Source organism: Variovorax xiamenensis (genome assembly GCF_050916385.1).
In the GTDB taxonomy this organism is placed as follows: Bacteria; Pseudomonadota; Gammaproteobacteria; order Burkholderiales; family Burkholderiaceae_C; genus Variovorax.
Genome location: NZ_CP139038.1, coordinates 847,521 through 1,764,433 on the forward strand (window position 1 = coordinate 847,521; position 916,913 = coordinate 1,764,433).

Here is a 916,913-nt window from a genome sequence, read left to right on the forward strand (position 1 = left end):
ACTACCGCTTTCTCTCGCGCCTGCTGGAGGACGAAGGCATCTACTACTGGTTCGACGCGCACGACGCACCCGGCACCATGCACCTGTCGGATGCCAGCGACATGGCGCACGAGAAGCTGCCCGCCGCCGACACCCTGCGCCACATGGCCGTCAACGCCGCGGAGCCGCGCTTCAACGAGATCTCGCGCTGGGTGAGCGGGCGGCAGTTCGACACAGGCAAGCACGCTTCGCGCGACAGCGACTTCAAGGCCATCAAGAAGAAGCTGGGCGCCGACATCGACGCATCGGACGACCACGAGCTGGCGAGCCTGGAGCTGTTCGAATTCCCGGGCGGTTATTTCAGCGGCGACGACGCCGAGACCCGTGCCAAGCTGCGCGGCGACGAGCTCAACGCGCGCCGCGACCGCCACTGGGCCGTGACGCCCTGGCCCGACGTGACGGCAGGGCGCGGCTTCAAGTACGAGGGCGACCCCGACGGCACGCGCAACGGCGACTACATCATCGCGGCCTGCACCTTCGTCGCCAGCCATCGGGGCTACGAGGGCGTGAGCGGCAACACGCAGGCGCAGCCGGTGCACGCCGCGCTGGCCGACGTGCTGCGCGACGACGCGGTGAACGCCGACACGCTGCCCGTGCTGGAAGAGATCATCGCGGCCACGCCCGCGCTATCGGCCGCGCAGACCGGCAGCAGCATCTTCCTGCTCACCGTGATGCCGGTCGAGCGCCTGTTCCGCACGCCGCGCCTCACGCCGCGCGTGACCATGCCGGGGCCGCAGACCGCCATCGTCGTCGGCCCGAAGGGCGACGAGCTGCACGTGGACGACCACGGCCGCGTGAAGGTGCACTTCCACTGGGACCGCTACGACGAGAGCAACGAGAAGTCGACCTGCTGGATCCGCGTGTCGCAGCCGTGGGGCGGCAAGGGCTGGGGCGGCTACTTCGCCCCGCGCATCGGCCAGGAGGTGATCGTCGACTTTCTCAACGGCGACCCCGACCGGCCGATCATCATGGGCCGCGTCTACAACGACGAGCAGCCCATACCGTACAAGTCGCCCACCCAGAGCGGCTTCAAGACCCGCTCCACGCCCGGCGGCGGTTCCTCGAACTACAACGAGATCATGTTCGAGGACAAGAAGGGCGAGGAGAACATCAACATCCACGCCGAGCTCGACATGAGCCGCAGCGTGGAGCGCGACGACTCCACCACCATCGACCGCGACCAGAGCGTCACCGTCAAGCGCGACCAGACCAACCACGTGGACCGCGACCGCAAGAGCACGGTGACGCGCAACGACACCAACATGGTGGTGGTGGACCAGAAGAACACGGTCAAGGGGAAGCAGAACAACCAGGTGGTGGGCGACCGCACCACTTTCGTCGACAGCAACGACAAGACCATGGTGACCGGCACCAGCCTGAGCGACGTGACCGGTGCGCGCACCGACACCTCGCGCGCCGGCGAAACCCGCAACGTGATCGGCAACCAGACCATCACCGTCAGCGGCAACGTCACCTACAAGGCCGCGAAGATGAGCTTCGAGGCCGGGCATATCGACTGGATGGTGACGGGGGCGAGCTCGAAGTACATCACGGTGCCCACCGGGCCGCTGCACCTGATGGCCAACAAGATCAAGCTGATGAGCAACACCGGTATCGAGATGATGGCGGTGGGCAGCATCGACGCGACCTCGGTCGGCTCCAACACGACCATCCTCGGGCCGAACACCAGCGGCTACATCGGCACCAACAGCGAAGCCAACCTGGGCATCGCGCGCTCGACCTTCATGGGCATGAGCATCGACAACGCGCTGGCCATCGCCATCTCCAACTTCGGAGGCGTGGCCATCGATACCGCGCTGGGCGTCAAGCTGTCGTCCGGCCTCGCGCCGGAGATCCAGGCCTTTCCGGTCGACGTGGAGCAGGCCGCGCTGCACACCTTCACCCCCGGCGCGGGTGCCGGTGGCGCGGGCGGAGCCGCGGTCGCCGGCATGCTCGGAGCGGTTGCGGGCCTTGCCAGTGCGGACGCGGACATCGCCGCGACACTGAAGCAGTACGCCGACGCCGCCAATGCGCTGGACAACGCAGCCAACGAGGCCGACGCCGCGCACCTGCCGGGCCTTGCGGGCCGGCTGCGCTCGCTCGGCGCGATCACGCGCAACCGTCGCACGGAAGGCGTGATCGGCAGCATCCCGGTGATCGGCACCGTCGCGATCGCCGGGGGTGAACTGATCGTCGGTGCCTTGGGTGCAGCCGGCGTCGGCACCGGCGGCGAACGACTGGCTGCCGACGAGTCCGTCAACGCGGACGGCTCCGCCGCACCGCCCCCGCCTCCGCCGGCTCCACCGGCCCCGCCGCCTGCACCAGGAGTAGGCGCCCCCGCGGAGCCGACGCAGGAGTGGAGCCCGACGCCGCCAGCACCGCCGCCGCCACCGCCACCGCCGCCGCCACCGCCACCGCCACCGCCACCGCCACCGCCACCGCCACCGCCGCCGCCGCCGCCACCGCCGCCGTCATCCGACCCGCTGGACGGAGGGGTGCCGCCGAACGACGACTGGGAATGAAGAGGGCTGTCGATCGACCATGCAAGTCCTCAAACCCCAGGCGCTCGGCTTGTCGACGCGCCCCATCGAGTACCGCAAGCGCTTCGGGCTCAGCATCAGCGCCTGCCTGCACCTGCCGTTCGCGCAGGGCGAGCGCGGAACGCTGTGGGCGGAGCAGTCGATGTGGTCCTTCCTGGCGAAGGAGATGGCCCAGCCGATGATCGACGAGGGCGTGGCCAAGCTCACGCCGGAGTTCCTGGTGCACGGCAAGGCATTCCCGCCCCCGGACCGGCCCGACGGCTGTGCCGTGAGGGCCCGCTTCGGTACGCAGGAAAAGACCTTGCTGGTACTGGGCGACCGCTACTGGGACGGATCGAAGCCGAGCAAGGCCCGGCCTTTCGCGGAGATGCCGCTGGACTGGACCAGGGCCTACGGCGGGGCGGACTTTCCCCTCAACACCGCAGGCCGCGGCAGGCAGAAGGCGGATGGCGTGGCCTGGCTGCCCAACATCGAACTGCCGCATGACCGCCTCCTTCGCCCCGATCAGGCCATCGCGCCCGTCGGCATGGGCGCGCTCGACGTGACGCATCCGCAGCGCGTGCAATACCGCGGCACCTACGACGCCGACTACCTGAAGCTGCACGCGCCGGGCTTCGCGCCGGACACCGACTGGCGCTACTTCAACCTCGCGCCGCCGGACCAGTGGATGGGCGCGGCGCTCGTCGGCGACGAGCCGTTCTCGTTCGAAAACATGCATCCGGAAAAGCGCCTGATCGAAGGCCGCCTGCCGGGCATGCGGGCCCGCGTGTTCGTCGGCTACCGCATGGCGGTCGGCGAGCCCAAGGTGCGCGAGGTTCCGCTGCGGCTGACGACGGTGTGGTTCTTTCCGCATGCCGAGCGCTGCATCGCGATCTTCCAGGGCCTGGCCGAGGTCGGCACCGACGACGGCTCCGACGTGGTCAGCCTCATGGGGGCGGTGGAACGCATCGGCCAGGTCCGCTCCGATGCGCACTATCTCGACGCTGCCGCGAAGCGTGCCGATCCGAAGATGGGACCGATCTACGCCATCGTCGACAGCGACCTGCTCCCGGAGGGTGTGAGCACCGTCGACCCCGATGTGGAAGCCGCGAAGGCACCCTTCGGGACGGAGGGACTGCAGGGCGAAGCGCAGCGCCGTCGCGCCGGGATGGATGTGGCCTTCGCTCGCGAGAAGGCCATCTCCATGGGCAAGGACCCGGACGCACTGGGCATCCGGATGCCGCCGCGCGAGAAGGTTCCGGTGGGTGACGAACTGCCGCCCTACCTCGAGAAGAAGATGAAGGAGGCCGAGGCCCAGCGGTGGGCGGCGGTCGAAGATGCGGTCACGGTCATCGAGCGCGCGCTGGCGATGTCGCAGGAGCAGAAGATCGACCTCGCCAAGCTGCAGCACCGCGGTCCGCCGAAGTACGACCCCGACAGGCACATGGCCGAGATGCGCGCGCAGGTGGCCATGGGAACGAGGCCCGTCGACCTGGCGCCGATCTATCCGAAGCTGTGCCAGATCGAGGACGCGCATCGCGCGGGCTATCTCCAGTCCGCGCACATGCAGCCGCCGGCCTACCCGATGGCCGCGGGCGAGGCGGTGAAGCTGCGCGGCGAGATGGCACGCGCCAGCGCCGCGGGCATCAAGTTCTTCGCGGGCATCGACCTCACCGGCGCCGATCTCTCGGGCCTCGACCTGCGGGACGTGAACTTCGAAGGCGCGTGGCTCGAGAGCGCGAACCTCGCCAATACCAATCTCTCCGGCGCCAACCTCGCGGGGGCGGTGCTGGCGCATGCGAATCTGGAAGGCGCGATCGCCATCGGCACGAAATTCGGCAAGGCCAACCTCGGCAAGGCGCGGCTCGCCCGAGGCGTCTTCGACGATGCCGACTTCAGCGGCGCGACGCTCATGCACTGCGCATTCGCCGGCACGCAGATGCGGCGCGCGACATTCGCGAAGGCGAACCTGCTGCACACCACGTGGGGCGAGGCCGACTGGGCCGGTGCCGACCTGAGCGGCCAGGTCTTCCACAAGCTGGACCTGAAAGGCATGCGTTGGCCGGAGGCGAACCTGTCCGTCTGCAACTTCATCGAGTCCGACCTATCGGGCGTCGACATGCACGGCGCGAAGATGGAGAACGCGACCTTCGTGACCAGCAAACTCGACGGCGCAAGGATGATGACGGCACATTGCGCCGGCACCGTGGCGGTCAAGGGAAGCAGCCTGGCCGGTGCGGACATGAGCCAGGCCGACCTGCGCCGTTTCAACTTCGGCGCCTCCGATGCGCGCGGCGCCAAGATGATTCGCGCCGTGCTCGACGGCGCCAATCTCTGCGAAGCCCTGCTCGAGGGCGCCGACATGCGGCTCGCCAGCGCCAAGGGCGCTCTGATGCGCAAGGCCGTCTGCACCAACGCGCTGCTGTCGGGCGTGAACTTCAGCGACGCCATCTTCCAGTCGGCGGATCTGCGCGGGGCCGACCTGCGGCGCAGCAATCTCTTCGGCGCCGACCTCGGGCGCGTGCGGCTGGACGGCTCGACGAGCTTCGACGACGCATTGCTCAAGCGGGCGCGAACATGGCCACGGCTCACGCCGGAACAGCAGGCCGCAGCATGAGCCCGAACCTGCTGGCCATTGCAGTCAGCGTCGGCGAGGCGCTGGAAGGCCTCGACCTGCGCAAGGGGCGCTACGCGGGCCTCGCGCTCGGCGGCGGCATCTTCTCCCGGGTCAATTTCGCCGAAACGGACTTTCGTGGCGCCGACCTGCGCGAGACCGTGTTCGACGCATGCGACCTGCGCGGCGCCATCGCATCGGGCGCCAACCTGCGCAAGGCCGTCTTCAACCGCTGCAAGCTCGACCACGCGGACCTGCGTGAAGCCAACCTGCACGGCGCCGTGTTCACGGAGTGCGACCTCACGCACGCACAGATGGCCCAGTCGGCGATGACCATGGCCACGCTGGCGCGTTGCCGGCTGGACCATGCTGTGCTGCGCGGCGTGCAGCTCGATTCCGCCGTCATCAGCCAGTCGGTGCTGCTCGACGTATGCGCCGACGACACCAGCTGGCAATACACCACGGTCAACGAATGCGATCTCTCGCACCTGACGTGGACCGGCGCGCGCATGCTGCGCAACGTGTTCTTCAAGACCTCGCTCAAGGGCATGTCGTTCGCGGGGCTGGACCTGAACGGCTGCCAGTTCTCGTCCGCCGACCTGAGCGGGGCCGACTTCAGCGGCGTCACCTTGCAGCAGTGCAATTTCCAGGGGGCGACGCTCGATGGCGCGAAGTTCGCGAAGGCGATCGCACCATCGGCGATCTTCTGCGCAGCCACCGGCAAGGGCGCCGACTTCTCGGGAGCGCGCCTGCGCCAGGCTCTCTTCACCGGCGCCGTGCTGCCGCAGGCCGTGTTCGCGGGCTGCGACCTGTACCAGACCCATTTCGCGGGCGCGAAGGTGCAGGGCGCCAACTTCGGCGGCGCCGAGCTGACATACGCCGACTTCAGGCATGCCGATCTCACCTCGGCCGACCTGCGCCGCGCCACCATGCTGCGCACCGTGCTGCATGCCGCCATCACCGAGAACGCGCAGATGAGCGACCGTGCGCGCGCGCTCGAGACCGATCCGGAGCTCGCGGAATCGGAGCGCTGGCAGCCGCTGGTCGCCTGATTGCCTGATCACCAGATTCGCCGGATGAACGAACACAGAGGGAACACGCCATGAACAACGAAACAACGCTGAAGACCCGTGCACGCCAGCGCCCGGCCGCGAAGGCCATCGGCGGCGAATGGTGCGTGGGCATCCTGGGCACCGACGCGAAGGGCCGCCAGGTCGTTGCCAGCGGCGACCTGAAGCTTCGCGCCCGCCGCGCCGCGAGCTGCCTGCTCGAGCCCGCGGCCGGCGACAGCGTGGCCTGCCTGCGCATCGCGCCCGACGAAGTCTGGGTCATGGCCGTGCTGCAGCGCGAGGAGGGCACGGTCAATGTCGTGAACTGCGAAGGCGGCGACATGCGCATCGCCGCGGAGGGCGGGCGCATCGAGCTCGCGGCCGAGGAGCTCGACATCGCCACGCAGCGCACGCGCCTGGCCACCGACAGCGCCGACGTCGTCGGCCGCCAGCTCAGCGTGGTCGGCACCAGCTTGAAGCTCGTGGGCTCGGTGCTGTCGTCGGTGATGGACCGCGTGCAGCACTTCAGCAGGCACTACCTGCGCACCACCGACGGCATCGATCGCGTGTCGGCCACGCATGTGGAGTGCGAGGCGCAGCAGCTGATGCGCCTCGAGGGCGAGCACACGCTGGTCAACGGCCGCGAACTGGTCAAGGCGCGCGGCGCGCAGATCCATTTCGGCTGAGGCGACAGCGAAGGAAAAGAAAAATGTTCGCCAACTGCCAGCTGATGGGCACGGACATGGGCTTTCCCGATGTCTGCATCACGCCCGCCGCGCCGTCGCCGATTCCGGTGCCGTATCCGAACATCGCCATGGGTCCGATGGCGATTCCGAACTGCCCGACGATCCTCATCATGGGCGGTCCGGCACACAACCTCGGCACCACCATTCCGATGACCAACGGCGACAACTCCGGCGTGCTGCTGGGCGTGGCCTCGGGCACGGTGATGGGGCCGAGCCGCCACCTCACCGGCGCCTTCACGGTGCTGCTGATGGGCATGCCCGCGTCGCGGCTGACCAGCGTGTCGCTGCAGAACAGCACCAACTGCCCGGGCGTGCGCACCGTGCCGAGCCAGCCGCTGGTGTTGTTGCTGGCGCCTTAGCGCGCAGTGCAGATGCCTTGGCGGTGACCGGATGGCGCCGCCAGTACAGAACAGGGGAGAAGCCATTCATGGCAGACAAGGAGTTCCGCATCGAGAGCGACTCGCCCGTGAAGGACGAGCTGATGTTCTGGCGCATCGTGGGTCACGAGGCACTGGCACGCCCGTCGACCTATGAACTCACCGTGCTGTCGGAGAACAAGGCCATCGAGGCCAAGGACATCCTCGGCCGCGCCTTCGACGTCGTCATCGGCTTCGAGGACGCCGACGGCGGAAAGCACGAACGCCACTGCCAGGGCCATGCGGTGCGCTTCGTGCGCGCGGGCCACGCGGGGCGCTACTTCGAATACCGCTTCACCCTGCGCTCGTGGTTCTGGCTGCTCACCAAGCGCAGCAACTCGCGCATCCTGCAGGAGAAGCCCGTTCTCGACGTGCTCGACGCGGTGTTCGAGGACAGCCCGATCAAGCGCTTCAAGAAGACCCGCACCGACAACGTGGTCGGCACCCACAAGCCGCGCCGCTACTGCGTGCAGCACCAGGAGAGCGACTATCAGTTCCTATCGCGGCTGTTGGAAGACGAAGGTATCTATTACTGGTTCGACGCGCACGATGCACCCGGCACCATGCACATGTCGGACGCGAGCGACATGGCGCACGACAAGCTGCCCGCCATCGGCACCCTGCGTTATGTGTCGAGCGACGCCGCCGAGGCGCGCTTCAACGAAATCTCGCGCTGGGTGAGCGAGCGGCAGTTCGACACCGGCAAGTACGCCTCTACCGACAGCGACTTCAAGGCGATCAAGAAGAAGCTGGAGGCCGCGGGCGGCACGCCCGACAAGCACGAGCTGGCCGAGTTCGAGGCATTCGAGTTCGCGGGCGGATATTTCAACGGCGGCGATGCCGACGACAAGGGCAAGCTGCGCGGCGAGGAGATCGGCGCGCGCCGCCAGCGCCACTGGGCGCTCACGCCATGGCCCGACGTGGCCGCGGGGCGCAGCTTCAAGTTCGAGAACGACCCCGACGGCACGCGCGACAACGACTACGTGATCGCCGCCTGCACCTTCGTCGCGAGCCATCCGGGCTACGAAGGCGCGGACATCGAAGAGCCGCCGACTTCGCCGACACGGCTTTTGAAAGAAGCGCTCGCAGACGACGCCGTGCTGGCCGACACCCTTCCGGCCTTCGAGACTGTCGCCGCGCGCATGCCGTCGCTCGACGCGAGCCGCCCGGGCAGCAGTGCCTTCCTGCTGACGGTGTTCCCGGTCGACATGCCTTTCCATCCGCCGCGCCTCACGCCGCGCGTGGTCATGCCGGGGCCGCAGTCGGCCATCGTCGTCGGCCCCTCGGGCGAGGAGATCCATGCCGACGACTTCGGCCGAGTGAAGGTGCACTTCCACTGGGACCGCTACGACAAGAGCAACGAGAAGTCGACCTGCTGGGTGCGCGTGTCGCAGCCCTGGGCCGGCAAGGGCTGGGGCGGGTACTTCTGCCCGCGCATCGGGCAGGAGGTGATCGTCGACTTCCTGAACGGCGACCCCGACCGGCCGCTGATCGTGGGCCGTGTCTACAACGACGACCAGCCCATTCCCTTCGGCACCCATACGCAGAGCGGCTTCCGCACGCGCTCCACGCCCAAGGGCAGCGCGGCCAACTGCAACGAGTTCCGCTTCGAGGACAAGAAGGGCTCGGAGCAGGTGTACCTGCACGCAGAGAAGAACCAGGACATCGAGGTCGAGAACGACGAGACGCACTGGGTCGGCCACGACCGCACCAAGACCATCGACCACGACGAGACCACCCACGTGAAACACGACCGCACGGAGACGGTCGACAACAACGAAACCATCACCGTGCACGGCCAGCGCACCGAAACGGTGGACAAGAACGAGACCATCACGATCCACCAGAACCGCACCGAGACGGTGGACCTGAACGAGACGATCTCCATCGGCCAGAACCGGACCATCACCGTGGGCGCGAGCGAAACCGCCACGGTGGCGCTGCAGCGCACGCACACGGTGGGCATCAACGAGACCATCACGGTGGGCGCGGCGCAGGAGATCACGGTGGGCGCGATGCAGGCGGTGACGGTGGGGGCGAGCCAGACGATCAGCGTGGGTGCGAACCAGTCGAGCAGCATCGGCGCCAACCGGTCGGTGGATGTGGGGGCGAACCTGTCGACGAACGTGGGCGCCGACGAATCGCGCAGCGTGAGCTCGGGCCGGAGTACCAGCGTGAGCAAGGACGATTCACTCTCCGTGGGAAAGAACCTCGTGATCGACGCGGGCGATTCGATCTCCATCACCACGGGTAGCGCCAGCATCACGATGAAGAAGGACGGGACCATCGTGATCAAGGGGAAGGACATCACGATCGATGCCTCTGGAAAGATCAACCAGAAGGCGAGCAGCGACATCGTGATGAAGGGTTCGAAGATTCTGCAGAACTGATTTCACGTGAGGAGAGAAAGCATGAGTGGCAGAGACCTGATCGAGGCGCAGCTGGCAGCAAACGTCACCCAGGAGGCGATCGTGGGGCCGTGGCACGCAACCGTCGTTGGCGAGTTGGTAGCCATCGCCGATGAAGGACGCACGCCCCTCGTCGTGTTCGCGGGGCAGCCCGGCACGGCGGCACTGCGCGCGCGCAGCGTGGTCGATCTGCACGGCGCGCACATCGGCCGCGCCGTGGTGCTGATGTTCGAGCAAGCCGATCCGGCCAGGCCCATCGTGATGGGCGTGCTGCGCGGTGCCGCCGGCTGGCCGCAATCCGAGGTGCCCGCGCCTGCCCAGGTGGAAGTGGATGCCGACGGTGAGCGTCTTCTCGTCAGCGCGCGAGCACAGATGGTGCTGCGCTGCGGCAAGGCGAGCATCACCCTGACGCGTGCGGGGAAGGTGCTGATCCAGGGCAGCTATGTGCTGAGCCGGTCGACGGGTGTCAATCGGGTCAAGGGTGCAGCAGTGCAGATCAACTGACCGCAGGAACGAAAACGGAAACCGGGACATGGAAGTCGTCAATTCAACCGGCATGACGGTGGGCTACACGCAGGGTGTGGAGCCTTCGGGGCGAGAGTTGCTGGTCGTGGTGGTGAAAGGGACCTTCGCCATTCCCGACGCCACTCGCGGCGGCGAAGCCGCTCTGCAGCCGCACGCGGTGCAGCGGCCCCTGATCGTGGCCGACACCTTCACGGGCGAGCCGGGCTACTCGGCTCCGGCCGAAGAGGTGGACTTCGCGCCGCGCAAGCACCGCTGCGATGTGCTGGTTTCCGGTAGCGCATACGCGCCGCACGGGGAGCCGGCCGAGCGCGTGCTGGTCGGGGTTCGCATCGGCGGCTGGCGAAAGGCCTTCGCGGTGGCGGGGGACCGGCAATGGCTTTGCGGCCTTTCGGGCGCGCGTGCCTCGGCACCGGAGCCCTTCATCACGAAGCGCATTTCCTACGACGTGGCCTTCGGCGGCGTCGATGCGCGTCATGAAGACCCCGACCAGCACGGCGCATACATGCGAAACCCCGTGGGGCGTGGCTGGCATCGTCACCTGCAGGCCCGATACCTCGACGGCGCACCGCTGCCGAACACGGAAGAGATCGATCGTCCGGTCGATACGCCCGACGGCACCTTCGCACCGATGGCACTCGGCCCACTGGGGCGCGGCTGGGCCGAACGCCTGCCGCATGCGGGCACCTACGATCAGGCGTGGATCGACCATACCTTTCCCTTCCTGCCGGCCGACTTCGACGAGGCCTACTATCAAGCCGCGCCCGTCGATCAGCAGATCGGGTTTCCGCTGGGCGATGAAGAGGTCGTGCTCATGAACCTCAGGCCCGAGGGGCAGACCCGCTTCCGCCTGCCGCGCCGAGAAGTACCGGTGACCTTCTTCCGGCGCAAAGGAGGCCGCGAGGAAATCAATGCCACGCTCGACACCATCGCAATCGATGCCGATCAGGGCTTCGTGACACTCGCATGGCGGGCCACGCTGCCGTTGAAGAAGGGCATCTTCGAGATATCCAACATCCTTGCCGGCCGCATGTCGAGCGGCTGGTGGCGTGCGCGCGAACTGGGCAAGGAGTGGCATCCGTCGCTTGCCGACCTTGTGCGGACCCGGCGCGAGGCGGCGGAGGAAGAGGTATGAGCGTCGTGCCGATCGTCATCGGTCGCGCGGGCCTCGTCACCGGAGTGGGGATGGACACCGCCGCCACGTGCGCGGCAATTCGCGGCGCGATCGACAACTTCCAGCAGACGGGCTTCAGGGACACCGGTGGTGAATGGATCATGGGCTGCGAGGTGCCGCTGGCTCTGCCCTGGCGCGGCGAGAAGAAGCTGCTGAAGATGGCCGCGCGTGCCATCGGGCAGTGCCTCGCCGGGTGCGACCGCGAGGACTGCGAAGCGATGCCGTTATTACTGTGCCTGCCCGAAACCGACCGCCCGGGCCGGCTGGTGCCCGACGATGCTCGATTCCTCGAGCTGCTGGAGGACGAACTGGGCCTGCGGTTCAATGCCCGCTCGTCACTGATTGCGCAGGGGCATGTGTCCGTAGCCGTGGCGCTGCTGCAGGCCCGCCGGATGATCGTCGAGGGACACGCCCAGCGGGTGCTGATAGCCGCGGCCGACAGCATGTTGAGCGGTGCCACGTTGGCCGACTGCGAAGCACGCGACAGGCTGCTGACAAGCGAGAACTCCGACGGCTTCATTCCAGGGGAGGGCGCGGCCGCGCTGCTGGTGGAAGCCATGGGCGCGCGGCCCGGGCCGCAACTGGTGTGCCGTGGCCTGGGCTTTGCGCTGGAGCGCGCGCACATCGATTCCGAGGAGCCGTTGCGCGCCGAAGGGCTTGCCGAGGCCATCCGCCAGTCGCTGCGTGACGCCGGCTGCGGCGAGAGCATTCTCGAATTCAAGATCATCGACGCCTCGGGTGGGCAGTATGCGTTCAAGGAGGCCACGCTCGCGTTCGGCCGCATAGACCGCACGAAACGCAGCGAGTTCGATGTCTGGCATCCGGCCGACTGCATCGGCGAAGTCGGTGCACCCATCGGTGCGGTGATGATCGCTGTGCTGAAAGTCGCCTGCGAGAAAGCCTATGCGCGCGGCGACAACGTTCTGCTGCACCTGGGCAACGACGACGGACGGCGCGCGGCGATGGTGTTTTCCTGGCACCAGGGCGGGAGCTGAGCAGACATGGCCAACCAGGTTTTCGCCAATGGCCGCGAGGTCGCCTGCAAGGCCGGTGCGGGAAAGACCATCTGTGCCACACCGGACGTCTGCATGACGCCACCGGAGAATCCCGCAACGCCTCCAGGCGTTCCTGTGCCGTATCCGAACACCGGCCTTGCCTCCGACACCACCGACGGCAGCCGCACGGTGCAGATATCCGGGCAGGAGGTCATGCTGAAGAACAAGTCCTACTTCAAGACCTCGACGGGAGACGAGGCCGGCTGCGCCGCCAAGAAGGGAGTGGTGTCCAGCAAGAACAAGGGCAAGGTCTACTTCATCGACTGGTCGATGGACGTCAAGTTCGAGGGCGAAAACGCGGTGCGTCACCTCGACAAGACCACCAACAACCATGGCAGCCCGATTGCCAATGAGTCGATCCCGTGGCCCTTTGTCGACTCGATGGCCGACGCCGAGATAAAGGCGCTGTGCGACAAGGACCGCGAGCAGGAAAAGACCGCCTGCAAGGGATACAAGAAGAAGGCTGGAGGTCCCGGCAAGGATGTGTGCGAGGAAGCGGGCATCGGCAGCGCATTCACGCGCAGCAAGGGCGCAACCACCACGCGCGCGCGCAATGCCAGCGAGAACCCGTGCTCGGCCGCGCGCCGCTGCAGGTTGACTCCGTACAACGCGGAGCCGAGGGACGGCATCACGGGCTGCTGTCCCGCGCAGACCGGCGACCACATCGTGCCGAAGAGCTCCTTCTTCGTGAGCTCGGTGAGCAACGGAAAGAAGATGCCCGGCTGGGAGAAGTACGACATCGATACGGCGCCCTGCATGTGTACCGAAGGCGGCAGTTGCTCGGGCACGCACGGCCTGCGGCACGCGCATCACAAGACAACGGCGGGGCCAGGCGTGTCGCCCGGCGACCACCGCTCCTTCAACGCCGAGGTCGCGCACTGCGCCGCCGGGGCGAAGGAGGTGGCGCCGCAGTGCAGCAAGGAATGTATCGAGGCGCAGCTCAAGCAGGGCCACAAGGGCATGGGCGATCAACGCAAGGCCGTCAAGTATTCGCCCACCGGAAAGAACGACATGTCGAAATTCGCGGAACTGAAGAAGACCATCGCTGCCGCGCTGGCCAAATTCGGTCGTGCCGCTCGCTGAATCCCAAGGAGTTCTCCATGACAACACGAGCTTCCGATACACGTGAATTCGTACGCGGTGCGGCGCGCTTCCACGACCTTGTCTACGTCATCAGCAAGAGCCGCGTGCTGATGGGCCAGGAGATCGCGCACAGCAGCCTGGTGGCGGTCGACCAGGGGCTGTGGAGCGATGCCGTCGATACGGACTGGGATGCGAGCGCGGTTGCGATAGCGCGCGGCCCCGATGAATGCGTGGTGCTCGTCGGAGAAGACGGCGATGTGGTCACCTATGCAGGCGGCAGTTCGAGCGAAGAGGCCATCGTGCCGCCACCCGTGATGATCCGCAATGCGAAGGACATCGCAGGGCGCGTGTATGCCTGCGGCATGAAGAGGCAGGTGTTCCAGCGGCTCGACGGGCAATGGGTGGATCGCAGCGCACCGCGCGCCGACGACATCGAGAAGTACGGTTTCGAGGCCATCGACGGCTACGCCAGGAACGAGATCTACGCCGTCGGCTGGGGTGGCGAGATCTGGCAGTACGACTCCGCGGCCTGGGCGCAGCGCGCGAGCCCCACCAACGTGATCCTCACCGCTGTGTGCTGCGCGGGCGATGGTGTCGTCTATGCGGCGGGACAAGGCGGGGTGATGCTGCGCGGCCGCCACGACGTGTGGTCACTGGTGCAATGGCAGGACGAAGTCACGGCCGACCTGTGGGACTTGTGCTGGTTCCAGGACCGGCTCTATGTGGCGACCATGTCGGCGCTCTACACCTTGGACCGCGACACGCTGGTGCCCGTGGATTTCGGCGACAGCGGACCGGCCACCTGCTACAGCCTTTCAGTGGCCGAAGGCGTGCTTTGGTCGGTAGGCCGCGCCCACGTCGCGTCGTTCGACGGCACCGTCTGGCGTACCTACGATTGAATGGGGAGCCGATGTCATGAGCGCGGTCGCTTCCCCGTCCATCGCCGACGCCCTCGTTCCCGAGCCTGTTCCACTCGTCGTGACACGCCATGCCGAAGAGTCGGCGCTGCTGTGCGGGCAGCGTTTCTTCATGGTGCGTGCGGGCCACGTCAAGCTGCACCACCTGCGTCGCCTCGACGATCGCCTGGCCGCGCATCTCGACGGCCTGGCCGTGGCGGGCGAAGCCGGCAGCCGGGCTGCCGACGAGGCGCTCGCCAACCTCGGGCCCGGCGAGGTGTTCACATCCTTTGCGCTGGCGCTCGACAATCGCGACGACCGGCGCATTGCGCATCTTCTGGCACTGGCCGAAGCTATCGCGGATGCGCGGGAGGCCGTGGCGCTTGCCGTCGGCTGGGTATCGGCGCAGTCGCTGCGCGGCACTGTCGGCAACCTGCTGGCGTCGCCGCAGGCGTTGCTCCGGTTGGTAGGCATTGCGGCCTGCGACTTCCACCGGGTCGACCCGGGCGATGTGCTGGCCGGCGCCATGACCGATCCCAACGTGTTGCTGAGGGCTCAGGCGCTCCAGGCAGCAGGCGACTGCGGCCGAAGCGATCTGTTGGGGAACTGTGTGGGCGCACTGGATGACGAGGACATGGCTTGTCGGTTCTGGGCTGCGCGATCGGCTGTGCTGCTGGGGGAGCGCCACAAGTCGATCCCCGTGCTGCTCGACGCGGTTCGAGTGCCCGGCGGGCACTTCCGGACACCAGCCCTGGCGTTGCTGCTGAAGCTCGTCGGGTCGGCGCGCGCCGCGCCGTTGCTGAGATCGCTGGTTGCCGAGCCGCAAGGCGTGCGCGACGCGATCCGTGCAGTGGGCGTCGTGGGTGACACGCATGCCGTGCCATGGCTCATCGCCCAGATGGCCGACCCTCTGCTCGCGCGGCTGGCGGGGGAAGCCTTCACGACCATCACAGGAATCGATCTGGCGTTGAACGACCTGGAGATCAAACCCATGCAGGGCGCGCAAGCCGCAGACGCAGACGACCCCGAAGCCGTCGACGTTGCCATGGACGAAGACGAGGGCCTGCCCTGGCCCGACCCCGTCGGGTTGCTCAACTGGTGGGATGCCAATGCGTCCCGGTACCCCGGTGCGGGCGAGCGCAGCTTCATGGGGGCAGCACCCTCCTGGTCGCACTGCCTGCGGGTATTGCGCGGAGGCTGCCAGCGGCAACGGGCGGCGGCGGCGACATATCTGTGCCTGCTGCAGCCGGGAACGCAGCTGTTTCCAACCGCTGCTCCTGCCTGGAGGCAGGAGCGATGGTTGACCCGGATGCCCGAGGAATGAGGCGGGTTCGCCGATGGCGACGAAATACGTTCTCGCGGCGCTGGCGGTCGTCTTCCTGATCGCGGCGGTCGCGCGGCGTGCGCGCGGTGGCCCGAAGGACCCCGCCACCCGCACCTGGCTCCTCATAGCCCTCATCTTCACCGCCGTCGCAGCCTGGCTGCAATGGCATACCTCTTAAGGCGAGATTGCCAACATGCCCCACGGAATGAATACTCCTTGCGAGTTTGTTCGGGCGCATTCAGGCGCAGCAGAGCCTTCGGGGGCCGATTCATGATCCATATCGCTGTCATCACCCGGCAAGGCGCTCCGGCGGGGCAGTCCATCGCGGCGGACTTCGGCCCCAATGGCGGCACCATCGGCCGGGCCGACACCAACACGCTGGTGCTCGACGATCCCGATCGCACGGTCTCGCGCGTGCATGCGCAGGTGCTGTGCCGCGACGGGCAATACTTCGTCATCGACCGGGGCAGCAACCCGATGCAGTGCAACGGCGTGTCGCTGGGCTCGGGCAAGGAGGCCGCGTTGACCGATGGCGCGCGGCTGGTGGTGGGCAGCTTCGAGCTCACGGTGCGCGTGACGGCCGGTGCCGCCGCGCCACCGCCATCGCTGGCCATTCCCAACACGGTGCTCGGGGCGCCCGCTGCTGCGGCGCCGTCCAGCGACGACCCTTTCGCCGATCTGCTCGCGGGCCTCGCTCCGCCGCCTGCACCCGCCGCGGCCGCCGCGCCTGTCGCCGCGTCACCCGCGGCCGCGCTGCCCGATTCGCTGCTCTTTCCCGATCCGATGGAAAGCGGCTCGCGCAACGTGCAGGCCGCGCAGGTCGATCCTTTTGCGAACCTGCTCGGGCCCACGCCGTCGTCCGCACCGGTGGCGGGGCTTGGCGCGCTCGACGATTTCTCCGACCTGGGCGCGCCGCCCGCGCATGGCAAGGCGGCGAACATCGACGAGCTGTTCGGTGGCATGGGCGGCGGTGGTGGTGGCGGCATCGGCGGAGATCCGCTCGCGCTGTCGCCGCTGGCCGATCCGCTGCTGCAGCCGAATACCGCGTCCAACGCCGATCCGCTGGCCGCGCTGCAGCAGGCGGCGCCGGCCACGCCCACGCCGCGCCCCGATCATCTGCCTATCGACCAGTTCGGCTTCACGCCGCCGAAGGCCGTCGAGCCTCCCAAGCCGCCGGCACCCGCGCCTGCTCCGGTGATGGCACCGGCGCCCGCACCAATACCAGCACCTGTGTCCGCACCGCCGCTGGCGCAGTTCGACGACATGACCGGCCAGCCGATACGCATCAGCGGCCCCGAGGGCTCCGGCAGGCCGCTGGAGCCGTTGAGAGCGCCGGCACCCGCTCCGGCTCCGCGCCCCGCGGCACCGCCACCCGAGCGCATGGCCAGCGACGACGAACTGCTCGCTGCCTTCCTGCGCGGCCTGGCGAGCACGCACCAGCCGCCCGAGATGCTCACGCCGGGCCTGATGGAGCGCATCGGCTCGATGCTGCGCAGCGCGACCGAGGGCACGCTGCAGTTGCTGCTCACGCGCCAGGAGTTCAAGCGCGAGGTGCGTGCCGAGGTCACGATGATCGCGGCGCAGGCCAACAACCCGCTGAAGTTCTCGCCCACGGTCGAGGTGGCGCTCGCGCACCTGCTGGGGCCCGGCGTGCGCGGCTTCATGCCGCCCGAGGCCGCGATGCGCGATGCCTTCAACGACCTGCGCGCGCACCAGTTCGGCGTGATGGTGGGCATGCGCGCCGCACTGGCGCACGTCATCGCGCGCTTCGAGCCGGCGGAGCTGGAGAAGAAGATCAGCGCGAAGACGGCGCTCGACGCGCTCTTCAGCGCCAACCGCAAGGCCAAGCTGTGGGACCAGTTCGTGTCGCTGTACGGCGGCATCGCGAGCGAGGCGGAGGACGACTTCCACAGCCTCTTCGGAAAGGCCTTCCTCGAGGCCTACGAGGAGCAGATGGCACGCCTGAAGTCCGACGCCTGAGGCCCTGCAAGAAGAACAAAAAGCAGCAGGCACGACAAACGAACAACACGACAACAGCAGCACCCGCGAGGCACCCCGCTTGGAAATCGAAATCGTCACGCTCTCCCGGCAGGGAGGCCGCACCTACAACGAGGACGTGCACGGCCACTGGTACGACGAGCGCTATGTCGCCTGCCTGGTGGCCGATGGCGCGGGCGGCCATGGCGGCGGCGACGTGGCGGCGGCCACCGCGCGCGCCAGCATGCTCGGCGGCTTCTCGGCCGCGCCGGGGCTCGACGAAGCCACGCTGCGCGCACTGGTGGAGCAGGCCAACCGCGACGTGGTGGCGCGCCAGGCCGAGGGCGGCAAGCTCGCGGGGATGCGCTCGACCATCGTGTTCGCGGCCATCGATCTCGAAAGCCAGGCGCTCGCCTGGGCCCACAGCGGAGACAGCCGCGCCTACCTGTTCCGCGGCGGCGCCATCGTGGCACGCACCACCGATCACAGCCTTGTGCAGCAGATGGTGGCCGGCGGCATGCTCGACGAAGAGGGCGCGCGGCTGCATCCGCAGCGCAACATGCTGCTGTCGGCGCTGGGCTCCATCGAGGAGGAGCCCGACATCGCGGTCTCGGAGCGCATGCGGCTGCTGCCCGGCGACGTGCTGCTGCTGTGCAGCGACGGCGTGTGGGAGCCGCTGGGCGACGAATGCCTGATCGACACGCTGCACGCCTCGCGCACGCCCAGCCAGTGGACCGAGCTGATCGATGCACAGGTCAAGGCGAATGCCAAGCCGGGCCACGACAACTACACGGCGCTCACGCTGTGGGTGATCGAGGACGACGGCGACGACGTGACGCGGCTGATGCCCGAGAACGCCGCGTCGACCGACTCCTGATTCCTTTCTTTCCTTCTTCCCGGCCGGCAAAAAGAAAGGGCCCCGAGGGGCCCTTTGCTTGTGAGTACCGGCGATCGATCGATGCCGCTCGCTCAGGCTCCGCCCGTGGTGGGCACGGTCTGGGGCGCGACATAGGTGTACTTGCTCGCCGTCTTCTTCACCTTCTTCAGCGCGCTGCGCAGCAGCTGCGGCATGTCCTGGCGGTTGGGCAGGTTGGTGTAGTTGTCGATGCCCTGTTCCTTGCAGCAGTTGGCGCAGCCGTTGTTGAGCAGGTCGAGCGCATAGCGCGTCTTGCTCAGCGTGCTGGATGCGCCGGGCTCGCGGAACGGATCGAAGATGCCGTCGGGCAGCACCTTCTGTCCGAGCGCGATCGCCTGCGTCTGGAAGTGCGTGATGTGCTTCTGCGTGATCGGCCCGTAGTAGCCGTCCACGACGATCACCTCGGTCTGGCCCGGGGGCGGGTCCAGGTCGTGGTTGAAGCCGAGCAGCTCGTAGTAGAAGATCTTGAACAGCGCCTGCACCAGCATCACGTCTTCACGCGTGTTGGAGCCGATCCGGCCTACCGACCAGTCGATGTTGTAGGCGGTGAGCAGAGCGCCGCTGGTGCCTATGAGTGGGGTGCTGAATGCCATTGCATTGCTCCGGTGAGGACGCGTGGAAACCGCACCGGGCACTGGCGCGCCCGATGCCGTGCCCTGCGGGTCCGTCGTCCGTCAGCGGGTCTCGGTGGTCGCGACGTTCCAGCCGAACTTGACTTCGCCGCCGGCCGCGCCCTTGTCGTCCTGGGCCTTGTAGGCGAACTCGATGTCCTTGAACGAGCACGACACCTGCTCCTGCACGTCGCCGCCCTGCGCGCCGCCGGGGCCGACCATGGCGATGAAGACTTCCTTGAGCGTGACCTTCAGGTACTCCTGCTGGCCTTCGCCCGACTTGCGGCAGGTCAGGACCATGTCCTTGAAGTGCTTGCCGCTCACGCAGTTCTTGGCAAGCACCGGGGAGGCCTTGTCGTAGGTGTGCGTGAAGTGGAACTCGCCGGGGGTGGCCTTGCCCTTGCCCGAGCCGCCGCCGGAGCCGGCGCCCGAGGCGTTGCTCACGTTCCAGGTCCACGACGAGATCTCGATCTCGTCCTTGTGGTCCTTGTGGGAAGACTCGCCCTTGACGCCGTCGAGCTTGATGTGAAAGTCAGAAGACATGTTCCTACTCCTTGGAACCCGATTGCGTTCGGGCAGTTGCTGTTGATGATCGAGACGGATGCCTGGGCTGCCGCCGGCTTGCTGGCAAGACCGGTATGTGGCAGCTGTTGATAGAACGAAACGGGAGCCGGAATTTCAAGAAAGTCCGGCCCGTTTTTTTCAGGTTTTCACGCGCCGCCCTTGGCCGAAGGCAGCTTCGACACGAGGCGCAGCGAAACCGTGAGGCCTTCGAGCTGGTAGTGCGGGCGCAGGAAGAACTTGGAGGTGTAGTAGCCCGGGTTGCCTTCCACTTCCTCCACGATCACCTCGGCGGCGGCCAGAGGCTTCTGGGCCTTGGTGATCTCCGAGGAGTTGGCGGGGTCGCCGTCCACGTAGTTCATGATCCATTTGTTGAGCCAGCGCTGCATGTCCTCGCGCTCCTTGAAGCTGCCGATCTTGTCCCGCACGATGCACTTGAGGTAGTGCGCGAAGCGGTTGCAGGCGAAGAGGTAGGGCAGGCGCGCCGCCAGGTTGGCGTTGGCCGTGGCGTCCGGGTCGTCGTACTCGGCGGGCTTGTTCAGCGACTGGGCGCCGATGAAGGCCGCGAAGTCGGAGTTCTTGCGGTGGATCATCGACAGCAGCCCGGCCTTCGAGAGCTCGGCCTCGCGGCGGTCGCTGATGGCGATCTCGGTGGGGCACTTCTGGTCCACGCCGCCGTCGTCGCTCGGGAAGGTGTGCAGCGGCAGGTTCTCCACCGCGCCGCCCGACTCGATGCCGCGGATGCGCGAACCCCAGCCGTAGAGCTTGTACGAGCGGTTGATGTTGGTCGCCATCGCGTAGGCCGCGTTGGCCCAGGCGTACTTGTTGTGGTCGGCGCCGGCGGTGTCTTCCTCGAAGTCGAACTCTTCCACCGGGTTGGTGTTGGCACCGTAGGGCGTGCGCGCCAGGAAGCGCGGCATGCACAGGCCGATGTACTTGGAGTCGTCCGACTCGCGCAGGCTGCGCCAGCCGGCGTACTCGGGGGTGGAGAAGATCTTGGTCAGGTCGCGCGGGTTGGCGAGCTCCTGCCACGACTCCATCTGCATCAGGTTCGGGCTGGCGCCGGTGATGAAGGGTGCGTGCGCCGAGGCGGCGATCTTGGCCATCTCGCCGAGCAGCTCCACGTCGGGCGGGCTCTGGTCGAAGTGGTAGTCGCCCACCAGCGCGCCGAAGGGCTCGCCGCCGAACTGGCCGTATTCCTGCTCGTAGATCTTCTTGAACATCGGGCTCTGGTCCCAGGCCGCGCCCTTGAACTTCTTCAGGTTCTTGGCCAGCTCCTGCTTGGAGATGTCCATCACGCGGATCTTGAGGTTCTCGTCGGTCTCGGTGTTGTTCACCATGTAGTGCAGGCCGCGCCACGCACTCTCGAGCTTCTGGTAGTCGGGGTGGTGGATGATCCTGTTCACCTGGTCGGTGAGCTTCGCGTCGATCGCGGCGATCATGGCCTGGATCGACTTGGTCACGTCCTTGCCGATGACGGTGCTGTTGGCCAGCGCCTGCTGCGCCAGCGTGAGCACCGCGGCTTCGACGGCGCTCTTGGCTTCGTCGCTGCGCGGCTTGAATTCCTTCTGCAGCAGCGACGAAAAGTCGCTGCCCGCGTACGCGACATCTTTCAGCGCGCTCTGTTCGAGTGCTTCGGTGGCCATGGTGGTTTACTCCTCGTGATCCTGTGTGGCGGTCGGATGGATGTCAGGCGGCCGGCGTGGCGCCGCCGTCCTCGGGTTTCTTGCTCGCGGCCAGCGTCTGCAGCAGGGCCGGGTCTTCGAGCACCTTGGCCAGCAGGTCTTCGGCGCCGCCCTTGCCGTCCATGTAGGTGACGAGGTTCGACAGCTGCGTGCGCGCTTCGAGCAGCTTGTTGAGCGCGCCGACCTTGCGCGCCACCGCGGCGGGCGAAAAGTCTTCCATGTTCTCGAAGGTGAGCTCCACCTTCAGGTCGCCTTCCCCGGTGAGCGAGTTCTCCACGGCGAAGGCCGCGCGCGGCTTCATGGCCTTCATGCGCGAGTCGAAGTTGTCGACGTCGATCTCCAGGAACTTGCGGTCGGCCACCGGCGCGAGCGGATCGGCCGGCTTGCCCGAGAGGTCGGCCAGCACGCCCATCACGAAGGGCAGCTGCACCTTCTTCTCCGCCCCGTAGAGCTCCACGTCGTACTCGATCTGGACCCGGGGCGCCCGGTTGCGGGCGATGAATTTCTGACTGCTCTTGGCCATGGAGATGCTCCTTGCGGGTGTGAATGGGGGCGGATGTGGATGAAGGGAAGAAGAGAGCCGGGCTTACTCGGAAGGACGGCGGCCCGTGACCGTTTCGATGGTGTCCATCGCGTTCGGCGCGAGGTTGGCCATGATCTCGAGGAAGCTCACGCCGATGAGCTTCTTGGCGCGCTCGATCAGCAGCGGCGCGGGGTTGCCCGGCTCGGCCTGCTCGAGATAGCGGATCACGCGGTCGAGCATCTGCACGGCGTCCTGGCGGCTCTGGATCTCGCCGCGCGCGGCGGGGCGTGCGGCGGCATTGCCATTGGCCTGTGTGTCGGAAGCGGCGTCGCCGGAGTCCTGCACGGCCGCGTCGGCAGGTGCGCCGCTGGCGGAGGCGCATGCCTTCTGCAGCACGCGGGCGATGGAGCGCAGCGGGTCGAGGTCGAATGCATCGGCGCGGCCGGTGCGATCGGCGATGAGCTTCCTCAGCTCCTCGACCAGCGCGGGCACGCCGAGCGCGGCCTGGATCACCTCGGGGCGCTCGGACTGGATGGTCTCCAGGCCTCCCTGCACCTGCGCCATCGAATAGGTGGCCTCGCCGCCGACGGCCGTGAGCGTGTTGTGGGCGATGGCGATGTCGCGCACGCGGATCGGACCCACGCCGCGTGCGATGCCGACCTGCGCCTCGTACAGGTCGCGCAGCCCCATGGTCTCGTCGGTCAGCGGCGCGAGCGCGTTCAGGCGCATCGTCGGGTCGTTGTCGTCGTCGGCATCCAGCTTTGGATGTATGCCGTCCCAGAAGGTGTCGAGCAGGCCGTTGAGCAGCCGCAGCCCAGCAGCGAAGCCTTCCACGCCCTGCATGCGGGTGGAGGCGCGCAGCAGCAGCACGGCGGCACGCACGTCCTTGCTGCGGCGCAGGATGTTCTCGGCCTTCTCGCCCACCTCGCGCCACTCGGGCTCGACCGCGGGAATCACCGTGTCGCCGAACTGCTGCTCGGGCTTGCCCTGCGCGTCCGCGACCAGCGCCATGAAGTCCGCGTCGTACTCGAGATCGTCGCCGCACGGCGACGCATCGCCGATGGGCGCGAGCAGTGTTGCAGCGAGTTCGTTGTTCAGCATGTTGCCTGTTCGAGTTCGCTGGTGATAATCAAAGATGCGTCTTGACCGGTCAATGCAACGAAGGGAATAGCATGCGCACGCTGGGTACACACCATTCGTCCTATGAGGGCTTCCTCGGCGCGGCAACGCGGCGCCGCATCGCGATCCTTGGCCTTGCTGGAGCGGGTCTTCTGCTTGCGGGCTGCGCGGCGAAGCCGGTCGTCACCACGGTGGCCGTCACGCTCACGGCGGGCGCAGACGCCAATCCCGACGCGCGCGGCCGCGCATCTCCGCTCACGGTGCGCGTGTATGCATTGAAGTCGCCCGGCCCCTTCGAAGGCTCCGACTTCTTCTCGCTCTTCGAGAAGGACCAGGCCACGCTGGGCGCCGAGCTCGTGCAGCGCGAAGAAGTGCTGCTGCGGCCCGGCGAGACGAAGAAGCTCGACTTCAACCTGCCGCCCGACGCGAAGTCGATGGGCGTGATGGCGGCCTACCGCGACCTCGACCGTGCGCGCTGGCGCGAGGTTCGCCCCGTGGTCACCGGCAAGGCGCAGTCGCTCGACGTGACCCTCGGCGCGCGCGCGATGCGCATCGACGCCAAGTAGGCTGCGCTCTCTTGCTCACGACGGCCTTCCCGGTCGCACCAGGGGCTGGTCGACGGGAAGGAAGTGCTCGAACAGGTCGTGCACGAAGGCGCCGCCGGCAGCATCCGTTGCGGACGCCGTGAGATAGAAGCCGCGCCAGCGTGGCGCGCGCGGTCCCCTGCCGTGGTTCTCGAACAGCACCTGCGCGTACTGGCGCAGCCCGGGCTGCAGGGCGCGCACTGCTTCCACGAATTCATGAATGGCGAGCCGGCCGGTGGGGCCGGGCTGCTCGCGCAGCAGCGGCATGCGCAATGCGTGCAGCTGCCGTGCGATGGGCTCGAACACGGCGTCGAGCCGCTCGCCCGCCGGTGTCTCGATGAAGGCGGAAGGGTCCGTCAGCCTGTGTCCCAGCGCCTGTGCGAGCACCTCGGGCGGCAACGCGCCACGCAGGGTCGCGTAGCCGGGCAGCCGTTCGAGCCCGGTCACGACGAGGTAGGTGGGCATCTGCAGGCGAAGGCCGTCGCTGGCCTCGCCGAGCAGGCGGCGCGTTCGCGCTGCGAGCGACTTCAGCTCGGTGGCGTCGGCATCCAGCAGGTCGGCGGCCGCCACGCCCACCACGAAGCCGTTGAGCGGCAGCCGGTCGCGCCGCTCGGCCAGCGCGAGCAGAGAGTGCAGCCACAGGCTGCGCAGCCGCGGCGTGCCGGCCACGTCGCCGACCGCGCCAGCATCGATCTCGACGGCTACCAGCCGGTGGGTCAGCCACCAGCGCCACCATGTGCCGCCGGAGGCTGCGTCCACGCGCTCGGCATGCGCCGTCGCGAGCAGGCCCGCGAGGTTGGCCGATGCATCGCCGATGCAGAGGAACCACGGCACCGGCGCCGAGGGCCTGGCCCATGGCGCGCGGCGCATGGCCTGCTGCGCGTGCGCCATGCTTTCCTTGAGCGTGTCGACGGCCGTGGTCGCTGCGCCAGCCTCGTCCTCCGGTTCGCCGACCGCCGCAAGGCGCTTCTGCAGCCCCCGCCGGCGCGCGCCCCGGCCCGCGTCGCGCACCGTCGCGTACAGCAGGCCGAAGCCCAGCAGGCACAGCGACAGCAGCAGCCAGAAGCGGTGTGCGGGCGACAGCAGCAGGGCGTTCATCGCGAGACGGTCTCCAGGAAGACGAAGTCGGCGATCAGCCGGTCGCTGTTCTTGCTGGCCGCCAGCGACTCGCGCAGCCGCAGCAGGTAGGCCGAGGCCAGCTCGAAGGGCGGCCTGTCGGCGGTTTCGGTGAAGGGCGTGGGCGACGAAAGCACCGTGATCAGCACGCTGCCGAAGGGCGGGCTCACCAGCCAGCTCGAAGGAATGTCGCGACCTATCTCCAGCGTCTCGCCGGCGTGCAGCCGCGTGGGCGCTTGCCCGGCGTTCAGGTGCATGACCGAGCCGTCGACGGTGTAGTAGTCGACCCAGATGTAGCTGTCGTGGCGCGGCGCGGTCACCTGCACGCGCACGTTGTCGCCCTCGCGCAGGCGGCCGTCGCGGGCCGAGGGCGCGTCGATGTCCAGCCCGTAGGCTTTCTCGATGTTGCGCGCCTGGTAGGGCTTCAGGATGGCGAACACCTCGCAATGGGGCCACACGCGAAGGCCGATGTCGAAGCGCGGCGCCTTCACGCCCGGCATCGCGCTCACCTCGTGCTCGACGCGCGGCAGGTCGCCGGGCAGCGAGACGAAGCCGGTGACCCGCGTGCGGCCGTCGCGGTCGACGCTGGCCGTGAGGTCGGCGCAGGCGAAAGTCTGCAGGTGCTGCTCGATGCGCTGGGCCAGGCCGGTGGCCGCGGCGGGCGGGCCGCTGGACCAGAGCCACAGCATGTACAGCAGCGGCAGCGCGAATGCCAGGGCGGCCGCGCCGAGCAGCAGCGTGCGGTCGCGCCGGCGCGTGTCGTTGGGGCCGCGCGGGTCGGGTACCTCGTAGGGTTGCGGCGTGATGTGCTCCTGCACCAGGCTGCCCGTCGACAGCGGGCGCAGCAGGAGCTGGCGCCCGTGCAGGTCCTTCAGCTTGCCCAGCTCGCCCTGGTCGCCCTCCTCGAAGTAGTACTGGCCCTTGAAGCCCAACGCCAGTGCGTGCCAGTACACCTCGCGCACCGCATCGTCGCTCGCGCCCAGGGCCGAGAGGTGATGGAAGAACTCGCTGTGCGCGTTGTTGGAGTTGAAGAGCTGCACCTGCAGCGGAGCCGCGGTGCTCGCCGAAGCGGCTGCATCGGGGTGGCGCGCGAGGATCTCGTCGATCCAGGCCACCATCGCGAAGGCGGCCGATTCGATCTGGGCCGCGGGCGTGCCGGCTGCCTGCGCGGCGGCGCGTGCCGCATCGAGCTGCTGGCGGGCCTGCTGCTGCGCCGCATCGTGCGAGAGCAGGGGCGTGCCGGACGCGATGGACGCGTCCAGCGCGAGGCCGGACGAGATGAAGCTGGAGAAGCAGTCGAGAAGGCGGGCCATGGGCGGGCCCGCTCATTCATGCGTTGCGAAGGATGCCTTGCACCGGCGTCTGCAGCGATGGCACATGCCCATGTCCCCGGTTCCTTCGAGTAGGCGACCATTCTTTCAAAGGGCTTGCAACGGGCGCCATATCGCTTGGGGTCTATGCCGTTGGTGGGGCTTGCGGCCTTGCTGCGCGGGGATTTCGCCGGTATCTTCAGCGTCTGCCGTGCTTTGCACGCTGGGACACGGGGAAAAGACATCATGAAAATACTGATCGCCGACGACCACCGGCTCGTCATCGAGGCGGTCAAAGCCAAGCTGTCGGAGCTGGAGCCCGGCATCGAATTCGTCCTGGCGATGAGCGTCGACGAATTGCTTGCCGGAGCCACCGACGACCTCGACCTGGCCCTGATCGACCTCAACATGCCCGGCGCCGATGGCCAGGCCCACATCGACGAAATCCGGCAGCGCCATCCGGCGGTGCCGGTGATCGTGCTGTCGGGCTACGAAGACCCGGCCATCATGCGCAGCGCGCTCGAGCGCGGCGTGCTCGGCTTCATTCCCAAGGCCTACTCCCCCGACGTGATGCTCTCGGCCGTGCGGCTGGTGCTGGCCGGCGGCGTGTACGTGCCGCCGATGATGCTGACGGCGGTGCCGCCCGGCATCGTGGCCGGCATGACGCAGCAGGCGGGCACCGAGGCGCTGGTGCGCGGCGCCGGCGGTGCCGCCGGCAGCAGCGGCGGCGGTGGCGGCACCCAGACGCTGGAGCACCTGCGCAGCGTGCTCACCGAGCGGCAGGTCGAGGTGCTGCAGCTGCTGTCGCAGGGCAAGCCCAACAAGCTGATCGGGCGCAGCCTGGGCATCAGCGAGGGCACCGTGAAGATCCACCTGGCGGCGATCTTCCGCGCGCTCAACGTGCGCAACCGCACCGAGGCGGTGGTGGCGGCCCAGGCGCTGACCGAGGCGCAGCAGGCCTGAGCGGCCTTGCGCCTTCCGGTCCGCATCCCTTTCCATTCTTCTCACTGCACCAGCAGTTCGAACTCCGCCACGCTCAGCGTGCCGGTGTTGGCGAACTCGATCCGGTACTTGCTGTAAGCCTCGGTGCCGGCCTTCAGCGCGAAGGGGCGGGTCTGCTGGCGCCACATGAAGCTCTCGTTGCTGCGCTCGTCGAGCGTGACCCATGCGACACCGTCCTTCGAGGCCTTGAGCTTCCAGCTCTTCGGATCCTGGCTGGAGTCCTGCGTGCCCGAGGTCAGGGTGTAGATCCGGGGCACGCTGGCGGGCTGGCCTGTGGCGGCGTCCGCCTCGATCCATGCGTTGGCCGAGGTGCTCTGCCAGGCGGTGTCGGAGTCGCGGTCGTACAGGTTCGCGGGCTGGCCGGCCGTGCTCGACGAAACCGTCCAGGTGCCCGTGGGCAGCAGCGACGTGAGCGGCGACGGCTTCGCATTGCCCTGCGTGATCGAGCCGGGCACGTCGTTGTCGCCCGTGCCCCATGACGAGGGCTGCGCGCCCATGACGAATTCCAGCGTGGCGCCGTCCGCGATTTCCTTGTGCTGCAGGTAGCTGCGGGTGACCGGCTGGCCGTTCAGGCGCAGGCTCTGCACATAGCGGTTGGCGTCGCTCACGCCGGAAGCGGTGATGACGATGCGCTTGCCGTTCTGCAGGTTCACGACCATCTTCGGAAAGTAGGGCGCGCCGATCGCGTACTCGGGCCGGCCCATGCTCACCGGATAGAAGCCCATGGCGCCGAACACGTACCAGGCCGACTGCTCGCCGTTGTCCTCGTCGCCGATGTAGCCGCTGCCGTCGGGCACGCCGTTGCTGTCCAGGCCGGCGGTGTAGAGCTTGCTCATCACGTCGCGCAGGTACTTCTGGCCCTGCGACGGAGCGCCGGCGTAGTTGTACATGTAGATCGAGTGATGCACCGGCTGGTTCGAGTGCTGGTACTGGCCGACGCCCGCCAGCACGCTGACCGCATGGGCTTCCTTCACCTCGTGGATCACGCCGCCGTAGCTGCCGCCGCCCGTCGAGGGCGCGGCGGAGAAGAAGGCGTCGAGGTTGGCCTTGAGCTGCGCCCTGCCGCCGTGCAGGTTGGCCAGGCCCTGGCCGTCCTGCGGCACGAGAAAGGCGTACGACCAGGCATTGCCCTCGGTGTAGCCGTAGCCCCAGGTGTCGGGCGCGACGCTGCCCCACTTGCCGACGCTGTCGTCCCACGCGCCGGCGCTGTTCTTCGAGCGGAACCAGCTGCCCTTCCAGGTGCCCGAGGTCTCGGACGAGAAGAGCTTCGCGTAGTTCAGCGCGCGGTTGTAGTAGTAGGCGGCATCGTCGGACTTGCCCAGCGCCTGCGCCATCTGCGCGATGCCGAAGTCGTTGAGGTCGCCTTCGAGCGACCATGCGACGTGGCCCGGCGCGGGGTCGCCGATGGAGACCTCCGTCGGCAGGTAGCCGTGGAAGACCGACCTGTTCATGCCCTTGCGGCCCTTGGCCCCGTCGGTGCTGTTGACCGAGGCGTTGCGCAGCATCGAGGCGTAGGCCGAGTCGACGTCGAAGTTGCGCACGCCCTTGAGGTACGCGTCGGCGAAGATCACGTCGGAGCTGGTGGCGACCATGCTGTCGCGGTAGTCGGGGCCCGACCAGCGCGGCACCCAGCCTCCGTCCTTGTAGGCGTTGACGAATCCGTCGAGCATCTCGCCCGCCTGCGTCGGCAGCAGCAGCGAGTAGAGCGGCCATGTGGTGCGGTAGGTGTCCCAGAAGCCGTTGTTGACCCAGATCTTTCCCTGCTTCCTCGGCGTGCCGGGGATGTAGGGGCTCATGTAGGTCGCCGTGCCCTTGCCGGTCGCCGGGTCGCGCACGTTCTCCCATGCGGAGTTCGGGTAGAGGAAGGCCCGGTACATGTTCGAGTAGAGCGTGACCTTCTTCTGCTCGAAGGCCTTGATGGCGGCCGGCGTGGCCGAGTCCTCGGCGCTGCCCTCCACCTGGATGGTGTTGAGCTTGTCGTCCCACGCGGCGGCCGCGAGCTGCTGGACGCTGTCGAAGCTCCTGTCGCCGATCTCCTGCGCCAGGTTGTCCTTCGCCTGGTCGATGCTGATGAAGGAGGTGGCGATCCTCATGCCCACGGCCTTCGCGTTGTCCGGGGTCGAGAACTGCAGCCAGGTCTTGATGTTGCCGGCGTCTATTCTTTTGGATGCCGTGATGGGCGCGTCGAACTTCGCGTGGAAGTACATGACCGGCGCGTTCTTGTCGCCGTTGTTGTCGGCCATGCCCGAGACGGTGTTGTCAGTGGTGTCGACGCTCAGGTCGCCGTCGCCCTCGCTGGCGAAGCGGTCGAACAGGATGGTGGCGGTCGACATGCCGGCGGGCATGGTGAAGCGGAAGTAGGCCGCGTGGTCGGTGGGCGTGATCTCGGTGCGGATGCCGTTGTCGAAGATCACGCTGTAGTAGTGGGCATGAGCGACTTCCTTGACGCGCGAATAGGTCTGCGCGCGGTTGTCCGGGTTGAGCTTGTTCACGTCGCTGACCGGCATGATCGAGAGCGACTGCCTGTTGCCGATCCACGGGCTTGGCTCGTGCACCGTGGCGAAGGACTCGATCGTGGTGATCGGCGAGCCGTCGGACGTCTCGCCCGTGCTCGTGTCGAACTGGTAGAACCAGTTGTTGTCGCCGCGGTTGATGGGCGTCCAGAAGTTGAAGCCGAAGGGCACCGCGATGGCGGGGAAGGTGTTGCCCCGCGTGAAGTCGCCGCTCGAGTTGGCGCCGCGCATGGTGTTGATGTAGTTCGCGAGCGATTGCTTGACGAAGCCGCTGCCTGCGGGCCCGGCGGGAGTGTCCGGCGTTGCGGCGGGTGCAGTCGTGGACGCGGGCGTGGCGGTGTCGGGGCTCGCAGCCGTGTCAGTCCCGGTGCCGGTGGCGCCCGTGCCCGGCGGGGGAGTGAACGCGATGTTCGTTCCCCCGCCTCCGCTGCCACCGCCGCATGCGGTCAACGATGCCAGTCCCATGGCCAGCGCGAGCTGGCGCAGTCTTCGTGTGTTCATCTGCTGTTGCCCCCTTTTGATGAGTCGCACCGTGATGCGCGGTGCAGTCTAGGGACGGGACAAAGCGCAGGCGCCTGTGCTTTCCCGCAAGCAATGCAGCGTTGCGAACGCAACAAACAGGGGCGCGGCGGACCACCGCGGTTGCTACCAGCGGTAGGTGAACTTCGCCTGCACCGCGCGCCTCTGGCCGAAGTACTGGCCGTTGCCCGCGACGTAGCTCCTGTCGGTGAGATTGGTGGCGTTCAGCGCGAAGCTGTAGGGGCCCTGTTCGTAGCGCAGGGCCGCGTCCACCAGCGTGTAGGGCGGGTTGTAGCTGCTGTTGTCGGTGCTGGCCGGCACCTTGCCGACGTGGCGTATGCCGCCGCCGATGCTCCAGCCCTTCAGCGCGGGGCTGCCGAAGCGGTAGTCGAGCCACAGCGAGGCGGTCTGGCGCGCTGTGTTGAGCGGCTGCTTGCCGATTTCCGCGGGGTTCAGGCTTTGCGTGACCTTGGCGTCGAGCAGCGTGTAGCTGGCCACCAGCTTGAGCTGTTTCGTGAGCGCGGCGCGCGCCTCGAATTCGGGCCCGCGCGTGCGCACCTCGCCGATCTGCGAGACCGGGCCGGGCACGTACGGATCGAAGGTCGGCGAGTTGTTCTTGCGCAGGTCGAAGACCGACACGGTGAAGAGCGCGTCCACGCCGGGCGGCTTGTACTTCAGCCCCACTTCGAACTGCCTGCCCAGCTCGGGCTGCAGCAGCGTGCCGTTGGCGATGGCGCCCGGCAGCGGCGTGAACGAGGTCGAGTAGCTGAAGTAGGGCGCCAGCCCGTTCGGCGACAGATAGAGCAGGCCCGCGTTGTAGGTGGTCTTGGTGTTGGTGTCGATGCCGAAGGACGAGGTCACCAGCCGGCTCACGCTGCTGCGCGCGCGGTCCTGCCGCACCGTGAGCCCGAGCGACCACGGCCCCTTGCGCATCTGGTCCTGCACGTAGAAGCCGCGCTGCGTGATGCTGCTGTCGTTCAATCCGTTCAGGGGCGGGTCGGACACGGGCTGGCCGTAGACCGGCGCGAAGGCGTCGATGGACGGCGCCGGGCCGATGCCGTTTTGCTGCGAGCTGGCCTGCCGCTGGTACTCCATGCCCATCAGCAGCGTGTGCGAGACGGGGCCGGTGCTGAAGCGGCCTTCGACCTGCGTGTCGAGCGTGGTGCTGCGGTTTCTTTCGCTGGCCCGCATCACCTGGCGATCGAGCGTGCGCTGGTCGCTCTGGAAGCCGCTGCCGTAGACCTGCCGGTAGTCGATGTCGAGCCTGGCGTGGCGCGCGTTCTGCCGCAGGGTCCAGTTGTCGTTCAGCTGGTGTTCGAACAGGTAGGTGAGCGAGAAGGCGTCGCGGTTGTAGCGGTCGTAGCCGGGCTCCCCGGTATAGCGCTCGCGCGGGATGCTGCCCCACGGGTTGGGCGTGATGAGCGCGCCCTGCGGCCAGATGCTCTTGGGCGTCGTGCGGTCGCGCGTGGCCTCCGCCATTAGCGTGACCTTGGTGCGCGAGGAGGGCGTCCACGTCAGCGAGGGCGCGATGAAGCTGCGGTCGTCGCGCGAGTAGTCCGTCTGGCCGTCGCTGTTGCGCAGCACGCCGTTGAGCCTGAAGAGCAGGCTGCCGTCGGCGTTCATCGCGCCACCGAGGTCGAAGCTGCCCTGCCGCCGGTTGCGGTTGCCCACCGACAGGCTCACCTCGCGCACCGCCTCCGCCGAGGGCCGCTTCGACACCATGTTGATGGCGCCGCCCGGCGCCGACGGGTCATATACAGCGCCCGGCCCCTTCAGCAGCTCCACGCGCTCCAGCGCCTGCGGCTCGACCAGCCAGCGCGTGGCGAAACTGTTGGTGGGGAGCTTGAAGCCGTCGAGGTACTCGGCGGGCGCGAAGCCGCGCACCGTGAGCGAGGCGAAGCGCGTGTCGTAGCCGGCCACCTCGGTGAGCACGCCGGCCGAGTAGCGCAGCGATTGCTCGACCGTGTGCACGGCCTGGTCGTCCATCTGCGCGCGCGTGACGACGGTGACGGCGCGCGGTGTCTCGAGCAGCGGCGTGTCGATGCGCGTGGCCGAAGCGCTGCGCCGTGCCACGTAGCCGTCGACCTGGCCGTCGGCGCGCTCTTCCTGCGCCGTGACGGTGAGCGTGGGCAGGATGGCGCCGGGCCCCGAGACCGCCGCGGCCGAGGCAGCGGCCGGGCGTACCGCGTAGGCGCCGCTGGCGCCGGGCACGGCCTCCAGCAGGTGCGGCGAGAGCAGTTCGGCCAGGCCTTCGGCGACCGTGCGGCTGCCGTGCACCGCGGCGGCGTTCTTGCCGCGCACCAGCGCCGGGTCGAAAGACAGCGTGATGCCGGCCTGACGCGCGAAGCTGCTGAGCGCGTCTTCGAGCGCCCCGGCCGGAATGTCGAAACTGGCGCGCGCGGGCGCCCCCGCCGGCTGCGCCTGCGCGCGCGCGGACCCCATGGGCGCGACCCATCCCGCCGCGACGCCCAGCAGCAGCGCGGAAAGCAGGGTGGGCCTCGACTGCCGGAACCGCCAGAACCCGGGATGGCGGTCCGCAGAAAGCCTTCTCAACGTCGCGCGACAGTCAATGTGCCTCCAGTGCCGCGTTCGAGACGGACCGGCAGTGTGCGTACCAGCGCTTCCAGCGCGCGGCCGACCGGGTCGGGGCCGCTGAGCTGGAAGACGCCCGAGACGCGCAGCGATGCCGCATCCGCGTCGCAGAGCAGCGGTGTGGCGTGGTAGCGCGCCAGCTCGGCGATGAAGGCATCCAGCCTCATCTGCCGGGCCACCAGCGCGCCGTCGGTCCAGGCGTCGGGCTCGAAGCTGCGGTCCACGACGCGCTGGGGCGGCTGCGCCGCGCCGCCGCGCACGATGTAGCCGTCGCCGGCCTGGGCGACCACCGGCTGCGCGTCGCCGGCGGTGTGGATGGCCACGCGGCCCTCGGTCATCGACAGCCGCGTCTGGTCGTCCTGCTCGCGCACGCCGAAGCGCGTGCCCAGCGCCTCGAAGCGCGCGTGCGGCGTCTCGACCCAGAAGGCGCGGTGACCGAGCAGCGAGCCGCCGTCGGCGCCGGTGCGCACGAAGAGTTCGCCTCGCTGCAGCACGATGCGCCGGCGGCGCGGCGAGAAGATCACCTGCACCTCGGAGCCGGTGTTGAGGTTCAGCTCGGTGCCGTCGGACAGCGTCACGCGCTTGCGCTCGCCCACGGCGGTGGCGTAGCTGGTGCGGCTCTCCCAGGGCTGTTCGCGCCAGACGAGGAGGCCGATCACGCCTCCGAGCCCCATCACGCCGAGCACGCCGAGCACCCCGAGCGCGCGGCGGCGGCCCTGCTGCGCCCGCAGGCGCGTGGCCGCCTGCAGCGCGCCGTGCGCCAGCGCGCCGCCAGCCTCGCCCATGCGCGGCACCTGCCGGAAGGTGTCTTCCACGGCCTGCACCTGCTGCCAGGCCTGCTCGTGCGAGGGATGCGCGGCACGCCATGCGCCGCATTCGTCATGGGTCTTCTCGTCGGCGCTGCCGGAGCCCAGCCGCACGGCCCAGCCGATGGCCTGGTCGAGCAGCTCGGCGGCCGTGGCCGTGCCGTCGCCCGACAGGGAAGAAGAGGAAGGAGAAGGGAATGCAGGTTTCATCGCAGCGCCAGGCAGTGGCGGATGGCCATGGCCATGTATTTCTCGACCGAGCTCAGGCTCACGTTCAGGCGCTGCGCGATCTCGGCATAGCCGAGACCGTCGAGCCGCGAGAGCAGGAAGGCGCTGCGCGCCTTCGAAGGCAGCCCGTCGAGCATTGCGTCGATGCGCACCAGCGACTCGACCAGCAGCATCTGCGCCTCGGGCGAGGGCGCCTGCGGCTCGGGCAGCGCGGCAATGGCCTCCAGGCAGGCGCGCTCCAGCGTGCGCCGACGCACATGGTCGACCACCAGGCCGTGCGCGATGGTGGTCAGCCAGGCGCGCGGCTCGCGGACTTCGTCGATGTCGCGCGGACGGCCCAGCACGCGCAGGAATGTGTCCTGGGCCAGGTCAGCGGCGTCGCCCGGATGGCCCAGCTTGCGCCGCAGCCAGCCGAGCAGCCAGCCGTGATGGTCGCCGTAGAGGCTTTCCACGCTGCGGGAAGGAGGGCGATCCGGCATGGAGGAGGGCGAAGGGAAGTCGTTCGGGAACGCGGCGAGTGCGGCAGGCATGAATCTATCTCACTGCGTTGACGTTTGTGAACGGCGCGCCGCCCTGGTCGCGCATCCCGTCGGAAACCGGTGGCCCCGGGTCTGCATGATGGGCGCGAGCGTCGACATGACCGTGGGCCCCGCGCGGCCCTGCTCGCAGCGGCCGAGGCCGAGCGAGAGCACCAGGCCGGCCACCGCCGTGCCGAGGCAGCAGCCGTCGACAAGCCAGGAGCGCGGGGATCTACCGGCGGCTTCCTCGTCGCGAGTGAACCGCGGCCCGAAGAGCCGGCGCGTGGCCATCACAGCAGCCCTTTCGGCGCACGCGCCGTACGGGCCCCATGCAACGGAAACCGCAGCGTGAGGCAGCCATCGCCCAGCGGCGAGGGCGCGGTGTAGATGCGCGCGCTGTGACGCGCGGCGATGGCCTGGCAGGCGTGGGCGAGCGGCGACGCGGGCCGGCCGATGCCTGTCTCGAAGGCCAGCGAGAGGCGGGGCGGCACATCGGCTGCGTCGCCGGCGGAAAGCTCGGCCTCGCGCAGGCTCACCACCGCCTGGTGCCCTTCGGCGCGGGCCAGCACGTGCAGCGTCGAGCCGTTCGGCAGGGTGGTGGCTGCAGTGTCGGCGATGTGCGCCATGAGCCGGGAGAGGTCGCCCGCGATGGCGGCCACCGTCAACGGGGCGTCGGGCACGGCGAGTTCGAGCCCGATGCCGCGCTGCGCCAGCGTCGCCCCGTGCACGGTGGCGAGCGAACGCAGCGGTTGCCGCAGGTCGATGCGTTCGCGCGCGGCGGCGGGTTGCTGCTGCGCCGCGAACTGGGCCGTCGGCGTGCCCGAGGCGCGCGTCGCGAGCGTCTTGCCCGTGAGCCAGGCGGCGCCGAGTGCGAAGAAGGCAGCCACCACGAGGCCGAGGCTGGCGGTGCTCATCGGGCGATCTCCCGGCGGCGCGGCGCGGGCGACGGTGAGTGATGACGGCTGTGGCAATGGCTGTTGTTCCGAAGCATGGGGAGGCGGTTCCTCTTTCGGTTTCAGGTGGATTCACTTCCTTGCCGAACGAAATCCGCAAACCCTCAATGGCGCGCCGAAAAAATCGGATGTCAGCGCCTGCACTCGGGCGCAGCCTTGTCCAGCATGGCCACGATGCGCGCCACCAGCCGCTCGCTGTAGGCCGGGGCGGGGTGCAGCACGTCGGCCATCTCGGCGGGCTTGAAGGACACGGCGCCCCAATCGGCGAACAGCGTGCCGGTCTCGCCGGCCACCTTGCGGGCGATGTCGTCGGTCGCGTCCCGGCCGGTCGCGGCGAGCGGCTGCCGGCTGAGCCCGGTGATGACCGCCGTGCGCCCCTCGGCCTGCACGTGCGCCACCATGCGGCGCAGCGCCGGCTCGTAGGGCTGGCCCGACATCCCGTCGTTGATGCCGTGCTGAAGCACCACGAAATGCGTTGTGAGCGGCGCCGTGGAGAACGCGGGCGCGCGCCGGGCGGCGCTGGAGCCCGGCTCGCTGCTGTCGACTACCGTGTAGGCGGGGCGCAGGCGCTTGAGCATCGCGGCGGGCGGCTCGTCGAAGCGCAGGTTGCCGGCGTAGCCACCATGCAGGATCGAGTCGCCCTCGAAGGTGACGGTGCAGTCGCGCCGGACTGGGGGCTGGGCCTCTGGCGCCGGCTGCTGCCGGGCGGCGGCGCTGCTGCGGCTGACGCTGTCCCTGCTGCCCCCGCAGGCGGGGACCAATGCGCCGATCGCGAGGATGGCGAGCAGCGTGAACGCGATGTCGGACAGGCGGACGCAGGCCGCGCGGCGATGTGCGGGAATAAAAACCAAGGCAATCTCCGGATGGCGCCCCTGGCGATTCAGGGGCGTTCATCCGGTTGCCGAACGAGACGCAGGAACCCGCAATACGGGCCGCAAAAAAAGCGTGGCGTCAGTCCTTCGACGCCACGCAGGCCATCTGCAGCTGCTGCAGGTGCGAGCGGAAGGCGACCGCGTCGTGCCAGCCGTCCACCACGAACCGGTGGTCGCGCGCGGCGGGCACGTTGGCGGCAGGGGCCACGCTCACCCGGTAGCGCTCGTCCACGGAGAACGCGACGTGCAGTGTCTCCAGCCGCAGCGAGGCCGTGGCCTCGCGCTCGCCGGGCGCGGCGGTCGCGAGCCGAAGGATGCAGGGCGTCGCCAGCGTCAGCCTCGCATCCACGCTGCGCGCCTCGTGCCGCAGCATGCCGTTGAGCGCATGGACGTGCTCCTCGGCACTCATGTCGCGTGCGGCAGGCGCGTCCTTGGAGGGATAGCCGTCGGTGCAGGCGCCGGTCGCCGCCGCGATGGCGAGGCCGGCGGCGATCCAGCATCGCCGCCGTGTGGGCACGCGCGCCTTCACACCACCAGCGAGACGATGCCGGCCACCCCCGTGCAGGCGGCCACGCCGGCGAGCAGGCCGGCATCGCGATGGTTCGAGACGAGGCGTTCGCGCCATGCGAGGTACAGCAGCAGGAGGCAGGCGCCGAAGATGATCAACGTGAGTTCGTTCATGGGAAAGAAGAAGAGAAAAAAGGGCGAAAAAGGGTTGCGCCGGCCATGCCCGCGCGGGACGACGACGAATGCGACACGCAGGCACAGCGGCCCGCGTGTCGCGCGTTTCGAGGATGTCGATGGAAAAGGAAAAGACGCGGACCGGCTGGTCCGCGCCATCGCCTAGGCGGCGATGTCGTCGTGCATGCGCGGCGGCTTCAGCGGAACCCGTGGCACGCGGGACGCGGGCGTGTGCGTGTGTTGCGGCGGTGGCGCGTCGCGCCACGCGGCGTGATGCAGCGTGGCGTTGCGCAATCCGCAGATTTCGGAGAGATCAGGCGCGAGCTCGGTGGCCGGCGACCGCTCCTCGAGCGTGGTGAGAGGCTCCGCCGGCGCCTCGCAGTGGGAGCCGGGCAGATGAAGCCCGGCGGCGACGGGTGCCATCGCCGCCTCGTGCGACTGCGCCAGCGCGGCAAAGCTCTGGCAGCCCAGTGCGAGCACGAGCAGCAGCGACAGGAGCCAGCGGGGCATCGTCGGGAGGAAGGGAAGCTGTCGGAGGTGTGTGTCTTCAGCGCTTGGCGAAGACGCCGTTCCACGCGAACACCGAGTTGGGGGCGTTCACGCGCAGCGGCAGTGCGGCGGGGCTCAGCGGGGCTTCCTTCTTCCTGGGCTGCGACGGTTCGTGCTCGACGCGCACGCCCTTGGCCAACTGGTCTTCGACCAGGCTCTGCAGCGTGACCGAGCCCAGGAATTCCATGACGTGGTGCTTGGCGGATGCCCAGAGCGCTTCGGTGGAATAGCAGCCCTTGCCGCCGCCCTCGTTCTTCCTCGACGAATCTTCCGCGTCGGACAGCGGTTGGCCGTCGACCGAGGCGAGGATGTCCGCCACCGTGATTTCGGACGCCCGGCGCGTCAGCGTGTAGCCGCCGCCCGGCCCGCGTGTCGCCTTGATCAGCGCGTGCTGGCGCAGCTTGCTGAACAGCAGTTCGAGCGACGAGCGGGCAATGTGTTGGCGCTTGCTGATAGACGCCAGTGGCACGGGGCCGTCCTGCTCGCGCATTGCGACATCGATCATGGCCGTCAAGGCGAAGCCGCCCTTCGTCGTGAGACGCATGGAGTGTTCCTCGGTGTTGGGTTTTTGCAAACGATGGGGCATAGGTGTGCAAAAGGCCCCGAAAAGTTTCCGGGGCATGAGGACGACGGGTTTTGAAACAGTTTGCAAAAGTGCCGGCGCCGGCAGGCATTCGCCCGGCATCGGACGGCGGGGAGCGGTTTTCCGGTGCTCTGTAAAGTGTCGGGCGATTCCGCAACTCTGTTCGTCCGCCCGCCTTGAACTCCATTCCCCTCGACCGCACCCGCTTCGATGCCGCCATCGTCGACCTCGACGGCACCATGGTCGACACGCTGGGCGACTTCGCCGCCTCGCTCAACCGCATGCTCGACGATCTCTCGCTGCCGCACGTGGCGCCCGCCGCCATCGAGACGATGGTGGGGAAAGGCTCGGAGCACCTGATCCATTCCGCGCTCGTGCATGTGATGGCGTCGCCCGATGCCGACGCGAAGGCGCGCGCGCTGTTCGAGCGTGCGTGGGAGCGCTACCAGCACCACTACCTGGCGGTCAACGGACGGCATTCGGAGGTGTACCCGGGCGTCATCGACGGGCTGAAGGCGCTGCGTGCGCAAGGCCTGCGGCTGGCCTGCCTCACCAACAAGCCGACTTCGTTCGCCAAGCCGTTGCTGGCCGACAAGGGGCTGGACGGCTTCTTCGAGCTGGTTTTCGGCGGCGATGCCTTCGAGCGAAAGAAGCCCGACCCGCTGCCGCTGCTGAAGACCTGCGAGGCGATGGGCACGACGCCCGCGCGCACGCTGATGGTTGGCGACTCGAGCAACGATGCGCGCGCCGCGCGTGCGGCGGGCTGCCCCGTCGTGCTGGTGACCTACGGCTACAACCACGGCGAGCCGGTGCGCGGCGTGGATGCCGACGGCTTCGTCGATTCGCTGGCCGAGCTGGTGCCGGCCGCCCGGCGGTAGCAGCTTCGGCTACTGCTTGCCGAGCAGCGCGTCCTTCAGCTTCCAGTCGGCCGGGTTCGGGCCGAGCCAGATGCGCAGCAGCGCATTGAAGAAGGCCTGCTCCTTGATCGGATCGGGCTGGGGCACGCCGCGCACGGTGATCAGCGTGCCGGTGCCGGGCAGCCAGTCGATGGTGAAGGTGTCGCCGGTCTTCAACTGCTTCTGGTCGGCGAACATCTGGCCCATGCGCAGCAGGCCCGGGATGAGGTTGACCATCTCGCTCTTGGGCGAGTTGTCTTCCACGCCCTTGGTGAAGAGCTTGCCGAGCTCGTTCGCGTCGATGTCGCGCAGCATGGTGATGGCCACGCGCTTGGGGCCGGGCGCGGCCAGGGCCTCCTCGGGCGTCGACACCTTCTTGCCGACGTACAGGCCGGCCGTGTAGACCTTGAAGATGGCCTTGTAGCGGATGCCCGCGCCATTGAGCACGAGGGGCGTGCCGCGCAGGTCCATCTGGTCTTCGAGCTTGACGCCGCCCACGTCGACCTGCGCGGCCGAGGCGCCGAGGCTGGCGGTTGCGAGGCAGGCAGCCAGGGCGAGACGAGAGAACATGGTCGTGAACGGAAGGGCGGTCAACGCTGTCTCCTTGGAATTTTGCGAACGGTCGTTCGAATGTATCTTTTTGTTCTACTCCTTCGGCTTCGGGGGAACCCTGAAAGCCACCGCCGGAGCGGCCGGTTGCGCCTGCGGGCGTTTTCGTGGGCTAAACTCCGCGACTCATATGTTCGTTCATCACATCATTCAAACAGGTGAAGGCAGCCGGGGAGCCTGGCCCTGGCGTCGCCATACTTCGCTGACTGTTTGATTGCGCGGCGCACGCCGTGCGCCCGCGGTTCCGGACCGGCATGCACGCCGACACCGGGCCACCCGTGAATGACCTTGCCGCCGGCCGAAGGAGCGCCGCAGGCAACTGGAGAACGAATCCGTGATCACCGAACTTGAATTCAAGAGCCTCAGCGCCCAGGGCTACAACCGCATTCCGCTGATGGCTGAGGCCTTTGCAGACCTCGAGACCCCCCTTTCCCTTTACCTCAAGCTGGCCCATTCGCAAGGCGGCGGCAAGCACAGCTTCCTGCTCGAATCGGTGGTGGGCGGCGAGCGCTTCGGGCGCTACAGCTTCATCGGACTGCCGGCGCGCACGCTGCTTCGTGCCAGCGGCTTCGGCGCCGAAGCCGTCACCGAGGTGGTGACCGACGGGCTGGTGGTCGAGACCGTCAAGGGCAATCCGCTGGACTTCGTGGCCGAGTACCAGAAGCGGTTCAAGGTGGCGCTGCGGCCGGGCCTGCCGCGCTTCTGCGGCGGCCTTGCCGGCTACTTCGGCTACGACACCGTGCGCCACATCGAGCGCAAGCTCGAGAAGAGCTGCCCGCCCGACGCTCTGGGCTGCCCCGACATCCTGCTGCTGCAGTGCGAGGAACTGGCCGTCATCGACAACCTCTCGGGCAAGCTGTACCTCATCGTCTATGCCGATCCGAAGCAGCCCGAGGCCTACGCAACGGGCAAGCGCCGCCTGCGCGAACTGAAGGAAAAGCTCAAGTACTCGGTGAGCGCGCCAGTCGTTAAGCCGACGCAGCCGCATCCGCCCGAGCGCAGCTTCGCCAAGGCCGACTACCTTGCGGCGGTGGAGCGCGCCAAGGAAATGATCGCCGCCGGCGACTTCATGCAGGTGCAGGTGGGCCAGCGCATCAGCAAGCGCTACACGGAGTCGCCGCTGTCGCTGTATCGCGCGCTGCGTTCGCTGAACCCGTCGCCCTACATGTACTACTACAACCTCGGCGACTTCCACGTGGTGGGTGCTTCGCCCGAGATCCTGGTGCGCCAGGAGAACACGGGCGAGGGCGAGCAGAAGATCACCATCCGTCCGCTGGCCGGCACGCGCCCGCGCGGCGCGTCGCTGGAGCTCGACAAGGCCGCCGAAGTCGAACTCATCAACGATCCGAAGGAGCGCGCCGAGCACGTGATGCTGATCGACCTCGCGCGCAACGACATCGGCCGCATCGCCAAGACCGGCACCGTGAAGGTGACCGAGGCCTTCGCGGTGGAGCGCTACAGCCACGTGATGCACATCGTGAGCAACGTCGAGGGCACGCTGAAGGACGGCATGACCGCCATCGACGTGCTCAAGGCCACCTTCCCGGCCGGCACGCTGACCGGCGCGCCGAAGGTGCATGCGATGGAGCTCATCGACGAGCTCGAGCCCACCAAGCGCGGCCTGTACGGCGGCGCATGCGGCTACATCAGCTACGCGGGCGACATGGACGTGGCCATCGCGATCCGCACCGGCATCGTGAAGGACCAGATGCTGCACGTGCAGGCCGCTGCCGGCGTGGTGGCCGACTCGGTGCCCGAACTGGAGTGGAAGGAAACCGAGGCCAAGGCGCGTGCGCTGCTGCGCGCGGCCGAGCTGGTCGAGGAGGGGCTGGAATGAGCGCCGCGCCCGATACCCAGAGCGACTTCTCGCACGAGATCATCGGTGCTGCCGTCGAGGTGCAGCGCGTGCTTGGCACGGGGCTCGACGAAGCGGCCTACGCAGCGGCGCTGGCCATCGAACTCGCCGAGCGCGAGATCGGCTTCGCGCGCGACGTGGCGCTGTCGGCCAGCTACAAGGGCCGTTCGCTCGGCGAGGTGTATCGCGCGGGCTTCGTGATCGAGCAGTCGGTCATCGTCGAACTCAGGGCGGTCGACGTGCTGACCGACCTCCATCGCGCGCAGGTGCTTGCCGCGCTGCGTCTCTCGGGCCTCAAGCTGGGCCTCCTGATCAACTTCAACGTGTTCCCCGTCGTCAAGGGCGTGCACCGGATTGTGAGCAAGCCATGAAACTGCTGATGATCGACAACTACGATTCGTTCACCTACAACATCGTCCAGTACTTCGGCGAGCTGGGTGCGGACGTGCAGGTGCATCGCAACGACGAGATCACCGTGGAGCAGATCGGCGAGCTGATCGCCTCGGGCGTGACGCGGCTGGTGGTGTCGCCGGGGCCGTGCTCGCCGGCTGAGGCGGGTGTCTCGGTGGCTGCCATCGAGGCCTTTGCGGGCAAGCTGCCGATCCTGGGCGTGTGCCTCGGCCACCAGGCCATCGGCGCTGCGTTCGGCGGCAAGATCGTGCGCGCGCAGCAGCTCATGCACGGCAAGACCAGCGAGATCACGACCACGCAGGAAGGCGTGTTCGCGGGCCTGCCCCAGAGGTTCGTCGTCAACCGCTACCACTCGCTTTCCATCGAGCGCGAGAGCTGCCCGAAGGCCCTGGCTGTCACCGCCTGGACCGACGACGGCGAGATCATGGGTGTGCGGCACACCGGATTCGCGCACGACGTGCGCATCGAAGGCGTGCAGTTTCACCCCGAATCGATCCTCACCGAGCACGGCCACGCCATGCTGAAAAACTTTCTGGACTAGCCGACCATGACAGACCGTACACCCCTCGTCGACCTGCGCAGCGACACCGTCACGCAACCCACGCCCGCGATGCGCGAGGCCATGATGGCGGCGCCCCTGGGCGACGACGTCTTCGGCACCGATCCGAGCGTGAACGCGCTGCAGGAAAAGATCGCGGCCATGCTGGGCTTCGAGGCGGCGCTGTTCGTGCCCACCGGCACGCAGAGCAACCTGTGCGCGATCCTGTCGCATTGCGGGCGCGGCGACGAGTACATCGTCGGCCAGCAGGCGCACTGCTACCGCTGGGAAGGCGGCGGCGCGGCGGTGTTCGGCAGCGTGCAGCCGCAACCCCTCGACCATGCGAGCGACGGCACGTTGCCGCTGGCGCAGATCGAGGCGGCCATCAAGCCCGACGACGCGCACTTCGCGCGCACGCGGCTGCTGGCGCTGGAGAACACGCTGGGCGGCAAGCTGCTGCCCTTCGAGTACGTGCAGGCCGCGACCGAGCTTGCGAAGAGCAAGGGGCTGCAGCGACACCTCGACGGCGCGCGGCTCTTCAATGCCGCGACGGCGCAGGCAGCGCTGAACAAGCGCAGCGACATCCGAGCGGAAGCCCGCCGCATCGCGCAGTGCTTCGACAGCGTGTCGGTGTGCTTCAGCAAGGGGCTGGGCGCACCGATCGGCTCGGCGCTGGTCGGCTCGCGCGAATTCATCGCTCGCGCGCACCGCATCCGCAAGATGGCGGGCGGCGGCATGCGGCAGGCCGGCCTGCTGGCCGCGGCAGCCTCCCACGCGCTCGACCACCACGTCGACCGCCTGGCCGACGACCACGCGCTGGCGCAGCGCCTGGCGCAGGGGCTCGAAGGCATCGAGGGGCTGACGGTCGAGGCGCCGCACACGAACATCGTGTTCGTCGATCTCACCGGCGCCGCGCAGGCGCGCTCCTCGGAGCTGCTGGCGAGCCTCAATGCGCAGGGCATCCTCGCGACGGGGCTCTATCGTCTGCGCTTCGTGACGCATCTCGATGTCGATGCAGCCGGCGTAGACCGTGCCGTCGCTGCCATCCGCGCTTTCTTCAAATCCTGAAAACGGCGAGAACGCGATGCCCGATCTTCCTCATCTGCTCGCATTCATCGCCGCCGGCTGGCTGCTGAACCTGACACCGGGACCCGACGTGCTCTACGTCGTGACGAACTCGCTGCGCTCCGGCGTGCGCGCCGGCATCGTGGCCGGGCTGGGCATCACGGCCGGCTGCTTCGTCCACATCTTTGCCGCTGCCGTCGGCGTGGGCACGCTGATGGCGACGTCGGCGACAGCCTTCACGGTGCTCAAGTACATCGGCGCGGCCTACCTGCTGTACCTGGGCGTGCGCATGCTGATGTCGAAAGCGGCGCCGCCCACCGACCTCGATGCGGCCGCCGCCGCGGTGGGCGGGGAGCGCAGCCTGAAGGCGATCTTCCTGGGCGGCTTCTGGACCAACGTGCTCAACCCGAAGGTGGCGTTGTTCTTCCTGGCCTTCGTGCCGCAGTTCATCGCGCCGGGTACCGGCAACACGGCGCTGGCCTTCGTGCTGCTGGGCGTGCTGTTCAACGTCAACGCCATTCCCGTCAACGTGGGCTGGGCCCTGGCGGCGGGCTGGATGGCGCGGCGCAGTGCTGTGCAGAAGGGCATGCACTGGCTCGACCGCGCCGCCGGCGTGCTGTTCATCGGCTTCGGCCTCAAGCTCGCATTCACCGACGCGCCCGCCGCCGTTCGCGTCGGCCGCTGATTCATTCCGAGGAGACTTTCCATGATCACCCCCCAGGAAGCGCTGCAGCGCACCATCGAGCACCGCGAGGTCTTCCACGACGAGATGCTGCACATCGTGCGCCTCATCATGAGCGGCGAGTGCTCGCCCGTGATGATGGCCGCGCTGATCACCGGCCTGCGCGTGAAGAAGGAAACCATCGGCGAGATCACCGCCGCCGCGCAGGTGATGCGCGAGGTGTCGACCAAGGTGCCGGTGAAGGACGCGACGAACCTCGTTGACATCGTGGGCACCGGCGGCGACGGCTCGCATACCTTCAATATCTCGACCTGTTCGATGTTCGTGGCTGCTGCCGCGGGCGCCAAGGTGAGCAAGCATGGCGGGCGCAGCGTGTCGAGCAAGTCGGGCAGCGCCGACGTGCTGGAGTCGCTGGGCGTGAACATCAACCTCAAGCCCGAGCAGATCGCGCGCTCCATCGAGGAGTGCGGCATCGGCTTCATGTTCGCGCCGAACCATCATCCGGCGATGAAGAACGTCGCGCCGGTGCGCAAGGAGCTCGGCATCAAGACCATCTTCAACATCCTCGGGCCGCTGACCAACCCGGCCGGCGCGCCGAACATCCTGATGGGCGTGTTCCACCCAGACCTCGTGGGCATCCAGGTGCGCGCGTTGCAGCGGCTGGGCGCCGAGCATGCCGTGGTGGTCTACGGGCGCGACGGCATGGACGAGATCTCGCTCGGTGCCGCCACCATGGTGGGCGAGCTGAAGGACGGCGAGATCCGCGAATACGAACTGCACCCCGAGGACTTCGGCTTCCAGATGTCGAGCAACCGCGCGCTGCGCGTGGAGACGCCCGAGCAGTCGAAGGCGATGCTTCTGGGCGTGCTCGACAATCAGGCAGGCCCCGCGCTCGACATCGTGCTGCTGAACTCCGGGGCGGCGCTATATGCGGCGAACGTGGTCGATTCGGTGCAGGCGGGCGTGGAGCGCTCGCGCGCCGCCATCGCTTCCGGCGCGGCGAAGGCCAAGCTGGCTGAGCTGGTCAAGGCCTCCGCGACCGTCTGAGCTTCAAGAGAACAGGAACCCCAGAAGCCATGTCCGACATCCTCGACAAGATCGTTGCCGTCAAGCACCAGGAAGTGGCTGCGGCACTGAAGCGTGCGCCGCTCGAAGCCGTGCGATTCGACGCGGAAAGCCGCGTGCTGACGCGCGACTTCGAAGGCGCCCTGCGCGCCAAGATCGCGGCAGGCCACGCCGCGGTGATCGCCGAAGTCAAGAAGGCTAGCCCGAGCAAGGGCGTGCTGCGCGCGGACTTCATTCCGGCCGACATCGCGCAGAGCTACGCGGAGGGCGATGGCGAGATCAGCGCGGCCTGCCTTTCGGTGCTGACCGACAAGCAGTTCTTCCAGGGTGGCGTGGACTACCTCAAGCAGGCGCGTGCATCGTGCGACCTGCCGGTCTTGCGCAAGGACTTCATCGTCGATGCGTACCAGGTGTACGAGTCGCGTGCGATGGGCGCCGATGCGATCCTGCTGATCGCCGCCTGTCTGGACGACGCGCAGATGACGGACTACGAAGCCATCGCGCGCGGGCTGGGCATGGCTGTTCTGGTGGAGGTGCACGATGCGGCCGAACTCGATCGTGCGCTCAAGCTGAAGACGGCGCTGATCGGGGTCAACAACCGCAACCTGCGCAACTTCGAGGTGTCGATCCAGGCGACCATCGACCTGCTGCCGAAGCTGCCTGCCGATCGCCTGCCGGTGACCGAGTCGGGCATCGGTACGCGAGAGGACGTCGCCACGCTGCGCGCGGCCGGCGTCAACGCATTCCTGGTCGGCGAGGCCTTCATGCGCGCCAAGGAGCCCGGCGAGGCCCTCGCGGCGCTGTTCAGATGAGCCGGCCCGATCAACTGTCGAGCAGCGATCCTGCCGACTGGCCGGTGGCGGAAGGCTGGCAGCCGCTGGTCGACGAGTTCTTCGGCAGCGCCGTGGGGCAGAAGCTGCAGGGCTTCCTGCGCGAGCGGCTCGACGCGGGTGCCGTGATCTTTCCGCCGCAGCCGTTGAGGGCACTGGAACTCACGCCGCCGGACGACGTGCGCGTGGTGATCCTGGGGCAGGACCCATATCACGGGCGTGGCCAGGCCGAGGGGCTGGCGTTTTCCGTGGCACCCGGCGTGGCGCTGCCGCCGTCGCTGCGCAACATCTTCAAGGAACTGCAGCGCGATCTGGGGACGGCGCCGCCGCCGTTTCCGAATCCGGGCGGAAGTCTGGTGAAGTGGGCCACGCATGGCGTGCTGCTGCTCAACACCTGCCTGACGGTCGAAGAAGCGCAGCCAGCCAGCCATTCCGGGCGTGGCTGGGAGGTGCTGACAGATGCCGTCATCCGTCATGTTTCAAACGGCGCCAAACCTGTTGTTTTTATGCTGTGGGGCTCGCACGCCCAGAGTAAGCGGGCGTTGATCGACGTTAAGCGCCATAAGGTGCTGATGTCGAATCATCCATCGCCTCTTTCGGCCCAGCGGCCGCCGGTGCCGTTTATCGGCTGCGGACATTTCGGCGAAGCACGCGCTTGGCGGGAGGCGCAGCGGTCGGCGGGGTGAAAACTTAGGCGATAATCGTGGGCTAACGCCTCGAGCGGTTTCCCGGCATCTTTGTTGATGCTTGGGTTTCTGAGTAGTCACAAAACCGTGCTATATTTCGAGGTTCGCCGGAGAGGTGGCCGAGTGGTTAATGGCAGCAGACTGTAAATCTGCCCTCTTACGAGTACGCTGGTTCGAATCCAGCCCTCTCCACCAGCGATGAATTTGGTTTCTAGGAGCGATTGGATTTCGCGCTTTGGGTGCCTTGGGTGCCCCCGATGCGGGAGTAGTTCAATGGTAGAACCCCAGCCTTCCAAGCTGATGACGCGGGTTCGATTCCCGTCTCCCGCTCCAGAGACCCGGTTCGGCGCCGGAAGCGAATTTGGTTAGATAAAAAGCCCTTTTGGCTCAGTGGTAGAGCACTCCCTTGGTAAGGGAGAGGTCGCGGGTCCGATTCCCGCAAAGGGCACCAGTTTTTGGGGGTTGCAACGGCAGCATTGCGACCCATCTGCATACGTTGGAAACGTTTTTTTCGGAGTCGAAAAATGGCAAAAGGTAAATTCACCCGCACCAAGCCGCACGTGAACGTGGGCACGATCGGTCACGTCGACCACGGCAAGACCACGCTGACGGCTGCGATCGCAACGGTGCTGTCGTCGAAGTTCGGCGGCGAAGCCAAGGCCTACGACCAGATCGATGCTGCGCCTGAAGAAAAGGCCCGCGGCATCACGATCAACACCGCGCACGTCGAGTACGAAACGGCCAACCGCCACTACGCACACGTCGACTGCCCTGGTCACGCCGACTACGTGAAGAACATGATCACCGGCGCCGCCCAGATGGACGGCGCCATCCTGGTGTGCTCGGCCGCCGACGGCCCGATGCCCCAGACCCGTGAGCACATCCTGCTGGCTCGCCAGGTGGGTGTGGGCTACATCATCGTGTTCCTGAACAAGTGCGACATGGTCGACGACAAGGAACTGCTCGAGCTGGTCGAAATGGAAGTTCGCGAACTCCTCGACAAGTACGAATTCCCTGGCGACGACACCCCCATCATCCACGGCTCGGCCAAGCTGGCCCTGGAAGGCGACAAGGGTGAACTCGGCGAAGGCTCGATCATGAAGCTGGCCGAAGCCCTGGACACGTACATCCCGACGCCCGAGCGCGCCGTGGACGGCACGTTCCTGATGCCCGTGGAAGACGTGTTCTCGATCTCGGGTCGCGGCACCGTGGTGACCGGCGCCGTCGAGCGCGGCGTGATCAAGGTCGGTGAAGAAATCGAAATCGTGGGCATCCGCCCGACGGTCAAGACCACCTGCACCGGCGTGGAAATGTTCCGCAAGCTGCTGGATCAGGGTCAAGCCGGCGACAACGTGGGCGTGCTGCTGCGCGGCACGAAGCGCGAAGAAGTCGAGCGCGGCCAGGTGCTGTGCAAGCCCGGCTCGATCAAGCCGCACACGCACTTCACCGCCGAGGTGTACGTCCTGTCGAAGGACGAAGGCGGCCGTCACACGCCGTTCTTCAACAACTACCGTCCGCAGTTCTACTTCCGCACGACGGACGTGACCGGCGCGATCGAGCTGCCCAAGGACAAGGAAATGGTCATGCCCGGCGACAACGTCAGCATCACCGTGAAGCTGATCGCTCCGATCGCCATGGAAGAAGGCCTGCGCTTCGCTATCCGCGAAGGCGGCCGTACCGTGGGCTCGGGCGTCGTGGCGAAGATCCTCGACCTGTAAGCCGAACGCGAAGAGTACCGGAGGGGTATAGCTCAATTGGCAGAGCGTCGGTCTCCAAAACCGAAGGTTGTAGGTTCGATTCCTACTGCCCCTGCCACTTAGGTGGCACTCCGAAAAGCCCGTCGCGTCCCGACGGGCTTCGGCGTCTCAAGAGACGCATTGAATTGAAGGCCTTCGGGTCACAGGAAATCAGCCGAATATGGCCACTTCTCAAATCGAAACCGTGAGCACCGGCGCCGACAAGGCCAAACTGGCCGCGGCGGTGGTGTTGGCAGTGGGCGCCATCGTGGCGTTCTATCTGCTGGCGCGTCAGGGCTCGCTGGTGCAATGGGCTGCGCTGCTGGTCGGCCTGGCTGCGGCGGTGGCTGCCTTCGGCAGTTCGGAGAATGGTCGCCAGTTGTGGGCGTTCGGTCGTGATTCGTGGCGCGAGGTCAGGAAGGTCGTCTGGCCGACCCGCAAGGAAGCGATGCAGATGACGGCTTATGTGTTCGCCTTCGTGGCGATCATGTCCGTCTTCCTCTGGCTCACCGACAAGACGCTCGAATGGGTGTTTTTCGACCTCATTCTGGGCTGGAGAAAATAAATGATCGACGACGCAGTTGAAACCACGCCGAGCGCGCCGGAGGAAGAAAACACCTCCGTGCTGGCTCCTGCCGCCAACCCTGATCTGCGTTGGTACGTGGTGCATGCCTATTCGGGCATGGAAAAGGCCGTCGAGCGCAACATCACCGAGCGCATCAACCGCGCCGGCATGCAGGACAAGTTCGGCCGCATCCTGGTTCCGACCGAAGAGGTGGTTGAGATCAAGAACGGCCAGAAGCGCACCACCGAGCGTCGTTTCTTCCCCGGCTATGTGCTGGTCGAAATGATCATGGACGACGAAAGCTGGCACCTGGTGAAGCACACCAACAAGGTGACGGGCTTTGTGGGCGGCGCCAAGAACCGTCCGGCCCCGATCTCGCAGAAAGAGGTCGAGGACATCGTCAGCCAGATGCAGCAGGGCACCGAGAAGCCGCGCCACAAGATCGAATTCACCGTCGGCGAATTCGTGCGCGTCAAGGAAGGCCCGTTCACCGACTTCAACGGCACCGTCGAGGAAGTCAACTACGAGAAGAGCAAGGTCAGCGTGTCGGTCATGATCTTCGGCCGCGCGACGCCTGTGGAACTCGAATTCAGCCAGGTCGAAAAGACCTGAGCCCCGGACCGCGAGGTCCGAGCCATTCCCGGCTGCGCGTTGTCCGACTCGGCGCGCGGCTTTGATCGAAGAGTCGTTTAACCCCGGGGAGCCTCGGCCGCAAGCCAAGGCGATATCACCCGCAAGGAGCAAAAAGCATGGCGAAGAAAATCGTCGGCTTCATCAAGCTGCAAGTGCCAGCTGGTAAGGCCAACCCGTCCCCGCCGATCGGTCCCGCACTCGGTCAGCGCGGTCTGAACATCATGGAATTCTGCAAGGCGTTCAACGCGCAGACGCAGAGCTACGAGCCGGGTCTGGCACTGCCGGTGGTCATCACCGCTTTCGCCGACAAGAGCTTCACCTTCATCATCAAGTCGCCCCCGGCTGGCGTCCTGATCAAGAAGGCCATCAAGCTCGAAAAGGGTTCCGCACGTCCTCACACCGACAAGGTCGGCAAGATCACGCGCGCCCAGCTCGAAGAAATCGCAAAGACCAAGATGAAGGACCTGACCGCCGCCGACATGGACGCCGCGGTTCGCACCATCGCTGGTACGGCCCGTTCGATGGGCGTGAATGTGGAGGGCGTGTAAATGGCCAAGATCACCAAGAAGCAGAAGTCGCTCGAAGGCAAGGTCGACAGCACCAAGCTGTACCCGCTGGGTGACGCGATCAACATCGTCAAGGAAGCCGCTACCGCCAAGTTCGACGAGTCGATCGACGTGGCTGTTCAGCTCGGTATCGATGCGAAGAAGTCGGACCAGGTCGTGCGTGGCGCCGTCGTGCTGCCCAACGGCACCGGTAAGACCAAGCGCGTCGCCGTGTTCGCCCAGGGCGCCAAGGCTGAAGAAGCCAAGGCCGCCGGCGCCGACATCGTCGGCATGGACGACCTGGCTGCCATGGTCAAGGCTGGCGACATGCCTTTCGACGTCGTGATCGCTGCCCCTGACGCCATGCGCGTCGTCGGTACGCTCGGTCAGATCCTCGGCCCACGCGGCCTGATGCCGAACCCGAAGGTCGGTACCGTGACCCCGGACGTCGCCACGGCCGTGAAGAACGCCAAGGCTGGTCAGGTTCAGTTCCGCGTCGACAAGGCCGGCATCGTGCACGGCACGATCGGCCGCCGCTCGTTCGACAACGACAAGCTGCAAGGCAACCTCGCCGCGCTGATCGACGCTCTGGTCAAGGCCAAGCCGGCGACCAGCAAGGGCGTGTACCTGCGCAAGGTGGCTGTTTCGTCGACCATGGGTCTGGGTGTCCGCGTGGACACGCAAACCATCTCGGCGAGCTAAAGAGATTTGCTCCACCTCGCAAGGGTGGGGCGGATGTGGTGGGTCGCGGCGGCTTCGGTTGCCGCGGGCCATCCAAGACCGCTGGTGTGCAGGGTGCTGCACTTAAACGCCGGACCTCCCTGTTCGGTATCCAGCGCAGATGGCGATCCCGCTGCAAGGAATCAGAGTTTCGATTTTTGTTCCTGACAGTTGGTCGCTGCATGAAGCGCGATCCCAGGCTCCGGCCGAAGATCGCATTAAAAGGAGTAGACCTTGAGTCTGAATCGCAGTGAGAAAGAAGCGGTCATCAGTGATGTGACCAGCCTCGCCGCAAAAGCTCAAACGCTCGTGATGGCGGAATACCGTGGCATCACGGTGGCCGATATGACCAAACTGCGCAACGAAGCGCGCAGCAAGGGTGTGACCCTGAGTGTTCTGAAGAACACCCTGGCCCGCCGTGCTGTCGCTGGCAGCCCGTTTGAGATCGTCGGCGACCAGATGACCGGCCCGCTGATCTACGGCTTCTCCGAAGACGCTGTGGCCGCCGCCAAGGTGGTGGCCGATTTCGCGAAGACCAACGACAAGCTGGTCATTCGCGGCGGCGCCTTCGGTGGCAAGGCCCTGGATGTCGACGGCGTGAAGCAACTGGCCAACATTCCTTCGAAGGAAGTTCTGTTGTCGCAGCTGCTGGGCTTGATGCAATCCCCGATCTCTCGTACCGCCCGCGTGCTCGCGGCGCTGGCCGAGAAGCGCGGTGGTGGCGAAGCTGCGCCCGCCGAGGCACCGGCAGAAGCACAGGCAGCCTGAGCTGCTTGCGTTTGAAACATTCAACCCAATTGTTAGGAAACAAAAATGGCATTCGATAAAGACGCATTTCTGACCGCGCTCGACAGCATGACGGTCCTGGAACTCAACGACCTGGTGAAAGCCATCGAAGAGAAGTTCGGCGTGAGCGCCGCTGCAATGGCCGCTCCGGCTGCTGGTGGTGGCGGTGGCGCCGCTGCTGCCGTCGAAGAGAAGACCGAATTCAACGTCGTGCTGGTTGACGCCGGCGCGAACAAGGTTTCGGCGATCAAGGCAGTGCGCGAAATTACCGGCCTGGGCCTCAAGGAAGCCAAGGACCTGGTGGAAGCCGCTCCCAAGGCTGTCAAGGAAGGCCTGTCGAAGGCTGACGCTGACGCCGCCAAGAAGAAGCTGGAAGACGCCGGCGCCAAGGTGGAACTGAAGTAATTCAGACCCGCTAGAGGGCTGGAGGTGCCTGAAAAGGCCCTCCAGCCTTTGCCGCTTTCAGAGCGCACTCAAAAGCCGGCTCGTTGCCGGCTTTCCCGGAGACCCGAAGGGCCCCGGAAAAGCCAGAGCGAGATGTTTTTTGAGTGTCTTCTGACCCCGACTGCAGAAGACCCCTTGGTTCGGGCGATGTGCAACGCATCGCTGTCCGCCAACGGCTGGTAGTGGCCAGCCGCCAAGCAGTGGTGCCTCGGCATTGCTGACAAGTCGCTGAAGATCTCAAGCACCGGAGCTCTCATGGCCCAATCGTCCGCGTACAGTTACACCGAACGCAAGCGCATCCGAAAAAGTTTCGGCAATCGCGACAGCGTCGTCGAAATCCCCTACCTGCTGCAGATGCAGAAGGACGCATACACCGCGTTCCTGCAAGCCGGCATCCCCCCGAAACAACGCACCGTCGAAGGCCTGCAGGCCGCGTTCGACGCCGCCTTCCCGATCGTCTCGCACAACGGTTTCGTCGAGATGAAGTTCCTCGAGTACAACCTGGCGAAGCCGGCGTTCGACGTGCGCGAATGCCAGACCCGCGGCCTGACCTTCGCGTCGGCCGTGCGCGCCAAGGTGCAGCTCATCATCTATGACCGCGAGTCGTCGACCTCGCAGTCGAAGGTGGTCAAGGAAGTGAAGGAACAAGAGGTCTACATGGGCGAAGTGCCGCTCATGACGGACAAGGGTTCGTTCATCATCAACGGTACCGAGCGCGTGATCGTGTCGCAGCTGCACCGCTCGCCTGGCGTGTTCTTCGAGCACGACAAGGGCAAGACGCACAGCTCGGGCAAGCTGCTGTTCTCGGCCCGCGTGATCCCCTACCGCGGTTCGTGGCTCGACTTCGAGTTCGACCCGAAGGACATGCTGTACTTCCGCGTCGACCGTCGCCGCAAGATGCCGGTCACGATCCTGCTGAAGGCCATCGGCCTGAACCCGGAATCGATCCTCGCGAACTTCTTCGTGAACGACAACTTCCGCCTGATGGACAGCGGCGCGCAGATGGAGTTCGTCTCCGAGCGCCTGCGCGGCGAAGTCGCGCGCTTCGACATCACCGACAAGTCGGGCAAGGTCGTGGTCGCCAAGGACAAGCGCGTCACCGCGCGCCACACGCGTGAGCTCGAGCAGGGCGGCACCACGCACATCAGCGTGCCGGAAGACTTCCTGATCGGCCGCGTGATCGCCCGCAACATCGTCGACGCCGACTCCGGCGAAATCCTGGCCAAGGCCAACGACGAGCTGACCGAAGCGCTGCTGAAGAAGCTGCGCACGGCCGGCGTGCAGGACGTGCAGGTCATCTACACGAACGAACTCGACCAGGGCGCGTACATCTCGCAGACCCTGCGCATCGACGAGACCGTGGACGAGTTCGCCGCCCGCGTGGCCATCTACCGCATGATGCGCCCCGGCGAGCCGCCGACGGAAGACGCCGTGCAGGCCCTGTTCCAGCGCCTGTTCTACAACCCGGACACGTACGACCTGTCGCGCGTCGGCCGCATGAAGTTCAACGCCAAGGTCGGCCGCGACGAATCGACCGGCCCGATGGTGCTGACCAACGAAGACATCCTGGCCGTGGTCAAGATCCTCGTTGACCTGCGCAACGGCAACGGCGAAGTCGACGACATCGACCACCTGGGCAACCGTCGCGTGCGTTGCGTCGGCGAACTGGCCGAGAACCAGTACCGCACCGGCCTGGCTCGTATCGAGAAGGCCGTGAAGGAGCGTCTGGGCCAGGCGGAGCAAGAGCCGCTGATGCCGCACGACCTGATCAACAGCAAGCCGATCTCGGCCGCCCTGAAGGAATTCTTCGGCGCCTCGCAGCTGTCGCAGTTCATGGACCAGACGAACCCGCTGTCCGAAATCACCCACAAGCGCCGCGTGTCGGCCCTTGGCCCGGGCGGTCTGACGCGCGAACGTGCAGGCTTCGAAGTGCGCGACGTGCACGTGACCCACTACGGCCGCGTGTGCCCGATCGAAACGCCTGAAGGCCCGAACATCGGTCTGATCAACTCGCTGGCCCTGTACGCCCGCCTGAACGAATACGGCTTCATCGAGACGCCGTACCGTCGCGTGGTCGACAGCAAGGTCACCAACGAGATCGACTACCTGTCGGCCATCGAGGAAGGCAAGTACGTCATCGCCCAGGCCAACGCGGCCCTGGACAAGGACGGCGTGCTGACCGGCGACCTGGTCTCGGCGCGTGAAGCCGGCGAATCGATCCTGGTCGGTGCCGAACGCATCCAGTACATGGACGTGTCGCCCGCGCAGATCGTGTCGGTGGCCGCATCGCTCGTGCCGTTCCTCGAGCACGACGACGCGAACCGCGCGCTGATGGGCGCCAACATGCAGCGTCAGGCCGTGCCCGTGCTGCGCCCCGAAAAGCCGATGGTCGGTACCGGCATCGAGCGCGTTTCCGCGGTCGACTCCGGCACCGTGGTCACGGCCACCCGTGGCGGTATCGTCGACTATGTCGACGCGACCCGTGTCGTGGTGCGCGTGAACGACGCCGAAGCGGCTGCCGGTGAAGTCGGTGTGGACATCTACAACCTGATCAAGTATCAGCGTTCGAACCAGAACACCAACATCCACCAGCGTCCCATCGTCAAGCGCGGCGACAAGATCGCCAAGGGCGACGTGGTGGCCGACGGCGCATCGACCGACCTCGGCGAACTGGCTCTCGGCCAGAACATGCTGATCGCGTTCATGCCCTGGAACGGCTACAACTTCGAAGACTCGATCCTGATCTCGGAACGCGTCGTCGCCGAAGACCGCTACACCTCGATCCACATCGAGGAACTGGTGGTGATGGCTCGCGACACGAAGCTGGGCGCCGAAGAAATCACGCGCGACATCCCGAACCTGGCCGAGCAGCAGCTCAACCGCCTCGACGAGTCCGGCATCATCTATGTCGGCGCCGAAGTGCAGCCGGGCGACACGCTGGTGGGCAAGGTCACGCCGAAGGGCGAGACCACGCTGACGCCTGAAGAGAAGCTGCTTCGCGCCATCTTCGGCGAGAAGGCTTCCGACGTGAAGGACACCTCGCTGCGCGTGGACCAGGGCTCGCAAGGCACCGTGATCGACGTGCAGGTGTTCACCCGCGAAGGCATCCAGCGCGACAAGCGCGCCCAGCAGATCATCGACGACGAGCTCAAGCGCTTCCGCCTCGATCTGAACGACCAGCTGCGCATCGTCGAAGCCGACGCGTTCGACCGTATCGAGAAGCTGCTGACCGGCAAGGTCGCCAACGGCGGCCCGAACAAGCTGGCCAAGGGCACCAAGCTCGACAAGGCCTACCTGTCGTCGGTCGAGAAGTTCCACTGGTTCGACATCCGCCCGGCGGAAGACGAAGTGGCAACGCAGCTCGAGTCGATCAAGAACTCGCTGGAGCAGACGCGCCACAGCTTCGACCTCGCGTTCGAAGAAAAGCGCAAGAAGCTCACGCAGGGCGACGAGCTGCCTGCTGGCGTGCTCAAGATGGTCAAGGTGTACCTGGCCGTCAAGCGCCGCCTGCAACCCGGCGACAAGATGGCCGGCCGCCACGGCAACAAGGGTGTTGTGTCGAAGATCGTTCCGGTCGAAGACATGCCCCACATGGCCGACGGCACGCCGTGCGACATCTGCCTGAACCCGCTGGGCGTGCCCTCGCGGATGAACGTGGGCCAGGTTCTCGAAGTGCATCTGGGCTGGGCCGGCAAGGGCGTGGGCCAGCGCATCGGCGACCTGCTGCAGCAGGAGGCCAAGGTGGCCGAGCTGCGCAAGTTCATGGAGCAGCTGTACAACGGCTCGGGCCGCCAGGAGAACATCGCTTCGCTGAGCGACACCGAACTGCTCGAGATGGCTGCGAACCTGCAGAACGGCGCGACCTTCGCGACGCCTGTGTTCGACGGTGCCTCGGAAGAGGAAATCCGCGGCATGCTGAAGCTGGCCTATCCGGACGACATCGCCAAGGCCAAGGGCCTGACCGACAGCCGCACGCAGGCCTACCTGTTCGACGGCCGCACCGGCGACCAGTTCGAGCGTCCCGTCACCGTCGGCTACATGCACTTCCTGAAGCTGCATCACCTGGTGGACGACAAGATGCACGCCCGCTCGACCGGCCCGTACTCGCTGGTCACGCAGCAGCCCCTGGGCGGCAAGGCGCAGTTCGGCGGCCAGCGTTTCGGGGAAATGGAAGTGTGGGCGCTCGAAGCCTACGGCGCTTCCTACGTCCTGCAGGAAATGCTGACCGTGAAGTCCGACGACGTGCAAGGCCGTACCAAGGTGTACGAAAGCATCGTCAAGGGCGAGCACTCGATCGAAGCCGGCATGCCGGAATCGTTCAACGTGCTGGTCAAGGAAATCCGTTCGCTGGGTCTCGACATCGAGCTCGAGCGTTCCTAATTTGAAAAGGGAAAGAGTCTTATGAAATCGCTACTCGACCTGTTCAAGCAATTCACGCCTGATGAGCATTTCGATGCCATCAAGATCGGCATGGCTTCGCCCGAGAAGATCCGTTCGTGGTCCTTCGGCGAGGTGAAGAAGCCCGAGACGATCAACTACCGCACGTTCAAGCCCGAGCGCGACGGTCTCTTCTGCGCGAAGATCTTCGGCCCCATCAAGGACTACGAGTGCCTGTGCGGCAAGTACAAGCGCCTGAAGCACCGCGGCGTGATCTGCGAGAAGTGCGGCGTCGAAGTCACGCAGACCAAGGTGCGTCGCGAGCGCATGGGTCACATCGACCTGGCCGCGCCCTGCGCCCACATCTGGTTTCTGAAGTCGCTGCCGTCGCGCCTGGGCCTCGTGCTCGACATGACGCTGCGCGACATCGAGCGCGTGCTGTACTTCGAAGCCTACGTGATCACCGACCCCGGCATGACCCCGCTGAAGAAGTTCGGCATCATGTCCGAGGACGACTACGACGCGAAGCGCAAGGAATACGGTGACGAGTTTGTCGCCAAGATGGGCGCCGAAGGCATCAAGGACCTGCTGGAAGGCATCGAGCTCGACAGCGAGATCGAACGCCTGCGCGGCGACCTGACCGGCTCCGAAGTCAAGGTCAAGAAGAACTCCAAGCGCCTGAAGGTGCTGGAAGCCTTCCGCAAGTCGGGCATCAAGCCCGAGTGGATGGTGCTCGACGTGCTGCCCGTGCTGCCGCCGGACCTGCGTCCGCTGGTGCCGCTGGACGGCGGCCGCTTCGCGACCTCCGACCTGAACGACCTGTACCGCCGCGTCATCAACCGCAACTCGCGCCTGCGCCGCCTGCTGGAGCTGAAGGCTCCGGAAATCATCGCGCGCAACGAGAAGCGGATGCTGCAGGAGGCAGTCGACTCGCTGCTGGACAACGGCCGCCGCGGCAAGGCCATGACGGGCGCCAACAAGCGCGCGCTGAAGTCGCTGGCCGACATGATCAAGGGCAAGAGCGGTCGCTTCCGCCAGAACCTGCTGGGCAAGCGCGTCGACTACTCGGGCCGTTCGGTCATCGTGGTGGGCCCGACGCTCAAGCTGCATCAGTGCGGCCTGCCGAAGCTGATGGCGCTCGAACTGTTCAAGCCCTTCATCTTCTCGCGCCTCGAAGCCATGGGCATCGCGACCACGATCAAGGCTGCCAAGAAGGAAGTCGAATCGGGCACGCCGGTGGTCTGGGACATCCTGGAAGAGGTCATCAAGGAGCACCCGGTCATGCTGAACCGCGCTCCTACGCTGCACCGCCTGGGCATCCAGGCCTTCGAGCCGATCCTGATCGAAGGCAAGGCGATCCAGCTGCACCCGCTCGTCTGCGCGGCTTTCAACGCCGACTTCGACGGCGACCAGATGGCCGTCCACGTGCCGCTGTCGGTGGAAGCGCAGATGGAAGCTCGCACGCTGATGCTGGCCTCCAACAACGTGCTGTTCCCGGCTTCGGGCGAACCGTCGATCGTTCCTTCGCAGGACGTGGTGCTGGGTCTGTACTACACGACCCGCGACCGCATCAACGGCAAGGGCGAGGGCCTGGTCTTCTCCGACATCGGTGAAGTCCAGCGCGCGCTCGACGCCAACGAAGTCGAACTCACCGCCAAGGTGGCAGTGCGCATCACGGAGTACACCAAGAACAAGGAAACCGGCGAATTCACGCCGTCGACCTCGCTCGTGGACACCACCGTGGGCCGTGCGCTGCTGTCCGAGATCCTGCCGAAGGGCCTGCCGTTCTCGAACATCAACAAGGCGCTGAAGAAGAAGGAAATCTCCAAGCTCATCAACGTCTCGTTCCGCAAGTGCGGCCTGAAGGAAACCGTCGTCTTCGCAGACAAGCTGCTGCAGAACGGCTTCCGCCTGGCGACCAAGGCCGGCATCTCGATCGCCATCGACGACATGCTGGTGCCTTCGGAGAAGCACGGCATCATCGAGCGCTCGGCCAAGGAAGTGAAGGAGATCGAGCAGCAGTACGTCTCGGGTCTCGTGACCTCCGGCGAACGCTACAACAAGGTGGTGGACATCTGGGGCAAGGCCGGCGACGAAGTGTCGAAGGTGATGATGGCCAAGCTGTCGAAGCAGAAGGTCATCGACCGCAACGGCAAGGAAGTCGAGCAGGAGTCCTTCAACTCGATCTACATGATGGCCGACTCGGGCGCCCGCGGTTCCGCGGCCCAGATCCGCCAGGTGGCCGGCATGCGCGGCTTGATGGCCAAGCCTGACGGCTCGATCATCGAGACGCCCATTACCGCGAACTTCCGCGAAGGCCTGAACGTGCTGGAGTACTTCATCTCCACCCACGGTGCCCGTAAGGGTCTGGCCGACACGGCGCTGAAGACGGCGAACTCGGGCTACCTGACCCGTCGTCTGGTCGACGTGACGCAAGACCTGGTCGTGACCGAACAGGACTGCGGCACGCACGGCGGCTACCTGATGCGCGCCATCGTCGAAGGCGGTGAAGTCATCGAATCGCTGCGCGACCGTATCCTCGGCCGCACCGCAGCCGACGACGTGCTGCACCCCGAGAACCGCGCCGTGCTGCTGAAGGCCGGCGAGATGTTCGACGAGGACACCATCGAAGCGCTGGAAGCGCAAGGCGTCGACGAGGTCAAGGTCCGCACCGCGCTGACCTGCGAAACCCGCTTCGGCATCTGCGCGACCTGCTACGGCCGCGACCTGGGCCGCGGCGGCCTGATCAACATCGGCGAAGCCGTCGGTGTGATCGCCGCCCAGTCCATCGGCGAACCGGGCACGCAGCTGACGATGCGTACCTTCCACATCGGTGGTGCCGCTTCGCGCGCCGCCATCGCCTCGAGCGTGGAAGCCAAGTCGAACGGCTCGATCGGCTTCAACGCCACGATGCGCTACGTGACCAACAGCAAGGGCGAGTTGGTCGTGATTTCGCGTTCGGGTGAGATCGTCATTCATGACGAGCACGGCCGCGAGCGCGAGCGCCACAAGGTGCCGTACGGCGCTACCCTGACGGTCAAGGCCGACCAGCAGATCAAGGCTGGCCACGTGCTGGCCAACTGGGACCCGCTGACCCGCCCGATCATCACGGAATTCGCCGGCAAGACGCAGTTCGAAAACGTCGAGGAAGGCCTCACGGTCGCCAAGCAGGTGGACGAAGTGACCGGTCTGTCGACCCTGGTCGTGATCGACCCGAAGCGCCGCGGCGCCGCCAAGGTCGTTCGTCCGCAAGTGAAGCTCATCGACGCCTCCGGCGCCGAAGTGAAGATCCCGGGCACCGACCACTCGGTGACGATCGGCTTCCCGATCGGCGCCCTGGTGCAGGTGCGTGACGGCCAGGACGTGGGCCCCGGCGAAGTGCTGGCGCGTATTCCGGTCGAAGGCCAGAAGACCCGCGACATTACCGGCGGTCTGCCGCGCGTTGCCGAGCTGTTCGAAGCCCGCTCGCCGAAGGACAAGGGCATGCTGGCCGAAATGACCGGTACCGTGTCGTTCGGCAAGGAAACGAAGGGCAAGATCCGCCTGCAGATCACCGATCCGGAAGGCACGGTCTGGGAAGACCTCGTGCCGAAGGAAAAGAACATCCTGGTGCACGAAGGCCAGGTGGTGAACAAGGGCGAATCCGTGGTCGACGGCCCGGCGGACCCGCAGGACATCCTGCGCCTGCTGGGTTCGGAAGAACTGGCGCGCTACATCGTGGACGAAGTGCAGGACGTGTACCGCCTGCAGGGCGTGAAGATCAACGACAAGCACATCGAGGTGATCGTTCGCCAGATGCTGCGCCGCGTCGTGGTCGACAACCCCGGCGACACGAGCTACATCTCCGGCGAACAGGTCGAACGCAGCGAAATGCTCAACACTAACGACGCCCTGCGCGCCGAAGGCAAGATTCCCGCGACGTTCACCAACCTGCTGCTGGGTATCACGAAGGCATCGCTGTCGACCGACTCGTTCATCTCGGCTGCTTCGTTCCAGGAAACGACGCGCGTGCTGACCGAAGCCGCGATCATGGGCAAGCGCGACGAACTGCGCGGCCTGAAGGAAAACGTCATCGTCGGCCGCCTGATCCCCGCGGGCACCGGCATGGCGTACCACCAGGCACGCAAGGTGAAGGACGCCATGGACGAGGCCGAGCGCCGCGCCATCGCCGAATCGGAAGCAGCCGAACTGGCCGGTTCCGGTGAAGCCGATGCGGCTGCCAGCACGACGGAAGCCAGCGAAGGCGCTGCGACCGAATAACTGGTTAGCATCACCGGCCATGACCGGTACACCACGCCCCCCGACCGCCCCCGGTTGGGGGGCGTTTTTCTTTGTGTCTGCATGAGGAGGCGTTGTCGTCGATGAGCGTGTTGCCCGAATCGCTGGCCGGCTGGATCGTGGTCGCGGTCCTGCTGTTCTGGTTTGTCGGTGCCTACAACCGGCTGGTGCGCCTGCGCGCGGCCGTGCTGCAGGCCTATGGCCAGCTCGACGCGGCGCTGGGCAAGCAGCTGGATTTCGTGCAGGCCAGCATCGCGGCCGGCCCGCCGCCCGAAGCCGCGTCGACCGGCGAATCGCTGTCTTCCATCGCGCCGCTGCAGGCAGCGACCGCGCAGCTTGCGACGCTTCTGGGCGCGACCCGGCTGCATCCGCTGGACGCCGGCGGCATGGCCGCGCTGGCCACCGCGCTGCAGGTATGGGTCGGTGCCTGGCGGCGCCAGCATCCGGACGAGGTGACGGTGTTCGATGCCGACGGCACGCTGTCCCGGCCCGCGCAACTGCAGCCCGGGTCCGTAGCCGCGGTCGTTCCCGGTACCGCCGAGCCGATCGCCTGGCCCGAGCCCTCCGCCGCGGCGGAGATCGCGCGCAGCCAGTTCAACCAGGCGGTGGCGCTCTACAACGCTGCCATCGCCCAGTTCCCGGCGCTGCTTGTGGCATGGGCCGTGCGTCTGCGTCCGGCGGCGCCGCTGCTCTGAGCCTGGGCGGCGGTGCGCCGCCCGGGTCTTTCCTCTTTCCTTGTACGAAGTCCGGCTTTTGGCCGGACCGTTACCATCGTCCCCAACTTGTCAGAACTACCCTCCGACCCCTCCCGCAGAGGCCATGGCGACACGCCGCCCCTGCAACAACCTCCGCTCTGGCGCCAGTTGCAACTGACGGCGGCCGCGCTGGCGTCGATCCGCGCCGGCACCTCGGGCTCTGTGGCCTTCGATGCCGTCGAGCCTGCGCTGCGGCCCGGCGTGCAGTCGCTCGGCTTCCAGGTGCTGCGCTGGCTCGGCCGCGCCGAGGCGCTGCGCCGCCATCTGGCCAAGCGCACGCCGCCGCCCCTGCCCGACGCACTGCTGTGCACCGCGTTGGCGCTGGCGTGGGACGCCACGCATGCGCCCTACGAGCCCTTCACGCTGGTCGATCAGGCCGTCGAGGCCGCCAAGCGCAATCCCGCCACGCGGGCGCAGGCCAGCTTCATCAACGCCTGCCTGCGGCGCTTCCTGCGCGAGCGCGACGAGCTCGTGGCGGCGACCGACTCCGAACCGGTCGCGCAGTGGAACCATCCGCGCTGGTGGATCGAGCGCCTCAAGCGCGACCATCCGCGCGAGTGGCAGCGGGTGCTGGCCGCCGACAACGCGCAGGCGCCGATGACGCTGCGCGTCAACGTCCGCAAGACAACCGCCGCCTCCTATCTGACCGAGCTTGAAGCAGCCGGCCTGGGCGCGACGCGCGTGGGCCCCAGCGGCCTGCAACTGGCGCGCGCCCGTCCCGTGCAGCAGCTGCCCGGTTTTGCCGACGGAGCCTGCTCGGTGCAGGACGGAGCTGCGCAGATGGCCGCGCCGCTGCTGCTCGACGGCCTCCTGCCGGCGACGCCCGGCACTGCGGCGCCGTTGCGCGTGCTCGACGCCTGCGCCGCCCCCGGCGGCAAGACTGCGCACTTGCTCGAAATGGCCGGCCCAGGTGCTATCGATGTCACCGCGCTGGAAGTCGATGCCGTCCGCAGCCGCCGCATCGATGAGACCCTCGCCCGCCTCGGGCTCGAGGCCAAGGTGCTCGTCGCCGATGCCGGGCGGCCCGCCCAGTGGTGGGACGGCACGCCCTTCGACGCGATCCTGCTCGACGCGCCTTGCACGGCCTCGGGCATCGTGAGGCGCCACCCCGACGTGCGCTGGCTGCGCCGCGAGAGCGACACGGCCCAGCTCGCCGCCCAGCAGGCCGCGCTCCTGGAGGCTTTGTGGCCGCTGGTGCGGCCCGGCGGGCGACTTCTTTACTGCACTTGCTCCGTGTTTCGCGAAGAGGGTTCGCAACAAATTGATGCGTTTCTTGTACACAACACCAACGCACGATTGCTGCCATCGCCAGGCCATTTGCTGCCCCAAAGCGGGTCGAATGCCCGTGGCGTCCCGGACAATGCCTCTGGTGACCACGACGGCTTCTTCTACGCCCTGCTTGAAAAGCGTCCGCGTTGAGCGACGGCGCCGGCTGATCCTGTCGCTGCCCGTCCTGCTCTGGATCTGGGCGATGTGGATGGCCTTCATGCCGGCACCTGCTGCCGCCCAGGGGCGCTCCGGCGCCGCGATCACCCAGATGCGCCTTGAGCAGGCCGATGACGGCGTCTACTTCAGCGCCGCCGTGCAGTTCGAACTGCCCTCGCTCGTCGAGGAGGTGCTCGACAAGGGCATCGCCATCTACTTCGTGGCCGAGGCCGAGCTATTCCAGGAGCGCTGGTACTGGACCGACCGCAAGGTCGCGCAGGTCACGCGCCACATGCGCCTTGCCTACCAGCCGCTCACTCGGCGCTGGCGGCTCAATGTGTCGGCGGCGCCCATGACCGGTGCGGCCGGCCTGGGCATCTCGCTGAACCAGAACTTCGACACGCTGGGCGACGCGCTCGACGCCATCAAGCGCGTCGGTCGCCTGCGCATGGGCGACCTGGCCGAGATCGGCGACGACCCGCAGCACCAGGTCACCTTCCGCTTCAGGCTCGACACTTCGCAGCTGCCGCGCCCGTTCCAGATCGGCGTGGTCGGCCAGGCCGACTGGAACATCGCCGTCGAGCGGACGGCCAAGCTCCCGCTGGAGAAGCAGAAGTGAGCACTTCGGGGCGCAGCGGCTCGGCGGCCTCGTCCGCCGCGAGCCGCGCGCGGGCCAGGCGCTGGGCCATTGGCGTCGGCGCCGCGCTGGTCACGGCCATCGGCCTGGTGCTGATGTTCCTGCTGGCGCAGGCCACCAACAACCGCGCGCTGTACGAACGCTATTACGTGCGCCTCTTCGGCATCAACGTCGTGGTGGCGGTGCTGCTGGTGCTGGTGATCGGCTGGGTCGCCTTCCGCCTGCTGCGGCGGCTGCGGCAGGGCAAGTTCGGCAGCCGGCTGCTTATCAAGCTGGCGGCCATCTTCGCGCTGGTGGGGGTGGTGCCGGGCGCGCTGGTCTATGTGGTGTCCTATCAGTTCGTCGCGCGCTCGATCGAGAGCTGGTTCGACGTCAAGGTCGAAGGCGCGCTCGATGCCGGCCTGAACCTCGGCCGGGCCACGCTCGATTCGCTGTCCGACGATCTCGCCGTCAAGACGCGCGGCGCCAGCGCGCAACTGGCGCAGGTGCCCGATGCGAGCGCGGGCCTGGTGCTCGAGCGCATCCGCGACCAGCTCGAAGCCAGCGACGTGATCCTCTGGACCGGCTCCGGGCAACTTGTGGCCAGCGCCGGCACCTCGCGCTTCCAGCTCAACCCCGAGCGGCCGACAGCGCAGCAGTTCAAGCAGGTCCGTCCGGAGCGCGCCGTCGCGCATGTCGAAGGGCTGGACGAAACCGCCGTGCCGGGCGCGACGCCGCCGGCCGCGAGCGTGCGCGCGCTCGCGATGGTGCAAAGGCCCGGCTTCGACTTCGACACCGCGCCGCGCTATCTGCAGGTCACGCGGCCGCTGCCGCCGGCGGTGGTTGCCAATGCGCTGGCCGTGCAGGAAGCCAACCGCGAATACCAGGAGCGGGCGCTCGCGCGCGAAGGCCTGCGCCGCATGTACATCGGCACGCTCACCCTGAGCCTGTTCCTCGCCGTGTTCGGTGCGGTGCTGCTGGCCGTGCTCTTCGGCAACCAGCTCGCGCGGCCGCTGCTCGTGCTGGCCGACGGCGTGCGGCAGGTGGCGGCCGGCGACCTGCGGCCCACCGCCGTGCTGCAGGGCAAGGACGAACTGGGCGGCCTCACGCGCTCCTTCGCGGTCATGACACAGCAGCTGGCCGATGCCCGCGGCGCGGTCGAGAAGACCATGGGGCAGCTCGATGCCGCGCGCGCCAACCTGCAGACCATCCTGGACAACCTGACCTCGGGCGTGATCGTGCTCGACGCCAAGGGCACGGTGCTGTCCACCAATCCGGGCGCGACCCGCGTGCTGCGCGCGCCGCTCGCGGCCTACGAGGGCCGGCTGCTCATTGAAGTGCCGGGGCTGGCCGAGTTCGGCGCCAAGGTGCAGCAGCAGTTCGAGGATTTTCTCGTCGAGCGCATCCAGCACGGCCTCGACCACTGGCAGCACGCCTTCGAGCTGCATGCCTCGGGCGCCGATCTGCCGCAGCAGGACGGCGCCATCAACATCGTCGCGCGCGGCGCGGAGCTGCCCGGCGCTGCGCGGCTGCTGGTGTTCGACGACATCTCCGAGATCGTCTCGGCCCAGCGTGCGCAGGCATGGGGCGAGGTCGCGCGACGGCTCGCGCACGAGATCAAGAACCCGCTCACGCCGATCCAGCTCTCGGCCGAGCGGCTCGAGATGAAGCTCTCGGGCAAGGTCCAGCCGCCCGAGCAAGCCGTGCTCGTGAAGTCGGTGAAAACCATCGTCGACCAGGTCGATGCGATGAAGCGGCTGGTGAACGAATTCCGCGACTACGCGCGCCTGCCCGCGGCCGACCTCAAGCCCGTGGACCTGAACGCCTTGCTTGCCGACGTGCTGCAGCTCTACAGCGCGGAGAACCTGCCGATCACGCTGCGTTCCGAACTCGACGAGCGCTGCCCGCCCATCAGGGGCGATGCGCAGCAGATCCGCCAGGTCATACACAACCTGTTGCAAAACGCACAGGACGCCGCGGAGGCCGCCGCCACCGGTACGGGCAAGGTGGGCGAAGTCACCATCCGCACGCGGCTCGGCGACTCGGGGCAGCGCGTGCGCCTGACCGTGCAGGACAGCGGCCCGGGCTTTGCAGAGAACATCCTGAAGCGCGCCTTCGAGCCCTACGTCACCACGAAAACAAAAGGTACTGGTTTGGGCCTCGCGGTCGTCAAGAAGATCGCCGACGAGCACGGCGCGCGCATCGAGCTTTCGAATCGCGTCGTCGATGGGGCTGTAGCAGGGGCACAAGTCTCGCTATCATTCGCGCTGGCAAGCGAGCCGCGGGCAGCGGCCGCTCACACCGAAGATTCGTCGAAGTCTTCCGCCGCCTGAGCCGCACGAATGTCCGTCGCACAGGCGATGGATGGGCCAGAGGACTCAACATACCATTGCGGACACCAGCGCACACAACAAGCAGCACTCATGGCAAACATTCTCGTGGTCGATGACGAGCTGGGCATCCGGGACCTGCTCTTCGAAATTCTCAATGACGAGGGCCACAACGTGGAACTCGCGGAGAACGCGGCCGAAGCCCGCGCTGCACGCCAGCGCGCACGCCCCGATCTCGTGCTGCTCGACATCTGGATGCCCGACACCGACGGCGTCACGCTGCTCAAGGAGTGGTCCACAGCGGGCCTTCTGAGCATGCCCGTCATCATGATGAGCGGCCACGCCACCATCGACACCGCGGTCGACGCCACGCGCATCGGCGCATTCGCCTTTCTCGAAAAGCCCATCACCATGCAGAAGCTGCTCAAGGCAGTGGAGCAGGGACTGGCCCGCGAAAGCGCGCGCCGCGCGGCAGCGGGAGTGGTGCCCGCGCCGGTCACCGGCAGCCAGGCCACCGCCATCACGACGACAGGCGACAGCCTGCTGATGGCGTCGCTGGCTTCGGTGCCCGTGGCCGACACCGGCCCGCAATCGACGCAGAGCTTCGACCTCGACCGCCCGCTGCGCGACGCGCGCGACGGCTTCGAGAAGGCGTACTTCGAGTTCCACCTGGCGATGGAGAACGGCTCCATGACCCGCGTCGCCGAGAAAACCGGCCTCGAACGCACCCATCTCTACAGAAAGCTCAAACAACTTGGCGTCGATCTTTCAAGAGGGCGCAGAAGCGCTGTATAATTTGAGGCTGCACACAGCAACGGCCCGGTAGCTCAGTTGGTAGAGCAGCGGATTGAAAATCCGCGTGTCGGTGGTTCGATTCCGCCCCAGGCCACCATATTCAGCAAGGCGCTACAGCTATCAAGGTTGTAGCGCCTTTTGCTTTCTATCCCCACTGTGGGATTTCAGCTCAGTCCACATGCAACTCCGGCGGTCCGCCGTACTAGGCTTGTATTACGCCGTGTCGCGCGCCCACTGATCGTTGCAAAACTGTCGTCCGTATAGGGCGCCATCCTAGGAGCAAGCATGCTTCCGACTGTCGATTTAGGACAGTGTGACGCGGAAGTTCGATGCGACGTGCGCCAGCTAGCTCCAAATTCGGCCTTCAAGGTGATCACTTTGCGCTGAGGTCCTTGCCCGTTGAGCGACGTGATAAACGTGGTGAGGGTTTCTGGCTCTAGCGCGTTAGTGCGTGGCATTGAAGATTGCACTTCACCTGCCTGCACAGATTCATATCAATATCCCTGTGCTCGGTCGCCATGGTCCTCAGTTTGGACATCGGCGCGATCTCGCGATTCGCGCACCGGTGCATCAGTTCGCTCGAGGCGCAGGTAGCGCGCAATGTCCGCAGGTCGCACGAGACGCTCAGTGCTTCGCGTCATCCCTCATCCCCTTTGGTGCGCTCTCCTAAGCCTTTCCATTGGGACGTTGTCCAGCTCGTGCACCAGAACTCGGTGATAGTGCCCGTGTTGTTCTCACACCGTTGAAATCCAACCGGGACAGAGCGATGAACGCTGCGTCCCTCATGGTTTGATGATCGGCAGGCCGTAGACGGCGTGTACTTGGTTCGCAGCTGAGGTGTTCAGCGCGACTCCCGGCTGGAAACAACAAGGCCCCGAAGCATTGCCGAGCAACGGGGCTCAGAGGAGGGCGCCGGATGTCTCAACGACACTCAGGCGCAACCTGATCGAGAGCCTTCACAAGCTGTTCTGTCAGGCGAGTGCTCTGCCTCTGCGCAGGATGCACGGCGTCGGCCATGTCAGCGGCGACCACGGGAACGGCTCCCCAGTCAGCGAAAACAGCGCCCTCTTCTGTGGCTACGCGGCGTGCAATTGCGCTGTATGCGTCATAGTTCGCAGTGCCGGTGATCGTTCGCGAAATGCCCGTGATGATCACCCCGCTGCCCAGGGACTTCGCACGCTGCGCCATGGCACGCAAGGGCGCCTCATAGGGCAGGCTGTTCCCGGCATCGTTCAGGCCGTGACCCAAGACAACGATGCGTGTGTCGATGGCATGGTTCACCATGGCGGGCATGCGCAGTTGCGCGTTGTCGCCGGCTACCGTGCGGTCCACTACCCGATAGGCAGGGCGCATGCGTCGGATTCCCGCTGCCGGCGGCTCCGCTAAACGGCCAGCCGGGAAGAAAGACCCGTTCAGAATGGAGTCACCATACAAGGTGACGCTGCAATTGCGCCCGGGAGCCGCTGGCTTCGAAGGCGTCGCGACAGGCGCTGCTGTCCGCTCGGGAACCGTGGAACTGGTGCCGCACGCCGCCAATACGGCGGCCAGTACGATGGTTGCGATCTTCTGGACCTGGTTCATGAAAGAGGGCTGACTGCTGCTCGGAAGCCAGCGAGTCTACACAGCGAAATTGCCCTCTCTATTGACCTTGCGCCGCAGCCGATGAAGGGGATTCCCCCAGCTTTTGCCTGATCGCTTCCAGCATGCGATTGCCCAGCGTCAATTGACCGTGCGTTGAAATGTGCGTGTCGTTCGGAAAATAGAAATCCTTTTGTTTGATCTTCTCATGCTGGGCAAACGTGAAAAGGTCGGGGCCGAGACTTGTCTGCTGCAAAGCGTTGACGAAGCCCTGGGAGTGATCGGGCTCGAGGTAGGTTGTCCACTTGTTCGGGATCACCATCCAGAGCACCGGAGTCTTGGCGTGAGTCGCCACGGAGGCTTCCATGCTCGCGACCGCCGCAGAAGTCAGGGGGCCACGAATCACGTCATCTGCCAAGAACAATGCCATGTCGCAGCGACGGTGACTGAACAACGTGCAGCCCTCGACCACCGGGCGTGCCATGGTCATGTTGTTGCAACTCCTGCGCATCCTGCCGGCAATCGCCGCATCGGTGCACTTGCGTGTCATCCAGCCAGAGTGAAGCTGGGCTTCCCAGTTCAGGGCAAAGCCGGGGACATGTTCCAGAGGCGGTGATGGCGGTTCGATCGCTGCCGCAATCAAAGGAGGCCGCAGCGGCGTGCACTTTCGAGTTTGCGTGACTCGCACGTTCAGGAAGCGCTCCACGCTTTCGATGATGACCAGCCTGCCCCGAAAGCCGATCTGCGAAAGCCACTCGTCGAAATCGGAGCAGAGCATTTCATCGAGCTGCGACCAGTACACGGTCGAAACAGAATGGCTGTTGCTCGCCAGCACAGACTGCCAGACGTGCGAGGCGGAAAAGCTGTCTCCGATTACCAGGATGTCAGCCTTGTCGATCGGAGCACCGTCAAGCAGTTGGGGATCGATTTCCGGCGGTGCGATCTTCCAGCCGAATTCATCTTCCGAGATGCGTCCGATCCGGGAGAGGTCTCCGTACGGTGCAGCTGTCAGCAGTGACTGCAGCAGGGCACACGCACATAAGACGAAGCCCGTGAGGAATATGGACAGCCAGAGTCTCGCAGGCGTCATTGTTGAAGTGGGGTGTGCACGGCGCTCATGGGCGCTATGCTACCTGTCGCGGCGCTCTTTGATTTCAGGCGATCTTCAAGGGAGCGGGCTGGTGGGCCCCATGCCACGTGGGGCTCCCGATGCGTGGTGGCCAATCTTTTGGGCTCCGGTTCGTGCCAGCCAAGTCCCAGTCGCCAGCGTCGCTAATGGCTCTGCGTGACATTTGGGAACGTTCTTCACCATCCCGATGTGCGCCGTACCTCGGGGGCACGCGTTGGACACGCATCAGGGCAACTCCTTGCCCTCCAGGAGATGAAAGAAATGACTTTCCCCCGCCTCACGCTCAAGCTTGCTGCCGCAGGCGTCCTCGCCGCCGGTGCCTTGTTCGCCGCCGCATCCGCCAACGCCGGCACGAGCTGGTCCGTCGGCATCAACGTTCCCGGCGTGGTCGTGAGCGAGCCTGCACCGGTCTACTACGAGCCGGCGCCCGTGTACTCGCGGCCTGCCCCGACCTACTATCAGCCCGCTCCGGTGTATTCCGCTCCGGCGCCTGTCTACTACGAGTCCGGACCCACCTGGGAAGAGCGTCGTGCCCAGCGTTGGGAAGAACGCCGTGAATGGCGCCGCCGCCAGTGGGAGCGCGAGCAGCACCGCCGCTATTACGAAGATCGCTACTGAGCGGCCAGGCTGCGCTCCTCAGTCGAGCACCAGCTGCGTCTGCGTGACGACGGCGCACAGCTTGCCGTCCGCATTGGTCACCGAGGTCTGCCACACCTGAGTCGTGCGTCCGCGATGCAGCGCAACGCTGGTGCCGGTGACCGTCGTGCCGACGCGCGCGCCCGCGATGAACTTGGTGCTCGAGTCGGTCGTCGTCGTGCGCTTGCCCTCGGGCAGGTTGACGATGGTGCCGACCGCGCCGAGCGTGTCCGCGAATGCCATGTAGGCGCCGCCGTGGAGGATGCCGCCGGCGGTGCACAGGTCGGGCCGCACTTCCATCTGCGCGACCACGCGCTCGGGGGCGAGTTCGGTGAGCCGAACGCCCATGAGGCCGGGGAAGATCGTGTCGAGCAGTTTCTGCATCGCGGCGATGTCGGGCATGAATGTCTCCTTTGTTCTCGTGGAAGTTCGATGCCGATGAAGGCTCAGCCGGCCGCAGTCGCGCGCCGCAGCGCCGCGCGCGCGAGCAGGCGCGTGGAGTCCAGCGTCGGCAGCGCCGAGTTGCCGTCGTTCAGCACCAGCGGCAGCTCGGTGCATCCCAGCACCACGGCGTCGCAGCCGCGGGCCTTCAGCCCGTCGATCATTCGACGCAGCACGTCGGTCGATTCGGGCCTGATCACGCCGCGCACCAGCTCGTCCATGATGACGCGGCCCATCGTCGCGCGCTCTTCGGCATCCGGCCGCACGGCCTCCAGTCCTGCCGCCGACAGCGCCTGCGGATAGACCTCGCTGTTCACCAGCCAGTGCGTGCCCAGCACGCCCACGCTGCGAAAGCCGCGCGACACGGCTTCGGCCGCGACCACCTCGGCGATGTGCAGCCACGGCAGCGGCGACTGCGGAAGAACCAGGTGCATCGCCTGGTGGATGGTGTTGTCGGGGCAGATCAGGAAGTCGGCGCCGGCCGCCGCGAGCTTGCGCGCCGACGACAGCATCAGCTGCGCGACGCCGTCGATGTCGCCGCGATCGAGGCAATCCACGTACGCCGCGAGCGAATGCGTGTGCATCGAGACCTCGGGGTGCGCATGAGCCTGGCCCATGTAGCTGGCGCCTTCGACGCACAGCGTGCGATAGCAGAGCGCAGCGCCTTCGGCCGAACAGCCGACGATGCCGATGTGAAGTGGCATGAAGCAAATCTCCAGAAGGGACGGAAGCAGCGGAGGATGTTCTCACGACCTCCGCGACACCGCCATGCCCGCCTGGCGGTCGAGCCGCAGCGTCATCAGCGTCGCAACGGCCATCAGCAGGCCGACCACGTACCAGGCATGCCGGAAGTCCGCGAGCTCCACCGCCGGCGCGCCGCGCAATGCCTGCGAAGCGCCAAGCACCATCGCGCCCAGCGCCACGCCCAACGCGAGCGACACTTGCTGCAGCATCGTGCCGAGCGTGCTCGCGCCGGCGCGTGTCTCGTCGGGCACGTCGGCAAAAGCCAGCGTGCTGATGGCGGTGAAGTTCATCGAGCGCGCCATGCCCGCCACGAACAGCAGCGCGCACATCAGCGGCAGCGGGTCGCCGGGCGACAGCAACCCGCAGCCGAAGAGCGTTGCGGCGCAGATGGCGCCGTTCACCGTGAGCACATTGCGGAAGCCGTAGCGCCGCAGCACCGCCGTGGTGGCGCTCTTCATCGCGAGGTTGCCCGCCATGTACACCAGCAGCATCGAGCCCGCGTGAAAGGCGCTCATTCCGAAGCCGATCTGGAACATCAGCGGCAGCAGGAAGGGCGAAGCGTTGATTGCGACTCGCGAGACGAAGCCGGCCGTCGCGGTGGCCAGCGCGTAGGTAGGTACCGCCAGCGCGCGCAGGTCGAGCAGCGGCGCCGCCGCGCGCCGCGCATGCTGCACGGCGGCCAGTGCCGTCACCACGCCTGCCGCCAGCAACCCGAGTGTGACGGCCGAGCCCGGCTGCGGCCCGCCAAGGCGCGTGAGGCCTTCGACCAGCGCGGCCAGTGCGATGGCGGTGAGCACGAAGCCGGTCGCGTCGAAGCGCACCGGCGCCGCGTCGGCGCGGCGCGGAAAGAGCCGCATCACCAGCCACAGGCCCACGAGGCCCAGCGGCACGTTCAGCAAAAAGATCCAGCGCCACGACGCATGCGTGGCAATGAGCCCGCCCAGCGGCGGACCGATCACCGGCGCGATGAGCCCCGGCCAGGTGATGGTGCCGATGGCCTCGATCAGCCGGTGCTTCGGCGTCTCGCGCAGCACCACGAGCCGTCCCACCGGCGACATGAAGGCCGCCGCCGCGCCCTGCAGCACGCGCGCCGCCACGAACACCTCGAAGCTCGGCGCGAGCCCGCAGGCGAGCGAGGCCAGGGTGAAGGTGCCGACCGCCAGCGCGAACACCCGTCGCGCGCCGAAGCGCCCCGCGCACCACCCCGCCGCCGGCACCAGCGCGGCCATCGCGATCAGGTAGACCGTGACGCCCAGGCTCGCATCGAGCGCCCCGATGCCGAAGCCGGCACCGATCGCCGGCAGCGCGGTGACGATGACCGTGGCGTCCAGCGTTTCCATGAAGAAAGCGGCAGCCACGGTGAGGGCGATGCGCTTCGAGGCTGTGTCGTTCATGCGGCGAAGTCTGACACCGGCCGTCGGATAGCGCCGACAGCGGGTGGGATCGGGTCTCGTAACTATTCGGCGCCCCGAATTGAATTTCTATTGATTTCCGGAATTCGGCTTCGGCGAATTTTTATTCGGGAGGGAATTCCCTTATTCGGGAGGTCGTCATGTATTCTTTGTTTCGACCTGTGAGTCAATTTTGCGCCAATTTGAATTGAATGCTATTAATAAAGCATTACTTTCGAGGCGTTTCGCGCGTTTTCACTGTGAAATCTACGACTTAGCGTTGCATTGCAAATTTTGTCAACGTTGTTAGATTGTGTTTTCAATGGCGCCTCCGGGAGCCTCTGAATAATTAATTGATCTGACGATGGAGGCGAAATGGTCCCGTTGGAAGTCATTGGAAAAAGAGGCGGTGCGGTCAATAAGCTGGCTGCATCGGGCGAGGTTTCCCTCACGGAGGCATCGGTGGTCCGCATGGACCTGCCGCGCGCGCAGGTCAGGGGCATGCGCCGGGTCGGCAACGACCTGGTCGTCACCACCGTATCGGGCGAGACCATCACGCTGCACGATTTCTTCGGCTGGCCGGGCGAGGCGCGCAGCGACCTCGTGCTGCGCGACGCCGACGGCGGCCAATGGCTGGCGAGCCTCGGTGAAGGGCAGGGCGAGGTCGCCGCCGGCTACACCGGCATCGATTCGGTCGAGCCGCTGCTGGCCAACGCCTCGGCGGGCGCCGGCGTGCTGCCCTGGGTGATCGGCGGCGGCGTGCTGGCCGGCGCGACGCTTGGCGGTGGAGGCGGAGGTGGTGGCGATGGCATCGCACCGTTTCCGCCGTCCCCGCCGCCGCCACCACCTCCTCCTCCACCGCCTCCGCCGCCCGGCGACACCACCCCGCCCGAGCGGCCCACCAGCCTGCCCAGCAACGGCACGGCCATCGCGGGCACGGCCGAGCCGGGCGCAGTGATCAGCGTCATCGACGCTTCGGGCCGCGTGATCGGCAGCGCGACAGTCGCGCCCGATGGCAGCTACACCGTCACCCTGGGCACCAAAGCCCCCGACGGCGCGGTGCTGCAGGTGGTGGCCACCGACGCAGCCGGCAACGCGAGCCCGCCCGCCAGCGTCACGGTCGACGGCGCGGCACCGGCGGCGCCGATCCTCAATCCCACCGACGGCACGCCGATCTCCGGTTCGGCCGAGCCGGGCGCGGTGGTCACGATCAGCACGGCCGCGGGCGAGGTGCTCGGCAGTGTCACGGCGGGGCCCGACGGCAGCTTCAGCTTCACGCCGGGCGCGCCGCTGCCGGTCGGCACGGTGATCCATGCGGTGGCGCGCGACGCGGCCGGCAACACCGGCGCGCAGGGCACGGCCACCATCGAGGGCATCTCGCCCACGCCGACGGTCGACCCGACCGACGGCAACCCCATCACCGGCCGGGCCGAACCGGGCGCCGTGGTCACCGTGGTCGACAACCTCGACCACGTGCTCGGCAGCGCCACGGCCGGCCCCGACGGCCGCTACAGCATCACGCCCTCGAGCACGCCGGCCAACGGCACGCTGCTGCGCGTCTTCGCCACCGACGCGGGCGCCCAGCAGAGCCTGCCGGCCACCGTCACCGTGGACAGCGTGCCGCCCAACGCGCCGACCGTGCAGGCGACCGACGGCAGCCCGATCACCGGCACCGCCGACGCGGGCACGGTGGTCACCGTGCGCGACGGCAGCGGCACCGTGATCGGCAGCGCCACCGCGGCGCCCGACGGCAGCTACAGCATCACGCCCGCCACCGTGCCGCCGAACGGCACGGTGCTGAACGTCACCGCGACCGACGCGGCCGGCAACGCCAGCGCGCAGGCCACCACCACCGTCGACAGCGTCGCGCCCGCCGCGCCCGTCGTGAACCCGACCACCGGCGCCACGATCACCGGCACGGCCGAAGGGGGCGCGCTGGTCACGGTGCGAGACGGCAACGGCACGGTCATCGGCAGCGCCATCGCCGGCCCGGACGGCCGCTACACGGTCACGCCCTCGACGACGCCGCCGAACGGCACGGTGCTGCATGTCACGGCCAGCGACCCCGCGGGCAACACCAGCCCGGAGGCCACGACGACGGCCGACAGCGCCGCGCCGCCCGCGCCTACGCTCGACCCGACCGACGGCAGCCCGATCACCGGCACCGCCGAGGCGGGCGCGCTGGTCACCGTGAAGGACGGCGCGGGTACCGTGATCGGCAGCGCCACCGCCGGCCCCGACGGGCGCTACAGCATCACGCCCGCCACGACGCCACCGAACGGCACCGTGCTGCACGCCACCGCGACCGACGCGGCCGGCAACACCGGGGCCGAGGCGACCGCCACCGTCGACAGCGTGGCGCCGGGTGCGCCCACCATCGCGCCGACCGACGGCAGCCCGATCACCGGCACGGCCGACATCGGCGCGCTGGTGGTGGTGAAGGACGGCGCAGGCACGGTCATCGGCAGCGCCACGGCAGGGCCCGACGGCACCTACAGCATCACGCCCGCGACCGTGCCGCCGAACGGCACGGTGCTGCACGTCACGGCCAGCGATGCCGCGGGCAACACCAGCACCGAGGCCACCGCCACGGTCGACAGCGTGGCGCCCATTGCGCCCACCATCGCGCCGACCGACGGCAGCCCGATCACCGGAACGGCCGAAGGTGGGGCGCTGGTGGTGGTGAAGGACGGCGCTGGCACGGTGATTGGCAGCGCCACCGCGCTACCCGATGGCACCTACAACATCACGCCCGCGACCGTGCCGCCGAACGGCACGGTGCTGCACGCCACAGCCACCGACGCAGCCGGCAACACCGGCCCCGAGGCCACGGCCACGGTCGACAGCGCGCCGCCCATCGCGCCCACCGTGAACCCGACCGACGGCAGCCCGATCACCGGCACCGCAGAGGCGGGCGCATTGGTGGTGGTGAAGGACGGCGCCGGCACCGTGATCGGCAGCGCCACCGCCGGCCCCGATGGCAGCTACAGCATCGTGCCGCCGGGCACGCCGCCGAACGGCACGGTGCTGCATGTCACGGCCACCGACGCGGCCGGCAACACCGGCCCCGAGGCCACGGCCACCGTCGACAGCGTGGCGCCCGGCGTGCCCACTATCGCGCCGACCGATGGCAGCCCGATCACCGGCACGGCCGACATCGGCGCGCTGGTTGTGGTGAAGGACGGCGCGGGCACGGTCATCGGCAGCGCCACGACGGGGCCCGATGGCACTTACAGCATCACGCCGGCCACGACGCCGCCGAACGGCACGGTGCTGCACGTCACGGCCAGCGACGCGGCCGGCAACACCAGCACGGAGGCCACGGCCACGGTCGACAGCGTGGCGCCCATCGCGCCCACCATCGCGCCGACCGCCGGCAGCCCGATCACGGGCACCGCGGAAGCGGGCTCGCTGGTCACCATCACCGACGGCAACGGCAACACGGTCGGCAGCGCCACAGCGCTGCCCAACGGCACGTACAGCATCACGCCCGCGACCGTGCCGCCGGACGGCACGGTGCTGCACGCCAGAGCCACCGACGCGGCCGGCAACACCAGCCCCGAGGGCACCGCCACGGTCGACAGCGACTCGCCGCTGATCGCCGTGGCCATCGTCAACGACGCCAACCACGACGGCTTCATCAACGCCGCGGAGCTGGGCAGCGGCGTGACGGTGAAGGTCACGCTCGTCGCCGGCGCGGCCGTGGGAGACGTGATCGAGGTCACCGACGGCACCACCACCTCGAGCGTCACGCTCGGTGCGGCGGACCTGGCCAACGGCTTCGTCGACTTCAGCTTCGCCGCGCCGCCGGAGGGCGCCACGCTCACGGTGAACGCCACCAGCCGCGACCTGGCAGGCAACGTGGGCGCGCCGCCGGTCAGCGCCAGCGCCGTGGTCGACACGCTGCTGGCGCCGCCGGTGCTCACGGTCGGCAGCATCACCCCCGACAACATCGTCAACGCGGCGGAAGCCGGCGGCAACGTGGCGGTCAGCGGCACCGCCACCGGCACGCAGGCGGGCAACGTGGTCACGCTGGTGGTCAACGGCGTGAGCTACAGCGGCACGGTCGATGCCGGCGGCAACTGGCGCATCGACGTGGCCGGCAGCGACCTGGTGGCCGACGCGGACCACACGGTGGCCGCCAGCGTGGCCGCCACCGACGCCGCCGGCAACACCGCCAGCGGCTCGGCCAGCCAGGCCTACGAAGTGAGCGTGGCCGTGCCCGTGGTCACCATCGGCACGCCGGTCGCGGGCGACGGGCTGGTCAACGCGGCGGAAGACGGCGCGCTGGTGGTCGGCGGCACCACCGCGAACATCCCGAACGGGCAGGTCGTGACCGTCACCTTCAGCGACGGCGCCAACACCGTGACCGCCACCGCGGTGGTCGCGGGCAACGCCTGGACGGCCACGGCGGCCGACATCAGCGGGCTGTCGAACGGCCCCGTCACCGTCCGCGTGGAAGTGCAGGACACCGCGCTCAACACCGCGAGCGACACCCTCACCGTCACGCTCGACAACGCGGCGCCGACGCAGACTGCGAGCCTCACCGGCTACACCGACGATGCGGGCACGCTGCAGGGCACGTTCCCGGCGGGTACGCCGACCGACGACGCCACGCCGGTGCTCAACGGCACGCTGAGCGCGGGGCTCGGGGCGGGCGAGGTGGTGCGCATCTACGACGGCACCACGCTCATCGGCACCGCCTCGGTCACGGGCACCACGTGGACCTTCGCGCCGCCGGCGCTCGCCGACGGCAGCAGCCACACCTACACGGCGGTGGTTGCGGACGCGGCCGGCAACGAAGGCACGCCTTCCACCGGCTTCACGCTCGCGGTCGACACCACCGCGCCGACGCAGACTGCGAGCCTCACGGGCTACACCGACGACACCGGCACGCTGCAGGGCACGTTCCCCGCGGGCACGCCGACCGACGACACCACGCCCGTGCTCAACGGCACGCTGAGCGCGGGGCTCGGCGTTGGCGAGGTGGTGCGCATCTACGACGGCGCCACGCTCGTCGGCACCGCCACGGTCACCGGCACCACGTGGACCTTCGCGCCGCCCGCGCTGGCCGACGGCAGCAGCCATACCTACACGGCGGTGGTCGCGGACGCGGCCGGCAACGAAGGCACGCCCTCTGCAGGCTTCACGCTCGCGGTCGACACCACCGCGCCGACGCAGACGGCGAGCCTCACCGGCTACACCGACAACACCGGCACGCAGCAGGGCACGTTCCCCGCGGGCACGCCGACCGACGACACCACGCCTGTGCTCAACGGCACCCTGGGCGGCGCGCTCGTCGCGGGCGAGGTGGTGCGCATCTACGACGGTGCGACGCTCATCGGCACCGCCACGGTCACGGGCACCACGTGGACCTTCGCGCCGCCCGCGCTGGCCGACGGCAGCACGCACACCTACACGGCGGTGGTCGCCGATGCCGCGGGCAACGAAGGCCCTCGCTCGGCCGGCTTCACGCTCGCGGTCGACACCACAGCGCCGACGCAGGCGGCCACGTTCACCGGCTACACCGACGACGCCGGCACCGACCGTGGCGACTTCCCCGCGGGCACGCCGACGGACGACACCACGCCCGTGCTCAACGGCGCGCTGGGAGCGGCGCTCGGGGCGAGCGAGGTGGTGCGAATCTACGACGGCGCCACGCTCATCGGCACCGCCGCGGTCTCCGGCACCACGTGGACTTTCGCGCCGCCCGCGCTGGCCGACGGCAGCACCCACACCTACACGGCCGTGGTCGCGGATGCCGCGGGCAACGAGGGGCCGCGCTCCGCGGGCTTCACGCTCACTGTCGATGCCACGCCGCCCGCGCAGACCGCCGCCATCGCGAGCTACACCGACAACGCCGGCACCAGCCAGGGCGACTTCCCTTCGGGCACGCCGACCGACGACACCACGCCGGTGCTCAACGGCACACTGAGCGCGGCGCTGGCCGCGGGCGACGTGGTGCGCATCTACGACGGCACCACGCTCATCGGCACAGCCACGGTCACGGGAACCACGTGGACCTTCGCGCCGCCCGCGATTTCCGACGGCAGCACGCACAGCTACACCGCCGTGGTGGCCGACGCCGCCGGCAACCAGGGCGCGCTTTCGGCCGCGTTCGTGCTGGCCGCCGACACCACAGCGCCGCTGCAGGCCGCGGCCATCGCCACCTACACCGACAACGCCGGCATCGACCGCGGCGAGTTCGGCAACAACACCGTCACCGACGACACCTCGCCGGTTCTCAACGGCACGCTGAGCGCGGGGCTCGGCGCGGGCGAAGTGGTGCGCATCTACGAAGGCGCCACGCTGCTGGGCACCGCCACGGTGACGGGCACGGCCTGGAGCTTCGCCGCGCCGGGGCTGGTCAACGGCACCACCCACACCTACACGGCCGTGGTGGCCGATGCGGCCGGCAACGAAGGCCCGGTGTCGGCGGGGTTCACGCTGTCGGTTAGCACCACCGCGCCGGCGCAGACCGCCACCATCGCCAGCTACACCGACAACGCCGGCACCAGCCAGGGCGACTTCCCCGCGGGCACGCCGACCGACGACACCACGCCCGTGCTCAACGGCACGCTGAGCGCCGCCGCCGGCCCGACCGACGTGCTGCGCATCTACGACGGCGCCACGCTGCTGGGCACGGCCACCGTCACCGGCACCACATGGAGCTTCGCGCTGCCGGCGCTGGCCGATGGCAGCACGCACAGCTACACGGCCGTGCTGACCGATGCCGCCGGCAACGAAGGCACGCCGTCGCCGGCCTTCGCGCTCGCGGTGGACACCACCGCGCCCACGCTCACCGCCGCGCTCACCGGCTACACCGACGACGCAGGCACCGACCAGGGCAGCTTCCCCGCGGGCACGCCGACCGACGACACCACGCCGGTGCTCAACGGCACGCTGAGCGCACCGCTGGCGGCCGGCGACGTGGTGCGCATCTACGAGGGCGGCACGCTGCTGGGCACCGCCACCGTGAGCGGCACCGCATGGAGCTTCGCCACGCCCGTGCTGGCCGGCGGCAGCAGTCACACCTACACGGCGGTGGTGGCCGACGCGGCGGGCAACGAAGGCGCGCCTTCCGCAGGCTTCACGATCACCGTCGACACCACCGCGCCGCTGCAGACCGCCGGCATCGCGAGCTATACCGACGACACCGGCACGCAGCAGGGCACGTTCCCTGCGGGCACGCCGACCGACGACACCACGCCTGTGCTCAACGGCACCCTGGGCGGCGCGTTGGCCGCGGGCGAGGTGGTGCGCATCTACGACGGCGCGACGCTCATCGGCACCGCCACAGTCACCGGCACCACCTGGACCTTCACCGCGCCCGCGCTGGCCGACGGCAGCACCCACAGCTTCACCGCCCGGGTGGCCGACGCCGCGGGCAACGAAGGGCCGGCGTCCGCGCCATTCACGCTCACGGTCGACACCGCTGCGCCGGCGCAGACCGCGAGCTTCACAGGCTATGCCGACGACACGGGCACCAACCAGGGCAGCTTCCCCTCGGGCACGCCGACCGACGACACCACGCCGGTGCTCGGCGGCACGCTGAGCGCGCCGCTGGCGGCCGGCGACGTGGTGCGGATCTACGACGGCGCCACGCTGGTCGGCACCGCCACGGTGACGGGCACCACGTGGACCTTCGCGCCGCCCGCGCTCGCCGACGGCAGCACGCACAGCTACACGGCCGTGGTTGCCGATGCGGCCGGCAACCAGGGCACGGCATCGCCGGCGTTCACGCTGACCGTCGACACCACCGCGCCCGTGCAGACCGCCAGCCTCACCGGCTACACCGACGACACCGGCACGCAGCAGGGAAGCTTCCCGGCGGGCACGCCGACCGACGACACCACGCCGGTGCTCAACGGCACGCTGAGTGCCGCGCTGGGCGCGGGCGAGGTGGTGCGCATCTACGACGGCGCCACGCTGGTGGGCACCGCCACCGTCAACGGCACGGCATGGACCTTCGCCACGCCGGCGCTGGCCGACGGCAGCAGCCACACGTACACCGCCGTGGTCGCCGATGCCGCCGGCAACGAAGGCCCGGCTTCCGCGCCGTTCTCGCTCACCGTCGACACCACCGCACCGGCGCAGCTCGCAACCGTCGCGAGCTTCACTGACAACACCGGCATCGTGCAGGGCGACTTCCCCGCCGGCACGCCGACCGACGACACCACGCCCGTGCTCAACGGAACGCTGAGCGCGGCGCTGGCCGCGGGCGACGTGGTGCGCATCTACGACGGCGCCACGCTGGTCGGCACGGCCACCGTCACCGGCACCACATGGACCTTCGCCACGCCCGCGCTGGCCGACGGCAGCAGCCACACCTACACGGCAGTGGTGGCCGATGCCGCCGGCAACGAAGGCACGCGCTCGGCCGGCTTCACCTTCGGCGTCGACACCACGCCGCCGGCGCAGACCGCGGCCATCGCGAGCTACACCGACAACACCGGCACCAACCAGGCCGACTACGGCAGCGGCACCACCACCGACGACACCACGCCGGTGCTCAACGGCACGCTCAGCGCGGGCCTGGCCGCGGGCGACGCGGTGCGCATCTACGACGGCGCGACCTTCCTCGGCACCGCCACAGTCACCGGCACCACGTGGACTTTCTCGCCGCCCGCGCTGGCCGACGGCAGCATCCACACCTACACGGCGGTGGTCGCCGACGCGGCCGGCAACCAGGGCGCGGCGTCGCCCGGCTTCACGCTGATCGTCGACACCACGGCTCCGGCGCAGACGGCCGCCATCGCCAGCTACACCGACAACGCAGGCGCCACGCAGGGCAACTTCCCCGGCGGCACGCCGACCGACGACACCACGCCGGTGCTCAACGGCACGCTCGGCGGGCCCATCGGCGCGTCGGACGTGGTGCGCATCTACGAAGGCGCGACGCTGCTCGGCACGGCCACCGTCACCGGCACCTCATGGAGCTTCGCGCTGCCCGTGCTGGCCGACGGCAGCACGCACACCTACACGGCGGTGGTCGCCGATGCGGCGGGCAACCAGGGCACGCCCTCGGCGGGCTTCACGCTCACGGTCGACGCCACGCCGCCGGCGCAGACGGCCGCCATTGCCACCTACACAGACAACGCCGGCAGCCTGCAGGGCGACTTCGCCGGCGGCACCAGCACCGACGACACCACGCCGGTGCTCAACGGCACGCTGAGCGCCGCGCTGGGCGCGGGCGAGGTGGTGCGCATCTACGACGGCGCCACGCTGGTCGGCACCGCCACCGTGAACGGCACCGCGTGGACCTTCGCCACGCCCACGCTCGCCAACGGCAGCACGCACACCTACACGGCGGTGGTCGCCGATGCCGCGGGCAACCAGAGCGCGCCTTCCGCGGGCTTCACGCTCACGGTCGACACCACGCCCCCGGCACAGACCGCCGCCGTCGCCGCCTTCGCCGACAACGTGGGAACGGTGCAGGGCAGCTTCGGCAGCGGCACCGTCACCGACGACACCACGCCGGTGCTCAGCGGCACGCTGAGCGCGGCACTGGCTGCGGGCGACGTGGTGCGCATCTACGACGGCGCCACGCTCGTCGGCACCGCCACGGTCACCGGCACCACATGGACCTTCGCGCCGCCCGCGCTGGCCGACGGCAGCACGCACACCTACACGGCCGTGGTGGCCGACGCGGCCGGCAACCAGGGCACGGCCTCGGGCGGCTTCACGCTCACGGTCGATGCCACGCCGCCCGTGCAGAGTGCCGTCATCGTCAGCTACACCGACAACGCCGGCACCAACCAGGGCAGCTTCGGCAGCGGCACCGTCACCGACGACACCACGCCGGTGCTCAACGGCACGCTGAGCGCCGCGCTGGGCGCGGGCGACGTGGTGCGCATCTACGACGGGGCCACGCTCGTCGGCACCGCCACGGTCACCGGCACCACGTGGACCTTCGCGCCGCCCGCGCTCGCCGACGGCAGCAGCCACAGCTACACCGCGGTGGTGGCCGACACCGCCGGCAACGAGGCGGCCGCCTCGGCGCCCCTGACGCTCACGGTGGACACCACGCCGCCCGCGCAGACCGCGCTGATCGTCAGCTTCACCGACGACGTCGGCATCAACCTCGGCAATTTCGGCAGCGGCGTGCCCACCGACGACACCACGCCGGTGCTCAACGGCACGCTGAGCGCCGCGCTGGCCGCGGGCGAGGTGGTGCGCATCTACGACGGCGCCACGCTCATCGGCACCGCCACGGTCGCCGGCACCGCCTGGACCTTCGCCACGCCGGTGCTGGCCGGCGGCAGCACGCATGTGTACACCGCGGTGGTGGCCGACGCGGCCGGCAACCAGTCCGCGGCCTCGGCCTCCTTCACGCTCGCGGTGGACGTCACAGCGCCGACCGCCGCCATCGACATCGCGTCGATCAGCGACGACACCGGCAGCAGCCTCACCGACTTCCTCACGCGCGACACCTCGCTCACCGTCAACGGCACTGTGGGCGCGCTGGGCGCGGGCGAACGCGCGCAGATCAGCATCGACGGCACCAACTGGATCGACCTCGCCGTGACCGCCGGCGCGTGGTCGTTCGTGGACGCGCGCGTGCTCACGGGCGGCACCTACACCTACCGGGTGCGCGTGATCGACGCGGCCGGCAACCTCGGGCCGACCGACACGCAGGCGGTGGTGGTGGACCTCACCGCGCCCACGCAGGTGGCGGCCATCGCCAGCTTCACCGACAACCTGGGCGCGGTGGTCGGCAACTTCCCGGGCGGCGGCGTCACCGACGACACCACGCCGGTGCTCAACGGCACCATCAGCGCCGGCGTGGCCGCGGGCGACACGCTGCGCATCTACCAGGACGGCGTGCTGGTGCGCTCCATCGTGCTCGCGGCCGGCCAGACCAGCTGGACGTATGCGCCGCCGGTGCTGGGCTTCGGGCTGCACAGCTACACCACGACGCTCGTCGACGCCGCCGGCAACGAGAGCGCGCCGGGCACGCCCTTCACGCTCACGGTGGACGCGCTGGCCACGCTCACAGCGCTGGCCACCGACACCGGCTTCTCGTTCTCGGGCGGGTTCTCGAACAGCACCACGGTGCTCAACACCGACTTCGTCACGCGCGATTCGACGCCGCTGCTGACCGGCACCATCGGCCGGCCGCTGCAGGCCGACGAAGTGGTCACCATCAGCCTGGACGGCGGCCTCACCTGGATTCCGGTGCAGGACGTGGACGGCGCCACCACCTGGAGCTACGCGCCGCCCGCGTTCGCGGCCACCGCCACCGTCGCCGCGCAGGTGCGCATCGAGAACGCAGCCAACGGAACGCACGGCAGCGCGGTGACGACCAGCTTCACTGTCGACCTGAGCGCGCCGGTGCTCTCGCTCAGCGCGCCCGATTTCGTCAACGCCGCCGCCATCGACCCCGACGGCGACAAGACCATCGCCGCGGGCACGGCAGTGTTCGGCAGCACGGTGGACGGCACCGTGGAGGCCGGCGCCACGGTGGCGCTGATCAACGACGTGAACCACGACGGCACCTACACCGAAGGCGTGGACACGGTGCTGGGCTTCGCCGTGGCGGACGCCAGCGGCGCGTGGTCGATCTCGGCCGCGCTCGCCGCGTCGGCCACGCCGTACCACCTCGGCTACGTGGTGTGGGACGCCGCGGGCAACCGCACGCGCCTGAGCGCGACCAGCGAGGTCGACGTGGTGACCACGCTCGACCACCTGGCCGCCGCGGCCAGCTCGCACGGCACCAGCAACACCACCGGCTTCGGCGGCGGGATGGCGATCAACCTGCAGGGCAACTGGAGCTTCGCGGGCGACCAGGCTGTCTACAACGGCACCTCGCGCACGTCCTACGTCACCAGCGATCTCGCGGTGCAGCTGCTGTCGGGCGGCGGATCGACCGCGTACTCGTTCTTCGACTACAACATGGACGGCATCCTCGACGTCCTCGGCACCGACAACAACGCGGGCGGCGTCAACAGCACGCCGCTGTGGACCGGGGCGCTGGGCCTGGGCTACACGCCCGGCGCGGTGGGCACCGGCCTCACCGGCGTGTCGAACGGCGGCGTGGCGGTGCTCGACATGGACGGCGACGGCTTCCTGGACGCCATCGTCGGCGACGGCGCGGGCGACTCCGCCTCGTTCATCAAGAACACCGCGGGCGTCCTCGGGACCTACGGCAACAGCACCGGCATCGGCCTCACCGCCGCGGGCATCGCCAACCTGCAGACCGGCCGCGAGGTCTCGGGCGTGGACCTGAACAACGACGGGCGCGTGGACCTCGCGCTGCACACCACCACGACCACCACGCTGGGCAACAACAACGACTTCACGCTCACGCTGCTCGCCAACAACGGCAAGAGCAGCCTCAACGGATCGAACTGGACCGAGTCGCAGGCCATCAACGACGTGTTCGCCACCAACGCGAACACCCAGAACTCCTCCGATCCGGTGTCGCTCACCTGGGCCGACTTCAACAACGACGGCTGGCTCGACCTGTACGTCAACAGCAGCAGGGCCGCCAGCGCGAGCAGGGTCTACCTGAACAACGCGGGCACCCTGTCGACCACCGGCGTCGCGGTGGCCAACGACACGCTGGCCGGCGACGCCTCGGTGGCGGTGGACTGGAACGGCGACGGGCGCATGGACGCCATCGAGCTCGACTACGCCACCGGCGTGGCCAACCTCTACACCAACAGCGGCAACGTGGCCGCGGGCGGCTGGGCCACGCGCCAGCTCGCCAGCCTGGGCGCCAACAACGTCAACAGCATCGCCTCGGCCGACTACGACTGGGACGGCGACGTCGACCTGCTGGTGGGCATGAACGGCAGCACCGCCACGCAGCTCATCGCCAACACCAACCAGGTGAAGGACGGCACCTCGCTGCACCTGCGCATCCTGAACGCGCAGGGCTACAACGTCTATTTCGGCAACACGGTGCAGGTGTTCAACGCGCAGGGCGCGCTGGTGGCCACGCAGATCATCAATCCGCAGTCGGGCAGCTGGGGCAACGACAGCTCGGGCATCGTCAACGTCTTCGGGCTGGACCCTACGCAGACCTACACGGTGAAGCTTCTGGCCAACAGCAACGGCGCCTCGTCCACCTACAGCTGGACCGTGACCCCGGGCGACGCCACCAGCGCCCAGGTGCTGAGCACCACCGACACGGCCGTGCTGCTGCCCAACGTGATGACGGGCACCGGCTACGACGATGTCTACGTGGTGAACAACGTGCTGGGCGGCAGCGCTGTCTACAACGGCGGCGGCGGCTGGAATGCGCCGCTGCTGCCGGGCGAGACCCGGACCTGGTCGGCCACCGGCGGCATGGACATCGTGGACTTCCGCAACGCCAACAACGGCGTGGGCGTGGACCTCACCACCAACCTCGTGACGGGCTGGGGCATCCTGGGCACGGTGAACAACGTCGAGGGCGTGCGCGGCAGCGCGCTGGGCGACACCTTCGTCGGCAGCCTGGGCGACAACATGTTCGAGGGCCGCGGCGGCAACGACACCTACTTCCTGGGCGTGGGCGGCGGCAACGACAGGGTGGTCTACAACGTGGTCAACGCCGCCGACAAGGCCACCGGCGGCAACGGCAGCGACGTGGTCAACGGCTTCACCCTCGGCAGCATGGCCAGCGCCGCGAGCACCGATGCCGACCTGCTCGATCTCGGCGGGCTCCTCGCGGGCTACACCGGCACAGCCCACGTGTACCGCGACCCGGCCACCGGCAACTACGCGCTCGACCCCTCGTCGGCCGGCCTGCTCAACTACATCCACGTGACCACCGCGGGCGGCAACACCTTCATCGCCGTCGACCTCGGCGGCACCGGCAGCTTCGGCGCGCCGCTGATCACGCTGACCGGCGTGACCACCTCGCTGGAGACGCTGCTGGCCAACGGCCAGCTGCTGGTGGGCGGCGCGGGCAGCACCGGCATCCAGTCGCTCGGGGCCTTCGACACGGCCGCCGCCGACACCGCGGCGGCGCAGAAGGCCGAGGTGGCGCCCGCCGATCCCGTGCCGGACCCGCAGCCCGCGAGCGCGCCGGAAACCACGGCGACGCCCCAGAGCACGACGGAAGGGGGCCACGAGACCCTGCTCTACAAGCTGCTCGTGGCGGCCGGCGACACCGGCGGCAATGCCTTCTCCGAGGTGAACGACTTCCAGGTGGCAGCCTTCGACACCGCGCCCGGCGCCGACCGCATCGACCTGTCGGCGCTCCTGACCGACTATGCGGCCCACACCGGCGATCCGCTCGCCAACTACCTGCAGCTGACCCAGTCCGGCGGCAGCACGGTGCTGAGCATCGACCGCGACGGCGCGGGCAGCGCCCACGCGATGACGCCGCTGATCGCGCTCAACGGCGTGAGCACAGATCTCGCGACGCTGCTGGCCAACCATCAGCTGGTGGTGGTCTGAGCGGGTGAAAGATCGCATCGCCCTTGCCGTGCTCGCATCGCTGGCCCTCGCTGGTCCCCCGGCGCCCGCGCGGGCGGACGACGGCGGCCTGAAGGTCTCGCGCCGCCTCGCGCCCAGTGCGCTGGCGCAGGAACTCCGCGTGCGCCCCGGCCCCGCGCTGCCCGAGGCGCCCGCCAGCACGCAGCCGCTTGAACTGAACGAGGCGGTGCGCCAGGCGGTGGCGCGGCATCCTTCGATCTCCGACGCCATTTCCACGCTGGCGCAGCAGCAGGGCGGCGTGGACGTGGCGCGCGCCGGCTACTACCCGCAGGTGCGCGTCGGCGTGGGCGGCGGCACGAGCAGCAGGACCGTATCGCAGGGCGGGCGCACCGGCACCCTGGCCTCGGCCTCCGTCTCGCAGATGCTCTACGACTTCGGCAAGGTCGACGGCGCGGTGGCGCAGTCGGAGGCGCTGGTGCGGCGCCAGCAGGCGGCCATCCTCCGGCAGATCGACGCAGTGGCGCTGCAGGCGGCCGAGGCGGTGGTCATGACGCACCGCTACCAGTCGCTGTACGCCATCGCGCAGGACCAGGTGCAGGCGGTGGAGGCGGTGCTGGAGACCGCGCGGCTGCGCGCCAACGCGGGGCTGAGCACGAAGGCCGATCCGATCCAGGCCGAGTCGCGCGTGGACAGCGCGCGCGCCAACCTGCTGCAGGTGAAGTCGCAGCTGGCGCAATGGCGCGAGCGGCTCGGCACGCTGCTGGGCGCGTCGGTGCCGCAGCAGATGGCCGCGCTGCCCGACACGCTGGCCGGCACGCTGCGCATCGACACCCTGCCCGACGCGAGCCTGCTGCCCGACGTGCTCGCGGCCGAGGCCGATCGCCGCGCCGCCTCTGCGCAGCTCGACGTGGCGCGGGCGCAGCGCTATCCCACGCTGAGCATCGACGCCAGCGTGAACAAGGCCATCGGCGGCGTGAACCCCGCCACGCTGGAGCGCAACGGCACGTACCACACGGTGATGCTGAACCTCTCCAGCGTCATCTACCAGGGCGGCGCGCTCGATGCGCAGGTGCGCGCGGCCACCGCGGCCGAGGAGGCCGCGCGCATGCGCATCGAGACCGCGCGCCTGAACGCCGGCGACCAGGCACGCAACTTCCGCGAGCAGGTGATCGGCGCGCAGGCGCGGCTGGGCGTGCTGGCCGACCGCCGCCGCAGCATCGTGGAGGCACGCAATCTCTACCGCGAGCAGTACACGCTGGGCACGCGCTCCATCCTCGACCTGCTGAACGCCGAGCAGGAGATCTACCAGGCCGCGGCCGAGCAGGAGGCCGTGCTGCACGACCTGTGGGCCAGCCGCGTCGGCTACATCGGCGCCACCGGCCAGGCCCGCGCCTTCTACGGGCTGGACAACACCACCGTGCAAGGCATGGAGCTGCTCCCATGAACGACATGCGCCAACCCGCCGGGCCCGCACTCGAGACGCCGAGCGACGACGCGGCCGGCGCCGCGCACGCACGCTGGCTCGACGCCATGGTCTACGTCGCGCGCCACTACGGCATCGGCAAGTCGGAAGAAAGCGCGCGCGTGGCGATGGCCTGGGAACGCGATGCGCCGCAGGACACGCTGCTCGACCACATGGCGCGCCGGCTCGGCCTGGCGCTGCGCTGGGCCGAGTTCGACGAGGCGCTGCTCGACCCATGGCGCCTGCCGCTGGTGGTGGAGCTCGACGACGGGCAGGTCGGCGTGGTGCGCGCGGCCGACGGCCAGGGGCGCATCGGCCTGCTGCTCGGCGGCGACCAGGGCCTGGAGACGCCGCTGCCCGCCACCGGGCTGCGCCAGCGGGCGAAGCGGGTGGCCATATTGCGGCCCCTCACGGCGGTGCCCGACGCGCGCGTGGACGACTACATCTCGCCCTACCGCGCCGGCTGGTTCCGCACCATCGCCTTGCGCGACTGGCGCCGCTACGGCGACATCGTGCTGGCCTCGGTGTTCGCCAACGTGCTGGCGCTGTCGAGCATGGTGTTCTCGATGCAGATCTACGACCGCGTGGTGCCCGCGCAGTCCGAGTCCACGCTGTGGGTGCTGTTCGGCGGCGTGATGATCGCGATCGCGTTCGAGCTGATGCTGCGCGTTTCGCGCACGCACATCTCCGACCTGATCGGCAAGCGCGCCGACCTGAAGGTGTCCGACCTGGTGTTCGGCCATGCGCTGCGCGTGCGCGCGGATGCGCGCTCGAAGTCGACCGGCTCGTTCATCGCGCAGGTGCGCGAGGTGGAGCAGGTGCGGGAGCTGCTCACCTCCACCACCATCGGCGCGGTGGCCGATCTGCCGTTCTTCCTGCTCTTCCTGGTCGTGCTGTGGCTGGTGGCCGGTCCGCTGGTGCTGGTGGCGCTGGCAGCGGTGCCGCTGCTGGTGATTCCGGGGCTGCTGGTGCAGCGGCCGCTCGCGCGGCTGGCCAACGAGGGCATGCGCGAATCGGCGCTGCGCAACGCGCTGCTGGTGGAGGCGGTGGAAGGCATCGAGGACATCAAGCTGATGCGCGCCGAGACGCGCTTCCAGAACCAGTGGAACCACGCCAACGACGTGTCGGCCAGCATTGGCATGCGCCAGCGCTTCCTCACCGGCCTGCTGATGACGTGGACCCAGGAGGTGCAGAGCATCGTCTACGCGGTGGTGCTGCTGGCCGGCTGCTTCCTGGTGATCAAGGGCGACATGACCACGGGCACGCTGGTGGGCGCGTCGATCCTGGCGTCGCGCATGATCGCGCCGCTCGCGCAACTGTCGGGCGTGTTCGCGCGCTGGCAGCAGGCCAAGGTGGCGCGCGCGGGGCTCGACCAGCTCATGCAGCGCCCGGTCGACCAGCCCGAGAGCGCTCGGCGCGTGCACGTGGCGTCGCTGCGCGGCAACTACGAGCTCGCGGGCGTGGAGTTCCGCTACGGCAAGGAAGACCGCAGCCCCGCGGTCGCGGTGCCGCAGCTGCGCATCCGTGCCGGTGAGAAGGTCGCGCTGCTCGGGCGCATGGGGGCGGGCAAGTCGACGCTGCTGCAGCTCATGGCCGGGCTGCATGCGCCGCAGCGCGGCCACGTGTCGCTCGACGCGCTCGACATCGGGCTGATCGACCCGTCCGACCTGCGCCGCGACATGGGCCTGCTCACCCAGAACGCACGGCTCTTCCACGGCTCGGTGCGGGAGAACGTCACGCTGGGCATGCCGCTGGCCACTGACGCGCAGGTGCTCGAGGCCATCGCCATGGCCGGCGCCCTGCCTTTCGTGCATTCGCGCGCCGAGGGGCTGGACGAGCTGATCCACGAGGGCGGGCTGGGCCTGTCGGGCGGCCAGCGGCAGGCGCTGCTGCTGGCGCGCACGCTGATCCGGCAGCCGTCGATCGTGCTGCTCGACGAGCCCACCGCGCATTTCGACGAGGTGACCGAGCGCCAGGTGATCGACGCCGTCGCCGCATGGGCCGCCCCGCGCACGCTGGTGGTGGCCACGCACCGCATGCCGGTGCTGCAGTGGGTGGACCGCATCGTGGTGCTCGACGGCGGTCGCATCGTGATGGACGGCGCGAAGGACCAGATCCTGGGGAGGCTCTCCAATGGCCATGCGTGAGGCCTCCGCGGCGCTCGTCTCTCCCGCGGAGCCGCCGCTGCCGCGCGCCTCGCTCGTGGTGTGGATCGTGGGCGCGATGCTGCTCGTGCTGTTCGGCTGGGCCTGGTTCTTCAGGCTCGACGAAGTCTCCACCGGCACCGGCAAGGTGGTGCCGTCGTCGCGCGAGCAGACCATCCAGTCGCTGGAAGGGGGCATCCTGGTCGGCCTGAAGGTGCGCGAGGGCGACATCGTCGAGGCCGCGCAGGTGCTGGCGCAGCTCGACCGCACCAAGACCGAATCGACGGTGCAGGAAAGCGCCTCGCGCGTGCGCGCCGCGCTGGCCATGGCGGCGCGGCTCACGGCCGAGGTGAACGGCACGCCGCTGGTGTTCCCGGCCGAAGTGCGTGACGAGCCCGACCTCGTGCGCACCGAAACCGCGCTGTACCAGTCGCGCCGCGAGCAGCTCGCCAGCAGCCTTGCAGGCGTGACGCAGGCGCTTGTGCTGATGCGTCGGGAGCTTGCGCTCACCGAACCGCTGGTGGCGCGCGGTGCCGCGAGCGATGTGGAGGTGCTGCGGCTGAAGCGCCAGATCAACGAGGCCGAGACCAAGGCGGCCGACCTCAAGGGGCAGTACTACGTGAAGGCGCGCGAGGACCTCGCCAAGGCCAACGCCGAGATCGAGGCGCAGCGCTCGGTGACGCGCGGGCGCTCCGATTCGCTCACGCGGCTGACCTTCGCTTCGCCGGTGCGCGGCATCGTGAAGGACATCGCCGTGACCACCGTGGGCGGCGTGCTGCCGCCGGGCGGCAAGCTCATGGAGATCGTGCCGCTGGACGAGAAGCTGCTGGTCGAGGCGCGCATCTCGCCGCGCGACGTGGCGTACATCCATCCGGGGCAGGACGCGACGGTGAAGGTGACGGCGTACGACTACTCGATCTTCGGCGGCCTGCCGGGCAAGGTGACGACGATCTCGCCCGACACCATCCAGGACGACGTGAAGCGCGACGTGTACTACTACCGCGTGTACATCCGCACCGATGCCGATCACCTGAAGAACAGGCACGGCGAGCGTTTTCCGATCGTGCCCGGGATGATCGCCACGGTGGACATCCACACCGGCAGCAAGACCGTGCTCGACTACCTGCTGAAGCCGCTGAACAAGGCGCGCGAGGCGCTGCGCGAAAGATGAAGCCCATGGCCGCTCCCCACATTCGCGGCATCCAGCACATCCCCCGGCGCGCGCCGGGCGTCACGCAGCAGGCGCTGGATCTCATGGGCGAGCGCTTTCGCGCCGCGTTCGCGCAGGGCGACCATGCGCAGGCACTGAAGTTCGCCACGCAGGCCTGGCATGCCACGCACAGCCCGCAGCCGCTGGCCGACGTGGCGCTGTGCCAGATGCGGCTGGGCCAGTCGCAGCAGGCCTACGACACCTACCGCCGCGCCATCGTGCAGCTGAAGACCGCCAACACCTTCGACGGGCTGGCCGAGGCGGCGGGGCAGCTGGGCAGGAACGACGAGGTGCGCGAGTACGGCACCGCCTCGCTGCGGCTCAAGATGCAGGAGGCCGAGCGCGAGCTGCCGGCCGCCACGCGCGCCGCGCCGGTGCTGCCGCGCTTCGACCCGGCGGCGCGCGAACGCAACGCCATCGCCTTTAGCCTGTTCGGCGCCGACCCGCGCTATGGCGAGATGGCGGTGCTCAACGCGCGCGCCGCGCGCGAGCTGTTCGCCGAATGGCATTGCCGCTTCTACCTCGACGCCACGGTGCCCGAGGGCGTGCGGCAGCGCCTCGCGCACGAGGGCGCCGTCGTCATCGACGTGCGGGGCATCGGCGGCCATGACCTGCCCGGGACGATGTGGCGCTTTCTCGCGCTCGACGACCCTGCGCTGGACCGCGTGCAGTTCCGTGACGCCGACGCGCTGCTGTCCACGCGCGACCAGGCGGCGGTGCGCGCATGGTGCGCGTCGGACCGGTGGTTCCACGTCATGCGGGACTACCCGACGCATTCGGAACTGATGCTGGCCGGCCTCTGGGGTGCCTGCACGGGCCTGTTCGCCGGTGTGGCCGCCGACATGCGCGCGTACCTGAAGAGCGGCCCGTTCTCCGCGCGCTATGCGGACCAGCACTTCCTGCGGCACCGCGTGTGGCGCGTGGCACGGCACAGCGTGCTCGTGCACGACGCGTGGTTCGACCTGCCCGGCAGCCAGCCCTTTCCGCCGCACGCGCCGATGGCCGTGGAGGCGCGCTATGCCCATGTGGGCGCGAACATCGGCGCGCCGTCGATGCACGTGGCGCACGTCACGCCCGACGGCACTCGGGTGACCTGGACGCTCTACGACGCGCTCGGGCAGGCGGTGTGCGCGTACGACGCGGTCGTGAGCGGCAACGGCTTCGCCGCGGGCATTCCGGCGCCGTACGCGGCGGAACTCTCGGCGGGGCGGTGGAAGGTCGTCGTGCGCTGAGCGGGCAGGGCATCCGATGCACTCAGGGTTTTCCCCGAGGTGCCGGTCCGGCGGTTCGGACGGGGGGCGCCGGCGCCATCCGGGCGGTCGGCGGGCCTTGCCGGCCAGCAAGCGTCGGTCTTCAATGAAATCAACGACTTAGCGCTGCCGCCGGCCCTTGCGGCGCGTGGCATGTCGATTGCTGAGTCATCCGACCGGCCGCGCCTCTTCCTGGGCTCTTCCTGCGTGCCCGGCCACCGAGACTGGAGACACACCCATGAGCACCCCCGCGGAACACCCGAGCGCACCCAAGCCTTTCTACAAATCCCTGTACTTCCAGGTCATCACGGCCATCGTGCTCGGGGTGCTGCTGGGCCACTTCTGGCCCGACACCGGCGCCTCCATGAAGCCGCTGGGCGACGGCTTCATCAAGCTGATCAAGATGATCATCGCGCCGATCATCTTCTGCACGGTGGTGGTCGGCATCGCCGGCATGGAAGACATGAAGAAGGTCGGCAAGACCGGCGGCATGGCGCTGCTGTATTTCGAGATCGTCAGCAGCATCGCGCTGATCGTGGGCCTCGTGCTCGTGAACGTGCTCAAGCCCGGCGCGGGCATGAACGTCGACGTGACCCAGCTCGACACCAAGAGCATCGCGGCCTACACCGGCCCGGGCAAGATGCAGAGCACCACCGACTTCCTGCTCAACATCATCCCGAACACGGTGGTGGATGCCTTCGCCAAGGGCGAGATCCTGCAGGTGCTGCTGATCGCGGTGCTGTTCGGCTTCGCGCTGCACCGCTTCGGCGGCCGCGGCACGTTGGTGTTCGACGTGATCGAGAAGGGCTCGCACGTGCTCTTCGTGATCGTGGGCTACATCATGAAGGTCGCGCCCATCGGTGCCTTCGGCGCCATGGCCTTCACCATCGGCAAGTACGGCGTGAGCTCGCTGCTGCAGCTCGGCCAGCTGATGGCCACCTTCTACGCCACCTGCCTGCTGTTCATCTTCGTGGTGCTGGGGCTCATCGCGCGCTTCCACGGCTTCAGCATCTGGAAGTTCATCAAGTACATCAAGGAAGAACTGCTGATCGTGCTGGGCACCTCGTCCAGCGAATCGGTGCTGCCGCGCATGATGGCCAAGATGGAGAACCTGGGCGCGAAGAAGTCGGTGGTCGGCCTCGTGATTCCGACCGGCTATTCGTTCAACCTCGACGGCACTTCCATCTACCTGACGATGGCGGCGGTGTTCATCGCGCAGGCCACCAACACCGACATGACGCTCACGCAGCAGCTCACGCTGCTGGCCGTGCTGCTGCTCACCTCGAAGGGCGCGGCGGGCGTCACGGGCAGCGGCTTCATCGTGCTGGCGGCCACGCTCTCGGCGGTGGGCCACGTGCCGGTGGCAGGGCTGGCGCTGATCCTGGGCATCGACCGCTTCATGTCAGAAGCCCGCGCGCTCACCAACCTGATCGGCAACGGCGTGGCCACGCTGGTGGTGGCCAAGTGGACCGGTGACCTCGACACCGTGCGCATGAACCAGCACCTGAACCAGGAAAGTTCGGCCGAGGCCAACGAGCCCGAACTCGTGCTCGACGCCACCGAGACGCACATGCCCGTCAGCTCCGCGCGACAGGCTTCCTGATCCTCCCTCCGGCCCCGCCCTGGGGCCATCGGGCTGCCACTAATGCGGGCGGCCCGGCCTTGTGCAATAACGGGCCCATGAATCCAAGGGAGCCGGCCCGGCGTTTCGACTCAACTTCCGACCAGGCGACGAGAGGATGGCGCGGCCTGCCCCGATGGGGCGGGGCGCTGGCCCTGGTGGCCGTGGCCGCCTTCGCCGGCCATCAGGTCGCCATGCAGACCGGCCTGGCGCGCCTGCGCGAGGCGGCCGACCACCGGCTCGACATGCTCGCCACCGGCCTCGACGCCGACCTGGCCCGCTTCGACTACCTCCCCGCGCTGCTGGAGATGACGCCCCTCGTGCCGGCAATGCTCGGCACGCCCACGGACGCGCGCCTGCGCGACTCGGTCAACCGCTACCTCGACGGCGTGAATGCCGCGGCGGGGGCGGAGATGCTCTACGTGCTCGACGCCTCCGGCACATCGCTGGCCGCTTCCGACTGGGACAAGCCCGGCACCACCGTGGGCCAGGACCTCTCGTTCCGGCCCTACGTGATCGACGCGCTGGGGCAGGGCCGGGGCCGCTTCTACGGAGTTGGCATCACCAGCAAGAAGCCGGGCTACTACCTTTCCTATGCCTTGCGCCGCGGCCAGACCTCGCGCGGCGTGGTGGCCGTGAAGATCAACCTGGAAGAGGCCGAGCGCGCCTGGCGCAAGCTGCCGGGCGACGTGGCGCTGATCGACCAGCGCGGCGTGGTCATTCTTTCGACGCGCGAGGACATCAAGTTCAGGCCGCTGCTGCCGCTCGACGCCCTGCAGCGCGCCGAGGTGCTGCGCTCGCGACCCTACGGCGAGGCCACGCTGCAGCCGCTGCAATGGACGCAGAAGGAAGCACTGGACCGCGACGTGACGGTGATCGCGCTCGACGGCGTCGACCAGCTTGCCTCCGCCCGCACCTTGCGCGGCGCGCCGTGGCAGCTGGTGGTGCTCGACAACCTGGCGCCGCTGCGCGTGGCGGCGCGCAACGCGGCCATCACCGCCAGCCTTGCCATGACGGTGCTGCTGCTGGTGGCCGTGGCGCTGTGGCAGCGCCGTCGCGCGGTGCGCCAGAAGCTGGCCAACCAGGCCGCGCTGCAGGCGGCGCACGACACGCTCGAATCGACCGTGGCGGCGCGCACCGCGCAGCTTCGCGCCGCGCAGGGCGAGCTGGTGCATGCCGGCAAGATGGCCGCGCTGGGGCAGATGTCGGCCGGTGTGGTGCACGAACTCAACCAGCCGCTCACGGCGATGCGCACGCTGTCGGAAAGCGCCGCCATCCTGCTCGACAAGAACCGCCTCGACGACGTGCGCGGCAACCTGGAGCGCATCCGCGGCATGGTCGACCGGCTCGCCCGCCTGACCTCGCAGCTGCGCACCTTCGCCTACAAGAGCGAACTGCCGCTGGCGCCGGTGCTGCTGTCGCACGCGATCGCCGACGCGCAGGTGATCGTTGCCGAGGCTTCGCGCAAGCAGCGTGTCACCATCGAGGTCGACGTGCAGCCCGCCACGCTGAGCGTGATGGCCGAGGAGGCCGCGCTGGGCAGCGTGCTCGCCAACCTGATGCGCAACGCCATCGACGCCATGCAGGACGCGCCGGTGCGCACGCTGCGCCTTCAGGCGCGGCCGAAGGAGGGCCGCGTGGTGCTGTCGGTGACCGACACCGGCCCGGGCATTCGCCCCGACATCCTGCAGCGCCTGTTCGAACCCTTCGTCACCGGCAAGGCCGCCGGCTCGGGGCTGGGACTGGGTCTCGTGATCTCGGCACAATTGGTGCGGTCCATGGACGGCACGCTGCGCGCGGCCAACCTGGACGGCGGCGGGGCCTGCTTCGTCATCGACCTGCCGGCGGCCATCGCCGTGATGCACGACAGCAGCAGCAACCCGCCGGTTCCCGACGCCCTTTCCATTGCACAACAGGAGTGATCCCCAAGTGAGCGAAGCCCCTGCCATCCGGGTGATGCTGATCGAGGACGACGAAGACGTCCGCGTCAGCACCACCCAGGTGCTGACCCTGGCCGGTTTCGAAGTCGAGTCCTTTCCCAGCGCCGAGCGCGCCCGCCCGCACATCTCGTTCGGCGTGCCGGCCGTCGTCATCAGCGACGTGCGCCTGCCGGGCCTGAGCGGCACCGAGTGGCTGCCCGAGCTGCGCGGCGTCGACCCCGAGCTGCCGGTGATCCTCGTCACCGGCCACGGCCACATCGCGATGGCCGTGCAGGCCATGCGCGAGGGCGCCTACGACTTCATCGAGAAGCCCTTCAGCTCCGAGCGGCTGGTGGCCATCGTGCGCCACGCCATCGAGCGTCGGCAGCTCAGCCTGCAGGTGCGCGCGCTGCGCGACGCGCTGGAGAACTGGCAGGGCATCCAGTCGGTGCTCATCGGCCGTTCGGCGCAGATGCAGCAGGTTCGCCAGACCGTGAAGACGCTGGCCGAGACTTCCGCCGACGTGCTGGTGTACGGCGAGACTGGCACCGGCAAGGAGCTGGTCGCGCGCTGCCTGCACGACCACAGCGCGCGCCGGCGCCAGCATTTCGTGCCGCTCAACTGTGGCGGCCTGCCCGAGTCGCTGGCCGAGAGCGAGTTCTTCGGCCACGAGGCCGGCGCCTTCACCGGCGCCAGCCGCATGCGCGTGGGCAAGTTCGAGTACGCCAGCGGCGGCACGCTGTTCCTCGACGAGATCGAGAGCATGCCGATGGCGGTGCAGATCAAGCTGCTGCGCGCGTTGCAGGAGCGCAGCATCGAGCGCATCGGCTCCAACAAGACCATCCCCTTCGACTGCCGCGTGGTGGCCGCGAGCAAGGACGACCTGAAGGCCATGAGCGACCAGCAGAAGTTCAGGGCCGACCTGTACTACCGCCTGGGCGTGGCCTTCATCGAGCTGCCGCCGCTGCGCGAGCGGCGCGAGGACATTCCGCTGCTCTTCGAGCACTTCACGCTGCAGGCCGCGAGCCGCTACGACCGGCCCGCCCCGCTCCTGAGCAACGCGCAGCTGGCCGACCTGATGGCTTACGCCTGGCCCGGCAACGTGCGCGAACTGCGCAACGTGGCCGACCGCTTCGTGCTCGGGCTGCTCGGCGAGCGCCTGACGCAGACGCATGGCGGCGCCGGTGGCGGTGCGCAGGGCGTGCCCGCCTTGCCGCGCGGGCTGCCGCAGCAGGTGGAATCGTTCGAGCGCGCGGTGATCGTCGAGGAACTGCGGCGCCAGCGCGGCGACCAGCCGGCCACCGCGGCCGCGCTGGGCATCGCGCGCCAGACGCTGCACGACAAGGTGCGCAAGCTGGGCCTGACGGTCGACGAGTTCAAGTAGCGAGGCCGAGGGCCTTCCGCTTCCTTCCGGTCGTCAGGCCTGGAACTGGTAGCCGGTGCCCCTCACGGCGTGCAGCGGTAGCGAAATGCCCGCCGCCGTCGCCTTGCGCCGCAGGCGGCTGACCACCGCGTCCACGCGCTGCAGGTCGAAGTTTTCCAGGTCGCCGCCGCCCAGCGCGGTTGCCAGTTGGGTCCGGTCGACGGGCTTGTTGCGCTGCTTGAAGAGGCTGGTGACGATGGCCCGCTCCGACATCGTGAGGCGCAGCGCCCGGCCCTCGGGGTCGTAGAGGATCCAGTCGCCTTCCTTGAGAACCCAGCGCCCCGTGCCGCGGGGCGCTTCGGGTTGTAGCGGCTGCTGCAGCCGGCCGGCGCTGCTTTCCGCCGCCTTGATGCGCCGGTGGATGCCTTCGAGCGAGGCGGCGAGCTCCTCGGCATGCACCGGCTTCACGAAATAGGCATCGGCGCCGCCGCGCAGGCCGCGCACCCGGTCGTCGAGGCCGCCGCGCGCGCTCGCGAAGACGATGCCGACGTTGCTGGCCGAGCGCAGATGCTGCGCGATCGAAAAACCATTCTCATCCGGCAGTTCGATGTCGATAACCACGATGTCGCAGCGGCTGACCGCATAGGCCCTGTAGAACTCCGCGGCCGTCGAGAAACCGCGGGCTTTGAAACCGAGCTGGTCGAGGCTGTAGACCAGTGCTTCCTGAAGGTCTTCTTCGTCTTCGATCAGATAGACGGTTATCTTTTTATCGGGATTGGAGTTGGAGATATTCATGGTGCACCTCTCTTTGACCCGGGTGTCGAGAGTGTTGGGCGCCGAAGATAGGTCGGATATATATCAACAGCATGAAAAGAAATAGCTGTCTTGTTTTTCTGATGGGGCTGGCGTTGTGGCTGATTTCGCAAAATGCACAGGCTCTTGTTCTTCGTGATGACGAAGGAATAAAGGAACCCGTATCGCTGTCGGGAGAAATCGAGATATTCAAGGATACATCCGGAAATATCTCCATCGAGGACATTCTTTCCGCCCGGCCCGGCATCGATTTTATCGCCGGCAATACCCGCCACCGGCAGCTGGATGCCGGCGAAGTCTTCTGGCTCAGGTTTTCATTGCAGCAGGAATCCGGCGCGCCTTCGGAATGGGCGGTGCAGATATTTCCGAGCTGGGTCGACGACATAAGGGTCTACAGCCAGGATGCGTCGGGGGAGATCTCGGCCGACCGGCTGGGCGACCGGCAGCCGTTCGCAAGCCGGGCCCTGCCGACCAGCATGCTGGCCTTCCCGGTGTCCGTGGACGCTTCGCCCAGGACCTACTACGTGAGGGTGAAGACGCACGGGCTGGCTCCTCTTTGCCTGCACGCCTGGCAGAAGGCGGGCCTGCAGCGCACCGAGTCCAACCGGCTGGCCTTCCTGTCGGCGTTTGCCGGGGCCATCGGCGTCATGGTGCTCATGAACCTGATCTTCTGGGCCTGGCTGCGCAGCAGCATCTACCCGGTCTACGCGCTCTTCCTGGTGTTCATGCTGGTCGCGGTCGCCTCGATGCTCGGCTATGCGAGTTCGCTGTTTTTCCCCGGGGAGCCGTTGCATGCGGACCGCTTCGTGGACGTGACCTCGTGCGCGCTGATGTCGATAGCCGCCGTATTCGTCTGCCGGTTCTTCGACTACGAGCAGTACTCGGCCTGGGCGGCGTGGTTCATGAAGTCGGCGGCGGTGGCTTTTGCCGCGATGGCGGTGCTTTCCGTCTGGGGCGTCGATAGCGCCATCCACGCGGCGGCTTACCTCCAGATCGTCGTCGGCTTCTTCAACCTGGCGTTCTTCGCGTGGCTGATGATCCACCACCGGGCATTCCAGTTTCTCCTGGCCGCCCTGGTCTTCACCGGCGTGAACCTGTCGTGGACCTTCTACCTGCTGGTGCTGCTGGGGCTCGTGAAGATGGCGCAGCCGTTCGTCCTCGAGTCCTGGATCCCGATGCTGCAGCTGGCGAACCTGGCGCTGCTCAATTTCGCGGTGGCCAGCCGCTCCAGGCAGGCGGAGCTGAAGCTGCGGGCGGAACGCAAACGCGCCTTCAACTCGATGAAGGTCGCCAAGACCGCGCTCGAGGAAAAGGTCCGCCAGCGCGAGTTCGTCGCCGTCGTCTCGCACGAGTTCCGCACGCCGCTGGCGGTCATCGACGCGGTGGCGCACGCCCTCGAGCTGTCGCCGTCGGGGAGGGACGAAGGCGTGAAGCGCGCGGTCGAGAAGATCCGCAAGGCCACCCGCCGCCTCGCCGCGCTGATCGAGAACATCCTGCAGGACGACGCGCTGGAGGTCGGCTCGACGAGGCCGTCGGCGCGCAGCTTCGACCTCCATGACGTGATCGAGAACGTCCGCGGCGTCGGGCTCCCCGAGGAAAACGCCCGGTTGCGCATCGACTCGGCGCTGGGCCGGGCGATGTGCGTGGGCGACCAGGCGAAGGTCGAAATGGCGATCCGCAACCTGATCCAGAACGCCCTCAAGTACTCGCCCGCGGATTCGGTGGTCACGGCGCGGTGCGAGGTCGGCGAGGAGCTCTTCAGCGTCACGGTTTCGAACCGGGGGACACCGATTCCGGACGGCGAAAGAAACACCCTCTTCGAGCGCTATTTCAGGGGCGCCACGTCTGCCCAGGTGCCCGGTTCGGGGCTCGGGTTGCACATTTCACGGACCATTGCCCGGCTGCACGGCGGCGATGTCGCACTGGTTTCCAGCGATGCCGGCGGCACGGTCTTCCGCCTGACCGTGCGGCTGGAGCCGGCTCACGGTAACGGCCAGGGGGCTGCTGCCGGGGCCGGCATCGGAGACACGAAGGCTTCAGGTGTTGTCGTGTTGGAAGTGTGAATTTTTCGATGCCATAAAGAAAACGTTTTCATGATTTTTCTTGGTATCTATCGACATCTTCAGTCATTCATCGGCATTGACTTCAGGCGAAGACAAGAAACTTTCCGGGCCATCGATTGAATTCGTGATCTTTTGCTAGGAGGAATACAAAAGTTTGCATTTTATGCATGCACGAATGCGCCAATGTCGGTCATTCGTAGTCAATGACTGACATTGTCTGAATTGGTTGCAAATAGATAAATTCCCCAGCCCGAAAGGTCATGGGGATCCGGCGTAGCGCCTCTTTCCGTGACTTCCATTGTTCAACGGAGAGTTTGGAATGATTTCGCCGGAGTCCCGCGCCCAAGGTCTGTGCCTCGACAAATTCCAGGCTATCCGCCTCCCGCCGGGGCGTGAGCCGTCCCCGTCCCCATCCCCCGCCGCCTTCGATCTGCTGGGCGACTTCGTCAGCGCACTGCAGGCGGGACAGGACTGCGGGCTGATCCTCCTTCCGCTGCCGGCCGACGCGAACGTCCATTGGCTGGACTCGATTCGCGGGCTCACGGGCGCGCCGCTGCTGTTCGCGGTCAGTACCGACAGCACGGACGCATTGCAGCGCATCGACCGCGATTTCAAGGGCGATAGGAATTTCGACTTCGTTCTTCATCCATTCGACCTGGGCGAGGTCAAGTCGAAGGTCCAGGGCCTGTTGAACCGGACCACCCTTGCCGCGCATGGAGCCGCAAGAAACGAATTCCTGATTTACCGGGGTTACCGTTTCAAGATCGGCGAACGCCGGGTATTTCACGAAGGGCGGGAAATCTACCTGCAGCCCCGCGAATTCGACCTGGCCCTTGAATTGTTCCGCAACAGGGATTGCCTGCTGAGCCGGGAGCGGCTTTACAGCCTCCTGTGGCGCGACACGGTCAGCTTGCGTTCCCGCGCATTGGATGTCTGCGTTTTCAAGATCCGCAGAAAACTGAATATCGAGCCGGCAAATGGATTGATGCTGAGGGCCGTGTTCGGGCAGGGATACAAATTGCACACGGTCTCGTCGATGACCGGCAGATGAATTGAGGGTTGCCTGAGCCGCAGGCAATTTTTTGGCCGGCGCTTGCGACCGGAAGCGCCGGCCTCTTTTTTGATTCTTGGTTTTTCTTTTCCAGGGTGCATCCATGCCTGATCGCATGAGCTCCCGGGAATTCACGTGTCGGTTGAAAAAAAGGGAGTAGAAAAAATGATTTCGTTGAAGGTAGTCAGCAAGCGCAGCGGGGATGCCAGCCAGGTTTCGGTGAACGAGGTGTTCCTGAAGGAGGCAGTGGTCGTCCGGGTGGGTCTGTCCAGGGAGCAGATCAAGGGCATGCGCCGCGTCGGCAACGACCTGGTCGTGACCTCCGTCTCGGGTGAGGTAGTCACCGTCCGGGACTTCTTCGCGTTGTTCGATGGCAACAAGAGCGACCTCGTGCTTGACGACGAAAAGGGGGGCCTGTGGCTGGCCGGTTTCGGGGAAGGGCAGGGTGAGCTGGCGCTCAGCTATTCGGGCATCGACTCCATCGAGCCCTTGCTGCTGCAGCAGGACTTCAACTTCGGCGTGCTGCCCTGGCTGGTGGGCGGCGGACTGGCCCTCGCGGGCGCTGCTGGCGGCGGAGGTGGAGGTGGAGGAGGAGGGGGCGGCGGCGGTTTCCCGATGCCGCACGTGCCGCTCGCGGCTCCCGTCGATTCGACTCCGCCGGGCAGGCCCACCGTCAACCCGACCAATGCCAGAACGATCACCGGCACGGCCGAGCCGGGCACGACCGTCAGGGTGACCGACAACACCGGCAAGGAAGTCGGCAGCGCCACGGTCGCGCCCGATGGCAGCTATGTGGTCCGGCCCGTCACGCCGCCGGCGCACGGCACGGAGCTTCGCGTCGTCGCGGTGGACCCGGGCGGCAATGTGAGCCCCGAGGCCCGGACGACCGTCGACAGCATGCCGCCCGCTGTGCCCACCGTCCGTCCCACCGCCGGCACTTCCATCGCCGGCACCGCGGAGCCCGGCTCGACGGTCACCATTACCGACGCACGCGGCACCGTGATCGGCAGCACGACCGCCGGCCAGGACGGCGCCTACAGCATCACGCCGCCGGCGCCACTGGCCGACCGCACCGCGATCAGCGTCGTGGCCACCGACGCCGCAGGCAACGCGAGCGCGCCCGCCACGGCCACAGTGGACAGCACGGCACCGGCACGGCCCACGGTCGACCCCACCAATGGCAGCTCGATCTCGGGCACGGCCGAGCCGGGCGCCCTGGTCACCGTCAAGGACGGCACGGGCAAGGTCATCGGCAGCACGACCGCCGGCTCCAATGGTGCGTACAGCGTGGCGCCGCCGACGCCCCCGGCCGACGGCACGTCGATCAGCGTCGTGGCCATCGACCCCGCGGGCAACGCCAGCCAGCCGGTCACCACAACCATCGACAGGACCCCGCCCGCCACGCCCAAGGTCAACCCGACGGACGGCAGCCCCATCACCGGCACCGCAGAGCCCGGCTCCGTGGTCACGGTCACCGACGACAAGGGCGCGCTCATCGGCAGCACGACCACTGCAGCGAACGGCGTCTACAGCTTCACGCCCGCGAAGCCGCCTGCGAACGGCGTGGTGATCAAGGTCGTCGCCTCGGACGCCGCCGGCAACGCCAGCACGCCCGCCACGGCCACCGTCGACGGCACGCCGCCGACTCCCACCGTCAACCCGACCAAGGGCAGCCCGATCACCGGCACTTCCGAGCCCGACTCCGTGGTCACGGTCACCGACAGCGCAGGCACCGTCATCGGCAGCACGACCACCGCGCCCAACGGCATCTATTCCCTCGTCCCCGCAACCCCTCCGGCGCACGGCACCGTGATCCACGTCGTGGCGAAGGACCTCGCCGGCAACGTGGGCCGGCCTGCGACGACCACCGTCGACAGCAAGGCGCCCGACGAGCCCGTAGTCAACCCGACGAACGGCAGCACCGTCGCCGGCACGGCCGAAGCCGGCTCCCTCGTCACGATCAAGGACGGCACGGGCAAGCTGATCGGCAGCACCACCGCGGATGCCGCCGGCAAGTTCGGCATCGTCCCGGCGACGCCGCTGGCGAACGGCACGGCGCTGCGCGTCACCGCCACGGACGCAGTCGGCAACGTGAGCCCCGAGGCCTCGGCCACGGTGGACGGTGTGCCGCCTCTGGCGCCCTCGGTCGATCCGACGCATGGCAACCCGATCACCGGCCGCGCGGAGCCCGGCTCGGTCGTCACTGTCAAGGATCTCGCGGGCAATGTCATCGGCAGCGCCACCGCCGGCTCCAACGGCGTCTACAGCCTCGTGCCGAAGACGCCGCCGGTCAACGGCGTGGTGCTGCGTGTCGCGGCCACCGATGCCGCGGGCAACACCGGTCCGGAAACCCGGGCGACGGTCGACGGCGTTCCGCCGGCACGACCCACGGTCAACCCGACCGCCGGCAGTTCGATCACGGGCCGCGCCGAACCCGGCTCGGTCGTCACCGCAAGGGACGACACGGGCAAGCTCATCGGCAGCGCCACAGCCGAAGCCAACGGCAACTACAGCATCACGCCATCGGCACCGCCCGCGCACGGCACTGCACTGCGCATCGTCGCCACCGACGCCGCGGGCAACGACAGCCCCGATGCGAAAGCCACGGTCGACAGCCTGGCGCCCTCCGCGCCCACCATCCATCCGAGTTCCGGCCGCTTGATCACCGGCACCGCCGAACCCGGCTCGGTGGTCACGATCAGGGATGGCGCTGGCAAGCCCATCGGCAGCACGACCGCCGACGCGAGCGGCAAGTTCGGCCTCGTGCCCGCCACGCCTCCCGCCGACGGCACACAGGTCAGCGCCGTCGCCACCGATGCGGCCGGCAATGTGAGCCAGCCGGCCACGGGCACCATCGACAGCACCGCTCCGCTCTCGCCGGTGATCAACCCGACCGACGGCAGCCCCATCACCGGCACGGCCGAGCCCGGCTCGGTGGTCACGGTCAAGGACGACACGGGCAGGCTCATCGGCAGCACGACCGCCGACGCAGCCGGCAAGTTCAGCATCGTTCCGGTGACGCCCCCGGCAAACGGCACGGTGATCACCGCAGTGGCGACCGACCTGGCCGGCAACGTCGGCGCGCCGGGCTCCACCAAGGTCGACAGCATGGCTCCGGCAAGGCCCGCGATCGACGCGACCAACGGCAGCCTGATCACGGGCACGGCCGAACCCGGTGCCATCGTCACCGTCAGGGACGGTGCCGGTGCACTGGTCGGCAGCGCGGCAGCGGATGCCGGCGGCCGCTACAGCATCAAGCCCGCGACGGTTCCGGCGCACAACACCGTGCTGCGCGCCGTCGCGACCGACGCCGCGGGCAACACCAGCCCCGAAGCCAGGGCCACGGTCGACAGCGACCTGCCCGCCGCGCCCAAGGTCGATCCGACCGCGGGCGGCGCCATCACGGGCACGGCCGAGGCCGGCGCCATCGTCACCGTCAAGGACGGCAGCGGCAAGCTCGTCGGCAGCACCACGGCCGATGCCGGCGGCAAGTTCGACATCAAGCCGGCGACGCCCCTGGCGCACGGCACGGTGCTCGACGCCACCGCCACCGATGCGGCCGGCAACACCAGCCAGCCCGCGAGAACCACGGTCGACGGCAAGGCGCCCGATGCGCCCGTCGTCAACCCCGGCAACGGAAGCACCATCGCAGGCAGCGCCGAAGCCGGTTCCGTCGTCACGATCAAGGACGACGCGGGCAGGCTCATCGGCAGCACGACCGCCGACGCCAGCGGCAAGTTCAGCATCGCCCCGACGACGCCTCCGGCAAACGGCACGACGATCAGCGCCGTGGCGACCGACCCGGCCGGCAACGCCAGCGCGCCCGGATCCGCCACGATCGACGGCACGCCGCCGGCAAGGCCCACCATCGACGCGACCAACGGCAGCCTGATCACGGGCACGGCCGAGCCCCGCTCGATCGTCACCATCCGCGACGGGGCCGGCGGCCTCGTCGGCAGCGCCGCCACCGATGCCGGCGGCCGCTACAGCATCAAGCCTTCGGTCGTTCCGCCGCACAACACGGTGCTGCGCGCCGTCGCCACCGACGCGGCTGGCAACACCGGCCCCGAGGCCAGGGCCACGGTCGACAGCGACCTGCCCGCCATGCCGAAGGTCGACCCGACAGCGGGCGCTTCCATCACCGGCTCGGCCGAACCCGGCTCGCTGGTCACCATCAAGGATGGCGCCGGCAATCTCATCGGCAGCACCACCGCCGATGCCGGCGGCAAGTTCGGCATCAAGCCGGCAACGCCTCCGGCACACGACACCCAGCTGAGCGTGACCGCGACCGACGCAGCGGGCAACACCAGCCAGCCCGCTTCGGCCAGGGTCGACAGCAAGGCACCGGCCGCGCCCACGGTCAAGCCGACCAACGGCGGCACGATCGCCGGCACGGCCGAGGCCGGCGCGGTCGTCACCATCAAGGACAGTGCAGGCAAGCTCATCGCCAGCACCACCGCCGATGCCGGCGGCGCCTACTCCGTCGATCCAGCCACGCCGCCGGCGAACGGCACGGTGCTCGACGTCACCGCCACCGACGCGGCCGGCAACACCGGCCCGGGCGCCACGGCCACGGTCGACCGCGTTCCGCCGCAGGAGCCCACGATCGATCCGACCAATGGCAACCTCGTTTCCGGCACGGCGGAGCCCGGCTCGGTCGTCACCGTTCGCGATGGCCTCGGCAACGTCGTCGGCAGCACGACGGCCTCGGCGTCCAACGGCGCCTACAGCATCAAGCCCGCGACCGTCCTGGCCGACGGCACGATGCTGCGCGCCGTCGCCACCGACGCCGCCGGCAATGCCAGCTCCGAAGCCAGGGCCACGGTGGACGGCGTCGTGCCCTCCGCACCCACGGTCAATCCGACCAACGGCAGCCGCGTCGAAGGCAAGGCCGAAGCCGGCGCGATCGTCACGGTCAAGGACGACGCGGGCAACCTCGTCGGCAGCACCGTCGCCGCGCCCAACGGCAGCTACAGCATCGTGCCGGCCACGATGCCCGCGCACGGCGCGGTGCTTCACGTCACCGCAACCGACGCCGCCGGCAACACCAGTCCCGAAGCAAGGGCCACGGTCGATCGCACGGCGCTTCCGCCTCCCACCGTCAACCCGACCGACGGCAGCCCGATCACCGGCACGGCGGAGGCCGGCTCGGTGGTCACCATCAAGGACGACGCGGGCAAGCTGATCGGCAGCACCACCACCGACTCCCAGGGCGTCTACAGCCTCACGCCGGCCGTCACGCCGGCGCATGGCACGGTGCTGCACGTGGTCGCCACCAACCCGGCCGGCACCGCGAGCCCGGAGGCCACGGCCAGGGTCGACAGCGTGGCGCCGCCCGTGCCCACGATCGACCCGAGCAATGGCAGCCAGATCACCGGTACGGCCGAAGCAGGCGCCGTGGTGAAGATCACCGACGACACGGACAAGCTCGTCGGCAGCGCGATCGCCGCACCCAACGGCACCTACAGCATCAAGCCCTCGGCCATTCCGGTGCACGGCACGGTGCTGCGCGCCGTCGCCACCGACGCCGCGGGCAACATCAGTCCCGAAGCCAGGGCAACGGTCGATCGCGTGCTGCCTCCTGCGCCGAAGATCGACCCGACGCAGGGCAGCCTCGTCACCGGCACGGCCGAGGCAGGCTCGGTCGTCACGGTCAGGGACGACGCAGGCAGGCTCATCGGCAGCACGACCGCCGACGCCGGCGGCGCATACAGCATCAAGCCCGCTGCCACGCTGGCGAACGGCACCGTGCTTCGCGCCGCTTCCACCGACGCTGCCGGCAACGCCAGCCCCGAAGCGAGGACCACGGTGGACAGCGCCGCTCCGGCCGCGCCAACCGTCAAGCCGACGAACGGCAGCACCGTCACGGGCACCGCCGAGGCCGGCTCGACCGTCACCGTCAAGGACGGCGCGGGCAAGCTCGTCGGCAGCGCGACGGCCGATGCAGGCGGCAACTACGCCGTCAAGCCGGTGACCGCGCCCGCGCACGACACGGTGCTCGAAGTCACCGCCACCGACGCTGCCGGCAACACCGGCCCGGCCGCCACGGCCACGGTCGACAGCAAGGCTCCCGACGTGCCGACGATCGACCCGACCCACGGCGAGCCGATCACCGGTCGTGCCGAGCCCGGCTCTGTGGTCACCGTCAGGGATGGCGCAGGTCAGGTGATTGGCAGTACGACGGCCGGCGCCAACGGCGCCTATGCGATCACTCCGGCCAAGCCGCTGGGTGACGGCGAGAAGATCACCGCCGTGGCCACCGACGCCGCCGGCAACGCCAGCTCGCCCGCCAGCGCGACGGTGGACGCCGCGCCTCCCACCCGGCCCACGGTCGACCCGACGAATGGCGCCACCATCACGGGCAAGGCCGAGCCCGGTTCGGTCGTCACCATCAAGGACGGCGCCGGCAATGTGATCGGCAGCGCGACCGCCGACGCAGGCGGCAACTACGCGGTCAAGCCCGCGACTCCGCCCTCGCACGGCACGACGCTCAGCGTCGCCGCCACCGATGCAGCCGGCAACACCGGCCCGGCCGCCACGGCCACGGTCGACAGCGCGCCTCCGGCCGCGCCAACCGTCAAGCCGACGAACGGCAGCACCATCGCGGGCACCGCCGAAGCCGGCTCGATCGTCACCGTCCGCGACAACGCGGGCAACACGATCGGCAGCGCGACGGCCGACGCGGCCGGCAACTACGCCGTCAAGCCGGCGACCGCGCCCGCGCACGACACGGTGCTCGAAGTCACCGCCAGGGATGCCGCCGGCAACACCGGTCCGGCCGCCACGGCCACGGTGGACAGCAAGGCCCCCAATGCACCGACGGTGGAGCCCACGCACGGCAACGTCGTCGCGGGCCAGGCCGAACCCGGTTCGGTCGTCACCGTCAGGGACGCCTCGGGCAACCTGATCGGCTCCGCGACCGCGGGGACCAACGGCGCATACGCCGTCTCGCCGTCCAGGCCGCTGCAGGATGGACTGAAGCTCAACGTCGTGGCCACGGATGCCGCCGGCAACGCCAGCGCCCCCGGCACGGCAACGGTGGATGCCGATGCCCCGCTCAAGCCCACCGTCAATCCGACCAACGGCAACCTGATCGCCGGCACGGCCGAGGCCGGCTCCGTCGTCACGATCACGGACGACGCGGGCAAGCTCATCGGCAGCACCACAGCCACGCCCGGCGGCACGTACAGCTTCAGGCCCGCGACGCCTCCGGCCCACGGCACGGTGCTGCGCGTCGCGGCGACCGACGCCGCCGGCAACACCAGCCCCGAAGCCAAGGCAACGGTCGATGCCGTGTCCCCGGCCGCACCGGTCGTCAACCCGACCAGCGGCGATCCGATCACCGGCACGGCGCAGCCGGGTTCGCTCGTCACCGTCAAGGACGGCGCGGGCAAGCTCGTCGGCAGCGCGACGGCGGATTCGAGCGGCAACTACGCCGTGAGGCCGGCGGTCAAGCCGGCGCACGACACGGTGCTCGAAGTCACCTCCAGCGACACCGCGGGCAACACCAGCCAGCCTGCGACAACCACCGTCGACAGCAAGGCTCCCGATGCGCCGACGATCGACCCGACCCACGGCGAGCCGATCACCGGTCGTGCCGAGCCCGGCGCGGTCGTCACTGTCAGGGACGGCGCAGGCAAGGTGGTCGGCAGCGCGACCGCGGGCGCCAACGGCGCCTACGCCATCGCGCCGTCCAAGCCGCTGGACGACGGCGTGAAGATCACGGCAGTGGCCACCGACGCCGCCGGCAACGCCAGCACGCCCGCCACCGCGACGGTGGACGCCGTGCCTCCGGCAAGGCCCACGATCGGCGCGACCAACGGCAGCACCATCGGCGGCACGGCCGAAGCCGGCTCGGTCGTCACGATCAAGGACGGCGCGGGCAACCTCATCGGCAGCACGACCGCCACGCCCGGCGGCACCTACAGCCTCACGCCGGCGACGCGCCCGAGCAATGGCACCGAGCTGCGCGTGTCGGCCGCCGACGCCGCGGGCAACACCAGCCCCGAAGCCAGGGCCACGGTCGACAGCGCCGCTCCGGCGGCGCCCACCGTCAAGCCGACGAGCGGCAGCACCATCACCGGCATGGCCGAGGCGGGCTCGACCGTCAGCGTCAAGGACGGCGCGGGCAACGCCATCGGCAGCGCCACGGCCGACGCCGGCGGCAACTACACGATCAAGCCGGCGACGGCCGTGAAGCACGACACGGTGCTCGAGGTCAGCGCCACCGACGCGGCGGGCAACAGCAGCCCGGCCGCCTCGGTCACGGTCGACAGCAAGGCGCCCGACGCGCCGACCATCAAGCCGACCTCCGGCGCCACCATCGCCGGCACGGCCGAGGCCAGCTCGGTCGTCACCGTGAGGGACAGCTCCGGCAATCTCGTCGGCAGCACCACCGCGGGCAGCAACGGCGAATACAGCCTCACGCCCGCGACGCCGGTGCCCAACGGCACCCTGCTGCGCGTGGTCGCCGCCGATGCCACGGGCAACGTCAGCCAGCCCGCCACCGCCACGGTCGACAGCGTGGCGCCTGTCATCGCCATCACCATCGTCGAAGACGCCAACAACGACGGCTTCATCAACGCCGGCGAGAAAAAGGCCAATGTGACCGTGAAGGTCACGCTGGTGTCGGGCGCCGCCGTGGGCGACGTCATCAGCCTCACCGACGGCACCAACACGCCCAGCGTCACGCTGAGCGCGGCGGACGTCGCCAATGGCTTCGTCAATGTCTCGTTCCCCAACCCGGTCGAGGGCGCGTCGATCCGCGTCAGCGCGACCAGCCAGGACCTGGCCGGCAATGTCTCCAGGCCCGCGGCGACCGACAGCGCGGTGCTGGACACCACGGCGCCGGCCACGCCGGCCACCGCTTCCGCCACGGACAACGTCGGCGCGACGCAGGGCGCGGTAGCCAACGGCGGCTCCACCGACGACACCACGCCCACCTTCGCCGGCAGCGGCGCGACGCAGGGCGAGGTCGTCAAGGTGTACGACGGCGCCACGCTGCTCGGCAGCACGACGGCCAGGGCCGACGGCAGCTGGGAGTTCACGCCCTCGGGGCTCGGCCAGGGCGCGCACAGCGTCACGCACACTGTCACCGATGCCGCCGGCAACACCAGCGCCGCCAGCGCGCCGCTGGGCTTCTCGGTCGACACCTCCGCGGTCGCCGTCAGCGTCACCAAGGCAGGGGAGACCCGCCAGGGGCGTCAGGTCAAGACCCGCCCCGCCGGGTTCACCGACGACACCACGCCGGCCATCGTGGGCACCGCCACGCCGGGCGCCGTGGTGAGCATCAAGGAAGGCTCGGCCGTCCTGGCTTCCACCACGGCGGATGCCGCCGGCAACTGGAGCCTCGAACTGCCCGTGCAGGCGGAGGGCGCGCACAGCTACAAGGCCACTGCGGTGAACGCCGCGGGCACCAGCAGCGAAACCTCGTTCGCGCTCACCATCGACACCACGCCGCCGGCCGTGCCGGTCATCGCGGCTGTTGCGGACGATGCGGGCACGGTGCAGGGAGCGCTCTCAAGCGGCGCCGCGAGCGACGACACCCGCCCCACGCTCAGCGGAAGCGGCGCGACGCCGGGCGACATCATCACCGTCCACGACAACGGCAGCGTCATCGGCAGCACCACGGTGCAGTCCGACGGCCGCTGGAGCTTCACCACCGCGGCCCCGACCGCGCCGCTGGCCGAGGGCGAGCACAGGCTCACCGTCACGGCGACCGACCCGGTGGGCAACCAGAGCCAGCATTCGGCCGCGTTCGTGATCGACGTGGACACGACGGCTCCGGCCCGGCCCGGACCCATCGCGGGCTACATCGACAACACCGGCGCGGTCCAGGACCCGGCGAGCACGGCTTCGTTCACCGACGACACCACGCCCGGCTTCAGGATCGCCTCCGTCGCGGCCGGCCTGACGCCGTCGCTGTACGTCGACGGCGTCAAGGTCGCCGCCACCTACGACCCGAACACCGGCACGCTGACGCCCACATCCACTCTCGGCGAGGGCGCGCGCGCCATCAGCTACACGCTCACCGACGCGGCCGGCAACGAGAGTTCGCGCTCGAACGACTTCAGGCTCACCGTGGACGTAACGCCGCCCCCGGCGCTCGACGCGTCCCGCATCCAGGTGCTCGACAACGTGGGCGCCGTGCAGGGTCCGCTGGCCGCCGGCGCCAAGACCGACGACAGCAAGCCCGAATACACCGGCAGGACAGACCCGGCGCAGGTGTCGAGCATCAACGTCTACGACAACGGCAAGCTCATCGGCAGCACGGCGGTGAACGCCGACGGCAGCTGGCGCTTCACGCCCGAGCTGCCGCTGGCCCTGGGCGAGCACAGCCTCACCGCGCGCGCCGTGGATGCGGCGGGCAACATCGGCGCGGCCACGCCCGCGTCGACCTTCACGCTGGTCGGCGATCCGCCCGCGGCGCCGGCCATCATCGGCGTGAGCGACGACAAGGGCAGCGTCACGGGCAACGTCGCCCAGAACGCCAGCACCGACGACACCACGCTCACCCTCAACGGCACCGGCACGGTCGGCACCGTGGTCACTGTGTATGCCGACGGCGTGGCCGTGGGCTCCACCAGCGTGGCTCCCAACGGCACCTGGAGCGTGACCACCAGTCCGCTGGGCGGCGATGGCGTGAAGAACCTGAGCGCCGAGGCGGTCGACGGCGCGGGCCAGGCCAGCCCGCGCACGGGCCTCTATCTGGTCGTGCTCGACACCACGGCCCCCGCCACGCCCGGCGTGGTCGTGGCCACCGACGACCAGGGGCCGGTGCAGGGCGCGATCGCGTCCGGCGCCACCACCGACGACACCACGCCCATCTTCAGCGGCAGCGGCGTGAAGGCCGGCGATACCGTCCGCCTGTACGACGGCGGCGCCCTGATCGGCAGCATCACCGCGGCGACCGACGGCGCCTGGAGCATCACGCCCAGCACGCCGCTGGTCCGCGGCACGCACCGCATCACCCACACCGTCACCGACGCGGCGGGCAACACCAGTGCCGCCAGCCCGGTGCTGGACTTCACGGTCGACTCCTCGGACGTCGTCGTGAGCATCGACCAGGTGGCCGACGACCAGGGCAGCATCAAGGCCAACCTCGCACCCGGCGCGCGCACCGACGACACCACGCCCACGCTCGTGGGCAAGGCCACGGCCGGCGCGGTCGTGACGGTCAAGGAAGGCCAGACCACCCTCGGCTCCACCACGGCGGATGCCGGCGGCAACTGGCGCCTCGCGCTGCCGGCGCAGGGCGAAGGCACGCACAGCTACACGGCAACCGCGGTGAACGCCGCCGGAAAGCAAGGCGACGCCACCATCTCGCTGACCATCGACACAAGCGCACCCGATGTACCGGCCATCGCCGGAGCCGGCGACGACGTCGGCCTGGTGCAGGGCCCGATCGCCAACGGCGGCTTCACCGACGACGCCACGCCCACGCTCACGGGCAGCGGCGCGACGCCGGGCGATGTCATCAGGATCTACGACAACGGCAGCGCCCTCGGCAGCACCACGGTCAAGGCTGACGGCAGCTGGAGCTTCACGCCGACCACGCCGCTGACCGAAGGGGCGCACCGCCTCGCCGCCACGGCCATCGACCCGGTGGGCAACGAGAGCCCGCAGTCCGGCTCCTTCACGGTCAACGTCGACACCACGCCGCCCGCGACCAGGGCCACGCTCGCAGCCATCAGCGACGACACCGGCTCCAGCAGCAGCGACTTCGTCACCAGCGACCGCACGCTGGTGCTCACCGTCAAGGCCGACTTCGCCATGGAGGCGGGCGCGAAGGTGCAGGTCTCGCTGGACAACGGCAAGACCTGGCACGACGCCAGCGCCACCGGCGGCGGCTCCTACCAGTACGACAACACGGGCGTGGCTCTGGCCGACGGCAGCTACACCTTCCTCGCGCGGGTGGTGGACGCCGCGGGCAACGCGACACCCGCGAGCTCGCAGGTCGTGGTCGTCGACAACGGCGGGCCTACCGCCGGCAACGCCGTCGCGATCACCGCCTACGCCGACGACGTCGCGCCCAATGCGGGCGACTACGCCAGCGGCACGAGCACGAACGACGCCACGCCGACGCTCAAGGGCACGGTCTCGGGGCTGAAGGCCGGCGATGTCGTGCAGATCCTCGAAGGCAACTCGCTGCTGGGCACGGCCACCGTGAGCGGCACCACCTGGGAGTTCAGGCTTCCGGCACTGGCCAACGCAAGCACGCACACCTACACGGCAGCCATCGCCAACGCCGCCGGCAACAAGGGCACGACCTCGGCGGACTTCACCCTGTCCGTCGACACCGCGGCCCCTGCCGCCGCGCCGGCGATCGACAGCGTCACCGACAACATCGACCCGGTCCAGGGCCCGATCGCACCGGGCGGCACGACCAACGACGCGCGCCCGGAACTGAAGGGCTCGGGCGCCGAGCCCGACGGCACGGTGAACATCTACGACAACGGCACGCTGATCGGCAGCACGAAGGCCGATGGCACGGGCAACTGGAGCTTCGAGCCCGCGCGGGGCAAGGAGCTGGCCGAAGGCGTGCACAGCCTGAGGGTGAGCAGTGTCGACGCAGCCGGCAACGAGGGGCCGAAGTCGGTGCCGCTGGTCTTCGTGGTCGACACCGTGGCGCCGTCGCAGACCGTAACGCTCGCCCGCGCCATCGACGACGTCGACCCGGTCTCGGGCAACATCCCGGCCAACGGCAGCACCAACGACGCTTCGCCCAGGCTGGAGGGCACGCTCTCCGCCGCGCTGAGCGGCACCGAGCAACTGCGCGTGTTCCGCAACGGCGTGCCCGTGGGCAACGCGACCGTCAACGGCACGGACTGGAGCTTCGAGGACTCGGGCCTTGTGAGCGGCACCACCTACAGCTACGAGGCCAGGGTCATGGATGCGGCCGGCAATGCCGGCGCCGCCTCGAACAGCCTGGGTTTCGCAGTCAACACTTCGGCGGTCGCCGTGACGGTGCAGATCCAGCGGGTGCAGGACAACGTCGATCCGGTGCGCGGCAGCGTGGCGGACGGCGGCTCGACCAACGACGCGGCGCCGCTGCTCAATGGTTCGATCTCGGCCAATCTCTCCGCGGGCGACGTGGTCCAGGTACTGCGCAACGACACGGTGATCGGCACCGCAACGGTGAGCGGCGTGCACTGGCGCTTCAGCGACAAGGGGCTCGTCGACGGCACGACCTACCGGTACACGGCCCGTGTCGTGAACGCGGGCGGCAACCAGGGGCCGGAGAGCGCGGCCCACTCCATCACGCTCGACCTGAGCGCCCCGGGCCAGACGGTGACGATCACCGACTACACCGACGACCGCGATCCGCAGAAGGGCAACTTCGCATCGGGCAGCACGACCAACGACCCGACGCCGCTGCTCAACGGAACGCTTTCCGGCCCGCTTGCCGCGAACGAGGTGGTGGCGATCTATCGCGACGGCGTGCGGGTCGGTGCCGCCGTCGTGAACGGCACTGCCTGGAATTTCGAGGACAAGGGCCTCGTCGACGGCACCAGCTACCGCTACACCGCCCGCGTCGAGGACGCGGCGGGCAACCAGGGAGCTGCCTCGGCGGAGCTCACGCTCACCGTCGATCGGACCGCGCCCACGGCGGCGCCTTCCATCGACAGCGTCGTGGACGACGTGGCGCCGGTCACGGGCCCTGTCTCCCCGCGCGGCACGACCAACGATGCCCGTCCCGAGCTGAAGGGTGCGGGAGCGGAGCCCAATGGCACCGTCAACATCTACGACAACGGCACGCTGATCGGCACCGCGGTCGCGGATGCCGCGGGCAAGTGGACTTTCACGCCCGCGGTCGGCAAGGAGTTCTCCGACGGCCTGCATCGCCTCACGGCGAGAAACGTGGACGCGGCAGGCAACGAAGGCCCGCAGTCGACGCCGGTGGTCTTCACGGTCGACACCGTCGCACCGACGGCGGCTCCTTCCATCGACCGTGCCGTCGACGACGTCGGGCCGGTCACCGGCGCCATCGCGCCGGGAAGCACGACCAACGACGCGCGCCCAGAACTGAGGGGCTCGGGAACCGAGCCCAACGGCATCGTGAACATCTATGACAACGGCAAGCTGATCGGCTCCACGACGGCGGACGGCACCGGCAGGTGGAGCTTCACGCCCGAAGCCGGCAAGGAACTCGCCGACGGCGCGCACAGCCTGACGGCGCGCAACGCCGACGCTGCCGGCAACGAAGGCCCGCAGTCGGCGGCGCTGGCCTTCACGGTCGATACGGTCGCACCGCCGTCCGTGCCTTCCATCGACGGCGCCGTCGACGACGTCGCCCCCGCCGTCGGCCCCATCGCCCCGGGCGGTGCGACCAACGACAACCGCCCCGACCTGAGCGGCGCGGGAGCCGAGCCCAACGGCCTGGTGAGGATCTACGACAACGGCACGCCGATCGGTTCCACCACGGCGGACGGCACCGGCAAGTGGAGCTTCACGCCCGAGGCCGGCAAGAAGCTGCCCGATGGCGCGCACAGCCTGACGGTGAGCAACGTCGATGCGGCGGGCAACGAAAGCGCGCAGTCGGCGCCGCTGAACTTCACCGTCGACACGAAGCTGCCGGCCAACCTGGCGAAGATCACGGGCTACATCGACGACGCAGGGCCGGTCAAGGGCACCTTCGGCAGCGGTACCACCACCGACGATGCCGATCCGGTGCTCGCCGGCACCCTGACGACCGCGCTGGGCACGGGCGATACGGTCAGCATCTACGAAGGCAACACGCTGCTCGGCACCGCGACGGTGAACGGCACCGCCTGGACCTACGACCTCGGCAATCTCGCGGACGGCTCGACGCACACCTATCGTGCCGCCGTCACCAGCGCCGCGGGCAACCAGGGCACCATGTCGGGCAACTTCAGCCTGAGCGTGGACTACGCGCTCACGGTCAACCGCCAGTCGACCGTCGACACCACGCCGCTCGTTACCGGATCGATTCCCTTCAAGCTGGTCAACGGCCAGTACATCGAGGTCACGGTCGCCGGCAAGACCTACAGTTCGGCCGACGGCTCGGTGGTCGTCGATTCGCAGAACAGCACCTGGTATGTGCAGGTGTCGCCGGCGATCGCGGTCGGAACCTACGACGTCCAGGCCGTGGTCAAGAGCGCCGCGGGGGTGAAGGTCGCGAACGACGACACCAGCGGCGAACTGGTCGTCTCTGCCGCGCCGACGGTGACCGTCGGCTCGGCGGCCAGCGATCCGAACCAGAAGGCCACGGCCTACACGCTCGGCGAGAACGGCATGTGGCGCATCCACAGCAACCAGACCATGCTGGACGCCAACGGTACCGACAGCGGCTCGCTGGGCAGCTTCAGCCAGACCTACCTGCGAAGCAACACCAATGATCCGACGGTCACAGGGCACAACCTCGCATATGGCGGACGCAACTATGTCCAGAACGCCACGTTCATGGACTTCAACCGCGACGGGTACATGGACCTGTTCGCGGAAGACAGCACCTACGAAGACGGCCAGCAGGCCTTCTCCTACGACGGCCGCGGCTATACGGCCATCCAGGTCGGAGCACCGACCAGCCTGGGCGGCGACAAGCTGACCGCGGGCAGCGCGAACGTGTTCAGCTGGTACGGAGGCGTGGTGGCTTTCGACAAGACGGGCGACGGTTTCGCCGACCTGGCCTATGGCGACCAGACGCCCGACGACGGGCTGAGCGGCGGCGGCTACAACACCCAGATCGTCCTGAACGTGGACGGGACCATCCTCGGCATGGTCAAGGACGGCAGCTATGCCTACACCCGCGAAGGCACCAATGGCTTGCCGAACTCCTCCAATGCCGGCAATGCCACCTTCGACATGGAGCTTTCGGGTGTCGACCTGAACAACGACGGCAAGGTCGATCTCGTCTATCACGGATCGGCGGGCACCACCAAGATCGGCGGGCCGGAGGCTGCGCCGTTCGGCGGGACTTACAGCAGCGATCCGCACCGCCTTGTCGTCGCTACCAACAGGGGCGACGGCACCTGGGAGAACACGCAGATCATCGAGAAGACGTTCCAGCGTCCCGACGACGATCCATACATGAGCAACGGCATCTCCATGACCTGGGCCGACTTCAACGGCGACGGCTACATGGACCTGTTCATGGGCCGGGGCTATGGCACGCCACTCGAAGACCAGTACCAAAGCCGCATCGTGTTCAATGACGGCACGGGCAAACTGAAGATGCTCGACTTCGACGGCAACAAGATCGGCTCCGCGCCGGCAGGTATGTACTTCTTCGACGACACGGGGGGCACCTTCAACGGCCTCCGGCTCGAGGGTGGCCCTTCGCTTTCGGTGGACTGGAACGGCGACGGCAAGATGGACGCCATCGAGCTGCCCGGCTTCGGCAATGCCGGCGGCATGAGGAAGGATGGCGTCACCGGCCCCATCAATCTCTACACGAACACGAGCTCGGGAGGCTCGGTCAGCTTCCAGACGACCAATCTGCTCGGTGGCTTCTTCGAAGAGATCGGGGTGTGGACCGGCGATCCGCGGACCAACGACGCCGTCACAGGCGCCGTTGCGGCCGACATCGACTGGGACGGCGACCGGGACCTGCTGGCGTTCACCCAGCGGGGCAACACGAAGTTCATCACCAACAACAACACGGTGGCCGACGGTACGTCGCTGCACTTCCGCATCCTCGATGCGCAGGGCATCAATTCGCTGTACGGCAACACGGTGCAGCTCTTCGACTCGAAGGGCAAGCTGGTGGGCACGCAGATCATCAACCCGCAGTCCGGCAACCAGACCAACGACAGCTCGGCGATCGTCGACTTCTACGGGCTCGATGCGAAGGAGACCTACACGCTGGCGCTCCTGCGCATCGCAAACGGCAAGGCGGCGGACGTCGGTGGCGTGGGCGCCCTCGGCGGCAACACCATCGAGAACGTCAACACGGCCTGGACCGGGCTGAAGGCGGGCGAGGCGAACCATGCCTTCGTGCTGACCACGGAATCGGACACGAGCGTCGCCAACGCCAACATCGGCAACGGCATCGTCGGCACCGGGTACAACGACACCTTCTTCGCCACCCTCGGCAACGACAAGTTCGAAGGCGGCGGCGGCGCGGTGACGGTGTCCGGCGTGCGAGCCTGGAGCAACACCGGCGGCGTCGACATCGTCGACTACAAGCTCGCCGGCAGCACGCCGCTCACGATCGACCTGGGCAATTCCGGCGCGCAGAGCACGGGCTTCGGCACGGCGACCTTCCGGAACATCGAGGGCCTCGCAGGTGGAAGCGGTGCCGACACCTTCACCGACAACGCTGCGGACAACCAGTTCGAAGGGCGGGGCGGCAACGATGTCTTCAACCTCACGGGCGGAGGCCGCGACACGCTGCTCTACAGGCTGCTGGCCTCCAGCGACGCCACCGGCGGCAACGGAGCCGACTCGGTCAACTCGTTCACGGTCGGGACTTTCGAGGCGACGGCCAACGCGGACCGCATCGACCTGAGGGAACTGCTCGTGGGCTACAGGGCGGACGCGGACGGCGCCGCGCGCTACATCAACGGCGTCGCCACCATCGACGCCGGAGAGACCATCGGCGAGTACCTCAGCGTGACCGTCAGCGGCGGCAACACCACGCTGAGCATCGATCGCGACGGCTCGGGCGGCGTCTACTCGGCAACGCCGCTGATCACGCTCAACGGCGTGACCACCGATCTCGCGACGCTGCTCGCCAACCATCAGCTCGTGCTGGCCTGAGCTTCGTTTCCGGCCGGAGGAGGGGTACCCCGCGGGGCCCTTCCTTCCGGCCGGGCCGACGAAACCACGCATATGCTGAATCTTCGCAATATCTCCCGCGCCGTCGTCATCGGCGGCGGAACCGCGGGCTGGTTCGCGGCGCTGACCCTGCGCCGCATGTTCGGGCCGCAGGTCGAGGTGCGCGTGATCGAGTCGCCCGCCATCGGCATAGTCGGCGTGGGCGAGGGCGGCCTGCTCAACCTGATCGATGCGCTGCGCCGCAACGGCATCGACATCAACGAATTCGCGCACGAGACCGGCGCGGCCTTCAAGCTGGGCTTTTCCTATGAAGGCTGGCGCACCGGTGCCGCGGATGACCGCTACTACCACCTCTTCGGTCGCTCCGGCCTGCCGGAGACCGACTGGGTCGAGGCCGGGTTCCATCCGCTGTTCTCCGGCATGGTGAAGGAGGGCATCGAACTGCACCGATACATCCCGGGGTTTGCGTCGATCGCGGCCAACGCATCGCAGCAGGAGGCCGCGGCGATGTTCAGGCGCGGGGAAAGATCGGGCCTGTCGGTGTCCTTCCATTTCGACAGCCACAAGCTGGCCGACTACCTGCGCCGCGTGGCCGTCTCGCGCGGCGTGGTGCACCAGCAGGCCCGCGTCGATGAGCTGGTGTGCGACGCGCAGGGCATGGCGCGCGCCGTGCGGCTCGAAGGCACCGAGGAGGCCGTGGGGCTCGATCTGCTGATCGACGCCTCGGGCCTGGCGCGCCTGGGCATCGGCAAGAAGCTCGGCATCCGCTGGCGCTCGTTCTCCGAATACCTGCTGCTCGATCGCGCCGTGCCTTTCCACATGCCGCACCCGCAGCCGAATCCGTCGCTGGTCACCCGCGCCATCGCGATGCCGGCGGGCTGGATGTGGCAGATACCGCTGGTCGAGCGTGTGGGCGCGGGCTATGTGTTCAGCAGCGCCCATGCCGACGAGGCGCAGGTCATCGACGAGATCCATCGCCGCATCGGCCCCGATGTCGAGCCGATGCGCATGCTGCGCTTCGAGCCCGGCCACTTCGAGCAGGTATGGGTCGGCAACGTCATGGCGCTCGGGCTTGCCTCGGGGTTCGTGGAGCCACTGGAGGCGACTTCCATCGGCCAGATGCTGGAGCAGCTGCGCAACTTCGAGCGAATCGTCACCGCCGGCGACGGCGTGGTGTCGGGCCACCTGATCGACGGCTTCAACGAAGCCAATGCGCGGTGCTGGTCGGGCATACGCGATTTCCTGCGCATGCACTACGACTGCCCGAGGCGCGACACCGCCTTCTGGCGCGACGTGGCGGCCACGCCGCTGCCGCCCAGCTATGCGGAGCTGTGGGCGTGCTTCCAGCAGCGCACGCCGCGGATGGTCGATGTGCAGAACTACGCGATCAACGGATGGCAGGGAATCTTCCACGTCATCAACTGGCTCTTCGTGGCCGCGCCCCTGGGCGTGGTGCCGCGCGAGGCCGCCGCGGCCGAACTGGCGAGCCTGCCCGCGGCCAGCCGCAAGCGCGTGGCGGCCTACATCGAGCAGGTGCGCGCACTCGGCGCGGCCGCCGATTTTTCTTCAAGGGAGGACCGAAGCGCGTGAAACCAGGCACAAACCTCTGCGCGGCCGCATGGCTGGCTCTTGCCGGCCTGCCCGCGGCTGCGCAGGACGATTCCGTCGAACTGAAGCCCACGCGGCGACTGGCGCCGAGCACGCTGGCCCGGGAGTTGGGAGCCGCCCGGCCTGCTTTGGCCCTGCCGTCTGCGGCGCAGGCGGCCGCCGAAGACTCGAAGCCGCTGGAACTGGCCGACGCCGTGCGCCGCGCGGTGGCACGCCACCCCTCCATCTCCGACGCCATCGCAACGCTCGCGCAGCAGTCGGGCGGCGTGGAGGTGGCGCGCGCCGGCTACTACCCGCAGGTGAAGCTCGGCGTGGGGGCCGGTACCGGCAATGGCGCCTCGGGCGCCGTTGGAAGGCGCGGCGCCGGCGCGCAGGCCACGGCCTCGCTGTCGCAGATGCTCTACGACTTCGGCAAGGTCTCCGGCGCGGTCGACCAGTCCGAAGCGCAGGTGCGGCGCCAGCAGGCCGTCGTGCTCAGGCAGATCGACGCCGTCGCGCAGCAGGCTGCCGACGCCGTGGTCAGGACGCACCGCTACCAGTCGCTTGCCGCGATCGCGCAGGAACAGGTCAAGGCCGTCGAGAAGGTTCTCGAAACAGCGCGGCTGCGCGCAAGGTCGGGCCTGAGCACCAAGGCCGACCCGTTGCAGGCCGAGTCGCGCGTCGACAGCGCGCGTGCCAACCTGCTGCAGGTGAAGTCGCTGCTCGCACAGTCGCGCGAGCGCCTGGCCACGCTGCTGGGCGGACCCGCGCCGCAACTCGTGGCGCCGTTGCCGCAGCGACTTGCCGACGGGCTGCGCATCGACCAGTCGCTGCCGGACGCCAGCATCCTGCCCGATGTGCTGGCCGCCGAGGCCGACCGGCGTGTCGCCGCGGCCCAGCTCGACATCGCGAGGGCGCAGCGCTATCCCACGCTCAGCCTCGACGTGTCCGCCAACAAGGCCATGGGCGGCAGCAACTCCGCCGCCACGGACCGCAACGGCATGCAGCACGCGGTGATGCTCAATCTTTCCAGCGCGATCTACCAGGGGGGCGCGCTCGATGCCCAGGTGCGTTCGGCCACCGCGGCCGAGGAGGCCGCGCGCATGCGCATCGAGGCCGCCCGCCTGAACGCCGGCGACCAGGCACGCAGCTTCCGCGAGCAGGCCGCGGGCGCGCAGGCACGGCTGGGCGTGCTGGCCGAGCGGCGCCGCAGCATCGCCGAGGCGCGCGACCTCTATCGCGAGCAGTACACGCTCGGCACGCGCTCCATCCTCGACCTGCTCAACGCCGAGCAGGAAATCCACCAGGCCGCGGCCGACCAGGAAGCCGTGCTGCACGACCTCTGGGAAAGCCGCATCGGCTACATCGGCGCGACCGCACAGGGCCGCGCCTTCTACGGCCTCGACAACACCACCGTCCAGGGAATGGAACTGCTTCCATGAATCTGCCTCCGCAGTACACCAGCTGGCTCGACGCCATGCTCTGCGTCGCCCGCCACTACGGCATCGGCGCTTCGCAGGAGAGCGTGCGCGTCTCGCTGGCCTGGGAGCGCGGCGCGCCGATGGACACGCTGCTCGACCACATGGCGCGGCACCTGGGCCTCGCGCTGCGGCTCGATGCGTTCTCCGGCGCGCAACTCGACCCGTGGCGGCTGCCGCTGATCGTGGAGTTCGACAGCGGCGAAGTCGGCGTGGTGCGCACGGCCGACGCCGAGGGAAAGCTGGGCGTGCTGCTCGGCGGCGACCACGGCCTCGAGACCGCGCTGTCCGCCGATGAACTGCGCCGGCGCGCGAAGCGGGTGGCCATCCTGCGGCCCAACACCGCGGTGCCCGATGCGCGCGTGGACGACTACGTCAGGCCCTATCGCCGCGACTGGTTCTGGGCCATCGCGCTGCGCGACTGGCGCCGCTACGGCGACATCGTGCTGGCCTCCGTCTTCGCCAACGTGCTGGCGCTGGCCTCGACCATCTTCTCGATGCAGATCTACGACCGCGTGGTGCCGGCGCAGTCGGAGCCCACGCTGTGGGTGCTGTTCGGCGGCGTCATGCTCGCCGTGGCCTTCGAGTTCCTGCTGCGCATGTCGCGCACGCACATCTCCGACGTGATCGGCAAGCGCGCCGACCTCAAGGTGTCCGACCTCGTCTTCGGCCACGCGCTGCGGGTGCGCACCGACGCACGATCCAAGTCCACCGGCTCCTTCATCGCCCAGGTGCGCGAAGTCGAGCAGGTGCGGGAGCTGCTCACCTCCACCACCATCGGTGCGGTGGCCGACCTGCCGTTCTTCGTGCTCTTCCTGGTGGTGCTGTGGCTGGTGGCCGGGCCGCTTGCGCTGGTGGCGCTGGCCGCGGTGCCGCTGCTGGTGATTCCGGGGCTTCTCATCCAGAAGCCGCTCGCGCGGCTGGCCGGCGAGGGCATGCGCGAATCGGCGCTGCGCAACGCGCTGCTCGTGGAAGCCGTCGAGGGCCTGGAGGACATCAAGCTCATGCGCGCCGAGCCGCGCTTCCAGAGCCAGTGGAACCACGCCAACGACGTCGCGGCCGGTGTGAGCATGCGCCAGCGCTTCCTCACGGGCCTGCTCATGACCTGGACGCAGGAGGTGCAGACCATCGTCTACGCGGTGATGCTGCTGGCGGGCTGCTTCCTCGTGATGAGGGGCGACATGACGACCGGCGCGCTGGTCGGCTCGTCGATTCTTGCCTCGCGCATGATCGCGCCGCTCGCGCAGCTCTCCGGCGTGTTCGCGCGCTGGCAGCAGGCCAAGGTGGCGCGCACCGGGCTCGACCAGCTCATGCAGCGCCCGGTCGACCAGCCCGAGCGCGCGCGGCTGGTGCATGTGTCGGCATTGCAGGGGCGCTACAACGTCACGGGCGTCGAATTCCGCTACGGCAAGGACGACAGGAGCCCGGCGTTCGCGGCCGCGCAGCTGCAGATACAGCCCGGCGAGAAGATCGCGCTGCTGGGCCGCATGGGCGCCGGCAAGTCCACGCTTCTGCAGCTGCTGGCCGGCCTGCATGCGCCGCAGCGCGGCCACGTGTCGCTCGATTCGCTCGACATCTCGCTGATCGATCCATCCGACCTGCGCCGCGACGTGGGGCTGCTCACGCAGAACGCGCGGCTCTTCCATGGCTCGGTCCGCGAGAACGTCACCATGGGCATGCCCCTGGCGACCGACGAGCAGGTGCTGGAGGCCATCGCCATGGCTGGTGCCCTGCCCTTCGTGCAGTCGCGCCCCGAAGGGCTGGGCGAACTGATCCACGAAGGCGGCATCGGCCTCTCGGGAGGCCAGCGGCAGGCGCTGCTGCTGGCGCGCACGCTCATACGGCAGCCATCCGTCCTGCTGCTGGACGAACCCACTGCGCATTTCGACGAAGTCACCGAGCACCAGGTCATCGAATCGATGGGGGACTGGATGGCGACGCGCACGCTGGTGGTGGCGACGCATCGCATGCCGGTGCTGCACTGGGTGGACCGCATCGTGGTGATCGACAACGGGCGCGTCGTGATGGACGGGCCGAGGGACCGGGTTATTGGAGAGCTTTCCCATGGCAACAACACCAGCAGCAGCAACATCGCCTGAGCCGGGCGGCCCGCGGGCTCCGGGCGGCGCGGTCGTGGTGGCGGATGCCGCGCCGGCCACGCAAGCCGCGCGGAACAAGGCCGTCGGACTGACCACGCAGCCCGATCCCATGGACCTGAGCACCCCGGCCATCCCCGCCCCTCCGCAGGGGCCGCCGGTGCTTCCTCCGGCCGCGCGCTATTCGCCGCCCGAGCCGCCGCTGCCGCACTCCTCGCTGATCGTCTGGATCGTCGGCGCGGCGCTGCTGGCGCTGCTGTCGTGGGCCTGGGTCTTCGAGCTCGACGAGGTGTCGACCGGCACTGGCAAGGTGGTGCCCTCGTCGAAGGAGCAGATGGTGCAGTCGCTGGAAGGCGGCATCCTGGTCGACCTGAAGGTGCGCGAGGGCGACATCGTAGAGGTGGGGCAGGTGCTGGCGCAGCTCGACCGCACCAAGACCGAATCGACGGTGCAGGAAAGCGCCTCGCGCGTGCGCGCCGCGCTCGCCATGTCGGCGCGGCTGGCGGCCGAGGTGGGCGGCACGCCGCTGGAGTTTCCGGCCGAGATGCAGTCCGACACCGACCTCGTGCGCACCGAGACGGCGCTCTACCGCTCGCGCCGCGAGCAGCTTGCCAGCAGCCTTGCCGGCGTCACGCAGGCACTGGTGCTGATGCGCCGCGAGCTTGCGCTGACCGAGCCGCTGGTGGCGCGCGGTGCCGCGAGCGACGTGGAAGTGCTGCGCCTGAAGCGCCAGATCAACGAGGCCGAGACGAAAGCGGCCGACATCCGCAGCCAGTACTACGTGAAGGCACGCGAGGAGCTCGCCCGGGCCAATGCGGAAATCGAGGCGCAGCGCTCGGTGACGCGCGGGCGCTCCGACTCGCTCACGCGGCTGACTTTCGCCTCGCCGGTGCGCGGCATCGTGAAAGACATCGCAGTGACCACCGTGGGTGGCGTGCTGCCTCCCGGAGGTAAGCTCATGGAGATCGTCCCGCTGGACGAGAAGCTGCTGGTCGAGGCGCGCATCTCGCCGCGCGACGTCGCCTTCATTCACCCGGGTCAGGATGCGACGGTGAAGGTCACGGCATACGACTACGCCATCTTCGGCGGCCTGCCTGGCAAGGTGGCGACGATCTCGCCCGACACCATCCAGGACGACGTGAAGCGCGACGTGTACTACTACCGCGTCTACATTCGCACCTACGCCGACCACCTGACGAACAGGAGCGGCAAGAGCTTCCCGATCGTGCCCGGGATGATCGCCTCGGTGGACATCCACACAGGCAGAAAGTCGGTGCTCGATTACCTGCTCAAGCCGCTGAACAAGGCGCGCGAGGCGCTGCGCGAGCGTTGAGTCCAAGGCGGGAAGGCGAAGATGACGACCAGGAAGAAGCCATCGGCTCCGGGCCGCAAGGCCGCGATCACGCAGCAGGCGCTGAACGCGCTGGGCACGCAGTTCCGCGCTGCCTTCGCGCAGGGCGACTACGAAAGGGCGCGCAATTTCGCGACCCAGGCCTGGCAGGCCACGCACAGCCCGCAGCCGCTGGCCGACGTGGCGCTGTGCCTGCTGCGGCTCGGCCAGCCGCAGCAGTCCTACCACCTCTACCGCCGCATCGTCGGCGAGCTCGAGACAGCCAACACCTATGACGGCCTGGCGGAGGCGGCAGGGCAGCTCGGCAAGCGCGACGAGGTGCGGGAGTTCGGCTCCGCGTCGCTGCGGCTGAAGCAGCAGGAGGCCGCGAAGGAGCCGGCTGCGGCCACGGTCGGCTCGCCCGCGCCGCGCAGCTTCGACGGGCGCAACCGCCATCGCAACCTCATCGCCTTCAGCCTCTTCGGCGGCGACCCGCGCTACTGCGAGATGGCGGTGCTCAACGTGCGGGCCGCGCGTGAGTTCTTTCCGGCATGGGTGTGCCGCTTCTACGTCGACGACTCGGTGCCGGCCGATGTCTGCGGGCGGCTGCTGCGCGAGGGCGCGTCGGTCGTCGACGTGCGCTCCGTGAGCGGCGGCGACCTGCCGGGCACCATGTGGCGCTTTCTTGCGCTCGACGATCCAGCGGTCGACCGCGTGCAGTTCCGCGACGCCGATTCGCTGCTCTCCTCGCGCGACCAGGCGGCGGTGCGCGCATGGTGCGCTTCCGACCGCTGGTTCCACGTCATGCGCGACTACCACTCGCACACCGAGCTGATGCTCGCCGGCATGTGGGGCGCCTGCGCGGGCGTCTTCTGGGACATGGCGGGCGACATGCGCGCCTACCTCAAGAGCCGGCCCTTCTCTTCGCGCTATGCCGACCAGCACTTCCTGCGGCACCGCGTCTGGAAGGTCGCCGAGCGCAGCCTGCTCGCGCACGACGAATGGTTCGACCTGCCGGGCAACAAGCCCTTTCCGCCCCATGTGCCGATGACGGTGGACGCGCGCTACGCCCACGTGGGCGCCAACATCGGCGCCCCCTCGATGCAGGTGGTGCACGAGGCGCCCGACGGCACGCAGGTCCGCTGGACCCTGTACGACGCCGGCGGCCAGGCCGTCTGCAGCTACGACGCCGTCGTGCGCGACAACGGCTACGAGGCCAGCATTCCGGCGCCCTATGCGGCGGAGATCTCGGCCGGGCGCTGGAAGGTCGTCACGCGCTGAGCGGCCTGCAGACCTTGCACCGGCAGGGTGCAATGGCGGGCCGCGATCCGGCCCCGGCTAAGATTCGCCCACAGAGACGAACGACGCCGGACCCACAGACGCCATGGCCACAAGCAGCCTTCAGGAACGCAAGCAACGAGAGCTGGAGCAACGCCGCAAGGAGATTCTGAAGGTGGTGCGCAGGATGATCGTCAAGAGCGGCGCCCGCGAGATCACCATGCGCAAGGTGGCCGAAGAGTCGGGCTTCTCCAACACGGTGGTCTACGCGCTTTTCGGCGACAAGGCCACCATGATCACCAGCGCGATCGACGACGACCTGATTCGCCTGCACAAGCTGATGCGCTCGGCGGTTGCAACGGGTGCCACGGCTCTGGAGCGCATCCGGCTGGCCTGCCATGCCTACGTCGAGAACGGCCTGAAGCATCCCGACCAGTATTTCCTGGTGTTCATGGAGCGCCGTCCGGCCGCGCCCATCGAGACCTCCACGCTGACCTTCGGCGACCCGGAGAACGACCCCTACGCCTTCGTCTGCAGCCTCATTGCACAGCTGGCAGACGAGGGCTACGTGGCGGCCGACGAGAAGCAGCTGGCCGTGGCGACGCAGATCATCTGGGAAGGCATGCACGGCATGACCTCGCTGCGCGTATCCACCGGCGACGACCCATGGATCGAGCGGCTCGATGCCGCGCCGCACCTCGACCTGCTGCTCGACATCCTGCTGCTGGGCATCGTGCAGCGCTTTCCGGGAAGCAAGTCGGCGGCGGCGATCAAGCTGTTGTCGTCGTCCGGCAAGCGCTGACCCGCCGGTGCCGCTTCAGCGCACCAGCAGCTTCATCATCCGCTCGAAGGTCTTGCCGTAGGGCGGCCTGAACAGGCCCAGGCCGTTGAGCGCCGACTGGTGGAAGATCGGCTTCATCTTCGAGAAGGTGCGAAAGCCGTCCTCCCCGTGATAGGCGCCCATGCCGCTGGCGCCGACACCGCCGAAGGGGAGGTCGTCCTGCGCGACGTGCAGCAGGGTGTCGTTGATCGACACGCCGCCGGTCACGGTGTCCTGCATCACCCGCTCGATGGTCGCGCGGTTCTTTTCGAACAGGTAGAGCGCGAGCGGGCGAGGGTGGGCGTTGACGTACGCGATGGCCTCGCCGATGTCGCGATAGGGCAGCACCGGCAGCAGCGGGCCGAAGATTTCCTCCTGCATCACGCGCATGCCGTCGTTCACGCCGGTCAGCAGCACGGGCGGAAAGCGGCGTGTCGCGGGGTCGGCGGCCGTGTCCGACAGCGGCACGGCCACCGCGCCCTGCTGCTGCGCCGATGCCGCCAGCTCCTGCAGCCGCGCGAAGTGGCGCGGGCTCACGATGCTCGTGTAGTCGGCGTTGGTGGCCAGCGCCGGGTACATCGCGCCGAACACGCGCCGCGCGCTCTCGGCGAAGCGCTGCTGCTGGCCTTCGGGCACCAGCACGTAGTCGGGAGCGATGCAGGTCTGGCCCGCGTTGAGCGTCTTGCCGACCAGGATGCGTTCGACCGCCTTGTCGAAGTTGGCCTCCGGCCCGACGATCGCGGGCGACTTGCCGCCCAGCTCCAGCGTCACCGGCGTGAGGTGCTCGCTCGCGGCGCGCATCACATGGTGGCCGACGGCGGTCGAGCCCGTGAACAGCAGGTGGTCGAAGGGCAGGCTCGAGAAGGCGCGGGCCGTCTCGGCGTCGCCGTTGACGATCGCGATCTCGTCGCTGGCGAACTGCTTGCCCACGAGGCCGGCGAACAACTTTGCGAAGCGCGGGGTGAACTCCGACTGTTTCACCATCAGGCGGTTGCCCGCCGCCAGCGCAGCCGTCATCGGCCCCACCGCCAGGTACAGCGGGTAGTTCCACGGCACCACGATGCCCACCACGCCCAGCGGCTGCGGCATGAGGCGCGACGACGCGGGCTTGAACCAGAGGCCGGTCGAGCGGCGGCGCACGCGCATCCAGCTCTTGCCGTGCGCCAGCGCATGCTGCAGGCCCTCGATGGAGGGGAACACTTCGGCGAGCTCGGTTTCCTGCGATGCGCGGTGATGGAAGTCGGCGCTGATGGCGGCGGCGATCTCGCCGCGGTTGTCCTTCACCAGCGCACGCAGGCGCTTGAGGCGGTCGGCGCGCTCGCTCCATGGCGGCGTCTGCGCGCGCAGGCTCGCGGCGCGCATCGTGTCGAAGCTCTGTCGCATGTCGTCGTTTGTCATGGTTCTCCTGATGACGGCATCAGCCCGCCTGCTGGTACACCGGCCAGTGATCCTGCACCTTGCCGCCGCGCAGCGTGACCAGGTCGCCGAACTGCAGCAGCACGCCCTCGGCGATGGCGGGCCGCAGGAACACCTGGTCGTCCACCTTCAGGCCGGTGGCCGGCGAGCCGTTCACGTTCTCCTGGTTGGCACTGTGCCCGAGGATGCCGTTGAACTGCAGCCCCTTCGGCGACTCGTATTCGGCCAGCCAGTAGCCGCCGTAGATGTAGTAGGTCTGGCGCTGGTTCACGTCCCACCACGAGAAGACCTTCGACTTGCCGTCCAGCGCGGGAATCTCCACCGGCCCCGCGGCCTTGATGACCGGCGTGGCGATGAAGGCGGCCGGCACGTGTTCGGCCAGCGTCTCGATGTCGTAGTGCGTGGGCTTGAGCAGCGCGGTGCCGGTGCTGACCTCGGTGCTCAGCTTCTCGGCCTCGTGCAGCTTGTAGCTGGGGCTGCCGCCGGTGTTGAGCGTGAGGCCGTCCTTCCACAGCGCCGGGTACTGTCCGCGAGCGTGATCGACGAAGCCCTGGTAGATCGCCATGGCCTTCGCCAGCAGCTCCTGCGGCGTGCCCAGCGCCTTCGGCACGCCGAAGCCGACGTGCGCGTCGTAGCCCATGAAGCCGGCGAACTCCAGCTGCTGCGGGTTGGCCGCGATCATGTCGAGCATGCGGCCCAGCGTGGCGTTGTCGGCCACGCCGCCGCGATGCAGGCCGACGTCGATCTCGATGTTGATGCGCATCCGCGTGCCCAGACCCCTGGCCAGCGCCAGGTACTGCTGCAGCCGCTCGGGCGTGTCGAGCAGCCACTGCAGCTGCCGCGATGCGTCGAACGGGCCCTTGTGCTGCGCGTAGAAGAGCTCGGCCGAGCGCACCGGCAGCGGCTTGCCCATGAGGATGTCGAAGTCCGGGAAGATGCGCGCATCGATGTTCAGGAAGGGCTGGTGGAAGGACATCAGCCGCTTCGTGCCAGAGCGCTTCGCCACGTAGCCGATCAACTCCTGCGAGGGCAGCGACTTCTCCACGATGCGGTAGTGCTTGCCGCCCTGGCGCAGGCTCTGCATGACCAGGTCGATGTTGCGGTCCATGCGGTCGAGGTCGATGACCATGCAGGGGCGCATCGGGCCGTTCTTCTTCAGCTCCTCGTTGAGCGCGGCGAAGTAGCCGTCGTGCGGCGCGCCGTTGTCGCCGGGGCGCAGCGCGAAGGCGCCCACGGCGCCCACCGCCGCGACGCCGGCGGCGCCCAGCAGGATCTTTCTTCTTCTCTTGCCGCTCATGCAGTGACTCCGAACAGTTGACGCAGATAGGGGTTGAGCATGCGCCCCTGCGGATCGAGCTTGGCGCGCAGTGCGAGGAAGTCGTTCCAGCGCGGATAGAGCGTAGCGAGCTGCGCGGGGCCGAGGTCATGGAGCTTGCCCCAGTGCGGCCGGCCCCGGTACTTGCGGTAGATGGGGCCGATCTCGGAGAGCAGGTAGTCGTAGGGCTCGCCCTGCGCCGCGTGCACGGCGATGGAGCAGCTGTCGCGCTCGTGGAAGGGGCTCAGCCATGCGTCGTCGGCCTTTACGAACCGGAACTCCAGCGGAAAGAACACGTCGTCGCGGCGCTCCAGCGCGGCGATCACCTCGCGCACGCAGGCGATGCCATCCTCGCGCGGCACGTGGCATTCGGTCTCGTTGAACTTCGTCGGGCGCTGGGTGGACAGCAGCTTCCACGAGCGGTTCTTCGCCTCCTCGGTCTGCTCGCCGTCGATCAGCCGGTTGGCCACCCAGCGGCGAAGCGACGGAAACCAGCCGAGCCAGTCGCGCAGCCGGCGCAGGTCGCGCAGCATGTCCTCGTCGGCCGAAGGCGGCTGCACCGTGTCGGCGCCGTCGTAGACATCGTTGACGATGCCCGCCGCGTAGCCGGTGTGCGGCAGCACGTAGAACTCGAAGTTGCGGTGCTTCTCGGCCAAGGCCGGCGCTTCGTCGAGCATGGCCTGCAGCGGCCTGAGGAACACCCTTCGGTGCAGGTTGAAGGCAGGCAGCACGCGCACCGTGGCCTGCGTGAGCACGCCCAGGCTGCCGAGCGAGACGCGCGCGGCGGCGAGCAGCTCGGGGTTGCGCTGCTCGCTGCACTCGAGCACCTCGCCCTGCGGCGTCATGAGGCGCAGCGCGACCACGTCCGCATGCAGCGCGGGCAGCGTGCGGCCGGTGCCGTGCGTGGCGGTGGCGATGGCACCCGCGAAGGACTGCGTGTCGATGTCCGGCAGGTTGCGCAGCCCCAGGCCCTTGGCGTCGAGTTGCCGCGACAGCAGCGCGAGGCGCGCGCCGGCCTGCAGCGTGACGGTCTGCGCCTGCGCATCGACGGACACCAGCTCCGACATGCGGTCGAGCGAGACCATCGTGGACTCGGTGGGCACCAGCGGGGTGAACGAGTGGCCGGCACCCACGCAGCGAATGCCGCCCGGGCCGGCCTTGCGCAGCACCTCGGCGAGTTCCGCCTCGCTGCCCGGCGTTTCGATGGCGCGGGGCACGCAACGCTGGATGCCGGACCAGTTCGTCCAGGCGATGGGCTGCGGCGCGGCGGGCACAGCAGCTGCCGGCGCGGCCGTATCGGCTGCCGCATGGGCTTGCAGGCCGCGTCCCGCGAGTGCCGCGGTCACCGCGATGCCCGCGCCGGCCTTCAGCACCGTGCGGCGGCCTTCGCGGTCCTGGTTGGCGGCGTTGTCGTTCATTGGCGTTCGTCCTTTCCCTGGCTCATGAATCCGATCAGCGCGCGCATGTCGGCCGCGCTGCAGTCCGCGCACAGGCCTTTCGGCGGCATGGCGTTGAAGCCTTCCATCGCGTGCTTCACGAGCTGCTCCATGCCCTTGTCCAGGCGGGGCTTCCACTGCGCGGCGGAGCCGGTCAGCGGTGCCTTTGCGTCGACGGAGGTGTGGCAGGCCGCGCACGAGCGCTGGTAGATCGCGCGCAGCGCCGGGTCGGCCGGCAGCAGCGATTCGGCCCGTTGCGCGTCGGACATGGCGGCGGCCTGCGCCGGCTCCTGCCTGCAGGCGGCGATGCCGGCGAGCAGCAGGGCCGCGAGGCCGCAGCGCACGAAGAAGACTGAAAAAGCAGGTCGCATGCGCGCGTGGTCCCCGTTGTCTCGTTGCATGTCAGAAGCTGTGGCGGATGCCGATGGTGGTGCCGGTCTGCGTGTGCGCCACCGTCGGGCTCTGGCCGTTGATGCCCACGAGCTGCGCGCCGACCAGTCCGCCGCGGTAGACGGAGCGGTCGATTTCCGCGTAGAGCATCGTGCGCTTCGACAGCGCATAGCCCGCCACCAGCTGGAACTGGCGCGCCGATCCGTCGAAGTCGGCGGTGTAGCCGCGCTGCCGCGTGAACCACACGTTGGCCGCGAGCGTGAGCAGCGGCATGGGCTTCCAGGTGACGCCGCCGAGGACCATGCGGCGCTTGCTGAAGCCACCCGGGATGCTCGGATCGACCACCTGCGCGGGCGAGATGATGCCCAGCCCCGCGAGATCGACCGGACCGAACGGCCCGTTGGCGAACGAAGTGAAGTCGTTGTCGCGCCGGTTCTGGATGTAGCCCGCCTGCACCGTGACCGAGTCGCCGATCACGAACTGCGCGCCGGCCGTGTGGATGTCGAACTTCGCGCGCGAGTTGTCGTCGACGGTGCGCATCCACGCGCCACTGAGCTTGACCGGGCCCTTCTCCGGCACGTAGGCCGCGCCGACGCCGTACTGGCTGCCGCGCCGTCCGCCGCCGCCTGGGCGGTCGCCCTCGCCGATGGCGTACTGCGCCAGCAGCACCACGTCGCCGAGCTGCGCGCCGTAGTGGATCATGTTGTTGGTCTTGCTCGCCGCCAGCAGCGTGTGCTCGGGCTTGAAGGCGTTGAAGTAGTCGGCCCAGAGGTTGGAGCCGTAGGCCAGCGAGGCAGCCTCCATGGCCACGTTGTATTGCCGCCCGAAGGTGAGCTGCCCCCACGAGGACGACTGCAGGCCCACGTACGAGATCTGGAAGTAGGTGGTGTCGTCGGGCGTGAGCTTGCCGTTGCGGATGTCGAAGCGGCTTTCCATCTGGAACAGCGCCTGCAGGCCGCCGCCGAGGTCCTCTGCGCCCTTCACGCCCCAGAAGCTGTCCGACAGGCCGCCGCCGCTTCTTGTCATGCGCAACCTGGAGCGGGTGCTGACCGGCGTGCCGTCGGGCGCGTAGTCGGTGGCGTTGGTTTCGTAGCGCAGGCTCGCGTCAACGGTGCCGTACAGCGTGAGGCTGCTCTGCGCCCATGCGCCGCCGGCGCACAGCGCCACGCCCAGCGCGGCGGCTGTTCTTCTCTTCATGTTGTCTCCTTCATCTGCCCAGACCGAGTGGGGGCGCGGCTCGCTCGTGGGCGGGCTCGTCGCCGGAAGTGCGCCGTGTTTCCGGCGCGGAGCGGATGTTAGAACGATGTTCTTGAAAAAGCCAATGTTTTATTAAGAACCGTCGTTCTTGTGTCTTGGGCCGATGAACGGATGCTGCGGGCGCACAAAAGCATCGCGCCCCGGAGTCGGGGCGCGATGCTTTCGGAAAAGGAGGGAAGGAGCGGCCGTGGCGTGGCCGCCGCCGTCAGAACGGCTCGACCGGCAGCGCGCGCTTGTGCGCGCTCTTGCGATGCGTGGAGAGGATGATGCGGCGCGCCTCGGCCGACACCGGCTTGCCTTCGAGGAAGTCGTCGATCTGTTCGTAGGTCACGCCGAAGGCGTCCTCGTCGGGCTTGCCCGGCACCAGCGATTCGAGGTCGGCGGTCGGCACCTTGTAGACCAGCGCGTCGGGCGCGCCCAGCAGCTGCGCCACCGCGCGCACGCGGCGCTTGTTGAGGCCGGTGAGCGGCGTGATGTCTGCCGCGCCGTCGCCGAACTTGGTGAAGAAGCCCATCAGCGCCTCGGCCGCGTGGTCGGTGCCGATGACGATGCCGTCGTGCGCGCCGGCCACCGCGAACTGCGCGATCATGCGCTGGCGCGCCTTGATGTTGCCCAGCACGAAGTCTTCGTGCGCTGCGTCGCGGAACGTCAGGTCGCCAGCCTTCAGCGCCGCGAGCATGCCGTCGGCGGCGGGGCGGATGTCGACGGTGATGGTGCGGTCGGGCTTCATCACCGCGAGCGAGGCCTGCGCCTCGGCCTCGTCCTTCTGAACGCCGTAGGGCAGGCGCATCGCGATGAAGGTGGCGTCGTAGCCCGTAGCGCGCAGCTTCTCGACCGCGCGCTGCGCGAGGCAGCCGGCGGTCAGCGAATCGACGCCGCCGCTGATGCCCAGCACCAGCGTCTTCAGGCCGGTCTGCTTCAGGTAGCTCGCGAGAAAGTCGACGCGCCGCTCCAGCTCGCGGGCTGCATCGAAGACGGGCGCGACATGCAGCGCCGCGATGATTTCGCGCTGCGTGTCGTCGACGGGAGAGAGGTCTGCGCTCATGGTGTGGAAGGGCGTGTGAAGTGAATCAGAAATCGACCAGGCTGAGGCCGATGCTCAGCACGGTGCGCTTGCGGTTGTAGTCCACCAGCGTATCGCCATAGCCCGAGAACAGCTGCGTGTGGAAGCGCAGGTTGCTCTTGGTCGGGTCGCCGATCGCCTTGAGCCACTCGAGGCGGATCGAGCCGCGGCCGCTGTCGCGCAGGTTGTTGCGCACGGTCACGGCGAGCTGGTTGTCTCGGTTGAGGTTCCAGCGGCCGGTGATCTCGGCGCGGCCGTAGTAGTCGGCGATGTCGGGGTTGTCGTCCTTCGCGGCGCTCTCGGAGATGCGCTTCCAGATGCGGCCGGTGATGGTGAAGCGGTCGTCCAGCTCTGCGCCGCCCATCAGGTAGACGCGGTTCCAGCTGCGCGACAGCGGCAGGCTCTGGCCGTTCGACTGGTGCACGATGCCCAGCCCCGAATAGCGCCAGCGCCAGCCGCCCGGCAGCTTGAAGTCGGTCGGGTAGACATACATCAGCTCGGGCTCGTGGTCGGTGGTGCGGAAGGGCCGCGAGATGGAGCCGTTGAACAGCTGCCAGGTCGACTGCTGGCTGTAGGCGAACCACAGCGAGTCCTTCTTGACCGGATCGTTCTGCGTGAGCATGCCCTGGGCGAGCTTGGTGCGCACCGACAAGCCGATGCGCATCTCGTTGGCCTGGTAGGCCACCGGGTCGGCGGTGTGGCCGGCCGAGGGCGAGGTCGGCGTCTCGGGCTTCTTGGTGGCGGCCGAGACCGACACGTTGAGCGGGCGATAGCCGCGGAAGCCGAAGGTGCCGCAGTCGGTGGCGTTCTCCAGTTCCCAGAAGCGCGAGAGAGCGGAGTACTGGCGGTCGCGGCAGCCCTCGGTGGTGGCCACCGAGACCACGCGCGTCGCGGGGAGCGTTCCGTCCACCGGCGGCTGCGTGCTCGCGAGCACCGGAGGCGCCGCCGGCACTGCCGCCGCGGGCAGCGTCTGCTGCTGCGCCCAGCGGTCGAAGCAGGCCAGGCGTGCCTCGTTGTTGGCGCCCAGCGCGGTGCACTGCTGCCAGGTGAGCTGCGAATCGGCCAGCGGGCTCGGGGGCTTGTCCACGGCCTGCGCGTGGGCCATGCCCGCCGCGCCGCCGAGGCACGCGGCCACGGCCGCGAGCGTGTTGAACCTGAAGCGAGATCGCGAGATGGTGGTCGTCTTCGTCATTGCTTCTTTCCTTCCTGTGACGCGGGTGGCGCCGTCTTGCTGAGCACGAACGGGTGCGTGCTCTCGTCGGCGGCATTGCGCCAGGTGCCCCTGAACTCGCGGCCGCACGAGGCGGTCTGCAGCTTGCCCGACCACACGCCGCTGATGGCGCGGCCGTCCTGCGACTCGTCGATGGAGAGCGCGCCTTCGTCGTCCACGTCGCCCGCGAGCTGCGCGACCGTGGCCTTCGCAGGATTCGCGCCGTTGCGCGTGATGGTGCCGCGCACGCCGTCGTAGTCGGGGTGCTTGCCGAGCTGCACGACGGCCACGGCGGGCAGGTTGTCGAAGCGTGCTTCCCAGTTGCCGTACAGCGATTCGAGCGGCAGGTCGCGCGCGTCAGTGGGGCAGTCGGGATTGCCGCCGTGCATCGAGGCGCAGCCCGAGAGAAGGGCAAGGACGCCGGCCAGCAGCGCGGTGATCGTGGCGGTCTTCTTCATTGGCTTCGTCGTCGTCGTCATCTTCATGGTGCCGAGGCCGCGGCGGCGGCCTTGGCGGCGCTGTCCTGCGCCTTGCGCGCGAACTCGGCGCGCAGCGCCTTGAGCTTCTCGCGCGGGTCTTCCTTGGTGGTGGCCTTGTCCAGGCCCATCTCTGCGATGAAGCGGCTCGGTATGCAGGGCACCATCTCGCGGCCCTGCTTGCGCTTCTTGGTCCAGCTCACGGCCAGGCTGCGCTGCGCGCGGGTGATGCCCACGTACATCAGGCGGCGTTCTTCCTGCAGGCGCTGCAGCGTGTCCTCGCTCACCTGCTGCTGGCGGCCGTTGTCGTCGTCGAGCTTGAAGGGCAGCAGGCCCTCGCTCACGCCGATGAGCATGACGTGCGGCCATTCGAGGCCCTTGGAGGCATGCAGCGTGGAGAGCGTGACCATGTCCTGGTCCTGCTCGCGCTCGCTGATGGTCGACAGCAGCGAGATGGTCTGCGCCACCTCGAGCAGGCTCTTGCGCTCGCTCTCGATGCCGCCGCTGTCGGCGCCCGAGGTGTCGTCGAGCGTGCCGCCGGCGCGCTGCGACATCCAGTCGACGAACTCCAGCACGTTGGTCCAGCGCGAGGCCGCCGCGGCTTCGCTGTCCTCGCCGTCGTACAGGTGCTTCTCGTAGTCGATCTCCTTCAGCCAGTCGAGCATGAAGGTGCGCGAGTCTTCCGCGCCCATGGTGCGGCGCGCGCGGTATTCGAGGTCGTTGATGTAGCGGCCGAACTCGTGGATGCCCTCCAGCGTGCGCTTGGGCATCACGCTGGGCAGCGAGGGGCTGAAGAGCGCCTCGAACAGGCTCAGCTTGTACTGGCTCGCGAAGGTGCCGAGGCTGGCGAGCGTGGTGTGGCCGATGCCGCGCTTGGGCGTGGTGATGGCGCGCAGGAACGCCGGGTCGTCGTCGTTGTTGACCCACAGGCGGAACCAGCCGCACAGGTCCTTGATCTCGGCGCGGTCGAAGAAGCTCTGGCCGCCCGAGACCTTGTACGGGATCTGCGCTTTCCGCAGCGCCTGCTCGAAAACGCGCGCCTGGTGGTTGGCGCGGTAAAGAATGGCGAAGTCGCGGTACTCCTTGTACTGCTTGCCCTGCGTGATGGCCTCGCCCGCGCGGATGCTCACGATGCGCGCCACCGCGCGCTCGGCCTCGTGCACCTCGCTGTCGGCATCGACGATGCGCACCGGCTCGCCTTCGCCGAGCTCGGAGAACAGCGTCTTCGGAAAGAGCTTGGGGTTGGGGCCGATCACGTTGTTGGCCGCGCGCAGGATGGCGCTGGTGGAGCGGTAGTTCTGCTCCAGCTTGATGACCTTGAGCGCAGGGTAGTCCACCGGCAGCTTGCGCAGGTTGTCCAGCGTGGCGCCGCGCCAGCCGTAGATGGACTGGTCGTCGTCGCCCACGGCCGTGAAGTGGCCGCGCTCGCCGGCCAGGGCCCTGAGCACGTCGTACTGCGTGGCGTTGGTGTCCTGGTATTCGTCCACCAGGATGTGGCCCATCATCGCCTGCCACTTGGCGCGCACTTCGGGAAACTCGTAGAGCAGCTTCAGCGGCATGCCGATGAGGTCGTCGAAGTCCACGCTCTGGTAGGCCAGCAGCCGCTCTTCATAGCGGGCCATGATCTTCGCGGTGATGCGCTCGTTGTCGTCGGCGGCCTGGGCCTCGGCCTGAGCCGAGTTCAGGCCCATGTTCTTCCACTTGCTGATGGTCCACTGCCAGATGCGGGCGGTGGCCGCGTCGGTGGTGCCGCCCGCGTCCTTCAGGATCTTCGTCACGTCGTCGGCGTCGAGGATGCTGAACGCGTTCTTCAGGCCCAGCACGCCGCCGTCCTCGCGCATCATGCGCACGCCCAGCGCGTGGAAGGTGCACACAACGACCTTGCGCGCGTCCTTGCCGATCAGGTCCTTGGCGCGCTCGCGCATCTCGGCGGCGGCCTTGTTGGTGAAGGTGATGGCCGCGATGCGCTGCGGCTGGATGCCCGACTGGATGAGCCGGCCGATCTTGTGCGTGATCACGCGCGTCTTGCCCGAGCCCGCGCCGGCAAGAACCAGGCAGGGACCGCTCATGTAGTTGACCGCTTCGAGCTGTGCGGGATTGAGACCGTGAGACATGGGAGAAAAAGAGAACCTGAAGAGGCCGTGAAGAACGCCGTTGGGAACGGCTGGCGCAAAGCAAAGCGGCCAATGATACGGGGGCGGCCCCCGCCGGGTTTGTAGGCCGGGCACTCCGATGCGGCCGCGCGGGCCGGCAAACGACAATGCAGCGGTGCTGCCTGTATTCCTTGTTACTTTCCCTTTCTTCGCGCTGATCGCGGCCGGCTATGGCGCGGCGCGCGCCCGCATCCTGCCGCTGGACGCCATTCCCGGCCTCAACACCTTCGTGCTGTATTTCGCGCTGCCGTGCATGCTGCTGCGTTTCGGCGCGGGCACGCCCATCGGGCAGCTGCTGGACGGCAGCGTTGCACTGATATGGGGCATCTGCGCGCTGGCCGTGGTGGCGGGCGTGGTGGCGTTCACGCGGAATGCGCGCGTGGGCTGGAACGACGCGGCCTTCGGCGCGCTGGTGGCCGCCTTTCCGAACACCGGCTTCATGGGCGTGCCGCTGCTGGTGGCCATTCTTGGCGCGCAGGCGGCGGGGCCGATCATCATCACGATCGCGTTCGACCTCGTCGTCACTTCCTCGCTGTGCATCGCGCTGTCGCGGCTCGACGGGGCCGGTGGCGCCGGGCGGCACGGCGCCATGCTGGCCGCGCGCAAGGCGCTGCGCGGCATCGTGGTCAACCCGATGCCGTGGTCGATCCTGCTGGGCGTGCTGCTGTCGGCCGCGCGCTGGCCGCTGCCGGGGCCTATCGAGCGCACCATCGCCATGCTGGCCGACGCGGCCTCGCCGGTGGCGCTCTTCACCATCGGCGCCGTGCTGGCCCGCTCGGCGCTGCTGGCGCGCGAGCACGACGCCAGCGCGGCCGTGGCCGAGGCCATGGGCGCCACCGGGCGCATGCCGGCGGCCAAGGCGCCCTGGAGCGACGTGCTGCCGGTGGTCGCGGTGAAGCTGCTCGTGCATCCGCTGCTGGTGTGGGGCCTGGGGCTGGGCGCCATGGCGGCGGGGCTGCCGCTCTCGCACGCGGCGCTCGTCACCATCGTGCTGGTCGCTGCGCTGCCGAGCGCGAGCAACGTGTCGATGCTGGCCGAGCGCTTCGGCGCGGACAACGGGCGCATCGCCCGCATCATCCTGTGGACGACGGTGATCGCCTTCCTGAGCTTCCCGCTCGCGGTGAGCGGGCTACGGGGTTAGCACGCCGAGCTTGAACGGGTCGGCATCGGCCAGGCGCTCGCACTTCGAGAAATCGCGGCCTTGGGTGCCGTCGCAGTAGTACGTGTTGTAGATGCGGCCGAAGAGCGTGGGGCTCGCGGTGAAGAGCACCCCGTGGTCGGGCTGCCAGTTGTCCTTGGCGGTGGGCGGGGCGCTGGCCTCGATGGGCTTGGCGGCGGAAGGAGCCGATGCGGCCGATGCCGATGTGGGCGTGAACTCGGCCAGCGTCTTGTGGGCCTCGTCGCCGCGCCAGCGCACCGCCAGTTCGGCGGCGGTGGGGCGCTGCGCCACGGGCAGCAGGATGCCGTTGACCTGCAGGCCGTAGCCGAAGCGGTGGGTCTTGCCGGCCAGGAAGGCGTAGGCGCAGGCCGCCATGCACTGGCCGCGCACCTCGGTCTGCACGCCGCTCGCGCGGATGGCGTCGGCGAAGGCGCCGGCCGCTTCGGCGGTGCCGCCGAAGGAGTCCTCGAAAACCACGGTATGGATTGTTCCGCTGCCCAGCTGCTCGGTGAATTCCTTGAGCATGGTGCCGTCGAGCATGCCCGACACGACGAGGCGGCTGCCCTGCAGTTCCAGATCGGCCGCCGGGGCGGACGGCACGGCGGCGGCGAGCGCGAGGCCGGTGAGGCACGATGCCAGCGAGAGGGACCAACCAGGACAAGACGGCGGTTTCACGGCGACCTACCTTTGCAACCAGTGAGCGAGGCAGTTTGGAGTGGGCGATCCCCGGCGGGTTCGCGTCTTTACAGCTTGAGCAGCGCCGGGGTGTGCCGTCAACTCTTTTTTCACAAATTTGCGGTAGTTCTGGGCATGTCGTAAGACATAGCTACCCGCTACCACTTCAGATGAATGCTTGGGTTTGCAGATGCGCTGCTACAGTGCTTCCAAGTCAAAGATGTGAATGGGGCGCGCGATGGCAATTCTGGTTCGCATCCTTTTATGGCTGGCCTGGCTCTCTGCCGTCGGCTGGTTCTGGCATGCCGGCAAGTTCGGCACCGCCACCGCGATCGCACTCGCGGCGCTGAGCCTCGTGGTGTTCGCATGGCCCGTGAGCGTCGCGCGGCGCAGGCACAACGAGCTGCGCTACGTGGACATGGGCAAGGAGCCCACCGGCTACCACTGAGAACCGCGGTCTGCGGGCGGGCCCCGGGCCCAGGCGCGGCGGCCCGTATTCAGATGCTGTGCGGATCGACGTCGACCAGCCAGCGGATCACACCCTTGCCCTCCGGCGTGCGCCGCAGTTCGTGCAGCAGCGGCTGCCATGCCGACAGCAGCTTCTGCAGCGCGGCGCGCGAGGGGCTCTCGATCAGCATCTGCGCGCGCTCCACGTTCGCCACGCGCTGGATCGCCAGCGGCACCGCCGGATAGCGCGTGACGATGTCCGCGCCCGGCAGCGCCTCGGCCTGGTCGGCCGCCGTGTTCAGGAAGCCCTGCGCCACCGCCTGCTCGCGCGCGTCGGCCCGCAGCAGCGCCTGGAACGCGAAGGGCGGCATGCCGGCGGCGCGGCGCTCGTCGAGCTGCTGCGCGGCGAAGGCGGTGTAGTCGTGCTTGCGCAGCGCCATGAAGAGCGGGTGCTGCGCGTGGTGCGTCTGTATCCACATCTCGGCCGTCGCGCCCTGCGCGGCGAGGTACGCGGCGTCGCGGCCCGCGCGGCCGGCCGACTGCATCAGCAGGCTGAAGAGGCGCTCCGGCGCGCGGAAGTCGCTGGAGAACAGGGCGCCGTCGGGGTTCACCGCGGCCACCAGCGTGATGCGGCGGAAGTCGTGGCCCTTGGCGATCATCTGCGTGCCCACCAGCACGTCGACCTCGCCCGCGTGCACTGCCGCGAGCTGCGATTCGAGTGCGCCCTGCTTCTTGGTGCTGTCGGCGTCGATGCGCGCGATGCGCACGGCGCTGCCGTCGGGCCGCTTCACGGAAGAGAACAGTTCCGCCAGGTGCTCCTCGAGCCGCTCGGTGCCGCGGCCCACCGGCGCGATGTCGGGGTTGCCGCAGGCCGGGCAGGCGCGCGGCACGCGCTCGGTGAAGCCGCAGTGGTGGCAGCGCAGCGTACGGTCGATCTTGTGGAACACGCGATACGCGCTGCAGTGCGGGCACTCGCTCTTCCAGCCGCAGTCGCCGCAGGCCAGCACCGGCGCATAGCCGCGCCGGTTGAGAAAGATCATGCTCTGCTCGCCGCGCGCGATGCGCTTGCCGATGGCGTCGAGCAGCACACCCGAGATCACCGTCTTCGGCGGCTGCAGGTTCATGTCGACCAGCCGCACGGCAGGCAGCTCGCCCGCGCCGATGCGCGAGGGCATGGCCAGCCGCACGTAGCGCCCGCCCGGGTCTTCGCCTTCGGCCGGGCGGCTCTGGTGCCAGCTTTCCAGCGACGGCGTGGCCGAGCCCAGGAGCACCTTGGCCTTTTCGCGCTGGCCGCGCCACACGGCGAGGTCGCGCGCCGAGTAGCGCGCGCCTTCCTGCTGCTTGTAGCTGGGGTCGTGCTCCTCGTCGACCACGATGAGCTTGAGCGCCGGGATCGACGCGAACACCGCCATGCGCGTGCCCAGCACGATGCGCGCCGCGCCGCTGTGCGCCGCCAGCCAGCTCGCCAGGCGCTGCGGGTTGGTCATGCCGCTGTGCAGCGAGACGACGGCCTCGTCGCCGAAGCGGGCCTTGAAGCGGGCCTCGAGCTGCGGCGTGAGGTTGATCTCGGGCACCATCACCAGCGCCTGGGCCTCGGGCTCGCGCGCGAGCAGGTCGGCCACGCAGCGCAGGTACACCTCGGTCTTGCCACTGCCGGTGCTGCCGACCAGAAGGAAGGTGCCCGACTCTGCCTCGATGCGCGCCAGCACGGCCGTCTGCTCGGCGCTCAGCGCGACCGGGTTCGCGGATTCGGTCGTCTCGGCCACCGGCCCCGCCGCGCTCTTGCGCTTGAGGCGGCGAGCCAGTTGCGCCGTCGACAGGTCGCGCAACTGCGGCGGCAGCGCGGCCAGCGCGATCTCGCCGATCGAGCGCTGGTAATAGCGCGCCGCAAAGGCGACGAGGTCACGCCAGCCTTCGCCCAGCGGTGCCAGCGCGTCGAGCGCCGCGCCCACGGGCTTCAGCGCCATGTCGGGCTCCGCGCCTTCCAGCGAGACCGGCTCGTTCCAGACCACGCCCAGCACCTCGCGCTTGCCCAGGGGCACGCGAACCAGCGTGCCGGGCGGCATCGGCTCGGCGCTGGCGTAGCTCAGCAGGTCGCCGAGCGCGGCGTGCGCGGGCGTCTGCACGGCAATGTCGAGCCGCCAGGGCAGCGCCGCGGGGGCACCGTTCGTCGGATCGAGGGCCTCGTCGAGTGGGAGGCGGGCGGTGGAGATGGGGCGGTCCTTCTTGGAGAGGTTTGTTAAAAAGACTTTGAGCAAGGGCGCTTAAGTCGTTGATTTTTCAGCGCTTTGGCCCTCGTCCAGAGTTTCTGTGGATAACTTTGTTGACAAGCAGGCTGGACTCGCTGCCAAGCCTTGAAAATCAAGGCTCTGGCTGGATTGCCCGGAAAAAAAGCAAAGTTCAAATCCTATATAAATCAACGACTTAGCTTTGCTATCTCTTTGGAAGCAAGGAAGATGGGTAACCCGGAAATCTTGCGCACTGCAACACGTGTTTTGTGCATAAGTGCGGTTGCATATACCGTTTTTGCGCTTGACAAACGGCTGCGGGCCGATTTTCCGGGGGCCGCCGCCGCTGCGTCAGCCCGTTTCCGCGGATAACAGTCTCAACGGCGCATTGCCCGCGACCTGGCGTGCACCGCCTCCACCAGCGCCGCCACGTGCTCCGGCGGCGTGAACTGGCTGATGCCGTGGCCCAGGTTGAAGATGTGCGTCGGGCCCTGGGTGGCGCGGTCGGTGTGCGGCTTGCCGAAGGCGTCGAGCACCTTAGCCACCTCGGCCTCGATCTGTGCAGGCGGCGCGAACAGCACGTTCGGATCGATGTTGCCCTGCAGCGCCTTGGCCTTGCCGTCCGTGCCTTCAGCGATCTGGCGGCGCGCGGCGCCCAGGTTCACGGTCCAGTCCACGCCCAGCACCTGGCAGTCGAGTTCGCGCATGGCGTCGAGCCACAGGCCGCCGCCCTTGGTGAACACGATGCGCGGCACCGGCTGTCCGTCGGCGCCGTTGCGCTTCAGGCCGGCCAGCACGCGGGCGGTGTAGGCGAGGCTGAATTCCTGGAACGCGCCGTCGGCCAGCACGCCGCCCCAGCTGTCGAAAATCATCACGGCCTGCGCGCCGGCGTCGATCTGGGCGTTGAGATACGCGGCCACCGAATCGGCGTTGACCGCGAGGATGCGGTGCATCAGGTCGGGGCGGCCGTAGAGCATGCTCTTGACGAGGCGGTAGTCGCTGGAGCCCGCGCCTTCCACCATGTAGCAGGCCAGCGTCCACGGGCTGCCCGAGAAGCCGATCAGCGGCACGCGGCCGTTCAGCGCCTTGCGGATCGAGGCCACGGCGTCGAACACGTAGCGCAGCTTCTCCATGTCGGGCACTTCGAGCGCGGCCACCGCCGCCTCGTCGCGCACCGGGCGCGCGAAGCGCGGGCCCTCGCCGGCCTCGAAGGACAGGCCCAGGCCCATGGCGTCGGGCACGGTCAGGATGTCGGAGAAAAGAATGGCCGCGTCGAGCGGATAGCGCTCCAGCGGCTGCAGCGTGACCTCGGTGGCGTAGCCGGTGTTGGTGGCCAGCCCCATGAAGCTGCCCGCCTTCGCGCGGGTGGCCACGTACTCCGGCAGGTAGCGGCCGGCCTGGCGCATCAGCCAGACGGGCGTGTGGTCGGTGGCCTGGCGCCAGCAGGCCCGCAGGAAAGTGTCGTTTTGCAATGGGGCGAAAGGCATTTCCCGATTGTCGCAGGCGCCCCCGCATTGACCGACAGCGCATTTTGAGTTGCACCAACCTGCCCCGGTGATCCAAGGCGCGCCGCAGCGCCGAGCATCCGCCCGGAACAACAAATCCGGACAGAACATGGCGCAACAGGTTTTCGACTTCGTGGTGGTGGGAGCCGGCTCGGCCGGCTGCGTGCTGGCGCACAGGCTGGTGCAGGCGGGCCGCAGCGTGCTGCTGCTGGAGGCCGGCCCGCCCGACGACGACCGCTTCATCCACATGCCCGCCACCTTCGTGCGCGTGATCGGCACCGAGCGCACCTGGGCCTACGAGAGCGAGCCGCAGAGCGCCGCGGCCGGCCGCAGGATGTTCGTGCCGCAGGGCCGCACCCTGGGCGGCGGCAGCTCGGTCAACGCCATGGTCTACATCCGCGGCACGCCCGCCGACTACGACGGCTGGCAGGCGCAGGGCTGCGAAGGCTGGGGCTGGCGCGACGTGCTGCCGTGGTTTCGCAAGGCCGAGGCCAACGCGCGCTTCGCCTGCGGCCTGCACGGCACCAACGGGCCGCTGAAGGTGAGCGACACGCGCTTCCGGCACCCGCTGAGCCTGGCCTTCCTGCGCGCCGCGCAGCAGAGCGGCCTGGCCTACAACGACGACTTCAACGGCGCCGAACAGGCGGGCGTGGGCTTCTATCAAACGACCACCTTCGAAGGCCGCCGCGCCAGCACCGCGGCCACCTACCTCGCGGCCGTGCGCGGCAACCCGAAGCTCACCGTGGTCACCGGTGCCCACGTGACGCGCGTGCTGACGCAGGACGGCGCCGCCACCGGCGTGGTCTACCGAACGGGTGCGCGCGGCACTGGCGAGGACATGGTGGTCACGGCCAGCCAGGAAGTGATTCTTTCGGCCGGCGCGCTGGCATCGCCCAAGCTGCTGATGCTCTCGGGCATCGGCCCCAGCGCGCAGCTGCAGTCGCTAGGCATTGCGGTGGCGCGCGACCTGCCCGGCGTGGGCGAGAACTTCCAGGACCACCTGGAGGTTTCGGTCTACGGCCGCACGCGCGAGCCGATCAGCCTGCTGGGCAACGACCGCGGGCTCACGGCGCTCAAGCACGGCCTGCAATGGACGCTCTTCAACACCGGCCTGCTCACCTCGAACGTGGTCGAGAGCGGCGGCTTCGTCGACACCACCGGCGAGGGCCGGCCCGACCTGCAGTTCCACGTGCTGCCGGTGCTGGTGGGCGACGTCGACCGCGAGCCGCTGGCCGGCCACGGCATCTCGATCAACCCCTGCTTCCTTCGACCGAATTCGCGCGGCAGCGTGCGGCTGCGCAGCGCCGACCCGATGGCGCCGATCCTGTTCGACGGCGGCTATCTGCAGGCACAGGAAGACGTCGCCACGCTGGTGCGCGGCGTGAAACTCGCGCGCCGCATCCTGCGCGCGCCGGCGCTGCGCGAGCTGGTGTCGGAAGAGCTCGCGCCTTCGGCCGCCGAGGACCTGGCCGACGACGCCATCGAAGCCTACGTGCGCCAGCGCGCCAAGACCGTCTACCACCCGAGCGGCACCTGCCGCATGGGGCGCGACGAAATGGCCGTGGTCGATGCGCGCATGCGCGTGCACGGCATGAAGAAGCTGCGCGTGTGCGACGCCTCGGTGATGCCCTCGCTGGTCAGCGGCAATACCAACGCGCCCACGGTGATGCTGGCCGAGCGCTGCGCCGACTTTGCGCTGTCGGGCAATTGACTCTGCGCCTTCGGTCAATCGCGGATTCGCGCCGAAACCTAGAGTCGATCCCGACGAGAACAAGGAGACAGAGCGAATGAGTTCCACAGGAAATTCCATGGCCGGCAAGGTCGCGTTCATCACGGGCGGCGGTACCGGCATCGGCGCGGCGGTGGCCGCGCAGTTCGTCGCGGCGGGCGGCCGTGTCGTGCTGATGGGGCGGCGCCTCGCGCAGCTCGAGGCGGTCGCTTCGAAGCTCGGCGGGCTTGCCGTTGCGGGCGATGCTGCGAGCACCGACGACGTGCGGCGCGCGCTGGCCCAGGCGCGCGAAAAGTTCGGCCGCGTCGATGTGCTCGTCGCCAACGCGGGCGGCCACGGCATCGGCGATGCGCTCTCGACCGACGACGCATCGTGGGCGCTCTCGACGCGCCTGAACCTCGACACCGCCTTCGTCTGCGCGCGCGAACTGCTGCCGGAACTGATCGAGCGGCGCGGCAACATCGTCGTGCTGTCTTCGCTCGCCGGCCACTTCGCGGGGCCGGGCGTGGTCGGCTACGTGACGATGAAGCACGCGCTCATCGGCCTCGTGCGTTCGCTGGCGCGCGACTACGGCAGGCAGGGCGTGCGCGTGAACGCGGTATGCCCCGGCTGGGTGCGCACCGAGATGGCCGACGAGCAGATGCAGGTGCTCGTCGACAAGTACCGCCTGCCCGATGCCGACGCGGCCTACGACCTCGTCACGCGCGACGTGCCCATGGGCCGCGTCGCCAGCCCGGAGGACGTGGCGAACGCCGTGATGTTCCTCGCATCGCCGCTGGCCGCGATGGTCTCCGGCGGCTCGCTGATGGTCGATGGCGGCGCCTCCGCCGTGGACCTTCCCACCATCGCCTTCGCGCACGACGCCTGAGGAAGAACAACGTCATGAGCACCGACACCACCACCAAGCCCGCCGACTGGAAGACCTACGACCAGTTCGCGCTCGGCATCGCCACCAACCGCCAGCCCCCCACCGACGCGCTTGCCGGCCAGACGCTGGTGCTGGCCTTGCCCGGCTTCCGCCTCACGCTGAAGCCGCGCACGCAGCACACGCTGGGTTGGCGGGAAGAGGGCGCGCGCGGCGGACATGCACAGGCCGACTGGTACGAGGCCATCGAGGTCGCGCCCGACACCTTCTTCCTCGACATCACCCAGGCCAGCCGCCCCACCGAGGCGCTGACCGTTGTGCTCAACACGCGCACGCGCCGCGTGCTCGCCATCCGTTGCAGCATCGTCAGCGCCGAGGAAGCGGCGGGACAGCCACGCGTGCCGCAGGACTTCTGGCCCGGCACGCTCGAAGGCGACGCTGCCGCATCGGGCATCGAACCGCATGCCACGCGCGACCTCATCGGCCTGCGCACCTGGCAGATCTACAGCCCCAACCACACCTACGAGCACACCTACCTGAGCTCGGAGCGCTATGCCTGGCAGTGCCTGGTCGGCGTGCAGCGCGGCCACGGCGACGTCGACCTCGCGAGCTACTGGAAGTTCGACGACGGGCAGTACATCTTCACCTTCCGCGAGTTCCTGATTCCGGTCGCGTCGGTGTTCTTCTTCGACTTCGCGCAAGGCCGCTCGACCGGCAAGTTCCTCGGCGTCACCGGTGCCGGCGAAGTCGCCAACAACCCCGCGGGCGCCTTCATGCGCAAGGCCTCGCAGACCTTCTATCCGCCCGAGTTCGGGCCGGTCTGATCCCTTCCGTTCTTTTTCGCTGTCACACCCAGGAGCTTCACTTCATGCGCACGCCCCACCAGATCGTCGCCGACCACTACGCCGCCTCCGACCGCCAGGACCTCGAAGCCATGTTCGCCGACATCGCCGACGACGTGCAGTGGACCGAGATGGCCGGCTTCCCTTGCGCCGGCACGCACGTCGGCCCGGCGCAGGTCATCGAGAAGGTCTTCAAGGCGCTGGGCGCCGAGTGGGAGGGCTACCGCTTCGTGCTGGAGCGGCTGGTCGATGGCGGCGACACCGTGGTCGGCATCGGCGACTACCACGGCCGCAACCGCGCCACCGGCAAGACCATGCACGCGCGCGTCACCCATGTGTGGCAGGTGCAGGGCGGCAAGGTGCGGCGCTTCGAGCAGTTCACCGACACGCTGCTCGTGGCGCGGGCCATGCAGTGACGACGACTCCCTTCTTTTTCTTTTCAACGCATCGCCCCGGAGCCTCTTCATGAATCTGCGAGACCTGTCGATCGAACACCTCGGCCAGGTGGGCCTGCTGGCGCAGCGCCGGCGCGGCAACCACATCGACGGCCGCGAGGAAGCGCCCGTGAGCGGCAGCTATCTGCCCGTGGTCGACCCCGCCACCGAGATGACCGTGGCCGAGGCGCCCGACAGCGACGCGGCCGACGTGAACGCGGCCGTCGCCAGCGCGCGCCGCACCTTCGAGAGCGCCGCGTGGAAGTCGCTGCGACCGGCCGATCGCGAGCGCATGCTCTACACGCTGTCGACGCTGATCGAATCGCATGCCGACGAACTCAGCGCGCTCGAGACGCTGCAAAGCGGCAAGCTGCGCGGCATCGCGCGCATGGTCGACGTGGGCGCCGGCGCCGAGTTCGTGCGCTACATGGCGGGCTGGGCCACCAAGCTCGAAGGCCAGACGCTGGACAACTCCATCGGCATTCCGGGCCCGCAGTGGGTGACCTACACGCGGCGCGAGCCGGTGGGCGTGGTAGGCGCCATCGTGCCGTGGAACTTCCCGCTCGCCATCGCGCTGTGGAAGGTCGCGCCCGCGCTCGCGGCCGGCTGCACCGTGGTGCTCAAGCCTTCGGAAGAAACGCCGCTCACCGCGCTGCGGCTGGCTGAGCTGGCGATAGAAGCGGGCTTTCCGCCGGGGGCGCTCAACGTGGTGTGCGGGCGTGGTGCGACGGCCGGCGCGGCGCTCGCTGCGCATCCGGACATCCGCAAGATCAGCTTCACCGGATCGACCGGCGTGGGCCGGCTGATCGGCCATGCCGCCGTCGACAACATGGCGCGCTTCACGCTGGAGCTGGGCGGCAAGTCGCCGCTGATCGTGCTCGACGACGCCGACCCGGCCGCGGCGGCGCAGGGCGCGGCCAACGGCATCTTCTTTCACCAGGGGCAGGTGTGCACCGCGGGCTCGCGCGTGTACGTGCAGCGCGGCATCTTCGACAAGGTGGTGTCGCAGCTCGCGCAGGTGGCCGAGGGGCTGCACATCGGCTCGGGCTTCGATCCGCAGGCGCAGTTCGGCCCGCTGGTGTCGCGCCGCCACATGGACCGCGTGATGGCGCACATCGACGGCGCGGTGGCCGAGGGCGCGACGCTGGTCACCGGCGGCGGCCGCGCATTCGACGGCGGCTGCTTCGTGAAGCCCACGGTGTTCGTCGACGCGAAGCCCTCGATGCGCATCGTGCGCGAGGAAGTGTTCGGCCCGGTCGCGACGGTCGTGCCCTTCGACGACGTGGAAGACGCCATCCGCATGGCCAACGACAGCGCCTACGGCCTGGCGGCCAGCGTGTGGTCGAACAGCCTCTCGGCCGTGCACCGCATCGTGCCGCGCCTGCAGGCGGGCGTGGTCTGGGTCAACGCGCACAACGTGCTCGACAACGCGCTGCCGCTGGGCGGCGTGAAGCAGTCGGGCTACGGGCGCGACCTGGGGCGCGCGGCGGTCGAGAGCTTCACCGAGCTCAAGAGCGTGTGCATGGCGGTGTAGCCGCCGCAGTTCCGGTCACGAGAAAGAACAGGAGACATCCATCATGAAGAGACACCAGAAGAAGATCGCGCTGTCCGCATTCGTCGGCGCAATGGGCATCGCAGGCGCGGGCGGTGCATGGGCACAGTCGGGCCCCGACTGCGGCCTCAACACCGGCAAGCCCGCAACTGGCGAGCCCATTCCCATCGGCGCGGTGGTCGGCAAGACCGGGCCCGACGACTTCAGCGCCTCGGGCCAGGCGGCGGCCGCGTACTTCAAGTGCGTGAACGCCAACGGCGGCATCAACGGCCGCCTGATCGACTACATCGTGGTCGACGACCAATGGAACCCCGAGACCGCCGCGCAGGTCGCCTCCAAGCTCGTGAAGGACCGCAAGGTGGTCGCGCTCGCGGGCAGCACCAGCTTCGTGGAGTGCGGCGCCAATGCCAAGATGTACGCCGACGAGGGCGTGATGGTCATCGCCGGCACCGGCGTGCCGCGCGAATGCTTCAACGCGCGCAACTACGTGCCGGTGAACGCGGGGCCGCGCGTGTCGGCCACCATCGCCGCGATGTACGCCGCGCAGAAGTACAAGGCCAAGAAGATGGTCTGCATCATTCCGAACATCCCGAGCCTGGGCAACTGGGCCTGCGAGGGACCGAAGGAGTGGGGGAAAAAGAACGGCGTGGAGGTCGAGACCATCGCCATCGACCCGGGCTCGGCCGATGCTACTTCGACCATGCTGCAGGCGGCGGCCAAGAAGCCCGACACCATCATCATGAACGTGCCCAAGGGCATCCTGGTGCCCATGCTGGCCGCCGCCGAGCAGCAGAACATCGGCAAGAAGATCCACTTCGTCTCGGCCGCGCCGGCCTACAACGCCGACGTACCCAAGGCCATCGGGCCCTACTGGAAGGGCAACTTCGACGTCAACCTCGAATTCAACCCGCTCGAATCGGCCGGCCCGGACAACAAGAACTGGCTCGCGGTGATGGACAAGTACGGCGCGAAGAGCGACCCGCGCGACACCTTCTCGCAGGCCGGCTACCTGGCCGCGCGCATCGTGACGCAGGCGCTGCTGAAGATGGACCCGAAGAAGATCGACCGCGCGAGCGTGACCGACGCGCTGCGCAAGGTGAGCGACTTCAAGAGCGACATCCTCTGCAAGCCCTTCTACGTGGGCAGCGGCAACCGCCACAACGCCAACAACAGCGGCCCGGTCGCCAGCCCCGACGGCAACGGCTGGCGCTTCGCGCCCGGCGGATGCCTGACGGCGGAAGACCCGGAGCTGGTCGACATCCGCGCCGACGAGCAGAAGATGGGCCTGAAGTAGGCACGCCTTGCCATGGAGGAATACCTGCCCTTCGTCATCTCCGGCCTGGGCCTGGGCGCGGTCTATGCGCTCTCGGGCGTGGGGCTGGTGGTGCTCTATCGCTCGTCGGGCGTGCTGAACTTCGCGTTCGGTGCCATCGGCGCGATCGGCGCCTACGTGGCCTGGTCGATGCTCGAGGCCGACTGGCCGCAGGGCCTTGCGTGGTGCGCGGCCATCGTCACCTCGATGCTGCTGTCGCTGGCCTATGGCCGCCTGCTGGCGCCGCGCCTCTCGCACCGCGACCCGACCATCCGCAGCATCGCCACGCTGGGCTTTGCGCTGGTGGTGGTCGGCTTCACCGAGTGGTACTGGGGCGAGCAGCCGCGCCGGCTGGTGCTGCCGACCGATGCGGGCGCCATCGACTTCGTGCTCGGCGAGGTCGACGTGCGGCTCACCCACACGCGCGCGCTGGGGCTCGCGCTGGCCGTGCTGATGATGGGCGGCGTCGGCCTGCTGCTGTCGAAGACGCGCGTGGGCCTGAAGATGCGCGCGCTGGCCAACGATCGCGACCTGAGCGCGCTGCTGGGCATCCGTGTGCTCGGCGTTGACACGGTGGCCTGGGTGCTCAGCGGTGCCTTCGCTGGCGTGTGCGGCCTGCTGCTCGCGAACATCGTGCGGCTGCAGGCCACGCTGCTGACCTTCCTGGTGATTCCCGCATTCGCGGCGGCCATCATCGGGCGTCTGCATTCGCTGCCGGCCACGGTGGCGGGCGGCATCGCCATCGGCGTGCTGGAGGCGTTGGCGATCACGGTGCCTGGCTTCGCGTCTTTCCGCACGGCCACGCCGTTCCTGATCGCGCTGGCGATGATCGTGTTCTACCGCACGGGGACTCGGCAGGCATGAGCAGCGCTTCCTCGACCATTGCGGAAGCGATGCCGGTGCAGGAGGTGCTGCCGGCCTCGCTCGCCGAAGCCTCGCGCCGCGCGCGCATCTCGCTGGCGGTGATGGTGGGCAGCGTGCTGCTCATCGGCCTCGTGGTGCCGTGGCTGGCCAACGCCTACTGGATCAAGACGCTGACTTCATCGCTCGCGCTGTCGATCGCGGCGGCCGGCGTGGCGCTGCTCTACGGGCAACTCGGGCTGGTGTCGTTGTGCCAGTACGCGCTGCTCGGCGCGGGCGGCTGGATCGCGCTGCGCGCGGGGCACGGGCTGGGCTGGCCCTTCGAGCTGTCGGTGCTCGCGGGCGGGCTGCTGTCGTGCGCGGTGGGCATGCTCGCGGGGCTGCCGGCGCTGCGGCTCAAGGGGCTGTACCTGGCGCTCGTCACGATGATGATGGCGGGCGGCTTCCAGGTGGTCATCAACGTCACGGGCTTTCCTGACGGCGGCGCCGGCTGGCTGGGCCGCGTGTTCGGCAGCGAGCGGCTGATGATGCCCAGGCCCGCGCTGGCGTTGTCCGACGCGGCGTACTTCCGCTACGTGGCCGTGTGGCTGGCGGCGGTGCTGGTGCTGATCGAGCTGCACCGGCGCACGCGCGCCGGGCGCTCGTGGGCGCTGATCCGGCGCGGCGAGGCGGCGGCCGTGGCGGCAGGCGTGAGCATCCTGCGCTACCAGACCTGGGCCTTCGGCCTGGCCGGCTTCTGCGCTGGCGTGGCGGGCGCGCTGCTCGCGGGCGGCGTGGGCCAGCTCGACGGGCGCGCCTTCACCGCCGGCGATTCGGTGATGCTGTTCGCGCTCACGGTGGTGGGCGGGGTCTATCACTGGGCCGGTGCGCTGATCGCGGGGCTGCTGCTGCGGGCGGTGCCGGCGCTGCTCACGGACTTCGGCGTCAATGGCTACCTGGCGATGATCTTCTTCGGGGTGGCGCTGTTGCATGCACTCATCACAGCGCCGAGCGGCATTGCAGGGCAGTTGGCGGGGTTCATCGACGCGGTCCGCAAACGGCTCACGGGTGTGGGCAAGGACGCAGCGTCATGATCCGCATCAGCGATCTCACCGTCGCCTTCGGCGGCGTCAAGGCCATCGATGCGCTCACCGCCGAACTCGACGCACCGGTGTGCGGCCTCATCGGCCCCAACGGCGCGGGCAAGACCACGCTGGTCAACGTGCTCAGCGGCCTGGTGCTGCCGCGCAGCGGAACGGTCGCGGTGGATGGCGCCGACCTGCTGGGCCTCAAGCCCATCGAGCGCGTGCGCTTCGGCTTGCGCCGCTCGTTCCAGACCGAGCAGGTGGTGGAAGACCTGAGCGTGTGGGACAACGTGCGCGCCTTGCTCGACCATGTGCCGCATGCGCGCGGCGATGCGGTGGCGCAGGTCGCGCGCGCGCTGGCGCACACCGGCCTGCTCGACGTTGCCACGGTGCTCGGCCACCGGCTCAACCTGTTCCAGCGCCGCATGCTGGAGATCGCCAAGTCGCTGGTCGGCGCGCCCAAGCTGCTGCTGCTCGACGAGCCCGGCGCGGGCCTCACCGAGCAGGAGGCCGGTGCGCTGCGCCGCGTGATCGGCTCGGTGCACGCCTTCTGCGGCGCGCAGGTGCTGCTGATCGACCACGACGTCGACCTGATCGCCGCCACCTGCACGCAGACCCTGGTGCTCGACTTCGGCCGCCGCCTCGCGCTCGGCCCGACGCGCGAGGTGCTCGACGACCCGGCCGTGCGCAAGGCCTACCTCGGAACGGAGTGACAAGCACATCATGCTGAGCGTGAACGATCTGCGCCTGCAGCGCGGCGGCAAGGCCGTGCTGCACGGCATCGACCTGCAAGTGCCGCCCGGTGAAGTGACGGCGCTGTTGGGCGCCAACGGCGCGGGCAAGTCGAGCACGGTGATGGCCATCGGCGGCGCGCTACCGTTGACAGGTGGCCGCATCGAGGTCGAGGGAAATGCGCTGCACGGCCAGCGACCCGAGCGCGTGCGCGCGCTCGGCGTGGCGGTGGTGCCTGAGGGGCATCGCGTGCTCGGCGATCTCTCGGTGCTCGACAACTTGCGCGCAGCCGCCACTGCGTTGCCGGCGGCGCGCGTGGCCGACGCGGTGGAGCAGGTGCTCGCGGTGTTCCCCGAACTGTGCGTGAAGCTCGCGCTGCCCGCGCGTTCGCTCTCGGGCGGGCAGAAACAGATGGTCTGCATCGCGCAGGCGCTGATCGGCAAGCCGCGCTACCTGGCCATCGACGAGCTCTCGCTGGGGCTCGCGCCCACGGTGGTGAAGCGGCTGGTGGAGGTGGTGCAGCAGGTCGCGCGCGAAGGCGTGGGCGTGCTGCTGATCGAGCAGTTCACGACGGTGGCGCTCGCGGTGTCGAGCCGGGCCTACGTGCTGGAGCGCGGTCGCATGGCCTTCGCGGGGGCGTCGCAGGAACTGCGCAGCCGGCCGGAGATACTGCACAGCAGCTATCTCGCGGCGGCCTGAAGACTTTCCTTACTTCGGCGTGCCGCCCGGCTTGGGCAGGCTGTGAGGCTTGGCTTCGCGCGCCTCGGCGCGGGCCTCGCCGGCCTTCTCCGTCTTGCTGGGCGCCGGCACGGCCGAGCCCTCGCCGCGCGCGGTGCCTCCGTCCTTGATGCGTACCGCGCCGGGTTGCTTGTTGTTCTTCTTCGCTTCGGCGGCCGCCTGCGGCTTGCTGTCGAAGTCGGCCTCGGCTTCGGCGCTGTGGGCGTGCGGCTGTTGCGCGAAGGCGGTGGAGAAGAAGGCGAGGGTGCCGAGGGCGAGCAGGGTGCGTTTCACGAAAGGTTCCTTCCTGTTGAGTTGGTGGAACCGACTCTAGGAAGGCAGCCTGCCGGAGAAGCCGACGCCGCGATTACGCTTTCGTCATGTGCGGCACCGCGTACCGTGTCGCGGTCAATGGATCAGGCCATTCCGCACGGCATACAGGACAAGCTCGGCAGTGCTCGACACACCCAGCTTTTCCAGCAGATGCGCGCGATGGGTGCTGACGGTCTTCACGCTGATCAGCATCTCCTCTCCGATGTGCGTCAGCGACATTCCCTTGAGCAGCATCAGCATGATCTGGTGCTCGCGCGTCGTCAGCCGCTGGTGGGGTGGGCGCATGTCGATGCCCCGGCCCTGCTGGTGAATCTGCGACGCGAGCGCGCTGCTCACATACTGGCCGCCGCCGGCCACGAGGCGTATCGCGCCCATGAGCTCCGTCGGTTCCGAGTCCTTGGCGACGTAGCCGTTCGCCCCTTCGCGGATGGCCACCAGCGCGTACTGCGTTTCCGGATACATCGACAGCACGAGCACGGGAAGCCGCGGCCACCTGATCCGCAGCGACGCGAGCAGGTCGAGCCCGCTGCGGCCTTCGAGGTTGATGTCCAGGAGAACCAGGCTGAAGCGGCACTGCTGGAGCAGCTCGAGCGCCTGCGCGAAGTTGCTGGCCTGGCCGGCAACGCGGATGTCGCTCTCGTCCAGCATCAGCCGCTGCAGGCCCGAGCGGAATATCGCGTGGTCGTCAACGATCAGCAGGTCGATCATCCGGCGGCCTTCGGCTTTCAGAGCAAGGGAGCGCGCAGCTCCAGCCGCGTTCCATGGCCGGGCGTGGAATCGATGCGCAGGGAGCCTTCGATCTCCCGCGCCCGTTCGCTCATGCCGAGCAGACCGAGCGCGGGCCTGGGCAGCGATGCCGGGGCGAAGCCGTGGCCGTCGTCCTTCATCGAGAGCACGACTTCGTCTTCGATGGAAGCCAGGTGGACCTCGATCGATCCGGCCTGCGAGTGGCGTGCCACGTTGGTCAGCGCTTCGCTGAAGATCCGGTAGACCGCAAGCGCCCGTCTCGGCGAAAGGCGCACGGACATCTCCTGCGAGTGGACCTGGTGGGCAATGCCGTGGCGCTGGGAAAATTCCTGCAGATCGCGCTGCACCGCGACCGACAGGTCCAGATGATCGAGCGCGCTCGGACGCAAGGCCTCGGACATGCGCTTCACCGCGTCGATGGTTTCCTGCGTCAGCCCGAGGATGCCTCTGACCAGCTCGCGCGTCTCTTCGCTTTCGGTGCGCTTCAGCACCCGCGAAGCATCCATCTTGATCGACGTGAGCATGCCGCCCAGCACGTCGTGCATGTCGCGGGCGATGTCCTGCCGCTGCTCCTCCAGCTTCCGGGTCGTGTGCGCGGCGAGGTCCCGCAACTGCTCCTGGGATGCGCGAAGCTCCTGCTCGTTGCGCAGCTGCTGGGTGACATCCACGCCGACGCCCATGACCGCGGGCCGCCCGCGAAACGTCATGCGCGAGCCGTGCACCTCGATGTACACCGTGTGCCCGTCGCGATGCAGGCCGCGCGTGACGAACCGGAGGCTCGGCGGCGTGCCTGCCAGCCTCAGGTGATACAGCCTCAGCACCTCGGGAAGGAAGTCGGCGGGAACCGCTCGCGACAGGTGGACGCCGATGATCTCCGCGGGCGTGTATCCGATCAATGCCGCCCAGGTGGAGTTGGCATAGGCGAAGCACTCGTCCTGCAGTATGTAGATCCCGGCGAGCGACTGCTCGACGATCGCGTGGAAGGGGATGTCGGGCAGTGGTGGGTTCTGGGCCATGGAAGTGGCAGGTCGCTACTCGGGAGAGGGCGCGAGCCTACCTGGAGGTGATGTTGCCATCCAGCGTATATGCCTTGAAGAAGTCCCAGCTGATCTGCGAAGCATCGGGCCCCTTGGGGTCGCTGAAGGCCATGCCCGGCTTGCCGCCGCTCCAGGCATGGTTCATTCCTTCGATGGTGTACATCTGGACCAGGACCTTGCTGTTGTCGCTGCTCATGTAGGTCTCCTTTTTGTAGGCACGTTTCTCCGGAGTCTCGGCGATCGATTCCGTGCTGCTCGGCTTGTTGCGCTTGTACCCGTCGTCGTACGAAACCTGGCCTGCCGGATTCTGGTAGGGCACGGAGTCATTGTCCCTGGCATCGTCGGCGAGGTCGTTGGTCTGGACGAACTGCTGGGCCGCCTGCCTGCCGTTCTTCGGGTTGACCACGATGTCCGTGGTGCCGTGGAAGACGAGCATCGGCACCTGGCGGCGCAGCTTCCCGCCGCACTCCCAGGCGTCCTGGCCCCGCATGTCGGGGTCGAAGATGCTGCCGAACGGCAAGACCGCGATGTCGCTGACGGGGCCGGTGGCGGCCTTGTACATCCCTCCGGAATGGATCGCCGCGGCGGCGAAGACATCCGGGTAGCAGGCGGCCATGATGGCGGTCATGCCTCCTCCCGCGGAGATGCCCGCGACATACACGCGCTGGCGGTCCACGACGCTCCTGTAGGAAGTCATCACCTCCTGCAGGATCCCGTGGATCGCGCCGGCTTCGCCCGAGTTGCGCGCCTGGTTCTCTGGGTTGTAGAAGTTCCAGCATCCCATCGGGTTGCGCACGACCGGCTCCTTGGGATAGACGACGATGAAGCCTTCCCTGTCCGCGATGTCGTTCATGCGGCTGACCTCCGCCATGTTCTCCGGGTTCGAGGTGCAGCCGTGCAGCAGCAGGAGAACGGGCATCTTCGCTCCCGAAAGAACGCTGGCGCCGTAGCCGGAAGGCAGCCACACCTTGTACGTGTAGGTGTTCAGGAGAAAGGGCCACGATGCGACGAAGATTCCGTCCTTCCATTGGCCGGCTGGAGTTCCGGCGAAGCACAGCGACGCACACAACAAGGGAACGATCCGCAGCGCCTGGATGAGCGCGCGGGCTTTCTTGAAGAACATGGATTGCCTCCTGGGGTCTTGTGGATCGCAGGCTGCATGCAGCGCTGCGCCACGGATTTGACTGACCCGTCGGCACGGCTGCCATCGGAAGATTCTGATTGCGGCAGGGGGTTATCCCGTCCACCGAGGCGCACTTCCGCGGGTTCAGGGGCCCGGGGAGCCCGAAGGCCTGCTCCCGGTCGCGCCCTAGTGCGTCAGCATTGCCGACGCGGTGGTCTTCTCCGCCTCGCGCCGCTGGAACTCGCGCGGCGACACGCCGTACTGCGCCTTGAACGCGCGGCAGAAATGCGCGCTGCTGTTGAAGCCCCAGGCGAAGGCGATCTCCGACACCGACGCGCGCCGGCCCGCCGCGTTGCGCAGTGCCTCGCCGCAACGCTCCAGGCGCATCTGCCAGATGAAGCGGTCGAGCGTCTGGTCTTCGTCCTCGAACACGCGGTGCAGGTAGCGCTTGGAGCAGCGCAGCTGCTGCGCGATGAGGTCCAGCGACAGGGCCGGGTCGGCGAGGTGCGTGTGAACGAACTGCTTCACGCGCGCCTTGAGCACGCCCGGCACCGGGTGCGCGCCGAACTGTTCGTCGGAGTGCGTGGCCAGCGTGGAGGCCAGCAGGCCCAGCACCGTGTCGCTGACCGAACGGCCGACCGCGTTGGGCAGCGAGGGCAGCTGGTCGGCCAGCGAGGTGAGGAAGGAGCCGAGCACCGCGTAGAGCCCCTGCATCGCGGGCGTGTGCGCCTCGCAGGTGTGCAGGTCGGGAATCTTCATGCCCTTGAACTGCTGGCGCGGGATGGTGATGGCCAGCAGGCGCGAGCGCTCGGGGTTGGTGATGGCGTAGGGCACGCGCGGGTCGTACAGGCTCCAGTCGCCGGGGTGCAGGTGGAACTCGCGGTCGCGCTGCGAGATGTGGCCGTGGCCTTCGAGCTGCAGCACCAGCTTGTAGTGCTCGTCGAGTGCGATCTCGCTGCGCGTGTCGGGGCGCGCCACGCGGTGCGAGGGCGCCTCGATCATGAACATGCCCAGCGGGCCGAGCTCGTAGGCGTCCATGCGCGCGTCGAAGGTGCCTGCGTCCAGGCATTGCACGCTCAGCGCGCCGAAGTAGGAGGTGTTGATCCGGCCCCAGCAGGCCTGCCGGTCGGAGGGGTGTTCGAGCAGCGTGCTGAAGTGGAGTGCGTTCATGCCGTGGGTTCCCTGGAAGGCGCCCGGAAGCGCCTCCGCAGGATAGGCATGCGACGGCGCGACATCATCGGTGTTTCCACCCGGGGCACGGTGGGTGTTGCGCTCCCGGTCAATGCGCGGTGCGCGCTGGGTCAACGCACGGGCTTGCCGCCGAACGTGTCCGCCATGAGGCCGATGAGCCACTGCAGGGCCGGGTCGGCATCGTGCGCGGCCGTCCACAGCAGGGAGACCTCGTAAGCCGGTGTTTCGAAAGGCAACGGGCTCACCGCCAGCCCGAGCGCGTCGCGCCAGGTGGCGGCGGCGAAGGTGGGCACGGTGGTGATGGCGGGCATCTGCCGCACGATGAAGGGGCTGGTCGCGAAGTTGCGGCTCGAGAAGACGACCTTGCGCGTGTGGCCCTGCTCGCGCAGAAGGTCGTCGACGAGGCCGCTGAGGTCCGCGCTGAAGGAGGTGAGCAGGTGCGGGTGGCGCAGGTACTCGGCGAGCGTGATCTTCCTGCCGCGCACTTTCACGAGCGCCGGGTTGTAGACGCAGACGAAGTGCCAGCCGAAGAGCGCGCGCTGCCGGTGCCAAGTGGCGCAGTCGATGAAGACGCCCACCGCCAGTTCGATCTCTGCCGCATCGAGCATGGCTGGCGCGTTCGTGCGGTCGGCCTCGCGCGCGATCAGCCGCACGCCCGGCGCCTCTTCGGCAAGCCGCTGCATGAGACGCGGCATCAGCGCCACTTCGAGCGCGTCGCTCAAACCGATGCGGAACACGCGCTCGGCCTTCGCCGGGTCGAATGCCGGCCGCGCATGCAGCGCCTGCTGCAGCGACAGCAGCAGCGGCTCGATGACGCGCGCGAGTTCGAGCGCGCGCGGCGTCGGCGTCATGCCGTGCGAGGTGCGCACGAACAGTTCGTCGCCCAGCGCGGCGCGCAGGCGCTTGAGCGCCCCGCTCAGCGCAGGCTGGCCGATGAACAGGCGCTGTGCCGCGCGCGTGACGCTGCGTTCGTGCAGCAGCGCGTGGAACACCAGCAGCAGGTTCAGGTCGAGCCGCCTGAAATCACTTTCGTTGATGTATTCCATGGTTCCAAACGATTTGAATGATAGTGCCGCGCTCCCTAACCTGAGGTCTCTTTCAGCAGCATTCAAAGGAATCGACATGACCCAGCAGGAACAACAACAGACCGTGGTGGTGGTCGGCGGCTCGTCGGGCGTGGGGCTCGAGACCGTGCGGCGCATGGCGGCGACCGGCGCACGCGTGATCGCGACGGGGCGCGACAACGCCAAGCTGCAGGAGGCGATCGGCGGCCTCGGCCCCCAAGTGAGCGGCGCGGCCTTCGACGCCTGCGACCGCGGCGCGCTCGATGCCTTCTTCGAGAGCACAGGGCCCATCGACCACCTGGTGCTGACGCTCAGCGGCGGCGAGGGCGCGGGCGAGTTCACGCAGCTCGACCTGCAGTCGCTGCGCCGCGGCTTCGAGGCCAAGTTCTGGCCGCAGCTCGAGGCGGCGCAGGCCGGCGCGCGCGTGCTGCGCAAGGGCGGCAGCCTGACCTTCGTGACGGCGATTTCGGCGCGCAACTCGCTGCCCGGCACCGCGGGGCTGGCGGCGATCAACGGCGCGATCGAGTCAATGGTGGGCAGCCTGGCGCGCGAGCTGGCGCCGAGCCGCGTGAATGCGGTGTCGCCGGGCCTCGTCGACACGCCATGGTGGAACCGCGTGCCCGCCGCGATGAAGGACGACCTGTTCCGCCAGCAGGTCGAGACGCTGCCCGTCGGCCGCGTGGGCCGGCCGCAGGACGTGGCGCATGCGATCCAGTTCCTGATCGAGAACGGCTACACCACGGGCACCGTCATCGAGTGCGATGGAGGGCTGCGGCTGGTGTGAACCAGCGGCGCCGGCAGTACCCGAAAGTTCCCGGAACGGGGCATGCACGGGGCGGACATCGAAATGTTTTGTTGAAAAAACGGCGGCAGATACAGAGCGATACGCAGGGCCGGGCGAACGGCGGTGCCAGGGGCGACATTCGCACCTGTCAGCCCTTCCACCACGAACCAACCGATCATCAGGACAGCCCAATGACATCGTCGCTCCAACTGCCCCGCAGAACCTTCCTCGCAGCCGCCGCCCTCGGCGCCGCGGCCACCCAGCTCGCAGCGCTTACCCCGGCCTTCGCCCAGGCCGCCGGCGCGCCCCGGCGGCTCGAACCGCTCAAGAGCATCGATGCCGGCACGCTCAACATCGGCTACTACGAAGCGGGCCCGGCCGACGGCGCGCCGGTGATCCTGCTGCACGGCTGGCCCTACGACATCCACATGTTCGTCGACGTGGCGCCGGCGCTCGCGGCTGCGGGCTTCCGCGTCATCGTGCCGTACCTGCGCGGCTACGGCACCACGCGATTCCTCTCGGCCGACACGCCGCGCAACGGGCAGCAGTCGGTCGTCGCCGTCGACATCATCGCGCTGATGGATGCGCTGAAGATCCAGGTCGCCACCGTCGCCGGCTGCGACTGGGGCGCGCGCACCGCCTGCATCATGGCCGCGCTGTGGCCGCAGCGCGTGAAGGCGCTGGTTTCGGTCAGCGGCTACCTGATCGGCAGCCAGGAGGCCGGCAAGGTGCCGCTGCCGCCGCAGGCCGAGTTGCAGTGGTGGTACCAGTACTACTTCGCGACCGAGCGCGGCCGCGCGGGCTACGAGAAGAACCGCCACGACTTCGCCAAGCTCATCTGGCAGACCGCCTCGCCCAAGTGGAACTTCGACGCCGCCACCTTCGATCGCAGCGCCGTGGCGCTCGACAACCCCGACCATGTGGCCATCACGGTCCACAACTACCGCTGGCGCCTCGGCCTGGTGGAGGGCGAGGCCAAGTACCAGGCGCTCGAGGACCGGCTCGCCAAGGCGCCGGTGATCGGCGTGCCGACCATCACGCTCGAAGGCGACGCCAACGGTGCGCCGCACCCGGAGCCCAGCGCCTATGCGAAGAAGTTCTCGGGTCGCTACGAGCATCGGCTGGTCAGCGGCGGCATCGGCCACAACCTGCCGCAGGAAGCGCCCGAGGCCTTCACGAAGGCGGTGATCGACGCCGCGCGCGGCTGAGTCGACAAGGCCCTGAGCGCAAGAGCGACGACCATGTGGAACATCCAACAGGCCTACATCGACGGCGCCTTCGTGCCCGTGCAGGGCAGCGAGCGGCTGGAGATTGTCGGCCCGGCCACCGGGCAGCCGATTGGCACCGTGACGCTGGCGAACCGCGACGATGCGAAGCGCGCGATCGAGGCCGCGAGCCGGGCGCAGCCGGCGCTGGCGGGCAGCACCAAGGCGCAGCGCATCGACATGCTCAGGCGCCTCGAAGCCGCCGTGCTGGCGCGCACCGAGCAGATCTGCGAAGCCACGATCGAGGAGTACGGCGGCCCGCTGGCCCGCTCGCGATGGGTCAGCAATTACGCCTCGCAATGCTTCGCCGACACGGCGCGAATGCTGGAGGACTACGACTTCGAACGGCGCATGGGCGATGCCATCGTGCGCATGGAGCCGGTCGGCGTCGCGGGCCTCATCGCGCCCTGGAACAGCACCGCCGGAAGCATCTGCAGCAAGCTGGCCTCGGCCATCGCCGCGGGCTGCGCATCGGTGATCAAGCCCAGCGAGTTCAGCCCGCTGCAGGCGCGGGTCGTGACCGAGGCGCTGCACGAGGCCGGCCTGCCGGCGGGCGCCATCAACGTGCTGCTCGGGCGCGGCGGCGACGTGGGCGACGAGATCGCCACTCATCCGGCGATCGCCAAGATCTCGTTCACCGGCTCCACGGCCACCGGCAAGCTCATCGCACGCGCGGGCCTGGAGACGCTGAAGCGAGTGAGCCTCGCGCTCTCCGGCAAGTCGGCCACCGTGGTGCTGGACGACGCCGACCTGGCCACGGTGCTGCCCATGGCACTGGGCTCGGCCTTCATGAACAACGGCCAGGCCTGCGTGGCCGGTACGCGCCTGCTGATTCCGAGCGCGCACATGGCGCAGGCCATCGAAGGCCTGCGCGCGGCGGCAGCGGCCATGCGCGTGGGCGACCCGCGCGACCCCGCCACCGCGGTCGGGCCGCTCGCGAGCAAGGCGCAGTTCGAGCGCGTGCAGCGTTTCATCCGCCGCGGACTCGAACAAGGCGCGACGCTCGTGGCCGGAGGCGAGGGGCGCCCGGACGGCTTCGACAAGGGCTGGTTCGTGCGGCCCACCGTGTTCGCGGGAGTACGCAACGACATGGACATCGCGCGCGAGGAGATCTTCGGGCCAGTGCTCTCGGTGATCGGCTACGACAGCGAGGATGAAGCGGTGGAGATCGCGAACGACTCGCCGTACGGATTGCAGGCCTACGTCTTCTCCTCGCAGCAGCAGCGCGCGCTGGACGTGGCTTCGCGGCTGCGCGCCGGCACAGTGCTGGTCAATCGTGTCACGCCCGAACTGAGTGCGCCTTTTGGCGGCGTGAAGCAGTCGGGCATCGGCAGGGAGTTCGGGCTCTTCGGCATGGAGGCTTTCCTTGAGCCGAAGACCGTGGCCATCGCGCGGCTCGGCTGACATCGCGCCACGGCAGCGCTGACGGGGCAGGCGTTATCCTGCCCCATGCTTTCTACAGACTCCGCTTCCACCGCGTTCGCCGAATCAGCATCGGTGAATGCCGGCAGGAGGCAATCGAGGGCCCGGGAGTGGCTCCGCCGCGTTCTCCTTTTGCTGTGCATCACGATGGGCGCTTGGCCCGCGTTCGCGCAGACGAAAACAACGCTTGTGCCCGTGCCGCAGATGAAGACGCGCGTGGTCGATCTCACGAACACGCTGGGCGCGAGCGAGGCCGATGCGCTGCGCCAGGAAATCTCGGAGCTCGAGAGCAGCACGCAGGCGCAGCTCGCAGTGCTGATCGTGCCGACGACGGGGCAGGAGGCGATCGAGCAGTACGCCACTCGCGTGTTCGCGCGCTGGAAGCTGGGCCGCAAGGACGAGGACGACGGCGTGCTGGTGCTCGTCGCGCTGAAGGACCGCAAGATGCGCATCGAGGTCGGCAAGGGCCTCGAGGGCACGATCACCGACATCCAGGCGGCCGCGATCATCGACCGGCAGATGGCGCCGCGCTTTCGCAATGGCGACTATGCGGGCGGCGTGCAGGCCGCGGTGCGGGCGTTGTCGCAACTGATCGGCGCGCCGGCGGCATTGCCGCTGCCCGACACGCTCGATTCCGATGCATCGCCCACGCCGCTGCCGGTGGACGAAGAAGCCGTGCGCGAACCGACGGCATCCGGCGGAGGCCTGACGCCAGAGGGGAAAGCCTTTCTCGGCGTCATGCTGTGGAGCATCGGCGTGGGGGCATGGCATGGCCTCGGCGCGGGGCCTCTCGTCGGCACACGGCGCCGCACTTCGCGGCCCACTTCGCGGCCCGCCTCGCGCGGCAAGCGTTCGGGCAAGCGCGGGCGCCGCATCCAGCGCCCCGAGCCCTGGGCCGAGGCGCTGCATGAGATCGAACCCGAAACGCCTCGCAAGCCGCGCGACTGGCGGCTCGTGCTCGGCCTTGTCGGCGCGGGTCCGCTGGGCGGGGCCGCCATGCTGCTGAATCCGTTCATGGCGGGGTTCCTGGCCATTCCGGCGCTCTTCCTGTACGGCCTTGGCTATCTATGCGGACGAGTGAAGGAAGTGGCCTATGTGCTCGGCGGCATCGCTGCGGTGATCGCCGCGTTGGTCTGCATTGCCTTCATGGTCGGCGGCGATGTGTTCTGGCCGGGCTTCCTGTGGGCGCTGGCCATCGGCGGCGCGAGCCTCTTGGTCGCAGTCATCGTCTTCGGCATCCGCAACACCTGGCGGGACGGCAGCGCGCTCGGCTTCGCGGTCCGGTGGATCGTCGTGCTGGGTGTGGTCGGCGCGGTGGTCGTGATCACGGAGCCTGGCCCGTTGCCTGACGAGACATGGATTCCCGCCGGGATCGCGACCGTTCTCGCGCTGCTGTTCATGTTCGTCTTCCCGATCGTCGGCGCGGGCAGCGGCGATGGCGACAGCTCCGACAGCGGCTGGAGCAGCGGCTCGTCGAGCAGTTCTTCGAGCAGCAGCAGTAGCAGTTCGTCGTCGGACAGCTCTTCGTCCGGCGGTGGCGGCTCCAGCAGCGGCGGCGGCGCCTCGGGCAGCTGGTAGCTGTCGCTCAGACCACCGGCACGCGACCGGCGTCGGCCGGGTTCACGTTGCGCCGGTACAGCACCAGCGTGGCGATCAGCCCGCACACTGCGGCGGCCGTCATCCACAGGCCGGGCGCGCCCTTGTCGCCGGTCATCTCGATCAGCCCCGTGGCGATGGCGGGCGTGAAGCCGCCGAAGATCGCGGTGGCCAGGCTGTAGGCCAGCGAGAAGCCGGCGGTGCGCACGCTCACGGGCATCACCTCGGTGAGCGCGACCACCATCGCGCCGTTGTAGCTCGCGTAGAGGAACGACAGCCACAGCTCGACTTCGAGCATGCGCGCAAAGCTCGGCGCGCCCACCAGCCACTTGAGCGCCGGGTAGGCGGTGAGGATGGTCAGCACCGTGAATGCGATCAGCAGCGGCTTGCGGCCCACGCGGTCGGACAGCGCGCCCATGATCGGCAGCCAGATGAAGTTCGAGATAGCCACGCACAGCGTGACGACCAGCGCGTCGGTGGTGCTCAGGTGCAGCACGGCCTTGCCGAAGGTGGGCGTGTAGACGGTGATCAGGTAGAACGACACGGTGGTCATCGACACCAGCATCATCCCGGCGATCACGAGGCCCCAGTTGGCGACCATCGAGCGGAAGATCTCGCGCGCGTCGGGGCGGTGCTTGCGCGCCATGAACTCCTCGGTCTCCTGCAGCGAGCGGCGGATGATGAACAGCACCGGCACGATCAGGCAGCCCACGAAGAAGGGAATGCGCCAGTAGAAGTCGCCGATCTCCTGCGGCGTGAAGGTCACGTTGAGCCAGTAGCCGAGCGCGGCCGCGACGACGATGGCCACCTGCTGGCTGGCCGACTGCCAGCTCACGTAGAAGCCCTTGTGGCCCGGCGTCGCCATCTCCGACAGGTACACCGACACGCCGCCGAGCTCCACGCCGGCCGAGAAGCCCTGCAGCAGCCGGCCGATCAGCACCAGCAGCGGCGCGGCGAGGCCGATGGTGGCGTAGGACGGCACGCAGGCGATCAGCAGCGTGCCCAGCGCCATCAGCGCGAGCGTGACGATGAGGCCCTGGCGGCGGCCGACGCGGTCGACATACGCACCCAGGAAGATCGCGCCCAGCGGACGCATCAGGAAGCCCGCGCCGAAGGTCATGAAGGTCAGCATCAGCGAGGCGAACTCGTTGCCGGCCGGGAAGAAGGCCTTCGAGATCTGCGTGGCGTAGAAGCCGAACAGGAAGAAGTCGAACATCTCCATGAAGTTGCCGCCGGTCACGCGCAGGACGGTGGCGAACTTGGAGGAGGAAGCGGTGGAGGCGTGGGCAGCCGTGCGCGGTTGCTGCGCGGTGGAAGGCGCGGGATTCATCTCGTTGTCCCCTGTGGCATGTGTGTGCGCCGAGGGTAGGCCGGGCTCCCCGACCGCTGCCTGACTGCGCCGGTCAGGTAGCTGTCACCGTCACGCGGGGCGCTGGAGGACCAGGAAGCTCCAGTGCACGTCCGGGCGGCCGAGCATGTCGTCGCGCTCGCCCAGGAAGCGCTGCCGCAGCCCGTGCCGGGCCGCGAGTTCGATGGTTTCCCGAGCCGACACGTCGAACATCCGCCGTCCCTCGGGCACGGGGCCGTGGCGCAGCGACATCGCGATCTGCCCGCCTTCGGCCACCAGCGCGGCAAGGGCCTGCATGGCGGTGGCACGCTCGGCGGCGTCCAGGTGCATCCAGACGGCGGTCAGCAGGATCAGGTCATGGCGCATGTCCAGCGTCAGGGTGCGATGCAGGCCGGGCAGGTGGTCGTCGATCCACTCGATGGGCAGCGCGGCATGGCGGTGCATGCCTTCAGCGCGCAGCTCCGGCGTGGGCTCGACCGCCACCACCCGGTGTCCCGTTGCGGCGAGCGCCGCGGCGTCCCGACCGGAGCCGGCGCCGATGTCCAGCACACGGGCCGGAGCCTCGGGAAACAGGTGCAGCACTTCGCGGTGGACGTCTTCGAAGCGCAGGCTTTCATACTGCTGCGCCAGTGCGGCGGCATTGGCGCCGTAGCCGGCCGTTCCCGGGATCTCGCTCATCCGAGGGGCGCGCCTCGCGTCAGGTCTTGTACTTGATCGAGCAGCCGTAGGGCCGCGTCGCGGACGCCGAGATCGGCTTGCCGCCGAAGGCTTCGCCCAATGCCTGGTTCACGTAGTTGGTCGCGGTCTTGATGTCGTCCACCCGCGCCGAGGCGATGCTGTCGATGCCGCCCGCGTACACCAGCGTGCCCTTGGGATCGATGATGAAGATGTGCGGCGTGGTGCGCGCGCCGTAGACCTGGCCGATGAGTCCGTCCTCGTCCATCAGCACGGCGGTGGGCGCGGCCTTCTGCGACTTCATCCAGGCGTCGAGCGCGTCGGGCTTGAGGTAGTCGGAGGCGGCGCGCTCGGTGGAATTGATGGCCAGCCACACCACGCCCTTGTCGGTCGCGGCCTTCTGGGTGGCGGGCATGTTGCCGCTGCCGTAGTGCTTGCGCACGAAGGGGCAGCCGGGGTTGGTCCATTCGAGCACCACGAACTTGCCCGCGAAGTCGGACAGCTTGTGCTTGGCGCCGTTGGTGTCGACCGCGACGAAGTCGGGCGCCTGCTGGCCCACGGTGGGAGCGGCTGCGGCGTTGTTGCCCATCAGGAAGGTGGCGCCGAGCGCCACGGCTGCGGCGACGACGGCACGGCGGGAGGCCCGGCTCAGGGCGGCGCGGGCATTGCGCGCGGCACGGAAGGAACGCGAGTCGGCGGTTGGCGAAAGAGACATGGCCAGCTTGAACTCCAAAACAAAATTCCAAACAACAACTGCAGCTTAGAACGGTTTCTTCAAGTGCATGTGACAACCCATGTCACGCCGGTGGTCAAAGAGCCGCGATGGCGGCGCGGACCTCGTCCTTGCCCAGTATCTCCGTCAGCACGACCGGCGGCTTGCCCGGCGCCTGCAGCACGTACACCGGCACGCCACTGCGTCCCAGCGCGGTGAGCGCGGCGGTGATGGCGGGGTCGCGGCGGGTCCAGTCGGCGCGCAGCATGGCGACCTTCTTCGCGTCGAAGTCGGCCAGCACCTGCGCGTCGGACAGGGTGCTCTTCTTGTTGTACTGGCAGGTCACGCACCATGCGGCGGTGAAGTCGATGAACACCGGCCGGCCGGCGTCCGACAGCTGGGCCACGCGCTCGGCGGACCAGGGCTGCCAGCGCTGGCCCGTCGTGTCCTTCGTGCCGGCCGAGGCCAGCTTCGCGGGCTCCACCACCTGCAGCACGTTGCGGCCGATGGCGGCGGTGAGCACGGCGGTGAAGGCGATCAGCACGCCCGCGATCACGACCCGCGCGCGCCCGCGCAGCGTGAGCGCCCAGACGATGGCTGCCATGCACACCAGCAGCGCGAGCAGCGTGCCCGCGCCGTCGATGCCGCTTTGCTGGCCCAGCACCCACACCAGCCACGCCACGGTGGCGAACATCGGGAAGGCGAGCAGGCGGCGCAGCGTGCCCATCCACGGGCCGGGCTTGGGCAGCAGATAAGCCACCGCGGGCACGAAGCCGGCCACGAGGTACGGCAGCGCCAGCCCGAAGCCCAGCGCCGCGAACAGCAGCAGCGCCTGCGCCGCCGGCAGGCCGATGGCGAAACCCAGCGAGGCGCCCATGAACGGCGCGGAGCAGGGCGATGCGATGACCACGGCGAGCACGCCGGAAAGGAAGTCGTTGGCCAGCGGATGCTTGGCCTGCGCGCTGCACACCGACGAAGGCGCGGCGCGGCCGAATTCGAACACGCCCGCGAGGTTCAGGCCGATCAGCGTGAAGAGCGCCGCCAGCGCCGCCACCACGCCCGGCGACTGCAGCTGGAAGCCCCAGCCCAGCCCGGCGCCGGCCGCGCGCAGCGCCAGCATGCCGCCGCCGAGTGCGAGGAAGGACAGCATCACGCCGCCCGTGTAGGCCAGCCCGGCCTTGCGGTGCGCGCTGGCGTTGCCCGCCTGCCGCGCGAAGCCCAGCACCTTGATCGCGAGGATCGGGAACACGCAGGGCATCAGGTTGAGCAGCAGGCCGCCGAGCAGCGCGCCCAGCAGCGCGGCCACGAAGGTGGTGGAAGAGGGGGCGGGCAGGTCGCCGGACTTTGCGGCCACGGCATTCGCGGCGTTGGCCGCGAGCGCCGCCTGCAGGGCCGGCGACACCTCGGCGGCGCGCGGCGCGGCGGCCGTGGGCCATGCGCCCGACACCGGCGCCTCGGCGCGCCATGCCACCGGCTGGCCGGCCTGCCGGTCGGCTTCGGGCAGCGTCACCACCACCGGCATGACGGTGGGGCTCGCGCTGCGCTGGTCGGCCAGCGGCATCGTTGCGGTCCAGGTGTCGCCCTGCCAGGATTGGGTCCAGTCCTTGCCGGAGACGGCCGCGGTGCGGATCACCTCGGGGGTCTCGGGGAAGAACTCCAGCGTCTTGCCCTGCGCGGCGGCGGGCAGGCCCTCGAGCCGCACCTTCAGGTTGTGACCGTCGACCTCGACGGTGCCGGGCCTGGCCAGCGGCTGGGGGCGGGCGGCCAGGGCGGTGTCGAACTCGGCCTTGTGCAGCGCGGTCGAGCCCTGCAGCGGCAGGGCCAGCGTGAAGGTGCCTTCCTCGGGAATGCATTCCTTGCGGCAGACCAGCCAGGAGGCCTTGAGCTGGATGTCCATGGCCGGGGTGCCGCCCAGCGCCACCGGCGGCTTGTAGAGCGTGGACACCTCCAGCGGCACCGGCAGCAGCACGGTGTTCTCGTAGCCGTAGTTGGCGAGGCTGCCGACGGGAATCTTCTTCGGCGCCGGCCATGCGATCTCGCCGGTGGACACGCCGGCGGGCAGCGTCCACGTCATCTCGGTGGGAAGGCCGGAGTCGCCGGCGTTCTTCCAGTAGGTGTGCCACTCGGGCTGGTGCGCGATCTGCAGGCCGACCCATACCGGGGCGCCCGGCGTCACGCCGTCGGGGGCGTGGGCAATGAGTTCGGCGCGCACATGGGGGGTGGTGACCACGGCGCCCGGCTTCGATGCAAGCTCGGGTGTCGATTGCGCCAAAGCCGGCATACTGGCTGCGGCTGTTGCTATCAGAAGCGTAGCGAATTGGATGCGCGGGAAGATCATGCCGTCAGTCGGAGCAATCGGTAGGGGCGAAGTTCCGGGCGTTTCAGGCGGCCGCCGTGGCCTGCGGAGCCCAGCCCAGCACCACGCGGCGGCTGCTGGCGCTCTTCTTCTCTATCTTGGTGACCACCACCGCCCCGATCTCGGCGGTGTTTGCAACATGCGTGCCGCCGCAGGGCTGGAAGTCGATGGGCGTCTCTCCTGCGCCCGTTCCACCGATGCGGATGGTGCGCACCGTGCCCGTGCCGCGCGGCGGCTGCACGCTCATGCTCTTGACCAGCGCGGGGTTGGCGTCGAGTTCCTCGTCGGTGATGGCGCCCACGGTCAGCGGGTGGGCCGCCTCGACCAGCCGGGCGAGGCCGGCCGTCAGCGAGTCCTTGTCCAGCGCGTCGGTCATGTGGAAGTCGAGCCGTGCGTACTCGGGGGTGATGGAGCAGCCGTTCACCGGCTGCGGCACCAGGTGGCACAGGAGGTGGGTGGCGGTGTGGAAGCGCATCAGGCGGTGGCGGCGCTCCCAGTCGATGCTGGCAGCGACCGCGTCGCCGGGTTTCAGCGCGGCCAGCAGGTCGGCCTGCCCGGGGGCCGGTACGTGGATGAATTCGTCCGTCGGCTGGCCCTCGGCGTCCTTGGCCTTGCGGGTGTCGGCGATGACGATCTCGCGCCCGTCGGCCATGGCCAGCACGCCGCTGTCTCCCGCCTGTCCGCCGCCCAGCGGATAGAACACCGTGCGGTCCAGCACGATGCCGGTGTCGTCGATTCGCACGATGCGGGCGTCGCAGCTGCGCAGGTAGGCGTCGGCGCGGAACAGGTCGTCGGTCATCCGGCGATGGTAGCGGCGATGCGCGAATGAGGTGCGCCCACGCCAGAAAGCGCCCACGGCCGACACTCCCCGGCCAGCCCGCCTTGGGATGATGCGCCGCATGCGGCAGTCGGCCGCGCGAAGGATCACGCATGAATCGACCGCAGCAAGCACCCACCCGCACGGCGTCTTCATGGCCACGCACGGCGGCCACGGCCCTGGCCGCCGTGCTGCTCGCCGCCGGCTGCGGCGAGGCCGCCAAGCTCGCGCCCGAGCTGACGACCGGCCCCCGCCCGCAGCTGGCCGAGCCCAACAAGACCCTGATTCCCACCGTCAACGTCGCCCCGGCCGTCGGCTGGACCGACACCGCGGCGCCCGTTCCCGCCGAGGGCCTGAAGGTGACGGCGCTGGCGCGCGGCCTCGACCACCCGCGCTGGGTCTACACCCTGCCCAACGGCGACATCCTCGTGGCCGAGAGCAACAAGCCGCCCAAGCCGGCCGACAGCAACGACGGCGGCAGCGGCCCCATCGCCAAGATCCGCAACTGGGTCATGGGCAAGGTCATGGGACGGGCGGGCGCGGGCGTGCCCAGCGCCAACCGCATCACCCTGCTGCGCGATGCCGACGGCGACGGCATGGCCGAGGTGAAGCAGGTGTTCATGAGCAACCTGCGCTCGCCCTACGGCATGGCGCTGGTCGGCAACGAGCTCTTCATCGCCAATGCCGACGCGCTGGTGAAGGTGCCCTACACCGAGGGCCAGACCTCCATCGGCGCAAGCCCCACGCTGGTGACGCAGCTGCCGGCCGGCATCAACCACCACTGGACCAAGAACGTGATCGCCAATGCCGACGGCAGCAAGCTCTACGTGACGGTCGGCTCCAACAGCAACATCGGCGAGAACGGACTGCCGGCCGAACAGGGCCGCGCCGCGATCTGGGAGGTCGACACGAAGTCCGGCGAGAAGCGCCTCTTCGCCAGCGGCCTGCGCAACCCCAACGGCATGGGCTGGGAGCCCGACACCAAGGTGCTGTGGACCGTGGTGAACGAGCGCGACGAGATCGGCAGCGACCTCGTGCCCGACTACCTCACCTCGGTGAAGGACGGCGCCTTCTACGGCTGGCCCTGGAGCTACTACGGCGGCGTGGTCGACGCGCGCGTGCAGCCGCAGAACCCGGAGATGGTCGCCAAGGCCATCGCGCCCGACTACGCGCTGGGCTCGCACGTCGCGCCGCTGGGCATGGCCTTCTCGCGCCCGGGCGGCATGCCCGAGCAGTTCGCCAGCGGGGTCTTCATCGGCGAGCACGGCTCGTGGAACCGCAAGCCCAAGTCGGGCTACAAGGTGGTGTTCGTGCCCTTCATCGGCGGCAAGCCCAGCGGGCCGCCCGTCGACGTGCTGACCGGCTTCCTGAATGCCGACGAGAAGGCGCACGGCCGCCCGGTGGGCGTGGCGCTCGACAAGGGCGGCGCGCTGATCGTGGCTGACGACGTGGGCAACACCGTGTGGCGGGTGTCGAAGGCGAAGTAGCCTCCGAGCCTTTCGCCGCGGTCAGGCCCGGCGGGCCGACGACAGCCGGGGCACGAGCTGGGCCACGGGTCCGTCGACCTTGCGCCGTGCCGTGTCGCCGCGAAGATGGTCGAAGAGCAGCGCGATGGCCTGTTGCGCCACTTCGTCCAGATGCAAGTCCACGGCCGTGAGCGGCGGCACGCTGGTGCGCGCGCGAAGGCCGTCGTAGCGGGTGGCGACCATCACGTCTTCGGGAATGCGCCGGCCGGTCTCGAGAACCGCTGCGACGGCGCCCGTGGCGAACGCATCCACCGGCACGCAGAAGGCGTCGATGCCGGGGTGGGCCGCCAGCAGCGCCAGCGCGGCGTCGCGGCCGCCGCTTTCGCCCTTGGCCTCGTCGACCAGCGACAGCAGTGGCGCCTGCCCCTGCGCGGCGGCGAACGCCAGGTAGGCGGCCTGGCCTTCGAGGTAGGAGTTGCGCTGCGCCGAGCCCAGGATCATCGCGATCCTGCGCGCGCCCTGTGCATGCAGGTGCTCCAGCAGCAGCCGGGTGGTGTCGCCCGAGTGGATGTCGACGTAGGGCGGCAGGGCCGCTCCGCTTTCGGCGGCATCGGCGGGCTTGCCGATGGCGACCACCGGCAGGCCGCGCCGCAGCAGGTAGTCCATGTTCGGGTCGCCGGCGGAGGGCTCGATGACCAGCGCCCCGTCCACGTCGAGCAACTCCATCGGCACGCGCCCCGTTTCCATGGGCGGGGCCAGCACCAGTGCCAGGTTCCGGTCGAGTGCGGCGGAGGCCGCCACGGCCGCCACCTCCATGAGAAAGCCGAGCCGCGAAGGGCCGCCCGCCACCGCGAACGGCATCGACGACAGCAGCACGATCATGTGCGCCTCGCCCGTGCGCAGCCGCTGGGCGTTGCGGTTCGGCCGGTAGCCGAGCTTCAGGGCGGCCTTCTCGACGCGCGCGCGGGTTTCGGCATCCACCTGGCCGCGGGCGTTGAGCGCATGGGAGACGGTGGTGGGCGACACGCCCGCTTCCCGCGCCACGTCCTTGATGTTCGCTCGCGGCGATGGCTCGGTACTCATCCCGTTGACCTTTTCAAAAACCGGTGCTTCAATTCCCAAATCGTTTTGGGCGCCTTGTCCCGGAATGTACTTCACCCGCCTCGGCGGATTTTTTTGCGAGCACGCCCAAATCGATTTGGGCGCCAATCCGGTCAAAGGATTCGATCATGTCCCGTGTATCCGACGCCCCTGCCGTCGACGCCGTGCTGCCCGTTTCGCAACTGCTCCTGTTCGGTCTGCAGCACGTGCTGGTGATGGCTGCCGTGCCCATCACCTCCGTTTTCCTGGTGGCCAAGGCGCTGGGCCTGCCCGCCGCGCTCACTGTCAACCTGATCAGCGCCACCTTTCTCCTGTGCGGCGTGGGCACGCTGCTGCAGTCGTTCGGGCCGTGGAAGTTCGGGGCGCGGCTGCCCTTCGTCATGGTGCCGGGCGGGGCGCCCATCGTGATGTTCGTGACCATTGCGCAGCAGCGCGACCTGCAGACCGCCTCCGGCGCGGTGATCCTCACGGCGCTGTTCTATTTCCTGGTCCTGCCGGTGTTCGCGCGCTGCCTGCGCTACTTTCCGAAGATCGTCATCGGCACCCTGCTGCTGCTGGTGTCCATCAATCTCGTGAAGGTGTACGGGGGCATCATCGCGGGCAAGGCCGGCTCGCCGACCTTCGCCGACCCCGCGAACATCGGGCTGGCGCTGGCGACCATCGGCTTCACGGTGCTGTTCGCGCGGCTTTTCAAGGGCATGCTCGGCCAGCTCGCGGTGCTGCTGGGGCTGCTGGCGGGCACCCTGCTGGCGGCGGCCTGCGGGCTGATGGATTTCGGCTCCGTCGCGGCCGGCCCGCTCTGGAGCGCCCCGACGCTGCTGCCCTTCGGCATGCCGCACTTCGACGTGGTGGCGGCCGTGCCGCTGCTGATCTTCAGCGTGATCTCCATGGTCGAGGCCACCGGCCAGACGGTGGCGGTGGCCGAGGTGGTGGGCCGCAAGGTCGATCCGCGCGACGCCGTGCCGCGCACCATCCGAGGCGACGCGCTGGTGTCGCTGGCGGGCGGGCTCTTCGGCACGTCGATGATCATCACGAGCGGCGAGAACATCGGCATCGTGCGCGCCACCAACGTGCGTTCGCGCTACGTCACCGCCACGGCCGGGGCGATCCTGATCCTCATCGCGCTGTCGGCGCCGCTGGGCCGGCTGGCCAGCGCCATTCCCTCGGCCGTGGTGGGCGGCACCGCGATGGTGGTGTTCGCGATCATCGGGACGATGGGCATCGACATGCTGCGCAAGGTCGACCTGCACGAGCGCGGCAACATGTTCGTGCTGGCCGGCGCGCTGACCATGGGCCTGCTGCCCATCGTCGTGCCGGGGCTCTACAGCCGCTTTCCCGACACGCTGCAGCTCGTGCTGGGCAACGGGCTGGCGATGGGCTCGCTCACCGCGGTGATGCTCAACATGGTCTTCAACCGCGTCCACGCGGAGCGCGCCGAGATGGCGCCGACGGCGCCAACCTCGCAGGCATGAGCCCGGCCGCGCTTCTTCATCTTTCTCCTTTACCTGTTCACCATGTCTCCTGACCTCGATGCCGCGATGCTCGCGGCCGACGAGCTGCTGCTCGTTCCCGACCACCTGATGCTGCGCGACGGCCCGGCCACCGGCCATGCCGTGGTGGTGGCCGACGGCCTGTTCCGGGATGTCGGCCCCGCCGGCGTCCTTGCCGCGCGCCACCCGCATCTCACGCCGCTGGCCATGCCCGGCAAGCTGCTGATGCCCGGCATGATCGACGCGCACCACCACCTGACCCAGTCCTTCGGCAAGTCTCTGGCCTATGGCGAGCCCTCCGAGATATTCCGCCGGGTGTGGGTGCCGCTCGAATCCAGCCTGGACGACGAGTTCGTCTACCTGGCCTCCAAGCTCGCGGCGCTCGAGTCGCTGCGCGGCGGCTTCACCACCGTGTGCGACGCGGGCACACGCGCGCCGGGCGACATCGGCGCCATCGCTGCCGCCGTGCAGGAAGCGGGGCTGCGCTGCGTGCTCGGCCTGATCTGCAACGACGGCGGCAACGACAGCAGCGCCGGCGAGCGCCGTGAGATCCTGGCGCGGGCCGCGCATTTCCTGGACCGCTGGCCGCGCGAGGGGCTGGTGCATCCGTCGCTCGCCATCTCGGTGCCCGAGGCCGCGTCCGACGAGATGCTGGCCAGCGTCTCGGCCCTTTGCGCCGAGGCGCGCACCGTGTTCCAGACGCATGTCAACGAACACCTCGCGTCGGTCGAGCGCTCGGTGGTGCAGCGCGGCAGCCGGCCGCTCGAGCTGCTGGCGCGGCTGGGTGCGCTGGGCCCGCAGGTGCTCATCGCGCACGGCACGCTCGTCACGCCGTCCGAGCTCGTGCTGCTGCGCGACACCGACACCGCCGTGAGCTACAACCCCGTCGCCAGCCAGTGGAAGGGCAATGCCGTGGCGCCCGCGAACCTGATGGCGGCCATGGGCATCCGCTTCGGCCTCGGCACCGATGCCACGCGCAGCGACGCCTTCCGGCTCATGGACGCGGCCGAGGCCGCGCAGAAGCTGGCCTTCGGCCTGGCCGTCGGCGATGCGTCGAGCGGAGGCGGCTGGACCTGGTTCGACCACGCCACGCACGAGGGCGCGCGCGCCGTGGGCCTGGACCGCCTGACCGGCGAGATCGCCGCGGGCAAGCAGGCCGACTTCCTGATCGTGGACGTCGACACGCCCGAGATGTGCACCTCCGTCGATCTCACCTGGGACCTGGTGCGCCTGGGCAACCGCGACCAGATCACCGCCGTGTTCGTGGCCGGCCGCCTGCGCCTGTGGGAGGGATGGCCGCCCGACTGGGACGCGCGGGCGCTGCAGCGCCGGCTCGCGGAGATCGCGCATGCGGCGATGGACCGCGCGCCCATCCAGCGCCTGCACCCGACGGCGGCCGAGCATCGGCGCCTTTGCCGCGAGCGCGTCGACGGTGGGCTGGGTCCGCAGTGAGCGCGCAGCATCTTCTTCTCGTCTCCGCCGCAGTGCTGTTCGCCGCCTTCGTACAGGGCGCGACCGGTGTCGGCTTCGCGCTGATCGCCGCGCCGGTGATCGGCATCGTGCGCCCCGACCTGCTGCCGGTGTGCGTGCTGGTGCTGATGCTGCCGCTGAACTTCTACGTGATGTGGCGCGAGCGCGGCGCGATCGACCGTGTCGGCGCGGGCTGGATCAGCGGGGGGCGCCTGCTCGGCACGGCCGGCGGGCTCTGGGTGCTGGCGGCGTTGAGCGCGAGCCACCTGTCGCTGTTCGTCGGCGCATCGACCATCGCGGCGGCGCTGGTCACGCTGATGATGCCGGCCTTCTCGCCGGGGCGCGGCGCCTTCGTTGCCGCGGGCCTCGTCACCGGCGTCACCGAGACCGCGACCGGCATCGGCGGGCCGCCGCTGGCGCTGGTCTACCAGCACCAGCCGGCGCCGGCCATGCGCTCGACCATCGCGCTGTGCTTCCTGGTCGGCGAGCTGGTGTCGCTGGTCACGCTGATGGCGGCGGGGCGCATCGACGGCTCCCAGCTGCTGGCCGCCGCGCAGTTGCTGCCGGCGTTGTTGGTGGGCGCCGTGCTCAGCCGGATGGTGCACCGGCGCATCAACGGCCGGGTGCTGCGCGTCTTCGTGCAGGTCTTCGCGATCGTGTCGGGCGCGGCCCTGCTGCTGCATTCATTCTGAATCCGGATCGCCGTGCGCGGCGCGCCAGGCCGAGCGGCCGAGCTTGTAGAGCCGGTGCCTTCGCAGCGCGTGCCCTTCGGGCACCAGCGGATGGTCGAAGGCGCCTTCCACGTCTTCCGTCATGCCGATGCGCTGCATCACCGCCGCCGAGCGAGTGTTGTTCCACGCGGTGAAGGCGACGATCTCGTCCAGCCCGAGGCGCTCGAAGCCCACCTGCAGCGCGGCCCGCGCCGCCTCGCTGGCGTAGCCATGGCCCCACCACTTGCGCGCGAAGCGCCATCCGATCTCCACGCAGGGCGAGAAGGGCAGCTCTGCCACCGGTGAATTGAGCCCGGTGAAGCCCATGAACTCGCCCGAGTCCTTGTGCTCCACCGCCCAGAAGCCCCAGCCGTTCTCGGCGATGCGCGAGCGCGTGCGCGCGACCGCCGCGTCGCTGTCGGCGCGCGTGGGCAGCGGCAGCAGGAATTCCATCACCAGCGGATCGCCCGCCAGCTCGAAGAAGGGTGCCAGGTCGCTGTCGCGCCACTGGCGCAGACGCAGGCGGGGCGTGTCGGATTCGATGATGTCGGCAGTCATGCCATCGATTGTGTCGCACGGCAAATATGTCATGACGTGATATATTCGCAGCCGTTCCGTCGACCGCACCGCCATGGCTCCCACACCCCGCAAGCTCGCCAAGAAGGACTTCGAGGCGCTCTCCCAGTTCCGCTACCAGATGCGCCGCTTCGAGCGCTTTTCCGAGCGCGCCGCGCAGGCCGAGGGCCTCACGCCGCAGCAGTACCTGGTGCTGCTGCACATCAAGGGCGTGCCCGGGCGCGACTGGGCCTCGGTGGGCGAGATCGCCGAGCGCCTGCAGCTGCAGCCGCACGGCGCGGTCGCGCTGGTCACGCGCTGCGAGGCGCTCGGGCTCGTGCAGCGCCGGCCCAGCGAAACCGACCGCCGGCAGGTCGAGGTGCACCTGCTCGCCGAGGGCGAGAAGCTGCTGTCGAGGCTGGCCGAACTCCACCGCGCGGAACTGCGCTCGCTCAAGGGCGTGTTCGACGTGCCGCAGATCGATCTTCCCGACGCCCCGTGAGCACCATGACGACCAAGGCTTCCTCCCACCCGCCGCGCGGCGACTTCGCGCTCAACACGCGGCTCATGCGCATCACCGTCATGGCCGCCTTCATCGGCGCCATCAGCACCGTGGCCGCGCGCGTGCTGCTCGACCTGATCCGCTTCTTCACCAACCTGTTCTTCTTCCAGACCTTCTCTCTGGCCGAGCGATCGCCGGCCACGCACACGCTGGGCGCATGGGTCATCGTGGTGCCGGTGATCGGCGGGCTCATCGTCGGGCTGGTGGCGCGCTACGGCTCCGACAAGATCCGCGGCCACGGCATTCCCGAGGCCATCGAGGCGATCCTGTTCGGCAAGAGCCGCATGTCGCCGAAGGTGGCGCTGCTCAAGCCGCTCTCGTCGGGCATCGTCATCGGCAGCGGCGGGCCCTTCGGCGCCGAGGGGCCGATCATCATGACCGGCGGCGCCATCGGCTCGCTGATCGCGCAGCACTTTCATCTCACTGCCGCAGAGCGCAAGGCGCTGCTGGTGGCGGGCGCCACCGCCGGCATGACGGCCGTGTTCGGCACGCCGGTGGCCGCCGTGCTGCTGGCCGTCGAGCTGCTGCTGTTCGAGCTGCGCCCGCGCAGCCTGCTGCCGGTGGCCGTGGCCTGCGCGGTGGCGGGCTTCGCGCGGCCGCTGCTGATGGACCCGGGCCCGCTCTTCCCGCTGCAGACGGCCGTGCCGGGCCCGCTCGCCATGCTGTCGTGCGTGATCGCGGGCGTGCTGTGCGGCGCGCTGTCGGCGTCGCTGTCGATCTCGCTCTACAAGGTGGAAGACTGGTTCGGCAAGCTGCCGATTCACTGGATGTGGTGGCCCGCCATCGGCGGCCTCGCGGTGGGCATCGGTGGCTGGCTGCAGCCGCGCGCGCTAGGCGTGGGCTACGACGTCATCGGCGACCTGCTGCACAACCACCTCGCGCTCGGCGTGGTGCTCGCGCTGCTGGCGGTGAAGGCCGTCATCTGGGTCATCTCGCTGGGCTCGGGCACCTCGGGCGGCGTGCTCGCGCCGCTGCTGATGATGGGCGCGGGCCTCGGCGTCGTGCTGTCGCATGTGCTGCCGGGCAACGACCCGGCGCTGTGGCCGCTGGTGTGCATGGCGGCCACGCTTGGCGGCGTGATGCGCGCGCCGCTCACCGCCACCATCTTCGCCTTCGGGCTCACGCACGACAGCAATGCGCTGCTGCCGCTGCTGGCCACATCGGCCGTGGCCTACGGCTTCACCGTGCTGACGATGCGCCGCTCGATCCTCACCGAGAAGATCGCGCGCCGCGGCTATCACATCTACCGCGAATACGGCATCGATCCGCTGGAGCGGCATTCGGTGGAAGAGGTGATGACGCGCGAGGTGCGCAGCATCGACGCGGCCATGCCGGTGACGCAGGCGCTGTTCGAGCATTTCGGCGAAGGGCAGGCGCACCGCGCGTTCCCGGTGCTGCGCAACGGCACGGTGATCGGCGTGGCCGACCGCGCGATGCTCGCCGCGCGCGGCACGAGCGACCCGATCGCCACGGTGGGCGATGCCTGCGCCGACGTGCCGCTCTACTTCGCGCTGCCGGGGGAAAACTGCCGTGCCGTCGCCACGCGGCTCGCGCGCCACAGGCTGGAGCGGCTGCCGGTGGTGAAGGACGCGCAGTCGCTCGCGCTGGTGGGCATCGTGGCGCGCAGCGACCTCATCAAGCCATCGCTCGCGCATTTCGATGAAGAGGAAAAGCGCGAGCGCATGCGCGGACTGCCGTGGCAGTCCACCTGAGCTAGGCCTGGAACCCCGCCAGCACCACCTTGCCCTGCGCCTTGCCGCTCTCGATGAGCGCGTGGGCCTTGCGCAGGTTGGCGGCATTGATGGTGCCGAAGCTCGCGTTCGCGGTGGTGCGGATGCGGCCCGCGTCGACCAGCGCGGCCACCTCGGCCAGCAGCGCGCCTTGTTCGGCGATGTCGGGCGTCTCGAAGCGCGAGCGCGCGAACATCATTTCCCAGTGCAGCGAGATGCACTTGGTCTTCAGCGGCATCGCGTCGAGCACCTTCATGTCGTCGATCACCGCGAGCTGGCCCTGGGGCTTGAGGCTTTCGATGATCTGCGCATAGTGCTGGTCGGTCTGCGTGAGGCTGGCGACCATGTCGACCTCGCCGATGCCGGCAGCCTTGAGCTCGGCCGCGAGCGGCTTCGAATGATCGATCACCGCGTGTGCGCCCAGCTCCAGGCACCATGCGCGGGTTTCGGCGCGCGAGGCGGTGGCGATCACGCGCAGCTTGGTCAGCTGGCGCGCGAGCTGGATGAGGATGGAACCCACGCCGCCCGCGCCGCCGGTGACCAGCAGCGTCTGGCCCTCGCCGCCGCCCTTGGGCACGCGCAGGCGGTCGAACAGCAGCTCGTAGGCGGTGATGGTGGTCAGTGGCAGCGCGGCGGCCTGCGCGTCGTCGAGGCTCTTCGGCGCCAGCGCCGCGATGCGCTCGTCCACCGCGTGCAGCTCGGCGTTGGTGCCGGGGCGGATGATCGAGCCCGAGTAGTACACGCGGTCGCCGGTCTTGAAGTTCTTCACGCCGGAGCCGACGGCCTCGACGGTGCCGACCGCGTCCCAGCCCAGCACCTTGGCCTGGCCGGCCTCGGGCGCGGCGTTCTTGCGGACCTTGGTGTCCACCGGGTTGACCGACACCGCCTTCACGCGCACCAGCAGGTCGCGCGTGCCGGGCACAGGGGTTGGCAGCTCGATGTCCTGCAGCGATTCGGGGTTGTCGATGGGGAGGGGCTGGTAGTAGCCGACGGCTTTCATGGCGAATGCACCTTTCAGTAACGATGACTGAACTGTAGGATCGCAAGGCCGATTTGATAAGTAAGCCGAAATCAGCAACAGTTTCAAATGAAGATTGAAAATATCTCCGACCTGCAGGTGCTGGTGCACACCGCCCGCGCCGGCACGCTCACGGCGGCGGCGCATGCACTGGGCATCACGCCGGCCGCGGCCAGCGCCACGCTCAAGCGGCTGGAGGCGCAGCTCGGCGCGCGGCTTTTCGAGCGCTCGACGCGCGCGATGCGGCTCACGCCGCAGGGGCAGACGCTGCTCGACTACGCGGTGCGGGCCTTCGAGCTGCTGGACGAGGGGGAGTCGCTGGTCACGGCGGATCGCGGCGAGCTGGTCGGCACATTGCGCGTGGCCTCGCCGTCGGACCTCACGCGCAGCACGCTGCTGCCGTGGTTCGACGAGTTCCTGGCGCTGCATCCGGGGGTGCAGCTGTCGCTGTCGGTGGGGGACCGGCCGCTGGATGTGATGCGCGACGAGGTCGACGTGGCGCTGCGATACGGGGCGCTGGCGGATTCGCGGCTGGTGGCGCGGGCGTTTGCGCTGACCAATCCGCTGCTGACTGCTTCACCCGACTATCTGCGGCGGCATCCGGCACCTCGGGTGCCGCAGGACCTGGCGCATCACAACTGCCTGATCTTCAATCGCTCGGGGCGAAGGCACCGGGTCTGGCGGTTTGCGCAGAACGGGCAGTGGACGGAGGTGCGGGTGAATGGGAACCGCAGCGTGGATGACGCTTCGCTGGCGCGGGAGTGGACTGTGGCGGGGTATGGGATTTCCTTGAAGTCTGCTTTGGATGTGCGCAATGACATTCGGGAAGGGCGGCTTGTGCGGTTGTTGGGGGATTGGGAGACGGAGCCTTATCCGTTGCATGCGTTGTTGCCTAGTGGGAGGTTTGTGCCGGCTCGTGTGCGGGCTTTCGTTGACTTTCTTGCGGGGAAGTTCGAGGCCTTGCTGGCGTTGGCTTGAGGTTTGTTTTCCGGGGCCGGGACTCGCCCCGGCGGGCGACCTACTTTCTTTTGCTTCGCCAAAAGAAAGTAGGCAAAGAAAAGGCGACCCCACTGTCTGCGACCCCTTCGCTGTGCGAAGGGGCAACCTGCGGTGCTCGCGTTTCGCGGGGTCTCGCAGAACTCGCTTCGCTCAAACAGCTGCGAGCCCTGATCCGCGAAACGCTGCGCTCCTCGGCGCAGCCAGAGGGGAGGGGAGACGAACGGGCCTTTGCTTCGCTCGGCCTTTGCCCCCTCTCCCGTTGGGAGAGGGTTGGGGTGAGGGCTGCGGCGCTTGATACAGCCGCGCTTCTTGCTTTTCAGATCATCGGCGTCACCGCACCGTCCATCGCCACGATTGCGCCGGTCACATAGCTCGCCTTCGGCGACGCCAGGAACAGCACTGTGTTGGCCACTTCCTCCGGGGTCGCGATGCGGCCCAGTGGCAGGCGGGCCTTGGCTCGTTCCAGCGCTTCGTCGGTGCCGATGCCTTGCAACTTCGCGTCGGCCTTCATGCCTTCCTGCAGGCGCTCGGTGAGGGTGAGGCCGGGGTTCACTGCGTTCACGCGCACGCCCTTGGCAGCGTAGGCGGCGGCCATGCCGGCGCTCACGAGCATGAGGGCGGCGTTGGCGGCGCCGCCGGCCATGTGGACGGGGCTGGCGACTTTGCCGCCCTGGCCGATGACGTTGACGATGGCGCCGCGTCCGCGCTGGCCCATGCGCTTGACCACGGGGTCGATCATGTGGATGTAGGTGAAGTACTTGGCGTCCATCGCGTCGTGCCATGACGCGGGCGTGAGGTCGTCGGGCGGGGTGCGGCGCGCGGCGCCTGCGGAGTTGACGAGGATGTCGACTGGGCCGAAGGCTTTTTCGGCGGCGTCGAGGGCGGCCACGGCGCCGGCCGGGTCCTTGAGGTCGGCTGCTTGGATGGACACGCGGCCCTCGGCCTGCGGGAACGATTCGAACAAGGTCTTGCGGCCCTGCTCTAGGTTGGAGAGGTCGCGCGAGACGAGGCTCACGCGCGCGCCTTCGCGCAGGAAGCCGAGGGCGCAGGCCAGGCCGATGCCTTTGCTGCCGCCGGTGATGAGTACGTGCTGGTCCTGGAGCTGGAGATCCATGAAACGGGTCCTTGGTGGATGGGGTGCGGCGATTCAATCACCACCGCGAAACCCCTGCACGCGCCCCGGCCGGACGGACCGCAGGCTCTCAGCGTTTCTTCGTGGTCTCGGGCTCGAGGGCGGCCGGCGTGGTGTCGATGGCGTCGCGCAGGTGGCCGTTGTTGTCGTGGTGCACCAGCAGCTGGCGCGTGCGCTGCCAGGTGGACAGGCGCGCGGGCGGCACTTCGATGTAGGTGGCCAGCGCGGACAGGGACGACTTCTCCTTCACGGGCGGCGCCTCGCGGCGGTGCTGTCGGCGGCGCCACGGCGCCATGACCAGCATCGACACCAGGATCGCGCAGATCACCAGGCCGTACAGGCTCAGCAGGTGCAGCACCTCGGGTTGCGAGCGCGCGCCCAGCACGTAGGGCCATGCGTACCAGACGGCGCAGAACCAGATCGCGATGGTGATGGCGGGGCGCAGCAGGCGCAGCCACAGGTACATGGCCAGCGCGCGCTGCGGCGAGCGGCCGCTGCCGAAGGCGCGCAGCGGGATGCGCGCGGCGTCGATGATCGGCTCGTCCACCGGGGGCTGCCCCCAGGAGCGGCGGCGGCTCGGCGGCGCGGCGTCGTTGTGCATGTCGGGCGGATAGCTGGAGGGGAACACGGACTCATGGGACATCGGAGACTCCTCGGTCGGGGCTTGTCCACACCGCGCGTTTGCCCCGGCGGCGTATCAGGGCTTTGGGAAAGGCGATCACGGTGGTGGCCATCGTGATGGTCCAGAAGGCGATCGGGTACCAGATCGTTCCGGCGAAGTAGCGCAGCAGGTCGCGGTCGTAGCGGCGGTCGATCCACAGGCTCAGCAGCATCTGCAGGATGCAGGTCATGGCCAGCAGCGTGCCCTGCCAGTGGGGCAGCAGCGCCGAGTGCCAGGACGAGTCGTGCGGCAGGAAGGGCCGCACCAGGCTGATGGCCAGCACCAGGGCCATGGCGTAGGCCCAGAAGATGCTGGTCATGTACTCGAAGTAGATCGGCCACATGCGCCAGTGGCGCGGCCGCAGGATGTGCGAGCTGCAGCGCAGCATGGTCTGGATGCCGCCCATGGCCCAGCGCAGGCGCTGCTTCCAGAGACCGCGCAAGGTCTCGGGCATCAGGATCCAGCACAGCGCGCGCGGCTCGAAGCGCAGTTGCCAGCCGGCGATCTGCAGCTTCCAGCTCATGTCGATGTCCTCGGTGAGCACGTCGGGGCTCCAGAAGCCCACGTCGAGCACCGCGCGGCGGCGGAACATGGCGATCACGCCCGAGACCGTGAAGAGCGTGCCCACCAGCTGCTGCGATCGCTTGATGAGGCCGATGATCGAGGAGAACTCGCCCACCTGCATGCGCCCCAGCAGCGTGGTGCGGGTGCGGATGCGCGGGTTGCCGGTGACCGCGCCGATGCGCTCCGAAGCCAGCATCGGCAGCAGCAGCCATGCGATGGCGTCCTCGTCGATCAGCGCGTCGCCGTCGATGCCAAGGATGTACTCGCCGCGCGCGAGCTGGCAGGCGGTGTTGAGCCCCACGGCCTTGCCCTGGTTGCTGGCGTTGTGGATCACGCGCAGGCGGCCGTATTCCTTGGTCATCTCGTCCAGCAGCTCGCCGGTGCCGTCGGCGCTGCCGTCGTTCACGGCGATGACCTCGCAGTAGGGATAGCGCGTGCGCATCAGCTGCTCGATCACCTCGCGCAGGTGCGGCGCCTCGTTGAAGCACGGCACCACCACCGTGACCAGCGGGAGCGAGGGCAGGAGCTCGAGCGGATTGACGTCGACGTCGCGCTGGCGCTCGAAGACCCACGCGTGCGAGAGGCCGCCGGCCATCCACACGTAGGCCATGAAGAACGGGTAGTAGAAGACGAAGCCGAACAGCAGCGAAGGCAGCGTCTGCGCGAGGAACTGCATGGCGGGGCTCATGGCGAGCGTTCTCCTTGCGCCGCACGCGGCGGGCTTTCGGTTTCGGCCGGGGTGCGCAGCGCTCGCGGCAAGAGGGTGCGCACCGAGATCGCGCGGCGCACGGTGTCGAGCGAGGGCTGGTCGTTGAGGAAGTCGTCGGGGTAGTAGCCCAGGTGGCGCACGCCGACGCGCTGCAGCAGCGTCCACTGGCGCGAGAGCTCCGCGTCGGCCACGGGCTTGCCGGTGCGCCAGTCGCGCGCCTGCAGTTCGAACACGGTGCCGTCGAGGCCGCGCGGCGTGTCGGCGGCGCGCCGGGCCAGGCGCGCGAGCCAGCCGTCGGCATCCGCTTCGCGCTCCATGCGCGGCATCGCCATCAGCGCGACGTAGTCGTAGGCGGCGAGCGAGGCCTCGTAGTTCTGCGCGAACCACTGCTCGGCCTGGGGCTCGAGCACCGGGCGGGCGTAGAGGTTGCGCGCTGTCTCCAGCGCGGGCCGCCATGCGCCGGTGCGCGCGGCGAGTTCCTGCGTGAACTCGATCAGGTAGCGCGTCTTGGCAGCGGTCCAGCGCGCCGTCAGCTCCGGGTTCGCGCGGATCGCCGCCACGTCGGACGGCAGGCCCCATTTCGCGTAGGTGGCGAGCGCCGCGGGGCTCGCGTCCTCGTCGTCGGAGAGCATCGCGTCGTCGTGGAACAGCAGGCCCTCGAAGAAGGCGTGGCGGCCCAGGTCCTCGTAGATGTCGCCGACCAGCGCGCGCACCGCGGGGTCGAAGGGCGTGAGGCGGTGGTAGCGGTCGGCGTGCACCTTGCCGTCCTGCGCCGTCACCGTGTGCGTGGCGAGCGGATTCGATGCCGGCAGCCTGAAGGCCGTCACCGGCATCCAGGCGTAGACCTTCACGCCGGCGCGGCTGCGCAGCTGCCAGGCCGCGCGGCCGAACAGGTCGGCGCGCACCGGCAGGTGGCGGTTGGGAAAGTACAGCGCGTCGGCCACGCCGTCGCCGTCGGGGTCGGCGTAGGCCTGAAGGAACACCGCGCGCGGGCGCACGGCGGCCACGCGGTCGATCAGCATCGAGAGGTTGCGCTCCTGCTGGGCCGGATCGGGGTCGTACACGTAGTCGAGGTCCACGTGCATCACGCGGTTGACCGGGCGCTGCTCGCCGCCCACGGGGCTGCGCAGCATGCGCTCGTAGGAAGGCGCTTCGTTGTCGTAGGCCGCCAGCGCGCGGCGGATGCGCGCGAGCGGCACGTCGGGCGCGTTGGGGCCGTCGTCGAGCGTGAAGGTGATCGGCATGCCGGCGCGTTTCGACGCCTCGAGCGCGGCGGTGTTGTAGGCGCCGTAGGGCCACACCATCGAGCGCACCTTCGCGCCGGTGCGCTTCTCGATGAGCTCGCGGCTGCGGCGCAGGTCGGCCTCGACGCGTCGCACGTAGGCGTCGTCGTCCTCGTAGCGGCCCGTCTTCGGGTCGTAGCGGTGCGTGGTCGCGGCCGGCAGCAGGTTGCCCTGCGGGTTGGCGACGATGCCGGTGTGCATCGCGTCGCTGTGGCTCGCGAACTCGACGAGGCCCGAGCGCGCCATCTCGGCCGCCTCGCTCCACAGCAGGAAGTTCTCGCGCGGCGCGGGCTTGTCGCCCCAGTGCACCTGCTGTCCCTCGGGCACCTCGAGCCAGCTCGTCACCAGCGCCATCACCGCCGGGTAGTTGTAGCGCTTGAGCAGCGGAAAGACCTTGGTGTAGGCGCTGCGGTAGCCGTCGTCGAAGGTCAGCAGCACCGGCCGGGGCGGCAGGGGCTTGGCGCCGGCGCGCGCGTCGACGATCTGCTGCAGGCTCACCGGGTGGTAGCCGTTGTATTGCAGCCATGCGAAGACGCCGGCGAAGGTGTGCTCGTCGACCGCGGTCTCGTCCGGCGACGTCTCGAAGCTCTCGCGCACGTTGGCGCGCACGTCGTGAAAGGAGATCACGCGAAAGCTCCTGCCGTCGTCGGGGTCGGCCGGCGGCAGCGGCTGCGCGAGCGCCGGCAGCGCAAAGGCCAGCAGCATCAGCCACGGCAGCGCCGCGCGTAGGAAGGCGAGTGGGGTGTTGTGCTTCGTCGTTCGCATCGTCACGGCAGGGGTGTCGAGAGATTCAGGAAGACGCCGCGCTGTCGTTCGCGCACGCCGTCGTAGGGATGGCTGGAGACGACCAGCCCGTAGCGCAGCGTGAGCTTCGGCCCGAAGTTCCAGCGGTGCTCGTAGCGCAGGCTCCACATCGGCCCGCTGCCGAAGCCGGCCTGCCGGTAGCTGCCGCCGCCGAGCTCCACGGCCTGGAAGAACTGCCGGTCGTCGCGCTTCCAGTTGAGCCACTGCGCGCGCACGCTCAGCTGCACGCTGGAGTCGCTCGACGGGTTGAAGTAGGGCGCGTCGATGGCGCGGCCGCGGCCCGCGTCGGCGCCCAGCCGGGTCTCGAGCTGGAAGGCCGGCGTGCTGATCCAGCGTTCGCGCCAGCCGATGTCCAGGCCGTCGCGCCGGTTGCCGTCGCTGAAGTCGAGCTGCTGCCACTTCAGGTCGAAGCGGCGCGATTCGTCGACCACGTAGCCCACGCTCGCGCCGAACTCGTGCGCGCCGATGCCGGCCACGCGCGCCTTCCAGGGCAGTTCCCGGCTGTCGCCGTCGTAGGTGGCCGACAGCCGCCATGCGTCGCCCGCGCGGTAGTCGAGCCGGCCGGCCACGCTGTTGCGGTAGGGGCCGGCGTTCGCGTGCTGCACGATGCCTTCGGCCAGCCAGCGGCCCTGCTCCCAGCCCAGGCCGATGCCGCCGCGCGCCCAGTTCGCGTTGCCGATGTCGGTGGTGCCGCGTCCCAGCGTCTGCTCGTAGAACACGCGCCAGCGGTCGTCGATGAGGCCCGAGCTGAGCCGGCTGTCGATGCGCCATTCGTGGTTGGCGATGGCCGCGCCGCCCGAGGAGGCTTCGGCATCGACGTCGAGCCTGGGCCCGACCAGCGCGCGCCGCTTGCGTTCCATCTCGCGCACCTGCGCCGCCTCGGGCACGTCGGCGGCGAGCGATTCGGCCTTCCGACGGGCCTCGGCGAATTCGGATGCATCGAGCAGCGCCTCGACGTGGCCGATGCGCGCGCTGGTGTCGTAGGGGGAATCGGCCGCCAGCGCCTCGTAGCGCGCCACCGCGGCCTCGGGGTGCTCGCGCAGCCGCTCGGTGAGGGCCGCGCCGTGCACGTAGCCGGCGTTGAGCGGCGCTTCCCGCGTCAGCACCGAGAAGCTCTGCTGCGCGAGCGCCGGGCGGTCGGAGTAGAGCTGGACCAGGCCGCGCAGGCCGCTGACATCGCTGTACTCGCCGTTCGGGCGGCCGGCCTCGGGCGCGAGCCGCAGCTGCGCCGGCGTGGCGGCTTCGATGCGCCGCAGCAGCGCCTCGGCGTCGGCGGCGCGGCCCACGTCCAGGTAGGCGTAGACCAGACCGAAGTAGGCCTCGCCGGGCATCGGCAGGTCGGCGCCGCCCCAGGCGATGGCCGCTTCGTAGACCGGCACGGCCTCGATCGAACGGCGTTCCTGCGCGAGGGCGCGGCCCACGGCCTCCAGGCCGTAGGCGGGGAGCTTCGCGTCCGTGGCGCGCAGCGTGTCGTAGAGCGCGATGGCCTCGGCCGGACGGCCGCGTTCCACCAGCGCCAGCAGGCGGTCGGACTGCAGCCGCACCCGCACCGTGCGCCATGCATCGGCGTCGCCCGGCTCGGCGTTCGGGGCTGCAGCGTCGACCCGGGCGAGCGCGGCTTCCTGGTCGGCCAGCACGCGGTCGAGCGCGACGACGCGTTCGGCGCCCAGGCGCTGGTCGCGCGCGCGTATCGCCCAGCGCAGCCGCTGCGCGAGCGCCTCCTGCTGCAGGGTGGAAAGCGCCAGCGGCGAGAAGCTGCCGGGGCTCGTGCGCTCCATTGCCTCCGCGTTCTCGAAGGCGCTCGACGCGGCGCCGCTGGCCGCGAGCAGGAAGTCGGCCTCGCGCCGCAGGTCGACGCGCGCGGGCCGCAGCGCGCCGGCCTCGGCGTAGGCGCCGAGCGCCTGCAGCGTGTCCTTGTCGGCGCGTGCGATGGCGCCGCGCAGTTCGAGCAGCGCGACGCGGTCGTCGATTTGCGTGGGGGCCGGTTGCGACAGCGCGCGGTACAGCGCCTGTGCGGCGGCGATGTCGCCGCTCTCGAGGCGCCACCAGGCTTCGTGGATGCGCGGCTCGCGCGCATCGGGCTGCCGCGCGCGCCAGACGCCGATCGTTTCGCCCTGCAGGGCGGAGTCGTGCGCGCGTCGTGCGGCCACCGCGAGCGGGCCCAGTGCGTAGTCGGCCAGTTTTGAAGGAGCGGCCTGGCGGCCCAGCGCCACGGCCTCGGCGTACTGGCCATCGGCGGAAGCGACCGCGATGGCGTCGGAGGCCACGCGCCGGCGGGCGTCGCCGTCGATCGGCGAGGCGAGCCATGCCTTCAGCTGGCGCAGCGTTTCGGCGCCGGTGACGCGGCCTTCGCGGCGCGCGACGATCAGCGCATCGTGCCGGTGCGCGTCGTAGGGCGACGTGCTCTGGTCGATGGCCACCGGCAAGGCGGGCGCCGGCTGCGATTGTGCAAGCGCCGCCGGCGCTGCGAAGGCCAGCGTGCACGCCAGAGGCAAAGGGGGAAATTTCTGCGCGGTCTGCGCGAATCGACGAAGCAACGAACAGGTCGGCGCCGGGCTGCGCGTGACCATGGACGTGCCTCCAGCTTTTTTCTGGATGAACACCTTGCTCCCTTGGAAATCCGGAAAAGAAACCCCGGCGACCCATGACGACGCCGCAAGGACCGGGGTTGCCGATGTGACAGGCCGGCAGCCCCGCTCAGAGAATCAAATCTGGAATTACTTTAGACATCATTGTTAACAAGGGCAAACAAAAGACCAAGGATTCGGTTGTATGTGTGAATAGATTCGCGTTTTAGGCGCCTGCGGCTATCGCTTTTGTCGGACAGACTCCCGAGCCGCAGGCAACTCCCCGCGGCCGGCCCGGCCTAAGATCGCGTGATGAACGCACCCCAGGCCTCTCCGGTTCCCTTGCCGCCGCCCCCCCGCTTCTGGTCGCAGCTCACCACGCGCGACTTCGCCGCGCTCGACGCGGCGGCCACCGTCGCGGTGCTGCCGCTGGGGGCGACCGAGCAGCACGGCCCGCACCTGCCGCTGGGCGTGGACACCGTGCTGGCCGACGGCATCGTCGCCGCCTCGCTGCCGCTGCTGCCGGCCTCGCTGCCGGTGCTTTTCCTGCCCACGCAGCAGATCGGCCTGAGCCCCGAGCACGCGCGCTTCGCGGGCACGCTGACGCTGTCGGCCGAAACGCTCATTCGTATGTGGAAAGAAATCGGCGCGGGCGTGGCGCGCGCGGGCGTGAAGAAGCTGGTGCTTTTCAACGCGCACGGCGGCCACGTGGGCGCGACGGACATCGTGGCGCGCGAGCTGCGCGCGGAGCACGGGCTGATCGTCTACAGCGTGAGCTGGTTCAACCTGCCGCTGGGCGACGCGGGCGCGCAGTTCAGCGCACAGGAGCACCGCTTCGGCGTGCACGCCGGCGAGATCGAGACTTCGATGATGCTGGCGCTTTCACCGCAACTCGTGCGCATGGGCGAGGCGCGGGATTTCGATTCCACCTCGCGGCAGCGCGCGGCCGACTACGCCATCCTGGGCAACGGCAAGAGCGCCAAGCTGGGCTGGGCCATCGAGGACTACAACCCCCACGGCGCCGCCGGCAACGCGGCCGCAGCCACGGCGGCGAATGGGCAGGCGGTGGTCGATGCAGCAGCGCGACAGCTCGCGCTGCTGCTGGAAGAGGTGTCGCGCCTGCCGCTGGAAACGGCCAACACCGGGCCGCTGCCCTGAGCTCCTGAGTTCCTGAAATCCGGTCAGGCGGCGGCCAGCACCCCGGCGAACATGCCCGAGTCGACATTGCCGCCGCTCAAACACACGCCCACCGTCTTGCCGCGCCAGCGCTCCTGCTGCTGAAGCGCGGCGGCCAGCGCCGCAGCGCCCGCGCCCTCGGCCACGTTGTGGGTGTCGCTGAAGAGGATGCGCATGGCCTGCGCGATCTCGCCGTCGGTGACCGTCACCACGTCGTCGGCCTCGCGAATGATCACTTCCACCGATTCGGGCACCGGCGTGCGGCAGGCCATGCCGTCGGCCAGCCGCGTGGTCACGGGCGACTCGACCGGCTTGCCGGCGCGGAAGGAATCGCGGTACGCCGTGGCATGCGCCGACACCACGCCGATGAGCTTCGTCGACACGCCGCAATGCGCACGCGCCGCCGCTGCCGCCGCGAAGCCCGAGCCCAGGCCGATGGGCACGAACAGCACGTCGGGCGGCGTGCTGTTGCTCTTCAGCGCCTCGAAGAACTCCACGTAGGCCGTCGAGACGCCGCGCACCAGCTCGCGGTGGAACGAGGGCACGCGGTGCAGGCCGTCGCGCTCGGCCAGCGCGGCCGCGTGCTCTGAGGCGGCCTGGAAATCGTCGCCGTGCTCGATCAGCGTGACGCCGAGCGCGCGCATTGCTGCGTTCTTCTCGGTCGAGTTGCCGTGCGGCACCACGATGGTCGCGGCCAGTCCGTGGCGCCGCGTGGCGAAGCCGACCGACTGGCCGTGGTTGCCGCGCGTGGCGCTGATGGCGTGGCGAACTGCGGGCTGCTCGCGCGCCAGGGTCTCGAAGTAGGTGAGGCCGCCGCGGATCTTGAATGCGCCGGCCGGCGTGTGGTTCTCGTGCTTGGCCCACACGGTGGCGCCCAGGCGCTGCGAGAGCAGCGGCCAGGCGTACTGCGGCGTGGGCGGCATGGCCGCGCACACGGTGCGCTGCGCGGCTTCGATTTCTTCGCGGGTGAACCTCATCGGGTGTCCTTGCTCATTTGCGTTCGGTGAGCGCAACGCGCACGGCCAGGGCCGCGAGCACGCTGCCCATGACGTAGCGCTGCGCGCGCAGCCAGCCAGCGCTTTGCGAGAGCACGGCCGTGATGCTCGCGGCCCCGACGATCATCACGGTGTTGACCAACGCGCTGGCCGTCATCTGCGCGATGCCCAGCTGCATGCTCTGCAGCAGCACCGAGCCGCGCTCGGGGTGGATGAACTGCGGGAAGAACGAGAGGTAGAACATTGCCACCTTCGGGTTCAGCAGGTTCGTGAGAAAGCCCATGCGAAAGAGCTTGCCCGGCGGATCGGCCGGCAGCGCGCGTTCCTCGAAGGGCGCGCTGCCGCCGGGCTTCACTGCCTGCCAGGCGAGCCACATCAGGTAGGCCGCGCCGGCGATGCGGATAGCGTCGAACGCGAGCGGCACCGCCAGCAGCAGTGCCGTGAGCCCGAGCGCTGCCGCGAACAGGTGCACCAGGAAGGCCAGCAGCACGCCGCCCAGCGAGATGAGCCCGGCGCGGCGGCCCTGCACCAGCGTGCGCGAGACGCAATAGATCATGTTCGGCCCCGGCGTGAGCGCCAGCAGCAGCGAGGCGAGGGCGAAGAGGGCGATTTCGGCGAGGCTCAGCATGTCGTTCTTCCTTCTTGCTTTCTGTCAGAGTCCCTGGGACTCGAGGGTGACGCTGCCGCGCGGCGTGTCGAGCACGGCAACCAGGTTGGGCGGCCCGGCATCGACCTCCATGCCGGTCATGCCGATGGCCGCGAGCGCGGCCGCCAGTGCCGGCGCGCGCGGATGCACCGCACGCAGCGAGCGCAGCACCAGGCCAGACGCCGGCATGGCGTCGGTGGGATGCACCGCGCCCCACTGGATCAGCGTGGGCAGCGTGCCGTAGAACAGCCGCTGGCCGTCGTCGCGCACCGTGATCTGCCATTCGAGGCGGCCGGCGGGCGTGTCGCGCGAGGCTTCGAGCAGCTGGCCGCGGTCGATGTGCGCGTGCTCCTCGCGAGCGAGCGCGCGTATCGCCGCATGCGCGTCGGGCACGCGGGCGGCGAAGTGGATCAGCCTCGGGCCGTGCTTCACCAGCCCGGCCTGCAGCGCCGCGTCGTCGAGGTCGAACCAGCGGCGTGTCTTGGGCCGCGAGGGATGCTTGCCCGGCTCGATCGCGATGATTTCCGCGTACGTGGCCGGAAAGGCATCGCCCGAGACGTTCAGCAGGCGGTTGTGCGTACCCATCAGCGGATGCGATCCGCCCGGCGCCGGCGTGACGCCGAGCGTGGCCTCGCACCACGCCACGCCCTCGGCGAGCGAGGCGGCGGCGATCACAAGGTGGTCGAGCTGCGCGTGCATGGCGGTGTCGTGCCTGCTCAGAGCGAGACGCTGCCGTCCACGCAGGTCACGGCGTCGCCGCCGACCCAGATCCGGCCTTCGGCGTCGCGCTCGATGTAGACGCGGCCCGCGCGGCCCAGGCACTGGCCCTGCGCCGCGAGGTAGCGCTCGGGCATGTGGCCGTCGGCGATCAGCCATTCGGCGAGGCTGGCGTTGAGGCTGCCGGTGACCGGGTCTTCCTGCACGCCGATGGGCTCGGCGAAGGCGCGCACTTCCAGGTCGATGCGGGTGCCGTCCTCGTTCGGCACCGCGGGCCGGTTGCCGAAGGCGCGCGCCTCGCGGTTCGAGCGGCCGATGAGCAGCGAGGTGTCGTGCGCCGCGGGCACGCCCGCCACGCCGGCCTTCACGCCCAGTTCCTTCAGCGCGCGATGGTCGGGCTGCAGCGCCAGCACCGCGTCGGCGTCGTTCACCAGCAGCCCGAACCAGACCGGGCCGTTGTCCAGCACCTGCGCCGCGATGACCTGCTGCGCCTTCAGGCCCAGCGCGCCCGCCACCTTGGCAAGCAGGGCGGGGCTGGGCGCGCTGCGCTTGAGCGGCGGCGCGGCGAAGGCCAGCCGGGTGCCGTCGCGGCGCAGCGGCACGAGGCCCGCGCCGCACTGCTGCACGACCATGCCCGCCGCCTTGGGCTTGCCGCCGGCCTGCAGCCATGCGTGGCAGCTGCCGATGGTCGGGTGGCCGGCGAATGGCAGCTCGCCGCCGGGCGTGAAGATGCGCACGCGGTAGTCGGCGGCCGGGTCGGTGGGCGGCAGCAGGAAGGTGGTTTCAGACAGGTTGGTCCACTGCGCGAAGCGCTGCATGGAGGCGTCGTCGAGGTCCTGGCCGTCGATCACCACCGCGAGCGGGTTGCCGTAGTAGGCGGTGGCGGTGAAGACGTCGACTTGCTTGAAGGGGCGGGATTTCATCTGGTTCATTCGAGAGTGAGGTCGAGCACGCCGCGCGTGCCCGGGCGGGAAAGCAGTTCGGCATACCAGCGCTCGACGTTCGGCCAGGCCGGCCGGCGGTACTCGGCGCCGGGCAGGCCGAACCAGCGGTGCGCTTCGCAGCCCACCGGGATGTCGGCCATGGTGAAGCGCTGGCCGCCCATGTAGGGCTGGCGCGCGAGGTGGGCGTCGAGCATCGCGAAGAGCGCCTCGCTGTCGCGCACCGAGGCTTCGATGAGCGCCGGCTGGCGCTCCGAGGGCGGCGTGCGCACCCATTGCACGAAGGCGTCGCGGCTCGCGCGGTTGAGCGTGGTCTGCTGCCAGTCCATCCAGCGCTCGGCATCGAAGCGCGCGGGCAGCTCGGCCGGATAGAGGTTGCCGTGCGAATGCTTCGCGCAGAGGTAGCGCACGATCACGTTCGATTCCCACAGCGTCACGCGCTCGGCGCCTTCGCCGTCGTCGATGGTGGGCACCATCGCGTTCGGATTGAGCGCGAGGTATTCGGGCGTCTGCACCACGCCGAACTTGCCGCCGGCCTCGGTGCGCTGGAAGTCGAGCCCGAGCTCCTGCGCGCACCACACCACCTTGCGGACGTTGATCGAGCTGATGCGGCCCCAGATGTTGAGCATGTTTGGTCTCTTTCTTTCTCTTCTTGATTCTTCGGTTGTTCAGTCCCGCATGACGCGCGCCGTGCCCGACACGCGGATCGAGCTGCCCGGCGCGGGCGAAATGTCGGCATGCAGGCGCGACAGCATGCCCATGTCCTCGCCCTGCACGACGTCGATGGCGCCGCCGTGCGGCCAGCCGATGTCGCGCAGGTAGCCGGCCAGCGCGGCCGTGGCGGCGCCGGTGGCGGGGTCTTCGTACACGCCGCCGGACGCGAAGGGGTTGCGCGTGTGCAGCAGTTGCGCGGTCTCGGCGAAGACCAGCACGATGGTCGTGAGCCCGGCGCGGGCCATCAGCGCGCGGCCGGCCTCCAGTTCGTAGTGCATCGCCGATAGCGCCGCGCGGCTTGCCAGGGCCAGTACCAGATGGTCGGCACCCGCATGGGCGACGGCCGGCGGGATGCGCGGGTCGAGGTCTTGCGGCGAATAGCCGAACAGGGCCAGCGCCTCGGACAGCAACCCGGGCGATGCCGCGGCGCTGCGCGTGGGTGGCGACTGCAGCGCAGCCTCGACCACGCCGCCATTGCGTCGGCCTTCCACGGTGATCCGCGCCTGGTTGAGCTCCAGCGGGAACACGCCGTCGCCTTGCTGCATCGCCAGCGCGGCGCCCAGCGCGATCGTCGCGTGACCGCAGAAGGGCACTTCGGATTGCGGCGCGAAGTAGCGCACGCGCCAGCTGCCAGCATCATCGGCGGGAGCTGCGAACGCGGTTTCCGAAAAGCCGACTTCCGCGGCAACGCTCTGCATCCGCGCCGCGGGCGGCAGCGCATCGGCGATAACGACGCCGGCTGGGTTGCCGCCCGTCTCTCCATCGGAGAAGGCAGCGATCTTCAGGACATTCATGAGAAGGCCTCTTCAGCGGGGCGAGGGGCGGTCGAGGAACAGCAGGCGCACGGCCAGCCCCAGCATCACGGCCGCGAGCAGGCCGCTCTGGAAGCGCGCCGCGCCGGGGCGGTCGTGCAGCCAGCGTCCGACCTGGCCGCTGCACGCGCCCAGCAGCGTGTTGAAGGCCAGCGCCGCCATCGACAGCACCACGCCCAGCTGCACCAGCTGCAGCGGCACGCTGCCGCGCGAGGGGTCGACGAACTGCGGCAGGAAGACCATGAAGAACAGCAGCGCCTTCGGATTGACGAGGTTGTTCAGCAGCGCCATGCGCACGATGCGGCCGAAGCCGGCGGGCTGCGCCTGCGCCCCCATGCGAAGGCCGCCGCTGCGCAGCGCCTGCACGGCGAGCCACACCAGGTACAGCGCGCCCGCATAGCGCAGCACGTCGAACGACGGCGGCCAGGCGGCCACCAGCGCGGTGACGCCGGTGGCGGCGAACAGCGTGTGCACCAGGTCGGCCGCCGAGATGCCGATGGCCGCCGCGAAACCGCCGCGCGGACCATGGGCCACGCCGTGCGAGAGCACGAAAGCCATGTTCGGGCCCGGCGACAGGAACAGCGCCAGTACCGCGAGCAGGAAGAGCGAGAGCGTCGCGAGGCCGATCACGGGTGGCTCCTGGGTCGTGGTTTCAGGCCTGCGCCACGGCCGGCGTCTTCTCGCCGAGCAGCGCCAGTTCTTCGCGCAGCGTCTGCGCCAGTGCGGCGATGGCGGTGTCGATCTCATCGACGCTGGCCGTCACGAACGACAGGCGCAGCGTGCGCGGATCGCCTTCGCCGGCGTAGAAAGGCGCGCCGGGCACGAAGGCCACGTTGCGCTCCACGGCCTTGGGCAGCAGCTTCACGGTGTCCACGCCCTCGGGCAGGCGCGCCCACAGGAACATGCCGCCCTTGGGCGCGTTGAACTTCACGTCCAGGCCCTTCATCTCGCGGGTGAGCGCGGCCATCATCGCGTCGCGCTGGCGCTTGTACAGGGCGCGGATGGTGGGCACGTGGGTGTCGAGGAACTTGTCCTTCATCACGGCCGAGACCATGCGCTGGGTGAAGATCGGCGTGTGCAGGTCGACGGCCTGCTTGGCCTGCAGCAGCTTCGGGTAGATCGACTTGGGCGCCACCAGGAAGCCCAGGCGCAGGCCGGGAGCCAGCACCTTCGAGAACGAGCCGAGGTAGATCACGCCCTCGGGGTTGCGCGCGGCCAGCGGCAACGGCGGGGCTTCGTCGAACCAGAGTTCGCCGTAGGGGTTGTCTTCCACGATGGGCAGGCCGGCGGCGGCAGCGGCCGCCGACACGGCGGCGCGGCGCTCTTCGGTCATGGTGCGGCCGGTGGGGTTCTGGAAGTTGGGCAGCAGGTAGATGAAGCGGGCGTCCTTCGCCTTGGCCACGAGGTCGTCGACGATCACGCCCTCGTCGTCGCTGGCCACGCCCACGGGGTGCGGCTCCATCGGGCCGAAGGCCTGCAGCGCGCCGAGGTAGGTGGGCGTTTCGACCAGCACCTTGCTGCCCGGATCGATCAACACCTTGGCCACGAGGTCGAGGCCCTGCTGCGAGCCGGTGGTGATGAGCACCTGAGAGGCGTCGACGTCCCACGGCAGCATGTCGGCCACCGCCTGGCGGAGCGGCGCGTAGCCTTCGCTGGCCGCGTACTGCAGCGCGGCCTGGCCGTCGTTGTGCAGCACCTCGGCGCAGGCGTCGGCGAAGGCCTGGATCGGGAAGGTCTTGGGCGAGGGCAGGCCGCCGGCCAGGCTGATGATGCCCGGGCGCTCGGTGACCTTGAGGATTTCACGCAGCACCGAGGGATTCATCTTGGCGGCGCGGGCGGCGAGTTTCCAGTTCATGGCTTTCTTCTTTCAGGCGGTGAGGTGTGAGATTCGGATGAATAGAGGGTACAGGCGGGGCGGGATTCAGTCCGCCCGGATGTCGCCACGGTATGCGACATGGATTTTGTTGCCGTCCGGGTCGCGCAGGTAGGCGCCGTAATAGCCATGGCCGTAGCGTGGGCGGGGGCCCGGCGGACCTTCGTCGCGGCCGCCGTGGCGCAGGGCCGCCTCGTGGGCGGCATGCACGGCAACGGCCGAGGCCGCGTTGAACGCGACCATGCTGCCGTTGCCGACGCCGGCGGGTTCGCCGTCCAGCGGGATGTACACGTAGAAGCGCGGCAGCGCCTGCCCCGGCGCGACCCAGCAGGCCGCCTCGGGGCCGCCGTCGGGCACGACAGGGCGGCGCTCGAGGCCCAGCGGGGCGAGCAGCGCGTCGTAGAAGGCGGCGGCGCGCGGCAGGTCGGTGCAGCCGACGGTGACGTGGCTGAACATCACCGGCTCCTTCCGGGGCTGGCCGCGCCGGCGGGTAGCGGGGCCGCGGCCGGCGAGGCAGGCGGCTGGGAGAGGCGCTTGCCGATGACCACCGTGGCCACCACGGCCACGGCGAAGCCCAGCGTCACCACGTCGAGCGGCTCGCCCAGGATCGGGATCGAAGCCAGGATCGACAGGAAAGGCTGCAGCAGTTGCGTCTGGCTCACGCGCAGCGCGCCGCCCAGGGCGAGGCCGCGGTACCAGGCGAAGAAGCCGATCCACATCGAGAACATGCCGACGTAGACGAAGCCCAGCCAGGAGGCGGTGGCGACGGGCTGCGTCGGCCACAACGCCAGCGTGGCCGGCAGCGTGACCGGCAGCGCCATCACGCACACCCAGCAGATCACGCGCTCGGCGCCCAGCGAGGGCGTGACCTGCGCACCGTAGATGTAGCCCAGCGAGGCGGCGATGACCGCGCCCACCAACAGCAGGTCGGCCCATTCGAAGCCGAAGCCGTGTCCGCTCTGGCTCGCGCGCAGCACCGAGAACACCACCACCAGCAGGCTGCCCGCGATGGCGCAGAGCCAGAAACCCAGTCGCGCGCGCTGGTGCAGCACCCAGGCCGCAACGGCGGCCGTGACCAGCGGCAGCAAGGCGGTCACCACCGCCGCATGACTGGCCGTGACCACGCGCAGCGCGTAGGCCAGCAGCAGCGGGAACCCGATGGCATTGCCCAGCACCGCCATGCCCAGCGGCTTCCACTGGTGCGGCGCCGGACGCGGCGAGCGCGTGACCAGCAGGAAGATCGCCGACAGCACACCCGCCAGCGCCGCGCGCCCGAGGGTGACGAACCACGGCGACAGCTGCGGCGCCTCCTGCGAGCCGGTGGCCAGGCGCGTCATCGGAAGCGTGATGGCGAACATCGCCACGCCCACGACACCCAGCCACATGCCGAGCGTTTCGTCCTTCACGTCGAGCTTCATACGCCCACCATCCACCAGGCCGTGAGCACGAGCACCAGGCCCATCGCGCGGTTGAACCACAGCAGCCGCGAGCCCTTGGCCAGCCAATCGCGCAGCATGGCGCCGACCAGCGCATAGGCGAAGTTGCTGGCGAAGGCGTAGGTCAGCATCACCGGCGCCACGATCGCGAAACGGTGCAGCGCGTCGGGCTGCCCGGCGATCCAGCCGGCCACCAGCGTGAGCGCCAGCAGCCAGGCCTTGATGTTGACGAACTGCAGCATCACGCCCTGGCCGAAGCCGACCGAGAGGCTCTTGCCGTCGGCCCTGCCGAGCGTGGCGCTGCCGCTGAGCTTGTACGCGAGCCACAGCAGGTAGCCGATGCCCAGCGCCTTGATGGCAAGCCGCAGCGACGGCATCGCCACCACCAGCGCGCCGATGCCGGCGGCGCACAGCGCCAGCAGCAGGGTCCAGCCGACCGGCACCGCCACCACGAAGCGCATGGCGCGGGGCAGGCCGCCGTTGGCCGCCAGGGCGGTGGAGAGCGTGGTGTTGGGGCCGGGCGAGAAGCTCATCGCCGTGGCCAGCACCAGCAGCGCGGTGAATTCTTGCCAGTTCATGACACACACTCTAAACTTGAGACCATTACAGTTCCAGTACAGATGATCGAACAATCACCCAATCTGTATTGGTCATCCCTTCGACACAGAAGCCAGGGAAACCGGCACAGCCCGGACGACGCATGCTCACTCGCACTTCCACACAGTCGCTGACGGGGCAGCTCGCCGACCGCCTGGCAGAGCGCATCCGCACGCGGCTGCTGCCGCCGGGCGCGCGCCTGCCCTCGGTACGCGAATGCGCGCGGCAGCAGGGCGTGAGCCCGTACACGGTGGTCGCCGCCTACGACCAGCTGCTGGCGCAGGGGCTGGTCGAAGCCCGGCGCCAGCGCGGCTTCTACGTGCGCGATTCCGCCCCGGCGCAGGACGGCCGCCCGGCCAGCGGCGCCGACGCCAACGGCGTGATGGGCATGCCGGCGGCCATCGCGGTGCAGATGATGGCTTCGCGCGTGCCGGCCGATGCCAGCTCGCTGATCCGCAGCATGTTCCACCGCCCCAGCGACAAGCCGCAGCCGGGCATGGGCGTATTCCCGCCCGACTGGATGGCGTCGACCTTCATGCCCACGGCCGTGCGGCGCGTGACCGGTACAGCCGCGCTGCAGGAGCTGTCGCTCCAGTACGGCGAGCCCGCCGGCGACATGAGCCTGCGGCGCAGCCTGTCGCAGAAGCTGGTGGGCATCAACGTGCCGGCCTCGCCGGACCAGATCGTCACCACCGTGGGCGCCACGCACGCGCTGGACATCGTGAGCCGCACGCTGCTGCGCCCGGGCGATCCGGTGATGGTGGAGGAGCCGGGCTGGGCGCTCGAGTTCGCCCGGCTGGAGGCGCTGGGCATGCGCATCCTGCCCGTGCCGCGCCGCGCCGACGGGCCCGACCTGGAGGTGATGGCGCAGTACTGCAAGCTGCACAGCCCCAAGCTCTTCGTCAGCGTGAGCGTGCTGCACAACCCCACGGGCTACAGCCTCACGCCGGGCAGCGCGCACCGCGTGCTCAAGCTGGCCAACGAGTACGACTTCCACATCGTCGAGGACGACACCTACAGCCACCTCGCGCCCGAGCACGCTACGCGGCTGAGCGCGCTCGACGGGCTGCAGCGCACCATCTACGTCAGCGGCTTCGCGAAGATCCTGGCGCCCAACTGGCGCATCGGTTTCTTCGCCGCGCCGCCCGACCTGAAGGAGCGGCTGCTCGAAACCAAGCTGCTGGCCACGCTGACCTCGCCCACGCTCTTCGAGCGGGCCTTGTCGTGGTGCATCGACCAGGGGCAGCTGCGCCGGCATTCGGAGCGCGTGCGCATCCGGCTCGACGGCGCGCGGGGGCGGGCGGTGAAGCTGGCCATGGCGCACGGCTGCACCTTCGCGTCGGAGCCGGCGGGGCTCTTCGGCTGGGTCGACACCGGCGTGGACACCGACGCGCTCACGCAGCGCATGCTCGACCAGGGCTACCTGCTGGCGCCGGGCTCGCTCTTCCATGCGCGGCGGCCGCCGAGCACGATGATGCGCATCAACTTCGCGACCTCGCAGGACGCGACCTTCTGGAAGGTTTTCAGCAAGGTGCGAAGCGAGCTCTGACCGGCGGCCCGTGTTCCGCGAAGGGCAATCCACATTGGGAAAAGGCGGTACGGGAGGGCCAAACCCCGGAGGCTTGGAGTAAGCTGGCAGCACAAGAAAATCCATACCCAGCACCCAGGAGACCTCCCGCATGAGCAACGCCAGCAAGCCCTTCGACTTCAGCCAGTTCGTTCCCGGATTCGACTTCCTGAAGAACCTCGCCGGTGGCGCGGCATCGGGCAACGGCTCGATCCCGGGCATCGCGAGCTGGGTGGCGCCCACGCTGAGCGTGGAGGAAGTCGACAAGCGCATCCAGGAGCTCAAGACGGTGCAGTACTGGCTCGAACAGAACGGCCATGCGCTCAAGGCCACCATCCAGGCCCTCGAAGTGCAGAAGATGACGCTGTCGACGCTGCGCGGCATGAATGTGCGCATGGAAGACATCGCCAGCGCGTTCACCCGGCAGGCGGCCGCGATGGCGCCCGCACCCGCGGCGGCGGCAGCTCCGGAGCCCGAGCCGGAGGAGATCGAGGACGAGGAAGAAATAGCCGAGGAAGAGATCCAGGAAGCCCCGGCGCCGAAGAAATCGCGCAGCAGGCCGGCTTCCGCCAAGGCGACGAAGGCCGCGGCGGCCGACGGCGCCGGCGTGGTCGACCCCATGCAGTGGTGGGGCTCGCTCACCGAACAGTTCCAGCAGATCGCCAGCACGGCGCTGCAGGACGCGGCCCAGCTGAAGGTGCCGGCCATGGCCCAGCCGCTGGCCGATGCGGTCGGCTCGGTCATCGGCAGCAAGCCGGCGGCGGCCCGCAAGCCCGCTGCAGCCGCGAAGAAGACAGCGGCACCGGCCGCCGCCAAGAAGAAGGCGTCGACCGCCGCGCGCAAGCGAACCTCCGCGCGGCGCTGACGTCATACACACATCATTTCCTGAAGAGAACGGGTTGGCACGCATCATGAAGTTGTTTCCCTCCGGCCATGCCACCCATCCGCAATGGCGAATGGCGGCAGGCCTCGTGCTCGCGCAGTTGCGGGCGCAGATGGCGCTGCCCGACTACGCCTCGTCGCCGACGCTGGGGCTGCTCTACATCACCGACCACTACGCGAACGACGCGCAGGACATCCTCGACCACCTGAGCGCCGAACTGCCGGAAGTGACCGACTGGTCGGGCACCGTCGGCGTCGGCGTGTCGGCCAACAACGCCGAGTACTTCGACGAGCCTGGCATGACCCTCATGCTCTGCGCCCTGCCGAGCGACCAGTACCGCGTTTTCTCCGGCGTCGCGCCGCTGGGCAATTCGGAAATGAGCGGTTTCGAGGCGCACACGGCGCTGGTGCATGCCGACCCCGCCACGCCCGACCTGGCCGAGCTGATCGGCGAGATGGCGGGGCGCACCGACACTGGCTACCTGTTCGGCGGCCTGTCTTCAGGGCGCGGCGGCTCGCTGCAGTTCGCCATCGGCGGCAACGGCAACATCCGCGGACATGGCGCCGCGGGCGGGGTGTTTTCGGGCGGGCTCTCGGGCGTGGTGTTCGGCGAGGGCGTGCGGCTGGTGTCGCGCGTCACCCAGGGCTGCCAGCCGCTGCGCTCGGGCGCGGTGCGCGAGCGCGAGATCACCGAGGCCGACGGCAACCTGCTGCTGAAGCTCGACGGCGAGCCGGCGCTCGACGTGCTGCTGGCCGACCTGCAGGTGTCGCTCGAACGCCCGCAGGAGGCCATCGACGCCGTGCGCAACACCCTGGTCGGCCTGGCCGACGCAGGCGCCGACGGCATCCGCCGCACCGGCGACCTGGGCGCCGACGTGCTCGTGCGTCACATCATCGGACTCGACCCCACGCGGCGCGGCATCGCCATTGCCGACACGGCCGAAGCCGGCATGCGGCTGACCTTCTGCCGCCGAAACGCCCAGGCGGCGCGCGCCGACCTGATGCGCATCTGCGCGGAAATTCGCGAGGAACTGGAGCCTGAGGAGCAGACGCTGGCCACCGCCCGCGCCGTGGCGGCGGGCGAGGCCGAAGCGGCGCCGCATCCGGCAAGGCGCATCGCGGGGGCTGTGTACGTGAGCTGCTCCGGCCGCGGCGGGCCGCACTTCGGCGCACCGGGGGCGGAATTGCAGATCGTGCGGCACGCGCTGGGCGATGTGCCTCTGGTCGGCTTCTTCGCCGCGGGCGAGATCGCCCGGCACCATCTGTATGGGTATACCGGGGTGTTGACGGTTTTCACCGCCAACGACTGATTCCAGACTCGACGCGAAAAAGCGACGGGTGGGTTTCCGGCGGAAACATGCATCGCTAGAATCCGCCCGCTTTCTTGAATCTCTGCTGCTGCAAGAAAGAGCCAACCGCGCATCGTCAGTGATGCGCGGGCGATCTCTTTCGCCTCTCCACGCAAAGTGCGACGAGGCAGGAAACCGACACGGTTTCCCCAATGGAACAGCAGCCATGAGCGACCTTCGTTTCTCCAGACTTCAGCGCGCCTTTTCGCGCGCTGGCATTGCCGTCGACTACTGCGACGGCGTTTATCACCTCCGCCATGAGGCCTCGCAGGCCACGGTGCTCCTGCCGCCCAGTCTTCCGCTGGAAGAAAAGGCGGTGAATCAGTTGCTGGCTTTTGCCAGCGTGCGCTCGCCCGACGGCGAGCGGGGCGTGTGCAAGGCCTGTGCGACACCCGACTTCCATCCGGGTTCTGTCGCACCTGTCGGCAGCGTTGTCGCGACCGATGCCGACTTTGTCATTCCTGCAGCGGTGGGTACCGACATCAACTGCGGCATGCGGCTGCTGACCACCGGGCTCACGCTCGACCAGGTGGCGCCGCACAAGACGCGGCTGGTCGAGAGGCTCACGCGCAGCCTGCTCGACAGCGGGCGCGACGTGCCGGTGCACACGGCGGCATTCAGGGCGCTGTTCGATGTGGGGCCGTCGGCATTCCTCGAAGCGGTACAGGACGGCGGGCTATGGTCGGCGTGCGACCGCGACCGGATGCAGGCCGAACTCGATGCCTGCATCGGCCTGGCGACGTTCGGCGGCAGCGCGCGGCATGCGCCCGAGGCCTACACCGGCGTCCGCCATGAGGTGTTTCGTGACCCCTGCCTCGGCACGCCGGGCAGCGGCAATCACTTCGTGGAACTGCAAGTTGTCGACCATGTGATGGACCGTCACGAGGCCTATCGCGCCGGCCTGAAGGCAGGGGACGTGGTCGTGATGATCCACAGCGGCTCGCGCGACATCGGGTTCCATGTGGGCGGCCGCTGGATGGACCGTGCCCGCAGCGAATGGCCCAAGGGCCTGCGTCATCCGAGAAGCGGCCTGTATGGCCTGACGGGACCGCTGGCCGACGAATATCTGGAGGCCATGGGCGTGGCGGCGCGCTACGCATGGGCAAACCGGGTCGTCCTGGCCGAACTGGTACGCAAGGATTTCGCGGATTTGCTGGGTGCCACGTCGTCGAGACTAGTCGTGGACGTGCCGCACAACGTCGTGCTGCGGGAACATGGCATGAACATCCACCGGAAGGGAGCGACGCCGGCGAATGCGGGCGATCTGGCGCTGATTCCCGGCTCGATGGGCGACTACTCTTATCTGGTGGCCGGACTGGGGCACGAAGACTGGCTCTGGTCGTGCAGCCATGGCGCTGGCCGGCGGATGCGCCGGCAGCAGGTACGCGCGATGCGGCCGGCGCCCGTCGACGTGCAGGCAAGCTGGCAGTGCGTGACCTTGCGGGAGGAGCGCCGGATCGAGGAAGCGCCGCAGGCCTACAAGCCCATCGGCGAGGTGATCGACGCGCAGGAGCGTGCGGGCCTGATCCACTGTGCGGTGCGGCTCAGGCCCTGGATCACGTTCAAGGCGTGATCCGGGGTTTGCCGGTTCGTCAGCCCAGTGCGGGTTGGGGGATGCGCGGCTTGGGGGCCGGCATCCCCGTGAACGCGAAATCGACCTCCGGCTCCAGCCCGCTCACGATCCGCGCGATCGACTTGCCCGAGCCGCAGGCGTGCGTCCAGCCCAGGGTGCCGTGGCCGGTGTTGAGGAACAGGTTCGGCAGCTTCGTCTTGCCGATCAGCGGGACGTTGCTCGGCGTGGCGGGGCGCAGGCCGGTCCAGAACTGGGCCTGGGTGGTGTCGCCGGCGCCGGGAAAAAGCTCTTCGACGCGACGCACGATGGCTTCGCAGCGCACGCGGTTCAGGTCGCGGTCGTAGCCGTTGAGTTCGGCCGTGCCGGCGATGCGCAGCCGGTCGCCCGACGCCGAGGTGTAGCGCGAGAACACGAGCTTGAATTCGTCATCCGTCAGCGAGACCTGGTGGGCCTTCGAGGCGTCCTTGACGGGCAGCGTCACCGAGTAGCCCTTGGCCGGGTAGATCGGCAGGCGGATGCCCAGCGGCGCGGCGTACAGCGGGCTGAGCGAGCCCATGGCCAGCACGAAGGCGTCGCCGCGGATGCGTTGGAAGCGGCCTTCGCTGTCGGTGGCCTCGACGTGGTCGATGCTGCCGGCGGCCTCGCGCAGCGCGGTCACGGTGTGGCTCATCAGGAACTTCACGCCCGCGGCTGCGGCCAGGCCCACGAGCTCGCGGGCGAAGCGGTTGGCGTCGCCGGATTCATCCTCGGCCGTGTAGGTGGCGCCGGCCAGCTTCGGACGGATGTGGGCGAGGGCGGGCTCGATCTTCACGGCCTCGTCGGCCGAGATGACCTGGCGCTCGCAGCCCAGGGCGCGCATCTGCTCGGCGGGCTCGAGGGCGCCGTCGAACTCCTTCTGCGTCGTGTAGAAGTGCAGGATGCCCTGTGTGCGCTGGTCGTAGCTGAGACCGGTGTCGCGGCGCAACTGTTGCAACATCGAGCGGCTGTATGTGCCGAGACGAACGATCTGTTCGATGTTGTGGCGGGTGCGCGCCGGGGTGCATTCGCGCAGGAACTGCAGGCCCCAGAGCCACTGGCGCATGTCGGCGCGCATGCGGAAGAGCAGCGGGGCGTCTTCCTTGCCGAGCCATTGCAGCACCTTCAGGGGGGCGCTGGGGTTGGCCCAGGGTTCGGCGTGGCTGACGGAGATCTGCCCGCCGTTGGCGAAGCTGGTTTCTGCGGCCGGGGTCGCCTGCCGGTCGATCACGGTCACTTCGTGGCCGAGTTGCTGGAGGTAGTAAGCCGAGGTCACGCCGAGCAGGCCGGCGCCGAGAACGATCACGCGCATTTCAAGTACCTTTTGAGGATGCAGCGCTTGAACGGCGGGTGTTGTTTGCTATCGAATGAATAGCGAAAGCAACTGGACGACCGCAGTCCAAGTTGCCGCTCCCCCTGTCCTCGGTACCTGAGAGATTCACCCGCTGCGCCCGCAGAGGGTTTGCTCCTTCGGTGCGCCACGTGGCGTGGCGGCTCTCCAGACGGCGTTTCAGTTGGTGCAGTACAGGCCCGTGAGGACCGACCTGAGCGTTTATGGGAGTTTGCGCCTTCGGTAGGGCCACCGGGGTGGCCCGCTCTCCTGCAGTGGGGGGATTGTAGGTGGGGCTCGCGCGGGCGCCAACCTTTGATTTTTCTCCTTTTGCCCGATGGGATAATCGCCTGTTGATTTGCCGCAGGGCGATCGTTCCACACAACAGCAGGGGACTTCATGATCCTGGTTACCGGCGGTGCCGGCTTCATCGGCGCCAATTTCGTACTCGACTGGATCGCGAACAGCGACGAGCCCGTCATCAACCTCGACAAGCTGACCTACGCGGGCAACCTCGAGACGCTCGCGTCGCTCAAGGGCAACCCGAAGCACATCTTCGTTCAGGGCGACATCGGCGACAGCGCCCTCATCGACCGCCTGCTGGCCGAGCACAAGCCGCGCGCCGTCGTGAACTTCGCCGCCGAGTCGCATGTCGACCGCTCGATCCACGGCCCCGAAGACTTCGTGCAGACCAACGTGCTCGGCACCTTCCGCCTGCTCGAGTCGGTGCGTGGCTTCTGGAGCGCGCTGCCGGCCGATCAGAAGTCGGCCTTCCGCTTCCTGCACGTGTCGACCGACGAGGTCTACGGCTCGCTCTCCAAGACCGACCCGGCCTTCACCGAAGAGAACAAGTACGAGCCGAACAGCCCCTACTCGGCCAGCAAGGCGGCCAGCGACCACCTCGTGCGCGCCTGGCACCACACCTACGGCCTGCCGGTGCTGACCACCAACTGCTCGAACAACTACGGCCCGTTCCACTTCCCCGAGAAGTTGATCCCCCTGATGATCGTCAACGCGCTGGCCGGCAAGAGCCTGCCCGTGTATGGCGACGGCATGCAGGTGCGTGACTGGCTCTACGTGAAGGACCACTGCAGCGCCATCCGCCGAGTGCTCGAAGCCGGCAAGCTCGGCGAGACCTACAACGTGGGCGGCTGGAACGAGAAGCCCAACATCGAGATCGTCAATACCGTGTGCGCGCTGCTCGACGAACTGCGCCCCCGTGCCGACGGCAAGCCCTACAAGGAACAGGTCACCTACGTCACGGACCGTCCCGGCCATGATCGCCGCTACGCCATCGACGCGCGCAAGCTCGAAGCCGAACTCGGCTGGAAGCCCGCCGAAACCTTCGACACCGGCATCCGCAAGACCGTGGAGTGGTACCTCGCGAACAGCGAGTGGGTGCGCAACGTTCAAAGCGGCGCCTACCGCGAATGGGTCGAGAAGCAGTACGACAACAACGCGAAGGCCGCGGCATGAAGCTGCTGCTGCTGGGCAAGGGCGGACAGGTCGGCTGGGAACTGCAGCGCAGCCTGGCGCCGCTTGGTGAACTGGTCGCGCTCGATTTCGACAGCACCGACCTCCACGCCGACTTCAGCCGTCCGGAGGAGCTGGCCGACACGGTGCTGAAGGTCCGCCCCGACGTGATCGTCAATGCGGCAGCGCACACCGCCGTCGACAAGGCCGAGAGCGAGCCCGAGTTCGCGCGCAAGCTCAACGCCACGTCGCCCGGTGTGGTGGCCGAGGCGGCGCAGAAGATCGGCGCGCTGATGGTGCACTACTCGACCGACTACGTTTTCGACGGCAGCGGTACGAAGCCCTGGAAGGAAGACGATGCGACTGGTCCGCTCAGCGTGTACGGGCAGACCAAGCTCGAAGGCGAGCAACTGGTGGCGCGGAACTGTGCGAAGCATCTGATCTTTCGCACGAGCTGGGTATATGCGGCGCGCGGGGGCAACTTCGCCAAGACGATGCTGCGGCTGGCGAAGGAGCGCGACAAGCTGACGGTCATCGACGACCAGTTCGGTGCACCGACCGGCGCGGAACTACTGGCTGACGTGACGGCGCATGCCATTCGGGCGACGTTGCAAGATTCTTCCAAGGTCGGGCTCTACCACGCGATTGCCGGCGGCGAAACGACGTGGCACGGTTACGCGCGCTTCGTGCTCGAACTGGCTCAGCAGGCCGGCGTCGAACTCAAGGCCGGACCGGATGCGGTCGAAGCCGTGTCGACCAGCGCTTTCCCGACGCCTGCGAAGCGCCCGCACAATTCGCGGCTGGACACCTCCAAGCTGCAGACCGCTTTCGGCCTGCGCCTGCCGCCATGGCAGGAAGGCGTCGCGCGCATGTTGCGCGAGATCCTTTGAACTTCACGAGAAGAAGAACATGACCAAGACGACGCAACGCAAGGGCATCATCCTGGCCGGTGGTTCGGGCACGCGCCTGCATCCCGCGACCCTGGCTATCAGCAAGCAACTGCTGCCGGTGTACGACAAGCCGATGATCTACTACCCGCTCAGCACGCTCATGCTGGGCGGCATGCGCGACATCCTGATCATCAGCACGCCGCAGGACACGCCGCGCTTCCAGCAGCTGCTGGGCGATGGCAGCCAATGGGGCATCAACCTCCAGTACGAAGTGCAGCCCAGCCCCGACGGGCTCGCGCAGGCCTTCATCATCGGCGACAAGTTCGTCGGCAACTCGCCCAGCGCGCTGGTGCTGGGCGACAACATCTTCTACGGCCACGATTTCGTGCACCTGCTGGCCGATGCCGATGCGAAGACTTCCGGTGCCACCGTGTTCGCGTATCACGTGCAGGACCCGGAGCGCTATGGCGTCGTGGCGTTCGACGACAAGGGCAAGGCGAGCAGCATCGAAGAGAAGCCGCTGAAGCCGAAGAGCAGCTATGCGGTCACCGGCCTGTACTTCTACGACAACCAGGTGGTCGACATCGCGAAGGCGGTGAAGCCGAGTGCGCGCGGCGAACTGGAGATCACTGCCGTCAACCAGGCGTACCTGGATCGTGACCAGCTCAATGTGCAGATCATGCAGCGGGGCTATGCGTGGCTCGATACGGGCACGCATGACAGCCTGCTGGAAGCGGGGCAGTTCATTGCGACGCTGGAGCATCGGCAGGGGTTGAAGATTGCGTGTCCTGAAGAGATTGCGTGGCGCAATGGATTCATCACGAGTGAGCAACTCGAGAAGCTGGCGGCGCCGCTGGCCAAGAGCGGGTATGGCAAGTATCTGAAGCATCTGCTGGGTGAGGAGGTCCGCTCGTGAAGGCGACACCGACAGCAATTCCCGATGTGTTGATCATCGAGCCGAAGGTGTTCGGTGATGCACGAGGGTTCTTCTATGAGAGCTTCAACGGCCGGGCGTTCGACGAGGCTGTGGGGCGGCATGTCGAGTTCGTCCAGGACAACCATTCGCGTTCGGCGAAGGGAGTCCTGCGCGGATTGCACTATCAACTGGCGCAGACGCAGGGCAAGCTGGTACGCGTAGCGCGCGGCGCCGTGTTCGATGTGGCCGTGGACATTCGCCGCACTTCACCGACCTTCGGCCAGTGGGTGGGCGTTGAGCTCACGGAAGACAATCACAAGCAATTGTGGGTGCCCGAAGGTTTTGCGCACGGCTTCCTGGTACTGAGCGAATCGGCTGATTTCCTCTACAAGACCACTGACTACTATGCGCCGGCCCATGAACGGGCCATCCGATGGGATGACAAGGCCGTTGGAATCCGTTGGCCGGACATCGGCATTGCGCCGATCCTCTCCGCGAAAGATCTGGCGGGGCAATCAATGGATCAGGCGGAGCTTTTCGAAAGCTGAAGTTTTTGCCGCGTGTTGCGTTCTGAATGAATGAGCTTGTTTGATAGGGAATGAACAAAAATGACTGATATGGCGGAATTCGAGAAGAATCTGCGCGGCCGCCGGATTTTCGTGACGGGCCACACCGGTTTCACGGGTGGGTGGGCTTGCCTGTGGTTGCAGTCGATCGGGGCCATTGTCGAAGGCTATTCGCTGCCCGCGGAGACAACGCCGTCGCTGTTCGCGGCTGCAGGGCTCGAGAAAGACGTGCCGGGCACGATGGGCGACATCGTCGACTACGAACGCCTTCTGGCCGCGATGCAGGCCTTCAGGCCCGAGCTGATCCTCCACCTCGCCGCGCAACCGCTGGTGCGGCGCTCGTACCGCGAGCCGCTGCGGACCTTCCTGGTCAATGCCCAGGGCACCGCGCACGTGCTCGAGGCAGCCCGCGTCACGGGCGGTGTGCGTGGCGTGGTCTGCGTAACCACCGACAAGGTCTATCGCAACAACGAGTGGCCATGGCCCTATCGGGAAAACGATCCGCTGGGAGGAAAAGACCCCTACAGCGCATCGAAGGCATCGGCCGAGATGGTCATCCAGAGCTATGCCGCGTCCTATCCTTTTGCCGAGGACAAGGGGCCCGCGATCGCCACAGCGCGTGGCGGCAACATCGTCGGTGGTGGCGACTGGTCCGAGGATCGGCTCATTCCCGACTTCGTTCGCAGCGTCGTGAACGCGACGCCGCTGACGCTGCGCTACCCGCAGGCCACGAGGCCATGGCAGCACGTGCTGGCGCTTGTTCATGGCTATCTGTTGCTGATGTCCAAGCTGATCGGCCCGAATCCGCAGGATGTCGCGCGGGCCTGGAACCTCGGGCCGCACGACCCGAAGCAGTATTCGGTACGCGAAGTCCTGGAATTGATGAGCGACGAATGGCAGCGCCCCTCGCTCGAGTTCATGGACAACCCGCTTCCCGAAGCCGGCGCACTGGCGCTCGACAGCTCGCTGGCCCACAACCTCCTTGGCTGGGTGCCGGCATGGGACACGCATCGCGTGGCGCGAGAGACGGCCGCCTGGTATCGCAAGTATTACGAGGCGCCGCACGCCGCGAAAGACATTACCCTCGCTCAGATCGATGCCTGGCGCGGAGACATTCGCGAATGATGTATCTCGTCGGTGGGCGAGGGCGTCTGGGGCAGGCGGTTTGCGCATCTCGCCCGTCTGGTGAGTTCTCGGTGCTGGACCGCACTGTCTATGAAGACTGGTGGCGACCCGGTGCAGCGGGTCTGGTGGAGCAGTTCTTCAGCGTCGCACCAGCAAGGTCCGTGGTGCTGGTCACTGCAGGATTGCTGGACCCGGCGTTGTCCGCCACCGAGCATCGCCAGGTCAACGTAGATCTGCCGAAGCGGATCATCGAGGGTGCGTGCAGGGCAGGCCTGCGCGTCGTGACATGCGGCACCGTGATGGAGCGATTGACCCGGCATCCGAACCCGTACATCGCGAGCAAGGCGGAGCTGGGATTGTTCGCGGAAGAGCGCGCAGCGGCCGGCGACGCTGTCCTGCATCTGCAGATTCATACGCTCTATGGCGGCGGCGTGCCTGCGCCCTTCATGTTTCTGGGGCAACTCTTTGATGCATTGCGTCACGATCGTCCATTCGAGATGTCGCCGGGCAGGCAACTGCGCGAGTACCATCATGTCGAAGACGAGGCGGTAGCCTTGCATGCCCTGGTCGATGCAGGCGCTGTAGGGGTGATGCCCTTGAGTCATGGCGCGCCGGTTACCCTGGCCGAACTGGCCACTCACGTGTTCGATGCCGTGGGCCGGCCGGACCTGTTGCGCATCGGGGCGCGTCCCGAACCACCCGACGACAACTACGCGACGGTCTTGCCAAGGCCGGGGCTGCTCGAACAGATCGTTTTCAGGCCAGCGCTGCAAGGAGTGGCGGCCTATGTTCAAGCCCAGTTATCAAAATCAGAACTGCAGAAGCAAGCATGAACGGAGGTAGTCATTTGTCCGCAACGAGACCTCTCGTGTCCATTGCCATTCCGGTGCTCAACGAGGCGGGCAACCTCGAGGCCTTGTACGCCCGACTTGTTGCCCTTGGGGAACGCATGGCCGATCGGTGCGACCTCGAATTCGTCTTCACCGACAACCATTCGGAAGACGCCACCTGGCCGATGCTCGCGAAGCTGGCGGAAAAGGACAGTCGCGTGCGGGCGTTGAGGTTCTCGCGCAATTTCGGATTCCAGAGTTCGATCCTCGCCAACTACCTGCATGCGCGCGGCGACGCCGTCATGCAGATCGATGCCGATCTGCAGGATCCTCCGGAGATGCTGGAGGAGTTCTTCGCACTCTGGCAGCAAGGATTCCACGTGATCTACGGCATCCGTCGAAAGCGGCGCGAGGGCATGCTGATGAACCTGATCCGCAAGTGCGGCTACTGGGTCATCGACAGGGTCAGCGAACATCCCATCCCCCGCGATGCAGGGGACTTCCGGCTGGTCGACCGGGCAGTGATCGAGGCAATAGCGAAGTCGCGCACCAGCAATCCCTATCTTCGCGGGATGATTGCCGGGATGGGCTTCAACCAGACCGGCATTGCCTACGACCGCGATGCACGGACTGTTGGGGAGAGCAAGTTCAATGTCATGCGCTTGATGCGCCTGGGATTGACGGCTGTCTTCAATCATTCGACGGTACCGCTTCGCATGGCGTCCTTCCTGGGCGTCGTCATCCTCCTGGGATGCCTGGCAGCATCGGTGTACTACGTTGCCCTGAGACTGCTGCAACCCGACCTGCCGCGCGGATTTGTCAGCATCCAGTTGCTGGTCCTTTTTGGCATTGGCCTCAACGCGTTCCTGCTCGGGATCATCGGCGAGTACATCCTGCGGATCTACCGCATCCTCCGCGCGGACCCGATCGCCATCGTCGAGCGCAGCCTTAACATGCAACCCAACGATCTCAAGCTCTAGGAACAGATACCCATATGAAAGCAGTCATCCTCGCGGGCGGCCTCGGCACCCGCATTGCAGAAGAATCCGACACCAAGCCGAAGCCGATGGTCGAAGTCGGCGGACGGCCGCTGTTGTGGCACATCATGAAGATCTATGCGCATCACGGCATCAAGGATTTCGTGGTGTGTCTTGGCTACAAGGGTTATGTGATCAAGGAGTTCTTCTTCAACTACTACCGGCACATGTCGGACATGAGCATCGACCTGCGCAACGGCGATCACCAGATCCTAAACAGCCAGGCTGAAGACTGGCGCATCACGCTCGTCGACACCGGTGCGGAAACCATGACCGGTGGCCGCCTGAAGAGGGTTGCGAAGTACCTCGACAATGAGACTTTCTGCCTGACTTATGGCGACGGCCTCTCCGATGTGAACATCGGTGCCGAGGTCGAGTTCCACAAGCGCCATGGCAAGCTCGCAACGGTGCTGGCGGTGCAGCCTCCCGGGCGCTTCGGTGTCTTGAACATCGATGCCAATCAGAAGGTTTCGAGCTTCGAGGAAAAGCCCAGCGACGAAATTGGCTGGATCAATGGTGGCTTCTTCGTTCTGGAACCAAAGGCGATCGACTATGTTGCCGACGACACCACTTCCTGGGAGCGTGCTCCGCTCATGAACATCGCGCGCGATGGCGAACTGGCCGGCTTCCAGCATCACGGCTTCTGGCAACCTTGCGACACGCTGCGCGACAAGCGCGAACTTGAAGCGCTCTGGCACAGCGGCAAGGCGCCCTGGCGCACCTGGGAGTGAAGCAGCTTCTGCGATTCGCGGTTGTCGGTGTGTTGAACACCGCGGTCGGGTATGCCGTGATATTCGCCTGCATGTATCTGGCAGGCCTGAGCCCGGTGGCCAGCAACGTCGTGGGCTATGCCTGCGGGTTGGTGGTTTCCTACACCCTCAACAGGACGTTCACATTTCGCAGTGCCGCGGGCAAGAAGCGGGAGATCGTCCGTTTCCTGTCGATCTTCATGGTGGCCTATCTGGCCAACATCGGTGCGTTGATGCTGTTGATCGACCACGCGGGCATGCACAAGGGATGGGCGCAACTGGTGGCCGGCGCGGTTTATACCGGGCTCTTCTACCTGTTGAGCAAGTACTACGTTTTCGCCGAATCGCATTCGCGAGCAACCGGCCGCTGAGGGCTGGTGCCCGGCTGAAGAGAGCAAAGATCCGACTGGATGATGGTAGAGAAAAACAGGCATTCGTTCTTCAACCGCGCATGCGTCCTGCTGCTGCCTTCGCTGGCCATCGTGCTCGCGTTGTGGCTCCCCTTTGGTTTCTCCATGGGAGGGCTGGTCGAGGAGTGGGATCTGCTCGGTCTGTTCACCGAGCATGGGCCGTTTCTCATGGTGCATCTCGATGGCCCGTTGCCTGCCCATGCAATCCGGCCGCTCATGCCGCTGAGCTTTGCGCTCTCCTATCTCGCCGACCGTGATTCGTTCGACGCCTGGCATTGGTTGACGATCGCATCGCTCCTGGCCAAGGGCGGTGCGATGACCTATCTCGTGAGCCGCGCCACAGGGTCGCGCGGCTGGGGAGTTGTAGCTGCGGCGCTGCTGATCCTGTATCCCGCCGACACGATGCAGATGTCGCTGCGCAGTATTCACATCAACATTGCAATCGCACTGGTGCTTGTGGGGAGTGCATTGCTTGTGGTCGCCTTCGAGATGCGCGGCCTGATGCGCGCCGTCGTCACGGCCGTTGCCGGAGCGTTCCTCTATCTTGTGAGCCTTGGCATCTACGAGGCGGGACTGGTGCTCATCGCCTTGCCCCTGGCCGTGCCCTTCGCGCGTTACGGATTGGGCCGGCTCCTGCATTTCCGCAGGCGGGAACTGGGGCTGGCGGCCATCTGGGTCGGCAGCGTCTGCTTGTACCTGGCGTATGCCGCCTGGGCCTCGCACAAGGTTGCCAGCTATCAGGCCCAGGTGACCGGTGGTGGCAAGGGGCCGCTGGCCACTGCGATTGCGGCACTGCCGAAACTGTTCACGATCGGTGGCCTGCGTGCCCTCGTGGGAGGCTGGGTCGATGCCTGGCACATGGTAATCACCGAGTACTCGAGCTACCTGTACCTGGGGTGTGCGGTCGCAGCGATTGCCGCCGCTGCGCTTGTTGCTGTGGTGATGGGGCGGGGCAGGGGGGCGATGGTCGAAGGCGACGATCCCTCATCCAGGTGGTTGCCGCCGCGCCTGGTGCTGGCCGGCCTCATTCTGATGCTGGCCGGCTACGCGCCCTTTCTCACTTCGCCGTATCACATCGTCGTGAGCCAACGGACCTTCCTGTGGGCCACGCCTGGCGCGGCAATGGTCTGGACGGGATTGCTTCTGATGGTTTGGCGTTGCGCGCGTACTCCGGCGGTTGCCGGCGCATGCCTGCTTCTGGTGCTTGGCTTCGGCGCCCAGCTTTTCCAGTTTCATCACTACACCGAGCTCACTCAGAGGCAGCGCGCCGTGTTGCGCGACATTGTCGAAGCCACCGATGTACCCGCGGGCAAGAGCGTGCTGGTTCTCGATGGAAGCAGCCAGATCGGCCACTCATGGTTCTTCGTGAATGGCGATATGGTGCGAAATGCACTCAACTATCTGTATGGCCGATCGCTGGGGCCCGTCGAGGTCTGCCGCTCGCCCAGCATGGAATGGGAGCGTGCCGATCAATTCGGACGCAAGGGGCGTTGCGTAAAGAACGATGCCGGGTGGACTTTCGAGTACGCAGCCTCGGTGAGTGGGCCTGGAAGCCTGCCTTCGACGGTGGAGCCCGCCAAGCATTTTTCAAAGGATGACACGGTGGTTGTCTCCGTTCATGAGGACGGTGTGCCTGTTGCTTCGACGCAGGAACAGGCGGAGCGCAAGCGGAAGTTGCAAACGGGTGATGACGTTGTTGCCCGTCGCTATCGAGGTGTTCTGGCAGCACGATCTTCAGACAGGTTTGCTCCGATGTTTCGCGACGAAACCGTTGGAGCCAGCTACCGGTGGAGCTTCGGTGACTGGTGGAACCTCGACCTGCCGACGCGTGGTGCGGGCTGGCGTGAAGCGGAATGGACGGTTCCCAATGGTCTGAAGCAGTATGCCGCCGCGTGGATGATGAACTCGACAGCAGACGTTCTCTTCGAGCTGGCGCCTTCGGCAGGCAGCTACCGCATTCAAGGGGTGTTCGATCAATTCGCCAGCGACGCCGTGCGCGAACGCATGAGCCTGCGGATCAATGGTCGATCGGTGGCGATGCGATGGACATCTTCGAATCGATTCGAGGCCGAGGTGCCAGCTGGTGCATTGATTCAGGGCACGAATCGCATCGGCTTCGTCACCGAAGCCGACGAAAAGTATTTCGGCCTCGCGGGTCGGCTTGACTGGTTCGAGGTAACGCCTGCGAGCACCGCCGCGACAGAGGCCGCGGCCAGCCGCTGAATTGGCTGGCGTCGCCTGTCTGTCAGCAGCGCATCACTGCGCGGCGGGCGCCGCCAGCATGCTTTGCAGGGTTTCCTGCAAGGAGGGCGCTTCCAGGGGAATGCCGTTTGCCGACGCGACGCGATTGAGCTTGCCGGGGTTGCCACACAGGCGGTGAACTTCGTTGGGGCGGACGAAACGTGGATCCACCTCGATTTTCATACTGTGCCCGGTCAACTGCTCGAACGTCTCGATGACGTGGCGCAGTGTGTAGGGACGGCCCGTGCATACGTTGTACGCCTCACCCGGTTCACCGTGCGAGAGCAGCAGCAGGTAGGCGGCGCATACCAGCCGGATATCGTTGAATTCGCGTTCGACGTCGAGGTTGCCGAGTGACACCGATGCTGCTCGTGCCGCGAAATGCTTGGCGAGCTTGGGAATCACGAAATTGGGATCCTGCCCCGGGCCCGTGTAGTTGAACGGACGCGTGATGATCAAGTTCAGCCGACCGTTGTATGTGCGAGCCATGTGCTCCATGGCCAGCTTGCTCATCGCATAGTGGTTGACCGGCGCCGGCGGCTGCGTCTCCTGCAAGGGCGACTGATCGCTGTTCCCGTAGATGTTCGCACTGCTCGCGAGCAACACGCGCCGCGGCGGACGCGGCAGCTGCGTCAGCGCGTCGAGCAGGTTGGTCGTCCCGAGCACATTCACCGAGTAGAAGGCGAGCTCATCGGCATGGCCGACAAAGCTGATGGCGGCGAGGTGAACCACTGCCTCGGGCTCGACGGACATGACCTCGTCGAGCACCGCGGCTTCGTCGGTCAGATCGGCGCGCGAGGCAATGACCTGATGGCCGGCAGCAGCGGCCTGCCTTGCAAAGGGGCGGCCGGTAAAGCCGTCCGCGCCGGTCAACAGGATCTTCAAAACGAGAAACCTTGGGTATTTCGCCGGAGGTCAGCCTCGACCATCATCTGGCAGAGTTGCTCCAGCGTGGTATGCGGTTCCCAGCCGAGCTTGGCCTTGGCGCGCGCAGGATCGCCGATCAGCAGATCCACTTCGGCCGGGCGATAGAACTTCGGGTTGATCCGCATCACGGTCTTGCCGGTTGCGGTATCCACTGCGAGTTCACTCTCGTCCGAACCCTTGAAGTCGACCTCGATGCCCGCGCCCTTGAAGGCCATCCGTACGAAGTCGCGCACAGTCTCGGTGCGGTTGGTCGCCAGAACAAAAGTGTCCGGCTCATCGGCTTGCAGCATGCGCCACATCCCCTCGACATACTCCTTGGCAAAGCCCCAGTCCCGCTTGGCGTCGAGGTTGCCCAGTTCCAGCACGTCGAGCTGGCCGAGCTTGATCTTCGCCACCGAATCGGTGATCTTGCGAGTGACGAATTCGCGGCCTCGCAGCGGGCTCTCGTGATTGAAAAGGATGCCGCTGCTGCCGAAGATGCCGTAGCTCTCGCGGTAGTTCACCGTCATCCAGTGCGCGTAGAGCTTTGCGACGCCGTAGGGGCTGCGGGGATAGAACGGCGTGTCCTCGATCTGCGGGATCGCCTGGACTTTGCCGAACATCTCGGAAGTCGAGGCCTGGTAGAAGCGGATCTTCGGATTGACCAAGCGGATGGCTTCCAGAAGATGCAGTGCACCAATGCCGGTGATCTGCGCGGTTGCTGCGGGCTGATTGAAGCTCACGCCCACGAAGCTCTGGGCCGCCAAGTTGTAGATTTCGTCCGGCTCGGCATCGCGGACGAGCGTCAGGGAACTGCCGAGGTCGGTCAGGTCGTACTCGACCAGATGCAGATCGGGGTTTTTCTGGATGCCGAGTTCTTCGATGCGCCAGAAATTGACGGAACTGGTTCGGCGGTACGTTCCATAGACAACGTATCCCTTGCTCAGGAGCAACTCCGCCAAATAGGCGCCGTCCTGTCCGGTGATGCCGGTGACGATAGCGCGTTTCTTCATAAAAATCCTTCCCGATAAACTTAACTTGTGACCCGGTGTGGGTGGATATTGTGCCGTGAGCCGGTACGGGCGGCTCTGGGGCTGCAGCTTCAGCCGGCAGGAGGGGTGTCCCAGAAGGCTGCTTCGACGAAGCGCTGGGAACTCTGCCGCCAGTTGAGATAGTGCAGATCCTCCGAGCGGACCTGCGTTCCTTCCTGCGTCTGGGCCAGCCATTGGCGCACTGCATCGGACAGCGCTCGTGCGTCGCCGGAGAAATAGAGTGCGCAGTCGCCGCAGACCTCGCGAAAGACCGGAAGATCGCGCGCGATCAGAGACAGACCACGCTGCGCTCCCTCGATCAGGGGTAGACCGAATCCTTCACCTTCCGAGGCCGTGATCAGGCATGGCGAGGCCGAGTACACCAGTTCGAGGTATTCGTCGCTCGCTTTTTCCACCCAGATCAGCCGCTCCCCCTGCTCGGGATGCTTGCGCAGCCGCTCTGCCAGCTCCTCGACCATCCAGCCTTGCTTGCCGACGATGACCAGGTTGACGTCGAGACCTTCTGCCCAGAGGGTTTCGAAGGCATCCAGGGCAACGGAGTGGCCCTTTCGAGGCTCGACGGTGCCGACCATCAGAAAGCTCGTCCTGGCCGCAATTGCGCGCATTGCGGGGCCGGCACTTGGCGGCAGGCCCTTCGAGGCGACGGTGCTGAGGTCGGCGCCCAGCGGAAAGGACCGCACCTGCAATTCGTTCGAGCGATGAGGCGCGTTGTCGGCCACCCATTCCTTCAGTTCGTTGGCGACGGCTTGCGAGATGCAAAGCGCGCCGTCGAACTCGGCAATGGTGCGAAGCCAGCGTGCGTGCAAGGCCGCGCTTCCTTCCGGGAAGCGATGCTTCATCAGGACGGGCAGCAGGTCGTAGACAACGAACTGAACGCGAACTCCGGCATTGCGCATCTGGCGGAAATACGGTGCCTGGAAGTAGACCGGGTCGTGCATCAGGTCGAGCCCGATGAAATGATCTCCCTCGCCGTAGCTGATCGGCGTGTCCTCCAGCGTGTCCTCGGGGCAGCCGAGGAATTTCAGGGTGTAGCGTCGCGCATACCTGTAGCCCAGTCGTTGGGAATCCCCGTACACGGGCTCTACACGGAAGCCCTCGGGTGGCGATTCGATCAGTTCGCGAAGCAGCGACTTGACGACGCGTTGGATGCCGGTATGGAGGTCCTGATAGACCATGGACGAAACATCGAGCAGCAGTTGCTTCGCCGGTCTTGGAGAGGGGAAGTTGGCCGCAATCGCCGATGCAACCGTGTTCTTCTCCTCGGCATTCAAGGCCGGTGCAATCTTCGCCATCCTGGTGATCAACGCATCGCGCCCATGGTCGCGGCTGCGTGCGAACTGTTCGATGGCTTGGACGTACTGCTGGCCGCAGCGCTCGGGCGAGTGATGCTCGTTGATGTACCGCCGGGCCCTGGCGCCCAGTGCCTTGCGGCCTTCGACGTCCTGCCAGAGTTGTTGCAGAGCCTCGGTCAACTGGGCGTCCGTGAACTCGTCTTCGAGCATGCAGAGGCTGTCCTTGGGAAGCCACGCCATCGCGCCGTGTGCATTCGCAATCGTCGCGACACCGTGGTTCATGGTGTCGAGGACTGCCGCAGACGTTTCGCCTCGCGATCTGCCGCGCAGCTGCACCGCGACGTCCGTCGCTCGCAGGTAGCGACGGAACGTCGCCTCGTCCGCCCATCCGGTGATATGCACGTTGGGCAAGGGAAGGTCGTTGATCGCTGACCGGATGGCGTCGCCATAGGCGTCCTGTCCGTTGTCTCCGACAAAGACCAGGCGGCAGCGGGGGTCGATCCCGAGCGGCGAATTCTTCCAGGCCCGCAACAGCCGGTCATTCAGCTTCGTGATGCCCAGCAGCCCGAATGCGCAGACCAGGAAGTCGTCGTCCGTCAGTCCCAGTGCACGACGATCCTCCTCGCGCGATTCGGGGTCGTGACTTTCGGCTGGTCGGCGCAGCAGTGGAATCAGCGTGGTCTGCGGGGCGGATGCCGCCGCGTACCAGTGCTTCATAAGCCCGAGGGAATAGTTGGAGTGAAAGATGATGCCTTGCGCTCGCCGGATGACTTCAAAGCTGCACGGATACCGGGAGACCACGGTGGAGACATCCCCGATCCGGTTTCGATCGGCCAGGGCCTGATAGCCGTGCGAGTCGTAGAGCGCACGCTCGAGGCCGCGGTATCTGCCGCAGAGAAACTCGAGGTGCCACTGCGCGTCGCCCAGGAAAAAATCATGCAGGACGACCGTGCCTGGCACCGTCTCCAGCAATTCGAACATGTACTCGTGGAACTCGGAGTTTCCGATGTGATAGAGCACGCGGTCATAGCTGTCGGCATGGGCAATCAGGTACGCCCCATCGCGTACGGGAAAGGCCTGCGACAGCTCCGGCGATTTCAGCCTCTGCGTATCGACGATGAGTTCCAGGTCATAGAACTTCGCGAGTTCGGGCAGCAATTCGGCGCTGTAGTCCGCAATACCGCTGCGTTGAGGCGGCAACGGAGAGACATAGGCGAGTCTGGGACGCTTTCCGGGAAGTGCCGGCGGTGAAATGGCGTCGGAGGCAGCCTTCTCGATGTCCTCGACCGCGAGGCGCACTGCTTCTGTCAGCTCGGCGGAGACCGGGGCGTCGTTCGTTATCGACGTCTTCCGAGGCAACGCTCTGGCGATCACGACCGGAACAGAGGGCTTGGCGCCAGGCTGGGGCGCCGTATCGGGAGCAAGCGTATATACGACGTCGGGATGCAGGCGGGCAATGACGGCTCCGCTCAGGTATTCCGATGCCTCGTGGGCCGCCGCAGTTTGCAGACTCTCCGCAGGCAACGACTGCCAGAGGTGAATGGAAGCCGGCGGAAGAATCCCGATGAGTTTGCTGCGTGCCTCGGAGACGCTTTCAGAAAATCGTCCGTCGAGCAGGATATGGGTGTCGTGTCTTTCATGAAGAGCCAGGGCAAGCGCCTTCGAGAACGTCAACTCCAAGGCCCGTTGTGCATCAGAACCATCCGCTGCAGATTTCGATACCCGAAGATCCAGCAACACCCGCATCAATCGACCCCCTTTTTGTTCTTACCGTGAATGTTTAACTGATTCCAGACCGACCGTGCGTCGTCTGACAGCTCGTCAGAAGGTCGGTCAGGTGGTGCTGCTTCCGGCACAGGCGCCGGTTGAGGCTCGACGGCCCGGCGCATCCGGGCCAATGCAAAGCCGCGCATCCGTATATAGACAGCGCGCAGCGGAGCGTGAATTCCCAGCTTCTGCGCAACCTTCGAAATCCGCCTGACGATGGGGCCGGGCCTCGGATGCCGCAAGAATGCCTTGATCGCTCCAAGCCGCTCTCGCAGACTGGCGCTGTGCACGGCAAATCCGCGCCTGTCCAACTCCTGGAGCTTGTCCGCCGTCTGCACACCTTGTTGTTCCAGGATTGCGACCCTGGCCTCCAATGCAGCTGCAGTTGCCTTGGCTTGCCGGGCCTGGGTTTCGACAATCGCGAGCAGCTTGTGCAGTTGCCTCTCACGGGATTCCGCCCTGGCCTCCGCCTCGCTCAATTGCTGCTGCACGACTTCGTGGTGCTGGTCATACCGCAGGGCAAGTTCGGGCAGCGACAAACCATACTCTTTCGAGAATGCCTGATCCTGTGCATGGAGTGCCGCGATCTCTCCGTTCTTCTGGGCGACTACTGCGTAGTCGGGGCTGACGCCCGCGAGCACCGAGATCAGTGATACGGGAGCAGCGCTATGCAAGGAAGCGGCTTCCTGGAGTCTCAAGATCTTTTGACGCTGAAATCCTGCGTGCTCGACCACGAAAGCCAGCAACTGAGAGGGAATCGGTTTTACGTGCGAGGGGTCCAGATAGAAGTTGGATGTGCCGACCTCGATGTTCTCCGGATTTGGCGTCTCGAGGATGAGCAGTCCACCCGGGACGAGGACACGCAGGGCCTCGGCCACGATCGCCTGCAACTCTTCGAACCTGATGTGTTCGACTACATGGAACGCAGAAACCAGCACCAGACTGCTGGAAGGGGTTTGCCTGAGGGTCGCAAGCCCTTCCGAGTGGGCAACATCGAGGCCTCGTTCCCGGCAGGCTTCGAGCATGCCTTCGTCCAGATCGACACCTCGACCCTCCAAGCCCAGCTTGGAAAGGAGCTCCAGCCACTCGCCTCGCCCACATCCGATGTCCAGGGCGGACGCCGGTGACTTCAAATCCAATAATGGCTGTACGAAGGGGATGTAGATTTCAAGCCGAGATCTAATGAGTTCTCGCGAACCGCGGTATTTGTCTTCGAAGGCGCGGTAAAAAAGGGCGCTCATTTGTCTTGTTGCCTTCTGCGTGGGAATGCGTCGTTGTAGTAGTGCTGTAGCAGATATTGCCAACCTGAGGCAGGATTCGAGGCGTTTCTGATACAAAAAAGATACAAATTCTAGTGGCGGCGCTCAGTCCCGCCGCTTTCGACGCGTCGATCTATCAAAGCTCAATCTTGGGGGGCCGTGATGCTGCGGCAGAGGCGCAACACATGGCTCAGGCTGGCGTGGCGCTCTTCTTTCTATTTGCCAGCTTCGGTCCCTGATTTGATGAAGGCGGAATCTTAACTTCGGCACCACTCCTTCTCTGGCCAGCTTGCAGCGAAGGAGCTACAGCATGTGAAGGACTCCCTCTTCGTGTATCTCAAACGCATGCGGGGACGATAACGAGGACGAGGGCGCACGTTTCATTAAGTAAACTCAAGCGGTGATTCGAGTTCGAACGCTGGCCAAGGGCCTGTGGTGGTTGATGACGCCTTGGCTTTTGCCGAGGCGAGTTCGAGTGCGTCAAGCCAACATCGAGGCAGCCCAGGCAGCAGCATTCCGCGATGCGCAGGTGCAGGCAGGCTTGCAATTGGTTCGGGAGAGCATGACTCGCCCCACCGGCTCTATTGCAAAGTCGGGTCCGAGCGGCACGGATGCTCTGAGTGAGATGCGAGAGGCCGCGGCTGGTGATGCTGCATTTCTGTCACCCTGGCCGCGCCAGGATGAAGCAGAGATTGACGACGTGTGGTCGGCCGCCAGATGGTGCATCGATTTGGCGAGATCGCATCCGGAGATCCGAGGGGTCTTGCCTCGCAAGGTGGCAAATCCAGAGGGAGATGCCCCTCAATGGACGCCGGAGGGTGAGAAGGCACTGGCTTCGCTTTCGCCAAGAGCTCTTTCCTGCGTGATGGCGCTGCTCGAGAGCGAGCCTTCGTCCCGTGCGAGGCAGGTCTTCCTGTTCCAGGAGGAGCTCCGGTCACTGGTGCCGCATGGCTTGACCCCGGCTGGGTGGCCACATCTCCTGCCTTGGTTCATGCGCTACGGCTTGGTGGCCGGCAAGCTGCGCGTCGAGGAGGTCTGGTGGCTTTTTCTCGAGGCGGCCCGGGATCCCCGTCGCGAGCTGATGCTGGCCCATGCGTTCACGCCTGCGTGGCAGCAGAAGCACCCGGACGGCACAACAGTCTTCGGGCGCGAGGCCTTTGCCGCATGGTTCGCAGTCGAATACACGGCTTCCGGCGATTGGTTGAATGCTGCGACCTGGCCGGAGTGGGAAGATCCCGCTTCTCAGATCCGTGCCGGCTATGTAGCCACGGAGTCTTGGAGGGCCGCCCATCCTGATGCATTCGCCGACGCCTCGCGCGCGGGTGCGCTGGTGACCTGGTTGGCGTCGCCGGAGAGCCCGTTGTCCGAGGCGCTGCGTGCGTGGTGTGCCGAGCTCGATCCTTCGGTCCTGGGTGCCGAACTGGCGAAGCCGGGTGTCAATGTCATCGGCCATTTCTGCTACCCCTCCGGTCTTCGGGTTTCCGTCGAATCGTTGGTGACTGCACTGGGCTTGAATGAGGTGGTGACTTCATTGCGCGACATCCGGACCGATGCGAAGGACGACCCCCGCCATACCGACTTCCGCGGCTTTGAAAGCCATGACATCACGATCGTTCATGTGCAGCCCGAGCCCTTGCTCGATACCGCCTATGAGCGCTCGGATCTCTTCGAGCGATTGCCGCGTCCGTACCGGATCGGCTATTGGTATTGGGAGTTCGACTCCATTCCCGATTCATGGGTTGGGCATGCGCAGAAGGTGGACGAAGTCTGGGCTGCCACCGAGTTCGTAGCGCGCGGCCTGCGCGAGCGTCTCGCTCTTCCAGTTCGGACTCTGTTTCCCGGTGTTCAGTTGGCGCCTTATGCTCGACGCGGCAAATCGCACTTCGGCATGAGCGAGGAGCCCTACACCTTCCTCTTCGTGTTCCACATGATGAGCGTGATGGAGCGAAAGAACCCGCTGGGATTGATACGTGCATTCAAGGCGGCCTTTGGCGAAGACGATGGCGTGCGCCTCGTGCTCAAGACATCCTTCGGTGATCGGCATCCGGGGCAGTTCGACGTGTTGAAGAAGGCTGCGGTCGGCGACAACATCGTCCTTATCAACGAGGTCTACACGCCTGACAACCTCCTCTCGCTGATGGATGCCTGCGATGCCTATGTGTCGCTCCATCGAAGCGAAGGCCTGGGTCTGACGATGGCCGAGGCAATGCTCATGGGCAAGCCGGTGATTGCAACCAATTTTTCAGGCAACGTCGACTTCATGGATGAGACCAACAGCCTGCTTGTGTCGTACAAGCTTGTGAAGCTGGGCCAATCCATTCCGCCCTATGACGCCGAACTCGAATGGGCAGAGCCATCCGAGGAACATGCCGCCCAACTCATGCGACGAGTCTATGACAACCGGGAATGGGCACGTGGACTAGGAGCGCAAGCCAAGGCAAGCGCCGAAATGAATCTATCGCTCCAGCACGCCGGCAAGAAGATCAAGGATCGTCTCCAGGAGATCAAGGCAGCACAGCGGGACTCGCAAGCGGGACGCTGAGAGCGGTGCCCGCCGGCGGTGGAGGGCAGGCAGGCGTCCGTTACTGCTCCACGATCCGCCCATGCTCGAGGTGGATCACCCGATTGCATTCCTTGGCGATGAGCTCCGGCGAGTGCGACGCGAGCACCAAAATGCCGGACTTCGAGACCACGTCGCGCATCCGCTTCTCTGCCTTCTCGGTGAATTCCGCGTCGCCAACGGAAAGCCACTCGTCCATCAACAGGATATCGGCCTCGACGCTCGTCGAGATCGAGAATGCGAGCCGCATCATCATGCCGGTCGAGTAGGTGCGCACAGGCATGTTCACGTATTCGCCCAGACCGCTGAACTCGCAGATCTCGGGAGTGAGGCGGTCGATGTCCTTCTTGCTCATGCCCATCACGAGGCCACGCAGCATGATGTTTTCCACACCTGTTGCGTCCATCTCGATGCCCAGCGAGGGGTCGATCAGGCTGGCCACGGTGCCCTGGCGCGCGAATTCGCCTGACGACGGCTCGTAGACCCCGGCAAGCGTGCGCAGCAGGGTCGACTTGCCCGCGCCGTTGTGGCCGATCAGCCCGAGCCGATCTCCGCTCTTCAGTTCGAGGTTGATGCCGCTGAGCGCCTGCACCACGGTCACGCCGGTTTCCTTGCCGAACCGGCCGCCGGTCACGGAAGCCGCAAGCGTCTTCTTGAGCGAGTTCGCGCCGGCCCCGTAGATCGGGAAGTTGACGGCGACGTTCTTGAGTGAAATGAAAGCCATGGATCAGAGCCAGTAGACGACGCGGCGGCGGTACTTCGAGAACACCAGGATGGCCAGCGCCACGCAGAGCACCGTCCAGAACAGGATGCCGATCCAGCTGTGGATGTGCGCGGTGCCACCCATCAGCGGCGTGCGGAGCAGGTCCAGCATCTGCGCGAAGGGGTTCCACAACACGTACTTGGCGCGGCCGGGGAGGTTTTCAGGCAGCCAGAAGACCGGAGTAAGGAACATCAGCATCTGCATCACGCTGGTGACGATCTGCGTGACGTCTCGATAACGCGTGCAGATCAGCCCCAGCAGCAAGCCGAGTGCATGCGCATTGATGATCAGGACAACGAAGGCCGGCACCACCATCAGTACCGACCAGGACAGCGAGACTCCGGCCCAGATCGCCACCGGGATGTAGAGCACGATCTGGTGCGCGAACTGGATCAGGTTGCGTGCCAGGCTGCGCCAGACGAACAGGCTGATCGGGAAGTAGCCCTGCTTGAGGTAGTTGGACGATCCGACGAAGGCATTGCAGGCGTCCGTCACGATGCTCGAGAAGAAGGCCCAGAAGATGATGCCGAGCGCAAGGTGAGGGAAGAAGCGCGAAAGCTCGCTGCCGAACAGGGAGCTGTAGAGCGGTCCCATGCCGGCGATCATCACGCCCATGCTCAGCGTGAGCCACATCGGCCCGAGCATGGAGCGGCGATAGCGAAGGACGATGTCGAACCAGGCGAGGGTCCACCAGATGTCGGTGCGGCGGGTGCCCTGCCACCAGTCGGACAGGGCGCTTCGATGTAGATTGGAGTGGACTTGACTCATGTACGGCCGTAGGTGTCTGCAAGGCGGACGATGTCGTCTTCGCCCAGGTACCCGCCGCATTGGACCTCGATGAGCACCAGTTCCTCATCGCCAATGTTGGTCAGGCGATGTTTTTCCTTAAGGGGAATGTAGCGATATTGGCCGGGGAGGGTTTCGTACTCGGTCTCTCCGATCTGCACGATCGCGCGTCCTTGCACCACCACCCAATGCTCCGCGCGCTGATGGTGATACTGCAGCGACAGTGCCTCGCCGGGGCGCACCGTGATGCGCTTGACCTTGTAGCCTTCTTCTTCCTTGAGCGAGGCGTAGGTTCCCCAGGGACGATGGACCACCGGCGGGAGATGCACCGTCTCGTGCTTGCGGGCCTTGAGCACGTCGACGACCTTCTTCACTTTCTGTGCGCTGTCCTTGTGAAGCACCAGGAGCGCGTCGGGCGTGTCGACGATGACCAGGTCGTGAACGCCCACGGTGGCAACGATCTTCGGGCCATAGCTCTCGACCTGCACATGCGTGCCGGTCGTATCGAGAGCCACGACATCGTCGGGAAGGGTGTTGCCGCTGGCATCGGGCGTCAGCGCGTTGGACACCGCGGGCCAGGAGCCCACGTCGCTCCAGCCGAACTTGGCAGGAACGACATGCACGTTGGAGGCATGCTCCAGCACCGCGTAGTCGATGCTGATGTCCGGCTGCAGGCCGAACGCGTGCAGGTCGAAGTTGACCGCGTTGCCGGAGGCCTTCGAGGTTTCCAGCGCATGCCTTGCCGCACGGATCACGTCGGGCGCGTGCTTCTCCAGCGCCGCGATGATCGTGTCCGCCGTGAAGGCGAACATGCCGCTGTTCCAGTAATAGCGGCCCGTCGCCAGGTATTTCTGGGCGGTCTCCAGGTCGGGCTTCTCGACGAAGCGCTTGACCGACTGGCTCTCGCGCGAGACGTGTTCGACTTCGATGTAGCCGAAGCCCGTGTCGGGGCTCGTCGGGCTCACGCCGAACACGACGAGATTGCCTTCCTGCGCCAGGCGGAAGGCCTCGGTGGCGCTTGCGACGAAAGCTTCCACGTCCGGGACGAGATGGTCCGCGGACAGGACGAGCATCACGGTGTCGCCGCTGAACTGGCGAACGCATTGAAGCGCTGCCAGCGCGATGGCCGGGCCGGTGTTGCGCCCCTTGGGCTCGAGAAGGAAAGTCGTGGCGGGCGGGTCGCTCATCTGCCCGAGCACGTCCTTCGTGAGGAAAAGGTGGTCCTTGTTGGTCACGACCATCAGGTCGCCGGTGCCGCATGCCTGCCCACGCTCGACGGCTTGCTGAAGCAGAGTGGAATCGCCGAGCTTCATGAACGGCTTGGGAAAGGCCTGGCGCGAAGCAGGCCAGAGCCTGGAACCGGCGCCTCCCGAAAGCACCACAGAGAGTAGCCTCATCGTTTTCCTTTAGCTTTTTAACCGGCCAATTTTACGGGAGCCCTCCGGTGGACTGGCCGGGCGGACGAAACGCCGGCCTTCCGCCCTCTTTGTTGCGGCTGGTTGCGAAGATAATGCCCTCCCGCAAGGCCCGCGGCGCCAGGTCCGGCATCGCCCCGGCTGATTCAGCTATTCGTCAAGGCTCCGTCCCGCCCGTCCCTCGGGTGCCCAATCTCTCTATGAAATCTGTCTATCGATTCATCCTCGGCCTGGCCGGACTCTGGCAAGGACCCGGAATGATGGGGCGCGTGCAGCGGGCATGGCGAATGTTCAACAAGTCGGGCTGGCCGGGCATCCGTTGGGAGCTCGGGCGGCGATTCGGCGGCTACAACGACTACACGAAGTGGGTGCAGCGCTACGACACCCTGACGCCCGAGCTGCGCGAGAAGATCGTCCAGCGCGTGGCCGCCATGAAGGACCGGCCGCTGATTTCGGTCGTGATGCCCACCTACAACCCCAAACCGGCCTGGCTTCGCGAGGCCATCGAGTCGGTGCGCAGCCAGATCTACCCGAACTGGGAGCTCTGCATCGCGGACGACGCCTCGCCTTCCGCCGAGGTGCGCGAGATCCTCAAGTCGTACAGCGAGAGCGATCCGCGCATCAAGGTCGTATTCAGACCGAAGAACGGCCACATCTCGGCGGCCTCCAACAGCGCGCTCGAGCTGGTCTCCGGCCCCTGGGTCGCGCTCATGGACCATGATGACCTGCTGCCGGCCCATGCGCTCTTCTGGGTTGCCGATTGCATCGCCGCCCATCCCGACGTGAAGCTGATCTACTCGGACGAGGACAAGGTCGACGAGGGTGGTCACCGCTTCGGGCCCTATTTCAAGTCGGACTGGAACGTCGATCTTTTCCGCTCGCAGAACATGTTCAGCCACCTGGGCGTGCTCTCGACCGAGCTCATGCGCTCGGTCGACGGCTTCCGCGTGGGCATGGAGGGGTCGCAGGACTGGGATCTCGTGCTGCGCTGCATGGAGCGCGTCGAGCCCGCGCAGATCCGCCACATTCCGCGCGTCCTGTATCACTGGCGCGTGCACGTCGAAAGCACCGCCAAGTCGATGAATGCCAAGCCCTACGCCGCCCTCGCGGGCGAACGGGCGCTGAACGAACACTTCGAGCGCACCGGCGTGCGGGCAACGGCCGAGCACCTCGATTTCGGGTATCGCGTGCATTACGCCTTGCCCGATGTCTTACCGTTGGTTTCCGTGATCATCCCGACGCGTAATGCCTTGCAGCTCACGCGGCAGTGCGTCCAGTCGATTCTGGAGAAGACCAGCTATTCGAACTACGAGATCATCATCGTCGACAACGGCTCCGACGATCCCGACACGCTGGCCTGGTTCAAGCGCATCGCCGCCGAGAAGCCGAATGTCCGCGTTCTACGCGACGACCGCGACTTCAACTACGCGGCGCTGAACAACGGCGCGGTGAGGGTGGCCAACGGCGAGCTCGTGGCGCTGGTCAACAACGACATCGAGGTCATCACGCCCGACTGGCTGAGCGAGATGGTGAGCCTTGCGCTGCAACCAGGCGTGGGAGCCGTGGGCGCGCGGCTGTGGTTCCCGAACAGGACGCTCCAGCATGCGGGTGTGATCCTCGGCGTGGGTGGCATTGCCGCTCATTCGCACCGTCGCATGCCGATGGGCCGCGAAGGCTATGCCGGCCGCGCGGCGCTGATCCAGTCGCTTTCGGCGGTCACCGCTGCCTGCCTCGTGATCCGCAAGGGCCATTACCTCGAGGTCGGCGGGCTCGACGAAGTACACCTGAAGGAATCGTTCAACGACATCGACTTCTGCCTGCGGCTTCGCGAGGCGGGCCTGCGCAATGTCTGGACCCCCTATGCCGAACTGTTCCATCACGAGTCCGCGACCCGTGCCAAGGATGTCTCGCCGCAGAAGCAGGCGCAGTTCCAGGAAGAGGCTGCCTACATGCACAAGCGCTGGGGCGACCTGATCCAGAACGACCCTGCCTACAGCCCCAACCTGATGCTGGCCCGAGAGGACTTCAGCTACGCCTGGCCGCCCCGCGTGGCGCCGGTCTGACCTGATGGCCCTCGAAGTCTCGGTCGCGCTGTGCACCCGCAACGGCGCGCGCTATCTCCCCGACCAGGTGCGCAGCATCTGCGCGCAGGAGCCCCTGCCGCGGGAGATCGTGCTGTCCGACGACGGCTCCTCCGATGACACCCTGGCCGTAGTGCGCGACACCCTCGCGCAGTGCGGCGTGGCCGACCGCATCGCGCTGCGCGTGTTCAGCAACTCGCCGCCGCTGGGCGTCACGCGCAACTTCGAACAGGCTGTGCGCGCCTGCAGCCACGACCTCATCGCGCTGTGCGACCAGGACGATGTCTGGCATCCCGGCCGGCTCGCGCGCATGGTGGCGCAGTTCGAGGCCCGGCCCGATCTGCTGCTGCTCCACACCGACGCACGGCTCGTCGACGGCGACCTGAAGCCGCTGGGCTCCACGCTCTTCCACGCGCTCGAGGTGCAGCCTGCCGAGCTGGAAGCCATCGCGAGTGGCGAGGCCTTCGGCGTGCTGCTGAGGCGCAACCTCGTGACGGGCGCCACGACGATGTTCCGCAAGACATTGCTCGATGCGGCGCTGCCGTTCGCGCCCGAGTGGGTGCACGACGAGTGGCTCGCTGCCGTGGCCGCGGCCACCGGCCGCGTGGACGTGCTCCCCGAACCGACCATCGACTACCGCCAGCACGGCAACAACCAGATCGGCGCGCGTCGGCTGACGTTGTCCGAGAAGGTGGCGAAGGCCTTCGTTGCGCGGGGCGACAAGCACGTGGCGCGGCTGCGCCGGGCCGAGGCGCTGCTGCAGCGCCTGGAGCAGCTCGGTGGGCGGGTGCGGGCAGGTTGCCTGGATGCGCAGCGCGACAAGGCCGCACATCAGCGGTTCCGGGCCGGATTGCCGGCGGCGCGTCCGCTGCGCCTGCTGCCGATCCTTCTGGAGGCCGCGCGCGGCCGCTATGAACGCTTCGGCCGCGGCAAGCAGGCCATCGTGCAGGACGTCTTCGAGCGCGGCTGACCGTCTGCGCTGAACGGCTTGCTAGCGGCCTTGCAGCCGCAGGTACCGCCAGAACGAGGCCGACAGCCACACCTTCAGCAGGCTGGTCACGTGCCAGTACAGGTATTTCTTGCTCCGATGGCTCTCGCGCTGCGCGTCGTGCCGGGCGAGCAGGTTCTCGCCTACCTGCAGCTTCCAGCCCGCGAGCCGGGTGCGGGCGCAGATGTCGAAGTCCTCGCCGTACATGAAGAACTTCTCGTCGAAGCCGCCGACCTGCCGGTATGCCTGACTGCGAAACAGCATGAACAGGCCTGGAATCCAAGCCGGCACCGTCGGCCGCACGTAGCCGGGCTTCTTTCTTCCTACGATTTCCAGCGGCGTGAGCAGCGCCCGGTGCGGCTCCGGCTCGGTCTTGCCGGGCTCCAGGATGCGCGGCGTCAGCAAGCCGGCGTCCGCCGCAGCCTGTGCGAGCAGCGGGGACAGCACGTCGTTGTCGAAGCGGATGTCGGGGTTCAGCACCAGGAACCACTCGGTGTCGCAGCGCTCGAAGGCCTGGTTGTGATTGGCCCCGAAGCCCTTGGGGCTCGCGTTCTCGATCCTCTCCACCCTGAAGCCCCAGTTGCGGCCGGCAAGAACGTCGGCCTCGGGGATGTTCAATGTAAGCAAAACCTTGTCGATGACGGCGCGGCTGTGCCTGTCCAGCTGCTCGAGCAGCGGCAGCACCAGTGCGAGCTGGCCGTGGCTCACGATCGAAATGGTGACGGGAAGGCGGGAGGGGGAGGGCGTGGGCATGGTCTAATTTCGCCCGGGAATTCTAGGGTTCCCCAACCCCCACACATGATTGCTCTGATCGTCATCAGTTTCTTCGTCGCCGCCTTCTCGGTCCAGGTGTTCATGCGACGTGCGCGGCGGCATGCCCGCCTCTACGGCGCCGACATGCCCCAGCGCTTCCACAAGGGCCACGTGCCGCGCCTGGGCGGTGCGGGCATCCTGTTGGGCATGGGGGCCGCCTGGCTGGCCGCTGGCATCACTGGTACCGACCCGTTCAATGTGTCGTGGCCGGTCACGACCTCGATGCTCACGCTGGTGTGCATCCTGCCGGCGGTGCTGGGCGGCATCGTCGAGGACGTCACCCAGCGCGTGAAGGTGCGCTACCGGCTGGGCCTGACCATCGGCTCGGCGCTGCTGGTGTGCTGGCTGCTGGGTCTGGGCGTGGCGCGCACCGGCTTCGAGACTGTCGACGGCTGGCTGGCGATGGTTCCCTATGCCACCGTGCTCTTCGCGGCGCTTGCCATCGGCGGCCTGCCGCATGCCTTCAACATCATCGACGGCTACAACGGGCTCGCGGGCACCGTGGCCGTGCTGGTCTGCCTGGCGATTTCCCACGTGGCGCTGCAGGTCGGCGATCGGCAACTGGCAGCCATGGTGATCTGCCTGGTCGGTGCCACCTTCGGCTTCCTGGTGTGGAACTACCCGCGCGGCAAGATCTTCGCCGGCGACGGCGGTGCCTACGTCTGGGGCATGGTGATCGCCGTGGCCTGCGTGACGCTGGTGCAGCGCCACCGCGTGGTGTCGCCGTGGTTTCCGATGCTGCTGCTGATCTACCCGGTGTGGGAAACGCTGTTCTCCATCTACCGCAAGCTGGCGCGCGGCCAGTCGCCCGGCACCGCCGACGCGCTGCATTTCCACCAGCTGATCTTCCGCCGCATCGTGCGCGTGGCCTTCGCGGACGACGAGGCGCGGCAGCTGCTGGCGCGCAACAACCGCACTTCTCCGTATCTCTGGATGTTCGCGGCCCTGTCGGTGGTGCCTGCGGTGCTGTTCTGGAACAACACCATCGTGCTGATGTTCTTCTGCCTGCTGTTCGTCACCACCTATGTGGGCGCCTATCTGATGATCGTGCGCTTCAAGGTTCCCCGCTGGCTGCGGCCCTGACGACATCTTTCTTTGCGAGAATTTCCCCCGTCCTTCGCTTCGGAGCCTGACCGCCCATGACCGACCCCGTCCTCAACATCCCCCCGCGCGACAAGGCCGAGATCCTGGCCCAGGCGCTGCCGTACATCCGCAAGTTCCACGGCAAGACCATCGTCATCAAGTACGGCGGCAACGCCATGACCGACCCGGCGCTGCAGGCCGACTTTGCAGAAGACGTTGTGCTGCTCAAGCTGGTCGGCATGAACCCGGTGGTGGTGCATGGCGGCGGCCCGCAGATCGAGGCGGCGCTCAACCGCCTGGGCAAGAAGGGCAGCTTCATCCAGGGCATGCGCGTGACCGATGCCGAGACCATGGAAGTCGTCGAATGGGTGCTGGCCGGCGAGGTGCAGCAGGACATCGTGGGCCTGATCAACCAGGCCGGCGGCAAGGCCGTGGGCCTCACGGGCCGCGACGGCGGCCTGATCCGAGCTCAGAAGCTCAAGCTGGCCGACCGCGCAGATCCCAACGTGCATCACGACGTCGGCCAGGTCGGCGACATCGTCTCCATCGATCCGAGCGTGGTCAAGGCGCTGCAGGACGACGCCTTCATCCCGGTGGTCAGCCCCATCGGCTTCGGCGAGGAGAACGAGAGCTACAACATCAACGCCGACGTCGTCGCCGGCAAGCTCGCCACCGTGCTCAAGGCCGAGAAGCTCATGCTCCTGACCAACACGCCCGGTGTGCTCGACAAGGACGGCAAGCTGCTCACCAACCTCAGCGCGCGCGAAATCGACGACCTGTTCGCCGACGGCACCATCTCCGGCGGCATGCTGCCCAAGATCGAAGGCGCGCTCGACGCGGCCAAGAGCGGCGTGAACGCGGTGCACATCATCGACGGCCGCGTGCCGCACGCGATGCTGCTGGAAATCCTGACCGACCAAGCCTACGGGACGATGATCCGCGCCCGCTGACGGGCCGGGTGGGCGCGTGCTTACTGCGCTGTGCGAGAATCAATTGATTACATCTTTGCACGCGCTCCCATGCAGAACGAAGAGACGACAGGTGCTTCCGGCGTAGACACGCCGACGGAAACGTCCACCCCTCCGGTGCGCAAGCGCCCGAAGCCGGGAGAGCGGCGCGTGCAGATCCTGCAGGCCCTGGCCTCCATGCTGGAGCAGCCCGGCGCCGAGCGGGTCACCACCGCCGCGCTGGCGGCCCGGCTCGAGGTGAGCGAAGCCGCGCTGTACCGTCACTTCGCGAGCAAGGCCCAGATGTTCGAGGGCCTGATCGACTTCATCGAGCAGAGCGTCTTCACGCTGGTCAACCAGATCCTCGAGCGCGAGGGCACCAACGGCGCCCAGCAGGCCGCTCGCATCCTCACGTTGCTCGTGCAGTTCGCCGAGCGCAACCCCGGCATGACCCGCGTCATGGTGGGCGACGCGCTGGTCTACGAGAACGAGCGCCTGCAGCAGCGCATGAACCAGTTCTTCGACAAGATCGAAGCCACGCTTCGCCAGGTGCTTCGCGGCGCGGCAGCGGCCGACGGCTCGGCCACGCCCAGCGTCGACGCGCAGGTGCGCGCCGCGGCGCTCACCGCCTTCGTGGTGGGGCAGCTGCAGCGCTTCGCGCGCTCGGGCTTCCGCCGCGCGCCGTCCGAGCACCTGGAAGCGACGATCGCGCTGATCGTCTGACGTCTGACGGGGTACCCTGCAGGGGCCCCGGCCGGCTCGCCTTGAGCTTTCCCGCGGAGTAGCATCGTCCAGCCCCTCGCCGCCAGCCCCGGTGGCGAGCCGATGTTTGCCCTGTTTCCTCCACGGAGGGCGCATGAGCCTTGGCACGGTCGGTCCGATGGAGCCCCGCTCGTCGCGGGTGCCTGCGCATGCCTGATGCGGCGCGCGACCACCAGGGCCTGCGGACCATCCTCCTCACGGCGGTTGCCATGCTCGCGTTCGCGGCCAATTCGCTGCTGTGCCGGCTCGCGCTGCAGCGCAAGGGCATCGACCCGGCGAGCTTCGGCAGCGTCAGGCTCGTGGCGGGAGCGCTCATGCTGGGGCTCATCGTGCGCTTCAGGGCACAGGCGCCAGCCTCGTCGGCCCTATCGGCCCGCGCCGACTGGCTGGCGGCCGTCATGCTGTTCGGCTATGTCGCCTTCTTTTCCTTCGCCTATCTCAGCCTGCCGGCGGGCACGGGCGCGCTGATCCTGTTCGGGGCGGTCCAGCTGACGATGTTCGGCGTGGGCCTGCGATCCGGCAGCGAGCGCTTCGGTGCGCTCGCATGGCTCGGCTTCGCGATGGCCGCCGGCGGGCTCGTCTACCTCGTGTCGCCGGGCATTGCCGCGCCGCCATTGCTGGGAGCCGTGCTGATGGCGGTCGCGGGCGTGGCCTGGGGCGTGTATTCGCTGCGGGGCCGTGGCGTGGCCGATCCGCTGGCCGCCACCGCGCGCAACTTCACGCGGGCCGTGCCGCTGGCACTGGCGCTGAGCCTGGTGTTCGTGGCCAGCGCCCACGCGGATGCGACTGGCCTCGTGCTCGCCGTCGCCTCCGGCGCGCTCACCTCGGGGCTCGGCTACGTGGTCTGGTACGCGGCACTGGGCCGCCTCGGCGCCATGCGCGCGGCCACCGTGCAGCTGTCGGTGCCGCTCCTGGCAGCGTTCGGCGGCGTGCTGTTCCTGTCGGAGGCGATCACGCCGCGGTTGGCGGCGGCCTCCGTGGCGATCCTGGGCGGCATCGCGCTCGTGCTCAGCCAGAAGTCGCGAAGCGTCGCCCGCCGGTAGCAGCCGGTGTCAGGGCCTCAGGCGACAGCCACGCCCACCTTGGCGCCCGCCGCGACGATTTCGCTCCAGGTCGCGTCATCCACCCAGATCCCGTCCTTGCGCCGCGCCACGCGCGCCTTGCGCTCCGGCTCGCCGGCGATCTGCACTTCGTCGAAGCCCTGTCCGGGCGGGCTCTGCCGCAGCCAGCCGACGAATTCCCGCGCTTCCTCGTCGAAGGACTTCTGCGTGCCCAGCCGCGCCGGGTCGATCAGCACCGTCAGCATGCCGTTGAGCACAGTGCGCGCCGCGTCCGCCGGCCGGTGCCAGGTGCCGCCGCCCGTGAGCGCGCCGCCGAGCAGCTCGCAGGCCACTGCCATGCCGTAGCCCTTGTGCTCGCCGAAGGTCATGAGCGCACCGAACAGGCCGTTGCCCTGCGGCACGACCACCACGCCCGGGTCGTTGGTCGGTGCGCCGTTCTCGTCGATCAGGTAGCCGTCGGGCACGCGCTCGCCCTTGTTGTGCGCCACGCGCATCTTTCCCTGCGCCACGCGGCTGGTCGCGTAGTCGAGCACGAAGGGCTCCGCGCCCGAAAGAGGAATGCCGATGCAGCACGGGTTGGTTCCGAAGCGCCCGTCGCCGCCGCCCCAGGGCGCGACCACCGGCCGCGACAGCACGTTGACGAAGTGCATGGCCACCAGCCCCTGCGCCGTCGCCATCTCCGCGAAGTGCCCGATGCGCCCCAGGTGATGCGCATGGGCCAGCGTGAAGATGCAGCTGCCGTGCTGCTTCGCCCGTCCGATGCCCAGCTCCATCGCCTGCACACCGACGATCTGCCCGTAGCCGTGCTGGCCGTCCAGGCCCATCAGCGTGCCGATGTCGAGGTTCACGCGCACCGCGGCGTTCGGCTTCAGGCCGCCTTCGGCCACCGCGTCGATGTAGCGCGGCAGCATGCCCACGCCGTGCGAGTCGTGGCCGCTCAGGTTGGCCAGCACCAGGTTGGCCGCCACCTGCTGCGCCTCGGCGGGCGAGCTGCCGGCGGCTTCGAGGATGCGGGCGACGTTGGCCTGCAGCTCGTCTGCATTCAGTGTTCTGGACATGGATCAGGCTCCTTTCGCGTTCAGCGTGATGGCGTAGAGCGACGTGGTCGCGCAGATGAAGAGGCGGTTGCGCTTGGGGCCGCCGAAGCACACGTTGGCGACGCGCTCGGGCAGCAGGATCTTGCCCAGCAGCGTGCCGTCGGGGTGGTAGGCGTGCACGCCGTCGAGCGCGCTGGTCCAGATGCGGCCTTCGGTGTCGAGGCGGAAGCCGTCGAACAGGCCGCTGGTGCATTCGGCGAACACCTCGCCGCCGCTCAGGCTGCGGCCGTCGGCGCCCACCTTGAACTTGCGGATGTGCCGCGGACCGTCCGGCGCATGGCTCGCGCCCGTGTCGGCGATGTAGAGCAGCGACTCGTCGGGCGAGAAGGCCAGCCCGTTCGGCTTCACGAAGTCGTCGGCCATGAGCTCGACTTCGCCGCTTTGCTGATCGATGCGGTAGACATGGCAGGCGCCGATCTCGCTGTCCGCCTTCAGGCCCTCGTAGTCGGAGAGGATGCCGTAGCTCGGGTCGGTGAACCACACGGCACCGTCCGAATGCACCACCACGTCGTTCGGCGAGTTGAGCCGCTTGCCCTTCCAGTGAGAGGCCAGCACGGTGATCGTGCCGTCGTGCTCGGTGCGCGTCACGCGCCGCGTGAGGTGCTCGCAGCTGACGAGTCGGCCTTCGCGGTCGACCGTGTTGCCGTTCGTGTTGTTCGACGGCTCGCGGAAGGTGCCCACCGTGCCGTTGACCTCGTCGAAGCGCAGCATGCGGTTGTTCGGAATGTCCGACCACACCAGCGTGCGGTGCGCCGCGAACCACGCGGGGCCCTCGCACCAGCGCGCGCCGGTCCACAGGCGCTGCACGCGCTCGGGGCCCGGAATGCAGCCCTTGAAACGCGGGTCCAGTTGCTCGAAGCCGGTGCCTTCCAGGAAGCCGAAGGGGAGAGTCGCCATGCTGTTCCTCGTCGTCGATGGGGTCGTTCGTTCAGGTCACATCACCGCGCCGACCTGCCACGGCACGAATTCGTTCTGGCCGTAGCCGTGCTGCTCGCTCTTCGAGTGCGCGCCCGAGGCCGTCGCGAGCACCAGCTCGAAGATGCGCTGGCCCATCTCCTGGATCGAGGCCGTGCCGTCCACGATCTCGCCGCAGTTGATGTCCATGTCTTCCTCCTGCCGCTGCCACAGCGCCGAGTTGGTCGCGAGCTTGAGCGAGGGCGAGGGCGCGCAGCCGTAGGCCGAGCCGCGCCCGGTGGTGAAGCAGATCAGGTTGGCGCCGCCGGCCACCTGCCCGGTGGCGCTGACCGGGTCGTAGCCGGGCGTGTCCATGTAGACGAAGCCGTGCGCGGTGACGGGCTCCGCGTATTCGTACACCGCCTCGAGGTTGCTGGTGCCGCCCTTGGCTACCGCGCCCAGCGACTTCTCGAGAATGGTGGTGAGCCCGCCCGCCTTGTTGCCCGGCGAGGGGTTGTTGTTCATCTCACCTTCGTTGATCTCGGTGTAGTGCTCCCACCACTTGATGCGGTCCACCAGCTTCTGGCCGACTTCGCGTTTCACCGCGCGGCGCGTGAGCAGGTGCTCGGCGCCGTACACCTCGGGCGTTTCGCTCAGGATGGCCGTGCCGCCGTGCGCCACCAGCAGGTCGACCGCCGCGCCCAGCGCCGGGTTGGCGCTGATGCCCGAGTAGCCGTCCGAGCCGCCGCACTGCAGCCCGATGGTGATGTGCGCCGCGCTGCAGGGCTCGCGCTTCACCGCGTTGGCGCGCGGCAGCATCTCGTTGATGAGCGCCACGCCCTTCTCGACCGTCTTGCGCGTGCCGCCGGTGTCCTGGATGTTGAAGGTGCGGAAGTTCTCGCCTTCGGCCAGGTGCCCGGTCGCGAGCCAGGCGTTGATCTGGTTGGCCTCGCAGCCGAGGCCGACCACCAGCACGCCAGCGAAGTTCGGGTGCGTGGCGTAGCCCGTCAACGTGCGTTCCAGGATCTGCATGCCCATGCCCTGCGTGTCCATGCCGCAGCCGGTGCCGTGGGTGAGTGCCACCACGCCGTCCACGTTCGGGAAGGCCGCCAGCGCCTGCGGGTTGGTCTTGCGCGAGAAGTGGTCGGCGATGGCGCGCGCGGCCGTGGCCGAGCAGTTCACGCTGGTCAGCACGCCGATGTAGTTGCGCGTGGCCACGCGGCCGTCGGCGCGCCTGATGCCCATGAAGGTGGCTTCGCGCTTCGCCGGCGCGGGCTTCACGTCGGCGCCGAAGGCGTAGTCGCGTTCGAAGTCCCCCTTGTCGGGGCCCATGTCGAGGTTCTGCGTGTGCACGTGCTCGCCGGCGGCGATGGGGCGGCTCGCGAAACCGATGATCTGGTTGTAGCGGCGCACCGGCTCGCCCTGGCCGATGTCGCGCATCGCGATCTTGTGGCCTGGCGGGATCAGGCCGCGCACGGCCACGCCTTCGACGGCGGTGCCGCCGAGCAGCTGGGAGCGCGCGATGACGACGTCGTCGGCGGGGTGGAGTCGGATGTAGGGAGTCATCGTGGGTTTTCTTCTCGTATTCAGGAGGCCGGATTCAGGAGGCCCGACTCAGGAAGCCTTCGTGCGGCGCCAGCTCGCGCTGAACCGCTGGTGGAACTTGTCCATGTGCTCGTGCATGGCGCTGCGCGCGGCGGCCGGGTCGCGCGCGGCGATGGCGTCGAGGATCAGCTCGTGCTCGCCGATGGCCTCCTGCCACGACTCCATGGTCTCGAAGTAATCGATCATCCGGGCGAAGATCGGCCCGTGCCGCGACTCCCAGAAGCCCTGCACCGTCTCGGTCAGCACCACGTTATCGCAGGCGTTGACGATGGCCAGGTGAAAGGCGCGGTCGCCCTCGTGGGGCACCTCGTTGCGCGCGGCCATGTCGCGCATCATGCGGATGGCGCGGCGCATGGCGTCCACGTCCTTGCGCTTGCCGTGCTGGGCCGCGGTGGCGGCGGTCTCGCCCTCCACCATGCGGCGCGCGCGGATGATCTCCAGCGGCCCCCATTCGATGCCGGCCGCACCGTTGGGGGGCGGGGGCGTGCGCTGCGAGCGGTCGAGCACGTACACGCCCGAGCCGGTGCGCACCTCGACCCAGCCCTCCACCTCCAGCGCGATCAGCGCCTCGCGCACTGAGGGCCGGCTCACGCCCAGTTGCCGGGCGAGGTCGCGCTCGGCGGGAATGCGCGCGCCCACCGCGAACTCGCCCTTGCCGATGAGCTCGCGCAACTGTTCGGCAATCTGGCGGTAGAGGCGCTGGGGTTCGAGGGTCTGGATCGGCACGGAAACGGTGGGGAGGGAAGGAGGCGGAAGGAGTTAAGGGTTGTCCTGAATTGGCCAAGTGGTCAGGCCAATTCAGAATACGCCATATCGCCCGGACCATCATCGGGCCTAACCCGAGGACACGGCCCCAGGACATGGCCCGAGGAGACGCCCCATGAGATCGAAGGTAAAGACCGCCCCGGTCACCGCCGCCGGCCGGGGCATCGCGGCATGAACCAGCTCGACTTCAAGGGCCGCCACGCGGTCGTCACCGGCGGTGCCACGGGGTTGGGCTTCGGCATCGCGCAGCGGCTCATCGCCTCGGGCGGCAGCGTCACGCTGTGGGACCGAGACGAGGAGGCCGCCGCGAAGGCCGCCGAATCGCTGGGCCCCAGGGCCTTCGCGCTGAAGGTCGACGTGTCGCAGCAGCCTTCGGTCGCCAAGGCCGTGGCCGACACGCTGGCGCATGCGCCGCATATCGACGCGCTGGTCAACAGCGCCGGCATCACCGGCCCCAACACGAAGCTGTGGGACTACCCGGTGGACGCCTGGCGCCAGGTGATGGAAGTCAACATCAACGGCGTGTTCCTGTGCTGCCGCGAGGTGGTGGCGCAGATGCGCACGCAGGGCGACGGCGGCGGCTACGGGCGCATCGTCAACATCGCCTCGGTGGCCGGCAAGGACGGCAACCCCAACGCCAGCGCCTACAGCGCGAGCAAGGCGGCCGTCATCGGCCTGACCAAGTCGCTCGGCAAGGAGCTCGCCGACACGGGCATCCGCGTGAACTGCGTGACGCCCGCGGCGGTGAAGACGGCCATCTTCGACCAGATGACGCCAGAGCACATCGGCTTCATGCTCTCGAAGATTCCCATGGGCCGCTTCGGCACGGTGGAAGAGGTGGCCGCGATGGTCGGCTGGCTTTGCACCGAAGACTGTTCGTTCTCCACCGGCGCGGTCTTCGACCTCTCCGGCGGACGCTCCACGTATTGATCAATTCAATGCACTGAAAACTGAAAGGAAAGCATGAAACTCGTCCGCTACGGCAACCCCGGCAAGGAAAAACCCGGCCTCATCGACGACAACGGCCAGCTGCGCGACCTGAGCGCCGTCGTCAAGGACATCGGCCCCGAGCAGCTCGGCGACGCCGCCCTGGCCAAGCTGCGCAAGCAGAAGATCGACAAGCTGCCGCTGGTCAAGGGCAAGCCGCGCTTCGGTTGCCCCGTGGCGAACGTGGGCAAGTTCATCGCCATCGGCCTGAACTACGCGGACCACGCGGCCGAGTCCGGCCTGCCGGTGCCCAAGGAGCCAGTGGTCTTCACCAAGGCCAACAGCTGCGTCCAGGGCCCGAACGACCCGGTGATGCTGCCCAAGGGCTCGGTCAAGACCGACTGGGAAGTCGAGCTCGGCGTGGTCATCGGCACCCGCGCGCGCTACGTGCCGCAGAAGAGCGCGCTCGACTACGTGGCCGGCTACTGCACCATCAACGACATCAGCGAGCGCGAGTACCAGATCGAGCGCGGCGGCACCTGGGACAAGGGCAAGGGCTGCGACACCTTCGGCCCCATCGGCCCGTGGCTGGTGACCCGCGACGACGTGCCCAACCCGCAGAAGCTCGCGATGTGGCTCGACCTGAACGGCCAGCGCGTGCAGACCGGCAGCACCAAGACCATGATCTTCACCGTGGCCAAGATCGTGAGCTACGTGAGCCAGTTCATGACGCTGATGCCGGGCGACGTCATCACCACCGGCACGCCTCCCGGCGTCGGCATGGGCATGAAGCCGCCGCTCTTCCTGAAGAAGGGCGACGTGATGACACTGGGCATCGAAGGCCTGGGCGACCAGCGCCAGGAAGTGATTCCCTTCAAGCTCTGAGCCCGGCCGGCTCATTCATGGCCATGGCGCGGCGCACCCAGGCGTGTGCGCCGCGTCCCTCCCGAAGAATTTCAAGAACAACGGTGGTGGAGACAGACGATGAGACGGTTGGTGATGAAGGCGCTCGTGCTGGGCGCAGGGTTGATCGTGGGCGCGGCGAGCATCCAGGCCGCCCCGGTCACGCTGAAGTGGGCGCACGGCTACGAGACCAGCGAGCCGTTCCACACGCAGGCCGAGGCCATGGCGCAGAAGATCAAGACGGCCACGGCGGGGCGCGTCGAGATCCAGATCTTTCCGGCCAGCGCGCTGGGCGGTGAGGCCGACTACAGCAAGAAGCTCGCTTCCGGCGAGATCGACATGGCCTACATCGGCCTCAACGTGCTCTCGCGCGACTACGCGCCGCTGGGCGTGGTGGGCTTTCCCTTCCTGTTCACCGACCCCGACCACGTGCGCCGCTTTCTCGTGAGCCCGGTGTTCGACGAGCTGCGCAAGGGCTACGAGACGCAGAGCCGCAACCGCCTGATGGCCGCCATCTACTACGGCGCGCGGCACATCACCTCGAACAAGCCGGTCAACGCGCCGAAGGACATGCAGGGCCTGAAGCTGCGCGTGCCGGACGCGCCCACCTACAAGCTCTTCGCGAAGAGCATGGGCGCCACCGCCACGCCGATGCCCTTCGCCAAGGTGTACGACGCGCTCAAGAGCGGCGAGATCGACGCGCAGGAGAACCCGCTGCCGACCATCCTCGCGAAGAAGTTCTACGAGGTGCAGAAGAGCGTCACGCTCACGGGCCACATGTACGACATGCTCGGCATCGTGATCTCGCCCGGCGCGCTGCAGCGCATGAGCGAGAGCGATCGCACCATCGTGAATGACGTCATCCGCAAGGACGCCGTGTGGGCCAGCGTGCAGATCATCGCGCGCGAACTGGTGGCCGAAGGCAAGCTGGGCGAGACCGGCATCAAGGTGATCCGGCCCGATCGGTCGGCTTTCGTCGAGGCGGCGTTGAAGACCGTGTCGCCGACCGAACTGCAGGCGCGGCCGGGCGACTACGAGAAGATCCGCGACCTGGTGAAACCCGGGGCGCATTGAGGCTCTCCGCCGCCTGTCTGCGATCATCCGTCGCATGCAGGCGCCTCCGGTCCATCGCTGCCAGGTCTTCGGCTCCCCGTGGGAGGGCGTATACGGCACGTCCATCGACAGCGCGCTGCACTACGGCCGGCACTGGCACGCGACCTACGGGCTGGGTCTGCTCGAGCAGGGCGCCCAGAGTTCGGCCAGCGGGCGCGGCAAGGTCGATGCCTATGCGGGCGACCTGATCACCACCAACCCCGGCGAGGTGCATGACGGGCAGCCGCTGGGCGAGCCCTCGCGGCGCTGGCGCATGGTGTATCTCGATCCGGGCGTGATGGCGGGCATCAGGGGCGACGCCGGTCTGGACGTCGAGTTCACGCGGCCCGTGCTCAAGGACGACCGGCTGCGCCACACGCTGCAGCGGCTGTTCGTGCGGCTCGACGCGTGGCACGCCGACAAGGAGGGCCGTGCGGAAGAGCTGGCCTGCGAGGAATCGCTGGTCGAGGTCTGCGGCCTGCTGCTCGAAGCGCATTCCACGAGGCCGCCACCGCCTTCATCCACGGCCGGCGGCGACATGCGCCGCCTGTGCGAGCGGTTGGCCGACGACCTGCACGAGCCGCCGAAGCTCTCCGACCTCGCCGAGATGGCCGGCCTCAGCCGCTACCAGGTGCTGCGCCGCTTCGAGAAAGCCTACGGCGTGCCGCCCCATGCATGGCTGCTGCTGCAGCGCGCCGAGCGCGCGCGAGGCCTGATCCGCCGCGGCACGGGCCTTGCCGACGCCGCGGCCGCCAGCGGCTTTGCCGACCAGAGCCACATGACGCGCATCTTCGCGCGTCACTTCGGCTTCACGCCCGGCGCGTGGCAGCGGGCCTGCCGCTAGGCCCTGTTCAGCGCAGCACGCGGATCAGTTCGTCGTACACCAGCCGCACGCGCGCCGGCACGGGTGCGCGTTGCGAGCGGTACACGTAGATCGGCCATGGCTCGGGCGCCTCGGCCTGGAGCACCGGCACCAGCGCGCCGGTCTCGATCGGGGGCTCGGCCAGCGAGCCGATCAGCTGGGCGAAGCCCAGGCCCGCGAGCACGGCGGCGCACTCGGAGTCGAAGTCGTCGGTGACGAAGGCCGGCGAGGTGATCGCGAGCTGCCTGTCCTTGCGGAACATCATCGGCCAGGGCCGGCCCGACTTGCGGTCGATGAGCGCTGTGAGCGGCATCGAGGCGAGCGCGTCGATGGTCTTCGGCACGCCGGTGCGCGCGATCAGAGAGGGCGCGGCCACCACGTGCAGCGCCATCCGGCCGACCGGCCGCGCGACGAAGCGCGCGTCGCGCAGCGGGCCGACGCGCACGCCGATGTCGATCTGCTCGCCGACCACGTCGGCATGCGATTCCGATACGCGCAGGTCGAGCACCAGGCCCGGGTGCGCGGCGAGCATCGGCGCCAGCGCCTTCGGGATGAGTTGCCGCCCGAAGATGCCCGGCGCCGTGACGCGCACCGTGCCCTCGTGCTGCGAAAGCGCACGGCGGTCGGTGCGGTGGAACAGCTCGTCGACGCCGCTCAGCGCGGTGCGCGCCCGCTCCAGCAGCCGACGGCCGAAGTCGGTGAGCTGCACGCCGCGGGTGCTGCGGTGGAAGAGCGGTTCGCCGAGTTCGTCTTCCAGCTCGCGCACCGCGCGCGTCACCACCTGCGGCGACACAGACAGCCGCGCGGCGGCATCGCGGAAATTGGCGGCATCGGCGGCAGCGCAGAACACGCGCAGGGCTTCGAGGCGGTTGGACATGGTGTGGAGGGTTCCTTTTCAAGGAATTCTGAAGTCGCCAGAGTTTCATTTACGGGAACGCGTGGATTTTCCACACTGCATGCACTTCTTCAACACCTCGTTCAAGCCAACCGAAAGGAATTTCCCATGACATCCGTTCAAGACAACATCAAGGGCAAGGTCGCCATCGTCACCGGCGCGAGCAGCGGGCTCGGCGAATCGACGGCACGCCACCTGGCCGCGCGCGGCGCGAAGGTGGTGCTGGCTGCACGCCGTACCGACCGGCTCGACAAGCTGGTCGCCGAGATCCGCGAAGCCGGCGGCGAAGCCATCGCCGTGGCCACCGACGTAGCGAAGCGCGCCGACCTCGAGAAGCTCGCCGACGCTACCGTCGAAGCCTTCGGCCGCATCGACGTTCTGGTCAACAACGCGGGCGTGATGCCGCTGTCGCCCATTCACAAGCTCAAGGTCGACGAGTGGGACCGCACCATCGACGTCAACATCAAGGGCGTGCTCTACGGCATCGCCGCGGTGCTGCCGCGCATGCAGGCGCAGGGCAGCGGGCATATCGTCAACGTCGCGTCCATCGCCGGGCTGAAGGTGTTCACGCCGATCGGCACCGTCTACAGCGCGACCAAGCACGCGGTGCGCGCCATCTCCGAAGGCCTGCGCGTGGAAGTGGGCAACAGCGGCGTGCGCGTGACCATCGTGTCGCCCGGCGCGGTCGAGTCGGAACTCAAGCTCGGCAGCACCGACGCCGAGAGCGCCGCCGGCGTGAAGGCGTTCTACGAGGCCAACCAGATCCCGGCCGATTCGGTGGCGCGCGCCGTGGTCTACGCCGTGGAGCAGCCCGCCGACGTGGACATCAACGAGGTCGTGCTGCGGCCCGTGTCGCAGGAGTTCTGACCTCAGGGGCCGTACGGCCCTGAAAGGGAGGAATGCGGGACGGACCCGATTGCGGTCCGTTTCGCATCAATTAACCTTCAATAGCCAAAGGTTAATTGCTGCGGCTGAAGTGCAAAGCCCTGCAAAATAGAACGACCGTTCGTTTTTGCATGGAAATTCCACGATGACCGCAGCAGCCGTTCCCGCCAAGCCCGCGCGCGCCGCCCAGAAAGGGCAGCAGACCAAGGCCGTCATCGTCGACGCCGCGCTGGCACTGGCCGCGCAGATCGGCCTCGAGGGGCTGTCGATCGGCGCCGTGGCCGAAATCACCAAGATGAGCAAGTCGGGCGTCTTCGCCCACTTCGGCTCGCGCGAAGAACTTCAGATCTCTGTGGTGCGCGAATACCACGCGCGCTTCGAGCAGGAAGTGTTCTTCCCCGCCCTGAAGGCGCCGCGCGGCCTGCCGCGCCTGCGCGCCATGTTCGCCAACTGGATGAAGCGCACCTCGACCGAGATCGACTCGGGCTGCATCTACATCAGCGGCGCCTCCGAATTCGACGACCGCCCGGGCCCGGTGCGCGACGCGCTGGTCGAGTCGGTCAGCATCTGGCAGGCCGCCGTGCTGCGCGCCATCGTGCAGTCGCAGAGCGAAGGTCACCTGCGCGCCGACGCCGATGAGCGCCAGGTGGCGTTCGAGATCCACGGCCTGATCCTCGCGCTGCACTACGAAGCGCGCTTCCTGCAGGTGCCCGGCTCCATCGGCCGCGCCAACACCGGCTTCGACAACATCCTCGCGCGCGCCGCCACGCCCGACGCGCCCAAGCCCGAAGCGGCCGCCGCACCGGCGGGCCGTCGCCTCAAGACCGTGCGCTGACCGAAGCGCGCGGCTCGTCCCTTTTTCGTTTTCCCTTTCTTTTTTCTATCTAGCTTCGACCAGGAGAGTTCCGGATGCCTACCTACAACCCCCCCGTACGCGACATGCAGTTCGTGCTGCACGAAGTGCTCAACGTCGCCGAGGAGCTCAAGGCGCTTCCGGCCCATGCCGAGACCGACGCCGACACCATCAACGCGGTGATCGAAGAGGCCGGCAAGTTCGCCGCCGAAGTGACCTTCCCGCTGAACATCAGCGGCGACGAGGAAGGCTGCACGCTCGACAAGAACACGCATGAAGTGAAGACCCCCAAGGGCTTCAAGGACGCCTACGCCAAGTACGTCGAAGGCGGCTGGCCCGCGCTGTCGTGCGACCCGGCCTTCGGCGGCCAGGGCCTGCCCTTCGTGGTCAACCAGTGCCTGTTCGAGATGCTCAACAGCGCCAACCAGGCCTGGACCATGTACCCCGGCCTGTCGCACGGCGCGTACGAAGCGCTCGCAGCGCACGGCACCGACGAGCAGAAAAAAACCTATCTTCCCAAGCTCACCAGCGGCGAATGGACCGGCACCATGTGCCTGACCGAGCCGCATTGCGGCACCGACCTCGGCCTGCTGCGCACCAAGGCAGAACCGCAGCCCGACGGCACCTACCGCATCACCGGCAACAAGATCTTCATCTCGGCCGGCGAGCACGACATGACCAGCAACATCATCCACCTGGTGCTGGCACGCCTTCCCGACGCGCCCAAGGGCAGCAAGGGCATCAGCCTGTTCGTGGTGCCGAAGTTCAAGGTCAAGGCCGACGGCTCGCTGGGCGAGCGCAACCCGATCTTCTGCGCCGGCCTGGAGCACAAGATGGGCATCCACGGCAACGCCACCGCGCAGATCGTGATCGAAGGCGCCGTCGGCACCATGGTGGGCGAGCCCAACAAGGGCCTGGCCGCGATGTTCGTGATGATGAACGCGGCCCGCCTGGGCGTGGGCAACCAGTCGCTGGGCCTGACCGAAGTGGCCTACCAGAACGCGCTGGCCTACGCCAAGGACCGCATCCAGATGCGCTCGCTCTCGGGCGTGAAGGCCAAGGACAAGGAAGCCGACCCCATCATCGTGCACCCCGACGTGCGCAAGATGCTGCTCACGGCCAAGGCGTACGCCGAAGGCGGCCGCGCGCTGCAGATCTTCTGCACGCTGCTGCTCGACAAGGAACACAACCACCCCGACGAGAAGGTGCGCAAGGACTCCGGCGAACTGGTCGCGCTGCTGACCCCCATCGTCAAGGCCTTCATCACCGACAACGGCCACACCGCGACCAACGCCTGCATGCAGGTCTTCGGCGGCCACGGCTTCATCAAGGAATGGGGCATGGAGCAGTTCGTGCGCGACAACCGCATCAACATGATCTATGAAGGCACCAACACCATCCAGTCGCTGGACCTGCTGGGCCGCAAGGTGCTGGGCAACAACGGCGCCTCGCTGAAGAAGTTCGGCAAGCTCGTCGCGAAGCTGGTGGAAGAAGAAGGCGTGAACGAGAAGATGGCCGAGTTCATCAACCCGATCGCCGGCCTGGGCGACCAGCTCACCAAGTTCACCACCGAGATCGGCTTCAAGGGCTTCCAGAACCCCGACGAAGTGGGCGCCGCTGCCGTCGACTACCTGCGCGTGGCCGGCCACTTCGTGTTCGGCTACCTGTTCGCCCGCATGGCACAGGTCGCGCTGCGCGAGATCGCCGCCGGCAACACCGACCCGTTCTACGTCGCCAAGCTGCAGACCGCGCGCTTCTACTTCGCCAAGCTGTTCCCCGAGACCGCGACGCTGATGCGCACCGCGCGCGCCGGCAGCAAGGTGCTGATGGACACCGACGCCGCACTGGCCTGAAGCCGCGGGTCTTTCCTCAACCGACATCCAACCTGGAGCCGCTCATGAAAGCAACGCTTGCAGCTGTCCTGTTCACCGTCACCGCCGCCTCGGCCATGGCCCAGGGCGCCGGCATCACGCCGGTGGGCCTGTGGCGCAACGTCGACGACAAGACCGGCGAGGTCAAGGCCGAGATCCGCATCGCCGAAACAAACGGTGCGCTGAATGGCCGCATCGAGAAGTCGTTGAAGAAGGACACCAAGCCCGACGCGGTCTGCGACGAATGCAGCGACGACCGCAAGGGCAAGCCCATCGCGGGCCTGGAGATCATCCGCGGCGGCAAGAAGGCCGAGGGCAAGGACGTCTGGGAAGGCGGAAAGATCCTCGACCCCGAGAACGGCAAGGAATACCGCGCGAGCTTCACGCCCGTCGATGGCGGCAAGAAGCTCGAAGTGCGCGGCTATCTCGGCCCCTTCTGGCGCACCCAAACCTGGAACCGCGTTCCCTGACCCACCCCCGTTGCTTGCTCACTTCGTGTAGCCGCCTCCCCCCTCAAGGGGGCAACACCAGCGGCCCGGCAAAGCCGGTTCCGCGGTGTTCCCCGAACTGATTCAAAACTTCAAAGCCCAGTTATGTCCCGATTTCAAGTGAAGAAGGTCGCCGTGCTCGGCGCCGGCGTGATGGGCGCGCAGATTGCGGCCCACCTCGTCAACGTGCGCGTGCCTGTCGTGCTGTTCGATCTGGCCGCCAAGGAAGGCCCGAAGAACGGCATCGTCACGCGCGCCATCGACAACCTCAAGAAGCTCAAGCCCGCGCCGCTCGGCGACGTGGCCGACGCCGGCCTGATCGAACAGGCCAACTACGAAGACGACCTGGCCAAGCTCGGCGAGTGCGACCTCGTCATCGAAGCCATCGCCGAGCGCATGGACTGGAAGCTCGATCTCTACAAGAAGATCGCGCCGCACGTCGCCAAGCATTCGATCCTGGCCTCGAACACCTCGGGCCTGTCGATCACCAAGCTCAGCGAGGCACTGCCCGAAGCGCTGAAGCCGCGCTTCTGCGGCATCCACTTCTTCAACCCGCCGCGCTACATGTTCCTGGTGGAGCTGATCAACACGCCCACCACGCAGCCGCAGGTGCTCGACGACCTCGAGGCCTTCGTCACCAGCACGCTCGGCAAGGGCGCGGTGCGCGCGCACGACACGCCCAACTTCATCGCCAACCGCGTCGGCATCGCCGGCATGCTGGCCACGCTGAAGGAAGTCGAGAAGTTCGGCCTCACGCCCGACGTGGTGGACGACCTCACCGGCAAGAAGCTGGGCCGCGCCAGCTCGGGCACCTTCCGCACCGCCGACGTAGTGGGCCTCGACACGATGGCCCACGTCGTGAAGACGCTGCAGGACAACCTCAACGCCGAGACCGATCCGTTCTACGCCAACTTCGCTACGCCGCCGGTGCTCGCGAAGCTGCTGGAGCTGGGCAACCTGGGGCAGAAGACCAAGGCCGGCTTCTTCAAGAAGGCCGGCCGCGACATCCTGCGCTTCGACCTGAAGAGCGGCGAGTACGTGCCCGCCGGCGCCAAGGCCGACGAGGTGTACGGCCGCATGCTCAAGAAGCCCGCGGGCGAGCGCCTGAAGCTGCTGCGCGAGAGCGAAGGACCGCAGGGCCAGTTCCTCTGGGCCATCCTGCGCGACGGCTTCCACTACGCCGCCGTGCACCTGGGCGACATCGCCGAGAGCGCGCGCGACATCGACTTCGCCATGCGCTGGGGCTTCGGCATGAAGCAGGGCCCCTTCGAGCTCTGGCAGGAGGCCGGCTGGGCGCAGGTCGCCAAGTGGGTGCAGGAAGACATCGACGCCGGCAAGGCGCTGAGCAGCGCGCCGCTGCCCAAGTGGGTGTTCGAAGGCCCCGTGGCCGAGGCCGGTGGCGTGCACACGCCCGAAGGCTCCTGGAGCGCTTCGCAGAACAAGTTCGTGCCGCAGCGCCGCCTGCCGGTGCATGACCGCCAGCTCTTCCCCGAGAGCGTGCTCGGCGCGAACGCGGCCGATGCCAACACGGCCGGCACCACCATCAGCGACGAAGGCGACGTGCGCGTCTGGACGCTCGACGGTGAAGTGCTCATCGCCAGCATCCATTCGAAGATGCACGCCATCAGCCCCGACGTGGCCGAGGCGCTGGGCGCCGCGGTCGACCTGGCCGAGGCTGAATACAAGGGCCTGGTGATCTGGTCGCCCGACGAGGTGTTCTCCGTCGGCGCCGACCTGCAGGCGATGCTGCCGGCCTTCGTGGTCGCCGGCATCAGCGCGGTCGAGGGCGCGGAAGAAGAGCTGCAGAACGTGATGCTCAAGATCCGTTACGCCAACGTGCCGGTCATCTCCGCCGTGCGTGGCATGGCGCTGGGCGGTGGCTGCGAACTGGCCATCCATTCGGCAAAGCGTGTGGCAGCGATGGAAAGCTACATCGGCCTGGTCGAAGTGGGCGTGGGCCTGATCCCCGGCGCGGGCGGCCTGACCTACATCGCTCGCCGCGCGGCCGAGAACGCGTCGGCCTCGACGGGCACCGACCTGCTGCCCTTCCTCACCGAAGGCTTCACCGCCGCCGCGATGGCGAAGGTGGGCACGGGCGCGCTCGACTCGAAGAAGCTGGGCTACCTGCTCGACAGCGACGTGATCGTGCCGAACAAGGACGAACTGCTGTACGTGGCGCTGCAGCAGGCGAAGGCCATGGCCGACGCCGGCTACCGCCCGCCGCTGCGCCGTACCTTCCGCGTCGCGGGCCGCAGCGGCGCCGCGACCATCAAGGGCCAGCTCGTGAACATGCGCGACGGCGGCTTCATCAGCGCGCACGACTTCCACATCGCCAGCCTGATCGCCAACGTGGTCACCGGCGGCGACGTGGACGCGGGCTCGCTCGTGACCGAGGAATACCTGATGACGCTGGAACGCAAGGCGTTCTGCTCGCTCATCGTGCACCCCAAGACGCAGGAGCGGATCATGGGGATGCTCAGCACCGGCAAGCCTGTGCGCAACTAAGGACAGATTTCATGAGCAAGCAAGTACAAGACGCCTACATCGTCTCCGCAACCCGCACGCCCATCGGCAAGTCGCACAGGGGCTACTTCCGCAACTACCGTCCCGACGACCTGCTGGCCACCACGCTGCGCGCAGCGCTGGCTGCGGTGCCGAGCCTCGACCCGAAGGCGATCGAGGACATCATCTGCGGCTGCGCGATTCCCGAATCGCAGCAGGGCCTGAACGTTGCGCGCATCGGCGCGGTGCTGGCCGGCCTGCCGACCAGCGTCGGCGGCATCACCGTCAACCGCTTCTGCGCCTCGGGCCTGTCGGCCGTGCAGATGGCCGCCGACCGCATCCGCGTGGGCGAGGCCGACGTGATGATCGCAGCCGGCGTCGAGAGCATGAGCATGGTGCCGATGATGGGCAACTCGCCCTCGCTGTCGCCCTCGATCTTCGAGCGCGAAGGCGACGTGGGCATCGCCTACGGCATGGGCCTCACGGCCGAGAAGGTCGCGCAGCAGTGGAAGGTGAGCCGCCAGGCGCAGGACGAGTTCGCGCTCGCCTCGCACCAGAAGGCGCTGGCCGCGCAGCAGGCCGGCAAGTTCGCCGACGAGATCACGCCCATCGAGGTGACAGACCGCACGCCGAACCTCGAGACCGGCGAGTCGATCGCCAAGACCCGCACCGTGAACCTCGACGAGGGCGCGCGCCCGGACACCAGCATCGAAGGCCTGGCCAAGCTGCGCACCGTTTTCGCCGCGCGCGGCACCGTGACGGCGGGCAACAGCTCGCAGACCTCGGACGGCGCCGGCGCGCTGATCCTGGCGAGCGAGAAGGCGGTGAAGCAGTTCGGCCTCACGCCGCTCGCGCGCTTCGTGAGCTTCGCCAGCAAGGGCGTGCCGCCGCACATCATGGGCATCGGCCCGATCGAGGCGATTCCCGCCGCGCTGCGCTATGCCGGCCTGAAGCACGAGGACATCGACTGGTTCGAGCTCAACGAAGCCTTCGCCGCGCAGTCGCTGGCCGTCATCAACACGCTGGGCCTCGATCCGTCGAAGGTCAACCCGATGGGCGGCGCCATTGCGCTGGGCCATCCGCTGGGCGCCACCGGCGCCATCCGCTCGGCCACCGTGGTGCACGCGCTGCGCCGCGAGAACCTGAAGTACGGCATGGTCACGATGTGCGTGGGCATGGGACAAGGCGCCGCAGGGATCTTCGAGCGCGTCTGATCGATAACGCGCAAGGCACCGCGACGAGTGCCGGTTCAACGAAGGAGACAGCCTCATGCAGACGCAGCAGCTTCCGGTCGACGGCGGCGCACAGCAACTCGCGGTGCGCCGCTACGAACCCGCCGGCACGCCGCGCGCGAGCGTGGTGATCGGCGGCGCGATGGGCGTACGCCAGTCCTTCTACGAGCCTTTCGCGCAATGGCTCTCGCAGCAGGGCCTGCGCGTCTGGACCTTCGACTACCGGGGCTCCGGCGACTCGCGCGGCGGCGTGCCGCTGCGCGAGGTCGATGCCGACCTGTTCGACTGGGCCCACGACTACGAGGCGGTGATCGACGCGGCCAGGGCCGCATCGCCCGACTCGCCGCTCTACCTGCTGGGCCACAGCCTCGGCGCGCAGCTGCCGGGCTTCCTGCAGCGGCCCGAGAAGGTCGACGGCCTCGTGAGCATCGCGGCGGGCAGCGGCTACTGGCGCGAGAACGCGCCGAAGCTCAAGCGCACCATCCTCTACTTCTGGTTCGTGCTCGTGCCGCTGGTCACGCGGCTGTTCGGCTACTTCCCGGGTCGCAAGCTGAAGAAGGTCGGCGACCTGCCGCGCGGCGTGATCCTGCAGTGGCGGCGCTGGTGCCTCAATCCGCGCTACAGCGTCGGAGCCGAAGGCGAGCTGGCGTCGCAGAGCTACAACCGCGTGCGCTTCCCGGTGCTCGCGCTGTCGATGACCGACGACGAGCTCATGACGCTCGCCGGCACCAAGAGCCTTGTGAGCCTCTACGGCGGCGCGCCGAGCGCGGTCGAGCGCATCGCGCCGGCCGACGTGCAGGCACGGCGCATTGGCCACTTCGGCTTCTTCCGCGAGCAGTTCAGCCAGAGCCTCTGGCCGAGCACGGTCGACAAGCTGCACAGGCTCGCATCGCTTACTGCGGTGCAGCACGCCAACGTCCCGCACACGACTGCGTGACGCTGGTCACCGGAGGCACACTGCCGATCATGAGCACGCAGCAGCACCCCTTCGACAAGGCCCTGAAGATCCACCACAGCGACATCCGCGTGGGGCACTTCACCGGCACGACCAGCCCCGACTACTGGAACATGGTCGGACCCTTCGGCGGCACCACCGCGGCGCTCGCGCTGCAGGCCGTGATGCAGCACCCGGACGTGCTCGGCACGCCCATCGCGCTTACCGTCAACTACGCGGCGGCAATCGAGGCCGGCGCGTTCGACATCCAGGCCATTGCCGTGCGCACCAATCGCTCGACGCAGCACTGGACAGTGCAGATCACGCAGGCCGGTGCCAGCGGCGCGCCCAACATGACGACCACCGCCACGGTGGTGACGGCCGCGCGCCGCGAGACCTGGGGCGAGAGCGACATGCCGATGCCCGAGTCGCCGAGGCCCGAGACGGTCGATCGCATGAGCATCGGCCCGTCGGGCGTGGCGTGGATCAACCAGTACGAGATGCGTCCCTTCAGCGGCGGCATTCCGTCGAAGTGGGATGGCAGCCTGCATCACAGCGAGACCCGCATCTGGCTGCGCGATGCGCAACCGAGGCCGCTCGACTTCGCCTCGCTCGCCGCGATGAGCGACATGTTCTATCCGCGCGTGTGGCTGCGCCGCGCGAAGCACGTGCCGGCGGGCACGGTGTCGATCACCACCTACTTCCATGCCGGGCCGGAACAGCTCGCCGAGGTCGGTACCGGCTACCTGCTGGGCCGCGCGGCGGGGCAGCAGTTCTTCAACGGCTTCTTCGACCAGACGGCGCATCTGTGGAGCGAGAAGGGCGTGCTGCTGGCCACCTCGAACCAGATCGTCTACTACAAGGAATAACGACATGGCTGCCCTGCAGAAAGCCGCGCTCATCGTCGGCGCCGGCGACGCCACCGGTGGTGCCATCGCACGCCGCTTCGCGCGCGAAGGCTTCGCCACCTGCGTCACGCGGCGCAGCCTCGACAAGCTGCTGCCGCTGGTCGCGCAGATCGAGGCCGACGGCGGCCGCGCCCATGCCTTCGCCTGCGACGCGCGCAAGGAAGAGGAAGTGGTCGCGCTCGTCGAGCAGATCGAATCGACCATCGGGCCCATCGAGGTGATGGTGTTCAACATCGGCGCCAACGTGCCCGAGAGCATCCTCAACGAGACCGCGCGCAAGTACTTCAAGGTGTGGGAGATGGCCTGCTTCTCGGGCTTCCTGAATGGCCGCGAAGTGGCGAAGCGCATGGTGGCGCGCGAGATTCCGCAAGGCGGCCATCGCGGCACGATCATCTTCACCGGCGCCACGGCCTCGCTGCGCGGCGCGGCGAACTTCGGCGCCTTCTCGGGCGCGAAGATGGCGCTGCGCGCGCTGGCCCAGTCGATGGCGCGCGAACTGGGACCGCAGGGCATCCACGTTGCGCATGTTGTGGTCGACGGCGCCATCGACACCGAGTTCATCCGCAGCAACTTCCCCGAGCGTTATGCGCTGAAGGAAAGCGACGGCATCCTGAACCCGGACCACATCGCCGACACCTACTGGATGCTGCATTCGCAGCCGCGCGACGCATGGACGCACGAGATCGACCTGCGGCCTTGGTCGGAGAAGTTCTGAACAATTCCAGGAAGGAGACAAAGCCCATGACGAAATCCGTCGACTTCTATTTCGACTTCGGCAGCCCCGCCGCCTACCTGGCCGCGACGCAGCTGCCGCACGTGTGCGCCGACACCGGCGCGCAGCTGGTGTGGAAGCCCATGCTGCTCGGTGGCGTGTTCCAGGCCACGGGCAACCATTCGCCCGCCGAGATCAAGCCCAAGGGCCCGTACATGACGACGGACCTCAAGCGCTTCGCGAAGCGCTACGGCGTGCCCTTCGCGCACAACCCGCACTTTCCGATCAACACGCTGCTGCTGATGCGCGGCGCCACCGGCATCCAGGCGCAGGAGCCGGCGCGCTTCGGTGCGTACGTCGATGCGATCTTCCACTCGATGTGGGTGGAGCCGAAGAACCTGAACGACCCGGCGACCGTCGGCGCCGTCCTGCAGAATGCCGGCTTCGACGCGAGCGCGCTGCTCGCGCTGGCCGGCGCGCAGGAAACCAAGGACCGTCTCAAGGCCGTCACGCAGGAAGCCGTGGAGCGCGGCGTGTTCGGCGCGCCCACCATGTTCGTCGGCGACGAAATGTTCTGGGGCCAGGACCGGCTCGATTTCGTACGCGAAGCACTCGACGCCGCCTGATGGCGGCACCACCCGTTCTCTTCAAGGATCTTTCATGAGCGACATCCTCGTCCACACCGAAGCCGGTGTGATGACCATCACCTTCAACCGCGTCGACAAGAAAAACTCGATCACCAGCGGCATGTATGCCGAGCTGGCCGATGCGCTGGCCAATGCCGAGAGCGATGCGGCCGTGCGCTGCGTGCTGATCCAGGGCGACCCGACGATCTTCAGCGCGGGCAACGACATCGGCGACTTCCTCAACGGCCCGCCGTCCACGCAGGAATCGCCGGTGTTCCGCTTCCTGCGCGGCATCGCGACCTTTCCGAAGCCGCTCGTCGCGGCAGTGTGCGGCCCGGCCGTGGGCATCGGCACCACGATGCTGTTCCACTGCGACCTCGTCTACGCGGGCGACAACGCAGCCTTCTCGATGCCCTTCGTGAACCTTGGCCTGTGCCCCGAGGCGGCTTCGAGCCTGCTGGTGCCGCAGATGCTGGGCTACCACCGCGCGGCCGAGGCGCTGCTGCTGGGCGAACCCTTCATGGCCGAGGCCGCGCTCGAAGTGGGCCTGGTCAACCGCGTGGTGCCGCCGACCGAGGCGAATGCCATCGCGCAGGCTCAGGCGCGCAAGCTTGCGGCCAAGCCGCTGAGCGCGCTGGTGGAAACCAAGCGCCTGCTGAAGAAGGGCCAGATGCCCGCTGTGCTGGAGCGCATGGGCGAGGAGGGCGCGAGCTTCGGGCGGATGCTGCGCGAACCGGCTGCCAAGGAGGCGTTCAGTGCCTTTATGGAGAAGCGCAAGCCGGATTTCTCCAAGGTCTGATGAGGGTCTGAGGCGTTTTCCCGGGCTTGCACGCTTAAACTGTCCGGCGTGCAAGCCTCGGAGACAAGAACGCTCACAACGCCCAGCCAGCGGGCGCACGATGCTACTGAAAAAGTAGCATCCGGCCTCTCGCGCCGGCGTACTTTCGGCTTGCTGGCAGGAGCCCTTGCGGCGCCCTCGCTGGCCCTGGCGCGTATTCGGCCGCTGCGCATCGGCATCATCGGTTCATGGTCGGGGCCCTATGCGGGCGGCGGGCGGCAGTTCGATGCCGGCATGTCGGTGTGGCTGGCCGCGCACAACCAGCAGATCGCCGGCCGGCCGGTGGAACTCCTGCGGCGCGACGTGCCCGGCAGCGCGCCCGACCAGGCGCGCCGCCATGCGCTCGACCTTGTGGAAAGCGAGCGCGTCGAGCTGCTCGCGGGACTGGACTTCAGCTCCAACGCCTATGCCGTCGGCAACGTCGCCACGCAGGCGAAGCTGCCGCTGGTGGTGATGAACGCAGCCTCGTCGGGCATCACCGCGCGCTGCCCGTTCGCGGTGCGGGTGTCCTTCACCATCGGCCAAGTCACGCTGCCGCTGGCGCGGTGGGCGCTGCAGCAGGGGCTGCGCGACGTCTGCACGGTGGTGGCCGACTACGCCTCGGGCGTCGACGCCGAAAGCGCCTTCGTCTCGGGCATCACCGCGGGCGGCGGCCGGGTCGGCGCGATGCTGCGCGTGCCGCTCGCCACGCTGGACTACTCGGCTTACATGCTGCGGCTGCGCGAGCTCAAGCCGCAGGCGGTGTTCTTCTTCCTGCCTTCGGGGCAGATGCCGGCAACCTTCCTCAAGTTCTGGCGCGACCGGGGCATGGCCGACACCGGCATCCGCCTGTTGGCCACGGGCGACGCCACCGACGACCACTACCTGGAAGGCATCGGCGAGCTGGCCGACGGCCTCGTCACCAGCCACCACTATTCTTTCGCGCACGAGTCGGCGGCCAATCGCCGCTTCACGGGCGTCTTCGAGACGGAATACGGCAGTCACCTGCGCCCGGGCTACTTCGCGGTCGCTGCCCACGACGCGCTCGCGGCCGTCGATGCGGCCATGGCTGCGCGCGCCGGCGCGACCGGGGAGCGGCTGGTGGATGCGTTCCGCGGCCTGAAGCTCGACAGCCCGCGCGGCCCGGTCGAGATCGACGCTCATACCCGCGACATCGTGCAGACCGTGTACATCCGCCGCGTCGAGCGGCGCGAGGGCCGCTGGGTCAACCGCGAGTTCGAGCGCTTCGAGCGGGTGCGCGACCCGGGCGTCTGAGCAGAACGGTTTTGCTTATTCTTCCTCTGCCGGCTTCTCGATCGGGCGCGGACGGCCGTTGTCGTCGATGGCCACGTAGGTGAAGGTGGCCTGCGTCACCTTGATGTACTCGCCCTGCGCGCGGAAGCGTTCTGCGAATACCTCCACCGTCACCGTGACAGAGGTGCGCCCGACACGCACCAGCTTCGAATAGAACGACAGGATGTCGCCCAGCCGCACCGGCTGCTTGAAGATGAATTCGTTGACCGCCACCGTGGCCTGACGGCCCTTGGCGTAGCGCGCCGGGATCACCGAGCCGGCCAGGTCGCACTGCGCCATGACCCAGCCGCCGAAGATGTCGCCGTTGACGTTGCAGTCCGCCGGCATCGGGATGACCTTGAGCACCAGCTCCATGTCGGTGGGCAGGCTCTTGAGGGTGGCTGCGGCCGTGGCGGCGGCACTGGAAGTATCTGACATGGGCACAATCTGGAACAAACAAGCAACCACGATTGTCCTCCATGCGCCGCAGCGGCGAAGCCCTTCCTTCCTCCCACGCAGCCGGCGGCCAGGCGCCGGCACCCGCAGGCGAACGCTCCGACTGGGCTACCCTGCGCAGGCTGTTCCCCTATCTCTGGCAGTACAAGTGGCGCGTGCTCGCCGCGCTGGCCTTCATGGTGGGCGCCAAGGTGGCCAACGTCGGCGTGCCGGTGCTGCTGAAAAACCTGGTCGACACGATGACGCCCAAGCCCGACATGGCCCAGGCGCTGCTCATCGTGCCCATCGGGCTGCTGCTGGCCTACGGGCTGCTGCGCTTTTCCACGTCGCTCTTCGGCGAACTGCGCGAGCTGATCTTCGCCAAGGCCACCGAGGGCACGGCCCGGCAGATCGCGCTGGAGGTGTTCCGCCACCTGCACTCGCTGAGCCTGCGCTTCCACCTGGAGCGCCAGACCGGCGGCATGACGCGCGACATCGAGCGCGGCACGCGCGGCGTGCACTCGCTTATTTCGATGTCGCTCTACAGCATCGTGCCGACCATCATCGAACTGGTGCTGGTGCTCACGATCCTGGGCGTGAAGTTCGACGCCTTCTTCGTCTGGATCACCGTGGCAGCGCTGGTGCTGTACATCGTCTTCACCGTGACGGTGACCGAGTGGCGAACGCAGTTCCGCAAGACCATGAACGAGCTCGACTCGGTGGCGCAGAGCCGCGCGGTCGATTCGCTCCTGAACTACGAAACCGTCAAGTACTTCAACAACGAGGACTTCGAGGCCGGCCGCTACGACGCCAGCCTCGACCGCTACCGCAAGGCCGCCATCAAGAGCCAGCGCACACTGAGCATGCTCAACACCGGCCAGCAGGCGCTGATCGCCATCAGCCTCGTGCTGATGCTGTGGCGCGCCACCTCGGGCGTGGTGGCCGGGCACATGACGCTGGGTGACCTGGTGATGGTCAACGCCTTCATGATCCAGCTCTACATTCCGCTGAACTTCCTTGGCGTGATCTACCGCGAGATAAAGCAGAGCCTGACCGATCTCGACAAGATGTTCGTGCTGATGGAAAAGGAGCGCGAGGTGCGCGACGCGCCCGATGCGCAGCCGCTGGCCGGTGCCGACGCCACGGTGCGCTTCGAGGACGTGAGCTTCGCCTACGAGCCCGCGCGGCCGATCCTCAAGCACGTGAGCTTCGAGATTCCGGCGGGCAAGACGGTGGCGGTGGTCGGGCCCTCGGGTTCGGGCAAGTCGACGCTGGCGCGGCTGCTGTACCGCTTCTACGACGTGCAGCAGGGGCGCATCACCATCGGCGGCGAAGACATCCGCGAGGTGACGCAATCGAGCGTGCGCCACGCCATCGGCATCGTTCCGCAGGACACGGTGCTCTTCAACGACACGGTCGAATACAACATCGCCTACGGCCGACCGGGTGCCACGCGCGAAGAGGTGGAGGCCGCAGCGCGCGCCGCGCGCATCCACGACTTCATTGCCGCCACGCCCAAGGGCTACGAAACGACGGTGGGCGAGCGCGGCCTGAAGCTCTCGGGCGGCGAGAAGCAGCGCGTGGCCATCGCGCGCACGCTGCTGAAGAACCCGCCGATCGTGATCTTCGACGAGGCCACCTCGGCGCTCGACTCGGCCAACGAGCGCGCCATCCAGTCCGAACTCAAGAGCGCCGCGCAGGACAAGACCACGCTGGTCATCGCGCACCGGCTGTCGACGGTGGTCGATGCGCACGAGATCCTGGTGCTGGAGTCGGGCGTGATCGTCGAGCGCGGCACGCATGCGCAGCTGCTCGCGAAGCAAGGGCGCTACGCCCAGATGTGGGCTTTGCAGAAGAGCGAAGCAGCGCCGCTGATGTAGCGCGATCATCCATTCCTTCTTCTTTTCATCGATCCCAGGAGTTCAGACGTGCCGAACAAGATCCCCCTGCTGGTGCTCAACAGCCTCTCGAGCGCCCACCAGGCCCAGATTGCCGAGATCTACGACATGACCTACGCCTTCGGTCCAGCCGAGCGGGCGGCCGCCATTGCCGAACACGGCAGGAAATTCCGCGCCGTGCTGACCATCGGCGTCATCGGCATCACGCCCGAGGAAATCGCGGCCATGCCCGCGGTGGAGCTGATCTGCTGCATGGGCGCAGGCTACGAAGGCGTGCCGCTCGAGGTGACGCGCGCCCGCGGCATCGCGACCGCCAACGGCGCCGGCACCAACGACGACTGCGTGGCCGACCATGCCTTCGGCCTGCTGATCGGCATCGTGCGCGAGTTCCGCAAGCTCGACCGGCTGTGCCGCGAAGGCGTGTGGCGCGAGGCCATTCCGCAGCCGCCGAACGTGTCGGGCAAGAAGCTGGGCATCCTGGGTATGGGCACCATCGGGCAGAAGATCGCCAAGCGCGCCGCGGCCTTCGACATGGAGGTCGGCTATCACAACCGCAAGCCGAAGGAAGGCGTTGCACAGCGCTACTTCGACGACCTGAAGTCGCTGGCCGCATGGGCCGACTTCCTCGTGCTGGCCGCCCCGGGCGGTCCGGCGACGAAGCACCTGGTCAATGCCGAAGTGCTCGACGCGCTGGGGCCGCAGGGCTACCTGGTGAGCATCGGCCGCGGCAGCGTGGTCGACACCGAGGCGCTGGCGGCTGCGCTGCGCGAGAACCGCATCGCCGGCGCCGGCCTCGACGTGTACGAGAGCGAGCCGAAGCGGCCCGAGCAGCTGATCGGCCTCGACAACGTGCTGCTGACGCCGCACATGGCCGGCTGGTCGCCCGAGGCGACGCAGAAGTCGGTGGACCACTTCCTCGCGAATGCCGAAGGGCACTTCGCGGGGCGCGGCGTGGTCACGCCGATCTGAGGCCTCAGCCGAGGGCGGGTGGCCGGTGCGCCGCCCAGCCGCATGCCTGGTCGTAGGCATGCCCCAGCCGCAGCACGTCGAGGTCCGAATGGATCGGCCCGGCCAGCTGCAACCCCATCGGCAGGCCGCCTTCGCCGAAGCCGGCGCGCACGTTCAGCGTCGGCAGGCCTGCCAGCGTGAAGGGCGTGACGATCTCCATCCAGCGGTGATAGGTGTCGCTCTTCACGCCCGCCACCCCGGCCGGCCAGTGCAGCTCGGCGTCGAAGGGAAAGACCTGCGCGGTCGGCGCGAGCACGAAGTCGAAGCGTTCGAACAGCTTCAGGAATGCGCGGTACACGTTCGATCGGTACACCGAAGCCTGGTACAGCGAGGCCGCGTCGAGATGGCGGCTCTGCTCTATCTCCCATTGCGCCTCGGGCTTGAGCTGCGCAAACAGCTTCGGGTCGCTCAGGTAGGCGCCCAGCTTGCCGCCCACCAGCAGTTGCCTCAAGCGCAACCAGGCGCTCCAGTTGTGCTCGCGCGGCACGTCGAGCGTGCAGGGTTCGACTTCGCAGCCGATGTCGCGGAAGGTGCCGAGCGCCTTCTCGCCCAGTTCGTGGATGCCCGGCTCCAGCGGCAGGTCGGGCCAGATGCTGCCGAGCCAGCCGATGCGCAGGCCCTTGCCGTCGCCCTCCAGCCGCAGTTCATCGGGCGAGGGCAGGGCGTGCGGCGACGACAGCGGCACCCGGGTGTCGAAGCCCGCCTGCACGGCCAGCAGCCGCGCCGCGTCTTCCACCGTGCGCGCCATCGGGCCGTCGCAGCCCAGTTGCTGGAAGAACAGCTCCTCGTCGGGGTTGCCCGGCACGCGCCCGCGAGAGGGCCGCATGCCGATCACGTTGTTGAAGGCCGCCGGGTTGCGCAGCGAGCCCATCATGTCGCTGCCGTCGGCCACCGGCAGGATGCCCAGGGCCAGCGCCACCGCGGCGCCGCCGCTGCTGCCGCCCGCGCTGCGATCGGGCGCGTAGGCGTTGCGGGTGATGCCGAACACCGTGTTGTAGGTGTGCGAGCCGAGCCCGAACTCGGGTGTGTTGGTCTTGCCGATGACGACGGCGCCGGCTGCCTTTGCGCGCGCCACGTGGAGGCTGTCGGCCCGCGTGGCCGAGCGCGGCGACAGCGGCGAGCCCATCGAGGTCGGCAGGCCGGCGGCATGGCTCAGGTCCTTCACCGCCAGCGGGAAGCCGTGCATCCAGCCGCGCCTTTCGCCGCGCGCCAGCTCGGCGTCGCGCTCGTCGGCCTCGGCCAGCGACTGCGCCGGATCGCGCAGCGACACGATGGCGTTGAAGCGCGGGTTCAGCGCCTCGATGCGGGCCAGCGAGGCCTGCATCACTTCCCGGCAGGACACCTCGCGCGCGGCGATGCGGCGGGAAAGTTCGGTGGCGCTGAGGTCGAGCAGGTCGGCTGAGGGCATGGCGGATGAGGGAAAAGGAGGGGGCGCCCAGTATGGCGCGGCGCTCGCATAATCGCCGCGTATGGAAACCAAGTGGCTCGAAGACTTCATCAGTTTGGCGGAAACCCGCAGCTTCAGCCGCTCGGCTCAATTGAGGCACGTGACCCAGCCGGCGTTCTCCCGCCGCATCCAGGCACTTGAAGGGTGGGCCGGTACCGACCTGGTGGACCGCAGCTCTTACCCGACGCGGCTCACTCCGGCAGGACAGACGCTCTACAGCCAGGCCATCGAGATGCTGCAGTCGCTGCAGAGCACCCGCGCCATGCTGCGCGGCCACTCTGCTGCCGGGCAGGACGTGATCGAGATCGCCGTGCCGCACACGCTGGCTTTCACCTTCTTCCCCTCGTGGGTGACCAGCCTCAGGGAGCATTTCGGCCCCATCAAGAGCCGCCTGATCGCGCTGAACGTGCACGACGCGGTGCTGCGGCTGGTCGAAGGCAGCTGCGACCTGCTGATCGCCTACCACCACCCCTCGCAGCCGCTGCAGCTCGACGCCAACAAGTACGAGATGGTCAGCCTCGGCGAGGAAACCGTGGCCCCCTGGGTCAAGGCCGATGCCGAAGGCGCGCCGCGCTACCGGCTGCCGGGCCGACCCGGCCAGCCGCTGCCCTACCTGGGCTACGCACCGGGCGCCTACCTGGGCCGCGTGGTCGACCAACTGCTCAAGGAATCGGGCACCGCCATCCACCTCGACCGGGTCTACGAGACCGATATGGCCGAGGGCCTGAAGGTCATGGCGCTCGAAGGGCACGGCATCGCCTTCCTGCCACAGAGCGCGGTGCGCAAGGAGATCAAGGCCCGCAAGCTGGTGAGCGCACTGCCGCCCGAGATCGACAGCCTGGAGGCGACGATGGAGATCCGCGCCTACCGCGAGCGCCCCGGCGCTCCCGCGCCCGTGAAGGCCGGGGCCGGCCGTGCCGCCATCAAGGCCGCCGACAGCCTGCAACCCAAGCGCACGGCCGATGCGCTATGGTCTTATCTCGTCGGCACCCAGCCGCAGCGCTGAGCGCCATCACTCAACTGCCACGGAGATTTGTGCACCGCACAATCTATAAATGCCGCGCATAGGGCTTCCCGCAAAAGGCATTGGCGCCTTGAATCCGGCGCCTCTACAGTCGCGGCTGCTTTTTAGCCGCTGTCACAGCAACCCCCACGGCACGCGCCCTGCGCGTGCTTTTTTTTAAGCCGAGGAACCTCTCATGAGCTCCAATTTCAGGACGGAACACGACTTCCTCGGCGACAAGCAGATCCCCGCCGTCGCCTACTGGGGCGTGCACACGGCGCGCGCGGTCGAGAACTTCCCCATCTCCGGCACTCGCATCTCGGCCATGCCCGACCTGGTGCGCGCGCTGGCCTACGTGAAGAAGGCCGCCACCCGCGCCAATGCCGACCTGGGCGCCATCGACCGCGACCGTGCCGCGGCCATCATCCTGGCCTGCGACGACATCGTCGACGGCAAGCTGCTCGACGAGTTCGTGGTCGACGTCATCCAGGGCGGAGCGGGCACCTCGACCAACATGAACGCCAACGAGGTCATCTGCAACCTCGCGCTGGAAAAGCTGGGCCACGAGAAGGCGCGCTACGACGTGCTGCACCCCAACGACCACGTCAACGCCTCGCAGAGCACCAACGACGTGTACCCCACTGCCGTGCGCCTGGCGCTGTGGTTCGCCATCGACCGGCTGCTCGAGTCGATGGCCTCGCTGCGCCGCGCCTTCGAGGCCAAGGCGCTCGAGTTCAAGGACATCCTCAAGATCGGCCGCACCCAGCTGCAGGACGCCGTGCCCATGACGCTGGGCCAGGAGTTCCTGACCTACGCCATCATGATCGGCGAGGACGAAGCCCGCCTCGGCGAGGCGCGCGCGCTCATCGAGGAAATCAACCTCGGCGCCACCGCCATCGGCACCGGCATCAACGCGCCGCACGGCTACGCCAACCTCGCCTGCCAGTACCTCGCCGAGCAGACCGGCGTGCCGCTGAAGCAGGCCGCAAACCTCATCGAGGCCACGCAGGACACGGGCGCCTTCGTGCAGCTGTCGGGCGTGTTGAAGCGCGTGGCCACCAAGCTCAGCAAGACCTGCAACGACCTGCGCCTGCTCTCGAGCGGCCCGCAGGCCGGCTTCGGCGAGATCAGGCTGCCGGCGCGGCAGGCGGGCTCTTCGATCATGCCGGGCAAGGTCAATCCGGTGATCCCGGAAGTCATGAACCAGGTGGCCTTCGAGGTCATCGGCAACGACATCACCGTGACGCTGGCGTCCGAAGCCGGCCAGCTGCAGCTCAACGCCTTCGAGCCGATCATGGGCTGGAGCCTGTTCAAGAGCATCCAGCACCTGAGCCGGGCCTGCACCACGCTGCAGCACAACTGCGTCGAGGGCATCGAGGCGAACCGCGAATTCCTTGCGAAGAGGGTGCGCGAGTCGGTCACGCTGGTTACCGCGCTCAACCCGCTCATCGGCTACGAGAAGGCCGCGCTCATCGCCAAGACGGCGCTGGCCACCGGCGGGCCGATCGACCTGGTGGCCGAATCGCTGGGCATCATGACCCGCGCCGAGATGGACGCGCTGCTCGTGCCCGAGAACCTCACGCAGCCAGTGCGCCTCACGGCCGCGCCGGTGCCGGCGGCCGCCGAGCCGACCGGCGTGGCTTCGGGCACAAAGGCTGCTTAGTGAAAGTCGGACAATGCCAGGAGGCAGGATCGCACCATGCTGGCGCCGCGATGCGCATGGCCGGTGCAAGCTGTGTGTGTATGCACCGGGTTGGTCCGGGTATCACGCAAAATGCGAGTGTCTAGAATTTAGTTGTATCTGTTTCAGTCACCCTCAGGAGTTTTCCGTATGAAAAAACAAGTATTGGCATTGGCGGTTGCGGCACTGGCCGCTGGCGGCGCGATGGCGCAGGCCAACGACACGCTGGCCAAGATCAAGGCTTCCGGCGTCATCACCGAAGGCGTGCGTGAATCTTCCGGCCTGTCGTACACGCTGGGCAACGGCCAATACACCGGCTTCCACTACGACGTCTGCGCCAACATCATCAAGGACCTCGAGAAGGCCGCCGGCAAGAAGCTCGAAGTCAAGTACCAGCCCGTGACCTCGCAGAACCGCATTCCGCTCGTGCAGAACGGTACCGTCGACATCGAGTGCGGCTCCACCACCAACAACGCCACCCGCCAGAAGGACGTGTCCTTCGGCGTGACCACCTACGTCGAAGAAACCAAGATCGTCGTCAAGGCCAACTCGGGCATCAACTCGCTGGCCGACCTGAAGGACAAGACGGTTGCAACCACCACCGGCACCACGCCGCTGCAAACGGTGCGCAAGCAGAAGCGCGCCGAGAACCTGACCTTCAAGGAGGTCTACGGCAAGGACCACTCCGACAGCTTCCTGCTGCTCGAGACCGGCCGTGCAGACGCCTTCGTGATGGACGGCTCGATCCTGGCTGCCCTGGCCGCCAAGTCGAAGTCGCCCAAGGACTACAAGATCCTGCCCGACGTGCTGGCCGTCGAACCCATCGCCATCATGATCCGCAAGGACGACGCCGCCTTCAAGAAGGCCGTGGACGACAGCATCAAGGCACAGGCCAAGTCGGGCGAACTCGCCAAGCTGTACGACAAGTGGTTCCTGAAGCCGATTCCCCCGGCTGGCGTGACCATCGGCCTGCCGCTGGGTGAAGCCACCAAGAACGCCTGGGCCAACCCGAACGACAAGCCCGCCGAAGACTACGTCACCAAGGAATAAGCGCCGCGTCGCTGCGTGATGACGCCCACCTTTCGCGGTGGGCGTTTCTTTTCAAGGGACTGGTTTTCGTAGAGACGGTGAAGAAGGAGTAAACACAAATGGGCAACTGGGATTGGCAGGTTTTCCTGCAGGACCCCGGGGGGGAATATCCGAGCTACCTGCAATGGATGCTCTCGGCGTGGGGCTGGACCGTGTCGGTCGCGCTGCTGGCGCTGGTGGTGGCACTGGTGCTGGGCTCGATCATCGGCATCATCCGCACGCTGCCCGACAGCCCGTGGCTGGTGCGACTGGGCAATGCCTGGGTGGAGCTCTTCCGCAACATTCCGCTGCTGGTGCAGATCTTCCTCTGGTACCACGTGATCCCGGCGCTCATTCCCGTCATGAAGGGCGTGCCGAGCTTCATCCTCGTGGTGCTCGCGCTGGGCTTCTTCACCTCGGCGCGTATCGCCGAGCAGGTGCGCTCCGGCATCCAGGCGCTGCCCAAGGGCCAGCGCTACGCGGGCATGGCCGTGGGCTTCACCACCGTGCAGTACTACCGCTACGTGATCCTGCCGATGGCCTACCGCATCATCATCCCGCCGCTCACGAGCGAGACGATGAACATCTTCAAGAACTCGTCCGTCGCGTTCGCCGTGTCGGTCGCCGAACTCACCATGTTCGCGATGCAGGCGCAGGAAGAAACCTCGCGCGGCATCGAGGTCTACCTTGCCGTGACGGCGTGCTACGTGGTCTCGGCGCTCGTCATCAACCGCCTCATGGCGTTCATCGAGAAGAAGACCCGCGTGCCGGGCTTCATCGTCTCGGCCGGCGGCGGAGGACACTGAAATGATGAATCTCGACCTGTCCTTCTACAACTGGGACGTCATCAGCAACTTCGTCGTCAAGGGCTTCTACTTCAGCGTCACGCTGACGGTGGTCGCCACGATCGGCGGCGTGATCTTCGGCACCCTGCTGGCGCTCATGCGCCTGTCGGGCAAGAAGTGGCTCGATGCGCCCGCGGCCCTGTACGTCAACGGCATGCGAAGCATCCCGCTGGTGATGGTGATCCTGTGGTTCTTCCTGCTGGTGCCGGCGTCGTTCTATTCGCTGTTCGGCTCGGTGGGCTCCAACTACCGCTCCGAGATCTCGGCCGTGATCACCTTCGTCGCGTTCGAGGCCGCCTACTTCAGCGAGATCATGCGCGCGGGCATCCAGTCGATCCCGCGCGGCCAGGTCAACGCCGGCCAGGCCGTGGGCATGACCTACAGCCAGAACATGCGCCTTGTGGTGCTGCCGCAGGCCTTCCGCAACATGCTGCCCGTGCTGCTCACGCAGACCATCATCCTGTTCCAGGATACTTCGCTGGTCTACGCCATCGGCGCCTACGACATGCTCAAGGGCTTCGAGACCGCCGGCAAGAACTTCGGCCGCCCGATCGAGGCCTACCTGCTCGCGGCTGTCGTGTACTTCGTCATGTGCTACGCCCTTTCTTGGCTGGTGAAACGCCTGCACAAGAAGATCGCCATCATTCGCTGAACGAGTGGCTGAACCGGAGAGAAAGAAATGTCCGAAAAAATGATCGAAATCAAGAACGTATCCAAGTGGTACGGCCCGGTGCAGGTGCTCAACGACTGCTCCGTGAACATCGCCAAGGGCGACGTGGTGGTGGTGTGCGGCCCGTCGGGCTCCGGCAAGTCCACGCTCATCAAGACCGTGAACGCGCTCGAGCCCTTCCAGAAGGGCGAGATCACCGTCAACGGCATTCCGCTGCACGACCCCAAGACCAACCTGCCCAAGCTGCGCTCCAAGGTCGGCATGGTGTTCCAGCACTTCGAGCTGTTCCCGCACCTGTCGGTGACCGAGAACCTCACGATCGCGCAGATCAAGGTGCTGGGCCGCACGCCCGACGAAGCCAAGACCCGCGGCCTGAAGATGCTCGACCGCGTGGGCCTGATGGCGCACAAGGACAAGTTCCCGGGCCAGCTCTCCGGCGGCCAGCAGCAGCGCGTGGCCATCGCCCGTGCGCTGTCGATGGACCCCATCGTCATGCTGTTCGACGAACCCACCTCGGCGCTCGACCCCGAGATGGTCGGCGAAGTGCTCGACGTGATGGTGAACCTGGCCAAGGAAGGCATGACCATGATGGTGGTCACGCACGAAATGGGCTTTGCGCGCAAGGTTGCCAGCCGCGTGATCTTCATCGACGTGGGCGGCCGCATCCTGGAAGACTGCTCGAAGGACGAGTTCTTCGGCCACCCGGAAAACCGCCAGCCGCGCACCAAGGACTTCCTCAACAAGATCCTGCAGCACTGACTCGCTGCGGCGCAGTAAGAGAAAGACAAAAGCCACGCTGCCTTGCCGCAGCGTGGCTTTTTTCATGGCGCCTGCAACGCCTTGTCGAAGAAGGCCGGGATCTCGCGGCCCAGCCGCGCCAGCAGTGCCTTGCGGTCGAAGCCCGGCGCGTCGGCCCTGATGTCCCCGTCGTCGGTCGGGATCGAACTGCTCGGCGTGTCCATGAATGCGAAATGCCAGGCGCCGGGAACGCGCTCGAGCTCGGCGCCCGGCATGTTCCGGGCGATCCATTCGGCATGGAAGCGCGGTACGAGGAAGCGGTCCTGCTCGGCCTCGTAGATTCGCGTGGGCACCCGCACTTGCGCGAGCGATTCGGCCGTGAAGAGCACGCCCGCCGGAGCCATCGCCACCACCGCGCGCACCCTGGGGTCGCGCAGCGAAGGCAACTGCGGCGATGGCGGCGACGAAGCGGCCGGGCTGGCCGTGGCGGCAGTCGCAGCGCCATTCCGGCCGACACCGCAGAAGACCGGATCCGCAGCCCGCTCGCTCTCGCAGTGCCTGCCGATGCGCGACAGGTCCGCCTGCCCACCGGCCAGCGCCAGCGCGGTGTAGCCGCCCGCGGAGTGCCCCACCACGCCGACGCGGAAGCCCGCGGCATCGCTGGCGATACGGTCCTTCCATTGCGGGTCCTGCAGCAGCGCGTCGATCACGCGCGACACTTGCTTCGGCCGCTGCGCGAAGTAGGCGGCCGGGCCCTTCTGCAGCAGCGAGCCGTCCTGCCAGTTGTCGCCGGGATGCCGCAGCGCGGCGACCAGATACCCGTCGCGCGCGAGTGCCTCGGCGATGCTGCTGTGGCCCAGCTCCGTGCCGCCAAGGCCGTGGCTCAGCACGATCAGTCCCTTGAACTTGTCCTCGGGCGGCGCCTGTATTGCTGCCCGCACGGTGAACGGCCCCATGGGAGTTTCGCGTGCGGTCGCCTGCGTCGGGTAGTACAGCGCGACAACGGTGGGCGCATCGTCCGCCGCAGCGCCAGGAATGCGGACCTGCCGCCATCCGGCCTCCGAGGCCAAGGCCTGGAAGCACAGCATCAGGCTGCCGGCGAGCAGCAGGGCAGGGCGGACAAGGGCTCTTCGCATCTCGGATCTCCTCGGTGGATGTGGAGCCCGGATGGTCGCGATGCGGTCGCATCGCTTCCATGGGATTGCGACGAAGTGCGGGAAAGGCGGTGTGAAATGACCGGATGCAGCGATTCGTCACGCGCACTTGCGGCTGCGTATGTCAGGCTTGACCACTCGTGATGGCCGGCGCTGTCGAATGCGGGTTTTCCCTGATCTTTCGGTTTGTCGATTCCCACCCGCCCCGTTCGACGTGCTATCGAGGGTCGTCCTCGTTTCTTCTTCAGGAGCAATCAATCATGGCTACCAACACAGTCCGTCTACACCGTGTCCTGCGTACCTCGCCCGACAAGATCTATCGCGCATTCGTCCAGCCCGGCGCCTTCGAGCGCTGGCTCCCGCCGTTCGGCTTCGTCGGCAAGGTCCACGCCATGGAGCCGGTGGTGGGCGGGGCCTGGCGCATGTCCTTCACCAACTTCGGCAGCGGCCACAGCCACTCGTTCGGCGGGAAGTATCTGGAGCTCGTGCCCGGCAAGCGCATTGCCTACGACGCGGCTTTCGACGATCCGAACCTGCCCGGCACGATGAAGACGACCGTGGTCCTGACCGAAGTGTCCTGCGGCACGGATGTCTCGATCGTGCAGGAAGGCATCCCGGAAGTGATTCCGACGGAGATGTGCTACCTGGGGTGGCAGGAGTCGCTGGTCTCGCTGGCTCAGCTGGTCGAGCCGAACATTCCGGGCTGAACTCGGGCACGGGGCCGTATCCGGAAATCCGGGCCATGCGGCGGTTACAGCCCCGCACACTGCGAACGCCGCATCTCTGTACGCTGTGCAGGAGCACAACCTCAGGAGAGCGCGCATGGCCAGAAACATCGAGGAGTTCTTCGCTCGCTACGAGGAAGGGGCGAACTCCTTCGATCCGGACCTCGTGGCTTCGCTGTACACGTCGGAGTTCATGGCCGGCGATCTCAACGGCGTGTCGTGTGGCCGGAACGATCAGGCGCTTCGCGATGCCTTCATCCAGCGCAAGGAGTTCTTCCACAAGATCGGCTTCAGGCGTGCCAAGGTCCTGCATGTGGAGCCGACGCCGCTCGACGGAAAGTACACGATGGCCAAGGTGCACTGGCACATGACGTTCGAGAAGGAGCCCGGCCACCCGCTCGAATTCAGGTTCTTCATCACGTACTTCCTGTACGACCCGGGAACCGGACCGAAGGCCGCGTTCTGGATCTCGCACGACGACGAGCAGAAGGTCATGCGCGACGCGGGCCTCATCTCGGGCTGAAGCCCGCGTGGCCTGGCTCGGCCACGCTTGAACTGGCTCAAGGCAGCCGCGAAATCCTCTGCGTCAGCAGATCGAAGAACCCCTGCGCATCCCCTTCCGCGATCCAGTTCACATTGGCCGGCTTCTTCAGCCCGCCATACCAGTCCACCACCGTCTGCCCGAACCCGAGCCCTTCGCGGCTGTCGACTTCCACGTTCACCTTGCGCCCCCTGAAGAGCGATGGCTGCAGCAGGTAGGCGACCACGGTGGCATCGTGCACAGGCCCGCCGGGCAGGCCGTAGTACTGCATGTCGTGCTGCACGTACGCGTCGAGGATGTCGGCCACGGTCCGGCCGGCCTGGTTGCCGAGGCCGCGCAGCTTGGCGATGCGCTCGGGGCTGGTGAGCACCTTGTGCGTGAGGTCCAGCGGCAGCATGGTGATCGGCACGCCGCTCTTCAGCACGATCTCGGCCGCGTGCGGATCGGCGAACACGTTGAACTCGGCGGTGGGCGTGATGTTGCCGCCGTTGAAATGCGCGCCGCCCATGAGCACCAGCTCGCGAAGGCCGCGCGTGATGTCGGGCGCCTGCGTGAGCGCCAGCGCGAGGTTGGTTTCGGGGCCGAGCATCGCGAGCGTCACGCTCTTCTCGGGCGCGGCGCGCAGCGTGCGGATCAGGTAATCGACCGCATTGCCCTCGGCCAGCGGCTGGCTTGGCTCATGCACCTTCACGCCGGTGATGCCTTCGCTGCCGTGGATGTCGGCCGCATAGATCGGCGTGCGCAGCAGGGGGCGCGGTGCACCGGCATAGATGGCGACGTCGGGCCGCTTCGCCCACTCGCGCGCGAGGCGCGCGTTGCGCGAAGTCTTCGAAAGCGGCACGTTGCCGGCCACGGTGGTGAGCGCCTGGATCTTCAACTGCTCGGGCGAAGCCATGGCGAACAGCAGCGCGATCACGTCGTCGGCGCCCGGGTCGGTGTCGATGATGAGCGTGTGCGTCGTTGCCGGGGTGGCGTCGGCGGCGTGGGCCTTCGGGGCGATGAAGCTGGCGGTCAAGAGGGCAACGAGTCCGAGAAAAAGAATCGGGAAGAGCGCGGCGAGGCGCGATGGCAGCGCCAGTGCTGCGGGCCTTGAATGCATGGGGAAGACTCCTTGCGGACGCTGTGAAGAAAGCGCCTCTCGAATCAGTCTGCCAGAGCATCGCGCGGCACGAACACCGGAACGCGAAGGCATTTTCGATGCGCTCGCGCGTGGCCGCAACGTTGCGCATACCAAGGCGTTAGCGCATCGGAAAGGCCGAAACTGAAAGTGCGCAAGGCACGGCGAAGAGGTTTCATCCGCCGTGCCCGAGGCCATGCCCCGCGTGTTGCAAAAACGCCGCTTGTTCAGGCCACGCCCGAGCCGGACGGCCGCAGGCGCTGCGCGAAGAAGGCCAGTATCTCGTCGCGCGCAGCCACCGTGGGCTGCCCCGCTTCGTCGATCAGGTGCGCCGTCACCACGCTGTGCGGACTCGCCACCACCTGCGCGAAGAAGGGCGGCGTATTGGTGTTGGCCGCGCTGTCGGGCAGCACGCGCGCCACGAAGCGCTCGCCCAGCGCCTGCGAGAAGGCCGCGAAGCGCTGCGCCCTGCAGTGCCTGTCGCCCTCGAAGCGGTAGGCCATGGCGGTCAGGTCCTCACGCTCCAGCCGCTCGCGCACGGAGGCCAGTTCGTCCGGCGACATGTTCGTGGCCTCCGGCTTGTCCATCGGCAGCGAGGGCTGGCACACCACCGGCGCGAGCATCGCGGGCTCCAGCATCATCGAGAGCGCGAAGTTGCCCGTGAAGCACATGCCGATCGCACCGACACCGGGCCCGCCGCACTCGGCATGCGCGAACCGCGCGAGCGAGCGCAGCCACTGCGTGACCGGGCTCGACTCGTTGGCCGCGAAGGCGCGGAACTCCGCGCTGACGCAGGCGCGCCCGAACACCGCGATGCCTTCTTCCGCGCCGGGCACCGCGCCATCACGCCCGAACAGCGAAGGCATGTAGACGGTGAAGCCCGCGTCGCGCACCCAGCGTGCGAAGCGCGCTACGTGCGGGCTGATGCCGGGCATCTCGGTCATCACGATCACGGCCGGGCCCTGGCCCATGAAGTAGACCTTCTTCTCGATGCCGTCGAGCGTGATCTGGCGCGCGGTGAAGTCGTCGAGCGGGTCGTCTTCGTTCAGGGGGCGTTGCTGTGCCATGGGGTTTCCTTTTTGCCGTTCAGGTCGTGCGAAAGCCGTGAAGCTTGTATTGGACCTTCGGCCTCATCAGAATGACAGTGTCCAATTCGACTCCTTTCAGGCTTTATCGGCCAACCATTCAGATGCATGACTTCACCGTGCTGGTGCTGCCCGGCGCCTTCAATTCCAGCGTCGCGGTCACCATGGACATCCTCGGCGCAGCCGAAGCGATGGCTGCCCGCGCGAGCGTCGCGCCGCCCCGTTGGCGGGTGTGCTCGGTGCACGGCGGCCCAGTGCAACTGCGCGCCGGCATGAGCCTCGACACAACGCGCATGCCCGTGCGCCCGCGCGACGATCGTTCCACATGGGTGGTGCCGGGGCTCGGCCTCAACACGCCCGGCGAGATCCGCCGATGCCTCGAGAGCGACGACGCCGTCAAAGCCATCGCAGGCCTCGCACGCCACGCCAAGGCCGGCGGGCAGGTCGCGGCCTCGTGCTCGGCCGTGTTCCTGTTGAACGCCGCCGGCCTGCTGCAGGGCCGGCGCGCGACGGTTTCATGGTGGTACGCGCCGCTGCTCGCACGCATGTCGCCCGGCTGCACCGTCGATGCCGACCGCATGGTGTGCTCCGACGGCCCAGTTGTCACCGCGGGCGCCGCCTTCGCGCAGACCGACCTGATGCTGCACCTGCTGCGCGAGCGCTGCGGCAGCGCGCTCACCGATCTGGTCTCGCGCATGCTGCTGATCGACGGCCGCCAGGCGCAGGCACCGTTCATCGCGGCGGAGGTGCTGGCCAGCGGCAACGACCTGGTGGCGCGGCTCGCGGCGCGGGTCGAGTCGGCATTGCCCGAGGCGCCGGCGGTGAGCGAGCTGGCGCGCGAGTTCTGCATGTCGGAGCGCACGCTGTCGCGCCACATCCGCAAGGCCACCGGCAAGAGCACGCAGGCGCTGGTGCAGAGCGTGAGGCTGCGGCGCGCCCGCGCGCTGCTCGAGTCCAGCCGCATGACGGTCGAGCAGGTGGCGGGGGCAGTGGGGTATCAAGACGCCACGGCATTGCGGCGCCTGATGAAGAAGGTGGCCGGAGCGAACCCCAGCCGCTACCGCGCCTGAGCAGGCGCGGCGGCTGTCGGCATTACTTCTTGCGCGCCGCGATCGCCTGCTCGGCCTTCGCAACCAGGTCCGCGCCGACGGTGGCCTTCCACTTGTCGTACACCGGCCGCGTCGCCTTCACGAACTCGGCGCGCTCGGCCGGCGTGAGGCTGGTCACGGTCACGCCCATGCCGGCGATGTCCTTGAGCACGGGCTTGTCGGCTTCCACCAGGCCCTTGCGTGCGATGACGATCTCTTCCTTGCCCGCATCGATGGCCGCCTGACGCACGATGGCCTGGTCGGCCGGCGTCCACGAGGCCCAGATTTCCTTGTTGACCACGAACACCAGCGGGTCGGCCACATAGCCCCAGGTGGTCACGAACTTCTGGCCCACGGTCTGCATCTTCAGCACCGTGAACAGGAAGAGCGGGTTCTCCTGGCCGTCGACAGCGCCGCTGGCGAGCGCTGGCTGTGCATCGGCCCAGCTCATCTGCGTGGGGTTGGCGCCCAGCGCGGTGAACATGTCGGAGTAGATGGGCGAGCCCACCACGCGGATCTTCATGCCCTTGATGTCGGCCGGCGACTTGATCGGCTTCTTCGAGTTGGTGATCTCGCGAAAGCCGTTCTCGCCCCATGCGAGCGGCACCACGCCGGCCTTGTCGAGCGTCTTGAACATCTCCTTGCCCACCTCGCCCTGCGTGAGCGCGTCGATGGCCGCGTAGTCGGGCATCAGGAAGGGCATGGAGAACAGGTTGAGCTGCTTGACCTGTGGCGACCAGTTGATGGTCGAGCCCACGGCCATGTCGATCACGCCCTGGCGCAGCGCGCTGAACTCGCGCGTCTGGTCGCCCTGAATGAGCGACACGCCCGGGTACAGCTTGATGTTGATGCGGCCCTGCGTGCGCTCCTTCACCAGGTCGGCCCAGATCTTCCCGGCCTGGCCCCACGGCGTGGGCGGGCCCAGCACCAGCGACATCTTGTACTCGGGCTTGTAGGCGGCCTGCGCCATGGCGCCGGACGAGAACATGCCGAGGGCGGTGGCAACGGCTGCGAGGCCGAGCAGGGTGCGGCGGAATTTCATGATCAAGGCTCTCCTAATAATGGTTCTGCGACGGGACGGACGAAAGAATGAAATCAGTAGCCGAGCTTGCGCGGCAGCCAGAGCGCGAGCTCGGGGAAGATGATGACCAGCACCATCACCACGAACATCGAGAACAGCATCCAGCCCACCCAGCGCACGGTTTCTTCCATGCGCACCTTCGCGATGCGGCACGACACCATGAGGTTGACCGCCAGCGGTGGCGTGAACTGGCCCAGCGCCACCTTCAGCGTGAGGATCACGCCGAACCACACCGGGTCCCACTTGTAGTACTGCACGATGGGCAGCAGCAGCGGCACGAAGATCAGGAAGATCGACACGCCGTCGAGGAACATGCCCACGGTGATGAGCAGCAAGATGAGCAGCGCCAGGATGCCGTACTCGCCCAGCCCCGAGTTCACGATGGCGCGCGTCACCGGGTCGATCACGCCCAGCGTCGAGAGCGAATACGCGAAGATGCCCGCCAGCGACACCACCAGCAGGATCACCGCCGAGAGCTCGCCCGACTCGCGCAAGATCACGAACAGGTCGCGCACCTTGATGGTCCGGTGGATGCACATGCCCACGAAGAGGCCGTAGAACACCGCCACCACCGCCGCCTCGGTGGGCGTGAACCAGCCCGCGCGCATGCCGCCGAGGATGAGCACCGGCGCCGCCAGCCCCCAGGTCGCTTCGCGAAAGCTCTTCCAAAAAGGCGGGCGCGGCAGCGTGGCCTCGAGCGCGCCCATCTTGTGCTTGCGGGCGAGCCACACGGCCGGAATCATCAGCGCCAGGCCGGCCATCACGCCGGGCACCATGCCGGCCGCGAACAGCGCGGGCACCGAAGCGCCGGGCACCAGCACCGAGTAGACGATGAAGGCGACCGAAGGCGGAATGAGAATGTCGGTGGCCGCCGCCGCGCCCACCACACTGGCCGAGTAGGCCGCGGGGTAGCCGGCGCGCGACATGGCCGCGATCATCACCGCGCCCACCGCTGCCGCATTGGCCGGGCCCGAGCCCGAGATGCCGCCGAGGAACATCGCCACCGCAATCGCCACCAGCGGCAGCATGCCGGGGCCGCGCCCCACGATGGCAATGGCAAAGTTGACGAGGCGCAGCGCCACGCCCGAGCGGTCGAAGATGGAGCCGACCAGCACGAACATCGGAATGGCCAGCAGCGGATATTTGCCGAGGCCGGCATAGAAGTTCTGCGGCACGGCCAGCAGGCCGAACCACTGGGCGTCGCTGTTGGCCAGCGCAATGCAGGCGGCGCCCGCCAGGCCCAGCGCGGCGCCGATGGGCACGCCCACCAGCATCATCACGACGAAGGCGACGAAGAGCAGGGTGGCGATCACGACGCGTCGCCCTTGCTGTTGTTGTCTTCAGCGTCTCCGTGCGTCGTCTCGCGTCCGCGGCGGATCATGAGGCCTATGGCCCGCAGCGCGATGGCGAAAGACACGATGGGCAGCCAGATCGAATACCACCAGGAGGGCAGGCCGATGCCGGGCGTCGTCTCCTCGAAGCGGTAGTCGTCCCACACCATGCGGATGCTGAGCGCGCCGATGAGCGTGAAGAGCACGGCGATCATCAGCGCCCCGAACTGCGCCAGCCGCTTGCGCCGCGCCATCGAGCCGCTTTCGGAGAAGTACTCGATGCGGATGTGCCGGTCGCGCGCCACCGCGGCCGAGCCGGCCACCAGCGCCAGCATGATCATGAGGAACACCGAGAACTCCTCCGTCCAGGCGAAGGAAGAATCGGTGAAGTAGCGGACGATGACGTTGGCAAAGGTGATGAGCGCCAGCGCGCCCATGATGATGACCGTGAGCCAGTCCTCGATGGCAAGGGGAACCTTGGTCGGTTCGTCTGCGGCTTCGATGTCGGGGGGAATGGGGCTGGCGGCGTCCAGCGTGGGGCCGGACTCGGGTGGAGTTGTCATCGCAGGATGGTCAGTGAGGCACGCACGAACGCCATGTCACCGGGCGGACGCCGGGACGCGTTCCGTACACCTCGACAGGGAAACTGTTACCGATGCTAGGGGGTCCATGACCATTCATGTATCGGGGGTTTCCTTAGCCGGGTGGCCTGGGGCGGGGCTTTGGGAGCGGCTTTCGGGGCGTGTGCACAGGGCGCCGGGGAGTGCGGCTGTGGGATTGGTGTTTCGAGCGCTGCGGCGGATTGCAGAGGGACGTGCGGAAGCGTGGCACTGAACTCTTGTGAGACACCGGCGGTGGACAAGCGGAAGTCGAAGGGCAGTGAACTCGGAAAGTCGACTTTGACTGCCCCGCAAAACCGGCGTCGGCAGCATCCAGCCACGGTTCTCAATGAGATGGCTACGCTGTAGGCGGCAAGTGACTGGTCCAGCGGACGACGAACGCTCCTGAAGAGACATCCACCGTCACAATGTCCGTCATGGAGCGAGCCACCCAAGCAAAGGCCCGGGATCAAAGTCGTACTTCTGTTGAATCTCGCTACGCTGACGAAAGATTTCTTTCCGTCTGAGCTCCAGCATCGCCACTATCGATTCGTCCTCCCACTCCTCGGCGCGAAAGACCCCTAGCAGCTGGTCACAAGTGCGGTAAAGCCTGATTGGTCTATGGGCAAGTAGGTCCTTTATTTGGCTGGCGATGTGAGCGGCAAGGCGATGAGGAACTCGACCCTTGAGAGTTTGTTTGGTCGCGGCGATAAGTGACAGAGGCCCTATATCACCTGGCAGAAGCTGCAAAGCATCCGCTTGGTAAGGTTTTTCGAGCCAGTAATCTAGGTCTGCCAGGCTGTCGAGAATGACCGGCAGGCACTCGTTCAAGTCGGATCTCCATTCAGGAGGAATCCGCTTCGAATGTCGGCGGGCAAACAATGCCGTCCACACTGGCCGTAGGTAATCGCCTGTGGTGTGAACCTTCTTGCGCAGGAGGATGTTGAACAATCGATCGAGATCTTCGTCCTTTAGTTCTGAGACGAGTTTCGCGAGCGTTGGAGTGGCCGACTCCCCACGGCCAATCAACTCCGACCATGCGATCTCGAAGGAGCCGCTAGAGCCATCGCACGCAATTTGCTCAATTACTTGACGCCAGGTAGACCCAGCAGAATGGTGCGTACCGATCCACCACAATGGCTGCGGGCTACCGCAGAACACGCGCACAGCTGCATCGAGAACTTCACTTGGCAAGGCAGTCATGATCGACGCAGCTGAATCCAAGTCCAAAAGATCAGGGGCGATGACCTTGGCTACCTCAGGCGGCACCGAGCGTCGCGTAAGTGCGGCGGCCGTGATCCATCGCTTATCGTCTCTCGGGGCAGCGACCGCGTTGAGGACTCGTGTTCGATCTGCTTCGCCCAGAACTTCCCAGCCATCAATCAGGTCTGCCACGATCCTCAGCGTTGCTGCAGTTCCGTTGACCCCTAGAAGCTTGGCTATCCGCTCCTCTCGATCGGAAGGTGTCTGCTCCGTTGCTTTGAGCAGCAGAGTGGTGATCCCCGCCTGAAAATCAGAGAGGACCTTTCCGCGCTGGGCCTGACGGAGTACCCATCCGATCACCGAATCCACGACGTCGAGCTTCACATGGTGTGGTAGGTGGTCCAGACAATCTTCGACGACGCTATACATTCTGGCGTCATTGAACACGGCACCGACGGGAAGGGCACGGATCGCACTTGGGAAGGTAGCGGAAAAAATTTCCCAAGGAGTCTCAGTTCGTGATCCCGTGAACTCCTCGCGGCCGAAAACCGTCAGCACCGGTAGGACTGCGGCCGCAGCCCCTGGTGCACTACAGGTGTTTGCGAGCCGCTCTAACAGCAGGCCTCGCCGCGAAGAACTGAGTTTTCCCCACGCTCGTATGCATCCCTCGAGCGCCGCCTTGGCAACGCTGGGGTGCGTGTCGCTGAAGATCGAGTCTAGGACGGACTCGTCGTCAGATCGGTCCACCCGCAGCCATGACTTGGCGGCGGCTGCGCGTATGGCTGCCTCGTCGCGCTGGAGGAATATTTGAGCGTCCCAAGCGCTCAGCTCCCTCGGCGTTTGCAAAAAATAGCGGATGAGGTTTACCAGCGCTCCAATGTCCACAGCTCCATTGGCCCGCCTAAACGACGCCAGGTCCCCGGCGACTTCTGGAGAGGATATGGGACGCAGAAGTTCGAATACGTCGCTAGACTCATCGATTAGGTCTATCGCGTATCCGTCGCCGCTGATCCATATAACTGATTGGACGTCAACATCGGTGCAGCCAACCCAGGTGCCCACGTCATCCTGCAATTCGACCGGAAGGGATGAGAGATGTCTCAGCAGAAATGCTAGGCAAAGGTCTCGAGTTGCGATAAACCTGCACCTTGTGACGCCCTCAATGGCCAGTTCGACAACTGCGTCTCGCCATGGTGAGTCTCCTACTTGGTCAAACACACCATCAAGGTTGCGTGCTGCCGCACGGGAAACACGCGGCTGTCGCGTGAACAGCGCACGCCTAAGAGCAGAGATGAGTCGCTTGCCAGATGCGGTGCTTCTAGGTCTTGTTGCCCATCCCGCCGCAGCTCGGTAGAAAGGATGACTGAACGTTGCTCCATCACCTTCCACCGACAGAATTCGATGGGTCTCCAAGTACTCAATTCGGTCTTCGTGCGCTCTGTTGTGCACGGGAGTCGATTCGTACTGTATGCGCTTCTGCAGCATTGCGGCAGCCTTACTCCGCAACGAGAATTCCCCATCTTCTGCTTTGGCGCCAGGTAGGCTGTCGCCCCCGCTTCCCAGAACAAACGCGATGGACTCAGGGTCGATTCGTTCTGAGGGCGTTGAGCCTACCCATAGAGCTAACAAAACATCCTCGCAGCCATCGCTGCGGAGGGTCTGAGCAAAGGTTTCTGCATCTTCACGCGCCAGGCGCGCGCAGTCGCGTAGATCTGCTCCCAGAGGGAGCCGATGGTGATGGGCTGCCAAGTGAGTGAGACAGCCGGGCTCCAAATCGAGGGTGCTGTCCTGAAGTGCAATGGCCACCCTTGTGGCTAATTCCGACGGGACCTTGAACTCAGCCGCATGCCGTTCCCACACTGCTGCTTGAAACGCCGGCGTCGCAATGCTCGCGTCAATCCACGTCTTCCCTGCCGTTGTGACTTGGTGCACGCTCGTTCGACCTGAGGCACTAAGCAGTCTCTCTTGGCCTTGACAAACGATCAGAGCATCATGCTTGTGCAACCGTTTGATGAGCTTGTCCAACTCTCGGAGAACTTTTTCTCCCTGACTGCCGTTGTATTCGACGGGGTCGTCTAGCAGCACCAACCGCGGAGAAGGTCCCGGCTGTTGCAACACTCGAGCTGCCGCTTCGACGTCGAACATAAGCTTGACGTCGTATCCTTGATTGACGAAGTCTGCCGCGATCCGCCGTGCTGCATCTGATTTGCCAACGCGCGTTCGCCCGGAAAGCAGCAAAACCCTCTCGTCCGACAACATCTTCGTCCATTGCGTCTCGTCGCCGCGCTCGACGTAGTTCGTAGGCCGGATTGTTGTGCCGCGGGCGTCAGCCACGATTGCACGAGTGCCTGGATATGCATCATTACGTGACCGCTTGCATTGGGCAACATGATCCAAGATGCGATTCAAGATATCGGGAAGGCGATCCTGCGGAACACCGCTCAGTGCTGCATGGCATGCAGAAACTACGTCCTTCTTGCGCCGATACTCAAGCACTAGTACACGTCGAAGCACGTCCTTCAATTTTCTTGCATCAGCTGTAGCTACGAATTCGGCGATGGCCTTCTTGCGTGCAACATGCAAGAGGCTGCCGGGTGTACCGTCTGGAACAACAAGTAAGCACGCGTCGAGCAACTGGGAGACCACGGCCTTTGTTATGCGATTTTCAGGATGGGGGTCGCCAAGCCACTCAGGATCGGCAACGAAAACGGAGGCCGAATCATCACACCGCCCGGAGAACACTAGCAATCCCAACCTGTTTGGGTCTCGATAGAGGCGGTTAAGCAGGAAGTCGGCCTTGCCGTAAGCAGGGAAGTGGCAAAGAACTTCTGCGACGCGATCGAGGCCGACGTTGCTCTTCGAGCCTTTGACCTGTACCTCGATTGTGGTTGGTATAGGGTGCCTCGGAAGTCGGAGTTCTCCATCTTCTCCTTTGTGTGGCTCGACCAACATCTGCGCACCTTCATGAGCGAAGAACCGCAGCATCAGCTCAATACAGACTAGGTCTTGTAGTTCGTACTTCTCTGGGGAAACCGTGGCGATACTCAAGCTTTTATCTCCGATAGCTATTTCCTTGCCGGCAGCACAGTGGGCATTCCTGCGGCAGCGGGAGATTGCTTGTGCGCTCCGTGGGTCGACCGTGCGTGGGAACGTCATCTGCGTATCGATGGCAGGCCCATCTCTCTATGCGGGCGACGCCTAAAGCGGACTGTGTATACCCAAATATTCATCGACTCCTCCAAGCCAACTACAGTCTATGCGCAACACACGGATGATCAGCATGGAACACTCAGTTGCCGACGAGGCCTACTCCAAAAAACCCAACTAGGCCGAATTGCCTTTGTCACAAAGACTACAGCCGCCGGACCCCTGAGCCTTCGTTCTCTAGGCGGGCTGCGAACCTCGCAGCCCGCAGGCCAACTGCTATCCGCCAGCCTCAGGCGCCCCACGCCGCGCCTTCTCACTCATCTGAAACAACTCCCCAGCCTTGCGAGCCATCTCAGCCGCAAGCCAAAGTAGATTGTTCAACTGCCGAGGCCCATCTCCGCTGCACCAGTCGATCTCTTCCCCGTGGCAAACCCACAGTAGAGCTTCGAGCTGAGTAAGGGTGTTTTCAAGAAGATCCGCAGGGTCTTGTTGGGCGGTTTCTGCGGAAGCTACCGGCGTAGTTGGCCGGGCTATAGTCTTGGTAGCCATTGATGTGCGCTCCTTAGAGGTGATTGCACGTTTTTGGTTAGACGGCCGCGGTGTTACGAGCACCCTGGCCGTCGCCTTTTGATACCTCGCATCTGCATCAGTGCTTTCGCACCGACAACCTGCCGCGAGGCAAGCAGCCTTCAAACATCTCGGTGGTGGCTTGGTGTGTGCGCCTTTCTTGTCCCCTTGTTGGGGTATCGAGTGACAGGGGCATTCACTCTAGAGAAGAACCCGGCAAAGCAGCCGCTGCTGCAGCACGAAGTCGCGAAGACTGCCAACAAATGCAGCTTCCGCAATGCGCTGCACATGCGCCTCGTGAGCCGCGCTGTGCCAGTCAACAGAGCCAGGAGTGGCACTCAACGCTCAGGCCGATGGGGTGCCTTGCGCAGCGAAATAAAGGAGGAGGCCGAAGGCCGGGGGACATTCGCGGAGCAAGGTACCCCGTCGGCCTGAGCGCCCCGGATGCGAATGAGCGGAGGGCTTCAGTCCATCCAGCCCCGAGCCCGGTCCAGATGCTCACGGCACTCGCGCACCATGCGTTCCAGCAGTTCCGCGCAAGTCGGAATGTCGTCGATCAGCCCGATGCACTGGCCGGCCGAGACCACGCCGCCGTGCACCTCGCCAGACTCCAGCGCCGCACGTCCGCGCGCGCCGGCCACCAGCGGGCGCACGTCCTCGAACTCGCAGCCGCCCGGACGGTTCTCGGTGGCCACCACTTCTTCGGAGATGGCGTTGCGGAACACGCGCGCCGTGTTGTGCAGGGTGCGGAACATCAGCTTGGTGTCGCGCTCGGTCGCCTCCACCAGCGCCTGCTTGATGTTGTCGTGGATCGGCGCCTCCTTGGTCACACAGAAGCGCGTGCCCATGTTGATGCCTTCGGCGCCCAGCGCCAGCGCTGCCGCCATGCCGCGCCCGTCGGCGATGCCGCCTGACGCGATGATCGGAATGCGCAGCTTGCGCGCCGCCACAGGCAGCAGCACCAGGCCGGGCACGTCGTCCTCGCCCGGATGGCCCGCGCACTCGAAGCCGTCCACCGACACCGCATCGACGCCGTTGCGCTCCGCCGAGAGCGCGTGGCGCACCGAGGTGCACTTGTGGACGATCTTCACGTCGTGCTCCTTCAGCGCCGCGATGAAGTCCTTCGGGCTGTTGCCCGCGGTCTCGACGATCTTCACGCCGCTGTCGATGATGGCCTGCACGTACTCCGCGTAAGGCGGTGGCTTCACCGCCGGCAGGATCGTGAGGTTCACGCCGAAGGGCTTGTCGGTCATCGTGCGCGTGCGCTCGATCTCGCGGCGCAGGTCGTCGGGCGTGGGCTGCGTGAGCGCGGTAACGATGCCGAGGCCCCCGGCGTTCGACACGGCCGACGCCAGCTCGGCGCGGCCCACCCATTGCATGCCGCCCTGGATGATCGGGTAGCGGATGCCCAGCAGTTCGGTGATGCGGGTCTTCATCGTCGCGGCCTCTCTCTTACAGCGCCTTCACCAGTTCCGGCACGGCCGTGAACAGGTCGGCCACGAGGCCGTAGTCGGCCACCGAGAAGATCGGGGCTTCTTCGTCCTTGTTGATCGCCACGATCACCTTGGAGTCCTTCATGCCGGCCAGATGCTGGATCGCACCCGAGATGCCTGCTGCGATGTACAGCTGGGGGGCGACGATCTTGCCGGTCTGGCCCACCTGCCAGTCGTTCGGGGCGTAGCCTGCATCGACGGCCGCGCGGCTGGCGCCGAGACCGGCGTTGAGCTTGTCGGCCAGGGGGGCCATCACTTCGGTGAACTTCTCGGCGCTGCCCAGGGCACGGCCGCCCGAGACGATGATCTTGGCTGCCGTCAGTTCGGGACGCTCGCTCTTCGTGACTTCCCGGCCCACGAAGCTGCTCTTGCCGCTGTCGGCCACGCCTGCAGCCGATTCGACGGCTGCGCTGCCACCCGTGGCTGCTGCCGCATCGAAACCGGTCGTGCGAACGGTGATCACCTTGGTCGCGTCGCTGCTCTGCACCGTGGCAATCGCATTGCCCGCGTAGATCGGACGCTCGAAGGTGTCGGCGCTCACCACGGCCGTGATGTCGCTGATCTGGGCCACATCGAGCTTGGCAGCCACGCGCGGGGCGACGTTCTTGCCGTTGGCGGTCGAGGGGAACAGGATGTGGCTGTAGTTGCCGGCGATGGCCAGGACTTGAGCTGCGACGTTCTCGGCGAGGTTCTCGGCCAGGCTCGGGCTGTCGGCCGCGATGACCTTGGAGACGCCGGCGATCTGGGCGGCTGCCTTGGCCGCTTCAGCGGCATTGGCGCCAGCCACCAGCACATGGACATCACCACCGCAGGCCAGCGCCGCGGTCACGGTGTTGAGGGTGGCCGGCTTGATGCTGGCGTGGTCGTGTTCGGCAATAACAAGTGCGGTCATGTTCAGATCACCTTCGCTTCGTTCTTCAGTTTGTCCACCAGCGTTGCAACGTCAGGCACCTTGATGCCGGCACCACGCTTCGGCGGCTCAGCGACCTTCAGCGTCTTCAGGCGGGGCTTCACGTCCACGCCCAGGTCCTCGGGCTTGACCGTGTCGAGCTGCTTCTTCTTGGCCTTCATGATGTTGGGCAGCGTCACGTAGCGCGGCTCGTTCAGGCGCAGGTCGGTGGTGATGACCGCGGGCAGCGTGAGTGCAACGGTCTCCAGGCCGCCGTCGACTTCACGGGTGACGGTGGCCTTGTCGCCAGCGACTTCGACCTTCGAGGCGAAGGTGGCTTGGGGCAGATCGGCCAGCGCAGCCAGCATCTGGCCGGTCTGGTTGGCGTCGTCGTCGATCGCTTGCTTGCCGAGGATGACCAGCTGGGGCTGTTCCTTGTCGACCAGCGCCTTCAGCAGCTTGGCCACGGCCAGGGGCTGCAGTTCTTCAGTCGTCTCGACCAGGATGCCGCGGTCGGCGCCGATGGCCATCGCGGTGCGCAGGGTTTCCTGGCTCTTGGCGTCGCCGCAGGAGACTGCGATCACCTCGGTGACCACGCCCTTTTCCTTCAGCCGCACCGCTTCTTCAACGGCGATCTCGTCGAAGGGGTTCATGCTCATCTTGACGTTGGCAATGTCCACTCCGGTGCCGTCGCTCTTCACGCGCACCTTCACGTTGTAGTCGACGACCCGTTTGACGGGGACCAGAACCTTCATGGCTGTTCCTTTGAATGACGAAGAAGAGAAGAAATGAGGAAGTGAGGAAGTGAGGAAGTGAGGAAACGGCTTACTCGAGCTTGGCGCCCGACTGCTTGATCAGGCGCTCCCACACAGGGCGCTCTGCCTTCCATGCGGTGGCGAAGAGCTCGGGGGAACTTTCCTTGACCTCGAAGCCCATGGCCGCGATGCGCTCGCGCACGTCGGGCTGCTGCGTGGCCTTGCGCACTTCCTCGGCGATGCGGTCCACGATGGGCTTGGGCGTCTTCGCGGGCACCGCGATGGCGAGCCAGCCGGTCACGCGGTAGGCCTCGTCCTTCAGGCCCTGCTCGGCCAGCGTGGGCACGTTGGGCAGCGTGCTCATGCGGCGCTCGCCGCTCACGCCGATGGCACGGATCTTCCCGGAGTCGATGTGCGGCTTGGCCACCAGTGCGCTGGCATACGCCATCTGGATCTGGCCGCCGATCAGGTCCTGCATCATCGGCGCCTCGCCCTTGTAGGCGACGTGGCTCATGTCCGACTGCGTCGAGAGGCTCATGTGCGCGCCGGCCAGGTGCGGGTAGGCACCGATGCCGTACGAGCCATAGGCCACCTTGCCCTTGTTGGCGACGACGTACTTCAGCAACTCGGGGCCGGTCTTGGCCGGCACGCTGGGGTGCACCACCAGCACCAGCGGCGCCGCCGCGATCTGGAAGACCAGCGTGAGGTCGCGCGCCGTGTCGTAGGGCAGCTTCTCGTAGAGGAACTCGTTGGTCATCAGCGAGTTGCTCAGGCCCAGCACGATGGTGTAGCCGTCGGGCGCCGACTTGGCGACTGCGTCGGTGCCGATGATGCCGGCCGCGCCGGGCTTGTTGTCGATGACGACGGGCTGGCCCATGCCGGCCGACATCTTCTGGCCGATCACGCGTGCGAGCACGTCGGTGGCGCCGCCGGCCGCGAAGGGCACGACCATGCGGATGGGCTTGTTCGGGTAGGGGGCCTGTGCATGTGCGGGCGTCAGCGCAACGAGCGCCGCGGCAGATGCGGCTGCGCACAGCAGGGCGCGGCGGTTCGAGTTCGTACGGGTCATGGTTTGTCTCCCTTTGGGTTTCAGAAAGTCTCGAAGAAGAAGTTCAGTTGAGCGCAATGCGGGTCTTGAAGGGCAGGGGCTCCAGCGCCTTGTGCAGCCGCTCCTGCAGCGGCGCGGCCAGCGCGCCCGCCGCAGCGCCGTCGATCTGCACGCGCACGAGGCTCTCGCCCTCGGTCTTCACCACGGGCCGCGCGGCCTCGGGCACGCCCAGCCCGGCGCAGGCTTCGGCGACGGCGGCGTTCACCACCTGCAGCGCGGCCATCGCGCGCAGCTCGGGCTTGTAGATCTTCCCGACGTTGGTCATCGGCATGGTCGCGATCACCGACACCCACTTGGGCCGGGCCGGAGCCTCGTCCACGCGAGCGGAGGTGAAGGCCAGCAGCTCTTCTTCCGTCGCCGAGGCGCCGGGCACCAGCGTCGCGAAGATCACGGGCAGCTCGCCCGCGTAGGCATCGGGTGCGCCGACGGCCGCGCACAGCTGCACGGCGGGGTGCGCGCCCAGTGCGTCCTCGATGGTCTTGGGGTCGATGTTGTGGCCGCTGCGGATGATGAGGTCCTTCGAGCGGCCCGTGAGGTTGAGCCGCTCCTCGTCGTCGATCCAGCCCAGGTCGCCGGTGGCGAGCCAGCCGTCGGCGGTGAAGGCCTTGGCGTTGTCCGCAGGGTCCACGAAGCCGGAGAACACGTTGGGCGACTTGAAGAGCACCATGCCCTGCTCGCCGCGCGGCATCTCGCGGTCGCTGGCGTTGCCGTTCTCGTCGAGCGCCACCACGCGCATCTGCATGTACGGCAGGCGAAAGCCTACGCAGCCCGCGGGCCCGTTCACGCCGGGCGGCGTGATGGTCGAGATGCCGGCCATCTCCGTCATGCCCAGGCTCTCGTGCACGTGCAGGCCGAACAGGCGCTCGAAGCGCGCGGCCAGCTCGGGCGCGAGCACGGCGGCGCCGGTGCGGCAGTAGGTGATCGACGAGATGTCCGCGCCGTCCAGCGGCACGTTGGCCAGCGCCGCAAGCACGGTGGGCACGGCCGACAGCGAGGTCGGGCGGTACTTGGCCACCAGCTTCCAGTAGTTGGCCAGCACCTCCTTGTTGCGCAGCAGCGAGGGCGTGGGAATGATCACCTCCACGCCCGCCGACAGCGACGAGAGCGAGGCCGGCAGCACGCCCGCCACGTGGAACAGCGGGTAGCCGTTGATGGAGATGCCGTTCTCGTTCATGCCCGCGACCTGCACGCTGGCCCATGCGGTGAACACCTGCGCGCCGTGGCTGTGGCGCGCGAGCTTGGGCGCGCCGGTGGTGCCGCCGGTGTGGAAGTAGGCGGCGATGTCCGAAGGAGCGATGTTGCGGCCGCTCACGAGGCGGTCGTCGGGTTGCGCGGCGCGAAGCACGTCGAACTCAGCGACGCATTCGGGCAGTGCACCGGCTGCGCCGGGCGCCTCGTCGTGCGGTGCCACGCGCAGCACGGTGGTGAGCGTCGGCACCTGGCCGCGCAGGCGCATGGCCTTCGACCACATGCCCGACTCGGCATCGGAGCCGTAGGCGATCAGCACCTTGGCGCGGCCGGCGGTCATCAGCGCGACCAGCTTCTCGTCGGTGAGCAGCGGGTTCAGCGGCTGCACGATGCCGGCCGCCTCGCCGCCCCACAGCGCGAGGTGGTACTCGAGGCAGCCTGGCAGCAGCACGGCGACCGCGTCGTCGGGCCCCACGCCCAGCGCGTGCAGCATGTTGGCGGTCTGGTGGATGCGCGAGAGCAGCTCGGCATAAGACCAGCGGATCGGCTCGTCGGCCGGGTTGCCGGTGCGCAGGAAGGTCAGCGCGGTCTTGTCGCCGAAGGCATGGCCCGCGTTGCGGAAGATCTCGTAGGTGCTGCGCACGGTGAGCGCCTGCTCGAGCGGCGTTTCCTCCAGCTTGCGGATGTCGGCGAGGCTGCGCACGGGCAACGCGGGGCGGAACGGCGCGCTCACCGGTGTGCCGTAGTCATTCTCGTATTTCTGCGTCATGTCTGTCTCCTTTGTTTCGTCGCCCTGCGGACCTGTGCGTTCTACTGGTTCGTGATGTGGTTGTCGCGAATCACCTTGCCCCAGCGCTCGAAGTCTTCCTTCATGCGCACGCCGGTCTGCTCGGGCGTGCGGTAGGCGGCGAAGGTGCCCACGCTCTGTAGCTTTTCCTGTACTTCCTTGTCGGCCAGCGCCTTCTTCAGCTCGGCGCTCATGCGGTCGACGATGTCCTTCGGCGTGCCTGCCGGTGCCAGCAGGCCGCCCCACGAGGTGGCGTCGAAGCCCGGGAAGCCCTGCTCGGCCACCGTCTTCACGTCGGGCAGCAGGCTCACGCGCTGGCCGGAGCCGACGGCGATGGCGCGCAGCTTGCCGGACTTGATGTGCGGCAGCACGCCCACGAGGTCGGAGAACATCGCGGGCACCTGGCCGCCGATCAGGTCGGTCACGGCCGGCGCGCTGCCGCGGTAGGGCACGTGCTGCATCTCGAACTTGCCGATGGTCTTCAGCTGCTCGGTCGTCAGGTGGCCGAAGCTGCCGGAGCCGGCGCTCGTGTAGTTGAGCTTGCCGCCCTCGGCCTTGGCCTTGGCGATCAGGCCCTGCACGCCGGTGACGTCGGGCAGCGACTTCGGATTGACCACCAGCACGATCGGCAGGTCGTAGATGCTGCCCACGGGCGTGAAGTTCTTGAAGATGTCGTAGCCGGGCGATGCGTAGAGATGCGAGGCCAGCAGCGTGGGCGTGGCCAGCGTCACGAAGGTGTAGCCGTCGGCCGCCGCGCGCGACGCAGCCGCCGCGCCCACGGTGCCCGAGGCGCCGCTGCGGTTGTCGATCACGATGCTCTGGCCCAGCGCCACCGACATCTTCTGCGCCACGATGCGCGAAGCCACGTCGGTGGGGCCGCCGGGCGGGAAGGGCACGATCAGCGTGATCGGCTTGGCGGGCCAGGCCTGGGCGAAGGCGGTGCCGGCCACCAGGGGCAGGGCGAGAGCGAGGAGGGCGCGGCGCAGGGGGCTGCGCAGGGAAAGGGATGCCATTGGTTTGTCTTCCTTGGGATTTCAGGGGTCTTTTTCTTCAGACGACGCCGTTCGTCTTCAGCGCCGCGAGCTTCTCGTCCGACAGGCCGAGCAGCGACTGCAGCACGTCGTGCGTGCCTTCGCCCAGCGTGGGCGGCGCGCTGCGCACCGGCAGGCGCTCGCCGTCGAAGCGGTAGGGCGGCGCCAGCACGTTGACGGTGCCCGCCATCGGATGCGGCTGCGTGGTCACGAGGCCGGCATCGGTCGCGCGCTTCGATTGCAGCGCCTCCAGCAGGCCCAGCACCTCGCCGCACGGAATGCCGGCGGCAGTGAGCTTTTCGAGCAGGTCGACGCGCTGGCGCTTCGCCAGTTCGGCGTGCAGCTCGGGCAGCAGCGCGGCGCGGTTGGCCGAGCGCAGGATGTTGGTCTTGAAGCGCTCGTCGGCCGCGAGGTCGGGCCGCTCGATCACCTCGGTGCAGAAGCGCGCGAACTGCGAGTTGTTGCCCACGGTGATGACCAGCGGGCCGTCGGCCGCGTCGAACACGCCATACGGCACGATCGACGGATGCGAGTTGCCGTAGCGCGGCGGGTCTTCGCCCATGAGCAGCGCCTCGAGGCCGTAGTAGGCGGTGATCATCAGGCCGCAGTCGTACAGCGCCATCTCCACGTGCCGGCCCTTGCCGGTCTTCTCGCGCTGGTAGAGCGCCGCGAGGATGGCCTGTGCCGAGTACATGCCGGTGAACAGGTCGACGGCGGCCACGCCGAACTTCAGCGGCGGCTGGTTGGCTTCGCCGTTGAGCGCCATCAGGCCGGCCTCGCCCTGCACCACGAGGTCATAGCCCGGACGCGCGGCTTCGGGGCCGGTGCGGTCGTAGCCCGAGATCGAGCAGTAGATGAGGCCCGGATGCTCCTTGCTCAGCTGCTCGTAGCCCAGGCCCAGCTTGTCGATGCCGCCGAACTTGAAGTTCTGGATCACCACGTCGCACTGCTTCGCGAGGTCGCGCGCGAGCTGCTGGCCCTCGGGCGTCTGCAGGTCGAGCGTGACCGAGCGCTTGTTGCGGTTCACGCTGTTGAAGTAGGCGGTCTCGGTCTTGCCCACGCGCAGGCCCCAGTCGCGCGTGTCGTCGCCGCGGCCCGGATGCTCCACCTTGATGACTTCGGCGCCCATGTCGGCCAGCACCATGCCGCACCAGGGGCCCGCGAGGATGCGGGACAGATCGAGAACGCGAACGCCGGCGAGCGGCAGCGATGAATTCGGCAATGGCATGAGATCAGCTCCCTGGAAACGAGAAAGCCTCACACGGTGAACACGGCGTGCGAGGCGGAAAGGCGGGTCGGGCAGCCCGCGTCAGGACGCGCCCTGCTTCTGGCGGCGCAGCGCGGCGAAGTCGGCCTTGCGCTTGCCGAGGAAGGCGCCGATGCCTTCGGCCGCTTCGGCATCCGCCTGCGACTCGACCATGTACACGGCCTCGGCTTCGAGCTGCTCTTCCAGCGTGGAGCGGTGCGCCTGTCGGCACAGCGTCTTGATGCGGGCGCTGGCGCGCTGCGGTCCACCGGCCACCTTGGCCGCGAGCGCGATGGCCTCGGCCAGCGCCGCGCCCTTGTCGGTCAGGCGGTTGACCGCGCCCAGCGCGTGCAGGCGCTCGGCCGGCATGCGGTCGCCGGTCAGGCACATCTCGGTGAGCACCTGGCGCGAGACGAACTCCGAGAGGAAGGCCGTGGCGCCGCCGTCGGGCGTGAGGCCGACCTTGACGTAGGCCACGGTGTAGAAGGCGTCGCGCGCCGACACCAGCATGTCGCAGGCCAGCGCCATCGACAGGCCAGCGCCGGCCGCGCCGCCTTCGACGGCCGCGATGACGGGCTTGCCGCAATCGCGGATCGCGCGGATCAGGTTGTTCAGGCCTTCGAGCTTCTCGCGGCGTTCGGACGCGGGCAGTTCGCGGCGCTTGGCCAGCAGGTTGAGGTCGCCGCCGGAGCAGAAGAAATCGCCTGCGCCGGTGAAGACGATGGCGCCGACCTCGGGGTCGTTCTGTGCATCGGCGAGCGCGGCCGAGAGTTCGGCGTACAGCGTCGGCGTGATCGCGTTGCGCGCGGCCGGGTTGCTGTTGGTGAGGATGCGCACGGCACCCTCCTGCGAGATCAGCACGGTCTTGTTGTCGCTCATCGCGCAAGCTCCTTGCCCAGGGCGATATAGCGCTGCAGGTGGTGGTCTTCGTCGCCCAACTGGTGGTCGATCATCACGAGGCGCTTGGCGTAGTGGGGCAGGGGCAACTCCCAGGTCATGCCGATGCCGCCGTGCATCTGGATGCTTTCCTGCGCCACCAGCGCGCCGATGCGGCCGATGCTGAACTTGGCGGCCGACAGCGCGCGCTCGCGCGTCAGGCGGTCGCCGGTGTCGATGGCGGCAGCGGCGTTGATGACGGCCGAGCGGGCCTGTTCGATTTCGAGCAGCAGGTCGGCCATGCGGTGCTGCAGCGCCTGGAAGCTGCCGATCAGCGTGCCGAACTGCTTGCGCGTGCGCAGGTATTCGAGCGTCGCGGCCTTGGCGGCTTCCATCGCGCCCACGGCTTCGGCGCAAAGCGCGAGCACGCCGCGTCCGATGGCGCGCTCCAGCGTGGCGTGGCCCTGGCCCTCGGCGCCGAGCAGCGCGTCTGCGCCCAGCTTCACGCCGTCGAACGAGAGCTCGGCGACGCGGCCGCCGTCGATGGCAGGGCAGCCGCGCACCGTGAGGCCAGCCGTCTTCGCGGGCACGAGGAACAGCGAGATGCCGGCTTCGTCGTCCACCTTGCCCGAGGTGCGGGCCGAGACGAGGAACAGGTCGGCCTGTTCGCCCTGCGGCACGACGGCCTTGGCGCCGTGCAGCACCCAGCCGTCGCCGTTGCGCTCGGCCTTCGTCTGCACGCGGGTGCGCTCGTAGTGCGTGTCGGCCTCGTCGTGCGCGAAGGCAGCGATGGTCACGCCGTTGATGATGTCGCCGATCTTTTCCTTCTGTGCATCGCTGCCGGCGGCGCTGATCGCCTCGCCGACCATCACCGCGCCCAGCAGCGGCTCGATCACGAGGCCGCGGCCCAGTGCCTCGAAGACCACGGCGATGTCGAAGCCGCCGCCGCCGAAGCCGCCATCGGCCTCGCTGAACAGCGCACCGATCACGCCGAGCTCGGCGAACTGCTGGAAGATTTCCTTGCTGAACCCGTGCTCCGACTTCGCGATGCGGTCGCGCGCGTCGAAGGCGTACCGCTCGCTGATGAAGCGGTTCAGGCTGTCGGCGAGCATGCGCCGGTCTTCGGTGTGTTCGAAGTTCATGGCATGTCTCCTTTACAGCCCGAGGATCATCTTGGAGATGATGTTCTTCTGGATTTCGTTCGAGCCGCCGAAGATCGACAGCTTGCGGTTGTTGAAATAGCGCGAGGCGGCGGCCGATGCGTAATCGGGGCCGAAGGTCTCGCCGGTGTAGCCATCCTTCAATGCTTCCGCGATGAAGGGGCGGCCGTACACACCCATCGCGCGGCGGGCGAGCGACGAGATTTCCTGGCGGATCTCGGTGCCGCGGATCTTCAGCATCGAGCTTTCCGCGCCCGGCACGCCGCCGCCGGCCACCGCCGCGATCACGCGCAGGTTGGTGGTCTTCATGTTCTCCAGGTCGATCTCGACGCGTGCCATGCGTGCGGCGAAGGCCGGGTCGTCGGCCAGCGGCTTGCCGTTCTTGGTCTGCGTGGCCGCAATGCCCTTCAACTGTTCGAGCGCGGCCACCGAGAAGCCTACGCCCGCGATGTTGGTGCGCTCGTAGGTCAGCAGGTACTTGGCGCAGGTCCAGCCCTTGTTCTCCTCGCCCACGAGGTTCTCGGCGGGCACGCGCACGTCGGAGAAGAACACCTCGTTCACTTCATGCTCGCCGTCGAGCGTGATGATCGGGCGCACTTCGACACCGGGCGACTCCATGTCGATCAGCAGGAAGCTGATGCCTTCCTGCTTCTTCGCCTCGCGGTTGGTGCGCACCAGGCAGAAGATCATGTTGGCGTGCTGGCCCAGCGTGGTCCAGGTCTTCTGGCCGTTCACGATGAAGTGGTCGCCCTGCGCGTCGATGCCGCGCACGGCGGTGGTCTTCACGGCAGCCAGGTCGGAGCCCGCGCCGGGTTCCGAGTAGCCCTGGCACCACCAGTCGGCGCCGTTCAGGATGCGCGGCAGCCAGTAGCTCTTCTGCGCCTCGTTGCCGTACTTGATGAGCACCGGGCCGAGCATGTTCACGCCGAAGGGCACGATGCGTGGCGCGAAGGCCAGTGCGCATTCGTGTTCGAAGATGAACTTCTCCACCGCCGTCCAGCCCGGTCCGCCGTACTGCTCGGGCCAGTGGTTGGCGAGCCAGCCGCGCTCGTTGAGAATGGCGTGCCATTCCTGCATGTCGGCCTTCTCGAGGATCTTGCCGCTGCGCACTTTCTCGGACAGCCGCACCGGCAGCTTCGCGGCCAGGAAGGCGCGCACTTCGCTGCGGAAGGCTTCTTCTTCGGGGTTGAAGTTCAGGTCCATGGCGGACTCCTCAATAGATTTCGAACAGGCCCGCGGCGCCCATGCCGCCGGCGATGCACATCGTGACCACGGCGTACTTGGCGCCGCGGCGCTTGCCTTCGATGAGCACGTGGCCCGCGAGGCGCGCGCCGGTCATGCCGAAGGGGTGGCCGATGGAGATCGCGCCGCCGTTCACGTTGAGCAGTTCCGAGGGAATGCCCAGCTTGTCCTGGCAGTAGATCGACTGCGAGGCGAAGGCCTCGTTGAGCTCCCACAGGCCGATGTCCTGCACCTTGAGGCCGTGGCGCGCGAGCAGCTTGGGCACTGCGAACACCGGGCCGATGCCCATTTCGTCGGGCTCGCAGCCGGCCACTGCGAGGCCGCGGAAGGCGCCCAGCGCCTTGATGTTGGCGCGCTCGGCATCCTTGGCTTCCATCAGCACGCAGGCCGACGCGCCGTCCGACAGCTGCGAGGCGTTGCCGGCGGTGATGAACTTGTCCTCGCCCATCACGGGCTTGAGCTTGGCGAGCGCCTCGTAGGTGGTGCCGCGGCGGTTGCAGTTGTCTTCCGTGGCGGTCACTTCGCGGTAGGTGACTTCCTTGGTTTCCTTGTCGGTCACCGCCATGGTGGTGGTGCAGGCGACGATCTCGTCCTTGTAGCGGCCGGCGATCTGCGCTTCTTCGGTGCGGCGCTGGCTCTCTGCCGAGAAGCGGTCCTGCGCCTCGCGGCTGATGTTGTAGCGCTTGGCGACGATGTCGGCGGTTTCGATCATCGCCATGTACAGCTCGGGCTTGTGCTCGACGATCCACGGGTCCATGCCGCTGTCGCCGCTGTCGGTGGCGCTGCGCGAGCGGATCTGCGAGATGCTCTCCACGCCGCCCGCGATCATGGCCGGCGCGCCGTCCACCACGATGCGGCCCGCGGCCATGGCGATGGCCTGCAGGCCCGAGGCGCAGAAGCGGTTGACCGTGGTGCCGGCGATGCTGATAGGCAGGCCCGCGCGGATGATGGCCTGGCGCGCGATGTTGCGGCCGGTGGTGCCTTCGGGATAACCGCAGCCGAGGATGGCGTCCTCGATCAGCGCCGGGTCGAGGCCCGAGCGTTCCACCGCCGCCTTCACGGCGAAGGCCGCCAGCGTGGGGCCGGGGGTGATGTTGAATTCGCCGCGGTGCGCCTTGGTGAGCGGGGTGCGGGCGGTGGAAACGATGACGGCTTCACGCATGGGGATGTCTCCTGGACGGCTGACTGGAATGGACTCTGATCACTCGGACTGGTTGAGGCTCGCGAAGTCGGCGCCGCGTTCGACCAGCTGCACCAGCAGCGGCGAGGGCTTCCAGAAGATCGGGTCTTCCTTCGCGAACTCCTGGATGTCGGCCAGCACCTTGGGCAGGCCCACGGTGTCGGCGTACTTCATCGGGCCGCCGCGGTGGCGCGGGAAGCCGTAGCCGTAGAGGAAGGTCACGTCCACGTCGAGCGGGCGCAGCGCGATGCGCTGGAGCACGACGTTGGCGCCTTCGTTGATCATCGCGGCCATGTAGCGGCGCATGATTTCTTCCTCGGTGAAGGCGCGCGGCTTGATGCCCGCGCGCTCGCGCTCGGCGTCGATGATGGCCAGCACCTCGGGGTCGGGCACTCCGGTGCGCGCGCCTTCGGGGTACAGGTAGTAGCCGCGCTGCGTCTTCTGGCCGAACCAGCCGCGCTCGCAGATGCGGTCGGCCACCTGCACATAGCGGGCCTTCGGGTCGCGCGTGGCGGCCTTGCGCTTGCGCGTGGCCCAGCCGATGTCGCCGCCCGCGAGGTCGGACACCTGGAAGGGGCCCATCGGGTAGCCGAAGTTGCGCACGGCGGCGTCGATGTCGTAGGGCGATGCGCCGTCTTCCATCATGTGGTCGGCGGCCTGGCGGTACACGGCCAGGATGCGGTTGCCGATGAAGCCGTCGCACACGCCGGCGCGCACCGGCACCTTCTTCAGCTTCTTCGCCAGTTCGAAGCCGGTGGCGACCACGTCGGCGCTCACCTTGGCGGGCACCACGATCTCCAGCAGCTTCATGATGTTGGCGGGCGAGAAGAAGTGCAGGCCCACCACGTCCTGCGGACGCGAGATGCTGGCAGCGATTTCGTCGATGTCGAGATAAGAGGTATTGGTGGCGATCACGGCGCCGCGCTTGCACACGCGGTCGAGCTCGGCGAACACGGCCTTCTTGACGCCCATTTCCTCGAACACGGCTTCCACCACGATGTCGACGCTGGCGAGCGCGTCGTAGCTGGTGGAGCCCGAGAAGCGCGCCATGACGGCTGCCTTGGCCTCGGGCGTCATGCGGCCCTTGGCGATGAGGCCGTCGTACACCTTCTCCACGTTGGCGCGGCCGCGCGCGAGTTGCGTGTCGTCGCGCTCGATCATGGTCACGGGCATGCCGGCGTCGAGCATCGCCACCGCGATGCCCGCGCCCATGGTGCCGCCGCCGACGATGCCGGCGGACTCCAGCGCGCGCGGCTTGGCGGACTTGGTTTCGGGCGCCTTCAGCACTTCGCGCTCGGCGAAGAAGGCGTGGATCAGGCCGGCGCGCTGCGGGCTGTCGATGCATTGCAGGAACAGCTTGCGCTCCAGCGCCATGCCTTCGTCGAAGGGCAGCGTGAGCGCGGCTTCGACGGCCTCGACGATCTTCATCGGCGAGAACAGGCCGCGGCTCTTCTTTGCGGTGTCGGCGCGCGCGGCCTCGAGGGCGGCGCGGGCGGCTTCCTTGTCGGCCAGCGCGCCGGCTTCGCGCGTGCGGCGCACCGGGGCCTTGGCGGCGACCAGTTCATTCGCGTAGGCGAGGCCTTCGGCGCGCGCATCGGCTTCGGTGCCGAGGCGGTCGACGAGGCCGAGCGACAGCGCTTCCTTCGCGCCGGCGTGGCGGCCGCTGAGCATGAGTTCGATGGCGGGCTTCACGCCGATCAGGCGCGGTGCGCGCTGCGTGCCACCCGAGCCGGGCAGCAGGCCCAGCGCCACTTCGGGCAGGCCCAGTTTCGCGGTGGGCGAGGCGATGCGGTAGTGGGTCGACAGCGCCACTTCGAGGCCGCCACCGAGCGCGGCGCCGTGGATCGCGGCGACCACCGGTTTCGTGCAGTTCTCGATCTTCAGGCACACCTCGGGCAGCGAGGGCGGCTGCGGGGTCTTGCCGAATTCGCGGATGTCGGCGCCCGCGATGAAATTGCGGCCCGCGCCGACGAGCAGCACCGCCTTGGCCGCGCCATCGGCTTCCGCCGCGTCGATGGCGGCCGCGAGGCCGCGGCGCACATCCACGCCCAGGGCGTTGACGGGCGGGTTGTCGATGGTCACCACGAGCACGTCGCCTAGACGTTCGAAGGTGACGGGACCGGTGGACGTGGAGGGGCTGGGAGTGGTGGTGGCCATGTGCGTGTCGCTTGTCTCTTGCGTTGCGGACCGTGCGGGTCCGAGGCTCTGGGGTGAACCCAGCATTCTTGGCCTGAGGCACTGCTTTGACAATTGCATAGCCGGTTGACAGACTGTCAAAGGATTTTTGACACAATCGGCCCATGGACCTCCAGTCGCTCACCCTGTTGGTGGAAATCCTCGACGCCGGCAACCTGAGCGCGGCGGCGCGCCGGTTGAAGATGACCCGCGCCAACGTCAGCTACCACCTGAACCAGCTGGAGCGCTCCGTGGGCGCCCAGCTGGTGCGCCGCACCACCCGCCGCGCCGAGCCGACCGAGATCGGCCTGCGGCTCTACCAGCACGGCATCGCCATCCAGGCCGAACTGCTGGCGGCGCGCGAATCGGTGACGACGCTGGGGCAGGGCCTGCAGGGCCGCGTACGCCTGAGCGTGCCCAGCGGCTACGGGCAGCTCGTCATGGCCGACTGGCTGATCGACTTCAAGCGCCAGTACCCCGGCATCGTGCTCGACGTGGTGTTCGAGAACCGCATCGAGGACCTGCTGCGCGACGAAGTCGACATCGCCATCCGCGTGATTCCCGAGCCGCCGCAGAACCTTGTGGCGCGCGCGATGGGGCCGGTGCGCTACGTGGCCTGCGCCTCGACCGAATACGCGGCGAAGAACCCGCTGCCGGTGCAGCTGGACGCGCTGCAGGGCGCGCCGGTGGTCACGGCCGCCGTCATCGGCCGGCAGCTGCGCGTGTCGGCCTACCAGGGCGAGACGAGGCGCGAGGTGATCCTGGAGCCGACGCTCATCTCGGAAAACTTCCTGTTCCTGCGCCAGGCCATCCTCGCGGGCCTGGGCATCGGCCTCGTGCCCGACTACGTGGTGCAGGAAGACGTGCGCCGCGGCGACGTGGTGACCACGCTCGACGACTGGCGCCTCTCGATCTTCGGCACCCAGATGTTCATGCTCTACATGCCGAACCGCCAGCACACGCGGGCGATCCGGACGTTCATCGATTTCGTGCTGGAGCGGGTGCGGGTGCCGGAGTGAAGCTGCGGCACCCGCGTCGTGGTGCTCAGGGCACGGTGCGGTAGGTGGTCCGCTCCGACGTGCCCTGGCCCGTGGTCACGACCAGCCGCCCATCGATGGCAACCATGCCCGGGGCGTCCGGCGTCGAAAACGGGCGGCTGCGCTCGATCTGCCAGGTGGCGAGGTCGGTGGTGGACACGGCGTTCTGTTCCGTACTGCCGATGGTCGAGTTGGACGTCGGGCTGATGAACAAGCGACCGTCGAGTACCGCGCAGTGGAGGCTGTTCTTGGGGAAGGTGGCAGGCAGACCACCGGCGATCGTGAAGTTGGCGCCGTCTGAAGAAGTGGCGACCTTGTCGCCGACCAATAGCAGCGAGCCCTTCCAGTTCAGCGCACAGGTCGGCTTGCCGAGTTCCGCCGGCAGCCCTTGCGCTATCTGCGTCCAGTTGACGCCGTCGTTGTCGGACTTCCACACGTTGCGCACGTCGCCGCTGGCCGTGCGCCCGGCCACCACGTACAGCGTGTTTCCGACCTTGGCCATCACGTGGTCCATGCGGCCCGGGAATTCGGCTGCCGCGGTCTTTTGCGTCCAGTCGGTACCGTCGAATTTCCAGACATGGTTCAGGTACTGACCTGTCGGTTTGCCATAGCTGCCGACGGACTGACCGGCGCTCAGGTAGATGGCGTCGCCGTCGCTGGCCAGGGCGAACCCCTTGGTCGATACCGACGGGATGGTCGGAGGCAGAAGCTTGACCCATGTATTGCCGACGTCGCTGGAGGTCCACGTCTCCATCGTGGCGTCGTAGTAGTTCGCGGCTTCCACCACGAGCTTGCCTTTGACGTGGCTCAGTGCAAAGTTGTCGGTGAACCCGGCGTTTTTCTGGGCTGCTTCCCAGCGCGAGTAATGCAGCGAGGCCGGATCGATCACCGTGATCTTGTAGGGCACCTGCCACGGCGAGCCTTCCACGGGCTGCGAGCAGACCAGCGGGTTGGCGTCGTAGCACGCGCGCACCTCGAAGTTGCCGGTGTGCACGCCGGGAGCCAGCGCCGGGTTGGTGCTCATGGTGGCCGTGTATTGCAGGCCCGCGCTGGCGATCTTGATGTTGGTCGTGATCACGCCCTTGGGCTCGATGATGCCGACGTTCACCGGCGCCGAGATCACCTTGGTCGACGTCGCGACGACGGCGAAGGTCTTGGACGCATTGGGAAACACCGTGAGCTCGACCGGCGACGGATTGAACGTCAGCCATGCACCGGCTGGATTGTTGGCGGGTGGCGGCGTGTTGTTGGCCGGGGGCAGTGCCAGCCCGGGGAATCCTCCGCCTCCACCACCTCCGCCACCGCCGCCGCACGACGCGATCAGGGTGGAAAGAACAAGCACGCCCAACGAGGCGGCATGGCGCTTCTTCATTTGTGTCTACCTTTGCGAGATCGATCGAAAACCGGGACGCCGGTCAAAGACCAACCTCCTCCCCCGCCGCGGCGACACGCTCGCACGCTCCACCTCTGCGGGCGGAACTGGCGCATCCCGCGCACCCCCTCAGGTACACGGGACCGGCGGCCCACCGGTCCGATCAGACGGACGATGGCCGCGCTACATGTCGATACAGCGCGGGCATCCTAATCAGCCGTCTAGGCAAAGACAAGAGCGAAAGCCCCGCTGCGCGGCGGGGCGAGAAACGGCCTGGAGCGACGGCTAGCCGGCGGAGCGCCGGTCGCCCGTGGCGCTCTCGTAATACCGCGCCTTGTCCACGTACATCGCCCGGTCGGCGCGCTGCAGCGCGGTCTCCAGCGGCTCGTCGCCGTGGCAGGTGGCCAGTCCGATGGCCAGGCTCAGCGCGTGGCCGCTTTGGCCGGCGTGGAACTGGTTGTTCATTTCCAGCAGCGTGAGGATGCGCTCGCGCATCGCCTCGGCGCCGCGCTCGTCGGTCATGGGCAGCAGCACGGCGAACTCGTCGCCGCCGATGCGCGCGGGCCAGGCCGGCAGGTCGACGGCCTTGTCGAGCACCTCGCCCATGCGGCGCAGCAGCGAGTCGCCGGCGGCGTGGCCTTCCTGGTCGTTGACCTGCTTCAGGCCGTTGAGGTCGATGGCCACGATGGACACCGGCCACGGCCCCTTGCGCGAGAGGCGGTTGAGCTCCTCGGTGTAGTAGGTGCGGTTGCACAGCTGCGTGAGCACGTCGTGCTTGCCGAGGTATTCGAGGTACGCCTCTGCCTTCTTGCGCGCGGTGATGTCGACCAGCGACACCAGCACCAGGTCCCAGGTGTCGAGCCGGTCGTCCTGCACCGCGAACTGCATGTGGATGTTCAGCACCTCGCCCGAGAGCGAGTAGTTGAGCACTTCGCGGTGCTGCACGGTCTTGCCGTTCCACAGGTCCTGCAGCTGCTCGGCGAACGACTCGCGCATCTCGTCGCGGAAGATGCGCGAGAGATTGCCCAGCAGCGTGGTGAGATCGGGCGCGCCGAACATGCGCAGCGTCTCGTGGTTGACGTCGATCACGCGGATCTCCTGCATGCAGCGCGTGACGAAGTCGGGGTGCACCTTGATGAAGGTCGCGAAGTCGGTGATGCCGCGCGAGCGGATGGTTTCCAGCAGCGAGCGCACCGCGCTGAAGTCTTCCACCCACAGCGACACCGGCGAGCGGTCGAACAGGCTGCGCGCGTAGATCGCGCTCTCGTCGCGCAGGCGCTGCGCGGCCACGCGCTCGGTGACGTCGTCGAGTGCCACCAGCACGCGGCTCCAGCTGTCCTCGTAGCCGGGCAGCACGCGGGCGCGCACGCGCACGTCGAGCCTGCGGCCGTCGAGCGCGTAGTTGACGGTCTCGCTCTCGAAGCTGAGCTGGCCGCGCCAGAGCTGGTCGAGTTCGTGCACCACGGTGGCCGACATGTCGCCGCGGAACACGCGGTCGAGCGCGTCCAGCAGGGTCTGCTCGCTGTCGGCGCCGAAGAGCTTCAGCGTGTGCTGGTTGACCCGCAGCACCTTCAGCAGCGCCATGCAGTCGCTCACCCGCTGCGGATCGGCCTGCAGGTGCGCCACCAGGTCGGTGATGCCCTCGGCGCGCCAGCCGTCGAGCTTGCGCTTGAGGTCGCCGTAGTCCTCGATCCAGAGGGAGACCGGCGCCAGGTCGAACATGGCGTCGAGGTCGCCGGCGGTGGAAGGTAGAACCGTGGAGCTGGAGGTGGCGGCGGGCAGGGCCATCGATGAAGCTTTCGTGGAAGCGGCTGCAGCCATTGCTGGTGGATGCCGGCGGAACGAGGTCTTAATTATTAACTGCTGCCAACCCGGCTCAGCGGCTGTAGAGGCCCACCACGCTCTGGCCGCCCAGCGCACGGCCCTTGAGCGCGGACAGCAGTGCGTCGCGGCCCAGGCCGGCCGGCAGGCTGCCGGGCGCGAGCTCGGAGGCGATGACGGTCACCACGTAGTGATGCGGCCGGTCGCCTACCGGCGGGCACATGCCGCGGTAGGCGGGCGTGCCGGCCACGTTCGGGCCCATGGTGAAGTCGAAGTTCGAGCCCGCCGTGCCTTCGCCGGCCTTGAGCTCGCCGCGCTCGGCCGCGATGTTGTAGGCCACCCAGTGCGACACGCCCAGGCCGGCCGCGCCGTCGGGATCGAACACCAGCACGGCGACCGACTTCGTCTTGGCCGGCAGGTTGCTCCATGCCACCGGCGGCGAGATGTTCTTGCCGCCGCAGTCGCCCACGCCCGCGTGCTCGGACGGGATGGTGCCGTTGTCGGCGAAGGCGCTGGAGCTGACCTTCATGCCGGAGGAGCCCTTGCCGCCGCCGGACGAGGACAGGCCCGCGCAGCCCGCCAGGAGGCCGGCCAGCGCGAGCGCCGCCGCTGGCAGGGCCAGATGCGGGAGAGTGCGAAATCGGGTGTTGCAGTTGCGCATGTCTTTTTTCTCCTGGATGGTTGTCTTCTCTTGTCTTCTCTCGCCTGGCCTTCAGTCGGCGGCGCCGGGCCACACGCTGCCGTCCGCCTTCTCGTGCACGGCCACCGGCGTGAGCCGCGCGCCGCGGCAGGGGCCGCCCACGCACTTGCCGGTGTCGGGCTCGAAGATCGCGCCGTGCCGTGCGCACATCAGGAAGCGGCCTGAACTTTCCAGCACCTGGCCCTCGAAATCAAGCGGGCCGCCCGCGTGGGGGCACTGGTTGAGGTAGCCGTACACGGCGGACTGCCAGCGCACGGCGAAGGCCGGGGCGCCGTCGGGCGCGGTGAAGATGGCGGCGAGGCCGCCGTCGGCGAGCGCCGGGGCGATGGGGCTGGGCTGCGTCGTACTCATTCCTGTGGGTGCACCTGTCGTCGGGAGGCGGGCGGCCCCGGGGGCCTTCCGCGAAACGACAGTATCTCCTGCGAGGCGGGGCAAGGCCGTCCGCGTGGCCGATCGCGCGTAGGTAGACGGCACCTGGTGGGCGCCCGGCGGGCTTTTTTTCGTCCGCGTGGAAAATTTGCGCATTCCCGCGAACCGTCTGGCGGGTTCGACGCCTCTCTGTGCCCGAGGGTCTTCCTCATGCACTCAAAAGGATCGAAGGAATCGCCATGCTCTACGCCAAGAACCTCCCCGGCTGGGAACGCGCGCTGCGCATCGTCATGGGCTTCGCCGGCCTCGCTTTCGCCGCCATCGGCTGGAGCACCGCCGGCTTCGGGCTCGCCGTGGCCATCGCCCTCATGGGCGCGATGCTCGCGCTGACGGGCCTGTTCGGCTTCTGCCCCATGTGCGCCATGGTCGGGCGCAAGCTCGACGGCAGGGAAGGGCGCTGAACGATGGCCTCCGGCGCCGACCGCACCGGCCTGATCCATGCCGCGCAGACTGGCGACCCGGCGGCCATTGCGAACCTGCTCGCGGTCTGCCAGGCCGACGCGCGCCGCTACGCCTGGCGGCACTGCCAGGCCAGCGACGTGGACGACGCGGTGCAGGAGTCGCTGCTGGTCATCGCGCGCAAGGTCCGGGGGCTGAAGGCCGCGGCGGCGTTCTCGTCGTGGCTCTTCACCGTCATCCGGCGCGAATGCCTCAGGCTGCAGCGCGCGATGTTCCGCCACGACCCGCTCGACGACGACGTGGCCGAGCGGCAACTGGCCAGCCGTGGCGACGCCGCGCTGCGGCTGGACCTGACCCACGCGCTCGAATCGCTGCCCGCGCACTACCTCGAGGTGGTGCTGCTGCGCGATTTCGAGGAGCTGACCATCGCCGAGATCGCCGAACGGCTGGGCGAGCCGGCGGGCGCCGTCAAGAGCCGGCTGCACCGCGCACGCACGCTGGTGCGCGAGTACCTGCTGGGGGCCGATGCGACAATCGGCCCGCAATGACAGACACCCTCACGATCACCCGCCCCGACGACTGGCACCTGCACGTGCGCGATGGCGCCGCCCTCGAAGCCGTCGTTCCCCACAGCGCCCGCCAGTTCGGCCGCGCGCTGATCATGCCCAACCTGCGCCCCCCCGTGACCACCGCCGCGCAGGCCGTGGCGTACCGCGACCGCATCCGCGCCGCCGTGCCCGCCGGCACGGGCTTCGAGCCGGTGATGTCGCTCTATCTCACCGACAACCTGCCGCCCGAGGAAATCGCGCTGGCCGCCGAGGCCGGCGTGCGCGCCCTCAAGCTCTACCCGGCCGGCGCCACCACCAACAGCGATGCCGGCGTGACCGACATCCGCAAGACCTACAAGACGCTCGAGGCCATGCAGAAGCACGGCCTGCTGCTGCTGGTGCACGGCGAGGTGACCGACCCGGCCATCGACCTGTTCGACCGCGAGGCGGTGTTCGTCGACCGCGTGATGATCCCGCTGCGCCGCGACTTCCCCGAGCTGAAGGTGGTGTTCGAGCACCTGACCACGAAGGAAGGCGCCCACTACGTGCGCGACGCCGACCGGTTCACGGCAGCCACCATCACGGCGCACCACCTGCTCTACAACCGCAACGCCATCTTCACCGGCGGCATCCGCCCGCACTACTACTGCCTGCCCGTGCTCAAGCGCGAGACGCACCGCGTGGCGCTGGTCGAGGCGGCCACCAGCGGCAGCGACCGTTTCTTCCTGGGCACCGACAGCGCGCCGCACCCGGCCCACCTGAAGGAACACGCGCTCGGCTGCGCCGGCTGCTACACCGCGCTCACCGCCATCGAGCTGTACGCCGAGGCCTTCGACAACGCGGGCGCGCTCGACAAGCTCGAAGGCTTCGCGAGCTTCCACGGCCCCGATTTCTACGAACTGCCGCGCCACACCGACACCATCACGCTCAAGCGCGAGAGCTGGACGGTGCCGGAGACCGTGCCCTACGGCGACGCCACGCTCAAGCCGCTGCGCGGCGGCGAGACCGTCAACTGGAAGCTGGCATGACGATTCCCTCGCTGCGCGTGATGCTGCTGATCGACGCCGACAATGTGTCGGCCGAGGTGATCGAGCAGGCGGTGCAGCGCACCATGGACGAATACGGCGCCATCCACGTGCGCCGCGCGTATTGCAACGCCGAGATGGCGGTGAACCGGCAGGCGCTCTTCAAGCGCCTCTCGGTGCGGCCGATGGTGAACCTGTCGGCCGGCAAGAACAGCACCGATATCGCGCTGTCGGTCGATGCGATCGACCTCGCCATCGCCGAGCGGCCCGACGTGGTGGTGCTGGTGTCCTCCGACTCCGACTTCGCGCCGCTCGTGATCCGGCTGCGCGAGAAGGGCTGCCGCGTCTGCGGCATCGGCCAGCAGGGCAAGACGGGCGAGGAGACGGTCGGCATCTACGACGCCTTCACGGACATCGCGCACAACGCCGTCGCCAAGCCGGCGGCCCGTACGGCGCCGGCGAAGAAGACGGCCGCTGCCAAGACCACGCGTGCCAAGGCCGCGCCCGCCGCGAAGAAGGCCGCGGCGAAGACGGCGGCGCGCAAGACCACCGCGAAGGCCGCCAGCAAGCCAGAGCCGCAGCCCCAGCAACCGCCGCCTCCGTCGGAAGCCGCCGAATTCATCCTGCAGGCCGCTCCGGCTCTGCGCAGCGGCAAGGACGTGCCGCTCAACGACGTGGCCAAGGCCCTGCGCACGGCCGGCCTGCTCGGCAAGAACAGCAGCTCGCTCAAGCTCTTCGAGAAGCTCACGGCGGAGTTCTCGCTGATGCAGCACCCCGACCGCATCCGCTGGACGGGCGCCCCGGCGCCTTGACCCTGCCGGCGATCGACTGGACGCGGCCATGGCTCGCGCCCTATCGCGCCGATGGCGAGGCGGCAATGCGGGCGGTCGCGCGCAACGATGGCTGCGTGGCAGCCGCCCTGCAGGGCATCGGGCACGCATCGGCGCCCGATTTCGTGAGGCAGGACGCGCTGCCGGTCGGGCACGCCTATGAGGCCCACGTCTTCCAGACCCGCACGGTTCCGACCCGCGACAACCTGCACGATTTTTTCAACGGCCTGGTCTGGCTCGCCTTTCCACGGACGAAGCGCCGCCTGAACGAACTGCAGGCCGGCGAGATCGCCCGCGACGGCATCGGCGCCACGCGCGGTCCGCTGCGCGACGCGCTCACGCTGTTCGACGAGAACGGCGCATTGCTCGATGCGCCGCCCGCGCTGTGGCAGGCGCTGGTCGCGCGCGACTGGCACACGCTCTTCGTCAGCCGGCGCGGGTTGTGGAGCGAGGCGCGGCTGCTGCTCTTCGGCCATGCGCTGCTCGAGAAGCTTGTCACGCCGCGCAAGCCGATCACCGCGCATGTGCTGCTGCCGGTGCATGGCGCTGACGGCCCGGCGGCGCTCGACGACGCCTCGGTGGCCGCCGCGCTGGACCCGCGGCGGCTCGAGGCCAAGCCCTTCGTGCCGCTGCCGGTGCTCGGCGTCCCCGGCTGGTGCGGCGACAACGAGGCAGCGGGGTTCTATGACGATCCGCAGGTGTTCAGGCCCTTGGCCGGTCGGGGAATACCGGGGGCCTAGAACTTTTGCTCCTATCATGGCTCCACCGGCGGTTGCCGACCGGAGCGCCCAGAACACGCACAACACCCAGGGCTTCCACGCCGCGAACCGCTCGAATGCGGCTTGAAGAGGGCCCCGGGGCCCTCATCTGGGTGGCAGGTTTCCCCACGGAGAATTCAACTTGAAACGTATCCTTCTGTTTGTCCTGACCAACGTGATGGTCGTCGCAGTGCTCGGCGTGGTCGCTAGCCTGCTCGGCGTCAATCGCTTCCTCACGGCCAACGGGCTCAACCTGACCGCGCTGCTCGGCTTCGCGCTGGTGATGGGTTTCGGCGGCGCGATCATCTCGCTGCTCATCAGCAAGCCCATGGCCAAGTGGACCACCGGGCTGCACATGATCGACAACCCCCAGTCGCCCGACGAGGCCTGGATCGTCGGCACGGTGCGCAAGTTCGCCGACAAGGCCGGCATCGGCATGCCCGAGGTCGGCATCTTCGAGGGCGAGCCCAACGCCTTCGCGACCGGCGCGTTCAAGAACTCGTCGCTGGTGGCCGTGTCCACCGGCCTGCTGCAGAACATGACGCGCGAAGAAGTCGAGGCCGTCATCGGCCACGAGGTCGCGCACATCGCCAACGGCGACATGGTCACCATGACGCTGATCCAGGGCGTGATGAACACCTTCGTCGTGTTCCTGTCGCGCGTGATCGGCTATGCGGTCGACAGCTTCCTGCGCCGCGGCGACGACCGCAGCTCGGGCCCCGGCATCGGCTACTACGTGAGCACCATCGTGCTCGACATCGTGCTGGGCTTTGCCGCCGCGATGGTGGTGGCCTGGTTCTCGCGCCAGCGCGAATTCCGCGCCGACGCCGGCGCCGCCGCGCTGATGGGTCAGAAGCAGCCGATGATCAACGCGCTCGCCCGCCTGGGCGGCCTGCCGGCCGGCGAACTGCCGAAGGCGGTGGAAGCCATGGGCATCACGGGCAGCATCGGCAAGCTGTTCGCCACGCACCCGCCGATCGAGGAGCGCATTGCGGCGCTGCAGAGCGCGCAGCGCTGAGCTGCTCGCGAGTCACCAGGAAACAAAAAGGGGCTGGTCGATTGACCAGCCCCTTTTTCGTTCGGCGAAGCGAGTGGTGCCCGTTCAGAGATTGAGTGCCGAGATGGCCGCCATGCCCTGCTTGATGTTGTTACGCGCAGCACCTTCCACCGACATGCGCAGGCGGGTCGTGCCCACGAGCGAATCGAACGCACCACCCGTGTAGGTCGACTTGATGACCTGGCGCATTGCCACCGATTTGTCAGAGGTCTTGATGAGCGTCCAGCCCGCTTCCATGTCGACCGTGAACGCGGCGCCGAAAGAAGGCTTGGTCAGCTTGGAGATCGCGACCGACAGCTCGTAGTCCCCGCTCTTGCCCTTGACGATCTCCTTGAACAAGGCCGACTGGGTGATCGATTTCTCGATGGCGGCGCGCAGGTCGTCATCGGCGATGTCCGAGCTCCACATGGGATTCGTCTCGTTGCCACCGCCGGTCTTGACCGAGAGCGAATAGGGCAGCTTCTTGCTCGATGCGGTGGGAGGAGCCGTCATGGCATCGCGATTGGCCGGCGAGGCACAACCTGCGAGGACGACGACAACGGCGAGGGTGGCCAGCGCAGCAGCGCGGCGAAAGGCGTGGTGAATCATTTCTGCTTTTCCGATGCTTTGAAGATGTTGCCGACCACTTCGTCGACCATTTCCGGCGGCGAGAGACGGGTCAGCGAGGTGTGGAGCGAATTGCCGGTCGCCAGCGGGAAATCGGACTTCGGGTCTCGTACCGTGACGGTGAGTTCCATCAGGTACATGGTGATGTCCCACCACCACTTGTCGACGTAGGTCACGACGGCATCGACCTGTTCGGTTGGTTTGCCGTTGTCGACTACCTCGAGGCCGCGCTTGCGCAGGTTGCCGGCGATCAGTTCCTGGACCGTGCCGTCTTCACCTCCGAGCTTCTTGACCTGCACCACGCGCAGCTTGTCCAGATTGGCCGAGGGGTCGACGGTGGCTGTCGCGCGATTGACCGCGCAACCGCTCGCGAACACCGAAACGGCCACGGCTGCGAGTAGCAGCCTGATGACTCTTTTCAATTGTTTTTCTCCTCCGCCCGAAATTGGGCCGGAGGAATGTAACTGAAAATGTATGGAAAAGTTTCCGGCCTGCTGATGTTGGTGACCGGACCGTGAAATCAGTCCTGCGCGTCGGTGCTGTCGGGTGCTGGCGCCGGAGTTTCGCCTGCAACTGCGGCTTCCTGTGCAGCCGCTGCCGCCTGATCGCGCCGAACGCGCTGCAGCGTACGCGTCACCTCGGCAGGGTTCATGCCGTACATCTCCGCAAACTCCTTCTCGCTGCGACCACTCGCCTCGAAGGCACGCAGCAGCGCCTCGCGCTTGGCGGCCTGTTCGGCCAGCTGGGCGAGGGCTTCGTCGAGCACGGCGTTGTTGTTCGCGTCGCGCGAGCGCACCAGCACGGCGTAAGCCTCGCGGTCGAGGCCCGAGGCTTCGACGGCGCGGGCCAGGCGTGCCACGAGTTGCGGGCGTAGGTCTTCGCCGGTGCGCTGCGAGCGACGGCGGTGCAGTTCGAGGATGGCGTGGTGCACGTGCTCGGGCGCCACCGGCTCGGCGACGTTGCCGTCGAGGTCATGGCGCGGATGGCCGGCGGCCACGCTTTCGAGGTAGCGCGTGGAGCGTGCGTGCAGGCCCATGGCCACCTTGAGGTCTTCGGCCTTGAAGTCTTCGGGGTGGCGGGCAATCAGCTCTTCGTACACGCCGAGCTTCAGCGGCAGGAAGCGCGCGCCGAACAGGTTCGGGTACAGCTCGAACAGGCGCTCGAGCGCGGGATGCACCTTACGTTGCGGGCGCGCCGGCTGCTGCGGTTGCTGCTTCTGCTGCGATTGCTGCTGCTGGGCCTGGGGCTTCCTCGGCTTGCGTTGCTGATGTTGCTGCTGCTGCGGGCGCTGCCTTGCCTGCGTGGGGGCGGAAGCGGCGTCTGCAGTGGCTTCGGGCGCCGTCGTCGCGCCTTCGGTGCCGCCCCGCAGGGCCTGCAGTTGCTGTGCCATGTCCAGGCGCTCGCCACGGGGGCGGCGCGACTTGTTGTTCGGGTTGGCGGTGGTTGCTTCGGTCATTCTGGAGATTCGGCGCAGGGGCGCGAAAGCAGGAAGGAATTCAGTTGGATGATGCGCTCGCGCATGCGGCGCGGCGGGCGGAATGTGGTGCTGGGCGCATTGTCGTTTCTGTCGTCATCGCCGGCTCAGGTCAGCGCCGAGGCGCGTGCAGCCTGCCTTCCGATCAGCAGCCGGAACGGCAGCAGCATCAGCACGCCGACGGCCAGCTTCACCGCGAGGTCGCCCAGCGCCCAGGTGAACCACGGGCCGTCGGTGCCCGCGAAGGCGATGCCCCAGAACACGATGCTGTCGAGCACCGCGGCGATCACCGTCGCCACCAGCGGCGCGCGCCACCAGAGGCCGCGGCGCAGGCGGTCGAAGACGCCGATGTCGAGCAGCTGCGAGGCGATGAAGGCCAGCCCGGAAGCCGCCGCAATGCGCACAGGCGCGAGCAGCAGCGACACACCCACTGCTACGGCAAAGCCCACCCACGCCACGCGACGCGCCATGCCGGGGCCGAAGCGCCGGTTGACGAGATCGCTCACGAGGTAGGCCACCGGATAGGTGAAGGCGCCCCAGGTCAGCCAGTCGTTGATGGCGAACTGCACGAGGATGTTGGAGGCGAGCACCACGGCCGCCATCGCCAGCGTGGCGACGATCAGGTGGCCCAGGGTCGGGTGCTCGAAGCGGATGGCGGACTGTTGCTGCATCAGGCGTTCGCCGCGGTGCGTTCGCGTTCGGACTCGGCCAGCACGCTGCGTGCCACGGCCTCGGCCACCTTGATGCCGTCCACGCCGGCCGACAGGATGCCGCCCGCGTAGCTCGCGCCTTCACCGGCCGGGTACAGCCCGCGCACGTTGAGGCTCTGGAAGTCGTCGCCGCGCGTGATCTTGATGGGCGACGAAGTGCGCGTCTCGACGCCGGTGAGTACCGCGTCGTGCGTGTCGAAGCCCTTGATCTTGCGGCCGAAGGCAGGGAAGGCCTCGCGCATCGCCTCGATGGCGTAGGCGGGCAGGGCCTTGTGCAGGTCGGTCGGCGTCACGCCCGGCTTGTACGAGGGGACTACGCTGCCGAGCGCGGTGGAAGGCTTGCCGGCGATGAAGTCGCCCACCAGTTGGCCGGGCGCGCGGTAGTCGCCGCCTCCGAGCACGAAGGCGTTGCTTTCGAGCTCGCGCTGCAGCGCGATACCCGCGAGCGCGTCACCCGGGTAGTCGCGCGGGTCGATGCCCACCACGATGCCCGCGTTGGCATTGCGCTCGTTGCGCGAGTACTGGCTCATGCCGTTGGTGACCACGCGGCCCGGCTCGCTGGTGGCCGCGACCACGGTGCCGCCCGGGCACATGCAGAAGCTGTAGACCGAGCGGCCGTTGCTCGCGTGGTGCACCAGCTTGTAGTCGGCGGCGCCCAGCAGCGGATGGCCTGCATGGCGGCCCCAGCGCGCGCGGTCGATCAGGCCCTGCGGATGCTCCACGCGGAAGCCGATGGAAAAGGGCTTGGCCTCGATGTGCACGCCGCGCGCATGCAGCATCGCGAAGGTGTCGCGCGAGCTGTGGCCCAGCGCCATCACCACGTGGTCGGCACGCAGCTCGCTGCTCTGGCCGGTCGTCTGGTCGAGCACGGTGAGGCCGCGAAGGTGGCCGTTCTCGATGCGCACGTCGGTCACGCGCTGCTCGAAGCGGATCTCGCCACCCAGCGCCACGATCTGCTCGCGGATGTTCTCGACCACCTTCACCAGCTTGAAGGTGCCGATGTGCGGATGCGCGACGTAAAGAATCTCGGGTGGCGCGCCGGCCTTCACGAACTCTTCCATCACCTTGCGGCCGAGGAAGCGCGGGTCCTTGATCTGGCTGTAGAGCTTGCCGTCAGAGAAGGTGCCGGCGCCGCCTTCGCCGAACTGCACGTTCGACTCGGGGTTGAGGACGCTCTTGCGCCACAGGCCCCAGGTGTCGCGGGTGCGCTGGCGCACCGTCTTGCCGCGCTCGAGCACGATGGGCCTGAAGCCCATCTTCGCGAGCATCAGCGCCGCGAAGATGCCGCAGGGGCCGAAGCCGATCACCACGGGCCGCAACGGCAGGCCTTCGGGCGCGCTGGCCGGCGGCGTGTAGCGCATGTCGGGCGCGCTCTGGATGTGCGGATGGCCCGCGTGCTTCGCGAGCAGGTTGGCCTCGAGCTTCGCGTCCGCCAGCTGCACGTCGCAGATGTAGACGGTGAGCAGGTCGACCTTGCGGGCGTCGAAGCTGCGCTTGTAGACGTTGTGGGAAACGATCGCCTCGGAGGGGACGCCGAGCGTCTTGGCGATCAGTGCGACCAGTGCCTCGGGGGCGTGGTCGAGCGGTAGTTTGAGTTCGGAGATTCTCAGCATGGCGTGGGGCTTGTGACTATCAAGCAGGCGGCCATTTTAGCTTTGCTGTTTGTGGAACACCGCGGAGCCGGCTTTGCCGGGCCGCAGGTGTTGCCCCCGGAAGGGGGCGGCGCAGCGACACGAAGTGCGCGCAGCCTGGGGGTGAACCAGTTCAGGCCGGCAGGAAGCCTTCGACCGACAGGTAACGCTCGCCCGTGTCGTAGTTGAAGCCCAGCACCACCGCGTCGGGCGCCAGCGAGGGCAACTTCTGCGCGATGGCCGCGAGCGTGGCGCCCGAGGAGATGCCCACCAGCACGCCTTCCTCGCGCGCGCAGCGGCGGGCCATTTCGCGGGCCGGTTCGGCATCCACCTGCAGCACGCCGTCGAGCAGCGAGGTGTCGAGGTTCTTCGGAATGAAGCCCGCGCCGATGCCCTGGATCGGGTGCGGCGAGGGCTGGCCGCCCGAGATGACGGGCGAAGCCACCGGCTCCACCGCGAACACCTGCAGCTTCGGCCACTTCTTCTTGAGCACCTTCGCCACGCCGGTGATGTGGCCGCCGGTGCCCACGCCGGTGATCAGCACGTCGATGCCGTCGGGGAAGTCGGCGGCGATTTCCTCGGCCGTGGTGCGCACGTGCACGTCGACGTTGGCGGGGTTGTTGAACTGCTGCGGCATCCATGCGCCGGGCGTGCCGGCCACGATTTCCTCGGCGCGGGCGATGGAGCCCTTCATGCCGTTGGCGCGCGGCGTCAGGTCGAAGGTGGCGCCGTAGGCCAGCATCAGGCGGCGGCGCTCCACCGACATGCTGTCGGGCATCACCAGGATCAGCTTGTAGCCCTTGACGGCCGCCACCATCGCCAGGCCGATGCCGGTGTTGCCCGAAGTGGGCTCGACGATGGTGCCACCGGGCTTGAGCGCGCCGCTCTTCTCGGCGTCTTCCACCATCGCGAGCGCGATGCGGTCCTTGATCGAGCCGCCGGGGTTGGCGCGCTCGGACTTGATCCAGACCTGCTGCTTCGCATTGCCGAACAGCCGGTTGATGCGAATGTGCGGCGTGTTGCCGATGGTCTGGAGGATGTTCTGGGCCTTCATGGGATCTCCTTGGGATCAGTCAATGCGTTTGTCGGACGGACAGCGCGCATTGTGAGACCAGCCCATGACCCCTCGCCCACCGAGCCCTATGCCGGCCCGGGGGTGAACTTCATCGCCACGCCGTTCATGCAGTAGCGCAGGCCGGTGGGCTTCGGGCCATCGTCGAACACATGACCCAGGTGGCCGCCGCATCGGCGGCAGTGCACCTCCGTGCGCGCCATGCCGAAAGAGCGGTCCTGCCGTTCACCCACGGCCTTGTCCAGCGGCTGCCAGAAGCTCGGCCAGCCGGTGCGGCTGTCGAACTTGGTCTTCGACGAGAACAGGTCGAGCGCGCAGCCGGCGCAGCTGAAGCGCCCGGCCCGGTGTTCGTCGTTGAGCGGGCTGGTGTAGGGCCGCTCGGTGCCTTCCTGGCGCAGCACCGCGAACTGGTTGGGCGTGAGCAGCTTGCGCCATTCGGCCTCGGTGTGCGCGACCTCGAATTTCTCGTTCTCCGCCGCCTGCGCTGGGCGTGAGCCCCAGCCGAAGAACTGGGCAATGGCCAGCCCCAGCGCGGAGGTTCCGGCGGCAATGGCGAAGCGGCGTCCTGTGTCTTGCGTCATATCTGGCTTTCAGCTGTTGGTGGAGCGGAATATCGTTTTCGATATGTTTTGTGGAATACAACGATGTACATTCGCCAGTCGGCTGCGAGAGGGCAGTCGAAAGACCGACGGCAGCGTTGCTCCCCTTAGTTCGGGCCGGGTAGGCACCGGGTTACAGCCGGAAGAACGCATTTCGCTATGTCGGATTGAATACATTGAGGATGGAGACTTGGGTATGGATTGGTCCAGAGGCTGGGTGCCGGGCGCGGTCGCGCTGCTGCTCGTGGGTTGCGGTGGAGGGGGCGACAACAACGGCGGTGTTTTCTTTCCGATCGCGCCGGCTCCCGCGCCTGCGCCTACACCGGCTCCGCCACCTCCGCCCGCGCCGCCACCGGCCTCGGCTCCCGCACCGGCGGTCCAGCTCGGCGGCGCCGTCGACCGCCCGGCCGCCTTCACTGAGGCCGATCTCGCGGCGCGCACGCCCATCACGCAGACCGTCAATTTCTCCAGCGGCAGCGGGCCGCAGACGCACACCTACACCGGCGCCGGCCTCTGGCCGCTGCTGAGCGACGCGGGCATCCAGCTCGATGGTGCGATCAAGAACGACGTGCTGAGCCGCTACCTGCTGGCCACCGGCGCCGACGGCTACAAGGTTGTGTTCGCGCTCGGCGAACTGAGCCCCGATTTCGGCAACAAGCCGAGCGTGGTCGCATACGCCGAGACCACGTCGGGCACCTCGGCCCCGCTGGGCACGGCGGACGGCCCGTTCCGCGTGACGGCGCCAGGCGACGTGAAGGGCGGGCGCTACGTGTCGAACCTCGTGCGGCTCGACGTGATGGCCGCGCCCACGACGGCGGCCGGCGTGGGCGGCGGCACCTCTACCTCGTTCGCCGTCTCGGGCAAGGTCGGCACCTCGATGAGCTTCGACGCCACCGCGCTCAAGGGACTGACGCCCGCGCCCGACCTGACCATCGGCGCCAACGTGTACCACGGGGTCAGCCTCTGGACGCTGCTGAGCGGGCTGGGGCTGCCCACCACGCCGAAGAACGCGACGCTGGGCATGTTCGCGGTGGTCACCGGCAGCGACGGCTACCGGGCCACGCTCTCGCTGGGCGAGATCGATCCGAACTTCGGCGGCAAGGCGGCCATGGTCGCCTACCAGATGAACGGTGTGGACCTCACCACCACCACCGGCTTCGCGCGGCTCGTGGTGCCGGGCGAGGTGAAGCAGGGGCGCTCGGTGTCGAACGTGATCGCGATCGAGGTGTTCTCCACCCTTGGCCCCTGACCGAGATCAGCCGGCCAGTGCGCGCCGCTGCCGCAGCGGCGCCTTCCACAGCTCCGCCAACAGCACGCCCGCCACCGTGAGCACACCGCCCACCGCGTGGTAGGCCGCCAGCGATTCGCCGATGACCACGGCCGCGATCATCACGGTGAACAGCGGAATCAGGTTGAAGAACATGCTCGCGCGGCTCGGGCCGATGTGGGCCACGGTGTGCATCCACATCAGCGGCGCGAGCATCGAGGCGCCGAGGCCCGCGAAGCCGACCAGCGGCAGGTTGGCGGCCGACAGGCCCATCTTCGGCATCAGCAGGTACATCGGCAGCAGGGCGATCACCGTGAACACGATCTGCAGGTAGAGCAGCTGCAGCGCGGGCACTTCCTTCATGCCCCAGCGCTTGAGCAGGATCACGTAGACGGCATAGGCCAGCATGGCCAGCAGCATCAGGCCGTCGCCCATGTTGGCGCCGCTCTTCAGCAGGGTGCTGAGGTCGCCCGAAGACACCACCACCGCCACGCCGGCGATGGACACCAGCGAGCCCGCCACCGCGCCGGCCGTGAGCCGCTGGCCCAGCAGCAGGATCGACAGCGCCAGCACCATCATCGGCGTGAGCGAGCCGATGATGCCCATGTGCGTGGCCGTGGTGAGGTAGGCCGCGTAGTAGGCCAGGCTCTGGTAGGCCACCATGCCCAGCAGGCCGAGCACCGCGATGCGGCCCAGCTGCGGGCGCACGGCGCGCCAGTTGCGCAGCACCGGGCGCAGCGCCAGCGGCGTGAAGAGCACGGCGGCCAGCAGCCAGCGGTAGAAGCTGATCTCGGTCGGCGCGATGGTGCCGGCCGCCATCTTGCTGACGACGGTGTTGCCCGACCAGATGACGACGGCGAGCAGCGGAAAAGCGTATTGCCACATGAAGACAGTCCTTGGAGTACGGGGCTATCATCGATTTGTCCGTCCTGCGGCATATAGCTCAATCAGGACAATCCGTCCGTCATTCCGGACTCTCTTTCGCAAAGGAGCCGAACCGCATGGCCGACAAGCTGCGCCTCCTGGCCATCCAGGACGTGGAGGGCATGGAAGGCCCGTTCTACTTCCGCTACGACGACATCGGCGCCGACACGCATGCCGCGTCGCACAGCCACAGCTGGGGCCACCTGAACTACGCCGCCCACGGCACCATGCAGATGGACACCGAGGGCATGCGCTTTCTTTCGCCGCCGCAGTACGCGGTGTGGATTCCGCCGAAGGTGGTGCACAGCTGCACCGCGCGGCACGCCATCGTCTACCGCTCGATCTACATCGCGCCCGACCTGTGCGGGCGCCTGCCCGCCGAGCCCTGCACCGTGCACATCAGCCCGATCATCAAGAGCGTGCTGGCCGACTTCGCCGCGCGCGACCTGCACGTGCCCCGGACGCCGGCCGACCTTCGCCTTGCGCATGTGGTGGTCGACCAGCTCGAGCTGGCCGAGGTGCAGCGCTGCTACCTGCCGGCGGCGGCGTCGCCCGCGCTCGTCTCGGTGCTCGACGCCCTGCAGGCCGAGCCCGGCGACCACCGCCCGCTGGCCGACTGGGCCGACAGCGTGCACATGACCGAGCGCACGCTCGCGCGCCAGTGCCAGCGCGAGCTGGGCATGTCATTCGGCGACTGGCGCCAGCGGCTGCGCTTCCTGCGCGCCATCGACGCGCTGGAGGCCGGGCGCACGGTGCAGGAGATCGCGTTCGACCTCGGCTACAGCACCGCGTCGGCCTTCATCGCGATGTTCCAGCGCGAGGCCGGCACCACGCCGGAGCAGTACCGGCGCGAGTTCTGTGGGGTCGCCTGAAGGCCGGGCGATAATCCACCCCGTGAAGCACGCCAGACCGCCGCTGGTGCAAGTGCCGAAAGGCCGCACTGGAGGAACGTCCGGACTGCACAGGACAGCGCAGGAGTTAACGACTCTCCACCGTGAGGTGAGGATCAGAGCAACAGAGACGAGCCGATTAAGTTCGGGTGAAACGGGCAATCTCTGCGCGCAGCAACACCAAGTAGGCCAGTATCGAGGTGGTTCCGCTGAGCTGGCGGGTAGGTGGCATCGAGCCGTCTGGTGACAGGCGGCCCAGAGTAATGGCGGTCACGCCGCAGGTTCCGCAAGGGGCCTGCGGTGCACAGAATCCGGCTTATCGGCGGGCTTCACACTTTTCTTCTTCTCCCCCTTTTCGGTTTTTTCGCGCCCTTCGGCCCTGAAGGCTGGCGCGAGCCTTGCCGCCTGCAGGGATTGGTAGTTACCCGTATAATCGATAGCATGCTAATTAATAGGCGACTATCTTGAGCAACCCATCCACCTCCCAACCGACGCGCGAACAGGCGCTGATGCGGCTCGGCACGTCGCTGGCGGTGCTGCAGCGCGGCTACCGTGCGGCGGCGGACAAGGCGGTCGCTCATGTGGGCGTGTCGCAGACGCTGGCCTACCCGATCGTGATGCTCGGCCGCATGAACGGCGAGGTGCGCCAGGGCGTGCTGGCCGAGGCGCTGGGCATCGAGGGCCCGTCGCTGGTGCGATCGGTCGACCAGCTGGTGGAAGCCGGCCTCGTCGAACGCCGCGAAGACCCGGCCGACCGCCGCGCCAAGACCCTCCATCTCACCGAGGCCGGCCAGGCCGTCTGCGAGCCCATCGAGGCCGCGCTGACGCTGATGCGGGTTTCGCTCTTCGAGGGCGTGTCCGACGAAGATGTCGCGGCCTGCCTGCGCGTGTTCGCCGTGCTCGAGGAGCGCATGGGCGTTCGCGCCGTGCAGAGCCTGCCGCCGCCGCCATCGCAGGAAGGGCGCAGGTAGCCCGATGGCCGCGTTCAGCCTGCCGCGCTTCAGCCGCGCGGAGATCCTCTTTTCCGCCAAGAGCTTCACCGCAGCGATGCTGGCGATGTACCTCGCCAGCCGCGCAGGCCTGCCTCGCCCGTTCTGGGCGCTCATGACCACCTACGTCGTTGCCCATCCGCTGGCCGGCGCAGTGCGCTCGAAGGCTGTCTATCGCTTTCTCGGCACGCTGATCGGCAGCACCGCCACCGTGCTGCTGGTGCCGGCGCTGTCCAACGCGCCCGAACTGCTCACGCTGGTGCTCGCGTTGTGGGTCGGGCTGTGCCTGTGCATTTCGCTCTTCGACCGCACGCCGCGTTCGTACGTATTCATGCTCGCGGGCTACACGGCGGCGCTGATCGGCTTTCCCTCGGTGCAGACGCCGCTCGCGCTGTTCGACACCGCCGTCGCTCGCGTGGAAGAGATCGGCCTGGGCATCTTCTGCGCCACGCTCATCCACAGCCTCGTGCTGCCCGCGGGGCTCGCACCGACCGTGCTGGGCCTGCTCGACCGCACGTTGCAGGACGCGCGCAAGTGGCTCGGCGATCTCTTCCAGCCTGCCGGCCGTAGCGGCGGTAATGGCGGCGACCCGAAGCGCCTCGACGACGACCGCCGCCGCCTCGCCGGCGACATCACGCAGCTGCGCCTGCTCTCCACCCACGTTCCCTTCGACACCACGCACCTGCGCTGGACCGCCGGCGCCATCCGCGCGATGCAGGACCGCGTCGCCGCGCTCACGCCCGCGCTCTCTGCCGTCGAAGACCGCCTGCTGGCGCTGGAGCAGGCCGAAGGCGCCATCGCGCCCGACGTGGCCGCCGTGCTCGCGCAGGCCGCGCAGTGGCTGCGCGAAGAAGCCGAACCCACCGGCGACGCCGCAGCGCGCGCCGAGCGCCTGCAAGCCCTGCGCCGCGCCATCGATGCACTCAGTGCCACGCCGGCGACCTCCGAACCACAGACTCAATGGAGCCGCGCCCTGCGCATCGGCCTCGCAGGCCGCCTCGAAGAACTCGTCGACGGCTGGACCGCCTGCGCCCAGCTTCGCCAGGACATCGACGAAGGCCTGAAGGGGGCAGCCCCGCTGCGCCGCACGGCTGCGCTCGGCAGCCGCGTGCTGCACCGCGACTACGGCATGGCGCTGCTGTCGGCGCTCGCCGCCGTCATCGCCATCTGCCTGTGCGGCGCCTTCTGGATCATCACCGGCTGGCCCATGGGCTCGGCCGCGACCATGATGGCCGCCGTCTTCTGCTGCTTCTTCGCCACCATGGACGACCCGGTGCCGGCGATCCACGGCTTCCTGAAGTGGACGCTGTGGTCCGTTCCGATCTCGGCCGTCTACGTGCTGGTGCTCATGCCCACGGTGCAGGACTTCGGCATGCTGGTGCTCATCTGCGCGCCGCTTCTCCTGCTGCTGGGCTTCTACCTGCCGCGCCCGACGCACTTCATGCCCGCCATGGCGCTGGTCTTCGGCGTGTGCGGCACGCTCGCGCTGCACGACACCGCCAGCTCCGACCTGGTGAGCTTCATCAACAGCATGATCGGCCAGATCGTCGGCGTAGTGGTCGCGGCGCGCGTCACGCGTCTCGTGCGTTCAGTGGGCGCCGACTGGAGCGCGCGGCGCATCCAGCGTGCCACCTGGCGCGAGCTGGGCGACATGGCGGCCTCCTCTCAACCGCAGTACGCGCAGAGCGACGCCTATGCCGTGCGCATGCTCGACCGCATCGGCCTGCTCGCGCCGCGCATCGCGCAGGCCGGCGGTACCGTCGAGGGCGTGGCCGCCAACGACGCGCTGCGCGACCTGCGCATGGGCGCCGACATCGCCGTGCTGCAGCGCGTGCGCGGCCAGCTGCCGCTGGCCACTTCGGCGGCGCTGCTGGGCGGCATCTCGCGCTTCTTCCGCCAGCGTGCCGAAGGCCGCATGAACCCGCGTCCGCAGAGCCTGCTGCCGCAGATCGACGAGGCCCTCGGCGCCGTGCTCGACGCGCGCGACGCCGCTTCCTCCTCCGCCTCGCGCTCGGCCGTCACCGCACTGGTCGGCCTGCGCCGCAATCTCTTTCCCGACGCGCCGCCCGTGCTGGCGAGCGCAGCGATCAACAGCAAAGGAGCTTCCGCATGATCGGCGAAGCCAGCTTCTACGGCCTGTACCTGCCCTGGATCATGGTGCTCGCGCTCGCGGCACTGCTCGCGCTGTGGGGCGTGCGCCGCCTGCTCGCGGCCACCGGCGCCTATCGCTGGGTGTGGCATCCGGCGCTCTTCGACATGGCGCTCTACCTGCTGCTGCTCTATGCGCTGAGCCGCGCCAGCGCCTACCTCCAATGACAACAACGAGATTCCCATGAAAGCCGCCCGAACTCCAACCGACAGCAATCCGTGGGCCCAGCGCCTGGGCCGCATCCTCATCACCCTGGTCGTGGTGGCCGCCGCCGTGTGGGCCGGCCTGCGCCTGTGGGACCACTACGAACTCGCGCCGTGGACGCGCGACGGCCGCGTGCGCGCCAACGTCGTGCAGATCGCGCCCGACGTGTCGGGCCTCGTCACCGCCGTGCCGATCCACGACAACCAGCCGGTGGCCGCCGGCACGCTGCTGTTCGAGGTGGACCGCGCGCGCTACGACCTCGCCGTGCGCCAGGCCCAGGCCGCGCTCGCCGCGCAGCGCGCCGTGAGCGCCCAGGCCCAGCGCGAGAACGCGCGCAACACCGGCCTCGACGAACTGGTGTCGAGGGAGTCGCGCGAACAGACCCGCTCGCGCGTCGAGCAGATGCAGGCGGCCGTCGCGCAGGCCGAGGTGGCGCTCGATTCGGCTCGCCTCAACCTGCAGCGCGCCGAAGTGCGCGCGCCCACCGGTGGCCTCGTCACCAACCTCGACCTGCGCCAGGGCAGCTACGCCGCGGCGGGCCGGCCGGTGCTCGCGCTGGTCGATGCGCAGTCCTTCTACGTCGAAGGCTATTTCGAGGAAACGAAACTGCCGCGCATCCACCTCGGCGACCGCGTGCGGGTCACACCCATGGGCGGCGGCGCGGTGCTCGAGGGCGCGGTCGAGAGCGTGGCAGCCGGCATCGCCGACCACGACCGCTCCACCAGCGCCAACCTGCTGCCCAGCGTGAACCCGACCTTCAACTGGGTGCGGCTCGCGCAGCGCATTCCGGTGCGCATCAAGCTCGATCCGCTGCCGCAGGGCGCGAGGCTCGTCGCGGGCCAGACGGTCACGGTGCAGGTGCTTGAGAACAAGCCCGTGCAGAAGACGGCGGCGACCACCTCCGCACCGCAGAAGGGATGAACGACATGACCAGCTTCGCATTCCGCCTCGCATCGCTGGCCGCCGCCGCCGCGCTCGCGGCCTGCGCGGCGGTCGGCCCCGACTACAAGCAGCCGCCCGAGGCGCTCGCCAGCCAGGCCGCCGCCGGCAAGCCTTTTGCCGAAGCGCCTGCCAACGCCGCGCCGCTGCCCGCGCACTGGTGGCGCCTGTATCACGATCCGCTGCTCGACAAGCTGGTCGAGCAGGCCCTCGCGCACAACACCGACCTGCGCCAGGCCGTCGCGAATCTCGAGCGCGAGCGCGCCATCGAGGACGAGACCGCAGGCGCCAAGTACCCCACCATCGGCGTCAACGGCGGCCCTTCGTTCGGCCACGTCTCGGGCCTGTCGCTGCTGCAGAAGGGCTACGAGCCGCCGAGCACCTTCAACTACAGCGCGGGCGCCTCGCTGTCCTACCAGGTCGACCTGTTCGGCCAGATCCGCCGCGCCATCGAGGCCTCGCAGGCCAGCACGCAAGCCGCCGAAGCCGCGCTCGACCTCGTGCGCGTGAACGTCGCGGCCGGTACCGCGCGCGCGTACGCCGAAGCCTGTTCCACCGGCCTGCGGCTGCAGATCGCGCAGAAGTCCGTCGCGCTGCAGCAGGACGCCGTCAACGTCACCGACCGCCTGCAGCGTGCGGGCCGCGCAGGCGCCATCGATGCGAACCGCGCACGCGCGCAGCTGCAGCAGTTGAACGCCGCGCTGCCGCCGCTGAAGGCCGAGCGACAGGGCGCGCTGTACCGCCTCGCCACGCTCACGGGCGCGCTGCCGCAGGACTTTCCGCGCGAGGTGGCCGACTGCACCGTGCCTCCGCGCGTGGCCGGCGTGCTGCCGGTGGGCGACGGAGCCGCGCTGCTGCGCCGCCGCCCCGACATCCGCCAGGCCGAACGCAGCCTCGCCGCATCGACCGCGCGCATCGGCGTGGCCACGGCCGAGCTCTATCCGAAAGTCACGCTGGGGCTCTCGGGCTCTTCCGTAGGCCATGCCGACGGCTTCGGCCGCAAGGACACCTTCGCCTGGAGCCTCGGCCCGCTGATCTCGTGGACCATTCCGAACACCGGCGTGGCGCAGTCCCGCATCGCGCAGGCCGAGGCCGGCACGCGCGCCGCGCTTGCCAAGTTCGACGGCACCGTGCTCACCGCGCTGCGCGAAACCGAGACCGCGCTCGCCACCTATGCACGCGAGCTAGACCGACGCGCCGCGCTGCAGGCCTCTCGCGACGAAAGCGCCAAGGTCGCGGCGCAGGCGCGCCAGCTCTACCAGAACGGCCGCACCGGCTACCTCGATTCGCTCGACGCGGAGCGTTCGCTGGCCGCCAGCGAAGCCGCGCTCGCGGCCAGCGAAGCGCAACTGGCCGACGACCAGGTCGTGCTGTTCATGGCGCTTGGCGGCGGCTGGGAGTCCGACGAAGCCCATCTCGCGCAGGGGTCGACACCGGCCAACCCCGGGCAATGACGCCGACCACCACATCCGCGCAGCCGCAGCGCCGCCCGCACGCGCCGCTGTGGCTGCTCGCGCTGGTGACTTTCAGCGGCACGCTGGCCATGCACGTCTTCGTGCCCGCGCTGCCCATCGCCGCCCAGAGCCTGGGCGCCGGCATCGCCGCGATGCAGATGACCGTGAGCCTCTACATCTTCGGCCTTGCGGTGGGCCAACTGGTGTACGGCCCGCTGGCCGACCGCTTCGGGCGGCGGCCGGTGCTGCTGTGCGGGCTGGCCATCTACTGCGTGGCGGGCCTCGCCGCCGCGCTGGCGCCCGAGGTGCATTCGCTCATCGCCGCGCGGCTGTTCCAGGCCATCGGCGGCTGCTCCGGCCTCGTGCTGGGGCGCAGCATCGTGCGCGATACGGCCGAACCGCTGGAAGCCACGCGCCGGCTCGCGCTGATGAACCTGATGGTCACCATCGGCCCGAGCCTCGCTCCGCTGATCGGCGGTGCGCTGGCCACGGCGCTGGGCTGGCGTTCCATCTTCTATGCGCTCTTCGGCCTGGGCGTGGTGGGCTTTCTCTTCACCTGGCGCATGCTGCCCGAGACCGGCGCGCCCGGCGCCGCGGTGAACGTGCGCGAACTCGGGCGCAACTACCGCAAGCTGCTGGCCTCGCCGGCCTTCCTGGGCTTCTCGATCGGTGGCGGCTGCGCTACCACGTCGATGTATGCCTTCATCGCTTCGGCGCCTTTCATCTTCGTGGACCAGCTGCACCGGCCGGCGCACGAGGCGGGCATCTACCTCGCCATCCTGGTGTCGGGCGTGTGGCTGGGCAGCTTCCTCACCAGCCACCTGATCTCGCGCGTGCGGGTCGACCGGCTCATGATCCGCTCGAACGCGCTGAGCGTGGCCGCGGCCTTCGTGCTGCTCGGGGCGGCGCTGACCGGCCATCTCTCGGTGCCGCTGATCGTCGCCTGCATGTTCCTCTTCACCGTGGGCGCCGGCATGGCCTCGCCGGCCGCGCTCACGCAGGCGATCAGCGTCAACCCGCAGGTCATCGGCTCGGCCTCGGGCCTCTACGGCTTCACGCAGATGGCCGTGGGCGCGCTGTGCACCGCGCTCGCGGGCATGGGGCACAGCAATCCGGCGCTGGCCTCGGCCATCGTGCTGGCGGGAGCGGGCATCGTGGCGCAGCTGTCGTTCGCGGTCGCGCTGCGCACGCAGAAGCGTGCGGCTGAAGCAACGAAGCTCAGCGCGTGAACAGCCAGCCGCCCTTGGGCTGGCGCACCAGTTCGTGGCGCTTGATGGCGCGCTCCTCGCCGTCGTCGCCCACGTAGACCACCTCGAAGCGCAGCAGCTTCGGCGAAACCATCTTCCAGTTCTGGATGCGCTTCACCGTCACGCAGGCGGTCTTGTCGTGGTACTGCATCTCCGACATCGGCCCGCCCTGGAAGCCAGTGCCGTCGAACAGGCGCCCGGGCGCGGCGAAGGGGTTGAGCACCGCGCCGTTGCGCGCGGTGATGCAGCCTTCGGTGCGCACGAAGGATTCGATGGTCGGCGAGGCGCTGCGCACCACCTTGCCCACGGCCGGGCTCGGGGGCTTGCTGGCGATGGCCTCGCGGATGCGCTCGACCTGCTCCTCGGTGATGGGCGCGAGGCCGTCCTTCGAGACGATGGGCGGCGGCGGTGCCGGCGGCGGGGGCGGCGGTGCGGGCGTGAGGTAGGCACAACCCGTCACCAGTGCCAGCGGCACGGTGCAGGCCAGGGCAGTGCCCGGTGTTCCGAACTTCATGACTCAGTCTCTCCCTGAGGGCGGCCCCTGGAGGCCGCGGGCTGGAAATTGCGGGCCGCGAACATGCGGTGCATCGTCGTTGTCGTCCTCTGTCTTCTCTTCCCGACTCTTCTTCTTCGTTCTTGCCTGTTGTTGTCAGAAGCGTTCGTGGGGTGCAAGGTAGCGCCACTGCCCGGGCTGCAGCCCCGCCAGCGGCACGCGGCCGATGCGGATGCGCCGCATCGCCAGGATTCGCAGGTTCACGCCGTCGCAGATGTGGGCGATCTGCCCCGGCCGCGCGCCCTTGAGCGCGAAGCGCAGGCCGGTCTGCTCATCGGTCTGCCGTCCGATGCTCACACGCGCCGGCGAACGCTCCAGCCGCGCGAGCACCTCGGGGCTTACCGCGCCGGCCACGTCCACCATCACTTCGTGTTCGAGGAAGGCCGCGTCTTCGTGCAGCTTGCGCTCGACGCGCCATTCCTGCGTGTAGGCCACCAGCCCGCTCGCGCCGGTCTCGAGCGGCGTCATGCAGCGCTGCCCCCTTGCATGCGCCGGCAGGAAGCGCAGCCCGGCGCGCTCGGGTTCGTGGTGGTTCGATGCAATCAGCAGTTGATGCGCGTTGTCGGTCGCCATGCCGGCAGGCTTGTACAGCAGCAATGTGACGGGTTCCACCGGCTGCGGCTTCACGCCGGCCTCGATCTCCACCCGCTGGTGCGGCAGCACGCGCGATTGCGGCAGCGTCTGCTGCACGCCGTCCACGCGCACCGCGCCGTTCTCTATCAGCAGCTCGGCTTCGCGGCGCGATACGCCGGCCAGCGCCGCCACGCGCTTGGCGAGGCGGATGCCTTCGTCTTCGGCGGGAGCATTCATGTTCATCGGGCCGCCGCCAGCTGGCGGATGCGCGCCACATGCGCGGCCAGCGAGCGCGCCGCCACCGGCCACATGCGCTCGGGCACGTCGTCGTAGGCCAGCGGAAGCCATTGCTCGGGCGTGCCTTCGGGCAGCGTCTGCATCGCGGCGGCGATCTTGGCCTCGCGCTTCAGGCGGTGCGCCTTCAGCATGCCGATGGCGATGCGGGCGAAGCCGATCACGTAGCCGTGCGCGGGCAGGATGAACTCGATGCCGCCGGCCTCGCAGGCCTTGTCGAGCGCATCGAGCGAATCGAGGTACGCGCTCATGTCGCCGTCGGGCGGATCGATCACCGTGGTGCTGCCGTTGAGGATGTGGTCGCCCGAGAAGAGCAGGCCGTCTTCCTCCAGCACCAGGCACAGGTGGTTGGCCGCGTGGCCTGGCGTGTGGACCACGCGCAGCGTGTGCGTGACGGCCTCGCCGGCGTCGTTGGTGCCCGAGAGCAACAGGCGTTCGCCGTCGTCCAGTTCGCGCTCGGGCGTGAAGCGCGCGGTGGCGCGTGCCGTCGGCTTCGAGGCCAGTCCTAGGATCGGTGGCTTGCTGCCGTTCTTGCACAGCGCCTGCAGCGGCGCCGCGCCCGGCGAGTGGTCGGCATGCGAGTGCGTGCAGACGATCATGCGGATGTCGCCGCGCGTGGCGCGCCACAGCCGGCCGATGTGGTCGAAGTCGTTCGGGCCCGGGTCGATCACGATGTAGCCCGTGGCCGCGTCGCCCACGATGTAGCTGTTGGTGCCGGGGCCGGTCATGATGCTGGCGTTGGGCGCGGTCAGGCGCATCACGTTTTTCAGCAGCGGCACCGGGGTTTCGCTCTGCCAGTCGAGCGCGTGCAGCACCTGGCCGTCGGGGCAGACCAGCGCGAGTTCGCCGTAGGGCGACTCGTGCTCCATGTAGCGCGCGTCCTCGCCCTTGAGCAGGCCGGCGCGCGGGCAGCTGGTCCACAGCGGAACCTCGCCGGCGCAGGCCGCGAGCAGGGCGTCGACCGTCGCATAGGTGGCCATGCGCTGCAGCGTGCGCACGGTCGGGAAGATCATGAAGAAGGTGCCGGCCTCATGGCGCGCCAGCGCATCGGCGGGGCGCACCCAGCAGGGCTCAAACTGCTCGTTCTCGTCGGCCGTGGGCGTCTGGCCCTCGGGCATGCGCGCCACCAGGAAGGGCACGTCGAAGCGACGGGGCAGGTCGCGGTCGGTCATCCAGTGCGCGAAGGTGAAGACGCGGTCGGAATCGAGCACCAGGCCGCGCGCGGCGCACTGGTCGGCGAAGGCGGTGCCGGCGGTGTTGCCACGGTCCATCGCGGCGATGGCCTCGGCCGTGACGGGGCTGCCGTCGACGTGGTGCGCGAGCAGGATGCCCAGCTCCTCGAAGGCCTCGCGGATGGCCGCGATGGCCTGCGTGCGCTGCACGCGGCTCTGCGTGGGGCGGCGCGTGGCGATGCGCTTGGCCGCCTCGTCGGCTTCGTCGATGTGGCCGCCGGGAAACACGTACGCGCCGGGCGCGAAGCTGGCGGTGGCGGAACGGCGGGTCATGAGCACTTCGATGCCGGCGGCGCTGTCGCGCAGCAGCAGCACCGTGGCGGCCGGGCGCAGGGGCGCTGGCTCGCGTGGGATATGTAGTTGTTGGGAGGAACGGACCATGGGCCAATTATGGAGAGCGGGCGCGGTACGTGCATGTCGCGCATAAGCTCATATGGAATCGGGCATCAGCCGCGCGCCACAATGCGCGCCTGCACTGTCTGCATTGAAGACAAAAGACTGACCGACCGAAAGACTGCAATGGCTCATTCTCCACTCACCCGTCTTGCCAGATTCACCAGATTCACCCGCCGCGGGCTGCTGCTGGCCACGGCATCGCTCGCCGTGCCCGCCGCCTTCGCCCAGCACGCCGCGCACGACTGGCCGCAACAACCCGTCACGCTCATCATGGGCTTTCCGGCCGGCTCGGGCGTGGACGTGGTGGCCCGCGCCATCCAGGAGCCGCTGTCGAAGCAGCTCGGCAAGCCGGTCATCATCGACTACAAGTCGGGCGCCGCGGGCAACATCGCCAGCGACTACGTGGCCCACTCCAAGCCCGACGGCTACACGCTCTCGTTCGGCACCGCCGCCACGCATGGCAGCAACGCCGCGCTCTACAAGAAGCTGCCGTTCGACGTGGAGGCCGACTTCGTGCCGGTGGCCCCGGTGCTCGACGTGTCGAACGTGCTCACCATCAATCCCGACGTGATCAACGTCAAGACCTTGAAGGAATTCGTCGAGCTGGTCAAGGCCAACCCCGGCAAGTACAACTATGCGTCTACAGGCAACGGCGCCGGCACGCACATGGCCTTTGCCGAGTTCAACTCGCGCCTGGGCCTGAACATGGTGCACGTGCCCTACAAGGGCGGCCCCGAGGCCATCACGTCGGTGGTGCGCGGTGAAACGTGCTGCATCATGAACCAGGTGCAGACCGTGCTGCCGCACTACAAGGCCGGCAAGGTGCGCCTGCTGGGCGTGACCACCGCCACGGCCGTGCCGGCGGTGAAGGAGGTGCCCACCATCGCGTCGAGCGGCCTGCCCGGCACCAAGGGCTTCGACAGCTCGATCTGGTTCGGCATCTTCGCGCCCAAGGGCACCGACCCGCAGATCGTCGACAAGCTCAACGCGGCAGTGAAGGCGGTGCTCGAGACCCCCGAGATCCGCGAGCGCTTCGAGAGCCAGGGGAACACCGTGCGCATCGAGTCGCCGGCGCAGTTCAAGAAGACCGTGCACGACAACCGCGTGAAGTGGGCCGAGGTTGCCAAGGCGGCGAACATCAGCATCGACTGAAGCCTCGGGGGCGTGCACAGGCCGCCGGGTGCTCCCCTCCGCGAATGTCCCCCGGCCTGCGGCCTCCTCCTCTATTTCGCTGCGGGGAGCACCCGACGCGCTGTGCACGGGGCACGCTGTCGGGGCGCTGCCGGCATGGGGGCACGGCCCATCAAAGCGTCTTGGTCAGCGTGAGGATGAAGCGCGCCTTGTTCGGCGAGTAGGTCTGCTTGCCGAAGGCGCCGAAGCCCAGGTCGACACCCGGATTGCTCACTGAAAGGTACGAGCTCTGCTTGTTGGCTCCCTGCACCGAGCCGGCCAGCGACAGGCCGTTGCCGAAGTCGTAGCTCGCGCCCACGTTGTAGTCGACGTAGCTCTTGTAGCCCAGGCTGCGGATGTCGCTCGACATGTTCGTGTAGCCCACGGCCACCTTCAGCGTTACCTTGGGAAAGATCTCCTTGCTGTAGGCCAGGTTCAGGTAGCCGGTGTTGGTGCCCTTCAGGCCCGAGCCGGCCTTGTTGCCGGCGTAGTTGAAGTAGTCCTTCGACACCGTGTGCGAGTACTTCAGCGTGAACGAGCCGATGGTCTCGTCGGTGTAGCCCGCGCTGCCGTAGAGCTCCGTCGTGTTGCCCGACGAGTTGCCCGGATAGATGTACGTGAGCGCGCCCACGTCCATGTCGAAGGGGCCGGCCTTGAATTTGTAGCCGCCGTAGATGTCGCTCTCGATGCTGTTGCCCTTGAGCCAGTTGACGCTGGAGTTCCAGTTGCCCACGTAGAAGCCGCTGTCGCCGAAGGCGTAGTCGAAGCCGCCCTGGATGGCGGGCTTGAACGCGCTGGTCTTGGCATAGTCGTTCTTGCCCAGCATGTCCTGGTCCTGGCCGCGGAACTTGTAGTTGCTGGTGAGTGCCACGTTGCCCGTGAGCTGCGCGCTCGCGAGCATCGGAAGAGCGGAAAGAACAGGAAGGGCGAGCACCGGCAGGGCGGTGCGAAGGATGTTTTTCATCGAAAGAATCGCTGACGTATGGAGGAGCCGGCAGCGTAGGAGCGGGCGCCTAAACGCCGCGTAAAAATCGAGGCCCGCGGCGCAAAAGTTTCATCGAGACGCGGGCCGCGACGGAACTAGGAGGCCTCTTGCCTGGCGGCCGACACCGCGGCGCGTAACGCCAGCAGGTAGCTGTCCACGCCGAAGCCGCAGATCTGCCCCTTGACGATCTCGGCGAAGACCGACTTGTGGCGGAACTCCTCGCGCGCGTGGATGTTCGACATGTGCAGCTCCACCACCGGGCAGGTCAGTATTGCCAGCGCATCGCGGATGCCGTAGCTGTAGTGGGTCCATGCGCCGGCGTTGATCAGCACCGCGTCCTTGCCCTGCTCGAAGGCCTGGTGGATGCGTTCGCACATCGCGCCCTCGCTGTTCGTCTGGTAGCTCTCGACCTCGGCGCCCAGCTCGCGGCCGAGCGCCTGCAGTGCGGCGTCGATCTCTGCCAGCGTGGTCGTCCCGTACTGCTTCGGGTCGCGCTTGCCGAACATGTTGTGGTTGATGCCGTGAAGCATGAGCACGTTCATCGCTGTTTCCTTCCGTGGTGTTGATGGTTTGGTCGGTGACGGTGTCGCCATCAGCGCGATGGCTGCCATGACGCGAGAAGCTCGCGCGCCGCTGTGCACGCTCCAGCCGCGCGCTCCGCGTGCCCGAGCGCCGGGTGGGTGCTGCCGGTCGGCACTTCCACGCCGACGGGTATGTCCCGCGGCAACGCGTCCATGAAAGCCTTCAACGGCAGTTCGCCTTCGCCGGGAAACAGGCGCCCTTCGCGCGCCTCGGCCACGATGCCGGCATCCGTCGGGTCTTTGCGCGGCGCATCGCACAGTTGCACCGAGCCCAGCGCGCTGGCCGGCACTTCCCGCAACATTTCCGCCGTGCCACCGGAGCGGAACAGATGCAGCACGTCGATCAGCAGTCGCCCGTTGGCCCGGCCCGCGCGCTTGACGATTGCGAGCGCCTGCGGCAGCGTGCCGACGATGCGGAAGCGCATGAACTCCAGGTCCACCCCGAGGCCGACGTTCGCCGCGAGATCGCACAGCGCGCCGAAGCGGTCGACGAGGCGACCCGCGTCGGTATCGTCGCCCGACACGTTGATGCGCCTCGCGCCCAGTTCCGCAGCCAGTGCCAGCACCGGAGCGAACTCGCCGATGCGGACCTCGGGCGTGAGCGGAATGAATTCGACGTCGTGGATGCCCACGCCGGCATCTGCCATGCGACGTCGCCACATCGGCACCGTGGCCGCGCTCGGCGGATACGAGACCGCACCGGGCGCGGCGGGAAGGATGCGGATGCCGACGTTCTGGAAGCCGGCCTCGGCCGCAAGGTCGAACAGCTCGGGCGGCGCCACGTCGAGCACCGTCAGGTGGGCAATGGACAGGGGCGTCATTTGTGGAGCACCTGTCCGAGAAAATCGCGCAGCCGCGCGTGCCTCGGGTTCATGAAGAACTCTTCCGGCGGCGCCTGCTCGACGATCTCGCCGCGGTCCATGAAAAGCACTCGGTCGGCCACCGCGCGCGCGAAGCCCATTTCGTGCGTCACGCACAGCATCGTCATGCCTTCCTCGGCCAGGCCGATCATGGTGTCGAGCACTTCCTTCACCATCTCGGGGTCGAGCGCAGAGGTCGGCTCGTCGAAAAGCATGATGCCCGGCGTCATGCACAGCGCCCTGGCAATGGCAACGCGCTGCTGCTGGCCGCCGGAGAGTTGCGCCGGGTACTTCTTCGCATGCTCGGGAATGCGAACGCGCGACAGGTACTTCATCGCCGTGGCTTCGGCTTCGGCCTTGCCCGTGCCGCGCACCTTCATCGGCGCGAGCATGCAGTTCTCCAGCACCGTTAGATGCGGGAACAGGTTGAACTGCTGGAACACCATGCCGACCTCGGCACGCACGGCCTTGACGTTTCTCGCGTCGGCACCGAGGTCGATGCCGCCGACGACGATGCGGCCCTTCTGGTAGGGCTCCAGCCGGTTGATGCAGCGGATGGTCGTCGACTTGCCCGAGCCCGATGGTCCGCAGATGACGATGCGCTCGCCCTTGCGCACCTTCAGGTCGATGTCGGTCAGCACCTGCATCGTGCCGTACCACTTGCTGACCTTTTCCATCGAGATCACGGTTTCCGCGCCGACCGCATGAGGCACGGCGTGGTCCGGGGCGATGCCGGAGTCCTGGGAGGTCATGACTGGCGCCATCACTTCGTCACCACGCGGGGCAGGGCGGCTTCGGTCTCGCCGGAGGCCGGCAGGTCCTTGTCCATCTCCTGCCCGATCCATTTCTTGTAGAGCGCGGGCAGTTCGCCGCTGGCCATCTTGCGCCCGATGAAGTCGTTGATGTAGCCGACCCATTCGCGCTCGCCCGGCCGCACGGTGGCGCCCTGGAAGCCGCGTGCCACCACCAGCTTGACCTCGTACTTGCCGGCGCCCGCGACCTGTGCGATCGGGCCCAGCTGCGAGTTCGCGGCGCCGGCCAGATCCACCTGGCCCGAGAGCAGCGCCTGCACCGCCGCGGCATCGTCGTCGAAGCGCTGGATGGTCGCGCCCGTCCTGGCCTGCGTCACCGACGAGTCCTGCACGCTGCCGCGCGGCACGCCGATGCGCAGGCCCTTCAGGTCGGCGTAGCTCTTCATCGGCGGCGAGCCGGTCTTGCCGATCAGCACCGTCTCGAGATACGAGTAGGGCCGCGAGAACAGCACGACCTTCTGCCGGTCGGCAAGGATCGTGACCACCGCCGTAAGCATGTCGACCTGCCCGGTCAGCAGCGCCGCTGTGCGGTTGGCCACCGTCACCGGCGTGAACTCGGGCTTCACGCCCAGGTCCTTTGCGAGCATTTCCGCGAACTCGATGTCGTAGCCCGTCAGCTTGCCGCCCTTGTCGCTGAAGCCCCAGGGCACCTGGGCCACCTGCGCGCCGATCTTCAGCACGCCGGCCTTTTTGATTTCGGCCACTTTCTGCGCTTGTGCGAGGCCTTGCATTGCCAGCCCCAGCAGCAGCACGAGCGCGGCGCGGCGGATGAATTGTCTGAACATGATTTGTGCTCCTCGGGTGGATGCGGTGGGATCCGCGGTTCTCTGTCTGTCGGAAGGGAATCGAAAAGGGGAGTCAATGACCGGCGGCGAAGCGCCGCTCCAGCCGTGCGCTGTAGCGCGACAGCGGAAAGCAGATCGCGAAGTAGCAGGCCCCCACCAGCCCGAAGGCGAGCAGCGGCTTGTAGGTGATGCTGGAAACCAGCTGGCCCGAGCGCGAGAGTTCGACGAAGCCGATGATGGCCGCCAGCGACGTGCCCTTGATGAGCTGCACCAGGAAGCCGACCGTGGGCGCGAACGACATGCGCAGCGCCTGCGGCAGCACCACGTAGCGCATGCGCGCGCCGTAGCCGAGCCCCAGCGCGGCGGCGGCCTCGGTCTGCCCGCGCGGCACCGCCTGGATGCCGCCGCGCCAGATCTCTCCGAGGAAGGCGCCGGCATGCAGCGTCAGCCCCACGGCCGCGGCCACCCAGACGTTGACCTTCCATCCGAGCACCGGCAATCCGTAGAACACCAGGAACAGCTGCAGCAGCATCGGCGTGCCCTGGAAGAAGTCGATGAAAGCGGCTGCGGTCATGCGCAGCCCCTTTGCGGGCGCCGTGCGCGCCAGCGCCACCAGCAGCCCCGCCAGGCTGCCGCCGATGAAGGCGATGGCGGACAGCGCGAGCGTGGCGCCCAGGCCGGCGGCGACGAGCCAGAACTCGGTCAGCGTGAAGTCGCGGATCATGATCGCCTCCTCACCGTGCGGGGTACGAGAAGTACAGCCGGTCGATCGCCTTGAACACTGTCGAGAAGATCGTCGACATCGCCAGGTACAGCAGTGCTGCGACGATGTAGACCTCGAAGCTGCGGAAGGTGGCCGAGTCGATGTTCTGCGCGACCGATGTCAGCTCCTCGGCCGAGATCGACGAGACGATGCTGGTCGTCAGCAGCAGCATCACGAACTGCCCCGTCAGTGCCGGATAGATCGTGCGCAGCGCGGGCTTGATGACCACGCAGCGCAGCGTCTGCAGGGGGCTCAGGCCGAGCGCCGCGCCGGCCTCGAACTGCCCGCGCGGCACCGACTCGATGCCCGTGCGCAGGATCTCCGCCGAGAAGGCTCCGAGGTTCAGGCTCAGCGCCAGCACCGCGGCTGTGTTCGGCGTGAGGCTGACCCCGAGCGATGGCAGGCCGAAAAAGACGAACAGCACCTGCACCAGGAACGGCGTGTTGCGGATCAGCTCGATGTAGGCCTCGGCGAGCCAGCGTAGCCCTTTCACCGGCGACCGCTTGCCGAGCACGGTCAGCAGGCCCGCGGCCAAGCCTATGGCCACCGACACGGCGGAAAGCCGCAGCGTCAGCCAGCAGCCTTCGGCGAAGGCTTCCCAATGCGGCAGCAGCACCGCGAAGTCGAATGTGTAGCTCATGGCTGTTTGCTCTTGTCTCGTTGAGCGGTTCTTGTTCGATGTCTCTCTCTGTCTCACTGCAGGGGCCTGCGTGAAGGCCCGGCGCCCGCGTCGGGGCGCGTGCGTGTCCTACGAAGGCAGGGTCACGCTGCCTCCGGTGGCTGCCGCCTCCGTCACCGCTAGGGTCGCTTCGAGCGTTCGGAAGCCGTCGAGCGCGGAGCACACCGGCTCTTCGCGGCCCTCGATGAGTGCGGCGAAGTGGCGTATCTGCTCGGTGTACGGGCAGCCGGTGTGCACGGCGGTGCGCTCCTGCGTCAGTGGGTCGTGCCAGCCCTCGGCCGGGCCCTGGTCCTCGCGGTAGCGCCAGAGCTCCAGGCGCGGCAGCGTCAGAGAGCCCTCGGTGCCCGAATAGAAGTGCGCGTTGATGTCCTGGCGCGGAAAGCGCTCCGCCTCTCCCACGCCCAGGTCCCAGTTCCAGGGCGCCACCGCCGTGTCGGACACCGTGACCGTGCCCAGCGCGCCATTGCGGAACCGCAGCACCACCGCGGCCGTGTCCTCGACCTCGAAGCCGCGCACCGCATTCGAGGCCAGCGCCTGCACGCTCTCGATTTCGCCGTAGAGATGGCGCATCAGGTCGATGTCGTGGATCAGGTTGATCAGGATCGGCCCGCCGCCCTGCTGGCGCCGCCACGTCACGTCGAAGTAGTCGCGCGGCTTGAACCAGGTGCACAGCACCGTCGCGCTCACCGGGCGCCCCAGCGTGCCCCCGGCAACGATGGCCCGCGCCCTGCGCATGATCGGGTTGTGGCGGCGCTGGTGGCCCACCAGCACCGGCAGTCCGGTGGCCTTCGACGCCTCGCAGATGCGCCGTCCGTCTTCGAGCGTGTCGGCGATGGGCTTCTCGACCAGCACCGCCGCGCCGCGCTCCAGGCACTCGATGGTGATGCGCGCATGCGTCGCGTTCGGCGTCGCGACGACCACGCCCCTGGGCATCGTCTCGGCGAGCATCGCGCGATGGTCTGCGAAGCAGGGCACGCCGGCCGAGCGCGCCAGCTCGGCCGCCGCCGGTGTCGGATCGGCGATGCCGACCAGTTCTACGTCGGCGCTGCTCAATGCGCGATCGATGTGGGTCTTGCCGATCAGGCCTGCGCCGATGACCGCGATGGGGAGTTTGCTCATGGACCTTGTCTCGTTGGCTGTAGGAACTGCCGCGGAGTCTAGTAACAACAGAGAGAACTACAATCCGCCTTCTGTTGAACCGGTATCAACAGATCGTTGATAAAAAAGCCATGGACCTGAAAGACCTGGAAGTGTTCTGCGAGGCCGCCCGGCGCTCCAGCTTCGCTGGTGCCTCCCTCGAGATCGGAACCACGTCGGCGCACATCAGCAAGCGCATCGCCATCCTCGAATCGCAGCTCGGCGTGCGCCTGTTCCACCGCACCACGCGGCGCGTGGTGATCACCGAGGACGGCGAGCGCGCCTACCAGTGGGCGCAGCGCATCCTCGACGACGCCAACGCCATGTCGGAAGCCTTCAGCAGCGCCAAGAAGGAGCCCTCGGGCCCGCTGCGCATCGCCACCAGCCAGCGGCTCGGGCGCGAGCACGTCGCGCCCATCCTGTCGGCACTGGGCAAGCGCTATCCGCGCATCGAGGTCTGGCTGGAGTTGATGGACCGGCGCGTCGACCTGATCACCGAGAACTTCGACCTCGACATCCGCGTGGGCGACCCCACCCAGCCACGGCTCATCGCGCAGCGCATGGTCGAGAGCCGGCGCATCCTCTGCGCCTCGCCCGACTACCTCGCGCAGCACGGCCATCCGAAGACCGTGGCCGAGCTTGCGGAGCACGAGTGCCTGCTGTTCCGCGAGCGCGACCAGCCTTTCGGCAACTGGCGGCTGATGGGTCCCCGGGGCATGGAGGCCGTCAAGGTGACGAGCCGCTTCAGCTCCAACCACAGCGACGTCGTGCGGGGGTGGAGCATCGACGGCAAGGGCATCTGCCTGCTGTCGATCTGGGACGTGGCACAGCCGCTGGTCGAAGGCCGCGTGACGCGCGTGCTGCCCGCGTATCACGAGCCGGCCGACATCTGGGCCATGACCAGCACCCGCACTGCCGGCTCGGCAAAGGTCCGTGTGTGCGTGGAGTTCCTGAAGAAGCAGCTGGCGAACGGGCCGCATGCGCTGAACATCAACCCCGAGGTGCCGCGCGGCTGAGCGCCTTCCTCAGCCGCGGCGCGAGCGCTTCGTGGCCGGCATCGTCATCGCCACCACCCCCGCCACCACGCAGGCCAGCCCGAGCCACGCCGTGGCCGCCAGCGTCTCACCGAGGAACACCACGCCGATCGTCACGCCGATGGGCACGCGCAGATAGGCCTGGGCGGCGGTCGACATCGGCCCCAGCGTCTTGATGAGACGGAAGTAGATCGTGAAGGCCAGCGCGGTCGAGAGCACTGCGAGTGCCAGCACCGCCACCATCGATGCAGAAGAGGGCGAAAGCGTCCACGGCCTGTCGACCACGAGGCTCGCGGGCAGCAGCATCGTGGCGCCGCTGACGAGCGAACCCGCGGCCGGCACCATCGGGTCCAGGCCCTTGAACACGCGGCCGAACATCGCGGCGCAGCCGTAGCAGACGGCTGCGGCCACCAGCCCGAGCTGAGCGAGCAGCGAATGCCCGAGCCCGTTCAGCGCCTCGAAGCCGACGATCAAGCAGATGCCCGCGAGGCCCGCGCCCACGCCGAACATGCGGCGCAGCGTCGGTTTGTCGGAACCGCCGAGGCCCAGCCCCAGCAGGAAGATGAAGATCGGCGAGGTCGAGTTGAGGATGGTCGCCAGCCCCGCATCGACGCTGCGCTCCGCCCATGCGATGAGCGTGAAGGGCAGCACGCTGTTCAGGCAGGCCTGGAGCGCGAAGCGGCCCCACATCGCCGGCTCCTTCGGCAGCTTCACGCCGCGCATGCGCAGTACCGCGAGCAGCAGTGCGCCTGCAATGAGCGTGCGTGCCGCGATCAGCGTGACCGGTGGAATGGTCGCGACGCCGATCTTGATGAAGGTGTACGAGGCGCCCCAGCAGGTGGCGAGCAGCGCGAGCAGTGCCCATTCGAGGGCGAGGCTGGCCTGGGGCTTGTCGATGGAGGAGGGTGTTGATGCGTGCATGGTGCGCCGATCATTCCCTCACCAGCGCGGCCACACTTCGGCCGCGAACGAAGCGTGGATGCCTCAGTGGTCGTGCGCGTGCGGCTTGCTGTTCACGCCGCCGTTCAGCAGCGTCGCCAGGTCGACTTCCTGCTCGGCGGCCGCCCCGGCGATCACGCGCTGCTCCAGCTCGTCCAGGTGCTCCAGCGCCACGGCCAGCGCCTTGTCGAGCGACTTGCCCGTGGCCAGCGCCTCGATGATCTGCTCATGCTCGCGCGGCGCGCAGCTCGCGGCCTCGGCGGAGTCGTACAGCGCCTTGTAGAGCTCGGTGTTCGAAATAAGCCGCTTGATGTACGACAGCAGCTCCTCGCTTTCCGCCATCTGCGCCAGCAGCAGGTGGAAGTCGCCCGCCAGCTTGATCGCGTCCTCGCGCCGGCCTTCCTTGAAGGCCTTCTGTTCCGCCTGCACGTGCTTGCGCAGCGCGGCCACCTGTTCGCGCGAAAGGTTGCCGAACAGCGTGGTCACCAGCCCGGCCTCGACGATGCGGCGCGCGCGGTAGATGCCGCGCATGTCGTCGATGGAAGGGTTGGGCACGAAGGCGCCGCGGTTGTGCTCCAGCACCAGCCGCTTTTCCGACCCGAGCCGCACCAGCACCTTGCGCACCGCGCCGCGCGTGCAGCCCAGCGCCTCGGCCAGCGCGCGTTCGCGCAACGGCGTGCCGGGCCGCAGCTTGCCGCTGAGCAGCGCCTTCGACACGGCGGCGTAGACGCGTTCGTCCACGTTCGCGTCGTCGGCTTCCGTGAGTTCGGGGGAGGGGGCGGTCGCTGGGGTCTTGCGGGCGGCGGAGGGCATAGGCAGCCGGATTATTGCTTGCGCGATGTCGCCTCCGGGTAAGCCCTTGGATTGACTCGCCCGGTCGTGCTCCGTACCATTCGCGCCGTTTGGTTAACCAAAATAAATTGTATGGTTAACCAAAATCACAGAAAATCCCAACCAGAGACATGAATCGAGGCTCTCCATGAAATCCGCCAAATGGCTTGCCGCACTGCCGGTCGCCGCCTTCTTCAGCGGGGGATGGCTGTCCTCCATCGCGCCCACCTTCGTGCTCGGCATGCCCTTCCTGATGGTGTGGAACGTCAGCTGGCTGGTGCTGACCTCGCTGATCATGGTGGTTATCGACCGCGCAGAGGGTGACATCGACGCGTCTTCCTCGGCATCGGCCAACGGAGAAGCGCGATGAACGCCGCGCTCGGAGTCATCGCCCTGTTCGTCGTCGGCGCGCTGGGCCTCGCGGTGCTCGCGCGGCGCGGCCGCACCATGAACCTGGAGCAATGGGCGCTCGGCGGGCGCGGGCTGGGCGCCATCATGGTGTTCCTGCTGATGGCGGGCGAGTCGTTCTCGACCTTCACCTTCCTGGGCGCGAGCGGCTGGTCGTACAGCAAGGGCACGCCGGCCTTCTACATCCTGGCCTACGGCGGGCTGGCCTACCTCATGGCCTTCTGGATGCTGCCGGCCGTCTGGCGCTACGCCACCACGCACAAGCTGGTGTCGTTCTCGGACTTCTTCGCGCACAAGTACGACAGCCGCCCGCTCGGCGTGCTGGTGTCGGTGGTGGCGCTCATGGGCATGGTCGCGTTGCTGACCATCCAGTTGCGCGGGCTGGGCATCATCGTGTCGGAAGCCTCGTACGGCTCCATTGCGCCGCAGGTGGCGATCTGGATCGGCACGCTGGTGATGGTGAGCTACATCCTGTTCTCGGGCATCCACGGCTCGGCCAGCATCGCTATCGTGAAGGACATCCTGATCCTCGCGCTCGCCGTGTTCCTCGGCATCTACCTGCCGTGGCACTACTACGGCGGCGTCGCGCCGATGTTCACCGCCATCCACGCCGCCAACCCCGGCTTCTTCGAGTTCCCGAAGGAGGGCCTGAACCTCACCTGGTACAACTCGACCATCCTGCTGACGGCGCTGGGCTACTACCTCTACCCGTTCAACCTCACCTCGGTGTACGCGGCAAAGAGCGCGAGCGCGGTGCGGCGCAACACCATCCTGATGCCGCTGTACCAGGTGGTCATCGCCTTCCTGTTCCTGGTCGGCTTCGCGGCCATCCTGCAGGTGCCGGGGCTCAAGGGCTCCGACGTCGACCTGGCCCTCTTCGGCCTCGTCAAGCACACCTTCGACCCGTGGTTCGTCGGCGTGATCGGCGGCACGGGCGTGCTCACGGCGCTGGTGCCGGGCTCGATGATTCTGCTGACGGCCTCCACCGTGATCGGCAAGAACGTCTACAAGGAAGGCTTCGCGCCCCACGCTACCGACAAACAGGTCTCGCGCGTGGCGCGCGGCGTGCTGCCGGTGTTCGCGCTGGTGGCGGTGTACTTCGTGCTGCGCGGCGGCACCACCATCGTGGCCGTTGCCATCTTCGCATCGAGCCTGCTCACGCAGCTGCTGCCCTCGCTGCTCTTCAGCCTCAAGAAAAAGCCCTTCGGCAACAAGCACGCCGCCTTCGCGGGCATCCTGGCCGGCGGCGCCGTGCTGGCCTTCATGATGACCACGGGCTCGAACCTCGGTACGCTGTTCCCGGCCGCGCCGGTGGTCTTCAAGTCGCTCAACACCGGGCTGGTGGCGCTGGCGACCAACGCGCTGGTGTTCGTGATCGTCGCGCTCGTCACCCCGCGCACGACGCCGCGCGCCGCCATCGCGCAGCCGGCCTGATGAAGATTTTTTCGAGAAACGGATTCCCACCATGTCATCGCTCCTGATCCGCAACGTGCGCCCCATGGGTGCTTCCCCGGTCGACGTGCGGGTGCAGGACGGACGCATCGCCGAGCTCGGCACCGCGCTGGCAGCGTCTGCCGGCGCCGCCGTCGAGGAAGGCCACGGCGCCTTGCTGCTGCCCGGCCTCGTCGAAGGCCACACCCACCTTGACAAGACGATGTGGGGAATGGACTGGTACCGCAACGAGGTCGGCACGAACCTCACCGACAAGATCGAGAACGAGCGCGCCTTCCGCCACACAAGCGGGCACGACGCGGCCACGCAGTCGCTGGTGCTCGCCAAGGCATTCCTCGCGCTCGGCACCACGCGGCTGCGCACGCACGTCGACGTCGACACGCAGGCCGGCCTGCGCCACCTCGAAGGCACCCTGCGCACGCGCGAGGCGCTGCGCGAGGTGCAGCAGATCCAGGTCGTCGCCTTCCCGCAGTCGGGCCTGCTGGGCCGGCCCGGCACCGCCGAGCTGCTCGACCAGTCGCTGGCGATGGGCGCCGACGTGCTCGGCGGCCTCGACCCCTGCGCCATCGATGGCGACCCGGTGAAGTCGCTCGACGTCCTTTTCAACATCGCCCACAAGCACCAGCGCCCCGTCGACATCCACCTGCACGAGCCCGGCGCCATGGGTGCCTTCTCGCTCGACCTGATCCTGCAGCGCACCGAGGCGCTCGGCATGCAGGGCAAGGTGGCCATCAGCCACGGCTTCTGCCTCGGTGACGTCAGCGAACGCGAGCGCGATGCGTTGCTCGCCCGCATGGCGAAGCTGGGCGTGGTGCTCGTCACCAGCGCGCCGCCTTCGCGCACCGTGCCGCCGCTCATGGCCTGCAGGCAGGCCGGCGTGACAGTGCTCGGCGGCAACGACGGCATCCGCGACACCTGGTCGCCCTACGGCAACCCCGACATGCTCGAGCGCGCCATGATCATCGGCCTGCGCTACAACCTGCGCCGCGACGACGAGATCGAAGTGGCGCTCGACACCGTCACCCACTCCGGCGCGCGCGGCTGCGGCTTCGAGAACTACGGCCTCGTGCCCGGCAACCGCGCCGATCTCGTGCTGGTCGACGCGCAGACCGTCGCGCACGCCGTCGTCTCGCGGCCGGTGCGCAAGCTGGTGGTGGCGGGCGGGCGCGTCGTCGCGCGCAACGGCATGCTGAGCGCCGACCTGGCGGCCTTGTGAAGGCAGGGGGCAAGCACGACGGAGGCATCGCCTTCGCGATCGTCATCGTGCTGGTGGCGCTGAACCTGCGCGCCTTTCTCACGTCGAGCAGCCCGCTGCTCGAACCCATCCGCACTGCGACGGGCATCGGCTTCCATGCCGTGGCGCTGCTGACGGTGCTGCCGATGTTCGCGATGGGCGCCACCTCGCTCTTCGGCGCGGCCGTCGGCCAGCGCATCGGCGCGCGCGGCGGCGTCGCGCTCGGGCTCGTGGCCATCGCCGTGGCTTGCGCCAGCCGCTACGTGGCTGGTGGTGCTGCAGCGCTGCTGTGGAGCGCCGCGCTCGCGGGCGCTGGCGTCGGCCTGGTGCAGGCGCTGATGCCCGGCGTGGTGAAGCAGGCCTACCCGGAACGCATCGGCGTGATGACTGGGCTGTACTCCGCCGCCATCATGGGCGGCGGCGGACTCGGCGCCATGGCCAGCCCGTGGGTTGCGCATGCACTGGGCGGCGACAAGGGACCCGACTGGCACGCAGGCCTCGCGATCTGGGCCCTGCTCGCGACCTTCGCGCTGCTGTACTGGCTCAACATGCGGCGCATCGAAATCACTTCCGTCGCCGAGGCGCCGGGCCTTCGCGGCCTTTCATGGCTGCGCTGCTTCGGGAGCCGCCGCGCATGGCTGCTGGCCGCGTGCTTCGGCCTCATCAACGGCGGCTACACCAGCCTCGTCGCCTGGCTGCCGCACTTCTACGCGCAGCAGGGCTGGACCGCGCAGCAGGGCGGCTCCGTGCTCGCGCTGATGACTGCCGCGCAGGTGGTTTCCGCGCTTGCAATGCCCGCCATCGCACGCAGCCGTGGCCGCGACCTGCGGCCCTGGCTGGTGCTCACGCTCGCCGCGCAACTCGCAGGCTTCTGCGCGCTGACCTTCGACGCGCCCGTGCCGGCAGTCGCCATCGCCGTCGTTCTGGGCTTCGGCCTCGGCGGCGCGTTCTCTCTGTGCATGGTGCTCGCGCTCGACCATCTGCCCGACCCCGCGCAGGCCGGTGCCCTCGCGGGCTTCATGCAGGGCGTCGGCTTCATGATCGCCGCACTCGCGCCCTTCGTCACCGGCTGGGTGCGCGAGCAGACCGGCGGCTTCACGCTCGCGTGGGCCTATCTCGCAGCGGTCGTGGTGGTGCTGCTGCCGCTCATGCTGCGCTTCGACCCGCGCCGCTATGCAGCCGCCACGGCGGGCCTCTTCGTTGCGCGCGGCACTCAAGCCGGCGCACCATCCATCACCGCGCTCGACAGCGCGGCCACCAGAAAGGTCTGAACACGATGTACCAGGAACAGTTCATGCAGCGGGCGATCGCTCTCTCTGCACAGGCGCTGAGCGAGCCCGGCACCGAGCCCTTCGGTGCCGTCGTCGTGAAAGACGGCGTGATCGTCGGCGAAGGCTTCAACCATTCCGTCGCGCACCACGACCCGACATCGCATGGCGAAGTCGAAGCGATCCGCGATGCATGCCGCAAGCTCGGCACCGTCAACCTGCAGGGCTGCGAGCTCTACACCTCGTGCGAGCCCTGCGCCATGTGCGTGGCGGCGATGCACATCGCGGGCATCGCGAAGCTGTACTACGCGGCTTCGCTTGCGCAGTCGGGCAAGGCTTTCGAGGGCGTGACGGTGGCGGCCCGGCATCCGATCGATGTGGAGGCGCTGCGCGCCGAGGCTGGTGCGGCGCTTGCGCAGCGCAGCTTGCCTGCGGAGCAGAAGATGGATCGCGAGGCAGTGGAGATTCTTTCGGATTGGGCTGCGACGCGCAGAGGTTCCTGAGCGGCCTGCGACGGCCACTTGGTCAGCGAGTAGCCGGGGGTGTATGCAGTGGATCACCAAGTTGGCATGTGCATTCGTGCGGACAAGCCGGCAGGAAGTCGAGCTGCACTCCAAGAACTCGCGGGTCTTCGGCAGCACTGCTCGCAAGCGAGCTGGGGTCTGCAACATAGCTGCTTTTCGGGAGTGAGACTCTGGCGCTGAAATGCAGATCTTCTCGAAGAACGCGAGCTACATTGCGCGCCCGCTCCAGACCCAGGCCTTTGGGATCGTGGTCTCGCTCTTCCGGGTTGACTGATGCTCCGATGTAGATCGCCTCATGGTTGGCGTATCGCGCCCGAAGTTCCTGCATCCAGACGCGAAGCTTCAGGGTCTGGTCGGCGGTTACCGTCGCAGAGTCGCGATCGAAGTACACATAGAAGACCTTGATGGGGCTGCATGCGAGCACGGCGGCCGGGCTGAGCATTGCGAAGGTCAGAGCCAAGGCTCCCAGGAATCGAAGGTGCTTGATCACGATATGCCTCAACCGGTAACGCCGAGGATATAGGACGCGAGACTGTCCGCATTGAAGCGAGACCGGGCATCTTTCGCGTGCTCTCTCGACCGCGTTGTTCCGTACCAGGTGTCATTCGAAGAAAAGGTGTCATCAAAATGGGTCACCTCATGCACCAGCGCCAACAGCCTAGAGTCACCATCCATCACCGCGCCCGTGTCGAAGTTGGTTTTGTTGTCGAACTCGAAATTGCAGAAGATGGGCGCGATTGCAATGGTGCGGGTGGCTGTATCAGGCTTGCACACTGCCGCAGCGGCGCCATTCATGCTTGCCAGGACGCAAGTCGCGATCTTGCCTCCCTCTATGTATCGAATGAAGTTCTTCGGCTCCAGTTCTTGGAGCACAAGAGCGCATGCGGCCAAACCCTTTTGCAGATGCTCCCGAATGCTCTGGTCAGCCGTGCCGAACCACTCGGTTGCTCGCGCCTGGGCCTCCTTGTCCCAGCGCGCCAATTCAGGGAGCCGTCTTTTCACGATGTAGTCGACCGCCATATCTCGCAGCTTTATCACCAAGACGGCGAACTCCCTGTTCGTCATGTTCGAGCAGATTCTTTCGGTCTGCTCGGCTTCGGGTGGGTGAGTGACATGCTCGTCCACCGCCTGCTTCAAGGCGGCGATCTCTCCGGCAGGCCAGGTGGTCGCGATCGTGGGCGTTGCCGTGGCATGGTGCGCCCCGTCGTCATAAGTCGACGTGTGTTGCAGGGTGGCGCGCAATGGTTGCGGTGCCACGCAGTGGCAAACCACGACGTCTCCTTCCAGAGCAGCTTCCGAAATGAACTCCGGGCGCCGTGGCCCTCCGGCCTTGACGATGATGCCCACGCTGTTGCAGCCCTCGCAGTAGGCTCGGCCACCGATCAGTGCGATCCGGTGCCCATGCAGATCAAAAAGGGCGCCGTCGTAGGGCAACACCCGGCCACCGGAGACCGGCGGATCTCCGACCACAAGAATCTTTCTTTCCATTGAATACGCTCCCGTCGTGTGACGGTGCGTTGTATGGGGCTGGGCGCGCTAACACTGTTGTCTATCGTCAACCGCCCAGGAATTTCTCACGGATGGAACGAGTTCCACATTGACGCTGATTTCCTGCGCTGCCTTTCAGGCGCATAGAGCGTCGCGACGCGTCATCTGAATTCACGACGATGTTGTTACTCACCATTCCGCCAACCTCTGAATAGAGTGACCTCACGGCGCCACACGCGGCGCACCACGAGGAGTCGGCAATGTTCATCACGAGAAGCAGCGGCAGCGCGACAAGGCGGCCTTCCGCCAAGGTCGCGCGTGCGCTCGAAATCCATCGAAGCGTCGTGGCGTGCAACGCGCACATCGCGCGCGGCAGCGACAGCACCCACGCACTCACCGCAGCGCTGATGCTGCCTTGCTACAAGACCGAATTCCGCAACCTCGTACTCGCATTGACCTCCGACGAAGAGCGCGAACTTAGGTACGCGCTCGATGCGCTTTGCGATTGCGCCGCATGAAGAAGAGAACCTTCGCGCCAATTTCCGGCGCTCGAGGTTTCATTCCGAATGCTTGCGCGGCTTGCGGAATTACAGAGTTGGATTGAACGGGATTCCACTCGTAGCGGCAAACATGCCGAGCGCCCAGACTCCGCTTCCCCGGCCGGGAAGTCATTTCATGGAAGTCATTTCTCTTGAAAGGAGTTGGCAATGGCGGAAAAGCAGAAATTCACCATCCTCTCGTTCGTTGGCGGTGGCATACGGGGCCTGATGTCCGTCACCATCCTGAACAAGCTGTACACGAAGTACCCGCAGATCATCGACAACACCGACCTCATCGCCGGATGCTCGACGGGCTCGATCATCACCAGCGAGCTGCTCGCGGGAACGAAGCCGCAGGACCTCATCACCTTCTTCACCACGAAGGAGATCGACTTCTACAACAAGATGAACTCGGACCCGAACGTGCCCGCGTACTCGATCGACGAGGTCTTCGCCTCGCAGCTCAAGTTGCACCCCACGGCGAAGGTGTCCGACCTCGGGCGCTGCGCGCTGTTCGTGTCGTTCAACGTCGGCGGTGCCGCGCTGAAGGACGGCGTGAAAACGCCGACGCCGTGGGAGCCGGTCATGTACACGAACATGATCGCGGACCACGGCGACGTGCTGGTCGCGAAGGCGGCCACGTCCAGCGGCGCGATGCCGGGGCAGCTGGGCTCGTACGAAGGCAACATCGACGGCGCCTTCTTCAACCACGATCCGACGGTTGCCGCCATCGCGCTGGCCGTGAAGGCCGGGTACGCGCTGGAGGACATCACGGCCATCACCATCGGCACCGGCCTCATGTACGACTGGATCGCGAGCGACACCCACAACTGGGGCGCCAACCAGTGGATGACCGGTACGCCCAATCCGTTCAACGTCACGCCGCCCTTTCTCATGAACCAGTCCACGCCCGGGCCGGTGCTAGACGCGAGCCTCAGCGGCACGTCGGCACAGATCATGCCCATGCTCGCCGGATTCCTGCTGGGCGACCGCTACGCGAACATCAACCCGACGCTGCCGTTCTTCATTCCGGAGAACACCACCTACCCGCAGGCCATCGACCTGCTGCAGGCCAAGGGCAAGTCGGCCGACACCGCGAAGGCCGAAGCGCTGCTCCAGGCCTACTGGGTGAACCATTCGCTCGGTCCCGTCGCGCCCCCCGCAAACGCCTCCGCCAATCGCGCGTGAGCGGCACCCCCGAACGCATTTCTGAAACAGGAGGAACGATGTCGATCATTGAAGAGAACACTGCCGAAGCAGCCGCCGGCGTCCTGGACTCGCAGGACCTCGGCCCGCATGTCATCCAGCAATTGCTGCCCACCCGCTACGTGCTCGATGTGGACGGCGGCAGCACGAAAGAAGGCACCGCGGTCATCTCGTGGACGCGCAAGTCGGACAAGGGCAGCACCAACCAGCAATGGATGTTCGTTCCCGCCGGAGGGAACAACCCGGGATGGTGGTATCTGCAGACGAACATGGGCACTGGCCTCGTGATGACCGTGGTACCCAAAGGCATCGTCCCAGTGCCTCCACCCACACCCATCGTGATGATGAAGAGGGGTGCTGTTGCCGACAGCAGCCTGCAGCTCTGGTGCCTGCTGCCCACCGAGAAACTCGGCTACTGGTACATCCAGAACAAGAGCGGTGCGAGCAACTCGGCGACGCCGATGATCCTGACGCTCGACGGCGACAAGACCGCTGCGCGTGCAGTGCTTGGCGCCATCAGCTTCACCGGGTTTGAAACCCAGGCCTGGGGGTTTGCGCCGGCGTAGTCGCAGCAGCACGCAGAGCAGTCAGTCCCAGGCCGGCGACAGACCGGCCGGGTCCGTCAGGCGCTCATTGCGGTCGAGCGCCGCGATCTGCGCCATCTCGGCGTCCGTCAGCTTCAGCTGCAGCGCCTTCAGGTTGCCCTCGAGGTTCGCGCGCTTGGTGGACGACGGAATCACCGCGTAGCCCAGCTGCATGGCCCATGCCAGCACCACCTGCGCGGTGGTCGCGCCGTGCGCCTTGGCAATCGCCTCGATCACCGGGTCGTTGATGACCTTGCCGTAGGCCAGCGTCATGTAAGAAGTGATGTGGATGCCCGCGCTCTTCGCGAATTCAGCCACCTTGCGGTTCTGCAGGTAGGGGTGCAGCTCGATCTGGTTGGTGGCGATGTTCTGCGCGCCCACGGCCGCGATGGCTTCCTTCATCAGCGCGATGTTGAAGTTCGACACGCCGATGTGCTTCGTGAGCCCCAGCGCCCTGGCTTCGGCCAGCGCGCCCATGAACTCGGCCACCGGCACCGCGTTGCCGGGCGAGGGCCAGTGGATCAGCGTCAGGTCCACATGGTCGGTGCGCAGCTTCGCGAGGCTGTCCTTCAGGCTGGGCACCAGCTTGCTCTTGGCGTAGTTGTCGGTCCAGATCTTGGTGGTGATGAAGAGGCTCTCGCGGGCCACGCCGCTTTCGGCAATCGCCTGGCCCACCTCGGCCTCGTTGCCGTAGATCTGCGCCGTGTCGATGGTGCGGTAGCCCACGTCGAGGCCGTTCTTCACCGAGTCGATGACCACCTGGCCCTTCAGGCGGAAGGTGCCGAGGCCGAAGGCGGGAACGGGGTTCTTCGTGACGTTCGTGTTCATGGTGTCGTCCTTGTGCGTTGAAAAGAGAGAAGAAGAAAAAGAAGAGAGGAAGGGGAGGTCAGTGCCCGACCGGCACCGGCCCCGAAGCCCGCACCGGAATGCCGGCACGGCGGTCGAGCGTTCCGCTCCATTGCGTGAGGGCCAGCGACACCAGCACCACCAGTGCGCCAATCCACGGCGTGTGCATCAGCCCCAGGTGGGTCACGATCAGCCCACCGGCCCAGGCCGCGCCGGCAATGCCCAGGTTGAAGGCCGCGATGTTCAGGCCCGAGGCCACGTCCACCGCCTGCGGCGTGAAGCGCTCGGCCTGCTTCACCACGTACACCTGCAGCCCCGGCACGTTGCCGAAAGCCACCGCGCCCCACATCAGCACCGCGAGCAGGGCCAGCCACTTGTGCGGCGCCGCGAAGTTGAAGAGCAGCAGCACCGCGGCCAGCAGCGCGAAGATGATCTTCAGCGCCGGAATCGGGCCCTTGCGGTCGGCCAGCTTGCCGCCCCAGATGTTGCCCACCGCCACCGACACGCCGTAAACCAGCATCACCCAGCCCACGGCGCCAGCGCTGAAGCCCGACACCTCCGTGAGGATCGGCGCGAGGAACGTGAACGGAATGAACGAGCCGCCGTAGCCGATGGCCGTCTTCGCATACACCAGCAGCAGGCGCGGCTCGGCCAGCACTTTTGCTTGCTGCGCCAGCGAGGCCGGCGGCGTGTGGCGGATGTTGCCGGGCACGAAGACCCAGCTGCCGACGAACGCGACCACGCCCAGGGCAGACACGGCCAGGAAAGTCTCGCGCCAGCCGAAGTGCTGCCCGATGAACGTGCCCAGCGGCACGCCCGTGACCAGCGCCACCGTGAGGCCCGTGAACATGATCGCGATGGCGCTCGCCGCCTTTTCCTTCGGCACCAGGCCGGTGGCGATCGTCGAGCCGATGGAGAAGAACACCCCGTGCGCCAGCCCCGTGAGCACGCGGGCGGCAATCAGCGATTCATAGCTCGGCGCCTTCCACGCCAGCAGATTGCCGAGCGTGAACAGCGCCATCAGCCCGAGCAGCAGCGCCTTGCGCGGCAGCTTGCCCGTGAGCGCGGTGAGCACCGGCGCGCCAATGGCGACGCCCAGCGCGTAGAGGCTGACCAGCACGCCGGCGGAGGGGAGGCCGATGTTGAGGTCGGCAGCGACTGTGGGGATGAGGCCAACGATGACGAACTCTGTCGTTCCGATGGCGAAGGCGCTGAGGGTCAGCGCCAGTAGGGCGATGGGCATGAGGGCACTCCTTCTGGGATGTAGAGGAGTGTCTTGTGGTTATCTTTGCGGATAAATAGAGGATTAGGAAGAAGATATTTGCTTTCTAGTCAAAAGTAGGTGCTGCCTGGTATGGTTGCCAATCGGCCCTCCGCTAGCGTGCAGAGTCGTCATATCCGGTGTTCTCACAGCAGCGATACATAGGAGGAAGGCCTGGGTGCCGGCGCGGCTTGTGCGCTAGGGCTGCTGGAGGACGCTGAAAGGATCTGGTCTAACATCCGGACACAAAGCCTAGGAGGAGATCCAGTTGGAGTCATCCCGCCACCCCACCTTTCGTTCGAGGCGACGACGCGATAGCGCAGCACCATGCGCAGTGATGCCGTCGTCACCGGACGCAAGATCGCGAATTCTTTGCTTCGCGTTCGGACAATGTGGGTCTCTCTCCTTAGCGTTCGATCTAGTGTTCGCGCCCGAGCCAAATCCGCTGCGCAGGAGGGCTTCTTGACCCAACGATTGCGCTTCTTGCTCGACACAAACGTGTTGATACCGCTGCAGGATTCGTTTCAAGTTTTGGAACAGAATCTCGCGAATTTCGTTCGCTTGGCGAGTGTCGGGGGGCATCCGTTGCTCTACCACCCCGCAACAATCACCGATCTCGAACGTGATGTCGACGAACGTCGCCGTGAGCGCAGTCTGCAGCGCATCAAGCAGTACCCAGCGTTGGAGAGTGTGGCTCCCTGCCCTTGGAATACACCCACCACAAACGCAAACGACGCATGCGATAACGAAATTCTCTATGCGCTCGAGTGCGATGCTGTGCATGCACTTGTCACGGAGGATCGACGCATCCATGCCAAGGCCCGAGTTCGTGGCCTTAGTGATCGTGTCTACACGATCCAGACAGCGGAGGACTGGCTTCGGCGCTTGCATGAACCCCGCCAAGTCTCTCTGCCGAACATCCAAGATGTGCCTCTTCACAGTCTGACGCCACTGTTGGCCTCCACGTTCTTCGATAGTCTGCGAGAAGGCTACGGCGGATTTGATGATTGGTTTCGCCGCAAGGCACGAGAGAACCGCATGGCGTGGGTCTACCGAGACGAAAGTGAAACCCTAGCTGCGATATGTGTTTACGCCTCGCAAACCGATGAGAGGATTAATGAGGCCGGTGAGCAACTTGCTGGCCACGCGCTGAAGCTCTGTACCTTCAAGGTAGGCGAGACTGTCAGAGGTCGAAAAATCGGTGAGCTTTTTCTCAAGGCGGCGTTTCGTTTCGCCACGGAGAATGCTTGTGAGCACGTATTTATTCATGCTGATCCGGAGCGGCACGACTACTTGATTCGCCTGCTACAGGACTTTGGTTTTGAAGAGCGTGGACAGTACGCTGGCGATCTGGTGCTGGTTAAGCCACATCCCCAAGTTGCTCCTACTTGGGACACACTGCCACCACTCGACTACACGCGCCGCTTCTTTCCCCACTTCCGAAAAGACGGCTCTGTTCAGAAGTTCCTGATTCCGATCCAACCACCATTTCACGAAACCCTTTTTCCAGACTACAAGTCTCAGCAGCAGCGGCTCTTTGGCGTCATCGGCAACGTCGGCAATGCGATCAAGCTGGCTTATCTTTGCCATGCGCAAACCAATGCGATCCATCCAGGCGACGTTGTACTTTTCTATCGCACGGAAGACGAGAAAGCTGTGACATCCATCGGAGTGGTGGATCGGTTCGAAATCTTGAATGACGCGGCGAAAATCGCTAGCTTGGTTAGCCGTCGTACTGTCTACGCGCTCGAAGAGATCGAAGCAATGGCCAATCGAAAAACCAAAGTAATCCTCTTCCGGCTGGTGGAACACCTACCGCATGCTGTTTCCTATGACCGTCTCATCCATGAGCACGTAGTCACTGGCCCGATTCAATCCATTCGTAAAGTTTCCGATGTCGCTTTTTCTCGAGTGCTCGCCGCCGCAGGTCGGTAGAGCCATCTTGTTGTCGATCAAACCAAAATATTCAGATCTCATTCTGTCTGGCGAGAAGCGCGTTGAGTTTCGGCGAGCATGGGCCGCGGAGGAGGTAAAACTCATCGCTATTTATGCGAGTTCTCCAGTACAGCGAATTGTTGCTCTTGTCGAAGTTGAAGATGTGATCAGGGGATCATCCACTGCGCTATGGAGCTACTGTGTAGAGAGAGGAGGGGCGTTGACTCGGCGTGAGCTCTTCGACTATTTCGAGGGGAAAAAGCAGGGATGTGCGATTCTGTTGGGTGCAGTACGAAAGCTGAACAGACCTCTCGATCCCAGATCACTGCTCAAGGAATTTACACCGCCGCAGTCTTTCCGATATCTCACGTTGACCGAGCTCGAGAAAATCGAGAAAAAGACTGCAACTGATAAAGGCTCAGCATGACGATCTTTATCGCGGGCGTCCATGGTGTCGGTAAGACATACTTGGCAAAGCAGGCTACTCTTCGACTCGGACTGAAGTACGCGACTGCTAGCCAATTGATTAGAGAGGAGCGGGGGCACACCTCTTGGAATTCCAGCAAGCAGGTCGATGAAGTCGCGGCTAATCAGGCGGCGCTGGTCGCTGCGGTGACTCGAATCAAGGCTGATAAACAAGCACTAGTTCTGGACGGTCACCTCGTTCTGAGAAAAGACGTCGGTCAACACCTGCGACTGCCTGATTCGGTTTTTCACGATCTCGGTTGCACCTCCATCATCTTGCTAGCGTGCCCAACTCCCGTCGTCTTGGAGCGACTTGTGGCCAGAGGGGATAACAGCTGGGATGAGGCCGAGATGGCCTCCTTCGCTAGGGCTGAGGCTGAACACGCTGCGTTTGTTGCGAGCTCGCTTCGAATTCGGTTGATAGAGCTGAAATCCCCTTCGATAGATGAGTTCGATGAGGCGCTGAAGCAAGTGTTGTAGACGTGTACTACGCGAGCACTTTGCGATCGAGCCGATTGCCTTCGCTGTCAGTCTGAGAACCCCGATACAGGAGTCCGACTCCTCTCAAAGAAGTGAACACCAGAACCAAGGCTCAAAAAATCGGCGCGCGGGGGCACAAATGGCTCTTCGCGCACGTGGAGGAACATCCCCACTGGCTGTCGCGAGATCTGGGGGAGGATTTCGGCATCGACGCGGAGTTTGAGCTCACGGAAAACGGACTGCGTGGAGATATCTTGAAGGTGCAGATCAAGACGTCGGAGAGGGTGGAATGCAGTGATGCAGGTGTGAAGTTCATCATCGAACGGCGGTACTTCGAGTATGCAGATGCGTGCCGCATTCCGGTGATATTCATACGAGTCGATCTTGAGACTCGCCAAGCTTGGTATCTTTGGCTTCAGGATTGGCTTCTACAACAGCGTGCATCTGACAACTCGCTGATGGAAGATCAGCAGTCTTGGGTAATTTGGGTGCCACAGCGCCAGACACTGCATGCAGGTCTATCGGGCGACCTTAAGGCTATTGCCCGCTGGGAGGGGAAGGCACAGCTTGCGTTGAGTTTGATGGGAACAATGCGAGCCGCAGCGGCAATCAACGATTATTCGACGATGCGGTTGCTCGCAGATGCAATCGTCGGCAGTTCGGACGGGCTGGGGCAAGCTGGTCTGAACGCTCTGATTGACCAAGCTGTCAGTCTCGGAGAGCGTTTGCGGGGAAGTCTTGAAGGCAATGTGGTGTCTGCGCAGCTCCTCGAGATGGTGCGACGTATAGGCGGACTGGTCACGGCTCCTACGATTGATCGGATAGTTTTGCGGGGCGATTCTTACTCTCGAATCGGACTCACTGCCCTCGGGATTTTGTACGACGAGCATTTCGCGCATATCACATCACTTGCATTGCCCATGAGGTTCATGAACATCGAACCTCGAGTTGCCTACTACTGTGCGTTCCGAGAGGCATACCCCGGCCAAAAGTCAGTCGACCCCTCTGTCGATCCTTCTGGTTTTTACTTTGCTGGCCTGCAATATCTTCGACCGGAAATGTATTGGGATAAGTACGCGAATCGAGGTCCATCGGCCCTCCTAGATTATTTGGTGCCCCTTACAAACTCTGAGTTGGGATGATGGCGCGAGACAAGGTAGAAACTCTGAAGAAAGCTTCCATTCATCATTCGCGGGAACATCGTTGAGCTTTAAGGCCACGATCTTGTCGATATACTGCGCCCGTCGCGCTAGGTGGTGCGACCGGGTTTGGAAGCCTGATGAAGCCCCTGCGAATCTTGGAGTCCATTTCATGGCTGAATCCGCTCGCACCCGCGCGCAATCTCGCAATCCTTCCGCTTCTATCAACCCCGCGTCATTTGATCTCGACGACCTCGCCCTGCAAGCCTGCGACGACGCCGAAAACCTCAACGACGTGATGCGCGCCTACGCCGCGCTCAGGAAGCTTGTCGACACCAGCGCCCTGAACGACAGCGAGGAACTCACCCCCAGCCGCACCGAGCTGAGCGCCTTGCTCGGTGTGCTCAACGACGCGCTGACGGTGCGCATCGACGCCATCAACCTCGCGGCCGGCGCGGTGCGCGAAGCGCTGCAAGGGCGCGAGCCGGGCCTCGCCTGAGGCGGCGGCGAAGGGGCGGTCAATCGACGAGTCAGCCCCACCACGCTGCCTTCGAGACAGATTGACCTCAGCCGCAAGACCATGACGCATGATGGCGGGCCACCCCGATAACCCCCAGTCATGCAACGAACCTTGATGCGCGCATTGGCGCTGTGCTGCGCTTGCGCCGCCTTGATGGTGGCGGGCGCATGCACCTCGACGCCCGAGAAGCCGCCCGCCGCCGCGGATGCGGCCACCTATCCGGCCGCTTCGTGGCAAGCCATTCCCGCATCGTCCCTGAGCGATGCGTGTCGGCGCGACCTCGATGCGGCGCGCGACTACCTGCATACGCTGGACTCCACCGCCCTCATGGCTGTCCAGGACGGCCGCGTGCTGTTCAGCTACGGCCCCGTGCAGACGGTCAGCATCGTGTTCTCCGCGCGCAAGAGCGTGTTGTCGATGATGTACGGCAAGTACGTGGCGAGCGGCACGATCGATCTCGACCGCTCTCTCGCCGACCTGGGCATCGACGACATCGGCGGCCTGCTGCCGGTCGAGCGCCAGGCGCGCGTGCGCGACCTGCTTTCGGCGCGCTCCGGTGTCTATCACGCGGCAGCCAACGGGGGCGACGATGCGTCCGCCGCACCGCCACGCGGGTCACAGAAGCCCGGAAGCTACTTCCTCTACAACAACTGGGACTTCAACGCGGCCGGCACGGTGTTCGAGCAGCTGACCGGACGCAGCATCTACCGGACGTTCGCGGACGACCTCGCGACACCCCTTGCGCTCGAAGACTTCGATCTGGCCCGCCACAAGCGAAGCGGAAATGCCAGGCTGTCGCAGCACCTGGCCTACCCCTTCTTCCTGTCCACTCGCGACATGGCGCGGCTGGGCTACCTGATGCTGAAAGAGGGCAACTGGCGCGGGCAGCAACTGATTCCGGCCGACTGGGTCAGGCAGATGACGCAGCAGCGAACGCCCTCCACGGACATGCATCCGCCGCACACGGCTCGCCGGGGCTTCGGGTATGGCTACCTCTGGTGGCTGCTGGAAGAGCCTCCGGACTCGCCGCTGAGCGGCGCCTACATGGCCTGGGGCGTCCATGGCCAGTACATCCTCGTGATTCCGAAACGGCAGATGGTGGTTGCGCACAAGCGCGAGGTGCCGGTGGCGGGCAACTGGAATGTGAGCTGGGTCGCGCCGAAGGACTTTCTGCGCGCGGTCCGCATGATTGCGGATGCTCCTTGTCGCTGAGTGAGGCTGAGTAAGGGCTGAGGCGCCGGGCGTCTCGAATCACGGTGAAGCTTGGATGTGCACGGGCCCTTCGAAGTCGTTCCCCGGTGCGGCACCGGCGGGTGTGGCCGCTAAGCGCCGTGGATCGCCAGCATGACCCAGAAGGTCACCCACAGTGCGCCTGCTCCAAGCAGATACATCCCCAGCAGAAAAGCGGCCAGATAGCCGATTCGTTGCCAGATTCGAGGGGCGCTCGGAACGAAGCGCCAATAGATCCAGGCCGCCCATACAAAAAGGATCGCGGCAGTGATCGGAACGATGTTCTCGAAGAGTGGTTGGAATTTGCGCTGGTCCAGCGCCCCCACAGCCACGAACATGGCCGGCATCGCGAGGAACCACGCCAGGACGTTGAGAAGAAGACGTGCCCAGACCTTGATCATCGGATTGTTTTTCCCTTGAAGAAATGCTCCGGCGCTGATGTTTCCCGGCTCGGAGCCTGATGCGGAGGCATTGAGATTGAGGGCACGCAGCCTGGGCTGCTTCAAACGCACAACGTTCACCGCTGCTTGGGTGACGCTGAGGGGCCTTCAATTCCCTTGCAGCATGAAAGCGTCCTGGCGCACGTCTACCGCTTGAAACCGGGAATCGGGACTGGGTTGCAGTCCGGCAGCTTCAGGCCTTCGACGTCCGGGTAGAGCTGGAGTGAGGCGAAATCGTTACTGTCACCCAGGCCATTCACGGGTGACCTATATCCACGAGCGACGGTGGTAATCGGAGGCTCGGTTTTCAACAGCATGCGAAGCGCTCTCGCCGCATTGGCTGCACGCTGCTCAGCCAACGCCTTTGCCTCGTGGGGCGCCGCACCGGATGCCCCGACCTCTATCGAGGCGCGCACGTACATGGAAAAGTTTGCATAAGAGCGATCTAGCCATTTGACAAGCTTGATGACCTGCGATCGATCCAGTGCCGTTGAGTTGCCCTCGAAGCTCAGCTGGGTCTGCGTGATGTAGCTGCATGCTGATGCTTCTCCCGCTGCAAGTGCCCAGATTAGGGCGAGGAGTCGGCTTTTCATTGTCGGGGGGGCTGTGGCTTGTAAAGAGGGTCTCCCGATTGGCAAGGGCATTCATGCGGACAGGCCGGTAGAAAACTGACATCCACCCTGACGCCTTCGCTTTTCTCGAGCTGCTTCAGATATGCGGAAACAGGCGCTTCGACATAGCTTCGTTTCGGAAGCTCGATCTTCGCTGGAGCGATCTTCAGCGTCTCTTGAAAAACGCGAGAGATGTTGTGTGCACGATCCATTCCCAGACGGTCAGGGGTTTGTTCACCAGGCTCAGTAGAAGCGGTGACGTAGAAGGTTTGGTGGTTTGGATAGCGCCGGCGAAGGTCAGTCACCCAGTCCGCCAGTCTCAAGACTTGATACGCGGAGACATCCGAAGAGTTGCGCTCGAAATACACCCCTCTGACCTTGATCGGTGAGCATGCATGCGAAGACAGGGGCGCCATCACGGCGAGGATTGCCATCAGGACGGACAGAGCTGCGTTGTGACTTTTCATACGATTCCGAGGACGTAGGAGGTGATGCTGTCTGCGTTCGCCAGCAGAGCGGCGTGGTTCTCGCTTCTGACGTTTTTTCTTGATTCGGTTGCTCCGTACCACGTGTCGTTCGAGCTGAAGGTGTCATCGAAGTGCGTGACTTCATGGATCAAAAAAATGAGTCTTGAGGGGCCGTTGGTGGATTCGCCGGTGTCGAAGTTGAATGTATGGTCTCTGTACCCGCAAAAGGGAAGAGCGATTGCGATGGTGTGCGTGCCGACATCCGACTTGCAGGCAGCACCATCGGTCCCCAGTGCGCTTCCCATGACACAGGTCGCCAGCTTTCCACCTTCAATGAAGCGCACAAAGTTCTTTGGCTCCAGGCCTTTGAGAACGCGAACGCAGGCGGCCAATCCTTTCTGGAGATATTCACGCGTGTCCTGGTCGGCGATGGCGAACCATGCTTCCACATGTGCCTGCGCCTTTTTATCCCAGCGCTCGAGTTCGGGCAGCCGCTTCTTTGTGATGTAGTCGACCGCCATATCGCGCAGGTTCATTGCCAAGACTGCGAACTCCTTGTTCGTCATGTTTGGGCAAATGTTCTCGGTTTGTTCGGCCTCGGGCGGATGTGTGACGTTGTCATCCACTGTTTTCTTGAAGGCAGCCATCTCGGGACTCGAGAGCGTGGCCGCTGTCGAAGTCAGCGGGAACACGCCAATTGAATGCGCGGCGTCATCGTCGCAATCCGCTGATTGCTGTAACACCGACAGCAGCGGCTGCGGCCTCGGGCAGTGGCACACCACCACGTCTCCCTCTAGCGCCATCTCCGATATGAACAACGGCCGCCGCGGCCCTCCCGCCTTGGCGATGATGCCGACGCTGTTGCATCCTTCGCAGTAGGCCCTGCCACCGATCAGCGCGGGTCGATGGCCGAAGAAATCGACCATCGGGCCATCGTAGGGCAGCACCCTCCCGCCAGCGGCCGGTGGATCACCGACCAAGACAACTCTGCGCATCATCCTGAAACCTCCCTTGTTGATTCGGGGAGTTGTAGAAGGATGCGCGTGTTGACACTGTGGACCAACGTCAACCGGCTACAGATTTTTCACGCTGGCTGGAGTTTTCGATTTCGAAGATGCGCTGCAGGCTGGCGCGGTTCGATCCTTTCCTTGGAGCAGTTCGCTTTCGAGCTGGCTCGGATCGTCAAGCAGTCGATCTGCCTGGCTGCCCCATGTCACGATCTTTCATCTCCCCCAGCAACCACTCCCGAAACGCCACGACCCGCGCGTCCTCGCTGCTCCCCTGCGGACACACCAGGTAGTACGCATACGGCTGCGCCATGCGCACGCCGATGTCGAACAGCCGCACCAGCCGCCCCTGCGCCAGGTCGCCCGCGATCATGTCCAGGTCGGCCAGCCCCACGGCGCCGCTTTCGAGCACGGCCTGCACCACGAAGCTCGAATCGGTAAAGCCCACGAGGCGGCTGTCGTCGATGTCGTTGCCGTCCACGCCGGCCGCGGCCATCCACATGCGCCAGTCGGGCCAGGTCATGGTGTCGGTCTTCCAATCGACATGGCAGAGCGTGAGGTTGTTGCGCAGCAGGTCGCGCGGCTCGTTCAGCGGCGGTCCGGTCTCGATGAGCCTGGGGCTGCACACGGGCACGATGAGGGTGTCGAACAGCCGGTCGGCGCGCGCGCCTTCGTAGCTACCGGTGCCGAAGCGGATGGCAATGTCGATGTCGTCGGCCTCGAAGTCGCGCAGCTCGTCGGTGATGTCGAAGCTCAGCTCCAGCCCCGGGTGGGCGGCCCTGAACTTCGGCAGCCTCGGCAGCAGCCAGTTGGTGGCAAAGCGCGCGCTGAGCGACACGCGCAGGTGCGCCGCGCTGCGCGTGAGCTTGCGCGCGCGGCCGGCGGCGCGGTGCAGGCTGTCGAGCGCATCGGCGGTGGCCTCGAACATCACGGCGCCGGCGGGCGTGAGCTGGATGCTGCGGCTGGTGCGCGTGAAGAGCACCACGCCGAGCTGGTCTTCGATTTCCTTGATCTGGTAGCTCACGGCCGCGGGCGTGAGCCCCACCTCGTCGGCCGCGCGCGTGAAGTTCAGGTGCCGCGCGGCCGCCTCGAAGGTGCGCAGGGCGCGCGTGCCGGGGAGCATGCGGCTGTTGCCGTTGCTGCTATTGGTGCTGCTGCTGTTGTTCGTCATCGGCGTGGATGCCATCGATCTTCAAGCTCCGTTTGACGGTTCGTTGAGAACTACTCGTTTCTCATCGCGGGGCGGGCGCGGGACGATCGGGCCAATCAAGAAACCATGGATTGATTGGAGCAATCGGATGTCTGCCAGCCTGAACCCGTGCGACGCGCGCCCTGACGATGAGGGCGCTGCTGTTGTTGATGTTGTCGGTGTCGCCGCGACGGAGAGAAACAAGGACCCCCTGCATTGGCCCGCGCGCATGTGGATCGCGCTGCTGATCTTCAGCGGCGTGATTCTGCTCGATGGGCTCGACATCTCGATGATCGCGGTGGCAATCCCCGAGATCCAGCATGCCTTCGGCATCGGCGCGGCCACCGCGCAGTGGCTGGTCAGCGCGTACATCCTGGCCTTCGGCGGTTTTCTGCTGCTGGGCGGGCGCTGCGCCGACCTGTTCGGCCGTAGGCGCGTGCTGGTGGCGGGGCTGGCGGTGTTCGCGCTGGTGTCGGTGGGCGGCGCCTTCGCCACCGATGCGGGGCTGCTGATCGTCTCGCGTTTCGTCAAAGGCATGGCGGCGGGCTTCACCGGGCCGGCCGCGATGTCGCTGCTGACCACCACCTTTGCCGAAGGGCCGGCGCGCAACAAGGCCTTCGGCATCTTCAACCTGTTCGAGGCCTCGGGGTACTCGTCGGGCCTGCTCATCGGCGGGCTGCTGGCGGCGCTGAACTGGCGCTACATCTTCGTGCTGCCGATTCCGGTCGCCGTGCTGCTGTTGCTGGCCGCGCTGCGCTACCTGCCGCCCGATGCGCCGCGTGTGAAAGGAGCGCAGCGGCCGCGACTCGACATCGGCGGCGCCGTCACGCTGGTGGCGGGCATGCTGCTGATGGTGTTCACCGTGGTGTCGGTGGAAGAGGCGGGCTGGTCGTCGCCGCGCACCCTCATCGGCTTCGCGGTGGCCGCGGCGCTGCTGGTGGCCTTCGTCGTCATCGAACGCACGGTGAAAGAGCCGCTGGTGCGGCTGGGCATCTTCCGCAACCGCGCACTGGTGGCCGCCAACATCAGCGCCGCGCTGCTGTACGGTGGCGCGATGGGCTTCCAGTTCCTGATCGCGCTGTACCTGCAGAACATCCAGGGCTGGAAGCCGTGGCAGATGGCGCTGGTGCTGCTGCCGGCGGGGCTGATGGTGGTGGTGATCGGTCCGAAGATCGGCGCGCTCATCAGCCGCTTCGGCGTGACGCGCGTGCTGATGGTCGGCCTGCTGGCCTTCGTGCCGTGCTACCTGCTGATGCTGCGCATCGGGCCCGAGCCGGATCTGTGGGGCGTGCTGCTGCCGGCTTCGGTGCTGTGGGGCCTGGGGTTCGCGCTGAGCATCTCGGCGCTGATGGTGGCGGGGACGAACGGCGTGGCCGACGATGAGCAGGGGCTGGCGGCTGGGTTGTTGAACAGTTCGCTGCAGGTGGGGGGGGCTTGCGGGTTGGCGGTGTTGACTGCGGCGATTGGGCCTGGGACGGAGTTGGGGATGCTTTATGCGGGAGTGTGGGTGGTGTTGGGGTTTGCTGTTCTGACGTTGGCGGCGCAAGCGATACGGGTCAAGCGGTGACGTATCCATGGCGCCCGTGCTATGCGCCATGGATCGCCATCATGATCCAGAAGGTCACCCACATCGTGCCCGCACCCAGCAGATACAGCCCCATCAGGAGAATGGCCAGATAGCCGATTCGCCGCCAGATGCGAGGGGTGCTCCGAATGGAGCACCGGTAGAGAACGGTGCGCCTATGGTTGTTCATCTCTTCGTTGCGGCGGAATCAATGGTGTGTGGGGAGGCGCCTATCTGACATGAACATTCATGCGGACAGGCAGGAAGAAAGTCGAGCTGCACGGCCCTGACACCTTGGCTCCTCTCCAACTCCTTGAGATACGCGGACGCAGGCTTTTTGACATAGCCTCGCTCCGGCAGATAAATCTTCGCTCCATCGAACAGCAGGTTTTCCCGGAGAACGCGCGCAACATTGCGTGCCCGCTCCATTGCGAGGTTGCTCGGAGACTGTTCGCCAGGCTCGGCGGAGGCGCTGATGTCGATGGATTCATGGTTCGGATATCTCGCATGCAGGTCGGCCATCCAATTAGCCAGCCTCGACACCTGTGCCGCGGATACCGTCGCTGAGCCGCGATCGAAGTACACGCCAATGACCTTCATCGGACTGCATGCGTGGGCGGGAGGCGCGGCAACCAACACCAAGAGGATTGCAGTCACGCGCCAAAAGGCCGGGCGATATCTTTTCATGGGACGCCAAGTATGTAGGCCACGATGCTGTCTGCATTTGAAAGGAGGGCAGCGTGGTTTTCGCTTCTCACGCGTCGCCTTGAGTTTGCTGTCCCGTTCCAGGTGTCATTCGATCCGAAGGTGTCGTTGAAGTGGGTCACTTCGTGGATCAGGATCACGAGCTGCGAGTTGGCATCCATGACTACGCCGGTGTCGAAGTTGACCACGTTGTCTTCGTAGTAACAGAAGGGGAGGGCGATCGCAATGGTGTGCGTGCTTGTGTCCGATGGACATGCTGCAGCATCCGTCCCGAAAGCGCTGCCCATGACGCAGGTGGCCAGCTTGCCGCCCGCAATGAAGCGGACGAAATTCTTGGGCTCAAGAGATTTCAGCACTCGCACGCATTCGACCAAGCCTTTCTGCAGATGCTCCCGGGTGCGTTGATCGGCTACGGCGAACCACGCTTTGACATGAGCCTGCGCCTGTTCGTCCCAGCGCTCCAGTTCGGGCAAGCGTTTCTTCGTGATGTAGTCGACCGCCATGTCGCACAGCCTCATTGCCAGCGTTGCAAATTCCTTGTTTGTCATGTTCGGGCAGATGTTCTCGGTCTGCTCGGCTTCCGGTGGATGCGTGACGTGGTCGTCGACGGTCTTCTTGAAGGCTGCCATCTCCGGAGTTTTTGCTTCGGCCGTCATCAGGGGTAGCGCAGACTGGTTCGGCGTGACGCCGCTTGCATGCCAGTCTTCATCGTCATATTCCGCAGAGTGCTGCAGCACGGACAGCAGAGGCTGTGGCGCCGGGCAATGGCACACCACGACGTCCCCCTCCAGCGCTATCTCCGATATGAACTGTGGGCGCCGTGGCCCTCCTGCCTTCGCGATGATGCCAACGCTGTTGCATCCTTCGCAGTAGGCCCTGCCGCCGATCAGTGCGGGGCGATGCCCAAAGAAATCGACCATCGGGCCATCGTAGGGCAGCACCCTCCCACCGGGGGGCGGCGGATCGCCGACCACTAGAACTTTGCGCATCATCCGGAAACCTCCCTGTTGTGTCTGGGAGTTGTAGAAGGAAGCGCGTGTTGACACGGTTGCCCAATGTCAACCGGCTAGAAATCCTTCACGCAGCTCTTGGTTTTCGCGTTCTGGAACAACGCAGCGTGCGCCAAAGAGGGCCAAAAGCACTGCAAGCTACGTCGTTTTAAGAGTCATCCATGCGATTCGAACTGCCGATCTCTTTGTTGCTCATCGGCATGTTGGCGGCGAGCCCTGCCCATCCATGCTCTCGTGCATTTGCCATTGACCTCGACTTTGCAGCTGGTTCCGCTGCTCTCGAGAAGACAGAGATCCTGAAATTGGTGCGCTGGCTCGACAGGTGGCGAAAGGAGTTTCCGCGATTGGAGGGGGCCAGAGTCGATGGGATCGCTCCTGCGAACGCCGAGGGCGCAAAGGCGCTTGCGCATCGCAGGGCCTTGGCAACGGAACGTGCGCTCCGGATGCTTCTGGACGAGGTGCCGATTCACGTCACATCTCATCTCGGTTCGTCTTCATCGACGTTCAAAGGCGGGAACTACGCGGCGATCGACCTTGTTCCCTTTCAATCTGATCTTCCTGATTGCAGCCCGGCCCCGATCCCGGGATTCAAGCGATGAAAGCGCGAAGTCAACGCCCCAAGCGACCAGGGAGGTTTGGATTGCAGGGGGCTTCAGGTTTCGCATTCGACCCGCGCCTTACCCCCACGGCAAAAAGGTGAAATCACCCCCGCCACATCCAACCCCGTCTCCGGTGCGTAAACGCCCCAGCAGCGAGGAGCTGCTGCCGTCCGTCTACCCATCTACAACCAGGAGAACCCTCATGCACACCACCCGTCTCATCGCCGCGCTCGGCGTCGTCCCGGCAGCTGCCGTGCTTGTCACCGCATGCGGCTCGATGTCTTCAGGCTCCATGGCCCCAGCATTCAACCAGTCGAGCCTGCCGCCGACGATCCAGGTGCCGGCGGGCAACAAGGTCGCCATGGAAACCGTGGGCAAGGGCGACATCACCTACGAATGCCGCGACAAGGCCAATGCGCCCGGCCAGACCGAATGGGTGTTCGTCGGCCCCGACGCCAAGCTGTGGGACCGCGGCGGCAAGCAGGTCGGCAAGTACTACGGCCCGCCGGCCACCTGGGAGTCGAACGATGGCTCGAAGCTCACGGCCACGCAGTTGGCGGTGGCGCCTTCGGGTCCGACGAGCCTGCCGTTCCAGCTCGTCAAGGCGAATCCGGCGGTGGGCACCGGTGCGATGACGGGCGTGACGTACATCCAGCGCGTGGCATTGCAGGGTGGTGTGGCGCCGGCGAACGTGCCGTGCACGCCGGCCACCAAGGGCCAGAAACAGGTCGTGCAGTACCAGGCCGACTACATCTTCTGGAAGGCGTCCTGAGCGCAGGGGGCGGTCAGGCCTGCGTGGCGCCGGTCTTCCTGCTGGCGGCCACGGCCGAAGCAACACCGATCGCCCCCACCAGCAGGCACACCGCAAAGATCACCCCGCGCGTCTGCGTCGCATCCGCGAACGCGCCGACGATCAGCCCAGCCAGCGGCTGCGTCAGGTTGTTCAGCAGCACGATCACGCCGGTGGTCTTGCCGTAGTCCTGCGCCGGAATGATCCGCTGGCGGTGGATGCGGATGTAGATGCTGAACATCTTGTCGAAGCCGATCACCAGCAGGAAGCCGGCCGCATAGCCCCAGTGGCTGGTGCTCGCGGCGGTGAGCAGGCCGCCGGCCAGTATCAACGCGTAGGCGGTGACACCCATGCGCTTGAGCGGGATCGACCCGCGGATGATCGCCAGCAGGATCGCGATGGTGGCGACGGCCCCGAGCGTCTGCAGCCCGGCGTAATAAGTGGCCGAGCGCTGGTGCAGGCCGGTAACCATCGCGGCGGCGGATGCCAGGGTGGTGCCGAGCATCAGGTTGACGCCGGAGGTGAGCATGGTCAGGCGCAGCAGCCCCGGCAGGCGCAGCACGTGGCCGAGGGCAGTGATGATGGGCTGCAGGAAGTGGCCCGGCGCGCCCTGCGGTTCGTGCAGCCGCATGGAGTTGCCGCGGCGCCAATACGAGGTGGCGACGTCGGCCAGCAGGAAGAAACCTGCGGCCGCGCCGACCACCGCCTGCCACGGCCACAGCGCGAACAGGGCGGCGGCCACCAGCGGGCCGAGCACGGTGCCGGTCTGTTCGGCGGTCTGCGCATAGGCCAGCACCTTGTCGAAGCCGTGCTGCGTGGCGATCTGCGGCAGCATCACTTCGCGGGCCATCACGCCCTGGGTGGTGAGCACGCCGCACACCGCCGAGAGGCCCACCAGCCAGCCGATGCCGCCCATGGCTTCGTTGGCCAGCACGCCGAGCACGCAGACCAGCGCGCGAAGAATCTGGCTGCCGCGCAGCAGCTTCAGCGGCGACACGCGGTCGCACAGCGCGCCGCAGACGGGAAACGACAGAAAGCGCGGCAGCGTCTCGGCAGCGAAGGCGTAGCCGGACCACGCCACGTCCTGCGTCACCTGGAACACCACCAGCGGCACCAGGAACAGCAGGATCTGGTCGGCGAGCCTGGAGAGGAACAGCGAGAAAAGAAAGGCCGGGAACTTCATCGCGCCGTCATGTCCCGCGCAGACCCCGAGGGGAGAAGGGTGAGAGGCGCGGCGAGGGCGGGCATGCGCTGAAGATAATCGAAACATGATCGCGCTCGACTGCTACTACAGCCTCTCCTCCCCCTGGGCCTACCTCGGCGGCCCGCAACTTCAAGACATCGTGCGCCGCCACCACGTGCGGCTCACGCTCAAGCCTTACGACTTCCAGGCAGTGGTGCCGCAGACCGGCGGCATTCCGCTGAAGACGCGCCCCGAGCCGCGCCGCACGTACCACGCACTCGAGCTCGCGCGCTGGAGCGACTACCTCGGCATGCCGATGAACCTCGAGCCCGCGCACTACCCGAAGGGCGCGCCCACCGATCCGAACTGGAACAAGTACCCGGGCTGGATGGTGATCGCTGCACAACTGAAGGGCCTCGACGCGCAACCGCTGTCGCAAGCGCTGCTTCGCGCGCTGTGGGCCGAGGAGCGCGACACCTCGAAGGCCGAGGTGCGCATCGCCGTGGCCGACGAGAACGGCTACGACGGCGCCTCGCTGCAGGCAATGGAACAGTCGGCCGAGGTGCTGGCCGTGTACCGCGCCAACAGCGCCGAAGCGGTGGAGGCGGGCGTGTTCGGTGCGCCGACCTTCATCCTGAACGGCGAGCGCTTCTGGGGGCAGGACCGGCTCGCGTTCCTCGACCGGGCGCTGGACAAGTTGCGCGCGGCGGGCTGAGCGCCCTGACGGTCACAGGGCCGAGCGCGGCAGCAGCGCCGGTATCAGCGTGCGGTTCATCCGCTCGCGCCACCAGCGCAGCGCCTGTCCCTGTGCACCGGTCTTCCAGGCCAGCCAGAAGGCTTCGGGAGCACGCGGCTCCTCGGTGGGCAGCTCGACCAGCGTGCCGCGCTTCAACTCGTCCGTGATGCAGGCGCGCGGCAAAAAGCCGTGGCCCAGGCCGGCCACCTGGCAGGCGATCTTCGCGGGCATCGAGGGCACGGTGATGCGCGGCTGGCCGGCCAGCAGGCCGACGGTGCGCTCCGACAGCGTGCGTGCGCTGTCGCCCACCACGATGGCGTTGCACTCCAGCAGGTCGCCGCGCTGCAGCGGGCGGCCGAGCCGCGTGAGCGGGTGCGTGGGCGCCACGCAGAAGGCGAAGTCGAGGCTGCCCACGGTCACGGCCTGGTAGCCGCCGCCGGCCGGGCCGTCGCCGGCGGCGATGACGATGTCGGCGCGGCCCTCGCGCAAAGCTTCCCAGCTGCCGGTGAGCGCCTCGCAGCCGATGCGCAGCCGCGTGCCGCAGCGCAGGTCTTCGAAGGCGCGGATGTCGCCGATGAGGGCCTGCGTGGGAATGAGCGAGTCGTGCACGAGGCGGATCTCCGACTCGTAGCCGGTGGCGATCTGGCGCATGCGCGATTCGAGGTCGCTCGCGGCGCCGAGCAGCCAGCGGCCTTCCTTGAGCATTTCTTCCCCGGCGGCGGTGAGGCTCACGCGCGGACCGTTGCGCTCGAAGATCAGCATGCCGAGCTGCTCCTCCAGCTTGCCCACGGCGTAGGAAATGGTGGAGGGCACCTTGTTCAGATGCGAGGCGGCTGCGGCGAAGGAGCCGTGGCGCGCGATGGCATCGACGATCTCGATGGCTTCCAGGCTGAGCTTGAGCATGCGATGGCCCGTGGAGGGTGGAAAATCTATGTTCGAAAAATTCGAACGTTGAATATGAAAAGTTTCGTCGATGACGGCCTCTGGGCCCACGATGATTCGTTCCATGCCAAGGAGATTTCTCTCCGGAAGCGATTGTGAATCAGATCGAACATTCAACCAACCCATAGGAGTTTTTCACATGTCCATCAAAGCCACCCCCACCGCCGGCGCCAAGCTGCTCACCCCCACCGACCACACGCTGGTGATGATCGACTTCCAGTCGCAGATGGCCTTCGCCACGCACTCCATCGACGCCGTGAACCTGCGCAACAACGCCGCGCTGGTGGCGCAGGCGGCGGCCGGTTTCGGCGTGTCGACCATCCTCACGACGGTGGCCGAGAAGAGCTTCTCGGGCCCGATGTTCAGCGAGATCACCGACGCCTTCCCGGGCCAGAAGATGCTGGACCGCACCTCGATGAACACCTGGGAAGACGCCGCCGTGATCGAGCGCGTGAACCAGATCGGCAAGCCGCGCATCGTGCTGGCGGGCCTGTGGACCAGCGTGTGCATCGTCGGCCCGGCGCTGTCGGCGCTGGACCAGGGCTTCGAGGTGTACGTGATTGCCGACGCCTGCGGCGACGTGTCGACCGAGGCGCACAACCGCGCGATGGAACGCATGGTGCAGGCCGGCGCGCAGCCGATGACCTCGCTGCAATACCTGCTCGAGCTGCAGCGCGACTGGGCCCGCGGCGAGACCTACGAGCTGACCACCGGCATCGCGAAGAAGGTGGGCGGCGCCTACGGCCTGGGCGTGACCTACGCCAAGACCATGTTCGGCGCGCACGAGGGTTGATCGACAACACCGAGGCCGACGAGATCATGAAGCCCTATGTCCTGTCGCTCGCGCTCGGCCTCCTGGTCGGCGTGATCTACGCACTCTTCCAGGTGCGCTCGCCGGCGCCGCCGGTCATCGCCCTGGTGGGGCTTCTCGGGATCCTGCTCGGCGAGCAGATCCCGCCGCTCATCAAGAGCGTGATCAAGCCCGACGCGGTGGCCACCTCGTGGCTGCACCACCAGGTCAAGCCGCATGTGTTCGGCGAACTGCCGAAGTGCGCGCAGCCGGCGGGCGCGAACACCGCCGAGGCCCCGTCCTCCGGAAGGCGCGACGCATGAACCCGTCCGCAGACCCCAGCCGCCGGCGCCTCCTCGGAGCGCTCGGCGCCACCCTCGCAGCCCCCGGCCTCGCGGTCGCCTCTCTTTCCAGCAACATGACCAACACCGAAACCCCCGACCTGATCCTGCACAACGGCCGCTTCACCACGCTGGACCGCGCCAACCCGGTGGCCGACGCCGTGGCCATCAAGGACGGTCGCTTCACCCGCGTCGGCCGCGCCGAAGACGTGCTGCCGCTGGCCGGCGGCGCCACCCGCGTGATCGACCTGCAGGGCAAGCGCGTGCTGCCGGGGCTGATCGACAATCACCTGCACATCATCCGCGGCGGCCTGAACTTCAACATGGAGCTGCGCTGGGACGGCGTGCGCAGCCTGGCCGACGCCATGAACATGCTCAAGCGCCAGGTGGCCATCACCCCCGCGCCGCAGTGGGTGCGCGTGGTGGGCGGCTTCACCGAGCACCAGTTCGTGGAAAAGCGCCTGCCGAGCATCGAGGAACTGAACGCGGTGGCGCCCGACACGCCGGTCTTCATCCTGCATTTGTACGACCGCGCGCTGCTCAACGGCGCCGCGATGCGCGCCGTGGGCTACACCAAGGACACGCCCGCGCCTCCCGGCGGCGAGATCGTGCGCGACAGCGCCGGCAACCCCACGGGCCTGCTGCTGGCCAAGCCCAACGCGGCCATCCTCTACGCCACGCTGGCCAAGGGCCCGAAGCTGCCCTTCGACTACCAGCTCAATTCCACGCGCCACTTCATGCGCGAGCTCAACCGCCTGGGCGTGACCGGCGCCATCGACGCGGGCGGCGGCAACCAGAACTACCCCGACGACTACGAAGTGATCCAGAAGCTCGCCGACGACGGCCAGCTCACGATCCGCCTGGCCTACAACCTGTTCACGCAGAAGCCCAAGCAGGAAAAGGAAGACTTCCTGAACTGGACCGCCAACTCCAAATACAAGCAGGGCGACGACTACTTCCGCCACAACGGCGCGGGCGAGATGCTGGTGTTCTCGGCCGCCGACTTCGAGGACTTCCGCCAGCCGCGCCCCGAGATGGCGCCCGAGATGGAAGGCGACCTGGAAGGCGTGGTGCGCATCCTGGCGCAGAACCGCTGGCCCTGGCGCATGCACGCCACCTACGACGAGACCATCAGCCGCTCGCTCGACGTGTTCGAGAAGGTCAACAAAGATACGCCGCTGGCCGGCCTGAACTGGTTCTTCGACCATGCCGAGACCATCTCCGAGAAGTCGATGGACCGCATCGCCGCGCTGGGCGGCGGCGTGGCGGTTCAGCACCGCATGGCCTACCAGGGCGAATACTTCGTGGAGCGCTACGGCGCCGCCGCTGCAGAGGCCACGCCGCCGGTCAAGCGCATGCTGGAGCGCGGCCTGAAGGTCTCGGCCGGCACCGACGCCACCCGCGTGGCCTCGTACAACCCGTGGGTGTCGCTGTCTTGGCTGGTCACGGGCAAGACGGTGGGCGGCCTGCAGATCACGCCGCAGCGCAACCTGCTCGACCGCGAACAGGCGCTGCGCATGTGGACCGAGAACGTCACCTGGTTCTCGAACGAGGAGGGCAAGAAGGGCCGCATCCAGGCCGGCCAGCTCGCCGACCTCGTGGTGCCCGACCGCGACTTCTTCGCCTGCCCCGAATCGGACATCGCCGACACGACCGCGCTGCTGACGATGGTGGGCGGCAAGGTGGTCTACGGCGCCGGTGCCTTCGCCTCGCACGACGAGGGCTCGGTGCCCCCGGCCATGCCCGACTGGTCGCCCGCGCGCACCTTCGGCGGCTATGCCGGCTGGGCCGACAAGAAGGAAGGCGCGCCGCTTCAGAAGGTGATGCGCAACGCTGCGATGTCCTGCGGCTGCGCCAACAACTGCAACGTGCACGGCCACAGCCACGCCACGGCCTGGAGCAGCAAGCTGCCCGTTGGCGACCTGAAGAGCTTCTGGGGCGCGCTCGGCTGCGCCTGCTGGGCGGTGTGAGGAAGATGACGATGCGCTGGACAACCACCCCCCTGCTGCGCTGGATCGCCCTGTTGCTGCTGTGCGCGGCCTATCTGCAGGGCGGCCTGCAGAAGGCCTTCGACTTCCCGGCGGCCATTGCCGAGATGAACCACTTCGGCCTCTCGCCCGCCGTCCCGCTGGCGATCGCTGTGATCGTGCTGGAGCTTGGCGCCGCCGCGATGATCCTCACCGGTCGCCTGCGCTGGCTCGGCGCGCTGGCCCTGGCCGGCTTCACGCTGATGGCGACTTTCGTGGCGCTGCGCTTCTGGCAGATGCCCGTCGGGCAGGAGCGCTTCATGGCGGCAAACTCCTTCTTCGAACACCTGGGGCTGGTCGGCGGCTTCCTGCTTGTCGCCTGGCTCGACCTGAAGGAGCGTGCACATGTCTGATACCTCGCACGGCGCAACAGCGTCGGCTCCGCAACCCGGTGCCTTCGCGCCGCTTCGCCAGCCGGTCTTCGCGGTGCTGTGGGCGGCCACGGTACTCGGCAACATCGGCAGCTTCATGCGTGACGTGGCCAGCTCATGGCTGGTGACGGACCTGTCGGCCAGCCCGACGGCGGTGGCGCTGATCCAGACGGCGGCCACGCTGCCGATCTTCCTGCTGGCCATTCCGGCCGGCGTGCTGTCGGACATCCTCGACCGGCGGCGCTTCCTGATCTTCGTTCAGCTGGTGCTGGCGGCGGTGAGCGGCACGCTGCTGGTGCTCTCGCACACCGGTGCGCTCACGGTGGAATACCTGATCGCGCTGACCTTCGTGGGCGGCATCGGCGCGGCGCTGATGGGGCCGACCTGGCAGTCGATCGTGCCGGAGCTGGTGCCGCGTTCCGACCTGAAGGGCGCCGTGGCGCTGAACTCGCTGGGCATCAACATCGCGCGCTCCATCGGGCCGGCCGCTGGCGGGCTCATCCTGGCGAGCTTCGGCGCGGCGGCCACCTACGGCGTCGACGTGCTGAGCTATGTGTTCGTGATCGCGGCGCTGCTGTGGTGGAAGCGCCCGCCGGCGGGGGACACCGCGCTTTCGGAGAACTTCCTGGGCGCCTTCCGTGCCGGCATGCGCTACACCCGCGCCAGCAAGGAGCTGCATGTGGTGCTGCTGCGCGCGGCGGTGTTCTTCCTGTTCGCCAGCTCGGTGTGGGCGCTGCTGCCGCTGGTGGCGCGCCAGATGCTCGACGGCAGTGCCGGCTTCTACGGCGTGCTGCTTGGCGCGGTGGGCGCCGGCGCCATCGGCGGTGCGCTGGTGATGCCCCGGTTGCGCGCCCGGCTCGATGCCGACGGAATGATGCTTCTGGCCTCGTTGCTCACTGCCGCGGTGATGGGCGCCCTGGTCTTCGCGCCGCCCAAGTGGCTGGCCGTGGCACTGCTGCTGGTGCTGGGCCTGGGCTGGATCGTGGCGCTGACCACGCTCAACAGCGTGGCGCAGTCGATCCTGCCGAACTGGGTGCGCGGACGCGGCCTGGCCGTGTACCTGACGGTGTTCAACGGCGCGATGGCCGCCGGCAGCCTGGGCTGGGGCCTGGTGGCGCAGCAGATCGGCGTGCCGATGACGCTGGTGGCCGGCGCCGTGGGGCTGGTGGTGGCGGGCCTGGTCTTCCACCGCGTGCGGCTGCCGGCCGGCGAGGCCGACCTGCAGGCATCGAACCACTGGCCGGAGCCGCTGCTGGCCGAGCCGGTGGCGCACGACCGCGGGCCGGTGATGATCCAGGTGGAGTACCGCATCCGCAAGGAGGACCGCCCTGCGTTCCTGGATGCGATGAAGCGCCTGTCCCTGGAGCGCCGCCGCGATGGCGCCTACGCCTGGGGCGTGCACGAGCACACGGCCGACCCGGAGCGGGTGATGGAGTGGTTCCTCGTCGAGTCGTGGGCGGAGCACTTGCGCCAGCACCATCGGGTGTCGCATGCCGACGCCGACCTGCAGAGCGACGTGCTGCGCTTTCACATCGGGCCGGACAAGCCCGAGGTGCATCACTTTCTTGCGCTCTGATTTTTTCCGGCGGCTGCCGCCGGACTTCGAGGAAAGACTCCCTTTCCTCCCTTCTTTCCCTTCACCTGACTTCACTGAAAACCATGACAACTCTCACACTGCGCGACGGCACCGAGCTCTACTACAAGGACTGGGGCTCGGGCCAGCCCATTCTCTTCAGCCACGGTTGGCCGCTCAGCGCCGACATGTGGGATGCCCAGATGCTGTTCTTCGCGGAACGCGGCTACCGCGTGATCGCGTTCGACCGGCGCGGCTTCGGCCGCTCGAGCCAGCCGTGGACGGGCTATGACTACGACACCTTCGCCGACGACATCGCCGAGCTGATCGAGAAGCTCGACCTGAAGGACGTGATCCTCGCGGGCTTCTCGATGGGCGGCGGCGATGTGACGCGCTACATCGCGCGCAAGGGCAGCGCTCGCGTGACCAGGCTCGCGCTCATCAGCGCCGTGACGCCGTTGTTCATGAAGACGGCCGACCACCCGGTGGGCCCCGACGCCTCGCTGTTCGCGGGCATTCGCGCCGGTCTGGCCGCCGATCGCCCGCAGTTCCTCGACGACTTCAGCACGCTCTTCTACGGCACCAATCGCCCCGGCGCCAAGGTGTCGCAGGGCGTCTTCAAGCAGACCCTGCAGATCGCTCTGCAGGCCTCGATCAAGGCCACCATCGACTGCGTGACCGCGTTCTCGGAAACCGACTTCCGCCCCGACATGGCCAGGATCGACGTGCCCACGCTCGTGATCCACGGCGACGACGACCAGGTCGTGCCCTTCGAGGCCACCGGCAAGCTCGCGGCCGAGATGATCAAGGGCAGCCAGCTCAAGGTCTACGCAGGCGCGCCGCACGCCACCTGCACCACCCACAAGGACCAGGTGAATGCCGACCTGCTGGCGTTCATCCAGGGCTGATCGTCCGTGGCGTCCGCGGCGCATGCGCGGACGCCTCCTTCCCCACCCGAGACCATCTTCATGACCACGCCTCCTTCCCCCGTCGTCCAGGACAATCCGTCGAAGCACCGTTTCGAGTTCGCATCGCAAGGCGAACGCGCGGTTGCGATCTACAGCCTTGCGGGCGACGTCATCACCTTCGTCCACACCCTGGTGCCCGAGGCGCTGCAAGGGCAGGGCGTCGCCAGGCAACTGGTGCTCGCGGGCCTGGCCTCCGCTCGCGAGCGCGGCCTGCGCGTCGTTCCGCAGTGCCCCGTGTTCGCCGCCTACATGCGCACGCACCCCGAAACGCACGACCTGCTGTCCGACGAAGGCCGCGCGCTGCTCGGTCTCTGAGGCGCCCGGCTTCCCGGCGCCGCAGGGGAGGGCTTGGGCCCATGGTCGCCAGGGGCGATGGCCGTGGCGATAATCCCGGGATGCGAATCCGCTTTACCAAGATGCAGGGAGCCGGCAACGATTTCGTCGTGCTGGACGAAACGCGCGGCACGCTGGGCCTCAGCGCCGCGCAATACCGCTTTCTGGCCGACCGCCACTTCGGCGTCGGCGCCGACCAGATCCTCACGGTGCGGCCTTCGCCTGCCGAGGGCATCGACTTCCAGTACGTGATCCACAACTCCGACGGCGGCGAGGTGGAGCAGTGCGGCAACGGCGCGCGCTGCTTCATGCGCTTCGTGAGCGAACACCACCTGACCGAGAAGAAGCAGGTGCGTGTGCAGACCCTCTCCGGCGTCATCGAACCCCGCATGGGCGGCGACGGCCGCGTGACGGTCGACATGGGCGCCCCCATTTTCGAACCCGCGCGCGTGCCCTTCGACCCCGCCGGGCTCGATCCGCAGCCCGAAGGCGGCTGGCACAAGTGGCACCTGGCGCTGGGCACCCGCGCCGGCAGCGCTATCGTTTCAGTAGCTGTGCTCTCGATGGGCAACCCGCACGCCGTGCAGGTGGTGGACAACGTCGACACCGCCCCGGTGGCCGAGCAGGGCCCGCAGATCGAGCACCACCCGCGTTTTCCGCAGCGGGTGAATGCCGGGTTCATGCAGGTTGTCGATCGTTCCAACATCAGGCTGCGGGTGTTCGAGCGCGGCGCCGGCGAAACGCTGGCCTGCGGCACCGGTGCCTGCGCGGCGGTGGTGGCGGGCATCCGCCTCGGGCTGCTGGAGCGCCGCGTGGATGTGCAGACGCACGGCGGCGTGCTGACGATCGAGTGGCAGGGGGAGGGCCAGCCGGTGCTGATGACCGGGCCGGCCGTCACGGTCTTCGAGGGAGACATCGAGGTGCCGGAGCTGCCATGACCAACTTCACGAGCAACAACAACGACGCCAACGCCATGAACCCGATCACCGAAGACGACATCGCCAACTACCTGGCGAACACGCCCGACTTCTTCGAGCGCCATGCCCAGCTGCTGGCGCAGGTGCAGCTCACCAGCCCGCACGGCAACCGCGCCGTGAGCCTGCAGGAGCGCCAGGCCGAGATGCTGCGCGAGAAGATCAAGGCGCTGGAGCATCGCCTGATGGACATGATGCGCCACGGCACCGAGAACGTCGTGATCGCCGACCGCCTGCAGCGCTGGACCACCGGCCTCCTGACCACGCGCGACCCGCGCAGCCTGCCGTACCGCATCGCGGTCGACCTGCAGTCGCTCTTCCTGGTGCCGCAGACGGCCATCAAGGTGTGGGACTGCGGCAGCGAGTACCTCAACGAGGCCTACGCCCAGTGGGTGAGCGACGACGTGAAGGCGCTGGCCACCTCGCTGACCTCGCCCTACTGCGGGCTCAATTCGGGCTTCGAGGCCTCCAGCTGGCTGCCCGAGCCGCAGGCCGCGATGTCGATCGCGCTGATTCCGCTGCGTCCCGGCCCCGAGTCGCCGGCCTTCGGCCTGCTGGTGCTGGCCTCGCCCGACGCGCAGCGCTTCAACGCCGAGATGGGCACCGATTTCCTGGAGCGCATCGCCGAGCTGTCCTCGGGCGCGCTTTCGCGGCTGCGTCCTTGAAACGTCCGCGCTGGTTGCGGCGGCCCTGGCAGGTCGTGCTGGCCTGCGGGCTGGCGGTTGTGATTCTGGCGTACGTGGTTGCCTGGGCGGTGGCCTGGTATCGCGCCGAGGAGCTGCTGGCGAACCCGCCGCAACGCCCGGCCGACGCTGCGCTGATCCTGGGTAGCCGGGCCTACCTGCATGGCAAGCCGAACCCCTGTCTCACGGGACGGGTAGACACGGGCATCGCGCTGGCGCAGGCCGGCGTCGTCAGGCAGCTCGTGTTCACCGGCGGCGTCGACTCGGAAGACGGGCGCATCGAGGCCGAAGTCATGCTTCAGCATGCGATGGCCGAGGGTTTCACCGGTCCGATGCTGCTCGAGCGGGCTTCGACGTCCACGCGCCTGAACCTGGCGCTCTCGACGCCGGTCCTGCAATTGGCGGGTGTCCGAAGCGTGGTGATCGTGTCGGAGCCTTATCACCTGTGGCGTACCGAGCGGCTGGTGAAGATGAGCGGCTTCGACAAGAACTTCGATGTCCAGTACGCCGCGGCGCCCACCTCCTGCTGGCGCACCTGGGGCATGGTGTTCAAGGGCGCGTTGCGCGAGCCGGCGGCCATCATCAACAATGCCGGGCATGGGTATCTCTTCTGACCCGGCTGCATCCGCTCCGTCGACTTCCCCGGACTGGATCGAAAAATACCTGGAGCACGTGCGCGTCGAGCGCCGGCTCGCGGCGCGCACGGTCGAGCTCTATGCCTTCCACCTGCAATCCCTGCGCGAGCACGCCGACGAGGCGAAGCTGCCGCTGGACCGCGTGCAGACCGCCCACATCCGCCGCTGGATGGCGCAGCTTCACAGCGCCGGGCGCGAGCCGCGCGGCATCGCGCTGGTGTTGTCGTGCTGGCGCAGCTTCTATCGCTGGCTGGGGCATGAGGGGCTGATCGGCTTCAACCCGGTGCAGGACGTGCACGCGCCGAAGGCCGGCAGGCCGCTGCCCAAGGCGCTGGGCGTCGACGACGCGGTGCGGCTCGCCGAGCTGTACGACCCCGAGGCCGACCCGTGGACCGAGGCGCGCGACGGCGCCATCGTCGAGGTGCTCTACGGCTGCGGCCTGCGCGTGAGCGAGCTCACGGGGCTCGACGCGCAGGCGAGCAACACGGCGCGCGGCTGGATCGATCTCGATGCGCTGGAGGCCAGCGTGCTCGGCAAGGGCAGCAAGCGCCGCATCGTGCCCATGGGCAGCAAGGCGGCCGAGGCGGTGCGCGACTGGCTCGCGGTGCGCGACGACTGCCCCGGGCTGACCACGGCCCGGCTGCGCGACCCCCAGGCGGCCGGCGCGCTCTTCATCAGCGCCAAGGGCATGCGGATGTCGTCGCAGGCGGTGTGGAAGCTGCTGCGCGAGCGCAGCCTGAAGGCCGGCCTCGCGGCGCCGGTGCATCCGCACATGCTGCGCCATTCGTTCGCGAGCCACGTGCTGCAGTCGAGCAGCGACCTGCGCGCGGTGCAGGAACTGCTGGGCCACGCCAACATCGCGACCACGCAGGTCTATACGCGGCTGGATTTCCAGCACCTGGCCAAGGTGTACGACGCGGCGCATCCGCGTGCGAAGGCCAAGCCCGAGAACAACAAGTAAGCAAACGGAAAAAATGAAAACCCTTCGCCTCAAGCCCGGCAAGGAGCGCTCGCTGCAGCGCCGCCATCCCTGGGTGTTCGAATCCGCCATCGCGCGCGGCGGCGCCGATTCCGGCGAGACGGTGCGTGTCGAGTCGCACGACGGCTCCTTTCTCGCATGGGCCGCCTTCAGTCCGCTTTCCAAGATCCGCGCGCGGGCCTGGAGCTTCGTCGAGACGCAGCGCATCGACGCGGCCTTCCTCGCCTCGCTGTGCGCCCGCGCCGTGGGCGCGCGGGGCCTCTTCGACCTGCAGAGCGACGGTGTGCGGCTGGTGCATGGCGAGGCCGACGGGCTGCCCGGGCTGATCGTCGACCGCTATGGCGACACGCTGGTGGCGCAGTTTCTCTCGGCCGGCGTGGAGCGCTGGAAGGGCGTGCTGGCCGATGCGCTGCTCAAGGCCACGGGCCTGACAAAGCTCTACGAGCGCTCCGACGCCAGCGGCCGCGAGCGCGAGGGCCTGAAGCCGGTCACCGGCTGGTTGCGCGGGGAGGGGCCGACCGAAATCGTCATCCGCGAGCACGGCTGGAAGCTGTCGCTCGACGTCGCCACCGGCCACAAGACCGGCTTCTACCTCGACCAGCGCGACAGCCGCCAGCGCTTTGCCGAGCTGGCGCAGCACCGGCGCTTCAGGCGCGTGCTGAACTGCTTCTGCTACACGGGCGGGTTCACGGTGGCGGCGCTGGCGGGGCTCAAGGCCGCGGGTGTGCTCGAGGGCGCGCAGCTGGTGTCGGTCGATTCCTCGCTGCCGGCGCTGGAGCGGGCGCGCGGGCATCTGGCGCTCAACGGCTTCGAGGGGCAGGGCATCGAGACCGAGTTCCTCGACGCCAACGTCAACACCGTGCTGCGCGAGTTCATCGACCAGGGCCGTACCTTCGACGCCATCGTGCTCGATCCGCCCAAGTTCGCGCCCACGGTGGCGCATGCAGAGCGCGCCTCGCGGGCCTACAAGGACATCAACCGGCTGGCGCTCAAGATCCTGGAGCCGGGCGGCGTGCTGCTGACCTTCTCGTGCTCGGGCGGCATCAGCGCCGACCTGTTCCACAAGATCGTGGCCTCGGCGGGGCTCGACGCGGGCGTGGACGGCTACATCGCCGAGCGGCTGGGCGCGGCGCCCGACCATCCGATGACCATCGAATTCCCGGAAGGGGAGTACCTGAAGGGCCTGGTGGTGGTCAGGAAGCCAGCCTGAAGAGAGACAAAAGGCAAGAAGGGCGGGGCTTGACCCTGCCGCCAACGCAACTCAGTGGCATTGGCTAAACTGCCGGGCCGCGCCTCCCACGGCCCCCATTTCCTGTTTTCCGCTTCCGGAGCACTTTCCCCATGGCCCTCATTCCCGCGACCATCCTCACCGGCTTTCTCGGCTCGGGCAAGACCACGCTGCTCAAACGCATCCTGACCGAGGCCCACGGCCAGAAGATCGCGGTCATCGAGAACGAGTTCGGCGAAGAGAACATCGACAGCGACATTCTCGTGACCGAGTCGAAGGAGCAGATCGTGCAGATGAGCAACGGCTGTGTCTGCTGCACCATCCGCGAAGACCTGCGTGAGGCGCTGCAACTGCTGGCCGCCAAGAAGCGCCAGGGCCTGCTCGATTTCGACCGCGTGGTGATCGAGACCACCGGCCTGGCCGACCCCGGCCCCGTGGCCCAGACCTTCTTCATGGACGACGAGATCGCCGAGAGCTACCTGCTCGACTCGATCCTCACGCTGGTCGACGCCAAGCACGCGCCGCAGCAGCTCAACGACCGTCAGGAAGCACGCCGCCAGGTGGGCTTTGCCGACCAGATCTTCATCAGCAAGAGCGACCTGGTCGCGGCCGAGGAGACCGACGCGCTGATCCACCGCCTGAAGCACATGAACCCGCGCGCGCCGCAGCAGAAGGTGCATTTCGGCGAGGTGCCGCTGAAGGACGTGTTCGACCTGCGCGGCTTCAACCTGAACGCCAAGCTCGACATCGACCCCGACTTCCTGAAGGAAGACGACCACGACCATCACGACCATGACCACGCGCATGGCGAGCATTGCGACCATCCGTCGCACAAGCACGAAGGCCATGGCCACCATCACCACGTGGACGACGACGTCAAGAGCTTCGTCTACAAGGCCGACCGTCCGTTCGACCCGGCCAAGCTGGAAGACTTCCTGGGCGCGATCGTCAACATCTACGGTCCGCGCATGCTGCGCTACAAGGGCGTGCTGAACATGAAGGGCACCGAGCGCAAGGTGATCTTCCAGGGCGTGCACCAGCTGATGGGCAGCGACCTGGGCCCCGAGTGGGGCAAGGACGAGGCGCGCCAGAGCCGCATGGTGTTCATCGGCATCGAACTGCCGCGCGAGATCCTGGAGCAGGGGCTGGAGCAGTGCCTGGTCTGAGCCCGGACTGAAGGTTTCCTGAAAAAAACGGCGCTGGCCTCATGGGCCAGCGCCGTTTTTCCTTGGGGTGGGGTGGCTTTATTTACTTGCCCGCGCCACCCATCCCGCCCAGCGGCTTGCCGTTGACCTTCAGGGCACTGTCGCTGAACTCGACCTGCGCGGTGACGTCGTCGCCGTCGCGCTTCACGAAGCCGTTCTCCTCGCCCTGCTCGACCAGGCCGGCCACCATTTCGGGCGGGGGCGTCTGGCCGCTCTCGGCGCCGGTCTCGGCCAGCTTCTCGAGCCACTTCATGGGCAGCCGCGCGTGGGCCTTGAGCACGCCGCGCTTCATCATCAGCGCCGTGCCGGGCAGCTGCAGGTCTTCGTCGGTCACGCCGGCCATGCCGACGGAGTAGCCGAGCTCGGCGCGCTTGCCGTCGATCTCGACCAGCAGCTTGTCGATGCCGGCTTCAGGGGCGTACTTGGCCATGGCCTTGAGGTCGGGCGCGAGCTGTTCGGCCAGCGCCTGCATGGCCGCCTGGGAGGCCTTGCTGCCGCCCTTGCCGCAGCCGCTGGCGGCGCTGGACTGCATCCAGGCGTCGGCCAGCTTCTTGTAGCCGGCGGCGTGGATGCGGCGTCCGCCGCTGGTCAGCTCGAACTTGTCGATCTTCGTCTCGCCGATCTTGCCGGTGCCCTTGAGCGTGGCGCTGGAGGCGTAGAGGCCGTCCTTGGTGCTCGCGTCGCCCACCAGGTCGATGTTCTGGAGCAGGACGGTGGGCAGGGCCTTCGGTGGTTCCGAGCCGTCCTCGGCCGCCTTCTTCTTGACGGCGAATTCCAGGGAATCGAGCCGGCCCTCGCTCTTGCCGGTGGCCAGCATCCAGCCGGCGCTGCTGTCCATGTCGGCCTTGGCGACGAGCTTGCCCATCTTCACGGTCACGCCGCTCTTTGTCTCGCTGAAGTCCAGGCCGGGCATCGTCAGGTCGTAGCGCGCCTGGGTGCGGGCGGCGTTGACTTCGACGCGGGCCTGCAGGCCCTGCCAGTCGAGACGGCCCTTCCCGTCCTCGGCCAGCTTGGCGGGCGCGACCTTGAAGTCGGTCGTGAAGGCGCCGTCGAAGCCGACCTTGGTGCGGGCCGACACGGGCTTGGCCTCGCCGAAGAGCTTCTTGACCTCGGCCTGCGCCTTGGCGTCGAGCACCAGTTCGCTGTCGATGGTGGCGGCCGCCAGCGTGCCGCCGGCCAGCGGGCCGTGGTGGATGGTGTCGCGGATGGTCAGGCGCAACTGCTTCGGCGGCTTGATGGCGGGGGTGTCGTCTTCCTCGCCGTCTTCCTTTTCCTCTTCCTCGGCGGCGGCCGGCTGGCTGGCGGCGGTATCGGCCGCGCAGCCGATTTCCAGCGTGACGGTGCTGACGGCGCCCAGGAAGCCGCGCTCGTACTTGCGCTCGGTCACGCGCACCAGCGCGGTCTGCTTGGGCAGCTCGTCCAGCGCGGTGTCGTAGCGCGACTTGATCTGCGAACCGGCCCACCAGGTGCTGCCGCCGTAGGCGACGGCGATGGCCGCGGCCAGGACTCCCAAAACTGCTTTCTTGTTCAAGGCTTGTGCTTTCTTGTGTCTGTCTTGCGATTGATCGGAATGATCGGATAGGCCCCCTGCGCCATATGGACAAAGGCCGGGGCCCGCGCGCCACCCCCTCCGGCGGCGCCGGGCGATGCTAACGGAGTCGGACTGCGCGCCGGAACATGTCCCGCGACTTCGAGTTCTCTATACAATCGCGCGCCTGTTTCGCAAGCCACGTCCGGTTCCAAGGGACAAGATGTGACTTCCGGCACGGGGCGCCGTACGTTTCTGGCGGGCTTTCGGGGGTATAACCCCGGGGTTCGCCACTTGGCGGGCACCCCGACAACGGGGGCCTGTGCGGTCTGATGGCCGCAAGGGGCTCTCATGGGAGGAGACACCCAGTGAAAGCGCGTTCCAGTTCGTCCAAGGAGCCAGTCACCGTGAAGAAACCCGCCGCCAAGGCCACGCCAGCAACCAAGCCCGCCGCAAAGAAGGCGCCGGCTGCGAAGCAGGCTGTACCCGTGGCCAGGAAGGTTTCCGCCGCAGCGACCAAGGAGAAAAGCGCGCCGTCCAAAAAGCCCGCAGCACCACCGGTAAAGGCCGTGACCGCTGCGACAAAGAAGTCCGCCAAGCCTGCAACTGCCGCCACGAAGACCGCGGGCGCGGGCCCATCGTCATCCAAACCCGTCGGCCGTCCTGCGGCTGTTTCCTCTGTCCCCCCGATCCCCATGAAAAAAACGGCTGCCGCCTCCACTTCCGCCCCGGCGACACCCTCGATGCCCGCTCAAACAGCCACGCCCGCTCCCGCCGCGCGTGGTGGCCGCGTGTCCCGGCTGTCGCAACTGACCGTCCCCTCGATGCCGCAGTCGGTGGCATCGACGGCCGCCAAGTCCACTTTCTCGCAAAGCCATTCCAACGCGCTGGTGCCCCCGCCGCCCCTCGCCATCAAGAAAGACCCGAAACTGGCCAACAACTGGAAAACCAAGTCGCCCGCGGAACTGAGCGATGCCGAAGTCATCGCCATGCCGGACGACGAGTACATGAACGAAAAGCAGATGGCGTTCTTCCGCCTGAAGCTCGAAGAACTCAAGCGCGGCATCCTCGAGAACGCCGGCGAGACCACCGAGCACCTGCGTGAAGACACGGTGGTCGTGCCCGATCCGGCCGACCGCGCCACCATCGAGGAAGAACATGCTCTCGAGCTGCGCACCCGCGACCGCGAGCGCAAGCTGCTCAAGAAGATCGAGCAGTCGATCCAGCGCATCGACGCCGGCGACTACGGCTACTGCGACGAAACCGGCGAGCCCATCGGCGTCGGCCGCCTGCTGGCCCGTCCGACGGCCACGCTGTCGCTCGAGGCGCAGCAGCGCCGCGAACTCAAGCAGAAGATGTTCGGGGACTGAAACACGCACAAGGTAGATAAAAGCCAGCGTCTTCGATAGCCTTCGCCGAATGCCAAAGGAAGATTCGGGCCGCCTTTTTTCCAAGGTGGCCAAGTTTGTCCGCAATCCCCTGAAGGATTGGTCGGAGTTGGATGCGCCTTCCTCATCCACTTCGGCCTCGGACTCCTCGCTGCCCGCGCAGACCTACAGCCGGGAAATGCTGAAGGAGATGATCGAGCGGCGCCAGCGCAACGACTTCGTGCGCCGGCGCGAGTTCGACATGCTGCGCAAGCTGCGCCAGCGCGAAGCCGCCGCGCATGCCTTCGAGGCGACGGTCACACCGTCTTCCTTCAACGTCAACAGCACCTCCGAGAAATCGGAGGGCCGCGCGCTCACGCTCAAGAAGATCGACGAGATCGAGCAGCAGATGTCGCAGCAGTGGTGGAAGGGGCGTGGGCCGAACGGAGAGGTGCTGGTCAACCAGCCGCCCGAGGCAGGTGCCGAGACCCTGCCGCCGGTGGATACCGACGAGCTGCTGTCCGAGCCCGCTCCGCCATCGCTGCAGGTGGAAGCGGCCCAGGGTGACGACGATGCCCCCGCTGCTCCGGCCGTGGCGGCCGGCGTGCCGCTGCTGTCGTCGCGCCTGGCGCACGACGGCGCGCTCGAGGAGGCGGTGATTCGCTTCGCGCACGGCGACGACACCGGCGCCGAGGCGATCCTGCTGCAGGCGCTGGCTTCTCCTCCCGACAGCGTGTCGCCCGCCGAAAGCCCGGCCGACGCGGCCTCCGAGCGCGACGACAACCGCTGGCGGGCGCTCTTCGACCTTTACCGCGCGACCGGCGATGCCGCCAAGTTCGCCGCCGCCCGCATGCGCTATGCGCAGCGCATGCGGCGCATGGGCCCCGACTGGGTCTCGCTCGAGGAGCTGGCGCGCAGCGTCAAGGCCGTCGCCGCGAGCGAGGAGGCGGCCGGCGTCGCCGAAAGCGGCGCTCCCGCCGACTGGGTCTGTCCCGCGCGCCTGGCGCGCGAGGGCCTCATGGATCTCACCCGGGCTCTCTCGAAAGCCGGCTCCGTGTGGACGCTCGACTGGCGCGGCCTTCATGCCATCGAGCCCGAGGCTGCCGCCCCGCTGCGGGTGCTGTTCGCCCACTGGGCCGATTCGCCGGTGCAGCTGCGCTTCATGGGATCGGCTCAACTGCTGGCCGTGCTGTCCGAGGCCGCGCCCAACAACGAGCGCGGCACCGACGACATCTGGTGGCAGCTGCACCTGGCGGCGCTGCGCATGATGCACCTGCCCGACGACTTCGAGCTGGTGGCGCTCAACTACTGCATCACCTACGAGGTGTCGCCGCCTTCCTGGCAGGACCCGAAGGGCGAATGCACCGCGCTGGCCGCGCCGCCGGCGAGCAGGCCCAGTTCGGTGTGGTCGCTGCTGTCGGTCGGTGGCGATTCCGAGAGCTTTCCGTCCACCGACAGCGGTTTTGCCGCGCTGGCGGGCGACCTGCGGGGCGAGTCGCTGTCGAGTTGGCAGCGGCTGGACAACGACCTGCGCCACACCACGGCACCCGTCATCTCGTGCGCGGCCCTGCTGCGCATGGACCTCGCCGCCGCGGGCACGCTGCTGAGCTGGGTGCGCACGCGCGACGCCAACGGCGAGCGCGTGCAGTTCGTCGACGTGCACCGGCTGGTTGCCGCGCTGTTCAACCTGGTAGGCATTGCCGATCATTCGACAGTGACGGTTAGGAAAAACTAAAACCCGCGCCGCCTTGCGGCGGTTGCATTGCCGCCGCGCACCCCCAGATGGCTGCGATGGAACAGTTTCACGGCACCACCATCGTGAGCGTGCGCCGCAAGACCCCCCAGGGCGACCAGGTCGCCATCGGCGGGGACGGGCAGGTCACTCTCGGCAACATCGTCATCAAGGGCACGGCGCGCAAGGTGCGCCGCCTCTATCACGGCAAGGTGCTTGCCGGCTTCGCGGGCGCCACGGCGGACGCCTTCACGCTCTTCGAGCGCTTCGAGGCCAAGCTCGAGAAGCACCAGGGGCACCTGACCCGCGCAGCGGTCGAGCTCACCAAGGACTGGCGCACCGACCGTGTGCTGCGCAAGCTCGAGGCCATGCTCGCCGTGGCCGACGCCACCACCTCCCTCATCATCACCGGCAACGGCGACGTTCTGGAGCCCGAGGACGGCGTGATCGCTATCGGCTCCGGCGGCGCCTATGCCCAGTCGGCGGCCAAGGCGCTGATCGAGAACACCGAGCTTTCGGCCGAGCAGATCGTGCGCAAATCGCTGGCGATCGCCGGAGAAATCTGCATTTACACGAACATGAACCACACGGTGGAAGCGCTCTGACCATGTCCATGACCCCCCAGGAGATCGTCTCCGAGCTCGACAACCACATCGTCGGCCAGCCGGCCGCCAAGCGCGCCGTGGCCATCGCCCTGCGCAACCGCTGGCGCCGCCAGCAGGTCGACGACAAGCTGCGCCACGAGATCACGCCGAAGAACATCCTCATGATCGGCCCCACGGGCGTGGGCAAGACCGAGATCGCCCGCCGCCTCGCACGCCTGGCCGACGCGCCCTTCATCAAGGTCGAGGCCACCAAGTTCACCGAGGTGGGCTACGTGGGCAAGGACGTCGATTCGATCATTCGCGACCTGGCCGAAATCGCCGTCAAGCAGACCCGCGAGGCCGAGAGCGTGAAGGTGCGTGCGCGTGCCGAGGACGCTGCCGAGGAGCGCATCCTCGACGTGCTGCTGCCTGCGGCGCGCGGCGCCGACGGCACCTCCGCCGCGACCGACTCCAGCAACGCCACCCGCCAGGCCTTCCGCAAGAAGCTGCGCGAGCACCAGCTCGACGACAAGGAAATCGAGCTCGACCTCGTCGAGGCCCGTGCCCCGCTCGAGATCATGGGCCCGGCCGGCATGGAGGAAATGACCGAGCAGCTTCGCGGCATGTTCGGCCAGCTCGGCGGCGGCAAGCGCAAGACGCGCAAGCTCAAGATCGCCGAGGCGCTGCGCCTCCTGACCGACGAGGAGGCCGCCAAGCTCGTCAACGAGGACGAGATCCGCACGCAGGCGATCGCCAACGCAGAGCAGAACGGCATCGTCTTCATCGACGAGATCGACAAGGTCGCCACCCGCAGCGAAGCCCAGGGCTCCGACGTGTCGCGCCAGGGCGTGCAGCGCGACCTGCTGCCGCTGGTGGAGGGCACGGCCGTCAGCACCAAGTACGGCGTGGTTCGCACCGACCACATGCTGTTCATCGCGAGCGGCGCCTTCCACCTGAGCAAGCCCAGCGACCTCATTCCCGAGCTGCAGGGGCGCTTTCCGATCCGCGTGGAGCTGCAGTCGCTCTCGGTGGCGGACTTCGAGAGCATCCTCACGCAGACCCGCGCGTCGCTCGTGAAGCAGTACCAGGCGCTGCTCGCAACCGAGGGCGTGACGCTCGAATTCACGCCCGAAGGCGTGAACCGGCTGGCCACCATCGCCTTCGAGGTGAACGAGCGCACCGAGAACATCGGCGCTCGCCGTTTGTCGACCGTGATGGAGCGCCTGCTGGATGAGGTAAGCTTCGACGCGACCCGCCTCGAAGGGCAATCGATCCGCATCGATGCCGCCTATGTCGACCAGCGCCTTGCGGCACTAAGTCACGACGAAGACCTTTCGCGCTTCATCCTCTGAAGCCGCTTCTCCTCCCCCTGTAACGGGGGAATCCTTCACGCATCACTTTCACTGCGTGAGCTAAGTACTTCATTTTCAACGAAATTCGCCGATTCCAAGGATTTGGAATCGGCGCTAAGTCGTTGATTCCATTACAAAAAATAGCCCATACGGCCAGTTGCTTCCGAAGTGTTTCCTGCTACAGTGCAAAAAAGTGCAGTTAAGTGGGAAAAAGTGCGAGTAGTGCCCCTTTCGGGTGCCGCAGCACTCCCAACACAGGGGTTTCGTGGTCGTGTTTCAAGGCGCTTCATCGCTCAGTCTGGATGCCAAGGGGCGGCTCTCCGTGCCGACCCGGCATCGTGACGTCCTGAGCGCGACGGCAGGCGGCCAGCTCACGATCACCAAGCATCCGCACGGATGCCTGATGGTGTTCCCCCGTCCCGAATGGGAGAAATTCCGCGAGCGCATCGCCGCGCTGCCGATGTCGGCGCAGTGGTGGAAGCGCGTCTTCCTGGGCAACGCCATGGACGTCGAGATGGACGGCACCGGCCGCATCCTCGTGTCGCCCGAACTGCGCGCGGCCACCGGCATCACGCGCGAGACGCTGCTGCTGGGCATGGGCAACCACTTCGAACTCTGGGACAAGGCCACCTACGAGGCCAAGGAGGCCGAGGCCACCCAGGGCGAGATGCCGGACGTATTCCAGGACTTCGCGTTCTGAGGGGCACCGTGAACACGCCCTGGACCCACACGACCGTCTTGCTCGGCGAGGCGGTGGAAGCTCTTCTTTCCGGCAGCACCGCGGCCACCGGCACCTACGTGGACGCCACCTTCGGACGGGGAGGGCACGCGCGCGCGATCCTCGCGCGGCTGGCGCCGGAAGGCAGGCTCATCGCATTCGACAAGGATGCGGAAGCAGTGGCCGAAGCAGCGCGCATCTCGGATGCGCGTTTTTCCATCCGCCACCAGGGATTCCGCTCGCTGGGCGAACTGCCCGACGCGAGCGTCGCCGGCCTGCTGATGGACCTGGGCGTGAGCTCGCCGCAGATCGACAACCCGGTGCGCGGTTTCAGTTTTCGTTTCGACGGCCCGCTCGACATGCGCATGGACACCACGCGCGGCGAGAGCGTGGCCGAGTGGCTGGCAACGGCCGAACTACAGCAGATTGCAGAGGTGATCCGTGACTATGGCGAAGAACGGTTTGCTGTTCAGATTGCAAAGGCGATTGTTGCTCGCCGACAAGAACGGGGCCCAGTTTCAACCACCGCCGAACTGGCCGAGCTCGTGGCTGGCACGGTCAAAACCCGCGAGCCGGGCCAGAACCCTGCAACGCGCACATTTCAGGCTTTTCGGATTTTCATCAACGCCGAGCTTGAAGAGCTGCAACAGGCGCTAGAAGCCAGCCTCTCGGTGTTGAAGCCCGGCGGACGGCTCGCGGTGATCAGCTTCCACTCGCTCGAAGACCGCATCGTCAAGCAGTTCATCGCCAAGCACTCGAAGGAGGTCTACGACCGCCGCGCGCCGTTCGCCGCGCCCAAGGCCATGAAGCTGCGCGCACTGGAGCGCATCAAGCCCTCGGAGGCCGAGGTGAGCGGCAATCCGCGAGCGCGCAGCGCCATTCTGCGAGTGGCAGAACGCACGGAGGCCGACTGACATGGCCCGCGTGAACCTGCTCCTTCTGATGGCCGTCATTGCGACGGCTTTGTACCTTGTGCACACCCAGTACCTGTCGCGCCAGCTCTATACCGAGCTCGACCGCGTGCAGCAGGACGCCCGCCGCCTCGAGACCGAGCGCGACCGCCTGCAGGTCGAGAAGCGCGCACAGGCCACGCCGCTGCGCGTGGAAAAGCTCGCCAAGGAGCAGCTGCAGATGCGCACCACCTCGCCGGCGATCACGCAGTACGTGCGCCCCGACGGCTCGGTGATTCCTGCCGTCGCCCCGGTGGCGCCGATGCCGGCCACCACGACCAAGCCGGCAGCCCAACCGGCGGCCAAGCCGGCCACCGCAGCGAGGACCGCGCGATGACCCGGGGCAACCGCAGCGTGCGCTACACCACCAGCCCCTTGCTTGCGAGCAAGACGCCGGTTTGGCGCAGCAAGCTTATCGTCGCCGGCATCGCCTTCGGCTTCCTTGTGCTGGCCGGCCGCGCGGCCTACGTGCAGGTCATCGGCAACAGCTTCTTCCAGCGGCAGGGCGAAGTGCGCTTCGCGCGCACGCTGGAACTGCCGGCCAACCGCGGCCGCATCCTCGATCGCAACGGGCTTATCCTGGCCTCCAGCGTGGTCGCGCCCAGCATCTGGGCCATTCCGGAAGACATCGAGCGCGACGACCCCGAGGTCCGCGCCAAGCTCAAGCAGGTGGCCAAGCTGCTCGAGATGCCGCAGAAGGACTTCGACAAGAAGCTGGAAGACGAGGACAAGACCTTCGTCTGGATCAAGCGCCAGGTCGACGAGCCCATCGCCAAGCAGATCGCGGCGATGAACCTCAAGGGCATCTACCAGCGCAAGGAATACAAGCGCCAGTACCCCGAGGGCGAGGCCGCCGCGCACGTGGTGGGCTTCACCAACGTGGAAGACAACGGCCAGGAAGGCATCGAACTGGCATTCAACAAGGACCTGGCCGGCAAGGCCGGGTCGCGCCGCGTCATCAAGGACCGCCTGGGCCGCGTGGTCGAGGGCGTGGGCGAGACCGTGCCGCCGCTGGACGGCAAGGACATCCAGCTCAGCGTCGACAGCAAGGTGCAGTTCTTCGCCTACCAGAAGCTGCGCGACGCCGTGACCGCGCGCAAGGCCAAGGCCGGCAGCGTGGTGGTGCTCGACTCCGTCACCGGCGAGGTGCTGGCGCTGGCCAACTACCCGAGCTACGTGCCCGACAAGCGCCAGAACCTCACCGGCGAGCAGCTGCGCAACCGCGCGATCACCGACACCTTCGAGCCCGGCTCGACCATGAAGCCGATCACGGTGGGCATGGCGCTGGAGGCCGGCCGCGTGAAGCCCTCGACGCTCATCGAGACCGGCCCCGGCCGCTACCAGATCGGCGGCTTCACCATCAGCGACACGCACAACTACGGCACGCTGACGGTCGAGGGCGTGATCCAGAAGTCGAGCAACGTCGGCGCGCTCAAGATCGCCCAGAAGATGACCCCGCACGAGATGTGGGACACCTACACCGCGCTCGGCTACGGCCAGAAGCCGCAGATCCAGTTCCCCGGCGCGGTGACGGGCCGGCTGCGCCCCTGGAAGACCTGGAAGCCGGTCGAGCAGGCCACCATGGCCTACGGCTACGGCCTGTCGGCGTCGCTGTTCCAGATGGCGCATTCGTACACCGCGTTCGCGCACGACGGCTCGCTCATCCCGGTGACCATCCTCAAGAACTCCGAGCCGCCGGCAGGCGTGCGCGTGTTCTCGCCGTCGAACGCGCTGGCGGTGCGCAAGATGCTGCAGATGGCCGCGGGCCCCGGCGGCACCGGCACGCGCGCGCAGACGGTCGGCTACTCGGTCGGCGGCAAGTCGGGCACGGCCCACAAGCAGGTCGGCAAGGGCTACGCCAGCAACAAGTACCGCGCCTGGTTCACCGGCATGGCGCCCATCGAGAAGCCGCGAATCATCGTCGCCGTGATGATCGACGAGCCCAGCGATGGCCAGTATTTCGGCGGCCTGGCGGCCGCTCCCGTGTTCAGTGAGGTCGTGCAGCAGACGCTGCGCATGATGAACGTACCGCCCGATCTGGCGGTCAAACCGCTTGTGATGACGCAGGGCGTCGACGAGAGCTTCTGAACATGCTGACCTTCACTTCCCCCCAACTGGTCGCCGCCTGGCTGAAGGAGCGCGCGCCGCAGGCCGCGCTGCACGCCGACAGCCGCGCCGTGGGCGCGGGCGACGTCTTCATCGCCTGGCCCGGCGCCGCCACCGACGGCCGCAGGCACGTGGCCGCCGCGCTGGCGCAGGGCGCCGCCGTCTGCCTGGTGGAGCACGAGGGCGTCGAGCCCTTCGGCTTCGATGGTGATGAGCGCATCGTGAGCTACCCCGGCCTGAAGGCCGCCACCGGCCCGATCGCCTCGGCCTACTACGACAACCCCTCGGCCCTGCTCGAAGTGCTGGCCGTGACGGGCACCAACGGCAAGACCTCCACTGCCTGGTGGCTGGCCGAATCGCTTTCCACGCTGCGCGCGGCGGGCGGCGTTCGCGTGATGAAGCCCGACGGCACCATGCAGCGCGACGCGCCGTCGCCCTGCGCGGTGATGGGCACGCTGGGCATCGGCGTGCCGCCCGAGCTGACCTACACCGGCCTCACCACGCCCGACCCGGTGATGATGCAGCGCGAGCTGCGCTCGCTGGTCACGCGCGGATTCGGCGCCTGCGCCATCGAGGCATCGTCCATCGGCATCGCCGAGCGCCGCCTCGACGGCGCGCAGATTTCGGTGGCCGTGTTCACCAACTTCACGCAGGACCACCTGGACTACCACGGCAGCATGGACGCCTACTGGCAGGCCAAGGCCGAGCTGTTCCGCTGGCCCGGCCTGCGCGCCGCGGTGATCAACATCGACGACACGCACGGCGCCAGCCTCTGCGCGAACCTGATCGACGCCGGCATCGGCGCGCTCGACGTCTGGACCGTCTCGGCCGGCGGCAAGCCGGCCCGCCTCGTGGCGCGCGACATCGGCTACGACGCGCAGGGCCTGCAGTTCTCGGTGGCCGAGCACGGCACGGCCTCCGTGGAGCGCCTGTCGACCGGGCTCATCGGCCAGTACAACGTGTCGAACCTGCTGGGCGTGCTCGGCACGCTGCGCGCGCTGGGCCTCACGCTGGCGCAGGCCGTGGCCGCCTGCGCCAATCTCACCAGCGTGCCCGGCCGCATGGACCGCGCGGGCACCGGCGAAGGCGCTCCGCTGGCCGTGGTCGACTACGCCCACACGCCCGATGCGCTCGACAAGGCGCTGATCGGCCTGCGCCCGCTGGCCAGGCAGCGCGGCGGCGCGCTGTGGTGCCTGTTCGGCTGCGGCGGCGATCGCGACCCGATCAAGCGCCCGATGATGGCCGCCGTTGCCGAGCGCCAGGCGGACCGCGTGATCGTCACCAGCGACAACCCGCGCAGCGAAAAGCCCGACGCGATCATCAGCCAGGTGCTGCGCGGCTTCTCACGCCCCGACGCGGCGCAGGTGCAGCCCGACCGCGCGGCCGCCATCGCCGACGCGATCGCGCAGGCCGCGCCGCAAGACGTCGTGCTCATCGCCGGCAAGGGCCACGAGGCCTGGCAGGAAATCGCCGGCCAGCGCATCGAGTTCTCGGACAAGGCCCATGCGCTGCAGGCGCTGGCGAAGCGAGGAGCAGCGGCATGAGCGCTACCACGACCGCGCCCCTCGACATCACCCTGGCCCGGATCCAGCAATGGATTCCGGGTTCGCGCTTGGTGGGCGACGGCTCCATCGTCATCGCCCGCGTGCACACCGACACGCGCACGCTCGCGCCCGGCGACCTGTTCGTTGCGCTCAAGGGCGAGCGCTTCGACGCCAACGATTTCCTCGCCGAGGCGAAGAACCAGGGTGCGGTGGCCGCGATCGCGCACCACGGGCTCGAAGCCGCGGGCCTCGCCGGCCTCGAAGTGCCCGACTCGCTGGTCGCGCTGGGCGCGCTGGGCGCGGGCTGGCGCGCGCAGTTCGACCTGCCGCTGATCGCCGTGACCGGCAGCAACGGCAAGACCACGGTCACGCAGATGATCGCGGCGGTGCTGTTCGCCTTCCGCGCCGAACGTGCGTTGGCTACTGCCGGCAACTTCAACAACGAGATCGGCGTGCCGCTCACGCTGCTGCGCCTGCGCGCGCAGCACCAGCGCGCGGTGCTCGAGCTGGGCATGAATCATCCGGGCGAGATCGCGCGGCTGGCGGCCATCTCGCGCCCGACCATCGCGCTGGTCAACAACGCGCAGCGCGAGCACCAGGAGTTCATGGCCACCGTCGAGGCGGTGGCCATCGAGAATGCCGCCGTGTTCGCGGTGCTGCCGGAAGACGGTACGGCCGTCTTCCCCTACGGCGACGAATTCACCTCGCTGTGGACCGACATGGCGCACGACGGCGGCTCGCGCCGCTGCCTGACCTTCGGCGAGCACGAGGACGCCGACGTCTCTCTGCTGCGCGCCGAATGGAAGCAGGGCGCCTGGGCCGTGGGCATTCGCACGCCGGTGGGCGACTTCGATGCGCGCCTGCACATCGCGGGCCGGCACAACGTCGTCAACGCGCTCGCCGCCACGGCCTGCGCGCTCGCGGCGGGCGTGTCGCTGGAGACCATCGGGGCCGGCCTGTCGGTCTTCGAGCCGGTCAAGGGACGTTCGCGCGCCAGCGAGATCGCTCTGCCCGGCGGCCATTCGCTCACGCTGGTCGACGACAGTTACAACGCCAACCCCGATTCCGTGATCGCCGCCATCGACGTGCTCGCGGCCCTGCCGGGCCCGCGCCTGCTGGTGCTCGGCGACATGGGCGAGGTGGGCGACCGCTCGCCCGAGTTCCACGCCGAGGTCGGCGAGCACGCCCGCCAGCGTGGCATCGAGTCCGTCTATGCGCTGGGCGCCGCCACCGCGCACACCGTTGCCGCCTTCGCCGGTGCCGACGGACGCCATTTCCAGGAGTTCGACGCGCTGAGCGCGGCCGTGCTCGCGCGCCTGCCGCAGGTCGGCAGCGTGCTCGTGAAGGGATCTCGCTTCATGAAGATGGAGCGCGTGGTGCAGGTCGTCGAGCAGGCACAACAACAACCACAACAACAAGAGGAGGGCGGCCATGACGCATGAGCCGCGCGAAACCACATGCTGCTGACACTGGCCCAATGGCTGCAGACGCTGTCGCCCGAGTTCGGGTTCCTGCGCATCTTCCAGTACCTCACCTTCCGCGCGCTGATGGCCGCGTTGACGGCGCTCGTGGTCGGCCTGGTGGCCGGCCCCTACGTCATCCGCCGCCTCGCCGCGCTCAAGATCGGCCAGCCGGTGCGCGGCTACGGCATGGAGACCCACCTCACCAAGAGCGGCACGCCCACCATGGGCGGCGTGCTGGTGCTGTTCTCCATCGCGTTCGCCACGCTGCTGTGGTTCGACATCTCCAACAGGTTCGTGTGGATCGTGCTGTGGGTCACCATGGGCTTCGGCGCCATCGGCTGGGTGGACGACTGGCGCAAGGTGGTGCGCAAGGACCCGGAAGGCATGCGCTCGCGCGAGAAGTATTTCTGGCAGTCGGTGGTGGGACTGATCGCGGCCTTCTACCTGCTCTTCAGCATCTCGGAGAGTTCCAACTGGCGCGTGGTGCAGCTGTTCTTCGCGTGGGTGCAGTCGGGCTTCGACCTCGACTTCCCGCCCAAGATCAACCTGCTGGTGCCCTTCTTCAAGGAAGTGAGCTATCCGCTGGGCGGCATCGGCTTCGTGATCCTCACGTATCTCGTGATCGTGGGCGCGAGCAATGCCGTGAACCTGACCGACGGCCTCGACGGTCTGGCGATCATGCCGGTGGTGATGGTGGGCTCGGCGCTGGGCGTGTTCGCCTACGTCACGGGCAGCGCGGTGTACTCCAAGTACCTGCTGTTCCCCAACATCCCGGGCTCGGGCGAGCTGCTGGTGTTCTGCTCGGCCATGGCCGGCGCGGGGCTCGCGTTCCTGTGGTTCAACACGCATCCGGCGCAGGTGTTCATGGGCGACGTGGGCGCGCTGGCGCTCGGCGGCGCGCTGGGCACCATCGCGGTCATCGTGCGCCAGGAGATCGTGTTCTTCATCATGGGCGGCATCTTCGTGGTCGAGGCGATTTCGGTGATGGCGCAGGTCACGTACTTCAAGTACACGAAGAAGCGCTTCGGCGAGGGCCGTCGCGTGCTCAAGATGGCGCCGCTGCACCATCACTTCGAGAAGAGCGGCTGGCGCGAGACGCAGGTCGTGGTGCGCTTCTGGATCATCACGATGCTGCTGTGCCTCGTGGGCCTTTCGACGCTGAAGCTGCGGTGAACGACAGAAGAAGAAAAGCATGCGGCATCTGAAAGACCTCCCCGTCCTCATCCTCGGCCTCGGCGCGTCCGGGCTGGCGATGGCGCGCTGGTGCGCGCGGCACGGTGCGGTCGTGACCGTGGCCGACACGCGCGAGGCGCCGGCGTTGCTCTCCACGCTGCACGAGGAGCTGCCGGGCGTGACTTTCATCGGCGGGCCGTTCTCGGCCGCGCTGGTCGAAGGCACGCCGATCCGCGCCGTGTATCGCTCGCCGGGTCTGTCGCCCGAGACCATCGCGCCGGTGGCCAATGCGGCGCGTGCCGTCGGGCTGCCGGTCGGCGGCGAGCTGGACCTGTTCGCGCGTGCGCTGCTGGATCTGCGCACGGTGGAAGTGCCGGTTGTGGACGCCGAGCCGGAACCCGAGGCCGAGCCCGAAACGCAAGCTCCGGCCGAACCCGTGGCCGAAGCGGCCGTGGAAGCCGTCGAGCCGGAGCCGCAGGCGCAACTGCCGCTGGACGAGCCTGTGGCTGTCGATCAGGCAGCGGCCGAGGCCGAACCGGCACAGCAGCCTGCTGCCCCTGCCGAAACCGAGTCGCCTCCTGCCGAAGCCGCCGCCGAACCCGCTCCCGAAGCGACCGTGCCCGCACAGGCCGAAGCCATGCCGCGCGATCCGTCGATGAGCGTTGCCGTGCCGCAGCCGCCGCAGGCCGAAGAACAGCCTGCGCCTGCCGAAGCCGCCGCAGAGCCGGTGGCAGAAACCGCGCCGGAGTCGGCACCGGAAGCCGCCGACGCGACCACGGCCGAAGCGCCGGAAGCTACCGAGGCCGCTGTTCCTGAGGCTGCGCCAGCGGTGCCTGCTCCCGCGCCCGCCACCGTTTCCCGCCTGCCGACCACCGGCAAGCCCTACGTCCCGACAGCAGCCAAGGAAGCCGCGGAGTTCGTCGCGCGCATCGCCGAGCTCTCCGCCACCAACCCGGCCTCGGCCGCCGTCGAGGAAGAGCCGTCGCCCCAACTCGAACTGGCTCCGCCCGTCGAGCCCGAGGCGCCCAAGGGCTACACGCCCGCGGTGCTGGCCATCACCGGCACCAACGGCAAGACGACGGTCACCTCGCTCACCGGCCAGTTGGTCGAGCGTGCCGGCAAGACCGTGGCCGTGGCCGGCAACATCGGCCCGACGCTGCTCGACACGCTCACGGCGCACATGGATGCCGAGACGCTGCCCGACGTGTGGGTGCTGGAGCTGTCCAGCTTCCAGCTCGACGGCGTGCAGGGCTTCGAGCCCACGGCCGCCACGGTGCTCAACCTCACGCAGGACCATCTCGACTGGCACGGCGACATGGCCGCCTACGGCGCGGCCAAGGCGCGCATCTTCGGCGCGCACGGTCTCATGATCCTCAACCGCGACGATGCCGGCGTGATGGCCATGCTGCCCGCGCCCGTCAAGGTCAAGCTGCAGCGTCCGCAGATCCGCACCCACGTCACCTTCGGCTCCGCCATGCCGCTGCGCCCGGGCGACTACGGCATCGAGCGCGTCAACGGCATGGCCTGGCTGGTGCGCGCGCTGGAAGCCGACGAGACACAGAAGCGCAAGCGCGGTGCCGTGGTCGAGGAGGAAATCTTCCTGCAGCGCCTGATGCCCGCGGATGCGCTGCGCATCCGCGGCCGTCACAACGCCATGAACGCCCTCGCGGCCCTGGCGCTGGCCAGTGCCGCCGGCTGCCCGCTGAACGCCATGCTCTACGGCCTGCGCGAGTACCAGGGCGAGCCGCATCGCGTGGAGCCCGTCGCCGTCATCGACGAGGTCGAGTACTTCGACGACAGCAAGGGCACCAACGTGGGCGCCACCGCCGCCGCGCTGACCGGGCTGGGCGAGGAGCGACGCGTGGTCGTCATCCTGGGCGGCGAAGGCAAGGGACAGGACTTCGAGCCGCTGGCTGCGCCCGTTCGCCAGTACGCGCGCGCCGTGGTGCTCATCGGCCGCGACGCGCCGATCATCGAAGCCGCGCTGGCATCGACCGGCGTTTCGCTGCTGCACGCCGCCTCGATGGACGAGGCCGTGAAGCTCGCGTCCGCGCGCGCCAACCCCGGCGATGCCGTGCTGCTGTCACCGGCCTGTGCGAGCTTCGACATGTTCAAGGACTACGCGCACCGCGCCGAGGTGTTCCGCGAGGCCGTGCAGGCCTACGAGGACAGCCCGCGCGGCCTGGGCGATTCGACGACGACGACGGAGGACCCGGTTTGAACTCTGCCGCCTCAGGCGCCACGCCCAACGCATCCACCAGCCGTTTCGGCGGCTGGTTCAGGCGCGCGCGCAGCGGGATCGACTCGCTGCCCGTGCACCTGCCCGTGCGGCTGGGCGGCGCCGGCATCGCGCAGACGAAAGCCACGCCGATGCGCGTGCTGGGCTTCGACCAGGCACTGGTCTGGGTCACGGTCGCGCTGCTGACCTGGGGCCTGATCATGGTGTATTCGGCCTCCATCGCGCTGCCCGACAACCCGCGCTTCGCGCGCGCCGGCTACAGCGCCTCGTACTTCCTCACGCGGCACGCGGCCTCGGTGGTGTTCGCCTTCATCGCCGCGCTGCTGGCCTTCCAGATTCCGATGAAGACCTGGGAGCGCGCCGCGCCCTGGCTCTTCGTGGCCTCTCTGCTGCTGCTGGTGGCGGTGCTCATTCCGCACATCGGCATCAACGTGAACGGCGCGCGCCGCTGGCTGCCGATGGGCTTCATGCGCTTCCAGCCCTCGGAGCTGGCCAAGCTCGCGATGGTGCTCTACGCCGCCAGCTACATGGTGCGCAAGATGGAGATCAAGGAGCGCTTCTTCCGCGCCGTGCTGCCGATGGGCGTGGCGGTGGTGGTGGTCGGCATGCTGGTGATGGCCGAGCCCGACATGGGCGCCTTCATGGTGATCGCAGTGATCGCCATGGGCATCCTGTTCCTGGGCGGCGTGAACGCGCGCATGTTCTTCCTGATCGCCGCGCTGGTGGTGGTGGCCTTCGGCACCATCGTCGCGAGCAGCCCGTGGCGCCGCGAGCGCATCTTCGCGTACCTCGATCCGTGGAGCGAGGAGCATGCGCTGGGCAAGGGCTACCAGCTGTCGCACTCGCTGATCGCCATCGGGCGCGGCGAGATCTTCGGCGTGGGCCTGGGCGGCAGCGTCGAGAAGCTGCACTGGCTGCCCGAGGCGCACACCGACTTCCTGCTGGCCGTGATCGGCGAGGAGTTCGGCCTGGTCGGCGTGCTGCTGATCATCGGCCTGTTCCTCTGGCTCACGCGCCGCATCATGCACATCGGCCGCCAGGCCATCGCGCTCGACCGCGTGTTCTCGGGTCTCGTGGCCCAGGGCGTGGGCGTGTGGCTGGGCTTCCAGACCTTCATCAACATGGGCGTGAACCTGGGCGCGCTGCCGACCAAGGGGCTGACGCTGCCGCTGATGAGCTTCGGCGGCTCGGCGATCCTGATGAACCTGATTGCGTTGGCCGTGGTGCTGCGCATCGACTACGAGAACCGCGTGCTCATGAGAGGAGGCCGCGTATGACCGGCCGCACCGCACTCGTGATGGCCGGCGGCACCGGCGGCCACATCTTCCCCGGACTCGCGGTGGCCGAGGCCCTGCGCGAGCGCGGCTGGAAGGTGCACTGGCTGGGCGCGCCCGGCAGCATGGAAGAAAAGCTGGTTCCGCCGCGCGGCTTCGCCTTCGAGCCCGTGCAGTTCGGCGGCGTGCGCGGCAAGGGCCCGCTCACGCTGTTCCTGCTGCCGCTGAAGCTGCTGCGCGCCTTCTGGCAGAGCATGGGCGTGGTGCGCCGCGTGAAGCCCGACGTGCTGGTGGGCCTGGGCGGCTACATCACCTTCCCGGGCGGAATGATGGGCGTGCTGGTCGGCAAGCCGCTGGTGCTGCACGAGCAGAACTCGGTCGCAGGCCTCGCCAACAAGGTGCTGGCGGGCGTGGCCGACCGCGTGTTCACCGCCTTCCCCAATGTGCTGAAGAAGGCGCAATGGGTGGGCAACCCGCTGCGCGCGGCCTTCACTTCCAAGGCCGAACCGGCCGAGCGCTTCGCGGGCCGTACCGGTCCGCTGAAACTGCTGGTGGTGGGCGGCAGCCTTGGCGCGCGCGGCCTCAACACAGTGGTACCGCAGGCGCTGGCGCGCATCGAGCCGGCCGCGCGCCCGCAGGTGCTGCATCAGAGCGGCGCCAAGCAGATCGACGAGCTGCGCGCCAACTACGAGGCCGCTGGCGTCGAAGGCGAGCTCACGCCCTTCATCGAAGACACCGCGCAGGCGTACGCCGACGCCGACATCATCGTCGCGCGCGCCGGCGCCAGCACCGTCACAGAAATCGCGGCCGTCGGCGCAGCAGCGCTGTTCGTGCCTTTCCCCTCGGCGGTCGACGACCACCAGACCACCAACGCGCGCTTCCTCGTGGACGCGGGCGGCGGCTGGCTGGTGCAGCAGGCCGACCTCACTCCTGAATTGCTGGCTGACTTGCTACAGAAAACCGGGCGCGATGCGCTGATAGAGAAGGCCGCGAAGGCCAAGACCATGCAAAAGACAGAGGCTGTGGAAGCCGTCGTCCGAGCCTGCGAGGAGCTTGCCAAATGAAGCACGCGATTCGTCACATCCATTTCGTGGGCATCGGTGGGTCCGGCATGAGCGGCATCGCCGAGGTGCTGCTCAACCTGGGCTACAAGATTTCCGGCTCCGACCTGGCCGACAGCGCCACGCTGCGCCGGCTCGCGGGCCTGGGTATCGGCACCTTCGTGGGCCATGCCGCGGCGCACATCGTCGGCGCGGACGCGGTCGTCACTTCCACGGCGGTGCAGTCGGACAACCCCGAGGTGCTGGCCGCGCGCGAGAAGCGCATTCCGGTCGTGCCGCGCGCGCTGATGCTGGCCGAGCTGATGCGGCTGAAGCAGGGCATCGCCATTGCCGGCACGCACGGCAAGACCACCACCACCAGCCTGGTGGCGAGCGTGCTCGCCGCCGCCGGGCTCGACCCGACCTTCGTGATCGGCGGGCGCCTGAACAGCGCCGGCGCCAACGCGCAGCTCGGCAGCGGCGACTACATCGTGGTGGAGGCCGACGAGTCGGACGCCTCGTTCCTGAACCTGCTGCCGGTGATGGCTGTGGTCACGAACATCGACGCCGACCACATGGAAACCTACGGGCACGATTTCGCGAAGCTCAAGAAGGCTTTCGTCGACTTCCTGCACCGCATGCCGTTCTACGGCGTGGCCATCCTGTGCACCGACGATCCGGCGGTGCGCGAGATCGTGGCCGACGTGACCTGCCCGGTCACCAGCTACGGCTTCGGCGAGGAAGCCCAGGTGCGCGCCATCGACGTGCGCGCCGTCGGCGGCCAGATGCATTTCACCGCGCAGCGCCGCAACGGCGTGACGCTGCCCGACCTGCCCGTGGTGCTGAACCTGCCGGGCGAGCACAACGTGCTCAATGCGCTGTCGGTGATCGCGGTGGCCGTCGAACTCGGCATCTCCGACGAGGCGGTGCAGCGCGGGCTGGCCGGCTTCAAGGGGGTGGGCCGCCGCTTCCAGAGCTACGGCGAAGTCTCGGTGCAGGGCGAGGGCGCCACGGGCACTTTCACCGTGATCGACGACTACGGCCATCACCCTGTGGAAATGGCCGCCACCATTGCGGCCGCTCGCGGCGCATTCCCTGGCCGCCGGCTGGTGCTGGCCTTCCAGCCGCACCGCTACACCCGCACGCGCGACTGCTTCGAGGACTTCGTGAAGGTCATCGGCACGGCCGACGCGGTGCTGCTCGGCGAGGTCTATGCCGCCGGCGAGGCGCCCATCGTGGCGGCCGACGGCCGCACGCTGGCGCGCGCGCTGCGCGTGGCGGGCAAGGTCGAGCCGGTGTTCGTCGACGACATCGCCGCGATGCCGCGCGCCATTCTCGACAACGCCCGTCCGGGCGACGTGGTGCTCTCGATGGGCGCGGGCTCCATCGGCGCGGTGCCGGCCAAGGTGGTCGAGCTCGGCGCGAGCGGTGCCGCAGCCACTGCCGCCGCGGCCTCTTCAACATCCGAGCGCGCTTCGCGCAAAGGGAGGGCCTCATGAGCCTTCAGGACCCCAAACTCTTCGGCAAGGTCGCCGTGCTGTTCGGCGGCAGTTCCGCCGAACGCGAAATCTCCCTGATGTCGGGCACCGGCGTGCTCGAAGCCCTGCGCTCGCGCGGCGTGGACGCGCATGCCTTCGATCCGTCGCAGCGCGAACTGGCCGAGCTGAAGCATGAAGGCTTCGCGCGCTGCTTCGTCGCGCTGCATGGCCGTCATGGCGAGGACGGCACCGTGCAGGGCGCGCTCGAACTGCTCGGCATTCCCTACACCGGCTCGGGCGTGATGGCCTCGAGCGTGGCAATGGACAAGGTCATGACCAAGCGCATCTGGCAGGCCGACGGCCTGCCCACGCCGAAGTACGTGCGCCTGGCCTTCGACCAGCAAAGCCGCGAGCAGATCATGGCCGTGCCCGACGTGCTCGGCCTGCCGGTGATCGTGAAGCCGCCGCGCGAGGGCTCGTCCATCGGCGTGACCAAGGTGCAGGGCTACTCGCAGATGCAGGACGCGGTGGCGCTCTCGGCCAAGTACGACGCCGACGTGCTGTGCGAGGAATTCATCGAGGGCGAGGAAGTGACCTGCGCCGTGCTCGGCCACGGGCTCGACGCGCGCGCGCTGCCGGTGGTGCGAATCGCCGCGCCCGAGGGGGCCTACGACTACCAGAACAAGTACTTCACCGACGACGTGAAGTACCAGTGCCCGAGCGGCCTGCCCGAAGCCGAGGAGCGCGAGATCCAGCGCATCACGCTGGCCGCCTACCGCACGCTCGGCTGCCGCGGCTGGGGCCGCGCCGACGTGATGATCCGCGCCAGCGACCGCAAGCCCTTCCTGCTCGAGATGAACACCTCGCCCGGCATGACCAGCCATTCGCTGGTGCCGATGTCCGCCCGCGCCGCGGGCATCGCGTACGAGGAGCTGTGCCTGCGGGTGCTGGCTTCCGCCACGCTGGACGCAACGGGAGGCTCGCTATAGCCATGGCCGACAGCATCCCAGCGCCCTTCGACGTCAAGCTCATGAACATCGTCGCGAACATTGCCTTCGCGATGGTGGCGCTCATGCTGCTTGCCGCGGGCGCGTGGTGGGTGCTGCGCCAGCCTTTCTTCCCCATTGCCGGCATCAAGGTGGACGGCGAGGTCACGCACAACAACGCGGTCACGCTGCGCGCCAACGTGGCGCCGCAGCTGTCGGGCAACTTCTTCACCATCGACCTGGCGCGCGCGCGCGCGGCCTTCGAGTCGGTGCCGTGGGTGCGCAGCGCGGTGGTGCGCCGCGAGTTCCCGAACAAGCTGCGCGTGACGCTGACCGAGCAGGTGCCGGTGGCCAACTGGGGCGACGAGGCGGGCTCGAAGCTCATCAACGGCTTCGGCGACGTGTTCGAGGCCAACGTGGCCGAGGTGGACGACAACCTGCCGCGCCTCGATGGCCCGATCGAGCAGGCCGGCCAGGTGCTGGGCATGTACCGCGTGCTGCAGCCGCAGTTCCAGCCCTACGACCTCAGCATCGACGAGCTCACGCTGTCGAGCCGCGGCAGCTGGAAGGTGGTGCTCGACAGCGGCGCCGAGATCGAGCTGGGCCGCGGCCAGGGCGAGGAAGTGACGGCCCGCCTGCAGCGCTTCCTGAAGACCGTGACCCAGGTCGCGGGCCAGTACCGCCGCACCATGGCCGACGTCGAAGGCGCGGACCTGCGCCACAACGACGCGTATGCATTGCGGCTGCGCGGCGTCACCACGGTCTCGCCAGAGGCCCCAAGAAAAATCAAGTAGCGAATACCGAGGAATCGAGGACATATCCCAATGCCCAAAGAATACAAAGACCTGGTCGTAGGACTCGACATCGGCACCGCCAAGGTGATGGTGGTCGTGGCCGAGGTGCTGCCCGGCGGCGAGCTCAAGCTGGCCGGCCTCGGCATCGCGCCGAGCAACGGCCTCAAGCGCGGCGTGGTGGTGAACATCGACGCCACCGTGCAGAGCATCCAGCAGGCGCTGAAAGAGGCCGAGCTGATGGCCGACTGCAAGATCAGCCGCGTCTACACCGGCATCACCGGCAGCCACATCCGCGGCATCAACTCCAGCGGCATGGTGGCGGTGAAGGACAAGGAAGTGACGCCCGCCGACGTGGCCCGCGTGGTGGAGACGGCGCGCGCGATCAACATCTCGAGCGACCAGCGCCTCTTGCTGGTGGAGCCGCAGGAGTTCGTGATCGACGGCCAGGACGTGAAGGAGCCGATCGGCATGAGCGGCATGCGGCTCGAAGCCAAGGTGCACATCGTGACCGGCGCGCAGAGCGCGGCCGAGAACATCATCAAGTGCGTGCGCCGCTGCGGCCTGGAAGTCGACCAGCTCATGCTGAACCCGCTGGCCTCCAGCCAGGCGGTGCTGACGGAAGACGAGCGCGAGCTGGGCGTGGTGCTGGTGGACATCGGCGCGGGCACGACCGACGTGGCGATCTTCACCAACGGAGCGATCCGCCACACGGCGGTGATCCCGATCGCGGGCGACCTCATCACCAGCGACATCGCGATGGCGCTGCGCACGCCGACGAAGGACGCGGAAGACATCAAGGTCGAGAACGGCTTCGCCAAGCAGCTGCTGGCCGATCCCGAGACGCAGGTGGAAGTGCCGGGCCTTGGCGACCGCGGCCCGCGCATGCTGAGCAAGCAGGCGCTGGCCGGCGTGATCGAGCCGCGCATCGAGGAGATCTTCTCGCTGGTGCAGCAGGTGGTGCGCGAGTCGGGCTACGAAGAGGTGCTGTCGTCGGGCGTTGTGCTCACGGGCGGCAGCGCCGTGATGCCCGGCATGGTGGAGCTCGGCGAGGACATCTTCCTCAAGCCCGTGCGCCGCGGCATCCCGAAGTATTCGAGCGCGCTGTCGGACATGGTCGCGCAGCCTCGCGCGGCGACGGTAATGGGCCTGCTCGAGGAAGCACGCTTCGCGCGCATGCGTGGCTTCAAGGTCGCGCAGAAGAATGGGTCGGTAAAGACTGCATTCGGACGTTTCAAGGACTTCATCGTGGGGAATTTCTAGCCATGATCAAGTCTCCACTCTGGCTCGCGCGCGGCAGCCCCCCAATGCATTTCAACGAGCGATGGCGACGAACAGGTCCACCATCGCGACGGTCTCATCGTTGATCCCGTCAGTACACAAGAAATATTCACAGACACATAACGGCAACTGCAAGATTCAAGGAGTTAAAAATGACCATCGAAATGATCGAAGTCGAAGAGTTCAACCAGGGCACGCAGATCAAGGTGATCGGTGTCGGCGGTGGCGGCGGCAATGCGGTCGCCCACATGATGGAGCGTGGCGTGCAGGGCGTTCAGTTCGTCTGCGCGAACACCGACGCGCAGGCCCTGCAGCGCAGCAACGCACACAAGATCATCCAGCTGGGCACCAGCGGCCTGGGCGCCGGCAGCAAGCCCGAGAAGGGCCGTGACGCGGCCGAAGCGGCGGTGGACGACATCCGCGCCGCCATCGACGGCGCGCACATGCTGTTCATCACCGCGGGCATGGGCGGCGGCACCGGCACCGGCGCGGCACCCGTGATCGCGCGCGTCGCGAAGGAAATGGGCATCCTCACCGTGGGCGTCGTGACCAAGCCCTTCGACTGGGAAGGCGGCCGTCGCATGACCAATGCCGACGCCGGCCTGACCGAGCTCGAAGCGAATGTCGACTCGCTGATCGTGGTGCTCAACGAGAAGCTGCTCGACGTGCTGGGCGAAGACGTCACGCAGGACGAGGCCTTCGCGCAAGCCAACGACGTGCTGAAGAACGCCGTGGGCGGCATCTCGGAAATCATCAACGAGTACGGCGGCGTGAACGTCGACTTCGAAGACGTGCGCACCGTGATGGGCGAGCCCGGCAAGGCCATGATGGGCACCGCCGCCGCGGCCGGCCCCGACCGCGCGCGCATCGCCGCCGAACAGGCCGTGGCCTGCCCGCTGCTCGAAGGCATCGACCTCTCGGGCGCCAAGGGCGTGCTGGTGCTGGTGACGGCATCGAAGAGCTCGCTGAAGCTGAACGAGTCGAAGCTGGCGATGAACACCATCCGCGCCTACGCTTCGCCGGACGCGCACGTGATCTACGGCGCCGCCTACGACGACAGCCTCGGCGACGAGATGCGCGTCACCGTGGTGGCCACCGGCCTGTCGCGCCCCGACGCACGTCGCCAGCAGCCGACGCTGGAAGTGATCCGCACCGGCACCGACAACATCCCGTTCACCGTGCCGACGCTCGGTGGCGTGGGTCATGCCGGCGGCACGGGCGGCAGCCAGCCCAACTACGACGGCATGGCCGTCCCCAGCGTGTGGCGCACCAACCGCACGATGGCCGCAGCGAAGGTGGACGCGCTGTCTTCGGGCGGCATGGACGACTTCGAGATCCCGGCCTTCCTGCGTCGTCAAGCTGATTGAGAGAACACCCCATCCGATGGCCTCGCTGGAGGCCATCGCGGGGGTGAACTCGGCCAGACGCAGAGGGCACGAGGGAGCGTAAGGGGCACAGGGACGACCTGAAAGGGACGTCTGCTGGCTCTAGGCGCTGCGCTCGCCTCGTGCTCTTTGCGTCCATTTCAGGCCAATTCGAAGGAATTGCATAGAACCCATGTCTATCGGTGCCATAGCGAGGGGCATAGGCCGTCACGCCCGTCGCGCGCCTAAAATCCCCGCCGTGCTGCAACAACGAACCCTCAAGTCCATCAGCCGCGCCGTTGGCGTGGGGCTCCACAGCGGACAGCGCGTGGAGTTGACGCTGCGGCCGGCTCCGGCCGACACGGGTATCGTGTTCCGCCGCGTGGATCTGCCCGAGCCGGCCGAGATCCGCATGACCGCCGAGTCGGTCACCGACACGCGCCTCGCGTCCACGGTATCGACCGGCGGCGCCAAGGTGCAGACCGTCGAACACATCATGTCCGCCTGCGCGGGCCTGGGCATCGACAACCTCTACATCGACATCACGGCCGACGAAGTGCCGATCCTCGACGGATCGGCTTCCTCATTCGTGTTCCTGCTGCAGAGCGCGGGCATCGCGCTGCAGAAGGCGCCGCGCCGCTTCATCCGCGTGACCCGCAAGGTCGAGGTGCGCGAAGGCGAGGGCGCCAACGAGAAATGGGCGAGCCTGGAGCCGTACCACGGCTACAAGCTGAGCTTCGAGATCGACTTCGACCACCGCGTCGTCAATTCCACCGGCCAGCGCGTGGAGTTCGATCTCGGCACCGGCTCCTACAGCCGCGACATCGCGCGTGCCCGCACCTTCGGCTTCACCAAGGAAGTCGAGTACATGCGCAGCAAGGGCCTCGCGCTCGGTGGCGGCCTCGACAACGCCATCGTGATGGACGACACCAAGGTGCTGAACGAAGGCGGCCTGCGCTACGACGACGAGTTCGTGAAGCACAAGATCCTCGACGCGATGGGCGACCTGTACATCATCGGCAAGCCACTGCTGGCCGCCTACACCGCGTTCCGCTCGGGCCACGCGCTCAACAACAAGCTGCTGCGCGAACTGCTTTCGCACAGCGACGCCTACGAGATCGTGACCTTCGAGGACGAGAAGCGCGCCCCGCGCGGTTTCGGCGAAGTCGCGCGCGCCTGGTAGGCACCCGCTCCTCACATGCTTCTGTTCCGCTGGGCCATCCTGCTGCTTTTGCTGGTGGCCGGCGTGTGCTTCGCGTTCTACGCGGGCACGGGGCAGGTCAAGTACCGTCGCATCGGCTGGATCGTGCTGAAGTGGACGCTGCTGGCGGCCTTCGGCTTCTTCGCGGTCCTGATCGCCGAGCGGGTCGCCTGAGCTTTCTTCAGCCGGCGGTCTCCTGCCGGCAGATGAAGAGGCTCAGGTAGGACGGCGTGCGCTGAGAGACTTCGCGCAGCGTCACCTCGTCGAAGTCCTTCGGCACGTTCTCCACCACCAGCTGCCGCAGCGCCTGGGCCGCTTCCGTCTCGTTGTCCCGCGGGTTGTAGCGGACCTGCACGCCGCGGATCAGGTAGCCGGGAACGGCATTGCTCGCCTCGGGAAATTCGCGCAGCCGCCAGGTGACGTCGCCGCGCGAGGCCTTCAGCTTGCCGAGCAGTTCGCGCGCGGGCGCTTCGTTGCGCGCGCGGACCTCCGGGTTGCGTTCGCTCGTGCAATACAGGATGTCCACCCGGAAGCCGGCGAACTTCCCTGATGACGAGTTGGCCGGCGGCTTCGTCGCCGCCGCGGCGCTGCGGTTGACCTCGATGGCCTTCTGCTCCTGCGCGAACTCCCCGGCCTTGCCGGCCTCGGCACGCAATACCGGATCGGCGAAGGACAGCGCCACGAGCGGAAAGAGCCGGCCCGCCAGGTCTTCGGAAGCCACCGAATTGATAAGCGCGAAGGCCGCCTGCTCGCGGCGATGACGCCCCGGTGCCTTCTCGTCCATCTGCAGCACCTCCACTACCTTCTCGTAGACGTACTGGTCGCGCTTGAAGCGTGTTTCGTCGAGCGAAATATCGACCCGCTTGCGTTCGAACTCGATGCGAAGCGCCTCGTTCGCCTGCGCCGAAGCCGCGGCGCGATGCTGGGCGTCTTCAGCGGCCCTCTTCGAATCCTCGGCCTTGTATTGCCAGTAGAGGCCCAGCGCCGCCGCGAGCACCGCGATCAGCGCCGACGCGCCACTGGCCCATTTCGTGACCTTCTCCGCCCGCGACGAGGGCGCGGGCGTTCCTCCACCGTGATCCTCTCCTGCCATGGTTCGCTCCCGATGTTGTTGACGCTGGCGCGAAGTCTGTCACTGCGCCTGTGCGGCGGCCTCCCTGTAAATGGGGAGGCTTGGCGCGGAGAGTGTCCGGCGCTCGTGTTTCAGTTTTCGGTCAGCGCCTGCAAGGCCTGAACCTGCCGCGCCAGCAGCGGTCCCTTGCGATGCGCGGGCACCAGCAGCATGACCGTGTCTCCCAGCGCCTTCGGCCGCCCCCAGGGCGCGTGCAGCTTGCCTTGCGCGAGCAGCGGCGCGACGAGGCGCTCTCGGCCCATCAGCACGCCTTCGCCATCCAGTGCCGCCTGCAGCGCGAGGCTGTAGAGCGAGAAGTCCGGCCCCGCCGCGAGCGCTTCGGCTTCGGCCACCGTGGTGCCGGGCCGCACGGCCTGCAGCCAGCGCTGCCAGTCGTCGCGCCAGACGGTGTCGTGCAATCCGCCGCAGCGTTCGAGCAGTTCCGCCAGATCGTCGAGTGCGCGCGGGCGACCGGTGGGCAGGGTCTGGCGAAGGCGCGGGCTGCACACGGGCAGCAGCCGGTCGCGTACGAGCGGGATCGACTGCGCGCCTGCCGGAGCCTCGATGCGCTCGCCGGCCTGCGCATAGAAAAGGCCCAGATCGAAGGGCTCGCGACGGAAGTTCGGCGGCTGCTCCAGCGCAGTCACCGACACCTGCACGCCGGGCAGTTCCGCCTTCAGGCGCGAGAGCCGCGGGGACAGCCACAGCTGCGCCACTGCAGGCAGTGCGGCCACCTGCAGCGTGCTGCGTCGCGCGGCGGTCTGGGTCTCGTGGCGCAGCGCCTGCACGGCCAGGCCGAGCTGGTCGACGGCCGCGCTGAGGGCCGGCAGGGCACGCCGCCCGTGCGCGCTGAGGCGGATGCCCTGGCTGTGCCGCTCGAAGAGCGCCCCGCCGGCCCATGTCTCCAGCGCCTTGATCTGCTGCGCGACGGCGGCCGGCGTGACGAAGAGCTCCTCGGCCGCGCGCGCGAAGCTGCCGTGGCGGGCCGCCGCCTCGAAGGCGCGCACGGCGGTGTGCGGCGGGAGGCGGGGGCGCGGCGGTGCGAGCGGCATCGGGTGATCCTTCAGGCCAAGTTTTTCTATGGCCCGGGGCCAGATTATCCGGTTTGCCCGGCCGGTGGCGGCGCGCGACGATTCGTGCATCCGTCACTTCCAGCGAGATCCGCCGCATGCCCGCCGCCCTGCAACGCCGCCCCTGGGTTCCCGCCGCCAGCGAGGACCACGTGCTCTCCATCGCTTCCGATGCCTCCGCGCGCGATGCGGCAGGCGTTGCCGCCGAGATCGAACGCCTGGTGGCCGACAACCATCGCATCCACGACGTCGAGGGCCTGAACCTCAACCCCGCCACCAACGTGATGAACCCGGCCGCCGAGGCGCTGCTGTCGCGCGGGCTGGGCTCGCGCCCGTCGCTGGGCTATCCGGGCGACAAGTACGAGATGGGGCTGGAGGCCATCGAGCGCATCGAGGTGGTCGCCGCCGAACTGGCGGCCGAGGTGTTCGGCGCGAAGTTCGCCGAGGTGCGCGTGAGCTCCGGCGCGCTGTCGAATCTCTACGTGTTCATGGCGACCTGCAAGCCGGGCGACACCATCGTCGTGCCGCCTCCCAGCATCGGCGGCCACGTCACGCACCATGCGGCGGGCGCGGCGGGGCTCTATGGGCTGAAGCCGGTTTCCGCGCCGGTGGATGCCGACGGCTACACGGTCGACATCGTTGCGCTGGCGAAGCTGGTGCGCGAGGCGAAGCCGAAGCTCATCACCATCGGCGGCAGCCTGAACCTGTTCCCGCACCCGGTGCCCGAGATCCGCGAGATTGCCGACAGCGTGGGCGCGAAGCTGCTCTTCGACGCGGCTCATCTCTCGGGCATGGTGGCCGGCAAGGCCTGGCCGCAGCCGCTGGAGCAGGGCGCGCATGCGATCACCATGAGCACCTACAAGAGCCTGGGCGGGCCGGCCGGCGGGCTGATCGTGTCGAACGACGCGGCGCTGATGGAACGCATCGACGCCATCGCCTACCCCGGCCTCACGGCCAATTCGGATGCGGGCCGCACGGCCGCATTGGCCCGCGGGCTGCTCGACTGGAAGGTGCACGGCACCGCGTACGCAGCGGCGATGCGCGAGACGGCGCAGGCACTGGCTGCCGAGCTCGACGCACGGGGACTGCCCGTGTTCGCTAAGGCGCGCGGCTTCACGCAGTCGCACCAGTTCGCGCTGGAGGCCGCACGCTGGGGCGGTGGGCAGCGTGCCGCAAAGAAGCTCGCCCAGGGCGGCTTGCTGGCCTGCGGCATCGGCCTGCCGATCGCACCGGTGGAAGGCGACATCAACGGCCTGCGGCTCGGCGTGCCGGAGATCGTGCGGCTCGGCTTCACGCCCGCGGACATGCCTCAGCTTGCGGACTGGATCGCACGCGCGCTCGAGGGCGACGCGGCATCGGTGGCCGCCGAAGTGCGCGAGCGCCGCAAGCGCCTCGGCGAGCTGCGCTACATCGTGCGCTGAGAGTTCGCCTTCAGCGCGAACGCCCCTGCCGGTAGGTGCCGGCGGGAACGGCCGCGTTCGTCTTCGACAGCTCGGCCGCCTCGGCCAGCCGCGCCATCGAGCGTCCCACCTGCGCGTGCGTGATGGCGATGCCCAGCGCGTCCGCCGCGTCGGCGCCCGGCAGGCCCGGCAGGTCGAGCAGCCGCCGCACCATCTCCTGGACCTGCGCCTTGGCGGCCTGGCCGTGGCCGGCCACGGCCTTCTTCATCTGCAGCGCGGTGTACTCGGCCACCGAGAGGTTGTTGGTGACCAGCGCGGTCACGCAGGCGCCGCGTGCCTGTCCCAGCAGCAGCGTCGACTGCGGGTTGACGTTGACGAAGATGATTTCCACCGCCGACGCATCGGGCTGGTAGCGCGCGGTGATCTCCGCAATGCCGTCGAACAGCACCTTCAGTCGCGCCGGCAGGTTGCCGGTGCCCAGGTGCCGCGTGCTGATGGTGCCGCTGGCCACATAGCGCAGCGCATGGCCGTCCGCGTCGACCACGCCGAAGCCGGTGGTCTGCAAGCCGGGGTCGATGCCGAGAATGCGCATGAAAGGAAACGTAAAGGCCTAAGCCCGGGAAAAGAATGTCAAAAGAGTTGCGAAGAGAGGGCTGAAGCCGCCTGATCGTGGGCAGAATGCGCCCCGGTCCGTACAGTCCGCCCCGCCACGCGCGGGGCGCGCCATTCAAGGAAGCGAATGTGAATGTAGTCGAGTCCTCCGCGCAGCAGCAACTGGACGAGGTGCAAGCCTTGATCGCGCGCCTGCAGATGCACCCCGCCGAACGCGCGACCGCCAGTTTCCGCCGCATCGAGCTGCTCGACGACCTGGGCCGCCGCAAGGAAGCGCTGGCCGCGAGTGCCAGGCTGCTCGACGAGTTCGCGGCGAAGCCCGAGGTCGGCGTGGTTGTGCCCTGCTGCCAGACGCTTCGCCTGCTGGCCCACATGCTGCGCCAGATGCACCGCCCTGCCGACGCGCTCGCCACGCTCGACCGCCTGATCGCGGCGCACGGCCAGCGAGCCGAGCCCGAGATTCGCGAGCACATCGCCCACGCGCTCTACCAGCGCACATGGTGGATCGACGAGCCCGCCGCGCGCTGCGAAGCCTGCGACGCCATGAGCGAGCTGCTCGACAGCCAGCCCGATGCCGCCTTCGACACCTGGCGCGTGGAGGCGCGGCTGCTCAAGGCCGAGGTCGAGCATCACCGCGGCCTGCCGCAGGATGCGCTGGCCACGCTGGAAGATGTCATCGAACGCTTCGACGGCAGCACCGATCCCGGCGTGGTGCTGCGCGTGGCGCGTGCGCGCCTGGCCTCGGTGCTGAACCTGCGCGAGCTGGCGCAGCACGCCCAGGCGCAGGTGATGTGCCTCGCGGTCGCCGACCAGATCGAGGCCGGCCTCGCCCATGCCGCGCCCGAGCTGCGCATCGAAGGCGTGCGGGCGCTGACGCTCTTCTTCGATGGCTTCGGCATCGACGAGCACGCGAATCGCGCGGAGCTGGTCGGCTGGCTGCTCGACCGCTACGGCCACGACGCCTCGCCGCAGGTGCGGCGCATGGCGGTGCGGCGCGCCTACGACTGGTCGGTGGGCCTGCGCGAGTCGGAAGACGGCGAGGCCGCGCTGGCCGCCTGCGAACGGCTGCTCGCCACCTTCGGCGCCGACACCGATCCCGCGGTGCATCGCACCGTGACGAGCGCGCTGCTCAACAAGGGCTTCGTGCTGCTGGAGCGGCTCGGCCGCGCCGAGGAGGCGCTCGAGGTCTACCAGCAGCTCACCAGGCAATTGCAGGGTGCGCCCACGGCCGAGCTGCAGGACACGCTCGCCAAGGCCACTGCCGGCCGCCAGGCCTGCCTGAAGCGGCTGCGCAAGGCCGACGCCGAAGGCAACCTGCCGGAGCTTCCGGCAGAGGTGCGCGACGAGGTGCGAGACAAGGTCAAGCAGGGCCGCAAGCACGGCGATGCGGGCGAGTCGCGCGAGGCCATCGCGCTCTTCGACGAGGTGCTGGCCGCGCATGCCGCCTCGCCGCACCCGGAACTGCGCCGCCAGTGCGCGCGGGCGCTGGTCCACAAGGCTTTCTGCCTGGTCGCGCTCGAGCGCTTCGACGAGGTGGTCGCCGCCGCCGAAGCCATGGACGCGCGCTACGGCGCCGACCCCTCCACCGAGATGCAGGAAACCGTCGCGCTGTGCCTTCAGTACAAGAGCACCGCGCTCGATCGTCTCGGCCGGCACGACGACGAGATGCGCGTGCACGACGAGATCGTCGCGCGCTGGGGCAACTCGGAGCTGCCCGACCTGCGCGGGCGCGTGGTGGGCGCGCTGTTCCGCAAGGGCGCGACGCTTCGCCAGGCGCGCCAGCTCGAGGCTGCGGTGGCCTGCTACGACGAGGCCATCGCGCGCACCAGCAGCGCGCGGGAAGGCACGCTGCAGCTGTGGGCCGCCAAGTCGATGATCAACAAGGCCAAGGCGCTCGACAAGCTCGGCGACCAGGCTGGGCAGATCAAGGCCTATCGCACTCTCATCGCGCGCTTCGGCGAATCGGGCGATGCGGCGCTGCGCGAGCGTGTCGTCAACGCCTGCGAATGGCTCGCCGAAGCCGAAGGCCGCCAGGGCCGCGTGGACGCGCAGCGCGCGGCCCTCGAGGCCGCGCTGGGACGCTTCGGCACCGCGCTCTCGGCCGAGCAGCGCACGCGCCTCACGCGCGAACTACAGGCGCTGAAGGCCAAGGCGCTCGGCCGCAAGGCGAAGGAAGTCTTCGGCCGAGTGGTGCGGCGCAAGGCCTGAACCAGGTCTTTTCGGCGCTTGACGCCGAGCTGTCTCAGGGGTTCTTCCAGGAATACCGCGGAGCCGGCTTTGCCGGGCCGCTGGTATTGCCCCCTGCAAGGGGGTTGGCGAAGCGACACGAAGTGCGCGCAGCCTGGGGGTTTGCCAAATTCACGCGTTGAAGTACCAGCGGATGGAGTGGAAGAAGATGGGGGCGGCGAAGCACAGCGCATCGACCCGATCCAGCAGGCCGTTGGCACCCGTCACGCCCGCGTCCTTGCGGCCCCAGTTCGGAATGCCCCGGTCGCGCTTGAGCGCCTTCATCACCAGGTGCCCCATCGAGCCCGAGATGCACGCGATGACCGACACCGCGAGCGCCTGGCCGAACTTGAAGGGCGTGATGAACGAGAACAGCGCGCCCACCAGGCTCGCCACCGCGATGCCGATGGCCCAGCTGGTCCAGTTGAAGCTGCGGCTCACGTTGGGCGCGAAGGGCGCGCGCTGCATGCGCCGCGAGATCAGGTGCTGCACCAGCACCGAGGTCTGCACCACGAACACCAGGAAGAAGACGAGAAAGGCGCTCTTGCCCTCGTAGCCCGGGAAGCTCAGCAGCAGCAGTGCCGGCACGTGGCTCATGCCGTAGACGCAGACCATGATGCCCCACTGCAGCTTGGCGTTGCGCTCCAGGAACTGGCTCGGGTCGTTGGCCAGCGCGCTGGTCACCGGGATCGCGAGGAAGACGTACACCGGGATGAACACGGTGAACAGGTCGAAGCGCGCCGTGGCCACCAGCCAGAACTGGATCGGCAGCACCACGAAGAAGGCGAGGATCAGGCTGCGGTGGTCGCCGCGCCGCGTGGGCGAGAGCGTGATGAACTCGCGCAGCGCGAAGAAGGAGATCAGCGCGAACAGCACCGTGGCCACGGTCTCGCCGAGCGCCCAGCCGATCCAGAAGACCAGCACCATGAACCAGGTGGTGCCCAGCAGCTTGCGGAAGTGCGCCAGCTCGGCCTGCCAGGCGGCGTCGTGCACCGGGTTGCGCTTTTCCCTGAAGCTCAGGAAGAAGGCGGTGGCACTCACGATCGCGAGCACGCCGAAGATGATGAGAAAGAGCGCCGCGACCTGCTGGGTCGGGCTTAGGCTTCGCAGGAACTGGTTCATGTCGTCGTCAGACGTCGCGCAAGGCGATCACGGCGGCACGCGCCCGGTCGAGGAAGGGGCGGCGCTCCTCGCCTTCCTCCACGCGGACCGGCGCGCCGAAGGTGACGGAGCACAGGATGGGCACCGGCACGATCTCGCCCTTGGGCATGACGCGCTGCACGTTGTCGATCCATGCCGGCACCAGCACCACGTCGGGGAACATCGTGGCCAGCGTGTAGAGGCCCGACTTGAACTTCTGCGGCTCGCCGGTGTGGCCGCGCGTGCCTTCGGGGAAGATGATGATCGAGTCGCCACTGCGCAGGGCCTCGACCAGCGGGGCCAGTGGATCGACAGCGGGAGCGGCCGCTACGGGCGGGGCTTCGGGTTCTGCCGGTGGTGGCGGCGGCTCGGGTGCCGGAGGAGGCGGTGGAGCAGGGGGCTCCGGCAGGTCGAGCCGGCCTTGCGCGCCGGATACGACGGTTTCCAGGGGAGGCTCGGGCGGAGTCAGCGGCAGCAGCGGTTCCATCGAGGGCTCGATGCGCTCGGCCGGCGACGCAACCGGTGCACGCGCGGCGGGCGGCGGTGGTGGTGCTTCGGCCGCGACCGGTGCCGTCGGTACCGTTGCCGCTGCGCTTGCCGCAGCAGGCGTTGCCTGCCGCTCCACGTAAACCGCGTTGAACACTTCCGTCGTGATCCAGCGCTTGACCGGCGTGTTGGCCCAGTAGTCGCGCGCCGCGATGGGCCGCGTGATGCTGCGCAGTTCTTCCGGCAGCGCCGCCCAGATCATCACCAGGTCGGCGTGGCTCTGGTGGTTGGCGAAGTAGATGCGCTGCTCGGCCTTGGGCGGACAGCCGTACCAGCGCGCCTGCGCGCCCGTGAGCAAGCGGACGATTCCAAGAAGCAGCCAACCCGTGAGCTTTGCCAGCATATGGGCGCGATGATACGGGTCATGCGATGGCGTTTCGATCCTCTTTCTCTGGCGTGGGCCGCGGCCCTGTTTCTGATGTTGCTGCTGCTGGCCACCGTCGGCGCGCGCTGGGGCTGGCTGCGCAGCTTCTTCGGCGACGTGCTGGCCGTGGTCTGGGTGTACTTCGTCTTCAAGACGGTAGTCGCCGCTCGCGTGCTGCCGCTGGCATTGGCCGCTCTGGGCGTGGGCCTTGCGGTCGAACTGGGCCAGTACCTCGCGGCGACGTGGCACCTGCATATTCCGAACCGCGCGCTGCGCATCGTGCTCGGCAGCACGGCCGACTGGTGGGACGTGCTGGCCTACACCATCGGCTTCGCCGCCGTGCTGGCCATCGAGGGCCTGCGCGGTGCGGACGTCTTCAGGGCAGCTCGGCCGCGGGCATCCGCGCCATGACGGTCGAGGCGCGTCCGCTCAGATAGGGCGAGCCGGCGCGCCGCTCGAAGAACTTGGGGCTGGGCAGCATCACCGCGAGGCGCGCGGCCTCGTTGGCGCCCAGGCGCGAGGCCGGCTTGCGGAAGTAGTACTGCGACGCCGCCTCGGCGCCGAACACGCCTTCGCCCCACTCGACGTTGTTGAGGTAGATCTCGAGAATGCGCCGCTTGTCGAGCAGCACCTCGAGCAGCGTGGCCAGCACCAGCTCCTGCCCCTTGCGCAGCATGGTGCGCTCGCCCGACAGCAACAGGTTCTTCGCGAGCTGCTGCGTGATGGTCGAGCCGCCGCGCAGCTGCACGGGCTTGACCGGCCTGCCGCGTGCCGCCGCGCGCGCGGCGCGCTTGGCGGCCAGCTCTTCCGCCCTGGCGTTGCGCTGGCGCGCGCGCTCGATGGCTTCCCATTCCACGCCGTTGTGGTCGACGAAGCCGGAGTCCTCGCTCGCGATGACCGCCCGCTTGAGCGTGTCGTTGATCTGCGCGTAGGGCACCCACTCCTGCCGCCAGCCGCCGCCGCGGCCTTCGTGCACGGCGATCTGGAATGCCTCGGAGCGCTGGAACGCGGTGCTCTGCGGATCGATCACCGCCATGGCCGCGATGCGCGCCACGAAGAACAGCTGCAGTGCCACGCCCGCCACCGCGATGCAGGCGATGAGGCGCAGCACGGCCTTCATTTGAGTTCGGCGCGGACCTCGGCCAGCACCTGGGCCGAAGGAGGCCGCACACCGCGCCAGATCTCGAAGGACTCGGCCGCCTGCTCGACCAGCATGCCGAGCCCGTCGCGCGCCACGGCGCCGTGCGCCTCGGCCCAGGCCATGAAGCCGGCGGCGGCCGGGCCGTACATCATGTCGACCGCGAGCCCGCCTTCGCGCAGCACGCTGGCCTTCACCGGCACCGCGTCGCCCGCGAGGCTGGAGGCGGTGGCGTTGACCACCACCTCGAAGGCGCCCGGCACTTCGTCGAGCGCCCAGGCTTCGAGCGAGGCGCCGTGGCGCAGCGCGATGGCCGCGTGGCGGCGCACCAGCTCCACGGCCTTGTCCACGGTGCGATTCGCGACCACGACGCGCGACGCACCCGCGTCGAGCAGCGGCCCCAGCACGCCGGCAGCGGCGCCGCCCGCGCCGATCAGCAGCAGCGCCTTGCTCTGCAGCGGCACGCCCGCGTTGCGCACGATGTCGTTGACCAGGCCGATGCCGTCGGTGTTGTCCGCGTGGATGCCGCCGTCGGCCTCGAAGCGCAGCGTGTTCACCGCCTGCGCGAGCAGGGCGCGCTCGCTGGTGTGCTGCGCCAGCGCCGCGGCCTCGAACTTGAAGGGCACGGTGATGTTGCAGCCGCGCGCGACGTCGCCGCGTTCGGCGGCCTCGCTGCGGAAGGCCGCGATGCCTTCGGCGAACGCGCCGAGCGGGATCAGCCGCCGGCCGTATTCCATCTGCTGGCCGCAGAGCTCGGCGAAGCGCGCGTGGATGCGGGGCGAGCGGCTGTGCTCGACGGGATTGCCCATGACGCAGTACTGGTCCATGGTGTGTGCCTTCCTTCGTTGCGCCTGTTGCTGGCGGCTGGGCTGCTTCCGATTACTGCGAAGAGAGTTCGACCGACCCGTCGTGCGCGAAGCGGAAGTGCGGCCGGATCACGATCTGGTCCGCGTGCTCCTTGCGCATCGCGTCGGTGAAGGTGCCGAAGTTGCCGACGCTCGCAACGATGGCCTGGGCCCGCTTGTCGAGCACGGGCACGCCCGAGCTTTCGTCGATCACCGTCGAGAGCAGGCGACCGTCGAAATTGACGGTGATGGTCATGGTGAGTTCGCCGTAGAGCTTCTTGCCGGCGAGCGTCGGGAAGTTGGCCGTGCCCTGGGCTTCCACCCGGCGGCGCAGCGAATCGACGTAGGTGGCGAAGGCGGCCTCGCGCGTGAAGGGGCTGAGGAAGCGCTTCTTGGGACGCGCGTTCTCCTCGTTCACGCGGCGTTCGATCTCGGCCAGCAGGTTGATCATCTGGCGGCGCTTTTCTTCCTGCGCCTTGGCTTCGGCCGGATCGCCGGGGTTGCGCGGATCGGGTGCGGGCATCGCGGCCAGGTCGCGCTTGAGCTGGGTGAGCATCTGCATCTGCTCGGCCTGCATGGCGTCGACCTTGCGCTGCGCGTCCTCGAAGGAGTCGCCCACGGTGGTGAAGCTCGACGGCGGCAGCGGGCTGGTGGCGCGGCCCTTGTCGAGATCGCCGCCGCCCGCGAGCGAGGTCTGCGCGCGCAGCCGGGCGGCAGGGTCGGGCTTGTCGTTGGTCTTGGTGTTGACCAGGATCACCTCGAGTGGCGTGTCGCTGAAGACCTTGTTGAAGGATTCGGGATCGACGAAGCGCACCGTGAGCAGCGCGGCGTGCACAACGACCGACACGCCCAGTGCAATCTGCAGCGTGCTGAGGTCCTTGAAGTTCATTCTCTAGACTCCTCCAGGGGCCGCATCTCTCCGGACGATCCGCCGGGGTTCATGCAGGCGTGTTTTCTTCGGGTGCTGCCTCGCTGTCGCTCAGGTCGACGGCAATGGCGATCGGGCCCGCCACCACTTCTTCCTCGCCGTCGTCGCCTTCTTCTTCGGCGGATGCGCCGGCCTTCGGCGCGTCGAGGCGTTCGAGCACCGTGCCGCTCACGTCGAGGGCGATCTCGTCGATCTCGCCGAGCTTCACGCGCAGGCGCGCGCCGCGCTCCTGCTGCCCGGCCACGGGGAACACCAGCGGCAGCGTGTCGGCACGCACCAGCGCGCCGTTGGGCATGTCCTTGATGACGGTGGCCTCGAGTTCGGTGATGCCCTGCTGCTGCAGGTACTTCAGCGTCCAGAAGCGCTCCATGCCGCCCTGGTAGGAGTTGTACGCGGTGTAGGCCGCGTCGAAGCCCGAGAGGATCGAGAACAGGTCGGCGTCCTTCGGCTTGAAGGGCGCGGCCAGCGCGGCGGTCTTGCCGTGGCGCGCGGCGGCAATGATCTGCCACTGGTTCACCAGGTCGGTGTAGCGGCGCAGCGGCGAGGTGCTCCAGGCGTAGCTCTTCACGCCCAGGCCCGCGTGCGGCAGCGCGCGCGTGCCCATGCGCACCTTGATGCCGGGCGCGAGGCTGGCCTGGCTGCGGTAGAGGCCGGGCACGCCGAGCTCGCCGAGCCAGCCGCCCCAGCTGCTGTTGGCCAGGATCATCGCCTCGGACACGATCAGGTCGAGCGGCGCGCCGCGCTGGCGCGTGCTGATCTGCACCTGCTCGCCGCCGGTGGGCTCGGCGCCGTCGTTGCCGACGAGGCGGAAGTTGTAGTCGGGCCGGTTGAAGTTCTCGGGCTTGCCGCGCACCACCTCGCGCTGGGCCTTCAGCTGCTTCGCGAGGCGGAACAGGAAAGACAGCGGCGCGCGCATGCGGGTCGCGGCCTCGGGAGTGCCGTCAGCCTGGAACGAGGCGTCTTCGAGCCACTGCTGCGTGACGACGGTGTCGAGCTGGTCGTGGCGCAGGTTGGCGACGATGGGCACGCGTTCGAGCTTCGTCTCGGTGGCCTGCAGTTCCAGCGTGGCCTCGTCGAAGCGCGCGTAGAGCGACACGGCCGGGCGGTCGCCGCCTTCGAGCAGCGTGTAGGTGTCGACCACCTCGTCGGGCAGCATCGTGATCTTGTAGCCCGGCATGTAGACCGTGGACATGCGCGCGCGCGCCACGTTGTCGATCGGGCTGCCCGGCGTCAGTGCCAGCGCCGGCGCGGCGATGTGGATGCCGACCGTGACGGTGCCCGTGCCGAGGCCCTGCACGGAGAGCGCGTCGTCGATTTCGGTGGTCTGCGAATCGTCGATGGAGAAGGCCTGCACGCCCTCGGCCAGCGGCAGGTCGTCGGCGATGGCCTGCGCCGCAAGCGCGGGGAAGCCGGTGCCCTTGGGGAAGTTCTCGAACAGGAAGCGCCGCCAGTGGAACTGGTAGGGCGAGTCGATGGCGCCGGCGCGCTCCAGCAGGTCGAGCGGCGGACGCTGCGTGGCGCGCGCGGCCTCGACCACGGCCTTGTATTCGGGGGCGTTCTTGTCGGGGCGAAAGAGGATCTTGTAGAGCTGCTCGCGCACCGGCGCGGGGCACACGCCCTCGGCCAGCTGAGCGGCCCATTCGGCGATCTGCGCCTGGATGGCCTTCTTCTTCTCGATGGCGGCCAGCGCCTGCTGGACGATCTCGGCCGGTGCCTTCTTGAAGCGGCCCTTGCCGGCGCGGCGGAAGTAGTGCGGTGCCTCGAACAGCGCGAACAGGGCAGCGGCCTGCTGGGCGAGCGAGGGCTTCTCGCTGAAATACTCGGCGGCCAGCTCGGCAAAGCCGAATTCGCCCTCGGGCGCGAATTCCCAGGCGAGGTCGAGATCCATGGCGGCGGCGAGCGAGCGCCCCTCGGCGATCAGGTCGGCGGGCGACGGTTTCTCGAAACGCAGGACGATATTGGCGCCCTTGACCTTGACGCGCTTGCCGGTGTCGAGCTCGACCTGCGCCGATGCTTCGGCCTCCGACAGCACGCGGCCGCCGAGGTACTTGCCGGCTTCTTCAAACAATACAAACATGGCCCGGATTGTCCCATGCTGAACCCGCCGGAATTCCGGGGGCAGGCGCTGCGGACGAGCGCGGGGAGCCTAGATCGGGTTGATGAAGGCCATCACGTCGTCGAGATGGGCCTTTTCGAAGTCCGACAGCGCGTGGTCGCCGCCCTCGAGCAGCTTGATGTTGCTGTCGGGGTAGCGCGCCGACATCTCGTGCCAGTCGAGCGCCTCGTCGCCCTTGGCGATGATGGCGAACACGCGCTCGGGCCGCGTGAGCGGGCCGACTTCCATCGCGCGGAGCTCGTGGATGTACTCGGGGCGGAAGTAGAAGTGCTCGGCCGGGTCGTGCCAGGCGGTCTGGTCGCCGATGTAGAGCATGAGGTCGCGCGCGGGGTGCACGGCCGGGTTGAGCAGCACCGCGCGGCAGCGCGTCATGCCGGCCACGTAGGTGGCGTAGTAGCCGCCGAGGGACGAGCCCACTACCGCCATCGACTTGCGTGGCCAGTGCGCGATGCCCTTCATCACCATGTCGATGGCGTCGTGCGGCGACGGCGGCAGCTGCGGGCACCACCACTGGAGGTTCGGGTGCCGCCGCGCGACGCGGTCCGCGACGACCCGGGCTTTGGTCGAACGAGGCGAGGAGCGGAAACCGTGCAGGTAGAGCAGGTGAGTGGTTTGCGGATCCATGCGAGGAAAAGAAGGGAGGTGCGGCGGCCGCACCTCGCTTGCCGTGACCAGGTAATTCTGCATGAGGTCTGTTCTCGCGAGGCCGCTTCCAACATACAAAAAACCCGGCTGTACGGGTTCTTCGGTAAAGCCATAGCTTACTGAGCCCCGGATCGCGCCGGCGTCGCGCACGCCCTCGTGCGGGGCATGCCATGCATCTGGAATTCGAAAGTATTCAGGCTGTGGCCGCCGCAGCTTGAATGACCTACATTCCGGCTACTTCATCTGCGCAGGAAGGTGCGAATGTTCCCGGCAAAAAAGCGGCGAGAGTTTCATGCAGCCCCTTTGTCGGGCATATCCCATGAACGAGGGATGCGCGAGCGGATTCCCGGTACGTGCCGAGGCTTATGCTCTGCCCATGAACTTTGAGGCTCAGGACGACGCGACGCTACGCCGCTGGGGCGTGCTCGTGGTCGAGGACGACAGCCGCGCGCGCGCCTTTTTCGAGGCGAGCGTGCAGCGCAGCCCGCGCCTTTTCTGGCTCGGCAGCGCAGGCACGGTGCAGGAAGCGCTGGGCTGGCTCTCGCGCACCACCACCATTCCCGACGTGCTTCTGGTCGACCTGGGCATGCCCGACGGCACCGGGCTCGACGTGATCCGCGACGCCGTGTCGCGCTTTCCGGGCTGCGAGCCGCTGGTGGTGTCCGTCTTCGGCGATGAGGAAAACGTTCTCGCCAGCATCGAGGCCGGCGCCGTGGGCTACATCCACAAGGACGCCGCGCCCGAGGACATCGCGCAGACCATCGTCGAGATGAAGGCCGGCGCCTCGCCGATCTCGCCCATGATCGCGCGGCGCGTGCTCGCCAAGTACCGCAGCCTGCAGACGGCGGCGCCCTCCGGCACGACGCCGGGCTCGGCGCCCGAGGCCGCCGCCGAGGAGGCCGACCGCGGCCTGCTCTCGGCGCGCGAGCACGAGGTGCTGACGCTGATCGCGCGCGGCTTCTCCTATGCGGAGATCGCCAGGCTCAAGGGCCTGAGCGTGCACACGGTGCAGACCCACATCAAGAATCTCTACGGAAAGCTCGCGGTGCATTCCAAGAGCGAGGCGGTCTTCGAGGCGACGCGTCTCGGCCTGCTGTCTCATCCGGGCTGAGCGCAGATGCGACCGAACTGGGTGTCGCTGGTGATGCCATGGCTGGCGATGCTCCTGATGGGCCTCGCCGGCCTTTCCGGCGCTTCCGTCGCGGCCGCTTCCGAGGCGCCGATCGAGCTGCGCCAGGGCACCGTGACCACCACCGTCGATGGCGTCACTCGCACGGAGCCGGTCGAGCTTTCCTATCACTGGGACCGGCAGTTCAACGGGCGCCCGGGCACCGCCAGCTTCGAACTGCCGTTCACGCTCGAGGCCGAGCCCGAGACGCCGTGGGGCATCTTCATTCCGCGCGCGGGCAACGTCTTCGAGGTGCAGCTCAACGACGCGCTGCTGCAGACCTATGGCGACATGAAGCGCGGCAATGACGCCGACTACGCCAAGGCGCCCATCTACGTGCCCGTGCCCGGCAAGCTGCTGCGCAAGGGCGATAACCTGCTGCAGATCCGCCTGCACGCCGACACCGCCCGCCTCGCGGGGCTGTCGCAGGTGGTCGTCGGGCCGGCCGCGACCGTGCGCAACGAGCTCTTCGAGAGCGCCAACGCATGGCGCTTCACCGGCTCGGTGCTGCTGATGGCCTTCAGCCTGATCGTGGGCGGCATCGCGCTGGCGCTGTGGCTCACGCAGCTCGACGTCGATGCAAACGGCATGCCGCGGCGCGTGGCCATCTATTTCTGGGCCGCGCTGGCGGAGTTCTTCTGGGCGGTACGCATGGCCGACGGGCTGGTCGCCGAGCCGCCGCTGTCCTGGGGGCCGTGGGGCGTGCTGATGGCGGGCTGCTATGCCGGTTGGGCGGCTGCTTCCATGATGTTCGTCTACCACCTCGCGGGCTGGGCCAACGAGCGCGCCCACCGCTGGGTGCGCTGGCCGGTGGCCGGCGTCGTGGTCGGCACGGTGCTGTTCAGCGCGCTCTCGCTGCAGCGGGATGAGCCGGCCTGGTTCACCGCCTGGCTCGCCGTGGAGCTTGTGTTCGTCGCCGCCTTCGTCGGCGCCTTTGCCCTGGCCACGTTGCGCAGCCCGAACGACGACCGGCTGCTGATGGCCGGCGCGGCGCTGGTCACGGTGGCCCTCGCCGCGCGCGACTGGCTGGTGATCCGCCTGAGCGACGCCTACGGCGAAACCACCTGGGTGCGCTATTCGTCGGTGTTCTTCGGCGCGGTGCTGCTGCTGATCGTGCTGCGGCGCTTCCGCACGGCTGCCCTGCAGGCGCGCGGCTCGGTCGCCGCCCTGGCCGAGCGGGTGGCGCAGCGCGAGCGCGAGCTGGCGGCCACCTATGCCGAGCTCGAGGCCGCGGCCCAGGTGCAGGCGCGCACCCATGAGCGCGAGCGCATCCTGCGCGAGATGCACGACGGCGTCGGCTCGCACATCAGCTCGGCGATCCGCCAGCTGCAGTCGGGCCAGAGCAGCTCGGGCGACCTGCTGCGCACGCTGCGCGACTCGCTGGACCAGCTCAAGCTGCAGATCGATTCCATCCACCTGCCGCCCGGCGACGTGGGTGCGCTGCTCGCGGCGGCGCGCTACCGGCTGGAGCCCCGGCTGGCGTCCTCGGGCATCGAGTTCGAATGGGCGGTGGACGAGGTGGAGCCGGTGGCGGGGCTGGACGCGCACGGCATGCGGCAGCTGCAGTTCCTGCTGTTCGAGTCGATCTCCAACGTGCTGCGGCACGCCCAGGCCACCGTGCTGCGCTTCGAGGCCGGCATGCAGGGCAAGACGGTGCAGCTGCGCGTGATCGACAACGGCAAGGGCTTCGACACGACCAAGCTCATGCCGCGCTCGCTGGCGGAACGCTCCGGAGCCATCGGGGCCCGGCTTACGGTCGAAAGCCGACCCGGGCGCACGGTCGTTCAGCTCGAATTCGACTGAAGGGGCCGGCGGGGCTGGGATAATCCGCCCTCATGTCCGCCGTTTTCAACCAGCCCTCCCTGGCGCGTCGAATTGCGCCCATCTTCCAGGGCTTCGACGGCTTTCTGGCCTTCGCCGTGATGCTGCTCGCCTTTGCCGGGCTGCTCACCATGTATTCATCGGGCTACGACCACGGAACCCGTTTCGTCGACCACGGCCGCAACATGCTGCTGGCCGGCTTCATCATGTTCGTGGTGGCGCAGGTGCCGCCGCAGCGGCTGATGCTGGCGGCCGTGCCGCTCTACACGATGGGCGTGGCGCTGCTGATGGCGGTGGCGCTGTTCGGCATCACCAAGAAGGGGGCCCAGCGCTGGATCAACGTGGGCGTGGTCATCCAGCCCAGCGAAATCCTGAAGATCGCCATGCCGCTGATGCTGGCTTGGTGGTTCCAGCGGCGCGAAGGCCAGCTGCGGCCGCTCGACTTCGTGGTGGCGACGATGCTGCTGGCGGTGCCGGTGGGGCTCATCATGAAGCAGCCCGACCTGGGCACCTCGCTGCTGGTGCTGGCGGCGGGGCTGTCGGTGATCTTCTTCGCCGGGCTGCCCTGGAAGCTGATCGTGCCGCCGGTGGTGATCGGCGCGGTGGCCATCACGCTCATCGTGAGCTTCGAGTCGCGGCTGTGCACCGACGGCGTCGACTGGCGCGTGCTGCACGACTACCAGAAGCAGCGCGTGTGCACGCTGCTCGACCCGAGCAAGGACCCTCTGGGCAAGGGCTTCCACATCATCCAGGGGATGATCGCCATCGGCTCCGGCGGCGTGGGTGGCAAGGGCTTCATGCAGGGCACGCAGACCCACCTCGAATTCATTCCCGAGCGCACCACCGACTTCATCTTCGCCGCCTATTCCGAGGAATTCGGGCTCATGGGCAACCTGGCGCTGATCTCGGCCTTCATCCTGCTGATCTTCCGGGGGCTGGTCATCGCGGCCAACGCCGGAACGCTGTTCTCGCGCCTGCTGGCGGGGGCGGTGACGATGATCTTCTTCACCTACGCCTTCGTGAACATGGGCATGGTCAGCGGCATCCTGCCGGTGGTGGGCGTGCCGCTGCCGTTCATCAGCTACGGCGGCACCGCGATGGTGACGCTGGGGCTGGGGCTGGGCATCCTGATGTCGATCGCCCGGGCGAGAAAGCTGGCGCAGAACTAGCGCCGGAGTGTCCTTCGGGGCAGCGCGGAAGAGGGTGGCTGCCTAGAATGGCGTTCATGATCTCTCGCGAACCCACCATCGAGCGCCTCGCCACGGCGCAACAGCTCCTTCTCACGCCGTTCGGCCTCGACGAATCGCACCTGAGCAAGGCTCTGGCCGAGATCACCGCGCACCGGGTGGACGACGCCGACCTGTACTTCCAGTACACCCGCAGCGAGGGCTGGAGCCTCGAAGAGGGCATCGTCAAGACCGGCAGCTTCAGCATCGACCAGGGCGTCGGCGTGCGCGCGGTCAGCGGTGAAAAAACCGCCTTCGCCTATTCCGACGACATTTCCGAGGCCTCGCTCCTCGACGCGGCGCGCACCGTCCGCTCCATCTCCTCCGCCGGCCGCGCCGGTAAGGTGAAGACGGCGGCCCGCAAGATCGCCTCCAGCCGCTCGCTCTACCAGGGCATCGACCCGATCGCCACGCTCGACAGCACCGCCAAGGTGAAGCTGCTCGAGAAGGTCGAGAAGCTCGCCCGCTCGCGCGATCCGCGCGTGGCGCAGGTGATGGCGGGGCTGGCCAGCGAATACGACGTGGTGCTGGTGGCCCGCGCCGACGGCACCCTGGCCGCCGACGTGCGGCCGCTGGTGCGCCTGTCGGTCACCGTGATCGCCGAGCAGAACGGCCGCCGCGAGATCGGCTCCGGCGGTGGCGGCGGGCGCTTCGGCCTGGCGTATTTCTCCGACGAGCAGATCGCCGAGTACGTCGACCATGCCGTGAAGGCGGCCCTGACCAACCTCGACGCCCGCCCGGCCCCGGCCGGCGAAATGACCGTGGTGCTCGGCTCCGGCTGGCCCGGCATCCTGCTGCACGAAGCCATCGGCCACGGGCTGGAGGGCGACTTCAACCGCAAGGGTTCGAGCGCCTTCTCCGGCCGCATCGGCCAGCGCGTGGCGGCCAAGGGCGTGACCGTGCTCGACGACGGCACCATCGCCGACCGCCGCGGCTCGCTCAACGTCGACGACGAGGGCAACGCCAGCCAGCGCAACGTGCTGATCGAGGACGGCATCCTCAAGGGCTACATCCAGGACGCGCTCAACGCCCGCCTGATGAAGGTCAAGCCCACCGGCAACGGCCGCCGCGAAAGCTACGCCCACGTGCCGATGCCGCGCATGACCAACACCTACATGCTCGGCGGCGACAAGGAGCCCGACGAAATCGTCGCCAGCATCAAGAAGGGCCTGTACGCCACCAACTTCGGCGGCGGGCAGGTCGACATCACCAGCGGCAAGTTCGTGTTCTCGGCCAGCGAGGCCTACTGGGTCGAGAACGGCAAGATCCAGTACCCGGTGAAGGGCGCGACCATCGTGGGCAACGGCCCCGACGCGCTCACCCGCGTGACCATGATCGGCAACGACATGGCGCTCGACTCGGGCGTGGGCACCTGCGGCAAGGAAGGGCAGAGCGTGCCGGTCGGCGTCGGCCAGCCTACCCTGCGCATCGACGGCCTGACTGTAGGTGGAACGGCTTAGGACTTTCGGCACTTGCCGGCTGTTTCCTTCGGTTGCTAAGCTGCGCTCCTTTTTTGCGAACGACGAATCAAGGAGCATTTCGATGGGGAACAGGATCAACTCGCCCGCCGTGCTGTGGGCTGTGACCGCCGTGTTGGCGCTGGCTACCGCCGGTTGCGCATCGCGCGGCAGTTCGGGCAGCCAGCCTGAGGCAGCGCCTGCGGCGGCCGCTCCGGCAGCTCCCGCGCGTGGCGGTGCCAAGGCAGGCATGGATGCTCAGGGCAACGTGGTGGATTCGTCCAAGGTCGAGGCCGGCAGCGGCCGCACCGTCAAGGGCCTGAACGGCTACGAAGGCGAGATCACCGGCAACCCGGCGCGCAACAGCAAGTTCGCGCGCCTGCAGATCGGCATGAGCGCCCGGCAGGTCACCGACCTCGCCGGCCAGCCCACCGATCAGGGCGCATATGTAACCGGCAAGGCCTTCATTCCCTTCTATTTCGGCAGCGACCGCCACCGTTTCGAGATGACCTACAAGGGCCAGGGCCGCCTGATCTTCGCGGGCGGCGGCATGGGGGATTTCTCCTCCGGCAACCTGATCTGGATCATTCACAACGCCAACGAATCAGGCTACCGGTAAACAACAGCGAGCCCGGTCCCTTGACCGGGTTTTGCTTTTCCGTGCTACATTGCCAACCCATGTCCGCTCTCCGCGCTTACTTTTTTGCCTACTTTTGGTTCCCGGTTTCCGGCGGACGAGAGGCGAGCGCGTAAAAAGCACATACGAATACCCTCCCAAAACCGCCGGTGGCCTCAAGCCCCGGCGGTTTTTTCTTGGCCCCTCGATTCCCACTCCAGCACACAGAAGGAACAAGCACCATGAGCACGAACCTCCCCCCCACCAGCGACAGCTGGTATGCGCGCGTCGAAAAAACCAGCAAGACCGACGACGAACGCATCAAGGACATCAACGTGCTCCCCCCTCCCGAACACCTCATCCGCTTCTTCCCTATCCGCGGCACCGCGGTCGAGACGCTGATCGAGGACACCCGCCAGCGCATCCACAACATCATGGCCGGCAAGGACGACCGGCTGCTGGTGATCATGGGCCCGTGCTCCATCCATGACCCGGCCGCCGCGCTCGAGTACGCCCGCCGCCTCAAGATCGAGCGCGAGAAGTACGCCGGCACGCTGGAGATCGTGATGCGCGTGTACTTCGAGAAGCCGCGCACCACGGTCGGCTGGAAGGGGCTGATCAACGATCCATACCTGGACGAGAGCTTCCGCATCGACGAAGGCCTGCGCATCGCGCGCCAGCTGCTGATCGACATCAACCGCCTGGGCCTGCCGGCGGGCAGCGAGTTCCTCGACGTGATCTCGCCGCAGTACATCGGCGACCTGATCTCCTGGGGCGCCATCGGCGCGCGAACCACCGAAAGCCAGGTGCACCGCGAACTCGCCTCGGGCCTGTCGGCACCCATCGGCTTCAAGAACGGCACGGACGGCAACATCCGCATCGCCACCGATGCCATCCAGGCTGCGGCGCGCGGTCATCACTTCCTCTCGGTGCACAAGAACGGCCAGGTTGCGATCGTGCAGACCAACGGCAACCGCGACTGCCACGTGATCCTGCGCGGCGGCAAGGCGCCCAACTACGACGCCGCCAGCGTCGAGGCTGCGTGCAAGGACCTCGAGGCGGCCAAGCTGCCGCCCACGCTGATGGTCGACTGCAGCCACGCCAACAGCTCCAAGCAGCACCAGAAGCAGATCGACGTGGCGAAGGACATCGCCGGGCAGATCGCTGACGGCTCGAAGCGCGTCTTCGGCGTGATGGTCGAAAGCCACCTGCTGCCGGGCGCCCAGAAGTTCACGCCGGGCAAGGACCAGCTCTCGGGCCTCGAATACGGCAAGAGCATCACCGACGCCTGCCTGGGCTGGGACGATTCGGTGCAGGTGCTGGACACGCTCTCGCAAGCGGTCAAGCGTCGCCGGGGCTGAAAGAGGCTAGAGCAAGCCGGCCAGGTCGGGCCAGTGGTGCCGCATCGACGCAGCCTCGTCGCTGTCGGGCGGCACCATCGAGAAATCGGCGAAGTCGAAGCCCGGCCCGACCATGCAGGCGACCAGCGTGTAGTCGCCCGAACTGTGCGCCTGGATCGGCCGCGCCGCCTGCCACTGGCCGGCAGGCACCACGTGCTGGGGACGCGTGCCGTGCGCGTCGACCGGGCCCAGCCTCACATGAGCCGGAGCCGTGCGCATCGCGGCATCGCAGGTCCACAGCGCGAGCGGCACGCCTTCCAGATGCACCCAGACCTCGTCGGAGAGCACCCGGTGCCAGCGCGAATGCTGATTTGCCTCGAGCAGGAAGTAGATGCTGGTTAGGGCGCTGCGCGGCTCGCGGCCATCGGCAGGCGTGACGCTCGAGATCGAGCGGAACACCTCGCCGTACCAGCCGCCCTCGGGATGAGGCTGCAGCTTCAGGGTTTCGATCAGTTCGCGTGCACGTGCAAGGGGCGCCATGGCGGTCATGATGCCGCCGCCGTTCGCAGCGCCGCAAGCAGTTTGTCGTGCACGCCGCCGAAGCCGCCGTTGCTCATGCAGACGATGTGATCGCCCGGCCGCGCTGCGGCAACGACCTGCTGCACCAGCGGCTCGATGGCCCCGGCGACCTGCGCGCGCTCGCCCATCGGCGCGAGCGCGGCGGCGGCATCCCAGTCGAGTCCGGCCGTGTGGCAGAACGACAGGTCCGCCGATTCGAGGCTCCAGGGCAGCTGTGCCGCCATCACGCCCAGCTTCATCGTGTTGCTGCGCGGTTCGAATGCCGCGAGGATGCGCTCACTTTTGCGGCCAGCGTCGTCCAGCTTCTTGCGCAGGCCGTCGAGCGTGGTGCGGATGGCGGTGGGGTGGTGGGCGAAGTCGTCATAGACCGTGATCGCGCCGCCGTCGCGCTCGACCGTGCCGCGCAGCTCCATGCGCCGGCGCACGTTGCGGAAGCTGCCGAGAGCCCGGGCTGCATCGGCCGGCGCCACGCCCACGTGCTCGGCCGCGGCGATGGCGGCGAGCGCGTTCATCTGGTTGTGCAGGCCGGAAAGCTCCCATTCGACACGGCCGACCGCCTCGCCGCGCAGCAGCACGTCGAAGGCATCGTGCGTGCCGCGCGCCTGCCATTCGCCGCCCGTGCCGAAGCGTGCGAGTTCGCTCCAGCATCCCTGGGCCAGAACGCGCTGCAGGCTTTCCTCGGTGGCGTTCACCACCAGGCGCCCGGTGCCGGGCACGGTGCGAACGAGGTGATGGAACTGGCGCTCGATGGCGGCCAGGTCGTCGAAGATGTCCGCGTGATCGAACTCGAGGTTGTTCAGCACGGCGGTGCGCGGCCGGTAGTGAACGAACTTGCTGCGCTTGTCGAAGAAGGCCGTGTCGTATTCGTCGGCCTCGATCACGAATGCGGGGCCGTCGCCCAGCCGGGCCGAGACGCCGAAGTCCAGCGGCACGCCGCCCACGAGGAAGCCGGGGGCCTTGCCGCCTTTTTCCAGGATCCAGGCGAGCATCGAGGTGGTCGTCGTCTTGCCATGCGTGCCAGCCACGGCGAGCACGTGGCGGCCCAGCAGCACGTGCTCGGCCAGCCACTGCGGGCCGCTGGTGTAGGGCTTGCCGGCGTCGAGGATGGCTTCCATCAGCGGGAACTTGGGGCTTCCGTCGGCCAGCCGCGCGCGGGAAACAACGTTGCCGACAACGAACATGTCGGGCGCCAGGGAGAGCTGGTCGGCGCCGAAGCCCTCGATCAGGTCGATGCCGAGGGCGCGCAGCTGGTCGCTCATCGGGGGGTACACGCCGGCGTCGCAGCCTGTGACCCGGTGGCCGGCTTCGCGCGCCAAGGCGGCCACTCCGCCCATGAAAGTGCCGCAGATACCCAGGATATGAATGTGCATCGGTCGATTCTAGGTAAGCGGTGTGCGGCGCCTTCGGCAGGCTGGCGCGTTTGTCCCGCGCTCCGTACTGATGTTCATGTGAGGGGCGCCTACTGCGGGCAAAATGCCCCGATGGACACGTCCAAGCGTGAAATTGCAGCCACCGCAGCCCGCCTCGTTGTCGAGGAGGGGCTCGAATATGGGCCGGCCAAGCGGCGGGCCCTGCGCGACCTGGGGCTTTCCGCGCGCACGGCGCTGCCGAACAACGACGAGGTCGAAGCCGAGGTGCGCGAGTACATCGAGCTTTTCTGCGCCGACACCCAGCCGCAGGAATTGCATGCATTGCGCCTGCTGGCGCTCGAATGGATGGAGCGGATGGCCGCCTTCCGCCCCCATGTGGGCGGTGCCGTCTGGCATGGAACGGCCACACGGCTGTCAGACATTTACATTCAGTTGTTCTGCGATGATCCCAAATCGGCCGAGATAGCCCTGATCGACCACCATGTGGACTACGAACCGCGCATGGTGACCGGCTTTCATGGCGAGCAGGTCGAGGCCCTGAGCGTGCATGCGCCGAGCCGCGCGCTCGGCGAGGAAATCGGCGTGCATCTGCTGGTGTACGACCTCGACGACCTGCGCGGAGCCCTGAAGCCCGATGCGCAGGGGCGCACCCCGCGCGGCGACCTGCCCGCATTGCGCCGACTGATTGAACGAGAAAAGGACAAGTGAATGACTTCTTCGCCTACCCGACGCGGCATGCTCTATGCCGGCGTGGCGGCAGCGGCTGCGGCCGCCGGGCTCGGCGGTGCCTGGTGGAAGGAGCGCGGCAGCGCGGGCGCTGCGGGCGGAGGGGAGACGCTCGACGCGGCCTTCTGGGGCCAGAGCTTCGAGCGTCCGGAAGGCGGTGACCTCGTCCTGTCGAGCCTGCGCGGCAAGCCGCTGCTGCTCAACTTCTGGGCAACCTGGTGCCCGCCCTGCGTCGAGGAAATGCCGATGATCGACGCCTTTTTCCGTCAAAACAGCTCGAACGGATGGCAAGTGGTCGGATTGGCCATCGATCAGCCGAGTGCCGTGCGCAAGTTCCTGCAGCGCACGCCGGTCACCTACCCGACCGGCCTGGCTGGTCTCCAGGGCACGGAACTGGTCAAGAACCTGGGCAACACGGGCGGCGGGCTGCCCTTCACGCTGGTCCTGAACGCGAACGGCTCCGTGGCCGCCCGTAAAATGGGCAAGCTCGAAACGACCGACCTGGACACTTGGCGGCGTGAACTGGTTCATGGTTAGAATCAGTTGCTTACGCTGGCGTTAGACGCCGAACGCCGAAAATCACCGATTTTCGAACAAGTTATATCCTGAAGACCGGCACAGCCGGCACTGGAGTCCCATGGATCTGCGCAAACTCAAGACACTGATCGATCTGGTGTCCGAATCGAATATTTCCGAACTGGAAATCACGGAAACCGAAGGTAAGGTTCGCATCGTCAAGGGCGGCGGCGCCGCGCCGGTGCAGTATGTGCAAACCCTGGCAGCGCCTCAGGCCGCTGCCGTCGCGCCTGCCGCGGCCGTCAATGCTCCGGCGGCTCCCGCCGCAGCCGGTGCCCCGGCGGCGGAAGCCGTTGCATCGGGCCACGCGGTGAAATCGCCGATGGTCGGCACCTTCTACCGTTCGTCGAGCCCGGGTGCCCCGGCGTTCGTCGAGGTCGGCAGCAAGGTCAACGAGGGCGACACCCTCTGCATCATCGAGGCGATGAAGATCCTCAACGAAATCGAGGCCGACAAGTCCGGCACCATCACCCAGATCCTCGGCGAAAACGGCCAGGCGGTCGAATACGGACAGCCGCTGTTCATCATCGAGTAAGCATGTTCAAGAAGATTCTGGTTGCAAACCGGGGGGAGATCGCCCTCCGGATTCAGCGCGCCTGCAGCGAACTCGGGATCAAGGCCGTGATGGTCTATTCCGAGGCCGACCGCGACGCAAAGTACGTCAAGCTCGCGGAAGAGGCTGTCTGCATCGGCCCGGCTCCCTCGGCGCAGAGCTATCTCAACATGCCGGCGATCATCTCGGCGGCCGAGGTGACGGACGCCGAGGCGATCCACCCCGGCTACGGCTTCCTGAGCGAGAACGCGAACTTCGCCGAGCGCGTGGAGCAAAGCGGCTTCCAGTTCATCGGCCCGACGCCCGACAACATCCGCACGATGGGCGACAAGGTGTCGGCCAAGCAGGCCATGATCAAGGCCGGCGTGCCTTGCGTGCCGGGCTCGGAGGGCGAGCTCTCCGACGACGCCGCCACCAACAAGCGCATCGCGCGCGCCATCGGCTACCCGGTCATCATCAAGGCGGCAGGCGGCGGCGGTGGCCGCGGCATGCGCGTTGTGCATACCGAGGCTGCGCTGGTCAATGCCATCCAGATGACCAAGGCGGAGGCCGGCGCGGCCTTCAACAATCCGGCCGTGTACATGGAGAAGTTCCTCCAGAACCCGCGCCACATCGAGATCCAGGTGCTTGCGGACAAGCACAAGAACGCGGTCTACCTCGGCGAGCGCGACTGCTCCATGCAGCGCCGCCACCAGAAGGTGATCGAGGAATCTCCCGCCCCCGGCATCCCTCGCAAGCTGATCGAGAAGATCGGCGAGCGTTGCGCCGCAGCCTGCAAGAAGATCGGCTACCGCGGCGCCGGCACCTTCGAGTTCCTCTACGAGAACGGCGAGTTCTACTTCATCGAGATGAACACGCGCGTGCAGGTGGAGCACCCGGTGACCGAGTTCACCACCGGCATCGACATCGTCAAGACGCAGATCATGGTCGCCGCCGGCGAGAAGCTGCCGTTCACGCAGCGCCAGATCCAGATGCACGGCCACGCCATCGAGTGCCGCATCAATGCGGAAGACGCCTGGAAGTTCACTCCCTCGCCGGGCCGCATCACCATGTGGCACCCGCCGGGCGGCCCGGGGGTGCGCGTCGACTCGCATGCCTACACCAACTACTTCGTGCCGCCGAACTACGACTCGATGATCGGCAAGATCATCGTCTACGGCGATACGCGCGAGCAGGCCATGGCCCGCATGCGCACGGCGCTGAACGAGACGGTGATCGAAGGCATCCAGACCAACATCCCGCTGCACCGCGAGCTGATGGTCGACGCCAAGTTCATGAGCGGCGGCACCAACATCCACTACCTCGAAGAGTGGCTGGCCGCGCACAAGCGCTGAGCCTGGAATATCGCGATGTTTGAACTCCGCCTGATGGCGCCTGAAGACCGGGTCGAGACGCTCTGCGAAGCGCTCGACGCACTCGACGCATTGAGCGTGTCGGTGGAAGACGCCGACGCGCAGACCGATGCCGAGCAGGCGCTGTTCGGCGAGCCGGGCATGCCGCCGCCGAAAGAGGGCTGGCAGCGTTCGCGCGTGATCGCGCTCTTTCCCGACGAGGCGCAGGCGAAGGACGCCGCTTCGGTGCTCGCGCTGCAGGATTTCTTCGATGAAGGCTGCGAGGTGCTCGGCATCGCGACCGTGCCCGAGCAGGACTGGGTGCGCCTGACGCAATCGCAGTTCGCGCCCGTCGAAGTCACGCCCGAGTTCTGGATCGTGCCGACCTGGCACGAGCCGCCCGAGCAGGCGAAGCAGGTGATCCGGCTCGACCCGGGGCTGGCCTTCGGCACGGGCACGCACCCCACCACGCGAATGTGCCTGCGCTGGATCGCGACGCGCGGCGAGGGCGCACTGGCCGGCAAGCGCGTGCTCGACTATGGCTGCGGCTCCGGCATCCTGGCGATCGGCGCGGCGAAGTTCGGCTCCACTGATATTGACGCCGTCGACATCGACGAAGCAGCGGTCTCCTCGACCGTGCTCAATGCCGAGGCCAACGGCGTGAAGCTGAAGGCCGGCCTGCCAGACGCGGCCAAGGGCGAATACGACATCGTGCTGGCCAACATCCTGGCCACGCCGCTCAAGCTGCTCGCGCCCCTGCTGCGCGGCCATGTGAAGGCGGGCGGATCGCTCGTCATGGCCGGCATCCTCGAGCGCCAGGCCGACGAACTGAAGGAAGCCTACGCGCCGTACGCGGTGCTCGAAGTCAGCGACAGCGAGGACGGCTGGATCCTCATGACTGCTCGCTGCTGAGCGGCAACTGCCGGGGTGCCTGGCTGGCTGGCGGGCTTTTTGCGTCGTCCCGTGGCCCTTCTGCAGTCCTCCTGCAGCGAGAGCCCAACCCTACAATCGCCCGGTCATGAGTCTCGTCACGCGCTGCCCCGCCTGCACCACCACCTTCAAGGTGGTGCGCGACCAGCTTCGCATCTCGGACGGTTGGGTGCGTTGCGGCCGCTGCAGCAACGTGTTCGACGCCACGCTCGACCTGCACGAGACGTCCGATGGGGCGGCGCCTGTGGTGCAGGGCAGTGGCTACATGCCGGGACTGGTCGAGCAGCCTGCCGCGGAGCCGGTGCCTCCGCCCGAGCCTCCTGCGCCGCCTCCGCATCCTCTTTCTTCTCCGGCACCTGAGCCCTTGCCTCCGGCCGAACCCGAGGCGGTAGAGCAGGGGCCTCCGTCGTCATCCGTCGAGGACGCGGACTTCTTCGACGACGAACCCGAACATCAGCGTCAGCGCCAGGATTGGCATTCGCACGAGGAGCACCTGCTTCCGCCAGATGCCCTGGTGCTCGACCAGACGCCTGCGATCGCGCCGCCGTCGCCGGTGCAGTCACCGCCTCCTCCGCCAGCGTCGCCGCTGCCCGCGTTCTCGCTGACCCTGCCCGAGCACGGCCTCGCCGCCGACGAGCCGTGGTCCGACCTCGATGCCACCCAGCCGGCCTGGAAGCCGCCGCCGAGCACGCTGCCGCCGTTTCCGAACATCGACCTGAATCTCGCGTCTCCGCCGCCCCCGCCGCCACCACCGGCGCCGCCCCTGCCGGTCACGCCTCGCGTCATCAAGACGCGCGCACTCATCGAGCGCGCGAGCGATGACGACAACGGGGGCGCGGCGGACGAGCGCGAGCAACTCGAGAAAGATCACGACCAGGTGCAGATGCAGAAGGCGCTGCGCCGCGCCCGCATCAAGTCGGCCAAGATCGCGAGCGCCAAGGCGCGCGAGGAGCGCGCGGCCGCGAAAGCGCCGGTCGTGGTGGTGCGTGAAGAGACGGAAAGCGAAGCCGACGACAGGCACGATCCCGTGCTCTCCCCGGTCTTCGAGCCGCCGCCGGGGCACCCCTTCGCGGAAGACGACGAACCGCTGGCGAAGGCGCCGGGCTTCTGGCAGCGCAGGGGCGTGCGCGTGCTGCTTGCTCTGCTGGTGGTGCTTGCGGCATTGCTGCTCGTGCTGCAGATCGTCCGCCACGAGCGGGACGGCATCGCGGCACGTCAGCCCAACCTGCGGCCCGCGCTCGCGACGTTGTGCCAGTACACGGGCTGCGAACTCGGCGCGCTGCGCCAGATCGGCGACATCGTGATCGAAGGCGCGGCTTTCGCGCGCGAGAAGAGCGGCAGCAACGACTACCGCCTGAGCTTCACCCTGCGCAACAGCGCCACCGTGCCGCTGGCGATGCCGGCCGTCGAACTCTCGCTGCTCGACACGCAGGAGCGTGCCGTGGTGCGCCGCGTGCTGATGCCGGCGGACTACGGCGCTCCGGCGGTGCTGGCCTCGCGCGCGGATCGCGCTGCTTCGCTGCCTCTGACCTTGTCCGCTTCCGAAGCGGCAGCGCTTCCGCCCGTCGCGGGCTATCGCGTCGAGGCTTTCTATCCCTGAGCGGGGCGCGTGCACGCATGCGTCCTTCTCGCTTTCATCAACCACTCAACACAACCAACGGCTAACCATGGCAGCAGTGATTTGCGGTTCCCTCGCATTCGACACCATCATGACTTTCGAGGGCCGGTTCGCCGACCAGATTCTTCCCGACCAGCTGCACATCCTCAATGTGTCCTTCCTGGTGCCGACGCTACGCCGCGACTTCGGCGGCTGCGCGGGCAACATCGCCTACAGCCTCAATGCGCTGGGCGGTGCGGCGCTGCCCATGGCCACGCTCGGCAGCGATGGCGCGACGTACCTCGAGCGCATGCGCTCGCTGGGCATCAGCACGGAGTTCGTGCGCCAGCTCGACGACACCTTCACCGCGCAGGCGATGATCATGAGCGACGTCGACAACAACCAGATCACCGCCTTCCACCCCGGCGCGATGCAGCAGGCGCACATCACCAAGGTGGCTGCGCGCGACGACATCAAGCTCGGCATCATCGCGCCCGACGGCCGCGACGCGATGCTGCAGCACGCCGAGCAGTTCGCCGCCGCGGGCATCCCGTTCGTGTTCGATCCTGGCCAGGGCCTGCCGATGTTCGATGGCGAGGCGCTGCGGCATTTCGTCGATCTGGCGAGCTGGGTGGTGGTGAACGACTACGAAGGAAAGATGCTGTCGCAGCGCACCGGCTGGAGTCTGGCCGAGATCTCGAAGCGCGTGCGTGGCCTGGTGGTCACGCTGGCGGCCGAGGGCTGCGAGATCTGGACAGATGGCGAGCGCGAGCACGTGCCGGGCGTCGTGGCCACCGAGGTGGTCGAGCCCACGGGCTGCGGCGACGCATGGCGTGGCGCGCTGCTGTTCGGCCTGGAAAAGGGCTGGCCGCTCGCGCAGTGCGCGGCTCTGGGCAACAAGGTCGGCGCGATCAAGATCGCGCAGCGCGGCCCGCAGAACTACGAGATCGATCGCAAGGCGCTGGGCCTCTGACCCTTCTTGCCGCAAGCGCCCGGCGAAGGTCGGGCGATTGGGGGAATAAAAAAAGCCCGGCACCGTGAGGTGCCGGGCTTTTTGCCTTCAAGGCCGCTGAGAAAACTCAGGGCTTGCTGGCCGTGGGGAACGGCCATGCTGCCTGGGGATTCAGCGTCGTTTGCGCCGCAGGGGCAGGCGCTACGGCGGCAGCCTTGGCAGGGGCAGCGGCCTTGGGAGCCTTCTTCGCAGCAGGCTTTTTGGCAGCAGGCTTTTTCGCGGCTTTCTTGGCCGCAGCCTTTTTGGCAGGGGCCTTCTTGGCAGCAGCCTTCTTCGCAGGCGCCTTCTTGGCAGCGGCCTTCTTCGCCGGGGCCTTCTTGGCAGCAGCCTTCTTCGCAGGCGCCTTCTTCGCTACGGCCTTCTTGGCAGGAGCCTTCTTGGCAGCGGCCTTCTTCGCCGGTGCTGCCTTCTTCGCTGCTACCTTCTTTGCCGGAGCCTTCTTGGCAGCGACCTTCTTGGCCGGTGCCTTCTTGGCGGCTACCTTCTTGGCAGGAGCCTTCTTGGCGGCGACGGCCTTCTTAGCCGGAGCCTTCTTTGCAGCGGCTTTCTTAGCCGGAGCTTTCTTTGCAGTTGCCATTTCTATTTCTCCTTGATCAAGTTGAAAAAATCAACCTATTGAAGCACTCCACGCACGTTGGGTAACGTGAAGCGATTCATGGTGTTGGAATCTTTGCTCCAGCACCATGAACACCTGAGCCCTCGTCCATGCCGCGCTCTTCGGCGCGATCGGTGGCAAGGGCAATTCTTGAATTCATTAATTCTTTTCGAAAGATTCAATCCCAGGAGAGCGCACCACCCGACTGGTATTCGATCACGCGGGTTTCGAAGAAATTGCGCTCTTTCTTCAGGTCAATCATTTCGCTCATCCACGGGAACGGATTTTCTTCGTTCGGGAAGAGCGTTTCGAGGCCGATCTGCTGTGCACGCCGGTTGGCGATGTAGCGCAGGTAGCCCTTGAACATGGAGGCGTTCATGCCGAGCACGCCACGGGGCATGGTGTCTTCGGCGTATTTGTATTCGAGTTCGACGGCGCGCATGAAGAGCGCCTTGATCTCCGCCTTGAACTCCGCCGTCCAGAGGCCGGGGTTCTCGAGCTTGAGCTGGTTGATCAGGTCGATGCCGAAGTTGCAGTGCATCGACTCGTCGCGCAGGATGTACTGGTACTGCTCGGCGGCGCCGGTCATCTTGTTCTGGCGGCCCAGCGCGAGGATCTGCGTGAAGCCGACGTAGAAGAACAGGCCTTCCATCAGGCAGGCGAACACGATGAGCGACTTGAGCAGCGTCTGGTCGGTCTCGTGGGTGCCGGTCTTGAAGTTGGGGTCGCTGATGGCGTCGATGAACGGGATCAGGAACTGGTCCTTCTCGCGGATCGACGGCACTTCGTTGTAGGCGTTGAAGATCTCGCTCTCGTCCAGGCCGAGCGACTCGACGATGTACTGGTACGCGTGCGTGTGGATCGCTTCCTCGAAGGCCTGGCGCAGCAGGAACTGGCGGCATTCGGGAGCCGTGATGTGGCGATAGGTGCCCAGCACGATGTTGTTGGCGGCCAGCGAGTCGGCGGTCACGAAGAAGCCGAGATTGCGCTTGACGATGCGGCGCTCGTCTTCGCTCAGGCCGTTCGGATCTTTCCACAGCGCGATGTCGCGCGTCATGTTCACTTCCTGCGGCATCCAGTGGTTGGCGCAGGTGGCGAGGTACTTCTCCCACGCCCACTTGTACTTGAACGGCACCAGCTGGTTGACGTCGGTCTGGCCGTTGATGATGCGCTTGTCGGAAGCCTTGACGCGCTGGGTGGATTGGGTGGTGGCGGCAGGCGTTGCTGCTGCCGCTGCAACCGGGCGCACTGCAGCGCCGTCATCGAGCGTGCTGAATGTGCGGAGGGCGGGTTGCGCGATCGACGAAGTCGGAGCGTCCACCGAACGGCCCGCGGGCAAGCCGCCGGTCGATGCGTTGTGGTGCTGCAAACCTTGTTGCATATCCTTTGGTAAGGAGGGCTTGACTTCTTCGTCCCAGGTCAACATAGAAAAATCCAATGCTCAAATTATCGGAGTAACGATGTGAGTTGCAAAGTGCTCGTTCACATCGCACGCCATTTATGTGGTTGTTATGTTGCTCGCATGCATCGCGCGATGTCAGTCAATGCCTTGATTGAATGAACGTCGCGCGATTTCGCATGCACCTCACTGATTCACAGTCGCGAGCATCGACGCGTTATTGGCACGCTTCGCAGGTCGGATCGTCCACGCCGCAGAACGCGATGTCGGTGGCGGGGATCGCGCTCATCTGAGCCTTCGCCGCAGCAGCGGCAGCTTCGAGTGCGCTCATGCCGGAAGAGGGCGCTTCGCTGCCCGACGACACTGCGTTGAGGCGGCCCGACTGCACCGTCGACTTCTCGGCGTGCGTCGCGCTCTGCGTGCGCAGGTAGTAGGTGGTCTTCAGGCCGCGCAGCCATGCCAGCTTGTAGGTGTCGTCGAGCTTCTTGCCCGATGCGCCGGCCATGTAGATGTTCAGCGACTGCGCCTGGTCGATCCACTTCTGGCGACGCGCGGCGGCTTCCACCAGCCAGGTGGTCTCGATCTCGAACGCGGTGGCGTAGAGCGCCTTCACGTCCTGTGGCACGCGGTCGATGGGACGCAGCGAGCCGTCGAAGTGCTTCAGGTCCATGACCATCACGTCGTCCCACAGGCCCAGGCGCTTCAGGTCGCGCACCAGGTAGTGGTTGATCACGGTGAATTCGCCCGACAGGTTCGACTTGACCGAGAGGTTGCCGAAGCAGGGCTCGATCGAGGCGTCCACGCCAATGATGTTCGAGATGGTCGCGGTCGGGGCGATGGCCACGCAGTTCGAGTTGCGCATGCCGTCGGCCTTGATCTTCGAGCGCAGCGAGTCCCAGTCGAGGGTGGCCGAGCGGTCGACCTCGACGTAGCCGCCGCGCTGCTTCTCGAGCAGGTCGAGCGAGTCGATCGGCAGCACGCCCTTGTCCCACAGCGAGCCCTTGTAGCTCGAGTACTTGCCGCGTTCCTTGGCCAGCTCGGTCGAGGCCCAGTAGGCGTGGTAGCAGATGGCTTCCATCGACTCGTCGGCGAACTGCACGGCTTCCTGCGAGGCGTAGGGAATGCGCAGTTCGTACAGCGCGTCCTGGAAGCCCATCAGGCCCAGGCCGACCGGACGGTGGCGCAGGTTCGAGTCGCGCGCCTTCTTCACGGCGTAGTAGTTGATGTCGATCACGTTGTCGAGCATGCGCATCGCGGTCGACACGGTCTTCTTCAGCTTTTCCTGGTCGACCTTGCCGTCCTTCAGGTGCTGCAGCAGGTTCACCGAACCCAGGTTGCACACGGCGGTCTCGGTGTCGCTGGTGTTCAGCGTGATCTCGGTGCACAGGTTCGACGAGTGCACCACACCGGCGTGCTGCTGCGGCGAGCGCACGTTGCAGGCGTCCTTGAACGTGATCCAGGGGTGGCCGGTCTCGAACAGCATCGTGAGCATCTTGCGCCACAGGTCGGTCGCCTGGATGGTGCGGCTCGGCTTGATCTCGCCGCGGGCAGCCTTCTCTTCGTAGGCGACGTAGGCCTTCTCGAACTCGGCGCCGAACAGGTCGTGCAGGTCGGGCACGTTCGAGGGCGAGAACAGCGTCCAAGTGCCCTTTTCCATCACGCGGCGCATGAACAGGTCGGGGATCCAGTTGGCGGTGTTCATGTCGTGCGTGCGGCGGCGGTCGTCGCCGGTGTTCTTGCGCAGCTCCAGGAACTCCTCGATGTCGAGGTGCCAGGTTTCGAGGTAAGTGCAGACGGCGCCCTTGCGCTTGCCGCCCTGGTTCACGGCCACGGCCGTGTCGTTCACCACCTTCAGGAACGGCACCACGCCCTGCGATTCGCCGTTCGTGCCCTTGATGTGGCTGCCGAGCGCGCGCACACGGGTCCAGTCGTTGCCCAGGCCGCCGGCGAACTTCGACAGCAGCGCGTTTTCCTTGATCGACTCGTAGATGCCATCCAGGTCGTCCGGCACGGTGGTCAGGTAGCAGCTCGACAGCTGCGAGCGCAGCGTGCCGGCGTTGAACAGCGTCGGCGTGCTCGACATGAAGTCGAACGACGACAGCACTTCGTAGAACTCGATGGCGCGGGCTTCGCGGTCGATTTCATTCAGCGACAGGCCCATGGCCACGCGCATGAAGAAAGCCTGCGGCAGCTCGATGCGGGTCTTGCGCACGTGCAGGAAGTAGCGGTCGTACAGGGTCTGCAGACCGAGGTAGTCGAACTGGTTGTCGCGCTCGGCCTTCAGCGCCGCGCCCAGGCGGGGCAGGTCGTACTGCAGCAGCTTCTCGTCGAGCAGGTCGTTGTCCACGCCCTTCTTGATGAACTGCGGGAAGTAGTCGGCATACGCGGTGGCGCGATCGGCGGGCATCACTTCGCGGCCGATGATCTCCTTGAAGATCGTGTGCAGCAGCAGGCGCGCGGTGGCGAAGGTGTAGTCGGGGTCTTTCTCGATCAGCGTGCGGGCTGCCAGGATCGAGGCCTTGTAGACCTCGTCGAGCGGCACGCCGTCGTACAGGTTGCGCATCGTCTCGGCGACGATGGGGGCGGCCGTGATGCTGTCGCCCAGGCCTTCGCAGGCCGACTCGATCAGGCTCTTGAGTTCGTTCAGGTCGAGCGCGACCAGCTCGCCCTTGTCCAGCACGTGCAGCGCGGGAGCGGCCGGCACTTCCTGCTCGCCCTGCTTCGAGCGCTCCTGCGTGCGGCGTTCGCGGTACAGCACGTACGCGCGGGCGATCTCATGGTGGCCGCCGCGCATCAGGCCGAGCTCGACCTGGTCCTGCACGTCCTCGATGTGGAAGGTGCCGCCGCCCGGACGCGAACGCACCAGTGCGCGGATCACGCCCTGCGTGAGCACGTCCACCGTCTCGCGCACGCTGGCCGATGCCGCGCCCTGGGTGCCGTGCACGGCCAGGAAGGCCTTCATCATCGCGATGGCGATCTTGTTCGGCTCGAAGGGAACGACGGCGCCGTTACGGCGGATGATCTGGTAGTGGGCCAGGTTCTGGCTGGTGGGGGAGCCAGCAGTGTCTCGCTGCTGTTGCGACGGCGTGGAGGGAACGGCACGCGGGGTCGATTGGGGGTTCAGGGCTGTTTGCATTCGCTTCCTCTCGGTTGGCAATTCTTGTTGGATGGCGGCGCCTGGGCCGGGCACCGCGTCGGTGTGTGTGACCGGACGGAGGACACTATATCTAGGGTGCATGGGGCATACAACCCACTAGATGTAGCGTTTTCCAACGGATACAAGGATTGCCGGTATTACTTCCGCAATAGAACACCTGCAGAGATGCCCCATGAATACTGGCCTATGGTCCCGCAACCCGCATGGGCCGTGGCTTGCAGGGCGATTTGGGCCTGCAGGGCGCATGGTTGCTGCATCGCGCGTTTGAAATTCTCTCATTGCTGCGGCGCAAGAGCGTCGCATCGCGGGGCGTCGCGCGATTGAAAAAATTAGAGCCCGATCACCTGCTCGGGAAACATCTGTGGCCTCCAGCCGAGTTGCTCGCGCAGCAGGCGCCAGTCGAATCCCGCCCCCGGGTCCTGCTTGCGGCCCGGTGCGATGTGCTCGTGGCCGGCGATGTACGCGACCGGAAAGTGCTGCGCGATGGCGGCGCACAGGCTCGCCAGCGTCTCGTATTGCGGCTCCTCGAAGGGCTGGCCTTCCAGGCCCTCGAGCTCGATGCCGATGGAGTCGTCATTACAGTTGCCGCGGCCGCGCCAGGACGACACGCCGGCATGCCACGCGCGATCGTCGCAGCTCACGAACTGCCAGAGCTCGCCGTTGCGCCGCACGTAGAAATGCGACGAAACCTCCAGCCCGCGTATCGACTGGAAGTAGGGGTGCGCGTCCCAGTCCAGCTGGTTGGTGAAGAGCTCTTGCACCGCGTCGCCGCCGTACTCCCCGGGCGGCAGGCTGATCGAGTGCAGCACGATGAGATCGATCTGCGCGCCCTGCGGCCGCGGCCCGAAATTGGGCGAGGGCAGGGCTTTCGCGAAGCGGTACCAGCCGGCCTGCCAGAGTGCGTCGCCGGGCGCCGCGGGGGCTTCTTCAGTCGTCGACATGGCTGCTGCTCGCGCCATCGTCGCCGTTGGGCGTCGTGATGCCCAGGCGCGCGATGCGATAGCGGATCTGGCGCAGGCTCATGCCGAGCCGCGCGGCGGCCGCGGTGCGGTTGAAGCCGCTTTCATGCAGCGCGCGCACGAGGATCTCGCGCTCCTGCTGGTCGAGATAGGCCTGCAGGTCGGAGGGCAGAGGCGGGGGCGCGACCTTTGGAGGCGCGACCGGCGCGGCGATCGGCAGCGCAGCCGCCGCGACGACAGACGCGTCGGCAGCGGGCGAGAGCGGAGCCGGCGCGGATGCCGCGGCTTCGGCCGCGGCCGTGAAGCCGCCCATCAGGTCGAGGTGCAGCTCGTCGCCGTCGTTCAGCGCCACCGCGCGGTGCAGCAGGTTCTCGAGCTCGCGCACGTTGCCGTTCAGCGGATGCTGCGCGAGGCGGCGCAGCAGGTCGTCCGACAGGTGAGGCACCGGCAGTCCGCCGTCCTGCGCGATGCGCGAGAGCAGCGCGTTGCACAGTGCGGGAAGGTCCTCGCGGCGGTCGCGCAGCGCGGGCACCGCGATCTCGATCACGTTGAGGCGGTAGAAAAGATCCTGGCGGAAGCGGCCGGCCTGCACTTCGGAGTGCAGGTCTTTATGGGTGGCGCTGACGATGCGCACGTCGACGGCGTCTTCCTGCGTCGAGCCGATCGAGCGCACGCTGCGCTCCTGGATCGCGCGCAGCAGCTTCGACTGCATGGCCAGCGGCAGGTCGCCGATCTCGTCGAGAAACAGCGTGCCGCCGCGTGCGGCCTGGAAGTAGCCGTCGCGATCTTGCGACGAGCCGGTGTACGAGCCCTTCTTCGCGCCGAAGAACTCGGCCTCGAGCAGGTTCTCGGGAATCGCGCCGCAGTTCACCGCGACGAAGGGGCCTTCGCTGCGCTGGCTGCAGGCATGCACCGCGCGCGCGACCAGTTCCTTGCCGGTGCCCGATTCGCCCCGCACCAGCACCGGTGCCATGCCGCGTGCCACCTTGGCGATGCGCGACTTGACGAGCCGCATCGGCTCCGATTCGCCCACGAGGCGGTCGAGCGCGGCGATGCCGGTGCCGGAAGTGACCGGCGCTGCCTCGCTTGCCGCGTTGCCGGTGTTCGCAGGCGCCGCCTGCGCGGACTTGACCACCGGCTGTGGCGCCGTCCGCGCCTGCACTGCGGAGGCCACGACCGCGCGGAACTGTTTCAGGTCGACCGGCTTCGTGAGGTAGTCGAAGGCGCCGGCCTTCAGCGCTTCGACCGCGTTCTCGGCCGAGCCGTAGGCCGTCATCACCACGCAGCGCTCGCTGCGCTGGTCCTTCTGGATGCGGTGGATGATTTCCATGCCCTGTCCGTCGGGCAGCCGCATGTCGGTGATCACCGCGTCGAAGCGGCCAGCCTCCAGGTGTTGCCAGGCTTCCGACACGCTGCCCGCCGCCTCCACGCGATAGCCCTCGCGCAGCAGCGTCAGCTCGTACAGCGTGCGCAGGTCGGGCTCGTCGTCGATGACCAGGATCTGCGCCGGCCGCTGGGTGGAAGAAGAGGGGGAGGTGCTCACGGGCGCTATTGTGTCAGCCGGTTTTCGCTGGGTGCAAAGCTGACGAAGAATTCGTTGCCTTCCGGTCCGCCCGGCACCAGCGCGCGCCGCTCGTAGCCGATGGTGGCGCCGTGCCGCCGGCACAGCTCGCGGCACAGGAAAAGACCCAGTCCGCTGGAGCGGCTTTCGGAAGAGAAGAAGGGCTCGAACAGATGCCGCTGCACCGCCGGTTCGAGCGGCGCGCCGTCGCTCCACACCATCAGGCTCGGGCGGCTGGTGCCGCTGCGCTGCAGCGCGGTCAGCACCTGGATCGAGCCTTCGCGTGTGCCGGCATAGCGCGAGGCGTTGTCCAGCAGGTTCACGATCAGGCGCCGCAGGTGCTCGGCGTCGAAGCGCACCTCGCTGGCCGGCGCATCGAGCGACACCAGCACGCCCTTGCGCTGCGTCTGGCGCACCCATTCCTCGGCCAGCACCTGCACCGCGGGGTCGAGCACCAGCTGCTCGCCCAGCGACAGCACGCGCTGCTGGCGCGCGCGGGAGACATCGAGCACGTCGTCCACGATGCGCGCGAGCCGCTGCGCGTTGTGCTGCACCATGCTCGTGAGCTTGCGGTGGGCGGGGTCGGTCAGATCCTCGTTGAGCAGCGCGCTGGCCTGCGTGATGGCGGCCAGCGGATTGCGGATCTCGTGCGCCACCGCCGCCGACATGCGGCCCATGGCCGCCAGCTTCTCGGTGCGGATGCGGGCCTCGAGCTCGCGCAGGTCCTGCAGGAACATCACGCACAGGCTGTCCGCGCGCTTCTCGCTGGTGGGCGTGAGCCGCGTGCGCACGCGCACTTCGCGTGCGGCGCCGCGCGCCTGCGCCACCGGGATTTCCTCGGTCTGCGGCGCGCGCCGCGCGAAGGTCTGGCGTGCCAGCGCCGCCAGTGCGTGCCAGGCGGGCTGCGCATGCAGCGGGAAGGGCAGCGTCAGCCTGGCCAGGCCCTGGCCGAGGATGGCATCGGCCGCCGGGTTGGCGGCATGCACCAGGCCCTCGGCGTCGATCACCAGCACGCCTTCGCTCAGCGTCTCGATCACCAGGTCGTTGACCTGCGCCTGCATCTGCGCGCTGCTGCGGTTGCGCTGCGACACGGCCTCCTCGCGCGCCAGCCGGCGGGCCATTTCATGGGCGAGCAGCGCCACCACGAAGAAGCCGGTGCCGGTGAGCGCCGCCTGCACGAAGCGCGGCGACGAGTCGACCGGCTGCTGCAGCCAGTGCCAGCCGGCGTCGGTCAACAGCAGCAGCGTGACGGTGGCGGAGGTGCCCAGGCTCACGATCATGGTGCCCAGCACCGCGCTCATGAGCACCGGCAGCGCGAACAGCGGCGTGTAGTTGACGTTGCCGCCCTGCAGCACCTGCAAGGCGGTGAAGGCCGCCAGGTCGATGCCGACGGTCATCAGCCACGGCGCCGTGAAGCCGCGGATCGGCGGCTGGAAGCGCGAGTAGCGCATGCCCAGCCAGGTCGCGGCCAGGTACAGCGCCGAGGTGGCGATGGCCGCCGTCTGCATGGTCTGCCCGATCGCGAAGGCCACGCCCTGCAGCAGCATCAGCACCAGCGCGACGAAGCAGCGCGCGCCCATGAAGCCGCGCCAGAGCCGGCCCAGCGCCGTGCTTTCGCCCGGGCTCTGGTCGAGCACGTCCCAGTCGGTGACCGGCTCGCCGCGCGACCAGAGAGGGGTGCTCATCGTTGCGTGGCGGCTTCGCGGTGCGCGGTGCTGCAGTAGACCGCACCGCCGGGGCCGGCGATGGCTTCCGTGGCCGGCAGGTGCAGCCCGCAGTGGGCGCAGCGCACCATGGCCTGCGGCGTGCCGGCCGCCGCGCGCTGCTGTTGTTGCTGCGCCTTGGCCGCGCGCTCGCGGATGGCGTCCTGCATTTCTTCGCGCCGATTCTTGCGCCAGAGCCAGATCGCGATCCAGAGCACCGCGAGGACGAGGAGGTATTTCATTTCAGACGGGAGGGCGTGCCAGCACCACTTCGAGCACGAAGCGCGAGCCCACGTAGGCCAGCAGCAGCAGCACCGAGCCGGCGTACAGCACGCGGCGCGCGGTGCGGCCGCGCCAGCCGAAGCGTGCGCGGCCGATCAGCAGGATCGCGAAGGTGATCCACGCGAGCACCGAGAAGATGGTCTTGTGGTCCCATTTCCAGACGCGGCCGGCGGAGCCGTACAGCTGTTCGCTGAACAGCAGGCCCGCCAGCAGCGTGGCCGACAGCAGCACGAAGCCGGCGGTGACGAAACGGAAGGTGAGCCGCTCGAGCGTGAGCAGCGGCACGCCGCCCTGCGGCTCGGCGGCAGCGGCCAGTCGGATCTGCTTTTCGGCGCGGGTGATGAGCCAGGCATGCACCACGGCGGCGCCGAAGAGACCGTACGAGGCGATGCCCAGCGCCAGGTGCAGCGGCAGCCACGGCGAGGCTGTCACGTGCAACGGCGTGCCCGGGAAAAGGATGGCCAGCAGCACGGCGGCCGCACCCAGCCAGGCGAGCGCGCGCCGCACCTTCAGCTGCGGATACATGCGGCTTTCGACCGCGTAGACGGTGAGCACCAGCCACGCCGTGACCGACAGCGCCGGCGCGAAACCGAAGCGCGGCTCGCTGCCGATGAGGCCGTGGGCGAGCACGGCGGCATGCAGGAGCCATGCGATTCCGAGTGCCCACTGGGTCGATTGGCGGCTGAATTTCGCGCCAGCGGCGGCGACAAAACCGTAGGCAACCGCTGTGGCGATGCCCAGCGCCACGCCGAGCGGGGAGGGGATCGCTAAAATCATCGGCCGGAGTTTAGCGTCTCACTCTTGCGTTCCCGGCGCCCGGCTTCAAGTTCTTTCCCGTCTCCCAGGCTTCTCATCCGGCCCGCGCCGCAGCGGGCAACAAGGCATCCCCCTCATGGCCACCGCCCTCACAGAAAAGTTCTCCCGCCTCGTCAAGACGATGAGCGGCCAGGCCCGCATCACCGAAAGCAACGTGCAGGACATGCTGCGCGAGGTGCGCATGGCGCTGCTGGAAGCCGACGTGGCGCTGCCCGTGGTGCGCGACTTCGTCGCCCGCGTGAAGGAAAAGGCGCTCGGCCAGGAAGTGCTGGGCTCGCTCAAGCCGGGCCAGGCGCTGGTCGGTATCGTCAATCGCGAACTCGCCGCGACCATGGGCGAGGGCGTGTCCGACATCAACCTCGCGGCCCAGCCGCCGGCGGTGATCCTCATGGCTGGCCTGCAGGGCGCCGGCAAGACCACCACCACCGCCAAGCTCGCCAAGCACCTGATCGAGAAGCGCAAGAAGAAGGTGCTCACCGTGTCGGGCGACGTGTACCGTCCGGCCGCCATCGAGCAGTTGAAGACCGTCACGAAGCAGGCCGGCGCCGAGTGGTTCCCGAGCACGCCCGACCAGAAGCCGCTGGACATCGCGCGCGCTGCGCTCGACCACGCCAAGCGCCACTATTTCGACGTGCTGCTGGTCGACACGGCCGGCCGCCTGGCCATCGACGAAGTGCTGATGGCCGAAATCAAGCAGTTGCACGCGGCGCTCGACCCGGTCGAAACGCTCTTCGTGGTCGACGCCATGCAGGGCCAGGACGCGGTCAACACCGCCAAGGCCTTCAAGGAAGCGCTGCCGCTGACCGGCATCATCCTGACCAAGACCGACGGCGATTCGCGCGGCGGCGCGGCGCTGTCGGTGCGCCAGGTGACGGGCGTGCCGATCAAGTTCGCGGGCGTGAGCGAGAAGATCGACGGCCTCGAAGTGTTCGATGCCGAGCGCCACGCAGGCCGGATCCTGGGCATGGGCGACATCGTCGCGCTGGTCGAGCAGGTCACGGCCGGTGTTGACGTGGCTGCGGCGCAGAAGCTCGCGGCCAAGGTCAAGAGCGGCGCGGGCTTCGACCTCAACGACTTCCTCGGCCAGCTGCAGCAGATGAAGCAGATGGGCGGCCTCTCCAGCCTGATGGACAAGCTGCCCACGCAGATGGCCGCCAAGGCCAGCGAAGCCGACCTGAGCCGCGCCGAACGCGACATCCGCCGCAAGGAAGGCATCATCAACAGCATGACGCCGCTGGAACGCCGCAAGCCCGAACTGCTGAAGGCCACGCGCAAGCGCCGCATCGCCGCCGGCGCAGGCGTTCAGGTCCAGGAAGTGAACCGCCTGCTCAACGAGTTCGAGCAGATGCAGGGCATGATGAAGAAGATGAAGGGCGGTGGCCTCATGAAGATGATGAAGCGCATGGGCGGCATGAAGGGCCTGGGCGGAATGGGTGGGCCCGGCGGGCCTAAGCTGCCGTTCTGAGCAGCGGACACCTCGCACACATATATATAGGAAGGCCCGCCGGTGTGAACCGGCGGGCCTTCCGTCTTTCAGGTCACGACTTCGTAGACCGTCTCGTGCGCCTCGACCGGCGCGGGCAGCTCCCAGCGGTGCAGCATGCGCTCGATGCCCGCGTTCGACAGCGTGGTGTCGCGCTCGCGGTTGCGGCGCATCAGCTCCGAGTGCGGTACTTCGAGGTACACCAGCTCGATGTGCGCGTGGTAGGCCCACAGCAGGTCGAGCGTCTTGGTGCGCATCTGCTGGCTCAGGTGCGTCGCGTTCCAGACGAAGCGCTCCTGCCTGCGCAGCAGCGCCTTTGCTTGATCGACCGCGTGGTGCGCAGCGAGCCCGTCGTTCTCGCCGTGCTTCAGGCCCAGTTCGGCGCGCGCATCGTCGAAGGACACCACCGGCCAGCCCTTGCGGTGCTGCGCCACCCAGTGGTTCTTGCCGCTGGCTGGCAGGCCGCACATCACCGTCACCTGCGATCCTGCGTTCTGGAACAGCGGGTAGTCGGGGCTGGTGTCGGCGCCGCGGAAGTAGGCCAGGCGCGTGTGGGCGTCGGCCATCTTTCTCGGGCCGTTCCAGCAGCCTTCCTCCTGCGCCAGCTGCTCGAAGAGCGCGATGTCGGCCATGCTGTCCGCGCGCTTCTCGTAGTGGCGGCCCAGCATGTCGCAGCGCGCCACGCAGCACACGTCGGGCAGGCTCAGCTCCCACGAGAGCTTGTGCACCAGCCACTCGGGCCGCACGCCCTTGCGCGAGGCGAAGGCATGGAAGGGCACCTGGTGCACCGCGATGATCCGGCACACCGCCTCGCGCAGCGCGAAAGGCACGCGGGCCTTCCACATCAGCACGCGCACGTCGACTGCGCCACGGCGCGAATGGCCGGGCTGGCCGATGCGGCCGCTGGCTTCGTCGATCACCGTGGTGTCGGGCTTGGCGATGTCGTGCAGCAGGCAGGCCATGAACAGCATGAAGCGGCCGTCGGCGTCTGCGCGCTGGTAGTGCTCGTCCTGCATGAGCGCGTCGAGCACCATGCGCGTGTGGATGCCGACGTTGCCTTCGGCGTGGTAGTACGGGTCCTGCGGCGTCTCCTCGAGGCGCAGCAGGGCCGGCAGCAGGTCGCAGCATTGCGCCCAGTCGGTGCCCTTGCCGGGGGCTGGCAGCAAGGCGCGCAGATCGTCGTATGTCATCGCTGCCTCCCTTGGTTTGCCAGTTCGGCGGGATTGCGCAAGGTGCGCAGGCCCAGGTCCTGCCATGTCACCTGCGGCGTCGGCGCGTAGAGATCCACGCCCGGTGCGAGCTGGTTCGGCAGCACCGGCCGGCGGCTGTGATGCGAGCCCGAATCGAGGATGGTCTGGACGAAATCCGGGCGCACCCACTTGTAGCGGCCTGTCACCTGGCCGTCCGATTCGGTCTTGAGGTACAGGCCCTCGGCGAGGTCCGACAGGTCGGTCTGCTGCCGCACGAGATCGAGCGGCTGGCCTTCCTGCGTCACGGCCTGCTCGAAGGCCGTCTTCCAGTCCGCGCTGCGCGCCAGCGAAGGCCGCACGAGCGAGCGCAGAGCCTTTGCGTGGCGCGGCATCTCGCCTTCGTAGAGCACGGGCACCGGCAGTACCGGGCCGCCTTCGAGCAGCGCGTGCCGCGCCGGCGTCGAGAGAAAGCACTGCGACTGCCGGTCGTAGATGTCGAACTCCAGGAAGAAGGCCGGCAGCCGGTCGTACCAGCAGCTGTGCTTGGCGAAGCACCATTCGCCGTACATCACGTAGCGGTCTTCGAGCCGCTCCAGCAGCGCAGCTTCATGGGCGGCGGCCCAGTGCTTGAAGAGATTGAACTGCCGCTCGCCGGCGCCGCCCGCAAGGTAGTGGCCGCGCGATTGCAGCAGCAGTTCACCCGCCGAGGTGAACGACACGGCTGCATTGGCGCCATCGAGCTTTTCCTCGATGACGACGTGCATGCCGTGCAGTTCCGTCAACGGCGTCTGGCCGTCGTCGCTGTCGCCCGCTTGCAGACGCGAGCCTTCCAGGTGCGCAGTACGCGGGTACTTGAGCAGCGGGATCGATGAAAGAGAAGAGAGGGGAAACACGTTAGTTCTCCGGATGGAAACCAGGAAGAACCGACAACGTGCGGGAGCGAAGCTGGAAGCTGGGGAACGGATTGCGGTCAGCGGAAAGCGCAGCTTGGCGCCCGACATGACCGGCAATGAAGCGGTGTTGTCGGCGTCAGAGAGTGATGACGGCGAAACGGGGCACTTGGCGCTCCTGTGGATCGAAGGGATCCGTGGGTGGATGAAAAAAGAAGTGCGCGATTCTAGCCACGCGCCATGAAAAAAGCCGGCCCAGGGGCCGGCTTTTCGAGGCGGTGTGTCTTCAGCGCATCAGGCGGTTGCCAGCGCTGCCGGGCGAGCCAGGCGCAGCGCGTGCATCCATGCGCGGCGCAGCACGGCCGGCGAGCGCGATTCCTCGGGAATCAGAAGGTAGCCGCGGTCGCGCAGCGTGGTGCCCAGCGCGATCTGGCTGGTCAGCACGGTCAGCGGGATCGCCAGCAGCAGCGGCAGGCCGACAGGCATGAGCCACACCAGCGCGCTCGGGTCGATCATGGCGACGCCGACGGCCAGCATCGCGATCACCAGCGTCATGGGAGCCAGCTGCGAGGCAGCGACCTTCCACGGCACGGCGGCGGCTTCGCGGGGAGGCGACTTCCAGTCGAGCTTGATGCCGGTGAGGGCGACCAGCACGAACAGCGAGTGGGCCAGCATGCGGACCGGAGCCTGCACGATGGCGAGGGCGCTTTCCATCACCGAGCTCTTCACAAGGCCCCACACACCGCCGTACTGGCGTTGCTCACCGCGCATCAGCACGGCGGCGATGCCCAGCACGCGCGGCAGGAACAGCAGGCACAGGGTCCAGACCCACAGGCCGGCCAGTTCGGCGGGCAGAACACTCCAGCTCGAGACCAGGCTCGAACCGCTCAGCCACAGGGCCGTGCCCAGCGTCAGGAACGCGAGCCACAGCGGGGCCGACACATAAGCCATGGTGCCGGTCACGAACATCGCGCGGTGCACCGAGTGGATGCCGGGCTCGGCCATCAGGCGGGCGTTCTGCAGGTTGCCCTGGCACCAGCGGCGATCGCGCTGCAGTTCGGCCAGCAGGTCCGGCGGTTGCTGCTCGTAGCTGCCGACCAGGTCGGACACCAGCCACACGTGATAACCGGCACGGCGCATAAGCGCTGCTTCGACGAAGTCGTGCGACATGATGCCGCCCGACATGCCGCCGGTGCCCTTGATCGGGGCCAGCGCGCAGTGCTTCATGAAAGGCTCGACGCGGATGATCGCGTTGTGGCCCCAGTAGTGCGACTCGCCCAGCTGCCAGTACTGCATGCCCAGCGTGAACAGGCGGCCCGTGACGCGCGAGGCGAACTGCTGTGCGCGGGCGTGCAGCGTGACGTGGCCGATGGCCTGCGTCGCGGTCTGGATGATGCCGGCGGTGGGGTTGGCTTCCATCAGCTTGACCATCGAGGTCAGGCAGTCGCCGCTCATCACGGAGTCGGCGTCGAGCACGACCATGTAGCGGTAGTCCTTGCCCCAGCGGCGGCAGAAGTCGGCCACGTTGCCGGCCTTGCGGTGCGTGCGGCGGGTGCGCAGGCGGTAGTACACCTCCACTTGCGGCTGGTTCGGGCTCTCGGCCAGCGCAGCGCGCAGGTCTTCCCAGGCGGCGCGCTCGGCGGCGGCGGTCTCGGGGTTGTAGCTGTCGGACAGCACGAACACGTCGAACTGCTTCGCGTGGCCGGTGGCCGCGACCGATTCGCAGGTGGCGCGCAGGCCGGCGAACACGGTGGCAACGTCCTCGTTGCAGATCGGCATGATGATCGCGGTGCGTGCCTCGGGGTTCATCGGGTGGTGAGCCACCTTCTTCGCCGAGAGGGAGTGCTTGTCACCGCGCACCGAAACGTAGAAGCCCATGAGCGCGGTCACGAAACCGGTCACGACCCAGCCCGACAGCAGGCCGTACAGGCCGATCTGGCCGTATTCGAGCCAGAGGTTGTCGTAGTCGGGTTGCACGCTCGCGAAGAGCGAGGACGCGATCACGGTGCTCAGCAGGGTGAGCATCATGAAGGCGAAGCGGCGGCGAGCCGCGGCGCGCTGCCAGGGCTGCTTGGCTTCGGTGGTGGGGTGAGCGCCGGCTTCGGCGTCACGGCCCGCGCCGAGCTTGACCAGCGCGGCGGTGCCGAGGCTGTTCCAGAAACCGCGCCAGGGGCGGGGCGTCATGGAGCCGCGGTTGACCGGGGGAGCGGTGACGGAGTTGGGATGGCGTTCTTCGCGAACCTGGCTGCGGCGCGAGAAATCGGTGTCGGCCAGCACGTTCAGTTGGGAGAAGTCGTTCGGCTTCATGCGGTTTACCAACGTTGCTTGTCGAGGGAGGGGGTGTCGCCAATGGCCGGAAGGCGCTTGAAGACGCAATCCGTTGCGGCGCCGCCGGCGCTTGCGAGCGCGGCCAGCGAATGGCCCGCGGCGCGGGGCCGCGAGGGGGAAAACTGCTTTTGACGCAGGCCGTCGCGCTGCTGGCGCAGTGCGAAAGATGGGCTGGTAAGTGCTGTCATGCCTGTACAGGGGCAAACCCTGTGCCAGGCTGGAAAAATGCTTTCAGATCAACGACTTGGGCGAATCAGGAAGCGTTTTTCGCCGTGGAAGGCCGCCGGAAGGCCTCCAAACCCCTGTTTTTGTCGCCGAATCCCGACAAGCTTGGATGGCTGTCGGGGCTTGGTCATATAAATCAACGACTTAGCGGCGTCGCTACTCGGCGACAGGGTCCCCGCCGGCAGCGACAGCGTCGGCCTTGAAGTGCCCCGGCGTGAGCTCGTGCTTCTGCAGAAGCCGGTAGAACTCGGTCCGGTTGCGGTCGGCCAGGCGGGCCGCGTCGGCCACGTTGCCGTCCGTCAGTTTCAGCAGGCCGACGAGGTAATCGCGCTCGAAACGCTGCTTGGCCTCGGCATAGGTCTGCACTTCCACCGTCGGCACGCGCAATGCCCGCTGCACCAGCGCCAGCGGGATCAGCGGCGAGCTCGACAGCGCGCAGACCTGTTCCACCACGTTGTAGAGCTGGCGCACGTTGCCCGGCCAGGCGGCCATGGTCAGCGCCTTCAGCGCCTCGGGCGCGAAGCCCGAGAGCCGCTTGCCGTACTTGGTCGACAGGCGCTGCAGGAAGTGGTTGGCCAGCAGCGGAATGTCTTCGCGGCGCGCCGACAGCGGCGGCAGCGTGAGCGTCACCACGTTCAGCCGGTAGTACAGGTCCTCGCGGAACTGGCCGGCTTCCATCGCGGCGTCGAGGTCGCGGTGCGTGGCCGAGACGATGCGCACGTCGACCTGGATCGACTGGCTCGCCCCCAGCGGCCGCACGGCGCGCTCCTGCAGCACGCGCAGCAGCTTGACCTGCAGGGCGGGCGGCATGTCCCCGATTTCGTCCAGCAGCAGCGTGCCGCCGTCGGCCTGCTGGAACAGGCCCTTGTGATTGGCGTGGGCGTCGGTGAAAGCGCCCTTCATGTGGCCGAAGAGTTCCGACTCGAGCAGCGCCTCCGGAATGGCGCCGCAATTGACCGCCACGAAAGGCTTGTCTGCGCGCGCACTCGCCTTGTGGATGGCGCGCGCCAGCATTTCCTTGCCCGCGCCGGAATCGCCGCGCAGCAGCACTGAGGCATCGGACTTGGCGACCATGCGCGCCTCGGCCAGCAGCTCGGCCATGCGGTTGCTGCGGCTCACGATTTCGGCGCGCCAACTGTCGTCTCCGGCCTTGCTCGGCGTGGCGGCGGGGGCGCCGAGCGCCAGCGCCTGCGCGATCTTCTCGAGCAGCTCGCGCCCGTCGTAGGGCTTGGTCAGGTAGGTGAACACGCCGCGCGCCGTGGCTTCCACCGCATCGGGAATGGTGCCGTGCGCGGTCAGCAGGATCACCGGCAGCGAGGGATGGCGCTTGCGGATCTCGTCGAAGAGCTGCAGGCCATCGCGCCCGGGCAGGCGCACGTCGCTCAGCACGAGCTGCGGATGCTCGATCTCGAGCTGCGTGAGCGCCGTCTCGGCCGAGGTCACGGCCGTGACCTGGTAGCCCGCCGAACTCAGCCGCATCGAGAGCAGCCGCAGCATGTCCGGGTCGTCGTCGACCACGAGGAGGCGGGCGCCGGTGGTGCTCATTGATTGGGCTTGTTTCCGTTGGGCGGCGCGGCGGGCACGGCCGACGCCGGGTTGGTGTTGGGCCGCGCGAAGCTGCGCTCGATGGCGCGCAGGGCTTCGATGCGGTCGTTCAGCTGGTCGATGCGGCGCTGGCTGTCGCGCAGCTGCTGCACCTGCTTGTCGCGGTCGTCTTCCACGCGGCGCTGCTCGACATAGCGCGCGGCCAGCGCGCGCGCCAGCGGCTGCAGCGCCTGCGCCTCGGGCGCGGGATTGGCGATGACTCGCTGCAGCAGGCCCAGCGCGCGCGCCAGGTCGGCCGGCACGCGGGTCTGCGAGAGCAGCAGCGCCACTTGCATCTGCGCGGTGGGCGAATCGCCCGGGTCGCCCACGCGGGCGATCTCGGCGCTCAGGTCGGCGCCGTTGAGCGGGCGCACCTTGTCCGCGTACGACAGCATGGAGGCGACCGGCCCCTGCGTCATCAGCGTGAAGAGCGAGGAGGCGGGCTGCGTGGCCGGCGCCTTGGGTTCGGCTTCCACCGGCATCACGCGCGGCACGACCGGAGGCGGCGGCAGCGCATCGGCCTCCGCGGGCGGCTTGGGCTGCGAGGCGCACGCGGCCAGCAGCAGGACGAAAGGCACGGTCATCGCCCCGGCGACGGAGGAACGGCGGACGAACGGAAAAGACATGGGTCGAAGAAAGGACGCGAGGCGTTCGGACAGTTTTTCTGGAGAGGGGAAGCCGGGGTGGTCAGGCCGTGCGCGGCAGTTCGATGCGGAAGTGGGCACCGGGACCGCCGGGCTGCAGTGTGATGCGGCCCCCGTGGGCTGCAATGTACTCCTGCACGATGGAAAGTCCGATGCCCGTGCCCTTCACAGTGTGTTCAGGCTGGCGCTCGCCGCGGAAGAAGGGTTCGAAGATCCGGTCGCGGTCGCCCTCTGCGATGCCCGGCCCGGCGTCGTTCACGTCGATGTGCACCGCCTCGGGCGTTCCCGACACGGCCAGCGTGATGACACCTCCCGTTACCGAAAAGCGGATGGCGTTGCTCAGCAGATTGGCGATCGCGGTGCCGAGCTTGGATCGGTCCACGGTGATCGCGATCGGGTCGCCCTCGGCGCGCACACGCAGGCCATGCGACTGCCACTGCAGGCGCTGGGCCTCGATCTGTTCCTCTATCAGCGGCAGCAGCTCGGTGCGCTCGCGGCGAAGTTCGCGCGCCTCGAAGGCGGCGGCGTTGAAGCGCAGCAGCGCCTCGATCTGCCCCTGCAGCGACACCGTGTTCTGGTTCAGGATCTGCGCGACTTCGAGCTGTGCCGGATTCAGCGGACCGGTCACGCCGTCTTCCAGCAGCGACACGCCTTCGCGCAGCGCGGCCAACGGCGTCTTCAGCTCGTGCGACACGTGGCGCAGGAAGCGGGCCTTGTCGGCGTCGAGCTCGGTCAGGCGCAGCCGCAGCCATTCGAGCTGTTGAGAAACGCGCCGCACGTCGGCCGGGCCGCGGATGTCGATGGGCTCGTCGAGCCGGTTCTGGCCGAGGCCGACGATGGCCTGTTCCAGCCGCTTGAAGGGCCGCGCCAGCCAGATGCCGAAGGCCAGTGCCAGGGCCGCGGCCAGCACGCTGGCGGCCACCACCTCGCGCATCAGCCGGCGGCGCGCGTTCTCGATGCGCCGGGCCAGCGCGTCGTTCTGCGTTTCGATCAGGAACTGCGCCTGCTGCGCGAGGTTGGTGTTGAGCGCGTCGAGCTCGCGGAACTGCATCGCCATCGTGCTCTCGCGCGTGAGGGCGCTGTCGGCGCTGCCGCTCATCAGGCCCTCGATCACGCCGAGCTGCGTGCGCCACATCTCGATGCCGGCGGGCGGCAGGCCGTTCTTCTCCAGGCGCTCGAGCACCTGGTGCGCCTCGCGCGCTGCGTCGTCGAAGCGGCGGCGCAGCACCGCGTCGTTCAGCACCAGCGACTGGCGCCCGGCGCGCTCCATGGCGGCGCTTCGTTCGGCCAGCGACTGCGACGCGCCCGACAGGCGCAGCGCGCGCGCAGCCGCGTCTCGGCTTTGCGTCATGAGCGCGTCGTACTGCAGCACCGAGCGCAGCGCCACGCCGACCAGCAGCGCGGTGATCAGCAGAAAGGCGAAGAGCAGGAGCTGCTGGAACGAGCCCCGTATGGACGGTCGCTTCGCCATCAGTGGTGGGCGAGCGCCATCGGCGATTCGTTCGTCACGACTTCGCCGCGCAGCGTGTAGGCCAGCGAACGCGTGATGCGCAGGTCGATCATCTGGCCGACCAGCCGCGCGTCGCCTTCGAAGTTGACCACGCGGTTGCAGACGGTGCGGCCCATGAGCTCGTTCGCGTCCTTGCGCGAGGCGCCTTCCACCAGGACGCGCTGCGTGGTGCCGACCAGCGCCTGGCCGAAGCGCTTCACGTTGGCGTCGATCACGGCCTGCAGCGTGTGCAGGCGCGCGAGCTTCACCTCGTGGGGCGTGTCGTCGTGCAGCGCCGCGGCGGGCGTGCCGGGGCGCGGGCTGAAGATGAAGCTGAAGCTGGCGTCGAACTGGCAGTCGTCGATCAGCTTCATCATCCTGTTGAAGTCGTCCTCGGTCTCGCCGGGGAAGCCGACGATGAAGTCGCTGCTCAGGGCCAGCTCGGGGCGGATGGCGCGCAGCTTGCGCACCGTGCTCTTGTATTCCATGGCGGTGTAGCCGCGCTTCATCGCCATCAGGATGCGGTCGCTGCCGTGTTGCACCGGCAGGTGCAGGTGGCTCACGAGCTGCGGCACCTTGGCGTAGGCCTCGATCAGGCGCGGCGTGAACTCGTTCGGATGGCTGGTGGTGTAGCGGATGCGCTCGATGCCGGGAATCTCGGCCACGTATTCGATGAGCAGCGCGAAGTCGGCGATCTCCGACGTGTCGCCCATCCTGCCGCGGTAGGCATTCACGTTCTGGCCCAGCAGCGTGATCTCGCGCACGCCCTGGTCGGCCAGGCCGGCGATCTCGACCAGCACGTCGTCGAGCGGGCGGTTCACTTCCTCGCCGCGGGTGTAGGGCACCACGCAGTAGCTGCAGTACTTGGAGCAGCCTTCCATGATCGACACGAAGGCGGTGGCGCCTTCCACGCGCGCGGGCGGCAGGTGGTCGAACTTCTCGATCTCGGGGAAGCTGATGTCCACCTGCGGGCGGTCGAGCCGCTCGCGGTCGTTCAGCATCTCGGGCAGGCGGTGCAGGGTCTGCGGGCCGAACACGATGTCGACGTAGGGCGCGCGCGCGATGATGGCCTCGCCCTCCTGGCTGGCCACGCAGCCGCCCACGCCGATCTTCACGCCCCTGGCCTTCAGGTGCTTCACGCGGCCGAGGTCGGAGAACACCTTCTCCTGCGCCTTCTCGCGCACCGAGCAGGTGTTGAACAGGATGAGGTCGGCCTCGTCGACGTTCTGCGTGGGCTCGTAGCCCTGCGCGGCGTTGAGCACGTCGGCCATCTTGTCCGAGTCGTACTCGTTCATCTGGCAGCCGAAGGTCTTGATGAATACTTTTTTCATGGGGAACTCTCTCTCGTGGCCCTCGCTTGAAGAAAGAAGGGAGGGCACGGCGGCAGGGCGCGCGGGAGAACCGCCGCGCCAGCCGTCTTTCTTGCTTACTGCGTATTGATGGTGTCGTTCGAGGTGAACGGCCAGATGTTCAGGAACGGCTTGTCCAGCGATTCGCGGCTGGCGGTGGCTTCGCCGGGCGTGAGGATCCACACCTCGCGCAGCAGCCCGGCGGCATCGCGCGTGTAGTTGACGAGGTACTTCTGGCCGACGATCGCACCCGCCATCACCAGCATGTTCTGGTCGCTGCGGATGCGCGCGCCGGCGCCCAGGCGGTCAGGCTTGCCGTCGAGTTCGACGTCGGGCGCGTTGGTCACCATGAACTTGCCGCGCAGGGTGCCGATGGGGAACACGCGGCCGCCCACGAGCGACTCGTTCTGGGTCTGGGGGCGGGGAACCTCGTCCTGTGCGCTGGCGGCGAGCGGCAGCAGGCTCAGGAGGCCGAAAAGGCCCGCAGCAGCAATGGTTGCTGTGCAAGGCGCTATGAAAGTGAGAGCATTCGTGGATTGTTTCTTGCAGCGGTTCATGGGGTTTATCCAGAGGCTGTGGACCGGCGATTTTAGCGATGGGCCCCTGTTCGCCCGGGCCGGCCACAGCAAGTAGTGCGACTTTCGGTTGACCTGCTTTACATTTCTTTACGGGCCCCATGATCACCAGGAGTCGGCCGCTGATCCAATAGTCGGTGTCAGCCCAAAGTGCACAAGAACCCATGAAGAAAAATGTCGCCGTCGCCCTTGCGGGCGTGTTGATCGTAGCCGTCGCGGGCGGGTGGTGGAGCATGTCCGGAGACAAGTCCACCGCCCAGAATGCCAAGGCCCCGAACGCCAAGGGCGGCGCCGCGGCTGGCGGTGGCGCGCCCGCGCTGGTGACGCTGGCCACGGCGAAGAAGCAGGACGTGCCCGTGACCGTGCAGGTCAACGGCAGCGTGGTGTCCCTCAACAGCGTCGACCTGCGCCCGCAGGTGACCAACACGGTGAGCGCGGTGCACGTGAAGGAAGGCCAGTTCGTCAAGGCCGGCCAGCTGCTCTTCTCGCTCGACGACCGCAACGACCAGGCCAACCTCGCGCGCGCGAAGGCGCAGCAGCAGAAAGACGAAGCCACGCTGGGCGACCTCGAGCGCCAGTACAAGCGCAGCCAGGACCTGGTGGCGCAGAACTTCATCGCCAAGAGCGCGGCCGACGCAACGCTCTCGCAGCTCGAGGCGCAGCGCGCCGCCGTGGCCGCCGATCGCGCGGCCGTGCAGTCGGCGCAGGTGGCGCTGGGCTATGCCACGCTGCGCGCGCCCATCGCGGGACGCATCGGCGCGGTGAACATCTATCCGGGCACGCTGGTGCAGCCGACGCTGTCGCTGGTCACGGTCACGCAGCTCGACCCGATCGCGGTGAGCTTCCCCGTGCCCGAAGGCAACCTGCAGGACCTGCTCGAGGCCGCGCGCTCGCGCTCGAAGGTCGAGGCCGTCGTCACCGGCCGCAAGGAGCCGCTGACCGGCACGCTCGATTTCGTCGACAACACTGTCGATCCGCAGATCGGCACGGTGCGCGCCAAGGCCGTGTTCGGCAACGCCGACCAGAGCCTGTGGCCGGGGCAGTTCGTCGGCACGCGCATCACGGTGCGCACGCTTAGCGGCGTCACCGTGGTGCCGGCGGCGGCGCTGATGATGCTGTCCGACGGCGCCTCGCTCTACGTGGTCGACGAGGCCAAGACCGCCACGCGCCGCAAGGTGAAAGCGTTGCACACCTTCGGCACGCAGGTGGCGGTGAGCGGCGTGGAGGCCGGCGAGCAGGTGGTGATCGAGGGCAGCCAGAACGTGCGACCCGGCGGCAAGGTGCGCGTGGATGCGAAGGCCCCGGCAACGGCGCCGGGCGCTCCCGGTGCTCCGTCCAACGGCACCACGGGCGTCACCCCGGGCAGCGCGGCGTCTTCCGACGGCACCGACATCAAGCCGCCGCGCCAGGAACGCGCATGAACATTTCCGAGCTCTGCATCCGCCGTCCGGCGATGACGGTGCTGCTGTCCGCCGCCGTGGTGGTCATCGGCATCTTCGCGTACTTCAGCATCCCGGTTGCCGCGCTGCCCAGCTACAACACGCCGGTCATCAACGTCAACGCGCAGCTGCCGGGCGCGAGCCCGGACACCATGGCGTCGTCGGTGGCGCTGCCGCTGGAGAAGCAGTTCTCGACCATCCCGGGCCTGCAGACCATCAGTTCGGTGAACACCCAGGGCGTGACCTCGCTCACGCTCGAATTCGTGAGCAGCCGGGACATCGACGCCGCCGCCGTCGACGTGCAGGCCGCGCTGCTGCGCGCCCAGCGCCAGCTGCCGCAGGAGCTGACGCAGCTGCCTTCGTACCGCAAGGTGAACCCGGCCGACGCGCCGGTGCTGTTCATCGCGCTGATCTCGTCGTCGATGAATCCGTCGGAGCTCAACGACTACGCCGAGAACCTCATCTCGCCCACGCTCTCGACCATCGACGGCGTCGCACAGGTGGGCGTGTACGGCCGCAAGGCCTTCGCGGTGCGCATCAAGGCCAACGCCGACCTGCTGAACGCGCGCAACATCACGCTCGACGAACTCGCCAAGGCGGTGAACTCGGCCAATGCCAACACGCCGGTCGGCGTGCTCGACGGCCCGCGCCAGACGCTCACCATCCAGGCCAATCGCCAGCTCATGAAGGCGGCCGACTTCGCCAAGCTGATCGTCGGCCAGCGCAACGGCGCGCCGGTGCGGCTCGACGAAGTCGCCACCATCGAGGACAGCTTCGAGTCGGTAAAAACTGCCAGCAGCTTCAACGGGCAAGACTCCATCTCGCTGGCCGTGCAGCGCCAGCCCAATGCCAACACCGTGCAGGTGGTGGACGCGGTGCGCGCGCTCATTCCGCGCTTCAAGGCCGAGCTGCCGCAGTCGGTCGAGATCCAGATGGTGAACGACCGCTCGCTGTCGATCCGCGAGGCGGTGCACGACGTGCAACTCACGCTGCTGGGCACCATCGCGCTGGTGGTGCTGGTGATCTTCCTGTTCCTGCACCGGCTGGTGGCCACGCTGATCCCGGCCGCGACCATCCCGATCTCGCTGATCGGCGCGGTGGCGCTGCTCTATGCCTTCGGCTACAGCCTGGACAACATCTCGCTGCTGGGCATCACGCTCGCGGTGGGCCTGGTGGTGGACGACGCCATCGTGGTGCTGGAAAACATCATGCGCTACGTCGAGAAGGGCATGGACCCGTTCGCCGCCGCGCTGCGCGGCGCGCGCGAGGTGGGCTTCACCATCGTGTCGATCTCGATCTCGCTGGTGGCCGTGTTCATCCCGATCTTCTTCATGCCGGGCGTGATCGGCCTGCTGTTCCACGAGTTCGCGGTGGTGGTGGCGCTGGCGGTGCTGGTGTCGGCCGTGGTGTCGCTCACGCTGGTGCCGATGCTCGCGAGCCGGCTGCTCAAGCAGGTGCCGCGCAAGGAAGGCGCGATCGACCACGAGGAAGAACACCCAGAGCCCGGCACCGCCATCGGCCGTGCCTTCGAGCGCGGCTACCGCAAGGTGCATTCGACCTACATGAGCACCCTCGACTGGACGCTGATGCACCGCAAGGTGATGCTGCTGGCGGCGGCGCTGACCTTCGTCGTCACCGGCTGGCTGTTCGCGACCATCCCGAAGGGCTTCTTCCCCGAGGAAGACATCGGCCAGATCCAGATCACGACCGAGGCCGCCGAAGACATCTCCTTCACCGCCATGAAGGCCCTGCAGGACCGCGTGGCTGCAGCGCTCAAGGACGATCCGAGCGTCGACTACGTGAGCTCTTTCGTCGGCGTGGGCGGACCCACCGCCACGCAGAATTCGGGCCGCCTGTTCGCGGTGCTCAAGCCGCGCAGCGAGCGCCCGCAGATGTCGAAGGTGCTCGAGTCGCTGCGCCAGCGCTTCCGCGAGATCCCGGGCATCGCCGTCTACATGCAACCGGTTCAGAACCTGCGCCTGGGCGGCCGCCAGAGCAAGGCGCGCTTCCAGTACACGCTGCAGAGCGTGAACGCGGGCGAGATGGTGCCGTGGGCCACGCGGCTCATGGAGCGCATGCGCGCCGACCCCGACTTCCGCGACGTCACCAGCGACTCGCAAAACCGCGGCCTGCAGGCCACGCTCGAGATCGATCGCGACAAGGCCGGCGTGCTCGGCGTGGCGGTGGGCGACCTGCGCACCGCGCTCTACAACGCGTATGGCGACCGCCAGATCGGCAGCATCTACGGCCCGAGCAACACCTACCAGGTGATCCTCTCGGCCGCCGACAACGACCGCCAGTTCGAGGAAGACGTCTCGCGCCTGTCGGTGCGCAGCACCACCGGCAAGCTGGTGCCGCTGTCGGCTTTCTCGACGGTCAAGCGCACCGTGGGCCCGACCGCGGTCAACCACCAGGGCCAGTTGCAGGCGGTGACGGTGTCGTTCAACCTCGCGCCCGACGTGCCGCTGGGCAACGCGACCGCGAAGATCGACCGCTTCAAGGACGAGCTGAAGATGCCGCAGTCGATCATCACCACCTACGGCGGCGATGCGGCGGTGTTCCAGAGCTCGCAGTCGAGCCAGGCCGTGCTGCTGGTGCTGGCGGTGCTGGTCATCTACGTGCTGCTGGGCGTGCTCTACGAGAGCTACATCCACCCGATCACCATCCTGGCGGGGCTGCCTTCGGCGGCCGTGGGCGCGCTCATTTCGCTGAAGCTCTTCGGCTTCGACCTCACGCTGATCGCGACCATCGGCATCCTGCTCCTGATCGGCATCGTGAAGAAGAACGCGATCATGATGATCGACTTCGCCCTCGAGGCGCAGCGCACCGAGGGCATGAAGCCGGTGGATGCGATCCGCGAGGCCTGCCGCCTGCGCTTCCGCCCGATCCTGATGACCACGCTGGCCGCGCTGATGGGCGCGCTGCCGCTCGCGCTGGGCCTGGGCGCCGGCGCCGAACTGCGGCAGCCGCTGGGCGTGGCGGTGGTCGGCGGGCTGATCTTCTCGCAGGTGATCACGCTGTACATCACGCCGGCGATCTACCTCGCGCTCGACCGCTACAGCGGCACGGGGCCGATGGTGGACCTGCCGGGCGAGGCGCAGGCCGAGGTGTCGCACTCGCAGCACTCCCACGCCTGACGCTCGAGGAGAGCGGGCTTTGCGCCCGCGCCGCCTCGTCAGGTCGTGGTTTCGTCGAGCGCGCCGTCCACCAGGTGGGCGGTGTCGCTCCAGCCCACGAGGCTGAAGCCCTCGGGCGTCCACAGCATGCGGTTGATGGCTGCGTTGCCGAGCTGCCAGGTGCGCGGCGCCTGCAGCTCCTGGCGGGTGGCGGCGCGGTAGAGCACGTCCATCACGCCGCCGTGCGCGACCAGCACGACGAGTTCGCCCGGATGGCGCGCCGCCAGCTCGGCGGCCACGCCCGTCACGCGGTCGCGGAAGGTCAGCAGGCTTTCTCCGCCCGCTGGCTCGAATTCGGGATCGCGCTCGCGCCAGAGCCTGGCCTGCACGGGCAGGGTGGCCTCGATCTCGGCGAAGCTCATGCCTTCGAAGGTGCCGAAGGCGCGCTCGCGCAGGCGCGGCTCGGGTTGCACGGCCAGGCCATGGGGCTCGGCGATGGCCTGGGCGGTCTGCCAGGCGCGCGACAGGTCGCTGGCGTAGACGACGCCGATGGGCTCGTCGGCCAGCGCCGCGCCCGCGCGCTGCGCCTGCCAGACGCCGGTGGCGTTGAGCCCGATGTCGAGCTGGCCCTGGATGCGGGTGTCGACGTTCCAGGCGGTCTCGCCGTGGCGAACGGCGATCAGGCGGGTGGGTTCTTCCATCCGGTGAATTCTAAAAGCCGCTATTTCCGGGCCTGCGCCGTCGGCAGCTCGATGTTGACCCGGCGCTCGCCCTGCGGCGGGTTCGGGAAGCCCTGCAGCGCGGCCTGGAACATCACCGGCAGGATCGCCGCGCTCGAGGTGTAGGGGCCGTCGTTGCGGGCGCGGGTCTCGTAGACCACGCGGTTGGAGCCCGCCTCGCGCAGCACGATGCTCACCTCGCGCTCGTACCAGGGATTGGCCGGCGGCGCGAACACCGGGCCGCCGTACCAGCCGCCGCCGTACCAGCGCCGGCCGTAGTAGCCATAGCCGCCGTAGCCGTAGCCCCAGGGGCCGTTGTAGAGCCACGGATCGGCCCAGGGCGAGAGGCCGGCCGTCACGCGCGCGCCGATCTGCGCGGTGTACTGGGCCTTGGCGTCGTCGCGGCGCAGGCCGACCTGGTCGAGCGCCGCACCGGCCATGGCTTCGAGCGATTCCTGCCGCGCGCCGTTGGCCTGCTGCGAGGGCAGGCGGTCGAAGCGGTAGGTGGCGCCGGGCGCCACGGCGCCGATGGAGGAGAAGCTCTTCACGTCGCTGTCGACCACCCAGGAGGTGGCGCAGCCCGTCAGGCTGGCAGCGAGAAGAAGAGCCGGGATCGCAGATTTCATGAGGGTCTCCGGGCACTGGTGCCCCAAATTCCCCTGGGTTGCCCGTTCAGCCCTGGAGGATGCGCAGGGCGGCAGGTGCCTGGGAGAGCAGATCGAAGGAAGGCGGGTCGAAGGCCTTGTCGCCCTCGTCGTCCGCCACGCCGGTCGCCTTCAGACCCTTGAAGTCGTGCCGCGTTCCGTCGAGCAGGTGCGAAGGCACCACGTTCTGCAGCGCGGTGAACATGTTCTCCACGCGGCCGGGATACTTCCTGTCCCATTCGCGCAGCATTTCTCCTACCTGCTTGCGCTGCAGGTTTTCCTGGCTGCCGCAGAGCGTGCACGGAATGATCGGGAACTCGCGGTGCTGGGCCCAGCGGATGGTGTCCTTCTCGGACACGTAGGCCAGCGGGCGGATCACCACATGCCTGCCGTCGTCGCTCACCAGCTTGGGCGGCATGCTCTTCAGCTTGCCGGCGAAGAACATGTTGAGGAAGAAGGTCTGCAGCATGTCGTCGCGGTGGTGGCCCAGCGCGACCTTGGTGGCGCCCAGCTCGTCGGCCACGCGGTAGAGGATGCCGCGGCGCAGCCGGCTGCACAGGCCGCAGGTGGTCTTGCCCTCGGGAATCACGCGCTTGACGATGCTGTAGGTGTCCTGGTTCTCGATGTGGAAGTCCACGCCCAGCTCGCTCAGGTACTTGGGCAGCACTTCCTCGGGAAAGCCGGGCTGCTTCTGGTCGAGGTTGACCGCGACGATGTCGAAGTGAATGGGCGCGCGCGCCTTCAGCTTGAGCAGGATGTCGAGCAGCGCATAGCTGTCCTTGCCGCCCGAGACGCACACCATGACCTTGTCGCCCTCTTCGATCATGTTGTAGTCGACGATCGCCTGCCCGACCTGGCGGCACAGGCGCTTCTCGAGCTTGTGCGTCTCGCGCTCGATCTTCATGGAATTGGCGGGAGAGGAGGCGGTGGCGTCGGCGGTGGCGGGCGCCTCGTCGATCCAGACGGCGTTCATGGGCAGGCTGCTTCGGGGAGTCGGGGGAAGGGGGTGATTGTCCCCGATCCCCATTTCACCCGCCATCGGGTCCGTTTACGGTTGCTCCGGCCACCCCGATCACACCGGCCGCGGGCAACGGGGATTCCGGGAAGGCCTGCCGCATCGCCTCCACGAAGAGCCGCAGCCGCGCCGGATAGAAGCGCGCGTACGGATACACGATGTACACCGGCGCGGGCGTGCCGTGCCACTGTGGCGCCAGGTGCACCAGCCGCCCCGCCGCCAGCTCCTCGGTGAGCATCCAGGCCGACGACACCCCGACTCCCACGCCCAGCACGGCCGCGCTGCGCAGGGCGTAGAGGCTGTCGGTGATCATGCGCGGGCGGATCGGCACCCGGCACACCTCGCCCGTGCCCTCGTGCGTGAACACGGCTTCGGTCCGGTAGAAATTGCGCGCCGCCAGCCAAGGCAGGGCTTCGAGCTCTTTGGCGTGCACCGGCAGCGGCGTGCCGGCCGCGAAGAGGGAGGGCGCCCCGACCGCGATGCGCGGCACGTCGAACAGGCGGATCGCGACGGCGTTGGGGTCCGTCACCTCGCCGACGCGGATCGCGCAGTCGACGCCCTCGGCAATGAAGTCGGGCGTTTCGTCATGCGGGCTGTCGTGCAGCAGCCATTCGACCGTCACCTGCGGATGGCGCTGCAGGTAAGAGGCCAGCGGCCCGACCAGCAGCTGCTGCCCGAAGGCATGCGGCGCCACCACGCGCAGCCGGCCCTCGGGCTGGTCGCCCACGCCGCGCAGTTCGGCCTCGAAGGCGCCCCAGCTCAGGATCAGCTCCTTGGCGCGGTCGAAGCAGCGCTCGCCGTCTTCCGTGAGCTTCATCGCGTGGGTGGAGCGCTGCAGCAGCCGCACGCCCAGCGAGCGTTCGAGCGCCTGCAGGCGGCGGCTCACGGTGGGCTGGGTGGTGCCCATCTGGGCGGCGGCGGCCGACAGGCTGCCGGCCTCGACGATGCGCACGAAGGTCTGCATCAGCTCTATGCGGTCGGCTGGAGGCGGGGGCGGGAGAGGCTTGGCCATGCGCCGAGCGTATATCAATTGTTCGACGCACAGGCCTACCTTCAGAGTGGAGAGGCCCGCAAACTCCGGCCTTCGTTTCTCGAATCCAAGGGTTTACACCATGTCTTCCATTCAAAACACGCATGAAAAGCTGCCAGGGTCGCTGATCCTGCTGCTGGCCGCCAGCGCCGGCTTCGGCGTGGCCGCGCTGTACTACAGCCAGCCCATGCTTGGCGTGCTCGGCCCCGACATCGGCGCCTCGGCCCGCTCCGTGGGCTTCGTGCCCACGCTCACGCAGCTGGGCTACGCGCTCGGCATCCTGCTGCTCGCGCCGCTGGGCGACCGCTTCGACCGGCGCCGCATCATCCTGGTCAAGGCATCGGTGCTGGTGCTCGCGCTGTTGGGCGCGGCGTTCTCGCCCTCGGTCGCGCCGCTGCTGGCGGCGAGCCTCGTCATCGGCCTCGCGGCCACGATGGCGCAGGACGTGGTGCCCGCTGCCGCCACATTGGCGCCCGAGGCGCATCGCGGCCGGATCGTCGGCACGGTGATGACCGGGCTGCTGCTGGGCATCCTGCTGTCGCGCGTGCTCGCCGGCTTCGTGGCAGAGCACTTCGGCTGGCGCGCGATGTTCGTCGTCGCGGCAGTGAGCATCGCGCTCATCGGCGCTGCCGCTGCGCGCGGACTGCCGCGCCTGCGCCCGACCACGCACCTGGGCTACGGCGCGCTGCTGGGGTCGCTGGCTGGGCTGTGGAAGCGCCATGGCGCGCTGCGCCGCGCGACTTTCGCGCAGGCGCTTCTGTCCGTGGGCTTCAGCGCCTTCTGGTCGACGCTGGCCGTGATGCTGCATGGCGCGCCGTTCCATCTCGGTAGCGCGGCCGCCGGCGCCTTCGGTCTGGCCGGCGCGGCGGGTGCGCTGGCCGCGCCCATCGCCGGGCGCCTCGCGGACCGCCGCGGCCCCGAGCTGGTGATCCGCATGGGTGCCGCGCTGGTCGCCGTCTCCTTCGCGGCGATGCTGTTCGCTCCGCTGCTAGCCGCTCCGGCCGCGCGGCTGGGGCTGATCGTGGTTGCCGCCATCGGCTTCGACTTCGGCCTGCAGGCCGCGCTGATCGCGCACCAGACGGTGGTCTACGGCATCGACCCCGGCGCGCGCAGCCGGCTCAACGCGGTGTTCTTCACGGGGGTGTTCGTCGGCATGGCCACGGGCTCCGCGCTGGGTGCCCTGGTGCTGGCGCAATGGGGGTGGTCGGGCGTGGCGGCGATGGCTTCGGTATCGGCGCTCGGCGCGCTGGCCGTGCGCATGTGGCCGGCGGCAAAGAGGTCCGCGGTGGCCTGCGGCTCAGCAGCCTGAGTGCCGCGGATGGCTGCGGCTCAGCTCACCACTCGCCGGCTTCCATGCGGATCGCCACTTCGCAGTCGTCGAAGATCTCGAGCTTGGCGATCTTCACGCGCACGCCCAGCACGCCGGGCAGCTGCAGCAGGCGCTGCACCAGCTTGCCGATCAGGCTCTCGAGCAGGTTGACGTGCTCGGCGGTGCACTCGTCGATGATGATGAGGCGCACCTTGCCGTAGTCCAGCACATGGAAGATGTCGTCGTCCTGCGGCAGCAGCGGCTGCTCGCCGAGGTTGAGTTCAGCATCGACCTGGATCGGCTGAGGCGCGACTTTTTCGTGGTCGAGGATGCCGAGGTTCGCGTCGAAGCGCAGGCCCATCAGGGTGAGGGTCTGGTGGCCATGGGTGTGCTTGGTGGAAGACATGGTGGTGCTCACATGAGCGAGAAATCGCGCTCGAATTTCATCAGGTGCTGGCCGCCGTCCACCAGCAGCGTGGTGCCGGTGATCGAGCGGTTCTCCAGCGCGAACTTCACCGTGGCGGCCACGTCCTCCGCAGTGGACGAGCGGCCCAGCGGCGACAGCTTGTGCAGTTGCGCGAACTTGTCGTCGTCCAGCATGTGGCTCGCCAGCGTGAGGCCGGGCGCCACGCCCACCACGCGCACGCGCGGCGCGAGGGCCAGCGCCAGCATCGGCGTGGCGGCTTCGAGCGCGGCCTTCGACAGCGTGTAGCTCAGGAAATCGGGGTTCGGGTTCCAGAGTTTCTGGTCGAGCAGATGGACCACCGCGCCTTGCGCATCGCGCGCCGCCACATGTTCGTGCAGCGCCTGCGCCAGCAGGATGGCCGCGCCGGTGTTGCTGCGCGCATGGCGTTCCATGAGCGCGTAGCTGAAGGTGGCGGCCTCGTCGTGCTCGAAGAGGGCGGCGCTGTGCACGACGGCATCGACGGCGCGGAAGCGTGCGACCACGCGGGGCAGCAGCGCGCGCGTGGCCTGTTCGTCCTCGAGGTCGGCCGAGAACAGGGCCGAGTCGCCCGAGAGCGCGGCGCAGTCGGCCACGGTCTGCTCGGCCTCGGCGCGGGAGTTCCGGTAGTGCACCGCCACCTGCCAGCCACTCGCCGCGAGCGCGAGAGCGATCTCGCGGCCGAGCCTACGGCCTGCGCCCGTGACGAGGACCGTGCGGGGAGAGGTGGAGGCTGGGGAGGCGGGGCTCATGCGGGGAGAGAGGGGAGAATGGCGCTGTGACGACAAAGACGACCCCCAGCAGTTTACCCACCGCCCTCGACCACCTCATCGCGCGCTCCGTCGAGCGCGCGGGCGGCTGGATAGGCTTCGACCGCTTCATGGCCCTCGCGCTGTACGCGCCCGGCCTCGGCTATTACGCCAACACGCTGGCCAAGTTCGGCCACATGCCTTCTTCGGGCAGCGACTTCGTGACCGCGCCCGAACTCACCCCCATGTTCGGCCAGACCCTGGCAGCGCAGGTCGCCGAAGCGCTGGAGAAGACCGGGACCGACACGGTGTGGGAGTTCGGCGCCGGATCGGGGGCGCTCGCGGTGCAGCTGCTGCATGCGCTCGACGGCATGGGGCGCACCGACGTGCGCTACCGGATCGTCGACCTGTCGGGAACCTTGCGCGAGCGGCAGCAGCAGGCGCTTGCCGCGCATGCGGGCCGCGTCGAGTGGCTCAACGAACTGCCTGAGGCGATGGAAGGGGTGGTCGTCGGCAACGAAGTGCTCGATGCGATGCCGGTGCAGTTGCTGGCACGCGTTGGTGGGCAGTGGTTCGAGCGGGGTGTTGTGCGCAATGCCGCGGGCGATGGATGGGCCTGGGCCGATCGTGCGACAGAACTGCGGCCGCCAGTCGATGTGCCCGGCGAGCACGACTACCTCACCGAGATCCATCCGCAGGGGAAGGCCTTCATTGCGACCCTGGCGGATCGGCTGGAGAAGGGGGCTGCGTTTTTCTTCGACTACGGGTTTCCCGAGGCTGAGTACTACCACCCGCAGAGGCATATGGGGACTGTGATGTGCCATCAGGGGCACAAGGCTGATGGTGATCCGTTGTCCGACGTCGGGTTGAAGGACATCACTGCGCATGTCGACTTCACCGGGGTTGCTCTTGCTGGGCAGGATGCGGGGCTTGCTGTGTTGGGGTATACGAGCCAGGCGCGGTTTCTGCTGAATTGCGGGTTGCTTGGAAGGATGGAGCAAGGGTCTGTTACTGAGCGGGGGATGGCGGCTCGGCTTGTGCATGAGCATGAGATGGGGGAGTTGTTCAAGGTTGTGGGGTTTGCTGTGGGGGAGGGATGGGATGCGATGGGGTTTGTGGAAGGGGATCGAAGTCATACGCTTTGATCTTTGATGGGGGTTGCTTCCCGGGGCCGGGACTCGCCCCGGCGGGCGACCTACTTTTCTTTGCTTCGCCAAAGAAAAGTAGGCAAAAGAAAGGCGACCCCACTGTCTGCGACCCCTTCGCTTTGCGAAGGGGCAACCTGCGGTGCTCGCGTTTCGCGGGGTCTCGCCCAAACTCGCTTCGCTCAGACAAGGGCGAGCCCTGATCCGCGAAACGCTGCGCTCCTCGGCGCAGCCAGAGGGGAGGGGAGACGCGCGGGCCATCGCGTTGCTCGGCCTCCAAGGCACTGCAAGCGCTTCGCGCCTGCCGTGTTTGGAATGAGGCATTGGGTCGGTTGAAGCCGTCGCGATTGAATTGAGATTCCGGGCCGAGCGAAGCGAAGGCCAGTCCAGGCTGTTCAGAGGCCGAGCGCAGCGATGGCCTGCTCGGTCTCCAACTCCCTTCTGGCTGCGCCGAGGAGCGCAGACGTAGAAGGGATAAGGGCCGCAGCTGTTTGAGCGAAGCGAGTTCTGCGGACCCCCTTCTACGTCGAGCACCGCAGGTTGCCCGTAGCGAAGCGAAGGGACGCAGACAGTAGGGTCGCCTTTTCTTTGCTTACTTTCTTTTGGCGAAGCAAAAGAAAGTGAGTCGGCCGCCGGGCCGAGACCCGGCCCCGGAAAGCAATCTCTCAGCAGCCCCAACCCAAAGCCCCGAATTACAAAGTCATAAGCTAGCAACAAAGAGTTCGTTGGTGAACTCCACCCCGGCACCTACATTCCCGGCATGACTGCCGCCCCTTCCAGCAGCGATACCAACGCCGCCGCACAGCACTTCGAAGTCCGCCCCTTCGCCGCTCCGGTAGGCGCAGAAGTCATAGGCCTCGACATCTCGAAGCCCATCAACCCGGAAGACTTCGCTCGAATCCACAAAGCCCACCTCGACCACCACGTCCTGGTCTTCCGCAACCAGCAGGTCACCCCCCAGGAACACATCGACTTCAGCCGCCGCTTCGGCCCTCTCGAGATCCACGTCCTCCACCAGTTCCAGCTCAAGGACCACCCCGAGATCCTCATCGTCTCCAACATCAAGGAGAACGGCGAGCCCATCGGCCTAGGCGACGCCGGCGTCTACTGGCACTCCGACATCTCGTACAAGCCCAAGCCCAGCCTCGGCTCCCTGCTGCACGCCCAGGAGCTGCCGAGCGAAGGCGGCGACACGCTCTTCGCCGACCAGCATCTCGCATGGGAAGCGCTGAGCCCCGAGCTGCAGCAGCGCATCCTTCCGCTGAAGGCCGAGCACAGCTACCTCGCCAAGTACGAAGAGCTGCGCGCGAAGAACCCGTGGCGCCCCAAGCTCTCGCAGGCGCAGATCGACCAGGTCGCACCCGCGGTGCAGCCCGTGGTGCGCACGCATCCGGAGACGGGGCGCAAGGCGCTGTTCGTCAGCGAGCATTTCACGACGCGCATCGTCGGCCTGCCGCAGGACGAGAGCGATGCATTGCTCGCCGAGCTCTTCGCGCACAGCGTGAAGCCGGAGTTCGTGTATCGCCACGCATGGGCACCGCACGACCTCGTGTTCTGGGACAACCGCTCGCTGATGCATCTCGCGGCCGGCACGCCCGACCACCTGCGCCGCCGCCTGAACCGCACCACCATCGTCGGCGACACGCCTTTCTGATTCTTCTTCTCTCTCGATTCCCAATCCAATGAACCGCTTCACCCGCAAAGCCGCGGCGCTCGTCGCCGGCCTCGGCCTTCTGGCCGGCAGCCTTTCCGCGCACGCCGAGGGCCAGATCCGCATCGCCGAGCAGTTCGGCATCGTCTACCTGCTGCTGAACGTGGCGCAGGAGCAGAAGCTCATCGAGAAGCATGCGAAGGCCGCGGGTGTCGACGCCAAGGTCGAATGGGTCAAGCTCTCGGGCGGCTCGGCGGTGAACGACGCGCTGCTGTCGGGCAACATCGAGATCGCGGGTGCCGGCGTGGGGCCGCTGCTCACGCTGTGGGACCGCACCAAGGGCAAGCAGAACGTGAAGGGCGTGGCCTCGCTGGGCAACTTCCCGTACTACCTGGTGACCAACAACCCGAACGTGAAGTCGATCGCCGACTTCACCGACAAGGACCGCATCGCACTGCCTGCCGTGGGCGTGTCGGTGCAGTCGCGCGTTCTGCAGTTCGCATCGGCCAAGCTCTGGGGTGACAAGGAGTTCAACAGGCTCGACAAGATCAGCGTGGCGGTGCCGCACCCCGATGCGGCGGCGGCCATCATCAAGGGCGGCACGGAGATCACGGGGCATTTCGGCAATCCGCCGTTCCAGGAGCAGGAGCTCGCTGGCAACCCGAACGCGCGCATCGTGCTCAATTCGTACCAGGTGCTGGGCGGTCCGTCGTCGGCGACGGTGCTCTACGCCACGGAGAAATTCCGCAGCGAGAACCCGAAGACGTACAAGGCCTTCGTCGATGCGCTCGACGAGGCGGCGAAGTTCGTCACGGCCAATCCCGAGAAGGCAGCGGACATCTACCTGAAGGTCAGCAACGCGAAGCTCGACCGCGACCTGCTGCTGAAGATCATCAAGAACCCCGAGGTGCAGTTCAAGACCACGCCGCAGAACACCTATCCGCTGGCCGAGTTCATGCACCGCGTCGGCGCGATCAGGAACAAGCCGGCTTCGGTGAAGGACTACTTCTTCGACGATGCGCAGAACGTGTCGGGTAATTGAGTGAGCACGGCAGCGGTTCTGGATTCGCGGGGTGACACCCTCTCCCATCGGGAGAGGGCGGAGCCCTTGGCATCGCCGCCAGCCCTCACCCCAACCCTCTCCCGCGAGCGGGAGAGGGCGCAAGGCAAGAGTGCGCCGCTGCTTCAGGTCGACAACGTCAGCCTCGAATACCGCACCCCAGAGCGCGTCGTGCGCGCCACGCACCGCGTGAGCTTCGACGTCCATGCCGCCGACCGCTTCGTGCTGCTCGGTCCCTCGGGCTGCGGCAAGTCCACGCTGCTGAAGGCCGTGGCCGGTTTCATCCCGCCGGTCGAGGGCGAGATCCGCCTCGACGGCCGGCGCGTGGCGCAGCCCGGGCCCGACCGCATCGTCGTGTTCCAGGAGTTCGACCAGCTGCCGCCGTGGAAGACGGTGAAGCAGAACGTGATGTTCCCGCTGCTGGCCTCCCGCACGCTCGGCAGGAAGGAAGCGGCCGAGCGCGCGCTGCACTACCTCGACAAGGTCGGCCTCTCGAAGTTCGCCGACGTGCATCCGCACCAGCTCTCCGGCGGCATGAAGCAGCGCGTGGCGATCGCGCGTGCGCTCGCCATGCAGCCGCGCGTGCTGCTGATGGACGAGCCTTTCGCCGCGCTCGATGCGTTGACGCGCCGCAGGATGCAGCAGGAACTGCTCGAGCTGTGGGACGAGGTGCGCTTCACGCTGCTGTTCGTCACCCATTCCATCGAGGAGGCACTGGTGGTGGGCAACCGCATCGCGTTGCTGTCGCCGCATCCGGGACGCATGCGTGCAGAGATCAACAGCCATGCCTTCACGCTCGACAGCCTGGGCGGCGCCGAATTCCAGGGCACGGCGCAGCGCATCCACGACATGCTGTTCGAGGAAGAAGCCGGGGAGGCCACCGCATGAGCGCCGTCGTCCCGCCGATTCGCCCCGAGTACGAGCGCACGCTCGAGCCCTTCACCGAAGTACCGCTCGAGCGCCGGCTGCCGCTGGGCGAGCGCATCTGGTCGCAGGCATGGCTGCGCAAGGGGCTGATCCTCGCCGTCATCGCCGTGCTGTGGGAGCTTGCCGCCCGCTGGCAGAACAACGACCTGCTGCTGCCCACCTTCACCGCGACTGCCGCGGCGCTGTTCGATGGCCTCGCGAGCGGCGAGCTGATCGAGAAGGTGCGCATCTCGCTGGCCGTGCTGCTGCAGGGCTACATCGCCGGTGTGCTGCTGGCTTTTGCGCTCACTACGCTCGCGGTGTCGACGCGCATCGGCCGCGACCTGCTGGACACGCTCACCTCCATGTTCAACCCGCTGCCCGCCATCGCGCTGCTGCCGCTGGCGCTGCTGTGGTTCGGGCTGGGGCGCGGCAGCCTGGTGTTCGTGCTGATCCACTCGGTGCTGTGGCCGCTGGCGCTCAACACCTACGCCGGCTTCCAGGGCGTGCCCGACACGCTGCGAATGGCGGGGCGCAACTACGGGTTGAAAGGCCTGCGCTACGTGCTGCAGATCCTGGTGCCGGCGGCGCTGCCGTCGATCCTGTCGGGGCTGAAGATCGGCTGGGCCTTTGCCTGGCGCACGCTGATCGCGGCGGAGCTGGTGTTCGGGGCCTCTTCGGGCAAGGGCGGGCTGGGCTGGTACATCTTCCAGAACCGCAACGAGCTGTACACCGACCGCGTGTTCGCGGGCCTCGCGCTGGTGGTGCTGATCGGCCTGCTGGTCGAGAGCCTGGGCTTCAGGACGCTGGAGCGGCTGACGGTGCGGCGCTGGGGGCAGCAGCGCTAGCCTGCTGCCGGCTAGCCGCCCGTCTTCTTCGCGCCAGTGGCCTGCCGCAGCGCGCGCAGTTCGCTGTTGAGGAACTCGTTGGCGTCGCGCACCGTGCCGTTGGTGAGCTTCACCCTGTAGGCCTGCCCCGTCATCTCCGAGCGCGAGGCGCAGCGCTCGATGAAGTCCTCGGCCGTGACCAGTTCCTTCTTGAAGTAGTCGTACTTCGCCTGCATGTGCTTGGCCGCGTCGGAGGCGTTGTATTCGCTGCCGTTGCGCAGGAAGATCATCGAGCTCATCTTCGCGACGCGCTGGATCAGCGTGTCGATCAGTTTGTCTTCCGTATCGGAGGGCGTGGCGTGGGCCAGCAGGGTCGAGGCGCCGAGCACGAGGGCCAGCAGCGCCGAGCGAAGGTGGGTGAAAGAAGCCATTTGTCGTAGTCCCTGGCAAATTTCGGGCCATGCTAGGGCTGGCCGGCCCGGCGTGTCAAACCCGGCCCGGCTCGGGTCTAATTGCACGTTTTGGCACGCGTTTCCCACTCTTCCATGAGCTCTTCCATTTCCGACCTCTCGCCGATCGCCGAAGCGCTGGCCGATGCCGCCGCCGCCAAGTCGATGCACTACTTCCGCACGCCGCTGGACATCATCACCAAGGCCGACGAAAGCCCCGTCACGCTGGCCGACCGCGCCGCCGAGACGGCCATGCGCGAGATCCTCGCCGCGCGCGCCCCGGCCGACGGCATCTACGGCGAAGAGCATGGCCCCGAGCGGCTCGACGCCGACCGCATCTGGGTGCTCGACCCCATCGACGGTACGCGCAGCTTCATCACCGGCTCGCCGCTGTGGGGCACGCTGATCGGCGTGCTGCAGGGCGGCCGCGTGGCGCTGGGCATGATCGACATGCCGGTGCTCAAGGAGCGCTGGATCGGCGTGGCGGGCAAGGGTGCCACGCGCGACGGCCAGCCCGTGCGCGTGAGCAACTGCACCGAAGTGGCCAAGGCCCGCATCGTCACCACCTCGCCCGACATCTTCGCGCCGGCCGACTGGAGCGCCTTCGACAGGCTCAGCCGCCAGTGTGCGATGCGCCGCTTCGGCGGCGACTGCTACGGCTACGCCCAGCTGGCGGGCGGCACCATCGACCTCGTGGTCGAGACCGGCCTGCAGCCCTACGACTACCTCGGCCCGGCCGGGCTGATCGAGGCGGCCGGCGGCGTCGTCACCGACTGGCAGGGACAGCCACTGGGGCTGAAGTCCGACGGCCGGGTGATCGCGGCGGCAACGCCCGAACTCCACCGACAAGCGATGGCGATTCTCTCGGCCTAGACTGTCGTCCTATGTTCCGCTGGCTGATCGTCGTCGTCCTCGCGCTGGTGCTCATGAGCGGGCTGACCGCCTGGCTGCGCCGCTTCGGCTTCGGACGGCTGCCCGGCGATTTCGAGTTCCGCGCCTTCGGCCGCGAGTGGCAGCTGCCGATCGCCAGTACGGTGGTGCTCAGCATGATCGCGGCGCTGGTAGCGCGCCTTCTGTAGACAGAGCAGAGAAACGAAACAAGGAAAAGACGAACAGCGATGAGAGCCTGCGTAGACATCGGCGGCACCAAGGTGGCCGTGAGCCTTTCCGCTTCGAGCGACGCGCCGCTGATCGGCCGCCGCAGCGAACCCACGGCCAAGACCGGCGACAACGACGCGGTGGCGGTGCAGATCATGCGGATGATCGACGAGGTCTGTGCGGAGCAGGGGGTCGATTCCGCAACCATCGACCGCGTGGGCGTGTCGTCGGCCGGACCTTTCGAGTTGCGCGACGGCAAGGTCGAGCTGGCCACGCCCAACATCTGCGGCGGCATCGCCGGCCCGGCTAGGGGTCTGCCCAACAACTGGATGACCGCGCTGGTCGAAGCGCCGCTGGCAAAGCGCTTTTCCCGCGTGCGGGTCGAGAACGACGCGGTGGCCGCGCTGGAGGCAGAGCGCCACTGGGGCGCGCTCAAGGGCATGGACAACTGCGCCTACGTCACCTGGAGCACCGGCGTCGGCGTCGGCCTGTGTGTGGACGGCCGTGCGCTGCGCGGCAAGAACGGCAATGCCGGCCACGCGGGCCACAGCTTCGTGGTGGACGACGCCAGCGGCGCGCTGTGCGGCTGCGGCAACGTGGGCGACGTCGAAGGGCTGATCGCCGGCAACTCGATCGCGCGCCGCTTCGGCCAGTCCGCAGCCGATCTCTTCAGCTCGGCGGCGGCCGGCGAGCGGCATTCGCTGGAAATCGTCGATGCGCTGTGCCGCGTGATGGGGCGCATGCTCTACAACCTGATCGCTACGCTCGACCTGCAGGGCATCAGCCTGGGCGGAAGCGTGTTCTGGCACCACCGCGATTTCCTGCTGCCGAGGCTGCAGGCGCACATCGACGGCAAGCTGCCGCCGCTCACGCAAGGCGTGCGCCTCGTGCCCGCCGGCCTGGGCGACAAGGTCGGCGACTACGCCGCGCTCGCGCTGCTCGACTGAACGAACGGACGGTCAAGCCCACGCAACCCGGCGAACCATGACCCCGCTGCCTCGCCGTCGCTCGTTTGCTTATCTGCTGTGGCTGGTGGGCGGCTTCATCGGCGCGCATCGTTTCTATCTGGGCAGCTACCCTGGCGGCGCGGCGCAGCTCGCGCTGCTGGTGTACGGAACCGCCGGCCTGCCGGGCGGCCGCTTCGGCCTGATGGTGCTGCTGCCGTGGATGTTGTTCGACCTCTGGTGGATCCGTCAGCGGATGAAGCAGCTGCAGGAACAGGCTCCGGCCAGTGACGACGACGGGGAGGACGCAGCCCTGCCCGCCGCGCGGCAGGCCTCCCGCCGTCCCGCGCCGAGGGAAGCCGGCAAGGACTACGACCTCGCCGCCCTCGCCGAAGCCAACAAGCTGCAGGAGCGCTTCGTGGCCGCCGCCGAGGCCGGTGACTGGACGCAGGCCGTCGCCATCGGCGAGCAGATCGTCGCCGCCACGCGCCGCGTGTTCAAGGGCCCGCACCAGAACCTCGCGATGACCCTGTGCATGCTGGGCCAGGCCTGCTACCAGATCGACGCCTTCGACAAGGCGCGAGCCAGCCTCGAAGAGAGCCTGTCCATCGGCCGCAAGCTCGGCATGCCCGCGGAAGACATGGACGTCGCGCGCAAGGCGCTGGACCTGACGCTGGTCGGCGTCGAGCAGCGCAAGGCCCGCGGCGCGAGCACCGACGAACAGGGCGCGCTGCTGAACCTGCTGGACGACCGCGAGGCCCGCTACCGCGACGCGCTCGCCCAGGGCGACCTGCAGAGCGCCGAAAGGCTCTGCACGGAGGCCATTGCCGCCGCCCGTCGCCTGCATGGCGGTGCGCACAGGGTCGTGGTGCTGCATTTGTCCAGCCATGCCGAGCTGTGCCGCCGGCTGCGCTGGAACGGGAAGGCCCAGGCCTCGGCCGACGAGGCTCTCGCCATCGCCGCGCAACTGGGGCTCGACGACAGCTGGCGGCGCGGGCCGACCAACACGCTCGCGCTGCTGCACGCCGCCGCCGGGCGGGCCGACGAGGCCGAGGCGCTCTACAAGAAGACCATCGCCATGGCGGTGTCCGAGGCGGGTGGCGGTTCCAGCGACGGCGTGGTGCGTGCCTTCAACAACCTCGCGTTCCTCTATGCCGAGTCGGGGCAGGACGCGAAGGCCGAGCTCTGCTACGCCCGCGCGCTGGTGCACCTCGACAAGCTCCCGCCGGGCGAGGGCGACACCGAGCTGCATTCCGACATGCTCAACAACTTCGCGAGCCTGTTCATGACGCGCCGCGACTTCACCCGGGCGCGGGAGCTGTTCGAGCGCTCGCTCGACATCCAGCAGCGCAGCTGCCGCGGCATCTCGTCGGCGGCCGCCAATGCGCACAACGACCTGGGCCTGATCGCGCAGGAAGAAGGCGACCTGCGCCAGGCGCTGATGCACTTCAAGCGCACGCTGCTGCTCAACCAGATCTGCGCGCCGGACCACTTCAGGAACATCGACAACGCGCAGCGCAACGTCGAGAGCGTGAGCATCGCGCTTGCCGCAGTGGCGCGCGCGGCTCGCATGGAGCCGAGCACATGAGCATCGGCGCCGCCTTCTACGCCCTCGACCGCTACCGGCTGCGTGCGCTGGTGATCGATCCGTCCACCGTCTCCGGCTTCCTGAACTCGCCTGCGGCGAAAGGCGGTCCGCACGACAGCCAGACGGTGGAGCAGGCCTGGGACGTGGTGCGCACGCTGATGCCAGAGGCGGTCGATGGCGAAGAGCTCGACGGCACCGACGGGCTGGGCTGCATCTACCTCACGGCCGCCCATGTGGAACGCGCGGCGGCGCGGCTTGCGCAGAGCGACGTGGCGGCGCTGGTGGGGCGCTTCACCGCCGAGCCGGCGAAGTTCGGCGAGCTGTACTGGGCCAGGGTCTGGCAGGACGGCGAGAGCGGCGCGCGGGATCTCGCGGGCTTCATGGACGGCGTGAAGCGCTTCTTCGCCGGCGCGGCCGCAAGGCGCGACGCCGTCGTGTTCTACATCGTCTGATCCGCGCTGCGCAGTGCGGAGCTAGCGCGGCGGCTGCACGGCCGACACGATCTCGCCGAGCCGCCTCAGCCCCGCGTCCACCGCCTTCGAATAAGGCCAGCCGCAATTGATGCGCAGGTAGTTGTCGAAGCGTCCCGAGTTCGAGAACTGCGCGCCCGGCGCCACCAGCATGTGCTCGCGCAGCGCGGCGTCGAACACGTTCACCGACGAGCGCTGCTCCGGCAGCTCCACCCACAGCTGCAGACCGCCGCGCGGCAGGTTCATACGCGTACCGGCCGGGAAGTAGCGGGCGATGGCGTCGGCGGTCTGGTCGCGCTGCATGTGCAGCCGCTCGCGCAGGCGGCGCAGGTGGCGGTCGTAGCGCCCGCCCGCGATGAACTCGCCCGCTGCGATCTGCGCCAGCGCCTCGTTGTTGCGGGTCTGCGCGTACTTGAGCATCTCCACCTGCGCATGCCAGCGCCCGGCGGTGATCCAGCCCAGCCGCAGCCCCGGCGCCAGCACCTTGTGCAGCGAGGCGCAATAGATCACGTTGCCGGTGCGGTCCCACGACTTCAGCGAGCGCAGCGGCGCGTCGGTCTCCACGAGGTCGCTGTAGGTGTCGTCCTCGACCAGCGCGATGCCGTGGCTCTCGCACAGGTGCGCGAGCCGCTGCTTGTGGCTGTCGGGCATCACGCTGCCCATGGGGTTCTGCAGGTGCGGCACCACCACCACGGCCTTGATGTCGTCGTAGGTGTGGATGGCGAGGTCGAGCGCCTCCAGCGAGATGCCGGTCTGCGGGCTGGTCGGGATCTCCAGCGCGCGCAGGCCCAGGCTCTCGAGCACCTGCAGCAGGCCGTAGAAGGTGGGCGACTCCACGGCCACCGTGTCGCCCGGCTTCGCGATCGCGCGCAGCGCGAGGTTCAGCGCCTCGATGCAGCCGTTGGTGACCAGCACTTCGTCGGGTGCCACCGTCATGCCCACGCGCAGGCTGCGCTGCGCCACGGCCTCGCGGAACTGCTCGTGGCCCTTCTGCGACGAGGCGGTGGTCAGCAACTCGGGGCGCTGGCGCAGCGCGCGCGTCATCGAGTTGCGCAGGGCCTCGGCGGGATACAGCTCGGGCGCGGCGCGGGCGATCGCGAAGTTGAGCTTCACGCCCGTGTGCCGCCCGCGCGCCATGAAGTTGGCCATGCGCTCGCGCATGCTCACGAACTGCGCCGGGTCGGGCGGCACGTCGGCCGCCGGCTCTTCCATCGGCGCGATGGCCAGGCGCTGTGGCCGGCGCACGAAATACCCCGAGCGGTCGCGCGCCTCGACCCAGCCGTCGCTTTCCATGGCGCGGCAGACCTGCAGCGCGGTCGACAGGCTGATGTCGTGCAGCCGCATCAGGCTGCGCAGCGAAGGCAGCTTGTCGCCCTGCTTGAGCGAGCCGGTGTGGATCGCATCCACGTAGTGCGCGGAAAGCTGGCGATAAAGCGGTAGCGAGTCCATGGGTCGATGTTCCCCGTACGGGGCTTCCGAAAACAGATGCAGTTGTCCGGAAAAACGACCATAACAGATGCGTTTGCAGCCCGGCTGTTCCGGTCGCAATAGCCATGGCGTGTGCCTGTTTTTCAGGCAGCCGAATTCCTACGATGAGCCGTCATCCACCCGAGGTTCGCCATGATCACCACTCTCTCCCAAGCGCCCGATTCCATCGTTCTCGAACCCGGGCAGTCCCTGCGCACCTCGGTCGAGGCCGGCGCCTGGCTGCAGCTGGCCGAGGGCCGCGCCCGCGTGGTGTCGCCGCCCGGCTGGTTCGGCGAGACCGTGTTCATGACCGAGACGCTGCTCGAGGAGGGCGACATGCACCGCCTGCCGCGCGGGGGCTGGATCGAGGTGTCGGCGCTGACGCCGGTGCACCTGCGGGTGCACGCGCCGCTGGCCGCGAGGGCGGCCGCTCCCGCCGAGGCCCGGCCGGTGATGCGCTTCGTGCGGCTGCTCACCGGCTGGTGACGGTGAAAGGCCGGGCGCTCAGCGTTCGGTCGCCGCCTCGCGCAGCGCTTCCAGGAAGCTGCGCCGCCACCAGTGGATGTCCTGTTCGCGGATGCGCGACAGCAGCTTCTGGTGCCGCTCGCGCCGCTCCTCCAGCGGCATCTGCAGCGCCTGCTGCACCGTCTCGGCGGTGCCGTGGGTGTCGTAGGGGTTCACCAGCAGCGCTTCCTTCAGCTGCTCGGCCGCCCCGGCGAAGCGCGACAGCACCAGCACGCCCGGGTCGGCCGGGTCCTGCGCCGCGATGTATTCCTTGGCGACGAGGTTCATGCCGTCGCGCAGCGGCGTCACCAGCCCCACGGCCGCCGCGCGGCACAGCCCCGGCACGCGCTTGCGCGCCACCATGCGGTGGATGTAGCGCACCGGCATCCAGTCGAGCTCGCCGTAGTCGCCGTTGATGGCGCCGCACAGCGACTCGAGCTCGCGCCGGATGTCGGCATACGCGTCGACCGTCTCGCGCGTGGGCGAGGCGATCTGGATCAGCGTGGCGCTGCGCCGGTTCTCGGGGTAGTTCGCCAGCAGTTCGCGGAACGAGCGCACGCGCTGCGGGATGCCCTTCGAATAGTCGAGCCGGTCGATGCCCAGCAGCAGCCGGCGCTGCGAGTATTCGCGCTTCATCGTCTCGTACATGTCGCGCGACTCCTTCGCATGCGTGAGCGCCGCGAACTCGTCGACATCGATGCCGATGGGAAAGGCCGCGCTTCGCACCGTCTGCCCGTAGGCGCGGTACATGTCGTCGCCCAGGTACTCGCCGTTGGCCTCGTTGCGCACGTAGTGCTCGAAGTGCTGCACGTCCTGCTGGGCCTGGAAGCCGATCAGGTCGTAGGAGAACAGCGAGCGCATCAGCCACTGGTGCTGCGGGATGGCCGCCGTGATGATCTGCGGCGGCAGCGGAATGTGCAGGAAGAAGCCGATGCGCTGCCTGCAGCCCATGGCGCGCAGCTCGGCCGCCAGCGGTATCAGGTGGTAGTCGTGCACCCAGATGATGTCGTCGTCCTTCAGCAGCGGCAGCAGCTTGCGCGCGAAGAGCTGGTTCACGCGCCGGTAGCCGCCGACGAAGCCGGCGTCGAAGTGCGCCAGGTCGAGCCGGTTGTGGAACACCGGCCAGAGCACGTCGTTGCTGTAGCCCAGGTAGTAGCTGTCGTGGTCCTCGCGGCTGAGGTCGAGGGTGGCCAGCGTGACCTTGCCGGCCTGCTGCCGGTGCAGCTCGCCTTCGCCGGTCGGGCCGTCCTCGACGATCTGGCCGCTCCAGCCGAACCACAGGCCGCCGCTTTGCTGCAGGCTCTCGCCCAGCGCCACGGCCAGGCCGCCGGCGGCCGGCTTGCGCGGGTCCGCCACGCGGTTGGAAACTACGACGAGTCGGCTCATATGGCGGAGTCCCAGGGGGCCGAGAGTCGCACGGCCGCGTTGATGATGCCGACCATCGAATAGGTCTGCGGAAAGTTGCCCCACATCTCGCCCGTGACCGGGTGCGTGTCTTCCGACAGCAGCCCCAGCGGGTTGCGCGCCGCGAGCATGGTCTCGAAGATCTGGCGCGCCTCGGCCTTGCGGCCGATCTTGGCCAGCGCGTCGATGCGCCAGAAGGTGCAGATGTTGAAGGCGGTCTCGGGCTTGCCGAAGTCGTCGGCGGCCTCGTAGCGGCGCATGTAGGGGCCGTCGCAAAGCGTCTTTTCCATCGCGTCGACGGTGGAGATGAAGCGCGGGTCGCGCGCGTCGATCAGGCCCACTTCCACCATCAGCAGGATGCTCGCGTCGAGCTCGTGCCCGCCGAAGCTCTCGGCGAAGGCCTGGCGCTCCTCGCACCACGACTTGGCGAGGATCTCTTCCTTCATGCGCGCCGCATGGCCGTGCCAGTAGGCGGCGCGTTCGGCCAGCCCCAGCGTGCGCGCGATCTTGGCGAGCCGGTCGCAGGCAGCCCAGCTCATCAGGGCAGAGCTGGTGTGCACGCGCGCGCGGGTGCGCAGCTCCCACATGCCGGCGTCGGGCGTGCCGTAGACGGCCACCGCGCGCTCGCCCACCGCCTCGAGATGCGGAAACTCCGCCAGCCCCGCGCGGCTGAGCAGCCGGTGGTCGTGGAAGGCCTGCGCCGCGCCGAGCACGATGTTGCCGTACACGTCGTGCTGGAAGTGCTCCTGCGCCTGGTTGCCCACGCGTACCGGGCCCATGCCACGGTAGCCTGGCAGGCCGTCGACGAAGGACTCCGGCAGTTCGCGCTCCAGCCCGATGCCGTAGAGCGGCTGTATGTGCTCACCATGCGAGCCGATCACCACGTTGCCCAGCCAGCGCAGGTAGTCCTCCATGGTGCCCACCTCGCTGAGCGAGTTGAGCGCGCGCACCACGAAGAAGGCGTCGCGCAGCCAGCAGTAGCGGTAGTCCCAGTTGCGCTGGCTGCCCGGCGCCTCGGGAATGCTGGTGGTCATGGCCGCGACGATGGCGCCCGTGTCTTCATACAGCGAGAGCTTGAGCGTGATGGCCGCGCGGATCACCGCGTCCTGGTACTCGAAGGGAATGGCCAGGCGCTTGCTCCAGACGCGCCAGTACGAAATGGTCTCCTGCTCGAAGCGGCGCGCGGTGTCGGCGATGCCGTCCATCAGCGTCTCGTCCACGCCGAACATGAAGTTGTATTCGCGCGAGATCACGAAGGGCTGGCGCGAGAGGATGTGCGAGATCGAGGCGTCGGTGTTCAGCCGAAGCGTCACGTCGGGCCCGACGTAGCGGATGTGGTTGCTGCCGCGCGTGACCTCCACCGGCGCCGACGAGCCCCACTGGAAGCGCGGATCGAGCGACACGCGGATGCGCGGCGCGCCCGCGATGGGCCGCACGCGGCGCACGATCATGAGCGGGCGGAAGTAGCGCGAGCGGCTGTAGAAGCGCGGCGCGAAGTCGGTGATCTCGATGCCCTGGCCGGCGCTGTCGAAGAGCTGCGTGCGCAGCACGGCCGTGTTCGGCTCGTACCACTGCTTCGCCTCGGCGAAGTCCTCGATGTCGATGCTCCAGGCGCCGGCATCCTCGCCGGGGTGCAGCAGTGCGTTGAACACCGGGTCGCCGTCGAAGCGCGGCAGGCAGCACCACACGGCGCGCCCGCGCCCGTCGATGAGCGCGCTGTAGGCGCAGTTGCCGATCACGCCCACGTTGAGCGAAGGCTCGGCCGGCGGCGCGAAGCCGCGCGGACCGGGGGCGGCGGCTGCCTGCATGTCGACCGGCGCGCGGTCGTCCGGGCCGGCCGCGCCCGCCAGCGCCTGGCCGGCGCGTTCCTCGGGCGCCGCCGGCAGTTGTTGTTCGCTCATCGGGGGCTCCTCGGTGATTCTTCGGGTTGGCTGGTTGTGTCCTGTGGTCGCGCGGCGAGCATGTCGCGTGCCTGCACCAGCCATTCGTACACGGCGCGCGGCGATTCGAGCCGGTGCAGCGCCAGGCTCGGGCCGGAGCCGACCTTGACGGCGATGCCGCCGCGCGGCTGCACCACGGCAAAGCCGCTCTCGTCGGTGGTGTCGTCGCCGAGAAAGACCGGCACGCGGCCGGCGAAGGGCGCCTCGGCCATGAAGGCATCGATGGCGATGCCTTTGTTGACGCCCGCGGGCTTCACCTCGAACACGAACTTGCCGTGCATCAGTTCGAGCTGCGGATCGAAGGCGATGGCGCGCGACATCGCATCGCGGCACACCGCCTCGAGCTGCGGCGCGAGCCGGTAGTGCAGGGCGATGGCCGCGTGCTTGCGTTCCACCAGCAGGCCTTCGTGCACGCGCGCGAGCTCGTTGGCGATGTCGAGGATGGGCACGAGGTCGGGCGCGCGCTGCTCCTGCATGCGGCCTTCGGCGTCGCGGCGCTGCACGCCGTGCTCGCCGGCCGCGGGCAGCCGCAGCGGCGCGAGAAAACGGTCGATGGAGTCGATCTGGCGGCCCGACACCACGGCAAGCGCGCCGCCGAGCTGGTCGCGCAGGTCGCCCAGCAGGGGCACGAGCGCCGGTGGAATCTCGATGGCTTCGGGCGTGGGCGCAAGCCCGACCAGCGTACCGTCGAAGTCGAGAAAGAGGGCTGCGTCCCGGCCCAACGGAGGAGGCAACTGCGAGTTGCTGGAGGACTTTGGCATCGGGGAAAACCTTAACACGCACCGTGCGCGGCGCTTGTCGGCGAAAGTCCAATCTCCCACGGACTTCCGCGGGGCCGGATCGGGAGCGGGGTCAGTGCGCGAGCGGCGGCGGCCCCGGCGCCAGCTCGGCGAGCGCGCGCAGCAGCATCGCGGGGTTCACCGGCTTGAACAGCACCGGAATGCCCGAGGCGCGCACGCGCTGCAGCCGCTCGGGCGAGGTCTCGCCCGTCACCAGCAGCAGCGGCGCCTGCAGTCCGAAGCGGCGCTGCAGGCGCAGGCCCACGTCGAGGCCGTTCTCGCCGTCGCACAGGCGGTAGTCGCACATCAGCAGCGCGAAGGGGCGCTCGTGCGCGTCGGGCCGGCCCAGCAGCTCGGCCGCCTCCGCCTCGCTGGACACTGCATCCAGCGCGAGATCGTGGGCCCGGAAGAGGCCGGTCATGGCCTCGCGGATTTCCGCCTCGTCGTCGATCAGCAGGATGCGGCCGTGCACTGGCCGCGCCGTGTGGCTCGCGCCTGCCTCGGTGGCGCGGCGCGGTGCGGCCAGCTCCGCTTCCGGCATCGCGACTTCCGCCGCGGCCGGCAGCTCGAGGCGGAAGCTGCTTCCGCGGCCCGGGCTCGACTTCAGCCGCACCGGGTGCTGCAGAAGGCGCGAGAGCCGCTGCACGATCGACAGGCCGATGCCCAGCCCCTGCGCGCGGTCGCGGCCCGGGTTGTGCACCTGGTAGTACTCCTCGAACACGCGCTCCTGCTGCTCGGGCGCGATGCCGATGCCGGTGTCGAACACCTCGATCCACACCACGTCGCCGCGCGCGCGGGCCCGCACCGCGACGCCGCCGCGCGTCGTGTACTTCAACGCGTTGTCGACCAGGTTCGAGAGCATGCGGTACAGCAGTTGCGCGTCGCTGCGCACCCACAGGCCGCTCGCGCGCACGCGCAGCTGCAGCTGGCGCTGCTCGGCCCGCGCCGCGAACACGTGGTTGAGCGAGCGGAAGAGCGCGTCCAGCGAAACGGGGGCAATGGTGGGCGTGACCACGCCCGCGTCGAGGCGCGACACGTCGAGCATGGTGTCCAGCGAGTTGCCCAGCGCATTCACCGCGCGCATCAGCTGCTGCGCGTTGCGCCCGCCGTGGTGCTCGCGCAGTTCGTTCTCCAGCGCGGCGCCGAAGAGGGCGATGGCATGCAGCGGCTGGCGCAGGTCGTGGCTGGCGGTGGCGAGAAAGCGCGTCTTCTCGGCGCTCGCGCGTTCGGCCGCGGCGATCTGCCTGCCGAGCTGCCCGGCCAGCGCCTCGTTCTCGAAGCGCAGCACCAGCGAGTCGGTCAGCAGCTTGTGCTGCTGGCCGCCCACGCGCAGCGTGAACAGCAGATAGCCCAGGCTGAAGAGCGCGAGGAAGAAATGCATGGCGTCGCCCTGCCAGGCCAGCGCGACGATCAGGCTCAGCATCATCGGCAGCGTGTAGCCGTAGAGCGCGGGCTTGAGCGGCCACAGCAGTTGCATGGCCCTCGCGCAACTGCCGATGATGACCACCGTGATGACCGAGGTCACCGGCAGGTCGCCGGGCGAGATGAAGAGCAGCGGCGCGCTGGCCGTGGCCGCGCTCACGATGGTGACGGTGCGCGAATGCCTGCGCGCCCAGCGCCTGGTGTCGGCCAGCGGCACGCCGGGGTGCCAGCGCGGCATGAGGAAGAGCAGCAGGCCCAGCGAGAGATGGGCCGCCATCCATAAGAGGATCCACGGGCGCGGCTGATGCAGGTAGATGGCCGTGCCGAGGGCCGCACCAAGGCCGAAGTGCACGAACACCGACGCGTTGTAGGCCGCATAGACCGAGGCCATGTGCTCGCGCAGCACGCGCAGGCCCAGTTCGTCCGGCCCGGGCGGGCGCGGGAAGTCGGCGGATTCGTGTGACGGCTTCGGCGCGGTGGCATTCACCCGGCCGATGCTATCGGCCGGGTTCGCGTGGGGAAGTGTCGGAAGTCATGTCGCGGCGGGTTGCCTTCACGTGGCCTCAAGCCTGGTCCGTCGACGCCGCGACGGCATCGACGCGGGCGCGGTGGATGGCCTCGCCGATCTTCGGGCCGGTGGCGCCGGACTGCTGGGCGGCCCTGGCCACCACGTCGGTGGCCACGGACGCCGCCGTCTTCAATATGTGGAGCAGGCGTGGGCGCTGCGGGTAGAAGGCGCTGGTGTCGGGGTCGGGGTCGAGCTCGGGGCGGCTGCGCGCGTCGCACTCGCAGGCCAGCAGCGCCTCGGCGAAGCGCTCGGGCTTGCGGAAGGCGTCGCAGCGCTCCAGCAGCCGGACCAGCCCGGCGGCGTCGAGCGCGCCACTGCCGTCGATGTGACCGTGTTCGCGCGCCACCACCTCGGCCAGTTCGCGGATGTCCACCGGCACGCGCCAGCGTTCGCATACGGCCTGCAGCGAGGCGAGGGCGGGGGCACCCTCGTCGTCTTTCTTCCTGCCGAAGCCGTTGGTCAGGCAGGCGAAGCGCACGGCCAGCGATGTATTCAGCCGGGCGGCGGTGTCGATCGCCCGCATCGTCCACTCGCCCGCATCGATCTCCGGCAGCAGCACGGCGAGCGCGCCGCATTCGCGCAGCACGTCGAACATGCGCGAGGGGCGCGTTTCCATCAGGCCGCGCGAAAGCTCCTGCCACACGCGCTCGGGCACCAGTGCATCGACCTCGCCGGCCGCGACCATCTCGCGCATCAGCGCCATGGTTTCCGGAGCGACGCCGAAGTCGTCGAAGCGCGCGGCGAAGCGCGCCACGCGCAGGATGCGCACCGGGTCTTCGCGGAAGGCGTCGGTCACGTGGCGCAGCACCTTGTCGCGCAGGTCGCGCTGGCCGTGGAAGGGGTCGGCCAGCTTCTCGGGCGTGGGGTCGAAGCGGCCGTCGGTGCTGACCAGTTCGGCCGGCAGCGCGATGGCGTTGACGGTCAGGTCGCGGCGCGCCAGGTCTTGTTCGAGCGTGACGTCGGGCGCGGCATGCACGGTGAAGCCGCGATAGCCCGGCGCGCTCTTGCGCTCGGTGCGGGCGAGTGCGTATTCCTCGCGCGTGTCGGGGTGCAGGAACACCGGAAAGTCGCGCCCCACGGGCAGGTAGCCGCGAGCCACCATTTCCTCGGGCGTGGCACCGACCACCAGCCAGTCGTGGTCGGACACGGGGCGCTCCAGCAGGCGGTCGCGCAGGGCACCGCCGACGAGAAAAATTTTCATGGCCGCAGTGTAGGGATACTCCCCCCTGTCAAAAATAGAACGGTCGTTCGATAATCCGCGGCGCAGACCGGGCAATCGTTCGTCATTCGGGCGATCTTCAGCGGCGGTCACAGCCGACGCCCGCATCCGCAGAGGGATATTCAACCAAAAGGATTCACATCATGAAGAAAACAATGATCGCGTTGACGGCTCTGGGCGCCCTGGCGTCCGGCAGCGCCATGGCGCAGCAGGCCGGCGACTGGGTCATCGGCACAGGGTGGTTCCATCTGTCACCGCAGGACTCGAGCAAGCCGCTGACCGTGACTTCGCCCGTCCAGAGCGTGCTGGCCGGCTCCGGCGCCAGCGTGAGCGACTCCGACACCCTGGGTCTCAACGCCACCTATTTCATCGACAGCCACTGGGCGGTGGAAGGCGTCTTCGGCGTGCCCCCGAAGTTCAAGCTCAACGGCACCGGCACGCTCGGCCGCGTGGGCCAGCTCGGCGAGGCCCGCCAGTGGAGCCCGACGATCCTGGGCAAGTATTTCTTCAATGAAGGCACCGATGCCTTCCGCCCGTTCGTGGGCCTGGGTGCCACCTACGTCTGGTACAGCGACGTCAAGCTGACCCCGAACCTGCAGAGCGCGCTGGCCTCGCAGTTCCACCAGTCGCCTTTCACTGTCAACACCACGGCCAAGCTGGACAGCAAGTTCGCGCCGGTGATCAACGTGGGCGCTGCCTACCAGTTCGACAAGCACTGGGGCATCTCGTTCTCGGTCTCCTACATCCCCCTGAAGACCAAGGCCAAGCTGACGACGACCTCGATTTACGGCCTGCCGGTTGCCACCAGCGAGGCCAGCCTGAAGCTGAACCCCATCGTCACCTACGTGGCGGCCACCTACAGATTCTGAACCGGGCTCGCCCCCAGGCTGCGCGCACTTCGTGTCGCTGCGCCAACCCCCTACCGGGGGCAACACCTGCGGCCCGGCAAAGCCGGTTCCGCGGTGTTCCGCGACATGCACCCCTCCCTCTGAGCGCCCTGCTGTCTTCCGAAGGCCTTACCGCCCCGTGCGGTAGGGCTCTTCGAACTGCAGGAAATCCTTCTCCGCCAGCCCCGCGTCGATCCAGGCCTTCACGCCCGGCAGCGCCTGCACGCGCTCGATGTAGGCCGAGATGTGCGCCGGCACCGGCAGCCCGTAGGTCCTGATGCGCGTGCCCACCGGTGCGAAGTAGGCGTCGGCGATGCCGAATTCGCGGCCGAAAAGCATCGGGCCGCCGTGTTCGTCGAGCAGGCCGCTCCACATCTGCACGATGCGCGCGAGGTCGCTGGCGACTTCGGGCACCTCCTTCATCAGCCGCGCGCCCACTTCGGGCAGCGAGGCTTCGAGGTTCATGCCGCAGTGGTTGCGCAGGCCGCCGAAGCCGGCGTGCATCTCGGCGCAGACGCTGCGCGCGCGTGCGCGGTCGGACTTGTCCCGGGGCCAGAGCTGCTTTTCGGGGAAGGTCTCGGCGAGGTACTCGGCGATGGCCAGCGTGTCCCAGATGACGAGGCCGTCGTCTTCCACCAGCACCGGCACCTTGGCCACCGGGTTGAGCGCGCCGATGGTGTGCTTGAACTGCGAGTCGGCCTCGAAGGAGTCGAAGCGCACGGCGACTTCCTCGAAGTCGATGCCGGCCTGCTTCATCAGCACCCAGGGCCGCATGGACCATGACGAGTAGTTCTTGTTGCCGACGTAGAGCTTGCGCATGAGGGGTCTCCGGTCCGTTGCAGGGCTGAAAAAAGCCTTCGATGCTAGCCGTGCGCCGCACCGCGATTGATGCCGAACGCGGCGCGAATTGATGCCTCGGCGTTCGTTCAGTGCCTGCGGGCGTCGCCGTCCCTGTCGTCGCCGCTGTCTTCCTTGCCGTTCTGCTTGCCCGGCCCGGCGACACGCTCGACCAGGCTCACGAGGCGCGGCACCAGCGCCAGCACCGCGAGCGCGAGCAGCGCGCTCGTCACGGCCGTCACCTCCCGGCCGAGCCCGCAGGCCATGCCGATGGCGGCCGTCATCCACAGGCCGGCGGCGGTGGTCAGGCCCTGCACGTGGCTCTCGTCCTTGCCCTGCTTGAGGATGGTGCCGGCGCAGAGAAAACCCACGCCCGCCACCAGCCCCTGTATGACGCGGCTCATGTCGGCCGGGACGATGCCGGTCTGCTGCGGGATCAGCACGAACATCGCCGAGCCGATCGCCACCAGCATGTGGGTGCGCACGCCGGCCGCCTTGCCCTGCTGCTCGCGCTCGAAGCCGAGCACGAAGCCCAGTGCGCCAGCGAGCGTGAGGCGCAGCACGATGCGCGTGAGCTGCGCGACGTCGCCCACGTCCGAGAACTCGGACGCGAGGGTGTCGAGGACCTCGTCGCGCCAGCTCATTTCAGGCGGCCGGCTTCAGGGAAGGTCCTTGTTCGGCTCGGGCTCGGAGGCGTCGCGCGGGCCGACGCGGCCCAGGCGCTCCTTCAGCGACTGCGGCCGGCCGCTGATGATGGCGGCGTAGTTGGTGGTGTTGGCCAGCACCTTCTTCACGTAGTCGCGCGTCTCGTTGAAAGGCACGTTCTCGGCCCAGATGGCGGCGTCGAGCACCGGCCCGTTGCGCCAGTTGCGCGGACGGCCGGGGCCCGCGTTGTACGCGGCGGCCGCCAGCGCCATGGAACCGTCGAAGTCGTCGAGCGCGAGCTTCAGGTAGTTGGTGCCGATGGTGATGTTGGTCTCGCGGTCGTTGATCTGGCTCGGCGAGAAGTCGGTCAGGCCGATCTTGCGGGCCGTCCAGCGCGCGGTGGCCGGCATGACCTGCATCAGGCCCGATGCGCCGACGCCGGAGCGAGCGTCCATGATGAAGCGGCTTTCCTGGCGGATCAGGCCGTAGACGTAGGCCGGGTCGAGGCCGATGTCCTGGCTCTTGCGCAGCACCGTGTCGTGGAAGGGCATCGGGAAGCGCTGCTCCACGTCGACCACGCCCTTGGTGCGCTCGCTGGTGTTGATGCAGCGGTCCCACACCTCGCGCTGGCAGGCGAAGTCGGCAGCGGCCAGCAGCGCGCGGTCGTCCATGCCGCCCTTGTCGTGCAGGTTGGTGGCGTAGTTCCACTCGCGCGTGCCCTCGGGACGCAGGCCGATGGCGATGGCATAGAGACCCCGGGCGAGCGAGGGGTTGCTGCGCGCGGCAGCCTTTTCCTCGGGCGTGAGCGGGGCGGGGCGGGTGGGCACCACGGTGCGCTGGCCCAGCTCTTCCAGAGCCAGCATTTCGTAGAAGCCGCGCGAGCCGGCGATGCTCTGGTAGAGCTCGCGGGCCTGGGCGCGACGCTCGTCGCCGCCGGCGCTGGCCAGGCCTCGCGCCTTCCAGTAGACCCAGGTGGGGTCGAGCTGGGCGGTCTCGCTCATGGCGTTGATGGCGGGCACCACTTCCTTCCACTGGCCGGCGCGCAGTGCGGCGCGCACGCGCCAGCCGAGCATGTCGTCGGAGAGGTCGCTGTTCTTGGTGACATTGGCGAAGTAGCTGCCGGCCTGCGGCCACAGCTTGATGGCGCCGGCGCGGCCGATGGTGCCCCAGAGCCAGTTGCGCTCCTCGCCGGAGAGCATCGGGCCCCACTTGCTGTCGAGCTGCGAAGCGGCCAGCTCTGGGTCGGCGATGGCGACCTTGATGAGCGCCAGCACCACCAGTTCCTTGCGCGACTTGGCCGCCACGAAGGCGCGGCCGGTCAGGAACTTGGCCGAACTGGCGTTGAGTTCCTCGAAAAGCGGCAGCGCATCGGGCGCGGCGATGGTGACGGCGGCGCGCGCGGCCTGCGGGCGGTTGGCCTCCATGGCCAGTCGGGCCTTCTTCCAGACGTCGTTGGTCGACAGCAGGCGGGCGGCGGTCATGCGGTCGGCGGCGGTGAGGCAGCCGTCGTCCAGGTCCTTCTGGGCGAACCAGTTGCGGCGCACCTCGTCGGCCTGCGCCTGCGTGGCGGTGCCGCTGCGCAGCGTGTCGACCAGGATCGCGTAGCAGCGCACCTGCGGGTCGTCGCCCATGCGGAAGCCGTCGAGCGAGGCGGAGAAGTTGTCCCAGTCGCGGCGCTGGCCGGTGAGCAGCAGCCAGTCGTTGCGCAGGCGGTCTTCCTGGTAGGTGCCGGGGTAGCGGGCGTAGAAGTCCTGTACTTCGTTGGGCGCGGCTTCCTGCAGGCGTGCCTTGAGTTCCCAGTAGGCGGCCCAGGGTTCGAGCGCATGGCCGCGGGCCTGCGGCAGCAGGGCTGTCAGCCGGGCCTTGTCGCCACGCTGGAAGGCCTGCTTCATCTGGATCAGGACATCGTCGTTGGTGTTGCTCTGGGCTGCGGCAGGCTGCTGCGAGAGCAGGGCGGCGAGGGCAACGACCGCGGAAAAAACCAGTGCGGGGACCGCATTGCGCGGATGGCTTCGCTTGGATGCCAAAATGCTTGGGAACTGCATCGGGGGATTATGGACAAGTCAAAGGGTGCCGACACTTCGGCAACGGCGAGTTTTCTTAAGGAACAGTTGAGAAAGGCACTCATCGAGCAACGTCTTGCGATGCCTGACCGGCTGACACGCGCCGACCTGCTGCAGCGCGTGATGCGGATCTGGCTCGTGGGCCGGCCCGATACCGTGATCGGCGCCTACTGGCCCATCAAGGGCGAGTTCGATCCGCTTCCCGCCCTGCACCGCTGGAAGGAAGACGGCGAGCTCATGGAGGAGCCGCAGCGCCGCCGCATCGGACTGCCGGTGATCGACAAAGTTCACAAGACCCTGACCTTCCACGCCTGGTATCCGGGCTGCCAGATGGAAGAGGACGCCTATGGCATTCCCAAGCCCAAGGACACCGAGCTGATCGTGCCGACCCTGCTGTTCGTGCCCTGCGTGGGCTACAGCGCCGGCGGCTACCGGCTGGGCTACGGCGGCGGCTTCTACGACCGCACGCTGGCGGCATTGGAGCCGAGGCCATTCACCGTGGGGCTGGGCTTCACCAACGGCTTCGTCGCGGACTTCGAGCCCGAGGCGCACGACCTGCCGCTGGATGCCATCCTGAACGACAACGGCGTGGTCTGGCCCACGAGCTGAGCCGGCTCCGGCCCCTCAGTCCATGTTGTCGACAGTGTCCGGATCGGGCACCTCGCCGATGGTCTCCCGCGTGGTCACGGCCTGCAGTTGCAGCCAGTCGCAGAAGGCCCTGATCTCCGGCCGCTGCACGCTGCGCGGCCCCGCGATCAGCCAGTAGGACATCGGCGAATCCATGCGGTGCTGCGGCAGCACCTCGACCAGGTCGCCGTTGGCCAGGCTCTCGGCGATCAGCGAGCTGCGCGCCAGCGTCACGCCCTGGCCGGTGAGGGCGGCCTGCACCATCTGGTAGGCGTAGTTGAAATAGAGCCAGCGCTTGGGCTGCGCGCGCTCCAGTCCGTTCACCTCGAACCAGCGGCGCCAGGTCAGCCATTCGAGGTGCGTGCGGTGGGCGTCGCCTGCCTCGATGAGCGTGAACCGCGTCATGTCGGCCGGCGTCTTGATCGGCGGGCTGCTCTTCAGCAGCCAGGGGCTGGCCACCGGCGTCAGCGTTTCGCCGAAGAGCCGCACGGCGCCCGAGGGCATGGCCTCTCGCGGGCCATAGCGCAGGGCGATGTCCACGTCGGCCACGTCGAGGTCGACCGCCACGTCGCTGGCGTCGATGCGGATGTCGATCTCGGGGTTGTCGCGCTGGAAGGCCTCCAGCCGCGGGATCAGCCACATCGAGGCGAAAGAGGCGAAAGTGGTCAGCGACACGCTCTGGCGCCCCGCGCTCTGGCGGATCTGGCGCACGGCCGTGTCGATGCGCGGCAGCGACTGCTGCACCGCCAGCAGCAGCAGGGCCCCGGCGCTGGTGAGTTCCACCGCGCGGGTATGGCGCAGGAACAGGGCCACGCCCACTTCTTCTTCCAGTGACTGGATCTGGCGGCTCACGGCCGACTGGGTCAGCGCCATTTCCTCGGCGGCCGCCCGGAAGTTCAGGTGGCGGGCCACCGCCTCGAAGGCGCGCAGATGCCCGGCGGAGATCGGGCGGGAGCGCAGATGGGTCTGGGAATGTTGCATGGGTATGAATCCGGGGCGGCTCGCAGCCAATCAATTGATGCGAAACCAGCATCAGTAGGCTACCTCGTTTTCATTGGACCGCCAACGCCGGAGAAACGATCATTCATTCCCGAACTGCGCTATTGCCTCTTTCTGTCAAGCGCCTCGGCAAAGCCCCAAGGAGTTACACCATGTCCACCGCCGTCTGCACCACCGAATCGCTCTCGTCCCTGTCCGTCCCGGCTCGCGCCGCCACCGTTCCGCCGGCAGTGCGCCGCGGTGCCTGGCAGATCGCTCCCGGCGAGGCGATGAGCCTGAAGGCGCGGGCGGCCAGCATCCTGCGCGTCAGGCAGGGCCGAGTGTGGATCACGCCCGACGCCACGCTCGCCAATCCCAGCGAAGACCTGGTGCTCGCACCCGGCGAATCGCTGATGGTGGCCGCGGGCCAGCGCATCGTGATGGAGGCGTGGGATGGCTATGGAGCCACCTACAGCTGGGACAACGCCTGATCGTTCCCAGTCCTCCAGGTGCTGAAAAAGGCGGCTTCGGCCGCCTTTTCCTTTTTGGGGCGTTCTTTGGGGGGCGTCAGCCGTTGATGTCGAAGCTGGGCAGCAGCGCCAGGAAATGCCGCAGGGCCGTCTCCCCGTGCAGCGCGTGCACCCCCGCCATCAGGTCCGGTCCCTCGCATTCCGCCAGGCCCATGCCGAAGCCGCTGTAGCGACGAACCCCCAGCGGGGCTTCGTGGACCACCCTGACGCCGACGTGGCGCTGGTCTTTCTCGATGCGCTGCATCAATGCGCCGACGGCTTCGGGCGGGCCTTCCAGGTGCTGGCAGAAGCGCAGTCCGTCGAAAACCAGCAGGCCTGTGATGCCGTGCAGCGCGTTGTGCGCTCGGGCCCGGGACGTGATGAGGCCAACGGTGTCTGGCGGCAGGCCCTGGGCCAGCGTGCTGCAGTAAAGAATCTCGTACAGCGGTAGCTTTGCTTCTTCTGTCATGCGTCTTCGTTGGTAAGGGCGTGCGCAGTGTAGGCAAGCCCCGGGGCGTCATGAAATGTCAAAAGACACAGGCCGTGCGCCTATAGTGAAGCGTGAAATTCGAGGACTACACCGCCGCCACCGCGCCCCCACAGGGCGCGAATCCCTGCCACCGCTGCGCGCTGCGGCTGCTCGATGCATTCCTGCCCTGCACGCCCGACGAGCTGAAGACCATCCAATCCTTCCGCACCGGCGCGCGCCGCGTGGAAGCCGGCGGTTCCGTCATCGACGAACACCGGGCGAGCACCCAGCTCTTCACTCTCTATTCGGGCTGGGCCTTCCGCTACAAGACGCTGAGCGACGGCCGGCGGCAGATACTGAGCTTCCTGCTGCCCGGCGACTTCATCGGCCTGCAGGACGAGTTCGCCGACGGCCAGACGCACGGCGTCGAGGCGGTCACCGACGCCACGCTGTGCGTCTTCTCGCGCGACCGGCTCTGGGACCTGTTCCACGCCCGGCCCAAGCTGGGCTACGACATCACCTGGCTGGCCGCGCGCGAGGAAAAGATGGTCGACGACAGCCTCGTCACCGCCGGCCGGCGCAACGCCGGCGAGCGCGTCGCCATGCTGCTCATGCACCTGTACCGCCGCGCGCAGCGCGTGGGCATGGTGCGGGACGGCTGGGTGGAATTTCCGTTCAGCCAGCAGCACATCGCCGACGCACTGGGGCTGTCGCTGGTGCACACCAACAAGACATTGAAGCGGCTGCAGCGCCTTGGCCTGCACCGCATCGACGCCGGCTGGCTGCGCATCATGGAGCCGCATGCGCTGGAAACGCTGGGCGACTACTTCGAGCGCCCGATGCGGCCGACGCCGCTGATCTAGAGCTCCGCTCCGGCGCCTTCAGCGCGCCGCCACCAGTTCGCGCAGGTCGTCCTGGTAGGCCTGCAGCCGGCGCACCGCCTGCGCGCGCTGGCTGGCGCTCGTGCCGTTGTGCATGGCGGCGGTGTTGCGGCAGCCTTCCTGCAGCAGGGCCTGCTGGTGGTCGCGCCAGGGCCCGGGCGGCGGCTCGGCGATGCGCTGGATGTAGTCGTGCAGCGCGGCGCGTGCCTCGGCCGGCGAAGGCTTGCCGGCGACGAAGCCGCGCAGCAGCCTGAGCGCCTCCTGCTGGCGCTTGCGGCGCTCGGCGTCCGCCAGCTTCGGGTCGAACACCGACTGCGCGACCTGCTGCTTCAGCAGCTCGCGCTGCTCGGCGCTCAGGCGGCCGTAGAAGTCCTCGGTGCGGTCGAGGAACTGGTCGTAGCGCTTCTCCTGCACCTGGGCCGGCGTGCGGTCGAGCCAGTCCTTGCGGTACTCGGCGTTGTTCTTGGCGTACTTGCGCTCCAGCTGCTGCAGCTGCGCCTCGCTCAGGCTCAGCGCCAGCTCGGTGCCGGCGGACTCGGCGCGATCCGTCACGGCCAGCAGGCGCTCGCGGATGCGGTCGGCCATGGCGCAGACCTGCTCCGGCGTCACCTCGCCCGGGGCCATCGCCTGGGCTTCCTTCAGCAGCGAGGCCAGGCGCGGCAGCTCGTTCTGGCGGTGCCAGGCCAGCAATTGGGTGAGCTCGTCGCGCACCTTCGGGGTCTGGGCGCCGTCGAAATCGAGGTAGCCGTCGAGCCACCAGTAGCTCACCGTCGGCAGGTTGTTGTAGGCCAGCTGGATCGCGCTGCAGGCGCCCAGGGCGGTCACCACGAGCAGCGCGCCGATAATTCGGGTCACTGCAGAGATTGCCGAGCAAGTCGCGCAACGAATCCTGGAAAAGAAACGCATGAATCAGCCTCCGCAACAGAACCACGACGCCGGACCGATCGACGTCGTCATCATGGCCGCCGGCAAGGGTACCCGCATGAAGAGCCGGCTGCCCAAGGTCTTGCACCGGCTTGGCGGCCGGGCCCTGCTGGCGCACGTGGCGGGCACCGCCGCGCGCATCGGGGCTCGCGACGTGGTGGTCGTCACCGGCCATGGGGCGGCCGAGGTCGAGGCCTCCATGGCCGGCGGCATCGGCAACGCCATGGTGCGCTTCGCGCGCCAGGAGCCGCAGCTGGGCACCGGCCATGCCGTGCAGCAGGCCGCGCCGCTGCTGGCGGACGACGGCACGGTGGTCGTGCTCTCGGGCGACGTGCCGCTGATCGGCGAAGAAACCCTGCGCGCGCTCGTCGCCGCCAGTGCCGGCGGCAAGCTGGCGCTGCTGACCATCGCATTCGACGACCCCACGGGCTACGGCCGGGTCATCCGCTCAGGCGGCACGGGCGACGTCCAGGCCGTGGTCGAGCACAAGGACGCCACCGAGGCCCAGCGCGCGGTGCGCGAGATCTACAGCGGCGTGATGGCCGTGCCCGCGCGCCTGCTCAAGGGCTGGCTCGGCCGGCTGGACAACGACAACGCCCAGGGCGAGTACTACCTGACCGACGTGGTGAAGCTCGCGGCCGCCGACGGCGTGCCCGTGGTCGCGCACATCACCACCGACGCGTTGCAGGTGGCCGGCATCAACAGCCCCGCCCAGCTCGCGGCGCTGGAACGTGCCTGGCAGCTGCGCCAGGCGAATGCGCTGATGGAGCAGGGCGTGCGCCTGGCCGACCCGGCGCGCTTCGACCTGCGCGGCACGCTCGAATGCGCGGCCGACGTGGAGATCGACGTCAACTGCGTGTTCGAGGGCGCGGTGTCGCTGGGCGAGGGCGTGCGCATCGGCGCGAATTGCGTCATCGCCAATGCGCGCATCGAGGCCGGCGCGGTGATCCATCCGTTCACCCACATCGAGGGCGAGAAGGCTGGCGTGACGGTGGGCGCGGGCTCGCTGATCGGCCCCTTCGCCCGCCTGCGCCCCGGCGCGCAGCTGGGCGCCGAGGTGCACATCGGCAACTTCGTGGAAGTGAAGAACTCCACGCTAGCCGCCGGCGCCAAGGCCAACCACCTGGCCTACCTGGGTGACGCCACCGTGGGCGAGCGCGTGAACTACGGCGCGGGCAGCATCACCGCCAACTACGACGGCGCCAACAAGCACCGCACCGTGATCGGCGACGACGTGCACGTGGGCAGCAACTGCGTGCTGGTGGCGCCCGTCACCATCGGCGCGGGCGGCACCATCGGCGGCGGCTCGACCATCAACAAGTCGACCGAGCCGGGCGCGCTCACCGTGGCGCGCAGCAAGGCGGTGAGCTTCCCCAACTGGAAGCGGCCGCAGAAGAAGCCGAAGGCCTGAGGGCCTTCCTTTCCTTGTTCTCTATGCCCCGGGTGCCAGCGGCACCCGGGGTTCGAACTTCGCGCGCTTCAGGCTGAAGAAGGCCTTGACGTTGCGTACGTTCGCATCGGCCGTGAACAGGCGCTGAGTGAGCGCGCCGTAGTCCTGCATGTCGCGCGCCGCCACCACCAGCACGAAGTCGGGGCCGGGCGACACGCGCCAGCATTGCTGGACCGCGTCGTCGGCGATCACGCGCGTCTCGAATGCGTCGAGCGAGGCGGCATCCTGCCGGTCCAGCGAGATCTCGATCACCGCCTGCAGGCCGTGGCCCAGCACCGTGGCGAGCCTGTCGGGCGACAGCAGCGCGACCTGGCGCTCGATCAGCCCGATGTCGCGCAGCCGTTGCACGCGGCGCAGGCAGGTGGGTGGGGAGATGCCGACGTCCGCGGCCAGGCGCTGGTTGGTCTGCGAGGCGTCGCGCTGCAGCGCATCGAGCAGGCGCAGGTCGGTTGAATCGAGCGAGATTGATTCCATATATGAAGAAATTATGGAATAAAACTCCATATGTATGGAGTGGAGAAATAAAAGTCCGAAATCAATTGAATTTCGAATGCATATTTCTTTCTTGCCTTCCTACCATCGAGCCTCTTCTTCATTCAAAGGCAGCTCACCATGTGCGGCATCGTCGGGGCAGCGTCCCATCGCAACATCGTTCCGGTCCTCGTGCAGGGCCTTCAGCGGCTCGAGTACCGCGGCTATGACTCCTGCGGCGTGGCGGTGCATGCCGGCGGCCTGACGCGGGCGCGCACCACCTCGCGCGTGGCCGACCTCGTGGCGCAGGTGCGCGACGACAAGGTCGAGGGCCTCACCGGCATCGCCCACACGCGCTGGGCCACGCACGGCGCGCCGGCGGTGCACAACGCGCACCCGCATTTCAGCCATGGCCCAGGCGCCGACGCGCAGGCCGCGCGGCCGGGCCGCATCGCGCTCGTGCACAACGGCATCATCGAGAACCACGAAACGCTGCGCGCCGCGCTCGAAGCCAAGGGCTATGCCTTCGAGAGCCAGACCGACACCGAGGTCATCGCCCACCTCGTCGACAGCCTCTACGACGGCGACCTCTTCGAGGCCGTGAAGGCGGCCGTGCTGCAGCTGCACGGCGCCTACGCCATCGCCGTGATCTGCCGCGACGAGCCGCAGCGCGTGGTCGGCGCGCGCGCGGGTTCGCCGCTGATCCTGGGCGCGGGCAAGGACGGCGCCGAGAACTTCCTCGCCAGCGACGCGATGGCCCTGGCCGGCGTGACCGACCAGATCATCTACCTGGAAGAGGGCGACGTGGTCGACGTGCAGCCCGGCAAGTACTGGATCGTCGACAAGAACCACAAGCCGGTCACCCGCCAGGTGCGCACCGTGCTGGCACACAGCGGCGCCGCCGAGCTCGGCCCCTACCGCCACTACATGCAGAAGGAAATCTTCGAGCAGCCGCGCGCCATCGGCGACACGCTCGAAGGCGTGGAAGGCATCGTGCCCGAGCTGTTCGACGGCATCGGCCAGGACGGCGCCACGGGAGCGAGCGCGCATCGCGTGTTCCAGGACATCGACAAGATCCTCATCCTGGCCTGCGGCACCAGCTACTACAGCGGCTGCACCGCCAAGTACTGGCTGGAGGGCATCGCGAAGATCTCCACGCAGGTCGAGATCGCGAGCGAATACCGCTACCGCGAATCCGTGCCCGACCCGAAGACGCTGGTCGTCACCATCAGCCAGTCGGGCGAAACGGCCGACACGCTGGCCGCGCTGAAGCACGCCCGCTCGCTGGGCATGGAGCAGACGCTGACCATCTGCAACGTCGCCACCAGCGCGATGGTGCGCGAGTGCAAGCTGGCGTACATCACGCGCGCCGGCGTGGAGATCGGCGTGGCCTCGACCAAGGCCTTCACCACGCAGCTGGCGGGGCTCTTCCTGCTCACGCTTGCCATCGCGCAAAGCAAGGGTCGCCTCAGCGATGCCGACGAGGCACGCTACCTGAAGGAGATGCGCCACCTGCCCGTCGCGCTGCAGTCGGTGCTCGCGCTGGAGCCGCAGATCATCGGCTGGGCCGAGGACTTCGCGCGCAAGGACAACGCGCTCTTCCTGGGCCGCGGGCTGCACTACCCGATCGCGCTCGAAGGTGCGCTCAAGCTCAAGGAAGTGACGTATATCCACGCCGAGGCGTACGCCGCCGGCGAACTCAAGCACGGCCCGCTCGCACTGGTGACCAGCGAGATGCCTGTGGTGGCCGTGGCCCCCAACGACGCGCTGCTCGAGAAGCTCAAGAGCAACCTGCAGGAAGTGCGCGCGCGCGGCGGCGTGCTCTACGTGCTGGCCGACGGCGACACGAAGATCAAGAGCAGCGAGGGCCTGCACGTGATCCGCATGCCTGAGCACTACGGCGCGCTCTCGCCGATCCTGCACGTGGTGCCGCTGCAGCTGCTGGCGTATCACACGGCATGCGCGCGCGGGACCGATGTGGACAAGCCGCGCAACCTGGCGAAGAGCGTGACGGTGGAGTGAGCGCGGAGGCCGACGGGTGCGCTACTGCAGCATGCGCGCCGGCACCAGCTCTAGCGAGCGCAGCTTGGGCTCCTCGTAGACCGAGTCCTCGGCCGGATAGCGCAGACCCGGAATCTGCGCTGCCTTGGCGCTGGCCCATATGACGCTTTCGCCTGCCGGCAGGGTGTCGATCTGCACGGTGTGGATCGGATCATCGAAGGCCGCTTTGGCGGCGATGAAGGACCACCCTCGCGCCCGGAACGCCGCGATCAACTCCCCGAGTGCAGCGGCGTTGATCCTGCTCGTGTGCAGCAGCATCACATGGGCGGGGCTGCGGCCGAGGACCCGCCGGGCCAGGCCGTCGTAGTAGGCAGCACGGTCCAGCAGATGCTCGATGTACGCGGCCTTCACGCGATCGGCTTTCTCGGCATTGCCTTCGTCCAGCCAGGCCGCATAAAGCTGGTTGTAGTACCAGTCGCTCGCATCGATCGAAACCGGCGCCGCCCTGTAGCCCGCGGCCCGCATCCACAGGCGCATGCCGTCCCGCTTGGCGAGCGTGTTGCCTTCCTTCAGATACGGAAAGCGCAGCATCTTCGTCCAGCCCGGCATCTGGCTCAGCACGGCGTCGGCCTCCTTGACATCGCCGATGAAGTCCGCGAGCGGCACTTGAGGCGATCCCAGGCTGCGGTGCCGGGACGTGTGGTTGCCTACCGCGTGGCCCGCGCGCGCCCAGTCGCGGATGAGGTCCAGTCCCTGGGCACGGCCAGTGCGCACGAGTGTCGGAAACACCATGGACGTGATGCTCGCATCGTGGAGCGTCTCCAGGATCTGCCGGTTCCATGACGGGGCCGCGGGCTCCTTCAGAGGGTCGAGGCCGTCGTCGAATGTCAGCGCCAGGGTCTGGGCCAGCACGCAGGACGAGCCGAGAGCGAAGAGAAGCGCGGCAAGGTCGCGACGCAATGCGGTCATGGCGCAGCGGTCGGCAGAAGCTGGAGCAGCTCGTCGCGTGCGCGCAGGCCCGCGTTGGGCTTGATGGCCTGCTCGTCCTGGATCAGGCGTGCAAACACCAGCCTTCGCTCGCCCTTGGTAGCCCAGCCCACGTACCAGCCGTAAGCGCGGCTTGCGTCATAGCGGTTGTCGCTGCCCGGCGACCCGGTGCCCGTCTTGCCATGCACGGCCCAGCCGTCGACCGGTGCGCCGTAGCTCGCGATGCGTGCGGTCATGTCGAAGGCATGCGCACTCACCGGCAACTGGCGACGCACGATCCTGCGCATGAACGCAAGCTGTTCCTCGGGGGAGATGCGCAGGGAGCTCATCACCCAGACGCCGTTCTGCCCGGGGTCATCGACCGGCACCGCAGAGACATCTGCATTGCCATACTGAAAAACCTTCGCGTAGTGCGCGAAGCGCTCCTGCCCCAGGCGCTTCACGACCTGCTGCGAGTACCAGAAGACGGAGTCCCTGATCCACGTTGTCGGCGTGATGTCACGTCGCCAGGCATCGCCACCCCAATCCGGATATCCCGCCTGATACGACAGGGCAGGCTGTTCGGCGTCCTTCAACACGCCTGCGTCGTATCCCATGAGGCTGATGGCGAGCTTGAAAGTCGAGGCAGGCGTCACGCGCCCGGAGCAGGCGGGGCCTCGCTGCAGGACGACCTTGCCGGAATCGGCATCGGCGATCAGCGTGCACAGCTCGTGCGCGGTTGCGAAAGGGGCTGAAAGAAAGACGGCCGCTGCTGTCGCGGCGACCTGGAGGGCGCGGTTGCGCATGTTTGTTGTTTGTTTCTGCGGGAAGGAGAGGAGCGCGGTGCCGGGCGTGCTTCTGGAGCATCTTGCGACACCGAAGATCGAAGGTGCCGGCCCGGTATTCGTGCGTGGTGCAGGGCCCACGGCCAGCGCATCGAGTCTAGCGTTCCGCGCCATGAGGGCGTGTCACAGGAGAGCGAAAAGCCTCGGATGGTGGCGTTGCTGCGAACCCGGTTCGTGCATGACGGTACGGGCCTGCTTCCGTCCTCTCTCCAGCGATTTGCGCAAGTGCGCGTTCTGCGTGCGTGCTCGCATTTTCATAGTTCTTCGCTATCAATTTAATACTATCAATTGCGTTGAAGGATGGGCATCTCAAACCTAGACTGGCTTCGCTTTCGCGCCCCACCCCGCAACCAAAGGAGAACCACTTGTCCGATGAAGCCAAATGCCCGTTCCCGGGCCATGCAACCACCGGTACCGCACGCCGCGCCGCGACGAACACAGACTGGTGGCCCAACCAGCTCAACCTGAAGCTGCTGCACCAGCACTCCGCCAAGTCCAACCCCATGGGCGAGGCTTTCGACTACGCGAAGGAGTTCAAGACCCTCGATCTCGATGCGGTCGTCAAGGACCTCCGCGCGCTGATGACCGATTCGCAGGACTGGTGGCCCGCCGACTATGGCCACTACGGCCCGCTCTTCATCCGCATGGCCTGGCACTCGGCCGGCACCTACCGCACCTTCGACGGCCGCGGCGGCGGCGGCGCGGGCGCGCAGCGCTTCGCCCCGCTCAACAGCTGGCCCGACAACGGCAACCTCGACAAGGCGCGCCGCCTGCTGTGGCCGATCAAGCAGAAGTACGGCCGCAAGCTCTCGTGGGCCGACCTGATGATCCTCACCGGCAACGTCGCGCTGGAGTCCATGGGATTCAAGACCTTCGGTTTCGCCGGCGGCCGTCCCGACATCTGGGAGCCGGAAGACGACGTCAACTGGGGCGCCGAGAACAAGTGGCTGGGCGACGAGCGCTACAGCGGCGATCGCGATCTCGCCAACCCGCTCGCGGCCGTGCAGATGGGCCTGATCTACGTGAACCCCGAGGGCCCGAACGGCAACCCCGATCCGCTGAAGTCGGCCCGCGACATCCGCGAGACCTTCGCCCGCATGGCGATGAACGACGAGGAAACCGTGGCGCTCACCGCCGGCGGCCACACCTTCGGCAAGGCCCACGGCGCCGGCGACCCGACCAAGGTGGGTGTCGAGCCCGAGGGCGCCGACATCGAGGAGCTGGGCCTGGGCTGGAAGAACAGCTTCGAAAGCGGCATCGGCGTGCACGCCACCACCAGCGGCATCGAAGGCGCCTGGACCCCCACGCCCACCAAGTGGGACAACAGCTACTTCGAGACGCTCTTCGGCTACGAATGGGAACTCACCAAGAGCCCGGCCGGCGCGCACCAGTGGAAGCCCAAGGGCGACACCGGCGCGAACACCGTGCCCGACGCGCACGACCCGTCGCGCCGCCACGCTCCCATGATGACCACGGCCGACATGGCCATGCGCGTGGACCCGGCCTACGAGAAGATCTCGCGCCGCTACATGGCCAACCCGCAGGAGTTCGCCGACGCCTTCGCCCGCGCCTGGTTCAAGCTCACGCACCGCGACATGGGCCCGCGCGCCCGCTACCTCGGCAAGCTGGTGCCGAAGGAAGAGCTGATCTGGCAGGACCCGATCCCCGCCGTCGATCACGAACTGGTCGACGACAAGGACATCGCGGCGCTCAAGGCCAAGGTGCTCGCCTCGGGCCTGGGCATCGGCCAGCTCGTGCGCACCGCCTGGGCATCTGCCTCGACCTTCCGCGGCAGCGACAAGCGCGGCGGCGCCAACGGCGCGCGCATCCGCCTCGCGCCGCAGAAGGACTGGGAAGTGAACCAGCCGGCCGAGCTGTCGAAGGTGCTGTCGGTGCTCGAAGGCATCCAGAAGGAGTTCAACGCGGCGCAGGCCGGCGGCAAGAAGAAGATCTCGCTGGCCGACCTGATCGTGCTGGCCGGCAACGCGGCGGTCGAGGCCGCCGCCAAGAAGGCCGGGCAGGACGTGACCGTGCCCTTCTCGCCGGGACGCATGGACGCCTCGCAGGCGCAGACCGACGTCGAGTCCTTCGCTCCGCTGGAGCCGCTGGCCGACGGGTTCCGCAACTACCTGCGCAAGGGCACCAACCCCGCCGCCACCGCCGACCTGCTGCTCGACAAGGCGCAGCTGCTGCGCCTGGGCGCACCCGAGATGACGGTGCTGGTCGGCGGCCTGCGCGTGCTGGGCGCGAACTTCGGGCAGTCGCCCAACGGCGTCTTCACCAAGCGGCCGGAAACGCTGAGCAACGACTTCTTCGTGAACCTGCTCGACATGCGCACCGGCTGGAAGAAGTCGGCCGCGGATGCCAACGTGCTCGAAGGACGCGACCGCACCAGCGGCGAGGTGAAGTGGACGGCCACCACCGCCGACCTGGTGTTCGGCTCCAACTCGCAGTTGCGCGCGCTCTCCGAGGTCTACGGCTCCAGCGACGCGCAGCAGGTGTTCGTGCGCGACTTCGTGGCCGCCTGGGCCAAGGTGATGAACCTCGATCGCTTCGACCTCAGGTGATCGGCCGCGGCAGGAGGCCGGCCTCGGCATGCCTCCCGCCGCGTGCAGCAGCAGCGAATGAATGAACGAAGCCCCGGCCCGAAGCAGGCCGGGGCTCTTCAGCAAAAGAATGACAGCAGGAGACAACCATGCTCGTCGTGAAAAAGGACAAGGCGCCTGCGGCACCATCCTCGGAGTTCTTCCAGCCCGAGCAGTGGCTGCATCTGCTCGAACAGCTGGACATCATCCTGGCGACCGTGCAGGGCGACGACTCCAATCCCATACTCCGCCGCTTCGGCCCGCGCCGGCGCAACGCCATCGTGCGCCGCCTGATGCTGGAGCGCAGCCGCCTCGTCAAGGAGATGGAAGCCTTCGGCCAGGAATCGCTCCTGAACTTCGCGCGGAACAACCCGCTGGCGGGCGCTTCGCCCTCGGCCGCGCGCCGTCACCTCGATGTCGAGTTCAGGCTGCTCGGCGAGGCCTTCGACCAGTGTTCGAAAGATCTCTCGCCCGACAGGCAGGCCGCGCTGAGAAAGTGGCTGCTCGCGCGTTCGCACATGCACCAGGAGCACGCCCGGTTTCTGCAGACCTATTGACGGGGGATCGACGGGGCCGGTGCGAAGGCTGTTACCGTCGCTGACGACGGCCAACGCCTAGTTGCCTTCGACACCAGCAGGAGCCTTGCATGAAACCCCAGCCCATCGAATACGCGGATGCGTCAGCGGAAGTCCGCGCGGTCTTCGACGACATCAAGAACACGCGCAACGTGCCCGACGTCAACAACTTCTGGAAGTACCTCGCCAACGATCCCGCCACGCTCAGGCGCACCTGGAGCAGCCTGAAGGAAGTGATGGCCCCCGGCGCGCTCGATCCGGTGGTGAAGGAAATGGTCTACCTTGCCGTGAGCGTCACCAACAGCTGCGGCTACTGCATCGCGAGCCACCACGCCGGTGCCGAGAAGGCCGGCATGACGCCCGCGATGTTCGCCGAGCTCATGGCCGTGGTCGGCATGGCCAACGAGACCAACCGGCTCGTCAACGGCTATCGCGTGCCGATCGATCCGGCCTTCGACAAGTAGCGGCGGGTGCGCGCGGCGCTCAGCCGATCGTCATCAGGCTCGCGTTGCCGCCCGCAGCCGCGGTGTTGGTGCTGATCGCGCGTTCCACCACCAGGCTTTCGAGCGGAATGCGCGCGTCGCCCGGCGCGAAGCCGCGCACGCCGACGATCGGGCCCGGCCGCGCGGCGATGCGCCGCATCACTTCCGAGAGGCCGTCCGCATTGCCGTGATGCAGCGCGGCGTCGAACATCACGGTGTCCGAAGCCCAGTCGTTCGCGATGGCCACGCATTGCTGCACCTCGGCCGGCAGCGATGCGCGCAGGCCTTGCGCGGCGGCATCGGCGGGCCAGATCGCGCTGCTGCCTACCGCGAGCACGGCAGCGAGCTGCGTGAGCCGGTCTTCTTCCGCGTCGGCCAGGCACAGCACCGCCTCGCGCGGCTCCAGGCTGTAGACGTTGCGCTCGCCGGTCGGCCCGGCCAGCGTGCGTGAACCGCCGGAGCGCGACTGGGCCGCGAAGAGCGCGCATTGCGCCGACAGCGCGGGCCGGCCCGTGGCATCGGCCCAGCGCGACAACGCCGAAAGAGCGGCCCGCGAAGCCGGCGCGGCGCCCGCCACCGCGTGCGCCATCGCATCGTCCGGCCGCGCCGACAGCATGCGCAGCATGTACAGCGGCCCGCCGGCCTTCGGCCCGGTGCCCGACAGGCCCTCGCCGCCGAAGGGCTGCACGCCCACCACCGCGCCCACGATGTTGCGGTTGACGTAGACGTTGCCCGCCTTCGCGTGCTCCACGATCTGCGCGATGGTCTCGTCGATGCGCGTGTGCACGCCCAGCGTCAGCCCGTAGCCGGTGCCGTTGATCTGGCCGACCAGCGCACCGAGGTCGCGGCGGCGGTAGCGCACGAGGTGCAGCACCGGGCCGAACACCTCGCGCTGCAGCTCGGTGATGCTGTCGAGCTCGATCAGCGTGGGCATCACGTAGGTGCCGTGGCGCGTGTCCTGCCCGTGCTCGCGGCCCTGGCGGAAGACCGCGTGGCCGCGCGAGCGCATCGCCTCGACGTGGCGTTCGATGCCGTCGCGCGCCTCGGCGTCGATCACCGGGCCCACGTCCACCGCGAGGCGAGCGGGGTTGCCGATGGCGGCTTCGGCCATCGCGCCCTTGAGCATCGTGAACAGCCGGTCGGCCGCTTCCTCTTGCACGCACAGCACGCGAAGCGCGGAGCAGCGCTGGCCGGCGCTGTCGAAGGCGGAGGCCATCACGTCGGCCACCACCTGCTCCACGAGCGCGGAGGAGTCGACGATCATCGCGTTCTGCCCGCCGGTCTCGGCGATGAGCGGCACCGGCGCGCCGTGCGCGCCCAGCCGCTGCGACAGCGTCTTCTGCAGGATGCGCGCCACTTCGGTGGAGCCGGTGAACATCACGCCCTGCACCCGCGCATCGGCCACCAGCGCGGCGCCCACCGTCTCGCCGCGGCCGGGCAGCAGCTGCACCGCCGCGCGGGGGATGCCGGCCTCCCACAGCACGCGCACAGCCTCGGCCGCGACCAGCGGCGTCTGCTCGGCCGGCTTTGCGAGCACCGGGTTGCCCGCCGCGAGCGCGGCCGCCACCTGGCCGGTGAAGATCGCCAACGGAAAGTTCCACGGGCTGATGCAGGCCATGGGGCCGAGCGCGCGGTGCGTGTCGTTCGAGAAATCGCTGCGCGCCTGCGCCGCGTAGTAGCGCAGGAAGTCGACCGCCTCGCGCACTTCGGCGACGGCGTTGGCATACGTTTTTCCGGCCTCGCGCGCGAGCAGGCCGAGCAGCCGGGGCATGCCTTGTTCGAGCTTGCCGGCGGCGCGTTCGAGCAACGCGGCGCGTTCGGCAGGCGGCGTGGCGGCCCATGCCGGCGCAAAGGCGTGGGCCTGCACGATGGCCGATTCGACATCGGCGAGCGTGGCTTCGCGCACCTGGCCCACTACGTCGCGATGATCGGCGGGGTTCAGCACGTTGGCCGTTTCGCCATCGTCGTGCACGGCTTCGGCGAGCATCGGCGCGGCGCGCCATGCTTCGGCCGCGCTGTCGTGCAGCACCTGTCCCAGTGCGCGCAGGCTCTCGTCGCTCGCCAGGTCCATTCCGCGCGAGTTGGCGCGCTGCGTTCCGTACAGCGCAGCCGGCAGTGCGATGGCCGGATGCGGCAGTCCCGTCGCGCCTTCCTGCACCGCCATGTGCTCCACCGTGGCGACCGGGTCTTCCACCAGCACTTCGAGCGGGATCGTCGGGTCTGCGATGCGGTTCACGAAGGAGGTGTTCGCGCCGTTCTCCAGCAGCCGGCGCACGAGGTACGCCAGCAGCGTCTCGTGCGTGCCTACCGGCGCGTAGATGCGACACGGCCGTGCCAGCGGCCCCACCACCTGCTCGTACAGCGGCTCGCCCATGCCGTGCAGGCACTGGAACTCGTACTGCCCGGGCCTGTAGCGCGACGGCTCGGCCATCGTGTAGATGGCAGCCAGCGTGTGCGCGTTGTGCGTGGCGAACTGCGGGTACACCTGGTCGGGTGCGTCGAGCAGCTTGCGCGCGCAGGCGAGGTACGACACGTCGGTGTAGGCCTTGCGCGTGTAGACGGGGTAGCCGTCGAGCCCGTCGAGCTGCGCGCGCTTGATCTCGCTGTCCCAGTACGCCCCCTTCACCAGCCGCACCATCAGCCGGTGGCCGCTGCGGCGCGCGAGGTCGATCACGAAGTCGATCACGAAAGGGCAGCGCTTCTGGTAGGCCTGCACCACGAAGCCGATGCCATTCCAGCCCGCGAGCGCGGGCTCGAAGCACAGCCGTTCCAGCAGGTCGAGCGAGAGCTCCAGCCGGTCGGCTTCCTCCGCGTCGATGTTCAGGCCGATGTCGTACTGCCGCGCCAGCAGCGCGAGATCGCGCAGCACCGGATACAGCTCGGCCATCACGCGCGAGTGCTGCGCGCGGCTGTAGCGCGGGTGCAGCGCCGACAGCTTGATGGAAATGCCCGGGCCCTCGTACACGCCGCGCCGGTTCGATGCCTTGCCGATCGCGTGAATCGCCTCCTCGTACGCGACGCGGTAGCGCTTCGCGTCTTCCATGGTGAGCGCGGCCTCGCCGAGCATGTCGTACGAATAGCGAAAGCCCTGCGCCTCGAGCTCGCGCGCGTTGGAGAGTGCCTGCGCGATGGTCTCGCCGGTGACGAACTGCTCGCCCATCATCCGCATCGCCATGTCCACGCCCTTGCGGATCAGCGGCTCGCCGCCCTTGCCGATCAGGCGCGTGAGCACGGCCGACAGGCTGGTCTCGCTGTGCGTTGCCACCAGCCTGCCCGTGAGCAGCAGGCCCCAGGTCGCGGCGTTGACGAACACCGAGGGGCTGCGGCCCGCGTGCGACTGCCACTGGCCGTGCGCGATCTTGTCGCGGATCAGCGCGTCGCGCGTGCCGGCATCGGGAATGCGCAGCAGCGCCTCGGCCAGGCACATCAGCGCCACGCCTTCCTGCGACGACAGCGCGTATTCCTGCAGCAGCCCCTGCACGAGGCCGGAACGGCCGCCCGCGCTCTTGCGGTCGCGCAACTGCTGGGCGATGCGCAAGGCGAGTTCCTGTGCTTCTTCCGCCTGGCCGTCGGGGAGCCGCGCCTGCGCGAGCAACTGCGGCAACACCTGCGGCTCGGGGCGGCGGCATGCCGAAGTGATGCGGGCGCGCAGCGGCGCGGGATCGGTCGGCAGTCCGTCGGCGAATGCCGCGAAGGAAGAGGGCAGAGGGTCTGGGCTCATGAGCGGCTCGTGCTTGAGATAAGTTGGATGATCCGCGCCCCGCTGCCGAATTTGTGTTCGAAGAGATGTGTTTCGGCAGAGTAAATCGCAGGTAAACCAGCGGCGCGGTCAGGTTGGTTCGGCGCGGCGGGGCAGAGAATCCGCCTTCCATTCCGGGAGTCGCACAAACATGCCGAGCTACAGATGGTTCTTCCCCGTGGTTCTCGCGGCCGCATGCATCGCGCCCTGGCCGGCGCTCGCGGCAACGGCCGATGCATCCGCCTGCCTGAACTCGGCCGCCGCCGAGTGCTTTCGCAGCTTCACGCCGCCAGGGGCCGAAGGCGCGCTTCGCTACTACTCGTCGCTCGACCCCGAAGCACCGGCGGGCACCGCGGCCGCACCGACCCGGGCGCTGATCGCCATGCACGGCCATTCGCGCGACGCCAACAAGACATTCGAGGCCGCGCTGCGCACCCTGCGCAACGCAGATGCGCTCGGCGACACGCTGGTGGTCGCGCCGCTCTTCCAGGTCGCCGCCGACAAGGCGGTGGCCGGCCGCTGCAACACGGCGGGCGTGCCGGCCGCGCAGCCCGGCGACCTGCTGTGGACATGCGGCTCCTGGCTCGAAGGCGCGCGCTCGGCATCGGGCAATCGCGTCGGCTCCTTCGCGGTCATGGACGCGCTGGTGGCCGACATGGCGCAGCGCTGGCCCAGCCTGCGCACCATCACCGTCGCGGGCTTCTCGGCCGGCGGGCAGTTCGTGCAGCGCTACATCGCATTCACGCAGCACGACGGCACCGCGGCGGGCAAGCCGGCAATGCGCTACGTGGTCGCCGATCCGAGCACGTGGCTCTACTTCGATCCGGTGCGGCCGCAGTTCTCGGCCGACGGTACTTCCGTTACCAGCTTCCTGGTGCCCGATGCAGCCGCGTGCCCGCAGATGAACCGCTGGAAATACGGCACCGACGACCTGCCCGCGTACCTGGGGCGCACCGCCGCGCAGGCACGCCGGCAGTACGCGCAGGCCGACATCAGCTATCTCGAAGGCGCGCTGGACAGCAACGATGCCAAGGGCACGGCGTACCGCGTGCTCGACAAGTCGTGCGCGGCGGCGGCGCAGGGGCCGTTCCGCATGCAGCGCGGGCTGGCCTACGCGCAGTACGACCGCAAGCTGCTTGCGCCCGACAAGCGCCGCGAGGTCGTGGTGGTGCCGGGCTGCGCGCACGACGTGGCCTGCGTCTTTCCTTCGGAGGCCGCGCGCGCGGCGCTGGTCGGCCCTTCGCGCTGACCGGAAGAATCCGCCGGCGGGCTTGACGCAATTTCCTTCATAGTGGATATTTCATCCAATATGAAGGAAATCAAGGATTCGGCCGAGACGGAAGCGCCGTCCGGCCTCAACGACCGCATCGCCCAGCGCGTGCGCGACCTGCGCGCGGCGCGTGGCCTTTCTCTCGACGCACTGGCCGCGCACTGCGGCGTCAGCCGTTCGATGATCTCGCTCGTCGAGCGCGGAGAAAGCAGTCCCACCGCCGTGGTACTCGAAAAACTCGCGACAGGTCTCGGCGTGTCGCTGGCCTCGCTCTTCGAGGCACCGGCGCCCGCTGCCGATCCGGTGTCGCGGCTGGCCGACCAGCTGCAGTGGCGCGACCCGCACTCCGGCTACCTGAGAAGAAACGTGTCGCCCGGCGGCTTCGCATCGCCCATCCAGATCGTCGAGGTGGAGTTTCCGCCCGGCGCCCGCGTGGCCTACGAAACCTCGGCGCGCGAGCCGCTCATCCACCAGCAGGTGTGGGTGCTCGACGGCGTCATCGAACTCACGGTGGGCGACGAGCAGCACCGGCTCGCTACCGGCGACTGCCTGGCGATGGTGCTCGATCGCCCCACGAGCTTTCACAACCCTTCGCGCAAGAGCACCCGCTACGTCGTCGTGATCGCGACCATGCCTTCCGCGGCCGCTTCCTGGAGATGAGATGAACCGAACCACGGCTTCCGACGACAGCACCCCGCGCATCCGCCTGCTGGATGCGGTTACCGACGGGCAACTGCGCGAACTGGCCACCGTGCTGGCCGATTGCGTCGAGGGCGGCGCGTCGGTGAGCTTCATGCAGCCGCTGACCGAGGCGCGCGCACAGGCCTTCTGGCGCCATGTGGCCGACGGCGTGGCGAACGGCGAACGCGCGCTGCTGGTGGCTGAGGACGACGAAGGCATCCTGGGCACCGTGCAGGTCGTTCTGGCCCAGCCCGAGAACCAGCCGCATCGCGGCGAGGTTGCGAAGATGCTCGTGCACCGCCGAGCGCGCCGCAGGGGCATCGGCGCGCTGCTGATGAAGGCGGCCGAAGAGCTGGCGCGCGAGCGCGGCAAGACGCTGCTGGTGCTCGACACCTCCAGCGCCGATGCCGAACGGCTCTACGAGCGCTCGGGGTGGCTGCGCGTCGGCTCCATCCCCGGCTATGCGCTGCTGCCGCAGGGCGAGCCATGCGCCACGACCTTCTTCTATCGCGAGCTCAATAAGTGACGAGCGCCAGCGCGATGGATCGCGGCTTCGACGAACTGCTGCAAGAGGCGCAGGCCCGCCCGCTCATCGGCTGGGACCTTTCCTGCGATGGCCGCATCACGACGACGGCCACGCCGTGGAACTTCGAGAAGACCGTCGAGGCGTATGCGCGCAGGTCGCCCGACATGCTCGACATGGGCACGGGCGGCGGCGAGTGGCTCAGCAGGCTGGCCTTTCGTCCGCCGCGCACCGTGGCGACAGAGGGATGGGCGCCCAACGTCGCCGTCGCGCGGGAGCGGCTTGTGCCGCTGGGCGTGGAGGTGGTCGAAGTGGAGGGCGCCGACGACAACGCGCTGCAGCCGGATGGCGCGGAGCAGGCGCGCCTGCCGTTCGATGACGCGTCCTTCCATCTCGTCGTCAACCGGCACGAATCCTTCGTCGCCGCCGAGGTCCATCGCATCCTCGCGGTGGGCGGGCGCTTCGTCACGCAGCAGGTCGCGTCCGACTTCAACGCCGACTGCTACGCATTGCTCGGCCTTCCGATGCCCGAACTCCCGCGCTGGAAGCTCGACACCGCCGTGGCGCAACTGGAGCGCGCGGGCTTCGGTGTCGACGACAGCGCGGAGGGCGCCGAGCTGATCGCCTTCGCCGACATCGGCGCCTTCGCGTGGTACCTGAAGCACGTGCCGTATGTCTGCCCGGAGTTCGACATCGACGGTTGCCGCGGCGCGCTGCAGCTCCTGCACCGCCGCATGCAAGGCGGCGAGGCGCTGGCGATGCGGCAGAAGCTGTTCTGGGCGAGCGCCGCCAAGGTGGCCTGAGTGGTTCGTGGCCCCAAGGGCCCGGCCTACCGCGCGCCGAAGGTCGCGTTCTCGAACAGATCCTTGAACTCGCGCGGTTGCGAGCGCCAGTACTGGTGCGGCGCCTTCACCCGCGCGCCCAGCTCGGCCGCGGCATGCCACGGCCAGCGCGGGTCGTACAGGATCGCGCGCGCCAGCGAGACCGCGTCGGCCTGCCCGTTGGCGACGATGGCTTCCGCGTGCGCGGGTTCGGTGATGAGCCCGACCGCGATGGTCGGCAGTCCGACCTCGGCCTTGATGCGTTCCGCGAACGGCACCTGGTAGCCCGCGCCGAGCGTGATCGCCTGCTGCGGAGAGACGCCGCCGCTGGACACATGGATCGCCGCGCAGCCGCGTGCCTGAAGCGCGTGCGAGAACGCGACGGTGCTGTCGAGGTCCCAGCCGCGCGGCACCCAGTCGCTGGCCGAGACGCGCACCCACACCGGGCGGTCGGCAGGGAACACCTCGCGCACCGCCTCGAAGACTTCGAGCGGAAAGCGCAGGCGGTTTTCCAGGCTGCCGCCGTATTCGTCCTCACGGTGGTTGGCGATGGGCGAGAGGAACTGGTGCAGCAGATAGCCGTGCGCCGCATGGATCTCGATGCCGTCGATGCCCAGCCGCGCGGCGCGACGTGCGGCGGCCACGAAGGCGTCGCGCACGCGCGCCAGTCCGGCGGTGTCGAGCGCGATGGGTGGGTCTTCGGTGGGCGCGTGCGGCACGGCCGACGGGGCCCAGGCCTTCCAGCCGCCGGGTTCGCCGGGGCGGATCTGCTTGCCGCCTTCCCATGGTGCGCGGCTCGAAGCCTTGCGGCCCGCATGGCCGAGCTGGATGGCGACCTTGATCGGCGAGTGCGCGCGCACCGCATGAAGCACCTTCGCCAGGCCTTCCTCGTTGGCGTCGGAATAAAGCCCGAGGTCGCCGGGCGAGATGCGGCCGTCGGCCTCCACCGCCGTCGCCTCGATGATCAGAAGCCCCGCGCCCGAGAGCGCGAGATGGCCCAGGTGGATCAGGTGCCAGTCGCCCGGCGTGCCTTCCGTGGCGGAGTACTGGCACATCGGCGCGATGACGATGCGGTTGTCGATCTGGAGGGAACCGAGCCGCAGGGGCTCGAAAAGATGGCTTCGGGGGCTGTCGCTGATGCTCATGAGGGTGTGGCTCCGCAGGTCCGGTAATTCTGCTGTGGCAGCGCGATCGGTGCAGCCGCGGCGGCGGAAGCCTTGCGGCTCGATGCGGTATGGATCAGCAGCGCCGCGATCACCATCGCCATGCCGGCCGCCTCGCCCGCCGTGGGCAGGCGGCCCATCGCCGCGCTCATCAGCAGCGCCGACACCGGCACGAAGTTGAGGAAAGCCGTGCCCGTGACGGCGCCGAGCGCGCGCACGCCGTAGTTGAAAGCCAGCACCGAGATGGCCGAAGGCACCACGCCCACGAAGAGCAGCGCATGCCACGACAGGCGCAGGCCCTCCACGCTCGGCACCGCGGACCAGCCCAGCAGCGAAGCGCCGACAGCCGCCGCCAGCAGCACGGGCCACGAGGCCAGCACCGTGAGCGCGGTGTACTCGATCACGTCGAGCTCCGGAAAGCGCGTGGTGCCGCGCGTGTACCAGACCCAGCCCAGCGTGCCGCCGAAGGCGATCGCGTCGCCGAGCAGCGTGCTCGCCCCGGCCGAGGAGCCCGCGCCGCCGGTCAGCAGGCCCGACACCGTCGCCACGCCCAGCAGCGCCAGCGCGCTGGTCAGCAGGGTGGTGCGCGTGGGGCGCACGCCGTCGAGCAGCCAGCGCACGAGCTGCGTGGTCATGGGCGTGGTGGCGATGATGACCGCGCCGTGCGATGGCACCGAATGCGCCAGCCCCACCAGCAGCATCACGCTGAACACGCCGAAGCCCGCGGCGCCGCGCAGCGCCAGCGGCCCCGCGTGCCGGCGCAGCTTGCGCCAGGGCGCCGCGCCGCGCGGCAACACCAGCAGCACGAAGAGCAGCGCCGACAGCGTATAGCGGATCAGCGTGAACCAAACGGGTTCGACGTGGTGGAGCACGCCCTTGCTCACGAGGAACAGGGAGCCCCACCCGGAGGTGGCGAGCAGCAGCGCGGCGGTGCCGGCGATGCGTTGGCGACGGGACATGGGAAACCAGCCTTTTCTTGCGATGAATCGATGTCCCGAGGATGGGCGCCCGACGCTCCGAATGCCATTCGCTTCTTTGGACAGGGGGCTCCAAAAAAGCGAACGGACCGGTCCGGCCCCGAAGCTCACAATCCGTTCCCATGGAGCTCTACCAACTGAAGACCTTCGTCGCCATCGCCCGCGAGGGCAGCCTGACCCGCGCCGCAGAGCGCGTGTTCACCAGCGCGCCCGCGGTGAGCGCGCAGCTCAAGGCGCTGGAGGACGAGCTGGGCGTGAAGCTCTTCGAGCGCACGCCGCGCGGCATGTCGCTCACGGAGGCCGGCGTGAGCCTGCTCGACGAGGCCGAGCGCACGCTGGCTTCGGCGATGCGCATGCGCTCGGCGGCCGACCAGCTGCGTGGCGCGGCGCAGGGCGTGGTGCGCTTCGGCACGGTGGTCGATCCGGTGGCACTGCGGCTGGGCGAGGTGCTGGTGAAGCTGGCGGAGCGCCATCCGCAGGTCGCGCTGCAGCTCAGGCAGGGCCTCTCGTACGAGACGCTCTCCGCCGTGCAGCGCGGCGATCTCGACTGCGCCTATGTGCTCAGCGACGGCGAGCGCATCGAGGGGCTGGAGCTGCACCGGCTCGGCGCGGTCGATCTCGTCGTGGCGCTGCCGCCGCCGGTGGCCGAGGCGCATCCCGACCTGTCGCTCGACGAACTCACGAACCTGCCGTGGGTGGGCACGCCGCCTTCGTGCATCCTGCGCGTGCATCTCGAAAAGCTCTTCGCGGGCGCGGGCCGCGAATACCGGCAAGGCCGCACGGCCGATGGCGAGAGCGCCATCCGCAGCATGGTCGCGAGCGGCATGGGCGCGGGGCTGATGCGGCTCGACCAGGCGCAGCAGGGCGAGCGCAACGGCGAGCTCGCGATCTGGAAGGGATGGCGCTCGCATACGTGGCTGTGCTGGGTCGCGCCGGCTGGAGCGCGGCGGCCTGTCGCGGTCGAGGCGGTGCGAGAGGCTGTGATGGAGGCCTGGGCCTGAGGCTGGGTTGCTTATTCGTTCATTCGCACGCACCCCAAAACAGCGAACCCACACCGCACGCAATTGCTAGTCGCACCGCCGCGCGATCATTCTTAGAAGCTTCTTCTTAACAGGCATATCGAACGGCGTATTGCCCGCCCACCGAGCCGCCGATACCTTCGATGCGCGCCTCATCCGAGGCGCTATTCGCTTGGAAAACGGACAACCACATGGCTCATTCGATCTCCGCGCTTCGCCTCGTCGCAGGCCGGCGCTGGCAACAACTCCTGGCTGGCGCCGCACTGCTCGCGGCCGCCGCCTTTTCATCGGCCGCCGAGCCCGCGAAGGACCACCCGCTGGTCGGGCGCTACGAAGGCTCGGTGATGGATGCCTTCCAGAGCAAGAACTACGACGAGGTCGGGCTCATCCGCGAGCCCATCCAGACCTGGGGCGACCCCAGGCCCACGCCCAACCGGCTGCAGGTGGCGGGCAAGGTCTCGCTCTACTACTACCACCTGCCCGAGGGCCGATCGTTGCTCGAGGTGCAGCGCAACTACGAGGCGAGCCTGAAGGCCAGGGGCTTCCAGATGATGTTCTCCTGCGCCAGCAACGACGGCAGCTGCTACAGGAAGGACCCGGAGCGCAGCAGCCCCAACACCGACGTCTCCGAACTCGCGGATGCCGTCGACACGCCCGAGTGGCCCATGATCGGCCTCGGCCGCAACTACGTGAGCACCTATTTCGGCACCGGCGGGCGCTACCTGCTGGCCCGGTACGACAACCCGAACGGCGGCAAGGTATACGCCAGCATCGCGCTGGCCGAAGGCAACTTCCGCGGCAACTTCGCCTTCGTGAAGGTGGTCGAGACCAAGGCGATGGAAACCGACAAGATCGTCTTCGTCGATGCCACGGCCATGCAGAAGGGGCTGGCCGAGAACGGCCGCGTCAATCTCTACGGCATCCATTTCGACCTGGACAAGGACGTCATCAAGCCCGACTCGCAGCCCACGCTCGACGAGATCGCCAAGCTCATGCGCAGCAACCCCCAGCTGCGCGTGCAGGTGGTGGGCCACACCGACGCGCAGGGCGACGAGCCGCACAACGCCGACCTCTCGCGCCGCCGCAGCGTGGCCGTCATCGCGGCGCTGGCGAAGACGGGGCTCGACGCGCGGCGCTTCACCTCGCGCGGCGCGGGCTCGAAGGAGCCGGTGGCGCCGAACACGAGCGAGGACGGCCGGGCGAAGAACAGGCGCGTCGAGCTGCTGCGGCTGTAGCGGGTCAGCCAGCGGTCAGTCTGCAGGCAAATCCCATGGATTGCCGGGATGGCGGGCCGTGCCGTGGCCTGTCATCATTCGCGGCTGCATGAATCACGACCCGAAGAATCCACTTGCAGATCTGTTGAACCGCGCCAGGCAGGCCCTGGCGGACCCGGCGGGCATGCTGCCTCCGGCGGCGCCGGCCACCGCCGAAGCGGGTTGCGTGGTCTTCTTCGCCATCGGCGAGAGCAACAGCCGGGCCCGCGTGGCCTCGGGCCGCGGCGCCGGCATCGAAGCGGCATGGCGCGCCGCCGCCGATGCCGTCACGACGCAGGCCAGGCGAGCCGCGCAGCCGCCGCAGCGCCTGCGCGCCGAGATCGTCGACAAGGTCGTGCCCATGAGCTGGGGCGAGCTGAAGGCCAGGCTCGCGCAGGCCAAGCGCAACTACTTCAACGAGGGCATCGCCTTCGACGCGCGCTTCGAGTTCGCGCTGCTCGCGCAGGAGATGCACGGCAGCGCGATCCTCTACAACGGCGACGTGGACCATGCCGAGCCCAACACCGGCAACCTGCGCCTGCACACCAAGCGGCGCTTCGGCCGCGAACTCGACTTTCCTTCGGACGACGCAACGCCGGTGTGGTGCTTCACCACGCGGGCCGTGTATGTCGATGCGAAGGGCGCGTGGCCCGTCACCGCCGAAGGGCAGGCAGCGGGCTTTCGCGAATTGCGCGACTGGAGTGCGCAGCAGGTGCATGCGCTGATCGACGACGCCGGCAACTACCTCGCGCAGCAGGTCAAGCCGACGGGCGAGTTCCACTACGGCTGGTTTCCCTGCTTCGACCGCACCATTCCCACCTACAACACGCTGCGCCACGCGAGTTCGACCTACGCGATGCTCGAGGCGTGGGAGCTCACGCGCAACGACACGCTCAAGGCCGCCATCGACCGCTCGCTGGCCTTTCTCACCCGCACGCTGATCCGACCGGCCAACCTGCCGGACGGCACGCGCGCGGCCTACCTGCTGGACATCGGCAGCGAGATCAAGCTCGGCGGAAACGCGGTGTGCCTGCTGGCTCTGGTCAAGTACACCGAACTCACGGGCGACGAGCAATACCTGCCGCTGCTGGAGCAGCTCGCGCTGGGCATCCGCCACATGCAGGATGCGCAGACCGGCAGCTTCGTGCACGTGCTCAATGCGCCCGCGCTCGACGTGAAGGACAAGTTCCGCGTCATCTACTACGACGGCGAGGCTGCGTTCGGGCTGATGCGCCTGTACGGCCTCACGCGCGATGCGCGCTGGCTCGCGGTGGTGGAGAAGGCCTTCGAGCACTTCATTGCCGCCGAGCACTGGCGCGCGCACGACCACTGGCTGAGCTACTGCGTCAACGAGCTCACGCGCTACCGGCCCGAGCAGCGCTACTACCGGTTCGGCCTGCAGAACGTGTCGGGGTATCTCGACTTCGTGCTGGAGCGCATCACCACCTTTCCGACGCTGCTCGAGCTGATGATGGCCGCGCGCGAGATGGTACTGCGGCTGGAGGCCGACCCCGAATTGCGCCCGCTGCTGGCCGGGCTCGATCGCGACAGGTTCGACCGCGCGCTCGAATACCGCGCGCGCTACCTCGCCAACGGCCACTTCTGGCCCGAGCTGGCGATGTTCTTCCGCAACCCGGCGCGCATCGCGGGCTCGTTCTTCATCAAGCACCACAGCTTCCGCGTGCGCATCGACGACGTGGAGCACTATCTGTCGGGCTACGTGGCGTACCACCGCATGCTGAAGGCGGGCGAAGGCGCAGCTGCAGCCGATGCCGCAGGCAGTGCCACCGGCACCGGCACCGTCGCATGGGGCGGCGACGTGAACCTCTCGCGCCGCCAGCACTACCGGTTGAAGGAGCTCGGCGGCGCGCACAGGATGCTCGGCGACATCGCCGCGCTGCGCGAGGCCGACCTTCGCATCGTGAATCTCGAATGCGTGGTCGCCACCGTCGGCGAGCAGGGCGTGGACAAGGGCGAGGCCGGCCCTTACTACTATCGCGCGCGCCCCGAGATGCTCGCGGTGCTGACCGAGGCCGGCATCGGCATGGTCGCCACCGCCAACAACCACAGCGGCGACTACGGCCCCGAGGCGCTCATGGAGCAGCAGGCCCTGCTGCAGGTCGCGGGCATCGCCCATGCGGGCACCGGCCGCACGCCCGAGGCCGCGCTGCGCCCGGCGTTCCGGCGCGCGGGCGGCGTGCGCGTGGCACTGTTCTCGCTCGACGCCACGCAGCAGCGCTTCGCCGCGACGGCGGAGCGCGCGGGTGCGGCCTGGCTTGCGCTCGACGATCCCGCCGCATGGACCGCCACGCTCGCGCCGCGCATCGAGGCCGCGCGCCGCGAGGCCGACGTGGTGCTGGTGGCGGTGCACTGGGGCGCCAATCTCGAGACCGAGCCGTCGCAAGCCGAGATCGCGGTCGGCCACGCCATCGTCGACGCCGGTGCGGACGCCGTGCTCGGCACCTCTGCGCACGTGCTGCAGGGCATCGAGATCTACGACGGCAGGCCGATCCTGCACGACGCGGGCGACCTGCTGTTCGACTCGGTGCGCGACGACTTCGCGGACTCGGGCGTGTTCACGCTGAAGCTGAGCGCGCGCGGCGTGGAGGAAGTGATGTTCACGCCCGTGGGCGTGGGCTTCGGCTTTTCGCGGCAGCTGGAGGGCGACGAGGCGCGGGCCCTCGGCGAGCGCTTCGCCGCGCAATGCAAGGCGCTCGGCACGCAGATGGTTCCGCAGCCTGGCGGGCGCTGCATGGTGCGGCTGTCGCCGCCTGCGCGGCCCGTGTTCCAGGCGAGTCCGGCCGGTGCGATCGCCCAGGCTTTCCAGCCGGCTTCAGCCATCGCACCGCTGCCCGCGCCGCGGCCCGAGTGGCTGGTGGATGCGGTGCCCGAAGAAGCACGCATCACGCCGCTGCAGTTCGGCCCGCTGCGTCTCGTGGGCCTGCGCTGCACGCCGCGGCAGATCGTCGGGCGGCGCATGCTGTGGGTCGAGTCGTACTGGAGCGCCGACGCTCCCGTCGCCGCCGACCTGCGCCTGCAGTTCCGCGCGATGCCGATGCGCAGCACCCGCATGCCGCCATGGGGCGAGGGCATGGACCACGACCCCTGCGACTGGATGTGGCCCACCAGCCGCTGGGAGCCAGGCCGTATCTACCGTGACCGCTACGGCCTGCGCCCGCCGCGCGCGGGGCTGCTGGAAAGCGACGCGCTCCAGATCGAGGTGCGCGTGCGCGGCGACTGGCCCGACCTGCCGCCCGCGCGGCGTCTCGCGCTGTGGTGCGGGCTGCGCGTGCCGGACGCGCCCGTGCCATTGCCGCAGCGCCCTGCGCCGGTGCTGTCGGCCGACCGTCCGGGGGCAGGCCCCGAACCCGCGCCCGTGTGGACCGCCCAGCAGCTGCAACAGGCAACGGGCGGCCGCTGGCTGGTGGAGCCACCGCCGGGCTGGTTCGTCAATTCGGCGGTGCGCGGGCCGGTGCACATGGGGCTGCTGCCGAAGCCCTCGCTCTTCATCGCATCCGACTTCCGCACGCTGGCCGTGCACGAGAGCTACAGCAAGCCGCGCTCCGACAACTGGGACCGCCATTTCGAACTGCCCAGGCTCCAGTCCGCACTGGCCGGCGCCGTGGTCGCGCATCCGGTGGAGGGGCTGGACGCAGCCTTTCCGCTGCTGCAGGTGGACGATCCCATCGCCGCGATGCTCGCCATGGGCGCTGCCGCGCGGGCACGCTACAAGGGCATGGTGGTGGGCGTGACCGGCACGGTCGGCAAGTCGTCCACCATCGCGATGCTGCGCGACCTGCTGCCCGCGCGTGCGCGCGTGCACACCACCGTCGACAACTACAACTCGCGCGTCGGCGTGCCGGCCATGCTGGCCAACCTCGGGCCCGACGTGGACGTGTGCATTCTCGAAATGGCACAGAGCGGCCTGTGGATGGACCGCGGCCCCATCTCGCTGGTGGCCCGGCCGCACGTGGCCATCATCACCGAGATCGGCCTGTCGCAGACCCGCCAGGCATCGACGCTGGAGCTCACGGCCGCCTACAAGTCGCGCATCTTCCTGGGGCTGGAGCCCGGCGGCGTGGCGATCGTGCCCGACCACATTCCCTGCCTGCGCCAGGTGGTGGACGCCGCCGCGCTGACGGCCGGCGCGATCTGGGTGGTGGGCAGCGGGCCAGATGCCAACGTGCGCATGCTCGATGCCCGGCCCGAGCCCGGCGGCGGCTGCCGCGTGCGGGTTGCCGTTCCCGGGCGCACCTTCGAGTACCTGTTCCCGCTGGAGAGCGCGGGGCTGGTGCGCAATTCGCTGCTCGCCTTCGCGGCGCTGCTGGCCATGGGCTTCGACGGCGATGCGGCCTGCGCGCGCATGCCGCAGGTGCGGCTGCCTGCCTCGGTGATGCAGGTTCGTGCGCTGCGCACCCAGGCCGGCGTGCAGGCCACGCTGATCGACGACAGCTGGAACGCCGAGGTCATGTCGATGCGCAACGCCATGGAGTTCGTGCGCACCTGGCAGCGCGCCGACAACGGCCCGGTGCTGCGCAAGATCGGCGTGCTGGGGCGCATCGTCAACCTCGACAAGGAAGCCGAGGCCATGCACCGCAGCCTCGCGGCGCCGCTGCTGGCCTCGGGCATCCAGCATCTCGTGACGCACGGCGACGAGATGCGCTGGCTGCGCGAGGAGGTGCCCGCCGAGCTGCTCGGCCCGCACTTCGACGATGCCGCGCAGCTCGCGCTCTACCTCGGCGGCGCTCTGCGCGACGGCGACCTCGTGCTGGTGAAGGGCGACCGCGTCGGGTCCGACTTCGGCAGCATCCCGGAGCTTCTGCAAAGGCTATGACGGTGCCGCACATGTTTCGAAGGCTGCGCTTCGTGCTGCTGCTCGTGGCGCTGGCGCAGACTGCCTGCGCACAGCGCACCGGCCCGGACGTGCCCCGCGTCTTCGCCGCCGGCGCCGACGAGGTGCTGTACTGGAACCAGCCCGCCGACCGTGCCCGCTGCCCCGACCGCAAGGGCTTCCTGTGGGTGCAGGCCGCCGAGGGGCCGTCTTGCATCCGCTACTTCGCGAGCGACGACATCGACGGCGCGCGCATCGCCATCGTGCAGTTCTCGGGCGACCGCGACGGCGTGATGGACCAGGCGCCCACGCGCATTCCCGAGAACACCGAGGCGCTGCGCATGCTCGACGCGCAGCGCAGCCGCGACCGCGCGGGCGTGCCGTGGATCTTCGTGGCCAGGCCGGGCACCTACGGCTCATCGGGCGACCATCGCAAGCGCCGGCAGCTCGTGGAGTTCCACGCGCTCGATGCCGCACTCGACGCGCTCATGCAGCGCCACCGGCTGCAGCGCATCGTCATCGTCGGCCACAGCGGCGGCGCCACCGCGGGCGCCGCGCTGCTCACGCTCGGGCGCACGCGCGTGGCCTGCGCGGTGCTCACTTCGGGCGCCTATGGGCTGCTGGAGCGCGCGCGCATGCTGGGCCGCTCGAAGGACGGCCGCACCGACACCACCGGCAGCACGCAGTTCTACGACCCGCTCGACCACGTGGGCGGCATCGTGCGCGACCCGGCGCGGCGCATCGTGCTGATCGGCAGCCGCGAGGACCGGAACACGCCCTACGCGCTGCAGGAGCGGTTCGCCGATGCGGTGGCCAAGGCCGGCCATCGCATCGAACTGCGCACCCACGCGGCCGAGCCGCCCGACTTTCACGACCTCAAGGACCGCATCGCGCTGCACACCGCCTCGCAGTGCGCGCGCGAGGCGCTGTTCCCCTGAGCAGGAGACGCATGAGCAATCACGAGCAAGAGAAAAGAAGCGGCGCCGGCATCGCCTCGCGCGAATACGGCCGCATGCCCGATGGCCGCGCGGTTACCGAATACACGCTCGACAACGGCCTGGGGCTGAGCCTGAGCGCCATCAACGTCGGCGGCATCGTCACCGCGCTGCGCGTGCCGGACCGGCATGGGCGCAGCGGCAACGTCGTGCTGGGGCTGCCGTCGCTTGCCGACTACCTGGGGCCGCATCCGCACCTGGGCACCATCGTCGGGCGCTATGCGAACCGCATCGCGGGCGGGCGCTTCACGCTCGACGGCACCACCCATCAGCTGGGCCTGAACAACGGCCCCAATTCGCTGCATGGCGGCGCGACGGGCTTCGGCAAGCGCTACTGGGAGATCGCGCCGCTTTCGGCAAAGGAAACGGGAGACGACTGCATCGCCATCGAGCTCAGCTACACCAGCGCAGGCGGCGAGGAGGGCTACCCCGGCGAAGTGCGGCTCACGCTGCGCTACACGCTGAGCACCAGGGCGAACACATGGCGCATCGACTACAGCGCCATCGCCGACAGGCCCACCGTGCTCAACCTGAGCCACCACGACTACTTCAACCTCGCGGGCAGCGGCTCGGTGCTGGACCACCGGCTGACGCTCGCCGCGAGCCGCTACTGCCCGGTGGACGAAACGCTGATCCCGTTGGGCACCGCCGACGTGGCGGGTACGCCCTTCGACTTCCGCACCGCGACCCGCATCGGCGAGCGCATCCGCGAAGGCCACGAGCAGTTGATGCGGGCGCATGGCTACGACCACAACTGGGTGCTCGATCGGGCACGGGCCGAACACGGCCTCGCGCTCGCCGCGCGGCTGGAGCACGAGGCTTCGGGCCGCGTGATGGAGGTGCATACCAGCGAGCCCGGCGTGCAGTTCTACTCGGGCAACTTTCTCGACGGCAGCCTCTTCGGCAGCGCGGGCGCGAGCCTGCGGCAGGGCGACGGGCTGTGCCTGGAGACGCAGCATTTCCCCGATTCGCCGAACCGGCCGGAATTTCCGTCGACGGTGCTGCGGCCCGGCGAGCGCTTCCACAGTGCCACCGAGCATCGGTTCGGATTGCCGGGCTGACGCGGCGGCTGGTCAGGCCCGCTCTCTCGCCTCGCTCTGGATGATCTGGTGCAGCGTGCGCAGCAGCACCTCGGGCTGCACCGGCTTGAACATCACCACCAGGCCGCTGGCATAGGCCGCGCGCACACGCTCGGGGTCGGTGTCGCCCGTGACGAGGATGGTGGGCACGCGGCGGCCCGCGAGCTGGCGCAGCTCGGCGGTGGCCTGGATTCCGTCCTGCGGATCGGCCAGCCGGAAGTCGACGATGAAGGCGTCGAAGCCCTCGGGCGTGGCCCGCACCTGCGCGCAGGCGTCGGCCAGCCGGCTGGTGATTTCGATGCGCTCGCAGTAGGGCGCGAGCCACATGCGCACGGCTTCGCCCACGGGCTGCTCGTCGTCCAGCAACAGCACGCGTGGTGGCACGAGCGGTGTTTCCGTCGTGTCGACACTGGCAGTGTCCGGGGTGGCCGCCGGTGCGAGGGCCAGCGGCGCCGGTGCCGCCGGCGGCCGGCGCGGCAGGTCGACCCAGAACACGCTGCCGCGGTCCTGCCGCGAGCGCACGCCGATCTCGCCGCTGAGCAGGTCGACCAGCCGCTTGACGATGGCCAGCCCGATGCCCAGGCCGCGCGCCACGTCGCGCTGCGGGTTGTCGACCTGGTAGAACTCGTCGAACACATGGGGCAGGTGCTCGGGCGCGATGCCCAGGCCCGTGTCCCACACGGCCAGCCGCAGGCGGTCGCCGCGCGGGCGGGCGCTCACGAGGATGCCGCCGCTTCGCGTGTACTTGAGCGCGTTGTCGACGAAGTTGGTCAGCACGCGCAGCAGCAGGTCGGGGTCGGTCTGCAGCCATTCGGGCGCGGTGTGGAAGCGCAGCGAGAGGCCCGCCTGCTGGGCCCGGGGCTCGAAGAGCTGCGCGAGCCGAAGGAAGAGCGGGTCCACCGCGATCTCCATGGGCTGGGGCACCACGGTGCCCGCGTCGATCTTGGAGATGTCGAGCATCGCGTTGAGCAGGCCGCTGACCGCATCGGTCGCCTGCACCACGCGGCCGGCCACGGGAGCCAGCGGGTGCTCGGCGAGGTCGCGCTCCAGCGAGCGCGAGAACAGCGCCAGCGCATGCACCGGCTGGCGCAGGTCATGGCTGGCCGAGGCGAAGAAGCGGCTGCGCTCGCGGTTCAGGCGCTGCAGCTCGAAGGACTGGCGCATGAGCTGTTCGCTCAGCAGCTCCTTGTCGATCTGGTCCGAGAGGCTGCGCCGGATGAGCTGGTGCTGCGACAGCGCATAGCGCGCCATCGAGCCGCCGAAGAGCAGGCCGACCACGCAGGCGAACCAGCCGTCGGTGCCGCCCATCCAGGCGAAGCGCGTCACCACGCCCAGGGTGAGCGGAATGGTGACCACCGGCACCATCGCGCGCCAGGTGGCGATCACCGGCACCGAGCCCATCAGCACGGCGAACATGCCCAGCAGCAGGATCAGGATGCGCGTGGGCGATTCGGTGCCGGGCGGCATCAGGGCCCAGGGCGCCAGCGTCCACATCGCCATGTAGGTGCCCAGCGGCAGCATGAAGCGCCATGCGCCGTCGGGCTGGCGCAGCGTGAATTCGGGCTCGGGATAGAGGCGCGCGTTCCAGCGCATGAACACCAGCCGGAGGCTGAGCAGCGCGCAGGTCGCGATGCCCCAGGTCAGCGCGCCGAGGCCCCGCGTCATCCAGAAGAACACGCCCGCCATCGCGATGGCGGCCGCGAGCGCCGTCAGCACCGTGGGCGGGCCCATCACGAACATGCGCCGCAGCAGGCGTTCGCGGACCAGCTGGGCGTGGGAGTCGGCGATGCCGGGCGGGGCGTCGGTGCCCGCGATCGTGCCGTCCGCCACGGAGGAGGTTGAGCCCTGCGTACTCATGGGCGGCAGTGTAAGGGGGCGATGTGTGGCCCCCGAGTCAGTAGAGGCTGTAGTGGTAGTCGTAGCTGCGCATCCACAGCCGCGGCTTCTTCGGCTCGTCGAAGCTCAGCTGCAGCAGGTTGCGCGGATGGGCTGTGTCGACCAGCAACTGCTTTTCGCTCTCGGGGGAGGCGGCCTGCGAAAGGGCGAAGCGCTTGAAGACGCTGGTCAGGGCGGCCTCCGCGGTCTGCGGCCTGTAGTCGTCGTCCAGCAGCAGTTCGGGCTCGGCGATGCGTTCCTGATGCAGCCAGTACCAGACGCCCTCGTGCGGCGTCCCGGGCTGCGCGCCAGGGTTGCCCTGGTCGCCCGTGGTGTTGGGCGGCTCATCGGGGATAACGCCCTCAGGGTCCCAGGCCAGTGCGCCGAGGCCGTCGCCGATTTCGACGAAGACCGTCACGCTGCGGCGGTAGCGTGCGAGGACTGAGGGAGGTAGCAGGTTGTCCAGGCTGAGTTCTCCGTTGCTGCCGCTGCTGTAGCCGCCGAGTCCGAGCAGCAGGCTCGCCGCCGTCTGCAGGTTGTGGGGCTGCAGGAGGTACGAGTTCCCGATCTCGATGCGGGCCTGTGACAGCACCTCGCGCAACGGCGAGGGCAACGAGATGCCCAGGCGGGCTTCGGCTTCGAGCAGGGCGACTTCGGCGGTGGTGCCTACAGGCAGGGCGGGGGCGCTGATTTCCACCAATCGGGAGAGATCGGCAAAGGCGCGGATCCGGTCGACCAAGGGCTTGTCTTGGTCGTAGAGGGGATGCGAAAGCCGTGACATGTCGAGCACGGACCAGCGCCTCTTGAACGAAGTGGATTTCCCTTGCGCGTCGACATGCGAGCCGCGCAGTTCGAGCTGCTGGAGTCCAGCGGGCAGGTCGAACACGACGGAGGGCCGTTTCTTCAGGCCGGGCAGCGTGGCCATGTGCTCCAGCCGGGCGATGGCCTTGCCGTCCGCCAGCACGTCGGCATGCACCTGCTCGCCGACCTGCAGCCAGGGGTGGATGCCCGCCTGCCCCTTCACCGCCCGCTGCGGCGGCGTGTCCTTCTTGAAGATCCTGGAGAAGAGATTGCCGAGGGAAGAAGAAGGAGTCGCTGGCATGTTCGATGTCTGTATGTCGTCTCTGAAGTCGATGCGCAGGTGGCGCGGAGCAGGACGCCGAGTATCGTTTCACGAAACTCCTGCATGCACTTCACTTCGACTTCACCGGGCGCGAGCACACTGCGTCCCGACAGCGGTTCGGCGCTGGTAGAGGCCGAATAAAAGGGGGGAAACAAAACCGCTCAGGGACCGCCTCGATGCCAGCCGCTGTCGCCATTCAACCCGGCGTGTTCAAGGCCCTCAAGCCTTGAACACGGCCACAACCCTCAAGCTCCCGCTCTCCTCAGGCCTTCGACGACAGGCGCCGCCGCGCCTTGACGGCGGAGGCGAGCCCTTCGAGCACCGGCACCGTCTGCGCGAAGCCGATGCAGGCATCGGTGATCGACACGCCGTGCTTCAGCGGCACGCCCGGCTTCAGGTCCTGCCGGCCTTCCTCCAGATGGCTCTCGATCATCACGCCCGTGATGCGCCGCTCGCCGCCCGCGATCTGTGCAGCCACGTCTTCGGCCACCACGATCTGGCGCTGGTGCTGCTTGCTGCTGTTGCCGTGCGAGACATCGATCATCACCTGCGGCCGCAGGCCGTTGGCCAGCAGCGCCTCGCAGCTGGCCGCGACGTCCGCCGCCGAGTAGTTGGGCGCCTTGCCGCCGCGCAGGATCACGTGGCAGTCGTCGTTGCCGCGCGTCTCGAAGATCGCAGACATGCCCATCTTGGTCATGCCCATGAAGGCATGCGGCGCGCGGGCCGCGAGGATGGCGTCGGCCGCGACCTTCACGCTGCCGTCGGTGCCGTTCTTGAAGCCCACCGGGCAGCTCAGGCCCGAGGCCAGCTGCCGGTGGCTCTGGCTCTCTGTGGTGCGTGCGCCGATGGCGCCCCAGGCGATCAGGTCGGCAATGAACTGCGGGCTCAGCAGGTCGAGAAACTCGGTGCCGGTCGGCAGGCCCAGCGTGGTCAGGTCCAGCAGCAGGCGGCGCGCGCGCTCCAGCCCTTCGTTGATCGCGAAGCTGCCGTCCAGGTGCGGGTCGTTGATGTAGCCCTTCCAGCCCACGGTGGTGCGCGGTTTCTCGAAGTAGGCGCGCATCACGATGAGCAGGTCGTCCTGCAGCGAATCGGCTACCTTCTTGAGGCGCTGCGCGTATTCGATGGCCTGGTCGTGATCGTGGATGGAGCACGGGCCGACCACCACCACCAGCCGGTCGTCGCGATCGTGCAGCACGTCGGCGATCTCCGCGCGGCTGCGCTCGACCAGCGCCAGCGTGTTGTCGCGCACGGGCACGCGCTCCTGCAGCAGCGCGGGCGTGATGAGCGGACGGACGGCGCCGATGCGCACGTCGTCGATGCGGGTGGTGTCCAGCGTGCTGTCGCGGGAGCCGATTTCTGCGTCGTGGAGGGGGTCGTCGAGGCGGGGCATGTTCGTGGTGTGATTTGCAAAAGGGGCTGCCCGATTGTCCTCTCAAGGCGTCGGGCGATTTTCCGGGGGCGGCATCGAGGCCCAGAATGGCGGCATCGCAACGCCTGCCACCCCGCAGCCCATGATCTCCCCCGACCTGCTGAAACGCATGTGCGAAGCCCGCCATCGTCTCCGGTACGAACTGGAGCCTTCGGCGCGGGTGGCGGATCTGGCGCGCGAGGCCGGTCTTTCGACTTCGCACTTCATCGCCCAGTTCGCCGCGTTGTTCGGCGAGACGCCACTGCAGTGCCGCACGCGTGCGCGACCGGAGCGCGCGCGGGAACTGCTGCTGTCCACCGACGAGCCCGCCACGCAGATCGGCCTGGCGCTGGGCTTCACCGACCTGGGGAGCTTCTCGCGTCTCTTCACCCGTCACTTCGGCGAACCGCCGAGGGCCTACCGGCGAAAGGCGGGGCCTGCGGTCGCCGTGCCGGCTGGCTGCATCGCACTCATGAACCAGGCACTCGCGGCCGGCGACCGGGATTTCGGCGAAGTCGCGTCCGGCGATGCGGGGCAGGATGGCGGCTTCATCCACCCACGGCACTGAACCCCTTCATTCATCATGCGCATCAACCTAACGAGCATCTTCGTCGACGACCAGGACAAGGCCCTGGCCTTCTACACGCAGGTTCTTGGCTTCGTGAAAAGCCAGGAGATCCCGCTGGGCGCGTACAAGTGGCTCTCGGTGCGATCGCCCGAAGGCGGCGACACGGAGCTCTCGCTCGAGCCCAACGCCAACCCCGCGGCCCGCGCCTATCAGGAAGCGCTGATGGCCCAGGGTATCCCGGCGACGGCCTTCCAGAGCGATGACCTCGACGCCGAGGTCGGTCGCCTGCGGGCGCACGGCGTGCGCTTCACGATGGACCCGATGGACCAGGGCCCCGTCAGGCTCGCGGTGTTCGCCGACACCTGCGGCAACCTGATCCAGATCTACCAGCCCCGCGGCTGAGGCTGTCCTTCTTCTTCTCTTGTTCCTTCAGCCCGCGAAGAGGGCGGCCGGCACGCCCGGGCTGTCGATGCGCACCCTGAAGAGGCCACCGGCCAAAGGCTCGGCCGCTTCCTGCTCGGGCGTGAGGCTGTTGCGCGCGGTCGTGATGTAGAGCGTGCGCAGGTCGGCGTCGCCGAAGGCGCAGTCGGTGACGTGGCTCGCGGGAATCGCGATGCGGCACAACTCGGCCGCGCTCACCGGGTCGTGGCAGGTGACGCAGGAGCCGCCCCAGTGCGCGATCCAGAGCCGGCCGGCGGCGTCGGTGGTCATGCCATCGGGCAGTCCGTCGGGCTTGGGGAAGCGGTGCCACACGCGGCGGTTCGACACGGTGCCCGCTTCCATGTCGAAGTCGTAGGCATACAGGTTGTTGAGCGCCGTGTTGTTGAAGTACATGGTGCGGCCGTCGCCCGACCAGGTCGGGCCGTTGGTCACCTCGAAGCCGTCGTCGTGCTTCGTGCAGGTGCCGTCGGCGTCGTAGCGGTAGAGCGCGCCGGTGGGCGCCTTGCAGTCGAAGTCCATGCTGCCGGCCCAGAAGCGGCCGCGCGCGTCGCACTTGCCGTCGTTGAAGCGGTTGCCGGTGCGCTCGGGCTCGGGCTTGTGCAGGTACCGGGGCTTCGCGTCGTCGCCGGGCGCGGTGGTGTCGAAGAGCGCGAAGCCGCGGCGCAGCGTGATGAAGAGGCCGGGCGCCGATGCGCGCTCGGCAATCGCGGTGATTTCCTCGTCGAAGGTCCAGGTGCGCTGCGCGCCGGTGGCGGGGTCGTAGCGGAAGAGGCGCGGCGTGAGGATGTCGATCCAGTAGAGCGCCTGCTCGCGCTGCGACCACATGGTGCCTTCGCCGAGATTGGCTGCGGCGGGCCAGATGCACTCGGCTTCGCCGATGACGGAAGGAGGGGGAACGAGGCTGCTTGTCTCTTTGCTCATTTGGTCTTTCTTCTTTCCTGTTCGTGTCTTGTCTTCTTGACGCGGCGGATCGTATCAAGGCATATTGATAACTGAAATTGAAAATAACTGCATCAATGGATATGCATATTGCAATGTCACTTGATGCGCATCCCGGAGACTTTTCTTGAAATCCCCCCAGTTTTCCGTCCATCCCAGCCTTGCGGGCCGCACGGTGTTCGTCACCGGTGGCGGCAGCGGCATCGGCGCAGCCATCGTCGCCGCGTTCGCCGAGCAGGGCGCGCGCGTGGCCTTCATCGACATCGCCGAGGGCGCCAGCGCCGCGCTGGCCCAGCAGATAGAAAAGGCCGGCCACGCCGCGCCGTGGTGGAGAGCTTGCGACGTGCGCGACATCGCCGCGCTGCAGAAGGCGATTGCCGACGCGGCAGCGGAACTCGGCGACTTCGCGGTGCTGGTCAACAACGTGGCGAGCGACGACCGCCACACGCTCGAGTCGGTCACGCCCGACTACTACGACAACCGCATGGCCATCAACGAACGGCCCGCGCTCTTCGCGATCCAGTCGGTGGTGCCGGGCATGAAGCGCCTGGGCTTCGGCTCGGTGGTCAACCTGGGCTCCACGGGCTGGCAGACCAAGGGCTCGGGCTACCCCTGCTACGCGATCGCGAAGTCTTCGGTGAACGGCCTCACGCGCGGGCTCGCGGTGGACCTGGGCCGCGACCGCATCCGCATCAACACCGTGTCACCCGGCTGGGTGATGACCGAGCGGCAGGTGAAGCTGTGGCTAGACGAGGAGGGCGAGCAGGCCCTCAAGCGCAACCAGTGCCTGCCAGACAAGCTGATGCCGGAGGACATTGCGCGCATGGTGCTGTTCCTGGCGTCGGACGACGCGAAGATGTGCACCGCGCAGGAGTTCACGGTGGATGCCGGCTGGACCTGAAGCCGCGACGGGGCACGTCGTCCCTCAGTCGATCTCCATCTCCAGCTTGCGCCCGTAGACGCTGACGCTGGCCGTCTTCAGCGCTTTCATCATCACCTTCGCCGCCGGCGACGGCAGCCGGTCGGTGCGCGTGATGATGCCGAAGGCGTCCATGTGGCAGGGCATGTCCAGAGGCAGCAGCGACACGATGCCGTGCGACGCGTAGTAGCGCGCCACGTCGGTCGCCAGCACCGCCACCATGTCGCTCTGCTGCAGCATGCGCGTGATGAAGAGCAGGGCCGAGCTCTCGATGGTGTTGGTCGGCGGCGCGAGGCCTTCCTCCTGGAACATCAGCTCGAAGCGGTGGCGCAGCACGCTGCCCGCGGGCGGCACGATCCAGCCGGCGCCCACCACGTCGCGCAGCGTGAGGCCGCTCACGCCCAGCAGCGGATGGCCGGGGCGCACCAGCGCGCACACGGGCTCCTCGCTCAGCGCCTCGTAGCGCAGCTGCGACTTGTCGTGCTCGGCGAACAGCCGCGCCACGAGGATGTCGAGCTTGCCCTGCTCCAGCCGCTCGATCAGCACGGGGCTGGTCTCGATTTCCAGCGACACGCGCAGGTCGGGGTGCTCGCGCTTCACCATCGCCACCGCGGGCGGCATCAGCGTGAGGCCGGGCGCGGTGATGGCGCCCACGCTCACCTGGCCGAAGCGCCCGGCCTTCAGCGCGGTGAGTTCGTCGTGCGCCTGGTTCAGGCTCGCGAGCGCGACGCGGGCGTGGCGGATCATGGTCTCGCCGTACCAGGTCGGGCGCATGCCGCGTGGCAGGCGCTCGAACAGCGGCACCTCCAGCACGTCTTCCAGGTCCTTCAGCAGCTTGGAGGCGGCCGGCTGCGTCATGTTGAGCACCTGCGCCGCGCGGTGGATGTTGCCTTCCTCGGACAGCGCCACGAGCAGCAGCAGCTGGCGGGTCTTGAGGCGGGCGCGGATGAACCAGTGGTTGTAGTTGGTCATGTCTCCGGGCTTTAAACAAAGGACTGATCGGGTTTTCCAGAATCCGGCGATCGATATGCATTTTGCTTAAAAAACGATTGGATTGATATCAAATCTGTTCCTAGACTGCGGGCACTCCAAGAACAACAGAGACAAGGTCCACGCCCCGGTGATCCATGGCGAGCTCCATCAGAACGTGCGGCAGTACATCAACGGCCGCTGGGAAACCAGCGCGACCACCGGTGTGAGCGCCAATCCCTCGGACACCAGCGAAGTGGTGGCCGAGTACGCACGTGCCGATCGCCGTCAGGCCGAGGCCGCCATCCGCGCCGCCACCGAGGCATTTCCGCACTGGAGCCACAGCACGCCGCAGCGCCGCGCCGACGTGCTCGACCGCATCGGCACCGAACTGCTCTCGCGCAAGGACGACCTCGGCATGCTGCTGGCGCGCGAGGAAGGCAAGACGCTGGCCGAGGCGGTGGCCGAAGTGGCCCGCGCGGGCCAGATCTTCAAGTTCTTCGCCGGTGAAGCATTGCGCGGCGGCGGTGGCGAGAACGTGGCCTCGGTGCGCGCGGGCGTGCAGGTCGACGTCACGCGCGAGCCGGTCGGCGTGGTGGGGCTCATCACGCCGTGGAACTCGCCCTTCGTCGTGCCCGCATGGAAGATCGCGCCCGCGCTGGCCCACGGCAACAGCGTGGTGTTCAAGCCGGCCGAGCTGGTGTCGGCCTGCGGGTGGGCGCTGGCCGAGATCATCAGCCGCGCCGCGTTGCCGGCCGGCGCCTTCAACCTCGTGATGGGCAGCGGCCGCGAGGTGGGGCAGGCGCTGGTCGACAGCCCGCTGGTCGATGCACTGAGCTTCACCGGCTCCATGGGCAACGGCGAGCGCATCCTGCAGGCGGCGGCCGCGCGGCGCGCCAAGGTGCAGCTCGAGACGGGCGGCAAGAACGCACTGGTGGTGCTGGCCGATGCCGACCTCGACCGCGCCGTCGACTGCGCGGTGCAGGGCGCGTATTTCTCCGCCGGCCAGCGCTGCACCGCGTCGAGCCGGCTCATCGTCGAATCGACGGTGCACGACGCCTTCGTGGCGAAGCTGCGCCAGCGCCTGAAGACACTGAAGATCGGCCACGCGCTGGAGCGCGGCGTCGACATCGGCCCGGTGGTCGATGAAGAGCGCCTCGCGCAGGATCTCGCCTGGGTCGACGTGGCGCGCGATGAGGGCGCCGAGCACGTGTGGGGCGGCGAGGCGCTGGAGCGCGCCACCACCGGCCACTACATCAGCCCCGCGCTGTTCCTCGCCAAGCCCTCGCACCGCATCGCGCGCGAGGAAATCTTCGGGCCGCTGGCCTGCGTGCTGCGCGCCGACGACTACGACGAGGCGCTGGCGCTGTGCAACGACACGCCCTTCGGCCTGTGCGCGGGCATCTGCACCAATTCGCTGAAGCACGCGATGCATTTCAGGCGCCATGCCGTGGTCGGCATGACGATGGTCAATCTGCCGACCGCGGGGGTGGACTTCCACGTGCCCTTCGGCGGCCGCAAGGGGTCGGGCTACGGGCCGCGCGAACAAGGGCGCCACGCCGCGGAGTTCTACACGACGGTGAAGACCGGCTACATGCTGGCCTGAACCGGACGGGCTTTCGTTTCATCACTCACGCCAACAGCCAACCAGCCAACCGGCATTCCTCGAATCATCAAGAAGGAGACATCCCATGACCATGAATCGCCGCACCCTCAACACCGCCCTGGCCGCCGCCGCGCTCGGCGGGCTCCTGCCTGCTTCCGTGCTCGCGCAGAAGAAGCTCGTGCTCGGCTTCGCGCAGGTGGGCGCGGAGAGCGAATGGCGCACCGCGAACACCGAGTCGATCAAGTCTTCCGCCAAGGAGGCTGGCATCGAGCTGAAGTTCTCCGACGCGCAGCAGAAGCAGGAGAACCAGATCAAGGCCATCCGCTCGTACATCGCGCAGAAGGTGGACGTGATCGCTTTCTCGCCCGTGGTCGAGTCGGGCTGGGAGACCGTGCTGCGCGAGGCCAAGGCCGCCAAGATCCCGGTTGTGCTGACGGACCGCTCCGTCAACACCAAGGACGACTCGCTCTATGTGACCTTCATGGGCTCCGACTTCACCGAGGAAGGCCGCAAGGCCGGCCGCTGGCTGGTCGAGAAGATGAAGGACCAGAAGGGCGAGGTGAACATCGTCGAGCTGCAGGGCACCGTGGGCTCGGCCCCGGCCATCGACCGCAAGAAAGGCTTCGAGGAAATCATCAAGGCCGACCCGAAGTTCAAGATCATCCGCTCGCAGACCGGCGACTTCACGCGCGCCAAGGGCAAGGAAGTGATGGAAGCCTTCCTGAAGGCCGACGGCAAGAAGATCAATGTGCTCTACGCGCACAACGACGACATGGCCATCGGCGCGATCCAGGCCATCGAGGAAGCGGGCCTGAAGCCGGCGAAGGACATCGTGATCATCTCCATCGACGGGGTGAAGGGCGCCTTCGAGGCAATGATCGCCGGCAAGCTCAACGTATCGGTCGAGTGCAGCCCGCTGCTCGGGCCCCAGCTGATGCAGGCCGTGAAGGACATCAAGGACGGCAAGACGCTGCCCAAGCGCATCGTGACCGTGGAGAGCATCTTCCCGATGGAAGTCGCCGCCAAGGAATTCCCCAATCGCAAATATTGAGTACTCCCCCAGGCTTCGCGCACTTCGTGTCGCTTCGCCAACCCCCTCGCCGGGGGCAACACCAGCGGCCCGGCAAAGCCGGTTCCGCGGTGTTCCCTGAAAGACCTGCCCTTATTGAAAGACGGAGTTCCTAGCACCATGAAACGCAATTTCCTCAAGGCCTCGCTCGCGGGCATCGCACTGGCCATCGTCGGCTTCTCGCCGCTGGCCAACGCGCAGGACAAGGGCCTGATCGCCATCTCCATGCCCACCAAGTCGTCGGCGCGCTGGATCGCCGACGGCGCCAACATGGTCAAGTACTTCAAGGACAAGGGCTACAAGACCGACCTGCAGTACGCGGACGACGACATCCCGAACCAGCTCGCGCAGATCGAGAACATGGTGACCAAGGGCTCCAAGGTGCTGGTCATCGCGGCCATCGACGGCACCACGCTGTCCGACGTGCTGCAGAAGGCTGCCGACAAGGGCGTGAAGGTCATCGCGTACGACCGCCTCATCAAGGGCTCGAAGAACGTCGACTACTACGCCACCTTCGACAACTTCCAGGTCGGCGTGCTGCAGGCGCAGTCCATCGAATCTGCGCTGGGGTTGAAGAGCGGCAAGGGTCCGTTCAACATCGAACTCTTCGGCGGCTCGCCCGACGACAACAACGCCTTCTTCTTCTACAACGGCGCGATGTCGGTGCTCGACCCCTACATCAAGAGCGGCAAGCTGGTGGTGCGCAGCAAGCAGATGGGCATGGACAAGGTCGGCACGCTGCGCTGGGACGGTGCGGTGGCGCAGGCGCGCATGGACAACCTGCTGTCGGCCTTCTACACCAAGGACCGCGTCGACGCGGTGCTGTCGCCGTACGACGGCCTCTCCATCGGCATCCTCTCGTCGCTCAAGGGCGTGGGCTACGGCTCGGGCTCGCAGCCGATGCCGGTGGTGTCGGGGCAGGACGCGGAGATTCCGTCGGTGAAGTCGATCCTGCGCAAGGAGCAGAGCTCCACCGTGTTCAAGGACACGCGTGAGCTGGCCAAGGTGACGGTGTCCATGGTGGACGCGATGCTCTCGGGCAAGACGCCCGAAGTGAACGACACCAAGACCTACAACAACGGCATCAAGGTCGTGCCTTCGTACCTGCTCAAGCCGGTGAGCGTGGACGCGTCGAACTGGAAGACGGTGCTGGTCGACAGCGGCTACTACAAGGAAAGCCAGATCAAGTGAGCGTCGACGGTCGCACTGCCGATGCCGCCATCCTCGAGATGCGCGGCATCACCAAGACGTTTCCCGGCGTGAAGGCGCTGAGCAACGTCAACCTCAGCGTGCGCGCGGGGGAGATCCACGCGGTGGTCGGCGAGAACGGCGCGGGCAAGTCGACGCTCATGAAAGTGCTGAGCGGCGTCTACCCGTGCGACTCGTACACCGGCGAGATCTTCTTCGAGGGCGAGGAGCGCCGCTTCAGGGGCATCGCCGACAGCGAGAAGCTCGGCATCATCATCATCCACCAAGAGCTGGCGCTGGTGCCGCTGCTGTCCATTGCGGAGAACATCTTCCTGGGCAACGAGATCGCCAGCGGCGGCGTGATCGACTGGTTCGCCGCCTATGCAAGGACGCGCGAGCTGCTCGCCAAGGTGGGCCTGAAGGAGCCGCCCACCACGCTGGTGACCGACCTGGGCGTGGGCAAGCAGCAGCTGGTGGAAATAGCGAAGGCGCTGGCCAAGGAGGTGAAGCTGCTGATCCTCGACGAGCCCACCGCCAGCCTCAACGAGAACGACAGCGACGCGCTGCTGATGCTGCTGCTGGAACTCAAGCGCCAGGGCATCGCGTCGATCCTCATTTCGCACAAGCTCAACGAGATCGCGAAGGTGGCCGACTCCATCACCGTGCTGCGCGATGGCGCGACGGTGGAGACCATGGATTGCCGCGGCCAGCCCATCAGCGAAGACCGCATCATCCGCGGCATGGTCGGGCGCGACATGGCGCACCGCTATCCGCAGCGCGACCCGAAGATCGGCGAGACCGTGTTCGAGGTGCGCGACTGGCGCGTGCACCATGCGCTGCACGCCGACCGGGAGCAGATCAAGGGCGTGAGCCTGAACGTTCGCCAGGGCGAGATCGTCGGCATCGCCGGCCTCATGGGCGCGGGCCGCACCGAGCTGGCCATGAGCGTCTTCGGCCGCTCCTACGGCCAGCGCATCAGCGGCTCGGTGTTCATGCATGGCAAGCAGGTGGACGTGAGCACGGTGCGCAAGGCCATCGACCACGGCATTGCCTACGTCACCGAAGACCGCAAGGGCCTCGGGCTGGTGCTCGAGGAAGACATCCGCAAGAACATCAGCCTCGCGAACCTGGATGCGATTGCCGACAGGTCGGTGATCGACAACGGGCGCGAGTTCAAGGTGGCCAACGAGTACCGCAAGGCGCTCAACATCCGCTGCTCGGGCATCGAGCAGCTGGTGGTCAACCTTTCCGGCGGAAACCAGCAGAAGGTGGTGCTGAGCAAGTGGCTCTTCACCAAGCCCGAACTGCTGATCCTCGACGAGCCCACGCGCGGCATCGACGTGGGTGCCAAGTACGAGATCTACACCATCATCGACAGGCTTGCGAGCGAGGGCAAGGGCATTCTCATGATTTCTTCCGAACTGCCGGAGCTGCTCGGCATGTGCGACCGCATCTACGTGATGAACGAGGGGCGCTTCGTCGCCGAGTTTCCGGCTGCGCAAGCTTCGCAGGAGCGCATCATGCACGCCATCGTGAGTTCGGGGAGTTCCGTTCATGTCGCAGCCTGAAGTCAACGCGGTGAAAGCCGCCGTTCCCGCGGCGGAGGGCGCATCGGCGAAGCTGCATGCCGGCTTCTTGAAGAACAACCTGCGCGAATACGGCATGCTGATCTCGCTGGTCGCGATCATGGTGCTGTTCCAGGTGCTGACCGACGGCACGCTGCTGCGGCCGCTGAACCTGACCAACCTGCTGCTGCAGAACAGCTACGTGGTCATCATGGCGCTCGGCATGCTGCTGGTGATCGTGGCGGGGCACATCGACCTGTCGGTGGGCTCGGTGTGCGGCTTCATCGGCGCGCTGGCTGCGGTGCTGATGGTGGAGTACGACTGGCACTTCGTGCCGACGGCCATCGTGAGCATCCTCGCGGGCGCGGTCATCGGTGCGGCGCAGGGCTGGTTCGTGGCGTTCCGCAAGATCCCTTCGTTCATCGTCACACTCGCGGGCATGCTGGTCTTCAAGGGCCTCACGTTGGCGCTGCTGGCGGGGCAGTCGGTGGGGCCGTTCCCGGTGGAGTTCCAGCGGCTGAGCTCGGGCTTCATTCCCGATCCGCTGGGCGGCGACACGCTGCGCACTACCTCGCTGATCGTCGGCGTGCTGGCTGCAGCAGCGCTGGTGTTCTTCAAGATGCGCGGGCGTGCCAGGCTGGCGGCGCACGGCATGGAGCAGGAGCCGTACGCCTTCTTCCTGGTGAAGAACCTGTTCTTCGCGGCCATCATCCTGTTCTTCAGCTACCTGCTGTCGACCTACAAGGGCCTGCCCAACGTGCTGATCGTGATGGCGGTGCTGATCGTGGTGTACGACTTCGTCACCAACCGCACCACCGTCGGCCGGCGCATCTACGCGCTGGGCGGCAACGAAAAGGCGGCGCGTCTCTCGGGCGTGAAGACGCAGCGGCTGGCCTTCCTCACCTTCGTGAACATGGGCGCGCTGGCGGCGCTGGCGGGCCTGGTGTTCGCGGCGCGGCTCAACACGGCAACGCCCAAGGCCGGCCTGGGCTTCGAGCTCGACGTGATCGCGGCCTGCTTCATCGGCGGCGCATCGGCCTCGGGCGGCGTGGGCAAGGTGATGGGCGCGGTGATCGGCGCCTTCATCATGGGCGTGATGAACAACGGCATGTCGATCCTCGGCATTGGCATCGACTACCAGCAGGTCATCAAGGGGCTTGTGCTGCTGGCGGCGGTGTTCATCGACGTCTACAACAAGAACAAGTAACGGGCAGCCGCACATGGCAGAAGACGGAAGCACCGCCGCCCCCGTACTCCAGCTCAGGGGCATCCACAAGCAGTTCGGCGGCATTCCGGTGCTGCGCGACGTGCGGCTCGACCTGCATCCGGGCGAGATCCACGCGCTCATGGGGCAGAACGGCGCCGGCAAGTCGACGCTGATCAAGGTGCTGACAGGCGTGCTGCCGTCCAGCGGCGGCGAGATGCTGCTCGAAGGCCGGCCGATCCGCCCGCACTCGCCGCTGGAGGCGCAAAAGCTGGGCATCAGCACGGTCTACCAGGAAGTGAACCTGTGCCCGAACCTTTCGGTGGCGGAGAACGTGTTCGCCGGGCGCTATCCGCGCAAGGGCGCGGCGCAGGGCTTTCGCATCGACTGGGCGGCGGTGAACCGCCGCGCCGAGGAGCTGCTGGCGCGCATCGGCCTCGACATCGATGTGACGCGGCTGCTGTCGGGCTACTCGGTGGCGGTGCAGCAGATGGTGGCCATCGCGCGTGCGCTGGGCGTTTCGTCGAAGGTGCTGATCCTCGACGAGCCGACTTCCAGCCTCGACGACGACGAGGTGGAGAAGCTGTTCGAGGTGCTGCGCAGGTTGCGCGGCGAGGGGCTGGCCATCGTCTTTGTGACGCACTTCCTCAACCAGATGTATGCGGTGTCGGACCGCATCACCGTGCTGCGCAACGGTGCGTGGATCGGCGAGTGGCGCGCGGCAGATCTTGGGCCGCAGGCGCTGATCGCCGCGATGCTGGGCCGCGAGCTGGCGGCGCAGTCCGCGCGGCCGGCAGCATTGCCCGAGTTCGACGAGGCCGCGCCCGCGCTGCTGCAGATCGAAGGGCTGGGGCAGGCGGGCCAGCTGCAGGCGACCGACCTGCGCGTGCGCGCGGGCGAGGTCGTCGGCATCGCGGGGCTGCTCGGCGCGGGCCGCACGGAACTCGCGCGGCTGCTGTTCGGGCTGGAGACGCCGGATCGCGGCGTGCTCAAGGTCGACGGCCGCAGTGTCTCTTTCTCGAACCCGGCCGATGCGATCCGCGAAGGCCTGGCGCTGTGCCCCGAGGAGCGCAAGACGGACGGCATCGTCGCCGAGCTGTCGGTGCGCGAGAACATCGCGCTGGCGCTGCAGGCGCGGCTGGGCACCAGGCGCTTTCTCTCGCATGCCGAGCAGACGGCGATGGCGGAGAAGTTCGTCGCGTCGCTGGGCATCAAGACCGCGAGCGTCGAGACACCCATCGGCCTGCTGTCGGGCGGCAACCAGCAGAAGGCCATGATCGCGCGCTGGCTCGCGACCGAGCCGCGCCTGCTGATCCTCGACGAGCCCACGCGCGGCATCGACGTGGCGGCCAAGCAGGAGATCATGGAAGAGATCCTGCGACTCGCGAAGGCCGGCATGGCGGTGATCTTCATCTCCTCGGAGATGAGCGAGGTGGTGCGCGTGGCGCACCGCATCGTGGTGCTGCGCGACAGGAAGAAGGTGGGCGAGCTGCCGGGCGGCTCGACCGAGGACGAGGTCTGCGAAATGATCGCCGCGGCATGACGAACCCGAAGAAGAACCTTTTCTCGGCGGCGATGCATCACCGCCTCGCCTGGCCCATCGTCACGCTGGTGCTGCTGCTGGCGGTGAACACCGTGTTCAACGCCAGCTTCCTGCACCTCGAATGGCGCGACGGCCATCTCTACGGCAGCCTCGTCGACATCCTGAATCGCGCGGCGCCGCTGGTGCTGGTGTCGCTGGGCATGACGCTGGTGATCGCCACGCGCGGCATCGACATCTCGGTGGGCGCGGTGGTGGCCATCGCGGCGGCGCTGGCGGCCTGGATGATCGGCGGCTCGGTGTCCAGCGACACGAGCCGCTTTCCGATGCCGCTCGCGATCCTTGCGGCCGTCGGCATCGCGCTGGTGTGCGGGCTGTGGAACGGGCTGCTGGTGGCGAAGGTGGGCATGCAGCCGATCATCGCGACGCTGATCCTGATGGTGGCGGGGCGCGGCATCGCGCAGCTGATCGCCGACGGGCAGATCATCACCATCTACTACAAGCCCTTCTTCTTCCTGGGCAGCGGCTACCTGCTGGGGCTGCCGTTCTCGCTGTTCATCGTGGCGGCGGTGTTCGCGCTGCTTTACCTGGCGATCACGCGCACGGCGCTGGGGCTGTTCATCCAGGCGGTGGGCATCAATCCGACGGCGGCGCGCGTGGCGGGCGTGCAGGCGCGGCGGCTGATCGTCGGCGCATATGCGTTCTGCGGCGCCTGCGCGGGCGTGGCGGGGCTTCTGATCAGCTCCAACGTGAAGAGCGCGGACGGCAACAACGCGGGCCAGCTCATCGAGCTCGACGCGATCCTGGCGGTGACGCTGGGCGGCACCGCGCTCACAGGCGGACGCTTCAGCCTCGTGGGCAGCGTGATCGGCGCGCTGATCATCCAGACGCTGACCTATGCGATCTACTCGCTGGGCGTGCCGCCCGAGATCAACCTCGTGGTGAAGGCGGGCGTGGTGTTCGTGGTGATGCTGCTGCAGTCGCCGGAATTCAGGTCGCAGGTGCGAACGCTGGTTCAGCGGCCGGTGCATGAAGGAGCGCGGCCATGAGCGCGGTGATCGAGACCGCCGCCTCGCCCAAGCCTGCGTCCGTGCGTACGAACGGCAGGAGCAACGGAAGACTCAACCCGAAGTACCTCCCGCTGGTCGCGACCATCTCGCTCTTCGTGCTGGTGGCCACGCTGGGTTCGGTCTTCTACGACGGCTTCTTCTCGGCGCAGGTGTTCCTCAACCTGCTGATCGACAACGCCTTCCTCATCGTCGTCGCGGTGGGCATGACCTTCGTGATTCTTTCCGGCGGCATCGACCTGTCGGTGGGCTCGGTGATCGCGCTCACCACGATGGTGTCGGCCTCGCTGGTCGAGAAGCACGGCTGGAGCCCCGGCATCGTGATTCCGCTGGTGCTCGCGATGGGCACGGCATTCGGTGCGTTCATGGGCGTGCTCATCGAGCGCTTCAGGCTGCAGCCCTTCATCGTCACGCTGGCGGGCATGTTCCTGGCGCGTGGGCTTTGCTACCTGATCAGCATCGACTCGATCAGCATCACCAACGAGTTCTACTCGGAGGTCTCGCAGATCCGCATCCCGGTGTGGGGCGAGGCCTCGGTGTCGATCAGCGCGGTGATCGCCATCGTGGTGCTGCTGGCGGCGATCTTCATCGCGCACTGCACTTCCTTCGGCCGCGCGGTGTACGCCATCGGCGGCAGCGAGCAGTCGGCGATCCTGATGGGCCTGCCGGTGCGCCGCACGCTCATCGGCGTGTACACGCTCTCGGGCTTCTGCTCGGCGCTGGCGGGCGTGATCTTCACCTTCTACATGCTCTCGGGCTACGGCCTGCACGCGATGGGGCTGGAGCTCGACGCCATCGCAGCGGTGGTGATCGGCGGCACGCTGCTCACCGGCGGCGTGGGCTACGTGGCGGGCACGCTCTTCGGCGTGCTGATGCTCGGGATCATCCAGACGCTCATTTCCTTCGACGGCACGCTGAGCTCGTGGTGGACGCGCATCGTCGTGGGCGCTCTGCTCTTCGTGTTCTGCCTGCTGCAGCGCTTCTTCACCTCGCGCGCACCACGGCGCTGAGTGCTTTCAATCTCTTTCCCTCAGGACAATTCGCATGCCGGACACCCCTCCGAAGAAACTGCGCTCGACCGAATGGTTCGGGTCGGCCGACAAGAACGGCTTCATGTACCGAAGCTGGATGAAGAACCAGGGCATTCCCGATCACGAGTTCGATGGCCGGCCGATCATCGGCATCTGCAACACCTGGTCTGAGCTCACGCCGTGCAACGCGCACTTCCGCAAGATCGCCGAGCACGTGAAGCGCGGCATCTCGGAGGCGGGCGGCTTTCCGGTGGAGTTTCCGGTGTTCTCGAACGGCGAATCGAACCTGCGGCCCACCGCGATGCTCACGCGCAACCTCGCGAGCATGGACGTGGAAGAAGCGATCCGCGGCAATCCGGTCGACGCGGTGGTGCTGCTCACGGGCTGCGACAAGACCACGCCCGCGCTGCTGATGGGTGCGGCGAGCTGCGACATACCGGCCATCGTGGTCACGGGCGGGCCGATGCTCAACGGCAAGCTCGAAGGCAAGAACATCGGCTCGGGCACGGCCGTGTGGCAGCTGCACGAATCGCTGAAGGCGGGCGAGATCAACCTGCACCAGTTCCTTTCGGCCGAAGGCGGTATGTCGCGCTCGGCAGGCACCTGCAACACCATGGGCACGGCCTCGACCATGGCCTGCATGGCCGAGGCGCTGGGCACCTCGCTGCCGCACAACGCGGCGATTCCGGCGGTCGATGCGCGGCGCTATGTGCTCGCGCAGATGTCGGGCATGCGCGCGGTGGAGATGGCGAAGGAAGGGCTCACGCTGTCGAAGATCCTCACGCGCGAGGCTTTCGAGAACGCGATCCGCGTGAACGCGGCCATCGGCGGATCGACCAACGCCGTGATCCACCTGAAGGCGATCGCGGGGCGCATCGGCGTCGAGCTGGAGCTGGAAGACTGGACGCGCATCGGCAGCCACACGCCGACCATCGTCGACCTGATGCCCTCGGGGCGCTTCCTGATGGAGGAGTTCTATTACGCGGGCGGCCTGCCGGCGGTGCTGCGCCGGCTCGGCGAGGCCAAGCTGCTGCCGTACCCCGGCGCGCTGACGGTGAACGGCCATTCGCTCTGGGACAACGTGCGCGATGCGCCCAGCCTCGACGACGAGGTCATCCGCCCGCTGGACAAGCCGCTCATTGCCGACGGCGGCATCCGCATCCTGCGCGGCAACCTGTCGCCGCGCGGCGCGGTGCTCAAGCCCTCGGCCGCGTCGCCGGAGCTGCTGAAGCATCGCGGCAAGGCGGTGGTGTTCGAGAACCTGGAGCACTACAAGGAGCGCATCGTCGACGAAAACCTTGAAGTCGATGCCAGCTCCATCCTCGTGATGAAGAACTGCGGCCCCAAGGGCTACCCCGGCATGGCCGAGGTCGGCAACATGGGGCTGCCGCCGAAGCTGCTGCGCCAGGGCATCAAGGACATGGTGCGCATCTCGGATGCGCGCATGAGCGGCACGGCGTACGGCACGGTGGTGCTGCACGTTGCGCCCGAAGCTGCGGACGGCGGGCCGCTCGCGGCGGTGCGCGACGGTGACTGGATCGAGCTCGACTGCGATGCGGGGCGCCTGCATCTGGACATCAGCGACGAGGAGCTTGCTTCTCGGCTGGCTTCGCTCACCGCATCCGACAAGCAGCCGATGAGCACGCGCGGCGGCGGCTACCAGAAGCTCTACGTCAACCACGTGCTGCAGGCCGACGAAGGCTGCGACTTCGACTTCCTGGTCGGCTGCCGTGGCGCGGCCGTTCCCCGCCACTCACACTGAATCACATCAAGACACCATGACCCCCAGATACCGCGGCATCTTCCCGGTGGTGCCCACCACCTTCACCGAACAGGGCGCGCTCGATCTCGAGAGCCAGAAGCGCTGCGTCGATTTCATGATCGACGCGGGCTCGGACGGCCTGTGCATCCTGGCCAACTTCTCGGAGCAGTTCGTGCTGTCCGACGAGGAGCGCGAGTTGCTCACGCGAACCATCCTCGAACACGTGAAGGGCCGCGTGCCTGTGATCGTGACCACCACGCACTACAGCACCAAGGTGTGTGCCGAGCGCAGCCGCCGTGCGCAGGACATGGGCGCGGCGATGCTGATGGTGATGCCGCCGTACCACGGCGCGACTTTTCGCGTGCCGGAGCCGCAGATCTTCGAGTTCTATGCGCGGCTGTCGGACGCGGTGGGCATTCCCATCATGATCCAGGACGCGCCGGCCAGCGGCACTGTGCTGTCGGCACCGTTCCTCGCGCGCATGGCGAAGGAGATCGAGCAGGTGGCGTATTTCAAGATCGAGACGGCCGGTGCGGCCTCGAAGCTGCGCGAGCTGATCCGCCTTGGCGGCGACGCCATCGAGGGCCCGTGGGACGGCGAGGAAGCCATCACGCTGATGCCCGACCTCGACGCCGGCGCGACCGGGTCGATGACGGGAGGCGGGTATCCGGACGGCATCCGCCCGATCATCGAGGCGCACCGCTCGGGCGGCCGCGAGAAGGCTTTCGCGCTCTACCAGCAGTGGCTGCCGCTCATCAACTACGAGAACCGGCAGGCGGGCCTGCTGGCGTGCAAGTCGCTGATGAAGGAGGGCGGCGTGATCGCCTGCGAGGCGCCGCGCCACCCCTTGCCGGCCATGCACCCCGACACGCGTGCCGGCCTGATCGAAACCGCGAAGCGGCTCGATCCGATGGTGCTGCGTTGGGGGAGGTAGGGAGAGAAGAGAGGGAGAGAAAGACGCTGGAGAAGCCGGGGCCGGTCAGGCCTTGGCTTCGGGAGCGCTCTTTTCGAGTTCGCTGACCTGCAGCGACAGATCGAACAGCTTGGACTTGCTGGCGTAGTAGCGGTCGAGGCGCCACTCCTTCAGGATGTCCATGGCGAGCTGGAAGCTCTTGTAGTCGAGCTCGTAGAGGGTAATGAGTTCGAAGCTGCGTTCGGACTCCAGAGCCAACACGAGCTGGGCCAGGATTTTGGCCGATTCGTTGGCCGGGTCCGTTTCGATGAATCGGCGAGCGACCTTGATGGCATTCATGAGAAAGGGTTCCTCGGTGGGCAGGGACCGGGAACTATAGCTAGCATGCGGCGGGCTTTTGTGACAGAAATATGACAGTAGGGGCATCGCCATTTGCGTGGAAATGGCGATGCCCCCGCTCAAAAAGACTGCTAATCAGCGCATGGGGGCGGGCATCGGCCGGGGCATGGGCATCGGTTGCGGCATGGGCTGCGGCATCGGCTGCGGGGCCATGGCCGGCGGGGGCACCGGCACCATCGTGGTGGTGACCGACTCGCGAATCAGGCCGCCGCCCATCACGCTGCCGTCGACGTTGGTCGTGGTGTTTCCGCTGCTGCCGAGCACGCGGGCCTCGCAGGCGGCTCGGTCGGACGGCTGCTGCTGCAGGCCGCAGCGCGCGAGCGCGTTGGCGCGGTAATCCGGGGCGCTGGTCAGGCCGCCACGCGCGGCCGCCTGGCGTGCTGCACCCGCTTCGCGGATGCAGGCAGCGCGATCCTGCTGGTTATGGCCACAGACGGCCAGTTCCTGTTCGTAGGTGCTGGACGATTGCCCGCGTGCGGGCGGGGCTGCCGAGGCGGCTGCGGAGACTGTCAGTGCTCCGACTGCGAGCACGGTGAAGAGCATCGAACGCGTATTGCTTTTCATGGATGACTCCTTGAGGTGAGCTGGATAACCTGGGAAAGATTGGACTGCCCGGATCGGACCGGGTTCATTCATCGATCGATCAACGCGCGGGCACGGTCTGCGGCGGCAGGGGCGTCACGGTTTCGCGGATCACGCCCCCGCCCATCACGCTGCCTTCGGTGGTGGTGCGCGAACCGCCCTTGATGCGGGCTTCGCAGTCGGGCTGTTCGGCGGCGGGCAATTCGCTGCAGCGGGCGAGCGAGTTCACCTGCTCGCGCGCGGGGCTGGGGCTGGTGAGTCCGCCGCGCCCGGCTTCCTGGCGCGCCGCGCCGGCTTCACGCAGGCAGGCGGCCCGATCCTGCTGCACGCCGTCGCAGGTGGCGCGTTCCTTCTGCATGCGGGCGTCGCTGCCCGGGGCTTGCGCGCCAGCTGTCTGCGCGCCGAAAACGATGAAGCCGCCAGCCGCGAAAAGGGCCGTGGCGGAAAGAATGGAACGAAGGGTTTTTCTCATGCGGGCTCCTGTGAATGCACGCCCCTGCGTGAGGTGCGTGACCGGAGCCCCAGTGTGCTGTCGGCGGGCAGCAGCAGTCTGTGGGACAGCCGCACGCCGCTGAACGGGCCGGACTCGCCCCTGCGTGTGGGACGTGTCCGGCAAGGCCGGCTTCAGCCAGCTGCGATGCGCTGGGCCAGGTGAGCGAGCGCTTCCTCGACCTGGTCGACGAGGATCAGCGAGAGGTCGCCCGGCTGCAGGCGCGCCAGCGCGGCGTCGATGGCCACGAACTCGCCGCGGATCTCGTCGATGTAGCGCGTGCGGGCCGCGCCCTGCAGGCCTTGGCGCAGCAGCGCCATGACTTCGCCGTCGGCACGGCCGCGCTGCGCAGCGTCCTGATAGAGGATCACGTCGTCGAAGGCTTCGCCGAGGATGGCCGTCTGGTCGCGGATGTCCGAGTCGCGCCGGTCGCCCGCGCCGCTGATCACCACCGAGCGCTTCTTCGCCGGCATGGTGTCCACGGCCGACACCAGTGCGCGCATCGCATCGGTGTTGTGGCCGTAGTCGGCGATCACGGTCGCGCCGCGGTAGTCCATGACGTTGAAGCGTCCAGGCACGCCGGCCGCGTCGTTCATGAAGCTCGCGAGGCCGCTGCGGATGGTGTCCCAGTCGAGGCCCACGGCCCACGCCGCGGCCACCGCGGCCATCACGTTGTCGACCTGGAATCCGATGGTGCCGCCGCGCGTGATGGGCACGTCGCGCAGCGCGATGCGTTCGCGCCACGAGCCTTCGGCGGCCACCAGCGTGTCCTGGTCGACGTACACGGTGCGCTTGCCTTGGGCGCGGTGCGTGGCCATCACCGGGTGCATGCGGTCGGCGGTGAAGAAGATCACGTTGCCCGGGCAGCCTGCGGCCATGGCGGCGACGTTGACGTCCGCCGCGTTGAGCACCGCGTAGCCATCGGGCGCCACGTTGCGCACGATCACGCGCTTGAGCACCGCCAGGTCTTCGACGGTGGTGATGTAGTTCAGCCCCAGGTGGTCGCCGCTGCCGACGTTGGTGACGACCGCCACCTGGCAGCGGTCGAAGCCGAGGCCCTCGCGCAGGATGCCGCCGCGGGCAACCTCGAACACGGCCGCATCCACGTCGGGGTGCATCAGCACGTTGCGCGCGCTCTTGGGGCCACTGCAGTCGCCGCTGTCGGTCTGGCGGCCGTCGACGTACACGCCGTCGGTGTTGGTCATGCCGGTGCGCAGGCCGCTCGACGCGAGCAGGTGGTTGATCAGGCGCGCGGTGGTGGTCTTGCCGTTGGTGCCGGTGACGGCCACCACGGGAACGCGGCCGTCGTCGCCATGGGCGAAGAGAGTGTCCATCACCGCCTCGCCCACCGCGCGGCCACGGCCGAACGAAGGCGAGATGTGCATGCGCAGGCCGGGGGCGGCGTTCACTTCGACCACGCCGCCGTGCTGTTCCTCGAGCGGGCGCAGCACGTTCTCGCAGACCATGTCGACGCCGCAGATGTGCAGGCCGACCATCTGGGCCGCGTCGATGGCGCGTGCCGCGACTTCGGGGTGCACGGTGTCGGTTACGTCGGTGGCGGTGCCGCCGGTGGAGAGGTTCGCGTTGTTGCGCAGCACCACGCGCTGGCCGCGCGCGGGCACGCTGTCGGGCGTGAGGCCCTGCGATTCGAGCCGGCCGACGGCGATGTCGTCCAGGCGGATCTTGGTGAGCGATGTGGCATGGCCCTCGCCGCGGCGCGGGTCGAGGTTCACCGTGTCGACCAGCTGGCGCACGGTGGAGCTGCCGTCGCCGATCACCTGCGGCGGATCGCGGCGAGCGGCGGCCACGAGGCGGTCGCCCACCACCAGCAGGCGGAAGTCGAAACCGGGGAGGAACTTCTCGACCATCACTTCGCCGTAGACCGCGGCCGATTCGTAGGCCGCGAACAGCTCTTCACGCGAGTTGATGTTGACCGTGACGCCCTTGCCCTGGTTGCCGTCCTGCGGCTTCACCACGACCGGCAGGCCGATCTCGTTGGCGGCGGCCCAGCCGTCCTCGGCGCTCGTCACGGGGCGGCCCAGCGGCACCGGCACGCCGGCGGCGTTGAGCAGCTGCTTGGTCAGTTCTTTATCTTGCGCGATCGACTCGGCGACGCCGCTGGTGCTGTCGACCTCGGCGGCCTGGATGCGGCGCTGCTTGGAGCCCCAGCCGAACTGAACCAGGCTGCCGCGCGTGAGGCGGCGGTACGGAATGCCGCGCGCAACCGCTGCATCGACGATGGAGCCGGTGCTCGGGCCCAGGCGCTCGGATTCGTCGAGGTCGCGCAGTTCGGCGATGGCGGCTTCGGCGTCGAAGGGCGTGTCGGCCTGCGCGGCGGCGATCAGCTGCTCGGCCAGTTCGGCGGCGCGGCGGCCCACGGCCTCCTCGCTGTACTGGAACACGACCTGATAGACGCCTTCTTCCATCGTGGGAGAGGTGTGGCCGAAGTTGACGGCACAGCCGGCCTGGGCCTGCAGCGCGACGGCGGCGTTCTCCAGCACGTGCGCCAGCGCCAGCGGCTGGCCCAGCACCATCGGGTGCAGTTCGCCGATGGTGGGGAAGCGCGCGCGCAGGCGGTCTTCGAAACCGGCCAGCTTGCTGATGGCGTTCTCGTCGCCCTGGCAGGCCACGACCGCCTCGATGGCGGTATGGCGGCTCCAGAGGTTGGGCCCGCGAAGGGCTCGGGTGCGGGTGACTTTCATGGGGCTGCGAGAGCTGCTGCTGTCTATCTGGCGAGGCGAAGGTGCCTCAGGCGAATTGGGGTTGTTGGAGAGGCTGGGTCTGCGAGAGCTGCAGCGAGGCCAGCGCGGCCTGCAGGTCGGCCTCGAAGGCTTCTACGCCGGCACCGATCAGGTTCAGCGGAATGCCCATGGCCCAGGCCGCGGCCACGGCGGCCAGCAGGCTTTCGAGGCTCACGCCGGCATGGGTGGCGCGCCACACGGTCAGGCGGCCGAGGCCCGGCAGGAACGATTCGCTGCTGCCGTTGGCCAGCACCACGCGGTCCTGCCGCACGAGCACGGCCTTGCCGCCGGCGGTCTGATGTGCAGTGAGTTCAGGAGCTTGCGCATCGGCCGAATAGAGGATGACGGCGCCGTCGCACAGCGGAGCCAGGCCGGCCACGCGGGGGTCGGCGGCATTCAGCACGGCGGTGCCCTCGGGCAGCACCACGTCGACCTGCGTGCGCAGCACCTTGACCATCTGGTCGCTCTCGGTGATGTCGTAGTCGGCCAGCGCTTCGCAGCCTTCGAGGTCGGTGACGATGCCGACTTCGCAGCGGTCGTAGGAGAGGCCGTCGCGCAGGATGGTCTCGGCGCCGTTCTCGATCACCACGGCCTGCACGGCGCGGTTCACGAGCAGGCGGTGGCCGGCTTCCCAGTTGGCGCTGTCGCGCGCGTCGACGCGGCGGCGCTCGAGGAACAGGCCGTCGCGGCAGGCCAGGCCGGTGTGGCGGCCGCCCAGGTTGATGAGCCAGGCCACCAGGCGTGCCAGCACGGCGGTGTCGCGCGAGCCGGCGACGCCGACCACGGGAATGCGCCCGGGCGCGTCGTTGGGGAACAGGTGGTCGCAGATCGCGCGGCCCACCGGGCGCGGCGAGCCGACGGCCGGCTTCAGGTGCATCAGCAGGCCGGGGCCGGCGTTGACTTCGACGATCGCGCCGCCCTGCGGGCCGAGGGGCTTGGAAATGTCCTGCGCCACGAGGTCGATGCCGGCGATGTCCAGGCCCACCACGCGGGCGGCCAGCACGGCGGCGTGCGCGACTTCGGGGTGGACCAGGTCGGTGCAGTCGTTGGCCATGTTGCCGTTGCGCTGGATCGTGACCACGCGGCCGGCGGCGGGCACGGCGTCGGCGTTCAGGTCCTGGCGCTTGAGCTCGAGCTGCAGCTTGGCGTCGGTGTCGACCACGATCACGTCGAGCGGGAACTCTTCCTCGGCGCCGCGGCGCGGGTCGCTGTTGAGCTGCTTCTCGATGAGTTCGCGCACGCTGGCCTTGCCGTCGCCGGTCACGGTGATGATCTCGCCGCGCGCGGCCGCCACGACCTCGCCGCCCACCACCAGCAGGCGGTGCTCGTGGCCGCGGATGAAGCGCTCGACCATCACGTCGCTGCCCTCGGGCTCGGCGACCGCGAAGGCGGCCATGACTTCCTCGCGGGTCGTCAGCTCGAGCGAGACGCCGCGGCCGTGGTTGGCATCCGACGGCTTCACGACCACGGGCAGGCCGATGTCCTCGGCGGCTTCCCAGGCTTCCTCGGCGTCGGAGACCACCTGGCCTTCGGGCACGGGCACGCCGCAGCTCGCGAGCAGGGACTTGGTCAGCTCCTTGTCGCTGGCGATCGATTCGCCGATGGCGCTGGTGTAGTCGGTCTCGGCGGTCCAGATGCGCTGCTGGTTGGCGCCGTAGCCCAGCTGCACCAGGTTGCCGCTGTTCAGCCGCATGTGGGGAATGCCGCGGTCGGTGGCGGCGGACACGATGGCGGCGGTGCTCGGGCCGAGGTAGCAGTCTTCCACCTTGGCCTTGACCGCGTCGACCGCCTTCTGCACATCGGCGGCGGTGAACGGGTCGTTGTTGATGGCTGCCATCAGCAGGCGGTGGCCCTCGGCCAGTGCCACGCGGGCGACCTGCTCGTCACGGGCGCGGAACACCATGCGGTAGACGCCGTGCTCCGAGGTGCTGCGGGTTTGCCCGAAGCCGGTCGGCATGCCCGCGAGGTTCAGCAGTTCGATGACGACGTGCTCGAGCACGTGGCCCGACCAGGTGCCTTCGGTCAGGCGCTGGATGAAGCCGCCGCGCTCGCCGACGCCGCAGTGGTGCTCGATCAGCGCCGGCAGCAGGGCGGTCAGGCGGTCGGTGAAGCCGTCGATCTTGTTGGAGGGGAAGTCTTCGAGCTGGCCCAGGTCGAGCCAGACTTCGAGCACGGGACGGTAGGTCCAGAGGTTGGGGCCGCGCAAATAATTGATGCGCAGCAGTCGGATGTCGTCGAAACGGGTCATGCAAACGTTCGATGTGCTTTGGCCGAGCACCACGGCGCCTTCAAGCGCGCCCATGGCTATCGGTCAGAATCGGCGCCCGACCTGGGGCGCCATGACGCGGTCCAAGCGGCCCGCGACGGGCAAGAGTCAAAGAAACACAATGCAACATCACGATCCAGTCGGCACCCGGGAGGGCGAAACAGAAGCGGCACTCAAAAACCGCCTCGCAGTCGCGGAAAACGTTCTGGTAACACTGACGGTTGACCTCGACGACCAACTTCGCTTCGCTTCCGGCCTAGTCGCCCTGACTGACCGGAGGCTGATTTCGCTCGATCCCGATGGGACTTGGCGTGAGTGGCCGCTAACCGACGCGGCCCTGGAATTGCGCGTTTCCGACCACGCGGGCGTCGGCACCCTCGACCTGGCGGGCCCCGCCGGCAGGCTCGCACGGTGGCGCTACACCCTGGCCGGGCAGGTTTCCGCCCTGCGGCTCCTGAAGCTTTTCGGGCAGCGCATGTCGGGTGTCGCCAAGGAGACACCCGAGGCCATCGAGACGGCCGACGGCGAGGATTCCGCCGACACCGAGCTCCAGACCCCGCCCTCCACCTGGGTCCTGCTGCGCCTCGGCCGCTTCGCCAAGCCCTACCGCAAGCAGCTGATCGCAGGGTTTCTGCTGACCCTGTTCTCCACGGCCGCCACGCTGGTGCCGCCGTACCTGACCATCCCGCTGATGGACGACATCCTGATCCCGTTCCAGAACGGGCAGAAGATCGACACCATGCGCGTCGGCCTGTACCTGGGCGGCCTGCTGATCGCGGCGCTGGTCGGCTGGGGGCTGGGCTGGGCGCGCACCTACCTGCTGGCGCTGGTGTCCGAGCGCATCGGCGCCGACCTGCGCACCACCACCTACGAGCACCTGCTGACCCTGCCGCTGGACTATTTCGGCGGCAAGCGCACCGGCGACTTGATGGCGCGCATCGGCTCCGAAACCGACCGCATCAACGTCTTTCTCTCGCTGCACGCGCTCGATTTCGCCAACGACGTGCTGATGATCGTGATGACCGCGGTCATCCTGATCTCCATCAACCCGCTGCTGGCGGTGGTCACGCTGGTGCCGCTGCCCTTCATCGCCTGGATGATCCACGTCGTGCGCGACCGCCTGCGCACCGGCTTCGAGAAGATCGACCGCGTCTGGTCCGAAGTGACCAACGTGCTGGCCGACACCATCCCCGGCATCCGCGTGGTGAAGGCCTTCGCGCAGGAGCGCCGCGAGGCCGAGCGCTTCCGCGTCGCCAACACCTACAACCTGCAGGTCAACGACAAGCTCAACCGCACCTGGTCGCTGTTCACGCCGACCGTGTCGCTGCTCACCGAAATCGGCCTGCTGGTGGTCTGGGCCTTCGGCATCTGGCAGGTGGCGCGCGGCAGCATCACGGTGGGTGTGCTCACCGCCTTCATCGCCTACATCGGCCGCTTTTACACCCGGCTCGACTCCATGAGCCGCATCGTCTCGGTCACGCAGAAGGCCGCGGCGGGCGCCAAGCGCATCTTCGACATCCTCGACCACGTGAGCAACGTGCCCGAGCCGGCCAATCCGGTGAAGGTGGAGCGCGTGCAGGGCCGCATCGAGATGAGCGGGCTGGGTTTCCGCTACGGATCGCGCGCCGTTATCCACGACCTGGATCTGCGGATCGAGCCCGGCGAGATGATCGGCCTCGTGGGCCACAGCGGCTCGGGCAAGAGCACGCTGGTCAACCTGATCTGCCGCTTCTACGACGTGACCGACGGCGCCATCAAGGTCGACGGCACCGACATCCGCCGCTTCGCCGTGGCCGACTACCGCCGCCACGTCGGCCTGGTGCTGCAGGAGCCGTTCCTGTTCTTCGGCACCATCGCGCAGAACATCGCCTACGGCAAGCCCGACGCCACGCGCGAGGAAATCGTCGCCGCCGCGCGCGCCGCGCATGCGCACGACTTCATCCTGCGCCTGCCGCACGGCTACGACTCGCTGGTGGGCGAGCGCGGGCAGGGCCTGTCAGGCGGCGAGCGCCAGCGCATCAGCATCGCGCGGGCACTGCTGATCGACCCGCGCATCCTGATCCTCGACGAGGCCACTTCGGCCGTGGACACCGAGACCGAAAAGGAAATCCAGAAGGCGCTCGACAACCTCGTGCAGGGCCGCACCACCATCGCCATTGCGCACCGCCTGTCGACGCTGCGCAAGGCCGACCGGCTCGTGGTCATGGACCGCGGCGAGGTCGTCGAAGTCGGCCCGCACGATGCCTTGATGGCGAAGCAGGGCGCCTACTGGCGGCTCTATCAGGCGCAGCTGCGCCAGGGCGACGACGACGCGAGCGAAGGCGCCGCCGACGAGCGCGCCAACGCGCAGGCACCGCTGGCCGTCAGCCACGCAGCCCATCCCGCGGGGGACGCATGAACAGCAACGACAAGAACGACAGCAACAACGGCTTTCAGCTCGAGCGCGACCCCTTCGGCCGGCTGGTGCTGACCGACGCCCAGGGCGAGCGCCACGTGGGCATCGTGCCCGTACGGGCCTTTCCGCTGAGTGCGCCCGGCCAGGGCATTTCGCTGGTCGGGACTGAAGGGCGCGAGCTGGTCTGGATCGACATCGTCGACCAGCTGCCGCAACAGGCCAGGGCCCTGCTCGAGGAAGACCTTGCGGTGCGCGACTTCGCGCCCACGCTGCTGCGGCTGCACGGCGTGTCGAGCTTCGGGGTGCCCAGCACCTGGACCATCAGCACCGACCGTGGCGAAACCAGCTTCGTGCTCAAGGCCGAGGAAGACATCCGCCGGCTCGAAGGCGGCGCGCTGCTGATCGCGAGCGCGCATGGCGTGCAGTTCCGCATCCCAGATGTGAAGACGCTGGACCGGGCGTCGCGCAAGCTGCTGGAGCGCTTTCTCTAGCCTCGGAAAAAGGCCCCGGAAGGGGCCTTTTTTGTGAAGCGCCGGTGCACCGGCTCTGCGTGGCGCACGCCTTGAGAAGAACTCAGTCCAGCAGGTCCGAATATTCGCCACGCTCGTAGGCGTCGGCCGTCTTCCACGGCAGCGTCTTCGGCGCCGGGATGGACGAAGCAGTCATCACATTGAGCGAGGTGCCGTGCTCGTTGCGCTGCTCGATCCTGCGCGCGTAGCGGCCGACCGTGTCCCATTCGATGCGCAGCGTGCTCTCACCCTGCTGCAGCTCGTAGCGCTGCACGCCCTTGCCGGCTGTGCCCAGCGATTTCATGCGCGGCAGGCTGGCCGGATCGACCAGCCAGTAGGCGTTTGCCCACGAACCGCCGTAGCCCACGTTGCCGTAGTTGGCCTTGTCGATCTCGATCAGCTTGCGTTGCTGCCGCAGCACCATGTTCACCAGCACTTTGCCGGCCGGGTCGCGGCTCAGCCAGAGCGGTGCCGCCGTGTTGTCGGCGTGCGAGTGGCCGATGTGCACCTTGCCTTCGCTGGCCTCGTGGTCGTGGTTGGCGCGCAGCGCTGGCGGCAGCTCGCGTTCGATCCACACCGTGCCGGCGCGGCGGAACATCAGGTCGGCGTAGCGGCTTTCGCGCTGCACGCCGTCCTTGCCGATCGACATCACATGATGCTGGATGCGCAGGTTCTGGTCGGGCGCCTCGGCATCGCCGGCGGCGCCGGCTGCCAGCGGAAGGCCCGCGAAGGACGCGAAGGCCGTTGCCGCCAGCAGCGTTTTCAGTGCCACGGATGCGCTCACAGTCCGGCCGCTTCCTTGACCTTGTTGAACACCTTGATGTTCTCCACGGTGCCCTTGAAGATCTTCGAACCGGCGCCGCCCGCGAACAGCATCACGTCGCCGCCGCCGTGGGTTTCCGCGCCGGGCGAACCGAGGTTGATGCCGACTTCCTGCAGGAAGTTGTCGTCGGTGGTGTCCATCGCGGTCTGGTCGTCGCGCGATGCCGCGCGCGCCGGGGCGATCCACGGCTTGTTGCTGTCTTCGGCGTTGACCTGGCTGGAGCCGGTCGCGTTGGGGCGGCCGCCGTTGCCGAACACCAGCGTGGTGTACGGGTTGCCGTCCGCCGCCTTCGCGAGCTTGCCGTCCGAGTAGCTGTTGACCTTGCCGAGGATCGGATTGCCGATCTTCGGATAGCCGTTGAAGGCGATCGCATGGTCATGGTCGGCGGTGACCACCACCAGCGTGTTCTTCAGGCCCGGGTCCTTCTTGTTCATGAAGTCGAGCGCGGTCTGGATGGCCGTGTCGAAGGCCAGCGTGTCTTCCAGCGCGCGCTTGGCGTTGGTGCCGTGCAGCGCGTGGTCGATGCGGCCGCCTTCGACCATCAGGAAGAAGCCCTTGTCGTTCTTGCTGAGAATGCCGAGCGCCTTCTCGGTCATGTCGGACAGGCTCGGCTGGTCGAGGTTCTGCTTCACGCGGTCGAGTTCATAGGCCATCTCGCTTTGCGAGAACAGGCCCAGCAGCTTGCCCGTGGCAGCCGTGTCGACGGCCTTGAGCTTGGTGCCGGTATCGACGTAGGAGTAGCCCTTGGCCTTCATTGCGGCCACGAGGTCGACTCCGTCGGTGCGCTTGCTGCTGGGGTTGGTCGCCACCGGCAGGTAGTTGCGCTGGCCGCCACCCATCAGCACGTCGACGCCGTCGAGCAGCTTGGGGTTGTAGTTGGCATGGCCCGGCACGCTCTGCTCGGCGATGGTGTTGTAGCCGTTGCGGTTGCAGATGTGCGAGTAGGTGGTGGCCGGGGTGGCGTGGCCCACGCGCGTGGTCGACACGGCGCCCACCGAGCGGCCCTTGGCCTTGGCGAGCTCCAGGAGCGTGTCGGCGGCCTTGCCGTTGGTCGAGGGGCAGGTGGTGTCCTCGCCATTGATGTACTGCTTGCCGGTGCTGTCGACGGCGACGGTGTCGCTCGACATCGAAATCACCTCGTTGCGCATCTTCACGCCGGTCATGTATGCGGCCATGGAGGGAGCGCTGTCGGTGGTCTGGCCGTCGAGCGAAAAGGTCTTCACGCGGGCGGCGTACGGCAGCGACTGCATGACTAGGTTGGCGCGCTCGGGGCTCACCAGCGAGCCGGGCTTGGCGGCCAGCTGCTTCTCGCCCTTGTAGATGCGGGCAGCGGTCACGGTGACCGGGCCCATGCCGTCGCCGAGGAAGAAGATGACGTTCTTGGCTTCGCCGGCGGCGTGCGCGGTGCCGGCCAGGGTGCCGGCGGCCGCGCAGACGAGGGCGGCGGCCAGGCGGGTGTTGCGGGTGATGCGGTTCATGGTCGTGTTCATGGTTGTGTTCGTCGATGAGCGCTCATTGCCCTTCACAGGCCGACCGCCTTCTTGATGAGGCCGAACACGTCGGTGTTGGTGATCACGCCGGCGAAGTTGTCGGCGCCCAGGCCCTGCGCGCCGAGGAACACGTCTGCACCGCCATGGGTTTCGGAATCGCTGGCCGCATCCATCGGCACCACGGCTTCCTGCTTGTAGTCCTTGTTTTCCAGCTCGGCGTCGGAGATCGGGCCGCGCGTGGCGAGGCGGCGGGGGCCGTTGCCGAAGCCGATGATGGTGTAGGGGTTGCCGTCCACGTCCTTGCTGGTCTTGCTGGTGTCGACGTAGTCCTTCACGAGGCCCAGCACGCCCGGCTTGCCTGCCTCGGTCTTGCCGGTGCGCGCGGCGTAGCCGTTGAGCTGCAGCGTGTGGTCGTGGTCGGCCGTGACCACCACCAGCGTGTTCTTCAGGCCCGGGTCGATGGCCTGCATCTTGTCGAGCGCCAGCTTGATGGCGTCGTCGAAGGCGCCCGTGTCCTGCAGCGCGCGGCGTGCGTTGGTGGCGTGCAGCGCGTGGTCGATGCGCCCACCTTCCACCATCAGGAAGAAGCCCTTCTTGCGCGCGGCCAGGGCGTCGATTGCCTTGCCGGTCATCTCGGCCAGGCTCGGCTCCTTGGTGGCGTCGCGGTCGAGGTCGTAGGCCATGTGGCTCTTGGTGAAGAGGCCGGCGATCTTGGTGGCGCCGTCGGCCGGCAGCTTGTCGAACTCGGTCTTGTTGGCGGCGAAGCTGTACTTCGCGGCCTTCAGCTCGGCGATAAGGTTGCGCTTGTCGTTGCGCTTGCCGCCGTCTTCCTTGGCGGTGAAGTAGTCGGTGCCGCCGCCGAAGAACACATCGACGCCGTCGCCCAGCTTGCCGTTGTAGCCGGTGCCGCCCGGCACGAGTGCCGCGGCGATGGTGTTTTCGGCGTCGCGGTGGCACACATGCGAATACGTCGCGGCGGGCGTGGCGTGCGTGATGCGGGTGGTGGTGACCACGCCGGTGGCGTAGCCCTTGGCCTTGCTCTGCTCGAGCAGCGTTTCCACGGCCTGGCCGTTGCCCGAGGGGCAGGTGCTGTCGAAGTTGGTGTGATAGACCTTGCCCGAGGCGTCGGTGGCCTTGGTCTCGGGGCTCATCGAGATGACTTCGTTGTTCATCTTCACGCCGGTCATGTAGGCCGACATCGAAGGGGCGCTGTCGGTGACCTGGGCGTCGTTCGAATAGGTGTGGACGAAGGCCGTCTCGGGCAGCGTGTCCATCGTGAGGTCGCCGTCTTCGCCGACCTTGTAGATGCGCGCGGCGGTCATGGTGGTGATGCCCATGCCGTCGCCCAGGAAGAACAGCACGTTCTTGGGCGTCTGCGCCGCGGGCGGGGGCGTGGTGTTGGACGGCGGGATGAACGGCAGCACGATGCCGTTGTTGTTGCTGCCGCCGCACGCGGACAGCAGTAGCGAGACGCCCAGCAGCGCTGGGGCAATGAAGCGTTGGGTCATGATTCCCTCGGGTGGTTGTTCGACCGGTGCGCCGGGCGCGCACCATTTGTGGATGTGAAATCTAAAGACGTCAGATGACCCGGCCGTGACGATTTGAAAGCCGAATGAAAGTTCAGCGCTCTTCTCGAAATAAAGGCGCGAACTGTCTTTGGCGTGTCATGCACGCCAGCTAGCCGAGGCGACTCAGCGTGACGCGAACCGGCGCAGCGCCACCGCGCCGGCCGCCGCGGCCGCTCCGCTCACCAGCGTGCCCCAGGCGATGTCGATGAACGACAGCGCCAGCGGCCAGTCGCGGATCACGGCCAGGTTGGTGAGGTCGTAGGTGCCGTAGCAGAACAGGCCGAACAGCCCGCCCAGCAGCGCCGCCCGCATCACGCCCTGCGCCCGCAAGCCGGGCACGATCGCGAACACCATCAGGCCGACGGGGTAGGCCAGGTAGAAGAGGGCCGCGAAGCCCAGTCGCGGATTCGGCGACATCAGCTCGCCCATGGCCTGCTGGTACATGTCCTTGGCGGCGAAGCCGAGCCAGAGCGCGTCGAGTGCAAGCAGCACCGCGAAGGTGACGGCCCATGCAAGCAGGTGTTTGGCGCTCATGCGCGAGATCGTATCCGCGCCTCCGGGGCGGCCTGCGAAAATCGCGCCTTTGGACTACGGCGGCCCGCACCGCCGTCGACGGACATGCCTCTGCACACCACCGCCCTCGTTCTGTTCTCCGGCGGCCAGGATTCGACCACCTGCCTCGCCGATGCGCTCTCGAAGTACGAGCGCGTCGAAACCCTGGGCTTCGACTACGGGCAGCGCCATCGCGTCGAGCTCGACGTGCGCGGCACTATCCTCGCGAAGATGCGCGAGCGCTTTCCCGACTGGGCGCCGCGCCTGGGCGAAGACCACGTGCTCACACTGGCGGCCCTGGCGCAACTCGGCGGCTCCTCGCTGACGGAGGAGGTCGCCTTCGCCATGCAGGCCGACGGCCTGCCCAACACCTTCGTGCCCGGGCGCAACCTGCTCTTTCTTACGCTGGCCGGCGCGCTGGCCTACCGGCGCGGGCTGCAGGTGATCGTCACCGGCGTCTGCGAAACCGACTTTTCGGGCTACCCGGACTGCCGCGACGACACCATGAAGGCCATGCAACTCGCGCTGTCGCTGGGGCTGGAACGCCGCCTCGTCATCGAGACGCCGCTCATGTGGATCGACAAGACCGAGACCTGGCAGCTGGCGCACCGCCTTGGCGGCAAGCCGCTGGTCGACCTGATCGTCGAGGAAACCCACACCTGCTACCTCGGCGACCGCGTGCACCGCCAGGACTGGGGCTACGGCTGCGGCGAATGCCCTGCCTGCGAGCTCCGCAGGAAGGGCTGGGAGCGCTACGCCGCCGCCGGCTGAGCGGCCGAGGTGTTCAGGCGGTAGCGCGCGCCGCCGCCGTCTTCCTGCGGCACGAGCACCCAGCGCTGGTTGTGGAAGTCGCCCACCGCTGCACGGTGCGCGATCGACACCATCGCTCCTCCTGCGGCCTTGACTGTGTCCGCGAGGCGCTTGTAGAGCACGCTCTCGGCCTGGGCATCGAGCGCGCTGGTGATTTCGTCGGCGAAGAGCCATGCCGGTTTCTTCAGCAAGACCCGGGCAATCGCCAGCCGCTGCTGCTCGCCGCCTGAGAGCTTCTGGCTCCAGGCGTCGTTGTCGTCGAGGCGGTTCACCAACTCGGGGAGCAGGGCGTCGTTCAGGGCCTGGCGCAACTGATCGTCGCTGAAGTTGGCGGCCGGGTTGGGATAGGTCAGCGCGTCGCGCAGCTTGCCGTCGGGGACATAGGGGCGCTGCGGCATGAACGCGACGTTCTCGGGCACCTGCAGCTTGCCCTTCGAGAAGGGCCAGATGCCGGCGAACGAGCGGAACAGTGTCGACTTGCCGCTGCCGGAAGGGCCTTGCAGCAGCACGCTGTCGCCGGGCTTGACCGACAGCGCGGCGCCCGCGAGGAGCGGCGTGCCGTTGGGCAGGGCGACCGCGAGGTCGTCGGTGTGCAGGCTTTCCGATGGTGTGCTCTGCAGGGTGGCCTCTTTCGATGCATGGGCAGACATGCTGTCGTCGAAGCTGGTGAGACGGTCGCTGGCGGCGCGCCACACGGCCACGCGGTCGTAGTTGTCGACGAACCAGCTGAGCGACTCCTGCACCTTCTCGAAAGCCGAGGAGATCTGCATCAGGTGTCCAAGCTGGAACGCGCCGCCGAAGTACTGCTGGGCTGCCACGAGGAACGGAAAGATCACTGCCGCCTGGCCGAAGAAGGCGGTGAAAGTGAGAAGGTTCTTCTGTTGCTTGATCAGCAGCAGGTAATTGCGAAGGACATCGCCGAAGCGCAGATCGAGGTGGCCGCGTTCGACCTTTTCTCCACGGTCGAGCGCGATCGCCTCGCTGTACTCCCGCACGCGCACCAGGTGATGCCGGAAATCGGCCTCGTAGCGTTGCTGCTTGAAGTTGAGCCCGATCAGCGGCTTGCCGATGAAATGCGTGATGACCGTGCCAGCGATCGAGTAGCCGAGTGCCACCCAGACCATTGCGCCGACGATCTGGTGAGTGGTGCCGCCGAAGGTGAACGAGAAATTGCCCGACAGCGTCCAGAGCAGCCCGATGAAGCTCAGCAGCGTGACGACTGCGTTCAGCACTCCCATCGAGAGTGTCATCGTCGCGCTGGTGAAGATCTGCATGTCTTCCTGAATACGCTGGTCGGGGTTGTCGGGCGTCGTGCCTTCCTTGGTGGCGTAGCGCGCCAGTTCCAGCTCGTAGAAGGTGCGGTTCGCCATCCAGCGGCTGAGATAGTTCCGCGTCATCCAGGCGCGCCAGCGCAACTGCAGCAGTTGCGTCACATAGAACTTGAGCACCTGCAGCGCGATGTTGAAGAAGGCCAGCACGGCGAACACGCGGACCTCGCGCCAGAACACCGTCGCGTCCTTGTTCTGCAGCCCGTCGTAGAAACGCCCGTACCACTGGTTGAAGAGCACCAGCGCATAGACGTAGGCAAGGTTGAGCGCGACGATGGCGGCGAACATGCCCCGCGCCCGCCATTTCTCCTCCGACCTGAAATAGGGCGCCGCAAGCCTGATTACGCGGCGCAAGACCTGGATGAACGAGCCAGCGCGAGCTGTGACTGATGGGGACATTCGGGTTTCCTCGCAGGCGCTCGCGCGCCGGTCATAGTGAGGAGACCATCGTAGACAAATGTTTCTTAAACCGGCCTGAAACCGGTCCTGGCCCGCGAAAAGGGCCCGTCAGCGCAACAGCACCCGCCCGGCGGTCGTGAGGAAGTGGGCCAGCGGCGGCGTCGGCAGGTCCTTGATCTTCGCTTCCTCGTCCCACTGCCGCAGCCGCACGGCGTCGCCGGCCCACTGGTGGGTGGCGAAGCGCTGGGCCGCCTCGGCGTCCATCACGCCGCCCTGCAGGGCGAGGCTGCGCACGGAATCGGGAGAAAGCCTGGAGAAGTAGTCGGGCTGCGTGGCGCAGAGGTAGCGCTTGGCGTCCACGTGCAGCCTGATCGGCTCGCGCACCTCGACGTCGAATGCGCCGCGCAGCAGCGGCAGCGCGATGTACTGGTGGCGGTCGTCGATGCCCAGCTGGGTAGGAGAGTGCGAAAGTGTCTGGTGCTCGGCGATGAGCAGGTGGCCCAGGTCGTGCAGCAGCGCCGCTGTGACCAGCGAGTCGCTCGCGCCGGCCTGCTCCGCGAGCCAGGCGCATTGCAGCGCGTGCTCCAGCTGCGACACGGGTTCGCCCGCGTACGCGATTCCGCCACGTTCGGCGAACAGGCGGGCGATCTCGGCGAGGTCGAGTGTCATGACGGTGAAACGGGGCGGGAGATGCGAAAACAAGGGGCAATAAGTCCGCGAGTCTGCCGCCGTGCGGTGACACGTGGATGACGAGGCCGTTGCGAAACGGCCGGGAGCGGCCGATTTTCAGCGCATTTTTGGGGATTTGGGTTTTTTTGAGGCATCTGACAAATCTCTGTCACATGCCGCTGCCAGCATCGCCCCCATTCGTCGCCGAGTGGAATTTGCGTACTTTCGCTTGCCCGTTCGCGGTTCCGCGTGGCGTCTCTTTCTCCGCTCCACTTTCTTCTCCCAAGGAACCACCTCCATGCTGCATCGTTCGATCCGCTGGGCCGCCGTGCCGGCCGCTCTGCTCTCGCTGGCCTTCGCCGCATCGGCCCAGGGCCGCACCGAACTGCTGGTCTACACCGCGCTCGAAGCCGACCAGGTCCAGGCCTACAAGGCCGCCTTCGAAAAGGAGAACCCGAGCATCGAACTGAAGTTCGTGCGCGACTCCACCGGCATCGTCACCGCCAAGCTGCTCGCCGAAAAGGCCAACCCGCAGGCCGACGTGGTGTGGGGCCTGGCCGCCACCTCGCTGATGCTGCTCGACAAGGAAGGCATGCTCCAGCCCTACGCGCCCAAGGGGCTGGACGCCATCAAGGCCAACATGCGCGATGCGGCCAACCCGCCCAAGTGGGTCGGCATGGACGTGTGGTCCTCGGCCATCTGCTTCAACACCGCCGAAGCCCAGAAGAAGAGCCTGCCCAAGCCCACCAGCTGGGCCGACCTGACCAACCCGGTCTACAAGGGCCAGATCACCATGCCGAACCCCGCCGCCTCGGGCACGGGCTACCTGATGGTGTCGGGCTGGATCCAGATGATGGGTGAAGAGAAGGCGTGGAAGTACATGGACGCGCTGCACCAGAACATCGGCATCTACAGTCAGTCGGGCAGCAAGCCCTGCCGCCAGGCCGGCGCCGGCGAGTTCGCGCTGGGCATGTCCTTCGAATACCGCGCCAACAAGACCAAGCGCGACGGCGCTCCCATCGACATCGTGCTGCCCAAGGAAGGCCTGGGCTGGGACATGGAAGCCACCGGCATCATGAAGACCAGCAAGAAGCAGGACGCCGCCAAGGCGCTGGCCGACTGGGCCGTGACGAAGCAGGCCAACGAGCTGTACGCCAAGAACTTCGCCGTGCTCGCGCTGCCTGGCATCCAGGAGAAGCTCGAGTTCGTGCCGGGCGATGTCGAGAAGCTGCTTGCCAAGAACGACTTCAACTGGGCCGCCGCCAACCGCGAGCGCATCCTGACCGAATGGTCGAAGCGCTACGAGGCGAAGTCGGAAAAGAAGCCTCTCTGATCCTGGCATCGAAGCAAGACGGTATCCGGCCATGACGAGCAGCAGCTTTCTTTCCCTCCGCGGCATCGGCAAGTCCTTTGGCGCCACACGCGTGCTCGACGGCATCGATCTCGACATCGAGCCCGGCGAGTTTGTGTGCCTGCTCGGCCCCTCGGGCTGCGGCAAGACCACGCTGCTGCGCATCGTCTGCGGCATCGAGCGTGCCGACAGCGGCCAGATCCTGCTCGGCGGCCAGGACATCGCGGGCCTGCCGCCCGCGGCGCGCGGCTTCGGGGTGGTGTTCCAGTCGTACGCGCTCTTTCCCAACCTCACGGCCGCGCAGAACATCGCCTACGGCCTGCATCCCACGGGCGCGCTGGCCCGCGAGATGGCCAAGCGCTCGCGCGAGATGCTCGACCTGGTCGGGCTGGCCGCGCATGCCGACAAGTACCCCGTGCAGCTCTCGGGCGGCCAGCAGCAACGCATCGCGCTGGCCCGTGCGCTCGCGCCCAACCCGCGCCTGCTGCTGCTCGACGAGCCGCTCTCCGCGCTCGACGCGCAGGTGCGCGCCACGCTGCGCAGCGAAATCCGCGCGCTGCAGAAGCGCCTGGGCATCGTCACCATCATGGTCACGCACGACCAGGAAGAGGCCCTCTCGATGGCTGACCGCGTGGTGCTCATGCACAACGGCCGCATCGAGCAGGCCGGCACGCCCGACGAACTCTATCGCCAGCCGCGCACCCGCTTCGTGGCCGGCTTCGTGGGCCGCATGAACATGCTGCCCGCCACAGTGCTGGCCGACGGCAAGGTGCGCGTGCGCGACAGCGAGCTGCTGTGTGCGCCCGGCAACCTCAGCATCGGCTCGCAGGCGACCGTGGGCATCCGCCCCGAGCACGTGGTGGTGAAGCGCTTCGGCACCGAACTCGGCGCCAACAGCTTCGCCGCGCGCCTGCTCGACACCGAGTTCTTCGGCAACCGCACGTCGGCCCGGCTGGCCTGCGAGCCGCTGGGCATCGAGATCGAAGCCGAGCTGCCCGCCGATGCCCGCAGCGGCGGCGACGAGCCGCTGGTGCCCAGCAGCATGGTCCACATCCAGCTGCCGCTGAACGCGCTGTCGGTCCTGGCGCATTGAGCATGAGCAGTTCTCCCGACGCCATCGCCGTCGCGCCGGTGGTGGCGATGCGCCGCAGCGCGTTCGACCGCGAGCGCTGGCTGACCGGCGCAGCCGTGCTGCTGGTCGTGCTGCTGCTCGTGGTGATCGTCGCGCTGCCGGTCGGCGCGCTGGTCGGCAAGAGCTTCTTCGATCGCGAGGGCGCCTTCGTCGGCCTCGCCAACTTCGCGCGCTACCTCGAGAACCCCGCGCTGGTGCAGTCGGCATTCAACAGCGTGGGGCTCGCGGCGATCAGCGCCGTGATCTGCACAGGCATCGCCTACGTTTATGCCTACGGGCTTACGCTGTCGTGCATGCCGGCCAAGGGCGTGCTGCGCGCGGTGGCGCTGATGCCGCTGCTCGCGCCTTCGCTGCTGCCGGCGATCAGCCTCGTCTACCTGTTCGGCAACCAGGGCCTGTTCAAGGGGCTGCTGGGGGACGTGTCGATCTACGGGCCGCTGGGCATCGTGCTCGGCTCGGTGTTCTGGACGCTGCCGCACGCGCTGCTGATCCTCACCACAGCCATGGCCACCTCCGACGGCCGGCTGTACGAAGCCGCGCAGACGCTGGGCGCCTCGCGCTGGCGCATCTTCCGCACGGTGACGCTGCCTTCCACCCGCTACGGCCTGATCGTGGCCGCGATGGTGGTGTTCGTGCTGGTCGTCACCGACTTCGGCGTGCCGAAGGTGGTGGGCGGCCAGACCGGCGTGCTCGCGACCGACATCTACAAGCAGGTGGTCGGGCAGCAGAACTTCCAGATGGGCGCGGTGGTGGGCCTCGTGCTGCTGATTCCCGCCGTGCTGTCCTTCCTCGTCGAGCGGCATGTGCGCGGCAAGCAGGCCGCGGCGCTGTCGGCGCGCGCCACGCCCTATCAGCCCGAGCCCGTGAGGAAGCGCGACCGCGCGCTGCTGGTGTTCTGCGTGCTCACGGCAATTGCCATCCTCGTGATGATCGGCATGGCGGTGTTCGCGTCGCTGGCCACCTACTGGCCCTACAAGCTCACGCCGTCGTTCAGGAACTACGACTTCAGCAACATGGACGGCGGCGGCTGGGGCAGCTACTTCAATTCGCTGCGCATGGCTGTCTGCGCCGCGGTGGCGGGCGCGCTCGTCACCTTCGTGTCGGCCTACTTCGTCGAGAAGCCGCGTCACTTCGGGCTGCTGCGCGAGCTGCTGAACCTGCTGGCCAACCTGCCGCTGGCGGTGCCGGGGCTGGTGCTGGGCGTGGGCTACATCTTCTTCTTCATCTCGCCGTCGAACCCGCTGCGCGCCATCTACGGCAGCATGACCATCCTCGTGGTCTGCACGGTGGCGCATTTCTTCTCGGTGGCGCACCTCACCTCGCTCACCGCGCTGCGCCAGCTCGACCGCGAGTACGAGCTGGTGTCGGAATCGATGGGCGTGCCGTTCTGGCACACGCTGTGGCGCGTGCACCTGCCGGTGGCGCTGCCCACCGTGCTCAACGTGGGCGGCTATTTCTTCGTGAACGCGATGACCACCGTGTCGGCCGTCGTGTTCCTCTATTCACCGCAGACCACCCTCGCCGCCATCGCCGTGCTCAACATGGACGACGCCGGCGACGTGGCACCTGCCGCCGCCATGGCCTCGCTGATCATGCTCACGGCCGCCATCGGCCGGGGCCTGTTCGCGCTGGCGGGGCAGTGGGCACTCAAGCGCACCCAGACCTGGAGACATCGTTGACAAGCGCAACCCCGCAAGCAAGCAACCCCGACAGTTTCGACCTCATCGTGGTCGGCGCCGGCATCGTCGGCCTGGCCCATGCCTACACCGCCGTGCAGCGCGGCCTCAAGGTCTGCGTGATCGAGCGCGACGCGGCCGCCATCGGCGCGTCGATCCGCAACTTCGGCTTCATCACCATCACCGGGCAGGCGCCCGGCGACATGTGGCGCCGCGCCATGCATGCCCGCGGCGTGTGGAACGAGGTCGCGCCGCAGGCCGGCATCGAGGTCGTGCACCGCAACCTGTGGCTCGCGGCCTATCGCCCGGAAGCGCACGACGTGCTCGAAGCCTTCATGCGCACGCCGATGGGAAAGGGCTGCGAGCTGCTCGACGCCGCCGATGCGCAGGCCAAGGCTCCGGCGCTGAGCCTCGCCGACGCGCGCTCGGTGCTCTTCAGTCCGCACGAGCTGCGCGTCGAATCGCGCACCGCCATCGGCCTGCTCACGAAATGGCTGGCGGAGGCGCACGGCGTGACCTTCCGCTTCGGCGAGACCGTGCACGAGGTGGAAACGCCGCGCGTGCGCACCTCGCGCGGCACGCTGCATGCGGAGCGCGTGGTGGTCTGCACCAACACCGACCTGCACGGACTTTTCTCCGACCGCATCGCCGCGCACGACCTCACGCTGTGCCGCCTGCAGATGCTGCGCGTGAAGCCCGAGGCAGGGTTTCGCCTGCCGGGCTCGGTGATGATGGACCTGAGCCTCGTGCGCTACGAGGGCTACAGCACGCTGCCCGAAGCCGCCGCCCTGCGCGCGCGCCTGGAGCAGGAAGAAGCCGCGTCGCTCGGGCACGGCATCCACCTGATCGTGGTGCAGAGCGCAGACGGCTCGCTGGTGGTCGGCGACTCGCACCACTACGCCGACGCGCCCGAGCCCTTCGCGATGGAGGAGGTCGACCAGCTCATCCTGCGCCACCTGCGCAGCACACTGAACCTCGAATCCGCGCAGATCACCGAGCGCTGGACCGGCGTGTATCCCTCTTCGAAGACCACGCCCTGCCTGATCGACGCGCCCGACGACGCGACGCGGCTGGTGCTGGTCACCAGCGGCAGCGGCGCGAGCACCGGCTTCGGCATCGCGCACGACGTGTTCAACGCTTGGTGACAGCCGGCAACAAGGCCGCCACCGGCACCGCTATCCTTCTTCCAGAGACTCACATTCCCGCCGCCATGAACGCCCACAACCACTCGCAACTCAAGGCCGTCGTCTTCGACTGGGCCGGCACCATCCTCGACTTCGGCTCCTGCGCCCCCATGGGCGCCTTCGTGAAGCTGTTCGAGCAGTTCGGCGTCGACATCACCATCGCCGAGGCGCGCGGCCCGATGGGCATGGCCAAGTGGGACCACATCAAGGCGCTGGGCACGCTGCCGCGCATCGCCGCGCAATGGGAGGCGAAGCACGGCCACGCCTTCAACGATGCCGACGTCGACAGGCTGTACGAAGTGTTCACGCCGATGAACGCGGCCAGCGTGCGCGACCACGCCGACTTCATTCCCGGCGCGCTCGAGGCAGTGAAGGCTGCGCGCGATCGCGGCCTGAAGATCGGCTCCACCACCGGCTACAACCGCCCGATCATGGAAGTGGTCGTGCCCATCGCCGCGGCTGGCGGCTACTCGCCCGACAACCTCGTGTGCGCCGGCGACCTGGCCGAAGGGCGCCCTTCGCCGCTCATGATGTACCGCTGCTTCGCCGACCTCGGCGTGTGGCCGCCGCACACCGTGGTGAAGGTCGACGACACGGGCGTCGGCCTGCAGGAAGGCCTCAACGCCGGCACCTGGGCCGTGGGCCTCGCGGTGAGCGGCAATGCCAACGGCCTCACGCTGGCCGAATGGGAGGCGCTCGACGAAGGGCAGCAGCAGGAGCGCCGCGCGCGCGCCACCACCGACCTCGAAGCCGCTGGTGCGCACTACGTGATCGACAGCGTGGCCGACCTGCCGCAGGTGCTGGAAGACATCGAGCGCCGACTGCTGGCCGGCGAACGGCCCGCCGCCACCGCCGCCTGACAGGCGGAAGAAAGCGGCAGCGTCCGACTTGACGCGCCGCAACGCGGGCCTAGCATGGCCCGCATGCGAAGCACAGCCTTTGTCCTTCTCTTCTGCCTCGGCCTGCTGACGGCCGCGTGCGACGACAAGCCGACGAAGCCCGGCGTGCCGGTGCCCAAGGCGATTGCGGTCGCACCGCAGCAGAACTGAGCCCCGGCATCATCCGGGGCACGGTCGAGGTCGGATCACTCCAGCGTCATGTGCGACGCAGTGACGATCTGCGCCATGCGCGTTCGCTCCTCCGCCAGAAACTTCGCAAAATCGGTCCGCGCCAAAAGCATCGGCTGCGCGCCGCCGCGCTCGGTCTGCGCGATCAGGTCGGCGTCTTCCCTGTAGGCCTGCAGCGTGACCTCGGCGATGCGGTCGAGGACGGCTGGCGGCGTGCCTTTCGGCGCGAAGATGCCGCCCCAGTGCTGCATGAGGATCGTCGGAAAGCCTTGCTCCACCGTGGTCGGCACCTGCTTCATCGGCCCCGTGCGCTCGCGCGCCGCGAGCGCCAGCGCATGCAGCCTGCCCGACTGCACGAAGCCCGCGACGCCGATGGGCGCCTCGGAAGCCAGGTCGACCTCGCCACCGACGATGGCGTTCACCGTCTGCGAGCCGCTCTTGTAGTGCACCAGCGTCACGGGTACGCCCAGCGCCGACTCCACCATCTCCGCCACGAAATGCCCCGTGCTGCCGCTGCCCGCGGTGCCGAAGTTCAGGCGCCCCTTGGCACGGGCCCAGGCCTGCAGTTCCTTCAGGTTCTTCGCCGGTACGCTCGCGTTGGTGACCAGCACCGAGGGCGCGGTGCTGGTGCCCACCACCGGCACCAGGTCGGTCTCGGCATAGGGCATCTTCGGCCGCAGCAGCGCGTTGGCGATGGCGCCGTTGCCGGCCGACAGCCAGGTGTAGCCGTCGGGTGCGGCCTTGGCCACGTACTCGCTGCCGATGATGCCGCCCGCGCCGGGCCGGTTGTCCACGATGATGGTCTGGTTCAGCCGCTTGCCTTGCGCCTGCGCCATGGCGCGCACATTGGTGTCGCCGGGGCCGCCGGCCGAGAAGGGCAGCACCAGCCGGATCGGCTTGGCGGCCGGCCACGGGTCCTGCGCGCGGGCGGGCAGGGCGGCGGTGCCCGCCAGCGCGAGCAGGCCCAGCGAGAACGCGCGGCGGTCGGGGTGTTTCATGGTGTCTTGTCTCCGTCTTTCTTTTGTCGAAGGGGCTGCGCGTCAGTCGAAGGCCGCCGCCACCGGCGGCGCCAGCAACGCAAGCAGCTCGCGCACGTCGGGCAGGTCCTCGATGGAGCGCACCATCTGCTCGATGGCCTTCTGCCGCGCGCCGTCGATCAAGCCGTCGGTCAGCGTGCGGTACTTGGCCGCGACTTCGTCGCTGCTTTGCGGCGATTCGATGGCGCGCGACGAGTTGCGCTCGACCTCGATGCGCTGCCCGTCGGTGAAGCTCACCGCCAGCCGCACGCGGCCGCGCTTGAGCGGGCCGCCCGCGTCGAACTCGGGCTGGTGCCGCACCTCGATGCGCGGGATCAGCGCCCACACGTCGTCCGCATCGATGCAAGTCGGCGCGAACTGCTTCACCATCGCCTCGCCGTCGAGCACCGCCACGGCCAGCGCATAGCCGATGTTCATCTGCGCGCCGATGGGCGTCAGCGGCCGCTCGGGCACCCACCAGCCGTGGTGGTAGACCGCGTGGCTCACCTCGACCTCGATGCGTGCGATTTCCTCAGGCACCAGCTTGCGCCGGGCATCGACGTCGAACAGCGCGTCGAGCGGCGAGTGGATGCCGCCCATCGCCGCGTAAGGCTTGATGACGATGCGCTCCACCTCCCAGCGCTCGCCCAGTGCTTCCGTGATCTTCGATGCGTCGGGGTCGTGCCCCTCGCCGAAGGTCGACAGGAAGCCGCCGTACTCGCGCTCGAACACGCGCTTGATGCCGGTGTAGCCGCCTTCGGCGAGCACTGCCGCGTAGAGCCCGTTGCGCGCCGAGAAGCCGTGGTGCATGCGCTTGCACATCGCCTCGTACTGCGCCGCCATGAGCCCGGCCGACTGCGTGCCGGCAAGGCCCAGCGCGTCTTCGATGCGCGCCGCGTCGAGTCCGAGCAGCTTGCCGACCGCGGAAGCCGCCGCATGCGTGCCGAACACCGAACCCGAATGCCAGCCGCGCGACAGCATCTGCGCGCCGTGCAGCGCCATGCCCACGCGCGGGCCGACTTCGTAGCCGGCGAGTGCGGCTTCGAGGAACTGCCGCCCGCTCACCTTTGCGTCGCCTTCCGAAGCGGCCCACAGCGCGGGCAGCACGATCGACGCGCTGTGCAGCGGCCCCAGCGGGTGGTAGTCGTCGAGCTCGAAGCCCTGGATGAAGGTGCCGTTGAGCAACGCCGCGCCCGGCGCGCTGGTGCGCTCGCCCCAGCCGACGATGGTGCGGTCGCCGCGACCCTCGAACTTCCGCACGATCTGCGCGGCGGTGCGCGACCACGGAAGCTGCGCGCCGACGATCGCGCATGCGATGCCGTCGAGCGTGAGCGCCTTGGCGCGTTCGCGCGCGGAGGCGGGCGCGTCGTCGAGCCGGAAGCCCGCGAGCCAGTGGGCGAGGCGGCCGGTGGGGCCCGTGGGATCGGTGGCGACGGTGGTTGTCTTGTTCGCTTGCATGAGGGAATCCTGAAAAATGAACCGGGCTACTCGAGCGGATAGAGCTTCACGAGCGCCGCCATGCGCTCGCTCTCCTCGCGCACCTGCGCCGCGAAGGCGGCCGGTGCGTTCACCACTGGTTCGGCGCCGGCCGACGCGATGGTCTTCTGCACGTCGGTGTCCTTCACCGCCTCGCGCAGCGCGGTGACGATGCCCTGCGTCACCGCCGGCGGCGTGCCCTTGGGCGCGAACAGGCCGAACCAGGTGACCGACTGGAACTGCGGGTAGCCGGCCTCGGCGGTGGTCGGCACCTCGGGCAGCGCGGCGGCGCGCTTCTGCCCCTGCGTGGCGAGGATCTTCAGCGTGCCCGCCTTGTAGTGCGGCAGCGCAGCCGTGATGCCGGTGAACGCCATGTTCACGTTGTTGGCGATCATGTCGGTCACGATGGCGCCCGTGCCGCGGTAGTTGACGACGATCAGGTTCGGCAGCCCCGCCTCGGCCGCGAGCTGCTTCGCCGAGATGCGCGCCAGCGACTCGCCCGTGCCCAGCGAGCAGGGCTGCGCGGCGGTCTTGCAGTACTGGACGAACTCGCCGAAGGTCTTCACCGGCAGCTTCGCGCTGGCGACCACGGCGGCGGGCGATTGCGACACCGCCGTCACCGGCTCCAGCCGCGCGAGCGGGTCGATGCCCTTCAGGCCCGGCGTGTACTTCGTGACGACGATGGACGGCACCTGCAGCAGCAGCGTGTAGCCGTCGGGCTTCGCTTCCATCACGCGGCGCGTGCCGATCAGCCCGTCGGCGCCGGGCATGTTCTCCACCACCACGGGCTGCTTCCAGATCACGCCGAGCTGCTTGGAGATCGCGCGCGCGGTGGCGTCGGTGCCGCCGCCGGCCGAGTAGGGCACGATGAGCGTCACGGGGCGCTCGGGGTGCCAGGCGGCCTGGGCGAAGGCCGATGGCGCCAGGGCGCACAGGGCCGCCGCAGGCAGCAGGGCGCGGATCGTTCGAGGCCTTATGGGCCTGAAATGGTTGTCGAACATGTTGTCTCCGTTTTTTGAATGAATGAACTGGTGGCGCGACGCTTTGCTCAGGGCGGCGGGGGCGTGACCGTCCGGCCGCGCCAGTCGCGCTGGTAGACGCCGTCGAGGCGACCGCGCGTCAGTGCATGGGCACGGAGCCAGGGCAGCAGGCTCCCATCGCGTGAAAGATCGGGCGGCGGTGCGGTGTCGAGCGCGTAGAGCTGGAACACGTAGCGGTGCGGGCCATGGCCGGGCAGGGGGCGCGGGCCGTCGTATCCGTCGCGGCCCAGGCCGTTCGGCGCCAGCGTCACGCCCGGCGGCGCGGCCCCGGCGTTCAGCCTGCCCTCGGCCAATGCGTCGACGGAGGCGGGGCCCCATGCGAGCAGGTGCGTGATCGCGTGCGGCAGCGGCACGTCCGGGTCTTCGCACAGCAGCAGCCAGTGCGTGGCCTGCGGTGGCAGGGCGGCCCATGCGAGCGCGGGCGAGCGGTTGTCGCCGACGCCTTCGCCCGCTTGCCGCATCGGCATCGCCCCGCCATGCGTGAAGTCGGTGCTGCGCAGGGTGACCGTGGCGGGCAGCCGCGCGAGCACGGCGTCGCTGCAGGCCAGGCTCGCGTCGCCGGCATGGCGGCCGCGCATGAGCAGCCCGGCCCAGCGAAGCACCCACGGATGCCGGCGCAGCGGCGAGGCGGCAGTGCTCAAGCGGCGGCTCCCTGCGCGGCGGGCCAGGCCCAGGGGCGGCGCGTGCGGTCGGCCCGCTGCCACTCGCGGATCAGCGCGTCGTCCTTCAGCGTGAGGCCGATGTCGTCGAGGCCGTGCAGCAGTGCTTCGCGGCGCAGCGGGTCGATGTCGAAGGAAGACACCTGCCCGTCCGGCGCGCTGATCGTCCGCGTCCGCAGGTCGACCGCGACCTGGGCGCCGCCCGCGCACTGCGCCGCCAGCGCCTCGACCTGCGCGGCGGGCCAGCGCACCGGCAGCACGCCGTTCTGGAAGCAGTTGTTGAAGAAGATGTCGCCGAAGCTCGGCGCGATCACGCAGCGGATGCCAAGCCCCATCAGCGCCCACACCGCGCCTTCGCGCGAGGAGCCGCAGCCGAAGTTCTCGGCCGCCAGCAGCACGGGCGCGCGCCGGAACTCCGGCTGGTTGAGCACGCAGGAGGGGTCTTCGCTTCCGTCGGGCCGCAGGCGCAGCGCCTCGAAGGCGTAGGGGCCGAGCTGGTCGCGCTGGAAGGCGGTGAGGCGTTCGATGCGGATGATCACGTCGGTATCGACGTTGGCGCGCATCAGCGGCACGGCGGCGCCTGTGACGGCGGTGAACGGGGTCATGGTCATGCGAGCGTCCTCACGTCGGTGATGCGGCCGGTGATCGCGGCGGCTGCGGCCATCGCGGGGCTCGCGAGGTGCGTGCGCGCGCCGGGGCCCTGGCGTCCGACGAAGTTGCGGTTGGAGGTGGACACGCAGCGCGCCTGCGGCGGCACCTGCTCGCCGTTGGCGGCCACGCACATGCTGCAGCCGGGTTCGCGCCACTGGAAGCCGGCGGCCTCGAACACCTCGCGCAGGCCTTCGGCTTCGGCGGCGCGCTTGACGTTCTCGGAGCCGGGCACGACCCAAGCCGTGACGCCATCGGCCACGCGGCGCCCGCGTGCCACTTTGGCGGCGGCGCGCAGGTCGGGCAGGCGGGAGTTGGCGCAGGAGCCGATGAAGACCCAGTCGACGGGCGTGCCGGCGATGGCCGTGCGCGGCGCGAGGCCCATGTAGTCGAGCGCGGCTTCGATGGCGCCGCGCGAGGCGTCGTCGGATGCCGTGGCCGGGTCGGGCACGATGCCGTCGATGGCGATGGCGTCCTCGGGGCTGGTACCCCAGGTGATGGTGGGAGCGATGGAGGCTGCGTCGATGACTTCTTCGCAGTCGAACACGGCATCGGTATCCGAGCCCAGCGAGAGCCAGTACGCGGCGGCCTCCTCGAAGGCCGTGCCGGTGGGCGCGAAGCTGCGGCCGCGCACCCATTCGACCGTGCGCTCGTCGGGTGCGATCAGGCCGAAGCGCGCGCCCAGTTCCACCGTGAGGTTGCACAGCGTGAGGCGCGATTCGACGTCGAGCGCGCGAACCGCCTCGCCCGCGAACTCGATCGCGTAGCCCACGCCTGCCGCCGCGCCCAGCTTGCCGATGATGTGCAGCGCCAGGTCTTTCGCGGTGACGCCCGCGCCGAGCACGCCGTCGCAGCGGATGCGCATGCGCTTCGGCTTCTGCTGGCGCAGCGTTTGCGTGGCCAGCGCGTGCGTGCTCTCGGAGGAGCCCACGCCGAAGGCCAGCGCGCCGAGTCCGCCGTTGGTGCAGGTGTGGCTGTCGCCGCAGATCACGGTGAGGCCCGGCAGCACGATGCCCAGCTCGGGCCCCATCACGTGGACGATGCCCTGGCCCGGCTGGCCGAGGTCGTAGAAGCGCACGCCGGCGTCGGCGCTGAGCTTGGCCAGCGCGCCGTGCAGCCGGCCGCCGAGCGGGAAGGTGCCGGGCTTGCGGCCGGGCTGGCTCGAGGCCGCGTGGTCGGGCGTGGCGAAGACCAGCGCTGGGTCATGCAGCGGCAGGCCGCGTGCAGCCACCTCGGCCAGTGCGGGCGGGCCCGAGAGGTCGTGCAGCAGGTGGCGATCGATGTGCAGCAGGGCCCAGCCGTCGCCGAGCTCGCGCACGACGTGCGCGTCCCACAGCTTGTCGAAGAGGGTGCGCGACATGTCAGCGGCTTTCCATGGTCGCACCCGCGTTGAACCGCGTGCGCAGGGCGTCCCATTCGTCGGCACCGAATCTGCGGAAGGTCTGGGCCACCGTCGCGTTCACCGTCGGTGCCTTGAAGGTCGCCTTGAGCTCGGCCAGCGCAGCGTCGCCCGCCTCGATGGCGGCCTTGAGCATCAGCCCCGGCAGGATCGCGAGCTTGTAGCCCATGGCCTCGGCCTCGCGCAGGTCGAACACCGGCGTGCGCCCGCCTGGCACCACGTTCAGGAGGCAGGGGCCCTGCACGCGCTTCGGCACGGCGGCGGCTTCCTCGGGCGTCTGCGTGGCTTCGACGAAGGCCATGTCGGCGCCGGCCTGCAGCGCGGCATTGGCGCGCTCCACGGCCTCGTCCAGGCCCAGCATGGCGCGCGCGTCGGTGCGCGCGATGACGATGAAATCCTTCGTGCGGCGCGCTTCCACCGCGGCGCGGATCTTGGAGACGAACTCCTCGCGCGACACCACTTCCTTGCCGTCCAGATGGCCGCAGCGCTTGGGCGAGACCTGGTCCTCGATGTGGATGGCGGCCACGCCGCGCGCCTCGTACTCGCGCACGGTGCGCGTCACGTTCAGCTCGTTGCCGTAGCCGGTGTCGGCATCGGCGATGAGCGGAATGGCGACCGAGCGCGCAATCACCGCGGCGTTGTCGACCATCTCGCTCATTGTGAGCAGGCCGAAGTCCGGAAAGCCGCGCGCGGCCGAGGTGCCGGCGCCCGTCATGTAGACGGCGCCGAAGCCGGCCTGTTCGATCAGGCGCGCGCCGATGGCGTCGTAGGCGCCGGGGGCGATCGCCATGCCGGGCGCGGCGAGCAGGCGGCGGAGCGTGGAAGAGGAAGTCATGGCGGGGCCTTGCGGATCGGCGTTTGAGTTTATGTGTTTATATTCTAAGTACAACTGGACGGATTCCGCAAGCCGCCGCCGAAGCCGGCTTCCGGGCGTCTTGCTATGCTCGACCTTCGTTTTCCCTTCCGTCATGGCACGTCCTCCCGCATCCGCTCCCTCGCTCGAACGCGGCCCCGGCACCTCGCTGCACCGTCAGCTGTTCGTCGTCCTGCGCGACGAGATCACGCGCGGCGTCTATTCGTCCGGCGCCTTGCCGAAGGAAGAAGCGCTGTGCGAGCGCTTCGGCGTGTCGCGCATCACGGTGCGTCGCGCGCTGGCCGACCTGGCCTCGCTGGGCCTCGTCGAGCGCCGCCACGGCCTGGGCACCTTCGTGCGCGCCGACCTGCCGCAGGTGCGTGCGCGGCCCAGCCTCGGCCTGGTCGACGGGCTGCGCAAGGCGGCGCTCGAAACCGACGTCGAGGTGCTGGAGGTCGACCAGGCCACGGCGCCGCCCGACGTGGCCGCGTTGCTGCAGCTGGAGCCCGATGAGAAGGCGGTGCACGCGCTGCGCCTGCGCAGCATCGACGGCGTGCCGGTCATGCTTACCGAGGCCTGGGTGCCGGCACGGCTGGGCAAGCGCGTGTCTGCCAGCGCGCTGCGCAAGCACGCGCTCTACGAGATCCTGATGGCGCAGGGCGTGAAGTTCGGCCGCGTGGTGCAGGAGATCACGGCCGAGGTGGCCGACCCTGCGCGCGCGCGGCTGCTGCAGGTGGAGACCGGCGCGCCGCTCTTGAAGATGGTGCGCCTGCTGCACGACCTCGACGCGCAGCCCGTGCAGCATCTCACCGTGTCGCTGACGGCCGAGCGCAGCCGAATCCTGATGGACATCGCGGGCGACACCATCAACACGCTCACCGCGGGGCAGGTGGTGCACGACGTGCATCCACAGCCGTCGCCACCGAAGCGGCGAAGCTGACGCCGCCTCGAACAAGGAAAAGAAGACAACGATGACCCACGCGGAGACAACGCCCCCCAACCAACCCAGCCAACCGATTCACCAGCCCGATTCGCGTTACGCGATGGTCCGCTTGGGCCTCACGCTGCTGATCATGACGGTCGGCAGCAGCGGCATGTACGTGGTGTCGGTGATGCTGCCGGCGGTGCAGGCAGAGTTCGGCATCGCGCGCGCCGATGCCTCGCTGCCCTACACGCTGCTGATGCTGGGCTTCGGCTTCGGCGGCGTGCTGATGGGCAAGCTGGCCGACCGCATCGGCGTGATGAAGCCGCTGCTGATGGGGGCGGTCTTCCTGGGCGCGGGTTATGTCGCCACGGGTTTCTCCAGCGGCATCGTCAGCTTCACCGTCGCGCAGGCCCTGCTGGTCGGCCTGCTCGGCAGCTCGGTGGCCTTCGCGCCGCTGGTGGCCGACACATCGCTGTGGTTCGTCAAGCGGCGCGGCATCGCGGTGGCGGTGTGCGCCAGCGGCAACTACCTGGCGGGCGCGGTGTGGCCGCCCATCGCGCAGCACTTCGTGGAAACGGTGGGCTGGCGCCAGACCTACATCGGCATGGGCATCTTCTGCGGCGTGACGATGGCGCTGCTGGCGCTGTTCTTCCGCGCGCGCCCGCCCGCGCTGGCCGAGGTTGCCCCCGCGAGCACCGCCACGGGCGCGGCGGCGCCGGTGCGCGACATGACCCGGCCCTTCGGCCTGAGCATGGGCGCGGCGCAGAGCCTCTTGTGCGTGGCGGGCGTGGCCTGCTGCGTGGCCATGGCGATGCCGCAGGTGCATATCGTGGCCTACTGCGGCGACCTGGGCTATGGCCCGGCGCAGGGCGCGATCATGCTGTCGCTGATGCTGGGCTTCGGCATCGTGAGCCGGCTGGTGTCGGGCGCCATCTGCGACCGCATCGGCGGGCTGCGCACGCTGCTCCTGGGCGGCGTGCTGCAGTGCGTGGCGCTGCTGCTGTTTTTGCCCTTCGACGGGCTGGTGCCGCTCTACGTGATCTCGGCGCTCTTCGGGCTGTTCCAGGGCGGCATCGTGCCGTCGTACGCGATCATCGTGCGCGAGCACTTCCCGCCGAAGGAAGCGGGCGGACGCGTGGGCACGGTGCTGATGTTCACGCTCTTCGGCATGGCGCTGGGCGGCTGGATGTCGGGCAAGGTCTTCGACCTCACGGGCAGCTACCACGCGGCCTTCATCAACGGCATCGGCTGGAACCTGGTGAACGTGAGCATCGCGAGCTTCCTGTTGTTCAGGACGCTTCGGCGATCAGGTGGCCGAGTGTTTGCATTGCCCGCTCGCTGACCGCGTCCCACGGGTGGCCGTAGTTCAGCCTGAGGCAGTTGCCGAAGGCGCGCGTGGCCGAGAAGATCGGGCCCGGCGCCACGCTGATGCCGAGTTCCAGCGCCTTGCGGTGGATCTCCAGCGCGTTCGCCCTGGCCGGTAGTTCGACCCACAGGAAGTACCCGCCCAGCGGCCGTGTCGCGCGCGTGCCCGCCGGAAAGTAGTGCCCCACGGCCTGCGCGAAGCTGGCCTGCTGCACCGCCAGCGTCTGGCGCAGCTTGCGCAGATGCCTGTCGAGCCCGCCTTTCTCCAGGTAGCTCGCGAGCGCCAGCTGCGCCGGCGCAGAGGTGCTGAGCGTGCTCGACAGCTTCTGCCGCGCGACCTTGCGCGCGAAGCGGCCGGCCGAGGTCCAGCCGATGCGATAGCCCGGCGCCAGGCATTTCGAGAAAGAGGAACAGTGCAGCACCAGCCCCTGCGTGTCGAAAGCCTTGGCCGGCGGGGGGCGCCGCTCGCCGAAGTAGAGCTCGGCGTACACGTCGTCCTCGATCAGCGGCAGCCCGTGGCGCGCGAGCAGTTCCACCAGCGCCTTCTTCTTCGCGTCGGGCATCAGGCTGCCCAGCGGGTTCTGGAAGGTGGTCATGAGCCAGCAGGCGGCGGGCTTGTGCGCCGCGATGGCGAGCTCCAGCGCTTCCAGGTCGATGCCCTCGCCGGGATGCGTCGGCACCTCGACGGCACGCAGGCCCATGCGCTCCAGCGCCTGCAGCGCCGCGTAGAAGGTGGGCGATTCGACGATCACCGTATCGCCCGGTCGCGTTACCGCCGAGAGGCAGAGGTTGAGGGCTTCCAGCGCGCCATTGGTGACGACGATCTCGTCGGCCGCTACCTGCATGCCGTCGGCCAGGTAGCGCAGCGCAATCTGCCGGCGCAGCGCCGCGCTGCCGGGCGTGAGATCGTCCACCGTGCTCCACGGGTCGAGCGACCTGGCGCTGGCGGCCATGAACTGCCCGAGCCGCGCCAGCGGAAACAGCAACGGGCTCGGAAAGGCCGAGCCGAAGGGCACGACCTTGCGCGACATGCTGGCTTCGAGGATGTCGAACACCTGGTCGCTCACGTCGAGCGACTTCGGCCCGCCGGCGGGGCGCGAGGTGAGGGTGGTTTCGGGCGGCGCGTCGCGCAGGCCGCCGCCGGTCACGTAGTAGCCCGAGCGGTCGCGCGCCCGCACCAGGCCTCGCGCCTCGAGCAGGTAGTAGGCCTCGAACACCGTCGACGCGCTGACCCCTCGGCTCTGGCCGGTGTGGCGCACCGAAGGCAGGCGGTCGCCGGTCTTGAGGGTGCCGTTGCGGATCGAGGCCTCGATGTCGGCGGCCAGGGCTTCGTATCTCTTCATCGCTGGGGGTGTTCGTTCGGAGGCACTTTATCTGCACCGGTCAATTGGAGCGAATCTGCATCTGTTTTTTCCGGCCGGCCTGGGCCACACTCGACCCATGTCCAATCTCTTGCGCGCGCTGCGCGCCGTTCTCTGGAGTTTCATCGGGCTGGGTGGCCGCCGGGCCGACGCCGAGAGGCGCACGGCGCAGGTCGGCATCCTGCCGTTGATCGGCGTGGCCCTCGTGATGGTGCTGCTGCTGATCGCCGGGCTGATCACGCTGGCGCACTACGTTGCCGGCACATGAAGAAGCGCGCGCTCAGGTTCCTCGCGCTCGGGCTGCTGCTTGCCATGCAGGGCATGGCGAACGCGGCCACGCCCGCCACCGTGCCCGACACCATCGAGCAGCGCGTGGCCGCCTGCATCGCCTGCCATGGCCGCGAGGGTGCGACCACCAATGCAGGCTACTTTCCGCGGCTGGCGGGCAAGCCGGCCGGCTACCTGTTCAACCAGCTCGTGAGCTTCAGGGACGGGCGCCGCTTCAACAGCGACATGGCGTACATGGTCCAGCACCTGTCGGACGCCTACCTGCGCGAGATGGCCGACTACTTCGCCGGGCTGCAGCTGCCGTATCCGCCCGTTTCCCCCGTGAGCGACGCGACGCCCGATCAGCTGCTGCGCGGCCGCCAACTGGTGCGCGAAGGCGATGCGGCGCGCGGCATTCCCGCCTGCGTGCAGTGCCACGGCGCGGCGCTCACGGGCGTGCAGCTGGCCATTCCGGGGCTGCTGGGCCTGCCGCGGCTGTACGTGTCGTCGCAGCTCGGCGCCTGGCTCACCAACGAGCGGCATGCGATGGCGCCCGACTGCATGGCCGACATCGGCCGGCGCATGAGCACCGCCGACATCAACGCCGTCGCGAGCTGGCTCGCCGTGCAGCCGATGCCGGCCGACACCAAACCCGCGGCCTCGCTGCCCGCACCGCTGCCCATGACCTGCGGCGGCATGCCGAAGTGACGGAGCCGCGCCCATCATGAAACTGCGACACCTCGCCTGGACGCTGCTCGCGCTCGTCGTGCTCGGCGCCGCTGCCGTCGGCGGCATCGTGGCGATGAACCTGCGCGGCGAAGACCCGCTGCCCGCGCAGGCCGAAGCCTTCCAGTCCACGCCGCAACTCGTCGAGCGCGGGCGCTACCTCGCGCTGGCCGGCAACTGCGCGGGCTGCCACACCACGCGCGGCGGCGAGCCCTATGCGGGCGGCATGCCGATCGACACGCCCTTCGGCACCGTCTATTCGAGCAACCTCACGCCCGACGACAAGGCCGGCATCGGCGGCTGGAGCAGCGCGCACTTCTGGCGCGCGATGCACAACGGCCGCAGCAAGGACGGCCGCCTGCTGTACCCGGCGTTCCCGTACACCAGCTTCACGCAGGTGACGCGCGAGGATTCCGACGCGATCTACGCCTACCTGCGCAGCGTGCCGCCCTCGGCGGCGCCCAACCGGGAGCACCGGCTGCGCTTTCCGTACGACACGCAGGCCGCGCTGGCCGTGTGGCGCGCGCTCTCGTTCAAGCCCGAGCCATTCGTCGCCAATGCCGGCAAGCCCGCCGAATGGAACCGGGGCGCCTACCTGGTCAACGGCCTGGGCCATTGCATCGCCTGCCACGGCAGCCGCAACTCGCTGGGCGCGACCGAGACGAAGCTGGGGCTGTCGGGTGGCCTCATCGCCGTCGAGAACTGGTATGCGCCTTCGCTCACCGATCCGCATGAAGCTGGCGTGGCTGACTGGCCTGCTGCCGACGTGGTGGCGCTGCTCAAGAACGGCACTGCGCCGCGCGGATCGGTCATGGGGCCGATGGCCGACGTGGTGTTCCGCAGCACGCAGTACCTGAGCGAGGCCGATCTCACGGCGATGGCGAGCTACCTCAAGGACCTGCCCGACGCACCAAAGCCCGCGGCCGACACGGTCACGACAGCGAAGGCCCCGATCCGCCGCGACGCCAGCACCATGACGCGCGGCGCGAAGATCTACGACCAGCGCTGCGCCTACTGCCATGGCGACCAGGGGCAGGGCGCGGCGGGTGCCTATCCGCCGCTGGCGGGCAACCGCGCCGTGAACATGGCGCGGCCCACCAACCTGATCCAGGTGATCTCGCACGGCGGCTTCCTGCCTTCGACTTCGGGCAATCCGCGCCCCTACGGCATGCCGCCCTTCGGCCAGACGCTGGACGCGGCCGAGGTAGCGGCCGTGCTCACCTACGTGCGCGGCTCCTGGGGCAACGACAGCGCGCCGGTCACGCAGCTCGACACGATGCGACGCTGATCGACCGATCGATCAGATGTTCGTGCTGGAGGGAATCCGGCTCGGCAGCAGATGCTCGTAAGGCCGCGTGCGCGTGGCGTTGCGCTGGCCGATGGTGGCCTCGATGCCCGCGAGCGCATTGCGGAAGCGCTCCAGCGGCCCGCCTTGCCCCGCGATGGCAGGGTCCAGCAGCACCGGCAGATGCGGGAAGACGTTGTCCTTGTACTCGCCCAGCGGCCGGTAGTACACGCCGCCGAGGATGTGGAACAGCAGGATCTGCTCCTGCGCCGCCAGCCGCGAGGGCAGCATCTGAGACCAGCTCGCCTCGTTCTGCCCCACGCTCGTTGTCGGCGCCGGCGTGCCTTCGGTGCCCGCGCTGAAGGGCGCATAGGTCATCACCGAGTACTGCGGGAAGTTCACGGCCGCGTGCTGCGCGCTGGCGTTGAAGATGATGGCGGTGAGCACGTCGATCAGCTGCGCGCGCGTGGTGATCGCGCGGAAGCCGTGCACCTTGCCGCTGGTGGCCAGCTCGGTGGCCCAGGCCTTGAGCTCGTAGTCGCCGGTCACGTCGGCGTCGCTCAGGTAGTAGGTGGCTACGTAGTCGCCCACCCACTGCGCGATCGCGTTCCACACCAGCAGCGCGTCGTCGCGGTACGGGTAGTCGGGCAGCGCGGTCGCATCGTCCACGCCGCGCGTGCGCAGGTCGTTGGGCAGCATCATGCGGTCGTAGAAGTCGTAGGCCAGCCGGTCGCGGCCGCACTGCTGCTGCAGCGTCTCGATGGGCGCGGCGAGGATCACGTCGCCCGTGGTCAGCGGCGCCATGATGATCAGCGTCGCGGCCTCGTTGATGAACATCGCGCCTTCCAGGTGCGGCGACAGCAGCCGGTTCAGCGGGTGCGCGGTCGCGAGCTGGCGCTGCGTGGCCATCGCGAAGGCTTCCGACATCAGGTGCGTGCGACCCAGGTGCACGAACATCTCGTGGTAGTTGAAGTCGGCCACCTGCACCACGGTCTTGGCCGATTGCCAGGCCCAGTACGCCTCTGCGTTGGCCGTGTCGTCCACGCGCAGGAAGATCGCGTTCGCGGCCGGGTCCTGCCCGCATTGGATGGCGACCGGCACCAGCGAGCGGCCGGTCTTCGGCCGCGCGAACAGCGCGATGGGCGCGTGGATGTAGCCCGTGCCCGTGAGCGGCTTGATCTGCGGGCCGGCGGGCGCCATGTCGCCCAGGCCTTCGTAGTCGAGGATGTAGAGCCGGCCCGAGGCGGCAGCGTCGGCGAGGCTGTCGCCCGCGCCCATCACCTGCCGGTATTGCGCGTCGCCCAGCGGGAACTTCGCCGGCAGCGTGGTAGCGCGCTGTATCAGCATCGGGTTGGGCCCCGACACGCGCATGGCGGCGAACAGGTCGTTGTCGTGCAGCAGTTGCGCGATGGCGGGCTTCTCGATGGTGACGAACAGCGCGTCGTACTGCGCCACCGTCTTCGGCCCGTTCAGCGCGCCCAGCGGGCCCTGCGACAGCAGGTCGTGGTGGATCTGCTTGAGCTGTGTGGCGATGTCGCCCGCCGTGCCGGTGAGCGTGCTCAGCAGCGCCAGCACCGCGGCCGGCAGCGTCGCCAGCCCGCCGTTGGCGGCCAGCAGCTGGTCGAAGCTGGCCTGCAGGCTCGCGAGCCGCGTGCGCAGGTTGTCGAGCGACTGCAGGCTGCCCGAAGCCAGCGCGCTGGTGGCGAACGAGGCCGCGAAATTGGTGACGGCCTCCAGCGCCTTCGCGATCGTCTTGAGCTGGTGCTCCAGCGCGGGCAGTTCGGTCGCGGGCACCACCGCGCCCATCGGCACGCCGGCCAGGTTGATGTGCGATTCGGTCCAGAGATAGGTCGCCTGCCGTCCCACCAGCTCGAGCCGCCGCAGCGTGGCGCTGATCGGGTCGATCTTCTGCGGCAGCGTGGGCTTGAGCACCGGTAGTGCGGCCGAGGCGGTGGATGTCTTGCCGGCCAGCAGGCTCAGGCCGCCCGCCGAGGCGGACCATTTGAGGATGTCTCTGCGCTTCATCGGGGAGTTCCCTGTCGTTGTGAATCTTGGGAAGGCCGACGGGGTGGTCGGCCACAAAATCGAACGCTCGTTCTATTTGTGGCCGGATTCTGCGGAGGGGCTCCGGCGTTGGCAATCAGGGTTGCTGCCTACCTCGAAGGTGCACAGCCGGAACCGCCGAAAGCTGGGAGGCAAGTCAGGCCGGGGTCAGGCAGTGTGCGGGTGCCGCGCGGCTTCGTACAGCGTGCGAGCCAGGTCGCGGTGCCTTGCCAGCAGCGGCGACAACTCGAGCCCGGTGAATTCTCCATCGCGGACGCGGACCACTCCGCCGATCACGCTCAGCGACACCGAGGCCGGCATGCAGAACACCAGCGCCGCCACCGGGTCGTGCCCAGCGCCCGCGTGGGCGACGCCGCGCATGTCGAAGGCCACGATGTCGGCCGACATGCCGGGGGCGATAGAGCCGATGTCGTCGCGGCCCAATACCTTCGCGCCGCCCAGCGTGGCGATTTCGAGCGCCTCGCGCGCCGTCATCGCGGCCGGGCCGTAGCCCACGCGCTGCAGCAGCATCGCCTGCCGCGCTTCGCCCAGCATGTGAGCGCCGTCGTTTGACGCGCTGCCGTCCACCCCCAGCCCCACGGGCACGCCCGCGCGGCGCATTGCGCCGATGGGCGCGATGCCCGAGGCCAGCCTCATGTTGGAGCAGGGGCAATGCGCCACGCCGGTGCCGGTGCGGCCGAAGAGCGCGATGCCGGCCTCGTCCAGCTTCACGCAGTGCGCATGCCAAACGTCGCGGCCGACCCAGCCCAGGTCTTCGGCGTATTCGGCCGGCGTCATGCCGAACTTCTCGCGCGAATAGGCCACGTCGTTGTCGTTCTCGGCCAGGTGCGTGTGCAGCGACACGCCGCGCTCGCGCGCGAGTTCGGCCGACAGGCGCATCAGGTCGCGCGACACGGAGAAGGGCGAGCAGGGCGCGAGCACGATGCGGCGCATCGAATGGCGCGAGGCGTCGTGCCAGCGGTCGATGAGCCGTTCGCTGTCGCGCAGGATCGCTTCCTCGGTCTCCACCACCTCGTCGGGCGGCAGGCCGCCGGCGCTGCGGCCCACGCTCATGCTGCCGCGCGCCGCGTGGAAGCGCATGCCCATCGCGTCGGCCGCCTCGATCGAGTCGTCGAGCCGCGAGCCGTTGGGAAACAGGTAGAGATGGTCGCTGGTGGTGGTGCAGCCCGAGAGCATCAGCTCGGCCATCGCGGTCTGCGTGGACACGCGGATCATCTCGGGCGTGAGACGCGCCCACAGCAGGTACAGGTTGGTGAGCCAGCCGAAGAGCTCGGCGTCCTGCGCCTCGGGCACCGCGCGCGTGAGGCTCTGGTACATGTGGTGGTGCGTGTTGACCAGGCCGGGCATCACGGCGTGTCCGTGCATGTCGATGGCTTCGGCGCGGCCTTCGCGCAGGGCGTCGAGATACATCGCTGGCAACTGCGCGGTCTCGCCGACCCAGGCGATGGCGGGCCCTTGCATCACCACCGCGCCGTCGCGGATCTCGCGTCGCGCGGCGTCCATGGTGACCAGCACGTCGGCGTGCCGGACGATGCGCAGCGGGGAGGGCGTGGTGGCGGTGGAAGTGTTCATGATGTCATTCGGTCCCATGCGAGGTGCGCGCCGCCAGTGTGAAGGATCGCTCCCTCGACAGCACGCCGTTGTAGAAAAGATTGAGCAGCACCGCTGCGCAGGTGCCCAGCACGATGCCGCTGTGCGTCAGCGGATGCGTCCAGGCCGGAAAGTGCTGGAAGAAGTTCGGCGACAGCGTGGGGATCAGCCCCAGGCCGATGGAGATCGCGATCACGTACAGCGCATGGCGGTTCTGTGAGTGATCGATCTCGCCGAGGATGCGTACGCCCGTGGCCGCCACCATGCCGAACATCACGATGCCCGCGCCGCCGAGCACGAACTGCGGCACCGAGGCCACGATGTGCGCGATCTTCGGGAAGAGCGCGAGCGCGATGAGCAGCACGCCGCCGCCGGCCGCCACGTAGCGCGAGCGCACGCCGGTGACTGTCACGAGTCCCACGTTCTGCGAGAACGAGGTGTACGGGAAGGTGTTGAACACGCCACCGATCACCGTGCCCAGGCCGTCGGCGCGCAGGCCTCGTGTGAGCGCGTCGGTTCCCACCTTGCGGCCGGTGATCTCGCCGAGCGCGAGGAACATGCCGGTGGATTCGACCAGCGTGATCAGCATCACGATGCACATCGAGGCGATGGCCGTGAGCTCGAAGCGCGGCATGCCGAAGTGGAAGGGCGTGGTCACCGCGACCCAGCTTGCCTCGGCCAGCCCGTCGAAGTGCATGCGACCGAGCGCCAGCGACAGGCCGACGCCGAAGACGATGCCCAGCAGCACCGCGATGTTGGCAACCAGGCCTTTGCCGAAGCGCGTGATCGCGATGATCACCAGCAGCACCGCCGCCGCGATCGCCAGGTTCACCGGCTCGCCGTAGGCGGGATTGGCCACCGCATGCGCCACGCCGTCGACCATGCGGGTCGCGGTGGGCTGCCCACCCGCGGCCCAGTTGATGGCCACGCCCATGAGCGACACGCCGATCAGCGTGATGACCGTGCCCGTCACCAGCGGAGGAAACACGCCCAGCACCCGCCCCATCAATGGCGCGACCAGCATGCCGAACACGCCCGCCACGATGGTGGCGCCGTAGATCGCGGGCAGGCCCAGCGAGGGATCGATGCCGATGGCGATCATCGGGCCGACCGCCGCGAAGGTCACGCCCATCATCACCGGCATGCGAATGCCGAAGCGCCAGAAGCCGATGGCCTGCACCAGCGTGGCGATGCCGGCTGCGAACAGGTCGGCGTTGATGAGGAAGGCGATGTCGGCCTTGGATAGGCCGAGCGCGCCGCCCACGATGAGCGGCACCGCCACCGTGCCCGCGTACATCACGAGCACGTGTTGAAGGCTCAGTGCGCCGCAGCCGCCGAGGGGAAGCTTCTGGTCGACCCCTTCGCCGTCTCCTGCGGGGGTCTTTTTATCGTTCGAAAGCATGTGGACCTTTCTTTCCTGCCGATGAACCGGCGCGGCAGTCTAGGAGCGATGCATTCGCACGCGCAAAGTCAATAAATGACCCGCCCTGTGCACAAAAAGTGGACGGACTCGGGCGGCGCGATCAGGGCGCCAGCAGCTCGTCGAGGCTGGCCACCACGTGGTTCGCGAACAGCTCGGCTGCGGGGCTCGGAGGCTGCGCGGCGCGGGTCTCGAGTGTGAGCGTCTGGGCGCGCAGCGCGGCGTCGCGCAACGGAACGAAGACCAGCGAGCCTTCCTGCCGCTCCTCGTCGACGTCGAGCCGGTTGAGCAGCGTGATGCCGCCGCCTTGGCGCACGAGCCGGCGCATGAGCGCGGTGGAAGTGGTTTCGACGACCGGCGAGGCGCTGACCCCAGAGAGCCCGAAGGCCGCATCGAGGATCGGCCGGATCGACAGCGAAGGTGCCGGCAGGATCAGCGGATAGCCGACGCACTCGGCCAGCATCGTCGTCGCATGGGCAGTCAGCGGGTGGCCGGGTGGCACCACCGCGCCGATCGGCCACTCGCTGGCGAACAGCGTGCGAAAGCCGGCGGTGCCGGGCACGTCGTAGGCCAGCGCCAGGTCGGCATCGCCCTCGCTCACGCTGCGCAGCACCGCCGCGATCGGCAGGCCCAGCAGCTTGAGCTGGATGCCGGGGTGCGCCTCGCGAAAGCGCTGCACCACGGCCGGAAGGAAGGAGTCGGCCAGGCCCGCCGTGGTGGCGAGCGTGACCTCGCCCTGGCGCAGCCCGCGCACGGCCTCGATGCGCTGGCGCACGAGGTCGAACTCGTGCAGCGTGCCGCGCGCGTGGGCCAGCACGATCTCGCCCACGGGCGTGAGCTTCAGCGTGTTGTGTATGCGCTCGAAAAGCGGGGCGCCCAGCTCTTCCTCGAGGTTGAGGATCTGCCGGTTGACCGCCGTGGGCACCACATGCAGCTGCTCGGCCGCCTTGCGGATCGATCCCGCGCGAACCACCTCGACGAAATAGCGAATGACCTTGGCGTGCATGTTTCCCCCGCGCCGCTGGGGCGCGGGGCGAATCATGCATGCGGGTTCAGAGGTCGGGCAAGCCCATGGCCGGGTCGCTCACCGTGTGCTTGCCGGTTTCGACGCGGCCTGCGAAGCGGCGGTAGTAGGCCGGGTCGGCGTCGCAGGTGACGGCGAAGTCGTACCACTGGCCGCTGGCTGCGAGATCCCAGGGCTGGTCTGCGTTGGCGCCGCCGTTCACGGTCGCGATCCAGGGGCCGTCGTTGCGGTAGGCCTTGGCGGTGATCGTGAACCTGCACGCGGCCTTGCCGTCGTTGCGCATGTTCAGGTAGACGTTGCCGTTGGTGATGTCGTAGCACACGCGCACCTCGGGTTGCGCCGCACCGCCCGCGCGCAGGGTGTTGAGGTTGCCCTTGAAATGGCGGTGGAAGCCGTTGGGGCCGAGCACCCACAGGTCGTAGGCACCGGCGTCGTCGGCCATCGCGGCCCAACTGTCGTCGAGTGCCTTGCCGGCCTCGAGCATGTAGCGGCGCGGCAGGCGGTCGAGATGCAGCCTGTCGTAGACGTGGAACACGGCGGCGGCCTTGCCGGTGTTGAGGAAGAGCAGCTTGAGCTTTCCTCCGACCGCATCGGCGAGGGCGCTGGTGTGCAGCTCGTAGGGCAGCGCGCGCGAGGGCCGCGTGCCGGTGGGCTGGCGCGGCAACTGCGGATCGGGCGGCAGCGGCACCTGCGTCAGCGCTTCCTGGTCGAGGCGCAGCTTGTCGGCCTCGGTCCGGTTTCGGCGGCCGGTGAGCGTGGGCAGGGTCTCGCTGTTGGGCGTGGCGAAGTTGAAGGCGCTCGTGAGGTCGCCGCACACCGCGCGGCGGTAGGGCGAGATGTTCGGTTCCTTCACGCCGAAACGGGCTTCGAGAAAGCGCAGCACCGAGGTGTGGTCGAACACCTGCGAGTTGACCCAGCCACCGCGGCTCCATGGCGAGATCACGTACAGCGGCACGCGCGGGCCGGGGCCGAACACGCGGCCGTCGGGCTTGGGCTGCGAGGTGCTGCCTTCGGGCGCCGGCTGCGTGAAGTACTCGTGCGCCATGTCGGCATCGGCGAGCGTCGTCTTGCCGGCCTTCGATTTGTCGGGGTTGACCGAAGGCGCGGAAGGCGAGGGCACGTGGTCGAAGTAGCCGTCGTTCTCGTCGAAGTTGACGAGCAGCACGGTCTTGCTCCAGACCTCGGGCACGGCCGTGAGCGCGTCCAGGATTTCCTGCAGGAACCAGGCGCCCTGCACCGGGCTGGAGGGGCCGGGGTGCTCGCAATAGACGGAGGGCGCGTTGATCCAGCTCACCTGCGGCAGGCGGCCGGCCTTGATGTCGCGCCTGAAGGCGTCGAGGTACTCCTCGGGCTTGCTGCCCGGCAGGGTGTTGGCGATGCCCTTGTAGAGCGGGTTGCCCGGGTTGTCGCTGGCGGCGTCGTAGGCGTGATAGGGCACTGCCTGGCCGCTGTCGGAATAGGGCACGTTGGGCTCGCCGCCGCTGGAGACCGGGAAGGGCGAGGCCCGGTTGGCGCGCCTGAACTGGCGGAAGGCCCCGAGCATGTTGTCGCCCCATTCGTCGGGCATGTTCTGGTAGCAGATCCAGCTCACGCCGGCGTCTTCCAGCCGCTCGGCGTAGGTCTTCCACGTGTAGCCGGTGTTCACGGCCGACGCGCGCCCATCGAGCCAGTCCCATTCGTTGGTGACGAAGGCCACGCCCTGCGCGGTGGGGCCGTTGGTGCCGGTGATGTGGAAGGAGCGGTTGGCATCGGTGCCGGTGTGCATCGCGCAGTGGTAGCTGTCGCACAGCGTGAAGGCGTTGGCCAGCGAGAACTGGAACGGCACCTCGGCTTCCTTGAAGTAGCCCATGGCCGCGCTCGTCTTGTGGCGCGCCCATTGAGAGATGCGGCCGTTGTCCCAGGCGTCCTGGCTGTCGCCCCAGGAGTGCGGCGTGCCGCTCACGCGCTGCGCGTTGCCCTTGGTCTGGTCGAGGTGGTAGGGCAGCACGATCTTGCCGTCGGCATCGCCCTGCTGCCACACGTTGCGCCCGCCCGGCAGCGGAACGGTGAAGCGGTCGCCGAAGCCGCGCACGCCCGGCAGCATGCCGAAGTAGTGGTCGAAGGAGCGGTTCTCCTGCATGAGGATCACGACGTGCTCGACGTCCTGGATCGTGCCGGTCTTGTTGTTGGCCGGAATGGCGAGCGCGCGGCGGATGCTCGGCGGAAACGCACTGAGTGCGAGGGCTGCGGCGCCGGTGGTGGCGGTGCCCGTGAGGAACTTGCGGCGTGAATTCATGGGGGAGGCTTCTTGTCGTGTTTTTTCGGGCACTCAGGGTGCGCAGCGTTTCTCGGGCTTGACGCCGGTGTCCGGCGGGGGCGTCGTGGTGGGCGGGGTGACCGTGCCGGGCAGGCCGGCGAAACCGCCGCCACCACCGCTTCCGCCGCAGGCGGAAAGTACGCAGGCAACGAAGAACAGCGCGCAGGCGTGACGCGTGCGCGAGGTGACGAGTCGCATGGGGAGATCCTCTCTCGGTGTTGTGCCGCAGAGGCTAGAAAGGCTCAATGACGTCGGGATGAATTCCGCGATGTCAGGGATGTAAGCGCGCGTTGCACGCGCTCGTGCACCGGCTCAGGACTCGTTGCTGATCCCGCTGGACACATGCCCCGCAGGCACATGCCGCGAGGCCGCATCCACATGCCCCGTCTGGTCGTCGAAGAAGAAGTCGGGCTCGAACTCGCGCAGGAACTCGCCCTTGGGCAGGCCGCCGAGGAACATGGCCTCGTCGACGCGGATGTTCCACTTCATGAGGGTGCGGATGGCGCGCTCGTGCGCCGGCGCGCTGCGTGCGGTCACCAGCGCGGTGCGGATGCGCATCTGCGCGTTGCCGGCCATCTGCAGGCGGTGCAGCGCCATCAGCAGCGGCTTGAACGGGCCTTCGGGCAGGGGCAGGTCGGCCTTGCTGAGTTCGTGCGCCTGGAAGGCATCGAGGCCATCTTTCTGGTACACGCGCTCGGCCTCGTCGGAGAACAGCACCGCGTCGCCGTCGAAGGCGATGCGCACTTCGTTCGGCCATGCGTCGCTGGCCTTCACCGATTCGACCAGCACGCGCGCCGCCGGAAAGCCGGCGTTGAGCGCCTCGCGCACGTCCTGTGCGTTGACCGAGAGGAACAGGTGCGCGCGCAGCGGGCGCAGGTAGCCGAAGGGCGGGCGGCCCTGGGTGAACACGCCGCGCTGCAGCCGGATGTCGGCCGCCGCGCTCGACTTGAAGATGCGCATGCCCGAGACCGGGTCGTTGCGCGAAAGGATCACCACCTCCACGCGCTGCACGCCATCGTCGTTGAAGCGCAGCAGCTTGCGGATCAGCGAATAGGCGATGCCTGGAGCGGCCGGCACGTCGATGCGGTCGAGCTGCAGCTTCATGTAGCCCTCGTTGTCGCCGGCCTCGAAGACCTTGTTTTCTTCTTCGAGGTTGAACAGGGCGCGCGAGGAGATCGCGACCACGAGCTTGTCTTCGAGGGTTACGGGCATGTTGCGTGCGTCCTGCGCTGCGGGCCGGCCGTCGTCACTTGACGAATTGATTCAGCTGGATGATAGGCAGCATCACCGCCAGCACGATCAGCATCACCACCCCGCCCATCGCCACGATCAGCAGCGGCTCGAGGATGGTGGCGAGGTGCATCGCGCGGCGCTGCACTTCGGCGCCGAGCTGGTTGGCGGCGCGCTGCAGCATCAGCGGCAGCGTGCCGGTCTGCTCGCCCAGGCGCGCGAACATCGACACAAGGCCCGGAAAGCGTTTCTTCTGCGCCAGCGCCGAGGCCAGCGGCGCGCCTTCGCGCACCAGCACCAGCGCGTCGAGCGCATCGGCACGCATCGCGCGGTTGCCCAGCGTCTCGGAAGCAGCCTGCAGCGCGCGCAGGATCGGAACGCCGGCCGTGGCCAGCATGGCGAGCGTGCTCGCGAAGCGCGCCGCGTTGTAGCCGCGCGCGAGCTTGCCCACCAAAGGCAGCTTGAGCCAGGCCGCGTCGAACTTCAGACGCAGCGCTTCCTGCGCGAGTGCGAGCTTCGTGCCGATGGCGGCGAGGACCACGGCGGCCAGCATCCACCAGCCGTAGTTGCGCACGCCGGCGCTCAGCGAGAGCATCACCGTGGTGAGGAAGGGCAGCGAGCGCTTGGTGCCCGCGAACACCTGCGCCACCTGCGGCACCACGTAGCTCACGAGGAAGATCACGATCACGATCGCCACCAGCGTGACGATGGCCGGGTAGAGCGCCGCACCGATCAGCTTCTGCTGCAGCGCCTGGCGTTCTTCCAGGTCGTCGGCGAGGCGGTCGAGCACGAGGCCCAGGTTGCCGCTCTGCTCGCCAGCGCCGATCACGGCCGTGTAGATGGGCGAGAACTCGCGCGGATGCGCCGACAGCGCGCGCGCGAACGGCGAGCCCGCATTGACTTCGGCGCGCAGCGACGCGACGAGGTTGCGCTGCTGGTCGGACTCGGCCTCGTCGGTCAGCGCCGTGAGCGCGCGCTCCAGCGGCAGCCCCGAAGAGACGAGGCCCGCGAGCTGCCGCGTCCACACGGCGAGCCCGGTCGAATTGAAAACGCGCTTGCCGCCGCCGAGCCATCGCCCGAGGCCGCTGCGCTGGCCGGAGCTTCCGGCATGTTCGCTGCCCACCGGCTTGACCGACAGCGGAATGAGCGCCTGCGCCCGCAGCAGGCTGCGCGCGCTGCGGGCGGTGTCGGCCTCCAGCACGCCTTCGCGCGACTGGCCGCTGGCGTCGATGGCTTCGAATGCGTAGGCGGGCATCTCTTTTTTTCTTGCTCGCTACTCGCGGGTGACGCGCAGCAGTTCGGCGCGCGAGGTGATACCGGCTTGCACCAGCCGCTCACCGTCCTCGCGCATCGAGCGCAGGCCGCCGCGTTCGCCGGCTTCGAAGAGCTGGCTCTCGGCCGCCTTGCTGTGGATGAGCGCCTGCACTTCGTCGTCCGCCACCAGCAGTTCGAAGATGCCGGTGCGGCCCTGGTAGCCGGTCTGGCCACACACGTCGCAGCCCGCGCCAGCGCACACCGTGCAGACCTTGCGCACCAGGCGCTGCGCGAGCACGCCCAACAGCGACGAGCTCAGCAGGAAGGGCTCCACGCCCATGTCGGTCAGGCGCGTGACGGCGCTGACGGAGTCGTTCGTGTGCAGCGTGGCCAGCACGAGGTGACCGGTCAGCGAGGCCTGGATGGCGATCTGCGCGGTCTCGAAGTCGCGGATTTCGCCGATCATGATCACGTCCGGGTCCTGCCGCAGGATGGCGCGCAGGGCCTTGGCGAAGGTGAGCTCGATCTTGGCGTTGATCTGCGTCTGGCCCACGCCCGGCAGCTCGTATTCGATGGGGTCTTCCACCGTCATGATGTTGCTGCGGGTGGCGTCGAGCCGGGCCAGCGCGGCGTACAGCGTGGTGGTCTTGCCCGAGCCGGTCGGGCCGGTCACGAGGATGATGCCGTGCGGCTGCGCGATGAGCTTCTCGAAGCGCTCCAGCGTGTCGCCCTGCATGCCCACCGATTCGAGCGTGAGCTTCGATTCGCTCTTGTCCAGCAGGCGGAGCACCGCGCGCTCGCCGTGCGCGCTCGGCAGCGTCGACACCCGCACGTCGACCGCGCGCGTGCCGATGCGCAGCGAGATGCGCCCGTCCTGCGGCAGCCGCTTCTCGGAGATGTCGAGGTCGGCCATGATCTTCAGGCGCGAGATCAGCGCCGCGTGCAGCGCGCGGTTGGGCTGCACCACTTCGCGCAGCGTGCCGTCGATGCGAAAGCGCACGGACGAGGTGCGCTCGTAGGGCTCGATGTGGATGTCGCTGGCGCCGTCGCGCGCGGCCTGCGTGAGCAGCGCGTTCAGCATGCGGATGATGGGCGCGTCGCCCGCGCTTTCCAGCAGGTCCTCGACCGCCGGCAGCTCCTGCATCATGCGCGAGAGGTCGGCGTCGCTCTGGACCTCGCTCACCACCGCGGCGGCACTCGACTCGCCCTGCGCGTAGGCCGCGCTGATGCGCTGCGCCAGCGGGCCGTCGGCCAGCACCTCGAAGGCCTGCACGCCGTATTTGCGCGAGACCTCGCCGACCGCGCTGCGCGCCGGGTGGTTCGACATCCACAGCGTGTAGCGGCCGTCGTCGGTCTCCTCCAGCAGCAACTGCTGGCTGCGTGCGAAGGCGTAGGGCAGGGGATAGCGATTGGACATCGGGGGCAGTATCAGGGCAGTTCCCGCGCGCTCACCGGGTCGGCGGTGGGGGGCAGGGCGCCGCGCAGTGGGCTGGGCGCCAGCTTGCGGCTGTCCGCGGCGGGTTGCGGCGGGGGAATCAGCTGGGTGCCTTCGAGGCGCGAGCCGCCGCGCGCGGAGGTCGACGGCGACGGGGCCGACGACGTCGGTGCCGCATTGCGCGACGGAGGCACCAGCTCGGGCAGGATGTTCGAGCCGTCCACGCCGCGCAGCATCACGTTGGAGGTGTCGGGCTGCGTGCGCTGCTGCATGCCGCGGATCTCGTCGTAGCGGTCGTACGAGAAGGCCTCGGTGGCAGTCGCGTCGCGCATCACCGCCGGGCGCAGGAACATCATGAGATTGATCTTTTCGCGCGAGCGGGCCTGGCTCTTGAAGAGGTTGCCGAGCACCGGAATGTCGCCTGCGAGCGGCACCTTCTCGACCGTGTTGTTGTAGGTGTCGGACAGCAGGCCGCCGAGCATGACGAGGCCGCCGTCTTCCACCAGCACGCTCGATTCGATCGAGCGCTTGTTGGTGGTGGGGCCGTTCTGGTTGTTGACCGTGTTCGCGTCGACCGTGGAGGTCTCCTGGAAGATCGTCAGCTTCACCGTGCCGTTCTCGTTGATGGTCGGGCGCACGCGCAGCGTGAGGCCGACGTCCTTGCGCTCGACGGTGGTGAACGGGTTGACGCCGACCGAGCCCGAGGTGCTGGCGTACTGGCCGGTCACGAAGGGCACGTTCTGGCCGATCACGATCTTGGCCTCTTCATTGTCCAGCGTCAGCAGGTTGGGCTTGGACAGCACGTTGGCGTCCTTGTCGCTGTCGAAGAAGCTGGCGATCGCGCCCAGGATGTACTGGCCGCCCACCTTGCCGGCGATGCCGAGGTTCATGCCGGGCGTGATCGCGCCAGCCAGGCCGGCGGCGTTGCGCGTGGCCAGCGCCTGGGTGAGCGTCAGCAGGTTCGCGCCGGCCACCGAGGAGTTGGTGCCGATCACAGCGTTGCCGCCCAGCGCGCTCTGCCATTGCACGCCGAACTTCGCGGCGGCCGTGTCGCTCACCTCGACGATCAGCGCCTCGATCATGACCTGCGCGCGGCGGCCGTCGAGCTTGTCGATCACCGCGCGCATCTGGCGGTATTGCGGCTCGGGCGCCGTGATGATCAGCGAGTTGGTCGACGGGTCGGCCTGGATCTGGCCACCGGTGGAAGGCTGGTTGGCGTTGTTGAGCGGCGCGCTGGCGGCGGCCGAGGTGCCGTTCTGGCTGCTGTTGTTCAGGTTCACCTGCATGGCCTGCGGCGCGCTCTGCTGGGGCGCGGCGCCGGCCGTGGCGCCAGGCGTGCCCGGCGTGGCGTTCAGCTGGTTGGCGGCCATCGCGGCGCGCAGCGTGGCCGCGAGGCGCACCGCGTCGGCGTTCTTCAGGTAGACAACGTAGATGTTGCCGGCCGCGCCGTTGCTGCTCTCGGCGGCGGGGCGGTCGAGCTTGTCGACCAGCGTGCGGATGAGCGCCACGCGCGCCGGGTTGGCCGCGCGGATGATCAGCGAGTTGCTGCGCGGATCGGCCATGAGGGTGGTGCGAAACGACGCATCGGCCGCGCCAGGGGCGGCAGCAGCGCCGGGCGCGCCCGAGCCGCCGCCGTCCACCAGCCGCTGCACCAGCGGCACCATGTCGGTGGCGACCGAGTGCTTGAGCTGGATGATCTCGATGTCGGAGGCGTTCGGCACGTCGAGCGACGCGATGATGCGCGCCAGCCGGCGCATGTTGTCGGCGTAGTCGGTGATCACGAGCGAGTTGTTGCCCGGGTTCACGTTGATGGTGTTGTTCGGCGGGATCAGCGGGCGCAGCACCGGCAGCAGGTTGTTCGGCGACTCGTAGTTGAGCCTGAAGATCTGCGTGACGATCTGGTTGCTGCCGTTCGACGCCGTGGCGCTGATGGAGGTGTTGACGGTGCTGCTCTGCAGCTTGGCGTCGGCCTCGGGCACCACCTTGTAGAGCCCGTCGGCTTCCACCACCGCGAAGCCCTGCAGGCGCAGCGCCGAGGCGAACTGGTTGAAGGCCGCCGCCGGCTGGATCGCGCGGTCGGTGACGAGGTTCATCGTGCCCTTCACGCGCGGGTCGACCACCACGTCGCGGCCCGTGACCACCGCCATGGTGCGGGCCACGGCCTCGATGTCGGCGTTGGAGAAGTTCAGCGTGATCGGCTCGCCGCGGCGCGGCGCGTCGCCGGTCTGCGCGAACGCGGCGGGCGCGGCCTGCAGGAACGTGGCGGCGATCAGCACGCGCACGGCGAGTGCGACGGTGCCGGTCGAAAACAGTGGCTTCATCATGAGGATCAACCCAGGGTGATGATCGAACGCGCGTTGTCGCGTCGTCCGATGATGTTCAACAAATTGGAAAGTGCGTCTTCGCGGCCGGGCGCGGCACTGGCTTCGCCGTTGAAGCGGAAGGAAGTGCCGGTCCAGCTGCCGCTGCCGTTCAGCTCGAGGCTGCCCTCGCGCGTGCTCAGCAGCAGCGTGGGGCGGCTGCCGCCTTCGAGCGTGAGCCGGTAGCTGCCCATCGGCCGAAGGGTCGACAGGCTGGAGGAAACATCGGTGGCGTCCAGCGTCGCCTGGCCGGCGATGCGCAGGGCGGGGCCGTCCCATTGCATCGAGAAGGCCTTGGTGTTCAGGTCGAGCGCGCCTTCGAGCTTGAGCGTGTTCCACGGCGCGCCCAGCCCCATGAGCAGGGTTGCGGGCCAGCGCGAGCGGCTGTCCTGCCAGGCCAGCTGCATGCCGCCGGCGCGCGGGCTGGCCTTGAGTTCGAGCGGCTGCGCGGCGCAGCAGGGCAGGTCGAGGCTGGCGGCGATGCCGTTCCAGCTCGGGCGCATGCGCCAGTGCAGCAGGCCGGGCAGCGACACCGCCTGCATGCCGCCCGCGCCGCTGGCCAGAACCACGGCGGCCGTGCCGTTCCAGATGGTGCCTCGCGGATTGGTCAGCACGAGGCGGCCCTGGCTCCAGCTCGACAGCGCCGCCGACAGCCAGCGCGCCGGCGCGAACAGCACCACCGCCAGCAGCACGCCGGTGGCGGCGCCGAGCAGGGCCCAGCGCCAGCCGCGGCGCGGTCGGGGTTCGGGGATGGGAGGGCGGCTCAGCATGCGGGTCTGCTGTTCCTCATCGCGCGGCGGGCAGCGCCATGACGACGGTGCCGTCCCAGCGGACCTGCGGCGTCTTCGGCGCGTCCTTGGCTGCGGGCGACGATGGCTGCGGCGTCGAGGTCGGCGCGCGGGTCAGGTGGACTTCGCGCGGCACCGCGTGCGCATTGCCGCGCGCCTGGCCGAGCCATTGGGCGACGGTGGAGGCGGGAGCTGCGCGCAGCGAGACGGTGGCCGCGCCGTCGCCGCCGGATGCCATGAGCTGCGCGTTGCTGGCGCCCAGGCCTTCGCGCACGGAGGTCTCGAGCGCGCGCAGCGCGTCGTCGCGGTTCAGCCGGGGCTGCGACTGCAGCGCCTTGGCGCGGGCCTGCAGCGTGGCCATCTGCTGCAGTTGCGCATCGAGCTGCGCGTGTTCGGCAGGCGCCGCCGACAGGGTGCGCAGCGCGGGGGCGAGCGCGATCCACCAGAGCAGCGCCAGCGCCACGAGGGCCGCTGCGGCGTAGACCATGCGGCGCTCGCGCGCTTCCAGGGTGGCCCAGCGGGCCTTGAGCTGTTCGCTGAAATTCATCGGTTGGCCTCGGCCTGTACCAGCAGGAGGTCGCCCTCGGTGCGCACGTTGTAGCCACGCGGCGCCATCGCGCCGGTGATCTGGGAGACCTCGGAGGGCTGCAGGCCCAGGCCGCGCAGGCGCAGCTGGCCGGCGCTGTAGTCGACGGCGCTCGGCACCTTGCCGGGCGGGAGGACGGCGGCAAGCGCGCCGACCATGGGTTCGAAGTCGCTGTTCGCCACGTCGCCCACGGCCTGCTGCAGCGAGGCGACCTCGCGTTGCATCTGCACCGGCGCGTCGACCACGATCTTCACCGAGGGGAAGGTCTCGGTCAGCATCGCCTTGGCGGCCTGGCGTTTCGATTCGAGCGCGCTGCGTTCCTTCCAGGCCCAGGCGTTGAGGCCGATGAGCTGGGTCAGCAGCAATGCGACCACGCCCCAGCGCGCGGCGCGCCACTCGGGCGCATAGCGCAGCGTCTGAACCACCGAGGCGAACTTCTTGCCGGCGCGCGCGCGGCCGGTGACCGCGAGGTCGAACTGCGCGAGCTCCCAGGGCGTGCGCGCGGCCTGCAGCCAGCGCTGCGGCGATTGCACGATGGGCACGCGGCGCTGCAGCAGGTACTCGGCCGCCTCGGCCACGGCGGGTTCGGTGGAGATGACGGCGGTGTCCAGCGGCAGGCCGTCCGACAGAGCCTGCCCCGCGCCGGCCAGCGGCAGCGAGACCACGCCGTCGGCGTCGCACACCGTGAGCCGCGACGTTTCGGGTTCGCCGGTGACCAACAGCAGCGGCGGGCCGTCGGCGGGCTGCGGCGTGAATTCGGGAACGATGCGCACCACGCGCCTGCCGGCCGCTTCGAGCCCGTGCACGACGCTGCGCAGCCAGATGCGGTTGCAGGCCGCGACCCACACGGGCGCGCCGGCCTTGGCATCGGGCTCGAGCGCGAAGTGCAGGGCCTCGGGCTCGTCGAGCAGGTGTTCTTCGAGCAGGCCGTCGAGCACGGCGCGCAGCTTCGAGGCGCTGCCCATGCTGCCCTTGGGCAGCGTGACACGGTGCCAGGAGAGCGCGGCGGAAGGAATGCCGAGCATGACCTCCGCGCTCGAGGGCAGCAGCGCCAGCAACGCCCGGCCCTGGTTGCGCAATGCAATGCCGTCGTCGCCTGCCTGGGCCCAGTCGTACTCGCCCGCGGCATCGGCCGGAGGGAGGGGGGCAATGAGCAGCAGGGGAGTCATGTGGATCTTGGAAAAGCCGGTGATTGTAGGTGCGCGTCTGACACGATGGCGCTCTGTTTTTCATAGCGTATCACGCTGATGTGACGCGCTCTGGAAGGCTTTTTGGCTACAAATAATGCATCGAAATCAGGGTTTGACCGGAGTGATCGTTGCGCCGGCGCCGCGCGTGCGCCAGATCGTCGTCACCGTGACACCGCTTCGCTGTAGCAACGAGCGTTCCTCCACGTAGGTGCGATCGAGCCGCAGCTTGCCGTAGACCTCGAAGAACTGGGTGCCCACGCCGTGCTGCGCCGCATTGAAGGGAGCGGTGCCGCTGGGAAGGGCGGCGTTGGCGGCGGCAATGTCCTTGAAGAAGGCGCGCGAGCGGCGATCCACCAGTTGGCGCGCGCTGGCGATGTTGAGCGACTCCATGCTGGCGCTGATGGCCTCGGCGCTGGCGGTGTTGAGGTTGAGCGTGGTCTTCACCGGCAGGATCGTCACGTACGGCTCGAGCGCCGCGGCCGTCGAGGCCGACAGGCCCAGCCATACGAGCTGCGAGACCTGCTGCGGCATCAGCGGCGCGGCGCCGGAATCGCCGCCGCCGCTGCCACTGCCGTCGGTCGAAGTGCCCGTGGCCAGCGCGGCCGCGAGGCCCGTGGTCATCAGGCTGAGTTCCGATACGGGCAGGCCCAGCAGGTTGAACAGCCGGGTGAAGGTGGCGACGGCCGCGGGCACCGGCTTGCCGTTGTCGACCAGCGAGAGCACGTTGAGCTTGGACTGCGCATCGACGATGCGGCCCGAGAGAAATGCGTCGGGCAGTCCTTCGAGGTTGTCGCTCGCCACGTTCTTCTCGGCCGAGAGGAAGCTCGTGAGCCGCGCTTCCTCCAGGGGCACCGCCCATGGCTCGCCCAGGTGGTCGGGGCCGCCGGCGCGGCCGTCTTCTCCAAGGATGAGGCGCGACCAGTCGAGCGCGCCGATCAGCACCCAGGCCGCCTGCACGCGCGCGCGCTCGGCGCCTTCGACTTCGGCCGAGCGCCATTGCTGCCACAGTGCCGCGGCAGCGAAGGTGGCGACGAGCATCACGGTCAGCATCGCGGCGAGCAGGGCAGCGCCGCGCTGGCGCGGCCTTGCGCCGGTTTTTTTCTTTCCGTGCAGCGACGTCATGACGATTTCGGCGCTCCGACGGTCGGCTTGACCCAGTCGCGCGTCAGCGTGCCCGAGAGGCCTTCACCCGGCGGCAGCGTGATGACGAGGCGCACGCCGTCCGGCATGGCGACGATCGGGCCCGAGGGGTTGTTGGGGTTGGGCTGGGTGACGGGCAGCTGGCTGGCCGGTACCCAGCTGTTGTCGCGGAAGAAGAAGATCTGCCAGCTGTTGGCCGGCACCAGCGGAACGTCGCTGTAGCCGCCGTTCGAGCCGGCGCCGCCATCCTGCGCCCAGGCGGACGCGAGGTTCCAGGCCTGCTGCCATTCGCCGCGCGTGGTGAAGGGCAGCGACTGCCAGCGCCGCCAGCGCACGCCGTCGGGGCCGGATTTCAGCGTCCAGGCCACTACCTGCACCGATGGCGCGGTGTTGTCGCTGCCGCGGCGCGTGAGCCGCAGCACGCGGCCGTCCCAGTCGATGGGGCGCGTCTGCGCGAGCGTGGTCACGGCGTCGAGGTCGGCGCCCCATTGCGCCAGCGTGGCCTGCAGCGTGAGCACGGCGTCGGCGCGCTGCTGGTTCTGCGTGGTGGCGCGCGACATGCTGTCGAGCCCGCGCCAGCTCACGAGCGAGAGAAGCGCCATCACCGCGATGGCGACGAGCAGCTCGATCAGCGTGAAGCCGCGCGCGGTGCGGACGCCAGCGTGTTGCCGCATCGCTCAGTACCTCCCCACCACGGTGGAGATGCGCAGGATGGGCGCGTCGGCCTCGTCGCGCACCTGCACGTCGACGCGTCGGAAGTTCGGGTTCAGCGTCGGGATGGTCGAGGTGGTCACGTTGAACGAGACGCCGGCCTGCAGGCAGATCGAGCCCGAGTCGCCCACCGCCGGCATCTGCCTCGAGAGGCGCGCCTTGGCGAGTTCGTTCTCGGCGCACAGGTCGGCCAGCACCAGGTCGGACTGGCGCTGCGCATTGCGCGTGAGCGACATGGTGGCCTGCGAGCCCGCCGCCAGCGCCAGCGCGACGATGCCGAGCGCGATCAGCACCTCGATCAGCGTGAAGCCGCCGATGCGCGAAGGCGAACGCGAGGCGGGAGGGCGTCGCGCCTTCATTGAACCGCCGAGACGGTGAAGGGGCGCACTCCGTCGGTCGCGATGCGCAAGGCGCGCGCGGGCGGGCCGGCGGAATAGAGCATGACCTGCTGCGCCGCGATGATCGGGTCGGGCCCGAGCTGCAGCGCGGGAATCAGCGTGCCGTTGGCGAGCGAGACCTGGGCGGTGATGCCTTGGGCGGCCCAGCCGTCGGGCAGCGAGCCGGGCAGGAGACCGTCGAACCTGAAGCTGCCCTCCACCGGCCGCCAGCGCACCACGATGCCGCTGGCGCGCGACTGGGCGCGGGCCGATTCGAGCAGGGCCGCGAGGCGGTCAGCTTCGCGGTCGAGGTTGGCGGCGTTGGTGTCGCGGATGGCGAAGCTCACGGCGGCGGTGGCGATCGCGATGATGGCGATCACCACGATCAGCTCGAGCAGCGTGAAGCCGCCGGATCGGTTGAAGTGGGGGCGTGGATGCGGGTTGCTGGGCGGGGCGCCCTTGCCGCCGCTGCTACTGCCAACTGCCGATGTCGGCATTCTTGCCCTCGCCGCCGCTCTGGCCGTCGGCGCCGAACGAGAGCACGTCGATCTCGCCCTTGATGCCCGGGTTCAGGTACTGGTACGGATGGCCCCAGGGATCGTTGGGCAGCTTCTCGACGTAGGGCTTCCAGTTGGGAGCGGCCGGGCCGGTGGTCGGTCGCGTGAGCAACGCCTGCAGGCCCTGCTCGGCGGTCGGGTAGCGCTGGTTGTCCAGGCGGTAGAGCTTGAGCGCCTGCATCAGGTTGTTGATGTCGGTCCGGGCGGCCGTCACGCGGGCGTCGTCGGCGCGCTCGATCACGTTCGGGACGATGAGTGCCGCCAGCACGCCGATGATGACCAGCACGACCATCAGTTCGATCAGCGTGAAGCCGCGTTGGGCGGTACGGGTAGCGGCACGGAGGAATTTGTTCATAGCTTGGGCAGACATGATTCGGAAGGCGCGCTGCATGATAATCCGCGGCCATGACAAGTCCTTACTCCGCTGCCCGCTGGCATGCCCCACTTGCAACGACGGGGCTTTGGGCGCTGGCGGCCGGCGCCGCGGCGTTCTGGGCGCTCCGGCTGGCGTCGCCGACCGATGCCGTCGCGGCCGCCGCGAGCATGCCGCGGCCTTCGGTGGCGGCGGATTCGGATTCGGTGGCGCGCCTGCTGGGCGTGTTGCCCGAGTCCCGCACGGCGCCCGTGGCTCCGGAGGCGGCCAGCCGCTTTGCGCTTTCGGGCGTGGTGGCCGATCCTTCCAAGCAGGGGGCCGCGCTGATTTCCATTGATGGAAAGCCGCCGCGGCCGTTCCGAGTCGGTTCGACGGTCGGCGAGAGCTATGTGCTGCAGGCGGTGGGACTGCGCTCGGCGACGATCGGCATGCACGCCGACGGGCCGGCGGCGTTCACGCTGCAACTGCCGGTGCGTGCGCCGATCAGCGTTTCCAGCCCCGCGCTGGCTGCGGCGCCGGTCGTGGCTGTGCCGCCTGCGACGATGCCGGCAGTGGCGGCTCCGCCGCAAATGCCCCAGCAGCAGATGCAGCCCCCTCCGCCCCAGCCCGGCGGTTCGTTGCTGCAGCAGCCGGCCGCGATGGCTGCGCCGCCGCAGCAGCAACAGGCGGCCGCGCAGTAGCCCCTCAGAATTTCGGATCGATGAAGCGAAGCCGGCCTTGCGCCGGCTTCTGCTTTTTCAGGCCTGCAGGAAGAGCCGGTAGGCCGGGTTGGCCGTTTCCTCTACGTAGGGATAGCCCAGCGTCTTGAGGAAGGCGTCGAACTCAGCGGATTCGCCGGCCGGCACCTGCAGTCCGACGAGGATGCGGCCGTAGTCCGCGCCCTGGTTGCGGTAGTGGAAGAGGCTGATGTTCCAGCTCGGCTGCATCAGGCTCAGGAACTTGAGCAGCGCGCCAGGGCGCTCGGGGAACACGAAGCGCAGCAGGCGCTCGTCGTGCGCGAGGCCGGTGCGTCCGCCCACCAGGTGCCGCAGATGCTCCTTGGCGAGCTCGTCGTGCGTGAGGTCTAGAGCGTCGAAGCCGTGCGCAGCGAAGGTTTGCGCGATGAAGGCCGATTCGCCGCGCGCCGACGTCGTGAGGCCGACGAACACATGCGCCTTGGCCGCATCGCTTATGCGGTAGTTGAACTCGGTCACGTTGCGCAGTGCGCCGCCGCCGGTGCCCGGAGCTTCCGAATCGCTGGCGGGCATCTCGCCGATCAGTTCGCAGAAGCGGCGGAAGCTGCCGCGCTCTTCGGGCATGGTGACGGCGAACAGCGCCTCGCGTTCTTCGCCGACCTCGGCGCGTTCGGCAACGAAGCGCAGCCGGTCGAAGTTCATGTTCGCGCCGCACAGGATCGCTGCATAGGTTTCGCCATGGCGGCCGTGCTGCGCGACGTACTCCTTGATGGCCGCGACGGCCAGAGCGCCTGCGGGCTCGACGATGCTGCGCGTGTCCACGAAGATGTCCTTGATGGCGGCGCACACGGCGTCTGTGTCGACGGCGATGTATTCGTCGACCAACTCGCTGGCGATGCGGAAGGTTTCCTCGCCGACGAGCTTGACGGCCGTGCCGTCCGAGAACAGGCCGACGTCGGGAAGGTTGACGCGCTGGTGGGCGGCGACCGATTGCATCATCGCGTCGGAGTCGTTCATCTGCACACCGATCACCTTGACCTCGGGGCGCACGGCCTTGATGTAGTTGGCCACGCCGGAGATGAGGCCGCCTCCGCCGATCGCGACGAACACCGCATCGAGCGGGCCCTGATGCTGCCGCAGGATTTCCATGGCGATGGTGCCCTGGCCGGCGATGACGTCGGGGTCGTCGAAGGGATGCACGAAGGTCAGGTTTTGCTTTGTCTGCAATTCGAGCGCGTGCAGATAAGCATCCGAATAGCTGTCGCCGTGCAGCACGATTTCTCCGCCGAAACCACGCACCGCATCGATTTTGAGTTTGGGCGTGGTGACCGGCATCACGATCACTGCGCGAGTGCCGAGCTTGCGCGCACCCAATGCGACACCTTGCGCGTGATTGCCGGCCGATGCGCAAATCACACCGCTTGCCAATTGCGCTGCACTCAAGTGCGCCATCTTGTTATAGGCGCCGCGCAGCTTGAAGCTGAATACAGGTTGCTGGTCTTCGCGTTTGAGCAGCACGGTATTGCCGAGCCGCTCGCTGAGTGCGCGTGCCTTCTCGAGCGCTGACTCGACAGCAACGTCGTAGACACGGGCGTTGAGAATTTTTCTGAGATAGTCGGCGGGCGTCAGCGCCTGATTAGCGGGTGCATTGCGCACGATTTTTTCCATGGGAGTTTTCATTTGCTAACCGTCGATGATAAGAGGCATCGGGATTGCATGCGAGTTATGGCATGGACACAAATGTCATAAACCTCTTCAACAAGGCTCCAGCTGCAAATGATTCGGGATTTTTTGGACGCACCTATCCCGCGATTCATACGACCGCCAATCAAATTACAAATGAGCAAAATCTGTTATCAATTTCTGTCAGCGACCTTTCGAAGGGGCTGATGCAAGCGGAAGCCGCGCGCGTTCAGCGAAAGGAAATTGGGCGTGCCACGTGGCAGGTGATGGGCAACAGATTGCGTGCGCACATCGTTCCGTTGCTGGGCGATGTGCCAGCGCAGTCGTTTGCAACCGCGGATGCGCAGCGCTTGATCGATCACCTCGGAGAGCAGGGCTTCACAAGCACGACCATTGCCCAGTACCTGGTGTTGTTGCGCAAGGTGGTGACGCATGGCGTGCACATCGGTGTGCTTCGGGACGCGCCTGCTTTTCCGAAGGTCAAGGTGCGCAGCCAGCCGCGAGGTAGCTTCAGCGTTGCCGAGTACCGCACGATCATCAGGACCGCGCGCAGCCTGCGCGGGCATTCGCACCCGGTGCTGGATCAGCTTGCGGCCGGCGAGCGTTTCTGGATCGCGCGTGAATTGCTCGCGATGCCGGACGAACTGCCATGGCTGGTCCGCTGGATGGTGAACACCTTCGTGCGTCCCAGCGATATCAAGTTCATGAAGCACAAGCACATCGAGGTCGTGCGCGGCAAGCATGTCTATCTGCGGATGAACCTGCCGGAGACCAAACGGCATAGCCAGCCGATCGTGAGCCTGTGCCCTGCTGTGCGGGTTTATGAGTGCCTGCTGGCTTATCGCGGGGAGCGCGGGTATGGCGGAGCGGAAGACTATGTCTTCATGCCGCAGCTGAAGAATCGCGAGCACGCCTTGGCTGTGCTCAATTTCTTCTTTCACTGGGTGCTTGAAAAAGCGGGACTCGAGAAGGGACCGCTGGGTCAGTCGAGAACCCTGTACTGCCTGCGCCACACCGCAATCACGCTGCGGCTTCTTTATGGGCAGGGGATCGACATGCTGACCTTGGCGCGCAACGCGCGCACGAGCGTCAACATGGTCGAGCGTTTCTACGCGTCGGTGTTGAGCGGAGAAATGAATGTGGGCTTGCTGCAGAGCCGGCGAAGCCGGGCGAGCTGATGGGGCGAGGGGGAAACGACAAAAAGCCGCCCGGCGTGAGCCGGGCGACTTGAGGCTTCGTTGCCGCTTCGAACTGGCGGGAGCCAGCATCGGAGTCAAACAAGAAGGTTGAACGCCGTGATGATCAGAATCAGAAGGCGTGGCGGATGCCGAAGTCGTAGCCCGTCGAGGTCTTTGGCGTGAACACACCCTCCGAAGCCTTGTAGAAGCCTGGGCCGCCCACGGTCAGCGCTGCGCCGTTCTTGTTGCTCACGCGAGCGATCGTTGCGTACAGGGCCGTGCGCTTCGACAGGTTGTGCACGTAACCCAGAGCCAGCTTGTTGGCCCTCGGGTCAGCAACTCGCGGCATGAAGAGGGTGGCAGGTCGGTTGTAGTCGTACTTGACGGCCGAGTAGGACGCGCGGATCAGGCCCGCGCCGACGGGCACGGTCACGCCGAGCAGGTAGCCGTTCAGATCCACGTCGGGACGTGCACCGGCGATCGGCGTGATTTCGTAGTCGCGCGAATTCTTCGCGCGCGACAGTTCGCCGAACAGCTTCACCGGGCCGAAGTCGTACGAAGCGCCCAGGTTGAACGTCTTCACATAGTCGGTGGTGCCTGCGTAGTACTGGTCGCCGACCGTGCTGTTGCCGTAAGCCACCGCCACGTCCAGTGGGCCGTTGGCATAGCCGATGCGACCGCCGATGTAGCGACCCGCACGGCTCTTCGAGGTTGCGCTGTCCTTCGGGGTGAAGCTGCCGCCGCTGTACTTGTCGTTCTCGTGGAGCGCGTACATCACTTGGCCATAGAAGCCGCCGAGGTTGGACGGCAGGAAGTAGCCGATCGAGTTGCTGGCGCGGGAGTAGTTCTGGTTGCCGCCGAAGCCGCCGGTATCCTTGGCGCCGTAGGTCGTGGCGTTGAAGCCGTTGGCCGTGTTGATCAGGCTGGAGCCAACGCCATTGGTGCCGAACGGGTCGAACACGGTGTCGTTCCAGAACGTCGGGGTGTAGTCACGGCCCAGACGGATTTCACCGAAACCACCCGACAGGCTCACGGTCGAGCGGCGGACGAAGCTCGAAACGCCGGTGGCGCCGTCGTCATTGGTGATCGGGGCTTCGAGCCAGAAACTGGCGGCCAGTCCGCCACCCAGATCTTCCGTGCCGCGGAAGCCCAGGCGGCTGCTGTTGTAGGCCGAGTTGGCCAGCGCCCTGCGGCTGACCTTGACGCCGCCTTGGTTCGTGTAGGTGGGAACGTTGAAGCTGTTGCGCAGAACGGTGGGGTTCATGTCGCGCGAACTGGACGAGTAACCGCTGATCGACGCGTCGACCACACCAAACAGAGTGACGGACGACTGAGCCGAGGCAACACCGGCGACAGCCAGGGCAGCCAGAGCAACTGCCCTTTCGACGCGAAAACTAGAGTGGTGGCCGGACTGACGGGGCCGTCCTGAGCGGCAGTCCGGAAAGAAAAAAGCCCCGAGCTTTGCAGCTCAGGGCTAAATCCACCAATTGGAAGGGTGGAGGAGACAACTGGGTGCGCATACGTTTGCGCAATGAAATAAAGTATATCGGCTGTTTGTTGCGTTGCAACAAGCGAGTGATGCTTTTCCCACACACAAACGGGTGTCGGCGTGCATTTTGCCCGGCATCCAAGACCTGGAAACCCGAAAACCATGGAATGCACAGTAAGTTGGACCGGCGACGCGGGCACGCGCTCGGCCATGGGCTTCGTTGCCGAGACGGGCAGCGGCCACGTCCTGATGATGGATGGCGCTCCTGACGCCGCGAAGCCCGAGAACGGCGGACAGAACCTCGCGGCGCGGCCGATGGAAACCGTTCTGGCCGGCACCGGAGGGTGCACCGCCTATGACGTGGTGTTGATCCTGAAGCGCGGGCGCCACCGCGTCGAACGCTGCAGCGTCAAGCTGACCAGCGAGCGCGCCGAAAAGGACCCCAAGGTGTTCACCAAGATCCACATGCATTTCACCGTGGCAGGCAAGGGAATTCCGGCCTCCGCCGTGGAGCGGGCGATCGCGCTGAGCCATGAAACCTATTGCTCCGCAAGCATCATGCTAGCGAAGACTGCGGAGATCACAACCAGTTTCGACCTGATCGAAACCTGAGCCCGCGGCCTAGATGCGGTGCGCCAGCGTGGTCATTACGCGGGAAGCCACGCGCATCAGTGCCTTGGCCGGGGCTGGAAGCTCCGCCGCGCCGGCATCGACGGCCTGCGACGCGTGGCGGGCTTCATCGAGCTTCATCTGCTCGACCACCGCCCTGGACGCACTGTCGCCTTGGGGGAGGCGATCAAGGTGGCTGTCCAGATGGGCCTCCACCTGCCGCTCCGTTTCCGCGACGAATCCCAGGCTCAAAGGGTCTCCGAGACGGCCCGCGACGAGGCCGAGGCCGAAAGCACCCGCATACCAGAGCGGGTTCAGGAGCGAAGGGCGCGCGCCCAACTCGTCCAGCCGCTGTCGGGTCCATGCCAGATGATCGGTTTCTTCATGCGCTGCCTCGGTGAAATGGGCGCGTAGAGCCGGATCACGTGCCACGGCTGCCTGGGCCGTGTAAAGCGCCTGAGCGCAGACCTCGCCGACATGGTTCACCCGCATCAGTGCGCCGGCTTCCCGGCGTTCCCCTTCGGACAGTTCTCCTTGGGCCTGCGACGGAGCTGGAATCGTTCGCGTGGCATGGGGGCGGGCAAAAAGAGTGCGCAACGCTGCGTCTGCTGCGGTCAGGACTGGGTCGATCTGGAGCGTCATGCGTCTATTTGAACGCACATGCGAAATGCCCCGCCGGGAGCTCATGATTTTTCACATCGTGGTGTATCACTGGGCCTAAGTCCTTTGTTGCAAGCGTGCAACGAAACGCGCGGGCCATCCAAGATTTCGGGCGATTTGTTTTGCCCTGCCGCAGCGGCTCTGGTGCAATAGCATCAACTTCCCAAAAGGAGGTTGGCCCGGGGTCCGGTGGGAGCACAAAAGTGCCAGTCACGGTGAGCCCTTCGCACCGGAGCCCTATGTTTAACCTTGGAGAAACTTGCAATGAAAAAATCTCTAGTTGCTCTGGCTGCCCTGGCTGTTGCCGGTGTTGCCTCGGCTCAGTCGTCCGTCACTCTGTTTGGTGTGGTCGACGCGTCGGTCAGCGGCTACTCGAACACCGCGCGCGACAACCGCGCGACCGTTTTCCCCAACGCTTTCGGCATCCCCGTCTACCTGAACCAAGGTTCGGTCAAGACCAGCCGTCGTGAACTGGCTAACTCGGCTTACAACTCCAGCCGTCTGGGCTTCCGTGGTACGGAAGACCTGGGTGGTGGTCTGGCAGCCAGCTTCTGGCTCGAAGCTCCGATCCAGAACGACAACGGCCAAGAAGGCATTGCAACGTTCGCACGTCGCTCGACCGTGAGCCTGTCTGGCGGTTTCGGTGAAATCCGTCTGGGCCGTGACTACACCCCGACGTTCTGGAACGACACCGTGTTCGACCCGTTCGGCACCAACGGCGTTGGTACCAACCTGATCTCGACGGCTAACGGCCAGTTCGGCGCTTTCGGCACGCCCGCAGCTTCGACCGCTCCGTTCACCAACGTTGGCACCAGCAACTACGTTCGCGCCAGCAACACGATCGGCTACTTCCTGCCGCCGAACCTGGGTGGCTTCTATGGCCAGTTCCAGTACGGCTTCAGCGAGAAGACCAAGTACAGCTCGGGCATCTACACGCCTGACGTGGCCAACAGCCAGCGTCAAGGTCGTTACATCGGCGGCCGCTTCGGCTACGCAAACGGTCCTCTGGACGTTGCGCTGGCTTACGGCAGCAGCACGGTTGGCGACCAGTACTACGCTGGCACGACCACCAAGGTCAACACGCTGAACCTGGGCGCTTCGTATGACTTCGGTCCCGTGAAGCTGTTCGGTGAACTGTCGAAGGCCAAGAACAAGATCGACTACGAAGTGACCCCGCTGGCTGGCGGCCGTCCCGACATCGATCTGACCGGCTACCTGCTCGGCGTGACCGTGCCGGTCGGCGCTGGCCTGATCCGCGCTTCGTGGTCGCACGTCAAGTACGACACGAACCAGCCGTTCAACCCGTTCGCTGTGAACAACAGCGATCCGAAGGCTAACAAGATCGCTCTGGGCTACGTGCACAACCTGTCGAAGCGTACGGCCCTGTACGCAACGATCGCTCGCGTCAGCAACAAGAACGGTGCTGGCCTGACCGTTGGTGGCCCGTCGTTCTACAACAACGCAGCTGGCGCCTTCACCCCGAAGAGCTCCACCGGCTACGACTTCGGTATCCGTCACGCTTTCTAATCTGACGCTGGCGCAAGCCAGCTTCGGTTAAAAAGTCAAAAGCCACTCGACGCAAGTCGGGTGGTTTTTTTTTGTCCGTTTTCCGCCTGGATCCTTCGGGAAACCACGAGGCGCACCCCCGGGGAACCACCGTGCGGGCACGCACCTTGCACTGCTAGCATGCCCGTTCACTTTGCTTGCTGAATGATCGCCTTTGTACTGCGCCGCCTGATCCAGGCCGTGATCGTGATGATCGCGGTCGCGTTCATCGCCTTCCTTCTTTTCCAATACGTCGGCGACCCCGTCGTGTTCCTCCTGGGACAGGACGCCAAGCCCGAGCAGATCCGCGAACTGCGCGCCGCATTGGGGCTCGACCAACCCTTCTTCGTGCAGTTCTGGCACTTTCTCGTGAATGCCGCGCAGGGCGAGTTCGGCCTGAGCCTGCGCCAGGGTGCAAAAGTGTCGCGCCTGATCGGCGAGCGCTTTCCGGCCACGCTCGAACTCGCGCTGGTCGCCGCCGTGCTGGCGCTCTTCATCGGCATCCCGATGGGCGTGTACACCGCGCTGCGCCGCGGCACCTTCATGAGCCAGGTGTTCATGACCGTGTCGCTGCTCGGCGTGTCGCTGCCGACCTTCCTGATCGGCATCCTGCTGATCCTCGTCTTCGCCGTCACGCTGGGCTGGTTCCCGAGCTTCGGCCGGGGCGACACGGTGAAGTTCGGCTGGTGGACCAGCGGCCTCTTCAGCGCCGACGGCTGGCAGCACATCGTGCTTCCGGCTGTGACGCTGGCGATCTTCCAGCTCACGCTGATCATGCGGCTGGTGCGCGCCGAGATGCTCGAGGTGCTGCGCACCGACTACATCAAGTTCGCGCGCGCACGCGGCCTTTCGAACCGCGCCATCCACTTCGGCCATGCGCTCAAGAACACGCTGGTGCCCGTGATGACCATCACCGGCCTGCAGCTCGGCGGCCTCATCGCCTTCGCGATCATCACCGAGTCGGTGTTCCAGTGGCCCGGCATGGGCCTGCTCTTCATCCAGGCCGTGACCTTCGCCGACATCCCGGTGATGGCCGCCTACCTCTGCCTCATCGCCCTGATCTTCGTGGTGATCAACCTCGTGGTCGACCTGCTGTACTTCGTGGTCGATCCGCGCCTGCGCGTCGGCAAGGCAGGGGGGCACTGACATGGCGGCAGCAGCCACTCCCATGGTTCCGCGACTGAAGGCCTCCGGCCGCGCGTTCGCGCACATCGCGAACTTTTACCCCGAGATCACCGCCTTCCGCCGCGACCTGCACGTCCACCCCGAGCTCGGCTTCGAGGAGGTCTACACCTCCGGCCGCGTGCGCGAGGCGCTGCGTGCCTGCGGCGTGGACGAGATCCACGAGGGCATCGGCAAGACCGGCGTGGTCGGCGTCATCCGCGGCCGCTCGACGGCCAGCGGCCGCATGATCGGCCTGCGCGCCGACATGGACGCGCTGCCCATGCGCGAGGACAACGACTTCGGCTGGCGCTCCGCCTGTGACGGCCTCATGCACGGCTGCGGCCACGACGGCCACACGGCGATGCTGGTCGGCGCCGCGCGCTACCTCGCCGAGACGCGCGACTTCGACGGCACGGCAGTGCTCATCTTCCAGCCCGGCGAGGAAGGCTTCGCCGGCGCGCGCGTGATGATCGAGGACGGCCTGTTCGACCGCTTCCCGGTCGACGCCGTCTACGCGATGCACAACTGGCCCGCCATGCCGGCCGGCACGGTGGGCATCAACCGCGGCGCGATGATGGCCGCGGCCGACCGCATCACCATCGAGATCAAGGGCAAGGGCGGCCACGGCGCGCACGCCTACCAGACCATCGATCCGGTGATCGTGGCGGCGCACATCATCACAGCGGCCCAGACCATCGTCTCGCGCAACGTGCGCCCGATCGACGCGGCCGTCATCAGCATCTGCGCGATGCAGGCCGGAGACCTCGGCGCGATGAGCGTGGTGCCCGGCGAGGCCACGCTGGTCGGCACCGTGCGCACCTTCAGCTCGCGCGTGCAGGCGCAGGTTGAGCAGCGGCTCAACGAGCTGTGCGCGGCCATCGCGTCCGGCTTCGGCGCCACTGCCAGCGTCAAGTACGAGCGCATCTACCCGGCCACCATCAACACCTCGCCGGAAGCGATGTTCGCGGCCGACGTGGCCGAGTCGCTCGTCGGCGCGCGCAATGTCGAGCGCAGCATGGAGCCCAGCATGGGCGCCGAGGACTTCTCCTTCATGTTGCAGAAGAAGGCCGGTGCCTATCTGCGCATCGGCCAGGACGTGCGCGACGGCGCCTACCTGCACAACAGTCGCTACGACTTCAATGACGAGATCCTGCCGCTCGGCGCCGCGCTGCACGCCGGCCTGATCGAGCAGGGCATGCCGCTTGCCGCTACCCGCGGCGCGCAGCCAGGGAAAGCCGCCGCCACCGCGGCGACGTGATTTGTTTGATTCCAACCCGAGGAGTGTTCCCATGAGTTTCAAGAAGAATGTGGCCGCGGCCGCCGTTTTGTGCGCCCTGGGCGCCGTCAGCATGGTCGCCGGCGCGCAGACCATCCGAATCGCGAACCAGGGGGACGCGCTATCGCTGGACCCGCACTCGCTGAACGAGTCGCTGCAGCTGAGCGTCACTGCCAACGTCTATGAAACCCTCGTGGGACGCAACAAGGACCTGACCCTTGCCCCGCTGCTGGCCACCAGCTGGAAGCAGACCTCGCCGAACGTCTGGCGCTTCGAACTGCGCAAGGGCGTGGTGTTCCACGACGGCACGCCGTTCACCGCCGACGACGTGGTGTTCAGCTTCGCGCGCGCCCAGGGCGACGGCTCCGACATGCGCGCCACGCTCAGCGACATCAAGGCCGTGCGCAAGGTCGGCGACCTCGCCGTCGAGATCGAGACCAACGGCCCGTTCCCCATCCTGCCCGACGTGATCTCGCTGACGATGATCATGAGCAAGAAATGGTGCGAGGAAAACCAGGCCACCAAGCCGGTGGACCGCCGCAAGGGCATCGAGAACACGGCCTCCTTCAAGGCCAACGGCACCGGCCCGTTCCGCGTGCGCGAGCGACAGCCGAACGTGCGCACCGTGTTCACGCGCAACGGCACCTACTGGGGCAAGATCGACGGCAACGCGCAGGAGATCGTCTTCACGCCCATCGCCAACCCCGCCACCCGCGTGGCCGCGCTGGTCTCCGGCGAGGTCGACGTGATGGAGCCGGTGCCGGTGCAGGACATCGCCCGCATCAACGCCGCGCCCAACGCGCGCGTGATCACCGGCCCCGAGCTGCGCACCATCTTCCTGGGCATGGACCAGAAGCGCGACGAACTGCAGTACTCGAACATCAAGGGCAAGAACCCGTTCAAGGACAAGCGCGTTCGCCAGGCCTTCTACCAGGCCATCGACATCGCCGGCATCCAGCGCACCGTGATGCGCGGCGCCTCGCGTCCCACCGCGCTGCTGGTCGGCCCCGGCATCAACGGCTGGACCGCCGAGCAGGACAAGCGCCTGCCCTACGACGTCGATGCCGCCAAGAAGCTGCTGACCGAAGCCGGCTACCCCAACGGCTTCGAGGTGTCGCTGAACTGCCCGAACGACCGCTATGTCAACGACGGCCAGGTCTGCCAGAGCGTGGCTTCCAACCTCGCGAAGATCGGCGTCAAGGTCAACCTCGTGGCCGAGACCAAGGGCACCTACTTCCCGAAGGTGCTGCGCCGCGACACCAGCTTCTACATGCTGGGCTGGACCCCGACCACCTACGACGCGCACAACGCGCTGAGCTCGCTCACGGCCTGCCCGGACGACAAGGGCACCGGCCAGTTCAACCTGGGCGCGTACTGCAACCCCAAGCTCGACGAGCTGACCAAGAAGATCCAGTCGGAGACCGACAAGGCCAAGCGCAACGAGATGATCAAGGAGGCGTTCAAGATCCACGCCGACGACGTGGGTCACCTGCCGCTGCATCAGCAGTCGCTGGCGTGGGGCGTGAGCAAGAAGGTGGAGCTGGTGCAACTGGCCGACAACTTCATGTACTTCAAGTGGATGAGCATCAAGCCCTGATGCCGCCGGCCGCTTGCTGGTTGAACAGGGCGGCCTGACCATGGGCCCGCTTCTTGCGGGCCCATTCCTTTTGCTTCACGATGAAAAATAACCCCCACGCTCCCCTTGCTGTGCAAGGTCCGCTGCTCCCCGAGGGAGCAGCTTTTCTGCTTGGGGCGGCCCGGCGATGAAAAAAACACTTGCCCGCTGGCTCGACAGCGATGTCGGCTACAGCTTTCGCACATCGCCCGTGGCCATGGCCGCGGCGGTGATCGCGGCGGTTTGCGTGTTCTGCGCGGTGTTCGCAGGATGGGTCTCTCCGCACAACCCCTTCGACCTCGCCACCCTCGAACTAGGCGATGCGCGGCTACCGCCCGCATGGAGCGCCGAAGGCTCCTCCAAGTACCTGCTGGGCACGGACGACCAGGGCCGCGACATCCTCTCGGCTGTCATCTACGGCGCGCGCATCTCGCTGATCGTCGGCCTCGTGTCGGTGGTGTTGTCGGTGGCCGTCGGTGTGGTGCTGGGGCTGCTGGCCGGCTTCTTCGGCGGCTGGCTCGATTCCTTCCTCATGCGCGTGTGCGACGTGATGCTGTCGTTCCCGCCCATCCTGGTGGCGCTGCTCATCGCCGGCGTCGGCCGCGCGCTCTTTCCCGGCGCGCACGAGTCGCTAGCCTTCGGCGTGCTGATCATCTCCATCTCGCTGACTGGCTGGGTGCAGTACGCGCGCACGGTGCGCGGCTCCACGCTGGTGGAGCGCAACAAGGAATACGTGCAGGCCGCGCGCGTCACGGGTGTGGCGCCGCTGCGCATCATGCTGCGCCACGTGCTGCCCAACGTGCTCGGGCCGGTGACGGTGCTCGCCACCATCCAGGTGGCGACGGCGATCATCACCGAGGCCACGCTGTCCTTCCTGGGCGTCGGCGTGCCGCCGACCTCGCCCTCGCTGGGCACGCTCATCAGCATCGGCAACCAGTACCTGTTCTCGGGCGAATGGTGGATCACGGTGTTCCCGGGCCTGATGCTGGTGCTCATCGCGCTCAGCGTGAACCTGCTGGGCGACTGGCTGCGCGACGCGCTCAACCCACGGCTGCGATGAAAGAGGTCACGTCATGAGCCTGTTGCAAGTCAAAGACCTCGTCGTCGAGTTTCCCCACCGCCGCGGCACGCTGCGCGCGCTGGACCGCATTTCCTTCGACATCGCGCCCGGCGAAATCCTCGGCGTGGTGGGCGAATCGGGCGCCGGCAAGTCGCTCACGGGCGCGGCCATCATCGGCCTGCTCGAGCCGCCGGGCCGCGTGGCCAGCGGCGAGATCGTGCTGGAAGGCCAGCGCATCGACAACCTCGGCTTCGAGGCGATGCGGCCGATTCGCGGCCGCAAGATCGGCGCGATCTTCCAGGACCCGCTGACCTCGCTGAACCCGCTGTACACCGTGGGCCGCCAGCTGGTCGAAACCATCCGCGCGCACCTGCCGGTGACCGAGGCGGAAGCCCGCAAGCGCGCCATCGGCCTGCTGCAGGACACCGGCATCCCGGCCGCCGAGCAGCGCATCGACCACTTCCCGCACCAGTTCTCCGGCGGCATGCGCCAGCGCGTGGTGATCGCACTGGCGCTCGCGGCCGAGCCCAAGCTCATCGTGGCCGACGAGCCGACCACCGCGCTCGACGTGTCGATTCAGGCGCAGATCATCCAGCTGCTCAAGCAGGTCTGCAAGGAACGCGGCGCGGCGGTGATGCTGATCACGCACGACATGGGCGTGATCGCCGAGACCTGCGACCGCGTGGCCGTGATGTACGCCGGGCGCATCGCCGAGATCGGCCCGGTGCACGAGGTCATCCACCAGCCCGCGCATCCGTACACCTCGGGCCTGATGGCCTCGATTCCCGACATGACCAGCGACCGCGAGCGCCTCAACCAGATCGACGGCGCGATGCCGCGGCTGAACGCCATTCCGGCCGGCTGCGCCTACAACCCGCGCTGCCCGCGCACCTTCGCGCGCTGCCTGGTGGAGCGGCCCGAGCTCATGCACGCCGGCGCCACGCGCGCCGCCTGCTGGCTGCACGACGCCGCCGATCCGCATGCGGGCCAGGCCGAGATCGCCGCGAAGCACCATGACGCGATGGCGGCCGGCGAACGCGCCACGCCGGAAGCGGCCGAGACCATCGTGGAGGTGACGCGATGAGCGCCGTAGCGAACGAACCTCTCGTCGTCGCGCACGACCTCGCGCGCACCTTCGACGTGTCGCCGCCATGGCTCAACCGCGTGCTCGAACGCAAGCCGCGCGTGCTGCTGCATGCGGTGGACGGCGTGAGCTTTTCCATCGAGCGCGGCAAGACGCTGGCGCTGGTGGGCGAATCGGGCTGCGGCAAGAGCACCGTGGCGCGGCTGCTGGTGGGCCTGTACGCGCCCACGCGCGGCGGCCTGAAGTTCGACGGGCAGGACGCGCACGCCGCCTTCAAGACCGCCGAAGGCCGCAAGCTGCGCCGCCGCATCCAGATGATCTTCCAGGACCCCTACGCGAGCCTCAACCCGCGCTGGATCGTGGAGGACATCATCGGCGAGCCGCTGCGCGAGCACGACATCCTCAGCGACAAGGCCGCGCTGCGCGAGCGCGTGGGCGAGCTGCTGAAGTCGGTCGGCCTCTCGCCGCTGGACATGAGCAAGTACCCGCACCAGTTCTCGGGCGGCCAGCGCCAGCGCATCTCCATCGCGCGCGCTCTCGCCACGCAGCCCGAGTTCCTGGTGTGCGACGAGCCCACCTCCGCGCTCGACGTGAGCGTGCAGGCGCAGGTGCTCAACATCATGAAAGACCTGCAGCGCGAGCAGGGCCTGACCTACCTCTTCATCTCGCACAACCTCGCAGTGGTGCGCCACGTGGCCGACCAGGTCGGGGTGATGTACCTCGGCCGGCTGGTCGAGGTGGCGGACAAGCAGGACCTCTTCTCCACGCCGCGCCATCCCTACACGCGCATGCTGCTGGACGCCATCCCGCAGATGAAGCAGACCGGCCGCGCCCGTACCCCGGTGCAGGGCGAGGTGCCGAACCCGCTGAACCCGCCCGCGGGCTGCGCCTTTCATCCGCGCTGCCCGCATGCGAACGCGCGCTGCTCGGCGGAGCGGCCGAAGCTGTCGAGCATCGGGGGCGTGCAGGTGGCCTGTCACGCGGTGGAAGAAGGGCGGCTGTGACCGGTGCCGGCGTGATCGGCTGGCCTGAACACTTTCCGTACCGACCGCACCTGCGCTTCTGCTCGCTGGGCAACGAGAACGTCGCGGAGGTGATGGAGAGCTTCCGCCTCGCCAGCGAGCGGCTCGGCTACACCACCAGCGTGGAGGCGGTGCCGAGCGTGGACAACGTCGACATCAATCTGTTCTTCTTCGCGATGGGGCTCTCGCTGCCGTCGGACGAAGAACTGCCGCCCAACGCCATCGTCGTCAACTTCGAGCCGGCGCTGCCCGAACTGCTGGAGCGCCTGCCCGGCTACCGGCGCCTGCTCGAGCGCGCCTGCATCTGGGAATACAGCCTGGAGAACATGGTGTGGCACCAGGCGCTGGGCATCCTCAGGTCCGACCACGTGCCGCTGAGCTTCGAGCCGCTGGCGACGCCGCTGGTGCCGGAAGAGACCGTGCCGGACGACGCCCGGCAGGACATCGACGTCATCTTCTTCGGGGAAACGACGCCCCGGCGCCTGCAGGTGCTGGAAGCGCTGAAGGGCGCCGGGCTGCGGGTGGCCCACCCTTTCGGCAAGCCATGGACACCCGCGGAGCGCGACGCTCTGCTGCCGCGCGCCAAGGTCGGCCTCAACATGCGCAAGGACGATCGGACGGCCACCGCCGAGCTGCCGCGCCTGTCGATACTGCTTCGCCATCGCAAGGCGGTGGTGTCCGAGCTGTATCCCCATTCGGAGATTCCGGCCGTGCTCAGGGAGGCGGTCGAGGGATGCGCGAAGGAAGAGCTCGTCGATCGGGTGCGTGCATTGGTGGCCGATGCTCCGCGGCGGCGCGAACTGGAAAGGGCAGGGCCGCAGGCGCTGGAAAGCCTGCAGCCGCAGCACACGATCCTGGCCGCCGCGATGCATCGCTACCTCGCCGCCGCGTCGCAGCGGCTGGCGAGTCGCAGGGCCGTGGTGGCTACGGACCACGTCTCGCGGGGTTCCGTCCTGATGGTCACGCGCGACGACGCGGCTCGCGTGGCCGATGTGCTCGACTCGATCGCCGCGCAGACCCTGGCTCCCCATCGCATCGTCGTGGTCGACGACGCCTCGACCGACGGCACGGTGGCCGTGATCCGCGAGCGGATGAGCGCCGACTCGCGCCTTGCCGGACTCCGGCTGCTGCAGGCTCCGGCGTCGATGGGCTGGGCCGGTGCCGCGCAATGGGGACTGTCGCAGGCTGAGGGCGACTGGCTCGCGCTGTGGTCGCCGGCAGTGCGCGCGGAAGCGAACCGGCTGCAGGTGCAGGCTGCGTTCCTGCAAGGCTCGCCGGCGGTCGGCGCGGTGGGGGCCTGGCAATCCTTCGGCGATGCCGGAGCCCGGCGCCTGCCGGAGATGCATGCGCAGATCCTCGCCGGCCTGCTGGCCCACATGCCCTGCGAGCAGCCGCTGCAGATGGGCTGCCTGATGTTCTCGCTGCCGCGCATCCGGCAACTCGGCCTGGGCTTCGACGCCACGTTGGGCCGCTTTGCCTGGATGGGGCTGTCGATCGCCCTCGCCGGTGACGGTGCCGTGCTGGCCAACCTGGATGTGGTGCTGGGCCGGGAAGCCGAGAGCGCGCCTGCAGCTCCCACGGAGGCCGATGTAGTCGCGCTCCTCCATGTCCGCGAACGCCTGCTGCCGCTGGTCTTTCCGAATCTGCCATCGGCCGATGCGCGCCGGCTGGCTCGCCTCTACGGCCAGCATTGGGCGCCCGATGCATCCGACGCCACGGCACTGCTGCGCGAGATGGCGCTGGCCTGCGAACGGCACGAAGACGTCCACGTCGTGACCGCGTTGCGCCGCGAGTGCCTGCGCGTGCTCGAGGTGTATGGCTCGAACCGGCGCCTCCCGCCGGGCTATATCGGCGAACTGATGCGCGAGCCCCTGCTGCGCGACTTCCTGGCGCCGCTGGGTGAACGCATCCTGGCCTTCGCGCCACCGGAGACCCGGGCGGCTTCATGATCGAAAAAGTGTGCGCAAAGGCACTGCCTCGCGCCGGAGACTGTTGCAGAGTGCCGCCATGCCACTGACGACGACTCTCGCAACGACCGAACTGGGCCGCCGCGGCTTCCTGATGGGAACAGCCGTGGGTGCAACCGCGGTGCTGGCTTCCCTGGCTTGCAGCGTGCAGGCTGCCGGTGCCGCCACGCGCCGCATGCCGGTGATCTTCATCGGCCATGGCTCGCCGATGAATGCCATCACCGACAACGCCTTCACGCGCCGGCTGGCGACTTGGGGCAAGGAGTTGCCGCGGCCGTCGGCGATCCTCAGCGTGTCGGCGCACTGGCTCAGCCGGGGCGCCACCGGCATCGGCATCCAGGAGCGGCCGAAGACGATCCACGACTTCGGCGGCTTTCCGCAGGCGCTGTTCGACATCGAGTACCCCGCGCCCGGGCACCCGGCGCTCGCCCGCGAGGCCGTCGGCGCGGTGAAGCAGGCGCCGGTGATCGCCACCGACCAGTGGGGCCTGGACCACGGCACCTGGACGGTGCTGAAGCACCTCTATCCCAAGGCCGACGTGCCGGTGTTCCAGCTCAGCATCGACTACGACAAGCCGGCCGCCTTCCACTATGCGGTGGGCCGGGACCTGGCCGCACTGCGCGACAAGGGCGTGCTGGTGATGGGCAGCGGCAACGTGGTGCACAACCTGCGCGCCACCGACCGCGGAACGCCGGACGGCCCGAGCGCCAGCCGGCCGTGGGCGCAGTCGTTCGACGATGCCGTGAAGTCGGCGCTGGCGGGCCGCGACGACCGGGCGCTGGTCGACTACGCGAAGCTGGAAGGCGCGTCGACCGCCGTGGCGACGCCCGACCACTACTACCCGTTTCTCTACGCGCTGGGGGCCGCCGGCAGCGGCGAGCGCGCGAAGACGATCTACGAAGGGTTCCAGTCGGGCACGCTCAGCATGCGTTGCCTGCAGTTCGGCTGAGCGGGCGCGACGAGGACGGGAGCGGGCGTTACTGCTCCTCGCCCCAGGAGAAGCCGTCGCGCGCGATCATCGCGCTCGATGCGCTGGGGCCCCAGGTGCCGGCCGCGTAGGGGCGCGGGCCGCCGTCCGATTCCCAGTTGTCGATCAGCGGCTCGACCCAGCGCCATGCTTCTTCCTGCTCGTCGCTGCGCACGAACAGGTTGAGGCGGCCGTCGATCACGTCGAGCAGCAGGCGCTCGTAGGCGCCCACGCGCTCGGAGCCGAAGCGTTTGTCGAAGTCGAGGTCGAGCTGCACCGGCGCCAACTGCGCGGCCGCACTCTGGTTGCCGTTGCTGCGCTGGCGGTTGTCCTGGGCTTGCGCGAGCATGTGCAGCTCCAGCCCGTCCTTGGGCTGCAGGTTGATCACCAGCTTGTTGACGTTGCCGGCCGGCGCGCGGTAGATGGCGTGCGGCGTGGGGCGGAAGTTGACCTCGATGCGCGCGTCGCGCGAAGCCAGTCGCTTGCCGGTGCGGATGTAGAAGGGCACGCCGGCCCAGCGCCAGTTGGCGATTTCGGTGCGCAGCGCCACGAAGGTCTCGGTGCGGCTGTCGGGGTTCACGCCCGGCTCGTCGCGGTAGCCCGGCACCCGCTCGCCGTAGGCCGTGCCGGCCGTGTACTGGCCGCGCACCGCGTGCAGGCCCAGGCTCTCGGGCGTCCAGGGCTTGAGCGCGCGCAGCACCTTGAGCTTCTCGTCGCGGATGGCGTCGGCGTGCGCGTTGATGGGCGGCTCCATGGCCACGGCGCACAGCAGCTGCAGCGCGTGGTTCTGCACCATGTCGCGCAGCGCGCCGGTCTGGTCGTAGAAGGCGCCGCGCTTTTCCACGCCCAGGTCTTCCGCGATGGTGATCTGGATGTTGGCGATGTGCTCGCGGCGCCAGATGGGCTCGAACAGCGCATTGCCGAAGCGCATCGCGAAGAGGTTCTGTACCGAGGGCTTGCCAAGGTAGTGGTCGATGCGGAAGACCTGCTTTTCCTCGAGCACCTTGCCCACGGCGGAGTTGATGGCGCGGTTGGAGGCCAGGTCGTGGCCCAGCGGCTTCTCCAGCACGATGCGGGTGCGCGGGCCATTGAGGCCGGCCGCGGCGATCTGCTCGACCACCTGGGTGAAGAGCGCGGGCGCGGTGGCCACGTACATCACCACCGTCTTGGCATCGCGCTGGTTGAGCAGGCTGGCCAGGCGGGCGTAGTCGTCGGGCTTGGAGAGGTCCATGCGCAGGTAGTGCAGCATGGAGGCGAACTTCTTGAACTCCTCGGGCGAGGGGCGCTTGGCGCCTTCGACGGCGCTGAAGCGCGACTGGATCAGCTCCCGGTACTGGTCGTCCGACAGGTCGTCCCGCGCCACGCCGACGATGCGTCCGTCGGGTGGCAGGCTGCCGTGGCGGAATGCCTGGAACAGCGCGGGCATGAGCTTGCGCCACGCGAGATCGCCAGTACCGCCGAACAGAACGAGATCGAAGCTCATGAGAAAACTTTCCTTCCTTGTCTGAATGCCTAGCCAGGCCGCCGGGTCGCGAATGCGACTGCGCCAGCCACGATGGTACTTGTACGGATTCGCGGGGCCTGTACTAAAGCTACGCTGTCCGACGGCCGCGAGGCCTTTTTTTATTGCTCGGAGCAGGACAGAGGAAGAGAAACCAGATGAAGAAAAACAAGATTCTTGCCGCGGCGGCGCTGCTGGGCCTGTCGGCCGCGGCTTCGGCCCAGACCGTCAACGTGATCTGCTCGGTCCAGGCCGAATGGTGCAGCGTGATCTCCACGGTCTACGCCCGCACCACCGGCGTGCGCATCAACATGGCGCTCAAGGGCTCGGGCGAGGCCCTGGCCCAGCTGATCGCGGAGAAGGACAACCCCAAGACCGACGTCTGGTTCGGCGGCACCGGCGACCCGCACCTGCAGGCGGCCGAGCAGGGCCTGACGCTCGAATACAAGTCGCCCACGCTGTCGCAGCTGCACCCCTGGGCCCAGCAGCAGGCCAAGCAGTCGGGCTACAAGACGGTGGGCATCTACTCGGGCCCGCTGGGCTTCGGCTACAACCCCGAGCTGCTGGCCAAGAAGAAGCTGCCGGTGCCCAAGACCTGGGCCGACCTGCTCAAGCCCGAATACAAGGGCGACATCCAGGTGGCCAACCCGGCCTCCAGCGGCACGGCCTACACCATGATCGCCACTCTGGTGCAGCTCATGGGCGAGGACAAGGCCTTCGACTACCTCAAGGCGCTGCACAAGAACGTGGGCCAGTACACCCGCTCGGGCACCGGTCCGATCAAGGCGGTGGCGCGCGGCGAGACGGCCGTGTCGATCAGCTTCGTGCACGACGGCCCCGGCGAGAAGATGCAGGGCTTCCCGGTCGAGACGATCACTCCGAGCGACGGCACCGGCGCCGAGATCGGCTCCATGAGCATCATCAAGGGCGCGCGCAACCTCGACGCCGCCAAGAAGTTCTACGAATGGGCCCTGACGCCCGCCGCGCAGGAGCTGGGCGCCGCCAACAAGCAGTTCCAGCTGCCGAGCAACGTGAACGCCAAGCTCGACCCGCGCATTCCCGACTTCAAGAAGATCAAGTTCATCAACTACGACTACGCCAAGTACGGTGCCAGCGCCGAGCGCCGCCGCCTGATCGCGCGCTGGGAGAAGGACGTCAACTCGCTGCCCCGGTAAGTGGAAGCGCGTTCCATCGAAGGCGCGCCGGTCAATCCGGCGTCGCTGGCGGCGGCCCGGCGCTCGCGGCGCTGGGTCTGGGCATGGGTCGCGCTGGGCCTGGCGGCCTACCTGCTGCTGCCCTGGTATGCGATCCAGGATTCGACCTGGTACGAGGCCGTTCCGCAGGTGTTCAGCCAGGCGGAGGGCGCCAGCGGGCTGATGCAGGCCGCGACGCAGGGCCGCAGCTGGCTCTTCGTGGGGCTCGCCGGGCTGCTGCTGTGCGCCGTGGGGGCGTGGCTTCCGGCCGGCAGGGCGCAGGGGCGCTGGCTGTTGGCCGGCGGCCTGATCGGCGCCCTGGGGCTCGCCGTCACCGGCTTCACCATCGGCGCGCGCGGCTGGAGCGTGGCGGCGCTCAATGCGCAGTTCGGCGAGCTGGCCATCAACCAGTTCGGCATCGGCGCGGGCGGCTTCGTGGCGCTCACGGCGCTGGTGCTGCTGGCGGCCTTCGGCATCGCGCGGCTGGGGCTCTTCAAGGGCGACCTGTTCGTTGCGGCGGCCGTCGTCGGCTGCGGCGTGCTGATGGCGCTCTTCATCGCCTATCCGGTGAGCAAGGCGCTGTCGGGCGCGTTCTTCAATGAAGACGGGCAATGGTCGATCACAGCCTTCGTCGCGCGCGTGTTCACCGAGCGCATCTGGGGCCTGGGTTGCCTCGCGGGCGGCGTGCGCTGCGGCGTGGCCTGGAACACGCTGGTGCTGGCGCTGCTCACGGCCGCCGGAACCACCTTCCTCGGCACGCTGATGGCGCTGATGGCCGAGCGCGGCAGCAAGCGCGGGCAGGGCGCGCTGCGGGTGCTGGCGCTGCTGCCGATCATCACGCCGCCCTTCGTGGTGGGGCTGGGGCTGATCCTGCTGTTCGGCCGTGCTGGTGGCGCAGCTCTTCGCCTTCACGCCCATCGCATTCATGATCATGCGCGGCGTGGTGCAGGGCATCGCGCCCAGCTTGGAGGAGGCCGCGCAGATGCTGCGCGCCGACCGCCGCCGGGCTTTCTTCACCATCACGCTGCCGCTCTTGAAGCCCGGGCTGGCCAACGCCTTCCTGGTGGGCTTCATCGAGAGCATCGCCGACTTCGGCAACCCGGTGGTGGTGGGCGGGCAGTTCTCGGTGCTGTCGACCGACATCTTCTTCGCCATCGTCGGCGCGCAGTACGACCAGGGCCGTGCCGCTTCGCTGGCCTGGGTGCTCACGCTGTTCGCGCTCGGCGTGTTCGCGCTGCAGCGCGGGCTGCTCGGCAAGCAGAACTACACCACCGTCAGCGGCAAGGGCGATGCCGGCATCCCGATGGCGCTGCCCGACGGAGTGCGCCGCGCCATCCTGTGCATCGCGCTGCCGTGGATCGCGTTCACCGCCGTGGTCTACCTGTTCGCCTTCGCGGGCGGCTTCGTTCAGACCTGGGGCCGCGACTACACCTTCACGCTCAACCACTTCAAGACTGCGTTCGCGCTGGAGTGGGGCCAGTTCGGGCTGGTGTGGGCCGGCACGGCGTGGAACTCGCTGATCACCACGCTCAAGCTGGCGGGCATCTCGGCGCCCATCACCGCGGCGCTGGGACTGCTCATCGCCTGGCTGCTGGCGCGCAACGAGTTCAGGGGGCAGGGCCTCTTCGAGTTCGGCGCGCTGCTGGCCTTCGCCATTCCCGGCACCGTGCTCGGCGTGAGCTACATCCTGGCCTTCAACGTGCCGCCCTTCGAGCTCACGGGCACGGGGCTCATCATCGTGCTGTGCTTCATGTTCCGGAACCTGCCGGTGGGCGTGCGCGCCGGCACCGCGGCCTTCAAGCAGCTCGACCGCTCGCTCGACGAAGCCTCGCTGATGCTGCGCGCATCGACCTCGCAGACGCTCTTCAAGGTGGTGCTGCCGCTGCTCAAGCCTGCCCTGGTGGCCGCGCTGGTCTACAGCTTCGTGCGCGCCATGACGACGGTGAGCGCTGTGATCTTCCTGGTCACGGCCGAGAACGAGCTCGCTACCACCTACATCATCGGCCGCGTCGGCAATGGCGACTACGGCATCGCGCTGGCCTATTGCACCGTGCTCATGATCCTGATGTCGCTGGCCATCGCGCTGGTGCAGTGGGTGGTGGGGGAGCGCAAGCTGGGGCGGCGAGGCGCCGCGCAACAACAACACCAGGGGCTGGCATGAACGGCATCGAATTCCGCAACATCACCAAGCGCTACGGCACCGACAAGAATGCGCCGCTGGCCGTCAAGGGCATCAGCTTCGAGGTGCCGACGGGCACGCTCACCACCATCCTCGGGCCCTCGGGCTGCGGCAAGACGACCACGCTGCGCATGATCGCGGGGCTCGAGTCGCCGACTTCGGGCTCGATCTTCATGGGAGGGCGCGACGTCACCACGCTGGGGCCGGCCGAGCGCAACGTGAGCATGATGTTCCAGAGCTATGCGCTGTTCCCGCACATGAACGTGATCGAGAACGTGGCCTACGGCCTGCGCATGAGCGGCGTGAAGAAGGAAGAGGCCGCGTCGCGGGCGCGCGAGGCGCTGCGCGGCGTGGGCCTGGTCGGCTTCGACGAGCGGCTGCCCAGCGAGCTCTCCGGCGGCCAGCAGCAGCGCGTGGCGCTGGCGCGCGCGCTGGTGCTGGAGCCGGCGGTGCTGCTCTTCGACGAGCCGCTGTCGAACCTCGATGCCCGGCTGCGCCGCGAGATGCGCGAGGAGATCCGCGCGCTGCAGCAGCGGCTGAAGCTCACGGTGGCCTACGTCACGCACGACCAGAGCGAGGCGCTGGCGGTGAGCGACCAGATCATCGTGATGGACCACGGCGTGATCGCCCAGCGCGGCACGCCCGAGCAGCTCTACGGCCGGCCCGAGAGCGAGTTCGTGGCCGGCTTCATGGGCGAGGCGATGGTGTTCCCGGCGGTTGCGGAAGCCGACGGCAGCGTGGCGCTCGGCCCGCTGCGCCTGCAGCCGCGCTACGCGGTGGCGCCCGGCACGGTGAAGGTGGCCGTGCGGCCCGAGGCGTGGCAGATCGGGGGCGGCGGAACTTCAGGCGGTCTTCCGGCCACATTGCGCAAGGCGGCCTACCTCGGCAGCTTCTACGAATACGGCTTCGACACCACCCTGGGGCCGGTCTTCGTGGTGTCGACCGACCTGTCGAACCCGTTGGCGGCCGGCGCGCAGGCCACCCTGTCCCTGGGAGCCCATGGCGTGAGCGTGGTGCCCGGCGCATGAAACAATGGCGCCATGAACGTGGTTTTCGATCTGGGCGCCGTGCTGTTCGCATGGGAGCCCACGCGGCTGGTACAGGCCCATCTCTCCCAACACGCACCCACTGACGCCGCTGCGGCGGCCATGGGGAGGGCGCTTTTCCATCACGACGACTGGACCAGCTTCGACTGCGGCACCCGCACGCTGGCCGACTCCATCGCCCGCATGTCGGCGCGGCTGGCGCTGCCGACCGAGCCGCTCTTCGCCATGCTCGACGGGCTGGGCGAGCGGCTGGAGCCGATCGGCGTCACCGTCGAGATGCTCGAGCAGCTGATCGCGCACCGCGACGCCGGGCAGCCGCTGCGCCTGTACTACCTGTCGAACATGCCCTCGCCGTACGCCCGCGCCATCGAGCGCCGGCATGCCTTCATGGGGCGCTTCGACGGCGGCGTGTTCTCGGGAGACGTGAAGTTCCTCAAGCCCGAGCGCGAGATCTACGAGGTGCTGGCAACGCGCTATGCACTCGATCCCGCGCAGACCGTGTTCATCGACGACTCGGCCGCCAACGTGGAGGCTGCGCGGGCCTTCGGCTGGCACGCCATCCATTGCACCGCGCCGGCCATGCTGCCTTCGCAGCTGCAGCGCTACCTGCCGGTCAGCGCGACCTTGCCGGTATCGAACCCCAGGCTGCGGGCGTAGTCCAGTTCCGCCTGCAGCAGCGCGTCTTCCAGGCGCGGAGCTCGCGAGAGAACCCAGAGGTATTCGCGGTCGGGCGTGCCGACCAGCGACACCTGGTAGTCGCGGTCCAGCTTCAGGATCCAGTAGTCGCCCCAGACCATCGGCAGCCAACCGAGCCACGCCGGGGCGAAGCGCACCTCCAGCCGCCCTGCGCCGGGCTGGCCCGCCACCGGCACCACGCGGGCGGTGCCCAGGGCTTCGTCGAAGTTGCCGTCATCCCGCAGGCAGCGGTTGCGCACCTGCACGGTGCCGTCGGCCTGCGGCGTGTACTCGGCGCTCACCGGGCCGGCGCATGCCTTCTGGAAGCGGTTCGGCAGCCGGGCCTGTTCGTGCCAGATGCCTGCGTAGCGCTGCAGGTCGACAGGCGCCACCACCTGCAGCGGCGCGCGCATCAGCGGAGCACCGTCGGCCGGACCGACCGGGCGAGCACGCAGGGCGCGCGCCGTGCGTGCCGCATCGATGGCGAACCATGCGGCCACGCCGCCCACGACGAAAGCAGTGGCCATGGCGCCTATCGCGTTGCCTGTGCGGCGGTCGTCGAAGGGTCGCAGGGCGACGGTCGCGTCGGGGCGTGAGCGTGGGTTCATGGGCACTCCTGGGCTTGAAAGGAAAAGGAACGAAAAGAGAAGAAGAAATTCGGCGTAACGCTCAGGCTAGCCGCGAGCGGTGGGGCCCGGGCGTCAGCCACGGACCACAGGCCGTGTAGGGCGGCAAGGGGCCGCGAGGAGGGCTGCGCGAAAAGAGGGTGGCCGACAACCCCACTCGTCTCAGGCCGATGGAGCCGCCCGGAAACCCGTGCTACGGTGCGCATGAAAACATCGGCCTGTGCGCAACAGCGTGCAGGTCTTGTCACAACCGGCACAGGATAATGATTTCATGAACCAACTCGATGCACTCCGCCAGTGGACCACCGTCGTCGCCGACACCGGTGACTTCAAACAGCTCAGCATTTCCAAGCCGCAGGATGCGACCACCAATCCGTCGCTGATCCTCAAGGCCGTGCAGAAGCCCGAGTACCGGCCTCTGCTCGACGAGACCGTGAAGAAGCACGCAGGCAAGCCGCTCGACGAGGTCATCGACCGCCTGCTGGTGCGCTTCGGCACCGAGATCCTCTCCATCATCCCGGGCCGCGTCTCCACCGAGGTCGACGCCCGCCTGTCCTTCGACACTGCCGCGACCGTCGCGCGCGGCGAGCGCATCGTCGCGCTCTACAAGGCCGAAGGCATCGACACCGGCAAGCGCCTGCTCATCAAGGTGGCCTCCACCTGGGAAGGCATCGAGGCCGCGCGCCAGCTCGAACAGAAGGGCATCCGCACCAACCTGACGCTGCTGTTCTCCTTCGCGCAGGCCGTGGCATGCGGCGCGGCGGGCGTGCAGCTCATCTCGCCCTTCGTGGGCCGCATCTACGACTGGTACAAGAAGTCGGCTGGCGCCAACTGGGACGAGGCCGCGAACGCGGGTGCCAACGACCCCGGCGTGAAGTCGGTGCGCCAGATTTTCGACTACTACAAGCAGCACGGCATCAAGACCGAGGTCATGGGCGCGAGCTTCCGCAACGTGGGGCAGATCAAGGCGCTGGCCGGCTGCGACCTGCTGACCATCAGCCCCGAGCTGCTGGCCGAACTGGCCGCGAGCAACGAGCCGCTGCAGCACGCGCTCGACGCCAAGTCCACCGGCGCCGACGTCGCCAAGGTCAGCTACGACGAAGCGGGCTTCCGCTTCGCGCTGAATGAAGATGCCATGGCCACCGAGAAGCTGGCCGAAGGCATCCGCGCCTTCGCGGCCGATGCCGTGAAGCTCGAGAAGCTCATGCAGGAAAGCGGCAAGTAAAGATGGCCATGACCCTTCGCTGCGACCGCGCGCCGGCCTGGGCGCAACTGCAGGCCGGCTTCGACACCGCGGGCCGCCAGTTCGACCTGCGCCACGCCTTCGTGGACGACGCGGGCCGCTTCGAGCGCTTCAGCCAGGAGGCGCCCTTCGTGTTCGCCGACCTGTCGAAGAACCTGATCGACGCGCGCACCGAGGAGCTGCTCTTCAAGCTGGCCCGCGAATGCGGCCTCGAAGCGCACCGCGACGCGATGTTCGCCGGCGAGCACATCAACAACACCGAAGACCGCGCCGTGCTGCACACGCTGCTGCGCGCGCCGGCCGATGCGCCCACCGGCCCGAAGACGGCCAATGAACTGCGCGAGGTGCACGCCACGCTCGACGCGATGCTGGCCTATGCCGAGAAGGTGCGCGCCGACCACACGATCACCGATGTGGTCAACATCGGCATCGGCGGCTCCGACCTCGGCCCGCAGATGGCGGTGCTGGCGCTGGCCGAGTTCGCCGCGCCGGGCAAGCGCTTCCACTTCGTCTCGAACGTCGACGGCCATGAGCTGGCCGGCGTGCTGCAGGGCCTGGCGCCGGAGCACACGCTGTTCCTCATCGCCTCCAAGACCTTCACCACGGCCGAGACGATGACCAACGCGCAGTCGGCCAAGCGCTGGTACGAGCAGTCGGGCGGCACCGACATCTCGGGCCATTTCGCGGCGCTCACCACCAACGTGGAAGCGGCGAAGAAGTTCGGCATCGACACCACCTTCGGCTTCTGGGACTGGGTGGGCGGGCGCTATTCGCTGTGGTCGGCCATCGGGCTGCCCATTGCGCTGGCCATCGGCGCGGAGGGCTTCCGCCGGCTGCTGGCGGGCGCGCACGCGATGGACGAGCACTTCCGCACCGCGCCGCTGGAGCGCAACCTGCCGGTGCGCCTGGGCCTGCTCGACGTCTGGTACCGCAACTTCCACAAGTTCACGAGCCGCAGCATCGCGCCGTATCACAGCGCGCTGAAGCGCGTGCCGGCCTACCTGCAACAGCTCGAGATGGAAAGCAACGGCAAGCAGGTCGATGCGAGCGGCAAGCCGCTGGCCTTCGGTACCTCGCCGGTGCTCTGGGGCGAGCCCGGCACCAATGGCCAGCATGCCTACTTCCAGATGCTGCACCAGGGCACCGACGTGACGCCGCTCGAGTTCGTGGCGGTGCGCGATGCCTCGCACGACCTCGAAGGCCATCACCCCAAGCTGCTGGCCAATGCGCTTGCGCAGGCGCAGGCGCTGATGGTGGGCAAGCTCGACGAAGGCGGCCACAGGAACTTTCCCGGCAACCGGCCGAGCAGCTTCTTCGTGTTCGAGAAGCTCACGCCCGAGGCGCTGGGTGCCTTCCTCGCGATGTACGAGCACCGCGTGTTCACGAGCGGCGCGGTGTGGGGCATCAACAGCTTCGACCAGTGGGGCGTGGAGCTCGGCAAGGTACTCGCCAAGGACATCGAACCGCGCCTCGCGTCGGGCGATGTCACGGGGCTCGACGCTTCCACCGCGGGCCTGCTGAAGCGGCTTTCGAGCTGATCGAGGGCTGCGGGAGAGCCATTTAGGAGCCTTTTGTTTTAAGCCAGGCTATGGCTTCCGGCTGTATTTGCCGTTGAAAGACGCGTCTATATGATGGCCCCGGGAAATTTCCCTGGGACCAATCACAAAAGAGGAGTCGATCAATGGATTTTCTAACAGCGGTCAAGACCTGCTTCAACAAGTACGCCGATTTCAACGGCCGTGCATCTCGTTCCGAGTACTGGTGGTTCGTGCTGGCCGAGGTGATCGTTCTGATCATCGCCAGCCTCATCCACCAGTATGTGTACGGCATCGCAGCCCTGGCCTTCCTGCTGCCCGCGCTGGCCGTCGGTGCCCGCCGCCTGCATGACATCGGCAAGAGTGGCTGGCTCCAGCTCCTGATGATCATCCCGATCGTCAATCTCGTGCTGATCTACTTCTACGTTCAGCCTTCGCAGTCCGAGTCCAACAACTACGGCGCCGCACCGGCTGCCTGAGTCTTCCGGGTTTCCGACACGAGTAAAAAGGGCCGCGCAAGCGGCCCTTTTGCCTGGCGCCGGCCGATGCGTCACGCCGTGGCCTCCGCAGAGGCTTGCGCACGCACGGGCGCGCCGCTCGCCATGCGCACGCACAGGTCGAAGGCCTGCTGCAGCCCCTCGATCTTCGCGATGCCTTTGCCCGCGATGTCGAAGGCGCTCCCGCTGGCCGAGGTGGCCACCGGCACGGGCAGGCCGCCGTGCAGCGTCACGCCCTGCTCGAAGCCCATGAGCTTCATCGCGATCTGGCCCTGGTCGTGATACATCGACACCACCGCATCCACATCGCCGCGCCGCGCGCCGATGAACACCGTGTCGGGCGAGAAGGGGCCGCGCGCGTCGAGGCCCTCGGCGCGCAGCTGCTCGATGGCGGGCGCGATGATCTCGATTTCCTCCATGCCGATGGAGCCGCCGTCGCCCGCGTGCGGGTTCAGCCCCGTCACCGCGATGCGCGGCTGCGCCACGCCCGCGCGGCGCAGCGCGGCGGCGATGATCTTCACCGCGTCGCCCACGCCCTGCACCGTGATGTGGCTGGCCACGTCCTTCAGCGGGATGTGCGAGGTCACGCGCGAGGTCCACAGCGAGCCCGTGAGGTTGAACTCGCAGACGAAGCCCGTCACCTCGAAGCGCTCCTGCATGTAGCGCAGCTCGTCCTCGTGCACCAGGCCGCCCAGGCGCAGCGAATGCTTGTTGAGCGGCGCGAAGAGGATGCCTTCGGCCTGCCCGCGACGCACCGCCAGCGTGGCCAGCTCCAGCGCCTCGAACGAGGCCTTGCCCGACTGTTCGTTCGATTCGCCCAGCACCGGCTCGCTGCCCGCCATCCAGTCGCGCGTGAGCAGGCTGAGGCGGCCGTCCTCGAAGCGCAGTGCGTCGAGGCTGTCGACCTGCAGCGGGTCGAGCTTCGCGCCCGCCACGCGCTCGCCGGCCGCGAGCACCACCGGGTCGGCGATCAGCAGCACGCGCGCGGCGTCGAGGTTGCGCTGGCGCGCCAGCAGCTTCACGGCCATCTCGGGGCCGACGCCGCTCGGGTCGCCGAGCAGCACGACGATGCGCGGCTTCGCTGAGGTCACGCCTGGAGTCTTGGAGGAGGAGGGGGACATGGTGTCGGTCGGATGCGGTTGAAGTTGAAGAAGACAGAAGGAGAAAGAGAAGGAGCCCGGCCGCCTCATTCGGCCTTGATGTTGGCGTCGCGCACGAGCTGTCCGTAGTGGTCGAACTCCTGCCTGTTCATGGCCGCGAAGGGTTCGCCGGTCAGCCCGCCGGGCTCGCCGCCCAGCGCCTTGATGCGCGTCTGCACGTCGGCCAGCTTCAGCGTGCGCGAGAGCTCGGCGCTCAGCCGCTCGACCGCGGGGCGCGGCGTGCCGGCGGTGACGTAGAGGCCGTACCAGGTGGACACGTCGGCGCCCTTGATGCCCTGCTCGGCGAGCGTCGGCACATCGGGCAGCTCGGGCGAGCGCTGCGGCGCGCTCACCGCCAGCGCGCGGAACTTGCCGGCCTTGATCTGGCCCATGGCCGAGGAGGTGCTGTCGAACATCATGTCGACCTCGCCCGCGATGATGTCCACGTGCGCCTGCGAGCTGCCCTTGTAGGGCACGTGGATCGACTTCATGCCGGTGGCCAGGTTGAAGGCCTCGCCGCCCACGTGCTGCGTGCTGCCGATGCCGGAAGAGGCGTACTTGAAGCTGCCCGGCTTCGCGGCCATGGCCGTCACCAGGTCCTTCACCGACTTGTAGGGCGAGCTTGCCGACACCACCAGCACGTTGGGCATCACGGCCACCAGGCCCACGGGCTGCAGGTCCTTCAGCGGGTCGTACTTGAGCTTGAGGATGTGCGGCGCCACCGCCTGAGCGGTGTTGGTGGCCAGCAGCAGCGTGGCGCCGTCGGCCGGCGCGCGGGCCGTGAGCTCGCCTGCGATGGTATTGGAGGCTCCGGGCCGGTTCTCGACCACCACGGGCTGCTTGAGGGAGGGCGAGAACTTGTCGGCCAGCACGCGCGCCAGGATGTCGGTGCCGCCGCCGGGCGAGGCGCCGACCATGATGCGCATCGGCTTGTCGGGGTAGGGCTGCTGCTGTGCACCGGCCGGCGCCGCCGCCGCCAGCAGCATCGCGGCCACCAGCCCTGCCGCGCGGGCGAGAAAGAAAGGCTTCATCGGGTTTGTCTCCTGCTTGTAGTGGCGCCCAGCGTACGGAGCTTTGCCCGCGCGATCCAATCGAAAAAGCCGGGATCTCCATATACTTTTGTGCATGATCCAAGGACCTTCCGACGCTTCGCTGATGCTCCTCGTGCGGCCGCGCCAGCTGTTGCTGCTGGCCCGGCTCGACACCCATCGCCACCTGGGCCGGGCGGCCGAGGCCATGAACATCAGCCAGCCCGCGGCCACCAAGCTGCTGCAGCAGTTGGAGGATTCGCTGGGCGAGAAGCTCTTCGAGCGCCTGGCGCGCGGCATGGAACCCACGCCCTACGGCGAGATCCTGATCCGCTATGCCCGCCGCGTGCTCAGCGACTTCGGCACCGCCCGCGAGGAAATGCTCGCTTTGCGCTCGGGCCTCAGCGGCGCCCTGCGCGTGGGCAGCGTGCCCGGCGCGGTGCCGGGGCTGCTGGCGCCGGCTCTCGTGGAGTACCACCGCAGGCACCCGCAGGTGGCGGTGTCGGTGGTGGTCGAGACCAGCGACGTGATCCAGGCGCAGCTGGAGCAGGGCGACGTCGACTTCGTGCTGGGCCGCCTCACCGACGGCCATGACGAGGCGAAGTACGCGAGCGTGCCGCTGCTGGGCGAATCGCAGGTGGTGGTGGTGCGGGCCGCCCACCCGGTGTTCGAGCGCGCCACCGTCACGCTGGCCGAGATGGCGGGGTGGTCGTGGGTGCTGCAGCCGCCGGGCTCGCCGCAGCGCGGGCGCTTCGAGGCGGCGATGCGCGAGGCGGGCATTTCCGAGCGGCTCGACATCATCGAAACGGCATCGCCCATCGCCATAACCGCGCTGCTGGAGAACTCCGACATGGCGGCTGTTATGCCCGCCTCGCAGGCCGACCACTACGCCCGCCTGGGCGTGTTGCGCGCCGTTCCGATCGAGTTGCCGGTGCGCGTGCCGCCCATCTGCCTCATCACCCGCACCGACCGGGCGCTGTCGCCCGCGGCCGCGCAGCTGCGGCGCCAGCTGCTGGGCGGCGCCTGAAGCCTTTGTGCTGCTGTTTTCCATGCTGTATTGCGTTAACTAGGGAATTCACTAGCCAACTGGTGCATGAAAGTACTGGTGGTGGCGGCGGCAGTACCAAAATCGCAGGCGTGCTTCTCCAGAATTCGCGGCACGGCGACCCGACAGGACCTGGGCGTCGCTCACCTCTAGGAGACAAACATGAAGCGTTTTCTGAAAGCGGGCCTCGTCCTCGCACTCATCGGTACGGGCGTCGTCTCGCAGGCCGCCACCGAACTCGTGATCGCGACCGTGAACAACGGCCACATGATCGAGATGCAGAAGCTCACCCCCTTCTTCGAGAAGGCCAACCCCGACATCAAGCTCAAGTGGGTCACCCTTGAAGAAGGCACGCTGCGCCAGCGCGTGACCACCGACATCGCCACCAAGGGCGGCCAGTTCGACGTGATGACCATCGGCCTGTACGAGACGCCGATCTGGTCGAAGAAGGGCTGGCTCAAGCCCATCGCCACCGATGCCGCCTACGACGTGGACGACCTGCTGCCCGCCATCCGCGACGGCCTGTCGAACGAGGGCAAGCTCTACGCCGCGCCCTTCTACGGCGAGAGCTCCATGCTCATGTACCGCAAGGACCTGGCCGACAAGGTCGGCGTGAAGTTCTCCGAGCAGCCCACCTGGGCGCAGGTGAAGGAGTTCGCCGACAAGGCCAACGACCCGAAGGCGGGCGTGTACGGCATGTGCCTGCGCGGCAAGCCGGGCTGGGGCGACAACATGGCCTTCCTGACCACGCTGGTCAACACCAACGGCGGCCAGTGGTTCGACATGCAGTGGAAGCCGCAGATCGACACCAAGGCCTGGAAGGACGCGATCGGCTTCTACGTCGACCTGATGAAGAAGGACGGCCCTCCGGGCGCGTCGGCCAACAGCTTCAACGAGAACCTCGCGCTCTTCAATGAAGGCAAGTGCGCGGCCTGGGTGGACGCGACCATCGCGGCCTCGTTCATCAGCGATCCGAAGCAGTCGAAGGTGGCCGACAAGGTGGCCTTCGCGCAGGCGCCCACCGCCGTCACGCCGAAGGGCGCCAACTGGCTGTGGTCGTGGAACCTCGCCATTCCGGCCAGCTCGACGAAGGACGAGGCGGCGCAGAAGTTCATCAAGTGGGCGACCTCCAAGGACTACATCGCCCTCGTGGCCAAGGAAACCGGCTGGGCCTCGGTGCCGACCGGCACGCGCAAGTCGACCTACGCGAACCCCGAGTTCCAGAAGGTCGCCAAGTTCGCCGCGGCCGAGAAGAAGGCGATCGACAGCGCCAACCTCACCGACAGCACGCTGCCCAAGTCGCCGTACGCCGGCGTGCAGTACGCGGCCATTCCCGAGTTCCAGGCCATCGGCGTGGCGGTGGGCCAGCAGATGAGCGCGGCGCTGTCGGGCAAGGTCACGGTCGACCAGGCGCTGAAGACTTCGCAGACGGCGGCTGAGCGCGAAATGAAGAAGGCTGGGTACTACAAGTAAACCCCCAGGCTGCGCGCACTTCGTGTCGCTACGCCAACCCCCTTGCAGGGGGCACTGCCAGCGGACCGGCAAAGCCGGATCCGCGGCAGTCCTGACCTAAAGCCCAGGGACCCAGAACATGAAAAGACTCCTGCCCCGCGCCCTCATGGCGCCCGCCGTGCTCACGCTCTTCGCCTGGATGATCGTGCCGCTGGTGATGACGTTGTACTTCTCGTTCGTGAACTACAACCTCATGCAGCCCGGCGAGCGCACCTTCGCGGGCATCGAGAACTTTCACTACTTCATCACCGATCCCGACTTCTGGCCGGCCACCTGGAACACGCTGCTCTTGATCGGCAGCGTGATCGTCATCACGGTGGTGTTCGGCGTGCTGCTCGCGCTGCTGGTGAACGAGCCCTTCCCGGGACGCGGCATCGTGCGCGTGCTGCTGATCTCGCCCTTCTTCGTCATGCCCGCGGTCAACGCGCTGCTGTGGAAGCACATGATGATGAACCCCATCTACGGCGTGCTGGCCGACGTGTGGCGCGCTTTCGGTGCAGAGCCGGTCGACTGGCTCACCGACGTGCCGCTGCTGTCGGTGATCATCATGGTGGCCTGGCAGTGGCTGCCTTTTGCCTGCCTGATCTTCATCACGTCGCTGCAGTCGCTGGACCGCGAGCAGATGGAGGCCGCGCGCATGGACGGCGCGAGTTCGTTCCAGCGCTTCTTCTATCTCACCGTGCCGCACCTCGCGCGCCCCATGGCGGTGGTGATCATGATCGAGATGATCTTTCTGCTCAGCGTGTTCGCCGAGATCGCCATCACCACCAATGGCGGCCCGGGCAACGAGAGCACCAACATGACCTACATGATCTTCAAGCAGTCGCTCATGAACTTCGACGTGGGCGTGGCTTCGGCGGGTGCCCTCTTCGCGGTGGTGCTGGCCAACATCGTGGCCGTGTTCCTCATCCGCATCATCGGCAAGAACCTGGACTGAGGAGCCGCACGCCATGCAACAGACACAAGCTCCCAGCAACTTCCTGCCGCAACTGCTGCGCACCGTGGGTGCGTGGGCCGTCGCGCTGCTGCTGTTCTTTCCGCTCGGCTGGCTGTTCCTCACGGCCTTCAAGACGGAGCTGCAGGCCATTCATGTGCCGCCGCTTTTCATCTTCGAGCCCACGCTCGACAACTTCGGCGAGGTGCAGCGCCGCAGCGACTACCTGCTGTACGCGCGCAACTCGCTCATCACCAGCCTGGGCTCGACCATCCTCGGCCTGCTGATCGCCGCGCCGGCCGCGTACTCGATGGCCTTCTTCCGCACGAAGAAGACGCGCGACATCCTGATGTGGATGCTCTCCACCAAGATGATGCCGGCCGTGGGCGCGCTGGTGCCGATCTACGTGATCGCACAGACCGCGGGCATGCTGGACTCGCTCACCGCGCTGACCATCGTGTTCACGCTGTCGAACCTGCCGATCATGGTGTGGATGCTCTACAGCGCCTACAAGGACATCCCGCCCGAGATTCTGGAGGCCGCGCGCATGGACGGCGCCAACCTCTGGACCGAGTTCCGCCACGTCGTGATGCCGCTGTCGGTGGGCGGCCTCGCATCCACCGGCCTGCTGTGCCTGGTGCTGAGTTGGAACGAGGCCTTCTGGGCGCTGAACCTCACCTCCGCCAAGGCCGGCACGCTGGCCACGCTCATCGCCTCGTACTCCAGCCCCGAGGGCCTGTTCTGGGCCAAGCTGTCCGCGGCCTCGCTGATGGCCATCGCGCCCATCGTCGTGTTCGGCTGGTTCAGCCAGAAGCAACTCGTCCAGGGCCTCACCTTCGGCGCCGTCAAGTAAAGAAAGGGAGACATCTCATGGCCTACCTCGAACTCAAGAACATCAAGAAGAGCTTTGGTGAAGTCAACATCATCAAGGGCGTCGACCTGCAGATCCAGAAGGGCGAGTTCATCGTCTTCGTCGGGCCCTCGGGCTGCGGCAAGTCGACGCTGCTGCGGCTGATCGCCGGGCTGGAGCCCATCACCAGCGGCAACCTGCTGCTCGACGGCAAGGACATCACCTGGGCGCCCTCGGGCAAGCGCGACCTCGCGATGGTGTTCCAGAGCTATGCGCTCTATCCGCACATGAGCGTGTACGACAACATGTCCTTCGCGCTCAAGCTGGCGGGCGTGTCGAAGAGCGAGATCAAGACCAAGGTCGAGTACGCGGCGAAGACGCTCAACCTCACGCAGTACCTCGATCGCACGCCGAAGGACCTCTCGGGCGGCCAGCGCCAGCGCGTGGCCATCGGGCGTGCCATCGTGCGGGCGCCGAAGGTGTTCCTGTTCGACGAGCCGCTGTCGAACCTCGACGCCGCGCTGCGCGGCAACACGCGCGTGGAAATCCACAAGCTGCACCGCGCGCTGGGCGCGACCACCATCTACGTGACGCACGACCAGGTCGAGGCCATGACGCTGGCCGACCGCGTGGTGGTGCTGAAGGACGGGCTCATCGAGCAGGTCGGTACGCCGCTGGAGCTGTACGACCGCCCGGCCAACCAGTTCGTCGCGCAGTTCATCGGCATGCCGTCGATGAACATGGTGGCGGCGAACGCGATTCCTTCCTTCTCCGCCGCCACCGGCGGGCGCCTGCCGTCCGACGGCTTCCTGGGCGTGCGCCCCGAAGGCCTGCGCGTGCATCCGAAGCAGGGCGCGCCGGTGTCGGACGTGCTGGGGCGCGTGGAGCTGATCGAGGCGCTGGGTGCCGACACGCTCATCCACGTCGACGTGGCCGGGGTGCCGCTGATCGCGCGGCAGAACGACCGCACGCCGCTGCAGGCCGGCGACGACGTGGCCGTGGAGCTCGATCCGTCGGTGCTGCATCTCTTCAACCGCGAGGGCCGGTCGGTCGCCGCGTGAACTTCATCCATCTACCGTTTTTTCAACAGACATCCCCGTGACCATCGCGCAAACTCCACCGGCTCTCACCGAGTTCACGGTGCTCCATCTCGGCCTGGGCTCGTTCCATCGAGCCCACCAGGCCGTGTACCTGCAGCGGCTGATCGACGCGGGCGACACCCGCTGGTCGCTGTCGGGCGCCAACATCCGGCCGGACATGGCCGACGTAGTCGCCGCGCTGCAGGCGCAGGGCGGCCGCTACACGCTCGAGACCGTCTCTCCCGCGGGCGAGTACCGCTACGAGGAGATCGGCGCCATCCGCGAGGTGCTGCCCTGGGAGCGCTCGCTGGCCAACGTGATCGCGCGGGGCGCGGCGCCCTCGACGCGCATCGTCTCGTTCACCGTGACCGAGGCGGGCTACTACCTCGACGACAAGGGCCGGCTGGACCTGTCGTTCGCCGACCTGGCCGCCGACGTGGAGCGCGCGCGGCGCGGCGAGACCGGCGGCGAGGGCGTGACCATCTACGGCGCCGTCTGCGCCATCCTGCGCGCGCGCAAGGCCGCGAATGCGGGCCCGGTCACGCTGCTGAACTGCGACAACCTGCGCCACAACGGCGACCGCTTCCGTGCCGGCCTGCTGGAGTTCATCGAACTGGCGGGCGATGCCGACCTGCTGGCCTGGGTGAACGCGAACACGCGCTGCCCGAACGCGATGGTCGACCGCATCACGCCGCGCCCGCCGCCCGAGCTGCGCGCGCGCGTGAAGGCCGCCACCGGGCGCGACGACGCGGCCGCCATCACCGGCGAGAGCTTCATCCAGTGGGTGATCGAAGACAACTTCATCGCCGGCCGGCCCGACTGGGGCCGCGTGGGCGTGGAGCTGGTCGAGTCGGTGCAGCCTTACGAAGAGGCCAAGATTCGCATCCTCAACGCCACGCACAGCTGCATTGCCTGGGCGGGCACGCTGGTGGGGCTCGGCTTCATCCATGAAGGCACGCACGACGCGGCCATCCGCAAGATGGCCTTCGACTACGTCACCGACGATGTCATTCCCTGCCTGAGCCCCAGCCCCATCGACCTGGCGGCCTATCGCGACGTGGTGCTCGACCGCTTCGGCAACCCGGCGATCCGCGACACCAACCAGCGCGTGGCGGCGGACGGCTTCTCGAAGATTCCCGGCTTCATCGCGCCGACGGTGCGCGAGCGCCTCGCGGCCGGCCAGCCCATCGACAGCGTGGCGATGCTGCCCGCGCTGTTCCTGGCCTTCCTGCAGCGCTGGCACAAGGGCGCGCTGCCCTATGCCTACCAGGACCAGGGCATGGACGAGGCGGTGGCGCATGCCATCTGCGACGCGGCCGACCCGGTCGTCGCGCTGTGTTCGGACGCGGGGCTGTGGGGCAATCTCGCGGGCGATGCCCGTTTGGTCGACGCCGTGCGCCGGGCCGGCGAGCGTGTCGCGCTCTTCGTGCAGGCCAAGCCATGAGCGGCCGCCTGCAGGACCGGCATGTGCTGCTGACCGGCGCGGGCGGCGGCATCGGCCTGGCCGTGGCGGCCGCCTGCATCGCCGAGGGCGCGCGCTGCACGGTGATCGACCGCGCGGCGGCCGCGCCTGAAGCCGTGCGCGCGCTGCAGCAGCGCCATCCCGACGGGCTGGCCTACATCGCCGCCGACGTGACCGACACCAAGGCCATCGCGCACATGCTGGCCGAGGCGCAGGTCGCCTTCGGGCCGATCCACACGCTGTTCAACAACGCGGCGGTGTTCGACCTCGCGCCGCTGCTCGACAGCGACGAGGCTTCGTTCGATCGCCTCTTCGCCGTCAACGTGAAGGGCATGTTCTTCGTGATGCAGGCCGTGCTGCGCCACATGGTCGAAGCCGGCACGCAGGGCGCGTCGGTCATCAACATGGCCTCGCAGGCGGGGCGGCGCGGCGAGGCGCTGGTGTCGCACTACTGCGCGACCAAGGCGGCCGTCATCAGCTATACGCAGAGCGCGGCGCTGGCCATGGCGCCGCACGGCATCCGCGTCAACGGCATCGCTCCCGGTGTGGTCGACACGCCGATGTGGGACCATGTCGACAGCCTGTTCGCCAGGGCCGAAGGACTGCCGCTTGGGGAAAAGAAGCGGCAGGTCGGCCTGGCGGTGCCGCTCGGACGCATGGGCGTGCCGGACGACATCGCGGGGGCGGCGGTGTTCCTCGCCAGCGACGAGGCGCGCTACATCACGGCGCAGACCCTCAACGTCGATGGCGGCAACGTCATGAGCTGATGATTTCCTGCATGCCTGCAAAGCGATGAACGAAGACTTCCACCTGTACCTCGACAGTGCGGACCTGGCCGAGCTGAAGACCTGCCTGCCCCACCCGGTGGTGCACGGCGTGACGACCAACCCCACGCTGCTCAAGCGGGCCGGCATCGGCCGCGGCGCGGTGCCCGGTTTGCTGAAGCGCTGCATCGAATTGGGCGCGCGGCAGGTGCAGGCTCAGGTGTACTCGGAGGACGCCGACGGCATGCTCGAGGACGCGCGGGTGCTGCTGTCGCACTTCGAGCCCGGGCAGCTCGTGGTGAAGATTCCCGCCACGCGCCAGGGACTGGCCGCCGGCGCGCAGCTCATCGCGCAGGGCGTGCCCGTCACGTGGACCGCCGTGTACGCGCCCGAGCAGGCGCACTTCGCGGCGCAGCTCGGTGCGGCCTATGCGGCGCCGTACCTCGGCCGGCTGGAAGACTCCGGCGTCGACGGCCTGGCGCTGATCGCGCAGATGCAGGCGCTGGTCACGCAGCGGCCTTCTTCCGGCACGCGGCTGCTGGTGGCCAGCATCCGTTCGCGCGAGGCGTATCTTTCGTTGCTGAAGCTCGGCGTGAGCGCCATCACCATTCCGCCGCGCCTGTTCTCCGAGTTGCTCGACCATCCGGCCACGCTGGCCGCGGAGCGCGGCTTCCTGGCCGACGCGCGCGACCTGCCCTGATCCAGCCAGAATCCAGACACCATGCGCATTGCACTCACGGGCGAAGCCCTCATCGATTTCACCGCCAGCGAGGCTGGCACCCTGGCGTTCCTGGGGCACGAGGGCGGCTCGCCGCTCAACACGGCCGTGGCCTGCGCGCGGCTGGGGCAGCCGACCGGCTTTCTCACGCAGCTCTCGACCGACCTGTTCGGCGAGCGGCTGATGGGCTTTTTGCAGCGCAACGGCGTGGACACCAGCTTCATCCTGCGCAGCAGCGCACCATCGACGCTGGCCTTCGTCGAGCGCACGCCGCAGACCAACCGCTACGCCTTCTACACGAGCGGCAGCGCCGACGCTACCTGGGCGCCCGAGCCGCTGCCGCAGCTGCCGCCCGAGTGCCGCTTCCTGCACTTCGGCTCGATCTCGCTGCTGCAGGACCCAGCCGCCACTCGCATCGCCGACCTGGTTGCGGCGAACCGGGGGCAGCGTGTGATCGTGTTCGACCCCAACGTGCGGCCCAGCCTGATCAACGACATGGCCGCCTATCGCGAACGCGTGACGGGCTGGTTCGGCATGGCCGACCTGGTCAAGCTCAGCGACGAAGACGCGGCGCTGCTCGCGCCCGACCAGCCGGTCGATGCGCTCGCCGCCGAGTGCCTGAAGGCCGGCGCGCGCGCCGTGATCGTCACGCGCGGCGGCGACGGCGCGACGCTCTGGCGCGCGGGCCATGCGCCGCTGAGCGTGGCAGCGCCGCGCGTCACCGTGGTCGACACCATCGGCGCGGGCGACACCTTCACGGCCGGGCTGTCGGTCTCGCTGCTCGCGCATGGCATCGAACGGCCCGGGCAGCTCGACGGGCTGCGCGACGAAGACTGGAAGGCCGTGATGGGCTTCGCCGCCACCGCCGCCGCCCTCAACTGCACCCGCGAGGGTGCCGATCCACCGACGCTGGAGGCGGTTCACGCCGCGCTGGCGAAGGCACAAAATACCGCTGTTGCTGCTGCTTCCCGGCCCTGAGCCGAGCTGTCATCATGACGACGTCCACCCGCAAGCGTTCGATTCCCCGCCAGCGCCAGCCCGAGCTGGAACGCGACTTCACGCGCTCCCCTTCGCTGGGCTACGAGACCCCCGAAGAGACCGGCCTGGTGCGATGTCTTGCGCACGGCTTTCCGAGCCCGCTGGTGCGATGGCACTTCCATGAAGACTACGAACTGCACCTGATCACCGAGACCTCGGGCAAGGCCTTCATCGGCGACTGGATCGGGCCGTTCCAGCCCGGGCACCTGGTGCTGTGCGGGCCGCGGCTGCCGCACAACTGGATCTCGCTCGACGTGCCCGAAGGCGGCGCGGCGGGGCGCGACAGGGTGATCCAGTTCCGCCACGAGCCCATCGAGCACGCGGCGGCGCAGATTCCCGAGTTGCGCGAGGTGATGCAGCTGCTGGAGCGCGCGCGCCACGGCATCGAGTTCTTCGGCATGTCGCAGCAGGCGCAGGCGCACTGGGACAGCATCAAGGCCGCGCGTGGCGTGCGCCGCCTGGGCCTGTTCCTCGACTTCATGGCCGACCTGGCGCAATGCACCGACTACCGGCTGCTGTCGAGCGTGCAGATGCAGGGCGCGCAGGGCGCGGACGGCGACGCGCAGGTCGACCAGATCAATGGCATCGTCAACCGCATCACCAACAACATGGCCGACCCGATCTCGATGTCGGACGTGGCGGCCGAGCTGGGCATGAGCGAGAGCCGCTTCAGCCGCTTCTTCCGGCGTTCCACCGGCAACAGCTTCACAGACTTCGTCAACCGCGTGCGCATCAACAGCGCCTGCCACCTGCTGATGCAGACCGATCACTACGTGACCGACATCTGCTACCAGGTGGGCTTCAACAACGTGGCGAACTTCAACCGCCGCTTTCTCGAAATCAAGGGCATGACGCCGAGCGAGTTCCGAAAGCAGGCCGACACGCGCTTCGGCAGCGGCATTCCTTCCTAAGCACCGACACAAACCAGGGGGCTCATCTTGTATCTGGGACTCGACCTCGGCACGTCCGAGCTCAAGGCGCTCTTGCTCGCCGACGACCACCGCATCGTGGGCGTGGCCCGCGCGCCGCTCACCGTAGAACGGCCGCAGCCGCTGTGGTCGGAGCAGGCGCCGCAGCAGTGGTGGCAGGCGCTAGAGGAGGTGATGCGTGCGCTCGGCAAGTCGCATCCCGAAGAGCTCGCGGCGGTGCGCGCCATCGGCCTTTCGGGGCAGATGCACGGTGCCACGCTGCTCGACGAAGCGGGCGAGGTGCTGCGCCCCGCGATCCTGTGGAACGACGGCCGCAGCGGGCCGCAGTGCGAAGCGCTCGCGCGTGCCGTGCCCAGGCTCGGCGAGATCGCCGGCAACCTCGCGATGCCCGGCTTCACCGCGCCCAAGCTGCTGTGGGTGCGCGAGCACGAGCCCGAAATCTTCAGCCGTGTCTCGCGCGTGCTGCTGCCGAAGGACTGGCTGCGCTTCATGCTCAGCGGCGAAGCCGTCAGCGAGATGTCCGATGCGGCGGGCACGCTGTGGCTCGACGTGGGGGCGCGCGACTGGTCCGATGAACTGCTCGCGGCCACCGGGCTGACTCGTTCGCACATGCCGAGGCTGGTCGAGGGCAGCGAGGTGTCGGCGCTGCTCAAGCCCGAACTTGCGGCGCGCTGGGGCCTGCGCGACGACGTGAAGATCGCGGGCGGCGCGGGCGACAACGCGGCGAGTGCGGTCGGCATGGGGCTGGTCGAACCGGGGCAGGGCTTCGTGTCGCTCGGCACTTCCGGCGTGGTGTTCGTCTCGACCGACCGCTTCCTGCCGAACCCCGCGCAGGCGATGCATGCCTTCTGCCATGCGCTGCCGAAGCGCTGGCACCAGATGTCGGTGATGCTCTCGGCCGCGAGCGCGGTGAGCTGGGCCGCGAAGACTTTCAAGTTCGCCGACGAGGCCGCGCTGCTCGAAGCAGCGGCGAGCGTTTCGCCGGCGCAGCGCGAGCGTTGTCCGCTCTTCCTGCCGTATCTCTCGGGCGAGCGCTCGCCGCACAACAACCCGAACGCTCAGGGCGTGCTGTTCGGCCTCACGCACGCGCATGGGCCAGCGGAGATCGCCTACGCCGTGGTCGAGGGCGTGAGCTTCGGCCTGCGCGACGGCTTCGACACCCTGCGGCTGCCTGCCGACATGCCGCTGCGCGAGATGGCGCTTGTAGGCGGCGGTGCGCGCAGCGTGTGGTGGGGGCAACTGCTGGCCGACATCTTCGGCGTGACGCTAACGCTCTATGCGGGCAGCGAGACGGGCGGGGCGCTGGGCGCGGCGCGGCTGGCGTGGCTGGCCGATGGCGGCGAGGTCGCGGAGGTGTGCACGCTGCCGCCGGTGAAGCAGCAGTTGATGCCGTCGACCGAGGGTGCCGATGTCCGCAGGACAAGGCACGCGCGCTTCCAGGCGCTGTACAAGTCGCTGCGAGACCAGTTTCAGTAACCGGCACGATTGCCACGACCATGAAAAAAGCCCGTCGCAGACGGGCTTTTTTCATTTTGCGGGACACCGCGGATCCGGCTTCGCCGGTCCGCAGGTGTCGCCCCCGGTAGGGGGTAGGCGTAGCGGACACGAAGTGCCCGCGCAGCCTGGGGGCGAGCCAATTACATGCCCATGCCGCCCATGCCACCCATGCCGCCCATGTCGGGCATGCCGCCGCCGGCAGGAGCGTCGTCCTTCGGAGCGTCAGCCACCATGGCTTCGGTCGTCAGCAGCAGCGAGGACACCGAAGCGGCGTTCTGCAGTGCGGTGCGGGTGACCTTCGTCGGGTCCAGGATGCCCAGCTCGAGCATGTCGCCGTACGTGTCGTTCGCAGCATTGAAGCCGTAGTTGCCCTTGCCGGCCAGAACCGCGTTCACCACCACCGAGGCTTCGCCGCCGGCGTTGTTCACGATTTCGCGCAGGGGAGCTTCGATGGCCTTCAGCACCAGCTTGATGCCGGCGTCCTGGTCGGCGTTGTCGCCCTTGACCTTGTCGCCCACGGCTTGCTTGGCACGCAGCAGAGCCACGCCGCCGCCGGCAACTACGCCTTCTTCCACTGCAGCGCGGGTGGCGTGCAGGGCGTCTTCGACGCGAGCCTTCTTTTCCTTCATTTCGACTTCGGTGGCAGCGCCGACCTTGATCACGGCAACACCGCCGGCCAGCTTGGCCACGCGCTCTTGCAGCTTTTCACGGTCGTAGTCGCTCGTGGCTTCTTCGATCTGCACGCGCACTTGCTTCACGCGGGCTTCGATGTCGGCAGCAGCGCCGGCGCCGTCGATGATGATGGTGTTTTCCTTGCCCACTTCGATGCGCTTGGCCTGGCCCAGGTCGGCCAGCGTCACCTTCTCGAGCGTCAGGCCCACTTCTTCAGCGATGACCTTGCCGCCCGTCAGGATGGCGATGTCTTCCAGCATGGCCTTGCGGCGGTCGCCGAAGCCAGGAGCCTTGACGGCCACGACCTTCAGGATGCCGCGGATCGTGTTCACGACCAGCGTAGCCAGGGCTTCGCCTTCGACTTCTTCGGCAATGATCAGCAGGGGACGGCCAGCCTTGGCGACTTGTTCCAGCGTGGGGAGCAGGTCACGGATGTTGCTGATCTTCTTGTCGAACAGCAGCACGAAGGGGTTGTCGAGCAGCGCCGATTGCTTCTCGGGGTTGTTGATGAAGTAGGGCGACAGGTAGCCGCGGTCGAATTGCATGCCTTCGACGACGTCCAGTTCGCTTTCGAGCGACTTGCCGTCTTCGACAGTGATCACGCCTTCCTTGCCGACCTTGTCCATCGCGTCGGCGATGAGCTTGCCGATGGTTTCGTCGCTGTTGGCCGAGATCGAGCCGACTTGGGCGATTTCCTTCGACGTGGTGGTGGGCTTCGAAGCCTTCTTCAGCTCTTCGACCAGGGCCGACACGGCCTTGTCGATGCCGCGCTTCAGGTCCATCGGGTTGATGCCGGCGGCCACGTACTTGAAGCCTTCGCGAACGATGGCTTGAGCCAGCACGGTCGCGGTGGTGGTGCCGTCACCGGCGTTGTCGCTGGTCTTGGAGGCCACTTCCTTCACGAGCTGGGCGCCCATGTTCTGCAGCTTGTCCTTCAGTTCGATTTCCTTGGCGACCGACACGCCGTCCTTCGTGACGGTGGGGGCGCCGAACGAGCGCTCGAGCACCACGTTGCGGCCCTTGGGGCCCAGGGTCACCTTGACTGCGTTGGCCAGGATGTTCACACCCTCGACCATGCGTGCGCGGGCTTCGCCGCCGAAGACTACGTCTTTTGCTGCCATGTTCTATTACTCCGAATGGGGATCTGTTGAATTACTTCTCGACGACTGCGAACAGGTCGTCTTCCTTCATGACGAGCAGCTCGTCGCCGCCGACCTTGACGGTCTGGCCGCTGTACTTGCCGAACAGGACGCGGTCGCCGACCTTCACGGTCAGAGCGGCCAGTTCGCCCTTGTCGTTGCGCTTGCCCGGGCCCACGGCCAGGACTTCACCCTGATCGGGCTTCTCGGCGGCTGCGTCGGGGATCACGATGCCCGATGCGGTCTTGGTTTCGCTGTCAACACGCTTGACGATCACGCGATCGGCCAAAGGACGAAGTTTCATTGCATCTCCTGGATGTATGGATAAGAAACGGGTTTGTGGTCGGGTGCCGGACCGGAGACCGGCAGCCCATCGGCTGGAAGCGAGGGCTGTTAGCACTCATCAGCAGCGAGTGCTAATCATAAGGGCAATCGATGACTTTTCAAGGATGCGGGGCGGCCGCGGGGCCTTTGTGGGCGTCGGTTGTCGGTTCTCAGCTAACTCAGAACTCTTCTCAGCTAACTCGGAACTGCACGACCGTGCTTTTTTGAGGAGCTGCTGCTACAGGTGGCGAGGACGCCACTGAACGTTGATGGAATGCTGCGCGATCGCCAATCTTTAATCAAATTTTACCCGGATGAAAATTAACGCGGAGCGCTGAACCAGCAGAATGATTGCCTTGGGATAGGGCGGAGCTTCTCGGCGGTCGTCAAGCTTCGGGCCCACTTTCCGCTCCAGACTGTGAGCAGCCGATCGCGCATGCCGCGGCGAAGGACTGCTTCGGCCGAGAGCGAACGTTCGGCCAGCTTGCCCTCATCGGTGGCTTTTTGGCCCCACGCGCGGCCGGAAGGGCGCCCATAGCGGGTAGGCGATGCGGTGCCACATGCGGCTTCCGCGTGAGCTCAAGCAGCGTCACTCTCGGGAAACGCCAGGCTTGACGATGGCTCTTCCGGGCCGGAATTCATCCGCTCAAGGAGATCGCAGAGCCAGCCACTCATCAAGCGGTCCGACAATTGCCCGGAATCGCGCGCGATAAGCGTGGCGCCTATCCACGCCATCGTATGGCAACATGAGCGAAAAGTTACAAATCAGATAGAGAGGATGACATGTGGCATGACATCGAGGCGGAGGTCGATCTGCTCAACTTCGGCGTGGTGGCGCGCGCGGCTGCGGACCTGATTCGCCAAGCTGGCGGTAGTCCGCTGACCATAGGCGTCTCGGGCGGTTGGGGCGCGGGGAAGTCGACGCTGGTCAAACTGACCAAGGCCGACCTCGAGAGGGCAGAGCCCTTCGGCGCAGCTGCTAGCCCGTACATCGTGATGGAGTTCAATGCTTGGCTCTATCAGGGGTACGAGGACGCTCGGCAGGCGCTCTTGCAAGCTGTCTCCGACCGACTCCTCGAAGAGGCGAAGAAACGGGAGGGCTTCGTCGACAAGGCAATCGCTGTTGTCAAGCGCGTCAGGTTGCTCAAGCTGGCACGCTTGGCTGCGCCCGTGCTTGCGCATGCCGGCATTGGCTCTATCGCCGGCGGGCCGCTTGGCACATTCATTGGCGCAGCGACGGGCCTAGCCAAGGGACTCTCCGATGAGACCAAGCGCGAAGAGAACTTGGCCGCGCTCAAGGATGCCTACGCAGACCTGAAGCCTGAGTTGAAAGAGCTGGTCGGGGAGCGGGAAGACGACTCGCTGCCGAAGGAGATTCATGCTCTCCGGAAGGCGTTCGAGGAGTTGCTCGCAGATATGGGTGTGACGCTGGTGGTGTTCGTCGACGACCTGGACCGTTGCCTGCCACACACTGCTATCGCAACTCTTGAAGCAATGCGGCTGTTGCTGCACGTGAAGAACACCGCGTTCGTCATCGCTGCAGATGAAGCCATGATTCGCGGAGCTGTCCGTGCGCACTTCGCAGGCATGGACATTGAAAGCGGTCTGGTGACGAGCTACTTCGACAAGCTCATCCAGGTACCACTGAAGGTCCCTCGCCTCGGGGTCAACGAAGTGAAGGTCTACCTCGCTCTGATGATGGCCGATCTCGCCGCCAGGCAGCAGCAGCTCACGCCGGAATTCCAACAGCAAGGCCAGAAGGCGCTGCTTGCCCTGTTGAAGACCGCGTGGGGCAAAGGCATCTCGCGCGAGGACTTGACCAAGGCCTATGGCGATGGCGCGAAGAGCATCGCCAGCGAACTCGACATTGCTGACCAGCTTGCGCCGTTGCTGGTCAGTGCAACAGACATCGCTGGCAATCCGCGACTCATTAAGCGGTTCATGAACAACTTGATGATTAGGCTGACCATCGCCAAGGCGATGGACATGCCGATTGCGATTGAGGAGCTTGTGAAGGTCCAGCTGCTTGAGCGCGTTGCATCGCCGGCTGCTTTCGAATTTTTTGTGAAGGCTGTCGCTGCAAACCCGGATGGCAAAGCGGAGTTCTTGGAAGCGCTTGAGCGGGCTGCTCAGGCTGACGAGGAGTACTTCACCCCACACCCGTCTTGGTCTACACCCTTCTACCAACAGTGGGTGCGTCTGAGCCCGCGCCTGAGCGGTTCTGACTTGCGTGCGCTGCTGCATCTCAGCAGGGACCGCTCGCTCGGCCTGGCGGCGTACGACGAACTGTCCGAGGAGGGCAAGCGTCTGCTTGAGGCAACGATGGAAGCCAAGGAAGTCTCCAAGATACTCGTGCCGCAGCTTACGGCACTCGGCCAAGCTGACGTGTCTCGCATCCTCACCCGCGTCATCCGGAAGGCACGGGATGGCCACTGGAACGCAGTCGACCTTCTTCGGTGCCTCAACTGCACCGAAGCCCATCCTGAGCTGGGCGAGCAGTTCGTTCAAGCGCTGGAAGAAATTCCTCCGGGAAGCAGGCCTTACGCAATCTTGCCCAAGCTGAAGAGCAAGCCCTGGGCAGCCTTGTTGCTCACCGATTGGCGCGACGACCCTGAGTCTTCGGAGCAGGTCAAGACGTACCTGAAATCCTCCAAGGGAGGGAAGTGATGGGGACCTCGACTTCAAGCCGCGGTCCGGGCTCAAATGTGAGTCTCGACCCGCCATGGCTCGACGACGTTCTTGACGGGCTTGGCGGCGATGCAGTTCCGCCCGCCGACGGTGAGCCAGTGCCGCCGACGGGTGCTTCAGGAACTGCGCAGCCAGCGCGCTATGCGGAGGCGCGTCGAGAGCTCAAGAAGTTCATCAAGAGCGGTAATACCGACCACCTTCGTGATGCCATCGGTTACTACTCGCGCAAGGGCAGCGGTGGTGCCAGCGCTGCATCGACCCGCATGCGCGCGTCGACGCGAGGAGGAGCGGAGCTCTTCTCGTTCCTCAACGCGGTCAGCCAAGGCGCGTCGGCTGAGGCGCGCCAGTGGGTGCAAGACCTCCAGAGCAAGAATCCGACGGCCGACGACATCGTGGATGCCATCGTTCGTGAGCTCTCTCCACCGGGCGGTAGCGCAGATGAGGAAGCTCTTCGCGACTCCATGGCGTCGGCATTGACCGAGCTCGTCATCGAGAACCCAGACATCGACCTCATGCACCTGCGGACGTCCGACATCTGGGAACTGATGAAGAGCTACCTTGCATCGGAGGTGGCGCATCGACTCTGCTTCGACCTTGGCCCTCTCTTGGAAAGCGCGAAGGTCGACCCAGTCGCCGCAGTGCAGCGCGAGCAGGACATGCGGATTTTCATCAAAGAGGAGGTCGGGGCACACCTCGACCTGCTTCGGGAGTCGAGGCCGAATCCCTCTCGTTCAGACCTTGATGCGATCTTCCAGGAGACCCTGAAGATGACCTTCGAACTGTTTGAGGCCGGCCTATGACTCGTGTCTTTTGCGGTCCGAAGGACCATATCCCTCCGCAGCGTGAGGCTGATGTCGAGTACGTCTCGATGTACGAGCACGAAGGGCTGGCGGACGTCAGCACGGTGGGAACAGCGCTCATCAAGGACATCCTCGCTTCCGGCGTCGCGCCGAGTGCCCGCAGCTGGGATTTCCTGTCGTTGGCGCTGGCGGTCAACGCGGCGGACAACGTGGTTGAGCGGGCCCCGAGCCCCGACGGTTGGACTCGGCAGATTGAGCTGGAGGTGGTGCTCTACGAGTCCGAGCCGTACCAAGCGCTAGCTAAGGAAATCGAGCAGGCGTTGCGCTTCCTGACCGGCGACTTCTGGAGGCTGACTTTTGTTGATGGTGGCTATCCGCCGCCGCGGCCTAAGTCGCCTGTGCGGTTTGACGCCGACTGCGTTTGCTTGCTCTCAGGAGGCCTAGACAGCCTGGTGGGGGCGCTGAACCTCACCGAGCAAGGTCGTCAGCCGCTGCTGGTGTCGCAGACGGCAAAGGGCGACAAGGAAACGCAGAGCCTCTTCGCGACGGGGCTTGGAGGGAATGAGCGGCATCTACAGTGGAACCAGAACATCCGCCCCAAGGTTGATGACATTGAAGGTTCGACACGCGGGCGGTCCATCGGCTTCTTTGCCTTCGCCGCAGTCGCCGCTGAACATCTCGCCACGGTGAGACCCGACCTTCCAGGGCCAATCGAAGTCGTTGTCCCCGAGAACGGCCTGATCAGCTTGAACGTGCCGCTCAATCCCGGCCGTGTGGGTAGTCTGAGCACGAAGACGACGCATCCCGTGTTCATGGACCGTCTGCAGAAGCTATGGGACGCGCTAGGCATTCCCGCGGTGCTGCACCTGCCATATGCCGCCAAGACGAAGGGCGAGATGATGGCTGAATGCAGGGTGCCAGACGTGCTGGCCCAGGTCGCGACCCAAGCGACCAGCTGCGGTCGTTTTGTCCGGAACGGCTACAAGCACTGCGGCCGTTGTGTTCCATGCTTGGTCCGCCGCGCGTCGTTCATCCGCGCCGGCATCGCGGACGACACGACCTATGTTTACCCCATGCTCAGAGGCGCGCAGCTCGACAACGACCCCAACGACATTGGTGCAGTCGCGGCGGCAGTGCTGAAGGTCGAGCAGAACGGGGTGCGCGTCTTCACCGCTGGCCAGTTGGCCTTTGCTGAGCCAAGTCGGCGGCGAGAGTTCGAAGAAGTGGTCCAGCGAGGGCTGGCAGAACTGGGTGTGCTGATGCGACAGCAACATGTCCTGTGATCGACCTCCATTCGCACCTTGACCTATATCCAGATGGTCTCGCTCTCGCGCAGGAAGTGAACCGAAGGAATGAGTTCACGCTCGTGGTGACGACGAGCCCACGTGCCTACAGGGCCACGTCCCGGGTGTTCGCAGAGCTGCGCAACATCGAGGTGGGGCTTGGCCTTCATCCCGAGGTTGCTGTGGCCAAACAGGGCGAGCTCGACGACCTACTTGCAGGCATCGCAAAGGCGCCTTTCATTGGGGAGATTGGGATGGACGGTTCGCCTCGGTTTCGCGGCTCGCTGTCCGTCCAGGAACCGATTTTTCGAGCAGTTCTTTCGGAATGCGGTCGACATCCTGGGAAGGTGATGAGCATCCACTCGCGTGGGGCTGAGCGCCGTGTGGTGGAGCTGCTAGCTACGACAAAGCACGCAGGCATCCCACTGCTGCACTGGTTCTCCGGTGCCCTGGCGGAGCTGGAGAATGCCATTCGAATCGGGTGCTGGTTCAGCGTTGGGCCTGCGATGCTGGAGGGCGAGAAAGGTCGAGCTCTGATCGCTCGAATGCCTCTGAACCGGGTGCTGCCTGAAACGGACGGACCCTTCACGAGTGTCGGAGGAATGCCTCTCCTGCCTTGGGACGCATGGTCTGTGCGCAAGCCACTGGCGGGAATCTGGGGCATGCCGATCGAGGACATTGGGGAACAGCTACGGCAGAACCTGCATCGGTTACTTTCGCAAACTTAGTTAGCCAAAGACATCAGGCGCTGACCAAGCTCAATTACAACTTGTGCCAGTTTGGCGAGGGGGCGCGATCGCAGTCAAGAAGCGGATCACGTTGGCGAAATCCTTCTGGTAAACCCAGGGTTGGCTTAGGACATGTGGCCGCACAACTTCAAGTGCTCCGCGTGATTTTGGGAGGGAGGTATGTCGGGCAACAGTCGCGGAACATTCTCCCGTGAGCGCCCGATTGGTTCAACCTGCGATGGTGTCTTTAACTACCTCAGCCTACTGATAGCTGTCATTCGCAGTCGACTGCTCATGGCCCGAGACCTGACCTCGGTGTCGATCAGCCCGACCAGCCGCAGTCGCTGCAGAGCGGAAATGCGGGCCAACAGACCCGACGGCTCCATCGGAGTCCGATCTCGACAGGTGAGCACACAGAAGCTGCGCGTTCGGCCGCAGCTCAGGTTGTGAGGCGCGTTCGCTTCTGTGGGGACATATTGAACAGCTGGTTCCGGAGCAGCCCGCTCGAAACACCTTGATCTGCTCCCCATACTCCTGACGGACTTTCGCGATCCTCTCTCCATCTTGGAGGCGCAGTTCGGCGCGCTCTTGCGCTAACGCAGAACGCCGAGCCCGCAACGACTGAATTAGAACTTCATCGGGGAAAGCTTGCCGTCTCGCATCTTCGATCAGGCCCGTGTAAATGCCGGCCAAGTCAGTGATGCATTCGCGAGCACTTTCGAAGGCGATCGCTTGTTCCTGGGTCCAAAGGGGCTTCGTCGGAGGGGGCATGAGCGAATTCTCCCTCCTGCGTACAGCGGTACCCAGTTCGATCAGAGTTCCTGCGCTTCGCAAGAGGTGGGTGGGTCATCGCGGCAGGGGACTCCGTAGATTCGAGAGGTATTTAGCGGGTGCTAAATTAAATTCAAGAAATACATTAATTTCAGATTGATTGAAAACAAAAGATTGAAACCTAGAAAGCCAAATTTAAGCGAAATCTAAATAAATCAAGTAATTACTTGACGCGATGAAAGGCGGGCTGCGAAGGCGTTGAAATTGCGCCGAAATTGATGCGTAGTCCTTGCTGGTCCGTCGAATTTCAGAAATACTTGGGTGCTGTGAGGCACCACGATTTTCATTCCACACATGAGGCTCCGTCACCGGCGTCAGTGATTGAGGTATTGACCTTCAATCGACTGTTTGATCAATTCGGACCGTTGCTTCCGGTTGAAGACGCCTGGAAGCTGCTGCATTTTCCAACCAGAGATTCATTTAACCGCGCGATCCTGAAGGGGCGCCTGCCGCTTCGCCTTATTCGCCCCCCGGGACGGCGCGTAGGGTTCTTGGCCACCGTTGATGTGGCTACCTATCTAGCCACACTTGCGACAGACGCTGTCGAGGAGGGTTCGACCATGTAAAGCAAAACGCCGAGTCCCCTTTCGAGAAATCGGCGCAGCCAGCAGCCGGTGAGAACTGCCTAAGGATTCGTAGCCCTTTAGGAAAGTATCTCTCCAGTTAAAGGTCGCGTCAAGCATCCCTGCGCCCGTCTCTTTCGATGGGCTCAATTGGAAAGGTACACCTATGGAAAATCCCACTCGGGATGTCGTCACGCGCTCGCCGAAGCGCATGGTCGGCATCCTCAATTGCAGGTGGTTTCAATCCACCGCTATTCACCACGAAAGCCGTCTGGAGAAGCATTTTGTGCTGCGCACGATGCTTTCGCCGCTCGTCCGCGGCATTCGGCATCAGCCTTTCACCTTGAGCCTAGGCGGTAGCCGAAGCTATACGCCGGACTTCTTGCTGACCTTTGTCGATGGACAGACCGCTGTCGTGGAGGTCAAACGCGCTGAACGAATTCCTGCTCTGAGGGAGCGCTTTGACGAAATCACAAAGCGCTTGGCTGCGGACAGCAGAACATTCTTTGTTGCCCACCAAGGACAGATCGAGGGACAGCGGCGTGCCGAGCGCGCCGCGCTGCTGAGGCGCTATGCCATGTTGCAGCTGAAAGAGGGATTGATCAACGCCATTGCCGAATTCGTCGCAAGCAAGCCGGCAGGCGTTGCGATTGGCGCAGTCATGAAGCACTGCTCAGCCACGCAAGAGGTCGTTTTCCACGCCATCGCTCGGCGTCACATCGTCACTGGTCGTCAACTGCTACTTAGCAAGGACGATCTCGTCTTCACCCCTACTCAGGAGATCGGCAATGTCGTTGCTCAGTTTGGAACCTGGTTTGGTTGTTCGCCGTGGGGGCCGCACGCTGGAACTGATCCGCGTGCTCGAGTGCAACAAGATTCAGTTCGAGGACCAACTGACGCGTTTGGTGACCACATTCACGCTCGCCAATTTTCACTCGATGCTTCAGGTTGGGCAACTGACACCTGTTCTGGCTGAAGAAGCGCCGCAGCCTGCAGATCAGCGGCCGCAGCGCGTAGTCGTCGACTTGTCCAGCTTGAGCCAGAAGGACCGAGCGCAGTTGGAAAGACGCATGAGCTACGTGAAGGCATTGAGAAAACGCCTACTGACGCGTGGGCAGCGCAGCAAGGTTGGCAACGCTATCAAAGAGATAGCCACGAAACTTCAGGACGAGAGGCCGCCGGGGACGTCCACGGTACTCAGTTGGATGCGATGTTTCGAGCTCTCGCAGATGAATCCCGCTGCGTTGTTGTCAGGCAATCGGCATCGCCTTCGTCAAAGAACTTTGTCGACATTGGTTGAGGATGTCATCGACAAAAAGCTGCGGACGGTCTACCTGACCCGAGCCCGGCATACCCTGCGTCACACGCTTGATCAGATCCGCATCGAACTTGATCGCAAAGTCAAGCAAGGGAAGGTCCCTGCGGATCAAGCGAAGGTGAGCCTCTCGACAGTCAGCAGGCGCTTGGCAGACCTCTCGCCCTACGATCGCGACCGTGCGCGATACGGGCTCGCCTACGCTCGCGCCCGGTTTCGGACAAGCGTCGAGGGTGTGACTGCGGTGCGACCGCTTCAGCGGTTGGAATGTGATCACACGCCACTGAATTGGGTGGTGATCTGCGACCGTACTGGGTTACCGCTTGGGCGACCGACATTGACCATCGTCATCGATGCATTCAGCGGGTATGTCGTAGGTCTCTACGTTAGCTTCTACGGACCGGGTTTGACGTCAGTTCTGAATGTCATCAAGAACGCGATCCAGCCGAAAGACGAGTTCGCCAAGGCGGCCGGTACCCAAAAGCCCTGGATCGCCTTCGGGATCGGCGAGACCTACGTTCTGGACAACGGCCTGGAATTCCATTCGCCGCAGTTTCAGCTTGCATCATGGGAGCTCGGCACCGATCTGGAGTACTGCCGGGTACGTACGCCTTGGCTCAAACCCAAGGTCGAGCGCTTCTTTGCGAACCTGGATCACTTTTCCTTGGCGAATGGTCGTGTACATAAGCCGAAGAGCAACGAGCTTCGGCTTGATCCGTCCAAAGACGACTGCATCACCTTCAGCGACTTCGTCACGGGATTGATTCGCTTTGTGGTCGACGCCTACCCGTTCGAGCTGAACAGCCGGCGATTGCAGACGCCTTTCGAACTCTTCGAGGAAGGCATGGATCTGCTGCCGCCGCCAACGTTTCTGAGTTCCACCAGGCAACTCGACATGATCGCCGCGATGAGCAAGGAGTTGACAGTTGCCCAAGGCGGGGTGGAGTTTCACGGTCTTAGCTATTCGAGCAGCGAGCTTTCAGACCTGAAGCGGGCCGTAGGCAGCAAGTTCAAGACGCTGGTGAAGTGGAATCCAGACGATCTTTCGTATGTGTACTTGAAGAATCCGAGAAGCGATGAGTGGCTTGTAGTTCCAAGCCTACGGCGCGAGTACACCGAAGGGCTGTCCTGGGTCCAGCATGGACTCATCCGCAAGCACGCGCGTGAAAAGCATGTCGCGGGTGGCGATCAGGAGCGACTGATGCGCGCGAGGCAGGAGCTTCACGAGCTTTGGATGAACCCCCTTGCACGGCGAAATCGCCGCCAGGACCTGCGCACTGCCGCGAAGTTCTCAGGGCTGTCTTCCAACCAGATCGTCCTTGCCGATGCAAATGCCATCGCATCACCATTGCCTGCTTCTCGGGTCGTCGCGCGAGAAGAGGTCTATCTCTCAATACCTGACGTTCCGTCGTATGAGGGCTTCCGGATGAGGTCGACATGAGAGTCGTAGAGCCGGAGGGCATTGACGACCTCACAGAATATGAGATCGAAGACCGCCGGGTCCTTGAGCGTCGCTACAGAACCTATTCGATCTCTGCGCTCAGGGCAGCCCTGCCGATCGACGAGGTTTTCGTCGCTCATGCCCAGTTCATGCGTGCCGTCAACGCTGTAAGCCGTGTCTACGAGCTCGCCAGGGAGACTTCGATGCCGCAGGGAATGTACCTCGAGGGTCCAGTGGGGACGGGGAAATCTTCGGTCCTAAGGTACTTCAAGGCGTCGTTGCCCAAACAGACGCTCTTTGATGACGAACGCCGAGTGATCACCATCCGTGCGAAGAAGAACGCTTCAGCCGCCCAGCTGGTGGGTGCCGTGTTGCGCTGCTACGGCTATCCGATTCGAAGAGTCGCAAACGATACGCTGGCGCCACGGGTCGACGTCACCAAGGAGGCCATCCGGCAGAAGGGAACTCGCCTGATCGGGATTGATGAAGCATCGAACCTGCTGCATTCGCCGACTCGGCGATTGGCGTCTGCGAAAGGCGATGGCACATCTGCGACTGACTACATCTGCGAGGTTATCGACGACACGTGCATAGGAGTCGTGCTGCTTGGCTCTGAGCGGCTCGCGAGTTTGGAGCAGACCGATCCTGCGCTAGCTAGCCGTTTGACAACGCACGAACGCCTGGAGAACTTCTTCTATGACGACGAATGGGTGAATTTTGCCCGTGCCTTCCTGGGTCAATGCACGGGTTTTGATCTCAGCTTCTTCTTGAGCGGTGCCGGGCTCAAGACCCTGCATCGCGTTGTGGAAGGGAACGTCCGCACATTCAAGCGGTTCGCCACCGAGTGCTGCCTTTGTACCGCCAACGAAGGGGCCGGAGTGCTGCTTGAGTCGCATGCAGCGAAGGCTTTCCGCGCCGTGTTCGGTGGCGCTTCAGAGCATCAGTGCCCCTATGCTCACGCGTCGTAGCTTACCAATCACAAGAGTGCCCGCTGCGAATGAGTCGGGGATGAGCCTCTTGCTTCGTATCGCCGGCGCGAACTTGACGACCATTTCCTGGCTGCGGCGTAGCTTGAACGTGTTGCAACCGCGGCCATTTCGATCCGAGGATGCCGCGCGACTGGCTTCCCTGGTCGACGTCTCGCCGCAGGAGTTGGCGAGTCGTTTGCCAGAGTATGGCTTCTTCCATGGGCGCGCGGTCACACGGTACTTCGGGGCAGTCTCTTTGAGTCGTCCGCATCAACGTTTTGCTCGGCCGCAGGTTTGTCCGGAATGTCTCCACACGACGGGAGTCTGTCGCGCCGAATGGGATTTCAGCTGCTACACAGTCTGCGAGGAGCACTTGATGCCGATGGTCGATCAGTGCACCTCGTGTCGGCGTCGATTGACGTGGAACCGGCCTGCCGTTGATGTCTGCGTGTGTGGTGCGTACATTCGTTCTGCGGACCAGCATCATTCTCGGGAAGGTTTTGCCTATCTGATTTCAAAGCAGATTTCCGCAGCTCTTCGCGGTGCAGCTCTGGCGTTGGGTGAGGGGAGTGAGTGCAAATACAAGTTCCCCGCGTGGTGGGCGGACTTGTCTCTGGATGGTTGCATGCGGATCCTGACGGCGATAGGGGTCATCGACAGACCGCTAGCCGCGATCAAAGTAGCTGAGCTTCAACGGGCATCTTCCGAAGCGTGGCGAGGCATTGTGGAAAGAGGCCTGGCTCGCCTTCAATGGGCAACCGTGCATCAGGGTGAAGAACTCCAGCAGCTAGCACCAGTGATTTGGGAGGGAGGCTTGGAGAGCATTGCACTTGATCAGGCTTCCCTTGCGGATCGACAGGCGGCTCAGTACCTGGCCGAAAGCATCCTAAGGTTGAAGTTCGCTGGACGATTCGGGAGCCTTCGAGGTCCGTTGAGCCAGCGTTCTTTGTTCTGAGGCTCAGAATGAAGCAAGAGATTTTCGGCGTCTGCGCACCGGCGTTTGACGAAGCGCCGTCGTCTTGGCTCAGCAGGGCTGCCGCTACTCAAGCATTGACGCCACGTGACCTGTGCAAGTGGTTGGGCCTACCACCTCGGCGGGACGTGGACTCCAGCTTCTGCATTCAGCAAACCAGAGAGATTGCCGTGCGATGCGGTCTGCGCTCCGATTCGTTCGATTTTGCATGCCGGATGTTGAGGGTCGGTTCAGCCTTGCGTATGAAGAGAGCCGTCCTCTGGTCCGACCGGGGGCGTCCGCGCTATCGTTTCTGTCCCAAATGCCTCCAAGATCAGAGCACACCGTACTTTCCTGTTCACTGGCGTTTCGATCCGTGGCGCCTGTGTTTCAGGCATCAATGCCTGATGGAGGAGGAGTGCTGGAACTGCCACGAGCCGGCTATCTTGCCACGGCACATGCAGCAAGCAGCAGGCGGCGCCGGGGTTACTTTCATGAGCCAATGCTTCGGCTGTTCCGAACTGCTCTGGCGTATTGCACCGATCTACGTGAATCAACTGCCTTCCTCCATGCTGTCTCCTCTAGGAGCCGCTCAACTCGCAAATGGCTGCGCATTCGTTTCGGCTGTTGCGCATGGACGCATGACGAATCTCCTGGGCAGGAGAGTACGCATCGAGACAGAGCTCCCGTTAATGGAAAGAATGCAATTGCTCGTGGGGGTAGAACAACTAAGTCCAGGAAGATTTCGGGGGTAGCAGAAGCTTGCAGCCAGTTTCAGTCCAGGCCTCCTCCTGGCAGTTAGACGGTCTTATATGGTCACCCATACTGTGTCGAGCCCAGAGCTTGCCCGCGATCCGGATGGCACAACGCGTCTGGCTGCCGAGGGACCTGTGTCCATTATCGAGCGAGGAAAACCGGCATTCGTGCTGATGAATATTGATGACTATGACAAGCTCAGTGGCAGACGGCGCGAGATATCGCTACTTGAACTGATGGACAGCATGCCGTGCACTGATGGCGTCGACTACGAGCCGCCGCCAGCCGCCATCGAGTTGAGCGCACCAGAAGCAGGAGTCGTCATGTCTAGAGCTGAAATGAGCAAAGAAATGCCGAGTGCGTCCTCGCTCATCGGGACGGAAGAGCAAGACTTCGAGTGGCTGCATCACGCCTTTGCCCTTCGGAAGCGCAGAGAAGCGGAAGCACCCAGTGAAGGACGGACTAGCGATGGCCACTATGGACCTGCAATTCTGGAGGTCGGCGGCGACAAGTTCGTTGCTGTCAACTTCCGCAAGTTCTACGACGCTAGTCCCATGCAGCAAGTCTGCATTGTCAAAAGAGGGATCAATGCGCGCTTGGTCGATGTCCTCGCGACCTTGATGCATATGCCGAAGGAGAGGGTGATTGATATGCTGGGTTTGACCAGAGCCACGGTCATGCGAAAGAGCCGCAAGCAGGTGGCGCTGTCGAGCGACGAATCCTCTCGTGTCATGGGCTTGAGCAAGCTCATTGGTCAAGTTCAGGTCATGGTGGAAGAGTCGGGTGCACCAGAGGATTTTGACGCGGCGGCATGGGTTGCCCAATGGTTGGATCAACCTCTTCCCGCCCTAAATGGAAGGCGCCCCGGAGATCTGATGGATACGGCAGAAGGCCAAGCCATCGTGTCTCAGGTGCTCAGGCGATTTCGCAGCGCGGCGTACGCATGACGGTTCGCCTCCGTCGGATCGTCTCCAATATGCTTGACTAGACGGTCGCCGCTTTCTACGGCAGGTCGCGCTCCACGTGCAGCTTGGCCGCTTCTTTGAGCGAGCGCCCCCGGTTCAACCTGCTTGACCTTCGTCTACGCAAGCCAAGCTTGGCTGAGAACGGTCAAAGCAAGATGACTTCACCGCGCCCTTACCTGCGCGGTGTTTGCAGCACGCTACTCCTATATTCGCCTGCTCGCCTCAAAATCTTCAATGATTTGTCGGGCGGCTCCCGAGCATTGGATCAAGACCCCGATCTCCCGCCGAAAACTGGCCTCACCCGGGTCGGCTGAGAGCCAGTTCTGACTGGTAATCAAAACATTGTCGTCGTCCCACGCAAGTATCTTTGCGTGCAGGCGGGGATCAATCATCGCCTGTAACATCACTCCATCGCTTCCTGCGCTTGACGTAAGCCTCGCAGTCATGCTCGTGTTGACGTGTCCGCTTTGTGTGCCGTAGTAGATCTGCACGTCCAAACCTCGCTCCCGAGCCGCGGCCGATGCAGGGACCACAATTGCCGCTCGCGTTGCCGCTCCGAGGCGATGGCTGGTGACGAAGATTCGTTTGATTGCGCGATCCCTGGCCATGCGAACGAACTGTGCGTGCTGAGGTCCCAGCACAATCGTGACTTTCGCCCGGATACCTCCGGTAATCGGCCGCTGGAACCGCGCCTTGTCAGCGAGTTGTGCCATCTCGCTGGTTAGTTCGGTCCAGTGACGATCCGTGCCTTTGGTCAGATCAGCGATTTGCTCGAGCACGGCCGCGACAACCCTCCCGTCGCTGAATCGAGCCGAAGCCTCATAGCTTTGAAAGTTCGACGACAGCCAGTTGCAGGAGCCCACGACGGCCATCATGCGGCCCTCTCGTCCATCGTCTGCGCAAAGGATCTTTGCGTGCGAGCGCGTTGAAAAGCGGTGCACGCGAAAGCTGCTTTGCAATCCATCTTGCTGAATGCGGTCGCAGATGTTCTTAACGCTCTGAACCGTGCCCGCAACATCGGTCTTGTCGTCATCTTCCCCCCACAAGATGTCGACAACTGCACCGCGCCTGACCGCGTCATGAAGAAGGGGATGCACGGCGGAGAACGCCCCTTCAGAAATGAAGGTTGAATGAATGATGATGCGTTGGCGCGCACGCTTGATCGTCTCCTGCAGCAGATCTCTATGCGCCGCCCCCCCGAGAATCAGATCGCCGTGCTTGAACGACGCGACAATAGGCTCAGGAAGATCACGATCTATGGTAGCTGGCCGCGCGCCCGGATCAAACGACGGTGAATGAGATCCTCCGGGATGCTGCGGCGCATTCAACGCTGCTTTTTGAACAAGCTCGATCAACTCTCTGGGTGCTCGTGGAGGTAGACCCTCGACCGCTCCGTTCCTGACAGTTGCAATTGCCCATCGATCTACCATTCTTTCCCCGGCGGCCTCGACACCCATGAATCTCTCGTCAACTTCAAACAATGTCGAAAGGATTCCCGCCGTATCGTCGGACGGTTCAATATCTCTGGGCGCTAGCCAAACCAACCGCTCACGTTCTGCGCGTAACTGCACGACGTGCTTCTCGAAAAAAGGAAGCTCTCGGCTTCTATAAAGAGTACCTGTCAATTTATCGATGACGAAGTTCATCCATCGACTCATCGTTTTGGATACTTGGGGCAATTCTTCGTCGTTGACCACTGCTTGGCCGGCAGCACTGATACGAAATTGAACTCCCTTGGGGTCCTGCAATAGATCGACCCAGCCTGCTCGCATTAATCGAATCAAGGCCTCCAATACCAATCGTCGAGGTACGTTAGCCGCTTGAGAAAGTTCGCCAACCGTCCTTGGGCTTGTGGCCAAGGCAGCGAGGAAGACATGCTCCACCAGACTCCATGGACGCCCTTTCGCAAGGAAAAACTTGCGCTTCCCTTTGACGACCGGGATTGCTACCCGTATGAGGCTCATTGAGCGCCTCCTTTTTTTATCAACTTATGCGCGGGCACACGTGCGATTGACCCGTTTTTTTCGCCTTTTTCAAGATAGTCGAGCATCTCTTTCATGAACTTGATCTTCTGTGCTTCCAAGTCACCTTGAGGTGCTGCGACCACTTCCCTGAGAAAATCCAAACTTGCAATTAGGACGAGTTGCCACTTCGCGCGACTCAAGAGCACGTTCATACGTCTAGGGTCACTCAGAAAACCGAAGGCTAGTTGAACCGAAGAATGGTTGTTGTTGCGAACGAGGGAAACCAGCACGATGTCCGCTTCGCTGCCTTGAAAGGAATCGACCGTGAAGCACCGTTGCCCGTTGTGCGATGGTGCGCGAAACTCCGAAAGATGCTGGAGTTTTCCGCCTGCTTCATCTCTTAGAGCGCTATCCAACCGCTTTCGTTGTTGACCGTATGGTGACAAAACGGCAAGTGTGGGAGGCCGCTCAGTGTCTGTAGCACGCAGAATACTCAGGGCTTCGACGACTGCATCGACTTCCGAGGGGTTGTGCCAAACTGGCGTGCGGTCGCCAAACTGCTGCCCCATGTTGGCTTGAACGTAAGGCATATCGATGACCACGATAGGTGCAAGCGGAAGTCGCGCTGGATCGGTCGATTCAAACGGTCTCCGCGCTGTTTCAAAATGCTCTTTACACCCAGGGTCCGTATCCAAGTCGCCATAGAAGCATCGCGAAACCATGTCAGCTATCACGGGGTGCATGCGGTGCTGAGCTGTGAGTTTCTTGGCAATGGGGCGTCCCCCTTTTTTTGACCTCTGACGCTCGAACTCGGTATCGATCGTTGAACCGAAGTAGGTGAGCAGGCGAAGAGCTTCCGAGCACAGGGCTGGTAGCCGCTTGTCCTCGTTGTCTTCGTCGAACATGTCTTCTGCCGCTGAATCGCGCAAGGAGCGCACGACGAATTCCTTGCCCAGGCGCCTGGCCCGCTGGACACGCTCAGGTTGGGAGAGGAGTGTCTTGAGCTGATCTGAAAGGAATGCCGGCAGTTGTTGATGATCACCGATCATGAGTCGGCGGTGTGAGAGCAGCAGCGGCGATATGAGTTCACTACCGGTCGCTTTGGCCGCCTCCTCGACAATCGCCCAATCAAACTGGCCCCGTTCCTCAATCAAGCGCTCAAGTTCGCCGGAATTTGTGGTCGCAAAAACCACGTTCGCTGCGCGAGCGACCAGCCCTTCGAAAACCCGCAGCGCTTGTTCAGGACCTCTTCCGGCGATTGAGCTTTTCGCATCTGCTTCAGTTGCGCCAACGGTCGAAGCTGCCGCCAGTCCGGACAACAGGCCTCGAAGGCGAGGCGGGATCTCCTTGGCGAGTTCGCTTTTAGCGAGTCTCTGAATGAGTGCACGACTTTGAATTTGAATATCGAATTTACTCGGCGGCTCCGTAGTATCTTTCTTGCTCGAGCGAACAATGAGTGGAGCCTCCGATGAAGCGGAAAGCAATCGATTCTCAAGCTCGTCCATGAGGTGATCGATTGCAGCATTGCTCTGTGCGGTTAACAGCAGCCTCGAAGCTGGCTCGTCTTCGAACCTGCGTTGCACAAGGTCTCGAACTAATCGAGTCTTTCCCACACCGGGCGGCCCTTGCACGAGAAAAAGCGGCAGCGTAGAAGTTAGCTGTTGGAGTGCCTGGCGCTTTGGCACATCGAGATGAAGGAAGGCTTCGTCCTCTTTTAGGCTATCGTGGCTGTCAACGATCCGACGGCGCGGATCGATGATCATGCGCAGCAATTCCTGATGATCTTTCAGCGCCGCGAGCGCTTTTGAGCGGCGTCGCAATTGCACGTCCTGCCCGGCAGAAGCGACAAACATCACGGGATCTCGAAGTGGCACCGCACTATCCGGTCCCGCAAACAGGAACCTGTCCGGTTCGCCTCTCATTGATATCACGCGCTGGAACTGCCACTCGCTTGCCGACGCATCGCGGTCACCGACCGATCGGCCATCGGTAAGCATCCATGTTTCGGATACCGAATTCTCGTTGTTGATCAGTTTCGGAAATCGCTCCCCTGGAGGCTTCAGACCCAGTTCGTTCGACAAAGCCTCCCGTTCGGCATCCTTGCGAAGAGTGACGCATAGCCACTGATTTCCCTCATCAGTCTCGTCCATCAAGCTCGGCGGCAGCGTGTGTAGCTGAACTGCAAATACGTTGGCTGCTCCATGGATCGCTTCAAGCAGTTGCAACAACTCCAGCGCACGATGGGTCAGTTGTTCTGGCGTCGGAGGCGCGCTCTCCTGTTCGAAGGTGCGTTGCACGTCCTCCCACGAAGAAAGTCTGCCTCTTAGCCGCGGAAATTTGTCATGGGCCTCGCGCAGGAGAAGAACTTCCAGCGTTTCCGGAGCCAGTAATTGCTGTCCGACCAGCGCCGCAGGTGGTGGGGCCGTATCAACTGCTTCGCAGTATGCGAATTCCCAAGTCGAATTTGTGGTGTTTGGAGCACGATATTCTTGCAGCCGATAATGCAGTGCGCGTCCGCGCAAGACCATACGAAATGAGGTTGCCCCCTGAGGCTTGACCGCTAGAAGCAGGGGTGAGTCGATCAGATCATTGACAACGAAATCGCGCTGAGCCTCTGTGTCGTCTGTCTCGATCTCGTTGTCGGATGCTTGGCGAATACGTTCGGCCAGAACGGTGCCGACGCCCAGACGAACTGCCAAATGAAACTTCGCCCGGCGGCTGGCTGCTTCGGCCGCCAGTGCTCGAAGTACCGCATCGATTCGCGAAGCCACCGTTTCACCATTCAACGGAGAAAGAGGTAGCATCTGAACGAGCCCACGCAATAGGCGCGCTTCGTCGACTGTCAAGTAGTCCGCGATGTCGGAGGGCGCAATCGACGCGTCTACGAGTCGCTCGCGTTTCACTCCTAAAAGATCCCCGAGCAAGAAACCAAACAAGGTCCAATCTCGTACGAATGAGTCCGAGGGTAAGGCACCTTGTGTACCCGATGTTCCTCGTGCAGCACGATCCGTACTAGCGATCCGCATCGACCACTCGAACCCGGTCAATTGGAAATCGGTTTCGGATCCGCCGGACGTCAGGACAGCCCAACCGTCCAGATTCCTGTGCAGTAGACCTTGCCCATGCAAGGCCTCAAGTCCCAGCGCGAGACGCTTGAAATTGGACCAAATCCTCGATCTATTCGAAGCGATGCGGGGCAACTTCAGCCAGTGGTCGCTTCCTGGGATATTCAAGAATGTTTGTAGCGGCTGGCGCTGCCCGGGAGCAAGGATTAAGTAAAAACCCTTGCCATCGAACCCTGCATCATGCAAATGTGCGATTGCATCGGCAGCTCCCGGGTATCCCGCTAAGCGATGGAGTTGGCGCAACTCATGGCGCCAAATAGGTTCCAGGTCTTCGTCGAGGGCTCCGCTATTGCGTGCCCATTCCTTGACAAGGACCGGTGTTCCGTCAGAGGTCGTTCCCGCATACACGCCAGGTCGCCCCAATTTGATGTCTGGCTTCTGCAAGTAGGCTTGATCGAGGGTGTACTCGGCCAAAAAGCCGTCCTTGCGCCGGCGTCGCACCGTCATATCCTTCTCCTCATTTTTTGCTCTCGCGCCAAAATATCGGATTCCAGTCTGCGTAGCGCGGCTGTCTCTGCGGCACAAGAGTAACTGATCGGCCAGCAATATGGCGGCAACTCAGTGTTGCCATTTCCATCACATCCAGCCTCGCTGCCAAGATGCCCTGGCGGGCGCATATGTGCATCCCCCGTTTGTGCGATGCCGGTCATGAGATTGCACATGTAGCATCGGCGGCCAAAGTTGTCAGGAGGTCGCATCATGAGCATCCGAACCTGTGCCCTGGGAGTCGGCCTGGTGTTCCCGCCACGCCTGCGATGGCCAAATACAAAGATGCCGCCAGGGGTTGTCACGGCGACCACGTCTTCGACGCGGCTGCCTGCGACCGGAACTATTTCGGCGCACAGCGCAGTGCATGCACTCAGGTGTCGGCAATCGCGTCGTCAGCGAGCCGTGCTGTAGCTCTCTAGCGGCACTGGCACGTTGTGGCGTGTCATCTTTTCGTGCGCTGATACGCCCCTATCACCGGCCGCGTCAGCGCGCATTGGGTCAGGGTGCTGCGCCGAACCAACTTAATTAGGAACGCCCATGAAAACGGTGAGCCGCAGAATGCTACTGCAGATGGTTACGGGCGCCACTGCGCCCGGGTTCGTACTCGCGCGGCCGACGGAACCGGCAGCCACTGCACCGTCGGCCGCGGCTTCAGGTGCGGCCGGCGTGGCCCTTACCCCTCCTGAGTGGATGGACCAGTGGATTGGGCGTTGGAAAACGTCGGGAAGGGATGTTGAGGGTCTGTTGTACCTAGGCAGGTTTGCCGATCCGGTTTACTTCCTGACCAAAACCATTTCATGGAAGCCCAATGCGAATCAGAAGGGCATGTACCCGCAGGTCACCGTCCCCGTTGGATTCGTCACGGATTTCGCCAGCATTCCTCGGCCTTTCTGGTCGATGCTTCGACCCGACGGAGATTACGCCTATGCCGCGGTAATCCATGACTACCTGTACTGGGCGCAATCCTTCTCCCGCGAGAAGAGCGACATGATTTTCAAGCTTGCAATGGAAGATTTTAAGATCGGCAGCGCAGAAGTCGGCGCCATCTACGCCGGAGTCCGCGCCGGAGGGAAAATTCCATGGAACGAGAACGCCAAGTTGAAGAAGCGAGGCGAAAAGCGTGTACTCAAGGTCAATCCCACTGACCCAACCACCAAATGGGATCAGTACCAGCAACGTTCCGGCGTCTTCGCCAAGTAGCCAGGACGGGCCGAACATTCCGCTTTGTTAGCGGTATCGACTGTGCGCGCTGCCTAATGGTTGGACTCGCGAAGCACATTGGGTCTGCAGTGGTAATCGTCGCCGCGTTGGTGGTCGCCAGCGCGCCCCCTGAAGCTCGCGCACAATCCGCATCGACCCGCCGTAACGAGGCCACATCCGTGTCGTTGGCGACGCAGGCGTTTCTGCCGCTTTTCGCGAAGTCTGACTGGATGGCCAGCTCCTTCAGTCCAGATGGGCGCTTTCTGCTCGTCGTTGACGAGACTCGGTCGTTCATCGTTGACGTTGTCGACGGGCGGGAACTGCGTAGCATCCAGCTTCCCAAGGGCGATAGCGCGCTGTGGTCACGCGCTGTGCCGCCGTCGGGACCCGACTACCGCTGGATGGTGACCACAAGGGAGGGGCGACTGTTGCAGGTTGACGGTCGTACCGGCGCAGCGACGACGCTTCGTTCGTTCCCGCCCACAGCTGCCCATATCAAGTATCGCGACGACGAGTTCGTGTTCGAGTTCGTCTCGCCCTCGACGGTGGTCGTCCTTCTCAACAGAAGAAGTGAGCACAAGAGCAATGGGACTACCCGAACAACTAACGATCGCAAGCTGCTGCGGCTGTCTTTGAGCGCCGGAAGTCCGGAGGCCTCCGCATCGGTGGCCGATGCGCTCTACGACGCGAATCTGACCAACCTACTCGCCGTTAACCGGGAGGCCCGCTACATTGCACTGGCGTCCCGTGAAGGAACGCGCGTCCTAGTCTGGCGATTCGACCCGCTACGCACATCCTCGGCTCCATTTTCGCTTGCGTGCGTCTACGATGGTTCTGAAAAGCTGCGCGCGATCACCCCGTTTGGCCAAGGCTTTGTTGTGTTCAATACGGTTGGCAAAGCCAGAGTGCTGGATCCGCAGGAATGGACTGCCAATACTTGCACAGTTCACCGCCCGATAGATCCAGCCAGTGTCCGATGTGGCTTCGATGCCAGCGTCGCCGCGTTCGCGGGACGCGGAAGGACGCCGAAGGAACTCTTTGTCGTCGACAATGACTACGCAGTCGTTCGTTTGACAGCTGACCTACGCCACTGCGTGTTCGAGCGAACCGCCTTGGGGAACGTGAAGCAAGCATTCTTTTCTGCTCCCATCTTCAAACCGTCCGACCTGACCGCGAAGTTGGTCCCGGAATGGAACGGGTTTGCGGCGGCACCGTTGGGCGATGCGGTTACCGTGGTCGCTGGCACCAGCTTGGTCCGGCTCGACCGCTCGAACCCCAACCCCGTGATGGTTCAAAGCCTCGCGGGCCGGCCTACCGGTGCCGTCGAAGTCGAGACTGGGCCCAACTTCATCCTTGCCTCCAGAAGCTTGGCGCCGGTACGCACCTTCGACGTGGTCAGTGGCCAGCTACGCACGCACGATTACGACTATCGCCGCTACTTGGACGAGGCATGGTTCTTCAACAAGCCATTTGCGATCGTGAGCGGGCTCGGGGCCATTGTGATTCTTGAGCGCGATGGCCAGCTCCGGTTCCACGAATCACTCGCATCGGTGGACACGACCCAACTCCCGCGACCGCAGAAGCTCGCGATCACGTCGCCCAGTGCCTTGTGCGCTTCGAGCGATGGGCGCCGATTGTGGGTACTCTCCGCCGGAAATACCGTCACACGATTCGATCTGGACGAACAAGGCAAATTTTCCAAGATCGCGAGCCTGAGTCTGGGGGAGCACCACGACGCCTTCAAGATCGCGTGTGACTCACGAGGCGCGAGCGCAGTCGTCGCCGACTCTCTTTCGGACGCAGTGGTGGTCTTCGAGGCATCGCACAACACGATCCGCCAGGCTCAGACACTTAACGTGCCCGGCTCGTCCAAGCTGATGGTGCGTCCATCGCTGTCTGGCGATTCCAGCCTTTTGGCCGTCGGCCCCTATTTATTCTTCCGGACCTCGATCGGACTGCCCTTCAGGCGTCACGGCCGTATTCCTGGAGCGAACCGGTTGGTATTCAACCCGCAAGCGGACCGTCTCGCAGCCTTCGGGCCGCAGTCCAAGCTGTACTCGCTGAGCCGTGCGGGCGGCGAGGTCCGCCTCTCGTCGATGCCGGGCCACCTCGGCATGGCTGAGGACGGTGCGTTTCTCGGCGAGTTCCTGGTCGTTCTACGTGATGCCGACCAACTCGAAGCAATCGCCCCAGACGGCGCGGCCCTCGGCAAGTCGGCGTTCGGGGATCAGGCTGTCTGGCTCTTCACCGACGGTAGAGGGCGCTTCGACACCTACGACCCGGAAGGCGCGGCCTCTGCGTACTGGGTGATGCGCGACGACCCAATGCGCGCGCTCGACCCGGAGCTCTTTATGCGCGACTATCTAGAGCCTCGCCTGCTCCCGCGCCTCATGGAATGCAAGGCCGAGGAAGCTCGTAGGCCGGAGGCCTGCACAGAAGCGTTCGCGTCTATCCGGCCGGTCGACACCCTCAATCGCGCCCGACCGGACATCGAATTTCTGGGCGTAGAACCCGGTCCGAATAACACCGTCACAGTGCGGCTGCGTGTCTTCAGTACGCAGGAAACGGCCAAGCCCGCGAACACCGACAGTCGAAGAAGCAGTGGCGCATTTGACCTGCATCTGCGACTCAATGGCCAGTTGGTGGCGCGCCGCCCTGCAATAGGAGCGGCCACGGCATTAAAGCAACCCATGGACGTCGAATGGCGTGATCGAAGTCAACTACTCTCAGGTTCCGGCAGCACTGAGGTGATCATCCCCGGGATCCGTCTGCCCCATCGGGAGCGCGCTGGAGAGGTTGAGTTTTCCGCCTACGCTTTCAACAACGACCGCGTCAAAGGACCGACGCGCACGCGTCAGTATTCGGTGCCTGCTGCCAACGGCTTTCATCGGCGGGCTTTCGTGGTGGCAATCGGCAGCAGTGCGTACGAGGACGAAGCGCTTGACCTACGCTACCCTGCTAATGACGCACGCAAGCTCATAGACACCGTGGTTCCTTCGCTGCGTGCGACCAACCGGTTCGCGGAAGTGATTCCGATCCTGTTGACCAGCGAGTGGGAGGGGACCGCCGCCGATCGGCGGGTGGTTAAGGCCGCCACGACCAAAGAGCGCATCCGCCAAGTTCTAGAGAGTATTAGCGGTAGTGTGCGTGATCCCGGGGTGGCCTACAGCCCATCCACCCCCGATGACACGGTGATCGTTCTCTTTTCCGGCCACGGATTGAACCTGGCGCAGGAGTTCTACCTTGTCCCGTACAACAGCGGCCTAAAGTCGGCAGAAGCATCCGGGCGACCGATTCTTGATCCTGGAAAGCTAGTGTCCAGCTCTGACTTAGCGTATTGGCTACGGGATTTGGTGGCCGACGACGTCGTACTGGTGATCGACGCCTGTCATTCTTCAGCCAGCGTCGAGACGGCCGATTTCAAGCCCGGGCCGATGGGAGCCCGCGGCTTTGGTCAACTGGCCTATGACAAAGGAATGCGGGTACTTGCCTCTACCCGCCCCAATGATCTGGCTTGGGAAAGTCAGGACAAGAGCCAAGGCCTGCTGTCGTATGCATTGTTGCAAGAGGGCTTGGCTGAGCGCAAGGCTGACCGGCGGCCCAGCGATGGAGCCATCACCATGGGCGAGTGGCTGCAGTATGCAGTGGACCGCGTGCCCGCGCTCTACGGCGAGACCTCACGTTCGGGAGCACTCGGCGCAGCGCGACTGGTGACCTTCGACCCTGCGAGCCGCCAAGCCCGAGAGGTATCGGTCAACGGCAGACAGGTTCAAGCCAAGAACCAGCAACCTTCTGCCTTCAGTTTCCGGCGAGGGCAGGACACCACCCTATCTGTGCCTGTAACGAAGCGGTACCAGTGACGACATGATTGAATGCTGACTCGTCGCAGCTTGCGATCTACTACTCTGTTTTTTGAATGATCTCCAACAAGGTGCCCGTAGCCGAGAAGTCTCCTAGCGAGCATTTGCTCATGGCCGCGTATTGGATCGTTGCCATCGTCATCCTCGCCGCACTGGCCGTCCTGTTGGTGTACCTCCATGCTTTCGCCGGGCACAAAATGTCCGGCGATCCAGGCGATTGGGGAGCGTTCGGAGACTACGTCGGTGGGCTCATCAACCCGCTCGTCGGGATCGCCACGGTCACGTTGATCTTCCTGACGCTCATGCTGCAGAGGAAAGAGCTGCAGGCCTCGCTTGAAGAAATGCGTCGTGCCCATCGAAGTGCGGTGCTTCAGGGATTTGAGCAGTCACTGTTCTCTTGGCTGGCTAACTATCACTCGCTTCTTTCGGCCACGAAAAGCAAACTCGGCGGCGAAGGACGTCAAGCCTTGACAACCATGTACGAGCAGCGCTTCTCGAGCGTGATTGCGATGCAGAGGCATCAACGTGCCGAAGGCCTTGGGGCTCTCGACGAAGAGGAAGCGAAGATCCATCTTGGGGAAATACGAAGGGCGTCCGCAGCCGGCGACGCCGAAGAAAAGGGCAATCTCTCCAACGTTTTCATCATCGCGCTCTGGGGCTACAAAGAAGTCATCCGTACACATCGATCGGAGTTGGATGCGGTCTTCCGCACCCTATACCGTCTGCTGCGGTGGATCGACACCTCTGAACTCGACGATGTTCAAAAGTGGCACTACGTCGCGCTTGTGCGCGCGCAACTTTCCTGGATCGAGTTGGTTTTTATTCTCTACAACTGCCTCACACCGGAAGGCGAAAAGTTTGCTGACCTAGTCAATGACTATGCGCTCTTCGACAATCTGGAGGGGGCGCCCGATGAACTAATTGATGTCATCGCGCATGAGTTCACGGTGTCGCCCCCGTCTTCGTTCACGGCGAACCTGCCACCAGAATCATGGCCATTTAACGAGGCTGCGTTCTCCTCCGAGGTCGCCAAAGTCAAACGCAAGCTGCCACCCTCGGCGTAACAGGTGCTTTGGGGGCGGTTGATATGTGGCGGCGCATAGCAACTTAGTAGACTGCAGGCGCAGAACGTTATTTTTTGAATTGCATCCAAAAGCCTGAATTGAAATGCCAGGGCCTGGCCAAGTGCGAAGCGTGTGTGGTTCCTACCTGATATGCGTCCGGTAATCGCGCGCAACTGCACGCGCGGCGGGCCCTTGCATCATGAGCATCATCGCGCTGCCTACTGGGTTTGTCCAAGCTCGCATGGTTCGTCAGGCGGCCGCCGGTTCGAAATCGCGGATAGTTGGTGGGCTGCGCCGCAGTCGGCGCAACCTGACGGTAGTCGCTGTCCAGCGTAGTTGCTTAGAGAACGAGAGTTGCAGATGACATGGATTGATGATTTTGTTGAGCGCGTGTTTCCGGTAGATGCAACGAATCTGCAAATCGAGGCAGGCTTCGCACTTAAATACGCGCATATCCCCGAGCGTCTTTTTAAATATCGTGATTGCAACCAAAATTCTATAAAAAACCTTCGGGAGGATACGATTTGGTTGGCCGATCCAAATTCGTTTAACGATCCGTATGATTGTCACCATTTCATTGACCACCGAGGTCTCATGGATCGTTCGTTGCGAACCCTCTCTCCAGAAATTCGCAGAATGCTCCCGGCAAACAAAGTCTCAGGACTTGAAGAAATTTTGGCTACAGCAAAGGATCCTACAGATGTGCTTATAGACGCGCTGCTCGGAGAAGAGGAACCAACTAGGCGCGCAGCTTTGAAGGCCGGTTTGCTCGCAGGACGAAATGCTCTATTTGAGAAAATGGCCAAGGCTGGTGACGAGATTAAATCCGGCTTCCGACTTTGCTCATTCTCAGCGCGAGTTGATTCGACCCTTATGTGGTCACATTATGCGCGCAATCATCAAGGATTTTGCATCCAATATAACATTCAAGGGCTTCCGCCGAGTGACCTTCGATCGCGTTTTATGTTTCCTGTGGAATATCGAGATGAAGTCTTCGATGCCACGGAATGCATGGTTCTAGTTAATACGCCAAAATTCAATAACATTCACCTGAATCGTGCGGCGCTTATAAAAAGCAAAGATTGGAGCTACGAGGAAGAGTGGCGGCTGGTTTTTGCAAATGGGCTGCTTGATAAACCACAATCGTGGAAAATGCCTGCTCCCACTGCTGTATATTTGGGTTCTCACATCCTGCCTGCCGATGAAACGGCGCTCAAAGAAATCTGCAGCAATAAGGGAATTCCGATGTTCAAGATGAGCCATTCGCGGAGTCATTTCGCTATGACTCCCACAGCTCTATGAGGAAGGCCTATCTAGCAGCAAGATATACTTGGGCCTGTGGCTGTAGTGGAGTTCATTGTCGGGATAAAGACACTGAACTCCGCAGATCATGCATGTAAGGTCTGCATTGCAACTCCTCCAGTTATGCAAATCGCTCTGCGCAGGGTTCAGCGTCGGTGCTTAGAGATGATGAGGCCGCCAGCAGAGGCGGGTGAGTGGCAGCCATAGAGCAAGTCGGCCCTAGCCAGTTGTCTGCTAGGGACCGGACAAGCGCTGTGATCTTGCCGGACGAGGTCGCTCGGGATCCGTCTGCCGCGTCATTAACTTTCTTTAGTACCCCTTAGTCCTCTAATAGATGAAAAGGAAGAGGCAAGCGCCAGCCAGAGCATTCAGAGTTAAATGAAACAGATGGACGATTATTCAAAGTAAAGTGAGACAAGAGTTCAGGAATTCATGAACAAGAACGGTCTAAGTCGTTGATCTTCAAAGATCTGCGGTACAGCGTTGAGGGGGAATCGACATCGGTTCCCGGCTGGCTCAGAGCCCTTTCCAGCCGACTCTGTGCTGCACGACCGTACTTTTCCGAGGGGCGCTGCTAAAGCAGGCCGCAGGGAGACGCAGCTGAACGCACATGAATGCGCTTGATCGCTTGACCGTGGTTGAAATTCACCCGGATAAAATATGACGTCGGAGAAAGTCCGACGGGCCGGCGGAAAGATGGCCCCTTGAGGTATGAGGGTAGCCAATGCAGCCCTCATCCATCGCCGGTCGTCAGAGGTTCTCGGCGTAAAACGGCGCCAGCTTGCCAACCACGGTGTCCACATATTTGGGAACCCAGTAGGTCTCGATGTGCGTGGCGCCCTCGACCTTGAACAGCTCCTTGCTCTTCGCTCCCGTCGCCTTCGCAAACGCTTCCTCGGTCATGTAGAGGCTGTCGGCCTTGCTGCCGGCAATCATCAGCAGCGGCTGCTCTATCAGCCCGATCTGGTCGGTCGCGTCCCAGCGCATCAGGTCCAGCAGGCTGCTCGTGGTGTACCTGAAGGTGGAGCCGGGATGGGCGTGCGTCCTCCAGTAGTACTCGTAGCCCTGCCGATACATCTCGAAGGGCAGCGCGGCGATCTGCGCATCGGTCATGTCGGCATCGCCCGAGTAGAGAGGCGTTCTCCCCGCCATTTGCCGGGCGCGCGCGTCGGAAGCCTGCCGGAGGCGTTGCTGGATCGTGGCAAGTTGCGAATCGGCGAAGCCGTTGCGACGAACGCGCCCCGAATTGAACATGCTGAGCGTCGCGACCGACTTGAATCGCTTGTCGGTCTTTGCCGCGGCCAGCGAATAGCCGCCACCGCCGCAGATCCCCAGCAGGCCGAGACGCTCGGCATCGACGCCCGGATAGGCGGTGATGAAGTCCGCCATGCCGTGGATGTCCTCGATGCGATTCGCCGGCGTATCCACCGAACGCGGCTGCCCGCCGCTTCCGCCCTGGTATGCGGCATCGGCGGCAATGGTGACGTAGCCCGACTCGGCCAGCCGCTGCGCATACAGGCCGGCCGTCTGCTCCTTCACGCCGCCGTTCGGGTGCGCGACGACGACCGCGGCGTACTTCTTCTTCGGATCGAAGTTCGCAGGCGTATAGACGTTGGCGACGATGTCCAGGCCATTGAGCTTGTACTTCACCGGGTGGATGTTGACCTTGCCGGGTTCGTTGGCCGTGATGGCGCCGCCGTACACCAGCGTGAAGGGATTTTTCCTGTAGTCGGCAGCGACTGCGGAAAGGGGCATGGTCATCGCGGAGACTCCAGCGGTTGCGATCGAGAGGACGAGCGCAGAGGTTCCAAGGAACTCGCGCCTCTTTTCGTCGACGGCTTCATGGTTCATTCAAACTCCAGTTCTTCGAGCAGCCTCGCCGCACCGTGCGGCTGGGCAAGAGCAATCAATCCAGCTTCTTCTCGGCCAGAAACTTCGACACCAGGTCTGCAATCTCGACGTTGTTCAGGTCGGACATCAGGAAGTGCGTGTTGCCGCGAACCCCGATCTCCGGGAGATGCACCAGGCGGGCATCGCCGCCATGCTTGTTGACGGCGTCCACCCAGTGCCGCGCCATGGCCAGCCGCACGCGCCAGTTGTCCTGGCCGCGCTCCGGGGTCGGCTCCACGGGGAAGTTGTCGCCGTAGTAGATGACGATGGGAATGCGGGTGAGCTTCTCGAACTCCGCCGGCGACACCGCCTCGGGCGTCAGCGTGCCGGCAGCGCTGGGCATCGCCAGCGGCAACTCGCCTTTCGGAAAGATGAAGCCGCTGCCGGGCTCGAGCGCGACGATGGCCTTCACGTTGGGGTTCCTGATCGCCGTCAGCCAGCCTGGCCCACCGCCCTGGGAATGCGTGAACAGGATCGCCGGGCCGGTCTTCGCGAACAGTGCCGACATGGCGTCGGAGATCACGGCGGCGTCGTAGGGGCCGGTGTTGGGCGTGACCGAGCGGAAGAACTGCTCGAGGGTCTCCGGCTTGCGATCGAACTGCACGTTGTCGAAGTAGTTCGGCCATTTGCCGATACGGAACTGGTCGAAGAACAGCGGATCGTTGGGCGTCGGCTCGGTCGTCGTCGCGATGGTGCTGTTGCCGGCGCGCCCGCGGCGCGGCTGATCGACCAGATAGACCGGGAAGCCGCGGCGCAGGAACAAGGTCTGGAATCCCTCCCGACCGTCCGAGGTGCTCTCCCAGCTGCGAGCCGATTGGAAGGCGCCGTGCAGCATCACGATAGGCAGCGCTCTCGGGTTCTGCGGGACTTGATAGAAGGCGTAGAGATGATCGCCGTGGAAGCTCTGCCCCGCGGCGGTCGGCTTGTTGTTGTCGTAGTCGCCGGGAGTCTTCAGGACCGTGCCGCCGACGGCGAAACTCCCCTGGGCCTGGATCGTCAGCGGACCTGGGACGTTGCCGCGATACATGGCACAACCTGCCAGCAGGCTCGTCATGACGATGCTTGCGCTCAACAAGGTGCGGATGAAGCTCATGTTCCATCCTTCGATGCGGCAGCAAGGGCCTGCACAAGTGCTTCGCTCGCGCGACCGGCGGCTTCGGGCCCGACCCCGTCGGCCAGCGCTTGCGTCAGTTGCCGCAACTGCGCGGCGCTCAAGCCCACGCGCAGACTCGCCCGCATGTGCGAGCGCAACTGCGCCTGCGCGCCCGGGGTTGCAGCGAGCGCGCCGACGGTGGCCAGCTCGCGGCTTTGCCAGTCGAGGTTGTCGCGCTCGAAGATGTCGCCGAACAAATGGGCCTGCAGGAACTGGTTGATGACGGGCGCGAACTCGAACACGGCGCCCTGAACCGGACCACCGGAAATCTCGGTCTGGTTCGCCCGTCCCACCAAGACCAGTTCGTTGCCCGTGGCAATCGCCCGAGCGGCTTCCCGGCCCCGCGCGTCATGGATGCCGCGCTGCTTGCGCGCCTCCACGACCTTCAGCAGCTCGCCAAGCGCGTTGAGGCTTCTGGGGAAACCTGCGTAGGCATACAGCTGCACCAGGACTTCCTTGGTCTCGCTGACGGTCAACCCCGCATCCAGGCCGCGATTCAACGCGGCGTTGAGCCTGGGCATGTCGCTGGTTGCCGTGAACGCGGCAATCAGCGGAAGGGCTTGTTGCCTGGCAGAGAGCGTTTCGGACCTGGGATATGCACGTGCTGCCGCCCGTGGCGCGTCGCCGGCGGAAGCACCGAGACCGGCGCTGGCCAGGGCGGTCCGGTAGTCCTGATCGGAGACCTTGTCCTGCCAGGTCACCGAGATGCCGTCTTCCTTCTCCGCGATGGCGACATGGGTCATCGCGCCGTCGGGGCCGGCACCATGCCAGTGGCGCACATTGGCGGGAATGGTGACGACGTCGCCGGGACGGATGGCCTGGGCAGCTTGCCCCTGCTGCTGCACCAGGCCCAGCCCGGCCGTGACGACCAGCGTCTGCCCCAGCGGGTGGGTGTGCCACGCCGTGCGAGACCCCGCCTCGAAGCTCACCGTTGCGCCGCTGGCTCTTCCAGGCGGCAGCGCCTGGAACGGCGAACTGATGCGCGCGATGCCGGTGAAGTTCTCCGTTGCGCCTGTGGCGACCGGCGAGGACGACGCCGTACGCACCTCCACGACCGGCGGCGCGGCGGCATCGGCAGGAGCCTGCGCTCCGGCGGCAGCGGCCGCGCCGCTGATGGCCATGCAAAGCAGCGATTTCATGAGAGAGCCTCCTGTGGCTGTGTTCGAGTGCCGCGGCGCGGCAAGACGATGAAGACCCAGGACACGAGCAGCGCGAGCCCGAGCAACAAGGCGCCTGTGTTCATGGCCTTTGCTCAGATGTCCAGCTTGCGCTCGGACATCCACTTGACGATGGCCGGATCGCGGTGCGAGAAGAAGCTGCTCGTGTTGGTGTCGAGCGCCGCAATGCGAGCCATGTCCGTGTCGTCGAGCGCGAAGTCGAAGATGGCGATGTTCTCGGCCATGCGCTCCTTGCGCACCGATTTCGCCAGGGCGACAACCCCTCTTTGCACCAGCCACCGCAGCACGACCTGCCCGACGGACTTGCCGTACCGCTCGGCGATGGCCAGCAGCGCCTCGTTCTGGAAGAGGCCGTTGCGCCCTTCGGCGAACGGGGCCCAGGCCTCGGCCTGAACGCCGATGTCGTTCATGAAGGGGACGCTTTCCAGCTGCTGCTGGAAGGGGTTCACTTCGATCTGGTTGACCGCCGGCGCAATCTCGTTGAACGCCTTGATGTCCATCAGGCGGTCCGGGTGGAAGTTGCTCACGCCGATGGCGCGCAGCTTGCCGGCACGGCAGGCGTCTTCCATGGCGCGCCATGAGCCGTGAACGTCGCCGAAGGGCTGGTGGATCAGGTAGAGGTCCAGGTAGTCGAGCTGCAGTCGGCGCAGAGACTTCTCGATCGCCAGCCGGGTGCGTTCGTAGCCGGTCTCCTGGACCCAGAGCTTGCTGGTGACGAAGAGCTGGTCGCGCGCGATGCCGCTGGAGCGCAGGCCTTTGCCGACCGCCTCTTCGTTCATGTAGGAGGCGGCGGTGTCGATCAGCCGGTAGCCGGCTTCGATGGCGTCGACGACGCTGCGCCGGCATTCGTCGGCGTCCGCGATCTGGAAGACGCCGTAGCCGACCACGGGCATCCGGAGGCCGTTGTTCAGGGTGACGTGTTGCATGAGTGGCTGCCCTTGATGATTCGTTGAGGTCGAACTCTAGGCATCGCACTGGCATCTGAATAGTGACATTCAGGTTGATTTATTGGCATCTGAATGATGACAATGCCGCGAAAGAGGAGCCCCTTCATGGCAATCAACGAGCTTCGGTCCATCACGACCTTCATCAAGGCGGCGGAGCTGGGCAGCCTGCGCAAGGCGGCGCTCGCGCTGGGCATCAGTCCGCAAGCGGCGAGCAAGGCGCTGGCCCAGTTGGAGGCGCATCTGGATGCGCGGCTGTTTCATCGCACGACGCGCGTGATGTCGCTGACCGATGCGGGGCAACGACTGTTCGAAGACGTGCAGCCCTCCGTGCTGGGAATGCAGCGGGCGCTGCAGACGGCCAAGTCGGCGAAGGACGAGTTTGCCGGCCCGCTTCGCATCACCGGGCCGCGAACGACGTTCCAGCCGATTCTCTGGCGTCTGGTGGAGGAGTTCTGCGACCTGCATCCGGGAATACAGCCCGACGTGCTGCTGGAGGACCGGATCGGCAACTGGGTGGAAGACCGCGTCGACGTGGGCTTCCGGCTCGGGCCGTCACCCCATGAAGGGGTCATCGCGCGGCGGCTGTTTCCCGTGCAGCTGCCGATCTGCGGCGCGCCTTCGTACTTCCAGCAGCACGGCGTGCCGGCTTCGCTGGCCGACCTTGCCTCGCACCGCTGCAGCGCCTATCGGCATCCGAGCACGGGGAGGGTTCTGCCATGGCGCGTGAGGATCGGCGACCAGGCCATCGACCAGCCCGTCGTGCCGGCGATCTGCAGCAACGACGAGCTCTTCGAGTTGCAGGCCGTCCTGGCGGGCAAGGTGCTCGGCCAACTCGCGGGCGTGACGGCCGCGCCCTATATCCGATCGGGCCGGCTGGTCCCCATCCTTGTCGACCACATGCCCAACTACGCCAGCTACTTTGTCTACTTCGGCAGCAGGTCTTCGCAGCCGATGCGTGCGCGCGCGTTCATCGATCTGGCGGTCCGGCGACTCGGTGAAAGCTCGGAATACGTGCTCACCGAGAGGGACCTGCAAGCCGGCCGACGCCGGGGGCGCGCCGGCAGAGCGAAGCAAGCCCCCGAAGAACGTTGAGGTCGATGACGCAGCGGAGGTCGGGCAGCAAGGCGTCGGTGACCGCCGGCGCCGCGCCGAGTCACTCGACAGTCATGAAGCGGCCCTAGCATCCGCACCCAACATGCCCCCCGGGCGGCGGCCTTCGCCGGGCGTTTCGAAATTCATGCGGCATGACCTTCCCCTTTCATTTCATCTGGCCAGCCTTGCGCTTGCGGGCTGCATGACGCTGCTAGCCGTGCAAGCGCGCGCACAGTCGCAGGAGGCCGTGGCCGCAAGGGACGACGGGCGCGGAGCTGAGCGCATGCGCTTCGACATCGCGCGCCAGCCGTTGCACGCCGCGCTCGAACAGTACGGCTTGCGAACGGGCCTGCCGGTGTTCTTCGACGCCGCGCTCGTCGCGGGGCGCGAATCGACCGCCGTGCAGGGGCTTGCCACGCCGGTCGAGGCGCTGCGCACGCTGCTGCAGGGTACGGGGCTGGTCGCGGACTATGCCGGCACGACCACTTCCTTCGTGCTCAAGCCCGAGCGCGCCGATGCGGCGTCGGCCCCGGACGCGAGCGAGGCGCCGGCCACCGCCTCGTACGACGGCAGCTACGACGGCCTCGTGCAGACCCGCATCTGGGAAGCCTTCTGCGGCAATCCGCGCACCGCCCCCGGCGCCTACCGCGCGGCGATCCGCTTCGTGATCGACGGCACCGGCCGCATCGCCAATGCCTTCCTGCTGCACACCAGCGGCGATCGCGCGCGCGACGGCGCAATCCTCGAGACCCTGCGGCAGACCCGCATCGACCGCCCGCCGCCGCCCGAGATGGCGCAGCCGCTCACGATGCTGATCCTGCCGCGCTCGCAGACGCCCGGGCTCGAGTGCCCGGGGCGCCACTGAGGAGCCGCGCCACCGTGCCCGAGAACGCACTCCCGGCCCTGCGCAACTTCCTGGTCTCGCGCTACGACGAGCTCAAGCAGCGGCTCGCACGCCGGCTCGGCAACGCCGATCAGGCCGGCGACGCATTGCAGGACACGTGGCTGCGCCTGGAAAGCCGCGACGACATCGACGGGGTGCGCGACCCGGCTTCATACCTGCTGCGCGTGGCGGTCAACCTGGCCTATGACCAGCTCGGCCGGCAGGGCCGGCTGGCCACGGCTGAGGAGATCGACGCGCTTCTGGAGGACGCGCCCGATCCCGCGCCCGGCCCCGAGCAGATCGCGGAAGACCGCTCCGAGATGGCCGCGCTTGCGGCGCTCATTGCACGCATGCCGGCGCGCCGCAGGCAGGTGCTGGTCATGGTGCGCTGGGAACACCTGCCGCAGCGCGAGGTGGCCGCGCGGCTCGGCATTTCGCTGCGCACGGTGGAGAAGGAACTGAAGGATGCCCACGACTACTGCGCCGCCCGCCTGGGCCGGCCGCTGCCCACGCCGGGGGCTCATGAAAAATAAAATGCGGGTCCACGCGCCCAGAGCCGTCTTATCGATATGAGCACGACCGTCGAGCCCGGCACGACCGCCCAGGTCCAGCGCGAAGCGCAGGCCTGGCTGCGTCGGCTCACCTCTGGCAGGGCCACGCAGCGCGACGTGGAGGGCTGTCGCCGCTGGCAGGCGACGAGCGCGCTGCATGCGCAGGCCTTCGCCGAGGCCAGGCGGTTGTGGAAGGCGCTCGACCCGGCCATCGATCAGATGATGGCCGGGCAGCCGGCGCTGCTGGCCGAACATCGCCAGGGTACCCGGCAGCAGACGGAGCACCGTCCGGTGCTCGCGCGCCGTGCTTTCCTGGGCGCCGCGATGGGCGCGGCCGGCGCTGCGGGTGTCGCCGCCGTCGTGCATCCGCCGCTGGGTCTGTGGCCTTCCATCGGTGAATGGAGGGCCGACTTCCGCACCGCCACCGGCGAGCAGCGCGCGGTGGTGCTGGCGGAGGGCATCGACCTCCTGCTCAACACGCAGACCAGCGTGCAGCGCCGCACGCTCGATGGCCGCACGGTCGGCATCGACCTGATCACGGGAGAGGCGGCGGTCGATCTTTCTTCGGCCACCGGCGCCTCGGCCACCCGGCCGTTCGGCGTGGTCGCGGGCGCCGGCCGCAGCGACGCGCAGGCGGGCCGCTTCGAGGTGCGCTACCTCGACGGCAGCGCCTGCGTCACCTGTATCGAAGGCAGCGTGCGCGTCACGCATGCCACGGGCACTGCGCGCACGCTGCAGGCCAGCCAGCAGGTGGTGTACGACGCGGCTTCGATCGGCGAGGCCGGCGGCGTTCCGGGCGCAGAGGTGTCGGCCTGGCGCTCCGGCGTGCTGGTGTTTCGCGGGACGCCGCTGGCAAGCGTGGTCGCGGAAATCAACCGCTATCGCCCGGGCCGCGTGGTGCTGCTGGCACGTGGGCTGGCCGACCGCCCGGTGAGCGGGCGTTTCGCCATCGCCTCTCTCGACACGGTGCTGGTGCAGATCCAGCGCTCGTACGACCTCGGAGCGCGTGCCCTGCCGGGCGGCGTGCTGGTCCTTAGCTGATGTTTGTGACAGTGCGATTGGCCCCCGCGGCCGGTCGGGATTGAGAAAGTTGGCGGTTTTCCTCGCGGTGTCCGGTCTGTCCAGTAAGGGGCACAGATTCTGTGCTTGCGCATTTCATTTCTTACCGGGCGTCAGATGAACAAACACGAGGGACACAACAGCCATGGCCGCCGCAAGCCGGCCTCTGTCGTGCATGCAAGGACCTTTCGCTTTTCGCCGCTGGCACAGGCCATGGCACTGGCGCTCGCCGCTGGCGCGGCCGCCACGCCAGCCCAGGCGCAGCGCGCATTCAGTCCGGCATGGTTCAACGCCAAGGGCGCCGCGCAGAGCACCGCCTCGGCCACCGGCATGCTGCCCAACGGCATGCCGGCATCGACGCTCGCGAGTCCGCAGGGACAGCAGCAGCGCGCGAACGAGCAGCTGCAGCAGTCGATCAGCAACCTGAACCTCGCGGCGCGCAGCATCGCGGCGCAGCAGGCGGCACAGGCCGCGGCGCGTGCGGCCGCGCAGGGCGACCCCTCCGTGCCCGACGGCCTGGCCGACGGCGGGCTGAAGGTCGACACCAACGCGCTGACCGCCGGCTGGCGCAATGCCCGGGCGCTCGACGCCGACTCGCAGCGCAACGTCGATGGCCGCACGGTCGTCACCGTGCAGCAGACGGGCGACAAGGCCATCCTGAACTGGGAGACCTTCAACGTCGGCAGGAACACCACGGTGCAGTTCCAGCAACAGGCCGACTGGGCGGTGCTCAACCGCGTGAACGATCCGGCGGCGCGGCCTTCGCAGATCCAGGGGCAGGTCAAGGGCGACGGCACGGTGCTCATCGCCAATCGCAACGGCGTGGTGTTCAGCGGCACCAGCCAGGTCGACACGCGCAACCTGGTGGCCGCCGCCGCGCGCATCTCCGATTCGCAGTTCAACACCAACGGCATTTACAGCGCGGGCACCACGCCCAGCTTCACCGATGCGCAGGGCAAGGTCGAAGTGCTCCCGGGCGCGCGCATCGCCACGCGCACGCCGGCGATTTCCACCGACGGCGGCGGCTACGTGCTGCTGGTCGGCAAGGAAGTGCACAACGCCGGTGATGTCGCTACCCCGCGCGGCCAGACGGCATTGGCGGCCGGCGACAGCTTCATCATCAAGAAGGGCGCCGGCACCGGCGGCAACCAGGCCTCCAGCACGCGCGGCAACGAGGTCACGCCGCAATTCAACACCGACAGCCTCGCGGGCAAGGTCGTCAACACGGGGCTGATCGTCGCGCGCGAGGGCGACGTGACGATGGCCGGGCGCGACGTGCGGCAGGACGGCGTGGTGCTCGCCACCAGCACGGTCAACAACCGCGGCACCGTGCACCTGAACGCCGTGGGCGAGGACGGCAAGGCCGCGCTCGGCCGGGGCGCCACCACGGCGGTGGTGATCGAGGACGACGGCAAGACCACTGCGCTCGACAGCCAGCGCGACGGCCTGCGCGGCCCCGCGCTGGTCACGGGCGACGTCAACGTGGTCGCGGTGGCCGACCGCCGCGACCAGTCGCGCATCGAGATCGCCAGCGGCGGCACGGTCGACTTCCTGGGCGAGTCGCTCACGCTGGCCACGGGCGGCCAGATCGCCGTCACGGCCGCGAAGCGCGCGCTGGTGCGCGACCGCGCGCAGCTCGACGTCTCCGGCGCCGTGGGCGTGAACCTGGCGATGGAAAGCAACAACGTCAAGGTCAACATCCAGGGCAACGAGCAGCGCGACGCGCCCCTCAACCGGGACGGCAAGGGCCTCAACAGCAACGACGTTTGGATCGACCGTCGCAACCTGGTCTTCGTGCCCAAGGGCACCAACGGCTACACCAGCGACCGCTGGTACACCGCCGGCGGGCTGCTGGAGGTGGGCGGCTACCTGGGCACCGAAGGCCACACCGCGAGCGAATGGATGGCACAGGGCGGCACCGTCAGCTTCGGCGGCACGGACGTCGTGACGCAGGCCGGCTCGAACATCAACCTCTCGGGCGGCACGCTGAACGTGCAGACCGGCCTCATGCGCCAGAGCTGGCTCAAGGGCGCGGACGGGCGCCTGTACGAAGTCTCCAAGGCACCGGGCGACCAGCGCTACGAGGGCCTGTACCGCGGCTTCGAGGACGCGCACAAGCGCTGGGGCGACAAGACCACCGGCTACTTCTACAACCCGCTGATCGCCCCGCAGCAGCGCCTCGAAAACGGCTACACGGTGGGGCGCGACGCCGGCCAACTCGTGATCGCCACCGGCACGGCCGTGCTCGAAGGCCACATCACCACCGAGGCCTTCCAGGGGGCGCGGCAGACGCAGGCGCCGAAGGCGGAACTCGACGGCTATGACCAGTCGCACAACGCAGCAGCCCGCCGGGGCGAGCTCATCGTGGGCGAGTACACGCCCATGTTCGACCGGCGCACGGGCGCGCTGAGCCACCGGCTGGGCGCCACCATGTCGCGGGTGGAACTGAAGGAGACCGCCGAGCGCATCGCCGCGGGGCTGGACCTCGACACGGTCCTGCCGACCGAGCGCAAGGACCGGCTGGTGCTCGACACCGCGCAGCTCAACGGCCTGGGGCTGGGCGCGGTGCGCATTGCCGCGCGCGGGCGCATCGAAGTCAAGTCCGACCTGCAGGTGGCCTCGGGCGGCAACATCACGCTGTACGGCGACGACGTCGCGGTGCAGGCGAACCTTGGCGCGCGCGGCGGCAGCATCGCGCTGGGCAACGTGCTCGCGCTGCCTGGCCCCAGCGGCTCGCTCGACACCTTCGTCAATGCGGTGAAGCCCACGGGCGACGTGACGCTGGCCGAGGGTGCGAAGCTGGACGCGAGCGGCCTGTGGAGCAACCTCGAGCTCGACCCGCTGGCGGAGAACATCGCCTACGCCAACGGCGGCAGCGTGTCGATCCGCGCTTCCGGCGACGTGGCGCTGCACCGCGGCAGCAGCATCGACGTGTCTTCGGGCGCGGTGATGCGCGCGGGCGGAAAGGCGCAGGGCGGCAAGGGCGGCAGCGTGACGCTGGCAAGCACCACGCGCACCGGCACCATCGATCTCCACCCCGATGCGCGGCTGGTCGGCCATGGCGTCGCGGGCGGCGGCACGCTGTCGGTGACGGCCCGCAAGGTGCTGATTGCAGATTCGTCGGCAGGCATCGAGGCCGGCACGCTGGTGCTGGGCGGCAACTTTTTCGACAAGGGCTTCTCCGCCTACGAGCTCAACGGCAGCGAAGGCCTCGCCGTGGCCGAGGGCACGCAGGTCGACGTGACGATGCCGGTGCTGCGCCTGCGCGACGACGCACGCCACGTGTCGACGGCCAGCGGTGCGGCGCGAGCCCTCGAGCTCTGGACCCCGCCGCTCTATCAGGAAGACGCGGTGAACAGCGTTCTCGTGCAGCGCAAGGGCGCGAGCCTGGGCCTGCAGGCCGGGCGCAACCTGCTCTCCGAGATCGATCCGGGTGCCAGCCCGCTGGCCATCGGGCGCGGCGCGCGCATCGAGGTCGACCCCGGCCAGGCCATCGCGCTGCGCGGGGCCGGCCAGATCACCATCGACGGCACGCTGAACGCGCACGGCGGCAGCATCGACGTGCGCCAGCAGCAGTACGGCTTCCTCGACGTGGCCGATCTCACCCCCGACGCCGACGGCAAGGTGCACACGCGCTCGATCTGGCTCGGCGACCACGCCGTGCTCGATGTGTCGGGCCGCGCGCACACGGCCACCGACGTGCACGGGCGCACCTACGGACGCGTGGACGCGGGCGGCAGCATCGTGCTGGGCGGCGTGATCGACCACGACCGCGCCGTGGCCACTTCGGCGGACGCCTACGTGATCGTGCGCCCCGGCGCGAAGCTCGACGCCTCGGGCGCGCAGGCGGCGCTCGATGTGCCCGGGCTGGGCCGCACCGACGTCGCCACCGACGGCGGGCGCATCTCTCTGAGTTCCTACCTCGGCCTGCACATCGACGGCTCGCTGCGCGCGGCGGCCGGCGGCGCGGGCGCGGCGGGGGGCTCGCTGGACATCGCGCTCGAGTCGCCGCTGTACCGCGCGGCCGGCCTCCAACGCGCGCAGCAGGAGGCCATCGTTCCGCGCGAACTGGTGGTGTCGCAATCGCAGTCGCAGCCGTCGTCGTTGCCGGAAGGCCTCGCGCCCGGCCAGGCCGACGCGGCGCTGCGCTACGGAAAGACCGTGCTCTCGGCCGACCGGCTGGGTGCCGGTGGCTTCGACAACCTCACGCTGCTGGCCAACGGCCAGCTGTCCTTCGACGGCGACGTGTCGCTGCGCATGGGCCAGAGCCTGACGCTGTTCTCGAGCTCGCTGTCGCTGGCGGAATCGTCGAACGCGTCGGCGCATGTTCGACTGGCGGCGCCCTACGTCAAGCTGTCGGGCACGGGGGCGTACTACGCGAGCCCCGGCGTCCTGCGCCCGCGCATGCTGCACGGCATGACCCCGCTGGACTCGAAGGCCGTGTTCTCGGTGCAGGCCGGCCAGTTGCTCGACCTCGGCAACAGCCTGTCCTTCGGCACCGAGGGGAGCTACGCGGCGCAGAGCGAGTTCAAGCCGGTGCACGTCGAGCGGCGCGGCTTCGAGAAGGTGGAGCTGGCGAGCGACGGCGACATCCGCTTCCTGCTGGCCAACGACAACGACACGCGCTCGCGCGTGTGGACCCACGGCGGCCTCACGCTCGCGGCGGCGCAGCTCTATCCGGAGACCGGCGCCGTCGCGCTGGTGAATGCGGGCTATCGCATGGACCCGGTGCTGCTGCGCATCGTGTACGACCCCGACAGCGTGCTGCGCATCGAGCGCCGCGGCGACACGCAGGCCGCCGTTCCGTATTCGGCCTTCGGCACGCTCGACTTCAGCGCCGCCGTGATCGAGCAGGGCGGCGTGCTGCGCGCGCCACTGGGCAACATCAGGCTGGGCACCGATCTCAATCAGGGCGCGCTGCGCGTGGCGCTGCTGCCGGGCAGCATCACCTCGGTCAGCGGCGCCGGGCTTGTCATGCCCTACGGCGGCACGACGGATGGCATCGACTACAGGTACGACGGCCTCGCGGCGCGGCTCATGGGGGACGGCGGCGGCGCGGGCATCCGCCTGGGCGCCGAGTACGTGGACGTGCAGGCAGGCGCGCTGCTGGACATGTCGGGCGGTGGCGAACTCACCGGCGCGGGCTTCATCGCGGGCCGCGGCGGCTCGACCGACGCGCGCTTCCATCCGCTGATGCAGATCGGCGCCGACGGCCGCTTCTCGCTGCCTTCGTTGTCCACCAACGCGGTGTACGCCATCGTTCCCGGCGTGCAGCCGCTGGCCGCGCCGGCCAGCGGTCCGGCGGGCGCCTCGAAGGCGGCCGTGGGCCGGCAGATCACCATCGGCGCCGGCGTGCCGGGGCTGCCCGCGGGCACCTACACGCTGATGCCTTCCACCTATGCCCTGCTGCCGGGCGCCTTCCGCGTGGAACTCAACGGCGCCGCGAAGAGCGTGGGCGCCATGGGCCAGGCGCTGGCGATGCGCAACGGCTCCTGGGCGGGCACGGGGCAACTGTCGGTGGCCGGCACGGGCCTGCGCGACAGCCTGCCCACGCAGGTGATCGTGACCCCGGCCGACGTGCTGCGCACCTACTCGCAGTACAACGAGACCAGCTATGCCGACTTCGTGCGCGCCGACGCCGCGCGCCGGAGCGTGCCGCGCGCGGTGCTGCCGGCCGATGCCGGGTCGCTGGCCTTCGTGCTGGGCCGGGGGCGCAGCGACATGTCGCTGGACTTCGAAGGCCTCGCGCGCTTCCAGGCGGCGCAAGGCGGCCGTGGCGGCAGCGCCATGGTGCTGGGCGGCGACATCGAGGTGCTGGGCACGGGGCAGCCGCGAACGTCGGGCTTCGAGGGCGCTTCGGTGCGCGCGGACACGCTCAACGACCTGCATGCCGACCGGCTGGTGGTCGGCGCGCGGCCCGTCGTGATCTACGGCCAGAGCGGGCGCTACGTCGGCTTCAACGAAGTGGCGAGCGACGTGACGCTGCGCGCGGGCGCGTTGCTGAAGGCCCCGGAAGTCTTTCTGGCGACCCGTCGCAACATGGTCGTCGAGGCCGGCGGCGGTATCTCCACGCTGGGGCAGGGCGCTGCGATCTACGACTCGGCCGCGGGCTTCGTCTACCAGCCCGGCGCGACGAACCTGCTGGCCGTGTCGAACGGCCGGCTCGACGTGCTGGCACCCGCCGCCGAGGGCGCGGGTTCGATCCTGCTGGGCGTGTGCAAAACGTCGTCGTGCAACGCCAACAGCACCCTCTATTCGGAAGGCACGATCACGGCGGCCACCAACGGCGCGTTCGAGCTGAGCGAAGCGGCGCGCTACGGCACGCGCCACCTCGCGCTGGCGGTGGGCGGCGTGAATGCCGGCTCGGTGCCGGCGCTGGCCGACGCGCAGGCGCGCGGCGTGCTGGCCAGCGGCCTCACGCTGAACCAGGACGTGCTGCAGCGCCTGCTGAACGGCGACAGCAGCACCGGCGCGCCGGCGCTCGAGTCGCTCACGCTCACGGCGCGCGATGCCATCAACTTCTACGGCAATGTCACGCTCGACACCATTGACCCGGCCACGGGCAAGTCGCGCCTGGACACGCTGGTGCTCGGCACCCCGGCCATCTACGGCGCGGGCGCGGCGGGCGACGTGGCAACGATCCGCACGCGCAATCTGGTCTGGAGCGGCGCAACGCAGGCTCCCGGCACGGTGGTCACCGGCGGCGCGGGCACCGGCAGCGGCACGCTCGACATCCGGGCCGAACGCATCGAGCTCGGCGAGATGCCCCACACCGTGAGCAACGGACAGGACGACGACGCGCGCCTCGCGCTCGGCTTCACCACCGTCAAGCTGGGCGCCACCGAGCGCCTTGTCAGCAGCCGCAAGGGCAGCCTGGCGGTCTACCAGAGCCAGGGCGCCTACGAGGCCGGCAAGGGCTACGCCTACAGCGGCGGCAACCTGGAGATCTCGACGCCGCTGCTCACCGGCGAGGCCGGCGCGGTCAACCGCATCACGGCCGGCGGCACGCTGCGCATCGCGGCGCCCGAAGGCAGCACGCGCGACGCGGCGGCGGCCAGGGACGTGAAGGCGCTGGGCGCCGAGCTCTCTCTCAGCGCGCAAGACATCGTGGTGGACACCGCCATCGTGCTGCCCACCGGCAAGCTCACGATGAGTGCGCAGGGCGACATCGCGCTCGGCGACGGCGCGCTCCTCGACGTGGGCGGACGCAAGCTGGGCTTCAACGACCTCGACAAGTTCAGCTGGGGCGGCGACATCAGCCTCGAAAGCCAGGCCGGCAGCATCCGCCAGGCGGCCGGCGCGACCATCGACCTGTCGGCGCAGGAGAACCGGGCCGGCACGCTCAAGGCGGTGGCACTCGGTGCCTCGGCGGGCGTGGTCGACCTGCAGGGCCGCATCCTCGGCGCCAGCAGCGGCCACTACGATGCCGGCGGCACGATGGTGCCGTTCAAGGCGGGCAGCGTGGACATCCGCGCGCAGCGACTGGGCGACAGCGGCTCGCTCGACGACCAGTTCGCGGGCATCAACCGACGCCTGAACGACGGCGCGGTGTATGGCAGCCGCAGCTTCCAGCTGAAGCAGGGCGACCTCGTCATCGGCGACGGCCTGAAGGCGGGTGAGGTGAACGTCTCGGTCGACAACGGCAGCCTTACGGTGCTGGGCACGATCGATGCCAGCGGGGAACGCGTGGGCAGCATCCGCCTCGCGGGCAGGCACGGCCTCACGATCGGCGGCGGCGCGCTGCTCGACGCGCATGGCACGGTGCTGCGCGTGGACAGCCGCGGCAAGATCATCGATGCGCCCAATCGCGCCATCGTCGAACTCAGCAGCGGCGACGGCACGCTGACGCTGGCCAGCGGCGCGCACATCGACCTGCGCCACGGCACCAGCGCCACCGTCGGCAACCAGCCCGGCCAGCACGACGGCCAGAAGCGCGGCACGCTCGAGTTGAACGCGCCGCGCACCGGCGAGACCAGCGGCGACATCAGGATCGACGCCAGCGGCAGCCTGAACATCGAGGGCGCACGCTCGATCGCGCTCAACGCCGTCTGGCGCTACGACGACAGCGACCCGCTGGCCGTCATCAAGGACGGGCTGGACTCGGTGAGCGGCCGTCCGTACCGCGAGATCACCCAGGGCTACCTGGACCAGAAGCACGTGCAGAGCACGAAGTTCATGGACGCCGCGCTCGCCAACGGTGAGCTGCTGCACGGCAAGCTCGCCGGCCTGAACAACGCCACCTATGCCGACGCGCTGCACCTGCGCCCCGGCGTGGAGATCGTGACCGGCAAGGACCTCGTGGTGCAGGGCGACCTCGACCTGTCGGGCTACCGCTACGCCAGCCTGAACCCGCGCACGCAGAAGACCGGCGTGTACGGCTCCGGCGAAGCGGGCAGCCTGGTGCTGCGCGCCGCCGGCAACATGGACATCTACGGCAGCATCAACGACGGCTTTGCGCCGCCGCCGCTGACGCCCGAGGAGAACGGCTGGGCGCTGGTGCCGGGCGTGCAGCCCTACAACGGCGACCTGGTGCTGCCGATCGGCGGCGTGCGCCTGGCCGAGGGCACGACGTTTCCGTCGGGCGCGACGCTGAACTACGACCTGCCGATCCAGGAGCTGACACTGGGCGCGGCCGTGCGCCTGCCGGCGTCCGCGACGCTGGCGCAGCCTCTCACCCTGGCCGCCGGCACCGTGCTGGCCGCCGACGTGCGTGACGCATCGGGCAACCTGCTGCATGCGCGGGGCACCTTGCTGAAGGACGCCGTCACGCTGGCCGCGGGCACGCAACTGGGCGCCGGCACGCCGTTGCCGCGCGGTACCGCGCTGCGCGCCATGCTGTGGCCCAAGGGCGTGCCGTTGCCGGTGGCCTACGAGAACGACGTCGTGCGCAACACCGTGCTGCTGCGCGGCGCGCTCGACCTGGGACGCGGCGCGCTGATTCCCTCGGCCACGCGCGTGGTGCTTGAAAACGGCGTCGGCTACATCGAGCTGCGCCCCAACAGCGACGGCACGCGCGGGCGCAACTGGGCGCTGGCGCCGATGCTGCCCGCGGGCAGCGAGTCTTGGGCGGTGCGACTGGTGGCGGGCGCCGACCTGGGTGCGGCCGACACCCGCATCGCGCTGGCGAACACCGGCAGCCTGCGCCTGGCCGACACGCATTACGGCGCCACCGTCACCAAGGGCGGCGGCACGCTTGTCTGGGCGGAGAACAACAACTGGGGCATGCCCGCGGGGCAGCCGGTGACCAAGGAAGAGGAGGCGTTGTGCCCGCTCCTGGACCCGGGCGATTGCATCACCAAGACCGGCATCGTATGGGCGCCGGGCAACGTCTTCGGCGAGCCTGCGGGCACGACCGTTCCCGATGAATACCTGGTGCTCTGCGACATCATTGCCGGCTCCTGCATCGACTACGGCTCGGCCGTCAACGTGATCGCCGCGCACGGCCAGGGCATCAGCGTGGTGCGCACGGGCACCGGCGATCTCGACCTGATCGCCTCGGGCGACATCGACGCCCGCTCGCTCTACGGCATCTACACCGCAGGCACGCAGTCGGCCGGCGTCGACGGCCGCTTCAACCGGGCACGCGGCAACGCGCCGGGCGCGACCAGCGTGCTCGGCGCGGGCGGCTCCGACTACGAATCGCTGGTGGCGGGCGACGGCCGCATCTACCAAGCGTGGTTTCCCGAGGCCGGCGGCAACCTCACGGTGCGCGCGGGCGGCGACCTCACGAGCGACATGCTGTCTACGTCCGCCAACGACGCGGCGCAGAAGGCCAGCGTGGGCGTGGGCAACTGGCTCTGGCGGCAGGGCGACGGCAGCGCGCAATTGCCGACGGCGTGGTGGATCAACTTCGGCAGCTACGCGGTGGACCCGGCGGGCCTGCTGGCCGCCGACGTGAAGCCCTCGCTGGTTGGCTTCACCGGCTTCGGCGCACTCGGCGGCGGCAACGTGCAGGTGCAGGCCGGCGGCAATGCCGGCATGCTCGAGCGCAAGGGCACGGCGCGCAGCCAGGGGCTGGTGGTGGCGGTCGGCAGCACCGGCCGCGTGGCCGATGACGGCAGCATCGTGCTCACGGGCGGTGGCGACATCGACATGCGCATCGGCGGCGGCGTCAACAGCTCGCAACTCGCGCGCGGCAACGCCAACACCACCTTCGTTCCGAACCACGACCTGCAGGGCGCGCTGGTCAACCTTCGCGGCGCCACGCAGCTGAGCGCGGCGTCGGTCGGCGGCATGATCCTGGGCGGGCGTGACCAGAAAGACCCGCGCGCCTTCGACCCTTTCAGCTCGAACCGCGCCGAATCGACCGGCGGCCTGGTGCTGGTTCCCGGCGACTCGGCGATGCGCATCGACACGCTGGGCGACCTGGTGGTGGGCGCGGCGGCCGATGCCGGCCGCGTGCGCATGCAGAACAGCTCGCCTTTCAGTACCGGTTCCGGCACCTACGGCGGCGGCGGGCTGAGCTGGTTCTCGCTGTGGACCGACCGCACCGCCATCGACCTGTTCTCGGCCGGCGGCAGCCTGACCCCGAGCACGCAGATGAGCGAGTCGACCCTGCAGTCGCTGACCACCAGCGTCAATGCGTCGGCCAGCGACTACCGCTTCGTCTATCCGGCGATCCTGCGCGCGGTGGCCGCGGGCGGCAGCATCTACAACGGTGCGGCGGCCAACGCGGCGAGCGACGGCGTCAATGAATTCGCGTCGCGCACGTCGCTGCTGCTCGCGCCGTCGCGCAGCGGCCAGCTGGAGCTGCTCGCCGGGGATTCGCTGTACATGGGCAGCTACCCGATCAACCAGTCGGGCGCGGACCCGGCGGCAATGCCCAGCCCGTCGAGGCCGGCCTTCGCCGGCTTCAACGGCAACACGCGCGTGGCCAGCAACCTCGGCACGGAGGGGCTGACGATGACGGCCCGCACCGACCCGTTCCGCCTGTTCGCGTTCGCTCCCGAAACCTACGCGGCCACCGATGCGCTGCGTACGCCGTCCCGCTTCTATGCGATGACCGGCGACATCGTGGGCCTGCGAAGCGGCGAGATCGTCGCGCGCGAAGACGGCAGTACCTGGTACGAAGCCGCGGCGCCGAGCTGGGTGATCGCCGGGCGCGACATCGTGAGCGCGGGCACCGTGCTCGGGCAGCCCACGCTGGCGAGCCTGGGTGGCTCGAACAATGGTGCGAGGTCCAGCGGCAACCTCGCGATCCACAACCATGCGCAGGACGTCTCGCGCGTGGTCGCCGGGCGCGACATCCTCTACAGCAGCTTCAACGTGGCGGGCCCCGGCACGCTGGAAGTCAGCGCGGGCCGCAACATCGCGATGGAAGATCGCGCGGCCATCGCCAGCCTGGGCCCGTTGACGCCGGGCGACAAGCGCCCGGGCGCGAGCATTGCGATGATGGCGGGCACCGGCGCGCAGGGCGCCGACTACGCGGGTTTCCTGGCGCGCTATCTCGACGCGGCCAACCGCGCGCAGGCCGGCACCTCGCTGGCCAGCCAGCCCGGCAAGGTCGTCGAGACCTACGAGGCGGAACTGCTTGCGTGGCTCTCCGACAAGGACAACGGCCTGGGCTTCAGCGGCACGGCGAGCGAGGCCCGGGCCTTCTTCGACGCGCTGCCGGCCGAGCAGCAGCGCGTGTTCGCGCGCCAGGTGTATTTCGCCGAGCTGAAGGCGGGCGGGCGCGAGTACAACGACGCAAGCGGCGCGCGCTTCGGCAGCTACCTGCGCGGTCGCAACGCCATCGCCGCGCTCTTTCCGCAGAGCGATGCAGCGGGCGGCGCCATCAGCTATCGCGGCGACATCACCATGTACGGCCCGGCCGGCGTCAACACGCTGTTCGGAGGCGGCATCCAGATGTTCACGCCCGGCGGCGCGCAGGTGTTCGGCATCGAGGGCAATGCGCCGGTGGCCAGGGGCGGCATCACGCCCGGTGTCATCACCCAGGGCAAGGGCGACATCTCGATGTACTCGCTGGGCAGCATCCTGCTGGGCCAGAGCCGCATCATGACCACCTTCGGCGGCCACATCACGGGCTGGTCGGCGCAGGGCGACATCAACGCCGGCCGCGGCTCGAAGACCACGGTGGTCTACACGCCGCCCAAGCGCGAGTACGACCAGTGGGGCAACGTGACGCTGTCGTCGAACGTGCCGAGCACCGGTGCCGGCATCGCGACGCTGGCGCCGATTCCGGAAGTGCCGGCCGGCGACATCGACCTGATCGCGCCGCTGGGCACCATCGACGCGGGCGAGGCGGGCATCCGCGTCTCGGGCAACGTGAACCTGGCCGCGCTGCAGGTGGTGAACGCCGACAACGTGGCGGTGCAAGGCAAGAGCACGGGACTGCCGGTGGTGGCGACGGTGAACGTGGGCGCGCTGACCAACGCCAGCGCCGCCGCGTCGCAGGCCGCGACGGCCGCGCAGGACGTGCTCCAGCGCGAGCGCCAGGCGCAGCGCCAGGCACTGCCTTCGGTGTTCACGGTGCGCGTGGTGGGCTTTGGCGACGAGCCTGCGGGCGGGGCGCCGGGCACCGGGGAGGTTCGGCGCAAGCCGGCGGAGCAGGCGAGCTACGACCCGTCGGGCTTCGTCCAGATGGTGGGGCACGGTGCACTGACCGACGCGCAGATCGGACGGCTCAGCGAGAACGAGCGCCGCGGCCTGCCGCGCGGGCGCTAGGCCTCTCTACCGCGCCATGACCATGTTCATGCAAGTGCCCTGCGGCGAGGCCGCAGAGATCGACTGCGCCCCGCCGCCGCCTGAATTTCCGCATCCGGATCTCCAGGCGCTGCTGGTGACGAACTACACCGCGCTGCACCGGCGGCTCACGCGGTACCTGGGCTGCGCCGACGCGGCCAGCGAGAGCCTGCACGAGGCCTGGATGAAGCTGGCCGGAGTCCGCTTCGAAGGCACGCTGCAAAGCCCGGTGGCCTACATCTACCGCGTGGCCTGCAACGCCGCCACGGACCGTCTGCGCGCCGAGCGGCCGTGGCAGTTCACGGGCACGGAGGAGGACATGCTGGAGCACCTGGCCGACCACGCGCCGGGGCCCGCACTCATCGCCGAGGCGCGCTCCGACCTGCAGGCGGTCGAGCGCGCGATGCAGGTGCTGCCCAACCGGCACCAGGACATCCTGGTGGCGCTGCGGGTGCACGAGCTCACCCGGCAGGAGGTGGCGGTGCGGCACGGGCTGTCGCTGCGGCGCGTGGACACCACGCTGCGTCAGGCGCTGCTGCACCTGTCTGTCCTGCCGGTCGGCCGCTTCGGCGGACAGCAGTCATTCAAGGCTGCTGCCGAACCTGCGGCATGACAGGCATCGAGGCGAGGTCTTCTCGACGACCGAGCCAGGATTCCTGTTTCTCGTCTGTGCGAAAAAACTCGGCGATGCTGCGTGGCAAGATCGATCTGCGCGCCGCAGCATCGGGCCGGCAGGCGAGCCAACAGTCAAACCATTCATGAAGTTCGGATACACCATCATCTACGTGCCGGATGTCGATGCTTCGCTGCAGTTTTTCGAGCAAGCATTCGGCTTCTCCAGACGCTTCCTGCATGAATCCGGAACGTATGGCGAGCTCGAGAGCGGGGGAACGACGATTGCGTTTGCGGCGCACGAGTTGGCATCCGCGAACTTCGAAGGCGGTCATGTTTGCGCTTCGGAATCGGCGAAGCCTTTGGGGATGGAGCTTGGCTTTGTCACCGACGATGTCGAATCTGCGCATTCGCGTGCACTGGCGGCCGGTGCGACCGAACTGGCTCCGCCTCGCGCCAAGCCCTGGGGGCAAGTCGTGTCCTATCTGCGCTGCCCGGATGGCGCTCTCGTCGAGCTTTGCTCGCCCATCGGCGCCTGACGTGCACGGGCTGGTTCGGGCCATGACCGGCCATTCGCGCAGTCGCAGCCAAGCTGGCGCACGAATCAGTTTCTCGCCGCGCTCCTGAACGCAGCAGAAAGCGCGTCCACGGCATCCCGCGGTCGACCTTCCCGGACCCTGGAGTGCAGCAGGACAGGCAAGCGCGGCAAGTCGGGTAGACCCAGTCTGGGACCCACGTCGACGCAGCCCAGGGGCAGCATGCGCGGCGCCAACGCCGCGACCCCCAGCCCGGCCATCACCGCCGCCGCAACGGCTGCGACGCCGCCGCCCACAAAGACCTCGGTCCAGGGGATGCCGGCCGTATCCAAGAGTTGCGCCGCCAACGCGCGCACCCCGCAGGGCTGCGCCATCGTGGCCAGCGGCAGTGGCTCGCCCGCGCGGTGCTGCCAGTTCGTGGCAGCGAACCAGCCGAAGCGCTCCTGTGTCAGGACCTTCCCGTCGGTCCGACCGGCGTGCAGCCGGACGATGACCGTGTCGAGTTCCCGCCGGTCGAAGCTCTGGAGCAGATCGCCCGACGAGCCGATCCGGATATCGATCAGCAGCTGCGAGTCTTGCGCGTTCATGCGGGCGATCAGCGCGGGCAGCTCCGGTCCCGCCACGTGGTCGCTGATGCCGATGGTCAGTCGCTGGCGAGCGCTTGCAAAGGCCACCAGCGCGCGATCGTGGACCGCCAGGAGTTCTCGGGCATGCCCAAGGAAGGCGGCACCCCGCGCCGACAGTTCCACATGCCGGGGTGTTCGCTCAAGGAGTCGGCAGCCCAGCCGGTCTTCAAGACGTTTCAGTTTCTGGCTGATCCCTGCCTGAGTGGTCTGCATGACTTCTGCGGCGCGCGTGAAGCTGCCCAGTTCGGTGATGCGAACGAAGGCCTGAACGGCGTCGAGATTCAGAGGGCGATCAGTCATGACAAAAGATTGTTATTGAGATAATTATCAATAGCAAATCGGAATACATAACATCCGCTGTTTCAACATGACTTGGAGTAGCGATGCCGATCATTCACATCTCGATGCGCGCAGGAAAGCCAGAGGCCTACCGGCAGGCGATCTTCGACAGCCTCTATCGCGCCTTGCGTGACGCGTTGAACGTGCCGCAGGACGATCAGTTCATGACGATCACCGAGCACGAGGCCGCCAACTTCCGATACGGAGGGGCCTTTGGAGTCGCGCGCAGCGACGATCTCCTTTACATCCAGATCACCGTTTTCAACACGCGCACCGCTGAGCAAAAGAAGGCGCTGTTTCAGCGCATCGCGCAGCTGCTGGCCGAGAGCCCGGGGATACGTCCGGAGGATGTTTTTGTGACCATTGCCGATGCTCCCAAGGAGAACTGGTCCGTCGGGCACGGGTTGGCGCAATTTGTCTGAGGAGTGGCTGCTTTGGGTGGGCCATGTCTGCAACGGGCCCATACGCGACGGTAGCGCGACCGGCTACAGTCGGCCAGGATCTGACACTCGCGATGGTCCGGCTCACGCGCCTGGGTCTACGGATTGCCTAGGCTGCCAGGGCGTTTCAGCCCTTTCGCATGGTGATTGCATGAAAAGGGCAAGTCACTGCGCAATCGCTGCAGCCCGTGCACCGATCCGCGTCTTGAAGCGTCGACGACTTCTTCCATTGCTGGACTTCAAGGCTGAGAAGGTGAAGGTCGCACGCGGCGACGCACCAGCCGCAGCCCGTACAACGCGCGGCGTCGACAACGGGCAGCCAACCGGGTCTGTGCGGGCGGCGAGGCTGATGTACATCCATCTATGATTCCAACGAGCCGTATCGGCCCAGAAGGTAGCATGCCGCCGGTTTCATTCAGCCAGAGCCAAGCATTCGATATGACACCTCGTTTCCCCAACATCCAGAGTGCGGTTGAAGACTCCTATGCCATGGAGCGCACAAATGGGTTTCTTTGCTTAGCAGCAATGAGATCCTCAACAACCTTCTTTGCGATGCAAAGACTGGCTGCAACTGGTGGACTAGCCCAGTTGAAGGACTGTCCTCCTTGGCTCGTGGCGGAGCTCTATCAATGGATGGATGTGTATGCGGAGAAAGGTAGGCTTTGCTTTTTATCCAATCTCGGCGAAGTCGATCATTCCGCGCTTGCCAAGAGGTTGCTGGAGATCCTTCCCCCCAAAGAGTCATTCGGTCCATCAATCAACTTGCAGGTGGCTGAACTGCACCACCCCTCGGGAAGGGTACAGAGGCACTTTACCTATTACGTTTTCCCTCAAGATGGCTTCCACATACTACATGGGCTCCATCGCGAGTACTCTGAAACGGGCGTACTTGAAGAGACAGAGTTCAGGCATGGAGCAGCACTCAGTCACTCGCGCACATTCGGTGCCACCGGCCACGAAGCCAGAGGTTCGAGCGCCGCCTAACCCTTCCGTCAAGCCGGGCGCCGCCTCTCGTGGCAAACGCTAGGCGTCCGTAGACGGCGTTTGGCCACTTCCGCTTCGGGCAACTTTCTGCATGCTTCTTGTAGCGGGATCCGGCCAGAGCCGATCGGTCGCTCTGTTTGGAGAACTTAAGTCACAACCAGTCATTCGAGAAGAACATGCACTTCGAAACCAGTGATGAGCTGCTGAATTTTGTAGAGAACTGGGTAGGCTTCAGCGGATCAGGTTATGACTACGACGCTAAAGGGCTACTACTCCTGTTGAGAGCCAGTCTTAGAAACATGCAAAAGCACTTCATCGAAGGAGACTTTGAGGATCTACAGGGCTTTTTTAGCGATGAAGATCGAGGGATTCTGAGCCAGCTCTTGCATTCGCCCAGCTAAATCAAAAATGACACCTACCGGCCACAACCAGTCATTTGCCTCTTGCCAGTTACTTTGAAGCTATCCCTATCTCTGGTTTACCTGTCAGAGAGGCGTGGAGATTGAACCACCATGTCCCAACTCACAAAAACCTCGCTTCGGGCGCGACTGGATGCGATTCCTTGGAGCAATTTCAGGACCTGCCTCGGCCCAGCGGACAAGATGGGGGAAGTACTGGAACGCCTCGCAAGTACCGACTCGGCCGCTGCACTCGCTGCAAGCCGCGAACTCTGGTGCGATTTGGTTTCGGGTGGTATCGGCCCTCCGCCAGTAGCGATTCATGCGCTCCCGTTTGTTCTCGACGTCTTGCCTCAAGCCGGTGAACAACTGACGACTGAACTCCTTGAGCTTATCTGGCGCTGCGTTCACTTCGACCGACCAGATGAGACGGCAACTTTTCAAGAGCTGCGGCGCATGGTCATCGCGCAGCGCACGCGCCTGTTCGGGTACGTCACCGACCCCAACCAGGAAATAGCAGAGTTGGCGAAGGACATCCTTGCCGATATAGGTGAGAAGACCGTCAGCAGTAAGCCCGCTTAAGAGGGGGGACTGTCTGTTGTAGGCCCACTGACGGCGGCGCGCCTACGGCAGAATGCGGCCAGCAGAAGACTTTCGGCAACAACCTTTATTCGACCGACTATGCGCATCCTCACCTCCGACGACGTCGTTGTAGTTTCCCAAGAGAGCCTAGCTGATTCAGACGCCTCTGCGGTCATCGAATCGAATGTCTCGTTCGTGAACGCTTTGCGCAGTGAGTATTTGCGACAGGAGGAAATCTCGCGCAACGCATGGCTTAGCTACTACGCAGACTACTACCTGCGTCAAGTAGAGAACGGTGGGTTCTCACAATTCCTATACAACTCCAAGCGCGCGGAGCCCGGAATGACATTCGTGCGCCAAGGGCTGGACGCAATCGGCGCGCGTCGGCATCTCGCGTTGCTAAAGGAAGGAGAATCCCTCGCCGACTCACTGGGCTCACGCATTCGCAAGTTTTTCTCATCTGGTTATTTCGGAAAGAACACGGAACGCGATCGACTTGATGTGATCACCGAGCGCTTTTATCGACTGAATGAGACGGAAAACATCGAACAACTGAACGCCGCATGGTTGAAGTCGAACCCCAAACTTTTGGCCATCCCCCACGCAGCAATGCGTGAGCAGGTGGAGTTGAGAGCAAGAGCTCTTCCAGACCGCGGACAACGGGAGGCAGCGGCGAGGGACAGCGAACATGTATGGATGAAAAACATTCGGGCAGTGTGCGCGGCGGCGGATCAGCAACTCATCCGACTTAATGCTGGGAGCGGATACATGCACGAGGGAAAGACCGTTTTCGCTCATCACTTCTCTACCGACAAGGGCCATCACTTCATGATCGAGGTTGATGGTCAATCGATGCTTTTCGACGGTACAACGAAGCAACGAATATTGGCGTTACCCTCGATCTCCGATTCTTAGCGAGATATCCCCGTTCGGCCAGAACCAGCCGTTCAACAAGACCCCCGAATTCATGCTGAATGCTTTCGATGAACGCTCCATACAGCCAAAAATCACCAGGACCTTGGTCTCCATCTGAGCACGAGTTTGAGCTTGCTGAGGAAGCGTTTGACGAATGGAAGCGGACTGGGTCCACCAGCCTTGGGTGCCCCCACTGTTCGGCGGAACTAAGCTTCTTTGACGGTGGCAGTGGCCACTCGATCAAGTGCAGCGGTTGCCAACTCAGCTACACGGTCCGGGGCATTTAGCAGCTGTCGGCCAGTATCGGTCGTTGCGAATAGACTTCTTTAGAGCAGTGCGTCAAGTCAAAATAATTTCACAGAAGGCTATCTATGCGCACTCGCCGCGCACACTTCTGGCTGTGTTGCATGCCCGGTCAGATCGAGAATTACGAAGAGCGGCTATCCGGCACGCCGATGAGAATTCAACGAGCCAAGGAGCCCTTGAGCAGGTTCGGGCCATACAGCTATATCTTCATCGATAGCCCGACATATGACGAGCCTATCGAGTTTGTTTTGGAGTCGCTTCTCGACATTCTGGAGCCGTATACCGAGATGATGCTTGGGCTAGAAAAATCTCTCGCGGGCATTAAAGTAGAAATCAAAAGCAGCAATCCGAGATACGACGAACAGATTGACTCAAAAACGTTCGTCAGGTTCGCAGCACTAAATCTAGATGTGGCATTTGCTTTTGAGTATGTACCTGAAGACGTTGGGACTTCGTTAAATCTCCTCTGAGTAAAGAAACGCCGTAAACGGCCGCTTTGGCGCCCCGAATTCGCGAGGATGAAAGACCGCAGTGGGCCGTGAGCCGAAGTTCGCTGCGCTCTAAAGCAGCCGTTCGCCCAATGCGCTAGCAGCATCACACTGCTTGCCCATATCCCCTGGTCTTTCCAGTTCTAACGGTCGGCGCCCCAGATCTCGCCGCACATCAAGCCCTGGGCGCGGTCGATGTCGCAGGCGAGTGCGTCGCGCTTCTTTTCTGCGAGGCCAGTTCGCAGATAGCCAAGGCCGTAGTACACGTCCCTGTGGATTGCCACGACACCGAGGACTGGGTCCCAGTCCTCGCGCGGCAACCAGTCGGTGAGCGACGCCAATACCTCGTTGTCCAACGCGCGCGCAGTTGGTCATGGTCGGCAAACAGCCAGGCGATACGTCGACGCCGCTCGTTGTGAATCCAGCCCGTCCAGACTGCGGACGATTTCGTCAATGCAAGCCATGCAAGCGGCCAGAAGGGCTTCGAGTTGCGTCCCTCTCAGGCGCTTGAGCGTCTTGTCTCCGGTCCATCGCCAGGCAAGGACCACGGCTAGCGAGCTTCCCCGGGCAAGCTGCAGCCGGTGTAGTACACACGGCACCCGGTATCACCATCGCTGCTGCAGATCGCCATGCTCTTCTGTATGGCCTCCTCCTTCGTGCCTGCACCGGCTGTACTGAATCCGCGGCTGCCAACGCTCATCGCGCCGCACCCGTTGGAGTAGGAGAGCTGAAGCTTGCAGGGCGCTCCTCCCTTGGCCTGGCAATCCGCCAATGCCTTGCCTGCGGCACCTTGCTCGCTGCGCTCCCCGGTGGCAGTTCCGAGCACGCCCTTCACTCCGTCGGTGGCGATCGCCCCCCAACGAGACCCCACCTGGAGGGGGGCGCCACGGTCGTTGGGCTTGGGGGATTGCTGCGAATTGAGTGCGGGCCCGCAGGACGTCGCGCTATAGGGAATCCAACCCGAAGGGCAAGCCACCTGCGCGTGAGCCTGGGAGCCGAAGAAAAGCACGCTCTGCGAGGCCAGGAAGAATACGAGGGGTGCTCTTTTCATGATCTTGTGATCTCTCCACTGCCATCAGCTTCGGAATCGGCCGGTCGAAACGCTGAACACCCGATCAGTTGTTGAGCACGCCGAATGGCAACGTCCATCCCGGAAGGCTGCTCCCCGCGTTCAACGGCACGTGACCGTAGGGCAGGAACGCCGGGCCGGAGCGACGCTGCGCCGTCTCCTTCGGCGTATGACCGAACTCGGCCTTGAAAAGGCGATAGAAGTACTTCTCGTCCGCGAAGCCATGACTCCATGCGATCTCGGCGATTCGTACATGTTGACGCTGCGGGTCGCTGAGCACCTGATAGGCATGACGCAATCTCCTGCGCCGGATCTGCCGCATGATCCCGCCGTCTTCCTCGAACAGCTGATAGAGCTTGGCCCGCGACACGCCGACGTCCCGGCAGATCCGTTCGGGTGTCAGGTCAGGCTCCAGCAGGTGCTCATCGATGTGATGCCGGATCCGCTCGAGCAGGCCCCTGCGGATGGGGCTGCTTGCCTCGTGAATCGCCTCGACCGTTGGCGAAACGGCGGCGGCCATGAGCAGCAGCGTCGACTGGACGACGCCGGGCACGTCCTTCTGTTGCAGGCTGGAGAGATTGCGAAACAGCGACAGTATCTGATCGCCCAGGAGGCGGCCGATGCCGCTTCCGAGCGTTCGATCATGCAGAAGTGCGGCGGAGCCGGGCAGCAGGTGCCTGGGCACGACGACGCTGATCACGTCCCCGGCTTCGACCATGCAATCGTTGATCTGCGCAACATCGTAGAAGAACAGATCGCCGGGCTTCTTGATGGAATCCGGGCCCATCGATCGACGGGTCACTTGCCCGCTGAGCAGCAACGTAAAGCGAAAGGATTCCTGGCCGTCCAGGCGGATGCGCCGTGCGTTGCGATGGACCGCGTAGGTCAATGGCCTCGGCCGCTTCGGCCAGCGCCTCCCCGAGATGACCAGCGGGCCGAGTGCAGCGCCGGTGGCTTCCGCGTCGAATGCGCCGTAGCCGTCATCCTCGAACCGGCAGTCGCAGAGGTTGTCCTTGACCCAGAGGTGAAATCGATCCCGCTCGGGGTAGTCGACCGTGGAGAACCTGAAGACAGGAACGGCGTCCGACTCATCCATGGCAACGAGCTCTCTTCTCATGACCCGAGGATCATCGCCGATCGGCGTTGCAACACAGGCAAACCGCTCCGGGAACATCTCATCTTGTGAGCCTCGACGGCATCCAGGCATGCATCGGACATCTTCGTGGCGTCGCAACATCGAGCGCGCATCCTAGTCCGGCACTTTCGGGACCGAGGTGCAATTTCATCTACATCGGGTGGAAACTGGACACTGCCGCACCCGCTACGCTTCGACGATCGTTGCGTCAGCCTCGCCTTGACGCAGCTTCATACCAAGCTCTCGTCATGCTGTCACACCCATTGCTGAATCTCGTTGATGCATCTGCCGTGCCGGAGGCTGCGCGACCGGGTGCATCAACGAATGCGCCCGCACCGCGCGCGATCGGCCCGATCTTCCGGGACGAACTGATCCGGCGTGCCGTTCCCAGGGGAAAGATGACCGACTTCCATGCTGGCGCAAGACTTACCGAGGAGGGTTGAACATGGCCAGCAAACTGCGTGAGCGATACACATGGTCCGCATCGAGATCTCCGATCACCATGAGATTTCTGCCGCCCCTGCTCATCTGCCTGTTCGGCATCCAGCCGCTCGCTCATGCGGAGGGTGGCTGCCCCGCCGGCACGGTTCCCGAAGGCGGGCCGGGAACGTCCTCCTGTCGGCCTCTTCCTGGCTCGGGCCAACCGGGGGCGCAGGCCTCTTCAGGGCCGCGAAGCGTCACGTACATCGAGCGATGGGGAGCTGTCGCCCTGGATGCCCAGTACACGGGCAACATCGGTGCGTCGCGCGACAAGTCCAGCCGGGCCGAGGCGGAAACAATCGCGATGGCGAACTGCATTTCCCTGGGCTCGAAGAAGTGCGAACTGGTTTCCGCATACTCCAACGGATGCGTCGCGCTCGCGAAGAGCGACACCCACTACAGCGTTGCGAGCGCACGCAAGTCGAGCGAAGCGGAAAGCAACGTGCTGGGGCTGTGCGCCGATACCTCCTGCAAGGTCGTCTACAGCAGGTGCAGCATGGCAGTGCCCATTCGCTGAGCCGCCAGGCCAACCAGGGACACCCTCCGCGCTCTGCTGCCTGCTCGGCACGAGTATCAAGCGATGGCGCCATCACGAGACAGGCGTGCGATCTACTCCCGTCGGTCAAAAGTCCTGATCAAGGCACCGCAACCAAGACTTCGTACGACAAGGTCGAATGCCTCGGCCGACTCCCGGCGCGCGTGGGGACCGGGACGATCGACGGTCGACGAATGGCGCCACGCTAGACGAGGTTGTGCCCGCCATCGATGCGGATGGTCTCGCCCGTGGTGAACTCGCTCGTCATCAGGTAGATGTAGGCGGGGGCGATGTCGGCCGGCATCGCGATCCTTCTCGCCGGCAGGCGGGCGGCCATGCCTTCGAAGAAGCCGGCCTTGGCATCGCCGACCGCGCTGTCCCACATCGGCGTGTCGACCCATCCGGGCGACACGATGTTGACGCGGGTCGGCGCCAGTTCCAGCGCCAGTGCGCGCGCGAAATAGCTGAACGAGCCTGCGATCGCCGACACCACGGAGCCTCCGGGAACCGGCGGCCGGTCCTTGTTGATGCCCGAGGTGAAGGTCATCGAGCCGCCCGGCCTCAGCGTTGCCGCGGCATGCTTCGCCAGCACGACCGCGCCGAGGAGCTTGCTGTCGACGAAGGCCCGCACGGCCTGCATGTCGGTGCTCGCGATGGGGTCGCCCGGTGGCAGCGTTCCGGCCGTGGCGACGAGGTGGTCGAACGGGCCGACCTTCCCGAACAGCTGGGACACCTCGTCTTCGTTCGACATGTCGGCGGCAATGCTTTCGAGACGAGGGCTCGCGCCCAGCGTTCGCTGCGCGGCCTGCAGCTTCTCCTGCGAGCGGCCGACGATCACGACATCCGCGCCATGCTCGAGGGCTGCCGCGGCCACGCCGAGCCCGATGCCGGAGCTGCCTCCGACGATGACGATCTTCTGATTGGCGAGTGCTTGCATGTGAATCTCCTGCGTTCGGTGGTGGGGTGATCGGAGGGAGCCGGACTGGCCGGGTCTTGCTGATTCCAGTGAGTGACGTTCATCAATTGATGGTCATTCTGGTCATCGCCTGATGGACAGACAAACCAGAAATTGGCAAGAATCTGTGAGTACTGCTCACAGATGCCATGCCCCGCAAGCTTCCACCGCTCAACACCTTGCCGTGCTTCGACGCCGCCGCGCGCCACCTGAGCTTCTCGAAGGCCGCGCAGGAGCTCCATGTCACGCCCGGCGCCATCAGCCGGGCGATCAAGCACCTCGAGGAGCAGCTGGGCATCCTGCTGTTCGAGCGCGAGACGCGCTCGGTGCGGCTGACGGCCGTCGGCGAGCCCTATGCGCGGGCGGTCCATGCGGTGCTCGAGCAACTCGCAACGGCCACCGAATCGGCGACGACACGCCGGTCCGACTCGATACTGACCGTCAGCACTTCCGGCGGCTTCGCGGGCAAGTGGCTGGTGCCGCGCCTGCATCGCTTCCACCGCGCGCACGACGACATCGACGTGCGCGTATCGACCACCGGCAGGCTGACCGACTTCGTCGGCGACGGCATCGACATCGCCATCCGCTATGGCGCGGGCAGCTATCCGGGGCTCGCTTCGGAATTTCTCGCTGCCGAGGAGGTGTTCCCGGTCTGCAGCCCCAGGCTCATGAAGGGCGCGCATCCGTTGCGCAAGCCACAGGACCTCAAGCACCACACGCTGATCCGCGATGGCTATCCGATCGACTGGGCGGCGTGGCTCGGCAGCGCCGGCGTCAAGGGCGTACGCGCCCAGGGCGGGCTGACCTTCGATGCCTACACCTTCGCGATAGAGGCCGCCGTTCAGGGCGAGGGCGTGGCGCTCGGCAGGACCATGCTCGTTGCGGACGATCTTTCATCGGGCCGCCTGGTCCGGCCGTTCGAACATGCCGTGAAGGCGGCTTCCAGCTTCTACGTGGTCTACCCGCCGGACGCGATCCGCCAGCGCAAGGTGCGGGCCTTCCGCGACTGGCTGTTCGCGGAGATGAAGGCGCAGGAGGCTTCGCGCCCGCTGGCCTGAAGCGGGCGAGTCCACCGGCATCCGCGTGCACCAGTTGCTGCCGGGTGCAGCCCGCTGACCTATGATCCGCAGCAACAAGCCCGGAACCGGGCGGCGACAGCCACCCGTTTCCTGTCGTCGGACTTCACAAGGCCCGACGACGCTTCGGCTCCTGTTGGACTCAACACGAGCAGATCAAGATCGCATGATCGTGCGACCTCCGGCGATTCCGTCACCGGCGCCATCGAACCAGCTTCGACGGCGCCATGCCCAGGAGTTCGACAGTCATGCAATCGCAACAGGAAGCCCCGCGCCTCCCGATCCTGATATTCCTTTCCGCGCTCGCGGTCCTTCCGGTCAACATGTTCGTGCCGTCGCTGCCGGACATCGCGAGGGATCTCGGCGCCGATTTCGCGCTCGCCAACATCGCGGTCGCCGGCTATGCCATCGCGACGGCCTTCGCGCACCTGGCCGCGGGCGCGCTGTCCGACAGGTTCGGGCGCAAGCCCGTCGCGTTGTTCGCGCTGGCGATCTTCACGATCGCATCGGTGGGCTCCAGCCTTGCGAACGACATCTGGACGTTCCTCGCGTTCCGGCTGTTCCAGGGCAGCGTCATCGCGGGCTACGCGGTGTCCCTCGCCGCTATACGGGACACCTCCGAAGAGCAGGCGGTGGCGAGCCGCATCGGCTACGTGTCTTCCGCGTGGGCGGTCGCCCCGATGATCGGTCCGATGGCCGGCGGGGCGCTCGGCACGCAATTCGGGTGGCGCTCGAACTTCGTCGTGTTCGCCATCCTCGGCGTGGTCGGCCTGTGCCTCGTGAGTTTCCACCTGCGCGAAACGAATCGCCATCGCGCGAGCTCGATACGCCTGCAACTTGGCGGCTATCGCGAGCTGGGCCGGTCGGCGCGGTTCCGGGCGTACGTCTGCTGCATGGCCTTCTCGATCGGAACGCTGTATGCCTTCCTGGGCGGCGCACCTCTGGTCGCGGCCCGGGCCGGCGGAACGTCGAGCGTGATGCTCGGCTTCTACATGGGCCTGGTGCCCGCGGGCTTCATCCTCGGAAGCTATGTGGTCGGGCATGGCGGCGCGCGCCACACGGCGACCGCGCTCATTCTTGCCGGCCGCGCTCTCACCTGCGCAGGCCTGTCGATCGGCCTGCTGCTCGCCGCCGCAGGCGTCGTGCATCCGCTCGCGTTCTTCGTTCCCTGCATCGCCGTGGGCATCGGCAACGGCTTGACGATGCCTGCCGCGAACGCGCGGGTGCTGTCCATCCGGCCGGGCTTTGCAGGCACGGCTTCAGGATTGGCGGCGGCGCTCACGGTGATCGGTGCTGGAGTCGTCTCGTTCGTGGCGGGGCTGGTCGTCGACGCATCGAACGCGCGCCTTGCAGTGCCTGGCGTGATGCTGGCCTCGTCGTTGCTCTCCTTCATCGCGGCGATGTTCATCGTGCGCGCGGAAAAGGCGCAGAGCTGAGGTATCGCAGGCTAGGCCCAGTCCTTCAGCCCGCTCACAGCTTCGACAGCGGCGTCTGAAGGTCTGCGAGCCGATCCGCATCGACGCTCGTGCCGCGCTCGATCAGCCGCCGCCCGAATCGCAGGTCGCGCGCCGCGTTCGGCCCGAGCGCGGCAACGACCTTGCCCGCATCGAGAAAGAACACGACGAAGCTGTCGCTCTCCATGTCGCCACGCATCACCACGCGATGCCCGGGTGCCGGCATGCCGAATATCTGCAGGTTGATGCCGTACTGGTCGGACCAGAACCACGGAAGCGGCTGGTGGTTCACCTCGATGCCCAGCGCGGAGCGCGCGGCCGCGATGCCTTGCTCCTGGGCGTTCTGCCAGGACTCCAGCCGCATCCGGCGGCCGGCGCGTTCGCAGTGCCAGACGGCGACGTCACCGGCGGCGAGGATGTCCGGGTCCGATGTGCGGCATTGCGAGTCGACCACGATGCCGCCTTCGCACTGCAAGCCCGCTTCGCGCGCGAGTTCGTCGTTGGCGACCAGGCCGATGCCGGCCAGCACCACGTCGCAGGCCAGGGTCCGTCCGTCGACGATCGTCGCGATCAGGCCGGCGCCATCTTCAGCCTGCACCAGGCGTTCGATGCCCGCGCCCAGTTCGACGCGAACGCCGTTCGAGGCGTGAAGGCGCAGCAGGTAGCTGGAAATCTCCGGAGGAACGGTGCGTTCGCAGAGCCGCTGCATTGCTTCGACGACGGTGACGTCGAGGCTTTTCTTCCGCGCAGTCGCAGCCACTTCGAGCCCGATCCACCCGCCGCCGACGACCAGCAGCCGCTTGCCCGGAACAAGCGCGGCACCCAGCGCGGTGGCATCGTCGAGGTTGCGCAGTGTGAAGACGCCAGGCAGCTCCGATCCCGGAATGGCCAGCTGCCGGGCCCGGCCTCCGGTGCAGAGGATCAGCTTGTCGTATCCGACTACGTCGCCACCGCTCAGGTGCAGCTGCTTCGCGGCGCGGTCGATGCGCGTCGCGCTCACGCGTGGGCGCCATTCCACGTCCAGTGCATCGAAGGCTTCGGGCTTCTGCAGGCTGGTCGTCTCGGGAAGCGCTTCGCCGGCGAGCACCGCCTTCGACAGGGGAGGGCGCTCGTAGGGGCGATGCGCCTCGTCGCCGACCAGCACGATCCTGCCGGCGAAGCCCTCGGCGCGCAGCGTCTGCGCCGCCCATCCGCCGGCCTGGCCGGCGCCGACGATCGCGATCGTCCGTTCTTCCGCGCTCATGGCAGGTCAGTCCAGCGAAAGAAACACCCGCCCGCCCTCGATCTTCACGGGATAGGAGCGGATCGCCTCCGTCACCGGCGCGCAGGTGGGCGCGCCATTGCGCACGTCGAACCTGCCCTGGTGCAGCGGGCACTCGATCTCGTGCCCCTCCAGGAAGCCTTCGCACAGCCGGGCATGCCCGTGCGTGCAGATGTTGTCGGTGGCGTAGACATTGCCTTCGACGCTGTAGAGCGCGACTTCATTGCCGGCCACGACGATGCCGATCACGTCGTCCGCCGGTACGTCGTCGAGCGCGGCGGCGTCGGTCCATTGCAGGTCACTCATGGCGGGCCTCAGATCGGGTAGATGATGGAGTTCGGGATCATTTCGCTGTCGTAGATGACCTGGCGCGAAGCGAACTTCAGGCCCTCTTCGGTGCGTACGACCACGTCGATGTAGCGGCCCACGCTGAAGACGCTCGAGAGCTCGGAGAGCTTGGTGCGGAACACGGCGTAGTTGGCCTCCGACTCGATGCGCCCCGGCTCGGCCTTCAGCACGACCGGTGCGCCCACCACATGGCGCTGGTAGTACGGGTCGTGGAAGAGGGTCTCGCGGATGCCGTACACGCGGTCCTTCAGCATGCCCTTGCTCTCGAAGGAGAGCGTGGCGAGCGGAAAGCCGCGGTCGTGGTTCTCGCGCGGCTGCAGCCGGTAGGTGCAGTCTTCCGTGAAGAACTCGGGCCAGAGTTCCCATTGGCTGGAGCTCACGGCCTGGGCGTAGCGGGCGTAGAGCTGCGAAAGCTCGAAGTAGTCCTGGAAGTCCATCTCAAGCCTCCATCACCTTGCGCCAGTACTCGTACATGCCCCGGATCAGCGTCTCGGTGACCATGTGGTCGGTGTCGCCGACTTCGCGGCCGCCGAGTTCGGCGAGCGTGCGATGGAACGGCTTCTGCTCGAAGCCCTTCTGCGAAAGCTCGATCACCTCGCCGTCATCGGCCGAGACGAAGCCCGCGGGGCCGAAGAGGTTGGCCTGGCGCAGGCGGCGCTGCGTCATCTCTTCGGTGTCGTCCTCGAATCCGAAATGCGTCCACACGAAGTCGAAGGCGCCGGGGCCGGCGGGCTGTATGTGCCGCGTGGAGACGCTGTTGACCTGCTGCTGCAGGATCACGCTCGGAAAGAGCGTCATCATCACCGCCGTCGGGCCGCCCCACCAGGGCTCGGGCACGATGTCGAGGAAGCGGGGGTCGTTGAGCTGCATGCTTTCCTTGAAGCTCGACACCTGGGTCACCTGGTCGGCCTTGCCGCTCGCGCCGCGCGTGGAGATCATGGCGGCGTGCCGGTGGTGGCGGTCCATCTTCAGCTCCGACTTGTTGTCCGCGCGCCAGAGCCCGAAGGTCACGAACCAGGTGTGCAGCAGGCCGGGGTGGTATGGGTCCTTGATGTTCTCCTGCATGAGCTTCCAGTTGCCCGGAATGCGCTGGCGGTTGTAGCCGAGGATGGTGAGCTTGCGGCCATTGAAGAGCCGGTCGAAGTAGCCCAGGATCTCCGGCCCCATGAAGTCTTCGAGCGACTCGATGTCGGGATCGAAGGCCGCGAAGACCACGCCTCCGCGCCGTGCCACCTTCAGCTTGTTGAGCCCATGCTCGGCGGGCTTGAAGTCGGCCGGCATGCCGCCGTTGACCTTGCCGTCCTGCTTCACGCCGCGGCGGAAGGGCACGCCCTGCAGGTCGCCCGTGAGCGTGTAGTTCCACTGGTGATAGGGGCAGGTGAAGCCGCCGTCCTTGCGGTTGCCGTGCCGCTCGCGGCAGAACTGCATGCCGCGATGGGCGCACACGTTCTCGACCACGCTGATGGAGTCTTCCGCGTCGCGAACCATGATCACCGAGCGTTCGCCCACCACCGTGCGCTTGAAGTCGCCGACAGCCGGGATCTCGGCCTCGAGGCCGACGTAGCTCCAGTGACTGCGGTAGAAGAAGCGCTCCAGCTCCTGGCGGTGCAGGTCGGCCTCGGTGTAGGCCATGAAGGGAATGCGGCTGGTGCCCTGGCTTTCCCAGTGGATCTTCTGGGGGAAGACTGCCGATGCGGTGTCGTCCATGTTGGTGTCTCCTTTGCCGCCGCGCGGAATGGCGGCGTTCGTCTCTCGTGGGTGCGTCGATGATCCCCATTCGGGCGCCATCGCTCAATAGAATGTGATCAATAGTTCATATTGATTTCAAGAATGTGAGACGACGCGCATGGAGCTGAAGGACATCGATCTCAACCTCCTAGTCGTCTTCCAGCAGCTGCTCGTCGACCGCAGGGTTTCCAAGGTGGCGAGCAGCCTCGGCCTTTCGCAGCCGGGCGTGAGCAACGCACTGGCGCGGCTGCGCAAGCTCACCGACGATCCGCTCTTCCTGCGCACGCCCAACGGCATGGAGCCCACGCCCTATGCGGAGCAGCTCGCGGAGCCTACGGCGCGTGCGCTGCAGGTCATCCATGCGGCGATCAACCAGAAGGCGTCGTTCGACCCGGCCACCTCGAAGCGCGCCTTCACCGTCGGCATGACGGACATCGGCGAGATCTACTTCCTGCCCAGGCTGATGAAGGAGATCGCGCGCGTCGCGCCCAACGTGTCGCTCAGCACCGTGCGCAACACGGCGGTGAACCTGCGGGATGAAATGGAAGCAGGCCACGTGAGCCTCGCGATCGGCCTGCTGCCGCAGCTGAAGGCGGGGTACTTCCAGCGCAGGCTCTTCAGGCAGCACTACGTGTGCATGTTCAGGCGCGGCCATCCGCTGGACAGCCGCAAGAAGGTCTCGCTCGAAGACTTCTCCGCCGCCGACCATGTCGTGGTGGTCTCGGACGGAACGGGGCACGGCAAGGCCGACGAATTCCTCGATCGCAAGAAGATCACGCGCAAGGTGGTGCTGACCGTGCCGCACTACGTGGCCGTGGGGCACATCCTGCACGACTCCGACCTCGTCGCGACCGTGCCCGAGAGACTCGCGCAGGCACTGGCGGGGCCGTTCGACCTGTCGTACGTGCGCCATCCGGCGAAGCTGCCGGAGATCGCGATCAACCTGTTCTGGCATGGCCGCTTCCACAAGGACCCCGCGATCGCGTGGCTGCGCTCGCTGATCATCGGGCTCTACGGCGAGGGCGGCCCGGGCTAGCGGGGCTGGCCGGCTACTGCCGGGGAATCAGCGGCGACGAAGGCACCACCGGCGGCGGCCGTTGCGGATAGACCGAGGTGCCGAACGTGTTGCCCATGCGATGGCCGGTGGCCGCGCGGTTGAAGAGGCCCAGTTCGTTGGAAGGCCGCTGCACGATCGCCTCCGATGCAAGACCCGGCTGCACCGCGTCCGGCGTGCGCGCGGTTGCAGGAGGACGCAGCTTCTCCGTCAGGCAGTCGTAGGAGGGCGTGCGCTCGCCGTTGACGGTCACCTCCACGCAGGGTCGGGCTTGGGTGGCAGTCGCATCGGTCTCCTGCGCGGATGCGCTGAGACAGCATCCGAGCAGGAGCACGACGGCGATGCCCGGAAGACGAAAAGCCATGCGTGTATCTCCTGCTTCCAATTCATTGCTCGCGGCGAGCCACGCAGTCTAGGCATCGCACAAGTCGATGGGAAGACCCGTTCTCGGGAACACGGCTTTCATCCTGCGGAGGTCCTTCTTCTTAAGCGCGAAGAAACGGCCGGATCGTTCGTGGTGCCGATTTCTTGATGAAGTTTTTGTGACAAACCGACAGTCGCCGCGCATGCCGTGCGTCTAGGAAAGGTACGCCGCAGCGACACGAGGGCTCTCTGTTCATGAGCGCGCTGTCTTGTGCGCTTCACCCATGAGAACAGAGCTGCAAATGCAAGAAACGAAGAAGAAAGGCCGACAGAAACGCCACAGCCGCAGTACCGCGTGGCTGGCGGTGTTCGCGATGACTGCGCAGGGAGCGGCCTTCGCGCAGGCATCCGGAGCCGCGCCTCAACCCGCACCCGCGGCCGCGACTCCGGCGGCGGAAGCAGCCGAGCCCGTGCGCAAGGTCGACATCAGCGAATACATCGTGCGCGGCAACACCGTGCTCGACGCGCGCGCCATCGAGAAGGCCGTCACGCCGTTCCTCGGTCCGGACCGCACGCTGAAGGACGTGGAAGGCGCGCGCGATGCGCTGCTCGCGGCCTACCAGGCGGCGGGCTATCAATCGGTGTATGTCGACCTGCCCGAACAGCAGGTCACGCAGGGCGTGGTGTTCCTGCGGGTCAACGAGACCCGCGTGGGCCGCGTGCGCGTGGTGGGTGCCGAGTACAACTCGCCGCTCGAGGTGCGCGACCAGGTGCCCGCGCTGAAGGAGGGCGGCGTGCCCAACTTCAACCAGGCGCAGACCGAACTCGCCGCTCTCAACCGCGGACCGAAGCGGCAGGTGATGCCGCTGGTGCGCCAGGGCGCGATGCCGGGCACCATGGACGTCGACCTCAAGGTCGAGGACTCCAGCCCCTGGCGCGCGAGCGCCAGCCTCAACAACGACTACAGCGCCGACACGCGCAAGCTGCGCGCCAGTTTCTCGCTGGGCCACGACAACCTCTGGCAGCTGGGCCACAGCGCCTCCATCAGCTTCTTCGGCGCGCCGCAGGACCTGAACCAGACGAAGGTGATCTCGGCCACCTACGCGATGCCGGTGCGCGGCACCAACTGGAGCCTCGAGGCCAACGCCTTCTCGTCCGACAGCAACGTGGCCACCGTGGGCGGCACCGACGTGCTCGGCAAGGGCCACTCCATCGGCGTGAAGGCGACCTACACCGTGCCCAACGCTGGCGACTGGTGGCATGCCTTCAGCATCGGCATCGACTTCAAGAACAACAAGGAAGCGCTGACGCTCAAGGGCAGCGGCGACACGGTGCCGCTCAAGTACGCGCCGATCACGCTCTCCTACTCGGGCTTCCGCCAGTCGGAAAAGAGCCAGTACGGCGTCGGCGTCTCGCTGGTGGTGGGCACGAGCAGTTCGTTCAAGTACGGCAGCGACTGGGCCGCCTTCGACTACAAGCGCTACAAGTCCTCGCCCAGCTTCATGGTGCTGAAGACCGACCTCAACGGCACCCACACCTTCGACGGCGGCTCGCAGCTCGCCTTCCGCTTCAACGGCCAGATGACCGATTCGCCGCTGGTGTCCAGCGAGCAGATCGCAGGCGGCGGCATGAACTCGGTGCGCGGGTATCTCTCGGCCGAGGCGACCGGCGACTACGGCGTCGTGGGCTCGGTCGAGCTGCGCAGCAAGCCGCTCACCTTCCTTGGCAGCGCGGTCGAGAGCTGGCGCGTGTATGCCTTCGCCGACGCGGCGCGGCTGCGCCTGAAGAACCCGCTGCCCGAGCAGGAAGACCGCTTCTCGCTGTATTCGGTCGGCGTGGGCACCACTTTCAAGTTCGGCCAGTACTTCGCGGGGCGCGTCGACATCGGCTATCCGCTCACCGACGGTCCGCGCACGAAGAAGCACGACACGCGCGTGAATTTCAGCCTCACCGCGAATTACTGATCCACGCCGCACCCATTTCTTTTCACGAGTTTCCGGAGAACCCTGTCATGCGACGCATCCTTTTCATCGCGCTCACGCTGGCGAGCACGCTCTTGCCGGGCCTGGCCCATGCCTGGTGGCAGGCCGAGTGGGCCTATCGCAAGCCCATCACCATCGACGCCGGTCCGCAGGCCGGCGCCATCGGCAGCGATGCCGGCCGCATGCCGGTGCTGGTGCGCCTGCACACGGGCAACTTCAAGTTCGAGGGCGTGAGCGAGACGGGCGCCGACCTGCGCTTCGTCGCCGCGGACGACAAGACCGTGCTCAACCACCAGATCGAGCAGTTCGATCCGCTGCTGGGCATGGCGCTGGTCTGGGTCGACGTGCCCAACGTCTCCGCCGGCACGCCGCAGAAGCTGTGGATGTACTACGGCAACCCCAAGGCCCCGGCCTCGGGCAACGGCCAGCGCACCTTCGATCCCGACTACACGCTGGTCTATCACTTCGCCGAAGGCGCAGTGCCGCCGCGCGACACCACCGCCTACGGCAACAACGGCCAGACCGCGGCCGTGCCGGTGGAAGGCACGGTCATCGGCAAGGGCGCGCAGCTCGGCGCCGCCGCGCTGATGCTGCCCGCCACGCCCTCGCTCGCGGTGCAGGCCGGCGGCGCGCTCACTTTCTCGGCATGGATCAGGCCCGATCAGCTCGGCGCGCGCCAGGCTGTCTACACGCGCCGCGACGCGGCCGGCGAACTGGTGGTGGGCATCGACCAGGGCGTACCCTTCGTGCAGGTCAACGGCCAGCGCAGCGCGCCGGGCCAGCCGGTGCAGGCGGGCCAGTGGTCGCACATCGCGGTGAAGGCCGAAGGCGAGAGCGTGGCGCTCTTCGTGGGCGGCCGCCGCGCCGCGTCGGTGGCGGCGAAGCTGCCGGCGCTGAACACGGCGGCGGCGCTCGGTGCCGACGCGCCGGCCATCGCATCCGGCGCACAGAGTGCACAAGCCACCGGCTTTGCGCCCTTCACCGGCGCCATCGACGAAGTGCGCCTGTCGAAGGTGGCGCGCGCCGACGCGCTGCTGCTGGCCGACGCCGTCTCGCAGGGCGCCGAGTCGCGCCTCACCGCATTCGGTGCCGACGAGCAGCAGGCCGGCAAGAGCCACTTCGGCTTCATCCTCGCCGCGATGCCGCTGGACGCCTGGGTGGTCGTGGGCGTGCTGGGGCTGATGATGGTGCTGTCGTGGGCCATCATGATCGGCAAGGGCCGCAGCTACGGCGCCACCGAGCGCGCCAACGACATCTTCATCGAGCACTTCCGCGAGGCCGCGGGCGCGCCGCTCGACCGGCTGGCGGTGAACAACACCGTGCCGCAGGATGTGCGCGCCGACTCCTCGCTGTGGCGCCTGTACGAAGTGGCCATCGACGAGATGCGCCGCCGCCATGACCGCGGCTACGACCTGAACGCGGTTTCCAGCGCCACCATCGGCGCCATCCGCGCCGCGATGGACGGCGTGATGGTGCGTGAGACCGAGCGCATGTCCAAGCGCATGAACTGGCTGTCGACCACCATCGAGGGCGCGCCCTACGTGGGCCTCTTCGGCACGGTGATCGGCATCATGCTGGTGTTCGTCGTGGCGGCCATGGCCGGCGCGGTGGACATCAACTCGGTGGCCCCCGGCATGGCGGCCGCGCTGCTGTGCACGGCGGCCGGCCTGGGCGTCGCGATCCCGGCGCTGTTCGGCTACAACTGGCTCGCCTCGCGCTCCGACGCCATCGGCGCCGACATGGCGGTGTTCGTGGACGAGTTCGTCACTCGCCTTGCCGAAGAGCAGGGCGAAGGCCGCGCCGTGGCGCAGGTCGTGGCCTTGCGCGCTTGAGGGAGCCGAGACGCCATGGCAAACCCCGCAGCCAGGTTCGGCGCGCGCAAGCGCACGGGCGGCATCAACATCACGCCCTTCGTGGACGTGCTGCTGGTGGTGCTGGTGATCTTCATCCTCACCAGCAACGCCAGCATTCCGGGCATCAAGGTCGACCTGCCCAAGGCCAGCGCTTCCGTGGCGCTGGAAAAGCCCAAGACCAAGGCCATCACCATCGACAACGCGGGCAACGTGTTCCTCGATGCCTATCCGGTCACGCTGCCGGAGCTCGAGGAGCGCCTGCGCACCGAGAAGGCGCTGTCGCCCGACTTTCCCGTGATCGTGCGCGGCGACGCCAGCGTGCAGTACGCGAAGGTGGTCGACGTGCTCGACCTGCTGCGCCGCATCGAGCTGAACCAGATCGGCCTCGTGACCGGCAAGCAGAAGTGAGGGCCGCAGCGTGAACCCTCGCAACCCGACTTCCGCCGCCGGCGCGCGTCGCACGGACGGGCAGGCTGGGCTGTGGCGCCGCTGGGGTGGCTGGGTCATCGGCCTGGGGCTCGCTGTCGCGCTCGTGGCGCTGGTGTGGCATCTGCTGAGCGACACCGCGAGCACGAAGCGCGTGGTGGCCGACGCACCGATGCTGATGCTGCCGCCTCCACCGCCGCCGCCTCCACCGCCGGAGCCCGAGAAGCTGCCCGAGCCGGAGCCGGAAAAGATCAAGCCGGTGGCCGAGCCCGAGCCCAAGCCCGTCGAGCCGCTGGAGCCGCCCAAGGACGACACGCCGCCCAGCCCCTCGAAGGACCTCGGCGACCCCGTGACCATGGACAGCGCCGCGCAGGCCGGCAACGACGCCTTCGGCATCCAGGCCGGCAGCGGCGGCGGCATGAGCGGCACCGGCGCGGGCGGCGGCCTCGGCAGCGGCTCGTATGCGCGCTACGTGTCGAGCCTGCTGCAGCAGGCGCTGTCGCGCGATGCGCGCACGCGCCAGCTGGTGTTCGACGACATCCAGATCGACCTGTGGCTCGGCGCCGACGGCTCGACCACGCGGGCGCAGCTGGTGCGCGGCACCGGCACGCCCGACATCGACGAGGCGGTGCTCGCGCTGATCCGCGGCCTGGACCGCGTCGACGAGAAGCCGCCCGCGTCGCTGCGATTCCCGATGCGCGTGTCCATGAGGGGGCGCCGGCCATGAGCGCCGCGACGAGCGCCCCGACTCCTGTCCCATTCAATCCTGCGAACAAAGCGATGAACCAACTTCAACGACACATCCCGATCCTGCGCCGGTGCGCGCTCGCGGCGGCCGTGGCCTCCGTGTTCGCCCTGTCGGCAGGCCATGCTTCGGCACAGGCCGCGGCAGCAGCACCTTCCGAAACCGCCATGGTCAAGCTCATCCGCGGCCTGATCCAGAGCGGCACGCTCGCCAAGGACGTGGGCGAGGCCCTGCTCGCGCAGGCCCAGACCGAGGCCCTGGCCGCGCAGCAGGCGCAGCAGCGCCTGGCGGCGGCCTCCACCGCCGCGTCGGCCAGCGTGGCCGGCGGCGTGCGGCTCGAGGCGGGCGACGTGCGCGTGCCCTACATCTCGCAGACCGTGCGCGACCAGATCCGCGACGAGGTCAAGGCGCAGGTCATGGCGCAGGCGAAGGACGAGGGCTGGGCCGCGCCCAACGAGACGCCCGAGTGGAGCAAGCGCATCCGCGTGGAAGGCGACGTGCGCGTGCGCAACGAGTCGCGCGGCTACGCGGGCAACAACAGCAACATCGAGACCAACTGGAGCGAGTTCAACAAGGGTTCTGGCTACGACATCAACCAGAACACCAACCTCGCGCTGCCGCCGCTGCTGAACACCCGCCAGGACCGCCGCAACCTGTTCCGCGCCCGCGCGCGGCTGGGCGTGTTCGCCGACCTCAGCGAGAACACCAAGGCCGGCGTGCGCCTGGCCTCGGGCAGCGACGACAGCCCGGTCTCGACCACCCAGACGCTGGGCGGCGGCCTCGGCAAGAAGAGCGTGTGGCTCGACCAGATGTGGATCTCGCACAAGCCGGTGGATTGGCTCACGGTGACGGCGGGCCGCTTCGGCAACCCGTTCATGTCGACCGACATGCTGTTCTCGAACGACCTGAACTTCGACGGCATCGCCGCGCAGTTCGAGAAGAAGCTGGCCTCCAACCGCGACCTGACGCTCTTCGGCACGCTGGGCCTGATTCCGCTCGAGTACAACTCCGACAACTCGCCCGGCCGCAGCCAGAACAAGATGAAGAGCGAGAACAAGTGGCTGCTCGGCGCGCAGGCCGGCGCCGAGTGGAAGATCGACGAGGACAACCGCCTGCGCGGGGCATTGGCCTACTACAACTTCCGCAACATCACGGGCCAGATTTCGCAGCCCTGCGCGCTGTATGCGGGCGACGACGGCTGCAACACCGACTGGTCGCGCCCGGCCTTCATGCAGAAGGGCAACACGCTCATGCTGCTGCGCGACATCAAGCTCGACCCGCTCAACCCGGCCGGCACGCCGCAGCCGCAGTACGTGGGCCTGGCCTCGAAGTTCCGCCTGATCGACCTGAACCTGCGCTGGGACACGCAGCTCGCGGGCAACAACCTGCGGCTGGACGCCAACTACGTGCGCAACACCGCCTACAGCGCCACCGACATCTGGAACCGCGCGGGCGTGCGCAGCATGATCGTCAACAACTTCGGCGCCACCGGCGGCACCACCAAGGCCGACTTCAAGAGCGGCGGCAACGCCTACATGCTGCAGGCCACCTACGGCAAGCCGGCGCCGGCCAACCGCGGCGACTGGAACGTGCTGGCGGGCTACAAGCGCATCGAGCCCGACGCCATGCCCGACGGCTACAACGACTCGACCTTCCACGGCGGCGGCACCAACGCGCGCGGCTACTTCCTGGGCGGCTCGTACGCGATCGACAAGAACATGTGGTTCACCGGCCGCTGGATCTCGACCAAGGAGGTCTACGGGCCGCCGCAGTCGATCGACACGCTGCAGCTCGAATTCAATGCGCGCTTCTGATGCGCGTGCCTGACCGGAAGAACGAAGAGAAGGAGCACGCCGTGTCCAGAAAAATCTTCCCGGCGCTGCTGCTGGCCTCGCTGGCCGCCATGGCCGGAACCACCCACGCGCAGCAGCCACCGGGCGGCCAGAGCATGGAGGAGCGGCTGCGCGCGCAGCTGCGCGCGACCACCACGCAGCTGCAGCAGGTGCAGAACGAGCTCGCCGCGCTGAAGGCCGGGCAGCAGCAGCCGGCGATGGCGCAAGCCGCGCCCGCGAAGCCCGAGCTCGACGTGCTGAAGAAGGAGCTCTCGCAGACCCAGGCGCAGCTCGCCGCCGAGCGCCAGGCACGCGAGGCAGCCAGCGCCGGCAGCCAGCAGTTGCGCCAGCAGGCGCAGGCGGCATCCGACAAGGCCACCGCGCAGGTCGCGCAATACCGCAACGCCTACGACGAGCTGCTGAAGATGGCGCGCACCTCGGAAGCCGAGCGCCAGCGGCTTGCGACCGAAGCCGCCACGCACCGCACCGCGATCACGCAGTGCGAGGCCAAGAACGCGCAGCTCTACGCAGTGGGGCAGGAGATCCTGGGCGCCTACGAGACGATGGACGTGGGCACCGTGCTCGCCTCGCGCCAGCCCTTCGCGGCGCAGAGCCGCGTCAAGTACGAGCAGATCGCGCAGCAGTACGGCGACAGGCTGTACGAGAGCAAGTTCGACGTGCGCGCCGTTGCGGCACCCGCACCCGCTGCCGCCGCCAGTGCACCGGCGGCCGGGGACAAGGAGCGCAGGCAATGAGGAGGCGCCTCAAGTCGTCGTCGGCAGCACTGGTGCTGCTTGCTTCCTCGGTCGGCATCGCAGGCGCGCAGGCTCCTGCGCCCGCCCCCGTCGTGGCACGCCTTGGAGAAATCACCGTGGGTCAGGACGAAGTCGAGAAGCTGCTGCAGGCCTTGCCCGAGGGCGAGCGTGCCGCCGTGAAGGCCGACCGCGCGACGCTCGACGGCTGGCTGCGCGACCGCCTGCTGGGCGAGGCGGTGCTGCGCGACGCCCGCGCCAAGGGCTGGAGCGAGCGGCCCGAGGTCAAGGCGCAGGTCGATGCCGCCGCGCGCGAGATCGCCGCGCGCATCGTGAGCACGAGCTACCTGGAGTCGGTGAGCCGCGTGCCGGCGGACTATCCGCCGGACGCCGACATGCAGGCCGCCTACGAACAGGGCAAGGCCAACTTCAACCTGCCCGCCGCGTACCGCGTGGCGCAGATCTTCCTGGCCACGCCCGACCGCGACGCGGCCGCCATCGCCAGGGTGCGCGACGAGGCCGGCAGGCTGGCCCGCCAGGCGCGCACCGGCGACTTCGCGGCCGTCGCGCGCGCCAGCTCGCAGGACAGGCGCAGCGCGGAGCGCGGGGGCGAAGTCGACACGCTGCCGCTCGCGCGCATCGTGCCGGAGCTGCGCGACACCGTCGCACGGCTGAAGCCGGGGCAGGTCAGCGATCCGGTGCAGGCCGAGGCGGGCTTTCACGTCGTGAAGCTGCTCGAAGTGCGGCCCGGGCGCAGCGCCACCTTCGAGGAGATGAAGCCGAGGCTGCGCACCGCGTTGCGCCAGCAGCGGCAGCAGCAGCTCCTGCAGGCCTACCTCGCGCAGATCGCGCCGGGTACGACGCTGAGCATCGACGGTGCTGCGCTCGACGCGGCGCTGAAGAAGACCAACTGAGCGCCTGCGCGCGCCCGAACGAATCCATTCACCACAAAAGCAAGCAGGGGTCACCCATGAACCAAACAGCGAACAACAACAACGAAACCGCGGACAGTGCGATGGCACCGGGCGCCGATCTGCTGGACGCCGTCACGCCCGAACAGGTGTCCGACGCCATCAAGGCGGCCGGCGGCGCCGTGACCGCCATCGAGCAGGACGGCGTGGTGCGCCTGCACAGCGCGAGCCACGGCATCGGGTTCCAGGTGCTGTGGGGCAACCCCGTCACCACCACCCAGTACACCGACTTCACCCTGAGCTGCCCGCTGCACGTGCAGGGCGGCACCCTGCCCGATGCCGTGCTGGCCTCGTGGCACCGCACCAAGCGTTTTGCGCGCGTGGCCCAGCACGGCGACTTCGTCGTGCTCGAGATGGACGTGGTGGTCGCGGGCGGCGTGAGCCCGGCGTACCTCGTGTTCGCCGTGCGGCTGTGGATGCAGATGATGGGCGAGTTCTTCCTGCACCTGCGCAACTACGGCCCTGCCGGGGCCGCGCGCGGCGATGCGGCGAATGCCGCCGCCACCGCAGGCGCGCAGGATCCGGCGGCCGCCTGAGCATGGCCGGCACGCAGCAGCGGCAACAGCAGCGAAGCGGCGCGATGCCGGCAGGCACCGCGCGGAATCCGCCGTCCGACCTGCACGATTCGCCGACGGCCCGCGCCATCCGCGCGACGGCCCGCCAGGCGCAACGCACGCATCGTGCCGAGACCGTGCGCGTGCGCCAGCGCGCGGCGCTGCTCGCGCTGCTGGCGAAGACCATGGCCGAGCTGCACATCTCGATGGCCGAGCTCAATGCCGCGCGCCGCGCGCTGTCGCGCTGGAAATCGCCGCAGGAGCCCGACGACTCCTGAGCGCGGAGCCTGCCGCGGCGAGCGAACTCCCGAGAATTTTCAATCGGACTGACACGCACCGCTGCCACGATGAACGGGTTCACCGCCTTCGATGTTTCCTGTTCCTGGAGTGAAAGATGGCCGCACGTTCAACCCCTTGTCGCGCAGGTCGTCGTTCCCTGGTGCAGCGCGGCTTCACCCTCATCGAACTGATGGTCGTGCTCGTCATCATCGGCGTGCTCGCCGCGCTCATCGTGCCCAGCCTGATGGACCGCCCCGACCAGGCACGCGCCACCGCGGCCCGGCAGGACGTGGCCGCGATCATGCAGGCGCTGAAGCTCTACCGCCTCGACAACGGCGCCTACCCGGCCTCCACGCAAGGCCTGCGCGCGCTGGTCGAGAAGCCCGCCACCGGCAAGGTGCCCGCCAACTGGCGCACCTACCTCGAGCGCCTGCCGGCCGACCCGTGGGGCAATCCCTACCAGTACCTCAACCCCGGAACCAACGGCGAGATCGACGTGTTCTCCATGGGCGCCGACGGCGAGCCCGGTGGAGAGAAGGCCAACGCCGACATAGGCTCCTGGTAGAGCCGGGTGGCTGGCGTGGCGATGGGCATCGGAGCAGGCAACGGCCGCCGGGCGCGGCAGTGCGGCATGGCGGTGGTCAGCGCGCTGCTGATCGTCGCGGTGATCGCGCTGCTGGCCGCGAGCCTGCTGGGGCGACAGTCGGCGTTCATCCGGACCACGCAGGGAGACCAGCTGCGCGTGCAGGCCCGCTGGCTGCTGCGAGGGGAAATCGGCGAGGCCCAGCGCGTGCTGCGCGCGGACGCACTGCGCGAGCCCACCACGCGGCTCGACGGGCTGTGGACGCAGCCGTTCTCGCGCGCCGCCTCGGGCCAGGTGGCCGGCGACGGCGGCCGCCTCGTCAGCGAAATCGCCGACGAACAGGGCAAGTTCAACCTGCGCAATCTCGTGGACCAGTCGGGCGTGGACCCCGACGAGGCGGAAGTGTTCGGCAGGCTCTGCGCCACGGTGGGCGTGCCGCGGGCGCAGGCCGGCGCCATCATGCGGCGCGTGGTCGTCAGCCTGGGCGATGCGCAGCAGCCGGGGACAGGCGCTGTGTCCGACGAAGTTCGCGCACGGGCCGTCCGGCTGGCCGAGAGCCTGGGCTTGCCGCAGGAGCTGCCGCGCAACGCGCAGGCGCCCCGCCTGCGTGCGCTGGAAGACCTGCTGGCCGTGCCCGGCGTCGATGCGGCGACGATCGCGAAGCTCGCACCCTTCGTGACCGTGCTGCCCGAGCGAACCTGGATCAACGCGAACACCGCGCGCGCCGAACTCGTGGCCGCCGGCGTGCCCGGGCTCTCGCTCGACCGCGCGCGGGCGTTGCTCTCCACGCGCGACCACGGCCAGTGGTTCGTCAACAACGGCGACTTCGCCAATCGACTGAAGATGCCCGGACTCGATTCGGCCAACGTGCGAATGGGCGTCACCAGCAACTGGTTTCGCGTGGCGAGCGTGCTGGACACCGCGCGCACGCAGTTCGTTCAGGTGGCGCTGCTCCATGACGACAAGGCGGCCCTGCCGCGCGTGGTCTGGCTGAGGGAGGGCGTGTGAAGGCCGAGGTGCTGCGCCTTCAGCTGCCTCCGTGGCCGGGCGGCGAGAGCGAGGCTTCGCAGGCCGAAGTGCGCTGCGGCTGGCGCGAGCCCGGCGGCGACTGGCATGACGGCGGCGCGCGCATGCTCGATGCCGTGGCCCGCGACTTCCAGCCGAAACGGCTGGAGGTGTGCCTGCATCCCGCCGATGCGCCGATGGCCGCCTTCGCATTGCCGCCGCTGTCCGGCAGGCGCCTGCGCGCAGCCGTGCAGGGCGCCATCGAACCCTGCGCCTTGCAGCCGCTGGACGCGTTGGTGACGGGCTTCGGTCCACGCGGTGCCGATGGCAGCGTGCCCGCCGCATGGACCGGGCGCGCCGTGATGAATGGCTGGATGGGCGTGCTGCGCCGGCACGGCCTCCCGGTGCGCGAGCTGCGGCTGCCCGTCGCCTTCCTGCCGAACCCCGGGCAGGGGTGGACCGCATGCCTGATCGATGGATGGATCGCCGTTCGCACCGGCCCCGATCAGGGCTTCATGCAATGGCTGCCCGAAGGCACCGATCCCACGGCGGGCCTCGTGGCGCATGCGGGTGGCGCGGCCGCTCTTCCGGCCGTGCAGTGGGCCGGCGACGACGATGCCCTGGTACGCTGGTCGGGCGAGGGCTGGAACTGGTCGCTGCAGGCGGACGACCTGGCCGATGGCCATGCGAGCGCCGGCCTGGCACTGGCCAAGCCGATTGCAGGCTGGGCCGTTCTCGCCATCGCGGTGTGGCTCACGGGGTTGAATGTCTATGCGGCCCGGCTCGCGACGCAGGGCCAGGCGCTGAAGCGGCAGATGGCCGCGCGGGTCAAGGCCGCGTTTCCCGACGTGCCGGTGGTCGTCAATCCATTGCAGCAGACGCGCCAGCAGCTGGAGGCGCGCGCGGCGGGCGCGCCGCAGGGTGCTGCGGTCGGCGGCGATTACGCGGGGCTTTCGCGCGCGGCCGTGAACCTGCTGGCGCAGACGCCGGCGGGGCAGATACAGGCGCTGCGCTACACGGCGGGAGAGCTGCGCATCCAGTGGCGCGAAGGCGCTGCTCCCAATGCGCAGGCACGGCAGGCGCTGCAGGCCCAGGGCAAGGAGCAGGGCCTCGCCGTCGCGGACGACGCGGGCGTGCTGCGGGTAACGACGGCTCCTGCTTCCGAACCGGCGAAGGACGCGCAGTGATTTCTTCCGAGCGCCTTCGTCCATTGGCCCGACGCCTGGAGCCGCTGCAGCGGGGATGGCAGGAAGGCGCCGCGCGCTGGCGCGCGCTGCCCTCGCGCGATCGCCTCGCCATCGGGGCGGCTGCATTGCTGGTGGTGCTGGCCTTCCTCTGGCTGGCGCTGACGAAGCCGGCGCTCGATGCCGTCGCCCGCTGGCAGCAGGAGCTGCCGAAGCTGCGCGCGCAGTCGGCCGAGCTCGACCGATTGCTTGTGGGCGTACGCGGCAGTGGTGTCGCAGGCCCGAGCGAATCGCCGCAAGCCGGGCTGGACCGTGCCGGCCTGCAGGGGTTCTACCGGCTGCAGGTCGTCGTATCCGACGCGCCCGCGGCCACTGGCAGCGCGCCGCCCGCGAAGGCATGGCGCATCGAATTCGACAAGCCCGTCGAGGCGGCGCTGGTCTTTCCATGGCTGACGGCGGTATCCGCGCGCAGCGACATCGAAATCATCGGCGCCGCGCTCGACAGGGCGGACGGCGCCGCCGCCGCGACAGGCAGCCCGCAAGGGCTGGTGCGCGGCGTGGTGGACCTGCAGTCCACGCAACACTACAAGGACGGCCCGTGACACGAGAGCGAAAGGGCGCAGCGATGCGCCGATGGACGGTGGCGTGCTGCATCGGGCTGTGCGGCTTCGCGACAGGCGCCGCGACCTCCGCGCCGCCGCCGCCGGCCGGTCGCGCGGCATCGGCAGCAATGCCGCAGGCAGCGAGCGCCGGCAGGGACGAGAAGGTGGTGCTCAACTTCGTCGACGCCGACATCGCTTCGGTGGTTTCGGCGCTGGCCCGCTTCCTGGGCCGCACCTTCCTCTTCGATCCGCGCGTGAAGGGACAGATCACGCTGGTTTCCGAAGGCGAGGTGTCGTCCTCGACGGCCTACGGCATGCTTTCGTCGGCGCTGCGCATGCGCGGTTTCGCGATCGTCGACGTGGGCGAGGTGAGCCGCGTCGTGCCGGTGGCCGACGCGAAGCTGCAGGGCGGCTCGGTCAACGCGCGCAATGCCGGCGGCGGCATGGCGACGCGCACCTTCCGCCTGAACTACGAGAACGCCGAGGCGATGGTGCCGGTGCTCAAGCCGCTGGTCGCGGCCGAGAACAGCATCGCGGCCTATCCGGCGAACAACACGCTGGTGGTGACCGACTACATCGAGAACCTCGAGCGCCTGGCCCGCATCATCGAGAGCATCGACACGCCGACCTCGCTCGACTCGGAGGTCATCAAGCTGCGCAACGGCGTTGCCGTGGACATCGCGGGGCTCGCTACCGAACTGCTCGAGGGCAGCGGCGAGAAGGGCCGGCGCGACATCGTGGTGCTGGCCGATCCGCGCTCCAACAGCATCGTGATCCGCTCCAGCAGCCCGGGGCGCACCTCGCTCGCGCGCGAACTGGTCGCCAAGCTGGAGAACGCGCAGAGCGATCCGGGCAACCTGCACGTGGTCTACCTGCGCAACGCACAGGCCGCGTATCTCGCGGGCGTGCTGCGAGGCCTGCTGACGGGCGAGTCGCTCGACACGGCGGCCACGGGCGGCGGCTCGGTGCGCGCGGCGCTCGGCTCGGGCGGCATGCTCGGCGGCGCGGGAGCCGCCGGAGGTGCGAACGGAAACAGCGGCACGGGCAGCAACAGCTCGACGAACCGCGGTACCGGCACGGGGTCGGGCACGGGCGGCAACGCAGGCTCCGGCAGCAGCCTGCGCGGCGGTGCGCTCTCGACCGGCGGGACGGGGGGCGGCACAGCGGGCGCCGCCGGCAACGGCAGCGGCACTGCCTTCTCGGCCGGCGGCGTGACGGTGCAGGCCGACGCCACCACCAACACGCTGATCATCGCGGCGCCCGAGCCCATGTACCGCAGCCTGCGCCGCGTGATCGACACGCTCGACCAGCGGCGCGCACAGGTGCTGGTGGAGAGCCTGATCGTCGAGGTGACCGAGCGCGACGCATCGGAGCTGGGCATCCAGTGGATGGCCGGCGGCGGCAACGGGCGCGGCGTGCGCGGAGGCACCAACTTCGGCGCGGCCACGCTGAACCCCAACGCGCGCAACACCATCGAGGCGATGCCCCGGGGCCTGAACATCGGCATCGTCGACGGCACCGTCAACCTGCCGGGCGTGGGCGAGATCCTCAACCTCAAGCTGCTGGCGCGCGCGCTGCAGGCCAAGGACGGGGCGAACATCCTGTCCACGCCCAACATCCTCACGCTGGACAACGAGGCCGCTTCGATCATGGTGGGCAAGACCGTGCCCTTCGTGAGCGGGCAGTACATCACCAACGGCAACAGCAGCACCAACCCGTTCCAGACGATCCAGCGCGAGGACATCGGGCTGAAGCTCAACATCCGGCCGCAGATTTCCGAGGGCGGCACGGTCAAGCTCGACATCTACCAGGAGGTTTCGTCCATCGACGAGCAGACCTCGGGCGCGGCCGGCATCGTCACCAACAAGCGCGCGCTGGACACCAGCATCCTGGTGGACGACGGGCAGATCATGGTGCTCGGCGGCCTGATGGAAGACAGCGTGACCAACGGCACCGAGGCCGTGCCCGGCCTGGGCTCGGTGCCGGTGCTGGGCAACCTCTTTCGCTACGACAAGAAGCAGCGGGTCAAGACGAACCTGATGGTGTTCCTGCGGCCCTACGTGATTCGCGACGCCGCCGCCGGCCGGGGCCTCACGCTCGACCGCTACAACTTCATGCGCACGCAGCAGGGCCGCGCGCGCCCGGTGCCGCGCGGACTGCTGCCCGACGTGGGCGGCCCCGCGCTGCCGCCGGCGGATGTGCCGACGGCGGGCCGCGCCGCCGAGGTCGACCTGCGACCGCAGAGCTGGGACCGCACGCGCGAGCAGACGCCTCCGCCCACCGCGTCCGCGAGCGAGGTACGCCAGGCGCCGGCCGAGCTGGCGCCGCCGCCGCCGGTGCTGCGCTCGCAGCTGCCGGCGGGCGTGACGCTGGACTCCGACCCCGCCGCGCTGTTCGGTGGCGCCAACGACAAGGTCGCCGTGGTGCAGATCGCCGACGTGAAGGCCGAGCAGGATGCAGTGAACATCGTCAAGCGGGTGCGCATCAGCGGCATCGGCGCCTACATCGTGGGTGGGCCGGGCGGAGAGGGAAACCTGGTGCGGGCCGATGTGCCGCGCGATCCGAAGGCCGTGGACAACGCCATCGCCGTGCTGCGCGAGCTCGGCTACCGGCCGGAGTTGGTGAGCTCCCCGTGACGACCGCTGTCGGCACCGTGCTGCCGCACGCCTGGGCCCGCAGCCAGCGCGTCGTCGCGCAGCCGGCGAGCGACGATGGAACCGAGGCCGCCTGCATCGTCGTGTGCCCGCGCACGCCGGGCTGGGCCGTGGCCGAGGCGCGCCGCATGCTCGGCGGCCTGCCGCTGCGGCAGGTCGACGAGGCCGCAATGGATGCCCTGCTGGCCCGCAGCTACGCCGACACCGGCGATGCCGCCTCGGTGGTCGGCGCCGTCGAACAGCAGGTCGACCTCGACCGCCTGATGCAGGACATGCCCGCCGTCACCGACCTGCTCGACGCGCAGGACGACGCGCCCGTCATCCGCATGATCAACGCCCTGCTCGCGCAGGCGGCGCGCGACGGCGCGAGCGACATCCACCTGGAGTCCTTCGAGACGCACTCGGTGGTGCGCTTCCGCGTCGACGGCACGCTGCGCGACGTGGTGGCGCCGCGAAGGGCGCTGCATGCGGCGCTGATCTCGCGCATCAAGATCATGTCGCAGCTCGACATCGCCGAGAAGCGGCTGCCGCAGGACGGGCGCATCACGCTGCGCGTGGGCGGCCGGCCGATCGACGTGCGTGTTTCAACCGTGCCCACCGCGCACGGAGAGCGCGCGGTGCTGCGCCTGCTCGAGAAGGACGCGGGCCGCCTGCGGCTCGAACGGCTGGGCATGGCGAGCGATACGCTGGCCGAGCTCACGCGGCTCGTGCGGCAGCCGCACGGCATCGTGCTCGTCACCGGGCCCACCGGCAGCGGCAAGACCACCACGCTGTATGCGGCGCTGGGCCAGCTCGACCTGGGCACCAGCAACATCCTCACGGTGGAAGACCCGGTGGAATACGACCTGCCCGGCATCGGCCAGATACCGGTGCACGGCAAGATCGGCATGACCTTCGGCGCCGCGTTGCGCGCGGCGCTGCGGCAGGACCCTGACAACATCATGATCGGCGAGATCCGCGACCTCGAGACCGCGCAGATCGCGGTGCAGTCGTCGCTCACCGGGCACGGCGTGCTGGCCTCGCTGCACACCAACGACGCGGTCTCGGCCGTCACGCGCATGAGCGACATGGGCATCGAGCCCTTCCTGCTGTCGTCTTCGCTGCTCGGCGTGCTGGCGCAGCGGCTCGTGCGCTGCCTTTGCCCGGCATGCAAGATCCCGCGGCAGCAGCCCGACGGCAGCGTCGTTTACGCGCCGGTGGGCTGCGCGGCATGCGGCCATTCGGGCTTCAAGGGGCGTACCGGCATCCACGAGCTGTTCGTGGTGCATGACGACATCCGCAGGCTCATCCACGAAGGAGGCGACGAGCAGGCCATGCGAGCGGCCGCCGTCAGGCACGGCATGCGCTCCATGCGCGAAGACGGCCAGCGCTGGGTGCGCGAGGGCGTGACCACCGCCGAGGAAATCATGCGCGTCACGCGCGACGCCTGAGCACGCGCGAGGGCAACGACATGGCACGCTTCGAATACGAGGCCGCGAGCGCCAGCGGCGAGCTCCAGCGGGGCAGCACCGAAGGCGAATCGGCGCGCTCGGTGCGCGCGCAGCTGCGCGAGCGCGGCCTCACGCCGCTCGACGTTCGCGAGAAAGCCGCGAGTGGCGGCGCGCTCGCGTGGCTCAACCCGCGGCTGGGCGCGGCCGATTTGTGCTGGGCCACGCGCGAGCTCGCGAGCCTGCTCGGCGCGCGGCTCACGCTCGAGGCCGCGCTGGTCGCGACCATCGAGCAGGCCGAGCGCAAGCACGTGGCCGAGTCGCTGAGCGCCGTGTGCGACAGCGTGCGCGCGGGCATGCGGCTGGCCGATGCGCTGGGCGACCGCCCGCGCGACTTCCCGCAGATCTACCGTGCGCTGGTGAGTGCCGGCGAGGACTCGGGCGACCTCGCGCACGTGATGGAGCGGCTCGCCGACTACCTCGAGAACCGCGACAACCTGCGCGGCAAGGTGCTCACGGCCTTCATCTATCCGGCCATCGTCGGCTTCGTGTCGCTGTGCATCGTCGTCTTCCTGCTGGGCTACGTCGTGCCGCAGGTGGTCGGCGCATTCGCGCAGGCGCGCCAGGAGCTGCCGGCCATCACCCGCGCGATGCTGGCTGCGAGCGCCTTCGTGCGCGAATGGGGATGGCTCACCGCAGGCGCGATAGCGGGCGCGTGGACGCTGGGGCGCATCTCGCTGCGCGACGCGGCGCGCAAGCTGCGATGGCACGCGCTGCTCTTGCGCGCACCCTTGATGGGCCGCTTCGCGCTGGGCGTGGACACAGCGCGCTTCGCCTCCACGCTGTCGATACTGATGGATGCGGGCGTACCGCTGCTGCGCGCACTGGAGGCCGCGCGGCAGACGCTGGACAACGAATGGATCAAGCAATGCGTGCTCGAAGCCACTGGCCGCGTGAAGGAGGGCACGCCGCTCGCCGCGGCGCTCAAGGCCCAGAAAATCTTTCCGTCGAACCTCGTTCACCTGGTGGCCAGCGGCGAGAAGACGGGTGCGCTGGCGGCGATGTTCGAGCGTGCGTCGTTAAATCTTTCGCGTGACCTCGAACGCCGCGCGATGCGCCTCACGACCATGCTCGAACCCTTGATGATCCTTGCGATGGGCGGTGTCGTGATGCTCATCGTGCTCGCCGTGCTGATGCCCATCATGGAGATCAACCAGATGGTGCGCTGAGCCCTTCGCGGGCCTCTTGTTCGGGAGTTTTTCCCTCTGTGTTCCCGAGTTTGTTTCGGCCTCCTGTCACCTCCGGAAAAGAAGATCAATGACGTCGCCAGAGGGGCGGCACAGGTAGCGAAGAGGCAGGTGTTCATGAAGAAACAGGCCTGTCTCTGGCAGCTCAATTCTTATTGGTCAATGCAAAGGAGTTTCCCAATGCGTGCAATGTTCAAGCCGGTCGCGATGGCGACCGTGATGGTGGCGGGTCTTCTGGCTGCTGGTGCAGCTTCGGCCCAGATCGCAGTCGGTGGCGGCGCAACCCTGCCCGAGCCGCTGTACAAGGACCTGCTGCCCAGCGGCGTCGGCCAGACCAACTACAGCTACACCGGCACCGGCAGCGGCGCCGGCAAGAAGGCTTTCCTGCTGAACAACGCGCAAGCCACCGCCGGCAGCGAGTTCCGCGACGAGAGCCAGGCTGCCCGCCCGATCTGGTCGACCACGCAGTCGGTGCACTTCGCCGGCAGCGACTCCGCCCTGACGGCCGCCGAGCGCGACGCCTACAAGGTTGCCCACATCGAATCGTCGCCCGGCGTTCCGGTGACCGGTGCAGCCGCCTGGGGCCCGCTGATCCAGATCCCGGCCGTCGGTGCCGCCGTTCTGGTTCCCTACAAGAGCTCGACCACCAGCGCCGTGACGAACCTGGACGTGTCGGACGCGAAGATGTGCGCCGTTTTCTCGAAGACCGCCGGTGGCCGTACCTGGGGTGAACTGCTCGGCACGACCGACACCACGCCGATCCAGGTCGTCTATCGCAACGAGACCAGCGGCACGACCGAACTGCTGTCGCGCTACCTCGTGGCTGCATGCCCGGGCAGCGGCTTCGTCGTCTCCAACAACTTCCGCACGGTCGTCGCCGGCGCCATCCCGGCCGGCACGCCGCAGCCGCGCCTGTCCACCGCTCCTGCCGACCCCGCAACCGACGCCATCTGGTTCTTCGCCGAAGGCAACGGCGGCGTGGCTGGCTCGTTCGGCACGGCTGGCCGCATCGGCTACCTGAGCCCGGACCCGGCCTACAACCCCAGCAACAACACGCTGGTCGCGAAGGTCAACGGCTTCCTGCCGGTCTCCGCCTCGATCAAGACGGCCCTGGGCAGCCAGTCGCTGCCCATCGGCGGCGCTTCGACCGATCCGCTCGCATGGGTTCCCGCCTATGTGAAGCCCCCGGTCTCGGGCACCGGCGCCAGCTACCCGATCTTCGGCACCACCAACCTGCTGGTGAACCAGTGCTACAAGGATCCGGCAGTCACGACCAAGGTCCGTTCGTTCCTGACCCGCCTGCTCGCCCCGAGCTCGCTGATCGCCACGCACGGCTTCGTCTCGCTGCCTGACGGCACCAGCGGCACCCAGAACTGGAGGTCGACCATCATCTCCACGTTCCTGACCTCGACCAGCGCCCAGGCCATCGGCAACACGAACGTCTGCAACGGCATCGGCCGTCCGGTGACCAACTGATCGCCATCTGATCGCGTGTCCTTCCGCGGCCGTCGCAGCAAGGTGCTGCCGGCTGCGGGATTGCCCCGGGGAAACCGGTTGCGCGCATGCGCGGCCAGGACCTCGGGGCTTTCTCGTGTGCACGCGACCGACCGTGGAAATGCGATGCCAGGACCCAGTTTTGCAATGTCACGCGAAAGTCACCACCGAGAGATAACGTTGTCCGGGTTGACCGAGGGGCTCTGTGTATCGGCCAGCGAACGCGGCAACCCAGGAGCATGTGCGCCCACCCGGTATGAGAGTGAATTCGGCATCGGTCGGTGTCATGGCACTGGCGTGGTGTCTCGCGGGTGGATGCGTATCTCTCGTCACGTGCGCCGTGCATGCGCAGCAGGCGAATGCGGCAGCCCCGGCGCCGGCGGCACGCATCGAATTCGACATTGCCCCGCAGCGGCTGGGAGACGCCATCGCCGCCTACAGCAAGGCGACGGGGCTGGACATATTGATCGACGGCATTCATGCGCAACGCCTCTCGGCAGCGGTGCGCGGCACGTTCACCGCCATGGAGGCTCTGGAGGCAATGCTGGTCGGCACGGGATTGGAGGCGCGCCATGCGAGCGCGACGTCGGTGGTGATCCGTGCATCGCGCATGGCAGGTGGAATGGCTGCGCCTTCCTTGCCGGAAGCCGAAGGCATGGAGGAATCGGGGTTCAAGGAGGGGGAAGTCTTGCATCAGTCCTACGCCGCCCAGGTCCAGAGGGCCCTGAACAGCACCCTGTGCGGTTCGACGCAGACGCGTCCGGGCAGCTACCGCCTGGCGCTGCAGCTGCACCTGGACACGCGCGGCGTGGTGGATCGCTTTCGCCTGTTGAGCACGACGGGCGTTTCCGATCGCGACGCCGCCATACAGATCCGGCTGCGCGGCATGGCCGTCGGCAGTCCGCCTCCGCCCTCGCTGCCGCAGCCGCTGGTCATCCTGATGCTGCCGGAGGGGCCCGGTGCGTGGTCCGATTGCGAGTCGGTCGGTGGCGACGCGGGTGGGCGCATCCAATGAGCGACGGCATCTCGTCCACGCTGCGCGCGCGCATGGTCGCGCGTTATGTCGAGCTGCGCAGCAAGCTCGAACGCATCGTCGGCTCGCGCGACGACGCGGCCGATGCGATGCAGGAAACCTGGCTGCGGCTGTCCACGATGAGCTCCGCCGCAGGCGATGGCGGTACGGTGAACAATGCCGACGCCTACCTGCTGCGCATGGCCGCGAACATCGCCATCGACAGCTACCGGCACGACAACGTGCTGCTGGTGCACGGCGAGATCGATGAACTGGTGCACATCGTGGACGAGGCGGGCGATCCCGAGCGCATTGCCAGCGCGCGCAGCGACGTGCGGGCCCTGAGCCGGGTGCTGGGGCGCATGCCCGCGCGGCGCCGGGCGATCCTTGTGGCGGCGCGCGTCGAGGGCCAGCTCAATGACGAGATCGCCCGGCGTCTCGACGTGTCGCTGAGCACGGTCGAGAAGGAACTGCGCGCCGCGCTGGAGTTCTGCAAGAAGCATTTGCCGGAAGTGGAGGCCGCCCAGCGCGGCCACTTTGCCGGTCCGAGAAAATACTGATGAGCGCCATGTCTTCCCCAGATCCCGAATCCCTGCTTCAACGCCAGGCCGAAGCCTGGTGGGTGCGGCTGCATTCGGGCCGGGCCACCCGGGCGGACGCCGAGGCATTCCGCGCCTGGGCGACTCACAGCGCGGCGCATGCGAAGGCCTGGCGCGAGGTGATGCGCACATGGTCGGCCCTCGATCCGCTGCTGGCCGAAGAGGCCGCGCGCCAGGCATCGCGCGCCAAGGCGTTCTCCTGGTCCGGCTTTTCGGCAGCCTTGCACTCTCCCGGGCGCAGGGCTTTCCTCGGCGGTGCGGTCGCGGCTTCGGTGGCCGCGGGCGTGGTGGCGGTTCATCCGCCGCTCGGTCTCTGGCCTTCGATCGGTGAACTCACGGCGGACTACCGTACCGTCACCGGCGAGCAGCGGCAGGTGGCGCTGGCGCAAGGAGTCAGCGTGCGCATGAACACGCAGACGCTCATCAACCGTATCGGCGCGGGCCCGAATCCGCGCGGCATCTCGCTGGTGGAGGGCGAGGCGGAGGTCGTGGCGAACGGCGCGGGCGAGTTCCTCGTCGAGACCGGCGGCGGCCGGCTGCTGGCCCGCGCGGCGAGATTCAACATCCGCCATACCGGGCCGCAGGTCTGCGTGACCTGCCTCGACGGCCGCGTGACGGTGTGGGTCAACGGCGAGCAGCGCTCGCTCGAGGCAGGGCGCCAGGTGACCTACGACAAGGCGGGCCTGCAGGAGGTCGTGCGCGCGGACGAGGCCAGCGTGAGCACCTGGCAGACGGGCGTGCTGTCCTTCGACCGCATGCCCCTCGCGGAAGTGATCGACGAGATCAACCGCTACCGCCCCGGCAAGGTCTTCCTGCGCAACGAGGAACTGGGCCGCACGCTGGTGCGGATGCAGCTGAACCTGCGCAGCATCGACAACGCCCCGGTGATGATCCGCGAACTCTACGGCGCGCAGATGCGCAGCCTGCCGGGTGGCATCGTGGTGCTGAGCTAGCCGATGCGAAATTAATTTACGGGTTGTGCCAGGCAGGCTCGTCATGAGGGTATGGAACCGACGCCTCATGACGACCGGCCGCGCAACCCGCGCAGCGACGACGCCTGCCTGGGCGAAGCGCTGGACTGGATCGTGCGACTGAACCGCCTTCGCGTGAGCGAGACCGACGTGCTCGCGCTCGAGGGTTGGTGCGCGCGCAGCACGGCGCATGCGCGGGCCTGGCATGAGGCCACTGCGCTGTGGGCGCTGCTGTTGCCCGCCGCCTGCGAGCTTTTGCAGCGCAGGCGCCGTCGCGACGTGGCCGGCCGCTCGAGGGCGGCAGCCGGCGCGGCCGGCGGTTTCCGACACACCGGACGCAGCGCCGCATCGGGCCCTGCATCGGACACATCTTCTTCCCCGCAATTGCGGCCCAGGCACTCATGGTCTTGAATCCGTACACCCATCGTTCGCGCCGCAGCAAGGCGGAACCTCGCGAACCGGCCGCCAGCGGCGATCTCAGGCTGACGCCGCTCGCGCGCTCGGTGGCCGTGGCGCTGGCGGCGCTCGGCGCCCTGGCCCAGGCGCATGCGACCCAGGCCCTGAGCCCCGCGTGGTTCGCCAACAAGGGCGCGGCGCAGGCCGGTGCCGCGCAGACCGGTCGCCTGCCCAACGGCATGCCGGCATCGAGCCTCACGAACCCCGCACAACAGCAACAGCAGGCCAATGCCCAGCTGCAGCGTTCGATCGGCAACCTGAACCAGGCTGCGCAGGCCATCGCGGCCCAGCAGGCCGCGCAGGCGGCAGCGCGCGAGGCGGCGCTGCGCAACCCGTCGGCCGTTCCCGACGGTCTTGCCGAGGGCGGCCTGCGGGTCGATACCAACAGCCTCACCGCGGGCTGGCACAACGCCCAGGCGCCGGTTCAGTCGCAGCAGGCCGATGGCCGCACGAACGTCGCGATCCAGCAGACCGGCGACAGGGCCATCCTGAACTGGGAGACCTTCAACGTGGGGCGCAACACCACGGTGGAGTTCAGGCAGCAGGCCGACTGGGCTGCGCTCAACCGCGTCAATGATCCTCAGGCGCGGCCTTCGCAGATTCAGGGGCAGATCAAGGCCGACGGCACGGTGCTCATCGCCAACCGCAACGGCATCGTCTTCAGCGGCAGCAGCCAGACCGATACGCGCAGCCTGGTGGCCGCGGCCGCACGCATCAGCGACGAGCAGTTCAAGGCCAACGGCATCCACAGCGCGAAGACCAGCGACAGCTACGCCCCGAGCTTCACCGACGCAGGCGGCGCGGTGAAGGTGGAAGCGGGCGCGCAGATCACCACGCGCACGCCGACCTCCGTGAAGCAGGGTGGCGGCTACGTGCTCCTGCTGGGCAAGGAAGTGAGCAACGCAGGCAGCATCGCCACGCCGCGCGGACAGGCGCAGATGGCCGCGGGCGATTTCTTCATCGTGCGTCCGGGCCAGGGCACGGCGGCCAACCAGGCTTCCACCACGCGCGGCAACGAGGTGTCGCCGCAGTTCAATGCCGACAGCACGGCGGGGAGCGTGGTCAACACAGGGCTGCTGCAGGCGCCCGAGGGCGACATCACGATGGCCGGCCGCAAGGTGGTGCAGGACGGCGTGGCGCTGGCCACCACCACGGTCGACGTGCGCGGCACGATCCACCTGCTCAATTCGGCGAGCGACAAGCTCGGCAGCGTGACCGTCACGCAGCGCGCGTTGAACGCGGTGCTGCTGGACGACAGGAACGGCCGCACCGCGCTCGACAGCCAGCGCGAAGCCGCGATCGCCGAATCGGCGCAGCAGAACAGCCTTCGCACGGCCACCGGCGTCTTCGACAACCTCTCGCTGCTGGACGACCGGCAGGACCTTTCGCGCATCGAGATCGTCTCGGGCGGCAACGTGCTGTTCGAAGGCGGGTCCACCACGCTCGCGACCGGCGGCCAGCTGGCGGTGAGCGCGGGCAAGACCGGCGGGCGCAGCACGGTGGCCGACGGCGCGCGGCTCGACGTGTCGGGCGCGGTGGGCGTGCAGGTGGCCATGGCCTCCAACAACGTGCAGGTCAACATCCAGGGCAACGAGCAGCGCGACGCGCCGCTGAACCGCGACACCTCGATGCTGAACAACGCGAACGTGTGGATCGACCGCCGCAAGCTGGTGCGCGTGGCGGCGGGCACCGGCGGCTACGACAAGGAGCGCTGGTACACACCCGGCGGCCTGCTCGAAGTCGGCGGGTACCTGGGCCTGCAGGGGCACCGCATCGGAGAGTGGGCGGCGCAAGGCGGCAGCGTCACCTTCGGAGGCGGCGAGCTGGTCACGCAGGCGGGCTCGAACATCAACCTGTCGGGCGGCACGCTCGACGTGCAGACCGGCGTCATCCGCCAGAGCTGGCTCAAGGGCAGGGACGGGCGGCTCTACGAGGTGTCGAACGCGCCTGCCAACGTGGAGTACACCGGCCTGTACAAGGGCTTCGAGGACGAGCACAAGCGCTGGGGCGACAAGACCACGGGCTACTTCTACAACCCGCTGATCGGGGCGCAGAGCCGGCTGGAGAACGGCTACACCGTTGGCCGCGACGCAGGCCGGCTGGTGGTGGCGACCGGCGCGGCTGTGCTGGAAGGCGACATCACCGCCGCTGCGTACCAGGGGCCGCGCCAGACTGTGAAGGGCGATGCCGCACTCGACGGCTATGCCCAGTCGCACAACGCGGCGGCGCAGGCCGCGCAACTGGTCTTCGGCAGCTACACGACGGGCTACAACGCCCAGGCCGGACAGATGCCGGTAGGTACCTTCCGGGCGCTCGCGCCCACGTTCCAGCGCATCGTGTTCGACGACAAGCAGCCGGTGCTCGGCGCAGCCCTCGCACCCGAGACCGCGCTGCCCGAGGAGCGCAGGAACACGCTGTACCTGGACAGCAAACGCCTGAGCGGCTTCGGCCTCGGCGCGATCACGGCCGTGGCGGGCGAGAGCGTGACGGTCGACGACGCTCTCGCCGTGGCGCCGGGGGGCAGCATCGAGCTCTTCGCCACCAAAGTCGCGGTGAACGCGGACCTCGCCGCGCGCGGCGGCGCCATCGTGCTCGGCAATGCGGCGACGCCACTGATGCGCGCCGGCCTCACGCCCGTGCTCCTGGCGACACCGACGGCCAAGAACCCCGGCGAAGTCGTCGTCGCCAAGGAGGCGAAGCTCGACGCGCGCGGACTCTGGACCAACCTGCAGCTGGACCCGGAAAGCGGTGCCGGCCTGCCGTACATCGACGGCGGCCGCGTCGACATCCGCAGCGCGGGCGCGGTGACGCTCGCGGGCGGCACGTCGATCGACGTGTCATCGGGCGCGGCCGTGCTGGCCGGCGGCAAGACACGCGGCGGGCGTGGCGGCGACGTGACGCTGGGTGCGGACATGCTGCCCTCGGGGCAGGGCACGCATGCCATGCTGACGATCGACGGCGACATTCGCGGCTACGGCGCCAACGGCGGCGGCACGCTGAAGCTGATTTCGGGCGGAGGCATCGTCGTCGGCGGCCAGGTGCGCGGCGCCGGCGGCGGCGTGCTGAATGCGGGCGAGCGCGCGCCTCTGGACCTGATCCTCCTGCAGGACTATCAGGTCCGGGCCGGAGATGTGCTCCCCGTGGACTACAGCTACGAGCGCAAGCGCGCGCAGCCGGGCGAGGCGGTGGGTAGCGTGCCGGTCTTCGGCACCGACGCGCCGAATGCCGTGGTCCTCGCGGCCGACTGGACGCCCCCGCAGGCAGCCGTGGGCGCCCTCAGCGCCTATGTCCTGCAGGTCATCGTCAATGGCGTGCCGCGAAGCATTGCCGTGGGCCGGGCAGGGGACGGGACCGTCATCGAGACCCTGCCGGCGGGCGCCACGCTGATCGGAATCTCCTCGACCAGCGTCTTCCCGCTGGGATACGTGCTGCCGGCGAACGTCTTTCCGAACGGAATTTCGGTCGTTCCCCAGAACGTGACGGTCGCCGCCGGCAACGCGGCGCCGGCGGATTTCACGATCAGGAGCGGCGCGCAGGTGGCGGCCGGTTCCGTCTTCAGGCAGGACGTGGCCACCCGGTCCAACACCGCGATCGACGCCGGCGTGCTGCGCTCGGGCTTCGCGCGCTACGACCTCAACGGCCATCTCGGCGTCGTCGTGGCCGACAACGCAAAGCTCGATGTCCGGATGCCCGCCTACCGGTTCACCGACGGGTCGAAGACCGTCGCGACCGGCACCGATCCCGCTGCCGCGATGGAGCTGTGGACGCCCCCCCTGTGGACGGAAGACCCGGTGAAACGCACGCTGACGCAGCGCGGCGGCGCCAGCCTGACCCTGCAATCGACGGTCGCCTCGGGCACCGAGTCGACCTTCGGCGGCCCGATCGACATCCGCCCGGGTGCTTCGATCGACGTCGATCCCGGCCAGTCGATCACCCTGCTGGGCCGCGACGTCACTGTCGACGGCCGGCTCACCGCGCCGGGCGGCACGATCGCGATCGACCGGCCGCAGACCACGGCGCTGGGAACGCCGGGCCTGATCTGGATCGGCGGCAATGCCGTGCTCGATGTCGCGGCGCGTGCGGCGACCGCGCGTGACACCTTCGGCCGTACCTACGGACAGGTGTCCGACGGCGGCACGATCAGCATCGGCGGTGCGCTCGACTGGGACAAGACGGGCGAGGCCAAGGCCGCCGACGCGTTCGTCGTCATCCGACCGGGTGCGCTGCTCGATGCCTCGGGCGCCAGTGTCGTGCTCGATCCTCCGGGCAATACCACCGGCCCGGTTCCGGCGTCCATTGCCGTAGCCAGCAATGGCGGCTCGATCGTGCTCAAGTCCAACCAGGGCCTGTACCTCGACGGAACGTTGCGCGCGGCCGCGGGAGGCGAAGGCGCCGCGGGCGGCACGCTCGGCATCGCGCTCGCGTCGCCGGTCTATGACAAGGCGACCACTCGCGGCGACGTGCTGCGTCATCGCGAACTGGTGCTGGCGCAGGAGCAGGGCCACAGCGCGGTGGCGGCGGGGCAGAGCGCGGCGGACGCAAGGCGCGGGCTGCTCACCGGGACCGCGCGCCTCGGCGTCGACCGCATCGAGGCCGGGGGCTTCGGCAATCTCTCGATGCTCGTCGACGGCTCGCTGAGCTTCGACGGCAACGTCGTGCTCGGCATGAGCCAGAGCCTGCGCATGTATGCCGGCACCTACGCGCACAGCGAGAAGACGGCGCCGGGCGCGACGGTGTCGCTGTCCGCGCCCTACGTGCGGCTGGCGGGCACGACGCGCAGGGCCACGGGCGAGGGCCGGATCATGCCGATGGCCCATTGGGAGAACGGCCCTTCCCTCCAGCAGGCCGATGGCGCGTTTTCCGTGCTCGCGGACCTGGTCGACGTGCGGGACGCGGTCGGCTTCGGTACCCGCGCGAACGTCGATCTCGGCCTCTCGGGCTACACGGTGGACCGGCGCGGGTTCAAGGAAGTTGAGCTCACGAGCCGCGGCGACGTGCGCCTGCTCGGCTCCTCTCTTGTGACGCAAGGCAACGTGCGCCTGACCGCCGCGCAGATCTATCCGGGAACCGGCACGAGCAACTCGATCGTGGCCGGCTATGTCCGGGGCGCCGACGCGCGCCAGAGCTACGCACGCGACAGCATCATCGCCATCCGCCGCCAGGGCGAAGGCGAGGTCGCGATGCCTTACTCCGCCTTCGGCCGCATCACCTTCGGTGCAGAGACCGTCGAGCAGGGCGGCATCGTGCGCGCGCCCCTGGGGCAGCTGACCCTCGGCACGGAGTTCGACCCGGTCACTTCGGCCACGAACCGCGTGACGCTGCTGCCGGGCAGCATCACCTCGGTGAGCGGCGCGGGGCTGCTGATGCCCTACGGCGGCACGGTCGACGGCCTGAGCTACCAGTACAACGGCCAGCCTGTGGCGCTGCGCAGCGTGAGCGACCAGGCCAACGGCATCAAGGTGAGCACGCGCCACCTGGACGCACAGCAAGGCTCGGTGCTCGACCTGTCGGGCGGCGGCACCCTGGCCGGCGCCGGATTCGTCAGCGGACGCGGCGGTTCGGTCGACGTGCTGGCAACGCCGCTGGCCAACGCGAATCCCGCCAACGGCTTCAGCCGGGCCGGCAACGCGGTCTATGCCATCGTTCCCGGAAGCGCCGCGAGGTACGCGCCGGTGGCACCCGAAGCGGGCTTCGGCACGCCGGGGATCGGACAGCAGATCACCGTGCCCGCCGGCGTGCCGGGCCTGCCGGCGGGCACCTATACGCTGATGCCTTCCAGCTATGCGCTGCTGCCGGGCGCCTATCGGGTGGAAATCGGCGCGGCCGACCGCGTGGGGCTCTCGGGCGTCACGAGCATCGGCAACGGCTCCTATGTCGCGGGCGGCTATCTGGGCGTGGCCAACACGTCGATCCGCGAGGCGCTGCCGAACCAGGTCGTCATCACGCCGGCCGACAAGGTACGCACCTACTCGGGCTACAACGAGACGGACTACAACGCCTTCGTGCGCGCCGACGCGGCGCGGCTGGGCTTCCTGCGCGCGGCGATCACCTCGGATGCGAAGACGCTGGACATCATGCTGTCTCGCCCGTCCGCGGACGAGCAGGACCGGACCGCGCTGAAGTTCGACGGCGACCTGCGCCTCGATGCCCAACCCGCCAGCGCGGGCTTCGGCGGCACGGTGAACGTGCGCAACCTCGGTGAAGTTCTTGCCGCCGGGCAGTCGGCCGACGAGAAGCTGGCAGGAGCATCGGTCTACGACAGCGAACTGAACAGGCTGGGCACCTCGCGCCTGGTGCTCAACGGCGCGCTGGGCAACACCTACGGCCAGCGCGGGCGGATCGTCGAGATCGAAGGGGCCGGCAGCCTGGTCGTGCGCAGCGGCGCGAACCTGTCGGCGGGCGAGCTCGTCCTGGCGGGCGCGCCCCGCGTTGCGGACGGCCGGATCACCGTCGAGGAAGGGGCCTCGCTCGGCACGGTCGGCAGGACCACGAGGAGCTTCGGCTCGAGCGACGGCTATGTGTTCGTCGGCACCGGCGTGGTGGCGTTGTCCAACGGCTGGTTCAACCTCCTGCTCGCGCAGCCCAACGCGGCGCAGGGGCCCGGAACGGTCGCGATCGACATCGGACGCTGCGTGAGCGCGTCGTGCACCGGCGAGACCCGCATGGTGTCGGAGGGCACGCTGGCGATCGCCACCGGAGGATCGCTGGCCCTGGGCGACAACGTCTCGTATGGAACGCGCAACCTTTCGCTGGCGCTGGCCACGGTCAACCTCGGCGAGAACGCGAGCATCGCCGCCGCGGACGCCGGCGGGCAACTGCCGAACGGCCTCGTGCTCAACCAGGCGAGGCTGGACAGGCTGCTGGCCGGCAATACCGCCACGGGCGCGCCGGCCCTGGAGACGCTGACCCTCAATGCGCGCGATGCCGTGAACACCTACGGCGCGGTGAAGCTCGATGCATCCAGCCTCCAGCGGCTGGTGCTAGGCACGCCGGTGATCCATGGCTACGGCGCAGCCGGCGACGTGGCCGCCATTCGCGCCGGCGAGTTCGTCTGGACGGGCACCGAAGGCACCCCCGGTGCCTCTATCGCCGGGCTGCCGGGTGGCGGCACGCTCGACATCGCGGCCCGCTCGATCGTCCTCGGGCACGGCCCGTATGCGCAGGCCAACGGCACGCAGACCGATGCGCGGCTGGCGCTGGGCTTCGCGGACGTGAAGCTCTCGGCCTCGGAACGCGTGACCTCCGATGGCAGCAGCACGCTGTCGGTGTATCAGCGGCAGGGCGCCTACGTGCCGGGCACGGGCTATTCGTACGAGGGCGGCAACCTCGCGATCACGTCGCCGCTGCTGACAGGGCAATCGGGCTCGAAGACCCGAATCACCGCGGGTGGCGCAATCAGGGTGGCCGCACTCGAAGGCGCGGCCGCCACATCGAGCGACGCATTGGGCGCAACACTGGAGCTGAGGGGGAAAAGCATCGGCCTGGAGGGCAGCGTCGTGCTGCCCTCCGGCAGGCTGGTGCTGGCGGCGACCGACGACATCGTGCTCGGCGGCGCCTCGCGCATCGACCTGTCGGGCCGCAAGGTGGCGCTGTTCGACGTCGACAAGTACAGCTGGGGCGGCGACCTCGTGCTGTCCAGCGCGGCGGGCAACATCACGCAGGCTGCCGGCTCGCTGATCGACGTGTCCGCGCGTTCGCATCGCGGCGGCACCATCGAGGCGACCGCGCTGGGGGCGAACGCGGGGCACGTCGACCTGCGCGGCGCGATCCGCGGCGGCAGCAGCGGCACCTACGACGCGGGCGGCACGGTGGTGCCCTACGACGCGGGCGAACTCACGGTGCGCGCGCAGACGCTCGGCGACTTCGCCGGCCTCAACGCCCGGTTGAACGAGGGCGGCGTGTTCGGCGCGCGGCGCTTCCAGGTCAAGCAGGGCGATCTGGTCGTCGGCGACGGCGTGAAGGCCCGGGAGGTGTCCATCACCGCCGATGGCGGCAGCCTGCGCGTGGATGGCCGCATCGATGCCAGCGGCTTTCAGGTCGGAACGATTCGCCTCGCATCGAAGGGCGACCTCACCGTCAATGGCACGCTCGACGCGCACGGCACGGGCCTGCGCGTGGACAGCTACGGCAAGATCATCGACAGCCCCAACCGCGCCATCGTCGATCTCACCAGCAGCGAAGGCACGCTGACGCTGGGCGGCGGCGCGCGCATCGACCTGCGCGCCGGAACCGACGTGCCGGTGGGCACGAAGGCGGGCCAGAACGATGGCCGGGCGCGCGGCACGCTCGACCTGAATGCGCCGCGCACCGGCGAGGACGACGTGGCCGTGGCGGTCAATGGAACGCCGGCGATCCAGGGGGCGAAGACCATTGCGGTCAACGCCTTCCGCACCTACCGCGATGCGCCGCAGGCCAGCCTGCCCGACGTGTCGGGCGAACGGCCGCAGCTCATCACGCAGGGCTACCTCGATCGCATCGACACGGACAGCCAGCGCTTCATTGACGCTGCACTCGGCAACGGGGCCCTGCGCAGCCGGCTGTCCGGACTGGGCGCCTACCACCTGCGGCCGGGCGTGGAGATCGTCAGCGACAGCCGCATCAACCCGCAAGGCGGCCTCACGATCGAAGGCGACCTCGACCTTTCCGGCTACCGGTACGGCCCGGACGCCAACCGCGGCGATCCGGCCCGGCGCGGCTTCGGCGAGCCCGGCCGCCTGGTGATCCGCGCGGCCGGCGGGCTCAATGTCCATGGCAGCATCAACGATGGCTTCGCGCCGCCTGCCAAGACGCCGGACGACAACGGCTGGGTGCTGACCGAGGCCCACTTCCCGACCTTTGCCGGGTTCGGTGGCGACATCGTGGTGCCGATCGACAACGTGGTGCTCGACACGGGCACGATCTTTCCGGCGGGAGCGACGCTCAACTACAGCGTGGACGTGGCGGCGATGAAGCTGCCGGCGGGGACCGTGCTGCCGGTGGATGCCGTGCTCACCGGTCCGCTGAACCTGTCGGCGGGCACCGTGGTCGGCGCCAACATCTACAACGCCGACGGGTCGGTGGCCTACGCGGCCGGCACGGTGCTGCGAAACGTGGCGACGCTGACTGCCGGCATGCGGCTCGGCGCCGGTACGGCGCTGCGTGCGGCCGCGGACGTGGCCGCGCTGACGTGGCCCAAGGGCGTGGTGCTGCCTGTGACGATGACCACCACTGGCCAGACCAGGCTCGCGCGTGGATCGCTCATTCCGTCGTTGACCTCGGTCGAGCTCCCGGGCGACCTGCCCATCGACCTGCGCCCTTCGGCGAACGGCGCGCAAGGGCGCAACTGGGCCGTGGCGCCGATGCTCGGCGAAGGCGCCACTTCATGGGACGTGCAACTGGTTGCGGGCGCCGATCTCGGCTCGGCCGACCGGCGCGCACTGAATCCGGCCTCGACTGCGGCGATCAGGCTGGCGGATACGCATGCGATCAGGGACTACACGATCAGTGCCTCGACGATCTACTTATGGGGGCCCAACGACCTGGGCCACGAGGAAGGGTCGAAGGTCGACGACATCGATCTGATCTTGTGCGAGATCGAGCCCTCCTGGTGTGTGCCGGTCGCCGGCGGTCCACCAACCATCACTGGAAGCCGGATCGTTGCGCCGGCCTTCAGTGTGTTGCGAACCGGCACTGGCGACCTCGCACTGCTTGCCGCCGGGGATATCCGCATGGACTCGCTCTACGGCGTCTATACCGCCGGATCGGCGACGGCCGCCGACCCCGCTTACAGCCGGCCACGAGGCAAGGATGCGAGTGGGTCGCCGATCGGCCCGCAGTCCGAACTGCTCGACTATGGCTCTAGCCTGGCGGGTTATCGCGCCTGGTATCCCGACCAGGGAGGCAACGTGCTGGTCTCTGCCGGTGGCAACCTTGTAGGCGACCTGCTCGGCACGGGACTATCGAGCGCCATATCGGGCAACTGGCTCTGGAGGCAGGGCTCGGGCAAGACCGCCATCGATGAGGCGATTCCCACTGCATGGTGGATCAACTTCGGCGCTTACACGAGTACGGCGGACAAGGCGAATGACCGGAAGGCGCCGGATCTTGCCGGTTTCACCGGCATCGGCACGCTGGGCGGCGGCGACGTGCGCATCCGTGTCGGCGGCGAGGCGGGAGCGATCGGGCTGCGCGGACTCCAGACCAGCGGCACGGAGCGCAGCGAGGGTCTGGTGGTTGCCGTGGGCAGCACAGGCCGGGTCGGCGCCGATGGCACTCTCACGCTGACCGGCGGCGGCGACATCGACATGCGTATCGCGGGTGCGCTCAATCCCAATCGCAATCTCAGCGCGGGCTCGGAGAAACTCATTCTCACCGGCGCCATCGCGAACCTGCGCGGCGCCACGGAGGTCAGCGCCGGATCGATCGGCAGCCTGAGCCGGCAGTACCTCTCGGGCACGTTCAGGTTCTCCGATCCCGTCGACACGCGGGCCATCGATCCGTTCGTGTCGAGCTATGCCGATGCCCGGGGCGGCATCAACCTCGTGCCGGGCGACACGGCGATCCGGTTGCAGACACGCGGCGACCTGGTGCTCGGCGGGGCATCCGATCCGGGGCGCAGCGACACGCCGAACAGCTCCGCCTTCTCGGTGGGAGGGAAGGCGTCCCAGTCCGGCGGGCAGGGCTGGTTCAGCCTCTGGACCGGTCGCAGCGCGATCGACCTCGTCTCCGCCGGTGGCCATCTCACGCCCACGATGGCGTCCGGCGACGACACTCAGCTGCGCACCACCACGAAGGATGCGTGGATCGTCTATCCCTCGATCTTCCGGGCCGCGGCCCTGACGGGGAACCTCTACTACGGCTACGCGGCATTGCCGCATACGGTAGGCGATCCCGCCAAGATCGGCTACGGCCTGACCCTTGCGCCTTCCGCCACGGGCGAACTGGAAATGCTCGCGGGCGGCTCCCTCTACGCAGGCCAGTACTCGGTCGGCATGTCGGGCACGGGCACGGCATTGCCGACGCCCTTCAATCCGGCGTTCGTCGGCCAGGCCTACGGCGCCGGCAAGGTGCTCGCGACCAATGTGGCGGCGGACGGCCTGGCGATCTCGGGCACCACCGATACGCCGGTGCTTCTTCCGACGCTCTTCGCGTTCGGCCCGAATACAGCCGCGGTTCCCCTGGATCGCGCACCCGATGCGTCCCCCATGCGGTTCTATGCCGCCGGCGGCGACATCGTCGGACTGAAGACGGGCGAAGTCGTGACGCGCGGCGAAAGCACCTGGTACAACGCCGCCGCGCCGGTGCGCGTCATGGCGGGCAGGGACATCGTCAACACCGGTGTCGCGCCCGGAGGCTCGACCGTCGGGCCCAAGGAACTCTCGGGCAGCCTGCGCGGCAACCTCGTCGTCCACGACAACCCGACCGACGTCTCCATCGTTTCCGCCGGTCGCGACATCCTGTATGCCAATTTCGACGTGGCCGGCCCGGGCACGCTCGAAGTCTCGGCCGGGCGCAACCTGCTGCAGGCCGACCGCGGCGGCATCACCTCGATCGGGCCGGTGGTGCCGGGCGACAAGCGCCCCGGCACGTCGGTCGCGATCATGGCCGGCGTGGGGGCATCGGGGCTGGACATGTCGCCCATTCGCGCGCGCTACCTCGATCCGTCGAATCGCGCAGACGCTTCCCAGCCGCTCGCCGGCCAGCCCGGCAAGGCCGTGAAGACCTACGAGGCCGAGCTTGTCGCATGGCTGAAGGACCGCTACGGCTTCGAAAGCGGCGGCAGCACCGTACAGGCGCTCGCGTACTTCGACGCACTCACGCCCGAGCAGCAGCGCATCTTCCTGCGGCAGGTCTACTACGCCGAGCTGCGCGCCGGCGGCCGCGAATACAACGATGCTGCGAGCAGCCGCAAGGGCTCGTACCTGCGCGGCCGCGAGATGATCGCCACGCTGTTCCCCGACCGCGACGCGTCCGGCCGCGAGATCGCGCGCAGCGGCGACATCACGATGTTCGGCGGCTCGGGCGTGCGCACCAATTTCGGCGGAGACATCGAGATGATGGCGCCGGGCGGGCAGATCATCCTGGGCGTGCAGGGCGCGGTGCCGCCGGCCAGCTCGGGCGTGATGACGCAGGGGCAGGGCGACATCCGGCTCTTCAGCGAAGGCAGCCTGCTGCTGGGGCTGTCGCGCATCATGACGACCTTCGGCGGGGGCATCCTCGCCTGGTCGGAGAAGGGTGACATCAACGCGGGCCGGGGCTCGAAGACGACGGTGCTGTTCACGCCGCCGAAGCTGGTCTACGACAACGTCGGCAATGTCGAGATCTCGCCGCAGGCACCGAGTTCGGGCGCGGGCATCGCGACGCTGGCGCCGATTCCCGAGGTGCCGCCGGGCGACGTCGACCTGATCGCGCCGCTGGGCACCATCGATGCGGGCGAGGCCGGCATCCGGGTGTCGGGCAGCGTCAACGTCGCGGCGCTGCAGGTGGTGAACGCGGCCAACATCCAGGTGAAGGGCGAGTCGTCCGGCCTGCCGGTGGTGGCGTCGGTGAACGTGAGCGCGCTCACCAACGCGAGCGCCGCGGCCTCGCAGGCCGGCGCGGCCGCGCAGGAGGCGTTGCAGCGCGATCGCGCCGCGGCGCGGCAGGCGCTGCCCTCGGTGTTCACCGTGCGCGTGCTCGGCTTCGGCAACGAGCCGGCCGCCGGCAGCGGTGCCGGCAACAACAGCAGCAGCAACAGCAGCAGTGACGGCGGCGATGCCTCCGACGGCAGGAAGGGCGTGCAGGCCAGCTACAACCCGCGCAGCGTGATCCGCGTGCTGGGTGGCGGCGGCCAGCTGCCGCCGTCGGCGAGCCGGCAATTGACGGACGAGGAGCGCGCCAACCTGCAACGTTGACCTGCGCCCCTGCGCGTGCCTGTTCGTCCTTCCTTGTTCCAAGGCCTGGCCAAGCCCGTTGCCGGAGATCCCGGCTGTGTCTTGCCAGGCGTTCAGCAAAGCCCATCATGACTCCAGAAACCCAGGCCATCGGCCGCGTGCCGGACCGGTTCTCCATGCTGTTCCAACCCGGATGGCAACTGCGCGAACAGTTGCGCGATCTGCGTGATCTGCGCGACCTGCGTGATGACGATGACGAATGCGTCGTCATGCCGGCACCGCAGGCGTGCACGCAGAAGCCCGCCGCAGCGGCTGCGCAGGCGCCCGACCTGCAGGCGCACCTGGCGACGCACTACGCGCAGCTGCACCGGCGCCTGGAGCGGCACCTGGGATGCGCGGACTTCGCGCGCGAATGCCTGCACGACGCGTGGCTGCGCCTGGGCGAGAGGCAGCCGCAGGAAGCGCCGGCGAACCCCGACGCGTACGTCTATCGCGTGGCCTGCAATCTCGCGATGGACAGCCTGCGTTCGCGCAAGCGCTGGCCGGGAGGCGCGAACGAGGAGGATGCGGACCTCGACGTCATCGCCGACCTGCAGCCGGGCCCGGAGCTGATCGCCGAGGCGCGCTCGGAGGTGGCGGCGGTGGACCGCGCCATGCAGCGCCTGCCGCGCGGCCACCGCTCCGTGCTGCTGGCGCTGCGCCTGCATGAGATGTCGCGCCAGGAAGTGGCCCGGCGCCACGGCGTCTCGGTGCGCAGGGTGGACACCACGCTCAGGCAGGCCCTTGGCGTCCTGCGCTGAGCCGTCGATGAGCCATAGGCGGGTGCGTTGCCTGCCTGCCCCTGCGGAAGTCCCGCTCGCGCAGCCGTCACGCATCCTGTTGCATAGTCATTCGGGAACTGGAGGAAACAGGTGATGAAGTGGACGACACCCATGCGGGTCACCATGCAGGAGTTGGATGCCAGGCTCTCGAAGATCGTCGAACGCGCGCGAGAGGGCCCGGTGGCGGTCAACCGCTACGGATCGCCATGGGTCTGGATCGTGAGCCACCAGGCCTGGGTGCAGGCCGACAACCTGCGGGCCCTCGTGCCCGAGGGCCATCCGCTGGTGGCGCTGCACGACCTGGTGGAAGACGCGCTGCGCTACGAGCGCCCGCTGCTGGCCGACCTGGAGCTGCAGTACGGCAGCCGCATCGGCGCATCGACGCTGCTGCGCAGCCTGGTGCTGCAGATCGTCTACTCGCTGGAAGACGGCGAGAAGGTGCACGAGAGCCTCACCTACAACATGCTGTTCCGCTGGTTCGTGGGCTTCGAGAAGTTCGCCGACGAGCTGCCGGGCCGCGTCGAGTTCACGCGCGACCTGAACGCGGTGGGCGCCGATCCGCGCGTGGCGCGCGTGATCACGCGCTGTCTTTCCAATACCTTCCTGCCTGAATCGGGCGATGGCGATTTCCGCGTCAATCGCGGGCTGCTGCATGCGCTGTCGACCTGGGCCTGCGCGGCGGTCGTGCCGGAGGCGCGGCCGCACCAGGCGGCGCGCTGAGGAGAGATGTGGATGCCGGCGCGCCGGCAACCTCGGCCGTTATGGCGTCGCAACGGTTGCGGGCGCTGCCTTTGCGATGCCGGGCGTGGCTGGCTGCGGCAGCGCGGGCGCAGCAATGCGCTGCGGCGTGCCGGCCTTGTCGATCACCACCGCGTCGGCTTCGACGGCACTCAGCGTGACCGACTTGCCGAGCGCTTCGCCCGTGCGGTAGGCGCGTGGCGCCGCGTCGTTGACCGAGAGCACGGCCACGCCATGCTCGCCGGACTTGATCAACCCCTTGACCGCGATGTTGGCGCGGATCTCACCGGGCCCGAACCATGCGGCGATCGCGTCGGCCGAAGGATCGGCCTGTGTGGTCGGCGCGGGTGGCGGCGGTGCGCTCGGCGCGGGGGCGGACAGCAGGCGTGCCCATGTCGCCACGCCCGCCGCCACGAGCAGCAGGCCAGCGGCATGGACGGCGTATCGGACGGATGGTTTCACGGGCTCGGTCATCGTTGCTTTCCAGGTGGTTGCCGCCGCGGCGGGCGTCGGGCGTCCTGTCTATCACGCCCTCGTTGGGGTTTCGTGTCAGCGGCTTCATGGCGGCATCACACGTGCTGCCTAGCATCGCGCGAGGCTTCTTCGATGGGCGTCGCAGGATGATGAAGATGTTGTGCATGTCGGCGCGAACACGGCGCGCGGGCGAGAGCGGCTTCTCGCTGATCGAGCTGATGATCGTGATGGTCATCGTCGGCATCGCGACCGCTGCTATCAGCCTCGCCGTCGCGCCCGATCCGGCGCAGGAACTGCGGCGCGATGCGCGCGAGCTCGCCCTGCGGCTGGCCGTGGCGCAGAACGAAGTGCGCATCGATGGCCGCGTCATCGCATGGCAGGCGGATGCCGACGGCTACCGGTTCGCGCGCGGCACATGGCAGGCCGTGCCCGGCAGCGCGATACCCACGGTGTCGACGCTCGGTGCTCTCGACACCTTCAACCGCGACGACGAACTGCGTCCGCGCCAGTGGCGTGCGGGGCCGGTGGAGGTGACGCCTGCGCGGCCGATCCTGCTGACCTCGGAGCCGATCGGCGCCGCCTGGCGGCTCGAGCTGCGACGTGGCGGTGTCACGGTGGCCGTGCTGCGCGATGCCGCGGGCGGCTATGAAGTGAAGTAGCAGTCCATGAACAACGCGCCGTGCCCGCGCGAGTCGGGCTTCACGCTCATCGAAGTGCTGATCGCGCTGGCCATCGTCAGCATCGCGCTGGCGGCGATCGTGCGGGCTTCGAGCCTGACTATCACCAACCTCGGGCTGCTGGAGCAGCAATCGCTGGCGATGTTGTCGGCGGAGAACCGGCTCGCGGAGCTGCGCATGGCGCAGTGGCCTGTCGCGCCGGGCGTGGTGCGCAGCGCCTGCCCGCAGGGCGGCCTGCGCCTGGTCTGCCGAACGGAGGCTGGCACGGCCGTCGACGGGCTGCGCAGCGTGACGGTCGACGTCTACCTGGCCGAGGACGGCGACCGCCGCCTGGCTTCGCTGCGCACGCGCGTGCAGGACGCAGGAGCGGGCAAATGACGACGACGCGAGCGCACGCACAGGCCGGCTTCACGCTCGTCGAGGTGATGATCGCCATCGCCCTCATGGCGGTGCTGAGCGTGATGGCATGGCGCGGCCTCGACAGCGTGAGCCGCGCCAACAACGCGCTGGAGCGCCGCACGGAAGAAGTCGCACGGCTGCTGCGCGCGCTCGACCAGCTGGAGCGCGACTTGTCGCAGCGCGCCACCACGGAGCTGCCGGGGCGCGAGGGCGGTGGCGCGGCACCGGCCATCGCGCTGCTGCCGGCATCGCTGCAGGTGCGCAGGCAGACCGAGCTGCCGTTCTTCATGGAGATCGTCAGGGCCGCGCCCGCCGCGCCGGGTTATTGGCAGCGGGTGCAATGGTGGCGTCGCGGCAGCGTGCTCTATCGCGCGGCGGGGCCGGTGGCGGCGTCCTTTCCGTTGCCACCGCCCGATACCGGCGATCGCGTGGCGTTGCTGGACGACGTGACCGCTTTCGAGCTTCGGGCGTGGGAGCCGGGGGCCGGCTGGCGGCCGCTGCCGGCGGTTGCGTCCGCACGCGCGGGGGCGACGGGCATGGAGTTGGCGCTGGGAATGCGAGCAGGCGCGGATCGCCAGGTGCAGACCTATCGCCGGGTCTTTCCGCTCGAATGAGCGGACGGCCCCGACCGGCGCGATCTACAACTGGTCCGTCGGCACGAACCACGAGAACAGCAGCAGCTGCAGCCGGGTCAGCATGCTCGAGTCGGGTTCGCTGTCGAGCACCTCGTTGTTGACGTCGCCCGTGCCTACCCACTGCACGTTCTGTCCGTCGGGCTTGAGCGTGACGCGGTACACGCCCTCGATGTCGTCGAGCTGGTAGGCGAAGAGCAGGGCCTGCGTCAGGTCGAAGCTGCGCACGCGCACGCCGAACTCGGTGTTCAGGCGGGCGGAGCGCGGGTCGAGGTTCATGGAGCCGAGCAGCACCCATTGCCGGTCGACCAGCGCCAGCTTGGCGTGCAGCCGCCCGCGCGCCTTCTTGAGCAGGGTGCGGAACTGGTCGCTGCGCTTGAGCTGCTGCGTGCTCACCTCGTACAGGTTCACGCCCAGCTTGAGCATGTCGACGCGGTAGCGGTTGTAGTTGATGTTGACCAGCGGCTCGTCGCTGTCGGCCAGCGAGTTGGTGATGACGGTGATGTTCACGCCATGCTCGCGGCCCATGCGGATGCGCTCCATGCCCTCGTCGCCCGGAATGAAGTAGGGCGAGATCACCACCACGTTCGAGCGGGCCGTTGCCAGCATCTCGTGGAAGCGCTGCGCCAGCGGCTCGGTGGGGCGCGCCATGACGCCCAGCGCCTTGTTGGGGCTGTCGGCGGATGCGTGGGCCTCGGCGCGCATCCACTTGGCTTCGTCGATGTCGGCGAGCTGGGTGGCCAGCGGCGGGTCGCCGAGCAGGTCGGTGACGGGCAGCGGATCGGGCGGCGGCGCGTGGGCGGGGGAGGTGGCTTCCTCGAAGTCGGCCTTCAGCTCCTGCGGCGTGCGGCTGGTGCTGGCCACCCGCAGCAGGGGGTAGACCACGTCGCTGTTCCAGTAGGTGTCGAAGATGGCGGCGGATTCGGGCACCACGGGGCCGGCCAGCAGCAGTTCGAAGTCGATGAAGTTGGCGCTGTCGCTGCGCAGGAAGTATTCGTCGGCGAGGTTGCGCCCGCCCGCGATGGCCATGGCGCCATCGGCCACGAACAGCTTGTTGTGCATGCGGTGGTTGAGCCGGCGGAAGTCGGAGAAGAACTCCAGCCAGCGGCCCGACGAGTGGTCGCGCGCGTTCACGAAGGGATTGAAGAGCCGCACCTCGGCATTGGGCTCGGCGGCCAGCCCGAGCAGGAGGCGGTCCATGCCGGCCGTGTAGAAGTCGTCGAGCAGCAGCCGCACGCGCACGCCGCGCCGGGCGGCGTTGCGCATCTCGCGCAGCAGGAGACGGCCGGTCTTGTCGTTGCCCAACTGGTAGGTCTGGATGTCGAGCGACGACCTGGCGCGCCGCATCAGTTCGAGCCGCGCGTCGAGCGCGAAGGAGGCTTCGATCAGCGGCCGCATGCTGCTCAGGCCGTCGGGCGGGTTGTTGAGGCTGGTGGCCGCGCGGCCCAGTTCGGTGGCCGGCGAGGCCGCGATGGCCAGCGTGGGCGGCTCGGGCGTGCGCGGCGGAAGCCCGGCGCAGCCGGTGAGCGCGACGGCAGCCACGAGCGCCATCAGCCGCAGAGCCGGACCGCGCAACGCGGGAAACAGGAGGGCGATGAGCTTGAGCATGAAGGCTGCCAACGCACTGGGAGCGTGCGGGCGGCATCGTAGCCGGTTCGCCTTCGGCCCGAAGACGCAATTTCGCAACGTAACGCCCTTCACTCAGGGCGGTGATTCGGAGAAGCGGGAATTTGTCACGCCTAAAATGCGAATCGTTCTTATTAATTTATAGAGGAGCGGAGCGGGAATGAAGAGGTTGGTGGCGCGGCGCAAGGTCGCATCGGTGCTGGCGGGATGCCTGGCGATCTACACACAGCATCAGGTGCTGGCCCAGACGACGAATGCAGCCTCGCTGCCGGAAGTGAGGGTCGACGCGGGAGCCGAAGCCGAGACCGCGACCTCGCCGGTGATCGGCTACCGCGCGAAGAACGCCGTCACCGCCACGAAGACCGACACGCCGCTGGCCGAGACGCCGCAGTCCGTGACCGTCATCACGCGCGACCAGATGGTCGACCAGGGCGCGACCAACCTGCAGGACGCGCTCACCTACGCCGCCGGCGTACGCTCCGATGCCTATGGCATCGACTCCCGCTCCGACAGCTTCTCGGTGCGCGGCAGCGACCCGACCATCTACCTCGACGGATTGCAGACCTATTCCTCCGGCTGGTACACCGCCACGGCGCGGCCCGACCCCTACACCCTGGAGCGCCTCGAAGTGCTGCGCGGACCGTCGGGCATGCTCTTCGGAGCGGGTACGGCGGGCGGGGTGGTCAACATGGTCAGCAAGCGGCCCCAGCAGGAGGCGTACCGCGAAGTGGGCGTGCAGCTCGGCTCCTTCGGCCGCAAGCAGCTGCAGGCCGATCTCACCGGCCCGCTGACGGCTGACGGCGACTGGTCGTACCGGCTGGTGGCGCTGCACCGCAAGTCCGATACCCAGGTCGACTACGTTCCGGACGACCGCTCGCTCATCATGCCGTCGCTCACCTGGCGGCCGAGCGCCGCGACCTCGCTGACGCTGCAGGCCCTGTGGCAGAAGGACAAGACCGGCAGCACCTCGCAGTTCTTCCCCTGGCAAGGCACGATCCTGCCGAACGTCAATGGCCCGCTGCCGTCGAGCCGGTTCATCGGCGAGCCGGGCGACGGCTACGACACCGAGCGCAAGACCTTCGGTTGGCTGTTCGAGCACAAGTTCAGCGACCAGTGGACTTTCCGCCAGAACTTCCGCGCGTCGCGCACCTTCAACGACTCGCACTACCACTACGCCGATTCCTTCTCCCAGCCCGGCGGCTGGTCGCTGGACCCGGTCGGCCAGCGCCTGCTCGGCCGCTACAACGACAAGTCGCTGGCCTGGACCAGCATGTCGGGCATCGACAACCACGTCGAAGGCCATTTCGACACCGGCGGCGTGCGCCACACGCTGCTCGTGGGCGCCGAGTATTCCCGCCAGCGCCAGGACAAGACCGAAGGCTCCGTCTACAGCTCCATCGACGCCTACGCGCCGGTCTACGGCATCGGCTACGTGCCCGTCACCGAACTGACGCGCAAGCCGCGCACTACGCAGCGCAATGCCGGCATCTACGTGCAGGACCAGATGAAGTGGAACAACTGGATCTTCGTAGCCGGGCTGCGCCATGACCGCAGCACCGCCGGCACGGCGGGCAGCGCATCGGAGACCACGAGCGCCACCTCGCGCCGCCTGGGCGTGATGTACACGCTGCCCTCCGGCTGGTCGCCCTACCTGAGCTACACCGAATCCTTCACCCCGCAGGCGGGCTCCGACGTCGACGGCAAGCTGTTCAAGCCACTGCGCGGCGAACAGGTGGAAGCCGGCGTCAAGTACCAGCCCCAGGGCTCGCCGACGAGCTTCACCGCCTCGGTGTACTCGCTGAAGGAAAAGAACCGCACCGTCTTCGACAGCACCAACCCGAACTACGGCCGGCAGGTCGATGCGACGAAGAACAAGGGCGTGGAGTTCGAGCTCAAGACCACCGTGGCGCGCGATCTCGACCTCATCGCCAACTACACCTACATTGACGTCGATCACAAGCTCACCGACACGCCGCGCAACCAGCTGTCGGTCTGGGGCAAGTACCGCTTCTCCATTGCCGGCGTGCCCGGCTTCTCTGCCGGCGCCGGTGTGCGCTACATGAGCGGCTTTCGCGACGTGGAAGGCGCCAGCGCGGGGCCGTACGTGCCTTCGGTGGCCCTGCTCGACCTGATGCTCGCCTACGAGTCGGCCAAGTGGCGCTACGCCCTGAACATCAACAACGCGACCGACAAGACCTACTTCAGCACCTGCCTGTCGCGAGGCGACTGCTGGTACGGCGCGCGCCGCAACATCGTCGCCAGCGCGACCTACCGTTTCTAGAATCCTTTCCTCCAACAGAGCCGCCACGACATGAACAGCCGAAAGATCAAGACCTGGGCCTGGGTGCACAAGTGGAGCAGCCTCGTGTGCACGGTGTTCATGCTGCTGCTGTGCATCACCGGCCTGCCGCTGATCTTCCACCACGAGATCGGGCACCTGCTGGGCACCGAGGTCGAGGCGCCGAAGATGCCGGCGGACACGCCGCGCATCAGCCTCGACCGCGTGCTCGAGGTGGCGAAGGCCAAGCACCCCGACCGCGTGGTGCAGTTCGCCTCGCAGCCCGAGGACGACGACGGCCTCTGGTTCGTCACGCTCACGCCCACGCCGGCGCCCACCGAAGACTTCAAGTCGGTCGCGGTCGACGCGCGCACGGGCGCGGTGCTCGCCCAGCCGAAGTTCGACGAGGGCTTCATGTACGTGATGTTCAAGCTGCACGTCGACCTTTTCGCCGGGCTGCCGGGCAAGCTCTTCCTCGGCTTCATGGGCCTGCTGCTGCTGGTGGCCGTCGTCTCGGGCGTGGTGCTCTATTCGCCCTTCATGCGCAAGCTCGACTTCGGCACGGTGCGGCGCGAGAAGCGCCCGCGCCTGAAATGGCTCGACCTGCACAACCTGCTGGGCATCGTTACGCTGGTGTGGGTGTTCGTGGTGGGCGCCACCGGCATGATCAACACGTGGGCCGACCTGGTCATCAAGTACTGGCAGTACGACCAGCTCAGCGCGCTCATGACGCCCTACAAGAACGAGCCCGTCGTGGCGGTGAACGAGCGCGCCTCGGTGCAGCGCTCGATGGAAGCCGCGATCCAGGCGACGCCCGGCATGAAGCTGTCGTTCATCGCTTTCCCGGGCACGTCGTTCTCGAGCCCGCACCACACGACCTTCTTCCTGCGAGGCAACGAGCCCTTCACGTCGAAGCTCTTCCAGCCCGTGCTGGTCGATGCCAAGACGGCCGAGGTGACCGCGTCGCCCAAGCTGCCCTGGTACCTCTGGGCGCTGCTGGTGTCGCAGCCGCTGCACTTCGGCGACTACGGCGGCATGCCGATGCAGATCATCTGGGCGCTGCTCGACATAGCGACCATCATCGTGCTGGGCAGCGGCCTGTACCTGTGGCTCAAGCGCGGCAACACCGTGCCCGCGGCTTCGAAGAAGAAGCCGGAAGAACATGAAGAGCGGCAGCACGCCCCTGTCGGCGCCGCCCAACCCGAGCCGGTACCGGCGATGAAGGTCCAGGCATGAAGCAGCATCACGGCTTCTGGCACATGTGGGGCTGGCCCCTCGTGCTGGGCGTGCTCACCACCTTCGGCCTGATCTCGGCGCTCTTCAGCGACGGGGGGCTTGGCGACATCCTGGCCTGGATCGCGCTGGGCATTCCGTGCCTGGTGTGCATCTGGTACGGCTGGTGCAGGAAGCCGGCCGACAAGGCCCAGAACCAGCACTAGCCGGCAGCGCGTCCTAGTTTTCCCTGAGAGTCGCGCCACCGCGACACGCGCGGTCGGCGCGCCAAAGCAGAATCGGCGCGATGAACCTCGCGCCCGTTGCTCTCGCCGCCGCCGGTTTCCTCCTGCTCGCCGCGTCGCCGGCCGCGCGGGCGCAGCAGGAGCCTCCGGTGGATCCGAACGGCGGCAGCAATACCGGTCGCGGCAACGGCGCGAGCCTTCGCGAGATCACCGTGACCGTGCCCCGCGGCGAGGTGGCTCCCTTCAACGTGCCCGGTTCGGTCGACCGCGTCGACGGCGACGAGATGCGCGACAGCCGCCTGCAGGTCAACCTGTCGGAGGGCCTCGGCGCGGTGCCGGGGCTGCAGGTGCAGAACCGGCTGAACTACGCGCAGGACCTGCAGCTTTCCATTCGCGGCTTCGGCGCGCGCTCGACCTTCGGCGTGCGCGGCGTGCGGATCTACGTCGACGGCATTCCCGCGACCCTGCCCGACGGGCAGGGCCAGACCTCCAACATCGACATCGGCTCGCTGGACCGCGTCGAGGTGCTGCGCGGGCCGTTCTCGGCGCTCTACGGCAATTCGTCCGGCGGCGTGGTGCAGGCCTTCACCGCCTCGGGCGAGGGGCCGCCGCGCCTGTCCTATTCGCTCGCGGGCGGCAGCTTCGGCACCTGGCGGCAGTCGCTGCAGCTCAGCGGGTCGCAGGGGGCGGTCGACTACCTGCTCGACGCGAGCCGCTTCCACACCGACGGCTGGCGCGAGCACAGCGCCGCGAAGCGCGACATCGTCAACGGCAAGCTCGGCATTGCGCTGGACAACGGCGACAGGCTCACGCTGGTCTTCAACAGCGTGCGCATCGACGCGCAGGACCCGCTGGGCCTCACCGCCGACCAGTACGCCCCGGCGCCGCGCAACGCGCCGCTGGCCACGCAGTACGACACCCGCAAGACGGTCGAGCAGGCGCAGGCCGGCCTGCTCTACGAGCACCGCATCGATGCCACGCAGGGGCTGCGCCTCATGGTCTACGGCGGCCAGCGCAAGACCACGCAGTTCCAGTCGATCCCGCCTTCGGCGCAGCAGAACCCGCTGCACGCGGGCGGCGTGATCGACCTGTCGCGCCAGTACGGCGGCATCGACCTGCGCTGGAACGCCGCGCTCACCCTGGCCGGCCGGCCCTTCGACATCGTCGCGGGCCTGGGCTACGACAGCCTGCGCGAAAAGCGCCGGGGCTACGAGAACTACCTCGGGCCGGTCTCGGCCCCGGTGCTCGGCGTGCAGGGGCGGCTGCGGCGCAACGAGCTCAACGAGGCCTGGAACCTCGACCCCTACGCGCAGGCGACATGGCGCTTCTCCGACCGATGGACACTCGAGGCCGGCGTGCGGCACAGCAGCGTGCACTTCAACTCGCAGGACCGCTACATCGTTGGAGCCAACCGCGACGACAGCGGCAGCGCGCGCTACAGCAAGACCCTGCCCGTGGCGTCGCTGCGCTACCAGGCCACGCCGGACCTGGCGCTGTACGGCTCCATCGGGCGAGGCTTCGAGACGCCGACGCTGAACGAACTCTCCTACCGGGCCAACGGCGCGAGCGGACTCAACTTCGCGCTGCGCCCTTCGGTCAACGACAGCATCGAGGTCGGCGCGAAGGCGCGGCTGGCCGGGGGGCTGCTGACGGCCGCGCTGTTCCAGACCCGCACACGCGACGAGATCGTGACGGACACCAACATCGGCGGCCGTGCCACCTTCCAGAACGCAGGCCGCACGAAGCGCAACGGCTTCGAGCTCGGCTGGCAGCACGAGACCGCGAACCACTGGCGCACGCAGCTGGCCTACACATGGCTGGACGCGACCTACCGAGACGCCTTCTGCTCGCCTTCACCCTGCGGGGCCGCGAACACGGTGGCCGCGGGCAATCGCATTCCGGGCATCGCGCGGCAGTCGCTGTTCGCATCGCTGGGCTGGGTGCCGCCCGAAGGCTGGCGCGCCGGTGTCGAGATGCGCGCGCTGGGCCGCATCCTGGCCAACGACGCCAACACCGCGAGCGCGCCGGGCTATGCCGTCGCCGCGGTGTACGCGGGCTACCTGAAGAAGTGGGAGCGCTGGGAATTCAATGCCTTCGCGCGTGTCGACAACCTGTTCGACCGGCGCTACGTGGGCTCGGTGATCGTCAACGAAGGCAACGGCCGCTACTACGAGCCGGCGCCGGGGCGCAACTGGACGGTGGGCTTGAGCGGCGCCTACCGGTTCTGAGGCGCTGGAATGAAAAACGGCGGGCAATGCCCGCCGTTGTTTCGTTCAATGTCGCATGCTCAGAAAGCCGCGGGCCGCCATTTCAGCAGGCGCTTCTCCAACGAGCTCAGCAGGAAGTCGGCCGCCAGCGCGACAACCGCCAGCACGATCATTGCCGCGAATACGCCGCTGGCGTTGAATGCGCCCTGGGCGGTGGAAATCAGCAAGCCGATGCCTTCCTTGGCGCCGAGGAACTCGCCGACCACCGCGCCGACCAGCGCGAAGCCGAAGCTCACGTGCAGGCTGGCCAGGATCCACGACATGGCCGACGGGATCACCACAGACATCGTCAGCTGTCGCGGCGAGGCACCCAGGATCTGCGCGTTCGCGATCATGTACTTGTCGGCTTCGCGCACGCCCTGGAAGGCGTTGCCGAAGACCACGAAGAACACCATCACCACCGCCAGCGCCACCTTCGAGGCCATGCCCAGGCCCAGCGCGATCACGAAGATCGAGCCCAGCACCACGCGCGGGATCGAGTTGGCGATCTGGATGTAGAGGCTGAACACATCCGACAGCAGCTTGTTGCGTCCGAGGACGATGCCGCACAGCACGCCGGCGACCGAGCCGATGAGGAAGCCGATCACCGTTTCCTCGAGCGTCACCGCGACCTGCATCCACAGCGAGCCCTGCGAGGTGCCGTCGCGCATCCATTCCACGAGCTGGTCGTAGATCATCGAGGGCATCGAATAGAAGAACGGGTCGATCCACTTCAGGCGCGCCGCGATCTCCCAGCCGCCGAGCGCGACGACCAGCACGATCAGCCGCAGCGCGATGATCATGCGGCGCCGGCCGCGGATGGCCGCCTGGGCGATTTCGGACTCGCGTGCCAGCGCGGCGTCGCTGAGCGAGGAGGGCAGCACGGCCGCCGTGGGAGTAGAGGAGGGGGTCATGGTCTTCGTTGCCGTTGTTGTCGTCATGGCGTTCACTGGATCACCACTTCTTCGCGCAGGTCGTCCCAGATGTGCCGCGAGAGCTCGATGAACTGCGGGTCGTAGCGCACCTGCGCCATCACGCGCGGGCGCGGCAGGTCGATCTCGTACACGCGCTTGAGCGTGGCGGGGCGCGCCGAGAGCACGAACACGCGGTCGGCCAGCGCGATCGCCTCTTCCAGGTCGTGCGTGACGAACACCACGCTGCCGCCGTTGCCCGACCACAGCTGCAGCAGCTCGTCCTGCATCAGCGTGCGGGTCTGCATGTCGAGCGCGGAGAAGGGCTCGTCCATCAGCAGGATCTCGGGGTTGTTGATGAAGGTCTGCGCCAGCGCCACGCGCTTGCGCATGCCGCCCGACAGCTGGTGCGGGTAGTGCTTGCCGAACTTGGCCAGGCCCACGCGGTGGATCCATTCGTTCGCGAGCTCCAGGGCTTCCTTCTTCGGCTTGCCGCGGAAGATCGGGCCGGCCGCCACGTTGTCTTCCACGCTGCGCCACGGAAACACCGCGTCGGCCTGGAACACGAAGCCGATGCGCGGGTCGATGCCCGTCACCGGCTGGCCCATCACGCGCACGTCGCCCACGGTGGGCTTGAGCAGCCCGGTGATCATGTTCAGCGTGGTCGACTTGCCGCATCCCGTGGGCCCGACGATGGCGACGAACTCGCCGCGCGCCACCGACATGCTGAAGTTGCGCAGCGCCACGGTGGCGTTGCCGTCCTGCGAGATGAAGCGCAGCGAGACGTCGTTGAAGTCGATGGCCGAGGTCACGGTGCTGCCGTTGCTGCTGGGGGGAATTCCGTTGCGCATGGTCACTTCGCCGCCGTCGCTGCCGCGGCCAGGTAGGCGTTGCTGTAGGTCTTCGACAGGTCGATGTTCTTGCTCTTCACCAGCGGCTTGTAGGTGGCGAGCACCTTCAGCACGTTCTCGGGACCGCCCGCGGGCATCTTCGCGTCGGCGGTGAACATCGGCAGCGAGGCTTTCAGCGCCTCGACGTACAGGGCCTTGTCGTTGCCGTAGTAGTCGCGCGGCATCTTGTCGGCAATGTCCTCGGCGCTGTGGGTGCTGATGTATTGCATGGTGCGGGCGAAGGCGCGCGCCAGCTTGGTGGCCTCGGCCTTGTGCGACTCGGCCCAGGCGTTCTGCACGTAGAGGCTGGCCGCGGGGTAGAGGCCGCCGAGCGCCTTGACGGTGTCGGGCTCGGTGCGCAGGTCGACCAGCACCTTGGCGTCGCCGGTCTTGAGCATCTGCGATACGGTGGGCTCGGTGGTCATGCCGGCCTGGATGCGGTCCTGCTTCATGGCCGCGATGAAGGTATTGCCGGCACCCACGGGCAGCAGCGAATAGTCCTTCGAGGCCACGCCGGCGCGGTCGGCCAGGTAGCGCGTGAGGAAGTCGGTGGACGAGCCCAGGCCCGTCACGCCCAGCGTCTTGCCGCCCTTGGCGTCGGCCATGGTCTTGAAACCGGCGGCCGCGGCCTTGGTCGAGACCAGCTCGACTTCGCCCGGCACCTTGCAGAACACGGCGATGGCCTGGATCTCCTTGCCCTTGCTCTGCAGGTCGATGGTGTGGTCGTAGAAGCCCACCACGCCCTGCACGGCGCCGGCGATCAGCTGGTTCTCGGCGTCCACGCCGGCGGGCTGCGACTGCAGCTCGACGTTCAGTCCCTCATCCTTGAAGTAGCCCAGCGTGTCGGCGAGCTTGGCCGGCAGGTAGATGATCTTGTTGATGCCGCCCACCATGATGGTGATGGGCGCATCGGCGGCCTGCGCGAGCGGTGCGGCGGCGGCGAGGGCGGTGCACAGGGCTGCGGCCAGCAGGGTGCGTCGGGATGCGGGCATGGTGGACATGGTGTCTCTCCGTGTTGGTATCGAATCGGAATCCGCGTACAGCTGACACCTGCCGCGGGACGGGGCCAGTCTAGGAATCGGCATCCTTCAGCCAGCTTTCGGCGGCTCGCGCGATTTCTCATGGTTATCCCTAGGGCGGCGCGATGCCTGCCATGCTTCCTAGAATCCACGGCCACCATCCCCGACCCTCATGAAGCTGCTGCTCATCGAAGACAACCCGCAACTCGCGCACTGGCTTTCCAGCCTGCTGCGGGAGCAGGACTTCGTGGTCGACCACGTGGACCACGGCGAGGCGGCCGACCGCCTGCTGCTGCAGGGCGGCTACGACGTGGTGCTGCTGGACCTCAACATCCCGGGCATGTCGGGCAAGGCCGTGCTGCGCCGGCTGCGCGAGCGCGGCGACGCGGTGCCGGTGATCATCCTCACGGCGACGGCGTCTCTCGACCAGAAGGTGCTGTGCCTGGAAATCGGCGCCGACGACTACCTGGTGAAGCCGTTCGAAATACGCGAGCTGGTGGCGCGCATCAAGGTGCTGGTGCGCAGGCAGATGCCCGGCAAGGCCAACGACATCGCCTGCGGCGACCTGCGCTACGACCTGCGCACGCGGCAGTTCACGCTGGCCGGCGAAGAGCTGTCGCTGCCGCCACGCGAACGCACCCTGCTGGAGACGCTGATGCTCAAGGCCGGCAGCACGGTGTCGAAGCAGGCGCTGATCGACGCCATCTTCGGCCTCGACGACGAGCCCAGCGCGGACGCGGTCGACATCTATATCCACCGCCTGCGCAAGAAGCTCGAGGCGAGCCAGGCGACCATCATCACGCTGCGCGGCGTGGGCTACCTGCTGCGCACGCGCCAGGAAGGCTGACGATGAGGCGCGCCAGCCTGCGCCTGCGGCTCGCGCTGTGGCTGCTGCTGCCGCTGTCGGTGTTCGTGGCCATTTGCGGCTGGCTCAACTGGCGCAACGCGGCGGAGGTGGCCGACTACGTGCAGGACCACGACCTGCTGTCGTCGGCCAAGGTGCTGTCGGACCGGCTGATCTGGGAGGACGACGACGTGAAGGCCAGCGTGCCGCCCTCGGCGCTGAGCCTGTTCGTGTCGGCCGAGCGCGACCACGTGTTCCTCAGCGTGATGGGAGCCGACGGCGAGGTGCTGGCCGGCTCGCCCGACTTTCCGCTGCCCGCCGTGCGCAAGCCCGAGGGCACCGACCGCGCGCAGTGGTACGACACGCAGTTCGCCGGCTGGCCGCTGCGCGCGGTGGTCACCACGCGCTCGATGTACGAGGCCGGGGGCGCGCGCGACATCACGATCGCCGTCGGCAAGACCGAGCGCAGCCGCGACCACATGCTGCGCACGCTGTGGTGGCCGTCGATGGAATATCTGCTGATCGCGCTGGCGCTCGCCATCGCGCTGGCGGTGGTGGCCCTGACGCTGGAACTGCGCCCGATCGTGCGGCTCAGCCAGCAGCTCGCGCAGCGCGATCCGATGCACCTCGACCTCGTCGTCGATCCGCAGGCGCTGCATTCGGAGCTGCGGCCTGTGGCCGACACCATCAACCGCTTCGTGGCACAGCTCAAGGCGCATTCAGAGGCGCAGCGCCGCTTCATCGCCGACGCGGCGCACCAGCTGCGCACGCCGCTGGCCATGCAGGCCTCGCAGATCGAGTTCGCGCGCTACACGCGGCAGCACCGCGGCGAATGGGACACGCGCCGTGCCGACATGGATGCGATGTGGCTGGCCATGCAGACCAGCAACCGGCAACTGGTCGATGTGACCAACAAGCTGCTGTTGCTGGCGCAGGCCGAGCATGGCGATGCGCACACGAAGCTGGAGCAGGTCGATCTATCTGCAGCAGCGCTGCGCTGCGTGGAACAGCTGGCGGCGCTGGCCGATCGACGGGGCATCGACCTGGGGCTGGAGTCGGAGGCGGGGCCGCGGGGCGCAATGGTGATGGCGCAGCCCGCGCTGCTCGATGCGCTGGCCACCAACCTGCTGGACAACGCGCTGCGCTACACGCAGGAAGGCGGGCGCGTGACCGTCGGGGTGCGGCGCGTGGATGGAGCTGTCGAGCTGAGCGTGGAAGACAACGGCTCGGGCATTCCGGTCGAGGCGCGGGAGCGCGTGTTCGAGCGCTTCTACCGGGTTGCGCAGGACACCGAGGGCACCGGCCTCGGACTGGCCATCGTGCGCGAGATCGCGCGGGCCTTTCAGGCGGACGTGCGCCTGGAGTCGAACCCGCGCGAGGCGCACGGATTGCTGGTCACTGTACGTTTTCCGGCGACCACCGCCTGAAGCAGGCGATCGCCGGGAAATCGCAGGATCAGAGGCCGGCGGCTGCGCGCAGGGCGGCTGCCTGCGTGGTCGCTTCCCAGGTGAACTCGGGCTCTTCGCGGCCGAAGTGGCCGTAGGCGGCGGTCTTCTGGTAGATCGGGCGCAGCAGGTCGAGCATCTGGATGATGCCCTTCGGGCGCAGGTCGAAGTGCTCGCGCACCAGTTCGGCGATCTTCTCGTCGGGGATCACGCCGGTGCCTTCCGTGTACACCGTGATGTTCATCGGCTGTGCCACGCCGATGGCGTACGCCACCTGGATCTGGCACTGGCGCGCCAGGCCGGCGGCCACGATGTTCTTGGCCACGTAGCGTGCGGCGTAGGCGGCCGAGCGGTCGACCTTCGACGGGTCCTTGCCCGAGAACGCGCCGCCGCCGTGCGGGCAGGCGCCGCCGTAGGTGTCGACGATGATCTTGCGGCCGGTGAGGCCGCAGTCGCCCTGCGGGCCGCCGATGACGAAGCGGCCGGTCGGGTTGATCAGGTAGCGCGTGTCCTTCAGCCACTCCTTGGGCAGCACCGGCTTGATGATCTCCTCGATGATGGCTTCGTTGAACGAAGCCTTCATCTTGGTGGGCGTCTCGCTCTGGTCGGGGCTGTGCTGCGTGGAGAGCACCACGGTGTCGATGCTGTGGGGCTTGCCGTCCACGTAGCGCATCGTCACCTGGCTCTTGGCGTCGGGGCGCAGGAAGGGCAGGCGGCCGTCCTTGCGCAGCTGGGCCTGGCGCTCGACGAGGCGGTGCGCGTAATAGATCGGCGCGGGCATCAGCTCGGGCGTTTCGTCGCAGGCGTAGCCGAACATCAGGCCCTGGTCGCCGGCGCCGGTGTTCAGGTGGTCGTCCGATGCGTGGTCGACGCCCTGGGCGATGTCGTTGGACTGCTTGTCGTAGCAGACCATCACGGCGCAACCCTTGTAGTCGATGCCGTAGTCGGTGTTGTCGTAGCCGATGCGCTTGATGGTGTCGCGCGCGACCTGGATGTAGTCGACGTGCGCGTTGGTGGTGATTTCGCCGGCTAGCACCACGAGGCCGGTGTTGGTCAGCGTCTCGGCGGCCACGCGGCTGCGCGGGTCCTGCTCGAAGATCGCGTCCAGGATGGCATCCGAGATCTGGTCTGCGACCTTGTCGGGATGGCCTTCGGAGACGGATTCGGACGTGAAGAGGAAATCGTTCGCCATTTGTTCAAAACTCCTTGAATTGACTTGGCGCGTTGCCAACTCTGCGGAGCCCTGGCGAACGCTTTAGCAGATGTCGATTTCTCGACCCGGCACAATCGCACTGCTGCGCTTGTGTTTGTCGCCCTGCAAGTTGTTCCGTAACTCGGCGACAATTTGCATTCTATTCGAGCCGCGCAATACCATGCGCGCGCGTCCGTGTTTTGACTCCCTCCCGTATTCGATGATCACCCTGTTCCGCCTGCTTGCCCGCGTGCCGATGCCGCTGATGCATCGGCTCGGTGCATTGCTGGGCTGGCTGGTCTGGTGGAGCGCGCCCGGCTATCGCCGCCGCTTCAGGGCCAATGCCGAGAGCGCGGGCTTCGGCCCCGAGCAATACCGTCCCGCCATCGCCGCCGCCGGCAAGATGGCTTCCGAGCTGCCCTGGCTCTGGCTGCGCCCGCAGGGCCAGACCGTGCTGAACCGCGTGGTGCGCTGGGAAGGCGTGGAGGCCTTCGAGGCCGCCATGCAGGCGAAGAAGGGCGTCATCCTGGTCGCGCCGCACCTCGGCAGCTGGGAGATGTGCGGCCAGGCCATCGGCGAGCGCTTTCTGTCGACTTATGGGCCGATCACCGCGCTGTTCCGTCCGGCGCGCAAGAAATGGATGGCCGACCTGATCGCCGCCGGCTCGCGCGACAGGCCCGGCCTGCAGACGCTGCCCACCAACAACACCGGCGTGCGCGGCCTGATCCGCACGCTGCGCAGCGGCGGCTACACCGGCATCCTGCCCGACCAGGTGCCGCCGCTGGGGCAGGGCGTGTGGGCGCCTTTCCTGGGCCGCCCGGCCTACACCATGACCCTGCTTCCCCGCCTTGCGCAACAGACCGGCGCGGCCTGCTTTCTCAGCGTGTGTGAACGCCTTCCGAATGCGGCCGGCTACGTGATCCGCTTCGAGCCCATCGTCGGCACGGCGCTGACGGACCCGTCGGCTTCCATCGAGGACGCCGCTGCCGCCATGAACGACGGCATCGGCCGGCTGATCCACAGCCTGCCGGGCCAGTACGTGTGGGACTACGCCCGCTACAAGGAGCCGCGCGCCGAGCGCGTGGTCGCCGCGGCAGGGGAAGCCGCATGAGCCTCGGATCCCGACTCGGCATCGGCTTCATGCGAGTGATCGCGCCGCTGCCGCTGCCCGTGGTGCGCGGTTTCGGTGCGTTCCTCGGCCGCATCCTGCATACCGTCGCTGTGCCGCGGCGGCGCGTGGTCGACACCAACCTGGCGGTCTGCTTCCCGGAGAAATCGGAAGCCGAGCGCCGTGCGATCGCACGCGAGAGCTTCGTTTATGTAGCGCAGTCGTGGCTGGACCGCGGCTGGCTCTGGCATGCGCCCGAGAAGACGGTGGCGAGCCGGCTCAAGATCGTTGGCGCGGCCGCGGAGATCGACGAGATCGCCCACGGCGACGAGCCCATGATCCTGTTCGCGCCGCATTTCTACGGCCTCGATGCCGCGGCCACCGCGCTCACGATGCACACGGCGCGCCCCTCGGCCACCATCTACACGACCCAGCGCGACCCGATGATCGACGCCTGGATCCGCGAAGGCCGTACCCGCTTCGGCGACGTGGCGGCGCTCAACCGGGTGGACGGCATCAAGCCGGTGCTGCAGGGCCTGCGCAAGGGCGGCCTGCTGTACCTGCTGCCCGACATGGACTTCGGCCGCGACCAGACCATCTTCGTGCCGTTCTACGGCGTGCAGGCGGCTACGGTGCCCTCGCTCTCGCGCTTCGCGCGGCTGGGCAAGGCCAAGGTGGTGCCGGTGGTCGCGAAGCTCACGCGCGAGGGCTACGAGATCGAGATCCTGCCGACCTGGCAGAACTTCCCGACCGACGACGTCGAGGCCGACACGGCGCTCATGAACGAGCGGCTGCAGGGGTACATCGACACGATGCCCTCGCAGTACTACTGGGTGCACCGCCGGTTCAAGACGCGGCCCGACGGCGAGCCGCCTATCTACTGATTCGACTCCGGCAGCGGGCCCTCAAGGGTTGCGCTGCAGGAAGCCCTCGATCTCGCGCGCGACCAATTGCGGCTGCTCGTGCACGATCCAGTGGGTCGCGTTCGGCACCTTCTTCAGCTCGAGCTTTGGCACGTACTCGTCGAGCCCTTCGAGCAGGCCGGGCAGCAGAGCCGCGTCGTCGAGCGCCCAGAACACGAAGGTGGGCACTTCCACCACCAGCCGCTCGCGCGGCAGCACGGGGATGCCGTCGATGGTCTGGCCCGGCAGCGGCGGCTTCATCGGCGTCACGCGATAGAGATTGCAGGCGCCCGTGAGGCCCGCGCTCCAGACCTCGCGGTACTGCTGCTTCACTTCCTCGGTGAGCCAGCCGAAGCCGTCGGGGCCGGCCTTCATCAGCAGGAAGAAGGGCCACATGCGCTTGAAGTCGTCGGCCGCGAGCAGCGCCTCGGCGTCGGGACGCGCGAGGAAGTTCATGTAGGCGCTCGCCTGCTGCTGCGCCGGGTTGTTGCGCAGCTCGCGGGTGAAGGTGCCGGGGTGCGGCGAATTGATGATGACCAGCCGGCCGACCTGCTGCGGGAAGGCGTTGGCGTAGCCCCAGCCGAAGGCGCCGCCCCAGTCGTGGGCCACCAGCGCGGCCATGGTGCCGTCGGCGCTCTCGGTGGCGGCGAGTTGCTGGATGTCCTGGATCAGCAGGTGCGGCTTGTAGGCCGCCACGTCGGTCGGCGAGCTGGATTTCTCGAATCCGCGAAGGTTGGGCGCCACGCAGCGGTAGCCGCCGTGGGCCGGGTCGGAGAAGTACTCGAGCAGTTCGTCCCAGATGAACGCGGCCTCGGGGAATCCGTGGAGGAACACCATCAGCGGCCGGCCCGACTGGCCGGCGGCGCGGCAACTCAGGGTTGTGCCGTTGGGCAGGCTGCGCTGGAATGTCTCGATCATGCTTCTTGTCTCCTTCGGGTTGACGGTAGTCGCTATTGTTTTGATAGTGAACTTCGCAGATGGGACGGTCGGTGCAGCCTGTCTGATCGTCAGGCGGCTGCCGGCGGTGGTTCAGGCTCGGGTTCGGCGGCCGATTTGTCGGCGTCTTCCGGGTGCACCCAGCGCCAGAGCAGCTCCGCCGCCTCGCCCACGCCCTGCTTCTTCAGGGCCGAGAACAGTTTCACCTCGCCGCCACCGGCCTGCAGTCGCGTAATGGACAGCACCTTGGCGCCTTCGCTGCGGGTGAGCTTGTCGGCCTTGGTCAGCAGCACGAGGAACTTCAGGCCTTGCTGCACGCGCGGGCGGATCACGTCGAGCAGGATCTCGTCGAGTTCGGTCAGACCGTGGCGCGGATCGCACATGAGCACCACGCCGCGCAGGTTCTCGCGGGTCATGAGGTAGTTGCCCATCACGCGCTGCCAGCGCAGCTTTGCCTCGCGCGGCACGGCCGCATAGCCGTAGCCGGGCAGGTCGGCGAGCACCGCGTCATCGACCTTCTGCTTGCCGATGCCGAACAGGTTGATGTGCTGGGTGCGGCCGGGCGTCTTGGAGGCGAAGGCCAGGCGCGTCTGCTGCGTCAGGGTGTTGATGGCGGTCGACTTGCCCGCGTTGGAGCGGCCGACGAAGGCGATCTCGGGCAGGTCGAAAGGGGGCAGGTGCTCCAGCTGTGGAGCGCTGGTGAGGAAGTGGGCGGTGTGCAGCCAGCCCAGCGCCATGCGTTCGCGTTCGGCAACCTTGGGGTCTGCGGCGGGCGCCGCGCGGGGAGGATAGGCAGCGGGCTTGGCGCGCGGGGAGGGCATCTACGGACTTTCGAAACAGGGCCCACATTGTAGAATCGTGAGGTTTTGCGCCATAAATTCGAAGCCCCCGATATGAAGTTGTTTGCCAATATTGTGCTTGCGGCCCTCGTGGGCATCGCATCCAGCGTGAGTTTTGCAGCTGATGAACACGCAGCTGCTCCCGCCGCCGCAGCGGCAAAACCGGCCAAGCCGGACCCCGCCAAGGGGGACACGCTCTTCAACGCAACGCCGGCAAACAGCCAGAGCTGCGCTTCGTGCCACAACGCCGACGGCAACTCCGCCATCGCCGCCAACCCGAAGCTGGCGCAGCAACATCCCGAATACATCCTCAAGCAGCTGCAGGACTTCAAGTCCGGCGCGCGCAAGAGCGCGATCATGAAGCCGCTGGCCTCGGCGCTGTCGGAAGAAGACATGCGCAACATCGCCTGGTTCGTGGGCTCGAAGAAGGTCAAGCCGGGCTTCTCGAAGGACAAGGACACCATCGCGCTGGGCGAGAAGATCTACCGCGGCGGCATCGGCGATCGCCAGATCCCGGCCTGCGCCGGCTGCCACAGCCCCAACGGTGCAGGCATTCCGGCTCAGTACCCCCGCCTGGGCGGCCAGAACGCCGACTACACCGTCGCCCAGCTCACCGCCTTCCGCGACAACGTGCGCCTGAACAGCCTGCCCATGACCGGCGTCGCCGCCAAGCTCAACGACAGGGAAATCAAGGCGGTCGCCGACTACATTGCCGGTTTGCGTTGATGATGGCGCTCCCTGGAGCGTGACCAGCCGCCGATAACAACCCAGACAAAGGGCGGGCCGATCCAGCAGGATGGCCCGCCCTTTTTTGTTTTTTCTCCTCTTCTTTCTTCCTGATTTCGCCCGATGTCCGTCTCCACCCATGGCCTTCGCGTTCATCGCGGCCCGCAGGTGCTTCGCGCTGCGGTGGAGCTGCTGTCGTCGATGCGCTTCGCGATCGCGCTGCTCACCATCATCTGCATCGCGTCGATCATCGGCACGGTGCTCAAGCAGCACGAGCCGATCAACAACTACATCAACCAGTTCGGGCCGTTCTGGGCCGAGCTGTTCCGCGCGGCGCGGCTCGACTCCATCTACAGCGCCTGGTGGTTCCTGCTGATCCTTTTGTTCCTGGTGATCAGCACCACGCTGTGCATCGTGCGCAACACGCCGCGCATCCTGGTCGACCTGAAGACTTTCAAGGAAAACATCCGCGTCCAGAGCCTGAAGGCCTTCGGCCAGCGTGCGGAAAACACGCTCGGCGAAGCGCCTGAGGCCGCGGCAAACCGCATCGGGCAACTGCTCGTGAGCGGCGGATGGAAGGTCAAGCTGCAGCGGCGCGAGGCCGGCGCCGACGGAAAGAGTGCCGAGGGCTGGATGGTCGCGGCGCGCGCCGGCGGGGCCCACAAGCTCGGCTACATCGCGGCCCACAGCGCCATCGTGCTGGTGTGCATCGGCGGCCTGCTCGACGGCGACCTAGTGGTGCGCGCGCAGACCTGGTTCAACGGCAAGAGCGTGTTCACCGGCGGCGGCATGATCGCCGACGTGCCGCCGCAGCACCGGCTGTCGGCCAGCAACCCGACCTTCCGCGGCAACATCCTCGTGCCCGAGGGCGGGCAGGGCAGCGTGGCCATCCTCAACCAGTCCGACGGCGTGCTGTTGCAGGAACTGCCGTTCTCCATCGAGCTGAAGAAGTTCATCGTCGACTACTACTCGACCGGCATGCCCAAGCTCTTCGCCAGCGAAGTCGTGCTGCATGACCGCGAGACGGGCGAGCAGGTGCCCGCGCGCATCGAGGTCAACCACCCGGCCAGCTACAAGGGCGTGGAGATCTACCAGTCGAGCTTCGACGACGGCGGCTCCAAGGTGAAGCTCAAGGCGGTGCCGATGGCGGCCGCGGCCAAGCCTTTCGAGGTGGAAGGCATCATCGGCGGGCCGAGCACCGAGATCACCAACGGCAAGGACAAGCTCACGCTGGAATACGCCGCACTGCGCGTGATCAATGTCGAGAACTTCGCCGACGCGAACGCCATGGGCAGCGGCGCCGACGTGCGCAAGGTCGACCTGCGCCACGACATCGAGTCGCGCCTGGGTGCCGCCAACAAGACCAACAAGCCGAAGGTGCTGCGCAACATCGGCCCGAGCATCGGCTACAAGCTGCGCGATGCCGCCGGCCAGGCGCGCGAGTACCAGAACTACATGGTGCCGGTCGATACCGGCGACGGCCAGCCGGTGTTCCTGCTGGGCATGCGCGAGAAGCCCGAGGAGCCCTTCCGCTACCTGCGCGTGCCGGCCGACGACCAGGGTTCCATGGACGGCTTCGTGCGCATGCGCGCCGCGCTCGGCGATGCCGCCACGCGCGAGCGCGCCGTCGAGCGCTACATCGCCAAGGCCACCGACCCCAAGCGGCCCGAGATGGCGGAGCAGCTGCGCGTGTCGGCCACGCGCGCGCTGGCGCTCTTCGCGGGCAGCGAGCGCGCCAAGGCCGACGCCACCACCGTGGGCGGCTGGCAGGCCATTGCGGAATTCATGGAAGTCAACGTGCCCGAGGCCGAGCGCGAGCGCGCCGGCGGGGTGCTGGTGCGCATCCTCAACGACGTGCTGTTCGAGGTGCTCAACCTGAGCCGCGAGGGCGCGGGGCTTGCCGCGCTGCCGAACGACGAGAAATCGCAGGCCTACCTGACGCAGGCCGTGCTGGCGATCAGCGACGCGCACTTCTACCCCGCCCCGGTCGCGATGATGATGACCGACTTCACGCAGGTGCAGGCCAGCGTGTTCCAGGTGGCGCGTGCCCCCGGCAAGAACATCGTCTATCTGGGCTGCCTGTTGCTGATCGTCGGCATTTTTGCCATGCTGTACGTGCGCGAGCGCCGTCTGTGGGTATGGCTGACGCCCGGCGGCACGGCTTCCCAGGATGAAGCGCACGGTACGGCCGCCACGATGGCGTTCTCGGTCAATCGCAAGACCATCGACAGCGACCGCGAATTCGAGCATCTCAAACGCAAGCTGCTCGCCCTGAACAAAGAAGACCACGGGACAACATGAACACCACGACCCTCACGCTCAATGAAAGCTGGCTCTCGCGCCGCAACCTGTTCGACTGGGTGTTCGCGGCGCTGGTGGTGGCCGGCGGCCTGTTCGCCTTCGCGCGCCACGCGGGGTCGATGGACTATTACGAGAAGCCGATCCTCGTGGCCGCGATGGTCTCGCTGATCGGCATCTGCTGGTTCTGGCGGCCGCTGCGCGTGCTGGCCATCGTGGTTGCTGCCGCCTCGCTGCTGGCCATCGCGTCGTACCAGGGCGATCTGGCGCGCGCCGACACTGTGTTCTGGCTCAAGTACTTCCTGTCGAGCCAGTCGGCCATCCTCTGGATGAGCGTGCTGTTCTTCATGAGCACGCTGTTCTACTGGCTCGGCTTCTTCGGCGGCAGGCAGTCGGACACCTTCGACGCGATCGGGTCCCGCCTCGCCTGGGCGGCGGTGACGATGGCGCTGATCGGCACCATGGTTCGCTGGTACGAAAGCCACCAGCTCGGCCCGGACATCGGCCACATCCCGGTGAGCAACCTGTACGAAGTCTTCGTGCTGTTCTGCTGGCTGACGGCGGCCTTCTATCTGTACTTCGAGGAGCGCTACAACACGCGCGCGCTGGGCGCCTTCGTGATGCTGGTGGTCAGCGCGGCGGTGGGCTTTCTGCTCTGGTACACGATCGTGCGCGAGGCGCACGAGATCCAGCCGCTGGTGCCGGCCCTGCAGAGCTGGTGGATGAAGCTGCATGTGCCGGCCAATTTCATCGGCTACGGCACCTTCGCGCTCGCGGCTATGGTCGCGTTCGCCTACCTCATCAAGGAGCAGGCCGACGAAAAGCGCTGGTACAAGCTCACGCCGATCTGGCTGCTGGGCGTGGCGCTGTGCTTCGTGCCGGTGGCGTTCCGCCAGCGCGTGCAGGAAGCCGGCGGCAGCTACTGGGTGATCTATGCCGGCATCTCGGCGCTGATCGCCGCGGGCATCCTGCTCGGGCGCAAGCGCATCGCGGCGCGCCTGCCGGCCAACGAGGTGCTCGACGACGTCATGTACAAGTCGATCACCGTCGGCTTCGCCTTCTTCACCATCGCCACCGTGCTGGGCGCCCTGTGGGCCGCCGACGCCTGGGGTGGCTACTGGAGCTGGGACCCGAAGGAGACCTGGGCGCTGATCGTCTGGCTCAACTACGCGGCCTGGCTGCACATGCGGCTGGTGAAGGGCCTGCGCGGCACCGTGGCCGCCTGGTGGGCACTGGGCGGGCTGGCGGTCACCACTTTCGCTTTCCTCGGCGTGAACATGTTCCTGAGCGGGTTGCACAGTTACGGCACCCTGTAGGTGCAGGCCTGCGGGCTTTCGCGAAGAATTATTGAAACCACGCGCCGCGACGGCGCGTAACCAGATCAGGGTTGGCCACGAACTACCCTGAGCACAACGATTCCGCGAAAGGCCCGTCATGTCGTTCCATTCCCGTCCGGTCCGCCGCAGCAGCACCAACAGCGGCGGCAACGGTTTCATCCATCCGCTGTCCAGCGAGATCACGTCCCGCGAGGTCTACGAGGGCCGGCGCGACATGCTGAAGCTCATGGCCGGAGGTGCCGCCGGAGCCGCGCTGGCGGCCTTCGCCTCGCGCGAAGCCCTGGCGCAGGCCGAGCGCCCCAACAAGCTCGCGCCGCTGCCCGGCGCCAAGTCGGCGGTGCCCGGCGCCATTTCGATGGAGAAGGTCACCGATTACAAGGACGCCTCCACCTACAACAACTTCTACGAGTTCGGCACCGACAAGGCCGATCCGGCCAAGAACGCCGGCACGCTGAAGACGCGGCCCTGGACCGTGGAGGTGGAAGGCCTAGTCAAGAAGCCGGGCAAGTACGGCATCGAAGACCTGCTGAAGCTCAGCGCGCAGGAAGAGCGCATCTACCGCCTGCGCTGCGTCGAGGGCTGGTCGATGGTGATTCCGTGGGTCGGCTATTCGCTGGCCGAGCTGATCAAGAAGGTCGAGCCGCAGGGCAACGCCAAGTTCGTCGAGTTCGTGACGCTGGCCGACCCGAAGACCATGCCCTTCGTGGGCTCGCGCGTGCTCGACTGGCCCTACACCGAGGGCCTGCGCATGGACGAAGCGATGCATCCGCTCACGCTGCTGGCCTTCGGCATGTACGGCGAGGTGCTGCCCAACCAGAACGGCGCGCCGGTGCGGCTGGTGGTGCCGTGGAAGTACGGCTTCAAGTCGGCCAAGTCGATCGTGAAGATCCGCTTCGTCGAGAAGGAGCCGAGCACCGCCTGGAACAAGGCCGCGGCCAACGAGTACGGCTTCTATTCGAATGTGAACCCCAACGTCGACCATCCGCGTTGGAGCCAGGCTACCGAGCGCCGCATCGGCGACGGTGGCGGCCTGTTCGCCAAGCGGCGCAAGACCGAGCTGTTCAACGGCTACGAAGCGCAGGTCGGCCAGCTTTACGCGGGCATGGATCTCAAGAAGAACTACTGAACCGGCTCCTGCGCGCGGTCATCGCCCCATGAACAAGCTGCTCATGCATCCGGCGACCAAGCCGGTCATCTTCCTGTTGTGCCTGCTGCCGTTCGCGCGGCTGGCCTATGGCGCGTTCACCGACGGGCTGGGCGCCAACCCTGCCGAGTTCCTGATCCGCGCCACCGGCGACTGGACGCTGCGCTTCATCTGCATCGTGCTGGCGGTGACGCCGCTGCGCGTGATGAGCAAGTGGAACGCGCTGGCGCGCTACCGCCGCATGCTGGGCCTGTTCGCGTACTTCTACGTGGTGCTGCACCTGCTGTGCTACAGCTGGTTCGACATGGGATTCGAGTGGGGCGATATCGCGAAGGACATCGCCAAGCGGCCGTTCATCCTCGTGGGTTTCTCGGCCTTCGTGCTGCTGACGCCGCTGGCGGCCACCTCGTTCAATCGCGCGATCAAGGCGATGGGCGCCAAGCGCTGGCAGATGCTGCACAAGCTGGTCTACCTGATCGCGGGGCTCGGCCTGCTGCACTTCTTCTGGATGCGCGCGGGCAAGAACAACTTCGCGGAAGTGTTCGTCTATGCCGCGATCATCGCGGTGCTGCTCGCGTGGCGCGTGTGGAATTTCGCGAGCAAGCGCAAGCAGGCGAAGCCGGCGGCAGGCGCAGTGCGCAACGGCGAGAAGCCGCTGCGCACCGGCTGAGACTCATCAGCCGTCGATCTCGCTGCGCAGCTGGTCTTCCATCGTCTCGCGACGGCGGATCAGCCTGGCGCTCGCGCCGCTCACCAGCACCTCGGCGGCACGGCCGCGCGTGTTGTAGTTGCTGGACATGCTCATGCAGTACGCACCTGCCGACAGCACGGCCAGGAAATCACCGGCCAGCACGTTGAGCGCGCGGTCGCGGCCGAGCCAGTCGCCGCTTTCGCAGACCGGGCCGACCACGTCGTAGGTCGTGGCATTGCCCGCGCGGGCACGCACCGGCACGATGCGCTGGAAGGCCTGGTACATCGCGGGACGCGGCAGGTCGTTCATGGCCGCGTCGACGATGCAGAAGTTCTTGTCCTCGCCGGGCTTGGTGTAGAGCACCTCGGTCAGGCACACGCCGGCATTGCCGACCAGCGAGCGGCCGGGCTCGATCACCAGCTTGCGCTGGCCGAAGCCGCGCGCGTCGAGCTTGGCGAGCAACTGCTGCCACAGCGAATCGGCCTTGGGCGGCACTTCGCCGTTGTAGTCGATGCCCAGGCCACCGCCGAAGTCCAGGTGATGGATCGGCACGCCCGCTGCCTCGATGGCCTCCACCAGGTCGAGCACGCGATCGCAGGCGTCGAGGTAGGGCGACGCTTCGGTGATCTGCGAGCCGATGTGGCAATCGATGCCCACCACCTCCAGCCCCGGCAGCCTCGCGGCATGCTTGTAGGCCTCGACAGCGCGGTCGTGCGCAATGCCGAACTTGTTGCCCTTCAGGCCGGTGGAAATGTACGGGTGCGTCTTCGGATCGACGTTCGGATTGATGCGGATGCTGATCGGCGCACGCTTGCCTTCGGCAACCGCCACTTCGTTGAGCACGTCGAGCTCGGCTTCGCTCTCGACGTTGAAGCAGGCGATGCCGGCCGCGAGGGCCTGGCGCATCTCGGCGCGGGTCTTGCCCACGCCCGAGAAGATGATCTTCTTCGGATCGGCGCCGACGGCCAGCACGCGCGCCAGTTCGCCGCCCGAGACGATGTCGAAGCCGCATCCGGCTTCGGCGAACACGCGCAGCACGCCGAGCGAGGAATTGGCCTTCATCGCATAGCAGATGAGGGCATCTCGGCCCTCGAAGCCGCGCTGGTACGCCGCCAGGGCGTCCAGCATCCACTGCTTGGAGTAGACGAAGAGAGGGGTACCGTGCTCGCGGGCCAGCGCATCGAGCGCGACGCCTTCGACGTGCAGCGTGCCGTCGCGCTCGGCGATATGGGGCTGGCCGGGGAGGGAGATGGTGGCGCCGGAGGTCACTTGCGTTGCTCCGTGCCGGTGTTGCTGTTGCTGTTGCCGGCCGGTGCGCTGGCGGCAGCGGCTGGCGCCGGCGCCGCCTGGCTGGATGACGGCGAAGATGAGGAGCGCAGGCTGTCCGGCGTCATGAGCTCCGGCAAGGTGGCGCGCCCGGCGGAGGCCGGATCGGTCGGCAGATACAGCGCGCCGCGCTGTCCGCAGCCGGCGACAAGCCCGGCGGTGCCCACGGCGAGGCAGACCATGAGCGCAGCGCGGGCGCGGGTGCTCACTAGAATTTGGTGAACGTTCAACATGCCGAAATTGTAATGACCGACACCGAGTACATGGATCGCGCCGAGGCCGCTCTTGCAGCCATCGAGCTGGGCTGCGACCGCATCAACGAAGCGAGCGATGCCGACATCGACAACCAGAGGGTCGGCGGGATGATCACGATTTCATTCCGCAACGGCAGCCAGTTGATCGTGAACCTGCAGAAACCCCTTCAGGAAATCTGGCTTGCCGCGCGCTCCGGCGGATACCACTACCGGCACGATGGCAAGGCCTGGCTGGACACCAAGACCGGGGAGGAGTTCTTCGGCAACCTGTCGCGCGAGGCGACGCTGCAGGCCGGGCAGCCGCTGAGCTTCGCGGCCGCCTGAGCTTCCTTCTTCGCCGCCGCACCCGCCGTCAGTTGCGGAACAGGTCGAGGATGCGGTTGCGCTCCTCTGGTGGGGCAGGGGGGCTCACCGGAGCCCCTGTCAGGGCTTCCGCCGGCGCCGCAGGTGCGGACTCCACACCAAGGCTTGCAACGCCGCGGCCCGGCGCATAGTCGTCGTAGTACCACTCGCCGCCGACGTTCACGATGCCCGAGGGCGGATTGGCCGACAGCTCGGTCACCGGCACGCCCTTGATGGCGGTTTCCATGTAGGTGATCCAGATCGGCAGGCTCAGGCCACCGCCGGTTTCGCGGTCGCCCAGGTTGCGCGGCGTGTCGTAGCCGATCCACGAGATGGCCGTCATGGTGGGCTGGAAGCCGGCGAACCATGCGTCGAGCGAGTCGTTGGTGGTGCCGGTCTTGCCGTAGAGGTCAGGGCGCTTGAGCATGGCCTGCGCCTTGGCGGCGGTGCCGCCGCGGGCCACGGAGTTCAGCAGCGTGTCCATGATGAAGGCGTTGCGCTGCGGAATGACGCGCAGCGACTCGTTCAACAGCGGCGGCTGCTTGTCGACCAGCATCTTGTCCTTGTGGTCGGTGATGCGCGTGACGAGGTACGGATTGACGCGGTAGCCGCCGTTGGCGAACACCGAGTAGCCCACCGCCATCTGCATCGGCGTGACCGAGCCCGCGCCCAGCGCCATCGGCAGGTAGGCCGGGTGCTTTTCCTTGTCGAAGCCGAAGTTGGTGATCCATTCCTGCGCATAGCGCGTGCCGATGGACTGCAGGATGCGAATCGACACGAGGTTCTTCGACTTCATCAGCGCGGTGCGCATCGACATCGGGCCGTCGTAGCCGCCGCCGTAGTTCTTCGGCTCCCAGGGCTGGCCGCCGGTGGTGCCGGCGTCGAAGAAGAGCGGGCCGTCGTTGATGACCGTGGCGGGCGTGAAGCCCTTCTCGAGCGCTGCGGAATAGATGAACGGTTTGAAGCTCGAACCCGGCTGGCGCCAGGCCTGCGTCACGTGGTTGAACTTGTTCTTGCCGAAGTCGAACCCGCCGACCAGCGCCTTGATGGCGCCGTCACGCGGGTCCATGGCGACGAAGGCGCCTTCGACTTCCGGCAACTGGGTGATTTCCCAGGTGTTCTTCGGCGTCTTCACCACGCGGATGACCGCGCCACGGCGGATCTTGATGTTCGGCGGGGCCTTGTCGGAGAGTCCCGACTGCGCGGGCTTGAGGCCTTCGCCGGTGATCTGTACAGGGTCGCCGTTGCCGCGCACCGCGTCGATCTGCTTGGGCGTGGCCTTGAGCACCACCGCGGCCATCACGTCGCCGTTGTCGGGGTGGTCGCTGAGCGCATCGTCGACTGCTTCGTCGAGATCCTTGGAATCGTTCGGCAGGTCGACGAACTTCTCGGGGCCGCGATAGATCTGGCGGCGCTCGTAATCCATGATGCCCTTGCGCAGCGACTTGTAGGCCGCTGCCTGATCGGCTGCGACCAGCGAGGTGTAGACCTTGAGACCGCGCGTATAGGTGCTGTCGCCGTACTGGGCATACATCAACTGGCGCACGGTTTCGGCAACGTACTCGGCGTGCAGGCGGTTCGGGTCCGCGGCGTCGCGCAGGTGCAGCTCTTCCTTCTTGGCTTCGGCGGCCTGTTCGGCGGTGATGAAGCCGGCCTCCTGCATGCGGTCGATCACGTAGAACTGGCGGCCGCGCGCGCGCTGCGGGTTGTTGACCGGATTGTTGGCGCCCGGCGCCTTGGGCAGGCCCGCCAGCATGGCGGCTTGCGCGATCGTGAGTTCCTGCAGGGGCTTGCCGAAGTAGGCTTCGGAGGCCGCGGCGAAGCCGTAGGCGCGGTTGCCGAGGTAGATCTGGTTCAGGTAGATCTCGAAGATCTGGTCCTTGGTGAGCAGGTGCTCCAGCTTGAAGGTGAGCAGCACCTCGTAGATCTTGCGGGTGAGCGTTTTCTCGGAGCTCAGGTAGACATTGCGCGCCACCTGCATGGTGATGGTCGACGCGCCCTGGCTCTTCACGCGATTCATGTTGGCCAGGCCCGCGCGCACCATGCCCTTGTAGTCGACGCCGCCGTGGTCGTAGAAGCGCGCGTCTTCGGCCGCCAGGACTGCGTCCTTCACGACTTTCGGAATGGCCGAGATCGGCGTGAGGTTGCGGCGTTCCTCGCCGAACTCGCCGATCAGGATGCCTTCGGCCGAGAACACCCTCAGCGGCAGCTTGGGCCGGTAGTCGGAGAGTTCGCTGATGTCAGGCAGGTTCGGGTAGGCGACCGCGAGGGCCACGGCCACCACGCACAGCACCGCCAGCACCCCGGCCAGCGCGATGCCGAAGCCCCAGAAGAAAAGGCGTAGCAACCATTTCAGCCAGGTCGGGCGCGTGGAGGGGGATTTCTTGGCTGGCCCTTTGGGGCTGGAAGTTTCTTGCATGAGGGGCCGCACAGAGTCACCCGACATTATAAAAAGCCGCCCCTTCCGCACGATTCGATCTTTGTGGGGCTTGCATTGCTCTAATTCAAAAGTTACAAAATGCGGTTTTGACGTCAGGTTTTGACAACGCTTCGGGGTTTTGCCCTGCGGCGTTGCTTGGTTGCGGGTACGCCTGCTGCTAGCATGCAACCGAATTCAATTTTTTCTATTGGTTACAAATACAGGGGAAGAGGAACCTAACTTGGCTGCTCTTGGATCATTGTTTCGTCGTCAGAACGCTCCCCTGCTGGGGCTGGACGTAAGTTCGTCCAGCGTCAAGCTGGTCGAGCTCGGCCGTGAGGCCAGCGGCAAGCTGGTCCTGGAGCGCTGCGCCATCGAGCCCCTGGAACGTGGCTGGATCACCGACGGCAACGTCGAGAAGTTCGACGAGGTGGCCGAAGCCGTCCGCCGCGTCATCCGCAAGAGCGGCACCCGCACCCGCAACGTGGCGCTGGCATTGCCGCCATCGGCCGTGATCACCAAGAAGATCATTCTTCCGGGCGGCATGAGCGAGCAGGAGCTCGAGATCCAGGTCGAGTCCGAAGCCAATCAATACATCCCGTTCTCGCTCGACGAAGTCAGCCTCGACTTCTGCGTGACGGGGCCGAGCGCCACCTCCGCTGGCGACGTCGAAGTGCTGATCGCCGCCTCCCGCAAGGAAAAGGTCCAGGACCGCGAAGGCCTGGCCGAAGCGGCCGGCCTGAAGGCGATGATCCTCGATGTCGAGTCCTACGCTTCGCGCCTGGCCACCGCTCGCCTGATCGAGCAGCTGCCCGGCAAGGGCGTCGATTCGATCGTGGCGCTCTTCGAAGTGGGCGCCTTCACCACCAGCATGCAGGTGCTGCGCAACCAGGAAGTGCTGTACGACCGCGACCAGGCGTTCGGCGGTGCCCAGCTCACGCAACTGATCGTGCGTCAGTACGGCTTTTCCGCCGAGGAAGCCGAAGCGAAGAAGCGCAGCGGCGACCTGCCCGATGACTATGGCTCGGGCGTGCTCAAGCCCTTCGTTGAAAGCATTGCGCAGGAAATCGCTCGTGCGCTCCAGTTCTTCTTCACCAGCACGCCGCACAACCGCGTCGACTATGTGTTGTTGGCCGGCGGATCGGCATCGCTTCCGGGCCTGACCAACGCGGTGACCCGGCAGACCTCGTTCGCCTGCTCCCTGCTGAATCCCTTCGAAGGGATGGAAATCAGCTCGAACGTTCGCGAGAAGAAGGTCCGCCGCGAGGCGCCGTCCTATCTGACCTCGTGCGGGCTGGCCATGCGGAGGTTCCTGCAGTGATCCTCATCAATCTGCTCCCGCACCGCGAAGCTGCGCGCAAGCGCAGGCGCGAGGCTTTCTATGGCACCTTGGGCGCCGCGGCAATCCTGGGCGTCCTGATCGCCGGCCTGGGCTACCTCTGGTTCGAAGCCCAGATTTCGGCGCAGCGATCAACAAACAGCTTTCTGCAGGCCGAGATCAAGAAGCTCGAGGTCGAGATCAAGGAAATCTCGACGCTGCAGGAAGAAATTGCCGCGCTGCGCGCTCGCCAGCAGGCTGTCGAAGACCTGCAGGGCGACCGCAACCTGCCCGTGCACCTGCTCAACGAACTGGTTCGCCAGCTGCCGGACGGCGTCTACCTGACCAACATGAAGCAGGAAAACCAGACGGTCACGCTGCAAGGCATGGCTCAGTCGAACGAACGGGTCTCCGAACTGCTGCGCAACCTCGGTAACAACAGCCCCTGGCTGGTGAAGCCTGAGCTGGTCGAAATCACGTCCGCGAACGTGAACCTGAATCCGCGCGACCAGCGTCGCGTGGCGAACTTCACGATGCGTATTGGCCTGAAACGCCCCACCGATGCTCAGAAGGCCGCCGCTGAGAAGGCTCTGGCCGCAACGGCGCAGTCCAAGGGGTAACCGATCATGGCAAGCAATCGCCCCTCCCAGAAAATAGACGTCGCCGCTGCATTGCAGCGCTTCGGCGACCAGTTCCGCGGGCTCAATCCCAACGATCCGTCGGCATGGCCTTCGGTGCCCCGCTATGCGCTCTGCCTTGCAGTCACGGCGTTGGTGCTGGTCGCACTCTGGTTCGTCTGGCTGACAAATTCGAACGACGAACTCGAAAGCGAACGCGCCAAGGAAGTCACGCTCAAGGCGGACTACCAGAAGAAGGTTGCGCAGGCTGCCAACCTCGAGTTGCTGAAGAAGCAGCGCGAGCAGGTGCAGCAATACGTGACCTTGCTCGAGAAGCAGTTGCCCAGCAAGGCCGAAATGGATGCCCTGTTGTCGGACATCAACCAGGCAGGCCTTGGCCGCAGCCTTCAGTTCGAGCTGTTCCGTCCGGGACAGGTTTCGGTCAAGGACTACTACGCCGAACTCCCGATCGCCGTTCGCGTGACTGGCCGTTACCACGACATGGGTGCTTTCGCGGCCGACGTGGCGGGCTTGTCGCGCATCGTGACGCTTAACAACATCTCCGTCACTCCGCAAAAAGACAAGGACGTGCTGACGATGGACGCCACCGCGCGCACCTATCGCTATCTCGATGACGAAGAGCGGGCCGCGCAGAAGCGTGCCTCCGCACCGAAGGCGAAGAAATGAAGATCGCCGCCAAAGTACTGTGGCTGACGCTTGCCGCGTCGGCATTGAGCGCCTGCGATTCGGGTCAGGAGGACCTGCAACGCTGGATGGCCGAGCAGCGCGCCCAGGTGAAGCCCTCGGTGCCGCCCATTTCCGAGCCCAAGAAGTTCACCCCGCAGGCCTATACCGAGGCTTCGGCCTTCGAGCCTTTCAACATCCTGAAGCTGACGCAGGCGCTGCGCCGCGAATCGAATCAGCCGAGCACCTCGGAGCTGATCGCGCCTGAACTTGCGCGTCGCAAGGAAGCGCTCGAGGCTTTCCCGCTCGACTCGATGGCCATGGTCGGCAGCATGAACCGCAACGGCCAGCCAGTGGCGCTGCTGCGTGTGGACAAGCTGCTCTACAAGGTGCGCGTAGGCGAATACCTGGGACTCAACTACGGGCGTATCACCCGAATCAACGAAACCGAAATCGCCTTGCGTGAAATCGTGCAAGACGCCGCCGGTGAATGGATCGAACGCGTCGCGACGCTGCAGCTGCAAGAGAGTGCGAAATGAACCAAAAGAAATCAAAGATGGCACAGTGGCTGCGCGCTGCCGGCCTGGGTCTGCTGGCCTTCGGTGCATTGGCCGTGGCCCATGCGCAAAACGCCATCGAGGCCGTGACCAGTTCGACCCAGTCGGGCTCGGAAGTGATCCGCATCGATCTTGCGCAGCCGCTCACGGCGGTCCCTGCCGGATTCGCCGTCCAGACGCCAGCACGCATCGCGCTTGACTTTCCCGGTGTCACGAATGCCATCGGCCGCTCCGCCATCGAGGTGAACCAGGGCAACCTGCGCTCGGTGAACGTGGTGCAGGCGGGTGAACGCAGCCGTGTGGTGCTGAACCTGAAGCAGGCGACTGCGTACAAGGCCGAGATCCAGGGCAAGTCGCTGCTGGTGGTGCTCGAGCCGGTGGCTGGCGCTGCGCTCGCTGCGCCGGTTTCCACGACCTTTGCCGAAAACCGCAACCGCGACACGCTGCCCCTGCGCGATGTCGACTTCCGCCTCGGTTCCGACAGTACGGGCCGGGTCATCGTCGACCTTCCGAACAACCAGGTGGGTGTGGATGTCAAGCAGCAAGGCAAGAGCCTTGTCGTGGAGTTCACCAAGTCGACGCTGCCTGAAGGCCTCCGTCGCCGCCTCGACGTAGCTGACTTCGGCACTCCAGTCCAGCTGATCACTTCGCAGCAGGCGGGTGACCGTGTGCGCATGACGATCGACGCCAAGGGCGACTGGGAACACAGCGCCTACCAGAGCGAAAACCAGTTCGTGGTCGAAGTCCGTGCCCGCAAGGTCGATCCGACCAAGCTGACGCAGGGTGTTGGCTACAACGGCGAAAAGCTGTCGCTCAACTTCCAGAACATCGAGATCCGCTCGCTGCTGCAGGTGATCGCCGACTTCACGAACTTCAACATCGTGACCTCGGATTCGGTAACCGGCGCGCTGACGCTGCGGCTTAAGGACGTGCCCTGGGACCAGGCCCTGGACATCATCATGCAGGCGAAGAACCTGGGCATGCGCAAGAACGGCAGCGTGCTGTGGATCGCGCCCAAGGATGAAATCAACGCCAAGGAAAAGCTCGAGTTCGAGGCCAAGGCCGCGATCGAGAATCTGGAGCCGCTGCGCACTCAATCGTTCCAGCTCAACTACACCAAGGCGATTGCCATTGCGCAGGGCTTGACTGGTACGGGAGCGTCCGGTGGTGGCGGCGGCGGCGGCGGCGGAGGTGCGGCAGCTCGTATCCTAAGTCAGCGCGGCAGCGTTATCGCGGAGTCGCGGACCAATCAGCTGTTTGTCTCGGACGTGCCCTCCCGCTTGGCCCAGGTGGCAGAATTGATCCAGAAGCTGGATGTTCCCGTTCGCCAGGTGCTGATCGAGGCCCGCATCGTCGAGGCGTCAGATACCTTCGGCAAATCACTCGGCGTGCGACTGGGCGGCGGTATTTCGGGCGAGCGTTTTGCGTCATCCGCCGGTAATCGCGCCTACGGCAACGTTGGTGTAATGCCGGTCGTCACTCCAGGTACCAATGGCGGTCCCAGCACGGCCACGACCACCTGGACCAACTCCAACTTCATCAATCTCCCAGCAGGCGACGCAGGCGGCACCGGCAACGCAGCAGGCACCTTCGCGATCTCGCTCTTCAATTCGAGTTTCTCGCGCATGCTGAACCTCGAAATCTCTGCACTCGAGGCCGACGGCAAGGGCAAGCTGGTGTCCAGCCCCCGCGTGATCACTGCCGACCAGACCAAGGCGCTGATCGAGCAGGGGGAAGAAATCCCGTACCAGCAGGCCACGTCCAGCGGCGCCACCTCGATCTCGTTCCGCAAGGCGGTGCTGAAGCTCGAAGTCACGCCGCAGATCACGCCTGAAGGCAACATCATCCTGACGCTGGACGTGAGCAAGGACGCCCGCGGCGTGAATACCTCGGCTGGCCCGGCAATCAACACCAAGCACGTGCAGACCGAGGTGCTGGTCGAGAACGGCGGCACGGTTGTCATCGGTGGTATCTTCGAGCTCACCGAAACCAATGACGAATCGCGCGTGCCGGTGCTGGGTGAAGTGCCCTATCTGGGTGCACTGTTCCGCAAGCGCGAACGCGTTGCCAACAAGACTGAAATGCTCGTCTTTATCACCCCGAAGATGATTACCGACCGCAACGCCGCGCGCTGACGCGCGGGCGTAGCAGCCACCGCGTGGCGGTCGCACTCGTCGGCTTGCCCGGCGCCGGAAAATCCGCAGTGGGCCGGCGCCTGGGGATGCGGCTGGACCTTCCTTTCGTAGATACCGACCACGTGATCGAGCAGCGCATAGGCTGCTCGATCCGCGATTACTTCGAGCGAGAGGGCGAAATCGCCTTCCGCGACCTCGAGCAGACGGTGATCGCCGACCTGGCCGCCAACGCCCAGGGCGTGCTGGCGACCGGCGGCGGAGCCGTCCTCCGGGAAGCCAACCGCAAGCAACTGCACGATCACTTCCACGTGATCTATCTGCGCTCCTCTCCTGAAGACCTCTTCCGACGCCTGCGCCACGACGTGAAGCGTCCTCTGCTGCAGGTGGCCGATCCGCTGGGGCGGCTACGGGAGCTGCACGATGCGCGCGACCCGTTCTACCGGGAAACCGCCCATGACGTGGTCGACACCGGCCGCCCGACGATCGCCATGCTGGTGAACATCATCGTGATGCAGCTCGAGTTGGCGGGCATCGTCGAGCCGGGCGCCCACCCCGAAGAGCCCCCCGCCTGAGCCTGCCCGCGCCGCAGCGCCTAAACTCGCTGCCCATGTCCCTGCCCGAACTCTCCGCTCCGCCAGAACACGTCGACATCCAGCTCGGCGACCGCAGCTATCCGATCTTGATCGGCGCCGGCCTGCTGGACGACCCGCGGAGCTTCGATGCCACGCCTGCCTCGGCCACGGCCCTGATTGTCAGCAACACCACGGTGGCGCCGCTCTATGCGAAGGCGCTGCAGGCCGCGCTGGCGGGCCGCTTTCGTACGGTTCACCTGCTCGAGCTGCCCGACGGCGAGGCATACAAGAACCTGCAGACGCTGAACCTGATCTTCGACGAGCTGCTCGGTCGCGGCAGCGACCGCAAGACCGTGCTTTTCGCCCTGGGCGGCGGCGTGGTGGGCGACATGACCGGCTTCGCGGCCGCCAGCTACATGCGCGGCGTGCCCTTCGTGCAGGTGCCGACCACGCTGCTGGCGCAGGTCGATTCTTCCGTCGGCGGCAAGACGGCCATCAATCACCCGCTGGGCAAGAACATGATCGGCGCGTTCTACCAGCCGCAGCTCGTGGTCTGCGACTTGGCGACGCTCCAAACCCTGCCTCCGCGCGAGCTCAGCGCCGGCCTGGCCGAAGTCATCAAGTACGGCCCGATTTACGACATGGCCTTCCTCGACTGGATCGAGGCGAATATCGATGCCCTGGTCGCAAGAGAGCCGGCTGCGCTGGCCCATGCCGTCAAGCGCAGCTGCGAAATCAAGGCGCTGGTGGTCGGGCAGGACGAGCGCGAGACCGGCCTGCGCGCGATCCTCAATTTCGGCCACACCTTCGGCCACGCGATCGAATCGGGCCTCGGCTACGGCGAATGGCTGCACGGCGAGGCCGTGGGCTGCGGCATGGTCATGGCGGCACGGCTGTCGCAGCGTTTGGGCGGTGTCGATGCCGCCTTCGTCGAGCGGCTCACGCGGCTGATCGAGCGGGCCGGCCTGCCGATCGTCGGCCCGGCGCTGGGCGCTGACCGCTACCTGGAGCTGATGCGCGTCGACAAGAAATCGGAAGCCGGCGAGATCCGCTTCGTGGTGATCGACCGGCCCGGCTCGGCGGTGGTCCGCAGCGCGCCCGACGCGCTCGTGCGCGAAGTGCTCGCGCAGAGCTGCGCGCAGCAATGAGCCTTGCGGCCTATGCCTGCCAGCCCGCGCGCTCGCGCGGCCGTCGGCATGCGGAGCCGCCCGCGCCCACGCGCGATGCCTTCCAGCGCGACCGCGACAGGATCGTGCATTCCACCGCATTTCGGCGGCTGGTCTACAAGACGCAGGTGTTCCTGAACCACGAAGGCGACCTGTTCCGCACCCGGCTCACGCATTCGCTCGAAGTGGCCCAACTCGGTCGTTCGATCGCGCGGGCCCTGCGCATCAACGAAGACCTGGTCGAGGCGATCGCGCTGGCGCATGACCTGGGCCACACGCCCTTCGGCCACGCGGGCCAGGACGCGCTCAACGACTGCATGGCCGGGAACGGCGGCTTCGAACACAACCTGCAGAGCCTGCGCGTGGTCGATGCGCTGGAGCACCGTTATCCGCAGTACGACGGCCTGAATCTCAGCTTCGAGACCCGCGAGGGCATCCTCAAGCACTGCTCGCGTGCGAACGCCGAGCGACTGGAGGCGGCCGAGCCCAACGGCGTGGCGCGGCGTTTCCTCGACCGTACCCAGCCGGGCCTGGAAGCCCAGCTGTGCAACCTGGCCGATGCGATTGCCTACAACGCTCACGACATCGACGACGGCGTGCGCTCGGGGCTGATCACGGTCGAGCAGCTGTCCGGCGTCGAGCTGTTCGAGCGTCATCGTCGCGAAGCGCTTGCCGAGCATCCGCAGCTCCAGGGGCGCCGCGTGCTCTACGAAACCATCCGGCGCATGCTGAGCGCGCAGGTCTATGACGTGATCGACGCCACGCGCGCGGCGCTCGAAGCGCTGGCGCCGGCCGACGCCGACGCGGTACGCAAGGCCCCTCCCGTCGTCGCGTTCAGCGACACCATGCAGGCCCAGTCCGAAGACCTGAAGCGTTTTCTCTTCCACAACCTCTACCGGCATCCCCAGGTCACCCAGACCACCGACCAGGCGCGGCAGGTGGTGCGGGAGCTGTTCGAGGCCTACCTGGAGCGCGGCTCCGAGATGCCGGCCTCCTATGCCGAGCGGCAGGACAGGCATCGCGCCGTCGCCGACTACATCGCGGGCATGACCGACCGCTTCGCCGTGCGCGAGCACGAGCGGCTCACAGGCCGCCGGGGCATCGCATGAGCAGCCAGGCCGGGCGCCCACGCGTTCCCGCTGCTGCGCTGGCCGTGCTGCTGGGCGGCGTGAGCGGGGCATTGCACCTGGGCAAGCTGCCGCCCGCCGTGCCGGCGCTGCAGGCATCGCTCGGCATCGGCCTGGTCGAGGCCGGGTTCCTGCTCTCGCTGGTGCAGGTCGCGAGCATGACGCTGGGACTGCTGGTCGGCCTGGCGGCGGACTCCATCGGGCTGCGGCGCAGCATGCTGACGGGGCTCGTGGTGCTGACAGTCGCTGGCCTGCTCGGCGGCATGGCCGGCACGGGGCTGGGCGGCGGCGGGACGCATGCCGTGCAATGGCTGCTGGTGCTGCGCGCCGTGGAGGGCGTCGGATTCCTGCTGACTGTGATGCCGGGCCCCGGACTGATTCGCGCCCTGACGCCTCCGGGCGCCGACAAGGCGGCGCTGGGCCTGTGGGGCGCCTACATGCCGCTGGGCGTGGCCCTCGCGCTGCTGCTCGGGCCGGCCCTGATCGCCTGGGGCGGCTGGGTGGACTGGTGGTGGGCACTGTCGGCCGTCTCGGCCGGCGCGGCGCTCTGGCTCTGGATGGTGGTGCCCGCAGACCGGCTCCGTCCGGCCGCGGCGGGCCCGGCTTCCGGCGGATGGGCGTCGCGGCTGCGCGCCACTGTCGGCGCGCGCGCGCCCTGGCTGGTCGCACTGACATTTGCCGTGTATTCGTCGCAATGGATGGCAGTGATCGGCTTCCTGCCCGCCATCTACGCAGGCGCGGGCGTGCCGGCTGCGTGGAATGCGGTGCTCACCGCGCTCGCGGCGGCGATGAACATCGTCGGCAACGTCGCTGGCGGGCGCTGGCTGCAACGCGGCGTGGCGCCCGAGCGACTGCTGCAGCTCGGCTTCCTGACGATGGCGCTGGGCGGAGTGGCCGCCTTCGCGCAGATGGGGCAGGGCGCCGACGCACTGGGCCTGCCGCCTGCGTTGCGCTACATCGCTGTCTGCGCCTTCTCGCTGGGTGGCGGCATGGTGCCGGCCACGCTGTTCCTGCTCGGCGTACGGCTGGCGCCCGGGCCGTCCACCGTGTCGACCACCGTCGGGCTGATGCAGCAGGCATCTTCGCTGGGCCAGTTCCTGGCGCCGCCCGCGGTCGCTTGGCTCGCGCACCGCGTCGGCGGCTGGCACTGGACCTGGACGGCCACGCTGGCCTGCTCGCTGGTCGGCATGGCGATCGCGCGGCGCCTGGGGCGCATTCGCCCCGCTGCGGAGATGGCATGACACTCCCGGCGACAATTGCAGCCCCCCAGGCCGAAGCGGATACGCGGCGCTGGCTCGAGCGCGCGGTGATCGGCCTCAACCTGTGCCCCTTCGCGAAAGCCGTGCACGTGAAAGGGCAGGTCCACTACGCGGTGTACGAGCAGGCCGAAGAGGCCGACCTGCTGGACGCGCTGCTTGTCCAGGCCAGGGACCTCGTGGCGCTCGACGCTGCCGTGCGCGACACAACCCTTCTGATTGCACCGAACGCCTTGCCCGATTTTCTGGATTTCAACGACTTCACGGCGCGTGCCGAACGCCGGCTCGCGCGCGCGGGATTCGACGGCGTGCTGCAGCTCGCGAGCTTTCATCCGCAGTTCCAGTTCGCCGGCACCGAGGCCGACGACATCGGCAACGCCACCAACCGCGCGCCGTATCCCACGCTGCACCTGCTGCGCGAGGACAGCGTGAGCCGCGCGGTCGAAGCCTTTCCCGAGGCCGAGGAGATCTTCGAGCGCAACATCGACACGCTGGAGGCGCTGGGCGCCGAAGGCTGGGCCAAGCTGGACGTCGGCCCGGGGAGCGCAAGGCCATGAACACGAAGACCGCACAGAAGACGAACAAGGCCGCCAAGGCCGATGCCGAGCTGGCGGAGGCTCTGCGCCCCGGCCAGTCGGTCGAGCTGCTCAAGGAGCTGCACATCCTGACCCGCGAGGGCCGGCTCAACCAGGACTCGCGGCGCAAGCTCAAGCAGGTCTACCACCTGTTCCAGTTTATCGAACAGCTCCTGCGCGAGCTGCCGGAGGAGGGCGCGGGCGCCACGCTGGCCGACCATGGGGCGGGCAAGTCGTACCTGGGCTTCATCATCTACGACCTGTTCTTCCGGGCCCGGTCGGGCGGCGGCCATGTCTACGGCATCGAGACGCGCGGCGAACTGGTCGAGCGCTCGCGCGAGCTGGCGAAACGCCTGGGCTTCGAGCGCATGTCGTTCCTGAACCTCACGGTGGCCGAATCGGCCCAGGCGGGCGAACTGCCGGCGCAGATCGACGTGGTTACGGCGCTGCATGCCTGCGACACGGCCACCGACGACGCCATCGCCTTCGGCCTGGCCAAGAAGGCTCGCTGCATGGTGCTCGTGCCCTGCTGCCAGGCCGAAGTGGCCGCCTGCCTGCGCGAAACCAAGGCGCTGGCGTTGTCGCGCACGCCGCTGGCCGAGCTGTGGCGCCATCCGCTGCACACGCGCGAGATCGGCAGCCAGCTCACCAACGTGCTGCGCTGCCTGTATCTCGAGGCCAACGGCTACAGCGTCACCGTTACCGAACTGGTCGGCTGGGAGCACAGCATGAAGAACGAGCTGATCCTGGCGCGCTACACCGGCCAGCGAAAGGCGAGCGCTGCCGCGCGGCTGCGCGAGCTGCTGGCACAGTTCGGGCTCGACAAGCTCGGCGACACGCGCTTCCGGCTCGCCTGAGCGCGGGCGCGCAACCCGCGTCTGCCTGATCGGATTCACCCATGGCCCGCCTTCCGCGCCTCACGCTGGCTGACATGCCGCACCACGTGATCCAGCGCGGTAACAACCGCCAGCCGATCTTCACGGACCGCGCCGATCACGAGAAGCTGCTCGCGCTGCTGGCCGAGAACGCCACGCGCTTCGGCGTCGCGGTGCATGCCTACGTGCTGATGGACAACCACTTCCACCTGCTGGCCACGCCAGGCAGCACCACCGGGCTGCCGCAGTTCATGCAGTCGGTGGGCCGGGCCTATGTGCGCTACTTCAACGACCGCCATGGCCGCAGCGGCACGCTGTGGGAAGGACGCTACAGGTCGACGCTGATCCAGACCGACCGCTACCTGCTGACCTGCATGGCCTACATCGATCTCAACCCGGTGCGGGCGGGCATGGCGGCCGACGCGCGCGACTTCCCGTGGTCCAGCCATGCCCACTATGCCGGCCTGCGGCACGACCGGCTGCTGACGCCGCACCCGCTGTACTGGGAGCTCGGCAACACGCCGTTCGCGCGGGAGGCGGCTTACGTCGAATTGGTGCGCGCGGGCGTCCGCGCGGCCGATCAGAAAGCCCTGACCGAGGCAACCCTGCGGGGCTGGGCTGCCGGCGACGAAGATTTTCTCCAGAGCCTGCAGAAGTCCACCGAGCGCCGCGTGGTCAAGGCCAAGGCCGGCCGGCCGCCCTCGAACTCCCAATCCTGATCCGGAAAGCACGCCTCCATGCGTTGCATGGATTGGCTCCTCTGCTCCTGATTTTGATATGTCCCCAATTTAATTCCTATCGAAAAACTCAACATTTAAATGGAATCTGACCCCTATTAAAGTGTTTGGCATTCTTTGTGCAACGCAATATGCTCCGATTCCCTGCGAAAACTGAAGGAGCGCGCCATGACGACGGCTGCCGAGATCAAGCATCTCCAAGAACACGGTCTGTATTCCGCTGCCGACGAGCACGATGCCTGCGGCGTCGGTTTCGTTGCACACATCAAGGGCGAGAAAAGCCACGCCATCGTGCTGCAGGGCCTGAAGATCCTCGAAAACCTCGACCATCGCGGCGCAGTGGGCGCTGACAAGCTGATGGGCGACGGCGCCGGCATCCTGATCCAGCTGCCCGACCACCTGTACCGCGAAGAGATGGCGAAGCAGGGCGTCACGCTGCCCCCGCCGGGCGAATACGGCGTCGGCATGATCTTCCTGCCGAAGGAGCACGCCTCCCGCGAAGCCTGCGAGCAGGAAATGGAGCGCGCCATCAAGGCCGAAGGCCAGGTGCTGCTGGGCTGGCGCGACGTGCCGGTCAACCGCGACATGCCCATGTCGCCCACCGTGCGCGAAAAGGAGCCGCTGCTGCGCCAGGTGTTCATCGGCCGCGGCAACGACGTGATCGTTCAGGACGCGCTGGAACGCAAGCTCTACGTGATCCGCAAGACCGCCAGCGCCAACATCCAGCGCCTGAAGCTCAAGCACAGCAAGGAATACTACGTTCCCAGCATGTCGAGCCGCACCGTGGTCTACAAGGGCCTGCTGCTGGCCGACCAGGTCGGCACCTACTACCTCGACCTGCAGGACAAGCGCTGCGTCTCGGCCCTGGGCCTGGTGCACCAGCGCTTCTCGACCAACACCTTCCCCGAGTGGCCGCTGGCCCACCCGTACCGCTATGTCGCCCACAACGGCGAAATCAACACGGTCAAGGGCAACTACAACTGGATGAAGGCGCGCGAAGGCGTGATGTCCTCGCCCGTGCTGGGTGCCGACCTGCAGAAGCTCTACCCGATCAGCTTCGCCGGCCAGTCCGACACTGCCACCTTCGACAACTGCCTCGAGCTGCTGACGATGGCCGGCTACCCCATCAGCCAGGCCGTGATGATGATGATTCCCGAGCCCTGGGAACAGCACGCCACCATGGACCCGCGTCGTCGCGCTTTCTATGAGTACCACGCCGCCATGCTCGAGCCGTGGGACGGCCCGGCCTCCATCGTGTTCACCGACGGCCGCCAGATCGGCGCCACGCTCGACCGCAACGGCCTGCGTCCCTCGCGCTACTGCGTGACCGACGACGACCTGGTCATCATGGCTTCGGAGTCGGGCGTGCTGCCCGTGCCCGAGCAGAAGATCGTGCGCAAGTGGCGCCTGCAGCCCGGCAAGATGTTCCTGATCGACCTGGAGCAGGGCCGCCTGATCGACGACGAAGAGGTCAAGGCCAACCTCGCCAACAGCAAGCCCTACAAGCAGTGGATCGAGAACCTGCGCATCAAGCTCGACAGCGTGAAGGCCGAAGCCGCCGAGGCGGTCAAGGCGCCGCTGTCGCAGGTGCCGCTGCTCGACCGCCAGCAGGCCTTCGGCTACACCCAGGAAGACATCAAATTCCTGATGAGCCCGATGGCGCAGGCCGGCGAAGAGGGCATCGGCTCCATGGGCAACGACAGCCCGCTGGCCGTGCTCTCGAGCAAGAACAAGCCGCTGTACAACTACTTCAAGCAGCTGTTCGCGCAGGTCACGAACCCGCCGATCGACCCGATCCGCGAAGCCATCGTGATGTCGCTGGTGTCCTTCATCGGCCCCAAGCCGAACCTGCTGGACATCAACCAGGTCAACCCGCCGATGCGGCTCGAAGTGAGCCAGCCGATCCTCGACTTCGCCGATATGGCGAAGCTGCGCGACATCGGCAAGTACACGCAGGGCAAGTTCAAGAGCTACGTGCTCGACATCACCTACCCGCTCGCCTGGGGTGACGAGGGCGTCGAAGCCAAGCTGGCATCGCTGTGCGCCGAAGCCGTGGACGCCATCAAGGGCGGCAACAACATCCTGATCGTGAGCGACCGCGGCGTGAGCCCCACGCAGGTGGCCATTCCCGCCTTGCTGGCGCTGTCGGCCGTGCACCAGTACCTGGTGCGCGAGGGCCTGCGCACCACGGCCGGCCTCGTGGTCGAGACCGGCTCGGCGCGCGAAGTGCATCACTTCGGCGTGCTGGCGGGCTACGGCGCGGAAGCCGTGCACCCCTACCTCGCCATGGAGACGCTGGTCGCGATGCACGCCGACCTGCCGGGCGAGCTGAGCGCCGACAAGGCGGTCTACAACTACGTCAAGGCGATCGGCAAGGGTCTGTCGAAGATCATGTCGAAGATGGGTGTCAGCACCTACATGAGCTACTGCGGCGCGCAGCTGTTCGAAGCCATCGGCCTGAACAGCGAGACGGTGAGCAAGTACTTCACCGGCACCGCCAGCCGCGTGGAAGGCATCGGCGTCTTCGAGATCGCCGAGGAAGCCATCCGCATGCACAAGGCCGCCTTCGGCGACGACCCGGTGCTCGCCAACATGCTCGACGCCGGCGGCGAATACGCCTGGCGCACGCGCGGCGAAGAGCACATGTGGACGCCCGACGCCATCGCCAAGCTGCAGCACAGCACGCGCTCCAACAACTGGAACACGTACAAGGAATACGCGCAGCTCATCAACGACCAGAACCGCCGCCATCTCACGCTGCGCGGCCTGTTCGAATTCAAGATCGACCCGGCCAAGGCCATTCCGGTCGACGAGGTCGAGGCGGCGGCGGAAATCGTCAAGCGCTTCGCCACTGGCGCGATGTCGCTGGGCTCCATCAGCACCGAGGCGCACTCGGTGCTGGCCGTGGCCATGAACCGCATCGGCGGCAAGAGCAACACCGGCGAAGGCGGTGAAGACCCCGCGCGCTACCGCAACGAGCTCAAGGGCATCCCGATCAAGCAGGGCGACACGCTGCGCAGCATCGTCGGTGCCGAGAACGTCGAGGTCGACCTGCCGCTGAAGGACGGCGACTCGCTGCGCTCGCGCATCAAGCAGGTCGCGTCGGGCCGCTTCGGCGTCACGGCCGAGTACCTGCACTCGGCCGACCAGATCCAGATCAAGATGGCCCAGGGCGCCAAGCCGGGCGAGGGCGGCCAGCTGCCGGGCGGCAAGGTCACGCAGTACATCGGCAAGCAGCGCTACGCCGTGCCGGGCGTGGGCCTCATCTCGCCGCCGCCGCACCACGACATCTACTCGATCGAAGACCTCGCGCAGCTCATCCATGACCTGAAGAACACCGCGCCGCACGCCAGCATCAGCGTGAAGCTGGTGAGCGAGATCGGCGTGGGCACCATCGCCGCGGGCGTTGCCAAGTGCAAGAGCGACCACGTCGTGATCGCCGGCCATGACGGCGGCACGGGCGCATCGCCCTGGTCGTCGATCAAGCATGCGGGCAGCCCGTGGGAAATCGGCCTGGCCGAGACGCAGCAGACGCTGGTGCTCAACCGCCTGCGCAGCCGCATCCGCGTGCAGGCCGACGGCCAGATGAAGACCGGCCGCGACGTCGCCATCGGCGCGCTGCTGGGCGCCGATGAATTCGGCTTCGCCACCGCGCCGCTGGTGGTCGAGGGCTGCATCATGATGCGCAAGTGCCACCTGAACACCTGCCCGGTGGGCGTGGCCACGCAAGACCCGGTGCTGCGCAAGAAGTTCTCGGGCAAGCCCGAGCACGTCGTCAACTACTTCTTCTTCGTCGCGGAAGAAGTGCGCCAGATCATGGCCCAACTGGGCATCCGCAAGTTCGATGACCTGATCGGCCGCGCCGACCTGCTCGACATGCGCAAGGGCATCGAGCACTGGAAGGCCGCGGGCCTGGACTTCAGCCGCCTGTTCGCGCTGCCGAACGTGCCGGCCGACGTGCCGCGCTTCCATGTCGAGACGCAGGACCACGGCCTGGACAAGGCGCTGGACGTCAAGCTCATCGAGAAGTCGCGTCCCGCCATCGACAAGGGCGAGAAGGTGCAGTTCATCGAGGTGGCGCGCAACGTCAACCGCTCGGTGGGCGCGATGCTCTCGGGCGCACTGACCAAGGTGCATCCGCAGGGCCTGCCCGACGACTCGATCCGCATCCAGCTCGAAGGCACGGGCGGCCAGTCGTTCGGCGCCTTCCTGGCGCGCGGCATCACGCTGTACCTGATCGGCGACGCCAACGACTACACCGGCAAGGGTCTCTCGGGCGGCCGCGTGGTGGTGCGCCCCAGCCTCGACTTCCGCGGCGAAGCGGCGCGCAACACCATCGTCGGCAACACCGCGCTGTACGGCGCGACCACCGGCGAGGCCTACCTGTGCGGCGTGGCGGGCGAGCGCTTCGCGGTTCGCCTGTCTGGCGCCACGGCGGTCATCGAAGGCACCGGCGACCACGGTTGCGAATACATGACCGGCGGCACGGTGGCCGTGCTCGGCAAGACGGGCCGCAACTTCGCGGCCGGCATGAGCGGCGGCGTCGCCTTCGTCTACGACGAGGACGGCCAGTTCTCCACGCGCTGCAACCTGTCGATGGTCTCCCTCGAGAAGGTGCTGACCTCGGCCGAGCAGACCGCCAGCGTGCACCGCAAGATCTGGCACGGCGGCGAGACCGACGAGGCCCAGCTGAAGAAGCTGCTCGAGGAGCACCACCGCTGGACCGGCAGCAAGCGCGCGCGCGAGCTGCTCGACAACTGGGCCGTCTCGCGCACGAAGTTCGTGAAGGTGTTCCCGAACGAATACAAGCGCGCGCTCGCCGAGCTGCACGACCGCAAGGTCGAGCTCACGAGCAGCGGCAACAACGCGCACATCGGCCTGGAGCCGCACGCGCTGGCCGCCCCCGCACCGCAGACGGCACCGGCTTCGGTCTGAGCGCCCACGAGTAGAGAGAACAAAGGAAAGCACGATGGGAAAGATCACCGGCTTCATGGAGCATGAGCGTGTTGAAGAGGGCTACAAGCCCGTCGACGAGCGCCTCAAGCACTACAAGGAATTCGTCGTCGGCCTGAACACCGACCAGGCCAAGGTGCAGGGCGCGCGCTGCATGGACTGCGGCACGCCGTTCTGCAACAGCGGCTGCCCGGTCAACAACATCATTCCGGACTTCAACGACCTGGTGTACCGCAACGACTGGCAGAACGCCTTCGCGGTGCTCGATTCGACCAACAACTTCCCCGAGTTCACCGGCCGCATCTGCCCCGCACCCTGCGAGGCAGCCTGCGTGCTCAATGTGAACGACGACGCGGTCGGCATCAAGTCGCTGGAGCACGCGATCATCGACCGCGCCTGGGACGAAGGCTGGGTGGCGCCGCGCGTCGCCAAGCACAAGACCGGCAAGAAGGTGGCGGTGGTGGGTTCGGGCCCGGCCGGCATGGCGGCGGCCCAGCAGCTCGCGCGCGCCGGCCACGACGTGACGCTCTTCGAGAAGAACGACCGCATCGGCGGCCTGCTGCGCTACGGCATTCCCGACTTCAAGATGGAGAAGTCGCACATCGACCGCCGCGTCGAGCAGATGAAGGCCGAAGGCGTGGTGTTCCGCACCGGCGTGATCGTCGGCGCCGCGAAGGACCCGCTGGGCAAGGGCTCCAAGGTCACGAACCTGGCCAAGGAAACCGTCACGCCCGAGCAGCTGCAGAAGGAGTTCGACGCCGTGCTGCTCACCGGCGGCGCGGAGCAGTCGCGCGACCTGCCGGTTCCCGGCCGCGACCTCGACGGCATCCATTTCGCGATGGAGTTCCTGCCGCAGCAGAACCGCGTGAACGCGGGCGACAAGGTCAAGGGCCAGCTGCGCGCCGACGGCAAGCATGTGATCGTCATCGGCGGTGGCGACACCGGCTCCGACTGCGTGGGCACCAGCAACCGCCACGGCGCCGTCAGCGTCACGCAGTTCGAACTGATGCCGCAGCCGCCCGAGGAAGAGAACCGTCCGCTGACCTGGCCCTACTGGCCGATCAAGCTGCGCACCAGCTCCAGCCATGAGGAAGGCTGCGAGCGCGAGTTCGCGATCTCGACCAAGGAGTTCATCGGAGAGAAGGGCAAAGTCACCGGCCTGAAGACCGTTCGCGTCGAATGGAAGGACGGCAAGATGCAGGAAGTGGCCGGCAGCGAGCAGGTGCTCAAGGCCGACCTGGTGCTGCTCGCCATGGGCTTCGTGAGCCCCGTGGCCAATGTGCTCGATGCCTTCGGCGTGGAAAAGGATGCGCGCGGCAACGCCCGCGCAACGGTCGACTTCATCGGCGGCTATGCCACCAACGTTCCGAAGGTCTTTGCAGCGGGCGACATCCGCCGCGGACAGTCGCTGGTGGTGTGGGCGATTCGCGAAGGCCGCCAGGCCGCGCGCTCCGTGGATGAGTTTCTGATGGGCTTCAGCGACCTGCCTCGCTGAGTAGAGGGTTCACTGCGCCAGGGGCCTTTGTCCAAGGGTTCCTGACGAGGGTCTGACGGCCGCCGCGCTGAATTTTGTTTCAGTTTCGCGGGGCCGGTCACGGCTTCGTTATCATCCGCGTCAAACCGCATGCCGGGATGCTTGAAAGGGCGCCCGGCTTTTTTATTGAGATGGACCCCGCCACTCCGCTGCCACATCCCTTCGTAGAGTTTCGCGACGTCAGGTTCGGCTATGGTGCGCGCACCATTCTCGACGGCGTCTCGTTCGCCGTACCTCGCGGCAAGGTGACGGCGCTGATGGGCGCCTCGGGCGGCGGCAAGACCACCGTGCTGCGCCTGATCGGTGGACAGCAGAAGGCGCAGCGCGGCGAAGTGCTCTTCGACGGCAACGATGTCGGCAAGATGGATGTGAGCGCCCTCTACGCGGCACGTCGGCGCATGGGCATGCTGTTCCAGTTCGGCGCGCTGTTCACCGACATGAGCGTGTTCGACAACGTGGCGTTCCCGCTGCGCGAGCACACGCAACTCTCGGAGGCGCTGGTGCGCGACGTGGTGCTCATGAAACTCGACGCCGTCGGCCTGCGCGGCGCGCGTGACCTGATGCCCAGCGAGGTGTCGGGGGGCATGGCCCGGCGCGTGGCGCTGGCGCGTGCCATTGCGCTCGACCCCGACCTCGTGATGTACGACGAGCCTTTTGCCGGTCTCGACCCGATCTCGCTCGGCACGGCCGCGCGCCTGATCCGCCAGCTGAATGATGCGCTCGGGCTCACCAGCATCATCGTGTCGCACGACCTGGAAGAAACCTTCCGCATCGCCGACCACGTGATCATCCTGGCCAACGGCGGCATCGCGGCGCAGGGCACGCCCGCCGAGGTGCGCGAGAGCGCCGATCCGCTGGTTCATCAGTTCGTCAATGCGCTGCCCGACGGGCCCGTGCATTTCCATTACCCGGGCGTCAGCATCGAAGCGGACTTCGGCAATGTCGAGGGAGGGCGCTCATGACCTGGTGGAAGCCAGCCGATGCCGGCTTTGCCACGCGCAGCCATCTGGCCAACCTTGGCTACGGCGCGAAGCTCTTCATGCGCCTGGTCGGACCGGGCGCGCAGATCCTGCGCCGCTTCGGGCTGGTGCGCGACCAGATCCATTTCCTGGGCAACTACTCGCTGGCGATCATCGGCGTGTCGGGCCTGTTCGTGGGCTTCGTGCTCGGACTGCAGATGTATTACGCGCTGCAGCGCTACGGATCTTCCGAGGCGCTGGGCCTGCTGGTCGCGCTGAGCCTTGTGCGCGAACTCGGGCCGGTGGTGGCAGCATTGCTTTTCACCGGGCGCGCCGGCACCTCGCTGACGGCCGAGATCGGCCTCATGAAGGCCGACGAGCAATTGAGCGCCATGGAGATGATGGCGATCGACCCGGTGCAGCGCGTGCTCGCGCCGCGCTTCTGGGCCGGCGTCATCACCATGCCGCTGCTGGCGGCGGTGTTCAGCGCGGTCGGCATCCTGGGCGGCTACGTGGTGGGCGTGATGATGCTGGGCGTGGACCCGGGCGCGTTCTGGGGGCAGATGCAGGGCGGCGTCGACGTGTGGCGCGACGTCGGCAACGGCGTCATCAAGAGCATCGTCTTCGGCTTCACCGTGACCTTCATCGCACTGCTGCAGGGCTACGAGGCCCAGCCCACGCCCGAGGGCGTTTCGCGCGCGACCACGCGGACCGTGGTGTCCGCGTCGCTGGCCGTGCTGGGGCTGGACTTCCTGCTCACCGCCATGATGTTCAGCATCTGAAGAGGCCCGGCCTCCTTCGTTCTAGATAGACAGAGAGTCAAACCATGCAACGTTCCAACAACGACATCTGGGTCGGCCTGTTCGTCCTGATCGGCGCTGCTGCGCTGCTGTTTCTTGCGCTGCAGTCGGCCAACCTGCTGAGCCTGAACTTCCAGAAGACCTATTCGGTCACGGCGCGCTTCGACAACATCGGCGGCCTCAAGCCGCAGACCGCAGTGAAGAGCGCGGGGGTGGTGGTCGGCCGTGTGGAATCCATCTCCTTCAACGACAAGACATTTCAGGCAGACGTCACACTGGCTTTGCAAAACCGCTACAGTTTTCCCAAGGACAGTTCGCTCAAGATCCTGACCAGTGGCCTGCTCGGCGAGCAGTACATCGGGATCGAGGCGGGCGCCGAAGACAAGAACTTGCAAGCCGGCGACACCATCACCGCGACCCAGTCGGCCGTGGTGCTGGAAAACCTGATCAGCCAGTTCCTGTACAGCAAGGCGGCGGAGGGAAATTCGACGTCTGGAACAGCCAATAAAAAATGAAAACACGATCTTCTTTGTCTTTTGCTATGAATAACGTAGCAAATCGGGCCCGCTGGATTGGTGCCAGCGCCGTGCTCGCGCTGGTCGCCGGTTGCGCGACCGGCCCCAACGCCAATCCCGCCGACCCCTTCGAGCCGTTCAACCGCGGCGTCTCGCGCTTCAACGACGCCGTCGACGACGCCGTGCTGGTGCCAGCGGCCACGGCCTACCAGAACGTGCTGCCCTCGATGGTGCGCACGGGCGTGAACAATTTCTTCGGCAACATCGGCGACGTCTGGAACCTGGCCAACAACGTGGCCCAGCTCAAGCTGCAGAACAGTGCCGAGACCTTCATGCGGCTGAACGTCAACACCATCTTCGGCCTGGGTGGCGTGCTGGACGTGGCGACCGAGGCGGGCATTCCCCGCCACGAGGAAGACTTCGGCCAGACCCTGGGCTACTGGGGCGTGGGCGCCGGCCCGTACGTGGTGCTGCCGCTGCTGGGCTCCTCCACGCTGCGCGACACCGCGGCCAAGCCGCTCGACGTGTGGGGCGACCCGCTGGGCCATGTGGAAGACATCCCCTGGCGCAATTCGCTGACGGTTCTGCGAGTCGTCGACACGCGCTCGCAGTACCTGCGCGCGAGCCGCCTGCTGGGCGACGCGGCGCTCGACAAGTATTCGTTCACGCGCGACGCGTTCCTGCAGCGCCGCCGCAGCCAGGTCTACGACGGCAATCCGCCGGACGACGGCGGCGGTACCGACAAGGGCGCCGACAAATAACCAGAGAAAAAGTACCGCCGGGAAGAGGAGTGCTTGCATCCGGTTGCAAGGCTTCACCCGCCAGACAGGAACCCGGTCGGCCCCATGGGGCTCGAATCCGTTCCTGTCTCAGCAGCCGGTGGTTCCGGATGCCTGCGGATTTTCAAACTTGAATGAGGGACTCTCCATGAACAACAAGACCTTGCAACGTCGCGATCTCGGCCGCCTGGTGCTGGCCGGTGCACTGCTGTTCGGTGCCGCCGTCGCATTCGTCCAGCCTGCCCGCGCAGCGGACGAAGCGCCCGACGCGCTCGTCAAGCGCCTGTCGACCGACGTGCTCGAGACGATCAAGGCCGACTCGTCCATCAAGTCGGGCGACGTCAACAAGATCATGGTGCTGGTCGACAGCAAGATCATGCCGAACGTCAACTTCCAGCGCATGACCGCCTCGGCCGTCGGCCCGGCCTGGCGTACCGCCACCCCCGAGCAGCAGAAGCGCCTGCAGGACGAGTTCAAGGCCCTGCTCGTTCGCACCTACGCCGGCGCGCTCGACCAGGTGACTGACCAGACCGTCACCGTGCGTCCGTTCCGCGGTTCGCCCGACGACAAGGACGTGCTGGTGCGCACCGAGGTCAAGGGCCGCGGCGACCCGGTCCAGCTCGACTACCGCCTCGAGAAGACCCCCGGCCAGGGCGCCGGCTGGAAGGTCTACAACCTCAACGTGCTGGGCGTCTGGCTGGTCGATACCTACCGCACTCAGTTCGCGCAGGAAATCAACAAGAGCGGCATCGACGGACTGATCGCCGCGCTGGCCGCGCGCAACAAGGGCAACGGCAAGAGCTGAGCGGGAGCTGCGCGCGATGCTGGTCCTGCCCGCCCGACTCACCCATGACGAGGCTCCCGCCTGCATGCGCATGCTGCAGCAGGGGCTGAAGGGCCAGGCCGATTCGTCGTCCACCGTGGTCGACGCGACGGCGCTGACCCAGTTCGATTCCTCGGCACTGGCCGTGCTGCTGGAATGCCGGCGCGAATCGAGCGCGCTGGGCCGGGGGTTCTCCGTCAAGGGCCTGTCGCCCCGGCTGCGCGAGTTGGCCGCGCTGTACGGCATTGCGGGCCTTTTGCCGGCCGCGCCCTGAAAAAGTAACGGCACCTTAAAATCGCGGGCTCCCATGCCCGCGATCTCATTCCAGTCGGTCTCCAAGACCTATCCCCCCTCCAGACAGCAGAAAGCCCAGGGCAAGCCGGGGCTCAAGGCGGTCGACGAGGTCAGCTTCCAGATCGAAGAGGGCGAGTTCTTCGGCCTGCTCGGCCCGAACGGCGCGGGAAAGACCACCCTGATCAGCATGCTCGCCGGCCTTTCGCGGCCCACGGCGGGCGCCATCAGCGTCCATGGATTCGACGTGCAGCGCGACTACGCGCAGGCGCGCCGCCAGCTCGGCATCGTGCCGCAGGAGCTGGTGTTCGACCCCTTCTTCAACGTGCGCGAGTCGCTGCGCATCCAGTCGGGCTACTTCGGAATCACCAACAACGAAGCCTGGATCGACGAGCTGCTGCAGAGCCTGGGCCTCGCCGACAAGGCCACGGCCAACATGCGCCAGCTCTCCGGCGGCATGAAGCGCCGCGTGCTGGTGGCGCAGGCGCTGGTGCACAAGCCGCCGGTGATCGTGCTCGACGAGCCCACGGCCGGTGTCGACGTGGAGCTGCGCCAGACGCTGTGGCAGTTCGTCGCAAGGCTCAACAAGCAGGGCAGCACCGTGCTGCTCACCACCCATTACCTCGAAGAGGCTGAGGCGCTGTGCAGCCGTATCGCGATGCTCAAGCTCGGCAAGGTGATCGCGCTCGACCGCACCAGCGAGCTGCTGAAGTCGGCCGCGAGCAACGTGCTGCGCTTCAAGACCGACGCCATGCTGCCCTGGGCCATCGCCCAGCATGCGCGCATCACCGGGCGCATCGTGCAGCTGCCGGCGCAGAACGCGCATGAAGTCGAACAACTGCTGGCCGCGATCCGCGAAGCCGGCGTCGCGGTGGAAGACGTGGAAATGCGCAAGGCCGACCTCGAAGACGTGTTCATCGACCTGATGGCCGGCGAACAGACCCCGCTGGAGGTGGCGCGATGATGGCCGTCACGGGTTGGCGCGCGCTGCTCTACAAGGAAACGCTGCGCTTCTGGAAGGTCGGCTTCCAGACCGTGGGCGCCCCGGTGCTCACCGCGCTGCTCTACCTGATGGTGTTCGGCCATGTGCTCGAAGACCACGTGAAGGTCTACGGTACGGTCGGCTACACCGCTTTCCTGGTGCCGGGCCTCGTGATGATGAGCGTGCTGCAGAACGCCTTCGCCAACAGCTCGTCGTCGATCATCCAGAGCAAGATCATGGGCAACCTGGTCTTCGTGCTGCTCACGCCGCTGTCGCACTGGGGCTGGTTCTTCGCCTACGTGGGCTCCTCGATCATCCGCGGGCTGGCCGTGGGCGTGGGCGTGTTCGCGGTCACCATCTTCTTCGCCGTGCCGGGCTTCGAGGCGCCGGTGTGGATCCTGGTGTTCGCGCTGCTCGGCTCGGCCATGCTGGGCACGCTGGGCCTCATCGCCGGTCTCTGGGCCGAGAAGTTCGACCAGATGGCGGTGTTCCAGAACTTCCTGATCATGCCCATGACCTTCCTGTCGGGCGTGTTCTATTCGATCGGCTCGCTGCCGCCGTTCTGGCAGAAGGTCAGCCACCTGAATCCGTTCTTCTACATGATCGACGGCTTCCGCTACGGCTTCTTCGGCGTGAGCGACGCCTCGCCCTGGCTCAGCCTGGGCATCGTCGGCACCGCGTGGCTGGTGGTGAGCGCCATCGCCGTCCACCTCCTGCGCACAGGCTACAAAATCCGGGGCTAGACAATGGCTCTCCCCCAGGCTTCGCGCACTTCGTGTCGCTTCGCCAACCCCCTTCCGGGGGCAACACCAGCGGCCCGGCAAAGCCGGTTCCGCGGTGTTCCCCAATGAATACCTGCCTCAAATGACCGCTGCCGAACTCCAAGCCCTGATCCAGTCCCACCTGCCGTGCGAGCACATCTCGCTGGAGGGCGATGGCCGACATTGGTACGCGACCATCGTCTCGGCCGAATTCGAGGGCAAGCGCTCGATCCAGCGCCACCAGCGGGTCTACGCGACCCTGGGTGCGAAAATGCACACCGACGAGGTGCATGCGCTTTCGATGAAGACATACACGCCGGCCGAATGGGCGGCGGTGGAAAAATAACTCCCCGGCCCCTCGTGGCCTCCTGATTTCGCTGGAACTTCGATGGACAAACTTCTGATTCGCGGCGGGCGAGAGCTCCGCGGCGAAGTACTCATTTCCGGCGCCAAGAACGCAGCGCTGCCCGAACTGTGCGCGGCCCTGCTGACCGACCAGCCCGTCGTGCTGCACAACGTGCCGCGCCTGCAGGACGTGTCGACCATGCTCAAGCTGGTGCGCAACATGGGCGTTTCGGCCGAGCGCGACGACAACGGCACCGTTCAGCTGAATGCGGCCGAACTCACCAAGCCCGAGGCACCCTACGAGCTGGTCAAGACCATGCGGGCTTCCGTGCTGGCCCTGGGCCCGCTGCTGGCGCGCTTCGGCCATGCCAAGGTGTCGCTGCCCGGCGGCTGCGCCATCGGCTCACGGCCGGTCGACCAGCACATCAAGGGCCTGCAGGCCATGGGTGCCGAGATCGTGGTCGAGCACGGCTACATGGTCGCGCGGCTGCCGGCCGGGCGCACCCGCCTGAAGGGCGCGCGCATCCTGACCGACATGGTCACCGTCACCGGCACCGAGAACTTCCTCATGGCCGCCGCGCTGGCCGAGGGCGAGACGCTGCTCGAGAACGCCGCGCAGGAGCCCGAGATCGTCGATCTGGCCGAAATGCTGATCCGCATGGGCGCGAAGATCGAAGGCCATGGCACCAGTCACATCCGCATCCAGGGCGTCGAGAAACTGCACGGTTGCGAACACGCCGTGGTGGCCGACCGCATCGAGGCCGGCACCTTCATGTGCGCCGTGGCGGCCACGGGCGGCGAGGCTTTCCTGCGCCATGCGCGCGGCGACCACCTCGACGCCGTGATCGACAAGCTGCGCGACGCGGGCTGCAAGGTCACGCCCGAGAAGGACGGCGTGCGCATCAGCTCCAGGGGTCCAGCCTACGAGCACCTGAAGGCGCAGAGCTTCAGCACCACCGAGTACCCGGGCTTCCCGACCGACATGCAGGCCCAGTTCATGGCGCTGAACGTGATCGCGCGAGGCGCTTCGATGGTCACCGAGACGATCTTCGAAAACCGCTTCATGCACGTGAACGAGATGGTCCGCCTGGGCGCCAGCATCCACGTCGAGGGCAAGGTCGCAATGGTCGAGGGCGTGCAGCAGCTCTCGGGCGCCACCGTGATGGCCACCGACCTGCGCGCTTCGGCCAGCCTCGTCATCGCCGGCCTCGTGGCAGAGGGCGAGACGCTGGTCGACCGCATCTACCACCTCGATCGTGGCTACGACCGCATGGAGTCCAAGCTGCGTGGCCTGGGCGCCGACATTGAACGACTGACCGGAGCGGCTGCCGCATGATCACCTTGGCTCTTTCCAAAGGCCGCATCTTCGAAGAGACGATGCCCCTGCTGGCCGCCGCCGGCATCGAGGTCACCGAAGACCCCGAGAAGTCGCGCAAGCTGATTCTCGAAACCACCCGCCCCGACGTGCGCGTGGTGCTGGTGCGCGCCTCCGACGTGCCGACCTACGTGCAGTACGGTGGCGCAGACCTCGGCGTGACCGGCCTCGACGTGCTGCTCGAGCACGGCAACCAGGGCCTGTACCAGCCGCTCGATTTGCGCATCGCGGCTTGCCGCCTGAGCGTGGCCGTGCGCGCCGACTACGACTACGCATCGGCCGTGAAGCAGGGCTCGCGCCTGCGCGTGGCCACCAAGTACGTGGGCCTTGCGCGCGACTTCTTCGCCAGCAAGGGCGTGCACGTCGACCTGATCAAGCTCTACGGCAGCATGGAGCTGGCGCCGCTCACGGGCCTGGCCGACGCCATCGTCGACCTGGTTTCCACCGGCAACACGCTCAAGGCCAACCACCTCGTCGAGGTCGAACGCATCATGGACATCAGCGCGCGCCTCGTGGTGAACCAGGCCGCGCTCAAGCTCAAGCGCGAGCCGATCCGCCGCATCGTCGACGCCTTCGCGTCAGCCATTCCTTCCGCCTGAACCCTTTCACCCACTCAAATGACCTCGAAAGCAGCCCCCGCCCGTCTGTCCACGACTTCAGCCAGCTTCGACGCTGAATTCAAGGCGCGGCTGCATTGGTCCGCGGACGACGATGCGGCCATCGAGAAGGTGGTGGCGGACATCCTCGCCGACGTGCAGAGGCGTGGCGACGAGGCGGTGCTCGAGTACACCAATCGTTTCGACAAGCTGGGCGCGAAGACGCTGCCGGAGCTGGAGCTGACCCAAGCCGAGCTCAAGGCGGCCTTCGAGGCGTTGCCGGCCGCGCAGCGCGACGCGCTCGAGGCCGCCGCGCGCCGCGTGCGCAGCTACCACGAGGCCCAGAAGAAGGCCAGCGGCGAAAGCTGGAGCTACCGCGACGCCGACGGCACGCTGCTGGGCCAGAAAGTCACGCCGCTCGACCGCGTCGGCATCTACGTGCCGGGCGGCAAGGCTGCCTATCCGTCGAGTGTGCTGATGAACGCCATTCCCGCGCACGTCGCAGGCGTTGGCGAAATCATCATGGTGGTGCCGACCCCGAAGGGAGAGAAGAACCAGCTCGTGCTCGCCGCCGCCTACGTGGCCGGCGTGACGCGCGGCTTCACGATCGGCGGCGCCCAGGCCGTGGCCGCGCTGGCCTATGGCACCGCCACCGTTCCCGCCGTCGACAAGATCACCGGCCCTGGCAACGCCTATGTGGCGGCCGCCAAGCGCCGCGTGTTCGGCACCGTGGGCATCGACATGATCGCGGGCCCGAGCGAAATTCTCGTGCTGGCCGACGGCACCACGCCGCCCGAATGGGTGGCCATGGACCTGTTCAGCCAGGCCGAGCACGATGAACTGGCCCAGAGCATCCTGCTGTGTCCCGATGCGGCCTACATCGACCGCGTGCAGGCCGAGATCGACCGCCTGCTGCCCTCCATGCCGCGCGCGGAAATCATCGCCGCCTCGCTCAACGGCCGCGGTGCGCTGATCCACACGAAGAGCATGGAAGAGGCCTGCGAGATCAGCAACCGCATCGCTCCCGAGCATCTGGAAGTTAGCAGCAGCGAGCCGGGCCGCTGGGAGCCGCTGCTGCGCCACGCCGGCGCGATCTTCCTCGGCGCCTTCACCAGCGAAAGCCTGGGCGACTACTGCGCCGGGCCGAACCACGTGCTGCCCACCAGCGGCACGGCGCGTTTCTCCAGCCCGCTGGGCGTGTACGACTTCCAGAAGCGCTCCAGCCTGATCGAGGTCAGCGAGGCTGGCGCGCAGGTGCTGGGCCCGGTGGCAGTGACGCTGGCCGAGGGCGAGGGCCTGCAGGCGCACGCCGAGGCCGCCCGGATGCGGCTGCGTAAGATCTGAGCTCCAACAACCCGTCCTTGGGGGGAGCAAGCAAGATGATCGATCGTCTCTTTGGTTCGCGTCTGTTCAGGTTTGCCGCGACGGCCGTCGCGGGCGCCGCACTGCTGGCCGCCTGCAGCCAGATGCCGCAGGCGCCGCGCGCATCTGTCGCCGCCACCGCAACGCCCAGCGCCGCCGCGCCTGCCGCGCCCGCGCCGCAACTCGGCACCCAGTGGGGCGAGGGCATCGAATCGAAGACCCGCGCGGTCGTCACCAAGCGGCTGTCCGACCGGCCGGATGACCTGGCCTCGGTGGGCTACAACGAAGCCTCCGCCGTGCGCCGTGCCGTGGGTTCCAACCCCGAGCGGCGCCTGAACCTGCTGCTGGCCGATGGCGATGTCGAATGGTCGGTGCTCGACGAGGACGGCCGCCCGCTGCCGCTGCAGCGCGCCCGCCGGGGCAGCGGCGGCGACGACATGTTCCGCCTAGCCGGCGTCGAAGGCTCGCGCTACACGCTGCGCTTTCGCAACCTGAGCGAGCGCAGCTACGAGGTGATCGCCACGGTCGACGGCCTCGACGTGCTCAACGGCAAGCCCGGCAGCCTGCGCAACGGCGGCTACGTGCTGCGGCCGCTGGAGTCGCTGACCATCGAAGGCTTCCGCAAGAGCCAGAACGAGGTGGCGGCCTTCCGTTTCTCGGCGCCGGGCCGTGCCTATGCCGCGAACAACGAGGCCGGCGACGTGCGCAACGTCGGCGTGATCGGCGCCGCCCTGTTCGAGCTGGAGGAGCGCGACGCGCCCCGCCGCCAGCGCCGCGACGCCGTGCCGCAGCAGCCCAGTGCCTTCCCCGCCGACGGCGCCTACGCGCCGCCGCCGCGCTACCGCAAGTGATGTCCATGAAGCGTGCCGCCTTCCTGCTGCTCGCGCTGGCGGCGGCCGCTACCGGCGCGCAGGCCATGAGCATCCGCGAACTGCGCACGCTCGAAGCCGGCGAGAAGGATGGCAAGGCCTACGCCAGCTACTACCTCGTCGGCGTGCTCGAGGGCCTGCGCGAAGGCGTGGAGGCCTCCCAGCGCAACGGGCAGAAGCCCATCTTCTGCGTCGAAGGCCGCCGCCTCGAGCCTTCCATGGCGCGCTCGCTCTACCAGACCGAGCTGAGCCGCAACGCCGACAGTTACGAAGCCGACATGCCAGTGCAACTGGTCATGGCCGGCGCTCTCCGAAACAGCTACCGCTGCACCCGATGACCGCTGCTGCTCCTTCCGAATCCGCCCGCTCTCCGTTCGACCGCATCCGCGAGGACGTGCGGTCCATGAACGCCTACGCGGTGCAGGACGCCACCGGCTTCATCAAGCTCGACGCCATGGAAAACCCCTTCGGCCTGCCGCCCGCGCTGCAGGCCGAACTCGGCGCGCGGCTCGGCGCGCTGGCGCTCAACCGCTATCCGGGCGAGCGCGGCGCCGACCTGCGGCGCGCGCTGGCCGCGCACGCGCAGATGCCCGAGGGCTTCGAGCTGATGCTGGGCAACGGCTCGGACGAGCTGATCTCGCTGCTGTCCATCGCCTGCGACACGCCCGGCGCCACGGTGCTGGCGCCGGTGCCCGGCTTCGTCATGTACGCCATGAGCGCCAAACTGCAGGGGCTGAAGTTCGTCGGCGTGCCGCTCGCGGCCGACTTCGAGCTCGACGAGGCCGCCATGCTGGCCGCCATCGCGCGCGAGAAGCCGGCCATCGTCTATCTCGCCTACCCGAACAACCCGACCGCCAACCTGTGGGACGACGCCGTGCTCGAGCGGATCGTCGAGGCCCAGGGTGCGCAGGGCGGCCTGGTGGCGATCGACGAGGCCTACCAGCCCTTCGCCGCCCGCAGCTACATCGACCGGCTCGCGAAGCACGGCCACGTGCTGCTGATGCGCACGCTCAGCAAGTTCGGCCTGGCCGGCATCCGCCTGGGCTACCTCATGGGCCCGGCGGCGCTGGTCGCCCAGATCGACAAGGTGCGCCCGCCCTACAACGTGAGCGTGCTGAATTGCGAGTGCGCGCTCTTCGCGCTGGAGCACGCCGACGTGTTCGAGGCGCAGGCCCGGCAGATCCGTGAGGAGCGCGAGCGCCTGATGATGGGCCTGGGCCGCCTGCCCGGCGTGAAGACCTGGCCGAGCGACGCCAACATGATCCTGTTGCGCGTGCCCGATGCGGCGAAGACCTTCGAGGGCATGAAGGCGCGCGGGGTGCTCGTGAAGAACGTTTCTAAAATGCACGAACTGCTCGCAAACTGCCTGCGCCTCACCGTCGGAACGGCCGACGAGAATGCGCGGATGCTCGCGGCACTCGAAGCCTCACTATGACCACCCCCACCACCACGGCCGCCGCGGGCGCTGCCGATCGCACCGCGACGGTCACCCGCAACACCGCCGAGACGAAGATCACCGTCAGCGTCAACCTCGACGGCACAGGAAAGGCCAAGCTTTCCACCGGTATCGGCTTCTTCGACCACATGCTCGACCAGATCGCCCGCCACGGGCTGATCGACCTCGAGATCGACTGCCAGGGCGACCTGCACATCGACGGCCACCACACGGTGGAAGACGTCGGCATCACGCTCGGCCAGGCCGTGGCCAAGGCCGTGGGCGACAAGAAGGGCATCCGCCGCTACGGCCATGCCTACGTGCCGCTGGACGAGGCCCTGAGCCGCGTCGTCATCGACTTCTCGGGCCGTCCGGGCCTCGTGATGCACGTGCCCTTCACCAGCGGGATGATCGGCGCCTTCGACAGCCAGCTCACCTACGAGTTCTTCCAGGGCTTCGTGAACCACGCCTTCGTCACGCTGCACATCGACAACCTGAAGGGCGTCAATGCGCACCACCAGTGCGAGACGGTGTTCAAGGCCTTCGCGCGCGCCATGCGCGGCGCGCTCGAGCTCGATCCGCGTTCCGCCGGCGTCATCCCCTCGACCAAGGGCTCGCTCTGAACGCGTTCGTCAATCAGCTATGAAATCTGTAGCAGCAAATACCGTTGCGGTCGTCGACTACGGCATGGGCAACCTGCACTCCGTGTCGCAGGCCGTGCGCCACGCGGCCGACCAGGTCGGCGTGGAGGTGTTCGTCACCTCCGATCCCGACGTGGTCCGCAAGGCCACCCGCGTCGTGCTGCCGGGGCAGGGCGCCATGCCCGACTGCATGCGCGAGCTGCGCGACTCCGGCCTGCAGGAGTCGGTGCTCGAGGCGGCGGCCAGCAAGCCGCTCTTCGGCGTGTGCGTGGGCATGCAGATGATGCTGTCGCGCAGCGACGAGGGCCCGACCGACGGCCTGGGCCTCATCCCGGGAGAGGTGGTCAAGTTCGACCTGGCGGGCCGCCTGCAGCCCGACGGCAGCCGCTTCAAGGTGCCGCAGATGGGCTGGAACCAGGTGCGGCAGGCCCAGCCGCACGCGGTGTGGGCGGGCGTGCCCGACCTCAGCTACTTCTACTTCGTGCACAGCTTCTATGCCCGCCCGGCCGACCCCAAACACAGTGTGGGCGAGGCGGAATATGGCGCGAGCTTTACCGCGGCCATCGCACGCGATAACATTTTTGCAACCCAGTTCCACCCGGAAAAGAGTGCGGACCACGGGCTGCAGCTATATCGCAATTTCCTCCACTGGAATCCCTGAACCTATTTTTCCGACCGGGCCGAAGCTTTAACAGCCCGGATTTCGCACACTCGCGTCACTTCCATGCTCCTCATTCCCGCCATTGATCTCAAAGACGGCCACTGCGTTCGCCTCAAGCAGGGCGACATGGACCAGTCCACCATCTTCAGCGAAGACCCCGCTGCCATGGCCCGCAAATGGGTCGAGGCCGGCGCGCGTCGGCTGCACCTGGTCGATCTGAACGGCGCCTTCGCCGGCAAGCCGCAGAACCACGCGGCCATCAAGGCAATCCTGAAGGAGGTTGGCGACGACATCCCGGTGCAGCTCGGCGGTGGCATCCGCGACCTCGACACCATCGAGCGCTACATCGACGACGGCCTGCGCTACGTGATCATCGGCACCGCCGCGGTCAAGAACCCCGGCTTCCTGAAGGACGCCTGCAGCGCCTTCGGCGGCCACATCATCGTGGGCCTGGACGCCAAGGACGGCAAGGTCGCCACCGACGGCTGGAGCAAGCTCACGGGCCACGAGGTGGCCGACCTGGGTAAGAAGTTCGAGGACTACGGCGTCGAGTCGATCATCTACACCGACATCGGCCGCGACGGCATGCTCTCGGGCATCAACATCGAAGCGACCGTCAAGCTGGCGCAGGCGCTGACCATCCCGGTGATCGCCTCGGGCGGCCTCTCGAACATGGCCGACATCGACCAGCTCTGCGCCGTCGAGTCCGACGGCGTCGAGGGCGTGATCTGCGGCCGCGCCATCTATTCGGGCGACCTCGACTTCGCCGCCGCGCAGGCCCGCGCGGACGAACTGGCCGCCTGACGCTCCCGGCGCGCAGCGCGTGCTCTCCGCGCTCGCCATCGCCAACTACCGATCGCTGCGGCAGCTGACCGTGCCGCTGGGCCGGCTCACGGTCGTGACCGGGCCCAACGGCAGCGGCAAGTCGAGCGTGTACCGCGCGATGCGCCTGCTGGCCGACATCGCCAATGGCGGCGTGATCCGCTCGCTGGTGCGCGAAGGCGGGCTTTCATCCACCCTGTGGGCCGGGCCCGAGCGCTTCTCGGCCGCCATGCTGCGCGGCGACGTGCCGGTGCAGGGCACGGGCCGCAGCGAACCGGTGGCGCTGAAACTGGGCTTTGCGGGCGTCGAGGCCGAGGACTTCGGCTACGCCATCGACATCGGCCTGCCGCCGCCGATTCCCTCGACCGCGTTCTCGCACGACCCGCAGATCAAGCACGAAGCCATCTGGAGCGGCCCGCTGCTGCGGCCTTCCACGCAACTGGTCGACCGCAAGGGTGCTGCCCTGCGCCTGCGCGAAGGAAAGGGCTGGCAGGCCGTCGGCCGGCCGATTCCCGCCTTCGCCAGCATGATGACCGAGCACGCCGACCCGCGCGACGCGCCCGAGATGCTCACGCTGCGCGAGCAGATGCGCTCCTGGCGCTTCTACGACCATTTCCGCTCCGACGCCGATGCGCCCGCGCGCCAGCCGCAGCTGGGCACCTACACGCCGGTGCTGGCCAACGACGGCGCCGACCTTGCGGCGGCGCTGCAGACCATCCGCGAGATCGGCGACAGCGAGGCGCTCGACCGTGCCGTGGACGACGCCTTTCCCGGCGCACGCATCGAAGTCCAGGCGACCGGCGACCGCTTCGAGACGCTGATGCACCAGCACGGCCTGCTGAGGCCCCTGACGGCCGCCGAACTTTCCGACGGCACGCTGCGCTACCTGCTGTGGATCGCGGCGCTGCTCACGCCGCGTCCGCCCGCGCTCCTTGTGCTCAACGAACCCGAAACCAGCCTGCACCCCGACCTGCTGCCGGCGCTGGGCCGGCTCATCGCGCAGGCCGCGCGGCAGTCGCAGGTGATCGTGGTGTCGCACGCCGCGCGGCTCATTTCCGCGCTGGACGACAGCGAGGGCATGCAGGCGGTGGTGCTGGAGAAACGCTTCGGCGAGACACGCATCGCGAATCTCGACATGAGCGAGATACCGCGCTGGGAGTGGCCAGCGCGGTAGTTGTCGAACGAAGGCCTACTCGGCCTTCACTGACATCGTCTGGATGATCGTCTCCAGCTGCGCGCTCATCGGCAGGTTGATGCTCTCCCCTGACGGCAGCTTGCGCAGGAACCAGCGCTTGTACTGCCGCTCGATCTCGCCGTCTTCGGCGAGCACCTGGAAGGTGTCGACGACCACCTTGTTGAGCTGCGGGTCGCCCTTGCGGTACATGATCCCGTAGGGGTCGTAGGAGAGGAAGTCGCCGACCACCTCGTAGTCGGCCTTGGCGGCGTCCTTCGCGATCAGGCCGTACAGCAGCACGTCGTCGGTGGCGAACGCGTCGGCCTGGCCGCTCTTCACGAGGCCGAACGACTCCGCATGGTCACGCGCCACCTGCAGGTTGATGTTCAGCTTGAACTTCTCCGACAGGTCGCGCAGCGTCTTCTCGTTGGTCGTGCCCGCCGTCACGGCCACCTTGCGGTTGGCGAGGTCGCGGAACGACTTGATCGGCGAGCCCTTCTTCACCAGCACCTTGGTGCCCGAGACGAACATGGTCGGCGAGAAGCTCACGCGCTTCTGGCGCTCGAGGTTGTTGGTGGTCGAGCCGCACTCCAGGTCGACCTTGCCGCTCACGACCGCGTCGATGCGCGAGTCGGAGGTCACGGGCACCCACTTGATCGTGAGGCTCTTGTTCACCGCGTCCTCGATGGCCGTCACCAGCGCGCGGCACAGCTCGATCGAATAGCCGATGGGCTCGTTGCGCGCATTGAGGTACGAGAACGGCACCGACGACTCGCGGTAGCCGATGGCGATGGTGCCGCTCTCGCGGGCCTTGGCCAGCGTGCCGGTGAGCTGCTCCTGCGCCTGCGCGGGCCCCGCGGGTAGCGCCGTGAGAATCACGGTCGCCAGCAGCGCGGCGAACCAGGAGGAAAAAGCGGATGGCGTCGTGCCGATGCGCTTCATGGCGTTTCCCGGGCTCAGGCGTGAGCCGGATGGGCGAGGGTGGCGTTGGCTTCCTCGTCGAGCGCCTTCGCATTGATCTCGGCGTCGCTCTCGGAAAGCAGCTCGCCCTCCCACTTGGCGACCACGGCCGTGGCGATGGAGTTGCCCACCGCGTTGGTGGCCGAGCGGCCCATGTCGAGGAAGGTGTCCACGCCCAGGATGAGCAGCAGGCCGGCCTCGGGAATGTCGAAGTGGTTCAGCGTGGCGGCGATCACCACCAGCGAGGCGCGCGGCACGCCGGCCATGCCCTTGGATGTGAGCATCAGGATCAGCAGCATGGTGACCTGCGTGCTGATCGGCATGTGGATGTTGTAGGCCTGCGCAATGAAGAGCACGGCGAAGGTGCAGTACATCATCGAGCCGTCGAGGTTGAACGAGTAGCCCATCGGCATCACGAAGCTGGAGATCTTGCGCTTCACGCCGAAACGGTCGAGCGCCTGCAGGATCTTCGGGTAGGCCGCCTCGGAGCTGGCCGTGGCGAACGACAGCAGGAAGGCCTCCTTGATGAGCACCAGCAGCTTGAACACGCGCGGGCCGAGGAACAGGAAGCCCGCCAGGATCAGCACGCTCCACAGCACGAAGAGGCCCAGGTAGAAGTCGCCCATGAACACTGCGAACTTCAGCAGGATGCCCAGGCCGTTGACGGCCACGGTGGCGGCCATGGCGGCCAGCACGGCGAGCGGCGCGAGCTTCATCACGTAGCCGGTGATCTTGAGCATCGCGTGCGAGAGTTCCTCGATGGCGGCGACCAGCGTCTTGGCCTTGTCGCCCAGCGAGGCCAGCGCCACGCCGAAGAACATCGAGAACACCACGATCTGCAGGATCTCGTTGTTGGCCATGGCCTCGACGAAGGACTTCGGCACCGTGTGGCTCACGAAGTCCTTCAGCGTGAATTTCGAGGTGGCGAGGTTGGCCGAGGCGCCGATGTCCGGCAGCGGCAGGCCGAGGTTCTCGCCCGGCTTGAGCAGGTTGGCCATCACCAGGCCGATGACCAGCGAGATCAGCGAGGCGGTGAGGAACCAGCCGATGGCCTTGCCGAACACGCGGCCCACCGACTTGGCGTCGCCCATGTGCGCGATGCCCACCACCAGCGTGGAGAACACCAGCGGGCCGATCAGCATCTTGATGAGGCGCAGGAAGACGTCCGAGACGATGGAGACGTAGTCTGCGATTTCCTTGGCGGCTTTCTTGTCCGGAAAGCTCGAGAAGATCATGTAGCCGACGATGATGCCCAGCACCATCGCGATCAGGATCCATGCGGCCATCGGCAGCTTCTTCATTCGTATCCCCTTTTTCGTGTGAGAGTGATTCTTTTCGGGTGCGCGGGACCGCCTTGCACCTTGTCTCCCGATGCAGGCGCTCACAGGGTATCCAAGAAGGCCCCGGACGCGCAATGGCCCGGGATGCCAGTTCCGTGCCACCGCACGGGCGCTGCCTACAATTCCTCACATGGAAACCAGCCTGATCGAGTTCCGCGGCCAGCCCGCCATGCGCGCCACGGGCGCGGACGGAAGTACCGTCACGGTCGCATTGCATGGCGCGCAAGTGCTGTCTTGGACCACGGCCGACGCTGTGGAAAGGCTCTACCTGAGCCCGCGCGCGGTGTTCGACGCACAGGCCGCCATCCGCGGCGGCATACCCATTTGCTGCCCTCAGTTTAACCAGCGCGGCATGTTGCCCAAGCATGGCTTCATGCGCAATTTGCCTTGGGAAAAGGCTGCCAGCGAGGCTCCGCAGACCCTTCGGCTGACACTGCGCGACAACGAAGCCACGCGCAAGCTCTGGCCGCACGCTTTCGAGGCACGGCTGGATGCAACCCTGAGCCCCGGCGGGCTGCGCACGGCGCTTACGCTGGTCAACACCGATGCCGCGCCCTGGTCCTTCGCGGCCGCGCTGCACACCTATCTGCGCGTCGACGACATCGCCAATGCGCGCCTGAAGGGCCTGCAGGGGGCCAACCGCTGGGATTCGCTGACCGACGAGCGCCATGCCGAAACGGCGGAATCGCTGCATTTCGACGCCGAATTCGACAGCGTCTACGCCGCGCCCGCCCAGCCGCTGCACCTGGTGCAGCCCTCCGGCACGCTCGAAATCTCTCAAAGCGCCACCTGCACCGAAACCGTGGTCTGGAACCCCGGCGCCGTGCTCGGTGCGAAACTCGCCGACATGCCCGCCGACGGCTTCCGCCACATGCTCTGCGTGGAGGCGGCCCGCATCGACGAGCCCGTGCTGCTCGCGCCCGGCGCCCAATGGCTCGGCTGGCAACAGCTGCGCGTTCTCTGATTTCCTACCGGTTCCTAACCCCACCATGCTTGCCAAACGCATCATTCCCTGCCTCGACGTCACCGGCGGCCGTGTCGTCAAGGGCGTCAACTTCGTCGAACTGCGCGACGCCGGAGACCCGGTCGAGATCGCCGCGCGCTACAACGCGCAGGGCGCCGACGAGCTCACCTTCCTCGACATCACCGCCACCAGCGATGGCCGCGACCTGATCCTGCCGATCATCGAGGCGGTGGCCTCCCAGGTCTTCATTCCGCTGACCGTGGGCGGCGGCGTGCGCACCGTGGCCGACGTGCGGCGGCTGCTCAACGCCGGAGCCGACAAGACCAGCTTCAACTCGGCCGCCATCGCCGATCCGCAGGTGATCAGCGACGCGTCGCAGAAATACGGCTCGCAGTGCATCGTGGTCGCCATCGACGCCAAGCGCCGCAGCCCCGAGGAGGCCGCCACGCGCGGCGCGGGCTGGGACGTGTACAGCCATGGCGGGCGCAAGAACACCGGCCTGGACGCAGTCGAATGGGCCACCGAGATGGCGCGCCGCGGTGCCGGCGAGATCCTGCTGACCAGCATGGACCGCGACGGCACAAAGAGCGGCTTCGACCTGGAACTGACCCGCGCGGTGAGCAACGCCGTGAACGTGCCGGTGATCGCCTCGGGCGGCGTGGGCAGCCTGGACGACCTGGCCGACGGCATCCAGACCGGCGGCGCAGACGCGGTGCTGGCCGCGAGCATCTTCCATTACGGCGAGCACACGGTGGGCGAGGCCAAGGCCCGCATGGCCGCGCGGGGCATCCCCGTGCGGATCGACCGCTGAACGCCGAGCTGCGAACGGCTTTTCAAGGGTCTTTTGCCATCCCCGACAATACTTTCCATGAACTGGCTCGATGAAGTGAAGTGGGACGCGAACGGCCTTGTGCCCGTGATCGCGCAGGAACAAGGCAGCAACGACGTGCTGATGTTCGCCTGGATGAACCGCGAGGCGCTCGAAAAGACCGCCGAGTTGGGCCGCGCGGTGTATTTCAGCCGCTCGCGCAACAAGCTGTGGTTCAAGGGCGAGGAATCGGGCCACGTGCAGACCGTGCACGAGATCCGCCTCGACTGCGACAACGACGTGGTGCTGCTCAAGGTCACCCAGCTCGGCCACGAGCCCGGCATCGCCTGTCACACCGGACGCCACAGCTGCTTCTTCAACAAGTACGAGAACGGCGGCTGGACCGCGGTCGAACCCGTCTTGAAAGACCCGGAATCGATCTACAAATGACGGTCACAGTGAACAATGACAGCCCCTCCGACGCACTCGCTCGCCTGGCCGCGGTCATCGAAAGCCGCCTGCCCGCGCACGGCGGCGACCCCGAGAAGAGCTATGTCGCGCGCCTGCTGCACAAGGGCCCCGACGCCTTCCTCAAGAAAATAGGCGAGGAAGCCACCGAAGTCGTGATGGCCGCCAAGGACGCCGACCACGGCGGCGACCGCTCGAAAATCGTGAACGAAGTGGCCGACCTGTGGTTCCACACCATGGTGGCGCTGGCGCACTACGGTTTTTCCCCTGCCGACGTCACCGCGGAGCTGGAGCGCCGCGAGGGCACCAGCGGAATCGAGGAAAAGGCGCTTCGCAAGGTGAAGGCACGGGAATCCGAAGCTCCCAACGATTGAAAGGACATCCGCCATGGCCAACGACATCGTGAACGTGGAACCCGACGACTCCCTCAAGACCTGGGGCTGGGTCAGCTACATCCTGCACCTGATCGTGGCCATCGGCGCCGTCGTGCCGGGGGCGCAGGCCTCCGTGCTGCTGCTGCTGATCGCGCTGGTCATCGACTTCGTCAAGCGCGACGACGCGGCCGGCACCTGGCAGGCCTCGCACTTCAGCTGGCGCATCCGCTCGGTGCTGTGGGCCGGGTTGCTGTACATCGTCACCTCGTGGCTCTGGCTGCTGTTTCTCGTACCGGGCTGGATTGCCTGGAGCCTGATCTCGCTGTGGTTCCTCTACCGGATCGTGAAGGGCATGATCCGGATGAACGACGGCCGTCCCATGGAACCCAAAGATGTCATCTGATCCGAACTGCGTCTTCTGCAAAATCATCGAGGGCAAGATCCCCTCCCGCAAGGTCTACGAAGACGAAGACCTGTTCGGCTTCCACGACATCGCTCCCTGGGCGCCGGTGCATTTCATGCTGGTTCCCAAGAAGCACATCGCCTCGATGGCCCAGCTGGCGCCCGAAGATTCGGCGCTGATGGGCAAGATCATGACCTTGGCGCCCAGGCTGGCGCTGGAGCAGGGCTGCAGGCCCTATCCGGAGGGCGGCTTCCGGGTCGTGGTCAATACGGGCAACGAGGGCGGGCAGGAGGTTCACCATCTCCATGTCCATGTCATGGGCGGTCCCCGGCCATGGCTTCGCGGCTGACGGGCATTAGGACAAACTGTCACATTCCGCCCGACTAAAATCGGACACATTCTTAGGAGTTCTCCATGGGTTCTTTTTCCATCTGGCACTGGCTGATCGTGCTGCTCGTCGTGGTCATGATCTTCGGCACCAAGAAGCTGCGGAACATGGGTTCGGACCTTGGCGGCGCCGTCAAGGGTTTCAAGGACGGCATGAAGGACGGCGCTTCATCCGATGCCGCCGCCCCCTCGGCCCCCGCGCAGCAAGTGACCGGCCAGCCGGCCAACAGCGACAAGTCGGCGATCGACGTCGAAGCGCGCCAGAAGTCCTGAGCACGGGCAGCAGCACGTGCTCGACCTCGGCATTGAGAAGCTGGCGCTGATCGGCGTCGTGGCGCTGATCGTCATCGGCCCCGAAAAGCTGCCGCGCGTGGCCCGCACCGTCGGTACGCTGCTCGGCAAGGCGCAGCGCTACGTGAACGACGTCAAGGCCGAAGTCAACCGCTCGATGGAGCTCGACGAGCTCCGCAAGATGAAGACCACCGTCGAGGATGCGGCGCGCGACGTCGAGCACAGCATCCACACGGGCGCGAGCGAGTTCGAAAAGCAGTTCAGCGGTTCGGGCGAAACGCTTTCGGCGCTGGCCGAACCCGAGCCGCCACCGCCGCCCGTCTACAGGCATCCGCGCAAGAACTGGCGCCTGAAGCAGGGCGCCACGCCGCAGTGGTACAAGGCGCGCAACGGCGTGCGCACCAAGGCGCTTTCGGGCGCGGCGCGCGTCGCGCGCTTCCGCCCGCACAAGATCAACTAACGGCCGGGCTCCACCACCGCGCTCACCCGGGCGCCGGCCGGCGTCACGCTATCTTCTTCCTCCCCAATGGCCGATTCCGACAGCAAGAGCAAAGACAAAGAAGACGAGCTCGCGGGCACCGAACAGCCGTTCGTTGCGCACCTGGTCGAGCTTCGCGACCGACTGCTCTACTGCGTCTACGGCCTCGTGGTCGCGGGCATCCTGCTGGCCATCTGGCCCGGCCCGGGCGGCCTGATCGACCTGATCGCGATGCCGATCAAGGCGCACATGCCGCACGACGCGAAGCTGATCGCCATCGGCGTCTTCTCGCCGTTCTTCGTGCCGCTCAAGGTGCTGATGATGGCGGCCGTGCTGCTGGCGCTGCCCTGGCTCATGTACCAGGCGTGGATGTTCATCGCGCCCGGCCTCTACAGCCATGAAAAGCGCTTCGCGCTGCCGCTGATCTGCTTCGGCAGCCTGCTGGCCTATGCGGGCATCGCCTTCGTGCAGCTGTTCGTGCTGGACAAGATGTTCAGCTTCATCCAGCGCTTCGCGCCGGCGGCGGTGCAGGCGACGCCCGACATCTCCTCGTACGTCGAGGCGATCCTGTCGCTCTACATCGCCTTCGGCGTGGCATTCCAGGTGCCGATCGTCGTCATGCTGCTGGTGCGCTTCGAGATGGTGACCATCGAGAAGCTGCGCTCGTTCCGCGGCTACTTCATCGTGGTCGCGTTCGTCGTGGCCGCGGTGCTGACGCCGCCCGACGTGGTCTCGCAACTGGCGCTGGCGGTGCCGATGTGCCTGCTGTACGAGGTGGGCATCATCGGGGCCAGGTACTTCGCCAGTTCCGGCAAGAAGCCTGAAGAAGAGCAGAGCGCCGACTCGGCTTCCAGCTAGCCCCCTCGTTCTCTGAAGCCTGGCGACGGGGCTCGCTGCAGTCCCCCGACCCCTTAAAAGACCAGCAGATTCCAGAAACACCGAGGAACCGGCTTTGCCGGGCCTCGGGTGTTGCCCCCGGAGGGGGTTGGCGCGCGCGACACGAAGTGCGCGGAGCCTGGGGGTGAACCTAGACCTACCGAGGAACCGGCTTTGCCGGGCCTCAGGTGTTGCCCCCGGAAGGGGGTTGGCGTAGCGACACGAAGTGCGCGAAGCCTGGGGGCGAGCCCTACTCCTGCTGGTTGGGCACTTGCCGCACCGGGCTCTTCGGCCGCAGGCCCGGCGTCACGTCCAGTTCCATCTTGTCGCTGCCGCGCTGCAGCGCGAAGCGCGAGGTGCTGCCGGGCTTCAGGCCTGCCACCGCGGTCAGCAGCGCCTGCACGTTGTCCGTCTTCTTCTCGCCCACCGAGGTGATCACGTCGCCCGGGCGGATGCCTGCCTTGGCGGCGGGGCCGTTCTGCAGCACGCCGGTGATGATCACGCCCGCGTCCGCCTTCACGCCGAAGGTCTCGGCCAGTTCGGGCGACAGGTCGCTCGGCTCCACGCCGATCCAGCCGCGGCGCACCTGGCCTTCCTTGACGATGCCTTCCAGCACGATCTTGGCCATCGACACCGGAATCGCGAAACCGATGCCCATGCTGCCGCCCGAGCGCGAGTAGATCGCGGTGTTGATGCCCTGCAGGTTGCCGTTGATGTCGATCAGCGCGCCACCCGAGTTGCCGGGGTTGATGGCCGCGTCGGTCTGGATGAAGTTCTCGAAGTTGTTGATGCCCAGCTGGTTGCGGCCCAGCGCCGAGACGATGCCGCTGGTCACGGTCTGGCCCACGCCGAACGGGTTGCCGATGGCCAGCACCTGGTCGCCGACCTGCAGGCCGTCGGAGTCGCCCAGCACGATCACCGGCAGCTTGTCGAGCTCGATCTTCAGCACGGCCAGATCTGTGTCGGGGTCGGTGCCGATCACCTTGCCGCGCGTGTGGCGGCTGTCGTTGAGCGTCACCTCGATCTCGTCGGCGCCTTCCACCACGTGGTTATTGGTGAGGATGTAGCCGTCGGGGCTCACGATCACGCCGCTGCCCAGGCCCACCTGGGGCTGGTCGTCCTGGTCGCCGAAGAAGAAGCGGAACCACGGGTCGTTGCTGCGCGGATGGCGCTGCGCGGCCTTGCTGGTGTTGATGCTCACCACCGCCGGAGAAGCCTTCTTGGCCGGCGCGCTCAGGCTGCCGGGCGCCGGGATGTTCGGGTTGCTCGCCGGCGCCTCGACGATCGAGACCACGCCGCCCAGCGAGGTCGCGCGCTTGTTGATCCACTCGGGCTTGAGCGTCGCGACGACGAAGTAGGCCGCCAGCAGGACGGTCACGGCTTGGGCAAATAGCAGCCAGGTGCGTTTCATGAAAGATTGGTGAAAAAGACGTTGGAAAGCCGTGTGCAGCGCGGCAATGTTGTCAATTGTCCCTCAACCGCATGGCCCAGAAACCGCTCGGGAAGGTCGAGATTAGGACTTCCTGCGTACGTAAACCCGGGTTAACACCTAGCATTGCAGGTCGAGCCCACCCGGCCCGTGCTTTTTCCGGCCTCCCGCGCTGCCCACCCGGTGGAGGCGGCAAGGCATTTCGCCAGCGCGCCATTTTTCCGTTTTCTCACCCGGTCCCGCGGCTGGCGCGCGGTCAAGACCTCCCTGCCAGCCATGACTTCAGAAGCAACCTTCCCGGATGGCGCACAGCCGGCGCCGGCACGCACGCTCTCCTCGAGCGACTACAAGACTCTCGGCCTGTCCGCCCTCGGCGGCACGCTGGAGTTCTACGATTTCGTCATCTACGTGTTCTTCGCGACCGTGCTGGGGGCGCTGTTCTTCCCGGCCGACATGCCCGACTGGCTGCGCCAGCTGCAGACCTTCGGCATCTTCGCGGCCGGCTACCTCGCGCGCCCGGTGGGCGGCATCGTCATCGCGCATTTCGGCGACATCTTCGGCCGCAAGCGCATGTTCACGCTGTCGATCTTCCTGATGGCGGCGCCCACGCTGGTGATCGGCCTGCTGCCGACCTACGCGAGCATCGGCGTCGCGGCGCCTCTCCTGCTGCTGGCGATGCGCGTGCTGCAGGGCGCGGCCATCGGCGGCGAGATGCCCGGCGCCTGGGTGTTCGTCGGCGAGCACGTGCCGGCCAGGCGCTACGGCCTGGGCATCGGCGTGCTGACCTCGGGCATCACCGGCGGCATCCTGCTGGGCTCGCTGATCGCGGTGGCCATCAATCGCCACTATTCGCCCGAGCAGGTGAGCGACTTCGCGTGGCGCATTCCGTTCATCCTCGGTGGCGTGTTCGGGCTGGTGTCGGTGTACCTGCGCCGCTTCCTGCACGAGACGCCGGTGTTCAAGGAGCTGGCCGGCCGCCGCACCGCCGCGCGCGAACTGCCGCTGCGCACCGTGCTGCGCGAGCACCGCCTGGCCTGCGTGTACGTCGCGCTGCTGACCTGGGTGCTGTCGGCCGCGATCGTGGTCGTGGTGCTCTACACGCCCACCTACCTGCAGAAGGTGCATCACATTCCGGCCGCCATGGCGCTCGAGGCCAATGCACTGGCCACGCTGACGCTCACGCTGGGCTGCGTGCTGGCCGGCTGGGCGAGCGATCGCATCGGCACCCGTGCCGTGATGCTGATCGGCTGGGGCGGCCTGTTTGCCACGGCCTACCTGTTCTACAGCGGGCTGCCCGGCACCACGGCCACGCTGTTCTGGCACTACGGGCTGGTGGGCCTGTTCGTGGGCACCATCGCCACCGTGCCGATCGCGGGCGTGCGCGCCTTCCCGGCGCCGGTGCGCTTCACCGGGCTTTCCTTCGCCTACAACATGTCGTATGCCGTCTTCGGCGGGCTCACGCCGGTGGTCCTGACGCTCTGGCTGCAGCACGACACGATGGCCCCCGCGCACTACGTGGCGGCGCTGGCCGCGCTGGGCTTCCTGCTCGCGCTGCTGCCCATGGCCGCGCGCGGCCATGCGATGCGCGATGGCGTGGCGGCCTCGCGCGGCGCGACAATGGGGCGATGAGCACCACCCGCCACGAACTGCTTCACGCATTCGACCTGCTGCTGGCCCCCGGGCGCTTCAAGGACTACGGACCCAACGGCCTGCAGGTCGAAGGGCGCACCGTGGTCCGCAAGATCGTCTCGGGCGTGACCGCCAGCCGCGCGCTGATCGAGGCCGCGATCAGCGCCGAAGCCGACGCCATCTTCGTCCACCACGGCCTGTTCTGGCGCGGCCAGGACGGCTGCGTCACCGGCTGGATGAAGCAGCGCCTGGGCCTGCTGCTGGGCGACGACGTCAACCTCTTCGCCTATCACCTGCCGCTCGATGCGCACCCCGAGCTCGGCAACAACGCCCAGCTCGGCCTGAAGCTGGGGCTCGTGGCGCATGCCGGCTCGGCCGGGCGCTTCGGCGAGCAGGAACTGGGCTTTCTCGGCGCGCAGGAAGGCGGCGGGAGCTTCGACAACGCAAAAGCGCTTGCCACGCACGTCGAGCAAGTGCTGAAAAGGCCCGTCACGCTCCTCGACACGGCGAATCGTCCCATCCGGAACGTGGCCTGGTGCACGGGCGGCGCGCAGGGCTACTTCGAAGCCGCCATCGCGGCTGGCGCCGATGCCTTCATCACCGGCGAGATCTCGGAGCCGCAGGCTCACTACGCGCGCGAGATGGGCGTGGCTTTTCTCGCCTGCGGGCACCACGCCACCGAGCGCTACGGCGCGCCGGCCGTGGCCGGGCACGTGGCTGCACAGCTCGGGTTGAAGCACGAGTTCATCGATATCGACAACCCGGCATGAGCGCTCCCATTGCCATCACGCTCGGCGACCCCGCCGGCATCGGGCCGGAGATCATCGTCAAGGCCTTCCGCGACGCGCCCGATGCCACGCATGGGACGTTCGTCGCCGGCGACGTGGGCACGCTGCGCAAGGCGTCGCAGGCCCTGGCCACCGACGGCCGGCCGGGCTGGCCGGTGCTGGAGATCGAATCGGCCGCCGAGGCCGCGACCGTTCCGCCGGGCTGCATTCCGGTGCTGCAGGTGATCGCGCCGCCTTCGGGCATCGAAACGGGCCGCATCAGTGCCGAAGCCGGACGCGTGGCGGGCGAATGCGTGGTCTGGGCCGCGCGCGCCGCGCTGCGTGGCGAGATCGGCGCCATCGTGACCGCGCCGCTGCACAAGGAGGCGCTGTCCGCCGCGGGCTTTCCGTACCCCGGCCACACCGAGCTGCTGCAGGCCGAGGCGGCCGCGCACCTGGGCCGCACGGTGGCCGATGTGCCGGTGCGCATGATGCTGGCCAACGACGAGCTGCGCACCGTGCTCGTCAGCATCCACATGTCGCTGCGCAAGGCCATCGAGGCGGTGCGCTTCGAGGGCGTGCTCGAGACGCTGCGCATCACGCACCGCGCGCTGAGCCATGCACTGGGCCGCGCGCCGCGCATCGGCGTGGCGGGCCTGAATCCGCATGCGGGCGAGGGCGGCCTGTTCGGTTCGGAGGAGCGGGAGATCATTGCGCCGGCCGTCGAGGCCGCGCGCGCCGAGGGCATCGACGCCAATGGGCCGCACGCGCCCGACACGGTCTTCATGCGCGCTCGCGCCAAGGCCGGCGTGCCGTCCAGCGGCGAATTCGACGTGGTGATCGCGATGTACCACGACCAGGGCCTGATCCCGGTCAAGTACCTGGGCGTGGAGAAGGGCGTGAACGTGACGCTGGGGCTGCCGCTGGTGCGCACCAGCCCCGATCACGGCACCGCGTTCGACATCGCGGGCACGGGGATGGCCGATGCCTCGAGCCTCGTCGAGGCGCTGCGCATGGCTCGCACGCTGAGCTGAACGGAGCTTTCCGGAGCACCACGGAACCGGCTTTGCCGGGCCGTCGGTGTTGCCCCGGCAGGGGCTGGCGCAGCGACACGAAGTGCGCGCAGCCCTGCGGGCGAGCCAACAAGCTTAGCGCTGCTTGAGGCTGTCGCGGATCTCGCGCAGCAGCACCACGTCTTCGGGTGTCTCGGGAGCGGCGGCCGGTGCCGGCTCTTCGCTGCGCTTCAGGCGGTTGATCTGTTTGACCATCATGAAGATGATGAAAGCGAGGATCACGAAGTTGACCGCAATGGTGATGAAGTTGCCGTATGCCAGCACCGGCACGCCGGCCTTCTTCAGGTCCGCCAGCGTGTTCGCGACGCCGGCTGGCACCGTGCCCAGCACCACGTAGAGGTTGGAGAAGTCGAGCTTGCCGAACACCACGCCGACGAGCGGCATGATGATGTCGGCCACGAGCGAATCGACGATCTTGCCGAAGGCGGCGCCGATGATCACGCCGACCGCGAGGTCGATGACGTTGCCCTTGACGGCAAATTCCTTGAATTCACTGAGGATGCTCATGATTCAAAAGGCTGCTGGAGCTCTGCTGTTGAAGGAGAGCCGAGTATGCCCGCGATTGCTCACTTCTCCAGCGCGCGCGGTGCCACGTCGACGTGCGCGGCCGGCAACCCTTCACGACTGCGCGCGGCAATTTGCCTGTAGCCGTCTTCCAGGTGGCGCACGAAGCGCGGCGTGTCGAAGTAGCCGCTGCGCGTTTCCTTGGCCCGCGAGAGCCGCGAGCGCAGCGCGGCCAGCTCCTCGGGGTGCGTGGCGTAGTGGATGGCCTTGTCGACGTACTCCGCGTGGCTCGCGGCCACCAGCTCCGGCAGCCCGATGGCGCGCAGCAGGCTGCCTGCCATGCGCGACACCATCGTCGTGCCGGTGAGCGCCAGGAGCGGCACGCCCGACCACAGCACGTCGTTCGCGGTCGCGCCGCTGCTGTAGGGGAAGGTGTCGATGAACAGGTCCGCAAGCCCGATGCGCGCCAGGTGCTGGTCGACCGGCATGCGCGGCGACACGATCAGCCGTTCGGCCGCGAGGCCCGCCTTCTCCCATTGCGCGCGCAGGTTCTGCTCGAAGCCGTTCGGGCCCTGGGCCAGCCACAGCACCGAGTTCGGAATGCCCTGCACGATGCGCACCCAGGCCTCGAAGGTCTCGGGCTGGATCTTGAACGACTGCGAGAAGTTGCACAGCACGAAGGCGTCGTCGGGCAGGCCGTGCTCGGCGCGCGTGGGCCTGTGCGGATTGACCGGGCGCTTCGTATCGATCACCTGGAAGGTCTCGGGCAGGCGCAGCAGCTTCTCGGAGTAGCAGTCTTCCGTGCCCGGCGGCGAGAGGAAGTTGTCGGACACCAGGTAGTCGTAGCTCGGCGTGCCGCTGGTGCCCATGTAGCCCAGCCACATGAGCTGCGCGGGCGCCGCGTGGTAGGCCATCACCTGCGGCTTGGCTCCGCGCGTGTCGCCCGAGAGGTCGACCAGGATGTCGATCTCGTCCTCGCGGATGCGCTCGGCCATCTGCTGGATCGACTGGCCCTGCATGTCGACGAAATGCTCGGCCGTCGCGGCGATGCGCGCCCGCGCGGGATGGCCGTCGTCCGGGCCGTAGGAGTAGACGAAGACTTCGAAGTCCTTGCGGTCGTGCTGGCCGTAGAGCTCGGCCGTCAGGTGCGCCACCGGGTGGTTGCGGAAGTCGAACGAGTAGTAGCCCACGCGGATGCGCGGCGAGGTGCGGCGCGCGCCCGCGTCGGCAAATGGCCTGATGGCCGCGTTGCGGTCGGCCAGCAGGGCGGAGCGCTGCGTCCAGTTCATGAGGCGGCGCGCGTCGTCGTAGTTCGACATCAGGATGAACGACGACACCGTCTGGTCGTTGCTCGGGTTGTCCAGCAGCGCCGCGATCCGCTCGCGCAGCTCGGGCACGCCGTTCCAGTCGGCGATGTGCGCCTTCTCGCCCAGCATCCACACCATGGCCGGCATGAAGTCGGGGTCGTCGCGCAGGCATTGCTCGAACTCCGCGATGGCTTCCTTCGACTGGCCGGCCATCACGTAGGTCACGCCCAGGTTGCAGCGCGCGAGCACCTGGCGCGGATGCACTTCGAGGGCTTTCTTCAGCACCTCGATGGCGGTGTCGAAACGGCCGAGCCGGAAGTTCACCGTGCCCAGGTTGTTCAGCAGCAGCTCGTGCTCGGGCAGGCTCTCGAGTGCGAGCTTGTAGAGCTCGGCCGATTCGGCGAAGCGCATCGACACGCCCTCGAGCGCGCCGCACACGCCGTAGAGCGCGGCCACGCCCTCGGGGTCGGAAAGAGCCTTGTGGCGCTCCTCGGCCGGCCAGTTGCGCATGGCGCGCTGCATGGGTTCGATGGCCTCCTCGGTGCGTCCGCACGCCTGCAGCGCGCGGGAAAGCATGAAGGCGGCCTCGCTGTCCAGCGGATCGGCGGCGGCCTGCTCGTACGAGCCGAGCGCGGCGGCCCAGTCCTTCTGGTGCGCGCGGATCTTGCCGATGTTCTTGTGCGCGGCGGCGTAGCCGGGGTCGAGCGCCAATGCCTGGCTGAACTGCGCGATCGCCTCGTCGAAGCGGTCCTGCTCCATGTCGATCGCGCCGGCGTTGTTCCATGCCGCGGGCGCCTGCGGCGCGAGCCGCGTGGCCTCGGCGGCGGCTTCGCGCGCCTGGCGGAACTTCTTCTGCTGGCGGTAGACCGCCGACAGGTTCACGTATGCCTCGGGGTAGTTCGGCTGAGCCTTGATCGCGCGGCGCAGATCCTGCTGCGCCTCGACCGGCAGGCCCATGTGCATGAAGATCGTCGCGCGGGTGTTGAAGTAGAAGTGATGCGGCGACCGCGCAATCGCCTGGTTCACGTAGTTCAGCGCCAGCTTCGGCCGGCCCTGGCGGTACAGCGCCTCGCCGCTCAGGTGCAGTGCGTCGGCATGCTGGGGAAAGTGCGACAGCAGTGCTTCATAGACCTGCAGGGCTTCGGCGAAACGGCCCACGCGGTGCAGCGCCAGTCCCTGCTCCAGAAGCTGGCCGGCGTCCGCGGCCGGAGTGGAAGGAGCGGGAGCGAGAGAAGGTGAGTTCATGAAGCCGTGTGATGGACGGGTCAGAGGAGGGCGGCCGCCTGGATGCCGGCCTTCGTACAAGTGAAAAAGGCCGGTCACCCAGTATAGGGGCCGGCCTTTCGTTTGCATCCGCTGGCATTCCCGCGGCGCAGGGGCGCCACGGGAGTGCCGCGCCGGATTACCAGGACCAGGAGGCGCCGATGCCGCCGCCGATCTTGCCGCTGCTGCCGCTGCCGAAGTTGACCTTGATCTGCGCGCCTTCGCCGATGCGGAAGCTGGCGGCCGCCGCGATGGCCGAGCGGCCGTCGTACGAGCCCACGCCCACGCCGATGCCGAAGCTCTTGCCCGCTTCGAGCGCCGGCACCGAGGCGGCGGCCAGCGCGATGGCCGCGCCGGTGCTGCTGGTCTTGCGCATGTCCTGCACTTCGTTGCGGACCTGGTTCAACTGCGACATGTTCGCGGCGTCCGTCGGCAGTACGCCCGGAGCCACGTTCTGCACCCGGCCGTTGGCGACCACGCCGTTGCCCGCCGTGATGGTGCCGCCCGCATTCACGTTGCCGGTGACGTTGACCGTGCCCGCATTCAGCGTCGTGACGTTGCCGGTCACGGCGTTGATCGTGGTGATGTTGCCGGTCTGCGTGTTCAGCACCGTGATGTTGCCGTTGGCCGCGGTGATCGTCTGGAAGTTGCCGGTGGTCGCATTCACCGTGCTGGCGTTCACCGTGTTCGCGTTCACCGTCGTGGCGCTGACCGTGTTGGCCGTCAGTGCGTTGATGGTGGCGCTGGCGGCCGACAGGTTGGTGGTGCTGACGTTCGTCGCGCTCAGCGTGTTGATCGTGCCGCGGCTCGCCGTCAGGTTGGTGGTGCTGACGTTGGTGGAGCTCAGCGTGTTGATCGTGCCGGCGTTGGCCGTCAGGTTCGTCGTGCTGACGTTGGTGGCACTCAGCGTGTTGATCGTGCCGTTCGATGCCGTCAGGTTCGTTGTGCTGACGTTGGTCGAGCTCAGCGTATTGATCGTGCCGTTGCTGGCCGTCAGGTTCGTCGTGCTGACGTTGGTGGAGCTCAGCGTGTTGATCGTGCCGGCGTTGGCCGTCAGGTTCGTCGTGCTGACGTTGGTGGAGCTCAGCGTGTTGATCGTGCCGTTGTTGGCCGTCAGGTTCGTCGTGCTGACGTTGGTCGCGCTCAACGTGTTGATCGTACCGTTGTTGGCCGTCAGGTCCGTCGTGCTGACGTTGGTCGCGCTCAGCGTGTTGATCGTGCCGGCGTTGGCCGTCAGGTTCGTCGTGCTGACGTTGGTCGCGCTCAACGTGTTGATCGTGCCGTTGTTGGCCGTCAGGTCCGTCGTGCTGACATTGGTCGCGCTCAGCGTGTTGATCGTACCGGCGTTGGCCGTCAGGTTCGTGGTGCTGACGTTGGTGGCGCTCAACGTGTTGATCGTGCCGTTGTTTGCCGTCAGGTCCGTCGTGCTGACATTGGTCGCGCTCAGCGTATTGATCGTGCCGGCGTTGGCCGTCAGGTTCGTGGTGCTGACGTTGGTCGAGCTCAACGTGTTGATCGTGCCGTTGGCCGCCGTCAGGTCCGTCGTGCTGACGTTGGTGGCGCTCAGCGTGTTGATGGTGCCGTTCGACGCCGTCAGGTTGGTGGTGCTGACGTTGGTCGAGCTCAACGTGTTGATCGTGCCGTTGCTGGCCGTCAGGTTCGTCGCGCTGACGTTGGTGGCGCTCAGCGTGTTGATGGTGCCGTTCGTCGCGCTCAGGTTGGTGGTGCTGACGTTGGTCGAGCTGAGCGTGTTGATCGTGCCGTTGCTGGCCGTCACGTTGGTCGTGCTGACGTTGGTGGAGGTCAGCGTCGAGATGCTGCCGGTGTTTGACGTCAGGTTGGTGGCATCGATGTTGGTCGAGGTGATGCCGGTCGCCAGCACGTTGGTCGAGGTGATGCCGGTTGCCAGGATGTTGGTCGAGGTCAGCGACTGGATCGTGCCGTTGCCCGACGAGATGCTGCCGGTGGTCACGCTGCCCGCGCTGACGGTATTGGCCGTGATGCTGGTCGAGCTCAGCGTGTTGATCGTGCCGTTGCTGGCCGTTACGTTGGCCGTGCTGACATTGGTCGAGCTCAGCGTATTGACCGTGCCGTTGGCGGCCGACAGGTTCGTCGTGCTGACGTTGGTGGAACTCAGCGTGTTGACGGTGCCGTTCGATGCCGTGAGGTCGGTGGTGCTGACGTTGGTCGAGCTCAGCGTGTTGATCGTGCCGTTGGCGGCCGAGATGCTGGTCGTCGCCAGGTTGTTGATCGTGCCGTTCGCAGCCGTGAGGTTGTTCGAGCTGACATTCGTCGAGCTCAGCGTATTGACCGTGCCGCTGTTGGCGGAGAGGTTGGTCGACGTCACGTTCGTGGCAGAGACCGTACCAGCGCTGACGCTGCCGGCGGAGACGGTGCCTGCGGTGAGCGTTGCCGTGCTGATGCTGGTGGAGGTCAGGCTGTTGACCGTGCCGCTGCCAGCGGAGAGGTTGGTCGAGGTGACGTTCGTGGCAGAGACCGTGCCTGCGCTGACGCTGCCGGCGGAGACGGTGCCCGCGGTGAGCGTTGCCGTACTGATGCTGGTGGAGGTCAGGCTGTTGACCGTGCCGCTGGTGGCGGAGAGGTTCGTCGTGGTGACGTTGGTCGAAGACACGGTGCCGGCAGTGATGCTGCCTGCGGAGACGGTGCCCGCGGTGAGCGTTGCCGTACTGATGCTGGTGGAGGTCAGGCTGTTGACCGTGCCGCTGGTGGCGGAGAGGTTGGTCGTGGTGACGTTGGTCGAAGACACGGTGCCGGCAGTGATGCTGCCCGCAGACACGGTGCCCGCGGTGAGCGTGGCGGTGCTGATGCTCGTGGAGGTCAGGCTGTTGACCGTGCCGCTGCCAGCCGAGAGATTTGTCGCAGTGACGTTCGTGGAGGACACGGTCCCCGCGCTCACGCTGCCTGCGGACACCGTACCTGCGGTGAGGGTGGCCGTGCTGATGCTGGTCGAGGTCAGGTTGGTGGCCGTGGCCGACGTTGCGCTGAGGCTGGTGGAGGTCACGCCGCCTGCGCTGACGGTACCCGAGGTGATGCTGGTCGCGCTCAGCGTGCGGATCGTGCCGTTGCTGGCCGTGACGTTGGTGGTGCTCACGCTCCCGGAGGACAGCGTCGTCGTCGTCACGCCGCCGACCGCGTTCAGGACGCCGCCGCCGTTGCCGTTGTTATTGTTGCCGCCGACGTTGCCGGCATTGACTTCCTGGCCACCGATGGTGACCTGGGCGTGAGCGACAGGCAGCGTCATCACATATCCGGCGCTCAGGAGCACCGATGCAAGAAGCTGGCTCACGCCTGGACGGCGAACAATGAAAGAGCGAACGCTGGGACGCTGGGATGTAGTCATTTGGACTTTCTTCCTTGAAGAATCAGTTGCCATTTCTGGTCTTCCAGGCGCCCTCGTCGCATGGAAGCAGGGTTGGGTTTCATCGAGTTACCCAATGCAACCGATGCTAGGAATCGAGGTCTTTGCTGAACATCACCGGTATCCGTAGTTCTGGATGTATGCACGCATGTCGATGCCGCTTCGACGAATGCATGCATGAGCCGCGAAGCCAACGCACATGCGGCTTCGCAGGCATCGTGAAGATCGCGTGGTGACGTTTCGATACGCGATTCCGGACGCGTTTCGTGTGGCGCGGTGCTACGTAACACGCGCGGTAACTCGCACGTAACAACGACGAAAAAACGGGCCCAGGACAACCCTCGCGAGCACTCGTTTTTCAGCCCTCTTCAGGCAATTTCTTCAACGAAATCAAAGTACTACACGCGTCGAGGCGCCGCGCGCGCCGGCGTTCGCACGGGCGGGCATTGTTCCTGCGGTATCTGAAACGAAAGTCAACATTTCGTTGCCGCCCACGGGTGGCGAGAGAGCCAGAGGACGTCGCGTGATCAATTTTTTCTTGGGCATCGACAGCGCGTGCAGCACGGACCAGGTCCGCTGCGAGAAGGCAGGAGAGCGGACATGGAAATGAACATCCACTACACCGCCGCGAGGCCGGTGCCAACGGCCGCGCAGTTGTATGGCGGCGTCTTTCATGCGGCGCTGATCGTCGCGGACGATTCGGCCTGCGCCGACCGCATGCGGCGCATCCTCTGCGAACTCGCGCCGCATCGCCGCGTGGTGGTCGCATCGGGGCGGGCCGAGGCATTCAATCTGCTCGCGGCATTGCCTTATGACCTCGTGCTCGTCGACATGCGGCTGCCGGGCAACGACGGTGCCGCGGTGCTGCAGCATGTGCGCCAGGCCTATCCGCGCATCGAGAGCATCGGCATGTCGGCCATCGACGACCAGCAGCTTGTGAATGCCGCGATCGCGGCGGGCGCCATCGGGTATCTACTTACGGAAGCCGACGACGCGGAGCTCGCGTATCTGCTGCGCTCGATCGAACGCGGCGGCTCGCCGATGGATTCGCGCATCGCGCGGCGCATCCTGGGTTCGATCGCCGCTTCCGCGAAGGCGCGCACGATCGAGGCCATCCGCGTGCAGGGCCAGCCATCGCCACAACAACAGCAGCAGTCGCAGCAGCAGCAACAACAGCGGCGCGAGGCTCCCGACTCCCGGCTGCCGCAGGGCCTGCTGTCGCCGCGCGAACTCAAGGTGCTGCGCCTGATCGCGCAGGGCTGGAGCAACAGGCAGATCGCCGAGGCGGTGTACCTGTCGGTCAACACCATCGAGTTCCACGCCAAGAGCATCTATCGCAAGCTCTCCGTCAAGTCGCGGACCCAGGCGGTCCACGAGGCGATGCAGCACGGTCTTCTGAACTGAAGTCCCCGCGGCGACAGTCTTCGTCGCCCTCTGCAGCCCCTGGCGGGCGCCCGCGGACGCGGCGCGCCCCGCCTGCGGTCGCCGGCCACGCGCATGGCAGCCATTGAATATCCTTACAGCGCCCCGCTACAATCGCGGGTTGACTCCTGCTCCAGCGAAGAAGACAAGAGGATCCCCATGAGTGACATGACCTCCGGCTCGCACCGGATCGACACCAGCAAGCGCACGTGGTTGATTGCATCCAGCTGCGCTGGCGTGGCGGGCGGCGTGGCCACCGCCATCCCCTTTGTGAGCACTTTCCAGCCTTCCGAGAAGGCCAAGGCTGCGGGTGCCGCGGTCGAGGTCGATATCTCGGGCCTCAAGGTCGGCGAGAAGATCACCGTCGAATGGCGCGGCAAGCCGGTCTGGATCCTCAAGCGCTCGCCCGAGCAGATCGCTGAACTCCCCAAGCTCGACGGCCAGCTGGCCGATCCGCTCTCCAAGCGTCACCCCGACGAATTCACCCCCAAGTACGCCCAGAACGAGCACCGCTCCATCAAGCCCGACGTGCTCGTCGTGGTCGGCATCTGCACCCACCTGGGCTGCTCGCCGACCGACCGCTTCCAGGCCGGTCCGCAGCCCTCGCTGCCGAACGACTGGGAAGGCGGCTTCCTCTGCCCCTGCCACGGTTCCACTTTCGACCTGGCCGGCCGGGTCTTCAAGAACAAGCCTGCGCCCGACAACCTGCCGGTGCCGCCGCACATGTACCTGTCGGACACCAAGCTCCTGATCGGTGAAGACTCCAAGAAGGCCTGAGGCGGAAGAAGAACATGGCTGAATTCCACGAGATTTCCCCCAACGCACCCGCCGGCGCCAAGCTGCTGAACTGGGTCGACAACCGTTTCCCGCTGAGCAAGCTGTGGAACGACCAGTGGGGCAAGTACTACGCGCCGAAGAACTTCAACTTCTGGTACATCTTCGGCTCGCTGGCGATGCTGGTCCTGGTGATCCAGATCGTCACCGGCATCTTCCTCGTCATGCACTACAAGCCCGACGCGAACCAGGCGTTCGCATCGGTCGAGTACATCATGCGCGACGTGCCGTGGGGCTGGCTGATCCGCTACATCCACTCGACGGGCGCCTCGGCGTTCTTCATCGTGGTGTACCTGCACATGTTCCGCGGCCTCATGTACGGCAGCTACCGCAAGCCGCGCGAGCTGATCTGGGTGTTCGGCTGCGCGATCTTCCTGTGCCTGATGGCCGAGGCCTTCATGGGCTACCTGCTGCCCTGGGGCCAGATGTCCTACTGGGGCGCCCAGGTGATCGTGAACCTGTTCGCCGCCATCCCGTTCGTCGGCCCTGACCTGGCCCTGCTGATCCGCGGCGACTACGTGGTGAGCGACGCAACGCTGAACCGCTTCTTCAGCTTCCACGTGATCGCCGTGCCGCTGGTGCTGCTCGGCCTGGTGGTGGCCCACCTGATCGCGCTGCACGAAGTGGGCTCGAACAACCCCGACGGCATCGAGATCAAGGCCAAGCGCGGCCCCGACGGTCATCCGCTGGACGGTATTCCGTCGCATCCGTACTACACCGTGCACGACATCTTCGGCGTGGTGGTGTTCCTCACGATCTTCTCGGCGGTGATCTTCTTCGCCCCGGAGGCCGGCGGCTACTTCCTCGAATACAACAACTTCATTCCGGCCGACTCGCTGAAGACGCCGAACCACATCGCCCCGGTGTGGTACTTCACGCCGTTCTATTCGATGCTGCGCGCGACCACCGACGACATGGTCAACGTGTTCTCGCTGATCATCGTAGCGGCCGCACTCTGGAATCTCTTCAAGGGCAAGTCGGGCATGGGCCTGAAGATCGCAGGCCTCGTCGTGGCTGCCGTCGTGATCTTCCTGCTCAAGACCTTCGACGCCAAGTTCTGGGGCGTGGTCGTCATGGGCGGCTCGGTCATCATCCTGTTCTTCCTGCCGTGGCTCGACCACAGCGAAGTCAAGTCGATCCGCTACCGTCCGGGCTGGCACAAGTACGTGTACGGCCTCTTCGTGTTCTTCTTCCTGATCCTGGGCTACCTGGGCATCCAGCCTCCCGGCGTCTGGGGCGAGCTGGCCATCGGTTCGTTCAAGCTGGACATCGCGCAGACCATCTCGCAGATCGGCACGCTCGTGTACTTCGGCTTCTTCCTGCTGATGCCGTGGTGGAGCCGCAAGGGCGAGTTCAAGACTGTGCCCGAGCGCGTGGTCTTCGCCGCCCATTGATGAGAACCAGAAGCCAAGAGAGCTGAGAGAAACACGATGAAGAAAAGCATTTCCGGCTGGCTCGCGGTCCTGGGTCTCGCGCTGGGCCTGACCTTCTCCGCGGCGGCATCGGCCGAGTCCGGGGGCATCGCGTGGGACAAGGCGCCCAACAAGACGAACGACGTGAGTGCCCTGCAGAACGGCGCCAAGCTGTTCGTCAACTACTGCCTGAACTGCCACTCGGCCGCCTTCATGCGCTACAACCGCCTGCAGGACATCGGCATCACCGAGCAGCAGATCAAGGACAACCTTCTGTTCACGACCGACAAGGTCGGCGAAACCATGAAGGCCAACATCGACGCGCGCCAGGCCAAGGACTGGTTCGGCACCACGCCGCCCGACCTGACGCTGGTCGCCCGCTCGCGTGCCGGCCACGGCGGCACCGGCGCCGACTATCTCTATACCTACCTGCGCACCTACTACCGCGACGAAACCAAGGCCACCGGCTGGAACAACCTCCTGTTCCCGAGCGTCGCCATGCCGAACCCCCTGTGGGAACTGCAAGGCGAGCGCCGCCCGGTCTACACCAAGGTCGAACAGCACGGCCACGAAACCGAAGTGTTCAAGGGCTGGGAGCAAGTCACTCCCGGCACCATGACGCCCGTGCAGTTCGACAATGCGGTCGGCGACCTTGTGAGTTACCTGCAATGGATGGCCGAACCGGCACAGAACACCCGCGTCCGTATCGGCGTTTGGGTGCTGCTGTTCCTGGCCATGTCGGTGGTATTCGTGTGGCGGCTGAACGCCTCGTACTGGAAAGACGTCAAGTAGTTCCGTGCACGCCGACCGGATACCCTCGGGCATCCGGTCCCACAGAGTGGGTTGCCAACGCGACCCACTCTTTTTGATTTTTAGGAGTCTCTCGCCATGATGGTCTTGTATTCAGGAACGACCTGCCCCTTTTCCCACCGCTGCCGCTTCGTGTTGTTCGAAAAGGGCATGGACTTCGAGATCCGCGACGTCGATCTCTACAACAAGCCCGAAGACATCAGCGTGATGAATCCGTACGGCCAGGTGCCGATCCTGGTCGAGCGCGACCTGATCCTGTACGAGTCGAACATCATCAACGAGTACATCGACGAGCGCTTCCCGCATCCGCAACTGATGCCCGGCGACCCGGTCGACCGCGCCCGCGTGCGCCTGTTCCTGCTCAACTTCGAGAAGGAACTCTTCGTGCACGTCTCGACGCTCGAGAACCGCACCACCAAGGGCAACGAGAAGGCGCTCGAAAAGGCCCGCTCGCACATCCGCGACCGTCTCACGCAGCTCGCGCCCGTGTTCCTCAAGAACAAGTACATGCTGGGCGACAACTTCTCGATGCTCGACGTGGCCATCGCGCCGCTGCTGTGGCGCCTCGACTACTACGGCATCGACCTCAGCAAGAACGCCGCGCCGCTGCTGAAGTACGCCGAGCGCATCTTCTCGCGCCCGGCCTACATCGAAGCACTGACCCCGTCTGAAAAGGTCATGCGAAAGTAAGTAAGCTTCGTGCCTGCTTTCATCGCTTTTCGCTGTCTTTCATGATCAACGCGCTCGAGTCGTCTTCCACCCGCCCGTACCTCATCCGGGCGCTGTACGAATGGTGCACCGACAACGGCTTCACGCCCTATGTCGCGGTGCAGGTCGACGAAACCGTCCAGGTCCCGCGCGAGTACGTGAAGAACGGCGAGATCGTGCTCAACATCAGCTTCGACGCGACCAGCTCGCTCAAGCTCGGCAACGACTTCATCGAGTTCAAGGCCCGCTTCGCGGGCACGGCGCGTGAAATCAGCGTGCCGGTGGGGCGCGTGATCGCGATCTACGCGCGAGAGAACGGACAGGGCATGGCGTTTCCCGCGCCGGCACCAGCCGTTTCGCAGGATGACGACGCCGGCGCTCCGGTGCCTGTCCAGGCACCCGCGCGAGCGCCGCTGCGCGATGCCTCGCGTGGCGGCAACGGCGGCACCGAGGGCGATGCCGGCAAGATCGTCCACCTGGTGACGGGCGAGGACGGCAGCGAGACCGTCGATGCCGGTGCGCCCTCCGACCCGGTCGACGAGCCGCCGCGCCCGCCGTCCGGTGGCGGTACGCGGCCGTCGCTCAAGCGCATCAAGTAATAAGCAGCAGTGGGTGGCGTGAGCAGCGCCGGGCCAGACCGGTCGGCGCCGCCACTAGAATCACGCACTGGAATTCAGCCGCTTTAGCTCAATTGGTAGAGCACCCGCCTTGTAAGCGGAAGGTCGTCAGTTCGATTCCGACAAGCGGCACCACGCAAAGAACCCCTGAGTCCTGAACCGGCTCAGGGGTTTTTTCATGCCGATGCCGACTGCGCAACTCCCTGCATCGCCAACCCCAGCATCCCAATCTGCCCCACCAGCGCCCCGCGCTGCGCCGAGCGCACGTTCTGCAGCACCGCCTCCAGCAGCGCCGCACTGCGCCCCAGCCCGGCCTGCTTCAGCCGCAGCACCTGTGCCTGCGCGCGCGACAGTGCCCCCCCGCTCTGGTGACGCAGGCCCTGGCGCAGCCACAGCGACAGCAGCTCCAGCGTGTCACCGGCCAGCGCGTTCAACGCGGGCACTTCCTCCGTGTCGCTCTGCAGGCCCAGCGGCTGCGGCGCGGCTGCTTCAACCTGCAGCACCACGGCGCGCTGTTCGGTCAGCAGGGTCAGCGGCTGCATGATGGCCTGGTCGCCCTGCAGGTGAACCGTGCCCGCCACCGCGCGCAGCGCGCCGTGTTCGCCGGCCAGCGTGCGGGCCAGCGCGTCGACGGCGCCGGGCGTGACCGCGCGATGCGGCAATGCCAGGTGCAGCCATGCGCCTTCCCCGGCGTCCGCCTCATCTGCATCTGTATCCGCCGACGCCTGCCCCAGCCGCGCGTGAAGCACCTGCGCCGCGGCGTCCCAGTGGCACGACGCCACTTCCATGCGCTCGAAGGCCACGACGTGCAGCTGCCCTGACGCTCCCGAGGAAGCACCGCTCGCGGCCAGCCTCGGCCTGACGAAATCGGGCTGCGCCTCGCGCAGGTGCGCCACCAGCGCGGCTACGCTGTCCTGTTTCAGCGGGGCAACGAGGTCATCCCACGACTTGGGCGACAGCGGCAGCACGCCTGTCTGCCGCGCACCGGCGGTGATGTCGACGAGCCCGTTGGCGCGGCGGGTCGCGGTCTTGGTGATGACCTGGCCGCTGGCCAGCTGCCGCAGCGGAAAGCCCGCGACGCGCCGGTTCATGAGGCTGGGTGCCGTGCCGCCGGCGGCGGCATCCGCGGTGCGCGACCACTGGCGCTCCAGCACGGTCACGTTCTGGGTGTCGGGGTCGGCGAAAAGGATGTTCGCGCCTTCGGCAGCCTCGTCGGACCAGAGTTCGGCCCCGAGCGAAACCAGCCGCAGGTGGTCGAGCGCGACTTCGCCCTTCACGCCGATGCCGAGGATCTGGCTGGCAGGCAGCACGGGCCGCGCCGTGCCTTCCAGCGGCCGGCCGGCATGCGCCGCCGCCTGCAGCCGCGCCCAAAGCTCGGTCATCACGCGCAGCAGGCGCAGCGGCTCGAAACGGCTGCTGCGTGCCTGCTGGGCCTGCAGGAGTTGCCAGAGTTCGTCGAGCGCGTCGTCCACCCAGCTCCAGCCCAGCGTGCGGGCCTGTTCGCGCACGGCCTCGAAGCGGGCGGCCAGTGCCATCGCCGGCTGGCTCGATCCGTCGAGCCAGAGCGACAGCAGCAGGGCGTCGATGCCGGTGCGCAGCGCGATCGCTGTCTCGCCCTGCATCACGGAGGGCGCCGGCGATGCGGCAGCGTCCTCTTCGGACGACGCGGCCGGCTGCACCTCGACCATCACCTCCGCCGAGCCCGGTTCCAGCGCCCCGGCCTGCCGGAACGCCCACAGCGCGATCACCACGTGCGCGCAGCCGCCGCCCTGCTTGCAGTCGCAGCGCGCATGAACCAGCGAGCTGCGCGAGAAGAAACGCACGCTGCACATCGGCAGGCGCGCGACGGGCGGTGCGCTCGCGCTGCGCCAGGCCTGCACGCCGACCACGGGGCGCCCGGCTGCGAGCTTGCCGGCCTGGTCGAGAACGGACGGCGCGAAGCTCGCTGCCAGGGCGGCATCGTCGAATTGGGCGGGGCTCCACGCGGATTCGGGCTCAGGTGGCGAGGCCTCGACGGATGCGATCGACGCGCCGCCCTCCGCCGGAGCCGTCTTCGCCTGCGCCTGGTAAGCCAGCACCAGCATCACGCGGTGCCTGCACATCCCGCTGGCCGGGCAACTGCACTGCGCGTCGCGCAGCGTGCGACCCGGCGGCAGGCTGGTGCGAACGCCGTCGTCGAACTGGGCCTGCACCGTGCCGTCGGCAGCGGTTTCCATGCTGGGCAGCAGCCCGGCCGCCACGTCCTTCTGCGCGCGCTTGACGAAGCCCGCGTTGGCCAGCGCCGTCAGCGCCTCGGGCGTGAGCTCGAGCAGGTCGGCGCGCAATGCGAGTTCGCCGCTCATCCCTGCACCTTCTCGGCCAGCCAGCCGGCGAGCTGGCCCGGCGTCATGGCGCCGATCTGGGCGCCCTCGCGAACCAGCCGCGCGGCCATCTCGCGGTCGTAATTGGGCTCGGCATTCGAGTCGAGCGCGGCCAGCCCCAGCACCTTGGCGCCGGACTCCACCAGCGCCTTCACGCGACGCACGAGCTCGTATTCGCTGCCGCCTTCGTAGAAGTCGCTCACCAGCACCACGATGCTCTTCGACGGGTTGGCGACCAGCGACTGCGCATAGGCCACCGCCTTCGCGATGTCGGTGCCGCCGCCCAGCTGCACTTTCATCAGCAGCTCGACCGGGTCGGAAACGTCGGCGGTCAGGTCGACCACCGCCGTGTCGAAGGCCACGAGCCGCGTGCGCATGCCGGGCAGCTGCCACAGGCAGGCGGCCATCACCGCGCTGTGGATCACCGAGTCGACCATCGAGCCGCTCTGGTCGATCAGCAGGATGATGTCCCACGGCTCCGCGTGCCGCTTCGTGCGGCTGATGAACACCGGCCGCTCCACGTAGAGCTTGCGGCGCTGCGGGTCGTAGCGGTGCAGGTTGGCTGCCAGCGTCTGCCTGAAGTCGAAGTTGCGCGCCACCTTCATGCGCGAGCGGCGACGCCGGTCGCGGCTGCCGCTGAAGGCCTGGCGCACTTCGGTGGCGAGTTTTTCCATGATGCGCCGCACGACCTCGGCCACGAGCTTGCGCGCGGCAGCCAGCACCTCGGGGTTCATCAGGTGCTTGGTGTGCAGCACCGCGCGCAGCAGCGATTCCGAAGGCTCGATGCGCTCCAGCACTTCGAGATTCGTCACCACTTCGTCGATGCCGTAGCGCTCGACGGCATCCTGCTCCAGCCGCTCGATCACTTCCTTGGGAAAGAGCGTGTGGATGGTGTTGATCCAGTCCGGCGTGCTCAGCGCCGAGGGCCCAAGGCCCGCGCTGCGTTCGCCGCGGCTCGCGCGGTCGCTGTCGCGGCCGTAGAGCCAGTCGAGCGCGGCATCGGCCGCCTGCGCCTCGGCACTGAGGCCGCCACAGGCCGCTTCGGCCGGATCGCCCAGCAGCAGGCGCCAGCGCTGCAGCGGATCGGGAATGTCTAGGCTCATGGGCGAGGGGCTTTCTCGGTGTCTTCTGCCAGCGTCACACCCCAGGCGGCGAGGCGCGCGAACACCGCGTCTTCCACGCGGCGGGCCTCGGCCAGCTGCTCGGGCGGGGCTTCGCCGCTGCGATGCGCGGTGAGGGCCCGGCGCGAGAGATGCGTGGCGTCGTGCAGCGCCAGCACTTGGTCGGCGAGCAGGCCGCGCTCCTGCGGCGGCAGCCAGGCGAAGGCGGCGCGCAGGCTGGGCATGGCGCGCACGAAGTCGGCGTTGTCCAGCGCCTGCACGGTACGGTCCATGCCGGCGACGAAGGCGGGTTCGGAAGCGAGCGTCTCGCGCGCCAGCGCCAGCAGGCCGGTGAGCGCGTCGCCGAGCACGGGAGCCGGCAGTGAGTGCAGAAGCTGCATGGCCTCGGCCACGCCGCTCTCGCCCTGCGCATGCGCGTCGTCGGTGCGGCCCGCCAGGCTCAGCGTCGCGCCCAGCGCGGCGCCGCGGCTCACCGGCGCGGCGGCGGGGTCGGCGGCCTTGCGCTGCCACACGGCAAGCGCGCGCGCGGGCTCCACGTCGAGCAGCGGCGGCGCGTGAATGTCGTGCGCGTTGTCCTGCGCATGGGCCAGCACGTCGGCCACGATGCGGCGCAGCGCCAGATGCCCTTCGAGGTGCGACTGCATGTCGGCCGGCGCGATGGCGGCGGGCGGCTCCAGCAGCCACAGTGCGCGGTCGAAGCCCGACTCGATGACCACGCGCAGCACCGGCGCATCGGCCATGCCCAGCATCTGGCCGTGGCGCAGCAGCGTCTGAAGCACGGAAAGGGCAGGGCCCAGCGCCTCGAAGCGCGGTTCGCCGGCGATTGCGCCGCGCAGCTCGCGCAGCAGCGTCTCGCTCAATGCGGAGAGCCCCGCCCACGCGGCCTGGTTGAGGCCGTCGGCCAACGGCCCGATGCGGCCCTGGGCCTGGCGCAGGTCGTCTTCCAGCCGGGCGCGTGCGGCGTCGTGCAGGCTCGCGCCCCAGGCGCCGGCCTCGATCAGCGCGGCCTGTTGTTCCAGCGGCTCGGCGAGCGACCACAGCTCGGTGCGCTCGCCCGACATCGCGAGCTTCGGGCCCTGCGTGCGCCGCACGCCGGGCAGCCGCAGGATCGCCAGGCGATGCAGCACGCGGCTCTTCGCGCGATCTGTTTCGGTGAGCAGATCGAGCTTGAGCTGCCCGCGCAGCGCGATGCCATGCGTCGCGAGTTCGGCCTGCACGGCCGCCACCAGCGGCGGCTGCGGCGTGCCGGGTGCGAGACGGCCGACGGTGTCGCCGGCCAGCACGTCCATGGCCTGTACCAGCACGGGGTCGGTGCCGGGGCGGATCGCGCCGCGATAGGTCCAGGGCAGCGGGGCGTCGAGCGCGTCCTTCACCAGCGCGCCGGCCAGCGCGTCGAGCCAGTCGGAGCGCAGCGGCTTCTCGTGGCCGCGCAGCCGCGCGAGCCCTTGCGCGCGCAGGTGCACGGCCATCAGGTCGGCGGTGGAGGCGGCCAGTTTCTTCTCGCGCAGCCGCTGCATCACCTGCTGCAGCGCGCGGTGCGCGGCGCCTTCGGGGCCGTGGTCCCAGACCCACTGGTAGTAGGCCGGCGAGGGCATGCCCGAGGCATAGCCCGCGAAGGCATCGAGGCGCTTGAAGGTGTAGGGCACGAGATAGGAGCCGAAGCGCAGCGGAGCCTGCGGGCCGTCCGTCTGGCGTTCCTCCGCGTCTTCATCATCGTCGTCGCGGAGCTCCGCCGAAGGCTGCGGTGTTTCCGGCAGCGTGGCGGGCAGCCCCTGCCACAGCCGCGCCAGCGCGGGCGCGTGATAGCCGCCGCACACCACCAGCGCCTGCGCGCGGCCGGCCTCGCCCGGCTGCGCCATCGCCCAGGCGATCCAGCGCGCCATCATGGCTTCGCGCGCCTGGTTGCCCCGCGAACCGGGGTCCTGGCCGCGCAGGTGGTCGAAGTAGGTGGACAGGCGCCGGGCCAGCTCGGCCGCGTCGCAGCCGTCCTCGAACAGGTGGTCCCACAGCGCATCGCGGCCCTGCACCGAGAGCTTCTCGGTCAGCGCGCGTTCGTAGGCCTCGGCGCGCTCCTCGTGCTCGTGGTCGGCCACGTCGGCATAGCGGTTCTCCATGCGCGAGAAGGCGTCGTGCCAGGCCGGCAGGTCGATGAAGCGCACGGCCGCGCCCACTTCGCGAGCCACCTGCAGCGCCTGCCACTCGGGCGAATGCTCGGCAAAGGGCGACCACGAGCCGCGGTGGGTGCGGTCGCCCGAGAGATAGCTGTAGATCGCCACCGGCGGGCTGTGCGGCAGGTACAGCTCGTCGAGCCGCTCGTTGAAGTCGGCCGGGCCCTCGATGAGCACGTACTTGGGGCGCAGCGTTCGGATGCGCTCGGCCACCAGCCGCGCGCAGGCCGGGCTGTGGTGGCGCACGCCGACGATGTGAGGCGATTCGCTCATCCTCGTCACCGATGGCGCGCCAAGCGAAGCGAAGGCCCTTCGCGGAACACCGCGGAACCGGCTTGGCCGGGCCGCAGGTGTTGCCCCCTGCAAGGGGGTTGGCGAAGCGACACGAAGTGCGCGAAGCCTGGGGGGTTGCTCATATCAGGGCAGTCGGTGGCGGGCTTCGTAGTAGGCGCGCCAGTGGGTGCCGCTGCGCTTGGCGGCCTTCTGCTCGAAGTAGCGCCGCAGCTTCGCGCGATCGTCCGCGTTGTCCTTCACCACCGTGCCGGCGATGCAGTCGACCAGGTCGGCCGGCGAGCCCTCGCGCTGCTCGAGGAACCATGCACGCACGCCCACCGCGTGCGCCACGTTCACGGCTTCGGCGGTGGACATCACGGCGGTGAGGCGGTCCATGGCTGCGTCGCTGCCGCCGTTGCCGCCATCACCCTTGGCGGGCGCGCCGCGCAGGTCGCGGAAGGTCGACACCAGCAGCTCCAGCACGGGAGCGGGCACCGTCTTCGGAATGCCGCTCTGAGCGAGCAGCCGTGCGGAAGACTCCTGCACCAGCGCCAACTCGCGGTCGAAGTCGAGAATGGGAAACACCGTCTCGAAGTCGAAGCGCCGCTTCAGCGCGGCGCTCATCTCGTTCACGCCGCGGTCGCGCGTGTTGGCGGTGGCGATGATGTTGAAGCCCTCGCGCGCATAGAGCATGCCGTGCTCGCCCGAGAGTTCGGGAACGGCCATCACGCGATCGGAGAGCATGCCCAGCAGGCAGTCCTGCACTTCCAGCGGCGCGCGCGTGATTTCCTCGAAGCGCACCACCTGGCCCTGCTGCATGCCCAGGTACAGCGGCGCCGGCACCATCGCGCGCGGGCTCGGGCCTTCGTTGATGAGCAGCGCGTAGTTCCAGCCGTACTTGATCTGGTCTTCCGTGATCGATGCGCCGCCCTGGATGGTGAGCGTCGAGATGCCGGAGATGGCGGTGGCCAGCAGCTCCGAGAGCATCGACTTCGCCGTGCCCGGCTCGCCCACCAGCATCAGCCCGCGCCCCGTGGCCAGCGTGACCAGCATGCGCTCGATGCTGGCCACCGGCGCGACGATCTTCGGCGCGATGTCCAGCGCCGTGTCGCCGAGGATGAAGGAGCGCGCGGCCTTCAGGCTCAGCACCCAGCCGGGCGGGCGCGGGTCCTTGTCCTGTGCCTGCAGCCGTGCGAGCTGCGCGGCGTACAGGATCTCGGCCGGCGGGCGCTGGAGTTGCTGCTGCGCCGTCGCGGCAGCGTCTTTGGACTTGTTCGATGTGGCCATCTTTGAAATCGGTCGGGTCAATGTTCGGGAGCACCGCGCGGCCGGCTTGCCCGGCCGCGGGCGACGAGCCTCATGCCGCTCGCAGGCCTTCCATGTCGCGGATGAGTTCGCTGGCGGAAATAGGGTCGAGCAGGTGCAGCTCCTCGGCCTCGCTCATGTCGCCCCAGCCCGAGGGCTTGCCCACCTGCACCTGGCCCAGCGTCTGCTCGGGGTATTCGTCCACCATGCCGACGATGATGCCGGGGTCCAGGCTCAGCTCGATCACGCGGCTGGTGCCCAGCGGCTTGCTGAAATACCAGATGCAGCCGGCGTCCTGCGCCTGGCCGCGGCGCCAGCCCTTGTTGGCCAGCCCCAGCACGCGGCCGGTGGGCACCTTCACGTCCTTCCAGCGTTCCAGCTTCAGGCTCTTCTTCTCGTCGTCGGTCAGCGTGTAGATGTCGCGGCCGATCTGCGCGAAGGGTTGCAGCAGTTCGTAGTCGACGAACACCTGGCCGAAGGCCGCGGCGTCGGCGGCCGGGAGGTCGAGCGCGTGCGGTACGCCGATGCGCAGGTTGTCGCCGGTGGGCAGTTCGAAGGCATCGTCTTCCGCCGTGGTGTAGCTGCCGTCCTCCGCCACGCGGAAGCAGGCCTTCAGCGTGCCGCCGTAGCTGCCGCCGCCCGCCACCTCGTACACGCCCCAGATCAGCCGCTGCACGATGTGGCGCACCAGCGGATGCTCGACAAGGAAGGTGCGGAACACGTCGGGCGTCCAGCGGCGGCGCGCGCACATCGCCACCTCGAGGCGCAGCAGCTGCTGGCTCGCGACGGTGCGCGCGTCCTTCTTGAGCAGCTTGAAGCGCTCGACGGCTTCCTTGCTCAGCTCGGCGTCGTCGGTCTTCTTGGGCTTGGGCAGGTCGGGCAGGCGCGCGCCGTCCACGCCGTCGGCACCGGTCTCGCGCACATACGGCTTGAGCGTCTCGTCGAAGCCCACCTTGAAGGCGCGAGGACCGAAGTCCAGCCGCATGGTGCCCTGCTCGTCGAGGCCGAGGTCGGGCGCGAGCCGGTCTTCGAGTTCCTCGGTGCTCAGGCCGCGCGCCTCGGCGATGGCGTCGATCTTCTCGCGCGCCTTGTCCTGCAGGCCCTTGAACTTGACCTTCTGCGCGATGCCGTTGAGCAGCATCAGCGCCACGTCGCTGCCGATGCCCGCCAGGACGTCGAGGCCGGTCACCGCGCGCGCGTGCGCCGATTCGCCGGGCCATGCGCGGATGAAGGGCGTGAGCTTGCGCGCGGTGTCGTCGTTGCCGAGGAAGCCCAGCGAGGTGAGCGCCCAGCCTTCCTTGCTCGGGCCGCCGGCTTCGAGCCAGGCGGTGAAGGCGTCCCAGGCGAATTCGGCGAGCGAGCCGGCGTCGCAGGCTTCCTTGACCACCGCGATGCCGCCGTAGATTTCCTCGTTGGTCGGAAAGGTCAGCATCTGGCCCAGGTGATCGAGCGCGTCGTCGGGCAGCGCCTTGCCGTTCTTCAGCGTGGGCCGGCGCCAGCCGCGCGGTTGCCAGAATTCGGGCAGCTTCGAGCGTCGCGTGGGGAAGCGGTCGAGCGGGCTTTCCTCGAGCACCGCGCGCAGGGCTTCCACCACCTCGGGCTTGCCGTAGCGGCCGGCCACTTCGAGCAGCAGCGCCTCGTGGCCGTTGGCCTGCAGCAGGCGCAGGGCGGAGCCTGCGCAGTCGCGCGCCTCGCCGGCCTTGCCCAATGCGGGCGCGATCAGGCCGCAGGCGGTGTGCTCGGGGTACTTCAGCAGCCATTCGCGGCCTTCGGCGCGAAGCGTCTTGAGCTTGGCGAAGGCGCGCGCGGCCGGCATGGCCAGTTCGGCGGCGCCGTAGTACAGCGCGTACGAGAGGTTGTCGGTGGGCTTGGAGCGCACCATCGCCACCAAGCCGGGCAGCACGGCGAGGCCGTGGGTGGCGAGGATGCGGCCGATGTCGTCGCTCTCGGCTTCGCCTGCCACGGCGTTCCAGAACGCGATGCCGATCGGCGCCGGCAGCAGCGGCACGAAGCTCGCGTGGAAGCTGAACCAGTAGTAGCGGTCCTTCTTGCGCTCGGCCACCATCTCGCGCCAGCTCGTGACGAGCCCCTCGGCGTTGCCGGCGGCGATGGCGGCTGCGGCGGTCTTGGCGAAAGGCACGAGGCTCTTGCGGCCCTTGTCGAAGCCCAGCTCGTCCAGCAGCGTCTCGACGTTCTTCGCGGCGGCGTCATGCCGGCCGGTCTGCCACGAGTTCAGGCGCAGGGCGCTTTCGCGCTTGCCTTCGGCCCATTGCTCGACCGGCGCCACGGCCAGCGGCTCCAGCACCAGCGCGCCGGCGGCCTTCTTCTGCACCTTGGCGAGCCATGGCGGCGCGGCCAGCACGCCAGGCAGTTCGCTCGCGTCGGCCACTTCGGTGGGGCCGGCGAGCAGCGAGAGCTGCTTGTCGATCACCGCCTGCGCGCCCGCGTCGAGCCACGGCCGCAGTGCCGGCAGCGCGGCGCCATGCGCGCGCAGCAGGCGCGTGAGGCTGGGCGTGACGAGGTTGGCGTCCTTGCCGCCCGCCGCGACCAGCCGCGACAGCGCCGGAATCGCCGCCATCGGCCAGCGATCGACGGCCAGCGCCAGCCGCGCCAGCGCCTGCTTCGAGCTGCCGGCGACGCGCGCCAGCGCCTGCACGGCCTCGGGCGTGCCGATGCAGGCCAGCGCATCGCCCGCGTGGTCGTTCGCGGCGCCGCGCTCCAGCACCGCCACGGCGTCCACGCCGCGCTCCTGCACCATCGTGCTCGTCATGGAGCCGCTGCCCCAGAAGCCGGACGAATAGCTCAGGCGCACCTTCGCGGCCAGCGCGACGGCGTCGGGGTCGGTGGCCGTGAGCTGCAGCCAGTGCATGGTCTCGGGCGCGGACTTGTCGGCGGCCAGCGTGTGCACGAGCGCGTTCGAGATCTCGGGCGCGTCGGGCAGCAGCATCGCGAGCGCCGGCTGGCGCATCGGGTGCACCTTGGGCAGGCCGGCCTCGATGCGGTCGCGGCAGTCCTGCCAGACCTCGGGCGCGGCCAGCGACAGGTGTGCGCGCAGCGCCTGCTCGCCGGCTCCCAGCGGGCCGTAGTAGGAGCTGCCCATCTGGCGCGTGACGGTGGCGGAAAAACTGTACTGGTGCTTCTTCGTCGCCCGGTCGTAGGCGGACTGCACCTCGATCTGCTGCGCGGCGAGCACCATGTCGATGGTGTCCGGCAGCCCGTATTGCTTGACGAGGTAGGTCACCACCGTCTCGCCCATCTCGCTCGTGTTGTAGCTGCCGCCGGTGCCCAGCGCGAGCGCCAGCAGCACGGTGTCGGCCTCGGCATCGGGCGCGGGAATGGGCTGCGTGCTGCGGTCGATCATGCGCTGGGCGGCGGTGCGCAGCGCGGCATCGGTGCCCGTCATGTTGACGTTGAGCTCCAGCTTGCGGCGCACCGGCAGCCATGCCGCGCCGGCGCTAGGCAGCTCTTCGAAGGGCTTGGCCGGAAAGCGGCGCGAGGGAAAGGCTTCGCGCTGCATCTCGGGCGAAAGCCGCACGGGCGTGCCGGCCGCGAGCCACGGCGGGGTGTCGGCGCTCGCGGCCACCAGCTCTGCGCCGGCGGGAGCAGGCGTCGAGGCTTGCGCGGCGGCGCCCAGTTCCTTCGCGAGGGCCTGCGCGTTCTTCGCGGGCGTGCAGCTGGTGCCCCAGCCGTACAGCAGGCCGGTGTTGCGCAGCCGCTTGAAGGCGAGGGCGGCGCCCTGTTCGCTCACGCCGTGCTGGCGCTTGAGTACGGCGACCGTGATCACTTCCGTGGCCGCGATCTGGTCGGCCTCCATCTGCGCGCGCACCGCCTCGAAGGCGCGCTCTGCCTGCGCGTCGATGCTCTCGGCGGGGGCTGCGGGAGCAGCTGCCGCGGCGGGCTCCTGCGCTGCTGGTGCGACGGTTTCCGCCTTGTCCGCCTTGGGTGTCGTCTCTGCCTTCGGCTTCGCCTCGGTCTTGCCGATGGCCGTGCCTGCGGCCACGCCGACCTCGCTGTAGCCCTTGCCGGTCTTCTCGGTCACCAGCTTGGTGAGCGCGGCCGAGGCCTTGGTGGCGTCGGCGAAAGACTTGGTCTGGCTCTGGCCCGCGGTGCCGATGCGGCCCCAGCGGATGTTGAGTTCGGTGTCTGCCTGCTCGATTTCCCAGAATTTGCTGGCGGTTCCTTCGATCAGTTCAAAACGGCGCATGGAAAAAACGTCCTCCTGTGAATCGATGAAGTGCGGTCGGCAACGACGGCTGCGGGCCCTTGCGACGGGCGCGCGGCTCATTCCTTCCGCTGGGTTCGCCGCCGAGGATAAGGGGCCGGCATGAAGGCTTTGCCCTCGCGGGGCGCCTGGCGGCAAGAAGATTTCGCTTCGGGCACCGGGCGATGCGACGCGGGTACGAAAAAATCATTCACGAGGCCGCGCCGCCGGCCTGCTGGCGCTGCCCGAGTTCGCCCGCGAAGGCATAGGCCGGGCCCATGCGCTGCCGGTTGCAGTGCTGCAGCGCGCGTTCGGCCGCTTCGAGCAGGCTGGTGAGCGTGTCGCCGTCGCCGGGATGGCAGGCGATGCCCATGCTGAGTTCGCCGCCCGCGAGCAGCCGGCCCTCGTAGGCCACCGGCCTCGCGCCGGCGGTCTCGATGCGGATGGCCATTTCCGCGAGCTTCTGCCGCGGCGGACTGCCGACCAGGAGGATCGCGAAGCTGTCGGCGCCGAGCCGGGCGATCATGTCGTCCGCGCGCACCTGCTCGCGCAGCCGGTGCGCGATGGCCGCCAGCACCACGTCGCCGCCCGCGCGGCCGTGCCGCTCGTACACGGCGTCGAAGCCGTTGAGGCCGATCAGCATCAGGGAGAAGGTGCGGTCCTCGCGCAGCCATTCCTCGGCGCGCAACTCGAAACTGGCCTCGCTCGCGGCGCCCGTGAGCGCGTCGATTCCTGGAGCCGCCATCAGGGCCTGCGCGCGGGCCTCCTGCGCTCTCTCGGCCCGGATGCGCGCGCCGGCGGCCAGTGCCAGCAGCACGAGTTCGACGATCACCGCGGCCTGCGCGAGGTTCGCGTGGCCGGGCGTCCAGGGCTGTCCGCCCCAGGCGGGAAGATGGGCGGCCGAGACGCCCGCCAGCAGCAGCACCGCGCCAGCGCAGAAGAGCAAAACTGGCCACGGCGTGCGGCGGCGCACCGCCAGCGCGGCCACCACCAGGATCACCGTGGAGGCGGCGATCAGCGCCTGCAGCACGCGAAAAATCCAGGGCAGGCTGGTCTCGATGGCGGCGTACAGCGCGGCAAGCGCCAACGCGGCGAGAAGCCCCAGGGCGGTCCGGTCAAGACGCGGCGTAAGCCGCGACAGCCGCAGCAACTGCCGTGCGAATTCGAGCCGGCATGCGGCCCACAGCACCAGCGCCAGCGCGGCCCAGTGCGCGAGCGGCCCGTCGGGCGCGAAGCGGTCGAGCCCCGTGAAGGCTGCCAGAGCGAAGCCGCAGGCCAGCACGTACCAGCCGTGCATTCGCGCGCCCGACACCTGCAGCAGCACGAGGCCGCAGACCATCAGTCCGGCCAGCAGGCCCTGGCTCATGCCGCCGGACATTTGCGACGGCAATGAAGGTTGCGGGGGCCGCTACTGCGGCTGGCTGAAAGAAAGCTGGTGCTGGGCTGCATCGGGCGGCTCGGTGCGGATCGCCGATCCTACCGCCCGGTGCTGAAACTCAGACGAAAGGCCGGGCATGCTGCGGCTGTGCGCTGCCGGGCTCGGCGATCCTGCGATGCTGCTCGGCCAGCCTGGGCGCGGGCATCACGCGCGAGAGCGCCACCTGCATCCTGTTGCGCCAGCCCGCGATCACGCCGCTTTCGCCGCGCATCATCGCGTCGAAGCCGGTTCGCGCGACTTCGGCCGGATCGGCCTTGTGCTCCTGCTGGCCGACACGCGTGTCGAGCATGTCGGCGCGCGCGAAGAAGTGGGTGTCGGTCACGCCCGGCATCAGGCAGGTGACCGACACGCCCGTGCCCTTCAGCTCGTTGCGCAGCGCCATCGCAAAGGAATCGATGAAGGCCTTGCTGCCGTTGTAGACCGCCTGGAAGCTTCCCGGCTGGAAGCCCGCGATGGAGCCCGTGATGAGGATGCGCCCCCGGCCCGCCTCGCGCATGCGGCGGCCCACGCACTGCACCAGATAGATCGTGCCGGTGATGTTCGTGTTGATGACGTGCTGCACGTCGTGGAAATCCTGGTCCAGGAAGCCGTGCCCCAGCCCGTGCCCGGCGTTGGCGAACAGCGCGGCCACGAGGCGGCCTTCGGTGGCGGCCAGCAGCGTGTCCACGCCGTCGCGCGTGGCGAAGTCGGCTCGCACCGAGAACACGTTGGCGCCGAGCATGCGCAGCTCGGTCTCGGCCTGCGCCAGCGGCTCGTCGGCACCGATCAGCAGGTCATAACCCTTGCGCGCGGCGAGCAGCGCGAGCTGGAAGCCGATGCCGGAGGAGGCTCCGGTCACCACGGCAAGGGGGCGGTTGTCCAGGCGGTCGTCGGGGTGGATGTCTGTGGTCTGCATGTCGTTCTCCTTGAGGTCGACGATGAAGTTCGTCTCATCGCAGCGGTGGTTGTTCAAGTCCACCGTAGAACGACCGCCCGACGCATGCGTAGGAATCCGTCCCGACCGCGCGCCCGTCATGGCTTGCGATCGAGGGCCCGCCTTTTCCCCGCCTTTTCGCTCGAGGCTTTTCTGCTGGAACTTTCTTCTAGAACTCCGCGCCCTCGACCAGAAAGCGCAGCCGCCGCACGCCCTGCCATTCGTCCGCGTCGAGCCGGAACGCCAGCTTGACCTTCGGCGGCAGCGGCTCGGTGTGGCTGAACCACATCGCGTCGATGGGCTGGCCCTGGTGCCTGAGCTTGAGCGACAGGTGCTTTTCGCCCACCAGCCGCTGCGAGACCACTTCCACTTCTTCGCTGAAAGTCGGCGGCGCGAAGCCCTGGCCCCACACCTCGCGGTGCAGCGTGTCGACGAGGTCGATGCGCATGTACTCGCGTGCAATGGGGCCGTCGGTCTCGATCTGGCGCGTGAGCGCGGATTCGGCCAGCAGTTCGCGAGCGACCTGCGCGAAGCCCTTCTCGAAAATCTCGAAGTGCTCGCGCGCGACGGTGCAGCCCGCCGCCATCGCGTGGCCGCCGAAGCGCAGCAGCACGCCGGGGTGGCGCTTGGCCACGAGGTCGAGCGCGTCGCGCAGATGGAAGCCCGGGATCGAGCGGCCCGAGCCTTTCAGCTCCTGCTCCTTGCCCGGCGCGCCGCTCGCGGCGAAGACGAAGGTCGGGCGGTGAAAGCGGTCCTTGATGCGCGATGCCACGATGCCGACCACGCCTTCGTGGAAGCCCGCGTCGAACACGCTGATGGCGGGCGGCGGGGCCTCGATGCCTTCGCCGTCGGCGGCGAACAGCGACTCGGCCAGCAACAGCGCCTGGTCGCGCATGCCGCCCTCGATGTCGCGCCGCTCGCGGTTGATGCCGTCGAGCATGCGCGCGAGTTCTTCGGCGCGACCCGCGTCGTCGGTCAGCAGGCATTCGATGCCCAGCGTCATGTCGGACAGCCGGCCCGCGGCGTTGATGCGCGGGCCGAGAGCGAAGCCGAAGTCGAAGGTGGTTGCCACGGACGCATTGCGCCCGGCCGCCTTGAAGAGCGCCGCGACACCGGCCGGCATGCTTCCCGCGCGGATGCGGCGCAGGCCCTGCGCCACGAGGCGGCGGTTGTTGGCATCGAGCCGCACCACGTCGGCGACCGTGCCGAGCGCCACGAGCGGCAGCAGCGCATCGAGCTTCGGCTGGCTGGCCGTGTCGAACACGCCGCGCCTGCGCAGCTCCGAACGCAGCGCCAGCAGCACGTAGAACATGACGCCGACGCCGGCGATGCTCTTGCTCTCGAAGCCGCAGCCGGGCTGGTTGGGGTTGACCAGCACGTCGGCCGAGGGCAGTTCGGGCCCGGGCAGGTGATGGTCGGTCACCAGCACCTGCAGGCCGCGCGCCTTGGCGGCGGCCACGCCCTCGACGCTGGCGATGCCGTTGTCGACGGTGATGAGCATGTCGGCGCCGCTCGCGGCCACGCGCTCGGCAATCGGCGGCGTGAGGCCGTAGCCGTCGACCACGCGGTCGGGCACGAGGTAGCTCACGTTCTTCGCGCCCAGCAGCCGCAGGCCGCGCACGCCGACCGCGCAGGCGGTGGCGCCGTCGCAGTCGTAGTCGGCGACGATGCACAGGCGCCTGTCCTGCGCGATGGCGTCGGCCAGCAGGGCGGCGGCTTCGCGGGTGCCGTGCAGGGTGTCGGGCGGCAGCAGCAGCGCGAGGCCGTCGTCGAGTTCTTCCTTGGCGCGCACGCCGCGCGCGGCGAAAAGCCTTGCCAGCAGCGGATGCACGCCGGCCTGTTCCAGCGCCCAGACGGTGCGCGGCGGAATGTCCCGAGCTACGATTTTCATAGCGCCTCCAGCACGGTGGCCGCCTGCTTGCGCTCGAACAGGCTCTTCGCCCAGCGCGCCAGGCCGCGCGGCTGCACGGTGTAGCGCTGCGAGGCGCGGTCGCCGCACAGCGTGAGCGACACGTCGTTGGCGCCACGCGTGTATTCGGCCAGCAGGGCGGCGAGCGGGCCGGCGTCGAGCGCCTGCCACGCGGCGGCCCAGCCGATGCCGTCGTCGCGCACGGCGGGCGTGCGCAGGGTGCCGTTCACGGTCGGCGCCGTCGCCGGTTGCGCGGCTTCATTCTTCAGGGCGCCGGTGCCGGCCAGCCAGAAGGAATTGATCGGCGGCACGCCGCGCGCGGTGCGCTCGTCGTTCACTCGCTGGGTGTAGAGCAGCATCTGCATTTCGTTCTGCAGCCGGCGCAGCGGCCGAGCGGCGTCTGCCAGCGGCGACCATTGCGAGACCGGGTAGCCCACCGCGCGGTCGATGGAGGCGGTGGCCAGCCCGTCGAAGATGCCGGCGCGCGCCAGCCAGCGGCCGGGCACGGGCGAGGCGTGCAGCGCGATGCCGTCTTCCTCGAAGAAGGGGCGCGCGGCTGCGAGCAAGGCGGCCGATTCGGTGGCATCGATCTCGATGGAGGCCGGGTCGCCCAACACCACGTCGTCGATGCCGACCTGCCAGTTGCACAGCGTGACCATGCCCCAGCCCTCGGTGTCGCCGGGCGCGGCGATGCCCAGCCGGTGCGCTTCCAGCGCGGCCCAGGGGATGCAGCCGTCGGGCGAGGCGATGCCCAGCGCCTGCGCCAGCGCGCGTTCATGCGGAGGCGAGCGCGTGCTTTCGTCCTGGGTGTCGGTGTCCGCGAGGGTCAGCCGCGTGAGCAGGTTTTCGAGATTGGGGAGCCGAAGCGTGGACAGGGCCGCGTGGCACGACGGGGAACCGCGGCCGGCGAAGGGGATCAGTAATTGGCGTGGGGAGGTTTCGGCCATCCCCTTATTGTCCGGGAAGGCTCGGGGCCATCCGGAATGCCACAATTCCGACCCTATGCGACTTCCTTACGAACTGCAGCTCGGCTGGCGCTACACGCGCGCAGGACGGGCTACGCGGCGCAACGGCTTCATCTCCTTCATTTCCGGTGTCTCGATGCTCGGCATCGCGCTGGGCGTGGCGGCGCTGATCATTGTGCTCAGTGTGATGAACGGCTTCCAGAAGGAAGTGCGCGACCGCATGCTCGGCGTGGTGTCGCACATCGAGATCTTCTCGCGCGACGGTCAGGCGCTGCAGCAGCTCGACCAGATCATGGCGGCGGCGCGCAAGCACCCCGAGGTGGTCGGCGCGGCGCCCTTCATCAACACCCAGGCGCTCATCGCGCGCGGCGAGGACATGAAGGGCACGCTGGTGCGCGGCATCGATCCCAAGCTCGAACCCGAGGTGACCGACATCAACGGCATCGCCTCGCGGGGCACCTTCGACAAGCTGGTGCCGGGGCAGTTCGGCATCGTGCTGGGGGCGGAGCTGGCGCGTTCGCTCTTCGTGCAGCCGGGCGACCAGGTCACGCTGGTGGCCCCGGGCGGGCAGGTCACGCCGGCGGGCGTGGTACCGCGGCTGAAGCAGTTCACCGTGGTCGGCACCTTCGACTCGGGCCACTACGAGTACGACTCCGCGCTGGCCATGGTGCACGAGCAGGATGCCGCCAAGGTGTTTCGCCTCGAAGGCCCCACCGGCATCCGCCTGAAGCTCAAGAACCTCAACGAGGCGCGCGACGTGGCCGACCAGCTCGCAGTCACGCTGCCGGGCGAATTCCTCATCCGCGACTGGACGCGCCAGAACAAGACCTGGTTCGCGGCCGTGCAGGTCGAGAAACGCATGATGTTCATCATCCTCACGCTGATCGTGGCGGTGGCGGCCTTCAACCTGGTCTCCACGCTCGTCATGACCGTGACCGACAAGCGCGCCGACATCGCCATCCTGCGCACGCTGGGCAGCTCGCCGCGCAGCATCATGGGCATCTTCGTGGTGCAGGGCGCGATGGTGGGCGTGATCGGCACCGTGGCCGGCCTGCTGCTGGGCCTGGGCATCGCCTACAACATCGACGTGATCGTGCCCTTCCTGGAGCAGCTCTTCCATGCGAGCTTCCTGCCGAAGGACATCTACCTGATCAGCAAGATGCCCAGCGATCCGCAGCAAAGCGACATCGTGCCGATCGCGATCATTTCCCTGGTGCTGGCCTTCGTCGCCACGCTGTACCCGAGCTGGCGCGCCAGCCGCGTGAACCCTGCCGAAGCCCTGCGCTATGAGTGAAGTTGTATTGAAGGCCCGTGGACTGACGAAACGGTTCCAAGAGGGGAGGCTCGACCTGACCGTGCTGCACGGCATCGACCTCGACGTGCACGCCGGCGAAACGCTGGCCATCGTCGGCGCCTCCGGCTCCGGCAAGAGCACGCTGCTGCACCTGATGGGCGGGCTCGACGAGCCCACCACCGGCAAGGTCGAGTTGCTGGGCAAGGACATCGCGCACGCCGATCCGGCGGAGCAGGGCAGGCTGCGTAACCAGCACCTGGGCTTCGTCTACCAGTTCCATCACCTGCTGCCCGAGTTCAGCGCGCTCGACAACGTGGCGATGCCGCTGAAGATCCGCCGCACCGAGCCTCACGCGGCCGCGCAGTCGGCCGCGAAGATCCTCGAGAGCGTGGGGTTGGGCCAGCGCCTGCACCACCGTCCGGCCGAACTCTCGGGCGGCGAGCGCCAGCGCGTGGCGATCGCGCGCGCGCTGGTCACCGAGCCGGCCTGCGTGCTGGCCGACGAGCCTACGGGCAACCTCGACCGCAGCACGGCCGACACCGTGTTCGCATTGATGCTCGACCTCGCGCACCGGCACGGCACCGCCTTCGTGATGGTCACGCACGACCAGGACCTGGCGAAGCGCTGCGACCGGGTGCTGCAGCTGGTGGCGGGACGGCTGGCGGGCTAGACGGCCGCTTCCGTTTCTTCTTCTTCCTGCCGCTGCTCACCGAGCGGCAGCACGCACAGGACCTTCCCGCCCAGCGTCAGCACCAGTCCGAGCCGGCCACCCATCTGCACCACCTGGCAGACGGTGCGCGGCGTTCCGGCGGAAACGCTCGCCGACATCGACAAGGCCCGCGCGGGCGGCTGCCTCAGCATCGCGAACATCACCCGCGCATCGCAGTCCTGCAGCGCCTGCCGGTAGACGTGGAAGACCGCGTCCGATGATGATCCGGCTTCGTCCCGGTCCTTTTCCTGACGCAACCGCAGCAATGCGCGATGCAGCTGCTGCCTGCAGGCCGCCTCGGTCCTGCCGGCGGCCTCGGCGATTTCCCTGAAGCTGGCTTCGAAGACCTCGCGCAGCAGCACCGCGGCGCCATCGGCCGGCGAGAGCCTGGCGGCAATGAGGCGCAAGGCCTGTTCGATGGATTCGGCCTGCGCCGCCTCGGTCTCCGCCGACGGCGCCTGGGGCGCGAGCCCTTCGGCATCGCGCAGCCAGCGCTGCATCCAGCCGTCGCGCCGCAGCCTGTCGATCGCGAGGTTCTGCATCACGGTCGTCAGCCAGGCCTGTACCGAGTCGGGTCCGGGCCCGTCGCCGGCTTCCAGCGCGCGCAGGTAGCTGTCCTGCACCACGTCCTCGGCGTCGGCCGGGCCGCCGAGCATGCGCGCCGCCGCGCGAACCAGCCGGCCGCGCAGCGCCGGGAATTGCGAGAGGTAGCGTTCATCGAGCATCGGCGCAGCTTGCCATAGCCAGCAATGTCACGAAACTGTGGGCTTGTTCGTCAAGACAGTCCAACCAAAGGAGCTTTCTTCATGCAGCCCACCATGCCCATGTTCTCGATGGAATCCGACGAAGACGACACCAAGCCCGCAGCCACCGCCGAGCCGCGCAACTCCTACCTGGAGGAAAAGGCGTTCAAGTCGCGCACGCTGCTGATCTTCGGCGCCATCAGCGATTCGGTGGCCGCCGACGTGACGCGCCGGCTGATCGCGCTGGACGCCGACAGCCCCGACAAGCCCATCGACATCCTCGTGAGCTCGCCCGGCGGGCACCTGGAGTCGGGCGATGCGATCCATGACATCGTGCGGTTCATCAGCGCGCCGGTGAACATGATCGGCACCGGCTGGGTGGGCAGCGCGGCCACCCACCTGTTCCTGGCGGCGCCGCGCGAGCGCCGGGTGTGCCTGCCCAACACGCGATTCCTGATCCACCAGCCCAGCGGCGGCGCGGGCGGGCAGGCGACCGACATCGCCATCCAGGCGCAGGAAATCATCAAGGCCCGCCAGCGCATCGCGCACGAGATCGCGCGCGAGACCGGCAAGCCCATCGACATCGTGCTGGCCGACATCGAGCGCGACCGCTGGCTCTCGGCCGAGGAGGCTGTGGAGTACGGGCTGGTCTCGCGCATCATCCAGCGCAAGACCGAGCTGAAAGGCTGACCGAGCGCCGGATCAGGCCTTGGGCTTGTAGGCCACCACGTCGATCTCGACGCGCGCGTCGATCATCAGCCGGGCCTCGGTGGTCGAGCGCGCCGGCTTGTTTTCACCGAAATAGCTCATGTAGATGCGGTTGAAGGCACCAAAGTCGCGCGCGTCCTGCAGCCAGCAGGTGCTCTTGCACACGTCGTCGAGCGTGGCGCCGGCCAGCGCGAGCACGGTCTTGATGTTCTCCATCACCTGGCGCGTCTGCGCCTCGATGCCGCCCACCACGAGTTCGCCGTTCTTGTCGACCGGCACCTGGCCCGACACATAGATGAAGTCGCCGGCGCGCACGGCCGGGGAGAAGGGGCGGACCTGGCGGTCGGAGGCCAGGGGCGGGGCGCCGAGGTATTCGAGGGGCATGGGAACTCCTTGTGTGATGAAAGGGAAAGAGAAGAAGCGGAAAGAGCGGAAACGAGCCGCGAGTATCCATCTGATTTGAAAATCTATTTCAAAATAACCCCTGAACAAGGGTTAACACGGATGATTAGGCATGAATACTGCTTCAAAGTCCGGGCCGAAGAGAAAATTTCTTTCACAATCCGCCCGCCCCATGAAGGAGTTCCCCATGCCCCACGTCGGTCTTGTCCAGCGCCTGCCCATGCTGTCGAAGCGCAGCCTGCTGGGTGCCTCCCTGCTCGCGATGCTGTGCGCCGCGCTGCCCCACCAGAGCGCCCACGCCCAGGGGCCGCGCAACTTCGCCACGCTGGCGATGGTGGCCGAGCCGCAGACGCTCGACCCGATGGCGTCCACCGCCGACCTGGTCGGAACCATCATGCAGCACGTCTACGAGACGCTTTACACCTTCGACGCCAAGTGGAACGTGGTGCCGATGCTCGCCGAGGGCATGCCGAAGATCTCGGCCGACGGCAAGACCTACGCCATCACCCTGCGCAAGGGCGTGATGCTGCACAGCGGCCGCGAACTCACGGCCGACGACGTGGTGGCCAGCCTGCAGCGCTGGATGGACCAGTCGCCGCGCGGCAAGGCCGTGGGCAAGGAAGTCGACAGCCTCAAGGCCAAGGGCCCGCTGGCGGTCGAGATCGTGCTGAAGGAACCCTACGCGCCGCTGCTCTCGCAGCTCGCGCTGCCCAGCGGCATGGCTGCCATCATGGCCAAGGACTCCATCGCCTCGCCGCTGAAGGACTTCGTCGGCACCGGCCCCTACAAGTTCAAGGAGCGCCGCCCCGACCAGTTCGTGCTGCTCACCCGCTTCGACAAGTACAGCGCACGCAAGGAAGCCGCCAGCGGCTATGGCGGCAAGCGCGAAGCGGCAATTGAAGAGCTGCGCTTCGTGCCCGTGCCCAACGCCAGCACGCGCGTGGAAGGCGCGCTGGCCGGCCAGTACGACTTCGCCGACCTGCTGCCGGTGGAGGCGCTGCCGCGCCTGGAGAAGTCGGGCGGCAAGACCGTGCCGATCATGACGCCCTCGTTCGGCTTCCCGTACCTCGTGCTCAACACCAAGGAAGGCGTGGCCGCCAGCCAGCCGGTGCGCCAGGCGATCCAGACCGCGCTGGGCGAAGGCGAGATGCTCGCCGCCGGCTTCGGCGACACGCGCTTCTTCACGGCCGAGGCCAACCACTTCCCGAAGGGCTCGCCCTTCTATTCGGCCGCAGGCGCCGACCAGTACAACCAGCGCAACGCCGCCAAGGCCAAGGAAGCCGCCGCCAAGGCCGGCTACAAGGGCGAGCCGATCCGCGTGCTCACCAGCCGCCAGTACGACTTCCACTACAACATGGCGCTCCTGATGGCCGAGCAGCTCAAGCGCGCCGGCTTCAAGGTCGACCTCAACGTGGTCGACTGGGCCACGCTGGTGCAGCGCCGCAACGACGCCAAGCTGTGGGACATCTACGTCACCCATTCGGGCCAGTTCCCCGAGCCCATGCTCTCGCCGCCGCAGCTCGGCGACGGCGCGCCCGGCTGGTGGGATTCGCCCGCCAAGAAGACGGCACTGCAGGCCTTCAACGTCGAGAGCGACCCTGCCAAGCGCGGCGCGCTGTGGGGCAAGGTGCAGCAGGTGGTGTACGACGAGGTGCCGTACATCAACGTCGGCAAGTTCAACGGCCTCTCGGCCAAGAGCCCGGCGCTGGACAACTACCAGCCCGCGACCTGGCCGTTCTTCTGGAACGCGAAGATCAAGTAAGAAGGCGGAGACACACAGCCATGCCGTCGCGTCGCCAACTTCTGCAAGCCAGCGCACTGGTCTCCGGCCTCGGGGCCCTCGGCCTCGAATCCTCCCTTGCCTTCGCCGCCCGGGCTGCCGCCCAGGGCCCGGTCTACGCCTATGTCGGCACCTACAGCGACGGCGGCAAGCCGTGGCGCGGCGGGCGCGGGCAGGGCGTGCACCAGTTCGTGCTCGACAGCGCCACCGGCGCGCTCAAGCCCATTGCGGGCGCACCGGCGGCCGTGGCGAGCACGGGCGAAGGCGCGAAGCTGCGCAACCCCGCCTCGCTCGCGCGCCACCCGAAGCTGCCGATGCTCTATGCGGCCAACGAGTTCGAGGCCGGCTCGGTCTCGGCCTTCCGTATCGGGGCGGACGGCGCACTGACCTTCGTCTCCGAGACGCCCTGCGGCGGCAAGGACCCGGCCTACATCAGCGTGCACCCCGACGGCCGCTTTCTCTTCACCGCCAACTACGCGAGCGGCGACGTCAGCGTGCTCGCGCTGCGCGCCGACGGCACGCCCGATGCCGGCGTTGCAGCCGTCGTCTACAAGGACGTGGAAGCCTGCGGCGCATCCACCCCCTGCAAGCCCGGCGCCGACGTGGTGCCGCAGGCCGCGCGCTCGCACGAGGGCTTCGCCACCAGCGACCACGACGGCCCGCACGCCCACATGGTGCATGCCGACCCGAAGGGCGACTTCGTGCTGGTGGCCGACCTGGGGCTCGACCGCGTCATCTCGTATCGCTTCGACCGCATCACCGGCGTGCTGAGCCAGCCGAGCACGGTGGCCGTGTCGGAAAGCTCGGGCGCGCGCCATTTCGTGTTCCACCCGAACGGCAAGTGGTTCTACCTGGTGAACGAAGAGGCCTCGACCATCGCCTTCATGCGCTACGACAACGCCACCGGCGTGCTCACGCTGGTGAGCGAGACCTCGGCGCTGCCCAGGGGCTTCAAGGGCACCAGCTACGCATCGGGCATCCGCATGCTGCCGGACGGCCAGCACTTCGTGTCGCTCAACCGGCTGCACGACTCGATCTCGATCTTCAAGGTCGACGCCCGCACCGGCGCTCCCACGCTGGTGCGCGAGGAATGGTCGCGCGGCAACTACCCGCGCAGCTGCACGCTCGACCCGAGCGGCCGCTTCCTCTACGTGTGCCACAACAAGCAGGGCGACAACGTGACCGTCTTCCGCGTGAAGGGTGGCGACATCCAGTTCACCGGCCAATACGTCGCGGTGGGCAGCGCGGCAGCCATCGAGTTCTCCGCGTGATGAAGAAATCGCTTTTCCGCTACATCGCCTCCCGCGCCGCGGGCATGCTGGTCGTGCTCGCCATCGTGGCGGTGCTCGTCTTCGTGCTCACGCGCGCCGCCTCGGGCGACCCGGTCTCGGTGCTGCTGGGCGACCAGGCCACCGCCGCCGACATCGCCCGCGTGCAGAAGGAATACGGCCTCGACAAGCCGCTGCCCGTGCAGTTCGGCTACTGGCTGCGCGAGGTGCTGCAGGGCAACCTCGGCCAGTCGATCTTCCTGCAGCGCCCCGTGACGCAGGCGCTGTGGGAGCGCTCCGAACCCACCACGCTGCTCGCGCTGATGGCCGTGGCCATCGCGGCGCTGATCGGCGTGCCCTGCGGCATCGTCTCCGCCGTGTTCCGGGGGCGCGTGGTCGACCAGCTCTTCACCGGCATCGCGATGCTGGGCGCGAGCATTCCGAGCTTCTGGCTGGGCATCGTGCTGATCCAGATCTTCGCCGTGTCCTTCGGCTGGTTCCCGGTGTCGGGCTATGGCGCGCCCGATGCGCCGTTCGCCGAGCGGCTGCATTCGCTGGTGCTGCCGGCCACGGTGCTGGGCCTGCTGAATTCGGCGCTCATCATCCGCTTCACGCGCGCCTCGATGCTCGACGTGCTCGGCGAAGACTACGTGCGCACCGCGCGCTCCAAGGGCCTGAGCGAAAGCACCGTGGTGCTCAAGCACGCGCTGCGCAACGCGCTGGTGCCCATCGTCACGGTGATCGGTCTCACGGTGGCCCTGATGATCGGCGGCGCCGTCATCACCGAGACGGTGTTCGGCCTGCCGGGCGTGGGCAACCTCGTGGTCAGCGCGGTGCTGCGGCGCGACTACCCTGTGATCCAGGGTGCGCTGCTCGTCATCGCCGCGATCTACGTGCTCATCAATTTCTCCATCGACCTGCTGTACGCGGTGGTCGACCCGCGCGTGAAGGTCTGAGGAAAATGCAAATGCCCCGAATGCTCCGCCAGCTGATGCACAGACGCATCGTGATGGTGTCAGCGCTGGTGCTGCTGGTGATCGCGGTGCTCGCGATCGGCGCGCCGCTGTTCGCCTCCATCGATCCCAACGACACGGCCGTGCTGGAGCGCCTGAAGGCGCCCAGCGCCGAGCACCTGCTCGGCACCGACGAACTGGGCCGCGACCTGTATTCGCGCATCGTGCACGGCGCGCGCTACTCGCTGGCCATCGCCGCGCTCACCGCGCTGGGCGCCGTGATCGCCGGCACCGTGCTGGGCCTGATGGCCGGTTTCTTCCGCCGGCTCGACGCGCCGCTGATGCGCGTGGTGGACGCGATGATGTCCTTCCCCGACATCCTGCTGGCCATCGCGCTGGTGGCTATCCTCGGGCCCTCGCTCGTGAACACCGTGCTGGCGCTGGTGCTGGTCTACACGCCGCGCGTGGCGCGGGTGGTGCGGGCCTCCACGCTGGTGGTGCGCGAACTGCTCTTCGTCGAAGCCGTGCGCGCGCTGGGCGTGCGCACCTCGCGCATCCTGTGGCGGCACATCCTGCCGAACCTGATGTCACCGATCCTGGTGCAGGTGTCGTTCATCTTCGCCTACGCCATCCTGGCCGAAGCCGGCCTCTCGTTCCTCGGTGTCGGCGTACCGCCCGAGATCCCGACCTGGGGCACCATGGTCGCGGGCAGCCAGCAGTACGCGCACCAGGCCTTCTGGGTGGTGCTGTTCCCGGGGCTCGCGATCATCTTCACGGCGCTGTCGCTGCAACTGCTGGGTGACGGCGTGCGCGACCTGCTCGACCCCAAGCTGAAGAAAGGCGCGTGATGACGACGACCGCCAACAACAACCAGACCCCGCGCCTCACGGTCAGCAACCTGAGCACCAGCTTCCCCACCGAGGACGGCCTCGTGCGCTCGGTGGCCGACGTGAGCTTCTCGATCCAGCCTGGCAAGACGACCGCGCTGGTCGGCGAATCGGGCTCGGGCAAGTCGGTCACCAGCCTCACGCTGATGCGCCTGCTGCCCAAGACAGCCAACGCGCAGGTCAGCGGCAGTGCCTCTTTCGTGACGCGCGAAGGCAAGGCGCTCGACCTGCTTCAGATCGGCGAACGCGAGATGCGCTCGCTGCGCGGCAACCAGCTGTCGATGATCTTCCAGGAGCCGATGACCAGCCTGAACCCGGTGTTCACCATCGGCGAGCAGATCGCGGAGAGCGTGCGCCTGCACAAGGGGCTCGACCGCAAGGCGGCGCTCGCGCATGCGCAGCGCATGCTGGAGCTGGTGGAGATCCCGGCCGCGGCGCAGCGCATCCACGAATACCCGCACCAGCTATCTGGCGGCATGCGCCAGCGCGCGATGATCGCCCTGGCCATGGCCTGCGACCCGACGCTGCTGATCGCCGACGAGCCCACCACCGCGCTCGACGTGACCATCCAGGCGCAGATCCTCGAGCTCATGCGCAAGTTGCAGGCCGAGACGGGCATGAGCATCCTGTTCATCACGCACAACCTCGGCGTGGTCGCGCACCATGCCGACGACGTGGTCGTGATGTATTCGGGCCGCGTGGTCGAGAGCGCGCCGGTGCGGCCGCTGTTCGCCCAGCCCGAGCACCCGTACACGCAGGGCCTGCTGGCCTGCCTGCCGGGCAAGGCGCGCCAGCCCGGCCAGCCCAAGCCCAAGCGCCTGTTCGCCATTCGCGGGCAGGTGTCGAGCCCGCTGGCGCCGCCGCCGGGCTGCGCCTTCGAGCCGCGCTGCGATCTTGCGCTCGCGGGTTGCAAGGACGCGATGCCGCCGCTGATCGACATCCGGCAAGGCCGCCAGGCACGCTGCATCCGCGTGCAGCCCGACCAATCACTCGCGAGGGCCGCATGAGCACCGCCGTCTCTTCCTCTCCCCTCATCGAAGTCCGAGGACTCAAGAAGTACTTCGGCAGCAGCGACCGCCCGGTGCGCGCGGTGGACGACGTCTCCTTCGCGATCCAGCCCGGCGAGACGCTGGGCCTGGTCGGCGAATCGGGCTCGGGCAAGAGCACCATCGGCCGCACCGTGCTGCGGCTGCTGGAGCGCAGCGACGGCCAGGTGCTGTATCGCGGCGACGACATCGGAGCGCTGTCGGGCGAACGCATGCGCAAGCTGCGCAGCAAGCTGCAGATCATTTTTCAAGACCCGTACGCCAGCCTGAACCCGAAGATGCGCATCAGCGCGATCCTCGGCGAGGCGCTGTCCACGCACGGCCTGCACAAGGGCGCGGCGGCGCGCGACAGGCGCATTGCCGAGCTGCTCGAAACCGTGGGCCTGCGCGCCGAGCATGCGAACCGCTTTCCGCACGAGTTCTCGGGCGGGCAGCGCCAGCGCATCGGCGTGGCGCGCGCGCTCGCGGTGGAGCCCGAGTTCATCGTGGCGGACGAGCCGCTGTCGGCGCTCGACGTGTCGATCCAGTCGCAGGTCATCAACCTGCTGGCCGACCTGCGCGAGCGGCTGGGCCTGACGATGCTCTTCATCTCGCACGACCTCGACGTGGTCGAGTACCTGTGCGACCGCGTGGTGGTGCTGTACCTCGGCAAGGTGATGGAAGTCGCCACCACCGAGGAGTTGTTCGCGCGCCCCTCGCACCCCTACACCCGGGCGCTGCTGGCCGCCAGCCCGAAGCCCGATCCGGAGATGGCGACCGAGCGCATCGCGCTGAAGGGCGACATCCCGAGCCCCATCTCGCCGCCTTCGGGCTGCGTGTTCCGTACGCGCTGCCCGCATGCCATCGAAGCCTGTGCGCAGACCGTTCCGCCGCTCGAGGAGCTTTCGGCGGGACACTACAGCGCCTGCATCAGAACCAGAGAACTTCAATCCAACATCGCTGCATGACTTCCATGACCGCCGCCAACGACTTCACCGATCCGCTGCTGGGCAGCAACTTCAAGGGTTATCCGCGCACCGCCGCGCCGCGCCGCCGCAGCGAGATCGGCGCCGCCGGCTGGAACGTGCTGGCCGGCGACCTGCCGCTGCCGCTGGCCGTGCTCAAGCGCGAGGCGCTGGAGCACAACCTGTCGTGGATGCAGTCGCGCGTGCGCGAGTGGGGCATCGACCTCGCGCCGCACGGCAAGACCACCATGTCGCCGCAGCTCTTCCAGCGCCAGCTCGATGCCGGCGCCTGGGGCCTGACCTTCGCCACCGTCACGCAGCTGGCCGTGGGCGTGGCGGCCGGCGCGCGCCGCACGCTCATCGCCAACCAGGTGGTGAGCGACGAGGACCTGGCCGGCATCCAGATGCTGCTGAGCGAGCATGCCGACCTGCGCATCGTGTTCCTGGTCGATTCGCTGGCGCAGCTCGAGCTGATCGAGGACTGGTCGAAGCGCCATCCCGCGAGCGTGCCCTTCGAGGTGATGGTCGAGATCGGCGTGGACGGCGCGCGCACCGGCTGCCGCACGCACGAGGAAGCCGTCGCGCTGGCCACGCGGCTGCGCGCGAGCGATGCGGTCAAGCTCGTGGGCATCGAGTGCTACGAAGGGCAGGGCGCCACCGGCCAGAGCGAACCCGACTCCGCCTACGCCAGGACGCTGATGGACCGTGTCGAAGCCGTGGCTCGCCACTGCGACGAGAACAAGCTCTTCGAAACCGACGAGGTGCTGGTCTCGGCCGGCGGCTCGGCCATCTTCGACCTCGTGGCAGGCCGTCTCAAGCCCGCGCTGGGCGCGCCGGTGCGCGGCCTGCTGCGCTCGGGCTGCTACGTGACGCACGACCATGGCTTCTACAAGCGCATGGTGAGTGCGGTGGACGAGCGCCTGGGCTGCGGCTGCGGCGAAAGCCTGGTGCCGGCGATGGAAGTCTGGGCCACGGTGCAGTCGCGCCCCGAGCCGGGCCTGGCGATCCTGGCCGTGGGCAAGCGCGACATCTCCTTCGACCTCTCGCTGCCCGTGCCCATCGCACGCGCGGCGCGCGGCGAACTGCAGCCGCAGGGCGTGACGGCAGGCTGGAAGATCACCGCGCTGAACGACCAGCATGCCTACCTGCGTTGGGACGCGAGCGAGGAAGCCGTGGCGCCCAAGGTCGGCGACCGCGTGGGCCTCGGCATCTCGCACCCCTGCACCACCTTCGACAAGTGGCACTGGATGCCGGTTGTCGAGCAGGACTACCGCGTGAGCGACGCGGTGGCCATGCATTTCTGACCGAGCGACTTCCGAGCGCACACCGATGACTCCCTCACTGCTCCAGAGGATCGCGGACATCCGCAGCGACGCCCCGGCGACGCGGCGCGCGATTCTCGACCTGATCCTCGAAGACCCCGACCGCGTGCTCGAAGAGAGCTTCGAACAGCTCGCCGAGCGCTCGCGCAGCTCGGTGCCGACCATCATGCGCACCTGCCGCGACCTCGGCTTTGCCGGGCTGCGCGAGTTCAAGCTCGCGCTCGCGCAGGAACTCGCGCTGGGCGGCTCGCCGCTGCACCGCCGCGTGAACATCGAGGACGCAGCCGACGAAGTGGTCGGCAAGATCGCGCGCAGCGCGGCCGCCTCCGTTTCCGGCGTGCGCGGCCAGCTCGACATGCAGGTGCTCGACGGCGCCGTGGCCGCCATCGCGGCGGCGCCGCACGTCGACCTGTACGGCGCGGGCGCCACCTCGTGGTTCATGGCCAACGACCTGCAGGCGCGGCTCTTCCGCCTCGGCCTGTCGGCCAACGCCTGGGCCGACTACCACCTGCAGCAGGTGGCCGGCGCGGCACAGCGCCCGGGCGGCGTGGTCATCGCCATCTCGCACGTGGGCGGCATGCCCTCGCTGCTCGACGCGGTGGACATCGCGCGCGGGCAGGGCGCCAAGGTGGTCGCGCTCACGCGGCCCGGCACGGCGCTCGCGGCCAAGGCCGACTTTCTCCTGGGCCTCTCGGTGCCCGACGACGCGGTGATGCACGTGGGCATCGACGCCTATCTCACGCACCTCACCGTCATCGAGATCCTCACCGTGCTGGTGGCCCAGCGCCGCGGCGAGCCCGCGGTGCAGCGCCTGCAGCGCGCGCGCGAGGCCTTCCAGCGCCACGGCATCGATGCCACCACGCATCCGCTGCAGAGCTGGGACGGCGGCGGCGTGAACGACGGAGGGAGCGCATCGTGAGCGAAGACAACAAGAAGGCCGTCCTGCTGGAAGCGGGCCTGGTGGTCGACGGCTCGGGCGGCCCCTCGTGGCCCGGCGACGTGCTGCTGCAGGGCGACCGCATCGTCGCGCTCGGCGAAGGCCTGCGCGGGCGGCTGCCCGATGGCTTGGCGCTGGCCGACGTCGAGGTCGTCGACTGCCGCGCGAAGGTGATCGCGCCCGGCTTCATCGACGCGCACACGCACGACGACGCCATCGTGCTGCGCGACCCACTGTGCCTGCCCAAGGTGTCGCAGGGCATCACGACCGTGGTGACGGGCAACTGCGGCATCTCGCTTGCGCCTTACCGCACGCCGCAGTCGCTGCCGCCGCTCACGCTGCTGGGCGCCGATTCGTTCAAGCACGCGACCATGGCCGAGTACCGCGCGGCTGTCGACGCGATACAGCCTGCGCTCAACGTGGCCGCGCTGGTCGGCCACACCACGCTGCGCTTCGCCGCCATGGAGGCGTTGGACCGCCCGGCCAGCGCCGACGAGCTGGCGCGCATGGAGGCACTGCTCGACGGCTGCATGGCCGACGGGGCGCACGGCATGTCCTCCGGCCTGTTCTACGAGGAAGCCTTCGCGGCGCCCGCCGAGGAAGTGACCGCGCTGGCACGCGTGGTGAGCCGCCACGGCGGCGTCTACGCCACGCACCTGCGCAGCGAGATGCAGCAGATCATCGAGGCGCTGCACGAGGCCGGCGACTGCGCATTCGAGGCCGGCGTGCCGCTGGTCATCTCGCATCACAAGTGCGCCGGACCCGCCAACTGGGGCCGCACGAAGGAAACGCTGCCGCTGATCGAGTCGCTCGCGCAGCGCCAGAAGATCGCGATGGACGTGTATCCCTACGTGGCCGGCTCCACCGTGCTGCGCGAGGACCTGGTGGACGGCGTGATCGACGTGCTGCTGACCTGGTCCGATCCACATCCGGAAATGACGGGCAGGCTCATCTCCGACATCGCGCGCGAATGGGGCGTGAGCGAGCAGGATGCCTGCCTGCGGCTGAAGCCCGGCGGCGCCTGCTACTTCCAGATGCAGGAGGAAGACGTGGAGCGCGTCATCTCGCATCCGCTCACCATGATCGGCAGCGACGGCCTGCCGCACGATCGCCATCCGCATCCGCGCCTGTGGGGCGCCTTTCCGCGGGTGTTCGCGCGCTACTGGCGCCAGCGACGGCTCTTCACGCTGGAGCAGGCGGTACACAAGATGACCGGCATGACCGCGCGCAACCTGCGCATCGCCGACCGCGGCCTGCTGCGCGCCGGCACCATGGCCGACGTGGTGGTGTTCGACCCCGAGACCATCGCCGACACCGCCACCTACGACAAGCCGCACGGCGTGAGCCTGGGCGTGGAGCGCGTGTTCGTGAACGGCGTGCTGGCCTATCGCGGCGGCGAGGCCGAGGCACGGGTGCTCGCGCGTGCCGGCCGGATGCTGACGCGCGGAAGCGCCAGCTAGGCCCGGTCAGGCGAAGACGAGGCAGACCGGCGTAGGCACCTGCGCCACCTGCACCGGCTGGTCGAGCCTGCCGGTGGCGGGGTCGATGCGCAGGCGCAGGATGGTGTCGCCCTTCTGGCTCAGCGCGTAGAGATGGCCGCCGTCGGGCGCCACCGTCAGCGCGCGCGGGAAGCGCAGGCCTTCGCTCCAGTGCTGCAGCGGCGTGAGGTTGCCGCTTGCGGCATCGATGCGGAATGCGACGATGCTGTCGGCCAGCGGGTGGTCCGATTTCAGCCTGCGGTTGCTCGCGTAGAGGAACTGCCCCGATGGATGCATCACCAGCGCCGCGGCGCTCTTCTGGCCTGTGTAGCCGTCCGGCAGGGTCGAGACGCGTTGCCGCTGTTCTCCGATCGCGCCGTTCGCTGCGTCGTAGGCGTAGCTGGTGACGGAGGCGTCGAGCTCGCCCACCACGTACAGCTGGCGTTGCGACGGATGCAGCGCCAGGTGGCGCGGGCCGCTGCCGGCTGGCACGGCAGTGCGGCCGATGGGCGCCAGCTTGCCGTCGGCCAGCGTGAAGACGTTGACGCGATCGCTACCCAGGTCGGTGGCCAGCACGCGCCGGCCCGAGGCGTCGAACTGCACCATGTGCGGGTGCGGCGATTCCTGCCGCTCGGCGTCGGGGCCGGAGCCGGTTTCCTTCTCGATGCCGGAGACCTTGCCGAGCTTGCCGTCCGCTTCGATGGGCAGCACGTTGTAGGCGCCGCCGCCGTACAGCGCCACGACCAGTGCGCGTCCGTCGGGCGATACCGCCAGATGCGCCGGGATCACGCCCGAGAGCGACAGCGGCTGGCGGTTGACCAGCGTGAGCCGGCCGCTGCGCTCGTCGATGGCGTAAGCCTCGGCCGTGCCGGTTGGCAGGCCCTCGTAGGTGTCGATCTCGTTGATCGCGTATAGGAAGCGCCGGTTCGGATGCAAGGCGAGGAATGACGGGTTCGCGCTCGCGACCGTCTGCACCGGTGTCCAGCTGTCGCCCTGCATGGCGAGCACGTAGATGCCCTTCGATGCCGGCCCGCCGGCCGTGCCGCCAGGTGCATCGAAGGTGTAGGTGCCGACGTAGGCGAAGCGCGGCGCGGGCGCCGGAGGCGCGGTTGCGGCGCCACCGGCGGCCGGGGCCTGTTGCGCGTGGGCCGGCAGCAGGGGCGCGAGGGCGCCGGCGGCGGATGCGCCGCCGAGCCATTGCATGACGGTGCGGCGTTTCTGACCGTAGTGATCTGTCATGGGGTTCCTCTCTGGGTGGGGTCGCCGCGTCACGGGCGCACCGACATCGCGTGGTGGAAGATGTTGTTCGGGTCGTAGCGGCGCTTCACCTTGCGCAGGAAGTCGTAGAGCCCCTGGTCGCCGTAGTAGAGCTGCGGCCAGAAGGGGTAGGCCAGCATGTCGTTGTCGGGGTAGTTGATGTAGCAGCCCTCGTAGCGCTCGCCCGGGTAGGGCGTGCCGGCGCGGCGCTCGGGCACGTCGGGCGTGCCGTACACGTCGCGGTAGAAGTCGCCGATCCAGCGCAAGTGGCCTGCATCGTCGCTCGCGCTGCGCCAGTAGGTCTGGTATTGCAGCTTCATGATCGAGGCGCGCTGCGGCACGGCGGTGTCGGCGATGCGCTCGGGCCTGTTGACGGCGCCGCCGTACGAATCGACCTGCACCAGCGACTGGCTGAGATCGACGCCAGGGATGGTGCGCGTCAGGTGCGTGTAGATGCGCTGCGCCTCGCGGGCGCTGAAGTTCTGCTTCATGTAGGCCGACTTGTACTTGCCGCGCTGGTTGTCGCCCGAGCCGTTGAGGTACTGGGTGGCGGTGAGCCAGTCGTAGCGCGTCACGGTGTGCGGCTTGGAGCACAGCAGCTGGCCCGCGTCGCGCTGCGGAGCGGGGCCCACGCCGGGCGCGCGGCCCTTGGCAGGCACCGGCGCGCAGGCGCGGAAGCGGTCGAGAAAATCGTTGAGCACCGTCAGGTCGTTGCAGGTGCCGTCGGGGTTGCAGAACTGCGTGAGCATCACGATCTGGCCGGCCGAGCGGTGCGTGAGCTTCAGCAGAGAGAACATGCCCCAGGTGTCGGGCGACTTGCCGCGCGTGGCCCAGTAGTCGCCGTAGGTGGTGAGCAGGGCGGTGAAGCGCTCGGGCGTCATGCTGGCCCAGTCGAAGGCCACCACCGCCAGCGCGACCTCGCGCGGCGCCGCCGGCAGCCTGTCGAATACGTAGCTGGTGATCGCGCCGAAGTTGCCGCCGCCCGCGCCGCGGCAGGCGCGGAACAGGTCGGGGTCGCGGCTCGCGTCGACGGTGCGCGGCACCACCTTGCCGCGGTTGTCCACCGTGAGGATGTCCACCGCCGAGAGCCAGTCGACCGTGAGCCCCTGCAGCCGCGACAGCAGCCCGTAGCCCCCGCCGCAGATGTGGCCGCCCGCGCCCACCGAGTAGCACGAGCCGCCGGGCAGCGTGACGTTGCTGCGCTTGTACAGGTCGAGGTACTCGTTCCAGTTCTGGGTGCCGGGGCCGACGCGGAAGCGGCCGTCGCTCCTGGAGGCCGCGTCGGCCTGGTTGAGCAGGCTCAGGTCGAGGATGGCTCCGTCGGGGTTGTTGGAGACGAAGTCTTCGTAGCAATGGCCGCCGCTGCGCAGGGTGGGTCGAAGGCCCGCGTCGACGATGCGCTGCAGAGCAGCAGCGGCGTCGCCCGCGCTTTCCGCGAGTTCGATGCGCGAGGCGGCGTCCGATTCCGTCGAGGGCCATCGCAGGTTGAAACCCTTTTTCAGGGTGTTGTAGCGGGCATCCTGGCGTGTCACGGTGATGGTCATGGGCACTTTCCGATGAATGTCTTGCGACGGAGCTTTTGGTTTGCGGAATCGGCGATAATTGAAATGTTTTTTCTTATATGACCTGTTTTGTGCGCCGATGTCCCTGTTTTTCGGCCGCGTGGCGCGAATTCTTGGCTTGTTTGAAAAATATTTTCATCGGAAGAACCCTTAGATCGAAGGCCCGGAAGCCGGGGCAGCGCGCCGCAGTATTTGGGCGGCTATAACCCTAAGACCTCTAAAGTTCTAACGCTCCGGGCAAAAATCAGTCAAACTGGCGCACCGACACCGGCCGTCGAATTCCTACTGGAGCAAAGATGGACAAGGACGCTGAAGGCCTTGGCGCCGACTTCGAGCTGTGGCAACAGCTCACCGACGACTACGAAGCCGCCTTGGGCGCGCTTGCCCGGGGCGAGCCCGGAGCCCGGGAGCGCGTGGTCCGGCTGTCGCGGGCGCTCCAGCAACTGCATCCGGATCTGGATCTCTCACCTGTCGGCGACGGCCTCTGAGGCGGCGGTCAGCCCGGCTCCCGCTCCCCAGCGATCTCTTTTTCTTCTTCTCCCTGCGCCTGGAACATGCGCGTGAAGTCGCAGCATTCCTGCGCCAGCATCACGATGGACGAGGTGAGCGCGCTGCGGTGCTCGCCCTTGTGCATCGCCACGTAGCGCACGACGGGCAGGGCCGGCGTCACGTCGATCACCGCGAGCATGCCGGCCGCCACCATCGGCTGAAGGCACTCGCGCGGCAGGTAGCTCACGCCCAGCCCCGACACGGTGAGGCCGGTCAGCGCGACGAGGTTGCTCACCACGATCACGTTGGCGGGCTGCACGCCCTGCTCCTTCATCCACGCGTCGTAGGCGCGGCCGGTGCCGGAGTTGTTGCCCTGCACCAGCATGCGGTGCCGCGCCAGCTCGTGCAGCCGCATGGCGCCGTTGGCGGGCGGCGGCACCACGCCGGGCTTGCACATCCACGCGCTTCTCACCTGGCCGATGACCTTGTGCGGCAGGCGCGAGTCGGCGAAGGTGTCGGGCACGATGACCAGGTCGAGCTCGTCGGCCAGCAGCTTGTCGCGCAGCTGCAGGCTGTCGTCCACGTCGGGCTCGAGGATCACCTTGGGGTAGTGCTGCTGGATGAGGCCGACCAGCCGCGGCAGCCATGTCATCGCCGTGAGCTCCGTCACGCCGATGCGGATGCGCCGCTCCACCACGCCCGGCTTGCCGAACTGCTCGATGGCCGCGTCGCGCTGCTCCAGCAGCTTGCGGGCGAGCACGAACATTTCCTCGCCCTTCTCGGTGAGGCGGGCGGTGCGCTGGCTGCGGTCGAAGAGTTCGGTGTCGAACAGCTGCTCCAGCTCGTGCACCCGCTTGGAAATGGCCGACTGCGAGGTGTGGAGCTGGTTGGCCGCCTGCGCGAAGCCGCCGAGGCGGGCAATCCAGTACAGGGCTTCGAGCTGCTTGAAGGTCATCACGTGAGAGCTGGCTCCAAAAGAACGCTTTTTCTCATGTGATTCGATCACAAAAAATCGCTTTTGGAAATTGATGGCGAAGCTGAAGATTCGCCCGAGACAACGCCATCGACTTCACAAAAGGAACCCGCCATGGACTTCAGGAAATTGCCCCTCGCGCTCGGACTCGGACTCGCCTTTGCCTTCGCCTGCGGCGCCGCCAGCGCCCAGGACGGCGGCACGCTGCAGAAGATCAAGGACAGCGGCACGATCCAGATCGGCGCGCGCGACAGCCAGATCCCGTTCTCGTACAAGCTCAGCGCCGACAGCGCGCCCATCGGCTTCACCAACGACATCTGCCTGAAGATCGTCGATGCCGTGAAGGCGAAGCTGGGCCTCGCGAAGATCGAGGTGCGCTACACGATGCTCAACTCGACCAACCGCATCCCGCTGCTGCAGAACGGCACCGTCGACCTCGACTGCGCGACCACCACCAACACCACGCAGCGCCAGCAGCAGGTCGACTTCGCGCCCAGCCACTTCGTGACCAACATCACCGCCGCCGTGAAGAAGGCCTCGGGCATCAATGCGCTGACCGACCTCAACGGCAAGAACGTAGCCACCGTCTCGGGCAGCACCTCGATCCAGCTGCTGCGCGGCGCGCGCAAGAGCGGCACCATCGAAGTCAACGAGATCGCGGGCAAGGACACCTCCGACGGATTCCTGCTGCTGTCCACCGGCCGCGCCGACGCCTATGTGCTCGACGACGTGCAGCTCGCCGGCATGATCGCCAGCTCGACCAACCCGGGCGACTACAAGATCCTCAAGGAATCGCTGCGCCAGGAGCCCTACGGGATCATGCTGCGCAAGGACGACCCGCAGTTCAAGGCGCTGGTGGACGAGACCGTCAACGGCCTGATGAAGTCGGGCGCCATCGAGCAGCTCTACAACAAGTGGTTCCTCTCGCCGATCCCGCCGAAGAACGCGAATCTCAACTTCCCGATGACGGACGCGGTGCGCGAGATCTACAAGAACCCGAACAACAAGGGCGTCTGATCAATGGATTCCAAACTGTCTTCCAGCCATCCCCACGGGCTGGCTTTTCCCGACGCGCTGATGCGCGAGGTCAAGGCGCGCTTCCTGCAGGTCGACCATGACCACCACGGCCGCGAACGCCTCTACTTCGACAACGCCGGCGGCTCCTTCCGCCTGAAGGCCGCGGCCGAGCGTTTCGCGCAGGTCGATGCCATTCCCGACAACGCCGAGCGCATCCACGCCACGGCCGTCGAGCTGCAGGACATCCAGGCGAAGGGCTGCGCCGACCTGCGCACCATCCTCAACGCCACCGGCGGCAGCGTGTACGCATCGCTCACCGCCTCGGGCGCCATGTTCGACATGGTGCGTGCCATCGCCGAGAACGTGCCGGGCACGAACATGGTCACGACCGTGCTCGAGCACCCGTCGGCTTTCGACGCGATGAGCCTCTACGCCCAGCGCCTGGGCCGCGAGCTGCGCGTGGCCAAGAGCAACCCCGTCACCGGCGGCGTGGACGTGGACGAGATCGTGCGACTGGTCGACAAGGACACCTGCCTGCTCAACGTGATCTACGCATCGAACATCTCCGGCGCCAAGCTCGACATGGCCGAGATCGTGCGCCGCGCGCGCGAGATCAAGCCCGACCTCTACATCCTGGTGGACGCCGTGCAGCACGCGCCGCACGGCCTCATCGACCTGCAGAAGGCGCCGGTGGACGGCATCAACCTCGCACCCTACAAGTTCTTCGGCTGCCGGGGCTCGGGGCTGTCATGGGTGTCGGAGCGCGCGGCCGTGCTGCCGCACCACAAGCTCGCGGGCAAGAAACCCGACTACTGGGACCTGGGCAGCTCCGCGCCGTGGCAGTTCGCGGTGCTCACGGAAATCGTCGACTACGTTTGCTGGCTGGGCGGGCACTTCACCGATGCGGCCGACCGCCGCGCGCTGTTCGCGGCCGGCATCACGCACATCGAACTGCATGAGCGCGCGCTGCTCGCGTTGCTGCTCGACGGCAACGAGAACGCCACCGGCATGCGCAGGCTCGAAGGCGTCAGCGTCTTCCTCGACTACCCGGACCTGAGCAAGCGCGACCTGATCCTGGGCATCGGCTTCGACCGCATCGACTGCACGCAGGCCGTGGTCGAGTACGCGAAGCGCGGCGTGACGGTGTACGAGCGCGTGGCGAGCAGCATCTACTCGAAGCGCATGCTCGAATCCTTCGGGCTCAAGGGCACGGTGCGGGTGTCGCCGCTGCACTGCCATTCGGTGGCCGACATCGAGAAATTCCTGCGGATCACGAGCGAGATCGCGGCCGATGTCCGTGGTTGACATGGGACTGTCATAAACCGTCATATTCGCTAGTTAGTATGTTTCTCTACCCCCGTCCACAGGGGGAGAGGAGCATGAGATTTGGAAATCCGCAAGCTGATCGCGCCGGTGCTGGCCGCGGTCCTGCTGGCCGCCGTGGCGGGGGGCGTCTGGTACTCGAACACCCGTCTGCACGATGACTCGGCCACCGCCGCCGCGGCCCGGATCGAGCAGGAGAAGCAGGTCACGCTGCGCGGCCTGATCGGCTCCGAGAAAGAGACCTTCTTTGCCGACCCGCGCGTGCAGAAGGCACTGGCCGCGCAGGGCATCACCGTCGTCGTCGAGAAGGCCGGCTCCCGCGCCATCGCCAGCCGTTACGACGCCAGCAAGTTCGACTTCGGCTTTCCCTCTGGCGCACCCGCCGCGGCGCAGCTCAAGACGCTGGCCAAGGCGCCGAACGTCTTCAACCCGTTCTACACGCCCATCGTGCTGGCCAGCTGGCGGCCGATCGCCGAGATCCTCGTGGCCAACGGCATTGCGCAGAAGCAGGGCGACTTCTACTACGTGGTCGACCTGCCCGGCCTCATGGCCATGATCGAGAAGGGCACGCGCTGGAAGGAGCTGAAGGCGAGCAGCGCCTTCTCCACCAGCAAGTCGATGCTCATCAACTCGACCGACGTGCGCACCTCCAACTCGGCGGCCATGTACCTCGCGCTCGCGAGCTACCTCGCCAACAGCCAGCAGATCGTGCAGAGCCAGGAAGACGTGGACCGCGTCATGCCCGTGGTGGCGCCGCTCTTCCTGCGCCAGGGCTTCCAGGAGCAGTCGTCGGCCGGGCCCTTCGAGGACTACCTCGCGCTCGGCATGGGCAAGGCGCCGCTGCTGGTGGCCTACGAATCGCAAATGATCGAGTTCTGGCTCAAGAACCCCGACCGCCTGAAGAGCGACATGGTGCTGCTCTACCCCAGGCCCACCGTCTATTCGAAGCACGTGCTCGTGCCCTACACGCCGGGCGGCGCGCGCCTCGGCGCCGCGCTGGAGAACGACCCGGCCCTGCGCGAGCTCGCGCACGAATACGGCTACCGCACCGGCGGCGATGCCAAGGGCCCCGAGACCTGGGCCGCGCGCGGCGTGAAGGTGCCCGAGGTGCTGGTCGACGTGATCGATCCGCCGAGCTTCGAGTGGCTCGAACGAATGACCACGGGCATCGAAGCCCGCTTCAAGTGAATGAACACAGGAACGCCATGAACGCACCCGTCACCACCACCACGACAGCCACCGCATCCGCTCCCATCGACCTCCAGCCCCCGCAGGCCTTCACCCTCGAGCCGCCCGCGCCCGTCGCGCCGGTGCCGGTGGAGTCGGCCAGCGGCAAGGTGCGCCTGAAGGCCGAGGACGTGGCCGAGCTCGACGCGCAGGTGGACCGCTTCATCGAGGACATCACTGCGCACGACAGCCAGCATCCGCAGTTCAAGGAAGCGGTGGAGCGCATCCACTCGATGGGCAGCAAGGACATCGAGGCCTCGGCATCGGTCTCCAACCGCATGCTCGAGCGGCCCGTGGGCTCGCTGCGCAATGGTCTCTTCGACAAGGGCGCGCAGATCGGCCAGTCGCTCATCGACCTGCGCCACCAGGTGGAAGACCTCGATCCGTCGAAGCAGGGCGACCTGTTCTCGGCGCGCAAGCTGCTGGGCCTCATTCCGCTGGGCAACAAGCTCATTGCGTACTTCGAGCGCTACCAGTCGTCGCAGTCGCACCTCAACGCCATCATCGAATCGCTCAAGCGCGGCAAGGACGAGCTGCTGCGCGACAACACCGCCATCGAGCAGGAGAAGGTCAACCTGTGGACGCTGATGGAGCGGCTCGAGAAGTACGTGCACATCGGCAAGGCCCTCGACGGCAAGCTCGACGCCAAGGCGCGCGAGCTCGACACCACCGACCCCGAGAAGGCCCGCGTGATCCGCGAGGAAATGCTCTTCTATTCGCGCCAGAAGGTCACCGACCTGCTGACGCAGCTGGCGGTGAACATCCAGGGCTACCTCGCGCTGGACATGATCCGCAAGAACAACCTGGAACTCATGAAGGGCGTGGACCGCGCCACCACCACCACCGTGGCCGCGCTGCGCACCGCCGTCATCGTGGCGCAGGCGCTGTCCAACCAGAAGCTGGTGCTCGACCAGATCAGCGCGCTCAACGCCACCACCGGCAACCTCATCGCCAACACCAGCGAGATGCTGCGCGACCAGAGCAGCGCCATCCACCAGCAGGCGGCCTCCAGCACCATCGAGATCGCCAAGCTGCAGCAGGCCTTCGCCAACATCTACCAGACCATGGACACGATCGCCGACTTCAAGAGCCGCGCGCTCGACTCCATGCAGACCACGGTGGACACGCTGACCAGCGAAGTCGCCAAGAGCCGCACCTACCTCGACCGCGTGCGCCGCCAGGAGGCGACCGAGGCGATGAGCCAGCCGCGCGGCGAGGTCGCGCTGTGAGCCTGCTGAAGCGGCTGCTCGCGCTCGCGGCCTTCGCTGCCGTGGCGGTGGGGCTCGCTGCCTGCGGCAAGGAAGACCAGGCGCAGGCCACGAATGCCGCACCGGCCGTGGCTGCCGGCTCGGCCTTCACCATCCTCGCGGGCTCCGAACTCAAGGACCTCGAGGCGCCCATCGTCGCCGCCGCGCAGTCGGCCGGCGTGGATGTGAAGTTCTCGTACGCCGGCACGCTGGACATCGTCGAGCGCATCAACGCCGGCGAGCGCTTCGACGCGATCCTGCCGCCGAACGGCGCATACCCCGCGCTCGCGCTGCAGGCCAAGCCGGTGGCGCGCGACAAGCTCTTCTACTCGCGCATCGCCCTCGGCGTGAAGAGCGCCAAGGCCGCGCAGCTGGGCTGGAACAAGAAGGCGCCCGGCTGGGCCGAGATCGCGAAGGCGGCCGGCGCCGGACAACTGCGCTACGGCATGACCAATGCCACCAGCTCCAACACCGGAATGAGCGCGCTCTTCGCCGTGGCCTCCGCGCTCGCGGGCAAGACCGAGGACCTGACGGCGCAGGACGTGGACGAGAAGACGCTGAAGGCCTTTCTCTCGGGCCAGAAGCTCACGGCCGGCAGCTCGGGCTGGCTGTCGGACGCCTACGTGAAGGACCCGTCCGCCATCGACGCGATGGTCAACTACGAGGCCGTGATCCTGCGCGCCAACGAGAAGCTGCCCCCGGCCGACAGGCTCACGCTGATCTACCCGCGCGACGGCATGATCTCGGCCGACTACCCGCTGATGCTGCTCAACGCAGACAAGCGCGATGCCTACACCAAGCTCGTCGGTACCCTGAAGGCCGCGCCCTTCCAGCGCGACGCGCTCTCGGCCGCCTTCCTGCGCCCCGCCAATCCCGAGGTCGCGGCTGCCTCCGCGCTGCCCACCGCCGCCGTGGCCGAGCTGGGCTTTCCCAACCGGCTGGATGTGATCGACGCGGTGCTCGGCACCTACCAGTCGCAATGGCGCAAGCCCGCCACCTCGATCTTCGTGCTCGACCTCAGCGGCTCGATGGCCGGCAAGCGCCTGGCGTCGATGCGCGAGGCGCTCAAGCTGCTCTCGGGCGCCGACGAGTCAGCCACCGCGAGCGCACGCTACAGCGCCTTCCAGAGCCGCGAGCGCGTGGTGCTCATCACCTTCTCCACCGACGTGCAGGAGCCGGTGTGGGTGCGCTTCGATGCCGACCACATCGCCGCCGCGCGCGAAGAACTGCGCCGGCTGGCCGATGGAATGTCGGCCAATGGCGGCACCGCCATTTACTCCGCGCTGGCCGCGGCCGAAGACCTTGCCCGCAAGGAACAGCAGCGCGAGCCCGACCGCTTCGTGAGCATCGTCCTGCTGACCGACGGCGAGAACAACTCGGGCCTGAAGCTGCGCGAGTTCCGCGACCGCTATGCCGCGGGCGGCGTGCCCGCGCGCATCTTCCCCATCCTGTTCGGCGAGGCCAACGTGGGCGAGATGCAGGAGATCGCGCAGCTCTCGGGCGGGCGCGAGTTCGACGGCCGCAAGCTGCAGCTCGGGCAGGTGTTCAAGGAAATCCGGGGCTACCAGTGATGCCGCAGCGTTCGCTGAAGCTGCGCGCGCTGCTGTTCCTGTACGGCAACGGCAACATCCTGGGCTGCGCGCTGGCGCTGCTGGGGCCGGCTCTGCTCTTCGCCGGCGTGATCGACCGGGGCTGGCTGCTCATCACCGCCGGCCTCTACGTGGCCGGTTGCCTGCTGGGCCGCAAGGCGCCGGAGCTGGAGCGCCGCATCGAGGACAGCCTCAGCGTCGAGCAGACGCTGGAGCGCCTCGATCGCGTGGTCGAGCAGGCGCAGCCGCACCTTACCGAGGACATGCGCAAGAGCCTCGACAACGTGCGCGGCTCCGTCGGCGAGGTGCTGCCGCGCCTCGTGGGCGCGGGATCGCACGGCGACGACTTGTTCACGGTGCGCGAGACGGTGCTGCGCTACCTGCCCGAGACGCTCGCCAACTACGTCGCGCTGCCGCCGGCCTTCCGCATCACGCACGCGGTGAAGGACGGCAAGACCGCGCGCCAGCTGCTCGGCGAGCAGCTGGGCCTGCTCGACGCCAAGCTGCGCGAGATCGTCGCCAACGTGGCTTCGAGCGACGCGGCCGCGCTGGTGGCCAACGGGCAGTTCCTCGAGAAGAAATTCCGCCAGCCCGACTTTCTCGCGGGCTGAACGGGGCCTTTCAGAACGGGTAGTGCCGCGGCGTCGTCTGTACCGTGACCCAGCGCAGCTCCGTGAAGGCCTCCACGCCCGCACGTCCGCCGAAGCGTCCGTAGCCCGAGGCCTTCACGCCGCCGAAGGGCATCTGAGCCTCGTCGTGCACCGTGGGGCCGTTCACGTGGCAGATGCCCGACTCGATGCGCCTCGCCACGTTCCATGCGCGCGCCACGTCGCGGCCGAACACCGCCGACGAAAGGCCGAACTCGTTGTCGTTGGCAATGGCCACGGCTTCTTCCTCGCTGTTCACGCGCACCACCGCCTTCACCGGCGCGAAGGATTCCTCGCGGTAGATCTCCATTGCCGGCGTCACGTGGTCGAGCACCGTGGCGGGCATCAGCGTGTTCTCCGCCTTGCCGCCGCACACCAGCTTCGCGCCCTTGGCCAGCGCGTCGTCGATGAGCGCGTTGCAGCGCTTCACCGTGCTCATGTCGACCACCGAGCCGAGCACCACGGGGCCTTCGCGCGGATCGCCCAGCGGCAGCGCCTGCGCGCGGGCCGCGAACCTGGCGACGAATTCGTCGGCCACCGCGTTGTCGACCACGATGCGCTCGGTCGACATGCAGATCTGGCCCGAGTTGGCGAAGGAGCCGAAGATGGCTGCGTTGACTGCCGCGTCGACATCCGCGTCGTCGAGCACCACGAAGGGCGCCTTGCCGCCGAGTTCGAGCACGGCAGGTTTCAAATACTTTGCGCAGGTCTGTGCGATGAGCCGGCCCACGCGCGTGGAGCCCGTGAAGTTGACACGCCGCACGGCAGGGTGGGCGACCATCGCCTCGACCACCGCGCCGGCATCGGCGGGCGCATTGGTCACGAAGTTGACGACGCCCTTGGGCAGCCCGCCTTCGTCCAGCGCTTCGATGATGAGCGCGTGCGTCTGCGGGCACAGCTCCGAGCCCTTCAGCACCACGGTGTTGCCGCAGGCCAGCGGCGTCGCGATGGCGCGCGTGGCGAGGATCACCGGCGCGTTCCACGGCGCAATGCCTACCACCACGCCCGCCGCCTGCCGCACGCCCATGGCCAGGCTGCCGGGCACGTCCGAAGGAATGACCTCGCCCGCGATCTGCGTGGTGAGCGATGCGGCTTCGGTGAGGATGCCGGCCGCCAGGTGCACGTTGAAGCCGGCCCACAGGGCAGAGGCGCCGGTCTCGCGCGCCATCGCCTGCACGAAGGCATCGGCGCGCGCTTCGAGCGCGTGCGCGGCCTTCAGCAGCGCGGCGCGGCGTTCGCCGGGGCCGGTGGCCGACCATGCGGCGAAGGCGCGGTGCGCGGCCTCGACGGCGGCCACCGCGTCGGCCGGCGTGGCCGCGGGTGCGCGCGTGGCGATGCCGCCGTCCAGCGGGTTGCGGCGCTCGAAGGTGGCGCCGCCGGTGGCCGCGCGACGCTCGCCGTCGATGAGCATGGAAATGTCGGTCATGGGTGTCCTTTGCAAGAAGGGGAAGGAAGAGGGGGATGGAAGAAGAGCGATCAGGCGACGCCCAGGTAGGCCTGGCGCACTGCATCGGAATTCAGCAGCGCCTGCGCTTCGCCCGAGGCCACGACGCGGCCGCGTTCGAGCACATAGCCGCGGTCGGCGGCCTGCAGCGCCTTGCGCACGTTCTGCTCGACCATCAGCACCGTCACGCCCTGCGAGGCGATGCGGCGCACGATGGAAAGCAGCTCGTCCACCATGCGCGGCGCGAGGCCCAGCGAGGGCTCGTCGAGCATCAGCAGGCGCGGCCCGCTCATCATGGCGCGCGCCACCGCCACCATCTGCTGCTCGCCGCCGCTCATGGTGCCGGCGAGCTGCGTGGCGCGTTCCTTCAGGCGCGGAAAGTCGTCGAAGGCGCGCGCGAGCCGCTCGGCGCGCAGCCGTGCCGGAATGAGCCAGCCGCCGAGCTCGAGGTTCTCGGTAACCGTCATCTGCGGGAAGAGCTGGCGCCCTTCGGCCACCAGCGCGAGGCCGCGCTTCACGCAGGCCGTGGCATCGGCCGAAGGCAGCGCCGCGCCGTCGAGCAGCACCTCGCCGGTTCGCGGCAGCAGACCGGCCAGTGCCTTCAGCAGCGTGGTCTTGCCCGCGCCGTTCGGGCCCAGCACGACGGTCACGCCGGGCTGCACGTCCAGGCTCATGCCCTGGATCACCTGGAAGCCGTGATAGCCGGCCGACAGGCCGCTCACGCTCATGTGGCTCATTTCGGCGCTCATGCCGTCGCCTCCATCTCGTCGCCGAGATAGGCCTCGACCACCTCCGCGTTGCGCACCACCTCTGCGGGCGTGCCGTCGGCGATCTTGCGGCCCTGGTGCAGCACCAGCACGCGCTCGACGTACTTCAGCAGCGTGGCCACCGCGTGCTCGATCCACACGACCGTGAGACCGTGCTCGTCGCGCAGCCGGCGGATGCGCCGCGCCATCGCGTCGACTTCCGCCTCGGTAAGCCCGGCCGCTACCTCGTCGAGCAGCAGCACGCGCGGCCGCGTGCCGAGCGCCATGCCGATCTCCAGCAGCCGCTGCTGCGATGGCGTGATGTCGGCGGCGATGTTCCGCGCCAGACCACCGAGGCCCAGCATGTCGAGGATCTCCCCCGTGCTGCCCAGCCCGGCGATGGGCTCGCGGTGTCGGCCCGCGAACTGCATGCCGAAGCGCACGTTGTCTTCGAGCGTCATGCCGGCCATCACGCGAGGCGTCTGGAAGGTGCGCGCTATGCCGTGGGCCGCGTACAGGTGCGGCCCGCGCCGCGTGAGGTCGATGCCGCCCTCGACCAGCAGCCTGCCGGAAGTCGGCATGACCACGCCCGAGATGGCATTGAAGAAGGTCGTCTTGCCTGCGCCGTTCGGTCCGATGATCCCGACGATCTCGCCCGAGTGCAGCACGGCGCTCACCGAATCGACAGCGGTGAGGCCGCCGAAGCGCACGGTGAGCTCGCGGGCTTCCAGCAGCAGCTGCGGATTGCTCATGGCCGTGCCTCCCGCGGTGCCGCCGCTGCCTTGCGCCGCCACAGCGACGCGAGGCCGTCGGGCAGGTACATCACGCACAGGATCAGCAGCAGCCCCAGCACCATCATGTAGCCGTAGGGCAGCTGCAGCCGCAGTGTTTCGGACAGCAGGCTGAACACGATGGCAGCGGCCACCGGACCGCCGATGCTGGCCGCACCGCCGATCATCGCGATCAGCACCGTCTGGAAGCCGATGAAGGGGCTGAACACAGCCGGCGGGTCGATGTAGGTCCAGCGCACCGCCATGGCCGCGCCGACCGCACCGGCGAAGGCTGCGGTGAGCGCGAAGCCCATGACCTTCACGCGGCGCGTGTCCACGCCCAGCGTCTGCGCGCGCTGCTCGTCGGCGCCGACGCCCGAGAGCGCGAGGCCGAAGCGGCTGCGCCTGACCAGCAGGGCAGTGGCGATGGCGGAACCCGCGATTGCCAGCACCGTGAGGTAGACCGTCTCGTTCGAAGGAACCACGGTCAACACGCGTCCGACCGTGCCCGAGACCTGCTTCTCGACGAAGGTCACGGCGTGGCGGATCAACTCCGTCATGCCGAAGGTCAGCACCGCGAAATAGGTGCCGCGCAGGTGCAGCACCGCCGCACCCATCAGAACCGCCACCGCGCTGGCAATGGCCGCGCCGCTCAATATGACCAGCGGCCACGGGAGCACATCCAGCAGCGTCGCGCTCGCATACGCACCGAGTCCGAAGAAGGCCGATGTGGCAAGAGAGAGGTAACGCGTGGCGCCGCAGAACAGCGACCAGCTCGTGGCCAGCGCGATGTACATCAGGCAGCCGAGCGCGACCGAGGCCACGAACTCGCTCGCGATCCACGGCACGGCGGCCGCCAGCACGAGGCCGATGCACAGCACCCACCACGGCCTCATTGTCGAAGGGGAAGAAATCATTTTCTGGAGAACAGTCCGTTGGGCCGCCAGATCAGCACGCCGATGAACACGGCGTACGACAGCAGCATCTTGAGCGAGGGGCTGGTGAAGTGCATGCCCAGCGCCTCCACCACGCCCAGCAGCAGGCCGCCGACCAGGCTGCCCGCGACGCTGCCGAAGCCGCCGAGGGTGATGACGATCAGCGCCGTGACGGTGTAGGGCTCGCCCATCGAGGGAGAGATTTCGTATGTCATCGACAGCAGCGCGCCCGCCACGCCCGACAGGCCCAGGCCGATGCCGAACATCAGCGGATGCAGCCGCTTCGTGTTGATGCCCACGAGCTGCGCGCCGGTGGGCGACTGCATCAGCGCGCGCACCGCCTTGCCCAGCAGCGTGAGCCTGAGCAGTGCGATGAGCACCAGGCTCAGCGCCAGCGCCACGCCGAACAGCACCAGCTTGTTGGCGGTGAAGCGCATCTCACCGAGCTGCACCGGGTCGGCCAGGTAGTCGTAGCCGCGCAGGTCGCCGCCCCAGGCCAGCAGGGCGGTGTTCTGCACCAGGAACATCAGGCCGAAGCCCACCATCAGGCTGCGCGCCTCGAACACGTCCACGTTCGGCGCGCGCGCCGCCACCTGCCGGAAGCACAGCCGGTGCACCGCTATGCCCAGCGCCATCAGCAGAAGGAAGGCAACGGGCATGAACAGCAGCGGCGACACGCCCAGTGCGGTGTGCGCCCACCACGTCGCGAAGGCGCCCAGCATCAGGAACTCGCCGTGCGAGATGTTCATGATGCGCATCAGCCCGTACTGCAGGTTCAGCCCGATGGCCACCAGCGCGTAGATGCCGCCCGTGATCAGTCCGCCGGCAAGGAGCTCGGCCCATCCAGAGAAAGACACGTGCTTACTTCCAGGCCGGCTTGGGCATCAACTGCGCGGTGGCGCGGTCCTTCGGCCAGACGACTTCGAAGTCGCTGCCCTGCCATTGCGACACCGTGCCCGGAATGGACGCGTTCTCGCTGCCCTCGAAGCGGATCGGGCCGAGGATGGTCTTGAACTCGGTCTTCGCGATGTGCTCGCGCAGCGCCTTGCGATCCAGCCCGATCTTCTCCACCGCCTGCTGCAGTATCTGCAGCCCCGCCCACGCGTGGCCGCTGGCCCAGCGGTCGGGTTCCTTGCCGAACTTCTTCGTGTGCGCGTCGAAATACGCCTTGGCCTCGGGGCTCGTCTTTCCGTTCCACGAGCCCATGCCGATCACGCCCTCTGTGTTGGCGGCCATCACGTTCTTGTAGAGCTGGAAGGCCGTTCCCACCGAGGCGTAGAAGTACTTCGGGTTGAAGCCCACCTCGCGCGCCTGCCGGCTCGCGAGGATGGTGTCGGGCGGGTAGGTGATGCCGATGAAGGCGTCGGGGTTCAGGTCCTTGATGGTGCGCAGCACCGGCGCGAGGTCTTTCACGCCCAGCGGGTAGCTCTTGCGCTCGACCACCTGGATGCTCGTCTTCTTCAGCGCGTTGTTCAGCGCCGCGAAGTTCTCCAGGCCGAACAGGTCGTCCATGTAGACGATGGCGATGGTCTTCACGTTGTTCGCCACCAGCATGTCGACCAGCGCGCCCATCATCTTGTCGGGCTGCTGCAGCAGCGAGAAGAAGAAGGGCAGGCGCATGTCGATCAGCTTGCGCGAGAGCGCGGTGGGCGCCAGCAGCGGATAGCCGAAGCGGTTGGCCAGCGGCGCGACTGCGAAATTGGCGCCGGAGCCCCAGGGCGGCAGCACGAGGTCGACCTTGTCGCTGCCCATGAGCTTCTCGAAGGTGCGCACGCAGGTCTCGGTCTCGCTGCGGTCGTCGTAGCCGATCAGCTCGATGGGACGCTTCGCGCCCTTCACCGACAGCCCGCCCGCCGCGTTGACCTGCTCGGCCCACAGCAGGTAGTTGGGTTCCTGGCTCACCTGCGCACCGGCGGCCCATGGGCCGGTGCGTGCGATGGCGTAGCCGATCTTCACGGGACTGCCCGTACTGTTCTGGGCGAACAGTTGCGGCGCGACGGCGGCGGCGCCCAGGGCGGTGGCGGTGCCCTTGATCCAGTGACGGCGATTGGGTCGAAGCATTGGGGTCTCCTCCGGGCGTCGGTGTGCGCCCGCTGCCCGGAATCGTAGAAACGGAGGACTTCGGGCGCTGTGCCAGCCGCGCACAAAGCACTTGACGCAGCGTGCATGCGTCTAGTGGTTAACCCGCAATCCCCTGGGCTTCGAAGGCGCTTCACAATGCGCGGCAACCCGGCTTCGTGCTGAAATCTTTCGTTCTCGTCGTCCACTGCCGTCCTTGCCGACCAGCTCGCATGACCGCCTCATTGCTCCTGTCCACCGACCAGATCCCGCCCAAGGAGCGCGGGCCGCTGTGGTGCGAATGGGTGTGGCGCCACTTCGGCGGACTGGGCTCCGACCTCTACGACGACAGCGAATTCGACGGCCACCTCGCGGCCTCGCACGCGGGCGACGTGATCCTCACGCGGCTGGAAGCCAACCGGCACCGCGTGCTTCGCACCACGCAGATGGCGCGAATGAGCGAGGCCCCCTACCTGAAGATCGTCGCGCCCTGGCAGGGCTCCGCCGAGGTCACGCAGCGCGGCCGCGCCGCCGCCGTGCGCTCGGGCGGCTGGACGCTCTACGACACCACCGCCGACTACACCGTGGCCAACCCCGAGCGCAGCGACCACCTCATCGTGATGCTGCCCAAGGACCAGATCGCATCGCCCGCGCTGCCGCTCAACGACCTGGTGGCGCGGCGTATCGGCGGCGGCAGCGGCATCTCGCGCGTGGCGCTGGAGACCATGCGCAACACGTACCTCGAGCTGCCCTTCATGAGCGAAGCAGCGGCGCGCGGCGCGGGCGAGCTGCTGATACAGCTTGTGCGCCTTTCGCTGATGGAGCTGGCAGGGCAGGAGACGCCGCAGACGCAGCGCGAGGCATTGAAGGACCGCATCCGCCGCCACGTCGCGCAGAACCTGCACGACCCTTCGCTCTCGATAGACAGCATGGCGCTGGCCCTGCGCTGCAGCAAGCGCCTTCTGCACAGCGCCTTCGCCGACGACGACGAGACGCTCAACGGCTACATCCAGCACCAGCGGCTGGCGGCGAGCATCCGCGAACTGCTCGATCCGGCGAACGCGGCGAGGTCGATCACCGACATCGCGCTCGCTTCGGGCTTCGGCAATCTCTCGCACTTCAGCCGTGTGTTCCGCGAGCACACGGGCGGCAGCCCGAGCGAGTTCAGGCGGCAGGCGGCGTTGCGCTGACCAATGCGAATACTGCGTCAGCAGTAGCGCAGAAAAGCGGCAACTCGGGCCGCTAAAAATTCAATATCGCATCGATATCATCCCGGGCGGGTGCATCAAAGCAAGCCTGCAGGTTGAGGAACTTGCAGGCTCCGGTGCACCCGCATCAACAACGAGAAATTAATTTCCGGGAGGCCGTATGGCAATTCAAATTGACACGGATGGAATGATCATTCACGCGAAAGTCCGCAATGCGCGCAGCCCTGCGATCGAACGCGGCAGACGTACAAGCACGATCACAGGCATCGTTGTGCACCAGACCGATGCGGACACTTCAGCGTCCTCGCTGAACAGCTACACACGGCCAAAGGCCAATGGCGCGCATTTTCTTGTCGACACCGATGGCACTATTTACCAGACCGCCGCGATCTACCAGCGCACAAACCATGTCGGGCCGTTGAAGGCGAGGTGCCTGATCACCGGGAAGTGTTCTCCGCGAGACTATCCTGCGGGAGTGAACGCGGTGGACCCGATGCATCGCATCGAGATGCGCAGGGCGCCTGGCGACCGGTATCCAGGCAACATGGAGGCCATCGGCATCGAGATGGTGGGCAGAGCCAGGCTGCCAGCGGGGTTCCAGGTGCCACGAAACAACAAACTCTCCATGGACGAATTGAGAGGAAGGTACGGTGTATACGACACACCGACCGCAGCCCAGAACCAAGCCCTCTCGTGGCTCGTCAAGGTGCTCGAGGACTCCATGCAGATCGCACCGAGCGAGATATTCCGGCATCCGGAAGCCAGCAGAAAAAATACGACCGAGGCACAGGGTGCGAATTGGAATCTGCTTGTCCCGACGCCATGAAAAAAGTCATCATTTTTGCGGCAACGCTTGCCGCCGTCGCCATGGCCCTGCCGGTTCACGCGGCAGACAAGCGCTATCCGGCAGCCTTCGTAAAGTCGATCAAGATCGACAACCCGTCGGGGAAAACGGCGTGGGAGAACAAAGATTTTCTGGATTGCCAGGATGTTGTCTTGACCGTCGAGGATGTGTTCTACGCACTGCGTCATATGCGGAGGGTCTCAAAGAGGTCGTATCTCGTGCCGCAGGCGCAAGAAACCGGATGCGAGGGCAGTGCGCTCGTTACCTTCAAGAACGGAAGAATCCTCGCTGTCGGTATCGAACCCACGGGAAGAATCAGTACCGCGGAGTTGGACGAGGCGCTTGGGCCCACGAGTGACCCTGGAAGCTATTACGACTGCGAACCCTGCAACGATCGCAAGATGGCGCTGCTCAAAGATGCTCTGAATCGGGCAGATGAACGGCGCCTGAAGCGACTGGAGGCAGAAGGTCGGATTCCACCAGGGCAGGCGGAACCACGGCTTAAAGCTCTGCGGGAAAGCCGCGAGCCCAAGTCGCCCTCCAGGAACTGAAATCCATACGGTTGAACACGCCGCCTTCGGCGGCACGTGATCAAGAGGGCCGTGGCGTCCCGCTTTCTGGCTGCACCGCATCGTCCACGCTCCACGGGGCGTAGACCTCGGCGTGCAGGTCGGGCGAATTCACCTTCGCGAGCAGGTCGCGCACGTCGTCCTTCACGCGCGCCAGCGACAGGCGCACGCCGCGCACGCGCACGTACGCCGCGAAGTCGCACAGCGCCTCGATGCTGGTCGCGTCGAGGTCGGGCGACTCTTCAAGGCTCAGCACCATGCGTTGCAGGCCCGGCGTGGCGTCGATGCGCGCGCGGATCGATGCGAACACCGCGTCCGCGTTGCCGAAGAAGAGCGGCACTTCGGGCCGCGCAATGAGCACACCCGGCGGCACCACCGCCTCGGGGTGGCGCGCGGTGTCGACGAAGTCGTGGCTCTGGCCCAGCCGGCCGAGCCAGCTCACGGTGGTGCGCGAGAAGCCGCGCAGCAGCAGCAACAGGCTCACGCCGATGGCCGCCAGCAGGCCGTTGAGCACGCCCAGCACCAGCACCGCCGCCACAGCCACCAGCGCCACCAGCCGGTCGCGCCGCCAGTGGAAATAAGGCCGCAGGGCTGCCGGGTTCAGCGTGTGGCTCACCGCGTGGATCACGATGGCCGCGAGCAGCGGCTCGGGCGTGTGCGCGATCCATGGCAGCAGCGTGAGCACCGCCACCAGCACCACCAGCCCCGCCACGATGCCGGCCGCGCGGCTCCTGGCGCCGGCCGATTCGTTCGCCGACGTGGCCGAGTAGCCCGCTCCCACCGGCATGCCCTGGAACAGCGCCGACAGCAGGTTCGCGCCGCCCAGCGCCAGCAGGTCGCGGTTGGCCGACACGTTGTCGCCGTGGCGCATGGCGAAGGTGCGGATGGAGCCGTACGACTCGGCGTAGAGGATCAGCGCCATCGCGAAGGCCAGCCCTCCGAGGTTCTGCCACTGCGCGCGGTCGAGCTGCGGCACGGTCGGATGCGAGAAGTCGAGCGAGATCGGCCCCACCGCCGCCACGCCCCACGCATGGCAGAAGCCCTGCACGTCGAGCACGATGCCGGCCACGATCACCAGCAGCGCGGCCGGCACCGCGCGCCACCGTGCCAGGCCGCGCAGCAGCACCAGCGCCACGAGCGCCATGGCCGCGCCCGCGATGTTCCAGTGCCGCCATTCGGCCACCAGCCCGGCGAAGAGGCGGAAGAAATCGCTGTGCGCCGGATGCACGTCGAGCACCTTCGGCAACTGCTTGACCACGATGGTGAGCGCCAGCCCCAGCGCGAAGCCGCGCAGCACGGGCTTCGCGATCAGGCTCGACACCGCGCCCAGCCTCGCGACGCCCGCGATGACGAAGAACACCCCGGCGAGAAGAACGATGCCCATGCCCATCGCGAGCCGCGTGGCGGTGTCCACCCCCGTGACCGACGTGGTGGCCGCGAACAGCACGGCGGCCGAGGAAGACGTGGCGGAAACGATTGCGAAGCGGCTGCTGCCGAAGAGGCCGTAGACCAGCAGGCCCGCGAAGAGTGCGATCACTCCCGCCTGGGGCGGCAGCCCCGCGATGCCGGAATAGGCCACCGCCTCCGGAAGCAGCAGGCCCGCGATGGAAATGCCGGCCACGATGTCGGCGAAGCCGGGGCGGCGGGCGTTGGCAGTCGGTGTCGGCGAGGTTTCGGCGGCCATGGGCAGGCAAGTGTGCTGTTGTCGTCCCATGCTGGCAATGGCTTGCGGACCGGAAGCTGACTCATCGAACGGGCATACTCGCGCGCGCCCGAAAAACCATATATCTCTCCACAACAAGGATCCCATGTCAGGACACGGCTTTCACGTGCACGGCCCGCACGACCACGAACTGGAACACGCAACGAACGGCGGCCACGGTCATTCGGAAGCGTCAGGAGACCACGCGCATTCCGGCGGCATGAGCAGCACGAGCAAGATCGCGATGTGCACAGCGGTCATCGCCACCTTCGGCGCGATCTTCGCGTACATGGGCGGCGCCACGCAGGCCAATGCCGGCATCTACAAGAACAACGCCGCGATCAAGAAGACCGAGGCGTCGAATCAGTGGAATTACTTCCAGTCGAAGAGCACCAAGCAGGCGCTTGCCGAGTTCGCGCGCGACACCGCGGCTGACGACGCACGCAGGCAGGGCTGGCAGGCGAAGGTGACACGCTACGAGCAGGAGAAGACCGACATCCAGGCCGAGGCGAAGAAGCTGGAGGCGGAGGCGAGCAAGTGGGATGCGCAGTCGGATGAGCAGATGCACCAGCATCATCGGTGGGCTCAGGCTACTACTGTGTTGCAGGTTTCTATTGCGTTGGCTGCCATCGCCTTGCTGACGAAGAACAAGTGGCTGGAACGCGCGATGTTTGGGGTGGCGGTGGCGGGGTTGGCTGTGGGGGGGCTGGCGGCGTTGCACGTTTAGGTGTGGCGGCGTAGGGCTGATGTGTGTGCCCGCGCTGCATGATGTTGTGGGCAGAGTTCACTTCTACGTGCCATCAAGCTGTCGTTGTCTGTGTGCAGGCTTTCGGCTAGGCTGGAACAGCTTGTGCGGGTGCACCGCGTGGCAGTGCACGTCATCGTGGGGCCTTTGTCCAGAAACACGTCGATCATCACGGCCAGCGAAAAGATGGCCATAGATGGCGGATATCACAAACAAGAAGCATGAGGGAGAGTGCGATGGGGGATTCGAGAACCCGGTGGAGCAAGCGAGATGAGGCCTCGAAAAGGCCGAGAGACTTGCTTGATTTGAGGCGCTGCGCTATTTACGTCGAACGTCTGATCGCGTGCACATTTCTACTACTCATTTCTTGTGTGACACATGCAGCAATGCCAACACTCTCCGGTTGGTACGCAGAGGACGTTCGGCCGCGCGAGATGGAGGCTACCTATCAAGAAGCTTGCGACGACGCTCTTGCACTAGCCAAGACAACCTATGCATCCTGAGGGGCAGTAGAACTTCAAATCGTTTTCTACAGCGGTGATCCTGATGCAAAAACAGCCGTGCTATGCCGGACGCATGTTGTTGGAACGAATATATATCCCGATTACGTTGCCTGGCACACAAACTACTGCCCCGCGAACAGCACAAATATGTCGACTGGGGATAGCTGCCAGTGCAACTTTCCCTTCCAACGGGACAGAATCCATGAGACGGAGTGCCGGCGCGTAGGTTTAAAGGCGTCGGCAACACAGGGGAGTTGAAGATGAGCATGCTGTGGGCAGGTAAGCGCGAGCGCAGGCCAGTTTGGCAAGCTTCGCTTTGGAATAGGTTTGGGGTCAGCTTTTTTTGCTTCGGGCTCTTCTTGTTGCTCACTTTAGCGAATGGGCAGGCGCATGCATTAGTTTCGAAAACTCGAGGTTGGGGAACCTCTACGGCCGCACCATTGTTTCCGACACCTGAGGCGCTTTGCTTGTCTGGCATGGCAGGAGCCAGTTCAATGGCGGTCGATTTTGATCATGCCGAGATCACAGTGATGCCATGGGGGGATCAATACGCATCATGTGGTTGGAAAAGTAGCACTACCAGTGGCGGCATCCTTTGGAGCGGCGGTGGTCAACTGCTTGCCGCATGTCCTGCAAACAGTACGGCATCTGGAGCCGATTGCGCATGCACCCGATATACACAAGAAGACGGGGCTCGAAGCGCTTGCATTCCCGCTGTCCCTGAACCCACCAATAGGTGTACGGCGGGGATATTTGTGGGACGCCCCATTGCACCGGGTACAGCTGAAAAATATAGATCTGAAGTGGACTGGTCAGATTCGGGTCCCAGCGCCTTGTCCTTCTCGCGCATTTACCGCAGTAGTTGGGCGAGTGATTCGGCGCGGGTTAGTAGTCCGCTCGGTCAAGTCTGGTCGCACAACTTCAGCACAAGACTGGTCGCCACGCCTGTCACAGCGCCCACGGGTGTAGCCATTACCAACGGCGAAGGCTATGTGCGGACTTTTGGCAAGACTTCCGGCACGACTGTTTGGAGCGCCGGCAACAGCGCCGACACGCTAGCGCAATTGTCTTCTGGCGCCTGGAGCTACCACCGTGCCGATGACAACACCACGTTGAGTTTCGACAGCTCCGGCAAACTGCAGACTGAGACGGACCGCAACGGCTGGATCGCCACTTACGCTTACAACGGTGCTGGCCAACTCGCCTCGGTCACGAACAGCTTCGGCCGCACCTTGGCGTTCGGCTATAACAGCGCCGGCCAGTTGATTACCGTCACAACTCCGGATGCCCGCGTCATCTTCTATGCCTATGACGGCTCGGGCCGTCTGGTTTCTGTCCTGTACCCCGATGGCGGGGGGCGCAACTTCGTCTACGAGAACGCGTCGTTCCCTCAGGCATTGACTGGCATCTTCGATGAAGCCGGTGTTCGCTGGGGCACATTCGCATACGACAGCACGGGCCGTGCAACCACTTCTCAGTTAGCTGGAGCCGTCGATAGCTATCAGGTTAGCTACCCAAATGATTATTCTGCTCAGGTGATAGACCCACTGGGCACAAGAAGCATCTATGGATATAGCCTAGCGTTCGGCAAGCTTGCCGTTGTTTCGAGTTGGTGGCCTTCGAGCGAGGGCAAGAGCGACGCCGCCAGCCGCAAACAAGACGCCAACGGTTTGATCACGTCGGAGACGGACTTCAATGGCATAGTGACCACCAAGACGTGGGACACAACCCGCCGTCTGCCCACGACGGTGGTGTCAGCCTCCGGCACGCCCGATGCCCGCACAGTGACAACCCAGTGGCATTCGACCTTCTCGCTGCCCGTGCTGGTCACCGAGCCCGGCCGCACCACCGCCTACACCTACGATGCCGTCGGCAACGTCCTGACTCGGACCGTCACGGACACGGCGACCAACAAGGCCCAGTTGTGGCAGTGGACGTACAACGCTCAGCAGCTCGTGGATACAGCCACCGAGCCCAACGGCGCAGTCACCAGCTACACCTACGACCCCCGGGGCAACGTCCTCACGTCCACGAACGCCCTGGGCCATGTGACGCAGTATGGCTACGACCTCGCCAACCGCGTCGTCAGCAGCACAGCCCCCAACGGCCTGGTCACCACCTACACCTACGATGCGCGTGATCGACTTCTGACCCAGACCGTCGGCGGCCAGACCACCACGCTGACCTACAAGCCCTATGGGACTGTGGAGACAGTGTCCTTGCCCTCGGGCCTCGTCCTGACCTACACCTACGACGCCGCCCACCGCCTGATCGGCTGGAGCAACAACCGAGGCGAGAGCGGCACCTACACCCTGGACGGCATGGGCAACCGCACCGCCGAGCAGATCAAGGACAGCTCAGGCAACGTCGCCTGGAGCGTGGCGCGCACCATCAACAACATCAACCGCCTCTCGGGCAGGACCGAAGGCGCGAACCAGAGCAGCACCTTCGGCTACGACGCCAACGGCGACCTGACCCGTTCCACCAACGGCCTGAACCAGAGCACGAACTACGGCCTGGACAGCCTGCGCCGCGTCAAGAGCGTCACCGACGCAGCCAACGCCAGCGCCACCCTGAAGTACAACGCCCTGGACGCCGTCACCGAGGCCAAGGACTTCAAGGGCGTGGTCACCGCCTATGGCCGGGATGCCCAGGGCAACGCCACCATCGAGAGCAGCGCGGACACGGGCAGCTCCAGCACCCAGTACGACAACCTCGGCCTGCCCAGCCAGGTCACCGATGCCCTGGGCCAGGCGACAAGCATCACCCGGGACGCCCTGGGCCGCCCCACCGGGATGGTCTTCGCCGACGGCAAGACCACCACCCTGCGCTACGACCTCACGGCCAACAGCAAGGGGTATCTGTCGGAGATCGTCGACCGCAGCGGCACCACCGAGTACACCCGCGATGCCTTCGGGCGCATCACGCTCAAGAAGCAGACCCTCGCAACAGGCACGAGTACGGGCAGCGTCCAGCAGGTCAGCTACGCCTACAACCCCAACGGCACCCTGGCGAGCATCGGCTACCCCAACGGCGGCACCCTCAGCCACGTCTACGACGCCACGGGCCGCCTCACGGGCCTGAACTGGAACGGCGCCCCGCTGGTCAGCGGCATCGCCTGGAACCCGCTGGGCCAGCCCAGCGCATGGACCTGGGCCTTCACCACCGGCAGCCCGCAACTCATGGCCAGTCGAGCCTACGACACTGCAGGCCGGCTCACGAGCACCGAGTTCAGCAGCTACGGCTATGACGCCGCAGGCCGCATCACGAGCCTCACGCAGAACCTGAACCTGCCCGGTGACACCGATCCGACCCACAGCACCATCGCCAATGCCAACGTGACCTGGAGCGTGGGCTACAACGCCGTGGGGCGTATCACCAGCTTCAACGCCGCGGGCAATACGGCAGGCTTTGGCTACGACGCCAACGGCAACAGATCGAGCAGCACCCGGGTGCTGAATGGCCTGACCACCAACCGTACCTACACGGTGGGCGCCAGCAGCAACCAGCTCACGGGCTTCACCCAGAGCATCAACGGCGCGAGCAACACCAGCGTCACCTACGGCTACAACGCCAATGGCGATCTCTTGACCGATGGCCTGCGCAGCTACACCTACGATGCCGAAGGCCGGCTGGCGGCTGCAACGACAGGCGCCACCGACGTCAGCCCGACCACGCGCTATGCGCACAACGCGCTGGGGCAGCGGGTGTTCAAGACGGAGCCGCTGTACCCGCCCACACAGGGCGACGAGGCCGACCCAGGCTTCATGCAAAGCCTGATCGCGTTCTTCACGAAGCTGTGGAGCCCGAGCACGACACAGGCGGAGCAGTTGGGCTACGCCTACACCTATGACGAGCAGGGCACGCTGATCGCGGAGGCGGGCAGTGGGGGCACCGCCAGTGCGGGGCAGAGCCAGTACATCTACCTGCCCACAGGCAATGGGCCGATGCCGATTGCGGCAGTGATCAACGGAGCCACCTACGCGATCCACAGCGATCACCTGAACACCCCGAGGAAGCTCACCAACGCAGACGGCCAAGCCGTCTGGCAGTGGGGCTACAGCGCGTTCGGAGAAGACAAGCCCACCACAGCCAGGAACAGGTTCGCCAACACGGACACAACACCCAATCCGGGCACGACCGGCATCGCGGAGGTGAAGTTCAACCTGCGCTATCCGGGACAGTACGCGGATGAGGAATCAGGCCTGAGCTACAACTACTTCCGCAGCTATGACAGTAGAACGGGGCGTTACAGCCAGCCGGACCCGATCGGGCTCGATGGCGGGTGGAATCAGTATTCCTATGCAGAATTGAATCCGTTGCTGTATAGCGACCCGACGGGTTTGACATCGGTGGCAGCGTGTGCCAATCCCGCGAACGCTGCTGCTTGCGCAGCTGCGGGCATCGGCATTGCCGGAGCAGCTGCCGCTGTTGCACCTCCTGCACCTCCAGTCCAGCCAGAGCCGAGCCCGAGCCTTTGGGATAGGGTTATCGACTGGTGTATGGAGAGTCGCGGGCGTGGAGAGCGTGGCGCCACCGGAGGTACTTCAGGGAAGGGGACGAACAACCCCTACAAGCATTGCAGAGATCATCCAACCGACCCGAACAAGATCATTTGCAAAGACCACCAAACGGGCAAGACCAACGAAAAGAAAAAACCTGCTGATTGGCCTACACGTTGAAAGGAGTCATCCATGGGGGTGCATAGCAATGAATACACAAGCCTCTTTGATGAGGCCAACGAAGCATGGGATGCAGGCGAAGGAAAAAAAGCCTTTCAACTCTTTTTAGCTGCGGCGCTCAACGGGGAGGAGGATGCATTTAATAGTGTGGGCTACTTTCTCGACCATGGAATTGGCGTCAAGAAGGATCCAGCAGGTGCATATCGGTGGTATCGACGCGCGGCCATGCGAGGTAATCTTGCCGGATGCCTCAATATGGGCGTGTGGTATCGCGACGCCGATAATCTACGCCGCTCGAAGTTCTGGTTTGAGAGGGCATATGCGCAAGGCGATGGGTCAGCAGCATACGAACTCGGAAAGATTTTCCTGCACCAGCGTTCGAGTGCTAGTGCCCAGCGAGCATTGCTGTATCTGACTGCCGCCGCCAAATCCAAATACATCAGCGAAGATGAGCGCGTGGAGGCAAAGAATCTGCTAACCAATATGAAGCGCAAATAGGCGCTGGGGGAATCGGAGTCAGATTTTCGTTAATTTTATGACTTGGGAATATCGAGTAATGAACCGAGACGGCGCAGTCGCCATCTACGAGGTCCACTACTATGAAGACGGTAGGGTGCAGGGTCATAGCGCGGAACCAACGTTTCCCGCGGGTGAAACCGTTGAAGAGCTACGAGCCAACTGCGAGTTGTACCTTGCTGCACTCCGGAAGCCAGTTCTCGAATACAGCAGTTAGCGGGGGCAAGGTTAGGTCTTGCTCGTTCCCCTGATCTTCAAAACCAAAAAAGCCGCCTGCTATCCCCTAGCCTATGAGGCTGAGGTTGGCTGACGGCATTGCTTGTGGCCGCGAGGCTGCTGCGGCATGGTGTAGTCGTCGGGGCTAAGTCCACGAGTGTGTGCGCCGAGGCAGAACTGAGCCCCTGATTCAATTTCAGGTCTGTGCCTAACGACACCTGGAGCGTGGGCTACAACAGTGCAGGGCGCATCGCCAGCCTCAACGCCAGGGGGCCAGGCTTCTACTGCGGCACTAACGGCAATTGAGCCAGCAGCGCCCGAGCTCTGCCTGCCCAGTCGCACCTACCGTAGCAGCGACTCCAGAATCACGCCGAAACCATACACCCGTCAAGAAACCCTCCCTGCCGAATATCGGTTGGCGCCTGCGGCCAATGCGCGTATGGTGGTTCCACTTGCTGCTCGCGCCAATCCATCGCTCCTGGTGGCACGCCTGTACTGAGTACGGAGGTGTGCCATGGACGGTGAGAACTTCGCCTATGAAGGCCGCTCGGGGCCGTGGGCTTGCACGATCTATCTGCTGAAGACCAGTGATGGTAACTTCGCGGCAACGGGAGACATCGCCTTCCGTGGCCAGCACCGATGCAAGCTGGTGCTGTGCCGGCCCCTTATTTCCGTCGAGACAGGTATCGGCATCCTGAAGCGTCAATGCATCGCATGGATAGAGCAGGCGGAACTCGACGCCGAGGCTGCCGCCCTTTCTTCTTGATGCGATTCAGCAGGCCGCTTCCCGCCTATTTCGGCGGCGGCGCGGCAGGCGCTGCGGCGGGAGCCGTCTGTGCGCCGCCCTGCACCTGCGCGGCCGGCGGCGAGGCCTCGTGCGAGGGCCCTTCGCCGCGCTTGTCCACGGCGTAGAAATAGAACAGGGCACCGAGCATCACGAGGATGGCCACGGTCACGCTGAACACGAAGACGCGCTGGTTGTCGCGCCGGTCGTCCCTGGCTTGCTATCTTCTCGATGGGTCGCTCATGGGGCTTTTCCTTCCCTGCCCGCGGTATGCCCGCGATGGCGCGAATGAGAGTGGCGTGAAGTGAACGGAATGCCGTCGTCCGCAGAGCCGGAGCGCACGCAAGACATCCACCCGCAAGACAGACGCCAGGACTTCATGCCGGGCATCGTGTCGGACATCGGCCCGGAGCCCTGTCGCGAACACACCCGATCGCTGGCAACGCGAAATGCACTTGTCCGACACCCCGGCGCCGCCGTGTCGTCCAGATTGGCCGGGCCGGCAGGAAGAGGCCCGGCAAGGAGCACGCGATGACCCCGACGGAAACTGCAGGCACGGACGCAGCGGGAGAGCAGGAGGAGCCGCCCGCGCGCGCAGGCTGGCTCGCCAAGCTCGGCCCCGGCCTCATCACCGGCGCCGCCGACGACGACCCGAGCGGCATCGCCACCTATTCGCAGGCAGGCTCGAAGTTCGGCTACGACATGGGGTGGACGCTGCTGCTGACCTATCCGCTCATGGTCGGCATACAGCTCGCCAGCGCGCGCATAGGCCGCGTCAGCGGCCGCGGCCTGACGGAGGCCTTCCTGCGGCTGTGGCCGCGCTGGGTGGTGTGGCTGCTCGTGGGTTCACTGGTCGTCGCCAATGTCATCAACCTTGGCGCCGACCTCAACGCGATGGCCGACGTTGCCGCGCTGGTGGCGGGAGGCTCCAAGGCGGCCTATGCCATCGGCTTCGGGGCGGCGTCGCTGGCACTGCAGATCTGGCTGCCCTACGAGCGCTACGTGCGCGTGCTGAAGTGGCTCACGCTGTCGCTGCTGTCGTACGTGGCGGTCGCCCTCACGGCGCACGTCGACTGGGCCGCGGCGGCCAAGGGGGCGCTGCTGCCGCACCTGCAGTGGAACAAGGACTACATCACCACCTGGGTCGCGATCCTGGGCACCACCATCAGCCCGTACCTGTTCTTCTGGCAGGCCTCGCAGGAGGTGGAGGAGATCAGGCGCGTGCCGCAGGACAAGGCGCTCAGGCGCGCCCCCGCGCAGGTGCCTGGGCAGTTGCGCCGCCTGAAGATCGACACCTGGGTGGGCATGGGTTTCTCCAACGCCATCGCCTTCTTCATGATCCTCGCGACGGCGGCTACCCTGCATGCGCATGGCCAGACTTCCATCGAGACGACCGCGCAGGCGGCCCAGGCGCTCAAGCCGGTGGCGGGGGAGGCCGCTTTCGTGCTGTTCGGCATGGGCATCGTGGGCACGGGTCTGCTCGCATTGCCGGTGCTGGCCGGGTCGGCCGCATACGCACTCGCAAGCCTGTTCGGCGTGCGCAAGGGGCTGGACCGGCCTCCGGGCAAGGCCCGGGCCTTCTACGCCATCCTCGCCGCCGCGATGCTGATCGGGCTGGTCATCGGCCTGTCGGGCATCAGCCCGATGACGGCGCTGGTCTATGCCGCCATCATCAATGCGCTGGCCTCGGTGCCGATCATGGTCGGCGTGATGCTGGCCGCGTCCAGCCACGCGGTGATGGGCGATCTGGTGATCGCGCGGCGGCTGAAGGTCGTGGGCTGGGCGGCCACCGGCGTGATGCTGATGGCCGCCGTCGCGACGCTTGCTGCAGCGTGGTCCTGAGCCAGCCCCTTGCCCGCATCGCGTTGCTCGACGCATCGGCGACCAGCTCCACGAAGAGCAGATCGGCCGATTCGTTCATGCTGCCTGCCTCTCGGTGGTGTTGATGGTTGTCGATGCGGATCGATCAGCCTTCAACATGGGTTCGGCCCGATGCGAGCCATGTCGGCATGGACATGCGCGAGCTGCAGGCGGCAGCCATGCCGGCCACTGGCACCAGCCGCAGACGAGGCAGCGCTATGGCACTTTCATGCGACCCACCAGTTCACCACCAGGAAGGGCATCGGGTCGTCGGGCAGATGAAAGAGGATGTCGCCCCGGCCTGCAAGAGGGCCGGTTCTGCTTGCAAGGTAGCGGACCGTGACGTGAGGCTGGGGCCGCGGCGGGGTGCCGCAGAGGATGGAGGCCTGGCCTTGCTCGATGAAGTGGGCGAGGAGGTGATGTGCGTCGGAGTCGAGCGCGTGTTGTTGTGCGGACGCCTTGTTGTCCGCGCCGGTATGGCTCGATGCAGCTTTCAGCAATGCCTCGGCGCGTCGTCCATCTATGCGTGCGATGCGCTCTGTCTCGGTGCTCCAGGGGGCGGCGGCAGCCTCGGCGAGTTGTTCCAGTCGATCACGTGGGAGCAGAACGACTGCTTGCGCAATCAGGAGAACGATGCATGCATCTGGAGGCGAAGACGGCAACGCGACCAAGCGCGTCTCGTCAATGTCTTTCCCGGCAGTTGGACGGGCAGTCTCGGTGGTTGGCATTGGTGCTGCATCTTGCAGAAGAACAAAAATCTACATTCGCTCGTCAAAGATTTCGGGGTTGAATCGACTATCTGCGGCGCGCGAAGAGTCCGGATTCATGAACAATTGAGACGATAGCTCAGTAGGAGCATTGCAATTTTTCTGGACTCGAGCGCGTCGGAGGCTGAAATTGTTCGATCGTTTGACAGAGCAAACTGGAATCGCGTTCGGGTTGGCTGGGCTTGGCGTCAGCCTTGCAGGAGTGTCAATGGGCTTCCTGGGCCTGCCCGTCATTGGTTACTGGGTGGCGGCCGTCGGCATGGTGCTTGTATTTGTCGGCGCGGCTCTGCATTTCATCAAGAACTGGCGAGCGATCTTTCGGATGCACCAGGACGACCGACCCAAGGAGTGAATCGAATGCCCGATGTTTTTCTTGTCCATCACCTCCATCGACTGTCCGACGGCAGAGAGGACGTCAAGCTGCTCGGTGTTTTCTCTTCTGAGGAGAGGGCGGCGCAGGCGGTCGATTGCGCTCGGAACATGCCCGGCTTTGCGGAAGCACCCGATGGGTTCAGCATCGACAAGTATCAGGTCGACAAGAGAACATGGACGGAAGGGTTCGTCCCCTGGACGCATCTCGATGATGGCCATGACGGATGAATGCCGGAAACCCCTTGACGTATTGACAGGAGTGCAACGGTGGATTTTTGTCTTCGCTTCCCCGCCGGCCTTGCGGAACCTACAGCCGACGACAACGTCGACGTAACGATCGAACTGGCGGACGGTCGTGCATTCAGCGTCACGTTCTTCACCGTATCGAATCTGGTGACGCTCATGGCTCGCTGGGGGAAGACTGGAGAGTGTGCAAACGGTCTGTATGTATGGGCGAAGAACATGATCGTGGTGCACGAGATTTCCTTGCCCGTGATACGGAAGGTCGCCGAGGATCTTGTCGCGACGGGCGATCTTCAGTCTGTGGGCTGTCTGATCTCATCGCCTCTGCAGAGCTGAGATCGAGATCCGGAGTTGATCTGACTCCGGGCCCGCATTGCCAACGCCGCGATACCCTGCAGGCGCGAACTGCGCCTGTGGCGGCCCGTGATCAGCTGCGTGCTTGCTTGCAGACTAATCGGGGCGTGGTCAGTCGCCTTCGCTGGCCAGTGCCGCACGAAGAGACTGCATGGTCTCCTCGGCCGCATCAATGCGTCGCTGCAAGTCCTCGTTGACCACGCGCATCAGCGCGCCGAGTTCGACCCGGTTCGGGTGGATGTCTTCTGTGTCGCCCACTCCTTGCGGAACGACGAGTTTCTCGAGGCACGAGTACGCGCGTTGCATGTCCCGCAGGCCATCGATGTCATCGCAAGCCTGCAATGCAAGCGATTCGACGTTGACGGCCTCGGAAGATTGAGGAAATGAAGAGACGGGCACGGACGCGCGGGCAGATGCAGCCATCAAAGGCCTCCAGGGGTTTCGGCTTGTTGACACCGCTGCGCTCAACGCCAATTGAGGGCGGCGGCTCGACGAGTTGGCGTACCGGGAAACCACTTGCATGAAACCGGCCGGGCTCGCGCCCGCACGTCGAGCCGCCAAAACTGGAGGCACGAACGACGAAGCCGCAGACCCTGCGCGGTGACTGCGGCTTTACGTCGCAGTGATTTCAACGGGACGCCAATCCCGATCACGCCTTTGTTTGACGTGACGGCCGCAGTATAGCCACGCAGCGTGGCCTCACTGGTCCTCTTCCCGCCCTCTGTACTGCCCCATCAAGGTCTGCTGCACGTTCGGCGGCACCGCCTCGTAGTGCGACAGCGCGATCGTGTATCGCCCCTGTCCGCTGGTCATCGCATTGAGCCGCGACTGGTAGCTCGCCAGTTCGGCCATCGGCACCTGACCGCGAACGGCCGCGGCACCGGCCCCAAGCGTCGATGTACCGGTGACCAGCCCGCGCCGCGACGAAAGATCGCTGGTGACATCGCCCACCGCATGCTCGGGCGCGACGATCTCGATCTGCACGATCGGCTCCAGCACCACCGGCCTGGCCTCGCGGATCGCGGCCATGAATGCCTTGCGGCCGGCGGTGGCGAAGGCGATGTCCTTGCTGTCCACGCTGTGGTGCTTGCCGTCGTGCACCACCACGCGCACGTCGACCACCGGGTAGCCGGCGATGGCACCGCATGCGAGCACTTCGCGCACGCCTTTCTCGACAGCGGGAATGAACTGGCCCGGAATCGCACCGCCCCTGACCTCGTCTGCGAACTCGAAGCCGTCGCCGCGCCCGAGCGGCTCGATGCGCAGGAAGACTTCGCCGAACTGGCCCGCGCCGCCGGTCTGCTTCTTGTGGCGGTGGTGGCCCTCGGCCCGCGCGGTCACGGTCTCGCGGTAGGCGATGCGCGGCGGCCGGGTCTGGACTTCGAAGCGGTACACCTCGCGCAGGCGGTCGAGCACGGTGCGCAGGTGAAGCTCGCCGAGGCCGTAGAGAACGGTCTCGTTGGTTGCGACCACATGCTCGATGCGCAGGCAGGGGTCTTCGGCCGCGAGCTTGCCGAGGATCTCCCAGGCGCGCTGTTCGTCGCCATGGCGCTTGGGCTCCACGGCCAGCCCGTGCACGGGCACCGGAAACTCCAGCGGCGCAAGATGCACGTGGCTGTCTTCCGCCGCGTCGTGCAGCACGGCATCGAACTGGATCTCTTCCACCTTCGCCACTGCCACGATGTCGCCCGGCACGGCGCGCGACACCTCGACGTGGTCCTTGCCCTGGAGCATGAAGAGGTGCCCGACCTTGAAGGGCTTGCGGCCGTCGCCGATGTAGAGCTGGCTGTCGCTCGCGATCGTGCCCTGGTGCACGCGCATGATGCCGAGCTTGCCCACATAGGGGTCGCTCGTGACCTTGAACACGTGCGCCAGCACGTGCAGCGATGCATCGGGCCTGGCTTGCATCGGCTTCGCGTCCGTCCCTTCGCCGAGCAGGAAGTCCGGCGGATTGGCTTCGCTCGGATCGGGCAGCAGCTTGACGATGATGTCGAGAAGCTCGGCCGCGCCCGCGCCGCTGCGTGCCGAGACGAAACACACGGGAATCAGGTGGCCTTCGCGCAGCGCCTGCTCGAGCGGTGCGTGCAGCTCGCTGGCGTCCACGTCGCCGTCCGTCAGGTAGCGTTCGACGAAGGCCGCATCGACTTCGACGACCTGCTCGACAAGCGCGCGATGCGCGGCGTCGACGGCGCCGATGTCGGAGTCGCCTTCGCGGTTGTAGAAGCAGTCGATCACGCGCGTGCCGCCGGCCGCGGGCAGGTTCAGCGGCAGGCATTCGCGGCCGAAGGTGGCCTGGATCTGCTCCAGCAGGCCGGCGAGGTCGGCGCCGGGGTCGTCGATCCTGTTGACGACGATGAGCCGCGCGAGGTGGCGCGATGCCGCGTAGTCCATCATGCGCAGCGCCATCGGCTCGATGCCGGAGCTCGCGTTGATGACGATGGCGGCGGTTTCCACGGCTTCCAGCGCGGGCAGGCTCTGGCCCAGGAAGTCGGCGCCGCCGGGGGTGTCTATCAGGTGGATGCGCACGCCATCGTGCGCGAGGTGCATCAGCGTCGCATTGAGCGAATGCTGCATGCGTTTTTCGAGCGGGTCGTGGTCGCTGACGGTGGTGCCGCGCTCCACGCTGCCGCGTGCCCCGATGGCGCCTGCCTCGAGCAGCAAGGCCTCGGCGAGGGAGGTCTTGCCGGACGCGGAGGCGCCGACGAGCGCCAGTGTTCGCACCGCTTCCATTTCGGCCGCGAGGCCGTTCGATCGGCTTGGCATGCGTGGCTCCTTCACGCCCGCAAGACAGGCCCGGCGGCCCGCTTGGGCTCGGGTGCTGCGCGCGGACGCCGGGTCAGCCTACGGTATTGACCGTACCGATGCAAGCGGAAATGGCCGGGCCACGAGGGGGCGTTCGCTAAACTGCGGGCGTGAACTCTTCCTCCGAGCCTCCCAGTAGGCCGCTGGCCTGCGCCAGCAACAACCTGCAACGCGGCGCTGCGACCGAACCTTCCGCAGCCGTTTTCCGCCTCCCGCCTCCCCAGTCGCCCGCTCTCGACATGGCCCGTGCCATGCCGGGCTCCGGCCGTCCGCGCGCCTCTTTCCAACCATGATCGAACTGCTCTCCGACCCGGCCGTCTGGATCGGTCTTCTGACGCTCGTCGTCCTGGAGATCGTGCTGGGCATCGACAACCTCGTCTTCATCGCGATCCTCGCGGAGAAGCTGCCGCCGCGCCAGCGCGACAAGGCAAGGCTCATCGGCCTGAGCCTGGCGCTCTTCATGCGGCTGGCGCTGCTGTCCATCGTCTCGTGGCTGGTGACGCTGACCACGCCGCTGTTCTCCGTATGGGGGCATGACTTCTCGGGGCGCGACCTGATCCTGCTGGGCGGCGGCCTGTTCCTGCTGTTCAAGGCCACTTCCGAGCTGCACGAGCGGCTCGAAGGCGTGGCGGCGCATGCGGCCACCGGCCCGGTTGCGTATGCGAGCTTCACGCTGGTGGTCACGCAGATCGTGATGCTAGACGCGGTGTTCTCGCTCGACTCGGTCATCACCGCCGTGGGCATGGTCGACCACCTGCCGGTGATGATGGCGGCGGTGGTCATCTCCATCGGCATCATGCTGTGGGCCTCCAAGCCGCTCACCCGTTTCGTGAACGCGCACCCGACGGTGGTGATGCTGTGCCTGAGCTTCCTGCTGATGATCGGCCTGAGCCTCGTGGCCGAGGGCCTGGGCTTCCACATTCCGAAGGGCTACCTGTACGGCGCCATCGGCTTCTCCGTGATGATCGAGGCGCTGAACCAGTGGGCCCGGCGCAACGAACTGAAGCACGAGGCGCGCAGGCCGCTGCGCGAGCGCACGGCCGAGTCGGTGCTGCGGCTGCTCGGCGGCCGCATGCGCGGCGAGCCCATGCCGGCCGGCGCCGATGCATCCGAGGCGGCGCCACAGGCGCAGGAGGAGCCCGTCTTCGCCCTCGAGGAGCGCAACATGGTGAGCGGCGTGCTCTCGCTGGCCGAGCGCACCGTGCGTTCGGTGATGACGCCGCGCGCCGACATCTCGTGGGTGGACCTCGACGACGACCCCGTGGCGGTGCGCGAGCAGCTGCTCGATACGCCGCACGGCATCTTTCCGGTGTGCCGGGGTTCGCTCGACGAGGTGGTGGGCGTGGCGCGCGCCAAGGACCTGCTGGGCCAGTTGCTGCGCCACGGAAAGATCGATGAAAGTGCCGGCCTGCGCGCGCCGATCTACGTGCCCGAATCGACCACGGCGATCCGCCTCATCGATACGCTGCGCGGCGCGCGCGGCCAGCTCGCGCTGGTCAGCGACGAGCACGGCACGCTCACCGGCGTGGTGACGCCCATCGACGTGCTGGAGGCCATCGCCGGCGAATTCCCCGACGAGGACGAGACGCTGGAGATCCTGCAGACCGCGCCCGATGCCTGGACCGTGTCGGGCAGCGCCGACCTGCACCTGCTGGAGCAGGCGCTGCAGACCCACGGCCTCGTGAGCGACGACGACAGCTACACCTCGGTCGCGGGCCTGCTGCTGGCGCGCTTCGGCGGGCTGCCCCCGCGCGATGCCCGCTGGACGCACGACGGGTACGATTTCGTGGTGACCGAGGTCGATGCGCAGCGCATCCGCACGGTCATCGTCCACCGGCTGCCGGTGGACGACCCCGAAATCTGACCCGCACCGACCGCCATGAACGCCACCCACCGCCAGCCCGTTGCCCTGAACAGGGCCTACCGCCTGCTGAACCACGGCCCCACCGTGCTCGTGAGCGCCGCGCACAGCGGCAAGCGGAACATCATGGCCGCAGCCTGGGCCATGCCGCTGGATTTCGACCCGCCCAAGGTGGCGGTGGTGCTCGACAAGAGCACCTGGACCCGCGAACTGCTCGAAGGCGCCGGCACCTTCGCGCTGCAGGTGCCGGTGCGCGCCCAGCTCGACTTGACGGAGACGCTGGGCAACAGCTCCGGCCGCGAGATCGTCGAGCAGTCGGGCCGGGACAAGTTCGCCGCCTACGGCCTCTCGACCTTCACCGGCACCGCCATCGACGCGCCCCTGCTCGAAGGCTGCGCCGCATGGCTCGAATGCAGGCTGCTGCCCGAGCCGGCGATCCAGCAGCGCTACGACCTGTTCCTCGGCGAGGTGATCGCCGCGCAGGCCGACGAGCGCGTGTTCTCCAACGGGCGCTGGCACTTCGACGGGCACGACGAGCTGCGCACGCTGCACCACGTGGCGGGCGGGCACTTCATCATCGACGGCGAGGCGGTCGATGCACGGCCGCTGAAGCCGCTTCAGCCGCTGCCGCGCTAGAAGAAGCTCAGGCCGAAGAGCCGCCGCGCGACGCACGCGGCACCAGCATCGCGCGCAACACGAGCACGCCGCACGCGGCGGCCGCCAGTGCTATCACCACGGCCCACAGCAGGCGCGAGGGCGATGCGGCATCGAGCCAGTCGCCCAGCAGCAGCGTGGTGGTGTTGTAGGCGGCATGCAGCGCGATGCACGGAATGAGCGAGCGCGTGCGTTCGTAGAGCCAGCCGAGCACGGTGCCGATGACGAGGCCGACGAGGAACTGGTAGATGTTCATGTGCGCCGCGCCGAAGACCAGCGCCGACAGGAAGATCGCCTGCCATCGCGGATAGCGCGTCAGGAAGCCGCGCAGCACGATGCCGCGAAAGAGCATCTCCTCCAGCAGCGGCGCCACCACGCACACCGCGAGCACGGCGGCCACGCTGCCGTCGGCCATGCGGCTGAACATCGCTTCCTCCCATGCGGAAGGCGGCGCGATGCGCATCATGATGTTGAGCGCCGAGGTGAGCGTCAGCAGCAGCGCGGGCACCAGCAGCAGCACCGGCGGCACCACGAATATCAGCATCGCCCCGGCGGATGCACGCGACTGGTGGAAGAGCGTGCGGTAGGTGAGCTGCTGGGAGTGCATCACCACCGCGAACACGCAGCCGTTGCCCAGCACGGCCGCGAGCACGCCGATCTGCATGCTGCTCAGGCCCAGCCACCCGTTGGCGTCGCGCACCGCGGCGCCGATGACGAGTTCGCAGAGGAACAGCGCCACGAACAGGAGGGCGGCTTGCGCCACCGAGGGGAAGGCGGCGCTTTTCGGGGGAGGCATGAGAGAGGGCGGGAGGGGCTGGAGGGACGGTGGCGCGGATGTTACGCGACCGGTCCGTTCGACTCACCCCCGCTGCAGGCACTGCGAGAGCGGCGCGAGCGTGATCCCGCTGTTTTCGCCGTTGCCGCCGGACGCCCCGAGCGACAGTCCGCGCAGCGCCGTGTATTCGCGCAGCCGCGCGCCGCCGTGCGGATCGCCGGCCATGATGCCGGCGGAGGGGTGGCACATGAGCACGTCGCCGGTACGGCTGGCCGCGAGCCATTCGGACAGGCGCTGCTCGTGGCGCTGGATGTCGCCCGAGAAGTCGTAGACGCCCAGCAGGCGGCTGCTCATGGGAATGCCGCGCCGCTTCGCCAGCGCAGCCAGCCGCGCGCCGCCCAGCGCGTGGATGACGCGGGCCTTCAGCCTGTCGGGGCCATGGCGCCAGCCCGGCGCCGTGTTGCGGACCCACGGCGGCGACGTGGGATAGCGCCGCGCGATCTCTTCCACCAGCAGCTCGCGCACCACCGGGAACTGGTGCACGTGCCGGTGCCCGTCCACGAAGGCGGGCGCGCGCCCCATGGCGTCCTCGAAGCGCGTGAGCTGGTCGCGGATGTCGGCCTGCAGCCCCGGCGCGAAGATCGTGCGCGACCAGGTTCGAGCGAGCAGCCCGCCCAGCCCCGGCTCGGGGCCGCCGGCATGCGCGGGCCGCGTGAGGTCCAGGTGCAGGCCGGTGTCGAACTCCGCCGGGTCGAGGCTGCGCAGCACCTTCGCGCCGGCCAGCCAGGCTTCGCGGCGCACCATGCCGCTGGTGGCGGAGATCTTGCGCTGCTCGGCAAGATCGAACACGGCCGAGTTGATGCCCGCGCTCATGCCGAAGTCGTCGGCGCAGATGCAGAGGTAGCGGGGCGATTCAGTCATTGCTGCCGTTCGTGCCATGAAGCGGGGCGGAGGGAGCCGGGGCGGAGGCCGGGTTGGGGAAGGGGGCAGTATCCAGGCAGTGCGGGTCGCCCGTCGCGCTGCCCGCGAAGCGCCAGGCGGCCAGCCCGTCGTTCACCGCCACCAGCTGCGCATGATGCAGCCATGGGTTCGCGAGGTGCGCCGTGTTCGAGCCGATCAGCCAGGTGGTGCGCGGCACGCACAGCGTGTCCGCGAGCTCCGTGCGCTCGACCAGCGTGCGCGCCGCGCGCGCCGGATCGAAGCGGCTGGCGTCGAAGATTTCCTTGCGCCAGTTGTCGCGCGTGTCCTGGGCCGCAGCCTTCCAGTCGTCCGACACCAGCACCGGCTCGCGCAGGTTCCAGTAGAAGGGGATCTCGTAGTGGTAGCTGTCGAGCATCAGCACCTGGTCACCCGGTGCCACCGCTTGCCCAGCCGGCAGCCGCAGCCGCGTGCCCGGTGGCGACGAGAACACCATGACCGCGATCACGCAGCCGATGCACACCGTCGCCGCCGCCAGCGTCGTGGCGCGCACCTTGGGCAGCAGCGCCTCGAGCGAGCGGCCCGCGAGCACGCGCTGCGCGATCAGGTACGCCAGCGGGGGGAGCGCCGGCAGCACGTAGCCCACCAGCTTGGAGCGCGGCAGGGAGAAGAACACCACGATCACCGCGAGCCATATCCACATCAGCCGGTCGATGTCCGGCTGGCGATGCCGGGCCGCCTCGTCGTTCGTCCCGCGGGGCACCAGCACCCATGCGAACCACGGCAGCGTGAGCCCCGCCAGCACTGGCAGATAGAACCAGAAGCCGTGCTCGTTGTTGAAGCCGGACGACGCGAAGCGCCGGAAGTGCTGCGTGATGACGAAGTAGTCGAAAAACTCCGGATACCTCATCTGCATCGCGACGAACCACGGACCGGCCACGGCCAGCAGGATGGCCCAGCCGGGCAGCCACAGCGCGAGCCGCAGCGCCGCGAGCCTGCGCGTTGCCGCGCACCAGATGGCGATCACCATCGCGGGCAGCACCAGTCCGATCAGCCCCTTGGCCAGCAGGCCGGCCGCGGCGAACAGCCAGGCGCCGGCCAGCAGCGCGCGCCATGGCTCCTCGCGCTCCCGGGCCAGCGCTGCGCCGGCCGCCAGCAGCACCGTGCCCGAGATGCAGCCCGCCACCAGCATGTCGAGGTTGGCGAACTGCGCGCCCAGGAAGAAGAAGGGCGTGGTCACCAGCACCACAGTGGACAGCAGCGCCAGCCGCACCGTCGACCAACGGCGAAGGAAGAGGAAGAGCGCCGCCGCGGCCACGCCGCCGCCCAGGACGGACGGCAGCCGCGCCGCCCATTCGACCGGGCCCGCGACCGACATCGCCGCCGCGCCTATCCAGTAGAAAAGCGGCGGCTTGTGAAAGAAGGGAAGCCCGTCGAGCCTGGGCACCAGCCAGTCGCCCGAACGAAGCATCGCGAGCGCGACGCTGCCGTAGCGGCCTTCGTCGGGCGCCATCAGCGGGCGTGCCCACGCGGTGGCCAGCAGCCAGGCGAAGAGAGCGACGATGAGCCATAGCGGTTGCGGAGCGGTCCACCAAGACGAAGACGATCGTTTCATGTCTGCCCGGTCTCGAGCCCCGTGCCGCGTTCGCGGCGCACCACGTACAGCGGGCGGCCCTTGACCTCTTCATAGATGCGCGCGATGTACTCGCCCACGATGCCGGTGGAGATCATCTGGATGCCCATGAAGAACATCAGGCTCGCGACGATGGTGGTCCAGCCCGAGACCGAGTTGCCGAAGAGCAGGTAGTCGATCGCCACGAAGGCGCCGTATCCGAAGGCCGGCACCGCCAGCATCAGGCCCACCACGCTGACCACGCGCAGCGGCCAGGTGGTGAAGGCGGTGAGCCCGTCGATGGCCAGCCGCACCAGCCGGCGCGTGTTGAAGGTGCTGGTGCCTTCGGCGCGCGGCGCGGGCGTGTAGGGCAGTGCCACGGCACGAAAGCCCACCCATGCGTACAGGCCCTTCATGAAGCGGCTGCGCTCGGGCAGGCTCATGAGGGCGTCGACCACCTTGCGGTCCATCAGGCGGAAGTCGCCCGCGTCCTTGGGCACCTCGAAGCGGTCCGATGCATTGACCAGGCTGTAGAAGAGCTTGCTGCCGATCTGCTTGAAGCGGCTTTCGTCGCTGCGCTGCTCGCGCACCGCGTACACCACCTCGGCGCCGGCCACCCACTGCGCGATCATGGTGTTGATGAGATCGGGCGAGTGCTGCAGGTCGCCGTCCAGCAGCACCACCGCGTCGCCCGTGGCGGCGGCGAGGCCGGCGGTGAGCGCCGCTTCCTTGCCGAAGTTGCGCGACAGCGAGATGCAGCGAAAGCCCGAGAGTTCGCACCAGGCCTCGGCCACCGCGACGGTGTCGTCGGTGCTGCCGTCGTCCACCACGATGATCTCCCAGCGCAGGCGCGTGGCCCAGAGGATGTCCTCCAGCAGCGGCAGCAGGCGCCGCAGGTTCGCGCCCTCGTTGAAGCACGGGATCACGCAGGAAATGCTGCGCGCTTCTTCGGGCGGTGCGAGCGGCGCGCCGATATCCGCGTGCGTCGCGGGAACGTCGTCGGCCTGCGCCAGCCGGATCGGTGCGCGCGAATGCCGGCTGTTGTCGGTCGAGGAAATCATGGATGCCTCCAGAAAGAAGCGGCCGCTGGCGTGTCGTCGCGAGTGCGGCCAACGGGCGACGCTGGAAAAGAAAGAAAGCGATGGGCCAGCCGCTGCGCGATTGCGAGCAGGCCGGCGATGGCGCTGCCGAGCAGCAGGCCGGCGGCGATGTCGAATGGGAAATGCACGCCCACGTAGACGCGCGCCCAGCCCGTGACGGCCGCCAGCGCCAGCAGCGGCACGCCGAGCCTGCGCAGCGAAGGGCGCAGCAGGAAGGCCATCGCCACCATGAACATCACCGTTGCGTGCGTGCTGGGCAGCGAGCCGCGGCCGGCGTGTTCGATGTATGCGGGCGCCAGACCCAGCACGAAGGGGCGCGGCGTGTTCAGCGCCATCGCGATCGCGTGCGAGGCCATCGAAGCAAGGCCCGCGAACGCCGCGACGATGCACAGGTAGGCGCGTTCGGCGCGATGCCGCCACAGCGCGAAGACGAGCACGGCCGCGCACAGCCAGCTGCCCCACAGGGCGAAGGCGGATGCGAAGGACAGCACCCACGGCGTGGGCTGGCTGCCGGCAGTGAGCCACTGGAAGAGCGTGATGTTCAGCGCGTTCATGACGCCACCTTCGGCGTGATCTGGAAAACGGTGGGCGAGCGAAGCCACGCGGCGCGACGGGCGCAGCAAGAGAAACCGGACATGGTCAAGACCTTTCGGCAGGGAAGAGAAAGCCCGCTGCATGACGCAGAGGACAGCCCGACGCGCGAGGCGTCGTGTCTCAGATGGCGGAAGGTGGCGCGACGGTGGGCGGCAGGCGCCGCCAGGGTTGCGCTGGAGGTGGCGCACCGCCGTGCGGCGGCACGTGTTCGGGCGCTTCGCGCACGATGGGAATGGCGAGCCGTGCGACGGCCAGGGCCAGCGGCAGCAGCGCCAGCACCATCGCCAACAGCGTGCTCAGGGCGAGGTCGAAGGCATCGGGGTGGTCGATGCTCGCGGCAGCCTGGGCGAACAGCGTGGTCTCCCGGTCGGACGGATGGTCCGCGCGGTCGTCGGCCTCGAACTGGGTGGTGTCGCTGGCGCTGCGCACGCGCAGCATCGGCTCGTCTTCCAGCCCGTCGCAGCGGAAATGGGCCGCGATGAAGGGCTGCAGAAAAATCAGCAGGATGCCCGCGACACACCACGCCTTGTGGTGTGCTTCGACAAAACGACGGACGTGCGCGAGCAGCAGCATGCGCGAATGCTAGGAGGCTCGTGTGAACCGAACCTGATCGTGCGGGTCAGCATCCCGCAAGGTTGAAGATGACGCGCGTATGAAAGGGGCTTCCGGGGCTTGGCCTGCCCCGTGCTTCGTCACCCGCGCGATTCGCGGCGAGCGCGGCGGCGGCCCGGTGCGTGCCGCCTTCGGCCTTCGCCTACTGCGAGACCGGCTTCAGGTAGATCTCGACGCGGCGGTTCTGCGTGCGCCCGTCTTCGGTGGCGTTGCTCGCCACGGGCTGGGTCTGGCCTCGTCCCTCGGTCGTGAGGCGCGCGCTCTTCACGCCATGGTCGACCAGGTAGGCGCCCACGCTTTGCGCGCGGCGCTGCGACAGCGTCATGTTGTGCTCGGCATTGCCGGTGCTGTCCGTGTGGCCGACAACGCGCGCATTGATGTTGGACTCCTGCGCGATCGTCTGGGCCACGCCGTCGAGGACGTTGCGAAACGATGGCTTGATGGTGGCGCTGTCGGTGTCGAAGGTCACCTGGCTGGGGATGTTGAGCTTCAGCGAGCCGTCCGGCTGATCGACGATCTGCGTGCCGGTGTCCGCGGTCTGATTGCTGAGCTTGTTGCGGATGCTGGTCCAGTTGTAGCCGACGCCCGCGCCGACGGCGGCACCAACCGCCGCGCCGATGGCCGTGCTCTTCTTGTCGCGACCGATGAGGTTTCCTACACCCGCGCCGACTGCGGCGCCGGCACCGGTGCCTACGGCCGTATGGGTGGCTTGCTCGGATGCGCAGCCTGCGAGGAGTGCGGCCGCGGTGGCGAGAGAGATCAGTGTGATCTTCATGTTCTTCCCTTTTCGATGGTTCGGATCCGGATCGGCAACGCCTGCGATCTCTCGCACAGGCGCTCGATCCGAAGGGAACAACTCGTGCGCACGTGCTCGCGCCGACAGCGAAGACCTCGCAGAGGCCGCGGAGCCCATCTCTTCCTTGCATGCGTGAAATAGGTCTCGCACCGTACGGCTCGTCACATCTCGGGAGAGACATTCGTCAACTGCGTTGCCGCAGGGGCGTTGGTCGCAACATGCACGTGCTTTCGTGCGATTCACAAGGAGCGATCTTGAAGAAGACCCTTTTCCTGCTGGCGGCCAGTTCCGTCCTTGCCGTCTCTGCTTTTGCACAGCAGCCGTCCGCTCCCGCGACGACCAGCCCCGCGGCACCGGCTGCTGCTGCACCTGCTGCAGCCGCGCCTGCTCCGGCAGCGACCAAGCCCGCTGCTGCGCCTGCTGCCGCTGCACCCGCGCCGGCAGCGACCAAGCCAGCCGCCGCACCTGCCGCCGCCGCTCCCGCAGCGGTGCCCACAGCCGGCCAGGTGTGGGTCAACGGCAAGGTCTATCACTGCGCCAGCGACAAGTACTTCGGCAAGACCAAGCACGGCTCGTACATGTCCGAAGCCGATGCGAAGGCCAAGGGCGCGCACGTCGCCCACGGCAAGGCTTGCTGAGCATCAATGAAAAGCGCCCCTGACGGGGCGCTTCCTTTTTCCGCTGCGGTGCGAGGCTTCCCGCTCCCTTGAACAGGCGATAAGGCCCTAGAACACGAACGGAATGAAGCGCCGCGTGCCGCGCATGTATGCCCGGTAGTCGTCGCCGAAATGCGCGATGCATTCCTGCTCGTCGCGCAGCGCCGTCATGAGCAGCAGCACCGTGGCCGCGAGCACCAGTGCCAGCGTGAGCCAGCTGAACTGCTTGAGAAATGCACCCCAGGCCAGCAGCATCAGCGCCGTGTACATGGGGTGGCGGATGTAGCGGAAGGCGCCGCTGCTCACGATGGCCGATGTCTTCTCGAAGCCGTAGAGGGCCGGATCGTCGTTGCGCGCGTCGCTGGGCTTGCCTTGCGCCTTGAGCAGCCGCACCGCGTGGATCGGCAGCCAGATCGACAGCACGAAGAAGAGCGAGGAAATGATCTGCTTCGGCGAGAACGGGTCGTCATGCCACCAGGGCAGGTTCACCACGATCAGCACCAGCATGCATTCCCACGCGAAGAAGCGGTAGAAGCCATGCGAGCCCGGCTGGCTCAGGGGGCCGCGCGACACGTACACCAGCGCGGCCGAGCCGGCGACGAAAAGGAAGATCTGGATCCAGAAGAGCATGGCGGGCGAATTTACACGGCCCGCGGGCTTCAGCCGGAAATGGAAAACCCGCCGTCCACGGGAATTGCCGTGCCCGTCACGTAGTCCGAGGCGGCGCTGGCCAGGAACACGGCGGTGCCGGCGATGTCGGCCGGCTGGCCCCAGCGGCCGGCGGCGGCGCGGGCCGTGACGCGCTCGTACAGGCCGGGAACCTGGCTGCGCGCGCCGTCGGTCAGCTCGGTCTCGAACCAGCCCGGCAGGATCGCGTTGACCTGGATGTTGTCGGGCGCCCACGAGAGCGCCGTCGACTTGGTGAGCTGCACGATGCCCGCCTTGCTCGCGGCATAGGCCGGTGCGTAGGCGGCGCCGAAGATCGACATCATCGAGCCGATGTTGATGATCTTGCCGCCGCCCGCGGCCTTCAGGTGCGCGTGCGCGGCGCGGCTGCACAGGAAGGCGCTGGTGAGGTTGGTGTCCATCACCTTGTGCCATTCGTCCAGCGCGAGCTGGTCGACCGGCTTGCGCACCGTGGTACCGGCGTTGTTGACCAGGATGTCGAGCCGGCCGCAGCGCGCGGCCGCGTCGTCGAAGAGCTTCTTCACCGAGGCCTCGTCGCTCACGTCGACCTCCAGCGCGAAGCTGTCGCTGCCCAGCGCCTTCAATGCCTCGACCGCGGCAGCCGATTTCTGCGCGTTGCGCGCGGCCACGATGACGCGTGCGCCGGCCTTTGCAAGCCCTTGGGCCATGCCGAGGCCGATGCCTCCGTTGCCGCCCGTGACGAGCGCGACTTTGCCGGTGAGGTCGAACATGGATGGCGAGGAAGAGGGCATCAGGCGGTGGCCGAGGCTGCTGCAGCGGCTTCGGGCTTCTTGGAAACGAGGGTCAGGATATCGTAGCTGGCGACCAGCTCGCCGTCCTGGTTCGTCACTTCCACGTCCCATGCCACCACGCCCTGGCCCTGGCCGCTCGCGTCTTTCTTGTTGCGGTCGATCTTGCGCTTGCAGGTCAGGCGCGCCTGGATGGTGTCGCCGATGCCCACGGGCTTGGTGAAGCGCAGCGTGTCGAGGCCGTAGTTGGCCAGCACCGGGCCCGGCGAGGGCGACACGAACAGGCCCGCCGCCGCCGACAGCACGAAGTAGCCGTGAGCGATGCGCTTGCCGAAGGGCGACTCCTTGGCAGCCACTTCGTCGAAGTGCATGTAGAAGTAGTCGCCCGAGATGCCGCCGAAGGCCACGATGTCGGCCTCGCCGACCGTGCGGCGGTGCGTGAGCAGCGAGTCGCCGATGCACAGGTCCTCGAAGTAGCGGCGGAAGGGATGCACTTCGCTCTCGCGCACGGCCGCGCCGCGCACATGTTCGCCGGTGATGGCGGCCAGCATGGTGGGCGAGCCTTGCACGGCGGTGCGCTGCAGGTAGTGCTTCACCGCGCGCAGGCCGCCGAGCTCCTCGCCGCCTCCCGCGCGGCCGGGGCCGCCGTGCTTGAGCTGCGGCAGGGGCGAGCCGTGGCCGGTCGATTCGGCGGCGGCCTCGCGGTCGAGCACCAGCAGGCGGCCGTGCCATGCGGCGGCCACGGGAATCGCCTTGGCGGCTGTGGCCGGATCGCGCGTGACCAGCGTGCCGACCAGGCTGCCCCGGCCGCGCGCGGCCAGCGCCAGCGCCTCGTCGATGCCGTCGTAGGGCATCAGCGTGCTGACGGGGCCGAAGGCCTCCACGTCGTGCGCGGCGTCGTGCTCGAGCGGCTTGCGGCTCAGCAGCAGCGTGGGCGCGAAGAAAGCGCCTTCGCCCACGCCGTCGCCCACCGGCGAGAAGCCGTCGCGCTCGCCGTACACCAGCTCCGCGCCCTTGAGCAGCGTGGCGACGCGCTCGGCCACGTCGGCTTGCTGGTCGCGCGAGGCCAGCGCCCCCATGCGCACTTCCTCGCGCGAAGGGTCGCCCACCACGGTCTTGGCCAGCCGCGCGCGCAGGCGCTCGGCCACCGCGTCGAGGTGTTGTCGCGGCACGATGGCGCGGCGGATGGCCGTGCACTTCTGGCCGGCCTTGATGGTCATCTCGCGCGCCACTTCCTTCACGAAGAGATCGAACTCCTCGTCGTCAGGCGTCACGTCGGGCGCGAGGATCGCGCAGTTGAGCGAATCGGCCTCGGCGTTGAACGGGATCGACTGGCGCACGATGTTCGGATGCACGCGCAGCTTCGCGGCCGTGTCGGCCGAGCCGGTGAAGGTGACCACGTCGGGCCCTTCGAGCCGGTCGAGCAGGTCACCCGTGCTGCCGATGACCAGCTGCAGCGAGCCTTCGGGCAGGATGCCCGATTGCACGATGAGCCGAACCAGCGCTTCTGTCAGGTAGCTGGTGGCCGTGGCCGGCTTGCCGATGCAGGGCATGCCCGCGAGGAAGCTGGGCGCGAACTTCTCGAGCAGGCCCCACACCGGGAAGTTGAACGCGTCGATGTGCACCGCCACGCCGCCGCGCGGCACCAGGATGTGCGTGCCCGCGAAGCCGCCCTTCTTGCCGAGCGGGAAGGCCGGGCCTTCGTGCACCAGGTTGCCCGAGGGCAGTTCGTTGGTGCCGATGCCGGCGTAGGCACTCAGCGTGCCGGCGCCGCCTTCGATGTCGATCCAGCTGTCGGCGCGCGTTGCGCCCGTGTGGGCCGAGATGGCGTAGAGCGTTTCCTTGTTCGCGGCCAGGTACTTGGCCAGCGCCTTCAGGCGTTCGGCGCGCTGCTGGAAGTCGAGCTTCATGAGCGCCGGGATGCCGGTGCGGCGCGCATAGGCCAGCGCCTCGGCGAAGTCGATGGCCTCGGCGTGCGTAGCGGCCACGGGCTTGCCGTTGACGGCGCTGCGCAGCTGCTGCGCGGCCTGCTGGCCGATCCAGCGGCCGGCGATGTAGCTTTGGAGGGTGGTGGTCATGGTGCGAGTCCTTTGCGTGTTGCTCCTTCCCCCGTTGGGGGAAGGCTGGGATGGGGGCAGCCCCGTCCTCGAAGGCTGCGCGGCGGTGGAGGCCGCTGTGCCCCCACTCCTGCCCTCCCCAAGTGGGGGAGGGTGAAAGTCAAGTCACTCCTTCTTGCCGATGCCCAGGTAGGTATCGATGATCCGCTGGTCATGCAGCAGGTCGCGCGCCTTGCCTTCGAGCGCCACGGCGCCCATCTCGAGCACATAGGCACGGTCGGCCACCTGCAGCGCAGCGCGGGCGTTCTGTTCCACCAGCAGCACCGAGACGCCGTGGCTGCGCAGCTGCGACACCACGCGCAGCACCTCGCGCACCACCAGCGGGGCCAAGCCCAGTGAAGGTTCGTCGAGCATCAGCAGGCGCGGCCGGGCCATGAGTGCGCGGCCGATGGCCAGCATCTGGCGTTCGCCGCCGGAGAGCGTGGAGGCCATCTGCGCGCGGCGTTCCTGCAGG

775 protein-coding genes, 6 tRNA genes, 1 other RNA gene, 3 pseudogenes and 2 riboswitches (2 of these 787 cut by a window edge) are annotated in these 916,913 nt (G+C 67.5%); of the genes and pseudogenes, 471 read left to right on the forward strand and 314 right to left on the reverse strand.

Annotated elements, in window-relative coordinates:
- The 15 genes from SFB74_RS03680 to SFB74_RS03750 form a co-directional block, all read left to right on the forward strand.
- Positions 1-2,561 carry the 3' portion of a type VI secretion system Vgr family protein gene (locus SFB74_RS03680; protein ID WP_432729318.1) on the forward strand. The gene continues 475 nt to the left of window position 1, outside the view, so 2,561 of the gene's 3,036 nt are visible here — the last part of the coding sequence; the start codon falls outside the window, past its left edge; its stop codon occupies positions 2,559-2,561.
- A 19-nt stretch (positions 2,562-2,580) separates the two neighbouring features.
- Positions 2,581-5,175, forward strand: coding sequence for a DUF2169 family type VI secretion system accessory protein (locus tag SFB74_RS03685; protein ID WP_432729319.1), 2,595 nt, complete (start codon positions 2,581-2,583; stop codon positions 5,173-5,175).
- Positions 5,172-6,224, forward strand: a complete 1,053-nt coding sequence (locus SFB74_RS03690) for a pentapeptide repeat-containing protein (protein WP_432729321.1) — start codon at positions 5,172-5,174, stop codon at positions 6,222-6,224. Before SFB74_RS03685 ends, SFB74_RS03690 begins: the two co-directional genes overlap by 4 nt.
- A 50-nt stretch (positions 6,225-6,274) precedes the next feature.
- Positions 6,275-6,907, forward strand: coding sequence for a DUF3540 domain-containing protein (locus SFB74_RS03695; protein WP_432729322.1), 633 nt, complete (start codon positions 6,275-6,277; stop codon positions 6,905-6,907).
- 23 nt (positions 6,908-6,930) lie between these two features.
- Positions 6,931-7,326: a DUF4150 domain-containing protein gene (locus SFB74_RS03700; protein ID WP_093301714.1), complete on the forward strand. Its 396-nt coding sequence runs from the start codon at positions 6,931-6,933 to the stop codon at positions 7,324-7,326.
- A gap of 68 nt (positions 7,327-7,394) precedes the next feature.
- Positions 7,395-9,773 carry a type VI secretion system Vgr family protein gene (locus SFB74_RS03705; protein ID WP_432729324.1) on the forward strand — a complete coding sequence of 793 codons (2,379 nt, stop codon included), beginning with the start codon at positions 7,395-7,397 and terminating at the stop codon, positions 9,771-9,773.
- A gap of 21 nt (positions 9,774-9,794) precedes the next feature.
- A complete protein-coding gene (locus tag SFB74_RS03710; RefSeq protein ID WP_432729326.1) occupies positions 9,795-10,295 on the forward strand; it encodes a DUF6484 domain-containing protein in 501 nt (166 codons plus the stop codon).
- A gap of 52 nt (positions 10,296-10,347) precedes the next feature.
- Positions 10,348-11,448 (forward strand): DUF2169 family type VI secretion system accessory protein, encoded by a 1,101-nt coding sequence (locus SFB74_RS03715; protein ID WP_432729328.1) that lies wholly within the window; start codon positions 10,348-10,350, stop codon positions 11,446-11,448.
- Positions 11,445-12,482, forward strand: a complete 1,038-nt coding sequence (locus tag SFB74_RS03720) for a hypothetical protein (protein ID WP_432729329.1) — start codon at positions 11,445-11,447, stop codon at positions 12,480-12,482. Before SFB74_RS03715 ends, SFB74_RS03720 begins: the two co-directional genes overlap by 4 nt.
- 6 nt (positions 12,483-12,488) lie before the next feature.
- Complete coding sequence (locus tag SFB74_RS03725; protein WP_432729330.1) at positions 12,489-13,625, forward strand: PAAR-like domain-containing protein; 1,137 nt, start codon at positions 12,489-12,491, stop codon at positions 13,623-13,625.
- 17 nt (positions 13,626-13,642) lie between these two features.
- Positions 13,643-14,524 (forward strand): hypothetical protein, encoded by an 882-nt coding sequence (locus SFB74_RS03730; protein WP_432729332.1) that lies wholly within the window; start codon positions 13,643-13,645, stop codon positions 14,522-14,524.
- A 16-nt stretch (positions 14,525-14,540) separates the two neighbouring features.
- Positions 14,541-15,845, forward strand: coding sequence for a TIGR02270 family protein (locus SFB74_RS03735; protein ID WP_432729334.1), 1,305 nt, complete (start codon positions 14,541-14,543; stop codon positions 15,843-15,845).
- Between the two features lie 13 nt (positions 15,846-15,858).
- Positions 15,859-16,023, forward strand: coding sequence for a hypothetical protein (locus SFB74_RS03740; RefSeq protein WP_432729336.1), 165 nt, complete (start codon positions 15,859-15,861; stop codon positions 16,021-16,023).
- 92 nt (positions 16,024-16,115) lie between these two features.
- A complete protein-coding gene (gene tagH, locus SFB74_RS03745; protein WP_432729338.1) occupies positions 16,116-17,825 on the forward strand; it encodes a type VI secretion system-associated FHA domain protein TagH in 1,710 nt (569 codons plus the stop codon).
- 79 nt (positions 17,826-17,904) lie between these two features.
- Complete coding sequence (locus SFB74_RS03750; protein ID WP_432729341.1) at positions 17,905-18,699, forward strand: PP2C family protein-serine/threonine phosphatase; 795 nt, start codon at positions 17,905-17,907, stop codon at positions 18,697-18,699.
- A 92-nt stretch (positions 18,700-18,791) separates the two neighbouring features.
- On the opposite strand, the gene SFB74_RS03755 is transcribed toward SFB74_RS03750, so the two are convergent.
- From SFB74_RS03755 to tssA, 5 genes are all read right to left on the reverse strand, one after another.
- Positions 18,792-19,331 carry a peptidoglycan-binding domain-containing protein gene (locus SFB74_RS03755; RefSeq protein ID WP_432729344.1) on the reverse strand — a complete coding sequence of 180 codons (540 nt, stop codon included), beginning with the start codon at positions 19,329-19,331 and terminating at the stop codon, positions 18,792-18,794.
- 81 nt (positions 19,332-19,412) lie between these two features.
- On the reverse strand, positions 19,413-19,892 hold the full coding sequence (locus tag SFB74_RS03760) for an Hcp family type VI secretion system effector (protein ID WP_093204164.1): 480 nt from the start codon (positions 19,890-19,892) through the stop codon (positions 19,413-19,415).
- Positions 19,893-20,059: 167 nt separating this feature from the next.
- Positions 20,060-21,556, reverse strand: coding sequence for a type VI secretion system contractile sheath large subunit (gene tssC / locus SFB74_RS03765; RefSeq protein WP_432729346.1), 1,497 nt, complete (start codon positions 21,554-21,556; stop codon positions 20,060-20,062).
- Positions 21,557-21,599: 43 nt separating this feature from the next.
- Positions 21,600-22,118 carry a type VI secretion system contractile sheath small subunit gene (gene tssB / locus SFB74_RS03770; protein ID WP_432729347.1) on the reverse strand — a complete coding sequence of 173 codons (519 nt, stop codon included), beginning with the start codon at positions 22,116-22,118 and terminating at the stop codon, positions 21,600-21,602.
- 63 nt (positions 22,119-22,181) lie between these two features.
- On the reverse strand, positions 22,182-23,219 hold the full coding sequence (gene tssA, locus SFB74_RS03775) for a type VI secretion system protein TssA (RefSeq protein WP_432729349.1): 1,038 nt from the start codon (positions 23,217-23,219) through the stop codon (positions 22,182-22,184).
- Positions 23,220-23,290: 71 nt separating this feature from the next.
- Between tssA and tssJ the strand changes: the two genes are divergently transcribed.
- Complete coding sequence (gene tssJ, locus SFB74_RS03780; protein ID WP_432729351.1) at positions 23,291-23,803, forward strand: type VI secretion system lipoprotein TssJ; 513 nt, start codon at positions 23,291-23,293, stop codon at positions 23,801-23,803.
- Between the two features lie 15 nt (positions 23,804-23,818).
- Here tssJ and SFB74_RS03785 read toward each other — a convergent pair whose 3' ends face one another.
- On the reverse strand, positions 23,819-24,919 hold the full coding sequence (locus tag SFB74_RS03785; protein ID WP_432729353.1) for a type VI secretion system protein: 1,101 nt from the start codon (positions 24,917-24,919) through the stop codon (positions 23,819-23,821).
- A complete protein-coding gene (locus tag SFB74_RS03790; RefSeq protein ID WP_432729356.1) occupies positions 24,916-26,250 on the reverse strand; it encodes a DotU family type IV/VI secretion system protein in 1,335 nt (444 codons plus the stop codon). Before SFB74_RS03790 ends, SFB74_RS03785 begins: the two co-directional genes overlap by 4 nt.
- Before the next feature lie 243 nt (positions 26,251-26,493).
- On the opposite strand from SFB74_RS03790, the gene SFB74_RS03795 reads away from it, so the two are divergent.
- The gene (locus SFB74_RS03795) at positions 26,494-27,210 is read left to right on the forward strand and encodes a response regulator (RefSeq protein WP_432729357.1); all 717 of its coding nucleotides are present in this window, start codon (positions 26,494-26,496) and stop codon (positions 27,208-27,210) included.
- Positions 27,211-27,251: 41 nt separating this feature from the next.
- Here SFB74_RS03795 and SFB74_RS03800 read toward each other — a convergent pair whose 3' ends face one another.
- From SFB74_RS03800 to SFB74_RS03835, 8 genes are all read right to left on the reverse strand, one after another.
- Complete coding sequence (locus SFB74_RS03800; RefSeq protein WP_432729359.1) at positions 27,252-30,263, reverse strand: GH92 family glycosyl hydrolase; 3,012 nt, start codon at positions 30,261-30,263, stop codon at positions 27,252-27,254.
- A 144-nt stretch (positions 30,264-30,407) separates the two neighbouring features.
- Positions 30,408-32,723 carry a TonB-dependent siderophore receptor gene (locus tag SFB74_RS03805; RefSeq protein ID WP_432729361.1) on the reverse strand — a complete coding sequence of 772 codons (2,316 nt, stop codon included), beginning with the start codon at positions 32,721-32,723 and terminating at the stop codon, positions 30,408-30,410.
- Positions 32,724-32,830: 107 nt separating this feature from the next.
- Complete coding sequence (locus SFB74_RS03810) at positions 32,831-33,889, reverse strand: FecR family protein (protein ID WP_432729363.1); 1,059 nt, start codon at positions 33,887-33,889, stop codon at positions 32,831-32,833.
- Positions 33,886-34,386 carry a sigma-70 family RNA polymerase sigma factor gene (locus tag SFB74_RS03815; protein ID WP_432731872.1) on the reverse strand — a complete coding sequence of 167 codons (501 nt, stop codon included), beginning with the start codon at positions 34,384-34,386 and terminating at the stop codon, positions 33,886-33,888. The genes SFB74_RS03810 and SFB74_RS03815 overlap by 4 nt, the downstream gene beginning before the upstream one ends.
- Before the next feature lie 329 nt (positions 34,387-34,715).
- Entirely contained in the window at positions 34,716-35,339 is a 624-nt protein-coding gene (locus tag SFB74_RS03820; RefSeq protein ID WP_432729364.1) for a hypothetical protein, read from the reverse strand.
- A gap of 170 nt (positions 35,340-35,509) precedes the next feature.
- Entirely contained in the window at positions 35,510-36,229 is a 720-nt protein-coding gene (locus tag SFB74_RS03825; protein WP_432729365.1) for a GDSL-type esterase/lipase family protein, read from the reverse strand.
- 100 nt (positions 36,230-36,329) lie between these two features.
- Positions 36,330-36,767 (reverse strand): hypothetical protein, encoded by a 438-nt coding sequence (locus SFB74_RS03830; protein WP_432729366.1) that lies wholly within the window; start codon positions 36,765-36,767, stop codon positions 36,330-36,332.
- A gap of 8 nt (positions 36,768-36,775) precedes the next feature.
- The gene (locus SFB74_RS03835; protein WP_432729368.1) at positions 36,776-36,931 is read right to left on the reverse strand and encodes a hypothetical protein; all 156 of its coding nucleotides are present in this window, start codon (positions 36,929-36,931) and stop codon (positions 36,776-36,778) included.
- On the opposite strand from SFB74_RS03835, the gene SFB74_RS03840 reads away from it, so the two are divergent.
- Complete coding sequence (locus SFB74_RS03840; protein ID WP_432729369.1) at positions 36,930-37,097, forward strand: hypothetical protein; 168 nt, start codon at positions 36,930-36,932, stop codon at positions 37,095-37,097. The genes SFB74_RS03835 and SFB74_RS03840 overlap by 2 nt on opposite strands.
- On the opposite strand, the gene SFB74_RS03845 is transcribed toward SFB74_RS03840, so the two are convergent.
- Positions 37,094-37,441, reverse strand: a complete 348-nt coding sequence (locus SFB74_RS03845) for a hypothetical protein (RefSeq protein WP_432729370.1) — start codon at positions 37,439-37,441, stop codon at positions 37,094-37,096. The two genes, SFB74_RS03840 and SFB74_RS03845, sit on opposite strands and share 4 nt — an antisense overlap.
- Positions 37,442-37,478: 37 nt before the next feature.
- Positions 37,479-38,024: an Rrf2 family transcriptional regulator gene (locus SFB74_RS03850; protein ID WP_432729373.1), complete on the reverse strand. Its 546-nt coding sequence runs from the start codon at positions 38,022-38,024 to the stop codon at positions 37,479-37,481.
- 215 nt (positions 38,025-38,239) lie between these two features.
- On the opposite strand from SFB74_RS03850, the gene SFB74_RS03855 reads away from it, so the two are divergent.
- A complete protein-coding gene (locus SFB74_RS03855; protein ID WP_432729374.1) occupies positions 38,240-38,941 on the forward strand; it encodes a phosphoglycolate phosphatase in 702 nt (233 codons plus the stop codon).
- 9 nt (positions 38,942-38,950) lie between these two features.
- On the opposite strand, the gene SFB74_RS03860 is transcribed toward SFB74_RS03855, so the two are convergent.
- A complete protein-coding gene (locus SFB74_RS03860) occupies positions 38,951-39,529 on the reverse strand; it encodes a chalcone isomerase family protein (RefSeq protein WP_432731873.1) in 579 nt (192 codons plus the stop codon).
- A gap of 373 nt (positions 39,530-39,902) precedes the next feature.
- On the opposite strand from SFB74_RS03860, the gene trpE reads away from it, so the two are divergent.
- The 27 genes from trpE (at position 39,903) to SFB74_RS03995 (ending at position 66,802) form a co-directional block, all read left to right on the forward strand.
- On the forward strand, positions 39,903-41,405 hold the full coding sequence (trpE, locus tag SFB74_RS03865; RefSeq protein ID WP_432729375.1) for an anthranilate synthase component I: 1,503 nt from the start codon (positions 39,903-39,905) through the stop codon (positions 41,403-41,405).
- Positions 41,402-41,794, forward strand: coding sequence for a GxxExxY protein (locus tag SFB74_RS03870; protein WP_432729376.1), 393 nt, complete (start codon positions 41,402-41,404; stop codon positions 41,792-41,794). Before trpE ends, SFB74_RS03870 begins: the two co-directional genes overlap by 4 nt.
- Positions 41,791-42,375: an aminodeoxychorismate/anthranilate synthase component II gene (locus SFB74_RS03875; RefSeq protein ID WP_093208994.1), complete on the forward strand. Its 585-nt coding sequence runs from the start codon at positions 41,791-41,793 to the stop codon at positions 42,373-42,375. Before SFB74_RS03870 ends, SFB74_RS03875 begins: the two co-directional genes overlap by 4 nt.
- Before the next feature lie 6 nt (positions 42,376-42,381).
- Positions 42,382-43,440, forward strand: coding sequence for a low-specificity L-threonine aldolase (ltaE, locus tag SFB74_RS03880; protein ID WP_432729377.1), 1,059 nt, complete (start codon positions 42,382-42,384; stop codon positions 43,438-43,440).
- Between the two features lie 16 nt (positions 43,441-43,456).
- The gene (locus tag SFB74_RS03885; RefSeq protein WP_432729378.1) at positions 43,457-44,122 is read left to right on the forward strand and encodes a LysE family translocator; all 666 of its coding nucleotides are present in this window, start codon (positions 43,457-43,459) and stop codon (positions 44,120-44,122) included.
- A 21-nt stretch (positions 44,123-44,143) separates the two neighbouring features.
- Positions 44,144-45,166 (forward strand): anthranilate phosphoribosyltransferase, encoded by a 1,023-nt coding sequence (gene trpD / locus SFB74_RS03890; RefSeq protein WP_432729379.1) that lies wholly within the window; start codon positions 44,144-44,146, stop codon positions 45,164-45,166.
- Positions 45,167-45,195: 29 nt separating this feature from the next.
- The gene (trpC, locus tag SFB74_RS03895; RefSeq protein WP_432729381.1) at positions 45,196-45,996 is read left to right on the forward strand and encodes an indole-3-glycerol phosphate synthase TrpC; all 801 of its coding nucleotides are present in this window, start codon (positions 45,196-45,198) and stop codon (positions 45,994-45,996) included.
- Positions 45,993-46,700, forward strand: a complete 708-nt coding sequence (locus SFB74_RS03900) for a uracil-DNA glycosylase (protein WP_432729382.1) — start codon at positions 45,993-45,995, stop codon at positions 46,698-46,700. Before trpC ends, SFB74_RS03900 begins: the two co-directional genes overlap by 4 nt.
- 109 nt (positions 46,701-46,809) lie before the next feature.
- A tRNA-Tyr gene (locus SFB74_RS03905) sits at positions 46,810-46,895 on the forward strand.
- A gap of 64 nt (positions 46,896-46,959) precedes the next feature.
- A tRNA-Gly gene (locus SFB74_RS03910) sits at positions 46,960-47,033 on the forward strand.
- Positions 47,034-47,076: 43 nt separating this feature from the next.
- A tRNA-Thr gene (locus SFB74_RS03915) sits at positions 47,077-47,151 on the forward strand.
- A gap of 73 nt (positions 47,152-47,224) precedes the next feature.
- Positions 47,225-48,418 (forward strand): elongation factor Tu, encoded by a 1,194-nt coding sequence (gene tuf / locus SFB74_RS03920; RefSeq protein ID WP_093210122.1) that lies wholly within the window; start codon positions 47,225-47,227, stop codon positions 48,416-48,418.
- A 21-nt stretch (positions 48,419-48,439) separates the two neighbouring features.
- A tRNA-Trp gene (locus SFB74_RS03925) sits at positions 48,440-48,515 on the forward strand.
- A 102-nt stretch (positions 48,516-48,617) separates the two neighbouring features.
- Positions 48,618-49,001, forward strand: coding sequence for a preprotein translocase subunit SecE (secE, locus tag SFB74_RS03930; RefSeq protein ID WP_019658339.1), 384 nt, complete (start codon positions 48,618-48,620; stop codon positions 48,999-49,001).
- A complete protein-coding gene (gene nusG, locus SFB74_RS03935; protein WP_093206992.1) occupies positions 49,002-49,613 on the forward strand; it encodes a transcription termination/antitermination protein NusG in 612 nt (203 codons plus the stop codon).
- A 137-nt stretch (positions 49,614-49,750) separates the two neighbouring features.
- Entirely contained in the window at positions 49,751-50,182 is a 432-nt protein-coding gene (gene rplK, locus SFB74_RS03940) for a 50S ribosomal protein L11 (protein WP_093206996.1), read from the forward strand.
- Positions 50,183-50,881: a 50S ribosomal protein L1 gene (rplA, locus tag SFB74_RS03945; protein ID WP_432729383.1), complete on the forward strand. Its 699-nt coding sequence runs from the start codon at positions 50,183-50,185 to the stop codon at positions 50,879-50,881.
- A gap of 252 nt (positions 50,882-51,133) precedes the next feature.
- On the forward strand, positions 51,134-51,667 hold the full coding sequence (gene rplJ, locus SFB74_RS03950; RefSeq protein WP_432729385.1) for a 50S ribosomal protein L10: 534 nt from the start codon (positions 51,134-51,136) through the stop codon (positions 51,665-51,667).
- Between the two features lie 45 nt (positions 51,668-51,712).
- Positions 51,713-52,090, forward strand: a complete 378-nt coding sequence (gene rplL / locus SFB74_RS03955) for a 50S ribosomal protein L7/L12 (protein ID WP_432729387.1) — start codon at positions 51,713-51,715, stop codon at positions 52,088-52,090.
- Positions 52,091-52,384: 294 nt separating this feature from the next.
- Complete coding sequence (rpoB, locus tag SFB74_RS03960) at positions 52,385-56,509, forward strand: DNA-directed RNA polymerase subunit beta (protein ID WP_125952982.1); 4,125 nt, start codon at positions 52,385-52,387, stop codon at positions 56,507-56,509.
- A gap of 21 nt (positions 56,510-56,530) precedes the next feature.
- Positions 56,531-60,766: a DNA-directed RNA polymerase subunit beta' gene (rpoC, locus tag SFB74_RS03965; protein WP_432729388.1), complete on the forward strand. Its 4,236-nt coding sequence runs from the start codon at positions 56,531-56,533 to the stop codon at positions 60,764-60,766.
- A gap of 101 nt (positions 60,767-60,867) precedes the next feature.
- A complete protein-coding gene (locus SFB74_RS03970) occupies positions 60,868-61,479 on the forward strand; it encodes a lema family protein (RefSeq protein WP_432729389.1) in 612 nt (203 codons plus the stop codon).
- A gap of 87 nt (positions 61,480-61,566) precedes the next feature.
- Positions 61,567-62,958: a 16S rRNA (cytosine(967)-C(5))-methyltransferase RsmB gene (gene rsmB / locus SFB74_RS03975; protein ID WP_432729391.1), complete on the forward strand. Its 1,392-nt coding sequence runs from the start codon at positions 61,567-61,569 to the stop codon at positions 62,956-62,958.
- A complete protein-coding gene (locus tag SFB74_RS03980; RefSeq protein ID WP_432729392.1) occupies positions 62,939-63,583 on the forward strand; it encodes a DUF4390 domain-containing protein in 645 nt (214 codons plus the stop codon). Before rsmB ends, SFB74_RS03980 begins: the two co-directional genes overlap by 20 nt.
- Complete coding sequence (locus tag SFB74_RS03985) at positions 63,580-65,913, forward strand: ATP-binding protein (protein WP_432729393.1); 2,334 nt, start codon at positions 63,580-63,582, stop codon at positions 65,911-65,913. The genes SFB74_RS03980 and SFB74_RS03985 overlap by 4 nt, the downstream gene beginning before the upstream one ends.
- 90 nt (positions 65,914-66,003) lie before the next feature.
- Entirely contained in the window at positions 66,004-66,705 is a 702-nt protein-coding gene (locus tag SFB74_RS03990) for a response regulator (RefSeq protein WP_125952987.1), read from the forward strand.
- Positions 66,706-66,726: 21 nt separating this feature from the next.
- Positions 66,727-66,802, forward strand: a tRNA-Phe gene (locus SFB74_RS03995).
- Positions 66,803-67,626: 824 nt separating this feature from the next.
- On the opposite strand, the gene SFB74_RS04000 is transcribed toward SFB74_RS03995, so the two are convergent.
- Together SFB74_RS04000 and SFB74_RS04005 are read right to left on the reverse strand one after the other, a co-directional pair.
- A complete protein-coding gene (locus SFB74_RS04000; RefSeq protein WP_432729394.1) occupies positions 67,627-68,286 on the reverse strand; it encodes an SGNH/GDSL hydrolase family protein in 660 nt (219 codons plus the stop codon).
- A gap of 58 nt (positions 68,287-68,344) precedes the next feature.
- Complete coding sequence (locus SFB74_RS04005) at positions 68,345-69,373, reverse strand: hypothetical protein (protein WP_432729396.1); 1,029 nt, start codon at positions 69,371-69,373, stop codon at positions 68,345-68,347.
- A gap of 300 nt (positions 69,374-69,673) precedes the next feature.
- Between SFB74_RS04005 and SFB74_RS04010 the strand changes: the two genes are divergently transcribed.
- Complete coding sequence (locus tag SFB74_RS04010) at positions 69,674-70,030, forward strand: hypothetical protein (RefSeq protein WP_432729398.1); 357 nt, start codon at positions 69,674-69,676, stop codon at positions 70,028-70,030.
- Between the two features lie 18 nt (positions 70,031-70,048).
- Here SFB74_RS04010 and SFB74_RS04015 read toward each other — a convergent pair whose 3' ends face one another.
- From SFB74_RS04015 to SFB74_RS04025, 3 genes are read right to left on the reverse strand one after another with little or no spacing between them, the layout of a single operon-like run.
- Positions 70,049-70,450 carry a PaaI family thioesterase gene (locus tag SFB74_RS04015; protein ID WP_432729400.1) on the reverse strand — a complete coding sequence of 134 codons (402 nt, stop codon included), beginning with the start codon at positions 70,448-70,450 and terminating at the stop codon, positions 70,049-70,051.
- A gap of 44 nt (positions 70,451-70,494) precedes the next feature.
- Positions 70,495-71,193, reverse strand: a complete 699-nt coding sequence (locus SFB74_RS04020; RefSeq protein ID WP_432729402.1) for an aspartate/glutamate racemase family protein — start codon at positions 71,191-71,193, stop codon at positions 70,495-70,497.
- 42 nt (positions 71,194-71,235) lie between these two features.
- Positions 71,236-72,627 (reverse strand): MFS transporter, encoded by a 1,392-nt coding sequence (locus SFB74_RS04025; RefSeq protein WP_432729403.1) that lies wholly within the window; start codon positions 72,625-72,627, stop codon positions 71,236-71,238.
- Between the two features lie 372 nt (positions 72,628-72,999).
- Between SFB74_RS04025 and SFB74_RS04030 the strand changes: the two genes are divergently transcribed.
- The 8 genes from SFB74_RS04030 to SFB74_RS04065 all read left to right on the forward strand — a co-directional run bounded on the left by SFB74_RS04030 (position 73,000) and on the right by SFB74_RS04065 (position 97,981).
- Entirely contained in the window at positions 73,000-87,012 is a 14,013-nt protein-coding gene (locus SFB74_RS04030; RefSeq protein WP_432729404.1) for an Ig-like domain-containing protein, read from the forward strand.
- Positions 87,013-87,016: 4 nt separating this feature from the next.
- Positions 87,017-88,435 carry a TolC family outer membrane protein gene (locus SFB74_RS04035; protein ID WP_432729405.1) on the forward strand — a complete coding sequence of 473 codons (1,419 nt, stop codon included), beginning with the start codon at positions 87,017-87,019 and terminating at the stop codon, positions 88,433-88,435.
- Positions 88,432-90,600: a type I secretion system permease/ATPase gene (locus tag SFB74_RS04040; protein ID WP_432729406.1), complete on the forward strand. Its 2,169-nt coding sequence runs from the start codon at positions 88,432-88,434 to the stop codon at positions 90,598-90,600. Before SFB74_RS04035 ends, SFB74_RS04040 begins: the two co-directional genes overlap by 4 nt.
- Positions 90,587-91,768, forward strand: a complete 1,182-nt coding sequence (locus SFB74_RS04045; protein ID WP_432729407.1) for an HlyD family type I secretion periplasmic adaptor subunit — start codon at positions 90,587-90,589, stop codon at positions 91,766-91,768. Before SFB74_RS04040 ends, SFB74_RS04045 begins: the two co-directional genes overlap by 14 nt.
- Positions 91,769-91,773: 5 nt before the next feature.
- Positions 91,774-93,039 carry a tetratricopeptide repeat protein gene (locus tag SFB74_RS04050; RefSeq protein WP_432729408.1) on the forward strand — a complete coding sequence of 422 codons (1,266 nt, stop codon included), beginning with the start codon at positions 91,774-91,776 and terminating at the stop codon, positions 93,037-93,039.
- A 256-nt stretch (positions 93,040-93,295) separates the two neighbouring features.
- Positions 93,296-94,660: a dicarboxylate/amino acid:cation symporter gene (locus tag SFB74_RS04055; protein ID WP_432729409.1), complete on the forward strand. Its 1,365-nt coding sequence runs from the start codon at positions 93,296-93,298 to the stop codon at positions 94,658-94,660.
- A gap of 77 nt (positions 94,661-94,737) precedes the next feature.
- Positions 94,738-96,600 (forward strand): sensor histidine kinase, encoded by a 1,863-nt coding sequence (locus SFB74_RS04060; protein ID WP_432729411.1) that lies wholly within the window; start codon positions 94,738-94,740, stop codon positions 96,598-96,600.
- Positions 96,601-96,607: 7 nt separating this feature from the next.
- Positions 96,608-97,981 carry a sigma-54-dependent transcriptional regulator gene (locus tag SFB74_RS04065; protein WP_432729412.1) on the forward strand — a complete coding sequence of 458 codons (1,374 nt, stop codon included), beginning with the start codon at positions 96,608-96,610 and terminating at the stop codon, positions 97,979-97,981.
- Between the two features lie 33 nt (positions 97,982-98,014).
- Here SFB74_RS04065 and SFB74_RS04070 read toward each other — a convergent pair whose 3' ends face one another.
- Complete coding sequence (locus SFB74_RS04070) at positions 98,015-98,755, reverse strand: response regulator transcription factor (protein ID WP_432729413.1); 741 nt, start codon at positions 98,753-98,755, stop codon at positions 98,015-98,017.
- A gap of 71 nt (positions 98,756-98,826) precedes the next feature.
- Between SFB74_RS04070 and SFB74_RS04075 the strand changes: the two genes are divergently transcribed.
- The 9 genes from SFB74_RS04075 to SFB74_RS04115 all read left to right on the forward strand — a co-directional run bounded on the left by SFB74_RS04075 (position 98,827) and on the right by SFB74_RS04115 (position 128,197).
- Positions 98,827-100,836: a sensor histidine kinase gene (locus SFB74_RS04075; RefSeq protein ID WP_432729414.1), complete on the forward strand. Its 2,010-nt coding sequence runs from the start codon at positions 98,827-98,829 to the stop codon at positions 100,834-100,836.
- A 319-nt stretch (positions 100,837-101,155) separates the two neighbouring features.
- A complete protein-coding gene (locus tag SFB74_RS04080; RefSeq protein ID WP_432729415.1) occupies positions 101,156-101,887 on the forward strand; it encodes a winged helix-turn-helix domain-containing protein in 732 nt (243 codons plus the stop codon).
- Between the two features lie 165 nt (positions 101,888-102,052).
- Positions 102,053-119,608, forward strand: a complete 17,556-nt coding sequence (locus tag SFB74_RS04085; protein ID WP_432729416.1) for an Ig-like domain-containing protein — start codon at positions 102,053-102,055, stop codon at positions 119,606-119,608.
- A 72-nt stretch (positions 119,609-119,680) separates the two neighbouring features.
- On the forward strand, positions 119,681-121,216 hold the full coding sequence (locus tag SFB74_RS04090; protein WP_432729417.1) for a tryptophan halogenase family protein: 1,536 nt from the start codon (positions 119,681-119,683) through the stop codon (positions 121,214-121,216).
- The gene (locus SFB74_RS04095; RefSeq protein ID WP_432729419.1) at positions 121,213-122,655 is read left to right on the forward strand and encodes a TolC family outer membrane protein; all 1,443 of its coding nucleotides are present in this window, start codon (positions 121,213-121,215) and stop codon (positions 122,653-122,655) included. The genes SFB74_RS04090 and SFB74_RS04095 overlap by 4 nt, the downstream gene beginning before the upstream one ends.
- Positions 122,652-124,790 carry a type I secretion system permease/ATPase gene (locus SFB74_RS04100; RefSeq protein WP_432729420.1) on the forward strand — a complete coding sequence of 713 codons (2,139 nt, stop codon included), beginning with the start codon at positions 122,652-122,654 and terminating at the stop codon, positions 124,788-124,790. Before SFB74_RS04095 ends, SFB74_RS04100 begins: the two co-directional genes overlap by 4 nt.
- Positions 124,756-126,120 (forward strand): HlyD family type I secretion periplasmic adaptor subunit, encoded by a 1,365-nt coding sequence (locus SFB74_RS04105; protein ID WP_432729421.1) that lies wholly within the window; start codon positions 124,756-124,758, stop codon positions 126,118-126,120. Before SFB74_RS04100 ends, SFB74_RS04105 begins: the two co-directional genes overlap by 35 nt.
- Before the next feature lie 21 nt (positions 126,121-126,141).
- A complete protein-coding gene (locus SFB74_RS04110; protein WP_432729422.1) occupies positions 126,142-127,398 on the forward strand; it encodes a tetratricopeptide repeat protein in 1,257 nt (418 codons plus the stop codon).
- A 103-nt stretch (positions 127,399-127,501) separates the two neighbouring features.
- Entirely contained in the window at positions 127,502-128,197 is a 696-nt protein-coding gene (locus SFB74_RS04115; protein WP_432729424.1) for a TetR/AcrR family transcriptional regulator, read from the forward strand.
- 15 nt (positions 128,198-128,212) lie between these two features.
- On the opposite strand, the gene SFB74_RS04120 is transcribed toward SFB74_RS04115, so the two are convergent.
- From SFB74_RS04120 to SFB74_RS04160, 9 genes are all read right to left on the reverse strand, one after another.
- On the reverse strand, positions 128,213-129,613 hold the full coding sequence (locus tag SFB74_RS04120) for a coniferyl aldehyde dehydrogenase (protein ID WP_432729426.1): 1,401 nt from the start codon (positions 129,611-129,613) through the stop codon (positions 128,213-128,215).
- A 19-nt stretch (positions 129,614-129,632) separates the two neighbouring features.
- Positions 129,633-130,928 (reverse strand): DSD1 family PLP-dependent enzyme, encoded by a 1,296-nt coding sequence (locus SFB74_RS04125; RefSeq protein WP_432729428.1) that lies wholly within the window; start codon positions 130,926-130,928, stop codon positions 129,633-129,635.
- A complete protein-coding gene (locus tag SFB74_RS04130) occupies positions 130,925-132,364 on the reverse strand; it encodes a D-arabinono-1,4-lactone oxidase (protein ID WP_432729430.1) in 1,440 nt (479 codons plus the stop codon). The genes SFB74_RS04125 and SFB74_RS04130 overlap by 4 nt, the downstream gene beginning before the upstream one ends.
- Positions 132,361-132,783, reverse strand: coding sequence for a c-type cytochrome (locus tag SFB74_RS04135; RefSeq protein ID WP_432729432.1), 423 nt, complete (start codon positions 132,781-132,783; stop codon positions 132,361-132,363). The genes SFB74_RS04130 and SFB74_RS04135 overlap by 4 nt, the downstream gene beginning before the upstream one ends.
- 1 nt (position 132,784) lies before the next feature.
- The gene (locus SFB74_RS04140; RefSeq protein ID WP_432729434.1) at positions 132,785-133,969 is read right to left on the reverse strand and encodes a porin; all 1,185 of its coding nucleotides are present in this window, start codon (positions 133,967-133,969) and stop codon (positions 132,785-132,787) included.
- A gap of 265 nt (positions 133,970-134,234) precedes the next feature.
- Positions 134,235-135,074 carry an ammonia-dependent NAD(+) synthetase gene (gene nadE, locus SFB74_RS04145; protein WP_301509090.1) on the reverse strand — a complete coding sequence of 280 codons (840 nt, stop codon included), beginning with the start codon at positions 135,072-135,074 and terminating at the stop codon, positions 134,235-134,237.
- A 25-nt stretch (positions 135,075-135,099) separates the two neighbouring features.
- Positions 135,100-136,284 carry a phospholipase A gene (locus SFB74_RS04150; protein ID WP_432729436.1) on the reverse strand — a complete coding sequence of 395 codons (1,185 nt, stop codon included), beginning with the start codon at positions 136,282-136,284 and terminating at the stop codon, positions 135,100-135,102.
- Complete coding sequence (locus SFB74_RS04155; RefSeq protein ID WP_432729437.1) at positions 136,281-136,760, reverse strand: hypothetical protein; 480 nt, start codon at positions 136,758-136,760, stop codon at positions 136,281-136,283. The genes SFB74_RS04150 and SFB74_RS04155 overlap by 4 nt, the downstream gene beginning before the upstream one ends.
- A 23-nt stretch (positions 136,761-136,783) precedes the next feature.
- Positions 136,784-138,892 (reverse strand): ATP-dependent helicase, encoded by a 2,109-nt coding sequence (locus SFB74_RS04160; RefSeq protein WP_432729439.1) that lies wholly within the window; start codon positions 138,890-138,892, stop codon positions 136,784-136,786.
- A gap of 154 nt (positions 138,893-139,046) precedes the next feature.
- Between SFB74_RS04160 and SFB74_RS04165 the strand changes: the two genes are divergently transcribed.
- Positions 139,047-140,072, forward strand: a complete 1,026-nt coding sequence (locus SFB74_RS04165; protein ID WP_432729441.1) for an AEC family transporter — start codon at positions 139,047-139,049, stop codon at positions 140,070-140,072.
- On the opposite strand, the gene SFB74_RS04170 is transcribed toward SFB74_RS04165, so the two are convergent.
- Positions 140,061-140,765: a hypothetical protein gene (locus tag SFB74_RS04170; protein ID WP_432729443.1), complete on the reverse strand. Its 705-nt coding sequence runs from the start codon at positions 140,763-140,765 to the stop codon at positions 140,061-140,063. The genes SFB74_RS04165 and SFB74_RS04170 overlap by 12 nt on opposite strands.
- 238 nt (positions 140,766-141,003) lie before the next feature.
- On the opposite strand from SFB74_RS04170, the gene SFB74_RS04175 reads away from it, so the two are divergent.
- The gene (locus SFB74_RS04175) at positions 141,004-141,213 is read left to right on the forward strand and encodes a hypothetical protein (RefSeq protein ID WP_126021610.1); all 210 of its coding nucleotides are present in this window, start codon (positions 141,004-141,006) and stop codon (positions 141,211-141,213) included.
- A 49-nt stretch (positions 141,214-141,262) separates the two neighbouring features.
- Here SFB74_RS04175 and SFB74_RS04180 read toward each other — a convergent pair whose 3' ends face one another.
- Complete coding sequence (locus tag SFB74_RS04180) at positions 141,263-143,362, reverse strand: primosomal protein N' (protein ID WP_432731874.1); 2,100 nt, start codon at positions 143,360-143,362, stop codon at positions 141,263-141,265.
- 204 nt (positions 143,363-143,566) lie between these two features.
- Between SFB74_RS04180 and SFB74_RS04185 the strand changes: the two genes are divergently transcribed.
- Positions 143,567-143,812, forward strand: a complete 246-nt coding sequence (locus tag SFB74_RS04185) for a hypothetical protein (protein ID WP_432729445.1) — start codon at positions 143,567-143,569, stop codon at positions 143,810-143,812.
- A gap of 5 nt (positions 143,813-143,817) precedes the next feature.
- On the opposite strand, the gene hemE is transcribed toward SFB74_RS04185, so the two are convergent.
- The gene (gene hemE / locus SFB74_RS04190; protein ID WP_432729447.1) at positions 143,818-144,927 is read right to left on the reverse strand and encodes a uroporphyrinogen decarboxylase; all 1,110 of its coding nucleotides are present in this window, start codon (positions 144,925-144,927) and stop codon (positions 143,818-143,820) included.
- A gap of 127 nt (positions 144,928-145,054) precedes the next feature.
- On the opposite strand from hemE, the pseudogene SFB74_RS04195 reads away from it, so the two are divergent.
- From SFB74_RS04195 to SFB74_RS04240, 10 genes and pseudogenes are all read left to right on the forward strand, one after another.
- A pseudogene (locus SFB74_RS04195) lies at positions 145,055-146,647 on the forward strand (GMC family oxidoreductase); the annotation flags it as partial.
- A gap of 85 nt (positions 146,648-146,732) precedes the next feature.
- The gene (locus SFB74_RS04200; protein ID WP_432729449.1) at positions 146,733-147,542 is read left to right on the forward strand and encodes an SDR family NAD(P)-dependent oxidoreductase; all 810 of its coding nucleotides are present in this window, start codon (positions 146,733-146,735) and stop codon (positions 147,540-147,542) included.
- A gap of 14 nt (positions 147,543-147,556) precedes the next feature.
- The gene (locus SFB74_RS04205) at positions 147,557-148,363 is read left to right on the forward strand and encodes a MoaF C-terminal domain-containing protein (RefSeq protein WP_432729451.1); all 807 of its coding nucleotides are present in this window, start codon (positions 147,557-147,559) and stop codon (positions 148,361-148,363) included.
- Between the two features lie 44 nt (positions 148,364-148,407).
- A complete protein-coding gene (locus SFB74_RS04210; RefSeq protein WP_432729453.1) occupies positions 148,408-148,797 on the forward strand; it encodes a nuclear transport factor 2 family protein in 390 nt (129 codons plus the stop codon).
- A 49-nt stretch (positions 148,798-148,846) separates the two neighbouring features.
- Positions 148,847-150,349 (forward strand): aldehyde dehydrogenase family protein, encoded by a 1,503-nt coding sequence (locus SFB74_RS04215; protein ID WP_432729455.1) that lies wholly within the window; start codon positions 148,847-148,849, stop codon positions 150,347-150,349.
- A gap of 43 nt (positions 150,350-150,392) precedes the next feature.
- The gene (locus SFB74_RS04220) at positions 150,393-151,661 is read left to right on the forward strand and encodes an ABC transporter substrate-binding protein (protein WP_432729456.1); all 1,269 of its coding nucleotides are present in this window, start codon (positions 150,393-150,395) and stop codon (positions 151,659-151,661) included.
- A gap of 12 nt (positions 151,662-151,673) precedes the next feature.
- Positions 151,674-152,543: a branched-chain amino acid ABC transporter permease gene (locus SFB74_RS04225; protein WP_432729458.1), complete on the forward strand. Its 870-nt coding sequence runs from the start codon at positions 151,674-151,676 to the stop codon at positions 152,541-152,543.
- Positions 152,540-153,613 (forward strand): branched-chain amino acid ABC transporter permease, encoded by a 1,074-nt coding sequence (locus SFB74_RS04230; RefSeq protein WP_432729460.1) that lies wholly within the window; start codon positions 152,540-152,542, stop codon positions 153,611-153,613. Before SFB74_RS04225 ends, SFB74_RS04230 begins: the two co-directional genes overlap by 4 nt.
- The gene (locus tag SFB74_RS04235) at positions 153,610-154,317 is read left to right on the forward strand and encodes an ABC transporter ATP-binding protein (RefSeq protein WP_237678501.1); all 708 of its coding nucleotides are present in this window, start codon (positions 153,610-153,612) and stop codon (positions 154,315-154,317) included. Before SFB74_RS04230 ends, SFB74_RS04235 begins: the two co-directional genes overlap by 4 nt.
- Positions 154,318-154,324: 7 nt before the next feature.
- Positions 154,325-155,035, forward strand: coding sequence for an ABC transporter ATP-binding protein (locus tag SFB74_RS04240; protein ID WP_432731875.1), 711 nt, complete (start codon positions 154,325-154,327; stop codon positions 155,033-155,035).
- A gap of 9 nt (positions 155,036-155,044) precedes the next feature.
- Here the strand turns inward: SFB74_RS04240 and SFB74_RS04245 are convergent, their stop codons facing one another.
- The 6 genes from SFB74_RS04245 to SFB74_RS04270 form a co-directional block, all read right to left on the reverse strand.
- Positions 155,045-155,347 (reverse strand): hypothetical protein, encoded by a 303-nt coding sequence (locus SFB74_RS04245; protein WP_432729461.1) that lies wholly within the window; start codon positions 155,345-155,347, stop codon positions 155,045-155,047.
- 114 nt (positions 155,348-155,461) lie between these two features.
- Positions 155,462-156,094 carry a response regulator gene (locus SFB74_RS04250; protein WP_432729462.1) on the reverse strand — a complete coding sequence of 211 codons (633 nt, stop codon included), beginning with the start codon at positions 156,092-156,094 and terminating at the stop codon, positions 155,462-155,464.
- A gap of 17 nt (positions 156,095-156,111) precedes the next feature.
- Positions 156,112-157,149 carry a PAS domain-containing sensor histidine kinase gene (locus SFB74_RS04255; protein WP_432729463.1) on the reverse strand — a complete coding sequence of 346 codons (1,038 nt, stop codon included), beginning with the start codon at positions 157,147-157,149 and terminating at the stop codon, positions 156,112-156,114.
- Positions 157,150-157,186: 37 nt separating this feature from the next.
- The gene (locus SFB74_RS04260) at positions 157,187-158,293 is read right to left on the reverse strand and encodes an extracellular catalytic domain type 1 short-chain-length polyhydroxyalkanoate depolymerase (protein ID WP_432729464.1); all 1,107 of its coding nucleotides are present in this window, start codon (positions 158,291-158,293) and stop codon (positions 157,187-157,189) included.
- A 186-nt stretch (positions 158,294-158,479) separates the two neighbouring features.
- Positions 158,480-159,463: a helix-turn-helix domain-containing protein gene (locus tag SFB74_RS04265; protein WP_432729465.1), complete on the reverse strand. Its 984-nt coding sequence runs from the start codon at positions 159,461-159,463 to the stop codon at positions 158,480-158,482.
- 131 nt (positions 159,464-159,594) lie between these two features.
- Positions 159,595-160,530, reverse strand: a complete 936-nt coding sequence (locus SFB74_RS04270; RefSeq protein WP_432729467.1) for a LysR family transcriptional regulator — start codon at positions 160,528-160,530, stop codon at positions 159,595-159,597.
- Positions 160,531-160,606: 76 nt separating this feature from the next.
- On the opposite strand from SFB74_RS04270, the gene SFB74_RS04275 reads away from it, so the two are divergent.
- The 4 genes from SFB74_RS04275 to SFB74_RS04290 all read left to right on the forward strand — a co-directional run bounded on the left by SFB74_RS04275 (position 160,607) and on the right by SFB74_RS04290 (position 165,597).
- Positions 160,607-161,332, forward strand: coding sequence for an SDR family oxidoreductase (locus SFB74_RS04275; protein ID WP_432729468.1), 726 nt, complete (start codon positions 160,607-160,609; stop codon positions 161,330-161,332).
- Between the two features lie 191 nt (positions 161,333-161,523).
- Positions 161,524-162,540, forward strand: a complete 1,017-nt coding sequence (locus tag SFB74_RS04280) for an alpha/beta fold hydrolase (RefSeq protein ID WP_432729469.1) — start codon at positions 161,524-161,526, stop codon at positions 162,538-162,540.
- Between the two features lie 33 nt (positions 162,541-162,573).
- Positions 162,574-164,001, forward strand: a complete 1,428-nt coding sequence (locus SFB74_RS04285) for an aldehyde dehydrogenase family protein (RefSeq protein WP_432729471.1) — start codon at positions 162,574-162,576, stop codon at positions 163,999-164,001.
- 222 nt (positions 164,002-164,223) lie between these two features.
- Positions 164,224-165,597 carry a TPM domain-containing protein gene (locus SFB74_RS04290; protein ID WP_432731876.1) on the forward strand — a complete coding sequence of 458 codons (1,374 nt, stop codon included), beginning with the start codon at positions 164,224-164,226 and terminating at the stop codon, positions 165,595-165,597.
- A gap of 7 nt (positions 165,598-165,604) precedes the next feature.
- Here SFB74_RS04290 and SFB74_RS04295 read toward each other — a convergent pair whose 3' ends face one another.
- From SFB74_RS04295 to SFB74_RS04315, 5 genes are all read right to left on the reverse strand, one after another.
- Positions 165,605-166,945: an MFS transporter gene (locus SFB74_RS04295; protein WP_432729473.1), complete on the reverse strand. Its 1,341-nt coding sequence runs from the start codon at positions 166,943-166,945 to the stop codon at positions 165,605-165,607.
- 90 nt (positions 166,946-167,035) lie between these two features.
- Positions 167,036-167,641 carry a class I SAM-dependent methyltransferase gene (locus SFB74_RS04300; RefSeq protein WP_432729475.1) on the reverse strand — a complete coding sequence of 202 codons (606 nt, stop codon included), beginning with the start codon at positions 167,639-167,641 and terminating at the stop codon, positions 167,036-167,038.
- A gap of 19 nt (positions 167,642-167,660) precedes the next feature.
- Complete coding sequence (locus SFB74_RS04305; RefSeq protein WP_432729477.1) at positions 167,661-168,353, reverse strand: redoxin domain-containing protein; 693 nt, start codon at positions 168,351-168,353, stop codon at positions 167,661-167,663.
- Between the two features lie 94 nt (positions 168,354-168,447).
- Positions 168,448-170,688 (reverse strand): protein-disulfide reductase DsbD family protein, encoded by a 2,241-nt coding sequence (locus tag SFB74_RS04310; RefSeq protein WP_432729478.1) that lies wholly within the window; start codon positions 170,686-170,688, stop codon positions 168,448-168,450.
- A gap of 43 nt (positions 170,689-170,731) precedes the next feature.
- Positions 170,732-171,505, reverse strand: a complete 774-nt coding sequence (locus SFB74_RS04315; protein WP_432729480.1) for an alanyl-tRNA editing protein — start codon at positions 171,503-171,505, stop codon at positions 170,732-170,734.
- A gap of 131 nt (positions 171,506-171,636) precedes the next feature.
- On the opposite strand from SFB74_RS04315, the gene SFB74_RS04320 reads away from it, so the two are divergent.
- Positions 171,637-173,010: a PQQ-dependent sugar dehydrogenase gene (locus SFB74_RS04320; protein ID WP_432729481.1), complete on the forward strand. Its 1,374-nt coding sequence runs from the start codon at positions 171,637-171,639 to the stop codon at positions 173,008-173,010.
- A gap of 21 nt (positions 173,011-173,031) precedes the next feature.
- On the opposite strand, the gene SFB74_RS04325 is transcribed toward SFB74_RS04320, so the two are convergent.
- Entirely contained in the window at positions 173,032-174,072 is a 1,041-nt protein-coding gene (locus SFB74_RS04325) for a LacI family DNA-binding transcriptional regulator (protein WP_432729482.1), read from the reverse strand.
- A 146-nt stretch (positions 174,073-174,218) separates the two neighbouring features.
- Between SFB74_RS04325 and SFB74_RS04330 the strand changes: the two genes are divergently transcribed.
- The 3 genes from SFB74_RS04330 to SFB74_RS04340 are packed head-to-tail and all read left to right on the forward strand — an operon-like array spanning position 174,219 to position 177,742.
- Positions 174,219-175,562, forward strand: coding sequence for a uracil-xanthine permease family protein (locus tag SFB74_RS04330; protein WP_432729483.1), 1,344 nt, complete (start codon positions 174,219-174,221; stop codon positions 175,560-175,562).
- 42 nt (positions 175,563-175,604) lie between these two features.
- Positions 175,605-177,032, forward strand: coding sequence for an amidohydrolase family protein (locus SFB74_RS04335; protein WP_432729485.1), 1,428 nt, complete (start codon positions 175,605-175,607; stop codon positions 177,030-177,032).
- On the forward strand, positions 177,029-177,742 hold the full coding sequence (locus SFB74_RS04340; RefSeq protein ID WP_432729486.1) for a sulfite exporter TauE/SafE family protein: 714 nt from the start codon (positions 177,029-177,031) through the stop codon (positions 177,740-177,742). Before SFB74_RS04335 ends, SFB74_RS04340 begins: the two co-directional genes overlap by 4 nt.
- Here the strand turns inward: SFB74_RS04340 and SFB74_RS04345 are convergent.
- A complete protein-coding gene (locus tag SFB74_RS04345) occupies positions 177,734-178,318 on the reverse strand; it encodes a GNAT family N-acetyltransferase (RefSeq protein ID WP_432729487.1) in 585 nt (194 codons plus the stop codon). The genes SFB74_RS04340 and SFB74_RS04345 overlap by 9 nt on opposite strands.
- Before the next feature lie 73 nt (positions 178,319-178,391).
- On the opposite strand from SFB74_RS04345, the gene SFB74_RS04350 reads away from it, so the two are divergent.
- Both SFB74_RS04350 and SFB74_RS04355 read left to right on the forward strand, forming a co-directional pair.
- On the forward strand, positions 178,392-178,817 hold the full coding sequence (locus tag SFB74_RS04350; RefSeq protein WP_432729488.1) for a MarR family winged helix-turn-helix transcriptional regulator: 426 nt from the start codon (positions 178,392-178,394) through the stop codon (positions 178,815-178,817).
- Positions 178,818-178,822: 5 nt separating this feature from the next.
- Entirely contained in the window at positions 178,823-180,589 is a 1,767-nt protein-coding gene (locus SFB74_RS04355) for a chloride channel protein (RefSeq protein WP_432731877.1), read from the forward strand.
- Position 180,590: 1 nt separating this feature from the next.
- Here SFB74_RS04355 and SFB74_RS04360 read toward each other — a convergent pair whose 3' ends face one another.
- Positions 180,591-181,607 carry a zinc-binding alcohol dehydrogenase family protein gene (locus SFB74_RS04360; protein ID WP_432729489.1) on the reverse strand — a complete coding sequence of 339 codons (1,017 nt, stop codon included), beginning with the start codon at positions 181,605-181,607 and terminating at the stop codon, positions 180,591-180,593.
- A gap of 87 nt (positions 181,608-181,694) precedes the next feature.
- Between SFB74_RS04360 and SFB74_RS04365 the strand changes: the two genes are divergently transcribed.
- Positions 181,695-182,603, forward strand: a complete 909-nt coding sequence (locus SFB74_RS04365; RefSeq protein WP_432729490.1) for a LysR family transcriptional regulator — start codon at positions 181,695-181,697, stop codon at positions 182,601-182,603.
- A gap of 337 nt (positions 182,604-182,940) precedes the next feature.
- Here the strand turns inward: SFB74_RS04365 and SFB74_RS04370 are convergent, their stop codons facing one another.
- The 5 genes from SFB74_RS04370 to pgaA all read right to left on the reverse strand — a co-directional run bounded on the left by SFB74_RS04370 (position 182,941) and on the right by pgaA (position 190,347).
- Complete coding sequence (locus SFB74_RS04370; RefSeq protein ID WP_432729492.1) at positions 182,941-183,738, reverse strand: SDR family oxidoreductase; 798 nt, start codon at positions 183,736-183,738, stop codon at positions 182,941-182,943.
- A gap of 88 nt (positions 183,739-183,826) precedes the next feature.
- The gene (pgaD, locus tag SFB74_RS04375) at positions 183,827-184,399 is read right to left on the reverse strand and encodes a poly-beta-1,6-N-acetyl-D-glucosamine biosynthesis protein PgaD (protein ID WP_432729494.1); all 573 of its coding nucleotides are present in this window, start codon (positions 184,397-184,399) and stop codon (positions 183,827-183,829) included.
- On the reverse strand, positions 184,389-185,669 hold the full coding sequence (gene pgaC, locus SFB74_RS04380) for a poly-beta-1,6-N-acetyl-D-glucosamine synthase (protein ID WP_432729495.1): 1,281 nt from the start codon (positions 185,667-185,669) through the stop codon (positions 184,389-184,391). The genes pgaD and pgaC overlap by 11 nt, the downstream gene beginning before the upstream one ends.
- Positions 185,666-187,738, reverse strand: a complete 2,073-nt coding sequence (gene pgaB, locus SFB74_RS04385) for a poly-beta-1,6-N-acetyl-D-glucosamine N-deacetylase PgaB (RefSeq protein WP_432729496.1) — start codon at positions 187,736-187,738, stop codon at positions 185,666-185,668. The genes pgaC and pgaB overlap by 4 nt, the downstream gene beginning before the upstream one ends.
- Before the next feature lie 2 nt (positions 187,739-187,740).
- The gene (pgaA, locus tag SFB74_RS04390) at positions 187,741-190,347 is read right to left on the reverse strand and encodes a poly-beta-1,6 N-acetyl-D-glucosamine export porin PgaA (protein WP_432729498.1); all 2,607 of its coding nucleotides are present in this window, start codon (positions 190,345-190,347) and stop codon (positions 187,741-187,743) included.
- Between the two features lie 309 nt (positions 190,348-190,656).
- Here pgaA and SFB74_RS04395 point away from each other — a divergent pair, with 309 nt between their 5' ends.
- Positions 190,657-191,502: a creatininase family protein gene (locus tag SFB74_RS04395; protein ID WP_432729499.1), complete on the forward strand. Its 846-nt coding sequence runs from the start codon at positions 190,657-190,659 to the stop codon at positions 191,500-191,502.
- Between the two features lie 23 nt (positions 191,503-191,525).
- Here SFB74_RS04395 and SFB74_RS04400 read toward each other — a convergent pair whose 3' ends face one another.
- From SFB74_RS04400 to SFB74_RS04450, 11 genes are all read right to left on the reverse strand, one after another.
- On the reverse strand, positions 191,526-192,497 hold the full coding sequence (locus SFB74_RS04400) for a threonine dehydratase (RefSeq protein ID WP_432729500.1): 972 nt from the start codon (positions 192,495-192,497) through the stop codon (positions 191,526-191,528).
- 13 nt (positions 192,498-192,510) lie between these two features.
- Positions 192,511-193,143: a LysE family translocator gene (locus tag SFB74_RS04405; RefSeq protein WP_432729501.1), complete on the reverse strand. Its 633-nt coding sequence runs from the start codon at positions 193,141-193,143 to the stop codon at positions 192,511-192,513.
- Between the two features lie 24 nt (positions 193,144-193,167).
- On the reverse strand, positions 193,168-193,860 hold the full coding sequence (locus SFB74_RS04410) for a VOC family protein (RefSeq protein ID WP_432729503.1): 693 nt from the start codon (positions 193,858-193,860) through the stop codon (positions 193,168-193,170).
- 17 nt (positions 193,861-193,877) lie between these two features.
- Positions 193,878-194,801 (reverse strand): PhzF family phenazine biosynthesis protein, encoded by a 924-nt coding sequence (locus tag SFB74_RS04415; protein ID WP_432729505.1) that lies wholly within the window; start codon positions 194,799-194,801, stop codon positions 193,878-193,880.
- A 5-nt stretch (positions 194,802-194,806) separates the two neighbouring features.
- Entirely contained in the window at positions 194,807-195,448 is a 642-nt protein-coding gene (locus SFB74_RS04420) for a glutathione S-transferase family protein (RefSeq protein WP_432729507.1), read from the reverse strand.
- A gap of 39 nt (positions 195,449-195,487) precedes the next feature.
- The gene (locus SFB74_RS04425) at positions 195,488-196,327 is read right to left on the reverse strand and encodes a PhzF family phenazine biosynthesis protein (RefSeq protein WP_432729509.1); all 840 of its coding nucleotides are present in this window, start codon (positions 196,325-196,327) and stop codon (positions 195,488-195,490) included.
- Between the two features lie 12 nt (positions 196,328-196,339).
- A complete protein-coding gene (locus SFB74_RS04430; protein ID WP_432729510.1) occupies positions 196,340-196,975 on the reverse strand; it encodes a LysE family translocator in 636 nt (211 codons plus the stop codon).
- A 22-nt stretch (positions 196,976-196,997) separates the two neighbouring features.
- Positions 196,998-198,200, reverse strand: a complete 1,203-nt coding sequence (locus tag SFB74_RS04435) for a PLP-dependent aminotransferase family protein (RefSeq protein ID WP_432729512.1) — start codon at positions 198,198-198,200, stop codon at positions 196,998-197,000.
- A gap of 66 nt (positions 198,201-198,266) precedes the next feature.
- Positions 198,267-198,674 carry a VOC family protein gene (locus SFB74_RS04440; protein ID WP_432729514.1) on the reverse strand — a complete coding sequence of 136 codons (408 nt, stop codon included), beginning with the start codon at positions 198,672-198,674 and terminating at the stop codon, positions 198,267-198,269.
- Positions 198,674-199,636, reverse strand: coding sequence for a DMT family transporter (locus SFB74_RS04445; RefSeq protein ID WP_432729516.1), 963 nt, complete (start codon positions 199,634-199,636; stop codon positions 198,674-198,676). Before SFB74_RS04445 ends, SFB74_RS04440 begins: the two co-directional genes overlap by 1 nt.
- Entirely contained in the window at positions 199,633-200,232 is a 600-nt protein-coding gene (locus tag SFB74_RS04450) for a LysE family translocator (RefSeq protein WP_432729517.1), read from the reverse strand. The genes SFB74_RS04445 and SFB74_RS04450 overlap by 4 nt, the downstream gene beginning before the upstream one ends.
- A gap of 122 nt (positions 200,233-200,354) precedes the next feature.
- On the opposite strand from SFB74_RS04450, the gene SFB74_RS04455 reads away from it, so the two are divergent.
- The 4 genes from SFB74_RS04455 (at position 200,355) to SFB74_RS04470 (ending at position 205,622) form a co-directional block, all read left to right on the forward strand.
- Positions 200,355-201,800, forward strand: coding sequence for a PLP-dependent aminotransferase family protein (locus SFB74_RS04455; RefSeq protein ID WP_432729518.1), 1,446 nt, complete (start codon positions 200,355-200,357; stop codon positions 201,798-201,800).
- A gap of 130 nt (positions 201,801-201,930) precedes the next feature.
- On the forward strand, positions 201,931-202,683 hold the full coding sequence (locus SFB74_RS04460; RefSeq protein ID WP_432729519.1) for a PhaM family polyhydroxyalkanoate granule multifunctional regulatory protein: 753 nt from the start codon (positions 201,931-201,933) through the stop codon (positions 202,681-202,683).
- 46 nt (positions 202,684-202,729) lie between these two features.
- Positions 202,730-204,010, forward strand: coding sequence for an FIST signal transduction protein (locus SFB74_RS04465; RefSeq protein WP_432729520.1), 1,281 nt, complete (start codon positions 202,730-202,732; stop codon positions 204,008-204,010).
- Between the two features lie 205 nt (positions 204,011-204,215).
- Entirely contained in the window at positions 204,216-205,622 is a 1,407-nt protein-coding gene (locus SFB74_RS04470; RefSeq protein WP_432729521.1) for an RtcB family protein, read from the forward strand.
- A gap of 19 nt (positions 205,623-205,641) precedes the next feature.
- On the opposite strand, the gene SFB74_RS04475 is transcribed toward SFB74_RS04470, so the two are convergent.
- A complete protein-coding gene (locus SFB74_RS04475) occupies positions 205,642-206,949 on the reverse strand; it encodes a D-amino acid dehydrogenase (RefSeq protein WP_432729522.1) in 1,308 nt (435 codons plus the stop codon).
- A 94-nt stretch (positions 206,950-207,043) separates the two neighbouring features.
- Positions 207,044-207,149: riboswitch (glycine riboswitch) on the reverse strand.
- A 3-nt stretch (positions 207,150-207,152) separates the two neighbouring features.
- Positions 207,153-207,250, reverse strand: a riboswitch (glycine riboswitch).
- Between the two features lie 116 nt (positions 207,251-207,366).
- On the opposite strand from SFB74_RS04475, the gene rfbB reads away from it, so the two are divergent.
- Genes rfbB through SFB74_RS04525 form a run of 10 tightly spaced genes read left to right on the forward strand, consistent with a single transcriptional unit; the run spans position 207,367 to position 217,186 of the window.
- Complete coding sequence (gene rfbB / locus SFB74_RS04480) at positions 207,367-208,443, forward strand: dTDP-glucose 4,6-dehydratase (RefSeq protein WP_432729523.1); 1,077 nt, start codon at positions 207,367-207,369, stop codon at positions 208,441-208,443.
- Complete coding sequence (gene rfbD, locus SFB74_RS04485) at positions 208,440-209,330, forward strand: dTDP-4-dehydrorhamnose reductase (RefSeq protein ID WP_432729525.1); 891 nt, start codon at positions 208,440-208,442, stop codon at positions 209,328-209,330. The genes rfbB and rfbD overlap by 4 nt, the downstream gene beginning before the upstream one ends.
- A gap of 19 nt (positions 209,331-209,349) precedes the next feature.
- Positions 209,350-210,246 carry a glucose-1-phosphate thymidylyltransferase RfbA gene (gene rfbA, locus SFB74_RS04490; RefSeq protein ID WP_432729527.1) on the forward strand — a complete coding sequence of 299 codons (897 nt, stop codon included), beginning with the start codon at positions 209,350-209,352 and terminating at the stop codon, positions 210,244-210,246.
- Positions 210,243-210,794 (forward strand): dTDP-4-dehydrorhamnose 3,5-epimerase, encoded by a 552-nt coding sequence (gene rfbC / locus SFB74_RS04495; RefSeq protein ID WP_432729529.1) that lies wholly within the window; start codon positions 210,243-210,245, stop codon positions 210,792-210,794. Before rfbA ends, rfbC begins: the two co-directional genes overlap by 4 nt.
- 60 nt (positions 210,795-210,854) lie before the next feature.
- Positions 210,855-211,937, forward strand: a complete 1,083-nt coding sequence (rfbG, locus tag SFB74_RS04500) for a CDP-glucose 4,6-dehydratase (protein ID WP_432729530.1) — start codon at positions 210,855-210,857, stop codon at positions 211,935-211,937.
- Positions 211,934-212,770: an NAD-dependent epimerase/dehydratase family protein gene (locus SFB74_RS04505; RefSeq protein ID WP_432729531.1), complete on the forward strand. Its 837-nt coding sequence runs from the start codon at positions 211,934-211,936 to the stop codon at positions 212,768-212,770. The genes rfbG and SFB74_RS04505 overlap by 4 nt, the downstream gene beginning before the upstream one ends.
- A 35-nt stretch (positions 212,771-212,805) precedes the next feature.
- A complete protein-coding gene (locus SFB74_RS04510) occupies positions 212,806-213,747 on the forward strand; it encodes a glycosyltransferase family 2 protein (RefSeq protein ID WP_432729532.1) in 942 nt (313 codons plus the stop codon).
- 14 nt (positions 213,748-213,761) lie between these two features.
- Positions 213,762-214,535 (forward strand): glucose-1-phosphate cytidylyltransferase, encoded by a 774-nt coding sequence (gene rfbF / locus SFB74_RS04515; RefSeq protein WP_432729534.1) that lies wholly within the window; start codon positions 213,762-213,764, stop codon positions 214,533-214,535.
- Complete coding sequence (locus SFB74_RS04520; protein WP_432729535.1) at positions 214,532-214,924, forward strand: GtrA family protein; 393 nt, start codon at positions 214,532-214,534, stop codon at positions 214,922-214,924. Before rfbF ends, SFB74_RS04520 begins: the two co-directional genes overlap by 4 nt.
- A gap of 39 nt (positions 214,925-214,963) precedes the next feature.
- Positions 214,964-217,186, forward strand: coding sequence for a hypothetical protein (locus SFB74_RS04525; RefSeq protein ID WP_432729536.1), 2,223 nt, complete (start codon positions 214,964-214,966; stop codon positions 217,184-217,186).
- A gap of 33 nt (positions 217,187-217,219) precedes the next feature.
- On the opposite strand, the gene SFB74_RS04530 is transcribed toward SFB74_RS04525, so the two are convergent.
- From SFB74_RS04530 to SFB74_RS04545, 4 genes are all read right to left on the reverse strand, one after another.
- On the reverse strand, positions 217,220-218,089 hold the full coding sequence (locus tag SFB74_RS04530) for a GDP-mannose 4,6-dehydratase (protein WP_432729537.1): 870 nt from the start codon (positions 218,087-218,089) through the stop codon (positions 217,220-217,222).
- Complete coding sequence (gmd, locus tag SFB74_RS04535) at positions 218,086-219,123, reverse strand: GDP-mannose 4,6-dehydratase (RefSeq protein ID WP_432729539.1); 1,038 nt, start codon at positions 219,121-219,123, stop codon at positions 218,086-218,088. Before gmd ends, SFB74_RS04530 begins: the two co-directional genes overlap by 4 nt.
- An 89-nt stretch (positions 219,124-219,212) precedes the next feature.
- Positions 219,213-222,200 (reverse strand): glycosyltransferase, encoded by a 2,988-nt coding sequence (locus SFB74_RS04540; RefSeq protein WP_432729540.1) that lies wholly within the window; start codon positions 222,198-222,200, stop codon positions 219,213-219,215.
- Complete coding sequence (locus SFB74_RS04545; protein ID WP_432729541.1) at positions 222,200-223,462, reverse strand: class I SAM-dependent methyltransferase; 1,263 nt, start codon at positions 223,460-223,462, stop codon at positions 222,200-222,202. Before SFB74_RS04545 ends, SFB74_RS04540 begins: the two co-directional genes overlap by 1 nt.
- A 493-nt stretch (positions 223,463-223,955) precedes the next feature.
- Here SFB74_RS04545 and SFB74_RS04550 point away from each other — a divergent pair, with 493 nt between their 5' ends.
- Positions 223,956-226,022 carry a glycosyltransferase family 4 protein gene (locus SFB74_RS04550; protein WP_432729543.1) on the forward strand — a complete coding sequence of 689 codons (2,067 nt, stop codon included), beginning with the start codon at positions 223,956-223,958 and terminating at the stop codon, positions 226,020-226,022.
- A gap of 40 nt (positions 226,023-226,062) precedes the next feature.
- Here the strand turns inward: SFB74_RS04550 and SFB74_RS04555 are convergent, their stop codons facing one another.
- The 3 genes from SFB74_RS04555 to SFB74_RS04565 are packed head-to-tail and all read right to left on the reverse strand — an operon-like array spanning position 226,063 to position 228,986.
- The gene (locus tag SFB74_RS04555) at positions 226,063-226,764 is read right to left on the reverse strand and encodes an ABC transporter ATP-binding protein (RefSeq protein WP_432729544.1); all 702 of its coding nucleotides are present in this window, start codon (positions 226,762-226,764) and stop codon (positions 226,063-226,065) included.
- Positions 226,765-226,767: 3 nt separating this feature from the next.
- Positions 226,768-227,571, reverse strand: a complete 804-nt coding sequence (locus tag SFB74_RS04560; RefSeq protein WP_432729546.1) for an ABC transporter permease — start codon at positions 227,569-227,571, stop codon at positions 226,768-226,770.
- Positions 227,568-228,986: a mannose-1-phosphate guanylyltransferase/mannose-6-phosphate isomerase gene (locus SFB74_RS04565; protein WP_432729547.1), complete on the reverse strand. Its 1,419-nt coding sequence runs from the start codon at positions 228,984-228,986 to the stop codon at positions 227,568-227,570. The genes SFB74_RS04560 and SFB74_RS04565 overlap by 4 nt, the downstream gene beginning before the upstream one ends.
- A gap of 305 nt (positions 228,987-229,291) precedes the next feature.
- On the opposite strand from SFB74_RS04565, the gene SFB74_RS04570 reads away from it, so the two are divergent.
- Both SFB74_RS04570 and SFB74_RS04575 read left to right on the forward strand, forming a co-directional pair.
- The gene (locus tag SFB74_RS04570; RefSeq protein ID WP_432729548.1) at positions 229,292-231,067 is read left to right on the forward strand and encodes a glycosyltransferase family 2 protein; all 1,776 of its coding nucleotides are present in this window, start codon (positions 229,292-229,294) and stop codon (positions 231,065-231,067) included.
- 4 nt (positions 231,068-231,071) lie between these two features.
- The gene (locus SFB74_RS04575; protein ID WP_432729550.1) at positions 231,072-232,055 is read left to right on the forward strand and encodes a glycosyltransferase family 2 protein; all 984 of its coding nucleotides are present in this window, start codon (positions 231,072-231,074) and stop codon (positions 232,053-232,055) included.
- A gap of 21 nt (positions 232,056-232,076) precedes the next feature.
- Here SFB74_RS04575 and SFB74_RS04580 read toward each other — a convergent pair whose 3' ends face one another.
- Complete coding sequence (locus SFB74_RS04580) at positions 232,077-232,826, reverse strand: glycosyltransferase (RefSeq protein ID WP_432729551.1); 750 nt, start codon at positions 232,824-232,826, stop codon at positions 232,077-232,079.
- Between the two features lie 45 nt (positions 232,827-232,871).
- On the opposite strand from SFB74_RS04580, the gene SFB74_RS04585 reads away from it, so the two are divergent.
- The 4 genes from SFB74_RS04585 (at position 232,872) to SFB74_RS04600 (ending at position 236,721) form a co-directional block, all read left to right on the forward strand.
- Positions 232,872-233,969 (forward strand): MraY family glycosyltransferase, encoded by a 1,098-nt coding sequence (locus tag SFB74_RS04585; protein WP_093207307.1) that lies wholly within the window; start codon positions 232,872-232,874, stop codon positions 233,967-233,969.
- A gap of 56 nt (positions 233,970-234,025) precedes the next feature.
- Complete coding sequence (argB, locus tag SFB74_RS04590; RefSeq protein ID WP_093353940.1) at positions 234,026-234,919, forward strand: acetylglutamate kinase; 894 nt, start codon at positions 234,026-234,028, stop codon at positions 234,917-234,919.
- Positions 234,920-234,988: 69 nt separating this feature from the next.
- Positions 234,989-235,639 carry a nucleoid occlusion factor SlmA gene (slmA, locus tag SFB74_RS04595; RefSeq protein WP_432729552.1) on the forward strand — a complete coding sequence of 217 codons (651 nt, stop codon included), beginning with the start codon at positions 234,989-234,991 and terminating at the stop codon, positions 235,637-235,639.
- A 188-nt stretch (positions 235,640-235,827) separates the two neighbouring features.
- Positions 235,828-236,721 carry a DMT family transporter gene (locus tag SFB74_RS04600; RefSeq protein WP_432729553.1) on the forward strand — a complete coding sequence of 298 codons (894 nt, stop codon included), beginning with the start codon at positions 235,828-235,830 and terminating at the stop codon, positions 236,719-236,721.
- A gap of 17 nt (positions 236,722-236,738) precedes the next feature.
- On the opposite strand, the gene SFB74_RS04605 is transcribed toward SFB74_RS04600, so the two are convergent.
- The 4 genes from SFB74_RS04605 to SFB74_RS04620 are packed head-to-tail and all read right to left on the reverse strand — an operon-like array spanning position 236,739 to position 241,061.
- Positions 236,739-237,797, reverse strand: coding sequence for a malate/lactate/ureidoglycolate dehydrogenase (locus SFB74_RS04605; RefSeq protein ID WP_432729554.1), 1,059 nt, complete (start codon positions 237,795-237,797; stop codon positions 236,739-236,741).
- A 3-nt stretch (positions 237,798-237,800) separates the two neighbouring features.
- Positions 237,801-238,733, reverse strand: coding sequence for an SMP-30/gluconolactonase/LRE family protein (locus tag SFB74_RS04610; RefSeq protein ID WP_432729555.1), 933 nt, complete (start codon positions 238,731-238,733; stop codon positions 237,801-237,803).
- Between the two features lie 36 nt (positions 238,734-238,769).
- Positions 238,770-240,296, reverse strand: a complete 1,527-nt coding sequence (locus SFB74_RS04615; protein ID WP_432729556.1) for a UxaA family hydrolase — start codon at positions 240,294-240,296, stop codon at positions 238,770-238,772.
- Between the two features lie 48 nt (positions 240,297-240,344).
- On the reverse strand, positions 240,345-241,061 hold the full coding sequence (locus tag SFB74_RS04620; protein ID WP_432729558.1) for a FadR/GntR family transcriptional regulator: 717 nt from the start codon (positions 241,059-241,061) through the stop codon (positions 240,345-240,347).
- Between the two features lie 210 nt (positions 241,062-241,271).
- On the opposite strand from SFB74_RS04620, the gene SFB74_RS04625 reads away from it, so the two are divergent.
- The 4 genes from SFB74_RS04625 (at position 241,272) to SFB74_RS04640 (ending at position 244,866) form a co-directional block, all read left to right on the forward strand.
- A complete protein-coding gene (locus tag SFB74_RS04625) occupies positions 241,272-242,030 on the forward strand; it encodes an SDR family NAD(P)-dependent oxidoreductase (RefSeq protein WP_432729559.1) in 759 nt (252 codons plus the stop codon).
- A gap of 33 nt (positions 242,031-242,063) precedes the next feature.
- Entirely contained in the window at positions 242,064-242,912 is an 849-nt protein-coding gene (locus SFB74_RS04630) for a fumarylacetoacetate hydrolase family protein (RefSeq protein ID WP_432729560.1), read from the forward strand.
- Between the two features lie 99 nt (positions 242,913-243,011).
- Positions 243,012-244,004 carry a sialic acid TRAP transporter substrate-binding protein SiaP gene (locus tag SFB74_RS04635; RefSeq protein ID WP_432729561.1) on the forward strand — a complete coding sequence of 331 codons (993 nt, stop codon included), beginning with the start codon at positions 243,012-243,014 and terminating at the stop codon, positions 244,002-244,004.
- A gap of 34 nt (positions 244,005-244,038) precedes the next feature.
- The gene (locus tag SFB74_RS04640) at positions 244,039-244,866 is read left to right on the forward strand and encodes an AraC family ligand binding domain-containing protein (protein ID WP_432729562.1); all 828 of its coding nucleotides are present in this window, start codon (positions 244,039-244,041) and stop codon (positions 244,864-244,866) included.
- A gap of 7 nt (positions 244,867-244,873) precedes the next feature.
- Here SFB74_RS04640 and SFB74_RS04645 read toward each other — a convergent pair whose 3' ends face one another.
- Positions 244,874-245,761, reverse strand: coding sequence for a LysR family transcriptional regulator (locus SFB74_RS04645; RefSeq protein ID WP_432729563.1), 888 nt, complete (start codon positions 245,759-245,761; stop codon positions 244,874-244,876).
- Between the two features lie 126 nt (positions 245,762-245,887).
- On the opposite strand from SFB74_RS04645, the gene SFB74_RS04650 reads away from it, so the two are divergent.
- The 12 genes from SFB74_RS04650 (at position 245,888) to SFB74_RS04705 (ending at position 258,882) form a co-directional block, all read left to right on the forward strand.
- Positions 245,888-246,646, forward strand: coding sequence for an SDR family oxidoreductase (locus SFB74_RS04650; RefSeq protein ID WP_432729564.1), 759 nt, complete (start codon positions 245,888-245,890; stop codon positions 246,644-246,646).
- 163 nt (positions 246,647-246,809) lie between these two features.
- Positions 246,810-247,499 carry a TetR/AcrR family transcriptional regulator gene (locus SFB74_RS04655; RefSeq protein WP_125948184.1) on the forward strand — a complete coding sequence of 230 codons (690 nt, stop codon included), beginning with the start codon at positions 246,810-246,812 and terminating at the stop codon, positions 247,497-247,499.
- 74 nt (positions 247,500-247,573) lie between these two features.
- Positions 247,574-249,370, forward strand: a complete 1,797-nt coding sequence (locus tag SFB74_RS04660; RefSeq protein WP_432729565.1) for an acyl-CoA dehydrogenase C-terminal domain-containing protein — start codon at positions 247,574-247,576, stop codon at positions 249,368-249,370.
- 44 nt (positions 249,371-249,414) lie between these two features.
- On the forward strand, positions 249,415-249,858 hold the full coding sequence (locus SFB74_RS04665; protein ID WP_432729566.1) for a DUF2147 domain-containing protein: 444 nt from the start codon (positions 249,415-249,417) through the stop codon (positions 249,856-249,858).
- 123 nt (positions 249,859-249,981) lie between these two features.
- Complete coding sequence (locus SFB74_RS04670; protein WP_432729567.1) at positions 249,982-252,381, forward strand: 3-hydroxyacyl-CoA dehydrogenase/enoyl-CoA hydratase family protein; 2,400 nt, start codon at positions 249,982-249,984, stop codon at positions 252,379-252,381.
- 11 nt (positions 252,382-252,392) lie between these two features.
- Complete coding sequence (locus tag SFB74_RS04675; protein WP_432729568.1) at positions 252,393-253,592, forward strand: acetyl-CoA C-acyltransferase; 1,200 nt, start codon at positions 252,393-252,395, stop codon at positions 253,590-253,592.
- Between the two features lie 55 nt (positions 253,593-253,647).
- Positions 253,648-254,547 (forward strand): alpha/beta hydrolase family protein, encoded by a 900-nt coding sequence (locus tag SFB74_RS04680; RefSeq protein ID WP_432729569.1) that lies wholly within the window; start codon positions 253,648-253,650, stop codon positions 254,545-254,547.
- A gap of 29 nt (positions 254,548-254,576) precedes the next feature.
- Entirely contained in the window at positions 254,577-255,413 is an 837-nt protein-coding gene (locus SFB74_RS04685; RefSeq protein WP_432731878.1) for an acyl-CoA thioesterase, read from the forward strand.
- Between the two features lie 4 nt (positions 255,414-255,417).
- A complete protein-coding gene (locus tag SFB74_RS04690) occupies positions 255,418-256,167 on the forward strand; it encodes an SDR family oxidoreductase (protein ID WP_432729571.1) in 750 nt (249 codons plus the stop codon).
- Between the two features lie 26 nt (positions 256,168-256,193).
- On the forward strand, positions 256,194-256,790 hold the full coding sequence (locus SFB74_RS04695) for a 2-hydroxychromene-2-carboxylate isomerase (protein ID WP_432729573.1): 597 nt from the start codon (positions 256,194-256,196) through the stop codon (positions 256,788-256,790).
- Between the two features lie 34 nt (positions 256,791-256,824).
- Positions 256,825-257,589: an enoyl-CoA hydratase gene (locus tag SFB74_RS04700; protein WP_432729574.1), complete on the forward strand. Its 765-nt coding sequence runs from the start codon at positions 256,825-256,827 to the stop codon at positions 257,587-257,589.
- Between the two features lie 195 nt (positions 257,590-257,784).
- Complete coding sequence (locus SFB74_RS04705) at positions 257,785-258,882, forward strand: ABC transporter substrate-binding protein (RefSeq protein WP_432731879.1); 1,098 nt, start codon at positions 257,785-257,787, stop codon at positions 258,880-258,882.
- A gap of 15 nt (positions 258,883-258,897) precedes the next feature.
- Here SFB74_RS04705 and SFB74_RS04710 read toward each other — a convergent pair whose 3' ends face one another.
- Positions 258,898-259,338 (reverse strand): acyl-CoA thioesterase, encoded by a 441-nt coding sequence (locus tag SFB74_RS04710; protein WP_093299919.1) that lies wholly within the window; start codon positions 259,336-259,338, stop codon positions 258,898-258,900.
- 41 nt (positions 259,339-259,379) lie between these two features.
- On the opposite strand from SFB74_RS04710, the gene SFB74_RS04715 reads away from it, so the two are divergent.
- Together SFB74_RS04715 and SFB74_RS04720 are read left to right on the forward strand one after the other, a co-directional pair.
- Complete coding sequence (locus SFB74_RS04715) at positions 259,380-261,215, forward strand: ABCB family ABC transporter ATP-binding protein/permease (RefSeq protein ID WP_432729575.1); 1,836 nt, start codon at positions 259,380-259,382, stop codon at positions 261,213-261,215.
- Positions 261,216-261,263: 48 nt separating this feature from the next.
- The gene (locus tag SFB74_RS04720; protein WP_432729576.1) at positions 261,264-262,202 is read left to right on the forward strand and encodes a 2-hydroxyacid dehydrogenase; all 939 of its coding nucleotides are present in this window, start codon (positions 261,264-261,266) and stop codon (positions 262,200-262,202) included.
- A 4-nt stretch (positions 262,203-262,206) separates the two neighbouring features.
- On the opposite strand, the gene SFB74_RS04725 is transcribed toward SFB74_RS04720, so the two are convergent.
- Positions 262,207-263,649, reverse strand: a complete 1,443-nt coding sequence (locus SFB74_RS04725; protein ID WP_432729578.1) for an amidase — start codon at positions 263,647-263,649, stop codon at positions 262,207-262,209.
- Positions 263,650-263,710: 61 nt separating this feature from the next.
- On the opposite strand from SFB74_RS04725, the gene SFB74_RS04730 reads away from it, so the two are divergent.
- The 6 genes from SFB74_RS04730 to SFB74_RS04755 all read left to right on the forward strand — a co-directional run bounded on the left by SFB74_RS04730 (position 263,711) and on the right by SFB74_RS04755 (position 269,714).
- A complete protein-coding gene (locus tag SFB74_RS04730) occupies positions 263,711-264,694 on the forward strand; it encodes a LysR substrate-binding domain-containing protein (protein ID WP_432729579.1) in 984 nt (327 codons plus the stop codon).
- Positions 264,695-264,887: 193 nt separating this feature from the next.
- A complete protein-coding gene (locus tag SFB74_RS04735; RefSeq protein WP_432729581.1) occupies positions 264,888-266,354 on the forward strand; it encodes an aspartate ammonia-lyase in 1,467 nt (488 codons plus the stop codon).
- A gap of 168 nt (positions 266,355-266,522) precedes the next feature.
- Positions 266,523-267,422, forward strand: coding sequence for an amino acid ABC transporter substrate-binding protein (locus SFB74_RS04740; RefSeq protein WP_432729583.1), 900 nt, complete (start codon positions 266,523-266,525; stop codon positions 267,420-267,422).
- Between the two features lie 98 nt (positions 267,423-267,520).
- Positions 267,521-268,246, forward strand: coding sequence for an amino acid ABC transporter permease (locus SFB74_RS04745; RefSeq protein WP_432729584.1), 726 nt, complete (start codon positions 267,521-267,523; stop codon positions 268,244-268,246).
- Between the two features lies 1 nt (position 268,247).
- Entirely contained in the window at positions 268,248-268,937 is a 690-nt protein-coding gene (locus tag SFB74_RS04750) for an amino acid ABC transporter permease (protein ID WP_432729586.1), read from the forward strand.
- A gap of 39 nt (positions 268,938-268,976) precedes the next feature.
- Complete coding sequence (locus SFB74_RS04755) at positions 268,977-269,714, forward strand: amino acid ABC transporter ATP-binding protein (protein WP_432731880.1); 738 nt, start codon at positions 268,977-268,979, stop codon at positions 269,712-269,714.
- 62 nt (positions 269,715-269,776) lie between these two features.
- Here the strand turns inward: SFB74_RS04755 and SFB74_RS04760 are convergent, their stop codons facing one another.
- Entirely contained in the window at positions 269,777-270,829 is a 1,053-nt protein-coding gene (locus SFB74_RS04760; protein ID WP_432729587.1) for an alpha/beta hydrolase family protein, read from the reverse strand.
- 278 nt (positions 270,830-271,107) lie between these two features.
- Between SFB74_RS04760 and SFB74_RS04765 the strand changes: the two genes are divergently transcribed.
- Positions 271,108-271,554, forward strand: a complete 447-nt coding sequence (locus SFB74_RS04765) for an SRPBCC family protein (RefSeq protein ID WP_432729589.1) — start codon at positions 271,108-271,110, stop codon at positions 271,552-271,554.
- A gap of 115 nt (positions 271,555-271,669) precedes the next feature.
- Positions 271,670-272,095, forward strand: coding sequence for a hypothetical protein (locus tag SFB74_RS04770; protein ID WP_432729591.1), 426 nt, complete (start codon positions 271,670-271,672; stop codon positions 272,093-272,095).
- Between the two features lie 37 nt (positions 272,096-272,132).
- Here SFB74_RS04770 and SFB74_RS04775 read toward each other — a convergent pair whose 3' ends face one another.
- Complete coding sequence (locus SFB74_RS04775) at positions 272,133-273,212, reverse strand: nucleoside hydrolase (RefSeq protein ID WP_432729592.1); 1,080 nt, start codon at positions 273,210-273,212, stop codon at positions 272,133-272,135.
- Positions 273,213-273,457: 245 nt separating this feature from the next.
- A complete protein-coding gene (locus SFB74_RS04780) occupies positions 273,458-274,297 on the reverse strand; it encodes a dienelactone hydrolase family protein (RefSeq protein ID WP_432729593.1) in 840 nt (279 codons plus the stop codon).
- 122 nt (positions 274,298-274,419) lie between these two features.
- Between SFB74_RS04780 and SFB74_RS04785 the strand changes: the two genes are divergently transcribed.
- Positions 274,420-275,385, forward strand: coding sequence for a GlxA family transcriptional regulator (locus SFB74_RS04785; RefSeq protein WP_432729595.1), 966 nt, complete (start codon positions 274,420-274,422; stop codon positions 275,383-275,385).
- 22 nt (positions 275,386-275,407) lie between these two features.
- On the opposite strand, the gene SFB74_RS04790 is transcribed toward SFB74_RS04785, so the two are convergent.
- From SFB74_RS04790 to SFB74_RS04865, 16 genes are all read right to left on the reverse strand, one after another.
- A complete protein-coding gene (locus SFB74_RS04790; protein ID WP_432729596.1) occupies positions 275,408-276,445 on the reverse strand; it encodes a DctP family TRAP transporter solute-binding subunit in 1,038 nt (345 codons plus the stop codon).
- Positions 276,446-276,498: 53 nt separating this feature from the next.
- Entirely contained in the window at positions 276,499-277,797 is a 1,299-nt protein-coding gene (locus SFB74_RS04795; RefSeq protein WP_093207423.1) for a TRAP transporter large permease, read from the reverse strand.
- Positions 277,794-278,378 carry a TRAP transporter small permease gene (locus SFB74_RS04800; RefSeq protein WP_432729598.1) on the reverse strand — a complete coding sequence of 195 codons (585 nt, stop codon included), beginning with the start codon at positions 278,376-278,378 and terminating at the stop codon, positions 277,794-277,796. The genes SFB74_RS04795 and SFB74_RS04800 overlap by 4 nt, the downstream gene beginning before the upstream one ends.
- 471 nt (positions 278,379-278,849) lie before the next feature.
- A complete protein-coding gene (locus tag SFB74_RS04805; protein WP_432729599.1) occupies positions 278,850-282,665 on the reverse strand; it encodes a hypothetical protein in 3,816 nt (1,271 codons plus the stop codon).
- 1,130 nt (positions 282,666-283,795) lie between these two features.
- The gene (locus SFB74_RS04810; RefSeq protein ID WP_432729600.1) at positions 283,796-284,767 is read right to left on the reverse strand and encodes an NAD(P)H-dependent flavin oxidoreductase; all 972 of its coding nucleotides are present in this window, start codon (positions 284,765-284,767) and stop codon (positions 283,796-283,798) included.
- 16 nt (positions 284,768-284,783) lie between these two features.
- Complete coding sequence (locus SFB74_RS04815; RefSeq protein WP_301512158.1) at positions 284,784-285,716, reverse strand: electron transfer flavoprotein subunit alpha/FixB family protein; 933 nt, start codon at positions 285,714-285,716, stop codon at positions 284,784-284,786.
- A 2-nt stretch (positions 285,717-285,718) separates the two neighbouring features.
- Entirely contained in the window at positions 285,719-286,468 is a 750-nt protein-coding gene (locus SFB74_RS04820) for an electron transfer flavoprotein subunit beta/FixA family protein (protein WP_019658398.1), read from the reverse strand.
- Positions 286,469-286,538: 70 nt separating this feature from the next.
- Complete coding sequence (locus SFB74_RS04825) at positions 286,539-287,537, reverse strand: Bug family tripartite tricarboxylate transporter substrate binding protein (RefSeq protein WP_432729601.1); 999 nt, start codon at positions 287,535-287,537, stop codon at positions 286,539-286,541.
- A gap of 43 nt (positions 287,538-287,580) precedes the next feature.
- A complete protein-coding gene (locus SFB74_RS04830; RefSeq protein ID WP_432729602.1) occupies positions 287,581-289,467 on the reverse strand; it encodes an acyl-CoA synthetase in 1,887 nt (628 codons plus the stop codon).
- 107 nt (positions 289,468-289,574) lie between these two features.
- The gene (locus tag SFB74_RS04835; protein ID WP_432729604.1) at positions 289,575-290,564 is read right to left on the reverse strand and encodes a Bug family tripartite tricarboxylate transporter substrate binding protein; all 990 of its coding nucleotides are present in this window, start codon (positions 290,562-290,564) and stop codon (positions 289,575-289,577) included.
- 37 nt (positions 290,565-290,601) lie between these two features.
- Positions 290,602-291,810 carry a CaiB/BaiF CoA transferase family protein gene (locus SFB74_RS04840; RefSeq protein WP_432729605.1) on the reverse strand — a complete coding sequence of 403 codons (1,209 nt, stop codon included), beginning with the start codon at positions 291,808-291,810 and terminating at the stop codon, positions 290,602-290,604.
- Between the two features lie 81 nt (positions 291,811-291,891).
- The gene (locus SFB74_RS04845; protein WP_432729606.1) at positions 291,892-292,707 is read right to left on the reverse strand and encodes an oxepin-CoA hydrolase, alternative type; all 816 of its coding nucleotides are present in this window, start codon (positions 292,705-292,707) and stop codon (positions 291,892-291,894) included.
- Positions 292,704-293,846: an acyl-CoA dehydrogenase family protein gene (locus SFB74_RS04850; RefSeq protein ID WP_432729607.1), complete on the reverse strand. Its 1,143-nt coding sequence runs from the start codon at positions 293,844-293,846 to the stop codon at positions 292,704-292,706. Before SFB74_RS04850 ends, SFB74_RS04845 begins: the two co-directional genes overlap by 4 nt.
- Before the next feature lie 12 nt (positions 293,847-293,858).
- The gene (locus SFB74_RS04855; protein ID WP_432729608.1) at positions 293,859-295,067 is read right to left on the reverse strand and encodes an acyl-CoA dehydrogenase family protein; all 1,209 of its coding nucleotides are present in this window, start codon (positions 295,065-295,067) and stop codon (positions 293,859-293,861) included.
- Between the two features lie 10 nt (positions 295,068-295,077).
- A complete protein-coding gene (locus SFB74_RS04860; protein ID WP_432729610.1) occupies positions 295,078-296,268 on the reverse strand; it encodes an acetyl-CoA C-acyltransferase in 1,191 nt (396 codons plus the stop codon).
- Positions 296,269-296,307: 39 nt separating this feature from the next.
- Positions 296,308-298,443, reverse strand: a complete 2,136-nt coding sequence (locus SFB74_RS04865) for a 3-hydroxyacyl-CoA dehydrogenase NAD-binding domain-containing protein (protein ID WP_432729611.1) — start codon at positions 298,441-298,443, stop codon at positions 296,308-296,310.
- 143 nt (positions 298,444-298,586) lie between these two features.
- Here SFB74_RS04865 and SFB74_RS04870 point away from each other — a divergent pair, with 143 nt between their 5' ends.
- Positions 298,587-299,480 carry a LysR family transcriptional regulator gene (locus tag SFB74_RS04870; RefSeq protein WP_093197147.1) on the forward strand — a complete coding sequence of 298 codons (894 nt, stop codon included), beginning with the start codon at positions 298,587-298,589 and terminating at the stop codon, positions 299,478-299,480.
- 25 nt (positions 299,481-299,505) lie between these two features.
- Here SFB74_RS04870 and SFB74_RS04875 read toward each other — a convergent pair whose 3' ends face one another.
- The 4 genes from SFB74_RS04875 to SFB74_RS04890 form a co-directional block, all read right to left on the reverse strand.
- Positions 299,506-300,870: a hypothetical protein gene (locus SFB74_RS04875; protein WP_432729612.1), complete on the reverse strand. Its 1,365-nt coding sequence runs from the start codon at positions 300,868-300,870 to the stop codon at positions 299,506-299,508.
- A gap of 285 nt (positions 300,871-301,155) precedes the next feature.
- The gene (locus tag SFB74_RS04880) at positions 301,156-302,658 is read right to left on the reverse strand and encodes a sensor domain-containing diguanylate cyclase (RefSeq protein ID WP_432729614.1); all 1,503 of its coding nucleotides are present in this window, start codon (positions 302,656-302,658) and stop codon (positions 301,156-301,158) included.
- Positions 302,659-302,746: 88 nt separating this feature from the next.
- Positions 302,747-303,352 (reverse strand): YbhB/YbcL family Raf kinase inhibitor-like protein, encoded by a 606-nt coding sequence (locus SFB74_RS04885; RefSeq protein ID WP_432729616.1) that lies wholly within the window; start codon positions 303,350-303,352, stop codon positions 302,747-302,749.
- 51 nt (positions 303,353-303,403) lie between these two features.
- Positions 303,404-303,742, reverse strand: a complete 339-nt coding sequence (locus SFB74_RS04890) for a Rieske (2Fe-2S) protein (protein WP_432729618.1) — start codon at positions 303,740-303,742, stop codon at positions 303,404-303,406.
- 257 nt (positions 303,743-303,999) lie between these two features.
- Here SFB74_RS04890 and SFB74_RS04895 point away from each other — a divergent pair, with 257 nt between their 5' ends.
- The 6 genes from SFB74_RS04895 to htpX all read left to right on the forward strand — a co-directional run bounded on the left by SFB74_RS04895 (position 304,000) and on the right by htpX (position 308,398).
- A complete protein-coding gene (locus SFB74_RS04895; protein WP_432729619.1) occupies positions 304,000-304,221 on the forward strand; it encodes a YgaP family membrane protein in 222 nt (73 codons plus the stop codon).
- 3 nt (positions 304,222-304,224) lie between these two features.
- Positions 304,225-304,767, forward strand: a complete 543-nt coding sequence (locus SFB74_RS04900) for an RNA polymerase sigma factor (RefSeq protein WP_432729620.1) — start codon at positions 304,225-304,227, stop codon at positions 304,765-304,767.
- A complete protein-coding gene (gene pyrC / locus SFB74_RS04905; protein WP_432729621.1) occupies positions 304,764-305,795 on the forward strand; it encodes a dihydroorotase in 1,032 nt (343 codons plus the stop codon). Before SFB74_RS04900 ends, pyrC begins: the two co-directional genes overlap by 4 nt.
- The gene (locus SFB74_RS04910) at positions 305,792-306,604 is read left to right on the forward strand and encodes an NYN domain-containing protein (RefSeq protein WP_432729622.1); all 813 of its coding nucleotides are present in this window, start codon (positions 305,792-305,794) and stop codon (positions 306,602-306,604) included. Before pyrC ends, SFB74_RS04910 begins: the two co-directional genes overlap by 4 nt.
- Complete coding sequence (locus SFB74_RS04915) at positions 306,601-307,362, forward strand: DUF3025 domain-containing protein (protein WP_432729624.1); 762 nt, start codon at positions 306,601-306,603, stop codon at positions 307,360-307,362. The genes SFB74_RS04910 and SFB74_RS04915 overlap by 4 nt, the downstream gene beginning before the upstream one ends.
- A gap of 160 nt (positions 307,363-307,522) precedes the next feature.
- Positions 307,523-308,398 (forward strand): protease HtpX, encoded by an 876-nt coding sequence (gene htpX, locus SFB74_RS04920; RefSeq protein ID WP_432729625.1) that lies wholly within the window; start codon positions 307,523-307,525, stop codon positions 308,396-308,398.
- Positions 308,399-308,482: 84 nt separating this feature from the next.
- Here the strand turns inward: htpX and SFB74_RS04925 are convergent, their stop codons facing one another.
- From SFB74_RS04925 to msrB, 7 genes are all read right to left on the reverse strand, one after another.
- Positions 308,483-309,025: a hypothetical protein gene (locus tag SFB74_RS04925; protein WP_432729627.1), complete on the reverse strand. Its 543-nt coding sequence runs from the start codon at positions 309,023-309,025 to the stop codon at positions 308,483-308,485.
- The gene (locus tag SFB74_RS04930; protein WP_432729629.1) at positions 309,022-309,465 is read right to left on the reverse strand and encodes a hypothetical protein; all 444 of its coding nucleotides are present in this window, start codon (positions 309,463-309,465) and stop codon (positions 309,022-309,024) included. The genes SFB74_RS04925 and SFB74_RS04930 overlap by 4 nt, the downstream gene beginning before the upstream one ends.
- A 98-nt stretch (positions 309,466-309,563) precedes the next feature.
- A complete protein-coding gene (locus SFB74_RS04935; protein ID WP_432729631.1) occupies positions 309,564-310,499 on the reverse strand; it encodes a ProQ/FINO family protein in 936 nt (311 codons plus the stop codon).
- Between the two features lie 125 nt (positions 310,500-310,624).
- The gene (locus SFB74_RS04940; protein ID WP_432729632.1) at positions 310,625-311,188 is read right to left on the reverse strand and encodes a VUT family protein; all 564 of its coding nucleotides are present in this window, start codon (positions 311,186-311,188) and stop codon (positions 310,625-310,627) included.
- On the reverse strand, positions 311,188-312,840 hold the full coding sequence (locus tag SFB74_RS04945; protein WP_432729634.1) for an NAD(P)/FAD-dependent oxidoreductase: 1,653 nt from the start codon (positions 312,838-312,840) through the stop codon (positions 311,188-311,190). Before SFB74_RS04945 ends, SFB74_RS04940 begins: the two co-directional genes overlap by 1 nt.
- A gap of 151 nt (positions 312,841-312,991) precedes the next feature.
- Positions 312,992-313,912, reverse strand: coding sequence for a cysteine synthase A (cysK, locus tag SFB74_RS04950; protein ID WP_432729636.1), 921 nt, complete (start codon positions 313,910-313,912; stop codon positions 312,992-312,994).
- A gap of 86 nt (positions 313,913-313,998) precedes the next feature.
- On the reverse strand, positions 313,999-314,511 hold the full coding sequence (gene msrB, locus SFB74_RS04955) for a peptide-methionine (R)-S-oxide reductase MsrB (RefSeq protein WP_432729638.1): 513 nt from the start codon (positions 314,509-314,511) through the stop codon (positions 313,999-314,001).
- Between the two features lie 214 nt (positions 314,512-314,725).
- Here msrB and SFB74_RS04960 point away from each other — a divergent pair, with 214 nt between their 5' ends.
- Positions 314,726-315,778 (forward strand): molybdopterin-dependent oxidoreductase, encoded by a 1,053-nt coding sequence (locus tag SFB74_RS04960; RefSeq protein ID WP_432729639.1) that lies wholly within the window; start codon positions 314,726-314,728, stop codon positions 315,776-315,778.
- A 6-nt stretch (positions 315,779-315,784) separates the two neighbouring features.
- Here the strand turns inward: SFB74_RS04960 and SFB74_RS04965 are convergent, their stop codons facing one another.
- Positions 315,785-316,681, reverse strand: a complete 897-nt coding sequence (locus SFB74_RS04965) for a DMT family transporter (RefSeq protein ID WP_432729640.1) — start codon at positions 316,679-316,681, stop codon at positions 315,785-315,787.
- Between the two features lie 116 nt (positions 316,682-316,797).
- Between SFB74_RS04965 and SFB74_RS04970 the strand changes: the two genes are divergently transcribed.
- From SFB74_RS04970 to SFB74_RS05005, 8 genes are all read left to right on the forward strand, one after another.
- Entirely contained in the window at positions 316,798-317,592 is a 795-nt protein-coding gene (locus SFB74_RS04970; RefSeq protein ID WP_432729641.1) for an AraC family transcriptional regulator, read from the forward strand.
- 24 nt (positions 317,593-317,616) lie between these two features.
- Positions 317,617-317,945, forward strand: an RNA gene (gene rnpB, locus SFB74_RS04975) — RNase P RNA component class A.
- 174 nt (positions 317,946-318,119) lie between these two features.
- Positions 318,120-318,581, forward strand: a complete 462-nt coding sequence (locus tag SFB74_RS04980; protein WP_093197081.1) for a MarR family winged helix-turn-helix transcriptional regulator — start codon at positions 318,120-318,122, stop codon at positions 318,579-318,581.
- 4 nt (positions 318,582-318,585) lie between these two features.
- Positions 318,586-320,712: an FUSC family protein gene (locus SFB74_RS04985; protein WP_432729642.1), complete on the forward strand. Its 2,127-nt coding sequence runs from the start codon at positions 318,586-318,588 to the stop codon at positions 320,710-320,712.
- Positions 320,709-320,915, forward strand: a complete 207-nt coding sequence (locus SFB74_RS04990; RefSeq protein WP_093197076.1) for a DUF1656 domain-containing protein — start codon at positions 320,709-320,711, stop codon at positions 320,913-320,915. Before SFB74_RS04985 ends, SFB74_RS04990 begins: the two co-directional genes overlap by 4 nt.
- A 16-nt stretch (positions 320,916-320,931) precedes the next feature.
- Complete coding sequence (locus tag SFB74_RS04995; RefSeq protein ID WP_432729644.1) at positions 320,932-321,873, forward strand: efflux RND transporter periplasmic adaptor subunit; 942 nt, start codon at positions 320,932-320,934, stop codon at positions 321,871-321,873.
- Positions 321,870-323,345 (forward strand): efflux transporter outer membrane subunit, encoded by a 1,476-nt coding sequence (locus tag SFB74_RS05000; RefSeq protein ID WP_432729646.1) that lies wholly within the window; start codon positions 321,870-321,872, stop codon positions 323,343-323,345. Before SFB74_RS04995 ends, SFB74_RS05000 begins: the two co-directional genes overlap by 4 nt.
- On the forward strand, positions 323,342-324,574 hold the full coding sequence (locus SFB74_RS05005; RefSeq protein WP_432729647.1) for a multidrug effflux MFS transporter: 1,233 nt from the start codon (positions 323,342-323,344) through the stop codon (positions 324,572-324,574). The genes SFB74_RS05000 and SFB74_RS05005 overlap by 4 nt, the downstream gene beginning before the upstream one ends.
- On the opposite strand, the gene SFB74_RS05010 is transcribed toward SFB74_RS05005, so the two are convergent.
- The 3 genes from SFB74_RS05010 to SFB74_RS05020 form a co-directional block, all read right to left on the reverse strand.
- Positions 324,564-325,106: a hypothetical protein gene (locus tag SFB74_RS05010; RefSeq protein WP_432729648.1), complete on the reverse strand. Its 543-nt coding sequence runs from the start codon at positions 325,104-325,106 to the stop codon at positions 324,564-324,566. The genes SFB74_RS05005 and SFB74_RS05010 overlap by 11 nt on opposite strands.
- 135 nt (positions 325,107-325,241) lie before the next feature.
- Positions 325,242-325,961 carry an RNA pseudouridine synthase gene (locus tag SFB74_RS05015; protein WP_432729649.1) on the reverse strand — a complete coding sequence of 240 codons (720 nt, stop codon included), beginning with the start codon at positions 325,959-325,961 and terminating at the stop codon, positions 325,242-325,244.
- Positions 325,958-327,625, reverse strand: coding sequence for an MBL fold metallo-hydrolase (locus SFB74_RS05020; RefSeq protein ID WP_432729651.1), 1,668 nt, complete (start codon positions 327,623-327,625; stop codon positions 325,958-325,960). Before SFB74_RS05020 ends, SFB74_RS05015 begins: the two co-directional genes overlap by 4 nt.
- 138 nt (positions 327,626-327,763) lie before the next feature.
- Here SFB74_RS05020 and SFB74_RS05025 point away from each other — a divergent pair, with 138 nt between their 5' ends.
- Positions 327,764-328,792, forward strand: coding sequence for a Bug family tripartite tricarboxylate transporter substrate binding protein (locus SFB74_RS05025; RefSeq protein WP_432729653.1), 1,029 nt, complete (start codon positions 327,764-327,766; stop codon positions 328,790-328,792).
- A gap of 151 nt (positions 328,793-328,943) precedes the next feature.
- Here SFB74_RS05025 and SFB74_RS05030 read toward each other — a convergent pair whose 3' ends face one another.
- The 8 genes from SFB74_RS05030 to SFB74_RS05065 form a co-directional block, all read right to left on the reverse strand.
- Entirely contained in the window at positions 328,944-329,774 is an 831-nt protein-coding gene (locus tag SFB74_RS05030) for a TorF family putative porin (RefSeq protein WP_432729654.1), read from the reverse strand.
- A 116-nt stretch (positions 329,775-329,890) separates the two neighbouring features.
- Positions 329,891-330,337, reverse strand: a complete 447-nt coding sequence (gene aroQ, locus SFB74_RS05035) for a type II 3-dehydroquinate dehydratase (protein ID WP_432729656.1) — start codon at positions 330,335-330,337, stop codon at positions 329,891-329,893.
- A gap of 50 nt (positions 330,338-330,387) precedes the next feature.
- Positions 330,388-331,197 (reverse strand): sugar phosphate isomerase/epimerase family protein, encoded by an 810-nt coding sequence (locus SFB74_RS05040; RefSeq protein ID WP_432729657.1) that lies wholly within the window; start codon positions 331,195-331,197, stop codon positions 330,388-330,390.
- Entirely contained in the window at positions 331,194-331,913 is a 720-nt protein-coding gene (locus tag SFB74_RS05045; RefSeq protein ID WP_432731881.1) for an amino acid ABC transporter ATP-binding protein, read from the reverse strand. Before SFB74_RS05045 ends, SFB74_RS05040 begins: the two co-directional genes overlap by 4 nt.
- A gap of 86 nt (positions 331,914-331,999) precedes the next feature.
- Positions 332,000-332,833 carry a transporter substrate-binding domain-containing protein gene (locus SFB74_RS05050; protein WP_432729658.1) on the reverse strand — a complete coding sequence of 278 codons (834 nt, stop codon included), beginning with the start codon at positions 332,831-332,833 and terminating at the stop codon, positions 332,000-332,002.
- Positions 332,834-332,906: 73 nt separating this feature from the next.
- Complete coding sequence (locus tag SFB74_RS05055; protein ID WP_420824214.1) at positions 332,907-333,554, reverse strand: amino acid ABC transporter permease; 648 nt, start codon at positions 333,552-333,554, stop codon at positions 332,907-332,909.
- Between the two features lie 13 nt (positions 333,555-333,567).
- Positions 333,568-334,236 carry an amino acid ABC transporter permease gene (locus SFB74_RS05060; RefSeq protein ID WP_432729660.1) on the reverse strand — a complete coding sequence of 223 codons (669 nt, stop codon included), beginning with the start codon at positions 334,234-334,236 and terminating at the stop codon, positions 333,568-333,570.
- Between the two features lie 108 nt (positions 334,237-334,344).
- Positions 334,345-335,394, reverse strand: coding sequence for a Gfo/Idh/MocA family protein (locus SFB74_RS05065; RefSeq protein WP_432729661.1), 1,050 nt, complete (start codon positions 335,392-335,394; stop codon positions 334,345-334,347).
- Between the two features lie 110 nt (positions 335,395-335,504).
- Here SFB74_RS05065 and SFB74_RS05070 point away from each other — a divergent pair, with 110 nt between their 5' ends.
- Positions 335,505-336,428, forward strand: a complete 924-nt coding sequence (locus SFB74_RS05070) for a LysR family transcriptional regulator (protein ID WP_432729662.1) — start codon at positions 335,505-335,507, stop codon at positions 336,426-336,428.
- A 9-nt stretch (positions 336,429-336,437) separates the two neighbouring features.
- On the opposite strand, the gene SFB74_RS05075 is transcribed toward SFB74_RS05070, so the two are convergent.
- Positions 336,438-337,367 carry a DMT family transporter gene (locus tag SFB74_RS05075; RefSeq protein WP_432729664.1) on the reverse strand — a complete coding sequence of 310 codons (930 nt, stop codon included), beginning with the start codon at positions 337,365-337,367 and terminating at the stop codon, positions 336,438-336,440.
- A 63-nt stretch (positions 337,368-337,430) separates the two neighbouring features.
- Entirely contained in the window at positions 337,431-338,198 is a 768-nt protein-coding gene (locus tag SFB74_RS05080; RefSeq protein WP_432729666.1) for a GntR family transcriptional regulator, read from the reverse strand.
- A 166-nt stretch (positions 338,199-338,364) separates the two neighbouring features.
- Here SFB74_RS05080 and SFB74_RS05085 point away from each other — a divergent pair, with 166 nt between their 5' ends.
- Genes SFB74_RS05085 through SFB74_RS05105 form a run of 5 tightly spaced genes read left to right on the forward strand, consistent with a single transcriptional unit; the run spans position 338,365 to position 343,081 of the window.
- Entirely contained in the window at positions 338,365-338,586 is a 222-nt protein-coding gene (locus SFB74_RS05085) for a DUF3311 domain-containing protein (protein ID WP_432729668.1), read from the forward strand.
- The gene (locus tag SFB74_RS05090; protein WP_093197052.1) at positions 338,583-340,058 is read left to right on the forward strand and encodes a sodium:solute symporter family protein; all 1,476 of its coding nucleotides are present in this window, start codon (positions 338,583-338,585) and stop codon (positions 340,056-340,058) included. The genes SFB74_RS05085 and SFB74_RS05090 overlap by 4 nt, the downstream gene beginning before the upstream one ends.
- A 31-nt stretch (positions 340,059-340,089) precedes the next feature.
- Positions 340,090-341,292 (forward strand): amidohydrolase family protein, encoded by a 1,203-nt coding sequence (locus SFB74_RS05095; RefSeq protein ID WP_432729670.1) that lies wholly within the window; start codon positions 340,090-340,092, stop codon positions 341,290-341,292.
- On the forward strand, positions 341,289-342,581 hold the full coding sequence (locus tag SFB74_RS05100) for a cyanate transporter (RefSeq protein WP_432729673.1): 1,293 nt from the start codon (positions 341,289-341,291) through the stop codon (positions 342,579-342,581). Before SFB74_RS05095 ends, SFB74_RS05100 begins: the two co-directional genes overlap by 4 nt.
- A 5-nt stretch (positions 342,582-342,586) precedes the next feature.
- The gene (locus tag SFB74_RS05105; protein WP_432729675.1) at positions 342,587-343,081 is read left to right on the forward strand and encodes a nucleoside deaminase; all 495 of its coding nucleotides are present in this window, start codon (positions 342,587-342,589) and stop codon (positions 343,079-343,081) included.
- 22 nt (positions 343,082-343,103) lie between these two features.
- Here SFB74_RS05105 and SFB74_RS05110 read toward each other — a convergent pair whose 3' ends face one another.
- Positions 343,104-343,592: a hypothetical protein gene (locus SFB74_RS05110; protein ID WP_432729676.1), complete on the reverse strand. Its 489-nt coding sequence runs from the start codon at positions 343,590-343,592 to the stop codon at positions 343,104-343,106.
- A gap of 8 nt (positions 343,593-343,600) precedes the next feature.
- Entirely contained in the window at positions 343,601-344,590 is a 990-nt protein-coding gene (locus SFB74_RS05115; RefSeq protein ID WP_432729677.1) for a M35 family metallo-endopeptidase, read from the reverse strand.
- Between the two features lie 260 nt (positions 344,591-344,850).
- Here SFB74_RS05115 and SFB74_RS05120 point away from each other — a divergent pair, with 260 nt between their 5' ends.
- The 3 genes from SFB74_RS05120 to SFB74_RS05130 all read left to right on the forward strand — a co-directional run bounded on the left by SFB74_RS05120 (position 344,851) and on the right by SFB74_RS05130 (position 346,901).
- Positions 344,851-345,108, forward strand: a complete 258-nt coding sequence (locus tag SFB74_RS05120) for a hypothetical protein (protein ID WP_432729679.1) — start codon at positions 344,851-344,853, stop codon at positions 345,106-345,108.
- Positions 345,109-345,297: 189 nt separating this feature from the next.
- On the forward strand, positions 345,298-346,317 hold the full coding sequence (locus tag SFB74_RS05125; protein WP_432729682.1) for a patatin-like phospholipase family protein: 1,020 nt from the start codon (positions 345,298-345,300) through the stop codon (positions 346,315-346,317).
- Positions 346,318-346,355: 38 nt separating this feature from the next.
- Positions 346,356-346,901, forward strand: a complete 546-nt coding sequence (locus SFB74_RS05130; RefSeq protein ID WP_432729685.1) for an RICIN domain-containing protein — start codon at positions 346,356-346,358, stop codon at positions 346,899-346,901.
- 21 nt (positions 346,902-346,922) lie between these two features.
- Here SFB74_RS05130 and dkgB read toward each other — a convergent pair whose 3' ends face one another.
- Together dkgB and SFB74_RS05140 are read right to left on the reverse strand one after the other, a co-directional pair.
- On the reverse strand, positions 346,923-347,747 hold the full coding sequence (gene dkgB, locus SFB74_RS05135) for a 2,5-didehydrogluconate reductase DkgB (protein WP_432729687.1): 825 nt from the start codon (positions 347,745-347,747) through the stop codon (positions 346,923-346,925).
- Positions 347,748-347,805: 58 nt separating this feature from the next.
- Positions 347,806-349,008 carry an MFS transporter gene (locus SFB74_RS05140; protein WP_432729689.1) on the reverse strand — a complete coding sequence of 401 codons (1,203 nt, stop codon included), beginning with the start codon at positions 349,006-349,008 and terminating at the stop codon, positions 347,806-347,808.
- 480 nt (positions 349,009-349,488) lie between these two features.
- Between SFB74_RS05140 and SFB74_RS05145 the strand changes: the two genes are divergently transcribed.
- The 6 genes from SFB74_RS05145 to SFB74_RS05170 all read left to right on the forward strand — a co-directional run bounded on the left by SFB74_RS05145 (position 349,489) and on the right by SFB74_RS05170 (position 354,777).
- A complete protein-coding gene (locus SFB74_RS05145; RefSeq protein WP_432729690.1) occupies positions 349,489-350,961 on the forward strand; it encodes a GNAT family N-acetyltransferase in 1,473 nt (490 codons plus the stop codon).
- Positions 350,921-351,388, forward strand: a complete 468-nt coding sequence (locus SFB74_RS05150) for an ASCH domain-containing protein (RefSeq protein ID WP_432729692.1) — start codon at positions 350,921-350,923, stop codon at positions 351,386-351,388. The genes SFB74_RS05145 and SFB74_RS05150 overlap by 41 nt, the downstream gene beginning before the upstream one ends.
- On the forward strand, positions 351,385-351,906 hold the full coding sequence (locus SFB74_RS05155) for an ATP-binding protein (protein ID WP_432729694.1): 522 nt from the start codon (positions 351,385-351,387) through the stop codon (positions 351,904-351,906). The genes SFB74_RS05150 and SFB74_RS05155 overlap by 4 nt, the downstream gene beginning before the upstream one ends.
- A gap of 92 nt (positions 351,907-351,998) precedes the next feature.
- Complete coding sequence (locus tag SFB74_RS05160; RefSeq protein WP_432729695.1) at positions 351,999-353,048, forward strand: DUF4365 domain-containing protein; 1,050 nt, start codon at positions 351,999-352,001, stop codon at positions 353,046-353,048.
- Between the two features lie 169 nt (positions 353,049-353,217).
- A complete protein-coding gene (locus SFB74_RS05165; protein WP_432729696.1) occupies positions 353,218-353,544 on the forward strand; it encodes a hypothetical protein in 327 nt (108 codons plus the stop codon).
- A gap of 120 nt (positions 353,545-353,664) precedes the next feature.
- Positions 353,665-354,777 carry a serine hydrolase domain-containing protein gene (locus SFB74_RS05170; protein WP_432729697.1) on the forward strand — a complete coding sequence of 371 codons (1,113 nt, stop codon included), beginning with the start codon at positions 353,665-353,667 and terminating at the stop codon, positions 354,775-354,777.
- Between the two features lie 110 nt (positions 354,778-354,887).
- Here the strand turns inward: SFB74_RS05170 and SFB74_RS05175 are convergent, their stop codons facing one another.
- From SFB74_RS05175 to SFB74_RS05195, 5 genes are all read right to left on the reverse strand, one after another.
- On the reverse strand, positions 354,888-355,316 hold the full coding sequence (locus SFB74_RS05175) for a hypothetical protein (RefSeq protein ID WP_432729698.1): 429 nt from the start codon (positions 355,314-355,316) through the stop codon (positions 354,888-354,890).
- A 65-nt stretch (positions 355,317-355,381) separates the two neighbouring features.
- Positions 355,382-355,828: a hypothetical protein gene (locus SFB74_RS05180; RefSeq protein ID WP_432729699.1), complete on the reverse strand. Its 447-nt coding sequence runs from the start codon at positions 355,826-355,828 to the stop codon at positions 355,382-355,384.
- Positions 355,825-356,280, reverse strand: a complete 456-nt coding sequence (locus SFB74_RS05185) for a hypothetical protein (RefSeq protein ID WP_432729700.1) — start codon at positions 356,278-356,280, stop codon at positions 355,825-355,827. Before SFB74_RS05185 ends, SFB74_RS05180 begins: the two co-directional genes overlap by 4 nt.
- 29 nt (positions 356,281-356,309) lie before the next feature.
- The gene (locus SFB74_RS05190) at positions 356,310-357,311 is read right to left on the reverse strand and encodes a M35 family metallo-endopeptidase (protein ID WP_432729701.1); all 1,002 of its coding nucleotides are present in this window, start codon (positions 357,309-357,311) and stop codon (positions 356,310-356,312) included.
- A 184-nt stretch (positions 357,312-357,495) separates the two neighbouring features.
- Positions 357,496-358,491: a LysR substrate-binding domain-containing protein gene (locus tag SFB74_RS05195; protein WP_432729703.1), complete on the reverse strand. Its 996-nt coding sequence runs from the start codon at positions 358,489-358,491 to the stop codon at positions 357,496-357,498.
- On the opposite strand from SFB74_RS05195, the gene SFB74_RS05200 reads away from it, so the two are divergent.
- Positions 358,451-360,076, forward strand: coding sequence for an MFS transporter (locus SFB74_RS05200; protein WP_432729704.1), 1,626 nt, complete (start codon positions 358,451-358,453; stop codon positions 360,074-360,076). The two genes, SFB74_RS05195 and SFB74_RS05200, sit on opposite strands and share 41 nt — an antisense overlap.
- 183 nt (positions 360,077-360,259) lie before the next feature.
- On the opposite strand, the gene SFB74_RS05205 is transcribed toward SFB74_RS05200, so the two are convergent.
- A complete protein-coding gene (locus SFB74_RS05205; RefSeq protein WP_432729705.1) occupies positions 360,260-360,760 on the reverse strand; it encodes a hypothetical protein in 501 nt (166 codons plus the stop codon).
- A complete protein-coding gene (locus SFB74_RS05210) occupies positions 360,757-361,770 on the reverse strand; it encodes a M35 family metallo-endopeptidase (protein ID WP_432729706.1) in 1,014 nt (337 codons plus the stop codon). The genes SFB74_RS05205 and SFB74_RS05210 overlap by 4 nt, the downstream gene beginning before the upstream one ends.
- Positions 361,771-361,949: 179 nt before the next feature.
- On the opposite strand from SFB74_RS05210, the gene SFB74_RS05215 reads away from it, so the two are divergent.
- Both SFB74_RS05215 and SFB74_RS05220 read left to right on the forward strand, forming a co-directional pair.
- On the forward strand, positions 361,950-362,387 hold the full coding sequence (locus SFB74_RS05215) for a hypothetical protein (protein WP_432729708.1): 438 nt from the start codon (positions 361,950-361,952) through the stop codon (positions 362,385-362,387).
- Between the two features lie 202 nt (positions 362,388-362,589).
- Positions 362,590-363,159 (forward strand): DUF3455 domain-containing protein, encoded by a 570-nt coding sequence (locus tag SFB74_RS05220; RefSeq protein WP_093197004.1) that lies wholly within the window; start codon positions 362,590-362,592, stop codon positions 363,157-363,159.
- Positions 363,160-363,172: 13 nt separating this feature from the next.
- Here the strand turns inward: SFB74_RS05220 and SFB74_RS05225 are convergent, their stop codons facing one another.
- Positions 363,173-364,360 (reverse strand): MFS transporter, encoded by a 1,188-nt coding sequence (locus SFB74_RS05225; protein WP_432729709.1) that lies wholly within the window; start codon positions 364,358-364,360, stop codon positions 363,173-363,175.
- Positions 364,361-364,445: 85 nt separating this feature from the next.
- Here SFB74_RS05225 and SFB74_RS05230 point away from each other — a divergent pair, with 85 nt between their 5' ends.
- The gene (locus SFB74_RS05230) at positions 364,446-365,075 is read left to right on the forward strand and encodes a 2-hydroxychromene-2-carboxylate isomerase (RefSeq protein ID WP_432729710.1); all 630 of its coding nucleotides are present in this window, start codon (positions 364,446-364,448) and stop codon (positions 365,073-365,075) included.
- 12 nt (positions 365,076-365,087) lie between these two features.
- Here the strand turns inward: SFB74_RS05230 and SFB74_RS05235 are convergent, their stop codons facing one another.
- Positions 365,088-365,999: a LysR family transcriptional regulator gene (locus tag SFB74_RS05235; protein ID WP_432729711.1), complete on the reverse strand. Its 912-nt coding sequence runs from the start codon at positions 365,997-365,999 to the stop codon at positions 365,088-365,090.
- 178 nt (positions 366,000-366,177) lie between these two features.
- Between SFB74_RS05235 and SFB74_RS05240 the strand changes: the two genes are divergently transcribed.
- From SFB74_RS05240 to SFB74_RS05300, 13 genes are all read left to right on the forward strand, one after another.
- Positions 366,178-366,831, forward strand: coding sequence for a hydrolase (locus SFB74_RS05240; protein WP_126469587.1), 654 nt, complete (start codon positions 366,178-366,180; stop codon positions 366,829-366,831).
- A gap of 26 nt (positions 366,832-366,857) precedes the next feature.
- Positions 366,858-367,151 (forward strand): DUF1427 family protein, encoded by a 294-nt coding sequence (locus SFB74_RS05245; protein ID WP_126469589.1) that lies wholly within the window; start codon positions 366,858-366,860, stop codon positions 367,149-367,151.
- A gap of 95 nt (positions 367,152-367,246) precedes the next feature.
- Complete coding sequence (locus SFB74_RS05250; RefSeq protein WP_432731882.1) at positions 367,247-369,139, forward strand: amidohydrolase; 1,893 nt, start codon at positions 367,247-367,249, stop codon at positions 369,137-369,139.
- Between the two features lie 11 nt (positions 369,140-369,150).
- Complete coding sequence (locus tag SFB74_RS05255) at positions 369,151-369,549, forward strand: DoxX family protein (protein ID WP_432729712.1); 399 nt, start codon at positions 369,151-369,153, stop codon at positions 369,547-369,549.
- Positions 369,542-371,143, forward strand: coding sequence for an MFS transporter (locus SFB74_RS05260; protein ID WP_432729713.1), 1,602 nt, complete (start codon positions 369,542-369,544; stop codon positions 371,141-371,143). Before SFB74_RS05255 ends, SFB74_RS05260 begins: the two co-directional genes overlap by 8 nt.
- A gap of 83 nt (positions 371,144-371,226) precedes the next feature.
- A complete protein-coding gene (locus SFB74_RS05265) occupies positions 371,227-372,048 on the forward strand; it encodes an alpha/beta fold hydrolase (protein WP_432729714.1) in 822 nt (273 codons plus the stop codon).
- Between the two features lie 60 nt (positions 372,049-372,108).
- Complete coding sequence (locus SFB74_RS05270) at positions 372,109-372,423, forward strand: GNAT family N-acetyltransferase (protein ID WP_432729715.1); 315 nt, start codon at positions 372,109-372,111, stop codon at positions 372,421-372,423.
- Between the two features lie 80 nt (positions 372,424-372,503).
- On the forward strand, positions 372,504-373,379 hold the full coding sequence (gene dapF, locus SFB74_RS05275) for a diaminopimelate epimerase (protein WP_432729716.1): 876 nt from the start codon (positions 372,504-372,506) through the stop codon (positions 373,377-373,379).
- On the forward strand, positions 373,376-374,080 hold the full coding sequence (locus SFB74_RS05280) for a DUF484 family protein (RefSeq protein ID WP_432729717.1): 705 nt from the start codon (positions 373,376-373,378) through the stop codon (positions 374,078-374,080). Before dapF ends, SFB74_RS05280 begins: the two co-directional genes overlap by 4 nt.
- Complete coding sequence (locus SFB74_RS05285; RefSeq protein ID WP_432729718.1) at positions 374,077-374,712, forward strand: YdcF family protein; 636 nt, start codon at positions 374,077-374,079, stop codon at positions 374,710-374,712. Before SFB74_RS05280 ends, SFB74_RS05285 begins: the two co-directional genes overlap by 4 nt.
- Positions 374,696-375,694 carry a tyrosine recombinase XerC gene (locus SFB74_RS05290; RefSeq protein ID WP_432729719.1) on the forward strand — a complete coding sequence of 333 codons (999 nt, stop codon included), beginning with the start codon at positions 374,696-374,698 and terminating at the stop codon, positions 375,692-375,694. The genes SFB74_RS05285 and SFB74_RS05290 overlap by 17 nt, the downstream gene beginning before the upstream one ends.
- 13 nt (positions 375,695-375,707) lie before the next feature.
- Positions 375,708-376,922, forward strand: a complete 1,215-nt coding sequence (locus SFB74_RS05295) for a class I SAM-dependent rRNA methyltransferase (protein ID WP_432729720.1) — start codon at positions 375,708-375,710, stop codon at positions 376,920-376,922.
- A 131-nt stretch (positions 376,923-377,053) separates the two neighbouring features.
- The gene (locus SFB74_RS05300) at positions 377,054-378,106 is read left to right on the forward strand and encodes a CobW family GTP-binding protein (RefSeq protein WP_432729721.1); all 1,053 of its coding nucleotides are present in this window, start codon (positions 377,054-377,056) and stop codon (positions 378,104-378,106) included.
- An 82-nt stretch (positions 378,107-378,188) separates the two neighbouring features.
- Here SFB74_RS05300 and SFB74_RS05305 read toward each other — a convergent pair whose 3' ends face one another.
- Positions 378,189-379,676, reverse strand: a complete 1,488-nt coding sequence (locus SFB74_RS05305) for a YdgA family protein (RefSeq protein ID WP_432729722.1) — start codon at positions 379,674-379,676, stop codon at positions 378,189-378,191.
- A gap of 740 nt (positions 379,677-380,416) precedes the next feature.
- Here SFB74_RS05305 and dksA point away from each other — a divergent pair.
- The 21 genes from dksA (at position 380,417) to SFB74_RS05410 (ending at position 404,490) form a co-directional block, all read left to right on the forward strand.
- The gene (dksA, locus tag SFB74_RS05310) at positions 380,417-381,043 is read left to right on the forward strand and encodes an RNA polymerase-binding protein DksA (RefSeq protein ID WP_093196966.1); all 627 of its coding nucleotides are present in this window, start codon (positions 380,417-380,419) and stop codon (positions 381,041-381,043) included.
- A gap of 49 nt (positions 381,044-381,092) precedes the next feature.
- On the forward strand, positions 381,093-382,775 hold the full coding sequence (locus SFB74_RS05315; protein ID WP_432729723.1) for an STAS domain-containing protein: 1,683 nt from the start codon (positions 381,093-381,095) through the stop codon (positions 382,773-382,775).
- Positions 382,776-382,831: 56 nt separating this feature from the next.
- Positions 382,832-383,377 (forward strand): ATP-dependent protease subunit HslV, encoded by a 546-nt coding sequence (gene hslV, locus SFB74_RS05320; RefSeq protein WP_007832466.1) that lies wholly within the window; start codon positions 382,832-382,834, stop codon positions 383,375-383,377.
- 2 nt (positions 383,378-383,379) lie between these two features.
- Positions 383,380-384,708, forward strand: coding sequence for an ATP-dependent protease ATPase subunit HslU (hslU, locus tag SFB74_RS05325; RefSeq protein ID WP_432729725.1), 1,329 nt, complete (start codon positions 383,380-383,382; stop codon positions 384,706-384,708).
- 271 nt (positions 384,709-384,979) lie between these two features.
- Positions 384,980-385,408 carry a division/cell wall cluster transcriptional repressor MraZ gene (gene mraZ / locus SFB74_RS05330; RefSeq protein WP_081270207.1) on the forward strand — a complete coding sequence of 143 codons (429 nt, stop codon included), beginning with the start codon at positions 384,980-384,982 and terminating at the stop codon, positions 385,406-385,408.
- Positions 385,409-385,416: 8 nt separating this feature from the next.
- The gene (gene rsmH / locus SFB74_RS05335) at positions 385,417-386,340 is read left to right on the forward strand and encodes a 16S rRNA (cytosine(1402)-N(4))-methyltransferase RsmH (protein WP_432729726.1); all 924 of its coding nucleotides are present in this window, start codon (positions 385,417-385,419) and stop codon (positions 386,338-386,340) included.
- A gap of 1 nt (position 386,341) precedes the next feature.
- Positions 386,342-386,713, forward strand: coding sequence for a cell division protein FtsL (gene ftsL / locus SFB74_RS05340; RefSeq protein WP_432729727.1), 372 nt, complete (start codon positions 386,342-386,344; stop codon positions 386,711-386,713).
- The gene (locus tag SFB74_RS05345; protein WP_126021416.1) at positions 386,710-388,464 is read left to right on the forward strand and encodes a peptidoglycan D,D-transpeptidase FtsI family protein; all 1,755 of its coding nucleotides are present in this window, start codon (positions 386,710-386,712) and stop codon (positions 388,462-388,464) included. The genes ftsL and SFB74_RS05345 overlap by 4 nt, the downstream gene beginning before the upstream one ends.
- Positions 388,465-388,466: 2 nt before the next feature.
- Positions 388,467-390,026, forward strand: coding sequence for a UDP-N-acetylmuramoyl-L-alanyl-D-glutamate--2,6-diaminopimelate ligase (locus tag SFB74_RS05350; RefSeq protein WP_432729728.1), 1,560 nt, complete (start codon positions 388,467-388,469; stop codon positions 390,024-390,026).
- Positions 390,023-391,468, forward strand: coding sequence for a UDP-N-acetylmuramoyl-tripeptide--D-alanyl-D-alanine ligase (locus SFB74_RS05355; RefSeq protein ID WP_432729729.1), 1,446 nt, complete (start codon positions 390,023-390,025; stop codon positions 391,466-391,468). Before SFB74_RS05350 ends, SFB74_RS05355 begins: the two co-directional genes overlap by 4 nt.
- Before the next feature lie 15 nt (positions 391,469-391,483).
- On the forward strand, positions 391,484-392,662 hold the full coding sequence (gene mraY / locus SFB74_RS05360) for a phospho-N-acetylmuramoyl-pentapeptide-transferase (RefSeq protein ID WP_019656756.1): 1,179 nt from the start codon (positions 391,484-391,486) through the stop codon (positions 392,660-392,662).
- A 19-nt stretch (positions 392,663-392,681) separates the two neighbouring features.
- Positions 392,682-394,883: a UDP-N-acetylmuramoyl-L-alanine--D-glutamate ligase gene (gene murD / locus SFB74_RS05365; protein ID WP_432729730.1), complete on the forward strand. Its 2,202-nt coding sequence runs from the start codon at positions 392,682-392,684 to the stop codon at positions 394,881-394,883.
- On the forward strand, positions 394,880-396,178 hold the full coding sequence (gene ftsW / locus SFB74_RS05370) for a putative lipid II flippase FtsW (protein WP_432729731.1): 1,299 nt from the start codon (positions 394,880-394,882) through the stop codon (positions 396,176-396,178). Before murD ends, ftsW begins: the two co-directional genes overlap by 4 nt.
- Positions 396,175-397,239 carry an undecaprenyldiphospho-muramoylpentapeptide beta-N-acetylglucosaminyltransferase gene (murG, locus tag SFB74_RS05375; protein WP_432729733.1) on the forward strand — a complete coding sequence of 355 codons (1,065 nt, stop codon included), beginning with the start codon at positions 396,175-396,177 and terminating at the stop codon, positions 397,237-397,239. Before ftsW ends, murG begins: the two co-directional genes overlap by 4 nt.
- Complete coding sequence (gene murC / locus SFB74_RS05380; protein ID WP_432729734.1) at positions 397,236-398,714, forward strand: UDP-N-acetylmuramate--L-alanine ligase; 1,479 nt, start codon at positions 397,236-397,238, stop codon at positions 398,712-398,714. The genes murG and murC overlap by 4 nt, the downstream gene beginning before the upstream one ends.
- A complete protein-coding gene (locus SFB74_RS05385) occupies positions 398,711-399,682 on the forward strand; it encodes a D-alanine--D-alanine ligase (protein WP_432729735.1) in 972 nt (323 codons plus the stop codon). The genes murC and SFB74_RS05385 overlap by 4 nt, the downstream gene beginning before the upstream one ends.
- A 2-nt stretch (positions 399,683-399,684) precedes the next feature.
- On the forward strand, positions 399,685-400,473 hold the full coding sequence (locus tag SFB74_RS05390; RefSeq protein ID WP_432729736.1) for a cell division protein FtsQ/DivIB: 789 nt from the start codon (positions 399,685-399,687) through the stop codon (positions 400,471-400,473).
- Between the two features lie 30 nt (positions 400,474-400,503).
- Entirely contained in the window at positions 400,504-401,733 is a 1,230-nt protein-coding gene (ftsA, locus tag SFB74_RS05395) for a cell division protein FtsA (RefSeq protein ID WP_093196937.1), read from the forward strand.
- A gap of 170 nt (positions 401,734-401,903) precedes the next feature.
- Positions 401,904-403,118, forward strand: a complete 1,215-nt coding sequence (gene ftsZ, locus SFB74_RS05400; RefSeq protein WP_432729738.1) for a cell division protein FtsZ — start codon at positions 401,904-401,906, stop codon at positions 403,116-403,118.
- Between the two features lie 256 nt (positions 403,119-403,374).
- On the forward strand, positions 403,375-404,298 hold the full coding sequence (gene lpxC / locus SFB74_RS05405) for a UDP-3-O-acyl-N-acetylglucosamine deacetylase (RefSeq protein WP_432729739.1): 924 nt from the start codon (positions 403,375-403,377) through the stop codon (positions 404,296-404,298).
- A 15-nt stretch (positions 404,299-404,313) separates the two neighbouring features.
- On the forward strand, positions 404,314-404,490 hold the full coding sequence (locus SFB74_RS05410) for a hypothetical protein (RefSeq protein ID WP_019656766.1): 177 nt from the start codon (positions 404,314-404,316) through the stop codon (positions 404,488-404,490).
- Positions 404,491-404,497: 7 nt separating this feature from the next.
- Here the strand turns inward: SFB74_RS05410 and SFB74_RS05415 are convergent, their stop codons facing one another.
- Both SFB74_RS05415 and SFB74_RS05420 read right to left on the reverse strand, forming a co-directional pair.
- Entirely contained in the window at positions 404,498-405,409 is a 912-nt protein-coding gene (locus SFB74_RS05415; RefSeq protein WP_432729740.1) for a hypothetical protein, read from the reverse strand.
- A 110-nt stretch (positions 405,410-405,519) separates the two neighbouring features.
- Positions 405,520-406,479, reverse strand: a complete 960-nt coding sequence (locus tag SFB74_RS05420) for a LysR family transcriptional regulator (RefSeq protein ID WP_432729741.1) — start codon at positions 406,477-406,479, stop codon at positions 405,520-405,522.
- Positions 406,480-406,595: 116 nt separating this feature from the next.
- On the opposite strand from SFB74_RS05420, the gene glyA reads away from it, so the two are divergent.
- Positions 406,596-407,918 carry a serine hydroxymethyltransferase gene (glyA, locus tag SFB74_RS05425; protein WP_432729742.1) on the forward strand — a complete coding sequence of 441 codons (1,323 nt, stop codon included), beginning with the start codon at positions 406,596-406,598 and terminating at the stop codon, positions 407,916-407,918.
- Between the two features lie 10 nt (positions 407,919-407,928).
- Here the strand turns inward: glyA and ruvC are convergent, their stop codons facing one another.
- Positions 407,929-408,489 carry a crossover junction endodeoxyribonuclease RuvC gene (ruvC, locus tag SFB74_RS05430; RefSeq protein WP_432729743.1) on the reverse strand — a complete coding sequence of 187 codons (561 nt, stop codon included), beginning with the start codon at positions 408,487-408,489 and terminating at the stop codon, positions 407,929-407,931.
- Between the two features lie 149 nt (positions 408,490-408,638).
- Here ruvC and SFB74_RS05435 point away from each other — a divergent pair, with 149 nt between their 5' ends.
- A complete protein-coding gene (locus SFB74_RS05435) occupies positions 408,639-410,717 on the forward strand; it encodes a tetratricopeptide repeat protein (RefSeq protein ID WP_432729744.1) in 2,079 nt (692 codons plus the stop codon).
- A gap of 150 nt (positions 410,718-410,867) precedes the next feature.
- On the opposite strand, the gene SFB74_RS05440 is transcribed toward SFB74_RS05435, so the two are convergent.
- The gene (locus SFB74_RS05440) at positions 410,868-411,857 is read right to left on the reverse strand and encodes a phosphatidate cytidylyltransferase (protein WP_432729745.1); all 990 of its coding nucleotides are present in this window, start codon (positions 411,855-411,857) and stop codon (positions 410,868-410,870) included.
- Positions 411,858-411,864: 7 nt separating this feature from the next.
- Positions 411,865-412,764: a lysophospholipid acyltransferase family protein gene (locus tag SFB74_RS05445; RefSeq protein WP_432729746.1), complete on the reverse strand. Its 900-nt coding sequence runs from the start codon at positions 412,762-412,764 to the stop codon at positions 411,865-411,867.
- 9 nt (positions 412,765-412,773) lie between these two features.
- Here SFB74_RS05445 and SFB74_RS05450 point away from each other — a divergent pair, with 9 nt between their 5' ends.
- Positions 412,774-413,196: a DUF2809 domain-containing protein gene (locus tag SFB74_RS05450; RefSeq protein ID WP_432729747.1), complete on the forward strand. Its 423-nt coding sequence runs from the start codon at positions 412,774-412,776 to the stop codon at positions 413,194-413,196.
- Here the strand turns inward: SFB74_RS05450 and SFB74_RS05455 are convergent.
- From SFB74_RS05455 to SFB74_RS05475, 5 genes are all read right to left on the reverse strand, one after another.
- Entirely contained in the window at positions 413,162-413,905 is a 744-nt protein-coding gene (locus SFB74_RS05455) for a transglycosylase domain-containing protein (RefSeq protein ID WP_432729748.1), read from the reverse strand. The genes SFB74_RS05450 and SFB74_RS05455 overlap by 35 nt on opposite strands.
- Positions 413,902-414,750 carry a shikimate dehydrogenase gene (aroE, locus tag SFB74_RS05460; protein WP_432729749.1) on the reverse strand — a complete coding sequence of 283 codons (849 nt, stop codon included), beginning with the start codon at positions 414,748-414,750 and terminating at the stop codon, positions 413,902-413,904. The genes SFB74_RS05455 and aroE overlap by 4 nt, the downstream gene beginning before the upstream one ends.
- Positions 414,751-414,802: 52 nt before the next feature.
- Positions 414,803-415,657 (reverse strand): energy transducer TonB, encoded by an 855-nt coding sequence (locus tag SFB74_RS05465; RefSeq protein ID WP_432729750.1) that lies wholly within the window; start codon positions 415,655-415,657, stop codon positions 414,803-414,805.
- A 49-nt stretch (positions 415,658-415,706) separates the two neighbouring features.
- The gene (locus SFB74_RS05470) at positions 415,707-417,773 is read right to left on the reverse strand and encodes a ribonuclease catalytic domain-containing protein (RefSeq protein ID WP_432729751.1); all 2,067 of its coding nucleotides are present in this window, start codon (positions 417,771-417,773) and stop codon (positions 415,707-415,709) included.
- A gap of 69 nt (positions 417,774-417,842) precedes the next feature.
- Positions 417,843-418,436 carry a YqiA/YcfP family alpha/beta fold hydrolase gene (locus tag SFB74_RS05475; RefSeq protein ID WP_432729752.1) on the reverse strand — a complete coding sequence of 198 codons (594 nt, stop codon included), beginning with the start codon at positions 418,434-418,436 and terminating at the stop codon, positions 417,843-417,845.
- A gap of 397 nt (positions 418,437-418,833) precedes the next feature.
- Here SFB74_RS05475 and SFB74_RS05480 point away from each other — a divergent pair, with 397 nt between their 5' ends.
- From SFB74_RS05480 to SFB74_RS05505, 6 genes are all read left to right on the forward strand, one after another.
- The gene (locus tag SFB74_RS05480; protein WP_432729753.1) at positions 418,834-419,568 is read left to right on the forward strand and encodes a response regulator; all 735 of its coding nucleotides are present in this window, start codon (positions 418,834-418,836) and stop codon (positions 419,566-419,568) included.
- Positions 419,569-419,574: 6 nt separating this feature from the next.
- Positions 419,575-421,428 (forward strand): sensor histidine kinase, encoded by a 1,854-nt coding sequence (locus SFB74_RS05485; protein WP_432729754.1) that lies wholly within the window; start codon positions 419,575-419,577, stop codon positions 421,426-421,428.
- 32 nt (positions 421,429-421,460) lie between these two features.
- The gene (rodA, locus tag SFB74_RS05490) at positions 421,461-422,615 is read left to right on the forward strand and encodes a rod shape-determining protein RodA (protein WP_432729755.1); all 1,155 of its coding nucleotides are present in this window, start codon (positions 421,461-421,463) and stop codon (positions 422,613-422,615) included.
- Between the two features lie 56 nt (positions 422,616-422,671).
- The gene (gene tldD, locus SFB74_RS05495; RefSeq protein WP_432729756.1) at positions 422,672-424,132 is read left to right on the forward strand and encodes a metalloprotease TldD; all 1,461 of its coding nucleotides are present in this window, start codon (positions 422,672-422,674) and stop codon (positions 424,130-424,132) included.
- A gap of 82 nt (positions 424,133-424,214) precedes the next feature.
- Positions 424,215-424,748, forward strand: coding sequence for a hypothetical protein (locus SFB74_RS05500; protein ID WP_432729757.1), 534 nt, complete (start codon positions 424,215-424,217; stop codon positions 424,746-424,748).
- 239 nt (positions 424,749-424,987) lie between these two features.
- Positions 424,988-426,106 carry a 3-deoxy-7-phosphoheptulonate synthase gene (locus SFB74_RS05505; RefSeq protein ID WP_432729758.1) on the forward strand — a complete coding sequence of 373 codons (1,119 nt, stop codon included), beginning with the start codon at positions 424,988-424,990 and terminating at the stop codon, positions 426,104-426,106.
- A 6-nt stretch (positions 426,107-426,112) separates the two neighbouring features.
- On the opposite strand, the gene SFB74_RS05510 is transcribed toward SFB74_RS05505, so the two are convergent.
- Positions 426,113-426,634 (reverse strand): cupin domain-containing protein, encoded by a 522-nt coding sequence (locus tag SFB74_RS05510; RefSeq protein WP_432729759.1) that lies wholly within the window; start codon positions 426,632-426,634, stop codon positions 426,113-426,115.
- A complete protein-coding gene (mpl, locus tag SFB74_RS05515; RefSeq protein WP_432729760.1) occupies positions 426,631-428,034 on the reverse strand; it encodes a UDP-N-acetylmuramate:L-alanyl-gamma-D-glutamyl-meso-diaminopimelate ligase in 1,404 nt (467 codons plus the stop codon). Before mpl ends, SFB74_RS05510 begins: the two co-directional genes overlap by 4 nt.
- Positions 428,035-428,145: 111 nt before the next feature.
- Between mpl and SFB74_RS05520 the strand changes: the two genes are divergently transcribed.
- The 7 genes from SFB74_RS05520 to SFB74_RS05550 all read left to right on the forward strand — a co-directional run bounded on the left by SFB74_RS05520 (position 428,146) and on the right by SFB74_RS05550 (position 434,720).
- Positions 428,146-428,742 carry a hypothetical protein gene (locus tag SFB74_RS05520; RefSeq protein WP_432729761.1) on the forward strand — a complete coding sequence of 199 codons (597 nt, stop codon included), beginning with the start codon at positions 428,146-428,148 and terminating at the stop codon, positions 428,740-428,742.
- Positions 428,743-429,297 (forward strand): TlpA family protein disulfide reductase, encoded by a 555-nt coding sequence (locus SFB74_RS05525; protein ID WP_432729762.1) that lies wholly within the window; start codon positions 428,743-428,745, stop codon positions 429,295-429,297.
- Between the two features lie 100 nt (positions 429,298-429,397).
- Positions 429,398-429,871 (forward strand): acetyl-CoA carboxylase biotin carboxyl carrier protein, encoded by a 474-nt coding sequence (gene accB, locus SFB74_RS05530; RefSeq protein WP_432729763.1) that lies wholly within the window; start codon positions 429,398-429,400, stop codon positions 429,869-429,871.
- A gap of 2 nt (positions 429,872-429,873) precedes the next feature.
- Positions 429,874-431,223 (forward strand): acetyl-CoA carboxylase biotin carboxylase subunit, encoded by a 1,350-nt coding sequence (gene accC, locus SFB74_RS05535; RefSeq protein ID WP_432729764.1) that lies wholly within the window; start codon positions 429,874-429,876, stop codon positions 431,221-431,223.
- 15 nt (positions 431,224-431,238) lie between these two features.
- Complete coding sequence (gene prmA, locus SFB74_RS05540; protein WP_432729765.1) at positions 431,239-432,132, forward strand: 50S ribosomal protein L11 methyltransferase; 894 nt, start codon at positions 431,239-431,241, stop codon at positions 432,130-432,132.
- A 106-nt stretch (positions 432,133-432,238) separates the two neighbouring features.
- Positions 432,239-433,750 (forward strand): zinc-ribbon and DUF3426 domain-containing protein, encoded by a 1,512-nt coding sequence (locus SFB74_RS05545; RefSeq protein WP_432729766.1) that lies wholly within the window; start codon positions 432,239-432,241, stop codon positions 433,748-433,750.
- A 67-nt stretch (positions 433,751-433,817) separates the two neighbouring features.
- A complete protein-coding gene (locus SFB74_RS05550; RefSeq protein ID WP_432729767.1) occupies positions 433,818-434,720 on the forward strand; it encodes a carbohydrate kinase family protein in 903 nt (300 codons plus the stop codon).
- Between the two features lie 106 nt (positions 434,721-434,826).
- Here the strand turns inward: SFB74_RS05550 and SFB74_RS05555 are convergent, their stop codons facing one another.
- The 8 genes from SFB74_RS05555 to SFB74_RS05590 all read right to left on the reverse strand — a co-directional run bounded on the left by SFB74_RS05555 (position 434,827) and on the right by SFB74_RS05590 (position 445,192).
- On the reverse strand, positions 434,827-435,336 hold the full coding sequence (locus SFB74_RS05555) for a histone H1-like DNA-binding protein (protein ID WP_019656794.1): 510 nt from the start codon (positions 435,334-435,336) through the stop codon (positions 434,827-434,829).
- Positions 435,337-435,532: 196 nt separating this feature from the next.
- Entirely contained in the window at positions 435,533-436,780 is a 1,248-nt protein-coding gene (locus tag SFB74_RS05560) for a ribonucleotide-diphosphate reductase subunit beta (protein WP_432729768.1), read from the reverse strand.
- Between the two features lie 190 nt (positions 436,781-436,970).
- Positions 436,971-439,889, reverse strand: coding sequence for a ribonucleoside-diphosphate reductase subunit alpha (locus SFB74_RS05565; RefSeq protein ID WP_432729770.1), 2,919 nt, complete (start codon positions 439,887-439,889; stop codon positions 436,971-436,973).
- 350 nt (positions 439,890-440,239) lie between these two features.
- On the reverse strand, positions 440,240-440,851 hold the full coding sequence (gene ampD, locus SFB74_RS05570; protein ID WP_432729771.1) for a 1,6-anhydro-N-acetylmuramyl-L-alanine amidase AmpD: 612 nt from the start codon (positions 440,849-440,851) through the stop codon (positions 440,240-440,242).
- A complete protein-coding gene (locus SFB74_RS05575) occupies positions 440,838-442,412 on the reverse strand; it encodes a sigma-54-dependent transcriptional regulator (RefSeq protein WP_432729772.1) in 1,575 nt (524 codons plus the stop codon). Before SFB74_RS05575 ends, ampD begins: the two co-directional genes overlap by 14 nt.
- Before the next feature lie 5 nt (positions 442,413-442,417).
- Positions 442,418-444,115, reverse strand: coding sequence for a two-component system sensor histidine kinase NtrB (locus SFB74_RS05580; protein WP_432729773.1), 1,698 nt, complete (start codon positions 444,113-444,115; stop codon positions 442,418-442,420).
- A complete protein-coding gene (locus SFB74_RS05585) occupies positions 444,112-444,375 on the reverse strand; it encodes a PP0621 family protein (protein WP_432729774.1) in 264 nt (87 codons plus the stop codon). Before SFB74_RS05585 ends, SFB74_RS05580 begins: the two co-directional genes overlap by 4 nt.
- Before the next feature lies 1 nt (position 444,376).
- Positions 444,377-445,192, reverse strand: a complete 816-nt coding sequence (locus SFB74_RS05590; protein ID WP_432729775.1) for a cytochrome C assembly family protein — start codon at positions 445,190-445,192, stop codon at positions 444,377-444,379.
- A gap of 115 nt (positions 445,193-445,307) precedes the next feature.
- On the opposite strand from SFB74_RS05590, the gene ffh reads away from it, so the two are divergent.
- Positions 445,308-446,696, forward strand: coding sequence for a signal recognition particle protein (gene ffh, locus SFB74_RS05595; RefSeq protein WP_432729776.1), 1,389 nt, complete (start codon positions 445,308-445,310; stop codon positions 446,694-446,696).
- 68 nt (positions 446,697-446,764) lie between these two features.
- Here ffh and SFB74_RS05600 read toward each other — a convergent pair whose 3' ends face one another.
- Positions 446,765-447,904: an AAA family ATPase gene (locus tag SFB74_RS05600; RefSeq protein ID WP_432729777.1), complete on the reverse strand. Its 1,140-nt coding sequence runs from the start codon at positions 447,902-447,904 to the stop codon at positions 446,765-446,767.
- Entirely contained in the window at positions 447,901-448,797 is an 897-nt protein-coding gene (locus SFB74_RS05605; protein ID WP_432729778.1) for an RNA ligase family protein, read from the reverse strand. Before SFB74_RS05605 ends, SFB74_RS05600 begins: the two co-directional genes overlap by 4 nt.
- Before the next feature lie 13 nt (positions 448,798-448,810).
- On the opposite strand from SFB74_RS05605, the gene SFB74_RS05610 reads away from it, so the two are divergent.
- Positions 448,811-449,038 (forward strand): hypothetical protein, encoded by a 228-nt coding sequence (locus tag SFB74_RS05610; protein WP_093299759.1) that lies wholly within the window; start codon positions 448,811-448,813, stop codon positions 449,036-449,038.
- A gap of 50 nt (positions 449,039-449,088) precedes the next feature.
- Here the strand turns inward: SFB74_RS05610 and mdoH are convergent, their stop codons facing one another.
- From mdoH to SFB74_RS05640, 6 genes are all read right to left on the reverse strand, one after another.
- Entirely contained in the window at positions 449,089-451,101 is a 2,013-nt protein-coding gene (mdoH, locus tag SFB74_RS05615) for a glucans biosynthesis glucosyltransferase MdoH (RefSeq protein ID WP_432729779.1), read from the reverse strand.
- Between the two features lie 402 nt (positions 451,102-451,503).
- Complete coding sequence (locus SFB74_RS05620; RefSeq protein WP_432729780.1) at positions 451,504-452,892, reverse strand: sigma 54-interacting transcriptional regulator; 1,389 nt, start codon at positions 452,890-452,892, stop codon at positions 451,504-451,506.
- Complete coding sequence (locus SFB74_RS05625; RefSeq protein WP_432729781.1) at positions 452,889-453,557, reverse strand: hypothetical protein; 669 nt, start codon at positions 453,555-453,557, stop codon at positions 452,889-452,891. The genes SFB74_RS05620 and SFB74_RS05625 overlap by 4 nt, the downstream gene beginning before the upstream one ends.
- Before the next feature lie 61 nt (positions 453,558-453,618).
- Positions 453,619-455,046 (reverse strand): sensor histidine kinase, encoded by a 1,428-nt coding sequence (locus SFB74_RS05630; RefSeq protein WP_432729783.1) that lies wholly within the window; start codon positions 455,044-455,046, stop codon positions 453,619-453,621.
- Complete coding sequence (gene miaB / locus SFB74_RS05635; RefSeq protein ID WP_432729784.1) at positions 455,046-456,395, reverse strand: tRNA (N6-isopentenyl adenosine(37)-C2)-methylthiotransferase MiaB; 1,350 nt, start codon at positions 456,393-456,395, stop codon at positions 455,046-455,048. The genes SFB74_RS05630 and miaB overlap by 1 nt, the downstream gene beginning before the upstream one ends.
- Before the next feature lie 95 nt (positions 456,396-456,490).
- The gene (locus SFB74_RS05640; RefSeq protein ID WP_432729785.1) at positions 456,491-456,970 is read right to left on the reverse strand and encodes a hypothetical protein; all 480 of its coding nucleotides are present in this window, start codon (positions 456,968-456,970) and stop codon (positions 456,491-456,493) included.
- A 251-nt stretch (positions 456,971-457,221) separates the two neighbouring features.
- Between SFB74_RS05640 and SFB74_RS05645 the strand changes: the two genes are divergently transcribed.
- Together SFB74_RS05645 and SFB74_RS05650 are read left to right on the forward strand one after the other, a co-directional pair.
- Complete coding sequence (locus SFB74_RS05645; protein WP_432731883.1) at positions 457,222-458,409, forward strand: efflux RND transporter periplasmic adaptor subunit; 1,188 nt, start codon at positions 457,222-457,224, stop codon at positions 458,407-458,409.
- Positions 458,406-461,564 (forward strand): efflux RND transporter permease subunit, encoded by a 3,159-nt coding sequence (locus tag SFB74_RS05650; RefSeq protein ID WP_432729786.1) that lies wholly within the window; start codon positions 458,406-458,408, stop codon positions 461,562-461,564. The genes SFB74_RS05645 and SFB74_RS05650 overlap by 4 nt, the downstream gene beginning before the upstream one ends.
- Positions 461,565-461,602: 38 nt before the next feature.
- Here the strand turns inward: SFB74_RS05650 and SFB74_RS05655 are convergent, their stop codons facing one another.
- From SFB74_RS05655 to SFB74_RS05670, 4 genes are read right to left on the reverse strand one after another with little or no spacing between them, the layout of a single operon-like run.
- Positions 461,603-462,244, reverse strand: a complete 642-nt coding sequence (locus SFB74_RS05655; protein ID WP_432729787.1) for a histidine phosphatase family protein — start codon at positions 462,242-462,244, stop codon at positions 461,603-461,605.
- 20 nt (positions 462,245-462,264) lie between these two features.
- Positions 462,265-462,888, reverse strand: a complete 624-nt coding sequence (locus SFB74_RS05660) for a DUF4136 domain-containing protein (protein ID WP_432729788.1) — start codon at positions 462,886-462,888, stop codon at positions 462,265-462,267.
- A gap of 46 nt (positions 462,889-462,934) precedes the next feature.
- Complete coding sequence (ttcA, locus tag SFB74_RS05665) at positions 462,935-463,879, reverse strand: tRNA 2-thiocytidine(32) synthetase TtcA (RefSeq protein WP_432729789.1); 945 nt, start codon at positions 463,877-463,879, stop codon at positions 462,935-462,937.
- A gap of 55 nt (positions 463,880-463,934) precedes the next feature.
- A complete protein-coding gene (locus SFB74_RS05670) occupies positions 463,935-464,933 on the reverse strand; it encodes a LysR family transcriptional regulator (protein WP_432729790.1) in 999 nt (332 codons plus the stop codon).
- A gap of 100 nt (positions 464,934-465,033) precedes the next feature.
- On the opposite strand from SFB74_RS05670, the gene SFB74_RS05675 reads away from it, so the two are divergent.
- On the forward strand, positions 465,034-466,260 hold the full coding sequence (locus tag SFB74_RS05675) for an MFS transporter (RefSeq protein WP_093196828.1): 1,227 nt from the start codon (positions 465,034-465,036) through the stop codon (positions 466,258-466,260).
- 25 nt (positions 466,261-466,285) lie between these two features.
- On the opposite strand, the gene SFB74_RS05680 is transcribed toward SFB74_RS05675, so the two are convergent.
- Positions 466,286-466,666, reverse strand: a complete 381-nt coding sequence (locus SFB74_RS05680) for a dihydroneopterin aldolase (RefSeq protein WP_093197242.1) — start codon at positions 466,664-466,666, stop codon at positions 466,286-466,288.
- An 8-nt stretch (positions 466,667-466,674) separates the two neighbouring features.
- Positions 466,675-467,454 (reverse strand): SDR family oxidoreductase, encoded by a 780-nt coding sequence (locus SFB74_RS05685; protein ID WP_432729791.1) that lies wholly within the window; start codon positions 467,452-467,454, stop codon positions 466,675-466,677.
- A 26-nt stretch (positions 467,455-467,480) separates the two neighbouring features.
- Between SFB74_RS05685 and SFB74_RS05690 the strand changes: the two genes are divergently transcribed.
- The 5 genes from SFB74_RS05690 (at position 467,481) to SFB74_RS05710 (ending at position 473,061) form a co-directional block, all read left to right on the forward strand.
- Positions 467,481-468,596 (forward strand): class I SAM-dependent methyltransferase, encoded by a 1,116-nt coding sequence (locus SFB74_RS05690; protein WP_432729792.1) that lies wholly within the window; start codon positions 467,481-467,483, stop codon positions 468,594-468,596.
- A gap of 760 nt (positions 468,597-469,356) precedes the next feature.
- Complete coding sequence (locus tag SFB74_RS05695; protein WP_432729793.1) at positions 469,357-470,250, forward strand: TauD/TfdA dioxygenase family protein; 894 nt, start codon at positions 469,357-469,359, stop codon at positions 470,248-470,250.
- A 28-nt stretch (positions 470,251-470,278) separates the two neighbouring features.
- A complete protein-coding gene (locus SFB74_RS05700) occupies positions 470,279-471,289 on the forward strand; it encodes an ABC transporter substrate-binding protein (RefSeq protein WP_432729794.1) in 1,011 nt (336 codons plus the stop codon).
- 66 nt (positions 471,290-471,355) lie between these two features.
- Positions 471,356-472,195 (forward strand): ABC transporter ATP-binding protein, encoded by an 840-nt coding sequence (locus tag SFB74_RS05705; protein ID WP_432729795.1) that lies wholly within the window; start codon positions 471,356-471,358, stop codon positions 472,193-472,195.
- Complete coding sequence (locus SFB74_RS05710; RefSeq protein WP_432729796.1) at positions 472,192-473,061, forward strand: ABC transporter permease; 870 nt, start codon at positions 472,192-472,194, stop codon at positions 473,059-473,061. The genes SFB74_RS05705 and SFB74_RS05710 overlap by 4 nt, the downstream gene beginning before the upstream one ends.
- An 11-nt stretch (positions 473,062-473,072) precedes the next feature.
- On the opposite strand, the gene SFB74_RS05715 is transcribed toward SFB74_RS05710, so the two are convergent.
- Positions 473,073-473,471 carry a DUF5329 family protein gene (locus SFB74_RS05715; protein ID WP_432729797.1) on the reverse strand — a complete coding sequence of 133 codons (399 nt, stop codon included), beginning with the start codon at positions 473,469-473,471 and terminating at the stop codon, positions 473,073-473,075.
- A 114-nt stretch (positions 473,472-473,585) separates the two neighbouring features.
- Here SFB74_RS05715 and hisN point away from each other — a divergent pair, with 114 nt between their 5' ends.
- From hisN to SFB74_RS05740, 5 genes are read left to right on the forward strand one after another with little or no spacing between them, the layout of a single operon-like run.
- Positions 473,586-474,362, forward strand: coding sequence for a histidinol-phosphatase (hisN, locus tag SFB74_RS05720; RefSeq protein WP_432729799.1), 777 nt, complete (start codon positions 473,586-473,588; stop codon positions 474,360-474,362).
- An 11-nt stretch (positions 474,363-474,373) separates the two neighbouring features.
- Positions 474,374-474,568, forward strand: coding sequence for a DUF2905 domain-containing protein (locus tag SFB74_RS05725; protein WP_056509065.1), 195 nt, complete (start codon positions 474,374-474,376; stop codon positions 474,566-474,568).
- A 39-nt stretch (positions 474,569-474,607) separates the two neighbouring features.
- Positions 474,608-475,534 (forward strand): ROK family protein, encoded by a 927-nt coding sequence (locus SFB74_RS05730; RefSeq protein ID WP_432729800.1) that lies wholly within the window; start codon positions 474,608-474,610, stop codon positions 475,532-475,534.
- A 37-nt stretch (positions 475,535-475,571) separates the two neighbouring features.
- On the forward strand, positions 475,572-477,119 hold the full coding sequence (locus SFB74_RS05735) for a tetratricopeptide repeat protein (protein WP_432729801.1): 1,548 nt from the start codon (positions 475,572-475,574) through the stop codon (positions 477,117-477,119).
- Positions 477,116-477,571, forward strand: a complete 456-nt coding sequence (locus tag SFB74_RS05740) for a DUF1877 family protein (RefSeq protein WP_432729802.1) — start codon at positions 477,116-477,118, stop codon at positions 477,569-477,571. Before SFB74_RS05735 ends, SFB74_RS05740 begins: the two co-directional genes overlap by 4 nt.
- 21 nt (positions 477,572-477,592) lie before the next feature.
- On the opposite strand, the gene SFB74_RS05745 is transcribed toward SFB74_RS05740, so the two are convergent.
- Positions 477,593-479,038, reverse strand: coding sequence for a PLP-dependent aminotransferase family protein (locus tag SFB74_RS05745; RefSeq protein WP_432729803.1), 1,446 nt, complete (start codon positions 479,036-479,038; stop codon positions 477,593-477,595).
- A gap of 171 nt (positions 479,039-479,209) precedes the next feature.
- Between SFB74_RS05745 and SFB74_RS05750 the strand changes: the two genes are divergently transcribed.
- A complete protein-coding gene (locus tag SFB74_RS05750; RefSeq protein ID WP_432729804.1) occupies positions 479,210-479,542 on the forward strand; it encodes a hypothetical protein in 333 nt (110 codons plus the stop codon).
- 18 nt (positions 479,543-479,560) lie between these two features.
- Here the strand turns inward: SFB74_RS05750 and otsA are convergent, their stop codons facing one another.
- From otsA to SFB74_RS05775, 5 genes are all read right to left on the reverse strand, one after another.
- Positions 479,561-480,946 carry an alpha,alpha-trehalose-phosphate synthase (UDP-forming) gene (gene otsA / locus SFB74_RS05755; protein ID WP_432729805.1) on the reverse strand — a complete coding sequence of 462 codons (1,386 nt, stop codon included), beginning with the start codon at positions 480,944-480,946 and terminating at the stop codon, positions 479,561-479,563.
- Complete coding sequence (locus tag SFB74_RS05760) at positions 480,943-482,865, reverse strand: glycoside hydrolase family 15 protein (RefSeq protein ID WP_432729806.1); 1,923 nt, start codon at positions 482,863-482,865, stop codon at positions 480,943-480,945. The genes otsA and SFB74_RS05760 overlap by 4 nt, the downstream gene beginning before the upstream one ends.
- Positions 482,862-483,665, reverse strand: a complete 804-nt coding sequence (gene otsB, locus SFB74_RS05765) for a trehalose-phosphatase (protein ID WP_432729807.1) — start codon at positions 483,663-483,665, stop codon at positions 482,862-482,864. Before otsB ends, SFB74_RS05760 begins: the two co-directional genes overlap by 4 nt.
- 91 nt (positions 483,666-483,756) lie before the next feature.
- On the reverse strand, positions 483,757-485,592 hold the full coding sequence (locus tag SFB74_RS05770) for an ATP-binding response regulator (protein WP_432729808.1): 1,836 nt from the start codon (positions 485,590-485,592) through the stop codon (positions 483,757-483,759).
- 76 nt (positions 485,593-485,668) lie between these two features.
- Complete coding sequence (locus SFB74_RS05775) at positions 485,669-486,874, reverse strand: multifunctional CCA addition/repair protein (protein WP_432729809.1); 1,206 nt, start codon at positions 486,872-486,874, stop codon at positions 485,669-485,671.
- A gap of 161 nt (positions 486,875-487,035) precedes the next feature.
- On the opposite strand from SFB74_RS05775, the gene SFB74_RS05780 reads away from it, so the two are divergent.
- Positions 487,036-487,761: an OmpW/AlkL family protein gene (locus tag SFB74_RS05780; protein WP_432729810.1), complete on the forward strand. Its 726-nt coding sequence runs from the start codon at positions 487,036-487,038 to the stop codon at positions 487,759-487,761.
- Positions 487,762-487,908: 147 nt separating this feature from the next.
- On the opposite strand, the gene SFB74_RS05785 is transcribed toward SFB74_RS05780, so the two are convergent.
- The 3 genes from SFB74_RS05785 to SFB74_RS05795 form a co-directional block, all read right to left on the reverse strand.
- Positions 487,909-488,598, reverse strand: a complete 690-nt coding sequence (locus SFB74_RS05785) for a glutathione S-transferase family protein (RefSeq protein WP_432729811.1) — start codon at positions 488,596-488,598, stop codon at positions 487,909-487,911.
- A 107-nt stretch (positions 488,599-488,705) separates the two neighbouring features.
- Positions 488,706-489,260 (reverse strand): MgtC/SapB family protein, encoded by a 555-nt coding sequence (locus SFB74_RS05790; RefSeq protein WP_432729812.1) that lies wholly within the window; start codon positions 489,258-489,260, stop codon positions 488,706-488,708.
- A gap of 15 nt (positions 489,261-489,275) precedes the next feature.
- Positions 489,276-491,306, reverse strand: a complete 2,031-nt coding sequence (locus tag SFB74_RS05795; protein ID WP_432729814.1) for a transglycosylase SLT domain-containing protein — start codon at positions 491,304-491,306, stop codon at positions 489,276-489,278.
- Positions 491,307-491,315: 9 nt separating this feature from the next.
- Between SFB74_RS05795 and SFB74_RS05800 the strand changes: the two genes are divergently transcribed.
- Positions 491,316-491,933 (forward strand): 5-formyltetrahydrofolate cyclo-ligase, encoded by a 618-nt coding sequence (locus tag SFB74_RS05800; protein WP_126469717.1) that lies wholly within the window; start codon positions 491,316-491,318, stop codon positions 491,931-491,933.
- Between the two features lie 15 nt (positions 491,934-491,948).
- Here the strand turns inward: SFB74_RS05800 and SFB74_RS05805 are convergent, their stop codons facing one another.
- The gene (locus SFB74_RS05805; RefSeq protein ID WP_432729815.1) at positions 491,949-492,932 is read right to left on the reverse strand and encodes a LysR substrate-binding domain-containing protein; all 984 of its coding nucleotides are present in this window, start codon (positions 492,930-492,932) and stop codon (positions 491,949-491,951) included.
- 170 nt (positions 492,933-493,102) lie between these two features.
- On the opposite strand from SFB74_RS05805, the gene SFB74_RS05810 reads away from it, so the two are divergent.
- On the forward strand, positions 493,103-493,420 hold the full coding sequence (locus tag SFB74_RS05810; RefSeq protein WP_093196779.1) for a DUF2917 domain-containing protein: 318 nt from the start codon (positions 493,103-493,105) through the stop codon (positions 493,418-493,420).
- Positions 493,421-493,496: 76 nt separating this feature from the next.
- Here SFB74_RS05810 and SFB74_RS05815 read toward each other — a convergent pair whose 3' ends face one another.
- Complete coding sequence (locus SFB74_RS05815; RefSeq protein WP_432729816.1) at positions 493,497-493,907, reverse strand: BLUF domain-containing protein; 411 nt, start codon at positions 493,905-493,907, stop codon at positions 493,497-493,499.
- A gap of 92 nt (positions 493,908-493,999) precedes the next feature.
- Between SFB74_RS05815 and SFB74_RS05820 the strand changes: the two genes are divergently transcribed.
- Entirely contained in the window at positions 494,000-494,770 is a 771-nt protein-coding gene (locus SFB74_RS05820) for a Crp/Fnr family transcriptional regulator (RefSeq protein WP_432729818.1), read from the forward strand.
- An 18-nt stretch (positions 494,771-494,788) separates the two neighbouring features.
- Here the strand turns inward: SFB74_RS05820 and SFB74_RS05825 are convergent, their stop codons facing one another.
- Positions 494,789-495,643, reverse strand: a complete 855-nt coding sequence (locus SFB74_RS05825; RefSeq protein ID WP_432729819.1) for a DUF6279 family lipoprotein — start codon at positions 495,641-495,643, stop codon at positions 494,789-494,791.
- A 49-nt stretch (positions 495,644-495,692) separates the two neighbouring features.
- On the opposite strand from SFB74_RS05825, the gene glmU reads away from it, so the two are divergent.
- Positions 495,693-497,123: a bifunctional UDP-N-acetylglucosamine diphosphorylase/glucosamine-1-phosphate N-acetyltransferase GlmU gene (gene glmU / locus SFB74_RS05830; RefSeq protein ID WP_432729820.1), complete on the forward strand. Its 1,431-nt coding sequence runs from the start codon at positions 495,693-495,695 to the stop codon at positions 497,121-497,123.
- 21 nt (positions 497,124-497,144) lie between these two features.
- On the opposite strand, the gene SFB74_RS05835 is transcribed toward glmU, so the two are convergent.
- Positions 497,145-497,636, reverse strand: a complete 492-nt coding sequence (locus tag SFB74_RS05835; protein ID WP_432729821.1) for an Lrp/AsnC family transcriptional regulator — start codon at positions 497,634-497,636, stop codon at positions 497,145-497,147.
- Positions 497,637-497,774: 138 nt separating this feature from the next.
- Between SFB74_RS05835 and glmS the strand changes: the two genes are divergently transcribed.
- A complete protein-coding gene (gene glmS, locus SFB74_RS05840) occupies positions 497,775-499,655 on the forward strand; it encodes a glutamine--fructose-6-phosphate transaminase (isomerizing) (protein ID WP_432729822.1) in 1,881 nt (626 codons plus the stop codon).
- Positions 499,656-499,676: 21 nt separating this feature from the next.
- Here the strand turns inward: glmS and SFB74_RS05845 are convergent, their stop codons facing one another.
- Both SFB74_RS05845 and blaOXA read right to left on the reverse strand, forming a co-directional pair.
- Positions 499,677-500,603: a polysaccharide deacetylase family protein gene (locus SFB74_RS05845; RefSeq protein ID WP_432729823.1), complete on the reverse strand. Its 927-nt coding sequence runs from the start codon at positions 500,601-500,603 to the stop codon at positions 499,677-499,679.
- Complete coding sequence (blaOXA, locus tag SFB74_RS05850) at positions 500,600-501,406, reverse strand: class D beta-lactamase (RefSeq protein WP_432729824.1); 807 nt, start codon at positions 501,404-501,406, stop codon at positions 500,600-500,602. The genes SFB74_RS05845 and blaOXA overlap by 4 nt, the downstream gene beginning before the upstream one ends.
- Before the next feature lie 404 nt (positions 501,407-501,810).
- On the opposite strand from blaOXA, the gene katG reads away from it, so the two are divergent.
- The 3 genes from katG to SFB74_RS05865 all read left to right on the forward strand — a co-directional run bounded on the left by katG (position 501,811) and on the right by SFB74_RS05865 (position 505,069).
- Positions 501,811-504,012, forward strand: a complete 2,202-nt coding sequence (gene katG / locus SFB74_RS05855; protein WP_432729825.1) for a catalase/peroxidase HPI — start codon at positions 501,811-501,813, stop codon at positions 504,010-504,012.
- 128 nt (positions 504,013-504,140) lie between these two features.
- A complete protein-coding gene (locus SFB74_RS05860; RefSeq protein WP_432729826.1) occupies positions 504,141-504,587 on the forward strand; it encodes a hypothetical protein in 447 nt (148 codons plus the stop codon).
- Positions 504,588-504,676: 89 nt separating this feature from the next.
- Positions 504,677-505,069, forward strand: a complete 393-nt coding sequence (locus SFB74_RS05865) for a carboxymuconolactone decarboxylase family protein (RefSeq protein ID WP_432729827.1) — start codon at positions 504,677-504,679, stop codon at positions 505,067-505,069.
- Between the two features lie 19 nt (positions 505,070-505,088).
- On the opposite strand, the gene putA is transcribed toward SFB74_RS05865, so the two are convergent.
- Positions 505,089-508,808, reverse strand: coding sequence for a trifunctional transcriptional regulator/proline dehydrogenase/L-glutamate gamma-semialdehyde dehydrogenase (putA, locus tag SFB74_RS05870; protein WP_432729828.1), 3,720 nt, complete (start codon positions 508,806-508,808; stop codon positions 505,089-505,091).
- Between the two features lie 169 nt (positions 508,809-508,977).
- On the opposite strand from putA, the gene SFB74_RS05875 reads away from it, so the two are divergent.
- From SFB74_RS05875 to SFB74_RS05890, 4 genes are read left to right on the forward strand one after another with little or no spacing between them, the layout of a single operon-like run.
- The gene (locus tag SFB74_RS05875; protein WP_432729829.1) at positions 508,978-510,075 is read left to right on the forward strand and encodes a hypothetical protein; all 1,098 of its coding nucleotides are present in this window, start codon (positions 508,978-508,980) and stop codon (positions 510,073-510,075) included.
- Positions 510,076-510,135: 60 nt separating this feature from the next.
- Positions 510,136-510,756 carry a helix-turn-helix domain-containing protein gene (locus tag SFB74_RS05880; RefSeq protein ID WP_432729830.1) on the forward strand — a complete coding sequence of 207 codons (621 nt, stop codon included), beginning with the start codon at positions 510,136-510,138 and terminating at the stop codon, positions 510,754-510,756.
- A gap of 1 nt (position 510,757) precedes the next feature.
- Positions 510,758-511,303, forward strand: coding sequence for a GNAT family N-acetyltransferase (locus SFB74_RS05885; protein WP_432729831.1), 546 nt, complete (start codon positions 510,758-510,760; stop codon positions 511,301-511,303).
- Entirely contained in the window at positions 511,300-512,103 is an 804-nt protein-coding gene (locus tag SFB74_RS05890; RefSeq protein WP_432729832.1) for a class I SAM-dependent methyltransferase, read from the forward strand. Before SFB74_RS05885 ends, SFB74_RS05890 begins: the two co-directional genes overlap by 4 nt.
- A 26-nt stretch (positions 512,104-512,129) precedes the next feature.
- Here the strand turns inward: SFB74_RS05890 and SFB74_RS05895 are convergent, their stop codons facing one another.
- Both SFB74_RS05895 and SFB74_RS05900 read right to left on the reverse strand, forming a co-directional pair.
- On the reverse strand, positions 512,130-513,266 hold the full coding sequence (locus tag SFB74_RS05895) for an NADH:flavin oxidoreductase/NADH oxidase (protein WP_432729833.1): 1,137 nt from the start codon (positions 513,264-513,266) through the stop codon (positions 512,130-512,132).
- Entirely contained in the window at positions 513,263-514,243 is a 981-nt protein-coding gene (locus SFB74_RS05900; RefSeq protein WP_432729834.1) for a DMT family transporter, read from the reverse strand. Before SFB74_RS05900 ends, SFB74_RS05895 begins: the two co-directional genes overlap by 4 nt.
- A gap of 140 nt (positions 514,244-514,383) precedes the next feature.
- On the opposite strand from SFB74_RS05900, the gene SFB74_RS05905 reads away from it, so the two are divergent.
- The 5 genes from SFB74_RS05905 (at position 514,384) to SFB74_RS05925 (ending at position 523,420) form a co-directional block, all read left to right on the forward strand.
- The gene (locus tag SFB74_RS05905) at positions 514,384-515,262 is read left to right on the forward strand and encodes a LysR family transcriptional regulator (RefSeq protein WP_432729835.1); all 879 of its coding nucleotides are present in this window, start codon (positions 514,384-514,386) and stop codon (positions 515,260-515,262) included.
- A gap of 209 nt (positions 515,263-515,471) precedes the next feature.
- The gene (locus SFB74_RS05910) at positions 515,472-516,515 is read left to right on the forward strand and encodes an OmpA family protein (RefSeq protein ID WP_432729836.1); all 1,044 of its coding nucleotides are present in this window, start codon (positions 515,472-515,474) and stop codon (positions 516,513-516,515) included.
- A gap of 88 nt (positions 516,516-516,603) precedes the next feature.
- A complete protein-coding gene (locus SFB74_RS05915; RefSeq protein ID WP_432729837.1) occupies positions 516,604-521,367 on the forward strand; it encodes a CapA family protein in 4,764 nt (1,587 codons plus the stop codon).
- Positions 521,368-521,378: 11 nt separating this feature from the next.
- On the forward strand, positions 521,379-522,302 hold the full coding sequence (locus SFB74_RS05920) for an alpha/beta hydrolase family protein (RefSeq protein WP_432729838.1): 924 nt from the start codon (positions 521,379-521,381) through the stop codon (positions 522,300-522,302).
- 11 nt (positions 522,303-522,313) lie between these two features.
- Complete coding sequence (locus tag SFB74_RS05925; RefSeq protein WP_432729839.1) at positions 522,314-523,420, forward strand: aldose epimerase family protein; 1,107 nt, start codon at positions 522,314-522,316, stop codon at positions 523,418-523,420.
- Between the two features lie 12 nt (positions 523,421-523,432).
- Here the strand turns inward: SFB74_RS05925 and SFB74_RS05930 are convergent, their stop codons facing one another.
- The 3 genes from SFB74_RS05930 to SFB74_RS05940 all read right to left on the reverse strand — a co-directional run bounded on the left by SFB74_RS05930 (position 523,433) and on the right by SFB74_RS05940 (position 527,826).
- On the reverse strand, positions 523,433-525,295 hold the full coding sequence (locus SFB74_RS05930; RefSeq protein ID WP_432729840.1) for an ATP-binding response regulator: 1,863 nt from the start codon (positions 525,293-525,295) through the stop codon (positions 523,433-523,435).
- A 37-nt stretch (positions 525,296-525,332) separates the two neighbouring features.
- A complete protein-coding gene (locus SFB74_RS05935) occupies positions 525,333-526,415 on the reverse strand; it encodes a hypothetical protein (RefSeq protein WP_432729841.1) in 1,083 nt (360 codons plus the stop codon).
- A 283-nt stretch (positions 526,416-526,698) separates the two neighbouring features.
- A complete protein-coding gene (locus tag SFB74_RS05940; RefSeq protein ID WP_432729842.1) occupies positions 526,699-527,826 on the reverse strand; it encodes a 3-deoxy-7-phosphoheptulonate synthase in 1,128 nt (375 codons plus the stop codon).
- A gap of 121 nt (positions 527,827-527,947) precedes the next feature.
- On the opposite strand from SFB74_RS05940, the gene SFB74_RS05945 reads away from it, so the two are divergent.
- Positions 527,948-528,412: a helix-turn-helix transcriptional regulator gene (locus SFB74_RS05945; RefSeq protein WP_432729843.1), complete on the forward strand. Its 465-nt coding sequence runs from the start codon at positions 527,948-527,950 to the stop codon at positions 528,410-528,412.
- 15 nt (positions 528,413-528,427) lie between these two features.
- Entirely contained in the window at positions 528,428-528,814 is a 387-nt protein-coding gene (locus SFB74_RS05950) for a VOC family protein (protein ID WP_432729844.1), read from the forward strand.
- Between the two features lie 27 nt (positions 528,815-528,841).
- On the opposite strand, the gene SFB74_RS05955 is transcribed toward SFB74_RS05950, so the two are convergent.
- Entirely contained in the window at positions 528,842-529,774 is a 933-nt protein-coding gene (locus SFB74_RS05955) for an SMP-30/gluconolactonase/LRE family protein (protein WP_432729845.1), read from the reverse strand.
- A gap of 145 nt (positions 529,775-529,919) precedes the next feature.
- Between SFB74_RS05955 and SFB74_RS05960 the strand changes: the two genes are divergently transcribed.
- Entirely contained in the window at positions 529,920-530,693 is a 774-nt protein-coding gene (locus SFB74_RS05960) for an SDR family NAD(P)-dependent oxidoreductase (protein ID WP_432729846.1), read from the forward strand.
- A 24-nt stretch (positions 530,694-530,717) separates the two neighbouring features.
- Here SFB74_RS05960 and SFB74_RS05965 read toward each other — a convergent pair whose 3' ends face one another.
- Complete coding sequence (locus SFB74_RS05965) at positions 530,718-531,683, reverse strand: LysR family transcriptional regulator (RefSeq protein ID WP_432729847.1); 966 nt, start codon at positions 531,681-531,683, stop codon at positions 530,718-530,720.
- Positions 531,684-531,831: 148 nt separating this feature from the next.
- Here SFB74_RS05965 and SFB74_RS05970 point away from each other — a divergent pair, with 148 nt between their 5' ends.
- The 10 genes from SFB74_RS05970 (at position 531,832) to SFB74_RS06015 (ending at position 544,646) form a co-directional block, all read left to right on the forward strand.
- On the forward strand, positions 531,832-533,286 hold the full coding sequence (locus SFB74_RS05970) for an aldehyde dehydrogenase family protein (protein ID WP_432729848.1): 1,455 nt from the start codon (positions 531,832-531,834) through the stop codon (positions 533,284-533,286).
- Between the two features lie 85 nt (positions 533,287-533,371).
- Positions 533,372-534,337: an ABC transporter substrate-binding protein gene (locus tag SFB74_RS05975; RefSeq protein ID WP_432729849.1), complete on the forward strand. Its 966-nt coding sequence runs from the start codon at positions 533,372-533,374 to the stop codon at positions 534,335-534,337.
- 138 nt (positions 534,338-534,475) lie between these two features.
- Entirely contained in the window at positions 534,476-535,546 is a 1,071-nt protein-coding gene (gene chvE, locus SFB74_RS05980; protein WP_432729850.1) for a multiple monosaccharide ABC transporter substrate-binding protein, read from the forward strand.
- A 38-nt stretch (positions 535,547-535,584) separates the two neighbouring features.
- The gene (mmsA, locus tag SFB74_RS05985; RefSeq protein ID WP_432731884.1) at positions 535,585-537,111 is read left to right on the forward strand and encodes a multiple monosaccharide ABC transporter ATP-binding protein; all 1,527 of its coding nucleotides are present in this window, start codon (positions 535,585-535,587) and stop codon (positions 537,109-537,111) included.
- A complete protein-coding gene (gene mmsB, locus SFB74_RS05990) occupies positions 537,098-538,315 on the forward strand; it encodes a multiple monosaccharide ABC transporter permease (protein ID WP_432729852.1) in 1,218 nt (405 codons plus the stop codon). Before mmsA ends, mmsB begins: the two co-directional genes overlap by 14 nt.
- A gap of 13 nt (positions 538,316-538,328) precedes the next feature.
- On the forward strand, positions 538,329-539,855 hold the full coding sequence (locus SFB74_RS05995) for a sugar ABC transporter ATP-binding protein (RefSeq protein ID WP_432729853.1): 1,527 nt from the start codon (positions 538,329-538,331) through the stop codon (positions 539,853-539,855).
- On the forward strand, positions 539,852-540,901 hold the full coding sequence (locus tag SFB74_RS06000) for an ABC transporter permease (protein WP_432729854.1): 1,050 nt from the start codon (positions 539,852-539,854) through the stop codon (positions 540,899-540,901). The genes SFB74_RS05995 and SFB74_RS06000 overlap by 4 nt, the downstream gene beginning before the upstream one ends.
- Positions 540,898-541,929: a galactofuranose ABC transporter, permease protein YjfF gene (gene yjfF, locus SFB74_RS06005; RefSeq protein WP_432729855.1), complete on the forward strand. Its 1,032-nt coding sequence runs from the start codon at positions 540,898-540,900 to the stop codon at positions 541,927-541,929. The genes SFB74_RS06000 and yjfF overlap by 4 nt, the downstream gene beginning before the upstream one ends.
- 34 nt (positions 541,930-541,963) lie before the next feature.
- Positions 541,964-543,712 (forward strand): IlvD/Edd family dehydratase, encoded by a 1,749-nt coding sequence (locus SFB74_RS06010; RefSeq protein WP_432729856.1) that lies wholly within the window; start codon positions 541,964-541,966, stop codon positions 543,710-543,712.
- A gap of 16 nt (positions 543,713-543,728) precedes the next feature.
- A complete protein-coding gene (locus SFB74_RS06015; RefSeq protein WP_432729857.1) occupies positions 543,729-544,646 on the forward strand; it encodes a dihydrodipicolinate synthase family protein in 918 nt (305 codons plus the stop codon).
- Between the two features lie 45 nt (positions 544,647-544,691).
- On the opposite strand, the gene SFB74_RS06020 is transcribed toward SFB74_RS06015, so the two are convergent.
- From SFB74_RS06020 to cphA (SFB74_RS06040), 5 genes are all read right to left on the reverse strand, one after another.
- Complete coding sequence (locus SFB74_RS06020; RefSeq protein WP_432729858.1) at positions 544,692-544,964, reverse strand: hypothetical protein; 273 nt, start codon at positions 544,962-544,964, stop codon at positions 544,692-544,694.
- 135 nt (positions 544,965-545,099) lie between these two features.
- Positions 545,100-545,588: a hypothetical protein gene (locus SFB74_RS06025; protein ID WP_432729859.1), complete on the reverse strand. Its 489-nt coding sequence runs from the start codon at positions 545,586-545,588 to the stop codon at positions 545,100-545,102.
- Between the two features lie 79 nt (positions 545,589-545,667).
- The gene (locus SFB74_RS06030) at positions 545,668-546,078 is read right to left on the reverse strand and encodes a hypothetical protein (RefSeq protein WP_432729860.1); all 411 of its coding nucleotides are present in this window, start codon (positions 546,076-546,078) and stop codon (positions 545,668-545,670) included.
- 152 nt (positions 546,079-546,230) lie between these two features.
- Entirely contained in the window at positions 546,231-548,798 is a 2,568-nt protein-coding gene (gene cphA / locus SFB74_RS06035; protein WP_432729861.1) for a cyanophycin synthetase, read from the reverse strand.
- A 46-nt stretch (positions 548,799-548,844) separates the two neighbouring features.
- Positions 548,845-551,085, reverse strand: coding sequence for a cyanophycin synthetase (gene cphA / locus SFB74_RS06040; RefSeq protein WP_432729862.1), 2,241 nt, complete (start codon positions 551,083-551,085; stop codon positions 548,845-548,847).
- Between the two features lie 139 nt (positions 551,086-551,224).
- Between cphA (SFB74_RS06040) and SFB74_RS06045 the strand changes: the two genes are divergently transcribed.
- On the forward strand, positions 551,225-553,501 hold the full coding sequence (locus tag SFB74_RS06045) for an ABC transporter ATP-binding protein (RefSeq protein WP_432729863.1): 2,277 nt from the start codon (positions 551,225-551,227) through the stop codon (positions 553,499-553,501).
- Positions 553,498-553,989, forward strand: coding sequence for a DUF1854 domain-containing protein (locus SFB74_RS06050; protein WP_432729864.1), 492 nt, complete (start codon positions 553,498-553,500; stop codon positions 553,987-553,989). The genes SFB74_RS06045 and SFB74_RS06050 overlap by 4 nt, the downstream gene beginning before the upstream one ends.
- A gap of 82 nt (positions 553,990-554,071) precedes the next feature.
- On the opposite strand, the gene SFB74_RS06055 is transcribed toward SFB74_RS06050, so the two are convergent.
- The 4 genes from SFB74_RS06055 to SFB74_RS06070 form a co-directional block, all read right to left on the reverse strand.
- A complete protein-coding gene (locus SFB74_RS06055) occupies positions 554,072-554,779 on the reverse strand; it encodes a hypothetical protein (RefSeq protein ID WP_432729865.1) in 708 nt (235 codons plus the stop codon).
- Between the two features lie 8 nt (positions 554,780-554,787).
- Positions 554,788-556,320 (reverse strand): alkaline phosphatase, encoded by a 1,533-nt coding sequence (locus tag SFB74_RS06060; RefSeq protein WP_432729866.1) that lies wholly within the window; start codon positions 556,318-556,320, stop codon positions 554,788-554,790.
- 32 nt (positions 556,321-556,352) lie between these two features.
- Positions 556,353-557,828, reverse strand: coding sequence for an alkaline phosphatase (locus tag SFB74_RS06065; protein ID WP_432729867.1), 1,476 nt, complete (start codon positions 557,826-557,828; stop codon positions 556,353-556,355).
- Between the two features lie 183 nt (positions 557,829-558,011).
- Positions 558,012-558,422, reverse strand: a complete 411-nt coding sequence (locus tag SFB74_RS06070; protein WP_432729868.1) for a DUF2177 family protein — start codon at positions 558,420-558,422, stop codon at positions 558,012-558,014.
- A gap of 84 nt (positions 558,423-558,506) precedes the next feature.
- Between SFB74_RS06070 and queC the strand changes: the two genes are divergently transcribed.
- Positions 558,507-559,211: a 7-cyano-7-deazaguanine synthase QueC gene (queC, locus tag SFB74_RS06075; protein ID WP_432729869.1), complete on the forward strand. Its 705-nt coding sequence runs from the start codon at positions 558,507-558,509 to the stop codon at positions 559,209-559,211.
- Here queC and SFB74_RS06080 read toward each other — a convergent pair.
- Complete coding sequence (locus SFB74_RS06080) at positions 559,193-560,977, reverse strand: ABC transporter ATP-binding protein/permease (protein WP_432729870.1); 1,785 nt, start codon at positions 560,975-560,977, stop codon at positions 559,193-559,195. The two genes, queC and SFB74_RS06080, sit on opposite strands and share 19 nt — an antisense overlap.
- 108 nt (positions 560,978-561,085) lie before the next feature.
- Positions 561,086-561,646, reverse strand: a complete 561-nt coding sequence (locus SFB74_RS06085; protein ID WP_432729871.1) for a phosphonate degradation HD-domain oxygenase — start codon at positions 561,644-561,646, stop codon at positions 561,086-561,088.
- A gap of 298 nt (positions 561,647-561,944) precedes the next feature.
- Here SFB74_RS06085 and SFB74_RS06090 point away from each other — a divergent pair, with 298 nt between their 5' ends.
- The 6 genes from SFB74_RS06090 to SFB74_RS06115 all read left to right on the forward strand — a co-directional run bounded on the left by SFB74_RS06090 (position 561,945) and on the right by SFB74_RS06115 (position 568,038).
- On the forward strand, positions 561,945-562,979 hold the full coding sequence (locus SFB74_RS06090; protein ID WP_432729872.1) for a putative 2-aminoethylphosphonate ABC transporter substrate-binding protein: 1,035 nt from the start codon (positions 561,945-561,947) through the stop codon (positions 562,977-562,979).
- A 31-nt stretch (positions 562,980-563,010) separates the two neighbouring features.
- Entirely contained in the window at positions 563,011-564,090 is a 1,080-nt protein-coding gene (locus SFB74_RS06095) for an ABC transporter ATP-binding protein (RefSeq protein WP_093196686.1), read from the forward strand.
- Between the two features lie 2 nt (positions 564,091-564,092).
- A complete protein-coding gene (locus SFB74_RS06100) occupies positions 564,093-565,808 on the forward strand; it encodes a putative 2-aminoethylphosphonate ABC transporter permease subunit (protein WP_432729873.1) in 1,716 nt (571 codons plus the stop codon).
- Complete coding sequence (locus SFB74_RS06105) at positions 565,805-566,950, forward strand: TIGR03364 family FAD-dependent oxidoreductase (protein ID WP_432729874.1); 1,146 nt, start codon at positions 565,805-565,807, stop codon at positions 566,948-566,950. The genes SFB74_RS06100 and SFB74_RS06105 overlap by 4 nt, the downstream gene beginning before the upstream one ends.
- Before the next feature lie 65 nt (positions 566,951-567,015).
- Entirely contained in the window at positions 567,016-567,849 is an 834-nt protein-coding gene (phnX, locus tag SFB74_RS06110; protein WP_432729875.1) for a phosphonoacetaldehyde hydrolase, read from the forward strand.
- A 63-nt stretch (positions 567,850-567,912) separates the two neighbouring features.
- Positions 567,913-568,038 (forward strand): hypothetical protein, encoded by a 126-nt coding sequence (locus SFB74_RS06115; protein ID WP_432729876.1) that lies wholly within the window; start codon positions 567,913-567,915, stop codon positions 568,036-568,038.
- A gap of 35 nt (positions 568,039-568,073) precedes the next feature.
- Here SFB74_RS06115 and SFB74_RS06120 read toward each other — a convergent pair whose 3' ends face one another.
- From SFB74_RS06120 to SFB74_RS06150, 7 genes are read right to left on the reverse strand one after another with little or no spacing between them, the layout of a single operon-like run.
- The gene (locus tag SFB74_RS06120; protein ID WP_432729877.1) at positions 568,074-569,054 is read right to left on the reverse strand and encodes a tripartite tricarboxylate transporter substrate binding protein; all 981 of its coding nucleotides are present in this window, start codon (positions 569,052-569,054) and stop codon (positions 568,074-568,076) included.
- Between the two features lie 42 nt (positions 569,055-569,096).
- Positions 569,097-570,530, reverse strand: a complete 1,434-nt coding sequence (locus SFB74_RS06125; RefSeq protein WP_432729878.1) for an MmgE/PrpD family protein — start codon at positions 570,528-570,530, stop codon at positions 569,097-569,099.
- Between the two features lie 26 nt (positions 570,531-570,556).
- Positions 570,557-571,549 (reverse strand): Bug family tripartite tricarboxylate transporter substrate binding protein, encoded by a 993-nt coding sequence (locus SFB74_RS06130; protein ID WP_432729879.1) that lies wholly within the window; start codon positions 571,547-571,549, stop codon positions 570,557-570,559.
- Between the two features lie 47 nt (positions 571,550-571,596).
- Positions 571,597-572,229: a YbhB/YbcL family Raf kinase inhibitor-like protein gene (locus SFB74_RS06135; RefSeq protein ID WP_432729880.1), complete on the reverse strand. Its 633-nt coding sequence runs from the start codon at positions 572,227-572,229 to the stop codon at positions 571,597-571,599.
- Positions 572,226-572,852: a 3-isopropylmalate dehydratase small subunit gene (gene leuD, locus SFB74_RS06140; RefSeq protein WP_432731885.1), complete on the reverse strand. Its 627-nt coding sequence runs from the start codon at positions 572,850-572,852 to the stop codon at positions 572,226-572,228. The genes SFB74_RS06135 and leuD overlap by 4 nt, the downstream gene beginning before the upstream one ends.
- Before the next feature lie 2 nt (positions 572,853-572,854).
- Positions 572,855-574,255, reverse strand: a complete 1,401-nt coding sequence (leuC, locus tag SFB74_RS06145; RefSeq protein ID WP_432729881.1) for a 3-isopropylmalate dehydratase large subunit — start codon at positions 574,253-574,255, stop codon at positions 572,855-572,857.
- A gap of 1 nt (position 574,256) precedes the next feature.
- Positions 574,257-575,129: an isocitrate lyase/PEP mutase family protein gene (locus SFB74_RS06150; RefSeq protein ID WP_432729882.1), complete on the reverse strand. Its 873-nt coding sequence runs from the start codon at positions 575,127-575,129 to the stop codon at positions 574,257-574,259.
- A gap of 133 nt (positions 575,130-575,262) precedes the next feature.
- Here SFB74_RS06150 and SFB74_RS06155 point away from each other — a divergent pair, with 133 nt between their 5' ends.
- Positions 575,263-576,087 carry a GntR family transcriptional regulator gene (locus SFB74_RS06155; protein WP_432729883.1) on the forward strand — a complete coding sequence of 275 codons (825 nt, stop codon included), beginning with the start codon at positions 575,263-575,265 and terminating at the stop codon, positions 576,085-576,087.
- Between the two features lie 103 nt (positions 576,088-576,190).
- Positions 576,191-577,414 (forward strand): MFS transporter, encoded by a 1,224-nt coding sequence (locus SFB74_RS06160; RefSeq protein ID WP_432729884.1) that lies wholly within the window; start codon positions 576,191-576,193, stop codon positions 577,412-577,414.
- Here the strand turns inward: SFB74_RS06160 and SFB74_RS06165 are convergent.
- Complete coding sequence (locus SFB74_RS06165) at positions 577,362-578,780, reverse strand: PLP-dependent aminotransferase family protein (protein ID WP_432729885.1); 1,419 nt, start codon at positions 578,778-578,780, stop codon at positions 577,362-577,364. The two genes, SFB74_RS06160 and SFB74_RS06165, sit on opposite strands and share 53 nt — an antisense overlap.
- 97 nt (positions 578,781-578,877) lie before the next feature.
- On the opposite strand from SFB74_RS06165, the gene SFB74_RS06170 reads away from it, so the two are divergent.
- Genes SFB74_RS06170 through SFB74_RS06180 form a run of 3 tightly spaced genes read left to right on the forward strand, consistent with a single transcriptional unit; the run spans position 578,878 to position 581,079 of the window.
- On the forward strand, positions 578,878-579,066 hold the full coding sequence (locus SFB74_RS06170; RefSeq protein WP_093196674.1) for a DUF2970 domain-containing protein: 189 nt from the start codon (positions 578,878-578,880) through the stop codon (positions 579,064-579,066).
- The gene (locus SFB74_RS06175; RefSeq protein ID WP_432729887.1) at positions 579,063-579,773 is read left to right on the forward strand and encodes a c-type cytochrome; all 711 of its coding nucleotides are present in this window, start codon (positions 579,063-579,065) and stop codon (positions 579,771-579,773) included. Before SFB74_RS06170 ends, SFB74_RS06175 begins: the two co-directional genes overlap by 4 nt.
- A gap of 16 nt (positions 579,774-579,789) precedes the next feature.
- Entirely contained in the window at positions 579,790-581,079 is a 1,290-nt protein-coding gene (locus tag SFB74_RS06180; RefSeq protein WP_432729888.1) for a c-type cytochrome, read from the forward strand.
- 12 nt (positions 581,080-581,091) lie between these two features.
- Here SFB74_RS06180 and SFB74_RS06185 read toward each other — a convergent pair whose 3' ends face one another.
- The 18 genes from SFB74_RS06185 to gspG (SFB74_RS06270) form a co-directional block, all read right to left on the reverse strand.
- Positions 581,092-583,101, reverse strand: a complete 2,010-nt coding sequence (locus tag SFB74_RS06185; protein ID WP_432729889.1) for a lipoxygenase family protein — start codon at positions 583,099-583,101, stop codon at positions 581,092-581,094.
- A 186-nt stretch (positions 583,102-583,287) separates the two neighbouring features.
- Positions 583,288-584,712 carry an 8-oxoguanine deaminase gene (locus tag SFB74_RS06190; RefSeq protein WP_432729891.1) on the reverse strand — a complete coding sequence of 475 codons (1,425 nt, stop codon included), beginning with the start codon at positions 584,710-584,712 and terminating at the stop codon, positions 583,288-583,290.
- Positions 584,713-584,716: 4 nt separating this feature from the next.
- The gene (locus SFB74_RS06195; protein ID WP_432729892.1) at positions 584,717-586,132 is read right to left on the reverse strand and encodes a nucleobase:cation symporter-2 family protein; all 1,416 of its coding nucleotides are present in this window, start codon (positions 586,130-586,132) and stop codon (positions 584,717-584,719) included.
- Positions 586,133-586,253: 121 nt separating this feature from the next.
- On the reverse strand, positions 586,254-587,156 hold the full coding sequence (locus SFB74_RS06200; RefSeq protein WP_432729893.1) for a LysR substrate-binding domain-containing protein: 903 nt from the start codon (positions 587,154-587,156) through the stop codon (positions 586,254-586,256).
- A 46-nt stretch (positions 587,157-587,202) separates the two neighbouring features.
- Positions 587,203-589,449 carry a phosphocholine-specific phospholipase C gene (locus tag SFB74_RS06205; protein ID WP_432729894.1) on the reverse strand — a complete coding sequence of 749 codons (2,247 nt, stop codon included), beginning with the start codon at positions 589,447-589,449 and terminating at the stop codon, positions 587,203-587,205.
- 33 nt (positions 589,450-589,482) lie between these two features.
- Positions 589,483-589,668 carry a hypothetical protein gene (locus SFB74_RS06210; RefSeq protein WP_432729895.1) on the reverse strand — a complete coding sequence of 62 codons (186 nt, stop codon included), beginning with the start codon at positions 589,666-589,668 and terminating at the stop codon, positions 589,483-589,485.
- Positions 589,669-589,782: 114 nt separating this feature from the next.
- Positions 589,783-590,682 carry a 5'-nucleotidase gene (locus tag SFB74_RS06215; protein WP_093196656.1) on the reverse strand — a complete coding sequence of 300 codons (900 nt, stop codon included), beginning with the start codon at positions 590,680-590,682 and terminating at the stop codon, positions 589,783-589,785.
- Positions 590,683-590,716: 34 nt separating this feature from the next.
- Positions 590,717-591,955 carry a type II secretion system inner membrane protein GspF gene (gene gspF, locus SFB74_RS06220; protein ID WP_432729896.1) on the reverse strand — a complete coding sequence of 413 codons (1,239 nt, stop codon included), beginning with the start codon at positions 591,953-591,955 and terminating at the stop codon, positions 590,717-590,719.
- Between the two features lie 18 nt (positions 591,956-591,973).
- Positions 591,974-593,371, reverse strand: a complete 1,398-nt coding sequence (locus SFB74_RS06225) for a GspE/PulE family protein (protein ID WP_432729897.1) — start codon at positions 593,369-593,371, stop codon at positions 591,974-591,976.
- 11 nt (positions 593,372-593,382) lie between these two features.
- Positions 593,383-595,713 (reverse strand): type II secretion system secretin GspD, encoded by a 2,331-nt coding sequence (gene gspD, locus SFB74_RS06230; protein ID WP_432729898.1) that lies wholly within the window; start codon positions 595,711-595,713, stop codon positions 593,383-593,385.
- A 5-nt stretch (positions 595,714-595,718) separates the two neighbouring features.
- Positions 595,719-596,519, reverse strand: a complete 801-nt coding sequence (gene gspN / locus SFB74_RS06235; protein ID WP_432729899.1) for a type II secretion system protein N — start codon at positions 596,517-596,519, stop codon at positions 595,719-595,721.
- Positions 596,520-596,535: 16 nt separating this feature from the next.
- Complete coding sequence (gspM, locus tag SFB74_RS06240; protein WP_432729900.1) at positions 596,536-597,084, reverse strand: type II secretion system protein GspM; 549 nt, start codon at positions 597,082-597,084, stop codon at positions 596,536-596,538.
- Positions 597,081-598,292: a type II secretion system protein GspL gene (gene gspL / locus SFB74_RS06245; RefSeq protein WP_432729901.1), complete on the reverse strand. Its 1,212-nt coding sequence runs from the start codon at positions 598,290-598,292 to the stop codon at positions 597,081-597,083. The genes gspM (SFB74_RS06240) and gspL (SFB74_RS06245) overlap by 4 nt, the downstream gene beginning before the upstream one ends.
- 126 nt (positions 598,293-598,418) lie before the next feature.
- Complete coding sequence (gene gspK / locus SFB74_RS06250; RefSeq protein ID WP_432729902.1) at positions 598,419-599,435, reverse strand: type II secretion system minor pseudopilin GspK; 1,017 nt, start codon at positions 599,433-599,435, stop codon at positions 598,419-598,421.
- A complete protein-coding gene (locus SFB74_RS06255; protein ID WP_432729903.1) occupies positions 599,432-600,127 on the reverse strand; it encodes a PulJ/GspJ family protein in 696 nt (231 codons plus the stop codon). The genes gspK (SFB74_RS06250) and SFB74_RS06255 overlap by 4 nt, the downstream gene beginning before the upstream one ends.
- A 3-nt stretch (positions 600,128-600,130) precedes the next feature.
- Positions 600,131-600,523: a type II secretion system minor pseudopilin GspI gene (gene gspI, locus SFB74_RS06260; RefSeq protein ID WP_432729905.1), complete on the reverse strand. Its 393-nt coding sequence runs from the start codon at positions 600,521-600,523 to the stop codon at positions 600,131-600,133.
- Complete coding sequence (locus tag SFB74_RS06265; protein WP_432729906.1) at positions 600,520-601,038, reverse strand: prepilin-type N-terminal cleavage/methylation domain-containing protein; 519 nt, start codon at positions 601,036-601,038, stop codon at positions 600,520-600,522. Before SFB74_RS06265 ends, gspI (SFB74_RS06260) begins: the two co-directional genes overlap by 4 nt.
- Entirely contained in the window at positions 601,013-601,453 is a 441-nt protein-coding gene (gene gspG, locus SFB74_RS06270) for a type II secretion system major pseudopilin GspG (RefSeq protein ID WP_184634988.1), read from the reverse strand. Before gspG (SFB74_RS06270) ends, SFB74_RS06265 begins: the two co-directional genes overlap by 26 nt.
- Positions 601,454-601,503: 50 nt before the next feature.
- On the opposite strand from gspG (SFB74_RS06270), the gene SFB74_RS06275 reads away from it, so the two are divergent.
- Positions 601,504-602,151: a type II secretion system protein N gene (locus SFB74_RS06275; protein WP_432729907.1), complete on the forward strand. Its 648-nt coding sequence runs from the start codon at positions 601,504-601,506 to the stop codon at positions 602,149-602,151.
- A gap of 57 nt (positions 602,152-602,208) precedes the next feature.
- Here the strand turns inward: SFB74_RS06275 and ilvA are convergent, their stop codons facing one another.
- Entirely contained in the window at positions 602,209-603,825 is a 1,617-nt protein-coding gene (gene ilvA, locus SFB74_RS06280) for a threonine ammonia-lyase, biosynthetic (RefSeq protein WP_432729908.1), read from the reverse strand.
- Between the two features lie 50 nt (positions 603,826-603,875).
- Here ilvA and SFB74_RS06285 point away from each other — a divergent pair, with 50 nt between their 5' ends.
- Complete coding sequence (locus tag SFB74_RS06285) at positions 603,876-605,006, forward strand: hypothetical protein (protein WP_432729909.1); 1,131 nt, start codon at positions 603,876-603,878, stop codon at positions 605,004-605,006.
- Between the two features lie 130 nt (positions 605,007-605,136).
- Here the strand turns inward: SFB74_RS06285 and SFB74_RS06290 are convergent, their stop codons facing one another.
- Positions 605,137-606,375, reverse strand: coding sequence for a porin (locus tag SFB74_RS06290; protein ID WP_432731886.1), 1,239 nt, complete (start codon positions 606,373-606,375; stop codon positions 605,137-605,139).
- Between the two features lie 282 nt (positions 606,376-606,657).
- Here SFB74_RS06290 and SFB74_RS06295 point away from each other — a divergent pair, with 282 nt between their 5' ends.
- Positions 606,658-607,107, forward strand: a complete 450-nt coding sequence (locus SFB74_RS06295) for an OsmC family protein (protein WP_007834112.1) — start codon at positions 606,658-606,660, stop codon at positions 607,105-607,107.
- A gap of 9 nt (positions 607,108-607,116) precedes the next feature.
- Here the strand turns inward: SFB74_RS06295 and coq7 are convergent, their stop codons facing one another.
- Positions 607,117-607,746 (reverse strand): 2-polyprenyl-3-methyl-6-methoxy-1,4-benzoquinone monooxygenase, encoded by a 630-nt coding sequence (gene coq7 / locus SFB74_RS06300; protein ID WP_432729910.1) that lies wholly within the window; start codon positions 607,744-607,746, stop codon positions 607,117-607,119.
- A gap of 282 nt (positions 607,747-608,028) precedes the next feature.
- Between coq7 and SFB74_RS06305 the strand changes: the two genes are divergently transcribed.
- From SFB74_RS06305 to ygiD, 9 genes are all read left to right on the forward strand, one after another.
- A complete protein-coding gene (locus SFB74_RS06305; protein WP_432729911.1) occupies positions 608,029-609,291 on the forward strand; it encodes a porin in 1,263 nt (420 codons plus the stop codon).
- Positions 609,292-609,474: 183 nt separating this feature from the next.
- Entirely contained in the window at positions 609,475-610,455 is a 981-nt protein-coding gene (locus SFB74_RS06310) for an ABC transporter permease (RefSeq protein ID WP_176668580.1), read from the forward strand.
- Positions 610,456-610,477: 22 nt separating this feature from the next.
- The gene (locus SFB74_RS06315; protein WP_432729912.1) at positions 610,478-611,731 is read left to right on the forward strand and encodes a M20 aminoacylase family protein; all 1,254 of its coding nucleotides are present in this window, start codon (positions 610,478-610,480) and stop codon (positions 611,729-611,731) included.
- 31 nt (positions 611,732-611,762) lie between these two features.
- Positions 611,763-613,346 (forward strand): ABC transporter substrate-binding protein, encoded by a 1,584-nt coding sequence (locus SFB74_RS06320; protein ID WP_432729913.1) that lies wholly within the window; start codon positions 611,763-611,765, stop codon positions 613,344-613,346.
- 166 nt (positions 613,347-613,512) lie between these two features.
- Complete coding sequence (locus SFB74_RS06325) at positions 613,513-614,424, forward strand: ABC transporter permease (protein WP_432729914.1); 912 nt, start codon at positions 613,513-613,515, stop codon at positions 614,422-614,424.
- Between the two features lie 13 nt (positions 614,425-614,437).
- Positions 614,438-615,508: an ABC transporter ATP-binding protein gene (locus SFB74_RS06330; protein ID WP_432729915.1), complete on the forward strand. Its 1,071-nt coding sequence runs from the start codon at positions 614,438-614,440 to the stop codon at positions 615,506-615,508.
- The gene (locus SFB74_RS06335) at positions 615,505-616,512 is read left to right on the forward strand and encodes an ABC transporter ATP-binding protein (RefSeq protein WP_432729916.1); all 1,008 of its coding nucleotides are present in this window, start codon (positions 615,505-615,507) and stop codon (positions 616,510-616,512) included. Before SFB74_RS06330 ends, SFB74_RS06335 begins: the two co-directional genes overlap by 4 nt.
- Positions 616,509-618,479 (forward strand): glycosyltransferase, encoded by a 1,971-nt coding sequence (locus SFB74_RS06340; RefSeq protein WP_432729917.1) that lies wholly within the window; start codon positions 616,509-616,511, stop codon positions 618,477-618,479. Before SFB74_RS06335 ends, SFB74_RS06340 begins: the two co-directional genes overlap by 4 nt.
- 58 nt (positions 618,480-618,537) lie before the next feature.
- Positions 618,538-619,446, forward strand: coding sequence for a 4,5-DOPA dioxygenase extradiol (gene ygiD, locus SFB74_RS06345; protein WP_432729918.1), 909 nt, complete (start codon positions 618,538-618,540; stop codon positions 619,444-619,446).
- A 28-nt stretch (positions 619,447-619,474) separates the two neighbouring features.
- On the opposite strand, the gene zwf is transcribed toward ygiD, so the two are convergent.
- Complete coding sequence (zwf, locus tag SFB74_RS06350) at positions 619,475-620,947, reverse strand: glucose-6-phosphate dehydrogenase (RefSeq protein ID WP_432729919.1); 1,473 nt, start codon at positions 620,945-620,947, stop codon at positions 619,475-619,477.
- Positions 620,948-621,123: 176 nt separating this feature from the next.
- On the opposite strand from zwf, the gene SFB74_RS06355 reads away from it, so the two are divergent.
- The 4 genes and pseudogenes from SFB74_RS06355 (at position 621,124) to SFB74_RS06370 (ending at position 626,040) form a co-directional block, all read left to right on the forward strand.
- Positions 621,124-622,140, forward strand: a complete 1,017-nt coding sequence (locus SFB74_RS06355; protein WP_432729920.1) for an ABC transporter substrate-binding protein — start codon at positions 621,124-621,126, stop codon at positions 622,138-622,140.
- Positions 622,141-624,319, forward strand: a pseudogene (locus SFB74_RS06360) (ABC transporter permease).
- Positions 624,316-625,365, forward strand: a complete 1,050-nt coding sequence (locus tag SFB74_RS06365; RefSeq protein ID WP_432729921.1) for an ABC transporter ATP-binding protein — start codon at positions 624,316-624,318, stop codon at positions 625,363-625,365. Before SFB74_RS06360 ends, SFB74_RS06365 begins: the two are co-directional and overlap by 4 nt.
- 12 nt (positions 625,366-625,377) lie before the next feature.
- Complete coding sequence (locus SFB74_RS06370) at positions 625,378-626,040, forward strand: HAD family hydrolase (RefSeq protein WP_432729922.1); 663 nt, start codon at positions 625,378-625,380, stop codon at positions 626,038-626,040.
- On the opposite strand, the gene SFB74_RS06375 is transcribed toward SFB74_RS06370, so the two are convergent.
- A complete protein-coding gene (locus tag SFB74_RS06375; RefSeq protein ID WP_432729924.1) occupies positions 625,986-626,666 on the reverse strand; it encodes a lipocalin family protein in 681 nt (226 codons plus the stop codon). The genes SFB74_RS06370 and SFB74_RS06375 overlap by 55 nt on opposite strands.
- A gap of 289 nt (positions 626,667-626,955) precedes the next feature.
- Here SFB74_RS06375 and tal point away from each other — a divergent pair, with 289 nt between their 5' ends.
- From tal to SFB74_RS06390, 3 genes are all read left to right on the forward strand, one after another.
- Entirely contained in the window at positions 626,956-627,909 is a 954-nt protein-coding gene (gene tal, locus SFB74_RS06380; RefSeq protein ID WP_432729925.1) for a transaldolase, read from the forward strand.
- A gap of 2 nt (positions 627,910-627,911) precedes the next feature.
- Complete coding sequence (gene pgi / locus SFB74_RS06385; RefSeq protein ID WP_432729927.1) at positions 627,912-629,465, forward strand: glucose-6-phosphate isomerase; 1,554 nt, start codon at positions 627,912-627,914, stop codon at positions 629,463-629,465.
- A gap of 143 nt (positions 629,466-629,608) precedes the next feature.
- Complete coding sequence (locus SFB74_RS06390) at positions 629,609-629,941, forward strand: DUF805 domain-containing protein (protein WP_432729928.1); 333 nt, start codon at positions 629,609-629,611, stop codon at positions 629,939-629,941.
- Between the two features lie 71 nt (positions 629,942-630,012).
- Here the strand turns inward: SFB74_RS06390 and SFB74_RS06395 are convergent, their stop codons facing one another.
- Together SFB74_RS06395 and SFB74_RS06400 are read right to left on the reverse strand one after the other, a co-directional pair.
- Positions 630,013-631,080 (reverse strand): 4-hydroxythreonine-4-phosphate dehydrogenase PdxA, encoded by a 1,068-nt coding sequence (locus SFB74_RS06395; protein WP_432729929.1) that lies wholly within the window; start codon positions 631,078-631,080, stop codon positions 630,013-630,015.
- A 65-nt stretch (positions 631,081-631,145) separates the two neighbouring features.
- Positions 631,146-632,129 (reverse strand): Bug family tripartite tricarboxylate transporter substrate binding protein, encoded by a 984-nt coding sequence (locus SFB74_RS06400; protein ID WP_432729930.1) that lies wholly within the window; start codon positions 632,127-632,129, stop codon positions 631,146-631,148.
- 94 nt (positions 632,130-632,223) lie between these two features.
- Between SFB74_RS06400 and SFB74_RS06405 the strand changes: the two genes are divergently transcribed.
- The 11 genes from SFB74_RS06405 to xylB all read left to right on the forward strand — a co-directional run bounded on the left by SFB74_RS06405 (position 632,224) and on the right by xylB (position 643,933).
- Positions 632,224-633,153 carry a LysR family transcriptional regulator gene (locus SFB74_RS06405; protein WP_432729931.1) on the forward strand — a complete coding sequence of 310 codons (930 nt, stop codon included), beginning with the start codon at positions 632,224-632,226 and terminating at the stop codon, positions 633,151-633,153.
- 180 nt (positions 633,154-633,333) lie between these two features.
- Positions 633,334-634,644, forward strand: a complete 1,311-nt coding sequence (locus SFB74_RS06410) for an ABC transporter substrate-binding protein (protein ID WP_093196568.1) — start codon at positions 633,334-633,336, stop codon at positions 634,642-634,644.
- Between the two features lie 118 nt (positions 634,645-634,762).
- Positions 634,763-635,620: a carbohydrate ABC transporter permease gene (locus SFB74_RS06415; RefSeq protein WP_432729932.1), complete on the forward strand. Its 858-nt coding sequence runs from the start codon at positions 634,763-634,765 to the stop codon at positions 635,618-635,620.
- A 13-nt stretch (positions 635,621-635,633) separates the two neighbouring features.
- Positions 635,634-636,470: a carbohydrate ABC transporter permease gene (locus tag SFB74_RS06420; protein ID WP_125948578.1), complete on the forward strand. Its 837-nt coding sequence runs from the start codon at positions 635,634-635,636 to the stop codon at positions 636,468-636,470.
- 17 nt (positions 636,471-636,487) lie between these two features.
- Positions 636,488-637,528 carry an ABC transporter ATP-binding protein gene (locus SFB74_RS06425; RefSeq protein ID WP_432729934.1) on the forward strand — a complete coding sequence of 347 codons (1,041 nt, stop codon included), beginning with the start codon at positions 636,488-636,490 and terminating at the stop codon, positions 637,526-637,528.
- Positions 637,529-637,607: 79 nt separating this feature from the next.
- Positions 637,608-638,990 (forward strand): D-arabinitol 4-dehydrogenase, encoded by a 1,383-nt coding sequence (dalD, locus tag SFB74_RS06430; RefSeq protein WP_432731887.1) that lies wholly within the window; start codon positions 637,608-637,610, stop codon positions 638,988-638,990.
- On the forward strand, positions 638,987-639,775 hold the full coding sequence (locus SFB74_RS06435) for an L-iditol 2-dehydrogenase (RefSeq protein WP_432729936.1): 789 nt from the start codon (positions 638,987-638,989) through the stop codon (positions 639,773-639,775). Before dalD ends, SFB74_RS06435 begins: the two co-directional genes overlap by 4 nt.
- A gap of 25 nt (positions 639,776-639,800) precedes the next feature.
- Positions 639,801-640,472 carry a transaldolase family protein gene (locus SFB74_RS06440; protein WP_432729938.1) on the forward strand — a complete coding sequence of 224 codons (672 nt, stop codon included), beginning with the start codon at positions 639,801-639,803 and terminating at the stop codon, positions 640,470-640,472.
- Positions 640,473-640,493: 21 nt separating this feature from the next.
- A complete protein-coding gene (locus SFB74_RS06445; protein ID WP_432729940.1) occupies positions 640,494-641,468 on the forward strand; it encodes a carbohydrate kinase family protein in 975 nt (324 codons plus the stop codon).
- A 14-nt stretch (positions 641,469-641,482) separates the two neighbouring features.
- A complete protein-coding gene (locus SFB74_RS06450; RefSeq protein WP_093196552.1) occupies positions 641,483-642,439 on the forward strand; it encodes an AraC family transcriptional regulator in 957 nt (318 codons plus the stop codon).
- Positions 642,440-642,466: 27 nt separating this feature from the next.
- Entirely contained in the window at positions 642,467-643,933 is a 1,467-nt protein-coding gene (gene xylB, locus SFB74_RS06455; protein WP_432729941.1) for a xylulokinase, read from the forward strand.
- A gap of 161 nt (positions 643,934-644,094) precedes the next feature.
- On the opposite strand, the gene groL is transcribed toward xylB, so the two are convergent.
- Both groL and SFB74_RS06465 read right to left on the reverse strand, forming a co-directional pair.
- A complete protein-coding gene (gene groL / locus SFB74_RS06460) occupies positions 644,095-645,747 on the reverse strand; it encodes a chaperonin GroEL (protein ID WP_093196550.1) in 1,653 nt (550 codons plus the stop codon).
- Positions 645,748-645,778: 31 nt separating this feature from the next.
- Entirely contained in the window at positions 645,779-646,069 is a 291-nt protein-coding gene (locus SFB74_RS06465) for a co-chaperone GroES (RefSeq protein WP_007835162.1), read from the reverse strand.
- An 803-nt stretch (positions 646,070-646,872) separates the two neighbouring features.
- Here SFB74_RS06465 and SFB74_RS06470 point away from each other — a divergent pair.
- From SFB74_RS06470 to SFB74_RS06510, 9 genes are all read left to right on the forward strand, one after another.
- On the forward strand, positions 646,873-648,756 hold the full coding sequence (locus SFB74_RS06470) for a KAP family P-loop NTPase fold protein (RefSeq protein ID WP_432729942.1): 1,884 nt from the start codon (positions 646,873-646,875) through the stop codon (positions 648,754-648,756).
- On the forward strand, positions 648,756-649,577 hold the full coding sequence (gene qatB, locus SFB74_RS06475; protein WP_432729943.1) for a Qat anti-phage system associated protein QatB: 822 nt from the start codon (positions 648,756-648,758) through the stop codon (positions 649,575-649,577). The genes SFB74_RS06470 and qatB overlap by 1 nt, the downstream gene beginning before the upstream one ends.
- Positions 649,578-649,645: 68 nt before the next feature.
- A complete protein-coding gene (qatC, locus tag SFB74_RS06480) occupies positions 649,646-650,860 on the forward strand; it encodes a Qat anti-phage system QueC-like protein QatC (RefSeq protein ID WP_432729944.1) in 1,215 nt (404 codons plus the stop codon).
- Positions 650,857-651,588 (forward strand): Qat anti-phage system TatD family nuclease QatD, encoded by a 732-nt coding sequence (gene qatD, locus SFB74_RS06485; RefSeq protein ID WP_432729945.1) that lies wholly within the window; start codon positions 650,857-650,859, stop codon positions 651,586-651,588. Before qatC ends, qatD begins: the two co-directional genes overlap by 4 nt.
- A gap of 1,560 nt (positions 651,589-653,148) precedes the next feature.
- The gene (locus tag SFB74_RS06490) at positions 653,149-653,958 is read left to right on the forward strand and encodes a TnsA endonuclease N-terminal domain-containing protein (protein ID WP_432729947.1); all 810 of its coding nucleotides are present in this window, start codon (positions 653,149-653,151) and stop codon (positions 653,956-653,958) included.
- A gap of 1,776 nt (positions 653,959-655,734) precedes the next feature.
- A complete protein-coding gene (locus SFB74_RS06495; protein ID WP_432729948.1) occupies positions 655,735-656,706 on the forward strand; it encodes a TniB family NTP-binding protein in 972 nt (323 codons plus the stop codon).
- Positions 656,690-657,661 carry a TniQ family protein gene (locus SFB74_RS06500; protein ID WP_432729949.1) on the forward strand — a complete coding sequence of 324 codons (972 nt, stop codon included), beginning with the start codon at positions 656,690-656,692 and terminating at the stop codon, positions 657,659-657,661. Before SFB74_RS06495 ends, SFB74_RS06500 begins: the two co-directional genes overlap by 17 nt.
- 8 nt (positions 657,662-657,669) lie before the next feature.
- A complete protein-coding gene (locus tag SFB74_RS06505; protein WP_432729950.1) occupies positions 657,670-658,413 on the forward strand; it encodes a TniQ family protein in 744 nt (247 codons plus the stop codon).
- Between the two features lie 57 nt (positions 658,414-658,470).
- On the forward strand, positions 658,471-659,361 hold the full coding sequence (locus SFB74_RS06510) for an antitoxin Xre/MbcA/ParS toxin-binding domain-containing protein (protein ID WP_432729951.1): 891 nt from the start codon (positions 658,471-658,473) through the stop codon (positions 659,359-659,361).
- A 221-nt stretch (positions 659,362-659,582) separates the two neighbouring features.
- Here SFB74_RS06510 and SFB74_RS06515 read toward each other — a convergent pair whose 3' ends face one another.
- Entirely contained in the window at positions 659,583-661,343 is a 1,761-nt protein-coding gene (locus tag SFB74_RS06515) for a phospholipase D-like domain-containing protein (RefSeq protein WP_432729952.1), read from the reverse strand.
- On the reverse strand, positions 661,340-664,915 hold the full coding sequence (locus SFB74_RS06520) for an AAA domain-containing protein (RefSeq protein WP_432729953.1): 3,576 nt from the start codon (positions 664,913-664,915) through the stop codon (positions 661,340-661,342). Before SFB74_RS06520 ends, SFB74_RS06515 begins: the two co-directional genes overlap by 4 nt.
- Before the next feature lie 579 nt (positions 664,916-665,494).
- Between SFB74_RS06520 and SFB74_RS06525 the strand changes: the two genes are divergently transcribed.
- The 4 genes from SFB74_RS06525 to SFB74_RS06540 all read left to right on the forward strand — a co-directional run bounded on the left by SFB74_RS06525 (position 665,495) and on the right by SFB74_RS06540 (position 672,383).
- Entirely contained in the window at positions 665,495-666,157 is a 663-nt protein-coding gene (locus SFB74_RS06525) for a DUF1353 domain-containing protein (RefSeq protein ID WP_432729954.1), read from the forward strand.
- 179 nt (positions 666,158-666,336) lie between these two features.
- Entirely contained in the window at positions 666,337-670,017 is a 3,681-nt protein-coding gene (locus tag SFB74_RS06530; protein WP_432729955.1) for a caspase family protein, read from the forward strand.
- A 56-nt stretch (positions 670,018-670,073) separates the two neighbouring features.
- Positions 670,074-671,081, forward strand: a complete 1,008-nt coding sequence (locus SFB74_RS06535) for a putative phage abortive infection protein (protein ID WP_432729956.1) — start codon at positions 670,074-670,076, stop codon at positions 671,079-671,081.
- A 360-nt stretch (positions 671,082-671,441) separates the two neighbouring features.
- On the forward strand, positions 671,442-672,383 hold the full coding sequence (locus SFB74_RS06540) for a DUF2971 domain-containing protein (RefSeq protein ID WP_432729957.1): 942 nt from the start codon (positions 671,442-671,444) through the stop codon (positions 672,381-672,383).
- 750 nt (positions 672,384-673,133) lie between these two features.
- On the opposite strand, the gene SFB74_RS06545 is transcribed toward SFB74_RS06540, so the two are convergent.
- From SFB74_RS06545 to SFB74_RS06560, 4 genes are all read right to left on the reverse strand, one after another.
- Entirely contained in the window at positions 673,134-674,138 is a 1,005-nt protein-coding gene (locus SFB74_RS06545; RefSeq protein ID WP_432731888.1) for an alpha/beta hydrolase, read from the reverse strand.
- A 151-nt stretch (positions 674,139-674,289) separates the two neighbouring features.
- Positions 674,290-675,366 (reverse strand): alpha/beta hydrolase, encoded by a 1,077-nt coding sequence (locus SFB74_RS06550; RefSeq protein WP_432729958.1) that lies wholly within the window; start codon positions 675,364-675,366, stop codon positions 674,290-674,292.
- Positions 675,363-676,565 carry a (R)-mandelonitrile lyase gene (locus SFB74_RS06555; protein WP_432729959.1) on the reverse strand — a complete coding sequence of 401 codons (1,203 nt, stop codon included), beginning with the start codon at positions 676,563-676,565 and terminating at the stop codon, positions 675,363-675,365. Before SFB74_RS06555 ends, SFB74_RS06550 begins: the two co-directional genes overlap by 4 nt.
- 113 nt (positions 676,566-676,678) lie before the next feature.
- Entirely contained in the window at positions 676,679-677,530 is an 852-nt protein-coding gene (locus SFB74_RS06560) for an aldo/keto reductase (protein WP_432729960.1), read from the reverse strand.
- Positions 677,531-677,656: 126 nt separating this feature from the next.
- Between SFB74_RS06560 and SFB74_RS06565 the strand changes: the two genes are divergently transcribed.
- From SFB74_RS06565 to SFB74_RS06595, 7 genes are all read left to right on the forward strand, one after another.
- On the forward strand, positions 677,657-678,643 hold the full coding sequence (locus SFB74_RS06565; protein WP_432729962.1) for a LysR family transcriptional regulator: 987 nt from the start codon (positions 677,657-677,659) through the stop codon (positions 678,641-678,643).
- A 202-nt stretch (positions 678,644-678,845) separates the two neighbouring features.
- Complete coding sequence (locus tag SFB74_RS06570; protein ID WP_432729963.1) at positions 678,846-679,508, forward strand: TonB family protein; 663 nt, start codon at positions 678,846-678,848, stop codon at positions 679,506-679,508.
- A gap of 14 nt (positions 679,509-679,522) precedes the next feature.
- Positions 679,523-680,059: an RNA polymerase sigma factor gene (locus tag SFB74_RS06575; RefSeq protein ID WP_432729964.1), complete on the forward strand. Its 537-nt coding sequence runs from the start codon at positions 679,523-679,525 to the stop codon at positions 680,057-680,059.
- Between the two features lie 36 nt (positions 680,060-680,095).
- Positions 680,096-681,118, forward strand: coding sequence for a FecR family protein (locus SFB74_RS06580; protein ID WP_432729965.1), 1,023 nt, complete (start codon positions 680,096-680,098; stop codon positions 681,116-681,118).
- A gap of 231 nt (positions 681,119-681,349) precedes the next feature.
- On the forward strand, positions 681,350-693,802 hold the full coding sequence (locus SFB74_RS06585) for a filamentous haemagglutinin family protein (protein WP_432729966.1): 12,453 nt from the start codon (positions 681,350-681,352) through the stop codon (positions 693,800-693,802).
- A 16-nt stretch (positions 693,803-693,818) separates the two neighbouring features.
- On the forward strand, positions 693,819-694,433 hold the full coding sequence (locus SFB74_RS06590) for an RNA polymerase sigma factor (RefSeq protein ID WP_432729967.1): 615 nt from the start codon (positions 693,819-693,821) through the stop codon (positions 694,431-694,433).
- A gap of 145 nt (positions 694,434-694,578) precedes the next feature.
- Positions 694,579-694,971, forward strand: coding sequence for a VOC family protein (locus SFB74_RS06595; RefSeq protein ID WP_432729968.1), 393 nt, complete (start codon positions 694,579-694,581; stop codon positions 694,969-694,971).
- A gap of 65 nt (positions 694,972-695,036) precedes the next feature.
- Here SFB74_RS06595 and SFB74_RS06600 read toward each other — a convergent pair whose 3' ends face one another.
- Positions 695,037-695,894 (reverse strand): LysR family transcriptional regulator, encoded by an 858-nt coding sequence (locus SFB74_RS06600; protein ID WP_432729969.1) that lies wholly within the window; start codon positions 695,892-695,894, stop codon positions 695,037-695,039.
- Between the two features lie 83 nt (positions 695,895-695,977).
- Here SFB74_RS06600 and SFB74_RS06605 point away from each other — a divergent pair, with 83 nt between their 5' ends.
- Positions 695,978-696,355, forward strand: a complete 378-nt coding sequence (locus SFB74_RS06605) for a tautomerase family protein (RefSeq protein ID WP_432729970.1) — start codon at positions 695,978-695,980, stop codon at positions 696,353-696,355.
- A 145-nt stretch (positions 696,356-696,500) separates the two neighbouring features.
- On the opposite strand, the gene SFB74_RS06610 is transcribed toward SFB74_RS06605, so the two are convergent.
- Complete coding sequence (locus SFB74_RS06610; RefSeq protein ID WP_432729971.1) at positions 696,501-696,734, reverse strand: ATP-binding protein; 234 nt, start codon at positions 696,732-696,734, stop codon at positions 696,501-696,503.
- Positions 696,735-696,736: 2 nt separating this feature from the next.
- Between SFB74_RS06610 and SFB74_RS06615 the strand changes: the two genes are divergently transcribed.
- From SFB74_RS06615 to SFB74_RS06635, 5 genes are all read left to right on the forward strand, one after another.
- Positions 696,737-697,357, forward strand: coding sequence for a hypothetical protein (locus SFB74_RS06615; protein ID WP_432729972.1), 621 nt, complete (start codon positions 696,737-696,739; stop codon positions 697,355-697,357).
- Between the two features lie 176 nt (positions 697,358-697,533).
- On the forward strand, positions 697,534-697,758 hold the full coding sequence (locus SFB74_RS06620; protein ID WP_432729973.1) for a hypothetical protein: 225 nt from the start codon (positions 697,534-697,536) through the stop codon (positions 697,756-697,758).
- Positions 697,759-697,869: 111 nt separating this feature from the next.
- The gene (locus tag SFB74_RS06625; RefSeq protein WP_432729974.1) at positions 697,870-698,337 is read left to right on the forward strand and encodes a hypothetical protein; all 468 of its coding nucleotides are present in this window, start codon (positions 697,870-697,872) and stop codon (positions 698,335-698,337) included.
- Between the two features lie 99 nt (positions 698,338-698,436).
- On the forward strand, positions 698,437-699,252 hold the full coding sequence (locus SFB74_RS06630; protein ID WP_432729976.1) for a DMP19 family protein: 816 nt from the start codon (positions 698,437-698,439) through the stop codon (positions 699,250-699,252).
- Positions 699,253-699,659: 407 nt separating this feature from the next.
- Entirely contained in the window at positions 699,660-700,028 is a 369-nt protein-coding gene (locus SFB74_RS06635; protein ID WP_432729977.1) for a hypothetical protein, read from the forward strand.
- Between the two features lie 161 nt (positions 700,029-700,189).
- Here the strand turns inward: SFB74_RS06635 and SFB74_RS06640 are convergent, their stop codons facing one another.
- The 3 genes from SFB74_RS06640 to SFB74_RS06650 all read right to left on the reverse strand — a co-directional run bounded on the left by SFB74_RS06640 (position 700,190) and on the right by SFB74_RS06650 (position 702,211).
- On the reverse strand, positions 700,190-700,402 hold the full coding sequence (locus SFB74_RS06640; protein WP_432729978.1) for a hypothetical protein: 213 nt from the start codon (positions 700,400-700,402) through the stop codon (positions 700,190-700,192).
- A 194-nt stretch (positions 700,403-700,596) separates the two neighbouring features.
- A complete protein-coding gene (locus SFB74_RS06645; RefSeq protein WP_432729979.1) occupies positions 700,597-701,097 on the reverse strand; it encodes a DUF4189 domain-containing protein in 501 nt (166 codons plus the stop codon).
- A gap of 64 nt (positions 701,098-701,161) precedes the next feature.
- Positions 701,162-702,211 (reverse strand): helix-turn-helix domain-containing protein, encoded by a 1,050-nt coding sequence (locus SFB74_RS06650; RefSeq protein WP_432729980.1) that lies wholly within the window; start codon positions 702,209-702,211, stop codon positions 701,162-701,164.
- A 484-nt stretch (positions 702,212-702,695) separates the two neighbouring features.
- On the opposite strand from SFB74_RS06650, the gene SFB74_RS06655 reads away from it, so the two are divergent.
- Positions 702,696-703,247: a DUF4189 domain-containing protein gene (locus tag SFB74_RS06655; RefSeq protein WP_432729981.1), complete on the forward strand. Its 552-nt coding sequence runs from the start codon at positions 702,696-702,698 to the stop codon at positions 703,245-703,247.
- Between the two features lie 223 nt (positions 703,248-703,470).
- Here SFB74_RS06655 and SFB74_RS06660 read toward each other — a convergent pair whose 3' ends face one another.
- Positions 703,471-704,202, reverse strand: coding sequence for an SDR family oxidoreductase (locus SFB74_RS06660; protein WP_432729982.1), 732 nt, complete (start codon positions 704,200-704,202; stop codon positions 703,471-703,473).
- 167 nt (positions 704,203-704,369) lie between these two features.
- Here SFB74_RS06660 and SFB74_RS06665 point away from each other — a divergent pair, with 167 nt between their 5' ends.
- Positions 704,370-705,278 carry a transcriptional regulator GcvA gene (locus SFB74_RS06665; RefSeq protein WP_432729983.1) on the forward strand — a complete coding sequence of 303 codons (909 nt, stop codon included), beginning with the start codon at positions 704,370-704,372 and terminating at the stop codon, positions 705,276-705,278.
- Between the two features lie 266 nt (positions 705,279-705,544).
- Entirely contained in the window at positions 705,545-706,732 is a 1,188-nt protein-coding gene (locus SFB74_RS06670) for an MFS transporter (protein ID WP_432729985.1), read from the forward strand.
- A gap of 34 nt (positions 706,733-706,766) precedes the next feature.
- Here the strand turns inward: SFB74_RS06670 and SFB74_RS06675 are convergent, their stop codons facing one another.
- From SFB74_RS06675 to SFB74_RS06690, 4 genes are read right to left on the reverse strand one after another with little or no spacing between them, the layout of a single operon-like run.
- Entirely contained in the window at positions 706,767-707,993 is a 1,227-nt protein-coding gene (locus tag SFB74_RS06675; protein WP_432729986.1) for an NAD(P)/FAD-dependent oxidoreductase, read from the reverse strand.
- Positions 707,994-707,999: 6 nt separating this feature from the next.
- Positions 708,000-708,317, reverse strand: a complete 318-nt coding sequence (locus tag SFB74_RS06680) for a non-heme iron oxygenase ferredoxin subunit (RefSeq protein ID WP_432729987.1) — start codon at positions 708,315-708,317, stop codon at positions 708,000-708,002.
- Between the two features lie 8 nt (positions 708,318-708,325).
- Positions 708,326-708,796 carry an aromatic-ring-hydroxylating dioxygenase subunit beta gene (locus tag SFB74_RS06685; protein WP_432729988.1) on the reverse strand — a complete coding sequence of 157 codons (471 nt, stop codon included), beginning with the start codon at positions 708,794-708,796 and terminating at the stop codon, positions 708,326-708,328.
- A gap of 1 nt (position 708,797) precedes the next feature.
- A complete protein-coding gene (locus tag SFB74_RS06690; protein WP_432729989.1) occupies positions 708,798-710,066 on the reverse strand; it encodes an aromatic ring-hydroxylating dioxygenase subunit alpha in 1,269 nt (422 codons plus the stop codon).
- Positions 710,067-710,205: 139 nt separating this feature from the next.
- Here SFB74_RS06690 and SFB74_RS06695 point away from each other — a divergent pair, with 139 nt between their 5' ends.
- Positions 710,206-711,123, forward strand: a complete 918-nt coding sequence (locus SFB74_RS06695; RefSeq protein WP_432729990.1) for a LysR family transcriptional regulator — start codon at positions 710,206-710,208, stop codon at positions 711,121-711,123.
- A gap of 13 nt (positions 711,124-711,136) precedes the next feature.
- On the opposite strand, the gene SFB74_RS06700 is transcribed toward SFB74_RS06695, so the two are convergent.
- Positions 711,137-711,505, reverse strand: a complete 369-nt coding sequence (locus SFB74_RS06700) for a hypothetical protein (protein WP_432729991.1) — start codon at positions 711,503-711,505, stop codon at positions 711,137-711,139.
- 301 nt (positions 711,506-711,806) lie between these two features.
- Between SFB74_RS06700 and SFB74_RS06705 the strand changes: the two genes are divergently transcribed.
- The 24 genes from SFB74_RS06705 (at position 711,807) to SFB74_RS06820 (ending at position 748,524) form a co-directional block, all read left to right on the forward strand.
- Positions 711,807-713,468 carry a ShlB/FhaC/HecB family hemolysin secretion/activation protein gene (locus SFB74_RS06705; RefSeq protein WP_432729992.1) on the forward strand — a complete coding sequence of 554 codons (1,662 nt, stop codon included), beginning with the start codon at positions 711,807-711,809 and terminating at the stop codon, positions 713,466-713,468.
- Positions 713,469-713,515: 47 nt separating this feature from the next.
- Positions 713,516-715,318: a DUF2341 domain-containing protein gene (locus tag SFB74_RS06710; protein WP_432729993.1), complete on the forward strand. Its 1,803-nt coding sequence runs from the start codon at positions 713,516-713,518 to the stop codon at positions 715,316-715,318.
- 15 nt (positions 715,319-715,333) lie between these two features.
- Positions 715,334-715,747, forward strand: coding sequence for an ExbD/TolR family protein (locus SFB74_RS06715; RefSeq protein ID WP_125947447.1), 414 nt, complete (start codon positions 715,334-715,336; stop codon positions 715,745-715,747).
- A 10-nt stretch (positions 715,748-715,757) separates the two neighbouring features.
- Positions 715,758-716,492, forward strand: a complete 735-nt coding sequence (locus SFB74_RS06720) for an energy transducer TonB family protein (RefSeq protein WP_432729994.1) — start codon at positions 715,758-715,760, stop codon at positions 716,490-716,492.
- 53 nt (positions 716,493-716,545) lie between these two features.
- Positions 716,546-718,324, forward strand: a complete 1,779-nt coding sequence (locus tag SFB74_RS06725; protein ID WP_432729995.1) for a putative porin — start codon at positions 716,546-716,548, stop codon at positions 718,322-718,324.
- Between the two features lie 41 nt (positions 718,325-718,365).
- Positions 718,366-719,097: a hypothetical protein gene (locus tag SFB74_RS06730; protein WP_432729996.1), complete on the forward strand. Its 732-nt coding sequence runs from the start codon at positions 718,366-718,368 to the stop codon at positions 719,095-719,097.
- Entirely contained in the window at positions 719,094-720,008 is a 915-nt protein-coding gene (locus SFB74_RS06735) for a peptidylprolyl isomerase (RefSeq protein ID WP_432729997.1), read from the forward strand. The genes SFB74_RS06730 and SFB74_RS06735 overlap by 4 nt, the downstream gene beginning before the upstream one ends.
- A gap of 56 nt (positions 720,009-720,064) precedes the next feature.
- Positions 720,065-720,601, forward strand: coding sequence for a YbjN domain-containing protein (locus SFB74_RS06740; protein WP_126469997.1), 537 nt, complete (start codon positions 720,065-720,067; stop codon positions 720,599-720,601).
- 2 nt (positions 720,602-720,603) lie between these two features.
- Positions 720,604-720,897, forward strand: coding sequence for a hypothetical protein (locus SFB74_RS06745; RefSeq protein ID WP_432729998.1), 294 nt, complete (start codon positions 720,604-720,606; stop codon positions 720,895-720,897).
- A 116-nt stretch (positions 720,898-721,013) separates the two neighbouring features.
- The gene (gene gspG, locus SFB74_RS06750) at positions 721,014-721,463 is read left to right on the forward strand and encodes a type II secretion system major pseudopilin GspG (protein ID WP_432729999.1); all 450 of its coding nucleotides are present in this window, start codon (positions 721,014-721,016) and stop codon (positions 721,461-721,463) included.
- Positions 721,464-721,484: 21 nt separating this feature from the next.
- Positions 721,485-722,489 (forward strand): type II secretion system minor pseudopilin GspK, encoded by a 1,005-nt coding sequence (gene gspK / locus SFB74_RS06755; protein WP_432730000.1) that lies wholly within the window; start codon positions 721,485-721,487, stop codon positions 722,487-722,489.
- A complete protein-coding gene (gspL, locus tag SFB74_RS06760) occupies positions 722,486-723,673 on the forward strand; it encodes a type II secretion system protein GspL (RefSeq protein ID WP_432730001.1) in 1,188 nt (395 codons plus the stop codon). Before gspK (SFB74_RS06755) ends, gspL (SFB74_RS06760) begins: the two co-directional genes overlap by 4 nt.
- A gap of 23 nt (positions 723,674-723,696) precedes the next feature.
- Entirely contained in the window at positions 723,697-724,272 is a 576-nt protein-coding gene (gene gspM, locus SFB74_RS06765; protein ID WP_432730002.1) for a type II secretion system protein GspM, read from the forward strand.
- On the forward strand, positions 724,269-726,908 hold the full coding sequence (gene gspD, locus SFB74_RS06770) for a type II secretion system secretin GspD (RefSeq protein WP_432730003.1): 2,640 nt from the start codon (positions 724,269-724,271) through the stop codon (positions 726,906-726,908). The genes gspM (SFB74_RS06765) and gspD (SFB74_RS06770) overlap by 4 nt, the downstream gene beginning before the upstream one ends.
- Positions 726,905-728,356 (forward strand): type II secretion system ATPase GspE, encoded by a 1,452-nt coding sequence (gene gspE, locus SFB74_RS06775; protein WP_432730004.1) that lies wholly within the window; start codon positions 726,905-726,907, stop codon positions 728,354-728,356. The genes gspD (SFB74_RS06770) and gspE overlap by 4 nt, the downstream gene beginning before the upstream one ends.
- A 20-nt stretch (positions 728,357-728,376) precedes the next feature.
- Complete coding sequence (gene gspF, locus SFB74_RS06780; RefSeq protein ID WP_432730005.1) at positions 728,377-729,582, forward strand: type II secretion system inner membrane protein GspF; 1,206 nt, start codon at positions 728,377-728,379, stop codon at positions 729,580-729,582.
- A 198-nt stretch (positions 729,583-729,780) separates the two neighbouring features.
- Positions 729,781-731,076, forward strand: coding sequence for a substrate-binding domain-containing protein (locus SFB74_RS06785; protein WP_432730006.1), 1,296 nt, complete (start codon positions 729,781-729,783; stop codon positions 731,074-731,076).
- Between the two features lie 358 nt (positions 731,077-731,434).
- Complete coding sequence (locus tag SFB74_RS06790) at positions 731,435-732,109, forward strand: STN domain-containing protein (RefSeq protein WP_432730008.1); 675 nt, start codon at positions 731,435-731,437, stop codon at positions 732,107-732,109.
- Entirely contained in the window at positions 732,106-732,666 is a 561-nt protein-coding gene (locus SFB74_RS06795) for an RNA polymerase sigma factor (RefSeq protein WP_432730009.1), read from the forward strand. Before SFB74_RS06790 ends, SFB74_RS06795 begins: the two co-directional genes overlap by 4 nt.
- 8 nt (positions 732,667-732,674) lie before the next feature.
- A complete protein-coding gene (locus tag SFB74_RS06800; protein WP_432730010.1) occupies positions 732,675-733,658 on the forward strand; it encodes a FecR family protein in 984 nt (327 codons plus the stop codon).
- 51 nt (positions 733,659-733,709) lie between these two features.
- Positions 733,710-734,087 carry a FecR/PupR family sigma factor regulator gene (locus tag SFB74_RS06805; protein ID WP_432730011.1) on the forward strand — a complete coding sequence of 126 codons (378 nt, stop codon included), beginning with the start codon at positions 733,710-733,712 and terminating at the stop codon, positions 734,085-734,087.
- Entirely contained in the window at positions 734,084-747,004 is a 12,921-nt protein-coding gene (locus SFB74_RS06810; RefSeq protein ID WP_432730012.1) for a filamentous haemagglutinin family protein, read from the forward strand. The genes SFB74_RS06805 and SFB74_RS06810 overlap by 4 nt, the downstream gene beginning before the upstream one ends.
- Positions 747,005-747,111: 107 nt before the next feature.
- Positions 747,112-747,783, forward strand: a complete 672-nt coding sequence (locus tag SFB74_RS06815) for an RNA polymerase sigma factor (RefSeq protein ID WP_432730013.1) — start codon at positions 747,112-747,114, stop codon at positions 747,781-747,783.
- A gap of 114 nt (positions 747,784-747,897) precedes the next feature.
- On the forward strand, positions 747,898-748,524 hold the full coding sequence (locus tag SFB74_RS06820; protein WP_432730014.1) for a transposase: 627 nt from the start codon (positions 747,898-747,900) through the stop codon (positions 748,522-748,524).
- 39 nt (positions 748,525-748,563) lie between these two features.
- On the opposite strand, the gene SFB74_RS06825 is transcribed toward SFB74_RS06820, so the two are convergent.
- On the reverse strand, positions 748,564-749,016 hold the full coding sequence (locus SFB74_RS06825; protein WP_432730015.1) for a type II secretion system protein N: 453 nt from the start codon (positions 749,014-749,016) through the stop codon (positions 748,564-748,566).
- Between the two features lie 164 nt (positions 749,017-749,180).
- On the opposite strand from SFB74_RS06825, the gene SFB74_RS06830 reads away from it, so the two are divergent.
- The 3 genes from SFB74_RS06830 to SFB74_RS06840 are packed head-to-tail and all read left to right on the forward strand — an operon-like array spanning position 749,181 to position 750,706.
- A complete protein-coding gene (locus tag SFB74_RS06830; protein ID WP_432730016.1) occupies positions 749,181-749,675 on the forward strand; it encodes a prepilin-type N-terminal cleavage/methylation domain-containing protein in 495 nt (164 codons plus the stop codon).
- Positions 749,676-749,681: 6 nt separating this feature from the next.
- On the forward strand, positions 749,682-750,071 hold the full coding sequence (gene gspI / locus SFB74_RS06835) for a type II secretion system minor pseudopilin GspI (protein WP_432730017.1): 390 nt from the start codon (positions 749,682-749,684) through the stop codon (positions 750,069-750,071).
- Positions 750,068-750,706 carry a PulJ/GspJ family protein gene (locus SFB74_RS06840; RefSeq protein ID WP_432730018.1) on the forward strand — a complete coding sequence of 213 codons (639 nt, stop codon included), beginning with the start codon at positions 750,068-750,070 and terminating at the stop codon, positions 750,704-750,706. Before gspI (SFB74_RS06835) ends, SFB74_RS06840 begins: the two co-directional genes overlap by 4 nt.
- Positions 750,707-750,730: 24 nt before the next feature.
- On the opposite strand, the gene SFB74_RS06845 is transcribed toward SFB74_RS06840, so the two are convergent.
- A complete protein-coding gene (locus tag SFB74_RS06845; RefSeq protein WP_432730019.1) occupies positions 750,731-752,332 on the reverse strand; it encodes a phospholipase D family protein in 1,602 nt (533 codons plus the stop codon).
- Positions 752,333-752,510: 178 nt separating this feature from the next.
- On the opposite strand from SFB74_RS06845, the gene SFB74_RS06850 reads away from it, so the two are divergent.
- The 4 genes from SFB74_RS06850 (at position 752,511) to SFB74_RS06865 (ending at position 758,313) form a co-directional block, all read left to right on the forward strand.
- The gene (locus tag SFB74_RS06850; protein WP_432730020.1) at positions 752,511-754,631 is read left to right on the forward strand and encodes a TonB-dependent siderophore receptor; all 2,121 of its coding nucleotides are present in this window, start codon (positions 752,511-752,513) and stop codon (positions 754,629-754,631) included.
- Positions 754,632-754,661: 30 nt separating this feature from the next.
- Entirely contained in the window at positions 754,662-755,864 is a 1,203-nt protein-coding gene (locus SFB74_RS06855) for a PepSY-associated TM helix domain-containing protein (RefSeq protein WP_432730021.1), read from the forward strand.
- Positions 755,861-756,067, forward strand: a complete 207-nt coding sequence (locus SFB74_RS06860) for a hypothetical protein (RefSeq protein WP_432730022.1) — start codon at positions 755,861-755,863, stop codon at positions 756,065-756,067. Before SFB74_RS06855 ends, SFB74_RS06860 begins: the two co-directional genes overlap by 4 nt.
- Before the next feature lie 80 nt (positions 756,068-756,147).
- Positions 756,148-758,313 carry a TonB-dependent receptor domain-containing protein gene (locus tag SFB74_RS06865; protein WP_432730023.1) on the forward strand — a complete coding sequence of 722 codons (2,166 nt, stop codon included), beginning with the start codon at positions 756,148-756,150 and terminating at the stop codon, positions 758,311-758,313.
- A gap of 59 nt (positions 758,314-758,372) precedes the next feature.
- Here the strand turns inward: SFB74_RS06865 and SFB74_RS06870 are convergent, their stop codons facing one another.
- From SFB74_RS06870 to SFB74_RS06880, 3 genes are read right to left on the reverse strand one after another with little or no spacing between them, the layout of a single operon-like run.
- Positions 758,373-759,245 carry an ABC transporter permease gene (locus SFB74_RS06870; protein ID WP_432731889.1) on the reverse strand — a complete coding sequence of 291 codons (873 nt, stop codon included), beginning with the start codon at positions 759,243-759,245 and terminating at the stop codon, positions 758,373-758,375.
- A gap of 32 nt (positions 759,246-759,277) precedes the next feature.
- On the reverse strand, positions 759,278-760,093 hold the full coding sequence (locus SFB74_RS06875; protein ID WP_432730024.1) for an ABC transporter ATP-binding protein: 816 nt from the start codon (positions 760,091-760,093) through the stop codon (positions 759,278-759,280).
- 2 nt (positions 760,094-760,095) lie between these two features.
- Positions 760,096-761,133 (reverse strand): ABC transporter substrate-binding protein, encoded by a 1,038-nt coding sequence (locus SFB74_RS06880; protein ID WP_432730025.1) that lies wholly within the window; start codon positions 761,131-761,133, stop codon positions 760,096-760,098.
- A gap of 190 nt (positions 761,134-761,323) precedes the next feature.
- Between SFB74_RS06880 and SFB74_RS06885 the strand changes: the two genes are divergently transcribed.
- Together SFB74_RS06885 and SFB74_RS06890 are read left to right on the forward strand one after the other, a co-directional pair.
- Positions 761,324-761,998: a response regulator gene (locus tag SFB74_RS06885; protein ID WP_432730026.1), complete on the forward strand. Its 675-nt coding sequence runs from the start codon at positions 761,324-761,326 to the stop codon at positions 761,996-761,998.
- Between the two features lie 2 nt (positions 761,999-762,000).
- Positions 762,001-763,422: a sensor histidine kinase N-terminal domain-containing protein gene (locus SFB74_RS06890; protein ID WP_432730027.1), complete on the forward strand. Its 1,422-nt coding sequence runs from the start codon at positions 762,001-762,003 to the stop codon at positions 763,420-763,422.
- Positions 763,423-763,450: 28 nt separating this feature from the next.
- Here the strand turns inward: SFB74_RS06890 and metK are convergent, their stop codons facing one another.
- Entirely contained in the window at positions 763,451-764,632 is a 1,182-nt protein-coding gene (gene metK / locus SFB74_RS06895; protein WP_432730028.1) for a methionine adenosyltransferase, read from the reverse strand.
- A gap of 220 nt (positions 764,633-764,852) precedes the next feature.
- Here metK and SFB74_RS06900 point away from each other — a divergent pair, with 220 nt between their 5' ends.
- Together SFB74_RS06900 and SFB74_RS06905 are read left to right on the forward strand one after the other, a co-directional pair.
- Entirely contained in the window at positions 764,853-765,743 is an 891-nt protein-coding gene (locus SFB74_RS06900) for a lysophospholipid acyltransferase family protein (RefSeq protein WP_432730029.1), read from the forward strand.
- Positions 765,740-766,624 carry a lipid A biosynthesis acyltransferase gene (locus SFB74_RS06905; RefSeq protein WP_432730030.1) on the forward strand — a complete coding sequence of 295 codons (885 nt, stop codon included), beginning with the start codon at positions 765,740-765,742 and terminating at the stop codon, positions 766,622-766,624. Before SFB74_RS06900 ends, SFB74_RS06905 begins: the two co-directional genes overlap by 4 nt.
- A gap of 21 nt (positions 766,625-766,645) precedes the next feature.
- Here SFB74_RS06905 and SFB74_RS06910 read toward each other — a convergent pair whose 3' ends face one another.
- The gene (locus tag SFB74_RS06910) at positions 766,646-767,560 is read right to left on the reverse strand and encodes an alpha/beta fold hydrolase (RefSeq protein ID WP_432730031.1); all 915 of its coding nucleotides are present in this window, start codon (positions 767,558-767,560) and stop codon (positions 766,646-766,648) included.
- Positions 767,561-767,649: 89 nt separating this feature from the next.
- Positions 767,650-768,399, reverse strand: a complete 750-nt coding sequence (gene yihA, locus SFB74_RS06915) for a ribosome biogenesis GTP-binding protein YihA/YsxC (protein ID WP_432730032.1) — start codon at positions 768,397-768,399, stop codon at positions 767,650-767,652.
- Positions 768,400-768,471: 72 nt separating this feature from the next.
- Here yihA and SFB74_RS06920 point away from each other — a divergent pair, with 72 nt between their 5' ends.
- From SFB74_RS06920 to SFB74_RS06940, 5 genes are all read left to right on the forward strand, one after another.
- Positions 768,472-769,143 (forward strand): c-type cytochrome, encoded by a 672-nt coding sequence (locus tag SFB74_RS06920; protein WP_432730033.1) that lies wholly within the window; start codon positions 768,472-768,474, stop codon positions 769,141-769,143.
- Positions 769,144-769,266: 123 nt separating this feature from the next.
- Positions 769,267-771,444 (forward strand): cytochrome c biogenesis protein ResB, encoded by a 2,178-nt coding sequence (locus SFB74_RS06925; protein WP_432730034.1) that lies wholly within the window; start codon positions 769,267-769,269, stop codon positions 771,442-771,444.
- Positions 771,441-772,757, forward strand: coding sequence for a c-type cytochrome biogenesis protein CcsB (gene ccsB / locus SFB74_RS06930; protein ID WP_432730035.1), 1,317 nt, complete (start codon positions 771,441-771,443; stop codon positions 772,755-772,757). Before SFB74_RS06925 ends, ccsB begins: the two co-directional genes overlap by 4 nt.
- Before the next feature lie 118 nt (positions 772,758-772,875).
- The gene (gene msrP / locus SFB74_RS06935; RefSeq protein WP_432730036.1) at positions 772,876-773,904 is read left to right on the forward strand and encodes a protein-methionine-sulfoxide reductase catalytic subunit MsrP; all 1,029 of its coding nucleotides are present in this window, start codon (positions 772,876-772,878) and stop codon (positions 773,902-773,904) included.
- A 28-nt stretch (positions 773,905-773,932) separates the two neighbouring features.
- Positions 773,933-774,592, forward strand: a complete 660-nt coding sequence (locus SFB74_RS06940) for a sulfite oxidase heme-binding subunit YedZ (RefSeq protein WP_432730037.1) — start codon at positions 773,933-773,935, stop codon at positions 774,590-774,592.
- Positions 774,593-774,598: 6 nt separating this feature from the next.
- Here the strand turns inward: SFB74_RS06940 and lysA are convergent, their stop codons facing one another.
- Together lysA and lptM are read right to left on the reverse strand one after the other, a co-directional pair.
- A complete protein-coding gene (gene lysA / locus SFB74_RS06945) occupies positions 774,599-775,882 on the reverse strand; it encodes a diaminopimelate decarboxylase (RefSeq protein WP_432730038.1) in 1,284 nt (427 codons plus the stop codon).
- Positions 775,879-776,148 (reverse strand): LPS translocon maturation chaperone LptM, encoded by a 270-nt coding sequence (gene lptM, locus SFB74_RS06950; RefSeq protein ID WP_432730039.1) that lies wholly within the window; start codon positions 776,146-776,148, stop codon positions 775,879-775,881. The genes lysA and lptM overlap by 4 nt, the downstream gene beginning before the upstream one ends.
- A 36-nt stretch (positions 776,149-776,184) precedes the next feature.
- On the opposite strand from lptM, the gene cyaY reads away from it, so the two are divergent.
- The gene (cyaY, locus tag SFB74_RS06955; protein WP_432730040.1) at positions 776,185-776,517 is read left to right on the forward strand and encodes an iron donor protein CyaY; all 333 of its coding nucleotides are present in this window, start codon (positions 776,185-776,187) and stop codon (positions 776,515-776,517) included.
- A gap of 28 nt (positions 776,518-776,545) precedes the next feature.
- On the opposite strand, the gene SFB74_RS06960 is transcribed toward cyaY, so the two are convergent.
- A complete protein-coding gene (locus SFB74_RS06960) occupies positions 776,546-778,954 on the reverse strand; it encodes a penicillin-binding protein 1A (protein WP_432730042.1) in 2,409 nt (802 codons plus the stop codon).
- A gap of 241 nt (positions 778,955-779,195) precedes the next feature.
- On the opposite strand from SFB74_RS06960, the gene SFB74_RS06965 reads away from it, so the two are divergent.
- The 33 genes from SFB74_RS06965 to SFB74_RS07125 all read left to right on the forward strand — a co-directional run bounded on the left by SFB74_RS06965 (position 779,196) and on the right by SFB74_RS07125 (position 812,250).
- Positions 779,196-780,275, forward strand: a complete 1,080-nt coding sequence (locus tag SFB74_RS06965; RefSeq protein WP_295986549.1) for a pilus assembly protein PilM — start codon at positions 779,196-779,198, stop codon at positions 780,273-780,275.
- Entirely contained in the window at positions 780,272-780,892 is a 621-nt protein-coding gene (locus SFB74_RS06970) for a PilN domain-containing protein (RefSeq protein WP_432730043.1), read from the forward strand. Before SFB74_RS06965 ends, SFB74_RS06970 begins: the two co-directional genes overlap by 4 nt.
- A gap of 6 nt (positions 780,893-780,898) precedes the next feature.
- Complete coding sequence (locus tag SFB74_RS06975) at positions 780,899-781,576, forward strand: type 4a pilus biogenesis protein PilO (RefSeq protein WP_432730044.1); 678 nt, start codon at positions 780,899-780,901, stop codon at positions 781,574-781,576.
- On the forward strand, positions 781,573-782,112 hold the full coding sequence (locus tag SFB74_RS06980) for a pilus assembly protein PilP (RefSeq protein ID WP_432730045.1): 540 nt from the start codon (positions 781,573-781,575) through the stop codon (positions 782,110-782,112). Before SFB74_RS06975 ends, SFB74_RS06980 begins: the two co-directional genes overlap by 4 nt.
- Entirely contained in the window at positions 782,109-784,265 is a 2,157-nt protein-coding gene (gene pilQ, locus SFB74_RS06985; RefSeq protein WP_432730046.1) for a type IV pilus secretin PilQ, read from the forward strand. Before SFB74_RS06980 ends, pilQ begins: the two co-directional genes overlap by 4 nt.
- A 23-nt stretch (positions 784,266-784,288) precedes the next feature.
- The gene (locus SFB74_RS06990) at positions 784,289-784,837 is read left to right on the forward strand and encodes a shikimate kinase (RefSeq protein ID WP_432730047.1); all 549 of its coding nucleotides are present in this window, start codon (positions 784,289-784,291) and stop codon (positions 784,835-784,837) included.
- 35 nt (positions 784,838-784,872) lie between these two features.
- Positions 784,873-785,985: a 3-dehydroquinate synthase gene (gene aroB / locus SFB74_RS06995; RefSeq protein WP_432730049.1), complete on the forward strand. Its 1,113-nt coding sequence runs from the start codon at positions 784,873-784,875 to the stop codon at positions 785,983-785,985.
- Positions 785,982-787,112: a deoxyguanosinetriphosphate triphosphohydrolase gene (locus SFB74_RS07000; protein ID WP_432730050.1), complete on the forward strand. Its 1,131-nt coding sequence runs from the start codon at positions 785,982-785,984 to the stop codon at positions 787,110-787,112. Before aroB ends, SFB74_RS07000 begins: the two co-directional genes overlap by 4 nt.
- Positions 787,109-788,371 (forward strand): MFS transporter, encoded by a 1,263-nt coding sequence (locus SFB74_RS07005; RefSeq protein WP_432730051.1) that lies wholly within the window; start codon positions 787,109-787,111, stop codon positions 788,369-788,371. The genes SFB74_RS07000 and SFB74_RS07005 overlap by 4 nt, the downstream gene beginning before the upstream one ends.
- Complete coding sequence (locus SFB74_RS07010) at positions 788,368-788,943, forward strand: DUF1415 domain-containing protein (protein ID WP_432730052.1); 576 nt, start codon at positions 788,368-788,370, stop codon at positions 788,941-788,943. The genes SFB74_RS07005 and SFB74_RS07010 overlap by 4 nt, the downstream gene beginning before the upstream one ends.
- The gene (locus SFB74_RS07015; protein ID WP_432730053.1) at positions 788,940-789,818 is read left to right on the forward strand and encodes a class I SAM-dependent methyltransferase; all 879 of its coding nucleotides are present in this window, start codon (positions 788,940-788,942) and stop codon (positions 789,816-789,818) included. Before SFB74_RS07010 ends, SFB74_RS07015 begins: the two co-directional genes overlap by 4 nt.
- A gap of 41 nt (positions 789,819-789,859) precedes the next feature.
- Positions 789,860-790,555: a transposase gene (locus tag SFB74_RS07020; protein WP_432730054.1), complete on the forward strand. Its 696-nt coding sequence runs from the start codon at positions 789,860-789,862 to the stop codon at positions 790,553-790,555.
- A 186-nt stretch (positions 790,556-790,741) separates the two neighbouring features.
- The gene (locus SFB74_RS07025; protein ID WP_432730055.1) at positions 790,742-795,508 is read left to right on the forward strand and encodes a glutamate synthase-related protein; all 4,767 of its coding nucleotides are present in this window, start codon (positions 790,742-790,744) and stop codon (positions 795,506-795,508) included.
- A 34-nt stretch (positions 795,509-795,542) separates the two neighbouring features.
- On the forward strand, positions 795,543-797,021 hold the full coding sequence (locus SFB74_RS07030; RefSeq protein WP_432730057.1) for a glutamate synthase subunit beta: 1,479 nt from the start codon (positions 795,543-795,545) through the stop codon (positions 797,019-797,021).
- Between the two features lie 137 nt (positions 797,022-797,158).
- On the forward strand, positions 797,159-798,022 hold the full coding sequence (locus tag SFB74_RS07035; protein WP_432730058.1) for an ABC transporter ATP-binding protein: 864 nt from the start codon (positions 797,159-797,161) through the stop codon (positions 798,020-798,022).
- On the forward strand, positions 798,019-798,801 hold the full coding sequence (gene mlaE, locus SFB74_RS07040; protein ID WP_432730059.1) for a lipid asymmetry maintenance ABC transporter permease subunit MlaE: 783 nt from the start codon (positions 798,019-798,021) through the stop codon (positions 798,799-798,801). The genes SFB74_RS07035 and mlaE overlap by 4 nt, the downstream gene beginning before the upstream one ends.
- Positions 798,802-798,845: 44 nt before the next feature.
- Positions 798,846-799,334 carry an outer membrane lipid asymmetry maintenance protein MlaD gene (mlaD, locus tag SFB74_RS07045; protein ID WP_093196378.1) on the forward strand — a complete coding sequence of 163 codons (489 nt, stop codon included), beginning with the start codon at positions 798,846-798,848 and terminating at the stop codon, positions 799,332-799,334.
- A 26-nt stretch (positions 799,335-799,360) separates the two neighbouring features.
- Positions 799,361-800,095, forward strand: a complete 735-nt coding sequence (locus SFB74_RS07050; protein ID WP_432730060.1) for an MlaA family lipoprotein — start codon at positions 799,361-799,363, stop codon at positions 800,093-800,095.
- Positions 800,096-800,261: 166 nt separating this feature from the next.
- On the forward strand, positions 800,262-800,918 hold the full coding sequence (locus SFB74_RS07055; protein WP_432730061.1) for an MlaC/ttg2D family ABC transporter substrate-binding protein: 657 nt from the start codon (positions 800,262-800,264) through the stop codon (positions 800,916-800,918).
- 16 nt (positions 800,919-800,934) lie between these two features.
- Positions 800,935-801,210 carry an STAS domain-containing protein gene (locus tag SFB74_RS07060; protein WP_093196373.1) on the forward strand — a complete coding sequence of 92 codons (276 nt, stop codon included), beginning with the start codon at positions 800,935-800,937 and terminating at the stop codon, positions 801,208-801,210.
- A gap of 33 nt (positions 801,211-801,243) precedes the next feature.
- Complete coding sequence (locus tag SFB74_RS07065) at positions 801,244-802,191, forward strand: ABC transporter ATP-binding protein (RefSeq protein ID WP_093196372.1); 948 nt, start codon at positions 801,244-801,246, stop codon at positions 802,189-802,191.
- On the forward strand, positions 802,188-802,952 hold the full coding sequence (locus SFB74_RS07070) for an ABC transporter permease (RefSeq protein WP_432730062.1): 765 nt from the start codon (positions 802,188-802,190) through the stop codon (positions 802,950-802,952). Before SFB74_RS07065 ends, SFB74_RS07070 begins: the two co-directional genes overlap by 4 nt.
- Positions 802,953-803,073: 121 nt before the next feature.
- The gene (locus SFB74_RS07075) at positions 803,074-803,316 is read left to right on the forward strand and encodes a BolA family protein (protein WP_126182676.1); all 243 of its coding nucleotides are present in this window, start codon (positions 803,074-803,076) and stop codon (positions 803,314-803,316) included.
- 42 nt (positions 803,317-803,358) lie between these two features.
- Complete coding sequence (murA, locus tag SFB74_RS07080) at positions 803,359-804,651, forward strand: UDP-N-acetylglucosamine 1-carboxyvinyltransferase (protein ID WP_432730063.1); 1,293 nt, start codon at positions 803,359-803,361, stop codon at positions 804,649-804,651.
- The gene (gene hisG, locus SFB74_RS07085; RefSeq protein ID WP_125947516.1) at positions 804,648-805,289 is read left to right on the forward strand and encodes an ATP phosphoribosyltransferase; all 642 of its coding nucleotides are present in this window, start codon (positions 804,648-804,650) and stop codon (positions 805,287-805,289) included. The genes murA and hisG overlap by 4 nt, the downstream gene beginning before the upstream one ends.
- Before the next feature lie 18 nt (positions 805,290-805,307).
- On the forward strand, positions 805,308-806,630 hold the full coding sequence (gene hisD / locus SFB74_RS07090) for a histidinol dehydrogenase (protein ID WP_432730064.1): 1,323 nt from the start codon (positions 805,308-805,310) through the stop codon (positions 806,628-806,630).
- Positions 806,631-806,665: 35 nt separating this feature from the next.
- Entirely contained in the window at positions 806,666-807,499 is an 834-nt protein-coding gene (locus SFB74_RS07095) for a hypothetical protein (RefSeq protein WP_432730065.1), read from the forward strand.
- Positions 807,500-807,504: 5 nt separating this feature from the next.
- Positions 807,505-807,855, forward strand: a complete 351-nt coding sequence (locus SFB74_RS07100) for a hypothetical protein (protein ID WP_432730066.1) — start codon at positions 807,505-807,507, stop codon at positions 807,853-807,855.
- Positions 807,852-808,952 (forward strand): histidinol-phosphate transaminase, encoded by a 1,101-nt coding sequence (gene hisC, locus SFB74_RS07105; protein ID WP_432730067.1) that lies wholly within the window; start codon positions 807,852-807,854, stop codon positions 808,950-808,952. The genes SFB74_RS07100 and hisC overlap by 4 nt, the downstream gene beginning before the upstream one ends.
- Positions 808,949-809,575: an imidazoleglycerol-phosphate dehydratase HisB gene (gene hisB, locus SFB74_RS07110; RefSeq protein WP_432730068.1), complete on the forward strand. Its 627-nt coding sequence runs from the start codon at positions 808,949-808,951 to the stop codon at positions 809,573-809,575. The genes hisC and hisB overlap by 4 nt, the downstream gene beginning before the upstream one ends.
- Positions 809,576-809,594: 19 nt before the next feature.
- On the forward strand, positions 809,595-810,254 hold the full coding sequence (gene hisH / locus SFB74_RS07115) for an imidazole glycerol phosphate synthase subunit HisH (RefSeq protein WP_093196355.1): 660 nt from the start codon (positions 809,595-809,597) through the stop codon (positions 810,252-810,254).
- A gap of 63 nt (positions 810,255-810,317) precedes the next feature.
- Positions 810,318-811,058 carry a 1-(5-phosphoribosyl)-5-[(5-phosphoribosylamino)methylideneamino]imidazole-4-carboxamide isomerase gene (gene hisA, locus SFB74_RS07120; RefSeq protein ID WP_432730071.1) on the forward strand — a complete coding sequence of 247 codons (741 nt, stop codon included), beginning with the start codon at positions 810,318-810,320 and terminating at the stop codon, positions 811,056-811,058.
- Positions 811,059-811,077: 19 nt separating this feature from the next.
- On the forward strand, positions 811,078-812,250 hold the full coding sequence (locus SFB74_RS07125; RefSeq protein WP_432730073.1) for an AAA family ATPase: 1,173 nt from the start codon (positions 811,078-811,080) through the stop codon (positions 812,248-812,250).
- Positions 812,251-812,265: 15 nt separating this feature from the next.
- On the opposite strand, the gene SFB74_RS07130 is transcribed toward SFB74_RS07125, so the two are convergent.
- Both SFB74_RS07130 and SFB74_RS07135 read right to left on the reverse strand, forming a co-directional pair.
- Positions 812,266-813,192, reverse strand: a complete 927-nt coding sequence (locus tag SFB74_RS07130) for an amino acid ABC transporter substrate-binding protein (protein WP_432730074.1) — start codon at positions 813,190-813,192, stop codon at positions 812,266-812,268.
- 14 nt (positions 813,193-813,206) lie between these two features.
- A complete protein-coding gene (locus tag SFB74_RS07135; protein WP_432730075.1) occupies positions 813,207-814,511 on the reverse strand; it encodes a dicarboxylate/amino acid:cation symporter in 1,305 nt (434 codons plus the stop codon).
- Positions 814,512-814,680: 169 nt separating this feature from the next.
- Between SFB74_RS07135 and SFB74_RS07140 the strand changes: the two genes are divergently transcribed.
- The 9 genes from SFB74_RS07140 (at position 814,681) to tatC (ending at position 819,581) form a co-directional block, all read left to right on the forward strand.
- Complete coding sequence (locus tag SFB74_RS07140) at positions 814,681-815,514, forward strand: D-hexose-6-phosphate mutarotase (RefSeq protein WP_432730076.1); 834 nt, start codon at positions 814,681-814,683, stop codon at positions 815,512-815,514.
- Between the two features lie 25 nt (positions 815,515-815,539).
- A complete protein-coding gene (hisF, locus tag SFB74_RS07145; RefSeq protein WP_126023015.1) occupies positions 815,540-816,325 on the forward strand; it encodes an imidazole glycerol phosphate synthase subunit HisF in 786 nt (261 codons plus the stop codon).
- Between the two features lie 48 nt (positions 816,326-816,373).
- Positions 816,374-816,772, forward strand: coding sequence for a phosphoribosyl-AMP cyclohydrolase (gene hisI, locus SFB74_RS07150; RefSeq protein WP_432731890.1), 399 nt, complete (start codon positions 816,374-816,376; stop codon positions 816,770-816,772).
- Positions 816,769-817,164 carry a phosphoribosyl-ATP diphosphatase gene (locus tag SFB74_RS07155; protein WP_432730077.1) on the forward strand — a complete coding sequence of 132 codons (396 nt, stop codon included), beginning with the start codon at positions 816,769-816,771 and terminating at the stop codon, positions 817,162-817,164. Before hisI ends, SFB74_RS07155 begins: the two co-directional genes overlap by 4 nt.
- A 13-nt stretch (positions 817,165-817,177) precedes the next feature.
- Positions 817,178-817,567 carry a DUF4870 family protein gene (locus tag SFB74_RS07160; RefSeq protein WP_126023017.1) on the forward strand — a complete coding sequence of 130 codons (390 nt, stop codon included), beginning with the start codon at positions 817,178-817,180 and terminating at the stop codon, positions 817,565-817,567.
- On the forward strand, positions 817,557-817,916 hold the full coding sequence (locus SFB74_RS07165) for a histidine triad nucleotide-binding protein (RefSeq protein WP_432730079.1): 360 nt from the start codon (positions 817,557-817,559) through the stop codon (positions 817,914-817,916). Before SFB74_RS07160 ends, SFB74_RS07165 begins: the two co-directional genes overlap by 11 nt.
- Before the next feature lie 65 nt (positions 817,917-817,981).
- Entirely contained in the window at positions 817,982-818,227 is a 246-nt protein-coding gene (gene tatA, locus SFB74_RS07170; RefSeq protein ID WP_125947532.1) for a Sec-independent protein translocase subunit TatA, read from the forward strand.
- 16 nt (positions 818,228-818,243) lie between these two features.
- Positions 818,244-818,705, forward strand: coding sequence for a Sec-independent protein translocase protein TatB (gene tatB, locus SFB74_RS07175; RefSeq protein ID WP_432730081.1), 462 nt, complete (start codon positions 818,244-818,246; stop codon positions 818,703-818,705).
- Between the two features lie 66 nt (positions 818,706-818,771).
- Positions 818,772-819,581: a twin-arginine translocase subunit TatC gene (gene tatC / locus SFB74_RS07180; protein WP_432730082.1), complete on the forward strand. Its 810-nt coding sequence runs from the start codon at positions 818,772-818,774 to the stop codon at positions 819,579-819,581.
- Between the two features lie 268 nt (positions 819,582-819,849).
- Here tatC and SFB74_RS07185 read toward each other — a convergent pair whose 3' ends face one another.
- Positions 819,850-821,010 carry a trypsin-like peptidase domain-containing protein gene (locus SFB74_RS07185; protein ID WP_432730084.1) on the reverse strand — a complete coding sequence of 387 codons (1,161 nt, stop codon included), beginning with the start codon at positions 821,008-821,010 and terminating at the stop codon, positions 819,850-819,852.
- A 294-nt stretch (positions 821,011-821,304) separates the two neighbouring features.
- Between SFB74_RS07185 and SFB74_RS07190 the strand changes: the two genes are divergently transcribed.
- From SFB74_RS07190 to pdxA, 3 genes are read left to right on the forward strand one after another with little or no spacing between them, the layout of a single operon-like run.
- Positions 821,305-822,657, forward strand: a complete 1,353-nt coding sequence (locus SFB74_RS07190) for an MFS transporter (RefSeq protein WP_432730085.1) — start codon at positions 821,305-821,307, stop codon at positions 822,655-822,657.
- On the forward strand, positions 822,654-823,427 hold the full coding sequence (locus SFB74_RS07195; protein ID WP_432730086.1) for a Nif3-like dinuclear metal center hexameric protein: 774 nt from the start codon (positions 822,654-822,656) through the stop codon (positions 823,425-823,427). The genes SFB74_RS07190 and SFB74_RS07195 overlap by 4 nt, the downstream gene beginning before the upstream one ends.
- Positions 823,424-824,458: a 4-hydroxythreonine-4-phosphate dehydrogenase PdxA gene (gene pdxA / locus SFB74_RS07200; RefSeq protein WP_432730087.1), complete on the forward strand. Its 1,035-nt coding sequence runs from the start codon at positions 823,424-823,426 to the stop codon at positions 824,456-824,458. The genes SFB74_RS07195 and pdxA overlap by 4 nt, the downstream gene beginning before the upstream one ends.
- Before the next feature lie 114 nt (positions 824,459-824,572).
- Here pdxA and mscL read toward each other — a convergent pair whose 3' ends face one another.
- From mscL to SFB74_RS07215, 3 genes are all read right to left on the reverse strand, one after another.
- Complete coding sequence (mscL, locus tag SFB74_RS07205; RefSeq protein ID WP_093196323.1) at positions 824,573-825,004, reverse strand: large conductance mechanosensitive channel protein MscL; 432 nt, start codon at positions 825,002-825,004, stop codon at positions 824,573-824,575.
- Positions 825,005-825,063: 59 nt separating this feature from the next.
- Positions 825,064-827,553, reverse strand: a complete 2,490-nt coding sequence (locus SFB74_RS07210; RefSeq protein WP_432730088.1) for a tetratricopeptide repeat protein — start codon at positions 827,551-827,553, stop codon at positions 825,064-825,066.
- 157 nt (positions 827,554-827,710) lie between these two features.
- On the reverse strand, positions 827,711-830,833 hold the full coding sequence (locus SFB74_RS07215) for a beta strand repeat-containing protein (RefSeq protein WP_432730089.1): 3,123 nt from the start codon (positions 830,831-830,833) through the stop codon (positions 827,711-827,713).
- A gap of 717 nt (positions 830,834-831,550) precedes the next feature.
- Here SFB74_RS07215 and SFB74_RS07220 point away from each other — a divergent pair.
- From SFB74_RS07220 to SFB74_RS07250, 7 genes are all read left to right on the forward strand, one after another.
- Entirely contained in the window at positions 831,551-832,354 is an 804-nt protein-coding gene (locus tag SFB74_RS07220) for a LuxR C-terminal-related transcriptional regulator (protein ID WP_432730090.1), read from the forward strand.
- 177 nt (positions 832,355-832,531) lie between these two features.
- A complete protein-coding gene (gene petA, locus SFB74_RS07225; RefSeq protein ID WP_432730093.1) occupies positions 832,532-833,149 on the forward strand; it encodes a ubiquinol-cytochrome c reductase iron-sulfur subunit in 618 nt (205 codons plus the stop codon).
- 14 nt (positions 833,150-833,163) lie between these two features.
- Positions 833,164-834,600, forward strand: a complete 1,437-nt coding sequence (locus SFB74_RS07230; RefSeq protein WP_432730094.1) for a cytochrome b — start codon at positions 833,164-833,166, stop codon at positions 834,598-834,600.
- Between the two features lie 36 nt (positions 834,601-834,636).
- On the forward strand, positions 834,637-835,410 hold the full coding sequence (locus SFB74_RS07235; RefSeq protein ID WP_019654379.1) for a cytochrome c1: 774 nt from the start codon (positions 834,637-834,639) through the stop codon (positions 835,408-835,410).
- Between the two features lie 96 nt (positions 835,411-835,506).
- Positions 835,507-836,118 carry a glutathione S-transferase N-terminal domain-containing protein gene (locus SFB74_RS07240; RefSeq protein ID WP_007835362.1) on the forward strand — a complete coding sequence of 204 codons (612 nt, stop codon included), beginning with the start codon at positions 835,507-835,509 and terminating at the stop codon, positions 836,116-836,118.
- A gap of 41 nt (positions 836,119-836,159) precedes the next feature.
- Positions 836,160-836,735: a ClpXP protease specificity-enhancing factor gene (locus SFB74_RS07245; protein WP_432730096.1), complete on the forward strand. Its 576-nt coding sequence runs from the start codon at positions 836,160-836,162 to the stop codon at positions 836,733-836,735.
- 77 nt (positions 836,736-836,812) lie between these two features.
- Positions 836,813-836,888, forward strand: a tRNA-Thr gene (locus SFB74_RS07250).
- Between the two features lie 41 nt (positions 836,889-836,929).
- On the opposite strand, the gene SFB74_RS07255 is transcribed toward SFB74_RS07250, so the two are convergent.
- The 9 genes from SFB74_RS07255 to SFB74_RS07295 form a co-directional block, all read right to left on the reverse strand.
- On the reverse strand, positions 836,930-839,095 hold the full coding sequence (locus SFB74_RS07255) for an SWIM zinc finger family protein (protein WP_432730098.1): 2,166 nt from the start codon (positions 839,093-839,095) through the stop codon (positions 836,930-836,932).
- A complete protein-coding gene (locus SFB74_RS07260; RefSeq protein WP_432730100.1) occupies positions 839,092-840,216 on the reverse strand; it encodes a VWA domain-containing protein in 1,125 nt (374 codons plus the stop codon). The genes SFB74_RS07255 and SFB74_RS07260 overlap by 4 nt, the downstream gene beginning before the upstream one ends.
- Positions 840,213-842,675, reverse strand: coding sequence for a DUF5682 family protein (locus SFB74_RS07265; RefSeq protein WP_432730101.1), 2,463 nt, complete (start codon positions 842,673-842,675; stop codon positions 840,213-840,215). The genes SFB74_RS07260 and SFB74_RS07265 overlap by 4 nt, the downstream gene beginning before the upstream one ends.
- 144 nt (positions 842,676-842,819) lie before the next feature.
- Positions 842,820-843,962: an ATP-binding protein gene (locus SFB74_RS07270; RefSeq protein WP_432730103.1), complete on the reverse strand. Its 1,143-nt coding sequence runs from the start codon at positions 843,960-843,962 to the stop codon at positions 842,820-842,822.
- A gap of 70 nt (positions 843,963-844,032) precedes the next feature.
- Entirely contained in the window at positions 844,033-848,184 is a 4,152-nt protein-coding gene (locus SFB74_RS07275) for a WGR and DUF4132 domain-containing protein (RefSeq protein ID WP_432730104.1), read from the reverse strand.
- 208 nt (positions 848,185-848,392) lie between these two features.
- Positions 848,393-849,547, reverse strand: a complete 1,155-nt coding sequence (locus SFB74_RS07280) for a diguanylate cyclase domain-containing protein (RefSeq protein ID WP_432730105.1) — start codon at positions 849,545-849,547, stop codon at positions 848,393-848,395.
- Between the two features lie 130 nt (positions 849,548-849,677).
- Positions 849,678-850,514, reverse strand: a complete 837-nt coding sequence (locus SFB74_RS07285) for an SDR family NAD(P)-dependent oxidoreductase (protein ID WP_432730106.1) — start codon at positions 850,512-850,514, stop codon at positions 849,678-849,680.
- A gap of 187 nt (positions 850,515-850,701) precedes the next feature.
- Entirely contained in the window at positions 850,702-852,423 is a 1,722-nt protein-coding gene (gene recJ, locus SFB74_RS07290; RefSeq protein ID WP_432730107.1) for a single-stranded-DNA-specific exonuclease RecJ, read from the reverse strand.
- The gene (locus tag SFB74_RS07295; RefSeq protein WP_432730109.1) at positions 852,420-853,388 is read right to left on the reverse strand and encodes a hypothetical protein; all 969 of its coding nucleotides are present in this window, start codon (positions 853,386-853,388) and stop codon (positions 852,420-852,422) included. The genes recJ and SFB74_RS07295 overlap by 4 nt, the downstream gene beginning before the upstream one ends.
- 55 nt (positions 853,389-853,443) lie before the next feature.
- Between SFB74_RS07295 and SFB74_RS07300 the strand changes: the two genes are divergently transcribed.
- Entirely contained in the window at positions 853,444-854,700 is a 1,257-nt protein-coding gene (locus SFB74_RS07300; protein WP_132796925.1) for a lipoprotein-releasing ABC transporter permease subunit, read from the forward strand.
- A complete protein-coding gene (lolD, locus tag SFB74_RS07305; RefSeq protein WP_432730110.1) occupies positions 854,693-855,370 on the forward strand; it encodes a lipoprotein-releasing ABC transporter ATP-binding protein LolD in 678 nt (225 codons plus the stop codon). The genes SFB74_RS07300 and lolD overlap by 8 nt, the downstream gene beginning before the upstream one ends.
- On the opposite strand, the gene SFB74_RS07310 is transcribed toward lolD, so the two are convergent.
- Positions 855,367-856,134 (reverse strand): sigma-70 family RNA polymerase sigma factor, encoded by a 768-nt coding sequence (locus SFB74_RS07310; protein WP_432730111.1) that lies wholly within the window; start codon positions 856,132-856,134, stop codon positions 855,367-855,369. The genes lolD and SFB74_RS07310 overlap by 4 nt on opposite strands.
- 108 nt (positions 856,135-856,242) lie before the next feature.
- Here SFB74_RS07310 and SFB74_RS07315 point away from each other — a divergent pair, with 108 nt between their 5' ends.
- A complete protein-coding gene (locus SFB74_RS07315; protein ID WP_432731891.1) occupies positions 856,243-856,842 on the forward strand; it encodes an ATP-dependent Clp protease proteolytic subunit in 600 nt (199 codons plus the stop codon).
- 12 nt (positions 856,843-856,854) lie between these two features.
- Here SFB74_RS07315 and SFB74_RS07320 read toward each other — a convergent pair whose 3' ends face one another.
- A complete protein-coding gene (locus SFB74_RS07320) occupies positions 856,855-857,244 on the reverse strand; it encodes a RidA family protein (protein WP_369659419.1) in 390 nt (129 codons plus the stop codon).
- A 205-nt stretch (positions 857,245-857,449) separates the two neighbouring features.
- Here SFB74_RS07320 and SFB74_RS07325 point away from each other — a divergent pair, with 205 nt between their 5' ends.
- From SFB74_RS07325 to SFB74_RS07365, 9 genes are read left to right on the forward strand one after another with little or no spacing between them, the layout of a single operon-like run.
- On the forward strand, positions 857,450-859,024 hold the full coding sequence (locus SFB74_RS07325; RefSeq protein WP_432730112.1) for an ABC transporter substrate-binding protein: 1,575 nt from the start codon (positions 857,450-857,452) through the stop codon (positions 859,022-859,024).
- Between the two features lie 20 nt (positions 859,025-859,044).
- The gene (locus tag SFB74_RS07330) at positions 859,045-860,313 is read left to right on the forward strand and encodes a lactonase family protein (RefSeq protein WP_432730113.1); all 1,269 of its coding nucleotides are present in this window, start codon (positions 859,045-859,047) and stop codon (positions 860,311-860,313) included.
- The gene (locus SFB74_RS07335) at positions 860,313-861,266 is read left to right on the forward strand and encodes an ABC transporter permease (RefSeq protein WP_093196272.1); all 954 of its coding nucleotides are present in this window, start codon (positions 860,313-860,315) and stop codon (positions 861,264-861,266) included. The genes SFB74_RS07330 and SFB74_RS07335 overlap by 1 nt, the downstream gene beginning before the upstream one ends.
- A 5-nt stretch (positions 861,267-861,271) precedes the next feature.
- Positions 861,272-862,111, forward strand: a complete 840-nt coding sequence (locus SFB74_RS07340) for an ABC transporter permease (RefSeq protein WP_093196271.1) — start codon at positions 861,272-861,274, stop codon at positions 862,109-862,111.
- Positions 862,111-863,157, forward strand: a complete 1,047-nt coding sequence (locus tag SFB74_RS07345) for an ABC transporter ATP-binding protein (protein WP_432730114.1) — start codon at positions 862,111-862,113, stop codon at positions 863,155-863,157. The genes SFB74_RS07340 and SFB74_RS07345 overlap by 1 nt, the downstream gene beginning before the upstream one ends.
- Entirely contained in the window at positions 863,154-864,143 is a 990-nt protein-coding gene (locus SFB74_RS07350) for an ABC transporter ATP-binding protein (RefSeq protein WP_432730116.1), read from the forward strand. Before SFB74_RS07345 ends, SFB74_RS07350 begins: the two co-directional genes overlap by 4 nt.
- A gap of 5 nt (positions 864,144-864,148) precedes the next feature.
- Positions 864,149-865,444, forward strand: coding sequence for an amino acid deaminase (locus tag SFB74_RS07355; RefSeq protein ID WP_432731892.1), 1,296 nt, complete (start codon positions 864,149-864,151; stop codon positions 865,442-865,444).
- 25 nt (positions 865,445-865,469) lie between these two features.
- Positions 865,470-866,381 carry a MurR/RpiR family transcriptional regulator gene (locus SFB74_RS07360; RefSeq protein ID WP_093196268.1) on the forward strand — a complete coding sequence of 304 codons (912 nt, stop codon included), beginning with the start codon at positions 865,470-865,472 and terminating at the stop codon, positions 866,379-866,381.
- Positions 866,378-867,859 carry an N-acyl-D-amino-acid deacylase family protein gene (locus tag SFB74_RS07365; protein WP_432730117.1) on the forward strand — a complete coding sequence of 494 codons (1,482 nt, stop codon included), beginning with the start codon at positions 866,378-866,380 and terminating at the stop codon, positions 867,857-867,859. The genes SFB74_RS07360 and SFB74_RS07365 overlap by 4 nt, the downstream gene beginning before the upstream one ends.
- A gap of 6 nt (positions 867,860-867,865) precedes the next feature.
- On the opposite strand, the gene SFB74_RS07370 is transcribed toward SFB74_RS07365, so the two are convergent.
- A complete protein-coding gene (locus SFB74_RS07370) occupies positions 867,866-869,116 on the reverse strand; it encodes a lactonase family protein (protein WP_432730118.1) in 1,251 nt (416 codons plus the stop codon).
- Positions 869,117-869,145: 29 nt separating this feature from the next.
- Positions 869,146-870,678, reverse strand: coding sequence for an FAD-binding protein (locus SFB74_RS07375; protein WP_432730119.1), 1,533 nt, complete (start codon positions 870,676-870,678; stop codon positions 869,146-869,148).
- Positions 870,679-870,992: 314 nt separating this feature from the next.
- Between SFB74_RS07375 and SFB74_RS07380 the strand changes: the two genes are divergently transcribed.
- On the forward strand, positions 870,993-871,184 hold the full coding sequence (locus SFB74_RS07380; protein ID WP_432730121.1) for a hypothetical protein: 192 nt from the start codon (positions 870,993-870,995) through the stop codon (positions 871,182-871,184).
- A gap of 8 nt (positions 871,185-871,192) precedes the next feature.
- On the opposite strand, the gene SFB74_RS07385 is transcribed toward SFB74_RS07380, so the two are convergent.
- Complete coding sequence (locus SFB74_RS07385) at positions 871,193-872,140, reverse strand: LysR family transcriptional regulator (RefSeq protein WP_432731893.1); 948 nt, start codon at positions 872,138-872,140, stop codon at positions 871,193-871,195.
- 132 nt (positions 872,141-872,272) lie between these two features.
- On the opposite strand from SFB74_RS07385, the gene SFB74_RS07390 reads away from it, so the two are divergent.
- From SFB74_RS07390 to SFB74_RS07415, 6 genes are all read left to right on the forward strand, one after another.
- Positions 872,273-873,175, forward strand: a complete 903-nt coding sequence (locus SFB74_RS07390; RefSeq protein ID WP_432730122.1) for an amino acid ABC transporter substrate-binding protein — start codon at positions 872,273-872,275, stop codon at positions 873,173-873,175.
- 3 nt (positions 873,176-873,178) lie between these two features.
- Complete coding sequence (locus SFB74_RS07395) at positions 873,179-874,480, forward strand: aminotransferase class V-fold PLP-dependent enzyme (RefSeq protein WP_432730123.1); 1,302 nt, start codon at positions 873,179-873,181, stop codon at positions 874,478-874,480.
- 81 nt (positions 874,481-874,561) lie between these two features.
- Positions 874,562-875,686, forward strand: a complete 1,125-nt coding sequence (locus SFB74_RS07400; RefSeq protein ID WP_432730124.1) for a hypothetical protein — start codon at positions 874,562-874,564, stop codon at positions 875,684-875,686.
- 17 nt (positions 875,687-875,703) lie between these two features.
- The gene (locus SFB74_RS07405; protein WP_432730125.1) at positions 875,704-876,954 is read left to right on the forward strand and encodes a toxic anion resistance protein; all 1,251 of its coding nucleotides are present in this window, start codon (positions 875,704-875,706) and stop codon (positions 876,952-876,954) included.
- Complete coding sequence (locus SFB74_RS07410; RefSeq protein WP_432730126.1) at positions 876,951-878,543, forward strand: substrate-binding domain-containing protein; 1,593 nt, start codon at positions 876,951-876,953, stop codon at positions 878,541-878,543. The genes SFB74_RS07405 and SFB74_RS07410 overlap by 4 nt, the downstream gene beginning before the upstream one ends.
- Positions 878,543-879,172, forward strand: coding sequence for a hypothetical protein (locus SFB74_RS07415; RefSeq protein ID WP_432730127.1), 630 nt, complete (start codon positions 878,543-878,545; stop codon positions 879,170-879,172). The genes SFB74_RS07410 and SFB74_RS07415 overlap by 1 nt, the downstream gene beginning before the upstream one ends.
- A gap of 10 nt (positions 879,173-879,182) precedes the next feature.
- Here SFB74_RS07415 and SFB74_RS07420 read toward each other — a convergent pair whose 3' ends face one another.
- From SFB74_RS07420 to SFB74_RS07445, 6 genes are read right to left on the reverse strand one after another with little or no spacing between them, the layout of a single operon-like run.
- On the reverse strand, positions 879,183-880,634 hold the full coding sequence (locus tag SFB74_RS07420) for an aldehyde dehydrogenase (protein WP_432730129.1): 1,452 nt from the start codon (positions 880,632-880,634) through the stop codon (positions 879,183-879,185).
- A gap of 50 nt (positions 880,635-880,684) precedes the next feature.
- On the reverse strand, positions 880,685-881,401 hold the full coding sequence (locus tag SFB74_RS07425; RefSeq protein WP_432730130.1) for an ABC transporter ATP-binding protein: 717 nt from the start codon (positions 881,399-881,401) through the stop codon (positions 880,685-880,687).
- A complete protein-coding gene (locus SFB74_RS07430; RefSeq protein ID WP_432730131.1) occupies positions 881,398-882,150 on the reverse strand; it encodes an ABC transporter ATP-binding protein in 753 nt (250 codons plus the stop codon). Before SFB74_RS07430 ends, SFB74_RS07425 begins: the two co-directional genes overlap by 4 nt.
- Positions 882,147-883,064: a branched-chain amino acid ABC transporter permease gene (locus SFB74_RS07435; RefSeq protein ID WP_432730132.1), complete on the reverse strand. Its 918-nt coding sequence runs from the start codon at positions 883,062-883,064 to the stop codon at positions 882,147-882,149. Before SFB74_RS07435 ends, SFB74_RS07430 begins: the two co-directional genes overlap by 4 nt.
- A 17-nt stretch (positions 883,065-883,081) precedes the next feature.
- Entirely contained in the window at positions 883,082-883,960 is an 879-nt protein-coding gene (locus SFB74_RS07440; RefSeq protein WP_432730133.1) for a branched-chain amino acid ABC transporter permease, read from the reverse strand.
- A gap of 4 nt (positions 883,961-883,964) precedes the next feature.
- A complete protein-coding gene (locus SFB74_RS07445) occupies positions 883,965-885,164 on the reverse strand; it encodes an amino acid ABC transporter substrate-binding protein (RefSeq protein ID WP_432730134.1) in 1,200 nt (399 codons plus the stop codon).
- 230 nt (positions 885,165-885,394) lie between these two features.
- Between SFB74_RS07445 and SFB74_RS07450 the strand changes: the two genes are divergently transcribed.
- The 3 genes from SFB74_RS07450 (at position 885,395) to SFB74_RS07460 (ending at position 887,764) form a co-directional block, all read left to right on the forward strand.
- On the forward strand, positions 885,395-886,351 hold the full coding sequence (locus tag SFB74_RS07450; protein WP_093196252.1) for a helix-turn-helix domain-containing protein: 957 nt from the start codon (positions 885,395-885,397) through the stop codon (positions 886,349-886,351).
- Positions 886,352-886,529: 178 nt separating this feature from the next.
- Entirely contained in the window at positions 886,530-887,195 is a 666-nt protein-coding gene (locus SFB74_RS07455) for a peptidoglycan recognition protein family protein (protein ID WP_432730135.1), read from the forward strand.
- Positions 887,192-887,764: a hypothetical protein gene (locus tag SFB74_RS07460; protein ID WP_432730136.1), complete on the forward strand. Its 573-nt coding sequence runs from the start codon at positions 887,192-887,194 to the stop codon at positions 887,762-887,764. Before SFB74_RS07455 ends, SFB74_RS07460 begins: the two co-directional genes overlap by 4 nt.
- A 40-nt stretch (positions 887,765-887,804) precedes the next feature.
- On the opposite strand, the gene SFB74_RS07465 is transcribed toward SFB74_RS07460, so the two are convergent.
- On the reverse strand, positions 887,805-889,466 hold the full coding sequence (locus tag SFB74_RS07465; protein ID WP_432730137.1) for a SulP family inorganic anion transporter: 1,662 nt from the start codon (positions 889,464-889,466) through the stop codon (positions 887,805-887,807).
- A 124-nt stretch (positions 889,467-889,590) separates the two neighbouring features.
- On the opposite strand from SFB74_RS07465, the gene SFB74_RS07470 reads away from it, so the two are divergent.
- The 5 genes and pseudogenes from SFB74_RS07470 (at position 889,591) to SFB74_RS07490 (ending at position 896,912) form a co-directional block, all read left to right on the forward strand.
- A complete protein-coding gene (locus tag SFB74_RS07470; protein WP_432730138.1) occupies positions 889,591-890,211 on the forward strand; it encodes a DUF4337 family protein in 621 nt (206 codons plus the stop codon).
- Positions 890,212-891,262: 1,051 nt separating this feature from the next.
- Positions 891,263-891,724 (forward strand): annotated as a pseudogene (locus SFB74_RS07475) (DUF6531 domain-containing protein); the annotation flags it as partial.
- A 792-nt stretch (positions 891,725-892,516) separates the two neighbouring features.
- On the forward strand, positions 892,517-895,414 hold the full coding sequence (locus SFB74_RS07480) for an RHS repeat-associated core domain-containing protein (protein WP_432731894.1): 2,898 nt from the start codon (positions 892,517-892,519) through the stop codon (positions 895,412-895,414).
- Between the two features lie 12 nt (positions 895,415-895,426).
- The gene (locus tag SFB74_RS07485; protein WP_432730139.1) at positions 895,427-895,912 is read left to right on the forward strand and encodes a tetratricopeptide repeat protein; all 486 of its coding nucleotides are present in this window, start codon (positions 895,427-895,429) and stop codon (positions 895,910-895,912) included.
- 748 nt (positions 895,913-896,660) lie between these two features.
- Positions 896,661-896,912, forward strand: coding sequence for a hypothetical protein (locus SFB74_RS07490; RefSeq protein WP_432730140.1), 252 nt, complete (start codon positions 896,661-896,663; stop codon positions 896,910-896,912).
- 25 nt (positions 896,913-896,937) lie between these two features.
- Here the strand turns inward: SFB74_RS07490 and SFB74_RS07495 are convergent, their stop codons facing one another.
- Positions 896,938-897,111, reverse strand: coding sequence for a hypothetical protein (locus SFB74_RS07495; RefSeq protein WP_432730141.1), 174 nt, complete (start codon positions 897,109-897,111; stop codon positions 896,938-896,940).
- Between the two features lie 350 nt (positions 897,112-897,461).
- Here SFB74_RS07495 and SFB74_RS07500 point away from each other — a divergent pair, with 350 nt between their 5' ends.
- Positions 897,462-898,772, forward strand: coding sequence for an Nramp family divalent metal transporter (locus SFB74_RS07500; RefSeq protein ID WP_432730142.1), 1,311 nt, complete (start codon positions 897,462-897,464; stop codon positions 898,770-898,772).
- A 245-nt stretch (positions 898,773-899,017) separates the two neighbouring features.
- Here SFB74_RS07500 and SFB74_RS07505 read toward each other — a convergent pair whose 3' ends face one another.
- Positions 899,018-899,518 carry a hypothetical protein gene (locus SFB74_RS07505; protein WP_432730143.1) on the reverse strand — a complete coding sequence of 167 codons (501 nt, stop codon included), beginning with the start codon at positions 899,516-899,518 and terminating at the stop codon, positions 899,018-899,020.
- Between the two features lie 169 nt (positions 899,519-899,687).
- Between SFB74_RS07505 and SFB74_RS07510 the strand changes: the two genes are divergently transcribed.
- Genes SFB74_RS07510 through SFB74_RS07520 form a run of 3 tightly spaced genes read left to right on the forward strand, consistent with a single transcriptional unit; the run spans position 899,688 to position 900,508 of the window.
- Positions 899,688-899,909, forward strand: a complete 222-nt coding sequence (locus tag SFB74_RS07510) for a hypothetical protein (RefSeq protein WP_432730144.1) — start codon at positions 899,688-899,690, stop codon at positions 899,907-899,909.
- Positions 899,910-899,914: 5 nt separating this feature from the next.
- Positions 899,915-900,157, forward strand: a complete 243-nt coding sequence (locus tag SFB74_RS07515; RefSeq protein ID WP_432730145.1) for a DUF7336 domain-containing protein — start codon at positions 899,915-899,917, stop codon at positions 900,155-900,157.
- A gap of 39 nt (positions 900,158-900,196) precedes the next feature.
- Positions 900,197-900,508, forward strand: coding sequence for a hypothetical protein (locus tag SFB74_RS07520; RefSeq protein ID WP_432730146.1), 312 nt, complete (start codon positions 900,197-900,199; stop codon positions 900,506-900,508).
- Between the two features lie 129 nt (positions 900,509-900,637).
- Here the strand turns inward: SFB74_RS07520 and SFB74_RS07525 are convergent, their stop codons facing one another.
- Entirely contained in the window at positions 900,638-900,949 is a 312-nt protein-coding gene (locus tag SFB74_RS07525) for a hypothetical protein (protein WP_432730147.1), read from the reverse strand.
- A 276-nt stretch (positions 900,950-901,225) separates the two neighbouring features.
- Positions 901,226-903,289: an elongation factor G gene (gene fusA / locus SFB74_RS07530; RefSeq protein ID WP_432730148.1), complete on the reverse strand. Its 2,064-nt coding sequence runs from the start codon at positions 903,287-903,289 to the stop codon at positions 901,226-901,228.
- Between the two features lie 331 nt (positions 903,290-903,620).
- Between fusA and SFB74_RS07535 the strand changes: the two genes are divergently transcribed.
- The gene (locus SFB74_RS07535; RefSeq protein ID WP_432731895.1) at positions 903,621-905,192 is read left to right on the forward strand and encodes a TerC family protein; all 1,572 of its coding nucleotides are present in this window, start codon (positions 903,621-903,623) and stop codon (positions 905,190-905,192) included.
- Between the two features lie 15 nt (positions 905,193-905,207).
- Positions 905,208-905,825, forward strand: coding sequence for a flavin reductase family protein (locus SFB74_RS07540; RefSeq protein ID WP_432730149.1), 618 nt, complete (start codon positions 905,208-905,210; stop codon positions 905,823-905,825).
- 7 nt (positions 905,826-905,832) lie between these two features.
- On the opposite strand, the gene SFB74_RS07545 is transcribed toward SFB74_RS07540, so the two are convergent.
- The 7 genes from SFB74_RS07545 to SFB74_RS07575 form a co-directional block, all read right to left on the reverse strand.
- Complete coding sequence (locus SFB74_RS07545) at positions 905,833-906,639, reverse strand: CPBP family intramembrane glutamic endopeptidase (protein WP_432730150.1); 807 nt, start codon at positions 906,637-906,639, stop codon at positions 905,833-905,835.
- A gap of 63 nt (positions 906,640-906,702) precedes the next feature.
- Positions 906,703-907,539 (reverse strand): ChbG/HpnK family deacetylase, encoded by an 837-nt coding sequence (locus tag SFB74_RS07550; protein ID WP_432730151.1) that lies wholly within the window; start codon positions 907,537-907,539, stop codon positions 906,703-906,705.
- Complete coding sequence (locus SFB74_RS07555; protein WP_432730152.1) at positions 907,532-909,151, reverse strand: ArnT family glycosyltransferase; 1,620 nt, start codon at positions 909,149-909,151, stop codon at positions 907,532-907,534. The genes SFB74_RS07550 and SFB74_RS07555 overlap by 8 nt, the downstream gene beginning before the upstream one ends.
- On the reverse strand, positions 909,148-910,209 hold the full coding sequence (locus SFB74_RS07560; protein ID WP_432730153.1) for a glycosyltransferase family 2 protein: 1,062 nt from the start codon (positions 910,207-910,209) through the stop codon (positions 909,148-909,150). The genes SFB74_RS07555 and SFB74_RS07560 overlap by 4 nt, the downstream gene beginning before the upstream one ends.
- The gene (locus tag SFB74_RS07565) at positions 910,206-910,802 is read right to left on the reverse strand and encodes a phosphatase PAP2 family protein (protein ID WP_432730155.1); all 597 of its coding nucleotides are present in this window, start codon (positions 910,800-910,802) and stop codon (positions 910,206-910,208) included. The genes SFB74_RS07560 and SFB74_RS07565 overlap by 4 nt, the downstream gene beginning before the upstream one ends.
- Before the next feature lie 160 nt (positions 910,803-910,962).
- On the reverse strand, positions 910,963-911,415 hold the full coding sequence (locus SFB74_RS07570; RefSeq protein WP_432730157.1) for a hypothetical protein: 453 nt from the start codon (positions 911,413-911,415) through the stop codon (positions 910,963-910,965).
- Between the two features lie 181 nt (positions 911,416-911,596).
- Entirely contained in the window at positions 911,597-912,229 is a 633-nt protein-coding gene (locus SFB74_RS07575) for an OmpA family protein (RefSeq protein ID WP_432730158.1), read from the reverse strand.
- Positions 912,230-912,504: 275 nt separating this feature from the next.
- Between SFB74_RS07575 and SFB74_RS07580 the strand changes: the two genes are divergently transcribed.
- Complete coding sequence (locus SFB74_RS07580) at positions 912,505-912,888, forward strand: DUF3761 domain-containing protein (protein ID WP_432730159.1); 384 nt, start codon at positions 912,505-912,507, stop codon at positions 912,886-912,888.
- A gap of 87 nt (positions 912,889-912,975) precedes the next feature.
- Here SFB74_RS07580 and SFB74_RS07585 read toward each other — a convergent pair whose 3' ends face one another.
- The 4 genes from SFB74_RS07585 to SFB74_RS07600 form a co-directional block, all read right to left on the reverse strand.
- The gene (locus SFB74_RS07585) at positions 912,976-913,536 is read right to left on the reverse strand and encodes a methyltransferase family protein (RefSeq protein WP_432730160.1); all 561 of its coding nucleotides are present in this window, start codon (positions 913,534-913,536) and stop codon (positions 912,976-912,978) included.
- Between the two features lie 29 nt (positions 913,537-913,565).
- Positions 913,566-914,324: an SDR family NAD(P)-dependent oxidoreductase gene (locus SFB74_RS07590; protein ID WP_432730161.1), complete on the reverse strand. Its 759-nt coding sequence runs from the start codon at positions 914,322-914,324 to the stop codon at positions 913,566-913,568.
- Between the two features lie 20 nt (positions 914,325-914,344).
- Positions 914,345-916,420: a phenylacetic acid degradation bifunctional protein PaaZ gene (gene paaZ, locus SFB74_RS07595; RefSeq protein ID WP_432730163.1), complete on the reverse strand. Its 2,076-nt coding sequence runs from the start codon at positions 916,418-916,420 to the stop codon at positions 914,345-914,347.
- Between the two features lie 144 nt (positions 916,421-916,564).
- On the reverse strand, positions 916,565-916,913 hold the 3' end of the coding sequence (locus SFB74_RS07600) for an ABC transporter ATP-binding protein (RefSeq protein WP_432730164.1). Its footprint extends 383 nt past the window's final position; only the last 349 of its 732 coding nucleotides appear in the window; its start codon lies off the right edge, out of view; its stop codon occupies positions 916,565-916,567.

Coding starts and splice junctions, on each gene's coding strand:
- SFB74_RS04220 (WP_432729456.1), top strand. CDS start 150,393: ATGAAGAGACACCAGAAGAAGATCGCGCTGTCCGCATTCGTCGGCGCA.
- SFB74_RS06910 (WP_432730031.1), bottom strand. CDS start 767,560: ATGATCGAGACATTCCAGCGCAGCCTGCCCAACGGCACAACCCTGAGT.
- SFB74_RS06925 (WP_432730034.1), top strand. CDS start 769,267: ATGTCCGTCTCCACCCATGGCCTTCGCGTTCATCGCGGCCCGCAGGTG.
- SFB74_RS04670 (WP_432729567.1), top strand. CDS start 249,982: ATGTCCCGATTTCAAGTGAAGAAGGTCGCCGTGCTCGGCGCCGGCGTG.
- SFB74_RS04690 (WP_432729571.1), top strand. CDS start 255,418: ATGGCTGCCCTGCAGAAAGCCGCGCTCATCGTCGGCGCCGGCGACGCC.
- SFB74_RS04010 (WP_432729398.1), top strand. CDS start 69,674: ATGACTTTCCCCCGCCTCACGCTCAAGCTTGCTGCCGCAGGCGTCCTC.
- SFB74_RS06980 (WP_432730045.1), top strand. CDS start 781,573: ATGAAGATCGCCGCCAAAGTACTGTGGCTGACGCTTGCCGCGTCGGCA.
- SFB74_RS03800 (WP_432729359.1), bottom strand. CDS start 30,263: ATGAACACACGAAGACTGCGCCAGCTCGCGCTGGCCATGGGACTGGCA.
- SFB74_RS07460 (WP_432730136.1), top strand. CDS start 887,192: ATGAAAAAAGTCATCATTTTTGCGGCAACGCTTGCCGCCGTCGCCATG.
- tldD (WP_432729756.1), top strand. CDS start 422,672: ATGATCTCTCGCGAACCCACCATCGAGCGCCTCGCCACGGCGCAACAG.
- SFB74_RS03805 (WP_432729361.1), bottom strand. CDS start 32,723: ATGGGGTCCGCGCGCGCGCAGGCGCAGCCGGCGGGGGCGCCCGCGCGC.
- tssA (WP_432729349.1), bottom strand. CDS start 23,219: ATGCTGAACAACGAACTCGCTGCAACACTGCTCGCGCCCATCGGCGAT.
- groL (WP_093196550.1), bottom strand. CDS start 645,747: ATGGCAGCAAAAGACGTAGTCTTCGGCGGCGAAGCCCGCGCACGCATG.
- aroE (WP_432729749.1), bottom strand. CDS start 414,750: ATGGACCAGTACTGCGTCATGGGCAATCCCGTCGAGCACAGCCGCTCG.
- hisF (WP_126023015.1), top strand. CDS start 815,540: ATGCTTGCCAAACGCATCATTCCCTGCCTCGACGTCACCGGCGGCCGT.
- SFB74_RS04270 (WP_432729467.1), bottom strand. CDS start 160,530: ATGGAATACATCAACGAAAGTGATTTCAGGCGGCTCGACCTGAACCTG.
- SFB74_RS07545 (WP_432730150.1), bottom strand. CDS start 906,639: ATGCCTCCCCCGAAAAGCGCCGCCTTCCCCTCGGTGGCGCAAGCCGCC.
- SFB74_RS05865 (WP_432729827.1), top strand. CDS start 504,677: ATGAAACCCCAGCCCATCGAATACGCGGATGCGTCAGCGGAAGTCCGC.
- SFB74_RS05585 (WP_432729774.1), bottom strand. CDS start 444,375: ATGAAATACCTCCTCGTCCTCGCGGTGCTCTGGATCGCGATCTGGCTC.
- SFB74_RS07210 (WP_432730088.1), bottom strand. CDS start 827,553: ATGAACTCACCTTCTCTCGCTCCCGCTCCTTCCACTCCGGCCGCGGAC.
- SFB74_RS04315 (WP_432729480.1), bottom strand. CDS start 171,505: ATGACCGACGACCTGTTCCGCGCCGACGCCTACCTGCGCAGCTGCGAC.
- SFB74_RS06315 (WP_432729912.1), top strand. CDS start 610,478: ATGGTTCCGCGACTGAAGGCCTCCGGCCGCGCGTTCGCGCACATCGCG.
- SFB74_RS05805 (WP_432729815.1), bottom strand. CDS start 492,932: ATGCAACATTCCCAGACCCATCTGCGCTCCCGCCCGATCTCCGCCGGG.
- ccsB (WP_432730035.1), top strand. CDS start 771,441: ATGAACACCACGACCCTCACGCTCAATGAAAGCTGGCTCTCGCGCCGC.
- SFB74_RS06600 (WP_432729969.1), bottom strand. CDS start 695,894: ATGACTGATCGCCCTCTGAATCTCGACGCCGTTCAGGCCTTCGTTCGC.
- SFB74_RS04855 (WP_432729608.1), bottom strand. CDS start 295,067: ATGGACCTGAACTTCAACCCCGAAGAAGAAGCCTTCCGCAGCGAAGTG.
- SFB74_RS07245 (WP_432730096.1), top strand. CDS start 836,160: ATGATCAACGCGCTCGAGTCGTCTTCCACCCGCCCGTACCTCATCCGG.
- SFB74_RS06645 (WP_432729979.1), bottom strand. CDS start 701,097: ATGAAAAGAGCACCCCTCGTATTCTTCCTGGCCTCGCAGAGCGTGCTT.
- SFB74_RS05655 (WP_432729787.1), bottom strand. CDS start 462,244: ATGGAAGAACCCACCCGCCTGATCGCCGTTCGCCACGGCGAGACCGCC.
- SFB74_RS04105 (WP_432729421.1), top strand. CDS start 124,756: ATGGCAACAACACCAGCAGCAGCAACATCGCCTGAGCCGGGCGGCCCG.
- gspM (WP_432729900.1), bottom strand. CDS start 597,084: ATGAATTTCAGCGAACAGCTCAAGGCCCGCTGGGCCACCCTGGAAGCG.
- SFB74_RS06625 (WP_432729974.1), top strand. CDS start 697,870: ATGTCCCAACTCACAAAAACCTCGCTTCGGGCGCGACTGGATGCGATT.
- SFB74_RS07215 (WP_432730089.1), bottom strand. CDS start 830,833: ATGACGCTGCCTGTCGCTCACGCCCAGGTCACCATCGGTGGCCAGGAA.
- SFB74_RS06410 (WP_093196568.1), top strand. CDS start 633,334: ATGAAGCGTTTTCTGAAAGCGGGCCTCGTCCTCGCACTCATCGGTACG.
- SFB74_RS05700 (WP_432729794.1), top strand. CDS start 470,279: ATGAACCGCTTCACCCGCAAAGCCGCGGCGCTCGTCGCCGGCCTCGGC.
- SFB74_RS05500 (WP_432729757.1), top strand. CDS start 424,215: ATGGGGAACAGGATCAACTCGCCCGCCGTGCTGTGGGCTGTGACCGCC.
- SFB74_RS04400 (WP_432729500.1), bottom strand. CDS start 192,497: ATGAGGTTCACCCGCGAAGAAATCGAAGCCGCGCAGCGCACCGTGTGC.
- SFB74_RS03860 (WP_432731873.1), bottom strand. CDS start 39,529: ATGTTCTCTCGTCTCGCCCTGGCTGCCTGCCTCGCAACCGCCAGCCTC.
- SFB74_RS03850 (WP_432729373.1), bottom strand. CDS start 38,024: ATGCGTCTCACGACGAAGGGCGGCTTCGCCTTGACGGCCATGATCGAT.
- SFB74_RS04890 (WP_432729618.1), bottom strand. CDS start 303,742: ATGAGTACGACGCAGCCCAGCCCCATCGCCCCGGCGCTCGCCGACGGC.
- SFB74_RS04205 (WP_432729451.1), top strand. CDS start 147,557: ATGAGCACCGACACCACCACCAAGCCCGCCGACTGGAAGACCTACGAC.
- SFB74_RS04290 (WP_432731876.1), top strand. CDS start 164,224: ATGAAGACGCGCGTGGTCGATCTCACGAACACGCTGGGCGCGAGCGAG.
- SFB74_RS07405 (WP_432730125.1), top strand. CDS start 875,704: ATGAACGCACCCGTCACCACCACCACGACAGCCACCGCATCCGCTCCC.
- SFB74_RS05060 (WP_432729660.1), bottom strand. CDS start 334,236: ATGAGCTACACATTCGACTTCGCGGTGCTGCTGCCGCATTGGGAAGCC.
- SFB74_RS06265 (WP_432729906.1), bottom strand. CDS start 601,038: ATGCCGACATCGGCAGTTGGCAGTAGCAGCGGCGGCAAGGGCGCCCCG.
- SFB74_RS07355 (WP_432731892.1), top strand. CDS start 864,149: ATGACCGCCGCCAACGACTTCACCGATCCGCTGCTGGGCAGCAACTTC.
- hisA (WP_432730071.1), top strand. CDS start 810,318: ATGCTCCTCATTCCCGCCATTGATCTCAAAGACGGCCACTGCGTTCGC.
- SFB74_RS03810 (WP_432729363.1), bottom strand. CDS start 33,889: ATGAAACCTGCATTCCCTTCTCCTTCCTCTTCTTCCCTGTCGGGCGAC.
- recJ (WP_432730107.1), bottom strand. CDS start 852,423: ATGAAAATCGTAGCTCGGGACATTCCGCCGCGCACCGTCTGGGCGCTG.
- SFB74_RS06705 (WP_432729992.1), top strand. CDS start 711,807: ATGCAAGAAACGAAGAAGAAAGGCCGACAGAAACGCCACAGCCGCAGT.
- SFB74_RS07420 (WP_432730129.1), bottom strand. CDS start 880,634: ATGACCGACATTTCCATGCTCATCGACGGCGAGCGTCGCGCGGCCACC.
- SFB74_RS03705 (WP_432729324.1), top strand. CDS start 7,395: ATGGCAGACAAGGAGTTCCGCATCGAGAGCGACTCGCCCGTGAAGGAC.
- metK (WP_432730028.1), bottom strand. CDS start 764,632: ATGGCGAACGATTTCCTCTTCACGTCCGAATCCGTCTCCGAAGGCCAT.
- cphA (WP_432729861.1), bottom strand. CDS start 548,798: ATGAAAGTCACCCGCACCCGAGCCCTTCGCGGGCCCAACCTCTGGAGC.
- msrP (WP_432730036.1), top strand. CDS start 772,876: ATGTCGTTCCATTCCCGTCCGGTCCGCCGCAGCAGCACCAACAGCGGC.
- SFB74_RS05170 (WP_432729697.1), top strand. CDS start 353,665: ATGCAACGAACCTTGATGCGCGCATTGGCGCTGTGCTGCGCTTGCGCC.
- SFB74_RS06560 (WP_432729960.1), bottom strand. CDS start 677,530: ATGCAACACGTCACCCTGAACAACGGCCTCCGGATGCCCGTGGTCGGC.
- SFB74_RS04475 (WP_432729522.1), bottom strand. CDS start 206,949: ATGCGCGTGATCGTTCTCGGCGCCGGCCTGCTCGGCGTGACCTCGGCT.
- SFB74_RS04445 (WP_432729516.1), bottom strand. CDS start 199,636: ATGAAGCTCGACGTGAAGGACGAAACGCTCGGCATGTGGCTGGGTGTC.
- SFB74_RS05255 (WP_432729712.1), top strand. CDS start 369,151: ATGCGCTGGACAACCACCCCCCTGCTGCGCTGGATCGCCCTGTTGCTG.
- SFB74_RS07240 (WP_007835362.1), top strand. CDS start 835,507: ATGATGGTCTTGTATTCAGGAACGACCTGCCCCTTTTCCCACCGCTGC.
- SFB74_RS05225 (WP_432729709.1), bottom strand. CDS start 364,360: ATGAAGTTCCCGGCCTTTCTTTTCTCGCTGTTCCTCTCCAGGCTCGCC.
- miaB (WP_432729784.1), bottom strand. CDS start 456,395: ATGAAAAAAGTATTCATCAAGACCTTCGGCTGCCAGATGAACGAGTAC.
- SFB74_RS05680 (WP_093197242.1), bottom strand. CDS start 466,666: ATGTCTTCCACCAAGCACACCCATGGCCACCAGACCCTCACCCTGATG.
- gspI (WP_432730017.1), top strand. CDS start 749,682: ATGAACAACGCGCCGTGCCCGCGCGAGTCGGGCTTCACGCTCATCGAA.
- SFB74_RS04800 (WP_432729598.1), bottom strand. CDS start 278,378: ATGACAACTCCACCCGAGTCCGGCCCCACGCTGGACGCCGCCAGCCCC.
- trpD (WP_432729379.1), top strand. CDS start 44,144: ATGATCACCCCCCAGGAAGCGCTGCAGCGCACCATCGAGCACCGCGAG.
- SFB74_RS05940 (WP_432729842.1), bottom strand. CDS start 527,826: ATGCCCCGCCTCGACGACCCCCTCCACGACGCAGAAATCGGCTCCCGC.
- SFB74_RS05560 (WP_432729768.1), bottom strand. CDS start 436,780: ATGTTGACCTGGGACGAAGAAGTCAAGCCCTCCTTACCAAAGGATATG.
- hisN (WP_432729799.1), top strand. CDS start 473,586: ATGAGCTCTTCCATTTCCGACCTCTCGCCGATCGCCGAAGCGCTGGCC.
- SFB74_RS07445 (WP_432730134.1), bottom strand. CDS start 885,164: ATGCTTCGACCCAATCGCCGTCACTGGATCAAGGGCACCGCCACCGCC.
- SFB74_RS05010 (WP_432729648.1), bottom strand. CDS start 325,106: ATGAAGTTCGGAACACCGGGCACTGCCCTGGCCTGCACCGTGCCGCTG.
- SFB74_RS05140 (WP_432729689.1), bottom strand. CDS start 349,008: ATGCCCATCGCCCTACTGGCGCTGACCCTCAGCGCCTTCGCCATCGGA.
- SFB74_RS07075 (WP_126182676.1), top strand. CDS start 803,074: ATGACCGCTGCCGAACTCCAAGCCCTGATCCAGTCCCACCTGCCGTGC.
- SFB74_RS05390 (WP_432729736.1), top strand. CDS start 399,685: ATGGCCGACAGCATCCCAGCGCCCTTCGACGTCAAGCTCATGAACATC.
- yjfF (WP_432729855.1), top strand. CDS start 540,898: ATGAGCGCGGTGATCGAGACCGCCGCCTCGCCCAAGCCTGCGTCCGTG.
- murC (WP_432729734.1), top strand. CDS start 397,236: ATGAAGCACGCGATTCGTCACATCCATTTCGTGGGCATCGGTGGGTCC.
- SFB74_RS04575 (WP_432729550.1), top strand. CDS start 231,072: ATGGCCCTCGAAGTCTCGGTCGCGCTGTGCACCCGCAACGGCGCGCGC.
- SFB74_RS05115 (WP_432729677.1), bottom strand. CDS start 344,590: ATGGAAAGAAAGATTCTTGTGGTCGGAGATCCGCCGGTCTCCGGTGGC.
- SFB74_RS06695 (WP_432729990.1), top strand. CDS start 710,206: ATGGAGCTGAAGGACATCGATCTCAACCTCCTAGTCGTCTTCCAGCAG.
- gspI (WP_432729905.1), bottom strand. CDS start 600,523: ATGAAGGCGCGACGCCCTCCCGCCTCGCGTTCGCCTTCGCGCATCGGC.
- SFB74_RS06890 (WP_432730027.1), top strand. CDS start 762,001: ATGAGGCGCGCCAGCCTGCGCCTGCGGCTCGCGCTGTGGCTGCTGCTG.
- SFB74_RS03870 (WP_432729376.1), top strand. CDS start 41,402: ATGAGCGCCGCGCCCGATACCCAGAGCGACTTCTCGCACGAGATCATC.
- SFB74_RS06710 (WP_432729993.1), top strand. CDS start 713,516: ATGCGACGCATCCTTTTCATCGCGCTCACGCTGGCGAGCACGCTCTTG.
- SFB74_RS07140 (WP_432730076.1), top strand. CDS start 814,681: ATGGAAACCAGCCTGATCGAGTTCCGCGGCCAGCCCGCCATGCGCGCC.
- SFB74_RS07425 (WP_432730130.1), bottom strand. CDS start 881,401: ATGAGCGCCGAAATGAGCCACATGAGCGTGAGCGGCCTGTCGGCCGGC.
- SFB74_RS05930 (WP_432729840.1), bottom strand. CDS start 525,295: ATGAGTACGCAGGGCTCAACCTCCTCCGTGGCGGACGGCACGATCGCG.
- mdoH (WP_432729779.1), bottom strand. CDS start 451,101: ATGAAGCCGAACGACTTCTCCCAACTGAACGTGCTGGCCGACACCGAT.
- SFB74_RS07455 (WP_432730135.1), top strand. CDS start 886,530: ATGGCAATTCAAATTGACACGGATGGAATGATCATTCACGCGAAAGTC.
- SFB74_RS04750 (WP_432729586.1), top strand. CDS start 268,248: ATGATGAATCTCGACCTGTCCTTCTACAACTGGGACGTCATCAGCAAC.
- ygiD (WP_432729918.1), top strand. CDS start 618,538: ATGCCACTGACGACGACTCTCGCAACGACCGAACTGGGCCGCCGCGGC.
- SFB74_RS06010 (WP_432729856.1), top strand. CDS start 541,964: ATGCCGGACACCCCTCCGAAGAAACTGCGCTCGACCGAATGGTTCGGG.
- SFB74_RS06525 (WP_432729954.1), top strand. CDS start 665,495: ATGAAAACGGTGAGCCGCAGAATGCTACTGCAGATGGTTACGGGCGCC.
- SFB74_RS05470 (WP_432729751.1), bottom strand. CDS start 417,773: ATGTTTGTATTGTTTGAAGAAGCCGGCAAGTACCTCGGCGGCCGCGTG.
- SFB74_RS04910 (WP_432729622.1), top strand. CDS start 305,792: ATGACGATTCCCTCGCTGCGCGTGATGCTGCTGATCGACGCCGACAAT.
- SFB74_RS04210 (WP_432729453.1), top strand. CDS start 148,408: ATGCGCACGCCCCACCAGATCGTCGCCGACCACTACGCCGCCTCCGAC.
- SFB74_RS06175 (WP_432729887.1), top strand. CDS start 579,063: ATGAAGAAGCGCGCGCTCAGGTTCCTCGCGCTCGGGCTGCTGCTTGCC.
- SFB74_RS04540 (WP_432729540.1), bottom strand. CDS start 222,200: ATGCGGGTGTTGCTGGATCTTCGGGTATCGAAATCTGCAGCGGATGGT.
- SFB74_RS03695 (WP_432729322.1), top strand. CDS start 6,275: ATGAACAACGAAACAACGCTGAAGACCCGTGCACGCCAGCGCCCGGCC.
- hisG (WP_125947516.1), top strand. CDS start 804,648: ATGATCACCTTGGCTCTTTCCAAAGGCCGCATCTTCGAAGAGACGATG.
- SFB74_RS05815 (WP_432729816.1), bottom strand. CDS start 493,907: ATGACAGAAGAAGCAAAGCTACCGCTGTACGAGATTCTTTACTGCAGC.
- SFB74_RS06735 (WP_432729997.1), top strand. CDS start 719,094: ATGAGGAGGCGCCTCAAGTCGTCGTCGGCAGCACTGGTGCTGCTTGCT.
- SFB74_RS07525 (WP_432730147.1), bottom strand. CDS start 900,949: ATGGCTGCATCTGCCCGCGCGTCCGTGCCCGTCTCTTCATTTCCTCAA.
- SFB74_RS06975 (WP_432730044.1), top strand. CDS start 780,899: ATGGCAAGCAATCGCCCCTCCCAGAAAATAGACGTCGCCGCTGCATTG.
- SFB74_RS07315 (WP_432731891.1), top strand. CDS start 856,243: ATGGAATCCGACGAAGACGACACCAAGCCCGCAGCCACCGCCGAGCCG.
- SFB74_RS03990 (WP_125952987.1), top strand. CDS start 66,004: ATGGCAAACATTCTCGTGGTCGATGACGAGCTGGGCATCCGGGACCTG.
- SFB74_RS07435 (WP_432730132.1), bottom strand. CDS start 883,064: ATGAGGCCGTGGTGGGTGCTGTGCATCGGCCTCGTGCTGGCGGCCGCC.
- SFB74_RS05120 (WP_432729679.1), top strand. CDS start 344,851: ATGTTCATCACGAGAAGCAGCGGCAGCGCGACAAGGCGGCCTTCCGCC.
- SFB74_RS04900 (WP_432729620.1), top strand. CDS start 304,225: ATGGCCTCCGGCGCCGACCGCACCGGCCTGATCCATGCCGCGCAGACT.
- SFB74_RS05350 (WP_432729728.1), top strand. CDS start 388,467: ATGCTGACCTTCACTTCCCCCCAACTGGTCGCCGCCTGGCTGAAGGAG.
- murA (WP_432730063.1), top strand. CDS start 803,359: ATGGACAAACTTCTGATTCGCGGCGGGCGAGAGCTCCGCGGCGAAGTA.
- SFB74_RS05590 (WP_432729775.1), bottom strand. CDS start 445,192: ATGATTTTAGCGATCCCCTCCCCGCTCGGCGTGGCGCTGGGCATCGCC.
- rfbG (WP_432729530.1), top strand. CDS start 210,855: ATGACTGATATGGCGGAATTCGAGAAGAATCTGCGCGGCCGCCGGATT.
- SFB74_RS04645 (WP_432729563.1), bottom strand. CDS start 245,761: ATGTCCAACCGCCTCGAAGCCCTGCGCGTGTTCTGCGCTGCCGCCGAT.
- SFB74_RS05900 (WP_432729834.1), bottom strand. CDS start 514,243: ATGTCCCGTCGCCAACGCATCGCCGGCACCGCCGCGCTGCTGCTCGCC.
- SFB74_RS04045 (WP_432729407.1), top strand. CDS start 90,587: ATGGCCATGCGTGAGGCCTCCGCGGCGCTCGTCTCTCCCGCGGAGCCG.
- SFB74_RS07465 (WP_432730137.1), bottom strand. CDS start 889,466: ATGGCCGCCGAAACCTCGCCGACACCGACTGCCAACGCCCGCCGCCCC.
- SFB74_RS04545 (WP_432729541.1), bottom strand. CDS start 223,462: ATGAGCGCCCTTTTTTACCGCGCCTTCGAAGACAAATACCGCGGTTCG.
- SFB74_RS04685 (WP_432731878.1), top strand. CDS start 254,577: ATGAGCACGCAGCAGCACCCCTTCGACAAGGCCCTGAAGATCCACCAC.
- SFB74_RS05950 (WP_432729844.1), top strand. CDS start 528,428: ATGCGCATCAACCTAACGAGCATCTTCGTCGACGACCAGGACAAGGCC.
- coq7 (WP_432729910.1), bottom strand. CDS start 607,746: ATGACGCTCCAGATCGACCCAGTCCTGACCGCAGCAGACGCAGCGTTG.
- SFB74_RS04880 (WP_432729614.1), bottom strand. CDS start 302,658: ATGGCCCTGCCCGCCGCCACCTCCAGCTCCACGGTTCTACCTTCCACC.
- SFB74_RS05945 (WP_432729843.1), top strand. CDS start 527,948: ATGATCTCCCCCGACCTGCTGAAACGCATGTGCGAAGCCCGCCATCGT.
- SFB74_RS07185 (WP_432730084.1), bottom strand. CDS start 821,010: ATGAAACGCACCTGGCTGCTATTTGCCCAAGCCGTGACCGTCCTGCTG.
- SFB74_RS03740 (WP_432729336.1), top strand. CDS start 15,859: ATGGCGACGAAATACGTTCTCGCGGCGCTGGCGGTCGTCTTCCTGATC.
- SFB74_RS04135 (WP_432729432.1), bottom strand. CDS start 132,783: ATGCAACGAGACAACGGGGACCACGCGCGCATGCGACCTGCTTTTTCA.
- SFB74_RS07550 (WP_432730151.1), bottom strand. CDS start 907,539: ATGACTGAATCGCCCCGCTACCTCTGCATCTGCGCCGACGACTTCGGC.
- SFB74_RS04310 (WP_432729478.1), bottom strand. CDS start 170,688: ATGATCTTCCCGCGCATCCAATTCGCTACGCTTCTGATAGCAACAGCC.
- SFB74_RS06545 (WP_432731888.1), bottom strand. CDS start 674,138: ATGCCCCTTTCCGCAGTCGCTGCCGACTACAGGAAAAATCCCTTCACG.
- SFB74_RS04555 (WP_432729544.1), bottom strand. CDS start 226,764: ATGGCTTTCATTTCACTCAAGAACGTCGCCGTCAACTTCCCGATCTAC.
- SFB74_RS06195 (WP_432729892.1), bottom strand. CDS start 586,132: ATGCTTTCGAACGATAAAAAGACCCCCGCAGGAGACGGCGAAGGGGTC.
- SFB74_RS04260 (WP_432729464.1), bottom strand. CDS start 158,293: ATGTTCTTCAAGAAAGCCCGCGCGCTCATCCAGGCGCTGCGGATCGTT.
- SFB74_RS05280 (WP_432729717.1), top strand. CDS start 373,376: ATGACCAACTTCACGAGCAACAACAACGACGCCAACGCCATGAACCCG.
- SFB74_RS06875 (WP_432730024.1), bottom strand. CDS start 760,093: ATGCGCAACGGAATTCCCCCCAGCAGCAACGGCAGCACCGTGACCTCG.
- SFB74_RS05195 (WP_432729703.1), bottom strand. CDS start 358,491: ATGACGAACAACAGCAGCAGCACCAATAGCAGCAACGGCAACAGCCGC.
- SFB74_RS04370 (WP_432729492.1), bottom strand. CDS start 183,738: ATGGATCTCCAGCTCCAGGACCAGCACGTACTCATCACCGGCGGCAGC.
- SFB74_RS03715 (WP_432729328.1), top strand. CDS start 10,348: ATGACGGTGGGCTACACGCAGGGTGTGGAGCCTTCGGGGCGAGAGTTG.
- SFB74_RS07370 (WP_432730118.1), bottom strand. CDS start 869,116: ATGACAGATCACTACGGTCAGAAACGCCGCACCGTCATGCAATGGCTC.
- SFB74_RS03730 (WP_432729332.1), top strand. CDS start 13,643: ATGACAACACGAGCTTCCGATACACGTGAATTCGTACGCGGTGCGGCG.
- SFB74_RS04235 (WP_237678501.1), top strand. CDS start 153,610: ATGATCCGCATCAGCGATCTCACCGTCGCCTTCGGCGGCGTCAAGGCC.
- SFB74_RS05995 (WP_432729853.1), top strand. CDS start 538,329: ATGGCAGAAGACGGAAGCACCGCCGCCCCCGTACTCCAGCTCAGGGGC.
- SFB74_RS05545 (WP_432729766.1), top strand. CDS start 432,239: ATGAGTCTCGTCACGCGCTGCCCCGCCTGCACCACCACCTTCAAGGTG.
- SFB74_RS04090 (WP_432729417.1), top strand. CDS start 119,681: ATGCTGAATCTTCGCAATATCTCCCGCGCCGTCGTCATCGGCGGCGGA.
- SFB74_RS03785 (WP_432729353.1), bottom strand. CDS start 24,919: ATGAACGCCCTGCTGCTGTCGCCCGCACACCGCTTCTGGCTGCTGCTG.
- SFB74_RS04005 (WP_432729396.1), bottom strand. CDS start 69,373: ATGACGCCTGCGAGACTCTGGCTGTCCATATTCCTCACGGGCTTCGTC.
- SFB74_RS07165 (WP_432730079.1), top strand. CDS start 817,557: ATGTCATCTGATCCGAACTGCGTCTTCTGCAAAATCATCGAGGGCAAG.
- SFB74_RS06225 (WP_432729897.1), bottom strand. CDS start 593,371: ATGTCCAATCGCTATCCCCTGCCCTACGCCTTCGCACGCAGCCAGCAG.
- SFB74_RS07310 (WP_432730111.1), bottom strand. CDS start 856,134: ATGCTCGATGAACGCTACCTCTCGCAATTCCCGGCGCTGCGCGGCCGG.
- SFB74_RS05355 (WP_432729729.1), top strand. CDS start 390,023: ATGAGCGCTACCACGACCGCGCCCCTCGACATCACCCTGGCCCGGATC.
- SFB74_RS07020 (WP_432730054.1), top strand. CDS start 789,860: ATGGCCCGCCTTCCGCGCCTCACGCTGGCTGACATGCCGCACCACGTG.
- SFB74_RS06375 (WP_432729924.1), bottom strand. CDS start 626,666: ATGAACCCACGCTCACGCCCCGACGCGACCGTCGCCCTGCGACCCTTC.
- SFB74_RS04175 (WP_126021610.1), top strand. CDS start 141,004: ATGGCAATTCTGGTTCGCATCCTTTTATGGCTGGCCTGGCTCTCTGCC.
- SFB74_RS05880 (WP_432729830.1), top strand. CDS start 510,136: ATGAAGGAAATCAAGGATTCGGCCGAGACGGAAGCGCCGTCCGGCCTC.
- SFB74_RS04825 (WP_432729601.1), bottom strand. CDS start 287,537: ATGACCCGTACGAACTCGAACCGCCGCGCCCTGCTGTGCGCAGCCGCA.
- SFB74_RS06180 (WP_432729888.1), top strand. CDS start 579,790: ATGAAACTGCGACACCTCGCCTGGACGCTGCTCGCGCTCGTCGTGCTC.
- SFB74_RS05640 (WP_432729785.1), bottom strand. CDS start 456,970: ATGAACCGCTGCAAGAAACAATCCACGAATGCTCTCACTTTCATAGCG.
- SFB74_RS04820 (WP_019658398.1), bottom strand. CDS start 286,468: ATGAAGGTTCTGGTCCCCGTCAAACGGGTCGTCGACTACAACGTGAAG.
- SFB74_RS04580 (WP_432729551.1), bottom strand. CDS start 232,826: ATGCCCACGCCCTCCCCCTCCCGCCTTCCCGTCACCATTTCGATCGTG.
- SFB74_RS06920 (WP_432730033.1), top strand. CDS start 768,472: ATGAAGTTGTTTGCCAATATTGTGCTTGCGGCCCTCGTGGGCATCGCA.
- SFB74_RS04415 (WP_432729505.1), bottom strand. CDS start 194,801: ATGAAATCCCGCCCCTTCAAGCAAGTCGACGTCTTCACCGCCACCGCC.
- SFB74_RS04015 (WP_432729400.1), bottom strand. CDS start 70,450: ATGCCCGACATCGCCGCGATGCAGAAACTGCTCGACACGATCTTCCCC.
- qatB (WP_432729943.1), top strand. CDS start 648,756: ATGGGGACCTCGACTTCAAGCCGCGGTCCGGGCTCAAATGTGAGTCTC.
- SFB74_RS07335 (WP_093196272.1), top strand. CDS start 860,313: ATGAAGAAATCGCTTTTCCGCTACATCGCCTCCCGCGCCGCGGGCATG.
- SFB74_RS05345 (WP_126021416.1), top strand. CDS start 386,710: ATGACCCGGGGCAACCGCAGCGTGCGCTACACCACCAGCCCCTTGCTT.
- hslV (WP_007832466.1), top strand. CDS start 382,832: ATGGAACAGTTTCACGGCACCACCATCGTGAGCGTGCGCCGCAAGACC.
- SFB74_RS05020 (WP_432729651.1), bottom strand. CDS start 327,625: ATGGTCCGTTCCTCCCAACAACTACATATCCCACGCGAGCCAGCGCCC.
- lolD (WP_432730110.1), top strand. CDS start 854,693: ATGAGTGAAGTTGTATTGAAGGCCCGTGGACTGACGAAACGGTTCCAA.
- putA (WP_432729828.1), bottom strand. CDS start 508,808: ATGAGCCCAGACCCTCTGCCCTCTTCCTTCGCGGCATTCGCCGACGGA.
- SFB74_RS04925 (WP_432729627.1), bottom strand. CDS start 309,025: ATGATTCACCACGCCTTTCGCCGCGCTGCTGCGCTGGCCACCCTCGCC.
- hemE (WP_432729447.1), bottom strand. CDS start 144,927: ATGCCTTTCGCCCCATTGCAAAACGACACTTTCCTGCGGGCCTGCTGG.
- murD (WP_432729730.1), top strand. CDS start 392,682: ATGCGGCATCTGAAAGACCTCCCCGTCCTCATCCTCGGCCTCGGCGCG.
- SFB74_RS05860 (WP_432729826.1), top strand. CDS start 504,141: ATGCTCGTCGTGAAAAAGGACAAGGCGCCTGCGGCACCATCCTCGGAG.
- SFB74_RS04815 (WP_301512158.1), bottom strand. CDS start 285,716: ATGACCGCACTTGTTATTGCCGAACACGACCACGCCAGCATCAAGCCG.
- SFB74_RS06085 (WP_432729871.1), bottom strand. CDS start 561,646: ATGACACTCGACCTCGCCGAGATCGCCCGCCTGTTCGCCGAACGTGGC.
- SFB74_RS05710 (WP_432729796.1), top strand. CDS start 472,192: ATGAGCGCCGTCGTCCCGCCGATTCGCCCCGAGTACGAGCGCACGCTC.
- SFB74_RS03790 (WP_432729356.1), bottom strand. CDS start 26,250: ATGGCCCGCCTTCTCGACTGCTTCTCCAGCTTCATCTCGTCCGGCCTC.
- SFB74_RS03685 (WP_432729319.1), top strand. CDS start 2,581: ATGCAAGTCCTCAAACCCCAGGCGCTCGGCTTGTCGACGCGCCCCATC.
- SFB74_RS04680 (WP_432729569.1), top strand. CDS start 253,648: ATGCAGACGCAGCAGCTTCCGGTCGACGGCGGCGCACAGCAACTCGCG.
- SFB74_RS07050 (WP_432730060.1), top strand. CDS start 799,361: ATGAATAACGTAGCAAATCGGGCCCGCTGGATTGGTGCCAGCGCCGTG.
- SFB74_RS04885 (WP_432729616.1), bottom strand. CDS start 303,352: ATGCGCAACTGCAACACCCGATTTCGCACTCTCCCGCATCTGGCCCTG.
- mlaE (WP_432730059.1), top strand. CDS start 798,019: ATGACCTGGTGGAAGCCAGCCGATGCCGGCTTTGCCACGCGCAGCCAT.
- SFB74_RS05905 (WP_432729835.1), top strand. CDS start 514,384: ATGGAGCTCTACCAACTGAAGACCTTCGTCGCCATCGCCCGCGAGGGC.
- SFB74_RS06900 (WP_432730029.1), top strand. CDS start 764,853: ATGATCACCCTGTTCCGCCTGCTTGCCCGCGTGCCGATGCCGCTGATG.
- SFB74_RS06080 (WP_432729870.1), bottom strand. CDS start 560,977: ATGTCCCCATCAGTCACAGCTCGCGCTGGCTCGTTCATCCAGGTCTTG.
- SFB74_RS05205 (WP_432729705.1), bottom strand. CDS start 360,760: ATGAAAAGATATCGCCCGGCCTTTTGGCGCGTGACTGCAATCCTCTTG.
- SFB74_RS04365 (WP_432729490.1), top strand. CDS start 181,695: ATGAAGATTGAAAATATCTCCGACCTGCAGGTGCTGGTGCACACCGCC.
- SFB74_RS05095 (WP_432729670.1), top strand. CDS start 340,090: ATGTCATCGCTCCTGATCCGCAACGTGCGCCCCATGGGTGCTTCCCCG.
- SFB74_RS05925 (WP_432729839.1), top strand. CDS start 522,314: ATGAGCAATCACGAGCAAGAGAAAAGAAGCGGCGCCGGCATCGCCTCG.
- SFB74_RS07350 (WP_432730116.1), top strand. CDS start 863,154: ATGAGCACCGCCGTCTCTTCCTCTCCCCTCATCGAAGTCCGAGGACTC.
- secE (WP_019658339.1), top strand. CDS start 48,618: ATGGCCACTTCTCAAATCGAAACCGTGAGCACCGGCGCCGACAAGGCC.
- rodA (WP_432729755.1), top strand. CDS start 421,461: ATGTCCGCCGTTTTCAACCAGCCCTCCCTGGCGCGTCGAATTGCGCCC.
- petA (WP_432730093.1), top strand. CDS start 832,532: ATGAGTGACATGACCTCCGGCTCGCACCGGATCGACACCAGCAAGCGC.
- SFB74_RS05800 (WP_126469717.1), top strand. CDS start 491,316: ATGGACAAGTCAAAGGGTGCCGACACTTCGGCAACGGCGAGTTTTCTT.
- SFB74_RS06785 (WP_432730006.1), top strand. CDS start 729,781: ATGCGTGCAATGTTCAAGCCGGTCGCGATGGCGACCGTGATGGTGGCG.
- SFB74_RS04050 (WP_432729408.1), top strand. CDS start 91,774: ATGGCCGCTCCCCACATTCGCGGCATCCAGCACATCCCCCGGCGCGCG.
- SFB74_RS07035 (WP_432730058.1), top strand. CDS start 797,159: ATGCTTGAAAGGGCGCCCGGCTTTTTTATTGAGATGGACCCCGCCACT.
- SFB74_RS05270 (WP_432729715.1), top strand. CDS start 372,109: ATGACCACGCCTCCTTCCCCCGTCGTCCAGGACAATCCGTCGAAGCAC.
- SFB74_RS05295 (WP_432729720.1), top strand. CDS start 375,708: ATGAAAACCCTTCGCCTCAAGCCCGGCAAGGAGCGCTCGCTGCAGCGC.
- SFB74_RS03875 (WP_093208994.1), top strand. CDS start 41,791: ATGAAACTGCTGATGATCGACAACTACGATTCGTTCACCTACAACATC.
- SFB74_RS05965 (WP_432729847.1), bottom strand. CDS start 531,683: ATGACCAACTACAACCACTGGTTCATCCGCGCCCGCCTCAAGACCCGC.
- SFB74_RS07155 (WP_432730077.1), top strand. CDS start 816,769: ATGACGGTCACAGTGAACAATGACAGCCCCTCCGACGCACTCGCTCGC.
- SFB74_RS07260 (WP_432730100.1), bottom strand. CDS start 840,216: ATGAGCCTAGACATTCCCGATCCGCTGCAGCGCTGGCGCCTGCTGCTG.
- SFB74_RS05410 (WP_019656766.1), top strand. CDS start 404,314: ATGCTTCTGTTCCGCTGGGCCATCCTGCTGCTTTTGCTGGTGGCCGGC.
- SFB74_RS07345 (WP_432730114.1), top strand. CDS start 862,111: ATGACGACGACCGCCAACAACAACCAGACCCCGCGCCTCACGGTCAGC.
- SFB74_RS05065 (WP_432729661.1), bottom strand. CDS start 335,394: ATGAGCAAACTCCCCATCGCGGTCATCGGCGCAGGCCTGATCGGCAAG.
- gmd (WP_432729539.1), bottom strand. CDS start 219,123: ATGAAGAAACGCGCTATCGTCACCGGCATCACCGGACAGGACGGCGCC.
- SFB74_RS05600 (WP_432729777.1), bottom strand. CDS start 447,904: ATGACATACGACGATCTGCGCGCCTTGCTGCCAGCCCCCGGCAAGGGC.
- SFB74_RS06655 (WP_432729981.1), top strand. CDS start 702,696: ATGGCCAGCAAACTGCGTGAGCGATACACATGGTCCGCATCGAGATCT.
- SFB74_RS03900 (WP_432729382.1), top strand. CDS start 45,993: ATGAGCCGGCCCGATCAACTGTCGAGCAGCGATCCTGCCGACTGGCCG.
- SFB74_RS06845 (WP_432730019.1), bottom strand. CDS start 752,332: ATGCTCAAGCTCATCGCCCTCCTGTTTCCCGCGTTGCGCGGTCCGGCT.
- SFB74_RS06905 (WP_432730030.1), top strand. CDS start 765,740: ATGAGCCTCGGATCCCGACTCGGCATCGGCTTCATGCGAGTGATCGCG.
- SFB74_RS07385 (WP_432731893.1), bottom strand. CDS start 872,140: ATGACCTTCAAGCAGCTCGAAGCCCTGTACTGGATTGCCCGCCTCGGC.
- SFB74_RS04110 (WP_432729422.1), top strand. CDS start 126,142: ATGACGACCAGGAAGAAGCCATCGGCTCCGGGCCGCAAGGCCGCGATC.
- SFB74_RS04200 (WP_432729449.1), top strand. CDS start 146,733: ATGAGTTCCACAGGAAATTCCATGGCCGGCAAGGTCGCGTTCATCACG.
- SFB74_RS06400 (WP_432729930.1), bottom strand. CDS start 632,129: ATGAAGCCTTTCTTTCTCGCCCGCGCGGCAGGGCTGGTGGCCGCGATG.
- SFB74_RS06470 (WP_432729942.1), top strand. CDS start 646,873: ATGTGGCATGACATCGAGGCGGAGGTCGATCTGCTCAACTTCGGCGTG.
- SFB74_RS04345 (WP_432729487.1), bottom strand. CDS start 178,318: ATGACTGCCGACATCATCGAATCCGACACGCCCCGCCTGCGTCTGCGC.
- rplA (WP_432729383.1), top strand. CDS start 50,183: ATGGCCAAGATCACCAAGAAGCAGAAGTCGCTCGAAGGCAAGGTCGAC.
- SFB74_RS07025 (WP_432730055.1), top strand. CDS start 790,742: ATGACGACGGCTGCCGAGATCAAGCATCTCCAAGAACACGGTCTGTAT.
- SFB74_RS07515 (WP_432730145.1), top strand. CDS start 899,915: ATGCCCGATGTTTTTCTTGTCCATCACCTCCATCGACTGTCCGACGGC.
- SFB74_RS05190 (WP_432729701.1), bottom strand. CDS start 357,311: ATGATGCGCAGAGTTGTCTTGGTCGGTGATCCACCGGCCGCTGGCGGG.
- SFB74_RS04625 (WP_432729559.1), top strand. CDS start 241,272: ATGAACCAGCTCGACTTCAAGGGCCGCCACGCGGTCGTCACCGGCGGT.
- pgaA (WP_432729498.1), bottom strand. CDS start 190,347: ATGGTCACGCGCAGCCCGGCGCCGACCTGTTCGTTGCTTCGTCGATTC.
- SFB74_RS05955 (WP_432729845.1), bottom strand. CDS start 529,774: ATGAGCAAAGAGACAAGCAGCCTCGTTCCCCCTCCTTCCGTCATCGGC.
- SFB74_RS06805 (WP_432730011.1), top strand. CDS start 733,710: ATGGAACCGACGCCTCATGACGACCGGCCGCGCAACCCGCGCAGCGAC.
- SFB74_RS03835 (WP_432729368.1), bottom strand. CDS start 36,931: ATGAACGAACTCACGTTGATCATCTTCGGCGCCTGCCTCCTGCTGCTG.
- gspN (WP_432729899.1), bottom strand. CDS start 596,519: ATGCTGAGCCGCCCTCCCATCCCCGAACCCCGACCGCGCCGCGGCTGG.
- SFB74_RS04660 (WP_432729565.1), top strand. CDS start 247,574: ATGCCTACCTACAACCCCCCCGTACGCGACATGCAGTTCGTGCTGCAC.
- SFB74_RS04605 (WP_432729554.1), bottom strand. CDS start 237,797: ATGTCCAGAACACTGAATGCAGACGAGCTGCAGGCCAACGTCGCCCGC.
- SFB74_RS03690 (WP_432729321.1), top strand. CDS start 5,172: ATGAGCCCGAACCTGCTGGCCATTGCAGTCAGCGTCGGCGAGGCGCTG.
- SFB74_RS06615 (WP_432729972.1), top strand. CDS start 696,737: ATGATTCCAACGAGCCGTATCGGCCCAGAAGGTAGCATGCCGCCGGTT.
- tagH (WP_432729338.1), top strand. CDS start 16,116: ATGATCCATATCGCTGTCATCACCCGGCAAGGCGCTCCGGCGGGGCAG.
- SFB74_RS07295 (WP_432730109.1), bottom strand. CDS start 853,388: ATGGCCGAAACCTCCCCACGCCAATTACTGATCCCCTTCGCCGGCCGC.
- SFB74_RS06690 (WP_432729989.1), bottom strand. CDS start 710,066: ATGGACGACACCGCATCGGCAGTCTTCCCCCAGAAGATCCACTGGGAA.
- aroB (WP_432730049.1), top strand. CDS start 784,873: ATGTCCCTGCCCGAACTCTCCGCTCCGCCAGAACACGTCGACATCCAG.
- hisH (WP_093196355.1), top strand. CDS start 809,595: ATGAAATCTGTAGCAGCAAATACCGTTGCGGTCGTCGACTACGGCATG.
- hslU (WP_432729725.1), top strand. CDS start 383,380: ATGTCCATGACCCCCCAGGAGATCGTCTCCGAGCTCGACAACCACATC.
- SFB74_RS07585 (WP_432730160.1), bottom strand. CDS start 913,536: ATGCTCTTCTGGATCCAGATCTTCCTTTTCGTCGCCGGCTCGGCCGCG.
- SFB74_RS04025 (WP_432729403.1), bottom strand. CDS start 72,627: ATGAACGACACAGCCTCGAAGCGCATCGCCCTCACCGTGGCTGCCGCT.
- otsB (WP_432729807.1), bottom strand. CDS start 483,665: ATGCCAAAGTCCTCCAGCAACTCGCAGTTGCCTCCTCCGTTGGGCCGG.
- SFB74_RS05715 (WP_432729797.1), bottom strand. CDS start 473,471: ATGGCTTCTTTCACCCACCTTCGCTCGGCGCTGCTGGCCCTCGTGCTC.
- SFB74_RS04100 (WP_432729420.1), top strand. CDS start 122,652: ATGAATCTGCCTCCGCAGTACACCAGCTGGCTCGACGCCATGCTCTGC.
- SFB74_RS06395 (WP_432729929.1), bottom strand. CDS start 631,080: ATGTCCCCCTCCTCCTCCAAGACTCCAGGCGTGACCTCAGCGAAGCCG.
- tssC (WP_432729346.1), bottom strand. CDS start 21,556: ATGGCCACCGAAGCACTCGAACAGAGCGCGCTGAAAGATGTCGCGTAC.
- SFB74_RS05480 (WP_432729753.1), top strand. CDS start 418,834: ATGAACTTTGAGGCTCAGGACGACGCGACGCTACGCCGCTGGGGCGTG.
- SFB74_RS04565 (WP_432729547.1), bottom strand. CDS start 228,986: ATGAGGCTACTCTCTGTGGTGCTTTCGGGAGGCGCCGGTTCCAGGCTC.
- SFB74_RS04215 (WP_432729455.1), top strand. CDS start 148,847: ATGAATCTGCGAGACCTGTCGATCGAACACCTCGGCCAGGTGGGCCTG.
- SFB74_RS06100 (WP_432729873.1), top strand. CDS start 564,093: ATGAGCAGTTCTCCCGACGCCATCGCCGTCGCGCCGGTGGTGGCGATG.
- SFB74_RS05565 (WP_432729770.1), bottom strand. CDS start 439,889: ATGCAAACAGCCCTGAACCCCCAATCGACCCCGCGTGCCGTTCCCTCC.
- SFB74_RS04230 (WP_432729460.1), top strand. CDS start 152,540: ATGAGCAGCGCTTCCTCGACCATTGCGGAAGCGATGCCGGTGCAGGAG.
- SFB74_RS04865 (WP_432729611.1), bottom strand. CDS start 298,443: ATGGCCACCACCACTCCCAGCCCCTCCACGTCCACCGGTCCCGTCACC.
- SFB74_RS06365 (WP_432729921.1), top strand. CDS start 624,316: ATGAACGGCATCGAATTCCGCAACATCACCAAGCGCTACGGCACCGAC.
- SFB74_RS04640 (WP_432729562.1), top strand. CDS start 244,039: ATGCAGGCGCCTCCGGTCCATCGCTGCCAGGTCTTCGGCTCCCCGTGG.
- SFB74_RS05520 (WP_432729761.1), top strand. CDS start 428,146: ATGGACACGTCCAAGCGTGAAATTGCAGCCACCGCAGCCCGCCTCGTT.
- SFB74_RS04080 (WP_432729415.1), top strand. CDS start 101,156: ATGATTTCGCCGGAGTCCCGCGCCCAAGGTCTGTGCCTCGACAAATTC.
- SFB74_RS06275 (WP_432729907.1), top strand. CDS start 601,504: ATGACAAGTCCTTACTCCGCTGCCCGCTGGCATGCCCCACTTGCAACG.
- SFB74_RS06855 (WP_432730021.1), top strand. CDS start 754,662: ATGAACAGCCGAAAGATCAAGACCTGGGCCTGGGTGCACAAGTGGAGC.
- SFB74_RS06960 (WP_432730042.1), bottom strand. CDS start 778,954: ATGCAAGAAACTTCCAGCCCCAAAGGGCCAGCCAAGAAATCCCCCTCC.
- SFB74_RS05660 (WP_432729788.1), bottom strand. CDS start 462,888: ATGAAATCTGCGATCCCGGCTCTTCTTCTCGCTGCCAGCCTGACGGGC.
- SFB74_RS04040 (WP_432729406.1), top strand. CDS start 88,432: ATGAACGACATGCGCCAACCCGCCGGGCCCGCACTCGAGACGCCGAGC.
- SFB74_RS06185 (WP_432729889.1), bottom strand. CDS start 583,101: ATGAAGCGCAGAGACATCCTCAAATGGTCCGCCTCGGCGGGCGGCCTG.
- SFB74_RS04985 (WP_432729642.1), top strand. CDS start 318,586: ATGGCCGCGTTCAGCCTGCCGCGCTTCAGCCGCGCGGAGATCCTCTTT.
- SFB74_RS04965 (WP_432729640.1), bottom strand. CDS start 316,681: ATGTGGCAATACGCTTTTCCGCTGCTCGCCGTCGTCATCTGGTCGGGC.
- SFB74_RS06435 (WP_432729936.1), top strand. CDS start 638,987: ATGAGCGGCCGCCTGCAGGACCGGCATGTGCTGCTGACCGGCGCGGGC.
- SFB74_RS04405 (WP_432729501.1), bottom strand. CDS start 193,143: ATGCTGAGCCTCGCCGAAATCGCCCTCTTCGCCCTCGCCTCGCTGCTG.
- SFB74_RS06500 (WP_432729949.1), top strand. CDS start 656,690: ATGCTCACGCGTCGTAGCTTACCAATCACAAGAGTGCCCGCTGCGAAT.
- SFB74_RS04615 (WP_432729556.1), bottom strand. CDS start 240,296: ATGACTCCCTACATCCGACTCCACCCCGCCGACGACGTCGTCATCGCG.
- SFB74_RS04125 (WP_432729428.1), bottom strand. CDS start 130,928: ATGAGCGGCAAGAGAAGAAGAAAGATCCTGCTGGGCGCCGCCGGCGTC.
- SFB74_RS04735 (WP_432729581.1), top strand. CDS start 264,888: ATGAGCTCCAATTTCAGGACGGAACACGACTTCCTCGGCGACAAGCAG.
- SFB74_RS04150 (WP_432729436.1), bottom strand. CDS start 136,284: ATGACGAAGACGACCACCATCTCGCGATCTCGCTTCAGGTTCAACACG.
- SFB74_RS07570 (WP_432730157.1), bottom strand. CDS start 911,415: ATGCTGCTGCTCGCGCACGTCCGTCGTTTTGTCGAAGCACACCACAAG.
- SFB74_RS05725 (WP_056509065.1), top strand. CDS start 474,374: ATGTTCCGCTGGCTGATCGTCGTCGTCCTCGCGCTGGTGCTCATGAGC.
- SFB74_RS06200 (WP_432729893.1), bottom strand. CDS start 587,156: ATGCACGCCAAGGTCATTCGCTATTTCGTCGAGGTGGTTCGCGCGGGA.
- SFB74_RS07130 (WP_432730074.1), bottom strand. CDS start 813,192: ATGAAGCGCATCGGCACGACGCCATCCGCTTTTTCCTCCTGGTTCGCC.
- rfbF (WP_432729534.1), top strand. CDS start 213,762: ATGAAAGCAGTCATCCTCGCGGGCGGCCTCGGCACCCGCATTGCAGAA.
- SFB74_RS06310 (WP_176668580.1), top strand. CDS start 609,475: ATGATCGCCTTTGTACTGCGCCGCCTGATCCAGGCCGTGATCGTGATG.
- trpC (WP_432729381.1), top strand. CDS start 45,196: ATGTCCGACATCCTCGACAAGATCGTTGCCGTCAAGCACCAGGAAGTG.
- SFB74_RS04395 (WP_432729499.1), top strand. CDS start 190,657: ATGAACGCACCCCAGGCCTCTCCGGTTCCCTTGCCGCCGCCCCCCCGC.
- SFB74_RS04650 (WP_432729564.1), top strand. CDS start 245,888: ATGACATCCGTTCAAGACAACATCAAGGGCAAGGTCGCCATCGTCACC.
- SFB74_RS05165 (WP_432729696.1), top strand. CDS start 353,218: ATGGCTGAATCCGCTCGCACCCGCGCGCAATCTCGCAATCCTTCCGCT.
- SFB74_RS06585 (WP_432729966.1), top strand. CDS start 681,350: ATGGCACTGGCGCTCGCCGCTGGCGCGGCCGCCACGCCAGCCCAGGCG.
- SFB74_RS05220 (WP_093197004.1), top strand. CDS start 362,590: ATGCACACCACCCGTCTCATCGCCGCGCTCGGCGTCGTCCCGGCAGCT.
- SFB74_RS05455 (WP_432729748.1), bottom strand. CDS start 413,905: ATGAAGGCCGTGCTGCGCCTCATCGCCTGCATCGCGGTGGCGGGCGTG.
- SFB74_RS06635 (WP_432729977.1), top strand. CDS start 699,660: ATGCCCGGTCAGATCGAGAATTACGAAGAGCGGCTATCCGGCACGCCG.
- SFB74_RS03845 (WP_432729370.1), bottom strand. CDS start 37,441: ATGCCCCGCTGGCTCCTGTCGCTGCTGCTCGTGCTCGCACTGGGCTGC.
- SFB74_RS05040 (WP_432729657.1), bottom strand. CDS start 331,197: ATGACGCCCCTGTCCATTGCCCACCTGACGGTGCTCGACGTGGCGCCG.
- ltaE (WP_432729377.1), top strand. CDS start 42,382: ATGACAGACCGTACACCCCTCGTCGACCTGCGCAGCGACACCGTCACG.
- SFB74_RS04785 (WP_432729595.1), top strand. CDS start 274,420: ATGCATGACTTCACCGTGCTGGTGCTGCCCGGCGCCTTCAATTCCAGC.
- nadE (WP_301509090.1), bottom strand. CDS start 135,074: ATGAGCGCAGACCTCTCTCCCGTCGACGACACGCAGCGCGAAATCATC.
- SFB74_RS07490 (WP_432730140.1), top strand. CDS start 896,661: ATGGACGGTGAGAACTTCGCCTATGAAGGCCGCTCGGGGCCGTGGGCT.
- SFB74_RS04695 (WP_432729573.1), top strand. CDS start 256,194: ATGACGAAATCCGTCGACTTCTATTTCGACTTCGGCAGCCCCGCCGCC.
- SFB74_RS05910 (WP_432729836.1), top strand. CDS start 515,472: ATGGCTCATTCGATCTCCGCGCTTCGCCTCGTCGCAGGCCGGCGCTGG.
- SFB74_RS04320 (WP_432729481.1), top strand. CDS start 171,637: ATGAATCGACCGCAGCAAGCACCCACCCGCACGGCGTCTTCATGGCCA.
- SFB74_RS04755 (WP_432731880.1), top strand. CDS start 268,977: ATGATCGAAATCAAGAACGTATCCAAGTGGTACGGCCCGGTGCAGGTG.
- SFB74_RS04075 (WP_432729414.1), top strand. CDS start 98,827: ATGAAAAGAAATAGCTGTCTTGTTTTTCTGATGGGGCTGGCGTTGTGG.
- rpoC (WP_432729388.1), top strand. CDS start 56,531: ATGAAATCGCTACTCGACCTGTTCAAGCAATTCACGCCTGATGAGCAT.
- cphA (WP_432729862.1), bottom strand. CDS start 551,085: ATGACCCGTTTCGACGACATCCGACTGCTGCGCATCAATTATTTGCGC.
- SFB74_RS03760 (WP_093204164.1), bottom strand. CDS start 19,892: ATGTCTTCTGACTTTCACATCAAGCTCGACGGCGTCAAGGGCGAGTCT.
- glmS (WP_432729822.1), top strand. CDS start 497,775: ATGTGCGGCATCGTCGGGGCAGCGTCCCATCGCAACATCGTTCCGGTC.
- mscL (WP_093196323.1), bottom strand. CDS start 825,004: ATGAGCATCCTCAGTGAATTCAAGGAATTTGCCGTCAAGGGCAACGTC.
- rfbA (WP_432729527.1), top strand. CDS start 209,350: ATGACCAAGACGACGCAACGCAAGGGCATCATCCTGGCCGGTGGTTCG.
- SFB74_RS04970 (WP_432729641.1), top strand. CDS start 316,798: ATGGCCGACAAGCTGCGCCTCCTGGCCATCCAGGACGTGGAGGGCATG.
- SFB74_RS04300 (WP_432729475.1), bottom strand. CDS start 167,641: ATGAGCGAGATCCCGGGAACGGCCGGCTACGGCGCCAATGCCGCCGCA.
- SFB74_RS04435 (WP_432729512.1), bottom strand. CDS start 198,200: ATGAACTGGAAACTCGCCGCCCGCGCCGCCAAGATGAATCCCTCGGTG.
- SFB74_RS04840 (WP_432729605.1), bottom strand. CDS start 291,810: ATGCCATTGCCGAATTCATCGCTGCCGCTCGCCGGCGTTCGCGTTCTC.
- SFB74_RS04450 (WP_432729517.1), bottom strand. CDS start 200,232: ATGAACTGGCAAGAATTCACCGCGCTGCTGGTGCTGGCCACGGCGATG.
- SFB74_RS05875 (WP_432729829.1), top strand. CDS start 508,978: ATGCCGAGCTACAGATGGTTCTTCCCCGTGGTTCTCGCGGCCGCATGC.
- SFB74_RS07160 (WP_126023017.1), top strand. CDS start 817,178: ATGGCCAACGACATCGTGAACGTGGAACCCGACGACTCCCTCAAGACC.
- SFB74_RS06130 (WP_432729879.1), bottom strand. CDS start 571,549: ATGTTCGACAACCATTTCAGGCCCATAAGGCCTCGAACGATCCGCGCC.
- SFB74_RS05895 (WP_432729833.1), bottom strand. CDS start 513,266: ATGAGCATCAGCGACAGCCCCCGAAGCCATCTTTTCGAGCCCCTGCGG.
- SFB74_RS05555 (WP_019656794.1), bottom strand. CDS start 435,336: ATGGCAACTGCAAAGAAAGCTCCGGCTAAGAAAGCCGCTGCAAAGAAG.
- SFB74_RS07255 (WP_432730098.1), bottom strand. CDS start 839,095: ATGAGCGGCGAACTCGCATTGCGCGCCGACCTGCTCGAGCTCACGCCC.
- ftsL (WP_432729727.1), top strand. CDS start 386,342: ATGGCCCGCGTGAACCTGCTCCTTCTGATGGCCGTCATTGCGACGGCT.
- SFB74_RS06535 (WP_432729956.1), top strand. CDS start 670,074: ATGATCTCCAACAAGGTGCCCGTAGCCGAGAAGTCTCCTAGCGAGCAT.
- SFB74_RS06740 (WP_126469997.1), top strand. CDS start 720,065: ATGAACCAAACAGCGAACAACAACAACGAAACCGCGGACAGTGCGATG.
- SFB74_RS05975 (WP_432729849.1), top strand. CDS start 533,372: ATGACCATGAATCGCCGCACCCTCAACACCGCCCTGGCCGCCGCCGCG.
- SFB74_RS05015 (WP_432729649.1), bottom strand. CDS start 325,961: ATGAACATGAATGCTCCCGCCGAAGACGAAGGCATCCGCCTCGCCAAG.
- SFB74_RS04250 (WP_432729462.1), bottom strand. CDS start 156,094: ATGATCGACCTGCTGATCGTTGACGACCACGCGATATTCCGCTCGGGC.
- pyrC (WP_432729621.1), top strand. CDS start 304,764: ATGACAGACACCCTCACGATCACCCGCCCCGACGACTGGCACCTGCAC.
- SFB74_RS06620 (WP_432729973.1), top strand. CDS start 697,534: ATGCACTTCGAAACCAGTGATGAGCTGCTGAATTTTGTAGAGAACTGG.
- SFB74_RS07555 (WP_432730152.1), bottom strand. CDS start 909,151: ATGAAACGATCGTCTTCGTCTTGGTGGACCGCTCCGCAACCGCTATGG.
- gspL (WP_432729901.1), bottom strand. CDS start 598,292: ATGACTCCCCTGCTGCTCATTGCCCCCCTCCCTCCGGCCGATGCCGCG.
- qatC (WP_432729944.1), top strand. CDS start 649,646: ATGTACGAGCACGAAGGGCTGGCGGACGTCAGCACGGTGGGAACAGCG.
- SFB74_RS05510 (WP_432729759.1), bottom strand. CDS start 426,634: ATGACCGCCATGGCGCCCCTTGCACGTGCACGCGAACTGATCGAAACC.
- SFB74_RS07015 (WP_432730053.1), top strand. CDS start 788,940: ATGAACACGAAGACCGCACAGAAGACGAACAAGGCCGCCAAGGCCGAT.
- SFB74_RS04275 (WP_432729468.1), top strand. CDS start 160,607: ATGACCCAGCAGGAACAACAACAGACCGTGGTGGTGGTCGGCGGCTCG.
- SFB74_RS04665 (WP_432729566.1), top strand. CDS start 249,415: ATGAAAGCAACGCTTGCAGCTGTCCTGTTCACCGTCACCGCCGCCTCG.
- SFB74_RS03885 (WP_432729378.1), top strand. CDS start 43,457: ATGCCCGATCTTCCTCATCTGCTCGCATTCATCGCCGCCGGCTGGCTG.
- SFB74_RS04760 (WP_432729587.1), bottom strand. CDS start 270,829: ATGCGAAGAGCCCTTGTCCGCCCTGCCCTGCTGCTCGCCGGCAGCCTG.
- SFB74_RS05235 (WP_432729711.1), bottom strand. CDS start 365,999: ATGCTCAAGCTCAGCCTGGAAGCCATCGAGATCGTCGATGCCATCGCG.
- SFB74_RS07235 (WP_019654379.1), top strand. CDS start 834,637: ATGAAGAAAAGCATTTCCGGCTGGCTCGCGGTCCTGGGTCTCGCGCTG.
- SFB74_RS03795 (WP_432729357.1), top strand. CDS start 26,494: ATGAAAATACTGATCGCCGACGACCACCGGCTCGTCATCGAGGCGGTC.
- prmA (WP_432729765.1), top strand. CDS start 431,239: ATGTTTGAACTCCGCCTGATGGCGCCTGAAGACCGGGTCGAGACGCTC.
- SFB74_RS06715 (WP_125947447.1), top strand. CDS start 715,334: ATGGCAAACCCCGCAGCCAGGTTCGGCGCGCGCAAGCGCACGGGCGGC.
- leuC (WP_432729881.1), bottom strand. CDS start 574,255: ATGTCGCGCACCCTCTTCGACAAGCTGTGGGACGCGCACGTCGTGCGC.
- SFB74_RS05070 (WP_432729662.1), top strand. CDS start 335,505: ATGGACCTGAAAGACCTGGAAGTGTTCTGCGAGGCCGCCCGGCGCTCC.
- SFB74_RS04470 (WP_432729521.1), top strand. CDS start 204,216: ATGAGCGACCTTCGTTTCTCCAGACTTCAGCGCGCCTTTTCGCGCGCT.
- SFB74_RS06880 (WP_432730025.1), bottom strand. CDS start 761,133: ATGTCCACCATGCCCGCATCCCGACGCACCCTGCTGGCCGCAGCCCTG.
- SFB74_RS04960 (WP_432729639.1), top strand. CDS start 314,726: ATGGATTGGTCCAGAGGCTGGGTGCCGGGCGCGGTCGCGCTGCTGCTC.
- SFB74_RS06465 (WP_007835162.1), bottom strand. CDS start 646,069: ATGAAACTTCGTCCTTTGGCCGATCGCGTGATCGTCAAGCGTGTTGAC.
- SFB74_RS06125 (WP_432729878.1), bottom strand. CDS start 570,530: ATGCAAGCGAACAAGACAACCACCGTCGCCACCGATCCCACGGGCCCC.
- SFB74_RS07070 (WP_432730062.1), top strand. CDS start 802,188: ATGATGGCCGTCACGGGTTGGCGCGCGCTGCTCTACAAGGAAACGCTG.
- SFB74_RS07055 (WP_432730061.1), top strand. CDS start 800,262: ATGAACAACAAGACCTTGCAACGTCGCGATCTCGGCCGCCTGGTGCTG.
- SFB74_RS05290 (WP_432729719.1), top strand. CDS start 374,696: ATGGGTATCTCTTCTGACCCGGCTGCATCCGCTCCGTCGACTTCCCCG.
- SFB74_RS07395 (WP_432730123.1), top strand. CDS start 873,179: ATGGATTCCAAACTGTCTTCCAGCCATCCCCACGGGCTGGCTTTTCCC.
- paaZ (WP_432730163.1), bottom strand. CDS start 916,420: ATGACCACCACCCTCCAAAGCTACATCGCCGGCCGCTGGATCGGCCAG.
- SFB74_RS06015 (WP_432729857.1), top strand. CDS start 543,729: ATGACCCCCAGATACCGCGGCATCTTCCCGGTGGTGCCCACCACCTTC.
- SFB74_RS04425 (WP_432729509.1), bottom strand. CDS start 196,327: ATGAATGTCCTGAAGATCGCTGCCTTCTCCGATGGAGAGACGGGCGGC.
- SFB74_RS05915 (WP_432729837.1), top strand. CDS start 516,604: ATGAATCACGACCCGAAGAATCCACTTGCAGATCTGTTGAACCGCGCC.
- SFB74_RS07010 (WP_432730052.1), top strand. CDS start 788,368: ATGACACTCCCGGCGACAATTGCAGCCCCCCAGGCCGAAGCGGATACG.
- gspK (WP_432729902.1), bottom strand. CDS start 599,435: ATGACGTCGCTGCACGGAAAGAAAAAAACCGGCGCAAGGCCGCGCCAG.
- SFB74_RS03720 (WP_432729329.1), top strand. CDS start 11,445: ATGAGCGTCGTGCCGATCGTCATCGGTCGCGCGGGCCTCGTCACCGGA.
- SFB74_RS06885 (WP_432730026.1), top strand. CDS start 761,324: ATGAAGCTGCTGCTCATCGAAGACAACCCGCAACTCGCGCACTGGCTT.
- SFB74_RS05240 (WP_126469587.1), top strand. CDS start 366,178: ATGTCCATCAAAGCCACCCCCACCGCCGGCGCCAAGCTGCTCACCCCC.
- SFB74_RS06650 (WP_432729980.1), bottom strand. CDS start 702,211: ATGGATGAGTCGGACGCCGTTCCTGTCTTCAGGTTCTCCACGGTCGAC.
- SFB74_RS05260 (WP_432729713.1), top strand. CDS start 369,542: ATGTCTGATACCTCGCACGGCGCAACAGCGTCGGCTCCGCAACCCGGT.
- rplL (WP_432729387.1), top strand. CDS start 51,713: ATGGCATTCGATAAAGACGCATTTCTGACCGCGCTCGACAGCATGACG.
- SFB74_RS04780 (WP_432729593.1), bottom strand. CDS start 274,297: ATGGCACAGCAACGCCCCCTGAACGAAGACGACCCGCTCGACGACTTC.
- cyaY (WP_432730040.1), top strand. CDS start 776,185: ATGACCGACACCGAGTACATGGATCGCGCCGAGGCCGCTCTTGCAGCC.
- SFB74_RS05050 (WP_432729658.1), bottom strand. CDS start 332,833: ATGTTCAGACAATTCATCCGCCGCGCCGCGCTCGTGCTGCTGCTGGGG.
- SFB74_RS06255 (WP_432729903.1), bottom strand. CDS start 600,127: ATGCGGCAACACGCTGGCGTCCGCACCGCGCGCGGCTTCACGCTGATC.
- SFB74_RS06190 (WP_432729891.1), bottom strand. CDS start 584,712: ATGAACACTTCCACCGCCACCACGCCCTCCCCGCTGCGCATCGTCCGG.
- SFB74_RS04725 (WP_432729578.1), bottom strand. CDS start 263,649: ATGCCCTCAGCCGACCTGCTCGACCTCAGCGCCACCGAACTTTCCCGC.
- SFB74_RS04655 (WP_125948184.1), top strand. CDS start 246,810: ATGACCGCAGCAGCCGTTCCCGCCAAGCCCGCGCGCGCCGCCCAGAAA.
- SFB74_RS04410 (WP_432729503.1), bottom strand. CDS start 193,860: ATGCACGCGCAGCTCGACCACCTTGTGATCGCCGCCGCCTCGCTCGCC.
- SFB74_RS05795 (WP_432729814.1), bottom strand. CDS start 491,306: ATGCAGTTCCCAAGCATTTTGGCATCCAAGCGAAGCCATCCGCGCAAT.
- SFB74_RS05885 (WP_432729831.1), top strand. CDS start 510,758: ATGAACCGAACCACGGCTTCCGACGACAGCACCCCGCGCATCCGCCTG.
- msrB (WP_432729638.1), bottom strand. CDS start 314,511: ATGACGCAAGACACAGGACGCCGCTTCGCCATTGCCGCCGGAACCTCC.
- SFB74_RS05780 (WP_432729810.1), top strand. CDS start 487,036: ATGAAGAAAACAATGATCGCGTTGACGGCTCTGGGCGCCCTGGCGTCC.
- SFB74_RS06665 (WP_432729983.1), top strand. CDS start 704,370: ATGCCCCGCAAGCTTCCACCGCTCAACACCTTGCCGTGCTTCGACGCC.
- SFB74_RS03820 (WP_432729364.1), bottom strand. CDS start 35,339: ATGAGCACCGCCAGCCTCGGCCTCGTGGTGGCTGCCTTCTTCGCACTC.
- SFB74_RS05450 (WP_432729747.1), top strand. CDS start 412,774: ATGATACGGGTCATGCGATGGCGTTTCGATCCTCTTTCTCTGGCGTGG.
- SFB74_RS07390 (WP_432730122.1), top strand. CDS start 872,273: ATGGACTTCAGGAAATTGCCCCTCGCGCTCGGACTCGGACTCGCCTTT.
- SFB74_RS04775 (WP_432729592.1), bottom strand. CDS start 273,212: ATGCATTCAAGGCCCGCAGCACTGGCGCTGCCATCGCGCCTCGCCGCG.
- SFB74_RS07230 (WP_432730094.1), top strand. CDS start 833,164: ATGGCTGAATTCCACGAGATTTCCCCCAACGCACCCGCCGGCGCCAAG.
- tssJ (WP_432729351.1), top strand. CDS start 23,291: ATGCGCACGCTGGGTACACACCATTCGTCCTATGAGGGCTTCCTCGGC.
- SFB74_RS04020 (WP_432729402.1), bottom strand. CDS start 71,193: ATGCCACTTCACATCGGCATCGTCGGCTGTTCGGCCGAAGGCGCTGCG.
- SFB74_RS07135 (WP_432730075.1), bottom strand. CDS start 814,511: ATGAAGAAGCTGCCGATGGCCGCATGGATCCTGATCGCGATGGTGCTG.
- SFB74_RS04560 (WP_432729546.1), bottom strand. CDS start 227,571: ATGAGTCAAGTCCACTCCAATCTACATCGAAGCGCCCTGTCCGACTGG.
- SFB74_RS03700 (WP_093301714.1), top strand. CDS start 6,931: ATGTTCGCCAACTGCCAGCTGATGGGCACGGACATGGGCTTTCCCGAT.
- SFB74_RS04070 (WP_432729413.1), bottom strand. CDS start 98,755: ATGAATATCTCCAACTCCAATCCCGATAAAAAGATAACCGTCTATCTG.
- SFB74_RS05580 (WP_432729773.1), bottom strand. CDS start 444,115: ATGAGCACCCCTCTCTGGTCGCGCGGCGAGCCGGTCACCGACTGGGAC.
- mmsB (WP_432729852.1), top strand. CDS start 537,098: ATGTCGCAGCCTGAAGTCAACGCGGTGAAAGCCGCCGTTCCCGCGGCG.
- rfbD (WP_432729525.1), top strand. CDS start 208,440: ATGAAGCTGCTGCTGCTGGGCAAGGGCGGACAGGTCGGCTGGGAACTG.
- SFB74_RS07265 (WP_432730101.1), bottom strand. CDS start 842,675: ATGAGCGAATCGCCTCACATCGTCGGCGTGCGCCACCACAGCCCGGCC.
- ampD (WP_432729771.1), bottom strand. CDS start 440,851: ATGTCGACGACTGAAGAAGCCCCCGCGGCGCCCGGCGACGCACTCTGG.
- SFB74_RS06155 (WP_432729883.1), top strand. CDS start 575,263: ATGGCACGTCCTCCCGCATCCGCTCCCTCGCTCGAACGCGGCCCCGGC.
- SFB74_RS05385 (WP_432729735.1), top strand. CDS start 398,711: ATGAGCCTTCAGGACCCCAAACTCTTCGGCAAGGTCGCCGTGCTGTTC.
- SFB74_RS06390 (WP_432729928.1), top strand. CDS start 629,609: ATGGATTTTCTAACAGCGGTCAAGACCTGCTTCAACAAGTACGCCGAT.
- mmsA (WP_432731884.1), top strand. CDS start 535,585: ATGCGCGGCATCACCAAGACGTTTCCCGGCGTGAAGGCGCTGAGCAAC.
- SFB74_RS06295 (WP_007834112.1), top strand. CDS start 606,658: ATGGAATGCACAGTAAGTTGGACCGGCGACGCGGGCACGCGCTCGGCC.
- SFB74_RS07565 (WP_432730155.1), bottom strand. CDS start 910,802: ATGAACGCGCTGAACATCACGCTCTTCCAGTGGCTCACTGCCGGCAGC.
- SFB74_RS05215 (WP_432729708.1), top strand. CDS start 361,950: ATGCGATTCGAACTGCCGATCTCTTTGTTGCTCATCGGCATGTTGGCG.
- SFB74_RS05935 (WP_432729841.1), bottom strand. CDS start 526,415: ATGCCAGCGACTCCTTCTTCTTCCCTCGGCAATCTCTTCTCCAGGATC.
- SFB74_RS05730 (WP_432729800.1), top strand. CDS start 474,608: ATGAGAGCCTGCGTAGACATCGGCGGCACCAAGGTGGCCGTGAGCCTT.
- SFB74_RS05505 (WP_432729758.1), top strand. CDS start 424,988: ATGAGCACGAACCTCCCCCCCACCAGCGACAGCTGGTATGCGCGCGTC.
- SFB74_RS07575 (WP_432730158.1), bottom strand. CDS start 912,229: ATGAAGATCACACTGATCTCTCTCGCCACCGCGGCCGCACTCCTCGCA.
- SFB74_RS04140 (WP_432729434.1), bottom strand. CDS start 133,969: ATGAAGAGAAGAACAGCCGCCGCGCTGGGCGTGGCGCTGTGCGCCGGC.
- SFB74_RS05030 (WP_432729654.1), bottom strand. CDS start 329,774: ATGAAAAACATCCTTCGCACCGCCCTGCCGGTGCTCGCCCTTCCTGTT.
- SFB74_RS06675 (WP_432729986.1), bottom strand. CDS start 707,993: ATGAGCGCGGAAGAACGGACGATCGCGATCGTCGGCGCCGGCCAGGCC.
- SFB74_RS04630 (WP_432729560.1), top strand. CDS start 242,064: ATGAAACTCGTCCGCTACGGCAACCCCGGCAAGGAAAAACCCGGCCTC.
- rfbB (WP_432729523.1), top strand. CDS start 207,367: ATGATCCTGGTTACCGGCGGTGCCGGCTTCATCGGCGCCAATTTCGTA.
- chvE (WP_432729850.1), top strand. CDS start 534,476: ATGAAACGCAATTTCCTCAAGGCCTCGCTCGCGGGCATCGCACTGGCC.
- SFB74_RS04610 (WP_432729555.1), bottom strand. CDS start 238,733: ATGGCGACTCTCCCCTTCGGCTTCCTGGAAGGCACCGGCTTCGAGCAA.
- SFB74_RS06095 (WP_093196686.1), top strand. CDS start 563,011: ATGACGAGCAGCAGCTTTCTTTCCCTCCGCGGCATCGGCAAGTCCTTT.
- ilvA (WP_432729908.1), bottom strand. CDS start 603,825: ATGAAAACTCCCATGGAAAAAATCGTGCGCAATGCACCCGCTAATCAG.
- yihA (WP_432730032.1), bottom strand. CDS start 768,399: ATGCCCTCCCCGCGCGCCAAGCCCGCTGCCTATCCTCCCCGCGCGGCG.
- SFB74_RS05440 (WP_432729745.1), bottom strand. CDS start 411,857: ATGAACCAGTTCCTGCGAAGCCTAAGCCCGACCCAGCAGGTCGCGGCG.
- SFB74_RS04600 (WP_432729553.1), top strand. CDS start 235,828: ATGCCTGATGCGGCGCGCGACCACCAGGGCCTGCGGACCATCCTCCTC.
- SFB74_RS05465 (WP_432729750.1), bottom strand. CDS start 415,657: ATGAACTTCAAGGACCTCAGCACGCTGCAGATTGCACTGGGCGTGTCG.
- SFB74_RS06565 (WP_432729962.1), top strand. CDS start 677,657: ATGGCAATCAACGAGCTTCGGTCCATCACGACCTTCATCAAGGCGGCG.
- SFB74_RS06830 (WP_432730016.1), top strand. CDS start 749,181: ATGTCGGCGCGAACACGGCGCGCGGGCGAGAGCGGCTTCTCGCTGATC.
- gspG (WP_184634988.1), bottom strand. CDS start 601,453: ATGAACAAATTCCTCCGTGCCGCTACCCGTACCGCCCAACGCGGCTTC.
- SFB74_RS04350 (WP_432729488.1), top strand. CDS start 178,392: ATGGCTCCCACACCCCGCAAGCTCGCCAAGAAGGACTTCGAGGCGCTC.
- SFB74_RS05250 (WP_432731882.1), top strand. CDS start 367,247: ATGACCAACACCGAAACCCCCGACCTGATCCTGCACAACGGCCGCTTC.
- aroQ (WP_432729656.1), bottom strand. CDS start 330,337: ATGAACGTGCTCATGCTTCACGGCATCAACCACAACATGTTCGGCAAG.
- SFB74_RS04000 (WP_432729394.1), bottom strand. CDS start 68,286: ATGAACCAGGTCCAGAAGATCGCAACCATCGTACTGGCCGCCGTATTG.
- SFB74_RS04810 (WP_432729600.1), bottom strand. CDS start 284,767: ATGAAGACCCGCATCACCGAACTGCTGGGCATCCGCTACCCGATCATC.
- SFB74_RS06555 (WP_432729959.1), bottom strand. CDS start 676,565: ATGAAATCGCTGCTTTGCATGGCCATCAGCGGCGCGGCCGCTGCCGCC.
- SFB74_RS04155 (WP_432729437.1), bottom strand. CDS start 136,760: ATGAAGAAGACCGCCACGATCACCGCGCTGCTGGCCGGCGTCCTTGCC.
- SFB74_RS06505 (WP_432729950.1), top strand. CDS start 657,670: ATGAAGCAAGAGATTTTCGGCGTCTGCGCACCGGCGTTTGACGAAGCG.
- SFB74_RS06850 (WP_432730020.1), top strand. CDS start 752,511: ATGAAGAGGTTGGTGGCGCGGCGCAAGGTCGCATCGGTGCTGGCGGGA.
- SFB74_RS06325 (WP_432729914.1), top strand. CDS start 613,513: ATGAAAAAAACACTTGCCCGCTGGCTCGACAGCGATGTCGGCTACAGC.
- gspK (WP_432730000.1), top strand. CDS start 721,485: ATGGGCATCGGAGCAGGCAACGGCCGCCGGGCGCGGCAGTGCGGCATG.
- SFB74_RS06940 (WP_432730037.1), top strand. CDS start 773,933: ATGAACAAGCTGCTCATGCATCCGGCGACCAAGCCGGTCATCTTCCTG.
- SFB74_RS04675 (WP_432729568.1), top strand. CDS start 252,393: ATGAGCAAGCAAGTACAAGACGCCTACATCGTCTCCGCAACCCGCACG.
- SFB74_RS04360 (WP_432729489.1), bottom strand. CDS start 181,607: ATGAAAGCCGTCGGCTACTACCAGCCCCTCCCCATCGACAACCCCGAA.
- SFB74_RS07275 (WP_432730104.1), bottom strand. CDS start 848,184: ATGCGCCGTTTTGAACTGATCGAAGGAACCGCCAGCAAATTCTGGGAA.
- rpoB (WP_125952982.1), top strand. CDS start 52,385: ATGGCCCAATCGTCCGCGTACAGTTACACCGAACGCAAGCGCATCCGA.
- SFB74_RS04330 (WP_432729483.1), top strand. CDS start 174,219: ATGTCCCGTGTATCCGACGCCCCTGCCGTCGACGCCGTGCTGCCCGTT.
- SFB74_RS05750 (WP_432729804.1), top strand. CDS start 479,210: ATGATCACCACTCTCTCCCAAGCGCCCGATTCCATCGTTCTCGAACCC.
- SFB74_RS06415 (WP_432729932.1), top strand. CDS start 634,763: ATGAAAAGACTCCTGCCCCGCGCCCTCATGGCGCCCGCCGTGCTCACG.
- SFB74_RS06815 (WP_432730013.1), top strand. CDS start 747,112: ATGACTCCAGAAACCCAGGCCATCGGCCGCGTGCCGGACCGGTTCTCC.
- SFB74_RS07560 (WP_432730153.1), bottom strand. CDS start 910,209: ATGATTTCCTCGACCGACAACAGCCGGCATTCGCGCGCACCGATCCGG.
- SFB74_RS06445 (WP_432729940.1), top strand. CDS start 640,494: ATGCGCATTGCACTCACGGGCGAAGCCCTCATCGATTTCACCGCCAGC.
- SFB74_RS06405 (WP_432729931.1), top strand. CDS start 632,224: ATGATCCAAGGACCTTCCGACGCTTCGCTGATGCTCCTCGTGCGGCCG.
- SFB74_RS05670 (WP_432729790.1), bottom strand. CDS start 464,933: ATGGCCAAGCCTCTCCCGCCCCCGCCTCCAGCCGACCGCATAGAGCTG.
- pgi (WP_432729927.1), top strand. CDS start 627,912: ATGGCCATGACCCTTCGCTGCGACCGCGCGCCGGCCTGGGCGCAACTG.
- SFB74_RS05265 (WP_432729714.1), top strand. CDS start 371,227: ATGACAACTCTCACACTGCGCGACGGCACCGAGCTCTACTACAAGGAC.
- SFB74_RS04860 (WP_432729610.1), bottom strand. CDS start 296,268: ATGCGTGAAGCCGTCATCGTTTCCACCGCCCGCACCCCGCTCACCAAG.
- SFB74_RS06320 (WP_432729913.1), top strand. CDS start 611,763: ATGAGTTTCAAGAAGAATGTGGCCGCGGCCGCCGTTTTGTGCGCCCTG.
- SFB74_RS07030 (WP_432730057.1), top strand. CDS start 795,543: ATGGGAAAGATCACCGGCTTCATGGAGCATGAGCGTGTTGAAGAGGGC.
- SFB74_RS05695 (WP_432729793.1), top strand. CDS start 469,357: ATGACTGCCGCCCCTTCCAGCAGCGATACCAACGCCGCCGCACAGCAC.
- SFB74_RS05045 (WP_432731881.1), bottom strand. CDS start 331,913: ATGGAAAAGGTCAGCAAGTGGTACGGCACGATGCAGGTGCTGACCGAC.
- SFB74_RS04730 (WP_432729579.1), top strand. CDS start 263,711: ATGGAAACCAAGTGGCTCGAAGACTTCATCAGTTTGGCGGAAACCCGC.
- SFB74_RS06800 (WP_432730010.1), top strand. CDS start 732,675: ATGTCTTCCCCAGATCCCGAATCCCTGCTTCAACGCCAGGCCGAAGCC.
- SFB74_RS05125 (WP_432729682.1), top strand. CDS start 345,298: ATGGCGGAAAAGCAGAAATTCACCATCCTCTCGTTCGTTGGCGGTGGC.
- SFB74_RS06160 (WP_432729884.1), top strand. CDS start 576,191: ATGGTCCGCTTGGGCCTCACGCTGCTGATCATGACGGTCGGCAGCAGC.
- SFB74_RS06305 (WP_432729911.1), top strand. CDS start 608,029: ATGAAAAAATCTCTAGTTGCTCTGGCTGCCCTGGCTGTTGCCGGTGTT.
- SFB74_RS04835 (WP_432729604.1), bottom strand. CDS start 290,564: ATGGCATCCCTTTCCCTGCGCAGCCCCCTGCGCCGCGCCCTCCTCGCT.
- SFB74_RS05785 (WP_432729811.1), bottom strand. CDS start 488,598: ATGCGCAAGCTCTACGTCGGCAACAAGAACTACTCGTCATGGTCCATG.
- SFB74_RS06515 (WP_432729952.1), bottom strand. CDS start 661,343: ATGAGCCTCATACGGGTAGCAATCCCGGTCGTCAAAGGGAAGCGCAAG.
- SFB74_RS05155 (WP_432729694.1), top strand. CDS start 351,385: ATGACGATCTTTATCGCGGGCGTCCATGGTGTCGGTAAGACATACTTG.
- SFB74_RS03840 (WP_432729369.1), top strand. CDS start 36,930: ATGGGAAAGAAGAAGAGAAAAAAGGGCGAAAAAGGGTTGCGCCGGCCA.
- SFB74_RS06725 (WP_432729995.1), top strand. CDS start 716,546: ATGAACCAACTTCAACGACACATCCCGATCCTGCGCCGGTGCGCGCTC.
- glyA (WP_432729742.1), top strand. CDS start 406,596: ATGCCCGCCGCCCTGCAACGCCGCCCCTGGGTTCCCGCCGCCAGCGAG.
- SFB74_RS06630 (WP_432729976.1), top strand. CDS start 698,437: ATGCGCATCCTCACCTCCGACGACGTCGTTGTAGTTTCCCAAGAGAGC.
- SFB74_RS05025 (WP_432729653.1), top strand. CDS start 327,764: ATGGCTCATTCTCCACTCACCCGTCTTGCCAGATTCACCAGATTCACC.
- SFB74_RS04030 (WP_432729404.1), top strand. CDS start 73,000: ATGGTCCCGTTGGAAGTCATTGGAAAAAGAGGCGGTGCGGTCAATAAG.
- ftsZ (WP_432729738.1), top strand. CDS start 401,904: ATGACCATCGAAATGATCGAAGTCGAAGAGTTCAACCAGGGCACGCAG.
- SFB74_RS06115 (WP_432729876.1), top strand. CDS start 567,913: ATGCGAAGCACAGCCTTTGTCCTTCTCTTCTGCCTCGGCCTGCTGACG.
- SFB74_RS05550 (WP_432729767.1), top strand. CDS start 433,818: ATGGCAGCAGTGATTTGCGGTTCCCTCGCATTCGACACCATCATGACT.
- SFB74_RS07065 (WP_093196372.1), top strand. CDS start 801,244: ATGCCCGCGATCTCATTCCAGTCGGTCTCCAAGACCTATCCCCCCTCC.
- SFB74_RS06860 (WP_432730022.1), top strand. CDS start 755,861: ATGAAGCAGCATCACGGCTTCTGGCACATGTGGGGCTGGCCCCTCGTG.
- SFB74_RS04635 (WP_432729561.1), top strand. CDS start 243,012: ATGAGACGGTTGGTGATGAAGGCGCTCGTGCTGGGCGCAGGGTTGATC.
- SFB74_RS04465 (WP_432729520.1), top strand. CDS start 202,730: ATGAAGTTGTTTCCCTCCGGCCATGCCACCCATCCGCAATGGCGAATG.
- slmA (WP_432729552.1), top strand. CDS start 234,989: ATGCAGAACGAAGAGACGACAGGTGCTTCCGGCGTAGACACGCCGACG.
- SFB74_RS06370 (WP_432729922.1), top strand. CDS start 625,378: ATGAACGTGGTTTTCGATCTGGGCGCCGTGCTGTTCGCATGGGAGCCC.
- pgaC (WP_432729495.1), bottom strand. CDS start 185,669: ATGAGCCCCGCCATGCAGTTCCTCGCGCAGACGCTGCCTTCGCTGCTG.
- SFB74_RS06580 (WP_432729965.1), top strand. CDS start 680,096: ATGAGCACGACCGTCGAGCCCGGCACGACCGCCCAGGTCCAGCGCGAA.
- SFB74_RS05185 (WP_432729700.1), bottom strand. CDS start 356,280: ATGGCAATCCTCGCCGTGATGGCGCCCCTGTCTTCGCATGCATGCTCA.
- SFB74_RS04845 (WP_432729606.1), bottom strand. CDS start 292,707: ATGAGCGACAACAAGACCGTGCTGATCTCGCAGGAGGGTGCCGTGCGC.
- dkgB (WP_432729687.1), bottom strand. CDS start 347,747: ATGAACACGAACGTCACGAAGAACCCCGTTCCCGCCTTCGGCCTCGGC.
- SFB74_RS06045 (WP_432729863.1), top strand. CDS start 551,225: ATGCAACATCACGATCCAGTCGGCACCCGGGAGGGCGAAACAGAAGCG.
- mraY (WP_019656756.1), top strand. CDS start 391,484: ATGCTGCTGACACTGGCCCAATGGCTGCAGACGCTGTCGCCCGAGTTC.
- SFB74_RS03815 (WP_432731872.1), bottom strand. CDS start 34,386: ATGCCGGATCGCCCTCCTTCCCGCAGCGTGGAAAGCCTCTACGGCGAC.
- SFB74_RS06215 (WP_093196656.1), bottom strand. CDS start 590,682: ATGCCCGTAACCCTCGAAGACAAGCTCGTGGTCGCGATCTCCTCGCGC.
- SFB74_RS05845 (WP_432729823.1), bottom strand. CDS start 500,603: ATGACCGCATTGCGTCGCGACCTTGCCGCGCTTCTCTTCGCTCTCGGC.
- mlaD (WP_093196378.1), top strand. CDS start 798,846: ATGCAACGTTCCAACAACGACATCTGGGTCGGCCTGTTCGTCCTGATC.
- SFB74_RS05105 (WP_432729675.1), top strand. CDS start 342,587: ATGTACCAGGAACAGTTCATGCAGCGGGCGATCGCTCTCTCTGCACAG.
- dksA (WP_093196966.1), top strand. CDS start 380,417: ATGCCCGCTCAAACAGCCACGCCCGCTCCCGCCGCGCGTGGTGGCCGC.
- SFB74_RS04765 (WP_432729589.1), top strand. CDS start 271,108: ATGGCTACCAACACAGTCCGTCTACACCGTGTCCTGCGTACCTCGCCC.
- SFB74_RS05760 (WP_432729806.1), bottom strand. CDS start 482,865: ATGAGCGAACAACAACTGCCGGCGGCGCCCGAGGAACGCGCCGGCCAG.
- SFB74_RS05610 (WP_093299759.1), top strand. CDS start 448,811: ATGGAAACCAGGAAGAACCGACAACGTGCGGGAGCGAAGCTGGAAGCT.
- SFB74_RS06795 (WP_432730009.1), top strand. CDS start 732,106: ATGAGCGACGGCATCTCGTCCACGCTGCGCGCGCGCATGGTCGCGCGT.
- SFB74_RS04940 (WP_432729632.1), bottom strand. CDS start 311,188: ATGCAGCAACAGTCCGCCATCCGCTTCGAGCACCCGACCCTGGGCCAC.
- SFB74_RS07415 (WP_432730127.1), top strand. CDS start 878,543: ATGCCGCAGCGTTCGCTGAAGCTGCGCGCGCTGCTGTTCCTGTACGGC.
- SFB74_RS07505 (WP_432730143.1), bottom strand. CDS start 899,518: ATGCCAACCACCGAGACTGCCCGTCCAACTGCCGGGAAAGACATTGAC.
- SFB74_RS07430 (WP_432730131.1), bottom strand. CDS start 882,150: ATGAGCAATCCGCAGCTGCTGCTGGAAGCCCGCGAGCTCACCGTGCGC.
- SFB74_RS04255 (WP_432729463.1), bottom strand. CDS start 157,149: ATGGCCCAGAACCCACCACTGCCCGACATCCCCTTCCACGCGATCGTC.
- SFB74_RS07060 (WP_093196373.1), top strand. CDS start 800,935: ATGCTGGTCCTGCCCGCCCGACTCACCCATGACGAGGCTCCCGCCTGC.
- SFB74_RS06495 (WP_432729948.1), top strand. CDS start 655,735: ATGAGAGTCGTAGAGCCGGAGGGCATTGACGACCTCACAGAATATGAG.
- accB (WP_432729763.1), top strand. CDS start 429,398: ATGGATCTGCGCAAACTCAAGACACTGATCGATCTGGTGTCCGAATCG.
- ttcA (WP_432729789.1), bottom strand. CDS start 463,879: ATGAACGCCGTCTGGATCGACGAGGCGCCCGCCACCGCCGACGCCACC.
- SFB74_RS05650 (WP_432729786.1), top strand. CDS start 458,406: ATGAACATTTCCGAGCTCTGCATCCGCCGTCCGGCGATGACGGTGCTG.
- SFB74_RS04710 (WP_093299919.1), bottom strand. CDS start 259,338: ATGTCAGATACTTCCAGTGCCGCCGCCACGGCCGCAGCCACCCTCAAG.
- SFB74_RS05445 (WP_432729746.1), bottom strand. CDS start 412,764: ATGCTGGCAAAGCTCACGGGTTGGCTGCTTCTTGGAATCGTCCGCTTG.
- SFB74_RS06030 (WP_432729860.1), bottom strand. CDS start 546,078: ATGAGAAAAACCCTTCGTTCCATTCTTTCCGCCACGGCCCTTTTCGCG.
- pilQ (WP_432730046.1), top strand. CDS start 782,109: ATGAACCAAAAGAAATCAAAGATGGCACAGTGGCTGCGCGCTGCCGGC.
- SFB74_RS07590 (WP_432730161.1), bottom strand. CDS start 914,324: ATGTTCGACCTCACCGGCAAAGTCGCGCTCGTCACGGGCGGCAACGGA.
- SFB74_RS04700 (WP_432729574.1), top strand. CDS start 256,825: ATGAGCGACATCCTCGTCCACACCGAAGCCGGTGTGATGACCATCACC.
- SFB74_RS04790 (WP_432729596.1), bottom strand. CDS start 276,445: ATGAAATTCCGCCGCACCCTGCTCGGCCTCGCAGCCGTTGCCACCGCC.
- ftsA (WP_093196937.1), top strand. CDS start 400,504: ATGCCCAAAGAATACAAAGACCTGGTCGTAGGACTCGACATCGGCACC.
- SFB74_RS04335 (WP_432729485.1), top strand. CDS start 175,605: ATGTCTCCTGACCTCGATGCCGCGATGCTCGCGGCCGACGAGCTGCTG.
- argB (WP_093353940.1), top strand. CDS start 234,026: ATGACCGACCCCGTCCTCAACATCCCCCCGCGCGACAAGGCCGAGATC.
- SFB74_RS06685 (WP_432729988.1), bottom strand. CDS start 708,796: ATGGACTTCCAGGACTACTTCGAGCTTTCGCAGCTCTACGCCCGCTAC.
- SFB74_RS04505 (WP_432729531.1), top strand. CDS start 211,934: ATGATGTATCTCGTCGGTGGGCGAGGGCGTCTGGGGCAGGCGGTTTGC.
- SFB74_RS04355 (WP_432731877.1), top strand. CDS start 178,823: ATGACGACCAAGGCTTCCTCCCACCCGCCGCGCGGCGACTTCGCGCTC.
- SFB74_RS04060 (WP_432729411.1), top strand. CDS start 94,738: ATGAATCCAAGGGAGCCGGCCCGGCGTTTCGACTCAACTTCCGACCAG.
- SFB74_RS05745 (WP_432729803.1), bottom strand. CDS start 479,038: ATGGACTCGCTACCGCTTTATCGCCAGCTTTCCGCGCACTACGTGGAT.
- SFB74_RS07320 (WP_369659419.1), bottom strand. CDS start 857,244: ATGCCCCTCGAATACCTCGGCGCCCCGCCCCTGGCCTCCGACCGCCAG.
- hisD (WP_432730064.1), top strand. CDS start 805,308: ATGACCTCGAAAGCAGCCCCCGCCCGTCTGTCCACGACTTCAGCCAGC.
- SFB74_RS05740 (WP_432729802.1), top strand. CDS start 477,116: ATGAGCATCGGCGCCGCCTTCTACGCCCTCGACCGCTACCGGCTGCGT.
- SFB74_RS05835 (WP_432729821.1), bottom strand. CDS start 497,636: ATGGAATCAATCTCGCTCGATTCAACCGACCTGCGCCTGCTCGATGCG.
- tssB (WP_432729347.1), bottom strand. CDS start 22,118: ATGGCCAAGAGCAGTCAGAAATTCATCGCCCGCAACCGGGCGCCCCGG.
- SFB74_RS06510 (WP_432729951.1), top strand. CDS start 658,471: ATGGTCACCCATACTGTGTCGAGCCCAGAGCTTGCCCGCGATCCGGAT.
- SFB74_RS04295 (WP_432729473.1), bottom strand. CDS start 166,945: ATGAATCCCGCGCCTTCCACCGCGCAGCAACCGCGCACGGCTGCCCAC.
- leuD (WP_432731885.1), bottom strand. CDS start 572,852: ATGACCCCGTTCACCGCCGTCACAGGCGCCGCCGTGCCGCTGATGCGC.
- SFB74_RS05630 (WP_432729783.1), bottom strand. CDS start 455,046: ATGGCGAAGCGACCGTCCATACGGGGCTCGTTCCAGCAGCTCCTGCTC.
- SFB74_RS06590 (WP_432729967.1), top strand. CDS start 693,819: ATGACCATGTTCATGCAAGTGCCCTGCGGCGAGGCCGCAGAGATCGAC.
- SFB74_RS05315 (WP_432729723.1), top strand. CDS start 381,093: ATGCCAAAGGAAGATTCGGGCCGCCTTTTTTCCAAGGTGGCCAAGTTT.
- SFB74_RS07485 (WP_432730139.1), top strand. CDS start 895,427: ATGGGGGTGCATAGCAATGAATACACAAGCCTCTTTGATGAGGCCAAC.
- SFB74_RS04945 (WP_432729634.1), bottom strand. CDS start 312,840: ATGCTGAGAATCTCCGAACTCAAACTACCGCTCGACCACGCCCCCGAG.
- SFB74_RS06450 (WP_093196552.1), top strand. CDS start 641,483: ATGACGACGTCCACCCGCAAGCGTTCGATTCCCCGCCAGCGCCAGCCC.
- SFB74_RS06205 (WP_432729894.1), bottom strand. CDS start 589,449: ATGAATTCACGCCGCAAGTTCCTCACGGGCACCGCCACCACCGGCGCC.
- accC (WP_432729764.1), top strand. CDS start 429,874: ATGTTCAAGAAGATTCTGGTTGCAAACCGGGGGGAGATCGCCCTCCGG.
- SFB74_RS05080 (WP_432729666.1), bottom strand. CDS start 338,198: ATGCCCTCCGCCGCCCGCAAGACCCCAGCGACCGCCCCCTCCCCCGAA.
- SFB74_RS07450 (WP_093196252.1), top strand. CDS start 885,395: ATGACCGCCTCATTGCTCCTGTCCACCGACCAGATCCCGCCCAAGGAG.
- SFB74_RS04895 (WP_432729619.1), top strand. CDS start 304,000: ATGCTCTACGCCAAGAACCTCCCCGGCTGGGAACGCGCGCTGCGCATC.
- SFB74_RS04305 (WP_432729477.1), bottom strand. CDS start 168,353: ATGTCTCTTTCGCCAACCGCCGACTCGCGTTCCTTCCGTGCCGCGCGC.
- SFB74_RS06550 (WP_432729958.1), bottom strand. CDS start 675,366: ATGAGCTTCATCCGCACCTTGTTGAGCGCAAGCATCGTCATGACGAGC.
- SFB74_RS07375 (WP_432730119.1), bottom strand. CDS start 870,678: ATGACCATCACCGTGACACGCCAGGATGCCCGCTACAACACCCTGAAA.
- SFB74_RS07095 (WP_432730065.1), top strand. CDS start 806,666: ATGATCGATCGTCTCTTTGGTTCGCGTCTGTTCAGGTTTGCCGCGACG.
- SFB74_RS06065 (WP_432729867.1), bottom strand. CDS start 557,828: ATGACCCAACGCTTCATTGCCCCAGCGCTGCTGGGCGTCTCGCTACTG.
- tatA (WP_125947532.1), top strand. CDS start 817,982: ATGGGTTCTTTTTCCATCTGGCACTGGCTGATCGTGCTGCTCGTCGTG.
- cysK (WP_432729636.1), bottom strand. CDS start 313,912: ATGAAGGCCCAGAACATCCTCCAGACCATCGGCAACACGCCGCACATT.
- SFB74_RS05675 (WP_093196828.1), top strand. CDS start 465,034: ATGTCTTCCATTCAAAACACGCATGAAAAGCTGCCAGGGTCGCTGATC.
- SFB74_RS06355 (WP_432729920.1), top strand. CDS start 621,124: ATGAAGAAAAACAAGATTCTTGCCGCGGCGGCGCTGCTGGGCCTGTCG.
- SFB74_RS05645 (WP_432731883.1), top strand. CDS start 457,222: ATGTCCGGAGACAAGTCCACCGCCCAGAATGCCAAGGCCCCGAACGCC.
- SFB74_RS06865 (WP_432730023.1), top strand. CDS start 756,148: ATGAACCTCGCGCCCGTTGCTCTCGCCGCCGCCGGTTTCCTCCTGCTC.
- SFB74_RS06150 (WP_432729882.1), bottom strand. CDS start 575,129: ATGACTTCCTCTTCCACGCTCCGCCGCCTGCTCGCCGCGCCCGGCATG.
- SFB74_RS05090 (WP_093197052.1), top strand. CDS start 338,583: ATGAACGCCGCGCTCGGAGTCATCGCCCTGTTCGTCGTCGGCGCGCTG.
- SFB74_RS07195 (WP_432730086.1), top strand. CDS start 822,654: ATGAGCACCACCCGCCACGAACTGCTTCACGCATTCGACCTGCTGCTG.
- SFB74_RS06440 (WP_432729938.1), top strand. CDS start 639,801: ATGAACGAAGACTTCCACCTGTACCTCGACAGTGCGGACCTGGCCGAG.
- SFB74_RS04980 (WP_093197081.1), top strand. CDS start 318,120: ATGCGGCTCGGCACGTCGCTGGCGGTGCTGCAGCGCGGCTACCGTGCG.
- SFB74_RS04160 (WP_432729439.1), bottom strand. CDS start 138,892: ATGTCTCACGGTCTCAATCCCGCACAGCTCGAAGCGGTCAACTACATG.
- SFB74_RS03710 (WP_432729326.1), top strand. CDS start 9,795: ATGAGTGGCAGAGACCTGATCGAGGCGCAGCTGGCAGCAAACGTCACC.
- SFB74_RS04585 (WP_093207307.1), top strand. CDS start 232,872: ATGATTGCTCTGATCGTCATCAGTTTCTTCGTCGCCGCCTTCTCGGTC.
- SFB74_RS04850 (WP_432729607.1), bottom strand. CDS start 293,846: ATGAACTTCGAACACACCGAAGACCGGCGCATGCTCGCCGACAGCCTG.
- SFB74_RS05245 (WP_126469589.1), top strand. CDS start 366,858: ATGAAGCCCTATGTCCTGTCGCTCGCGCTCGGCCTCCTGGTCGGCGTG.
- SFB74_RS04115 (WP_432729424.1), top strand. CDS start 127,502: ATGGCCACAAGCAGCCTTCAGGAACGCAAGCAACGAGAGCTGGAGCAA.
- SFB74_RS04570 (WP_432729548.1), top strand. CDS start 229,292: ATGTTCAACAAGTCGGGCTGGCCGGGCATCCGTTGGGAGCTCGGGCGG.
- SFB74_RS07540 (WP_432730149.1), top strand. CDS start 905,208: ATGAACGCCACCCACCGCCAGCCCGTTGCCCTGAACAGGGCCTACCGC.
- SFB74_RS06825 (WP_432730015.1), bottom strand. CDS start 749,016: ATGACCGAGCCCGTGAAACCATCCGTCCGATACGCCGTCCATGCCGCT.
- SFB74_RS06165 (WP_432729885.1), bottom strand. CDS start 578,780: ATGAAGAGATACGAAGCCCTGGCCGCCGACATCGAGGCCTCGATCCGC.
- SFB74_RS06680 (WP_432729987.1), bottom strand. CDS start 708,317: ATGAGTGACCTGCAATGGACCGACGCCGCCGCGCTCGACGACGTACCG.
- SFB74_RS07270 (WP_432730103.1), bottom strand. CDS start 843,962: ATGGCCACATCGAACAAGTCCAAAGACGCTGCCGCGACGGCGCAGCAG.
- SFB74_RS04225 (WP_432729458.1), top strand. CDS start 151,674: ATGGAGGAATACCTGCCCTTCGTCATCTCCGGCCTGGGCCTGGGCGCG.
- SFB74_RS04085 (WP_432729416.1), top strand. CDS start 102,053: ATGATTTCGTTGAAGGTAGTCAGCAAGCGCAGCGGGGATGCCAGCCAG.
- gspF (WP_432730005.1), top strand. CDS start 728,377: ATGGCACGCTTCGAATACGAGGCCGCGAGCGCCAGCGGCGAGCTCCAG.
- SFB74_RS04460 (WP_432729519.1), top strand. CDS start 201,931: ATGAGCAACGCCAGCAAGCCCTTCGACTTCAGCCAGTTCGTTCCCGGA.
- SFB74_RS06425 (WP_432729934.1), top strand. CDS start 636,488: ATGGCCTACCTCGAACTCAAGAACATCAAGAAGAGCTTTGGTGAAGTC.
- SFB74_RS07280 (WP_432730105.1), bottom strand. CDS start 849,547: ATGAGCCAGGGCCTGCTGGCCGGACTGATGGTCTGCGGCCTCGTGCTG.
- ffh (WP_432729776.1), top strand. CDS start 445,308: ATGGCCACCGCCCTCACAGAAAAGTTCTCCCGCCTCGTCAAGACGATG.
- SFB74_RS07380 (WP_432730121.1), top strand. CDS start 870,993: ATGGACAAGGACGCTGAAGGCCTTGGCGCCGACTTCGAGCTGTGGCAA.
- SFB74_RS05810 (WP_093196779.1), top strand. CDS start 493,103: ATGTCCACCGCCGTCTGCACCACCGAATCGCTCTCGTCCCTGTCCGTC.
- SFB74_RS04455 (WP_432729518.1), top strand. CDS start 200,355: ATGCTCACTCGCACTTCCACACAGTCGCTGACGGGGCAGCTCGCCGAC.
- murG (WP_432729733.1), top strand. CDS start 396,175: ATGACCGGCCGCACCGCACTCGTGATGGCCGGCGGCACCGGCGGCCAC.
- SFB74_RS07500 (WP_432730142.1), top strand. CDS start 897,462: ATGACCCCGACGGAAACTGCAGGCACGGACGCAGCGGGAGAGCAGGAG.
- SFB74_RS04875 (WP_432729612.1), bottom strand. CDS start 300,870: ATGAAGAAGCGCCATGCCGCCTCGTTGGGCGTGCTTGTTCTTTCCACC.
- SFB74_RS05130 (WP_432729685.1), top strand. CDS start 346,356: ATGTCGATCATTGAAGAGAACACTGCCGAAGCAGCCGCCGGCGTCCTG.
- SFB74_RS04440 (WP_432729514.1), bottom strand. CDS start 198,674: ATGTTCAGCCACGTCACCGTCGGCTGCACCGACCTGCCGCGCGCCGCC.
- SFB74_RS05005 (WP_432729647.1), top strand. CDS start 323,342: ATGACGCCGACCACCACATCCGCGCAGCCGCAGCGCCGCCCGCACGCG.
- SFB74_RS06210 (WP_432729895.1), bottom strand. CDS start 589,668: ATGCGACTCGTCACCTCGCGCACGCGTCACGCCTGCGCGCTGTTCTTC.
- SFB74_RS06285 (WP_432729909.1), top strand. CDS start 603,876: ATGGACACAAATGTCATAAACCTCTTCAACAAGGCTCCAGCTGCAAAT.
- SFB74_RS07220 (WP_432730090.1), top strand. CDS start 831,551: ATGGAAATGAACATCCACTACACCGCCGCGAGGCCGGTGCCAACGGCC.
- hisC (WP_432730067.1), top strand. CDS start 807,852: ATGACCGCTGCTGCTCCTTCCGAATCCGCCCGCTCTCCGTTCGACCGC.
- SFB74_RS03725 (WP_432729330.1), top strand. CDS start 12,489: ATGGCCAACCAGGTTTTCGCCAATGGCCGCGAGGTCGCCTGCAAGGCC.
- tatC (WP_432730082.1), top strand. CDS start 818,772: ATGGCCGATTCCGACAGCAAGAGCAAAGACAAAGAAGACGAGCTCGCG.
- SFB74_RS06610 (WP_432729971.1), bottom strand. CDS start 696,734: ATGGATGTACATCAGCCTCGCCGCCCGCACAGACCCGGTTGGCTGCCC.
- SFB74_RS06870 (WP_432731889.1), bottom strand. CDS start 759,245: ATGACCCCCTCCTCTACTCCCACGGCGGCCGTGCTGCCCTCCTCGCTC.
- pgaD (WP_432729494.1), bottom strand. CDS start 184,399: ATGTCCCATGAGTCCGTGTTCCCCTCCAGCTATCCGCCCGACATGCAC.
- SFB74_RS07470 (WP_432730138.1), top strand. CDS start 889,591: ATGTCAGGACACGGCTTTCACGTGCACGGCCCGCACGACCACGAACTG.
- tuf (WP_093210122.1), top strand. CDS start 47,225: ATGGCAAAAGGTAAATTCACCCGCACCAAGCCGCACGTGAACGTGGGC.
- ruvC (WP_432729743.1), bottom strand. CDS start 408,489: ATGCGCATTCTCGGCATCGACCCCGGCTTGCAGACCACCGGCTTCGGC.
- SFB74_RS06820 (WP_432730014.1), top strand. CDS start 747,898: ATGAAGTGGACGACACCCATGCGGGTCACCATGCAGGAGTTGGATGCC.
- SFB74_RS04420 (WP_432729507.1), bottom strand. CDS start 195,448: ATGCTCAACATCTGGGGCCGCATCAGCTCGATCAACGTCCGCAAGGTG.
- SFB74_RS04715 (WP_432729575.1), top strand. CDS start 259,380: ATGCGCCGCAGCGGCGAAGCCCTTCCTTCCTCCCACGCAGCCGGCGGC.
- SFB74_RS07005 (WP_432730051.1), top strand. CDS start 787,109: ATGAGCAGCCAGGCCGGGCGCCCACGCGTTCCCGCTGCTGCGCTGGCC.
- SFB74_RS04325 (WP_432729482.1), bottom strand. CDS start 174,072: ATGAGTACCGAGCCATCGCCGCGAGCGAACATCAAGGACGTGGCGCGG.
- SFB74_RS06570 (WP_432729963.1), top strand. CDS start 678,846: ATGACGCTGCTAGCCGTGCAAGCGCGCGCACAGTCGCAGGAGGCCGTG.
- SFB74_RS07000 (WP_432730050.1), top strand. CDS start 785,982: ATGAGCCTTGCGGCCTATGCCTGCCAGCCCGCGCGCTCGCGCGGCCGT.
- rplK (WP_093206996.1), top strand. CDS start 49,751: ATGGCGAAGAAAATCGTCGGCTTCATCAAGCTGCAAGTGCCAGCTGGT.
- SFB74_RS04770 (WP_432729591.1), top strand. CDS start 271,670: ATGGCCAGAAACATCGAGGAGTTCTTCGCTCGCTACGAGGAAGGGGCG.
- SFB74_RS05790 (WP_432729812.1), bottom strand. CDS start 489,260: ATGAGCTGGCGCGACGAGGTCCTCGACACCCTCGCGTCCGAGTTCTCG.
- SFB74_RS06660 (WP_432729982.1), bottom strand. CDS start 704,202: ATGCAAGCACTCGCCAATCAGAAGATCGTCATCGTCGGAGGCAGCTCC.
- SFB74_RS06060 (WP_432729866.1), bottom strand. CDS start 556,320: ATGAACACGACCATGAACCGCATCACCCGCAACACCCGCCTGGCCGCC.
- SFB74_RS07360 (WP_093196268.1), top strand. CDS start 865,470: ATGACTCCCTCACTGCTCCAGAGGATCGCGGACATCCGCAGCGACGCC.
- SFB74_RS05415 (WP_432729740.1), bottom strand. CDS start 405,409: ATGGCAGGAGAGGATCACGGTGGAGGAACGCCCGCGCCCTCGTCGCGG.
- SFB74_RS05525 (WP_432729762.1), top strand. CDS start 428,743: ATGACTTCTTCGCCTACCCGACGCGGCATGCTCTATGCCGGCGTGGCG.
- otsA (WP_432729805.1), bottom strand. CDS start 480,946: ATGAGCCGACTCGTCGTAGTTTCCAACCGCGTGGCGGACCCGCGCAAG.
- SFB74_RS04745 (WP_432729584.1), top strand. CDS start 267,521: ATGGGCAACTGGGATTGGCAGGTTTTCCTGCAGGACCCCGGGGGGGAA.
- SFB74_RS06595 (WP_432729968.1), top strand. CDS start 694,579: ATGAAGTTCGGATACACCATCATCTACGTGCCGGATGTCGATGCTTCG.
- SFB74_RS07325 (WP_432730112.1), top strand. CDS start 857,450: ATGCCCCACGTCGGTCTTGTCCAGCGCCTGCCCATGCTGTCGAAGCGC.
- SFB74_RS05000 (WP_432729646.1), top strand. CDS start 321,870: ATGAACGACATGACCAGCTTCGCATTCCGCCTCGCATCGCTGGCCGCC.
- SFB74_RS05625 (WP_432729781.1), bottom strand. CDS start 453,557: ATGTCTTTTCCGTTCGTCCGCCGTTCCTCCGTCGCCGGGGCGATGACC.
- SFB74_RS06540 (WP_432729957.1), top strand. CDS start 671,442: ATGACATGGATTGATGATTTTGTTGAGCGCGTGTTTCCGGTAGATGCA.
- SFB74_RS04285 (WP_432729471.1), top strand. CDS start 162,574: ATGTGGAACATCCAACAGGCCTACATCGACGGCGCCTTCGTGCCCGTG.
- SFB74_RS05685 (WP_432729791.1), bottom strand. CDS start 467,454: ATGAGCCCCGCCTCCCCAGCCTCCACCTCTCCCCGCACGGTCCTCGTC.
- SFB74_RS05920 (WP_432729838.1), top strand. CDS start 521,379: ATGTTTCGAAGGCTGCGCTTCGTGCTGCTGCTCGTGGCGCTGGCGCAG.
- SFB74_RS05180 (WP_432729699.1), bottom strand. CDS start 355,828: ATGAAAAGCCGACTCCTCGCCCTAATCTGGGCACTTGCAGCGGGAGAA.
- SFB74_RS04990 (WP_093197076.1), top strand. CDS start 320,709: ATGATCGGCGAAGCCAGCTTCTACGGCCTGTACCTGCCCTGGATCATG.
- gspG (WP_432729999.1), top strand. CDS start 721,014: ATGGCCGCACGTTCAACCCCTTGTCGCGCAGGTCGTCGTTCCCTGGTG.
- SFB74_RS04525 (WP_432729536.1), top strand. CDS start 214,964: ATGATGGTAGAGAAAAACAGGCATTCGTTCTTCAACCGCGCATGCGTC.
- SFB74_RS06050 (WP_432729864.1), top strand. CDS start 553,498: ATGAACAGCAACGACAAGAACGACAGCAACAACGGCTTTCAGCTCGAG.
- fusA (WP_432730148.1), bottom strand. CDS start 903,289: ATGCCAAGCCGATCGAACGGCCTCGCGGCCGAAATGGAAGCGGTGCGA.
- SFB74_RS06335 (WP_432729916.1), top strand. CDS start 615,505: ATGAGCGCCGTAGCGAACGAACCTCTCGTCGTCGCGCACGACCTCGCG.
- SFB74_RS04280 (WP_432729469.1), top strand. CDS start 161,524: ATGACATCGTCGCTCCAACTGCCCCGCAGAACCTTCCTCGCAGCCGCC.
- hisB (WP_432730068.1), top strand. CDS start 808,949: ATGACCACCCCCACCACCACGGCCGCCGCGGGCGCTGCCGATCGCACC.
- dapF (WP_432729716.1), top strand. CDS start 372,504: ATGCGAATCCGCTTTACCAAGATGCAGGGAGCCGGCAACGATTTCGTC.
- SFB74_RS06070 (WP_432729868.1), bottom strand. CDS start 558,422: ATGAGCGCCAAACACCTGCTTGCATGGGCCGTCACCTTCGCGGTGCTG.
- SFB74_RS05775 (WP_432729809.1), bottom strand. CDS start 486,874: ATGAAAATTTTTCTCGTCGGCGGTGCCCTGCGCGACCGCCTGCTGGAG.
- SFB74_RS06330 (WP_432729915.1), top strand. CDS start 614,438: ATGAGCCTGTTGCAAGTCAAAGACCTCGTCGTCGAGTTTCCCCACCGC.
- SFB74_RS05075 (WP_432729664.1), bottom strand. CDS start 337,367: ATGCACGCATCAACACCCTCCTCCATCGACAAGCCCCAGGCCAGCCTC.
- SFB74_RS05210 (WP_432729706.1), bottom strand. CDS start 361,770: ATGATGCGCAAAGTTCTAGTGGTCGGCGATCCGCCGCCCCCCGGTGGG.
- SFB74_RS04055 (WP_432729409.1), top strand. CDS start 93,296: ATGAGCACCCCCGCGGAACACCCGAGCGCACCCAAGCCTTTCTACAAA.
- SFB74_RS06840 (WP_432730018.1), top strand. CDS start 750,068: ATGACGACGACGCGAGCGCACGCACAGGCCGGCTTCACGCTCGTCGAG.
- SFB74_RS05230 (WP_432729710.1), top strand. CDS start 364,446: ATGATCGCGCTCGACTGCTACTACAGCCTCTCCTCCCCCTGGGCCTAC.
- pdxA (WP_432730087.1), top strand. CDS start 823,424: ATGAGCGCTCCCATTGCCATCACGCTCGGCGACCCCGCCGGCATCGGG.
- SFB74_RS05420 (WP_432729741.1), bottom strand. CDS start 406,479: ATGCCGCTCGCACCGCCGCGCCCCCGCCTCCCGCCGCACACCGCCGTG.
- SFB74_RS06000 (WP_432729854.1), top strand. CDS start 539,852: ATGACGAACCCGAAGAAGAACCTTTTCTCGGCGGCGATGCATCACCGC.
- SFB74_RS06120 (WP_432729877.1), bottom strand. CDS start 569,054: ATGAAACACCCCGACCGCCGCGCGTTCTCGCTGGGCCTGCTCGCGCTG.
- queC (WP_432729869.1), top strand. CDS start 558,507: ATGCCTCTGCACACCACCGCCCTCGTTCTGTTCTCCGGCGGCCAGGAT.
- SFB74_RS04870 (WP_093197147.1), top strand. CDS start 298,587: ATGGACCTCCAGTCGCTCACCCTGTTGGTGGAAATCCTCGACGCCGGC.
- SFB74_RS03755 (WP_432729344.1), bottom strand. CDS start 19,331: ATGGCATTCAGCACCCCACTCATAGGCACCAGCGGCGCTCTGCTCACC.
- SFB74_RS07190 (WP_432730085.1), top strand. CDS start 821,305: ATGACTTCAGAAGCAACCTTCCCGGATGGCGCACAGCCGGCGCCGGCA.
- SFB74_RS07340 (WP_093196271.1), top strand. CDS start 861,272: ATGCAAATGCCCCGAATGCTCCGCCAGCTGATGCACAGACGCATCGTG.
- nusG (WP_093206992.1), top strand. CDS start 49,002: ATGATCGACGACGCAGTTGAAACCACGCCGAGCGCGCCGGAGGAAGAA.
- SFB74_RS05150 (WP_432729692.1), top strand. CDS start 350,921: ATGTCGCTTTTTCTCGAGTGCTCGCCGCCGCAGGTCGGTAGAGCCATC.
- SFB74_RS04265 (WP_432729465.1), bottom strand. CDS start 159,463: ATGAACGCACTCCACTTCAGCACGCTGCTCGAACACCCCTCCGACCGG.
- SFB74_RS06090 (WP_432729872.1), top strand. CDS start 561,945: ATGCTGCATCGTTCGATCCGCTGGGCCGCCGTGCCGGCCGCTCTGCTC.
- SFB74_RS04740 (WP_432729583.1), top strand. CDS start 266,523: ATGAAAAAACAAGTATTGGCATTGGCGGTTGCGGCACTGGCCGCTGGC.
- blaOXA (WP_432729824.1), bottom strand. CDS start 501,406: ATGCGCAACCGCGCCCTCCAGGTCGCCGCGACAGCAGCGGCCGTCTTT.
- SFB74_RS04130 (WP_432729430.1), bottom strand. CDS start 132,364: ATGAACGACAACGCCGCCAACCAGGACCGCGAAGGCCGCCGCACGGTG.
- SFB74_RS05735 (WP_432729801.1), top strand. CDS start 475,572: ATGACCCCGCTGCCTCGCCGTCGCTCGTTTGCTTATCTGCTGTGGCTG.
- SFB74_RS05485 (WP_432729754.1), top strand. CDS start 419,575: ATGCGACCGAACTGGGTGTCGCTGGTGATGCCATGGCTGGCGATGCTC.
- tal (WP_432729925.1), top strand. CDS start 626,956: ATGAACCAACTCGATGCACTCCGCCAGTGGACCACCGTCGTCGCCGAC.
- SFB74_RS06700 (WP_432729991.1), bottom strand. CDS start 711,505: ATGGCTTTTCGTCTTCCGGGCATCGCCGTCGTGCTCCTGCTCGGATGC.
- SFB74_RS06025 (WP_432729859.1), bottom strand. CDS start 545,588: ATGAAAAGCAATACGCGTTCGATGCTCTTCACCGTGCTCGCAGTCGGA.
- SFB74_RS07285 (WP_432730106.1), bottom strand. CDS start 850,514: ATGCAGACCACAGACATCCACCCCGACGACCGCCTGGACAACCGCCCC.
- phnX (WP_432729875.1), top strand. CDS start 567,016: ATGAACGCCCACAACCACTCGCAACTCAAGGCCGTCGTCTTCGACTGG.
- gspF (WP_432729896.1), bottom strand. CDS start 591,955: ATGCCCGCCTACGCATTCGAAGCCATCGACGCCAGCGGCCAGTCGCGC.
- SFB74_RS07300 (WP_132796925.1), top strand. CDS start 853,444: ATGCGACTTCCTTACGAACTGCAGCTCGGCTGGCGCTACACGCGCGCA.
- mpl (WP_432729760.1), bottom strand. CDS start 428,034: ATGCACATTCATATCCTGGGTATCTGCGGCACTTTCATGGGCGGAGTG.
- SFB74_RS06020 (WP_432729858.1), bottom strand. CDS start 544,964: ATGAATGCCATCAAGGTCGCTCGCCGATTCATCGAAACGGACCCGGCC.
- SFB74_RS06170 (WP_093196674.1), top strand. CDS start 578,878: ATGTCCAATCTCTTGCGCGCGCTGCGCGCCGTTCTCTGGAGTTTCATC.
- SFB74_RS06490 (WP_432729947.1), top strand. CDS start 653,149: ATGGAAAATCCCACTCGGGATGTCGTCACGCGCTCGCCGAAGCGCATG.
- SFB74_RS03735 (WP_432729334.1), top strand. CDS start 14,541: ATGAGCGCGGTCGCTTCCCCGTCCATCGCCGACGCCCTCGTTCCCGAG.
- SFB74_RS07330 (WP_432730113.1), top strand. CDS start 859,045: ATGCCGTCGCGTCGCCAACTTCTGCAAGCCAGCGCACTGGTCTCCGGC.
- SFB74_RS05300 (WP_432729721.1), top strand. CDS start 377,054: ATGGCCCTCATTCCCGCGACCATCCTCACCGGCTTTCTCGGCTCGGGC.
- SFB74_RS03970 (WP_432729389.1), top strand. CDS start 60,868: ATGAGCGTGTTGCCCGAATCGCTGGCCGGCTGGATCGTGGTCGCGGTC.
- SFB74_RS05620 (WP_432729780.1), bottom strand. CDS start 452,892: ATGAGCACCACCGGCGCCCGCCTCCTCGTGGTCGACGACGACCCGGAC.
- gspD (WP_432729898.1), bottom strand. CDS start 595,713: ATGATGAAGCCACTGTTTTCGACCGGCACCGTCGCACTCGCCGTGCGC.
- SFB74_RS05085 (WP_432729668.1), top strand. CDS start 338,365: ATGAAATCCGCCAAATGGCTTGCCGCACTGCCGGTCGCCGCCTTCTTC.
- SFB74_RS04120 (WP_432729426.1), bottom strand. CDS start 129,613: ATGACAAACGACGACATGCGACAGAGCTTCGACACGATGCGCGCCGCG.
- SFB74_RS06420 (WP_125948578.1), top strand. CDS start 635,634: ATGCAACAGACACAAGCTCCCAGCAACTTCCTGCCGCAACTGCTGCGC.
- SFB74_RS06520 (WP_432729953.1), bottom strand. CDS start 664,915: ATGACGGTGCGACGCCGGCGCAAGGACGGCTTTTTGGCCGAGTACACC.
- SFB74_RS06605 (WP_432729970.1), top strand. CDS start 695,978: ATGCCGATCATTCACATCTCGATGCGCGCAGGAAAGCCAGAGGCCTAC.
- SFB74_RS06745 (WP_432729998.1), top strand. CDS start 720,604: ATGGCCGGCACGCAGCAGCGGCAACAGCAGCGAAGCGGCGCGATGCCG.
- SFB74_RS04995 (WP_432729644.1), top strand. CDS start 320,932: ATGAAAGCCGCCCGAACTCCAACCGACAGCAATCCGTGGGCCCAGCGC.
- SFB74_RS06670 (WP_432729985.1), top strand. CDS start 705,545: ATGCAATCGCAACAGGAAGCCCCGCGCCTCCCGATCCTGATATTCCTT.
- pgaB (WP_432729496.1), bottom strand. CDS start 187,738: ATGCGAACGACGAAGCACAACACCCCACTCGCCTTCCTACGCGCGGCG.
- SFB74_RS07100 (WP_432730066.1), top strand. CDS start 807,505: ATGAAGCGTGCCGCCTTCCTGCTGCTCGCGCTGGCGGCGGCCGCTACC.
- SFB74_RS04935 (WP_432729631.1), bottom strand. CDS start 310,499: ATGACCGAAGCAACCACCGCCAACCCGAACAACAAGTCGCGCCGCCCC.
- zwf (WP_432729919.1), bottom strand. CDS start 620,947: ATGAGCTTCGATCTCGTTCTGTTCGGCGGTACTGGCGATCTCGCGTGG.
- SFB74_RS05475 (WP_432729752.1), bottom strand. CDS start 418,436: ATGGATCCGCAAACCACTCACCTGCTCTACCTGCACGGTTTCCGCTCC.
- glmU (WP_432729820.1), top strand. CDS start 495,693: ATGAATCAGCCTCCGCAACAGAACCACGACGCCGGACCGATCGACGTC.